Here is an 894088-nt window from a genome sequence, read left to right as displayed (position 1 = left end):
GAATGGTGGTTTCAAACATCTCCATCGGTGCCGGGTCGGTTGCCGTCTCGGCGCGGCCGGCTTTGCCATACACGCTGGCGACCTCGGGCACGGTCTTGATCAACCGATCGGTCTGCTGCAGCAACTCGCTGGCCTTGCCAGCCGACAGACCTGGCAGCGCGGACGGCATGTAGAGCAGATCACCTTCGTCCAGCCGCGGCATGAACTCGCCGCCGATGTGCCGCAGCGGCCAGAGGCTGATGAGCAGGACCATGCCGGCGGCCAGCAGCGTGATCTTGGGTGCGCGCAGTACCACCTCCAACGTCGGCCGGTAGACAGCGATCAGCATGCGGTTCAACGGATTGGACTTCTCATCGGGAATCCGGCCCCGGATCAGGTAACCCATCAGCACAGGAATCAAGGTCACCGACAACCCGGCCGCCGCCGCCATGGCGTAGGTCTTGGTGAACGCCAGCGGCGAGAACAGCCTTCCTTCCTGGGCTTCCAGCGTGAACACCGGGATGAACGACAAGGTGATGATCAGCAGCGAGAAGAACAGCGCCGGCCCGACTTCGGCCGCCGCGTCGCCGATGACCCGCCAGCGCGCTTCCCCTTTCAGTGTTTCGCCCGGATGATCTTGCCCCCAATGCTCCAGGTGTTTGTGGGCGTTCTCGATCATCACCACGGCGGCGTCTACCATGGCGCCGATGGCAATCGCAATGCCGCCCAGCGACATGATATTGGCGTTGACGCCCTGGTAGTGCATCACGATGAAGGCGGCCAGGATGCCCAGTGGCAACGAAACGATGGCCACAAACGCCGAGCGCAGGTGGAACAGGAAGATGAAGCACACCACGGCGACGACCAGGAACTCCTCCAGCAGCTTGTGTATGAGGTTGTCCACGGCACGTTCGATCAGTCCCGAGCGGTCGTAGACCGGGACGATTTCAACGCCCCTGGGCAAGCTGGCCTGCAGGGTCTGGATCTTCGCCTTGACGGCGCCAATGGTCTCCAGCGCGTTCTTGCCGGAACGCATGATGATCACGCCACCGGTGGCCTCACCTTCACCGTCCAGCTCGCCGATGCCGCGGCGCATCTCCGGGCCGATCTGGACACGTGCCACGTCTCCCAGGCGCACGGAGATGCCGGCAGGCGTGGTCGTCAACGGCACCGAACGGAAATCCTCCAGGCTCTGCAGGTAGCCCGAAGCCCGCACCATGTATTCGGCCTCCCCGAGTTCCAGCACCGAGCCACCGGCTTCCTGGTTGGCCTTCTGGATGGCGTCGGCCACCTTGGTATGCGCAATCGCATAGGCCGCCAGCTTGTCCGGGTCCAACACGATCTGATACTGCCGCACCATGCCACCGACCGATGCGACCTCGGCCACGTTGGGCACGGTCTTGAGCTCGTACTTCAGGAACCAGTCCTGCAGGGCACGCAGCTGCCCGACGTCCTGAGTGCCGCTGCGGTCGATCAGGGCGTACTGGTAAATCCAGCCCACTCCGGTGGCGTCCGGCCCCAGCGAGGCCTTGGCCGCCGCCGGCAGACGCGACTGGACCTGGTTGAGGTACTCCAGCACGCGGGAGCGCGCCCAGTAGAGGTCGGTCCCGTCCTCGAACAGCACATAGACGTAGGAGTCGCCAAAGAAGGAATAGCCGCGCACCGTCTTCGCCCCCGGCACCGAGAGCATGGTCGTGGTCAGCGGATAGGTGACCTGGTTTTCGACAAGGCGCGGTGCCTGGCCGGGATAGGTGGTGCGGATGATGACCTGCACATCCGACAGATCAGGCAAGGCGTCCAGCGGCGTTCTCATCACCGAGTACACGCCCCAGGCCGCGATCATCAGCGTGGCCAGCAGCACCAGAAAACGGTTGCCGATGGACCAGCGTATCAGGCGGGCGATCACCGCGGAACTCCCGATGCCGGGGTAACGGGTGCCAAGGGCTGAATGGAGGTCAGGGTCGGCTCGCCGTCCTGGGGCATCACGAACTCGAACTGGACCCGGTCGCCCTTGACCACGTTGCTCGGCATGCCGCTGGCAGGTGCTTTGAATTCCATGGTCATGGCGCCCATACCGGCCGTAGGGAGCGGGCCATGGGCCAGCAGCGCGCTGTGCTGGTCGATGGCGATCACCTGTGCTTCGCCGGGGTGCCGGGCCAGCGGCGGCGGAGCGGCCTCGCTGTTGAGCCGGGCCTCCACGCCCTTGAGGCTGGCCTCCGAGTCAATCAGGAACTGCGAGGACACCACCACACGCTGGCCAGCCTGCAGGCCGCGTCTGATTTCCGTCTGCCCGCCGCTTTCAATGCCGGCCTCGACATCGACGGGCCGGAAGCGGCCGTTGTCCTCGGCCAGCATCACGACGGTGCGTTTACCGGTCTGGATGACCGCTTCGGTGGGGACTAGCAAGGCCTTCTCCGCCCGCATGTCCATGAACTGCATGGTCACGAACATGCCCGGCACCAGGCGCGAGCCCGGGTTGGCCAGCTCCAGCCGGGCCTTGAGCGTGCGCGTCGCCGCATTGACGTCCGGCAAGAGGGCTTGCACCTTGCCATCGAAGACCGTGCCGGGCATGGCCGGACTGCGGGCTTGCACCTTGGCACCCGGGCGCAGCAGCGCCGCCTGGCTCTCGGGCACCTCGGCGTTGGCCCAGACTGTGGACAGCCCATTGATGCGGAACAGGGTCATCCCCGCCGACACCGCCATGCCCTCACGTGCCACCAGTTCCACCACCACGCCACCCAATGGCGCCGTGACCGTGGTGTGGGCCTGCGTCTTGCCGCTGGCCTCCACCCGCTGGATCTGCTGCTCGCTCATGCCCGCCTGGCGCATGCGCTGGCGCGCGCCATCGACCAACGATCCCAAGTCGTTGCCCTGCATGCGCTTGAGCGCCAAAAACTCTTCTTGAGCGGCCACCCAATCCGGAACATACAGGTCCAGCACAGGCTGCCCATTGGTCACAGGGTCCAGCGTGGCGCGCACATGCAGACGCTCGACGTAGCCGGTCGCCCGGGCTTGCACGGTGGCCTGGTTGCGCTCGTTGAAAGCAATGTTGCCGACCGCGGAGACCTGAGGCGACAGCGTGCCCTCGGTGACGGCTGCGGTGCGCACCCCCAGGCTCTGCTGAATCCGCGGGCTGACGGTGACCTTGCTTTGGTCGGCATCGCTATCCGCATAGACCGGCACCAGCATCATGTCCATGAAAGGCGACTTGGCCGGCTTGTCGAACTTGTTGCCCGGCACCATCGGGTCGTGGTAGTAGAGGATCTTGCGGCCAGTGACCAGGTCGGTATCGCCCGCCTTGAGGCCTGCGCTGATGTGGCGGCGTGTGGCTTCTTCGCCTTCGGCGATGCTTTGGGGTCCGGCTGTGGGCGCGGTCGCTGGGGTCGACGCTGATGCACTCTGTGAGGTGGTGGCAGTCATGCTGCCGTTTCTCATGCCCAGGGCGTACAGGCCATAGCCTGCGGCGCCCAGCACGCCGGCAGCGATCAGCCCGGCAACGAGGTGTTTCTTGTTCATGGCAGCTCCCTGGCTTGAACCGGCATGCTGTGTTCGGCGGGGACGAGGAAGTTGAGCTGGGCCCAGGCGCGCGCGGCTTCCATTTCCAGCGTCAGGGCCTGCGCACGGATGTCGATCTCATCGCGGCGCGCGGCCAGCGCGCTGGTCAGGTCGCTCTTGCCGATGCGGTAGCTGGTCAGTGCCGCCTCGGTGCGCTGACGCGCTGTCGGGATCAGCTCATTGCGGTACCGGGCGACCCGGTCCTTCCCGGTTTGCCAGTCGTTGAGCCAGCCGCGCACCTCGGCTTCATGGTTGCGCAGCGTGTCTTCGTAACGGGCCTTGGCTTCGTCGACCATGGCCAGCTTGGCGGCCAGTTCGCGGTCTTGGCGGTTCCTCTGATTCCATTGAAGGGGGATCGATACGCCGATCGAGACCATGTTGGCGTACGCCGGGCCACGCTGGGCGTAGCTGGCCTCGACGCTCCAGTCGGCTTGTTTGTTGGCTTGGGCCAGCCGGGCATCGGTTTGCGCGGCATCGACCTCTGCGCTCACGACCAGCAGCTCCGGGTGTTGCTTGAGGTGCTCGCTTGAAACTCCGCTCGGGAAAGGATGGCTCTGCCAAGGCGGCGAACCGGAAAGCGGTCGCTCCGCATCGGGAGCGCCCACCCAGCGGGCCAGCATCAGGCTGGCGTTGCGCGACTGGCGGTCGATCTGGCTGAGCCGGTCCTCCAGCTGAATCACGGCGCTGCGGGCAGCGAACACATCGGCCTGACTGCCCCGCGCGGTGCGAAAGGCGCTATCGGCAGACTGCATCTGCAGCCGGGATTCGTCGACCTGTTGCTGAACCAGCTCGCGCATGGCCTGGGTGTAATACCGGTCCAGCCAGGCCAGTGATGTGTCGCGTTGCAGTTTGGCCAGTGTCAACTGGCGCTGTGCCTGCACTCGTTGCGCGTCGCGTTCAAAGCGCTCCGAGCGCAACTGACGCTTTTCGGACCGGGTGATTTCCTGCATGACGCCGATGCGGCGCATGGTCATGAAGTCGCGCGTCAGGCTGCCGCGGTCCGAGCCATTGGCAGGCAGGTTGTCGATGCCGAATTTGAGCACCGGATCGGGGAGCTGGCCGGCCGCCACCGCCTGTTCGCGGGCAGAGGCGGTCAGCGCACCTTGGGCAACCAATTGTTGGGACCGATCGACGGCAATGCGCTGCGCATCAATCAAGGACAAAGGGCCAGCGGCCCACGCCGCAGACGCCATGGCCACCATCAAGGCTGGCGCGGCAGTCCGATAAATCGGAAGGGGAATCAACATAAAACCTCCAGAGCACGAAGAACGACCTGTCGATGCACGGGAAATGCATCAGACAGGACCTAAGTGGTCTGAGAGGTCAGAGGCGGAAGCAGCAGTTCCGGATAGCTACAGGGGGCGCGGTGGTGCGCTGCAGATGAGGCGCCTGTAGCGGCGCTTCAGAAAACACGGGGATGGCCACATGCAAGCTGAAATTGGCTGGCAACGTGCCGATGGCCACCGGCGACGGCAACTCATACTTGTCGGCGGACTGCTGCCCAGCTTGGCAATGTGCATGGCACAGACTGGGCTGCCCGTCGTCCATGGTGAGCGGCATGGACTCCGCGCAGGGCATACCCGCTTCGGCCATCGCGGCCGCTTCAGCGATTTTTGCTTCGGAACCGGGACAGACGTAGCTCGCCACAGCCAACTGCATGAACAGCAGGCTGATCAGTGCAAAGAGCACGGTGATCAGGCGGTGGCGACGGTTTCGGGTCACGATTTAAGTTTACTGGAGGTGCAGAGCGGGTGAAAGTTCCATGCGAGCACAACGCGTGGTCTTGTTCGTGGCGACTTTTGGCATTCCTTCTCGGTTGCCCGTCAGTGCGGACGCGGAAACCGCAAGCAAAACTGCGTTTTCCCGGCTGTCGATGTGACCGATACGCTTCCACCGTGAGCCAGCATGATGGCTTTCGTGATGGCCAGGCCAAGTCCTGCACCATCCGATGAAGGGTGCGCGCGCGACTTGTCAACCCGGTAGAACCGATCAAACAGCCGGGGCAGATCGGACGCGTCAATGACGTCGCCGGTGTTCGTCACGCACAGGCTGCAATCCTGCTCCGAAGAGCGGATGGTGAGTTCGATATCGGTGCGGGGGTGCGCATGGCGCAGCGCGTTGGACAGCAGGTTGCCGATGGCCCGCCGGATCATCAGGCGGTCGCCAGATACCGCGCCCGACCCCAGGACCCGCAGACGAATCTCTTTGTCCTCGGCAACCGCATCGTAGAAATCCAGCAGGCTGGCCACCTCGTCTTCCAGCGCGACCTTCTCTCGATTCGGGAGCTGAATGCCGTGATCGGTCTTCGCGAGAAACAGCATGTCTGACACCATGCGAGCCAGGCGCTGGAGCTCCTCGGCATTGGAGGCGAGGATGTCTCGGTAGGTGTCGGGATCGCGACGTTGCGAGAGGGACACCTGGGTCTGGGTCAACAAGTTGCTGATGGGTGTACGCAGTTCATGTGCGAGGTCGCTTGAGAACTCCATCAGCTTCGCAAAATCCAACTCCAGCCGCTCAAGCATCGTGTTGAGGCTGTTGGCCAGTTCCGCCATCTCTACCGGCACCGCCTCGATCGGCATCCGCTCGTCGAGCTTGTGGGCGGTCACCTTCAGTGCTCGATCCTTCATGATCCGCAGCGGCGCCAGACCGCCGCGAGCAGCCCACCAACCCAGCAAGCCACTGAGCAGGGTGGCGATCACCACGTATATCGCCAGCTGCTGGCGCAATACCTGCATGAAATGGTTGTGGTGTAGTGTGTCCAGGGCGAGCGTCAAGCGGATGCGCTTCCCTGAACTTCCAGCTCCGCCAGTCACCTGGGCTGCCGACAGCTCTGTGCTCATTCCGCGCAACTGTCGTTCGCCGTCGGCCCAATCCATGGGCTGACCCATGGCGCTTTGGGCGGCCAGTTCGGGTGGAAAAGAGATGCTGCTTGGTCCAAACAGTTGTTCATCGCCAAGCGTGATTGCGATAAACAAGCCATGGTGGCTGTCCAGCAGCTCATTGAGCTTGTCGGTCAGCTCGGCGGCATCTGGCGTCTCATCGACGATCTTCTGGATCAAATGCACCTTGTCCTGCAGGTAGTGACGGTCTAGATCGACGAAGTGCAGATGGGTGGACCACGCAACCAGCAGCCCCAGACCGAGTAGAACCGAGGCGGAAACCAGGGTGTGCAGAACGGTGAGACGGGCGGTGAGGGTCAAGCGCCGGATCATCAGGATGACTCCGGTACTTCCAGCACGTAACCCATGCCCCGCACCGTCTGCAGCAGACGGTATTCAAATCCGTCGTCCACCTTGGCACGCAGTCGGCGCATGGCCACCTCGATGACGTTGGTGTCGCTGTCGAAATTGACGTCCCACACCTGAGAGGCGATCAACGAGCGAGGCAGCACCTCACCCTTGCGGCGCATCAGCAACTCCAGCAAACCGAACTCCTTGGCGGTCAGGTCGATGCGCTTGCCCGCGCGGGTCACCCGGCGGCGCAGCAAGTCCAGCTCCAGATCGGCGACTTGCAAGGTGGTCGGCTCCATGCCAGAGCGCCCCCTACGCAGGATGGTGCGCACCCTCGCCAGAAGCTCGGAGAATGAGAACGGCTTGACCAGATAGTCATCCGCGCCCAGTTCCAGTCCCCTGACGCGGTCATCCACATGATCTTTGGCCGTCAGGAACAACACCGGTATCTGGCGGCCTTGGTCGCGCAGACCCTTGAGGATCTCCCATCCGCTCATACCGGGCAGCATGACGTCCAGGATGACGAGGTCGTGGTCGCCCTCCAGGGCCTGGTGCAGTCCATCCACCCCATTGACGAGCCATTCAACGGCGTAACCGGCCTCGCGCAGCCCCAGACGGAGGTAGTCACCGGTCTTGGGTTCGTCTTCAACGATCAGAATTTTCACATGCACTCCTGGCCGGCATTTTCGCTGCGAGCGGCTGCCATGAACCGAGCCTGACAACTTTGTAATGTGCTCGAAAGGTTCGCGACGGGGGGGGCTTTGCAAACTGCATGCAGCTTGAAACGGCTGAACAGGAGCAAATAAGTGATTCATCGACGCAATTCCTTCCCAGCACTGCGGGCCATCGCTCTGAGTGTGTTGGTCATTCCTTTGGGGGTGTCTGCCCAGCTCGCTCCGGCACCCACCGAAAAGAACTGGCGTGAGGCCAACGACGCCGTTGGGCAATTCAAACGTGGCCATGCGGACATTCTCAAATGGGAAAAAGAAAACGCGCCCGCAGCGCAAAACCAGGTGGAGCCTGCCGCCAGTCTGAGCTTGATGTCGTCAGAAGAGGCTGTGCGCCAAGCCTGGCGGGCGCACCGTGAACTGATCAAGCCGATGAACCGGATCGGTGAAGCGAACGTGGACCTGCTTGCCAAGGGCCGATGGGTCGAACTGGATCCAACGCTTCAGCGCAGGGTAGACGATCTGGACGAACTGATGGAAGTCGCCGCGCAGGGTCGCAAGGCGTGGCTTCAAGCCGTCGCCGCCCGCCAGGTCCTCAAGCAACACCGTAGCGCTAAGGATGCCGCCGAGGCCGGTAACGAATTGGGTCGCCGGATGGTGAGCGTGGGCAACTGGAGCAAGCTCCAGCAGGCTCAGGTTCAGCTGGCGCAGTCTTCCGCTCAGATGAATGTGCGACGAGCACAGTACGCGGCCACACAGGCGGAGGCCTCCCTCATCAGGACACTGGGGCTCACGGGAATGCACACCGCTGTCGCCCTCCCAGACCAATTGCCAGACCTACCGGCCCAAGCCCTGTCGCTACAGTTTTTAGATGGGCGGGCCACGGCCATTGCGGCACAACTGCCGCGTGCAGAGGGCATGAAAAACGGGGCCAACGTCCGACAGGCGCGCCAGGCCTATCTGTCCAGCCACGTCTTGGCCGTGAGCGCACGTGAGGAAGTGCTGAAGGTGCGCGAGTTCATCACCGAGGAAACCATTCTTCATTACAACGGAATGCTCAAGAGCGTCTGGGACTTGTTGGGTGAGGTTTCCAGTCAGTCGCAAGCGGTGGCCAGCGCTATCGAAGCGCAACGCGACTTCTGGATCGCCGAGACCGACCTGCAGTGGGTCCTTCAAGGTGGAGCTCCTGACAGCTTTGTCTCTCTGGGCGGTGGCAGCGGTGAGCCCGTGTCCGCTGCCGGTCACTGAACGCAATGAAAGCACGGAAAGAAAATTAGCATGAGCCTCCTCAATTCACGTCGTCAATTCTTCGCAGGTGCCGCAGCTTCGGTGGCTGGGCTGGCGGTTGCGCGATCTGCCATGGCCGCCTTGCCCGAACCGGTCTACGCGACCTCTGTGGACACCGCGCCTCCGTTGATGCCGACCACAGGCCGACCCTACAACCCGGTGGTGACGCTCAATGGATGGACCTTGCCCTGGAAGATGAACAACGGTGTCAAGGAATTCCACCTGGTGGCCGAACCTGTGGTGCGCGAAGTCTCGCCTGGATTCAAGGTCAACATGTGGGGCTACAACGGCCAGAGCCCGGGCCCGACGATTGAAGTGGTCGAAGGCGACCGGGTGCGCATCTTCGTCACCAACAAGCTTCCCGAGCACACCACCATTCATTGGCATGGCCAGCGTCTGCCCAACGGCATGGACGGCGTGGGTGGTCTCAACCAGCCCGCCATCCCCGTGGGAAAAACCTTCGTTTATGAGTTCGAAGCGCGCCGTCCGGGCACATTCATGTACCACCCCCACGCGGACGAAATGGTCCAGATGGCCATGGGCATGATGGGCATGTGGGTCACCCACCCCAAGGCCAAGCACCCGCACATCAGCGAGGTGGATCGAGACTTCTGCTTCCTTCTCAACGCCTTTGACGTCGAGCCCGGCAGCAAGACGCCCAAAACCGCCACGATGACCGACTTCAACATCTGGTGCATGAACAGTCGGGTGTTCCCGGCCATTGACACGCTCAACGTGCGTCTGAACGACCGTGTCCGGATTCGGGTGGGCAACCTGACCATGACCAACCACCCCATTCACCTACATGGGCACGAGTTTCTGGTGACGGGCACTGACGGTGGACCGACGCCACCGAGCACACGCTGGTACGAGGTGACGACCGACGTGGCCGTGGGGCAGATGCGCCAGATTGAACTGATCGCCGATGAGGAGGGCGACTGGGCTATGCATTGCCACAAGAGCCACCACACCATGAACGCCATGGGCCACGACGTGCCAACCATGATCGGCGTGGACCACCGAGGGATGATCAACAAGATCCAGAAAGTGGTGCCTGACTACATGCTGATGGGCGAGCGCGGCATGGCCGACATGGGCGAAATGCAAATGCCCATACCCGACAACACCGCCCCCATGATGACCGGCACAGGCCAGTTTGGGCCGCTGGAGATGGGTGGCATGTTCACGGTGTTCAAGGTGCGCAAGGATCAGAAGCCCGGCGACTACAAGGATCCGGGGCACTACAAGTTCCCCGAGGGCACCGTCGCGCGCGAATGGACAGGTGGCCCGTTGCCCGCTGTCAGGCCGAAGGCCAGTGCAGACACAGCGCCTGCCAGGGCGACGGCGGTCAAACCCAGTGGCGCGGCCATGAAGCACTGAGCAGAATTGTTATCTCCCCACCCCCTCAACTCCACCAGCCGATAGGAACCTTCATCATGCGTATCACCCAAACCCTGTTCGTGGCCGCTATTCTTGCTGCCTCCACCGCTTCATTCGCTCATGGCGATGAAAAGCACGCCAAAGGGACTGCTCCCATGAAAATGGAGCAAAAGGAATGGGGTATTGGCGGCCTCTCGAATGCTGTCAAGCGCACCGTGGAGATCCGCATGACGGACAACATGCGCTTTACGCCCGACCTCGTTGAAGTCAAGCAAGGCGAAACGATCAAGTTTGTTCACGTCAACAACGGCAAGGTAATGCACGAATTCGTCTTGGGAACCAAGAAGGAGCTCGATGAGCATTCCGCGTTGATGAAGAAGTTTCCTGGTATGGAGCACGATGAACCCTACATGGCCCACGTGGCGGCAGGCAAGAAGGGGGAGATCATCTGGAACTTCAACAAGGTCGGTGAGTTTGACTTCGCCTGTTTGCTTCCTGGCCACTACGAGGCAGGCATGGTTGGCAAGATCAAGGTCGTTGCCAATTAGACCTTCACGACATCTCGATCAAGGAACGACATCATGAACACATACACCCAAAACGTGGCGCAACTTCTTGCCGCTGCTGCGCTTTCACTGTCTTTGCCGTCGATGGCACAGATGACAATGGACCACAGCAAGATGGGCATGGATCAAGCCAGAACGGGTACGGCGGCTACACCAAGTCTGACTGACGGCGAGGTACGCAAGATCGACAAAGAAAACGGCAAGATCACGATCAAGCATGGCGAAATCAAGCACATGGACATGCCCCCCATGACCATGGTCTTCAACGCCAAGGACAAGGCCATGCTGGACAAGATTCAGGTGGGCCAGAAGATCCAGTTCATCGTTATTCAGGACGCCGGAAAGATGGTCGTCACGGACATTCAGCCCGGCAAATGAGCTGACGAGCGCACTCAAAGGCACCTCACGTGAAGGGCTCGGTTTCTAAGACCGGGTCCTGTGCTTTTTTGATCTCCAGTGTTCCTCGTATGCATTGGTAGCATCGGATGTCATCCTGGCCGACTTCTTCTGAGGGAAGTTGTTTTCGATCGTGAGGTGAGGTCCTCATCCATCACGAGTATTTCTATAGGCCCGATCACCAGGAGATACAAATGACAGCTACAACTCAGCCGCAAAAGGCCACGCTCTACCGCATGGTCATGGACAAGCACGTGTGCCCCTATGGATTGAAGGCAAAGGATCTTCTGCGCCGCAAAGGATTCAAGGTGGAAGACAACTGGCTGACCACCGAGGAGCAAACCGACAACTTCAAATCGGAGCATGGCGTGAAAACCACGCCACAAATCTTCATTGATGGAGTTCGGGTCGGCGGATACGACGACCTCCGCCGCCGCTTTGGTCTGACTGTCGCAGACCCGAAGGCCACGACCTATCGGCCTGTGCTCGCGCTCTTCTGCATGACGGCGCTGATGGCCCTCGCGGTGAGCTACGCCGTTTTCGAAAATCCTTTCACAAGCCGAGCAGCGGAGTGGTTTGTTGCCTTCAGCATGGCTGCGCTGGCGCTGCTCAAGCTTCAGAACGTCGAGAGCTTCGCGACGATGTTCCTGAACTACGACTTGTTGGCCCGGCGGTGGGTACCCTACTCGTACATCTATCCGTTCGCCGAAGGTCTGGCAGGGGTCATGATGATCGCGGGTGCCCTGAATTGGTTTTCGATCCCGGTGGCTCTATTCATCGGAACCGTGGGGGCCGTTTCCGTCGTCAAGGCTGTGTACATCGATCGCCGCGATTTGAAGTGCGCATGCGTTGGCGGCGCCAGCAATGTGCCGCTGGGCTTCGTATCACTCACCGAAAATCTTCTGATGATCGGCATGGGTGTCTGGATGGCCTTGTCAACGTCAAGCCACGCAGCAGCCCCGTGAGCTCTTACGCCTCCTGACTTTGTGCTGACCAAGATGTAATGGATTCGAAAGCTGCAGGTCATGGGTCCCTCGATACATTGAGCTCGTACGCTGTACCACATTGATTCAGTCGAACGATGTGATTTTTGTTCTCAAAGGAGATCTCCATGAATCGCAAGCTCAGCATCCTCATCCTCTCCATCGCCGCCATGGCGCCCGTTTTCGCAATGGACGCCGCCCAGTCCGAGGCCAAGCAAGTCATTTCGCTGCAGGGCGGCGAGAAGCTCTACGTTTTCAAGGACGGCCTGATGGCGAAGGAAGGCAAGTTCGGTGGCGTGGTTCACCTCAGCAAGGGTGAAGTTGTCCAGACGGCCGATGGGAAAAGCATCACCACGATGGGCAATGAAGTTGCGCGCCTGCATGTATTGCTGAACAAGGGCCACAGCAATTGAGGCAGGGCCAACTTAGCTAGAGCACCCAAGGCTTCGCTGCATTCGAACCAGGACTCCAAGACCTTCTCGTCATTGCTCGTGAGAGGGTCTTTTCTGTGGAGTATCTGCTCTTTGGGTGCTTTTCCTGGATCGCCGCGTTGCGTAACCAAAGTGCATCGCCGATCACCAGTGCCGCGGTGGTGTTGGGGGGTGCGGACGAAAACTTGGACTACCAGGAGGTAGTTCATGTGTTCCTACTGACGTGCCTCCGAAAAATCTGCACAGGTCAAAACTAGAGGTGCTGTCGCTTTCCAAGGCCTCGAGAGGGGCAAGGGGAAGCGATGAAGAAGTCCCGATTCAGCGAAGAGCAGATCGCATATGCGCTGCGAATGTCCGACGGCGGTACGCCAGTGGTAGACGTGTGCCGCCAGATCGGCATCTCAGAGGCCACGTTCTGCACCTGGAAAAAGAAGTACGGGGAGCTGGGCGTGAGCGAGCTGCGCAAGCTCAGACAGCGTAGCCTGTGGAGGCAGGAACGTTGCAAGGTCAGCGTGCACCGCTCGTGCCGACTGGCGCTGCTGCAGCGTTCGAGCTGGTACGCCAAGAGCGCGGCGCGCGATCAGAGCCTCCTGCGTCAGCGCATTCGAGACCTCGCGATGAGTAGGCCCCGGTTTGGCTATCGGCGTGTCCTGGTGATGCTCAAACGCGAGGGCTGGGAGGTGGGAGAAAAGCGCGTGTACCGGTTGTATCGCCTGGAAGGCCTGCAGTTGCGTATGAAGGTCAAGCGCCGCAAGCGCATCGCGTTGCCGCGCGGCAAACCGCAGCCTGCAACCGGGCCAAACCAGCACTGGAGCATGGACTTTGTGCACGACCAGACACAAGATGGACGACTACAACCACCACCGTCCACACGGCTCACTCGGCAACCTGACCTCGAGCGAGTTCGTCAACAGCAGGTCAGTTCAACCCCAGGAAGCGGTCAGACTCTAGTTGTTAACTGCCCGGTCTAAGGGGGCACGTCAGTACCCCGGAACATGGGCCGTCGAGAGAAACTGAGAGAGCAAACGGCCAGAACCGGAGGAGGAGCCGCCTGAGAATCTGCCCAGAGAGAAAGCGACTGTTGCGAAACCCGCATGAAACGGGGCTTTGCACCAGAAAAAAAGCCTCAGTGAAACTGAGGCTCCAGACTTGCTGGCGGAGAGGGTGGGATTCGAACCCACGGTACGTTGAAAACGTACACGGGATTTCGAGTCCCGCGCATTCGACCACTCTGCCACCTCTCCGTGTTCGAAGCCTCGGATTCTAGCAGGCTGCGGAGCGGGGTTTGCCGCAGGTGGTTCGGGCAGGCCGGGTGAGACAATGCGCCATCGCTTGTCCGCTGGTCCTTCATGCTCGTCGATACCCAACCCGCCACCTACCAGCATGTGCCCGCTTCGCCCGAAGTGCGCGACCACTGGGTCAATTCCCAACTCATCGGGGTCCTGATGGACAACATGGGGCCCTCGCTGCTGGCGGGGGTGCTCTCCCTGCCGGTGCTGGTCTACCTCATGGCCGGCCAGGCGAACACCATCGCGCTGGCGGTGTGGGCAAGCTTGACGCTCGTCATGCTGGTGATGCGCTACCGCCTGATCGGCATCTACCGGCTGCGCCACGACAGCCTGGAAGGCCCGCAGCGCATGAATTTCGTGGAGCGCTACCAGTGGTCCTGGACGGCCATGGCGCTGCTCTGGGGTGGCCCGGTGTTGCTGAGCTACCAGCAATCGACCCAGGCCACCCAGTTCGTGTGCGGGCTGGTCGTGCTGGGCCAGGGCCTGCTCACCCTGACGGCCTTCAGCGCCTACCTGCCGGTGTTCCGCCAGTACGCCAACGCCCTGATCTTCTCGGTGTTCGTCGGGCTGGCCTGGAACACCTTGTGGATGCTGCACAAGCCCGAAGCGGTGCAGATCGGCCTGGTGCTGATGGCGCTGCTGTTCGTCTTCTGGGGCTTGCTGATCATGGCGGGCCGGCGCCTGCACGAGGTGCACCGCTCCAGCTTCGAGCTGCAGTTCTCCAATCAGGAGCTGATCGATTCGCTGACGCTGCAGACCCGCGCCTCGCTGCGGGCGGTGGCGACCAAGAACCGCTTCCTTGCTTCGGCAGCGCACGACCTGCGCCAGCCGGTGCACGCGCTCAGCCTGTACGCCGACTGGCTTGCCACCGAGCCGGAGATGGCGCGCGACATCGCGCCGCGCATCCTGCAGTCCACACGGGCGATCAATGAGCTGTTCGACTCCCTGTTCGACCTGACCCGCATCGACGCCGGCAACTACAAGGTGCGCCTGCAGCACGTGGACGTGAAAAAACTGTTTGCCGACCTGTCGCTGCAGTTCGAGCCGGTGGCGGTGGGCAAGTCGCTGCGCCTGCGCACGCACACCCGGCCCTGCACGATCTGGTCCGACCCGGTGGTGCTGCGCCGCATCCTGGGCAACCTGGTGTCCAACGCCTTGCGCCACACGCAGCACGGCGGCGTGCTGCTCGGGCTGCGCCACCGCGAGGACATGCTGGTGTTCGAGGTGTGGGACACGGGGGTGGGTATCGCCCGCGAGCACCAGCAGGCGATCTTCCAGGAGTTCTTCCGGGTGTCGCAGCACCAGGGCACCGAGGACAGCCTGGGCCTGGGCCTGACCATTGTCTCCAAGCTCACCTCGCTGATGGGCTACCAGCTCGCCTTGAACTCGGTGGCCAACCGGGGCAGCGTGTTCCGCGTGATGCTGCCCGACTTCACCCAGCGCGAGCCGCTGGAGGCGCACCCGACGGCCTCGGGCGTCAACTCCGGTTTCTGAAGGGGTGCCTCGCCGCCCGGTTGGGGCGGGCCAGGAGGGTGGTCAGAGGTCGAGCAGGCCGGCGGTGCGGGCCAGGTGGCTCGCCTGCGAACGGCTCTTCACGTTGAGGCGGCGGAACAGCCGCCACAGGTGCACCTTGACGGTGTGTTCGCTGATCTGCAGCTGTTCGGCGATGTCGCGGTTGCTCAGGCCCCGGTCGAGCATGACCAGCAGCTGCTTCTGGCGCTTGGAGAGCTTGTCGGGGATGGTGGGCGCGTTTTCGTCTTCCACCTCATCGGCCAGGAACTCGCGCAGCACCTTGGCGATCTGGGCGGCACCGGCGGACTTTTCCACGTAGGCATCGGCGCCGGCTTCCCGGGCCAGGTCTTCGTAGTCGGAGGAGGGCGAGGCCGAGAGCACGATCAGGGACGTGTCGGGCAGCATCTGGCGCACCTCTCGCACGCCCGAGACGCCGTTGGTGTCGGGCAGCTTCAGGTCGAGGCAGACCAGCTCGGGCTCGCCATGCTCGGCGATGGCCTTGCTCACGGCCGCCAGACGTTCAAGTTCAACGACCTGCGTGGAAGCACGCAGGCGTCGCAACAGCATGACGACGGCTTCGCGCATCAGCGGGTGGTCGTCGATAACAAAAATACTCATGTCTGGCGGGCCGGTAATAACGGAGGTCGAGTTGACAGCATATCGAGAATGCACGTGTTTGGCGATAGCCAATAACGGGCCAATGCAGTCGTTCTTTTTACTTTTGGAACCCAACACCCGGGGGTATTTGAGCCGAGGGGCTCAACGCCGCCGGGGGATCGAGGTCAGAAGAACACGTTCTCGGGGTGCACTGCAAGCCCCGATTGTGTATCAAAGCTTGAACAGGGGTGACACAGGGCGGACACTTATGCCTTGTCGGGGCCGAAATGGGCCAGGGCCTGGGCCAGTGCCGCGGGGTCGGCCTGGGTGGTCAATTGCGCCTGCAACCCGTCGAGGGCCTGGCTGCCTTGCTGCTGAAGGCGCGCGATGGCGCCGGCGGCTTCCTTGCCCGAAGCGAATCCCGTGCTCTGCAGCAGCAGCTGCCCGCCGGCGTCGACCAGCTTGAAATAGAACAGGCCATCGCTTTCGCGGTACTGCTTGAAGGCCGGCGCGGCCGCCTTGGCGGCTTTGGTGGTGGTGGCCGACACCGCGCTGTCGAGCCGGCGCAGGCCGACGGCCTCGCGCAGCCGGGCGGTGAAGGGCGTGGCGATGGCGCGGGCCTTGTCGGCGCCGGCCTTGAGGGTTTTTTCGATGCGCGCCGGGTCCTGGATGAGCTGGTCGTAGACCTCGCGCAGCGGCGCGATCTCGCGATCCAGGCGCTCGAACAGAGTCTGCTTGGCGTCGCCCCAGGCGATGCCCTCGGCGAAAGCCTGGGCCAGCGCGGTGGTTTCGTCGGCCGAGGCGAAGGCCTGGTAGAGCTGGAACAGCGCCGAGCCTTCGGTGGACTTGGGTTCGCCGGGCGCGCGCGAGTCGGTCACGATGCCCATGATGAGCTTGCGCAGCTGTTCGCGCGGCACGAACAGCGGAATCGTGTTGTCGTAGCTCTTGCTCATCTTGCGGCCGTCCAGGCCGGGCAGCAGGGCCACATGGTCCTCGGTCACCGCTTCGGGCAGCGTGAAGTGCTCTCCATAGAGGTGGTTGAAGCTGGACGCCATGTCGCGCGCCATCTCGATGTGCTGGATCTGGTCGCGGCCCACCGGCACCTGGTGCGCGTTGAACATCAGGATGTCGGCCGCCATCAGCACCGGGTACATGAAGAGGCCGGCGGTCACGCCCGCGTCGGGGTCTTCCCCGGCGGCGTTGTTCTTGTCGACCGAGGCCTTGTAGGCATGGGCGCGGTTGAGGATGCCCTTGCCGGTCACGCAGGTGAGCAGCCAGGTGAGTTCGGGGATCTCGGGGATGTCGGACTGGCGGTAGAAGGTCACCTTCTCCGGGTCGAGCCCGCAGGCCAGCCAGGTGGCGGCGATCTCCAGCGTGGAGCGCTGCACGCGGGCGGGCTCACCCACCTTGATGAGCGCGTGGTAGTCGGCCAGGAAGTAGAAGCTCTCCACCTCGGCCAGGCGGCTGGCGCGCACGGTCGGGCGGATGGCGCCGACGTAGTTGCCCAGATGAGGGGTGCCGGAGGTGGTGATGCCGGTGAGGACGCGGTGGGTTTTCATGGCGGGATCAGAACAGCAGCATGCGAAGGGGGGAGAGCAGCACCTGGATGGCGCTCTGCGTGAGCGACATGAGGGGGAGCAGCCAGAAGGTGCCGACCACGCCGGTGATGACCAGGGCCATCACGATGAAGAAGCCCCAGGGCTCGACGCGGGAGACGAGGGCGGCCTGTTTCCAGGGCAGCAGGCCGACGAGGATGCGGCCGCCGTCCAGCGGCGGCAGCGGGAACAGGTTGAAGGCGTACATGACGAGGTTGACCTTCAGGCCGGCCTCGCACATCTTGAGGAAGAAGGGCTCCTCCACGCCGGTGGCCACCAGCACATAGAACAGCACGATCCAGGCGATGGCCTGGATCAGGTTGGCGCCCGGGCCGGCCAGAGCGACCCAGATCATGTCGCGCTTGGGGTTGCGCAGGCGGCCGAAATTCACCGGCACCGGCTTGGCGTAACCGAACAGGAAGGCGCCGGAGGTGGCGAAGTACAGCAGCAGCGGCATTGCGATGGTGCCGATCGGGTCGATGTGGCTCAGCGGGTTGAGCGTGATGCGCCCCATCATCTCGGCGGTGTTGTCGCCGTAGTGCCGGGCCACGTAACCGTGCGCCGCCTCGTGCAGGGTGATGGCGAACAGCACCGGGATGGCGTAGAGAGCGACGGTTTGAACGATCTGGGCGAAATCCATGGTGGGGCGCGGCGGGCAAACGGGTATTGTCCCAGACTGGGCGGGCCGCCCGGTGGGGACGGCTCAGAGGCCGAGGCGGGCCAGGGCGCCCTGGCCGGTGCGCACCACCTCGGGTTCGCCGCCGGTGCCCATGGGCGTGAGATCGACCACCGTGGTGGGCGCCAGCGCGCAGGCGCCCGCGTCGATCACGCCGGCCAGGTCGTGTTCGAGCCGGTCGCGGATGTCCTGCGCGTCGTTGAGCGGGTCGGTTTCGTCGGGCAGGATCAGCGTGGTGGCCAGCAGCGGGGCGTTGTGCAGGTCCAGCAGGGCCTGCAGGGTCTTGTGCTCGGGCACGCGCAGGCCGATGGTCTTGCGCGAGGGGTGGCTCACGCGGCGCGGCACCTCCTTGCTGGCTTCGAGGATGAAGGTGTAGGGGCCGGGCGTGGCGAGCTTGAGCAGGCGGTACTGCCGGTTGTCCACCTTGGCGTAGCTCGCGAGCTCGCTCAGGTCGCGGCAGAGCAGGGTGAGGTGGTGCTTGTCGTCCACCTGGCGGATGCGGCGCAGGCGGTCGGCCGCGGCCTTGTCGTCGAGGTGGCAGACCAGGGCGTAGCTCGAATCGGTGGGCACCGCGAGCACGCCGCCGCGCTCGAGCAGTTGCACCGCCTGCTTGAGCAGGCGCGGCTGCGGGTTCTCGGGGTGGACTTCGAAATACTGGGACATGCCGACATTGTGACCCGCTCGGCGCGATCGACGCACACCAGGGGAGACAGTAGAAATTGCCGCAAAGGCGGTGTGCGGCGCGGCCTGCTCCCTTGGCCGTCCTCTGTCGGGGCAGCGGGCGCGCCATTTGCCCTGGGACGTGCATGGCGGCCAACACCACCTCCTCCTCCAACCTGCTGCAGCGGTACAAAGCCAAGCGCAATTTCGCGCGCACACCGGAGCCACCGGGCGAGGTCGGCCGCACGGCCAAGGCGCTGGGCTTCGTGGTCCAGAAACACTGGGCCAGCCGGCTGCATTACGACTTCCGCATCGAACTGGATGGCGTGATGAAGAGCTGGGCCGTGCCCAAGGGCCCCAGCCTGGACCCCGTGGACAAGCGCATGGCGGTGGAGGTGGAAGACCATCCCCTGGCCTACGCCGCCTTCGAAGGCACGATTCCGCCCAGGCAGTACGGGGCGGGCAAGGTCATCGTCTGGGACAAGGGGGTGTGGGCGCCCGAGGGCGACCCCCACGCCGGGCTGCGCAGCGGCAACCTGAAGTTCGAGTTGCTGGGCCACAAGCTGCGTGGGCGCTGGGCCCTGGTGCGCATGAAGACGCGCGACGAGAAAAAGCCCGCCTGGCTGCTGATCAAGGAGCGCGACGCCTTTGCCCGGTCCGCGGACGAGTTCAGCGTGGTCGACGCCGCGCCGGACAGCGTGGCCTCGCAAGGCATGCCATCGAAGGACACGGCCGACTGGCCGCCCGAAGCCGTGCCTGCCGCGCTGCCGGCCACCCTGTCGCCGCAGCTCGCCACGCGCTCGGAAAGCCCACCCGCCGCCGAGGCGGACTGGCTCTACGAAATCAAGTTCGATGGGTACCGCATGCTGGCGCGCGTCGACGGCACCGAGGTGAAGCTGTTCACCCGCAATGGCCACGACTGGACGCACCGCCTGCGGCCGCTGCACCAGGCGCTGCAGGACAGGCACCTGCCGCCGGGTTGGTACGACGGCGAGATCGTCGTGTTCGGCGACAGTGGCCTGCCCGACTTCGGCGCGCTGCAACGGTCGCTGGAGAACGAGCGCACCTCGGCCGTCGTGTTCTACCTGTTCGACCTGCCCTACGTGGGCGGCCACGATCTGCGGGCCGCGCCGCTGGTGGCGCGCCGCGCGGTGCTGGAGCGCCTGCTGCGCGACCACCCCGGCGGTGATGCGGTGCGCTTCAGCGCGGTGTTCGAGGAGTCCGCCGCCAGCGTGTTGACGTCGGCTTGCCGGCTCGGCCTGGAGGGCGTGATCGCCAAGCGCAAGGACGCCCCGTATCGGTCCACGCGCGGCACCGACTGGCTCAAGCTCAAGTGCGGGCAGCGCCAGGAGTTCGTGATCGGCGGTTTCACCGAGGGCAAGGGCTCGCGCACCGGCTTTGGCGCCCTGCTGCTGGGCCTGCACGAGGCGGACGGCTCGCTGCGGCATGTGGGCAACGTGGGCACCGGCTTCGACACCGGCACACTGTCCAGCCTGCACCGAAAGCTCAAAGCCCTGGAGCGGCGGACCAGCCCGTTCGCCCAGGCGACACTGGCGGGCCGGCCCCACTGGGTCACGCCCTCATTGGTGGCCGAGGTGGCCTTCTCGGACTGGACACACGCGGGCCACATCCGCCATGCGGTGTTCGTGGGGCTGCGTGAAGACAAGGCCGCAACAGCGGTGGAACGGGAGGTGGACGTGCCCAAGCCGAACGACTCGCCCGCGCCGGTGCGCAAACCGGGCAACCCGCCCGTGCCGGCGCAGAAGCCGCCCGCGCCTTCATCGGTGCGCGTGACCCACCCCGAGCGCGTGATCGACGCGAGCACCGGCGTGTCCAAGCTCGATCTGGTCACGTTCTACGCCACCGTGGGGCCGCTGATGATCGAGCACCTGCGGCAGCGGCCGGTGGCCCTGATGCGCGCGCCTTCGGGCATCGAGGGCGAGCTGTTCTTCCAGAAGCATGTGCCGCCGTCGATGAAGATGGCCGGCGTGGTGCAGCTCGATCCCGCGCTGGACCCGGGCCACGACCCTTGGGTGGCGGTGGCCACGCGGCGCGGGCTGCTCTCGGCGGCGCAATGGAACGTGGTCGAGTTCCACACCCAGAACGCGTTCGCGCGCACCTTCGAGAAGCCCAACCGCATCGTGTTCGACCTCGACCCCGGGGAAGGCGTGGCCTGGGCGCAGGTGCAGGAAGCGGCGCAGCTCACGCATTCGCTGCTGGACCACCTGGGCCTGGTGGGCTTTCTCAAGACCAGCGGTGGCAAGGGCCTGCACGTGGTCGTGCCGGTGCGCCAGCAGCACGACTGGGACAGCGTGAAAGGGTTCGCGCAGGCCGTGGTGCGGCACATGAGCGAGACCATTCCGCAGCGCTTCGTGGCCAAGAGCGGGCCTAGGAACCGGGTTGGCAAGGTCTTCGTCGACTACCTGCGCAACGGGCGCGGGGCGACCACCGTCAGCGCCTGGTCGGCGCGCGCGCGCCCGGGCATGGGCGTGTCCGTGCCGCTGGACTGGAGCGAGCTGCCGGCCTTGCGCGGCAGCGACCACTGGCACGTGCGCAACATCGCCGAGCGCCTGCCCATCGGCAACCGGCCCTGGAACGGCTATGCGCGGTCCGCGCGCTCGCTCACGCCGGCCATGAAGCTGCTGGGGTACCCGCCATGAGCCCGCGCGTGATCTGGAAAGGCGCCATCAGCTTCGGTCTGGTGCACGTGCCGGTGGCGCTGTACCCCGCCTCGCAGGACAGCGGCATCGACTTCGACTGGCTGGACCGGCGCTCCATGGACCCGGTGGGCTACCAGCGCATCAACAAGCGCACGGGCAAGCCGATCAAGGGCGACGACATCGTCAAGGGCGTCCAGCAGGACGATGGCGAGTACGTGATCGTGAGCGACGAGCAGATCAAGGCCGCCTACCCCGTGTCCACGCAGACCATCGAGATCGAGACCTTCGTGCAGGCGGCCGAGATCCCGTTCCTGCTGCTGGAGAAGCCGTACTACCTGGAACCCATCGGCAAGGGCGAGAAGGTCTATGCCCTGTTGCGCGAGGCCATGGCCCTGGCTGGCGTGATCGGCATTGCGCGCGTGGTGATGCACACCAAGGAACACCTGGCCGCGCTGATTCCCATGGGGCCTGCGCTGGTGCTCAACACCATCCGCTGGGCCAGCGAGATCCGGCCGGTGGAGGACCTGAAACTCCCGGCGGCCGGCAAGTCGGCCGCGGGCGTGAAGGCGGCCGAACTCAAGATGGCCACGCAGCTCATCAGCGACATGACCGGTCCCTGGGACCCGGAGGCCTATGAGAACCGGTTTGTCAGCGCGGTGCAGGCCCTGGTGCGGCAGAAGGTGAAGGCCGGCGACACCAAGACCGTGACGCCGCTGGAAGACGCGACCGAAGCGGCGGCACCGTCGAACGTGGTCGATCTCACCGAATTGCTGGCGCGCAGCCTGGCCGGTCGCAAGGGCGGCACCCCCAAGGCCGCCACGGCGAAGAAAACCGCCCCGGCCCGCCGGCGGGCCTGAATCACTCGGGTGGGTGGGCGTCGGCCGGCAGGCGCCGGTCGCGCGCGGTGAGCCAGCTTGCGGTGGCGCCGCACAGCACGATCAGCGCGATGCCGATCAACTCCCAGCGGCCTGGCACGTGGCCGAACACCAGCCAGCCGCAGAACATGGCGAAGCCGATCTGGCCGTAGAGGTAGGGCGTGAGCGTGGAGGCCGGCGTGCGCTGGAACGCCAGGATCAGCAGGAAGTGGCCGACCGTGCCCATGAGCCCGATCAGACACAGGATGGCGAAGGTGGCCATGTCGGGAATCGTCTGCCAGACCACCGGCAACACCAGGCTGGAGACCAGCGCACCGACCCAGCCGGTGTAGAAGTGCATGGTCATCGGGTCTTCGGTGCGCGCCATCTTGCTGGTGAGGATCTGGAACCAGGCGTAGGTGAACACCATCACCAGGGGCAGCAGGCTGGCCCAGCCGATCACGTCGCCACCGGGCTGCACCACCAGCAGCGCGCCGGCAAAGCCGCCCACCACCAGCAACCAGCGCAGCGGCGGCACGCGCTCGCGCAGGAACAGGGCCGCCAGCAGCGTGACCACCAGCGGCGTGATCATGACGATGGCGGTGAACTCGCCCACCGGCATGTACTGCAGGGCGACGAAGGACAGCGCGCTCACCGTCAGCAGCAGCGCGCCGCGCAGCAGCTGGAAGCGCGGGTGCTCGGTGCGCACCAGGCCGCGGCCGCGCACCGGCAGCATGACGGCGGTGACGAGCACCGCATGGAACACGTAGCGGAACCACACGGCCATCAGCACCGGCACGAAGGCGCCGACGTACTTCACCGAGGTGTCGAGCACCGCGAAGCAGGCCGTGGCCAGGATCAGGAAACCGATGCCCAGCGCGGCCTGCGCGGGCGTGTGGCGCGGAGGCTGCGCCATCACTGCAGGATGCGCGACTGCAGCAAGGCCCATACGGGCGTGACGCTGCCCGGCAGGTCGGGCAACTGGCCCAGGTCGGTGTGGCTTTCTTCGGGACTGTGGAAGTCGCTGCCGCGCGACGCGGCCAGGCCGAACTCCTGGCAGAACCCGGCGTACTTGACGTAGTCGGCCTGCCCGTGGGCGCCGGTCATCACTTCCACGCCCTGGCCGCCATGGGACTTGAATTCGGTGAACAGCGCGAACTCTTCGTTGGGCGTGAGCTTGTAGCGCCCCGGGTGGGCGATCACCGCCACACCACCGGACTGCGTGATCCAGCCCACCGCGTCACCCAGCGCCGCCCAGCGGTGCGGCACGTAGCCGGGCTTGCCTTCGGTGATGTACTTGCGGAACACCTCGTTGGTCTCCTTGCACACGCCGATTTCCACCAGGTAGCGCGCGAAATGCGAGCGCGAGATCAGCTCCGGGTTGCCCACGTACTTCAAGGCGCCTTCGTACACGCCCTTGATGCCCACGCGGGCCAGGTCGTCGCTCATTTCGCGCGCGCGCTGTTCGCGGCCGCCGCGCGTGGCGCGCAGGCCGGCCAGCAGCGCCGGGTGCTGGTGGTCCATGCCCAGGCCGACGATGTGCACGGTGATGCCGGCGAAGGTGACCGAGATCTCCGTGCCCGTGAGGTAGGGCAGGCCGGCCTCGCGAGCCGCGGCGATGGCGCGGTCCTGGCCGCCCAGTTCGTCGTGGTCGGTCAGCGCCCACAGTTCGACGCCGTTGGCCTTGGCGCGCTGGGCGAGCACCTCGGGCGTGAGGGTGCCGTCCGAGATCACGGAGTGGCAGTGCAGGTCGGCGTTGAGCAAAGGGTTCACCCGTTCATTTTAGGTGGGGGTGCCATGGCCCTGTGCGCCCAGGGGTTCAGCCCGTGTTCCGCAGGCCGGCGGCGATGCCGTTGATCGAGATGTGGATGCCCCGGCGCACGCGTTCGTCGCGATCGGCCTGGTTCTCGCCCGCCCGGTAGCGGCGCACCAGCTCCACCTGCAGGTGGTGCAGCGGGTCGATGTAGGGAAAACGGTGGCGCATGGAGCGCTGCAGCGCGGCGTTGTTCACCAGCCGCTGCTTTTCGCCGGTGATGAGCGCCAGCGCGTCGGCCGTGCGCCGCCATTCGGCCTCGATGGCCTTGAACACGTGGTTGCGCAGGCGCTTGTCGGGCATCAGTTCGGCGTAGCGCGAGGCCAGGGCGAGGTCGCTCTTGGCCAGCACCATGTCCATGTTGGAGAGCAGGGTGCTGAAGAAAGGCCACTGCTTGACCATCTTCTGCAGCAGCGCCTTCTGCGCGGCCACGCCCTTGGGGCCGTCCTGGTGCAGGAAGGCGTGCACCGCCGAGCCGAAGCCGTACCAGCCCGGCAGGGTGAGGCGGCACTGGCCCCAGCTGAAGCCCCAGGGGATCGCGCGCAGGTCCTCGATCTTCTGCGTGGCCTTGCGCGAGGCCGGGCGCGAGCCGATGTTGAGTTCGGCGATCTCGCGGATCGGGGTGGCGGCGAAGAAGTACTCGGCGAAGCGCGGGGTGTCGTAGACCAGCGCGCGGTAGGCCGCCATGCTCTGGCGCGAGAGTTCGTCGGCCGCAGCCAGGAAAGCGGCGGGCGCGTTGCGCGTGGGCTTGAGCAGCGTGGCTTCCAGCGTGGCGGCCACCAGGGTTTCGAGGTTGCGCCGGCCGATCTCGGGGTTGGCGTACTTGGAGCCGATCACCTCGCCCTGTTCGGTCAGGCGGATCTGGCCTCGCACCGTGCCCGGGGGCTGCGCCAGGATGGCCTGGTAGCTCGGGCCACCGCCGCGGCCCACGGTGCCGCCCCTGCCATGGAACATGCGCAGCTGGATCGGTTTCTCGGCGCCCTTGTTGAGGGTGTCGAACAGCTCGACCAGCGCGATCTCGGCCCGGTACAGCTCCCAGTTGCTGGTGAAGATGCCGCCGTCCTTGTTGCTGTCGGAGTAGCCGAGCATGATGTCCTGCTCGCTGTAGCCGTCGCCCGCGCCGCGCTGCACCATGGCGCGCACGCCGGGCAGGGCGAGGTACTCGCGCATGATGGGCGCGGCGTTGCGCAGGTCTTCGATGGTCTCGAACAGCGGCACCACGATCAGGTCGCACACCGCGTCGTCGGCCAGTGTGCCTCGCATCAGGCCGGCTTCCTTCTGCAGCAGCAACACCTCGAGCAGGTCGCTCACCGTTTCGGTGTGGCTGATGATGGCGTGGCGGATGGCTTGCGCGCCGAAGCGCTCGCGCCCGCTGCGCGCGGTGTCGAAGATCGCCAGTTCGCCCAGCGTGTGGGCCGAGTAGGCGACGCCGGGCACGCGCAGGGGTCGCGCGTCGTTCAGCTGGCGCAGCAAGACGGCGCGTTTGCCCGCTTCGTCGAGCTTCGAGTAATGGGGCTCGATGCGCGCGGCCGCGAGCAGCTCGGCCACGACTTCCTCGTGCTTGTCCGAGCTTTGTCGCAGGTCCACGGTGGCGAGGTGAAAACCGAACACCTGCACCGCGCGCATCAGCGGCAGCAGGCGCGCGCGCGCCAGGGCCTCGCCGTGGTGGGCCTTGAGCGAAGCCTCGATGGTGCGCAGGTCGTCCAGCAGTTCGGCGGCGCTGGCGTAGGGGTCTTGCGGCGCGATGGCGTGGCGCGCCGCTTCGCCGCCGGTGAGCCTCCCGAGCGTGGCCGCGAGGCGCGCGTACATGCCGGTGAGCGCGCGGCGGTAGGGCTCGTCCTGGCGGTGGGCGTTGGTGTCGGGCGAGCGCTCGGCCAGGGCCTGCATGGCCGGGTTCACGCTGTTGAGCATGGCCGAGACCGACAGCTCCGCGCCCAGGTGGTGCAGCTGCGTGAGGTGGTGGCGCAACACCATGTCGGCCTGGCTGTGCAGCGCGAGCTCCAGGGTCTGCGCGGTCACGTTGGGGTTGCCGTCGCGGTCGCCGCCGATCCACTGGCCCATGCGCAGGAAGGGGGCGATGGGCGGCGCGGCGTTGCCGCTGTCGCCCAGGCCTTCTTCCAGTTCGCGGTAGAGGCGGGGGATCTGCGTGAGGAAGGTCGCTTCGTAGTAGCTCAGCGAGTTCTCGATCTCGTCGGCCACGGTGAGTTTGGTGAAGCGCAGCAGGCGCGTCTGCCAGAGCTGCGTGACGCGCGCGCGGATCTGCGCCTCGATGTCGGCGCGTTCGCGCGGCAGGCGCTGAGGTTCGTCGCGCTCGCCGAGCAGGCGCGCGATGGCGCGTTCGGCGTCCAGGATGCTCTTGCGTTGCACCTCGGTGGGGTGGGCGGTGAGCACGGGCGAAATGTGGGCGCTGGCCAACGTCTGCACCACCTCGGCGGGCGCGATGCCGGCCTTGTGCAGGCGCTGCAGCGTGCGCGCGAGGCTGCCTTCCTGCAGGTTGCCGGCGCGCTCGTGCACCGCGCGGCGGCGGATGTGGTGGCGGTCTTCGGCCAGGTTGGCCAGGTGGCTGAAATAGGTGAAGGCGCGGATCACGCTCACGGCCTGGTCACCGGTCAGGCCCTTGAGCAGCTTCTTCAGCGCCTTGTCCGCCGATTCATCCGCATGACGGCGGAACGCCACTGAAAGTTGGCGGATCTGCTCGATCAGGTCGAACGCGGCCTGGCCCTCCTGCTCGCGGATCACGTCGCCCAGGATGCGGCCGAGCAGCCGGATGTCGTCGATGAGCGGCTGGTCCTTGTCGGCCCGTCCGGCGCCCTGGTTGGTGGTGGTTTTGTGGGCGGGGCGGGCGGGCTTTCGCGTCATGGTGGGTGGTGGGTTGGGGTGGACGGGCGCTCGACGGAACAGGGCATGCTAGCATCCAAAATCACCGCTTCCGTTACCAGCCGGGTACCAAAATCGCCCGCGACGTCCGGCCTTCCCGGACCCTCCTTCCCGACCCATGTCCCCATCTTCTTCCGCTGCTCTGGCCATCACCATCGCCACCCGTGAAAGCCGCCTCGCCCTGTGGCAGGCCGAACACGTCAAGGCCTTGCTCGGAGGCCTGGGCCACCGCGTCACGCTGCTGGGCATGACCACCCTGGGCGACCAGATCCTGGACCGCAGCCTGTCCAAGGTGGGCGGCAAGGGCCTGTTCGTGAAGGAACTCGAGCTCGCGCTGGAAGACGGCCGCGCCGACATCGCCGTGCACTCGCTGAAGGACGTGCCGATGGAGCTGCCGCCCGGCTTCGCGCTGGCCTGCGTGATGGAGCGCGAAGACCCGCGCGACGCCTGGGTCTCGCCGCACTGCGCGGGGCTGGCCGACCTGCCGGCCAATGGCGTGGTGGGCACCTCCAGCCTGCGCCGCCTGGTGCTGCTGCGCGCGGCGCTGGACCAGCTGGGCCGGGACGATGTGCGCATCGAACCCTTGCGCGGCAACCTCGACACGCGCCTGCGCAAGCTCGATGAAGGCAGGTACCACGCCATCGTGCTCGCCGCCGCCGGCCTCAAGCGCCTGGGGCTGGAGGCGCGCATCCGCCACATCTTCGACCCGATCGATTCCTTGCCGGCGGCCGGGCAGGGCGCCTTGGGCATCGAGGTGCGCGCCGACCGCGCCGACCTGATCGCCGCGCTGGCGCCGCTGGTGCACCAACCCACCTGGCTGCGCGTGGCCGCCGAACGCACGGTCTCGCGCGCCATGGGTGGCAGCTGCTCCATGCCGCTGGCCGCCTACGCCGACTGGGGCCGCGAAGGCGCGCTGCGGCTCGACGCGGCCTGGGGCGACCCCGAGGGGCAGGCACCGCTGGTGCGCGTCGGCACCCAAGCGGCCGTGACCACACTGGACGAGGCCGAGGCGCTGGGCCAGCAGGTGGCCCAGGCGCTGCGCGCGGCCGGTGCCGCGCCACCGGCCGCGGAGACTTGAGGCCTTGGTGGACACCGCCGCCCACCCGCCTGGCACCCGGCGCCGGCTGGAACGGCTCATCGTCACGCGGCCGGCGCCCGAGGCCCTGGCCTGGGTGGATGCCCTGCGCGCCGAAGGCTGGCCAGCCCAGGCCCTGCCCCTGATTGAAATTGCGCCACCCGCCGCCGAGGCCGACCAGGCCACGCTGCACCACTGGCGCGCGCACTGGACGCGGGCCGATGCCATCCTGTTCGTGAGCGGCGCGGCGGTGAGCCATTTCTTCGAGGGCGGGGTCGCACCCGCCAGCCAACCGCCGCACACCCGCTTCTGGGCCCCTGGGCCGGGCACGGCGCGCCTGCTCGAGCAGGCCATCGAACCGCTGGGCCTGGGTGCGGCCCACATCGATGCACCGCCTCCCGACGCCGCGCAGTTCGACTCCGAGCATTTGTGGCCGGTGGTCTCGTCCCAGGTCGGCCCGGGGCGGCAGGTGCTGATCGTGCGCGGCACCTCGGCCCAGGGAACCTCGGAGGCCGGGGTGGCCGGCACCGGCCGCGACTGGCTGATCCGCCAATGCACCACCGCCGGTGCGCAGGTGCAGGGATGTGTGGCGTATGCGCGACGCGCGCCCGTGCTTTCAGCCACCGACCGCGCCGTGATCGATGCGGCGGCCACGGCGCACAGCGTGTGGCTGTTCAGCAGCTCCGAAGCCCTGCTGCCGCTGCAGAACCTGCGGCCAGCCCCGGTGTGGGCGCCGGCGAGCGCGCTGGTCACGCACCCGCGCATCGCCGCTGCGGCCGCTCAGGCAGGGTTCGGCCAGATCTGTCAGACCCGTCCTGCATTGGCCGATGTGGTGCGCGCTCTAGAATCGGGCTGGACCCGACCATGAGCGCCGACACACCCGACCCCACTCCCCCCGTTGCCGCGCCGGCGCCCGCCGCCGTTGCGCCTCCCCCGGCGCCCGTGGCCGCTCCGCGGCGTTCGGGCCAGGTCTTTCAGTGGCTGGCCCTGCTGATCGCCGCGCTGGCGCTGGTGATGACGGGCCTGCTCTGGCAGAAGCTCGGCTTCACCCAGCAGGAACTGGCCCGCCGCAGCCAGGACACCATCGCGCAGGCCGTGGAGGCGCGCACGCTGGCGGCCCAGGCCGAAGCCCTCACGCAGGAACTGCAGGCCCGCCTGGCCGTGGCCGAGGTGCGGCTGTCGGAAGTGACCCTGCAGCGCAGCCAGCTCGAAGAGCTCATGCTCTCGCTCTCCCGCTCGCGCGACGACAACCTGGTGCAGGACCTGGAATCCGCGCTGCGCCTGGCGCAGCAACAGGCCCAGCTCACCGGCACCGCCCAACCGCTCATCTCGGCCCTGCAGGCCGCCGACCAGCGCATCGCGCGCGCCGCGCAGCCGCGCCTGAACCCGGTGCAGCGCGCCATCGGCCGCGACATCCAGCGCATCCAGGGGGCTTCCCTGGCCGACATCCCCGCGCTCACGCTGCAGCTCGATGAGCTCGCGCGGCAGGTGGACGACTGGCCGCTGCTCAACCAGGTGGGCCAGCCGGTGGCCGCGCCGTTGAGCAAGGGCAAGGCCGGGCGAAAGGCCGCCCCCGAACCCGTGGCGGTGAAGGACGCCGCGCCCGAGACCGCTGCCGTGCCCGACGCGGCGGCCGAACCGGACACCACCGGCTGGAGCCGCGTGTCGGGTTGGTGGAGCGGCCTGTGGACGCGCATCTGGACCGATGTCACCCGCAACGGCCGCGAGCTGGTGCGCGTGAGCCGCATCGACCGGCCCGAAGCCGTGCTTCTCGCGCCCGACCAGGCCCTGTTCATGCGCGAGAACCTCAAGCTCAAGCTGCTCAATGCGCGCCTGGGCCTGCTGGCCCGTCACATGCAGGCCAGCCAGGCCGATCTGATGGCCGTGGAAGCCGCGCTCGCGCGTTACTTCGACACCAACTCGCCCCGCGTGACCACCGCCCAGGCCACGCTGGCGCGCCTGCGCAAGGACCTGGTGGACAGCGACCTGCCGCGGCCCGAAGAAACCCTGACGGCCCTGACCGCCGCGGCAGGGGGGCGCTGATGGCCGCCCGTTTTGGTGGTGCCATGCGCAGCGTGTTCTGGCTGCTCGGCCTCGCGGCGCTGGCCGTGGCGCTCGCGCTGCTGGTGGGGCACAACGAGGCCACGCTCACCCTGTTCTGGCCGCCCTACCGTTTCGATGTCTCCTTCAACTTCGTCGTCTTCTGCCTGATCGGCGGCTTCGTGCTGCTGTACGCCGCGCTGCGCGCGTTCTCGATGTTGCGCGACCTGCCCGCGCAGGCCCAGCGCTGGCGCAGCCAGCAGATCGAGCGCGCCGTGGTCGGGTCGGTGATGGACGCGCTGTCGCACCAGCTGGCGGGTCGCTTCGTGCGCGCGCAGTCGGCGGCCCAGCAGGCGGTGGACCAGCTCAAGGGCGTGCCGGCCGGGCAATGGCCCCGCCGCGACCAGCTTCAGTTGCTCGCCCACCTGCTGCTGGCCGAGAGCGCGCAATCGCTGCAGAACCGCGAGCGCCGCGACGAGAACCTGCAGGCCGCCCTCAGCCCCAAGCTGGCCAAAAGCGCGCCGGAAGCCCACGAAGGTGCGCTGCTGCGCGCGGTGCGCTGGGCGGTGGAAGACCATGACGCCGACGCCGCGCGTGCGCGCCTGGCCGAGCTGCCGCAAGGCGCGAGCCGGCGCATCCAGGCGCTGCGCCTGAAGCTGCGCATCGCCCGCCTGGGCGGTGAGACCGGCGAGGCGCTGGAGACCGCGCGCGTGCTGGCCAAGCACCGCGCGTTTTCGCCCGAGGCCTCCCGCAGCATCGTGCGCGGCCTGGCGCTCGATGCCCTGCGCGAAGCGCACGACATGGCGCAGCTGGACGCGTTCTGGAACGGCCTGGACGCCACCGAGCGCGCCATGCCCGAAGTGGCCCTGGCCGCCGCGCGCCGCGCCAACCAATTGACCGGCCCCGCTACCAGCGAGCAGGACCGCGAGCTGGTCCACGCCCGCGTGCGCGCCTGGCTCGAACCCCTGTGGCCCGAGTTCGGGGCGCTGGACGTGGCGCAGCAGCGCCAGCTCGTGCTGGCGCTGGAACCCGGCCTGGGTGAGCTCGACGCCGCCGGGCTGGCCCGGCTGGAGCAGTTGCAGCGCCAGTGGCCGCAGAACGGCTTCCTGCAGTACCTCGCGGGTCAGGCCTGCATGCGTCGCCAGCTCTGGGGCAAGGCCGCGCAGATGCTGAGCCAGTCCAGCCACAGCCTGGACGACCCCGCCCTGCTGCGCCGCACCTGGCGTGGCCTGGCGCAACTGGCCGAGGAGCGGGGCGATGAAACGGCCGCGCAAGCTGCGTGGAAGCGGGCCGCGCTGCTGGACTGAGTCGAACCGAACCCAGGGGATGTGCCAGGACATCCCCAAAGAAAAAGCCGATCGGAACCCGATCGGCTTTTTCTTTGGGGCCTGCCGCCACGCCCGAAGGCGGGCGGCGGTGGCGAGAACTCAGGGGTTCTCGAACGGCAGCTTCATGTCGCGCAGGTCCTTGCGCGTTTCCACCAGCACCAGCGGACCTTCGTCCAGCACCACGGGCGGCTTGGGTTCGCGCGGCACATGGATGGGCTTGGGTTCGGCCGCGATGGCGGCCTGAACCTGGGCCACCTTCTCCGCGTTGGAGTTCACCCATTCCAGGCCACTGGCCTGCGCCACCTGGTCGAGGGATTCGACGGACAGCGTGAACGGCTGCACCTTGGGCAGGCCTCGGGTGCCAGGCGCTTCGACCGCGCGCGGTGCGGCGGCGGCCACGGGGGCTGCTGCGCGCGGCGCGCGAGGTGCTTCCGGCACCACGGCGGGCGCGGGTGCCGCCACTTCGGCCGCAGGTGCGGCCACCGGGGCCGGTGCCACCACTTCGGCAGGCGCCACAGCGACGGGTTCGGCCGCCGGCGCTTCGGTGGTTTCCGCGTTCACGGCAGGCGGCGTGGCCATGCTGAAGTAGCTGCGCACGGGGGCTTCGTAGGCCGAGGCATCGGGCGAGTCGTTCACCGCTGCGCTGCGCTCGGCAGGTGCCACGGTCTCGGCGGCGGCCGGAGCCTCTTCACCTTCGACCACGCCTTCGCGGGGGCCGCGTTCGCGGCGGTCGCGGCCATAACGGTCGCGGCTGCGGCGTTCGCGGTTGCCGCGTGGCGCGCCGTTCTCGGCGTCGCCCTCGCGCGGGGCTTGAGCTTCGCTCACGCCTTCGGCGACGGTGGCCGGCTGTTCACCTTCCACGGCGTCGGGACGGGGCGTTGCCTCGGCACCTTCGGCACCCGGCTGGCGGCGGCGGTTGTCACCGCGGGGGCGGCGATCGCGGTCGCGCTCACGGCGCTGCTGGCCTTCGGCCGCTTCGGGCGTGTCGCTCGGCGCGGCGTCCAGCGGCAGGGCGTTGTTGACGTTGCCGCCTTCGGCCGCCACAGGGGCTTCCCGGCGGCCACCTTCGCGGCGGTTGCCTTGGCGTCCTTCTCCACCGCGCCCTTCGTTGCGGTTCTCGTTGCGGCCTTCACCACGGTTCTCGTTGCGACCTTCGCCGCGGCCTTCACCGCGACGGCCTTCGCCACGCGCCTGTTCGTTGCGACCTTCCACGCGGCCGCCCTCGGCGCGCGCCTCGACCGCACGGCCTTCGCCACCGCGGCCACTGTTGCGGCCACCGCCTTCGCGGCCTTCGCGCGAACCACGGCCTTCGGCGCCACCACGGCCACCGCGGCTGCGGCCGTCACGGCCACCTTCGCGGCGACCGCCGTCGGCACGTTCCTCGCGGGCACCGCCCTTGGCGGCCGGTGCGGCCACGGCAGGGGTTGCCGCCGGCTTGGCCGGTGTGGGCTCGGCGCCGAACAGGCTCTTGAGCCAGCCGAAGAATCCCTTCTCGGCCGGTGCCGGTGCGGCCGGCACGGCCTTGGCGGCCACGGGCGCTGCCACCGGGGCGGCGGCGGGGGGCGGCGTTTCGGGGCGCGGTGCGGCCACGGGCGCGGGACCGTCGGGCAGCACGCCCTTGATCACCGGTTCCTGCTTGTTGGTGCGTTCCTGGCTGCGGCGCGTGAAGCTGGCGACGTCGTCCACTTCATCGGCCAGCTTGTAGCTCGCGTCCAGGTTGTCCAGGCGCGGGTCGTCGTGCTTGAGGCGCTCGAGCTTGTAGTTGGGCGTGTCGAGCGACTTGTTGGGCACCAGCAGCACGCTGATGCGCTGCTTGAGTTCGATCTTGGTGATCTCGGTGCGCTTTTCGTTCAGCAGGAAACTGGCCACTTCGACCGGCACCTGCACCAGCACGGCGGCCGTGCTGTCCTTGAGCGACTCTTCCTGGATGATGCGCAGGATCTGCAGCGCCGAGCTCTCGGTGTCGCGGATGTGGCCGGAACCACCGCAGCGCGGGCAGGGGATGGAGGCGCCTTCGTTGAGCGCGGGCTTGAGGCGCTGGCGGCTCATTTCGAGCAGACCGAACTTGCTGATGGCGCCGAACTGCACGCGGGCGCGGTCCTGGCGCAGCGCGTCGCGCAGGCGGTTTTCCACTTCGCGGCGGTTCTTCGACTCTTCCATGTCGATGAAGTCGATCACCACCAGACCACCCAGGTCGCGCAGGCGCGCCTGGCGGGCCACTTCGTCGGCGGCTTCCAGGTTGGTGCGGGTCGCGGTTTCCTCGATGTCGCCGCCCTTGATGGCGCGGGCCGAGTTCACGTCCACCGCCACCAGCGCTTCGGTCTGGTCGATCACGATGGCGCCGCCAGAAGGCAGGTTCACCGTGCGGCTGTACGCGGTTTCGATCTGGTGCTCGATCTGGAAGCGCGAGAACAGCGGCGCGTCGTCGCGGTAGCGCTTCACACGGTGCCCGTGCTCGGGCATCACGTGGCTCATGAACTGGTGAGCCTGTTCGAAGATGTCGTCGGTGTCGATCAGGATCTCACCGATGTCGCTGTTGAAGTAGTCGCGGATCGCGCGGATCACCAGGCTCGATTCCTGGTAGATCAGGAAGGCGCCCTTGCCACCCTTGGTCGCGCCGTCGATGGCGTTCCAGAGCTTGAGCAGGTAGTTCAGGTCCCACTGCAGTTCGGCGGCGTCGCGGCCGATGCCGGCGGTGCGCGCGATGATGCTCATGCCATTGGGGTACTCGAGCTGGTCCAGCGCCTGCTTGAGTTCCTGGCGGTCTTCGCCTTCGATGCGGCGGCTCACGCCACCGCCACGCGGGTTGTTGGGCATCAGCACCACGTAGCGGCCGGCCAGGCTCACGAAGGTGGTGAGGGCGGCGCCCTTGTTGCCGCGTTCTTCCTTTTCCACCTGGACCAGCAGTTCCTGGCCTTCGCGGATCACGTCGTTGATGCGGGCCTGGTTGACCGGCACGCCGGCGGCGAAATACTGGCGCGAGATTTCCTTGAAAGGCAGGAAGCCGTGGCGTTCTTCGCCGTAGTCGACGAAGCAGGCTTCGAGCGACGGCTCCACGCGGGTGACCACCGCTTTGTAGATGTTGCCCTTGCGCTGTTCGCGCCCTTCGATTTCGATTTCGTAGTCGAGCAATTTCTGCCCGTCCACGATCGCCAGGCGGCGCTCTTCGGCCTGCGTGGCGTTGATCAGCATGCGTTTCATGATGCGTTCCTTCGTTCAAACACAAGGACGCAGGGGCCACCGGCCCATGCGCCAACCTGCCGTGAACCAGCGGAAGCGCGAACGAGGGGAGGAATTGCCGGAGAGCCGTTGACCCGCGGTTCGGGGAAGGCGTTCAACACAGGCGGGCACCAGGGTGCCGCGTCGAACCGCCAGGTCAGGGCGTAGGCGCGTGGAGGTGGGTGAACAGGGAAGAAGGCTCGATGGCTGTCATTGACATGGATCTGGCCGGTGTCTCTCTGGCTTCACTTCGTCCTCACCCAGCCACGTGTTGCGGGCTGGGTGATTGGGGGTATTCCGTATTCGGGTTCGTGTTCTTCAGCGGATTCGCCCGCGGCTTCGACCGGCCCGCCGCCGTGCCAGGATTCGCATGGGAATGCATCGGGCAACGGCGCCAGACCCGGGTGCTGCGGGTGGCAACCCACCCGCGGCGGACGCCTTGCCTTGCAAGCTGCGGTCCCTTGCCTTGGGTGACTGCCTTAAACTCAAGGTAAATCAATCACTTACGGCACACGACGGGTGTGACGCATTATAGTCAGCTCCCCGCCATTCGTGGTGGCCTTATTCACACCCATGCTCAGCAACCCGAATTCGGGGGAAATCCGACACATCACGGTTGACGAAGAGTCGGCGGGGCAGCGGTTGGACAACTTCCTCATCCGCATCCTCAAAGGGGTGCCCAAATCGCACATCTACCGCATCATCCGCTCGGGCGAGGTGCGCCGGAACAAGGGCCGGGTGTCGGCCGACGACCGCGTCGCCCTTGGCGATGTGTTGCGCATTCCGCCGATCCGGCTGTCCGAACGCGCCGAAGAGAAGGCGGCCCATCCGGCGCCGGCGCGCGAATTCCCGGTCGTGTTCGAGGACGAGGCCTTTCTGGCGATTGACAAGCCCGCCGGCGTTGCGGTGCATGGTGGCAGCGGCGTGAGTTTCGGCGTGATCGAACAAATGCGCCAGGCTCGGCCGCAGGCCCGATTGCTCGAATTGGTGCATCGCCTGGACCGGGAAACCAGCGGTCTGTTGCTGATTGCCAAGAAAAAGAGCGCGCTCAAGGCATTGCAGGACCAATTTCGCGAACGCGAAACCGGAAAAACCTATCTGGCGATGGTCAAAGGCGTCTGGCCCGCCCGCCTGAAGGTGCTGGACCAGCCTTTGCACAAATACCTATTACCTGATGGCGAACGGCGTGTGAGGGTGACGACAGCCGACGATTCGGACGGCATGCGCTCGGTCACGCTGGTGAAGGTGGCGCAGCGCGTGCCCGCGCCACCAGGCCTGGAGGCGGTCGTTCCCGAAGGCTTCAGCCTGTTGGAGGTCACCATCAAGACCGGCCGCACCCATCAGATTCGCGTGCATTTGTCCAGCGCCGGCCATCCGATTGCGGGTGACGATAAATACGGCGATTTCGAACTCAATCGGCAATTGGCACGGATTGGTTTGAAACGCATGTTCCTGCACGCCTGGCGTTTGAGGTTGACACATCCTGTCACCAAATCCGCGTTGGAACTGCAGGCCGAATTGCCGCCGGAGCTATATAAATGGCGATCCCCCGGAATAGAATGATGGTCTGCGTCGTTGGCAGACATCCGGTTCCGGATGGATCAAACATTACCTAAAAAGGACGATTTCAATGGCAAGTTATTCCGAACTCATGGCGCAAGCCCAGAACCTGATGGCACAGGCCGAGCAGGCGCGCAAGGACGAGCTCTCCGCGGTCATCGCCGACATCAAGGCGAAGATGAAGCAATTCGGCATCACTACCGCCGATCTGGGCAGCACTTCGGCGACCAAGAAGACCGGCAAATCCAAATCGGCCGCACCGGCCAAGTACAAAGGCCCGAACGGTGAACTCTGGGCAGGTGGCCCGGGCCGCAAGCCCGAATGGGTTCGCGCCGTGCTGGCATCGGGCAAGAGTCTGGACAGCTACCTGATCTGATCCACTCCCCTGCCTCCTTGCACACGGCCCGCCTCTGGCGGGCTTTGTCTTTGGTACCCTCGAAAGCATGTTTCGAATACTTGTCGTCTGCATGGGCAACATCTGCCGCTCGCCCATGGCGTCCAGCGTGCTGCACGCCGCCATCGCGCGCCGCCAGCTGGCGCAGCGGGTGGAGGTGGATTCCGCCGGCACCTATGCCGGCCACCAGGGGGAAAAGCCCGACCGCCGGGCGATCACCCTGGCGATGGCGCGCGGTTACCCGCAGATCGAGCGCGAGCGCGCCCGCCGCGTGCGCGATGAGGACTACAGGAACTTCGACCTGATCCTCGCCATGGACGCGGACAACCTGGAGAACCTGCGCTTCAAGTGCCCGCCCGAGCACCAGCACAAGCTGCACCTGTTCCTGGAGTACGCGGGTGTGGAAGGCCGGCGCGAAGTGCCCGACCCGTACTACGGCAATGCCCAGGGCTTCGAGGTGGTGCTGGGGCTGTGCGAGCAGGGCAGCGAGGGCGTGCTCGCACGGGTGCTGAGCACGCTGGACTGAGGCGGCTTCAGGCCTGGTGGTACTCGCGGTACCAGCGCACGAAGCGTTCGATGCCGTCCTTCAGGGGCGTGGAGGGCGCGAAGCCCACCCAGCGGTGCAGGGCCTCGGTGCTGGCGTAGGTCGCCGGCACGTCGCCGTCCTGCATGGGCAGGAATTCCTTGATCGCCTCGCGCCCCAGCGCCTGTTCGATGCAGCCGATGAAGTCCATCAGCGGCACCGGGTCGTGGTTGCCGATGTTGAAGATGCGGTAGGGCGGTCCACCCGCGTTCTCGGGCGTGGCCGGTTTGTCGAGCACGCGCAGCACGCCTTCGACGATGTCGTCGATGTAGGTGAAGTCGCGCTTCATCTTCCCGTGGTTGAAGACCTGGATCGGCCGGCCTTCGAGCACCGCGCGGGTGAAGCTGAAGTAGGCCATGTCGGGCCGGCCCCAGGGCCCGTACACCGTGAAGAAACGCAGGCCGGTGGTGGGTAGCCCATAGAGGTGGCTGTAGGTGTGGGCCATCAGCTCGTTGGCCTTCTTGGTGGCCGCGTACAGGCTCACCGGGTGGTCGACGGCGTCGGTTTCCTCGAACGGCATCTTGGTGTTGCCCCCATACACGCTGGAGCTGGACGCGTAGACCAGGTGGCCCGGCTTCTGCGCGCGGCAGCCTTCCAGGATGTGGCCGAAGCCGGTGAGGTTGCTGTCGAGGTAGGCGTTGGGGTGCGTGATCGAGTAGCGCACACCGGCCTGGGCCGCCAGGTGCACCACGGCGTCGAAGCGGTGGCTGGCGAACAGCCGGGCCATGGCCTCGCGGTCGGCCACATCGACCTGTTCGAAGGCGAAACCCGGGTGTTTCTGCAGCGGCTCCAGGCGGGCGCGCTTGAGCGCGACGGCGTAGTAGTCGTTGAGGTTGTCGATGCCGAGCACCGTGTCGCCGCGCGCCAGCAGGCGCTGGGCGGTGTGCATGCCGATGAAGCCGGCCGCGCCAGTCAGGAGGATGTGCATGGCGGTATGTTAGCCGCCAGCCTGCCTCAGTCTTTCTGCCAGATCACCCGTTTTCCGGACGTTTCCCACGTTTCGTAGTGCCGCGCGTACAGGTCTTCGATGCGGTTGCGCTTGACCTTGAAGGTGGGCGTGATGATGTCGTTGTCCACCGTCCAGGCGGTGGTGACGACCACGATGCACTGCAGCTGCTCGTGCGGGTCCAGCGTGGCGTTGATGCCTTTGAGGTGGCTGGCCAGCGAGGTTTCGAGCTCGGTGCGCGCGGCGGCGTCGTTCGCCACGCGCGCGGCCGCGTCCGCGTTGAGCATCACGATGCCCAGGGGCTGGCCCAGGTTGGCGCCGGTCACCACGCAGGCTTCCACGGCCTCGTGCATCACCAGCTTGTCCTCGATCGGCGCGGGCGCCACGTACTTGCCCTTGCCGGTCTTGAACAGGTCTTTCACACGGCCGGTGATGCGCAGCAGGCCCTGTTTGTCGATCGTGCCCTTGTCGCCGGTCTTGAGCCAGCCGTCTTCGGTGAAGGCCTCGTGGCTCTTCTCGGGCTCCTTGTAGTAACCCTGCATCAGCGCCTGGCTGCGCATCTGCACCTCGCCGGTCTCGGGGTCGAGGCGGTGCTGCACGCCGGCGTAGGTGGGGCCCACGGTGCCCTGCTGGTTCTTGCCCGGCTCGGTGATGTGCGAGAGCGCGAGGTTCTCGGTCATGCCGTAGCCCTCGTTGATGTTCAGGCCGAGCTGGCTGTACCACTGCAGCAGGGCCATGGGCATGGGCGCGGCGCCACCGGCGGCGAACTTGCACTGGTCCAGGCCCAGGGCCTTCATCACCTTGCGGCGCACGATGCCACCCAGGATGGGGATGCCCAGGAGCCGGTTGAGCTTGGCCGGCGGCATCTTCGCGTGGATGCCCTGCTGGAACTTGACCCACAGGCGTGGCACCGAGAAGAAGATGGTGGGCCGCGCGCGCTGCAGGTCGGCGGCGAAGGTGTCGAGCGACTCGGCGAAGTACACGTGCATGCCGGTGCGCAGCCAGCCGTGTTCGACCAGCATGCGCTCGACCACATGGGCCAGCGGCAGGTAGGACAGCATGCGGTCTTCGCCCGAGAGCGGGATGCGCTTGACGCCGGAGTCGATGGCCCAGGCGAAGTTGCCGAAGCTGTGCATCACGCCCTTGGGCATGCCGGTGGTGCCCGAAGTGTAGATCAGGGTCGCGAGTTCGTCGGCGCCGCGCGTGGGCTCACCCTGCAGCGGCTGGTGGCGGCCGCAGATCGCGTCCCAGCCTTCGTAGGCCTGGATCGCGTCCAGCGGCGAGAGCGCGTAGCTGATGCAGGGCAGGCCGGCGGGCACGCCGGGCTTCATGCCTTCCCAGCCATCGAGCTTGCCAATGAAACAGGCCTTGGCCTCGCTGTGGGTGAGGATCTGGCGCACCGTCTCGGCCGCGAGCGTGGGGTAGAGCGGCACCGACACGTGGCCGGCCATCCAGATGGCGAGGTCGCTCATCATCCACCAGGCGCAGTTCTTCGAGAGGATCGCGACCTTGGAGCCCGGCGCCCAGCCTTGCGATTGCAGGTGGGTGGCCATGCGCCGCACCTGGTCGCCGATCTCGGCCCAGGTGAATTCCTGCACCGCGCCCGCGCCCATGGGCTGTGTGAGCGCAACGCGGTTGGGATCGGTCTTTTCCCAGTGGTACAGGCGTTGCAGGGCGAGCAGCTCGGGCGCGACTTGGGTCATGTGACGTGTCTCCGTTGTTGTGTGTGCGAAGGGGGAATCTACCAAGCCCCCCGCACGCTGTTTAGAGGGTTTCACCTGTTCGGAGCCGCTTCGCGGTCCAGGGTTCACTCGGTGAAGTCCACCGAGAGGGCGGGCAGGGGTTCGGTGAAACGCGCCGACCAGCGCTCGCCGGGCCGCACCGCCCAGGCGTCGGTCCAGGTGCCGGTGGTGACCACGTCGCCGGGCCGCAGATCGGGCGCGCCGGGGCAGGCGCGCAGGGTGTCGACAAAGTGCTTGAGCGCGCGCAAGGGGCTGTCGAGCACGTTGCTGCCCTGGCCCAGTTCGACCGGCTCTTCGTTCTTGAGCAGCGTGACACCGGCGTTGGCCAGCAGCGCATCGAGTTCGGCGGCGTTCCTCGCGAGCCCGCTCAAGGCCACGCGCGGGCCCACGAGCAAATGCGCGTGCAGCGCGCCGTCGGCCACGGTGTCGGCCGGCAGGAACTTCCAGTCGAGCAGGTGCGACTGCACGATCTCGAAGCCCGGTGCGATCCAGTCGAGGGCGTCGAACAGATCGTCCAGTGTGGCGTTCGCCGCCGGCGTGGCCTTCAGGCCGAACACGGTCTCGGGCTCCAGGCGGGGCTGGCAGCTGCGCTCGAGCGACACACGGCCTTCGCCCTCGCAGAACGTCAGCGTGGTGTCCCACACCGTGCCCCAGATCGGCGCGAACACGTTGTAGCGTGCCCAGATCGTGCGGTTGGTGAAGCCCACCTTGTAGCCGCGCGGCTGCTCGCCGCGCGCCAGGCGCAGGTCGCGCACCGCCAGGGCCTGTGCGTAGGCGGCGTCCAGATCGAAGCCGGTTTGCGCGCTGAGCGGGGCGGGCCAGAGGCGGCCCTGGTCCAGGTGGTCGAGCAGGGTCTGCGGGTTCATGGGCCCATCATAGTCAGGCGCTGGTGTCGGCGCGCCCGAACAGGCGGTGCACCTGGGCGCGGATCCACTGGTGCGCCGGGTCCTGCGCGGTGCTGGCGTGCCAGACCAGGCGCACCTCGTAGCTGGGCGCGGCCGCGCGCGGCAGCTCCCACACGCGCAGGTCGTGGCGTTGGCCGAGGTTGGCGGCGTACATCTGCGGCACGATGGTCAGCAGGTCGGTGTTGAGCGCCAGCTCGGGCAGGGCGCCGAAGTGCCGCGCGCGCAGCACGATGCGCTCGGAGAGCTTCATGCGCACGAGCATCTTTTCGACGCTGCCGTGGAAGGTGGCGGTGGGTGAGGCCACGACCAGCGATGCCTCGGACAACTGACGCGCGCTCAGCGTGCGCCCCGCCGGCCCCGAGGCGGGGCGCCAGCTCGAGGAGGTCAGCGCCACGTAGTGCTCGCGAAACAGCAGCTCGGCGCGCACGCCGCGGTGGCGCGGCTGCAGGATGCCGATGGCGAAGTCGATGTCGCGCGATTCGAGCGCGGCCGGCACGTCCTCCGCCGCCACCGACACATTGGTCACGTGCGCCTGCGGCGCCTGCTGGCGCAGGGCCGCCGCCAGCGGCGGCAGGAACATCATCTCGCCCAGGTCCGACAGCGAGAGGCGCCAGCGCATCTCGCTGCGCGCGGGGTCGAAGTCGTCGCGCACGCTCACCAGGGCTTCGAGCATCTGCAACTGCGCCTGCACCTCGGGTGCCACGCGCTCGCACAGGCGCGTGGGCTGCAGGCCGCTGGGCGAGCGCACGAACAGGTCGTCCTTGAAGTAGTCGCGCAGGCGCGCCAGGGCGTTGCTGGTGGCGGGCTGGGAGAGCGCGAGCGCCTTGCCGGCCGCCGTCACCGAACCGGTGCGGTGGATCGCGCCGAGCACGCGCAGCAGGTTGAGATCGAGTTGGCGGAAGTTCATGGCGAGCCTCTCAGGGTTGGCCCTGATTATCCATGCCGTGAATACACCACATCAGATCAATCCATTTGTCAGATGGGGATGAGGCGCCTACATTGCCGGGCATAACGACAGGAGACCCACGGTTGGAACGTTCATTCCACAGCGAAATCGAGGCCCTCAAGCTGGGCCACGGCGAGACCTTCCACGGCGAAGGCATTCTGGCGGTGACCAAGGCACTGCTGCAGTCCGGCGTCACCTACGTCGGCGGCTACCAGGGTTCACCCATCTCCCATCTGCTCGATGTGATGGTGCAGGCCAAGCCCTACATGGACGAACTCGGCGTGCACGTCGAGGCCTGCACGAACGAGAGTTCGGCGGCCGCGATGCTGGCCGCGTCCATCATGTACCCGGTGCGCGGCGCGGTCACCTGGAAATCGGTGGTCGGCACCAACGTCGCGTCCGACGCGCTGTCCAACCTGGCCTCGCCGGGGGTGATGGGCGGCGCGCTGATCGTGGTGGGCGAGGACTACGGCGAAGGCGCCAGCGTCATCCAGGAGCGCACGCACGCCTTCGCGATGAAGTCCGCGCTCTGGCTCATGGACCCGCGGCCCAACCTGCCGACCATCGTGCGCATGGTCGAGAAGGGCTTCGAACTCTCCGAGGCCTCGAACACGCCGGTGATGATGGAGCTGCGCATCCGTGCCTGCCACGTGCAGGGCAGCTTCGTGGCCAGCGACAACATCGCGCCCGCCATCTCCAGCCGCCTGCTGCAACAGGAGGCGGCCTCGTTCAGCTACGACCGCCTCTCGCACCCGCCGTCCACCTTTCGCCATGAGAAGCACAAGTACGAAGTGCGCATGCCGGCGGCGCGCAAGTTCATCGAGGAAGCGGGCCTGAACGAGCACTTCGACGGGCGCCACGGCGAGGTGGGCCTGATCGTGCAGGGTGGGCTCTACAACACCACCATGCGCGCGCTGCAGCAGGCCGGCCTGGCCAATGGCACGGGCGAGAGCGACATTCCGATGCTGGTGCTCAACGTGGTGTACCCGCTGGTGCCCGAGCAGATCGCCGCCTTCTGCGCCGGCAAGCGCTCGGTGCTGGTGATCGAGGAGGGCCAGCCCGAGTTCATCGAGCAGGACATCGCCACGCAGCTGCGCCGTGCCGACCTGCAGACGCGCCTGCACGGCAAGGACCTGCTGCCCATGGGCGGCGAGTACACGGCCGAGATCCTGCTGAAAGGCCTCACGGCTTTCGTGGGCGAGCACCTGCCCACGCTGGACACCACCGCGGCGACCACCTTCGGCACCGAGCTGGCCGAAGTGCGCGAGCGCGCGCTGGCCGAACTCGGCGGCGGCGTGCCCGCGCGCCCGCCCAATTTCTGCACCGGTTGCCCGGAGCGCCCGGTGTTCGCCGCGCTCAAGCTGGTCGAGCGCGAGGTGGGCAAGCTGCACATCTCCACCGACATCGGCTGCCATTCCTTCGCCACCTTCGAACCGTTCTCGTTCGGCAACTCCATCCTCGGCTACGGCATGAGCATGGCGTCCAGCGCGGCGGTGAAGAACTTCTCGGCCAAGCGGCCGATCGCCATCATGGGCGACGGGGGGTTCTGGCACAACGGCCTGCTCTCGGGCGTGAGCTCGACCCTGCTCAACCAGGGCGACGGCGTGCTGGTGATCATGAAGAACGGCTACACCTCGGCCACCGGCACGCAGGAGACCATGTCCACGCCGGCCTCCGAAGCCAAGCGCGTGGCCGAGGGCTCCAGCGCCACGGCCGACGAGATGACGATCGAGAACACGCTGCAGGGCATGGGCGTGAAGTGGGTCAAGACGGTGCATAACTACCGCGTCTCCAAGGTGCGCGATGTGTTGAAGGAGGCGGTGAATTCGCCCTTCAAGGGCCTCAAGGTGGTGATCGCCGAAGGCGAGTGCCAGCTTGAACGCCAGCGCCGCCTCAAGCCGATCCGCGCGCGCCGCCTCAAGGAAGGCCTGCGCAGCGTGCGCACGCGCTACGGCGTGGACGAGGACACCTGCACCGGCGACCACTCCTGCATCCGCCTCTCGGGCTGCCCCACGCTCACCGTCAAGCCCACGAACGATCCGCTGCGGCGCGAACCCGTGGCGCACGTCACCAACGGCTGCGTGGGCTGCGGCCTGTGCGGCGAGGTGGCCGACGCCGCCGTGTTGTGCCCCTCGTTCCACAAGATCGAGATCGTCACGCACCCCAGCTGGTGGGACCGCCTCACCGACCGCTTCAACCGCTTCTTCATCGGCCTGCTGCAGCCGGCCTGAGCCATGACCCCACAAGACAACTCCTACGGCATCCTGATCGCCGCGCTCGGCGGCGAAGGCGGCGGTGTGCTGGCCGACTGGCTGGTGCAGTGCGCGCGCCGCCACGGTCTGCCGGTGCAGGCCACCTCGGTGCCCGGCGTGGCGCAGCGCACCGGCGCCACCAGCTACTACATCGAGCTGCTGCGCGAACCCGCGAGCGGGTCGGCCCATCCCGTGTTCGGCCTCACACCGGTGGCCGGCCGCGTGGACGTGCTGGTGGCCAGCGAGCTGCTGGAAGCCGCGCGCATGGTCGAACGCGGCTTCGTGACCGGCCGCACCACGCTGATCGCGTCCACGCACCGCGTCTACACCACGGTGGAGAAGATGCACATGGCCGACGGCCGGCAGGACCCGCAGCGCCTGGCCGATGCCGCGCGCGCGCTGGCGCGCCATGCGGTGCTGTTCGACATGGAAGCCGTGACCGTGAAGACCGGCACCGTGGTCTCCGCCGTGATGTTCGGCGCGCTCGCCGGCGCCGGTGTGCTGCCCTGGCCGCGCAGCGTGTGCGAGGACGTGATCCGCGAATCCGGCAAGGGCGTGCAGGCCAGCCTGGCCGGTTTTGCCGCCGCGTTCGACGAGGCCGCGCAACCTTCGATTCCCGCCGCCGAGGTGTCGAAGGACGCGCTGCAGGTGCTGGCCGATGCCCAGCTGCTGTCTGTGTTGCAGGGCGAGTGGATGGTGCGCCTGCAGACCTGGCCGCCCGCCGTGCAGTTGCTCGCCGCGCACGGCGCGCTGCGCTGCCGCGACTACCAGAACGACCGCTATGCCCAGACCTTCTTCGACCACGTGCAAGGCCTGGTGGACGCGACGCCACCGGCCGCCAGCGAGGCGCTGGAAGAGGCGGTGCGCCACCTCGCGCTGTGGATGTGCTTCGAGGACGTGATCCGCGTCGCCGACCTCAAGACGCGGCGCAGCCGCTACGCGCGCGTGGCGAGCGAAGCCCAGGCCAAGCCGGGCGACATCGTGCGCGTCACCGAGCACTTCAAGCCCGGTGTCGATGAAGTGGCGGCGGTGCTGCCGCGCGCACTGGGGCAGTGGCTGGTGGCGCTGGCCACGAAGCGCGGCTGGATGGGCAAGGCCCACGTCGGCCTGCACATCCGCTCCACCAGCCTCTGGGGCTACCTCATGCTGCGCAGCCTGGCCTGGCTGCGCCCGCTGCGGCCGCGTTCGCTGCGCTATGCGCAGGAGCACGAAACGCTGGGCGCGTGGCTCGCCGCCATGCGCCAGGTGCTGGGGCAGTCGCCCGCGCTGGCGCTGGTGCTCGCGGGCCTGCCGCAGGTGCTCAAGGGCTATGGCGACACGCAGGTGCGCGGCCGCGAGAACTACGCGCGCCTGTGGGCCCTGCATGTGGCGCCGGTGCTCGGCGGCACCGCCGACGCCGAGCAGGTCGCCCCCCGTTTGCGCGAGGCCCTGCGGAGCACGCTCGCCGATCCCGAAGGCAAGCTCAACCAGGCGCACCGCGCCGCGCCGGGCCCCAAGGCGCAGCCCGTGTTCTGGGCCGCGAAGGCCCCACCCCGGGAAACCACGGTCACCCCTCGCGCATGAATGCCTGCACCATGCGACCTTTCTTGAAAAACCTCAACAACCAGGAGACAAAGATGAAAAACCCGATCCAGACTTCCTTGCGCGCTGTTGCCATGGCAACCCTTCTGCTGGGCGCGGCCATCGCACAGGCGCAGGACAAGGCGGTCGAGCTGAAGTTCGCGCACTGGCTGCCGGCCTCGCACCCGCTGGCCAAGCTCGGTTTCGAGCCCTGGGCCAAGTCGGTGGAAGCGGCGTCCAAGGGCTCGATCAAGGTCGCCCTGTTCCCGGCGCAGCAGCTCGGCAAGGCCGCCGACCACTACGACATGGCGCGCGACGGCATCGCCGAGATGACCTGGGTGAACCCGGGTTACCAGGCCGGCCGCTTCCCCATGATCGCCGCCGGTGAACTGCCCTTCCTGATCGGCAAGCCCGGCCCCGGCTCGGCCGCGCTGGACCAGTGGTACCGCTCCTACGCCGCCACCGAAATGAAGGACGTGAAGTTCTGCTTCGCGCACGTGCACATCGGCACCTTCCACGCCAAGAAGCCGATTACCGAACCCGGCCAGTTGAAGGGCATGAAGATCCGCTCGGCCAACGGCACCGTGGCCCAGACCATGACGCTGCTGGGCGCGACCAACGTGCAAGTCTCGGCCCCCGAGTCGCGCGACGCGCTCGACAAGGGCGTGGCCGATGCCATCACCTTCCCCTGGAACTCCATCGTGTCCTTCGGCATCGACAAGGCCGTCAAGTTCCACAGCGACATGCGCTTCTACGCCTCCGACTTCGTGTGGGTGCTCAACAAGCCCTGGTACGACAAGCTGGCGGCGGGCCAGAAGAAGGTCATCGACGACCACTGCAACAACGAATGGGCCGGCAAGGTCGGCGGCGCCTGGGGCGATGAGGAAGACTCGGGCCAGGCCAAGCTGGAAAAGACGCCGGGCCACACCATCGTGAAGATCTCGCCCGCGCAGCTCGACGTGTGGAAGAAGGCGGTTGATCCCGTGTACGCCCAGTGGGTGAAGGCCGCCGACGCTGCCGGCAACAAGGGCCAGGCCGCGCTGGATGACCTGCGCAAGGAACTGGCCAACCGCAAAGCCGGCAGCTGATGAAGCGCCTGTTCTCGGCCATCGAGACGGTGGCCGCGCTGTTCCTGCTACTGATCGCGCTGCTGACGGCCGGCAACGTGCTGCTGCGTTACGCGTTCAGCATGCAGATCCCCGACTGGTTCGACGGCACGCAGATGCTGCAGGGCATCGCGATGTTCTGGGGCATCGCCCTGGCCACCTACTACGGCACCCACATCGGGGTCGACATCGTGTGGGAGCACCTGAGCCCCAAGGGGCAGCGCCGCATGGACCTGCTGGCCACCGCCCTGAGCGCCGCCTTCCTCGTGCCCCTGGCATGGATGGTGTGGGTCAAGGTGGGCGGCACCGGCAGCCAGGGCACCATGGACCTGCGGCTGCCGCTGCAGTGGTTCTACAGCGTGGCGGCCGTGGGCGCCAGCGTGGCGGGGGTGCTGGCGCTGGTGCGCCTGCTGCACCTGTGGCAAGGCCGCGCGGCCAGCCCCGAGCCGGTGGACGACGACGTGCCAGGAGCGGCCCATGGATCGTGATCTGGTGGCCCTGCTGGGCTTCGTGGGCATGTTCGCCCTCATGGCCGTGCGCGTGCCGATCGGCATCGCCATGGGCATCGCCGGCGTGGGCGGTTTCGCGCTGCTCTCGGGCACCACGCCCGCGCTCAACCTGTTGGCCAACGTGCCGCTGTCGGTGCTCACCGACTACAACCTCATCGTGATCCCGATGTTCATCCTGATGGGGGCTTTCGCCTCGCATTCGGGCATGAGCACCGAGCTGTTCAAGGCGGGGCGGGCCTGGCTGGGCCATCGGCGCGGCGGCCTGGCGCTGGCATCCATCGCGGCCTGCGGCGGCTTCTCGGCCATCAACGGGTCGTCGGTCGCCACCGCGGCCACCATGACGCAGGTGGCCCTGCCCGAGATGCGCCGCGCGGGTTACCACCCGGGCTTCTCGGCCGGGCTGATCGCGGCCGGTGGCACGCTGGGCATCATGATCCCGCCCTCGGTGATCATGGTGCTCTACGGCATCATGACCGAGACCGACATCACCAAGCTGTTCGCGGCCGGCATCATCCCCGGCTTCATGGCGATCGGGTTCTACAGCGTGGTGGTGGCCATCGTGGCGCGCCTGCGGCCCGACACCATGCCCCGCGGCGAACGCCTGGGCTGGGGCGAGCGCTTCGCCTCGCTGCGCCCGCTCTGGGCGGTGGTGGTGCTGTTCGTGTTCGTGCTGGGTGGCATCTACGGTGGCATCTTCACCGTGCAGGAAGCGGCCGGCGTGGGCGCGATCGGCACGCTGGCCATCGGCATGCTGCGCGGGCGCCTGGGCTGGAAACAGATCAAGGCCGCCCTCATCGGTGCGCTGCGCGTGTCCTCGGCCATCATGATGATCGTGGTCGGCGCCTACCTGTTCGGCTACTTCCTCACCATCACCCAGTTCACGCAGAACGCGGTGGAGTTCCTGGTGCACCTGCCGGTGGGGCCGTATGGCGTGCTCGCGCTCATCATGGTGGGCTACCTGATCCTCGGTGCGGTGATGGACGAGCTCGCGATGATCCTGCTGACCGTGCCCATCGTGTTCCCCGCGATGATGCAGCTGGGTTTCGACCCGGTGTGGTTCGGCGTGATCGTGGTGATGGCGGTGACCTTCGGCATGATCTGCCCGCCCGTGGGCATGAACGTGTTCGTGATCAACTCCATCGCGCGCGATGTGCCGCTGGGCGCGATCTACAAGGGGACCATGCCCTTCATCGCGGTGGACGTGGCGCGCCTGCTGATCCTGTGCGCGTTCCCGGCCCTGTCGCTGTGGCTGCCGGGGTTCATTGAATAGTGGCATGGCGCCCGTGTGGCGCTATGCTGCCGTTCATGAACACCCCTTTCCTCGAAACCCTTGAAGCGGTGAGCGGCGGCGACGCCGCTGCCCAGCCCGCTGCCTCCATCATCGTGCTGCACGGCCTGGGCGCCGACGGCAACGACTTCGTGCCGATCGCGCGCGAGCTCGACCTGCGCGCGCTCGGCCCGGTGCGCTTCGTGTTCCCCAGCGCCCCGGTGCTGCCGGTCACGCTCAACGGCGGCTACCGCATGCGCGCCTGGTACGACATCCACCCGCCCAGCGCGAACCCGGCCGTGCCGCGCCTCGAAGACGAGGCCGGCCTGCGCGCCGCGCAAGGCCTGGTGCAGGGCCTGATCGACCGCGAGGTCACGCGTGGCGTGCCGGCCCACCGCATCGTGCTCATGGGTTTCTCGCAAGGCTGCGCGATGACGCTCATGACCGGCCTGCGCGCGCCGCAGCGCCTGGCCGGGCTGGTGGGGCTCTCAGGCTACCTGCCGATCGCCGAAACCACCGCCGCCGAGCGCGGTGAGGCCAACCGCGACACACCCATCTTCCTCGCGCACGGCGAAGACGACCCCATGGTCACCATCGACCGCGCCATCGCTTCGCGCGACGAGCTGCAGCGCCTGGGGTATGCGGTGGAATGGCACAGCTACCCGATGGAACACACCGTGAGCACGCAGGAGGTGGACGACCTCAACGTGTGGTTGTTGAAGGTCCTGGCCGACGCATGAGCGTGCCGGCCAGGCGCGCCATGTCGCGCCCGTAGAGGATCAGCGCCAGCGCCAGGCCGATCACCGGCATCGCGACGAACACCCAGCCGGTGAGCCGCTCGCCGCCCAGCCACACGCCCACGCACAGCGCCACCACGGGGTTCACGAAGGAGTAGCTGCCCGCCAGCGCCGCCGTGGTGTTCTTCAACAGCCAGAGGTAGGCGTTGAGCGTGACCATGGTGCCCATGACCACCAGGTACAGCCAGGCCAGCACCGAGGCCAGCGACACCTGTTGCCAGGCCACGGTGCGCGCGCCAGGCTCCCACAGCGCGGCCACCCCCAGCCCGAGCAGGCCACCCAGCAGCCACTGCGCGGCCGAGGCCATGGCTGGCGGCGGCAGGGCCAGGCGGCGCGAGGCGTAGGAACCGAGGCTCCAGGCCAGGGGCGCGCCGAAGGCGCACAGCGAGCCCATCAACGTGGTCGAAAAATCGCCCTCCAGCGCCAGCAGCAGCGCGCCGCTGGCGCCCAGCGCGAGGCCGATCCAGCTGGTCAGCGGCACGCGCTCGCCGCCCCAGCGCGTCCACAGCGCGAGCCACATCGGCATGGTGGTCACCACGGTGGCCATCAGGCCCGAGCCGATGCCGGCCTTCTGCGCCAGCACCACCAGCGCCATGGCGGCGAAAGCCATCAGGCCGCCGATGAGGGCGCTCGCGCGCCACTGCGCCGCCGTCGGCCAGGCTTGGCCCTGCCAGCGCGCGATGCCGAGCATCAACACACCCGCGAGCACGAAGCGCGCGCCGTTCATGAGCACGGGCGGCAGGGACTGCATGGCCACGTCGAGTGCGAAGTAGGTCGTGCCCCAGACCAGGTAGACGATCAGCAGGGCGCCACCCAGGCGCAGGGTCTGGCGGTCCAGGCGATTCAGGTTGAAAATGGCAGGCATCGCGAGTTGATTGGCGGAAATTATTCGGCAGATCGCTTCATGACTGTATTTTGATCACAATATCGGCCGTATGCAAGCAAATATCAATATCGACGACACGGACGCCAGAATTCTTACGGTTCTGAGCGCCGACAGCCGGCGTTCCTACGCCGAGGTGGCGGCCGAGGTGGGTCTGTCCACGGCGGCCGTGCACGAGCGCGTGAAGAAGATGGCCGAGCGCGGTGTGATCGAACGCTTCGCCTTGCGCGTGGACCCGGACCGCGTGGGCTTGCGCTTCACCGCCTTCGTGGCGATCCGCAACGACGGCGGCGCGCACTGCCGCGACGTGGCGCCGCGCCTGCGCGAGCTGCCCGAGGTGCTGGAGCTGCACAGCGTGGCCGGCGAACACGACTTCCTGGCCAAGATCCGCACCACCCACGCGCGCGCGCTGGAAGAGGTGCTCTACAAGATCAAGGCCATTCCCGGCGTGGCGCGCACCACCAGCACCGTGGTGCTCAACACCGAGTTCGAAGACCGCCCGCTGCAGCTGCCCGCCGACCGCGAAGCCTGAGGCGGCTCAGGGCGTCTCGCGCAGCCAGTAGCCGGGCCGCGCGTAGACCTTCTTGAGGTGGTCGATGAAGAAGCGCACCTTGGCCGGCAGGTGCCGCTGCTGCGGGTAGACGGCCAGGATGTCGTAGGCGGGCAGCGCGAACTCATCGAGCACCGTGACCAGCTCGCCGCGCTGCAGCTGCGCCTGGATCTCCCAGGTGGAGCGCCAGCCCAGGCCCATGCCCTCGCTGACCCAGCGGTGCAGCAGTTCGCCGTCGTTGCAGTCCAGGTTGCCTTCCACGCGCACCGTCACCGTGCGATCGCCCTGCTGGAAGTACCATCCGCGCTGCTGGCCGCCCTGCAGGTTGAAGGCCAGGCAGTTGTGTTCCTTCAGGTCGTCCAGCGTGCGCGGCTTGCCGTGCTTGCGGAAGTAGGCCGGCGTGCCGCAGACCACGCGCTGGTTGGTGGCCAGGTGCACGGCGACGAAGTTGGGGTCGATCGCGCCGCCGATGCGCAGGCCCAGGTCGTAGCCCTCGCGCACCAGGTCCACCACGCGGTCGGTGAGGTTGAACGAGAGCTTGACCTCGGGGTTGGCCTTGAGGAAGGCGCTGGCGTGCGGCGCCACGTGCAGGCGCCCGAAGGCCGCCGGGGCCGACACCACGAGGTGGCCGCTGGCGCGGTGCTTCTGCGCCGACACCGTGGCCTCGGCCGCGGACCACTGCGCCAGCAGCGTGCGGCACTCGTCCAGAAAACCCGCGCCCTGCTCGGTGAGCGCCAGGCGCCGGGTGGAGCGGTGGATCAGCTGCGTGCCCAGGCGGCGCTCCAGCGCGTCGATGCGCCGGCCCATCATCACCGGCGTGATGCCCGCGTGCAACGCGGCGGCGGCCAGGCTGCCGTGCTCCATCGCCATCACGAAGGCCTCGATTTCCTTGAAGCGGTCCATGGCGGCATGTTAACGCCGCCGGCGCTTCATTGCATACCTGGAGTATCGAATCGGCGTACCGCCGCTGCCATTCCCAAGAGGAAGGGTTCTCCCTAGCATCGAACCCAGTCCCTCAACCCTGGTAAGGAATCGCATCATGGCCCGAATGACCGCGGCGCAAGCCGCCATCTGTGTGCTGGAGAAGGAAGGCATCTCGCAGGCCTTCGGTGTGCCCGGCGCCGCCATCAACCCGTTCTACGCCGCCATGCGCCAGCGCGGCAGCATCAGCCACATCCTGGCGCGGCACGTGGAAGCCGCCTCGCACATGGCCGAGGGCTACACCCGGGCGCGCGCCGGCAACATCGGTCTGTGCATCGGCACCAGCGGCCCGGCCGGCACCGACATGATCACCGGCCTGTACTCGGCGCAGGCCGACAGCATCCCCATCCTCTGCGTCACCGGCCAGGCGCCGCGCGCCCGGCTGTACAAGGAAGACTTCCAGGCGGTGGACATCGAGAGCATCGCCAAGCCGGTCACCAAGTGGGCCGTGACGGTGCGCGAGCCCGCGCTGGTGCCGCGCGTGTTCCAGCAGGCCTTCCACCTCATGCGCTCGGGCCGCCCGGGGCCGGTGCTGATCGATCTGCCGTTCGACGTGCAGATGGCCGAGATCGAGTTCGACCCCGACACCTACGAGCCGCTGCCGGTCTACAAGCCCGCCGCGAACCGCCGGCAGATCGAGAAGGCGCTGGACATGCTGGCGGCGTCCACCAAGCCGCTCATCGTGGCCGGCGGCGGCATCATCAACGCCGACGCGGCCGACCTGCTGGTGGAGTTCGCCGAACTCACCGGCGTGCCGGTGATCCCCACCCTCATGGGCTGGGGCACGATCCCCGACGACCACCCGCTCATGGCCGGCATGGTGGGCCTGCAGACCAGCCACCGCTACGGCAACGCCACCATGCTGGCGAGCGACTTCGTGCTCGGCATCGGCAACCGCTGGGCCAACCGCCATACCGGTTCGGTGGAGACCTACACCAAGGGCCGGAAGTTCGTGCATGTGGACATCGAGCCCACGCAGATCGGCCGCGTGTTCGATCCCGACTACGGCATCGTCTCTGACGCCAAGGCCGCGCTGCAGCTGTTCGTGGACGTGGCGCGCGAGCGCAAGGCCGCCGGCCACTGGCCGAGTTACGCCAACTGGGCCGGCCGCTGCGCCGAGCGCAAGCGCCTCATGCTGCGCCAGACGCACTTCGAGCAGATCCCGATGAAGCCGCACCGCGTCTACGAAGAGATGAACCAGGTGTTCGGCCGCGACACGGTGTACGTGAGCACCATCGGCCTGTCGCAGATCGCGGGCGCGCAGTTCCTGCACGTCTACGGCCCGCGCCAGTGGATCAACTGCGGCCAGGCCGGCCCGCTGGGCTGGACCATGCCGGCCGCGCTCGGCGTGGTGGCCTCCGACCCGACGAAGAACGTGGTCGCGCTCTCGGGCGACTACGACTTCCAGTTCCTGATCGAGGAACTCGCGGTGGGCGCGCAGTTCCGCCTGCCCTACGTGCACGTGCTGGTGAACAACTCCTACCTCGGCCTGATCCGCCAGAGCCAGCGCGGCTTCGACATGGACTACTGCGTGCAGCTGGCCTTCGACAACCAGAACCTGGACGAGGGCGCGGGCGAGCTGCGCGGCTACGGGGTGGACCACGTCGCCGTGGTCGAGGGCCTGGGCTGCAAGGCCCTGCGCGTGACCGACCCCGAGAAGCTGCAGGGCGCCTTGCGCGAAGCGCAGCAACTCGCCGCGTTGCACCGCGTGCCGGTGGTGGTGGAATGCATACTGGAACGCGTCACCAACATCGCCATGGGCACCGAGATCGACAAGATCAACGAATTCGAGGCCATCGACTGCCGCGCCCCGCAGGGCCTGGAGACGGTGGGCCTGCTGGACTGAACCCGAGAACAGAGACAAGGACACCTCCCATGCCGACCTTTGCCGCCAACCTCTCCATGCTCTGGAACGAGCTGCCCTTTCTTGACCGCTTCGCCGCCGCCGCGCGCGCGGGCTTCAAGTCGGTGGAGTTCCTGTTCCCCTACGACTTCCAGCCCGACGAGATCAAGCAGCGCCTGACCGAGCACCAGCTGCAACTGGTGCTGCACAACATGCCGGCGGGCGACTGGGCCGCCGGCGAACGCGGCAAGGCCTGCTGGCCCGGCCACGAGGACGAGTTCCGCGCCAACGTGGCGCGCGCCCTGCAGTACGCCACCGCGCTGGGCGCCCCGAACCTGCACTGCATGGCCGGGATTCCCCCGAAGGGCACGGGCACCGCGCAGGCGCAGGCCACGCTGGTGAGCAACCTGCGCTTCGCCGCCGAGGCCGCGAAGCAGCAAGGGGTGCGCCTGCTGCTCGAACCCATCAACCATTTCGACATCCCCGGCTTCCTCGTGAACCGCCCGCGCCAGGCGATCGCCCTGATGGACGAGGTCGGCTCGGACAACCTCTTCCTGCAGTACGACATCTACCACGCGCAGCGCATGGAGGGCGAGCTCACCAGCACCATCAAGGACCTGCTGCCGCGCATCGCCCACATGCAGCTGGCCGACACGCCCGGCCGCCACGAGCCGGGCACCGGCGAAATCAACTACCGCTACCTGTTCGACGCCATCGACGACCTGGGCTACACCGGCCAGATCGGTTGTGAATACAAGCCACGCGACCCCGGCCCCGGCGGCACGGACAAAGGCCTCTCGTGGGTGGCCGCGCACGGCCAGACGCTCGAACTGCAAGGAGAACCGGCATGACCAAGGACGGACTCAAGGTCGGCTTCGTCGGCCTGGGCATCATGGGCGCGCCCATGGCCCTCAACCTGCTCAAGGCCGGGCATGCGCTGTTCGTGGCCAGCCGCGGCAAGATCCCGGCGGCCTTCGCGGAAGCCGGCGCCACCGTGTGCACCAACGCCACCGAGGTGGCGCGGCGCGCCGACATCGTGATCACCATGGTGCCCGACACGCCGCATGTGGACGACGTGCTGTTCGGCGAGACCGGCCTGGCCAAGGGCCTGAGTGCGGGCAAGCTGGTGATCGACATGAGCTCCATCAGCCCCATGGCCACCAAGGAATTCGCCAGAAAGATCAACGCGCTGGGCTGCGACTACCTGGACGCGCCGGTCAGCGGCGGCGAAGTGGGCGCCAAGGCCGCGAGCCTGACCATCATGGTCGGCGGCCCGCAGGCCGCGTTCGACCGCGCCCAGCCGCTGTTCGCCGCCATGGGCAAGAACATCACCCTGGTGGGCGGCAACGGCGACGGCCAGACCACCAAGGTGGCCAACCAGATCATCGTGGCGCTCAACATCGAGGCCGTGGCCGAGGCCCTGCTGTTCGCCAGCAAGGCCGGTGCCGACCCGGCCAAGGTGCGCCAGGCCCTCATGGGCGGCTTCGCGGCCAGCCGCATCCTCGAGGTGCATGGCGAGCGCATGGTCAAGCGCACCTTCAACCCGGGCTTTCGCATCGAGCTGCACCAGAAGGACCTGAACCTCGCGCTGCAGGGCGCGAAGGAACTCGGCCTGAGCCTGCCGCACACCGCGAGCGCGGCCCAGCTGATGCAGAGCTGCGCCGCCCACGGCATGGCCGGGCTGGACCACTCGGCCCTGTGCCGCAGCCTGGAGCTGATGGCGAAGCACGAGATCGCCCCCGAACCGGCGGCCTGAGGTCAGGCGTCCGGGGCGGCGCCGGGGTCGATCAATTCGACCGAGCGCAGCACGTGGCGCCACTCGGGGTGGTCGGGAGAGGCCGCCCAGTGGCGCATCGCGTCGAGGAACAGCGCGATGAAGCTGCGCGCCGCGGGCGCGGGTGTTTCCTGCGCGCGGCGCACCACGCCCACCAGGTGGGAGCGGAAGCGCTCGCGCAAGGGCAGGGCCACCAGGCGGTCGCGCAGGCTGGCGGTTTCCACCAGCGGCCAGGGGCAGAAACTGAGCATGTCGGTCTGCTGCACCAGCGTGAGCATGAGCGAGGCCGAGTGCGCCAGGTGGATGCGCTGGCGCGGCGGCTCGATACCGTGCTGCCCGAACAGGTTGTCCAGGATCATCGCGCGCTCGATCGGCGCGAAGTTGAGGATCCAGTCGTCCTCGAGCAGCTCGGCCAGCGAGCGCGCGGCGCTGCGCGGGTGGCCCAGGCGCGCCACCACCGTCATGTCGTAGCTGAACAGGGGCATGGCCTGCAGGCCCTGCATCGCGTCGTCGGGGGCGATGCGCCCGATCATGAGGTCCAGGCTGCCTTCGCGCAGCTTGGGGTAGGCCAGGGCGGACAGGCCGTCGAAGAATTCGAGCTGCACGTGCGGCAGGGCCGCCCGGAAGGCGGGCACCACGCGCGCGAGCAGCGTCTGCGCGACCCAGGGCGTCACACCCACCGACAGCCGCTGCGTGGCGCCCGAGTCGCGGTGGCGCGCCAGCGCCTCCTCGGCCTCGCGCAGCTGGGCCGTCACGCGCTGGGCGTGGACCAGCAGCTCCTGGCCCGCCGGCGTGAGGGCGATGCCGTGGCCATGCCGCGTGAGCAGCGCGATCTCGGCGTGCGTCTCCAGCTCGCGCAGCCCCTGCGTCACCGTGGCTTGGCTCAGCCCCAGCGAGCGCGCCGCCGCGCGGATGCTGCCTTCGGCGGCCACCGTCGCGAGGTAGCGGAGCTGGTGCACTTTCATATGACGGCATTATGTCCACGACAGGCAGCGGCGAGCGTCGAGCAGTTTGACCTGTCTACCCCTCGCGGGGGGCGGTTCATAGACTCGCCGGCATGAACTTCTGCATCGACAACGCTGCCGCCATTCACCAAGTGCTGCCCGCCGTGCGCGAGACCGCCGCCGAGATGGTGGCCCTGCGACACCAGATCCACGCCCACCCCGAACTCGCCTACGAAGAGTTCGCCACCAGCGACCTGGTGGCCGCCCGCCTGGCCGAGTGGGGCTACGAGGTGCACCGGGGCCTGGCCGGCACCGGTGTGGTGGGCACGCTGCGCCGGGGGCAGGGCACGCGCCGCCTGGGCATCCGCGCCGACATGGACGCGCTGCCCATCCAGGAAACCACGGGGCTGCCCTACGCGAGCACCGTGGCCGGCAAGATGCACGCCTGCGGCCACGACGGCCACACCGCCATCCTGCTCGCCGCCGCGCGCTGCCTGGCGCAGGAAGGGGGCTTCGACGGCACGCTGAACCTGATCTTCCAGCCGGCCGAAGAAGGCCTGGGCGGCGCCCGCCGCATGGTCGAAGAAGGCCTGTTCGAGCGTTTCCCGTGCGACGCGGTGTACGCGCTGCACAACATGCCGGGCTTTCCCGTCGGCCAGTTCGGTTTCAAGGAAGGGCCGTTCATGGCCTCGTCCGATTCGGTCATGGTGACGGTGCACGGCCAGGGCGGGCACGGTTCCTCGCCGCACCTCGCGGCCGACCCGGTGGTGGCCGCCGCCCACATCATCGTGGCGCTGCAGACCATCGTCTCGCGCAACGTGGACCCGCGCGAGATGGCGGTGATCTCCGTGGGGGCCATCCACGGCGGCGACGCGCCCAACGTGATCCCCGGCAGCGTGCAGATGCGCCTGACGGTGCGCGCCTACCGCCCCGAGATTCGCGCCATGCTGCGCGAGCGCATCACCGCGCTCGTGCAGGCGCAGGCCGCCACGCTGGGCGTGCGCGCCGAGGTGGACTACCACTGGCGCTACCCCGCGCTGGTCAACCACGTGGAGAGCACGCGCTTCGCGCGCGAGGTCGCGCGCGACTGGCTGGGCGACGAGGGCCTGCTGCCCGAGCTGCAACCGCTCACCGGCAGCGAAGACTTCTCGTTCATGCTGGAGCACTGCCCGGGCAGCTACCTCATCGTCGGCAACGGCGTGGGCGAGCACCACGGCAGCGGCGGCTGCATGGTGCACAACCCCGGCTACGACTTCAACGACGCCATGCTGCCCATCGCCGCGAGCTACTGGGTGCAGCTGGCGCGCCGTTTCCTGGCGCCCGCGAGCTGAGCGGCGCCGCATCTCCTGTCCCGCAACCCACCAAGGCACCGCCACCATGTCCCACCCGCTCCTCTCGTTCTCCCGGCGCGCGGCCATCGCCGCCCTCGGTGCCACCGCCCTCGTCGGTGTGGCTTCCCCGGCCCTGGCCCAGGGCACTTACCCCACCAAGCCGATCCGCATCGTGGTGGGTTACGCGCCGGGTGGTTCGGTGGACATGGCCGCGCGCGTGGTCGCCGACGTGCTCACCGCCAAGCTCGGCACCACGGTGGTGGTGGAGAACGTCTCGGGCGCGGCCGGCATCGTCGCGGCGCAGCGCGTGGTCAACAGCCCGGCCGACGGCTACACCCTGCTGGCCGGTTCGAGCAACGAGATGGCCGCCACCGGCCTGGTGAACCCGGCGCAGAAGTACGACCCGATCAAGGACCTCACGCCCATCGGCCTCATCGCCACGGCGCCGGTGCTGCTGGTGGCCGGATCCGGGATGCCGGTGAAGAACCTTGATGAGTTCATCGCGCTGGTCAAGCGCAACCCCGGCAAGTACAGCTACGGCAGCTCGGGCGTGGGCTCGACGCTGCACTTCGCGGGCGAACTCGTGAAGCAGCGCGCCGGCCTGTTCATCACGCACATTCCCTACCGCGGCACCAGCGCGCTCACCAGCGATCTGGCCGGCGGCACGCTGGACTTCGCCATCGTCTCGCCCACCGCCGCGGCCCCTTTCCTTCAGGGTGGGCGCATCACCGCGCTGGGCATCACCTCGGCGCAGCGCTTTCCCACCTTGCCGCAGGTGCCCGCGCTGGGCGAGCACCCGCAGCTCAAGGGCTACGACCTGGTGGGCTGGTTCGCGCTCGCCGCGCCGCGCGGACTGCCGCCGGAGATCGCGCAGCGCCTCTCGGCCGCGCTCAAGGCGGGGCTGGCGGAGCCGGGTTTCCGCCAGCGCCTGGAAGCGGGCGGCGCCATTCCGCCGGCCGGCAACGAAGACCTGGCGCAGATCATGCGCGCCGACCTCCAGAAGTACGCGGGCCTGGTGAAATTCGCGAACATGCGCGAGTGAGTCGGGGGTGGGTTTCGGGTGTTACCAGTCTGTAACCCGATGTACCCTGGGGTCGCTAGACTTCCCCCTCATGAACGAGCCGACCACCCCACCCAGTCTGAACGACCCCCGCGCCCTGCTGCGCCACTTGTACGACGTGGCGGTGCAGCGCGCGCTGCCTTTGCACAACACGGCCGCGAGCCTGCCGAAACCGCCCAAAGGCCGCACCCTGGTGCTGGGCGCGGGCAAGGCCGGCGGGGCCATGGCGCAGGCGGTGGAAGCCCTGTGGCCGGCCGACGCGCCGCTCTCGGGCCTGGTCGTCACGCGCTACCACCACACACCGCCCCGGCCTGAAGGCCTGCCGCAGCGCATCGAGGTGGTGGAGGCTTCCCACCCGGTGCCCGACGCGGCCGGGCTCGACGCCGCCCAGCGCATCCTGAAACTCGCCGATGGCCTCACGGCCGACGACCTGGTGCTGTGCCTGATCTCCGGCGGCGGCTCGGCCCTGCTCACGCTGCCTTGCGAAGGCCTCACGCTGGAAGACAAGCAGCGCATCAACCGCCAGTTGCTGGAGAGCGGCGCGCACATCGGCGAAATGAACACCGTGCGCAAGCACCTCTCGGCCATCAAGGGCGGGCGCCTGGCGGCGGCCTGCGCGCCCGCGCGCGTGGTCACGCTCACCATCAGCGACGTGCCCGGCGACGACGTCAGCGTGATCGCCAGCGGCCCCACCGTGGCCGATGCCTCCACCTGCGCCGAGGCGCTGGACATCCTGCGCCGCTACGGCATCGAGGTGCCGCCGGCGGTGCGCGCGCAGCTGGAAAGCGGCGCGCTCGAAACCCCCAAACCCGGCGACACCCGCCTGCAGGGCCACGCGGTGGAACTCATCGCCACCCCGCAGCAAAGCCTGGAAGCCGCCGCCGAGGCGGCGCGTGCCCTGGGCCTGAACGTGGTGATCCTCAGCGACGAGATCGAAGGCGAGTCGCGCGAGGTGGGCAAGGTGCACGGCGCGATGGCGCGCTCCACCGCGCTGGGCCGCAGCAGCTTCCAGACGCCCTGCGTGATCCTCAGCGGCGGCGAAACCACCGTCACCGTGCGCCCACGCGCGCCCGGCCAGGCCAAGGGCCGGGGCGGGCGGGCCGGCGAGTTCTGCCTGGGCCTGGCGCAGGCCCTGGGCGGGCAGGCCGGCGTGTGGGCCCTGGCGGCCGATACCGACGGCATCGACGGGGTAGAGGACAATGCGGGTGCGCTGGTGACGCCCGACACCCTGGCCCGAGCCAGCGAAAAGGGCCTCAAGCTCACCGACCACCTGGCCCGCAACGACGCCTACGGCTTCTTCGAGCCGATCGGCGACCTGGTGATCACCGGGCCCACGCACACCAACGTGAACGACTTCCGGGCCGTGCTGGTGGTGTGAGACCGGCGCGTTCCGCCCGGCGGTGAACCACCGCCGGCGGAGCCCCTACAACCCGCTTGATGTCGATCGCGCCCGAAAGGGCGCCCTAGGAAAGTCTTTTGCGCAGCCATTTCAACCGTTCCGCCCTGGTGCGTCAGCTCGCCGGGTGGTTGCCCGTGTCGGCGGATGTGCCGCGCCAGGACATGGCCGAGCGCCTGGGCGAGTGGTTGAACGTGGCCGACGCCATCGCCCTGCATTCGGCCCACCAGACCCTGCCCTCGGTCACGGCCCGGCGCGCCGCCGTCAAGAACAACGCCGCCGATGCGCAGGCCGAGCTGCAGCGCCTGCGCGCCACGCTCAGCCAGTCCATCACCACGCCACCCCAACCGCCGGTGGACGCCAGCGACGCCGAATTCGCCCCCACCACCAGCGCTGCCTCGACCAGCAGCGCCGCATGGAGATGGGGATCGACGCGCTGCGCGGCCACCTGCGCCAGACCCTGGCCGCCACCTCGCCCCGCCTGGCGCAGCTCGCCGCGCTGGACGCCACGCTGGACCAGATGCTGGGCGGGCGCGAGCAGCGACTGCTCGCCGGCCTGCCGGCCTTCCTCAAGGCGCGGTTCGAACACCAGCGCCAGACCCACCCCGACACCTGGCCCCCCCTGTTCGAGCAGGACCTCCAGCAGGCCTTGCTGGCCGAGCTCGACCTGCGGCTGCAGCCGGTGCTGGGCATGATCGAAGCGCTGGCCCAGGCGCCCGCGAAGCCGCATTGAATTGAATCCATGAACAGCCCTTCCCTGAACCGTTTGTTTTTCACCGCCGCCTTCGTCCTGGGCCTGCTGGCCATCGCCTGGGTGGGCGCGGGTTTTGTCGGCTCCAGCCTTTTCGCGCTGGCCATGACCGCGGTCATCGGCGCGGTCTACCTGCTGGGCGCGCAGGAGATCCGGCGCTACCGGCAGACCACCGCCTCGCTCGCCGAGGCGCTGGCCAACGTGCCGCAACCGCTCGCCACCCTGGGCGAATGGCTCGCGCGCGTGCCGCCCGGCCTGCAGAACGCCGTGCGCCAGCGCATCGAAGGCGAGCGCGGCGCGCTGCCCGGCCTGGCGCTCACGCCCTACTTGATCGGCCTGCTCGTGATGCTGGGCATGCTGGGCACCTTCCTCGGCATGGTGGTCACCTTCAAGGGTGTGGTGTTCACGCTCGAAGGCTCGGCCGACCTGCAGGCCATCCGCTCGGCGCTGGCCGCGCCCATCAAGGGCCTGGGCCTGGCCTTCGGCACCTCGGTGGTCGGCGTGGCCACCTCGGCCATGCTGGGCCTGATGTCGGCCATCGCCCGGCGCGAGCGCGCCGACGTGGCGCGCCAGCTCGAAGCCCACACCGCCACCGTGTTCCGCCCGTTCTCGCTGGCCCACCAGCGCCAGGCCACCTTCGACGCCCTGCAGCAGCAGGCCGGTGCGCTGCCCGCCGTGGTGAACCAGTTGCAGGCGCTCATGGCGCAGCTCGAACGCCGCAGCCAGCAGATGGACGAGCAGCTGCTGGCGCGGCAGACCCAGTTCCACCAGGCGGCGAGCGAGGCCTACCAGGGCCTGGCGACATCCGTGGAGCGGTCGCTCAAGGACAGCGTGAGCGCCAGCGCCCAGGCCGCCGGTGAGAGCCTGCGGCCCGTGGTGGACAGCGCCAAGGGCACCATCGCGCTGATGGCGCAGATCGAGCAGCGCGGCCAGCAACTGGACGAACAGCTGCTGGCGCGGCAGACGCAGTTTCACCGGGAGGCCAGCGAGGCCTACCAGGGCCTGGCGAACTCGGTCGAGAAGACGCTCAAGGACAGCCTGAGCGCCAGCGCCCGCGCGGCCGGCGAGAGCCTGCAGCCGGTGGTGGAAAACGCCATGGGCGCGCTCGCGCGGGAATCGACGCAACTGCACGAGCGCGTGAGCGCGGCGGTGCAGGCGCAGATGAACCAGCTCTCCGAGCGCTTCGGCGCCACTGCGGGCACCGTGGCCGACGGCTGGACGGCGGCCCTGCAGCAGCACGCCCACACCAGCGAGCAGCAGGCGCAGGGCCTGGACCGCGCGCTCACCGCCTTCACCACCAGCTTCGAACAGCGTTGCGCTGCGCTGATCACCGGCGTGCAGGAAACCGTGAGCCGCTCGCACGCCGAGCAGACCACGGCCGACCAGCAGCAGCACGCCGCGTGGGCGCAGACCTTGCAGACCCTGGCGGCCACACTGCAAAACGAATGGCGACAGCTCGGCGCGCAGACCCTGGCCCAGCAACAGACCGTGGCGCAGACGCTGGAACAGACCGCGACCCTCTGGCGCGACGAACTCGCCAGCCTGCGCCGCGAAGAAGCCGCGCGCGACCAGGCCAGCGCGCAGCGCGTGGGCGAGCTGCAGGCTTCGCTGAACGACCAGGTGGCGACCCACCTCGCGACGCTGGGCACCGCGCTCGAAGCGCCGATGGCGCGCCTGCTGGACACCGCCGCCGAGGCGCCCAAGGCCGCGGCCGAGGTGATCGCCCAGCTGCGCCAGGAGATGAGCCAGCTCACCGCGCGCGACAACACGGCGCTGCAGGAACGCGCCGCGCTCATGCACAACATCGACGCGCTGCTGCAGTCCGTGCAGCAGGCCACGGGCGAACAGCGCGCCGCCGTCGAATCGCTCGTCACCTCCGCCGGCGCGGTGCTCGACCAGGTGGGGCGCCAGTTCGCCGACACCGTGGGCGTGCAGGCCGTGCGCGCCGAAGAGGTGGCCGCGCAGGTCAACGGCAGTGCGATCGAACTCGCCGCCCTGGGCGAGGCCTTCGGCCACGGCGTGCAGCTCTTCAGCACCACCAACGAGAAGCTGATCGAGAACCTGCAGCGCATCGAAAGCGCCGTCACGCAGTCCATGGCGCGCAGCGACGAACAGCTGGCCTACTACGTGGCGCAGGCGCGCGAGGTGATCGACCTCAGCATCAGCTCGCAGCAAGGCATCGTCGAAGACCTGCGCCGCCTGCGCGAGCCGCGGCCCGCCGAGAAGAAGGCCGCGTGATGATCGGCCTGGACGACCGCCACATCGAGGACGAGGACGGCACCGACCACACCGCGCCGGTGTGGGCCGTGTTCGGCGATCTCATGTCCGGCCTGGTGGGCGCCTTCGTGCTCATCCTGGTCGGCGTGCTCGTGGTGCAGATGGACCTGGTGGCCAGCCTGCAGGCCGAGGTGCAGAAGCGCCAGCAGGAAGAGCAGCGCCGCATGGCCCTGGAAAAAGCCCTGGCCATTCCGCTGCAGAACGGCCGCGTGACGCTGGACAACGGCCGCATCGGCATCAGCGGCAGCGTGCTGTTCGCGCTCAACTCCGACGAGCTGCGCCCCGAAGGCCGGCAGATCCTGCAGAGCCTGGTGCCGCCGCTGCAGGTCTACCTGGGCGAGCGCGACGAGATGCTGATGGTCAGCGGCTTCACCGACGACCGCCCGGTGCAGGCCACCAACCAGCGCTTCGCCGACAACCTCGAACTCTCGGCCCAGCGCGCGCTCACCGTCACGCGCGCGCTGATCCAGGAAGGCATGCCGCCGCAGCGCGTGTTCAGCGCGGCCTTCGGCGCCGAGCAGCCCGTGGCCTCCAACGGCAGCGAGAAGGGCCGCGCGCTCAACCGCCGCGTGGAGATGGCGCCCGTGCCCAAGACGGCCCCGGCGCCCACCCCGAAGCCCTGAGATGAGCCACGACGCCGACGCCGTGCACGCCCATTACCTGGCCGCCCTGGCGCGCCGCCTGGAGGCCGCGCCCGAGGCCGTGCAACGCCTGCTGCGCGCGAAGCTGCCGGTGGTGGCGCCCGCCGAAGAGCTTGCCCAGGACACGGTGGCGCCCGCCGCACCGCCCCGGCGCCCGCGCGCGCCACCGCCCAAGCCGCTCACCCCGCTGGGCCGGCTCCACCAGCACATCGCCACCGCCACGCAGGCGCCGGGCACCGCCGCGGGCCGCCCCGAACTGCGCAGCGCGCAGGCGTTTCGCGAAACCTGGTCGCGCCTGTGCGCCGAGGACGAGGTGGTTCAGGCCGTGCAGCGCGGCCCCGAAAACGCCGGCCCGCTCAACTCGCACATGCTGGTGTTGCGCACCCTGGGCCTGCTGCGCGAAATCTCGCCGGACTACCTGCGCCGCTTCATGGCGCACGCCGACACCCTGCTGTGGCTGGAGCAGGCGAGCGCCCAGCTCAAGCAGCCGGCCGGCAAGCCCAAGGCGGCGCGGCAGAAGAAATGAACGCCATGACCCACCCCGTGCCCGCCGGGATCGCCGAACAACTCACCGCCACCCGCGCCGTGCTGGAGCGCCACCTCGGCGACACACTGGAGGCGATCCACCTGTTCGGCTCGGCCCTGGACGGTGGACTGCAAATCTTCAGCGACGTGGACCTGATGGTCACGGTGAGCGCGCCCCTGGCCGAGCCGGTGCGTCGTGCGCTGATGGTGGATCTGCTGTCCGTCTCCGCGCCACCCGGCACCGAGGGGCCGCTGCGCGCGCTCGAAGTCACGGTGCTCGCGCGCGGCGACGTGGTGCCCTGGCGGCATCCCGCGCGGCGCGAAATGCAGTTCGGCGAATGGCTGCGCGACGACCTGTTGGCCGGCACCACCGAGCCCGCCATGGAGGACCACGACCTGGCGATCCTGCTGAGCAAGCTGCGGCAACACAGCGTCGCGCTGATGGGGCCGCCTGCGGCCGAGCTGTTCGAGCCCGTGCCGCCCGCCGATTTCGCGCAGGCGCTGCTCGACACCGTGGCGCAGTGGAACGAGGCGCCCGACTGGGTGGGCGACGAACGCAACGTGGTGCTCGCCCTGGTGCGCATCTGGTTCAGCGCGGTCACCGGCGGGATAGCCTCCAAGGACGCCGCCGCCACTTGGGCGCTCGAGCGCCTGCCCGAAAGGCATCGGCCTGTCCTGGCCAAGGCGCGCTCGGCCTACCTGGGCCACGCGCGAGACGATCTGGCCGAACACGCGGAAGGCGTGGCGGCGTTCGTGCGGCATGCCCGGGCCGAGATCGAGCGCGTGGGCTCGACGGATTGAGCCTACGCCCACTGTGCCGATCAAATCCGCCTATATTTTTCACCCATGAACCTGCCCGCATCGCCCATTGCCGGGGTCGCCAGCCCGACCTCGATCGACAAGAAAAAGATCAAATTCCTGCTGCTGGAGGGCGTGCACCCCTCTGCGGTGGAGGTGCTGCGTGCCGCTGGCTACAGCCAGATCGAGAGCCTGCCCGGCGCGCTGCCCGAGGACGAGCTCAAGCACCGGATCGCCGACGTGCATTTCCTGGGCATCCGTTCCCGCACCCAGCTGAGCGCCGAGGTGCTGGCCCATGCCCAGCGGTTGGCGGCGGTGGGGTGCTTCTGCATCGGCACCAACCAGGTCGACCTGAGCGCGGCCAGCGCGCGGGGCGTGGCGGTGTTCAATGCGCCGTTCTCCAACACCCGGTCGGTGGCCGAGCTGGTGCTGGCCGAGGCGATTCTGCTGATGCGCGGCATCCCCGAGAAAAACGCGGTGTCCCACCGGGGTGGCTGGCTCAAATCGGCCAGCCATTCCTACGAGATCCGGGGCAAGACGCTGGGCATCGTAGGGTATGGCTCCATTGGCGCGCAGTTGTCGGTGCTGGCGGAAGCGCTGGGCATGCAGGTGGTGTTTTTCGATGTGGTCACCAAGCTGCCGATGGGCAACGCGCGCCAGGTGCCGAGCCTGGCCGATGTGTTGAGGCAGGCCGACGTGGTGAGCCTGCACGTGCCGGAAACCGCCGCGACGCAATGGATGATCGGTGCGGCCGAGCTGGCCCTGATGAAAGCCGAGGCGGTGCTGATCAATGCGGCGCGCGGCCAGGTGGTGGTGATCGAGGCCCTGGCCGAAGCCATTCGGCAGAAGCGCCTGCTGGGTGCGGCGATCGATGTGTTTCCCCAGGAGCCCCGCAGCAACGACGACCTCTTCGAGTCGCCGTTGCGGGGTCTGGACAACGTGATCCTGACGCCGCACATCGGCGGCTCGACGAAGGAAGCGCAGGAAAGCATCGGCGTGGAGGTGGCGGCCAAGCTGGTGAAGTACAGCGACAACGGCACCACGACCTCGTCGGTCAACTTCCCCGAGGTGGCGCTGCCGGCCCACCCCGGGCATCACCGACTGCTGCATGTGCACCAGAACGTGCCGGGCGTCATGTCCCGCATCAACCAGGTGTTCTCCGACAACCACATCAACATTGCCGGGCAGTTCCTGCAGACCCGGGGCGAGGTGGGCTATGTCGTGATCGATGTCGATGCGGCTTATTCGGACATCGCGCTGGCCCGACTGCTCGATGTGCCGGGCACGCTGCGTTGCCGCGTGCTGTTCTGATACTGGCCCGGCGCCTGGCCCACATGGCGGCTGAAGGCGGTGCTGAAGCTGCTGGCCGAGCTGTAGCCCACGCGCTCGGCCACCTCGACCAACGCCATGCCGGGGCGGCGCAGCAGGTCCTTGGCCAGCGCCATGCGCCAGGCCAGCAGGTATTCCATGGGGCGCAGACCGACGGCGCGTGAGAAGCGGTCGAAGAAGGCCGAGCGCGACAGCGCCGCCTGCCGGGCGAGTTCGTCCACCGTCCAGGCGCGCGCGGGCTCGCCGTGCAGGAGGCGCATCGCCGCCGCCAGCCGCGCATCGGCCAGGCCACGCAGCAAGCCGGGTGGGGCGCCTTCGCCGGTGGTGGAGCGCAGCGCCTCGATCAGCAGCACCTCCACCAGCCGGCCCAGCACCAGCTCGCGGCCGGCGCGCTGCTCGGTGGACTCCTCGCGCACCAGCCGCACCAGCACCGAGAGCCGCTCGATGCCGCGCACGTGCAGCAGGGCGGGCAGCAGCGAGACCAGCAGGGCCGCGTCGGGCGAGCCAAAGGCGAAGTAACCGCCGAGCATGCGCACGTCCGGCGGGCCGTCGGGCCGGCCGTGGCGCAGGTCGCCTTCCACGCCGGCCGCCTGCAGGGCGTCGATCGCCACCGGCACCACCGGCTCGAAACCCGAGAGCGTGAAGCCCGGCGTGGCCGGCATCAACACGAAATCGCCCGCTTCCAGGGTGATGGGTTCCTGGCCCTGGACGGCGAGCAGGCAGCGGCCCTCGAGCAGGGTGCAGAAGCTGGGCTGCCCGAAGGCCGAGTAGCGCACGCCCCAGGCGCCGGCGCCGCTGATCACTTTCGAGAACACCGCGCGGGGCCGCAGCAAGGCGATGACGTCGGCAAGGGGATCCACCATGATTGGACTTTGGCGAATGATTGATGGACTTTTGATTGTATTAAGTCCGGCTTTGTCGCGATATCGTGGCGACCTTCTCCACTTCATTTGCAAGGACCTCTCCATGAAAACCGTTCTGATCACCGGCTGCTCGTCTGGCTACGGCCTCGAAACCGCGCGCCACTTTCTCGCCCAGGGCTGGCACGTGGTGGCCACCATGCGCACGCCGCGCTGGGACCTGCTGCCAGCCTCGGAGCGCCTGACCGTCCTGCCGCTGGACGTGACCGACCCGGCCAGCATCGCCAGCGCCCTGCAGGCCGCCGGCCCCATCGACGTGCTGGTGAACAACGCCGGCCTGGGCCTGTTCGGGGCCTTCGAGGCCACGCCCCTGGCCACGGTGCGCGAGATCTTCGAGGCCAACACCTTCGGCACCATGGCGATGACGCAGGCGGTGCTGCCGCAGTTCCGCGAACGCCGCGCCGGGCGGGTGGTCAACGTCACCTCCAGCGCCACGCTCGCGCCCATGCCGCTGGTGGCGGCCTACACCGCGAGCAAGACCGCCATCGAAGGCTTCACCGCCTCGCTTGCGCACGAGCTGCAGGCCTTCAACGTGCGCGTGAAACTGGTCGAGCCGGGTTACGCGCCCACCACGCGCTTCACCGAGAACGGCGCGCAGCGCATGCAGGGGCTGATCCCCGAGGCCTACGCGCCCTATGCGCAGAGTGTCTTCGCCACCCTGGGCTCGGCCTCGGCCTTCACGGTGGAGTCGGACGTGGCCGAGGCCGTGTGGCTGGCCGCGAACGACGCCTCACCCCGGCTGCATTACCCGGCGGGCGCGGACGCGGTGGCGCTGGCCCGGCAGGCCGCCTGACGCGCGCCCGGTGCGGCTCACTCCGCCTCGATGCCGGCGGCCTTGATGACGCGGCCCCACATGTCGGTCTCGCTGGCCTGGAACTTCACCAGCTCGGCGGGCGTGGTGGGAAACACCTCGCCGCCGCTGCCGGCGAAGAACTGGCGCACCGCCGGGCTTTCGATGGCCTTGTGCAGCAGCTCGTTGAGGCGTGCCACCACCGGCGCCGGGGTGCCGGCCGGTGCGTAGGCCGCGAACCAGTAGCCCATGTCGTAGCCCTTCACGCCCGCTTCGGCGATGGTGAGCACGTCGGGCAGCGACGCCATGCGCCTGGCCGAGGTGACGCCCAGCGCACGCACCTTGCCGGTGGTGATCTGCGGCATGCCGGTCGAGGCGTCGGTGAACATCATGGTGATCTGCCCGCCGAGCAGATCGGTGATGCCCATGGGGTTGCTGCGGTAGGGCACGTGCAGGATGTTGACGTTGGCCATCTGCTGGAACAGCTCGCCCGCCACGCGGCTGGACGAACTGCCGCTGCCGAAGGACAGCTTGCCCGGCGCCTGCTTCGCGGCGGCCAGCACGTCGGCCACGCTCTTGTAGGGCGCGTCCGCGCGCACGATCATGATCTGGCCGCCCTTGCCGATGCCGGTGATGGCGGCGAAGTCCTTCACCGGGTCGTAGGAGAGCTTCTTGTACAGGTGCTGGTTGGCCGCGTGCGTGGTGTTGGTGGTGATGAGCACGGTGTGGCCGTCCTTGGGCGCATTGGCCGCGGCCTGGGCCGCGATCATGCCGCTGGCGCCGGCCTTGTTGTCCACCACCACCGGCTGCCCGGTCTGCTCGCTGACCGATTGGCCCAGCGCGCGCGCCAGGATGTCGGTGGCGCTGCCGGCGGCGAAGGGCACGATGAAGGTGATGGGCTTGGTGGTGAGCGAAGCCTGGGCGAAGGCGGCCGGCAGGGCCAGCACCGAGGCGAGCGCGACCACGGCGTGGCGGCGGGTGAAGGGGCTGTTGTTCATGTCTGTCTCCTGGGGTGGATGGTGAAGGAAGAAGCGCCTCAGCCCGAGGGGCCGTGCAGTTGGGAAACCAGGTGGGCGGGAACCTCGAGTTCGAGCGCCAGCAGGTGGAAGGACAGGGCCTTGCCGTGGCTGTCCAGGTTCAGGGCGTCGTTGACACCGCCGTCGAGCACGTCGTCCAGCACGAAGTTCATCGCGTGCAGCTGGGGCAGCAGGTGGCGCACCACCTGGCTGGGCTGGCGGTGCCGGAAATGCGCGGCGACGCGCTCGGCGGTGATCTGCGCCACGATCAAGGGGTAAAGCGCCTCGCTCCAGGCGATCACGCTGATGTTGGACCGGTTGCCCTTGTCGCCGGTGCGGCCGTGGGCGGCGCGCCAGAGGGGCACGGTGAGGAAGGGCGTGCTCATGCGCCGTCTCCTTCGTCCAGCAGGCGAAAGCCGGTGGGCACCAGCGCGCGGTCCATGGGGCAGGAGGCGGTGCCCAGGGTGGGGCGCAGCGCGGTGCGCACGCCACCACCACCCGCCGGGCCGCAGGTGTAGAGCGCCGTCACCTCGCGCATCAGCCGCTGCGCCATGGCCTTGTCCGCGTGGCGCGTGGCCACGCGCAAGCGCACGTCGGTGGCCGAGCCGGGATCGGTGTGCTGCAGCCAGCGGCCCTGGTCGTCGGCCAGCACGCTGGCCACGCCGATCAGGTCGATGCGCAGCGGGCCCAGCCCGTTCAGGCGCTGGGTGAGCACCTCGGCGGCGAGCCTGGCGCGCTGCTCCGCGCGCACGCCGGCGTAGGAGATCTCGCCCTCGGCCAGCCAGCCGCTCTCGAAGCACACGTTCACCTTCAGCGTGTCGGGCCGCCCATGGCCGCGCACGCCGCTGAGCCGCACCCGGTCCCGGCCCACCTGCTCGACGCGGGCCTCGGTGATGTCGGCCACCACATCGGGCGTGAGGTAGGCGCGCGGGTCGTGCACCTCGTAGAGCAGCTGTTCCTTGACGGTGTGCCCGTCCACCCTGCCACCGGTGCCCTCGGGTTTGAAGACCGTGCAGCTGCCGTCCTGCGCGATCGCCGCAATGGGGTAGCCCACCCGCGCCAGATCCGGCACGTCCTTCACGCCGGGGTCGGCGTAATAACCGCCCGTGACCTGCGCGCCGCACTCCAGCAGGTGGCCGGCCATGGTGGCGCCCGCGATCCGGTCCCAATCGTCCAGGGCCCAGCCATGGTGGGCCAGCGCCGGTCCGAGCACCAGCGACGGGTCGGCGACGCGGCCGGTCACCACCACGTCGGCGCCCGCGCGCAGCGCATCGGCGATGGGCTGCGCGCCGATGTAGGCGTTGGCGCTGATGACGGCGCGGCCCGCCAGCTGCGCCGCCAGGTCGGCCGACATCAGCGTGTCCGCCACGCGGTGGGCCACGTCGTCGCCGTGCACCACCGCCACGCGGGGTTCGCGCAGGCCCAGGGAGCGCGCGATGGCCTGGATGCGCCGGCCCGCGCCGAGCGGGTTGGCCGCGCCGAAGTTGCTCACGATGGGAATGCGGTGCGCCAGGCAGCGCGCGAGCACGGGCCGCACCAGCTCGTCCAGCATGGGCTCGAAGCCACCGTCCGGGTCCTGCAGCCGCGCCAGTTGCGCCAGCGCCAGCGTGCGCTCGGCCAGGGTTTCGAAGATCAGGCAGGCCGGGCCGCCGGTCTGGATGAGCGCATCGACCACCGGTCCGGCGGCGTCGGTGCGGTCGCCAGAGAAGCCGGCGGCCGAGCCCACGTGAATCACCGTTGTGTTTGCCATGCCGCGCACTGTAGGCGCCGGGAACTCATGCTGTGAAACTCAAACTTCAGATATATTGATCTGAAATGCAGATCAATCTGTCCACCCGCGAACTGCGCGCCTTCGTGGCGCTGGCCGAGCAGCGCAACTTCACCCGCGCGGCCTCGCTGTGCCACCTGTCCCAGCCCGCGTTCTCCGCGCTCATCCAGTCGCTGGAAGCCAACCTGGGTGGCCGCCTGTTCGAGCGCACCACGCGCCACGTCGAGCTCACCGCCGAGGGCGAGGCCTTTCTGGACGCCGCGTTGCGACTGCTCAAGGACGCCGACACCGCCATCGAAGGGGTGCGCGACCACGTGGCGCGGCGCCGGGGCCGGGTGGCGATCGCCATCCTGCCCTCGCTCGCGGCCGGCTGGTTGCCGCCCCTGCTCGCGCGCTTCCACCAGGCCCACCCCGGCATCGAACTCGATGTGGCCGACGTGCTGTCCGACGAATGCCTGGAGCGGGTGCGCGCCGGCCGGGCGGACTTCGCCCTGGCCTCATCGCGCACCGACGCGGCCGAGCTGCACACCGAGCGCTTCTGCTCGGACGATTTCCATGTGGTGTTTCCCGAGGGCCACGCGCTCGCGGCCGGTGCGGGCGCGGTGCGCCTGGCCGAGCTGCATGCCTTCCCGATGGTGCAGCTGGCCCGTTCCAGCAGCGTGCGCCAGTACGTCGAGGCCGCGATCTACCCGCACCGCATGCGCACGGTGATGGAGCTGGAGCAGCTCAGCACCGTGGCCGGCATGGTGCGCGCGGGCCTGGGCATCACCATCGTGCCCTCGCTCACGCTGTTCCACTTCGAGCAGCCCGGGTTGGGCGCGCGCCAGATCAAGTCGGCCGGGCTGAAGCGGCAGGTGTTCCTGGTGCGCCGCGCGGACCGTGCGTTGTCCTCGGCGGCGCAGGGGCTTCACAGCCTGCTGATGAAGCACCGGCCGTCGTGAGGGCGAGCGCAGACAGGCCCCGCCACGGTGGAGGGGCGCGGTTTTCTCTCAATCGTGTCCGCGCTGTGGTTGCCGCTTCAACAGTCTGAATGCGGTACGAGCGGATTGGTCCTCAAACTTGGGGATTCCAATTCCGCAGTCGCCGCCCTAAGCTGCCCTCCATCATCTCGCTGCAAAACGAGATCATCAGAGGAGGTGCGCGATGGTTGTGGATCGCCGGTCATTGCTCGGGTCCCTGGTGGGTGGTTTGCTTGCCTCGACAGCGTCGCGCGCGTTGAGCTTCAAGCCACCGAGTTGCCAGGCGCACAAGTCTTCAGACAGACTGGTGGTGGACGTGCATTGCCATATTCTGAATGTGAGGGATGTCGACAGGGATGCGTTCGTCAAACGCAGAATTCTGGAGCTGGACGAAAACCGATCCATTGGCGCCTTGGTGGTCAGTGCATTTGCCCAACTGGGGTATGCCAGCGCTTACCTGAACACCCACACCATGGCCAGTGAACTTGAGTTCATCGCCAGAAACCAGAAGACCTGGCTCCGCCAACCCGAAGCCTTTTGTCTTCCAGGACCGACGGATCGCACCAAGGTGTTTGGCACCGAGTACGAGTTTTCTTCGCCGAGTGGAGGTGCCAAACCGTTGGCGGGAATGATGAATGGTCGGCTGGCCAACACGGTCCGGATGATGCATGAGTACCCAACGGTCGATCTGTTCACCCCATCCATGGTGGACTTCTACGAAGGTGCTGAAAACTGGTACTCGGAAAACGACACGATGTCGGTGGTCTACGAAAGAATCAGTCAGGCCACCTTCGGCAGGATCTTGCCCATGGTGTCCTTTCATCCGCAACGCCAGGCAGACCTGCAACATCGCGAGGAAAGACTGACGCCATTGGGCCTGGTGAAGAAGTCGATCAAGGACAGGAACTTTGTTGGCGTGAAGCTGCATCCCTCGGTGGGTTATGGGCCCGGTGGGAATGCCAAGCTGGCTTGTCCCAACTCGAAGCGGAACCGAAGCGTCCAGGTCGATCAATACCGCAAGCGGTACGGCGATCGTCTGGACAGGGCGCTGTGGGAGCTGTTCGAGTACTGCGCAGACAACGAGGTGCCCATCCTGACGCATGGAAGTCCTGGCATACCAGCCTATGCGGCGTGCATGAAGCCTGAAGGGGTGGCGCCCGAGGAGTGGCTATACGCCCCCTTGCAGTGGGCCGCCGTGCTGGAGCAGATGAAACGCCGGAATCCCGCCAAACCATTGCGCATCTGCCTGGGACATTTCGGCGGTGCATTTTCCAGTCACAGCTATTGGCATCCCTGGATGAACAACTTGCTTCAGGCCATGTCCGATCATCCTTCGCTCTATGCCGACCTCTCGATCCAGTCTGGTCTGTTCGACAGCGATTCGGGCCGCCGCAAGGCATTGCGGTCCCAGTTCACCAAGCTGTATGAGGACAACAAAGTGTTGTCGCAACAAAGCATTTACGGTTCCGATTGGCACATGGCCGAGGTAGCAACGATCGGGCCGGCGTACTTGACGGACTTGATGGAGCTGGTTCCGGCGTCCAGCCGGAACAGGGTGTTCGGCCTGAATGCCGCGGAGTTTCTGGGACTCCAGAAGGGGCGTGCGAACAGGGCGCGCATTCAAGACTACATGCGCTGGCTGGAAAAGAAAGGCCGCATGCCTGAGGGATACCAGCCCGCGTGGATGAGCAAAGTGGATGCCTTGACTTGAGTCTTCGCGTTGGCTTCGCCGTGCGGGTGAGGCGTTTGCTTTTTCAACCCAGCTCCGCCAGCCCCGGGTTGAACACCACTTCCCACAGGTGCCCGTCCGGGTCCTGGAAGTGGCCGGCGTAGCCGCCGTAGAAGGTCTCTTGCGCGGGCTTGACGATGCGCGCGCCGGCTTCGGTGGCCTGCCGCATCACGGCGTCCACTTCCTCGCGCGAGTCCACGTTGTGGCCCAGCGAGAGTTCCAGCGCGCTCGACGCCTGCGCGGTGGGCGAGAGCAGCGGCAGGCCGGTGTCGGCCGCCAGGCTGCGGCGCGGCCAGAGCGCGAGCTTCAGGCCGTTCTGCAGATTGAAGAAGGCCACGGCACCGTGCTCGAACTCGGTGCCGATGATGCCCTTGGTGGCCAGGCCCAGGCCATCGCGGTAGAAGGCCACTGCGCGCTCGAGGTTGTCCACGCCGAGGGTGATGACGCTGATGCCGGGCTTCATGGGCGGGGCTCCGTCAGCGGCGCAGCTTGTAGCCGGTGCGGAACACCCACCAGATGAAACCCAGGCACAGCGCCATGAACACCAGCGTCATGCCTGTGCTCACGGCGATGTGCACATCGGCCACCCCGTAGAAGGCCCAGCGGAAGCCGCTGATGAGGTAGACCACCGGGTTGACCAGCGAGACCGTCTGCCACAGCGGCGGCAGCATGCTGATGGAATAGAACGCGCCGCCCAGAAAGGTCAGCGGCGTCACCACCAGCAGCGGGATCACCTGCAACTTCTGGAAGTTGTCGGCCCACAGGCCGATGATGAACCCGAACAGGCTGAAGGTGACAGCGGTGAGCAGCAGGAAGCCGAGCATCCACACCGGGTGCGCGATGTGGTACGGCACGAACACGCGCGCCGTGAGCAGGATCAGCAGGCCCAGCATCACGGACTTGGTGGCCGCCGCGCCCACGTACCCCAGCAGCACCTCGATCCACGACACCGGCGCGGACAGCAATTCGTAGATGGTGCCCGACCACTTGGGCATGTAGATGCCGAACGAGGCGTTGGAGATGCTCTCGCTCAGCAGCGAGAGCATGACCAGGCCAGGGATGATGAAGGCGCCGTAGGTGACGCCGTCGATGTCGCCCATGCGCGAGCCGATGGCCGTGCCGAAGACGATGAAATACAGCGAGGTGGTGAGCACCGGCGCGAGGATGCTCTGCGTGATGGTGCGGAAGGTACGCGCCATCTCGAAGCGGTAGATGGCCTTGATGCCGTGGATGTTCAGGCTCATGCGCGGGCCTCCTGTTTCTTGTGGACGAGGCTCACGAAGATGTCTTCGAGCGAGCTTTCGCTGGACTGCAGGTCCTTGAAGTCGATGCCCTGCGCGTGCAGCGTGCGCAGCAGTTCGGCGATGCCGGTTTCGTCCTTCTGGGTGTCGAAGGTGTAGGTGAGCGTGTGGCCGGCGCCGGAGAGTTCGAGCGGCCAGCGCGCGAGCGCCTCGGGCACGCGCTCCAGCGGGTGCTGCAGCGTGAGCACCAACTGCTTCTTGCCGAGCTTGCGCATGAGCACGTCCTTGTCTTCCACCACGATGAGTTCGCCCTGGTTGATGACGCCGATGCGGTCGGCCATGTCCTCGGCTTCCTCGATGTAGTGCGTGGTCAGGATGATGGTGGTGCCACGGTCGCGCAGCTCGCGCACCATGCGCCACATGTCGTGCCGCAGCTCCACGTCCACGCCCGCGCTGGGCTCGTCGAGGAACAGGATCTTGGGCTCGTGCGACAGCGCCTTGGCGATCAGCACGCGCCGCTTCATGCCACCCGAGAGCGTGAGGATCTTGTTGTCCTTCTTGTCCCAGAGCGAGAGATCGCGCAGCACCTTCTCGATGTAGACCGGGTCGGGCGCCTTGCCGAACAGGCCCCGGCTGAAGCTCACCGTGGCCCAGACGGATTCGAAGGCGTCGGTGTGCAGTTCCTGCGGCACCAGGCCGATGGCGGCGCGCGCCGCGCGGTAGTCGCGCACGGTGTCGTGCCCATCGGCGATCACCACGCCTTCGCTCGCATTCGCGATGCCGCAGACGATGCTGATGAGCGTGGTCTTGCCCGCGCCGTTGGGGCCGAGCAGGGCGAAGATCTCGCCCCGGCGGATGTCGAGATCGACGCGCTTGAGTGCCTGGAAACCGCCCGCGTAGGTCTTGCTCACGCCGCGCACGGACACGATGGGGTCGGCGGTGTTCACCGCCTGGGAAGAAAGGGACATGGAGCCTCCTGAAGCGCCACACTCTAGCACTGTTTTTGTGTACAGTGGTCGTTCCATGCCGAACGTCCACATTCCGATTCAGGCCATCAAGGGCCGGGGCATCAGCCACCAGCAGCCGCACCGCTTCCTGCGCGACGAGCGCCAGGCGTTCGACGACGGCTGGGGCGCGCTGGACGAGGCCGCACTCGCGCGGGGCGAGGTGCCGCCCCCGGCCACCCAGGTGACCTGGGAAAACTGCAAGAGCGCGATCACCAGGAACGACTCACCCGACGTGGGCTTCATGCTCGGCCTCAACCCCTACCGGGGCTGCGAGCACGGCTGCGTGTACTGCTACGCGCGGCCCACGCACAGCTACCTCAACCTCTCGCCGGGCCTGGACTTCGAGACCAAGATCATCGCCAAGCGCAACCTCGCCGAGGTGCTGCGGCGCGAACTCGCCAGCCCGCGCCACGTGCCCGGCCTGCTGGCCATCGGCACCGTGACCGACGCCTACCAACCCATCGAACGCGAACTCAGGCTCACCCGGGCCGCGCTCGAGGTGCTGGCGCAGGCGAAACACCCACTGGCCATCGTCACCAAGGGCAGCGGCGTGGAGCGCGACATCGACATCCTCGCGCCCCTGGCCGCGCAAGGCCTGGCGGCGGTCTACGTGACCATCACCTCGCTCGACGGCAAGCTCGCCCGTGCGCTGGAGCCGCGCGCGGCCGCGCCGCACCGGCGCCTGCGCATCCTGCGCACGCTGGCCGACGCGGGCATTCCGGTGGGCGTGAGCGTGGCGCCGCAGATCCCCTTCATCACCGACGACATGGAGCAGGTGCTCGAAGCCGCGTGGGACGCCGGCGCGCGCCGCGCCTTCTACACCGTGCTGCGCCTGCCTTGGGAGCTGAGCCCGATGTTCCGCCAGTGGCTGGACCTGCACTACCCGGACCGCGCCCTGCGCGTGATGGCGCGCGTGCAGGAAATGCGCGGCGGCAAGGACTACGACGCGGACTTCGCGCAGCGCATGCGCGGCAGCGGCATCTGGGCCGACCTGATCCGCCAGCGCTTCGACAAGACCTGCGCGCGCCTGGGTTTCAACACCGAGCGCGAGCCGCTGGACACCTCGCAGTTCAAGCCGCAGGCGCTGCGGGCGCAGCAGGAACTGTTCTAGCGGGGCACGGCGCGCTTCGGCGCTTGAGGCGCTGAAGTGTTGTGGTCTTCCGACACCACAGCACCCTCTGCCGAGCTTCCCGCGGCGGGTGTCCATTCGCGCGTCGGTATGGGGCGATGAATTCGATCATCGAACTGCGGAGTTGGCGGAATGGGTTGCGGTTTTGGTGGGGTGATCACATTGGGGCCATTCGTCAATCCAGTGAAGTCCGACCTTGGATGAATCGTTGAGGGTGGCCGAGCATGCGTCGCCATCTCAACGAGAACATTCAGGAGGACTGCCATGACCCCATCGACCCCCCGGCGTGGGCTGACGATCCGAAGCGCGGCGATTCCCGAGGTGAACGGGGCTCCCTTGCTGGAGCCCCTGAAGCTCGAAGGCGAAGAGGGCATCAACGCGCTGTTCGAGTACCGGCTGGTGCTGCAGAGCCCGGAGGGCGGTGCTGGGAATCATCTCGACCTCAACCGCTTCATCGGCCGCGAGCTGACCTGCTGCCTCGAACTCGAAGGCCAGGGCAGCTTCGTGCCCGGGGTGCCCGGGGGCGCCGGCGTGAACCAGGGCGCAGGGGTGCGGGAGATCTCGGGCCTGATCACCGAAGCCCGGTACATCGGCGAGTCCGGGCGCCACGCCTTGGTGGAGTTCACCCTTCGGCCCTGGCTGCACCTGGCCACGCTGAGCACCGACTGCAAGGTCTTCCAGGACCAGAGCCCGGTGGAGATCATCGAGGCGGTGCTGGGGGAGTACCCGTTCGCGGCGGACAAGCGCCTGATCGAGCGCTACCCGCGGCGCGACTACACGGTGCAGTACAACGAGAGCGACTACGAATTCGTCAGCCGCCTGATGCAGGAATGGGGCATCAACCACCACTTCGAGCACAGCGCCGGGGTGCACCGGCTGATCTGGAGCGACCACAACGGCGCGTTCCAGGCGGTGCAGCCCGGGCAGGAGCCCGGAGCCAGCCCCTACCACCGCATCCCGTACCACCCGCTGGGCCACAAGATCGACCGGGAGTACATCCACGGCTTCAGCCCGGTGCAGCGCCTGACCAGCGGGCGCTACGCCAGCCGGGACTTCGACTACACGCGCCCCGGGGCGCTGCTCGAGGTCAACGCCCAGGGGCCCAGGCAGACCGGGCACGCGAACCAGGAGGTGTACCTGTGGCGGGGAGATCGAGCCGCCGCGCACGGCCAGCCCGGGATCACCGGCAGCGACCACAGCCAAGGTCGCACTCAAGATGCTTGAATGCGGCATGGCCCAAGGCCATGGGCAGGCCGCATTTGAACTGGGGGTGATGACCAACGGCGATAACAAAAGCGAAGGTGAAGATTACGGTCGAGCCTTGGAGGCGCTTCACAGCGCGGTCAAGTTTGGCAGTGCAAATGCGGCCGACTCCCTCTCGGTCAAGTTCAGCGCAGGTCAACCCATTGTGGGCAATGCGGTCGACAACATCCGCGCCGAACGTTACGGTGCGCTGGGCGATGCCCTCGCCCGCAACCCCGACCTGCGTTTCCCCAACCTCGACAAGGTGTTGCCCCTGCCTCCGGCCCAGCTGCCGCAGTGGGACGGCCATCCCCAGAGCCTGATCGATGCGGCCAAAGGCGTGCGCCTCGCGCCCCAGCCCTGGCGAGGGAGGGCCGCTCTCGCAGATCCCGCTCATCCTCTGCATCCCATCGCCGAGGAATTGCTCGTTCCTCCTCCCGAGATCGAATGAACGTGCGGGCGCGTGCGCTGGTCGGTTTTCAGCCCGGGAGCAACTCCGGCGCCGCCGCCAGATACTCCGTGGCGCGGCGCTTGGCGCGGATGTCGTCGTACACGCGCTGCGCCTGGGCCGGCGTCATCTTCAGCGCGACCGCGAGTTCTTCGGCCGAGCGGCCGTGTTCCAGCGCCCACAGCGCGATGTCCATCTGCGCGTACGGCAGCGCGAAGTAGAACTCGTCCTGGCCTTGCGGCAGGGTGTAGGTGTCGGTCGTGGGCACGGCGTTGCAGATCGCGTCGGGCAGGCCGAGGTGGCGCGCCATGGCGTAGACCTGGGTCTTGTAGAGGTGCGCGATGGGTTTGAGATCGGCCGAGCCGTCGCCGTTCTTCACGAAGAAGCCCTGGTCGTATTCCAGCCGGTTGGGCGTGCCCACCACGGCGTAGTTGAGCCGGTCGGCGTGGTAGTAGTCCATGGTCTTGCGCACGCGCTGCTTGAAGTTCGTGGCGGCCACGATTTGCAGGTACTCGCGCAGCGGCAGGCGCACGCTTTGCTGTTCACCGTCGGGCGATTGCACGACGAGTTTGAAGAAGTTGATGCCGCCTTCCACACCGCCGGCGATCACGATCTTGTTCTTCCAGCCTTCGCCGTACGCGGGCACCACGCGGCGGATGGCTTCGTCGCGCTGCTGGTAGCAGCCCAGGGCTTCGAGCGCGGGCGCGATGTCGTGCACCTGGTATTCGATGCCCAGGTGCTCGGCCAACTGGCGGCCGCGCTCGGTGCTGAAGCCGCTGGAGTCGCGCTCGGGCAGCAGCAGGCCGAACACCTTTTTGGCGCCCAGCGCGCGCACCGACAGCGCGGCGCACACCGAACTGTCGATGCCGCCGCTGATGGCCACCACCAGGCCGCGCCGGCGCAGCTTCTGCGTGAGCACCTGCGGAATCCATTGCGAGATGCGCTGGAGTTCGGCCTCGCAGTCCAGCGCCAGGGACTCGGGGCCCAGGGGCACGGCGCTCATCAGGCCGCCCCTTGCTGTTTGCGCTGCACGAAGGCCTCGATGGCGTTCAGCGAATCGAGGTTCTCCGGCACCATCTCGTCGTCGCCGATCTTGAAGCCGTAGGTCTCTTCCAGGTGCGCCACCAGCTCCAGGAAGCCTGTGGAGTCCAGCACCTGGTGCTCGAGGAAGGAGTCGTCGTCGCCGGGCGAGACGGCGCCTGCGCCGAGCAGGAAGTTCTCTTCGATGTAGCGCCGCACGTCGGCTTTGATGGTGCTCATGGATGGGGTTCCGTTGGGGGTTGCAAGGTTGAAAGAAGAAAACGTCAGGCCAGGTCGCGCCGCCGCAGCTTGCCGGACTCGGTGAGCGGCAGCTCGTCGACGAAGGCCACGGTCTTGGGCGCCATCCAGCTCTCCAGCCGGGCCAGGCAGTGGCGGACGATCTCGCGTTCGCTCAGCGTCGCGCCCTCGCGCAGGCGCACGAAGGCTTTCACGGCCAGGCCCAGGCGCTCGTCGGGCGTGCTGGTGACGGCGGCTTCGCGCACGCCGGGCAGTTCGCAGATGGCGTGTTCCACCTCCAGCGGGTAGACCTTCTCGCCGCGCGACTTGAACATGTCGTCGGTGCGGCCCACGCAGTAGAGCCAGCCGTCGGCGTCGCTGCGGAAGACGTCGCCGGTGCGCAGGGTGTTCTCGCCCGGGCGCGGGCCGGGCGAGAGGCGGTTGGGCTGGCCGGCGGGCGCGTTCCAGTAGCCCGCGCTCACGTGCGCGCCGCAGACCACCAGTTCGCCGGTGCTGCCATGGGGCAGGCGCTGGCCGCTCTCGTCTTCCAGCCAGTGTTCCTGGTGCGGGATGCCGCGCCCCACGCTCTCGGGCCGGGTGTCCACTTCCTCGTGCGGCAGGTAGCTCGCGCGCATGCATTCGGTGAGGCCGTACATCAGCAGCAGCCGCGCGTGCGGCAGGCGCTCGCGCAGCTGCGCGGTGTGCGCGGCGGGCAGGGCGGCGGCGGCGTTGGTGATGAGGCGCAGCGCGCTCAGGTTGTGCGCGCTCAGGTCCAGCGCGAGCAGGCTGGCCCACAGCGTGGGCACGCCGGGGAACACGGTGACGCGCTGCGCGGCGAGCCGCTGCAGCAAGCGCATGGGGAAGGCGGCGGTGTTCTCCAGCACCAGCGTGGCGCCGATGCCCAGGCCCATGAGCACGTGGTACAGGCCGTAGCTGAAGGTGGGCGGCAGGGCCAGGCCGATCACGTCGTCGTGCGCCAGGTGCAGGTAGGCCTGCACCGCGCGCCAGGCCGCGAGCATGTTGGCGTGGCTGAGCATCACGCCCTTGGGCACGCCGGTGGTGCCCGAGGTGTAGATGAGCGCGGCGAGGTCGCCCGGATTGGCGGGCCCGGCATGGGCCGTGGCCGTGGTGGTGGGCTGCGGCCAGGGCTGGGCGTTCGTGTCGCCCTGGGCCCACACCAGGGGTGCCTGGGGCGTGTCGGCCAAGGCCGCTGCCCACGCCGTGGCCAGCGAGGCCTGGGTGAGCAGGGCGCGCGCGCCGGTGTCGGCCAGCACGTGGGCGAGCTTGGCGGCCTTGGTCTGCGGCCCCAGCGGCACCACCACGGCGCCCAGGCGCCAGACCGCGTGCAGGCCGGCCACGTAGTCCACGCCGCTGTCGAGCAGCAGCACCACGCGGTCGCCCAGGCCGATGCCGGCGGCGTGCAGCGCATTGGCGACGCCGTTCACGCGCTCGTTGAGTTCGCGGTAACTGACGTCGCGGTCGGCGACGATCACGGCGGTCTTGTCGGGCACTTCGAGGCAGCGCGCATCGAAGGCGCTGTGCACGAAGGGGCCGGGCAGGAAGGCGAGTGCGCTCATGCCAGCTCCAGCGCCGGGGTGGCGGGCCGCACGAACTGCCCGTGCAGCAGCATGGTGGAGAGCACGCCCACGAAGGCCATGTTGTCGGCGAAGCCGATGGCGCGGCCGGCCGCGCACTTGGCGCTCAGGCGGGCCACGGCGGGCGCGTCGAACAGGCCGGCGTCGCGCACGCTGGCCTCGCTCAGCAGCTCGGCCACCCAGGGCAGGGGTTTACCGGCCTCGAAGAAGCTGGCGCTGTCGGGTGAGCGGTAGGGCTGCTTGGTGCGGCGGCCGATCTGCGGCGGCAGCTCGTGCGCGAAGGCCTTGCGCAGCAGCAGCTTCTCGCACAGGCCGCGCATCTTCAGGCGCGGCGGCAGACGGCTGGCGAAGGCGATCACGCGCGGGTCGAGGAAGGGGTAGCGCCCTTCGATCGACGCGGCCATGGCCATGCGGTCGCCCTGCGCGGCGAGCAGGTAGCCGCTCATGAGGGTGTGCGCTTCCACGTACTGGTCGCGCGCCATGGGCAGCCACTGGCTGAAGCGCTCGGACAGGCGCGCGCGCAGCTGGGCGGCCGGGTCGTGCCGCGCCAGGGCCTGCTGCTGTTCGGGCGTGAAGAAGGCCCAGGCGCGCCGCGTGGTGGACAGGCGGGTCTGGTGCGCGAAGGTCGCGTCGTCGCCGGGCACGGTGCTGTCGGTGAAGAAGCGTTGCGACATCGCGTTGGAGCCGCCGGGCGAGCGCGCGAGCCAGGGGTAGAGCCGCTCGACCACGCGGGCGCGGCGCGGCGAGTCGGGCAGTTGCGCGACGAAGCGGCGGATCTTGGCTTCCTTGAACAGGTCGTAGCCGCCGAAGACCTCGTCCGCGCCTTCGCCGGTGAGCACCACCTTGTAGCCGGCAGCGCGCACGCTGTCGGCCAGGCGCAGCATGGGCGTGGGGGCGGTGCGCACCAGCGGGGTCTCGGCGTGCCACACGGTGCGCGCGAATTCGGCGGCGATGTGGTGCCGGCCGCAGCCGATGGACGAGTGCTGCGTGTTCAGGTGCCGCACCATGGCCTGCTGGTGTTCGCTTTCGTCGAACTCGGCGTCGTCGAAGGTGAGCGAGAAGCTGCGCAGCGGCGTGTCGGTGTGGCGGCGGATGATGGTGGTGAGGATGGACGAGTCCAGCCCGCCGCTGAGGTAGGCGCCCACCGGCACGTCGGCGCGCAGCTGCAGGCGCACCGCGTCCACCAGCAGGGCGTGCAGTTCGTCGGCCAGCGCGTCTTCGTCCACCGGCGCGAAGGGGTCGGTGACGGGGAAGTCCCAGTCCCACCAGCGCGTGAGCGTTTCGCCCTGCGCGTCCACCACCAGGCAGTGGCCGGGCGGCAGGCAGTGGATGCCTTCGAAGGCCGAGCGCGGCGCGAGCGGCGCCCACCAGCCGAAGCTGGCGGCCAGGCCGGCGGGGTCCAGCCCGCGCGGCACCTCAGGCAGCGCGAACAGGGCCTTGGCTTCGGAGGCGAAGGCCAGCCGCGGGCCCACGCGCGTCCAGAACAGCGGGCGGATGCCCACGCCGTCGCGCGCCAGCAGCAGGCGCTGGCGCGGGCCGTCCCACAGGCCGAGGGCGAACTGCCCGTTCAGGCGCGAGAGAAAGGCATCGCCCCAGGCCTGGTAGGCGTGCAGCAGCACCTCGGTGTCGGAGTCGGTGGCGAAGCGGTGGCCGGCCTGGCGCAGCTCTTCGCGCAGCTCGATGTAGTTGAAGATCTCGCCGTTGAAGACCAGCTGCACGCGGCCGTCCGCGCTGCCCATGGGCTGGGCGCCGCCTTCGGGGTCGATGATGGCGAGCCGCGCATGGGCCAGGCCGATCGGGCCTTCGACCCAGGTGCCCCGGCCGTCCGGGCCGCGGTGGCCCAGCGTGCCGATCATGGCGTCCAGTTCGGCCCGCGCGGGCGGGCGCCGGGGGCTGAAGAGGCCTGCGATGCCGCACATGTTCAGGCCCTCGCAGCGCGGTGTGGCGGGTCAGAGCGCATCGCTGTCGTCGCTCGCGTCGGTCAGGCCCCAGCGGGCCTTGGCCAGGCGCCTGGCCAGGGCCGGGTCGCGCGACTGCACGCCGCACAGGCGGCCTTCGTCGTCGCGCGAGGGCAGGAAGCCGGCGCGCGCGGCCACGCGTTGCGTGGCGCTGTCCTGCAGGTTCAGCCGCACGCAGCTGCAGCGCCGGGCGGCGGCTTCGCGCACCGCGTCGTGCAGCAGGCCCATCAGGGTGGCGTCGTTGTCGTGGTGCCAGTCGATCACGTGCAACTCGGGCCGGCCCTTGTCGTCGGTTTCCATCGCCCAGGCGATCAGGCCCACCACCTTGCCTTCGCGGCGCGCCACGCGCACCACGAGCGACCGCCGGGGGTTGCCCAGCAGCCGTTGCTGCAGGTAGCTGCTGTCGCGGCGCAGGTGCACGCTGGCCGGATCGAGGGTGTCGGGCACGGCCAGTGCCGGGTCGAGCTGGGTGGTGTTTTCCAGCGTGAGGCCGCGCGGCCGGTGGCGGCGCAGCGCGAGCCGGCGCAGGGCCAGGCCGCCGTTGGCCACGCGCATGGCCAGGGGCAGGCCGGCCACGGCCGGCCAGCGGCGGCGCACGAAGGGCGCGAGGTCCAGCGGGTGGGTGAAGGTCAGGCGCGAGGGCAGCGGCTCGAACATGCGGCGCACGATGCCGGCCGAGTTCTGGTTGGCGCCCACCGCGAGGGTGAAGTCGTACCGCGCGAGCATGGCCTGGTTGAGCCAGATGCCCAGGCCCGACTCCTGCGTCTCGGGGCGCACCAGCAGGTCCATCACCTGGGCGCCCGCGTGCAGCTGGCCGTCGTGCTCGACGCGCAGTTCCTCCACGCCGATGATGGCCAGCAGCCGGCCCTTGGCGCGCAGGCACCACAGGTCGCCAAAGCCGCCGCTGGCGCGCCCGAGCCGGTAGCGCCAGCGCAGGTAGGTGTCGTCGTCCCAGCCGCCGTTGAGGTGCTCGCGGCGCAGCGCGATCACCTCGGGCAGGTCGGCGAGCAGGGCCGGGTTCAGGCCGAGCTGCAGCGCCGTGGCGTCCAGCCCCAGGCTGCGCGCCACCAGCCGGCCGAGCTTCTCGTGCTCGGGCAGGCGGGGCGCGGGCGCCACGGAGCGCCGCACATCAGGCGTTTTCACTCAGCACCCCGTGCACCTTGAGGAAGGCCAGCACATCGCCGATGCGGGTCATCTCGCGCGAGACCTCGGCCGTGAGCTCGATGCCGAAGCGCTCGTCGAGTTCGGCCATGAGCATGAGCGCACCCATGGAATCCCAGTCGTCGATGGCGTCGCGCTGCAGGTCGGCGTGCATGTCTTCCACGGGCAGGTTGAAACACTCGGCGAGCATGGCGAGGGCATCGCTCACGGACACCTGGGTCTTGGATTTCTCACTCATCGGTGGCACCTCGATTCAATGACAGGCCTTCACCGTCGTCGTGCAGCAGCACGGCGCGGTCGTCGATCTGGATCATGGCCGATCCCCATGACAGTCCGACGCCATAGCCCAGCAGCATCCAGTGCAGCCGCTGCCCCGGCGCGGGCGGGGTGAGCCGGCGCGTCATGGCCACGGCCACCGAGGGGCCGCCGCAGTTGCCGCTGTCCTCGATGGACATCGGCACCCGGTCGTCCGGCAGTCCGCTCTTCTTCATCAGGTGTTTCATGATGAAGCGGTTGGACTGGTGGAACACGAAGGCGTCCACGTCGGCCACGGTCTTGCCCGCGAAGGCCAGCGTCTCGGCGATCAGCGGGGGCACGCGCTTGATGGTGAAGTTGAAGATGGCCGCGCCGTCCATTTCCAGGAAGTGGTGGCGCGGGTTGGCCGGCTCGCGGTCGCGAAAGGCGCCGCCGCGCAGGATCAGCCCGTTGGCGCCGCTGCCATCGGTGTGCAGCACGAACTGGCCGCCGGCCCCGGGCGTGTCGTCGAGCTCCAGCGCGGTGGCCGAGCCGGCGTCGCTGAACAGCAGCACGGTGGCCTGGTCTTCGGGGCTCACGAAGCGGCTGGGCGTTTCGCCGTGCAGCATCAGCACGCGCTGGTGGCCCCCGGCGCGCAGCATGGCGGCCGCGATGTACAGGCCATAGGGATAGCCGGAGCAGCCCAGGCCGACGTCGAACGCGGCGCAGGTGTCGGGCAGGCCCAGGCGCTGCTGCAGCAGGCAGCTGGTGGAGGGCAGGAAATGGTCGGGCGTCTGGGTGACGAAGATCAGCGCGCTCACGCTCTCGGGCGCCCAGCCCAGGCGTTCCATCAGCCGCGTGGCGGCGCGGTGGCACAGGTCGGCCGAGGTGATGGACGGGTCCACCACGCGGCGTTCGCGCACGCCGGCCATGGCCACGACCTTGCGCACGTCCTCCGGCGGGAAGCCCAGGGCCGGGTCGAGGTTGTCCACGACCATCGGAGGCAGGCACGTGCTGATGCCTGCGATGCGGAAACCGCCGATGTTCGATTGACTCACTCGACTTCCCTCTTTGATTCGGTCGCGTCCCCTGGGCGCTGAGGCGGGGCGCTGGTTTGGTACCCCGACCAGTATACGGAAGGGCCCCGGGCCGAGGCGCCGCCAGGGCCCGGGGCCGGTCAAATGTCACAAAAGGCGGGCCAGCGCGTCCTCCCGCCAGTGGTGCAGGGCGGTGTAGAAGCCTTCCCAGACGCAGCCGTTGCAGCCGCGCCCGCAGCAGGTGTCGGGCTCGGGCGGCGGCGGGCGCAGGGCGCTGTCCAGGTCCATGCCCCGGCGCTGCGCCAGGCCGCGCAGGTGGGCGACGAGCGCCTGCGCGGTGGGCAGGTCGGCCAGCGGCACGCCGGCCGGGTCGTGCCGCGTGAAGCGTGCTTGCTCGCGCCCCTCGAACGTGCCCACCTCCGCGAACATCGCCGCCGGCCGCACCCACAGGCCCCAGCCGCCGTAGAGCGCGCGGTACAGGGTCATGCCCTGCAGGGTTTCGCTGCAGCGCACGGTGTCCAGCACCTCGTACCAGCCGCCCTTGTAGTGGCGGTAGAGGCCGGGCGGCGTGGGGTTCAACGGGGGCAGGTCGTCGTCGGTCATGGCGGGGAGTTTAGGCGCCGGCCTTGACGGGGATCGAGGACACGGGCACGTAGAACTCGCCGCCCGCGGCCTTGAACTCGGCCGACTTGCCGGCCATGCCCTGTTCGGCGTAGTCGCGCACGTCCTGCGTGATCTTCATCGAGCAGAACTTCGGCCCGCACATGCTGCAGAAGTGGGCTTCCTTGCTGCTGTCCTTGGGCAGGGTCTCGTCGTGGAAGTCGCGCGCGGTGTCCGGGTCCAGGCCGAGGTTGAACTGGTCGTGCCAGCGGAACTCGAAGCGCGCCTTGCTCATGGCGTCGTCGCGCGCGCGGGCGCCGGGGTGGCCTTTGGCGATGTCGGCCGCGTGCGCGGCGATCTTGTAGGCGATCAGGCCCTGCTTCACGTCGTCGCGGTCGGGCAGGCCCAGGTGCTCCTTGGGCGTCACGTAGCAGAGCATGGCCGTGCCCATCCAGCCGATCATGGCCGCGCCGATGGCCGAGGCGATGTGGTCGTAGCCGGGCGCGATGTCGATGGTGAGCGGGCCCAGGGTGTAGAACGGGGCCTCGTGGCAGTGCTTGAGCTGCTCGTGCATGTTGGCCTGGATCAGGTGCATCGGCACATGGCCCGGGCCTTCGATCATGGTCTGCACGTCGTGCTTCCACGCGGTCTGCGTGAGTTCGCCCAGGGTCTTCAATTCGGCGAACTGGGCCTCGTCGTTGGCGTCGGCCGCGCTGCCGGGGCGCAGGCCGTCGCCGAGCGAGAAGCTCACGTCGTAGGCCTTCATGATTTCGCAGATCTCGTCGAAGTGCGTGTAGAGAAAGCTCTCCTGGTGGTGCGTGATGCACCACTTGGCCATGATGGAGCCGCCGCGCGAGACGATGCCGGTGCGGCGGTTCGCGGTGAGGTGGATGAAGGGCAGGCGCACGCCGGCGTGGATGGTGAAGTAGTCCACGCCCTGTTCGGCCTGCTCGATCAGCGTGTCGCGGTAGATCGCCCAGCTCAGGTCCTCGGCCACGCCGCCCACCTTCTCCAGCGCCTGGTAGATCGGCACCGTGCCGATGGGCACGGGCGAGTTGCGCACGATCCAGTCGCGCGTGGTGTGGATGTTGCGGCCGGTGGAGAGGTCCATCACGTTGTCCGCGCCCCAGCGGATCGCCCACACCAGCTTGTCCACTTCCTCCTCGATGCTGGAGGTGACGGCCGAGTTGCCGATGTTGGCGTTGACCTTGACCAGGAAGTTGCGGCCGATCGCCATCGGTTCCACCTCGGGGTGGTTGATGTTGGCCGGGATGATGGCGCGGCCGCGCGCCACCTCGTCGCGCACGAACTCGGGCGTGATGATCTCGGGGATGCGCGCGCCCATGGGGTTGCCGCGCAGGCGCGCCTCGCGCGCCGCATCGCCCAGGTACTCGGCCATCCATTCGCGCTTGCCGTTCTCGCGCACGGCCACGTATTCCATTTCGGGCGTGACGATGCCGCGGCGCGCGTAGTGCATCTGCGTCACGTTCGAGCCGGTGCGCGCGCGGCGCGGCGTGCGCTGCAGGCCGATGGCGGAGGCGCGCAAGGCCTCGATGCGCTCGGCATCGCGCGCTTCGTGTTTCACACCATCGTCCAGCGCCTGGCGCGCGCGGCCCTCATAGGTTTCGGTGTCGCCGCGCGCGGCGATCCACGCGCCGCGCACCTCGGGCAGGCCGCGCGTCACGTCGATCGCGGCCGTCGGTTCCGAGTAAGGGCCCGAGGTGTCGTACACCACGACGCGCTCGCCGTTGGTGAGCGCGATCTCGCGCATGGGCACGCTCACGCCGGGCAGCTGGCCGGGCACGTGGATCTTGCGGGAAGCGGGAAAGGGTTCGCGGCTGAGCGCGAGCGAGGCGGTGGGGATCTTGTCGGGGGCGTTCATGGTGGCGGTCTCCGGTTCCGGTGGATGGGCATGGATGAGTGCTCCGGAGGACCGCCCCAGTGACCGCGTGCGCGGGCGCCGCCCTTCCGCCGGGGGAAGGGCTATGCCCGCATGCCGCCGTGGGGCATGCGCTCTTCTTTCGCCGGTACTAACCGGATCAAGTTCACGGGTTCGGCTGGTCAGCCGTCTCAGCGCCGGACCCTTTCGAGTCCGTGCACCCCGGAGCAGAGGGGAGTGTACGCGGACACGCTTTGTCACAAGAAGACGACAGAACAGCGATAGATTGCCCGGCAAGATCGATTCCTCAGAAAGGCAGGATGAGCACATGGACAAATCAATGATGAAGGGACTGGTCGTCGGCGGTCTCGCCACGGTCGTCATCGGCGCCAGCGGCGTCACCGGCTACCAGACGCTGATGAAACCCAAAGTCGCCGAGGTTGTCGAGGTGAAGGAAGTCATGGCCACCGTGGTCACGCCGCGCGAACGCTGCGAGGACGTGGCGGTGCAGCGGCAGGCCCCCGTGAAGGACCAGCACCGCATCGCCGGCACGGTGATCGGCGGCGTGGCCGGCGGCCTGCTGGGCAGCACCATCGGCGGCGGCAACGGCAAGACGCTGGCGACCGTGGCCGGCGCGGCGGCTGGTGGCTACGCCGGCAACCAGGTGCAGAAGAACATGCAGCAGAAGGACACGGTCGCTTCGGTGGAGCGGCGCTGCAAGACGATCAACGAAAAGACGCAGAAGCTCAGCGGCTACCAGGTGACCTACCGCCTGGACGGCAAGGACGGCACGGTGCGCACCTCGTTCAAGCCCGGCGCGACGCTGCCGGTGAAGGACGGCCAGGTGGTGATCACGCCGCCGCCCGACGCGAAGTCGTGAAGGCGGCGCGGCGCAGTTGCAAGAAAATGCAACGGCGCCGAGCGGGCCCTCAGATCAGGATGTCGAACAGGTTGGAGAAGGTGTCCGTCCACGGCCGGAAGCCCGGCCGGGGCTGCAGCACCTGAGCCCCCTGCAGACTCGGCGGCAGGTTCGCCGCCTGCGCCGGGTTGACGAACACCACCCACGAGGAGCGCCGGCAGAACGGGTCGCCATGGCCCGACGGCAATTCCAGCAGCAGCGCCACCTTGCCCATGTGCAACGCGGCCGAGGCCATCACCGGGCGCAGGTCCAGGTAGGTGTTGGTGATGTGCACCGCGAGCAGCCCGTCCGGCCGCAGGTGGCGCAGGTAGGCGTCAAAGGCCTCGAGCGTGAGCAGGTGGGTGGGAATCGAGTCGCCTGAAAACGCGTCCATGGCCAGCAGGTCGAAGGCCTGCGGGGGCTCGCCCTCCAGCATCAGCCGGCCGTCGCCCAGCACCGGCAGGGTGCGCGCCGCGCTGTCGGCCAGAAACGTGAAATGCCGCCGCGCCAGGTCCAGCACCTGGTCGTTGATCTCGTACAGGCGCATCTCGTCGCCGGCGCGGCCGTACACCGCGAGCGTGCCCGCGCCCAGGCCCACCACGCCCAGCTTGCGCGGCCGGTCGGTGGGCAGGCTCAACAGCGCGCGGCCGATGCCGGTGCGCTCGCAGTAGTAGGCCGTGGCGCGCCTGGGGTGGTTCAGGTACTGCTCGCCGTGCGTGATGCTGCCGTGCACCATCTTGCGCACCGGGCCCAGGCCGTCCTCGTCCACGCTCTCGTCGATGCGCGTCTGGCTGTAGAAGTTGCGCACCACCTCGGTGTAGCCCCGCACATCGTCCAGCGAGAGGCTGGCCAAGCGCGCGCCATAGACCAGCAGGGCCAGCAGCAGGGCGGCGCGCCAGCGGCCGCGCAGCCCGGGCCAGAGCACCCGCACCATCAGCAGCGCGCACAGGAACAGGCCCAGCGGCAACTCGAAGTAGGCGTTGAAGGCCACCGGCGCGAGCAGGCCCACGAACAGGCCGCCGAGCGCGCCGCCCACCGAGAGCATCAGGTAGAACAGCGTGAGGTGGCGCAGCGGCGGGCGCCGCCGCACCAGCTCGCCGTGGCAGACCATGCAGAACACGAACACCGCCGCGCACAGCAGGGCCACCAGCACCGGCACGTCCAGGCCCTGGTTCATCGCGACATCGAGGGCCACGAAGGCCAGCGGCAGGAGACCCAGGAAGAGCGGGCGCACGTAGTAGCGCGGCGCGTCGAAACACAGGATGAAGCTCAGCAGGTAGAGCGCCAGCGGCAGCACCCAGAGAAAGGGCACGGGTGCCACGTCCTGCGTGAGGTGGCGCGTGATGGCCAGCAGCAGCATCGAGGCGGTGGCCGCCAGGCCGACCCACAGCAGGCACTCGCGCCAGCCGGGGCGGGGCGCGTCTTCGAGCGGTGCGGCGTGGGCGGTGGCGCTGTTCTGGCGCCGCACCGTGTAACCCGCCGTGGCCACGCAGACCAGCACGAACAGCGCATAACCGGCCGACCAGACCCAGGCCTGCGGTGTCACCGCCAGCGCCGGCTCGACCAGCACCGGGTAGGACAGCAGCGCCAGCATGGACGCCAGGTTGGACAGCGCGTACAGGCGGTAGGGCTGCGCGCCCCGGGCCACGAAGGCGCGCGCGTACCAGGCCTGCATCAGCGGGCCGGTGGTGGACAGCAGCAGGTAGGGCACGCCCACGGTGGTGGCCAATACGGCGAGCACGCTCCAGGTCGGGTGCGCCTGGGCGTCGAGCTTCCAGGAAGGGTCGGCCACCACCGGCAGGGTGGCCAGGCTGAGCAGCAGCAGCGCACCGTGCACCCAGGGCTGGCGCCGGGGGCTGAGCTTCTCGTGCACCAGGTGCACATAGGCGTACCCCAGCAGCAGCTCCACCTGGAAGAACACCATGCACAGCGTCCAGACCGAGGACGAGCCGCCGAACCATGGCAGGATCATCTTGGCCACGATGGGCTGGATCTGGAACAGCAGGAAAGCGGACAGGAAAACCGTGGCTGCGAACAGAGGCATGGTGAGGGGTCCTGAGCGACGCGATGCCGGAGTATGGCCGCTGTGCCCCGAACGGACCGCTCAGGACGCCGCTGGATGCTGCCGCCGGCCTTCGGCGATGAAGGCCTCGACCTCGTCGTCGAACTGCCGCAGCTGACGCACCACGACCTTGCGCAGCAGGTCCAGTTCGCTCACGGTGAGGGGGTCGTCGGAGCGGGCGGGCACCGCCATGAACAGCGAGCAGCGCAGCGCGGGGCGCCGGATGCGGTGCAGGCGCACGGTCTTGTCGCCGATGCAGGAGTGCACGCCGCTGAGCGGGATGACCGAGCAGCCATGGCCGTTGCGCACCAGGTCCAGAATGGCCGTGAGGTTGGCGATCTCGTGCACGACCTGGGCGGTCTTGCCCAGCCGGGCCAGCGCGGCCGAGAGCGTGACGTGGATGGCATTGCCCTCGCCCGCGGTGATCAGGGGCAGGCGCGCGATGTCGGCCAGCGGGACCGAGCTGCCGGGCTCGGTGCCGCCGGCCATGGCCTGGGCCGTCACGAGGTACAGGTCTTCCTCGGCGATCGGTGTGAGCAGCACCTTGTCGGTGGGGGCGGTGTTGTAGACCACCGCGCAATCCAGCTTGCCCGCGGCGACCAGGTCCATCAGGTTGGCCGAGAGGCCGTCCACCGAGCGCATCGCAACTTCGGGGATGTCGTTCTGAAAGGCTTCCACCAGCGGGACCACGATGGTGCGCGCCAGGCTGGGCGGCAGGCCCACGGCCAGGCTCAGGCGGGCCGCCTTGCCGTCGCCCCGCACCACGCGCGGAATCTGCGCCACCTGCTGCAGCACCAGGTGGGCCTGCTCCAGCAGCCGCCGCCCGGCGGGCGTGAGGTCCAGGCCCCGGCCGGTGCGGCGAAACAGCGCCACCTGGAGTTCGGCTTCCAGCATCGCGAGCTGCCGGCTGAGCGCGGCCTGCGTCAGGCCCAGGCCGTGGGCCGCCGCCGTGAGGCTGCCCACCTCGGCCACCTTGCAGAAATTCTGGAGTTGTTTGACGTCCATGCGAGCCATGAAAAAAAGTGATGTCCGGTTTCGGTGAATCTACCATTCAAACGCGCGAGACATAGAACTAGATTAACTCTGTTAGCAGAAATACTTGTATCTGATTTCAGGAGTTGACCGCCATGAACGAGCTCGCGAAGCCCATCACCCTCCACGCCAGACCCCGGGGTGCCGACCGCCACCAGTACCTCACCCAGACCAACGCCGGCACCCCCGCCGGCGAGTTGCTGCGCCGCTACTGGCAGCCGGTGGCGCTGGTGGCGTCCCTGCCGGCCGGCGCGCCGCCGCAACCGATCCGCATCATGGGCGAAGACCTCGTGCTCTTTCGCGACGACCAGGACCGCGTGGGCCTGATCGACCGCAAGTGCGCGCACCGCTGCACCGACCTCGCGCTGGGTCGCATCGAGGACGGGGGCATCCGCTGCCCGTATCACGGCTGGTTGTTCGACGTGGCGGGCCGCTGCCTGGATCAGCCTGCGGAGGCCTCGGCCACGGCCAGGCACCGCATCCAGATGAAGTCCTATCCGCTGCACCAGGCCGCGGGCGCGTTCTGGGCCTACATGGGGCCCGGAGAGCCCCCGCTGTTCCCGAACTACCCGGCGCTGCAGGGCGGCGCGGCGCATTGCTACACCACGCGCTGGCTCGGGGAGTGCAACTGGCTGCAGGCCAGCGAAGGCAACATCGACCCGGTCCACACCTCGTACCTGCACCAGCTGGAGCTGGCGGACGAACAGATGAAGGCGCGCTGGGGCGTGTTCGCCAACCAGGCGCGCCCCGAGCTGTCGATCGAGGACACGCGCTTTGGTGTTCGCCTGTACACGCGCCGACAGATCGAAGGCACGGACCGCTGCTCCCTGCGCATCACCAACTTCGTGATGCCCAACGCCTGCGCGGTGGGCGGCTTCGAGGGTTACCTCGGTGAAGGCGGCCTCACCATGCTGTGGGACGTGCCGATCGACGACGAGCGCCACTGGCGCTGGGAGTTCATCTTCCACCGCAGTGGGTCGCTGGACACGGCGGCGCTGGAAAAGCAGTACCAGGCGGAGAAGGAGGAGGGCGACCGCATGTGGCGGCGCAAGGACGGCCTGTACGCGCAGAACCGGGAGGCGATGAAGCGCGAGGAGTACCTGGGCCTGGGCCAGTGCTTCTCGGTGCACGACATCGCCATCACCCAGTCGCAGGGCGTCGTCCACCAGCAAAGGGACGAGCACCTGTCGTCGTCCGACATCGCCATCGTGCGCGCGCGCCGCATGCTCGACGAAGCCGTGGACACCGTGCAGGCCGGAGGCGACCCCCGCGGCGTGGTGCGGCAGGCGCAGGAGAACGACTTCCGGGACATGGTGGTGGTCACCGGCGAGCTGCCGAACGCGATGCCCAAGGAAGCGTATTGCGCCCGCTACGCGGTCGATGCCACGCTGTTCGCGCCCCAGACCGCCGGTTCGCACGCCGGTGCGGCGGCATGAGCGCGCTCATCGCGGCCGAGCGGCAGGCACCGGCTCGCCAGGGGCTGGAGATCATCCGCGTGCGCGTGCGCTCGGCCCGGCGCGTGGCGCTGGACGTGCGCGAGCTCACGCTCGAGGCGCTCGACGGCGGTGAACTGCCGGCTTACACGCCCGGTGCGCACATCGACCTGCATCTGAAGCCCGGCCTGGTGCGCCAGTATTCGCTGTGTGGCGATGGCGGGGACCGCGCGAGCTACACGGTGGCGGTCAAGCTCGAGGCCGCCTCGCGGGGCGGTTCGCGCTTCCTGCACGAGGCCGTGGCCATCGGCACCGTGCTCGACATCGGCACGCCCCGCAACCATTTCCCGCTGCTGACGGACGCGGCGCACAGCGTGCTGGTCGCCGGCGGCATCGGCATCACGCCGCTGTTGAGCATGGCGCGCCACCTGCAGGCCGGTGGCAAGCCGTTCGAGCTGCTGCATTTCGTGCGCGCCGCGGAGCACGCGGCCTACCGGGAGCTGCTGGCGTCCGATCCTTTTTCGGCCCACTGCCGGCTCTGGTGCGGCCTGCCACCCGAGGCGGTGCGCGAGCAGCTGGAACGCGCGCTGTCCAGGCCGCCTGCGGGCGCCCACCTCTATCTGTGCGGACCGGCCGGTTTCATGGACACGGTGCTCGCGGTGGCGGCGCGCCACTGGCCGCCCGGCCAGGTGCACCTGGAGCATTTCGCCGCGCCCACCACCGCCTCGGAGGCCGCCGACAGCGCGTTCGAGGTCCGCCTCGCGCGCGGTGCCCGCACGGTGACCGTGCCGGCGCACATGACCATCGTGGACGCGCTGCGCGAGCAGGGCGTGGCCGTCGAGACCGCGTGCGAACAAGGCATCTGCGGCACCTGCGTCACCCCCGTGCTGGAGGGCGAGGTCGACCACCGCGACGGCTTCCTGACCGACACCGAAAAAGCGCAAGGCGACTGCATCGCGCTTTGCGTCTCGCGCGCGCGCGGCCCGTTTCTCACCCTGGACCTCTGAGTCCAACCCTTTCCCCACAACGAGGAGACACCCCATGAAAACCAGCCTCACCCTGGCGGCCCTGCTGGGCGCGCTGACCGGCGCCCACGCGCAAGCACCCACGCCCGGCGGCGTGCAGCTCTACGGGGTGCTCGACACCGGCGTGGAGCACCTCAGCAACGTGGGTGCGTCCGGCGCCAGCGTGACCCGCATGCCCTCGCTCAGTGGTGGGCAGCTGCCCTCGCGCTGGGGGCTGCGCGGCAACGAGGAACTGGGCGGCGGCCTCAAGGCGGTGTTCACGCTCGAGTCCGGCTTCGGCGTGGACAACGGCACGGCCCTGCAGGGCGGGCGGGCTTTCGGCCGCCAGGCCTTCGTGGGCCTCTCCGCGCCCTGGGGCACGCTGACCCTGGGGCGCCACTGGACCATGAGCTTCCATTCGATGCTCGACGCCGACGTGGTGGGCCCGGCGGTGTTCGGCTCGGCCGCGCTGGACCCTTACCTGCCCAACGCCCGCACCGACAACGCGATCGCCTACCGGGGCAGCTTCGGCGCGCTCACGGTCGGTGCCACCTATTCGCTGGGGCGCGATGCCCTGGCGCCGGCCAACTGCGCGGGCGAGAACACGGCGCGCGAGTGCCGCGCCTGGTCGGCCATGGTGAAGTACGACGCACCCCGCTGGGGTGTGGCGCTGGCGCACGACCTGCAGAAGGGGGGCGCCGCGGGCAACTTCTTCGGGCAGCCTCCCGGCACGCTGCCGGCCGCCGGCAACCAGGACCGCCGCACCCTTCTCACCGGCTACGCCAGGCTGGGCAGCGCGAAGATCGGCGCCGGCTGGATCCAGCGCCGGCTGCGGGCCTCGCCGACCCCGCTGTCCACCGACCTCGTGTTCGTCGGCGCCAACGTACCCCTGTCCGGCGCCTGGAGCGTGGACGCGCAGGTGCTGCAGCTGCGCGACGAGCGGCCCGACGCGAACGCCCGCATGCTCGTGCTGCGCGGCAACTACGCGCTGAGCCGGCGCACCTCGGCCTATGCGTTGTTGGGCCGGGTGTCCAACGACCGCCTGGCGGCCTATTCGATTTCCGCGGGCGAGCTGGCCAGCGCCGCGCCGCTGGCCGGGCGCGGTCAGACCGGTTTCATGCTGGGCATGCGCCACAGCTTCTGAAACCCACGGCACGTTTTCATCGAACCCCGAACGAGAAGATCCCCATGAACGAGATGCACACCAACCGACGGCGCTTCATCGCGGGCCTTGCCGCGACCACCCTTCCTGTCCACCACGCGCGGGCCTCGGACCGGCTGCCCGGCGTCGTGAAGCTGCTGGCGGGCTTTCCCGCGGGCGGCGCGATCGACGTGGTGGCCCGGCGCATCGCCGAGTTCGTCCGCGGCGTGGCCGCCGACACCGCGGTGGTGGAGAACAAGGCCGGTGCCGGCGGGCGCATCGCCATCGACACCCTGCGCCACGGCCCGGCCGATGGCAGCCAGTGGCTGGTGACGCCGGGGTCGATGATCGTCATCTACCCCCACGTGTACACCCGGCTCAGCTACGACCCGGTCAAGGACCTGGTGCCGGTGGCCCAGATCGCCACCGTGCCGCTGGCGCTGGCGGTGGGGCCGGCCGTGCCCGCGCAGGTCGGCGATGTGAAGGCCTTCGTGGCCTGGCTCAGGGCCAACCCCACGGCCCTGAACGTGGGTTCGCCGGCCGCGGGCAACATCACCCATTTCCTGACCTACCTGCTGCAGAAGTCGTCGGGCCTCCCGCTGCAGCACGTGCCCTACCGGGGCTCGGCGCCGGCCATCGCCGACCTGCTGGGTGGCCAGATCCCCGCGGTCATCAACCCCATCACCGACATGCTGCCGCACCTGAGCGGGGGCAAGCTGCGCGTGCTGGGGGTGACGGCCCGCGAGCGCAGCGGCTTCGTGCCGGAGGTGCCCACCTTCCTGGAGCAGGGCATGCCCGAGGTGCTGGGTTCCGAATGGATCGGCATGTTCGCCAGGCCCGGCACCCCGGCGCCGCACATCGACCGCATGTCCACCGTCGTGCGCGCCGCCTTGCGCACGCCGGCCGTGAAGGAGAGCTTCGCCAGGCTGGCGCTGGTGCCCGCCGAGCTGGACGGCGCCGCGCTGGCCACGAAGATCCGCAGCGAGCTCGCGGGCTGGCGCGAGGTCTCGCGCACCTTCGGGTTCCGGCTGGACGAGTGACCCCGCGGACGCCGCGATCTACACTGCGTCGAGCGGCGATCCTCCCTGCGGGCAGGGGGGCGCCGTCCGCAGGAGCGCTGGCATGAACAGTTTTGGCAAACGGGCGCAGGGCGAGCGCCTGGAGCGCATGCGCGCTTCGCCCCTGTGGGACGGCACGGGCTTTCGCAACCTGCACCCGGTGCTGCCCGGGCTGCGCGACCCCACCGTGCCCCGGCCCACGCTCAAGGAGTTCCTGAGCGCGGGCGACCGGCGACTGCCCGGCGTGGCACTGCCCTCGCTGGACCCGCGCGAGCGCTGGGGCCGCCCGGCCCAGAGCGGCCTGCGCGCCACCTGGCTGGGGCATTCCACGGTGCTGATCGAGATCGACGGCCACCGCGTGCTGACCGACCCGGTGTGGGGCACGCGCGCCTCGCCGTTCCGCCTGCTCGGCCCCAAGCGTTTCCAGCCCGTGCCGCTGCGGCTGCGCGAGATGCCCGAGGTGGACGTGGTGGTGATCTCGCACGACCACTACGACCACCTGGACTACCCCACCATCCGCGCGCTCGCGCGGCACAGCCGCGTGCCCTTCGTCACCTCGCTGGGCGTGGGCGCGCACCTGCAGGCCTGGGGCGTGGCGGCCGAGCGCATCACCGAGCTGGACTGGTGGGACAGCCACCGCGTGCCCGGCACCGGCATCACGATCACGGCGGCGCCTTCGCAGCACTTCTCCGGCCGCAGCTTCAAGGACCGCAACGCCACGCTGTGGTCGTCGATGGTGATCGCCAGCGAGCGGCACCGCGTCTTCTTCAGCGGCGACACCGGCCTGACCACGGAGTACGCCACCATCCGCGAGCGCCTCGGGCCGTTCGATCTGGTGATGCTGGAGGTGGGTGCCTTCCACCCGGCCTGGGGCGACATCCACCTGGGGCCGGCCAACGCCCTGAAGGCGCACGCGCTGCTGGGTGGCGGGGCCCTGCTGCCGGTGCACTGGGGCACCTTCAGCCTGGCCATGCACGCCTGGGACGAACCGGTGGAGACCTTGCTGGCCTTGGCGCAAGGGCAGGGCACGCCCTTGCTCATGCCCCGGCTGGGTGAGGCGGTGGAGCCGGCCGCGCTCGAGGTGGTGACGCCCTGGTGGCGCTCGCTGGACGCCGGCCACGAAGCCCCGAAGGCGCCCGATGGTCCAGCGGCCCTGCAGCGCGACCTGCCCTGGCCCCTGGATTGAATGAAGAAAGACCTTGCATGAACACCACCGTTGCCGGCCCCGATGGCCAACCTCGCTGCCGCTGGTGCGCCGCCGCGCCCGAGTTCTTCGCGTACCACGACCGGGAGTGGGGCTTCCCCGTCGACGACGACCGCCGGCTGTTCGAGAAGCTGTGCCTGGAGAGTTTCCAGTCCGGCCTGAGCTGGCGCACCATCCTCGCCAAGCGCGAGAACTTCCGCGCCGCCTTCCACGGTTTCGACTTTCACCGCGTCGCCCGCTTCACGGCCCGGGACGTGGAGCGCCTGCTGGGCGACGAGGGCATCGTGCGACACCGCGGCAAGATCGAGGCGGTCATCAACAACGCGCGGCGCGCGCAGGAGATGGTGAAGGCCGAAGGCTCGCTGGCGGCGTTCTTCTGGCGCTACGAACCCGACGAGGCGGACCTGGGCGCGCCACAGACCGTGTCCACGTCGGACGCCTCCGTGCGCCTGTCGAAAGACCTGAAGAAACTCGGCTGGGCCTTCGTCGGCCCGACCACGGTGTTCGCCTTCATGCAGGCCATGGGTCTGATCAACGACCACGCCGAGGCCTGCGTGATGCGCGCGCAGGCCTCGCAGGCGCGCCTGCGCTTCAAGCGGCCGCGTTAGGCCTCAGAGCGGGTCGGCCAGCAGCTTGGAGAGCGCCGCGATGTTGGCCGCGCTGGGCACCTGGGGCTTCATCTCGTCCTCTTCGGCCGTGGCGTTTTCGTGCGCCTGGATCGCGTTGACCATGGCGTACTGGTTCTCCCACGACAGGGTCTTGCCCTCGGGGCAGAGATCGCGCACGGTGCCGAACCAGTAGTAGCCATCCTTGCCGCCGAACAGCGCGTCGATGCCGCCGGCATCGCCCGGCTTGAGGCCATGCGCGGCCAGGATGAGCTTGAGCTTGTGGTGCGAAACGGAATACTGCATGGGGTAAGCGCGGGGTGAGGGGTCGGCGATTGTACTGAAGGCCCGCCGCCCGCGCTGCCCCTCAGGCGATGCCGCAGGCCAGCAGGTAGCGCGGTTCGTTTTCCAGCACGTGGCCGCGCAGCAGGGCGCAGGCCTTCGTGGCGTCGTGGTCTTCCACCGCGTCCACCAGCACCTGGTGGCTGGAGACCGCGTTGGTGATGGGCGAGCGGTGGCGCAGCGCGGTGAGCTGGTAACGCAGCAGCTCGTAGCTGGCGCGCAGGTAATGGTTGTCGCAGCTCTCGAAGAAGGCCTGGTGAAAGCTCATGTCGATGCGGGCGAGCGCGGGCAGGTCCTTCGCGCGCTCGGCGGTCTTCATTTCCTTCACGCACTGCGCCATGCGCTGCAGCAGCTCGCGCGGATGGGACTGCATGGCCTCGCGCAGCGCCTCGGTCTCCACCATCGCGCGGAACTGCAGCAGATGCGACAGCTCCTGCGGCGAGAGCGTGAAGACGAAGGTGCCGCGCTGCGGGTGGATCTCCACCAGGCCCTCGCTCTTGAGCCGCAGCAAGGCCTCGCGCACCGGCGTCTTGCTCACGCCCATGCGCTGGGCCAGCTGGGCTTCCGACACCTGTTCGCCGAGCTTGAGGTCGCCTTTGACGATGGCCTCGCGCAGCCGCTCGGCGACCACGTCGGTGAGCAGTCGGGGGCGTTGCAGTTCCAGGGCGGTGTTCATGGGTTGGTCGGTCTCGTGTGGCGAGGAGTATAGGGTTATTGCTGATTTAACATCTGAGATATCAGATACCATGGCGGCCGACACGTCAAGCTGAGCAACCCGGAGACATTCACGTGAGTTCCCCGCCTTCCCCATCTTTCCCCGCGCACCCGCTGGCGCGCGCCTTTCTCGCCGCCAACCGCTGGGTGCTCATCGTGCTGTTGGGGGTGATGGCCGCGCTGGTGATCGGCAACGTGTTCGCGCGTTATGCCTTCAGCCACTCCTTCACCTGGGTCGAAGAGGCCACGCGCTACATGATGATCTGGGCCGCCTTCATCGGCGCCGGCCCCGCGCTGCGCGTGGGCGGCCACATCGCCATCGACACGCTGCAGGCCTCGGTGCCGCTGCCCATGGCGCGGCTGCTGCGCGTGCTCATCGTGGCCATCGTCGCGGCCACACTGCTGACGCTGGTCTGGCTGGGCATCGAGTACGTGGAGTTCGCCTGGTACCAGGAATCGCCGGTGCTGGGCTGGTCGCTGGGCAAGGTGTACCTCGCGCTGCCGCTGGGCGCGGCGCTGATGCTGGTGCACCTGGCGATGGTGGCGCGGCAGTGGATCGTGCTGGGCGAGTGGGACCGGGTCGAAGGCTTCGACCCGCAGGCCCTGTGAACCCGGAGGGCCTGCGATGACGACGGTTCTCGGTCTGGTCTTTCTGGCGCTGATGGTGATCGGCGCACCCATTGCCTTCGCGATGCTCATCGCCGGTCTGGTGGCGGTCTGGCTCAAGCCCGGCCTGTCCTCGCTGGTGGTGATGCAGAACCTCTTCAGCGGGCTCGACAGCTTCCCGCTGATGGCGATCCCCTTCTTCATCCTCGCCGCCGAGCTCATGACGGGCGGCGCGCTCACCGACGTGCTGCTCAAGTTCGCCGCGCGCCTGGTGGGCATGCGCCGCGGCGGCCTGGGCCACGCCAACATCCTCACGCTCACCTTCTTCTCGGGCATCAGCGGCTCCGCGCTGGCCGACGCGGCGGGCCCGGGCGCCATGCTCATCAAGATGATGCGCAAGGCGGGCTACAAGGATTCGTATGCCGCCGCGCTCACCGCGAGCACCGCCATCGTCGGCCCCATCATCCCGCCCTCGATCATCATGATCGTCTACGCGATGACCGACAACAGCGTGAGCATCACCGGCCTGTTCCTGGCCGGCGTGGTGCCGGGCTTCCTGATCGCGCTCTCGCTGATGGTGGTGAACCACATCGTGAGCGTGCGGCGCGGCTACCGCTCCTCGCCCGAGCTGCTCGACCCGGCACCGCTGCTGCGCCTGTTCTGGCGCGCGCTGCCGGCGCTGATGCTGCCGGTGATCATCCTGGGCGGCATTCACCTGGGCATCTTCACGCCCACCGAGGCATCGGCCGCCGCCGTGCTGTATGCGCTGCTGGTGGGCCGCTTCGTCTACGGCACGCTGCAATGGAACATGCTGCCCGCCATCCTGTTCCGCTCGGCGCTGATGACGGCCTCCATCCTGTTCATCGTCGCCACCTCGGCGGTGTTCGCCTGGGTGCTCACCGTGGGCCAGATCCCGCAGACCATGGCCGCGTGGATCGCCGGCATGGCGCTCTCGCCGATCGAGCTGCTGATCGCCATCAACGTGCTGCTGCTGCTCGTGGGCATCTTCATCGAGCCGCTGCCGGGCGTGATGATCATGGTGCCCATCCTCGGCCCCTTGGCCGAGGCGGCCGGGCTGAACTCCCTGCATTTCGCCATCGTGGTCATCGTGAACCTCACGCTGGGCATGGTCACGCCGCCCGTGGGCGGGCTGCTGTTCGTCACCTCCGCCGTCTCGGGCGTGCGCATGGGCCCCATGGTGCGCGAGATGGTGCCCATGCTGGTCGCGCTGTTCGGCGTGCTGATGCTGCTCACTTTCGTTCCCGCGTTTTCCACCTGGTTGCCCGGCGTGCTCGGCTACCAACACTGACCCTCAGAACCACCCTAGAAGGAGACTTCCCGTGAAGATTCATCGCAAGCACTTCCTGGCGGCCGTGGCCGCCGCCTCCCTGCTGGCGCTCGGCGCCGGCCCCGCGTTCGCGCAGAAGGTGCTGAAGTACACGCATTACCAGCCGGCCGGCAACGACCAGCCCAAGCACGCCGCCGCGCTCGCGTTCAAGGACCACGTGGAAAAAGCCACCAACGGCTCGCTCAAGGTCGAGCTGTACCCTGCCGGCCAGCTGGGCCCGGCGCAGCAGGTCATGGAAGGCCTGCGCCTGGGCACGGTCGAACTCGCCGTGGTGCACGACGGCGGCATCCCCGGCGTCTACAAGACCTTCAACATCTTCGGCCTGCCCTTCCTGTTCAACGACCATGCGCACGCCTACGCCGTGCTCGACGGCAAGTTCGGCCAGGAGCTGGCCGAGGACATGCGCAAGCGCACCGGCATCCGCCTCATGGCCTACGCCGACAACGGCATCCGCCACTTCACCAACAGCAAGCGCGCCATCAAGACCCCCGAGGACATGAAGGGCCTGAAGATCCGCGTGCAGCCCAGCCCGGTGTTCGTGAAGCTGGTCGAGTCGCTGGGCGCGAGCCCCACCGCGATCGACTGGGGCGAACTGCCCGCCGCGCTCGCGCAGGGCACGGCCGACGGCCAGGAAAACGGTGTCACCAACATCATGGCCGCCAGCCTGTTCCAGCACCAGAAACACATCACGCTGGACGGCCACGTCTACAGCCTGCACGCCTACATGGTCAGCGAGCGCTTCTTCAACGGCCTGAGCGCCACTGAGAAGAAGGCCGTGACCGAGGGCGTGGACATCGCCAAGAAGATCCACCGCGACATGACGCGCGCGCAGGACCTTTCGGCCAAGAAGGTGCTGAGCGAGAAGGGCATGACGGTGACCGAACTCAGCCCGGCCGAGATCGACCGCTTCCGCAAGGTGGCCCAGCCGCCGGTGCGCGCCTACCTCGAAGCCGAGGTGAGCAAGGAGTGGACCGAGAAGCTGCTGCAAGCCGCTGCCGCCAAGTGAGCGACGGGGTGACGCAAGACCGCCTGGTGGTGGCCCTGGACGACGGCTACGCCGCCTACGACCAGGAAGAGGCCCTGCTGGGCGCCGAGGGCGCGCGCTTCGAGGTGCGCCCCTGCCGCCGCGACGAAGACGCGGCGGCGGCCTCGGTGGTGGACGCCGACGTGGTGCTGGTGCGCGAGTCGCCGGTGTCGCGCCGGGTGATCGACGCCATGACCCGCTGCCGCGCGGTGATCCGCTACGGCATCGGTGTGGACAACATCGACCAGGCCGCCGCGCGCGAGCGCGGGATCATGGTGGCCAACGTGCCGGACTACGGCACCGACGAGGTCAGCTCGCAGGCCGTGGCGCTGGCGCTGGCGGTCTCGCGCCGCATCGGCCTGCACGACGCCGAGGTGCGCGCGGGCCGCTGGTCCACCGGCGTCCTGCAGCCCATGTTCCGGCTGCGCGGGCGCACGCTGGGCCTGGTGGGCTTCGGCCGCATCGCGCGCATGACGCTGGAGAAACTCGCGGGTTTCGGTTTCGGCCGCGTGCTGGTGCACGACCCCAAGACCGACATGCCCCCGGGCGTGGAACGCACCGACCTCGACACCTTGTTCGCCGAGGCCGACGTGATCTCGCTGCACGCGCCGCTGAACGCGCACACGAAACACATGGTGGACGCGCGGCGCATCGCGCTCATGCGGCCCACCGCCCTCCTGGTGAACACGGCGCGCGGCGGCCTGGTGGACACGCAGGCGCTGTACGAGGCCTTGCGCGAGCGCCGCATCCTGGGCGCGGGGCTGGACGTGTTCGAGCAGGAACCCCCGGGCGCGCACCCGCTGTTCGGCCTGGACAACGTGGTGGTGACCAACCACATGGGCTGGTACAGCGAAGAGGCCATGCGCGAGCTGCAGCTCAAGACGGCGCAGGAGGCGGTGCGCGTCCTGCGCGGAGAACAGCCCTTGCACTGGCTCAACCGCTGGTGATTTTTTGATGGAACGGAGAAACGATGAACAAGGAATTGAAGGAGCTGGTCGACGGCTTCAACCAGGTGGCCGTGGCCTCGGTGGCCGACGCGGTGGACAAGGTCTGCGGCCAGCGCGGCTACATGGACACGCCCATCAAGCCGCGCATCAACGACAAGCGCCTCTGCGGCCCGGCCGCCACCGTGCTCGAATCGGCGACCGATGAGTTCGTGCCGCCCCAGCACGCGCTGGACCTGATCGACGAAGCCGAACCGGGCAGCGTGATCGTGATCTCCATCGACGGCGGCCAGCCCGACGTGGCGGTGTGGGGCGGCCTCATGACGGCCGGTGCCGTGGCCAACGGCCATGCGGGTGCGGTGCTCGATGGCGGCGTGCGCGACCTCACCGAGATCCGGCGCGACTACGGCTTCCCGGTGTACGCCCGCGACGTGAGCCCCGGCACCACGCTCGGCCGCTTCCGCACGGTGGCCTCGCAGGTGCCGGTGCGCGTGGGCGGCATCGTGGTGCACCCGGGCGACATCGTGGTGGGCGACGTGGACGGCGTGGTCGTGGTGCCGCGCGCGCGGGCCGCCGAGGTGCTGGCCGCCTCGCGCGAGATCGACGAACGCGAACTGGAGCAGGCCAAGCTCATCATGGCCGAGAAGTCGCTGCGCAAGGGGCTGGCCAAATATGGCCGCATCTGAGGCGCCGCGCCGCGCCGGGGCCGCGCAGATCGTGGCCTTCGGCGAGGCCATGGTCGAGTTCAACCAGACCGGGGAGAACGGCGGGCGCAGCTACCTGCAGGGCTTCGGCGGCGACACCTCCAACTTCGCCATCGCCGCCGCCCGCCAGGGCGCGCGCGTGGCCTACGTGAGCGCGCTCGGCGACGACCCCTACGGCGCCCTGCTGCGCCGCCTGTGGGACGAGGAGGGCGTGGACCACAGCCACGTGCTCAGCGACCCGGCGGCCTTCAGCGCCATCTACTTCGTCACCCACAACGACCAGGGCCACCACTTCAGCTTCTTCCGCAGCGGCTCGGCCGCGAGCCGGCTCACGCCGGCCACGCTGCCGCGCGCGCCGATCACGACGGCACGCGTGCTGCACCTCTCGGGCATCTCGCTGGCGATTTCGCCGAGCGCCTGCGACGCCGGTTACGCCGCCATCGAATGCGCGCGCGCCGCCGGGGCCTGGGTGTCGTTCGACACCAACCTGCGGCTCAAGCTGTGGTCGGTCGAGCGCGCGCGCGCCGTCATGACGGACGTGATCGGCCTGAGCGACATCTGCCTGCCGAGCTACGACGACGTGGTCGCCATCACCGGCCTGCGCGAGCCCGACGCGCTGGTGGACCACTGCCTGCGCCTGGGCGCGAAGACGGTGGCGCTCAAGATGGGCGAGCAGGGCGCGATCGTGGCCACGGCCAGCGAACGCCACCGCATCGCGCCCGCGCGCTGCCAGCCGGTGGACGCCACCGGCGCGGGCGATGCCTTCGGTGGGGCTTTCGTGGCGCGCCTGGTGGCCGGTGATGACCTGCCCACCGCCGGGCGCTACGCCGCCACGGTGGCCGCGCTCTCCACCGAGGGTTATGGCGCGGTGGCGCCGATTCCGCACGCCGCGCGCGTGCGCGAGGTGCTCGCGGCCGACCGGCCCTGAGCGCCGCTCAGTCCAGCAGCGAACGCACCACCGACTCGCGCGTGCGCAGGCGCGTGGTGCGCTGGAAGAACAGGCTGTTGGGCACGCGCAGGTAGGAGGGCTCCGCGCCCTCGGCGGTGTCTTCGCGCAGCGTGGTGTAGATCAGGTTGATGTCCATCACCTCGCCGGCCAGGCCGGGCTTGTCGCCGCCTTCGAGCAGCTCGATGCGGTCGCGCAGGCCGAACGGGCGCGAGGTGAAGATCAGCACCGCGCAGAAGATGTTGGAGAGCACGCTCCAGGCCGCGAAGAAGGCGATGGCGCCCACGGCGGCGAAGCCGGTGAAGGCGGTCCAGATCACCATGCCGGAGACGCCCACGCGGTCCAGCACCAGCAGCAGGGCGGCGCCGAACAGCAGGAAGGTGACCACGCGCCGGCCCCCGATCACCAGCTCCAGGGGCAGCCGCTTGTCCTCCCCCACGCGGGTGATGAGGCGGTGCAGCAGCGAGCGCAGCAGCAGCGCCACGAAGACGATCAGCGCCATCTGCAGCGCGATGGTGATGACGTCGATGAAGGGGTGGGCGTAGGCGGGGAGAAAGTCTTTCATGGGGCGGTGGCGGCGGGGGCCACCGAGGCGCCCTGGATGTGGTGCTGGTTCAAGGCGGCGGCCACGAAGCCCGACGACTTCATGTCTTCCACGAAATCGTGCAGGTAACGCGCCGCGTCGGCGCCGCGGTCCTTGGGCAGGCCCATGGCCTGCTGGATCACCATGAAGCGGCCGGGCAGCAGCCGCAGGCCGGGGTGGCGCCGCTGGTCGTGCTCCAGCTGTTGCCGCACGCCGGCGGCCACGTCCAGCCCCTGGCGCACGAACTCGTCGACCACGGCCTGCGAGCTGGCCACCCGCACGATCTCGGCCTGCCGCAGCTCGCGCGAGAGAAACAGGTCGTAGGCACTGCCCTTGCCCACGGTCACCCGCGTGCCCGGCAGGTCCACCTCGTGGTTGCTCTGCAGGGGGGATTCTTGGCGCACCAGGTAGCTGCCTTCGATCAGCACGTAGGGCGCGGTGAAGGCGATGCCCTCGCCGCGCAGCGGGTCGATGGCGAAGAAGCCGACGTCGGCCGCGCCGTTCCTCACCGCCTCGACCGATTGGCCGGCCGTGTCGAACACCACCAGCTCGATCCCGACGCCGAGCCGCTGCGCCAGGCGCTGCGCGAGGTCCACCGAGACGCCGAACGGCTGCCCGGTGGCGGGGTTGCGGTTGGCGAGGATGGGGTTGCCCAGGTTGATGGAGGCGCGCAGGCGGCCGGTGGGCGCGAAGGTATGGGATGGGGGGAGGGGAGCGGTCATGGCGATGAGGGGGAAGGCGGGTGAACGTCCATGGCTTGTCGCGTGGCTTCGGGCCCGCGGCAAAGGATGACCATGGTAACGGCCCTCCCGGGTCACCGGGATGGCGTCAGGGGACGGCGGCTCGATGTGGCGGCCGGGATGCCGGTCGCGCACGATGGCCTGGACGAAGGCCGTGGCGTCGTGGCCGACGACCAGCCCCGGGTCCGCCTGCCCCGACGGCAGGGTCGGGGACACGCCCGCCGCTTCGAGCAGCGCGCGGGAAGCGGGCATGGCCAGGATGGCCTTGCCGCTGCGGTGCTGGTCGCGGATGAAGTCCAGCGTGTGGGTGTCGCGCGCGAGGGCCTGCACGCCTTCGTCGCCGTCGGGCAGGGCCAGCGCGTCGAACAGGAAGCCGGGTTCGTTCTGCAGCGAAGCCTCCGCGTCGACGAACACCCCGTCCACGGTCTTCACCGGGCCGATCCGGGGTGCCACGAAACAGGGCTGGGCGCCGAGGGCCAGCAAGGTGGCGTGCAGACCCACGGCGCTTTTGCCGACGATGCCGTGCGCGACCAAGATGGCCACCTTGCGGGCCCGGATCGAGGGATCGCCGGCCAGCACGGCGTGTTGGAGGGAGGGCGGGAGCTGAGCCATACCCGCCAGCCGGGCAAATGGCGTGCCTGGGAGAATCGCCCTGCCGCGCCGGTCATCTTGTAGAGTTGCAGACGTTTTTTCCGCAGGAGACGGCATGGCCACCAGCAAGAAGGCAACATCGGGCGCGATCCGGTCGGGCGTGGGCGGCTGGACCTACGAGCCCTGGCGCGACAACTTCTACCCCAAAGGCCTGGCGCAGAGCAAGGAGCTGGCCTACGCCAGCACGCAGCTGACCGCGATCGAGGTCAACGGCACCTACTACAGCACCTTCAAGCCGCCCACCTTCGCCAAATGGCGCGACGAGACACCCGAGGGCTTCGTGTTCTCGCTGAAGGCCAACCGCTTCACCACCAACCGCCGGGTGCTGGCCGAGGCCGGCGAGTCCATCGAACGTTTCGTGGGCAGCGGCCTGAGCGAACTCGGCCCCAAGCTCGGGCCGCTGGTCTGGCAGTTCGCGCCCACCAAGCAGTTCGACCCGGTGGACTTCGAGGCCTTCCTGAAGCTGCTGCCGCGCGAGGTCGACGGCCTGCCGCTGCGCCACGCGCTGGACGTGCGGCACGCGAGCTTCCTGGACCCGGCCTACCTCGCGCTCGCGCGCAAGCACCGCTGCGCCACGGTGTTCACCGATTCCGACGACTACCCCTCGTTCGCCGACCTGACCGGCGACTTTGTCTACGCGCGCCTGATGCGCACCGACCCGAAGGTGAAGACCGGTTACGCCCCCAAGGCGCTGGACCGCTGGGCCGAGGCCGCGAGGACCTGGGCCGCCGGCGGTGAGCCGGCCGACGTGCCGCGGGTCGACGGCGCCGGCCCGAAGGCCAAGGCGCGGGACGTGTTCATGTACTTCATCAGCGGCGCCAAGGAACGCGCCCCGGCGGCCGCGATGGCGCTGATCGAGCGCCTCGGCTAACGCTCCAGCCGCACCCAGCGCGCGTTCTGCTGGTGGCTGTTCAGCACGGCCTCGATGAAGGCCATGCCGTCCAGCCCGTCCAGCAGGCCGGGCATGTTGGTGCTTGCTTCGCCGCGCCAGGCGCGCGCGAAATCGCGGTACAGCTCGGCGAAGGCCTCGAAGTAACCCTCCGGGTGGCCGGCCGGAATGCGGTTGGCGGCGATCTGCGGCGCCATGCCCCGGCGCAGTTGCCGCACCGGGCCCCCCAGCGGGGCGAAGTTCAGGAATTCGGGCTGCTCCTGGTCGAAATGCAGCGAGGCGCGCGTGCCGTAGACGCGCAGGCGCAGGGCGTTGCAGGCGCCGCTGGCGACCTGGCTGGCCCACAGCATGCCGCGCGCGCCGCCGTCGAAGCGCAGCATGGTCTGCACGTGGTCGTCCAGCGTGCGGCCGGGCACGAAGCTCGTGAGTTCGGCCGACAGCTCCTGCACGTTCAGGCCGCTCACGTAGCGCGCCAGCTGGTAGGCGTGGGTGCCGATGTCGCCCAGCGCGCCGGCCGGGCCGGCGCGGCTCGGGTCGGCGCGCCACTCGGCCTGCTTGTTGCCCTGGTGTTCCACCGGTTCGCCCAGCCAGTCCTGCGCGTACTCCACCTGCACGATGCGCAGCTCGCCGAGTTCGCCGGCGGCCACCATCTCGCGCGCCTGGCGCACCATGGGGTAGCCCGCGTAGGTGTGGGTGAGCAGGAACAGCAGGCCGCGCTCGCGCACCGACTGCGCGAGCGCCTGGGCCTCGACCAGCGAGGTGGCCAGCGGCTTGTCGCAGATGACGTGGATGCCTTGCTCCACGAAGGCGCGCGCCACCGGCACGTGCAGGTGGTTGGGCGTGACGATGGCCACGGCGTCGATGCCGTCCTCGCGCCGCGCCTCGGCCTGCGCCATGGCGGTGTAGTCGGCGTAGCTGCGCTCGGGCGCGATGTGCAACCGGGCCGCGCTGGCGTGCGCGCGTTCGGCGGTGGACGAGAGCGCGCCGGCCACCAGCTCGAACTGGTCGTCCAGCCGCGCGGCGATGCGGTGGGCCGCGCCGATGAAGCTGCCGTCGCCACCGCCCACCATGCCCAGGCGGATGCGCCGCGCCGCGCGCCCGTCGTTCGTGCTCATGCCGCGCCCCGGTTCAGGCCGAGCAGGGCGGCGAGCGTGGCGGTGTCGCCCGCGCTCGCGGCGAAGTCGTCGAAGGCGCGGTCGGCCACGCGGATGAGGTGCTCGCGGATGAAGGCCGCGCCTTCGCGCGCGCCGTCTTCCGGGTGCTTGAGGCAGCACTCCCACTCCAGCACGGCCCAGCCCGCGTAGTCGTGTTGCGCCATCTTGGAGAAGATGCCCTTGAAGTCCACCTGGCCGTCGCCGAGCGAGCGGAAGCGGCCCGCGCGGTCGATCCAGCTGGAGAAGCCGCCGTACACGCCCTGCTTGCCGTTGGGGCGGAACTCGGCGTCCTTCACGTGGAAGGCGCGGATGCGCTCGTGGTAGTGGTCGATGAAGGCCAGGTAGTCGAGCTGCTGCAGCACGAAGTGGCTGGGGTCGTAGAGGATGTTCGCGCGCGGGTGCTGGCCCACGGCGTCGAGAAAACGCTCGAAGGTGATGCCGTCGTGCAGGTCTTCGCCGGGGTGCAGTTCGTAGCAGACGTCCACGCCGGCTTCATCGAAGGCGTCGAGCACCGGGCGCCAGCGCTTCGCGAGTTCGGCGAACGCGGCTTCCACCAGGCCGGGCGGGCGTTGCGGCCAGGGGTAGAGGTAGGGCCAGGCCAGCGCGCCCGAGAAGCTGGCGTGGGCTTTCAGGCCCAGGCGCCGCGAGGCCTTCGCGGCCAGCAGCAGCTGCTCGTGCGCCCAGGCCGTGCGCGCCGTGGGGTTGCCGCGCACCTGGGGGGCGGCGAAGGCGTCGAACTGCAGGTCGTAGGCGGGGTGCACGCACAGCAGCTGGCCCTGCAGGTGGGTCGAGAGCTCGGGGATCTGCAGGCCGTGCGCGGCGAGCCGGCCCTTCACCTCGTCGCAATAGGTGTCGCTGGTCGCGGCGCGTTCGAGGTCGAAGATCGCCGCGTCGCTGGTGGGGATCTGCACCCCCCGGTAGCCCAGCGAGGCGGCCCAGCCGGCCAGGCCGTCGAGCGTGTCGAACGGCGCGGCCGTGCCGATGAACTGGGCCAGGAAGATCCCGGGTCCCTGGATGGTTTTCATGGGGTCCTCCTGGCGCGCGGACTCAGAACGGCGAGTCGGGGAAGTAGAAGTCTTTCGCGTTGGCCTTGGTGATCAGCACCGATGGCACGATGGTCGAGGGCGGCAGCTTCTCGCCCTTCTTGCGCGCCAGCGCGGTCATCTTGATGGCGTCGTAGAGGAACTTGGGCGAGTACGACACGTTGGCCTGGATCAGCGGGTTGCTGCCGTCCATCAGCGTCTTGACCATGGCCTTGGCACCGGCGCCGCCGAAGACGATCTTGATGTCCTTGCGCTTGGCCTGTTCGATCGCGCGCAGCACGCCGAAGGCCATGTCGTCGTCGGCCGCCCACACGGCGTCGATCTCCTTGAAGCGCGTGAGGTAGTCCTGCATCACCTTGAACGCGTCGTCGCGGTTCCAGTTGCCGTGCTTGGCGTCCAGCACCTTGATGCCGGGGTGGTTCTTCATCACCGCGTTGAAGGCGTCCATGCGCTCGTTGTCGATGGTGGTGGGGATGCCGCGCAGCGCCACGATGTTGCCCTTGCCGTTGAGCGCCTTGGCCAGGTACTCGGCCGGCACCTTGCCGAAGGCGGTGTTGTCGCCCGAGACGTAGGCGTCCTGCGCGCTGGTGTCGGTGAGGCCGCGGTCCACCACCGTCACGTACACGCCCTTGGCCTTGACCTGCTGCACCGGGCGCGTGAGCGCGGCGGATTCGAAGGGCAGGATCACCAGCGAGTCGATCTTGGTCGCGGTGACCAGGTCCTGCAGCTGGTTGGCCTGCTCGGGCGCGCCGCTGGCGGTCTTGATCGTGACCTTGATGTTGGGGTCCTTCTCCAGCTCTTTCTTGGCTTCGTTGGCCCAGTACACCAGGCCGGCGGCGAAGCTGTGGGTGGCGGCCGGGATGGCCACGCCCAGGTTCACCTTGTTCTGGGCCTGCGCCAGCAGCGGGCTGGCCACGCCCAGCGCGGCCAGGGCGGCCAGCGCGAGCAGACGGGAACGGTACTTCATGCTTGTCTCCTTGATGTGTTGATGACAGGGAAAGAAAGAAGGCATGGCGTGCCTTCAGGGACGCCGCCGCTGCATGAATGCGACGGCGATGATCACGAAACCCTGCACCGCCGCGTTGAGGTACACGCTGATGATGCTGGTGAGGTTGAGGATGTTGCTGATGACCGAGAGCAGGATGGCGCCGATCACGGTGCCGCCGATGCTGCCGGCGCCACCGCGCAGCGCGGTGCCGCCCACGATCACGGCGGCGATGGCTTCGAGCTCCCACAGCAGGCCGGTGGTGGGCGAGGCCGAGCCCAGGCGCGGCACGTAGAGCAGGGTGGCGATGCCCACGCACACGCCGAGCAGGGTGTAGGTGAGCACCTTGATGCGGTCCACGTCCACCGCGGCGTAGCGCGCCACCTGCTCGTTGGAGCCGATGGCCTGCACGTAGCGGCCGAAGGCGGTGCGGTTGAGCAGCAGGGCACCGGCCAGGGCCACCAGCGCGAAGATCCACACCGGGATGGGCACGCCCAGCAGGCTGCCGTAGTACACCGGGCCGTAGGCGTCGGCCAGCGCGTTGTCGAGCGCGAGCGCGCCGCCGTCGGCGAAGTAGGTGAGGTAGGCGCGGAAGATGCCCAGCGTGCCCAGCGTGACGATGAAGGGCTCGATGCGCCCGCGCGTGATGAGCAGGCCGTGCGCCAGGCCGAACAGCGCGCCCAGCAGCACGGCGGCGGCCATGCCCACCATCACCACCGCCACCGGCGGCCAGCCCAGGGGGGCGATCCTGTTCATGAGCAGGATCACCACGCCCGCGATCAGCGCGGCCATGGAACCCACCGAGAGGTCGATGCCGCCCGAGATGATCACGAAGCACATGCCCACGGCGATGATGCCGATGAAGGCGGTGCGCGTGAGCACGTTCATGGCGTTGTCCACCGTGGCGAACTCGCGGTTGAGCAGCGTGCCGGCGATGCACAGCAGCACCAGGCCGAGCAGCGGGCCCAGGGTGGGCAGGCGCCAGGCGCGGCCGGCGGCCGGGGGCGGTGCCGGGGTGGCGTCAGTGCGTTCCTGTGGCATGGGCGATGAGCTCCTGTTCGTTGAGGTCGGCGGCCGACAGCGTGGCCTGCAGGCGGCCCGAGCGCATCACCGCGACGCGGTGGCACAGGCCGATGAGTTCCATGAGCTCGGACGAGATCACGACCACCGCGCGGCCGCTGGCGGCCAGGCGCTGGATGAGGGCGTAGATGTCGCGCTTGGCGCCGATGTCCACGCCGCGCGTGGGCTCGTCGAGCACCACCACGCGCGGGTCCGGGTGCAGCACCTTGGCCAGCGCCAGCTTCTGCTGGTTGCCGCCCGAGAGCGAGCCGGCCGGCACATCGAGCGAGCCGGTGCGGATGCCGAAGTCGCGCACCGCCTGCGCCAGCGCGGCGACTTCGCTCGCGGGCTGCAGCCAGGGGCGGGCGTGCTTCTGCAGCGCCATCAGCGTGAGGTTCTCGCGCAGGCCGAAGCGCACGTGCAGGCCCCGGCCCTTGCGGTCTTCGCTCAGGTAGGTGAGGCCGGCGTCGGCCGCTTCGCGCGGCGAGCGCGGCAGCAGCTCGCGCCCGGCCACCTGCACCGCCTGCGCGCTGCGCTCGCGCAGGCCCAGCAGGCCTTCGAAGAGTTCGGTGCGCCCCGCGCCCACCAGGCCGGCGAAGCCGAACACCTCGCCCGCGCGCACCTCGAAGCTCACGTCCTGCGCCCAGCCGGGCACGCTCAGGGCGCGCACCGAGAGCAGCACCGGCGCGTCGGCCGGCACCTCGGTGCGCGGCGGGTAGAGGTCGGCGAGTTCGCGGCCCACCATCAGGTTCGCCATCTGCGCGCGCGTGAGCGTGGCCGTGGCCTGCTGCGCCACCAGGCGGCCGTCGCGCATCACGACCACCTCTTCGGTGATGCGTTCCACCTCGTCGAGCTTGTGCGAGATGAAGACGATGGTCACGCCTTCGGCCTGCAGGCGCGCGACCAGGCCGAACAGCCGGCCGGTCTCGCCCGGCGTGAGCGTGGCGGTGGGCTCGTCCATGATGAGCACGCGCGCGTGGCGCGACAGCGCCTTGGCGATCTCCACCAGCTGGCGCTCGGCCACGATGAGGTCGCGCACGCGGGTGTCGGGGTGCACCTTGCTCAGACCCACGTCGTCGAGCACGCGGCGTGCGGTGGCGCGCATGGCCCCGTCGTCGAGCCAGAGGCCGCGCCGCTTTTTCTCGTGGCCCAGGAAGATGTTCTGCGCCACCGTGAGGTCTTCGGCCAGGTTGAACTCCTGGTGGATCAGCACGATGCCTTCGGCCTCGGCCGCGCGCGGGCCGTCGAAGCGCACCGCGCGGCCGTTCACCTGCAGCGTGCCTTCGCTGGGCGGCTCGTAGCCCGCGAGGATCTTCATGAGGGTGGACTTGCCCGCGCCGTTCTCGCCCAGCAGGCCGTAGACGCGGCCGGGCTCGAAGGCCAGGTCCACGCCGTGCAGCACCTGCACCGGGCCGAAGCGCTTGACGATGCCGCGCAGCTCGACGCGCACGCCAGCGGCCGCCATCACGCCAGCTCCATCTGCCGCAGGCTTTCCTGCATGGCCAGCACGCCCGCGCCGATGAGCCCGGCGCGTTCGCCCAGCGGCGTGTACTGAATCTCCAGGTGCCGCGTGGAGAGCGCGAGCGAGCGGTGGTACACACTCTGGCGCACGGCAGCCAGGAACAGCGGCCCCACGCGCGTGACGCCGCCGCCGATGAACACGTGCGAGGGGTTGAAGAAGTTCACCACCGAGGCGAGCATCTGCCCCACCAGCGCGCCCGAGCGCTGCACCACCTGGTTGGCCGCCATGTCGCCCGCGCGGCTGGCCTCGGCCACGTCCTGCAGGCGCAGCGGGCCGCGCTCGGCCAGCATGCGCGCGAGCAGCGGGCTCTGGCCGGCCTGGGCCGCCTCGGTGGCCATGCGCGCGATCGCGGGCCCGGCGGCCAGCGTCTCCACGCAACCGAGGTTGCCGCAGTGGCAGCGCGGGCCGTCGGGCACCACGCAGATGTGACCCACGTCGCCGGCCGAGCCGTTGGCGCCTCGGTAGACCTGGCCCTGGCAGACGATGCCGCAGCCCACGCCGGTGCCCACCTTCACCACCAGGAAGTTGGGCAGGCTGCGCTGCATGCGCCAGAGCTCGCCCAGCGCCATCACGTTCACGTCGTTGTCCACGAAGACGGGCGCGCTGAAGTCGGCGGCCAGGTCGTCGCGGATGGAGTAGCCGTCCCACAGCGGCATCAGCGGCGGGCTCACGAGCTGGCCGCTGTCGAAGTCCACCGGGCCGGGCAGGCCGATGCCGATGCCGATCACCTGGCGCGGCGCCACGCCGCAGCGCGCCAGCAGCTCGTGCATGAGCACGCGGATGCGCGAGAGCACCGGGCCGGGGCCGTCGTGCACGTCGGCCGGTTCGCTGTGGTGGGCCATCACGGCCAGGTCGGGGCTGAGGATGCCCACCTCCAGCCCGGTGGCGCCCACGGCCACGCCGATGAGCACGCCCAGGCTGCGGCTCAGGCGCAGGGTGTCGGCGCGGCGCCCGCCGGTGGGCACCTGCTCGCCGGTCTGCTCCAGCAGGCCTTGTTCGAGCAGCTCGGCCACCGCCGCGTTGGCGCGGGTCTTGGAGAACGAGGCCGCGGCGGCCAGGGCGTCGCGCGAGATGCCGCTGGCCCAGAACACATGGTCCAGCACGGTGCGCTCACCGGTTTTCAGGCCTTTCCAGTTCAAGATGCGTGTCTCCGTTGGTGTGCCGTCGTCGGGCGCGGCACTGGAGACGCATGCTATGCGGTCGAATTCGACCCGACAAGATCAAATTTCGACCCAAATCGGGTCAATTGACAAACCAAGGGGCTGCACAGCGCACTCAGGCAGGCCCGGGCATGTGCCTGGGTGGCCTCCCGAGGAGGTCTTTGCAGAAAGAACCCTGGCCGATGAATGTCCATCCGAACGGGCCCGTGCCCATCGATGTTTTGCGAAATGGTGTCGCGGAGCGCTTTGACCAGCTGATTGACGAGGCGTACTTTCCTCCCCAATGGCCGCGGCTGTGGCAGGAAGTGGGCTTGTTTCTGATGGACCAACTGCAGCCGGTGAACCACCACCTGATCCAAGAGCTCAAGCAGCTCCACGACCGGGCACGGGACGGGGAGCGGGGTTACGGCAGGGCCGATCCGGTCTTTCTCGACCAGGTGGTGACTGCGCTGACGCAACTGGAGGCGCACCTGAGGCTCAGTCCATTCACGCTCGACCACGCCCATCTCGGGGCGCAAATCGAGGACCTGCTGGACCGGGTCACGGCCCGGGTGGAGCACGGCCACATCTGGCTGGATGCGATCGCGATCGGCCTGGCGAACTTCCTGGGCTATATCGCTGGCACCTGTTTGCAGACCTGGATCGAGCGGAGCTTTTGCGAAGGGGGCGGTGAACTCTCCTATGGAAAACGGGTGAGCGCTGAGCTGGCCAACCGCACAGCGCAACATGCCGTGCGGTTTTTGCTGCGGGACATCGCCATTCCCGCCGTCAAACAGCTTTGCGGCTGGAAGACGCTGCAGGTGTCTCAGAACAACAACCTGTGGTTCTTTCTCGCGGTCCTTGTTGTGGTTTCCGCTTGTGACCAGTCCGGTGTCTGGCTTCTCAAGCAGCTGCCGCCGGTGAAGACAACAGGGCATTTGCAATGGCCTGATGCTTTTGACAACAGCGTCCAGACGTCGATCTTCTCCGCGACGGACGTCATGGCCTGGGTGCTGATCGGTTATTTCGCCCAGCTTGGGTTCAAAGGTTGGTATCAGAAGGAGCGTGCGCCCTTCAAGGACCTGCACTTCAAAGCGCTCATCCACACGGTGCAAGCGATCACCGAGGGGCTCTTTCTTTCCGCCTGGAAAAACGCACAGGAAGGCCTGAACCCCAACAACCTGTGCCTGCCTGGGACTGCTTCGGCCCGTGTGCGCCGCTACCACGGTGACATGAGCCGCCTGAAGGACCTGGATCACCGGGACTATGTCAACGTCATGCGCTTGAACAGCACGCACGTGATCTATCCGGCTTTTTCGGACAATACCGACCATCCGCTGCTGGATCGGGCGCTGCTGGAACGGCCACCTGAGTACCACCAGTTTGTGGCTTTGTTTGATTCCCTTGAACTGGGCGTGCATGGGGGGATCACTGCGCTGAGGGGGGGCTTCAACCGCAACCCGACACGACCCCAGCCTCCCAGGGCCCAGCAACCACAGCCTCAAATCGTGGACTTCGCCAATGCCCGAGTCAACCCGGAACCTCGTGGCGGGGGCGACGAGAACCCCGATCACGTCCAAGGTGTGGATCCTGAGGACGACGCCAACATCGATGAGGAAGTCCTCCCAGGGGACGATCCCCTGGCCTTTCCGCTCACGGAAATCGAACGCAAGTTGAGGCAGTACGTGCTGCCACACCATCCACCACGCCACCGTGGGCATTCCGGCCACCCCAGACCGCTAGGCCAGGCTTAGCTGCCCACCGCCCGCAGCACTTCTTCCGCCGTCGCTGGCGCGTTCATCGCCCCGGGCCGGCCGCCGGCCTGGGCGACCGCGTCGCGCAGCGCCTCGAACACGCTGATCGCCAGCATGAAGGGCGGCTCGCCCACGGCCTTGCTGCCGTGCACGTTGTCCTCGCGGTTGGCCTCGGGCCAGAGTTCGACCTTGAAGTGCGCGGGGATGTCGCCGGTGGCCGGGATCTTGTAGGTGCTGGGCGCGTGGGTCTGCAGGTAGCCCTTGTCGTTCCAGACCAATTGCTCGGTGGTGAGCCAGCCCATGCCCTGCACGAAGCCGCCTTCGATCTGGCCGATGTCGATCGCCGGGTTGATGCTGTGGCCCACGTCGTGCAGGATGTCCACCTTGAGCACGCGGCTCTCGCCGGTGAGCGTGTCGATCGCCACTTCGGTGACCGCCGCGCCGTAGGCGAAGTAGTAGAAGGGCCGGCCGGTGAGGGTGGTCTTGTCATAGTGGATCTTGGGCGTGCGGTAGAAGCCGTCGCTCCAGAGCTGGATGCGGTTGGCGTAGGCCGCGTGCACCACCTCCTCGAAGCTGCGCGTGGTCTTGGGCGTGATCACCTGGCCGCCTTCGAAGCGCACCGCGCCCGCGCCGCAGCCGTCCAGCCCGGCGACGAAGGCCGCGAGGTTGTCGCGCACGTGGCGCGCGGCGAACTGCGCGGCGCGGCCGTTGAGGTCGGTGCCGCTGGAGGCGGCGGTGGCGCTGGCGTTGGGCACCTTGCTGGTGTCGGAGGCGGTGGAGAGCACGCGCTCGAAGGGCACGCCCAGCTCGTCGGCCACGATGGCGGCGACCTTGGTGTTGAGTCCCTGGCCCATCTCGGTGCCGCCGTGGTTCACCTGCACGCTGCCGTCGGTGTAAACGTGCACCAGCGCGCCGGCCTGGTTGAACAGCGTGGCGGTGAAGCTGATGCCGAACTTCACCGGCGTGAGCGAAATGCCTTTCTTGATGACCGGGCTGTCCGCGTTCCAGGCCGCGATCTGGCCGCGCCGCTCACGGTAGCGGCTGGTCTGCGCCAGCGTGGTCATGAGCGGTTCGAGGATGTTGTCCTCCACCGCCATCTGGTAGTGCGTGACGTTGCGGCTCTCGATGCCGTAGAGGTTGCGCAGGCGCACGTCCAGCGGGTCCCTGCCGAGCGCTTGCGCGATGTCGCTGAGGATGCGCTCGATCACGATCACGCCCTGCGGGCCGCCGAAGCCGCGGAAGGCGGTGTGGCTCTGGGTGTTGGTCTTGCAGCGGTAGCTGGAGATCGTCACGTCTTCCAGGAAGTAGGCGTTGTCGGCGTGGAAGATCGCGCGGTCGGCCACGGGGCCGGAGAGGTCGGCGCTGAAGCCGCAGTTGGCCAGCATCTCCAGGTCGAGCCCGCTGAGCAGGCCGGTGTCGTCAAAGCCCACACGGTAGTGGTAGGCGAAGGGGTGGCGCTTGCCGGTGACCATGAAGTCGTCGTCGCGGTCCAGCCGCAGCTTGACCGGGCGCTGCAGCTTGCGCGAGGCCACGGCGGCCCACACCGCGAGGTGGCCTGCCTGCGTTTCCTTGCCGCCGAAGCCGCCACCCATGCGCCGGCATTCCACCGTCACCGCGTGGTTGTCGATGCCCAGCGCGTGCGACACCCAGTGCTGCACCTCGCCCGGGTGCTGGGTGCTGGAGTAGACCCACCACTGGTTCTGTTCCAGCGGCAGCACGTAGGCGATCTGGCCTTCCAGGTAGAAGTGTTCCTGGCCGCCGACCTCGAACGTGCCTTCGAGCTGGTGGGGCGCGCGCGCGAGGGCGGCGGCCGCGTCGCCGCGCTTCACGTGCACCGGCGGCAGCACGTAGCTGGACTGGGCGTGGGCCTGGTGCACCGAGAGCACGGCGGGCAGGGGATCGATGTCGAGCTTGACCAGGCGCGCGGCGCGGCGCGCGGTCATCACGTCGTCGGCCACGACCACGGCCACCACCTGGCCGGTGAATTGCACCGTCTCGCTGGCGAACACGGGCTCGTCGTGCGCGAAGGCGGCCAGCGTGGGGTCGCCGGGGATGTCGCTGGCGCCGAAGACGCCGCGCACGCCGGGCACGGCCAGGGCGGCCGAGGCGTCCACGCCGCGCAGCCGGCCGTGGGGCACGGGGGAGCAGACCGGGGCGGCGTGCAGCGTGCCGCGCACCTCGGGGATGTCGTCGATGTAGGTGGCGCCGCCGGCCACCTGGGCGCGCGCGCTTTCATGGAAGCGCGAGACACCGGCGGCGCGCGGGCTCGCGGGCGGCACGGGGGTCGCGGGGCGGGCTTCGGCCACATCCTCGGGCGGGGCGACGGCGTCCGCGCGGGACGAGATCACCACCGGCGCGGGTGTGTTGGGGTTGTTGGGGTCGCGTGCGTTCATGCCAGTGCCTCCAGCGTTGCCGCGTTGAGGTTTTCCAGGTTGATGTGCTGCAGGCCCTGGCTCTCCAGCCAGAAGCGCTGCAGCAGGTTGCCCAGCACGGCCTGTCGGTAGGCGGCGCTGGCGCGCATGTCGGAGATGGGCTGGAACTCGGCGCGCAGGGCGGCCACGGCGGCTTTCACCGCATCGGGCGTCCAGGGCTGGCCGCGCAGGGCGGCTTCGGTCTGGCGCGCGCGCGCCGGCGTGGCGGCCACACCACCCGCGCCGATGGAGACCTGCGCCACCACGCCGTCGGTCACCGTCATCTGGATCGCGAGGCAGACGGCGGAGATGTCGTCGTCGAAGCGCTTGCTGATCTTGTAGGCCTTGAAGGTTTCCCCGGCCGTGGGGCGGGGCACCTTGATCCAGGCCAGCAGTTCGTCGGGCCGCATCACGTTGGTGCGGTAGCCGGTGTAGAGGTCTTCCAGCCGCAGTTCGCGGTGGGCGATGGCGCCGCGTTTCGGATCCCAGCGCATCAGCACCACGCTGGCGCCCAGGCCGATCAGCAGCGGCATGGAGTCGCCGATGGGCGAGCCGTTGGCCACGTTGCCGCCCAGCGTGCCCGAGTTGCGCACCGGCAGGCCGGCGAAGCGCTGGGCGAAGGTCTGGAGCTGGGGGCGGTCTTTCACCAGGGCGGCGTAGGCGTCGGTGAGCGTCACGGCCGCGCCGATGGCGATGTGGTGGGGATAGTCTTCCACCCGGCGCAGCTCGCGCACGGCGGTCACGTCCAGCACCTGCGCGAAGCGCTTGTGCATCTTGGTGACCCACAGGCCGACGTCGGTGCAGCCCGCGACCACCTGGGCCCGGGGGTGGGCGGCGCGCTGCCGCAGCAGCTCGGTCAGTCGGGTCGGGCGCAGGTAGGTGCTGCCGTCTTCCTGGTTCTTCCTGAGCGACTGGAGCGCCGCCACGGTGGCGGCCTCGTTCACGCCACAGCCCTGGGGCAGCGGCAGGCCGCCCATCTGCTGCGCGGCGTCCAGGATGGGCCGGTAGCCGGTGCAGCGGCAGAGGTTGCCGGAGAGGTCGGCCTGGGCCTGGGCGCGGTCGATGCCCTGGCCGCCCTGGGTGTTCTGGTACATGCCGAACAGGCTCATGACGAAACCCGGGGTGCAGAAACCGCACTGGCTGCCGTGGCACTGCACCATGGCTTCCTGCGCCGGGTGCAGCTCGCCTTCTTCATTGGCCAGGTCCTCCACGGTCCAGACCGCCAGGCCGTTCACCGAGTGCGCCAGCCGGATGCAGCTGTTGATGGCCTTGTATTCCAGTTTCCCGTCCACCGCCTCGCCCAGCACCACGGTGCAGGCGCCGCAGTCGCCTTCGCCGCAGCCCTCCTTGGTGCCGGTGCAGTGCAGGTCTTCGCGCAGCACCTCCAGCAAGGTGCGGTCGGGGGCCACGTGGCGCAGCGTCACGGGCTGGCCGCGGCGCAGGAAGGTCAGGGTTTGTGCGGATATTTCGGTGCTCATGCGTGCCAGCATAGCGCTGCCCCCTTGGCACAACATATGCTCGGCCATATGTCCAAAATGCCCAAAACACCATTCAGTCGCATATGACAAGGGTATGAAATACATGTCCATGTTCGACAAGATTGACCTGCACCTGATTCGCGTGCTCCACACCGTGCTCACCGAGCGCAGCGTGTCGCGCGCGGCGCTGCGCCTGGGCATGTACCAGCCGGCGGTGAGTGCGGCGCTCAAACGCCTGCGCGAAATGGCCGGCGACCCCCTTCTGGTGCGCTCGGGTTCGGGCATGGTGCCCACGGTGGCGGGCTTGCGCATGATCGAGCCGGCGGCCGACATCCTGCGCAGCGCCGAGGTGCTGTTCTCCGACGCGCGCAGCTTCGAGCCCGCCACCGCGCGCCACAGCTTCAGCATCGCCGCCAGCGACTACATGGACCCGCTGTTCCTGCCGCAGCTGGTGACCCAGATCAAGAGCCAGGCGCCGAACTGCCCGATCGACATCCACCCGCTCTCGCGCGACTCCGACTACCGCAACCACCTGGCCCAGGGCGACGTGGATGTGGTGATCGGCAACTGGACGCAGCCGCCCGACGACCTGCACCTGGGCCGCCTGTTCGGCGACGAGGTGGTCTGCCTGGTCTCCCAGCAGCACCCGGCGGCGCGCCGGGGCTGGGACGTGGAGGCCTGGCTGGGCGCCGAGCACATCGCGCCCACGCCCACCCACCCCGGCGCGCGCGGTTTCGTGGACGAGCACCTGGCCACCCTGGGTCTGGTGCGCAACATCACCGCCCGCTGCCCGCATTTCGGGCTGATCCCGGCCATGGTCGCCGGCAGCCTGCTGGTGCTGACCACCGGGCGCCAGTACTGCGACCGTTTCACCGGCGTGCTGCCGGTGAAGGTGCTGCCCAGCCCGGTGGAGTTCCCGCGAATGATGTACTACCAGCTCTGGCACGAGCGCACCCACGCCTCCAAGGCCGGGCGCTGGCTGCGCGAGCAGGTCAAGAGCGTGGCCGCCTCGCTGAAGCGGCCCGACGCCGAGAGCTGACCCCACAAGACCACGAAGGAGACCCATGACCACGACACGACTGCAACTCAGCGGCATCACCAAGCGATATCCGGGCGTGGTGGCCAACAGCGGCGTCTCGCTCACCGTGCAGCCCGGCGAGGTGCACGCCGTGCTGGGCGAGAACGGCGCCGGCAAGTCCACGCTGATGAAGATCATCTACGGCTCGGTGAAACCCGACGAGGGCACGGTGATGTTCAACGGCCGGCCGGTGCACATCCGCAACCCGCAGGAGGCGCGCGCCCTGGGCATCAGCATGGTGTTCCAGCACTTCAGCCTGTTCGACACGCTCACCGTGGCCGAGAACGTCTGGCTCGGCCTGGACAAGTCGCTCACGCTGCCCGAGGTGAGCGCGAGCATCACCGCCAAGGCCACCGAGTACGGGCTGGACATCGACCCCTCGCGCCCGGTGCACACGCTTTCTGTGGGCGAGATGCAGCGGGTGGAGATCATCCGCGCGCTGCTGACCAACCCGCAGCTGCTGATCCTGGACGAGCCGACCTCGGTGCTCACCCCGCAGGCGGTGGAAAAGCTCTTCGTGGTGCTGCGCAAGCTCGCGGCCGAGGGCTGCAGCATCCTCTACATCAGCCACAAGCTGCACGAGATTCGCGAGCTGTGCACCGCCTGCACGGTGCTGCGCGGCGGCCAGGTCACGGGCGTGTGCGACCCGCGCCAGGAAAGCAACGCCTCGCTCTCGCGCCTGATGATCGGCGCCGAACCGCCCGCGCTGGAGGTGCGCGAGCTGCACGCCGGGGCGGCGGTGCTGGAGGTGAACGGCCTCACGCTGCAGAGCGACGACCCGTTCGGCACGCACCTCAATGGCATCGCGCTCACGGTGCGCGCGGGCGAGGTGGTGGGCATCGCGGGCGTCTCGGGCAACGGCCAGAGCGAGCTGCTCTACGCGCTCTCGGGCGAGGACCGCCGCGCTCCGGCCGGCAGCATCCGCCTGGGTGGGCAGGACGTGTCGCACGCCGGCCCGGGCCGGCGGCGCGCCCAGGGCCAGCACTTCGTGCCCGAGGAGCGCCTGGGCCGGGGCGCCGTGCCCACGCTCTCGCTGTCGCACAACCTGCTGCTCTCGCGCAAGGACGCGCTGGGCTCGGGCGGCTGGATCCGCGTGGGCGCGCTCAAGGCGCAGGCGGCCGACATCATCGCGCGCTACAAGGTCAAGGCCAATGGGCCGGACGCGGCGGCCAAGTCGCTCTCGGGCGGCAACCTGCAGAAGTTCATCGTCGGCCGCGAGATCGAGGCCAAGCCCAAGCTGTTGATCGTGAGCCAGCCCACCTGGGGCGTGGACGTGGGCGCGTCCGCGCAGATCCGCGGCGAGATCCTCAAGCTGCGCGATGCGGGCTGCGCGGTGCTGGTGGTGAGCGAGGAGCTCGACGAGCTGTTCGAGATCAGCGACCGCCTGCACGTGATCGCCAAGGGGCGCCTGTCGCCCAGCCTGGACCGGGCCGAAGCCACCATCGAGCGCATCGGCGAATGGATGTCCGGGCTCTGGGACACCGCCCCCACCCACCACAAGAAAGAGGAGACCGCCCATGCTGCGGCTTGAAGTCCGTCCCCAACCCTCGGCGCGCTGGGGCTACGCCTCGCCGCTGCTGGCTCTGCTGATCACCGTGGTGATCGGCGTCATCCTGTTCGCCGTGCTGGGCAAGGACCCGGTGCGCGGCCTGCAGGTCTTCTTCTGGGAGCCGATCAAGAGCACCTACGCGCTGTCCGAACTCATGGTGAAGGCCACGCCGCTGCTGATCATTGCCCTGGGGCTGGCGGTGTGTTTCCGCTCCAACGTGTGGAACATCGGCGCCGAGGGGCAGTACATCATCGGCGCCATCTTCGCGGCCGGCGTGGCGCTCACCGCCGACAAGAGCACCGGCGCGTGGATCGTGCCCGCCGTGCTGGTGGCCGGCGTGCTGGGCGGCATGTTCTGGGCCGGCATCACCGCGCTGCTGCGCGACCGCTTCAACGCCAATGAGATCCTCGTGAGCCTGATGCTGGTCTATGTGGCGGTGCAGGTGCTCAACTTCCTGGTCTATGGCCCTTGGAAGGACCCCATGGGCTACAACTTCCCGCAGACCAAGACCTTTGAGTCGGTCACGCAGATCCCGCGCCTCATGAGCGGTTCGCGCGTGACCATCGGCCTGCTGATCGCGCTGGCCGGCGTGGCGGCGGTGTGGGTCTTCCTGTTTCGCACCTACGCGGGCTATGCCCAGCTCGTGGGCGGCCTGGCGCCCGCGGCGGCGCGCTACGCGGGCTTTTCCTCGCGCAAGGCGCTGTGGATCGCGCTGCTGACCTCGGGTGGCGCGGCCGGCCTGGCCGGCGCGCTGGAGGTGGCCGGCCCGATCGGCCAGCTCACGCCCTATGTGCCGGCGGGCTACGGCTTCGCGGCCATCATCGTCGCCTTCGTGGGGCGGCTGCACCCGGTGGGCATCGTGTTCTCGGCCATTCTCATGAGCATGTTCTACATCGGCGGCGAACTCGCGCAGTCGCGCCTGGGTCTGCCCAAGTCGATCACCGGGGTGTTCCAGGGCCTGCTGCTGTTCGCGCTGCTGGCCTGCGACACCTTGATCGCCTACCGCCTCGTCTGGAAAAAGTGAGCAAGACATGGAATCCATCGCACTCCTGATCGCCGCCTCGCTCAACGCGGGCACCGTGCTGGCCATTGCCTCGCTGGGCCTGCTCATCAACGAAAAAGCCGGCATCGTCAACCTCGGCGCCGAGGGCATGATGCTGTGCGCCGCGCTGGCCGGCTTCGCCACCGTGGTTCACACCGGCAGCACCACGCTGGGCTTCGCGGCCGGCATGGCAGCCGGGGCCCTGCTCGCGGCCATCTTCGGCGGCCTCGTGATCTGGCTCAACACCAACCAGTACGCCACGGGCCTCGCGCTCAGCCTGTTCGGCGCGGGCTTCTCGGCCTTCGCCGGCACCCGTTACGTGCAGGAAAAACTGCCCGAGCAGACCCGCCACGCGATCCCGCTGCTGGGCGACATCCCGCTGATCGGCCCCGCGCTGTTCCGCCACCACCCCATGGTCTATATCTGTGTGGCGCTGGTGATCGGCCTGATCTGGTTCCTGTACCGCACGCGCGCCGGCCTGGTGCTGCGCAGCGTGGGCGAGAGCCCCGAGTCCTCGCACGCGCTGGGCTACCCGGTGCGCCGCATCCGCCTGGTGGCGGTGATGGCCGGGGGCGCGCTCTGCGGCCTGGCCGGTGCCTATGTGTCCACCGTCTACACACCGCTGTGGGTGGAGGGCATGATCGCCGGCAAGGGCTGGATCGCGCTGGCGCTGACCACCTTCGCCACCTGGCGGCCGGCCCGCGTGCTGCTGGGGGCCTACCTGTTCGGTGGCGTGACCATGCTGCAGTTCCACCTGCAAGGCATCGGCGTCAACGTGCCCAGCCAGTTCCTGACCATGATGCCCTACATCGCCACCATCGTCGTGCTGGTCCTGATCTCGCGCAACCCGACGTGGATCCGCATCAACATGCCGTCCTCGATCGGAAAACCCTTTTACCCGGGCGCATAATCTTTTCTGTTTTTTGCATAGTTTCCGCTCCACCCTTTCCCAACAAAGAGGTTATCCATGACAGACCTGAGCAAACGTTCCCTGATGAAGGTTGCCGCGCTGACCGCGCTGACCAGCGCCGTCCTGATCGGCTGCGGCAAGAAGGAAGAGGCCGCCGCGCCCGCCGCGCCCGCACCCGCTGCGGCCGAGGCACCGAAGGCCGCACCGCTGAAGATCGCGTTTGCCTACGTCGGCCCGGTGGGCGACGGCGGCTGGACCTTTGCGCACGACAACGGCCGCAAGGCGCTGGAGAAGGAATTCGGCGACAAGATCGTGACCAGCTTCGTCGAGAACGTGCCCGAGAGCGCCGACGCCGAGCGCGTGATCCGCGACCTGGCCGGCCAGGGCAACAAGCTGGTGTTCGGCACCACCTTCGGCTACATGGAGCCCATGCTCAAGATCGCGCCCGATTTCAAGGACGTGAAGTTCGAGCACGCCACCGGCTACAAGACCGCCGAGAACCTGCGCACCTACGACAGCCGCACCTACGAAGGCGCGTACATGGCCGGCGTGATCGCGGGCAGCATGACCAAGTCCAACACCCTGGGTGTGGTGGCGTCCATCCCAATCCCCGAGGTGATCCGCAACATCAACAGCTTCACGCTGGGCGCGCAATCGGTGAACCCCAAGGTCAAGACCAAGGTGGTCTGGGTCAACGGCTGGTTCGACCCACCGAAGGAAACCGAAGCCGCGACCTCGCTGATCAACGGCGGCGCCGACATCCTGTTCCAGAACACCGATTCGTCGGCCGTGCTGCAGACCGCCGAGAAGCTGGGCAAGCGCGCCTTCGGCTGGGACTCCGACATGACCGCCTACGGCCCCAAGGCCCACCTGGGTTCGGCCGTGATCAACTGGGCGCCGTACTACATCAAGGCCACCAAGGACGTGCTGGAAGGCACCTGGTCCACCGGCGGCGTGTGGTGGGGCGTGAAGGAGGGCGCGATCGACATGGTCTCCGTCGCCGAAGACGTGCCGGCCGAAGTCAAGGCCAAGCTCGACACCGTGCGCGCCGGCCTGAAGGACGGCAGCTTCTCGATCTGGAAGGGCCCGATCCTGGGTTCGGACGGCAAGGAAGTGCTGGCCAAGGACACGGTCGCCGACGACAAGTTCCTCGGTGGCATCAAGTTCTACGTGAAGGGCGTTGAAGGCAAAGTGCCGAATTGACCCACCCCTGCCGCGCTTCGCGCGACCCCCTCGAGGGGGCGGCGCGTGCGGGCCGGCAGAGCCGGACCCGCCGTGCCCTGGAAAAAGAAAGCCGCCTCCGGGCGGCTTTCTCGTTGGAGTGAACCCACGATGATCGAACCACAACTCTGGCACCCCGTGATCGCCTCGCACCAGGTGCGCGACCAGCCCGTGGCCTGTTCGCTGCTCGGGCAGGCGCTGGTGCTCTGGCGCGAGCAGGCGCACGACACCCACCGCGTGCATGCCTGGGCCGACCGCTGCCCGCACCGGGGCGCCCGGCTCTCGCTGGGCCGGGTGCTGATCGGCCTGCACGGCACCCGCCTGGAGTGCCCGTACCACGGCTGGCAATTCGGCGGCGAGGGCCGCTGCCAGCACGTGCCCGCCGCGCCCGACTTCGTGCCGCCGGCCAGCCACTGCGCCACCCCGTTCGAGGCGCGCGAGCAGCACGGCCTGGTGTGGGTGCGGCTGCAGCCACCGTCCCAGACCCTCGCCGCGCCGTTGGCCGACCCGCCCGCGTTCGCGCCGGGCGACGACCCGGCCTGGCGCACCGTGCTGTGTGGTGCTTACGAACTCAACACCAGCGCGCCGCGCCTGGTGGAGAACTTCCTCGACCTGAGCCATTTCGGTTTCGTGCACGAAGGCTGGCTGGGCGAACGCGGCCACGCGCAGGTGCAGACCGGCGCGGTGGAAGAGGGCGAGGCCGGTCTGGTGGTGCGCGACGCCCGGGCCTGGCAGCCGCGCGCCTACGCCGGGGCGGACGCGGGCGCCTGGATCGCCTACCGCTACGACGTGCCGCACCCCTTCGCCGCCATCCTGCGCAAGGACGCCACCGAGGGCGACCCGGTGAGCAATGCGATCGCGCTCTTCATCCGGCCCGATGGCCACGAACTCTGCACGGCCTGGTTCGTGATGGCCACGCGCGGCGATGCCTCGACCGACCAGGAACTGGTCGCCTTCCAGGACGCGGTGTTCGCGCAGGACCGCCCGGTGGTGGAATCGCAGTCACCGCGCGCGCTGCCGGTGGGCCGCACCACCCCCGTGACCGAGGTGCACGGCCCGGCCGACCGCGTCTCCAGCGCCTACCGCCGCTACCTGAAACGCCTGGACATCGCACTGGGCACCTGCTGACCGAAGGACCTGACATGACCATGACCCCCGCCCAACTCGCCGCCGCCATCCCCAAGGCCGAGCTGCACATGCACATCGAGGGTTCGCTGGAGCCCGAGCTGATCTTCGCGCTGGCCCAGCGCAACGGCCTGAGCCTGCCCTACACCAGCGTGGACGCGCTGCGCGAGGCCTACGCCTTCACCAACCTGCAGAGTTTCCTGGACATCTACTACGCCGGCGCCAGCGTGCTGCTGCACGAGGCCGACTTCCACGACATGGCCTGGGCCTACTTCCTGCGCGCCAAGGCCGACAACGTGGCGCACGCCGAGCTCTTCTTCGACCCCCAGACCCACACCGCGCGCGGCGTGCCCATGGCCACGGTGATCCAGGGCCTGGCCAGCGCCTGCGCTCGCGCCCAGGCCGAGCTGGGCGTGAGCGCGGCGCTGATCCTGTGCTTCCTGCGCCACCTGAGCGAGGAAGACGCCTTCCAGACGCTGGAAGCCGCCTTGCCTTACCGCCAGCACTTCATCGGCGTGGGCCTGGATTCGAGCGAGGTCGGCCACCCGCCGTCCAAGTTCTCGCGCGTCTTCGCGCGCTGCCGCGAGCTGGGCTTCCATGTGGTGGCGCACGCGGGCGAAGAGGGCCCGCCGGCCTACATCTGGGAAGCACTGAACGACCTGAAGACCGAGCGCATCGACCACGGCGTGCGCTCGCTGGAAGACCCGGCCCTGGTCGCCGAACTGGCGCGGCGGCGCATCCCGCTCACGGTGTGCCCACTCTCCAACCTCAAGCTCTGCGTGGTGAACGACCTGAAGGACCACCCGATGAAGCGCCTGCTCGACGCCGGCCTGTGCGCCACCGTCAACTCCGACGACCCGGCCTACTTCGGCGGCTACATGAACGCCAACTTCGTGCAGACCGTGCAGGCGCTGGACCTCACGCGCGAAGACGTCGTCACTCTCGCGCGCAACAGCTTCGAGGCCAGCTTCGTGAGCGCGGCGCGGCGTGCGGAACTCATGGCCTTGCTGGACGGCGCGGTCGCTGGCTGAACGGGCCGTGCCATGACCCAACCGAGGTTTCTGGTCGTGACCATGCCCTCGCCAATGAAGAGGGCGGCGTTGAAGAGCGCGCTCGAGATCTCGGGGCTGAAGGCCCGACTGGATGGCGCGATGTTCGATCCGGCGAACTGGCACCAGTCGCTGCAGCATCAGTTACTGGGCGCCATCCGCCCGAGCGACCCACTGGATCCGCCCGATCCAGTGGACCATCGACGAGCTCTTCCTGGTCGAAGGACACCGGGTGGGCGACCACGATGAGCACTACCGCTGCGACGTGATCGGAAGCTGGCTGCTGCAGCCCGCCCGGCAGCTGGATCTGTTTGATGGCCCCGGGCCCGGGTAAAATCACGCCCCAGCGAGCCCGGTGCTTCCCCGGCTCGCTTTTTCATTCACGGAAGCCATGTAGAGGACCACCATGTACAAAAACCTCGTGGCCCGGTGCGCGTGCGCACTGGCGGCTGCCAGCTTTTTATTTCCCTTTTCCACCACCGCCCAGGCACAGACGCCGCCGCTCAAGGCCGCGTTCGTCTACGTGACGCCGCTGACCGAAGCCGGCTGGGTGCGCCAGCACGAGCAGGCCCGGCTCGCCGTGCAGGCCGCCCTGGGCAACAAGGTCGAGACACGCTACGTGGAGAACGTGGCCGAAGGCGCCGACGCCGAGCGCGTGATCCGCGATCTGGCGCAGCAGGGCCACCGCATCATCTTCACGCCCAGCTTCGGCTACATGGAGCCCACGCTCAAGGTGGCGCGAGAGTTCCCGGACGTGAAGTTCGAGTCCATCACCGGCTACAAGACCGCGCCCAACGTCGCCACCGCCAACGCGCGCTACTACGAGGGCCGCTACCTGGCCGGGGTGGCCGCGGGCCGCATGGCCACGCAGGCGGGCTACATCGCCGGTTTCCCGATCCCCGAGGTGATCCAGGGCGTCAACGCCTTCACCTTGGGCATGCGCTCGGTCAACCCGCGCGCCACCGTCAAGGTGGTGTGGCTGGGTGAGTGGTTCAACCCGCCGCGCGAGCGCGACGCGGCCATGACGCTGATGAACCAGGGCGCCGAGGTGCTGGCCTTCCACACCGGCTCCACCGCCGTGATGGTGGCCGCGCAGGAGCGCGGCAGGCTCGCCGTGGCCTACCACTCCGACATGCGCCGCTTCGGACCCGATGCGCAGATCGCCGCCGTGACCCACCTTTGGGGCGACTACTACACCCGCCGCGTGCAGGCCGTGCTGGACGGCACCTGGCAGAGCGCGAGCGTCTGGGGTGGGGTGAAGGAGGGCATGATCCGCGTCGACAGCTTCGGCAGCAAGGTGCCGGCCAAGGTGCGCGACGAGGTGCAGGCGCGCCAGGCCGACATGGCCGCGGGCAAGCTCGCGGTGTTCGCGGCGCGCAAGACCGTCGTGCGCGACAACCAGGGCAAGACCGTCATCGAAGCCGGCAAGGCGCTCGACGACGGGCAGATCCTGGGCATGAACTGGCTGGTCGAAGGCGTGCAGGGCTCGGTCGAGCGCTGAACCCGCGCGGGCCCACCGCCGGCGCGGCGGTATGGGCCTTATCGGCGGCGCGATATGCCCGGGCGAGCCCCAGGCGTTAAGCTGCGCGGCATGAACGCCTACCGTGCCGCCCTCCTGCGTTTCGACGACCAACAACGCCCTGTCTACGACGCCGATGGCCTGCTGGTCGTCGGCCCCGACGCGCAGGGTCGGCGCGTGGTGCGCGCCGCGGGCGACCACGCCGCGCTGATCGGCAACTTTCCCGGCGTGTCGGTGGAAGACCTGAGCGGAAAACTGATCGCGCCGGGCTTCATCGACATGCACGTGCACTACCCGCAGACGGACGTGATCGGCGCGCCCGCGGCCGGCTTGCTGCCCTGGCTGGAGAACTACACCTTCCCGCACGAGTCGCGCTTTCACGAGCCGGAGCACGCGCGCGAGGTAGCGGCCTTCTTCCTGGACGAGCTGGCGCGCAACGGTGTGACCACCGCGCTCACCTTCGCGACCTCGCACCCGGCCTCGGTCGACGCGATGTTCGAGGCCGCGCGCTCGCGCGGCCTGCGCTTCATCACCGGCAAGGTGCTGCAGGACCGCCACAGCCCCGATGGCGTGCGCGACCAGACCGAACAGAGCCTGATCGACACCGAGGCGCTGATCCAGCGCTGGCACGGCGTGGACCGCCTCGGCTACGCGATCACGCCGCGCTTCGCCCCCACCAGCACGCCCGAACAGCTGCGCGGCGCGGGCGAACTGGCGGCGAAGCACGGTGACGTGTGGGTCCAGTCGCATGTGGCGGAAAACCTCGACGAGGTGCGCTGGGCGGCCGAGCTGTTCCCGAAGTCGCGCAGCTACCTGGGCGTGTATGGCGACTTTGGCCTGCTGCGGCAGCGCGCGGTGTACGCCCACTGCATCCACCTCGACCAGGCCGACCGCGCGCTGATGGCCGCCACCGGCACCACCGCCGCCGTGAGCCCGACCAGCAACCAGTTCCTGGGCAGCGGCTTCTTCGACTACCTCGCCGCCGACGCGGCGGGCATGGGCTACGGCCTGGCGAGCGACGTGGGCGGTGGCACCAGCTTCTCGCCGTTCCGCACCATGCTCGCGGCCTACTGCGTGGGCCGTGAGGGCCAGACCAAGCAGGGCCTGAGCCTCACCCCGGGGCAGCTGTGGTGGCAGCACACGGCGGGTGCGGCGCGCGCGCTGGGGCTTGAAGGCGTGGTGGGCAACCTGCGCCCCGGCCACGAGGCGGATTTCGTGGTGCTCGACCCGCAGGCCACACCCCTGCTGGCGCGCAAGACCTCGCAGGCGGACAGCCTGGACGAGCTGCTGTTCGCGCTGATCGTGCTGGGGGACGATCGGGTGGTGGCGCGCACGGTGATCGCTGGCGGCTGATCTCGATCACGGCTTGGGCGTGTCGTTTTTGCGCTTATTTCTCGACCTAGGGAATGTCCCAGTCTGCGGGCTTCAATGATCTGAATTTGGAAACGAAGCGACGTTATTCGGGATTCAAGTGCGCTTTGTTCGGGGCCGCCCATTGCCCGAGGGGGGGCTGGGCTGTTGTGGTGAACAGAACGCCCCCTTAGCATCGCCCTGCCAAATTTTTGGGAGGTGCGATTTGAGCTCACTGGCCGCTGGTTTGTTCGCGAGGTACCGCTCGCATCACGACATGAACAGGTCGTTCCTGGTGTAGATGGGGGCTCTGGGGAGCCTGGCCTTCCCGCTCTTCTATCTGCTGCGTTTCACGGGGCAACTCCCGCCGCGCTACGACGATCTGGCGCTCAGGGCCATCGCCGCTCTGTTGTGCCTGGCACTGGCGTTGCGCCCGTGGTGGCCCGAGAGGGCCAGGCCGTTCTACCTCGCGCATGCCTACTTCACGTCGGTCTACTGCCTGGCGTTTCTGCTGACGTTCACGACCCTGAAGAATCAGGGCGACAGTTTTTCTTTCGTGAACATGGTGATCGGTGCGGTGTGTGTCATTCTGGTCGCCGATTGGCGCAATGCCGTGGTGATGCTGGTCGCCGGATACGCCCTTGGGGCGCTCGCGTTCTGGGCGTCACAACCCGGCATCGCGTTCACGCCGGACGTCTGGATCTGGCTGCCCGCGCCGACGCTGCTGTTCGTGGCCGGTGCCTTGTCCCATTTCGAAAGAAGGCAGGCCGAGCTGGCGCGCCATCGCCTGTACATGAGCTTCGCGGGTTCCATCGCGCACGAGATGCGCGGGCCCATGCAGAAGATCCAGGGTGTCTTCGACACCCTGGAGCGCGACTTCCTGCGCCTGGGGTCATCCCAGTCCTCGGTGTCCCACACGCGCGAGCAGGTCATGGCGATGGTGCGTGTGATGAACGAGGGCCGCAACGCGATCAAGCTGGGTCTGCAGTCGATCACGGTGACGCTGCAGCAGCTCAAGAGCAGGGCCTTCGATGCCTCGGGTTTCACCTGGCTCTCGGCGGCGGTTTGCACCGAGCGCGCGGTGAGCGATTTCGGCTACGAGAGCGAGGCGCAGCGCGAGCGGGTGCGCCTGGCGGAGGTGGCCGACTTCACGTTCAAGGGCGATGAAACCCTCCTGACGCTGATCCTGTTCAACCTCATCAAGAACGCGCTGTATTACCTGCCGGCCTGTCCCGACGTCATGGTGACGGTGACTGTGGATGCGCAGCGCATCACGGTGCGCGATACAGGGCCGGGCATCGCACCGGAAAAGATGGAGCACCTGTTCGAGGACTTCCAGACCTCCGGCAAGGCCGATGGCACGGGTTTGGGGTTGGCGTTTTGCCGGCGCGCCATGCGCGCCTTCGGCGGGGAGATCACCTGCGCATCGCGTTTGGGCGAGTTCACGGCGTTCACGCTGTCGTTTCCCGCGGTGGCGCTGGCGGAGGCCCGGGCCCATGCCGAAGAAGCCATGCGGCATGCCGCGCGGCTGCTGCGCGGCGCCCGCGTGCTGCTGGTGGACGACGATCCGATCCGGCGCCGCGCCACCCTGGCCCAACTCCTGGCCCTGGTGGGCAGCAGCAGCATCGACGAGGCCGGCAACGGCGCCCAGGCGCTGGACCTGCTTCGCCTGGCCTCGGACGTGCCCTATGACCTCGTCGTGATGGACCTCCACATGCCGGTGCTCGATGGTTGTGAGACCGTGCGCCAGATCCGCCTGGGGGCCGCCGCCGGGCATGAACAGGTGCCGGTGCTGGCACACAGTGTCCAGCCGGCGACCGAGGCCCGCGCGCAAGCCCGCGAAGCGGGCATGGACGGGTTCCTGAGCGCGCCTTGCAGCCTGCCCGAGATGGCCGGCGCGATCGTGAGTCTGCTCAAGGACCAGCCCTTGCGCCACAGTGCCAAGGACCCGGCGCCTTTCATGGGCAGCTCCGTGTTGCTGGCGGAGGACAACGCCGTGAACCGCGCCATCGTCAAAGGCTACCTGAAGGACATGGGGTTGGAGGTGGTGGAGGCGCAGCAGGGGCAGGACGTCCTGCAGTTCCTCAAGGCGGGCGTGCGGCCGGCCGTGATCCTGATGGACGTGGAGATGCCCGTGCTCGGCGGCATGGAGACGACGCGGCAGCTGCGCGCGATGGCCGACGGGGTGCGCAACATTCCCGTGGTCGCGCTCACCGGGCATGCCTCGCCGGAGCACAGGCAGGCCGCTCGGGACGCGGGCATGGACGGCTTTCTCACCAAGCCCGTGAACGTGGTGGCCTTGCGCGGGGAGCTGGCCCGCCTGATTGGCGAGCGTCCGGTGGGTGAGGCCCAGGCGGCGGGCGCATCGCGGTCTCCCGCGCGCCTGGCGGGGGCGACCATCGATGGGCCCTTGCTGGATGACGAACGTGTCGAGCAGCTCAAGAGCATGAACATCATGGTGAACCTGCTGCCCGATGGTCTGGCCCAGGCCCGGCGGCACATCGCCAATCTGGAGGATGCCGTGCGGCGCAACGACCTGAAAAGCGCACGCCAGGCGCTGCATTCGCTGGCCGGCCTGAGTGGCGAGATGGGGGCTCACGCCATGTCCGAGACCGCGAAGCAGCATTCGCGCGTGGTCGAGAGCAACGCTTGGCCGTTCGAGCCGAACTGGCTGGCGCGGTTCAACACGCTCTTCCTCGAATCCGAACAGGCCTTGCTCACGAGCTTTGCCCTGCGCAAGGCCTCACCGTCCTAGCCCGTTGAAGCGGCGACGCGGGTTCAGTTGTAGGTCAGTGCCCGCGCCTTGCCCCAGAACACGCGGTACATGTAGATGGTGTAGATGATGATCACCGGCAGCGTGATGGCCACGCCGATGAAGATGACGGTGAGCGAGCCGGTGGATACGGCGGCCTGCCACACGTTCATGCGGCCGATCACGATGTCGGGGAAGATGCTGTACGCCAGGCCGAAGAAGGCCAGCACGAAGATCAGCACGGTGGCCGCGAACACCACCCAGCCGTAACCCGCCTTCACCACATTGGGGCGCGTGACCACCCAGCGCACCGCGAAGAAGGCGATCGCGCAGCTCAGGGGGATCGGCATCAGGCCGAACACCTCGGGCACGCTGAACCACTTCGCCACCACGCCGGGGTTCACCAGCGGCGTGGCCACCGAGATCGCGACCAGCGCAACACCCATGGGCCACAGCACGCGGGCCGCCCAGCGCACCGCGTGGGCCTGCAGCTCGCCTTCGGTCTTCATGATCAGCCAGCCCGCGCCGAGCAGGATGTAGGCCGCCGGCAGCGTGAGCGCGATGCCCAGGCTGAACGCCAGGCCCAGCCAGCCCTTGTCGAAGCCCGTGATGTAGCTGCCCAGCATCCAGCCCTGCGAGGCGCTGGCGAGCAGCGAGCCGACGAAGAAGGCGCGGTTCCAGAACGGCACGTGTTTCGTGGGCGCCTTCACACGGAAGTCGAACGCCACGCCGCGCAGGATCAGGCCGATCAGCATCACGGCCACCGGCAGGTAGAGCGCCTGCAGCACCAGCCCGTGCGCCATCGGAAAGGCCACCAGCAGCACGCCGACACCGAGCACCAGCCAGGTTTCGTTGGCGTCCCAGAATGGGCCGATGCTGGAGATCATGGTGTCCTTCTGCTCCTTGCTCTCGGCCAGGGGCAGCAGCAGGCCCACGCCGAGGTCGTAGCCGTCGAGGATCACGTAGGCCAGCAGGGCCAGGCCCATCACGGCCAGGAAGATCAGCGGGAGCACTTCGGCCCAGGTGGTCGTGTTCATGGGGTGTTCTCCGTTCGTTTGTTCAGACGCCGGCCTTGCCGAGTTCGGCGCCGTGGGGTGCTTCGGGGGCATGTTTGAACGGGTGTTCGGCCATGTACTTGAGCACGCCGACGTAGGTGATGAGCAGCAGGCCGTACACGATGAGGTAGGCCGTGAGCGTGACCGCGATCATGGGCGAGGGGGTGTTGGTGACCACGTCGGCGGTGCGCAGGTGGCCGTAGACGAGGAAGGGCTGGCGGCCGATCTCGGTGACGTACCAGCCCGACAGCGTGGCCAGCCAGCCCGAGAAGGTCATGCCCGCCAGCACGTACAGCGCGGGTTTGGGCAGGTCCAGCGAGCCCTGCGCCTGGCGGCGCCGGCGCCAGAGCATCCAGGCCGAGGCCCAGGCCACGACCAGCATCAGCGTGCCCACGCCGACCATCACGCGAAAGGCCCAGAAGATCGGCGCCACCGGCGGGTGGGCGTTCGGGAATTCGTTGAGGCCCTTGAGTTCGGCGTCGGCATCGTGCGCCAGGATCAGGCTCGCCATCTTGGGAATCTTCACCGCGTAATGCGTGGTGCCGGCGGCCTCGTCGGGAATGCCGAACAGCGTGAGCGGCGCGCTCTTCTCGGTGTGCCAGATGCCCTCGAGCGCCGCGATCTTGGCGGGCTGGTGCTCCAGCGTGTTCAGCCCGTGCATGTCGCCGGCCAGGAACTGCAGCGGCATGGCCACCGAGGCGGCGATGATGGCCGTGCGCAAGGCCTTGTGCGTGCCGCCGGTGGCGCTGCCCTTGATGAGCTGCCAGGCGCAGAGGCCGGCGATGAGGAACGAGGCCGTGAGCGCCGAGGCCAGCAGCTTGTGCGCCAGGCGGTAGGGGAAGGAGGGGTTGAACACCACGGCGAACCAGTCGACCGCGACGAACTTGCCGTCCACGATCTCGAAACCCGCGGGTGTCTGCATCCACGAGTTCAGGCTCAGGATCCAGAACGCCGACATGGTGGTGCCGAAGGCCACCAGGAAGGTGGCGGCCAGGTGCACGCGTTCGCTCACGCGGCCCCGGCCGAACAGCATGATGCCCAGGAAGCTGGCCTCCAGGAAGAAGGCGGTCAGCACCTCGTAGCCCAGCAGCGGTCCCGCGATGTTGCCGGCCCGTTCCATGAAGCCGGGCCAGTTGGTGCCGAACTGGAAGCTCATCACGATGCCGGAGACCACGCCGAGCGCGAAGCTCAGCGCGAACACCTTGGTCCAGAAGTAGTAGGCCTCTTCCCACGCCGGGTCGCGCGTCTTGATGTGGCGGATGCGGAAGTACAGCAGGAACCAGCCCATCGCGATCGTGATGGTCGGGAACAGGATGTGAAAGCTGATGTTCGCCGCGAACTGGATGCGCGAGAGGAGCAGGGCGTCCATGGGGGTTCTCCGTGGGGTTCTTGTCTGGTGGGGGTCAGGCCGCGTCGGGCAATTTCTCCGGGCGCGCGCTGCGGCCCGCCGCCTTGCCCGTGAGGCGGTCCTTGAGTTCGAGCACGCGCGTGACGGTCGCGCCCATGCCCATCAGCTGCATCGCGGTTTCCGGGGCCAGCTTCTGCACGTCGTCGAACCAGGTCATGAGGCGGTCAATCAGGTCGTGCATCTCGCGCATGCGGGCCTGAGCGTGGCGCTCGGCGTCGGTCTTGGGCGTTTCCAGCAGCGCGGTGCGCAGCATGGACAGGGTGGGCTCCACTTCGCGGCGGCGGCGCTCCTCGGCCAGCACGCGGAAGATTTCCCACACATCGGCCGGCGCCTCGAAGTACTCGCGCCGGTCGCCCGGCTGGTGGCGCAGGCGCACCAGCCGCCAGGCCTGCAGCTCCTTGAGGCCCATGCTCACGTTCGAGCGCGAGAACTCCAGCGTCTCGGCGATCTCGTCGGCGTTGAGCGCGTTGGGTGAAATGAAGAGCAGGGCGTAGATCTGCCCCACGGTGCGGTTGATGCCCCAGCGGCTGCCCATTTCCCCGAAGTGGGCAACGAACTCGCGGTTGAGGGGCGGGAGGTGGTCTTGCAGTGGCATGCCCGGAAATGTAGCTGGTTCGGCCTGAGTTTTCAGTAATTACTGAAATTCCGGTAATTTCCTGGGGGCTCTCGGTGGTCAGAGGCCGGTGAGCGCGCCACCTACAATCGCGCCCCATGAGCATCAAAAGCGACAAATGGATCCGCCGCATGGCCGAACAACACGGCCTGATCGAACCGTTCGAGCCCAACCAGGTGCGGGCGGTGGATGGCAAGAAGGTGATCAGCTACGGCACATCGAGCTACGGCTACGACATCCGTTGCGCGCCGGAATTCAAGGTGTTCACCAACATCCACAGCACGGTGGTGGACCCGAAGAACTTCGACGAGAACAGCTTCGTGGACATCAACAAGGACGTCTGCGTGATCCCGCCCAACAGCTTCGCGCTGGCGCGCACGATGGAGTACTTCCGCATCCCGCGCAACGTGCTCACCATCTGCCTGGGCAAGAGCACGTATGCGCGCTGCGGCATCATCGTCAACGTCACGCCCTTCGAGCCCGAGTGGGAAGGTTATGTGACGCTGGAGTTCAGCAACACCACGCCGCTGCCGGCCAAGATCTACGCGGGCGAGGGTTGCGCCCAGGTGCTGTTCTTCGAAAGTGACGAGGTCTGCGAGACCTCCTACAAGGACCGGGGCGGCAAGTACCAGGGCCAGGTCGGCGTGACCCTGCCCAAAGCTTGACGGTTCGCGCGCCTTGACCCAGGTCAAGGCGGCCGGGCAACCCGGCCGATAGCATGCCGGGCATGTCACGCAACCCGCCCGGCTTCTCTTCTCCCGACCCCGTCCCCGCTGGCCTGCCCCTGCCGCACCGCAAGGTGATCCGGGGCTGGCTCGCCCCGCTCGTCGAGCGGCGCACCGCGCGCGCCATCGCACTGCTGGTGTTCGACTGGGTGGTCTTCGCCGCGCTCATGGCCGGCACCGTGTGGTTCGCTGCCGTGTGGGCCAAGCTGCTGTGCGGCCTGGCGGCGGGCTTCATGATCGGGCGGCTGTTCATCATCGGCCACGACGCCTGCCACCAGAGCTACACGCCGCACCGGGGGCTGAACCGCGTGCTGGGCCGCATCGCCATGCTGCCCTCGCTCACGCCCTACAGCCTGTGGGAAGTGGGGCACAACGTGGTGCACCACGGCTACACCAACCTCAAGGGCGTGGACTTCGTGTGGGCGCCGCTCACGCGCGAGGAGTTCGCCGCGCTCTCGCCGATGCGCCGCGCCCTGGAGCGCGCGTACCGCAGCGGCTTCGGCCCGGCGCTGTACTACCTGGTGGAGATGTGGTGGCACCGCATGTTCTTCCCGCGCAAGACCTACATGGGCACGCGGCGCGCCGAGTTCGTGTGGGACGGCGTGTTCGTCAGCGCCTGCGCGCTGGCCTGGATCGGCGGCCTGGTGGCCGCCGCCTCGGCCACCGGCCAGTCGGTGGGGCTGCTGCTGGCCATGGGCTTTGCCGTGCCCTTCCTGTTCTGGAACGCCATGATCGGTTTCGTGGTCTACGTGCACCACACGCACACGGCGGTGCAGTGGCACGACGACAAGGCCGCCTGGGGCCGCGCCGCGCCCTTTGTCTCGACCACGGTGCACCTCACCTTTCCGCTGCGCATCGGCGCGATGCTGCACCACATCATGGAGCACACCGCGCACCATGTGGACATGAGCATCCCGCTCTACCAGCTCGAAGACGTGCAGCGCCTGCTGGAGGACGCGCTGCCGGGCCGCATCATCGTGCAGCGCTTCTCGTGGCGCTGGTACTTCGACACCGCGCGCCGCTGCAAGCTCTACGACTTCGGCCGGCGCTGCTGGACCGACTTCCAGGGCCGCCCGACCAGCGCCTGCGCACCTGCTGTCGCCTGAGCCCGGCGGGGCCACGCCCGCTTCATAATGGGATACCCGCACCCGTACCGAGGTCGCCGAGGAGCCATGCCATGAAGTGGGAAAACAACCGCCAGTCCGATCAGATCGAAGACCGCCGCGCCGACCCCGGCGGGGGTGGGCTTGGTGGCCTGGGTGGCGGCCGGCGCGTGGGTGGGCGCGGCATCGGCCTGGGCACCATTGCCGTCGCGCTGGTCGCGGGCTGGATCTTCGGCATCAACCCCATGACCATTCTCGGCGTGCTCGGCGGCGTGGGCGATGGCGCACCCACCGCCCAGGTGGAGACCACCCAGGGCCCGACCCAGGCGCCCACCGACGACATGGGCAAGTTCGTGGCCGCCGTGCTCGGCGGCACGGAAGACGTGTGGGGCCAGGTGTTCCAGCAGGCCGGCGCGCAGTACCAGAAACCGCGCCTCGTGCTGTTCCGGGGCGCCACGCCCACGGCCTGCGGCACCGGCCAGTCGGCCATGGGCCCGTTCTACTGCCCGGGCGATCAGAAGGTCTACATCGACCTGAGCTTCTACGACACCCTGCGCCGCCAGCTCGGCGCGCCGGGCGACTTTGCCCAGGCCTATGTGATCGCGCACGAGGTCGGTCACCACGTGCAGAACCTCATGGGCATCACCGACCAGATGGAGCAGGCGCGCCGGCGCGTGGGCGAGCGCGAGTACAACGCACTGTCGGTGCGGCTGGAGCTGCAGGCCGATTGTTTTGCCGGCATCTGGGCCCACCACAACCACAAGAACAAGGCCATCCTGGAGCCGGGCGACGTGGAGGAGGCGCTGAACGCCGCCGCCGCGATCGGCGACGACGCCTTGCAGCGCAAAAGCCAGGGGCAGGTGGTGCCCGACAGTTTCACCCACGGCACCAGCGCACAGCGCCAGCGCTGGTTCAACACGGGGCTGCAAAGCGGCAGCGTGCAGTCCTGCGACACCTTCAAAGCGGGCAGCGTCTGAGGCCTGGCGGAGGCCGCCGGCCGGGATTTGGGCGAAAAACGGTCAAAGTGCGACAATACGTGGCTAACTTTGAAGCCAATGACCCAATCCTTCTCCGAACTCTCCCTCTCGCCCGCCATTGAGCGAGCCGTGGCCGAAATGGGCTACGCGACCATGACGCCGATCCAGGCGCAGGCGATTCCGGTGGTGCTGCAAGGCCGTGACGTGATGGGCGCCGCCCAGACCGGCACCGGCAAGACCGCCGCGTTCACGCTGCCGCTGCTGCAGCGCATGCTCAAGCACGAGAACGCCTCAACCTCGCCCGCGCGCCACCCGGTGCGCGCCCTGGTGCTGCTGCCCACGCGCGAGCTGGCCGACCAGGTGGCCGAGCAGGTCAAGCTGTACGCCAAGTACACCAACCTGCGCAGCACAGTGGTGTTCGGCGGCATGGACATGAAGCCGCAGACGGCCGAGCTCAAGAAGGGCGTCGAGGTGCTGGTGGCCACGCCCGGGCGCCTGCTGGACCATATCGAGGCCAAGAACTGCGTGCTCAACCAGGTCGAGTATGTGGTGCTCGACGAGGCCGACCGCATGCTGGACATCGGTTTCCTGCCCGACCTGCAGCGCATCCTGAGCTACCTGCCCAAGCAGCGCACCACGCTGCTGTTCTCGGCCACCTTCTCGCCCGAGATCAAGCGCCTGGCCAACAGCTACCTGCAGGACCCGGTGACCATCGAGGTGGCGCGCTCCAACGCCACGGCGTCCACCGTGGAGCAGCACTTCTACCGCGTGGAAGACGACGACAAGCGCGGCATCCTCAAGCAGATCCTGCGCGAGCGCGGCCTCAAGCAGGCCTTCGTGTTCGTCAACAGCAAGCTCGGTTGCGCGCGCCTGGCGCGTTCGCTGGAGCGCGAAGGCCTCAACACCACGGCCCTGCACGGCGACAAGAGCCAGGACGAGCGCCTCAAGGCCCTGGAAGCCTTCAAGACCGGCGCGGTGGACCTGCTGGTCTGCACCGACGTGGCCGCGCGCGGCCTGGACATCAAGGACGTGCCGGCGGTGTTCAACTTCGACATCCCGTTCAACGCCGAGGACTACGTGCACCGCATCGGCCGCACCGGCCGTGCGGGCGCTTCGGGCCTGGCGGTGTCGTTCGTGAGCGGGCGCGACACGCGCCTCATGGGCGACCTGGAAAAGCTGCTGGGCAAGAAGCTCGAACTCGAAGCGCTGGAGTTCGAAGCCGACCGCCGCCCGGCGGGCCGCTTCAACGACGGCCAGCGCGCCTGGCAGCAGCCCGAAGGGCAGGACGCCGAGCGCCGCGAGAGCCGGGCCATCCGCGAGAGCCGCGAGAGCCGCACCCCGCGCGAAGCGCGAGGCGCCTCCGATTCGCGCCCGACCCGCGCACCGCGCGCGCCGGCCGATCCGCTGTTCGACAAGCCCTACGAACCCAGCGCCGCGAGCGACGCCACGCCCTCGTGGGAAGTGTCGCAGCGCGCCGCCGCGCGCACGGCCTCGCCCAACATCAAGACGCGCCGCAAGGTGCCGGCCTTGTTCAAGAGCGCCCCCGCACCGGCGCCGGCTCAGGAAAGCTGAGGGCGAAGCCCTTGCCTGAGCCTGCCAGGCGGCTTTCGCCGCCGCTCCTTCAGCGCTTGCCGGGCTTGCTGGCCTGCTCGCAGCGCACCGAGATCCGCTCCACCTCGCCCGGCACCTCCGTGATGCGGGCCGCGGTGAGGCAACCGCCCCACACACAACCCGTGTCCAGCGCCTGCAGGTCGTGGCGCTGCACCGCGCCCAGCGTGGACCAGTGGCCGAACGCGATCGGCACGCCTTCGGTGCGCCGGCCCGGCACGTCGAACCAGGGCATGAAGCCCTCGGGCGCCGCGCCCGCGCTGTCCTTGGTGTCGAACTCCATCACGCCCTGCGCGGTGCAGAAGCGCAGCCGCGTGAAGGCATTGACGATCACGCGCAGGCGCGCGGCGCCGCGCAGCGAGTCGCTCCACAGCGGTGGTTCGTTGCCATACATCTCCTGCAGGAAGCCGGTCCAGTCGGCGCTGCGCAGCACGGCCTGCAGCTCGCCGGCCAGCGCCAGCGTGCCGGCCACGTCCCATTGCGGCAGCACGCCCGCGTGCACCATCAGCCAGCCGTGTTCGAACAGCGCCATGGGCCGCGCGCGCAGCCAGTCGAGCAAGGCCTCGCGGTCGGGCGCGGCGAGGATGTCGCCCACCGTGTCGCTGCGGTGCGGCTTGCGCACGCCGTGCGCCGTGGCCAGCAGGTGCAGGTCGTGGTTGCCGAGCAGGCAGTGCGCCGCGCCGTCGAGCGCGATCAGCCGGCGCAGCACGGCCAGCGAGGCCGGCCCGCGGTTGACGAGGTCGCCCAGCAGGTACAGCGTGTCGCGGCTGGGTGAGAAACCGATGTCGTCGAGCAGGCGGCCGAGCGCCGCGTCGCAGCCCTGCACATCCCCGATCATGTAAAGTGCCATTGGCCGATTATGGACACCCTCCTCATTGTTTTTCTGACGCTGCTCAACGGGGCGTTCGCCATGTCCGAGCTGGCCCTGGCATCCAGCCGCAAGGCGCGGCTCACGGCCATGGCCGAGGCCGGCGACAAGGGCTCGGTCACCGCGCTCCAGCTGCTGGACAATCCCACGCAATTCCTCTCCTCGGTGCAGGTCGGCATCACCTCCATCGGCATGCTCAACGGCATCGTGGGGGAAGCCGCGTTCAGCGACGACCTGGGCCGCCAGCTCGTGGCATGGGGCCTGACGGAAGCCACGGCCAGCGTGATGGCCACCGCGATCGTGGTGGTGGTCATCACCTTCATCACCATCGTGTTCGGCGAGCTGGTGCCCAAGCGCATCGGCCAGCTCTACCCCGAGGCCGTCGCGCGCTGGGTCTCGCGCCCCATGGCCTTCGTGGCCCAGGCCGCCAAGCCCTTCGTGTGGCTGCTCACGCACACCACGCAGTGGGTGCTCAAGCTGCTGCGCATTGACACCAATGCCGTGCAGCACGTGACCGAAGAGGAAATCAACGCCAGCCTGGAGGAGGGCGTGGACGCCGGCATCATCGAGGAACACGAGCACCAGATGGTGCGCAACGTGTTCCTGCTCGACGACCGCCAGCTCACCTCCATCATGGTGCCGCACTCGGAGATCGAATGGCTCGACGCCGAGGACCGCATCGACGCGGCCGTGCAGAAGGCCTGGACCACCGGCCATTCCTGGTACCCGGTGTGCCGTGGCGGGCTGGACGACGTGGTTGGTGTGATCCACCTGCCGCGCATGCTCGCGCTGCAATCCGAAGGCCACAACGAACCCTTGATGCAGCACGTGCTGCCGGCCGTGTTCGTGCCCGAGACACTCAGCGGCATGGAGCTGCTGGAGCAGTTCCGCGAGCGCGCGACGCGCATGGTGTTCGTGGTCGATGAATACGGCGTGGTGCAGGGCCTGCTCACGCCGCTGGACATGCTGGAGGCCATCACCGGCGAGCTGTCGCCGCGCACCGCGGTGGACGCCTGGGCGACGCAGCGCGAGGACGGCGCCTGGCTGGTGGACGGCGCGATGCCCGTGACCGAGCTGAAGTCGCGCCTGGCGATCGACGAGCTGCCCGACGAGGACAAGGGGCGCTACAACACCGTGGCCGGCCTCATGCAGACCGTGGCGGGCGACCTGCTGGGCCGGCGCGAGCACGTGGACTGCGCGGGCTGGCGCTTCGAGGTGCTGGTGCTCGATGGGCGCCGCATCGACCAGGTGCTGATCACGCGCCTGCCCGAGCCCGAGTCGGCAGAGGCGGTCGAGGCCGACGGCTGAGCCGCGCGCTCACAAGCCCCACCACGGGGGCAGCCAGCGCCGCACCTCCGGACGGCCGAAGCGCTCGTCCATCAGCACCACCACGCCTTCATCGTCCGGTCCGCGGATGACGCGGCCGGCCGCCTGCACCACCTTCTGCAGGCCGGGGAACAGGTAGGCGTAGTCGTAGCCCTGGCCGAAACGCGCCTGCAGCCGCGCGCGCAGTTGTTCGGTCACCGGGTTGAGCTGCGGCAGGCCCAGGGTGGCGATGAAGGCGCCGATGAGGCGCTGCCCGGGCAGGTCGATGCCTTCACCGAACGCACCACCCAGCACCGCGAAGCCGATGCCCTGGCTGTCTTCGGTGAAGCGCGCGACGAAGGCCTCGCGCTCGGGTTCGCCCATGCCGCGCGACTGCGCCCACACCGGCAGCGCCGGGTTCGTGGCCTGCAGGCGCTGCAGCGCCTGCTGCAGGTAGTCGAAGCTGCTGAAGAAGGCGAGGTAGTTGCCGGGCCGTTGGGCGTACTGGTCGGCCATGACCTCGACCAATTGGTCGAGCGAGGCGGCGCGGTCGGCGTAGCGGGTGGAGAGGTTCGGCGTCACGCGCACCTGCAGCTGCGAGGCATCGAAGGGCGAGGGCACGGCCAGGCGAGCGGTGTCTTGCGGCAGGCCCAGCAGGTCGCTCACGTAGGTCATGGGGCTGAGCGTGGCCGAGAACAGCGTGGCGCTGTGCGCGGCCTGCCAGCGCGGCTGCAGCAGCGGGCCGGGGTCGAGGTTGCGGATGTTCAGCACCGGCTGGCGCGCGCGGCCGGCCGCGCGCGGCGCGGGCGTGAGGTCCACCAGCGAGTGCTGGTCGAACACCTCGGCCACGCGCAGGAAGCGCTGCACCTCGAACAGCCAGTCCTGCAGACCGGCCGCGTTCGCGCCCTCGGGTTCGAGCGCGAGGTGGTCCGACAGCGCCGCGCTGTGGCGTTGCAAGGCCTCGATGAACGCACCCGGCAGTTCGGGCAGCACCGTGTGGTCCTGCGTCTGCAGGCGCGCCAGCGCGCTCCAGGGGCGCTGCAACCGGTCCATGGTTTTCTTCAGCGCGGCCGGTGCGCCCTTGCGCACGGCCTGGAAGGCGGCGGGGCGCAGCTCGGCGCTGTACATGAGCCGCGCGCGCTCGATCAGGTTGTGCGCCTCGTCCACCAGCAGGCCCACGCGCAGTCCGTCGCCCAACGTGAGCGACCAGGCGTGCGCGCTGAGGTCGAAGAAGTGGTTGAAGTCGCCCACCACCACGTCGCTCCAGCGCAGCAGGTCCTGGCCCAGGTAATACGGGCAGACCTCGTGGCGCAGGGCGATCTCGCGCAGCGCGGCCTTGTCGAGCCAGCCCGCCTGCGCGGCGGCCTCGCGCGCGGCCGGCAGGCGGTCGTAGAAGCCGCGCGCGAGTGGGCAGGACTCGCCGTGGCAGGCCTTGTCCGGGTGCTCGCAGGCCTTGTCGCGCGCCACCAGTTCGAGCACGCGCAGTGGCTGGGCCTTCATGCGCTGCAGGGCGTGCAGCGCGAGCTGGCGCCCGGGTGTCTTGGCGGTCAGGTAGAAAAGCTTGTGCGTGCCCTGGGCGGGCGCGGCGCGCAGGGCCGCGAACAGCGTGGCCATGGTCTTGCCAATGCCGGTGGGCGCCTGCGCGAGCAGGTGGCGCCCGGCGCCGTGGCAGCGGTAGACGGCGGCGGCCAGCTCGCGCTGCCCGGGCCGGAAGCCCTCGAACGGAAAGGCCAGCGCGCGCAGCGCCGCGTCGCGCGCGGCGCGGTGCGCCAGCTCGGCGCGCGCCCAGCCCGCGTAGCGCGCGCAAAGCGTTTCGAAGAAAGCCTTGAGCTCCACCGCGCTGTGCCACACGGGCAGCACCGTCTCCTGCCCGGTGTCGATGTTGAAATAGACCAGCGCGAGTTCGATGCGCTCCAGCGCATGCTGTTCGCACAGCATCCAGCCGTAGACCCGCGCCTGCGCCCAGTGCAGTTCGCGGTGGTTGTCGGGGATGCGCGCGGCATCGCCCCGGTGCGTCTTGATCTCCTCCAGGCGCGGCACCGCCGGGTCGAAGCCGTCGGCCCGGCCCTGCACCCGCAGCTCGCCGCAGCGGGCGCTCAGCGGCACCTCGCGCTGGTAGCCCGCCGCGCGCCGCGTGGTGACGGTGGTGTGGCCGGCGATGCCGTCCTGCGCGCTGGGCGAGGGCGTGAAGCGCAGGTCCAGGTCGCCCGCCTTGGCCGCGAAGGCGCACAGCACGCGCACCGCCACCGAGGCGGTGGTCGTGTCGATGGACGGTGGGTTGGCCGACATGATTCGCCATGGTACTGGATATATAGTCAGTGGATGTCTGCGATCGCCACCGCCCTGACGCGGCGCCACCACCAGCGCCTGCGCGAGATCTACCGCTCGGCCGGCTGGCCCTGCCACGACATGCTGGAGGTGGAGCTGCTCGCCGCCGGCCTGCTGGAGCGCCGGCCTTCGCCCGAGGGGTTCGAGAGCCTGCGCGTGACCGAGGCCGGCATCCAGCGGCTGGCCGAGGTGTTCAGCCAGAACAAGGCCGCGCGCACGCCGCACGAGGCCCTGGTGGAGCGCGTGGCCACGGCGATGGCGCAGGCCGGGCGGCTCAGCTGGCGCGGCCTGATGCTGCGCGTGCCGCTGCCGCGCGCGCTGCTGGGCGGTGAGCCCGCTGCGGACACCGGCGGCCCGCTGCAGGCCTGCGCCTTCGAGAGCGAGGCCGTCGCCGCCCCTGCGCCCGAGCACGGCTGGTGTATGGCCTCTCCGGACGTGTTCTCGGTGCGGCACACCACCGTGGAGGCCTACCTGGAGCCCGTGGTGCATGAGATCAAGGTGAGCCGCGCCGACCTGCTGGGCGACCTGCGCAAACCCGCCAAGCGCGCCGCCTACCTGGGCCTGGCCAGCGCCTGCTGGTACGTGCTGGGGCAGGACGCCAGGGGCCGCCCCATCGCCGCGCCCGACGAGGTGCCGCCCGAGTGCGGCGTGATGCAGCTCGAAGGCGAGCGCCTGGTGATGGCGCGCGAGGCGCCGCGCCGCGCGGTCGAACGCCTGCCCTTCCACGTGTGGATGGCGCTGGCGCGCAGTGGGCCGGCCGTGCGGCCGGAGGACGACGCGCAGTCGCTGCTGTGACCCGATCGGTGAAATCCCACTGGCGCGGCAGGGCCACTCTGGCGATGATGTGTGCCTGTGCTGTTTCTCGGAGACCACGATGAAAACCCTGAACGACCACCTGAGCCAGTACGCGGCCTACCACCGCGACCGCCGCAACATCGTCACGCACTTCATCGGCATTCCCATGATCGTGCTCTCGGTCGTGGTGCTGCTGGCGCGCCCGGCCTTCGACGTGGCGGGCCTGCCCCTGTCCCCGGCCACGCTGGCGGTGATCGCCGCCACGCTCTACTACCTGCGGCTGGACCTGCGCTTCGGCGTGGTGATGGGCCTGCTGCTCGCGGCCTGCCTCGCGGTGGCGCAGGCCACGGCGGGCCTGTCCACCGGCGCCTGGGCCACCTTCGGCGTGGGCCTGTTCGTGGTGGGCTGGGTGATCCAGTTCGTCGGCCACATCTACGAAGGCCGCAAGCCGGCCTTTGTCGACGACGTCATGGGGCTCATCATCGGCCCGCTGTTCGTGGTGGCCGAACTCGCCTTCCTGATGGGCCTGCGCCGCGAGGTGGAGGCGGTGGTCGAGTCGCGCGCGGGCCCGGTGCACGGCGGCCGCGAGCTCGCCAAGTGATCCGGCCCGAGTCGCCCGGCGACGTCGAAGCCATCCACGCGCTGACGGCGGCCGCTTTCCAGCGCGCGCCGCACACCAGCCACACCGAGCACCTCATCGTCGATGCCCTGCGCGCCGCGGGGCAGCTCGCCGTGTCGCTGGTCGAAGAGCGGCAGGGCGCCGTGGTGGGCCATGTGGCGGTGTCGCCGGTGACGGTATCGGACGGCACACGGCACTGGTTCGGCCTGGGCCCGATCTCGGTGCTGCCCGGTTACCAGGGGCTGGGCGTGGGCAGCGGGCTCATGCGCGCGGCCCTGCAGCGCCTGCGCGATCAGGGCGCGGGCGGCTGCGTGCTGCTGGGTGAGCCGGCCTTCTACGGCCGCTTCGGTTTTCGCGCCGTGCCCAACCTGCTGCTGCCGGGTGTGCCGCCCGAGTATTTCCAGGCCCTGGCCTTCAACGGGCGGGTGCCGCACGGCGAGGTGAGCTACCACGAGGCCTTCGACGTGCGGCCGCCGGAAGCCGAAAACCACACGCGCTGACGGGCTGATCGGCGCGCGGTGGCACCGAGGTTGTTTTCATGTAACTATTCAAGTTACATGAAAATCGACAGCAAACTCTCGTCCATCCTCCACCTGCTGCTGCACATGGCGCAGAGCGAGCGGCCCATGACCTCCGAGGCCCTGGCCGCCTGCCTGCAGGGCAGCAGCCCGGTGGTGGTGCGCCGCACGCTCGCCGGCCTGCGCGAGGCCGGCTTCGTGAGCTCCGAACGGGGCCACGGCGGCGGCTGGGTGCTGGCCTGCAACCTCAAGACCGTGACCCTGCGCGACGTGTATGACGCGGTCGGCGCACCCACGGTGTTCGCCATCGGCCACCGCTCGGACAACCCCGAGTGCCTGGTGGAGCAGGCGGTCAACGAGGCGCTGTCGGGCGCGTTGCAGGAGGCCCAGGCCCTGCTGGTGCAGCGACTGGGCCGCGTGACGCTGGCCGACCTCGCGGCCGATTTCAACCGCCGTTTCGACGCCCACCCCCATGCCAGGAGCCACCATGCCCACCACCACCTCCCCGAATGACGCCATCGTGATCGGCGGCAGCTACGCCGGCCTGTCCGCCGCCCTGCAGCTCGCGCGGGCGCGCCGCCGCGTGCTCGTGATCGACGCCGGCCTGCGCCGCAACCGCTTCGCCAGCGCCTCGCACGGCTTCCTGGGCCAGGACGGCCGCGCGCCCGGCGACATCGCCGCCGAGGGCCGGGCCCAGCTGCTCGCCTACCCCAACGTGCGCTGGCTGGACGGCACCGTCGCGCGCGCCGAGACGCAGGGCGAGGGTTTTGGCGTGGCGCTCGACGGTGGCCACACCGAGCAGGCCCGCACGCTGGTGATCGCCACCGGCGTGGTGGACGAGCTGCCGGCCATCGAAGGCCTGGCCGAGCGTTGGGGCCGGGGCGTCTTCCACTGCCCGTACTGCCACGGCTACGAGCTCGACAACGGGCGCATCGGCGTGCTGGCGGTCAGCGAGATGTCCATGCACCACGCGCTGATGCTGCCGGACTGGGGCTCGACCACGCTGTTCCTCAACGAGGCCTTCGTGCCCGACGAGGCGCAGCGCGCCGCGCTGGCCGCGCGCGGTGTCACGGTGGAAGCCGGCGCGGTGGCGCGCCTGGTGGACACCGCCACGGTGGAGCTGCGCGATGGCCGCCGCTTCGCCCTGGATGGTCTGTTCACCATGGCGCGCACGCACATCGCCAGCCCCGTGGCGGCTCAGCTGGGCTGCGCCATGGACGAAGGCCCCACAGGCGCCTTCATCCGCACCGACGCGATGCAGGGCACCAGCGTGCCCGGCGTGTTCGCCTGCGGCGATGCCGCGCGCGCGGCCGGCAATGTGGCGATCTCGGTGGGCGCGGGCGCCATGGCCGGGGCCAGCGCGCACCGCGCCCTGATGTTCGGCTGATCGTTTAGCGCGCCGGTTGCAGGCGCGTCACGCGGACCTGCACGAAGACTTCTTCGGTGGCCGCGTAGTCCCACTGCTCGACGGCGCAGGCGCGCTCGGCCGCGTGCCAGCGCACCAGGTTCACCGAGTTGGGTGCGCCAGGCCGCACGCGGTGCGACACGGCGGTGCCGGCCTGCACCGCCCACATCGGCCGCGCCAGGCCGGGCAGGGGCATCACGTAGGGCAGGTGGATGTGGCCGCCCATCACGAGGTCGGCACCCGCGGCGGCCCAGGCGTCCTGCGCGGCGGTGTGGCCGATCAGGCGGTCCGGCTCGTCCTGCGGGCGCTGCACATCGATCGGCTGGTGCACCACCACCACGCGCAACTGGGCCGGTGTGGCCTCGGCCAGCCGCGCCGCCACGCGCGCGACCTGCGCCGCCGACACCTCGCCGTTCTTGTGCCGGTGCGCGCGCGTGGTGTTCACGGCCAGCACCATCAGCCCGGCGGAACTGAACTGCGGTTCGAGCTCGTCGCCGAAGGCCGCGCGGTGGCCCGCGTAGGGCCGCACCAGCCGGGCCCAGCCGTTGAACAGCGGGATGTCGTGGTTGCCCGGGATCACCAGCCGGGGCGCGCCCAGCTGGTCCATGAAGCGGCGCGCGGCCTCGAACTGGGGGGCGCGGGCGCGCTGGGTGATGTCGCCCGAGAGCACCACGAGGTCCGGCCCCAACCGCTGGGCCAGCTGCACCAGGGCCTGCACCACCGGCGCCCGCTCGGTGCCGAAGTGGGGGTCCGAGACCTGCAGGATCGCGCTCAAGCGGGGGCCTCGCGGTCGGCGGGTGCCGGTTTGAGCAGGAACAGGGGCACCGGCAGCACGCGCACATCCAGCGGCGCCTTCATGCGCAGGACTTCCCCATCGACCGCGACCTTCAGGCGCCGCGCACCCGCCACCGACGGCGCGCGCACCACCATCTGCTGGAACTCGAAGTGCTCGATGTCGTCGGCCTCGCCAAGCGTGCCCATGGCGCCTTGCCACATCAGGCGCAGCAGGGCCCAGGTGCCGATGGGCTTGAGCATCACCGCCGTGACGCGGCCGTTGTCGCGCGCGCCATCGGGGCGCTGGCCTTGCACCACGCCCACCTGCTCCAGCTGCAGGCGGTTGTTGCCCACGAACAGGGTGAGGGTCTTCACCTCGCGCTGCGCGCCGTCCAGGCCGATGCGCAGTTTCAGCCGCCGCTGCGCGCGAAACAGGGTGGCGAAGGCCGCCCAGATCGCCACCCACTGGCTGCGCCCGAAACGGTTCTTCCAGACCTCGCGGTCCTCCAGCAGGTCGGGGTACAGGCCCAGGCTCGCGTTGACCAGGAACAGGTGCTCGTTGACGGCGGCCACCTGCACCGGCTCGGGCCGCGCGCCCAGCAGTTGCGCCATGGCATCGGCCACGTCGGTGGCGATGCCGTGCGTGCGCGCGAAATAGTTGAAGGTGCCGCGCGGGATCACGCCCAGGGCGCAGCCGGCGGCGTGGGCGGCCTGGGCCACGGTGTTGATGGTGCCGTCGCCACCCACGGCCACGATGGCCGTGTTCGTGTCGCGCGCCTGCCGCGCCAGCTCGGCCGTGCGGCGCGGCAGGTCGGCCGGTTCGCACACGTGCAGCTGGCCCGGCCGGCCCGAAGCGCGCAGCGCGGCTTCGATGGTTGCGCGCGTGCCGTCGCCGTCCTGGCTGCCGGAGCGGCTGTTGATGACGAAGTGCAGCGTCGAGGCCGGGTCGAAAGGGGGGCTTCAGGCATGGGCGGCCAGGAAATGGGTTCGAACCAGTGTAGCGGCGCTGGTTGAAAACCCCATGGCACAAGCCGGTCCGGCTGGCGATGATGGTGGGCATGAACGCCCCTTTGCCCAGTAGCCCCGCCGCCCAGTTGTTCGACCGCGTGAAGGCCGCGCTCAGCGGTGAACACCGCCAGCGCCTGCCCGGCAACTGGTCGCCCGTGGCGCGCTACCTCGACCCCGCGCGCCACCAGCGCGAACTCGCCGCCCTGCGCCGGTTGCCGCAGGCCGTGGCCGACGCCGCCGCGCTGCAGGCGAGCGGGGACTGGCTGGCGCGTTCGGTGCATGGCGTGCCGGTGCTGCTCACCCGCCATGCCGACGGGCAGCTGCGCGCCTTCATCAACGTGTGCCGCCACCGGGGCGCGGCGCTGGTGCCCGAGGGCGCCTGTGGCCAGGGGCGCGAGCGCTTCGTGTGCCCGTACCACAGCTGGACCTACGGCAACGATGGCGCCTGCGTCGGCCGCCCGCACGACCGCGACTTTCCCCACGCGCCCAAGGCCAGCTCCGGCCTGGTCGAGCTGCCCTGCGCGCAGCGCTTCGGCCTGGTCTGGGTGGTGGCGACGGCCTTGCCCGCGTTCGACTGGGCGGCGTACTTCGGCCCGCTGGGCGAAGAGATCGACGGCCTGGGCTTCGACGCCGCCGCGCGCGTGCAGCGCCACCGCCATTTCACCCAGGCCTCGAACTGGAAGCTGGTGCTCGACGCCAACCTGGAGAGTTACCACTTCGCCTACGCCCACCGCGAGACCATCGCCTACCTGTTCCACGACAACGTGGTGGTGCACGACCAAGTGGGCGACCACCAGCGCATCGTGCTGCCCAAGCGCAGCTTCGAGGAACTGAGCGAGCCGCCGGCCACGCTGGAAGGCTTCGCGAAGACGATCAACACCATCTACTTCCTGTTCCCCTCCACCCTGCTGCTCTGGGAGGGCGACCATATCAACGCCTTCGCGCTCTCGCCCACCGACGCCGCCACCACGCAGGTCGACGGCTGGCTCATCGCGCCGCGCCAGCACCTGGCCACCCGCAGCGACAGCTACTGGCAGCGCAACTTCGACATGTTCTGGACCGCGATCGACGAGGACTTCGCGCTCGCCGCCAGCATGCAGCGCGGCCTGGACAGCGGGGCGAACCAGGCCCTGTGCTTCGGCGAGAACGAGTTCGCCTGCGAGGCCTTCCATGGCTCGGTGCAGCGCATGGCGGGCGATGGCACGTAGAGTGGGGTGTCACAAACGCGGGGGCTTGCCCGTCTAGGCTGTCATGAACGATCCCACCACCACCTTCAACCGCCTGCGCCCCCGGCTGCAGGGCATCGCCTACCGCATGCTGGGCTCGCCGGCCGAAGCCGAAGAGGTGGTGCAGGACGCCTGGCTGCGCTGGCACGAGGCCGCGCACGCCGACCTGGACAGCAGCGAGGCCTGGCTGGTGACCGTGACCACGCGCCTGGCGATCGACCGCCTGCGCAGCGCCAAGGTGCAGCGCGAGCACTACATCGGCACCTGGCTGCCCGAGCCGTTGCTGGCCGATGCGCCGGTGACGCCCGAACAGCTGCTGGAGCGCGCCGACGACGTGTCGGTGGCTTTTCTCGCCATGCTGGAGCGGCTGGCGCCCGAGGCGCGCGCGGCCTTCCTGATGCGCGAGGTGTTCGACGCCGACTACGGCGAGGTGGCCGAGGCCCTGGGCAAGACCGAGAGCGCCTGCCGCCAGATCGTGCACCGCGCCAAGGCGCAGCTGCAGGACGACCGGCCACGCCACATCGTGCCGCGCGAGGCCCAGCTGCGCCTGCTGCGCGGCTTTGCCGATGCGGCCGCCACCGGGCAGTTCGACCGGCTGCAGTCGCTGCTGGCCGAGGACGCGCAACTGATCGGCGACGGCGGCGGCAAGGTGCCCAGCTTTGGCGTGCCGCTGGTGGGCGGGCGGCGCATCGCGCAGCTCTACTACGCCACGCACCGGCGCTTCGGCGAGGACGTGCGCTTCGAGGTCGTGGTCCTCAACGGGCAGTGGGGCCTGCTGCGCTTCATCCAGGGCGGGCTGGAGTCGGCGCAATCGTTCGTGACCGACGGCGAGCGCATCCTGCGCCTGCACGTGCAGCGCAACCCCGACAAGCTCGCGCGCATCGCCGCCGCGCTCGGCCGCGAGCTGGCTGTCACAAACCCGGGGCCCTGAGCGTCTTCATGGGTGTGTTTCCCAACCACCCTTGAAAGACGAACCATGAACGCAGCAAGACTTCCCTGGACCGAGATCGCCCCCAAGGCCTACCAGGCCATGGCCGCCGTCGGCGCCACCACCGCCGGTTCCTCGCTCGGCCCCATCCTGATCGAGCTCGTGAAGACGCGCGTCTCGCAGCTCAACGGCTGCGCCTTCTGCGTGGACATGCACGTGCGCGACCTGCGCAAGCACGGCGAACGCTGGCAGCGCATCAACAGCCTCGTGACCTGGCGCGAGACCGGCCTGTACAGCGAGCGCGAGCGCGCCGCGCTGAACTGGGCCGAGTCCCTGACCCGGCTGGTGGACCACCACGGCAGCCGCGACGCCGATTTCGAGCAACTGCAAACCCAGCTCAGCGACCAGGAAATCGTCGAGCTGTGCTGGACCGTCGCGCAGATCAACGCCTGGAACCGCATGGCCGTGGGCATGCACGCCCCCGTGGCCGAGAAGGAGATCGCATGAACATCGTGGTCATCGGAGGCAGCGGCCTCATCGGCAGACAACTCGCCACCCTGCTGCGGCAGGCCGGCCACGCGGTGACGGCGGCCTCGCCCTCGTCGGGTGTCAACGCCGTCACCGGCGAAGGCCTGAGCGAGGCCCTGGCCGGCGCGCAGGTGGTGGTGGACGTGAGCAACTCACCCTCCTTCGAGGACGAGGCGGTGATGCACTTCTTCCGCGCCTCCACCCGCAACCTGCTCGACGCCAGCGCGCGCGCGGGCGTGGCCCATCACGTGGCCCTGTCGGTGGTGGGCTCCGAGCGGGTGCCCGCGAGCGGTTACTTCCGCGCCAAGGTGGCGCAGGAAGCGCTGATCCAGGAAGGGCGGGTGCCTTACACCCTCGTGCGTGCCACGCAGTTCCACGAGTTCCTGATGTCGATCGCCCACGTGGCCACCGAAGGCCAGACCGTGCGCCTGCCCTCGGCGCCGCTGCAGCCCATCGCGGCGAGCGACGTGGCCGAGGCGCTGGCGGACGTGGCGGTGCAGGCCCCGCTCAACGGCACCTGCGAAGTGGCGGGGCCCGAAGCCGTGCCGCTGGACCAGCTCATCCGCCAGCTGTTCCAGGCGCGCCAGGACCCGCGGGAGGTGGTGTCGGACCCCGGGGCCACGTATTTCGGTTCGCCGCTGGAGGGCAACGCCCTCATCCCCGGCCCCAATGCGCGCATCGGCAAGGTCTCCCTGGCGCAGTGGCTGGCCTCATAGCAGGATCTGGTTGTCGGGCGTGGGCGGGGGCGGCAGATCGCTCTCGCCCAGCAGGCTGCGCAGTTCGCGCTCGATGCCCTGGCACAGGTGGGCCATGGGCACGTCGTTGGCGCCGCCTTCGAACGGGTTCTCGGTGCTTTCACCCACCTGGTCCAGCGAGAGGTACATCCAGGCCACCAGCACGCTGAAGGGCACCGAGAGCCAGACCATGTGGCCGGCGAGCAGGCCGCTCACGCTGTCGTTGAGGCGGTCGAACTCGCGCACCAGGCAGAAGGGCAGCAGGGCCGCGAAGCACCAGACGAACAAGGTGTTGATGGTGGCGTACTGGCGCGGGTAGGGGAAGTTCTTGAGGCGCTCGACGCGGCTTTGCTGGTCCAGCAGTTCCTTGATGGTCTTCTGCAGCTCGGTGTGGTGCAGCACCGCGAGTTCCTGGCGTGCATACAGCTCGCGCAGGGTTTCGCTCTGCAGGTTGAGCAGCAGCAGGCCCTTGTGGCCCGTGCTCGCCACGCGCAGCCGCTCGGTTTCGCCGAGCAGGGGCGCCAGCTCGGTGTCCAGCGGGGTGTCGTGCTCGGGCACGCGGAAATGCCAGGCGCGGTATTCGGCGTTGGCGCGGCTGTTCGCAGATTCCCACACGCGCCCCTGCCGCAGCTGGTGGCGCAGCACCGTGAGCCAGGCCAAGTGGCGGTGGATGAGCAGCTGCGACGAACCGCCGGTGGTCGGAAACATCCGGCAGATCAGGCCCCAGTAGCGGCTCGTGCCGACGATGGAGGACCAGACCTGCTGCGCCTCCACCGTGCGCTGGTAGGTCTGGGCGTTCTTGAAGCCCACGATGAAGGAGGTGGCCGTGCCCAGCAGCACCGCGACCGACCAGGGCGCGGCGATCCAGGTCAGCCCGAAGACCTGGTACAGCGTGGCCGGCACGGCGGCCAGCACCAGCAGGATGTAGGTCTTGCGGCGCGTCCAGGCGAGGAACTCGGCGAGGGTGTACGACTTGGCGATTTTCATGGTGGGTGGAGCGAGGGGGTGGAGGGGCTTGACGCAGACAAGACGTTCGGCCCCGTCGCCTTGTGACAGCGCCGCGTGTACGCTCTCGCCCATGCACCTGATCCAGACCCTCGATGCGGGCGTGCTCGAACTGCGCCTGAACCGGCCCGAACGCCTCAATGCCCTCACGCTCGCGCTCGCGCGCGACCTGCTGGCGGCGGTGCAGGCCGGCGTGGCCGACCCGGCGGTGCGGGTCATCCTGCTCAGCGGCGAAGGCCGCGCCTTCTGCGCCGGCAAGGACCGCGACGACCCGCCCACCCCCGCCTTCGTCGAGACCCTGCAGGCCCTGGCCTCGCTGCTCGTGCGCTGCCCCCAACCGGTGGTGACGGCGGTGCAGGGCTGGGTGGTGGGCGCGGGCGTCGAGCTCATGCTCAACGGCGACCTCAGCGTGGCCGCGCGCGGTGCACGCTTCGCGCTGCCTGAGGTGCAGGTGGGTCTGTTCGGCACCGGCGGCGTGGCCGCGCTGCTGCCGCGCCTGGTCGGGTTGCAGAAGGCCAAAGGCCTGCTGATGCTGGGGCAGGAGCTGGGCGCCGTGGACGCCGAGCGCTGGGGCCTGGTGTGGCAGGTGGTGGAGGACGGCGCGTTGCAGGTCCAGGCGCGCGAGCTGGCGCAACGGCTCGCGCGCAGCAGCCCGGCGCTGCTGGCCGAGGTCAAGCAACTGGTGCACCGCGAGCAGCTGGGCGACTTCGACGCGTCGCTGGCGCGCGAGACCGCCGTGCACCAGCGCCTGAACCCCTTGGCGGACGCGGTCACCGGCCCCGGCGGCCAGCGGACCTGAGGCCGGCTCTGCACAATGCCGGGCATGACCACCCCGGCACCCGAACCCCGCTTCTTCCAGCCCGTTCCCCTCGACAAGGCCTACCGCCTCATCAACCACGGCCCCACCGTGCTGGTGTCCTCGGCCCACGCGGGCGAGGTCAACGTGATGTCGGCCGCCTGGGCCTGCGCGCTGGATTTTTCACCGCCCAAGGTGACGGTGGTGATCGACAAGGCCACGCGCACGCGCGCATTGGTGGAGGGCAGCGGCACTTTTGCGCTGTGCGTGCCGTCGGCCGGCCTGGCCGCGCTCACGCTCGGCGTGGGCACCGACAGCGCACTCACCGTGCCGGACAAGCTCGCGCGCCACGGGGTGAAGACCTTCCACGCCCCCGGCCACGAGGCCCTGCCGCTGGTGGAGGGCTGCGTGGCTTGGCTGGTGTGCCGGCTGATGCCCGAACCGCACAACCAGGCCGCCTACGACCTCTTCATCGGCGAGGTGGTGGGCGCCTGGGCGGACGATCGGGTGTTCCGCGCGGGGCGCTGGCATTTCGATGGCGCGCCCGATCACCTGCGCACCCTGCACTACGTGGCCGGGGGGCAGTTCTACGCGACGGGCGCCTCGCTGCAGGTGGGCGGCGGCGGCTGAGGCCCGCAGGCCTTCGCCTCAGTAGTGCGGCGGCAGTTCGTCGCGCAGGTTGCGCACGGCCGGCGCGGCCTGGGGATCCCCCTGCTGGCGCAGGCGGCCGACCTCGCGCAGCAGCAGGTCGATCTGCTCCTGCTGGCGCGCCACCAGCTGGTTGAGCGTGTCGAGCAGGTCGTCGGCGTAGCTGGCCTTGATTTCCAGTTCGGTCAGGCGCTGTTCGGTGTCGGCGCCGGGGGCGTGCGGGGTCGGTGTCATCCCCCTATTGGACGACAAGACGGCCTCGGCCGTGGCGCAAAAGCCACTGTGTGTCATCGCACAGACGCTGGAAAGCGGGTGAGCCAACCTTGAAGGCAACCCAGCGCCTTGTGCGCACCCTGCCTGGAGGAGCCCCATGTCCGATGTCCACCCGTTCACCGAAACGCCTGCCTCGACCTGGTTCAACGACACGGTGGTGCAACTGCCCGCGGCGCCGCAGCCCGATGGCGTGCCACCGTGCCACTGGATGACGACCGCCGCGGCCTTTGCCGACACCGGCGGCCTGATCAGCGGCGACGAACTGGCCACGCGCATCCGGGAGCACTGCCTGCTGGACACGAGCCTGCGCGTGAGCGAACCGGTGTCGCTCGTGGCGCGCTGGATCGTGTCGCGGGCGGTGGTGTCCATCGACAGCCCGTGGGGCCACCTGCTGCCCATGTTCCAGTTCGATCTGCCGCGCGCTTCGCTGCAACCCGGGGTGGCCGTCGTGCTGGCGGAACTGCGCGGTGTGCTGGAAGGTGCGGAGCTGGCGCTGTGGTTCGTGACCCCCAACGAATGGCTGCACGGCGAGCGGCCCGCCGTGGCCATGCAGACCACGCTGCAGGCCGTGCGGCACGCCGCCCGCGCCGACCGCTACGTGGCGCTGGGCGGCTGAGCCCGGGCCTTCCAAGGCCCTGACCGCATTTGGTGTCCGCGTGCGGCCGGTATGTGCCCCCTGCATGTCGGTGCGTGCCTTGGTTCAGACCCCCGCGCATGGCCTGCGGCATTCTCGGTTGTCCTCGCGCACCACCGCGCACGGGACCATCTACCAGGGGAATTCCATGGCCGACCTCTACCTGCCCACCGCCGCACCGATGAAGCGCTTTCGGGCGGCGCCGCCACCCGCCGCGAGCGAGCCGCACCGATGGATGTCGATTGCCGCGGCGTTCGCCGACACGGGGGGACTGGTCAGCGGCGACGAGTTGGCCGACCTGATCCGGCAGCAGGCGCTGCGCGACGCCCGGCTGCAGATCTCCCAGCCGGTGTCGCTGGTGGCGCGCTGGATCGTCTCGGGCATGGCCGTTGCCATGGACAGTCCCTGGGGCATCGTGCTGCCTCTGTTCCAGGTCGATCTGGAGCGCGCCATCCTGCACCCGGAGGTGCCCATGGTGTGCGCGGAGCTGGGGGGTGTGCTGCAGGGCCCGGAACTCGCGCTCTGGTTCGTGACCCCCAACGAGTGGCTCGAAGGCGAACGGCCCGCGCTGGCCCTGCGGACCCGGCTGACGGAAGTCCGGCGCGCCGCCCGCCATGTGGCGGACAGCGCCTGACGCGACCCGCACTCAGAGGCGCGGTTCGCCGTTCTCGTTGACCAGGATGGTGCGCCCCGGCGGCGAGGTCATCTGCACCTGGTGCTGCACGCCGCGGAAGGTGTAGCTCACGTCCCAGTACTCGGGCGCGCCCTCGCTGTTCACGTTGGTGCAGCGCTGCACGTCCTGCGTCTGCGGGTTGTTGCGGCCCACGTTGGAGCCCACCGCCGCGCCCGCCACCGCGCCACCCACGGTGGCGATGTCGCGCCCGGAACCGCCGCCGATCTGGTGGCCCAGGATGCCGCCGATGACGCCGCCGACGATCGCGCCCGGCACGCTGCGCCGGCGCTCGACTTCCTCGCGCTCGATCCAGCAGCGCTGCCCACCGCCGTAGATGGCGCGCGAGGCGCTCACCGGCACCTCGTACAGGGTTTCCGAATCGCGGCGCCGGTAGTCGCGCGCCACCGGCTGGCCCGGGGCGGGCGCCTGGTACACCGGTGAGGGGTAGGCCTGGGAACTCACGGGCGGGCGGGAGCCGCAGCCGGCGAGGCCCAGCACAGCCACCGCCGCCAGCAGGGCATGGCGGTGTGAAACAGGGAGGGGGGTGTGAAAGAGGTTCATGGTCGCTCCTTGTGGGATGGCAGGTTCATGCGTTCCAATGTGCCCCTCGCCCTGGGGCGGGTCTGTGCGCCAGGACACCGACGTGGAGGCGGCCCTGGGCTCACTGGAAAACGGCCCGTGTGCTAAAACGGAACGCACCATGAACGACGCCCGAGTGATCGCCGTCCACCGGAGCCGCCTGCACCACTTCTCCAAGGAGCGGGTGCATGCGATCACCCTGCTCGAGGGCCTGGGCGTGCAGGGCGATGCGCACTGCGGGGCGACGGTTCAGCACCTCTCGCGCGTGGCGCGCGATCCCAGCCAGCCCAACCTGCGCCAGGTGCACCTGCTGCAGGCCGAGCTGTTTGTCGCCCTGGCCCACCAGGGGCACACGGTGCATCCCGGCGATCTGGGCGAGAACATCACCACCGAAGGCATCGATCTGCTGGAGCTGTCCACCGGCACCGAACTGCAGCTGGGGGCCGAGGCGCGGGTGCGCATCACGGGCCTGCGCAACCCCTGCGTGCAGATCGAGCGTTTCCAGCCCGGCCTGCTGGCCGCGGTGCTGGGCCACACGGCCGATGGGGAACTGGTGCGCAAGGCGGGGGTGATGGCGGTGGTGCTGCACGGCGGCGTGGTCTCCGCGCAGGACCGCATTCGGGTGCTGCGGGCCACCGTCCCGCACGTGCCGCTTCGGCCGGTCTAGTTCAGGCGTCTGTGTCGCGCGCCAGCGCGGCCGTCCATTCGGCCACCGCCGCGTCCAGATCGGGCGCGGCCATGAGGGCGCGCACCACGCCCACCGAGCGCACGTTGGCGTTCAGAACCTCGGGCAGGTTGTGCAGGTCGATGCCGCCGATCGCCATGTGCGTGACGCCGCGCAGCAGGGGCGCGTAGGCGCGCAGGCGGCCCGTGCCCTGAGGCGCGGTGGCCATCTGCTTGAGCGTGGTGGGAAACACCGCGCCCATGGCGATGTAGCTGGGGTTGTGGCGGTCGGCGATCAGCATCTCGGCGTAGCCGTGCGTGCTCAGACCCAGGCGCAGGCCGGCGCGGCGGATGGCGGCCAGGTCTTCAGGGGCCATGGCCTGCAGGTCTTCCTGGCCCAGGTGAACGCCATAAGCGCCGGCCTCGATGGCTTCTTGCCAGTGGTCGTTGACGAACAGTAGCGCGCCCGTGCCCTGCACGCCGGCCACGGCGGCGCGGATCTCGGCGCGGATGGCCTGCGCGTCGCCGGACTTGAAGCGCAGCTGCACCGTGGGCACGCCCGCGCGCGCCATGCGCACCGTCCAGTCCGCATCGGGCATCACGGCGTAGAGACCGAGCTCGGGCGGGCAGGCCGCGAAGGCGTGCTCGCGCGGGAAGGGCGCCATGTCGAAATCGGCCGGTTCGTCGGGCCAGTGGGCGGCATCGAAGCGGCCGGTGCGCCGCGTGCGGGTGGACCAGGCGCGCGCCACGCAGACGGCGTCGATGTCGATGAAGCCGAGTTCGTGCGCGGCCTGCAGCGCGGCGACGAACACCGGGTCGTCGGAGGCGGGCGCGGGCGGCACGGCATGCGGGGCCAGGGGCAGGGCCAGCGTGGCGCGGTGGGCGTCCACGATGGCCTGGACCATCGCTTCGGTGGAGGTGATCGTGGTGCTCATGCGAAACCTCCGTGCGGCGCACTGCGGTGCGAGCTTGTTTGGGAGCGGCCCTGCGCTGCGCTCATGAACCGTGGTGCCAGAAAGGGGTGCCCATCACGGGCGTGCTCGGCTGCGCGCTGGCTTGCGGCTGCATGGCGCCCGAGCGGTGGGCGGCGCGGCCGGCGCGCACGGCGTCGGCGAAGGCACCGGCCATGTCCACCGGCGACTGCGCGAGCGCCACGGCGGTGTTGAGCAGCACGGCGTCGAAGCCCCACTCCATCACGGTGCAGGCGTGCGAGGGCAGGCCCAGGCCGGCGTCCACGATCAGCGGCACGCTCAGGCGCTCGCGCAGCAGGCGCATGGCGTAAGGGTTGACGGGGCCCTGGCCGGTGCCGATGGGCGCGGCCCAGGGCATCACGGCCTGGCAGCCCACGTCCACCAGGCGCTGGCACAGCACCAGGTCTTCGGTGCAGTAGGGCAGCACCTTGAAGCCGTCGTTGATCAGCTGGCGCGCGCAGTCCACCAGGTTGAGCGTGTCGGGCTGCAGGCTGTAGTCGTCGCCGATGAGTTCGAGCTTGATCCAGGGCGTGTTGAAGACCTCGCGCGCCATCTGCGCGGTGGTGATCACCTCCTGCGTGGTGTGGCAGCCGGCGGTGTTGGGCAGCACCGGCACGGCCAGTTCCTGCAGCAGCTTCCAGAACGCCGCGCCGGCCTCGGGCTGCGCGGCGCCCTGGCGCCGCAGCGAGGCGGTGAGCATGGCGGGCCGCGAGCGCTTCACGGCGGCTTCCAGCGTGGCGGGCGAGGGGTAGCGCGAAGTGCCCAGCAGCAGGCGGCCGGCGAAGGTCTCGCCGTAGAGCACCAGCGGGTCTTCCTGGGCGAGCGGTGGGGTGTTCATGTCCATGGCGGGTCTCTCCTCAGCCCCCGGTGATGGGGGCGATGATTTCGATGCGGTCACCGTCGTTCAGCCGGTGCTGGGCGTAACCGGTGCGGGGCACGAACTGCAGGTTGACGGCGGCGGCGAACACGGCCGGCGGCTCCCAGACGAGCAGCGCGTCGGCCAGCGTGGCGCCTTCGGGCAGTTCGCGGGTTTCCTGGTTGATGATCACATTCATGCGAGGTTCCGTTCGTTCAGCGGATGACCGCCAGGCCGAGGGCATCGGCCAGCGGTGAGTGGCCCTGGTCCACCACTTCGAGCGCCGCGTCCAGCACGGCCGGCGCGATCATGAAGCCATGGCGGTACAGGCCGTTGATCGCCATTCTGCGCGGCCCGGTGAGGCGCAGCGCGGGCAGGTTGTCGGGCAGGGTGGGGCGCAACTGCACGCCCAGTTCGACGATGCGCGCTTCGCCGAAGCCCGGGTGCACGGTGTAGGCCGCGCTCAGCAGCTCCAGCGTGGAGCGCACGCTGGCGGGCGAGAGGTCGTCGGACTCGATCTCGGTCGCGCCGATCACGAACAGGCCGTCCTGCTTGGGCGCGATGTACAGCGGGTAGCGCGGGTGCACCAGGCGCGTGGGGCGCGCCAGGCTCACGCCCGGTGCATGGATGCGCGCGACCTCGCCGCGCACGCCGCGCAAGGCGGGCCATTGCGGCTGGGCGCCCAGGCCCCGGCAGTCGAACAGCCAGGCATCGGGTCCCGGGTCCACCTCATCGGGCGCGCGCGCCGTGTGCCAGCGCACCGTGACGCCCAGCACCTGCATCTGGTGCGCGAGCGCGGTGAGCAGTTCGCGGTTGTCGAGCTGGCCTTCGTCGGGCAGGTACAGGCCTTGCGCGAAGCGGTGGGCCAGGGCCGGCTCCAGCGCGGTGAGGGCCGTGCCGTCCATGCGCTGCGCCTGCGGCAGCGAGGGCAGGGCGGCGCTGGTGCGCGCGAGCTGGCCCGCGAAGCGCTCGGCCTCGGCCGCGTCCTGCCGGTGCCAGAGCACCAGCGTGCCGCTCTGCTGGAAGAACACGGGCTGTTCGAGCATGGCCAGCAGCTGCGGCCAGCGCGCGAGCGCGTGCTGGCCCATGCGCACCACGTTGAGCTCGGTGACGGCCGATTCGGCCAGCGGCGCGAGCATGGCGGCGGCCACGCGCGCGGCGGCGTGCGCGGCCTCCGGCCCGCCGGCGTCGATCACCTCGACGCGGTGCCCGCGCTGCGCGAGCGCGCAGGCCAGCAGCCGGCCCATGAGGCCGGCGCCGAGCACCACCGCGTCGGGTTTGTTGGGGGAAAGATTCATGAGGGGCTTTCGGCGCTGCCACAATGCGCGCCATGAGCAACGAAGCGCAACGTTACACCCGCGTCCTCTCCATCGCCGGCTCCGACAGCGGCGGGGGCGCCGGCATCCAGGCCGACCTCAAGACCTTCGCGGCCCTGGGCTGCTACGGCATGACGGCCATCACCGCGCTGACCGCGCAGAACACGCTGGGCGTGAGCGGCATCCACGGCGTGCCGCCCGAGATGCTCAAGGCGCAGCTGAGCGCGGTGCTCGAGGACATCGGGGTGGACGCGGTGAAGATCGGCATGCTGCACGCGCCCGACATCGTGCGCACCGTGGCCTGGGCGCTGCGGCACTACGAGGTGAAGCAGGTGGTGCTCGACCCGGTGATGGTGGCCACCAGCGGCGACCGCCTGATCGCGCCCGACACGGTGCAGGTGCTGGTGGACGAGCTGTTCCCGCTGGCCACGGTGGTCACGCCCAACCTGGACGAGGCCGCGCTGTTGCTGGGCCGGCCGATTGCCCATGCGGATGAACTCGAAACCGCCGCGCGCGATCTGCTCGCGCTGGGGGCCAAGGCGGTGCTGCTCAAGGGCGGTCACCTGCCGGGCGACGAGGTCGCCGACCTGCTGGTGAGCGGCGACGGGCCCGCACAGCGCCTGGCCTCGCCGCGCATCGCGAGCCGCAACACGCACGGCACCGGTTGCACGCTGTCGTCGGCCGTCGCGGCCTACCTCGCGCTCGGCAACCCGCTGGACCAGGCGGTGGCGAAGGCGCGCAGCTACATCCTGCAGGCCATCGCCATGGGCGCCAATGTGTACACCGGTGCCGGCCACGGGCCGCTCAACCACGGCCACGCGCCGCTCGCGCTGCACAAGCGGCCCCGGGGCTGAGGGGAAGCGGCGCGGCGGCATGAGGTTCAGGCCCGTGCCGGGCTGAGCCCGCCGGCATTGCGCGGCCGCGAGAGCGCGGCGAGCACGAAGGTCAGCGCCAGCGTGGGCAGGGCCGCCCCGAGCTGCGGCGCGAACTTCGCGAGCAGGTGGTAGCAGGCGATGCCCAGCACCCACAGCGCGGCGGCGCTCCAGTCCACCGTGCGCGCCGGGCCCGTGGCCACGCCGGTGCCCAGGCGGCCCAGGATCACGCCGTAGAGCGGCACGAACACCGAGCTGAGCAGCAGCAGGAAGGGCTCCAGCGTGTGCATGGGCAGCAGCAGCGCCAGGCCGGTGCAGACCACGGCGAAGCCCAGGCCGGCGGCGCGGATGCTCCAGCGCGGGCGCAGGCTGTGCACCGAGACCGCGCCCGAGTGCGCGTCGCCGTAGGCGTTGTCCATTTCGTCGAGCAGGATCAGGCCCAGGGCGATCAGACCGCCCTGCGCGAGCAGCAGCGCGCCCACGAGGTTGGTGCCCGGCTCCACCGTGCTGACCACCAGCACACCCAGCGCGTAGCACCAGATGTTGGCCAGCGCATAACCCAGCCAGGTGCCGCCCAGCGTGGTGGCCGTGCGCTTGCCGTGGCGCGCGTAGTCGGCCACCAGGGGCAGCCAGGACACCGGCATCGCGATCACCAGGTCCATGGCGGAGAACAGGCCCATGCCACCGGCGCCGGGCCGGTTCCAGAAGCCGTCGAAGCCCTGCGCCTGCAGGCGCGTGCCGAACTGCCAGGTGAGCCAGGCCAGCGAGGCGATCACCAGCGGCAGGCCGAAGCGGCTCACGAAGCGGCGCACCAGCGTGAGCATGGAGCCGGCCATGAGCGCGGTGAGCACGCCGCCCCACAGCAGGGTGGCCAGCAGCTTGCCGCCGGTGCCGTCGAGCAGGCCGCCGGGCTCGGCGCCCAATGCCTGCTTCAGGATGGCGACCGTGCCTTCCTGCATGATGACCAGTTCGAAGGTGGTCCAGCCGACGAGTTGCGCGATGTTGAGCAGCACCGGCAGGCGCGCGAAGGCGCTGCCGTAGGTGGCGTGCATCAGGCCGGCGCTGGACAGGCCGGTCTGGCAGCCCAGGCGCGCCGTCCAGGCCAGCAGGCCGGCGCCGATCAGCGAGCCCAGCACGATGGCGATGACCGCGTCGCGCGTGCCCACGGCGGGCACGAGGTAGGCGCCGATCTGCATCACCAGCAGGCCGGTGCCCAGGCTGAACCAGAGGGCGGCGTGTTCGTGGAAGTGGAAGACCCGGTTGCCTTGCGGCACGGGGGTCAGGGCCTGGTTGGCCGGGGACGGGTTCATCGACATGGAAACGCTCCAAGCAGTGTTGAAGCAGGTGGGCTGGGCCGGATGCCCTGCGGCGCGGTGCGGCGGCGGTATCCGGCCTGCTTCCCTGCGCGAGGATTACCTCAATCAGGTTCGAAGGGACTTTCTCAGTCGCGGCTTGTCAGTCGCAACACCCCTAGCAGCAGCACCCTTTTGACGGGGTGCGGCTGTGATTGTAGGTTTTTCCTCGGGGAAGGCGTCCAGCATCGCCTGGAGCATGGTCGCCGCCCCTGCTTGCGTCGGCTCTTCAAGGTCTAGCTTCGCGATTAGGCCCTCGATCACGGCGCGTGTCGTGTCTAGCCCTGCAATCTCCGCGATCTGCACCCTCTTCTCGATGGTGCATGGCCTGGTGCCACGTTTCATGTCCGAAATGTGTTGGTCCGTCTCGCCGATCAATGCGGCAAGCGCTCGCTGGCTCCCTACGATCTTGGCTGCGGTTTCGATAGCGAACTTCAATGGCATAGATTCCCTTTTGTTTGGGTAATTACTCGAAAAAATGGGTAACATCAGATACCCAATTTTTTGGGTTGATTTTTACACCATTAGGAGCCCGCAATGCACCCTGTTGTTCGTCAATCCGCATGCATCGGTGGCAACGTGTCACCGTCATGGGTAGTCCGCTTCGCGGCGGCTACTCTTCCCCGCCAGTTGTCCGTGAGGCGCGATTCATTGATGCCGTCTCTCACGGCGTTCTTGATCACGATGTACAGGACGTACATGGTGATCAAGAAGCTGATCGTCGATGCGATCGCGCCCAGGACGATCATCTGGAAAACCTCTCGCCGCATGGCGATCTCGAATTGCATCCACTGTTCCATGGTGGTTCCTCCTGGCCAGCATTCTGACGCGCTCACTCCGGCGCAAGTCTGCGATGCGGAGTACCGCGCGGCGAGGCGGTCTTTTCGTCCCCGCCCGTCACAAGAATCGGCCCCGCGACCTTTGCGGGCTCCCCGGGCTGTGAAGGCGGGTGGGGGCACCCCTAACGAGCGGGCCTGGCAAGAAATCGCCCTGCATCTGGCTGACCGCGTGGTGAATCCATGAGGCACGTTCTCGCGTGGCTCCGGCAGTTGATTTGCCGCAAGTGCGGCCATCAGGCCTATGTGTCGTCTGCTCGTTGTTCCAAGTGCGGCGGTCGGATGGGCGAGCCATGACTCCCGAAGACCTCGGCGCCGGCTTCCTCGCCTTCTGCCTCCTGGCGGTGGCTATCTCGTGCCTTCAGTACGTCGCGTGTTCGGCTGTCGGGGGTTGCGTTTGAGCCTTGCCCAAGTGCTTGCGCGCAGGTACTTGGGCAGCGCTCTTGCTGCTCCCATCGAGGAAACCACCATGCAATCCACCATCCACGTGTTCAAGCTCGACGAGGTCAAAAAGGGCACGTCCCGCAAGACCGGCAACCCGTACGAAATTCACACGGCGCAGACGGCCCTGATCGACGCGGCCGGCAACGTTGACACTGTCGGTGTGCTCGACATCCCGCCCGATCTGCGCGGCAAGGTCAGCCCGGGTCGCTACACCGCGACCTTCGCCATGAAAACCAATTTTCAGAACGGCCGTATCGAAGCTGCACTTGTCGGCCTTCTGCCCCTGGTCGATCCCAAGATCAAGGCGGCGCAGTAATGGAACCCGTGATCGTCCAGTGCTCGTCGGCCTGCACGGTCACGCTTCAGCTCGAACAAGTCTCCCCGTTCAATCTGACCGCCGCGGACGGGGCGATCTTGTCAGGTCTCGTCGTCAGCTTGTGGCTTACCGGCTTCGGTATCCGCGCGCTGATTCGAGTCCTGTCCGGCAACCAGGCGGTTTGACTCTCTGAAAGGAATGGAAATGAAACCCTTCAACGCAATCAAGCGCTACGGCGCGAAAGTGGCTCCCAAGGTCGGCGCTGCGGTGCTGCTCGGCTCCGTCATGGTGTCCAACGCCCTGGCCGCGCTCGATCCGGCCATCGAGGCCGAGGTGGCGGCCAACAAGACCGACGTGAAGGATATGGGTGCGCTGGTCTTCGGCGTGTTCCTGGCGGTGGTGTTCTTCAACTGGATTCGTCGCGTGACGAAGTGATGGTGTGAGTCCATCCTGTGGGGGCGCGTGCGCTCCCATGGAATGGGTTCACAGGAGCAAGGCGGTGGAAGCGGACGTGTACGGCATCTATCTCGTGGTTGGTGTGTTGGGGGCGGTATGGCTTTTCTTAAACGCCTGATTGCCCTTGTGCTCCTGGCGCTGTGCGGCTTCAATGCTCATGCGTCCTTTCCCGCCACCGAGTCGACGCGCTACAGCTGTGGGGGTCAGCCCGGGCATGGTGGTTGGCACGCGACCACGACTGCAGCCGTTGCCGCCTGGGTGGCGACTTACAACCCCGGGGCTGTTGGGCCTCCTTACGGTTGGAGTGGTGGCAACTGCACCGCTATCCTCCAGTGGAACGGTGCAACGGCTACCATCCTTGCGTACTCTCAGCCTGTGCGCACGTGCCCTGCGAATTCCACGCTGTCAGGCACGGTCTGCAACTGCAATAGTGGCTATGTTGAGAACGGCGCGTCATGCGTCGTTCAGCAGACCCCGGAAGAGCAACACTGCGCCAGCATCAACGGCTCGCCGGTGAAAGCCTCGTGGACCACGACAAACCCGTCGCTGTCCACGCGCACCATTTGCATGAGCAATGCCGGCTACTCGTGCACTGCTACGGTGGAGGGGGATATCTGCGGCGCGAGCGGCTCGGGCGGGTCGTACGTGTGCCATGGCTCGGGTGTCAGCGGTGGCTCTGGTGGTGGCACAACGTGCACACCTTCTCCGGAACCCGATGCGCCCCCTCCGGTGGGCGCACCGGATACGAACTGGCCTGATGCTCCGCCGCCTGGCATGTGTCCCGGCACCATCAACGGCGTGGCAGTGAACGTGCCGTGTTCGAGCACCACCAGCGGCACCACGACCACAAACACCACGAACGACGGCGCGGGCACCACGACGCAAAAGAGCGAGAGCAAGGCCACGACGTGTAACGCTGCTGGCAGCTGTACCACGACGACGACCACGACCACCACGGTCAACGGCGGCACGCCCACGACCAGCACCAGCACCACCACGCAAGGCAAGGGCCAGTTCTGTGCCGGCAATCCGGGCTCGAAGGAATGCGGCGCTGGGGATGGTTCCAGCTTCGGCGGCAGTTGCCAAGCCTCGTTCCAGTGCACTGGCGATGCCGTGCAATGCGCGACAGCCAAAGCGGTCAATGACCAGCTGTGCGAGTTCAAAGAGGTGTTCGACATGGACCCCGCGATCAAGGCCTATGCCGAGGGTGTCATGGCTGGCACGGAAGACCCGAACCCGCGCGACAACCCTACGGTGGTCAACCTGGGCACCTTCGACCAGTCCAACCCGCTGTCGTCCGCATGCCCGGCCGACATCCCTGTGAATTTGCGTTTTTTCTCCACGGTCATTCCGCTGAGTGAGCACTGCGGCTCGCTGCAGATGCTCGGCAACATGCTGGTGATTTTCAGCCTGCTCGGTGCGACTATTTTTGTTTTGAGAGGGGGTAGCTGATGGCTCTGCCAATCGCCGCTGCAGGGACGATTGTTGGCTGGATCGTTGCTGGCATCGCCAGTAGCGTGGTGGGTACGATCGTCAAGACGCTCATCACGCTGGGGGTGGGGTATGTGACCTACACCGGGCTGTCTGCGCTGCTGGATCTGAACTACGACCAGATCATGACGTTGATCAACACGCTGCCACCGACGACGGTGTCCATCCTCGGTGTGTTGAAGGTCGGCGTTTGCCTGAAGATTTGGTTTAGCGCCTTCGCCATGAAGGTCGCGCTGTGGGGCATCAACAATGACTCGCTGACGAAGATGCGCGTCACTGCAGGGACCGGCACATGATCACGCTGACCTCTGGCCTGCCTGGTGCAGGTAAGACACTGCTGACCATCGCCGACGTGGAGGCGCTGCGCAAGAAGGAAAACCGCGAGGTCTACTACCACGGCATCAAGGAGCTTACGCTGCCGTGGAAGCTTCTCGATGACCCCACGAAGTGGTACGAGTGCCCCCCGGGGTCGATCATCGTGATCGACGAGGCTCAGTACCATTTCCCTCTGCGTGGCAATGGGCAAGTGCCGCCTGAGCATGTCGCGCGCACGGCCACGCACCGGCACAACGGCCACGATATCTTTCTGATCACGCAGCACCCGGGCAAGCTCGATGCGGCCGTGCGCAAGGACATCGAGGTGCACCGGCACATCATGCGCAAGTTCGGCTCGCGCACCGTCACTGTCCACCAGTGGCAGGGGGTGCGTGAGAACTGCGACAAGACCCGCAAGGACAGCGTGTCCACCACGCGGCGTTATCCGAAGGAAGTGTTCGGCTGGTACAAGTCCGCCGAGGTGCACACCCACAAGCTCAATATCCCGCCGAAGATTTTGCTGGCCGTGGCGTTTATGGCCATCGTCGCGGTGGCCTGGTTCATTTTCTTGAATCGCCTGTCTGCTGGCGAGGCTTTCGGCGGTACGGGCAAGCCTGCGGCTGCAACGTCGAAGCCCGGTTCGGCCACCGGGGGCACCCCCGGTGCGCCAGGCAAGGGCGGACAAGGGCAGCAGGCCCCGAAAACCGCCCTGGAGTACGTGCAGGAGCGCGTGCCAAGGGTGGAGGGCCTGGAGCACACAGCGCCCGTCTACGACGCTCTGACGGCCCCCAAGACGGTCCCGCTGCCTGCAGCGTGCGTCCAGTGGACCGGCAAGGGCTGTAAGTGCTTCACGCAGACCGGCACGCCCTACCGCACCAGCGAACAGATCTGCCTGCAGATCGTGCGGCATGGGATCTTCCTCGACTTCGAAACGGCCGCTGGCCAGCCAGGCGCACCAGGCGCTGCAGCTGCTCCGGTGAAGACCAGTGTTCCCGCGTCCTAGAAGAGCGCCACGATGGCGCGACGGACGGCCTGCGCCAGCTGGGCAGCGGCGCGCTTGGCGGCTTTCCACCATGCTGGCGCGGCTGGCTTCACGGGTGCTTCGTGCTTGGTTGCGTTCATGAGCCATGTCCACCAGGCGGCGCGCTGTTCGTCCGTCGCATCGGGCACGCCAGCGAGGTCCATCTCCATCTGGCGGAGTTGCGCGTCGGGGTGCTTCAGGAAGTTGCTGGCGATCATGGCGGCTGCTTTCGTTGATACCTTCAGCAGCGCTTCCTCGCTCCCCGCCTTGGGGCGGGGCGGGGGGTGGGGTTGTTGGCGAGCAAAGAAAAATCCGGCCGCAGCCGGAACCCCGAAAAAAAGACACCCCCGTTACGCCCCTCGCACGCCGACGGGGTTAACGGGGGTGTCTTCGGGGTTCTGGTGAGGACCGGATTTTTCAGGGTGCAGGTGTCGCGCCCGCAACGGGCATGCCATAGCGCAGCGGCAAGTGAAACGACTGGCGTGACTGGTGCAGCGGCACCGGGGACACGGCCAAACATTCATCCGAGCGGTGGCCCCGTGTTCATCTCTGTCTGCGCAAGGCGCGGAGCGGCCGACCGCCCACGGCGGCGGCGCGAAGCGCCGCTAGATTTATCAATAGGGCATATCTCGACGGTTGAAGGAGCCGCAGGCCTGAAACCTTGAACCCTCGGCCCGTAGGGCCAAAAAAGTGACCCCGGCATTGGCTGGAACCAATCCGGGGTCGTGACAGCAACGAATCAGAACTTCGTGCCATGAGCAATTATGCGGTTATCGGCAACGATGGCAAGCCCGCCCCTCGGGGGAACTATGTCGTCAAGAATGGTTTGCACTGTGAGGTGTTTGAGTCCGGCTGGAACTACAAGGTGTGGGAGAGCAAGCGCACTGGTCAGCTCGAACACAAGCTCTGGCCTCGGCTGGTGTACCGCCCCATGGGTGATCCTGATGATCCCGCTGATGCCGACGTGTGGGCTGACAAGCCCTTCGAATGGCATGCGCCGGTTATTTGGACCATGCAGGATCAAGAGGCGCTCGATCGCAAGCGGCTTCTGGCCCTTGAAAAGAGTGCCCGACGCGCTAAGCAGCAGTGCACCCACAAGATCAAGCATGCGGGGTTTCAGTCGCTGCTCACGTGCACGTACGGCGAGAACATGCAGGACTTTGACCGCATGCGCCGTGACTGGGCCGCGTTCATGCGCAAGGTGTCACCCCACATCCCTGATTTCGCGTGTGTGTTCGCCTTCGAGCGCCAGAAGCGCGGTGCGTGGCATACCCATGCGGCCATTCGCAAGCTGCCTGTGTTCCTTTGGGTTCCTGAGGGCCGAGGTAAGCACGCACGAAAGGTCATGGTGCGGTCGTGGGATTACTTGCGGCGGTGCTGGCGTGCCATCGTGGGCGCGGGCAACATCGATGTCGATGGCCATCGCAAGCGGGGTCGCTTCATTGAGCGCGGTCGACGTGCTGATGAGTCGTTGTGTCGCCTGGCGGGCTACGTCTCGAAGTACCTCACAAAGGACCACGCTGAGGGGCCTGAGGGCCGCAACCGCTGGGGGTCAACGCAGGGCCTCAAGCCACCTAGACCACGTGTGCTCTCGCTCCCTCCAATGTCGCTGATCGATGCGATGGATCTGGCTTTCCATGTGCCTGAGGGGCATCGGGTTGCGCGCCATTGCGTGTGGGGATTTGGCAAGTTCTGGTGCCTGTACACCGAGCCCGGTGGGCCTGAGTAGGGCGGCTATCGTTCCGCACTTTTCAGGGATAAAAATGGCTCTCTATGGTTACGCTCGCGTCTCTTCGCGGGATCAGGAAACACACCTCCAAATTGATGCGCTGCAGGCGCATGGGGTCGTTGTCATCTATCAGGAAAAGACAAGCTCCGTTGGCGCACGGCCTGAGCTACACAAGTTGCTCGCAGTGCTGCGGCGCGGTGATGTGTTGGTGGTGTACAAGATGGATCGTGTCGCGCGGTCTCTCAAGGATCTGCTGAATATTCTTGATCGTGTTCAACAGGCAGGCGCTGCGGTTCGCTCGCTTACTGAGCCGCTGGATACGAGCGGGCCTATCGGGTTATTCATGGTCCAGGTGCTGGGCGCAGTGGCCCAGCTCGAGCGTTCAATGATTCGTGAGCGTGCTGTGGCGGGGCAGGTTGCTGCGCGCCTACGCGGTGTGACATGGGGTGGCCGCCCTCTCGTCATTACCGACGAGGATCTAGAGTTGATCAACGCGGAATACCACCTTGGTGAGTCGACGTGGCGGGAGATTGCCTCTCGGTGGGGACTTACGGTGAAGCAGGTTCATCGTGCAAACGCTAGGCGTAAAAAAAGGGCCGATGGCCCTGTTCTTCCCCCTGTGCTCGGTCCCTATATCGAGGCGGCTTCTAAGTCGTCTCATTGAGGTTCAAAGGGACTCTCTCAGTCGCACCCGGGCGGAAAACCCGGGGCAACACCCCTAGCGGATGCGCCGGCAACGGCGCGGAACGAAGTATACGGCTCAGGCCCCGATCGCCTGGGGAACCCACTGCATGACCTGGTCGAGCGCCACCTGGGGCGTGTCCAGGTGGCCGCCCGAAACCTCCAGCAACTGGGTCTTCGGGTTCGCCGGCAGCTTGTCGACGTAGTAGGCGCGCACGCGGGTGAACAAGGGGTCCTTCTCCCCGACCGCGGTGAGCGCGGGCAGGCCCGGCGGCAGCTTCGGTGCGGTCACGCCCATGTCGGCGTCCGACTCGGGGTCGAAGTACGAGAGGAAGTTCTTCGCCGTGGTGATGACGGGTTGTTGCCGGCCCTGGTTGATGTCCATGAAGCGCTGGCTTTCATCGCCTTTGCCGGCGGCCACGAGCTCCCGTGCGGTCTGGATGCTGTCGCGCACCGCCGTGAGGCTGGGCAGGGTGAAGTAGCCCTGCGGCACGTGGCCCGGAGCCAGCAGCACCAGCGCGTGCGCGGTGCCGCCGCGCGCGGCATGGCTCATGGCGGCCGGCACGCCCATGCTGTGGCCCATGAGCACGATGCGCGTGGCGCCCTGGTCCTGCAGGGCCTTCACGTGCTGGGCGATCTCGGCCATGGCGCCGTCCCAGTGGCCTTGCAGGTAGCGGTTGCGCGACCAGGGCATGTCGGGCAGCGAGACGAGCCAGCCCCGCTTTTCCATCGCCGTCTTCACGGGCCCGTATTGAGGGCTGGCCGGGCCGCCCGGGTTCTTTCCGTGCAGCATCAGCACCCCGATGCGCTCGGCCGCCAGGGCGGGCCGCGCGAACAGGGGCAGCAGGGCGAGCGAAGCGAAGGAACGGCGTTTCATGGAACTCCTCGACAGACAACAGGCAAGAAAAAGCCCCGCGAGCGGGGCTTTCACGGGGCGGAGGATCAGGCCAGCGAATCGGCCCAGATGTTGCGCGCCCAGGCCATGGCGTACTGCCCTTCGAGCTCGCTTGCCGCACTGGACAGGCCGCCCGAGCCGGGCACCGTCAGCATGGTCTTCTGCGCCGCGTCGTACTTGTGCACGCTGGCCACGTGCACCACGTCGGTGGCGGTGACGAAGCTGTAGCAGGTGTTGGCGTAGATCGGCAGCGAGGGCGCTTCCTTGCCCTGCAGCAGCGAGACCACGGCGGCCGCGCAGGTCTTGCCGTGCTGGTTGGCCATGTGGCCCGACTTGGGCATGCCCGGCGCGATCTGGATCGCGTCGCCCAGCACGTGGATGTTCTTCGCGGCCTTCGATTCGAAGGTCAGGAAGTCCACCTCGCACCAGCGCGCGTTGGCGGTGGCCAGGCCGGTCTTCACCGCGATCTCGCCCGCGCGCTGCGTGGGCAGCACGTTGGCCACGCCGGCCTTGAAGTCGTCGTTGAACTCGAACTTCAGCGTGTTGGTGGCGGCGTCCACGTCCACCAGCTTGTGCTTGGGGCGGTACTCGATCAGGCCCTTGTAGTGCTCGTCCCAGGCCTTCATGAACAGGCCCTTCTTCGAGGTGATGTCGTCGTTGGCATCGAAGATCACGACCTTGCTCTTGGGCTTGGCCTTCTTGAAGTAGCTCGCCACCATGCAGGCGCGCTCATACGGGCCGGGCGGGCAGCGGTAGGGCGCCAGCGGGATGGACAGCGCGTACACGCCGCCATCGGGCATCGCCTCGAGCTGCCGGCGCAGCGCCAGCGTCTGCGGGCCGGCCTTCCAGGCGTGCAGCACCTTGTCGGTGGCGCCGGGTTTGGCCATGCCGGGCAGGGTGTCCCACATGAAGTCGATGCCGGGCGAGAGGATCAGGCGGTCGTAGGGCAGTTCGCCACCGCTGGCCAGCTTGACCGTGCGCTTGGCCGGGTCGATGCTGGCCACCATGTCGCGCACCACCTTCACGCCGTGGCGCTTGCTCAGGTTGTCGTACGGCGTGGTGATGTCGGCCATGGTCTTGTGGCCACCAAGCACCAGGTTGGAGATCGGGCAGGAGACGAAGGCCGCGTTGGGCTCGACCAGGGTCACGTCGATGGAGTGGTCGGAGAACAGGCGCACGTACTTGGCGGCGGTGGCGCCACCGTAGCCGCCACCGACCACGACGACCTTGGCGCCGCTGCCGGTGGTGGCGCAGCCATTCAGGAGACCCAGGCCGGCGACGGCCGAACCGGCCCCCAGCGTTTGAACGAATTGACGGCGTTTCATGGTGGGGCTCCTTATTTCTTCTGGGCGGCGAAATAACCGGCGATGTCGGCCAGCTGCTCATCGGTGTAGCCCTTGGCGAGCTGGTGCATGATGGTCGCGGGCCGCTTGCCGGCCTTGAAGTCCAGCAGTTTCTGCAGCAGGTCGTCCTTGCCCTGGCCGGCCAGCGAGATGGCACCGGGCTGCGCGCGGCCATCGGTGCCGTGGCAGTTGGCGCAGGCCGCGGCCCACACCTTGATCTGATTGACCTGGGCCTGAGCCCCCATGGCGGCGGCGCAGAGCACGCCCGCCGCCAGCCATTTCATCGTTTTCACCATCGTGGTCTCCTGTGGGGTGTCGAAACGTAAGTGCATCCAAAAATGTAGCAGACAGGCCTTGCGGCGCCTAACTATCCGTAAGTACGCATATTTCGATGGTTCATGCTAGCAGCGGGGCAGGGACGTGCTCACGGTGTTAACCCTCAGCGGTACGGGTTTATACTAATCCGAATATCAGCAATCACTCATATAGTCCCTCATCCCAGGCGACAGGCCATCGCCCACCCCACAAGGAATCCCACCGTGTCAACAGACCTGAGTGACGTCATCGGGCGCGTTCTGCCCGCCCCGGAAAACCACCTGAGCACCGAGAAGCTGGAGCAGGCGCGCAAGGCGCGCCGCAGCTTCATGGGCAAGGCCCTCGCCATGGGCGCGGGCGCCGTGACCAGCGCCGCCGCCTCCACGCGCGCCCTGGCCGCCGAAGGCGAAGACGCCATCCTCAAGCTGCCCGCGCACAGCACCGGCCTGGGCCAGCCCGTGGCCACGCTGGGCTACGGCCTGCCCAGCAAGTGGGAAGGCAACCTGCAGCGCCGCCAGAGCCCGGGCCTCACGCGCGTGCCCCAGGCCTCGGTGAGCTTCACGCCGCTGCAAGGCCTGTTCGGCATCATCACGCCCAGCGGCCTGCACTTCGAGCGCCACCACCAGGGCTGGTGGGACATCGATCCCTCCAAGCACCGCCTGATGGTCAACGGCCTGGTCAAGCGCGAGCGCGTCTTCACCATGGACGACCTGATGCGCCTGCCCAGCGTCTCGCGCATCCACTTCATCGAGTGCGGCGCCAACTCCGCGCCGGAGTGGGGCAACGTGGCGCTGCCCTCGGTGCAGTACACGCACGGCATGGTGAGCTGTTCCGAATTCACCGGTGTGCTGCTCTCCACGCTGCTGGAGATGTGCGGCTACGACAAGAAGAACGGCAAGTACGTGCTGGCCGAAGGCGCCGACGGCTCGTCGATGACGCGCACCATCGACATCGACCGCGCGATGGACGACTGCCTCGTGGCCTGGGCCATGAACGGCGAGATGCTGCGCCCCGAGAACGGCTACCCGCTGCGCCTGGTGGTGCCGGGCATCCAGGGCGTGAGCTGGGTGAAGTACCTGCGCCGCCTCGAGGTGGGGGACCAGAAGTGGGCCACCAAGGACGAGGCGGTGCACTACATCGACCACATGCCCGACGGCACGCACCGGCAGTACACCGGCATCCAGGAGTGCAAGAGCGTGATCACCACGCCCTCGGGCAGCCAGACGCTGCTGGACAAGGGTTACTACAACATCACCGGCCTGGCCTGGTCGGGCCGCGGCGCCGTCAAGCGTGTGGACGTGAGCACCGACGGCGGGCGCAACTGGCGCACCGCGCGGCTGGAAGGTCCGCTGTTGCCCAAGGCGCTGACGCGTTTCAACATCGACTGGGTGTGGGACGGCAAGCCCGCCGTGCTGCAGAGCCGCGCGATCGACAGCACGGGTTATGTGCAGCCCAAGATCAACCAGCTGCGCGCCGTGCGCGGCACGCGCTCGATCTACCACCAGAACGCCATCCAGTCATGGCGGGTCGCCGAAAACGGCGAAGTCTCCAACGTCCAGGTGTATTGATATGACGACCCCCCGCCGCGCTTCGCGCGACCCCCTCAAGGGGGCAACACCTGCGGCCCGGCAAAGCCGGTTCCGCGGTATTTCTGGAACTTTCCTCGCTGCGCTCGTCATCGGGTTCTCCGGCCCTGCCGTGGCACAGGGCAAGCCCTGGCACGAGCTGGGCCGCGATGCGACCAAGGCCGAGGTGAAGGCCTGGGACATCGATGTGCGCCCCGACTTCAAGGGCCTGCCCAAGGGCGCCGGCAGCGTCGCGCTGGGCGAGCAGGTGTGGGAGGCGCAGTGCGCGTCCTGCCACGGCAGCTTCGGCGAATCGAACGAGGTGTTCACCCCCATCGTGGGTGGCACCACCAAGGCCGACATCGAGCGCGGCCGCGTGAAGAACCTCGAACCCGGCAGCATCTTCCCGCAGAAGACCACCATGATGAAGGTGGCCACGCTCTCCACGCTGTGGGACTACATCAACCGCGCCATGCCCTGGAACGCGCCCAAGACGCTCAAGACCGACGAGGTCTACGCCGTCACGGCCTACCTGCTGAGCCTGGCCGAGGTGGTGCCGGCCGATTTCACGCTGAACGACCAGAACATCGCCGAGGTGCAGAAGCGCATGCCCAACCGCAACGGCATGGTGTTCCATGAACCGCTGTGGAAGCTCGAAGGCAAGGGCGACGTGAAGAACGTGGCCTGCATGAAGGACTGCCCGGTGGAGTCGACCATCCGCTCCTCGCTGCCCGACTTCGCGCGCGATGCGCATGGCAACATCCAGGAGCAGAACCGCGTGATCGGCCCGGTGCGCGGCGCCGACACCACCAAGCCGCCGCCCAAGGGGCCGGTGGGCAGCGGGCCGGCGCCCGCCGCCGTGGTGGTCGCGGCCGCCCCGGCGGTGAAAGACCCCAAGGCCCTGCTCGGCGCCAACAGCTGCACCGCCTGCCACGGCATGACCAACAAGATCGTGGGCCCGGGCTTCACCGAGATTCTGGCCAAGCACAAGGGCAAGGCCGACCTCGAGGCCTACCTGATGGGCAAGATCCAGGGCGGCAGTTCGGGCGTGTATGGCGCGGTGCCGATGCCGCCGCAGCCTCAGCTCAGCGAAGCCGACGCGCGCTCGATCGCGCAATGGATCGTCAACGGCGCGAAGTGAGGGGCCATTGGCCGTCGCAGGGGCTGGCCTTCGGGAGCGAAGGTATGCTTCTTAATATTTGCATTTACTCGTAAACCCCATTCCCCCCACGACAAGGAGACCGTACGCTATGTCCATGAAATCGATCCTGCTGTGCCTGGCAGCATCCGGCGCGCTTTGGAGCGCGGGTGCCCACGCCCAGGACGCCGCTGCCGCCAAGGCGCTGGCGACCAAGAGCGCCTGCATGGCCTGCCACGCGGTGGACAAGAAGCTGGTGGGCCCGGCCTTCAAGGACGTGGCCGCCAAGCACAAGGGACAGGCGGGTGCGCTCGACGCCGTGGCGGCGCGCATCAAGTCGGGTGGTTCGGGGGCCTACGGCCCGGTGCCGATGCCCCCACAACCGAATCTGAAGGACGACGAGCTCAAACTGCTTGCCGGCTGGATCCTTGCTGGGGCCCCCCAGTAAACTCACCGCGTTTTTTCATTCTCACCAGGAGCTCCCCATGAACAACTCACGCCGAGTCGCCCTCAAGACCACCGGGGCCTTCGCCACGCTCGTGTCGCTGGGTCTCATCACCCAAAGCCAGGCCCAGGCCGCCGTGGACCGCGCCGGCTTCGAAGTGAAGACCCTGGCCGAGGCGCTCAAGGCCGTGGGCGGCACGCCCGCCAACAGCGACCAGGTCACCGTGGTCGCACCGGACATCGCCGAAAACGGCGCCGTGGTGCCCGTGGGCGCCACCAGCAAGCTGCCCAACACCACCGAGATCTACCTGATCGTCGAGAAGAACCCGATGCCGCTGTCGGCCGGTTTCATCATCCCCGCCGGCACCGCCGCCGACGTGCAGACCCGCCTGAAGATGGGCCAGAGCAGCAACGTGATCGCCGTGGTCAAGGCCGATGGCAAGCTCTACTCGGCCACCAAGGAAACCAAGGTCACGCTGGGTGGTTGCGGCGGCTGATCGCCCCCCCGAACCCCACGTTTCCCCTCGCAACCCATTCACAGATACCCCAGGAGTCCATCATGGCCGATCCGATGCGCATCCGCGCCGCTCTCGCCGGTGACGAAACCACCGTTCGCATCCTCATGTCCCACGTCATGGAGCCCGGCACGCGGCGCGACGCGGCGGGTGCCCTCATCCCCGCCCACTTCATCAAGGAAGTGGAAGCCACGCACAACGGCAAGGTCGTGCTGAGCTCGCTGTTCACCGGCTCGGTGGCGCAGAACCCCTTCCTGTCCTTCAAGTTCAAGGGCGCCGCCAAGGGCGACAAGGTCACGGTGAAGTGGGTCGACACCAAGGGCGACACGCGCACCGACGAAGCCGTCATCGCATAACACCCCCGCCGCGCTTCGCGCGACCCCCTCCAGGGGGCGTCACCAGCGGCCCGGCGGAGCCGGTTCCGCGGTGACTCTGGAAGTGTCGCCCCACCGCCTTTTTTGATAACAACGAGGAGACTCCCCATGAAATTCCAGCTTGCTTCAGCCGCGCTGGTGCTCGGTGGCCTGATGGCTGCTGGCGCCGTGCACGCCCAGGATGCGACCGCCGAAGGCATCGCGAAATACCGGGAAATGCTGCAGGACGGCAACCCCGCCGAACTGTTCGAGATGAAGGGGGAAGAACTCTGGAAACAGAAACGGGGCCCGAAGAACGCGTCGCTGGAGCAGTGCGACCTGGGCAAGGGCCCCGGTGTCATCAAGGGCGCCTTCGTCGAGATGCCGCGCTTCTTCAAGGACACCGGCCGCGTGCAGGACCTGGAGACCCGCCTGATCACCTGCATGGAAACCCTGCAGGGCTTCAACGGTGCCGAGATCGCCAAGACGCCGTTCGGCCGCGGCGAGATGGCGAACCTGACGGCCCTGGCCACCTACGTGGCGACCGCCTCCAAGGGCATGCGCTTCAACCTGCCGCAATCGCACGCGCAGGAAAAGCTGATGTACGAAGCCGGCAAGCGCATGTTCTTCACGCGCGGCGGCACGCACGACTTCTCGTGCGCCTCCTGCCACGGTGAGAGCGACAAGCGCATCCGCCTGCAGGACCTGCCCAACCTCACCAAGAACCCGGGCGACGGCATCGGCTTCGCCGCCTGGCCGGCCTACCGCGTGTCCAACTCGCAGATGTGGGGCATGCAACTGCGCCTGAACGACTGTTTCCGCCAGCAGCGCTTCCCCGAGCCCAAGTTCGGCAGCGACGCCACCATTGCACTCGGTGTCTACATGGGCGTGAACGCCAAGACCGCCGAGTCCATCGTGCCCGCCATCAAGCGCTGAACCGGAGACACCGACCATGAACAAAGCCATTGCATTCGCCCTGCTGCCCGTGGCGGCCCTCGCGCTCTCCGCGTGCACCGTGTCGCCTTCGGCCGCCGAGTACGACAAGGCCGCGGCCGACATCATCAAGAACTCCTTCCAGGACCGCGGCATCGCCAAGGTGGACCGCCTGGTGCAGGACGACGCCAACCGCGAGTGCGCGGCCGCCGACGTGGCGGGCAAGACCATCGACCCGGCCGTCGCCAAGGCCATCGAAGCGGCCAACATGAAGACCGTGAAGTGGCCCAGCGACGGCAAGTTCCTCGGCGACTGGAAAGAGGGCGAGAAGATCGCCCAGAGCGGCCGGGGCATGACCTGGACCGACAAGGCCGGCGACGCCAACGGCGGCAACTGCTACAACTGCCACCAGATCAGCAAGGAAGAGATCTCCTTCGGCACCCTGGGCCCGAGCCTGTACAACTACGGCAAGCTGCGCGGTGTCACCGACCCGAACAGCGCCGGTGGCAAGGCCATCGTGGAGTACACCTGGGGCAAGCTCTGGAACTCGCGCGCCTACAACGCCTGCTCGCAGATGCCGCGCGTGGGCCACATGGCCATCCTCAACGAGAAGCAGCTCAAGGACGTGATGGCCCTGCTGCTGGACCCGGCCTCGCCCGTCAACAAGTAGAGCGATCGGCCCCGGCTGCGCACCGCAGCCGGGGCCCTTCAAAAAAATTTCGCTCAAATATCAGTCATCAGTTATCAATCAAGGACAGAGATGAGTTTCAGTCGCCGTGAATTCATGCAGGTGCTCGCCGTGGCCAGTGCCACCGGCATGGCCCTGAACCACCGCGACGTGCTGGCCGCCGCGCCCGGCGCGGGTGAAAAGCTGTACGACGTGCCGACCTTCGGCAACGTGAGCTTCCTGCACTTCACCGACTGCCATGCCCAGCTGCAGCCGATCTACTTCCGCGAGCCCAACGTCAACCTCGGCGTGGCCGAGGCCGTGGGCCGCGCGCCGCACATCGTCGGCGAGAAGCTGCTCAAGCACTTCAACATCAAGCCGGGCACCGCGAGCGCGCACGCGTTCTCGTACCTCAATTTCAGCCAGGCCGCGAAGACCTACGGCAAGGTGGGCGGCTTCGCGCACATGGCCACGCTGATCAAGCAGCTGCGCGCCAGCCGTCCGCACGCGCTGCTGCTCGACGGCGGCGACACCTGGCAGGGCTCGGCCACCTCGCTGTGGACCAACGGCCAGGACATGGTCGACGCCTGCAAGCTGCTGGGCGTGAACATGATGACACCCCACTGGGAGTTCACCTTCGGCGCCAAGCGCGTGCAGGAGATCGTGGAAAAGGACTTCAAGGGGAACATGGAATTCCTCGCGCAGAACGTCAAGACCACCGACTTCGAAGACCTGGTGTTCAAGCCCTACGCGCTGCGCGAGATGAACGGCGTGCAGGTGGCCGTGATCGGCCAGGCCTTCCCCTACACCCCCATCGCCAACCCGCGCTACATGGTGCCCGACTGGACCTTCGGCATCCAGGACGAGCACATGCAGAAGATGGTGGACGAGGCGCGCGGCAAAGGCGCGCAGGTCGTCGTGGTGCTCTCGCACAACGGCATGGACGTGGACATCAAGATGGCCTCGCGCGTGCGCGGCATCGACGCCATCCTCGGCGGCCACACGCACGACGGCATGCCCGCGCCCACCATCGTGAAGAACGGTGGCGGCCAGACCCTGGTGACCAACGCCGGCTCCAACAGCAAGTTCGTCGGCGTGCTCGACTTCGACGTGCGCGCCGGCAAGGTGCAGGACTTCCGCTACAAGCTGATGCCGGTGTTCTCCAACCTGCTGTCGGCCGACGCCGAGATGCAGGCCTACATCGACAAGGTGCGCGCGCCCTACAAGGACAAGCTCGACGAGAAACTCGCCGTCACCGAAGAGCTGCTGTACCGCCGCGGCAACTTCAACGGCTCGTGGGACCAGGTCATCTGCGACGCGCTGATGCAGAACAAGGGTGCCGACATGGCCTTCTCGCCGGGCGTGCGCTGGGGCACCTCGCTGCTGCCGGGCGACACCATCACCTACGAGCGCATGATGGACCAGATGGCCATGACCTACCCGGCCACCACGCTCAACGAGTTCACCGGCGAGCAGATCAAGACCATCCTCGAAGACGTGGCCGACAACATCTTCAACCCCGACCCCTACTACCAGCAGGGCGGCGACATGGTGCGCGTGGGCGGCATGCAGTACACCGTCTCGCCCAAGGCCGCGATGGGCCAGCGCATCAACAACATGATGCTCAAGGGCAAGCCGATCGAAGCCGACAAGACCTACAAGGTCGCGGGCTGGGCCTCGGTGCAGGAAGGCGCCAAGGGCGAGCCGATCTGGGACGTGGTCTCGGGCTACCTGCGCGACAAGAAGGTCATCAAGGGCGTGAAGATCAACACCCCGCGCATCGTCGGCATGGACGGCAACCCCGGCCAGGCCGCGTAAGCCGACACGACGCACCGCAAGGCAAAAAGCCCTCCGGCCGAAATCGACCGGAGGGCATGAAACCTTGGAAAAGGCAGGAAGTAACGCGAAAGCGGGAAATCAGAAGTCGTGGCGCACGCCGACCGAGTACATGCGGCGGTCGGTGGTGGTGACACCAGCGCCGTTCTCCACGTCGCCGTCGAGGTAGGCGCCGTACACGCGGGTGCGCTTGGACAGCGCGTAGGTCACGCCAGCGGACAGCGCGGAACCCTTGGCGGTCGTGGCGCCTGCGGTGTTCTCGGCCTTGCTGTAGGCGTAGCCCACCGAGAAGTCCAGGTTGCCCACGGGCACGTTCACGCCGATGGCGTAGCCATTGGCCTTGGCGCCGTTCTTGATTTCAGCGCGGTTGTAGCCGGCCGAGAGGCGGGCCACGCCGAAGTTGTACGCGCCACCGACGGTGGTGTACTCGCGGTTGTTGGCCTTCTGCTCCTGGTAGCCCACACCCACGTCCAGGTTGCCGGCGCGGTAGCGCAGGTTGAACGCGGTGGTGTCGGCCTTCACGGTCGAGTCTTCGTCCAGACCGTAGCTGGCGCCGAGGCTGAAGCCGCCGAAGGAGGGCGATTCGTAGCGCAGCTGGTTGCTGGCGCGGCTCGAGTAGTCGGCCACACCGGCGGTGTAGGCGATCTTGGTCGGGCTGAATTCCGAGTCCCAGAGGTTGCTGCTGATGCTCAGGTCGCGGATGTCGTCGAACGAGGTGTCGTGACGGCCGAGCTTGAGCGTGCCGAAGCCGCCGCTCAGGCCGACGATGGACATGCGGTCGAACGCGCTGCCGGCGGCTTGCGTGCCGGCGCTGCTGTCAAAGCCTTGCTCCAGACCGAAGATGGCCTTGAGGCCGCCGCCCAGGTCTTCGCTGCCGCGCACGCCCCAGCGGGTGGAGGTCAGGTTGCCGCTGAACATCTGCGTGCTGCTCACGCCGTTGACCTTGTTGGAACCGACCGAGGTGTCGATGCGGCCGTACAGCGTGACGTTGGACTGCGCCAGGGCGGCGCCCGTGGTGGCCAGAACGGCCAGAGCGACGAGGCTCTTCTTCATGTGGATGCTCCGATGAAATTGCACGGGGGACCCGTGGAGGTCCCCTTGCTCCCTGCACCATGCAGGAAGTCCTTCGTATTTCATCGAAGCGCGGCGAAAACTCTGTGACATCGGCCGCCCGCAAGAGGGTTTGCCCCGAGATACAACACATGGCCCTGCGATGTGCCAGGGCTGTCATCACCGCGCCATAAAAAGAGCAGCAACTAGAATGACCTGCACCATGACACACGACATCATCGTTCTCGGCGCGGGCATGGTCGGCGTGGGCTGCGCGCTGCACCTGCAGGCCCGGGGCCAGTCCGTCGCCTTGCTCGATCGCCGCGCGCCCGGGCTCGAGACGTCCTACGGCAACGCCGGCATCATCCAGCGCGAAGCCATCGCACCCTATGCCTTGCCGCGCGACCTCGGCTTCCTCTTGTCGGGCGCCACCAACCAGCGCGTCGACGTGCGTTACCACGCCAGCGATGCCGCGCGCATGCTGGGCCCGCTGTGGTCCTACTACCGCCACTCGGCACCCGGCCCCTACCAGCGGATTTCGCGCGAGTACGAGACCCTGATCGCGCTCTCGCTGGACACGCACGCACCGCTGATGCGCGACGCGGGCGCCGAGGATCTCGTGGCGGGGCAGGGCTACCTCATGCTCTACCGCAGCGAGCGCGAACTGCACGAATTCTTCGAGGTGGCCGACGAGCGCGCCCAGGCCGGCGTGCACCACCTCAAGCTCACGGGCGCGGACGTGGCGCGCGAAGAGCCCGCGCTGGTGGGCGAGTTCGCCGGGGCCGTGCGCTGGACCGACCCCGTGGCCATCCGCAGCCCGGGCGATCTGGTGCAGGCCTATGCGCGTCTGTTCGAACAACGCGGTGGCGCGGTGCACCTGGGCGACGCCCTGGGCCTGCGCCAAAGCGGCTCGGGCGGGTGGCAGGTGGACACGGCCGACGGGCGCACACTCTCGGCGCCGCAGGTGGTGGTGGCGCTGGGCCCGTGGACCCTGCAGCTGACCTCGCGCTTTGGCTACACGGCGCCCATGATCCCCAAGCGCGGCTACCACATGCACTACGCGCGCCTGCCGGGCCAGACCCTGAACAGCACCGTCATCGATGCCGAATACGGTTACGTGGTCGCGCCCATGAAGGACGGCCTGCGCCTGACCACCGGCGCCGAACTCGCGAACGCCGATGCGCCGCGCACACCCACGCAGATCGATGCCGCCGAAGCGATCGCGCGCCAGAGCTTCCCGCTCGGCGAGCGCGTGGACCCCGAACCCTGGATGGGCACGCGCCCCTGCATGCCCGACATGAAACCCGCCTTCGGCCCCGTGCCCTCGGTGCCCGGCCTGTGGTGCGCCTTCGGCCATGGGCACCAGGGCTTCACGCTGGGGCCGGTGACGGGGGAACTGCTGGCGGCGATGATGACCGGCGCCACGCCGCGCGTGGATGTGCGGCCGTTTTCGCCGGCCCGGTTCGGCTAACCGTTCGCGCCTTCAGCGCGCGACCGCCTGCGCGCACTCCACCACCACGCGGCGCAGCCACTCGTTGGCGGGCGCGTGCTGCGTGCGCGGGTGCCACAGCATGCGCACATCGAACAGCGGCAGCTCCAGCGGGATGTCGAACATGTCGATGCGCGCCATCTGCGTCATGCGCCGGGCCAGGCGCACCGGCACGCAGGCCACCATGTCGGAGGTCTCCAGCACGAAGGGCAGGGCCAGGAAGCTGGGCTTGATCATGTGCACGTTGCGGCTCACGCCATGGGGGCACAAGGCGGCGTCGATCTGCACGTTGTAGATCTGCGCGAGGTCGGGCTCGATGGTCACATGGGGCAGCGCGCAGAAGGCCGCCACATCCAGCGACGCCGTGATCGCGGGGTGCTCGCGCGCGCAGATGGTGACGAAGCGGTCGGCGAACAGGTTGCGGCCCTTGAGGTAGTCGGGCGCGTCGGGGAAGTAGGTGATGGCCAGGTCCAGCTCGCCCGCCGCCATCATTTCGCCGAAGTGTTTGGGGTTGGTCTGCAGCACGTGGATCTTCACGCCGGGCGCCTCCTCGCGCAGCCGGCGCATGACCGAAGGCATCACCAGCAGGTCGATGTAGTCGATGACGATCAGTCGGAAGGTGTGCTGCGCCGTGGCGGGGTCGAACGGCGTGGCGGGCTCGAGCACGCGCTCCATCGCGGCCAGCGCTTCCTGCACCCGGGGCAGCAGGGCCATGGCGCGTTCGGTGGGCACCAGGCCGGTGCCCGCGCGCATCAGCAACTCGTCCTGGAACAGGTCGCGCAATTTGGCCAGCGACGCGCTCATGGACGACTGGCCCACCTCCAGCCGTTCGGCCGCGCGGGTGACATGGCGTTCCCGCATCAGGGCGTCGAACGCGAGCAGCAGAGGGAGATCGAGGGTCGGCAGCTTCATGGCCAGGGATGGTGCCTGCATTCGCCTGACCGGGTGCGCTCAGGGGCCTAGGGGAAAACCCATGGCCTTCATCGCGGGGGCCGATCGGCGCCATCGGTTTGCGCGATTGCAGCATGCGCGGCCGCACTTTCATACTTCGCCGCGTGTCCCACCCCCAACCGAGAGAGACCCCATGGCACTTCCCCAGATCCGAGTTACGCGCGAAGAGATGCGCAAACGCGTGGCCTACTTCAAGGACTTGAAAGGCTTCGACGGCGGCCTGCCCGACAGCCAGTACCCCAGCGCCATCCGCAAGCTGTACAACGCCGTCGGCTTCCAGCCGCCCAAGGGCAAGGGCGGCCAGGACGTGGTCTCGCCGCTGGGCGCCGAGGCGGCGGCGAACGCGGCCATCCCCATCAGCGAGGGCTTCAACCTGGGCTTCTGCGAAGCCCGGCCCGGCCACGGTCCGATGATGCACAACCACGACACCAACGAAACCTTCATGCCCCTCACCGGCACCTGGCGCTGCTCCTGGGAACTGGATGGCCGTGAAGAGTATTTCGACGTCGGCCCCTGGGACGTCATGTCGTTCCCGCCCGGCGTCAACCGCCGCTTCGAGAACATCACCCACCACGAGCCCGAGCAATCGCATTTCCTGCTGGTCGTCGTCAGCGGCGACGCCCCCGAGGCGGACTTCTCCGAGCAGGCCAAGTCCACCTTGCGCGAAGCGGGGCTCTACGCGTGAGCCTGGATTTCGCCGCACCGGCCGGCCTGGAGGCGTTCACCCAGGCCTGGCCCCTGAACGCCTTCACCGACCCGCAAGGGCACCGCTGGGGCTTTCGCGACAACCGGCGCGACGCGCCGCCCCTGGTGCTCTTGCCCGGCGCCCTGGGCAACGGCGACGTGGCCTGGCGCATCGCGCAAGCCCTGGACGCCGAGGCCCGCGTGCTGACGGTGCACTACCCCAGCGGCCTGGAACCCGACGCGCTGGCCGATGGCCTCCTGGCCCTGATCGACCACCTCGCGCTCGGCCCCGTGGCGGTCTGGGGCTCCTCGTATGGCGCGTGGTGGGCCCAGGCCTTCGCCCAACGCCACCCCGGCGCGCTGCGCGCGCTGTGGCTGGGCAACACCTTCGTCGACGGGGCCGACGTGGCCGCGTCCCCGCTGTTCGCGCCCGACTGGCTGACCGCGGCCAGTGGTGAGGATGTGGTCGCGCGCTGGCGCGACGGCACCCTGGCCCGCCCCGACAGCGAATTGCGCCAGCTGCAGCTGCACATGCTCCAGCACGGCCTGCCGGCGGAAGACTTCCGCCAGCGGCTGCTGAAGGTGGCGCTGTCAACGCCCCTGCCCGCACCGCCGACGCCCACGAAGACCGTGCTCTGCGACTGCGAGGACGACGCCATCATCACGCCCGCCGTGCGCGAACGGGTGCGCCGGCGTTACCCCCATGCCCATCGCGTGGTGCTGTCTGCCGGGGGGCACTATCCCCATGTGCAGCAGATCGACGCCTTGCTTCCCCATCTGCGGTCCTGGCTCGCCTGAGCCCCGCCGCCCCATGCCCCCGAACCAGGAAACCCCCATGAGCCCCCAACTCCCCGCAGGCCCGAACCGCCGCCACATCCTCTCCGGCCTCGGCGCCGCCGCCCTGATCGGCGTCGCCCCTCGGCTGCACGCCCAGGGCAAGTGGCCCGAGAAGCCGATCCGCGTGGTCGTGCCCTTCGCCGCCGGCGTCTCGCCCGACGTCGTGGCCCGCATCCTGAGCGAGCCGCTGTCCCGCGCACTGGGGCAACCCGTCGTCATCGACAACCGCGCGGGCGCGGCCGGCATCATCGGCGCCGACGTGGCGTCCAAGAGCCCGGCCGATGGCTACACCCTGTTCATGACGGTCAACTCCATCATGGGCATTAACCCCAACGTCTACGCCAAGCTGCCCTACGACACCTTCCGCGACTTCGCCCCCGTGACCCAGGTGGCGCTGGTGCCCTATGTGCTCATCACCGGCCCCAACCAGCCCTTCAAGACCTTGCAGGACCTGCTGGCCCAGGCCAAGGCGAAACCCGGTGGCGTGGAGTACGGCTCGCTGGGCGTGGGCTCGGGCCCGCACGTGGTGATGGAGATGATGAACAACATGGCGCAGGTGAGCATGGTCCACATCCCCTACAAGGGCAGCCCGCTGCCCGACGTGATGGCGGGCCAGGTGCCGCTGGCGTTCGAGCCGGCCACCACGGCCGTGCCGCTGGTGCGCTCGGGCAAGGTGCGCGCGCTGGCTGTCACCAGCCCCAAGCGCAGCTCGGCCCTGCCCGAGGTGCCCGCCGTGAGCGAGGTGCTGCCGGGCTACGACGGCGATGGCTGGCAGGGCTTCTACGTGCCCGCGGGCACGCCCAAGGACATCATCGGCCGCCTCAACACCGAGCTGGTGAAGATCCTGCACACGCCCGATGTGCAGAAGAAGCTCGAAGGCCTGGGGCTCGTCGCCATGGGCACTTCCGTGGAGGCGTTCGCCAAGGTCTCGCGCGCCGAATACGACAAGTGGGGCAAGATCGCCAAGGCCAACAACATCCGCGTGGAGTGAGGCCGCCCGGCCGGCCGGCTCAGTCGTCGCCGGTGGCCAGCAGCGAGCGCCAGATCAGCGCGCCCAGCGCGGCGCCCACGATCGGCGCGACCCAGAACAGCCAGAGCTGGTCCAGCGCGATGGCCGGGCCGAACAGCGCCGGGCCGGTGCTGCGCGCCGGGTTGACCGAGGTGTTGGTCACCGGGATCGAGATCAGGTGGATCAGGGTCAGGCACAGGCCGATGGCCAGGCCGCCGAAGCCGGCGGCCGCGCGTTTCGCGGTGGCGCCGAGGATGACGAGCAGGAACACGGCGGTGAGCACGACCTCGGTGATCAGCGCCGCCGTGAGGCCGTAGCCGCCGGGCGAATGTTGGCCATAGCCGTTGGTGGCGAAGCCGCCCACACTGGCGCCCGGCTTGCCCGTGGCGATGAGGTACAACACGCCGGCCGCCACCACGGCGCCCAGCACCTGGGCGATCACATAACCGGGCAGCTCGGCCGCGCGGAAGCGGCCCCCGAGCGCCAGGCCCACCGAGACCGCCGGATTGAAGTGGCCGCCGGAGATCGGCCCGAAGGCGTAGGCGCCGGTCAGCACCGTGAGGCCGAAAGCCAGCGAGACGCCGGTGAAGCCGATGCCGAGCTGCGGAAAGGCCGCCGCCAGCACCGCACTGCCGCAGCCGCCCAAGGTCAGCCAGAAGGTCCCCAGAAATTCGGCAGACCACTTCTTCAGATTGCTGTGTTCCATGCTGTCTCCAAGTCGGGTTGTTCGGCCTGTTGCCACAGGGCGTGGGCGGATTCTAGGTCGACTCCGACGGGCGCGCGCACGGCCGCGCCGCCCCAAAGAAAAAGCCCGCCATGGATTTCATGGCGGGCTTTCAGCGTTTGTTGGTGCCGGAGAGATGAATCGAACACCCGACCTTCTCATTACGAATGAGCTGCTCTACCGACTGAGCTACACCGGCAACGCCTAAGATTATAGCCCGATGTGGATCAGGCTTCCCGGTGGTAGGCGGTGACGCGCTCGACCTCGTTCTTCGAGCCCAGGATCACGCTGACGCGCTCGTGCAGCTTGCCGGGCACGATGTCCAGGATGCGCTCGCGGCCGTTGGTGGCGGCGCCGCCGGCCTGTTCGATCAGCCAGCTCATGGGGTTGGCCTCGTACATCAGGCGCAGCTTGCCGGGCTTGTTCGGTTCGCGCTTGTCCCAGGGGTACATGAAGATGCCGCCGCGCGTGAGGATGCGGTGCACGTCGGCCACCATGCTGGCGATCCAGCGCATGTTGAAGTCCTTGCCGCGCGGGCCTTCCTGGCCGGCGAGGCACTCGTCCACGTAGCGCTTCACCGGGGTGTCCCAGTGGCGCATGTTGCTCATGTTGATCGCGAATTCCTTGGTGTCGGCCGGGATCTTCACGTTTTCCTGGGTCAGCACGAAAGAGCCCTGCTCGCGGTCGAGCGTGAACATGGCCACGCCGTCGCCCACCGTGAGCACCAGCGTGGTCTGCGGGCCGTACACGCAGTAGCCGGCGGCCACCTGGTGGGCGCCGCTCTGCAGGAAGTCCTCCTCGCTCACGCCGGCGCTGCCGTCGGGCTTCCTGAGCACGCTGAAGATGGTGCCGATGCTGACGTTCACGTCGATGTTGCTGGAGCCGTCCAGGGGATCGAACAGCAGCAGGTACTCGCCCTGCGGGTAGCGGTTGGGCACCACGTAGATGCTGTCCATTTCCTCGCTGGCCATGGCCGCGAGGTGGCCGCCCCATTCGTTGGCTTCGATCAGCACCTCGTTGGCGATGATGTCCAGCTTCTTCTGGACCTCGCCCTGCACGTTCTCGGTGGTCGCCGCGCCGAGCACGCCGCCGAGGTCGCCCTTGTTCACGGCCTGGCTGATGCTCTTGCAGGCGCGCGCCACCACTTCGAGCAGCAGGCGCAGCTGGGAGGGAATCAGGCCGTCGACGCGCTGTTGTTCGACGAGGTAGCGGGTGAGGGAAATGCGTTGGGTCATGTCGGTTTTCCGTTTCAGTCGGCGAGGGCTCGGGTGACGACCTCGCGCACGTCGTTGCTCAGGTCGGGCTTGGCGGCCACGCGGGCGATGGCTTCGCGCGCCGCGCCGCGGTAGGGCTCGGCGAGTTTTTTCCAGCGGTCGAGCGCGCGCGCCAGGCGGGCGGCCACTTGCGGGTTGAAGGCGTCGAGTTCGGCCACGCGCTCGCTCCAGAACAGGTAGCCCGCCGCGTCGGCGCGGTGGAAGGCGCCCGGGTTGGCGCTGCAGTAGCTGAAGATCACGCTGCGCGCGCGGTTGGGGTTCTTGAGGTTGAAGTCCGGGTGCGCCATGAGCTTGCGCACCGCCGGCAGCACGTTGCCCGCGCGGTCGGGCGCGCCGGCCTGCAGGGCGAACCACTTGTCGAGCACCAGGGCCTCGTCGCGGAACAGGGCGTGGAAGCGGGCCAGCGCGTCGCGGGCGAGCGCGTGTTCGCTCACCACCAGGGCCGACAGCGCGTTGAAGCGGTCGGTCATGTTGCCGGCGTCCTTGAAGTGCTGGTAGGCCTTGCCCGGCCAGACGGCGTCGCCTTGGTGGCGCGCGGCCAGGCACAACATGGTGAGCGACAGGCCCGCGAGCGCGCGGCGGCCGGTGCTCACCGGGTCGGGGTGGTAGGCGCCGTTGTCCTTGTGGTGCTCGAAGGCCCAGGCCCAGTCGTCCTGCAGGGCGGTGGCGAGCTGTTCGCGCATGGCTTCGCGCACCGCGTGCACGCGCTGCGGGTCCACCTCGGCCAGTTGTTCGGCGATGTAGGTTTCGCTCGGCAGCGTGAGCACCAGCTCCTTGAAGGCGGCGTCCAGGTGCTGGTGGCGCAGCACATCGCGCATGGCGCCGAGGAAGGCGCCGTCCAGCGGCGCATCGGGGGCGGGGCCTTCGGCCAGGATGGCCATGAGCGCGCGGCGCAGGGCCAGGCGCTGGCCGGCTTCCCAGCGGTTGAACGGGTCGGGGTCGGCCGCGAGCAGGGTGAGCAGCTGCGCGTCGGTGTAGTGGCATTCCAGCACCACGGGCGCCGAGAAGCCGCGCAGCAGCGAGGGCACGGGCGCGCTGTCGAGGTTCACGAAGGTGAAGCTCTCGCTGGCCTGGGTGAGCACGAAGGTGCGGCTGCCGGCCTCGGGCTGCGTCCAGTGCGCCAGTTGCAGCGGCAACTGCTGGCCTTCGGGGCTGAGCAGGCCGAGCGAGACCGGGATCACGAACGGCTCCTTGGCGGCCTGGCCCGGCGTGGGCATGCAGCTTTGCGACAGCGTGAGCGTGTAGCTGCGCGCGGCGGCGTCGTACACGCCTTCGGCGCGCACGTGCGGCGTGCCGGCCTGGCTGTACCAGCGCTTGAACTGCGGCAGCAGGCGGTGCAGGTCGCTCTCGGGGTTGGCGTCGGCGATGGCCTGGGCGAAGTCGTCGCAGGTGACGGCCTGGCCGTCGTGCCGCTCGAAGTACAGCTTCATGCCCCTGGCGAAGCCTTCGCGGCCGACCAGGGTCTGCATCATGCGCACGACCTCGGCGCCTTTTTCGTAGACGGTGACGGTGTAGAAGTTGTTGATCTCGGCGTAGCTGTCGGGCCGCACCGGGTGGGCCATGGGGCCGGCGTCCTCGGGGAATTGCGCGGTGCGCAGCACGCGCACGTCCTCGATGCGCTTGACCGCGCGCGCCGAGGGCTCGGCGCACAGGTCCATGCTGAATTCCTGGTCGCGGAAGACGGTGAGGCCTTCCTTGAGGCTGAGCTGGAACCAGTCGCGGCAGGTGACGCGATTGCCGGTCCAGTTGTGGAAGTACTCGTGGCCCACCACCGATTCGATGTTGGCGAAATCGGTGTCGGTGGCCGTGGCGGCGTTGGCCAGCACGTACTTGGTGTTGAAGATGTTGAGGCCCTTGTTCTCCATCGCGCCCATGTTGAAGTCGCTGGTGGCGACGATCATGAAACGCTCGAGGTCGAGCGGCAGGCCGAAGCGGGCCTCGTCCCAGGCCACGCTGGCGATCAGCGAGTTCATCGCGTGCTCGGTCTTGTCCATGTCGCCTGGGCGCACATAGACCTGCAGCAGGTGCTTGCCGCCGCTGCGCGAGGTGATGCGCTGCTCGCGCGCCACCAGCTGGCCGGCGACCAGGGCGAACAGGTAACACGGCTTCTTGTGCGGATCGACCCACTTCGCGAAGTGGCGGCCATCGGGCAGGCTGCCTTCCTCCACCAGGTTGCCGTTGGACAGCAGCACCGGGTACTTCGCCTTGTCGGCGCGCAAGGTGACGGTGTAGCTGGCCATCACGTCCGGGCGGTCCAGGAAGTAGGTGATGCGGCGGAAGCCCTCGGCCTCGCATTGCGTGAAGAAGGTGCCCTGGCTCACGTACAGGCCCATGAGCTGCGTGTTCTTCTCGGGCACGCAGATCGTGAAGATCTCCAGGTCGAAGGGCTCGTGGCCTTCGGGCAGGCTCTCCAGCACGAGCTGGGTGCCTTCGATCTTGAAGGAGCAGCCCGCGCCGTTGACCAGCACGCGCGCGACGCTGAGGTCTTCCCCATCCAGGCGCAAAGCCTGCGCCGGCACGTCCGGGTTGCGGCGCAGGCGCATCTTGTTGAGCACGCGGGTCTTGGCCGGGTCCAGGTCGAAGCCGAGATCGACGGTGTCGATCCAGTAGGCCGGGGCGGCGTAGTCCTCGCGGCGCACCACGGTGGTGGGGCCTTCACGCAATGAGCTCATGGATCAAACTCCCTGTTTGAGTGATGCTTCGATGAAGGGGTCGAGGTCGCCGTCCAGCACCTTCTGCGTGGCGGAAATCTCGACGTTGGTGCGCAGGTCCTTGATGCGGCTGTTGTCCAGCACGTACGAGCGGATCTGGTGGCCCCAGCCCACGTCGGTCTTGGTGTCTTCGAGCTTCTGCTGCTCTTCCTGGCGTTTGCGAAGTTCGTGGTCGTACAGGCGTGAGCGCAGGCGCTTCCACGCCACGTCGCGGTTGCTGTGCTGGCTGCGGCCGTCCTGGCACTGCACCACGATGCCGGTGGGGATGTGCGTGAGGCGCACGGCCGAATCGGTCTTGTTGATGTGCTGGCCGCCCGCGCCCGAGGCTCGGAAGGTGTCGGTGCGCACGTCGGCCGGGTTGATGTCGATCTCGATCGAGTCGTCCACTTCGGGGTAGACGAAGATGGACGCGAACGAGGTGTGGCGCCCGCCCGAGGAGTCGAACGGGCTCTTGCGCACCAGGCGGTGCACGCCGGTCTCGGTGCGCAGCAGGCCGAAGGCGTACTCGCCCTCCACCTTGATGGTCGCGCTCTTGATGCCGGCGGTGTCGCCCTCGGTCTCGTCCTCGATGGTGGTCTTGAAGCCCTTGCGCTCGGCGTAGCGCAGGTACTGGCGCAGCAGCATGCTGGCCCAGTCGCAGGCTTCGGTGCCGCCGGCGCCGGCCTGGATGTCCACGAAACAGTTCAGCGGATCGGCCGGGTTGTTGAACATGCGGCGGAATTCGAGCTTCTCCACCTCGGCCGCCACCTTGGCGGCTTCGCCTTCGATGGTGACCAGGCCGGCGGTGTCGCCGTCCTCGCTCGACATCTCGAACAGCTCGGTGTTGTCGGCCAGTTCGCCGGTGAGGCGGTCCAGCACCAGCACCACGTCTTCCAGGGATTTTTTCTCGCGGCCCAGGTCCTGGGCACGCTTGGGGTCGTTCCAGACCGTCGGGTCTTCGAGCGCGGACTCGACTTCCTTCAGCTTCGATGCCTTGGCATCGTAGTCAAAGATACCTCCGGAGCTCGACCACCCGGGTGGTCAGGTCTTCGAGCTGGCTTCGGATGGCGTTGCTGCGTTCGGCTTCCATGGGACTGTTTCCTGCTGTCTGTGTACAAAGACGGCGATTTTCTCACGGGCCGGCCCTGGGCCGCGGGCGCTGTCCGATGTCAGAAGCGCCACTTCGCCCCGACCATGAAGGCCGCGGTGCCCAGGATCTGGACTTCGAGGGCGGACCGGGGCGAGAGCTGGTAGCCCACCGCCGGGATGATGGCGGGCGAAAACCCGCCCACGTTCATGGGGACCTTGTCCTTGTACTGGCCCACGTAGCCGTACAGGATGCCGGCCGTCACCGACACATACACCTTGGGCTGGCTGGGCAGCAGGCCGGGCCAGGCCTTGCCCACGAAGGCGTAGGCCGAGGGCTGGCCGAAGGAGTTGCGGAACAGGCTGATGCCGCAGGTGCGGTCGTTGGGCAGCAGGCGGCTCAGGCTGAAGGCGAACACCGGCTTGTGCTCCGGATCGTGCGACCAGTGGTGCGTGTAGGGCGAGAAAAAGCCCTCGTAGCGGGGTTCGGTCGCACCTTCGGCCACGGGATCGTTGATGCCGGGGCACAGCGTCCAGTCGATGGCCAGGGCCGGCGAGGACAGCGCCGCCAGCAGGGCGAAGGTGGCCAGGGGGCGTGAAAGAGCGGGGCGGGTAGGGGTCGTGGGCAAGCTGAAAACCATAGGTCACAAGTATGCACGCCACCCGCGTTGCGACTGCAACAATCCGTACATCAGCCTGGGGCCTGGAGGAAATCCTCGATCAGGCCGGCCAGTGCTTCGGGCTGGTCGTGGTGCATCATGTGCCCGGCGTCGGGCACCTCGGCGCTGCGCAGCCGGGGCACGGCCTGGATGCGCTCGTGGTACTGGGCCAGGGTGAAGGCGCCCTTCCACCACAGGCCCAGGCTGTCGTCGCTGGCGGTCACCGAGAGCACGGGCGCGCTGATGCGGCGGTACAGTTCCAGCGCCTCGTCGAGCCGGTACAGGTTCGCGCCGACCACCTTGTGGGCCGCGTCGCCCAGGATCTCCCAGCCGCCCTCGGCGTTCGGCGCGGCCCATTGGCGCGCCAGCCAGTCGGCCTTGTCGCGCGGCAGGCGCGGGTTGGTCTTCATGAGGCGCTGCGCCACGCCGTCGACCGAGCCGTAGGCCTTGAGGCCGTTCTCGCCCCGGTGCAGGGCCTTGACCTCATCGATCCACTGCGCATAGCGCCCCGGCGCCTGCGCGGGCCGCGTCTCGGGCATGCCGAAGCCTTCGAGGTTGACGAGGCGGCGGATGCGCTGGGGCCGCACGCCGCTGTAGATCATGGCCACGTTGCCGCCCATGCTGTGGCCCACGAGGTCCACCGCGCGCTCGCCGGCATAGTGGTCGAGCAGGATGTCGAGGTCGGCGAGGTAGTCGGGGAACCAGTAGTTGTCGGGCGCGGGGCCGTCCGCCTTGGAGAGGCCGAAGCCGCGCCAGTCGGGCGCGATGATCCAGCGATCGCCGCGCATCGCGTCCACCACGAACTGCCAGGAGGCGGACACGTCCATCCAGCCATGCACGAGCACCAGCGGGGCCTGCGTGGCATCGGGCTGGCCCCATTGGCGCACGTGGTAGTTCAGGTGGCGCACCGGGACGAACTCGGTGCGGGAAGGTTTCCGGGCTTGGTACATTCGATCGATCATAGAGAACGAGACGGAGACCGGCCATGCGATCGAGTCAAGCCAGAGACAAGTCCCCCCAGTCCGCGAAAGACCTCTACGACCACCTGCACCGGCGCTTCGGGTGGCAGGTGCCGGCGCATTTCAACATCGCCGAGGTCTGCATGCGGCGCTGGGCCGAGCGGCCCGCCACCGCCTTGCGCACGGCGGTGATCGCCAGCGCGCCGGGCCGCGAGCCGCGCCACCACCGATATGCCGAACTCATGGACCAGGCCAACCGCCTGTCCAACGCCCTGGCCGCGCTGGGCGTGCAGCGCGGCGACCGCGTGGCCATCGTGCTGCCGCAGCGCTTCGAGACCGCCGTGGCCTACATGGCGGTGCTGCAGCTGGGCGCGGTGGGCATGCCGCTGTCGCAGCTGTTCGGCCCCGACGCGCTGGAGTACCGCCTGCACGACAGCGAGGCCGTGGTGGCGATCTGCGACCAGCCTTCGCTGCCCGCGCTGCTGGGCGTGCGCGAGCGCTGCCCCTTGCTGCGCGCGGTGATCGGGCTCGATGGCGACGGCACACCCGCTGGCATGCGCGCCGACCTGGACTGGACCGAGCTGCTCGCGCAGGAGCCCACGGACTTCGTGCCCGTGAACACCTATGCCGACGAAGCCGCGGTGCTGATCTACACCAGCGGCACCACGGGCAACCCCAAGGGCGCCTTGATTCCGCACCGCGCGCTGATCGGCAACCTGAGCGGTTTCGTGTGCAGCCAGAACTGGTTTGGCTTCGACCCGTTCGATGCCTCGGTGGTGTCGAAAGCGGTGTTCTGGTCGCCGGCCGACTGGGCCTGGACCGGTGGCCTGATGGACGCGCTGTTGCCCACGCTGTACTTCGGCCGGCCCATCGTGGGCCACAACGGCCGCTTCTCCCCCGAGCTGGCGTTCGAGCTGATGCAGCGGCATGGGGTGACGCACAGCTTCCTGTTTCCCACGGCGCTGAAGGCGATGATGAAGGCGGTGCCGGTGGTGCGGCCGCGTTACCGTTTGAAGCTGCAGGCGCTGATGAGCGCGGGCGAGGCGGTGGGGGACGCGGTGTTCGCGTGGTGCCGCGATCAGCTGGGGGTGACGGTGAACGAGATGTTCGGCCAGACCGAGATCAATTACATCGTGGGCAATTGCGCGCCGTTGTGGCCGGCGAAGCCGGGCAGCATGGGCAAGGCTTATCCGGGGCACCGGGTGGCGGTGCTGGACGATGAGGGCCGGGAATGCCCGGTGGGGGTGCCGGGGGATGTGGCGGTGCACCGGCGGGATGGGCATGGCGATCCGGATCCGGTGTTTTTTCTGGGGTACTGGAAGAACGAGGGGGCGACGCGCGCGAAGTACACGGGCGATCCGGCGGACAGCTGGTGCCGCACGGGCGATCTGGCGACACGCGATGCCGAGGGTTATCTCTGGTACCAGGGGCGGGCGGACGATGTGTTCAAGGCGGCGGGGTACCGCATCGGGCCGAGCGAGATCGAGAACTGTCTGGTGAAGCACGCTTCGGTGGCGAATGCGGCGGTGGTGCCGAAACCGGATGCCGAGCGGGGGGCTTTGGTGAAGGCTTTTGTGGTGCTGGCCCCGGGGTGCGCCGGGGACGATGCGCTGGTGAAGGCGCTTCAGCTGCATGTGAAGGGGATGTTGGCGCCCTACGAGTACCCCAAGGAGATCGAGTTCATCGATGCTTTGCCCATGACGACGACGGGCAAGGTGCAGCGGCGGGTTTTGCGGGTGTTGGAGGAGGAGCGGGCGCGTTCGTCTCTCTAGCCTGCTTTGGCGCGGGGCCGCTGGTGCGGGTGGCCGTTCTCCGGCGCTGCTCGCGGGCGGCTGCCCGGGCGCTCGCACATCCCTTCGTCAACACCGGGTGGGCGCACGACCTCTGTGGCAACCGCGAATGGGCGCCTGCGCCCGGCCACCCGCACCATCGACCCAGTGGCATGGTTGGCATTCAAGTGGTTGAATTCAAGTTTCACTTGAATGGCGTTCCATTCCCTCCCTCTCGACGGATGGTGGGGTTCGCGGGCGCAGGCGCCCATTCGCGGTTGCCACAGAGCCTGAGTGAGGGGGTGGAGTTGACGAGGTAGCGGTGGCGAACCCGGGCAGTCGTCCGCGAGCAGCGCCGGAGAACGCGGACCACGCCATCCGGCAGCGCGAGGTCCAGGCCAGAAACCCAGGCAAGAAAAACACTAAGCCACAGGCCGCCGAGACCGAGACTGATCCCGGGCCACCTCGATGAACTCCAGCACCTCCGCCCGAGGCTGGGACCCCCGCCGCCACACCAAGCCCACATCGACCGTAGGCACAGCGTCGCGCAAGGTCCGCACCTCCACATGCTCCGCGTCCAGCGTCCAAGGCCGGTACAGAAAGTCCGGCAACACCGCGAGCCCGGCCCCCACCCCCACCAAGGAGCGCACCGCCTCCAGAGACGACGTGCGCAACACCGTGCGCGGCTTCAGCTGATGGCGCGCCCACACGCTGCGCATCAACAACTCGATCCGGTCCGCCTGCAGCACCACCAGATCATGCTGCACACACTCCGCCAACCCCACCTCCGCCTGCGACGCCAGCGGGTGGTCCGCCGCCATCCACACCCGGTTCGGTGAACGCGTCAGCGTCTCCGCCACCAAAGCCTGCGGCTCACCCAGCGCATTGCTCACCATGATCGCGATGTCCAGCTCGCCGTTGATCAACAGGTGCTCCAGAAAGGGCGGCGCATCCTCCACCACCTGCAGATCCACCCCCGGACACGTGCGCCGAAACCGCGCGAACACCTCCGACAGGTAGTAACCCGCCACCAGACTCGTTACCCCGATCGTGAGCGAACCGGCCAAGGGCGTCGCCCCCTGGTGCACACCCCGCGTGGCGTCCGCCACCGCGCCGATCACCCGCCGCGCCTTCACCAGAAAGCGGTGCCCCTCCGGCGTCAGCCGCATCCCCTTGGGGCTGCGCTCGAACAACACCAGGCCCAGACCGTCCTCCAGCTCCAGCACGCTCTTGGTGATCGCCGACTGCGCGATGTTCAGCATGCGCGAGGCCGCGGCCACGGAGTCCGATTCCGCCACCGCCAGGAAGTAGCGGAACTGCTTGAGCGTGATGTGCCGGTTCATGCTGGTGCGCACCACGCCAGGGAACTGCTGCCCTGTTGCGGTGCAAAAAAGATATGGGTAAACCCTCGCTCTCTATTTTCGAGATAGCTTACCGCAGCAATATTGAATTTTGAAAGCCGGGCCGGCCTTCCTACGATGCGCTGCAGTCGGCCCGCCGGGCGGTGGGCTGCGTTTCTGAAACCGCTATCAACCCATAGGTGATCGATCCATGAAACTCGCACAACGCCCTCTCGCCCGCACCGTCGCGGGTCTGCTGACGACGGCCCTCACCCTGGCCACCCTGGCCCCCGCCGCGCAGGCGCAATCGGCCCTCAAGAAACTGGGCAAAGGCGAAGGCCAGGTCGACATCGTGGCCTGGGCGGGCTACATCGAACGCGGCCAGACCGACAAGAACTTCGACTGGGTCACCGACTTCGAGAAGAAGACCAGTTGCAAGGTCAACGTGAAGACCGCCGGCACGTCCGACGAAATGGTCGCGCTCATGAACGAAGGCGGCTTCGACCTCGTCACCGCCTCGGGCGACGCCTCCATGCGCCTCATCGCCGGCAAGAAGGTGCAGCCCGTCAACGTGGACCTGATCCCCAGCTACAAGACCGTGGACCCGCGCCTGCAGAAGGCGCCCTGGCACTACGTGAACAACACGCACTACGGCACGCCCTACCAGTGGGGCTGGAACGTGCTCATGTACAACACCACCGTCTTCAAGGACAAGCCGCCCACCAGCTGGAACGTGGTGTTCGAGGAAACCACGCTGCCCGATGGCAAGAGCAACAAGGGCCGCGTGCAGGCCTTCGACGGCCCGATCTACATCGCCGACGCCGCGCTCTACCTGATGAAGAAGAACCCGGCCCTGGGCATCAAGGACCCGTACGAACTCAACGAGGCGCAGTACAAGGCCGCGCTGGACCTGCTGCGCGGCCAGCGCAAGCTGGTGGGCAAGTACTGGCACGACGCCTTCGTGCAGATCGACGACTTCACCAACGAAGGCGTGGTGGCTTCCAGCAGCTGGCAGTTCATGGCCAACATCCTCAAGAGCAAGAACCGCCCGGTCGCCACCGTGGTGCCGGTCGAAGGCGCCACCGGCTGGGCCGACACCACCATGTTGCACGCCGACGCCAAGCACCCCAACTGCGCCTACATGTGGATGGAGCACTCGCTCAACACCAAGCTGCAGGGCGACCTCTCGGCCTGGTTCGGCTCGGTGCCCTCGGTGCCGGCGGCCTGCAAGGGCAACAAGCTGCTGGGCGACCAGGGCTGCGCCAACCAGGGCTACAACAGCTTCGACAAGATCTCGTTCTGGAAGACGCCCACGAGCAAGTGCACGACGCAGAACAACAACTGCGTGCCGTACCACAAGTGGGTGTCGGACTATATAGCCGTTCTCGGCGGCCGCTGAAGCGGCCTTCGAGACGGCACACCCCCGCGGCGCTTCGCGCCACCCCCTCAAGGGGGCGATGCCTGAGGCCCGGCAAAGCCGGTTCCTCGGCATCTCTGGATGAAGCGTCACCTCTCTCTCGCCGCATCTTCTGAATCTATTTCATGACCGTCGCTGTCACCCTGGAAGCTGTCTCGTGCGTGTTCGGTTCCGGCGCGCAGGCCGTGCGCGCGGTCGACCGCGTGGACCTCACCATCGAAGGCGGGGAGTTCTTCACCTTGCTCGGGCCTTCGGGCTCGGGCAAGACGACCTGCCTGCGCATGATCGGCGGCTTCACGCTGCCGACCTCGGGCCGCATCCTCATCGGCGGGCAGGACGTGTCGCACCTGCCGCCGTACGCGCGGCCGGTGAACACGGTGTTCCAGGACTACGCGCTGTTCCCGCACATGAACATCCGCGACAACGTGGCCTACGGCCTGATGGTGCAGGGCGTTGACAAGTCGGCGCGGCACGCGCGTGCCGAGCAGATGCTGGACCTGGTGCGGCTCTCGGGCGTGGGCGAGCGCCGCCCGGGCCAGCTCTCGGGTGGCCAGCGCCAGCGCGTGGCGCTGGCGCGCGCGCTGATCAACCAGCCACAGGTGCTGCTGCTCGACGAACCGCTGGGCGCGCTCGACCTCAAGCTGCGCGAGCAGATGCAGACCGAGCTGAAAGCCCTGCAGCGGCAGCTGGGCATCACCTTTCTCTTCATCACGCACGACCAGCACGAGGCGCTGTCCATGAGCGACCGCATCGGCGTGTTCAGCAACGGCCGGCTGGAGCAGGTGGGTGCACCGCAGGCCATCTACAACCGCCCGGCCACGCGCTTCGTGGCCGAGTTCGTGGGCGCGGCCAATGTGTTCGACGGCGCGCGGGCGCGCGAGATCGCGGGCGTGGACAGCGTCATGCTGCGGCCCGAGCGCATCCGCCTGGGCACCTCGCCGCAGGCGCGCCTGAGCGGCGCGGTGATCGATGCGCAGTACTTCGGCTCGTTCTCGCGCGTGCGGGTGGACTGGGGCGGCGAGGCCGTGTCGGTGGACCTCAACCCCGAGCTGCATCCCGAGCTGCCCACGCCGGGCGACACGGTGCACCTGCACTGGCAGGCCGATGCGGTGCACCCGTTGCAGCCAGGCGCGGCGCCATGAGCCTGGCCTTGTCCGCCTCCCCACCGCCGATGCCGCGCGGCGGCGCGCTGCGCCGGCTCTCGGACCTGCTCTACACCCGCCGCGGCCTGCTGATGGCCGCGCTGCTCGGGCCGCCGCTGCTGTGGTTCGGCGTGATCTACCTGGGCTCGCTGTTCGCGCTGCTGGCCAACAGCTTCTTCGCGCTCGACGAATTCTCCGGCGTGGTGGACCGCACGCGCTTCACGCTGCAGAATTTCCGCGAGATGACCGACCCCGCCAACGTGGACGTGGTGCTGCGCACCGTGGCCATGGCGGTCAGCGTCACGCTGGCCTGCGGGCTCATCGCCTTTCCCATCGCCTACTACATGGCGCGCTATGCGCGCGGCCCGCAGAAGGCGCTGCTCTACATCGCGGTGATGCTGCCGCTGTGGTCCAGCTACCTGGTGCGGCTCTATGCGTGGAAGCTGCTGCTGGCCAAGGAGGGCGCGATCTCCTGGGTGCTGGCCGAGGTGCACATGACCTGGCTGCTCGATCTGGTGCTGTCCACACCCGGCATCGGCGGCAACTCGCTCTCGTTTTCGCGCCTGGGCACCTTCATCGTCTTCGTCTACATGTGGCTGCCTTTCATGATCCTGCCGATCCAGGCCGCCATCGAGCGCATCCCGGGCTCGCTGCTCGAAGCCTCCAGCGACCTCGGCGCGCGCGGCGGCACCACCTTCTGGAAGGTGATCTTTCCGCTCGCCATGCCGGGCATCGCGGCGGGCTCCATCTTCACCTTCTCGCTCACGCTGGGCGACTACATCATTCCGCAGGTGATCGGCGACTCCACGCTGTTCATCGGCCAGGTGGTGTACCGGCAGCAGGGTGTGGCGGGCAATGTGCCTTTCGCGGCCGCGTTCTCGCTGGTGCCCATCGTGGTGATCGGCGTCTACCTGTGGATCGCCAAACGCCTGGGGGCTTTCGATGCGCTCTGACCCGTCCCGCGCCGGCTGGGGCCTGAAGGCCGCGACCTGGGCCGGCGTGCTGTTCCTGCACATCCCGCTCGCGCTCATCATCCTCTACGCCTTCAGCGCCGAGGACAAGAGCTACGTGTTCCCGCCGCCGGGCCTCACCACGCAATGGTTCGCCGCGGCCTGGGCGCGAGAGGACGTGTGGGCCGCCATCGGCCTGTCGTTCCGCGTCGCGCTGATCGCCACCGCGCTGGCCATGGTGCTGGGCACGCTGGCGGCGGCCGGCCTGGCGCGCACGCGCTTCTTCGGCCGCGACGCGATCTCGCTGCTGCTGATTCTGCCGATCGCGCTGCCCGGCATCATCACCGGCATCGCGCTGCGTACGGCGTACCACACCATGGAGATCCCGTTCAGCTTCTGGACCATCGTGGTCGGTCACGCCACCTTCTGCGTGGTGGTGGTCTACAACAACGCGGTGGCGCGGCTGCGGCGCACCAGCCCTTCGCTGATCGAGGCCTCGATGGACCTGGGCGCGGACAGCTTCCAGACGATCCGCTATGTGATCCTGCCGCAGCTCGGCTCGGCCCTGCTGGCCGGTGGCCTGCTGGCGTTCGCGCTGAGCTTCGACGAGGTCATCGTCACCACCTTCACCGCCGGGCAGCAGACCACGCTGCCGATCTGGATGCTGCAGGAGCTGATCCGCCCGCGCCAGCGGCCGGTCACCAACGTGGTGGCGGTGGTCATCATCGCGCTCACCTTCATCCCCATCCTGGCCGCGTACTACCTCACGCGCGCCGACGAACAACCGAACGGGCGCTGAGCCCGAACCCCTTCCACCCCGACGGAGACCACCATGGGCAAGACCCCCGATTTCCAAGTCCCGATGTCGACCGAGCTGTACATCGACGGCCAGTTCGTGGCCGGCGAGGGCGAGCGCGAGCGCGTGCTGAACCCGGCCACGGGCGAGGTCATCGCGCAGGTGCCCGAGGCCTCGTACGAACAGATCCACAAGGCGGTGCTGGGGGCCAGCCGCGCGTTCGACAGCTGGAGCGAGACCACGCCCATGGAGCGCTCGCGCCTGCTGCTCAAGGTGGCCGATGCCATCGAGCAGCGCGCCGAGCAGTTCGCTCGGCTGGAGTCGCTCAACTGCGGCAAGCCGTATCTGCGCGCGCTGGAGGACGAGATCCCGGCCATCGTCGACTGCTTCCGCTTCTTCGCGGGCGCCGCGCGCTGCATGACGGGTTCGGTGGCCGGCGAGTACCTGCCGGGCCACACCAGCATGATCCGGCGCGACCCGGTGGGCGTGGTCGGTTCGATCGCGCCCTGGAACTACCCGCTGATGATGGCCGCGTGGAAATGCGCGCCCGCGCTCGCGGCCGGCAACACCGTGGTGCTCAAACCCAGCGAGCAGACGCCGCTGACCACGCTGATGCTCGCGCGCGTGGTGGCCGAGATATTGCCCAAGGGGGTGTTCAACGTGGTCTGCGGGCGCGGCCCCAGCGTGGGCCAGCCGCTGGTGGAGCACCCGCTGGTGCGCATGGTCTCGCTCACCGGCGACGTGTCCACCGGCCGCAAGATCCTGCAGGCCGCCACCGGCACGCTCAAGCGCACGCACCTGGAGCTGGGCGGCAAGGCGCCGGTGCTGGTGTTCGACGACGCCGACATCGACGCGGTGGTGGAGGGCATCCGCACCTTCGGTTACTACAACGCGGGGCAGGACTGCACGGCGGCCTGCCGGCTCTACGCGGGCGCCAAGGTGTACGACCGCCTGGTGGCCGACCTCAGCAGCGCGGTCAAGACCATCCAGATGGGCACGCAGGACGAGGCGGGCGTGGAACTGGGCCCGCTGATCACCGACCGCCAGCGCGACCGTGTGGCGAGCTTCGTGGAGCGCGCGCAGATGCTGGGCCACATGGAAGTCACCGCCGGCGGCAAGATGCGCTCGGGCAGCGGTTTCTTCTACGAACCCACGGTGATCGCGGGGGCGCGGCAGGACGACGAGATCGTGCGCCGCGAGGTGTTCGGGCCGGTGGTGTCGGTGACGCGCTTCACCGACCCCGAGGAGGCCGTGACCTGGGCCAACGATTCGGAGTACGGCCTGGCTTCATCGGTGTGGACGCAGGACGTGTCGCGCGCGCTGCGCGTGGCGCGCAAGCTGCAGTACGGCTGCACCTGGATCAACACCCACTTCATGCTGGCCAACGAGATGCCGCATGGCGGCATGAAGGCCAGTGGCTATGGCAAGGACATGTCGATGTACGCGCTGGAGGACTACACGGTCGCACGCCACGTGATGGCGAAACTTTGAAGCACCCCCTGCCGCGCTTCGCGCGACCCCCCTTGAAGGGGGGCGACACCAGAGGCCCGGCAAAGCCGGTTCCTCGGTGTCACTGGTTGGGCTGCCTCGCTCCGACTTAGCGCGCTGCGGTTTGTGCGGGCTCGGCCACGTAGATTTCGACGCGGCGGTTGGCGGCGCGGCCTTGGGGCGTGGCGTTGTCGGCGACTGGCTGGCGCGAGCCCTGGCCATCGGTGGCGATGCGGCTGGCGGCGACGCCGCGTGAGACCAGGTAGTCGCGCGTGGCGTTGGCGCGGTCGAACGACAGCGGGTTGTTCACGGCGTCGCTGCCGGTGCTGTCGGTGTGGCCCACGATGGCCACGGCGGTCACCGGGTTGGCATTGAGCGTGCCGGCGAACTGGCCCAGCACGCGCTGCAGCGTGGGGCTCACGGTGGAGCGGCCGGTGGCGAAACCGGCGTCGGCCGGCACGTCGAGCTTGAGGCGGTTGTCGGTGGTCTGGCTCACCCCGATGCCGGTGCCCGCCGTGGCGGCCTCCATCTGCTTCTTCTGCTCCTGCATCTTGTTGGACCAGACGTAGCCACCCACCGCGCCCGCGCCGGCACCGAGCACGGCGCCCGTGGCCGCGCCCTTGGAGCCGCCCGTGGCCGCGCCGAGCAGGGCGCCCGCGACGGCACCGATGCCGGCGCCTTTGGCGGTGCCGCTTTGCGTTTCACTCATGTTGGCGCAACCGGCCAGGGCGAGCGCCGCGGCCAGTGTGGTGACCGTCAGGCCTCGGGTCAGATGGATGTTGAAGTTGGACATGGTTTTTCTCCACTGCTTGGTTGAAGGTCGATTGAGACGTGCAAGGCACCCTAAACTTATACCCCTACGGGTTTCAGCCGAAACCTTCCGCAGTTCCTATTTACAAATACTTGCATGAAGAACGTACCACTGGGCACCAGCGCGCTGCGCGTGCCCCCGATCTGCCTGGGCACCATGACGTTTGGCGAGCAGGTGGACGAAGCCACCGCGCACCGCATCCTGGATCGCGCGCTGGAGCGTGAGATCAGCTTCCTCGACGCGGCCGAGATGTACTCGGTGCCGGCGCGCGCCGACACCAGCGGCTCCACCGAAACCATCCTGGGCAACTGGTTCGCCAAGCGGCCGGGCGCGCGCGACAAGCTGGTGCTGGCCACCAAGGTGGCCGGACCGGCGCGTGGCATGCCCTGGCTGCGCCCGGAGATGAGCAAGGCCGGCATCATCGAAGCCTGCGAAGCCAGCCTGCGCCGCCTGCAGACCGAGGTGATCGACCTCTACCAGATCCACTGGCCCGCGCGCAACGTGCCGGCCTTTGGCGCGATCTATTTCGACCCGGCCAAGGACAAGCCGGCGCCTTCGGTGCTCGAGCAGCTCGAAGCCCTGGCCGAGCTGGTGAAGGCCGGCAAGGTCAAGGCCATCGGCCTGTCCAACGAGACCCCCTATGGCGTGCACGAGTTCGTGCGCCTGGCCGAGCAGCACGGCCTGCCGCGCGTGGCCACGGTGCAGAACCCGTACTGCCTGATCAACCGCAGCTACGAGAACGGGCTCGACGAAACCTGCCACCGGCTGGATGTGTCGCTGCTGGCGTATTCGCCGCTGGGCTTTGGCCTGCTGAGCGGCAAGTACGACGAGACCGGCCTGGTGGGCAACGCGGGCCGCATGGCGATCTACGAATCGATGCGCAAGCAGCGCTGGGGCCGGCCCGAAGCGCTGGACACCGCGCGCCGCTACAACGCGCTGGCGCGCGAACACGGCCTCACGCCTTCGCAACTCGCGCTGGCCTTCTGCTACACCAACCGGCGCGTGGCCAGCACCATCATCGGTGTGACGACGCTGGCCCAGCTCGACGAGTGCCTGGACGCCTGGGACACGAAGCTCTCGCCGGAGCTGCTGGCGGCGATCGATGCGATCCGCTGGGAGAGCCGCGACCCCGCGCAGTGATCGGAACACCCCCGCCGCGCTTCGCGCGACCCCCTCAAGGGGGCGATGCCAGTGGCCCGGCAAAGCCGGTTCCACGGCATCTTTGGCCGAAGCCACTGCGGACCTGAAAATCCTCCATGGCAAAAAAATCGCACGTGAGTGAAACGCCCGCCACCGCCTGGCTCAAGGCGCATGGCGTGGTGTTCACCGAGCACCCCTACGAGTACCTGGAGCACGGTGGCGCGCAGCACAGCGCGCAGGTGCTCGGGTTCGACCCCTTCGCCGTGGTGAAGACGCTGATCATGCAGGACGAGGCGGCCAGGCCGCTGGCGGTGCTGATGCACGGCAACCGCACCGTTTCCACCAAGAACCTGGCGCGGCAGATCGGCGCCAAGTCGGTCGAGCCTTGCAAGCCCGAGGTCGCCAACCGGCACAGCGGTTACTTCGTGGGCGGCACCTCGCCGTTCGGCCTCAAGCGCGACATGCCGGTGTGGGTGGAGGCCACGGTGCTGACCTTGCCGAAGATCTGGATCAACGGCGGGCGCCGGGGTTTTCTCGTCGGCATCGATCCGGCGGTGCTCGCCGGTCCCCTGGGCGCCAAGCCGGTGAACTGCGCGCTGGCAGAATAGCCGCCCAGACACGGCTTCGCGCGCAGACGCGGTGGCCCCACGAGAACGAGGAGCTTGCTTCATGACCTACCCCTTGCTGGCCACGCTGGCCGCCTACCTGATCGGCTCGCTGTCCTTCGCCGTGCTGGTGAGCCGCCTCATGGGGCTGAACGACCCGCGCACCTACGGCAGCAAGAACCCGGGCGCCACCAACGTGCTGCGCTCGGGCAACAAGGCGGCGGCTGTCATCACCCTGCTGCTCGATGCCTTCAAGGGCTGGCTGCCCGTGATGGCGGTGAAGTGGTGGGGCGAGGCCTATGGCCTGGGCGACGGCACGGTGGCGCTGGTGGGCCTGGCGGCCTTCCTGGGCCACCTGTACCCGGTGTTCTTCCGCTTCCAGGGCGGCAAGGGCGTGGCCACGGCCGCGGGCGTGATCCTCGCGTTCCAGCCCTGGCTGGGGCTGGCGGCGCTCGCGACCTGGCTGATCATCGCCATCTTCTTCCGCTATTCGTCGCTCGCCTCCATCGTCACGGCGGTCTTCGCGCCGGCCTACTTCCTGCTCGGCAACCGGGTGGCCTGGGACGCACCGGGCGTGCAGGTGCTGAGCCTGGCCGTCATGGGCCTGCTGCTGGTGTGGCGGCATTCGGAAAACATCAACCGCCTGCTGGCCGGCACCGAAAGCAAACTGGGAGCGAAGAAGAAATGAGCGATCTGCACAAGGACATCACCCGCATCGGCATGGCCGCGCGCTACAGCGAGGCCGCGGTGTTCAACGGCGTGGTCTACCTCGCGGGCATGGTGCCCGAGCGCGGCGACACCGACATCGCGGGCCAGACGCATGACGTGCTGGAGCAGGTGCAGCAGCGCCTGCTCGAAGCGGGCAGCGACAAGTCGCGCATCCTGCGCGCGCAGATCTACCTCACGGACATCCGCGACATCGCGGCCATGAACGAGGTGTGGGACGCCTGGGTGGTGCCGGGCACCGCGCCGCCGCGCGCCACGGTGCAGGCCGCGCTGGCCAACCCGGCCTGGCGCATCGAGATCGTGGTGACGGCCGCACAAACACAGACCGCTTGATCCAGAAACACCGCGGAACCGGCTTTGCCGGGCCGCAGGTGTTGCCCCCTTGAGGGGGTGACGCGAAGCGCCGCGGGGGTGACGCTCTAATAGCGCCGCTCCAGCGTCAGCTGGTCGTTGTGGCGCTGCATCTGAAAGCGCGTGAGAAAGCTGTTGCCCAGCAGCACATAGGTCATGGGTTGCGGCAGCACGATGGCCGCGACGCTGTACACCTGGGCGTCGCCCACGCGCACCGAGTCCAGTTGCACCTGATGGCCCACGACGCGGCCATTGGCGGTGGCCACACCCACTTTGCGGCCCTTGCTGTAGTCCAGCTGGATGCGTTTGGCATCGGACTCGCTGAGGATCACCGTGGTCGCGCCGGTGTCCACCATGAACTGCACGGTGCGCCCGTTGATCTGGCCGGTGGGCATGAAGTGGCCCTGGGCGTCGGCGGTGAGCACGATGCGCTGGGCACCACCGCCATCCTGGCCCGATGAAGACCGGCCCAGGCTGACCGGCGCATCGCCCACCCGCAGGGTCAGGCGCTGGCCGTTGATGTCGAACACGGCCGCCTCGCCCTGCAGGCTCAGCAGCTTCACACCTTGCTGGATCTGGCCGGGGCTCATGAAACGCGGCGCGGCGCCATCGATGTTCACCAGCGCCTTGCCACCGGCCACACCCGAGAGTGCGACCTGCTGGGACAGGGCGGGCAGCGCCAGAAGAAGACCCGCCACGAGCGCCGAGGCCTTGGGCCAGAGGCGCCGCGGAACCGGCTTTGCCGGGCCGCCAGCGCCGCCCCCCTGGAGGAGGGTGACGCCGAAGGCGGCGCAGGGGGTGTTCACTTAATCTCTGAAATTGTTGAAGGACAGCGGCAGGTCCTTGAGCTCGCCGCGGATCAGCGCCATGGCGGCCTGCAGGTCGTCGCGCTTGGCCCCGGTCACGCGCACCGCATCGCCCTGGATCGCGCCCTGCACCTTGAGCTTGCTGCCCTTGATGACCTGCTGGATCTTCTTGCCGTCTTCGGTGCTGATGCCGTTGCGCACCTTGACGACCTGCTTGACCTTGTCGCCGCCGGCTTTTTCGACCTTGCCGACGTCGAGGAAACGCGCGTCCACGCCGCGCTTGGTGAGCTTGCCGCGCAGCACGTCGTCGATCTGCTGCAGCTGAAACTCGGCGTCGCCGTGCAGGATGATTTCTTTCTCTTTTTCCTTGAGCTCGATGGCGGCACCGGTGCCCTTGAAATCGAAGCGCGTGCCGATCTCGCGCGTCACCTGGTCCACCGCGTTTTTCACTTCGACGAAATCGGCTTCGAGTACGGTGTCAAAAGAAGGCATGGCTGATGAATCCTGAGGGTGGGTGAGACAATCCGGGGATGGTAGTCGAGAACAACGTGGCGCTCCAGCCATACAACAGTTTTGGCATCGTGGCGCGCGCGCTGCGGCTGGCCCGCGTGCGCGACGAAGCGGCGCTGCGCGCGCTCATGGCGGGTGCCGATTGGCCCGCGCTCACGCGCGAGGCGCCGCCCTTCGTGCTGGGCGGCGGCAGCAACCTGGTGGTGACGGGCGACATCAAGCCGCTGGTGCTCAAGGTGGAGATCCGCGGGCGCCGGCTGGTGGAGGAGTCGGCCCGGGGCTGGCTGGTGGAGGCGGGCGCGGGCGAGAACTGGCACGAGACCGTGGCCTGGACGCTGGCGCAGGGCTGGCCGGGGCTGGAGAACCTGGCCCTGATTCCGGGTTGTGTGGGTGCGTCGCCGGTGCAGAACATCGGGGCCTATGGCGTGGAGCTGCAGGACCGTTTTCATGAGCTGGACGCGATCGACCTGCAGACCGGGCAGAGTTTCACCCTGAACGCCGCGCAGTGCGGTTTCGGTTACCGGGACTCGGTGTTCAAGCACACGCCGGCGGGCGAGAAGGGCCTGGGCCTGGCGGGGCGCGCGCTGATCACGCGGGTGCGTTTCTGGCTGCCCAAGCCCTGGAAGCCGGTGCTGGGCTATGCGGACCTGGAGCGCCGGATGGCCGAGACCGGCATGTCCCATCCCGACGCGCAGCAGATCTTCGACTGGATCTGCGCGATCCGGCGCGCGAAGCTGCCGGACCCGGCGGTGATCGGCAACGCGGGCAGTTTCTTCAAGAACCCGACGGTGAGCGTGGAGCAGTGCGCGGACATCATCGCGCGCGACCCGAAGGTGGTGCACTACCCGATGGCCGACGGCAGCATCAAGCTGGCAGCGGGTTGGCTGATCGACGCCTGTGGCTGGAAGGGCCGGGGCGTGGGGAATGCCGGGGTCTACGAGAAGCAGGCGCTGGTGCTGGTGAACCGGGGTGGGGCGACCGGGGGGGAGGTGATGACCCTGGCGAAGGCCATCCAGACCAGTGTGTATGAGCGGTTCGGGATCTTGCTGGAGCCTGAGCCTGTCGTGGTCTGAGGTTTCTCGCCTGCGCTTCTTCGGGTCCGCCGTCGCCGGGTGGTCGGCTCCGCGAATGTCCCCCGGCGGCTGGTGCCGCCTCCTCCTTTACTTCGCTGCGCCAACCACCCGACGTCGTCGGACCTGCCAGCCGATAGGCACGCCAACAAGAGGGAAAAGCGCAAGCGCCAGCATCTCCCCGGGTCGGGGTGCTCCGGCGTTCTGCGCAGCGGGGTAAAGGAGGAGGCGGCACCAGCCGCCGGGGGACACCCGCGGAGCAGAGCGCCGGAGCGCCCCGACCCCGCGAGGTCACTGAAAGAAAGACGTTATTCGCCTTCGAGCTTCAGCATCTGGGAACCCTCACCCAGAGACAGAAGACCGCTCTTGGCATAGATGCCCAGCTTGGCCCGCGTGTCGGTGATGTCGAGATTGCGCATGGTCAGCTGGCCGATGCGGTCCAGCGGCGAGAACGGCGCGTCCTCCACCTTCTCCATGCTCAGCCGCTCCGGCGCGTACGTGAGGTTCGCGCTCTCGGTGTTCAGGATCGAATAGTCGTTGCCCCGGCGCAGCTCCACCGTCACCTCGCCCGTGATCGCACGCGCCACCCAGCGCTGCGCCGTCTCGCGCAACATGATGGCCTGCGGATCGAACCAGCGGCCCTGGTACAGCAACCGGCCCAGGCGCAGACCGTTGATGCGGTACTGCTCGATCGTGTCCTCGTTGTGGATGCCCGTCACCAGACGCTCATAGGCGATGAACAGCAGCGCCAGGCCCGGGGCCTCGTAAATGCCACGGCTCTTGGCCTCGATGATGCGGTTCTCGATCTGATCGCTCATGCCCAGGCCATGGCGCCCGCCGATCTGATTGGCCTTCAGGATCAGGTCCACCGGGCTCGCAAACGTCTCGCCATTGAGCGCCACCGGCTGGCCCTCTTCGAAACGCACCGTCACCTCCTCGGCCTTCACCGCGCAGTCCTCGCGCCAGAACGGCACGCCCATGATCGGGTTGACGATGCGGATGCCGCTGTTGAGGTGCTCCAGGTCCTTGGCCTCGTGCGTGGCGCCCAGCATGTTGCTGTCGGTGCTGTAGGCCTTCTCGGCACTCATCTTGTAGCCGAAGCCATTGGCCGTCATGAACGCGCTCATCTCGGCGCGGCCGCCCAGCTCGTCGATGAACAGCTGGTCCAGCCAGGGCTTGTAGATCTTCAGGCTCGGATTGGTCAGCAGGCCATAGCGGTAGAAGCGCTCGATGTCGTTGCCCTTGAAGGTCGAGCCGTCGCCCCAGATGTGGACGTCGTCCTCCTTCATCGCGGCCACCAGCATGGTGCCCGTGACCGCGCGGCCCAGCGGCGTGGTGTTGAAGTAGGTCACGCCGGCCGTGCTGATGTGGAAGGCGCCGCACTGCAGCGCGGCAATGCCTTCGTGCGCCAGCTGCGTGCGGCAGTCGATCAGGCGCGCCTTCTCGGCGCCGTAGGCCAGGGCCTTGCGCGGGATCTCGTCGTAGTCCGGCTCGTCGGGCTGGCCCAGGTTGGCGGTGTAGGCGTAGGGGATCGCGCCCTTCTGCTTCATCCACAGCAGCGCGGCGGAGGTGTCCAGGCCGCCGGAGAAGGCGATGCCGACTTTCTGTTGGGTGGGGAGGTTCTGAAGAATGGTGGCCATGGCGTTCGTTCTTTCGGCGGCGAGGGTCGATCAGCCGAAATGGCAGATGTAGTGGTAGGGCTCGGTCACGCGGATCTGGAAGCTGCTGTTGCCCGGCACGTTGAATTTCTCGCCAGGGCCCGACTTCTTCCACTCCGTGGTGCCCGCCAGCAGGTACTCGCAGCCGCCGGCCACGCATTCCATGATCTCGGGCGCGCCGGTGTTGAAGGTGAGGGTGGCGGGCAGCACCACGCCGACCGACTTTTTCGTGCCATCGGCCAGGGTGATGCCGTGGCTGACGCACTTGCCGTCGAAGTACACGTTGGCCTGGGTGTTGACGGTCACGCCGTCGAATTGGGTGGTGCTCATGGTGTTGGAGGGGGAGTAAAGCGAAGACGAAAGGCGAAACCGCGATTTTAGGCCGCGGGCCGGGGCGCGCCGCGCCGGCTCAGAGGCGCTGCTGCCAGGCGGTGGCGTCGAAGCCCACGGTGATGGCACCGTCGGCCCACTGCACGACCGGGCGCTTGATCACGCTCGGGTTCGCCAGCGCCACGGCGCGGGCGCTCGCGGCGTCTTTCACGCCGGTGCGAGTGGCCTCGTCGAGCTGGCGCCAGGTGGTGCCCTTGCGATTGATCACGGTGTCCCAGCCGGCGGCGGCCAGCCAGCGGTCGAGCGCGGCCTCGGGCACGCCCTGTTTCTTGAAATCGTGGAAGTGGTGCTCGACGCCGTGTTCCGCCAGCCAGGTGCGGGCCTTCTTGACGGTGTCGCAGTTGGGGATGCCATGAACGGTGATCATGGCCCGCATTGTCCGCCATGTCCCCGCGGCCCCGGGTTCGGGACGGCGATGGGACAATCCTGCCCATGCTTGACATTCCCGTGCCCGATCACCCCACCACCCTGGCCGACTGGCTGGCCCATGCCGAACGCCTGCACCCGGTCACCATCGACATGGGGCTGGACCGCGTGCAGCGCGTGGCCCAGCGCATGGGGCTGGCGCTGGACTGCCCGGTGATCACGGTCGCCGGCACCAACGGCAAGGGTTCCACCTGCGCGATGCTGGAGGCCGTCTACACGCAGTCGGGCTACCGCACCGGCGTCTACACCTCGCCCCACCTGGTGCATTTCGAGGAACGCTGCCGCGTCGCGGGCGAGGCGGTGGCCGCCAGCGACCTGGTGCCGGCCTTCGCCGAGGTGGAGGTGGCCCGCAAGGGCCAGGCCGGCGACGAGGGCGGCGAGATCAGCCTGAGCTATTTCGAAATCACCACGCTCGCCATCCTGCGCACGCTCTCGCGCAGCGGGCTGGACGTGGCGATTCTCGAGGTGGGCCTGGGCGGCCGGCTGGACGCGGTGAACATCATCGACGCCGATTGCGCGGTCATCACGAGCATCGCCCTCGACCACATGGCCCTGCTGGGCAACGACCGCGAGGCCATCGGATTCGAGAAGGCCGGCATCATGCGCACCGGCCGCCCGGTGGTGGTGAGCGACCCGGTGCCGCCGCAGAGCATCCTGGACCGCGCGCTGGAGATCGGCGCCGAGCTCTGGCGCCTGGGCAAGGACTTCCATTTCGCGGGCGACCAGCAGCAATGGGGCTGGGCCATGCACCCCTCGCACGGCGGGCGGCGCTACGCCGGCCTGGCCTACCCGGCGCTGCGCGGCGCGAACCAGCTGGTCAACGCCTCGGGCGTGCTGGCGGCGGTGGAGGCCCTGCGCGGGCGGCTGCCGGTGACGGCGCAGGCGGTGCGCAACGGCCTGGCCCTGGTGGAGCTGCCCGGGCGCTTCCAGATCGTGCCGGGCACGCCCACCCTGGTGCTGGACGTGGCGCACAACCCGCATTCGGTGGCCGCGCTCGCGGCCAACCTCGACGCCATGGGCTTCTACCCCACCACGCACGCCGTGTTCGGCGCCATGGCCGACAAGGACCTGGGCGCCATGCTGGACCGCATCGCGCCGCTGATCGACCGCTGGCACCTCACCAACCTGCCCCTGCCGCGCGCCAGTTCGGCCACGGCCCTGGCCGAACAGCTGGAGGCCCATCCCCAGTGCAAGGGCCGGGTGGCGGGAAGGCACACCGACCCCATGGACGCCCTGCGGGCCGCGGTGTCCGCCGCGGACCCCGCTGATAGAATCGTGGTCTTCGGATCGTTCTACACCGTGGGTGGCGTATTGCAGGACGGCGTGCCCCGAATGTCGGCGAAACACCTGTCCGCCTAGCCTTTTATCGCCACGGTCCCCCCGATGTTCAAATCCCGTTCAGGTTCCCAGGGCAACGCCTCGACCCCCCCGCCGCAGAGCATCGAGGCCGTGCGCCGCCGCGCCCGCCACCGCCTGATCGGCGCCAGCGTGCTCGTGCTGCTGGGCGTGGTCGGCTTCCCGCTGCTGTTCGACACGCAGCCACGCCCGATTCCCGTCGACATTCCCATCGAGATCCCGGCCAAGGGCACGCCCGCGCCGGTCGCCAAGCCCGCCGCCGCCAAGCCGCCTGCCGCCGCCGCCAGCGCACCGCTGACGGTGCGTGAGGGCCTGGGTGCCCGCGAGGAAGTGGTCGAAGCCGCACCCAAACCCGCCCCAGCGCCCACACCGGCGCCTGCGCCCGTGGCCGCCGCGCCGGCACCTGCACCTGCACCCGCCAAGCCCGCCACCCCGTCGCCCGCCGAGGCCGACCGGGCCCGCGCGCTGCTCGAAGGCAAGCCGGCCGCCGCGCCCGCCAGCGCCGCCGCCAAACCGGCCGCTGGCGCCGAGCGCCTCGTGGTGCAGGTGGGCGCGTTTTCGGAAGAGGCCGGCGCGCGCGCCGTGCGCCAGAAACTGGAAGGTGCGGGTCTCAAGACCTACACGCACGTCGCCCAGACGCCCGATGGCAAGCGCATCCGGGTGCGTGTGGGCCCGTTCGAGAACCGCGCGGACGCCGAGAAGGCCGCCGCCCGTGTGAAGGCCCTGGGCCTGACCGCCGCCGTCCTGACGCTGTGACGTCGGGTGGGGTGACGCGCTGATGGCCTTGACCGACTGGGTGCTGCTCACGGTGTTGCTGCTGTCGGTGCTGCTGGGGTTGTGGCGCGGTCTGGTGTACGAGGTGTTGTCGGTGGCAGGCTGGGTGGCGGCCTTTGTGCTCGCCCAGGCCTTCGCCGACGAGGCCGGGGCCTGGTTGCCGATGGACGGCCTGTCGCCGCCGATGCGGGTGGCGGTCGGTTTTGTCCTGGTGTTCGTGGTGGTGGCTTTCGCCGCCGGCCTGGGGGCCTGGCTGGTGCAGAAATTGGTGGCCTCGGTCGGCCTGCGACCGGTGGACCGGGTGCTCGGAGGCGCGTTCGGCCTCTTGCGCGGTGGGGTGATCCTGCTGGCGGTGGCGCTCGTGGTGAGCATGACGCAGATGGAGGGGGCCGCGTGGTGGCGTGAGTCGGCCACCGCTTCCGTGCTGTCGGCCTCGCTGCACGAGATCAAGCCCTTGTTGCCCGAGGCCGTGGCCCGATATATCCGTTAGTTTTCCTGAGGATTCAATCATGTGTGGAATCGTGGGCGTGGTCAGCAAGACGCCAGTCAATCAGCTCATCTACGACGCGCTGTTGCTGTTGCAACACCGGGGCCAAGATGCCGCCGGCATCGTGACCCAGCAGGGCCGCAAGTTCTTCATGCACAAGGCCAAGGGCATGGTGCGCGACATCTTCCGCACCCGCAACATGCGCGCCTTGCCCGGCCTGTGCGGCCTGGGCCAGGTGCGTTACCCCACCGCGGGCAATGCCTTCAGCGAGGAGGAGGCGCAGCCCTTCTACGTGAACGCGCCCTTCGGCCTGGTGCTGGTGCACAACGGCAACCTGACCAACGCCAAGGCGCTGGCGCAGGAGCTGTTCCAGACCGACCACCGCCACGTCAACACCGAGAGCGACTCCGAGGTGCTGCTCAACGTGCTGGCGCACGAGCTGGAGAAGGTCACGCGCGGCATCACCCTCAAGCCGGCCGACGTGTTCGCCGCCGTGCGCGGCGTGCACCGGCGCGTGAAGGGCTCCTACGCCGTGGTGGCGCTGATCGCCGGCCACGGCCTGCTGGCCTTCCGCGATCCTCATGGCATCCGCCCGCTGTGCCTGGGCCGCAACAAGGACGGCGGCGTGATGGTGGCCAGCGAGTCCGTCACGCTGGAGGGCAACGGCTTCGAGTTCGAGCGCGACCTGCAGCCCGGTGAAGCGGTGTTCGTCGACCTCGAAGGCCAGATGCAGTTCGAGCAGTGCGCCGACAAGGTCAGCCACAACCCCTGCATCTTCGAATTCGTCTACCTGGCCCGGCCCGACTCGGTGATGGACGGCATCTCGGTCTACCAGGCGCGCCTGAACCTGGGCGTGACGCTGGCCAAGCGCGTGGTCTCCACCGTGCCGCCGAACGAGATCGATGTGGTGATCCCGATTCCCGAATCCTCGCGCCCGAGCGCCATGGAGCTGGCCCAGCTGCTGGGCCTGCCGTACCGCGAAGGCTTCGTGAAGAACCGCTACGTGGGCCGCACCTTCATCATGCCGGGGCAGGGCGTGCGCAAGAAATCGGTGCGCCAGAAACTCAATGTGATCGGCAGCGAATTCAAGGGCCGCAACGTGCTGCTGGTGGACGACTCCATCGTGCGCGGCACCACCAGCCGCGAGATCGTGCAGATGGCGCGCGACGCCGGCGCACGCAAGGTCTACCTGGCCAGCGCCGCGCCGCCCGTGCGCTACCCCAACGTCTACGGCATCGACATGCCCACGCCCGACGAACTCGTGGCCCATGGCCGCACCGTCGACGAGGTGCGCGAGATCATCGGCTGCGACGCGCTGATCTACCAGGACGTGGACGCGATGAAGCAGGCCATCGGCTCGCTCAATCCCAAGCTCGACGGCTTCGACGCCTCGTGCTTCGACGGCGTGTACGTCACCGGCGACATCACGCCGGCCGACATCGCCCGCCTCAACGCCGGCCGCGACCAGAGCGAAGAGGGCGAGGAAGACACCTCGCGCCTCGCCTTGCCCAATGCCCAGGTCGTCTGACACCCCATCTTCATGAACGCCAAGAAACCTGACCTGCACCGCGACACGCTCGCCGTGCGCGAAGCCGTCGAACGCAGCCCGTACGGCGAGAACTCCGAGGCCCTGTACCTCACCAGCGGCTACGTGCAACCCAGCGCGGAAGCCGCCGCGCGCCGCTTCGCCGGCGACGAGGACGGCTTCACCTACGGCCGCTACGGCAACCCCACGGTGGCCAGCTTCGAGCAGCGCCTGGCCGCGCTCGAAGGCGCCGAGGCCTGCATCTCCACCGCCTCGGGCATGTCGGCCATCCTCATGATGTGCCTGGGTCTGCTCAAGGCCGGCGACCACGTGGTGTGCTCGCACTCCATGTTCGGCTCCACCATCAAGCTCATCGGCTCAGACCTCGCCAAGTTCGGTGTCGAATCCAGCTTCGTGTCGCAGACCGACGTCGCGGCCTGGAAGGCGGCCGTCAAGCCCAACACGCGCCTGCTGTTCGCCGAGACGCCGACCAACCCGCTCACCGAGGTCTGCGACATCCGCGCGCTGGCCGACATCGCCCACGCCGCCGGCGCGCTGCTGTGCGTGGACAACTGTTTCGCCACGCCGGCCCTGCAGCGCCCCATGGCGCTGGGCGCCGACATCGTCATGCACTCGGGCACCAAGTACCTCGACGGCCAGGGCCGCGTGATGGCCGGCGCCCTGTGCGCCAGCCAGGAACTGGTGACCAAGACCTTTCTGCCGGTGCTCAAGAGCTCGGGCATGACGCTGGCGCCCTTCAATGCCTGGGTCGTGCTCAAGGGCCTGGAGACGCTGGACATCCGCATGCGCGCCCAGTCGGCCAACGCCCTGGCGCTGGCGCAGTGGCTGGAGGCCCACCCGTCGGTGGCCCGCGTGTACTACCCCGGGCTGGCCAGCCACCCGCAGCACGCGCTGGCGATGGCGCAGCAGTCGGGCTGTGGCGGTGCCGTGCTGTCCTTCGAGGTGAAGGGCGCCGACCCCGAGCAGGCCCGCGCGCGCGCCTTCCACGTGCTCGATTCGCTGCAGGTGATGTCGCTCTCCACCAACCTTGGCGACACCAAGACCCTGGTGGCCCACCCGGCCAGCACCTCGCACGGCCGCCTGACCGAAGCGCAGCGCCAGACGGCGGGCGTGGTGCAAGGCCTGATCCGCGTGGCGGTGGGGCTGGAGCACCTGGGCGATATCCAGGCCGATCTTGACCGTGGTCTTTCTTCCTTCTGACATGTCCGCACCCATTCGCACCCGCTTCGCCCCGTCGCCCACCGGCTTCATCCACCTGGGCAACATCCGCTCCGCGCTCTACCCCTGGGCGTTCGCGCGCTCCACCGGCGGCGCCTTCATCCTGCGCATCGAAGACACCGACCTCGAGCGCTCCTCGCAAGCCGCGGTGGACGTGATCATCGAAGGCATGAAGTGGCTCGGCCTGGACCACGACGAAGGGCCGTTCTATCAGATGCAGCGCATGGACCGCTACAAGACGGTGCTCGCCGAGATGGTGGCCGGCGGCCTGGTGTACCCCTGCTACATGAGCGTGGCCGAGCTCGATGCGCTGCGCGAGAAGCAGATGGCCGCGAAAGAGAAGCCGCGCTACGACGGCACCTGGCGGCCCGAGCCCGGCAAGACCCTGCCGCCCGTGCCCGAAGGCGTGAAACCCGTGTTGCGCTTCAAGAACCCGCAGGGCGGCGTGGTGGCCTGGGACGACAAGGTCAAGGGCCGCATCGAGATCGCCAACGACGAACTCGACGACCTCGTGATCGCGCGGCCCGACGGCACGCCCACCTACAACTTCTGCGTGGTGGTGGACGACATCGACATGGCCATCAGCCACGTGATCCGCGGCGACGACCACGTGAACAACACGCCGCGCCAGATCAACATCTTCCGCGCGCTCGGCAAGGAGCCGCCGGTGTACGCCCACCTGCCCACCGTGCTCAACGAGCAGGGCGAGAAGATGAGCAAGCGCAACGGCGCCAAGCCCGTCACGCAGTACCGCGACGAAGGCTACCTGCCCGACGCCATGGTGAACTACCTCGCGCGCCTGGGCTGGAGCCACGGCGACGACGAGATCTTCAGCCGCGCGCAGTTCCTCGAATGGTTCAACCTCGACCACCTGGGCCGCAGCGCCGCGCAGTTCGACGAAGCCAAGCTCAAGTGGGTCAACGCGCAGCACCTCAAGGCCATGGCCGACGACGCGCTCGCGCCGCTGGTGGCCGCGCACCTGCAGCAGCAGGGCATCACGACGGACGTGCGCCTGCCGCGCATCTGCGGCCTGTTCAAGGACCGCTGCGACACCACCGTGGTGCTGGCCCAGTGGGCCAAGGCTTTCTACGCCGACATCACGCCCAACGCCGACGAGCGCGCGCAACACATCACCGACGCCGTGCGGCCCGTGCTGGCCACGCTGGCGGAGAAGCTCGCGGCCTGTGCCTGGGACAAGGCCAGCCTCTCGGCGGCCATCAAGGAAGTGCTCGCCGCGCACGGCCTGAAGATGCCGCAACTGGCCATGCCGGTGCGCGTGCTGGTGATGGGCACGGCCCAGACGCCGTCGCTCGATGCGGTGCTCGAACTGCAAAATCGTGACGTTGTTCTGCACCGTTTGCAGAACGCCTGAAAAAATCGCCTATAATTTGAGGCTTGCTGAAATGCACTGAGCGACAAGTCGCAAAGGGCGGTCAGCAAACCCTGTGGGGGTATAGCTCAGCTGGGAGAGCGCTTGCATGGCATGCAAGAGGTCAGCGGTTCGATCCCGCTTACCTCCACCAAGGATTGAAGTCGCGAAGAGGTTTTCATCGCGGCATCGGCAGAAAAAACAAGCTCTGTCGCTGCTACAATGGAAAGCTCTTTGAGTCCAGGTTATGACCCTATCGTCTAGAGGCCTAGGACATCACCCTTTCACGGTGAGTACCGGGGTTCGAATCCCCGTAGGGTCGCCAAACAAGCCGCAAGGCAAGTAGGCAACAAGTGGTTGGCACTTGGTTCGCAAGAACGAACGCCATCTACCAGGAGTGGTAGTTCAGTTGGTTAGAATACCGGCCTGTCACGCCGGGGGTCGCGGGTTCGAGCCCCGTCCACTCCGCCAAAAATCCCAAGCGGGGCAATCACTTAACGGTGGTTGCCCCGTTTGTCTTTTGGAATTTGGAATCGTTTTTGGAATACGGTTGATGCAGCTGCCGCTTGCAGCGCGAGCGCGGCTTCGCAGTCCTTCTGTCAATGAGGCGTGACCAAGTGTCCTAGCGAACTCGCATCCTCATGAGCATCTTGCGATGGTGAGGTCAACAGACCGATCATTGGCCACCTGCGTCTGAACGAGTCCACGGCAGGCACGTCGCCCACTCGATTCTTTGAGCGCGGGCTTGGCGGTCTTTACGACGACATGCGCGCGGGCTCGCCTCGCAACATTGACGAGGAGTGTGTGGCAAGCTGATCAAGACGATGCTGCACGCCAAGCCGGTCGACGGTGCGACGCATTGAAGCGTGCGCTTGGTGACGACGAGCAGGCATCTTCGAAAGCAGCGTTCGGTGCCACTTTCCAATTGTTTGGTTGCAGTCCCACAGGTGCGAGCGCTCCAAGCTCACCACCGCCCGGTTATTGTGAAAAGTCTGAGCGACATGCTTGGCTTGTCCGGAGGCCGCATTGAAACACGCATTTCAGCCTAATCTATGGCTACTGGCGCAATCGGGTCGAATGCTTCATCACATTGATTCACTGATAAGCTGGCCTGCAATCGAAGGGCGGTGCAGCAATGGACGGTGACCCCGTACGCCGACAAGTTGCGGTCATGTCTTCGTCAAGACTTTGCCAAGCGTGTGACAAGTAGGCGTCAACAACGTCTCCGGCATCGCGTCATCGTCAACTGTGTGTCCAGATTTCACGAGTGATGGACGTGGCGGCACTGCGCGTCGTAGACGCTGGGCATTGCGTGAGCAGATGTTCATCCGCGAGATCTCCGGGCGTACAAGCCTGGCTCGCAACGTCGTTGAGAGTTGCCCGCGGCGGGCGATGAAGAACCCCATATCGCCACGCGTGCGAGCGGCAGAAGGCTCGATCCCTTCGCTGACCATCTTTCAGTCTAACTATCGATCGAGGCAACTAAGTTGCGCAATCAGCGCTGCACTTTGCTGCAGTTCCATGCCGACGAGTGTCTTGACGAGCTGACGCGCGCAAGGCGGACATGGGGGCGGTGGCCGCCTACTGCGAGGGTACTCACTTAGATGCTCCTGCACTGCGCGCTCGGATCTAGGGTGAATACTTGTTTGACTTCTTGCTTGTGGCTCACTTCTCTCAGAGAGTTGTTCCTGCTAGAACCCTGGGTCGGTTCACTGACAAGTCGCCGTCATACCTTCGTCAAGACTTTGTCTAGCGCGCGACAAGAAGTCGTCAATAGCATTGCCGACATCTCGTCCTCGTCAACTCTTTGTCAAGACTTCGTCGAGCGCTTGAGGCACCGCGAGTGCAACGCGCCTAATGACGGATGCCGTACCCGAGCGATCTCGGCGGACGGAGATTTGTCCGAATAGGTGCCCAGATGCTTAGTGCAGCCGGGCGGGAATACGCTGAACCTGATCACACACAGAGTCAACGGCGCTGCCAATGCGGCCTGTAGTTTCACTCCCTACGATCTCAGCTAGATCGGGGAGAACAGCAACCCGCCCAGAGCGATGACATTCACATCTGACTACGGACTCTCAGGATCCGATGAGGGAGTGTCGATGTACTCAAACAGATCACCGACGCCCACACTGAAGTAGCGGCATAGCGTCTCGACGGCTTCCAGATCAATCCTAGTTGCTGTTTCTTGATAGAGCAGTGTGATGGTATTGCGGTGCAAGCCGGTGTCCCTTGCGACGTCGCTGATCTTGAGCTTTCGCTCCCCCATCAGTCGGGATAGGTGGCACTTGATCACTGCATGCTCCAAGACGATTTTTCACTCAGGATGACAAAAAACTCTTGACGGTGACATTAGATCGTTTAAAATGTCATTTGGAACGACAAAAAATTGTCCCGGGAAAGATTTTGTCGTTCTGATTGTCTCATCGACCGTATGGAGTGAACCGTGACATCAACAACCTACCCAAGCGCGTACCTCTCAGATCCCAATGGCGAGTTCACCAACGTCTGCGGTGAACTGCTCGACCCGTTCTCTGTGATCCGGGTGATCGCGCACATCAGCGCCGCACAACCGTTCGGATCGATTGCATCTCCAGTCGACCAGCGATTCATGGATATCGTCACGCAGCTCGGCGTCGGACGCAGCGGCACGATGGACGTCTCCGGTTGCATGTCCCTGGCACGCCTGGGCGCTGGTGACCAGACCGTACTTCTGCCATCGGTGCATGGCACCCGCTGGATTCCACAGCCGGGCGTCTACGAGCTCGAGCTGATGAAGCACGCGATGCCCAATGTACCGTCCGATGTGTTGGTGCTCCAGCAGTTTGGCAAGACACATCCGCAGCCAGCTGCCACGCCCTGGGTGCTGCGCCATCTGGGATTGCACGAGTCGGTGGAACTGGACCTGCACTGCGTGTTGGCCAGTCTCAAGCCGGTGCACCAGGCACTCCTGGTGGCCGCGATCAGCCGTCCGGACATTGAACGTGCGCTGCATGCATCGACCGCGCCGCCCGCGTTGTCTTTAGCGTTGCCAGGACGCAGCCATGCTCTGCGGACGGGCATCCTTGCTGCCATGCGATTGAACGACTTCGAACTTGATCGGGACGAAGCCTCGTTGGTGCGCCTGGCTGCCGTGCTCGCCGATCTTGGCGCGCTGAACCTGCCTAACAAGCCACTTTCCATGGTGTCCGACGCCGCATCGCGCCTTACGCAAGGGGAGATGAGCAGGCGCGCCCATCCGTCCACCGTGCAAATGCTTGCAGCGCTTCTTGATCGCCTGGAAAAGCTGGAGCCGGAAGATGCCCAGCGGCTGCGCGCGCTGTGGAGCGGAGAGGGCGAGAAAGAGTTCCGCCTGGGCAGCCGCTTCGGCCCGTTGTCCAAGAATCCGGTGGATCCTCATGTGGCGCGACTGGGCCGGGCGTTTGGAGACGCGCTGGGTCTCGCCCGAGACAAATATGGGATTCAGATGAATTCAGCGATTTCCGCACGCGGGGAAAGCGGCCATGCGCCAGACGCTGGCCTCGGTGGTGTCGATGGGGTCGACGTCAACGCCGCTCCCGCACTTGCAGGGGACCCGTCGTCGCCACCCACACATCAACCTGCTGGCGCGCCTGCTGCAGTGGTTCCCGCTGGCGGTGATGGCGTCTCCTCTGGCAGGGTGGATGGCCGGCAACGCCGTCTCCCTCTATTCCCGTGGAGCGAGTCTGACGAAGAACGGGAGTTCGCCCAGTGGGAAGGTGTCGACGATCCGAACGAACGGTTCATGCCGAGCGATGGAGTAGATGTGCTGGCGGTTGGGGACACCGAGGACATTCCCTCCAGTGGCATCCCTGCGGCGATCCCTGATTCACGTGCCGACGATCCGGGGCAGGCGGATTGCTCCATGGCGCTTTCAGTCGATCGACCTTCTGATCGTTGGCCTCGTCCCAGCCTGGAATGGGCCGCTGGCATGCTCGATGGCGACGGGTGCATTGCCATCGTGATGCAACCGTTTCCGAACCGCAGGTCGATCTTCCGCCTGATCGTGTCCATTTCTCAGAACTGCCTTCAGACGCTAGAGCATTTCCAGCGCTGTGTGAGCGTGCCCAGTGTGATCTACGCGGTGCGCCGCCAGATTGGACACAACAAGCAGGTTTACACCCTCAACTTCACAGGACCCAATGCTATGCGGCTGGTGAAGCTGCTCAACGACTACTTGGTGCGCAAGCGGCAGGAAGCGGTCGTGGCCCTGTCCTTCTGCGAGAACGGACAGATCAGCCGGCGCTTCGGTCGCCATGGTGTTCCCCCTGATATTGAGAGCATCCGTGTGGCGCACTACAAGAAGCTGCGGGCTCTCAAATGAAGAGGATCCGCGTGCGCATTCATCCCGCTACCGAAAGCACCGAGCTTAGGGTGGAAGTGCTCGAGAGCATTCAGCCGGTCACTTCGACGCCTGGCGCCTGTCCAACTTCATCTTCCAGTCCAGATGTTTCCGGTGACCCTGGCAGCCCCGGCCGCGTTCAGTTCGTGGCCGACGGCCAGTTCGTGGAGCAGTCGTCCGCAGAACGCTACGCCGACCGCAAACTCTTGCTGATCACACAGAATCTCAAGGATCAGCTCGACGCCGAGACCGTGCGAGAAGCTGAACGCAAAGAGCGCGAAAAGAAGGAGGACGAGAAAGCCCAGACAGAGGCCGCCTTCGCCGAGGGAACGCCGCGCAAGGTCGGGTCGGACCAGAAGGCGAAGGGTGAAGCCCGACGTATGCGACGCAAGGGACTTCCCATCCGCAATGCGGACCCGCACGCCTTCCACAAGCAAGTCGAAACCTTGCCCGTCAAGAGGAAGTTACGCGTCTACGACCCCGAGGCCTTGGAAAAGCTGCGCGAGAGCAAACAGATCAGCGACGCCGATGTGCGAAAGCGCAACGCGGCCATCTTCAAAGACCTGGAGCCCAAAGGCGCTTGGCGGCGGGTTGAAACTCCCCGCAACCTCGATGCGGTGCTGGCCCTGGAGCAGACCCACCCCCACTTCTCGGAAGTGATCCGGTTTGTGGCCGATCGGCTGGCGTTGGCCAAAGTCAGCCGCCGCCCGGTGGGCATCCCGCCCATGTTGCTCGCTGGACCTCCCGGTGTGGGCAAGACCCACTTCTGCGAGACGCTGGCCAAAGTCCTGGGTGTACCGGTTCGGCGCCACCCGATGGACCAAGCCGAGACCTCATCGGCCTTGCTTGGCTCGGAGGTGACCTGGGGCAATACGCGCGTGGGGCTGGTGTTTGAGATGCTGGCACAGGGAGATTACGCCAACCCGGTGGTGATCCTCGATGAGCTGGACAAGGCGACAGGCTTTAGTCGATCCGCCGATCCCACCGCGGTGCTGCACAGCCTGCTGGAGCCGGTGAGCGCAAGCCGGGTGAGGGACCAGAGTGTGGAGGTAGAGCTTGATGCCAGCCTCATCACTTGGATCGCCACCAGCAACTACCCCTGGCTGATCGCTCCGACCTTGAGGTCTCGTATGCGGGCGTTCCACATCTGCATGCCCGATGCCGAGCAAGCCATCCGGGTGGCGCATGCGGTGGTCGCGGCTGCCACCGAGGACGCCGGGGTGCGTATGGGCCGGGCGCCTGACAAGGCCTTTGTCCTGGCGCTGGCGCACTTGAGCGCCCGGGAGATCTACCAGCTCACCGGCTCAGCGATCGCGCAGGCCGTGAGACAGGGAAGGGCGGTAGTTTCGACCAAGGACCTGCCAGCCGAGGTGCTGGGCGATGACTCTGGACGCGAACCAACGAAGCACGTGCACTGAGAACACTTGCTTTGAAGACAATGATGACATCCACTTCCACTATTCAACCCACTCCCATGAAGCCGCTGATCACCATCTTCCTGGACTTTGATGGGGTGCTGCACCCGCAGGGCGGCACCACGGACCGGCTTTTTGAGAAGGCGGGTCTGCTGCAGATCTGTCTTCAGCAGGTAGACCACGTCGAAGTGGTGATCTCCAGTTCCTGGGCGGAGCACTACCCGCTGGAGAGGATGAGGGACTTCTTCGAAGAGCAGCCAGACCTGTATCGGCTCATCGTGGGTTGCACGCTTCAGAAGGGCAATCCCAAAGTCGACTTTGGCGCCATGCCGCTACGCGAATCGCAGTGCCGCAACTGGTTGATTGCCAACCAGCGGGAGCCGCACCGATGGTTGGCTATCGACGACGATCCGCTGAACTTCAAAGCGCGAGAGCTTGTGGTGTTCACGGACCCCAAGCAAGGTTTCAGGACGCGAGATGCCGAACGCGTGCTGGAACTGACTGGACACTTGCGGAGTAAGAACCTTGCATGAAGAGCTAATTGGCTTCTGCCCTTCTTTGCCAGAGGTCCAGCTTGATCACTGCCTTGAATCGTCCCGTGCGAAAAACAAGCAGGCGCTGTTGCCGCTGATTGCGGTGCGCAGGCAGTTGCAAAGGATTGGTCCGTGCACTGCCATGGACAGGTGAGGCGCTCGGTCGCTGTTGTCAAATAGGCCGATGAGTCATCCCATCCTTCAGATAGTCACTTCTCGGGCGGCGTCAACACTTGCAGATTTCCCGGGCGGTGGGTTGTATCTGGTATTGGACGCAGATTCCGGTGCATGATTTCAGGTAAAGGTTATGCAAATAATCTTAACCTAAGCTCCCCAAATTGTTGTCGAATGAATATGGGGCGTTCATGGAACGCGCAAATGTTGTGCGATTGATCTTGGATGCGTACGGGTGCACGGTAGCTGCCGACAATGTGATGCTCGGCGTCGAGATAGCATGGCGCGTCGAACTACAGCACCTCGTGCAAGAAGTCCATGACCAGCGTGCCAAGTGTGCATCTCTCACGTGCCCCGTTTGGACCTCTCACTTTCGAAGGGTGCCCAGGTGTCGACGGCTGGCATGCCGTTTCTGATGAATGGGCTGGATGTACGAGCACCTCATGGGGTGTAGCGTAGCCAGCGGTCGCGTTTCTGCTCAGTCCGACGCGAGTGCGCGCTGAGAGCGCACCACGTGAATTGGGCGCGGGCAGTGGCCTGTGCGTTTTTTGGCGCTCGGTGGGTAGCTTGAGCCGCCGGGTGCGCAATCTCGACCATATCAATCCAGATGCTGCCCCGCGACGCAGGTGATGGGGAGGCCCGGTGCTTCGAGGACCTCCCGGCTTCATGCAGACCTTCCAGTGCGGCTTGCTAGTAATAGTTGGTGATCCGCGTTTTATAAATGAAGAATAAAATGATTTGGCTTACTTGGCTTAAGTGCCCGGCAGGCGCACAATGGACCCACCCGCGGTGACAGGGCCACCGCCAGGCACGGGCGCGTCACACCCGCCCAAGCCCACCCGCCTGCACCAGCCCTAAAGGACCCTTCCATGGAGTACCAGCAGTTCCTCATCTCCCTGCCCAACCATGAGGCAGATCGGGCCGCTGCGGCCGCCCGCATCGCGGCGCACCGGCAGCAAATCGCGCGCGAGACGGCAGAAGCGGTCAGCGGCGTGTTCGAAAGCGCGTTGAAAAAGACGCACGCTCACACCTTCGTGATGGTTTCCCGTCACACCCTGGCCGAGCTCGGGGTGCTGCACAAGATCGGGCGACACCTCATCGGCGCATCGCTGCCCAAGGTCTCAGACCATTACGAAGCAGCCGTAACCCTATTAGCGCAGCAGCACGATAAGGTGCTTCAAAGTGACCTGTATGGTGCTGTGTTCCAGGGGAATGTCTTCTATGGCGGCTCGCGCCACGACCCACTTTCTCAACTCCCCCTGGCTCTGGAAGTGGAGGATCTGTCGTTCGCTGACGACGACACGCCCCGTGCTGAGAACCAGCAGCGTTTCGTCCACCTGGCCACGTTCAAGCGGCTTCATGCGTTGCTGGGCGAACTGGTGCAGCAGGACAAAACCTCGCCAGATGTCATTGCCCCTGCAGACAATCCCAATGAGCTGCTCGACGCGAAGACCTTTGCGCAGCGCATGGGCGCCACAGACCAGACGGTCTACAACCGCGAGAAGGCGGGCCTCATCATCTCGGTGCTGCCTCCCAAAAGGATGAGGAAACGCGGCTTCCCCAGTTTCCAGCTCAGCCCACGGCTTAATCAGGAGTTGCACCAGCTCGCGATAGCCATGTACCGCTCCCACGGGCAGGACATGACGTTCTACTGGCACTTCCTGCGCACGCGCCACCAGGATTTGGGCGGCAGCACGGGCGTGGAGTTTCTGCTCAACCGGATTTCTGATCCGAGCCTGCTCGATCTGGAACAGAGCGAGCGTCAGGCCATTTTCCTCGCGCTGGCCGAGGAGGACATGCTCAGGGCCAGTGCGTGAGCTGGCACACGCAGGCGACGGGGATGGAGATCCCGACCCGTTTCGGGCCGCTCCCAGGCTTTGCCTTGCCAGCCGACGCCAGGCTGTACCGCATCTACCGCCACGTTGATGCGGACTGGTCCGTGGCGCCGGAGCCTCACCGCAAGGGCAGGGTGGACCCACCACTGCCTGACAGTTCTGCCTATGGCCTGCTGTACCTGGCGGACTCCCTGGTGACGGCGGGGTTCGAGGCGCGAATTCTGCGACCGACCAAGGATGCAGATGGTCTCAACGACATCTCAATAGAGCCTGAGCTGATGGATCCAGTTACCGGCCGGGCCCTCAAACCCCCACCCATGACGGCGGTGCACACGACCAAGCAGCCAATCGTGTTCGTCGATCTCGAATCGCCGGATATCGCCAGGGCCGCCGCGATAGCGATTGGCCGCCCAGTGCCTCGCATCGAAAAATGGCGAAAACTCACTTTGTGGGTCCATGATCAACTGATCGTGACGGGCGACGGCAATTCGATCTTGCCACTGGTGGGCGTGACCTACATATCCAATCTTCCGGACTGCACTGGCAGAAACTTCGTGGTGTTCGAAGGGCGCCGGGACGCTCACATCCACCGGGGTGTTCCGCCCGAATCCCAAACGCCCTTGGATGTACCCGGGCTGCAGGCGCTTTGGGAAAACGCCTGAGAGCGCATCCCGCCTCACCTTGACATGATTTGGCAGGCTGCTACCTTTGGACGATGGTGGCCCAACTCATGCTCTGAGCCACTTCACTCAATTTCCGCACTCTTAAAGTGAAAGCGACTGCGATGCCGAAAAGTTCCCGACTTACCAACCGCGACCACGCCAACATGGACGCATTTCTGAGTCATGTGCTGGATGACTTCAAAGCAGGCGATCTTTCCAAGAAGGATCTGACGCTTGGGCTCGTGCACGTCATTTCTGCCATCGACTGTGGGAACGTCGATGAGGCACGCACCTGGTTAGAACAGGGCCGAAAATTGATCCGGCAAGGCAGCTGAGGGAGCGCAACGCTGCTCTGGCGCCTTACGTCCAGCCACTCGCACGAAAACTCTTCGGATTTAGCTTTTCGGTCGCGACATTCAAAAAAGGAAGACTCGTGGAATCTGAACTGACTCCTTCGCCATTGCGAGTCATTGATCGTGATCAGCTGCGCAAAGAGTTCGCGGCCATCGAGGCGAGGCGGGCTGTCCTCACCGATCAAGGGCAAAAGCTGATGGCCCGCATTCGGCCAAGTTCCAAGTACCACGGGCAGGGTAAAGAGGGTGCCTTGTTCGCCGTCTGCATCGGCCCAATTGGGGACTACTGCGTGTTTGGCGGACCTGGTGGTCAATATCGCCTGTCGGATGTCGACCTGTTTGCCGTCTTTGACGAGAACAGGCCTCCGACTCAGATCACATTCGAGCCCTGAATTGCAACCTCCCGGTGGCCAGACAGTCCCTGGGCAGTAGGAACGTCTGCGTCGAAGCGACTGTTGCTCGCATCATACGCTGTACAGCGTATAAACGCATTTGGGGATATCATATTCTCAAATGCCATTATACGCTGTACAGCGTATAAACCCACGTTGAACATGCATCATCCTGAGCGACGACTTGCCGAGAAGCTCCTTGCCGAGTTCACGGCCGTGCTGCGCGATCGACTCAATATCGATGGCATCGAGGCCGAGCATGAGCCAAGTTTCGGTACCGGCGCAGCAGACCTGGTCTTGAGCATCCCCGTTGATGGTGTGAGAGTCAAAGTGGTGGTTGAGGTCAAAAAGAACGCGTTCCCCCGCGACATCGAGTGGGCACGTGTGCAACTGGAAGGGCTGGCGAGAGAGGACAGCACCATTGATCAAAAGATGGTCTGGGCCGAGTCGCTGAGCGAAGGAGCACGAAAGTCCCTGGAGGACTTGGGCATTGGCTACTTCGACAGCAGTGGAAGCATCAGTCTTCGGCTGCGCAACCACCACATCCTCATCGACAGGCCCCCGATCAGGCCCCTTTGGCGTGAGGTTGGCACCATCTTCACGCCTGAGCGAGCGAGAGTGCTGCATGCCCTGCTGCTGGGGTGGGATAGCTGGCGCACCGGCGTCGAGCTGGCAGAGGTCTCCGGTGCGAGCCCCAACACCGTCTCCATCCTCCTGCGTGAGCTGGAGAAGCGCGGCATGGTGCAAAGTGAAGGAAGCGGTCGCAGCGTTCGTCGCCAGTTGGTCCAGCCTGATGCTCTTCTTGATGCGTGGGCCAACCAATGGGCGGAGGGCAAGCGGCGCAAGACGCGATGGTTCGCTTTCGCCCAGAATCCAGCGAACTTGGCCTCACGTTTAGCTGTGAGAATGCTCGACGATGAGGATGAATGGGCCTTCACTGGCCAGTATGCAGCAAACTGTGTCACGCCTCTGCTAACGGCTGTAAACGGTGTCGACATCATCGTCCCCGTGGGTATGGCCGAGGCCTTCGCTGAAGATCTTGAGCTGAAACGAGCCGAGAAGGGGTTCAACGTCACCTTCCACGAATGCGAAGACTTCGCCTTGCAGCATCGAATCCCGCTGCCCGATCGGCCGGGTTGGTTTGCCAGTCCCGTGATCCAGTACCTGGAGCTGGCCAACGAAGGTGGGCGCAGCAAGGAGCTGGCCAATGAGCTGAAGAACAATCGGATCGCGAAAGGCAGGGACCATGGCTGATATCAAACCGGCGACCGCCGCGGGCTACTCGCGTGATGTCACTGACGCCTGTGAGCAGGCGCTGGTCACTGTGCTGTAGTGCATGGGCACCCTCAAAGATACCGTGCGCTTGGTTGGCGGCTTGGTGCCGAGGTATCTCACCCCTGAGCAACCCCCAGAGATTCCGGCGCATGCTGGAACGTCCGATCTCGATCTGGTCATCGACTTGGCCGTCATCGCTGCTGGCGAAGACTACGCACCAATTTCGATACGCCTCAAGGAACGGGGTTTCGAGAAGATGAAGCTGGAGAACGGTAGAGTTTCATCGTGGCAGTGGGTGGCCACGACACGGGACCAGCTTCCCGTGCGCGTGGAATTTTTGTGTGATGCAGCCGAGGATGAGGTTCGAGGCCTCAAGTCATTGGGGGCGGAGTCAATCTCTGTCATGGCCATGCCGCACATGTCGATCGCTCAGGCCCAGTACGAGACGAAGGAAGTAAAAGCGGAGCTCCTCGACGGCAAGGGCCTGGCCGTGGAGCGCGTGCACTACGCGAATCACCTTGCCTTTGTGGTGCTCAAGGCAATTGCCTTTGATCAGCGTGGAGCGAACAAGGATGTGGGCGACCTGATTCACGTGCTGCAGTACGGCCCGGAGTTAGATGATGCTGCTCGCGCCTTTGCAAAAGCATATGTCCAGGGTACACACCGGGCCTCGCTAGAAAAGGCCTTGGATTGTCTGCGCCGAGGATTCTGCAGTCATGCAGATACCGATGGACATTTGATGAAGGGCTCGGTCGCGTACGGGGCGTTTCACCAACCAGATGACGCAGATGCTCGCGTGGAACTTCAGCGGCAAGCCAGTGCGCTGGTTTCACAGTACCTTGAGCTTATCGACCACGCGCTTCACAAGCACTGATCCCGGCGTCGACAACGAGACAGGAGAACTGGATGATGACATCCACGGTGTATGAGATCGATGTGCCCGGCCTCGCCGTTGCCGTGTCGAACTGCTTGCCAGACGAGTCTCACAAGGCGTTGCTTCAATGCTTGCGGAGCTTTGAGCAGCTTTCAAGCGCCAAGCTGGTAACTTCACGCGGTGGTGATGGCAGTCATTACCTTGCACGTCGAAAAGTGTTGACGCGCGACGGAGTACTGGTGAGCGACGACCACAAGGAATGGGTCGCGGAGCTGCTGCTGCTGGATGGCGGTGATGCCGGCAAAACCTACAAGCGGCTTCGGGACCAAGGCTTTCTCTTGAGCAAATGCGAACTCACAACGCTGTACCTCGTGCAGGACAAGCGAACGGAGAACCAAGCTGAATTCATCCAAGTATCGGTCAGGCAGGAGGACGAGTTCATAGACGCTCGCGCTTTCGACAAATACTCCTGGTCCGTACCGACGACATTGCAGGATCTGTTCCATGAACTGGAAGGGGACACGCTTCCAGCTGAGGAACGACGACGGATTAGCCCTCCCGCATACCGGTTGGACGCGGTCGTCGATGTCGATGCATTCGTTACGGAGACAGAGAAGATCGAAGCAGGGCAGCGGGACAAGGTGCGTGGCATCATCTACACACTATCCGATGCATCCCCGGATTGGGCGAGTGCGCCTACGAGCGCAACGCATGACGAGCTGTTCCCGGGCTGGGATAGCCAGCCGCACAAGTCTCGGCGCTTGTTCAATGACTGGGAGTCGTCGAGTGCCGGCCGTAGCGGAGCAAGGCTGTGCGATCACTGGGTCGTGCAGCTTTCCGATTGGACCGATCCCAAGAGCGGCGCGCGCTACCTAAGTCTCGTGCCGATGTGGACCTTCGCTCAGAAGCTCGCAGAAGTGGATCCGAACAAGGGCGACACCTACGCGCACTTCGGCAAGTTGCAGACGCTGGATCGACGAGTCAAAGTGCCTTTTGGCTGGTATTTCTACATGCTGCACGGCAATCGCGTGCACGACGGCTCAGCGAAACGTGTGCTTGCGGACGCTGAATCAGGCCTGATCGTTCTTTCCGAACATGACTATCGAGTGCTGAAGGCTTGGCGTCAGCATCCCTACGGTTTCTAGGTACTTGGCTCAACCCGACTGGCATGGCCACGTGAGCGTGTATGTGCAGCCTCAAGCTTCCATCGACACCCAAGTCGACGTACGCGCATGTTCGGCGAAGGACCTCTTCGTCGGCCCCTTCTTTTGCTTGCGAGTCCAGATCTCGCCGGAAGGCAATTTGTAGGTTGCTCCAACTCTCGGCCTAGCACCAATGCTGTCAAGGTCCAACGGGGATTTCTTGGCTACCCGCAGCTGGGAACCTGATTTGGTGAAGACCTCCGCCAGGGTCTCTTCGGCTTCTGCCGCCCTCATCATCATGAGCAGATGAACGACAGCGTCTTTCTTGGTTTTTCCCATTCGGGGTAGCTTCTCGGCGAGGAAGTTCATTGTCGACTCAAACTCTTTGGTCGACAGCTCACGAGCTTGAGCGAAAAGTGCTTCGGCACGTTCGCGAAGCTCTGCTGAGCTCACATTTGAAGAATCAATCTGGGTCACTGTAGATGAGGGCTGTTGGGTAGCGAATGCAGAACGAGTGAAGCACGTAGGTTATCTCACTCGCGACTTGGAGTTCTGCCGCTTTCTGCCGCTTCGCCTAGTCAGGACAAGCGGTTTGCATCTGCAGGAAACCACTGACGGATGTCAGCCCAAGCTCTTGAGTCTTGCTCGATCATGACACTGACCATAGCGAACTGCCGTGTGTCTGCGTACGGAACTGGGATCGCTTGACCGGGGACGAGTTGGCACAGTAGATCATCGACATCTACGTTGAAATGCGTTCGACAGACTGCAGGCCGGTGGTTTCTGATGCTGCAGGTGCTGTCCTTGAGGAACGTGCATGGCGCGTCGTAACCCATCGTGGATAGCTCGTTATGATCCTGCAAGGGTAGGGGAGAGCGGTCGATTGCTTTACCAATCGCGCGTGCTTCGGTCGCGGAAATCTTGATCGGAATGTGGCAGCAATGACTGCAACCGGCGCGGCAGGCTGCGACCGGTTCTATAGCCGCTGCAAAGACATCAGCTGCTCTATGCAGCCACAACACTTTCTTCGGCTTGGTCGATGCCTGGACGGATGCGTTCAGGAGTCTCGTGACGTCATCTCTGGCTCGTCCTGAGACTTTTCCCATGGCGGCTTCGGCGGTTGCAGCGACGCCGGCAAGCCGATCGTTGACTTCGTCTGGAAAGTCCTCGCTTGCGTTGAGAGCCACACCCTCCACAAAAGACCGCAGCGCATCAGCGATGCGGGCTTCAAGAGTGCCTTCGCCATCAACGATCGGAGAGGGTAGGGTGTCCATCTTCATCCCCCGATCTTTTCACGATTCGTTTGACTTCCCAGTGGCACAGAGTGTCGGTACGAGCAAGGGCCGGTTGTAGGGAGTGGGCTGATTTTATGTGGCAATTTTCTACCCAGGTTGCAAGTATCGCGAACTCGTCTCCCTCGGCCGCAAGGTACCGCACGGCATACTTAACTGCAAGCGCACAGGATGAGGAACGCGTCGATGTCCGGCAGGCGCATTTGGCGCCATGACTTGCCCGAGACAGCCAAGTGTTCGAGCAGCTTGCCGATGTGGTCGAGCTTCTTGTGGACGGTGACCTCTGGGTTGCCCCGGTGCTGATCGAGGTGCGTGGCATAGTCGCGCAAGACGGTCAAGACGGGAGGTACACGGCGCTTGCTCGGCTTCCACGGCGGAAGCTGTGCCCATGACCTCATAAACGCGCCGCAGCGCGCGAAGCGATGAGCTTGTGTTCCCGAGATCGCCTGATTCGCTCCCGCGAGACTTTGCGCACCAAGCCTTGAAGCGCTTGGCCCCCTCGTAGGTAAGCTCGTCAACCTCACGTAGACCGAGTTGGACGCAGTACCGGCGGAATCTCCTGATCCGTCTCAGGTACTGGCCCGCGCTGGCCTCGCTGATGCTGCGATCGGCATGCCACGCGCGCACGATAGCTCGCACCCGTGGCGGGCATTCGAGGCATGTCTGCTGGACCGATGAGGTGGCCATGCAGCGGAATACGCTGGCCGTCGCAGATTGGATGTGCCGTTCTTATGTAGCGCCACGGACCGCACCACACCGCGTCGCTCCTGTGATCGCAGGTCGCAACTCCACATAAAACGACGCTCCAGATAATGCGCTTTATGCGGAGCTCCGCATAAAGCGCACGCGCGGCGCAAGTTCTTCGATCTGCACGCCGCCAATCAGAGCCAGATCTCCGAATTCGCTCTGCAGCAGTTCGCGCGGAACTACGAGATCGAGCGCGAGGTCAAGGAGCTTGCGAGGGATCAGCGCCAAGCCATCCGGCAACAACAAACGAAGCCACTGCTTGATGCCTTGTACCAGTGGGTGGTGCTGCAACGCCAGAAAGTGCCCGAGGGCTCGGCAAGTGCCAAGGCGCTGGACTACAGCCTGCGGCGGTGGGATGCGTTGACCCGGTTCGCGGGTGACGGGCAACTGCCCGTGGACAACAACTGAATCGAGAACCAGATCCGCCCCATTACGATTGGCAGCGACAACTGGCTCTTCGCAGGCAGCCTGCGCGCGGGCCAGCGGGCGGCGGCCGTCATGAGTCTGATCCAGTCTGCGCGCATGAACGTGCATGACCCCTACGCCTACCTGCGCGATGTGATGGCACGCCTGCCCATGCAGCGCGCAAGCCAGATCGGCGAGCTGCGGCCGCACCGCTGGCAGCTGGCCTGACAGCGCATACCCAGAAACACGACCGCGCCCAGCGGTCAAGATGGGATGGCCGCGCGCTTACGCTGCGCCAGCGGTATGCGGTCAATAAACCGCGCCCTACTCATCGACGCGGATGAAGTGCAAGGATTGGACTACGAGCTTGGGAGCGCGATGTTCCAGGGCAGTAGCGCCTCGTAGTCGTCGGCCGTCTGCGCCAGCGGCAGCTTCTTGAACAGGGCGAGGAGGTAGCGATACGGCTCGACGTTGTTGGCCTTCGCAGTCTCGATGAGCGAGTAGAGATTCGCGCTGGCGTTCGCACCGCCAACGGTGTCAGCAAACAGCCATGATCGGCGACCAACTACAAACGGCCGGATGGCGTTTTCTACCGGGTTGGAGTCCAGAGGCCAAGTCCCGTTGTTCAGGAAGCGGATGAGCTTGGGCCACTGGTTGTGCAGGTAGTGCAGCGCCTCGCCCAACAGGCTTGAGGGCGCGACGGCATGTAGGTGTGCGAGCAGCAACTGTTCGATCTGCTTGACCACTGCGGCGCTGTAGCGCTGGCGCAGCCGCATACGGCGCTGCGGCGCCCACCCCGTGGCCAGCGCCTCCGCGCGATACAGCTTGCCGATGAGTTTGATGATTCGTGTGGCCAACTGGCCCGGCGACCGGGCGGCTTTCGGGATCGCCTCCTCGGCCTTGATGAGTGGTCGGCGTGCGTGAACCCAGCATCCAAGATGCGTCAACCCCTGGTCCTGGGCGATGCCGTCGTAGACCTGATACCCGTCGGTCACGAGCGTGGCGCCGCGCCGGATGCCGGCATAGAGCTTCTGCGCGTGCACGGCGCCGCGCCCCGGTGCATAGGCGAACAGCCGCACCGGTGGACCGGTGCCGTTCATTTGCGCCCACATGTAGCTCTTGGTTTGAGCCTTGCGTCCGGGCTCCTTGAGAACCTGGACCGTGGTCTCGTCCCCGTAGATCAAGTCCGAGTCGAGCAGGTGGTCGCGCAGCAGGTTGATGACAGGCTGCACTGCCAGGCCAATGCGCACGACGCCAGAGGCCAGGGTGTTGCTCACGATGTCGCCGCCGAAGCGGCGCAGCAGAGCGGCCGTGCGATATAGCGGCATGCCGAACTGGTACTTGCCCGTGATGACCCAGGCCTGCGCCTCTTCGGTGAGGAGGCCTCGCGGGATGATGCGAGCCGGTGTCGGCGCGACCTTCAGGCTCAGGTCGCAGCAAGGACATGCGTACTTGATGCGGTGGTGCTGCAGAACGCGCACCTGCTCGGGGATGACGTGCATCTGCTCGCTGACCTCGGCGCCGATCTCCACCAACGCGTGGCCGTCGTGCGCGCAGACGCGCTCGGACTCAGGCAGCTCGTGGCGAACGATGTCACGCGGCAGAGCGGGGTCCAGCGGCTTGCGTCCGCGCTTCTTGCGCTGGTGGCCAGAGACCAGTGTCGAGTCTTCATCATCGATTTCGGCCGGCCGTGTTTGCGCGGTCGGCGCGAGCGCCTCAGCCTCGTTGAGGAACAGGTCCTTCTGGTCGGTGCCACGGGCCTCGCTCTTGGCGGCGAACAACTGGCGCTGCAACGCTCGCAGGCGTTCCAGTGCCAGGTCTCGCTCGGTGGTGGCCATTCGAAGCGCACCGGCCAGCGCATCGCGCTCAGCAATGAGCGCAGCGAGTTCTTCAGCGGTGATGGTGGCAAGCGACGACACGTCAGCTTGGATTGGAAGGCCCTATCAATCGTTCCTTCAACCCACGCTGGCGTAGCGCAGATGGGGGTGGCGTTGCACCACTGCAATGTCGATGCCCTCCAGCAGCCAATGCAACTGCTCGGCTGTCAGCGTGGGAACCGCGTCGACCGAGGGCCAGATGAACCGGTCCTTCTCCAGACGCTTGAGCAACAGCCAGAAGCCGTTGCGCTCCCAGCCCAGGATCTTCACGCGGTCGCGTCGGCGGTTGCTGAACACGTACGCGCATGAGGCGAACGGATCGAGCTCCAGGGTCTGTTCGACCAGCACCGCCAGGCCGTTGATGCTCAACCGGAAGTCCACCGGCTCGCGGTGCAGGTAGACCTTCAGTCCTTCGTCGAAGCGGAACACCGCAGCCTCCCCAGCGCCTGGATCAGTTCGTCGATGTTGCGCAGCTCGACGCAGCGAAGGTCGATCGCCACACCATTGGGCAAGCGTGCTGCACGTCCATCACAACGGCGTTCGGCAATGCCGGTGGCAATGAGACCGCGACGAATGCCGCGGCCGCTGGCACCACGTTGGTAACGGCTTTGCGCGCTGGACCGCCGTGGACATGCTCGCGAAGCCAGCGGCTCACCTGATTGGCATTGACGCCGCACTCGCGTGCGAGGCGCGACACCGAGGCGCCAGGCTGCCGACATAGTGCCACCAGCTCCGACTTCGCCGCTTCGTCGTACACGCTGCGTCCGTCTCTCTTATGCCCCACCACCAACCGGCGTTTGAGGTCTTCCAAATCGTCTGTCATTTACGTTCCCGCGTTCATCTATGTGGGAACGTAGGCTGTCAGGTCGCAGCCCGCGGATCAAGAACGTGGTTCATTGGCGCATACCGCCAGCGCATTGGCGTCGTGCACCTTTACCGCAGACGCTCGCGCCGGACGAGGTCAATCGGTGGCTGGGTGCCTTCGCGGTGGATTTACCGTCGCACATGCGCTGTTACGCCCTCGTGCGCTGCGTCGTCGACCTCGGGCTGCGCAGTAGCGAGGCGATCACGCTGGAACTCGACGACATCGACTGGGTAGCCGGCACCGTTCGCATCAGCAAAAGCAAATCGCGACGCGCCGATGTACTACCTCTGCCGCACCTTACCAGCGCTGCCATTGCTGACTACATGCGATCGGAACGACCCCAGACTACGAGCCACCGGGTCTTCGTTCGGCACGTTGCGCCCGTGATGAAACAGTGGCCGCCGAGGTCGTCAAGCATGCCGTGCGCCAGCCGTATCGTCGCGCCGGGTTGCCGTACACTGGGGGCATTCCCGGCACACGACTGGTCAGTCGGCTTCTCAACGCCGGCGGCACGCTCAACGAGGTCGCCGATGTGCTTCGCCATCGAGAGCTCCAAACCTCACTCATCTATGCCAAAGTCGACTTCGGTCGGCTGGGCGCAGTGGCCATACCTTGCGTTAAAGCTCGGGTTCATCAAGCACGTATCCCATGCCACGCACCGTTCTCAACAACTTTGCGTCGAACTCATCATCGATTTTTGACCTTAGCCGGCCCACTGCCACTACTATCACGTTGCTCTCGCAGTCGAAGTTAATGTCCCACATGAGCGAAGCAATCAAGGACCGAGGCAATACTTCACCACGACGTCGCATAAACAGCTCGAGAAGCCCGAACTCCTTAGTGGTCAAATCCAGCAAACGACCGGACCTCGACGCCCTTCTACGCACCAGGTCCAACTGCAAGTCAGCTACTTGAAGTATGGTGGATTCTTGGGACTGGGCACCTCTGCGGAGAACAGTCTTGATGCGTGCCAAGAGCTCCGAAAACGAAAATGGCTTCGCTAGGTAGTCATCCGCGCCCAACTCGAGACCTTTTACGCGGTCCTCAATGCTGTCTCTGGCAGTTAAGTACAGCACGGGCAGTTGAGGCTTTTTTCGCCTCAAAGAGCGAAGCACCGACCAGCCATCAATTCCTGGCAAGTTCACATCCAACAGAACGAGATCGTAGTCACCCTCAGTAGCTTCAATCAAACCGTCGATGCCATCACGCATCAATTCAGTGTAGTAGCCGGCCTCTCTCAAACCCTGCTTCAGGTACTCGCCCGATTGGACTTCATCTTCCACTATGAGTATCTTCATATTGCAGCTGTCTCCATGGGCGACAGTTTGGCAGTTGAGGAACGGCAATCGCGGAGATGACGAACATGTAATTCAGCTGACACTCCGCCAGGTGCTGACGACGATGCAATTGCCCTCACGTAAGCGGCCGGCCATCCCACCTTGGCTAGGCATCGGTGTGGGATGCCGCTAGATTGGCTATCGGAGGTTCAGGATGCGCCGGGCACCGCTGAGCACTATCAGCGCAATGACTGCGCCAATCACGAGGTCAGGGTACGAGGAGCCCGTCCAAGCGACCAAAACACCAGCGACTATCACCCCCGCGTTTGCGATCACATCATTCGCAGAAAAAATGTAGCTTGCCGTCATGTGGGCGCCCCGATCCCGCTTCTTGGCGATCAGCACCAGGCAGGTGACGTTGGCGATCAATGCGACCAGCCCGATACTCATCATGAGCATGGACGCCGGCTCACTTCCCACAACTGCCCGCCGAACGACCTCCAAAAGCGCGCCAAGCGCAAGCACGACTTGCAACCAACCAGCGATGTGCGCTGCCTTCATCTTCAAGGCGGCGGCGCGGCCCACCGCATAGAGCGCCAGTCCGTAGACCGCCGCATCGGCGAACATGTCAAGCGAGTCCGCTATGAGACCTGTGGACTGGGCGATCAGGCCAACGATCAACTCAAAGACAAACATCGCACCGTTGATAGCGAGCAGCAGCTTTAAGGTCCGAGCCTCAGAGGCATTCCCCTCTGCGTCTGGGGCCGTAGACTCGTCGCTTTGCACGCTGTCCAACACTTGCGCGCCGAGGTTGAGAGGGATGAGACGGCCCAGCAGCTCTTGCGTACTTCCCCCATGCTGCACGGTGAGTACACGGTCCTTCAGATCGAAGTCCAGTGCCGCAACAGCCGACGCATCGGCCAGCGCCATCCGAATGAGATTCTCCTCCGACGGGCAATCCATCTTCGGCACGGAGAAACGCGTCTTCCACTGCCCGCCTTCGGTGCGCCTCTCGCTTGTCAGCAGAACCGCACCCAAGTTCAGGGGCGTCAGCTTCTGGGCGATCCTGGCGGGCTCGCCCGAGTGCACCACCCGGAGCTGCCGATGGGCCAGATCGAAGGTCATCGGCCCAACCCCGGTCAGACCACCCAGCGCCATGCGAATGAGGTTCTCCTCGGAGGGGCAGTCCATTCCCGGAACTGAAAATGTGCTCTCCACGGAAGCAATGGCGCTTGGGGCCTCGTCGACCGTCTGCGAATTGCAACTGCTCGAGCAGCTACTGCTTTGACATGTACTCATGTCCCGTATTAGAAACCCTCAAGTAGCTGTAGAGTCAAGCGGTAGGTAGGCAAATATGAAAATCGGTGAACTATCGTCATTGGCAGGGTGCTCCGTTCCCGCGGTGCGCTTTTATGAAGCAGAGGGCCTTCTGCAGGCGCCCCTGCGGGCCGCCAACAACTATCGGCAATATGGCCAACAGCATGTCGACAGGTTGGCCTTCATCGTTCGGTGCCGCTCGCTGGACATGTCGCACGACGATATCCGGGCTCTGCTGCAGTTGCAGGACGACCCCGCCATGTCCTGCGACGAGGTCAATGCCTTGCTAGACGATCAAATGCGCTTGGTAGAGCAGCGAATCGCCGAGTTGCAGGCGCTGCGCAAGCAACTGCGTGCCATCCGCAGTACCTGTGCGGGAGGGGTATGCGTTGGCGATTGCGGTGCACTTGAATCGCTGCGCAGCGCCACTGGGGCAAGCTGGCCAACCGTTCGCTGAGCGGAGCCTCAAATAACGACATTCAGCTCGGTGCGAACCAACGATGCGGTAGCAACTCGTGAACCAGGCTAACCCGTTGCGTCGGCAAGCGAGCCAAAACGTCCTTGAGATACGCATAGGGATCATGCCCATTGAGTCGTGCTGACTGGATGAGCGTCATGACGGCTGCTGCCCTCTGACCAGCTCGTAGGCTGCCCGCAAAGAGCCAGTTGTTGCGGCCAATGGCAATCGGCCGAATCTGGTTCTCGATCCAGTTGTTGTCCACGGGCAGCTGTCCGTCATCGACGAACCGGGTCAAAGCCTCCCAGCGCCGCAAGCTGTAGTCCAGCGCTTTGGCGCTTGCCGAGCCTTCCGGCACCTTCTGGCGTTGCAGCACCATCCACTGGTGCAAGGCATCAAGCAGCGGCTTCGTTTGTTGTTGCCGGATGGTTTGGCGCTGATCGGTCGCAATCTCCTTGACCTCACGCTCGATCTCGTAGACCCGCGCGAACTGCTGCAGCGCGACCTCGGCGATCTGGCTTTGGTTCGCCGCGTGCAAATCGAAGAACTTGCGCCGCGCGTGCGCCAGGCAGCCGACCTCGGTCACACCACTTGCGATCAAGGCCTTGTAGCCGCTGAAGTCGTCACAGGTGAGGCTGCCTCTCCAGTCGCCCAGGAAGCGCCGGGCGTGTTCGCCCGAGCGCGATTCGCAGAAGTCGTAGACGACCGCCTTGATGTTCTCGAAGGCGCCCGTGGCATAGGCCCATAGGTACGCCCGGTGCGCCTTGCCGTTGCCCGGCTTGAGCATGGACACCGGCGTCTCGTCGGCATGCAGCACGCGGCGCTGCAGCAGCTCTGTCCTCATGGCGTCAACCAGTGGCTGCAACTGCACGCCACACGAGCCCACCCATTGCGCCAGCGTGGAGCGGGGGATGGCTAGGCCGGCGCGGCCGAAGATCGCTTCCTGGCGGTACAGCGGCAGGTGGTCGGCGTACTTGGCCACCAGCACTTGCGCCAGTAGCCCAGTGGTAGGGATGCCTTTGTCGATGATGTGAGGATCGACAGGCACCTGGTGAATCGTCTCGCACTGGGCACAGGCCCACTTGCCCCGGATGTGGCGCTCCACCGTGAACACGCCGGGCGCGTAGTCCAGCTTCTCGGCCACGTCCTCGCCGATGCGCTTCATCTGGCAACCGCAGGCGCAGGTGGTGGACTCGGGCTCGTGGCGGATCTCGCGCCGCGACAGGTTGGCCGGCAGGGGTGCGCGTTTGGGGACTTGCTTGTCTTGGCGGCCTGCCACTGGCGGCGTGGCCTGCTCGATCTCATCGGCCACCGCCTGCAGGTCCTCATCCAGCGATTCATCGAGCAGGCTCTTCTGCTCGGCGCTGAAGCGCTCCGACTGTGCGGCGAACTTCATGCGCTTGAGCAGTGCGTTCTCGTGCGTGAGCTTGTCGATCTGCGCCTGCTTGAAGACCGCCTCTTGGCCCTGGCGTGCGATCACGCCGTCTCGCTCGGCCAGCTCACCCATCAACGACAGCAGGGCCGCTCGCATCTGCTGCGGCTCCAGGGTGTCAAGGTGGTCTGCGGTGATCACGGGAGAAGATGATGCGGCTAACATCACATTCGCGCATCGGTGCAAGCGCTGATTGCCTGGCCAACGACCGGAGCACTCAAAGTACAGTGATGACTCCAGCCTCGCCGACGTTCTTCCAGGGCAGGCCCAGCACGAGCGCATCGAACTGCGTTCGGCTGAGTGTGGCGGTGGTGGCGGCATCGCGCGGCCAGACGAACTTGCCGCTATTCAGGCGCCGGGCCGCCAGCCAGACACCGATGCCGTCGTGCACCAGCACCTTCATGCGGTTGGCTCGTCGATTGGCGAACAGATAGGCGTGGTGTGGGCGCGCTGCGCCAAAGACAGCCACTACCCGGGCGAGCGCCGTCTCGGTGCCTGCTCGCATGTCCAGCGGCTCGGTGGAGAGCCACAGCGCATCAATGCGGATCATCGGAGCCAGTCGCGCAGCCACGCTGCACATGACGCTGCATCTTCCAGGGGCCAGTTCACGGTGACTACGCTGGCGCTGCGCCGAACATCAACGCGAATCGCACGCGACACGGGCGGCGAGCTGGTCTCGGTTGCTGGGAGCTGTTCAACTGGTGGAGGCAGATTCAGCGCAACGAACTCATTCCGGGGCGCTGGCAACAGGGAGTCTGCTTGCTCGCGCATCCAGCGATGAACGATGTTGGCGTTGATTCCGTGTGCAAGCGCTACGCCGGCCACTGACGCGCCGGAGACCTGGCATTCGGCCACGATCTGGCCTTTAAGTTCCGGGGAGTAGTAGTGCCGCTTGGGGCGCTGGGCGATCGTGTCGTTCGCCATAGTGTGCGTGATGTTCATCGTGCACACGATGCCTCGACACTGGGTCTATCTCAAGATGGGATTGCCGGACGCTTACGCCCTCACGGTCTGGAGCGCGAGAGGTTGTCGCAATAAGGCCAGCCGTACAGACGAGCCTCTGCTGTTGATGTTCGGGCTCCATCGATACGAACTCATAGCCTTGGCAAGTGCCAAGGCTATGAGCGACACGTTATGTCGGTTGGTGCGAAGAGGGAGGCAAAACGGGAGAAGCCGATTCGTCGTCAGCCTCTTCATCTTCTTCTCGTCGATAAACAAGCCGATATAGGACCGGCAACACCAGCAACGTCAGTGCTGTTGATGACAAGATGCCTCCAATCACCACAGTTGCCAGGGGGCGCTGCACCTCTGCACCCGTGCCGGTTGCGATCGCCATGGGAACGAAGCCAAGCGAAGCCACCAAGGCTGTCATCAGCACTGGACGAAGTCGCGTCAACGCGCCTTCGAAAATCGCGTCATCCAGTGTCGCACCACCCTCTCTGAGATTTCGGATAAATGAAATCATGACCAGCCCGTTCAGCACGGCCACGCCAGACAACGCAATAAACCCGACAGCAGCTGAGATAGATAGGGGAATATCCCTCAGCCAAAGCGCGAGGATCCCGCCCGTAAGCGCAAAGGGGATTCCGGTGAACACGATGAGGCCGTCTCGCACGTTGCCGAACATGGCGAACAGCAATACGAACACCAGGAGAAGCGCTACCGGGACCACGATCTGCAAGCGCTTTGTCGCGGATTGAAGATTCTCAAACTGTCCACCCCACGTGGTCCAGTATCCCGTCGGAATGACCACCTTCTCCTTCAGAGCGGCTCCGGCTTCCTCCACGAAGGAGCCCAAGTCGCGCCCACGCACATTGGTGCTTACGACGATTCTCCGCTTTCCATCTTCTCGGCTGACTTGGTTTGGTCCTGGTGCCAAATCAAGTGTCGCCAACTCTGAAAGAGGGATAAAGCTCACACGAGTGCTTCCGTCCGCCTGTGTGGCCGCTGGGAGCGTTACCGGGAGACGACGGATCGATTCCAGGTCCCCTCGCATCCTCTCGGGCAGGCGTACAACGATGTCGAATCGGCGATCTCCCTCAAAGAGGGTTCCAGCATTACGACCACCAATGGCAGTAGCAATGGTGTCTTGGATGTCTCCCACGTTGACGCCATAACGTGCCGCCTTGCTTCTGTCAATGTTGATGGAGAGCATGGGCAGGCCGGTGGTTTGCTCGACGTTCACCTCGCTCGCCCCATTGATAGAACCAAGAACCTCGGCGATTTCCTGGGCCGTTTTGTTCAGCACATCCATGTCGTCGCCAAACACTTTGACAGCCACGTCCGCGCGCACACCGGAGATCAACTCGTTGAAACGAAGTTGAATCGGCTGTGAGAACTCGTAGTTGTTGCCCGGGATTTTGCTCACCCTCTCTTGGACAGCTTCAACGAGCTCTCGACGCGTCCGCTTAGGACTTGGCCATTGGTCCTCAGGCTTCAACATCACATATGCGTCGGAGATGTTCGGCGGCATAAGATCTGACGCGATTTCGGCGGTACCTGTGCGGGCAAACACACGCTCAACTTCAGGAAACTCTGCCACCAAAGTGCGCTCAATTTGCTGCTGCATCTGGACAGACTGAGACAAACTGGTGCCTGGAATTCGCAGCGCCTGGATAGCGAAGTCACCCTCGTTAAGGCTGGGTATGAACTCACTGCCCAAGCGAGTTGCCAAAAGCCCCGACAACAGAACGGCCACAGCTGCAGCGGTCAGAACAACGGCCCTCGCGCCCATGGCACGTTTGAGCAGTGGGTGGTAGGCGCGACGAGCCCAACCCATGAGACGATTTTCCTTTTCGCCGACGTTGTTGCCGATAAACATGGCGACAGCTGCAGGGATAAACGTGATTGAGAGAATCATGGCACCCAACAGTGCGATTACGACTGTCAGAGCCATCGGATGGAACATCTTGCCTTCCACGCCTGTAAGGGCGAAGATGGGTAGATAGACGACCATGATGATGAGCTGGCCGTAGAGCAGTGGCCTTCGAGCCTCCTGAGATGCGGCAAAAACTTCATGGAATCGCTCCGCCTTTGTCAATGGGCGTCCATGGCGCTCTTGGGCATGTGCCAGGCGACGAATGCAGTTTTCCACAATCACCACGGCGCCGTCGACGATGATGCCGAAGTCAAGCGCCCCCAGACTCATCAGGTTGGCACTCACCTTCTGATTCACCATCCCGGTGAAGGTGAAGAGCATCGAGAGGGGAATGACCAGCGCAGTCAGCAACGCCGCTCGGATGTTGCCCAGGAAAAGGAACAACACCGCGATGACGAGCACGGCACCTTCAAACAGGTTCTTCTTGACCGTAGAGATTGCCTTGTCCACTAGAACTGTTCGGTCATATACAGTAATCGCGTGTACGCCCTCTGGAAGATTCTGATTTATCTCCTCCATCTTCTTCGCAACAGCTTGGGCGACCGTTCGACTGTTCTCGCCCAAGAGCATGAACACCGTGCCTAGCACGACTTCGCGACCGTTATCCGTAGCTGCGCCGGTTCTCAAGTCCTGACCAATATCGACCTCCGCAACGTCGCGGATTCGAACCGGAGTTCCACTGTTGTTCGCCAAGACGACATTGCGGAGATCCTCAAGGCTGCCGACTTGGCCTGGAGCCCGAATCAGATACTGCTCGCCACGCCTCTCGATGTAGCCGGCGCCCACGTTGGCGTTGTTACGCTCAAGAGCTTGAACGACATCAGGCAACGTCAACCCGTAGGCCAACAAACGCTCCGGTATCGGAGCAACCTGGAACTGTCTCTCAAAACCGCCGATAGAGTTAATCTCAGTCACACCCGGCACATTGCGGAGTTGCGGTTTGATGATCCAGTCCTGAATCACACGAAGGTCGGTCGGCGTATACGGTTTGCCGTCCGCATTCTTCGCTCCTTCTTCAGCCTCCACCGTCCAGAGGAAGATTTCACCCAAGCCGCTAGATATTGGCCCCACAGCTGGATGGACCCCCTCTGGCAGAGAGCTGACCGCACCCTGCATTCTCTCGTTCACCAACTGGCGCGCGAAGTAGATGTCGGTGCCGTCCTTAAAGACAACGGTGACCTGAGATATGCCATAGCGCGAGATGGACCGTGTTTGTTGAAGGCCAGGCAGCCCGGCCATGACGGTCTCAATCGGGAACGTGACGCGCTGCTCTGTCTCAAGAGGCGAGTAGCCAGGTGCGGCCGTGTTGATTTGCACTTGGACATTGGTAATGTCCGGCACGGCGTCAATGGACAACCGTTGGAAGTTGTACACGCCGAGCCCAACCATTCCGAGCACGGCCAACATAACCAGCCATCGTTGTTCGATGGCGAAGCGGATGATGCGTTCAAACATAGTGAGCGGCCTTTAGTGCGCGTGCGTCGCCGAGCTCTTGCCCTGCTCAGACTTGACGACGAAGCTGCCGTCTGCGGCATAGGACTCACCTGCCTTCAGGCCATCCAGAATCTCAACCCGCTGACCATCAGTGCGTCCGACACGCACAGCTTTCGCGACAAAGCCGCCTTCAACCTTGGTGAAGACCGAAGTCTTGTCTTCCACGGTTTGAAGCGCGTTTGCATCGACTGTTATCGCCGATGCCTTGTCATTGTCATTCGTAAGCACCTCGACGGTTACGAAGAGCCCAGGCCGCCAAGCGCCCTTCGGGTTGCTCAGTTCAACACGAGCAGGTGCCGTTCGAGTTTGAGCACCAATCAGCGAGCCAACAAACGCAATCTTTCCGTCCGCAACAACATCTGCGGCGTCAGCTTTTACTCGTACACGCTCCCCGACTCGAACCTTGGAAAGGTCACTTGCACCCACGCTCATCTCAGCCCACACCGTTGAAAGGTCGGACAAGGTGAACACGTTTGCGTCCTCGCGTACGGCCTCGCCGATAGCGATGTGCTTTTCCACGACCATCGCATCGAACGGCGCCCGCAGCTCAACTCGACCTAGAGCACCGGAACCTGCTGATGCTCCAAGTGTCCGCAACTTCTGAGTGGCATTTGCCACTGCAATCTCTGCCTCACGCAAGGCTTGTCGGGCTTGCAGGACATCCTGTTCCGGCGAAATCTTCTGCTGCCAAAGTGTGTTTTCGCGTTCGTACGTCGTCTGTGCAAGTTCACGACGCTTCGTCGCTGCTTGGAGCTCAGACCTAACCTCCGAAACGGCAGAACTTGAAATGACCGCCAAGATTTGGCCGCGAGACACCTTCTGCCCGAGATTTGCGCTCACACTCTCAACGACCCCCGCTGCTCGCGGAACGATGTGCGCGGTTCGGTCCTCGTTAAATCGAATCTCTCCAGGGAGCTGCAGCGTGGTACGAATCACAGCAGCACCACTTTCCTTAATCACGATACCGGCTGCCTTCACCTGCTCGTCCGTCAAAGCCACCTTTTCCTCATCCTCCTTGTGTGCCTCTTCGCTTGCGCCGGACGGTGACTTGCTCTGTTCAGCAGAGGTGCCGGAACCAGTTTCCTTGGCTCCTGCTTTGCTAGCACCGCCTTCGACCTGTGAGCTTTCTTCCTCATGGCCATGGCCATCGCTTTCGCCGTGGCTCTCTCCGCCTCGCAGGATTAGGGCTCCTCCGACTGCGCCCAGCACCAGGATGATGGCGATGATGATGAGCTGCTTTTTCTCAGGTCTTGCATTCATAGGTGATTTGGTGGCCATGGCAGATTCAGTTGAGAGTGTTGTTTCCAAGGAGCCGAGCGACATCTGCTGCCGCTCGATGAGATTCGCCTAGCGAGCGCAGGTACTGGGACCGAGCCTGTAGCAAAGTCCGTTGTGCATCGAGAACGTCGAGGTATTCGAACTTTCCGAGCTCAAAACCTTGCGCGGCGGCGTTGAAGGCGAGCTGTGCACTGGGAAGGATTTCCGCACTGACGGCGGCCACCTCTTGTGAGGCGATTTCCATTCGCTGCCTTGCAATCGCGAGATCCGCTCGCAACCGCAACTCAAGTGCCCTCGCGTCATCTTCCGACTTGTCCCTCAGTCGGAGCGACTGGATGATGTTTCCGCGATTGGTGTCGAACACGGGCAGTGGAATCGAAACTCCAACGATGGCCGTCGAGCGACCGTCCTGCTGAGAACGCTGCATGCCGAGGCTTACGGCTATGTCTGGCTTCCTCTTTGCCTGTTCAAGGTCCGCAAGTGCTGACAGTCGGCTGGTCTCAAGTCGAGCTTGTCGCATAGTCGGTGAGTTCTCCACGCGAGCCTGCAGAACGTCGATTGGGGGGAGGGTCGGAAGAAGCAAAGCGTTTCCGTCCAACGTGTCGAAAGGCACCCCACCAGCCAGCAGCGCACGCAACTCTTGAAGCTGCGCTGCCAGCTCACCCTGCGCCTGGACAAGCTCGAGACGTACGTTAGCCTCGGCGACCTTCGAGCGCGTCTCCTCCAGAGGAGACACCTTCCCAGCCTGGACGCGCTTGGACGCAGCCTGGCTGCCAGCGCGAGCGATGTTCAGAGACTCTTGCGCCAACCTCACACGCTCCTGCGATAGAAGCGCAGATAGAAATGCGGCCGTGACGTCTGCCTTCAATTGAGCCTCAGTCGCCTCGCTCTTAACGCGAATTACTTCCAGTGCGCGCTCCGCCGCAGCAACTCTCGCTGAGCGTTTTCCTCCAAGCTCCAAAGGCTGGCTCAAGGTAACTGTTGTGCTACGCATACCGGAGCGGAGGTCTTCCACTTCCAGGTCAAGCGACGGGTTTTGATAGACCCCCGCCTGCGTGAGCGCGCCTTGAGCAGCATCTATCTCACGTCTGGCAGCGGATAGCGTAGGGCTGTTTTCGATTGCGGCCTGCAGTGCCGCACCCAAAGTCAGCGGCTGACTTGCTTGCGTGGGGGACGCTAATCCTACTGATGGGGCACTAATGGGAGCGACTTGCTGCGCGTTCGCTCCAAATCCAACGAGCAGCGCAAGCCCCAGGGCAAGCGACATGGGTTTCCTGGTCATTTGGCATCTCCCGTTGACCTAAATATCAATGAACGAATCGAGGCAGCACGGCAGTGCTCTGCCATTTTCACAAGCGAGTGACGCAAAGACGTGGTGGCCATCAGATGGAATCTCGGTCCTGATGCTCAATTGGCTTAAAGCTGCTCAAGCGGTGGGGTACCGCCTCTTCGGAGCAAGTTTTATTCGACAAGCTCAGCCTTGAAATGGTCTGAGCACGGCGCTTGGCCAAGAGGATCTGTTACCGGCGATAAAGCTGGTTTCTAGCCACGTAAACGCGGTAGTCCTTGGCAACGAAACCCGACGGAGCAAACTGCTTCAGGTTCCAAGACCGACCATCAAGGCCGTTGAAGGTCCAAGCAAACGTCTTCCCGCCTGCTCCCTGAAACAAGATGGTTTCGCCATATGTGACACTGGCGGACTTGGTGGACATCACATCTACCACGCGTGCGTTCTTTGCTTCCACAGCAAGTTGTCCATAAGGGGACTCGCCACTACGAAGCGTGTCTGCCGAAGCAGCAGATGTCAGAAGAGCAGACGATGCAAGGGTTAACGCCGTAAGCACGGCTTGAAGTGTTTTCATCGGGGCCTTAGAGTCGGTCGGAAAGGAGCCAAAGTTCTCTTTTTGGCACTGACAGAACTGTAGAACTGCCATCTCCACAGTTCGAAAACCGGTAAATGACAAATCAGTCATATTGGGTGTGCAGTGGCGACAGAAGAGCTCGAGACTCCTCAGGTGCCGCTATGAAACTGCTACCCCAAGATGCAATCACAGAGGCATGTGAGCAGGCCTCCTCTTCCTCTTGACGGCCTTGCTAGCTGCTAGCTATTGCTCTCTTTGAGCAGCGGCAACTGGCTCATGCTCTGATTCCCCAGTGGCTTGCAAGCTAGTCAAAGATTGGATGTCAAGTGCAGCAAAGCTCACACGACAGCAGTCGCGGCGGATTGACCGAATACCCATGGTCCACCCAGTTATGCGCGTCGCTTCTGCACCCAGAACTGATACATCCCAACAAAGGTTTGGGGATTTTCTGTTTCGAATTGGTGCCACATTCCCAGGTCGTGAACAGAATCATCATCAGGAAACCGTGCTTGGAATTTTCGAAGCACCTCTGGCTCAACATGCAAGCCTACGAGGTCGAGCGACAGCTCATTCAGCAGCGCATCTATAGCGAGTAAGTTTGTGCGGTGCTCTTGCGCATGGAATAGCAAGTCGCGACATGCACTCAAGCCGTAGAAGTCGCCGAACGCGGTGAGGTGACTCAGCGCCTCCGGACAATTTGCCCCCATGATTGCCGCGCGACAGTCTCGAATACCTTGTGGAGTAGCGGGATAGCCACGATGAGCGATGAATTGCCGCGCGGCGACTACCGGAGCGCGCGCAGCTTCGCTGTACAGGCCGAGCAACATGAGTCCGCCTGGTCGTAGCACTTGGAGTAGTGCTCGCCATCCAGCCGCTGGGTCAACCAAATGATGCAGCACACCCACGGACTCGATGAGGTCGAAGTGCCGGTTGAGCGACGATAGTTGCAGAACGTCGGCTTGGGCGTACTCGACGTTACATTGACCGAGCTCATGAGACTTGCGCATCGCATAGGCGAGGCTGCTTGCACTCAAATCAATCGCAAGCACTCGCGAGTCGCTATATGCACTTGCGCTCTCAGCTGAGTGACGACCGCTTCCGCATCCCGCAATAAGAACGTCGACAGTACCGACTCTGCCAATTGGTTGAAAACGCGCGTGCGGAATCTGCATGCGCAGCCGGTCTTCCAGCGCGAGTGGGGCGGGAAACAAGGAGGAGCGGACCCAGCGCGGGTAAGGGTTCTCTTCGTACTGTTGCTGAACCCTGCTCGACGAGTCTTGGTCTATCGCTGTTATCTTTGGAAGGACGGAGCGCCAATTGAGCTCCTGCCTCACTTCATCAATTTGCTGACGTATCACCGAACGCAGCGAATCAGACCAGGCATGTTCCCTCAGAGCGTTTACAAATGGCAGATTGCACAGAGGTAGATAGCTAGCAAGCGCGAGCATGACTTGTGGCAACGGCATTCGACCCGATTCGATAGCGAGACTCGCACGCTTCAGTAGCTCTTCGACCTTCTCGCTTTCTTCTGGGTGCACGAGCCAAGAGTATTCGTTCACAAAGCACTGCTGTGCTAGGGCGGAACGCAAGCTCAGCAGCTCATCATCTTCCACATCGAACCTCAGAGCGTCATCCAGAAGCGTCTCGCGGACCGCTGTCAACAAGCGCTCGAGCTCGACATCGCAAATCGTCGCGCTCTCAAGCAACGCAAGAAGAAGTCTGTTTTCGCACCAGTCGGCAAGCAATCTCTCTCGCCCAACTCCTTTCGACAATGCTTCTTGGAATCCTGCTTCGCACTTTAGGAAGGCGATGGCGGCGGGCGCGAGCTCTTCAGGCCGGCGCCAGGCTTCAGCGATTGCGCGCGTGAGCAGGGGGCGCAAGTGGCTCACGCCTGGCGAGACGCGTAGGCGCTGCAAGCACTCGGCGAGGCCAATCTTCACTTCTGTCGCCTCACGAATGGCCAGTGCCTCCTGGTAGCTGGACAAGGCCTGAAGCGGCTGACCCAAGCGGTTAAGCACAACGCCCAGGTTGCAATGTGCTTCGACGAATCCAGACGCAGAGGCGATTGCTTGACGGTAGTGCGAGGCAGCCTGCTCATGCTGGGCTTGCCTCATATGAATAAGCCCGAGGTAGTAGTGCGCTTCAGGAAACTGCGGGCGCGCCAGTGCAGCTTTCCGGAAGAGATCCAGAGCATCCCAGAAATTTCCGCTTTCACAAGCCAAGACGCCCAGCAAGTACAGCGCATCCGGCTGCGTCGCATCTGAACGAAGAACTGTTCGACACAGATTCGCCGCCTCGGTTGCTTGGCCCGACTCGAAGAAGCTCCATGCCACGTTAAGCGCATCGACTGGGCTGGTCGCTTCACCCGCCGCCAACGGGGTCGAACTACGCGTCATGCAGCAATGCTTGTACTTCTTCCCGCTGTAGCATGGACATGGCTCGTTACGCCCAACTGCGCTCACAGCTCCCCTCTACATAAGAAGACTGGCGTCATGAATTAGTCGTCCGCAGCCATTAGCGGAAAGACAACCTCACCCTTGAACCAACGTTCCTCGCAGGTTGGGTCAGTAAGCGCCATGAGTAGCGCCTCGCTCAGCTCGTGGATGGAGAGGGGACTCTTGGCCTTTGAATAGGCCTCTCGAACGCCACTGACGAGCGCCAATGACTTCAGCGCCAACTCGCCGTCCTCTAGCGCGCTGATTCCTGGTCGCTTGCACTCCTCAACATCTAAGGACAGGTACTTCCTGCAAGTCGACGGTCTGTCTTTGTAGAAGGAGCAACGGTCGTCATTCAGCAATGGGCAGTTCATCCAGTGCTGCGCTCTAGGGACTCCTTGTGACCTTTGAACATGAAGACGAAGCCGTTCAGTCACCAGGTTTAGTTGGTCGCCTGGCAGCGCCCGCAGCCTTCGAGCCAGAACAAACACCTCGGGCGGGAAGACCTCAATGCGGAAGTTGCAGCAATGCGAGCACCCCGGTTTGCAGTCGAAGCGCACATCGGGTCTTGCTTGGACCCTTGTCACCAGTTCGTCTATCTGTCGATGCAAGTTGTGAATCGCATGGATGGCGAACGTCTTGTTTTTGTTTGCCGAAAGCATCTGGCGGTAAGTCTTCTGCTGCCTTTCGGCGATGGCTCTGACTTCGGCTTGACGCTCCTGGGAAAGAAACTCCACGGATAGTTGTCCTGGGAATGAGGGCGCGGCCTCTAACCGCATTCGAGAACAAAGCCATCGACCTGGCATCACAGTGGACATGGGCCGAGTGATCGTCTGCAGACTTGGCGGTCCGTCGGATCGCTACGCGGTTGCCAGCGGGAGCCGTCATCTGTTGGACTTAATTTAGAGAGCGCACCGACACAAACCGACATCCGAGCGATGACAAATGCGTCACTTTTTGCTTATGTGTCGGAAGAGCAAAGTCGCGTTCAGCCTAGCTCTGACCGGAGGAATCGGTTCGTGCCAGCAGTGGGCGCCCGGGTTGAACTGAGAAGCAGCCAAACATGCAATGGGGAGTTGCACGAGGGCAGTTGCTTTCAAGTTGCTGAATTGCGCTTGAAGCGCCAAATTCACTAGCGTTTCAATGAATGCCCCGAAGTTTTCTCTTGGTGAAACGCTATGCCATAGCAAGCTGTCTACGTCGAGTCCCGTGCCCTCATTGCCTGCAATTGAGGGTGGGGGTCAAAAGCTCCGACTCGGCTTTTATCTGTTCATCACCACTTGAAAGCTCACTCATGAAAACAATCATCTCCCCCAAGACCCTGGCCGTCCTCACATTGGCAGCGCTTCCCATGCTCGCCAGCGCCCAACTGAGCGCGAACGTCAGTCTCGTCACCAACTACAAGACTCGCGGCCAAGACCAGGATGTGCGAGAAGGACAGCTGCGGCCTGCGCTGCAAGGCGGTTTCGACTACTCCCACGCAAGCGGCTTCTATGCTGGAAACTGGAACTCGACCGTCAACTTCCAGACGAGTGCCACGGGCCCGACCGCGAATCTGGAAAGCGATCTCTACGCTGGCTACATCTTTGCAACCGGCGAGCTCAGCTGGGACGCCGGTGTTCTGCGCTATCACTACACGGGCGCAAGCGCTGTAAACACAACTGAGCTGTACCTCGGTGTGGGTTGGGGTCCTCTGAGCGCCAAGTACTACCATACCGTATCTGACGACTACTTCAACGCTGCGGGCTCCGCGCTCGGGTCGGGTTTGAAGGGCAAAGGCACTGGGTATCTGAACGTGGCTTACGCTCAAGAGATCCATCCCAAGTGGACCTTGAAGGCATCGCTGGGCTACACCTCGTACAGCAGCGACATTACCCTGCCCAACTATGTCGACTACAGCGTTGGCGCTGTCTATGACCTTGGCGATGGCTTCTCAGTGTCAGGCGCCATGGTCGGTGCAACCAAGAAGAACTCATTCCTCGGAAAGGCAGATGGAAAATCTGTGAACGCAAACACGCTGGTCATGATGTTCACGAAGAAGATGTAACTTTCAGGAGTTGATTGCGCGTTAGTAGGCCGCAACCAAACCTTAACGGAATCCCCAACGAAAAAAGGCCCAAGAACCGCAAAGCACTTGGGCCAATTCCACGGGGAGCACTTTATACGCCGCAGCACAGACACCACATCCGTGCTGCGGCTCTTTTTGTCAGAACGAGTGACGCACGCCGATGGAGTATCCGGTTGCGCTGTCGCCGGCGACGATGAGCGGAGACGCCAGGGAAGACGAGGAGACTGCGAAGCCGCGATTCGCGTTGCTGTCGTTGCTCACTCGTGCGAGCAGGCCGTAGACCACAGTGCGCTTGGACAGCTTGTGGATGTAGCCGAGACCCAACTTCGAGGAATCGGCCTCGACCTGGTTGCGGGTGCTGAAGCGTGTATAGCCGACACGGAACTCACCCGCCTGTCCGACGGGGGCCGACGCGCCCAAGGTATACGCATTGACACCGCGCCCGGCGCCACGTTCGGTCGCAATCAGCACCATCGGCTTCACGAATCCGAGGTCGTACGAAGCGCCCAAGTTGACCGCTTTGTAGGTCACTTCCTGGATAGCAGTGCCACCCTTCAACTGTGCATAGCCCAACGCGATGTCGAGCGGGTTCGATTGATATCCCACGCGTGCGGAGACGAAATTGCCTCGGCTGTTGTTCGGCTCGCTGCTGGCTCGCTCGCCGAAGCCGTATTGCACCTGGCCGTGGAAGCCACCCATCTTGGGCGTCAGATACGAGACGATATTGCTTGCGCGCTTGGAGTGGCTACCCTCTTGCGTGCCAGCGGCGACCGTTGCGTTGCCGAGCATGTTGTTAGCGCCGTTTCCAGCCACTCCAATGTCGCCGAACGGGTCAAAGGTCTCTACGTTCAGATAGGACGCGAGCTTGTCCCGGCCAAGTCGAACCTCGCCAAACCCGCCAATCAAGCCAACAGTGGAGCGACGGTCAAAGCGAAATGTTGTACCGCCGTTGTCAACGGCAACGCTGCCTTCAAGCCAGAAGCTGGCCTTGAGACCTCCGCCGAGGTCTTCCAGTCCACGAAAACCCAGACGGCTGCTAGATTGTTCACCACTGGAGAGTCCCGTGACGCTCACGCTGTCGCTGGACAGTCGTGTCACAGATGCGTCGACAACACCGAAGAGAGTGGTGCTGCTTTGCGCAGACGCCCCTGCTGTGGTCGCGAGAATCGAAAGGGCGATGAGAGAGTGTTTCATGTCGTCTATTGCTGTGCAGTTGAGTTGGACCGTGTTCCGATGCGACCTACATCGCAAGGACTCGGTGGAACGACAACCCAAGTCGGGCTGACGCAAATGATTAGACCGACGCAATGTGACAAAACGAGGACGAAAACACCTCTGGCGAGCTCTGCACCATGGATAAAAATTATCTAACGTGAATGTGACTTGAACATGACTTTTGCGATATGTTTTCGGTGCGCGTGTCAGCCGTTCAAGAATCAAGCGTTCACGAGCTTCTTCGCACACCTTCTGCGAGCAAAGTTCAGCTCTTTTCTCTTCAACTCAGTCGTATAGAGCGACCATCACGTCATGTCTGAAAAGCTTCGCCTCGACCTCCCTGTTCTTCTGCCGAGCATTCCTGGCGAAGCAGATGCCTGCGTTGAGCGGCTGCAACAGTTGCTTCGCAATCGGCCAGGCGTTGACGAAGTGCATGTGCGGCCTGGCGCAGCAGAAAAGCCACCGCAGCTATGCATTCACTATGACCCCGACCAGCTGTCGTTAACGCGTATTCGTGAAGTTGCGAAAGCAGCAGGCGCAGAAATCTCTAGCCGCTTCGGCCACCTGCAGTGGCAACTTGACGGGGTTAACCATCAAAGGAAGGCCGGGTCCGTGGCCGACCGTCTGCAGAAGATTGAGGGGGTTCTTGAAGCTAACACCAATGCTTCAGGGCTCCTGCACATCGAGTTCGACCGCGAGAAGACTTCGGAAGAAGCAATACGTGCCGAACTCTCAAGCCTTGGAACGAATCCGCGCGAGGCGGAGGAAGACCATAGCGCGCATAGCCACGACCACGGTGACCACAAACATGCTTCCGGCGGCCACGAAGGGCACCAGCATGGTGGCGTGTTCGGCGCGAACAGCGAAATGATCTTCGCGCTGATCTGCGGAGCGCTGCTCGGTGCGGGAGCCGCCACGGAGAAGCTAATCACGGGCGTGCCATCCTGGCTTCCACTTGCTTGTTACGTCGCTGCGTACTTCTTTGGCGGCTTCTATACGTTGCGAGAAGCCATCGATAACCTTCGACGTAAGCGATTCGAGATTGACACCCTGATGTTGGTCGCAGCTGCCGGCGCAGCTGCTCTCGGGTCATGGGCAGAGGGCGCGCTTCTTCTGTTTCTGTTCAGCCTGGGCCACGCACTTGAAAGCTATGCCATGGGTCGGGCAAAGCGCGCCATTGAGGCACTGGCAGAACTAGCGCCAGACACGGCCACCGTTCGCCGCGATGGGCAGACATCTGAGATTGCGGTGGAAGAACTCGTGGTCGGTGACGTCGTTTTGGTGAGGCCAAATGAGCGCCTTCCCGCCGATGGATTTATTCTGGTTGGCACAACAAGCATCAACCAGGCGCCTGTCACTGGCGAGAGCATGCCTGTCGACAAGCGGCCGGTCGATGATGCGGCCCTCGCTCGCTCGAGACCCGATGCCATCGAAGCAGCCTCTCGCGTTTTCTCGGGCACCATCAACGGGGCACATGCCATCGAAATTGAGGTGACGCGACGCTCCACCGATTCGACCCTGGCCCGAGTGGTCAAGATGGTCAGCGAAGCAGAGACGCGCAAGTCTCCAACGCAGCGATTCACGGACCAGTTCGAACGCATTTTTGTGCCCGCTGTTCTGTTGCTGGCGTTCCTACTCTTGTTTGCTTGGGTAGTCGTGGACGAGCCGTTCCGCGATAGCTTTTATCGCGCCATGGCGGTTCTTGTGGCTGCCAGCCCGTGTGCCTTGGCCATTGCGACGCCCAGCGCGGTTCTTTCAGGTATTGCTCGCGCAGCACGAGGCGGCGTTCTGATAAAGGGTGGCGCTCCTCTTGAAGAGCTCGGCTCCCTCAACGCAATGGCATTTGACAAGACCGGCACACTGACAGAAGGCCGACCGCGAATCACCGATGTGGTGACAGCGGAAGGTGTCACCGATACGGAACTGCTCGCTGTAGCGGTTGCAGTCGAGTCCTTGAGCGACCACCCGCTTGCTGCTGCGATAGCGAAGGATGGTCGTGAACGCTTGGGGCAGCAACCCATCCCAAACGCAAGCAATCTCGAGAACTTGATTGGACGCGGGGTGACTGCCACTGTGGGCGGGGAGACAGTCTGGATTGGCAAGGCAGAACTCTTTGGAAGCGATGGCATTGCCCCCCTGGGTGCTTCGGCCGCGTCAGCAATTGAAAGTCTGCGTGAAGCAGGCCGCACATCTATGGTTGTGCGCAAGGGTGAGCGAGATCTCGGCGCCATCGGACTTCTTGATACCCCACGCGAAGGCGCACGTGATGCACTGAAGCAGCTTCGAGAGCTCGGCATCACCCGCATGATTATGATTTCCGGGGACCACAAGAAGGTGGCAGAAGCAGTTGCCAGTGAGGTAGGTCTCGATGAGGCCTGGGGTGACTTAATGCCCGAGGACAAGGTCGAAGCGATTCGCAAGCTTCGCGAGGAAACGAAGGTGGCAATGGTGGGTGATGGCGTCAATGACGCGCCCGCTATGGCCAACGCGACGGTCGGCATCGCCATGGGTGCTGCAGGCTCAGATGTGGCGCTGGAGACAGCTGACGTGGCGCTAATGGCCGACGACTTGAGAAACCTTCCTTTCGCCGTAGGCTTAAGCCGTCACACGCGCTCGGTGATTCGTCAGAACGTCTTCGTGAGTCTTGGGATCGTGGCGGTTTTGGTCCCCGCGACCATCATGGGTCTTGGCATTGGAGCAGCCGTTGCCGTTCATGAGGGTTCGACGCTCTTGGTCGTCTTCAACGCACTGCGCCTTCTGGCATACAAGGGCGGCGACAAAAAGTAAAACGGGCCACACACCATACGGGTGTAGCCCGTGTACTCCAAGCGCCTGTCGTGGCAATCCCCGTCCCGGCAGCGCGGAGTCGCCTACTACGAGCGATGAAGGCTCAGCTGCGATACAGCGGATTACGACTCACGAAGACTCGGAACTGCTTGTCGGAGAAGCCGGCCGGGGCAATCTTGGCAAGGTCCCAGGAACGACCACCAACACCATTGAACGTCCAGGTGAACTGGTTGCCTCCATTGCCGCGAAAGACGACTGTCTCACCATAGGAGACGTTCGCGTAGCTGGACGCACTCAGGTCGATGACACGTGCCGATGCCGTGGAAGGAGCGGGTTGGCCAATCAGCGCCTGCTCTTTGCTGGAAATGTCTGCAGCGGAAGCGCTGGCCAGGGTGGCTGCAATGGAGACCGCGAAGGCAGCTTGTCGGAAGGTATGGATTTTGGACATGTAGGACCTCATAAGTGATTTAGAAAGCCTCTCGTGTGAGGCAGCAGCTGCCGTTTCGGCACTGAGAAACACTGTATGAGTTGGTCCTCAACAACATGAAGTCATCAAAATGACAAATTTGTCATATTCGAAGTAAGCGCGCGGCCATCCCACCCTTGAAGGGATCGGTCTAAGCGGCAACGATGGTGTCCACCAAGCGAAATAGGTGGACACCATGAATGAAGCCAAGAAGAAGACTCGCCGGCGGTACGACGCCGAGCTCAAGCAGCAGATCCTTGCCGAGTGCGCCAAGCCAGGCGCTTCGGTGGCCAGCATTGCCCTGTCGCACGGCATCAACGCCAATGTCGTGCACAAGTGGCGCCGCGAAGCGGGTGGCGCGCTGCCTGCACTCCAGGCTCCCGCATTCGTTCCAGTGCCGCTGCCGCCAGCGGCATGTTCACCAAGGCCTGCACTTGCACCAGACATCCGCGTCGAGCTGCGCCGTGGCGCCACCAGCGTCTCGGTGACCTGGCCCTTGGATGCGGCCGATCAGTGCGCCGTGTGGATGCGAGAGCTGATCAAGTGATCCGGGTTGATGCGCTGTGGCTTGCCACCGAGCCGCTGGACATGCGAGCAGGCACCGAGACGGCGCTGGCCCGCGTGGTGTCGGTCTTCGGCGCAGCGCGCCCGCACCACGCCTACCTGTTCGCCAATCGGCGCGCCAACCGCATGAAGGTGCTGGTGCACGACGGCATCGGTGTGTGGCTGGCAGCGCGTCGCCTGAACAGCGGCAAGTTCGTCTGGCCGCGTGATGCGGCCAGCACCGCCTCGCTTAGCCGCGCCCAGTTCGATGCGCTGGTGCTGGGCCTGCCCTGGCAGCGCCTGGCTGACGGCGGTGTCATCACCGTGGTCTGACTCTGAAGCGCTGACCGGCGCTTGCCAATTGGGGCATGCGCCAATGGTGCGCACATTCCAGTGCTGGCACAGTGGATGCCCATGGTGGTCGAGCCTCAATCCCTGCAGAGCCTGAGCGCAGAAGAGCTGCGTGAGCTGACCACGCGCCTCATGACGCAGCTGCGCCACCAGAGCGCGTTGCTGGACAAACTCACGCACGAGAACGCGCTCTTGAAGCGCATGAAATTCGCCGCCCAGTCCGAACGCTTCAACCCCGAGCAGAAGAGCCTGCTCGAAGACGAGATCGAGGCCGATCTGGCGGCCGTGGCCACGGAGATCGATGCGCTGCAGGAAGCGCAGGCACCCGCCAAGGTTGAAGAGAAGAAGGTTCCCAAGCGCGCGCCGCTGCCAGCCAACCTGCCGCGGCGCGAGATCCGCCACGAGCCCGACTCGACCACCTGTGCCTGCGGTTGCCAGATGAAGCGCGTGGGCGAGGACGTGGCCGAGAAGCTGGACTATGTGCCTGGCGTCTTCAGCGTCGAGCGCCACATCCGTGGCAAGTGGGCTTGTGCGAAGTGCGAGACGCTCACCCAAGTCCCCGTCGATCCGCACATCATCGACAAGGGCATCCCCACCACCGGGCTGCTGGCGCAGGTGCTGGTGGCCAAGTACGCGGATCACCTTCCGCTGTACCGCCAGGAAGCGATCTTTGGTCGAGCTGGTCTCGCGATCCCGCGTTCCACGCTCGCTCAGTGGGTGGGCGCCTGTGGCGTGCAGTTGCAGCCACTGGTGGATGCCATGAGAAACGAGCTGCTGCAGCACCGCGTGCTGCATGCCGATGAGACGCCGGTGTCCATGCTCAAGCCGGGCAACGGAAAGACGCACCGGGCCTACCTCTGGGCCTATGCCACGGGTGCCTTCGAGAACACCAAGGTGGTCGTCTACGACTTCTGCGAATCACGCTCGGGCGAACACGCCCGGCGCTTCCTGGGTGACTGGAGAGGCAGCCTCACCTGTGACGACTTCAGCGGCTACAAGGCCTTGATCGCCAGTGGGGTGACCGAGGTCGGCTGCCTGGCGCACGCGCGGCGCAAGTTCTTCGATCTGCACGCGGCCAATCAAAGCCAGATCGCCGAGTTCGCGCTGCAGCAGTTCGCGCGGGTCTACGAGATCGAGCGCGAGGTCAAGGCGCTCAGTGCCGAGCAGCGCCAAGCCATCCGGCAACTACAAACGAAGCCGCTGCTCGATGCCTTGCACCAGTGGATGCTGCTGCAACGTCAGAAGGTGCCTGAGGGAACAGCTAGCGCCAAGGCGCTGGACTACAGTTTGCGGCGCTGGGAGGCACTGACCCGGTTCGCGGATGACGGGCAACTGCCCGTGGACAACAACTGGATCGAGAACCAGATCCGGCCCATTGCCATTGGCCGTAACAACTGGCTCTTCGCTGGCAGCCTGCGCGCTGGCCAGCGGGCGGCAGCCGTCATGAGCCTGATCCAGTCAGCGCGAATGAATGGCCACGACCCGTATGCCTACCTGCGCGATGTGATGGCACGCCTGCCTATGCAGCGCGCCAGCCAGATCGGCGAGCTGCTGCCACATCGCTGGCAGCCAGCCTGACAAAGCAATCTCAAAAACACGACCGCGCCATGCGGTCAAGATGGGATGGCCGCGCGCTTACTATTCGAAAGCTATGCTGAAGCGTGAGTGCGCGGCCGACTGCCTGCCCAGCAAAGGCGCTCGTTAAATTGCCCGCACTGATGTGGCAGAGGGGTTGTCGACCTACTTATTGAACCGCTTCAGACGGATGCCCACGCTGGTCATTCCGTTGCTCGATGTAGCCATGGTCGTGCCGCCATGCATACGCGCAATGGCCGCAACAATTGAGAGACCGAGGCCGTGATTCTTGCTAGCTCCGCTGCGTGATGCGTCGGCTCGAAAGAACCGGTCAAACATCCTAGAGAGGGTATGGGTGTCAACCGGGGCTCCGCGATTTTCGACAAGAACCATCACCTGCTCGAAAGCATCGGGTTCAATGCTCACCACTATGCTCGTGCCCTTTGTGGCGTAGCGAGTGGCATTGCTAACCAGGTTGGAGAACGCGCGCTGCAACAGCTGCAGGTCGAACTCGCCATCAACGTCGCCCTTCACCTCGAGGGTTAGTCCAGCATCATCGAGGGTAGCTTCGTGGTACTCGGCAACGCGCCGTACGACTGCCGCGAGGCTTGGAGTTGATGTGCGACGCGCAGCCGCCCCCCTGTCTGCTTGTGAGAGAAACAGCATGTCGTGCACTATTCCAGCGATGCGCTGCAGATCCTCCAGATTCGAACCGAGCAACTCACGCATCTCGTCCAGACTCTTGGATGAGTTCATCGCCAGTTCAGCACCGCTCATCAACGTCGTCAGCGGTGTCAACAACTCGTGGGCGACGTCAGCGTTGAAGCCCTCCATTTGTTCGTAAGACTGGTCGAGACGGGCCAACAAATCGTTGAATTGCGCAATCAACGGAGCGAGCTCGTCGGGCTGTCGTGAACCATCCAGTCGGATGTGCAGCGTCCCTGCTGTAAGCACTTTCACCTGTGCCGAGAGCTCGCGCAAAGGCCGCAATCCAAGCCACACCAGGAGAAATCCGCCGGAGGAAATCAACAGTACTCCTCCCACTGCCGCCCCAAAGAGAATCCAGGCGATGCGTCGCAACACCAGCGAATCGCCACCTACATCCAGCGACAACTCCGTGCGAAGCATTTGCTGACCAGGCCTCGGGGAGTCGAGGTTGAACTGAATCGTTCGTCGGGCATGCCCCGACGGTGGCAGCAGTTTCTGGTGAAAAATTGCTCCATCTGTCTGTGCTACAGAAAGCCCAAGTTGGGGATGGCCAACCATGAAGTCGTCGAGCTCATGCTTGAGCTTGACTTCATTGCCGTTGCGCGCGGCCTCGGAGGCAAGATATGTCAGCAGCGCCCGCTTCTGGTCCAACTCCTCAAGCTGCCGCGCCTTAAACGCGTAGTGTGTGGCTCCGTACACCGTTGCACACACGATTAGCAGCCCACCCAAGCTTTGCCACGCAAGCCAGGCCGACAGCCGTCGTCCTAGCGAATTTGCGCTATTCCGATTCATTCTTGTCGGGGTTCCAGGATGTAGCCAACGCCGCGAACCGTGTGAATCAACGGGCTGTCAAACGGCACATCCACTTTGGTGCGCAAGCGTCGGACTGCAGCGTCCACCACATTTGTGTTGCTGTGGAAGTTCATGTCCCACACTTGCGAGGCAATTTCGGTTCTCGAAAGTACTTGGCCCTGTCGTCGCAGGAGCAAGGAAAGAAGGCTGAACTCTTGAGATGTCAGGAGAATCCTTTGCCCTCGGCGAGACACCTTGCGACCGACCAGGTCAACCTCTAGGTCAGCCACACTAAGCACCGTGGGCTGCTCAGCTCCCGCTCCAGTCTGTTCTCGTCTCAGCAATGCCTGAACCCGGGCAACGAGTTCAGAAAACGCAAACGGCTTGACCATGTAGTCATCTGCACCTGTGTTCAGGCCGCGCACTCGGTCTTCTACCTTTATTCTCGCAGTCAGCATCAAGACCCTCGTGCGCTTGGTCTGACGCAACGCGGCCAACAAGCCAAGCCCGTCGATGCCGGGAAGCATGCCGTCTAGCACGATAAGGTCGTAGTCGGACTCCATTGCGAGATGCAAGCCATCGATGCCATTGTGAGCAAGGTCCACCACGAAACCAGCTTCCTGGAGGCCTTTCCGAAGGTACTCCGCTAGTTTCACTTCATCCTCAATCACCAACAACTTCATGTGCCTCGAGTCCAAAAAACGGTGGTCGTGGGTAGCGTGCTCCGCGATTGCTTGGTAGAGGCCTGCTGGTGCGGCTCCTTAACACCGCTCTTCAAGAGGCACCTCCACCTGAAGTGGCCAAGAGCGAGCGCTGTTGGAGAGAAGGTCGATTCGCGCATCGATGTCATGTCTTCGCGCCAGACGCGAGAGGCAAAACCACCTGGCTCTTGCGGGCCGACGCCTTCAGATGAGACATGAGGAAGTGTACCGAAGCGGGCGTCACGTGACACCTGTGCTGGCAAACGCCCAATGGACTTCACGTCACTGTTCAACATGGCGATGCTATTCTTTTGTGGAATCCCACACGCGGCTTTTGGCTGTGGGCCAAAAGACAAAGGGCCTCGCATCCCTTGACGGAACCCGAGGCCTCTTTCTGCGTAAGCTAACTCTCGGGCAGCGAGGCTGCCGAGAGCAAGAGTAGCTTAGAAGTTGTGGCGAATACCCACGGCAACGGAGCTGAAATCGACACCAGCAGTGCCGGTCATATAGGTCGCGTTGGTGCTGTTGTTCACGCGGGTGTAGTAACCATAGACCTTCGTGCGCTTGCTCAGGTTGTAGTTGTAGCCAAGTGTGTATTGCGTGGCGTCGCTGTCGGCGATGTTTTCGTATTCGCCCGCACGGCCCACGTTCACGTGAAACTCCGATGCGCCGACGCTGTAGGCCGCGGCCAAGCGCAGATTGTTGCGCGTTCCAGCTCCGGTAGCCAGCAGCTGGTTTGCGTCCTTGTTGCGCTGATAGTAGCCACCAACGGTAAATTGACCGAAGGAGTACAAAGCACGCAAGGAGAACTGCTTGTTGCTGTCAATGGCGCTGTAGCCTGCGCCAAGGTCCAGTGCGCCCATGGCGTAGTTGGCAGCAAAGTCATAGCCGTTCTTGCCGCCGGTACCGGGTGCTTGCTCATGCAGCACAACAGAACCTTCCGCAGTGAAGCCACCGATGTTGGGGGTGCGGTAGGCAATCTTGTTGCCAGTGCCAGGACCGCCGAACCACACCGGGTCGTAGTACAGGGCGTCAGACGAGGACCCCGTGTCGTGGTTGTGCATGCTGACATAGTCGGCAGACGCGTAGTACGAGGCCGGGAAGAAGTTGCCCAGGCGAACGGTACCGAATCCGCCCGAAAGGTTTACTTCGCTGTGGCGACCGAAAAGCGCACCACTGCCGACGCCGGTGTCCGACTGGAAACCGCTTTCCAGCTGGAAGCCAGCGGTCAGACCACCGCCGAGATCCTCAACACCCTTGAAGCCAAAGCGGGAGTTGTTGTTGGCCATAACCGTGGTCTTCACGCCACCCATATCTTGGCGTTCCACCGTGGTATTCACACGGCCGTACAGCGTCACGCTGCTTTGGGCAAAGGCGGCAGTGGACCCGAGGAGGGCGAGCACGGCCAGTGCCAAACGATTCGTCTTGTTCATGAGATTTCCTTTACGCTGATAGCTCTGTTCAGAGACTAGTTTGAGGGGACGAATCGCACCTCGCATGTTGGCCAAAATGTCTTTGAAGACAAACAACCAGAAATGATGGCTGTCTGACCAAGCACATGACGACGGTGCGTACCCGTGACTATGCTCACGTCTACGCATGAACGCTCCCCCTGCGGCTGGTTTCGGAAATTTCGCTAGTGATTTGCCTGAAAACATGCAAAATCCGTTGCTCTCGTCGCACGCACCAACCCAGCCCATCCTTCGGGCGTTGTGTTTTTCCGTCACTACGTACGGGAAGTCAAATTCGTGAAAATAACAATTTGGTGACGACATCGTCATCAGAGCGAAAGCTCGTGGAAACCAGCATCTCGATAGATTCCTCGACAGGTTTCAATCGAAGTTCTGGAAAACATGCGGCGTCAAGACGTTCAACTGCTGGCCCTTGCGAGACAAGGCGACTTGGATGCGTTATGCGAGGTTGGGCAACGCTACTTGCAGGGTGTGCAGGGCTTTCCACAGTACACCGACCTAGGCCTCAAATACCTATCCCACCCAGCGCTTTCCGCTTCAGAGCGCTCCGCCAGAATCATTGCGGAAAGCCTTTCGTTGAGCGACCTCGTCCGACGCGACCTCGTCCCAATGCTGGTTGCCGCAGCAAGTGCAGGTTCGTCAGCTGCTTGCCTCAAGCTCGGGGTATGGCGTGGTTTGATGCAACTGAACGAAGAGCTTGCTCTTGAGCTGTGGGAGCGAGCTGAAGCCTTGGGGAGTGCGACAGCCTCAGACGCTCTAAGTGCTTACAAGAGCTCCGAGGAAAGCCGTCTCTTGTCGGCCTTGAAAACTCTTGTCGAGGAGCCCGACGTCGCGGCCGAAGGCACTGTTGAACACGCGCTCTCCGAGGCCACACAATCTGCAAACTCTGCACTCGTCATTCGACTGCTCAAGTTCGCAATTGCGCTGCCTTTGGAGCGAGGCTCAGAGCTGTGCGATGCCGTTTGCGGCGCCCTTGTCTTCCTGCAAAGCGTTCAGGTGTCTCTTCCCGAACTTGACAGTACGACGCTACATGCCATTCTGGAGGACTGTGTCGCCCGAAGGAACGCCGAGGCAGCGTTGCTTTTGGGTCGCGCATTTTGCGGCATAGACACCGCATTTGCGCGCTCCGAGAGTCTTGTGCCAAGGCGAAATCTTCGAGGGGGTACCGCGCTACTACTTCGTGCGGCGGACGCAGGTCTGAGTGAGGCCTGGCTGCTCCTTTACCGAGTTCACTCCGACGGCCACGGCTCCGTGGCAAATCCTCAGGCAGCGCTCTTCTTTCTCGAGAAAGCTGCAGCCAGTGGCAACGCCAATGCGCAACGGCAGCTCGGCGCCATGATTCTCAAATCAGCTGCAGGAATCGCAGAGCAGGAACTTGGGCTTCACTGGATGTCTCAAGCTGCAGCCCAAGATGACGCCATTGCGAAAAGCCTGCTGCAGTCGTTCGTTCTTCCCGTGCAAGGAACCGACGACGACGCTCTACATGTCATTGAGGAACTGGAAAAAATCGACCCTTGGGTCGCACATCGTTTGCGCGTCTCGAGGCATTTTGGATTGACCAAAGCAGAAGCGACGTGCGTAGACGTTGTGTCCGGCGTAAGGTCTTGGGGACTGGTTGTATCAAGCGGAGCTGCAGACCGCAACCAGAGAAACAGGTTTGGCCGGGCCATACCGGCGCTAAAGGGTCAATTTGTCGACTGCTTACGAGAGTCTGCCGAGTTCTTCCGACTCGCAGGTGAGGGCCCCATGCTGTCCAACGCCGAGCAGCGACAGCGGTCGCAGAAGCTTCGATACCGACTTGACCGCAGCGGGGTGGATGAATCCATGTTTTTCGCACAAGTCCCTACATCGACTCTCACTTCACTGCGACAGGGATCAAGCTGGGCGCAAGGGGTACGACACACCTTGCGAACCGCTGTTGCCGACTGAACGCGCTGTCCTGACAAAAAAGTAATGCTCAGGCAGCGCTTTCGTCACGGCCATCTAGTTAGCTTAGACGGGTACGCAGGTACTCCGAAGCAATCGTGCTGTTCGGACAATCAAAGAAGGAACACGTATGAAAACGAAACTTGCCCTCGCGGCTCTTGCTCTTGCTCTTGCCTCTACCTCCGTCTTCGCCGGACACGCCGCCGTCGAAGCTGCCAAGGAAATCATCCCACTCAAGGACGGAGGCAATCTCTATATCTTTCCTGACGGAAAGATGGGCAAGGAGAGCCGGGTAGGTACCTCCGTGTATTTGAAGAAGGGCGAAGTTCTGGAGGCCGCAAATGGTCGCTCAATCCCTGTCACGAGCAACGAAGTGGCCCGCATGGACTATCTTCTGAGCAAAGACCACAGCAACAACTGAATCGAGTTCACCTAGTGCGACGGGGACACCACCTTCTCAAACTCGAGGACAAAGGTGTTGGCCCCTGCTAGGGAGCTCAGCTTGACTTGACCGTGGTGGGCTCTCATGATGGCTTTGGTGATGGCAAGGCCTAGGCCAAGACCTCCCGCATCTTTTACGCTCGGCGAAGAGAGTCGTACAAAGCGGTCAAACAGCGATGCTTGAGAGGCAACGGGAATCTCCTCTCCTCTGTTGGTAATCGCCAGACTGACTTTGCCTTCAGCTGTGTTGATGCTGATTTCGATGGTGGATGCGGGTTGCGCATACTTCACAGCATTTGACAGAAGATTGCTGATTGCTCGACGAATCATCAGACGGTCACCATGGACCCGAGCGGAGCCCCTGACTGCAAAGTTCAGCGCCTTTTCGCTTGCCGTAACGTCATAGAAATCAACCAACGATTGAGACTCTACATCGAGCTTGACGAGTTGAACCGATGGCAGAGCGTGCATGTTCTCCGTTCGCGCCAGGAAGAGCATGTCAGAGATGGTTCGCGCTTGGTCTTGCAGTTCTTCCGATATCGTCTCAATCGTGCTCCGATACTCGTCACTGGTTCGTGATTGAGCCAATGTGACTTGGGCGACGGTCAGAAGGTTGCTGACTGGCGTTCGCATCTCATGCGCCAGATTTGCCGAGAACGCGCTCAAGCGGTCAAAGTCGCTTTGGAGGCGATCCAACAAGCCATTCAGTGAGTTAGCAAGTTCGCGCATCTCCTTTGGCCAGCTCTGTGCCGAGATGCGCTCCGATAGCCTATTGGCGTTTATTTGCTCGGCTCTTGCTCTCATCGTGGTAAGCGGCTGTAGGCCGCCTCGGCTCGCTAGCCAGCCTAGCATCGCGCCTACTATTACCGCGAAGCACACATACCCCAAAGTCTTCATGGACAACACGTCAAGAAAGTCTGTGTGCTGGCGCGTGTCCACTGCGGCAATCACAGTGAGCTTCTTTGATACGTCCCCGCCCAGACTGACCTCAAAGCGCTTGGCATGAAAGCTGTGAGCTGTTCTTCGCCAGTCTTTGGCCTCCCCGGCACCGGAGAACTCTTCTGCAAGGCCTGCTGGCAATTGCAAATCTCGATGTTCAAATAGGTCGCCAGTGTCGCTGAGAACCTTGACGTAGAGCCCAGCATGCCCGGGCATGCTTGTCGCAAGCCACCCCCTCAGCTCATCCTCCGACCGGCTGTTTCGCGCCGCTTCTGCGACGAGCTGAACTTTGCCCTGCAACAGCAGCTCGTCCAGCTCATGGAACCGGCTGCTTGTTTCTCGAAAGACCAGCCACGAGAATCCTGCCAGGACTACCGTCAGCACGCAGGCGAAGAGAATCGTCAATCGGGCAGTTAACGACATAGCTCTCAAACACCCTCAGGGCTCTGGTTCGTCGAGCACGTAGCCCATGCCACGCACTGTTCTAAGCAGCTTGGCATCGAACGCGTCATCGATCTTTGACCGCAGTCGCCCGACCGCGACGACAATGACATTGCTCTCACTGTCGAAGTTGATGTCCCACATCAGCGAAGCTATCAAGGTGCGTGGGAGAACCTCCCCTCGGCGCCGCATGAAGAGCTCGAGTAGTCCGAATTCCTTCGCGGTCAGGTCAAGGCGGCGACCCGCCCTGCTAGCCCTTCGTCGCACGAGGTCTAGCTGTAAATCGGCCACCTGGAGCGTTGTGGGCTCCTGCGACTGGGTACCTCTGCGCAGCACCGTCTTTATGCGCGCGAGAAGCTCGGAGAACGAAAAAGGCTTGATAAGGTAGTCATCTGCTCCCAATTCAAGGCCTTTGACGCGGTCTTCAATACTGTCTCTAGCCGTGAGGTACAGAACCGGCAGATGAGGCTTCTTTCTCCTCAATGAGCGAAGCACCGACCATCCGTCAATTCCAGGCAAATTCACATCCAGCAGCACCAGATCGTAGTCACCCTCCGTAGCTTCGTGCAAACCGTCAACACCATCCCGCATCAACTCGGTGTAGTACCCCGCTTCTCTCAGACCTTGCTTGAGGTACTCGCCCGTTTGGGCTTCGTCTTCCACGATAAGAATTTTCATACGGCGACCGTCTCTAAGGGTCAGCAGTTTGGCACGTGAAGTTCTTCGATCTGGAATGTGACGAACATGTAATTCGGCTGACAGAGGACTGTTGCACTCCGGGGCTAAATGGCATCCTTTCGACAAGGAGTCCAGCCCGGACCCGTAGGGTGTTGCGCTTTAGACGATAAAGCCCCTGTAGGTGTTGATTCATCAGCACAACTGAGCCAGTGATCACGTCGAATATTGAGCCACTGGTTTGATGGACTTTCTGGCTATTCGGTTGTGGATAAGTCTATAGGGTCTGCTGTTTTTCGATCTCCTTTCTGAGTTTTGGTGCGTTGCTTGGGTGGTGCCGCGCCAGCGGCACTGGAGTGCTTGAATCGCCAGCTCTCATTGCCCGTCTCCACGATGTGGCAGTGGTGCGTGAGACGGTCGAGCAAAGCGGTGGTCATCTTGGCGTCGCCAAAGACGCTGCTCCATTCCGAGAAGGTGAGGTTGGTGGTGATCACCACGCTTGTTCGCTCGTACAGCTTGGAGAGCAGGTGGAACAGCATGGCACCACCCGACTGCGTGAACGGCAAGTAGCCCAGTTCATCCAGGATCACCAGATCGACGTACATCAGACGGTGCGCCAGTTGACCGGTCTTGTTCTGCGCCTTCTCCAACTCCAGGGCATTGACCAGCTCCACGGTGGAGAAGAAGCGCACCCGCTTGCCATGCATGCGGATGGCCTCGATCCCTAGGCTCGTGGCCAGATGCGTCTTTCCTGTGCCGGGGCCACCGACCAGCACCACGTTGTGCGCCGACTCCAGGAAACGAAGTGTGTGCAGTTGCCGCACTAGCGCTTCATCGAGTTGCGCGTGGGCAAAGTCAAAGCCGGCAAGATCGCGGTGGGAGGGGAATCGCGCCACGCGCATCTGGTAGGCCATGGAGCGCACCTCGCGCTGCGCGGTCTCGGCCTTGATGAGCTGGTGCAACACAGCTTCATGATCGAGCGACTTCATGCGGGCGGTGCCCAGCACCTCAGGCCAGGCACTGGCCATGCCGTGCAGGCCCAACGCCTTGAGGGCATCAATGACGTCATGCATGGCCGGACTCCGATGTTGCCTCGGGGTGGGCGTGGCGTAGTGCGTCGTAGCGCTGCAGGTTGGCCAGTGGCGGGGTGTTGAGCGTGAGCAGGGTGGCCACCGGCGACTCAGGGGTGCGCTGCTCCTTCAGGCGTGAGAGCACGTTGAGCACGTGCTCGGCACTCACCCGGCCGGACTGTAGCGCCAGCTCCACGGCCACCAGCACGGCCTCCAGCCCGTGCAGGCTCACCCCCATGAGCACCTGCGCCATCACCCTGTCGCCCCCGTTGTGGCGCAGCAGCTGGCGCTGCAGCTCCTGCAGCGGCTCGGGCATGGTCTTGAAGGGCGCGCCGTTGCGCAGCGCGCCTGGCTTGCGTTCGATGAGCGCGATGTAGTGCATCCAGTCGTAGAGCGTTTGATCGCGCTCGAAACTGCGCGCCAGGTGCACCTGGCGCCCGTCAGGCCCGACTATCAGCAGGCTATCCGGGTAGGCCCTCAGGCTGACCACCGCGTGAATCCATTCACACGGCACGCTGTAGCGGTTGCGCTGGAAGTGGATCAGCGACGTGGCTGATACCCGCACCGGCTGCTCCACATAGCCATCAAAGGCACGCGGGTTGGGCATGAGGCGAGCACGTTCGTCCTGCCAGACGTCGGCCAGCGTGAGCTGCGCCCATTCGGGGTGGGTCATCTCACTCCAGGCCTTCACACACGCCTGTTCCAGCCAGTTGTTGAGCTCGCTCAGCGTCCCCCAACGCCGCTCACTGGCTTCGCGCCAGATGTCCTTGCGTCGATCCTGCACGTTCTTCTCCACAACCCCCTTCTCCCAGCCGGCGGCGCGGTTGCAGAACTCCGGCTCGAACAGGTAGTGCCCGGTCATGGCCTCGAAACGCGCATTGACGCTGCGCTGCTTGCCCTGGCCGACCTTGTCCACAGCGGTCTTCATGTTGTCGTAAATGCCCCGCCGGGGCACGCCACCGAAGAGAGCAAAGGCGCGGGCATGCGCATCGAACAGCATCTCGTGCGCTTGGCTGTAGTACGCCACCAGGCAGAAGGCGCGGCTGGCAGCCAGCTTGGTGTGTGCCACCTCCAGGCGCCGGCGCAGCCCGCCAATGAAGAGGTACTCGCAGCTCCAGTCGAACTGGAACGCCTCTCCCAGCTCGAAACTCAGCGGCACAAACCCCGCGCCGCGTGCCGCGTTGCCTTGCTCTTGCTGCCAGCGCTTGGCAAAGGTGTACACCGGCCCTCGGCTGCCGCCATACCCCTGCGCGCGCAGCGCTTCAAACATCGCCTTGATCCCGCGCCGCTCGCGTTTGCTGCGGTGGCTATCGGCCTTGAGCCACTGGCTCAACTGCTCCCTGTAAGGGTCCAGAATGCTCGCCCCCGCCACCCGCTGCGGGTACCGGGGCTCGGCCATCTGACCCTCTTTGAGCCACTTGGTGGCTGTGTTGCGCGAGATGCCCAGCCGCCGGCTGGCCTCGCGCACTGACACGTCCTGCCTCAGCACGAGGCGGCGCAACTTGCTCAATGTGCTCACGTTGATCACTCCTGCTCCCCCGTGCTGAAAAATTCAGCAGGATAGAGCCGCAACGTGGCTCAAATTTCAACGTGAATGCGTCCCAAATTGGCCCAGTTTTGGAAATGAATCAACAGTAGAGTGCCGTACGCTTCGACAGGTCGTGCACATAGCCGATTGCCAGACGACTGCTGTCGTCGCCGTCTGCATAGCCAGAGCCCACTGGACCACCCGAGCGATTGGCGCGTGTGTAGCCAACGCGGATGGTGCCGGTGGCAACAGGAACGCTGGCGCCGATGGAGATGTCCTGCGTCTTGCGGCCACCCCAGGTCTTCACGTCATACAGCGTGTGCAACGTTGCAAAACCAAACATGTAGTTGAACTTGACGTTGTAGTGTTTGAAGTCAGAAGGCGTTCCGACATCGGTGACACCGTATGCCACACCAACGTCCATCGCCGAGTTCTTGTATCCGAGCCCACCGCCCGTATAGCGGTTGCCCGCAATTCCTTCGCTTGGTGCGACTTGAATCTGGCCATACACGCCACCCATAGCGGGCAGCAGGTAGCTAATTGCATTGTCCGCACGGAGAACCGTGCTGGCCACGCTGCCCAGGTTCGAGCCAGCTCCATAGAGGAAGATGCCGCGTGAGCCAATACCCACGATTCCAAATTCGTCGCCCAGGCCGTTCATGAAAGTGGGGGTGTAGTCGCGACCCAGTCGGACTTCACCGAATCCACCGCTCAGACTCACCGTCGAACGGCGGCCAAAGAACTTTGCGGGGTCCGCTGTACCCGTGTCCACGGCGAACTGTGATTCGAGGTGGAAGCTGGCTCTCAGACCGCCACCGAGGTCCTCCACGCCGCGCAGACCCCAGCGACTGGTCATGTTGTCGCCAGAAGCAAGTTGAGTTTGCGATCCGGCAGATCCGTTCTTCACCGAACGCACCGCAGCGTCGACAACGCCAAACAGCGTCACAGAAGATTGGGCGCTTGCGACAGTAGACATGGCTGCCAGCGCAGCGAGCGTCAGCATTTTCCTGTTCATATTGATTGCTCCTAGTTTAGGTTTGGTACGCACCTCCAACTGCTCTCGTCGCAGCCACTGGCTGCAAGAAAACTTGGTGCGATACGTAGGCTATGGGCACAAAAGGAATGAAGCATGTCGGCCCCGAGTTGCAGAAAAAATCGCAAGTGATTTCTCCTACAGGAGGCGCCATCTGTATGCTGGCGTCCACGGGCTCGCCGCACTCGCGCTCATCACAGCCAAGAAATCTATGCACGAGATTGCAGTGCTCTAGCCCTAACAAAAGTCAAGGCGGCACACGTTCTAGAGGCAGAGAGTTCTGTGGCGGACCGGAGCAATTAGCTGTGTGCAGCTCACGCTAAAGGCTCGCGCATGAAAGAGAAGCGCCTTAGGCATCGCGTCGGAGAACGGGCGCGAACCCCTGAGGAGAACAATGGCCGGTACGCCCGAGGCGCTTCAGGTTGTACTACTTATAGTCAATGCGGTCCATGAGTGACGCCCAGTGCGCCATATCGTGCTTTGCGAACAACGCCTGAAGCTCCCCGCAGAGTCAGCGTACCCGCGAGACATCTCCATCTCGGCTCAGCGATGCCATTGACGTTGATATGCCCATTGGGCGTATCGAGCATGCGCTTGTGCGGTCTCCACCAGTCCTGGGTCGCCTTCTGGCAAATCACTCAACACCCCTTTGGCGTAGCGCATGACCCTGGCCGGACGGTCTGGCTGCAAAACTGCCAGGCGGTCGCCCTCCATGTATGCCTGAATCTTGTCGAACTGCAGAATGGCTCGACCCACTCGCGCGCGTTGAGCTGGGTCACTCATATCCCGGCCCATCCAGGGACTCTCCCCGCTCAGACCCATCAACGATACCAGGGTAGGTGCAAGGTCTATCTGACTTGCGATGGACGCGATGCGTTCCGGCGAGCGAATCGCGCCTCCAAGAATGAGACCTGGGATGTGAAAGCGTTCGACTGGTATCACGGATGGTCCATACACTCTAGAGTTGTGGTCAGCCACCACGAGGAAAAGTGTGTTTTGCCAGTACTCAGAAGACTTGGCCTTCTCGAAGAAGCGTCCAAGTGCATGGTCCGCATACTTCACAGCGTTGTTGACCGTGCTTCTTGGTTCCTCATACAAGTCGAAGTTGCCGTCCGGAAACTCGAATGGCGAGTGATTTGAGGAGCTGAGCACCAGACCGAAGAATGGCTTGTCCTTAGGCTGCTGAGTAAATTGCCGGTGAGCGAGTTCGAAAAGGTCACCATCGGATGCGCCCCAAGTACCTATGAACGCGCTCTTCGGCATGTCCTTTTGCTCTACTACACGGTCAAAGCCGTTGCCCATGAAGTAGCTTCGCATATTGTCAAAATGCGACTCGCCACCGTAGAAGAACGTCGACGTGTAGCCATGCGGCTTCAAGAATCCGGCGAGGGTAAAGAAGTCACGTTGGGACTTTGCCAACTTCACGGTGCTTACCGCAGCCGTCGGTGGGAAGCCAGCCACCACTGCTTCAATCCCCCGCACTGAGCGAGTTCCTGTTGCGTAAAGGTTTTCAAACCAAATGCCCTCATCCGCTAGGCGGTCAAGGTTGGGAGTGAGGGGAAGACCTCCAAGCCTCCCCACGAACTCGCCACCGAGGCTCTCCTCCAGGATAAGCACAAGGTTTAGCGGCCGCTCTCGCGGCTGCAAGCTCGCTATCTGATGGCGCAACGGCACCGAAGGGTCTCGAAATGCAGTCGAGGGAAGGCCTGTTTCACGGCGAACGATTTCTATGACCTTTGACTCGGGAATCTCCGCGTACGTGATGCCACCTTCTTCAGCCTTTCTTGACTGATAAATCGCATAGCTGACTGTGTAGAGGGAGCTCAGTGGAAGCTCGTTGACCAGGTGGTCGGTCGTCACTGCAGCACTCGCCGGGTTGGCCGCTCGGTGGCCAAGGGCTCCCCGAGCGCTTACCGCCAACACTGCAAAGAGCAGGACCGAGAGCAACGGCGCTTGCCATAGGCGCAGCTGAGCGGAGGCACGTATGGGTTTGCTCATCCGCCAGTAAACCAATGCCAGAAGGGGGAGAAGGACTGCGGTGAAAAGCAGATGTGGCCAATAGTCCTTTAACAGCGTGCCACCCACTTCCTTTCCATAGGCGAGGTACTCGACAAAGAGGTAGTTGGGGCGGCTGTCGTACTGACCAATGAAGGCTGGTGTGGCCAGTTCCATGAAAGCCACCAGCAGCACCGCCACTCCGCCGTAGTAGCGCAGGAAGGCCGACCACCAAACACGGCTGCCGCGATACAGCGCCATCCAAGGTGTTGCAGTTGCGGGAAAAACCCAAACCATGCCAACAAGAACTAGGTCGAATCTAAGTCCCTCAAGCAGGAGGTGCCTCCACGCGTCAGCCTCCGAAATCCGACTCGCCTGCCAGAAAGACATGGCGAAACGGGATACCCACAGCAAGGCCAGCATGCATGCCATGGGAATGAGTAATGGTCGTAACACGACCATGAGGCGTTGCAAAGTTGAATGTGCTTCCAACTCGCGATGGCTCGTCAGAGCACTCCCAAGCCGGCGGCTAGAAGCGGCACTTGTCTTCAATTTTGATTGAAATTTCTTCGAATTCCAAAGCGGCATGCTGGTCTCATCGCATAGTCGGACTCTGCGACGCCTTCAAGCTCAACACCTTCCACCGTAGCCACGGAAGTACAAATGAGGTGGTTAAGAACAATGTCGTGTTCGCAGGGGGGAGGCGACGTAGAGCAAACGAGCACTCAGGCGAGTCATCTCGCGCAAGCCAATCCCGTTCTTCAACGGACGTGGTACCTCCTGGCGTCACCGCTCGAAGGTGCGCAACGTCGCAAGAGGAATCTATTGAGAGCCTAGTTTCTAGATGCTTGCGTCTTGGTTAAAATGAAGTCACCTTATCGTTAGAAATCTGCACTTGAATCGCGCAGTAGTCAGCGCCACGTGCGTCTCAACAGAGCTCTTTATGACGTAAAGGTATGAGCTCCAACGGAATAGCGATGCTCAGACCAACATGACGCGGGTCACGTAACAGCCTCCTGACTCATCCGTAATGAGCAAGCCACGGTTTGGAAACCACCTCACAGATAAATTTTCTCGTGCATGGTCACAGGTGTCCGCAATGGTGCGACATGAGAAAGGGAGACCATCTAACTCCACGGGAAAGAATGCGACGACAAGACGTACAGCTTCTGGCACTTGCGAAACAAGGCGATCGCAATGCTCTTTGCGAACTAGGGCAACGCTACTTGCTGGGCACTGATGGGTTCTCGAAGTACATTGACCTCGGACTCAAGTACCTTTCACATCCCTCTTTAGCGGACTCTGGGCTGTCGGCAAGAATCATCGCTGACGCGCTGCCGCTGAGCGAACTGGTCCGACGGGGTCTTGTCGTTGTGCTTACATCAGCAGCAAACGGTGGTGCAACTTCCGCGCGTCTCAAACTAGGCTTTTGGCGCGCGTTGACACATAGAGAGGTGGATTCCTTTTACCGTCTTTGGGCCCAAGCGAGCGCAGACGGATGCCAACATGCAGCAGCAGCAATGAACGCGCTATCGGGCGGCAAAGAAGACTCAATGAAGGTCGCCATGTCCACACTTGCCTCTCTCCCTGAGATAGACGCTAGTGGAACGATGGCTCAAGCACTGTCGTCGGCTGTAAGGAATGGCGACCTGGATGTTGCTGCTCGTGTCATGGAATACGCGGTTTCAATGGAAGTGGAACAAACCCCGGAACTCTGTGATGCTGTGTGCATTGCGCTGGTCGCAACCCAAAACCAGCGCATGACGTTGCCGCAGATGGATAGTGGTCGACTGCAGTCGATGCTGGAAGACTGCGTGAAGCGGGGAAACTCATCTGCCGCCTTGGTCTTGGGTCGCGCCCTTTGCGGCATTGATTCGGTGTTTGCGTGGTCTGCAAGTTTGACTCCAAAGCGAAACGTCCGGGGCGGAACAGCCCTTCTCTTTCGCGCTGCAGATGCGGGGATAAAGGAGGCATGGTTGCTCCTCTATCGCGTACACGCGTATGGCCAGGGGTCTGTTGCCAACCCACAAGCTGCCAGATTCTTCCTGGAGAAGGCTGCTTCAAGTGGGGACCCCTGCGCGCAACGTCAACTGGGAGCATCAATATTGAAATCGGCGCTGGACATCGAGGCGTTTGAGGCTGGCATGCATTGGATGACGCTGGCAGCGAGCCAAGGTGACGCGATTGCACGGAATCTCTTGGGCACGTTCGTGCTTCCAATTCGCGGAGAAAGGAAAAGAGCCTTCGAGGCGATAGACATAATCGCTCGTCTGGATCCTGGCGTAGCTCATCGTCTCCGCATTGCAAGAGACTTTGGACTGACTCGAACGGAGGCCATATGCGTTGACATTGCCTCAGGCTCGAGGCCATGGGGATTCGTCGTCTCTAAGGATGCTGCTGATGAGAGACTACGCTCTCGCTTCAGCCGCGCGATTCCGGCTCTTGAATCTAGGTTTTTAGACCATCTGCGCGAGGCTGCTGAGTTTTTTGGACACACGGGTGAAAGCGGCTCGGTCACGCGGGGAGAACGTCGACTGAGAGAGCACCGGCTCAAGTACGTCCTTGAACTCTGCGACTTAGACGAGTCACTTTTCTTCGCGCAGGTGCCTACCGCCACGATCGCAACACTTCGGCAGGGTGCGAGTTGGGCGCACAGCGTCAAAAAAACGCTACGCACTGCTTTGGCCAAATAGGTAGGGGATGTATTGAACCTCGCAGATGGCTGCGCTCCAGGAGTTCGATCGCGTTCGGATTGACAGCACCGGCCGCATGACTCCCCGCGCTGTACGCACGGAAGCGGCCTGCACCGAGCTGGTTCAGGATGGCTTCGGCCATGATGCTGCGCGCCGAGTTGCCGGTGCAGATGAACAAGACGTTGTAGATGGGTTTCAGCATGGGAGTCTTTCCGCGTGGATGTTCAGGGGCAGTCGGTACAAACGACCTGATTGACTTCGCAGGGCTGCCCTTCGCAGCAATGCGCGGTGAGAAAACCCAGCAATCCGTTCATCTGCGGAATGCTGGCGCGGTAGATCAGGTGACGGCCATCTCGCTCGCTGCCGGCCAAGCCGGCATGCACCAGCTCCTTGAGGTGGAACGAGAGCGTGGTGGGAGAGCATCCCAGCGCCTCGGCCATCTGGCCGGGCGAGACCCCTTGAGGTCCGGCCACCACCAGCAGGCGGAAGATGCGCAGGCGCGTTTCCTGCGCGAGCGCTCCGAGGGCGCGCACGACGTCGGCTTCATCCATGATTCAGTCTTTCGTTCTTTGCAAGGACATCAACCTGCTTCCTTACGGGGAGTAACAGGGTGAGCAGCCAGCAGATCACCAGCATCACGGCAGAGCCCGTCAACGCGTACAGCAGGCCCCCCCACTGGTACAGCAATCCGGACATGAGCGTGCCCATGAAACGCCCCAGCGCGTTGGCGGCGTAGTAGAAGCCCACGTCCTCGGCGGCCTTTTCCGAACCGGCGTACGCCAGGATCAGGTAGGAGTGCACCGACGAGTTGACGGCGAAGGCGAAGCCGAACAGGCCCAGGCCACCGACCACCACCCACTCCAGGTTCGGCACCTGCAGGTAGACCGCCACGGCGATGCCGATGGGCACCAGCGCCAGCAAGGCCGACCACAGGCGCGCGGCAGGCACTTCGGCACTCAGGCCATCGGCGCTGCGGCGCACCAGTTGCGGCGCGAGCGCCTGCACCATGCCGTAGCCGATCGTCCAGGCGGCGAGAAAGCCGCCCACCATGGTGAAGGTCCAACCCTGTGAATACAGGAACACCGGCACGCCCACCACGAACCACACGTCGCGTGCACCGAACAGCACGACGCGCGCCGCAGCCAGGGCGTTGATGCCCGCGTTCTTCGCGAACAACTCTTTTGCTGACTTGGACGCCTTGCTCTTGCCCATCATGGCAGGCAACGAACTGATCACACCGATCAGCACGAGCGCAAGCAGGCCCGCCATGCACCACAGTGACGCCTGAAATCCGAGGGCCTCCAGCAGCAGGCCACCCAAGAAGAAGCCCACGCCCTTCATTGCGTTCTTGCTGCCCGTGAACCACGCCACCCACTTGAACAGCTGGCTCGAACCCTGCTCTTTGGCTTGCGAGGCCGTGACCTTGATCGCCGACTTGCTCGCGGTCTTGGTCAAATCCTTCGCCACACCGCAAATGCCTTGGGCCAGAACCACCCAGGCCACCGACATGGCGGCGGTCCACGCCGGATCGAGCATCGAGAGCAGCGTGAATCCGATAATCTGCGTGACCAGGCCCACGGTGAGCATGCGCGTGATCCCGTAGCGCGTGGCAAGCCAGCCGCCGATCAGATTGGCCAGCACGCCCGCCGCTTCATACAGCAGGAAGAGGAACGCGAGCGCGAACGGCGAATAGCCGAGCTTGTAGAAGTGCAGCAGCACCAGCATGCGCAACGCGCCGTCGGTGAGCGTGAAACCCCAGTAAGCGGCGGTGACGATGGCGTAGTTGCGGGCGGCGTGTTGCTGCATGTCAGATACCCACGTCGCGCATGTGGCAGGCTAGGTCGACCATGCGACAGGCGTAGCCCATCTCGTTGTCGTACCAGGCGTAGACCTTGAGCAGCGTGCCGTCGGTCACCATCGTGGAGAGGGCATCCACGATGGAGCTGCGCGTGTCGCGCGCGTAGTCGGCACTGACCAAAGGCCGCGTCTCATAACCCAGGATGCCCGCCAGCGAGCCTTTTGCCGCGTTGGCGAACAGCGCGTTCACCTCCTCGGCCGTGGTCTCGCGCTTGAGTTCGAACACGCAGTCCGTGAGCGACGCGTTGAGCGCAGGCACGCGCACCGCGTGGCCGTTGAGCTTGCCCTTGAGTTCGGGGTAGATCAACGCGATCGCGGTGGCGCTGCCGGTGGTCGTGGGCGCCAGGCTCATCAGCGCGCTGCGGGCGCGGCGCAGGTCCTTGTGCGGCGCGTCCACCACCAGGTTGGTGTTGGTCGGGTTGTGCAGCGTGGTGATCTGGCCGTGGCGGATGCCGATCGACTCGTGCACCACCTGCACCACGGGTGCGAGGCAGTTGGTGGTGCACGACGCGGCGGTCACGATGCGGTCGCGCGCGGGTTCGTACTGCGTGTGGTTCACGCCCACGACGATGTTGAGCACGCCGCCCACCTTCACGGGCGCGGCCACGATCACGCGTTTTGCGCCGCGGTCCAGATGGCCCTGGATCGTTTCGGGCGTGAGGAATTTTCCGGTGCACTCCAGCACCAGGTCCACGCCCAGATCGCCCCAGGGAATTTCTGCCGCCGTGCCGTGGGCGCTGAACGACATTTGCTGCCCATCGACGCGGATGGCGTGTTCGCTCTCGGCGGCGATGTCGGCCCGCCATTTGCCCTGCACGCTGTCGAACGCCAGCAGGTGCGCGGTGGCTGCGGCCCCGCCCTTGAGCTCGTTGAGGTGCACCACCTCCAGCCGGTTGCCTGCCCGTGGATCGTCGTTTTGGCGCTCTGCGGCCCCCATGGCGGCGCGCAGCGCCAGTCGCCCGATGCGGCCCATGCCGTTGATGCCAACCTTCATGTGGTTCTCCGTTGGAAATTAAATCAATCATTCAATAATAATGGAATTATCGCAGAGATATGCGTCAGTGTCGTGAAGAGCGTGATCTAGTACTACGTAAGGTCGACTGCAACGCATCACCAAAAATCGCGCAGGACGGGCTAGACGCTCACCGAACCTGAGTGACCCCTAGGCCTAGCGAACCGAGAGAAAGCCCGTTCACACATCTTGACCTTCCCATGGTGTCAAGGCTCATCCTTTCCTCAACTCACAGCAATGCCTCTCGCGACAATTTGGCGGAAGATGGTGATCAGGGCCACGGGGTTTCGTAACTTCCAAGAAGGGAAAGACATGGACACACAAGCACAACACAACCATGCGGACCACCACCACGGCGCGTCCAAAACGCCTCACCCGGCAACCGGACTGAAAGATCCGGTGTGCGGGATGGCCGTCACCGAGAAGTCGCCACACCACCTCGAGCACGCGGGGCGACCGTACTATTTCTGCAGTGCGAAGTGCCAGACCCGGTTTGCAGCCGAACCCGAGCGGTTTGTTAAAAACGCGGCGGAGCGTCACGCAGCCCCAACGCCCGCTCCGCAGGGCAAGCCCGGCACGGTCTACACCTGTCCCATGCACCCGGAGATCCGGCAGGACCACCCCGGCAACTGCCCCAAATGCGGCATGTCGCTGGAGCCGCTCATGCCCGAACTCGAGGCCGACGAGAACCCCGAGCTGGCGGACTTCCAGCGTCGCTTTTGGTGGACTTTGCCCCTCACGGTGGTGGTCACCGTGCTGGCGATGTTCGGCCACAACCTCGGCTGGTTCGACATGGCCACACAGAGCTGGATCGAACTGGTGTTGACCGTGCCGATCGTGCTGTGGGCCGGCTGGCCGTTCTTCGTGCGCGGCGCGCAGTCGGTGATGAACCGCAGCCCCAACATGTGGACGCTGATCGCGCTGGGCACCGGCGCGGCGTTCGTCTACAGCGTGGTGGCCACGGTGGCGCCGCAGGTGTTCCCCGACTCCTTTGTGTCGATGGGACGCGTCGCGGTCTACTTCGAGGCGGCGGCGGTGATCATCTCGCTGACCCTGCTGGGCCAGCTGCTGGAACTCAAGGCGCGGTCACAGACCTCGGCCGCCATCCGCGCGCTGCTGGGCCTGGCGCCCAAGACCGCGCGGCGCATCACGGCCCAAGGGCAGGAGGAAGACGTGCCGCTGGCCCACGTGCACGTGGGCGACCTGCTGCGCGTGCGCCCCGGCGAGAAGGTGCCCACCGACGGCATAGTGGTCGAGGGCCGCAGCTCGGTCGATGAATCCATGCTCACCGGCGAGCCCTTGCCGGTGAGCAAGCAGGCCGGCGACAAACTGATCGGCGCCACGCTCAACACCAGCGGTGCCCTGGTGATGCGCTCCGAGCACGTGGGCTCGGACACCGTGCTCTCGCAGATCGTGCAGATGGTCGCCCTGGCTCAGCGCTCGCGCGCGCCCATGCAGCGCATGGCGGACCAGGTGGCGGGCTACTTCGTGATGGGCGTCGTGGCGGCGGCGCTGCTCACCTTCTTCGGCTGGGGCCTGTTCGGGCCGGAGCCGAGCTGGGTCTATGCCCTCATCAATGCGGTGGCCGTGCTCATCATTGCCTGCCCCTGTGCGCTGGGCCTGGCCACGCCCATGTCCATCATGGTGGCGACCGGGCGCGGCGCCACCCACGGGGTGCTGTTCCGCGACGCCGCGGCCATCGAGAACCTGCGCAAGGTGGACACGCTGATCGTCGACAAGACAGGCACCCTCACGGAAGGCCGCCCGAGCTTCGAACGCGCCGTGGGCCATGGCGGCTTCTCCGAGGATGAGGTGCTGCGCCTCGCCGCCAGCCTGGACCAGGGCAGCGAACACCCGCTGGCCCACGCCATCGTGGCCGCCGCGAAGGAAGAGGGCCTGGCACTGGACAAGCCCGAGCAGTTCGACTCCGAGTCCGGCATCGGCGTGCGGGGCGTGGTGAATGGCAAGGGCCTGGCCCTGGGCAACACCGCGCTGATGCAACAGGTGGGGGTGGACGTCTCGCCCCTGGCCGCCGAGGCCGAAGCGCTGCGAGCCCAGGGTGCCAGCGTCATGCACCTGGCGGTGGACCAGGCATTGGCCGGTCTGTTGGCCGTGTCGGACCCAGTCAAAGCCACCACTGCGGATGCGCTGAAGTCACTGAGCCGCGCGAACATTCGCGTGATCATGGCCACAGGCGATGGCCTGACCACCGCGCGCGCGGTCGGCCAGCGCTTGGGCATCGATGAGATCCACGGCGAAGTGAAACCCGCCGACAAGCTCCAGCTGGTGGAGCAACTCCAGGCGCAAGGCCGCGTGGTGGCCATGGCTGGCGACGGCATCAACGACGCGCCGGCCCTGGCCCGCGCCGATGTGGGCATCGCCATGGGCACGGGCACCGACGTGGCGATGAACAGCGCCCAGCTCACCCTGGTCAAAGGCGACCTGCGCGGCATCGCCACGGCCCGCGCGCTCTCGGTCGCGACCGTGGCCAACATGAAGCAGAACCTGGCGTTCGCCTTCCTCTACAACGCCCTGGGCATTCCGCTGGCCGCAGGCCTGCTGTACCCGTTCACGGGCTGGTTGCTGTCGCCCATGATCGCCGCGCTGGCCATGAGCCTGAGCTCTGCGTCGGTGATCGGCAACGCCTTGCGCCTACGCGGTGCAGCGATCCGGGAAGAATGACGTTGGTCCGCAAGGTCAACACACCGCCGATGTCTTCGGCATACCTCGGAAGCTCCTAGCACTTGATGTCGCTAAAGAAAGCTACCCCCATGCTGCAAGGCCTAAAGTTGAGGTTGGCTCAAAACCAACGATGCGCAGTCACTCCAAATTCGCGGACTGACAGGAGCAGCGGCCGGAATTCATTGACAAACCACTCGGGCCGCCTGAAGGACTCACGAAGGTGGACGTCATCCCCGCCGGGCGATACCATGCCCTCGGGGATAGGTGCCAGCCATTGCGCACGCTGAATCGGACATACTGACACGCTGCATGCAGTTGTAGTAGTGAACGGACGAATATCCGCCGATGCCATGGCCCCCTGGTGAGAGGACCTCACGACGATGCCCGCGATTGAGGAGAAGAATCAAATGAAGAAGCCTAAGTGGAACGAGGTGCCTTCGCGCGATGCAGTCGCAGGTAAGGGCGGAGTTGCATTGCCGGAGGGGTTCCGACGTGTGATGGAGGAGAGAAAGCACAGCGGCTGCTTGTGTGTCGTCTCTCGTGTCGCCCAAGACGCCGAAGGTGTTGTGACATACGTTGAGTGGGGCATCATCGACAAGTGGCTCTGCGATTGGCTCGCAGGTCCGGAGGTCGCCGACGTAGGCAACGTCCTGCAGGCCGTAGAAGACGGTGGCCGGGTGTCGACGTTGTTTGCCACGCCGACAGGGTTCGCCCAAGGACCCAATGTTGTCGTCGATCGCACGCGCCAGTTCGCATTGGAGAGTGGAGGCCCCGCGGAGTGGAACGTGCACATGCTCGCAAGGCTTCAGCTGGCTCGCCACCTTCATTGATGAGGCGACCATCCGGGGTTCGTACAACCAACAACCGGGCAGTCACCTCAGGAGGATGACCTAGCGACGGGCGCACGCATCCAGCAAAGGGAAACTAGGAAACTCAGACTGCTTGTGAGACGCTGGCTTCAAGCTGTTGCCTCTTTGAAAGTGAAGGATAGGTGTGGGAATTTCGTAGGCCGCAGCCTTGTTCCACCCCCTTCACCGGCTACCTGCTATCACCCATGTTCGCCGTGTTGACGATGAGTATGAGGTCAGCATCGGTCTTCAAGAACGGTTGACGAAGGCTCAGGCATCCAACTGAAAAGAGCTTCTCGCCATTGCTGGCAAGAAGCTCTTGGACGACGGTCTCGAAATCAGAGAAAACTGGACCGCAAGAGTGCAAGTGGCCCAGCTTTAATTCTGGTGGCCTTTGTTCAGCAGGACGTGCAGACGCGCGACTTCGTTGCCCGTCGTTGTGATGCTTTTGCCGTCGGCCGTCTGGACGACTTCACCCTTGCTGAGGTGAAGCACACGTCCAAACTTGCTTTCCTTGGCCATCAAGCCGTCCTTGAAGACATAAAGCTTTTCGCCGTTTTGCAATGCAATGACTTGCTTGGCCTCGGACTGGGCTGCGTCCATGGCGAATGCAGGGGCCAGTGCGGCCAGTGAAAGGACGAGGATGCTGAGCTTGCGAATCATGGAGGTCTCCTTTGAGAACAAAAATCACATCAGTTCAACTGAATCGATGTGGTACAGCGTACGGACTCAATGTAGTGATATGCCCCTGACCCACAGCTTGCGAGTGCATTACATCTTGGCCAGCGCAAAGTCAGGAGGCGACGAAGAGATTCAGCCGCACACAATCTGGCACTGAGTTTCGCCCACACCGTACCGTGTCATCAGCAGGTCACTCTCAGCCTCTGATCTCGGCATTGCCCCGAGATACAGCCTGCTGGAGCCTACACGGTCATAGCGGCGCTTGATAATAGAAGGCCATCCACAGGCCCATACCGATCATCAAAAGGTTTTCGGTGAGTGACACGAAGCCCAGCGGAACATTGCTGGCACCGCCGACGCAGGCGCACTTCAACTCGCGTCGGTCAATGTAGACGGCCTTGATAACGGAGACGGCGCCAACTGTTCCAATAAAGAGGGCCACTGGGATCGACAACCAGTTCAACGCACCCGCGATCATCAAGACCCCGGCCAGGCCCTCCGCGAACGGATAGATATAGGAATACGGCACCCATCGCCGAGCCAACAAGTCGTAGTTCAGGAACATCGTCGCGAAGCTCTCGACGTTCTGAAGCTTGAGCAGTGCCAACGCAGCCATGCTGAAGGCAACAAACCACTCCGCTGCTCGGATCGTGAAGGGGCTATCGAAAACCGCGTAGCTCACCGCGAGGGCCATCAACGCCGTCATACAGAAGAGCGTGAGGACTGGGCGGTAGGTCGTGGCCTTCGGGTCTGCGACAGTCATCCCAAAGTGGCGGCGAAGGTCGTCGTATCCGCCGACCCGTTTCCCTTCAATGAAAGCCTGCGGCGTGGTTTTCACGCCATGCTTGGCTTTGAAGGTTTCTGTCGCCTGCTCAGTGGTCAGCCACTTGTCTTCCACCTCGAACCCTTTGCGGTGCAGAAGATCCTTCGCCTTCAGGCCATAGGGGCACACGTGCTTGTCCATGACCATGCGGTAGAGCGTTGCTCTTTGCGGCTGAGTTGCAGGTGTCATTTGCGTCTCCAGGTGATAGGGCCTACGGACAGGCTCATTGTTGGACGAAGCCTCGCTCATGGTCGCAGAAAACTTCTCTCACGATGTCGCATCACATGGCATCTCAAGCCACACCACATGCGAGGGCGTCCCTAGAACCAAAAATAGTACAGGGCTAGGTTGCAAAACCGAGCCCTGTACGAGAGATGGCGTTGAGTGTGCGTGTCAGCTCACTTGCCTGGCTGGATGTCGGTCACGACCATCTTTCCGGCGTCCTGGATGACGATGAACTGGATCTTCTCGCCCACCTGAACCTTGTCCAGCATGGCTTTGTCCTTTGCGTTGAAGACCATGGTCATCGGGGGCATGTCCATGTGCTTGATTTCGCCATGCTTGATCGTGATCTTGCCGTTTTCCTTGTCAATCTTGCGAACTTCGCCGTCGGTCAGCCCCGGTGCGGCCGCCGCGCCTGTCGTGGCTTGAGCCATGCCCATCTTGCTGTGATCCATGGTCATCTGTGCCATGGCGGGCAAAGACAGTGAAAGCGCTGCAGCGGCGAGAAGCTGCGCCACCGTTTGGGAGTATCTGCTCATGATGTCCTTCCTTGATAGAGATGTCCCGAGGGACTACTTGGCAACGACCTTGATCTTGCCCACCATGCCGGCCTCGTAGTGGCCAGGCAGCAGGCAGGCGAAGTCAAACTCGCCGACCTTGTTGAAGCTCCAGATGATCTCCCCTTTTTTGCCTGCTGCCACGTGGGCCATGTAGGGCTCATCGTGCTCCATACCGGGGAATTTCTTCATCATTGCGGCGTGCTCATCGAGCTCCTTTTTCGTTCCCAGAACAAACTCGTGCATCACCTTGCCATTGTTGACATGCACGAACTTGATCGTTTCACCTTGCTTGACCTCGATGAAATCGGGTGTGAAGCGCATGTTGTCCGTCATGCCGATCTCCACGGTGCGTTTGACAGCATTCGGCTGTCCGGCGATGCCCCATGCTTTTTGCTCCATTTTCACAGGAGCATTTCCTTTGGGGTGCTTTTCATCGCCGTGGGCGAAGGAGGCGGTTGAGGCGGCAAGAATTGCGGCCACGATAAAAGTTTGAGTGATGCGCATGACAGAGGTTCCTATCGGTTGGTTGGGTTGATGGAGGGAGTAGAAAAATTTGATCAGTGCTTCGTGGCAGCCCCATTGGCGGGCGCCGTGTCTGCACTTTCCGGTCCATGGGCTTGACCAGTTCGCGGTGTGCCCGCCAAGCTTGGCGCATAGGGTCTTTTGAGCACATCAAGCTCAGACCAGAGGCCGCCTGTTCCGGACGTTGCACATTGGGTGCGGTTTCTCTTTCCCATTTGAGAATTTCTGCATGTCCACGTTTGACCTGCCCCACGGCGTCGTTGGCTTCACGCCAATTCTTCTCGGCGGGTGCCGGTGCTATCCGGGCAGACTCGAACAAGGGGAGGGCCAGCGCACCCATCGCAATGGCTCGCAGTACCGAGGGGGGATAAAGTCGATGAATCACTGATCCTTTTCAACCGGTTCACGCTGCACGCAGTTTGCAAGAGGCCCCCCGTCGCAAACCTTTCTGTCACATTACATAGTTGTCAGGTACGGTTCCGTACAGCCGCTGGAAGCGAAAATGTTGAATCGGAGTGCACATGAAAATTCTGATTGTCGAAGACGAACCCAAAACTGGCGACTACCTCCGCCTGGGGTTGCGCGAGGCCGGCCACGCCGTTGAATGGCTCACTAATGGGGTTGACGGGCTGCACCATGCTCTGGAGGGCGATCACGACCTCGTCATCCTGGACGTCATGCTTCCCGGAATTGACGGCTGGAAAATTCTCAAGGGTCTGCGTGCGCAGGGCCGCGAGATGCCGGTGTTGTTGCTGACCGCCAAGGATTATGTCGATGACCGCGTCAAGGGGCTGGATCTGGGTGCGGATGACTATCTGGTCAAGCCGTTTTCGTTCTCCGAGCTTCTGGCTCGAGTGCGCACCCTTCTGCGCCGGGGGCGCTCTGGAATGGAACCGACCTCCCTGCAGGTCGCGGATCTGAAGCTGGACTTGCTGCGCCGCCGGGCTATTCGCGCAGGTAAGCGCATCGACTTGACCGCCAAGGAGTTCGGTTTGCTGGAGTTATTGATGCGCCGAGCCGGTGAAGTGTTGCCTCGCTCGTTGATTGCTTCTCATGTATGGGACGTCAACTTCGACAGCGACACCAACGTCATCGAGGTGGCCATGCGCCGTCTGCGTTCCAAGGTGGACGATGGGTTCGAATACCGCCTGTTGCGGACTGTGCGAGGCATGGGCTACGTATTGGAAGGGCCGGAGTCCCTCTGATGATCCGGCGCTTGACCCTCACAGCACGCCTGACTCTTCTGTACACCCTGGTTTCCGCCTCGGTTCTCCTGGGTCTGGGGGTCATGGTGGCCTGGTCCACCCACGTTCACTTCATCGACCTCGACCGCCACTACCTTGAGGACAAGGTGCACCTGGTTCAGAAGATGGTGGAAGAGACGCCCGATGCAGCGAAGCTCTCCACGAAGCTCGATGAGCTGCTGGACAGCCACCATGGCCTAGTTATCGCGATCACGCGTGGTAACGAGCGCATGTATGGACCGGACACCAATACCTTCCCAAGCCATCTTGCTGTTCAAAGTGCCCATGGCCGGCCGATCGACTGGACCGATGGGAAGCGTCAACTGCGCGGCATCAGCAAAGAGCTACCTTTGGCCTATGTGCTTGGTGCCGTTGGAAACCCAGGTGATCGCATTCGATTGACACTGGCGCTGGACACGCAGCACCACGCCCATTTCATGCAGGTGCTGCGCCAGCAGTTGGCGGTCTACGCGATGGTCGCCACCCTGCTCAGCGGATTGCTGGGTTGGTGGGCTGCTCGCCGCGGTCTGGCCCCCCTGCGGATCATGAAGGAGCGAGCGCTAAAGGTGACCGCCCATAAACTTGACCAGCGGATGCCGATCGAGGCGGTGCCTGTGGAGATGGAAGAACTGGCCAACAGTCTCAACACGATGCTGGAGCGACTGGAACTGGATTTTTCAAAGCTCATGGACTTCTCAAGCGACCTCGCGCATGAACTGCGCACCCCCATCACCAACTTGATGACCCAGACCCAGGTATCTCTCTCGCAACGCCGTGATCCGGATACCTATCGCGACATCCTAGCCTCCAATGCCGAGGAGCTCCAGCGCCTTTCGCGCATGGTGTCCGATATGCTGTTTCTCGCGAAGACAGACCATGGCATCCAACTCCCGAATCGAGAAAATGTCGAGCTGGAAGCCGAGGTGGCCAGCCTGCTGGATTTCTACGATGCGATCGCCGAAGAAAAAGAGGTTCGTCTGCGGGTAGTTGGAACGGGCACAGTGGCGGGAGACCGACTGATGATCAGGCAGGCCATCAGCAACCTGCTTTCAAACGCACTGCGGCATGCTCATCCGCGCTCTGATGTCGAACTCATCCTTCACCACCAAGACGATAGCACCGCCTTGTGTGTGACCAACACGGGTGACCCTATTGAAGCCGTCGATCTGCCCCGGCTGTTTGATCGCTTCTATCGGGTAGATAAGTCGCGCACTCATCTTTCATCGGACGGCGCTGGCTTGGGATTGGCCATTACCAAGGCCATCATGCTTGCTCATGGCGGCGGCGTATCGGTCACCTCGACAGTAGAAAATACGACGTTTTGTCTGCGGTTTCCGCGTCAACGCTGAGGGTCGTTCTCCCTTCTCCCCTAGCGCTTCCTATTTGAAGGCACCCATCGCTCACTTCTGTTTGGCGAGCCACTTGTCGAACTGTGCAATCTCTTTCTTTTGCGCCGCGATGATTTGCTTGGCCATGGCTTTCATTTCTGGAGACTTGCCATGCTTGAGCTCCATCTCGGCCATGTTCAAGGCTTGCTGGTGGTGAATTTTCATCATCATTGCGAAGTCTTTGTCGGTGTTGCCGGTCATCGGCATCTTCTGCATTTCCTCCATGCCCATCATCATGGAAGCTTTCATGTCTGCAGCACCAACTCCACCTTTGTGCATGTCCCCCATGGGCGTGCTCACAGAAGGACTCGTTGCCGGTGTGGTTTGGGCTTGTACAGAAGCCGACAAACCACCGAGAGCGGTCAACGAGGCGAAGCACAACGCGTGCAAAGGAACAAGCTTGATGCATTTCATCGCGATCTCCTGAGATTGTGTGAGACTGATCATTGCCAACGCGACGCTGCCTGACTGTGCGGCAGCGCACAGTGAATTGGTCGCAACGAGGCATCTCAGACCGGACGGCAAGCGACATTGGCGCGGCCAAACGCAGTCAATGGTCGCGGTGCGAGCCGTGCTGATCTTGGCAGGTGGGCTGAAGTAGGAGGTGGAAACCCCGTTCACCCATTGGCGAGATCCATTCAAACGTCTGAGTCGTGAATCGTTTTCGGACGCAGGGCCGGCAAGGTGACCAGCAGCATTGCAGAGGGCCGCTGCGAGGTCACGGCATCAGCCGCCCCGTCCAGGCCACCGGGGATGGTGGTCATCCACCACATAGGGATGCGCGCGTCGCAGGCCCTTCTCTGCGGGCACCCCGTCGTGCAGGTGCGCGTTCCCTGCGGGCAGATTTGCATGTTCGTGCTCGATCATATCGGGGTCATGTGCGGGCCAGATGCGCAGCGCCAACAGCACCGCCATCAGCGCGGCCAAACCCAGGCCGGCATAAGTCAGCGGTATGCCCAGTCGCGCGCCCAACCACCCGGCGAGTGGGTAAAAGATCAGCCAGCATGCGTGCGAGAGCGCGAACTGGGCGGCAAAAAGCGCCGGTCGATCCTCCGGCTGGGCCGAGCGCCGCAGGAGGCGGCCCGAGGGCGTCTGGGCGGTTGAATAGCCCAACCCAAGCACAAACCACAGCATCAGCGTCCCAGTGAATGAAGCCACCTGAGTGCCCACCCCCAGGCCCACAACCAGTAGGGCCGCACCGGCGAGCATGGCCACTCGATCGGACAGCCTGTCCAACAGGCGCGGCAGGCCCAGCGCTGCCACCATCGAGCCGGCCCCAAAGAGAGCCAGCGCCAGTGCCACCGATGTCTGCGTGAGGCCCATGTCGGCCTGGACGATAACCACCGTGTTGACGAACACCATGGAGCCGGCCGCAGCCACCACTGCATTGATGGCCAACAGTCCTCGCAAACGGGGCGTCGCCAGAAAGATCCGCAGCCCGCGTGTGGTGCGGTCATAGATGCTACGGCGCTCGAGCGCGAGATTCTTCGGCAACGCCACCGAGAACACCAAGGCGGCAGAGGCCAGGAAGCCCACAACCGTTCCAGCAAACAGGTCGTGAAAGTCGATGACCGTTAGCAGCGCAGCGGCCAACATCGGACTGACCAGGCTCTCCATGTCGTACGCCAACCTGGAGAGTGACAAAGCCTTGGTGTAGTCCTTCTCCGCTAGCAAGACGTCAGGGATGGTCGCTTGAAAGGTGGGTGTGAAAGCTGCCGAGGCGGACTGCAGCACGAAGATCAGCACATACACCTGCCAGATCTGGGTGACAAAGGGCAGCAACAGGGCGACTGCCGCGCGCACCAGATTCAGAGACACCAGCACAGCGCGGCGCGGAAAGCTGTTCACAAAAGCGGCCGCCACCGGTGCCACGCCCACGTACGCCGCCATCTTGATGGCCAATGCCGTGCCCAGCACGACGCCGGCGTCATCGCCAGCCAAGTCGAATGCCAGAAGACCCAGCGCCACGGTGGCCAGCCCGGTGCCCAGCAGGGCAATCACCTGAGCGGCGAACAGCTGCCGATAGGTGCGATGACCCAGGATGTCGAGCATGCCAGTGGCCTCGGTTATCCGAAAAGGATGAGTGCGATGGCGCGCACTACAGGTAGCGCGTGATTTCCCTGAACTCTTCCATCGAGTGACGTTGACCCCGCGGCAGCGGCCCCACCATATCTTCCAGGCAATGGTCCAGGTGGTCCTGGATCAGCGTCTTCTTGGCCTGCTGGACTGCCTTCTCCACGGCCTGCAGCTGCTGGGCGATGTCCAGGCAGGTGCGCCCTTGTTCGATCATTTCAACGATGCTGGCGAGATGCCCGTTGGCCCTCTTCAACCGCTTGATGATGGCGGGATGCGAAGCGTGCGTGTGATGTTCCGTCATGATGAATCCTATGCCCCTGGGGGGGATACTATAATCCCGATTCACCGACTCTTGGTCCCGCCTCAATCTGCATGACGCATCGCGAAACTGCCCTGCCCACAAGGACGTGCCTGCCGCTTGCCGTGTGGTGGCTCGTGGCGATGGCGCTTGTGCTCGGCGCCGTGCTGTCACCGGTGGGCACCTTGAACTCCCACGGCCTGGCTGAGATCACTTCGGTTCAACACGGCACTCATTGCGACGTGGCCGGGGCCTGCGAACATTTACACGAGCACGCGGCTGACGACATGGCCACAGACGTTGTGCACCACTCCGCCAGCGCCGAGCATGCGCAACACAGCGCAGACCACGCGCACGACAAGGCATATGTGCTGCGTGGCGCTCTGAACCTCCCCATGCCCCGACCCACCCACTGGCAGGCCATCGCCGCACCCAGGGTCGAGAGGATGGTGCCATCACGGCTTGACCGGCCTCCGATGGCGCAGACCCACGCCTGACATTCAGTCGCTGCCGAGTGCAGCCATCTTGTTTTCAGACCATCGGAGTCTTCATGCACAGCTTTCTTCACGAAAGGCTGCCACGTTCGCCCTGGGCGATCTGGCAAACCAGCCTGTTACTTCTATCTGCTTTCATTCTTTCGCTGCTCCTCGGTACCTCCGAGGCGCTGGCCCATGCGGTCACCGAGGGCGACAAGGGCTACATCCAGGAAATCTCGGGCGTCAACCTGTTGCCGTTCGTGTACCTGGGTGCCAAGCACATGATGACGGGGTACGACCACATCCTGTTCCTGTTCGGAGTGATTTTCTTCCTCTACAGGATCAAGCACATCGGCATCTACGTGAGCCTGTTTGCGCTGGGTCACTCCACCACCATGATCCTGGGCGTTTACTTCAACGTCGGGATCAACAGCTACCTGATCGACGCCATCATCGGTCTGTCCGTGGTCTACAAGGCCTTGGACAACATCGGTGCTTTCCAGCGTTGGTTGGGGTTCCAGCCCAACACCAAGATCGCCACCCTGGTGTTTGGCCTGTTCCACGGCTTCGGTCTGTCCACCAAGATCCTGGAGTACGAGATCTCGGCCGATGGACTGGTGCCCAACCTGCTCGCCTTCAACGTGGGCGTGGAAATCGGGCAGCTGCTGGCTCTGGCTGTCATCCTGATCGGCATGAGCTACTGGCGTCGCACGCCCAGTTTCGTTCGCAATGCCTACACCGCCAACGTCGCCATGATGAGCGCCGGCTTCATTCTTGTTGGCATGCAGCTCACTGGCTACTTCGTGTCCTGAACACCCAAGGAATCTGAACCATGTACAACAGTGAAACACCTTTGCGCGCTGAGCTGCCTTCCTCCAAGCAGTTGTTGCGCTCCACCGTTCTGGCTGCGGTCTCGGCCGTCGTCCTTCTTGTGGCCGTCGTGCTGCCGTCTGAGTACGGCATTGATCCCACGGGTGTGGGCCGCGTTCTGCGCCTGACCGAAATGGGCGAGATCAAGACCCAGTTGGCGGCGGAAGCCGCAGCCGACACAGCGGCCGCATCTGGCAATTCCGTGGTGACATCGGCCCAAGCGCAGCAACCCCAGCCGGGCGCCCGCAGTGCGCCGACGCAGGCCGTCACTACTGACGCAAAGCCTGCCGTTCAAGAGGCCCCGTGGCGCGATGAAATGACTGTCACCCTGACCCCAGGCGAAGGCACGGAGATCAAGATGCGCATGAGCGAAGGCGCGAAGGCCGAGTACACCTGGGTGGTACAGGGAGGTCGGGTCAACTTTGACACCCACGGTGATGGTGGCGGAAAAAACATCAGCTATGAGAAGGGGCGCGACGTGCCTGCGGATGACGGGCAGCTTGTGGCGGCATTCACCGGCAACCACGGCTGGTACTGGCGCAACCGCGGCAAAGCCGACGTGAAGCTTGTATTGCGCACCCGCGGCGAATACACCGACATCAAACGCGCCATGTGAGAACAGGGGCGCCTCATTCAACCAGTGCGGCGCCCCGCCATTCAAACTAAACACCTTCCTGGATCATGCTGAAAACGCCACGCTCCCTTGTCAGAACCCTTTTGGTCACCTGCCTGTTGTCTGCACTGGCAGCATGAGAAAACACCCATTGCCGCCACCTTCATGGGGAACTGATTCCTTGAACAACCCACCCCCGACCATGAAAACCGATGACCTTTCCCCCTGGCAGCACCATCACGTCTTCGACCAGAGCAACCCGATGGCCGAGCGCGGGACCCGCGCCGTGATGTTGATTACCGCCGTGGCGATGGTGGTCGAGATCGTGGCGGGCTGGTGGTTCAACTCGATGGCGCTGCTTGCGGACGGCTGGCACATGAGCTCACACACCGTGGCCATTGGTGTGAGTGCCTTCGCCTATGCAGCAGCCCGTCGATATGCACGCGACCCCCGCTTTGCTTTCGGCACCTGGAAAATCGAAGTGCTCGGCGGCTTTGCCAGCGCCATTTTCTTGCTGGGGGTGGCCGTCTTCATGGTGGTGGCTTCCATGGAGCGGATGTTTTCACCCCAGCCTATCCAGTATCAGGAGGCCATCGCCGTGGCGGTGCTGGGGTTGATCGTCAATGTGGTGTGCGCGGTGATCCTGGGAAAGGCCCACCATCATGGGCACGGCCATGATGATCACCATGGCCACGGCGGTGGTCACGCCCATGAAGCCAGCACGGACCTCAACCTCAAATCGGCCTACCTGCATGTGATCGCAGACGCCACCACGTCCGTGCTGGCCATTGTGGCTCTGGTGGGTGGCTGGGTGTATGGCTGGTCGTGGCTGGACCCGGTGATGGGTATCGTGGGTGCCGTGCTGGTGGCCTACTGGGCCAAAGGGTTGATGGCCGAAACCAGCCGTGTGCTGCTAGATCGGGAAATGGACCATCCCGTGGTGGACGAGATTCGCGAAGCCATTGAAGGTGGGTCAGCTGAATACGTGACACGCCTTACCGATCTGCACGTGTGGCGTGTGGGGAAACAGGCATTTGCCTGTGCGCTCAGTGTTGTGACAGATGACCGTGACCTCTCCCCCAACAATTGCGCGAGCGAGTGGGCGTTCACGAAGAAATCGTTCACGCAACAATCGAGATTCACTACAGCGCCGAAAAACGGGTCGCGGCTCCTCATGGCATTTGAAAGCTACCCTACCAGGGGTGTCTCAACATAGAATCCCGTTCATGCGCCGTCTGTTAGCCCTCGTTCTGTGTCTGCTGATCCCCTTGCAGGGATTCGCTGCGCCGCAGACAGAGGAAACGCCGTGCCCGATGCAAGCCATGATGGCGACGCAGCCGGACGCTGGCGACGCGGTGGACGTCACCGCCCAGACGGATGGAATGCCCGACTGCTGCAACGACCTCGCCACCTTCGAACACACCGGCCAGGCCTGCAAGACCGGTCAGGCCTGCACGGCACCCACCGTCTGGATGCCGCCGATCGGCGTGCCGCGGTTCGAGTCCCCTGCTGGCGCGGCTCCGCCGACGCCGATCCTGCGCGTACGAGCCACCGGCGCGCCCGCCAGTCTCTGGCGTCCTCCCTCCCTGATCTGACCTCCCCACACAGCGCAGACCGCCCCGACCCGGGCGGTCCCTGCCATCGCGCGTTGACCGGGCTGCTGCCCGCGCGCGCTCGCTCCGGAGCTCAGACATGGAACAACACCTTCTCCCGACAACCCGCGCGCGGGCCCCGTGGCACGCGCTGGCCGCCGCCATCGCCTGGCTGGCCATCGCGACAACGCCCGCCGCAGCGAACCCGTCCGAACCGCTGAGCCTGGGCGCGGCGGTGCGCTCGGCGCTGGAACATTCGCGCGGCCTGCAGGCCTCCGATGCCGCCGCGGCAGGCGCTCGCGACATGGCCGTCGCAGCAGCACAGCGGCCCGACCCGGTGCTGCGCCTCTCGCTGGACAACCTGCCCGTGAACGGGCCGGATCGCTTCAACACCACGCGCGACTTCATGACCATGCGCTCGGTCGCGCTCATGCAGGCGCTGCCCAACGCGGACAAGCGCCGCGCCCGCGGTGAGCGCTTCGAACGCGAGGCCGATGCGGCGCTCAGCGAACGCGCGCAGCGCGCCACCCTGCTGCAAACCGAGGTGGCCCAAGCCTGGCTGGAGCGCCGCATGCAGGAGCAGCGTTTGTTGTTGCTACAGGCGCAGATCACCGAAGCGCGTGTGCTGGTGCAGACCACCGAGGCCGCCCTGCGCGGTGGGCGTGGCTCCACGGCCGATGCGCTGAGCGCGCGCGAGGCATTGGCTCAGTTGGAGCAAGGCTTGATCGGCGCACAGGCCGAGCGCGCCAACGCTCGCCTCACGCTGGCACGCTTCACCGGCGGCCCGCCCGACCACCCGCTCGCCGATCCCCCATCATGGCAACGCAGCACGGCCACGATCGGTCAAATGGACCTCTTGCCCGATCTTGCCGCGCTGCAGGCCCGCGAAGCCGTGGCCCGGGCCGAGGCCGAGGTAGCCCGCCAAGAACTCAGGCCCGACTGGAGCGCCGAGGTCATGTTCAGCCAGCGCGGCTCGCAGTTCTCCAACATGGTGTCGATCGGTATCTCCGTCCCGCTGCAGTGGGACAAGCCTCAGCGCCAGCAGCGCGAACTGGCTGCGCGCCTGGCCCGTGTGACCGAACTGGAGGCCGAGCGCGAAGAGAAGACCCGCGAGCGAGCGCTGCAAGTGCAGCGCTGGCAGCAGGACTGGCGCGCGGGGCGGGATCGACTGGCCTACCTGGATGCACAGCGTCAGCCGCTGGCCACGCAGCGTGTTGACGCTGCACTGGCCGCATACCGAGGCGGTCGCGAAGGCCTGGGCGCCGTGCTGCAGGCGCGCCGCGACGCGCTGAACCTTGCCCTGGAACGCCTGGCCCTGGAGCGCGACACCGCGGGCCTGTGGGCGCAACTCGAATACCTGCTCCCCGACACCACGACTGGAGTGAAGCCATGAACAAGACAAGATCCCTCATCGCACTGGCCACTGTGGCCGCTCTCTCTGGCGTGGGCGCTGGCGCCTGGTGGCTGGGCATGAAGCAAGGCAGGGGCGACACCACTTCGGTCACCGCGCAACCGGCAGCAAGCACCAGCGCCCTCGACGACCCGTCGCAGTGGACCATCCCGCAAGGCGAAGAGGCCACGCGCCGGCATATCCGGGATGCACTCAAGGCCGGCGATGTGGACCCGGCAACGGGTCGGCGCATCCTGAATTACCACGACCCCATGGTGCCGGGCAAGAACTTCGACGCACCCGCCAAGTCGCCCTTCATGGACATGATGCTGGTGCCACGCTACGCCGGTAGCGACGCGGCCGACGCCAGCAGCGTCACGGTGAGCCCGCGCATCCAGCAGAACCTGGGCCTGCGCACAGCGCCGGTGGTCGAAGGCTCACTGGTGTCGGAAGTGACCGCAGTGGGCAATGTGGCCTGGAACGAGCGCGAGCAAGTGGAGTTGAGTTCACGCGCCATGGGCTTCGTCGAGAAGCTGCATGTGAAAGCCGCGCTCGACCGCGTGGCCGCCGGTGCGCCACTCGCCGAACTCTACGTGCCCGACTGGGTGTCCGCGCAGGAGGAGTACTTGGCGCTGGCCCGCCTGAGCGGCCCGGGCACTGAGGCGCTGCAGGATGCCGCGCGGCAGCGCATGCGCCAGGCCGGCATGCCAACCGCCCACATCGAGCGTGTGGTGATTTCAGGCAGGGTGCAGTCGCGCTTCACACTCACCGCGCCCATCGCCGGCATCGTGAGTGAACTCCTGGTGCGCGAGGGTGCCACGGTGATGCCAGGAGCCCTGCTGATGCGCCTGCAGGGCACCCGCACGGTGTGGGCCGAGGGGGCGGTGCCCGAGAGCCAGGCCGCGCTGCTGCAACCGGGCGCCCGTGTGCGCACCACCAGCACCGGCGCGCCGGGGCAGACCTTTGAAGGCCGGGTGCAGGCGCTGCTGCCTGCGGTGGATGCGGTCACGCGCACCATTCGCGCAAGGGTCGAGTTGGCCAACCCGCAGGGCCGGCTGGTGCCGGGCATGCTGGTGAGCATGCGGCTGGCCCTGCCGAAGGCTGCAGCGAGCTTGCTGGTACCCAGCGATGCGGTGATCCACACAGGGCGGCGCAGCGTGGTGATGGTGGCTGAGGAAGGGGGACGCTTTCGCCCGGTGGAGGTGACCGCGGGCCTGGAGGTTGGGGGCAGACCGAGATCAGCGCAGGCCTGCAGATGGGGCAGCGCGTGGTGCTCTCGGGTCAGTTCCTGATCGACTCCGAGGCCAGCCTGCGCGGACTGGAAGCCCAGCTCAATCAGGAACTCACGCCGACGTCTACGTCCAGGCAACAGCGCTACACCACCGAAGCGGTGATCGATGCGCTCAGCGGCGACACGGTCACGCTCACTCACCCACCGATCCCGGCGCTGAAGTGGCCGCAGATGCAGATGGGCTTTCAGTTACCGCCGCGCTCGGAACAACCACGCGATCTCAAAGCAGGCGACCGGCTGCAGATCGAGTTTGAAATGCAGGACGGCCAGGTGCCGCGCATCACCAGCCTGCAACGTGTGGCGCCGGAGGCGGGCAAATGATCGCGCGCCTGATCCACTGGAGCATTGCCAACCGCTTCCTCGTGCTGCTGGCCACGCTGATGCTGAGTGCCTGGGGTCTGGTGGCGATGCAGCGCACGCCGCTGGACGCCTTGCCCGATCTGTCCGACACGCAGGTGATCATCCGTACCACCTGGCCCGGCCAGGCGCCACAGATCGTGGAGAACCAGGTCACCTACCCGCTCACCACCACCATGCTCTCGGTGCCCGGCACAAAGGCGGTGCGTGGTTTCTCGATGTTCGGCGACAGCTTCGTCTATGTGCTGTTCGACGACAACGTGGACCTGTACTGGGCACGTTCGCGCGTGCTGGAGTACCTGAACCAGGTGCAGGCGCGCCTGCCCGCCACGGCCAGGACCTCGCTCGGGCCCGACGCCACCGGCGTGGGCTGGATCTACCAGTACGCGCTGGTGGACAGAACCGGCCAGCAGGACGTGGCGCAACTGCGCGCGCTGCAGGACTGGTTCCTGCGCTTCGAGCTCAAGACCGTGCCCGACGTGGCCGAGGTGGCCAGCGTGGGCGGCATGGTCAAGCAGTACCAGATCGTGCTCGACCCCGACCGATTGGCAAGCTACGGCATCACGCAGAAGATGGTGGGCGAAGCGGTGGGCCGCGCCAATCAGGAGGCCGGCGGCTCGGTGCTGGAACTCGGCGAGGCCGAGTACGCGGTGCGCGCCAGCGGTTACCTGAAAACGCTGGACGACTTCCGCGCCATTCCGCTCACGACCACGCCGGCCGGCGTGTCGGTGCGGCTGGGCGACGTGGCGCGCGTGCAGACCGGACCCGAGATGCGGCGCGGCATCGGCGAGCTCAATGGCGAGGGTGAGGCCGTGGGGGGTGTGGTGGTGATGCGCTCGGGCAAGAACGCGCTGCGGACCATCGAGGCGGTGAAGGCCAAGCTGGCCGAGTTGCAGCGCAGCCTGCCGGCGGGCGTGGAGATCGTGCCGGTGTACGACCGTTCCGGCCTGATCGAACGCGCGGTGAAAAACCTGGGCGTGAAACTGGTGGAGGAGTTCATCGTGGTCGCGCTGGTCTGCGTGGCGTTCCTATTCCACTTTCGCAGCGCGCTGGTGGCCAGCGTGTCGCTGCCACTGGGCGTGCTCATTGCGTTCGGGGTGATGCAGCAGCAGGGTATCAACGCCAACGTGATGTCGCTCGGCGGCATCGCCATTGCCATCGGCGCCATGGTGGACGCGGCCATCGTGATGATCGAGAACGCGCACAAGCACCTGGAGCGCTGGGCGCATCAGCACCCCGGCGAAACGCTGCGCGGCGACGCGCACTGGAAGGTGATCGCCACCGCCGCGGCCGAGGTCGGCCCGGCGCTGTTTTTCTCGCTGCTGATCATCACGCTGAGTTTCATCCCGGTGTTCACGCTGGAGGCGCAGGAAGGCCGGCTGTTCGCGCCGCTGGCCTTCACCAAGACCTATGCCATGGCGGCCTCCGCCGGCCTTGCGGTTACGTTGATCCCCGTGCTCATGGGCTACCTGATCCGCGGGCGCATCCCGGCGGAAACCGCCAACCCGCTGAACCGCGCGCTGATCGCGCTGTACCGACCGGTGCTCGACGCCGTGCTGAAGGCGCCTCGGCTCACACTGGTGGTCGCCGCGCTGGTGCTGGTGGCCAGCCTGTGGCCGCTGCAGCACATCGGCAGCGAGTTCATGCCGCCGCTGGACGAGGGCGACCTGCTCTACATGCCCACCGCGCTGCCCGGGCTCTCGGCGTCCAAGGCGGCCGAGTTGCTGCAGCAGACCGACCGCCTCATCAAGACCGTGCCCGAGGTGCAGAGCGTGTACGGCAAGGCCGGGCGCGCAGACACCGCCACCGACCCCGCGCCACTGGAGATGTTCGAGACCACGATCCAGTTCAAGCCGCGCGAGCAGTGGCGTGCGGGCCTCACGCCCGAGGCGCTGGTGGAAGAACTCGACCGCACCGTGCGCGTGCCGGGCCTCTCCAACATCTGGGTGCCGCCGATCCGCAACCGCATCGACATGCTGGCCACCGGCATCAAGAGCCCGGTGGGCGTGAAGGTGGCCGGGGCCGACCTCGCCACCATCGACCGCCTGACCCGCCAGATCGAGCAGGCGGTGAAGGACGTGCCCGGCGTGAGCAGCGCGCTGGCCGAGCGGCTCACCGGCGGGCGCTACATCGACGTGGACATCCGCCGCGCCGACGCCGCGCGCTACGGCCTGAACATCGCCGACGTGCAGGAGATCGTGGCCGGCAGCGTGGGCGGCATGAACATCGGCGAGACGGTGGAGGGCCTGCAGCGTTTCCCAATCAACCTGCGCTACCCGCGCGAGTTGCGCGACTCGCTGCCCAAGCTGCGCGCCTTGCCCATCGTGACGCCCACCGGCCAGCGCCTGGTGTTGTCGGACGTGGCCGATCTGCGCATTAGCGACGGCCCGCCCATGCTGCGCAGCGAGAACGCGCGCCTGGCCGGCTTCGTGTACGTGGACATCCGCGGCCGCGACCTGCGGGGCGCGGTGCTCGACATGCAGCGCGCCGTGGCCACTGCGGTGGAGTTGCCAGCGGGGTATTCGGTGTCGTGGTCTGGGCAGTTCGAGTTCCTGGAGCGCGCCACCGCCAAGCTGCAGCTGGTAGTGCCGTTCACGCTGCTCATCATCTTCGTGCTGCTCTATTTGATCTTTCGCCGGTTCGATGAGGCGCTGCTGATCATGGCCACGCTGCCGTTTGCGCTGGTGGGTGGCGTGTGGTTGCTGTGGCTGCTCGGGCACCACCTGTCAGTGGCCAGTGCGGTGGGCTTCATCGCGCTGGCCGGTGTGGCGGCCGAGTTCGGCGTGATCATGCTGCTCTACCTCAAGCACGCCTGGCGGGACCGCCTGGACGCCGGGCTGGACGGCGACGCCTCGCTGCTGGACGCGATCCGGGAAGGCGCGGTGCTTCGCGTGCGGCCCAAGGCCATGACGGTGGCCACCATCGTGGCCGGGCTGCTGCCGCTGTTCTGGGGCCTGGGCACCGGCAGCGAGGTGATGCAGCGCATCGCCGCGCCCATGGTGGGCGGCATGATCAGTGCGCCGCTGCTTTCGCTGTTTGTGGTGCCGGTGGCCTACCGGCTGATGCGGAAGCCGCGTTGACGCTGTCTCGGATTGGCCGTACCGCTGCTTACAACCGTGCCAGCCGCAAACCGCTTCGGAGGCCGACAGCAGGGGCACGCTGTCCTTGCCTCTTGAGCATCCTCCGCGCGTGCACTAGCGGCGGTCCCCGTCTGAATGCGCAGCACTTCTTCGGAGCTTTCACTGAATCTGCGCGTGCGATTGGGCGCTTCATGTCGTTCTCGCCCTGATTTTCGTCGCCGCATTGGCCGCCACACGTCAACAAAGCGCGATTGGCGACATACAGTTCATCGCATCCATGATCCTGCACCACTCCGGCGCCATCCTGATGTGTCGTGAAGCCCGCATCCAGGACGTGGAGCTTATTAAACTGTGTGAGGAAATTGCAAGTGCTCAGCGAAAGGAGATTGAGCAGATGAATGCAATCCAGGCTCGGCTGGAGTTAAGGGCGCAAAACTCGTAGTTTGCTCCTGATCAACATCAGTTCGTCGTGCACGCAATCAATGTGGTGTGCCTACATGCCGTGGTACGGACGGCTGTTCTGGCGGCTGTGCACCGCCGCTGATCGCATCAGTTCTCGCTTGGCACATCCCAAAGCGAAGGGACAGGGGCAGTCTTCGATTGGTACCTCCAACATGCTTCTACCTCGCGCCTGGATAGTGACTTGGCCAAGGTGTCGGAGTCGACAAAACGCAGATAAACGCTTGGTAAGCTGGTTCCCCCATGGGCTCGTCAGCTCTAAGCCTTTCCGCATTGGTTCCAGAGGGTGCGATGGAATGCCGGTTAACTTTCGGCTGCTAACCCGGTTTTCTGCATCGAGATTGAGATCACCCCGAGTAGCCGTCCAGCATCGAGACGCGGGATGAACGGGTGTTCGATCTGGCGGCGGTGCTCGCCGGCGGCACCACCGAGTTGATCTACACCTACGGCTTTTGGCGACGGCTGGCGCCACCGGATCCATGTCGAGGACGGCCTTGGAGCCCGGCGCGAAGAACACTCGCCCGCTTTGCATAGCCGGAGCCAACGCCTGTCCTCCTGAAGATGTGGGCGGGCCACCGGGCTTCAGCGACTTCTTGCAGGCTATCGTCGACCCAATGCATCCTGAGCACTTGGCAATGTGGGAGTGGAACGGCGGATTCTTCGATCCCGCTGGCTTCGACTTCAATGCCGTGAACGCCGCGATGCAAAAGCTGCGCCTGTAGGGCGTCCGTCAAGATAGGATGACCGGACGTTTACAGCAGATGAACCAGTAGCCGCCGACGACGTCAGGCGTCCCGTGCGCCAAGCGTATCGTCGCGCCTGGTACCGTACAGGTCAATTGCACTGCATCCCGAGATGCTTGGGGTATCGGGTGTCTAAGAGCCAGGCCGCCCTTTGCCGTGCCCAGGAAAGTTCGGACATGCTCGCTCACACGGCTTTCGCATAAGTCATAGACCACCGACTTAGTGTTCTCGAAGGCGCCGTAGGCCCAGAGGTAGGCTCGATGTGTTTTGCCGTTGCCGGGCTTGGCAGTGGTGGCGGCCTCACGTGGCCATACGAACTTGCCACTGTTCACGTGCCGCGCTGCCAGCCAAGAGTGGGATGGGAGGACGGTTAACCCGCCCGCCACCTTCGGGCACTTGCTCCCGCCCCGGTGGGCCATACGCGCTACTTACGAAGCTGCCGCAAGACATCGACAGGGCGTGAATCCGGCAAAACGGTACTTCAGTGGCTTCCATGCACAGAGGGTTTCTTGATCTTCACAACGGTATCCGTTGAGGGCTTTTCCTTGCGAGGCATCGACTGTCCTCCCTCGGCCTTGAAGCGGGCTGGTTCGGCCATCGGACCAGTAAATTCATAAGCCATCGTGCCTTCGGGGTGCTTGTACCAGCCGGGGTTCTTGTAGTCCCCCGGCTTTTGGTCCCGGCGAACTTTCACGACGCTGAACATGCCGCCCATCTCGACCGATCCATAGGGGCCGTCTCCCGTCATCATAGGGATCGTGTTGTCTGGAATAGGCATTTCCATTTCGGTCATATCCGCCATGCCGCGCTCTCCCATCACCATGTAATCGGGAATGAGATTGTTGATCTTCTTTGCCACCCCACGGTGATCCACGCCAATCATGGTGGGAATGTCATGACCCATTGCGTTCATGGTGTGGTGGCTCTTATGGCAATGGAAGGCCCAGTCGCCTTCCTCATCCGCCAAGAACTCGATCTGACGCATCTGACCGACTGCCACGTCCGCGGTGACCTCATAAAGCCGTGTACTCTTCGGCGTGGGACCTCCATCGGTACCAGTCACGATAAACTCGTGGCCGTGCAGATGCATTGGGTGATTGGTCATCGTCAGGTTGCCTATCCGAATGCGGACCTTGTCGTTTAGACGTACGTTTAGAGAGTCAATGCCGGGGAAGATGCGACTGTTCCAACTCCACAAATTGAAGTCGAGCATCGTCATGATTTTCGGCGTGTAACTTCCAGGATCGATGTCGTAGGCGTTGAGAAGGAAGCAAAAATCGCGATTCACCTCGTCAATCAGCGGGTTTTTCGTCTTGGGATGCGTAATCCAAAAGCCCATCATTCCCATGGCCATTTGAGTCATTTCATCCGCATGGGGGTGATACATAAATGTGCCGGGGCGGCGCGCCACGAATTCGTAGACGAAAGTCTTTCCGGGCTGAATGGGGGGCTGGTTCAACCCCACCACCCCATCCATTCCATTGGGGAGTCGTTGCCCATGCCAATGAATACTGGTGTGTTCAGACAACTTGTTGGTCACAAACACCCGAACGCGATCACCCTCGACAACCTCGATGGTGGGGCCGGGGCTCTGGCCGTTGTATCCCCAAAGGTGGGCTTTGAAGCCAGGAGCCATTTCTCGCACCACGGGCTCAGCCACTAAGTGAAACTCCTTAACGCCTTGGTTCATCCGCCAAGGCATCGTCCAGCCGTTGAGGGTAACCACCGGGTTGTAGGGGCGACCCGAATTGGGCACCAAGGGGGCCATGGTGTCGGGACTGGTTTGAAAGACAGGTTCAGGCAGCGCCGCCATCGCCACACGGCTCACGCTCGCAGCGGCCACGGCTCCTCCGGCAATACTAGCAACGCGGAAAAAATCTCTTCTCGAGGTCATTTTGGCTTCCTTTGGGATCAATGAGCTGCGCCAGATTCAGTGGCGACTCCAGCATTGCCGCCCGAGGCTCCAGCGCTTGTAGGCTTGCCGATGAGGGAGGCTTGGAGTGCAGCGTTCGCTTGCCAGAACTGCTGCTCGGCGTTTAGGGCCGCCATGACGGAGTTCACTTGATCGCGAGAGTCGGCCAGCAACTCGAAGACACTAATAAGCATTCCGTTGTAACGAAACTGATTTTCTTCTGAGATGGTTTTCCTAAGCGGGATCACCTCATCGCGGTAGTGCCGAGCGACGTCGTAAGCGGTTCGGTAGGCGGAATAGCTTTCTCGAACACTTGATCCAGCCGCGCGAGCCGTCGCCTCCAAGCGGTTAGCAGCGGCCAACGTTTGTGCATTCATCGAGTCGCGCCGCATGCCTCCCCAATCAAAAATCGGCAACTCTAAGCTAATTTCAAAACCGCGACGTGTCTGCTTGGAATTGTCTGCCCTGTCAAAAACGGAATCTCTTCGAATTCCTAACTCAATGTCTGTGAACGTCGACACAGTGTTCCAGCCTTGCGCACGGGCGGCAGCGTCATATTCCGCCTTAGCGATCTGAAGGTCCAATCGAGCTTGGGACGCTTGACGGCCCGCTGCCTGAGGAGACAAAGGCTCTTTGGGCAATATAGGCAAACGCTCTGGCAGCTTAAGCATCACTGCTTGGTCGTCATCCAGGCCCAGCAACCTGATCAACTCTTCACGAGCTGCTGTGGACTGGTGCTGAGCAACGGCTAATTGGTTCGCCGTATCCGCATAGAAGGCTTGCTGGCGTGCTCGGTCCAGCTTATTAAAATTGCCGACTGCTTGCAGCCTCTTGGCCAATTCGGCACTGGCTTGGGCACTAGCAAAGACTTGCTGGGTGTACGAGAAAGTCTGCTGGGCCGCGACAGCACGCACCCAGGTTTGGCGAACTTGAGTGACTTGATCGACCACATCGCTGCTCAGGCGTAGTTGGGCCTGCTTGATGCGCCCTTCTGCAATGCCTTTGCGCGCAGGCAACATCAATAAGTCCAGCAGGCCTAAGGACAGGAGTCGCCCAATTTCGGTTTCGTCTCCCAAGCGCATACGCTCGAGGCTGAGAATTGGATTGGCAATGCGGCCGGTCTGGGCTGCCATGGATGCATCAGCCCAACTTTGAGCCACCATGGCCTGCATTGACGGACTATTAACGAGCGCAAGCTGAACGGCGTCTTTCTGCTCCAGAGGCTTACTCAGCAGATCCAAAGCACGTCTGCGCAAGCCATCACGTTCGCCTTGGTCACGGGCAAGTGTGAGCTGGCCATCCGTAAAACTGTTTGCCGTCGCATTGGCACTAGACAGGCTTTGTTCCAGATTCACACTGGCGCAACCCGACAACACCACAACAGCAGCTGCAGCGATCGCGACTTTCGTATGGCGCATTCGTAAGAGGCGGATCATTTCTTGCCTCCATGAGGAGCATCATGTCCTGGAGCAGGCTGATCAGATTGGGTCGCAGGCTCCGCTTGGCGTATCTCCTTGGCGTAGGCACGCCATCCCCCAATCTCCCCCACCTTGTCATTGGCTTCCTTCCAAGATTGAACAGATTGCTCCTTGTAGGGCTCGTATTCCGACAAAGCCGACCTGTAAGCAAGCTTGTAATCCGTCTTGATGGTTTCCGGCTCTGGAGCCTGCGCTAATGCGAGAGACGGAACGAAAAATACAGTCGCTAGGAAGCAGCGTACCTGGTTTTTAGCGAGCAGATGAATTTTCATATTTCTCCGCGATTTTTAAGAAGATAGGTTTCCCAAGTTCACTGGCGAATAGTCAATTGCCGCTTTTCGCGAAATGGCCCAGCACGGAAAGGCTCTGCAGCTCTAACCCTGCGGTTCGCCAAAGCCGTATCGCTGCTCGCAGTCAAATCATTTACGAGATTGGATGTCCGTTACGACCATCTTGCCTGCTTCTTGGATGACGATGAACTGAATTTTTTCACCCACCTGAACCTTGTCCAACATTGCCTTTTCCTTGGCTGTGAAAACCATGGTCATTGCGGGCATATCCAGGTGCTTAATTTCTCCATGTTTGATCGTAATCTTCCCGCCTTCTTTATCAATCTTGCGGATTTCACCGTCCGTCAAGCCAGGACTGGCTGCCGTTCCCATCTTTCCTTGGTCCATGCCCGATTTATTTTGCACCATCGTCATTTGCGCCGGTACGGGACCAGCAGCTGCTAGTGAAGGCGAGACCGCTGATGCTGACTTGTTGGTCACACTAATTTGACCCTTCATCCCCGCCTCGTAGTGCCCCGGGTGAAGGCAGGCGAAATCAACGACTCCACCCTTGGTGAAACGCCAGATGACCTCACCTGTTTTTCCCGGCTTTAAGGAAATTTTGTTAGCTTCTTCATGCTCCATGCCCGGATTTTTTTTCATCACCTCGTAGTGCTCTTTTAATTCCTTTTCCGTGCCCAGGCTGAATTCGTGCGGTACCTTGCCAGAATTTGTGACGACAAAGCGGATCGTTTCTCCCTTCTTGACGGCTACCAGGGAGGGAGTGAAACGCATGCTATCTGCGGCATCGACTTGAATGGTCCGTGAGACTTTGCCAGCAACACCAGCTTCGCCAATGGGCGATTCATCGTGTCCGCCGCCGTGTATGCCCGCCGCAGTAGCAGACGAGGCGGCAAGAAGAGTCGCCGCGAACCAAAGACCTGAGCGCTTGGTGAAGGAGGCTTGTGCGAATGTCATTTGAACTCCTGGCAATTAAGGTAAAGAGGTGAACGGAAAGTTTAAACAAGTGCTTCAGCCCAATATGGGCACTGACGCCGCCAAGAAAAATGCAACGCCTCAAGTCGACTAAGGTTACCTAATGGACTGTTCTGTCTTTTGGACTTCCTATTCGCTATGGTCGAAGTATGTATAAGCCTGCCTGACGCGAGCCCGTCTGCTTCCTTACAAAGGTGTCAGGTTCGGTTGCAACCAGCCGCTGGCAGTGGAAATCACGCTAGGGAGCGTCTGCACGACCCTGGTGCCCCTGGCCCGATGTGAGACAGTGACGGCATGAAACAAGTGAGCCTGGGCGAGAGCGGATTCGAGCGCAAAACCAAGAGGACGCGCAAGCGCGAGTTCCTCGACGAGATGAACCTGGTGGTGCCGTGGGTTGAGCTGATTGCACCGCACGCGCCAGCGCGCGGCGCCAAAGGGGAGCGCCCGCCGTTTGCCGTCGAGACCATGCTGCACATTCACTTCGTCCAGCAGTTGTTCAACCTCTCGGGCCCGTCCATGGAAGAGGCTGCACGACATGGCGCTGTTTCGTGAATTCGTGGGCCTGGATGCCGGGGCAGACAACCTGCCCGACGAGAGCGCCATCCTGCGGTTCCGTCATCTGCTCGTCGCCCACAACCTGAGCTTGCAGATTCTGGCCACCGTCAACGCCACGCTGGCCGCCGAGGGGCTCCTTCTGAAGAGCGGCACGGTGGTTGATGCCACCTTGATCGCAGCACCGAGTTCGACCAAGAACAGCAGTGGCGGGCGCGACCCCGAGATGCACCAGACCAAGAAGGGCAACCAGTGACACTCGGGATGAAGGCGCGCATTGGGGTCGATGCGGACTCGGGCCTGGTGCACACGGTGGTGGGTACAGCGGCCAACGTCAACGACGTGACGCAGCCGCACGCACTGGTGCATGGAGAAGAAACGGACGTCTATGACGACGCTGGTTACCTGGGCGTGGGCAAGCGCGAAGAGACCCAAGACATCGCCGTCAACTGGCACGTGGCCATGCGACCGGGCAAGCGCAAGGTGCTGGACAAGAGCACGCCGATGGGCGCGATCATGGACCAGTTGGGGTCCAAAACCCCTCTTCCGCATGCCCATAAATAAGCCTCGATAAGATATAGTTATCGCGAGTCGTCGCTGCGTTCAAAATGAGGATTGGTCGGACTCGCGCGCGAAGGTAAATCTCTTTACGCACTTGAGCTACCGCAGCGCACTGCCGCACATGCCCTCCGGGATTGAGCTCGATGCGAACGCTATTGCTCTCCATTTGGAGGCCGTCGAAACACTGGACGAAGCACTCGAAGCTCTTCGGAGCAACGAATAGCGCCGTCGCGTTCGTGACTGGATCCGGTGACTGGATCCGGTGACTGGATCCGGAAAATTTAGCCAAGTCGACTGTCCCGTAACCCTATGATCTATCGAGGGCTTCTGTCTTTGCGATGGCAAAAGCATCGCTGTCCTTCGAGAGGCAAGCATAGCGTCCACACAGCGACGTGCATGGAATTCCCTACCAACCGCAGCCACAGAATGTGAATGCAATATGCGTGTAGCCTCGACCCGCTTTCGACTGAGCTGGCATGACGGCTATCGGCCGATACTGGGTGAAAACGTGTGCGCACACCGTTTTCACGGGCGGCAAAACCATTTCCCATGGTCTCGATCGTGGATGCTGACGCGATCTGAAAGGTCGACTTTCTACTTGATTCAGGCGTTTTCAAACAGCCTCGGCCCGTTGCTGGCCTTCGGGGTAGTAGCTAACATGATCCACTCGGACACGCTTGCGCAACTGACTATTTCCTCAAGACTGAGTGAAGCTGGTCAGCTTTGAAGTATTTGTTGTTGGCCTGGCGCGCCTTCAACGGCAACCGTAACAGGAAGTCGTCTGCGTCAAGTAGCCCCTTGAGGACGCCCTACAAGGACCTTGACGCACAGCCGCGCAACACCGTGTCCATAAGTGCGCGGGGGGCGTTCCTCAGGAGGAAGCTATGGCGTCGGGATGGGGCGAGGAGATATTCGGCACGGTCCTGGGCGGTTTGCCGGCCGTCAACAAACTGGTTCCTCGCCGCTTTCGGCAGCGTGCCATCGCACGCTTAAACGACGTCAACCCTTTTGCGTCAATCGCGGCCAACGAAGACCTGCTGCGCGCACTGCGCCTGGCTTGGATTGAGGCGGCGCTGCAGATCGACTGTTCGGTGGTGCAAACCTGCGCAACGCCCGAATGGGCCTCGCAAAGTCGAGACATTCAGCGCTTCTCGACCGTTTTGATCACTGGTCTGCGTGCGCTGCGTGCTGAGGCCTTCGACCGCGATGTTCACCCGGGACATGCTCCCATGGACCGGCACCTGCGGGAACTCGTCGTCGACTTGCCCGCGACGATGACGGGGAACCGTGCGGCCGCTGGTGAAGCTATGACAGAGTCATTTCGCGAGAATGTAGCGGCGGTATCCGGTTGGCCGATACACGAGGTGCCGAGCCTGCACGAGCAGATCGCCCGCCAGGGCCTTCCTGTGCCAGGGGCCAGCAGTCGGCGCACCTTCGGCGACTTGGTGTATGCCGTTTTTGCCGAGACGATTAAGAGTCCAGATCGCTATCCAGAGGCGAGCCAAGCCTTTGTGATCGCCATCGGGGGCTTCGGGGTAGAGCTTGGACAGCAGTGCCTTGAGCTGCTGCGTGGCCAAGATGCGCGGCTCGACCGCTTGCTCGATTCGCTAGGCGGCACCTCAATCGAAGGTGGGCTCGCTGCTTGGCTTGGGCGCGTCGATGCTGAGTGGACTGCGCGCTGGCAAGTCCTGAGTGATCAGGTCTCGGTTGTTGACGCGAAGATCGATCTCCAGACAGGCATGCTCGACCGGATGCAAGAGCAACTGGCCCAACTGGTGGCTGCCATTGAAGCCAAAGGGCAGATTGGTAGCGGGCCAGGCCAACTCGCTCACAACACTGTGCTTTCCCTGGCCAAGCGCTTGCGCCCAGATGACCTGATCGAGTTTGATCGCGCGGTGCAAGAGCTAGATGCCGCGGTGAGCGTCGCTCTGGAGCTTATCGCGAAAGGGCACTCGTCGTACTACCAGGATCTGTTCGTTGACGAAGTGCTCGTCCGTGTTCGCCAGTCGATCGAGGAAGGTCAGCTCGAGCAAGGTGCACAGTCGATCGACCAGGCTCTTGCGGAACTGGACCGGCGCGAGGCGGGCGAGCGTGAAGCTGCGCGGCGCCGACGTGTGCAGTTGCTCGAGGCATCCGTGAGCCAGGCGATGCTACTGCGCCAGCCGCAGCGCGTGGCCGATGCGGTGGAGAGGCTGGTTGGAATCCATCATCCGGTGTGCGCCGCGGCGAGTGAGCTCTTCAAAAATAGGCTCAGAGCGTACTGCGCAGAAGGCGAGGAGCGCGGCCTGCGCTTGCCCCTGGAGGTGGCGGAAGCGTTGGCACGCAGGCGCCTAGCGGTGGCCGGGAGTCGCGAGGAGCGCGGTGAGGCGTTGGTCTGGCTTGGCACTGCGTTGGCGGTCTTAGGAAAGCGAGAGCCCGGCACTGAACGGCTGCTGCAGGCGGCGCAAGCGTTTCGGGCCGCGTCGCAGGAGTGCATGCGCGAGCGTGTGCCGCTGGAGTGGGCGACGACGCAGAACAACCTTGCCAACGTGCTGAGTGACCTTGGTCGGCGCGAAAGCGGTACCGAGCGACTCGAGGAGGCGGTGCAGGCGTATTTGGCCGCATTGCAGGAGTGCACTCGCGAGCGAGCGCCACGGGACTGGGCGATGACGCAAAATAACCTGGGTACCGCGCTCAAGACCCTCGGTGAGCGCGATGTCGGCACCGAACGGCTGCAGCAGGCGGTGCAAGCGTACCAGGCAGCGCTACAGGAACGCACTCGCGAGTGCGTGCCGCTGGAGTGGGCGATGACGCAGCACAACCTCGGTACCGCGCTAAAGACGCTTGGTGAGCGCGATGGCGGCACCGAACGGCTGCAACAGGCGGTGCAGGCGTATCAGGCTGCGCTGCAGGAGCGCACCCGCGAGCGCGTACCGATGCACTGGGCGATGACGCAGATGAGCCTGGGCAATGCGCTCAAGTCCCTTGGTGAGCGCGAAGGCGGTATCGTACGGCTGCAGCAGGCAGTACAGGCGTATCTGGCCGCGCTACAGGAGTACACGCGCGAGCGCGTACCGCTGGAGTGGGCGATGACGCAGAACAATCTGGGCAGTGTGCTCACAACCCTCGGCGAGCGCGAAAATGGAACCGAGCGCCTTGAGCAGGCGGTGCAAGCGTGCGAGGCGGCGCTGCGGGAGCGCACGCGGGAGCGCGCTCCGCTCGCGTGGGCGATGACGCAGAACAACTTGGGCAATGCGCTCAAGTCCCTTGGTGAGCGCGAAGGTGGCATCGAACGGCTCCAGCAGGCGGTGCAGACGTACCTGGCCGCGCTACAGGAATACACGCGTGAGCGCGCACCGATGCACTGGGCAATGACGCAGAACAATCTGGGCGATGCCCTCACCACCCTTGGCGAGCGCGAAAACGACCCCGAGCGGCTGCACCAGGCGGTGCGGGCGTACGAGGCCGCGTTGACGGTCATCACGCGTGAGACCGCGCCGTATCACCTCGAGATCGTTCAGCGTAGCCTCGCAAAATGCCGGCGCCTGATCAACAAACGATGAGGTGGCGAAGCTTGTCAAACTGGAGGTAGCTGCCGCAAGCCGCCAACGATCGATCAGTGGCGGTTTCTGGAAGGGGCGTGTGGAATTTGCGTGCTCGCACAAGCGGCGCCGTAGCCACTGGCGTGGATTGGCGGCAGCGTTGCTGGGATTGCCTTCTGAAAGTGCTTCAAATCGCATGAACCAGCCAGCCCCGGTGGCTTGCGAATTTCGATTTTTTGATAGTCCACGATTTAGCATTATGTGAATATTCTTAGCGCCAAGAGGAGTGAATCAGCAGGCGAACATCCTGGTCCTGTTTCCGCAAACGGACGACCTATTCCTGACCCGGCGCATCGCGGATATCGGCGCCGAGCTCTTGCAGGCCATGGTTCACCAGCGCTACGAGCTGCGCCACGCCATCGTCATAACCCCCGGCCGAGTGGTGCGGAACCGGGGCAAGCATCTGGGCGACGCCACCATGGCCACCACCATCGCGCGTGCCCAGTAGCTTTTTGGCGTTCAGGTCGACGCGTTAGCCTGAAACGCCCGCGACCTCCCGCGATCCCAATCAGGTAGGTGTTGTGGCCTTAGCTATGGCGGCGCGCTTTCCCAGTTTCATGGCGGTCTGGATCCGAAGAAGAGCTCCTGCACGGGGCTGCGCCTTGCCGGTCTCCCACTTCCAAACTGATAGCGTAGATGCCTCCACCAACCGGCCCATTTCACTTTGTGTGATTCGCAGGGTCTTGCGGAAGTCTGCAAATGCCTCGTGGTTAAAAGAGCCCAGCGCCCCCACAGGCGAGCGGGTAGCGGGCTTGGTCGGTGGGGGAACTGATGGCAACACTACCGCCGCTGTCTTGTGGGTCACGCGCTCGGCACGAAACAAGCGGCCTTGCAATGACTTTACGTCGCGCTTGAGGGCTGCAATGTCTGACCGCTGGGTCGTACAAGTCTTGCGCAAAGCGTCGAGCTCGGCCTTGAGCTCCTTGCGTGCTACTCGGGCGATCTCTCTTTTGAGGTTTTCTGCGAAGGTCGTCATGGTTGCATCGTACGGCCTAACGAGATCGCCCGCAAAACCGGCGTTGTACATCGCAGGCGACTGATACGCCTTATACCTTGTGTGCACTGATCTACCGCGACGGTGATCAATTTTGGCTGCAGCGAGGGAGGGTAGGCCGCGCCTAACAGTGCAGATTGCTGCGGGACTTTTACGGGAGTCAGATCTCAAGCAGGTCGAAAAACACCCCAAAAAGCCGAAGAGTCCCGCTGACACCTATATGAATGTAAGCGCGCGGCCATCCCACCCTTGAAGGGATCGGTCTAAGCGGCAACGATGGTGTCCACCAAGCGAAATAGGTGGACACCATGAATGAAGCCAAGAAGAAGACTCGCCGGCGGTACGACGCCGAGCTCAAGCAGCAGATCCTTGCCGAGTGCGCCAAGCCAGGCGCTTCGGTGGCCAGCATTGCCCTGTCGCACGGCATCAACGCCAATGTCGTGCACAAGTGGCGCCGCGAAGCGGGTGGCGCGCTGCCTGCACTCCAGGCTCCCGCATTCGTTCCAGTGCCGCTGCCGCCAGCGGCATGTTCACCAAGGCCTGCACTTGCACCAGACATCCGCGTCGAGCTGCGCCGTGGCGCCACCAGCGTCTCGGTGACCTGGCCCTTGGATGCGGCCGATCAGTGCGCCGTGTGGATGCGAGAGCTGATCAAGTGATCCGGGTTGATGCGCTGTGGCTTGCCACCGAGCCGCTGGACATGCGAGCAGGCACCGAGACGGCGCTGGCCCGCGTGGTGTCGGTCTTCGGCGCAGCGCGCCCGCACCACGCCTACCTGTTCGCCAATCGGCGCGCCAACCGCATGAAGGTGCTGGTGCACGACGGCATCGGTGTGTGGCTGGCAGCGCGTCGCCTGAACAGCGGCAAGTTCGTCTGGCCGCGTGATGCGGCCAGCACCGCCTCGCTTAGCCGCGCCCAGTTCGATGCGCTGGTGCTGGGCCTGCCCTGGCAGCGCCTGGCTGACGGCGGTGTCATCACCGTGGTCTGACTCTGAAGCGCTGACCGGCGCTTGCCAATTGGGGCATGCGCCAATGGTGCGCACATTCCAGTGCTGGCACAGTGGATGCCCATGGTGGTCGAGCCTCAATCCCTGCAGAGCCTGAGCGCAGAAGAGCTGCGTGAGCTGACCACGCGCCTCATGACGCAGCTGCGCCACCAGAGCGCGTTGCTGGACAAACTCACGCACGAGAACGCGCTCTTGAAGCGCATGAAATTCGCCGCCCAGTCCGAACGCTTCAACCCCGAGCAGAAGAGCCTGCTCGAAGACGAGATCGAGGCCGATCTGGCGGCCGTGGCCACGGAGATCGATGCGCTGCAGGAAGCGCAGGCACCCGCCAAGGTTGAAGAGAAGAAGGTTCCCAAGCGCGCGCCGCTGCCAGCCAACCTGCCGCGGCGCGAGATCCGCCACGAGCCCGACTCGACCACCTGTGCCTGCGGTTGCCAGATGAAGCGCGTGGGCGAGGACGTGGCCGAGAAGCTGGACTATGTGCCTGGCGTCTTCAGCGTCGAGCGCCACATCCGTGGCAAGTGGGCTTGTGCGAAGTGCGAGACGCTCACCCAAGTCCCCGTCGATCCGCACATCATCGACAAGGGCATCCCCACCACCGGGCTGCTGGCGCAGGTGCTGGTGGCCAAGTACGCGGATCACCTTCCGCTGTACCGCCAGGAAGCGATCTTTGGTCGAGCTGGTCTCGCGATCCCGCGTTCCACGCTCGCTCAGTGGGTGGGCGCCTGTGGCGTGCAGTTGCAGCCACTGGTGGATGCCATGAGAAACGAGCTGCTGCAGCACCGCGTGCTGCATGCCGATGAGACGCCGGTGTCCATGCTCAAGCCGGGCAACGGAAAGACGCACCGGGCCTACCTCTGGGCCTATGCCACGGGTGCCTTCGAGAACACCAAGGTGGTCGTCTACGACTTCTGCGAATCACGCTCGGGCGAACACGCCCGGCGCTTCCTGGGTGACTGGAGAGGCAGCCTCACCTGTGACGACTTCAGCGGCTACAAGGCCTTGATCGCCAGTGGGGTGACCGAGGTCGGCTGCCTGGCGCACGCGCGGCGCAAGTTCTTCGATCTGCACGCGGCCAATCAAAGCCAGATCGCCGAGTTCGCGCTGCAGCAGTTCGCGCGGGTCTACGAGATCGAGCGCGAGGTCAAGGCGCTCAGTGCCGAGCAGCGCCAAGCCATCCGGCAACTACAAACGAAGCCGCTGCTCGATGCCTTGCACCAGTGGATGCTGCTGCAACGTCAGAAGGTGCCTGAGGGAACAGCTAGCGCCAAGGCGCTGGACTACAGTTTGCGGCGCTGGGAGGCACTGACCCGGTTCGCGGATGACGGGCAACTGCCCGTGGACAACAACTGGATCGAGAACCAGATCCGGCCCATTGCCATTGGCCGTAACAACTGGCTCTTCGCTGGCAGCCTGCGCGCTGGCCAGCGGGCGGCAGCCGTCATGAGCCTGATCCAGTCAGCGCGAATGAATGGCCACGACCCGTATGCCTACCTGCGCGATGTGATGGCACGCCTGCCTATGCAGCGCGCCAGCCAGATCGGCGAGCTGCTGCCACATCGCTGGCAGCCAGCCTGACAAAGCAATCTCAAAAACACGACCGCGCCATGCGGTCAAGATGGGATGGCCGCGCGCTTACATATGAATCACTAACTTACAGCGGAATTTCTGACTACAAACCAAGCTATTGCCTAGTGCGGTTCAGCGTTCCTCGGCGACCGGTGAAGGAGGTTTTTTCGCCGCAGAGTGCTTCCTGAATCAGATGGAGGAGGGAAAAGCGAGGCTTCGATCTCTTCGTACTCCTTCGCGGCGCTGTTTAGGATTTCGGACATATCGGACGCGAGTCTTCGAAACGTCTCAGGCCAGCCTTCGAGGGGCTGAAGGTAGGTGTCGGTTTCGTGCGGTTCCTTGAAGATTTCACGCGGCGTATTGAGGCCGACTAACACACGCTCGGTCAATTCAGTAAACAGCGCGCTCACTTCCTGCTGAATGATCAAGGCGCTAGGGATGACTACGCTCTTGTAGTCACCTTCTGCGCGTTCGACGATTCGTGTCTCAAGGAAGTCGATGAAGCTTTCAACCGCGATGCGCACTGTCGGAGCCCAGGCTACCTCACGTGTTCTTTGTCCGACTACTCGATGCTTGTTGAGTTCGTTCATCAGCCGCTTCACGAGTGACAAACAGTCCGGTCGGCTCAAGTCTCGCAACCAACCATTGTTTTTGGCATATCGAACCATCAATGCCATCTCGTGCACGGGCGGTGTCGATGCATTTGGCCCATCGGTAGTCCATCTCCACCACGCTTGACGCATTGCTGAAAGCGAGCGTGCCCGCCCGTCTTTGCCAGCCGCTTCCTGTGAGAGGCGCGCGAGCATAAGGCTCAAGTCTCCACGGGTTGCTCCGTCACGCGTGTATGAAGAGTTGCGCTCCATTTCCTTAAAGATTCCGATCATTGCCGTGCGTTCCGCGGCAAGCCAGCTCACTGTTCTAGCCATAAATGTCCTTTGTATAACGTTAATTTTTTAAATTAAAACTTAAAACTTGTGGCGATCCATGGTCGTCAGTATGCTATTTCACATAGAGAAGATCAAGTGAACATCTATGCGACACTCAAGATATGCAACGGCAGATTATGGTTTATGTAACGTTAAATCAGGGCTTTTTGTCGATCAGGCCGGATACGACCACGTCGGCGCGCTCATGTCCCGAGAAGAGCTCGGTGCCCTCACAGGCACGCTGCAACCAAAGCGCATGTGCGCTTGGCTCGAGGCGCGAGGTTGGGTTTATGAGCCGCCTGCACGCCGTGGCGACATCCCGAAAGTTTTGCGCGCGTATCGCGACGCGCGGTTATCCGGCATTCAGCCAGAGCGCAAGAGGAAGGCCAATTACTCGTTCATGACGGCGGGTCTGCTGTGATTCGCCGCAGGGACCGACCAGATGGCCTGCCATTCCGCGTCTATGAGAGGCGAGGCAAGCTTCGTTACTCCATTGGCTACAAGAATCCGAATGGCAGCTGGGAATTCCGGTTGCACTGCGACATTGCCGACAAGGCGCGCATCCACGACCTGCGCAGTGAGGCGATCAGCCGGTGTGCGGCTATTCGCCTCGGAAAGCCTTCAGACGATAGCTTTCAGGCGCTGTGCGACGCATGGTTCACGTGGCAAGAGAGACTTCCGACGCTGGCCGCCCAGAAGCGGGCAGAGAGCACGCTCAAGGAGAACAAGCGAGAAGCCGCCATGCTGTGCAAGGCCTGGGGAGCGTGGCGCGTCGCTGACATTAAGAAGGGTGAGGCGTATGACTACCTAGATGCGTGCTTGCTTGCTCGCGACAAGCAAGGGAAGCCTCGTCCACGCGCCGAAAAAGGAAACAAGGAAATTGCGCTAGGCCGTGTCATCTTCGAATACGCCGTGCGCACGCGACGCATCGAGGCGAATCCGTTCGCCAATGTGGAGAAACTGGCAACCCAGAAGGGCGATAGGTATGTGACCGATAGCGAGCTTGGTCTCGCGGTCGAGGTCGGCCGGCGCATGGGTGGCCCTCAGCACATCGTCGCGTTGGCGCTTAAGACGGCGTTTCTCTGTGTCCGGCGTTCGGTCGAGGTACGCGGGTTGACGCGCCCTCAGATTCGAGAAGACGGCATCGAGTGGCAAGCCGCGAAAAGGCAGCGCGGCGAGGCGATGAAAGTGGGTGTCATCGAATGGAGCCCGGAACTCAAGTCCACCATGGACGAAGCGCTTGCCATCGAGCGCCGTGAAGTTGCTGGCACCTGGTACGTCTTCGGAAACTTGAGCGGGCAGCAATACACAAAAGGCGGCTGGAAGGCGACCCTTGCGAAGCTCATGGCCGAGTGCATGAAGGAGGCTGAGAAGCGCAAGGTCGCGTTCACGAAGTTCTCTCTGCAGGACTGCCGCCCCAAAGGCGTCAGTGACAAGATGGCTCGAGGTGACCGCGATGTGGTCGACGCGACCATGCACAGCAGCGAGCGAATGGTGCGCCAGGTCTACGACAGGCGGCGCGTGCGTATTGCCAAGCCGGCAGGTTGAGCGGGGAGGGCGCGAAGTGTTGGACAACATTGCTACACACGCGGCCGCAAGGTCGAAGCCTGGCCCCAAGGGCAGGGTGTTGGAGCCCTACGCCAGAGAGGTCCTGATCATGACCCGCGAGGGCAAATCCATGCAGGACATCGTGAACTGGCTCGCCGAGCCTCCGAGAGGGGTGACGATCACTCGCCAGGCTGTTCACCTGTGGGTGAAGGCTCGCATCGAAAAATTGAAAAAGTTGAATGCCGTCTTCGCGAACACGGGGTTCGGTGGACCGTTTCAGGAGAGCAATGTTAACCAGGCCGCACGGCCGTCGGAGAGGAAACAAGGTCTCGACCCTCCCCGCCCGTTGTCGAACCAACTGGTGCACGAGCCGAAGTCTGCAATCGAGACCACGATCAAAAAAAGGACTGACGTCCGCGAGTTCATGACCGAAGTATCTGTATCCGAACGCAGCCAGAACCCGACGATGTCCTAGTCACAAATGGCTAGCGCAAATGCAATCACCCTAACCTCCGAGACCAACATGATCATCAAAGACAAATTCTCAGTCATCGTCATTAACAAAGCCGGGAAGGTCGGTAAGTCCACCATCTCCAAGCACCTTGTCGCTCCACTTCTTGGTGCGGACTGGATTCAGGTCGAAACCTTCAATGACTCCGGGCAGGGAGCAAAGGCAAAGGTCGCAGGTCGAAAGTTCGAGTTCGTCGCCGAGGCCGTGGTCGGTGCGACTAAGAGCCTCTGCATTGACGTTGGCAACTCAAACTACCAGGCGGTCATGAAAGAGCTTCGGGCGATTGGCGCCATCGCTGGTCGGATCCATTGCTGGGTTATCCCTTGCACCGACAGCGCCGGGGTCATGAACGACTCGCTTTCCACGATTGTTGACCTCATCGACAACCTCGGTGTTGACCCCGCTCGAATCGTGGTGTTGCCCAACAATATCGAGTCTCCCGAAGACGGACTCGACAGCTTTAAAAAGCTGGATCTTGCTTCGAAAAAGATTGGTTTTCACTTCTGTCGCGTTGCCATCCCGCAGGAGCCAAAGTTCGACGTCTTCAACGCAGACGATCGTTCTGTGATTCAACTCGCCGCCGATGACACCGACTACGATGCGGCGTTTGCGGTCGAGACCGATGGCGATCAACGCTATCGGCTTACGCAAGCTTTCCTCTTGCGCGAGCGTGCTCGCCGGCTCGCTGAGCAGTTTAAGCAGGTTTGGGCCTCGTCGCCCTTGGCAAGTCTGTCTGCGGCTTGAAGCGCGAGGTGTGCATGGTAGAACCGAACGATTTATACAAAGGGGTCCGCCCATCCGACCTCCGATACGACAACGTTCATATCCTCGCCGAGTACATCGCTCGCGCCCAACGCTTTGCTGATAGTGCAACGCGAATCGAGGCATCGGCAGAGCGACTGGTGAAAGAAAGTTGCGAGGCGAGAGAGGAAGGGCTGAGAAGTCTTCAGTCCCTCCTGCATCAGCAGAAGTCAGCCTTTCAGGCCATCAACGCCGAGTTGAGGGCGACTGCCGAGCACCTTGCCGGCGGGTTGACGAGCGCCATTCTTGCGATTCATTCTGCGGGTGAACGAAACCTCTTGCGGGCAGACGAAACCGCTAAGAGGATCTATGAGAATTTGGCAGATCGCGCCGAAGGATTGAATCAATCTGCAAATCGGCTCGAAAAGGGTGCGATGAAGGCCGAAGCAAGCCGCGGCCAGGCACTGGATGAAATCGAGCGGCTGCAGGCCTTTCGGTCGGAGCTGGAGCGATTCGAACGGGAGTCACTTGCCCGCATCGGCGAGGCCAGAGTCGAACTCTACAAGGGGGTGGGGTTGTGGGATCGCATCTGTTTCGTCCTATTCCCGCCTGTTCCAGTCGTGCGTGCAACGAGGCCACCCCATCGACTTCCCAGCCGAGAATAGACATGGACGTTGTGCAGCATGCTTTGCTCATCCAAGAAGCGACGAGCGAGCTGCTCAGAATGCACCGACGCAGAGTAGCGGAACGCACGGTACTTCCCAGTGCCAGCCCTGATCAGCGTCTCGTTGCGCTGAATCGCTATAGCGATGAGGAGCTTCTGCCTCGTGCGAAGAGGGCGAGTCCTTCGACCGTGGCACGTATGGAGACGCGAGCGGCCGCAGTCTTCGCCGAAGCACAGACCGTGAATGTGAGTGTCTGGGATCTCGTTGAGGAGAGGTCTGGAAACTACAACTCGTGGTACACGTTCAAGGCTGGCGTGCAGCGCTATCTCGAAGACGAAACTTCCGCGACGAAGTCGAAGCTGGAATTTTGGCAACGTGATGTCAAGGCAAGGAGCCATTCGAAAACCTTCGAACGAGCAGGGGTTAAATTGGTGTCGAGGCTCGACGCCCTCTCCGTGGCGCTGCGGGAGGTGCCACCCGAAGCCCCAGAGCGGTTCAAGTCAGACGGCAAGGCCAAGCGGTATGCGAAGAAGAGCAAGTCCTTCAGCATTCGAACTGCCAAAGATGATTGGCGCGAGCGTGTTGCAGGTGCAATGGTCGGGGACCTCAGGTTGCTCTTCCTACTTCAATGTGTGACAGGATGTCGCCCACAGGAGCTTGAAAACGGCGTCCAGGTCAGACTACGGCGTGACGGCACGATGGTGGCGCGCGTCAAAGGGGCAAAGTGCGATGAATACGTGGGACAGCCCTCTCGCTGCTTGAGGCTTCCTGCGGCAGACGGCGTCACCCTGATGTTGGCGCGCATGCTGAAAGTAGGCCACACGCTCGACTCGCGCAAGTGCAACCTTGGTCTGGTGAACACCTATGCCAAGCGTGTTGCTAGAGCCTGCGCGAGGGCATTTCCTGAAAGGAAGGAGCGCGGGAGGCTATCTCCCTATAGCGCTCGTCATCAGTTCAAGGCCGACTTGGTCGCTGCGGGATGGAGCAGGGTCGAAGTCGCCATGGCCATGGGGCATTCGACTACGCGCTCCGGCACAGCTTACGGTCAAGGTGGCCGTGGAGGAGGCGGCGGTGTGAGGCCCATTGCGATCAAGGCGATGCGGCCTGTGAAGTTGAGGGGCGAGTATCCGCAGGCAAGAAGTGGCCCCGCAGCCACCGCGGCCAATACACAAAGTGGCACGCCGCATAGGAAAAATCTAAGGATGTGAACGCATTGCCAACGCTGTTGTCTTCCACTGAAAACTGACCCAGTTAGAGCATCAATTTCCATTGAAAGCTGACCCACGTGAGAACCCTATCCTGCTGCTTTTAGCAGCAGGAGATTTCAGGAGTGATAGACGTGGCGACACTGAGTGTCATAAGACGCTGGGCACTGCGCGAGCAGATGTCCATCCGCGAGATCTCCAGGCGTACAGGCCTGGCTCGCAACACCGTTAAGAAGTACCTGCGGGCGGGCGATGAAGAGCCCCGTTACGCCAAGCGTGCGAGCTCCAGCAAGCTCGATCCTTACGCTGAAAAACTCTCCACCTGGCTGTCGATCGAGGCAACAAAGTCGCGCAAACAGCGGCGCACTTTGCTGCAGCTCCACACAGCTATCGGTTCAAAAACAGCTCTGCGAGCCCTAGATCTGAAAAGGAGAAAACGAAGCACTTATCCACACCGTGAGCTACTTTGCTCACAAAGCGGGTGGGTCAGTATTCGATGGAAATCTCGGGTCAGAGATCAGTGGAATTCAACAGCCAATGTTCTGGACGTACTTGATCCGGCACGGCGACATGGCCAGGCCAGTCCTCTGAACCAATGCGAGCACGTCTGGGCATGTGGGCCCTCGGCTGAAACCGCTGCAGGCGGATTTACAAGAGTAGTTGAAATGCTGATTGCGTTACAACATCTCTTGTCGGAAATCCGATCTGTAACCTATCCAGGCTGTTGAGTTTGCCCGTGCCGCGGCATCGTCGATGAGTTACAACTTCTGTTGTGTGAGCGCAGATGGCGTGAGAGTGCAAGGCTCCGTGAATTTGTCGTGAGCTTTGGTCGCCTCCTCCCTCTGCACAGGCCATCCGCGTTCGGTGACAAAGAGATGATTCAGAAACTGATGGCGTTCAGCGGGGGACTCACGGGCCGGATGACGACCTTGCTGGCCCAGGCGGCTGAGTTGGCGATCCGAGAGAGGACCGAATCCATCAGCCTCGAACTGCTCGATCGGGCGGCAAGGGCAGGGGTCTTCAAGCTGCCTGCAGAGGAAGAGCCTGATGAGGCCGATGCATGAGCGAATCGAGTACAGCCACGGCCTGGTGACACATTGAAAGGGTCATCGTGCCAATTGAAAGATAAAAAGTGACAGATTGAAGGGAAACCGACACTTCTCACGTGCGGATGTTTGCTGGATGATCTGCAACTGGAGCGTCGAAGACAGATTTATGTCACTTATCTTGACTATCGTCGAGCCTGGCAGTCAGGCAACACCGCATGCAGCGCCGAATGCTGAGGAAATGTCTAGAGTTTGGATGCATTCACGCGTTCAGCGCCACCACCTGCGGAAGTCTTTCACGGAGGAGGCTGATTCACTGAATTGGGCAGGTCGCTTGGCGTTGAAAGCCGCAACCCCTTCCTTCCCGTCGCGCGTGCTCACATGGAACATGGCAAGCGATTCGACCTTGTGGGCATGCAGGGGGTGCGGTAGGCCGGAATTGCGGTACAGCATCTGGCGTATCAGGGCGGTAGATGCGGCCGAGCGTTCATTCGCCAAAGTCCGCGCTAGCTCATAAGCCCGCGGAAGCAACTTGTCCGCTTGCAGCACTTCTTCAACCAAACCGTCGCGAAGGGCGGTTTCCGCATTCAAGATCTCGGCAGAGTAAGTCCATTTCAGCGCTTTCGCCAGCCCAACGATCTTTGGCAGAAACCAACTCGAGCAGGCATCTGGGACGATGCCGATCTTCCCGAAGACGAAGCCGAAGCGCGCGTTTTCGGAAGCGAGCCGGATATCCATCGCAAGCGTCAACGTCGCACCTACGCCAATGGCGGCGCCGTTGACCGCGGCAATCACTGGCTTAGAGCATTCGAAGATCGCCAGTGTGACTCGCCCGCCAGTGTCGCGCACGCCGCTTACGATATCTGGATCTTCTAAACGCTCGTCCATATCTTCCATTGTCGGCTCAAGCGACTCGTTGAGTCCGAATGCATTGCCACTTTCTCCGAGGTCCATACCCGCGCAGAATGCACGCCCCGCACCGGTGACCACGATGACTCGCACCGTGTCGTCTTCGCTGGCCCTGTTGAATGCGTGCACAAGTTCATCGGCCATCAACACCGTGAAAGCGTTCAATCGGGCGGGTCGGTTCAGCGTCAGCGTGAGGATGGCGTCGGAAATACTCCAAGACAGCGTCTCATAGTTCACTCGGTACCCCGGTAAAAGTCAGGATCGCGTTTCAGCTCGAAGGCGCGAACACCTTCACCAAACGATGGTGTGTCGAGTAGAACGCGCTGATGTAGTCGCTCATATTCCATCTGCGAGGCCAAGTCCTGCGTTTGGGCGGCCTCGTAAGCGTGGCGTACTTCCCTGCAGACGCCAGGAGGAGACTTCGACAATCGTGCGGCGACAGCCATTGCTTCGTCGAGCAGTTCCGCGTCTGGAACACTTCGCCAGATCATTCCCCATCGCACCGCCTCCTCGGCGTGAATTCGGTCGCCAAGCATCGTCACTGCCTGCGCCCGCGCCCATCCGACCAATCGCGGCAGTTTCCAAGTGGCGCCGAGATCCGGCAGCAACCCCAGCCTGGGTGAGAAGGTTAGAACGAAGGAAGCTGACGTGGCGGCAATCACAATGTCGGCAGCTAGTGCAATGCTCACTCCTGCGCCCGCGCTGACCCCATTGACTGCGGCCACCGTGGGGATCGGAAGAGCGTGAAAAGCTGCGATGACCGGGTTGAAGTACTCGGCCATTAAGTGAGCTTGCCGAACCCCGAGAGTTTCATCGGGCAAGCCAGGTACTCCGTCGATATCCAGCTGCCAACCCGCGCAGAATCCACGTCCGGCGCCCGTAATGACGAGCGCACGCACAGTCGGATCGGTGGCGATGGCCTGCAGCTGTGCGAGCAGCGCTTTGATCGACTCTAAGCTAAGGCTGTTGAGGGAAGCGGGGCGGTTTAGCGTCAGCAGACCGACGCCGTTGTTGGCTGTGAGTGTTATGTCGTGGATGCTCATGGGCGTGAATCGGAGGCCTAGGCGAAGGAGGGATTGGGTTTGCGTCTTGTTCGTTGCGCGTGGCTACGCTAACCGCCAGTCGTACGCCCTCAGCTTCGGTATCGTGGATCTCATTGGGTATGAAAGCATGTGCGGCGCGCCGCTCCGCATACAAGGGCGACGTTGTCGAGATGGCGCTGGGCGCCGCATCTCTGGACGTTCCGGATCATCGGGTGGCTGGCGGTCAAAGACCTCATCTCCTCCAATTTCCTGAATGCGTTTGCTGGTCAAGCCATCAATCTTCATTCGTTGCAGTCTCGACATAAGACAGGAATTCGCATGCGCTAAGAAGTTGAGTCAACGGTGAAATCACCTATCTTTGCGATCTTCTTGGCGTCTGCTTGGCTGACCATCGTTGTCGCGCGCGCCAGGCTTACTCGGCACTCGTCCACCATCCGGTTGATCAACTCGCCGCAACTAGGTATGTCATCAATGAGGCCGATGCACAGGCCCGCCCAGACCAAGCCGTCATCCAACCGTCCCGTCTCTAGCGCCTGCCGTCCGCGGGCGCCGGAGACCAGATGTCTGATTTCTTCAAATTCAGTGCCACCGGGGCGGCGCTCAAGCGCAATAACTTCTTTGGCGATGCTGTTGTCGTATACGCGCGCTGTATTGCGCAAGGTTCGAAAGATGAGGGCGGTGTCCTGTTCACTGGCGCGGGTCATCGCGAGCTTCACCTCTTCATGCAGCGGTGCCTCTCGGGTCAGCATGAAGCGGGTGCCCATGTTGATGCCCTCGGCACCGAGCGCCATTGCGGCAGCCATACCGCGCCCGTCGGCGATGCCACCCGACGCGATCACGGGGATCGTGAGCTGCGACACGGCCGCGGGGATCAGGACGAGTCCCGGGATGTCGTCTTCGCCGGGGTGACCGGCGCATTCAAAGCCGTCGATGCTCACGGCAGCCACGCCGCGCTTCTGGGCGCTGAGCGCGTGACGTACCGACGTGCATTTGTGGATGATCTTCAGGCCGCTGGCCTGGAACAATGCGGTGATCTCGGCAGGATGGTTGCCGGCGGTCTCGACGATCTCGACGCCGCTGTCGATGATCGCTCGCGCATAGTCTAGGTAGCGCGGGGGAGAGGCTGACGGAAGGATCGTGAGGTTGACGGCGAATGGCGCCTCGGTCATGGACCGGCAGCGCTCGATCTCTTCCCTAAGTGCATTGGGTGACGGCTGGGTCAGTGCCGTGAGCGTGCCGAGACCTCCTGCGTTCGAAACCGCAGATGCCAAGGCGGCGCGCCCCACCCACATCATTCCTCCCTGGAGAATGGGGTACCGGATGTCGAGAAGTTCAGTGATACGGGTTTTCATGGTGTTAGCTGATCGTGCTCTTGCGACTGGAGGTGCTTATGGGTCGATGGGCAGACCTAATCAAAAACAATGACGCTTCGAGCAACTTCACCCCGCTTGAGTGCCGAAAGTGCATCGTTGATGTCGTGCAGCTCGATTCGCTGTGAAATCAAATCGTCAAGGTTAAGTCTGCCTTGCATATAAAGCTCGACGAGATGGGGGACATCTACTGGCGTTTTTGCGGACCCCAAGAGCGATCCTCTAAGTTGCTTTTCCGCCAGTAACTCGATGCCATCGAGAGAAATTCGATCGAAGTTTCCGAACAAACCGAGCACGGTGACTATGCCTCCGGGTGCTGACATGCGCCAACATTGCTCGACGGTCAACGACAGCCCAACGCATTCAAACGCATAGTCGACGCCGCCCGAGGTGAGTTCCTTCACCACAGCAACAACATCGTTGGCACCCGCATCCACCACATGGGTGGCACCAAATTTTTGTGCCAATTTCAGTTTGTGTGGCAATTTGTCCACGGCGACGATTTGAGTTGCACCAGCGATCTTGGCGCCATTGATAGCAGCTAATCCGATAGCGCCGCAGCCGACCACGGCCACCGTTGAACCGGGCGTGACTCCTGCGGTGCGGAATACGGCGGAAGCACCGGTTAGAACTGCACACCCTATCAAGGCGGCACGGTCCAAGGGCATATCGCGCCGAATCTTTATTACGGCACTTCGATGGATCAAAATTTCTTCCGCGAACCCAGACAGGTTGTAGACCTGGCTGATACGCTGGCCGACGCGCGTCAGGCGGTTTGCTTTTCCCGGTGGCTGCTTCACATCAGTGTCTTGGCATAAGACCAACCTCCCCTTGATGCATTGGGGGCACGTACCACAAAATGACGAAAGCGTGCCGACCACGTGATCTCCACGTTGCAGGTCGGTCACCCCTGAGCCGACTTGTTCAACGATTCCTGAAACCTCATGGCCCAGGACTGCCGGCAGTGGTAGATCGGGTCGAAGCCCTTCATACAGATGAAGATCGGAGTGACAGACTCCCACGGCTGCGGTTCGCACTCGTACCTCGTAAGGACCGGGGTCGCCAAGTTTTACGTCGGCGACAATGAGCGGTGAGTTAAACTTTTCCAGAATAGCGGCCTTCATGAGGTAACTCCTGGTGCAGTCAGCCCGCTATCCCGTTGGCTTTGGCGGCTTCTCTCATCCATCGCAGATCGTCCCTGATGAGTGCTTTGAAATCCTCCGAAGAACTGCTCAATTTTGATTCGTGGGCCGTTGCGTGCAATTGCTCGACCACATTCTTCGATTGGGTGGCGGCGGTCAGCGCTTCAAAAAGTTGAGTGACTACGTTCGGAGCTGTACCTGCCGGGGCAACCCATCCGCCCCAATAAGCCAAGGGTGGGACCTGTACTCCGGTCTCCGCGAATGTGGGCACATCTGGCAGTTCATTCCAACGTTCTTTTTCGAGAATGGCCAGCGTTTTTAGCTTGGTGGAAAAGTTTTTCGAAAAAATTGCTGGCCCTATCATGACATCCACTTCGCCTGACATCAATGCTCTGACTGCATCGGGCCCGCCCTTGTAGGGGACTGCCAATCCCTTGAATCCGGCAGCCCTCTCGATTTGTGCCATCTTCAAATGTTCAATGCTTCCATGTCCAAACGTGGAGTAGGTCAATTTTCCCGGATTTCCTTGCGCATAAGAAAATAGACTTTGCAAAGAACTAAATCGAGAGTCGCCTCTAACAAGAATGACGATGGGCGTCTTGATTGTTGCAATAATAGGGCTTGTTTGATTTTCAATATCAAATTGTTTCTGCGATGCCTGCATGGCCAAGTAGCCGTTGTGCAGATACATCAGAGTTCGCCCATCTGGCGGCGCCGTTGTGAGTGCCTGAACGGAAATAGCTAGTTGACCGCCAGGTCTATTTTCAACAACAACAGATTGTTGCAACGCATTGCTAAGGCCGACTGACGTTGCGCGAGCAACTGCATCCGCAGATCCACCCGGAGGATGACCCACAATCAATTTCACCAAGCCACGGGTTGAATCGCTTTTGGCGGGTGTAGGCAAAATCAGAGCTGCTGCGGCAATGGACGCGGCGTGCAAAATGCTCCGCCGACTGCGGATGCTGTCTGTAATTTTCAACATACCTTTGCTCCTTCGAAAATAGTTTCGGATTTGAGGGGAGTCGCTCGCACGGGAAAGCTTGAATCAAGTGATGTAATCTGCGGGAAAACGGCGAGAGCCTTGGCTTCGGTTCTTTCTGGGTAGGAGGGCTCGAAGCTGGCCTTTCAGGCCGTTTCGGCCGCTGCGCCCAGCGACAAAACTGCCAGGCGCTCGAGCTGGTGGTCGGTGCTGCCATACAACGTGGTGGATACGGCCAAGCGCTTCACAAACGGCGCCAGCGCGCATTCGTCCGTCATTCCAATCGCGCCGTGCAGCTGCACCGACTCTTCCCACACCAGCTTCGCGGCCCGCGAGACGCGGGCCTTGGCGGCCGCGCTGTAGCGCGTCGCATCGGCCGGGCGCGATTGCGCATCGGCGGCCGCACGCGTCAGGGCGCGTGCTTCCTCAATTTCCACGTAGAGGTTGACCAAGCGGTGCTGCACCACTTGGTTGGTGGCGATCGGACGGCCGAATTGGATGCGGGTGCGCAGGTAGTCGAGCGTGAGTTCGAAAGCGCGCTGCATCGTTCCGATGGTCTCGGCACAATGTACAAGGGCGGCACGGTCCTGGGCGCGTCGCAGCCAGCGGTTTAGCTCGATAACTGGTGCTGTCGCAACAAGCGCTAACGCGGGCGTGTCCTGCAAGTAGAGCTCAACCGCGCGCCGGCCATCGTACAGCGTGCGAGCCGTGGCCTGCAGCCCCGTCGCTTGAGCGTCGACCAGGAACAAGCCCGCCATCATGCCGTCGTCGAGACGGGCTGACAGCAGGTACGCATCGACACCGCAGCCCCCTGGCACCATAGACTTCCGCCCCTGAATGGTGAAGCCCGCCGCGGCTTCATTTGCCCGCGCATCGACGATGCAGGGGTCGAAACCGCAGCCTGGCTCCCAAGGCGCGAAGGCCAGTCGCAATGAACCGTCGGCAAGACCGGGCAGCCAGCGCGCGCGCAGCGCCGGAGAGGCGGTATCGGCCAACAGCTGCGCTGCCGACACGGCGCACGCCCCGTAGGGCTCCACCACGCAGCCGCGGCCCAGTTCTTCGGCGACCCCGCAGGTGTCGGCTAGCGAGCCGCCGAGACCTCCGTCGTCTTCGCTCAAGGGCAGCGCCAGCCAGCCCAGATCGGCGAACTCGCGCCAGCGTTCCGGATCGCAGCCGTCGGGATGGCTCTCGGATGCGCGCCGCATAGCATCACCGTAGCCGCGTTCGACATAGCGCCGCACGCTGTCGACCAACTGCTGTCTTTCTTCTTCGAGAATCGCTGTGTTCATAGTCCGAGCACCTGCTTGGCAAGGATGTTGTGCTGAATTTCGCTCGAACCGCCGGCGATTGTGTAACCGCGCGAGAGGAACCGACGCGACGACGCGGTGCCTGCGATACCGCTCGCAGTTCCCGCAAGCGGGTCGACCGGCAGGGTGTCGATGCCCAGCGTGTCCACGGTCAGCGCCTCCCAGTCCTGAATCAGCCGGCTGCCGCTCATCTTCAACATCGATACCTCAGCGCCGATCGGATGGCCGGCCTGCGCTCGCGCGATAAAGCGAGCGGCATTTGCCTCAAGCGCCAGCAGCCGGCACTCGAGCTCGGCGAAGCGCTGCCTGAACCAAGGCCGGTCGGCCATGCGGACGCCGTGCTCGGTGCGCAAGAGGCCGGCTTGGCGGGCTCGAGCCATGCGGCGCTTGTTCTCGCCAATGCGGGCGAGCTTCAGGCGCTCAAACTCGAGCAGCGATTTGGCGATGCCCCAGCCGCGATTCGGTTCACCAACCAGGTTCTCCGCGGGCACCACGACCTCGTCGAGGAACACCTCGTTGAAGACAACCCAGCCATGGATACCGACGATCGGGCGTACCGTGATACCGGGGGACTTCATGTCAATCAACAGAAAGGAGATGCCGTCTTGCGGTCGTGTCTCCGCGGCGCTGCGCACCAGGCAGAACATCCAGTCGGCGTACTGCGCGTAAGTGGTCCATATCTTGGAGCCGCTGACCACGTAGTCATCGCCGCGGCGCACTGCGCGCGTGGCGAGAGCGGCGAGATCGGAGCCCGCATTTGGCTCCGAATAACCTTGGCACCACCATTGCCGACCGCTTGCGATCGCGGGAAGAAAGCGCCCGCGCTGCGCCTCGCTGCCGAAGCGGATCAGCACCGGCCCGATCATGTCGAAAGTGACCTGGTTGAGTTCGGGTGCGTCGTGGAGGCACATCTCCTCGTCGAATGCGAGCTGCTGCGGCACGCTCCAGCCCCGGCCACCCGAGGCCAGCGGCCAATGTGGCACGAGCAGGCCGTGGGCGGCGAGAATGTCGTGCCAGGCCAAAGTTCGATCGTGCGAGAGCGGCTGGCCGCACTTCACCGCATCGCGGATGTCCGGTGGCAGATGGGCGCGCACGAAGCTACGCACTTGCTGCCGAAAGAGGTCTAGATTGTCGGTGTCCATCATGAGGTGGTGTTGTCGAGAAACGCGGCTTGGGCCGGACGGTCCCAATCAAACAGGGGCGGCTGACCAGCCACGAATCGCGCCACCGACTCGGCGTGGTAGGTCGTGGCCATGCACACCGCCTGAGCAGATGACTCTAGTGCCGCGAGCTTGTGATAGTCGGTGTCGAAGCTCTGGTTCAAGAGTTTTCGGGTTAGCGCCAGTGCTTCACGCGGGCCCTTTGCCAATCGGGCGGCGAATGCGCGCGCTTGCGGCAGTAGCGCATCAGGCTCGTGAACCGAATGAACCAGGCCGATCGCTGCAGCTTCGGCAACGCCCAGCCGCCGCGCTGTCAACATGAGCTCCTTGGCACGCGCAAGTCCAATCCAGCGGGGTAGGCTGTGGAAAGCGCCGAAGTCCGGCAGGCAGCCGACCTTCGCGAACGACATGCAGAAGCTCGCCCGTGTCGACGCGACGATGAGGTCGGCCTGAAGTGCCAGACAAAACCCGGCACCGTACGCTGGCCCATCGACGGCGGCCAAGACTGGTATGTCGAGTTCGCGCAAACGCACCAGCCAAGCGTGAGCCGCCTCAATCCGACGACGGGTGGCGTCGGGCGAGTTGAACTCGGGGTCGTCACTCGCGAGTCGCTCCTGCATGGCCCGAATGTCGCCGCCAGCGCAGAAACTACCGTCTGAGCCGGTGAGGATCAGAACGCGAGCCTGGCGCTGTTCCCGCACGACGTCAATCATGTCCGCGTAATCGCGCCGAAGCGCTTCTGACATCGCGTTGCGCGCCGTGCCGTTGTTGTGAGAAAACTCTGCAACGCCTTCGTGCCAAGTCAACTGCGATTGCCTGAATTGGATGGTTTCCATCTTGTGTACGAAACTGCTTCAGTTCTTTAGCGAGATATTCAGTTGACGAGTGAGTCTTGTGAGCTTCTCACGTTGCCCGAGCAGGAAGGTCGCGGCCTCCGCTGCAGTGGTGGGCTCGGCTTCGATGCCCATGGCCAGCAGCCGCTCCTTGACGTCAGGCAAAGACAACACCTCCCTCACATGACGGTTCAGCGTTTCCAGCACCGGACCTGGCGTCGCAGGTGCTGCCACGAGCATGAACCACACGGTGAGACCTTCGATGTCCGGCGTGAGCCCTGCCTCGGCGCCTGTGGGCACGTTCGGCTGCGAACTGAAGCGGCGCGGTTCGGAAACAGCCAGCAGACGCACGCTGCCACGCTCGACCATGCCTCTCACTGAGGCGTAGTCAAGCATGGCGAAGTCGATTTCGCCAACGCCGAGGGCGACGGCGGTTGGTGCGTTTCCCTTGTAGACGACCTGTACAGGAGAGATGCCGATAGAGCCTGCCAAGGCCACCGCCGAAATGTGCGGATTGCTGCCAATTCCACCATGGCCCAGCACCATCTTGTCGTTGTTCGCCTTGGCGTATCGAATGAATTCGGCTACGTTGCTGACAGGCAGGCTGCTGCGCACTGCGAGAAAAGACGGTGCCCTGCCCAGCATGCTGATCGGAGCGAAGTCTTTCCCCGGCAAGAAGGAGTAGTTGTCCAGCACGAGGGGGAACGCTGCGGCGACCGCATTGGCGATTCCAAGGGTGTGTCCGTCAGGCGCTGCCTTGATCGCTGCGTCCATGGCAACGCGGGTAACGGCCCCGGGTTTGTTTTCCACGATGAAAGGCTGGCCCAGTCGTTCGGACAACCGCTGGCCAATCAGGCGCGCCACCGTGTCGGTGCTGGCGCCTGCCTGCTGGCCGACGATGAGCCGAACCGGTCGCTCCGGAAAGCCCTGCGCTCCAACCGCGCCCACAGTAGACGCCATCAGCGCGAGCAGCAGCATGCGAGCGAATGGCCGGCGGTGGGCGAACAAATGAGTGGTCGAGTGCGCGATCATGTTGTATCTCCAATAGTCGTGGTAAGTTTCGCTAGGCCTTTTAGGCTGGTCATGCCACCGGTGAGGCGTCGCTAGACGACGCCCGCAGCCCTGAGCGCCGCCAGCTCTTGACCTGTGATTCCGAGATCGCTGTACACGTCCTCGTTGTGGCGCCCCAATGCCATGGCGGTCGAGGTCACATGACAAGGGTCGCGGGTGAACCGGGGAACCACGTCCTGCATGCGAACGTGACCGAAATCCTCATCGGGCACCCGCCGCAGGAATTCCCTGGCCTGAACTTGAGGGTCGGCGAAGATCTGGTCCACCGAATAGATGGGGGCCACGGTGCCGTGGGCGGCATGGAAGGCCGACAGGATGTGTTCCAGGGTGTGCGCAGCGAACCATTCCGCAAAGATGGCGTTCACCTTCTCAGCGTTCTGAACGCGGTCGGGATTGCGGCGAAAGTCTTGATGCTCAAGCAGTTCAGGTCGTCCGATCGCTCTGCAGTTGTTCGCGAACAAGGCATCGGTGCTTCCCGCCAGCGTTACCCAGTGGGCGTCCGCCGTGCGGAAAACGCCGGCCGGTGACGAGTATTGATTGACGTTGCCCGACCGCTCGTGAACTTCGCCCAACTGGTCATACCGAATCGCCAACACTTCAAGCAGTTTCAACACCGATTCGGTCAGCGACAAATCAATCTCTTCGCCCGGCGCCTGTGGGTCGTTGGCCCGCTTCCACAGTGCGGCGAGGATTCCCACCGCGCCAAACAGGCCGCCGATGGAATCACCGATGGGGTAGCCCGCATGCATGGGTTCTTTGTTCGCCTCTCCGCTGATGTAGGCGAGACCGCCCATTGCCTCAAAAATCCGGGCGAAGCCAGGACGTTGACGATATGGTCCGGTCTGACCGAAGCCCGTGACCCTCAGGATCACCAGTCGCGGTTGGATCGACCACAGCGTGTCGCGGTCGAGCCCCCAAGTGTCCAGAGTGCCCGGGCGGAAGTTCTCCACCAACACATCGAACTTCGGCAGCAGTCGCCTGAAAACGGCCACGCCTTCCGGTTTGCGCAAATCCAATGTGATGAACTTCTTGTTGCGATTGATCACCTTCCACCACAAAGGCTTACCCTCTTTGAACGGCGGAAACGCCCGCGCGCCGTCGCCAGCGGGCAACTCCAGCTTGACGACATCCGCGCCGTAGTCAGCCAGCAGCGAGGCCGCGGATGGGCCCGCGATGATCGTGGCGATGTCGAGGACCCGCAGCCCCTTGAGCGGACCATCACTCATTGCGTTGCCCGTGCATTCGACGAACAGGCTACGGTGTTGCCCCTCGTCGTGAACGTACGAGCCGAGGCGGGGAGAGCCGCCATATGGTGTCGATGGAGGTGCGCGTTCCGAAGCATTCTCTAGGTCCTTTGTGTCTGAACTGGAATGAAGGAACTCTAAGTTGCATCCCAGGTGCGCACTGGAACTGTGTTGCTATGTTAAATTGATGCCGATTATTGAGGAGATTCCATGGCATTCATCGAGGAGCCGCGTCATCAGATGTATGCGACGAGTCTTGCGAATGGCATGTCTGTTCTTGCTGCTTTCACTGCTGCGGAGCCGGCCTTGAGCAATGCCGCGCTGGCAAAAAAGACAGGGCTGTCCCGAAGCACGATCACGCGCCTGACATACACATTGACTGAACTGAGGTTGCTGCGGTTCGATACGGAAGTGCAGCAGTACCGCATTGGTTCGGCGGCTTTGTCCGTGGCCTACCCGTTCCTGGCGAGGCTAAAGATCCAGCACGTCGCTTTGCCACTCATGCAGGCGTTTGCGCATCAACAGAACGTTTCGGTATCCCTGGGAATGCGCAGCCGCGACAGCATGATCTACGTTGAAAACTACCGCGCCTTCGAAGGACTTGAGTTTCGCCCCGACGTCGGTGCCACACTTCCACTGTTGAGAACAGCGATGGGTCGTGCCTGGCTTTCGGCCCAGCCCCGTGCGACGCACGCGCAAGCGTTGCGTGAACTCAAACGGCTACAACCGCGCGACTGGAAGCGCTACCGCCCTGCGTTGCAAGAGGCCCTGGCAAGCTGCGCATCGCGCGGCTTCTGCATTTCCCATGGCGACCTCCACGAGAGCATTCATGCTGTTGCCGTGCCACTCCGCACGAGGGTCGATGGAGAATCCGTTGTACTCAACTGCGGAATTCCCGCAACCATTTTGAAGCCCGGGCTGCTGGAGCGGCGTATCGGTCCAGGGCTCCTCGCTCTCGGACACCGGATTGACGCCGCAATGGATGCGTTGCTCGCGGAAAGTCAAAACAGTGACGAACAAACTTAAAGACAAGCAATTCGCCACTACTCTGGCGCGCGGTGTCGAGTTGCTCCAGTGCTTCGGCTCTGGCGATGGAAGCATGGGGAACGGGGACCTCGTCGCATTGACTGGGATCGATAAGGCGACTGTCGCAAGGCTTACATTCACGCTCACGCGTCTGGGGTACTTACACCATGATCGGAAGCGGCGAAAATACCGCCTTGGCCCCGCAACGCTGACGCTGAGCTATTCTTTGTTGGCAAGCATGACGGTGCGACAGCTAGCCCGCCCCTTTATGCGTCAGTTGGCCCTTGAGGTCGGCGGTATGGTTGGCATTGGCATTCGACAAGGCGCGGACATGCTATATGTGGATGCGATGCGTGGCATCGACGGACCACCTCCAGTGATAGATCGTGGCATGGCGATTCCACTGCTGACAAGTGCAATGGGCAACGCTTGGTTGGCATCAGCCACTCCGACGGAGCGCGCAGAAGCAGTCAATGTGCTGCGAGTGAAGTATCCATCAACGTACGCAACTGACGGTCACAGAATCGAAAGCGCCCTGCGAGAATTTCGCAGCAGGGGATATTGCTCGAGCGAAGGGCACTTGAGGAAGAGTCGACTTTCCGTCGCCGTACCCTTGCACCGGATATCTGTCGGTGCGGAGATCGTGGTCTTCAATTGCGCTGTATTGTCCGATGTAGATTCAAAGGAGCAGCGAGTACAACTCCACCGCTCGCTTGGTGAGAAATTGCTTGAAATGCTGGGCGCGATTGAAAGGGCGGCTGGGATAAGCCGGCTATGAGGAGCAATCAGGTTGGTGTGATTTTCAAGACTCTGACTACTTGTCGACAGCAGTTGAATTGTGATCGAGTGAATAGGAAAGGGGGCTACTTCGCCGCCAGCAAGGTGTGGCCATCGGGCGTACTGCTCTTCACGGCCATGAAGCCGATGTTGCTGGCCGCACCGGACGAGACTCGACGACCACGGGCTATTTCCAACGCACGGCCAAGTAGTCGGCAAGAATCAGAGCAAACCCATCAACGGCCCCGCCCGCAGGGGCCGGAACGACGATCCGAACGGGCTTGGTGGGAAGGTCGGGTTGTGCGCTCAGCGGGCTTACCAGCAGCAGGGCGAACGCACCAACATCAGGATTGAAAACTTTTTCTTCATTGAATTCTCTTCAAATTTCTCGCAGGGGAACGGACAACCGGTTGAGTGGGCGGGGCGTTTCAATCGGCCTTGATGCCGGAGGCATTGACCAGCCGGCGCCAAGCGTCGACCTCCGCGCGGATCACGTCGGTCGTGGCGCTCGGGCCGCGGAACATAGTGGTGCCGCCGTTGGTCTGCACTGTCTTCACAAACGCCGGGTTGGCGGCCACGCGCTCGAGTTCCTGCGCAAGGCGCTGCAAGATGGGCGCCGGCGTTCGTGCCGGCGCCAGCAAAGCGAACCAGGACGAGCCTTTCAGTTCCCCCATTCCCGCCTCCGCTGTCGTCGGCACGTTGGGCAGCGCGGGACTGCGTTTGTCTGCGGTTGTGGCAAGACCCACCAGCTTGCCCGCCTGGATGTAAGGCACGGCGACGCCAATGGACAGCGCCATCATGTCGACGCGTCCGCCGATCAGGTCTGCCATCGCTTGAGGCTGCCCCCGATAGGGAATGTGCACCATGAACACGCCTGCCTGCCGCTTGTAGGACTCGCCGATCAGATGAAGCAGGCTGCCGTTGCCCGAGGAGGCGTAGCTGAGTTGGCCCGGCCGACTTTTGGCCAGCGCCGAGAACTCCCTCAGGGTGCGCACACCCAGAGTGGCTGGCACCGCGATCACACTTGGGACATCGGCGATGGTGGCAACCGGCGCAAAGTCGGCGATCGGGTCGAATGGCAGTTTGCCCATGGCCGGCAAGATGGCGTGGCCGACGGTGGCCAGCACCAGGGTCAGGCCATCGGGCGCCGACTTGTCAACCAGATCGGTTCCTAACGCGCCGCCCGCGCCGGGGCGGTTGTCCACTAGCACCGGCTGCCCCAGGCGGGCCGACAAGAGCTCGGCCAAATCGCGGCCGATAATGTCGACGATGCCCCCGGCGGGAAAGGGCACGATGAGCCGCACAGGTTTCTGCGGGTATGCGTCCTGGGCGAGTGCGCTGACCGAGGTGATGGCGAGCGCTGCCGCGAGGCACTTGAGGATTCGACGTCTCATGCTTGTCTCCTTAATATCTTTCGGTTGATTCAAAGTTCAGTCGGCGGGTGCCGGTGTGAAGAGCGGTGCGAGCGCACCATCGAACTCGCGAAACTTCGCCACCACCGGGTCGCCGATGCGCACGCCAGCGGTGGCGTGTGCCAGCATGCGAAAGCCTTCGGCGCAGTCGATCAAGGCAACGGTGTAGGGAAGCGCCGCGCGCAGACTGTCGGTCGGTGCGCGCAGGACCGTGGTGACGGCGTACACCGTGCCTCGACCTGAGGCCGTTTTCGTCTCAGGCCCGTCAGCGCCGCAATGGGGGCACATGGGCCGTGCAAAGTACCAGCGCTGGCCGCAAGCGTGGCATTGCTGGTAGACCACGGCCGGTGCGCCGAGCGTCCAATCGGCGTCGGTCCGGCTGCTCTGGAGCTTGGTCATTGCGCGGCCTCCAGCACCATGGACACGTGCGAGGACATGATGCCGCCGTCACCGTGCAGCAGTGCTCGCCGTGCTCGAGCCACCTGTCGTTCGCCAGCATTGCCGCTCAGCTGCAAATGGGTTTCCACCAGATGGCCGAGCGAACCGGCGGCGCCGCAGTGACCGTAAGAGAGCAGTCCGCCGTGGGTGTTCAGGGGCAGTGGGCCGCCACGATCAAAGCGGCCTGCGCGCGCGTCTTCCGCGGCCTTGCCGGGTGCGCACACGCCGATCTGTTCCAGCAACACGGCTAGCGTGACCGTGAAGCTGTCGTAGATGCCGAGGTAGTCGATGTGAGCGAGCCCTGTGCCGGCTGCAGCGAGCGCTCGATGGGCAGACTCGCGCGCGCCGCTGCGAATCAGATCTTGCGCGGCGGTGGCGTGCTGGTGCATATGCGCCTGACCGCAGCCTGCAATGCGGGTGGGGTGGGCGCCCGAGGGCCGCCGGCTGACGATGACGGCCGCGCCCCCGTCGGAGATGGGCGAGCAGTCCAGCAGTTTCAAGGGTGTGGCGATCGGCTTGGAGGCCATCACCGTCTGCACCGTCAGTGCTTCTTTCAGGTGGGCGTGAGGATGGCACATGGCGTGCCGCCGCATCAGCACCGCGAATTCCGCCAGGTCTTCTTCGGCGAGGCCGTATTCATGCAGGTAGCGCGAGGCGAGCAGCGCATAGTAGGCCGGTACGTTCAAGCCCAGTGGCACCTCATAACGAGGGTGGCCCACCTGCGCCAGGCTCTGCACCGTGCTATCGCGCGTTTGCCCTGTAAGGCGGTTCTCACCCGCGATCACCAGGATGTGATCGACCACCCCCTGCTCCACCAGCGCATTGGCCAGCATGACCATGGCCAGACCCGTGGCACCCCCGTGCTGCACGCCATGCGCATAGTGCGGCTGCACCCCGAAGTGTTCGGCGAACACCGTAGCCAGCATCAAATGCGGGTGAGTGGTGCTGTGACCGCACACCACGCCGCCGATGTCGCTCCGCTCAAGTTCCGCCTGCTGAAGGGCGAGCGTGGCGGCCTGGCTCATCAGATCAACAGAGTCCAGGCCTTCGTGGCGGCCGAAGGGCGTGGCGGCGGCGGCTCGTATCCAGGCCACGCTCAGGCCTCCGGTGCCGACAGGGGCACTACGAGCGCATCGACCGCCATACCGCCGTGCGGCAGCGCGATGAAGGGGTTGATCTCGATCGAAGCGACGTGCCCCACATTGGCCACGATCAGATGCGACAGCCGCACCAGCGCGTCGGCCAGGGCCTGCTGATCCACCGGAGGCTGTCCACGCACGCCGTCCAGGACGGCAGCCGAACGGATCTCGCGGACCATGCGATAGGCTTCTGCACGGTCCAGCGGTGCGCGCCGGAAGCTCACATCCTTAAGCACTTCCACATGGATGCCACCGAGCCCGAACATGACCACTGGGCCGAACACCGGGTCCACCAGGCCGCCCAAGATGCATTCCACGCCGCCCTGGATCATGGGTGCCACCAGCACGCCGTCGATGGTTGCATCGGGGCGGGCCTGGCGCACGCGCTGCAGGATGTTCTCAAACGCGTTTTTCACCTCTTCTGCCTCGCGCAGGCGCAGGGCCACGCGGCCGGCGTCGGACTTGTGCGGGATGTCGTCGGACAGCACCTTCAGCACCACCGGAAATCCCATGGCAGTGGCAGCGTCGGCCGCCTGCCGGGCATCGCACGCGGTGGCGTGCGGCACCACCGGGATGCCGGCCTTTGCGACCAACGCCAGCGCCTGCCGTTCGGAGCGGTCCATTGGGGTCGCCAGGGGCATTGAAGCAGGTCGTTCGTGGGTGGGCGCAGACCGATCGAAGACCTCGCGCAGCCCAGCGAGTGCCGCCAAGGCGCGCACCGCGCGCGTGGGTTCCTCGAAGGCCATGCAGCCGATACCATCGAGGAAGCGGCGATTCTCGTCGTCGAACACGCTCACCACCGCCACCGGCAGTTCGGGGTGACGCTCGCGCACGGTGGACCAAGTGCCGGTGATGAAGCTGCGGTGCTGCGGCGTGATGCCGGTCACGGCCTGGAACGCAACGACGCTGTCATAAGTGCCGGAGTTGACCACTTCGTCCACCACGTCGGGAAAGATCGAGTGGTCGTCGAGTACCTTGCCGGTGAGGTCGATGGGCCCCGACGCGGAGCCATGGGGCACGCGCTCGAGAATCCGCTGCTGCAGCGGTTCCGGCAGCGTGGGCACCTCCATGTGGAAGCGCTCCGCGGCGTCTGCCAGTGAGACGGCGGCGCCGCCCGACATGCTCAGGATGCCGAGTCGACGTGAGCGCGGCAACGGGGAGACCGAGCAGGCGTACGCCACGTCGAACATCTCGTCGACATCGCGAGCGCGGTACGCGCCATGCTGGCGGAAAACGGCATCAAAAATCTCGTCGGCGCCCGCGAGAGCCGCGGTGTGGGAGGCGGCCGTCGCCCCGCCCATGGCCGACGTGCCCGACTTGCACACAATCACGGGCTTGCGGTGAAGGCGCGCCAGCTCGAGCGCGGCGGCCAGGCGTTCGCCGTCGCGCGCACCTTCCATGTAGCAGGCGATGACCTTGGTCTGTTCATCCTCGGCCAAATAGCGGATGCACTCCGCCAAGTCCACGTCGGCCTCGTTGCCAGTGGAGGCGAACAGGCTGATGCCGATGCCGCGTTCGCGTGCACGCACCAGCGCGAACACACCGAAGGCACCGCTGCCGCTGACCACGGCCACGTTGCCGGGCTTGAGCGCACCAGAATGCAGTAGGGGACTGAACGTGGCGTAAGCGCCAGTGTTCACGTTCATCATGCCCAGACAGTTGGGCCCGAGCACGCGCATGCCGTGCTGTTGTGCCACGGCCTGCAAGCGCTCCTGTTCGCGCGCACCTTCCGCGCCCAGCTCGGCGAAGCCCGAGGCGAACAGCACGGCGGCGCGCACGCCGGCGCGTCCGCAATCGTCCAAAGCTTTGACGGTGGCCGAGGCGGGTAGCGAAAGAATGGCTAGGTCCACTGGCTGGCCGACGGCTGCGATGTTTTCGTAAGCGCGCAGGCCCTGGATCTCAGCGCTGGTCGGGTTGACCGGGAAGATCCGGCCCTGATAGCCGAACTCGCGCAGAAAGCGCACCGGCAAACCAGCGACCTTCTCCGGATTGCTGGAAGCGCCGATGACCGCGATGGAGCGGGGGGCGAACAGAGCATCTAGCCCTGCGTTCGTGGGATGTGTCATGGATACAACCTGGAGAAGTTTTGTGGTTCAAGGGCCGTGCACGGCTCGGTAACCCGCGGGCAATGACGCCGCGACAGGGGCGGTGTTGACAACCTCGTCCGCCATGCGCAGCACACCAGCGGCGGGGTCAATCTCGACCAGCGCGCCCGAGGACACGTCCTTAGTGATGTCGCTGTCGAAACCGGCCAGCAGGCAGATCCCCGCCAGCGCGGCCCCTTGCGCCATGATGGGATTGGCGCGGTTGAGCACAATCGCCAGCGGCAGCATGCGCCGGGCCTTCATTTCATGCAGCATCCAGGCGGTGGCGACACCGCCTTTGGCGCAGTCCAGGATCAGGATGCGGTTGACATACGACTGGCCATACAGCTTGTGCGAGGCACGAGAGAAAACACCTTCGAGCCGATCGAGGTCGTAGCGTGCGGAAAAGCCGTCGCTGGCCACCAGCGCCAAGCCACTCACCGGCGCCGACCCCAAGGTGTGACGGGCGCGGAATTCGCGTTGTGTCATTGCAGTTCTCCCGAGATGGCGGCCTGTACGCATTGCTCCATGGAGGCCAGCCGTGGCTGGTAGCCATAACCCCCAGGATGTTGACCAGCTTGGCGCTGTTGCTCGCCAGCCGCCGCCAGCCACGCGCCTCGGCCATCTCGCGGGCGTAGGACTGGTAGAAGCACATGCCCTGCAGCACGGTGCCGCCGGCCGATTCAATGGCCTGCGTGTAGCCGAAGCGGTCGGCATCGGGCTTGACCTGTGGGCTGGTGGTGACCAGCAAAGGAATGCGGAACGACTGGCCCTTGGCCAGCGCCGCCAGTTTGCGCAGCTCGTACAGGCTCAGTTGCGGTGCGGAGAACACCACCACATCCACGCTGGTATCGCCGTCGGCATAACCACGGCGGAACGCCACCAGCTCGCTCTCGTCCACAGTGTGGATGTCGCTCAGGCGTTGACCGCCGACGCTGGCCAACGTGGGGGCTTCGGGCGTCATGCCAACGACGTGGAACAGCGCAATCGAGCCGAAGCTCGCCATGGCCGCACCGAAGTGCTTGATCTCGTCGGATCCCGCTGCGCCCTCCAGGCCTTCGACCACAGGCACCTGGTCGTAGCTGCCCGTCTTGCGTCCGATCACCGCCCCCAGGGCACCCCATTCGTCCAGCGTTCGCGGCGTGTGCGTGACGCGAAAGCGGATGGTGGCCTGCCGCTTCTCGTCCAGATGAAAGCCATAGCGCGGCGTGCGGCCGGTCAACGCAGCGGAGAGCGCGGACGGCCCCCCTTCGTAGTTGGAACGCGCACCGAAAACCGAGTTGGCATAGATGACCACACCCGTGTCGCCATAAGCAACATGCTCGCCGCGCGTGGCCGGCAGCACGGTCTGGTAGTTGATGCAGGTGTCGGTCATCGCCACGCCCAGGCGTATGAAGGCGTCGATGGCGCGGCGTTCCAGTTCGACCATCCAGTCGGCCTGCCCCAGTTCCTGGGCATGCGCGAAGTCGGTGCCGCGCGGGTCGGTGATCGTGGGAATGCGCACCACGCCGCCCGCATCGGCCAACTGCTCCAGCCATTGCACGCCGGCCTGGCCCAGGCTCTCGGTGTCGGCCATGATGTGGGCCTGCGTCACGGGAACCATGTCCTGCGCGCCAAAGAACCGGCCCACGGCGAGTTGGTGTTCCATGGCCAGGCGCAGTGTCGCCCCGTGCTCCCCATGGAGCATGGCCTTCTCTTCGTCATTGAGTGTCATTGCATTGCGTTTCTGATAGGGCCGCCTGTGCGGCCGGGGCCAACGCGAGCGTCGCGCTCGCACTGGCGATGCGCTCGCCATCCGCGGCGAGCAGGTTCGCTTCGAGGAACCAGAGGCTGGCGCCCTTGCGGGCCACGCGGGCCGTGGCCTGCACACGTCCAGTCTGGACACCGCGCAGGTACTGCACCGCCAGGTTGGCAGTGGCCGCACCCCTACGTGCCAGGTGCTGCGCCAGGTGGGCCATCGCCACATCCAGCGCGGTGGCGATCACGCCACCCTGCAGCAAGCCACGCGGGTTGCACAGGTCCTCACGCACGTCGAACGCCACGGTGCAGGTCTCGTCGACATATCCGACCTCGAAGCCGAAGAAGCGGGCCAGGAAGAAGTGGCCGAGTTCCTGCGAGTGCGTGTCAACGGCCACATCGAAAGCCGCGCGCGCAGCCGCCACGTCGATGCGGCGGCCGGTGCGAATCGGCGTGGGCTCAAACACGGCGGGCCTGCCCGGTCCAGTAGCGATCGCGCACGGCGCGGCGCATCACCTTGCCGACCGAACTGCGCGGAAGTTCGTCCATGAAGTCCACGGTCTTGGGCGTCTTGACGGCCCCGAGACGGGCACGGCAGTTGGCGATCAACTCCTCCGCGCTGACGTGCTGACCGGTCTTGAGCTCCACCACGGCTTTCACGGCTTCGCCCCACTTCTCGTCGGGCACGCCGACCACGGCGCAGTCCTGCACGGCAGGATGGGCGAGGATGACCTGCTCGACCTCCAGCGGAAACACGTTGAAGCCGCCGCTGATGATCATTTCCTTCTTGCGGTCGCAGATGTACAAGTAACCGTCCTCGTCCTCGTAGGCGAGGTCACCGGTGTGGTGCCAGCCGAAGCGCGACACCTCGGCGCTGGCTTCGGGGTTCTTGTAGTAACCGCGCATGACGATGCCACCCTGCACCACGATCTCGCCGATCTCGCCACGTGGTACGAAATTGCCGTCATCGTCCATCAGCGCCACGCGCGTGAAGGGGTCGGGACGGCCGCAACTGAGCAGCCGCTTCTCATCAATGTTCCCGTCCCGATCCAGGTGTTCCTCCGGGCCCAGGTAGGTGATGCCTGCTGGTGCTTCGGTCTGGCCGTAGGCCTGTGTCATCACCTTGCCGAACAGGCCAATGGCCTCGGCCAGCTTGGCCGCCGACATGGGTGCAGCGCCGTAGACGAAGTACCGCAGCGAGCTGTAGTCGTACCGGCGCGCATCGGGATGCGAGAGCAGGGAATACACCGCCGTGGGCGGGAGGTACAACCACGACACGCGGTGGCGCTGGATGGCCTGCATGACCGCGTCGGCATCGAACTTGGGCAGGATGACCAGGGTGCCGCCCAGACCCATGTTGACGAAGGCGAACACCGACGCCGCGTGCGACAGCGGCGCGGCCGCCAGGTAGATCGGCGGTTCGTCGAAGTGCATGCGCGCCATGTAGTTCGACAGCGTCACCTCGAAGTTTCGATTGGTGTTCATCACACCCTTGGGCCGCCCCGTGGTGCCGCCGGTGCCGCGCAGCATGCACATGCCGTCCGGATCCCAGGGCAATGCAACAGGGTCGGAATTTTGCTGCGACATCCAGGTCTGCATGTCGGGGTGCTCACCGTCGACGCCGTCGATGCAGATGAAGTGCTTCACACAAGGCACCGTGGCCTTCACCTGGCGCGCGAAAGCGGCGAACTCCTTTTGATAGAACAACACGTGGACATCGAAGTGCCCCAGCACATAGAGGTGATCCTCTTCGGCGTTGCCGGTGTTCAACGGCACCCAGCTGCCGCGCGCCTTGAGAATGCCCAACAAGGCCATGAACGCCAGAGGGTGGTTGCGGCTGATCACGGCGCAGGGCGTCTCGCGCCCAACGCCGCTGCCCGCAAGGCCATGGGCGATGCGCAGCACAAGAGGGTCAAGCTCAGCATAGGTCCAGGCGCGGTCCTCGTAGACGATGCCCTTGCGCTGCGGAAAGTTGCGGACGTTCTTGTCGAAAAAATCGATCAGGTTCATGCGTGTGGTGCCTCTGTATTTTTCTTGTTCAAGCTGGGCAGAATGGTTTGCTCCAGCCACGTGGTGGTGACGTCGCCAGCGGCGAAGTCGGGGTGTTCCATCACCTGGATCTGCAAGGGAATCGTGGTGGTAATGCCGGTCACACGGAAGGCGCGCAGGTAGGCCAACATCTGCGCGATGGCGTACTCGCGTGTGGGACCGTGTGCGATCACCTTGGCCACCATCGAGTCGTAGAACGGCGGCACGAGGTAGCCTGGGTACACGTGGGTATCCAACCGCACCCACGGGTGGTCCGGTGGAAGCCACTCGCGCACCCGCCCAGGCGAAGGCCGAAAGCCATCGTGCGGGTCCTCGGCGTTGACACGGCATTCGATGGCATGACCGTCCATGCGAATGTCCTCTTGTACAAAGGAAAGCGGCAAGCCCATGGCAATGCGGATCTGCTCGCGAACGATGTCGATGCCGGTGACGGCTTCCGTGACGGGATGCTCCACCTGCACGCGGGTGTTCATCTCCAGGAAATAGAACGCGCCACTCGCCTTGTCAAAAACGAATTCCACCGTGCCGGCGTTGCGGTAGCCCACCGCGAGCGTCAGGTCGACCGCCGCCTTGGCCATGGCCTGGCGCATATCGGCCGAGAGCACAGGCGACGGCGACTCTTCCACGAGTTTTTGGTGGCGGCGCTGCACGCTGCAATCGCGTTCGAACAGATGGCAGCAGCGGCCGAAGGCGTCGGCGATCACCTGGATTTCAATGTGGCGTGCGTCCTGGATGTACTTCTCCAGGTAAACCGTGCCATCGCCAAAGGCGGCGAGCGCCTCGGCCTGCGCACTCGCGAAGGCGGCCTCCGCGTCCTGCGGCCTGTGCAGCAGCCGCATGCCACGCCCTCCGCCGCCAGCCGATGCCTTGATCAGCACCGGATAGCCGATCTCGCCGGCGCAGGTCAGCAGCTCGGCCACGTTGCCAATGCGTTCTCGACCCGGCAGTACCGGTACACCTGCGGCACGCGCTGCAACGATGGCGTTGATCTTGTTGCCCATGCGCTCGATGGCATCCGCGTCGGGGCCGACGAACACCAGACCCTGTTCGGCGCACAGGCGCTGGAAGCTGGCGCGTTCCGAGAGGAAGCCATAGCCCGGGTGGATCGCATCGCACCCCGTGCCCTTGGCGGCTGCCACCAGCGCGTTGGCATTGAGGTAGCTCTCCGCCGAGGGCGCTGGGCCCACGCAGATGGCGCGATCGGCCACCCGCGCAGCCCGCTTTGCACCACCAGGCGCAGTTCGGGGTCATCTCGGTTTTTTGGGAATCGTCGACAAAATATCAAAACGGGCCGAAACCAGCACGACGGGTTCAACCTACCTCCAGTGACAATCTAATTCAGCAGACTGGAGGCGGGGTTCTTGGAAAGCCCGTCCCGGCGCTGGTAGCCAAGCACTACGGCAACCGACTGGTGGCCTGCCATGGCCATCGTGTCAGCGATCTAGACGTTTTGCGCGGCGGCTTCAGTCACGAAGCCCGACCGCAACGAATGAGCAGAACACGCCCCTCCACCCCCGCCAATACACACCGCGCCTGAACGATGTCGCGCACGGAAGCTGCCGACAGCGGACCACCCAGGTGGCCGCCCTTGAGCACCCGACGGAAGAGGGCGCCCTCGCGGATCCCGCTTATGAATAGCCAATCTTCCAGGGCGGCACCAGCGGCACCGAGCACCGGCTTGTGGTTCTCGGGCCGATCGACTTGTGACTAGCGCTAGTCAACTTGCAGCGGCCGCATCATTGTGATGTTCTACGTGGTTGGGTTTCTTTGCTCAAGGCAGTAACGGAGCATTCGCGGGAATCTCGCCTCAGAGATTTGAGCTCTTCAAGAGGTACTGTGAATCGCCCCGGGATTGAAGCAACCGTACCTCTAGTTTTGAAAGTCCGGAATTCGGGGGAGACGTCACTCGACGCTATCCGAACAACGTGGAGGCTGGATCTGTGGACTTGACAACGTGTCCAGGGGCTGTGGTGGATCGGTGAGGGCCGAAGGTCTGACAAGACTCGGCAGGCCAGAGCGTCAACCGGGCTGCAATCCGCGGCGCCGCATCATGTCGGCGCTCATGGCCCGCAGGACATCGGGCGACAGGCTTGTCTGCGCGGCCGGGTACACCAGACCGTCCTCCTCGCTCAGATGGCGGTCGTACAGGCGAGTGAAGCCAATGAGCGTGGCCTCTTCGGGTGGGCTGAAGTGGGTCCAGCCGAGCGGGGGCGCTTGCGTCACAGAAGCCAGCGCGGCCCGGGCCTCCACCCAGACCGCCTCCATGTCGCGGTGGTCCTGCTGCAGGCGCTGCACCACCCGACGCAGCATGGCATCGTCGCCCGCCAGCAAGGGCGGGAACACATGCAATTCCTCGTCTTCGTGGTGCAGCGGCGCGGCCAGGTCGAAATACCGCATCACGTCGCGCGCGGCGCTGGCCACGCTCTCGTCCCAGCCATTCACCAGCACATGCTGCTGCAGCTTGGCCAGCAGGGCCAGCATGCGCTCGACGCGTTCGTGGCAGGCGCCCAGCATCTCGAACGGCGCCTCGAAACCCGCTGCGGGAGCGCGGTGCCCAGGCAGCATGATGGCGGTGAGCGGGACCGAGCTGACCATCTCAGCCCAGGGCCACGGCGTGGCCTTTTGGGTCGAACGGGATGAAGGCGGACAGCTGGCCGTGGCGGATCGCCTCCACCATGTCCTGCAGCGGCTGTTCGGCATCGGCACTCTCAGGCTGGCGGCCCGGCGTGCCGGCGAGTGCGGCGGCAAACACCATGCCCCAGGGCTGGCCAAAGGCTGCGGCTTCGCGCACCAACTGGTCGAACGAGTGGAGCTCGTCCAAGCCCTTGTCCACGCACATCTGCGGCACCAGCGCACCGCCCTCGCCGCGCTCGAATTCGAGGCGCTGGGCCGGCGTGGCGTCGTCGGGCAGCTCGACGCCGGCAAACACGAACAGCAGGCGTTGCGGCAGAGGTTGGCTGCGCGCGGCGCTCAGCAGGTCGTCGAAGGTTTGAATGTTCACAGGCTCTCCAGATTCAGTTGGCGTGGGATGTCGGCGCGGGGCCGAGCGTGCTGCAGTAATCGGCCACGGTCGGGCGCACGCGCGAGGGCCGGCGCGCGGCCACCGTGCCCACACTCAGGAAACACAGGGCGTGTTCGCCGGCGCTCAAACCGAAGCGCTGGCGCAGGGCCTGGGAGCCCAGCGCCTTGCCGCTGGTGAGCGCCGAGCCATAACCCATGGCGGTGGCCATGAGCAGCATGTTCTGCACCGCGCAGCCGGCCGAGAAGATGCGCTCGGCGAGGTCCACCGCGGGGTCGCCGCATTGCCCGTCCACCACCACCAGCAACAGCAATGGCGCGCGGTGCGCCTTCTCGCGCGCCTGGTCCAGCTGCTCTGGGGTGGCGCTGGCGTCGCGCTCGCGCAGCGCCTGGGCGAACACCTCGGCCAGCGACGCACGCTCGACACGCGGCACGATAACGAAGCGCCAGGGCAGCAGCTGCCCGTGGTCGGGCGCGGCGGCGGCCGCTCCCAGCAAGACCTGCAGCTGGTCCGCATCGGGTCCGGGCGCCAGCAAGCGTTTGGGCAGCACGGTCCGGCGCGCGTGGATCAGGTCGGCGGCGGCGCGAGCGCACTGGAGTTCCACCATCTCAGCCTCGCAGGCGAGGTGGGGCGGTCGGGAGAGCAGTGTGGTGTTCATCCGCAAACCCCCAGGTGGCCGCACTGCGTGCAGTAGTCGCAGCCGTCCTTGCGGATCACTGCGTGCGCGCCGCACTCACCGCACTTCTTGCCCGGCATCATGCCGGGCGTGGCTTGCACCACCACTGGTGAGGGCTGTCCCGACAAGGGGGTGACCCCGGCGCGCTGCGCAATCAGTGTCTGCACCGCGTAGGCGATAGCCGCCACCACCGAGTCGTGCCACATCGGCACATGCGTGCCGTCGGCCTTCTGGTGCGTGCCCATTCGCACGGGTCCGCGGTCCCACACCACCTTGCGCATGTCGCGCAAGGCGCGCTCCAGAAAGCCGCCGCGCGCGGCCAGCGAGAGCAGCCGCATGCTGGACGACACCCACTGCTGCGACTCACCGCTCTGCCCCACGGGCATGAAGAACTCGATCGCGCGCTCGACCGTGCCCGCTCCGTCGGCCGTGGGCACCGGCAGGAACGACACCAGCAGGTACAGCGTCTGATGGCCTTCCTGCGTCCAGTACTCGATCTTGTCGGCCACCGCCGAGAGCGCACCCGGCGGCCGGTTCTCGATCACGCTGCGCATCGGGTCCACGGTGGCCACGCTCGCGATCGTTTCCGGCGTGGGTCCGGTGTCGAGCACCGAGCCCAGGATGGCGTTGGGCCGGTAGGTCGCCAGGCCCTTGAGCTGCGCGCGCCAGGCCTGCTGGTACAAGCCCTTGAAGTCTTCGTAGGGGTAGTCGGCCGGCACGTTCACCGTTTTGGAAATGGCCGTGTCCACGAAAGGCTGCACCGCTTCCATCATGGCCAGGTGGTCGGCCGCGGGCATGGCCAGCGCGCTCACGAAATACGCGGGCAGGTGCGCCATGTCGCCACCGAGCTCGCGGTAGAGCCGCCAAGCGTGGTCTTCCACCGCGTAGTCGGTCGTGCTGCCGTCGGCCTCGCGCTTCTTGCGCCGGTACATCCACGAAAACGGTGGCTCGATGCCGTTGGACGCGTTGTCGGCGAAGGCCAGACTGACCGTGCCGGTGGGTGCGATGGAGAGCAGGTGGCTGTTGCGGATGCCGTGCGCGCGGATCGCCGCACGCAGCGCCTCGGGCAGGCGGCTGGCGAAGGTGCCTTCGGCCAGGTACCCGTCGGCGTCGAATTTCGGGAACGCGCCCTTCTCCTTCGCCAACGCCACCGAGGCGGTGTAGGCCGCGTCGCGCATGCGCTCGGCAATCTGCGCGGCCAGGGCGCGCCCCTCGGCGCGGTCGTAGCGCACGCACAGCATGGCCAGCGCATTGCCCATGCCGGTGAACCCCACGCCGATGCGCCGCTTGGCCGCCGACTCGGCGCGCTGCTGAGGCAACGGCCAGTAGGTCACGTCCAGCACGTTGTCGAGCGCCCGCACCTGCAGGGCCACGGCGCGCTCGAAGGCCTCGAAGTCGAAACTGGGCAAGTCACCGAAGCCGAAGGGGTGGCGCACGAAGCGGGGCAGGATCACCGGCCCGAGGTCGCAGCAGCCGTAGGGCGGCAGTGGCTGCTCGCCGCAAGGGTTCGTCGCCTCGATCGACTCGCAGTAACGCAGGTTGTTGTCCTGCTGGATGTGGTCGAGAAACAGGATGCCGGGTTCGGCGAAGTCGTAGGTGGAGCGCATCACCGTGTCCCACAGCTCGCGCGCGGGCAGGCTGCGGTAGACCCACAGGCCGTCGGTGCGCTGGTGGGCGCCCTGGGCCAGCAGCGCCGCGCCGGGTCGGGCGCGGTGCACCAGTTCCCAGGGTTGGTCGTCGGCCAGCGCGCGCATGAAGGCGTCGCTCACGCCCACCGACACGTTGAAGTTGTTCCAGCGCCCGGGTGTGCGTTTGGCGGTGATGAACTCGATCACGTCGGGGTGGTCGATGCGCAGCACGCCCATCTGCGCGCCGCGCCGCGCGCCCGCGCTCTCCACCGTGGCACAGGACTGGTCAAACACGTTGATGTAGCTGCACGGGCCCGAGGCGATGGACGCCATGGTCTTGACCTCGGCGCCGCGCGGGCGGATGCGCGAGAAGTCGTAGCCCACGCCACCGCCGCGCCGCATGGTCTCGGCGGCTTCGCGCAGGGCTTCGTAGATGCCGGCGTAACCGCCGTCGTCCAGGCCCTGGATGCAGTCACCCACGGGTTGCACGAAGCAGTTGATCAGCGTGGCCTGGATCTCCGTGCCGGCCGCGCTCATGATGCGACCCGCCCCGATGGCGCCGGCCTGCAGGTTGTCGAAGAAGCGCTGCTCCCACAGGGCGCGGTCGGCCTCGGGCTCCACCGAGGCCAGGGCGCGCGCCACGCGGCGGTAGATGTCCTGCTCGCTGGTCTCGCCGTCCTTGAGGTACTTCTCTCTCAGCACATCCAGCGTGATGGGTTGCTGGCCGATCGCGGTGCTGGCCGATTTCAGAGCGTCGCGTTTCATGTTCGGGTGTTCCTTCATTAAATCAACGCAGGTCGGATACCGTCGCGCAGGCCGCAATGGGCCAGGCAGTCAAACGCCATGTTGCACTTTTTCTTCACATGTGCAACCGCCTTCAGTCGCGGCTCCAGGCACAGGTATTTGTCCAGCCAGGGGGTCGTACTGCGCGCGCGGGCAGGCCGGCCACGAACCACCGGCAGCAGCTCGCGCCCGCGCAGTCGCCAGGTGCGAAGGCCGCCATGCAGAGCCAGGGCCTGGAGTTCGGCCGCCAGCGTGTCGGCGGCTTCAGCAACTGATGACTTGCCCATCGTGTTCCACATAAGGTTGGTACGGCCCGGTGCCGCAGTTGGAGGCAAATGAGGCCGCGACGAAATCACCTTGCTGAGCATCAAACACATGCACTTCTCCGTCTTCGATCACGTAGTGCCAGCCGTGCAAGGTAAGCCGACCGGCCTCGACCTCGCGCCGCACCATGGGGTAGCCCATGAGGCGTTCGAGCTGCAGCACCACCGCACGCTGCTCGGTACGGCGCATGGATTCGGCACAGGGCTGCACCGGCAGCAGGGCCTCGTCAACCAGCTTGAGCCACGCGGTGAGCGCCACGGCCTCGGCAGGCGCGCCTTCGTAGGCGGTTCGGATGGCACCGCAGTGGCTGTGCCCGCAGACCACGATGCGCTCCACGTGCAGGCTGAGAACGGCGAACTCGATCGCGGCCATCGTTCCATGGAGTCCGTGCGATTGGTCATGCGGCGGAACGAGCGCGCCCACGTTGCGCACGATGAAGAGCTCACCCGGGCCGGCGCCGGTGAGCAGGTAGGGCACGAGGCGTGAATCGGAGCAGCCAATGAACAGCGTTTTGGGGTGTTGGCCCGCAGCCACCAGGTCCTGAAAACGCTGCTGATGCCGCGGAAAGTAGTCGGAGCGGAAATGCCGCAGGCGCAACAGCAGCTCGTCCGCTGAGGCGCCTGCGGCCGGTTCGCTCATTGCACCAGGGGCGTGTCGGCCCCCTCCAGCTCCACGCCCTCCACCTGGGCCTGGCCCACCAGCAGTTGCATGTACTGCCGCAGCGCCGTGGCCTGCGACTGCAGGGCCAGGCGCGCGCCAATCTGCGCCTGCAGCTCGGCGAACTCGGGCAGACGCCCTTCCTGGCGCTCCAGCACCTCGACGATGTGCAGGCCGAAGCGGCTGTGCACCAGGCGGGGGTGCAGGCCCAGGGCCTGGATGGCGTCGTTCTGCAGGAACAGCGCCTTGGCCAGTTCGGGCGCGCAGTCCTGCGGAGTGATCCAGCCGAGGTCGCCGCCCTGGGCGCTCGACGGGCAGTTGGAGAGTTCGGTCGCGAGCTGCGCGAAACGATCCATCGAGACGCCCTGGCGCGAGAGCTCCAGCAGCGCCGCTTCGGCGCGCTGAGCCAGCGCGTTCACCGGCACACCCGGCGTGACCGCGAACAGGATGTGACGCACGTGCAGCGCCTGGCCAACCACGAAGCGCGGCTTGTGGGCTTCGTAGTGGCGCCGGCATTCGTCAATTCCCGGCTCGGGCGAGTGCACCTCGGCTTCGAGCAGGGCCTCTATCGCGCTGCGTGTGTCGCCGTCGGGCCCGGGCGCATTCAGGCCGGTGAAATGCGGCAGCAGGCCGGCGCGCACCGCCTGCTGGCGCAGCAGTTCGGTGCAGGCGCGCTCGCGCAGGGTCTGCGCGTCCAGCACCTCACCGGCTTCGTGCAAGGCGATGCCGTTGACGCTGGCGATCGCTGCCGGGGCCGCAGCGGCCTCAGGGCCTTTGCAGGCGCAGGCGCTGCTGCCGCAGCCGGTGGAGGGCGATGGGGAAAGGTCCTGGGTCATGGGGGGCTCCGGTGGGTTTGGGGTGAATCAGCGGGGCTGGTTCGGGTGCGCCGGATTGGTCGGGTTCGCCGGCACGCCCAGGCGGCGGCTGCGCACCACCTGGTAGGGCCGCACCAGGTAGGCCACGCTGGCAAAGCCGCTCCACACATGCACCAGGCGCGAGAACGGGAACAACAGGAAGATCGTCATGCCCAGCACCAGGTGCACCTTGTAAGGCCAGTCCATGTTGACCAGGGCCGACGCGTCGGGGCGGAAGGTGACGATGCGCTGCGCCCACTCGGCCAGCACCAGCATGGCGCTGCCGTCGGCGTGTGAATACGAGTACGGCAGCGTGATCAGGCCAAGCGTGAGCTGCACCCACAGGATGACAAGGATGGCGATGTCGGTGCGGTGGCTGGTGAGGCGGATGCGCGGGTCGAAGATGCGCCGGTGCAGCAGCATCGACAGACCCACGAAGCAGATCACGCCGGCGGTGCCGCCTGCGTAGATGGCCAGCCGCTGCTTGACCGCAGCATCCAGAAAGCCTTGGTAGAAAAAGTGCGGCGTGAGCAGGCCCACGGCGTGGCCGAAGAACAGGAACAGGATGCCGATGTGGAACAGGTTGCTGCCCCAGCGCAGCTGGCCCTTGCGCAGCAGCTGGGACGAATCGCTTTTCCAGGTGTACTGGTCGCGGTCGAAGCGGGCCAGGCTGCCCATGAGGAAGACGGCGAGGCAGATGTAGGGATAGACGCCGAAAAGGAAGTGGTGCAGCGAGGTCATGCCTGTGCTCCTGGTGGGGGGGATGGGTGGCGGCCGGTGGCCGCCTTCACGATGCGGATCGGTTGCGGCTGGCCGGGTTTGGCCTGACCTTCTGTGGAGCAGCCGCCGAACACCGCGGGTTCGGCCCAGCTCTCGTCGATGCCGGGGTCGGCCGCGACCGGCACCGGCTCGGCTTTCTCGCCGGCGATTTCGAGCACGGCGGCCAGCACGCTGGCATACGGGCTCTGGCGCTTGAGCAGCGCGCTGAAGATCGAGCGCACGATGTGCGCGCTCTCGCCGAGGAACTCGCGCGCCACAGTGGCGGGCTGGGTGGAGGCGAACTCCAGCAGCACGCTCAGGTGGTCGGGCAACTCGGCCGGGCCGAAGAAAAGGCCCGCCTTTTCGTAGGTCTGGATCAGGTCGATCATGGCCGGGCCACGGTCGCGCGAGTCACCCAGAACGTGCTCGAACAGGTGCAGCGCGGTGCTGCGCCCGCGGTCGAACAGCTCGACGTAGTCGGCTTCGACCTCCAGCGCCGGCTGCTGGCTCAGGCGCACCAGCAGCGCATCGAGCTCGACCAGCCGCGTCGGCGGCAAGGCGGCCTCGGCACGCAGCGCATCGCGCAGTTCACCAGCGTGCTCGCGCAGATCGGCGGTGGGGTAACGCAGCAGGTGGGCGAGCACACGCAGGGTGTGAACGGCGGGCTTTTGAGTGTTGGAAAACAGGCCCACGTCAGACCCCCGCCTTGATCGGGATGGTGCGCTTCTTCTCGCTGCCGAACAGGCTGGTCTCGGTCTGCCCCTCCGAGCAGCCGTTGCCGAAGCTGAAGCCGCAGCCGCCCTTGATGTTGAAGGTGTTCTCGGCGTATTCGCGGTGGGTGGTGGGAATCACGAAACGGTCCTCGTAGTTGGCGATCGCCATGGTCTGGTACATGTCCTCGACCTCGCGCACGCTGAGCTGGACCTGGTCGAGCACGTCCTGGTTGATCACGCCATCCACGTGTTTGGCGCGCTGGTAGCTGCGCAGGGCCAGCATGCGTTCGAGCGCGCGCACCACGGGGATCGTGTCGCCGGCGGTCAGCAGGTTGGCGAGGTACTTCACCGGGATGCGCAGCTGGCTCACGTCCGGAATTTCCCCGTTGTCGCCCAGGTGCCCGGCGTTGGCCGCAGCGGTGATGGGCGAGAGCGGCGGCACGTACCAGACCATGGGCAGCGTGCGGTACTCCGGGTGCAGCGGCAGCGCCACCTTCCAGTCCACCGCCATCTTGTAGACCGGGCTGTGGCGCGCGGCCTCCAGCCAGTTGTCGGGGATGCCGTCGGCGCGCGCCTGCGCGATCACCGCAGGGTCGTGCGGGTCCAGGAAGAGATCGATCTGGGCCTTGTAGAGGTCCATCTCGTTGGGCACACTGGCGGCTTCCTGAATGCGGTCGGCGTCGTACAGCAGCACGCCCAGGTAACGGATGCGGCCCACGCAGGTTTCGCTGCACACGGTGGGCTGGCCGGCCTCGATGCGCGGATAGCAGAAGATGCACTTCTCGGCCTTGCCGCTTTTCCAGTTGTAGTAGATCTTCTTGTAGGGGCAGCCGCTCACGCACATGCGCCAGCCGCGGCACTTGTCCTGGTCGATCAGCACGATGCCGTCTTCCTCGCGCTTGTAGATCGAGCCCGAGGGGCACGAGGCCACGCACGCCGGGTTGAGGCAGTGCTCGCACAGGCGCGGCAGGTACATCATGAAGGTGTTCTCGAACTCCCCCACCATGGCTTTCTGCGCGGCCTCGAAGCCATTGAAGTTGGCGTCCTTGCTGCGCTTGGAAAATTCGCCACCGAGGATCTCCTCCCAGTTCGGGCCCCACTCGATCTTCTCCATGCGCTTGCCGGTGATCAGGCTGCGCGGTCGGGCGGTGGGCGTGTGCTTCATCTCCGGCGCCGACTGCAGGTGGTCGTAGTCGAAGGTGAAGGGTTCGTAGTAGTCGTCGATCTCCGGCAGGTGCGGGTTGGCGAAGATCTTCATCAACAGCTGCCACTTGCCGCCTTGCTTGGGCACGATGGAGCCGTCGGCGCGGCGGGTCCAGCCGCCCTGCCACTTCTCCTGGTTCTCCCACTCCTTGGGGTAGCCGATGCCGGGCTTGGTCTCGACGTTGTTGAACCAGGCGTATTCCACCCCGGGACGGTTGGTCCAGACGTTCTTGCAGGTGACCGAGCAAGTGTGGCAACCGATGCACTTGTCCAGGTTGAGCACCATGCCGATCTGTGCGCGTATTTTCATGATTCAGGCTCCTTCGGGTCGGCGGGTGTTCAGGGGTTCTCGCCCTGGGACTGGTAGGCACGAATGAGGTGGTCGTCGGCCGGTGTGTCGAGCCAGTCCACCTTGTGCATCTTGCGCACCACGACGAACTCGTCGCGGTTGGTGCCGATCGTTCCGTAGTAGTTGAAGCCGTAGCTGAGCTGCGCGTAGCCACCAATCATGTGGGTCGGCTTGAGCACGATGCGCGTGACCGAGTTGTGGATGCCGCCGCGCACGCCGGTGATCTCCGAGCCCGGGGTGTTGATGATCTTTTCCTGCGAGTGGTACATCATCACCATGCCCGGGTTGACGCGCTGGCTGACCACCGCGCGCGCGGCCACCGCGCCGTTGATGTTGAACAGCTCGACCCAGTCGTTGTCCTCGATGCCGGCGCTTTTCGCGTCGTCTTCGCTCAGCCAGACCACGGTGCCGCCCCGGTTGAGGGTGAGCATCATCAGGTTGTCGCTGTAGGTCGAGTGGATGCCCCACTTCTGGTGCGGCGTGATGAAGTTCAGCTGGATCTCTTTGTTGCCGTTGGGCTTGATGTTGTGGATGCCCTCGGTGGTCTTCAGGTCCACCGGCGGGCGGTAGCTGCCCAGGCCTTCGCCGAAGGCGATCATCCAGGGGTGGTCCTGGTAGAACTGCTGGCGGCCAGTGAGGGTGCGCCATGGAATGAGTTCGTGCACGTTGGTGTAGCCGGCGTTGTAGCTGACCGTCTCGCTCTCGATGCCGCTCCAGGTCGGGCTGCTGATGATCTTGCGCGGCTGCGCCTGGATGTCGCGGAAGCGGATCTTCTCGTCCTCGCGGTAGAGCGCCAGGTGGGTGTGGTCGCGCCCGGTCTGCTTGCCCAGCGCTTCCCAGGCCTTCACCGCCACGTGGCCGTTGGTCTCTGGCGCGAGCTGCAGGATCACCTCACAGGCGTCTATGTCGGTCACGATCTTCGGCATGCCCTGGGTCACGCCCTCGTCGAGCGTGGTGCCGTTGAGCTGGCCGAGCTGCTCCACTTCGGTGCCGGTCTTCCAGCCAATGCCCTTGCCGCCGTTGCCCAGCTTGTCCATCAGCGGGCCGAGCGCGGTGAAGCGTTTGAACACGTTGGGGTAGTCGCGCTCGACCACGGTGATCTGCGGAGCGGTCTTGCCGGGGATGAGTTCGCAGTGGCCTTTGCGCCATTCCTTCACGTCAAACGGCTGCGCGAGTTCGCCGGGGGTGTCGTGCATGATGGGCGTGAGTACCACCTCCTTTTCAACGCCCAGGTGGCCCACGCAGACTTCGCTGAAGGCCTGCGCAAAACCTTTGTAGATCTCCCAGTCGCTGCGGCTCTGCCACACCGGGTCCACCGCCGCGGACAACGGGTGGATGAAGGGATGCATGTCGCTGGTGTTGAGGTCGTTCTTCTCATACCAGCTCGCGGTGGGCAGCACGATGTCCGAATACAGGCAGGTGGCGCTCATGCGGAAGTCGAGCGTGACCAGCAGATCGAGCTTGCCCTGAGGCGCGTTTTCGTGCCACACCACTTCTTCAGGTCTGGCTTCGTCCCGTCCCAGGTCCTTGCCCTGCACGCCGTTTTCGGTGCCCAGCAGGTGCTTGCAGAAATACTCGTGGCCCTTGCCACTGGAGCCCAGCAGGTTGCTGCGCCACACGAACATGTTGCGCGGCCAGTTCTGCGGCGCGTCCGGGTCTTCGCAGCTCATGGCCAGCGTGCCGTCTTTCAGCGCACGCACCACGTAGTCCCTGGGATCGAGCCCGGCGGCGGTGGCGTCCTTCACCACCTGCAGCGGGTTGGTCTTGAGCTGGGGCGCACTGGGCAGCCAGCCCATGCGCTCGGCGCGCACGTTGAAGTCGATCATGCTGCCGCCGAAAGCGGCCTTGTCGGCCAGCGGGCTGACGACCTCTTCCATGCCGAGCTTCTCGTAGCGCCACTGGTCGGTGTGCGCGTAGAAGAAGCTGGTGCTGTTCATCTGCCGCGGAGGGCGTGCCCAGTCGGTGGCAAAGGCCAGCGGCACCCAGCCCGTTTGCGGGCGCAGCTTTTCCTGGCCCACGTAGTGCGCCCAGCCGCCACCGCTCTGGCCGATGCAGCCGCACATCATCAGCAGGTTGATCACGCCGCGGTAGTTCATGTCGGCGTGGTACCAGTGGTTCATGGCCGCACCGATGATCACCATCGACTTGCCGTGCGTCTTGTCGGCGTTGTCGGCGAACTGCTGCGCCACGGTGATGACCTGGTCACGCGGCACGCCAGTGATGCTCTCCTGCCAGGCCGGGGTGTAGGCGGCGTTGTCGTCGAAGTCCTTCGCGCCACTGCCCAACCCGCGGTCGATGCCGTACTGCGCGACCTGCAGGTCGAACACGGTGGCCACCATGGCGTGGCGCTCTTCGCCGGCCTTGCCCAAGCGCAGGCGCACGGCCGGCACGCGGGCGTGGTTGATGGCGCCGTTCTGCGCGTTGGCGGTGAAGTGCGGCGCGGCGTTGCCCCCGAAATAGGGGAAGGCCACGTCCACCACCTGGGTGTCCTGCTCGCCGTCCTCGATCACCGAGAGCTTGAGCTTCACCTCGGTGTCGCTGCGCGCCTCCTTGGCTTCCAGGTTCCACTTGCCTTCGTCGCTGCGCCCGGCCTCGCCCCAGCGGAAGCCGATCGAGCCGTTGGGCAGCACGGCCTTGCCACCGGTGTCGAAGGCCACGGTCTTCCACTCGGGGTTGTTCTTCTGGCCGAGCTGGCCATTGAAGTCGCTGGCGCGCAGGTAGCGGTCGGGCACCAGGGTGGTCGTGCCGTCGGCCAGCGTGTGCTCCTTGAGCATGACCAGCAGCGGCAGGTCGGTGTAGCGGCGCGCGTAGTCGTCGAAGTAGCTGCTGCGCGGCTTGCCGCCGTCGGGGAAATAGAAATTCTTGAGCACCACGTGGCCCATGGCCATGGCGAGCGCGGCGTCGGTGCCCTGCTTGGGGTGCAGCCAGAGGTCGGAGAGCTTGGCCACCTCGGAGTAGTCGGGTGTCACGGCCACGGTCTTGGCGCCTTTGTAGCGCACCTCGGTGAAGAAGTGGGCGTCGGGCGTGCGCGTCTGCGGCACGTTGGAGCCCCAGGCGATGATGAACGAGCTGTTGTACCAGTCAGCCGATTCGGGCACGTCGGTCTGCTCACCCCAGACCTGCGGGCTGGCCGGTGGCAGGTCGCAGTACCAGTCGTAGAAGCTCATGCACACGCCGCCGATGAGCGAGAGGTAACGCGAGCCGGCGGCGTAGCTCACCATGCTCATGGCCGGGATCGGGCTGAAGCCGATGATGCGGTCGGGTCCGTGCTGCTTGATGGTGTAGACGTTGGCCGCGGCGATCAGCTGGTTGACCTCGTCCCAGGTGCTGCGCACGAAGCCACCCATGCCGCGCACCTGCTGGTAGTCACGACGCGCTTCGGGGTTCTCGACGATGGAGGCCCAGGCGGCTACCGGATCTTTCGCCACAGCGAGCGCGGCGCGCCAGCGCTCCAGCAGGCGCCCGCGCACCATGGGGTACTTCACGCGGTTGGCGCTGTAGAGGTACCAGCTGTAGGAGGCGCCGCGCGCGCAGCCACGCGGCTCGTGGTTGGGCATGTCCCAGCGTGTGCGCGGGTAGTCGGTCTGCTGGGTTTCCCAGGTGACGATGCCGCCCTTGACGTAGATCTTCCACGAGCACGAACCGGTGCAGTTCACGCCGTGGGTGCTGCGCACGATCTTGTCGTGCGCCCAGCGATTTCGGTAGGCGTCTTCCCAGGTGCGGTCTTCGCCAGTGGTCTGGCCGTGGTTGCCCGAGAAGGACTCCCTGGGCAGGCTGAAATGGGTGAGGCGGTCGAGGAAATGGCTCATCTTTCTGTTCTCCGTGAGGGTGCGTGGTCGGTTCTTCAGGGGTTCTTCACGTAGGCGCCGGGACGCAGGTAGAACCACCAGTTGAGGATCAAGCAGAGCGCGTAGAAGAGCGCGAAGCCATACATCGCGTACTGCGGTGTGCCTGCCTTGATCTGGTCGCCGATCACGATGGGCGCGACGAAGGCGCCGTAGGCGGCGACGGCGGAGGTCCAGCCCAGCACCGGGCCGGCCTGCTGCCGGTCGAAGATCACACCGATGGTGCGGAAGGTCGATCCATTGCCCACACCGCTGGCGAAGAACAGCACGATGAACAGGCCGAGGAAGGCCGGGAAGTACTGCTCGGGCGTGGCCGAGGCGTAGGCCATCATCATCACGTAGCCCACGGCGATCGAAGCGACCACCATCACCGCCGAGATGGCCTGCGTGACGATGGAGCCGCCGACCTTGTCGGAGATCCAGCCGCCAACGGGCCTCACAGCGGCGCCAACGAATGGGCCGATCCACGCGTAGGCCAGCACGGTGGGTGCGTTCGGGTTGTTCAGCGTGTGCTGCATCACGCCGTTGGCATCGGGCACGTGGCTAATGCCGAAGATCACCTTCATGGCCAGCGGCAACGCCATCGAGAAACCGATGAAGGAGCCGAAGGTGACGATGTAGAGCGCGGTCAGCGACCATGTGTGCTTGTCCTTGAAGATCGCGAACTGCCGGGCAACGTTTTCCTTCATCGGACCGAAGGCAGCGAGCTTCATGATCAGCAGCGCGCTCACCACGTCCAGCGGAATCGCCACCCACATGCTGATAAGGCCCAGACCCGTGGGCTTGGGCAGGTAGAGGTACAAGCCGAGAATCGAGGGGATGAAGGCCAGCGTGTACAGCCAGGTGATCTTGGCGAACGCAACCACAGGGTGCCCGGTGTCAGGCGACACCGTCTTCAGGTTGTTCATGCCGAACCAGCACAGGATGGACAGCGGCACCAGCGAGAGCAGCCAGGCGAATCCCGCGTTCTGGATCCAGGTCGGTGTGCCTGCGGCAATCCTTCCGAAGATCCAGCCACTGTCCTTGGCCAGCACCATGGGTTCACCGCCCAGGCTGCCGAAGATCGACAGCGTCATCACGAGCGGAATGACGATCTGCATGGTCGTCACGCCGAAGTTACCCAGGCCCGCGTTCAAACCCAGCGCCGTGCCCTGCAGGCGCTTGGGAAAGAAGCCGCTGATGTTGGACATGGAGCTGGCGAAATTGCCGCCCCCCACGCCCGACCAGAGTGCCATCAGCTGGAACGACCACAGCGGCCACTCGGGGTGCTGCAGCACGATGCCGGTGCCGATGGCGGGCGCCAGCAACATGGCCGTGGTGAGAAAGACGGTGTTGCGCCCACCGGCCAGACGGATCAGGAAGGAGGCCGGGATGCGCATGGTCGCGCCGGCAATGCCAGCGATCGCGGTCAGCGTGAACAACTCGGCCTGGGTGAACGGGAAGCCCAGATTCATCATCTGTACGGTGATGATTCCCCACATGCCCCAGACCGCGAAGCCGCACAGCAGCGCGGGCACTGAGATCCAGAGGTTGCGGTAGGCGATCTTTTTGCCGGTGGAGGCCCAGAACTGTTCGTCCTCGGGGCGCCAGTCGGTGATGTCTGCACCGGTTTTTTGTGTGTTGTTCATGGTGTTGACCGACGTTGCGTCAGTTCTGAAGGGAAAAAGGTTTGGCGTTGGCGCCCATGACTTCGGTCTGGCGCACCTCGGTCCAGTACATCCAGATGAGCGACACCCAGACCACGCCGTACATCAACATGAAGGCGCTCGAGCGGATGCCGGTGAGGTCCATCAACATGCCGAACAGAATGGGCAGAACGAAACCGCCAAGTCCACCAGCCAGGCCCACGATGCCGCTGATGGCGCCGATGTTTTTCGGGTAGTCGTCGCTGATGTACTTGAAGACGCTGGCCTTGCCGAATGCCCAGGCAATGCCCAGGATGAACATCAGTCCGGTGAAGAGGTAGACGTTGAGGCCGATGTGGAAGGTCTTCGGGCCGTCCACCGTGGCCACGGTGAAGTCGGTCTGCGGGTATGAGAGCAGGAACAGGCAGATCCAGCTCACCCACAGCACCCACCAGGTGACCTTGTGCGCGCCGAACTTGTCCGACATCACGCCGCCCACCGCGCGCAGCACGCCACCCGGCAGCGAGAAGCAGGCCGCCAGCAGCGCGGCCACCCGGATGTCCAGACCGAACTCGCCCACGTAGTACTGCACCATCCACAGCGAGAGCGCCACGTAGCCACCGAAGACGATGCTGTAGTACTGGCAGTACTTGATTACCTTGGGGTCTTTCAGCGCCTTGAGCTGGTCCATGAAGGACACGTTGCTCGGCACCAGGTGGTCGGGATTGCTGTAGGTGAAGAGCCAGAACAGCACCACCGTGCCCAGCATGATGGCCGCGTACACCTGCGGCACCATGGTCCAGCCGAAGGCCACCAGCAGCACCGGCGCGACGAACTTGTTGACCGCCGCGCCCGAGTTGCCCGCGCCGTACACGCCCATGGCCATGCCCTGGCGGTGCTTGGGGAACCAGCGCGCCACATAGGGCGTGCCGACCGAAAACGAACCGCCGGCTAGGCCGACGAACAGGCCGATGGTGAGGAAGTGCCAGTAGGCGGTGGCGTAGCTCATGAGCAAGATGGCCGGCACGGTGGTGGCCATGAGCAGGGCCATCACGATGCGGCCACCGTAGCGGTCGGTCCAGATGCCCAGCGGCACACGCACCAGCGAGCCCGTGAGCACCGGCGTGGCCATGAGCAGGCCGAACTGGGTGGAGTTGAGGTCGAGCGCCTTCTTGATCGGGATGCCGATGACGCCAAACATCATCCAGACCATGAAGCACACGGTGAAGGCCAGTGTGCTGACGAGCAGCACCGACCAGGCTTTTTTTTCGTTGTTCAGTTCAGAGGCCATGATGTCTTTCTCCACGCGGGGCATGGCAAGACTGTCGGCGCTGGGCGCGCGGGTGGCTATCCGCCTCCCGGGTGGCCGGGGCGGCTCTGAAGAACGATGGCGGGGGGACGCGGCGCGTCCGGAAGAACTACAGCGGTCTGTTTGTGGCCGTCAGTTGATCTGAATCAATGCGCCAGCGCGATGGAGACCCACACGCTGGCGTCTTTCACCGCGAGTGAACTATGAAGCGTGTCGGGCGGCAAACACGGCCGCCTGCACACGCGAGGTGAGGTTGAGTTTTCGCAGGATGTGCTGCACGTGGATCTTGACCGTGGTCTCGGCGATGTCGAGCTGGCGGGCGATGAGTTTGTTGCTGTCGCCGCGCGCGATCAGGTGCAGGATTTCGAGCTCCCGCACCGACAGCGACGCGAGCTCGGCGTCGGCCGTGGCCACCGTCGCACCGCCCCCTTCGCCGTTGCCGTTGACGGTTGGCTGCGCACGCAGGGCCGACACCAGCTTGGTCGTCATCTCGGGGCTGACCACCGACTCGCCCTCCATCACCTTGACGATGGCCTCGCACAGGTGGTGCGACTCCACGGTCTTGAGCAGGTAACCGTCGGCGCCGGCCTTGAGCGCGGCCACCAGGTCGGCCTCGTTCTCGCTCACGGTGAGCATGAGCACGCGGCTGCCCGGTGCAGCCTCGCGCAGCGCGGGGATGGCGTCCACGCCCAGTACACCGGGCAGGTGGTTGTCGAGCAGGATCACATCGGGCCGCTGGCGCGCCACGCAGCGCAGCGCCTCGCCCACATCGCCCGCCTCGCCGATCACCTCGAAGCGCAGGTCCTGCGCGAGCAGGGCCATGAGCCCGCGGCGGAACAGGGAGTGGTCGTCCACGACGAGCAACTGGATCGGGCGGGCAGGTGTGTCGGTCATGAAAGCCTGTGTTCGGTGACGGGTGCGCCGCTGGGCCTGGCCGTCACCGGGTGGGGAGGCAGGGTCAGGGTGACGGCGGTGCCCTGGCCGGGGTCGGAGCTCACGTCGACCCGCGCGCCGATGAGGGCAGCGCGCTCGCGCATGATTTTCAGGCCCACGTGGGAATCGTCGGATGCGTCCAGCGCGTCGAAGCCCGCACCGTCGTCGCACACCCGGAAACGCCAGTGCGCGCCCTTGAACACGTCGAGCTGCACATGGCCGGCCCCGGCGTGCTTGCGCACGTTGGACAGCGACTCCTGCAACACATGCAGCACCTGCACCTGCACATCGGCCGGCAGCGGAAGGCCGTGGCCCTCTACGTGCAGCTTCGCCGGCAGGCCAGTCTGGTGCTGGAACTTCTGCAGCGTCTCCTGCAGCGCGCGCTCGATGTCGTCGGTGTTGGTGCGGGTACGAAAGTGCACCAGCAGTTCGCGCACGTCGTTGATGCTTTCGCGCAGACCTTCGTCGAGTTCGTCGAGCGTGCTCATCACGCGCGCGTCCTGCCCCTTGCCCGCCGCGGTGCGCAGCAGCTGCACCTGGATCTTGAGGAAGGCCAGCGACTGAGCAATGGAGTCGTGCAACTCGCGAGCGATCAACGCGCGCTCTTCGCCCACCGCCGCCTCACGCTCCAGCGCCGACGCGCGCAGGCTCTCCAGCGCGTTGGCCAGGTGGCTGGCCAGCGCGTCGAGCAGCTCGGTCTCGCCCGTGCTCAGGCTGGCCTGCGAGCGGTAGAACAGGTCGATCTCGCCGAGCAGGCGGTTTTGCAGCCGCACCGGCACGCTCACCAGTGTCTCGAAGCCGGCGCGGGCGCAGTGGCGCACGCTGGCCTCATCGTGACTGTGGATCGGAATGACGCGTGTCCTCGCATCGGGCTGCAGGCTGCCGCAGGCACACGCCCCTGCCAGCAAGCTGCGCTCTTCTTCCACCAGCTCCTGCGGAAAGCAGTCGGAGGCCAGCATCAGGTAACGCTGACTGGCTTCGTCGCTCCAGCGCACCGCCACCGCGTCGGCCTTGACCACCGCACGCACCCGCTGGGCAAAACCGCGAGAGAGTTCCTCGATGCTACCGGCCTGGGCCATGAAGGCACTCACTTCGTACAAGGTGGCCAGCCTCGCACGCTGCGCCTCGATGTGACGCGTCTTGGTCTCGACCTGACTCTCCAGCCCGGCGTACATCGACTGCAGCGTGGACGCCATGCGATTGAAGCCCCCCGCCACCTGCCCGAACTCGTCGAGCGTGTCGACCTCCACGCGCGCCTTGAAGTCGCCCGACTCCAGCCGCCGCAGGCCCTGGCGCAGGTGGGCCAGCGGGTTGATGACGTACATGTAGCCGGTGTAGAGCATCACCACCGCACCCACGATGGCCAGCGCCATCATGAGGAACTGGAACAGGTTGAGGATGGCGGTGAAGGCCGAGAGCTGGTGTTCGATGGCGAGAACCAGTGCATCGATGGCCTCGACGAAGGTATCGGCTGCGGCCAGGACCTGTGCCGGCTCGGGCGGGGTGTCCTGCAACCACAGCGGGCGCTGCTTCTGCCATAGCGCCTCCACCGTGGCGAACTCGCGGGCCACCGCTTCGTCCCTCGGCACGAAGAGCGGCCGGCTGGCATCGCCCCGGCGCAACAGGGCCAAGCTCTGGTCGAACCGCTGCACCAGCGCCGCCACCTCAGCCGGAGCCCGCTGGGCCTGCGCCACGCTGGTGAGCCGCCAGGTCTGCATGCGCATGCGGCCGGCCTCGTTTACCGCCGCGGCGCCGCCTTCAAGCTGCCACGTCACCCACAGCGTGAGACCGATGGAGGCAAGCGCGACGAGCAGCAACCCGGCGCCGATGCGCACGAGTTTGGTCGACAGCGAAGCGGTGGATACCATGGCCACAGGTTAGCGGCTTTCGCCGCCGGCAGATACCCGCGTGCGACGGGCTGCGACCTCGGGCGGGCGTGGCAGGCCAGGCAGAAAGTGCACCCGTTGGCTGTGCGCACCCGGCATGGGCGCGATCAGATCCGCCAGCGTCACGCCGTCCAGCACCTCCAGGTAGCGGTCCATGGCCTCGCGCAGCGCCGTCTTGAGACGGCAGTGGCCGTCGAGGCGGCAAGTGTTGTGCTCGGCGTCGAAACACTCCACCAGCGTGAAGTCGCTCTCGGTCTGGCGCACCACCTCGCCCAGCACGATGCTGCGCGCCGGCTTGAGCAGGCGAAGGCCACCACCGCGCCCGCGCGTGGTCTCCAGCAGGCCCAGGCCGGAGAGCGTCATCACGATCTTGGTGAGGTGGCTGCGCGAGATGCCATGGGCTTCGGCGATTTCACCCACGGTGGCGCGCTGCTCGCGCTGTTCGCTGGCGGCGCAGTACATCAGCACGCGCAGGCTGTAGTCGGTCCATTGGGTCAATCGCATCGCGCATCCTCCTCATGACCGATGTCCGTGCGGACGGTCTGAATATTCATATTGCGTGCATTTTATGCGCTAATATATTCGTATCGAATGAACATTAAAGGACCAGCGCCATGAACACCGCTTTCACCCCTGCCGCCACCCTTGAGCGTGCCAGCCAGCCTATCGGCCAGATCGCCGTGGCCCTGCCCGGCTCCACCGCCGTCTTCCGCCGCCTCAAGCTCGACTTCTGCTGCGGCGGCCAGATCGCCCTGCAACAGGCCTGCGACAACAAAGGTCTCGACGTGGACGCGGTGCTGGCCGAGCTCGCCCGGCTGGACCGCCCGGACGCGCCGGTCGTGCCGCGAACCCCGGCCGATATGATCGACCACATCCTCACGCGTTATCACGCGGTGCACCGCGAACAGCTGCCCGAGCTGATCCGCATGGCGCGCCGGGTGGAGGCGGTGCACCGCGAGCACCCCGATGTGCCCAAGGATCTCGCCGAGCACCTGGAAGCCATCGAGACCGAGATGCTGGAACACATGGCCAAGGAAGAAAACATCCTGTTCCCGATGCTCAAGGCCGGCGGGCGCGGCATGGCTGTGCACCCCATCGGCGTGATGCGCGAGGAGCACACCAGCCATGGCGAACAGCTGGAGCGCCTGATGGCCCTGACGCACGACGCCACGCCGCCCCAGGGCGCGTGCAACACCTGGCGTGCGCTGTACGCGGGCATTGACCAGTTCGCCGACGACCTGATCGCCCACATTCACCTCGAGAACAACCAGCTGTTCCCGCAATTTGAACCCGCGCGGTCGAGCTGCTGCTGAGCCCTTGCCGACCATGCGCTCTGCATCAGCGGCCGTGCCATCGCCCCAAGGGTGGCCTTGGCTTCGACTTGGCTTCCGCCCGTTCTACCTGGGTGCCGCTGCATACGGCATGCTGGCGATCCCGCTGTGGATCGCTGTCCTGTTGGGCCAGGTGTCCTTGAAGCTGACGATCTCTCCAGTGCTCTGGCACGCCCATGAAATGCTGTTCGGCTTCACTGTGGCCGTGATCGCGGGCTTTTTGCTGACGGCCGGGAAAGCGTGGACCGGCCTGGACACGCCACGAGGCGCTGTGCTGGCAGCGCTTGCGGGGCTCTGGCTGGCAGCCCGGCTTGCAGCCGTCTTTGCTCCGTATGGGGTCTATGCGGTGTTGGACCTGCTGCTGTTGCCACTGGTGGCGGCCATCCTCATCTCGGTTCTCCTGCGCGCGGGCAGCCGGCGCAACGTGCCATTGGGCGTCATTCTCTTGTTGCTGGCTCTGGCCAACGCCGCGTTTCACGGGGCGGTGAGCGGGCTGATCGACATCGAACCGGTCCGCGCCCTGCATGCGGGGCTGGCGTTGATCGTGATGATCGAGTGCGTGATCGCCGGGCGGGTGATCCCGGCGTTCACCCAGTCGGCGTTGCCCGGCGTGAGATTGAAGGTTCCTCCCATGCTGGAGCAGGCCACACTCGGCACCACGGCCATTGCGCTGGCCGTGTGGGTGCTGGGCCCGGCCCATGTCTTCAGCGCCGCGGTGCTCGGTGCAGCCGCATTGCTGCATGTCCTTCGCCTGCTGCGCTGGAAACCGATGCGCACCCGCTCGCGCCCCATCCTGTGGGTGCTGCACCTCGCGTATGCGTGGTTGCCCATCGGCCTCGCGTTGCTCGCACTGGCCCAACTCGGCGTGTTGGGCGTCTCGTCCGGCATCCACGCCCTGGCGGTGGGTGCCACTGGCGGGCTCATCATCGGCATGATCACCCGCACCGCACGCGGCCATACCGGGCGCCCACTGAAGGCCTCGAGGCTTGAGACAGCCGCCTATGCGTTGGTGGCCTGCGCTGCCGTCCTGAGGGTTCTGCTGCCGCTGCTGGCGCCGCAGCATCTTGTCATCTGGCTGGTGGCCGCAGCCGCAGCGTGGGGCATTGCGTTTGCCCTGTATCTGTATGTTTACTCGCCCTGGCTGGTCTCGACCCGCCTCGACGGCAAGGACGGCTGAGCAGATGGCCAGGCTCGCCCCACCGGCTGCATCTGCCGTGGCACATCCTGATGGGGCGCATCCATGACCTTTGTCGTCACCGAAGCCTGCATACGCTGCAAGTACACCGACTGCGTGGATGTGTGCCCGGTGGACGCCTTTAGAGAAGGGCCCAACTTCCTCGCCATCGACCCCGACGACTGCATCGACTGCGCCGTGTGCGTCCCGGAATGTCCGGTCAGCGCCATTTATGCCGAAGAGGATGTGCCGAGCGATCAGTTGCACTTCACGGCTTTGAACGCCGAGCTGGCGCGCGAATGGAAGCCCATCGTGCGCACCAGGCTGCCGCTGCCAGACGCCGAAGCGTGGAGCCAGGTCACATCGAAGTTGTCGGAGCTCAAGCGCTGAGAAACACAACGGGTGTTCGCGCCATGCGCGAAGGCGCCACCACGGAATGAACCCCATGCACACCTTCAAGATCTACCGCTACGACCCGGATGTCGACGCCAGGCCGTACATGCAAACGATTGAGCTTGAGGTCAACCCAGGGGACCGCATGCTGCTCGATGTGCTTGTGCGCCTCAAGGCCGTGGACCCGAGCCTGTCTTTTCGGCGCTCCTGCCGCGAAGGCATCTGCGGCTCCGATGCCATGAACATCAATGGCAAGAACGGGCTGGCTTGCGTCACCAACATGAAAACGCTGAACCGCGTGGTGACGCTCAAACCCTTGCCCGGCTTGCCGGTCATTCGCGACCTGATCGTCGACATGACCGAATTTTTCAAGCAGTACCACTCGATCAAGCCCTACCTCATCAACCCGGCTTCGCCCCCGGAGCGGGAACGCCTGCAGTCGACCGAGGAGCGGGAAGATCTCAATGGGCTGTACGAATGCATCCTGTGTGCCTGCTGCTCATCGGCCTGCCCGAGCTTCTGGTGGAACCCGGACAAATACGTCGGACCGGCCGGACTGTTGCAGGCCTACCGCTTCCTTGTCGACAGCCGCGACTCGGCCACCGCCGAGCGGCTGGACCACCTCAACGATCCGTTCCGGCTGTTTCGCTGCCGCGACATCCTCAACTGCGTGGACGTGTGCCCCAAAGGACTGCACCCTGCGGGGGCCATCAGCAAGATCAAGGAGATGATGGTGCGGCGCATTGTTTAAGAGCACCGAGTCGAAGGCTTCTAGCCCCACAGGCCGATCGTGCTGGGGGCGGCACCGGCGATGAGGGAAGGGCCGATGACGATACGCACGGTGCGGTCAATAGCGCCGACGTTCGTGGTCATGGTGATTCTCCAGAAGTGGTGGTCGGATGGGCAGGGATCAAGGAACTCGGTCAGAGTGCGTTCAGGGGGCTTCAGATAGGCTGCGCTGTTGTCCTCTTCCGGGTCAACGAGGGCGCCGTCGCGGAGCCCGCTCACCGACAACCATTCTTCCAGTGAGGCCACAGCGGCACCGAGCACGGGCTTGTATGCCGATGATCAAGACCCCCTCCCAGTGACCGGGTACAGCATGATCTTCCACCTCCGCAGGACGGCTGGAGATCATCACCTCTTCACTGACATGTGCCCACGCTTTGGGCTGGGACCTGGCCCGTGGCGTGCGCAAAGCACGCCCTGTGCGCAGATAGCTGACCAGCTCGCGCTTGAGGGCGCCTCGACCCAGGATGTAGAGCGTCTGATAGATGGCTTCGTGTGAGATGCGCATGGACGGATCATCCTGGAAGTCGACCTGCAGTCGGATTGCGATCTGTTCTGGCGACCATCCATTGACCCACTTGCTATCACCACGATGGGGCTTGTTACGCCCGATATATGGAGCTTGCCGAGGTCCCGCAATCCCGCTGCATTGAGCATCGGATATTGCACTCAAGACGGTCTTGGACGTATTGGCGCAGACGCTGGTCCTTCACGAGCTTGGCCGGCTTGGGCCTTGTCGCGGCTAACTCTGACTTGCACTGTGCGACCGACGTCCGGTACTCGAGCTTCCTACTGCGCGTTGCAGCATCGTGGGTCAGTTCGCGTGAGACCGTCGAGGGACTTCTCCCGATGATTCGAGCGATCTCCCTTACCCCAGCGTCTTGGGCTCGCAGAAGTGCGATCTCTTCACGCTCGGCGAATGAAAGATACCTTCCAGATATGGGGCTTGAAAGAAACAAGGGCATGCCGCCACGATGACGGAACCAGGGGGAACCAGCCAGCTGGGAGACCCCTACGGCCTCCGCGGCCTTCTCGCTCGTGATCCCGGTGGCGATTTGCTTCCAGAACTGCCGCTCGATCTCACGTCGAAGCCACGGCGCCCCAGGAGATCGCATCGCGTCTCTCCCTGTCAATTGCTTCATCCATCCTGCGGGTCGTCCCATAGACACCTCTTGGTTGAAGGTTGGTCGAACGACAGGGTGGCCAAGGCCGCGAGCCCTCCTGCCCCGGCGCAGAAAACGCCGCCGCTCAGGTGCGTGTTTCGAATGGATCAGGTGTTATATGGCGCCTCCTCGGGACGACGACCCGCCGTCAACAGCAGCTCGTTGGGACCCGTCCCAACCTGCCTGCGTGGTGAATGCCTGCAACCGATCCCGCATCTCGTCCCAGGCTGCTTCGGCCGACGCCGCGTCAAGATGACCGAGGAGCTGCAAGAGGGGGCTCGCCGAGCTGCGAACGAAGGCGAGATAGTGATCAACCGACGGCAGGTGGAACACCGCATCGAACGCCATTGTCGCGACGCTCTGGAACCCCGCTGATTTGAAGAGTGCGTCGATCCGGCCCGGCTGCCCCAGGCTGAGCAGACCCCCGGGTAAAAATGGGTCGCGCGCCGGCAGGCCGGCGTGCTTGAGAGCCGTCGACATGAGGATGGTGAGGCAGGGATTCTTTTCTGGGCGAGAGAACACCATCGTGCACACGCCACCGCCGGGGCGCAGCGCGCGATGAATCTCGCGCAGTCCCCGCAGCGGGTCGGGAAAGAACATCAGACCGAGTCGGCATACCGCGACATCGAAGGAAGCCTCGGTGACGCCCAGATCTTCGCCATCGGCCACCCGGGTCTCGACATGGCCGAAGCCGGCGTTGACTGCGTTCACCTGAGCCAGCGCGACGATCGCCGGCGAAAGATCGGTGGCGAGCACGTGGCCCTGTGGGCCTACCTGCGCCGCGATGTCAAGGGCCTGGTCGCCCGCTCCGGCCGCGACGTCGAGCACGCGTGAGCCCACAGTCACCCCGGCCATGCGGCACATGGCGTCGGTCGGCTTGCGCAGCCATGCGCGGATGTCCGTCGTGTGTGCGTTCCAGCCCGCAGCGGCCGTGTCCCACTGGATGCGCATGCCCGCCTTGAAGGCCTGTCCGTCGGTGATTGATGGGTTCATGTCGTCGGCCTAGGCTCAAAGGCTTTGCGGCGTAAGGCGCAAAACTGCACAATGGGGCCGCAATGGCGCATACCCCCCACAGCTTCGACTGGGACGATCTCAAGCATCTGCTTGCCGTCGCGCGCCACGGCAGCACGCTGGCAGCCGGCCGTGCGTTGGGCGTCGACCAATCGACGGTGCAACGGCGGCTCGTCGAGCTCGAACGGCGCATCGGGCAAGCGCTGGTGCAGCGCGAGCCGAGCGGGTATCGACTGACCGAGTTCGGGCAGGCGCTGCTGCCGTACGCTGAGCGCGTCGAGCACGCCGTGACGGCGTTCGAACAGCACATCGCGACCGCTACCGCCGACATTGCGGGCGTCATCCGCGTGACCTGTCCCGAACCCATCGTCTTTCGGATCACGCAATCGACGTTGCTGGAACGGTTTCACGCCCTTCACCCGGCGCTGCAAGTGCATTTCGTCATGAGCGACAAATACATCGACCTGATGAGAGGCGAAGTCGACGTGGCCCTTCGTTCCGGTGACACCGATGACGGCGAGCTCGTCGGACGAAAGATCGGCGATTCGATCTGGGCGATCTACGCCAGCCGGGCGTACATCGAGCGCCACGGTCGACCGGAAAGACTCGAAGATCTGGCGCAACACGCGCTGGTCGGGTTCGATGACACGATGGCCAAACACCGTATCGCAGCGTGGCTGCACAAGGTCGCACCGAACGCCACCTTGGTCGCGCGCAGCAACAGCGTGTTGGGCTTGGTCTACTCCGCCAAAGCGGGGGTCGGCGTGGCGCCCCTGCCCATCGCCCTGGGCGACGCCGAACCGGATCTCGTTCGAGTCATCGAGCCTGTCGCGGAACTCACCCGCATCTGGCGCGTTCTGACGACGCCGGAATTGCGGCGCACGCCGCGTGTGTCCGCGTTCTTCGACTTCATCGTCAGCGAAATAGAGACGCTTCGCCCGATCATCACTGGCTGATGGAAACGACCTTCACTCGCACCACCGACCAGGTTTCATTCCCCGCCGCAAGGACCTTTAGCCAGTGCCTACTCAAACCCGATTGCAAGTCCCCCTCGAGCGTTTCATTCTTGCGCCCGCGCCTGACTCAGAAGCAGGATCTTCACGTTTGTCCCGACTCCCTGCCGGTCTGGGCGCGCCGAGAAGGGCAATGCGAGGACTACGCAACTACTTCGATATGCTAAACATCATCGCAGAAGGTTGATGAACCGCTGTTTTTTTGTAGGCTGAAGCAAAAGGGATCAGCCCGCCACGCTCAGCGACTCCAGCGGCCCGAAGAACTCGTAGCGCAACTGCGCTTCGGGGATCCCCAACGCGCGGCCGCTGGCGTAGACCGATTTCATGAAAGGCTTGGGGCCGAGAAAGTACAGGTCAACATCCCGGTCGGCCGGCAGCTGTTCGGCCAGCAGCGCTTCGGTCACGAAACCCATCGCATGCGGCTGGTCGGTCTCGCGCGGTTCGTCATACACGTAGAAGGGCTGCACATTGCCGTGTGCCGCAGCGAGACTCTCGACACGCTCACGGAAAGCGTGAATGCCACCGTGTCTCGCCGCGTGAATGAAGTGGATGGGTCGACCGCTGGCGGCGCTGGCCTCCAGCATGCTCATGGCCGGCGTGATACCGACACCCCCCGTGACCAGCACCAGCGGCCGGCGTGCTTGCGTGTCCAGCAGGAAATCACCGCACGGCGCCTGGGCCTGCACCTCCATGCCCACCTGCAGGTGGTCGTGCAGCCAGTTGGACGCGTGGCCGCCGGCCTCGCGCTTGACGCTGATGCGGTACCAGGGTTTGCCCGGCGCATCCGACAGCGAGTAGTTGCGCCGCACGGCCTGGCCGTCGATCTCGAGCACGAGCGTGAGGTACTGCCCCGGCGTGAACGCGAGCAGGGCCTGACCGTCCACGGGCTCCAGGTAGAACGAGGTGATCAGTTCACTCTCCACCACTTTGCGCGACAGGCGCAGCGTGCGCGTGCCGCGCCACCCGCCTTCGCGCGCCGCGTTGGCGGCATACACCTGCTCCTCGGCGTCGATCAGCAACTGCGCCAGTGCGCCGTAGGCTTCGCCCCAGGCGGCGAGGATATCGTCGCTGGCCACCTCACCCAGCACCTCGCGGATCGCCTTCAACAGGCAGGCGCCCACGATGGGGTAGTGCTCGGGCAGCACGCCAAGGGCGGCGTGCTTCTGCACGATGCGCGGCAGCGCCGGCGCGATGGCGTCGAGGTTGTCGATGTGCGTGGCGTAGGCCAGCACCGCACCGGCCAGCGCGCGCGCCTGGCTGCCTTGGGCCTGGTGGGCCTCGTTGAAGAAGGCCTTGACCTCGGGGTGGTCGCGAAACATCAGCGCATAGAAGTGCCGGGTGATGGCCTCGCCCTGCTGCTTGAGCAGCGGCACGGTGGCTTTGACGAGGGCAATGGTCTGGGCGGAGAACTGGGGCATGAGGGCGCAACGGTTGAATGAAGAGGCCTATGGCTATTCAACAAACGTGCCATATGAATGGTGCCAGCAAGTACTTGATCTGCAAAGAGGTTTTTTTGATCGTGGTTAAATTGACCACCGTTCAATGATGTCTTTTTGACCACGCGTTGTCCTCATGACCACACCAGCCGCCGCCGCCGACAGGCACTTCAAATCGCTGCTGGCCGCGGTGCGCGGCCTGGTGGCCTGCGACGCGGCGGTGCTGCTGCGCCTGCATGACGACGCCTTGATGCCGGTGGCCGTGGACGGCCTCACCGAAGAGGCCATGGGTCGCCGCTTCCCCGTTGCGGCCCATCCGCGCCTCGCGCAGTTGCTGGGCAGCTCGCAGAGCTTGCGCTTTGCCGCGGACTGCGGCTTGCCCGATCCCTACGACGGCCTGGTGGCCGGGCAGCGCGAACTGCTGGCCGTGCACGACTGCATGGGCGCACCGCTGCGCCACGCCGGCAAGCTGTGGGGGTTGGTGACGCTGGATGCGCTGAATTCACACGCCTTCGACGCCGTGGCCCCGCCGCAGCTGCAGGCGGTGGTGGCGTTGCTGGAAGCCGGCATCGAAGCCAGCGAGGCCTTGCACGCGGCCCACGCGCGCGCCGCGCACGAGCAGGCGCTGGCACGCGAGCGCCGCGCTGGCGTGGCCGCACCGCGCGAACTCCTGGGCAAGAGCGCGGCGATGCAGCAGCTCAAGCGCGAGATCGACACCGTGGCCGCGTCCGACCTCACGGTGCTGATCCTCGGTGAGACCGGCGTGGGCAAGGAACTGGTGGCGCAGCGGCTGCACCTGCGTTCCTCGCGCGCCGAGCAGGCGCTGGTGCAGATCAATTGCGCCGCGCTGCCCGAGGGCCTGGCCGACAGCGAACTGTTCGGCCACAAGAAAGGCGCGTTCACCAGCGCGGTGCAAGACCGCGTGGGCAAGTTCGAACTGGCCGATGGTGGCACGCTGTTCCTGGACGAGGTGGGTGAGCTCTCGCTCCCGGTGCAGGCCAAGCTGCTGCGCGTGTTGCAAAGCGGCGAGCTGCAGCGCCCCGGCAGCGACAAGCAGTTGCGCGTGGACGTGCGCGTGCTGGCGGCCACCAACCGCGACTTGCGCGGCGAAGTGGCGGCCGGGCGTTTCCGCGCCGACCTGTACCACCGCCTCTCGGTCTATCCGCTGCAGGTGCCGCCGCTGCGCGAACGGGGCCGCGATGTGCTGACCCTGGCAGGCAGTTTCCTGGAAGAGAACCAGCACCGCCTGGGCGCGCGCAACCTGCGCCTGACGCCCGAAGCCAACGCGGCGCTGCTCGCGCACGGGTGGCCTGGCAACGTGCGCGAACTCGAACACCTGCTCAGTCGCGCAGCGCTGCGTGCCTTCTCGGAGCAGGGGCGCAGTGGACGCTGGATCGGTATTGAGTCTCGGCATCTGGCGCTTCAGGTCACCGGCGCGTCGGTCGGGCCGACAGGGGTCGAAGAAGGCTTGGCCCCTGCCTCGGGGGGCCTGCGCGCCGCCACCGAGGCATTCCAGCGCCGCTGGATGAAGGCGGCGATCGCGCGCCACCAGGGCTCGCTGGCACGCGCGGCCGAGGAGGCCGGCATGGACCGCAGCAATTTCCACCGCCTGGCCCGGCGCATGAGGTTGATCTCCACGGAAGAGAAACCGTCCAGCGCTCAGCCTGGACGCCAGTGACCACGCTGCACCAGCGCGTTTGCGATCACTGAAGCAATCGGTGCACAACCAACGCGCCGCTGAAAGCCGACGATGCACTGCCGCGATCAGTTAAGAGGCTTGATTCCCTTGGTCGCCAACCAGTCAACGTCCGAGCATTTGCAGAAGCTGCAGGCGGGACAACTGCTCTATGCGCGGTGGTGAGCCACACAGCCTGCACGCGCTGGAAGATGCCTGCGTGCTAGTCACCATCGTGCAGGGGACATGATGGACGACGCATGCGTGTTGCGCGCAGGAGGTCGGCATGAACTGCGGCTTGCAATTGGCACCGCACTTGCTCGCACCTGAACGTTTTCTGCCGAGCCCTTGCCATCGTGATGCTGGCCAAAGCAATGTCTACGTCGCCTGGTGACGCAGCGAGCAAGCGGGGTTCACCGCAGCAGGCGCCAGCCCATTGTTTGACGCGCTTTGAAACGCTCTTTAAGATCGATACAGCGCGCATCTTCAGGAACGATCACTTGCAGTCCTTTCGGGTCGTGATTTTCCTTCCAAGTGGATCCCGGCTCCGCGCTGCAGAAAGCGAGTAGCGATGACATGTGATTCGAGGGCCTATGGGCCCCAGATCCGCGTGGCGCAAAAGTTGCGACCGGTCTGCAAGCAGCTCACGTGGAGCCACTGATGGACAGCGCCATCCTCAGCCTGCTGGGCGCATTCCTCCTGTCGATCATCGGCCTGTTCATCTTCATCTGGTCCATGCGAAGCGGACTGCTGGTGGAGAATTCGAAAGCGGCTTCTGTCATCTTTGCACGCGGCGAGATCGGCAAAGTGGACGACCCGGCGCTGGGCGATGCAGCGCGAGAGTCGATGCAGGCGGCGGCCACGCAATCGGGCATCGAACCGCACGCCGCCGACCCCGATGAAATGCACGCCCGCCTGGAGGCCGATACCTCTACCGCGTTTCCGGTGTTCATGTTCATCGCGTTCGCATGCGCCTGGTTGCTGCTCGGCTCCGTCGCTGGCTTGGTGTCTTCCATCAAGCTGCACGAGCCCGACTGGCTGGTCAGCGAGGCCTGGATGACCTTCGGACGCCTGCGCAGCGTCCACCTCAATGCGGTGCTCTACGGGTGGATCACCAACGCGGCGCTGGGCATGATTCTCTGGTTGCTGCCCCGGCTGCTGCGAACGCGCCTGCTCGGCGGGATCTGGGCCATGCTTGGCGGGGCGCTCATCAACACCGGAATTGCCGGTGGCGTGGGTGCCATCGCGGTGGGATGGACCGATGGCATGGAGTATCTGGAGATCCCGTGGCAGATCGGCATCTTTATCTTTCTCGGCTTCGCTCTCGTCATCCTGCCGGTGCTGTTCACGCTGGTCAACCGCAAGGTAGAGCACATGTACGTGAGCGTCTGGTACATGGTGGCGGCGTTGTTGTGGATCGCGTTGCTCTACCTGGTTGGCAAGATGCCTGGCGTACACACCGGTGTCCAGCAGGCGACCACCAACTGGTGGTACGGCCACAACGTGCTGGGCCTGTGGTTCACGCCGGTCAGCGTGGGCGCCATCTACTACTTCCTGCCCAAGATCATCGGCCGCCCGGTGCGCTCCTACAACGTGTCCATTCTCGGCTTCTGGACGCTGGCCTTTTTTTACGGCCAGGTGGGTGGGCATCATCTGGTGGGAGGCCCGGTCCCTGGATGGCTGGTCACGCTGTCGATCGTGCAAAGCATGATGATGATCATTCCGGTGATCGCCTTCACCATCAACATGGCTTTGACGATGCAGGGGCGCATGCATCTGGCGCGCTATTCACCGACGCTGCGCTTCATGATGTTCGGCGGCCTCATGTACATGCTCTCCTCGCTCCAGGGATCGTTCGAGGCCTTGCGCAGCGTCAACCAGATCACCCATTTCACGCACTTCACCGTGGCGCATGCGCATCTGGGTGCCTACGCCTTCGTCACCATGGTGTTGTTCGGCGCCATCTATTTCATGATGCCTCGGGTGCTGAACTGGGAGTGGCCGTACCCGCGCCTGATCAGCTTGCATTTCTGGTTGGCGGCGATCGGTGCCTCCATCTACTTCGTTGGACTGTCGATCGGCGGTTGGCTGCAAGGCTTGGCCATGCTCGATGCCGCGCGGCCCTTCATGGACTCCGTCACGCTGACCTACCCCTATCTGAAATGGCGCAGTGTCGGAGGCGCTTTGATGGTCGCCAGCCACGTTGTGTTCGTCGGCCACTTCCTGGCGATGGCCTTGCGCTTCGGCCCCACGCGCGCGGGTGCGGCGCTCTTCTGGCAGCAGGGCCAGCAGGAGCTCTCGCATGGAAAATGAGATCAAGCTGGCGGCCGGTGCCATGGTGTCTCTGGCCGTGGCAACGGCCGCCTTGGTCGTCATGCCCTACATCGAGGTTCGCGACATTCCCAAGCCGCCCGCCCTCAAGGAATACACCACCGCTCAGTTGCGTGGGCGGGCGGTGTACATCGCCAACGGCTGCGTCTATTGCCACAGCCAGCAACCACGCACGCGCAGCTTCGGGCCCGACTTCGAGCGCGGATGGGGGCGCGCATCGGTGCCGGGCGATTATTTCTACGACAAGCCCCATCTGCTGGGCAGCATGCGCACGGGCCCGGACCTGCTGAACATCGGCGCGCGCCAGCCCAGCAAGGACTGGCATCTGGGCCACCTCTACCAGCCGCGCGCCTATTCGCCGGGTTCGAACATGCCGTCGTACCCGTACTTGTTCGACATCAAGGAGGCGGCCGACGACGGTGAGGAGGTTCTGGCCCTGCCGCCGGGGTATGCCCCCAAGGGCCGCGTGGTCGTGCCCAAGCCCGAGGCCCTGGATCTGGTGCGGTATCTGCAGGCGCTGAATCGCACCTACCCCATCCTGCCTCCACCACCACCTGCACCTTCACCGGAGGGCGATGCCCAGGTGCCGCCGAAGGTCGCGCCGGCCGCCGGCTCCTGAGCACAGGCGGGAACTGAGCATGTCAAACGAAACCGACCCCCATCGACCACCGCAGGAGCGCGAAAACGCCGAGCCGGACGAAGTGCGTCGACCGATGCCACTGGTGGTCGCAGCGGTCGCCGTCGGCATGGTGCTGTTCGGAGCGGCCTATATTTTGCTGTCAGACCCGTTTGGCACGTCAGGGCTCGGCGACCGCCGAACGGTCGCCGAGCTGTCCGGCCCCGCGCCTGCCGCTGGCGGCGCCCAACCTGACGGCAAGCAGCTCTACACCGCGAACTGCGTGGCCTGCCATCAGGCCACCGGCAAAGGGCTGCCCGGCGTTTTCCCACCGCTCGATGGATCGGAATGGGTTGTCGGCGATCCGCGCCTGGTGGCCAACATCCTGCTGCATGGCGTCACCGGCGAGATGGAGGTCGCCGGTGCGGTCTACAAGGGTGCGATGCCTGCATTCAATCAACTGGGCGATCCGGAGTTGGCAGCGCTCGCAAGCTACATCCGCGGCAATTGGTCGAACAAGGCCGAGCCGATCCAGCCGGAACTGTTCGACCAGGAGCGCAAGGGGAATCCCCGCACAGCACCGTTTGCAGGTGGCGCGGAATTGAAAGCCCTGACCGCCAAGACCTCCTGAGCCGGCAAGGTCCATCCCGTGCGTGATGACTGGCGGTTCACCATGACACGCACAACGATCGCCAGCGTCTTGTTCGCGCTGCTGTCGTATGCGGCCGCGCATTGGCTGACGCTCGACTTCAGGGTCTGGACCGCCGAAGGCGCACGCCGCCTGGAGGTCGCGACGCGTCCCCTGGCGGCCCTTCCTGTCGCGATGGAAGGTCCCGGCCTGGAGCGGCAGACGCTGGCGCAAATCTTTTCACACGAGGGCGCCGTGACCCTCGTCGACTTCATGTACACGCGCTGCGTCAGCGTGTGCGCGGCCTTGGGAAGTACCTTCCAGCAGATGCAATCGACCATCGCCGAGAGCGAACGCTCGCCGCTGGCCTCGAAGGTGCGACTGCTTTCGATCACCTTCGATCCCGAACACGACGACGTTGCTGTGCTCGCGGCTTATGCGACCGGATTGAAGGCCAACCCGCGCATCTGGCGCTTCGCCCGGGTTGCCCATCCCGCCAACGCGTCGGTGGGCCAGCGCCTGCTCGATCACTACCAGGTCACGGTGATTGCCGACGATCTCGGTGGCTTCGAACACAATGCCGCGCTGCTGGTGGTCGATCCGGCAGGTCGCCTGGTGCGAATGTTCGACCATGACGAATGGGAGACGGCGCTGGCGTTCTCTCGCGCGCTCGCCGACGGGAGCGCGCCGTGACGCAGCCACGCAAGGCGACCCACTTTCAGTTCGCCATGGGCATCGCGCTGCTGGCCTTGCTGATGGCGCCCCCGCTGCGGCCGGCCCTGGAGTCCAGCATGAGCTTGCACATGCTCGTGCAATATCCGGCCGTGATGCTGGCGGGTGCGCTGCTGGGCGCGTCGTTGCCGTCGAAGCTGGCCACGCGTTTGTCCGAATGGAACGTCCTGGGCATTGCCGGTCTCGGCGCCTGCGCCTTGTTCCTCGCGGTGCTGATGATCCCGCGCGTGCTCGACCTGGCGTTGGTCGACTTGCGAGTCGAAGGTGCCAAGGTCGCAGCCTTGCTGTTTGCCGGCGCCGTGCTGCGGCCCTCCTGGCGCGCGGCGGGGCTGGTGGTTCAGGCCTTTTTTCTGGGCAGTGTCGTACCGATGACGGTCGTCATCGCGACCCTGTACCAGGATTCCCCGATCCGGCTGTGCAACGCATACCGGATCGACGATCAGGAGCAACTGGCCAGCGGCCTGCTTTGGCTCTGCGGTGTGCTGGTCGTCGGATGGTTTGTACATGTGGCACGCCGTTTGCGGATACTGGCTTCTTGATTTCGACATGCTGGCGCAGGATTGGCCACCGCTTTCACGACCCAGATGCAAGCAATATCTGAGGCAGCGATCGGGCACATCGGTGGAGGATCGCAGGGTCAGTGACGCGCTTGGCTCTGTTGGCGTCCTGGCTTCACCAACGCTGGTGCATTGCCCAAAAAACTGAGCACGACCTGCAGCGCCGGTGGCATCGCCAAATGAACACCAGGTTACCGAAGGTGCACCGGGCGGCCTTGGCGAACAGCTGAAGTACGCGCGGGTTCGCACCATCCAGTTCATGAATACCATTGCCCACGATGATCTCGCGCTCAAAGTGCCGGCCCTTAAAAAGGTCCTCCATGCTTTGAACCTTCTTCGCCGACAGGCCAGGCAATGTGCGCGAACTGGAGCGTGTGATCAGTCGCGCGGCGTTGAAGGCGGTGAGCCGCGGCGCGGACCGCAAAGACATCGTCACGCTGGAGGCTGACATGCTCGACCTCGATGCCTTGGAGATGCCCGCTAGCAGGGCCGCGCTTTCAGATCAGGTCCCCGGTGCAATGGTGATCGTGTCGCGCTTGGATTCGATGCACGAGGTCATCGAGGCCAGCCAGCGCCAAGCGTTGGCGCTGCATCAGGACAACTGGGTGGCAGCCGCGCGCCAGCTGGAACTGGATCCCCGCAACCTGCACAAGCTGGCGCGTCGGTTGGGACTCAAGGCGTAGGGTGAAGTCGACGCGCTGTTCGTATTGTTGCGTGTCTTGATCGAGCGGTTAGTGAAGTCATCGGCCCGTTCGCACCGCGACGAATGACGGTGTCCTCTCTGAGGTGACTCGCCGAATGGAATTCGGTCTGAGGACTGCCAAGCCCTTGCGAAAGGGGACATCCTAGGTCTTTCAGTGTTCACGCAGCGGAGGAGTTTGAGAGGCCAAAAACTGCCCATGGAGCGCGAGCTGAAAGTTGGTCTCACGGACCTCTGGCCGAAGTCGCCATTCACGAACAACATCCTGGGCCGCCATGCGGTCGATCACGTTCATCCGATCGGCGATCACAGCGTAGATCCCGATGGCCGCTTCCTTGGGTGAGAGACCATTTTTCGTCACCAGATCGACAACCTCGTTTCGAAATTGCGGATTCAGAGCAGTCGTTTGTATACCGAGCTCGCGCAGAGCGGTGTTCAGGGCGATGCGAAACAAGAGCTTCTTGAACATTCAGTGATTCGAGCATCAAGACTCCAACGCCTAGGGATGGTCGAGTCCAGGTCATCTGATAACCTGCACTGAACCACTGGCATCCCATCCGATCCTGGTGCAGTTGCCGTGTCGTCCGCGCTGAAAGGAAAGTCCCTTCCCGCCCGGGCTGCGTCCTGGCTATTCCTCCCGGATCACGGCACCGCGCAGCCGCAGCGCGTTGCCGATCACCGAAGCCGAGCTGAGGCTCATGGCCAGCGCAGCGATCATGGGTGACAGCAGCCAGCCGGTGAACGGGTACAGCAAGCCCGCGGCCAGCGGAATGCCCAGGGCGTTGTAGACGAAGGCGAACGCCAGGTTCTGCTTCATGTTCGCCACCGTCGCCACCGAGAGCCCGCGGGCCGTGGCAATGCCGCGCAGGTCGCCTTTGACCAGGGTGAGCTGGGCGCTGTTCATGGCCACGTCGGTGCCCGTGCCCATGGCAATGCCCACGTCGGCGCGCGCCAGCGCTGGCGCGTCGTTGATGCCATCCCCCGCCATCGCCACCACGCGGCCTTCTGCCTGGAGTTTCTCCACGAGTTTGAGTTTGTCGGCTGGTTTCACTTCGCCGTGAATCTCATCAATGCCCAGGCGCTGGCCGACGGAGCGTGCGGTGGTCAGGCCGTCGCCGGTGGCCATGATCACGCGGATGTTCGCCTGGCGCAGCGACGCCAGCGCAGCGGCCGTGGTGGCTTTGACCGGATCGGACACGGCCAGCAGACCGGCCAGTGCCTTGTCCACCGCGAGGTACATGACGCTGGCACCCTGCGCGCGCAGCGCTTCGGCCTCGGTGGCCAGGGGCGCTACGTCCACCCCCAGCTGTTGCATGAGCGCCGTGTTGCCCAAGGCCAGGGGCTTGCCGCTCACGACACCCTTGACCCCGATGCCGGACTCGGAGTCGAACTGCTCGGGCTTGTCGAGCGCGAGCCCCTGTTGCTTCGCTGCGGTCACGATGGCGGCGGCCAGCGGGTGTTCGCTGCCCTGGTCCAGACTGGCGGCGAGGCGCAAGACCTCATCTTCGGGGACGTTCCCGTGCCCGATGGCACGTTCGAAGGTGGGGCGCCCTTCGGTCAGCGTGCCGGTCTTGTCGACGATCAGCGTGTCGACCTTGCGCAGGTTTTCGATGGCGGCGGCGTCGCGGAACAGTACGCCGTTGGTGGCGCCACGCCCGGTCGCCACCATGATGGACATGGGCGTGGCCAGGCCCAGGGCACAGGGGCACGCTATGATCAACACGGCCACCGCATTGATGAGGGCATAGACCCAGCTCGGCTCGGGCCCGAACAAGCCCCAGCCGAAGAAGGTGAGCAGCGCCACCGCCACGACACCCACGACAAAGTAGCCCGCCACCTGGTCGGCCATGCGCTGCATGGGCGCACGCGAGCGCTGTGCCATGGCGACCATCTGCACGATCTGCGAAAGCACGGTGTCCGAGCCGACGTGCTCGGAGCGCATCACCAATGCTCCGCTGGTGTTGAGCGTGGCGCCGATCAGCTTGTCACCGACCCGCTTGGTCACCGGCAGCGGCTCGCCCGTGAGCATCGATTCGTCGAGTGCGCTGCTGCCCTCGACCACGGTGCCGTCGGTCGGCACCTTCTCGCCGGGGCGCACACGCAGCAGGTCGCCCACGTGCACATGGGCCAGCGGCACGTCTTCTTCCTGGCCGTCGGCCGCGATGCGCCGCGCGGTCTTGGGTGCCAGACCCAGCAATGAGCGGATCGCGGCCGAGGTTTGGGACCGTGCCTTGAGTTCCAGCAGTTGACCCAACAAGGTCAGCGAGATGATCACCGCCGCCGCTTCGAAGTACACCGACACCCGCCCCATCGACACAAAGGAGTCGGGGAACACCTGCGGCGCCACCGTGGCCACCACGCTGTACACAAACGCCGAACCGGTGCCCAGGCTGATGAGCGTCCACATGTTGGGGCTGCGGTTCACGATCGATTGCGCGCCGCGCACAAAGAATGGCCAGCCGGCCCACAGCACGATCGGCACGGTCAGCACCAGCTCGATCCAGCTCTGTGTGGCCATGTCGAACCAGCCGAGGTTGTGGCCGAACATCGCCAGCACGGTGACCACCACCGTGAGCGGCAAGGTCCACCAGAAGCGCCGTTGGAAGTCCACCAGCTCGGGGTTCTCGTCGGCATCCAGGTCGGGCATGACCGGCTCCAGCGACATGCCGCATTTGGGGCAGTTGCCGGGGTGGTCTTGGCGGATCTCCGGGTGCATGGGGCAGGTGTAGACCGTGCCGGGCTTGCCCTGCGGCGCGGGTGTTGGGACAGCATGACTCCCCGTCTCGGCGTGAACAAACCGGGCAGGTTCGGCGGCAAACCGGGCCTGGCACTTCGAACTGCAGAAATAGTAGGGTCGCCCCGCGTGCTCCAGGTGGTGCGGCGACTGCTCGGTGACCGCCATCCCGCACACGGGGTCTTTCAGCCCGGTCGCAGGATGAAGTGGTTTCGACGCGCGGCCGTGATGGCCCGCGTGGTCGTGGTGATTTTGAGTGTGCATGGGTTCCTTTCCGTTCAATCATCTCCGCAGGAATACCAGTGTGAACCTTGCTGCCATGGCAAGATCAAGCATTCTCAGTGTCGCCTTCCTTGCCCCGGCGAACGGCGGGGAACCTGAAAATTGATCGCCAACCAGTGGCGGGCGATTGCACAGATGCCACTCACCAGTACCCCGGCACCGTCACCACATGCTGCCGATGACAGCAGGAACGCCCCCGGAAAAGGTCTGGCACGGCCAGCTATTCGCGCCCGTCGCCGTTGTTGCCGTCACTGTCGACTAGCCGCAGTTCACCAGTTTGCTGCTGCCGAAGGTGCTCTTGTCGAGAGCCGGCGACATTCATGGCGCGGGCTCAGCGCTCTATCCTGGACAGCGGATGGCTGGGCGGATAGGTGGGTGTGATGGGCTTGGACGCGCCGACGATGACGCACATCAGCGCCTCCTCGTCGCCAATGTTGACCACGCCGCGGTACACGCCCACCGGCCAGGAGATCAGGTCGCGCTCACCAGCTTCGGCTTCCCAGGCCTCGCCGTCCAATTCGGCGATCAGCTTCACGCGACCGCGCAACACGAAAAACACCTCTTCCACATCAGTGTGGATGTGCAACGGGCCTTCAGCGCCCACCGGCAGGATCATGGTTGAAAAGGTGAAATGCTCGGCCTGCACCGTGTCGGCGTCATCGGCAACGCCAGTGGCACCGGTGCCCACATAGCGCATCTGCGCTCGGCGGTATTTGGGGTCCAGGTCGGCTTGGAACTTCAGCGCTTCCCAGTCATAGCGTCGAGTGGCTCGGGTGGCCATGCGGCTCTTCATCCATTGGGCCAAGTTCATATCGGCGGGTGGCCGAATGGCTGGGCGTTGGGCGGCAGCGGTGTTCATATCGGTTTCCTTTTTCAATGTCAGTTTGGATGCGTTCAATGCTGAAATCGATTCATTCGTGAATCGATGTGTCGTTTATGAATCCCAAAACAATTGGAGCCAAAAAGCTGCTGAACCCCCTTGATGCAGGTCAATGGGTGGTGGGGGGCGGAGTCGCCGTATACGGCCGTTCATCACATCTTGACCCTTGGGGTGCTGTCAATCACTGACTGCGTCGACTTCGTCGGTCACCGAACACGAACCCCGCTGGCTTCCGATTGCATGTCCGGCCGCGCCCGCGTCGAACGCTTCTGGGGCATCATGGAAGACATCATCGGTCCCGTGGTCGGGGAGAACCCGACGGGCGTCGAGCGGCTCTGGCGTTGACGCCCGCGTCGTCATCGCAACCTGGCTCAGAACTCCTTCTCAGGAGCTTTCGATCGACCGATAGCGGGCCACCGCCATGACCGGCAAAGACCAGGCACGCGGCAGCCCATAACCATGGGTCGTGGAAGAGCTGATCGAGTGGCGCGTGTGTCATGGAAACCCCCATTCCCTGGCGCCAGATTCCTGCGAACATGCACCGTCCCATTCCCCCTCGAAAAAAGGAATCGCGAGATGACAAATTCAGTCAACAAAACGCCTCTTGCATCCACCACAGGCGCTGGCGCCCCCGCGGTCAGCGACCGCAATTCGCTGACCATTGGTGCGGATGGCCCGATCGTCCTGCATGACGTGCATTTCCTTGAGCAGATGGCGCACTTCAACCGCGAGAAGGTGCCCGAGCGCCAACCGCATGCCAAAGGCGCTGGTGCCTTCGGCGTGTTCGAGACCACCGCGGACGTTTCCAGGTACACCAAGGCGGCGTTGTTCCAGAAAGGCGCGTCCACCGAGATGCTGGCGCGCTTCTCCACCGTGGCCGGCGAGTCGGGCAGCCCCGACACCTGGCGCGACGTGCGCGGCTTCTCGCTGAAGTTCTACACCACCGAAGGCAACTACGACCTGGTGGGTAACAACACCCCGGTGTTCTTCGTGCGCGACCCGATGAAGTTTCCGCACTTCATCCGCAGCCAGAAGCGCCTGCCCGACTCCGGCCTGCGCGACAACCACATGCAGTGGGACTTCTGGACCAACAACCCGGAAACCGCCCACCAGGTGACCTACCTGATGGGCGAGCGTGGCCTGCCGCGCAGCTGGCGCGAGATGAACGGCTACGGTTCCCACACCTACATGTGGATCAACGCGGCCGGCGAGAAATTCTGGGTCAAGTACCACTTCCACACCCAGCAGGGCATGGCGTTCTTCAACAACGCCGAAGCCGCCGCCATGGCCGGTAGCGATGCCGACTTCCACCGTCGGGACCTGTTCGACGCCATCGCCGCCGGCAAGCATCCGCGCTGGGTGATGTCGGTCCAGGTGATGCCGTATGCCGATGCGAAGAAGTACCGCATCAACCCGTTCGACCTGACCAAGACCTGGTCGCACAAGGACTACCCGCTGATCCAGGTCGGCACCATGACGCTGAACCGCAACCCCGAGAACTTCTTCGCCCAGATCGAGCAGGCCGCGTTCTCCCCAGGCAACACCGTACCCGGCATTGGCCTGTCGCCCGACAAGATGCTGCTGGGCCGCGCGTTCGCCTACGCCGATGCCCAGCGCAACCGTATCGGCACCAACTTCCACCAGTTGCCCGTCAACCAGCCCAAGGTGCCGGTGAACAGCTACATGTTCGATGGTCAGATGACCTACCACCACAGTGGTGCTGCGCCGGTGTACGTGCCCAACAGCGGTGGCCGGCCCTGGGCCGACCAGACCGGCAAGGCTGATGATGGCTGGGAGGCCGACGGCGAGATGGTACGCAGCGCCTACACCCTGCGCGCGGACGACGACGACTTCACCCAGCCCGGCATCCTGATGCGCGAGGTGTTCAACGATGCGCAGCGCCAGGCGCTGGTGGACCAGGTCGTTGGCAGTCTGCTGGGCGGGGTGCGCAGCCCCGTGCTCGAACGCGCTTTCGACTACTGGAAAAGTGTGGACGTCGACGTCGGCAAACGCATTGAGCAGAAGGTGCGCACCGGCAGTACCGGCAAGCCCGCGGAAGGGATGGGAGAAGGTTGAGGCGCTGCGGCGCTTCGTCTTCGGCGAACTGCACGTGCGGGCGGCTGGAACGTCGCGCGTGCAGCGCCGAGAACGCTGCCGCAGAGCAAGATGACGCCCTGATGGTGCGCGTGGGCGCGCGTCCGACCAGCTAGTGTCTTGAGTTCGGTGGAGCACCCGTTCCGTGACATCAAGCGCCAGTTCGGGCATGTGAAGGTGCGCTATCGGGGGCTTGCCAAGAACACGGCGCAGTTGCACACGCTGTTCGCGCTCTCCAATCTGTGGATGGTGCGCCGAACGCTCTTGAAGGAGGCCCGGGGATAGGTGCGCCCCACGGGGCCCGCAATGGGCCGCAAATCGGCCCTCGAACACCCCGGATCGGCGTTCAGATGCCGCCATCTGAAACCTCGTGCATCAGCCCTCGTCGCGACGGGGATTGTGCAGACCTTCCCTAGGGCGTTCGACAATGTAGGGCGAGCATGGGCCAACGTGAACCGCACTGCGGTTACATCAGTTTCAACCTCAGTTTTAAGGTGTGGGTGGCCAGCGTCGTCCACCCACACCGGCCTCGGTCAACCTTGCAACGGTATTCCCGGTACGAAGAGGTTGCCAAGCGAAAAGGAATTGGACGGCCGTGGCCGATGTCGCGATCATGTGCAGCGGTGCAAGAAGCACCGTGCACCGCTCGAATGCGCGTGTACCTTCGGCCAGAACTACAACCAGAGTGGGAAAAAATGCGCAGCAAGTTTGACTGGGACATCGACCCTGAGGCCGACGCACATTCTGGTCGCGTGAACAGCCGACCCGAGCACATACGGGCCGCTGTCGACGGCATGTTGAAGCGCTTGCGGACCGACTACATCGATCCGCTATGCCAGTACCGCGTCGATCCAGATGTGCCCATCGAGGATGTTGCTGGAACGGTGAAGGATCTCATCCAGCAGGCCAAGACCCGCCGAACCCTGCAAGTGCCTTCATTTGGCGTCACTTGCGCTCAGTCCAAAGGGGACAAATGGTGGACTATTGTCTCTTGGCGGGGCGTAACTTCAAGGTGGTGCTAGGTTGAAAAGTCACACCCGGGTACTGCTGCATCTTGTGGACAGAAGACAGGGTCTATTCCTCTTCAGGATCGATCGGCCGTGCGCCAAAGAGATTGATCCGACGCGGGCTGTTGCTTGACTCGGCTGGCGATGGGAAGTACGAGGCTTCAAAGTTCTCGTACTCCTTCGCTGCACTGTTCAGGATGTCAGACATATTCGACGCAAGTTTTCGAAACGTGTCAGGCCAGCCTTCAAACGGCTGAAGGAAGGAGTCCGTCTCGTGCGGATCCTTGAATAGTTCACGTGGTGTATCGAGACTGATAAGCACCCGCTCGATTACTTCCGTGAGCATCGTTTCTACCTCTTCCTGAACCATCATTGGGTCAGGAAAGATGACGGCCTCTCCATCCCCATCCGCGTGCTGAGAAATCCGCGCTTCGAGGAAGTCGGCGAAGCCCTCAACCGCGATGCGCACCGTCGGTCCCCATGCGACTTCTCGCAACCGATATTGTGACGCTCGCTTCTTGTTCAGCTCCTCCATCAGCCTGCTGACGAGCGACAAGCAGTCAGGCTGCTTCAACTGCTGTAGCCAGCCGTGGTTCTTGGCGTGGCGAACCATCAATGCTAAGTCCTGCATGGGCGGCGTCGCTGCTTGAGGCCCATCGGTGGTCCACCTCCACCACGCTTGGCGCATTGCCTGTAGTGACCGTGGGCGCCCACCTGTGCCGGCCGCAACGCGCGAAAGTTGCATAAGCAGCATGCCCAAGTCGCCGTGGGTTTCGCCGCCGCCTGCGTACGGAGAGTTGCGCTCCATTTCAGCAAGGATCTCGATCATTGCAGGACGTTGTTCGGCTAGCCAGCTGGTTGTTCTTCCCATTGATGCTCCTGTTGGTTGTAACAAATACGATATAACGAATAGAATTGACTGCTTTGTGATGCGTGGCGAAGAGTTATGCTCTCTGGTATCAAGTCTAGCAGTTAAACTTTAGATGAATCGCCGCTCAGGATATTTCCAGGTCGCTCTTGCAGATAACAAATACTATTCGTTATCTGATGGCGAAGCCGCTCCACGCCCTTTTGACGATCTCATGTCTCGCGAGGAGCTCAGCGCCCTCACTGGCACGATGCAACCCAAGCGCATGAGCGTGTGGCTCGAGTCACGCGGGTGGGTGCATGAACCGCCTGCACGCCGTGGCGATATCCCGAAAGTTCTGCGCGCGTATCGGGACGCGCGGTTGTCCGGCATTCAGCCTGAGCGCACGAAGAAAGCCAACTACTCGTTCATGACGGCGGGGTCGTTGTGATCCGCCGCAGGGACCGGCCCGACGGATTGCCATTCCGCGTCTATGAACGACGGGGCAAGCTCCGCTACTCCATTGGCTACAAGAATCCGAACGGCAGCTGGGAGTTCCGGTTGCAGTGCGACATTGCCGACAAAGCGCGCATCCTCGACCTGCGTAGTGAAGCAACCAGCCGTTCTGCAACCCTGCGGCTCGGCAAGCCTTCGGACGATAGCTTCCAGGCGCTATGCGACACATGGTTCGTATGGCAGGAGCGACTTCCTGCACTAGCCGTCCAGAAGCGAGCGGACAGCACGCTCAAGGAGAACAGGCGCGAAGCGGCCATGCTGTGCAAGGCCTGGGGAGCGTGGCGCGTCGTCGACATCAAAAAAGGCGATGCATACGACTACCTCGATGCCTGCCTCCTCGCTCGGGACAAGCATGGTCAGCCTCGTCCTCGCGCGGAAAAGGGAAACAAGGAAATTGCGCTGGGTCGCGTCATCTTCGAGTTCGCCGTGCGCACGCGACGCATTGAGGCGAACCCGTTCGCCAGCGTCGAGAAGCTGGCAACACAGAAAACCGACCGTTATGTGACCGACGGCGAACTCGCCCTCGCGGTCGAGGTCGGAAGGCGCATGGGTGGCCCTCAGCACATCGTCGCGTTGGCGCTCAAGACTGCGTTTCTCTGCGTGCGGCGCTCGGTCGAGGTACGCGGGTTGACACGCCAGCAAATTCGCGAAGACGGCATCGAGTGGCAGGCTGCGAAGCGGCAGCGCGGTGAGGCAATGAAGGTTGGCCTCATTGAATGGAGCCCGGCGCTCAGGGTAACCATCGACGAAGCGCTCGCCACTAAACGCCGTGAACTTGCGGGCGACTGGTATGTGTTCGGAAATATGAGCGGCGAGCGGTACACAAAGGGAGGCTGGAAGGCGACCCTCGCAAAGCTCATGGCCGAGTGCATGAAGGAGGCCGGGGACCGCAAGGTCGCGTTCACGAAGTTCTCCCTTCAGGACTGCCGCCCCAAAGGTGTCAGCGACAAGATGGCTCGAGGCGACCGCGATGTGGTCGACGCGACTATGCACAGCAGCGAGCGAATGGTGCGGCAGGTCTACGACCGGCGACGCGTGCGTATCGCCAAGCCGGCTGGCTGATTGGGAGGACGCGAAGTGTCGAACATCAATTCTGCGCACCCGGCAGGAGGGTCGAAGCCAGGCCCGAAGGGCAGGGTGCTGGAGCCCTACGCCAGGGAAGTCCTGCTCATGACCCGCGAGGGTCAGTCCATGCAGGACATCGTGAACTGGCTCGCCGAGCCTCCGAGAAGGGTGGCGATCACTCGCCAGGCTGTTCATCTCTGGGTGAAGGCGCGAATCAAGAAGTTGGTGAAGTTAAACGCCGTCTTCGCGGACACCGGGGTCGGCGGACCCTTCCAACAGAGTGATGTGGTCCCGATCTCCTTGTCGTCTGAGCGGATGTGTGTGTTGAATTCCACTGATCTCTGACCCGAGATTTCCATCGAATACTGACCCACCCGCTTTGTGAGCAAAGTAGCTCACGGTGTGGATAAGTGCTTCGTTTTCTCCTTTTCAGATCTAGGGTGTGTGGAGCTGCAGCAAAGTGCGCCGCTGTTTGCGCGACTTTGTTGCCTCGATCGACAGCCAGGTGGAGAGTTTTTCAGCGTAAGGATCGAGCTTGCTGGAGCTCGCACGCTTGGCGTAACGGGGCTCTTCATCGCCCGCCCGCAGGTACTTCTTAACGGTGTTGCGAGCCAGGCCTGTACGCCTGGAGATCTCGCGGATGGACATCTGCTCGCGCAGTGCCCAGCGTCTTATGACACTCAGTGTCGCCACGTCTATCACTCCTGAAATCTCCTGCTGCTAAAAGCAGCAGGATAGGGTTCTCACGTGGGTCAGCTTTCAATGGAAATTGATGCTCTAACTGGGTCAGTTTTCAGTGGAAGACAACACCGAAATGCATGGTCACAAGCGATTCACGATGGCCACCGACATCCAAGTTTATTTCTGTGATCCTCAGAGTCCTTGGCAACGCGGCAGCAACGAGAACACCAATGGGCTCCTCAGGCAGTACATGCCGAAGGGCATAGATCTCTCGGGTTTCTCACAGCTTCAGCTCAACGCAATCGCGAGACAATTGAATGAGAGGCCACGCAAGACACTTGGCTTCCGCACCCCCGCTGAAATGTTCAGCGAATCTGTTGCATCGACCGGTTGAATCCGCCACTCATAGCCGCCTTTGCTAGGGTAGCCGCAAGAGGCCATGCCCTCCCAGGATGGGTGCAGAAGCGCCACTCGGCTTGCGGATAGGTCCCTTGACGTGTCTCACAAGATCAAGCTGCTTGACATCGATCAATGCTCCGCAGCGCATGCGCGGACACAGTTGAGGCACATTGCGCCATCGGTTTTTTTGGAATAGTCCTTGCAGAACCCGCGTCATTCCTGCACCGAATTTCCAGTTTTTGGAACAGAAATCATGTCCGAGGCCGCATGAATGCTCAGTTCATCCTCCGGCCTGTCACGCCGGGGGTCGCGGGTTCGAGCCCCGTCCACTCCGCCAAATAAATCAATGGGTTACGTGAGAAATCGCGTAGCCCATTTTGGTTTCTGGCACCCGATGTTCCGGCGCTGTCCTTCAAGCGGAGGACAGACGGCCGAATGACCCTCGTCTAGATTGGCATCCATCCACGATGGAAGCCAACGACATGTTCATTCGAAACTGCTGGTACGTCGCCGCCTGGGCGCACGAGATCCCCGAACAAGGCCTGTTTTCCCGCGTCATTCTGGGCGAGCCGCTGCTCCTGTACCGCCTGGCCAATGGCGAGACCGTCGCGTTGGAAGACCGGTGCTGTCACCGCCTCGCACCACTTTCCGCCGGTCGGCGCGAGGGCGACTGCGTGCGCTGTGGTTACCACGGGCTGAAGTTCTCGCCCGACGGCGCCTGCGTCGAAGCGCCAGGCCTCGACCGCATCCCCATCAAGGCGAAGGTGCGCAGTTACCCCGTTGCCGTGCGGAACCGGTGGGTGTTCGTCTGGATGGGCGATCCGGGTCTCGCGGACACCTCGCTGCTGCCGGACAACTTCTCCTGCGACCACCCCGAGTGGCACTACCAGCCGGGCTATCTGCACTATGAGACGCCCTACATGCTCATCTGCGACAACCTGCTGGACTTTTCGCACCTGTCGTACGTGCACGAGAACACCCTGGGAGGCTCCACGCGGATCGCCCAGTCGAAACCCGAAGTGGAGCGCGTGCCGCAGGGCATCCGGGTCACGCGCCACGTGCCGGACGTGCCGCCCTCCGCGTACTGGCGCTCGTTCCACGAGTTCGAAGGCAACGTCGACCGCTGGTTCATCTACGATTTCCTGCTGCCCGGCACCCTCATCATGGACTCCGGCGGGCGCCCGACGGGCCAGGCCGAGGGCGACATGGCGGGCGCGGTGCGGCTGCACAGCTGCCAGACGCTGACCCCCGAGACGGCAAGCTCCACCCACTACTTCTTCCAGCAGGCCTACCACGCGCCCGCGCCCATTCCCGGGACCACGGCCACCATCTTCCAGGGACTGCTCGCCGCCTTCGAGGAAGACCGCTCGATCATCACGGCCCAGTACCGGAACCTGCTTCTCGATCCCGCCGCGCCCATGCTGCCCATGGCGATGGACCACGCGCTGGTGCAGTTTCGCCGCCTCGTGGACAGCGAGCTGGCGAAGGAGCGCGAGCGCGCGCCCGCTCGCCCGGCGGTCGTCGCGGCCTAGAACAGAACAACACCCCCATCCAGGAGACAACCCCATGATCCGTCGAACCACCCTTCGCCTGTTGGCGCTCGTCGGCGCCGCCGCGCTGCCTTTCGCGGTGCTCGCTCAAGCGCCCGCCGCGTTCCCGAACAAGCCCATCCGCATCGTGGCCTCCGCGGCCGCCGGCGGCGCGACGGACTTTGTCGCCAGAACCGTTGGTGAGCGCTTGTCCAAGCAACTCGGCCAACCGGTCATCGTGGACAACAAGGCGGGGGCTAACGGTGCCCTGGGCGCTTCCGAGGTGGCGCGCGCCGCGCCGGACGGGTACACGCTGCTGGTGACCCTGGGCGACACCCTGATCAACAACGTGGCGATGTACAAGACGCTGTCGTACGACCCGTTCAAGGATTTCAGCTACATCACGCAAGCCGTTCGCAGCCCGGCGGTGATTTCCGCGAATGCGGACCTCCCCGTCAAGACCATGGCCGACTTCAGGCGCTACGCGGCCGAGCAGCGCGGCAAGCTGACCTATGGCTCGTGGGGGCCCGGTGGCCTGGGCCATCTGGCGGGTGAACAGCTCAATCGCATCATCGGTGCCGAAATGGTCCATGTGCCGCAGCGCGGCGAGGCGCCGGTGATGGCCGATCTGCTGTCGAAAACCGTCAGCGTGGGCCTGACCTCGGCCGGGCTGGCCAAGCAGCACGTGCTGGCGAGCAAGGTGACCGCATTGGCCATCATGGGCAAAGAGCGGTCGCCGGCCCTGCCGCAAGTCCCGACCATGCGGGAGCAAGGTTTCGACGACCCCTTGTTCGATGCGGCCGTCTACATCGCCTTCGTCGCGCCGGCCAGGACGCCCGAACCCGTGGTGAAGAAACTCGCGGACGAGATCCGGAAGATTCTGGCGGACCCCGAAGTCGGCCGGTTGATGAACGAGCGGGGCCTGGACATCATGAACAGCACCCCCAGGGAGTTCGAGGCCAGCCACCGCGCGGAAGCCGAGGTGATCCTCAAGCGCATCAAGGACTTCGGGCTGGTGGCGCAGTAAGCAGACGGCGCCGGGCAGGTCGACCCGCGGCCGCGCGGCAGCCGACCGGGTAAGCCCTATTGGTGCCCTCTCGGCGAGGTTTCAAACTGGCTGCGCCATGCGCTCCACTTGGAATGTCCTCACGCCACCGCCCGGCCACCACGTGGACGCGGCGGCCATGAACCTGCTGCTCGATGTGCCGACGAGCACCGCACCCGGGCGCGGCTTGCTGAACTTCATCAACGCGCACGTGGAGGTGGACTACCTCTCCCTGGTCGAGTACTCGGGGGCCGTGCCCTCGCAGGTGGATGGATGCACGCACGGGGACCACCTGCCCAACATCACGGCCGAGTGCTTTGCCCGCTACAAGCGGCAGTACAGCCAGCTGGACGAGGTGACCCACCTGGCGGGCCGGGTCCAGCAGGATGTGCATCCCTCGCCGGACGTGACCGTGGTGCACTATGGCCTGGAGGACATTCCGGACATCTGCTGGCGGCAGGAGATTTTTGAACATTCGAAACTCACGGGCCGGTTGAGCTTCCTGTACGCGCCGGTCGCCCGCACCGCGTTTGCCATCAACCTCTACCGCGATGTGTCCTGCGGGCCTTTTGCACCGATGGAGATCGACCGCCTGACCGCCATCGCACCCATTCTTCGCAAGGTGCACCTCAACGCCTTGCATGTCCGGCGGCAGCGCCTGCACGCGCAGGCGCGCAAGGCCCTGGTCGAGCAGAACCTGCTGGAGCGGGCACCCCGGTTGTCCGGGCGCGAGCGCGAGGTCTGCGTGGGCATCGTGGACGGTCTCAGTGTGGACGCCATCGCCGCGGACATGGGCGTGGCCCCGTCCACGGTCCAGACCCTGCGCAAACGCGCCTACATCAAGCTGGGCATCGAGGCGCGCAGCGAGTTGCTGCTGCTGTCGAACTGACAGGACATCGACCGATCGCGTTGCCTGGACCCCTGACCAGGCGGGCGTGCCTTGGTCAGAGGCACCAGGGCCTGGGCGATGTATTCAAACCCCAGTAGAAGCGCCTCTGGCTCGGCGTCAGTGCGCCTGGGTGTACAGGACGAGGGCATGGGTCTGGTTCAGCTCCCGCGGGTTGTTGGCCAGCAGCCTTTGCACGCCCATGGCGGCATCGGCCAGCATGGGCAGGTCGTTGGCGGCGATGCCCACCTCGCGCAGCCGCTGCGGCATCGGGGCTTGCGCCACGTGCCCGGCCATGGTGGCGATGAAGGCCTCGGCCGCTTCAGCATCGCCGGCCCCGTGCAACGCCGGGTTCAGTGCCCGCGCGAGTTCGGCGTAGCGCGCGCGCGCCGCGGGCAGGTTGAAGCGCAGCACGGGCACCATGACCAGGGCGTTGGCCAGGCCGTGGGGCACGTGGAAGTGGCTGCCCAGCGGGTGGGCGAGGGCGTGGATCGCGGCCACCGGCGCGTTGGCGAAGGCCATGCCGGCCAGCATCGAGCCCAGCAGCATGCCTTCGCGCGCTTCGATGTCGTCGCCCTGGGCGATCACGCGCCCGAGATGGCGGTCGAGCAGCTGGAGCGCGCGCACCGCCAGCGCGTCGGAGATCGGGTTCTTCAGGTGGCGGGTGGTGTAGGCCTCGATGGCGTGCACCATCGCATCCACGCCGGTCATGGCGGTGGGCGCGGGCGGCAGGGCCAGGGTCAGCTGGGCGTCCAGCACGGCGACATCGGGGTACAGCAGCGAGCTGATGACGCCGCGTTTCTGGTGGTCCGGCGTGGAGACCACCGAGGTGGGCGTGGCCTCGGAACCGGTGCCGGCGGTGGTCGGCACCTGGATCAGCGGCAGGCGCGGGCCGGTCGCGCGCTGCGGCCCGTAGATGTCGGCCAGCGGCTGGGGGCTGGCCGCGAGCAGCGCGACCAGCTTGGCGGTGTCCACCGAGCTGCCGCCGCCCAGGCCGATGACGCAGTCGGCCCCGGCGGCACGCGCCGCGTCCACCGCCGCGAGCACCACGTGCTCGGGCGGGTCGGCCTCCACCTTGTCGTGCACCGTCACGCGCAGCCCGGCCTTGCGCAGCGCGGCCACCGGGGCGTCGATCAGGCCTGCGCGCACCAGGCCGGCGTCGGTGACGACGAAGGCATGCCGGCGTCCTTGCAGCAGCGGTGCGAGTCGCAGGGCCGCGCCGCGCTCGCAGACGATGCGGGGTGGGGTTTCGAATTGGAAGCTGGGCATGGAGCGGGAAATGAAAGGCGAAGCAAGGCCCCTCGCCGTCGATCGGGCGATGTCGTTCACAGACGAGGGGGAGGGGCGCGGCGCGCCCGGGCGGTCAGTTGATGGAGATCTTGGTGCGCGTGATCAGCTCACCGTAGGTCTTGTGGTCCTTGCGCAGCACGTTGCCGAGCTCGGCCGGGGTGGTGGTGACGCTCTCGAAACCCATGGCCTGCACGCGCTCGATGGAGGCGGGCTTCTTCAGGCTCTTGTTGATCTCGGCGTTCAGGCGGCGGATCACGTCGTCCGGCGTGCCGGCGGGGGCGAAGACACCGTGCCAGCCGCTGATCTTCTCCAGCTCGGGCAGGCCCACTTCGCGGAAGGTGGGCACGTCGGGCAGGGCGGCCGCGCGCTTGGGGCCGATCACGGCCAGCGCCTTGAGCTTGCCGGCCTTCACATGGATGGCGCTGCCCGAGTCGAAGGTGAAGTCCACCACGCCGGCCAGCAGGTCCTGGATCGAAGGCGCCAAGCCCTTGTAGGCGAGGTGCTCGGCCTGGGTGTCGGTCTCCAGGTTCAGCAGGGCGCCCGCCACGTGCGGGAAGGAGCCGTTGCCGGTGGAGGAGTAGTTCAGCTTGCCGGGGCTGGCCTTCATCTTTTCGACCAGGCCCTTGACGTCGCTCACGCCCACCTTGGGGTGGGCCAGCAGGGCCATGTTGAGGCCGGCCGTCATGGCGACGGGCGCGAAGTCCTTGATCGGGTCGAACGGCACCTTGTCCATGACGTAGGGGCCCAGCGTCAGCGTGCTGGAGGCCAGCATCAGCAGCGTGTGGCCGTCGGCCGGCGCGCGGCGCACGAACTCGGCGGCGATGTTGCCGTTGGCGCCCGCGCGGTTGTCGATCACCACCGGCTGTCCCAGGGCCTCGCCCATGTCCTTGGCCACCATGCGCGCGATGGCGTCGATGGTGCCGCCGGCCGGCACCGAAACCACGATGGTCACGGGTTTGGAGGGGAAGGACTGGGCCGCGGCGAAGGGGGCAAAGGCCGAAACGATCAGGGCGGGGAGCAGTTGTCGGATCACGGGGGACTACCTCGGTTCTTGGGGGAATGGGTGAAGGGGATGAGGGAAATTCTAGGGAGGCACCCGGGAGCGCAAGGCACTTTCTTGTTAACCTCTGGTTGACGATTTCGCCCTTGACCACCACCCACGTTTCGCCTTCCCATGCCTGTGTCCTCGCTGCTCAACGGCCGCCATTTCCAGATCTTCACCGCGGTGATGCGCAGCCGGGGGCTGGGCGAGGCCGCGCTCAAGCTGGGCATTTCCAAGGCCGCTGTCAGCAAGACCCTGGGCCTGCTGGAGCGCGAGACCGGCGTCGAGCTGTTCACGCGCCAGGGTGGCCGGCTGGAGCCCACCGCCGCGGCCCGCCGCCTGCTGCCGCGCGCCGAGCAGGCGGCCAACCACCTGGCCTGGGCGCTGGCCGAAGCCGCCACGCTGGACCAGGCCTCGAACCGCACGGTGACGGTGGCGGCGCACGCGCCCCCTTTGATCGCCATCCTGCCCGGCGCGATCCAGCGCTTCAAGCTCAGCCACCCCGAGGTCAAGGTGCGGGTGCGGGTGGAGGGTCCGCCGGAGGTGCTGCGGCTGGTCGCCCACCACGAGGTCGACCTGGGCGTCACCAACCCGCCCGCGCCCAACACCATCAGCGCCGTGGAACTGTGCGAGCGCCGCACCATCTCCGAGGACTTGCTGGTGGTGGCCATGCACCGGCGCCACCCCCTGGTGGCCAAGGCCCTGGTGCGGCCGCAGGACCTGGTGGACGCCGAGGTGATCGCGCTGCCGGAGGAGTCGCCCACCTCGATCCTGGTGCGCGCCACGCTGCAGGAAGCCGGCGTGCTGGTGGGGCAGGGCACGATCGCCAGCACCTCCATGGGGGTGTGCGCGCTGGTGCAGCAGAACGTGGGCATCGGGCTGATCAACCCCATGCTGCTGTCCACCGGCATCTTCCCGGACATCGTGACGCGGCCCTTCCGGCCGCGCATCGAGCTCGGGACGGAGATCTACCGCTCGGCGATCCGCCCCCTCAGCGACGAGGCGCAGGTGCTGGCCGGCTACCTCGAGGAAGTGGCGCTGGCGCTGCCCGGCTCGCCCTCGGCGGGCAAGGCCCTCCCACGCGCATCGGCCGCGAAGTGACCGCGCGCCCTCAGGCCGCGCGCTCCAGCCAGCCCAGCCGCACCAGCCCGGTGGACAGGGCGGTGCCGCAGACGATGACCACGCCGCAGCCGATCATCCAGGGCGTGATGACCTCGTTGAGGAAGACCGAGCCGTAGACCAGCGCGAACACCGGCACCAGGAAGGTCACGGTCAGCGCGCGGCTCGGGCCGGCCTTCTCGATCAGGTGGAAAAAAATGATGTAGGCGATGGCCGTGCACAGCAGGGCCACGGCCGCGACCGCGCCCCAGGCGGTGCTGCTCACCGGCTGGCTGGGCCACAGCAAGGCGGTGGGAATGGCCAGGCCCAGGGCCGCGCCGATCTGGCTGCCGGTGGCGGTGGCCAGCGGGTGGGCGCCCGTGAGGTAGCGCTTGGTGAAGCTCGCGGCGATGCCGTAGAACAGGGTGGCGAGCAGGCAGGCCCCCATGGCGATCAGCGTGCTGGCCACGGGGCCGTCGCTCACCACGCCGGCCGCGCTGAAGCCGGACTTGCCGATCACCAGCAGCGTGACGCCGGCGAAGCCGATCGCCAGGCCCAGCATGCGCGAGCCGCCTGGCCGGTCCTTGAGCCAGAGCCAGGCCACCAGCGCGCCCGACAGCGGCACGGTGGCATTGAGGATGGAGGTCAGGCCGGTGGGGATGTGCAGCACGGCGTAGGCGAACAGGGCGAAGGGGATGCCGGAGTTGAGCAGGCCGACGAACAGGATGGGCCGGGCGCGCGAGCGGAAGTCGGCCCACACGCCCTTGATGAAGAACACCGGCAGCAGGAAGAGGGCGGCGAGCGCGACGCGCAGGCCGGCCGTGGGCAGGGCGCCGAACTCGGCGCCGCCCAGGCGCATGAACAGGAAGGAGGCGCCCCACAGGGCGGCCAGCAGCAGGAATTCCAGGACGAGGGTGGGGCTCATGGCGTCAAAGTATGCATGGCGTCCCGGGTGTCCCGGCACGCGATTGATGCCGGATGGGGCATGGATTGATGAGTGGAACGGCACAATGCCGTTCGTCGCGCCGCCTCACACCAAGGTGGCACCTTCGAGCGAGAGCAGGGCGGTCTTGCGATCCAGCCCACCCGCGTAGCCGGTGAGCGAGCCGTCGGAGCCCAGCACGCGGTGGCAGGGCACCACCACGCTCATCGGGTTGCGGCCGACCGCCGCCCCCAGCGCGCGCACCGCGGCCGGTTTGCCGATGGCCGCGCTCAGGCGCCCGTAGCTGGTGGTGGCGCCGGGCGCGATGCCCAACAAGGCCTGCCACACCTGCTGCTGGAAGGGCGTGCCCATGCTCAGGTCCAGCGGCAGCTCGAAGTGCTGGCGTTGCCCGGCGAAATACTGCGTGAGCTGCTCGATGGCCTGGCGCAGCACCGGGTGGTCGGGGTCGTGGCGCCAGGCCGAGCGGTCCGGGCCGTGGCGCTGCCCGTCGAACCAGACGCCACTCAGGCCGCGCGGCGTGGCCGCCAGCGTCATGGCGCCCATCGGGCCTTGCCAGGTGGTGAAGACGGTGAGGGGATCGTGTTTCATGCGGAGGCTCCTGTGGATGAGACGACGTGGCCTGCCGACCAGGCGCGCACGACGGCGTAGCTGCGCCAGGGTTTCCAGGCGAGGGAGGCGGCTTCGGCCTCGCGGGCCGGGTGTTTGTTTTCGCGCACGCCCATGACCTTGTGCAGTGCCACGTCACCCGCGGGGAAGGCGTCCGGCCAGCGCAGGGCGCGCATGGCGATGTACTGCGCGGTCCAGTCGCCGATGCCCGGCATGGCCTTGAGGGCGGTGAGGGTGGCGGGCACGTCGGCGCTGCCGTTGAGCACCAGGCCCTGCTCGGCCACGCCGCGCGCCAGCGCCACGATGGCGGCCTGGCGCTGCCGCACGATGCCGAGTTCTCCCAGGCCGTCGCCTTCGGCCTGGGCCAATGCGGCGGGCGTGGGGAACAGGCGGGAGAGGCCGGCGTGCGGCGTCTCGATGGGCTCGCCGAAGCGGTTCACCAGCCGCTGCGCGAGCGTGCGCGCGGCCGCCACGGTGATCTGCTGGCCCAGCACCGCGCGCACCGCGAGTTCGAAGCCGTCGAGCGCGCCCGGCACCCGCAGGCCATCGCCGGCCGGGAACGCGCCGTGCAGCACGGCGTTGATGGCGGTCGGGTCGGCGTCCAGGTCGAGCGCGGCGCGCAGGCGGTGAATCACCTGGGGCAAGACCTCGCGCAGGTCGTCGCTCACGCGCAGTTCGAGCTGGCTGCGGGCCTCGTCGAAGCCGGCCACCAGCCAGCCCGTGTGGGTGCGCCCGCCCAGCTCCATGCGCAGGGTCTGACCCAGTCGCAGGCCCTGTTCGTCGATGAAGGCCACGCCGTCGATCAGGCGCTGGCGGAAGAAGCCCAGCGTGGCCGCCACGTCGTACGGCGGCCGATAGCCCAGCCGCACCGCGGTGCCCTGGCCGGTGTCGCGGGTGGCGGTTTCGCGCCGCAGCTGCGTGGGGTTGAGCCGGTAGTGCTCGAGAAAGGCCGCGTTGAAGCGCCGCACGCTGGCAAAACCGCTGGCCAGGGCGATCTGCGTGACCGGCAGGTCGGTGTCGGCCAGCAGCTGTTTGGCCGTGAGCAGCTTGCGCGTGAGCAAGTATTGCAGCGGCGAGACGCCCAGGCGTTCCTCGAAGACGCGCCGCAGGTGGCGGTCGCTCACGCCCAGCCGCGCCGCCAGGCGCTCGCCCATCGCGCCGCCGTCGTCGTCCTGCCAGTGCTGGGGGTCGTCCAGCCACAGCGTGGCCTGCTGCACCAGGATGGTGGAGGCGTCTTCCGTCGACCAGTGCCGCTCGCGCGGCGCCAGCTCGGGCCGGCAGCGCAGGCAGGGCCGGAAGCCCGCCTGTTCGGCTTGCGCGGCGTGCGCGAAGAAACGGCAGTTCTCGCGCCGGGGCGTGCGCACGCGGCACACCGGCCGGCAATAGATGCCGGTGGAGGTGACGGCGGTGAAGAACTGGCCGTCGAAGCGCGCGTCGTGCGAGCACAGCGCGCGGTAGCAGGCGTCTTCGTCGATGCGGTCTGAGCGGTTCATGGCTGTCATGGTAGGCCGTTCGGACGGGGTTGACTGGCCGTTTCCGGACATGTGCCTCCGGCATGATGGGTACCCCCCTCCTACAATGCCCGTTTTGCCCGTCACGAGGAAAAACTCCATGCAAGTTGCCGCGTCCATCTTCAAGGCCTACGACATCCGGGGCGTCACCCCCACCGCGTTGAACGAAGGCGTGGCCGAGGCATTGGGCCTGGCCTTCGGCACCCGGGCCCTGGAACTGGGCGAAAAGACCGTGGCCGTGGGCCGCGACGGCCGCCTGAGCGGCCCGGCCCTGTCCGCCGCGCTGATCCGGGGGCTGGTGGCCGCCGGGATCGATGTCATCGACATCGGTCTGGCGACCACGCCCATGCTGTACTTCGCCGCCGCCACGCTGTGCACCAGCGGCATCCAGGTCACGGGCAGCCACAACCCCAGGGACTACAACGGTTTCAAGATGGTGCTGGCCGGCCGCGCGATCTACGGCGAGGACATCCAGGCCCTGCGCAAGACCATGGAAGCCGAGACGCACCGGCGCGCCGAGGGTGGGCGCGTGCGCCTGATCAACGTGCAGGCCGCGTACCAGGCCCGCATCGTGTCCGACGCCAAGCTCGCGCGCCCCATGAAGCTGGTGGTGGACTGCGGCAACGGCGTGGCCGGCGCCTCGGCCCCGGCGATCTTCCGCGCGCTGGGCTGCGAGGTGATCGAACTCTTCAGCGAGGTGGATGGCAACTTCCCCAACCACCACCCGGACCCGAGCAAGCCCGAGAACCTGCAGGACGTGATCCGCACCCTGCGCGAGACCGACGCCGAACTCGGCCTGGCCTTCGACGGCGACGGCGACCGCCTGGGCATCGTCACCAAGGACGGCCAGACCATCTACCCCGACCGCCAGATGATCCTGTTCGCGCAGGACGTGCTCTCGCGCGTGCCCGGTGGCGACATCGTGTTCGATGTGAAGTGCTCACAGCGCCTGGCCCCGGCGATCGAGGCGGCCGGCGGCGTGGCCCACATCTACAAGACCGGCCACTCGCTGATCAAGGCGCGCATGAAGGAGCTGGACAGCCCGCTGGGCGGCGAGATGAGCGGCCACATCTTCTTCAAGGAGCGCTGGTTCGGTTTCGACGACGGCACCTACGCCGGCGCGCGCCTGCTGGAAATCCTCAGCCGCAGCCCCGACGCGAGCGCCGTGCTCAACGCCCTGCCCACCAGCCACAGCACGCCCGAGCTCAATGTGGCCTGCGCCGAAGGCGAGCCGCACGCGGTGGTGGACAAGCTGGTCGCGCTGGCGAAGTTCGACGCGCCGGCCAAACTCTCCACCATCGACGGCGTGCGCGTGGACTGGCCCGACGGCTTCGGTCTGATCCGCGCCTCCAACACCACGCCGGTGCTGGTGCTGCGCTTCGAAGGTCAGACCACCGAGGCGCTGCACCGCATCGAGGCGACCATGCTGGCGCTGCTGAAGCAGGCCAAGCCCGATGCCGTGGTCGGCGCCAGCGCGCATTAGATGAACACCCCTGCAGCGCTTCGCGCTACCCCCTCAAGGGGGCGATGCCTGCGGCCCGGCAGAGCCGGTTCCGAGGCATCCTGGGTTGGCGCTTCTTCATTCGACGTTTTTCTGCCTCCGTATGCATTCTGATGATCTGTTGAACGAGGTCACGGTGGTCCTGGTCACGTACCACAGCGCTCATTGCCTGGACGCGCTGGATGCGTTGCTCGCGCACTGCCCGCACGTGGTGATCTCGGACAACGGCAGCACCGACGACACGCCCGCGCTGGCGCGCGCGCGCTGGCCGCAGGCCACCGTGCTCGAGCACGGCCGCAATCTGGGCTTCGGTGCCGCGAACAACCGCGCGCTCGCTGCCACGCGCACGCCGCTGGCCTTGCTGGTCAACCCCGATTGCGAAGTCACGCCCGAGGGCCTGCGCGAGCTGGTGCGGGTGGCCAATGGCATGCCCGAGGCCGCCATCGTGGCGCCGCAGCTCGAAGGCGCGCCCGGGCGGCCCGATGTGAACTACCGCTGGCCGAGCACCGCCTGGTCCTCGCGCGGGCCCGGCGCCGAAGGCCCTGCCTGCGTGGGTTTCGTGGTCGGCGCGGCCATGTTGTTCCGGCTCTCGCGTTTCGAGGGCGTGGGCTTCTTCGACGAGCGCTTCTTCCTGTACTACGAGGACGACGACCTCTGCCTGCGGCTGTTCCAGCGGCAGCGGCCCATCGTCGTGTGGCCGGCCGTGGCCGCCGTGCACCGCGCGCGCGGCTCGGTCAAGGGCAAGACGCCCTGGAAGAGCGAGTACCTGCGCGGTTACCACCACGCCCAGTCCAAGCTGATCTACACCGCCAAGCACCGTTCGCACGCGAAGGCGCGGCGCCAGCGCTGGTCGGTGCTGCTGGGCACCACGGTGGCCCTGCCGTTGCGCGCGATCGCCTGGTCGCCGCGCCTGCTCGCGCGCATGGCCGGGCGCTGGATGGGCCTGGTGCGCTGGAGGCTGCGTGACTGAGGCCCCCGCCCGACAGCCGACGCTGGGCGTGGCCGTGCTCACGCTCAACGAAGCGCAACGCATCGAAGCCTGCCTGCGCAGCGCCGCTTTTGCCGACCAGATCGTGGTGATCGACAGCGGCAGCACCGACGACACCCGCGAACGCGCCGAGCGCCTGGGGGCGGCGGTCCACCTGCACGGGGACTGGCGGGGCTTCGCCATGCAACGCACCCGCGCCCTGGAGCACCTGAACACGGACTACGTGTTCTTCCTCGACGCCGACGAGGAGATCTCGCCCGCGCTGCGGGCCGAGATCGAGCGGGCGGTGTCGTCGGACGAAGATGCCGTCTGGCGCGTCTGGTGGGATGAAGTGGCCTTCGGCCGCGCGCTCACGCGCATGAAGCCCAGGGGCGGTATCCAGCGGCTGTTCCGCCGCGCCACCCTGGAGCGCTTCGAGGGCGTGGTGCACGAAGCACCGGTGCTGCGCCAGGCCGTGCCGGTGCGCGAGTTTCGCGCGCGCCTGTTGCACCATTCGCGCCCCACGGTGTATGGCAGCCTGCGCAAGCTCGCGCAGTATGTGCAACTCGGTGCCACCAAACGCAGCGCGCAGGGCAAGAAGGGCGGCGTGTGGCGGGGCCTCGTCATGGGCGGCCTGGTGTTCCTGCGCGTGTACATCTTCCAGCGCGCTTTCCTGTGCGGTGGTCCGGGCTTTCTCTACAGCCAGTTCATCGCGCTCGAGACCTTCTTCCGCTACGCGGCCCTGCGCTACGACGCGCCACAGCCCGACGACCTGGCCCGGCGCTAGCCGAAGCGCATGCTCAGCTTGAGCCGGTAGTACGGCAGCCGGTCGGCCCAGCCGAGATCGAGCTGCGGCCTGGCACGGTCGGGGTTGCGCAGCGCGGGCTGGATCAGGTGCCGGTCGAACAGGCCCATCACCACGTCCCGGTTGTAGAGCGCGGAATACCGGTCCCAGTGGTGTCGCTTGAGGTCTTGCGGGTCCAGCTTCTCGATGATGTCGACCAGCGAGCGCGCATCGGTGTAGCAGAAGCCCGAGTCGCCCAGCACGTCGATGTGGTGCCGGTGCTTGCTGCGCGCATAGGTGATCACGGGCTTGTTGCGGATCGAGAACTCGCCACAGGCCAGCCCGAAGGACTCGCCCTGCAGGCGGGCGTGCAGCATGGCGTCGCAGGTGTTGATGAAACGCGTCTTGTAAACCATGTCGCTGCTGCCCGGCAGGAAGAGGGCGCGCGGGTGGTCCACGAAGGGCGCGATGTTGAGGAAGGCGAACCAGGTGTCGGGCGAGCGCGCCAGCACCTGGCGCACCGCCTCGATCGCGCTGGGCACGTCGAAGCTGTTGGCGCCACCGTGGCAGCCCAGCACCTTGGCCTGGGGCGGGATGCCCAGTTCGCCGCGGAGGTCCTCGTTCACATCGGGCAGCTCCACGATGTGCGGCACGCTGGGGATCTTGCCGTTCGCGCAATGCCGGCTCAACCATTCGGAGATGAAGGCGTAGGAGGCGCCATGGGCCCGCGCGGGGTTGGTCGGGAAGACCGCGTGCACCATGGTGGGCACCGTGCGCGACCACACGCCGTCGTTCTTGCCGGCCTTGATGGCGTACAGCAGGTCCGCGTGGTGGCGGCCGAGCAGGGCATCGAGTTCGTCGATCCGGCGGTAGCCCAGCACCTCGAAGCGCGCGCTGAACTTGGCCAGGGCCTCGGCGCTGTTGTGCGGGCTGTCGGCGTTGTAGACCACTAGGCTGCGGTGGCCCAGCACCGTCTCGTTGTGAAGCGCGTAGTCGTACAGCGCGACCTCGGTGCCCCGGATCGACAGCTGATTGGAGTGAAAGGCGATGGTCTTCGTCATGGGGCCGCCCGCTCCCGTTGGCGCATCGGGATGGCGGCCATCAGCAGCGCCGACATCAGGATGAAGAAATGGTTTTCCGTCGAGAGCCAGAACGAACTGTGCGTCGTGTTCGCCACCAGCAGCACCGCCACAAAGCCCATCATCAGCGCCCGGCGCGGCGTGTCTTCGCGCCAGGCCTGCCGTGCGATGGCGAACACGAACCACAGGAACAGGACCAGGCCGATCAGGCCTTGTTCGAACAGGAAGAAGGCGAACTGGTTGTGCGGGTGCACGCAGACCACGGCGCACCACGCAGGATCGGTGAAATGCGCAGGCGACAGCACCGGGTAGGACGCGGTGCCGTGGCCGAGCACAGGCTGCTCCAGCGCGCTCTGCAGCGCGAAGCGGTTCATCTCCATGCGGGCGCCTGCGGACGTGACAGGCACCGTGATGCTGCTGTCCCGGGCTTCGAGCCAGGCCTCGTTGACGCGCGACCGCAGCTGGGTCGACGTGGTGAAGGTGATGGCCATCACGGCGACCAGGGCCAGCGCCGCGATGGCCAGCCGGCGCCGGTGCAGGCCGACGGCGAAGACCGCGAACACCGCCAGGGCCAGCAGCAGGGCCAAGTAGCCGGTGCGGCCCGACGACAGGAACAGCACGCTGAACGCCGCCAGCGCGGCCACCAGGGCGGCGAGCACGGCCCGGGCCCGCGTCGGCGCATGCATGGCCTGGTGCAGGGCCATCACCGTGAAGAACGACATCAGGATGCCTTGCGCGATGCGGTCCTTGAAGACGGTGTGGTCCTCGCCGAAGCCCTGGTTGTGCGTGCGCGTCCAGGAAAAATCGAACCAGACATTGAGCCAGGTGACCACCAGCGTGAACAGCATGGCCAGCGCGAAGGCCTGCCCGCAGCGGCGGCGCGTGGCCGGGTCGTTGAGCAGACCGATGAAGACCGGTACCCACAACAGCTTGCTGTACTTGCCCAGGGCCGTGCCGATGAGCGGCCCCTCGGCTGGCGACCACAGGGCCGCGAGCGCGATCCAGGCGAACAGCGCCAGCGCCGGCGCCGCCAGGGGGTTGCTCAGCGCCTGGCGGGTGTCGCGCAGGGAATGGCCCCAGACGCAGCCGAGCAGCCAGAACACCAGGGTGAGCAGCAGCGCCACATTGGCGAGCGCGACCGACATCGGGAACGCGAAGAAGACCAGGATGAGCGAAGCCTTGGCGCCCCGCTGAAGGAAGGTGGACGGGGGGGTCATGGGGGAGCGGGGAGGTCCTGGTAGCCCGCCATCAGCGGGGCCCAGTCGGCTTCGGTCCAGTGGTAAGGGGCGACGCGGGTGGCTTCCTTGCGCAGCGAGCGCCGCAGACGCTCCAGGTTGCGCGGCTTCCAGTCGCCGCCCGTGCGAACCCCGCATTTGTCGAAATCCACGATCCAGGCCTGGCCGGCCGGGTCGAGCAGCAGATTGTGGGCGTTCAGGTCGGCATGGAACACCTGCCGCTCATGCAGTTGCCGGATCGCGCGGCCCAGGGCCTGCCATTCGGCTGGCGCGAGCGGCCTTTGCTGGAGCCGTTGCACCACGTTCGCGCTGCCCGGGATGAGGCCGACGAGGATGTCGGCCTCGTAGAACAGACCGGCGCGGGGCCAGTGGCTCGCGGCCACCGGCTCGGGCACCGGCAGTTGCCAGGAGCGCATCAGGCGCAGCAGGGTGAATTCGCGCATGGCGCGGCTGTCGTGCGGCGCGGCGCGCCAGAAACGGTCGTGGCTCAGGCGGGCCATCAGGCCGCCGCGCCGGTAGTGGCGCAGCACATAGCCTTGCCCGCCCTCGTGGACCAGCAGCGCCTGGCCGCGCCCGCTGCCGGTGGCCAGGGCGGTGCCGCCCACGTGGGCGATCGGGTCGAAGGTGCGCGCGCAGACCTGGCTCAGGTGGTGCGGATCGAACCAGGCGGTGCGGCCTGCGTCCACCGAGGCCCGCACGCGCGAGACGTTGCCGGTGTGCGCGGGCCGCCACAGCGGCCGCACCACGGCCAGCGTGCGCGCCGAGGCGCCCTGGTTGCGGGCGATCAGCTCGCGCGCGGCGTGGGCGCGGCGTTGCCAGGTCTCGGGTTGCATCAGCCAGCGCTGCACCGCCGCCGCGAGTTCGCGCGCGTCGCGCACGCGCTCGCCGGCGCCGCTGCGCGCGATCTCCTCGAACAGCGGCGCCGCGTTGTGGACGTGAGGGCCGAACAGCACCGGCTGGCCGACCGACATGGGCTCCAGCGGGTTGTGCCCGCCCACGGGCGCCAGCGTGCCGCCCACGAAACACAGCGAGGCGTGCTGGTACCAGTGCATGAGTTCGCCCATGGCGTCGATCAGCAGCACCTGCGTGCCTGGTGACACCGCCTGCCCGCTGCTGCGCCGCACGAAGCTCAGGCCGCTGTGCTGGACGTGGGCCGCGACCTCGTCGAAGCGCTGGGGATGGCGCGGCACCAGCACCAGCAGCCAGCTCGGGTTGACGGGCGAGAGCTCGCTCCAGATCGCCAGCCAGGCGGCCTCGTCGCCTTCGTGCGTGCTGCCCGCCACCAGCAGCGTGCGCCCCTGCAGTTCGGGCGCCAGCGCCACGCGCGCGGCGGGCACGGCGACATCGAATTTCAGGTTGCCGGTGTCGTGCAGGCGCGGCTCGGGCACGCCCAGCCCGCGCAGGCGCTCGGCGCTGGTGGTGTCGGCGGCCGCCACCGTGAGCTGTGGCCAGACGGGCCGCATCAGGCCCGGCCATCGCCGGTAGGTGCGCGCCGAGCCTTCGGAGAGGCGCGCGTTGACGAGCGCAACCGGGATCGCGTTGGCCCGGCATTGCTGCAGCCATTCGGGCCAGAGCTCGCGCTCCACGAGGATCAGCAGCCGGGGCTGCAGCCGGTTCAGGAAGCGGGCGACGGCACCGGGCGTGTCGATGGGCGCGTAGACGTGGCGGATCTGGTCGCCCCAGTGCGTCTGCAGCGCGCGCGCACCGGTGGGGGTCTGGGTGCTGACGACCACGGCGTGCGCCGGCCATTCTTCGAGCAGGGCGTGCAGCAGCGGTTGCATGGCCTGCACCTCGCCCACCGAGGCGGCGTGGATCCAGATGCAGCCGAGCTGCTCGGGGTCGATGGGAATGAAGCCGAGGCGCTGCCGCAGGTTCTGGCGGTAGCCGGGCTCACGCCGGCCACGCCACCACAACCAGCCCAGCAGGGGAGCGGCCAGGGCGCGGCTGAGCAGTCGGTACGCCCGATGGGGCAGCGAAACCGGGCTGCTCAGCGCCAATGGTCGGCGACCCATTGGGCGGGCAACACGCGCCGGTACCACTTGCCGCTCACGCCGGCAATGACATCGGGTGGGTTGGGCTTGCCATGGAACACGATGATCTTGGCGCCGGGCGGGATGGTGGGCGGCGAGAACCAGCCCAGGATGCCCGGGCGCATGCAGTGGCGCTTGAAGCTGCGGCACCAGGCCTCGGGCCAGTAGCTGACCTTGCCCTGCCGGTTGAGGTAGCCGGTGATGTACTCCTGCTCGTTGCGCACGTCCGCGATCGACTCCGGGTAGCCGTTCTTCAGGTGCTCCAGGGCGTCGGTGTGGGCGCCGATGGTGTAGAGGTAACACGAGGTGTTGCCCGTGCCGTCCTTCTTGTCCCATTCCTTGATGACGATGAAGGTGCCGGGCTGGTCGAAGAACTCGTCCAGGCTGTCGACGATGACGATGTCCAGGTCGAGGAACAGCGTCTGGCCGGTGAGGTCGTAGAGCGGATCGGCGAAGCTCGTGAGCTTGAGCCAGCCGTGGCCGAAGCTCCAGGGCTTGCGCTGGTCGAATTCGTCGAAACCCACGGCGGGGATGGGCTTGACCTCGACGGCGGGGTTGATGCCTTCACCGTCGTCGGTCAGGCAGACGAAACGGAAGGGCCGGTGCAGGTGCCGCGACACCATGCTGTGAAGTTTGTTGACGTACTCGGGGCCGTACTTCTTGCCCCATTTGATGCACAACACGTTGACGGTCTGCATGGCTTCCTCTTCTGCGGGTGTTGGCTGGCTGACGCCAACTTGGCGGTCGAGTGTAGCGGAGCTCACTTCGCGAGCAGGGAATCGATGGGCAGCAGGTCTTCGGGCAGCAGGGCGCCGCTGGCCTGGCGCAGGCGCAGGCTGCTCAGCAGCACGTTGTAGCGCGCCTGGGCCAGGTCGCGCTTGGTCTGGAACAGCTGGCTCTGCGCGTTGAGCACGTCGATGTTGATGCGCACGCCCACCTGGTAGCCCAGGCGGTTGGCGTCCAGCGCGCTCTGGCTGGAAGCTTCGGCGGCCTGCAGCGCGCGCACCTGGCCCTGGCCCGAGACCACGCCCAGGTAGGCGCTGCGCGTGGACAGGTCCACCCCCCGGCGCGCGGCTTCGAGGTCGGAGCGCGCCTTTTCTTCCAGCGCCAGGGTTTCCTTGACCCGGTTCTGGACCGCGAAGCCGGCGAACAGCGGCAGGTTGAACTGCACGCCCACGCTGGCGGTGTTGGTGCGCACGTTGCCAGGAATCGGCAGGGTGGTCATGGGGCCGCGCGCCACCTGGTACTGGCCGACCAGGTCCAGCGTGGGCTTGTGCCCGGCTTCGGCCTTGCTGGTTTCGAGCTGGGCGATCTCCAGGTTGCGCGTGGCCTGCAGGATGGTCGGGTGCGTGCCGGGGTTGCGGTCCACCCAGGCCTGCGGGTCGGCCGGCACCACCTCGGGCAGGGTCACGGGCGCGGCCAGCGGGCGCGGCTCCACCGAGGGGCGGCCCACCAGCTGGTCGAGCGCGAGCTTCTTCACGCGCAGGTCGTTCTCGGCCGCGATTTCGCGCGCCAGCACCAGGTCGTACTGGGCCTGCGCCTCGCGCGAGTCGGTGATGGTGGTGGTGCCGACCTCGAAGTTGCGCTTGGCCGCGGCCAGCTGCTCTGCCACGGCGGTCTTCTGCGCCTGCACGAAGGCCAGCGTGTCCTGCGCCGCGAGCACGTCGAAGTAGGCCTGCGAGGTGCGCACGATGAGGTCCTGCTCGGCCAGGGTGAGGCGGGCCTTGGCGATGTCGACGCTGAGCTCGGCCTGATCGTTGGTGATCCGGTTGGCCGGGCGGTACAGCGGCTGGCTGGCCGAGAGCGTGGCGCTCTGGTTGTTGCTGTTGCCGTCGAGCGCGCCGTAGTTGCTCACCTCGCGCCGCGCCCAGCTCGCCGCGGCAGCCAGGCCGGCTTGCGGCAGCAGGCCGGCGCGGGCCTGCGCGGCCTGGGCCAGGGACGCGTCGTATTGCGAGCGCGCGGCCAGGTAGGTGGCGTCGAACCCGCGCGCGGCCTCGTACAGCTGCACCAGGCTCTGGGCCTGCGCGCCGGTGGCGAGCGCGCCCAGCACCAGCATGACCGCCCGCGGAAACAGCAGGTGGTGGGCAGACGACTTGCGAGCGGACGAAGCGGCTTTCATGCGGTGTTCCTTGGAGCGGGACGGAGGTGCTGAGAGACTCGTGAGAGAGGCAGCCCCCCAGGGGCATCCAGGGTCCGGCTTTGCCGGCCCGAGATGCCGTCCCCCCTCGAAGCGCCGAAGGCGCGCCACGGAGGGGGGAAGCCGCGAAGCGGTGCAGGGGGGAGTTTCATTTCAGTAGACGGGCACGCTGGGGTCGCGCTGCTGCGACCAGGCGTGGATGCCGCCGTCGATGTTCACGACGTGGGTGAAACCATTGCCTTCGAGGAACTGCACCACCTGCGCGCTGCGGCCGCCGTGGTGGCACAGCACGGCGATGGGCTGGTGCCGGTCGAGTTCGAGCAGGCGCGCCGGCACCGTGCGCATGGGCATGGCGCGCAGCTCGAAGCCCTCGGGCTTCACGGAAGCGGTCTGCAGTTCCCAGGGTTCGCGCACGTCCAGCACGACGGGCAGGGCAGCCTGCGGTGCGGCGGGGTCGGCGGCCTGCTTCAGCCAGTCGGGCAGTTGGGCGGGGGTGATCGAGTTCATGGCGGCGTCCGTGGGCGGGGGAAGGTTTCCGGGCTCAGAAGCGGAAACGCGAGGGTTCCGGGAAGTGGCGCAGGCGCGGGGCCACGGTGTCCCAGGGCTGGGCGGTCTGGAAGGCGGCTTCGCCGGTGCGGGTGACGATGGTCGCGCGCATCATGGGCTCGAAGCCGACGATCGCGGCCAGGCGCCCGCCCGGGGCCAGCAGGTCCAGCAGCGCCGAGGGGATCTCGGCGACCGAGCCGCTGAGCACGATGGCGTCGAACGGCGCGCCATCCGCGCAGGCCGCAAAACCCTTGGCGGCGGCATCGGCGCAGCGCACCTCGGCGTTGGTGATGCCGGCCTTCTGCAGGTTCTCGCGCGCCAGGCGGGCCAGCGCCTCGTCGATCTCGATGCTGACCACGCGCTGCGCGAGGCTGGCCAGCAGGGCCGCCATGTGGCCGCTGCCGGTGCCGACTTCGAGCACCTTGTCGGTGGGCTTGAGCGCGAGGTCCTGCAGCAGGCGCGCCTCGACCTTGGGCGCGAGCATCGCCTGGCCGTCCACCGCGGGGTGGTTCAGCGGCAGTTCCATGTCGGCGAAGGCCAGCGACTGGTGCGCGGCGGGCACGAACTGCTCGCGGTGCACGCGGTCCAGCAGGGCGAGCACCCGGGCGTCGAGCACCTCCCAGGGGCGGATCTGCTGCTCGATCATGTTGAAACGGGCCTGGCTCAGGCTGAGGGCGGGGGCGGTGGAAGTGGTCATGGCATCGACTCGCAGGAACGGTGTTTCTAGAGGGGGCGGCGGGAACCGCGAGATTTTAAGGAGTGGGACCTTCGGGGACGGGGTGGGGTATCGCCAGGCCGAGCCGGCGGCGGAACCAGTTGCCGAGGTCGTCCATGTAGCAATAGACCACCGGCACCACCACCAGGGTGAGCAGGGAGGAGGTGATGACGCCACCGATGACGGCCTGGCCCATGGGCGCGCGCTGTTCCGAGCCTTCGGTGAGCGCGAACGCCAGCGGCACCATGCCGAACACCATGGCCAGCGTGGTCATCAGGATGGGGCGCAGCCGCACGCGCGCGGCCAGCAGCAGCGCGGACTCGCGGTCCATCGGCGGCTCACCCGTGCGGCCTTCGCGCGCGCGGATCGCGAAATCGACCAGCAGGATCGCGTTCTTGGTGACCAGGCCCATCAGCAGCACGATGCCGATGACCGAGAACATGCTCATGCTGGAGCCGAACATGAGCAGGGTCAGCACCACGCCGATGAGGGTGAGCGGCAGCGAGGTCATGAGCGCCAGCGGCTGCAGGAAGCTCTGGAACTGGCTGGCCAGGATCATGTAGATGAAGATGATGGCCAGGGCCAGCGCCGAGAGCGCGTAGCCGAAGGACTCTTGCATGTTCTTGGTGGAGCCGCCGAACTCGTATCGGTAGCCGGGCGGGAAGGCGATGGTGTCGAGCACCTGGCGGATCTCGGTGGAGACCTCGCCCGGCGAGCGCCCGTAGACGTTGGCGTTGATCGAGACCTCGCGGTTGAGGTTGCGGCGGTTGATCTGGTTCGGGCCGGTGGCGTCCACCACGTCGGCCACCTGGCCCAGGCGCACCACGCGCGCCGTGCCGTCGCTGTCGGTGCCGACCATGAAAGGCAGTTGCTCCAGGTCGCTCGCGCGCTCGCGCCCGCTGGGCGCCAGGCGCACGTTCACGTCGTAGCTCTGGCCGTCGGCGGCGCGCCAGTTGCCCACCGTGGTGCCGGCCACCAGGGTGCGCAGGCTGGCGCCCACCGTGGCCACGCTCACGCCCACGTCGGAGGCCAGGTCGCGCTTCATCTTCACGTCCACCGTGGGTTTGTTGGGCTTCACGCTGGCGTCCAGGTCGACCAGGCCGACGATGGGGCGGATGCGCTCCATCACGGTCTGCGTCAGGCGCTCCAGCTCGGCCAGGTCGTCGCCCTGCAGCGAGAACTCCACCTGCTTGTTGCCGCCCACGGCGTCGAGCAGGCCGACGTGCGTCACGGTGATGCCGGGCACGCCGCGCAGCCGCTCGCGCAGGCGCGCCGACATCTCGAGCGCGCTCAGCGTGCGCTCGTGGCGATCGGTCAGGCGCACGTAGATGCTGGCGTACATGGTGCCCTGCGCGTTGCCGGTGTTCAGCGTGGACAGCGTGTACTTCACCTCGGGGAACTCGCGCAGGATGCCCTCGACCTCGCGCGTCTTGGCCTCCGTGGCCTCGAGCGAGGAGCCCACCGGCGTGTGAAAGCTCAGCGAGGTTTCGGAGAAGTCGGCCGTGGGCACGAACTCGGTGCCCAGCAGCGGCACGATGAACAGGCTGCCGACGAAGGTGGCCAGGGCCAGGCCCAGCGTGGCGAGCTTGTGCTTGAGCGACCAGCGCAGCGTGCCCTGGTAGGTGTGGCTCAGGTCGTCCTGGAAGCGGTCGAACCAGCCGGTCACGCGGCCGATGGTGCGGTCGTAGAAGGTCTTCGGGCCGCTGGCGGCGTGGCCGTGTTTCTCGATCTCGGGGTCGTGCCAGACCGAGGACAACATCGGGTCGAGCGTGAAGCTCACGAACATGGAGATCAGCACGGCCGCCACCATGGTGATGCCGAACTCGTGGAAGAACTTGCCGATGATGCCGCCCATGAAGCCGATGGGCAGGAACACCGCGACGATGGACAGCGTGGTGGCCAGCACCGCCAGGCCGATCTCCTGCGTGCCGTCCATGGCCGCGTCGAACGGGCGCTTGCCCATCTGCACATGGCGCACGATGTTCTCGCGCACCACGATGGCGTCGTCGATCAACAGACCCACCGAGAGCGTGAGCGCCATCAGCGTGATCATGTTGATGGTGAACCCGAACAGGTTCATGAAGAAGAAGGTGCCGATCAGCGCGATCGGCAGCGTGAGGCCGGTGATGACGGTCGAGCGCCAGGAGTTCAGGAACAGGAACACGATCAGCACGGTGAGCACCGCGCCTTCGATCAGCGTGCGGCGCACGTTCTCGACCGAGACGCGGATCGGCCGCGAGCCGTCGGCGATCTGCTCCAGCCGCACGCCGGGCGGCAGCTCGGCGCCGAGCGAGGCCACGGCGGCTTTCAGGCCGTCGGTCACCGCGATGGTGTTCTCGTCCTGCGCCTTCTGCACCTGCAGCAGCAGGGTGCGCTGGCCGTTGTAGAGCGCCAGGCTCTCCACTTCCTGCGTGCCGTCGCTCACGCGCGCCACCTGCCCCAGGCGCACGGCCTGGCCGCCGCGGCGCGCGACGATGATGTGCTCGAAGTCCTGCGGGTTCTGCAGCCGCGAGAGCACCTGCACCACGCGCTCGGCCTCGCCGGTCTTGAGCGTGCCCACCGGCAGGTCCTGGTTCTCGTTGCGCACGGCGGCGTTGACCTGCTCGGTGGTCACGCCCAGCGCTTCCATGGCCGAGGGGTCGAGGTCGATGTTGACGGCGCGCCGCGTGGCGCCCACCAGCGTGACCGAGCCCACGCCGCGCACGTTCTCCAGCCGCTTCTTGAAGACCTGCTCGGCCCAGGTGGTGAGCTCGACCGCGCTCGGTGTCTTGCCGTCCACGGCCTGCGGGATCACGGCCACCGACCAGATCGAGCGGCTGGCCGGGTCGAAGCGCAGCACGCGCGGCTCTTCCACCTCGTCGCGGAACACCGGGCGCAGGATGGCGATCTTCTCGCGCACGTCCTCGGCCGCCTTGCGCCCGTCCACCGTCAGCTGGAACTCGATGATGACGAGGGACTGGCCTTCATAGCTGCGCGAGGTCAGGGTGTTGACGCCGGCGATCGCGTTGACCGCCTCCTCGACCTTCTTGGTGACCTCGGACTCGACGATCTCGGGCGAGGCGCCCGGGTAGGCCACCTGCACCACGACCACCGGGAAATCGATGTTGGGGAACTGGTCCACCTGCAGCCGCTGGAACGAGAACAGGCCCAGCACCACGAAGGCGATCATCACCATGGTGGCGAAGACCGGGTTGCGCAGCGAGACCTGGGTGAACCACATGGTGCGGCGCGCTCAGTGGGTGGCCAGGCGAACGGCCGTGCCTTCGCGGATGGCGCCGGCCTGGGCGCTGAGCACCGGCTCGCCGGCCTGCAGGCCCTTGACCTCTCGCATGGGCTCGCTGCCGCGCAGGCCGGTGGCGCCGCCGTCCAGCACCACGTGGGCGATCTTGCTCTCGCGCACCACCTGCACATAGGGCTGGGGCTTGTCGTTGCGCACCGAGGACAGCGGCACCGCCAGCGCGTTGACCGCGCCGGTGACGATCTGGCCCTGCGCGAACAGGCCCTGGCGCATGCCTTCGGCGGCCGGCACGCGCAGGTACACCAGCACGCTGCGGCTGCCCGCCTGCACGCTGGGGTTGATGCGCGAGACCGTGGCCCGCACCGGTTCGGCCAGGCCTTCGACCCGAAGGTTCGCCGTCTGGCCCACCTTGACCGACACCGCGTCGGCCGGGGTGATGGCGGCTTCCATTTCGAAGGCCGAGAGGTCCACCACGTCGAACACGCGCGTGTCCACGCCCACGCGTTCGCCGTTCTGCACCAGGCGGGCCGAGATCTGGCCGGTCAGGGGCGAGCGCAGCGTGGTGTCGGCCAGGGCCTTCTTCGCGATGTCCAGCGCGGCCAATGCGGCCTGGTGCGTGGCTTCGGCGCCGGCCAGGTTGGCGCTGGCCGTCTCCAGCGCGGTGGCCGAGATGAAGCCCTGGCGCACCAGGGCCTGGTTGTTGTCCAGCGTGCGCCGTGCGATCGCCACCTGCGACTGGGCCGACTCGGCCTGCCGCGTGGCCTGGCGCACGCGCGCGTCGGCCTCGGTGCTGTCGATGCGCGCCACCACCTCACCGGCCTTCACCGCGTCGCCTTCGCGCTTGCTCAAGCCCTGGATCTCGCCAGCGGTGCGCGCCTTGATGGCGGCGGTCTGCAAGGCCTGCACCGAGCCCGAGAGGCCCACCGTCTGCGTCAGCTCCAGCGCCTGCACGGCCACCACGTCGCGCGCGGAGAGCGTGTACACCGGCGCGGTCTTGAGCGCCTCGGCGGCCGCGCGGGCGGTTTCGCCCTGGGTCTTGCGCTTGTCCAGCGCGCGCACCAGGCCCAGGCCGACACCCAGCACCAGCACGGCCAGCAGCAGCCATTTGATCCAGGTGGAGCGCGAGCGGGGAGCGTTCATGGTGGCGTGAAGGTCAGGGCGTGGGGCTGGGCGCGAGCATGCCGTGCAGCAGCAGGTCCACCTGGTTGTCGATGAAGCCGATCGGGTCCAGCGTCTCGTTCGAGGCGCAGCAGGGCGCCATGGAATGTTTCCACATCAGCACGAAGATCATCGGCGCGATCAGGCTGTAGATGGCGTAGTCCATGGACAGCGGGCGGAACTCGCCGCGGTCGATGCCGCGCTGCAGGATGCGCCGGATCAGTTCGTGGCCGGGCTCGATCACCTCCTTCTGGTAGAAGGCCGCGATCTCGGGGAACATGCCGGCCTCGCTCATCACCAGCTTGGTGATGCCGGAAGCCGGGGTCATGCCCACGCGCTCCCACCAGGTGTGCAGGCAGTAGCGCACCAGCTCGGCGCTGTCGCCCTCGAAGTGGTCGAGTTCCTCGTTCCACTCGGGAAAGCGCCCCGCCAGGTTCTCGCGCACCACGGCCTTGAACAGCTCTTCCTTGCTCGGGAAGTACAGGAACAGGGTGCCCTTGGACACGCCGGCCAGCGCGGCGACTTCTTCCACCCGGGTGGCGGCGAAGCCCTTTTCAACAAACAGGCGCAGCGCCGCGTCCAGCAATTCGCCCGGGCGCGCCTCCTTGCGCCGGGCGCGTCGCTGGCGCGGTTCGGCGTCGGATTCGGGGGAGGTCAGGGGCGTGGGGGCAGACATGGGGTTTTAATGACCGGTGGGTTAGTAATATACCCCACCCCCCATATCCGATCATGTTGCCAGCTCAACCGGAAGGCCCGCTTCCTGCGGGCATGGCGCTCAGGAAAACGCCTGGATGCCAGTGATCGCGCGGCCCAGGATGAGGGCGTGGATGTCGTGCGTGCCCTCGTAGGTGTTGACCACCTCCAGGTTCACCAGGTGGCGCGCCACGCCGAACTCGTCGCTGATGCCGTTGCCGCCCATCATGTCGCGCGCCAGGCGGGCGATGTCCAGCGCCTTGCCGCAGCTGTTGCGCTTGAGGATGGAGGTGATCTCGACGGCGGCCGTGCCCTCGTCCTTCATGCGGCCCAGGCGCAGGCAGCCCTGCAGGCCCAGGCTGATCTCGGTCAGCATGTCGGCCAGTTTTTTCTGGATCAGCTGGTTGGCCGCGAGCGGGCGACCGAACTGCTGGCGGTCCAGCACGTACTGGCGGGCGCGGAAGTAGCAGTCTTCCGCCGCGCCCAGCGCGCCCCAGGCGATGCCGTAGCGCGCGCTGTTGAGGCAGGTGAACGGGCCTTTCAAGCCACGCACCTCGGGGAAGGCGTTCTCTTCGGGGCAGAACACCTCGTCCAGCACGATCTCGCCGGTGATGGAGGCGCGCAGGCCCACCTTGCTGTGGATGGCCGGGGCGCTCAGGCCCTTCATGCCCTTGTCCAGGATGAAGCCGCGGATCGCCCCTTCGTCGTCCTTGGCCCAGACCACGAACACGTCGGCGATCGGCGAGTTGGTGATCCACATCTTGGCGCCGGAGAGGCTGTAGCCGCCGGCCACCTTCTTGGCGCGCGTGACCATGCTGCCGGGGTCGGAGCCGTGGTTGGGTTCGGTCAGGCCGAAGCAGCCGATCCACTCGCCGGTGGCGAGCTTGGGCAGGTACTTCTGCTTCTGCGCCTCGGAGCCGAATTCGTTGATCGGCACCATCACCAGCGAACTCTGCACGCTCATCATGGAGCGGTAGCCCGAGTCCACGCGCTCCACTTCGCGCGCCACCAGGCCGTAGCAGACGTAGTTCAGGCCGCTGCCGCCGTAGGCCTCGGGGATGGTCGGGCCCAGCAGACCGAGAGAACCCATCTCGCGGAAGATGGCCGCGTCGGTCTTTTCGTGGCGGAAGGCCTCGGTCACGCGCGGCAGCAGCTTTTCCTGGCAGTAGCTGTGGGCGGCGTCGCGCACCTGGCGCTCGTCGTCGCTCAGTTGCTGGTCGAGCTGGAACGGGTCTTCCCAGCTGAAGCGGGCTTTGGGGGTGCTCATGCTTGTCTCCGGTGTTCGGGTGGCGAAGCGGCGATTGTCGACGGCTGATGAATATCTGTCTAATATCGTTGGTGTATTCATCCATATAAATTTCAGATTCATGGAATTCCGCCACCTGCGCTATTTCCTCGTGCTGGCCGAAGAGCTGCACTTCGGCCGCGCGGCCCAGCGCCTGGCCATCACGCAACCGCCGCTCTCGCTCAACATCCAGCAGCTGGAGGCCTCGGTCGGGGCGCAGCTGTTCACGCGCAACAGCCGCGGCGTGCAGCTCACGGCCGCGGGCCAGGCCTTCGTGCCGGCCGCGCGCGCCTTGCTCGACCAGGCGGGCCAGGCCGCGCGCGAGGCGCGCGAGGTGGCCCAGGGCCTGGTGGGCAGCCTGCAGATCGGGTTCGCCGGCACGGTGCTGTACCGGGGGCTGCCGCAGATCCTGCAGGGGTTCGCGGCGCGCCATCCGCGCCTGCGGCTGGTGCTGCGCGAGCTGAGTTCGAGCGACCAGCTGATCGACCTCATGCACGAGCGGCTGGACCTGGGCTTCGTGCACACCACGCGCGTGCCGGCGAGCTTCTCGCAGATCCTGGTGTCGAGCCAGCCCTTCGTGGCCTGCCTGCCGGTGGGGCACGCGCTGGCGCGCCGGCGCCGCCTGCCGCTGGTCCAGCTGCAGGGCGAGCCGTTCGCGGTGGTGTCGCGCGCGGTTTCGCCCGACTACCACGAGCGCATCCTGGGCCTGTGCGCGGACGCGGGCTTCTCGCCCGAGATCCGCTACGAACTGCGGCACTGGCTCAGCGTGGTGTCGCTGGTTTCACAAGGCCTGGGCGTGGCGCTGGTGCCCGCCGCGCTGCAGCAGGCCGCCCTGCCCGGCGCGGTGTTCGTGCCGCTGGATGTGCAGACCCCGCCGTATGAAACGCACTGTCTCTGGAAGACCGACCGCGATCAGGCGGCGCTGGCGGCATTCCTCGACGCGGTGCGGGCCTTTGCCCAACCATTACAGTGAGGCGTCAACCCATGGAGAACACGATGAGCGACAAACAGGTGCTGGTGCTGGGCGGTGGCTGCTTCTGGTGCACCGAGTCCGTCTACAAGGAAGTGACCGGGGTGACCGATGTCGAGTCGGGCTACAGCAACGGCCAGGTCGAGCGGCCGAGCTACGAGATGGTGTGCACCGGCACCACCGGCCACAACGAGGTGGTGCGGCTCGAATACGACCCCACGCAGGTGACCACGCGCGAGATCCTGGAGATCTTCTTCGTGATCCACGACCCGACCACGCTCAACCGCCAGGGCAACGACGTGGGCACGCAGTACCGCAGCGGCATCTACTTCACCACGGCCGAGCAGCAGCGGGTGGCGCAGGCGCTGATCGACGAGCTCACCCAGGACAACGCCTTCGGCAAGTCCATCGTCACCGAGCTCAAGCCCCTGCTGAACTACTGGCCGGCCGAGGCCTACCACCAGGACTTCTTCGAGCGCAACCCGCACCAGGGCTATTGCATGGCGGTGGCCGCGCCCAAGGTGGCGAAATTCCGCAAGACCTTCGCCCGCCTGGCGAAGTAGGTCTTGCGGGGCCGATCACTTCGGCAGCAGCACCTTGTCCACGACGTGGATCACGCCGTTGGACTGGTACACGTCGGCGATGGTCACGGTGGCCACGCCGCCTTTTTCATCCGTCACCGTGACCTTGCCGCCGGCCGACTTGGCCACCAGCGTGCCGCCGGCCACGGTCTTGATCGAGGCCATGCCCTTGCCGTCTGCGATCATCTTGCCGATGGCCGCGGCGTCCCATTTGCCGGGCACCACGTGGTAGGTCAGGATGCCGGTGAGCATGCCCTTGTTCTCGGGCTTGAGCAGGGTGTCCACGGTGCCGGCGGGCAGCGCGGCGAAGGCGGCGTTGGTGGGCGCGAACACGGTGAACGGGCCGGGCGACTTGAGCGTGTCCACCAGGCCGGCGGCCTTCACGGCGGCCACCAGCGTGGTGTGGTCCTTGGAGTTGACCGCGTTGTCGATGATGTCCTTGCTGGCCAGCATGGGCGCGCCGCCGACCATGACTTGCGCGAAGGCGCCGAGGGATGCGGTGCCGATGGCCAGGGCCAGAACGGTCTTGCTGAGGGTCTGCGTGATCATGGAATCTCCTTGGGTTGAAGCCGGAACTGCGGCTGAAGGAGATACGCAGCGCGACCCCGCACTGGATTCAAAAAAGACCCGGCGATGGGATCAGGCCGGTTTCGCGCGGCCCCACCGGGCCTGCAGCAGCGGCCAGCAGACGATCACCGCCAGGCCCAGCAGCACCAGCGCGGCCGCGCCGAGCTTCCAGCCGGGCAGCGACTCGCCCAGGGACAGGGCCGAGGCGCCCATGCCGAACACCGGGATCAGCAGCGCCAGCGGTGTGACCGTGGCCGCCGGGTGGCGCGCCAACAGCCAGTTCCACACGCCGTAGCCGAACAGCGTATTGCCCACCGCCTGCCACAGCACGCTGGCCCACACCAGCCCGTCCGCGTGTTGCAGGCTGCTCGCGATGGCCTGCGGGCCTTCGACGAACCACGACAGCGCGAACAGCGGCGGCACCGCGAACACGCTGCTCCAGACCATGAAGTGCAGCATGTTCACCGGCCCGAGCGACTTCACCACCAGGTTGGCGAGCGACCAGAAGAAGGCCGCGCTCAGCACCAGGCCCATGCCCAGCAGGGTGACCGAGGCGTCGAGGTTGGCCGCGATCACGCCCAGGCCGGCCAGCGCCAGCAGCAGGCCCGCGACCTGGAAGCCGCGCACGCGCTCGCCCATGATCCACAGCGACAGGCCGATGGTGAAGAACACCTGCAGCTGCACCACCAGCGACGCCAGGCCCGGCGAGATGCTGCTGCGGATCGCCAGGAACAGCAGGCCGAACTGGCCCACGCCCAACAACACGCCGAAGGCGGCGATCTTGCGCCAGGGCGCGGTCGGTCGCGGGATGAACAGCAGCCAGGGCAGGGCCGAGAGCGCGAAGCGCAGCGTGGCGAACAGGAAGGGCGGCAGACCGTCCAGGCCCCAGCGGATCACCACGAAGTTCGTGCCCCAGACGAACACCACCGAGAGGGCGAGGAGCAGGTGGGTGATGGGCACGGCGTGGTGTGAAGCGGGGAGACCGGCAGTGTAGCCAGCGGCCCGCCACCTGCCTGCGCGCTCAGTGCAATGCCCGTGTGCGGTAGAGGAGTAACAGGGCCACGGGCGCGCCGACCAGGCCGATCACCGCGTTGAGGTGGAACACGTGGCGGCTCCAGGGCAGGTGCAGCACCAGGTCGGCCGCCAGGCCCAGCACCGCGCCCACCAGACCGGCGGCCGGCAGCAGCACGCGGTGGTCGGCGCTGCGCATCAGGGCGCGCGCCACCTGCGCGGCCACCAGGCCGAGAAAAGCCACCGGGCCGCAGAAGGCCGTCACCAGCCCGCTCAGCCACGCGGTGGCGAGCAGCGCGCCGCGCTTGACCAGGGTCACGCGCATGCCCATGGACGCGGCATAACGCTCGCCCAGCAGCAGGCCGTTGAGCGGCTTCACCAGCAGGCCGCCCGCGAGCAGGCCGACCAGCACGCCCGGCACGAGGATCTGCAGCTGCTGGCGCGTGGCGCCGGCAAAGCTCGCGTCGTCCCAGGCCTTGAAGGCGCGCGCCTGGGTCTCGTCGATGAAGTGCATCGACACGCTGATGAGGCCGATGGCGAGGTAACCCAGCATCAGACCGATGATGAGCAGCGTGATGGTGCCGACCCGGCGCGACAGGCCGGCCAGCAGCGCGAGCACCGCCACCGAGCCGGCCACCGAGGCCAGCGCCAGGCCGATGTCGCCGGTGAGGCCGAAGCGCAGCAACAGCGCGTTGCCGGCCACGCCCGCGACCGTCACCAGCAGGGCGCTGCCCAGCCGCGCGCCGTGCACGATGCCGAGCACGAAGGGGTCGGCCAGCGGGTTGCGGAACAGGGTCTGCAGGAGCAGGCCGGCCACCCCGAGCGCCGCGCCGGAGCACAGCGCGTTGAGCGCGCGCGGCAGGCGAAAGCCCAGCACGATGTCGCGCCACACCGGATGGGCGGTGCCGCCGGACAACACGTCGAAGACCGCGGCCAGAGGGATGGCGACCGAGCCGAGCGAGAGTTCGGCCACGAACAAGGCCAGCATCAGCAGGGTCATCGCCGCGAATCTGGCGGGGGTGAGCGGGGTGGTGGTCATGGCAGTCGGCGCAGGAAAGGGGTGTCGGTCACGAGGGGCGGCAGGGTCAGGCCCGGGTGCAGCGCCCGGATGGCTTCGGCCAGCTGCACATGGGGCCGGGTCATGCCCTGGTCCTGGAAGGGGTAGGCCCAGGCGCCGGTGTAGCCCTGGTCCCAGGCGAACACGCGGCCTTCGCGCGCGGCGCGGAACCAGCCGTGCAAGGGGTTGGCGTCGACCAGGGTGGCCGCGCTGGCCTGGCCGCCCAGCGTGCCGAGCCAGACCGGCGCATCGGCCGCTCGCGCGTAGACCTTCTCGAAGCGTTCGAACACCAGGCTGCTGCTGCGCGCGTCGTCCGCGAGCGCAAAGCGCCCGCCGGCGTCGTGGATCAGCCGGGCGCGCTGGTTGCGCCCGCCGAAGGTCTCGATGGTGTCGCGGCCGGCGGCGAATCCGGCCATCACCAGGGGGCGGTCGGGCGCCGTGGCCGCCACGTCAGCCAACTGCAGGTACTGGGTCTCGATGCGGTCGAACCGCGCGTTGGCCAGGGCCTCTCGGTTGGTGAGCAGGGCCAGCAGCTTGAGCCATTCGGCGCGGCCCAGCGGGTGGGTCTCGTGGTGGTCGGCCTGCGCGATCGCGCGCACACCCAGCTCCCACAGGCGCGGGTGCATGTTGCCCTGCGGGTAGGCGGAGTAGAAGCTCAGGTACACATCGGCCTGCACCGCCATCACCGATTCGATGGAGGCGTGGCCGTAGCCCCACATGTCGTGCACCAGGCCTTGCGCGATGCGCTCGCGCACCGCCGGCACGGTGGCGCTGCGCGTGTTTTCGGCCCCGTACAGCCGGTCCACCAGGCCCAGCTCGTCGAGCGCGCCCAGCATGGCGGCGTTGCCGGTGACCAGCCTCTGTATCGGCACTTGAATCACCTGCTCGTGCGGCCCGTGCGCGGGCACCGGTGTGCCGCACTGCACCAGCAGGTAGTCCAGCGTTTCGCCGGTGCCCACGCTGGGCGTGAAGCGCACGCGTTTGTAGTGCGGACCGTAGCTCACCTGCAGCTGCACCGAGTGGGTGAAGGCGGTCTTGTGCGGAAAGAGATCCGCGCCCGGGCGGTGCTCGGCCACGCAGGCGGCGTCGAGGTTGTCGCTCAGGCCGTCCACGCCCACCACCACCGAGGGCCAGGCGGCGCGCGGCGGCGGTGCGATCTGCATGCAGCCGCACAACAGCAGCAGCGGTATCAGCTGCAGGCGCCTCATGCTTGGCCGCCGAGCGCGTCCACCAGGGCGCCCAGGCTGGTGAAGGGCCTCGGCGCTTCGCCGTGCTGGCTCAGGGTGTAGACGCCGTGTGCCACCACGTGCACGGTCTGCGCGGCCTCGGGGTCGTGCGCGCAGCCCGCACGCTGCAGCGCGCGCCGCGCCCAGGCCGCCGCCATGCCCTCGCCTTCGAGGCGGATGCCGCGTGCCGCGCTGCGGCCCACGCGCAGCTCGGCACGCTCCAGGTCGAAGGCCAGGCCCTCGGCGGCGAAGCTGGCGGCCAGGGTGCCGTCCAGGGCGAGGTCTTCGGGCGCGCCGGCGTGCAGGCGGCGCTGGCCGTCGATCAGCCAGAGCGCATCGGCATGGCGCAGCGCGAGTTCGAGGTCGTGCGTGGACAGCAGCACGGCCAGGTCCTGCTCGCGCGCCAGCGCCAGCAGCAGGTGCATGGTCTCGATGCGGCGCGGCAGGTCGAGAAAGGCGGTCGCTTCGTCCAGCACCAGCACGCGCGGCTGCTGCGCCAGCGCGCGGGCGATCAGCACCTTCTGGCGTTCACCGTCCGACATCTCGGCGACCAGCCGGTGTGCCAGCGCCAGCGCGCCGGCCTGTTGCAGCGCGGCCCGCACGGCGGCGTGGTCGGCCGCGCCGAGCCGACCGCCCCAGCCCAGGTGCGGATAGCGCCCCAGGCAGGCCAGGTCGTGGCCGGTCATCTGCGCGACGTCGACGCGCTCGGTGAGCACCACGGCGAGCCGGCGCGCGCGCTCGGTCGCCGTGATGCGGTTCAGCACCACCCCACCGAGCCGGACCTCGCCGGCGACGGCGGGCTGCATGCCGCACAGGGTGCGGATCAGGGTCGACTTGCCGGCGCCGTTGGCGCCGATCAGGCAGACGAAGCGGCCTGCGGGCAGCGCGAGGTCCAGCGGGCCGAGCAGGGCCTGGCCGCCGTGGCCGACCGTCAGGCCATGGGTGCTCAGGCCCATCAGAGCGCCATGGCGAAGCTGGCGAGCACGGTGCGCGGTGCGCCCGGGTAGGTCGGCACGAAAGCGCCGCCCGAGTCGTAGTAGCGCTTGTTCCCCAGGTTCTGCAGCGCGAGCTGCAGCTTGTAGCGCTGGCCGGCGCCGAAGCGGTAGGCCACATTGGCGTCCCAGCGCACGTAGGAGGGCAGCACGAAGCTGTTGGCGGTGTTGGCCTGGCGCTCGCCCACGTAGATCGCGCCCAGGCCCGCGCTCAGCCCGCTGGCGCGGCCGCTGAAATCGAAGGTGGTCCACAGGCTGGCGCTGCGGCGCGGCGCATTCGCCAGCAGGGTGCCCACCAGGGTGGGGTCGCTGTCGCGGCTGATCTGCGCCTTCAGCTCGGTGACGCTCGCCAGCAGGCGCCAGCGCGGCGTGATGCTGAACGGCACGTCCAGCTCCCAGCCCTGGCTGCGCTGCTCGCCGACCTGCAGCACGTGGTCGAAGTCGGTGGGGTCCGACACCAGGCCATTGCGGCGGTGGATGTCGAACACCGCCAGCGTGGGCTCCAGGCGACCGTCGAGCAGGCTGAATTTGGCACCAACTTCCAGCTGCGTGCCGCGCGACGGCGCGGGCAGGCTGCCGTTGCGCAGCATGCCGCTGAAGGGCTCGGTGAGGAACGACTTCGACCCACTCGCGTACAGCGACACCGCGTCGCTCGGCGTCCAGGTCACGCCCAGGCGCGGCGAGAGCGCGTCGTCGCTGCGCGCCAGCGTGTCCGAGACCGGCAGGTAGTCGGCGCGCGCGAAGGTGCGCGAGCGGTCGTAACGCAGGCCGAACAGCACGCGCCACTGGGCGCCGAGCTGCAGCTCGTCCTGCGCGTACAGCCCCACGTTGCGGCTGCGGTAGTTCGACGCGTCATAGGGCACAAGCGGGCCGACCACGGTGGTGCCGTGCACCGGGTGGTAGAGGTCGATCGGCAGGTTGGTCGGGAAACCGAAGGGGCCGACGTTGGCGTCGGCGCGGAAGTCCCAGGTGTCTCGATTGGCGTCGGCGCCCAACAGCACGCGGTGGCGCACGCCACCGGTCTCGAAGCGGCGCGAAACCTCGGCCAGGACCGAGAGGTCGGTCTGGTCGTCAATGCTGCGCTGCTGGCGGCGGTTGACCTGCGGGTTGGGGGTGCCGGCGCCGGTGATGGGGCTGAAGCCGAAGGGGTACCAGAGCGCGTCGGTCTTGGCCGAGGAGGCCTGCAGGCCCGCGTGCAGCTGCCAGCCGCTGTCCAGGCGGTGGTCGAGCACCAGCGAGGCCAGCGCGCTGTCATTTTTCAGCCGCGTGTCGGCTTCGGCGTAATTGGTGTGGATGGGCACGCCGAGGAACAGCGGGCTGTTGCCGAAGCCGCGGTCGAAGGCGCCGCGCTTGCGGCCGAGTTCGAGTTCGGCGGTCAGCGTGGTGTGCGGCGCGAGCCGCCAGCGGAACACCGGCGAGACGAACTGCGTTTCGGCGCCGACGAAGTCGCGAAAACTCTGGTTGTCCTGCCACGAGCCGGTGAGCCGGTAGCTCAGCGTCTCGCTGATCGGGCCGGTGCTGTCGACGGTGGCGCGGTAGAAGCGGTCGCTGCCGGCGGTCAGCTCGTGGCGTGTGCGCGCGGTGTCCTGCGGCTGCTTGGTCACCAGGTTGACCACGCCGCCGGGTTCGAAGCGGCCGTACAGCGCCGAGGCCGGCCCCTTGAGCACCTCGATCTGTTCGATGTTGACCAGCTCGTCCACCGGGGCGAACACGCTGCGGCGAAAGCCGTTCTTGAGGTTGGCGGAAGTGGCGAAGCCGCGCAGGCGGAAGCGGTCGTTGCTGCCGCCCCAGCCCACCTGCGGCGTCAGGCCCGGCACGGTGCGCACGGCTTCGCCGAAGCTGGTGACGCCACGGTCTTCCATCAGCTCGCGCGTGACGGTCTGGATGGAGAAGGGCGTCTCCTTCACCGTGGTGTCGCTCTTGTTGGCCGTGGGCGCGACGATGGCGCGGTAGGCGCGCTCGCGCGTGTCGCTGATGGTGACGGTCTCCAGCGTGGGCACGGGCTCGGTCTGGGCCCAGGCGGCCATCGAGACGCTGGCCATCGCGCAGGGGAGAAGGCGGAAAGCGGTAGGAAACATGCGGTGCTCGGCTTGCTCGTGAAAGGGATGCTCCTCACTGCCCGCGCACGGCGGTGGTGAGGGCGCGGGTGTTGAAGCGCATCAGCTCGATGTAGCTCGGCGCCGCGCCGCCGGGCGCGGAGAGCGAATCGGAATAGAGCGCGCCCGAGGGTTTGACGCCGGTCTCGCGCGCGATCTGCTCGATCAGGCGCGGGTCCGAGATGCTCTCGACGAACAGGGCCTTGATCTGGTCCTGGCGGATCTGGCGCACCAGCTGCGCCACGCCCTTGGCCGAGGCCTCGCTCTCGGTGCTCACGCCCTGCGGCGCGAGAAAGCGCACCTGGTGGTCGCGCGCGTAGTAGCCAAAGGCGTCGTGCGAGGTGATCACCTTGCGCTGCGCCACCGGGATCGGCGCCCAGGCCGCGCGGATCTCGGCCTCGAGCTCGTTGAGCCTGACCTCGTAGGCGCGGGCATTGCGGTTGTAGAGGTCGCAGCTGGCGGCGTCGGCCTGGCACAGGGCCTTGGCGATGTTGCGCGCGTACACCTTCACGTTGGCCACGCTCTGCCAGGCGTGCGGGTCGGTCTCGCCATGGCCGTGGTCATGGCCCTTCTTGCGCTCGCCGTGGTCGTGGTCCGGCTCGCTCCTGAGCGGCGGGATGCCCTGGCTGACGGTCACCGGCCGACCCTTGTAGGCCGAGGTTTTGAGCAGGCGGCCCAGCCAACCCTCGAAGCCCAGGCCGTTGGCGAACACCACCTGCGCCTGGCCGACCAGGCGCGCATGGGCTGGCGTGGGCTGGAACACGTGGGCGTCGGCGCCCGGCCCGACCAGCACGTCGACCGCCACGCGGTCGCCGCCGACCTCTTTCACGATGTCGCCCAGGATGCTGAAGCTGGCGACCGCGCGCAGCGGCGCCTGCGCGTGCAGCGGCGGGGTGAGTGCGGCCAGGCCCAGTGCCAGCGCGGCGAGGGTGGTGAGGCGGCGGGGCAGGAAGGCGGTGGTGTGTGTCATGAGCGGGTCCTTGGTTTCAGGCTTTGAGGTGGGAAAGGGCAGGGCGCCGCTGGCGCAGCAGGCCGTGCGGCGCGAACAGCATCGAGAGCAGGTACATCGCGCCCAGGCTGAGCACGATCACCGGGCTGGTGGGCCAGTCGGCGTGGTACGAGACCAGCAGGCCGCTGGCGCTGGCGAACAGGGCGAAGGCCACGGCGCAGGCCAGCAGCGGCACGAGGCGGCGCACCCAGAAACGCGCGGTGGCGGCGGGCAGCACCATCATTCCGACCGCCATCAGCGTGCCCAGGGCATGGAAGCCGGCCACCAGGTTGATCACCAGCAGCGCCAGAAAACCGAAATGCGCCACCGCGCTCCAGCGGCTGGTGCCGCGCAGGAAACCCGGGTCCAGGCACTCCAGCACCAGCGGGCGGTACAGCACGCGCAAGGCCAGCAGCGTCACGAGTGCAATGCCGCCCAGCAGCGCCAGCGCGGCGTCGTCCAGCGCGAGCACGGTGCCGAACAGCACGTGCAGCAGGTCCACGCTGTTGCCACGCGTCGAGACGATCAGCACGCCCAGCGCGAGCGAGAGCAGGTAGAAGGCGGCCAGGCTGGTGTCTTCGCGCAGCACGGTGTGGCGCGCGACCAGGCCGGAGCCGACGGCGACCGCCAGGCCGGCCGCGATGCCGCCCACCGTCATGGCCCCAGCGACAGGCCGGCCACCAGGTAACCCAGCGCGGCACCGGGCAGGATCGCGTGGGCCATGGCATCGCCGGTCAGGCTCATGCGGCGCAGCATCAGGAACACACCGACCGGTGCGGCGCTCACCGACAGCAGCACGCAGCCCAGCAGCGCGCGCTGCATGAAGCCGAATTCCAGGAACGGGTCGAGCCACAGCGCGCTGCTCATGCCGGCACCCCGTGGGCGGTGGCGCCGCAGGCCTCGGCGCCGTCGTCGAACGGCTCCTGCAGCCGCAGGGCGTGGGCCCAGTGGTCGGCGGTCAGCACCTCGGCCGTTGGGCCCCAGGCCACGGGCTCGCGGGCCAGCAGCAGGGTGTGCGGAAAGTGCTCGCGCACCTGGGCCAGGTCGTGCAGCACCGCGATCACCGTCTTGCCCTGCGCATGCCAGCGGTGCAGCAGGACGAGCAGGTCGCGGGTGGTGCGCTGGTCGATCGCGGCGAAGGGCTCGTCGAGCAGCACCACCGGGGCGTCCTGCAGGATCAGGCGCGCGAACAGGGCGCGCTGCAGCTGGCCGCCGGAGAGCGTGTCGATCGCGCGCCGCTCGAAACCCAGCAGGCCGACCGCCGCCAGCGCCTCGTGGCAGGCGCGGCGGTGCGCGGCGCTGTGTCGCCCGAGCGCGCCCACCTCGTGCCACAGGCCGAGCAGGACCAGCTCCTGCACCGAGATCGGAAAACTGCGGTCGATCCCGCTGTGTTGCGGCAGGCAGGCCACGCGCTGGAGCGTGCCCAGGCCGTCGATGCGCCCGCCGAGCGGTGGGAGCTGCCCGGCCAGTGCCTTCAGCAGGGTCGATTTGCCCGCGCCGTTGGGGCCGACCACCGCCACCAGCGCACCCGGTGGCAGCGTGAGCGAGAGGTGGTGCACGGCCGGATGGTGCTCGTAGCCCAGCGTGAGGTCGTGCAGCACGATGGCCGATGGGGCGGAAGCTTGAAGGTCGGGCACGGGAGGATTGCAGCTAAGATACTGCAACTGAATTGCGATAGTGCATATGTTAACGCAACATAGTTGCATTTATGGAGGCCCAAGCCATGTCGCCACGCCAGACCAAAGAACCGGTGGCTGTGCCACCTCACATCCAGACCCGGCTGGAAGCCGCCGGCCTGCGCCGCACGCTGGCCACGCGCGCCGTGCTCGGCCTGTTCCTCGCGCAGCCGCACGGCGGGCTCACCCATGCGCAGGCGCTGAACGCGCTCACCGCGCGCGGGCTGGACATCAACCGCGTCACGCTCTACCGCCTGCTGGATCGCCTGGCCGCCTGCGGCGTGCTGCAACGCCAGACCGACGATCAGGCCCGCACCTGGCGCTTCAGCCTGGCGCCACTGGATCCGAACCCCGAGGAGGGCACGCCGCCGCGCTTCGAATGCGACGCCTGCCACCGGCAATTTCCGATGGCCGACGTGAGCGAGCTGGCCCGCGACCTGTTGCGCAGCCTCGCGCGCCAGGGCCACCGGGGCGAGCAGGTGGCGGTGCACGGCACCTGCGCGGACTGCCTGGAGCCCGCCGCGTGATCGAGTCCCGGGGGCTGCAATACGCCCACGCGGGCCAGGCGCCGCTGCGCATGGCCGATGTGTCGGTGGCGCAGGGCGGCACCCTGCTGCTGCGCGGGCCCTCGGGCAGCGGCAAGTCCACCTGGCTGGCGCTGGCCGCCGGCCTGCTCACGCCCGGCGCGGGCGAGATCGTGGTGGCCGGTCAGTCGGTGGGCGCCCTGCGCGGTGCGGCCCGCGATGCCTGGCGCGCGCGCCACATCGGTTTTCTGCCGCAGCAGCTGCACCTGAGCGACGCGCTCACGGTCGCCGACAACCTCGCGCTCGCGCACTTCGCCGCCGGCCTGCCCGTGGACCGCGCCGCCGTGGCCGAGGTGCTGGCGGCGCTGGACCTCGGCACGCTGGCGAACCGCCGACCCACCCAGCTCTCGGGCGGGCAGGCCCAGCGCGTGGCCCTGGCGCGCGCCGTGCTGCTGCGCCCGCGCATGATCCTGGCCGATGAGCCGACCGCGAGCCTGGACGACGACGCCTGCATGACGGCGCTCTCGCTGCTGCGCCGCAGCGCGAAGGCGCTGGACGCCACGCTCGTGATCGCCACCCACGACGCCCGCGTGCGCGACGCGCTGCCGCACGCGCAGGTGCTCGCCTTCGTGGCAACCCGCCCGGAGCGCGTGGCATGAACGTGTTGTCCCTTTCCTGGCGCTACCTCTGGTCGCGCCCGCTGGCCACGGCGCTCAACCTCTTGCTGCTCGCGCTGGGTCTGGCCTCCATGGCCTTCGTGCTGATCGCGCGCGACCAGGTGGACCGCGCCTTCGAACGCGACCTCGCCGGCATCGACGCGGTGGTGGGCGCCAAGGGCAGCCCGATGCAGCTCATCCTCGCGGGCGTGTTCCACCTGGACGTGCCGCCCGGCAACATCCCGCTGGCCGAGGCCCGCCAGCTCGCGGAACACCCGCAGGTGGCGCAGCTCATCCCGCTGAGCCTGGGCGACAACCTGGGCGGCTTCCGCATCGTGGGCACCACGCACGACTACCCGGCCCATTACGGTGCCCGGCTCGCGCAGGGCGCGCTCTGGCAGGCGCCGCTGGAGGCCGTGCTGGGCGCACAGGTCGCCGCGCGCACGGGCCTGCAGGTGGGCCAGGCCTTCGAAGGCGCGCACGGCCTGGGCGTGGGTGGCAGCTCGCATGGCGAGACGCCGTACACCGTCACCGGCGTGCTCGCGCCCTGCGGCTGCGTGCTCGACCGGCTGGTGCTCACCGCCACCGAATCGGTCTGGCGCGTGCACGACGACATGCACGCCGGCGCGAACATGGACGAGGCCGAGCGCGCCGAGCTGGCCGAGGCGCTGGCGGCCGAGCGCGAGATCACGCTGGCCCTGATCCGCTACCGCACGCCGCTGGCGGCGGTGAGCCTGCCGCGCTTCATCAACGAAACCACTTCGCTGCAGGCCGCGGCGCCGGCGGTGGAGATCACGCGCCTGCTGAGCATGGTCGGTGTGGGCACGCAGGTGCTGCGCGGGCTGGCGGCCGTGCTTCTGGGCGTGGCCGGGCTGTCGGTGTTCATCGCGCTCTGGAGCGCGGTGCGCGAGCGCCGCGCCGACCTGGCGATGCTGCGCATGCTGGGCGCGCCGCCCCGGCGCGTGGCCGCGCTGCTGCTGTGCGAGGCGCTGTGGCTCGCGTTGCTGGCGTGCGCGCTGGGCCTGCTGGCCGCGCACGCGCTCACGGCCCTCATGGGCGAGATGTTGATGGCCCGGCATTCGCTGGCCATCACCGGTTGGCAATGGGTGTCGGGCGAAGCCTGGGTGCCCGTGCTGGCCTTGGGGGTGGCGGTGGTGGCGGCGCTCCTGCCGGCCCTCCACGCCTACCGTGTCGATGTCACTCAACTCCTGAATTCGAGGTAAATCATGAAGAAAACCCTGTTCCTGTTCGCCGCCGCCCTGCTGTCCACCGCCGCGCTGGCCCAGCATTCCGACAAAGAGACCAAGGAAGACATCGCCCGCCACCGCGCCATGGCCGTGGCGCACGAAGGCGCGGCCAAGTGCCTGGAGGCCGGCAAGGGCGAAAAAGTCTGCATGCAGGAACTCGCGGTGGCCTGCAAGGGTCTGGCCCTGGGAAAATACTGCGGCATGCGCCACGCGCACTGACGGCCTGAACCCAACCGAGACGATTCCCCATGCGCCACCTGTTCCAAGCCTCCCGTTTCGCCGCGCTGCTCGTGATGGGCGGGGCCGTGCTGGTCGGTGCCGGGGCCCAGACCCTGAGCTCGCCGGTGCCGCCCGGCAGCCCCTCGAGCCAGGCCTCGGGCCTGCCGCACGGGCAGGGCGCGGGGGTGCACAGCCCGCTCAGCCCGTTCGCGCCCCTGCCCAGGCGCGGCGACGTGGTCGCCTGGTCGACGCTGACCGACATCACCACCAAGGTGGAGAACAAGCGCATCGTGCCGGTGTACCCGGCGCCGGTGGCCGAGCTGAACCAGAAGAAGCTGCGGCTGCAGGGCTTCATGATGCCGCTGGAGCCGGGCGAGAGCCAGCGCCACTTCCTGCTCGCCTCGGTGCCGCTGACCTGCGGTTTCTGCACGCCGGGCGGACCCGAGAGCATGGTCGAGGTGCGCACCGCCAAGCCGGTGAAGTACAAGCTGGAGGCGGTGGTCGTCGAGGGCACCTTCCACGTGCTGCAGAACGACCCCTACGGCCTGTACTACCGCATCACCGGCGCCGTCGGCGTCGAATGACGCGCACGCCTGGCGATACCATCGCCGGGTGAACATCGCCAGCCACCCCGTCGTCGCCTCCCTCACCCCGGTCTTCATCCTGATCGGCCTCGGCTACCTGGCCGGGCGCCTGCAATGGATCCGCGATGCCGCGGTCAAGGACCTGTCCAACCTGGTCTTCCTGCTGCTCATCCCGGCCCTGCTGTTCCGCACCATGAGTTCGGTGCATTTCGAGGAACTCGACCTGCGGCCGATCGGCGCCTACTTCCTGGCCGCGCTGTCGCTGCTGGCGGTGTCCATCGCGTGGCGGGGCTTCAACCGGGGCAGCGTGGTGCTGGCCCTGGCCGGCACCTTCTCCAACATGGTGATGCTGGGCATCACGCTGGTGGAGCTGGCCTACGGCAAGAGCGCGCAGGTCACGGTGCTCACGCTGGTGTCGGTGCATGCGCTGATCCTGCTGACCACCGGTTCCATCGTGCTCGAACTCGCGGTGGCGCGCGAAGCCCGCGCGGGTGGCCAGCGCGCGCCGCACGTGCTGGCCACGGCGTGGTCGGCCTTCAAGGGCGCGCTCATCCACCCGATTCCCCTGCCCATCCTGTGCGGCCTGCTGTTCGCGCAGAGCGGCCTCACGCTGCCCACGGTGGTGGACCGGCCGTTGCAATTGCTGGGCAGCGCCTTCGGCCCGATCGCGCTGGTGCTGGTGGGCGTGACCCTGGCGCGCACACCCATGGCCGGCCACCTGCGCCAGGCCCTGTGGGTCAGCGTGTCCAAGAACCTGGTGCTGCCGCTGCTGGTGGGCCTGTGCGCCTGGGGCATGGGCATCACCGGCATGCCGCTGACCGTGATGGTGGTGGCCGCGGCCCTGCCGGTGGGGGCGAACGTGTTCCTGTTCGCCCAGCGCTACGAGGTGGCGCAGGAAGTCACCACCGCGGCCATGGGCCTGTCCACCGTGCTCGCGCTGTTCACGCTCAGCCTGGTGATGACCGCCATGGCCTGGCTCAACTGAGCGCCGGGTGCTCGCTCACTGGCTGATCTTGCGGCCCTCTTCGACCTGGTACTCGAAGTAGCGCTGGAAGCCGAAGGCCAGGCTGCCCATCAGCGCGACAGTGCCCATCAGCAGCGCGGCCACGAGGGCGCCGATGGTCAGCCAGTTGGTACCGCCCGAGACGGCGTCCGCCGGCAGCTGGGGGTTGAACTGGCGGTTCCACTTCTCGCGGTCGGTCAAGGCATAGACGATGGCCATCAGGCAGCTGGCGGAGATGGTCGCGCCCAGCAGCGGGATCAGCACCCACGAGAGCTTGTCGTCCTGCCCGTAGAGCAGCACACGGTCCACGCCCCACAGGCCCAGCGCCGCCGGGATCGGGTGCAGCCAGCCCACCCAGTCACCCAGGCCGCGCAGGTAGAAACGGTGCAGGCCGAGCATGCCGCCCAGCAGCGCCAGCCAGACCGCCAGCGTCTTGTTCTTGCGCATCATCGTCATGCGCCCTCGTTCGGCGGCGTGCTGTCACCGGCACCCAGGGTCTTCTGCATCAGCACGATGTCGAGCCAGCGGCCGAATTTCCAGCCGCACGCCTGCACCACGCCCACGGGCTCGAAGCCCAGCGCCTTGTGCACACCGATGGAGCCGGCGTTGGCCGAATCGCCGATCACGGCCATCACCTTGCGCGTGCCGGCGCGTTCCAGCGCGGCCAGCAGCTCGGCGAGCAGCGCGCGGCCCAGGCCCTGGCGGTGGGCCGCCGGGTCCATGTAGATCGAGTCCTCGACCGAAAAGCGGTAGGCCGGGCGCGGCTTGAACCAGTTGCCGTAGGCGTAGCCCAGCACCTGGCCGCCTTCTTCGGCGACCAGCCAGGGCAGGCCCTTGCCCAGCACGTCGGCGCGGCGCGCCGTCATCTCGGCCAGGGTGGGCGGGGTGGTTTCGAAAGTGCCGGTGCCGTGCAGCACGTGGTGGCCGTAAATGCGGGTGATCGCGTCGAGGTCTTCGTCGCGGCTGGGGCGGATCAGGGGCATGGGTAGGGTGGGTCGCTCGGGAAGGGGGCTGGCAAAACCAGCGAACGGGCTATAATCGCGGGTTTCGTGGCGTTTCGCTGGCCGGGTGGTCAGTCGTGTGTCTCAAGCGCTGCAAATAAAGCGGGTCGCAAGATCCAGTGAAGTACCGATCCTGGTACCTCTCCACCCGAAGGATAAATCATGGTCGTCATTCGACTCTCCCGCGGCGGCGCAAAAGCCCGTCCGTTCTACAACATCGTGGTTGCCGACAAGCGCAATCGCCGCGATGGCCGCTTCATCGAGCGCATCGGTTTCTACAACCCCCTGGCCCGCGGTGGTGAAGAGCCCCTGCGCATCGCCCTGGACCGCCTGACCTACTGGACCGGCGTTGGCGCCACCCCGTCGGACACCGTGGCGCGCCTGGTCAAGCAGAACGCCGCCAAGGCCGCGGCCTGATCCTGCCCGCAGCAAGGTGAGCCACCCCGCGTCCGGCGCCTTCAAGGCGTTGCCCCTGCCCGACGACGCCGTCGAGCTGGGGCGCATACAGGACGCGTGGGGCATCAAGGGCTGGGTCCGCATCCTGCCCCACAGCGCCGACACCTCGGCGCTGATCGCTTCCTCTTCCTGGTTCCTGCAGCCGCCCGAAGCCCGCTTCGCGCGAGGCTTCTCGGCGTTCACGGGCTGCGTGGGCGTGGGCGTGGCGGAAGTCAAACCCCACACCGACGGCCTGGTCGCCCAGCTGGACGGCGTGGACGACCGCAATGCGGCCGAGGCCCTCAAGGGCGTGCGCATCTACCTGCCGCGCAGCGCCTTCCCGGCGACCCCCGAAGGTGAGTACTACTGGGTCGACCTGATCGGCCTGGACGTGTTCAACCGCGAAGGCGTGCACCTGGGCGTGGTGCGCGACCTCATGCCCACCGGGCCTACCTCGGTGCTGGTGCTCGAACACACCGAGACGGTGGACGGCACCGAGCAGACCGCCGAGCGCATGATTCCTTTCGTGGCGGCCTACATCGACGACGTCGACAAGGCGCAGCGCCGTATCACCGCCGACTGGCAGCCGGATTACTAGGCCCCCACGCTCCGCCGCTGCGCGGGTCACTGCCCCCCGAGGGGGTTGATCCGGCTTGGGGCGGCCCGGCGCCGGATCGTTGACGCTCACAATACCGCCATGCGCTTCGACGTCATCACGCTTTTCCCGGAGCTGTTCGCGCCTTTCCTGCAGCACGGCATCAACCGCCGCGCCTTCGAGTCCGGCCAGGTGGCCGTGCACCTGTGGAACCCGCGCGATTTCGCCGAAGGCAACTACCGCCGGGTCGACGACCGCCCGTTTGGCGGCGGCCCGGGCATGGTCATGATGGCCGAACCCCTGTGGCAATGCCTGCAGGCCATCCGCACCGCGCGCGCGGAGGCCGACGATGCCCGCGCCCCGGTGGTCCTTTTTTCCCCGATCGGCGAGGCGCTGAACCACGCGGGCGTCGAGGACTGGTCGCGCAGCCAGGGCGCGGTGCTGGTGTGTGGCCGCTACGAAGGCATCGACCAGCGCTTCATCGACACCTGCGTGGACCGGCAGATCAGCCTGGGCGACTTCGTGCTCTCGGGTGGCGAGATCGCGGCCATGGCCCTGCTGGACGCCGTGGCGCGCCTGCAGCCCGGCGTGCTGACCGACGAGGGCAGCCACCAGCAGGACAGCTTCAACCCGGCGCTCGACGGCCTGCTGGACAGCCCGCACCACACCCGCCCCGAGGTCTGGCAGGGCCCGCGGGGGCCGATGGCGGTGCCGGAGGTGCTGTTGGGCGGCCACCACGAGCGCATCGCCCGCCACCGGCGCGAGCAAAGCCTGCTGCTCACGGCCAGCCGCCGGCCCGATCTGCTGGCCCGTGCCCGGGCGCAGGGATTGCTCGACGCGGCGGACCAGGCTTTCCTCCGCGCTCAGGGATTGCTATAATCCAAGGCTTTTCGATCCTCTGACCGGCCGCCGCGACCGGGCCACCCCGCAAACCCGCAAGGGTCTGGACAGGGGCCCTGCCGGATTCGCGGCCTTTAGTGCAGCGCGGCCATGACCGACAAAACAGGAAATCATGAACCTCATCCAAACCCTTGAGCAAGAAGAAATTGCTCGCCTTGGCAAAGTCATTCCCCCGTTCGCCCCTGGCGACACCGTGATCGTCAGCGTGAACGTGATCGAAGGCACCCGCAAGCGCGTGCAGGCCTACGAAGGCGTGGTGGTGGCCCGCCGCAACCGTGGCCTGAACTCCAGCTTCATCGTTCGCAAGATCTCCAACGGCGAAGGCGTCGAGCGCACCTTCCCGCTGTACAGCCCGCTGATCGCCAAGATCGAAGTCAAGCGCCGCGGTGCCGTGCGCCGTGCCAAGCTGTACTACCTGCGCGAGCGCAGCGGCAAGTCGGCCCGCATCAAGGAAAAGCTGGGCGCGTAAAGCGCATCGGGCCTGGCCCGGTCGCCTGCACCCTCCCAAAAAAAGCCGCTCCCCGGAGCGGCTTTTTTGCGTCTGGCCTATGCTTGCCTTCACATGACCCACGTTCTGCCCGCTTTTGATCCGCGCCTGGTGCCCATCGTCGCGGACGAGGCCGACGAGATGCTGCGCCCCGCGCAGGCGCAGCGCCTCACGCCCACCGGCCTGCGCGAACTCTTCGCCCGCCCGCCGGTGTGGACGCCCGAACTGCACCGCGAGCGCAAGTTCGTCGACCGCGCGCCCGCCGAGGCGGCGGTGCTGCTGCCGCTGGTGATGCGCGACGAACTCACGCTCATCCTGACCCAGCGCACGGCCCACCTGTCCACCCACTCGGGCCAGATCGCCCTGCCGGGCGGCAAGCTCGACCCCGAGGACGCCGACGCCACCGCCGCCGCCCTGCGCGAGGCGCAGGAAGAGATCGGCCTGGCGCCGGATCGGGTGGAGGTGCTGGGCACGCTGCCGGTGTACGTCACCGGCACGTCCTTCATCGTCACGCCGGTCGTGGGGCTGGTGCGGCCGGGTTTCGAGCTGGTGCCCAACCCGGACGAGGTGGACGACGTGTTCGAGGTGCCGCTGGCCTACCTCATGAACCCCTTGCACCACCGGCGCCACGCGCTGGCCTTCGAGGGCGTGGTGCGCGAGTGGTACTCCATGCCCTACCTGGACGGTGACCGCGAGCGCTTCATCTGGGGCGCCACCGCCGGCATGCTGCGCAACTTCTACCGCATGCTCAGCGCCTAGGCCCGTGCGGCGCTCTGTGGCGCGCGCCCCTCACGCCACTATGATGGCGCCATGAGTTTTTTCGCCATCCTCATTGCCCTGCTGCTGGAACAGGCGCGCCCGCTCGCCTTTGACAACCCCGTTCACGCCGGTCTGCGGAGCTGGGCGCGCACCGTGCGCCGCAACCTCGATGCCGGCCAGTCCTCCCATGGCTGGGTCGCCTGGGCTCTGGCGGTGGGCGTGCCGGCGGCCATCGCAGGGCTGGTGTACTGGGGCCTGGGGCAATTCAGCTCCGTGCTGGCTTTCGTGTGGACCATCGGCATTCTTTACGTCACGCTGGGCTTTCGCCAGTTCAGCCACCACTTCAGCGAAATCCGGCAGGCGCTCGATGTGGGCGACGACGCCAGCGCGCGCGAGAAGCTGGCCCGCTGGCTGCGTGTGGACGCCTCCAGCCTGCCGCGCACCGAGCTGTTGCGCCAGGTGATCGAGCACTCGGTGCTGGCCGCCCACCGCCACGTGTTCGGCGTGCTGGTGTGTTTCGTGGTGTTCTGGGCCATCGGCCTGGGCCCCTCGGGCGCGGTGTTCTACCGCCTGGCCGAGTACCTCTCGCGCAACTGGCGCGCCCGCCCGGACGGCACGCCCAGCCCGGCGCTGCAGCACGCCGCCGCGACCGCCTGGCGCTGGGTCGACCACGTGCCGGCGCGCTTGACGGCGCTGGGCTTCGCCGTGGTGGGCAACTTCGAGGAGGCCGTGGCCAGCTGGCGCGGTGATGCCGAGCGCTTTGCCCCGGGCAGCGACGGTGTGGTGCTGGCCGCCACCTCGGGCGCCATCAACGTGCGGCTGACCCCGCAACTCGATCCGCTCACGATCGAAGACGACGAGGTGGTGGGCGACCCCGCCGCCCGGCCGGATCCGCAACTGGCCCACCTGAGCAGCGTGGTGGGGCTGGTGTGGCGCGCGGTGGTGCTCTGGATGCTGCTGCTCGCGCTGCTCACGCTCGCTGGCCTGTAGCCGGAGAGCGGTCAATCCATCCAGAACACCGTGGAACTGGCTTCGCCAGGCCACAGGTGTTGCCCCCTGGGGGGTGACGCGCCGAAGGCGCGGCGCGGGGGGAGCCTATCAATACCGGCGCTTGTCGGACAGTTCGGCGAACAGCTCGCCGTAGAGGCGGTAGCGGTTCTCGCTGATCGCCAGCGGATCGTCGGCCGGCTGGTCCGGCTCCCCGGTCTGCACGTGTTCCAACACCCCGCAACCCGGCTCGTGCAGGTGCGTGCAGTTGTAGAAGCGGCAATGGCCCAGCGTGGCGTTCAGGTCGGGCATGAGGTGGGCCAGCTGCATGGGCTCGATGTGGTTCAGGCCGAATTCCTGGAATCCCGGTGAATCGATCAGCGCGGTGCGGCGTTCCGCGTCCACCCAGTACCAGGTGGTGCTGGTCGTGGTGTGTTTGCCCGAGTTGAGCGCCCGCGAAATCTCGCCTGTCAGCGCGCGCGCCTCGGGCACCAGCCGGTTCACCAGCGTGCTCTTGCCCACGCCCGAGGGGCCCAGCACCAGGGTGCGCTTGTTCGCCAGCCGCTGCTGCAGGGCATCGAGGCCGGCTTCCGAGCCCTCGGCCGATTTCAGGCGCAGCGGCAATACCGCGCAGCCCATGCGCCGGTAGGGCTCCAGGCGGGCCCAGGCGCGGTCGAAGGCGGGCTGCAGGTCGCTCTTGTTGAGCACGATCAGCACGTCGATGCCTTCGGCCTGTGCCGCGATCAGGGCCCGGGTCAGCTGGCTCTCGGAAAACTCCGGATCGGCCGCCACCAGCACCAGCACCTGGTCGAGGTTGGCGGCAAACGACTTGGTGCGCATCTCGTCCTGCCGGTAGAACAGGTTGCGCCGCTCGTCCACGCGCTCGATGCTGCCTTCGTCGCCGGTGACCTGCCATTGCACCTGGTCGCCCACGACCACGGCGTTTTTCTTGCCGCGCGGGTGGCAGATGCGGCGTTCGCCGTCGAGGCTTTCCACGAGGCAGTGGCGCCCGTGGGCGGCCACCACCAGACCAGGTTGCAGATCGGCCATCAGGCCCTCTGCAGGGCGTCCACCGCGGCGGCGCAGTGGATGTCGCTGACCGAGATGCCGTTCACGTCGTGCGTGTTGAAGCGCACCGTGCAGCGGCCGTAGCTGACGGCCAGGTCAGGGTGGTGGTCTTCGCGGTGCGCGATCCAGGCCAGGGCGTTCACGAAGGCCATGGTCTCGTGGAAATTGGCGAAGCTGTAGGTTTTCTCCAGCGCGCCGTCGATCAGCTTCCAGCCCTGAGCGGCATCGCCGTTGAGCTGGGTGAGCTGGGTCACGATTTCGGTGGCGGAGAGGGCGCGGCGGTTCTGGTGGATCGGGTTCATGGGTCGGGTTCGCGTCAGGCGGTTTGCAGGCGGGAGAGGCGTTCGCTCGCCGGCGGGTGGGAATAGTAGAAGCGCGCGTACAGAGGGTCGGGCGTGAGCGTGCTCGCATTGTCCTTGTAGAGCTTGAGCAGCGCGCTGGCCAGGTCGGGGCCGCTGGTGTGGGCCACGGCATACGCATCGGCCTCGAACTCGTGCTGGCGCGAGAGCTGCGCCATCAGCGGCGAGAGGAAGAAGGTGAACAGCGGCACCACCATCATGAACAGCAGCAGGGCCAGCGCGTCGTTGGGCGTGTCCATCGACGGCGTCACGCCCAGACCGCTGAAGAACCAGGCCTGGCTCGATACCCAGCCCAGCAGCGCGAAGCCCGCCAGGCTCAGCGCGAACATCAGCACGATGCGCTTGAGGATGTGGCGGCGCTTGTAGTGGCCGAGTTCGTGCGCGAGCACGGCGTCGATCTCGTCGGGGTTCAACTGCTTGAGCAAGGTGTCGAAGAACACCACGCGCTTGGCCGCGCCGAAGCCGGTGAAGTAGGCGTTGGCGTGGGCGCTGCGCTTGCTGCCGTCCATCACGAACAGGCCTTTGGCGGCGAAGCCGCAGCGCTGCATGAGCGCGTTCACGCGCGCCTTGAGCGTTTCGTCCGACAGCGGTTCGAACTTGTTGAACAGCGGCGCGATGAGGGTGGGGTAGAGCACCAGCGCGAGCAGGTTGAAGGCCATCCAGACGCCCCAGGCCCAGAGCCACCAGGTCGGGCCGGCCGCGCCCATGAGCCAGAGCACCAGCGCGGCGATCGGCAGGCCGATCAGCGCGCCCACCAGCGTGCCCTTGACCAGGTCGCCCAGCCAGAGCGACATCGTCATCTTGTTGAAGCCGAAGCGTTCCTCGATGCGGAAGGTGGCGTACCAGCCCAGGGGCAGGGTGATGAGACCGCCGATCAGCACGAAGGCCGCGAGCAGCGCCAGCTGTTGCAGCATGCCGCCGCCCAGCGCGTCCAGCAGCCGCTGGTTGAGCCAGTCCAGGCCGCCCAGCAGCGTCCAGCCCAGCAGCAGCGCGGCCTCGATGGCGGTCTCCAGCAGGCCGAAGCGTGCCTTGGTGATGGTGTAGTCGGCCGCCTTCTGGTGCGCGGCCACCGAGATCGTGTCGCTGAAGGCCGCGGGCACGGCGTGGCGGTGCCGCGCCACATGGCGGATCTGCCGGCTGGCGAGCACGGTGCGCACCAGCAGGCCCAGCAGCAGCAGGGCGCAGAAAACGGCGGTGAAAGCGAAGGAAGCGGTGTCCATGGGGCCGAGTCTATCGAAGACGGCCCTTTGCGCGCGCCGTGGGGCCGGCGGCCCCGGGCGGCGGATCGGCGAGAATGCCGGCCATGACTTCTGCCTCCACCGCCCCGGCGGGCACCGCCGCCGACACCCCCACCCTCGCCAAGAGCGACCAGAACCTGGTCTGGATCGACTGCGAGATGAGCGGGCTCGACCCCGAGAAAGAGCGCCTGCTGGAAATCGCGGTGGTCATCACCGGTCCGCAGCTCACGCCGCGCATCGAAGGGCCGGTGATCGTGGTGCACCAGAGCGACGCCGTGCTCAACGCCATGGACGCCTGGAACAAGGGCACGCACGGCCGCAGCGGCCTGATCGACAAGGTCAAGGCCAGCACGGTGAGCGAGGAAGAGGCCGAGGCCACCCTGCTGGCCTTCATCGCCCAGTACGTGCCCAAGAACGGCTCGCCGATGTGCGGCAACACCATCAGCCAGGACCGCCGCTTCATGGTGAAGTACATGCCCAAGCTGGAGGCCTACTTCCACTACCGCTGCCTGGACGTGAGCACGCTCAAGGAACTGGCCCGCCGCTGGCGGCCCGAGGTGTACGAATCGTTCAAGAAGCACCAGAAGCACACCGCGCTGGCCGACGTGCACGAGTCCATCGACGAACTCGAGCACTACCGCACCCACTTCCTGCGCTGAACGCGCGCCCCGCGGCTTGCACCGGCGCCCCGCGCGCCGGCCTTGGGGTGTGCGGCCACATGTCAAAATTGTGACGTTCACATGAGATTCGCATGACAAAAAAATCCCGTTACCGCTTCGTTTCGAAGCACCAGGAGGTGCTCCAGCTGGGCGCCGCGGTGCTGTTCCTCCTCCTGGTCGGGCTGTACGCCTCGCTCACCGGTGCATCCACCGCAGGCCTGGCGACTTCGGCGATGTGGCTGCTGATCGTGGCGGCGGCGGTGGGGGCCTACATGGCCATGAACATCGGCGCCAACGACGTGGCCAACAACATGGGCCCGGCGGTGGGCTCGGGTGCCATGACCATGGGCTGGGCCATCGTCGTGGCCGCCGTCTTCGAGGCCCTGGGCGCCATCGTGGCCGGTGGCGACGTGGTCGGCACCATCAAGGGCGGCATCATCGATCCCAATGCCATCTCGGACCCGGCGCTGTTCGCGTGGGTGATGTTCTCCGCACTGCTGGCCGGCGCGCTCTGGCTCAACCTCGCCACGGCCGTGGGGGCCCCCGTGTCCACCACGCACTCCATCATCGGCGCGGTCATGGGCGCCGGCATCGCCGCCGGCGGCTGGGGCCTGGTCAATTGGGAAACCATCGTCCAGATCGTGATCAGCTGGGTGATCTCGCCCCTGGCCGGCGGTGCGATGGCCGCCGCCTTCCTGTACATCATCAAGCGCAGCGTGACCTACCGCAGCGACATGATCGACGCCGCCAGCCGCGTGGTGCCCATCCTGATCGCCGCCATGGTCTGGGCCTACACCACCTACATGCTGCTCAAGGGCCTGGGCCAGATGGTGCAGGTCGGGGTCCCGACGGCCATGGGCGCGGGGGTGGTGCTGGCCGTGGTCGTGTGGGCACTGATCCGCAAGCCCATCGCCAGGCACGCCCGGCGGCAGGAGAACAGCAAGAACGGTGTCAACCGCCTGTTCACGTGGCCGCTGGTCTGTTCGGCCGCGCTGCTGAGCTTCGCCCACGGCGCCAACGATGTGGCCAACGCCATCGGCCCGCTGGCCGCGATCTACGAAGCCGTGAAAGACGGCGCCATCGCCACCAAGGCCGGCACGCCGCTGTGGATCATGGTGCTGGGCGCGCTCGGCCTGGCGGTGGGGCTGGCGCTGTACGGCGCGCGGCTCATCCGCACCGTGGGCAAGGAAATCACCGAGCTGGACAACATGCGCGCGTACGCCATCGCGATGTCCGCCACGCTCACGGTGATCGTCGCCTCGCAGCTGGGCATGCCGGTGTCGACGACGCACATCTCCATCGGCGCGGTGTTCGGCGTCGGCTTCCTGCGCGAACTGCTCAAGGTGAACTACGCGAAGATGGAACGTGTGGTGCGCTCAGGCCACCAGGGTGCCGACCGCGACGTGGTCGAGGCCTACCTGAGCCGCTTCGAGGCCGCCGAGGTGAGCGAGAAGAAGCGCATGCTGGCGGACATGAAGCGGCTTGCCAAGCAGCGGGAGCTGGCGCAACCGGAAGATGCGGTGTTCGCCAAGAAGGAACAGAAGGCGTTCAAGAAGGCCTACAAGAAGGAAATCGTCAAGCGCTCCGTGGTCATGCGCATCGTGGCGGCCTGGATCGTCACCGTGCCGGCCACCGCCGTGCTGGCGGCGCTGCTGTTCTACGTGGTGCGCGCGGTGCTCAACTGAGTGAGCGCGAATGTAAAGACTTGGGGTTTTCCCGAATCCATGCCATAATCAGCGGCTTCGCAGGCAACTGCGATGATTTGTGCATCTGCCTCACACACCAGGCCCCCCGCAACCGCAGGATGGGGCCTTCGCTCCCGGTGTCACGCTTCTCTCTGTGACCCATGGCGCGTCGATCGTTTGATGGTTGATGTTTTGTAACCACGAACGGATCCGACGCCCCGGAGCTGCCACCTTTTCAAGGTAGGCCGTCCCTTTAGCGTTTGCATTCGATCAATTGCGCCCTCTGGCGCATGGACGAACATGAGCGACTCTTTTGAAGCCCGCGGCGATTTCTCGCCCGAAATCCTCTCTGCCGACACCGAGGCAGACATCTCCACCCCTGTGGCCGTCGAGGCCGCAGAGGCCACCGAGCCCGCCGGCCCCAACGGCTTCGAGCTGCTGGGCCTGGCGCCCGAGCTGGTGCAAGCCTGTGCCGACCTCGGCTACGTGCAGCCCACCACGGTGCAGAACAACGTGATCCCCAAGGCCATGATGGCCGAAGGCGAACAGCGTTTTGCCGACATGATGGTCTCCAGCCAGACCGGCAGCGGCAAGACCGCCGCCTTCCTGCTGCCCGTGCTGCACACCCTGCTGCAGCAACGTGCCGCCGCCGATGCCCAGGAGCGCGCCGACCGCGAACGCGCCGTGGCCGAAGCCCTGGCCCGTGGCGAAGCGCCGCCCAAGGCGCCCAAGCGCAAGGACCCCACCAGCCCGCGCAACTTCAAGGCCGCCACCCCCGGCGCCCTGATCCTGTGCCCCACGCGCGAACTCGCGCAGCAGGTGGCCAACGACGCCATCGACCTCGTGCGCCACTGCCGTGGCCTGCGCATCGCCAACGTGGTGGGCGGCATGCCCTACCAGTTGCAGATCGCCCGCCTGCAGAACGCCGACCTCGTGGTCGCCACGCCCGGCCGTCTGCTGGATCTGCAGCGCTCGCAGCAGCTCAAGCTCGACCAGGTGCAGTTCCTCGTCGTCGACGAAGCCGACCGCATGCTCGACCTGGGCTTCTCCGACGACCTCGCCGAAGTCAACGAACTCACCAGCCAGCGCCGCCAGACCATGATGTTCAGCGCGACCTTCGCGCCGCGCATCCAGCAGCTCGCCATGCGCGTGATGCACGAAAACGGCAAGCACGTGCAGAAGGTGCAGATCGACACCCCGCAAGAGCAGCACGCCAACATCAAGCAGGTGCTGTTCTGGGCCGACCACGCCGACCACAAGCGCAAGCTGCTCGACCACTGGCTGCGCGACACCACCATCAACCAGGCGGTGGTGTTCTGCAGCACGCAGATCGAATGCGACGGCCTCGCCAACGACTTGCAGCAAGCCGGCTTCGCCGCTGTCGCGCTGCACGGCGCGCTGAACCAGGGCATGCGCAACCGCCGCCTGATGGCTCTGCGCAACGGCCAGGTGCAGATCCTGGTGGCCACCGACGTCGCCGCGCGCGGCATCGACGTGCCCACCATCACCCACGTCTTCAACTTCGGCCTGCCGATGAAGGCCGAGGACTACACGCACCGCATCGGCCGCACCGGCCGTGCCGGCCGCGACGGCCTGGCCGTCACCTTCGCCGAGTTCCGCGACCGCCGCAAGATCGGCGACATCGAGGCCTACACGCGCCAGCGCATCAACGTCGAGACCGTGCCCGGCCTGGAGCCGCGCCAGCGCGCGCCGCAACCCGAGTTCGGTGGCCGTGGCCGTCCGGGCGCCGGCCGTGGTGATCGCTTCGGTGGTGGTGATCGCAACTATGCCGACCGCAGCAACTTCAACGCCCGTGGCCCCGCACCGCGCGGCCCGCGTTTCGAAGGCCGTCCGGAAGGCCGCTTCGACGCGCCCCGCGTTGACCACAGCCGCCCGGAAACGCGTTTCGACCCGCGCTTCGAAGGCCGTGCCGAACCGCAGCCGCGCCACGAGAACCGCTTCGACCACCGGGGTGAAAACCGCTTCGAGAACCGTGGCGATCAAGGCGGCTACCGCAACGACACGCGCCCGGCCAGCCGGGGCTTCGGTGACCGGGGTGCCGCCCCTTCGCGCGCTGGTGGCAAGCCCGGTGGCTTCTCCAGCTTCGGCCGCAGTGACAAGGGCGGTGAATCGCGCGGTGGCTTCAGCGACCGTGGCAACGCCGAGCGCGGCGCCATGCGCGGCGACTTCGCCCCACGCCGCAACGAAGGCGGCCCGGCCCGCCCGATGGCGCGCCGCGCACCGCGCTGATCGATCTGGTCACGCATGAAAAAGCCAGGCCTTCGGGCCTGGCTTTTTTTTTGCACGGGCGACGGCGTCAGGCCGGCACAGGTTGTGCGTCCAGCGATGGCGCGTGGCGGGCGATCGCCATCACCACGCCGGCGAGCCGGCGTTGGCGGATCTGATCGTGCAGGTCGTGCAGACCGAAATTCGCGACCCGTGTCTCCAGCCGCGCCAGGGCGTCGCGCGCGACATCCGGGTGGTCCTGCAGGTAGGCTTCCAGCGCTTCGGGCGCGCTGTCGGACATCGCGTTGCGCGCCATGCACAACACGGCGAGCACGTCCGCCGCATCGGGCGACGACGCCAGCAGCGCGACGAACGCCTGAGGCGCCGCGAGCGCGCCCAGCAGCACGTCGCCCACCTCGCTGCAATGGTGGAGGCCGAGGCTGGCCAGGGCGAGGAGCGGGGCCGCTTGCCCGGCTTCGAGCAGGCCCTGCGCGAGCATCGACGCCTTCTCGACGTCCTCGGTGCATGCCGCGATGAGCGAGGGCAGGGGGACGACCCCTCTGTGCAAAAGGCGCTCGAACTCGACCGGCGACAAGGTCTTGGCCGCCTCCGCCACGCGCTGGCAGGCGTCCTCGATGTCGCGCTCCAGTTGCTGCACGATGGCCTCGTTGTCCTCGGTGATCTGCCTCACCGTCAAGACCGCCAGTTGCGCCAACGCCCGCGCCGGGATCAGGGGAACGCCCAGCGACGCGGTGCCGATCGTCAGCGAGAACGCCAGACCCATCGGAGAGGCGTGCCCGCTGGTGGTCGCCTGGTAGATGTCTTTCCCGAGCGTGGCGGCCCACACCGCCGTGGCCCCGAGCATCGTGGCGCTCCCTGTGGCGAACACACCGGCGAGAAGCCAGTAACCACAGTGCGAGAGCGAGCTGGGCAGGCGCGAGTGGATGAAGTCGTTCCTGGCCCGGATGGCACGGGCCGCCTGATCTTCCAGGTCCTGCAGCGAGGGCACGGTGTCCTGCGGCTGAAGGGCGATCGGGTCAAGTGAGTGGTGTGAGATGTGCAAAGGGTGAAAAGCGTTCATGCACCCTAGTGCCCACCGTGCCGTGCCGGTTCAGCGCGGCGCGCCCGCCGCGAGCCAGGCGCGCCAGCCGCCGAAGGCGGTGATGTCGGTCGCGCCCTGGATGCCCTGGCCCTCGCAGATGAAGCCCGGCACCTCGCTGCCATCGGCCAGCTTCACCTTGCCGATGCCCAGCGGTGCGGGGATGCCGGCCACGAAGCTGCCGAAGAGGGCCGCCGGCACCTCCCACACCTCCATCGCGATCGCCGCGCCGCCCTCGGCCACCCGCACCATGCCGGGCCGCTGCACCGGTCCACCGGCCAAGGCGTAGAAGCGGTACTCGGGCGCGGAGACGGGGCTGTCCACCAGCCGCGCGCCACGCGATGTGAGCTGGTGGTTCAACGGCAGGCCCGAGAGGTGCGCACCGCACACCGCCACGCGCACCGTGCCCGAGCCGGCCGCGCCCACCTCGCCGCCCGGCAGGCCCACGCAGGCCGGCGTGGCCGACACGTCGGTGCCCGTCGCGCCCAACGAACCACCGAGCGCGCGGTGAAAACGATCGGCCAGGCGCAGCAGCGCCAGGTCCTTGTGCGCGGGCGCGCCCAGCGTCACGCCCCAGGGCAGGCCTTTCGCGTCACCGCTGGCCAGCACGCCGGCCGGCACGGCCACGGCGCATTGGTCCAGCAGGTTCACGAAGTTGGTGTAGCGGCCCAGGTTGGCGTTGAGGCGGATCGGGTCGGCCTGCATCTCGGCGATGCGGTAGACCGTGCCGGCCGTGGGCGTGAGCAGGCAGTCCACCTCGTTCCACACGCGGTCGCACACGCGGCGCAGCGCCTTGAGCTTGTAGGCGCCCGCGAAGGCCTCGGCGGCGGTCTTGCCGCGACCCCCTTCGATGATGCTGCGCACCGGCGGGAACACCGCCTCGGGCTGCGCGTCGATGAAGCCCTGGATGGCGACGTAGCGCTCGGCCACCCAGGGGCCTTCGTAGAGCAGCTTGGCCACGGCCAGGAAGGGCGTGAGGTCGATGGTGACGGCCGTGCCGCCGAGCGATTCGAGGCGCTTGACCGCGTCGGCGAACAGCGCGGCCGCCGCCTCGTTGCCGAAGAAGTCCAGGTCCTCGTGGCGCGGCACGCCGAAGCGGAACGGTCCGGCCGAGAAGTCCACCCCCAGTGGCTGCGCGGGCCGGCTGTAGGCATCGGCCTCGTCGAACGCCGCCGCCACGCCCAGCACGGCCTGCGCGTCGCCGGCCGTGAGCGCGAGGATGGAGGGCGTCTCCACCGAGCGGCAGGCCGGCAGCACACCCCAGGCCGAGAGCAGGCCCAGCGTGGGCTTGAGGCCGATCAGCCCGTTGAACGACGCCGGCACGCGGCCCGAACCGGCGGTGTCGGTGCCCAGCGCGAACGTCACATGCCCCTTGGCCACGGCCACGCCCGAGCCCGAGCTGGAGCCACCCGAGATGAAGGCGGGGTGGTGCGGGTTCTGGCACGCGCCGTACGGCGAGCGCGTGCCGTTCAGGCCGGTGGCGAACTGGTCCAGGTTGGTCTTGCCCACCGGCACCGCGCCGGCCGCGATCAGCTGGCGCACCACGAAGGCGCTGTCCTGCGGCGTGTAGGCGAATTCGGGGCAGGCGGCGGTGGTGGGCACGTGCGCGAGGTCGATGTTGTCCTTGATCGCGAAGGGCACGCCGTACAGCGGCAGGCTGGCCGGGTCCACGCCGTCCAGGCGCGCGCGGTAGGGCTCGACCTCGGCCTCGCTCAGCACGTGGATGTAGGCGTGGTGCGTGTCGGCCACGCTGCGGCGCAAGGCTTCGGCGATCACCTCGCGCGCGGTCGCGGTGCCTTCGCGATAGGCGGCCTGCAGGCTGGCGAGATCGAAGGACAGTGAGCTCAGGGACATGAAATCTCCTTGGAATTCGTGAAAAGGTCTATACGCAACGCATGAAACAACGCCGACCAGAGGCACCGGGGGCCCGGCTTTGCCGGCCCCAGGTGCCGTCCCCCTCGAAGCGCCGAAGGCGCGCCACGGAGGGGGGAAGCCGCGCAGCGGCGCAGGGGGTGTTTCATCTCAGGCCGCGGCTTCGTCAATGAGCACCAGCACGTTCTGCCCCGCGGCCACCGCGCCGCCCTGGGCGCACATGAGGCTGTGGACGGTTGCGTCCGCGGGCGCGAGCAGGTTGAACTCCATCTTCATGGACTCGATGACCAGCAGCACATCGCCGGCGCGCACCTGCTGGCCCACGCTCACGGCCACCTTCCACACGTTGCCGGGCACGCTGGTGGCCAGCGCGCGGCCGCCCTCGGGCAGGTCGATCTCGACCTCCACGCCGGCAGCCGCCACATCGGCCTCGCTCGCGCAGTCCACCTGGCCGGCGGCGGCCCAGCGCTCGCGCTCGGCCTCGAACGCGGCCTGCTGCCTTGCCTTGAACGCGCCCACGGCGGCGTCGTTCTCGGCGAGGAACCGCCGGTAGTCCTTCAGGCTGAACGTGCCGTCTTCCGTGCGCAGCGCGTAACCGCCGTGCGGGAAGCGCGCGCGGATGTCCTTCAGCGCGTCCTCGCTCACCGGCTCGAAGCGGATCTGGTCGAAGAAGCGCAGCAGCCAGGGCTGCTCGAACGGCGTGCCCGGCGTGCCGTGCCGCCAGCGGTTCCACATCTGCAGCGTGCGGCCCACGAACTGGTAGCCGCCGGGGCCTTCCATGCCGTACACGCAGAGGTAGGCGCCGCCGATGCCCACGGCGTTCTCCGGCGTCCAGGTGCGCGCGGGGTTGTACTTGGTGGTCACCAGCCGGTGGCGCGGGTCCAGCGGCGTGGCCACCGGCGCGCCCAGGTACACGTCGCCCAGGCCCAGCACGAGGTAGCGCGCGTCGAACACGACCTGGAACACGTCCTCGATCGAGTCCAGCCCGTTGATGCGGCGGATGAACTCGATGTTGCTCGGGCACCAGGGCGCGTCCGGCCGCACCGATTGCATGTACTTCTCGATCGCGAGCTTCGTCTGCGGGTCGTCCCACGAGAGCGGCAGCACGACGGTGCGCGAGGGCACCACCATCTCGTCCACCGGCGGCAGCGCGTCGTCCACCTCGGCGATCACGCGCAGCAGTTCTTCGCGCGGCAGGCGAGCAGGGTCGAAGTGGACCTGCAGCGAACGGATGCCCGGGGTGAGGTCGATCACGCCGTCCAGGTGCTTGCGCTTCAGGCCTTCCAGCAGGGCCTGCACGCGCATGCGCAGTTCCAGATCCAGCTTGAGCGGGCCGAACTCGATCAGCACATAGCGGTCGCCCGCCTGCCGCACCATGCGGCGCGGGCGCTCGCCCTCGGCCGCGCGGTCGTCCAGGATGGGGCTGGCCGGCGAGCCCGCGCGCCGGTGAAAACGCACCGTGTCACCCGGCCGCAGCTGGCCCAGTTTCCACAGCTCGTCGTGCAGCACCACGGCCGGGCAGACGAAGCCGCCCAGGCTCGGGCCGTCGGGCCCGAGGATCACCGGCATGTCGCCGGTGAAGTCGATCGCGCCGATGGCGTAGGCGTTGTCGTGGATGTTCGACGGGTGCAGCCCGGCCTCGCCGCCGTCGCTGCGCGCCCACTGGGGCTTGGGGCCGATCAGGCGCACGCCGGTGCGGCTGCTGTTGTGGTGCACCTTCCAGTCGGTGCCGAAGAACATCGTGATGTCATCGGGCGTGAAGAAGTCGGGTGCGCCGTGCGGGCCGTAGAGCACGTCGATGTCCCAGTGGTTCGTGTACTCGGGCTCGTAGACGTAGTCGCTCATGGTTTGTGCCTCGACCGAGGCCGGTGCATCCGCCAGGTGCAGCACATCGCCCGTGCGCAGGTGCCGCCCCGCGTGGCCGCCGAACTGGCCCAGCGTGAAGGTGCTGCGGCTGCCCAGGTACAGCGGCACGTCCAGCCCGCCGGCCACGGCCAGCGCGAGCCGCACGCCGGTCTCGCAGCGGCCCACGGCCAGCGTGGCGCCCGCCGGCACGGCCAGGGACTGCCACATGGCCACGGGCTGGCCGTTGAGCGTCAGCTTGGCGGGCGCGCCCGTCACCGCCACCACGGTCGCCACGTTGAAGCGCAGCGTGGGCCCGGCCAGCGTGATCTCCAGCGCCGCCGCATCGCTGGCGTTGCCCACCAGCTGGTTGGCCATGCGGTGCGCGTGCGCGTCCATCGGCCCGCTCGGCGGCACGCCCACGGCCCAGTAACCCTGGCGGCCCGGCCAGTCCTGCACCGAGGTCTGCACGCCGGGCTCCAGCACGTCGATGGTGCGCGGCTTGAAGTCGAAGGTGGAGAGAAAGCGCGTCACCTGCCGGCCTTCGCGGAACACCGGGTCGCGCACCACCTGGCGCAGGTAGCCCAGGTTGGTTTCAATGCCGGCCAGGCGCGTGGCGTCCAGTGCGTCTTCCAGCTGCTGCAGGGCCTGCTCGCGCGTGTCAGCGGTCACGATCAGCTTGGCCAGCATGGGGTCGTACCAGGCGGGCACCTCGGTGCCGCGCTCGACCCAGCTGTCCACCCGCGCGCGCGGCGGGAACACCACGTCGGTCAACAGGCCTGCGCTCGGCTGGAAATTCTTCGCCGGATCTTCGGCGTACAACCGCACCTGGATGGACGCGCCGCGCGGCACCGGCTGCAGCGTGGCCAGCGGCGGCAGGTCGCCCGCCGCGAGCTGCAGCATCCAGGCCACCAGGTCCACGCCGCAGACCTGCTCGGTCACGCCGTGCTCCACCTGCAGGCGCGTGTTCACCTCCAGGAAATAGAAGGCGCCGCTGGCCGCGTCGTACACAAATTCAACGGTGCCCGCAGACCGGTAGTTCACCGCCTGCGCCAGCCGCACGGCGGTGGCGTGCAGCTCGGTGCGCTGCGCGTCGCTCAAGCCCGGCGCCGGGGTTTCCTCGATCACTTTCTGGTTGCGCCGCTGCACCGAACAGTCGCGCTCGCCCAGGGCGATCACGCCGCCCGCGCCGTCGCCGAACACCTGCACCTCGATGTGGCGCGCCTGCTCCACGTACTTTTCCAGGAACAGGCCCGCGTCCTTGAAGTTCGCCTGCGCCAGCCGCCCCACGGACTCGAACGCGTCGCGCAGCTCGGCATCGCTCCCCACCAGCCGCATGCCGATGCCGCCGCCGCCGGCCGTGCTCTTGAGCATCACCGGGTAACCGATGCGCGCGGCCTCGGCCATGGCCTGCGCCAGGTCGAGCAGCAAGCCCGAGCCCGGCAGCAGCGGCACGCCGCGCGCCTGCGCCAGATCGCGCGCCGTGTGCTTCAGGCCGAAGGCGCGCATCTGCTGCGGCGCCGGGCCGATGAAGGCGATGCCCGCCGCCTCGCAGGCCTCGGCGAACGCCGGGTTCTCCGACAGGAAGCCGTAGCCCGGGTGGATGGCCTGCGCGCCGCAGTCTTTCGCGATCTGCAGGATGCGGTCCGCGCGCAAATAACTCTCGGCCGCCGGGGCCGGGCCCAGCAGCCAGGCCTCGTCGGCCTCGCGCACGTGGCGGGCCTGGGCGTCGGCCTCGGAATACACGGCCACGCTGCGCACGCCCAGGGTTTTCAGCGTGCGGATGATGCGGCAGGCAATCGCGCCGCGGTTGGCAATCAGGACCTTGCTGAACATGAGGGGTCTCCGGATGCAGGCCGTCCTGCAAAGCTGTCTTGGCGCCCCGGGCCGTCCCGGGGCGATGGGGTTCAGAAGGCGGTCTCAGTCCCAGACCAGCAGCTGGATCGGCGTCGGGTTGTAGGCGTTGCAGGGGTTGTTGAGCTGCGGGCAGTTGCTGATCAGTACCCACACGTCCATCTCGGCGCGCATCTCCACGTACTTGCCGGGGCCGGACACACCGTCCTCGAAACTCAGCGCGCCCTCGGCCGTCACCGGCACGTTCATGAAGAAGTTGATGTTGGGCACCAGGTCGCGCTTGCCCAGGCCCACGTCGGCGTGCTGCAGGGCGATCAGGTAGTTGTCGCGGCAGCTGTGCATGTACTTCTTCTGCAGTGCGTAGCGCACCGTGTTGCTCTCGGCCGCGCAGGCGCCGCCCAGCGTGTCGTGCCGGCCGCAGGTGTCGGCCACGATGGTGAGCATGGGGTTGCCGTCGTTGCTGCGGATCACCGAGCCGGTGGTGAGGTAGATGCCGCCCTGGCGCTGCATGGTGTCGGTGGCGCTGTAGTGCTCGGCCGGGTCGTGCCGGTTGTAGAACAGCACGTCGGCGGCCTGGTTGCCTTCCAGGTCCACGATGCGCAGCGTCTGCCCGCGCTTCACCTCGAACAGGATGGGCTCGCCCGCCGGGTGGCGCTGGTTCAGCACGGCGTGCGCGGGGTTCAGCGCGCTTTCTTGAAGTCGAATCGCGGTGGCGGTGTTCATGGTCATCGTCTCCCTCACAGGTACAGCAGGTCGGTGTTGTGCAGGGCGCGCGCGTTCTCGGGGCGCAAGGCGCGGCACACGTCGTCGGCCGGCGCGGCGCCGCAGCGCCAGGCCACCAGGCCGACCTTCTTCGGCGCGTAGGTGGGCGCCGGGTCCAGCCCGTGCGGCGCGGTGCTGATGGCGGCGATCACGTCCATGTCGAAACGCAGCTCCACGAAGTCGCCGGCCTTCGCGTGGTCCGGCGCGAAGGCGAAGCGGCCCTGCGCGTCCACGCCCACCTTGCTGAACAGGTTCACCGGCGCGATCAGGTCGCGCTTGGAAAGGCCGTGCTTGCCGATCTCGATCAGCAGCCCGTCCTTGCCCGAGCGGTGCATGGCGTTGCGGTGCGATTCGTAGCGCTGCTCGCCGTACTTCTGCCGCATCAGCTCGCTGTCCAGCAGCGCGCCCAGCGGGTCGTGCCAGCCCAGGCTGTCGGCCGTGAAGCTGGCCATGCTGCGGCCCATGTCGCTCATCAGCACATGGCCGCGCGAGTAGTGCGCGGTGTGCTGCGCCTTGAGCGAGTCGGGCATGTTGTAGCGCTCCAGTTTTTCCAGCGCGCTGTAGAGCACCAGGCTCACGTTCGCGCCGGCTTCCAGCGCCACGAAGCGGATCGCGCTGCCGCGCGGCATGCGCCAGCCCCAGTGGCTGCCACCGGGCACGATCTCGCTCCACATCAGCTGGCGGGTGTCCACCCCCGCGAGCGCGGGGGCGGGAAAGCCTTGCCAGAACGCGGGGGCGTCCACCGGGTGGTCGTTGAGGGTGTGGTTCAAGTGTGGGTCTCCCATCGGTTCAGGCGGTGTGACCGGTCATGCGCTGGAGCTGCTCCAGGTCGGTCTTCATGCCGGAGGTCTCGCGGATGCGGTCCAGGATGTCGCGCTTGAGGCGCACGAACTCGGGGGCGTGCTTCAGGTCCTGCGTGCGCTGGTCGCCGAAGGGCACCTCGTAGATGGTGTCGATGCGCCCCGGGCGCGGCGCCATCAGCACCACGCGAGCGCCCAGGTACAGGGCCTCTTCCACGTCGTGCGTCACGAACACGATGGTGGCTTTCTCCAGCTTGTGCACGTAGCGGATCAGGTCGTGCATCACCTCGCGCGTCTGCGCGTCCAGCGCGCCGAAGGGTTCGTCCATCAGCACGATGTCGGGCCGGCCCATCAGCGCGCGCGCGATCGCCACGCGCTGCTGCATGCCGCCCGAGAGCTGGTTGGGCCAGGCGTGGCCCATCGCCTCCAGGCCCATCAGGCGCAACAGCGCGTCGGCCCGGCCGTCGGCCGCCTCCACGTCCGACGAGGTGCGGCCCTCGGTGTGCGCCTGCAGCTGGCGGCAGAACTTGATGTTCTGGCACACCGTCATCCAGGGGTACAGGCTGTAGTGCTGGAACACCATGGCGCGGTCGATGCCGGGGCCGGTCACGGCCTGGCCGTCCACCAGCAGGTCGCCGCTGCTCTGCACCTCCAGCCCGCCGATGGTGCGCAGCAGGGTGGACTTGCCGCAGCCCGAGGCGCCCACGAAGGTGACGAACTCGTTGGCGCGGATGTCCAGGTTGATGCCTTCGAGCGCGTTCACCGGCGCGCCGTCGAAGCGCTTGAACACATCGCGGATCGCGATCTTGGGCACGGGGTGGGTGTGGGGGTGTGGGGTGCTCATCGCATCAGCCCTTCAGGTAAAGCCAGGGGAAGGCGCGGCGGTGCGCGAGGCGAAAGAGCTGGTCCGTCACCAGGCCGATGAGGCCGATGACGATGATCCCGGCGAAGATCGTGTCCGTCTGCAGGAAGCGCTGCGCGCGCAGGATCGCGTAGCCCAGGCCCGAGTTCGCGGCCACCAGCTCGGCCACCACCAGGTAGGTCCAGGCCCAGCCCATGGTGATGCGCAGCGTGTCCAGCAGGGCCGGCTTGGCGCTGGGGAAGATCACCTTCTCGATCAGCTCCGAGCGGTTCGCGCCCATGGTCTGCGCGGCCTCCACCTGCGCGGCCGGCACGCGGCGCACGTCCTCGGCCACCATCAGCACCATCTGGAAGAAGGTGCCGATGAAGATGATGGCGATCTTGGAGCCCTCGCCAATGCCCACCCACAGCATCACCAGCGGAATGAAGGCCACCGCCGGCATGTAGCGGATGAAATCCGTCAGCGGCTCCAGCAGCGCCTGAACCGCGCGGTACGAGCCGATGAACAGACCCAGCGGCAGCGCGATCACCGCCGAGAGCAGAAAGCCCGTGACCACGCGGTAGACGCTGATGCCCATGTCATCGAGCAGGCCGGTCTCGGTGAGCCAGGTCCAGGTCTTGGTCAGCACCTGCAGCGGGGCGGGGAGGAACACCGGGTCCAGCCCGCCGAAGGCCGCCAGCCCGGCCCAAAGCACCAAAGGGGTGAACAGACCGATGAGCGCAAGCACCCAATAGGTGCGCCGGGCGATGGGCGCGCGCACCGTCCAGAGGCTGTGGGCGCGGCGGCGCCGGGCGCCGGCTTGCGGCGCGCGGATCTCGATGGCGGGTGGCGAGGAAGACATGCAGGCTCCTGAACGGGGGACACAAAAGCGGAGAGGCGTCGTGCTTGCGCTTCGTTGCGCGCAGCAGCGTCTCCCGGGCTTTTGTCCCTCCGTGGAGCCACACGATCGTGGCCGACCGCTCTCGGACCAGACAGCGCCGCGTGTCTGTCTTTCAGTTGGTGGTCAACTGCGCGGCGCCCGGAACCCTAGCGGTCTTCTAGGCTGGCGTGTGCGGTGCAGGGCACAGCGCCTCTCTGGCTCAGGTGTTAGCAACTGCTGTGCCAGCCGCCGATCGACGTTTCAGCCCCAGGCCACCGGAGATCCTGTGTCAGTCGTCCGACCCTGAGGCGTCCTCCACATAGGCCTGCAGCGACGCGACGGTGTCCGTGAGCCCGTTCATGAACAGCACCAGCTCGTGGTTGAGCGCGTACAGCATCGCGCCCGCTTCCAGTTGCGCGGCCGGAATGCCCGAGGTGTCGCGCATGCGTTTGAGGCCTTCGGGCATGAGGATGCGTTCGGTGCGTTGGTAAAGCGGCATCAGCTGGCGCAGCTGGCCGATCTGGGTCGATGCCCTTTGGGTGAGCACGCGAACCCGGTGCGACGCGTCGTGGGAAAAGGTGAGGGAAGCGCTGCGCTTGCGCGGCGCGCGAAAATCCATTGGAGATTTTTTGGCTTTGGTGACCATGTCGGCCTCCCGGTCGTGTGTTTGACACACCGCCGCCCCCTCTCTTGTGGAGTTGGGGCAGCGGCCCGAACAGGTTGACGTGCCAGTCCCACGCCGCGCGAAGCCGGCGGGCCTTGTAGCGAGGGAAGCGGAACGTCAACTCCGATCACGCGGTTTTGGCGTGAGCGGGGCAGTATAGCCACGCGGTTCTGCCGCCACGGCGCATGAGCCCCTGCATTTCCCATGCGCGCAGCCGGTGCGTACACTCGCACACCCCACCACCACCCGGCAGCAGCCCCAGCCATGAGCGATTGGAAAACCCAGCAGATGATCAAGGCCTCCGGCTGGCCGCTCGCGCCCGAGCTGCTGTTGGCGCCCGATGCCGACTTCAACGCCCGGCTGGAAGGTGGCCTTGTGCCCCTGCACTGGGCCTGCTCGGAAGGCAAGGCCGGGCTGGTGAAACACATGCTGGAGCGCGGTGCCGATGTGCTGGACGCGGCGGACGGCGAGGTGAGCGTGGCGGGGCGCACGCCGCTGTACATGGCCATCCACTCGGGCAACTTCCAGACCGTGATGCTGGTGATCGATCGGCTCAAGGCGCTGGGCGCGCCGCCGGCCGACGAGGCGCTGAAGAAGCGGCTTGCGAGCGTGTTCAACAAGAGCCATGCGGATGCGAAGAACCGCCTGGCTCAGACGCTGAAGGACTGGGACCGGATCGCGAAGAAGAGCTAACCCGGACCCTTGGCTTGCTCCTCAAGGATTGCTGGCACCGAGGATCGCAGTTTTCGATTGCGTGCGTGTGTGCTGTGTCTTGTCACACGGCAGTGTCTGTGGTTTGAAGTCCTGCGCTTGCTTGAATTGCTCGTGTGCGAGGCGTTCGTAGATTTCCCTCCCTCCATTCGGGCCTTGTGCGGCCTGCTTGAGCATCGGCTCCAGGCGGTGCACGTATTGACGTCCGAGTTCTCGGTAGGCGGCGTAGATGCTGTTGGATGAGTTCGCGGTGGCCAGAACGGTGCTGTGCTGAGGGAATCGCTGGCAGTCTCCCAGCTTGCCTTCCCAGTTGCTGATGAAGAACAGAGCCGAATCGCAGTTCAACATCCGCTGGCTCGCAACGGCAGCCGTCACCCTTTCGGAGGGCAGGATGCAGTCTCTCATCTGGACGCGCGTTTCATTTCCGGAGTTCTGGACGTGCCAGACTTGCTGAGCCCGCACATGGGCTACGTTGATGGCAGGCTTCACGATGAACAGCCTGGCGTCGGGCTGGCCGTTTTGGGTTGTCGTATCGAGGTTGTCGCAGGAGGCCCCTCCCTCCTCCATCTTCTGCTTTCGAACGCAGCCCACGAGCACAGGGAAATCAAACGGCCAGTGGTGCACGCCGTAGCCCTTTGGGGGATCGGCCGTTCGCAGGGTGTCGCAGTGACTGGAAAACCCAGGCAGGCCAGGTAGGTACAAATGCTTCGCGAACCGGCCACCGGTCTCCGAGTTGCTGCCAGGCAAGTGCGAGAGGCGTCGGCGCAATTCGCAGACGTCGGCAAAGTTGCCGAGCTCGTCCTGGGCCGCATCGGAGATCACGATGTTGCGCGCGCCGCGCTTGAGCAGCGCATTGGCACCGAGGTTTTCGCCATTCCCGCCATCGATCAGACGGATGAAGACGGACCCGACGCGCTCCTTGTCTTCCTCGGGCTGCCCTCCGTGCAGGATGTGTTTGGAGATGGGCGCATCGAAGAAGGGGAAGGGCATCGTTGTATGCAATGTTCTTCGGGCATCGGTCACGTTGTAGTTGGAGATGTCGATGCCCCAGTCAACGTTGCCCAGGCGCATGCCTATCCCCAACAGGCCGCGCATGACGGATGACGAGCCCACGGCATTCTGGTTGGGGTCCAGGAAAGCCGCTGCGGCGCCCACGGCATCGAGCACCGTCAATTTGTGAAGCGAGGGCGACGCCGACACGTAGCCATAGCGACCAGACCCATGACTCACTGCCGTCATCTCAAAGATGTCGCTGCTGCTGGTGTTCGGGGGCGAGATGTTCCACCAGCCAAAGAAGCTGCGCTGCTGTGGTGCCACGGCGTTGATGATCCAGAAGGGGACTCGACGCTGGGGGTCGGTTCTGGCGCTTCGGTAAATTTCCTGGAGTTCCTCAAAGGTCAGTGGGACGGGGGCGGGATGCCCTGGGCCGCGCGTGCAATCCAGCGCAAACCCTGTTGTCGGGGAATCGCATTCGAACTGCATGTAGCCTTCCTTGTAGGGAATTTCCCCCAGACTGGAAGGGCGCCTCACCGTGGCTCCATATGCCAGGCCGATGCCCGTGCGATAGGTTTGTGCTGCGGGTGACGTGGGAATGCCCCAGTCAAAGACGATGGTGGAGAGGTAGCTGGGAATGGCCGTCAGCAAGGTGGATACGACCATGGCTCCAGAAAGGCCGATGTCCCCTGTCGTGCTTTCGATGGAGCAGTTGCCCGGGTTCAGCATGTCCTGCTGGCAACGGACGAACCCCTGATAGTGGTTGGGTGGTGGTGGCTTGTCTTTCGTGCCACGCGTCACCAGTTCATACCGGCTGCAGGCTCCCGCATCCTCGATGCGTGCTTTAAGGGGGCCGTCGCCTCGTAGTCGTCTTCGTTTTGAGGCTTGCCCGACGTGGTCGGGCCAGGAAGTCGCACGCAGTCGCGGTAGAGCTCCTTGGAGTTGACTGCGCTCAGGCTGTCCTTTCGCAGGTGCGGAAAGATCTTGTGGGTGTAGTAGAAATAGGCCGCATAACCGCCGCCGGACACTGTGCTGATGTACGACGCACTGTCGAGCTGATCGATGTCGGCGAGGCCGGCGAGAACGCCCGAGCCAAAGGCCGCCGCCTTGCTGCCACCACCCGAGAGTGCGATGCCTAGGTTCGCACTGTCCGGGGTGGCATTCACGTAGGGCAGTTCGAGCGCGGTTCGCAGCCGGGCTTCCCGCAGGGTGCGGGCCAGTGATTCGCGCTCCTCAGGTGTCAGCGTGGCGGTCGATGGGTCCTGTTGGATCGCCGGTGGGCTTGAGGCATCTCGCACGGCTGGCACGCTTTCGCTTCCAGATAGGGGTGTGCGTTGGCGCTCCTTGGTCTGAGCCGCCGTGTCGGTCACGCAAACCCAGCTGTCGTCGAACTGCGGTGGACCCACGGGGGCCTGCAGCCTTCGGGCGGCCTCGGCCAGATGCTCGTCCGTGCAGCCCTTCAGCGGGAATGCGATGCCCCGGGATTCGCGGGTGGTGGGGGCATGGGTGCCGCATCCGCTGATGAGCACAACAAGGCCCCACAGGATCGCTGAGGTGACACTTCTGACCATGGTTGATCAGGCGACGGCGCCTGCCCGTAGTTCGAGACAACCAAAGTGTGAAGAGGCGGCCCACCCGGCGCAATAGGTTGGAAGGGGTCTCGTCTACCCCATATTGAGGACGTTTCGGGGTTCACCACGCCACCGAGATGTACTTGGTCTCCATGTACTCGTGCATGCCCTCAGCCGCCCCTTCGCGGCCCAGGCCGCTCTGCTTCACGCCGCCGAACGGCGCGGCCGGGTCGGAGACCAAGCCCCGGTTCACCGCCACCATGCCGAACTCCAGGCGCTCGGCGAGCTTGAGGCCTTGCGCGAGGTCGGCGCTGTAGAGGTAGGCGGTGAGGCCGTACTCGGTGTCGTTGGCGTGTTTCACCATGGCTTCCACGCCGCCCTTCACACGCACGATGGGCGCGACCGGGCCGAACACTTCCTCTTTCAGGATGCGCGCGTCCAGCGGCACGTCGCCCAGCACCGTGGGTTCGTAGAAGTGGCCGGGGCCGGGCACCTTCTTGCCGCCGCACAGGATCTTGGCGCCGCGCGAGACGGCGTCCTGCACGAGCTCGTCCACCTTCTTGCGGGTGGGTTCGTCCACCAGGCTGCCGACCTGGTTGTTTTCGTCCAGCCCATGGCCGATGCGCAGGGCCTGCATGCGTTTGACGAATTCGGCGGTGAAGGCGTCGCAGACCGCATCGCCCGCGTAGAAGCGGTTGGCGGCGGTGCAGGCTTCGCCCATGTTGCGCATCTTGGCGATCATGGCGCCGTCCACCGCGTCTTTCACGTTGGCGCCGTCGAGCACCAGGAAGGGCGCGTTGCCGCCGAGCTCCATCGGTGTCTTGAGCACCTGGTCGGCCGCGGCCTTGATGAGTTTCTGGCCCACCTCGGTGGAGCCGGTGAACGAGACCAGGCGCACGCGCGGGTCGTGCAGCCACATGTCCACCAGCGCGCCCGACTTGGTGGTGGGCACGATGTTGACCACGCCCTTGGGCACACCGGCTTCGGCCAGCAAATCGGCCAGCGCGAGCATGCTCAGCGGCGTCATGCCGGCGGGTTTGACGAGCACGGTGCAGCCGGCGGCGAGCGCGGGCGCGATCTTGCGTGTGCCCATGGCGGCGGGGAAGTTCCACGGCGTCACCAGCACCACCACGCCGATGGGCTGGTGCTGCACGAGGATGCGGTAACCGCCGGCGGGTGCGTGGCTCACGCTGCCCAGGTTGCGGCAGGCTTCTTCGGAGTACCAGCGGAAGAACTCGGCCGCGTAGCGCACCTCGGCGCGGCTGTCGGCCAGGGGCTTGCCGTTTTCCAGGGTGATGATCTTCGCCAGGGGTTCGAGGCGTTCGATCATCAGCGCATGCACCTTGCGCAGCACCTCGGCGCGGGTGCGCGGGGGCGTGGCGCTCCAGTCCGGCAGGGCGGCCGCGGCGGCGTGGGTGGCGGCCTGGCCGTCGTTCAGGTCGCCGTCGGCCACCTGGGCGATCACCTCACCGGTAGCGGGGTCCACCACGTCGAAGCTGCGGCCGCTGTGGGGGGTGCGCCATTCGCCGTCGATGTAGAGCTGCGTGGGGCAGGGGGGAAGCTGGTGCATGCGCGTCTCCTTGAAAAGGCCGGTCAGCTCACCGTGGCCACCGGGTGGCGGCCGGTGAAGAAGTCGCCGTTGGGCAGGTCCGTCGGCGTGATGCCCGATTTGACCAGAGCCTGGCGCAGGCTGTTCATGGTGCCTTCGTTGATGCGCATGGTGGGCTGGCGCAGCGGGCCGCCGTTGAAGCCATTGAGCCAGCCTTCGTATTTCCACAGCATGCGGTTGAGGAACTGTGCCTGGGCCGAATAGGCATTGGCGGCGGCGCGGGCTTTGCGCGCCGGGTTGATCTGCCAGTACAGCGCGGTGGCCTCGTCGTACTTGTGTTCCTGCATCAGCTTGAAGATGCGCGGGATCATGCCGCCGTAGTACTCGGTGTCGCTGGTGCCGATGAACTGGATGGGCACGAGCTGGCCGAGCGCGAGCGCGAACTGCTCCAGCGGCATGGTGACCACCACTTCCTTGCTGAACAGCCGGTAGGCCTCCACCCAGCCCATGATGCTGGGCATGCCGCCCTCGGCCTTGAGCGCGCAGATGTTGGGGCAGTCGTCGAGCAGGCGGCGGATGAGGGCGGCGTCGATGTCCGACGGGTGCACGCGGTCAAAGCCCCAGTGCGGCACCTGGAACAGCATCACGCCCAGGCTGGTGGCGTCGCAGAAGGCTTTGGTGTAGTCGTAGATGTCCTGCGAGGTGGCGGCGTAGAAGTTGGCCGGGTACGAGAGCAGGATGAGCGCGGCGCCCTGGCGCTCGGCGATCTTCGCGGCTTCGATGTTTTCCTCCAGCGTGTTGAAGCTGGCGTGGTGGATGAGCTGGAGCTTGCCCTTGGCCTCGTCGTTCGACCACTGGAAGAACTGCTCGTACTCGGCCAGGCTCATCGCCACTTCGGAGACCAGCAGCGTGCCCGAGAAGCCGAGCGCGATCTCGTGGCGGATGTCGTGCCGGATGCCTTGTTCGTTCAGGCCCTTGAGGTCGGCGGTGAAGGAGGGGATGACCACGTTGGCCACGCCCTTGAGGTGTGCGTGGGCCCATTCGCGTGCTTCGTGTCGTTGGTAGAGTGCCATGTCGGTGTCGGTCCTGGTTGGGGTTGTTTACTGTTTGTAGGAAAACTGGATGGGCAGCGTCATGGCCAGGCCGGCGGCGATGGCGCGTTCGCAGATGAGTTCGGCGGCCACGATGTCCTGCAGCGCGGAGCCGACGGACTTGAACATGGGCAGGCGCGCCCCGGGTTCGATCTCGCCGCGCACCAGCGCGTTGAGCGAGCGCATCTTGTGCTCGAAGGCGATGCCGGCGGCGGTGGCGGCGCGCATGTCGCCGGACTCGTGGATCACCTCGTCGGGCATGTCGCTCACGATGAGGTCGCATCGTTCGATCACGCTCACGTCGATCTCGCGCTGCACCGGCAGCGTGGAACCCACCGAGACCAGCAGCATGCCGGGCTGAAGCGCGTCGGCGTGCAGGATGGGCGATTCGTCGTGCGAGCGCGCGGCCGCGATGGCCACGCTGGCGCCGTCCAGCGCCTCGGCCGGCGTGGCGGCGGTTTCGCAGCGGATGCCGAGCGCGGCGGAGAAGTCGCTCGCGAATTTCTCGCGGTTGGCCGGCGTGGGGCTGTACACGCGCAGGCTTTCCACCGGGCGCAGCGAGGCCATGGCCTGCACGTGCGAGCGCGCTTCGGCACCGCTGCCCAGCACGCCCAGGCGCATCGGCGCCTTGGGGGCGAGCGCGTCCACGAACAGGGCGGAGGTGGCGGCGGTGCGAAAGGCGGTGATCTTGTTCGCGTCGATCAGCGCGCGGATTTCACCGGTGTCCTGTTCGGCCAGCGAGATGAGGTAGTTCATGCCCTTGTTGCGCCCCCGGCCGAACACCTTGGCGCCCATGAAGCGCTGGCCCGGCGGCACGGCCGCCAGCGCGCGCAGCGAGGCGTCCGGCCCCTTGGCGAAGGTGCGCGGCGGGCTGGTGCGCTCGTCGTAAGGCTGGGCGTAGGCCGCGCGCAGCGCGGGGATGAGCGCGTCCCAGGTCATGAGCCGTTCAATGGCCTCCGTGCCGATGAACACCGGGTTCGTGGGGGTCATCGGGCCTTCCCTTGCGCTTCGCTCTGGGCAATGCGCCGCGTGATGACGGCGATGGCTTTCACGTAGCCCGACCAGAAGCTGGCGAACTCGCTGCCCGCCACGTACTTCACCGCGCCGCCGGTCTGCGTGACCATCTGCTTGAACTCGGCGTCCTGCGCGGCAGCCTCGACGGCCTGGCGCAGCTTGCGCTCCACCGCCTCGGGCGTGCCGGCGGGGATGAACACCGCCGTGCCGGCCACGGTGTCGAAGTTGACGCCCTGGTCTTTCATGCGCGGCAGGCCGGCGGGTTCGGTCCAGGGCTCGTCACCGGCGGTGGCGAGGTAGCGCAGCCGGCCCGCTTTCACCTGGGTGGCGGTGAGCGCGCGCGAGAGCAGGGCGAAGTCCACCTCGTTGGCGATCAGCGCGTTGAGCAGTGGCCCGCCGCCCTGGTAGGGAATGTGGCGGGCGTCGATGCCGGCGGTGTCCACGAAGGCTTCGGAGCGCACATGCACCTCGCCAAAGAAACCGGTGGAGCCGAAGGTGAGCGCGTTGGGCCTGGCCTTGGCGGTGGCGATCAGCTCGCGAAAGCTCTTGTAGGGGCTGGCCTCGGGCACGACCATGGCCACCGGCTCCGCGCTGAGCAACGCCACGGGCGTGAGCTGGTCGAGGGTGAACGGGGGCTTCTGCTTGTTGACCACGGCCTGCTCGGGCAGGCTGGCCACGCTCAGCAGCGAGAGCAGCACGGTGTGGCCGTCGGCCGGCGCGTTGGCCACCTGGCTCACGCCGATGGCACCGCCCGCGCCGGCCTTGTTCACCACCAGCACGGTCTGCCTGAGCGCGCGCTGCAGGGCGGGCTGCAGGGCGCGCGCCATGTTGTCCGCCGTGCCGCCGGGCGGGAAGGGCACGATGAGGCTGATCGGCCGATCGGGGTACTCCGCGTGGGCGGGGCTTGCCGCCACGAACGAGGCGGCCGCGAGGACGGCCGCGAGAACCTGGGTCTTCATGCTGCTGGTCTCCTGGTTTTGAGGGAAAGGCTGCTCACCAATTGGTTCAAATTGGTTTCTTATGATCTGCTTTGGTTCAACTTTAGACGAGGTCATGCGCCGCAAAGATCGGGGATTACCCGAGGTTTCAGGCCAAAATGCGCCCCATTGGTTCAAACCAATTGAAGCCAATCTAGAATGCGCGCCATGACCAACACCGCCACCTTGCAGATCAAGACGGATTCCATGGAGTCCCTGCGCATGGAGCTGCTCAAGGGCTTGCAGAGCGGCAGCTGGCCGCCCGGCAGCCGCCTGCCCACCGAGCGCGACCTGTGCGCCACCTTCGGCGTGAGCCGCTCGGGGCTGCGGCGTGTGCTGGCCGAGTTGCGCGAACAAGGCCTGATCACGCAGAAGGTGGGCAGCGGCACCTACGTGGCGGAAAAACCCAGCGGCGCCACCGGCAAGGCCGACGGCGCCACCGGCACCGGGCGTTTCCTCGCCGTGCCGTCGGTGAGCCCGGCCGAGCTGATGGACGCCCGGCTGCTGCTCGAGCCCATGCTGGTGGACCTCATCGTGAACAACGCCAACACCGCCGACTTCGAGCGGCTGGAGGATTGCTGCGCGCGCGCCGAGGCCGCGCAGACGCTGGACGAATTCGAAAAGCTCGACAGCGAGTTGCACGAGCAACTGGCCCTGGCCACGCAGAACGCGCTGTTCATCAGCGTGTTCCGCCTGATGGCCGAGATCCGTGAAAGCGGCGAGTGGGGCTTTCTGAAGCAGAAGGTGCTGACCGCCGAGCGCCGCGCCGTGCTGCAGAAGGAGCACCGTCAGATCGTGGCGGCGCTGCGCCGGCGCGACGTGGACACCGCGCGCCGCGCGATCTTCGACCACCTGGCGCAGGCGCGGCTGAATCTGCTCTGGCGCATCTGATCCGCTCGCCTTCGAACCTTCCGCCATGCGGGGCCACTGAAAAATCGGCCGCTCACGTCGCAGCGGTTTGCCCGCCGAGGGCGTCCCTCGGTCCGACCCCATCCCGCATGATCTCCTCGCTCCCCATCCGCTCGCCTTCCACGCCGTTCGATTCGACACCCCTCAAGTTGTCTCAGATGAACCGCACCGCGTTCGTGGTGAATGACAACGGCGCCTTGCTGCAAGCATTTCGCTCCGCCGATTGGGCGACCCAATGGGCCGCCTTGTGCTTCATGGAGCATTTCAACGTGCTCAACGCGCCCACCGGCATTCGCCAGGCGGCGCAGAACGACCCCTTGCTGGCCGGTGCGCTGGAGGATTTGCCCTCCTTGAACCTGTCTTGCCGCTACGTCTCCAACGTGCTGTGCAGCCAGCACGTGGTGCCGGATGCGTTTGGCAGGGCGTTCAGACGGGCCCTGCTCGCCGCCCTGAGCGCCGATACCGACGATCGGCTGAGGTTTTGTCTGACGGTGCTGTCCGCGGGCGGTCTTTCCGTTGAGATGAAGGAGGCCGCCTTCGGGGCTTTGTACAGCCTGTCGTTGGACGAGGAGGGCCAAGCGCGGGTGGCCGCGTGCGCCCCGGAAGAAGGGGTGAAAAAGAAGTTGCTCCAGAGTTTCGAAGCGGCGCGCATTTCCTATCTGAACCTGAACAGCCTGGGGTCCGATCCGACACCGCCGAGCGAGGTGACCCCATTGAGCATCTCGCCGATGAGCCACAGCGGCACGGTCTGGAGCTTTGGCCAGCCCCACAACGGACAGCCCATCACGCCGATCAGCCAGGCGGGGCACAACGGCAATTCCTTTCACATTTCACTGCTCGCCATGCACGACTCCAGCATCGGCCCCAGCGAGATCGCCGAAGAAGAGAAAAAGAGCGCGTCGCCCCGGTTTGGACCGCTGTAGGGCATCGGAAACCGCTGCGCCGTGAAAGCAATGGGGCTGGTGGCAGAATCCAGCCTCTTTGCCGGCGCATGGTTCCCGCGGGCCCCGCCCTCTTTTTTTCCCCCTCCCTCTCCATGACATCTTCGCCACCCGGCACGCTGGGCATCGACTTCGGCACGTCCAACTCCGCCGTCTCCTGGGCCGCGTCCGGCGGCGCCTCGCGCCTGCTGCCGCTGGAGGGCGAGGCCACGAACCTGCCCACGGCGGTGTTCTTCAATGTGGAAGACCGCCACACGCACTTCGGCCGCGATGCCGTGGCGCAGTACCTCAGCGGCACCGAAGGGCGCCTGCTGCGCTCGCTCAAGAGCCTGCTCGGCAGCCCGCTGCTGAACGAATCCACGGAGGTGAACCACCAGCAGGTGAGCTTCCAGCAGATCGTGGAGATCTTCCTGGCCGAGCTGCGCGAGCGCGCCGCGCGCACGCTGGGCCACGAACCCACGCGCGTGGTGATGGGCCGGCCGGTGCACTTCGTGGACGACGATCCCGCGCGCGACGCGTTGGCCCAGCAGTCGCTGCACGAGGCGGCGCTGGCCGTGGGCTTCGAGGCCGTGTCGTTCCAGTTCGAGCCGATCGCCGCCGCGCTGGACCACGAGCGCCGCCTCGAGCGCGAGAGCCTGGTGCTGGTGGTGGACGTGGGCGGGGGCACGTCGGACTTCACCGTGGTGCGCCTGGGCCCGCAGCGCATGGCGCGGGCCGACCGCGGCGGCGACGTGCTGGCCACGGCGGGCGTGCACATCGGCGGCACGGACTTCGACCAGCGCCTGAGCCTGGCGCGCGTGATGCCGCTGCTGGGCTACCGGCACCACGGGCCGCAGGGCCGGGAAGTGCCCAACCGCGTGTTCATGGACCTGTCCACCTGGCATCTGATCCAGTGGCTGTACCTGCCGCGCGCGCTCAGCCAGGCGCAGGGGCTGCGCGTGAACTACACCGACGTGCGTCTGCACGAGCGCCTGATGCGCGTGCTGCGGCAGCGCGATGGGCACCGCATCGCGCACGAGGTGGAGCAGGCCAAGATCCGCTGCTCGCTGCAGGACGCGCCGACCACGGTGGACCTGTCGGGCGTGGAGCCGGGCCTGGCTGCCGAACTCGCGCCGAGCGACATGGCAGGGCATCTGGACGCGCTGCTGGCGCGCGCGGTGCAATGCGCGCGCGAATGCGTGCGGCGCGCCGGGCTGGGCGATGCCTCGCTGGACGCGATCTACCTCACGGGTGGTTCGTCGGCCCTGCGGCCTTTCCAGCTCGCGCTGCAGGCCGAGTTCGCCGGGGTGCCGCTGGTGGAGGGCGACCTGTTCGGCGGCGTGGCCTCGGGGCTGGTGTACTCGCGGGTGTGAGCACCCGTGCGGGCGCTGCGCGAATACCACCGACGGCGCCCCCTTGTCTAGTTGGTGGATTTCCTATGGCGGCCCGATGGCCTGAACAGGAAGATGCGCGCTGACAAGAAGTTGTCACGCATTCATCGACGCCGACTGCCAGTGCTGCCAGTCAGGTGTTGGGCAAGAAAGCCCGAACCGGTTTGAACACCGGTTCGGGCTTTTTTTTGTTCTGCTCGTTCGCATGGGTTCCGGACAGGCCATGGCCTGCATCCGCTGGCGGAGCCCTGCGCGTGTCTGGCACGAAGGCGTGGATGTGACCGGCTGCTTGTCAGCCACCCCGGGGGTGGCAGGTTCTCAATCCGTCCATACCAACGCTAGGAGACAAGGCCATGAGTGAGATGAATCGTCGCGACATCGTGAAGACCGGTGGGTCCATGCTGATTCTGGGCGCCGCAGGCGGCCTGCCTGCCATCGCATCCGCGCAGGAGACCGTGAAACTCGGTCTGTTGCATTCGCTCTCGGGCACGATCGCGATTGCCGAAGCCTCCCTGGTGGACGCCGAGAAGATGGCCATCGACGAAATCAACGCCGCCGGCGGCGTGCTCGGTCGCAAGATCGAGGTCGTGGTCGAGGACGGCGCCAGCGAGAACTCGGTGTTCGCCGAGAAGGCCCGCAAGCTGCTGGAGCGCGACAAGGTCGCGGCCATCATCGGCTGCTACACCTCCGCCTCGCGCAAGGCCATCCTGCCGGCGCTCGGCCGCGCCAAGGGCCTGCTCTACTACCCGACCTACTACGAAGGCCAGGAGCAGGACAAGCAGGTGTTCTACCCCTCGCAGGAAGCCACCCAGTCGGTGATCGCCGCCGTCGAGTGGATGGCGCGCGAGAAGGGCAAGAGCTTCTTCCTGGTGGGCTCGGACTACATCTACCCCCGCACCTGCAACAAGATCGCCAAGCCCACCATCACCAAGGCCGGTGGCAAGGTGCTGGGCGAGGAGTACGCGCCCCTGGGCCACACCGAGTTCTCGTCCATCATCAACAAGATCAAGGCCGCCAAGCCCGACTGCATCTACAGCACGGTGGTCGGTGGCTCCAACGTGGCCTTCTACAAGCAGCTGCGCGCCGCGGGCCTCGACGGCTCCAAGCAGACGCTGCTCTCCACCGTGGTGTCGGAGAACGAGGTCGAGGGCATCGGCAAGGACAACGCCGCCGGCTACTACGCCTGCATGGGTTACTTCCAGAGCATCAAGTCGCCCGCGAACGAGAAGTTCGTGAAGGCCTTCAAGGCCAAGTACGGCCAGGAGCGCGTCATCGGCGACCCGATGCAGGTGGCCTACAACAGCGTGTACCTCTGGAAGATGGCGGTGGAGAAGGCCAAGTCCTTCGACGTGGACAAGGTCATCGCCGCCTCCGGCGGCATCGAGCTGGAAGCGCCCGAGGGCACGGTGCGCATGCACGCGACCAACCACCACGTGTGGAAAAAGGTGCGCGTGGGCCGCGCGCGCGCCGACGGCCAGTTCGACATCGTGTGGGAAACGCCGTCCCTGATCGAGCCCAACCCGTTCCCCAAGATTTGACATCGCGGGGCAGGAGGCCGGCCGGTCGCCCGCGTGGGCGGCCGGTCGATTCCAACGATTCAGGAGTCGGTCAATGGGTTTCGACATTGCGGTGATGCAGGTGTTCAACGGCGTGAGCCTGTTCAGCATCCTGCTGCTGATGGCCATCGGTCTGGCCATCGTGTTCGGTCTGATGGGCGTGATCAACATGGCCCACGGTGAGTTGATGGCGCTGGGCGCCTACATGACCTACCTCGCGGCGCGCGGCTTCGAGCACTGGGCGCCCGATTGGATGGGCATCTACCTGTTCGCGGCCATCCCGTTCGCGTTCTGCGTGACGTTCGCCTTTGGCTACGTGCTCGAACGCGGCTTCATCCGCTTCTTCTACAACCGCCCGCTGGACACGCTGCTGGCCACCTGGGGGCTGAGCCTCATCCTGCAGCAGACCTACCGCACCGTGTTCGGCGCGCAGGAGGTCAGCGTGCCCTTGCCCGTGTGGCTGGCGGGCGCCTGGGAGCCCACCGAGGGCATCCAGCTGCCGATCAACCGCATCTTCATCGTCGGCCTGACGATCGCCGTGGCCGTGGGCGTGTACCTGCTGCTGTACCGCACGCGCTGGGGCCTGAAGGTGCGCGCTGTCACGCAGAACCGCGCCATCGCCGGTGCCGTCGGCATCGACACCCACCGCGTGGACGCGCTCACCTTCGCGCTGGGCTCGGGCCTGGCGGGCATCGCCGGTTGCGTGTTCACCATGATCGGCTCGACCAACCCGGGCACAGGCCAGCTCTACATCGTCGACTCCTTCATCGTGGTCGTCTTCGGCGGCGTGCAGAGCCTGATCGGCACGGCGCTCTCGGCCCTGTCCATCGCGCAGGGCCAGACCTGGCTCGAGTTCCTGATGAGCGGCTCCATGGCCAAGGCCACCATCCTGCTGCTGGTGATCCTGGTTCTGTACTTCCGTCCCAACGGCCTGTTCGCCGTGCGTTCCAGGAGCTGAGCATGTCATCCCAGACGCACCGACTCGACTTCGCCAGCGCCGTCGCGCTGATCGCCCTGCTGGCCATCGCGCTGCCCCTGCTGCTCGACCCGTTCCGCCTCAACCTCATCGGCAAGTACCTGGCGCTGGCCTTCGTCGCCATCGGCATCGTGCTCACCTGGGGCTATGGCGGCATCCTCAGCCTGGGGCAGGGCGTGTTCTTCGGCCTGGGGGGCTACCTGATGGCCATGTTCCTCAAGCTGGAGGCCTCGGCCCCCGAGCTGCCCGACTTCATGGTGTGGAGCAGCGTGGAGACCTTGCCGGTCTGGTGGACGCCGTTCCGCTCGCTGGGCTGGACCGTGCTGGGCATCTTCGTCCTGCCGGCGGTGATCGCCTACCTGTTCTCGTTCGCCATCTTCCGCCGCCGGGTCAGCGGGGTGTATTTCGCGATCGTCACGCTGTCCCTGGCGCTCACCCTCACGGTGGTGGTGGTCGGGCAGCAGGGCGACACCGGCGGCGCCAACGGCATCACCGATTTCAAGACGCTGCTGGGCATGGACATCCTGAGCGACGAGTCGCTTCGGATTCTGTACTTCGTCGAGGTGGCCTTCCTGGCCGTGGCCATGCTGCTGGCGCTCACGCTGGTGCGCACGCGCTTCGGCAAGATCCTGATCGCCATCCGCGACCGCGAGGACCGGGTGCGCTTCAGCGGCTACGACACCGCGCACATGAAGGCCTTCGTCTTCGCCTGCGGCGCGGTGCTGGCCTCGGTGGGCGGCGCGTTCTTCACGCTGCAGGTCGGCCTGATCTCGCCCAGCGTCATCGGCGTGGTGGCCTCGGTCGAGATGGTCATCTACGCCGCGGTGGGCGGGCGCCTGTCCATCCCCGGGGCCGTGGTGGGCGCGCTGCTCATCGGTTTTCTCAAGTCCTACCTGTCGGAGACCTTCCCCGAGGCCTGGCTGTACTTCCTGGGCGGGGTGTTCATCCTCGTGGTGTGGGTCATGCCCAACGGCCTGGCGGGCCTGAAGGACCAGTGGCAGGCCCGCCGCGGCGGTGCGAGGAGCGCGGGATGAGCGCCCAACTTGCCATGCACATTCCCACCCACGCCCTGTCTTCCATGACCCCCTCTCAAACCCGCGACCACGTGCTGCAGGTCGAGAACCTCACCGTCTCCTTCGATGGCTTCAAGGCCGTGAACGACCTGAGCCTGGCGGTGGAGCGCAACGAGCTGCGCGTCATCATCGGCCCCAACGGCGCGGGCAAGACCACGCTGCTCGACATGATCTGCGGCAAGACCCGGCCCACCGCCGGCCGCGTGCTGTTCGAAGGGCGGGACCTCACCCGCCTGAGCGAACACCAGATCGTGCGCCTCGGCGTGGGCCGCAAGTTCCAGACACCCTCGGTCTACGAAGACCTCACGGTCTTCGAGAACCTGGAGATCTCCCTGCCCCGCATGCATGGCCTGTTCCAGTCCCTCACGTTCCGGCGCAGCGGCGCCATCGTGGAACGCGTGAAGGCCATGGCCGAGCAGGTCTTCCTGATCGATCGCCTGGGCCACCGCGCCGGCCTGCTCAGCCACGGCCAGAAGCAGTGGCTGGAAATCGGCATGTTGCTGATGCAGGAGCCCACCCTGTTGCTGCTGGACGAACCGGTGGCCGGCATGAGCCCGCGCGAACGCGAGCAGACCGGTGACCTGCTCAGCCGCATCGCCAGCGGCCGCTCGGTGGTGGTGATCGAGCACGACATGGACTTCGTCAAGCGCATCGCCCACCGCGTCACGGTGCTGCACCAGGGCCGGCTGCTGAGCGAAGGCAGCGCCGCCCAGGTGCAGGCCGACCCCCGCGTCATCGACGTCTATCTCGGCCACTGAGGAGGCACCCCATGTTCGACATCTCCCGGCTGAACGTGTGCTACGGCGAATCGCACGTGATCCACGACATCTCGTTCCAGGTGCAGGCGCGCGAGTCGGTGGCCATCATGGGGCGCAACGGCATGGGCAAGACCACCCTGCTCAAGTCCCTCATCGGCCTGTTGCCCACGCGCTCGGGCGACATCCAGCTCGATGGCCGCGCCCTCCAGGGCCTGCCCAGCCACCGCCGCGTGCAGCACGGCCTGGCCTTCGTGCCCCAGGGACGCATGGTGTTTCCCTTCCTCACGGTGGAGCAGAACATCCTCTCGGGCGCCGAGCATTCGGGCCACCGCGAGGTGCCCGACTACATCCACCGCTTCTTCCCGGTGCTCAAGGAGATGAAGCACCGCAAGGCGGGCAACCTCTCGGGCGGCCAGCAGCAGATGCTCGCCATCGCGCGCGCGCTCATCTCCGAGCCCAAGGTGCTGATCCTCGATGAGCCCACCGAAGGCATCCAGCCTTCCATCATCAAGGAGCTGGCCCAGACCCTCAACGTGCTCCGGCGGGAACGCGGCTTTGCCGTCGTCGTGTCGGAGCAGGTGCTCAGTTTTGCCCTCGATCTCGCCGACCGGTTCCTGGTCATCGACCGAGGGCGCATCGTGCACGAAGAAGCCCGTGCCAATCTGGATCAGGAAAAGGTCAAGTCCTTCCTGACCGTCTGACGTCAACCCCCCAAGGAGTCTTTCATGCGACATGGTGACATTTCCAGCAGCAACGATTGCGTCGGCGTGGCCGTCGTCAACTACAAGATGCCCAGCCTGCACACCAAGGCCGAGGTGCTGGCCAACGCCCGCAAGATCGGCGACATGCTGGTGGGCATGAAGAAAGGCCTGCCGGGCATGGACCTGGTGATCTTCCCGGAGTACTCCACCCACGGGATCATGTACGACGCCAAGGAGATGTACGAAACCGCCTCCACGATTCCCGGTGCCGAGACGGAGATCTTCGCCGACGCCTGTCGCCGTGCCAACGTCTGGGGCGTCTTCTCGCTCACCGGCGAGCGCCACGAGGAGCACCCCAACAAGGCGCCCTACAACACGCTCATCCTGATGAACAACAAGGGCGAGATCGTGCAGAAGTACCGCAAGATCATGCCGTGGGTGCCCATCGAGGGCTGGTACCCGGGCGACTGCACCTACGTGAGCGAAGGCCCCAAGGGCATGAAGATGAGCCTGATCATCTGCGACGACGGCAACTACCCCGAGATCTGGCGCGACTGCGCGATGAAGGGCGCCGAACTCATCATCCGCTGCCAGGGCTACATGTACCCGGCGAAGGAACAGCAGATCATGGTGGCCAAGACCATGGCCTTCATGAACAACTCGTACGTGGCCGTGGCCAACGCCACCGGTTTCGACGGCGTGTACTCCTACTTCGGCCACTCCGCCGTGATCGGCTTCGACGGCCGCACGCTGGGCGAATGCGGCGAAGAGGAAATGGGCATCCAGTACGCCGAGCTGTCCAAGAGCCTGATCCGCGACGCGCGCAAGAACGGCCAGTCGCAGAACCATCTGTTCAAGCTCGTGCACCGCGGCTACACCGGCCTCATCAACTCGGGCGACGGGGACAAGGGCGTGGCCGCCTGTCCGTACAACTTCTACGCCAAGTGGGTCAACGACCCCGAGGCCACGCGCGAGATGGTCGAGTCGTTCACGCGCACCACCGTCGGCACCGCCGAGTGCCCGATGGACGGCATTCCGAACGAAGAGACGAAACACCGCTGAGCCCGCCACCCCCAACCGCGCCTTGTTCCGCACCGGAGGACCCCGTTCCATGCAGTCACCCCTGGACGACCATCTCATCCGCTCCGAACCGTTCTACCAGCCTTCGGGCGAGGAGATCGAATGCTACGAGCGGGCGTACCGGCACCGCCTGCCGCTGATGCTCAAGGGGCCCACCGGTTGCGGCAAGACGCGCTTCGTCGAGTACATGGCCTGGAAGCTGCAGCGCCCCCTGGTCACCCTGGCCTGCAACGAGGACATGACCGCCTCCGACCTGGTCGGGCGCTACCTGCTCGACGCCCAGGGCACCGCCTGGCACGACGGGCCGCTGACCCTCGCGGTGCGCCATGGCGGCATCTGCTACCTCGACGAGGTGGTGGAAGCCCGCCAGGACACCACGGTGGTCATCCACCCGCTCACCGATGCGCGGCGCATCCTGCCGCTGGACAAGAAGGGCGAGGTCATCCAGGCCCACCCGGACTTCCAGCTGGTGGTCTCCTACAACCCGGGCTACCAGAGCAGCGCGAAGGACATGAAAGCCTCCACCCGGCAGCGCTTCGCGGCCCTGGAATTCGACTACCCCGACACCGAGACCGAGGTCGCCATCGTCGCGCAGGAAGCAGGCATCGACGCCGCGCTGGCCCGCCAGCTCGTCACCATCGCGCAGTGCACGCGCGCGCTCAAGCAGCGCGGGCTGGACGAAGGCGCCTCCACCCGGGTGCTCATCTACGCGGGCGTGCTGGTGCGCGACGGACTCACCCCCACGCAGAGCTGCGAGATGACCCTGGTGCGCGCGCTGACGGACGACCCCGACATGGCGCAGGCCATCCGCGATTTCGTGAAGGCGCAATTCGGATGAAGAGCGACCTGCCGGCGCACGTGCTCCCACCGGATGTCGACGCGATCGACGGCCTGCTGCCCTCGCTGGCCTGGCTCGGTTCGGGCCTGCTGGGCGGGCCGCTGTCGGTGGCCGAGGCCAGCGCCGGCCCTCGCGCGCGCCGCACCATCCTCACGCGCGAGCAGGTGCTGCTCAGCCGACAGGCGCTGGAGGACGCGGCCGCGCCGGCCGGCGGGCTCTACCGCGCCAGCGTGGCCCACGCCGTGGCGCACTTGCTGTACTCGCCGCTGCGGCAGCCCGCCCGCCTGCTCAAGCCCATGAGCCAGGCCGTGGTGTCCGCCGTCGAGGACGCGCGCGTGGAACGGCTGCTGGCCCGGCGCTACCCCGGTGTGAGCGGCTGGTTCCTCGATCACCTCGCCCCCGTGCCCGAGGCCGGGAACTTCAGCTTCGAAGCGCTGCTGGCCCGCATGGACCGCGCGCTGGCCGACCCGGGTTACGCGGACGACAACCACTGGGTGAACAAGGCCCGCCGGCTGTTCGAGGAAACGCAGACCCGCCACGGCCTGGGCGACGCCCCGGCGTTCCGCGCGATCGCCTCCATCCTGGCGAACGACCTGGGGCAGATGCGGGTGCGTTTCGATCCCCAGCACCACGTCGTGCCGTCGCCCTACCGCGACGACCACAGCATCCTGTGGCAGCACGACGACAACGAGCAGGACGAACAGCAGGCCATTGCCGCGCCCCGCTCGGCCCCGGCGCGCGCGCCCGCACCGCCCCCACAGGCCAGCGACGGGACGCAGCCCGCGCGCGAACCGGCCGAGGTGGAGCTGAGCCGCACCCTGCACGCCGAATGGCATCACCGGCTGGCGCTGTGGCGACGGGACTGGTGCACCGTGATCGAGAAGCTGCCGGCCCTGGCGCCCACCGCGCTCGCCCGCGCGCAGCCCGCCTTGTCCCACAGCTTCAGCCCGGTGTCGCTGCACCGCGTGCGCCGCCTCAGCCGCCGCCAGCGCCTGCGCCGGCAGTGGGAGGGCGAAGACATCGACCTCAACGCCGCCATCGAGGTGCTGGTGGACCGCCGCCTCGACCTGCAACCCGAGCCTCGGCTGTTCATGCGCCCGGGCCGCGAGGCGGGCACCTCCCGCATCCTGGTGCTGCTCGATTTGTCCGAGTCCACCAACGACCCCTCGGGCGCGCGCGGCGCCTCGCTGCTGGACATCGAAAAGCAGGCCGCCTTCCTGTTGGCCGAAGCCACGGTGCACACGCAGGACCGCGTGGCCATCCATGGCTTCAACTCCAACACGCGGGCCGAGGTGAGCTACTACCGCCTGCTCGAATGGGACGACCCGCTCGACGGCGCCGCCCGCGACCGCCTGGCATCGGTGCCCGCCCGCCACTCGACCCGCCTGGGCGCGGCCTTGCGCCAGGCCACGGCCCATCTGCAAACCCAGCCCGGGCGCCATCGCGGCCTGCTGGTCGTCACCGATGGCGCGCCCTCGGACGTGGACGTGTTCGAACCCGACTACCTGGTGGAGGACGCGCGCATGGCGGTGCAGCAGGCGCACCGAGCCGGCATCCGCACTTTCTGCCTGGCGGTCGATGCCGCGGCCGACCATTACGTGCGCCGGATTTTCGGCTGGCGCGACCATGGGATCGCGGCCGATCCGAGCCACCTTCCGGTACAGTTGCAGAGAGCCTATGTGAGGCTGGCCGCCGGATGACGGCCGCACCGCCTGGCACCCATCCCCTGCTGTTCACGGCCTTGCCCATGCCCCTGAAGACCCCCGTTCGTCCCCACGTCGCGACGCCGACCGCATCCAGGGTGTGCCATGGTTGACCGCGATCCCGTGCGCGTCGGCGTGCTGTTCTCCTCGACCGGTGTCACCTCCACCATCGGCCTGTCGCAGTTGCATGGCGCCTTGCTGGCCATCGACGAAATCAACGATGCCGGGGGCATCAACGGCCGCGAGCTGGTGCCGGTGCACTACGACGCTCAGTCCAACCCGCAGCGCTACGCCCAGCTGGCCGAACAGCTGATCCTGCAGGACAAGGTCAACGTCATCTTCGGCTGCTACATGTCCAGCAGCCGCAAGGCCGTGATCCCCGTCATCGAAAAGTGGAACAAGCTGCTGTTCTATCCCACGCTGTACGAGGGCTTCGAGTACTCGGCCAACGTCATCTACACCGGCGCTGCGCCGAACCAGAACAGCGTGCAGCTGGCCGAATTCATGACGGCCAATTTCGGTGCGCGCGTCTACCTCATCGGCTCCGACTACATCTATCCCTACGAGTCCAACCGCATCATGGGCGAGCTGGTGATGCAGCGCCAGGGCAGCGAGAAGCTGGCCGAACGCTATGTGGCGCTGGACGCCACCGAGAAGGACTTCGCGGACATCATGGACGACATCCGCCACAAGCGGCCCGACTTCATCTTCTCCACCGTGGTCGGGGACTCCACCGCCGCCCTGTACCGCGCCTATGCCGATGCCGGCTTCGATCCGAAGACCATGCCCATCGGCAGCCTCACGACCTCCGAAGCGGAAATCTCGCAGATGGAGAAAGGCCTGGCCACCGGGCACTACACCTCGGCGCCTTACTTCCAGTCGATCGAATCCGCCGCCAACCAGCGCTGCCTGCAAAGCCTGCGCCGCCGCCTGGGCGAGAGCTGCGTGCCCAACCTGTGCTGGGAGGCCTCGTACTTCCAGATGCACATCTTCGCCAATGCCATGCGCCAGTCGCGCAGCGACGACATCGCCGAGCTCATGCCGCACGTGCTGGGCAGCGAGTTCGACGCGCCGCAGGGCCGCGTGCGCATCGACCCCAACAACCACCACACCTGCCTGTACCCGCGCATCGGCCGCGTGAACGCCGAGAGCCAGTTCACCATCGTCCGCCAGGCGAGAAGGTCGGTGTACCCCGATCCCTACCTCGTCACCCACTCGCTGGGCGACTGGGCCGCCCGCCTGGACACCCTGGAGTCTTGATGGTCGACCGCGCGGAGCCTCCACGCGCGCTGCGGGCCACGCCCCAGCAGCTCAAGGAACTTCGCACGCTGACCGTGGCGGTCATCCACCCGGACGACTCGGACGGCCGCCAGCTCACGCAACAGCTGCAACGCATCGGCTGCAAGGTGCAGGCCTTCTGGCCGCCCGTGCAGTCCATCGGCAAGGATGTGGACGTGGTGTTTCTCGCGGTGCGCCCCGAGATCCTCAACCTCAACATGGACTGGGCCCACGCCGAGGACGCACCGACCGTGATCGCGGTGGTCAACTACGAGAACCCGACCATCGTGGAGGTGGTGCTGGGCCTCGAAGCGAAAGCCGTGCTGCCCTCGCCGGTGCGCTCGTTCGGCCTGCTCTCCGCGCTGGTGCTGGCCCGCGAGAGCCACAAGGTGAACCGCGCGCTGGCGCGGCGCCTCAAGAAGGTGGAGGCCAAACTGCTCGGCGTGCGGCACATCGCCGATGCCAAGGCCATCCTGATGAAGAGCCACCACGTCTCGGAAACCGAGGCCTACGACCTGATCCGCGACCAGGCCATGGCCAAGCGGACCACGACCGAAGAGGTGGCGATGGCGATCGTGGAGGCCCACGAGCTGTTGTCCGTGTCGCTGCCGCCTCGCCATCCCCGATCGGAATAGGCCCTCACGGCGCGTGCCACTCCAGCACGCGCCAGCGTGGTGGCAGTCCTTCACAGGCCAGGGTCGCTTCGGCGTCGCCCGCGCGGCCCAAGGTGCAGGGCCGGGCCTGGCCTTCGAGCGCCGGCCGCGTGGCGCGCTCCACCGCCCACACGCCCTCGCCCCAGGTGCCGAACGTGATCTGGAAGTCCAGCAGCGCCTCGGCCTCGTCCGCATGGCGTTGCACCACCTGGGTCAGGGTGTCGTCGGGCGCGGTGTCGGCGGGCCAGGCGGCTTCGCGCGGCCGCAGGTGCATGAGGTAGCGCCCACTGACCAGCAGGCGTTCGGCGCTGGGTTCGCCGGCCGCGTCCAGTGCGGCCAGCGCGATGCGCCGCCCCACCGAGCCGGGCAGGCGCTCCCACACCTCGAGGTAGCTGCCGTGGATGCCGGTCTCGATCACGCGCTCCGGGGTCTCGAACACCATGTGGCCCGCGTCGGGCGTGCTGCGCGGGGGCTGGAAGTCGATGCTGCGTTGCCAGGTGCAGACCTCGGGCCGCGCCGGGTCGGGCCGCGTGATGGTGGTGGTGCCGGCAAAGCCCTGCTGTTGCGCGCGGCCGGCGGGCGTGGCGCGCTCGGCATCGGCGGGCACGCGCAGGTCGCCGTGCCACAGGCCGGTCTGCAGCCAGTGCACCCAGCTGGTGGTGTCGCGGCCCTTGGGCGTTTCAAGCAGGGTGCGTTGCCACACGCCGTGGTAGCGGTCGGGGATGGTCGGTGGGCTCATGGAGATCTCAGGCGCCGGTGAAGGCTTGCACCCAGGTGGTGACGCGGTCGCGCGCGGGCGGGCCGTCGGCGAGTTCGGCCACCACCTCGGCGGTGCTGCGCACACGGCCGAAGATGCCGCCTTCCACGTCGATCATGGCCAGCGCGGGCGCCTGCAGCGCGGGGTTGCTGGCGGCGGTGGCGTCGCCCACGGTGGTGCAGGCAAAGCCGCGGTCCACCGCCTCGCGCAGCGTGGAGTGCACGCAGACCTCGGTGGTCACGCCGCAGAGGATGAGCCGGTCCACGCCGTGCGCGGCGAGCAGTTGCGTCAGGCGCGTCTGGTGGAAGGCGCCGTAGCCGGGTTTGTCGACCACGAACTCGCCCGGGGCCGGTTGGAGCGCGTCCACGAAATCGTGGCCCTGTTCGCCGCGAACCAGCAGCCGGCCCAGCGGGCCCTGGCTGCCGATGGCCGCGCCCGCGGCGGTGCTGCGCGCGAGCTTGGCGGGCGGGCAGTCGCTCAGGTCGGGCAGGTGGCCCTCGCGCGTGTGCACCACCAGCAGGCCCTTGGCGCGCGCGGCGGCCAGCAGTCGCTGGATGTTCGCGATCGGTTCGCGCAGGCGCTGCACGTCCATGCCGGCGGTGTCGGCATAGCCCCCCGGGCTGCAGAAGTCGCGTTGCATGTCGATCACGATGAGCGCGGTGGTGCTCATGGCGCGGGCCTTTCGAAGCCGGTGCGCACGGCCTCGGCCATGCGGCGGGCCACTTCGTCGGCGAGCAGCTTGCCTTTGACCGCGTCCGAGCCTTTGGCGGACGAGAGCACGCCGGAAGCGGGCACCCAGTCGGTGCGCGGCGGGTACATCTCGTAGGGCGGGAAGTCGGCCGGGCCGTCGTCGGGCAGCAGGTCCATGCGCACGAGGTTGGGGTGGTAGTGCAACATCATCGAGGTCTCCAGCACGGCGGCGTGTTCCAGCGCGAAGCCGGGGAAGCCATCGGGGAACACATCGCCCAGGGTGTCGGGCGTCATGAAGTCCCAGTACTCCAGGCGCATCACCTGCAGCTTCGCGCCGGGGCCGAGGTCGCGCAGGCCCAGGTCGATGCCCTCGATCAGGAACCACTGGTTCTCGTAATGGCCGTTGACGATGACGAGTTTCGTGAGGCCGTGGCGCGCGAACTCGCGCACCGCGTCGCGCACCTGGCCGATGAGGGTGGCCGCGTCCACGCTGGTGGTGCCGCAGAAGTGCTGGCCGCCGCCGCACTTGGGCTGCGACTTGTAGCCATACGAGAGCGTGGGCGCGACCAGGCCGCCCACGAGCGCGGCGGTGTCGGCGGCGACGGCGCTGGAGAGCAGGCCGTCGGTGCCCAGGGGCAGGTGCGGGCCGTGCTGTTCGAGCGCGCCCACGGGCAGCAGCACGGGCGGCTGGTCTTGCGTCACGCGGGCCTGGTAGTCCACCCACGAGAGCTGGTTCATCCACACGGTGTCGGTCATCGGTTCATCCTCCTGTCGGGGCGGTTTGGGGTCGGGGGTCGGTTGGGCGGGTGTCCAGGGCTTCCACCAGCGCGGCCACGGCAATGAGCGTGCCGCCGGCCCAGCCCATGGGCGTGAGCGTCTCGCCGCCGAACCAGAGCGCGGTGAGCACGGCCACCACCAGTTCGGCCAGCAGGATCACGCCGGCGCGGCTGCTTTCCAGGTGCGTCACGCCGAACTGCCAGGTGGCGGTGGCCAGCAGCAGCCACACGAAGCCGTAGGCCAGCACCGCGAGCCACACGCCGGCGGGCAGGGCGGGCAGGCCCTGGCCCAGCGCGGCGGTGACCGCCAGCGAGATGGCGCCGCAACCGACGAAGACCGCGAAGGTCTTGCTCTGCAGGGGCACGCCTTGCGCGGCGCGCGCGAGCAGGTTGTTGCCCGCGAAGGCCAGGCCGGCGGAGAGCGCGAGCCCATCGGACAGCGAGAGCGAGAGGTCCACCGCCCCCGGGCCGCCCAGCACCAGCCACAGGCCCACGATGGCCGCGACCACGGCGGCCCAGCGCGTGGGCGGGATGCGCTCCTTCAGGAACAGCCAGCCGCCCAGCACCGACCACACCGGCGAGAGGTAGAACAGGAACATCACGCGCACCACGTCGCCCACCATGAGGGCGTTGACGAAGGAGGTGTTGGCCCAGCCGCCCACCAGCGCCAGCGCGAGCAGCCAGCCCCCGTGCGCGCGCCAGGCCGCGCGCTCGCGCCAGATGAAGACCAGCGCGCACAGGCCCACCGCGCCGTAGGAGACCAGCGAGACCACCGGCCCGCTCAGGCCCTGCGCGATGAACCACTTGAGCGGCATCCACGACAGGCCCCAGAGCGAGGCCGAGAACAGCAGCACGCCGGTGGCGAGGCGGTCGGACGGCGCCGTCATGTCACAACCTTCGTGCTGCGCACTGCGGTGCGAGCTGGCTTGGGGCGGCCCGGCGCTGCGCTCATGGCATCACCGATCCGCCGTTGGGCCCCAGCACCTGGCCGCAGTAGAAGCGCGAGAGGTCGCTGGCGAGGAACAGCGCGGTGGCCGCGATCTCCTCGGGCTCGGCCACGCGGTGCTGCGGGATCGCGAGTTCCTTCTCGATCCATTCCGGGCTCATGTGGGCCAGCGAGACCATGGCGGTGTTCACCGGGCCGGGCGCGATGGCGTTGACGCGGACGCCCTGCGGCGCGAACTCGCGCGCCAGCGAGCGCGTGAGCCCGATCACGCCGGCCTTGGCCGCGCAGTAGGGCGCGTACCGTTCGCGGCCCAGGATGCCCAGGTCGGACGCGAGGTTGACGATGGCGCCGCTGCCCCGCGCCACCATGCCCGGCAGCACGGCGCGCGAGGTGAGGAAGACGGATTTGAGGTCGACGCCGAGCATCCGGTCCCAGTCGGCTTCGGTGGTGTCGAGAAAGGGCTTCTCCTGGATGATGCCGGCGTTGTTGACCAGGATGTGGACTTCGCCCGCTTCGGCCGCGAGGCGCTGCACCGCGTCGGCGCGGCTGACGTCGGCGTCGATCGCGAGCGCCTCGCCGCCGTCGCGTTGAATCGCCTGCACCACGGCCAGTGCGGCCTCGGCCTGCCCAAGGTGGTTGACCACCACGCGCGCGCCGGCCTGCGCGAACAGGATCGCGATGGCGCGACCGATGCCGGTGGCCGCGCCGGTGACCAGCGCGCTCCGGCCCTGAAGGGAGAGCGCGTGTTTCATGCCATCACCTCGCCGTGGCTGGCCACCAGGCACTGCCCGGTGAGCGGGGCCGCGCCGTCGCTGGCGAGGAAGAGAAACACGCCGGCGAGGTCGTCGGGCGTGAGCATCACGGGCCGGGCCTGTTTCGAGAGGATCTCGCGCTCCACCTCGGCCTCGCTGCGGCCCTGTTCCCGCGCCATGGCGGTGAGCGAGCGTAGCGCGGCGGCCGTGCGCACCCAGCCCGGGCAGACCGCGTTGACGCGGATGCCGCGCGGGCCGAGTTCCAGCGCGAGCGAGCGCGTGAGGCCGACCACCGCGTGTTTGCTCGCCGCATACGCGGAGAAACCGGCCACGCCGATGCGGCCCCAGATCGAGCTCTGGTTGATCACGCTCGCGCCACGGGGCAGCAAGGGCAGCAGGGCCTGCGTGAGCCGCACCATGGAGCCCACGTTGTTGTCCAGCAGCGCGGACCAGCGCGCCATGGCCTCGGGCGAGGTGTCGGCCAGCGGCGTGGGGTACTCGGTGCCGGCGTTGTTCACCAGCACGTCCAGCGTGCCCCAGCGCTCGCGCACCTGGGTGGCGATGCGCGCGATCTGTGCCGGGTCGCCCAGGTCGCACACGGCGGCGCTGGCGTCGAGCTCGGCGCTGAGCGCGGGCAGGGCCGTGTCGGCCCGGTCGAGCAGCATGAGCCGCGCGCCCTGCGCGGCGAAGGCCCGCGCCAGCGCGCTGCCGATGCCGCCGGCCGCGCCGGTGACGAGCACGGTCTTGCCTTCCAGGCCGTAGCGGACAGCGGCCATGTCAAACAGCCGTCAGGAACGACACACCGACGGCACCGAGGAAGCCATCGGCGCGGCCCGGCGTGCCCGGTGGCTGCACCGCGCCGTAGTTGCTGGCCAGCACGCGCTTGACACGGTTGAGGTGGAAGCTGCGCAGCAGCTCGCGCACCGTGACCACCTGCGCGTAATCGGTCGGGTACAGCTCGCGGTGGAAGGCCGGCAGGCGGTACCAGGGCGCGGTGGGGCGCTCGTGGTGGGCGTTGTGGAAGCCGAAGTTCAGCCACACCAGGTTGAGCCATTTCGCGTCCAGGCTCACCACGTCGCTGAAGGTGTTGGCCTGCTCGTAGGCGCGGTCGCGAACCTTGTCCTTGGGGATGGGCGTGTCGTCGAGGATGGGGTAGGCGTCGTAGGTGTGCTGGAAACAGTCGGCGAAGCGCAGCACGGTGACGAAGATCAGGTAGGCCAGGGCGTACAGCACCAGCGCCTTGAGCGACCACCAGCCCAGCGCCACCCAGGCGGCGATGCGCACCAGCGCGATGCCGATGACGCGGCCGCGCGCGGCTTTTTTCTTCTCGCCCATGAAGGGCATGGCGATCACGAAGCCGCGCATGACGAACTCCACCGCCGGGATGTACGCCCACTCCAGCGCGAGCACCGTGCGGCGGATGACGTGGCGCGCGCGCAGGAAGGCCTGGGCGTCGAAGGTGATCACGTCGGCGCGCTCCACGTGGTGGCGCATGTGCTTGCGGCGCAGGTCGGCGAAGCTGGCGAAGCAGCTGCCGTTGATCCAGCTCATGAGCGTGCCCCAGCGCTCGTTGGCCTGTGGCGTCTTGAAGATCGCGTAGTGCGCGAACTCGTGGATGAAGTAGGCCGACCACACCAAGGTCTGCGCCACCAGCAGCACGCCCAGCGCGTTGAGCCAGCCGCTGGCCTGGCCGAGCAGGACGATGCCTGCGGGCCAGCCCAGCAGCGTGAAGGCGAGGGCGGCCACGTTGGGCCACACGCCGTCCTCATAGCGGAACACCGATGTCATGGCGGCTTACTTCGCGACCAGGGCCTTGACGAGGCCGGCGTCGAACGTGGCTTCGGTGGCGGGGATCGTGGTGATCTGGCCCTTGGCCTTGAGCAGCTGGGCGATGATGTCGCCGCTGGCGTAGTACGAGGTCGTTTCCTTCGCGGGCAGGAAGGCCTTGGGCATCTCGGCCAGCGGGATGTTGTAGACGCCGGTGAGCTGTTCCTTCACCTCGGCGGCGGACACGCCCATGAACTTGCCGATGATCTTGTGCGCCTCGGCCGGCTTGGCCTTCATGTAGGCCATGCCGTCCAGGTAGGCCTTCATGATGCCGGTGATCTCGGCCGGCTTGGCCTTGATGACCTTGTCGTCGAACACCAGCACGTCGGCGATCAGGCCCGGCGCGTTCTTCGAGGAGAACACCACCTTGAACTTCTTGCCGCCGCCCTGGCCGAGGATCTGCGACAGGCTGGGCTCGTAGGTCACGCCGATGGGCAGCTGGCCCGAGGCCATGGCGGCCGGCACGGCTTCGGGCGTCATGCTCACCGGGGTGATGTCCTTCTCGCTCAGGTTCACCGTCTTGAGCGCGTAGGAGAGCAGGAAGTCGCTCGGCGAGAGCGGGTTGTAGCCGATCTTCTTGCCTTTGAAGTCGGCCACCTTGGTGATGCTGCCGTCGGCCACGATGGCGTCGCCGCCGTTGGAGTAGTCGATGGGCATGACCACCTTCATGGCGCGGCCCGCCGCCACCTGGCCCACCACCTGGTCGTAGGTCAGCATGCCGCCGTCCACCGCGCCCGAGGCGATGGCCGCCGGGATCAGCGCCGGGTCGTTGAAGACCTGCAGCGAGACCTTGAGGTTGTATTTCTTGTAGAGGTCCAGCGCTTCGGCCACGTAGAACGGGCCGTAGCCGATCCACACCACGGTGGCGATCTTCATCGGGGCGGGTGCCTGCGCGAAGGCGCCGGCGGTGGCCAGCGACAGGGCCAGGCCCAGGGCGGGCTTGAGGAAGTGGTGGCGCCGGGAGGGGGATGCAGGGAGGGCGGTGCTGTTCATCAGAGGACTCCATGGGTTGGTGGGACGCGCAGGAAGAACCGATCTGTGATCGTTCTCCCGGGCTTTTGTCCCTCCGTGGAGCCTGCGATGAGGCCGGCACACTCTCGGACCAGACACCACGAGCCATCTCGTGGTCGGAACCCTAGTGCACCTGAGTGCCGAGCTGTCTCGGGGCGGACCCCAGATCGCTCTTCTTGCGCTTGGGGTGTCAGCAGAAAGCGTGCCAGCGGTTTGCGTGGGGTTCGGCCCGGGCGGTGCACCAAAACGAGGGCGAACCGGTGGCGGCCGGTGCATTCGGCGCCGCAGCGCCGCCCCGGCTTGGTGCGAAGCGGTGGCCGCCTGCGCGCGAATGCGCGTTTGTCTGACAGAGGGCGGCGCGGTGCCCTGCCTAGCATGGCTCATGCAGGTACTCACCGTGAACATCCACAAGGGCTACGACGTTTTCAACACCCGTTCCGTGCTGCACGGGCTGCGGGAGGCGGTGCGCGCCATGGGCAGCGACATCGTCTTTCTGCAGGAGGTGAAAGGCGGCAACGGGTCCAGCGCCGCGCAGTACGAGTTCCTGGCCGACGAGATCTGGCCGCAGCACGCCTACGGCCGCAACGCCGTGGCCGAGGGGCTGGACCACGGCAACGCGGTGATGTCGCGCTTTCCGGTGCTGCACAGCGAGAACCACGACCTGTCGATCAACGGTTTCGAGCCGCGCGGCATGCTGCACTGTGTGCTCGATGTGCCGGGCCTGGGGCCCGACATGCACGTGATGTGCGCGCACCTGGGGCTGCGCGAATCGCACCGGCGCCAGCAGCTGGGCATGATCTGCGACATCGTGAGCCGCTATGTGCCGCCGGACTCGCCGCTGGTGGTGGCCGGCGACTTCAACGACTGGCGCCTGCGCGCCGACGGGCTGCTGGCGCCCAGCGGCCTGCGCGAGGTGTTCCGCCACGCGCATGGCCAGCACGCGCGCAGCTTCCCGTCGGGCTTTCCGCTGCTGCGGCTGGACCGCATCTACGTGCGTGGGGTGGCACGCGCCTTGCCCGTTCCCATGCCGCGGCGTCCCTGGGCGCGGCTGTCCGACCACGCACCGCTGGCCGCTGAAATCCACCTGGAGACCGCGCCATGAACTCGCATTGGGTGCCCGGCAACCGGATCACGCTGCTGGAGAACGGCGAAGGCTACTACCCGCCCGTGTTCGAGGCGATCGCCAACGCCGAAAAGGAAGTGCTGCTGGAGACCTTCATCCTGTTCGATGACAAGGTGGGCCGCCAGCTGCACGAGGCGCTCCTCAGCGCCGCGCGGCGCGGGGCGCAGGTGCACGTGCTGGTGGACGGCTGGGGCTCGCCGGACCTGCCGGCCTCGTTCACGCAGCCGCTGCTCGAGGCCGGGGTGCACTTGCGCGCGTTCGAACCGGTGCAGCGCGTGCTGGGCGCGCGCGTCAACCTGCTGCGCCGCATGCACCACAAGATCGTGGTGGTGGACGGCAGGATCGCCTTCGTCGGCGGCATCAACTACTCCATCGACCATCTGATGGAGTTCGGCGAACTCTCCAAGCAGGACTACGCGGTGCAGATCGAAGGCCCGCTGGTGGGCCAGATCCAGGCCTTCTGCCGCGCCAACGTCGAGTCGCCCCAGCCCGCGCGGGGGCAATGGCTGCGGCGCTGGCGCTCGAGCCTGCGCCGCAAAGGCGTGGCCGAGGTGACGGGCGAAGGCGCGCTCGCCGCTTTCGTCACGCGCGACAACAACGAACACCGCAGCGACATCGAACGCCACTACCGCGCGGCGATCCGCAGCGCGCGCCACCGCATCCTGATCGCCAACGCCTATTTCTTCCCCGGTTACCGCTTCCTGCGCGACCTGCGCCGCGCGGCCCGGCGCGGGGTGCAGGTGGATCTCTTCCTGCAGGGCCGTCCCGACATGCTGTGGGTCAAGCGCGCGAGCGAGCTGCTGTACCGCCACCTGATGCGCGCGGGCATCAACATCTACGAGTACAACGAGCGCCCGCTGCACGGCAAGGTGGCGGTGGTGGACAACCTCTGGGCCACTGTGGGTTCCAGCAACCTCGACCCCACCAGCCTGAGCCTGAACCTGGAGGCCAACGTGATCGTGCGCGACGAGGCCTTCGCGCGCCACCTCTGTGGGCGCATCGACGAGCTGCTGCAGACCTGCTGCCAGCGCGTGGAGCTGCCCACGCCGAGCCGGCTGCGGTCGGCCTGGATCGCGGTGCGCAGCATGGTGGTGTTCCACGCGTTGAGGCGCTTCCCGGACTGGACCCGGCAGACCACGGCGCGCGAGCCGCGCGTGGTGGCCATGACCGTCGACCCGGACCCTTCATGAGCGCAGCGCAGGGCCGCCCCCAGGCAAGCTCACACCGCAGTCCGAAGGACGAAGGTGCTTCAGTGAACCCTGCACGGCAGCGCCTCTGGCGGTGGACGAAACGGATCGCGCCGTGGGCCCTGGCCGCGCTGGTGCTGGCCCTGGTGGCGCAGCAGGCCCGCGCGGTGGACTGGCCGCAGGTGTGGGTGTCGCTGCGGCAGCTCTCGGCGGGGCGGCTGGCGATGGCGGCCGGCCTCGCGGCGCTGAGCTATGGGGTCTACGCCGGCTTCGATCTGGTGGGGCGCCACCTGACGCGGCACGGCCTGTCGGTGCCGCGCACGCTGGGCACGGCGGCCATCAGCTACGCCTTCAACCTCAACTTCGGCGCGCTGGTGGGCGGCTTCGCGATGCGGCTGCGCCTGTACACGCGCTGGGGCGTGGCTGCGGCCACGGTGGCCAAGGTGATCGCGCTGAGCATGACGACCAACTGGCTGGGCTACCTGTGGGTGAGCGGCGGTGTGTTGCTGTGGTCACCGCCCACGTTGCCGGGTGGGTGGGCGCCGGGCGACACCGTGCTGCGCGCCCTCGGCGCGGCGATGGTGGCGCTGGCGTCGGCCTACCTGGTGCTGTGCGCGGTCTCGCGCCCCCGCACGCTGAAGTGGCGCGAGCACGAACTGGCGCTGCCCGGCGGCCGCCTGGCCCTGGTGCAGGCGCTGGCCGGCGGCGCGAGCTGGCTGCTGATGGGCACCATCGTGTGGGTGCTGTTCGAGGGGCGGGTTGATTTCGCCCTCGTGCTGGGTGCGCTGCTGATGGCCGCCGTGGCCGGCGTGATCACGCACGTGCCGGCCGGCCTGGGGGTGCTGGAGGCGGTGTTCGTGGCCACGCTGGGCGGCGTGTTGCCCGCCACCGAGGTGCTCGCGGTGGTGCTGGCCTACCGGGCGGCCTACTACCTGCTGCCGCTCGCCCTGGCGCTGCCGGCCTACGCCTGGAGCGAGGCCGCGGCGCGGCGCGGCGGCGCCGCCGCCCGGGGCCGCCAGGGCGTCAAGGACTCAGGCCCGGCCCTTCGACGGAGCGGCCGACCGACGTGAGGCTGCTGTGATCGGCCACCGGTGCCCGCGCCGGGGCCGTGGGGCCGAACCAACGGCGCAAGGGCGCCGGGCCGGCCAGGGAATGGGCATCGAGCAGCAGGGCGTGGGCCATGGCCGCCTGGCAGACGTCGTCGAGTTCGCTCGCGAACGCCGCATCGAGCACGAGCAGCTGCGCCGCATCGATCACGTCGCCGCTGTGCCAGCCCGAGCCGCCGTCGATCGCCACGCTGGACCACACGCCGTCCACGGTGCTGTGCGCTGGCAGGGGCTGGCTGCCGTCCGCCTGGTACAGCCAGGCGCCGGCCCGCATGAGTTCGGCGCAGCTCGCGCGCCAGGGCCAGGCGTGGGGCGCGCCGCCGTGCTGCAGCAGCACCGACACATTGACGCCCCGGCCGGCCGCGCCGGCGATGGCCTGCACCAGCCGGCGCGAGGGCGCGCGCCGCGCCAGGGCGATGAAGACGCTGAAGCGCGCCGTTTCCACGGCACCGATGAGCGGGCAGCCGGCGGCCGGGGCGGGCTGCGCCGATCCCGCGCGCGTGGCGATGCCCATGCGCTGGCGCCCCGCGAGCGCGATGGGCGGAAAGTGCTGCGGCGGTGGCGCGGGCAGGCGGGGTTCGGCGGTCCTCCAGCCGTCCAGGAAGAGCCGCTGCACGCGCTGGACGATGGGGCCGCGCACGCGCAGGTGCGGGCCCTGAGCCCCCGCGCCGGTGGATGGCGAACCCGGGCCGCACCAGGCTGTGCGGCCATCCACCACCGCCAGCTGCCGCTGCATGGACTGGAAGCGCTGCGCCACCCAGCCGCTGAGGCCGCCGGGCCGTTCGAGGATGCGCACGGTGGCGCCGGCCCGGCGCAGCGGGCCCAGCTCGGCTTCCTGGCGCGGGTTGGCGGCCAGCACCTGCACGCGCACGCCCTGACGGCACAGCGCCACCAGCCGATGGAGCAGGCCGTCCTGCGGTTCGCCCACCTCGAGCAGGGCGGCGTCCAGGTTGATGTGGTCGCGCGCGCCGATCAGCGTCTCCACCAGCGCGGCGCGCGCCGCCCTCGCATCGCCGAGCACCTCGGCGTGGTTGCCGCCGAGCAGGGGTTCGCCCAGGCGGCGCACCAGTTCGTGGGCATGGGCCACGTGCGCGGGGACGGGTGGGGCGGGGAAGGACAGGCTCATGGTGGCGTGGGCTTGGGGTGGCGACCTGCGCCTGGGGCAAACAGCGTGCCCGGCGCCGGCGCGCGCGTCGCGGCACCCACAGCGGGAACGCGTTTTGCCCAACCAGCCGTGGATGCCGAGGGCCGGCGAACGGCGCCCGCATCCGTTTCATGCATCCGATCATTGAAAGGACACACCCATGGCACAACAGGACAACCGGAACCGCCAGCGGGGCGGTTACCAGCAAGAGGCTTTCAGCTCGCAAAACCGCCAGCAAGGCGGCGGGTACGAGTCGCCGCGCCAACCGCAGGGCGACCACGGTTGGGGTCGCGATGACGCCTGGCAGGGCGGCAGCGACTGGCGCCGTGAACAACAACGCGACCTTGGCAGTTTCCGCGATGAGGACACGTCGTACGGCCAGGGCGGCTACGGTCGGCGCGACCAGGACGACCGCTACGGCCACGGCGGCTCCGGCCCATACCGCGGTGACGCGCCTCGGTACGGCCAGTACGGACTGCGCGACAACGACGACGACCGCTATGGCCAGCACGGCGGGTCCGGCCGGGAGCAGCGCGAGCGATTCAACCAGCCCAGCGGCCTGGACCGCGACTACCGGGGTGCCGGTTACGCCGGCCCCGGGGGGTACGGCGGTGGCATGGGCAGCAGCTACAGCGGCTCGCAGTCCGGCTACAGCGGTCGAGGCGACCCGCAGGAGCAGCAGTTCGACCCGGACTACAGCCAATGGCGCCGTGAGCAGATGCGCGCACTGGACGACGACTACAACCAGTGGCGCCAGGACCGCTTCAAGAAGTTCTCCGACGAGTTCTCCACCTGGCGTTCCAGCCGCCAGCAGACCGCCGGCACGGGCAAGAACGAGAGCGGGTCACCGCCGTCGGGCAAGCAGAACAAGGACAACAGCTGACGCCGCTGGCGCCTGAAGCCGGGAGAGGCCCGCGAGCGCCTCGCCCGGCTTTTTTCAGATCGCGTCCACGCTGCCGGTGACGGGCAGGACCACGCCCGTGATGTAGCCCGAGCAGCAGGGCGAGGCCAGAAAGACGTAGGCCGGCGAAAGCTCCTCGGGCTGGGCGGCGCGCTGGAAGTCGGTCTTTTCGCCGAAATCCTTCACTTTCCCGGCCGGCTGATCGCGCGGGTTGAGCGGGGTCCAGACCGGGCCGGGCGCGACGGCGTTGACCCGGATGCCGCGCGGCAGCAGGTTGCTCGCCAGCGATTTGGTGAAGGCGTGGATGGCCCCTTTGGTGGCGGCGTAGTCCAGCAGGTGGGCGCTGCCGCGCAGGCCGGTGACCGAACCGGTGTTGATGATGCAGGCGCCTTCCTTCAGGTGGGGCAGGGCGGCGCGTGTCATGCGGAAGTAGCCGCCCAGGTTGGTGTCCCAGGTTTCCTTCAGCCGCTCGTCGTCGATGTCCTCGATGGATTCGGCGTGCTTCTGGAACGCCGCGTTGTTCACCAGGATGTCCAGCCTGCCGAAAGCCTTCACGGTTTCGTTCACCGCTGCCTCGCACCAGGCTGGGTCCTTCACGTCGCCCTGCAGCACCAGGCATTGCCGGCCTTCGGCCTCCACATGGCGCCGGGTTTCCTCGGCGTCTTCCGAGGACGAGAGGTAGGCGATCGCCACGTCGGCGCCCTCGCGCGCGAAAAGCACCGCCACCGCCCGGCCGATGCCGGAGTCGCCGCCGGTGATCAGCGCCGCCTGTCCCTGCAGCTTCTGGCTGCCCAAATAGTCGGGCGCCAGGAACCGAGGCCGCAATTCCAGATCAGACTCCTGGTCGTCCGCATCGAGGTGCTGTTCGGGCATTTTCGTGGGCTGGGCCCGCGCACCGGTCTGGGGCGGGCGTTTCTTCGCAGCGGGGGCGCGTTTCTTGCGCTGGTCGCGGCGGTCCTGCTCTGCATGGATGGATGCCTGTTTTTCGAGTGTGCGGCTGCTGGCCATGGGCGTGCTCCCGGTGGGGGTTGAAAGGGCTCGGCGAATCCTTGCGGGGCAGGGCGCGTGCCAACGGACCGCCGGGAAGCGGTATCGGCCGGCGGAAGAATCTGCCGCAAACGGGTTTGACGTTTTTGCGGTTTTTCTCGGAACCGGGCTTTTTTGGAGCGCTTCGAGTGCGTTTACATTCCAGACATGTTTGCATGCGCACAATGGCATGTTGCGACCGCAACTGCCGCTTGCCCCGCCGCGTCTCCACCCCACAGCCCGCCCCGACTTCCATGCCATTGACCTTCGCTGCATCCGATGAGCCACGCCGGGTGCCCCCCGTCGCCCTGTCCGCCACCGCTCCCTCTCCGGTTCGACAGCGTCCCGGCGCACGGCGCTGGACCTTGGCCCTGGTGGGGGCGGCGGTGCTCGCGCTGGCCGCCTGCGGTGACAAGAAGGCGCCCGCCGCCGCCCCGGCCGCCCCCAGCGTCGGCTACCTGACGGTGGTGGTGCAGGCCCAGGGGCTGAGCACCGAGCTGGCCGGCCGCACCCGGGCCTCGCAGAGCGCGGAAGTGCGGCCCCAGGTCTCGGGCATCCTGCAGAAGCGGCTGTTCACCGAGGGCTCGGTGGTCAAGGCCGGGCAGCCGCTGTACCAGATCGACGCGCGCACGCTGGAAGCCACCGTCAAGAGCGCCGAGGCGGCCCTGGCCAAGTCGCGCGCCTCCGCGCAGACCGCGCGCACCAACGCCGAGCGCAACGCCGAGCTGGTGAAGATCGACGCCATCAGCCGCCAGGTGTTCGACGAAAGCCAGGCCCAGGTGGCCCAGTCGGCCGCCGACGTGGCCGTGGCCCAGGCGGCGCTGGAAAACGCCCGCATCAACCTGCAGTACAGCCGCATCGTGGCCCCATCGGCGGCCAGATCGACCTCTCCGCGGTGCTGCCCGGTTCGCTGGTCACCGCCAACCAGGCCCAGGCGCTGACCACCATCAGCCAGCTCGACCCCATTCATGTGGACATCACGCAGTCCAGCTCGGAGCTGCTCGAGCTGCGGCGCCAGTGGCAGGCCGGCACCTTCGGCAAGGTCGAGGCCGGCGGCGCCCCGGTGCGCCTGGCGCTGGAAGACGGCAGCCGCTACCCGCACGCGGGCAAGCTGCAGTTCACCGGCGCCACCGTGAGCCAGACCACCGGCGCCATCACCCTGCGCGCGGTGTTCCCCAACCCCGACCGCCTGCTGATGCCCGGCATGTACGTGCGCGCGCGCCTGTCCACCGGCGAGGCCAGCGACGCCATCGTGCTGCCGCAGCAGGCGGTGCAGCGCGACCCGGCCGGCAAGCCCAGCGTGCAGCTGCTCAACGCCGACAACAAGATCGAGAAGCGGCCGATCCGGCTGGGCCAGGCCCTGGGCGCCCAGTGGCTGGTGCTCGAAGGCCTGAAGGCGGGCGACCGCGTGATGGTCGAGGGCTTCCAGAAGGCCCGCGTCGGCCAGACCGTGACGCCGCTGGCGATGCGCGTGGAAGGCAACCGCGTGGTGGAGGACAAGCCCACCGCGTCCACCGGGCAGGGCGGACCCGCCGGGCAGGGCGGCCAGGCGGGCCAGCTCCCGGCGGCTTCCGCCCCACCCAAGCCCTGAGCGCGACCCACGGGCCACCCCCGACCGGGTGAGCCCGGCCCCCTTCGAGCAAACCGGACTCCACACGCAGCACCATGGCCCACTTCTTCATTCACCGTCCCGTTTTCGCCTGGGTGCTGTCCATCGTGGTCATGCTCGCGGGGTTCATGTCCATCTTCACCCTGCCGCTGGAGCAGTACCCCGACATCGCGCCCCCGCGCGTCTCGATCAACACCATCTACACCGGCGCCTCGGCCGAGACCGTGGCCGACTCCGTCACCCAGGTGATCGAGCAGCAGCTCAAGGGCATCGACAACGTGCTCTACATGAGCTCGACCAGCGACTCCGCCGGCCGCTCGCGCACGCAGCTGACCTTCGCCCCCGGCACCGACATCGACGTGGCCCAGGTGCAGGTGCAGAACAAGCTGCAGACGGCCATGAACCGGCTGCCCGAGGCGGTGAAGAGCCGGGGCGTGTTCGTGAACAAGGGCGGTCAGGACAACCTGATGACCTACGTCTTCACCTCGCCCGACCCCACGGTCACGCAGGTGGCGATCGGTGACTACATCACCAGCAACGTGGTCGACGTGATCTCGCGCATCGACGGCGTGGGCGACGTGAGCGTGTTCGGCACCAGCTACGCCATGCGCATCTGGATGGACCCGGGCAAGCTGGAGCAGTTCGCGCTGATGCCCTCGGACATCGTCTCGGCGCTGAACTCGCAGAACGCCCAGGTCTCCGCCGGTCAGCTCGGCGCGCTGCCCGCGGTGAAGGACCAGATGCTCAACGCCACCATCACGGCGCGCACCAAGCTCAAGACGGTGGACGAATTCCGCGGCATCGTGCTCAAGGCCGCCGCCGACGGTTCGCTCGTCACCGTGGGCGACGTCGCCCGCGTCGAGCTGGACGCCGACAACCTGACGGTGAAGTCCCGCCTGAACAACCAGCCCGGCGCCGGCCTGGGCATCGTGCTGGCCGACGGCGCCAACGCCATGGCCGTGGCCACGGCGGTCAACGCCAAGATGGCCGAACTCGCGCCCTTCTTCCCCGACGGCATCACCGGCGTCATCAGCTCCGACACCACGCCCTATGTGCGCGCCTCCATCAAGGAAGTGGCCGTCACCCTGGCCGAGGCCATGGTGCTGGTGGTGATCGTGATGTTCATCTTCCTGCAGAACCTGCGCGCCACGCTGATCCCCGCCATCGCCGTGCCGGTGGTGCTGCTGGGCACCTTCGGCGTGCTCTCGGTGCTCGGGTACTCCATCAACATGCTCACCATGTTCGCCATGGTGCTGGCCATCGGCCTGCTGGTGGACGATGCGATCGTGGTGGTGGAAAACGTCGAGCGCGTGATGCACCAGGAGGGTCTGCCCGCGAAGGAGGCCACCATCAAGTCCATGGCCGAGATCACACCCGCGCTGGTGGGCATCGGCCTCACACTCTCGGCGGTGTTCATCCCCATGGCCTTCTTCTCGGGCTCGGTGGGCGTGATCTACCGGCAGTTCTCGGTCGCCATCGTCTCGGCCATGGCGTTCTCGGTGCTGGTGGCGCTCTCGCTCACGCCGGCCCTGTGCGCCACCATCCTCAAACCCACCGAGCACCTGCACGAGGGCGCGCCCGCTCGCAAAGGCATGCTGGGCTGGGTGGACCGCTTCTTCCGCTGGTTCAACGCCGGCTTCGACCGCAACTCCACCCGCTACCAGGGCGCGGTGCGCCAGCTGCTGCTGCGCAGCAAGCGCGTGATGCTGCTGTTCGCGCTGCTCGTCTGCGGCGTGGTGTTCCTGTTCCAGAAGCTGCCCACCTCCTTCCTGCCGGTGGAAGACCAGGGCTTCATCACCGCCAGCGTGACGCTGCCGGCCGGCTCGTCGGACGCGCAGCTCGAAACCGTGCTGCAGGACATCACCCGCTACTTCAACGCCCAGCCCGACGTGCTGCGCGTCAACTCGCTGGCGGGCAACAGCGGCAACCAGAGTTCGGGCACCATCTTCGTGCGCCTCAAACCCTGGGACGAGCGCCCCAACCCCGAGCAGAGCGCCGAAGCCATCTCGCGCAAGGCCACGCGCGACCTCTCGCGCATCCGCGCCGCTCGCATCTTCGTCTCCATGCCACCGGCCGTGCGCGGCCTGGGCTCGGACGCCGGCGTGAACTTCATGCTCAAGGACATCAACGGCCTGGGCAACGAGGCGCTGCGGGCGGCCAAGGACCGCGTGGTCGAGCTGGCCGGCCAGCACCCCTCGCTGACCAACATGCGCACCACCGACTTCGACGTGACCTCCGAACTCAAGGTGGTGATCGACGACCGCAAGGCCGCCGCGCTGGGCCTGTCCACCAACGACATCAACAACGTGCTCTCCAGCGCCGTCGGCGGCTCCTACGTCAACGACTTCGTGCACAACGGCCGCGTCAAGCGCGTCTACGTGCAGGGCGACGCGCCCTACCGCATGCTGCCGCAAGACATCGGCAAGTGGACGGTTCGCAACCGCAACGGCGAGATGGTGCCGCTGGCGGCCTTCACCTCCACCACCTGGACCAGCAGCGCGCCCCAGCTGCTGCGCTACAACGGCTCGCCGGCCATGGAGATGATCGCCAACACGGCGCCCGGCGTGAGCTCGGGCGATGCGATGCGCGCGGTCGAGTCCATCATGGCCGAGATGCCGGTGGGCATCGGCTACGAATGGACGGGTGCGTCCCTGCAGGAGCGCCAGTCGGGCGCGCAGGCGCCGCTGCTGTACGCCATCTCCATCCTGTTCGTGTTCCTGTGCTTGGCCGCGCTCTATGAAAGCTGGAGCGTGCCGTTCTCGGTCATCCTCGCGGTGCCGTTGGGCATCGTCGGTGCCTTGCTGGCCACGTACTTCCGGGGCATGTCCAACGACGTGTACTTCCAGGTGGGGCTGTTGACCACCGTGGGGCTGGCGTCCAAGAACGCCATCCTGATCGTGGAGTTCGCGGTGCAGCTGCAGGACCAGGGCCGCAGCATCTTCGACGCCACGCTGGAGGCGGTGCGCCGGCGCCTGCGCCCCATCCTGATGACCTCGCTGGCCTTCGGCTTCGGCGTGCTGCCGCTCGCGCTGGGCACCGGCCCGGGCGCGGCCAGCCGCCAGGCCATCGGCACCGCCGTGCTCGGTGGCACCGTGCTGTCCACCTCGCTGGGCCTGTTCTTCGTGCCCGTGTTCTTCCTGCTGGTGCGCAGCTGGGTGCAGCGCAGGCGCGCGAAGGCCGCCGCCGCCGTGCCGCCCCTGGCCACGCCCGCGCTGTCGCACCAAGGAGGAGAGGCGTGATGCATCCCATGACGACCCCCCCCTTCCAGCGGGCCGCCACCGTCGGCGCCTTGCTCCTGTTGCTGGCCGGTTGCGCCGTGCAACCCCCGGCCAAGCCCGACGTGCAAGGCGTGGTCGCCCCCACGCTGGGCCAGCCGCTGGCCGTGGTGGACGCCAGCGCCGCCGCCGTGCAGACCTCGCAGCGCCTGGCCTGGGTGCAGCACCCGGGCCTGCGCCAGTCGATCGCGCAGGCGCTCACCCACAACCGCGACCTGCGCGTGGCCCTGTCCAACATCGAGCGCGCCCGCGCGCAGTACGGCATCACCAGCGCGGCCCAGCTGCCCACCGTGGCCGCCACCGCGCAGGGCAGCCGCAGCCGCACCGCGGCCGACCTCGCCAGCAATGGCCAGTCCACCACCTCCACGCAGTACACCGCGCAGCTCGCCATCACCAGCTTCGAACTCGATTTCTGGGGCCGCGTGCGCAACCTCAACGAAGCGGCGCTGCAGCAGTTCCTGCAGTCGGAGGAAAACCAGCGCAACGTGCGCATCACGCTGGTGGCCGACGTCACCAACGCCTGGCTCAACCTGGCCGCCAACGAAGCCCGCCTGACCCTGGCGCGCGACACCCTGGCCGGCCGCGAAAAGGCCTACCAGCTCACCGAGCGCATCCACCAGCTGGGGGGCACCTCGGGCCTGGTGCTGGCGCAGAACCGCATCACCGTGGAAACCGCGCGCGGCGACGTGGCCGCCTTCACGGCCCAGGTCGCCAAGGACCGCAACGCCCTCGAAGCCCTGGTGGGCAGCGGCCTGAGCCGCGAATGGCTGCCCACCGCCGAGACCCTGCGCGCCGAGCCGGCGGCCGCGCCCGCCGCGCTGATGGCGCTGCCGGCCGAATTGCCGTCGTCCTTGCTGCTCGAGCGCCCCGACGTGCGCGCCTCCGAATACAACCTGCAGGCCTTGTCGGCCAACGTGGCGGCGGCGCGCGCCGCGCTGTTCCCCACCATCAGCCTGAGCACCAGCATCGGCACCGGCAGCCGCGAGCTGGACAACCTGTTCGGCAGCGGCAACAACACCTGGAGCTTCGTGCCGCAGATCCGCTGGCCCATCTTCGACGGCGGCGCCGCGCGCGCCTCGGTCGACGTGGCCCAGGCCAACCGCGACATCGCGGTGGCCCAGTACGAAAAAGCCATCCAGACCGCGTTTCGCGAAGCCTCGGACGCGCTGGCCGAACGCGCGCAATGGGAGGCCCGCCTGGCGGCGCAGCAGGCCGTGGTGGACGCCAACGCGCGCGCCTTCGAACTCTCCGAAGCGCGCTTCACCTCGGGCGTGGACAACTACCTCACCGTGCTCGACGCGCAACGCGGCCTGTACGCCGCGCAGCAGGCCTTGATCGCCTTGCGGCAGTCCGAACAGGCCAACCGCGTGGCACTGTGGAAGGTGCTGGGCGGCAACCTCGCGCCGGCGTCCTGAGGCGGACGGCAGGGCCTTGGGTCTGCCGCGCACGCAGGCCCAAGGGTTTTGTGTGTCAAATCATTGTTAATCGGCTTGCGCCGGCCGCCGCTGCTGCTTATCTTCTCGAGCCTCTCGACTCGCCTCCAAGCAGCATGAAAAACAGCAACCTGAAAAAATGGTCCGCCGAGTTCCTCGGCACGTTCTTGCTCACGTTCGGCGGCTGCGGCAGCGCGGTGCTGGCGGCGGCCTTTCCTCAGCTGGGCATCGGCTTCACCGGCGTCTCGCTGGCTTTCGGCCTCACGGTGCTGACCGGCGCCTACGCCTTCGGGCCCATCTCCGGCGGCCACTTCAATCCGGCGGTCTCGCTGGGCCTCGCACTGGGTGGCCGCTTCCGCGCGGCCGAGTTGCCGGGCTACGTGGTCTCGCAGGTGCTGGGCGCCGTGGCCGCGGCCGGCGTGTTGTACCTCATCGCCACCGGCAAGCCGGGCTTTGAAGTGGGCGGTTTCGCGACCAATGGCTTTGGCGAGCACTCGCCCGGCGGCTACGACATGACGGCCGCGCTGCTGACCGAAGTGGTGCTCACCGCCGTGTTCCTGCTCGTCATCCTCGGCGCCACCGCGAAACGCGCGGCCGCCGGCTTCGGCGGCCTGGCCATCGGCCTGTGCCTGACCCTGATCCACCTGATCTCGATCCCGGTGACCAACACCTCGGTCAACCCGGCGCGCAGCACCGGCCCGGCGCTGTTCGGCCCGTCCATCGCGCTGGATCAACTCTGGCTGTTCTGGCTGGCGCCCCTGGTCGGTGCGGCGATCGGTGCGCTGATCTGGCGCGCTCTGCTGGCCGACGGCGACGAAGGCTGAGCCTTCTTCCTCTTGCGGCGCGACAGCAGGCGCAGCAGCGCGCTTTCGGTGGTGCCGCCGGCTTTCTCTTCTTTCCTCGCCGGGCCGTCGAGCACGGCCTGCAGCACCGCCGGGTGGATGTAGAAGCGGCGGCACACCGCCTGCGTGTTGCCGATCTGCCGGGCGACCTGGCGCACCACTTCGACCACGGTGGCGCGCGTGGGCGCCACCGCGTCCCCGGGCACCGATGGCGTCACCCCGGCGGTCAGTTCCAGCGCGAGCACGCTGGCGTGCCAGGTGCGGAAATCCTTGGCCGTGAAGCCGTGGCCGCTGACGCGGCGCAGGTATTGGTTGACGTGTTGTGAGCGCACCGGTCGGCGCCGCCCGGCGTCGTCGATGTACTGGAACAGGTGCTGCCCGGGCAACTCCTGGCAGCGCTGCACGATGCGGGCGGTGGCCGGGTCGGTGAGCCGCGCGGTCTGCTCCACGCCGCTCTTGCCCCGGAAGCGGATCTCCAGGCTGGCCGCGCGCGTGCGCACATGCCGGTCGCGCAGCGTGGTCAGGCCGAACGAACCGTTCTCCGTCGCGTAGGCCTCATTGCCCACGCGCAGCGCGGTGCGGTCCAGCAAGCGCACGATGGCGGCCACCACGGTGTCCTGCGTCAGTTCGCGGCTGCGCAGGTCGCGCGTCACCGCGCGGCGGATGCGCGGCAGGGTGCGGCCGAACTCGCGCATGCGGTCGAACTTCTGCTGCTCGCGCCGCGCCTGCCACTCGGCGTGGTAGCGGTATTGCTTGCGGCCCCGCGCATCGCGCCCCGTGGCCTGCAGGTGGCCGCGCGCGCTGGGGCAGATCCACACCTCGGTGTAGGCGGGCGGAATCGCCAGGCGCTTGATGCGGTCCAGCTGCGCGGCGTCGCGGATCGCGCGCCCGGTGGCGCTCACATAGGCAAAGCCCTTGCCTCGGCGCACGCGGGTCCAGCCGGGGGTGTCGTCCTGCGCATAGGTGAGTGGGGCGGGCATGCCGCCAGTGTCCGCGCCCCGCGCGCGGCGCGTGTCGGCGCCGTCCGTATGGTGTGTAGGAAGGGGCCGTCAGCCCCGGCCCACGAAAGGCATCTGGCTGGCCATCACCGTCATGTTGAGCACGTTGGTGGACAGCGGCAGGCCCGCCATGTAGCGCACGGCCTCGGCCACGTGCGCCACGTCCATCATGGGTTCGGTGGCCATGGTGCCGTTGGCCTGGCGCACGCCCTGCGTCATGCGGGCCGAGAGCTCGGTCAGCGCGTTGCCGATGTCGATCTGGCTGCACACGATGTTGTAGGGCCGGCCGTCCAGCGCGATGGTCTTGGTCAGGCCCAGCACCGCGTGCTTGCTCGCCGTGTAGGGGCAGCTGAACGGGCGGGGCGCGTGGGCCGAGATCGAGCCGTTGTTGATGATGCGCCCACCCTGCGGGGTCTGCCGGCGCATCAGGCCGAAGGCGGCGCGCGCGCAGAGGTAGACGCCGGTCACGTTGGTGTCGATCACGTCCTTCCAGCGCTCGACCGGCAGCTCGTCCATGGGCACGGCCGGGGCGTTCACGCCCGCGTTGTTGAACAGCACGTCGAGCCGCCCATAGCGCTGTTCGATCTGATCGAACAGCGCCTGCACGCTGTGCTCGTCCCGCACGTCGGCGGGGATGGCGACCGCGTTGGGCCCACCCGCTTGCGCCACCGCCGCCAGCGGCTCGGGGCGGCGCCCGGTGAGCACGACGTGGTAACCGTCCTTCAACAAGCCGAGCGCCACGGCGCGGCCGATGCCGCTGCCCGCGCCGGTGACCAGGGCGATCTTGGAAGTTGTCTCTGAAGCCATGCGAATCCTTGGGGGGTGGAGGTGGAGGGGGCGAAGGCCATGTTAATCGGCGGTCCGGGCGCTCCATCACCCGGGCTCCGGGAAAACCCCGGTGCTTATGCCAACCAGCGGATATATAACAACAATGTTGGTATATCTCGATATCGGGTGTATCGACACGCGTCGAACCGGAACACGGCATCACAAACAGGAGACAAGTCATGAATCGAACACTCGCATCGCGTGTGCGCCTGGTCACGCTGGCGGCGGGCTGCCTGCTGGGCGGCGCGTCCGCTCTGGCGCAGGACGCCTTCCGCATCGCAGGCATCGTGCCGCTCAGCGGCGCCTGGGGCATCGTGGGAGAGAACATGCGCCGAGGCGCCACCATCGCCTTCGAGGAGCGCAACAACCGCGTGCTGGGCAAGCCCATCGAGGCGGTGTGGGAAGACACCGAGACGTCCACCCAGGTGGCGGTACAGAAGACCACGCGCGTCCTGGCGCGCGACACGCACACCCTGTTCGGCGAGGTGAGTTCGGGCTCCACGCTGGCGATCATGAAACTCACCGAGCAGCGCAAGGTGCCGCAGATCATCACGCTCTCGGCGGACGACCGCATCACCGGTGCCGACAAGACGCGCTACGCATTCCGCACCTCCAACACCGTGGCCATGGAGAACCGCATGATCGGCGAGTTCGCCAAGCGCCAGGGCGTGAAGAAGGTCTACGGCATCGTGTCGGACTACCAGGTGGGCCGCGACATGTGGGCCGCGCTCAAGGCCGACATGGAGAGCAAGGGCATCGCGATCGCGGGCATCGACTTCACGCCGATCGGCACCAAGGACTACGCGATCCTGCTGGACAAGGCGATGAAGTCCGGCGCCGACGGGCTGGCGCTCATCGTGGTGGGCGGCGACACCGTGACCTCGCTCAAGCAGGGCGGCGACGTGGGCCTGGCGAGCAAGATGAAGGTGATGGGCACCATGCTGATGGACGAAACACAGGGCCAGTCGGTCGGCGCCGGCGGTGCGCTCGGTGTGCATTCCACGCTGCGTTACCACTTCACCCAGGACACGCCGCGCAACAAGCGCTTCGTGGCCGCCTACCGCGCGAAGTACGGCGAGCTGCCCAGCCAGTACGCGGGCGAGGCCTACGACGGCATGAGCTGGTGGCTCGACGTGGTCGAGAGCACCGGCGTGTGGGACAAGGAAAAGTGGGTCGACGCGTTCAGGAACAGCGTGCGCAACGACTCGGTGGAGGGCGCCAAGCGCATGCGCGCCTGCGACAACCAGGCCGAGCAGGTGGGCCTGTTCGGCACCGCCATCGCCGGTGGCGCGGGCCAGCCACCCGTCACGATGAAGGTCACCGAAACCTTCACCGCGCAGGACCTCTTCAAGCCCTGCCAGTGAGCGGGCCCGCACCGGCGAGCGAGCAACCTCCATGTCCACCTTCGTCATCGGTCTGAGCATCGGCATGCTGCTGTTCCTGCTGGCCGCGGGGCTGACGCTGATCTTCGGCATGCTGCGCATCATCAACTTCGCGCACGGCGCGCTCTACATGCTGGGGGCCTACCTGGCGTTCCAGATCGCGTGGTGGGCCGGTTTCTGGTGGGCCATCGCCCTGGTGCCGGTGCTGCTGGCGCTGGTGGGGGTGCTGATCGAGCGGCTCACGCTGCGGCCCATCTACTCGGCGCCGCACGAGTTCCAGCTGCTTATCACCTTCGGGCTCATTCTGGTGCTGGAAGAAGTGGTGCGCGCCACCTGGGGGCTGAGCGGCAAGAGCATCGCGGTGCCACCGTGGTTGTCGGGCAGCGTCGCGCTGTTCGACACGGACGTCTCGCGCTACCGCCTGTTCGTCATCGCCGTCGGCGCGGCCACCATGGCCGTGCTGCTGCTGGGCATCGAGCGCTCGCGCATCGGGCTGGTGATCCGTTCGTGCAGCACGCACCCCTTGATGGCCGCCACCCTGGGGGTGCGTGTGGACCGCGTGCGCACGGCGGTGTTCGCCGTGGGCGCGGCGCTCGCCGGTCTGGGCGGCGCCATGGCCGGGCCGATGCTGCCGATCCAGCTGCAGATGGGCGGCACCATCATCCTGGACTGTTTCATCGTGGTCATCATCGGTGGCCTGGGCAACATCCGCGGCGCCATGGTGGGCGCGCTGCTGATCGGCATGACCCGCGCCTTTGGCCAGCAATACCTGCCCGACTGGATCGACACGCTGACCTACGCCGTGCTCATCGCCACGCTGCTGCTGCGGCCGCAGGGCCTTTTCAGCAAGAAGGAGCGACTCGCATGAGCCGTATCGAACGCCTGGACATCCGGCTGTGCCTGCTGGCCATGGCCATCCTCGTGGCACTGCGCATCGGCACGCGCGACGAGGGCATTCTTTTCGTCGCCTGCCTGGTCATGGTGTGGTCCATCTTCGCGCTGGCTTACGACCTGGTGTTCGGCACCACGGGCATCCTCTCCTTCGGTCACGCCGCCTACTTCGGCATGGGCGCCTACGGCATGGCCTGGGCGCAGATGCACGGCGGCCTGCCGTTCAGCCTGGGGCTGGTGGCCGCCGCGCTGCTGGGCGCGGCCTGCGCCTGGGTCGTGAGCCTGATCGGCAGCCGCATCACCGGCCTGTTCTTCTCGCTGCTCACGCTGATGCTGGCCGAGCTCATGTCCATCCTCATGCTCACGCGCCTGCGTGGTCTCTCCGGCGGGGTGGACGGCCTGCCCGGCGTGGCGCGGCCGGCCTGGGGCGAGATCGACTTCTTCCACAACGCCAACTTCTTCTGGGTCGTGTACGTGGTGTTCGTGGCCGTGGTGCTGGCTTGCTGGGTGCTGCGCCGTTCGCCGCTGGGGCAGGCCTGGCAGGCGGTGCGGCAGAACCCGGTGCGCGCCGAGCAGCTCGGTTTTGGCGTGCGGCCGCTGCGCCAGTCCGCCATGGCCGTCTCCGGTGCGCTCTCGGGCGTCGCCGGCGGCCTGCTGGCCTCGTTGATGATGTACACCGGCCCGCAGATGTTGAACTGGAAAACCTCGGGCGACGTTCTCATCATGACACTGCTCGGTGGCAGCGGCACGCTGCTCGGCCCCATCGTCGGCGTGGCGTTCTTCGAGGTGCTGCGCGAAGTGCTCGCGGCCTATTCCGACTACTGGTACGGCCTGGTGGGCCTGGTGTTCATCCTGTGCACGCTCTTTCTGCGCAAGGGGCTGGCCGGTACCGCATTGCACTGGTGGAGCCAACGATGAACACCCCCACCCAGGCGCCGGCCATCGCGTGTTCGGGCATCACGGTCGAGTTCGACGGCTTCGTCGCCCTCAACAACGTGGCGCTGGACGTGCCCACGGGCAAGACCGTGGGCCTCATCGGCCCCAACGGCGCGGGCAAGACCACGCTGCTCAACGCCATCAGTGGCCGCGCGCCGCTCAAGTCCGGCCGCATCGAACTCTGGGGCGATGAGATCACGCGCCTCTCGGTCGCCGCGCGCACGCGCCGGGGCCTGGGGCGCAGCTTCCAGATCATCAACATCTTCCAGGAGATGACCACCTTCGAGAACCTGCGCGTGGCCGCGCAGCCGCCGCGTTTTCGCCTGCAGCCCTTCTGGCGGCCGGTGGACCGGTGGGGCGAGCTGGGCGAGCGGGCGCGCGAGGTCGCGTCCGTCGTCGGCCTGACCGATGTGCTGGACCGGCCTGTGGCCACGCTCAGCCATGGCCGCCAGCGCGCGGTGGAACTCGGCCTGGCGCTCATGGCCGACCCGCGCGTGCTGCTGCTGGACGAGCCGCTGGCCGGTGTGGGGCACCACGAGATCGCCGCCACGCTGGAGCTGATCGAACGCGTGCGCGAGCACCGCACCGTGCTGCTGGTGGAACACAACATGGACGTGGTCATGAAGCTGTCCGACGAGATCGTCGTGATGATGGGTGGCGAGGTGCTCATGCGAGGCACGCCCGCCGAAGTGCGCGCCGACCCGCGCGTGAAGCGCGCCTACCTGGGCGACGACAACCGCCAGGAGGTGGCCCATGCTTGAGTTGAAGAACGCCGACGTGTTCTACGGCAAGGCGCAGGCCTTGCACGGCGTCTCCATCGCCTGCGCGCCCAACGAAGTGCTCGCGCTGGTGGGCCGCAATGGCGCGGGCAAGTCCACCACGCTGCGCGCGATGATGGGGCAGATTCCCCTGCGGCAGGGGCAGCGCGAGCTCGATGGCCAGGACATCACGGGCCTGTCGCTGCCCGATTCGAGCCGGCGCGGCATCGCGCTCGTGCCCGACAGCCGGGACATCATCAGCGGCCTGAGCGCCGAGGAAAACCTCTTGCTCGCCAGCCTGAGCCATCCGCCCGGGCATTGGACCATCGAGCGCGTGTACGCCCTGTTTCCGCGCCTGCGCGAACGGCGGCTGGCGCAGGGCACGTCGCTGTCCGGCGGCGAGCAGCAGATGCTGGCCATCGGCCGCGCGCTGCTCACCAACCCGCGTTACCTGCTGCTGGACGAACCCACCGAAGGCCTCGCGCCCGTCATCATCGAGCAGATCGTGGCGGCCATCGAGTTCGTGAGCCTCGCCGGTGTGTCGGTGCTGCTGGTGGAGCAGAACTTCCGCGTGCCCCGGCGCGTCGCGCAACGCTTCTGCCTGCTCGACAGCGGGCGCGTGGTGTGGAGCGGCGGCCGCGACCAGATCGACGACCGGCTGGAGGCCATGCTTTCCGGCCTGCAACACGAGATCCCCGCATGAACCTGCCGAACACCGCGCGCGCCGCCCCGCTGGCCGCCGACGATCCCCGCTCGCAGAACCCGCAGCTCGAAGACCTGGTGAACTTCGTCGGCTACCGGCCCCACGCCCTGCTCACCATGGCGCGCAAGCCCGGCGTGCTGCCGGCGGTGCTGGGCCTGGTGCAGACCACGCTGCGCGGCGATGGGTTGATCGAGCCCGGCCTGCGCTTTCTGCTGGGGGCCGAAGCCTGCCGGGGCGCGCGCTGCGCCTACAGCGCCGTGCATGTGGTGCACGCCGCGCAGCACGCGGGCGTGGGCTGGGCGGCCTTGGCCGCCTTGCCCGAGTACCTCGACAGCGCGCACTTCGGCGAACGCGAACGCGCGGCCCTGCGCATCGCCAGCGCGGGCGCCACGCTGCCCGTGGGCGATGCCAGCCAGGCGTTCGACGAGGCGCGCCGGCACTTCGCCGAGGAGGAGCTGATCGAGATCGTCTCCATCGTGGCCCTGTTCGGCTGGTTCAACCGCTGGAACAGCCTGATGCGGACCACCCTCGAACCCGAGCCCGCCCAGGCGCTGCATCATGTAGGCTGGTTGCAACAACTGTGGAAGGAAACCCACCCGTGAGCCTGGCCGATACCGCCCCCAAGACCCGCCGGACCCGCCCACCCAAAGCGGCCCCCGACACGCAGGCCCAGGCGCCGGGGCTGGACGCCGAGCGCGCCGCGATGCGCACGCTGGAACTGGTGTTCTTCGTGCACCTGCAGATGGCCGACATCGCCGACCAGGTGCTGATGGACCACGGCCTGGGCCGTCCCCACCACCGCGTGCTCCACTTCGCGGGACGCACGCCCGGCATCACCGTGGGCTCGTTGATGTCGCTGCTGCGCATCAGCAACCAGGCCCTCTCGCGCACCACCAACCAGCTCACCACCATGGGGCTGCTGGAACAGCGCTACAGCACCGAAGACCGCCGCGTGCGCCAGAACTACCTCACCGCCGACGGGCAGGCCTTGCTCGGTCTGCTCACGCAGCGGCAGATCGCGCTGATCGGGCAGGCGCAGGCGCGGCTCTCCAAGGCGGAGATCGAAGGCATGTGGAACGGCCTCTCCGTCATGGTGCGGCCGGAAGACATGGCCTGGGTCACCACGCATCCCTTCGACCTCCCGACACCATCCTGATCCACCCCCGACACCACCGAACATGTACAGCGAGATCCACAACCCCCGACGCTGGCTGCTGAGCGCCGCGCTCAAGGAACGGGCCACCCGGTCACCCGATGCCCCCTGGCTCACCGACAGCGAGGGCGCGAGCCTCAGCTTCGGGCAGGCGCACACCCACAGCCTGCGCGCGGCCGGCTTCTTCGAGCGCCTGGGCGTGCGGCGCGCCGACCGCGTCGGCGTGTTCATGTTCAACGGCTGCGACTTCGCCACCGCATGGATGGGGCTGGCCCACCTGGCCGCCACCACCGTGTTCCTCAACACCGAGCTGCGCGCCACGTTCCTGCGGCACCAGCTCGTCGACTCCGCGCTGGGTTGCGTGGTGGTCGATGCCGAGCTGCTCGGCGCGCTCGCCGACATCGCCGACGAGGTGCCCGACCTGCGCACCGTCATCGTGGTGGGCGGGCCGTCCAGCGCCAGGCTGCCCGAGCGCTGGCAGGTGCTCGTCTGGCCGGACTGGGCCCAGCAGCCCGACTGGGACGGCCCCGGCCCCGCGCCCGAAGACATCGCCTGCATCATGTACACCTCGGGCACCAGCGGACCGAGCAAGGGCGTGCTCATGCCCCACGCGCATTGCGCGCTCTACGGCATCGGCACGATCCAGTGCGTGGAACTCACGGCGCAGGACCGCTACTACGTCAGCCTGCCGCTGTTCCACGCCAACGGCCTGCTCATGCAGCTGGGCGCCACGTTGCTGGCCGGCATCCCCGCCTTCGTGCGCCGCCGCTTCAGCGCCAGCGCCTGGCTGGCCGACGTGCGCGAACACGGGGCCACCGTGACCAACCTGCTGGGCGCCACCGCCGGTTTCATCATCCACCAGCCGCCCTCGGCGCAGGACCGCGAGCACTCGCTGCGCGCCGTGCTCACCGCCCCGAACCTGGCCCAGCACGAGGCCGCCTTCCGCGAGCGCTTCGGCGTGAAAGACATCGTCTCGGGCTTCGGCATGACCGAGGTCAACATCCCCATCTGGGGCCGCATCGGCCGCTCCGTGCCCGGTGCGGCGGGTTGGACGCATGAACAGCACTTCGAGGTGCGCATCGCCGATCCCGAGACCGACGAGGCCCTGCCGCCAGGCCAGATGGGCGAGATCCTCGTGCGCCCCAAGGTGCCCTTCGGCTTCATGGCCGGCTACTTCAACGCCCCGGCCAAGACCGTGGAGGCCTGGCGCAACCTCTGGTTCCACACCGGCGACGCCGGCACCATGCGGGAAGACGGCCTGGTCACCTTCGTGGACCGCATCAAGGACTGCATCCGCCGGCGCGGCGAGAACATCTCGGCCACCGAAGTGGAAGAGGTCGTGGCCGCGCTGCCGGGCATCGAGGAAGTGGCCGCCTACGCCGTGCCCTCGGACGTGCCGGGTGGCGAAGACGAGGTCATGCTCGCGCTCGTGCCCAAGGCGGGCGCCACGCTGGACGGTGCGGAGATCCTGCGCATCGCCAGCGGGCAGCTGCCGCGCTTTGCCAAGCCGCGCTTTGTCAAGTTCGTGGATGCCCTGCCCAAGACCGCCACCGGCAAGGTGCAGCGCGCGGTGCTGCGCAAGCAGGGCATCGAGGGCGCGCTGGACGTGCAACAGGGCTGAGGCACTCTCTCTCCCTCAAGGCGCGTGGCCCGCGCGCGTGGGGGCGGGCGTGGACGGCAGCTGGCTCAAGATCAGCAGCGTGATCACCGAGGTGGCCGCCATCACACCGAGCAGGGCGGTGAAGCCGGCCTGCTTGACCACCGGGCCGATGAGCCACACCGCCAGCGAACTCGCGCCCAGCGACACCGCCAGGCGCATGCCCGAGACGCGGGAGCGCAGGCTGTCGTCGACGAAGCGCACGATCATCGCGTCGGTGAACGGGATGGCGCCGAAAATCGTCGCCATGAAGAGGAACTGCACGGCGTAGAAGGCCCAGCCGTCCAGCACCATCGACAAGCCCAGCAGCACGGCCTGCGCCGCGATGATGCTCACGTACAGCGACTTGAGTGCCACCCGGTCGATCAGGTGTCCCACGAGCAACTGCGTGAACGAGGCCACCGCGTAGATCGCGGCGAGCAGCAGGCCGATCTGCGCCGGGTCCTGAAGAAGGGCCTGCAGGCGATCGCTCAGCAGCTCGTGGTTGCTGTTGGTCGAGAAGTTGAACAACAGGCTGCCGCTGGTGGCGGCGATGGTCATCACCAGGAAGAGCCTGGCCATGGACACATCGGCCGGTGCCACGGTGGTGGCGGACTTCTTCTTCGCGGGCGCGGCCTGTTCGCGCGTGGCGAGCAGCGCGAAGGCCAGGCCGAACAGCAGGCACAGGGCGCCCGGCACCGCGAACGCCATGCGCCAGCCGAAGTACTTCACCAGGAAGCCGGTGGCGACCGCCGCCACCGCCACGCCCAGGTTGCCCACCAGGCCGTTGATGCCGATGGTCCAGCCCGGCCGCGGCGCGCCCTGAACCAGCATGGGAATGCCCACCGGGTGGTAGATCGACGCGAAACAGCCCAGCAGCGCCAGCGCCAGCGCCATCTGCAACGGCGTCTGCGTCGCGCTCACCAGCAGGGCCGCACCACCCATGCCGAAGAAGAACACCAGCATCATGCGGCGGCGGCCCCACTGGTCGCCCAGCTTGCCCGAGGGCAGCGAGCCCACGCCGAAGAAAAAGAAGGCCGCCACGCTGTACGGCATCAGGTCCTCCCAGCGCGCCACGCCGAACTCGTGCGCGATCGTCGTCACGGCGGTAGCGAAAATCAGCAGGAACATGTGGTCGATCGCGTGACCGATGTTCAGCAGCCACTGCGTGGCCATGGAGTTTCGGGAGGGGCTGGAGGCGAGGGCGGGGTGCGTAGGCATACGGGAATGAAATGAAGGTCCGGCAGAGGATCCGGCGGGAAGGGCCTGTCAGAATTGTGGTGGAGGCGGCAACGCCTGTCTCGCGCTGAATGACCAACAACCATCTCAAAAGCGACATGGCCATCTCACCCCGGCCCCCGGCCCTTTCCGACGTGCTGGACGCGATCGACGCGCAGAGCTCACCCATCTTCGCGCGCTCGACCGACTACCCCTCGGGCTGGCACATCGAACCGCACGCGCACGCCAAGCACCAGCTGATCTATGCCGTGCGCGGCGTCATGGTGGTGCAGGCGGAGGCCGGCCGCTGGGTGGTGCCGCCCACGCGCGCGATCTGGATGCAAAGGGGCATGACGCACGAGATCCGCTGCGTCGGCGAGGTGCACATGCGCAGCCTCATGGTGGCACCGAAGGCCGCGCCCCGGCTGATGGACAGGACGCAGGCCGTCGCCATCTCGCCCCTGCTGCGCGAGCTGATCCGCGCCGCCATGGACGTGCCGCAACCCTACGCGCCAGGCACGCGCGACGGCCGCCTGATGCGCCTCATCCTCGACGAGCTGCGGGCCCTGCCGGTGCTGCCCCTGTACCTGCAGATGCCCACCGACCCCCGGCTGCTGCAGATCGCCGCGGTGCTGCAACGCCGGCCGGACGACCCCTCCACCATGGCCGACTGGGCACGGCGCCTGGCCATCGACGTGAAGACCATCCAGCGGCTCTTCATCAAGGACACCGGCATGACCTTCGCCCAGTGGCGACAGCAGGCGCGGCTGCTGCGCGCGCTGGAGCGGTTGGCCGTCGGCGAGAAGGTCATCGACGTGGCGCTCGCGCTCGGCTACGAGAGCCCGAGCGCCTTCGCGGCCATGTTCCGCAAGCACTTCGGGCAGACACCGAGCCAGTTTTTTCTGGAAGCCTGAACAGCGACGCGATGACGGAACCAGGCGGCCAGAGGAGGGTGGTGGAGACGAGGAGGATCGAACTCCCGACCTTCGCATTGCGAACGCGACGCTCTCCCAGCTGAGCTACGTCCCCAGAGGCCGAAATGGTAGCAAGAACGCTCAGTTCATGCCATTGCGGCGAGCCAATTCGACGAACAGCGCGGCGTGGTCCATGTCGGCCAGGCCGTGGTTCCCGGCCTGGGCGTAGAGCTGCTCGAACAGGCCGGTGATCGGCGCCTCGAAACCGATCTCGCCGGCCGTGGCGAGTGCGTTGCGCATGTCCTTCAACTGCACCGCGATCGCGGCGCGCTTGGTGAAGTCGCGCTCCACCATGCGCTGGCCGTGCACCTGCAGGATGCGGCTGTCGGCGAAGCCGCCGCTGATGGCCTGCTTGACCTTGCCCATGTCGGCGCCGCCCTTCTCGCACAGCAGCAGGGCCTCGGCCACCGCGCCGATGGTGATGCCCACGATCATCTGGTTGGCCAGTTTGGCGAGCTGGCCCGCGCCGTGCGGCCCCACGTGCACAGCCTTGCCCAGCAGTTCGAACGCCGGCAGCGCGCGCTCGAAGTCGGCCGCCTCGCCGCCGGCCATGATGGCCAGCGTGCCCTGCTCGGCGCCGACCGTGCCGCCCGACACCGGCGCATCGAGGTGGCGCACGCCCTGGCTGGCGAGCCGCGCCGCGTGCTCGCGCGCCTGGCGCGGCTGGATGGACGACATGTCCACCACCAGCGTGCCGGGCCGCAGGCCGGCGGTGGTGCCTTGCTGGAACAGCACGTCCTCCACCACGCCGCCGTGTTCGAGCAGGGCGATCACGAGGTCGGCCTGGGCCACGGCCTCGGCGGGCGTGTCGGCCACGCTGGCGCCGAAGGGCTGGAGCCGCTCGGCCTTGGCGCGCGAGCGGTTCCACACACTGACCTGGCAGCCGGCTTCGCAGAGGCGGCGCGCCATGGGAAAGCCCATCATGCCGATGCCGAGCACGGCGATGCGGGTGGGCAGGGGTGGGGTGCTGGTGGTGTCGGTGTTCACGTGCGGGTCTGGGGATGGGGATGAAAGGGTGCCGGCAGGATACGTGCCCGGCATGGCAATGGGTCACATCCTTGGCAAAAACCCCATGACACAATGCGCGCGATGAAGACCACAGCCCCCTACGACGCCGAATGGCTCGAGCGCGAGTACAACAACCGGGCCCGGGTGCCGGAACACCCGATGCATTTCGAGCGCTGGGCGCGCGACTCGGCGGTGGCCCGTGAAGGCGGTCGTGCCTTGATCGATGTGAGCTACGGCCATGGGGCGGGCGAGACGCTGGACATTTTCCCCGCGCCTCGCCAGGCCGGCAAACCGCCGGCGCCGGTGCTGGTGTTCATCCACGGGGGCTGGTGGCGCAGCCTGGACAAGTCCGACCACTCTTTCATCGCGCCGCCGTTCGTGCAGCGCGGGGCCTGTGTGGTGGTGCCGAACTACGCGCTGTGCCCGGCGGTGACGATTCCCGAGATCACCTTGCAGATGGTGCGTGCGCTGGCCTGGGTGCACCGCCACATCGGGGCGCATGGTGGGGACCCGCACCGCATCACGGTGGTGGGGCATTCGGCCGGTGCGCATCTCGCGGCGATGATGCTGGCGTGCGACTGGTCGCTGGTGGGGGACGACCTGCCGCTGGCTTTGGTGAAGAACGCGCTGGGCATGTCGGGTCTGTACGACCTGGAGCCGGTGATGCACACGCCGTCGGTGCAGGCGTCTTTGCGGTTGTCGGCGGAGCAGGTGGCCAAGGCCAGTCCGTCGCGTCTGCCTGCGCCGTTGGTGCGCGAAGGGCGGGGGGAGTTGACGGCCATGGTGGGGGCGCTGGAGAGCAGCGAGTTTCTGCGCCACAACCGCTTGATCCAGTCCGCCTGGGGTGAGCGGGTGGTGCCGGTGTGTGAGGCGCTTCCGGGCCTCAACCACTTCAGCATCGTGGATGCCTTGGCCGATCCTCGGCAGCGGTTGCATCAGGCGGTGCGGTCGCTTCTCTCGGTCTGAGTTTTTCTCTCTCCGGCTGCAGCGGTCCTCGGCGAGCGGGGTGGCCGGCTCCGCTCATGTCCCCCGAACCGGCTGCGCCGGTTCTCCTCCTTTACTTCGCTGCGCCGGCCACCCCGCTCGCCGAGGACCTCGTGGTACTCGGTCTGCCGGTGGCATGCCTACGTTGCTTCAGCTCAGGAGTGCTGGGCGTTCTGCGCAGCGGGGTAAAGGAGGAGGCGGCACCAGCCGCCGGGGGACACCCGCGGAGCAGAGCGCCCGGCGCTCCTGGGCCCGCGAAAGCCGTGGCGAGCAACGCCACGAAAGAAATCACATCAGCAGGTGCTCACCCGCGTTGTCCCCACCCAGGATCACGTAGTTGACCTTGCGGACATCCATCAGCTTGGTACCGCCGGCGTAGCTGATCGAGCTCTGCACGTCCTGCTCCATCTCCACCAGCGTGTCCGCCAGCGAGCCCTTGATCGGCTCCAGGATGCGCTTGCCCTCCACGTGCTTGTACTCGCCCTTGTTGAAATCGCTGGCCGAGCCGTAGTACTCCTTGTAGCGCACCCCGTCCTCTTCCACCGTCAGACCCGGCGACTCCTCATGACCCGCGAACAGCGAACCGATCATCACCATCGAGGCGCCAAAACGGATGCTCTTGGCAATGTCGCCATGGCTGCGGATACCACCGTCGGCAATGATCGGCTTGGTCGCCACGCGCGCGCACCACTTCAGCGCCGACAACTGCCAGCCACCCGTGCCAAAACCCGTCTTCAGCTTGGTGATGCACACCTTGCCCGGACCCACGCCCACCTTGGTCGCGTCCGCGCCCCAGTTCTCCAGATCGATCACCGCCTCCGGCGTCGCCACGTTGCCCGCGATCACGAAGGACGCCGGCAGCTTCTCCTTCAAATAACGGATCATGTTCTTCACGCTGTCGGCATGGCCGTGCGCGATGTCGATCGTGATGTACTCCGGCACCAGGCCTTCGGCCACCAGCCGGTCCACCGTCGCGTAGTCGGGCGCCTTCACGCCCAGCGAAATCGAAGCGAACACGCCCTCGGCGCGCATGTCGCGCACGAACTGCACGTTGTCCAGGTCGAACCGGTGCATCACGTAGAAGTAACCGTTCTTCGCCAGCCAGGTGCAGATCGGCACGTCCACCACCGTCTTCATGTTGGCTGGCACCACCGGCAGGCGGAACTTGCGCCCGCCCAGCTCCACGCCGGCGTCGCATTCCGAACGGCTCTCCACGCGGCACTTGCGCGGCAAAAGCAGGACGTTGTCGTAGTCGAAGATTTCCATTTTGAAACCAAGCTCCAGAAAGCTGTTGTTGAACAGGTGAGCGCTTGGTCTGGCCGGTTTCTCTGGCATCGAGCCAAAAAAAACCGGGCGCAAGAAGCTTGGGCCCGGTGCCCGATTGTAGACGCCCCGGAGAACCCGGGTCGGCCCGCCGGTGAAGCCCTTTTGTTATGAGGTGTATACGGATGCCGGTATGGCCCGCCGAAGGGCGGGCCGCTTCCTACAATCGACCCATGCTGTTCGAAGACCCCGTCGCCCCCTCCGCCTCCCCGCTGCTCGCGGGCCTCAATGCCGAGCAGTCGGCCGCCGTGCTGCTGCCAGCCGAGCACGCGCTCATCCTGGCGGGGGCGGGGTCGGGCAAGACGCGGGTGCTCACCACCCGCATCGCCTGGCTGCTGCAGAGTGGCCAGGTCTCGCCCGGCGGCATCCTGGCGGTGACCTTCACCAACAAGGCCGCCAAGGAAATGATGACGCGCCTCTCGGCCATGCTGCCCATCAACGTGCGCGGCATGTGGATCGGCACCTTCCACGGTCTGTGCAACCGCTTCCTGCGCGCCCACCACAAGCTGGCCAACCTGCCGGCCACCTTCCAGATCCTGGACACGCAGGACCAGCTCTCGGCCATCAAGCGGCTGTGCAAGCAGTTCAACGTGGACGACGAGCGCTACCCCCCGAAGCAGATCCAGTACTTCATCAGCGGCTGCAAGGAAGACGGACAGCGCCCGCGCGACGTGCCCGCGCGCGACGAGGAAACGCGCAAGAAGATCGAGCTGTACGCGCTCTACGAAGAGCAGTGCCAGCGCGAGGGCGTGGTGGACTTCGGCGAGCTCATGCTGCGCAGCTACGAGGTGCTGCGCGACAACGACCCGGTGCGCGAGCACTACCAGCGGCGCTTCCGCCACATCCTGATCGACGAGTTCCAGGACACCAACCGCCTGCAGTACGCCTGGATCAAGATGTTCAGCGCGCCGCCGCTCGAAGGCCTTACCTCCCCGGGCAACGCGGTGTTCGCCGTGGGCGACGACGACCAGAGCATCTACGCCTTCCGCGGTGCGCGCGTGGGCAACATGGCCGACTTCGTGCGCGAGTTCAATGTGCGCCACCAGATCAAGCTGGAGCAGAACTACCGCAGCGTGAGCAACATCCTGGACTCGGCCAACCAGCTCATCAGCCACAACACCCACCGCCTGGGCAAGAACCTGCGCACCGACGCGGGCGCGGGCGAGCCGGTGCGCGTGTTCGAGGCCACCAGCGATTTCGCCGAGGCGCAGTGGATGGTGGACGAGATGAAGCAGCTCGCGCGCGAAGGCATGCCGCGCAGCGAGATGGCCGTGCTCTACCGCAGCAACGCGCAAAGCCGCGTGGTGGAGACCGCCTTGTTCAACGCCGCCGTGCCGTACCGCGTGTACGGCGGCCTGCGCTTCTTCGAGCGCGCCGAAATCAAGCACGCGCTGGCCTACCTGCGGTTGCTGGAGAACGCTCACGACGACACCAGCTTCCTGCGCGTGGTCAATTTCCCGCCGCGCGGCATCGGCGCGCGCAGCATCGAACAACTGCAGGATGTGGCGCGCAGCTCGGGCTGTTCATTGCACGACGCGGTGAGTGCCGTCACCGGCCGTGCCGGCGTGGCCGTGAGCGCCTTCGTGGCCAAGCTGGACGTGATGCGCGAGCAGACCGAAGGGCGCACGCTGCGCGAGATCATCGAGCTGGTGCTGGCCCACAGCGGCCTGATCGAGCACTACCGGGGCGAGCGCGAAGGGCAGGACCGGGTGGAAAACCTGGAGGAACTGGTGAACGCGGCCGAGAGCTTCGTGAGCATCGAAGGCTTCGGCCGCGATGCCGTGGCCCTGCCGGTGGACGAGCTGGGCAAGCCCCTCACGCAGAGCCCGGTGAGCCAGGGGCTGGACCCGAACCTGCCGGTGGTGGACGAACCCCTGGCGCCCGACGCCGAGACCGGCGAGACGCTCAGCCCGCTCGCGGCCTTCCTCACGCACGCCGCGCTGGAGTCTGGCGATAACCAGGCCCAGGCCGGGCAGGACGCGGTGCAGCTCATGACGGTGCACGCGGCCAAGGGCCTGGAGTTCGACTGCGTGTTCATCACCGGCATGGAAGAGGGCCTGTTCCCGCACGAGAACTCCATGAGCGACCGCGACGGCCTGGAGGAAGAGCGCCGCCTGATGTACGTGGCGATCACGCGCGCGCGCAAGCGCCTGTACCTCAGCCATTCGCAGACGCGCATGCTGCACGGCCAGACGCGCTACAACCTCAAGAGCCGCTTCTTCGACGAGCTGCCCGAGGAGTGCCTCAAGTGGCTCACGCCGCCGCAGCCGGCCTGGTCCGCGCCCATGGGCGGCGGTGGTGGTGGGGGGCAGTGGCAGAACGGGCGGCGCGGTTTCGGCGGCGCACCGGCCGCGCTCCAGCCTTCGTGGTCACCGGGCTTCAAGGAGCGCGGCGATCCCAAGGGCCTGGGCCAGACCGCGCCCGAGCCCGACCGGGGCACCGAAATCCGCGCCGGCCTGGCCGTGTTCCACAACAAGTTCGGCGAGGGCAAGGTGCTGGCGGTGGAGGGCGCGGGCGACGACGCGCGCGCGCAGGTGAACTTCACGCGCCACGGCACGAAGTGGCTGGCCCTCAGCGTGGCCAAGCTCACCCCGATCGCTTGAATGCTTTCGCGCGGAGCCGGCGCGTGACCGGCATCGCTTGACGTGACTCCGTGCAGGGACACCGAGGGTCCGGCTCCGCCGGCCCTAGGTGTCGCCCCCTTTCAAGGGGGGAGGCGCCGAAGGCGACGCAGGGGGTCAGCTCCCGATGACCCCGCCGTCGTTCTTCGTGATCACGATGGTGGCGGAACGCGGGCGCTTGCCCGCGCCGTAGCCCGCGCTCGAAGGCCATTGGCTTTCGTACTTCGTGGGGTCGTTCACGTCGGCCATCTTGGTGTTCTCGCCCGCGTGCTGGATGTTCACGAAGATCGCGCGGCCGTCGGGCGTTTCGGTGATGCCGGTGATCTCCGCGCCCTTGGGGCCGACCAGGAAACGCTTGAGCGTGGCCGGGGTCTGCGCCTTTCCCACGTGCGTGGTCACTTGGCGGTCGCCATGGCTCAGGGTCTTGCGCGCGCCGTCGCCGCGCTGACCGGGCAGGGCGGCGAGCAGCATGCAGTTGGTCTTGTCGGTGTAGGCGCCGTCGTCGGTCTGGATCCAGCACACGCCCGTGGCCTTGCTGAACACCAGGCCGTCGGGCGAAGAGAGGTCGTTCTCGTCGCTCAGGTTGGAGAGGTTGATGGTCGACTTGTCGGCGTCCGCTTCGGCGGCGAAGAGGTAGATGTCCCACTGGAAGGCCGCGTCCGCCGGGGCCTTCTCGGCCAGGCGCACGATGTGGCCGTTCACATTGCCCTTCTGTTCCTTGCCGGCTTTCAGGTCGGTGTAGGCGCGCGGGTTCGCGGCATCGGCCGTGGCCGGGGTGCGGTTGCTGTTGTTGGTGAGGGTGATGTAGACCTCGCCGTTCTTCGGGTTCACGCCGACCCACTCGGGGCGGTCCATCTTGGTGGCGCCCACGGCGTCGGCCGCGAGGCGGGTGAAGACGGCCACGTCGGCCTCGTTCTTGAACTCGAAGTAGGAGCTGCCGGCGATCACCGGGTTGTCCATCGAGAGCTCCAGCCATTCGCCACTGCCGTCGTCCTTGAAGCGCGCCACGAACAGCGTGCCCTTGTCGAGGTACTTGTCGCCGGCGGCCAGGCGGTTGGCGGGCTTGGCATCGGCGGGGTCCCACCTGGCGGCCGAGACGAATTTGTAGATGTACTCGCCGCGCGAGTCGTCGCCCATGTAGGCCACCACCGGCTGGCCGGCGCTCACGCGCGCGAAGGTCGCGTTCTCGTGGCCCAGGCGGCCCAGCGCGGTGCGCTTGCGCAGCACGCTGGCCGGGTTGTAGGGGTCGAGTTCGACGATGTAGCCGAAGGTGTTCATCTCGTTGCGGAAGTCGTCCTTGGCGCTGGCGCCCACGGCACCGTTGTTCCAGCGCGTGTAGGTGTCGCTGGCGCCGCCGCTTTCCCAGCCGTGGCGGCTGGCCGCGCCGGCCTTGCGGCCGTAGCGGTTGAGGGCCTGGACCTGCTTGTCCTTCTTGCGCGCGTCGTCGTCCTTGGCGTCGCGGAAGAAGTAGCCGAACCAGTTCTCTTCGCCCGAGATGTAGGTGCCCCAGGGCGTGCGGCCGGTGCCGCAGTTGTTGAGCGTGCCGCGCGCCTGCGTGCCGTCGGTGCTGAAGCGGGTCACCAGGTGTTCGCTGCCGCGCGCCGGGCCGTGGATGGCCACGGGCGTCAGGGTGGTCACGCGGCGGTTGAAGGTCGAGGCCTGCTTCGTGGCCCAGGCCTTGCCGTCGGTCTGCACCTCGACCACGGACAGGCCGTGGATCATGAGTTCCTTGTCGATCTCGGCCGCCGGGCGGGGCAGGGTGGACGTGCCGCCGTTGGCGTGGATGAAGAAGGAGCTGAGCTTCTCGTCGGTGGTGGCTTCGTGGTTCATGGCCAGCAGGCCGCGCGAGGCGAAGCTGTCCGAGGGCTGGCCGGCCGCGTCCAGGCCGAACCATTCGATGCCGTCGTGGTGGTCACCGGCGCGCTGGCCGAAGTCGGCGTCGGTGCCGTCGTTTTTGAACGCGGGCGTGGCTGCGGTGAGCGGGTCGCCCAGCGCGTAGATGACGCGCGCGGTGTAGCCCGGGGGCACGGTCACCTGGTCCGCCATGGTCTTGGCCACGGGGGTGAAGCCCAGGCTGTGCACCGGCGAGGCAGGGCCTGCGGTGGCGCAGCCGCTCAGGGCCGCCGCGCCGCCCAGGGCGGCGGTGCCCGCTGTGCCCACGCCGCCACGCAGCAGGCTGCGGCGGCTCAGGCGGGCCTGCAGCACGCTGTCGAAGGCGGGGTTGCTGCTGGTGTTGGCGTCTTCGTCGTTGAAGTGGTCGTGGGACATGGTGATTCTGATGGGGTGGGGGGTACCGGCGCATCATGTGCAAGACGTGTGAAAATTCCGTGACAGCCATGAACACGACCACCCCCATCACCCTCTTTCACAACCCCGCCTGCGGGACTTCGCGCAACACGCTCGCCCTGATTCGCGAGCGCGGCCTGGAGCCGCAGGTCATCGAGTACCTCAAGACCCCGCCCAGCCGCGAGACCTTGAAGCAGCTCGCGGCGGGCACGGGCGGTTCGGTGCGCACCATCGTGCGCACCAAGGCCGCGCCTTACGAAGAACTCGGTCTGGCCGATCCGAAATGGAGCGACGAGCAGTTGCTCGACTTCATGGAGCAGCATCCCATCCTGCTCAACCGGCCCATCGTGGTCACGCCGCTGGGCACGCGCGTGTGCCGCCCGGCCGAGACGGTGCTGGAGATCCTGCCGCCGGCCTGATCAGCCCGCAGCCGCCGCGCGCCGCAGCAGGGCTTCGCCCATGCGGATGCGGTGGCCCGTGTCCACGCCCTCGCACAGGGCGAAGCCCGGTGGCGTGAACACCAGGATGGTCGAACCGTGTTCGAACCAGCCCATCTCCTCGCCCTTGTCGTAACGCGTGTCGCAGGGCAGCTCGTGCGGCCCCCGGTATTGCGCGTTGAGCGCCACCTCCACCGCGCGCAGCCGCATGCTGGCCACCAGGATGGCGGCCACCGGCACCAGCAGCAGGGGGGTGCCGTCGGTGAGGCGCGCGTGCAGCGCGGCGCGCTCGTTCTTGCAGAACAGGCGCTCGATGCGTTGGAGCGCGATGGGGTTCACGTTCCAGGTGTCGCCGCTGTGGTAGGTCACGTGCTCCAGCGCCAGCGCGGCGGGCGCGTGGAAGCGGTGGTACATGCTGGAGGTGAGTCGCAAGGTGACATAGCTGCCGCCGCGCAGCGTGTCGATCATGGCGCGCGCGCGCGGATCGGGGCCCAGCAGGTCGGTGAGCGGGTATGGGAAACCCTTGGCCTGGAACACCTGGGCGCCCGGGTCGTCGCCGATGCGCCCGCAGGCGCCGACGATGGCGTCGCAGGGGCTGGCCAGCACCTCGGGGCGCGGGTCGACCGGCCGCAGGCCGGGCTTGAGTTCGCGCACGAAGCAGTCGTGCAGGCTGTGGAACGAGGTCTTCTTCGCCTCGCTCAGGTCGATGTCGGTGAAGGTGCGCCACACCGCCATGGAAGCGTCGCGCACCCAGGGGTGGCGGATGCGGCTGAACCAGCCCATGAAGCGCGTGAGCGCCGCGCGCGGCACGCGGTTGGTGAGCAGGAAGTTGATGTCTTCGTTGAGCGCGAGGCGCTGCAGCTGTCTTGAAAGATTCATATGTGCGTCATGTGGGAGACCTACAAACGACACACATCAACCGCCCTGGAGCGCTTGCCGCATGTCCTACCTTCCTTACGCCTTGCCCCTGGGTTCGCTGGTGCTGGCCCTGCCATACCTGCGGCAGCGCCTGCAGCTTTCGCGGGCCAAACACCGCTCGCTGGCCGGCCATTCGCGCATGGCCAAGCGCCTGGCGACCTGGTTGCCCGGCTACGCCTACGACGAGGCGCGTTTCTTCGATTGCGATGGCGCGCCGGGCGACATCGCGAAGCTGCGCCGCGCCTCGTTCGACACGCTCGCCGCCGGCTTCGCCCAGCGCTACGAGAAAAGCCTGGCGCTGAGCGCCGAAGCGCGCGAAGGCCTGGCCGACCTGCAGTTCACCGGCAGCTACCGCGTGCCCTTCCAGTTCAGCCCCATCGTGCGCGAGCGGCTCAAGGTGGGCGCCTTCGTGCAGTCCGCCGAGGGCAGCCACGTGACCGACCTGGACGGCAACCGCTTCATCGACCTCACCGGCTCCTATGGCGTCAACGTGTTCGGCGTGGACTTCTACAAGGCCTGCATGGCCGAGGGCGCGCGCATTGGCGAGTCGCTGGGCCCGGTTCTCGGCGCCTACCACCCCTGCGTGGCGGACAACATCGCGCGCCTGAAGGCGATCTCGGGCCAGGACCAGGTGTCGTTCCACATGTCGGGCACCGAGGCGGTGATGCAGGCCGTGCGGCTGGCTCGCTACCACACGCGGCGAAAGAACCTGGTGCGCTTCTGTGGCGCGTACCACGGCTGGTGGGAAGACGTGCAGCCTGGCCCCGGCAACCCGATGCCGCCGCGCGAGACCTACACCCTGAAGGACATGGACGAGAAAAGCCTGCAGGTGCTGCGCACGCGGCGCGACATCGCCTGCGTGCTGGTCAACCCGCTGCAGGCCCTGCACCCGAACCGCAACGCGCCCGGCGACTCCACCCTGGTGGACGGCAGCCGCAGCGCGGGCTACGACCGCGCGGCCTACACCGCGTGGCTGAAACAATTGCGCGAGGTCTGCACCGAGCGCGGCATCGTGCTGATCTTCGACGAGGTCTTCCTGGGCTTTCGCCTCGCGCCCGGTGGCGCGCAGGACTACTTCGGTGTGCGCGCCGACCTCGTCACCTACGGCAAGACGCTGGCCGGGGGCTACCCCGTGGGCGTGGTCTGCGGCCGGGCCGATCTGATGAAGCGCTTCCGGCCCGAGCGCCCGGCCGACGTGTGCTTCGCGCGCGGCACCTTCAACGCGCACCCCTACGTGATGGGCGGCATGAACGCCTTCCTGCGCCGCCTGCAGACGCCGGAGATCCAGGCCTTGTACGAGGACCAGGACACGAAGTGGGACGCGCGCGCGAAGCGCTTCAACGACACGATGGCCGCCGAGGGTTTCCCGGTGCGCGCGGCGAACCTGCAGAGCATCTGGACGCTCACCTACACCGAACCCGGTCGTTACCACTGGATGCTCCAGTACTTCCTGCGCTGGCATGGGCTGGCCTTGAGCTGGGTGGGCACGGGGCGGCTGATCTTCGGTTTGAACCTGCACGACGGCGACTTCGAGGAGGTGCTGCGGCGCTTCGTGGCCGGCGCGCGGGACATGCAGACCCAGGGTTGGTGGTGGCGCGCGCCGGAACTGACGCACAAGGCGATCCGGCGCCAGGTGCTGCGCGAGATGTGGCAGCACCTGGGGCGCTGAGGGCTCAGCTGCGCTGGGCGATGCCGGGATCGATCAGCTGGCCGCGCATCAGGTACAGCGGCGCCTTGTAATACAGCTTGATGTCGTGGAACGGGTCGGTGAGGATCTTGGTCATCCACACCAGGCCGGTCTTGACGTCGGCGATGAAGAACAGGTGCACGGTGCGGAACAGCAGGCCGCCCACGCCCAGCGCGAGCCACAGCGCGCCCACCTGGCGGATGAACGACATGCCGTCCGTGTGCGGCTCGAACAGGCCGAACACGCCGGGGGCGGCCCACACCAGCAGCGGCGTGCCGGCCCACAGGGCCATCAGCACCACCTTGCGGCGCAGGTTGTAGCCGACCTTGATCTCTTCCTTGTGTTCGTGCGTGGCCTGGTTCACGTGGTCGTAGCCCTTGGGCTCGAAGAAGAAATGGCCGGCCTGGCGGCTGGTCATGGACACGAGCCAGGCGATCAGCGCCGACAGCACGGGGTCGGTCCACAGCAGGGCATAGGCCACCACGAAGCTCATGGCGCTGATGAAGTGCAGCGTCTGGTTGATGCGGCTGTGGTGGTAGTAGCGGTGGTCGTCCCAGCGCTGGACTTCAAGGGTCTTGAAAAAATCGTTCACGGTGGCTCCAGAGGGTTGCTAGGGGTGGCGTCAAACGCCTGTCATGTTGGTTCGCGCGTGTGAAAACCCGGTGACAGCCGCGCGCTGTCATCAGACTGTTGCAATGCCCCGGGAAGATGGCCGCATGACCGAAGTGCACTCAGATCAGATCCTGGTGGAGGAATACCCGGCCAGCAGCCCCTCGATGCGCCTGTCGGTGGTGACCGAGACCTGGCCGCCCGAAATCAATGGCGTCTCGCTCACGCTCTCGAAGCTGGTGCAGGGCCTGTGCGCGCGCAACCACCAGGTGCAGCTGATCCGGCCGCGCCAGACGCGGGCGGACGAGGCGCTGCAGCACACCGGTTTCGAGGAATTGCTGATGCGCGGCATGCCGATCCCGCGTTACCCCGAGCTCAAGCTCGGCCTGCCGGGCAAGCGCGCGCTGATCCAGGCCTGGACGCTCAAGCGGCCCGACCTGGTGCACATCGCCACCGAAGGGCCGCTGGGCTGGTCGGCGCTGCAGGCCGCGCGCCGCCTGCGCCTGCCGGTCACGTCCGACTTCCGCACCAACTTCCATGCCTACAGCCAGCACTACGGCGTGGGCTGGCTGCGCAAGCCCATCGTGGCCTACCTGCGCAAGTTCCACAACCTCACGCGGCTCACCATGGTGCCCACCCAGGCGCTGCGCGCCGAACTCATGGCAGGGGGCTTCAACAACGTGCAGGTGGTCGCGCGCGGCGTGGACACGCAGCTGTTCCGGCCCGACCGCCGCAGCGAGGCGTTGCGCGCGCAATGGGGCGCCACCGCCAACAGCCTGGTGCTGCTGGTCGTGGGGCGCCTGGCCGCCGAGAAGAACCTGGACATGGTGCTGCGCGCCTTCGAGGCGATGCAGGCGGCCCACCCCGATGTGAAGCTGGTGTTCGTGGGCGACGGGCCTTTGCGCGAGAGCCTGCGCCAGCGCTGTCCGCAGGCGGTGTTCGCGGGCATGCGGCGGCACGAGGAACTGGCCACGTACTACGCCTCGGCCGATCTCTTCCTGTTCCCCAGCGTCACCGAGACCTTCGGCAACGTGACCATCGAGGCTCTGGCCAGCGGGCTGCCCGTGCTGGCCTTCGACACCGCGGCCGCGGCCGACTGGGTGCGGCACGAGGCCAACGGCTGGCTGGTGCCGCTGGGCGACGACGAGGCCTACCCGGCCCTGGCCGCCGGCCTGGCGCGCGATCCCGCGCGCCTGGCGCAGGCCAGCACGCTCGCCTGCGCCCAGGTGGCGCAGCTCGACTGGCAGCAGATCGCGCTGCAGGTGGAGGCGCTGTTCCTGCAGACGCTGGGCACGCCGGCGAGCCCGGTGGTCGCCGCGCGCGGCCACACCTTGCCCGCCGTGTGAAGGCTTGATGACAACGCGTTTGCCGAAGCGCGTTGCTCGGTCATTGCGACAGTCACGGAAGGGTCATGTGGGACACACACACTGCGGATGCATTTTTTTGTAACCCCGGAGCGACCATGTCCCACCACGATCCCGAAGAAAACCTCAACGACTCCCCGAACGAACACTTCCAGCAGGTGCTGGAACGCGCCACGCTGTCCCGCCGCAACCTGATCCGCGGTGGCGTGGGCCTGGCCGCCGTCTCGTCCATTCCCTTCCTGGCCGCGTGTGGTGGCGGCAGCGATGCGCCCGCTCCGGCCCCCGCACCCGCTCCGGCCCCGGGCCTGGGCTTCACGGCCATCGACAAGAGCCTGCTCGACGACGTGATCCTGCCCGCCGGCTACACCTACAAGGTGGTGCACGCCACCGGTGACCGCCTGGTCTCCAGCATCCCGGCCTACACCAACCTCGGTACCGAGACCGACGAATGGACCATGCGCGTGGGCGACCACCACGACGGCATGGACCTGTTCTACGTCAATGGCAGCGGCAACTACTCGGCCACGGAGACCACGCGCGCGCTGCTCGTGATGAACCACGAGAGCTCGGCCGATGCGCACTTTTTCCACCCCAGCGGCCAGACCTCGGGCGGCGTGGCGGGCAAGAAGTTCAGCCAGTTCGACAGCTGGGACCTGGGCGTGCGGCCCGAGCTGGAAGTGCTCAAGGAAATCAACCACCACGGCGTGTCGGTGGTGGAAGTGGGCAAGAACGGCGCCGGCCAGTGGGAATACAAGCTGGACTCGCTCTACAACCGCCGCGTCACCGGCCAGTCGCTCATGCGCATCGACGGCCCGGCCGCGCACCTGGCGGCCATCAAGAGCTTCATGGTGACGGCCTACGACACCACCGGCGCCACCTCGCGCGGCACGCTGAACAACTGCGGCCACGGCAAGACGCCGTGGGGCACCTACCTGGCTTGCGAAGAAAACTGGGCTGCCTACTTCTTCATGCCCGGTGGCTCGGTGGACGTGGACGCCAAGACCAAGGCCTCGCGCCTGCGTTATGGCGTGATGCGCGCGCCCAATGCCGGCGCCACCGCCGGCTCGCAAGGCTGGTCCAACACCGCCACGGCCGCCACCGACAACCGCTTCGGCCGCTGGGACGTGTCGGCACCCGGCGCCACCGCCGCGCAGGACTTCCGCAACGAGCCCAACACCTTTGGCTACATCGTCGAGATCGACCCGCTGACCAGCGGCACGCCCGCCAAGCGCGTGGCCCTGGGCCGCTTCGCGCACGAGGCCGCGGTCTGCGGCATTCCGGTGGTCGGCCAGCCGCTGGCCTTCTACATGGGCTGCGATTCGCGCAACGAGTACATCTACAAGTTCGTCTCCGCCGCCGTGTGGCGCGCCTCCGACGTGGGCGGTGGCATGGCCGCCGGTGACCGCTACCTCAACGAAGGCAAGCTGTACGTCGCGAAGTTCAACGACAACGGCAGCGGCGAGTGGATCGAGCTCAACATCGCCAACCCGCTGATCAGCGGCTACGCCACCTACGTCTTCGCCAACCAGGCCGACGTGCTGATCAACGCGCGCCACGCCGCCGACGCCGTCGGCGCCACCAAGATGGACCGCCCGGAGTGGGGCGCGGTGAACCCGGCCAATGGCGAGATCTACTTCACCATGACCAACAGCAACGCGGCCAGCCGCCCGGTGACCGGCACCAACGGCGCCAACCCGCGTTCGTACGCCGACAACGACGGCCGCGCACAGACCGGCAACCCCAACGGCCACATCGTGCGCTTCAAGGAAACCGCCGGCGCGTCCTCGGCCACCTCCTTCAAGTGGGACATCTTCCTGTTCGGCGCGGAAGCCGATGCGGGCGCGAACATCAACCTCTCGGGCCTGACCGCGAAGAACGACTTCTCGTCGCCCGACGGCCTGTGGTTCAGCAAGGCCACCGGCATCTGCTGGATCCAGACCGACGACGGCGCCTACACCGACCAGAGCAACTGCATGCTGCTGGCCGCGATTCCGGGCGCGGTGGGCGATGGCAGTGCGATCACGGTGAACAACAGCCTGGGCGGTGTCAACGGCACGCAGAACACCTTCATTGGCGCCGCGCTGGGTGAGGCCAAGCTGCGCCGCTTCATGGTCTCGCCCAAGGGCGCCGAAGTCACGGGCATCACCGAGTCGGCCGACGGCCGCGCGATCTTCGTGAACATCCAGCACCCGGGCGAGAACACGCCCGCGCTGGGCGCCGGTCCGTTCGCCTTCCAGAGCCAGTGGCCGGGCAACTCGCCCAGCGCGCCTTACGGCCCGCTGGGCCGCCCGCGTTCGGCCACCATCGTCATCACCCGCACCGACGGCGGCGTGATCGGCCAGTGACGCCTTCGGGCGACTGAAGAAAAAAGCCCGGCTCTGCCGGGCTTTTTTTGTGCGTCAGCGGCGAGCCAGCCACGCCTCCAGCGGCCATCGCCGGTGGCCGCTGAGCCGGGCCGCCGCCAGGGCCGGCAGCCACAGGCCCAGGCAGCCCAGCACGGTCTGCAGCGTCGTGGGCGCCAGCGCCCAGCCCGCGCCCGAGAGCAGCACCAGGCAAAGGGCGCTGTGCCCCACATACAGCGTGAGGGTGCGCTGCCCGAGCGGGGCGAGCCACCCGCACCAGCGCGCCCGGCCGCCATCGGACGCCAGGACCACGACCGCGAGGTAGCAGGCGGCCACGGGCAGCGCGATCAGGTCGCCGAGCGCCTCGATCCAGGGGTTGATGTCCGTCGCCGCGTCGTGCGCCGCCCAGGCCCAGCCATAGGCGATGCTCAGCACGAGCAAGGGCGGGCCCGCCAGCCGCAGCCCGCGCCGCCACAGCGGCCGCCATCGGCGGTGGGTCAGCAGCCGCAGGCGCGCCGCGGCCACCCCGCCCACCATGCACAGGTACATCACCGGCCCGCCGACGATCAGGGCCACGATCTGGACCACCGCGTAGAAGCCGGCGTTGAGCTGGAAGAAGGCCCAGGCGCCCTGGACGGTCGAGAGCGAGGGCGTGTCCGCCCGGGCCGGGCTGTCGGCGGCCACCAGGATGAACCCCAGCAACACCAGCTTGGCCAGCACCGCCCAGCCCAGTGCGCGCCAGAGGTGGCGGCGGAACGCGCCCCAGGGCAGGTGCAGGCGGCGCAGCAACGGCCGGCCGACCAGGGCGTAGAGCGTGAGGATGTCGCCGAAGTAGAGGAACGCGCCGTGGAAGATGCCCAGCTGCAGCAGGCGGCGCTGGCGCCGCTGGCCGCGCTGCAGCGCTTCGGCCCTGGGGCGGCCTCGGGCGGCGAGCCAGAGCGCCATGCCGAAGACGAAGGCCAGCGTGGTGTAGCCCTTGCCGTGCAGCAGGGCGGCCACGAGTCCCTGGGTCACCGAGGACCAGGCGCTGTCGGGCGGGGTGCGAAAGCCCAGGGTCGGTCCCCAGGGCGCGGAGGCGTAGCCGATGGCATTGACCACCAGCACCGAGATCAGGGCGAGGGCGCGCAGGGCGTCCGGCAGGGTCTCGCGCGGGTGTTGGAGGCGGGGCGGGGCCATGGCTCAGGCCCCGTCGACCGGCATCTGCGTGCCGGTCTTGAGCCGGCCCATGGTGACCAGGGTCTTGAATCGCTTCACGTTGTGGTTCTCGAAGAAGAGTTCGCGCGTGAGCTCGGTGTAGTGGCCCATGTCGCGAACCGCGAAGATCAGCACGAAATCGCATTCACCGGCGACGTAGTAACACTGCTGGATGAAGGGGCAGCGCAGGAAGGCCTGTTTCATGGCGTCCAGCAGGTCCATGCGCTCGTTCTCCACCTGCACCTCCACCACGATGGTGAGCGGGTAGCCCAGGGCCTCGGGCCGCACCTGCGCGGCAAAACGCTCGATCACGCCCTGCTCGGTCAGGCGCTTGATGCGGCGGTTCACCGCGGCGGCGGACAGGTGCACGCGCGCGCCCAGCTCGGCCTGCGGCATCCGGCAGTCTTCCTGAAGCAGGGCGATGAGTTGGCGGTCGAAGGCGTCCAGCGGGGCGGGGGCGGTCATGGCGGTGCGTCCAGCTTGCAATAACGTTGCGTTGAAGCTGCGAATTATCGAATCTGAATGCGTTGGATGGAAATAAAATTTCGTGTTCCAGCCGATACCGCTTTGTCCCGATGACCTCCTCCTCCAGCCCCGCCGACACGGCGTCCGGCGTCGCCTATTCCCTCACCGCCTCGGTCCTGTTCGCGCTGATGTACTTCCACGCCACGCTGCTCGCGCCGCTGGGCGGTGCCGGCATCTACGGTTGGCGCATCCTGCTGACCTCGCCCTTCCTGGGCGCCTTCATCCTGCTGTCGCGGCGAGGCGCGGAGATCACCGAGCTCTGGCAACGCCTGCGCGAGCGCCCGGTGCTCTGGCTGGCCATGCTGCTGTCGTCCGCGCTGCTGGGCGTGCAGCTGTGGCTGTTCATGTGGGCGCCCATCAACGGCCATGGGCTGGACGTGTCGCTGGGCTATTTCCTGCTGCCGCTGACCCTGGTGCTCACCGGTCGCGTGTGTTTCGGCGAGCGCATCACGCGCTGGCAGCTGGTGGCCTGCGCGCTGGCCGCGCTGGGGGTGGTGAACGAGCTGCTGTACGCGCCCCGGGTGTCCTGGCCGGCCTTCGTGGTGGCGCTGGGCTACCCCTGCTATTTCGCGCTGCGGCGCGTGCTGCGCACCAACCACCTGGGCGGCATGTGGTTCGACATGGTGCTGAGCCTGCCGGTGGGGCTGTGGTTCATCGCCGCGCCGCTGCCCGAGGGCGCAGGCGCGCTGCGGCACCCGGTGCTGGGCATCCTCGTGCTGGGCGTGCTCAGCGCGGTGGCGCTGGCCTTCATGATCACGGCCAACCAGCGCCTCAAGCTGGGCCTGTTCGGCCTGCTGAGCTATGTGGAGCCGGCGCTGCTGGTGGTGGTGTCGCTGCTGCTGGGCGAGCGCATCGCGCAGAGCCAGTGGCTCACCTACGGCGCCATCTGGGCCGCGATCGGGCTGCTGGCCTGCGAAGGCCTGCTGAGCCTGCGCGCCCTCAGGCCGCAGGCCCTTCCTCGGTGACGAAGCTGTCGCGCACGGTGAACCAGATCGAGGTGTGGAACATGGCCGCGAGCAGCAGCACCATGGGGTAGATCACCAGGTTGAGCAGGGCGGTGCCGCCCAGCAGCACGGCCAGCAGGTTCATCACCACGCCGGCCATCATGATCACGGCCATCCAGCCCAGGCCGTAGAGCAGCATGGCGCCCTTGTTGGCCCAGCAGGCCATCAAGCTGAAGAACAGGCTCTTGAGCGGCGTCACCTTGTGCCAGTGCACCAGCGCGGGCGCGTGCCAGAAGGCCATGACCACGGGCACGTACAGCACCAGCGCGGCCCACAGGCCCGGGTTGTTGAACATGGCGCGCACCCGCTCGGGCGTGACCTCGCCATCGGGCAACTCCACCACCGGTGCCACCTCGGGCGCGAACAGCGCGCCCACGCCGAACACCAGCATCAGGGCGGCGGCGTACATCGCGCCCAGGATGAGCATGGACCGGGTGTTCGCCGGCCCGGCGCGAAAGGCCATCACCATGGTGGTCGGCATCGGGAAGCGGCCCTGCTGGGCCTCGCGGCTGGCGGCCATGAGGCCCAGCGTGGCCGCCGGCACCAGCGCGAGCGAGAGCAGGGTGCCGATGACCGGCACCAGCGACAGCACCGAGACCGTGGCCATGAACATGAAGAACAGGCCCGCCATCGCCAGCGGCTGGCGGAAGAAGGTCTGCGCCCCGAGCTTGACCCATTGGAAGCCGGTGCGGGCGGGAACGATGTGGAGTTTCATGCAGGGGGCAGGCTCAGGCGGACTGCAGCGCGTCGTCGCGCACCAGGGCCGCCAGGGCAGGGGTGTCGCGCACCCGGGCGCGCAGCACGCGCTCGAAGTGGCCGGGGTCGTGGGGCTGCAGCAGCGCCGCTTCGCGCGGCAGGTGCAGGTCCCACAGGCGGGAGATCCAGAAGCGCAGGGCGCCCGCGCGCAGCAGCGCGGGCAGCAGGCTGCGCTCGGCCGCCGTGAGGGTGCGCACCGCCTGGTAGGCCGCGAGCAGGGCGAGCGAGCGCGGCGTGTCCAGCGAGCCGTCGTGGTCCTCGTCGTGCAGCACGCACCAGTCGTTGAGGCAGACGGCGATGTCGAACAGGAAGGTGTCGCAGCCGGCGAAATAGAAGTCGAAGATGCCGGTGAGCACACCGTCCTCGAACAGGGCGTTGTCGCGGAACAGGTCGGCGTGCACCGGGCCGCGCGGCAGGGCCGCGTAGGCGGGGCCCTGGGCCACGTGGTTCTGGTAGGCCAGTTCCGAGCGCAGCAGATCGGCCTGGCTGGGGGTGAGGAAGGGCAGCACCACCGGCGCCGTCTCGTTCCACCAGGGCAGGCCACGCAGGTTGGGCTGGCTCATGGAGAACTCGCGCCCGGCCAGGTGCATGCGCGCGAGCATGGCGCCCACCGCCTCGCATTGCGCCACGCCGGGGGCCAGATCGCTCTTGCCGCGCAGCCTGGCCACCACGGCGGCCGGCTTGCCCTGCACCTTGAGCAGGATCTCGCCCTGGGCGTTGGCCGCCGGCGCGGGCACCGGAATGCCGCGCTCGGCGAGGAACTTCATGAGGTGCAGGTAGAACGGCAACTGCTCGAAGCCCAGGCGCTCGAACACGGTGAACACATGCTCCAGCGTGGCGCCGTCGCGCTCGCTGGTCACGAAATAGTTGGTGTTTTCAATGCCGCCCTGGATGCCCTTGAGGTCCGTGAGGTCGCCCAGTTGGAGGGTGTGCAGGAGGGCAGCGGCTTCGTCGAACGCGACTTCGGTGTAAACGGCCATGTGGCGGGAACGCTCAGAAATTCAGGATGCGCCAGCTGCTGCGCCCGGCGCTGCCGGTGCGCTTGCCGCTGTCGCCCGCGCCGGTCTGGCCGTTGTCGGGCTGGATCTGGTAGGCCGGGGCGCCGTTCTTGGGCTGCACCTCGATGCTCTGCGTCTGGCCGCCCACGCGCAGCTCGTCGATCCGGGTGAGTTTGTCCTCGTGCGTGATGCGCTCGATGTTGTCGCGCGGCGAGGCGGGCTCGCGCGGGGTTTCCGCCGGGGCCACCTGGGCCAGGGCAGGCAGGGCAATGCACAGGCCGGCCACGAGGGCGGCAAGGGGATGGCGGTGGATCGGGTTCATGCGGCATTGTAGGCAAGCCGGGCCGGGTGCGCTGCTGACAGGGGGAAGCCGGTTACCGCCGGATACGGGCCGCGGACCGGCGGGGCAGGGCGCGATCTCCGCCACAATCGCCCCATGCCTGACGCCCAAACCCCCGACACCCCCACCGGCCAGAAGACCCTGCTGCTGGTCGACGGCTCCAGCTACCTGTACCGCGCGTTCTTCGCCGGCGGTGAGGCCATGAGCACCACCTTGCCCGATGGCACGGTCCTGAAAACCGGCGCCATCCGCATCATGATCAACATGATGCAGAAGCTGCGCAAGGACGTGCGCGCCGACTACGCCGCCTGCGTTTTCGACGCCAAGGGCCCGACCTTCCGCGACGCGCTGTACCCCGAGTACAAGGCCAACCGCTCGCCCATGCCCGACGACCTGCGCGCGCAGATCGCCCCGATCCACGAGGTGGTGAAGCTGCTGGGCTGGAAAGTGCTGGACGTGCCGGGCGTGGAGGCCGACGACGTGATCGGCACGCTGGCCCACGTGGCCGCGCAGCAGGGCATCGACTGCATCATCTCCAGCGGCGACAAGGACCTGAGCCAGCTGGTCAACGAGCACATCACCGTGATCGACACCATGAACGACCGCCGGCGCGACGTGGCCGGCGTGACCGCGGAGTTCGGCGTGCCGCCCAGCCTGATGCTGGACTACCAGACGCTGGTGGGGGACCAGGTGGACAACGTGCCGGGCGTGCCCAAGGTCGGCCCCAAGACCGCCGTGAAATGGCTGATGGAATACGGCTCGCTGGAGGCGCTGGTGGCGCGCGCGGGCGAGATCAAGGGCGCGGCGGGCGAGAACCTGCGCAACGCGCTCGAGTGGCTGCCCAAGGGGCGGGAACTGCTCACCATCAAGACCGACTGCGATCTCCAGGACCACATCGAGGGCCTGCCCTCGCTGGAGGCCATCACGATCAACGGGCAGGACAGCGAGGCGCTCAAGGCGTTCGGCGAGACCTACGGCTTCAAGGGCCTGGTCAAGTCGCTGTCGCAGCACGATGTGCCACCGGAGCTGATCGAAAAGAGCCAGGCGAAGGCCAAGGCCAAAGGCCCGGCGGACGAGGGCTCGCCCGGCCTGTTCGACGAGCCCGACCTGAGCGGCAGCGCCGAGCGCACCACCAACCTGCGCTACGACACCATCCTCACCTGGGCGCTGTTCGACAGCTGGCTGCAGCGCGTGCTGGCGGCCGAGCTGGTGGCGCTGGACACCGAGACCACCTCGCTCGACGAGATGCGCGCCGAGATCGTGGGCATCAGCTTCAGCGTGACGCCGGGCGAGGCCGCCTACATCCCGCTGCGTCACGCCGGGCCCGACGCGCCCGAGCAGTTGCCGTTCGACGAGGTGCTGGCCAAGCTCAAACCCTGGCTGGAAGACCCGGCGAAGCACAAGCTCGGCCAGCACGTGAAGTACGACCGCCACGTGTTCGCCAACCACGGCATCGAGGTGCGGGGCTATGTGCACGACACCATGCTGCAGAGCTACGTGCTGGAGGTGCACAAGCCGCACGGCCTGGCCAGCCTGGCCGAGCGCCACCTGGGCCGCCAGGGCATCAACTACGAAGACCTGTGCGGCAAGGGCGCGCACCAGATCCCGTTCGCGCAGGTGGACGTGGCCAAGGCCGCCGAGTACTCGTGCGAGGACAGCGACCAGACGCTGGACGTGCACCGGGTGCTGTGGCCGCAGCTGCAGGCGGACGAAAAGCTCCGGTTCATCTACGAACTCGAGATCGCCAGCAGCGAGGCGCTGTACCGCATCGAGCGCAACGGCGTGCTGATCGATGCACCCACGCTGGCCGCGCAAAGCAACGAGCTGGGCCAGCGCATCGTGGCGCTGGAGCAGGAGGCCTACGCCATCGCCGGCCAGCCCTTCAACCTGGGCAGCCCCAAGCAGCTCGGCGAGATCTTCTTCGACAAGCTCGGCCTGCCCGTCATCAAGAAGACCGCGACCGGCGCACGCAGCACCGACGAGGAGGTGCTGGAGAAACTCGCCGAGGACTACCCGCTGCCGGCCAAGATCCTGGAGCACCGCAGCCTGTCCAAGCTCAAGGGCACCTACACCGACAAGCTGGCCCAGATGGCGCTGCCGCGCACCGGGCGCGTGCACACGCACTATGCCCAGGCCGTGGCGGTGACCGGGCGGCTCTCCAGCAACGACCCCAACCTGCAGAACATCCCGATCCGCACGCCCGAAGGCCGGCGCGTGCGCGAGGCTTTCGTGGCGCCCGCGGGCAGCGTGATCGCCAGCGCCGACTACTCGCAGATCGAGCTGCGCATCATGGCCCACATCAGCGGCGACGAAGCCCTGCTGCGCGCCTTCCACGAAGGGCTGGACGTGCACCGCGCGACCGCCGCCGAGGTGTTCGGCGTGGAGACGGCGCAGGTCAGCAGCGAGCAGCGCCGCTACGCCAAGGTGATCAACTTCGGCCTGATCTATGGCATGGGCTCGTTCGGTCTGGCCAAGGCCTTGGGCATCGACAACACGGCGGCCAAGAACTACATCACGCGCTACTTCGAGCGTTTCGAGGGGGTGCGGCGCTACATGGACGAAACGCGCCAGCGGGCCAAGGACGTGGGGTACATCGAGACGGTGTTCGGCCGGCGCCTGGTGCTGCCCGACATCAAGAACGCCAAGGGTGCGAAGCTGTCGGCGCTGGAGCGGCAGGCCATCAACGCCCCCATGCAGGGCACGGCGGCCGACCTGATCAAGCTCAGCATGGTGGCGGTGCAGGCCGCGCTGGACGGGCAGCGCCGGGGCACGAAGATGATCATGCAGGTGCACGACGAACTGGTGTTCGAGGTGCCCGAGGGCGAGGTCGACTGGTTGAAGACAGAGATCCCGCACCTGATGGCCGGCGTGGCCGCGCTCAAGGTGCCCCTCCTGGCCGAGGTCGGCGTCGGCCCCAACTGGGACAAGGCCCATTGAGCGCCCACGCAGGTTGAACTTCGGGCGCGCCCCGAAGTCAGGTAGTTTTTCAACCCCCGAAGAAGGAGACACGACGATGCTCGAAGAACAACACGTGCAGGACCTCGACGCCTTGCTGCCCGGCCAGTCCACCGAACACGGTGCCACCCGCCGGACCGCCCTGAAAGCCGCGCTCGGCGTGGGCTATGCGGCCTCCGCGCTGCCACTGATGGCGCAGACGGCGATCAAGACGCCCACCGATGGCCTGACCGTGGGCGAGGTGACGATCGACGTCAACGGCTTCAAGATGCCCGCCTACCGCGCCGCCCCGGCCGGCAAGACCGGCCTGCCGGTGGTGCTGGTGCTGTCCGAGATCTTTGGCGTGCACGAGTACATCGCCGACACCGCCAACCGCTTTGCCCGGGCCGGTTACCTGGCCATCGCGCCCGAGCTGTTCGTGCGCCAGGGCGATGCCCAGGGCTACGGCGAAATGGCCAAGCTCATCTCGGAGGTGATCTCCAAGGTGCCCGATGCGCAGGTGCTGGGCGACCTGGATGCCACCGTGAAGTGGGCCGCCGCCAATGGCGGAGACGCGGGCAAGGTGGGCATCACCGGTTTCTGCTGGGGTGGGCGCCAGGTCTGGCTGTACACCGCGCACAACCCGGCCGTGAAGGCCGGCGTGGCCTGGTACGGCCGCCTGGTGGGCGATGCGACCCCGCTCAACCCGAAACAGCCCGTGGACGTGGCGGCCAGGCTCAATGGCCCCGTGCTGGGCCTGTACGGCGGCGCGGACACCGGCATCCCCCTTGACACGGTTGATAAGATGAAAACCGCCCTGGCGGCCGGCAACGCGGCGGCCAAGGCATCGACCTTCGTGGTGTATCCGGACGCACCGCACGCCTTTCACGCCGACTACCGGCCGAGTTTCCGCAAGGAAGCGGCGGAAGACGGGTGGAAGCGGGCGCTGGCCTGGTTCAAGCAGCACGGCGTGGCCTGATCGGGCCACCCTCCGTTCAACGAAGGCCGCCCTGGGGCGGCCTTTTTTCGTGGTGACAAGCAAATGACCCTGTTGGCAATCCTCATCGGCACCGTGGCAGCGGGCGTGGGCAGCGTCTGGCTGGCGGCCCTGCTGAGCATGGCCATGCTGGCGCGCTACACCCAGCACATGCTCAGCCTGGCGGCGGGGGCGCTGATGGCCACGGCCTTCATGCACCTGCTGCCCGAGGCCTTCGAGAGCGAGGCCGGCGCGCACGAGCTGTTCGCGATGCTGCTGGGCGGTCTGGTGTTCTTCTTCCTGCTCGACAAGGCCGAGCTGTGGCACCACGGGCACGAGCACAGCCAGGAAGAGGAAGCCCTGCTCGACCACGAACCTCAGGACCACCACGCGCACCACCCTGGCCACAGCCATCACCACCACGGTCACGACCACGGGCCCCGCTCGGGCGGTTGGACGGTGCTGGCCGGCGACAGCGTGCACGCCTTCGGCGACGGCATCCTGATCGCCTCGGCCTTCATGGCCGACATGCGCCTGGGCGTGGTGGCCGCGCTCGCGGTGCTGGCCCACGAGGTGCCGCACCACATGGGCGATCTGGTGGTGCTGCGCCACACCTCGCGCAACTCGCGCGCCGCGCTGGTCAAGGTCTCGCTGGCGGGCACGGTCACCGCGCTGGGCGGCCTGCTGGGTTATTTCCTGCTCACGCAGCTGCAGGACTACCTGCCGTATTTCCTGGTCGCCGCATCCAGCAGCTTCGTCTATGTCGCCCTGGCCGACCTGATCCCGCAACTGCAGAAGCGGCTGAGCCTGCCGGCCACGGTGGCGCAGATCGCGTGGTTGCTGGTGGGGATCGCGCTGGTGACCGTGGTGAGCGGCTTGGCGCACTAGACAGACTGGCCGGCTTTAGCCGGCGACGCTGTCCCCGAACGAGAAGCAGAAGCGCGCTCCTGCACCCGGCTGCCCTTCGCCGGTGATGTGGCCGCCATGGCGCTCGATGATGCGCCGCACCGTGGCCAGGCCGATGCCCGTGCCCTCGAACTCGCTGGGCATGTGCAGGCGCTGGAAAGGCTTGAACAGCTTGTCGGCATAGGCCATGTCGAAGCCCACGCCGTTGTCCCGCACATAGAACATCCGGGGTTCGCCACCCACCGGTGGCAGCAGGCCCCACTCGATCACCGAGCGTTCCTTCGTGCGGCTGTACTTGAGCGCGTTGGCCAGCAGGTTTTCCAGCACGATGCGCGCCAGGCGCGGGTCACAATGCGCGCGCAGATCGGCCGTGATGCGCTGCTCGATCACACGCTCGGGTTGCTTGAGCTGCTCCTGCGCCAGGATGCCTTGCACCATGGCGCTGAGGTCCACGGTCTGCCGCGTCAGCACGCCCTGGCTCACGCGCGCCAGGGCCAGCAGGTCGTCGATCAATGAGCCCATGCGCTGGGTGGAACTGAGCACCCGGTCGAGCAGCTGGCGCTCGTCGGCGCTCAGGCGCGGCCCCACTTCCTCCTCCAGCAGGCGGGTGAAGCCGTCGATCGCGCGCAGCGGTGACTTGAGGTCGTGCGACACGGAGTACGCGAACGAATCGAGCTCGGCGTTGAGCTGCTGCAGGTCGGCGGTGCGCTCGCGCACGCGGTGCTCCAGCGTCTCGTTGAGGCGCTGGATCTCGCGGTCGCGGCGCAGGCGCACCAGCTCCGAATTGGCCCGGCCGGCGAAGATGGCGATCAGGGCCTGCGTGTCCGGGCGCAGTTCCACCGGCTGGCGCCAGAGCGCGAAGATCACGCCGATGGCGGTGCCGTCGGCATCGCGCAGGGCCTTGCCCAGGTAGGCCTGGCAGCCCGACTCGATGAGGCTGGTGGCCTGAGGGAACTGCTGCGCCAGGCCGTCCGTGCAGATGAGCATGTCCTGCTGGAGCAGGGAGCGCGCGCAGGGCGTGCCTTCGATGGAGAAGGTGAAGTTGGGCCGGGCCTGCCCGTCCTGGCGGATCGCCAGGCTGCGCACGCGGCCGTCGTCGCGGCATTCGCCCACCACCACCATGTCCGAGCCGATGGCCTCGCAGAGGTGGCGCGTGAGCGCGCTGAAGAAGGCTTCGCCGGTCTCGGCGGCCACGCCGCGCGCCACGTTGAGCAGCAGCGCCTCGCGCTCCTTCTCGGCGGTGATGCTGACGGTGCAGGCCAGGATGCAGGGCTCGCCGTCGATGTCCAGCAGCTCGGCCCAGATCCGGGTGTCCACCAGCGAGCCGTCCTTGTGGCGCATGCGGGTTTCGTAGCCGTCGATGTGGCCTTCGCACAGCAGCTGTTCGACGAAGGCTTCCCGGTCCTTGGGGGTCAGCCAGGCGCCGATCTCCACCGAGGTCTTGCCCCTGATCTCTTCCGGCAGCAGGCCCTGCGCGCGGTCCTGCGCGCGGTTGACCTCGATGATGGCGCCGTCCGAGAGGCGCGAGATCGTCATGTTCAGCGGGCTGAAATGGAAGGCCTTGGCGAAGCGCTCCTCGGAGCGGCGCAGCCGCTCCATGACCTCGTTCTGGGCGCTCACATCGCTGATGGTGGTGATGACCAGCTTGTCTTCGCGGTCGTCGCCCATCTCGCTGGAGACCAGGCCTTCGAAGGTGCTGCCGTCCGCGCGCTGGCCGCGCGCGGGGTACTGTTCGGCGCGCCGCGCGGCGAACAGGGCGGCCAGGTACGTCTCCCGCTGTTCGGGGTCCGCCCACAGGAAGCTGTCGGGTCGGCCCAGGGCCTGGTCGCGGGTGTAGCCGTAGCAGCGCTCGAAAGCGGGGTTGACGTCCAGGATCATCCCGGAACGGGCCGACTGCGCGATCATGGGGCTGGGACTGGTGCGGAAGATGCGGGCGAAACGCTCCAGGTTGAGGTCGCGCTGGTGCTCGGTTTTCTTGCGCAGCTCCAGCTCGGCCTTCTGCCGGTCGAACGCCTCACGCAACTGGCGCCCGCTGTGGTAGACCATCACGCCCACCACGATCACGGTGGCCGAGTGCGTGATCCACACGCGCAGGCCGACTTCGAAATAGGGCGTCGCGCTGAACCAGCCATTGACCTCGGCGAGCGTCAGCACACCGAGCGCGCCCACGCTCGCCGCGACCGTGGCAATGAGCGCGGTGCGCCCGAGGAAGGTGCCTGCGCCGGCCACCGCCGCGACGAACAGGAAGCCCACCGCCGTGCGCACCGAGCCGTAGGTGACCACCGAGAGCACGGCCGTGGCCAGCGTGCCCATCACGATCAGGGGAGCCACGTAGTGAATGCGGTCCCAGCGCACCAGGGCATAGGCCACACCCGACACCAGGACCAGGCAGGCCGCGATCCAGGCTTCGCGCTGCCCCGGGCTGGCGAACATCAGGTCGATCACCAGCACGATCAGCGCGGCGATGCCGGTCAGCAGCGCCAGCAGCTCCAGCACCCGCTTGCGCTGACCGTCCGGCGCGGGGGCTGGTCCGTCGGTTCCAGAAGGCGGGAGGAGGTCGGAGGCATGGGAATCGGTCGGCAGGCGCCCGCTGTCAGCCCTGCGCCGTGGGCAGGCCCGGCGTGTTGCACCACTCGCTCCAGCTGCCCGGGTAGAGCTTCGCGCGGCCCAGGCCGGCGATTTCCATGGCCAGCAGGTTGGGCACGGCGCTCACGCCGCTGCCGCAGTGGTGCACCACGGTGGCGGGGTCGCGGCCGGCGAGCAGGCGGTCGAACTCGGCGCGCAGTTCGGCCGCGGGCTTGAAGCGGCCGTCCGGCGCCGCGTTGTCACCGAAAGGGCGGTTGAGCGCGCCGGGGATGTGGCCGGCCACCGGATCCAGCGGCTCGGTCTCGCCGCGGAAGCGCGCACCGGCGCGGGCGTCGATCAGGGTCATGGCGGGGCGCCCGAGCGCGCCGGCGATGTCCGCCGTGCTCACGGTTTGCACCAGCGGCTCGCGCAGTTCGAAGACCGCTGGCTTCGGAGGGTTCGCGGGACCGCTTTCCACCGCGCCGCCGGCCGCCTTCCAGGCCGCCAGCCCGCCGTCCAGCACGGCCACGGCCTCGTGGCCGCACCACTTGAGCATCCACCACAGGCGACCGCTGGTGGTGATGGCCTGGCGGTCCAGCACCACCACCTGCTGGCTGTTGTCCAGGCCCAACTGGCCCAGGCGGGCGGCGAAGGTGGCGCGCGAGGGCAGCGGGTGGCGCCCGCCGCTGGCGCGCTCGGGGCCGGACTTGTCGCTCAGGTGGTGCTCCAGGTGCACGTGCACCGAGCCCGGGAGGTGCTCGGCCTCGAACTGGGCCAGGCCTGCCTCGGGCTTCATCAGCTCGTAACTGCAGTCAAAGATGCGCAACGGGGCGCCATGGGCAATGAGTTGCTGGAGTTCGGGGGCGGAGATCAGGGTCGTGTGCATGCGCGCATTGTGGGGCAGATGCCCCTCAGTGTTCTTCCGCGGGTGCATTCGGCACGGTGCGGGTGCGCAGCACGGTGGCGGTGATGCCGCTGACGATGATCAGCGCCATGCCCAGCCAGCCCATCAGCGGCAGCTGGTCGCCGAAGAAGACGATGCCGTAGATGCCGGCGATCACGATGCCCGAGTACTGCAGGTTGGCCACCACCATGGTCGCGCCGCGCGAGTAGGCGCGCGTCATGCAGAGCTGGCCGAACAGCGCCAGCAGGCCGATGGGCAGCAGCCACAAGGCGCTGGGCCAATGCCAGGGGCTCACGCCCGAGAACAGCATGCCGACCCCGCCGGCGAGCACGGCGCCGATCGAGAAGTAGAAGACGGTGCGGCTCTCGGGCTCTCCGGCGCGCGAGAGCGCTGCCACCTGCAGGTAGGCGAAGGCCGCGAAGATGCCCGAGAGCAGGCCCACCAGCGCGCCCACGACCTGGTGGTCGGCCAGCGTGGGGCGCAGCATCATGGCCACGCCGCCAAAGCCCATGAGCACGGTGAGGAACAAGGGGCCCTGCTCGCGGATGGGGGCGTTGCGCCCCTGCATGAGCAGGGCACCACCGAGCAGGAAGGTGGCGATCCACACGCTGCTCATGTAGTTCAGCGTCATGGCCGTGGCCAGAGGCAGGGCGGCGATGGCGAAGAACCAGGCGGTGAGCGAGATCGTGCCGACGATGCTGCGCCAGACATGCATCATGGGCATGCTGGTGCGCAGCGACACGCCGTTCACGCGCGTCATCGCGATCAGGAAGATCGCACCCACCACGCCGCGGTAGAAGACGATCTCGAAACTGTTGAAGTGGCTGGACGCGAACTTGATGCACACGCCCATGGAGGCGAAGAACAGCGAGGCGAGCAGCATCCACAGGGCCTGCATGGATCAGGCTCCTGTGGGCGAAGGGCACATGCCGGTGCCGATGGCGTCAGCCCGGGATGGCGCCCGCCATGTGGCGGCGGTACCACTCGTGGAAGTGCTGCATGCCGTCTTCCATCGGACTCTGATAAGGGCCGACCTCGTTGTCGCCACGCGCGAGCAGGGCCTTGCGCCCCGCGTCCATGCGCTCGGCAATCTCGTCGTCCTCGATGCAGGTCTCCATGTACGCCGCGCGCTGCGCCTCGACGAACTCGCGCTCGAAGGCCGCGATTTCCTCTGGGTAGTAGAACTCGACCATGTTGAGGGTCTTGTCCACGCTGACGGGATGCAGGGTCGAGACCGTGAGCACGTGCGGGTACCACTCCACCATGATGTGCGGGTAGTAGGTGAGCCAGATCGCGCCGTGGTCGGGCATCTGCCCCTGGCGGTAGTTCATCAGCTGCTCGTGCCAGCGCTGGTAGACCGGGCTGCCAGCCTTGCCCAGCAGGTTGGCCGGGCCCACGGTCTGCACCGAGTACTCAGGCTTGAACTCCCAGCGCAGGTCTTCGCAGGTGACGAAACCACCCAGGCCCGGGTGGAAGGGGGCGACGTGGTAGTCCTCCAGATAGACCTCGATGAAGGTCTTCCAGTTGTAGTTGCACTCGTGCAGCTCCACGTGGTCGAGCACCATGCCCTCGAAGTCGAGCGCGGCGCGCGGCCCCATGTTCGCCAGGTCGGCCTGCACGTCGCGGCCGTTGTCCTCGAACAGCAAACCGTTCCACTCGCGCAGCGGGTAGTTGTTGAGGTTCAGACAGGGGTCCTGCTCGAAGTGCGGCGCGCCGAGCAGGCGCCCGGCCTGTTCACCGTGCGTGCCGCTGTAGGTCCAGCGGTGCAGAGGGCAGACGATGTTGCCGCCGGCGCTGCCGCTGCGGGTCTCGCCGAGGTTGCCCCGGCCCTTGAGCATGACGGCCTGGCGGTGGCGGCACACGTTGGACACCAGCTCCACCCCTTTGTTGGTGCGCACCAGGGCGCGACCACCGGCCTCATGCGGCAGCGCGTGGTAGTCCCCCACATCGGGAACCGCGAGTTGGTGCCCCACATACCGGGGCCCGCGCTGGAAGAGCGTTTCCTTTTCGCGCTGGAACAGCGCCTCGCTGAAGTAGCTGGAAACCGGAAGTTGGCTTGCGGCCTGCTGCAGTTGAAGACTTAAATCAGACATGGTGGTCCTGACCTAGAGACTCCCCCTATGAAGGGGCAGGGTAAGCGCTGTGCTCGTCAGACGAATTCGCGCGGGATGGGTGGGGTGGTGCGTCCCTCCGGACAGGGGCTGTCCGTAGTGAAGAGGTGTGGAGAAAAAAAGAGAGCGGATTGTACCCCGGGGGGGAATATCCCTGCCGGGCATAAAATGCCGGTTTCACCAGGCCATCTTCAGCACCCCAAGGCCGGGCCCATGCAGCCCGCCCCACCGCGCGGCGAAGCAAGTACCGCGGTTTGCGAAGGGCCTCAGCCCACAGAATCCATGCCCACACCTTCTCCCTCCCGCGCCCCCCGTGCGGCCCCTTCTCCCAATGCGCCCGCCAGCTACGAGGCGGCGCTGGAAGAACTGGAGCAACTGGTGGCCCAGCTCGATGCCGGACAACTGCCGCTGGACCAGTTGCTGACCCGTTACCAGCGGGGCGCGGAGTTGCTCGCGTTCTGCCGCTCGCGGCTGGATGACGTGGAAAACCAGATCAAGGTGCTCGAAGGCGGCACGCTCAAGCCCTGGGACGCGCCGTGAACGCCGTGCTCTCCGATACCCACGATTTCGTGGCCTGGCGCCAGGCGCAACAGGACGCGGTGGAACGCGCGTTGGAGCGCTGGGTGTCCGCCGACGCGCCCGCCGGGCTGGGCGACGCCATGCGCTACGCCGTGCTCGATGGCGGCAAGCGCCTGCGCCCGTTGCTGGTGCTGGCCACCTGCGAAGCGGTGGGCGGCCACGCGGCGGCGGCGATGCGCGCGGCCTGCGCGGTCGAACTCATCCACGCCTACTCGCTGGTGCACGACGACATGCCTTGCATGGACAACGACGTGCTGCGGCGGGGCAAACCCACGGTGCACGTGCAGTTCGGCCAGGCCCAGGCCCTGCTGGCGGGCGACGCGCTGCAGGCCCTGGCCTTCGAACTGCTGGTGCCGGGCGACGGCAGCCTGAGCGATGGCATGAGCGCGCGCCTGTGCCGCCTGCTGGCGCTCGCGGCCGGGGCCGACGGCATGGCCGGCGGGCAGGCCGTGGACCTCGCCAGTGTGGGCGTGGCACTCGACCAGCCCGCGCTCGAAGCCATGCACCGCCGCAAGACCGGCGCCCTGCTGCAGGCCAGCGTGACCATGGGCGCGGCCACCGGCACGCCCTCGCCCCAGGCCCTGGCCCTGCTCGCCGAGTACGGCGCCTGCGTGGGCCTGGCCTTCCAGGTGGTGGACGACATCCTCGACGTCACCGCCGACTCGGCCACGCTGGGCAAGACCGCCGGCAAGGACGCCGCGGCCGACAAACCCACTTTCGTCTCCCTGATGGGACTGGACCAGGCACAGGCCTATGCCGACCGCGTGCTGGCCCAGGCCCACGACACCTTGCGCCGCTCCGGCCTCGACCACACCACCACCCTGCACGCCCTGGCCGACTGGGTGGGGCGGCGTGCGTCCTGAGGCCCGAAACAAGGCCGATCCACCATGACCCAAGCGCCCCCGCCCATGAATTCCCTGTTGTCGACCATCGAATCCCCCGCCGATGTGCGCCAACTCGCGCGCACGCAACTCTCGCCGCTGGCTGATGAACTGCGCGCCTTCCTGTTGCAGAGCGTGGCGCGCACGGGCGGTCACCTCAGTTCCAACCTCGGCACGGTGGAACTCACAGTGGCATTGCATTACGTCTTCAACACCCCCGATGACCGCCTGGTCTGGGACGTGGGCCACCAGACCTATCCGCACAAGATCCTGACCGGCCGGCGCGACCGCATGGCCACGCTGCGCCAGTTCGGCGGCATCAGCGGTTTCCCGCGCCGCGACGAGAGCGAGTACGACACCTTCGGCACCGCGCACTCGTCCACCAGCATCTCGGCCGCGCTGGGCATGGCGCTGGCCTCCAAGATCAAGGGCGAGCCGCGCAAGTCCATCGCCATCATCGGTGACGGCGCCATGACCGCGGGCATGGCCTTCGAGGCGCTGAACAACGCCGGTGTGGCCGAAGGCCGCCTGCTGGTGGTGCTCAACGACAACGACATGTCGATCTCCCCGCCCGTGGGGGCGCTCAACCGCTACCTGGCCCAGCTCATGAGCGGGCAGTTCTACGCCGCCGCGAAAAACGTGGGCAAGCAGGTGCTCAAGGGGGCGCCGCCCCTGTTCGAACTCGCCAAGCGCTTCGAGGAGCACGCCAAGGGCATGGTGGTGCCGGCCACGCTGTTCGAGAAGTTCGGCTTCAACTACATCGGTCCGATCGATGGCCACGACCTCGAATCGCTGATCCCCACGCTGGAGAACATCCGCCACCTGCTCGACACCGACAGCGGCCCGCAGTTCCTGCACGTGGTCACCAAGAAGGGCCAGGGCTACAAGCTCGCCGAGGCGGATCCTGTGGCCTACCACGGCCCGGGCACGTTTGATCCCGCGGTGGGCATCACCAAGCCCGCCACACCGTCCAAGACCACCTTCACCCAGGTCTTCGGCCAATGGCTGTGCGACATGGCCGAGGCCGATCCGCGCCTGGTCGGCATCACGCCGGCCATGCGCGAAGGCTCGGGCATGGTCGAGTTCGAGCGCCGCTTCCCCGCGCGCTACTTCGATGTCGGCATCGCCGAACAGCACGCCGTGACCTTCGCCGCCGGCCTGGCCTGCGAGGGGCTCAAGCCGGTGGTGGCGATCTACTCCACCTTCCTGCAGCGCGCCTACGACCAGCTCATCCACGACGTGGCGCTGCAGAACCTGCCGGTGGTGTTCGCGCTGGACCGCGCCGGCCTCGTCGGTGCCGACGGCGCGACGCACGCGGGCGCCTACGACATCGCCTACCTGCGCTGCATCCCCAACATGGCCGTGGCCTGCCCGGCCGACGAGGCCGAGTGCCGCCAGCTGCTGAGCACCGCGTTCGCGCAGAACCAGCCTGTGGCGGTGCGTTACCCGCGCGGTGCCGGTGCGGGTGTGGCCCAGCCCGCCGGGCTCGAAGGCCTGCCCTTTGGCCGTGGCGAGTTGCGCCGCAAAGGCCGGCGCGTGGCGATCCTGGCGTTCGGCACCTTGCTGCAGCCCGCACTGGCCGCGGGCGAGAAGCTGGGCGCCAGCGTGGCCAACATGCGCTGGGTCAAGCCGCTCGATGTGGAACTGCTGCGCGAGCTGGCCTCGTCGCACGATGCCTTGGTCACAGTCGAGGAAGGCAGTGTGATGGGTGGCGCTGGCAGCGCTGTGCTGGAGGCCTTGCAGTCAGAGGGCTTCGCACTGCCCGTGCTGCAACTGGGCCTGCCGGACACTTTCGTCGACCACGGCGATCCGGCTCGGCTGCTGGCCGGTCTGGGGCTGGATGGACCGGGCATCGAACGCGCCATCCGCACGCGTTTTGGCGATCTGCTCGCGCCCGTGGTGAAAGCGGTCGGCTGAACTGCGGCGCCGGAGCGTGGAAAACGGGTTTACCCTGCACGCAGACCCTTTGATGCAAAAAAGGCGTCCCCTACAATCAGCCGCTCCATACCACCCACACGCAGCTGCGGTACTTCGCTCGCTGCGTGTTTCTTTATCCATCGATAAATGGGGTGTGGGGTCTATGTTCACAAGAAATGGGAATCCGGATGGGTGCACTTCTCAACTTCTCTCGGGCCATCGATCGGCTCAATACCTGGATTGGCCGATACGCGATCTGGCTGATCATGGGTTCCACGGTCATCAGCGCCGCCAACGCACTTGTGCGCTACACCTTCAACACCAGCTCCAACGCCTTCCTCGAGATCCAGTGGTATCTCTTTGCCTGGTCGTTCCTCATCGCGGCGGGTTTCACCTTGCTCAACCGAGAGCACGTGCGCATCGATGTCATCAACAGCCGCCTGCCCAAGAAGGCTCAGATGTGGATCGACATCCTGGGCTTTGCTTTCTTTCTCACGCCGGTGTGTCTGCTGGTGCTGTACTACGGTGTTCCGATCCTGATGGAGAAGTACGCATCGGGCGAAATGTCGGGCAATCCCGGTGGTCTGATCCGCTGGCCGGTGTGGTTGGCGATCCCGGCAGGCTTCATCCTTCTGATGCTGCAGGGCTGGTCCGAACTCATCAAGCGCGTGGCCTTCATCACCGGTCGCGGCCCCGACCCGACCATCAAGGCCGGCGAGAAGTCCGCCGAGGAAGAGCTGGCTGAGATTCTGAGTCAGCGCGAGTCCGCCAAGGACAAGCCAGTCTCCGAGTAACCGGCCAAGGAATCGACGATGGAATTCATTGCGGCGAACTTCGCTCCGATCATGTTTGCGGGGCTCATCATCTTTCTGCTGCTGGGCTTTCCAGTGGCCTTCAGCCTGGGTGCCTGCGGCCTGGCCTTCGGCATCGTCGGCATCGAGATGGGCGTGTTCCCGTCTTCGGTGCTGGCCTGGCTGCCGCAGCGCCTGATCGGCATCATGGCCAACGACACCTTGCTGGCGGTGCCTTTCTTCACGCTCATGGGCCTGATCCTGGAGCGCAGCGGCATGGCCGAGGACCTGCTCGACACCGTCGGCCAGGTCTTCGGACCGATGCGCGGCGGCCTGGCGCTGGCGGTGGTCTTTGTCGGCGCGATGCTGGCGGCCACCACGGGCGTGGTGGCCGCGTCGGTCATTTCGATGGGCCTCATTTCTCTGCCCATCATGCTGCGCTATGGCTACGACCGCCAGTTTTCCAGTGGCGTGATCGCGGCCTCGGGCACGCTGGCGCAGATCATCCCGCCCTCGCTGGTGCTCATCATCATGGCCGACCAGCTGGGCCGCAGCGTCGGTGACATGTACAAGGGGGCCTTCATCCCGGCCTTCATGCTGGTCGGCTGCTACGTGCTCTACATCACCTGCCTGGCCATCTTCAAGCCCGCCAGCGTGCCCGCGCTGCCGACCGAGGCGCGCATCTACCGCGAGGCCGACGGCAGCGGTGGTTACCAGTCGCTGCTGGTGCTGATGGTGATCTCGTTCATGGTCTCCATCGTGCTGGCGCGCTACATGCCCGAAGTCCATACGTGGTGGCTGGGCCGCGAGGTGACCTCCGTGCCCACCGACGAGAAGATCGTCGTGGCCATGGCTGGCGGTGCCTTCGTGGCGCTCGTGATGGCCCTGGCCAACAAGTACGCGAAGCTGGGCCTGCTCTCGCGCCTGGCCGAGCGGGTGACCTTCGTGCTGATCCCTCCGCTGCTGCTGATCTTCCTGGTGCTCGGCACCATCTTCCTGGGCATCGCCACCCCTACCGAGGGCGGCGCCATGGGGGCGATGGGCGCCATCATCATGGCCCTGATGCGCAAGCGGCTGGACATGAAGCTGCTCAAACAGGCCCTGGCCACGACCACCAAGCTCGGCAGCTTCGTGATGTTCATCCTGATCGGCGCCACGATCTTCGGCCTGGTGTTCCAGGCGGCCGATGGTCCGATCTGGGTGGAGCATCTGCTGGCTGACCTGCCGGGCGGCCCGGTGGGCTTCCTGATCGTGGTCAACATCCTGATCTTTTTTCTGGCCTTCTTCCTCGACTATTTCGAACTCTCGTTCATCGTGGTGCCGCTGCTCGCGCCTGTGGCCGACAAGCTGGGCATCGACCTGATCTGGTTCGGCGTGCTGCTGGCGGTGAACATGCAGACCTCGTTCATGCACCCGCCGTTCGGTTTCGCGCTGTTCTTCCTGCGCTCGGTGGCGCCCGACAAGCCCTATGTGGACCGCGTGACGAACAAGGTCATGGCTCCGGTCACCACCATGCAGATCTACAAAGGGGCGATTCCCTTCCTGATCATCCAGCTGTTCATGGTGGGCATGCTGATCGCTTTCCCCGGTCTGGTCACAGGCAACCTCGACAAGGTTGGCGACTACGACCTCAAGGAAGTGGGCGAGCAGATGAGAGAGGGTCTCGACCCCGGCTCGGAGGGCGGTTACGGCGGCGGTGCGGGTTATGGTGCGGACGAGCAGACCGCACCGTCGGAAGGCAGTGAGGAACTGTCCCCAGCGAAGCCAGACGCGGCCGGCGAAGCGAGCCCCGATGCAAAGGCCGCACCGGAAGACGATCCCATGAAGGCCATGCAGGAGGCCATTGGCCGCAAGTGATGCCTCTCCCTGGTCGGCCTGTTCCGTGACGAAGCGCGGGCTGTCGAGGGAAAACCCTCGGCGGCCTTGCCCTTGAGACACGGCAGATATCAATAGAATCAAAACACCTTTCTTCATCCCGGTGTGTGCCACGCAAGAGGCTGCGCCTTTCTTTCAAGCTTTCATCAAGCAATCCTGGAGCAATCTCAATGGATCGTCGTTCTATCGTGAAGAGTGCCGGCCTGGCCGGTGTGCTGGCCGCTGGTGTGGCACCGGCCGTGCATGCGCAAGCTGCGGTGCGCTGGCGCCTGGCTTCGAGCTTCCCGCGTTCGCTGGACACCATCTTCGGCAGTGCCGAGAAGCTGTCGCAGACCGTCAAGGCACTGTCGGGCGGCAAGTTCGAGATCTCCGTTCACCCAGCGGGCGAGTTGATGCCTGCGTTCGGCGTCGTGGACGCGCTTCAGGGCGACAACATCGACATGGCCCAGACGGCCGCCTATTACTTCACCGGCAAGGACCCTGTTTTCGCCTTCAGCTGCGCGGTGCCCTTCGGCCTGACCGCCCGGCAGAACACTGCGTGGAAGCAGCATGGCAATGGCGGCAAGCTGCTCGATGAATTCTTCGCCCAGTACAACTTCCGCACCGCCAGCGCCGGCAACACGGGCACGCAGATGGGCGGCTGGTACCGCAAGGAGATCAAGACCGCCGCCGACCTCAAGGGCCTGAAGATGCGCATGGGCGGCGGCGTGTTCGGCGAGGGCATGGCCAAGCTGGGCGTGGTGTCGCAGAACCTGCCAGCCGGTGAGGTTTACCAGGCGCTGGAAAAGGGCACGCTGGACGCGGCCGAATTTGTCGGTCCGCACGACGACGCCAAACTCGGCTTTCACAAGGTGGCTCCGTTCTACTACTACCCGGGCTGGTGGGAAGGCGGCGCCGATCTGGAGTTCTTCATCAACCTGAAGAAGTTCAACGCCCTGTCGGATGAAAACAAGGCCATCCTGAACGCCGCCATGGCCGTGGCTGCGACCGACATGACCGCCAAGTACGATGCCGTGAACCCGATCGCATTGAAGAAGCTGGTGGCCGAGAAGACCCAGCTCAAGGCGTTCCCCAAGGCGGTGATCGATGCCGGCTTCAAGGCCTGCATGGAAGTGTTCGCCGAGCACGAAGCCAAGTCGCCCACCTTCAAGAAGATCCACCAGGACATGCGCACCTTCCAGCGCGATCAGATTCTGTGGAACCGTTTCTCGGAGTTCCCGTTCAACCAGTACATGGCTGGCGTGAAGATCTGATCTTGAAAGCCGCACCTGCGGTCCGGCTCGACCGGGTCCATGGTGCATCTGGGCAGGGGCCCGCTGCGTGCAGCGGGCCTTTTCGTTCCCACTGACACTGTCTCGGTTTTTATGAAACTTGATGTCCGCATCCTGGACCCGCGTTTGGTCAGCCAGATGCCTTCCTACGCCACGCCCGGCAGTGCCGGCCTCGATCTGCGGGCCTGCCTCGACGCGCCCCTGGTGCTGGCGCCCAACGCGTGGCAACTGGTGCCGACCGGCCTGGCGATCCACCTGGCCGACCCCGGCTACGCCGCCATGATCCTGCCGCGCTCCGGCCTGGGCCACAAACACGGCATCGTGCTGGGCAACCTGGTTGGCCTGATCGACAGCGACTACCAGGGCCAGCTCATGGTGAGCGCCTGGAACCGCAGTGACGTGGCCTTCACCATCGAGCCCATGGAGCGCATTGCGCAGATGGTGATCGTGCCCGTGGTGCAGGCCGAGTTCAACGTGGTGAACGACTTCGCCACCGCGAGCGAGCGCGGTGCCGGTGGTTACGGTTCCACGGGCAGAGGATAAAAGACCGTCGTCGCGCGAGGCCGTCTGATCAAGAGGTGCCGCGGAGCCGGCTTTGCCGGGCCGCTGGCACCGCCCCTTGAGGGGGACGCGCGCAGCGCGGCGGGGGTGTTGCCTGATCAGTGGAGGGTGTGCGGGCCGGGCGGCGTGAGGCCCGGGCCCTGCAGTTCGTCGGGCGCGTCCACCTGCATGCGGAAGAAGCCGGTGCCCAGCGTGCCCTGGCCGACCTCGTTTTCCTGCGCCTCGCGCACCGCATGCACCTTCAGGCTGATGCGCAAGGCGATGCCGGCCAGGGGGTGGTTGCCGTCCAGCACCACGTGCTCGGGGTAGATGTCGCTGATGAAATACAGGCGGTCCTTGGGGGCCGAGGGGTTGCAGCCCGGGGGCAGGCCCTCGAAACCCATGCCTTCTTCGATCTCGTCGGGCAGCAGGTGGCGGGGTTCGAGGAACAGCAGGCGGTCGTCGTAGTCGCCGAAGGCGTCGGCCGGCTCCAGGTGCAGGTCGATCGTGTCGCCCGCCGAGTGGTTCAGCAGGGCTTCCTCGATCTTGGCCAACAGGTCGTTGCCGCCCACGAGGAACTCCACCGGCTCATCGAGCACGTCGAGTTCTTCGCCCAGCGTGTCCTTGAGGGTCCAGGTCAGCGCGACCACGCATTGTTGGTTGATTTTCATCCGACAATTGTCCCATGCTCCATGCTTCCCCATCCAGCCCCCCCTCTTTGTCCGCCCCCGCGCCGGACCTGCCCTGCGACCTGCTCGGCGGCCTCAGCCCGGCGCAGTTCATGCGCCGGCACTGGCAGAAAAAGCCGCTGCTGATCCGCAACGCCATCCCGGGTTTCACGCCCTTGTTGAGCCGGCAACAGCTGTTCGACATGGCGGCCGACGAGGCGGTGGAGTCGCGCCTGATCGTGCGCAAGCCCCAGGGCTGGACGCTCAGGCAAGGCCCCTTGACCCGCCAACAGCTGCCGCCGCTGCGGCAAGCCGGCTGGACCTTGCTGGTGCAGGGCGTCGACCAGCACCTGGACGCCGCGCACGAGTTGCTCCAGCGCTTCCGTTTCGTGCCCGATGCGCGCCTGGACGATCTGATGATCTCCTGGGCCAGCGACGCCGGCGGCGTGGGCCCGCACTTCGACAGCTACGACGTGTTCCTGCTGCAGGCCACCGGGCAGCGGCGCTGGCGCATCGGCCGGCAGAAGGATTTGTCTCTGCAGCCCGACGTGCCGCTCAAGATCCTCAGCCATTTCGAGCCCGAGGAAGAGCATGTGCTCAACCCGGGCGACATGCTGTACCTGCCGCCGCGCTGGGCGCACGACGGGGATGCGGTGGGCGGGGACTGCAGCACCTACTCCATCGGTTTTCGCGCGCCGCAGCGCGGCGGCCTGGCGGGTGAACTGCTGCAGCGCATGGCCGATGAGCTGGACGACGACACCCTCTTTCGTGACCCGGGGCAGCCCGCCACCGCGACCCCGGCGGCCATGCCCGCCGCGCTCGAAGCCTTCGCGGTGGACGCTTTGCAGCGCCTGCTGGCGGAACGCCAGTCGCTGGCCTGCGCGCTGGGCGAGGTCATGACCGAGCCCAAGCCGCGCATCTGGTTCGACGAACCCGAGGGGGACTGGGCGCCGGGTGCCTTGCGGCTGGACCGGCGCACGCGCATGATGTACGACGAACGCCACATCTTCATCAACGGCGAGAGTTTTCGTGCCGGTGGTGCCGATGCCCGACTCATGCGCGCGCTGGCCGACCAGCGCGCGCTGGACCAGCGGCAGGTGGTCCGCGCGAGCGAAGGTGCGCAAGCCCTGCTGCAGGACTGGTTCGACGCCGGCTGGCTGCACCGCATCGAACCCGCTTGAGGCGCTGTGGGCGCCTCGTCAGGAGACCCGCATGACCGATCCCCTGGATGCTTCGATCGCCGCGCTGCCCGAAGGCCGACTCTCCGGCCGCGTGGCCTTCATCGACCTGATCCGGCAGGCCTTCGCCACGGCGGCGCAGGAGGGCTGGCCGCGCATGGTCCTGTGCGACGCGGACTTCGCCGACTGGCCGCTGGGCGAACGCGATGTGGTGGCTTCGCTCAATGCGTGGTCGCAACGCGGCCGTTCGCTGCACCTGCTGGCGCGCGACTACAGCGTGTTGCGGCAGATGCACCCACGTTTCGTGCAGTGGCGCAGCACCTGGGGGCACCTGGTGGAGGCGCAGGCCTGTGCCAGTGCCTCGGTGGGCGAACTGCCCAGCGTGTTGTGGTCACCGGCCTGGACGCTGCAGCGGCTGGACCCCCTGCGATGCACCATGGTGGTGAGCCGCAGCGCGGAGCGCCGCGTGGCCCTGCAGGAGCAGCTGCAGGAGTGGGCGCTCAAGAGCACGCCCGCTTTCCCGGCGTCCACACTGGGGCTGTGAGCAAAGGTAAAAACAACCCCTCTCGCTTCTTGCACCAGGACGGGGCGGTATCATCCGCGCGGCAGGGGAGGGTTGTCACGTCAACCCACTCCGCTGGATGGCCTCCCGTCACACAACACCCAGGGTGCGTGGAACCTTTCCGAACCGGTCGTTCGACCGCCTGTCTTTCTCATCCATTGGAACTGTCATCATGAAAAAAACCATCCTGCTCGCCAGCCTGTTGGCCGCCATCGCCTTGACCGCCTGCGGCAAGAAGGAAGAGGCACCGGTCGCCGCACCGGCACCGGCCGCTGAACCCGCTCCGGCCGCTGCTGCGCCTTCCATGGCCGGCGCTGCCGAATCCGCCAAGGAAGCCGGCGCTTCCGCCGTCGATGCCGCCAAGGAAGCCACCGCTGCCACCGTGGACGCTGCGAAGGAAGCCGGTGCCGCCACCGCCGACGCCGCCAAGGCCGCAGGCGCTGCCACCGCGGACGCCGCCAAGGAAGTGGCCGACAAGGCCAAGGAAGCCGCCGCCGATGCCAAGGCCGCTGTGAAGTGACCCAGCCCTGAGGGGCAGGCCCGCGCTGCGGGCCGGTCAAAGAAAAAGCCGCCCTCGGGCGGCTTTTTTTCTTGGTGCGTGGCGTTCTTACTTGAGGTCTTCGGCCAGCAGTTTGGCAATGCGCTGCGCGGACGCCGAGCTGTCCGGCCGACCCTGGCTGTCGAGCACCGCGACGGTGGTCTGGTTCTCGACGCTCTTGACCGACACGCGGAAGCGCTCGGTCGAGGCCTCGGTCTTCGAAGCGCCGAACATCTTGGCGAAGAAACCTGGCTCCTTGGCGTTGACCACAGGTTCGACATAGCGCACGAAGTAGAGGCCCTGGCTGCGGTCGCGGTCTTCCACGGTGAAGCCCGTGCGATCGAGCGACAGGCCGACACGGCGCCACGCGCGGTCGAAGTTGTCGTCGAACTGCACCACGGGCGCGTTGTTCACCATGGCGACACGCGCCGCGGCCTGCACCGGCGCGCTGGCGGTCACGGCCCGAGATTGCGCCTCGCTCACGCCGAGCTTGACCATCAGGCGGCGCAGGAACTCGGTTTCCAGTTCCACGTCGGCCGGGCGCGGCTGCCACACGGTCTGGTCTTTTTCCTTGGTGGAATAGACCTCCACCATGCCGCGGTGGCTGATGTAGATCTCGGTGCCGCCGTTGGCGGTGCGTTCGAAGCGGGTGCGGAAACGGTCGCGTTCGCCGGTGGAGTAGAGGTTCTCGAACACCTTGCCGATGGTTGAGCGGATGAAGTCCTGCGGCAGCTTGGCGCGGTTCTCGGCCCAATCGGTTTCCATGATGCCCAGGCCTTCCTGGTCGATGTCGAGCAGGAAACCGTTTTCCTGCCAGAAATCGCGCACCGGGCTCCAGAGCTTGTCGGCCGGGCGGCTCACCACGAGCCAGCGCTGGTTGCCCGCGCGCTCGATGCGCACGTCGCCCACGCTCACGGCGGCGGTGCTGGCGGCCGTGGCCTGCGCGGGTTGGGCGGTTTCATAGCCGCTGGCAGTGACCACCGAGCCGGGCACGTTGTAGCGCGAATCCCGGGTGAGCTGGCTCAGGTCGGGCGGCACGTCCAGGGTGCTGCCGCGCTTGGCGCTCTTGTAGTCGATCTTGTCTTCCTGCAGCATCGAGCAGCCCGAGACCACGAGGGCGGCGGCGGCCAGGAGGCCCAGGCGGGTCAGGATGCGCGGGGTCGAGGACAGGGTTCGGTTGGACATGAATGGGGCTCGGTAGGAACGAAAGGGGTCAGGAAATGAGGCCGGCCTGCTTCAGCGCGCCTTCGACCACGGGCGCCAGGGAGCGCGTCATGGGGGTCATCGGCAGGCGCATGGCTTCGTTGCACAGGCCCATGCGGGCCATGGCCCACTTGAGCGGGATCGGGTTGGCTTCCACGAACAGGTTCTTGTGCACCGGCATGAGCTGGAGCTGGATCGCCATGGCGCGCTTGACGTCGCCCGCGATCGCGGCCACGCACAACTCGTGCATCAGGCGCGGGGCGATGTTGGCGGTGACGCTGATGTTGCCCTGGCCACCACACAGCATGAGGGCCACGGCGGTCGGGTCGTCGCCCGAGTAGATCGAGAAACCCTTGGGCACGTCGCGGATCAGCCACTGCGCGCGCTCGATGTTGCCGGTGGCTTCCTTGATGCCGACGATGCCGGGCACCTGCGCCAGGCGCAGCACGGTGTCGTGCGCCATGTCGGCCACGGTGCGGCCGGGCACGTTGTAGAGCACGGTGGGCAGGTCGCCCACGGCTTCGGCGATCGCCTTGAAATGCTGGTACTGGCCCTCTTGCGTGGGCTTGTTGTAGTAGGGCACGACCTGCAGCTGGCAGTCGGCGCCCACGCTCTGGGCGAAGCGCGCGAGCTCGATGGCCTCGGCGGTGGAGTTGGCGCCGCAGCCGGCCATGATGGGCACGCGCTTGGCGCCGTGCGTCTTGGCCTGCTCGACCGAGACGCGGATGATCTCGCAGTGTTCCTCGACGTTGACCGTGGGCGATTCGCCCGTGGTGCCGACCACGCCGATGCAGTCCGTGCCCTCGGTGATGTGCCAGTCGATCAGTTTGCGCAGCGTGGGGTAGTCGACGCTGCCGTCTTCATGCATGGGCGTGACCAGGGCCACGATGCTGCCGGTGATGGGGTTCATAGGCTAAAGGCTCAAATGGAGGCGTCCACCCTGCATCGCCCCGGTGGGGCGGGCAGCGCGCGCGAATCTTGCATTCTACCCAGTGGCATCCAGCGGATACCTGGGGGGCGGCACGGGGGTCCCGGGCCGTTTTCGCACCGCCGCCAGGCGCTGGACAAAGCGCTCGGGGCGGTCGCAGAAACCATCTTCATAGGCCACCACGTGCAGACCCTGGCTGGCCTGCAAAAGTTCGCCCGGTTGCAGCAGAAAGTCGGGCCGCGAGGGCTTGCCCACGCTCTCGTTGCCGGCCGCGAAGGTCTCGTACAGCAGCAGGCCGCCTTCGGCCACGCTGTCCACGATGCGGGGCAGCAGGGCGCGCCAGAGGTAGTTGGTGACGACCACCGCGTCGAAACGCTCGCCGTCGAACGGCCAGGGCCCGTTCTCGATGTCGGCCAGCACGGCGCGGCCCAGGGGCTGCACGGCGGCGATGGCCTCGGGCGAGCGGTCCACGCCGGTGACGGGGTGGCCCCGCTGGGCGAACCAGCGCAGGTGGCGACCCTGGCCGCAGGCCACGTCGAGCACCGAACCGCCGGTGGGCACCAGGTGCGACCAGCGCCGCACCCACGCCGAAGGCGCCTCGGAGCCATGCATCAGAAGCAGCTCCAGATCTGGTCGGCCAGGTTCACAAGGAACTCGGGCCGGTGGTAGAGCGCGAACGTCGCCAGCAGGGCCGCGCCAGCCGCGGCCCAGGCCAGGGCGCGCACGGCCACAGGCTTCACGCCGCGGCTCCCACGCGCTGCGGGGCGCGCGCGATCGGGCCTTCGCGCACCGGCAGGTTCACCAGCCCGGCGAACACGCCCAGCGCGATCGCGAGGTACCAGACGATGTCGTAGCTGCCGGTCCTGTCGTACAGCACGCCGCCCAGCCACACGCCCAGGAAGCTGCCGATCTGATGGCTGAAGAAGATGAAGCCGCCCAGCATGGACATGTGGGCCACACCGAAGATCTGCGCCACCACCGCGTTGGTGGGCGGAATGGTGGAGAGCCAGAGCAGGCCCATGACGGCGGAGAACACGTAGACGCTCATGGGCGAGAGCGGCGCGATCAGGAACACGGCGATCACCGCGGCGCGCGCGAAGTAGATGAAGGCCAGGATGTGGCGCTTGGCCAGGCGCTGGCCCAGCGCGCCAGCGGCATAGGTGCCGATCACGTTGAACAGGCCGATCAGCGCCAGCGCGTAGCTCGCCACCTGGGGCGACAGGCCGTGGTCCTTGAGGTAGCTGGGCATGTGCACGCCGATGAACACCACCTGGAAACCGCAGACGAAATAGCCGGCCATCAGCAGCTGGAAGCTGCGGTAGCGGAAGGCCTCGCGCAAGGCCTGGCCAATGGTCTGTTCGCGGTGCACCGGTGCGCCGCCCGCGAAGCCCGGTTCGCGCAGGCCCAGGGCCAGCGGCATCACCAGCAGCACGGCGCCCGCGAGGAACAGCAGGGCCTGTTGCCAGCCGAAGCTGCTGATCAGCCAGCCTTCCACCGGCACCATCAGGAACTGGCCGAACGACCCGGCCGCGGCGGCCACGCCCATGGCCCAGGAGCGCTTCTCGGCCGGAATCTGCCGGCCGATCACGCCGTAGATCACCGCGTACGTGGTGCCGGCCTGGGCCGCGCCGATCAGCACGCCGGTGGTGAGCGCGAAACCCAGAGAGGAGGTGCTCAGCGCCATCCCGGCCAGACCCAGGGCATAGGCCACCGCACCGCCGATCAGCACGCGGAAGGCGCCGAAACGGTCGGCGGCCATGCCGGCGAAGATGCCGAAGATCCCCCAGGACAGGTTCTGGATCGCCAGGGCGAACGAGAACGTCTCGCGGGACCAGCCCTGCGCCTGGGTGATGGGCTGCAGCCACAGGCCGAAGCCGTGGCGGATGCCCATGGACAGGGTGACGATCAGGGCGCCGCAGGCCAGCACCTGCAGGGCAGAGAGGCGGGGCGGGGTCGGGAGGGTGGGGGTCGAGGGCATTCGGGAACTGTAGCGAAGATGGATGGGCCTTGCCTGTCACGGGCATGCCGCGAAGGCTTGATATTTTCCCGCGCCACTGATGAATCGCGCGCATCGCTGGTCGGCCTGAAGCCGAAAGTCTGTATTTGCATACAGTCTTCGGGGCATACAATCCGCCCCCATGGCGACCCAAACACCCAACGAATACTCCGAAGGCTCGATCCGCGTCCTCAAGGGGCTGGAACCGGTCAAGCAGCGGCCGGGCATGTACACCCGCACCGACAACCCGCTGCACATCATCCAGGAAGTGCTGGATAACGCGGCCGACGAGGCCCTGGCCGGGCACGGCAAGAAGATCAAGGTCACGCTGCACGCCGATCATTCGGTCAGCGTGGAAGACGACGGCCGGGGCATCCCGTTCGGCCTGCACCCCGAAGAAAAGGCCCCGGTGGTCGAACTCGTGTTCACCCGCCTGCACGCGGGCGGCAAGTTCGACAAGGGCAAGGGCGGCGCCTACAGCTTCTCCGGCGGCCTGCACGGCGTGGGCGTGAGCGTGACCAACGCGCTCTCCACCCGGCTGGAAGTGACCAGTTTCCGCGAGGGCCAGGTGGCCAAACTGGCGTTCTCCGCTGGCGACGTGATCGAACCGCTGGTGATCTCGCCCAAGGGCGCAGACGACCGCAAGCAGGGCACCACGGTGCGCGCCTGGCCCGACGCCAAGTACTTCGAAGCCGCCACCCTGCCCATGGCCGAGCTCACCCACCTGCTGCGCAGCAAGGCGGTGCTGATGCCGGGCGTGAGCGTGACGCTGGTGAACGAAAAGACCAAGGACACCCAGACCTGGCTCTACAAGGGCGGCCTGCGCGACTACCTGCAGCAGACGCTCACCGGCGAGCCGGTCATTCCCCTGTTCGAAGGCGAAGGTTTTGCCGACAGCGGGCACGACAGCTTCGCCGAAGGCGAGGGCGCGGCCTGGTGCGTGGCCTTCACCGAAGACGGCCAGCCGGTGCGCGAGAGCTACGTGAACCTGATCCCCACCAGCGCCGGCGGCACGCACGAAAGCGGCCTGCGCGACGGCCTGTTCCAGGCGGTCAAGGGCTTCATCGAACTGCACGCGCTGCTGCCCAAGGGCGTGAAGCTGCTGCCCGAAGACGTGTTCGCGCGCGCCAGCTATGTGCTCTCGGCCAAGGTGCTCGACCCCCAGTTCCAGGGCCAGATCAAGGAGCGCCTGAACTCGCGCGACGCCGTGCGCCTGGTCGGCAGCTTCGTGCGCCCCGCGCTCGAACTCTGGCTCAACCAGCACGTGGACTACGGCAAGAAGCTCGCCGAGCTGGCCATCAAGGCCGCGCAGTCGCGGCAGAAGGCCGGCCAGAAGGTCGAAAAACGCAAGGGTTCGGGCGTGGCCGTGCTGCCCGGCAAGCTCACCGACTGCGAGAGCAAGGACCTCGCGCACAACGAGGTGTTCCTGGTCGAGGGCGACTCGGCCGGCGGCAGCGCCAAGATGGGCCGCGACAAGGAAAGTCAGGCCGTGCTGCCGCTGCGCGGCAAGGTGCTCAACACCTGGGAGGTCGAGCGCGACCGCCTGTTCGCCAACACCGAAATCCACGACATCGCGGTCGCCATCGGCGTGGACCCGCACGGCCCGAACGACACGCCCGACCTCAGCGGCCTGCGCTACGGCAAGGTCTGCATCCTGTCCGACGCCGACGTCGACGGCTCGCACATCCAGGTGCTGCTGCTCACGCTGTTCTTCCGCCACTTCCCCAAACTCATCGAGGCCGGCCACGTGTACGTGGCGCGCCCGCCGCTGTTCCGCGTGGACATCCCCGCGCGCGGCAAGAAGCCGGCGGCCAAGCAGTACGCGCTGGACGAAGGCGAGCTGCACGCCATCCTCGACAAGACCGCCAAGGACGGCGTGGCGCCCGAGAAGTGCCAGATCAGCCGCTTCAAAGGCCTGGGCGAAATGAGCGCCGAGCAGCTGTGGGACACCACCCTCAACCCCGATACGCGCCGCCTCATGCCGGTCGTGCTCGGCGCGATCGACTTCGCCGGCACCGAAGCGCTCATCACCAAGCTCATGGGCAAGGGCGAAGCCGCCTCGCGCCGCGAGCTGATGGAGTTGCATGGCGACTCGGTCGAAATCGATATCTAGTTGAACTCCCCCCGCGCCGCTTCGCGTCACCCATCAGGGGCGACACTGGCAGACCGGCAGAGCCGGATCTGCGGTGTCCTTGACCGAATCGCCGCCTTGAACGAAGAACTGATTTGCCATGACTGAAACTCCTGAACTGCCGCTGTCCGCGCCGGACGACGACGGCATGAACCTCGCGAACTACGCGCAGCGCGCCTACCTCGAATACGCGCTTTCGGTCGTGAAAGGCCGCGCCCTGCCCGACGTGTGCGACGGCCAGAAACCGGTGCAGCGCCGCATTCTCTACAGCATGGACCGCATGGGGCTGGGCTTCAGCGGGCCCAACCGCAACACGGCCGCGCGCCCGGTGAAAAGCGCGCGCGTGGTCGGCGACGTGCTGGGCCGCTTCCACCCGCACGGCGACCAGGCCGCCTACGACGCGCTGGTGCGCATGGCGCAGGACTTCGCGCAGCGCTATCCGCTGATCGACGGCCAGGGCAACTTCGGCTCGCGCGACGGCGACGGTGCCGCGGCCATGCGTTACACCGAAGCGCGCCTGGCGAAGATCACCACCCTGCTGCTCGACGAGATCGACGAGGGCACGGTGGACTTCGTGCCCAACTACGACGGCTCCACCGTCGAGCCCAAGCAGCTGCCCGCGCGCCTGCCGTTCAACCTGCTCAACGGCGCCAGCGGCATCGCCGTGGGCCTGGCCACCGAGATCCCCAGCCACAACCTGCGCGAGGTGGCCGACGCCTGCGTGGCGCTGGTGAAGAACCCCAAGCTGGCCGACGACGAGCTGTTCGCGCTGCTGCCCGGGCCTGACTACCCCGGTGGCGGCCAGATCATCAGCCCGGCCGGCGACATCGCCGATGCCTACCGCACCGGCCGCGGCAGCCTCAAGGTGCGCGCGCGCTGGAAGATCGAAGACCTCGCGCGCGGTCAGTGGCAGCTCGTGGTGACCGAGCTGCCGCCGGGCGTGAGCACGCAGCGCGTGCTCGAAGAGATCGAGGAGCTCACCAACCCCAAGGTGAAGGCCGGCAAGAAGGCGCTGACGCAGGAACAGACGCAGCTCAAGGCCAGCATCCTCATGGTGCTCGACGGCGTGCGCGACGAGTCGAGCAAGGACGCGCCCGTGCGCCTGCTGTTCGAGCCCAAGAGCAGCCGCATCGAGCAGCAGGAACTCATCACCGCGCTGCTGGCCCACACCAGCCTGGAAACCTCGGCGCCGATCAACCTCACCATGGTCGGGCTCGACGGCCGGCCGACGCAGAAGTCGCTGCGGCAGATGCTCACCGAGTGGATCGAATTCCGCCAGGGCACCATCACCCGGCGCTCGCAGCACCGCCTCACCAAGGTGCTGGACCGCATCCACATCCTCGAAGGTCGGCAGCTGGTGCTGCTCAACATCGACGAGGTGATCCGCATCATCCGCCACAGCGACGAGCCCAAGGCCGCGCTGATCGAGCGCTTCAAGCTCAGCGACCGCCAGGCCGAGGACATCCTGGAAATCCGGCTGCGCCAGCTGGCGCGGCTCGAAGCCATCAAGATCGAGCAGGAACTCAAGGAGCTGCGCGAAGAGCAGGGCAAGCTCGAAGACATTCTGGGCAACCCCGGCAGCCTCAAGCGCCTGATGATCAAGGAGATCGAGGCCGACGCCAAGACCTTCGCCGACGAGCGCCGCACGCTGATCCAGGCCGAGAAGAAGGCCGTGGCCGAGATCAAGGTGGTGGACGAGCCGGTGACGGTGGTGATCTCCAGCAAGGGCTGGGTGCGAGCGCGCACCGGCCACGGCCACGAGGCCGGCAGCTTCGCGTTCAAGGCCGGCGACGGCCTGTACGGCACCTTCGAGTGCCGCACGGTGGACACGCTCATCACCTTCGGCAGCAACGGGCGCGTGTACTCGGTGCCCGTGGCCAGCCTGCCGGGCGCGCGCGGCGACGGCCAGCCCATCACCACGCTGATCGAACTCGAAAGCGGCACGCAACCGCTGCACTACTTCGCCGGCCCGGCCAATGCGGCGCTGCTGCTCAGCAGCAGTGGCGGCTATGGTTTCCTGGCCACGGTGGAGAACATGGTGTCGCGCCAGCGCGGCGGCAAGACCTTCCTCAACCTCGGCGAAGGCGAAACGCCGTGCGCGCCGTCGCACGCGGCTTTCGCCTCCGGCGGCGTGCCGCTGGTGCCGGCCACGCACGTGTGCTGCGCCTCCACCGGCGGGCGCATCCTCACCTTCGAGATCGGCGAACTCAAGCTGATGGAGAAGGGCGGTCGCGGCCTGATGCTGATCGACCTCGAAGCCAAGGACACCCTGGCCGGCGCCGCCGCCTACACCCGCAGCGTGAAGATCGAAGGCATCGGGCGCGGCGGCAAGGAGCGCGAGGAAACGCTGGAGATCCGCAGCCTCAACAACGCGCGCGCCGCGCGGGCCCGCAAGGGCAAGGCGGCCGACCTGGGCTTCAAGCCCAGCCGCATCACGCGGGTGGAGTAAAGCGGCCATGGCGCGCTCGCCCACCCTGGCCGAGCTGCGCCGCTATGCGATCGCGCGCAGCCTGTTCAAACCCCTGACGCTGCCGGCCGCCATCCGCCGGCTCGGGTTCGTGCAGGCCGATCCCATGCGCGCGCCGGCGCGCGCGCAGGACCTCATCCTCTACCAGCGGGTGCGCGACTACCGCGCCGGCGACCTGGAGCGCCGCTACGAGCGGCTGGGCGTGGAGGAGGACGCGTTCGTCAACTACGGCTTCGTGCCGCGCGAGATGCTGGCGCTGCTGCACCCGCGCACGCCGCGCCGGCCCTGGGACGCGGCCACCACGGACCGCGCGCGCGAGCTGCTGGCCTTCGTGCAGGAGCGTGGCGTGGTCCACCCGCGCGAGGTGGGCGAGGCCTTCGTGCACCATGGCCGCGTGGCCGGCTACTGGGGCGGTGAACTCAATGCCAGCACCCGGCTGCTCGACGACATGCACCACCACGGCTGGTTGCGCGTGCGCCGCCGCGAATCGGGCACGCGGGTGTACGAGGCGATGCGGCACACCGAGCAGGACGACAGCCCCGCGGCGCGTCTGGCGCGGGCCCAGGCCTTGGTCGATGTCATCGTGGCGCTGTACGCACCCATTCCGGCACCCAGCCTCGGCTACCTGGTCACCTTGCTGCGCTACGGCGCCAATCACCTGTCGGCCGAGGCACGCACCGTGGTGAAGACCGCGCGCGAACGCTATGGCCATGCCGTGATCGACGGCACCACCTGGTTCTGGCCGGCCGATGAAAACCCCGCTTCGCGCCGCCACCAGCCCGATGAAGGGGTGCGGCTGCTTGCGCCGTTCGACCCTGTGGTGTGGGACCGGCGGCGCTTCGAGATGCTGTGGGACTGGGCGTACCGCTTCGAAGCCTATGTGCCAGCGCCCAAGCGCACCATGGGCCACTACGCCCTGCCGGTGCTGTGGGGCGAACGCATGGTGGGCTGGGCCAACCTGCGCCTGGAGCGCGGGCAGCTTCGGCACGAACTGGGTTTTGCCGAGGCGCGCCCCCGCGATGCCGTTTTCCGGCGCGCGCTGGACGAGGAACTGGAACGGTTCGAGCGCTTCCTGGCGCCCGCCGGATCTGAATGAAATGACGCAGGTGAGCTGACGATGGACAACAGCGAATGGACGGGAATCGTGATCGCCGCGGTGATGGCGGCGCTGGCCTTTGGCGTCGCGCGCTTCGCCACGCGGTATTTTGCGAAGCGCCGTGCCGGCCAGGCCGAGGCGGTCCCGCAAACTGCCCAGAGCCGCCAGGTGCGGCGCGCCAACGAACGCAAGAAGAAGTAACCGGGCTGGAGTGGGGGAGCCCGTCCAGAGACACCCAGGGTCCGGCTCTGCCGGCCCAAGGTGTCGCCCCCCTTCACGGGGGAGCGCCGAAGGCGCGCGGGGGGTCACTTCAACTCTGCGATCAGCTCGATTTCCACGCAGGCGCCCAGGGGCAGCTGCGCCACGCCGAAGGCGCTGCGCGCGTGCGCGCCGGCCGCCGAGCCGAACACCTCGCCGATCAGCTCGCTGCAGCCGTTGGTGACCAGGTGCTGCTCGGTGTAGGTGGCGGTGGAGTTGACCAGGCTGAGCACCTTCACGATGCGCTTGACGCCATTGAGGTCCGTGCCAGCGGCCTGACAGGCGGCGGCGAGCGTGCCCATCAGATCGATGGCCACGGCGCGCGCCGCGGGCTTGGCTTCGTCGGTGGTCATGGTCAGGCCGAGTTGGCCGACCCAGGGCTTGCCGTCCTGCTTCGCGATGTGGCCGCTCAGGAAGATCAGCTTGCCGGTCTGCACGAAGGGCACATAGGCCGCGGCGGGCACCGCCACGGGCGGCAGGGTGATGCCGAGTTGGGCCAGCTTGTCGTAAATGCTCATGGAACGCTCCTGAAGAATGAGCGGTCCATTCTATCGACGGGTTCAGGCGTCTTCGGCCGTCTGGAGTTGTTCCAGCTCGTCGGGCGGGGCCACCGTCACGGCCACCGCCAGCGTGTGGCGCGCGCCGCTCTGGATCACGCCGCGCATGGGCGAGACGTCCGCGAAATCGCGCCCGATCGCCAGGGTCACGTAGTCCTCGCCCGGGCTGCCCCAGCCGCAGCGGTTGTTGGTGGGATCGAAGTCGAACCATGCGCCAGTGGGCGCGGCCTCAAGGACGTCGGCCGAGGCGGGCAGGGGCACGTACACCGAGACCCAGGCGTGCGAGGCATCGGCGCCGATCAGGCGCGGCTTGCCCGGCGGCGGGCGCGTGAGCAGATAACCGCTGACGTAGCGCGCGGGCAGGCCGAGCGAGCGCAGGCAGCCCAGCATGATGTGGGCGAAGTCCTGGCACACGCCCTTGCCTTGCGCCAGGGCGTCGAGCGCGGGGGTGTTCACCTCGGTGCTGTGGGTCTCGTAGCTCAGTTCGTTGTGGATGCGCTCCATCAGCGCGCGCGCCGCTTCCAGGGCCGGCAGGCCGGGCTTGAAGGCCGGGCGGGCGAAGGCGGCGAAGGCGTCGTCGCGCGGCACGTAGGGCGAGGCGAAGAGGAACTCGCTGGCCGCGTCGAACGGTGCCTGGGCGCGGTAGCGGAAATGCTCGCGCACGCGCTCCCAGTTCATGCCGCGCCAGGGCGGGCCTTCGGGCAGGGGCTCGGGCGCGTGTGTCTCGACCAGGCTGTCGGCCTCCACGGTCAACATGCTGTGGATGGATTGCAGCGAGAAGAAGGTGCGCGGGTTGCCGAACACGTCGGTGGTCTCGCTGCGCGCGGCCGGCTCGGGGTCGATGCGCAGCTCGTGCGAGCGCACGCGCTGCGAGGCCGTGTCCACCGGCCGCAGGTGCACCATGTGCTGCGCCATGTCGATGGCGCCGTGGTAGCGGTAGCGGGTGCGGTGCAGGATGCGCAGCAGCATGTCAGGCCCCAAGCGATTGGTTGCGCTGGTCCGCGTGGCTGAAGTGCAGGCGCGTGATCTCGTCGGAGAGGTCGATCGCCGCGATCTCGCAGCCGTCGAGCAAGGCGGCCAGGTCGCTCCAGACGCGCTGGCCGTCCGGGCTGCGCTGCCAGTTGCTCAGGTCGGGCAGCACCCAGGTGTTGGGGTCGGGCAGGCCGCGCGCGAGCACCGCGTCCTGCGGCGTGGCGCTGTGCGAGAGCTTGGCCAGGCGGGAGCGCAGCGTGTGCACCACCCAGGCCAGCGAGCGCGGGTTGTCGCGGTCCATCACCAGCAGGTCGATCAGCGCCACCATGTCGCGCCGCTGCTGGTATTGCGCGTGGAAGGTGATGGTGCTGTCGAACAGCGCGACCACGGCCTCGAAGCCGGCCTGGTCGTGCACGCAGCCGTGTTCGAGCGCGAGCGACAGCGCGCGCGCCAGCGTGATGAGCCGTTCGATGTGGCGGCCCATGGAGAGCAGGCGCCAGCCGTCGTCGCGCACCATGCGGTCGGTCTGTGAGCCGGTGATGGCCGCGAGCAGCTCGCTGGCGTTCTGCAGCGCCGCGATGGCTTCGGCGGTGGCGTACTCGGCGTCGGTGGACAAGGCGGCGCAGTCGCGCGCGAAACTGGCCTCGGTGCGCTCGATCAGGTTCCAGTGCTCCTGCGACAGGCGCTCGCGCACCTGCGCGGCCGCCGCCTTGAGCGCGCGCAGGTTGAAGCCCACGCTGAACGACTGCGCGGCCAGCGCGTCGCCGGGCGCGGGCGAGAGCGCGGCGATGAGGCTGCGCGAGAACACGCGCGCCGAGAGCGAGGCGGTGGGCACGTCGGGCAGCACCAGGGCGTTCTCGCGCGCCATGCTGGTCAGCCAGGCCATCAGCGCGCGCGAGTTCGGCTCTTCACCGCCCAGGTGGCTGAGCACGATCTGCGCGAGCCGCACGCTGTTTTCGGCGCGCTCGGTGTAGCGGCCGAGCCAGAACAGGTTTTCGGCGGCGCGGCTGGTCACGGGGCGCTTCTGCTGCGCCAGCGTGAGCGTGCTCGGCGCGGATTGCAGCAGGCTGGTGTGGTCCACCGGGCCGTCGGTGAGCACCCAGCAGTCGGCGCTGCTGCCGCCGCGCTGCATGGCGGCGATGAGCTGGCCGCGCGGTGCCAGGCGCACCATGCCGCCGGGCAGCACGCGCCAGGACTTCGGGCCGTCGGCCAGCGCGAACACGCGCAGCATGGCCGAGCGGGGCATCAGCCGCTCGCCGCTCCAGGTCGGCGTCTGCGACAGCGGCAGCCAGGACTGCACGGTGTAGTCGTCGGCATGGCGGGCCATGCGGCCCGACCACTCGTCGAGCTCGCGCGCGCTCAGGCTCTGGCCCATCACGGTGTCCAGTCCGGAGCGCGGGTAGGTGGGCTTGATCACGCTGTCGCGCAGCAGCGGCAGCACCTCGCGCAGCGCGGCGTCTTCACCGCACCACCAGGTGGCCAGCGAAGGCAGGCTCAGTTCCTCGCCCAGCAGGTGGCGGCTGATGGCGGGCAGGAAGCCCAGCAGCGCGCTCGATTCCAGCGGGGCCGAGCCCGGCGCGTTGGCCAGCAGCAGGTTGCCCGCGCGCAGCACCTGCAGCAGGCCGGGCACGCCCAGGCGCGAATCGGAGCGCAGCTCCAGCGGGTCCAGCCACTCGTCGTCCAGCCGCTTGATGAGCGCGTGCACCGGCTCCAGGCCGCTGAGCGTCTTGAGGAACAGGCGCTGGTCGCGCACCGTGAGGTCGTTGCCTTCCACCAGCGTGAGGCCGAGGTAGCGCGCGAGGTAGGCGTGTTCGAAGTAGGTCTCGTTGTAGGGGCCGGGCGTGAGCAGGGCGATGCGCGCGTTCTCGCCCTCGGGCGCCATGCGCTTGATGCCGTCCATGAGGGCGCGGTAGCTCGCGGCCAGGCGCTGCACCTTCATGCCGGCGAAGGCCTTGGGGAACTGGCGCCCGATGGCGATGCGGTTTTCCAGCAGGTAGCCCAGGCCCGAGGGCGCCTGGGTGCGCTGGCCGACCACCCACCAGCGGCCGTCGGGCCCCTGCGCGAGGTCGAAGCCCACGATGTGCAGCCAGGTGTCGCCCGGCGGGCGCACGCCCTGCATGGAGCGCAGGTACCCCGGGTGGCCCTGCACCAGCGCGGCCGGCAGCAGCGCGCGCTTGAGCAGTTCGCGCTCGCCGTACAGGTCGGCCATCATGGCGTTGAGCAATCGCGTGCGCTGCAGCACGCCGGCCTCGATCTGCGCCCAGTCCTGCGGGCCGATGAGCTTGGGGAAGAGGTCGAGCGACCAGGGGCGTTCGAGCCCGGTGGAGGCGTCGGCGTAGACGTTGTAGGTCACGCCGTTGTCGCGGATCTGGCGCTCGAGGTTTTCGGCGCGGCGGTTGAGGTCGCTGAAGCCGTCGGCACCGATGTGTTCGAAGAAGCTGGCCCAGGGGCGCGACAGCGCCGAGGCCTCGGGGTCGCCGCCGGCGCGCAGCTCGTCTCGGTGGCCCGCATCCGCCGGCACGGACAGGGAGAGCGCCCAGGCCCCCGGGGTGTCCGGGCGCAACTGGGCAAAGAGGGATTCGGTGGGGTCGGGATTCACGGGCTTAGAGTATGCCCGCTGGGGTATCGGCGGGCCGGGGGGACGTGAATCGCCGTGTGGCATCCTTCAAACAGGTTCTGGCAGGCCCGGGCCGCGTGTTCAGGTCCGCAGGTCGAGCGTGAACGGGAACTCGCGGCTGTGCTGGGCCGGCGTCACGTCCATGCGGCCGGGCGTGTGCCCCATCTGGAAGAAGCGCGACAGCCGGCGGCTCTCGGCCTCGTAGGCGTTGATGGGGAATGTGTCGTAGTTGCGCCCGCCCGGGTGGGCGACGTGGTATTGGCAGCCGCCCATGGATCGCTTGAGCCAGGTGTCGACGATGTCGAAGGTCAGCGGCGCGTGCGCGGCGATCGAGGGGTGCAGCGCCGAGGGCGGGCTCCAGGCCTTGTAGCGCACACCGGCCACGTACTCGCCCGCGGTGCCGGTGCTCTGCAGGGGCAGGGCGCGGCCGTTGCAGGTGATCACGTGGCGGCTGTCGTTGAAGCCGCTCACGCGCACCTCCACGCGCTCCAGCGAGGAGTCCACGTAGCGCACGGTGCCGCCGACCGCGCCTTCTTCGCCCATCACGTGCCAGGGCTCCAGCGCACTGCGGATGGTGAGCTCGATGCCGCGCGCGGCGACCTCGCCCACCAGCGGGAAACGGAACTCGAAGTGCGGCTCGAACCACGCCATGTCGAAGGGGTAGCCGGCGTCGGCCATGTCGGTGAGCACGTCCTCGAAGTCCATGCGCACGAAGGTGGGCAGCAGGCAGCGGTCGTGCAGTTCGGTGCCCCAGCGGGTGAGGCGGCCCTGCCAGGGCTGCTTCCAGAAGCGCGCGATCATGGCGCGCAGCAGCAGCTGCTGCGCGATGCTCATGCGCGCGTGTGGCGGCATCTCGAAGGCGCGCAGCTCCAGCAGGCCCAGGCGCCCGGTGGGGCCATCGGGCGAGTAGAGCTTGTCGATGCAGAACTCGCTGCGGTGCGTGTTGCCGGTGACGTCGATCAGGATGTTGCGCAGCGTGCGGTCCACCATCCACGGCGGCATGAAGGCGTCGCCCCCACGCTCCCCCGCTGCGCGTGGTCCGCTGCCCCCCGAGGGGGCTGCCCCGCCTTGGGGCGGCCCGGCGGCGGGGCGGCCTTGCCGCACTTGGCGCTCGATTTCCTTGAGCGCGATCTCCAGTTCGTAGAGCTGGTCGTTGCGCGCCTCGTCCACGCGCGGCGCCTGGCTGGTCGGGCCGATGAACAGGCCGCTGAACAGGTAGGACAGCGAGGGGTGGTTGTGCCAGTAGGCCAGCAGGCTGCCCAGCAGCTCGGGCCGGCGCAGGAAGGGCGAGTCCGCCGGCGTGGCGCCGCCGAGCACGAAGTGGTTGCCGCCGCCGGTGCCGGTGTGGCGGCCATCGGTCATGAACTTCTCGGCGCACAGGCGCGTCTGGTGCGCGGCCTCGTAGAGGAATTCGGTGTGCTCCACCAGCTCGCCCCAGTTGTGCGCGGGGTGGATGTTGACCTCGATCACGCCCGGGTCGGGCGTGACCTGCAGCATCTTCAGGCGCGGGTCGCGCGGCGGCGGGTAGCCTTCGAGCACGATGCTCATGCCCAGCTTCTCGGCCGTGGCTTCCACGGCGGCGAGCAGGTCGAGGTAGTCCTCCAGCAGCGCCATGGGCGGCATGAAGATGTAGAGGTGCTGGTTCTTGCCGCCGCCGGCCTTCTCGGCCTTGGGGCCGTTGGCGCGGTGCGGGTCGCGCGCTTCCACGCACAGCGCGGTGCGCGTGAGCCAGGCGGCCGATTCGGCGCGCTGCGGAAAGCGCGCGGCCAAGGCCTGCGCGGGCGCCGCGCCAGGGCCGGGCTGGCCCGGGCGCAGGCCTTCCACGGTTTCGGCATCCGGGTCGAAGTCCATGCCTTGCATGGAGACCGTGCCGCCTTCGGCGAAGCCGCCACCCACCTGGTGCGGTGACACCTGGTGCTTCACGGCCGCGCCACGCGGCAGGGGGTCGCGCGCGGAGTGCGGGTCCTGTTCGATGTGGTACGGGTAGTCGCCGGCCGAGACCCAGGGCAGCGAGTCCAGCGGCAGGCGGTAGCCCATGGGCGAGTCGCCCGGGATGAGGTACATGCGCTCGTCGCGGAAGAACCAGGGCCCGGTGGACCACACCGTGCCCGAGATGCGCGGGTAGCCGCTCTTGCCGTTGTTGGACAGCGCGCCGTTGCGGCCCGAGGCCTGCAGCGGCAGCACGTAGCCCACGGTGGCGTCCAGCCCCTGGCCGAAGACGCGGCGCAGGCGGGCGCGTTCGAGCTCGTCGTCGAGCTTGCTGTCGAACGGGTCCACGTTCACCGGCAGGCGGCGCTCGCGCCAGAGGTAGTACCAGGTGTCCTCGTAGCCCGGGGTGATGTACTGGGTGGACAGGCCGAGCTTGCGCGCCAGCGCCTGCGTGAAGCGGCGCGCGTCGTCGCTGGTGCAGCGCGCTTCGTCGCGCTCGTCGGCCAGCAGGGCCGGGTTGTGCCAGAGCGTCTCGCCATCGGCGCGCCAGAACATCGACAGCGCCCAGCGCGGCAATTGCTCGCCCGGGTACCACTTGCCCTGGCCCATGTGCACGAAGCCGCCCGCGCCGTACTCGGCACGCAGGCGCCCCAGCAGCTCGGTGGCGTAACCGCGCTTGGTGGGGCCCAGCGCGTCGGTGTTCCACTCGGCGGCGTCGCGGTCGCTGGTGGCCACGTAGGTGGGCTCCCCGCCCATGGTCAGGCGCACGTCGTGCTGTTCCAGGTCGGCGTCCACCTTTTCGCCCAGGGCCAGCACGCCGGCCCATTGTTCGTCGGTGTAGGGGCGGGTGACGCGCGGCGACTCGTAGACCCGCGTCACGCTCATGTGGTGGCTGAATTCCACCTCGCACTTGTCCACGCCACCTTCCACCGGCGCCGCGCTCGAGGGCTGCGGCGTGCAGGCCAGCGGCACATGGCCTTCGCCCGCGAGCAGGCCCGAGGTCGGGTCCAGCCCGATCCAGCCCGCGCCAGGCAGGAAGACCTCGCACCAGGCGTGCAGGTCGGTGAAGTCTTTCTCGGGGCCATTGGGGCCGTCGACCGACTTCACGTCGGACGTGAGCTGGATCAGGTAGCCCGAGACGAAGCGCGCGGCCAGGCCCATGTGGCGCAGGATCTGCACCAGCAGCCAGCCGCTGTCGCGGCACGAGCCGCTCTTGAGCTTGAGCGTGTCCTCGGGCGTCTGCACGCCGGGCTCCATGCGGATGGTGTAGGCGATGTCGCGCTGCAGTCGCTGGTTGATCTCGACCAGGAAGTCGATCGTGCGGCGCTCGCTGCGGTCCACCTCGGCCACGTAGGCCTTGAGCAGCGGCGTGAGCGGCGCGGTGGCCAGGTACGGAGCCAGTTCCTGCTTCTGCGCCTCGTCGTACTTGAACGGGAAGTTCTCGGCCGAAGGCTCCAGGAAGAAATCGAACGGGTTGTAGACCGCCATTTCCACCACCAGGTCGATCGTGACCTTGAACTCGGTGGTGGGCTCGGGGAACACCAGGCGCGCCTGGTAGTTGGCGAACGGGTCCTGCTGCCAGTTGATGAAATGCTCGCCGGGTTCGATGCGCTGCGAATACGAGAGCACCTTGGTGCGGCTGTGCGGCGCGGGCCGCAGCCGGACCACCTGAGGCCCCAGCTTGACCAGGCGGTCGTACCGATAATGGGTGATGTGGCTCAGGGCAACATGGATGGCCATACGAGAGACTTTCCTGGGAGGGGAACAACAATGGATCCGCGAGCCACCAACCGGCCGACGCGGCTTGCAGCCATGCTAGCAAGTCTTGCGCCACGGCCACATGACATTTCCACCAAGCGGTGCCGCCCGGTCTGATCGTGCGCCATTCCGGCTTCGGGGCGCTGCTGGGCTGGGTGCTGGGCGTGGCGCTGCAATTGCAGCAGCCCGCGCTGTGGTCCCTGGAGGTCTACGGCGCTTTGCTGCTGGCCGGTGTGCTGGGCCTGGGGGCCTTGCGGCTGACCCGGCGTGCCGCCCCTGCGCTGCTGCTGGCGTGGGCGGCGGGCGCGCTCATCGGTGTCGGTGCCACCGGCGCCCGCGCCGTGCATTTCGCGGCCGACGCGCTCGACCCGGCCCTGCAAGGCATCGACATCGAGGCGACCGGGCGCATCGCCTCCCTGCCGCAGCGAAGCGCGCAGGGTGAGCGCTTCGAGTTCGTGGTGGAGTCGGCCGCGCGCGGCGGCCAGGCGGTGGCGCTGCCTCCGCGCCTGCAACTGGGCTGGTACCTGCGGCCCGATGAGGCCGGCGGGGCCGGCCCCGGCCTGCGCGCGGGCGACCGCTGGCGTTTCACGGTGCGCCTGCGCAGCCCGCACGGCAACGCCAACCCGCACGGCTTCGACCGCGAACGCTGGCTCTGGGAGCAGGGCATCCAGGCCACCGGTTATGTGCGCAGCGGCCCGCGCGACCCGGCGCCCCAGCGGCTGGGCGCCACACCCTGGCACCCGCTGGACCGCTTGCGCCAGGGCGTGGCCGAGCGCATCGAGGCCCGCGTGCACGAAGACCCGCGCAGCGCGGGCGTGCTGGCCGCGCTGGTGGTGGGCGACCAGTCCGCCATCGACCGCAGCGACTGGGACCTCTTCCGCACCACAGGCGTCGCTCATTTGATGAGCATTTCAGGATTGCACGTGACGCTGTTCGCCTGGCTGGCCACGGCGCTGGTGGGCGCGCTCTGGCGGCGCCTGGCGCTGCGCTGGCCCAAGGCCTTGCTGGCGCTGCCCACGCCCTGGGCGGCGGGCCTGGGTGGCGTGGCGCTGGCCACGGCGTACGCGCTGTTCTCGGGCTGGGGCGTGCCGGCGCAGCGCACCGTGCTCATGCTGGCCGTGGTGGTCGGTCTGCGCCTGTCGGTGCGACAGTGGCCCTGGCCGCATGTGTGGCTGCTGGCCATGGCGGTGGTGCTGCTGCTCGACCCCTGGGCCTTGATGCAGGCCGGCTTCTGGCTCAGCTTCGTGGCGGTGGGCATCCTGTTCGCCACCGACCCGGGCCGGCGCTCGCCCGCGCCCGAGGGCTCCTGGCCGCAGCGCGCGGCGCGGGCCTTCCTGGCCTTGCTGCGCGAGCAGGGCGTGGTGACGGTGGCGCTCGCGCCGCTCACCCTGCTGCTGTTCGGCCAGTTCTCGGTGGTGGGGCTGGTGGCCAACCTCGCCGCCATTCCCTGGGTGACCCTGCTGGTCACGCCGCTGGCCTTGCTCGGTGTGTTCGCGCCGCCCTTGTGGGATGGGGCCGCCTGGGCGGTGCAGGCCTTGTCGCTCGCCTTGCAGTGGCTGGCCCAGTGGCCGGGCGCGGCCCTGTTCCGGCCCGTGGCGCCGTGGCCGCTGGCCCTGGCGGCGGTGCTGGGCGGTGTGTTGCTCGTGTTGCGCCTGCCCTGGGTGGTGCGGCTCTCGGGCCTGATGCTGCTCTGGCCGGCCTTGCTCTACGCGCCGCCGCGCCCAGCGCCGGGCCAGTTCGAATTGATCGCGCTGGACGTGGGGCAGGGCAGCGCGGTGCTGCTGCGCACCGCCGGCCACAGCCTGCTCTACGACACCGGCCCGCGCTATGGGCCGCAGCCCGACGCCGCCGACGCCGGCGACCGTGTGGTGCTGCCGCTGTTGCGCGCGCTCGGCGAGCGGCTCGACACGGTCGTGGTCAGTCACAGCGACAGCGACCATTCCGGTGGCGCGCCCTCGGTGCAGGCGGCGCAGCCGCAGGCGCGCTGGCTCTCGTCCTACGACAGCGACGCCGCGCGCCGCTGCGTGGCGGGCCAGCGCTGGCGGTGGGACGGTGTGGATTTCGAGGTGCTGCACCCGCAACCCGATGACTACGACGAGACCGGCCGGGGGCGGCTCTCCAGCAACGCCATGTCCTGCGTGCTGCTCGTGTCCAACGGCGCGCAGAGCGCCTGGCTGGGCGGCGACATCGATGCCGCACGCGAGGTGCGCCTGGCGCTCGCGCGGCCCGAGCAACGCGCGACCGTGATGCTCGCGCCCCACCACGGCAGCCAGACCTCCAGCAGCCCGGTGCTGCTCAACACCCTGCGCCCGAGCCTGGTGATGGTGCAGTCGGGCTACCGCAACCGCTTCAACCACCCCGCGCCGGTGGTGCTGGAGCGCTATGCCCAGCGCGGCATTCCCTGGGTGAACTCACCCGGGTGTGGCGCGGCGACCTGGCGCAGCGCCGAGCCCGACCGCGTGGTGTGCCAGCGCGAGGTCGGTCGCCGGTACTGGCACCATCCTGGCAAGCAGGAAAATGATCAATCTAACGATCATAATCATTAAAATGATCAATTAAACGATCAAAACGGTTTGCTGAGTCAAGCGAAAAATGATAAATTGAATTATCAAAATCATCAGAAAGCTCAACATGACGAGCATTGTTCAAGACGTTGAGGGCGCACGCAAGGCCGCATCGCTGACGCAAGAGGAACTGGCGCAGCGCGCCGGCGTCAGCCGCATGACCGTGTCGCGCATCGAGGCAGGCATGGATCCCAGGCTGTCCACGCTGCAGGAACTGGCCCGCGCCATGGGCATGGAGCTGATGCTGGTGCCGCGCGCGCTGCGCGCCGAGGTGGAGGGCTTCCTGCGCTCGGGTGGGCGCGTGCTCGGGCAGCCCGCGGGGGCGGGTGCGCCGAAGTCGCTGGTGGACCTGCTGGACACACCGGCCTGAAAGGGGCCGGCCGTGAGCACCTTCATCCGTTACTTGCGCCTGTCCCTGCACACGCCGGCGGGGGAGAAGCAGCCCATCGGCTACCTCTCGCAGTACGGCGACATCCTGCGCATGTCCTTCGACGAGCCGTACGTGAACGACCCGCGCCGGCCCACGCTGTCCATGAGCCTGCGCGGGGTGGACGACGCGGCCACCCGGCAGATCTTGAGCGCCACGCGCGACGAGCGCCTGGTGCGCAACGACGGCCGCTGGCCGGTCTTCTTCCAGAACCTCTTGCCCGAAGGCCACAACCGCGAACGCCTGGCCGCGCAAAGAGGCTGCACCACCGAGGACGAATTCGAACTGCTGGCCGCCGCCGGGCACGACCTGATGGGCGCGCTGGAAGTCGAGCCCGTGCCCGCCGACGAAGACATCCCGCAGGTGGTTCGCCACTGGCACGCGGCGCTGGGGCTCGACGTGCTGGAGCCGGGCTTTGTCGAGCTGCCGGTCGAGGACGCCGCGTCCCTGCCCGGGATGGTGACGAAGTTCTCCGCGGTGCAGGAGGGACGGCGCTACGTCGTCAAGCGGCATGGCGTGGCGGGCAGCCACATCCTGAAGCTGCCGACCACCCGCCACCCCGAACTCGTCGAGAACGAGTACACCGGCTACCGGCTGTGTGCCGCGCTGGGGCTGGACTGCGCTCGCGCGAGCATCATCACGCGGGATCAGGCGCAGTTGCCCGAGCCGGTCGATTTTCCGCACATCCTGGCGGTCGAGCGCTTCGACCGTCGGCACGGCCTGCGCGTGCACATGGAAGAGTTCGCGCAGGTGATGGGCTATGCCCCGAGGCAGAAGTACGGCAGGGGCATCGAGCGGGACTACGGCCAGATGCTGCGCCTGCTCAACCAGTATTCGGTGCAGCCCGCGCGCGACACACGCGAATTCCTCGGCCGCTTCCTGGCTTTCATCCTCATGGGCAACACCGACGCGCACCTCAAGAACTGGGCGCTGCTGTACCCCGATGGCATCGAGCCTCAACTGGCCCCCTTGTACGACCCGGTCTGCGTGAGCGCCTTCTTCACCGGCATGCCGCCGGCGGACTACGGCATCAACCGCGCCATCGACGCCAGGCTGCGCGCGTTCACCTGGGCGCAGCTCGAATCGCTGCTGGAGAGTGCCGGCCTGCTGCGCAGGTCGGTGGTGTTGCGGCACTGCAAGGCGCTGGTGCAGGCCGCGCAGGCGGATTGGCCGGCCTTGCTCGCGGATGCGCCGAAAAATGTGCGCGAGGAGGTCACCGCGCGCCTGCGCGGCGGTGTGGCCCTGACGGCCTGAACCTGTTCAGCCGGCCTGCACGAACTGCTGGCGCGCGCTGCGGCCTTCCTGGCTGTCGCGGCAGACCAGGGCCTGGTCGGCGTCCATGTAGATGCTGGGGTGGTGCAGCGCGGTGGCGCAGGCATTGACCGATTCCTTGGTCATGCGCAGCAGGGCCGCCGGCGTTTCGGCGGTCTTGCGGGCCAGCGCCTGGGCATCTTCGACCGCGCGGCCGGGCTCGCTGATCACGTCCACCAGGCCCCAGTCGAGCGCCTGCGCGGCGCCCAGCTTCTCGCCCAGCAGGATGGCGCGCTTGGCGCGCGCCGCGCCGAGCAGGCTGGTCAGGCGCGGGATCGCGCCCCAGCCCATGTTGAGGCCAACCTTGACTTCGGGCAGGTAGAACGCGGCCTGGCTGGACGCCACGCGCCAGTCGCACGCCAGGGTGAGCGCGGCCGCGCCGCCCACCACCATGCCTTCGATGGCCGCGATGGTGAGCTGCGGCAGGCTTTCCCATGCGCGGCACAGGCGCGCGCCGCGCTGCGCCATGTCGCGCCGCTGCAGCAGGGCCTGGTCGTCCTCGTTCCACTTGGCCGGGTCCTTCAGGTCGATGCCGGCCGAGAAGATGTCGGCGGCACCGGTGAGCACGACCACCTGGATGTCCAGGGCGTCGCCGAGGTCGCGCGCGACCTGGGTGAGGGCCAGCAGCGTGTCCTGGTTGATGGCGTTGCGGTTCACGCCGCGGTCGAAGCGCACCAGGGCCACCGGCCCTTCGACGGTCACCGTCACACTCTGGCCATACGTGGGTTTCAAATCGGACTCCTTGGGGATCATGGGGCGGTCTGGTGGCGTCCCTGCACACGCGTGAGGCGGGACATGTAGCGAAAGCCGAACGGCGGGTAGTAGCTCACCGCCACTTCGAGCAGCTTGCCGGCCGGGTTGCGAAAGCGCCGCACCATCAGCAGGGCGGGATCGCTCTTGGTGTAGCCCAGGCGCTTGGCGATGGCGGCGGGGAAGGTGGCGGCCGAGATCTCCATGTCGATGGTCTCCACCGTTTCGTCGCACAGGCGTTCGAACAGCGGGTACACGCCGCCGGGTTGCTGGCCGATGTGCTCGACCACGGCCTGGTACTCCCGGCGGATGTAGATGTCGGTCCAGGAGATTGGCCGGTCGGTGCCAGGCACGCAGCGGAAGGTGGAGACCTTGAGCCAGTCCGCCGGCACGCCTTCGAGCCGCAGCTCGGTGGGGTGCGCGCTCAGCTCGGTGGTGACGCGGTGCACGCTCAGCGCCGTGGTCTCCAGGTACTGGGTGAGCTGCTCGGTGTTCTCCAGCGCCAGGCCGAACTGCGGCTGGGTGTGCTGGCGCACGACGGTGGTGCCCGTGCGCGGCTTGCGCACCACCAGGCCGAGGTCGGAGAGGCGGCGCGTGGCCTCGCGCACGGTGTGCCGGCTGACGCCGAAGCGCGCGCACAGCTCGTTCTCGGTCGGCAGGTTGCTGCCCACCGGGTAGTCCCCGTTCTTGATCATGCGCAGCAACTCGTCGCTGAGGCTCTTGTGCAGCGTGGTGCGGCGGGGAGGGCTGGGGGTTTCCGGCATCAGAGGTCCAGACGTTGGAGGGCGGCAAGGGTCTCGACGTTGAAGGTGGCCGGCTGCTCGCTGTGGGGGAAATGCCCCACGCGGGGCCACTCGAGGTACACCGTCGGAATGCCGCGCGCCTGCAGGGCGGCGTCCACATTCCGCGCGGATTCGGGGGCACGGACCAGTCTTCGGCACCTTCAACGATCACGCAGGGGCACTGTAGCTGGTCCAGCAGGGTTTCCATGCGGAAACCGCCAAAGGCGCGGATGTCGGCGAAGGCCACCTCGGGGATGCAGCGCCGCGCGTCCATGACGATCTCCTCGGCGCGCGCGGCGTCGGTGCCGCTGCCCATGAGGGTGCGGAAGCTCACCTCGAACCAGTCGCCCGGGTTGATGCGCGCCATGTCGAGGATGGCCGGGTTGTAGCCGGAGCTCTTGACCACGTTGACCGAGGCGCCGTCGACGAACACGAGGCCGCGCACGCGCTGCGGCGCCAGCGCCGCGGCAGCGGCCACGACACCGCCGCCCATGGAATGGCCCATGAGCACCGGGCGGTCCAGGCCGAGCGCGTCGATCACCTGCAGCACATGGCGCGCGTTGCTCGGGCTGTCGGTGTGCGGGCCGCCGGCGGGCATGCCGCTCTTGCCGTGGCCCGGCAGGTCCAGCGCGTACACCGCGTAGTGCTGGCCGAAGAAGTCGAGGTTGTGTTGCCAGGACAGGCTGTCCTGGCTGGCGCCATGCACCATCACGAGGGGCGTGCGCCCGTCCGTGGGGTCGCCCGCGTGGTCGTAGTAGGCGCGCAGGCCGTCGGCCGTGGTCACGTAGGGCATGTCATTCGCTCCTGGGCGCGCACAGGCGCAAGACGGCGTGGATCAGCAGCCAGTTCTGCACGCAGGCGCGCAGGTCGCCTTCGACGCTGAGGCGGTGCTGGCGCACCAGGCGGTTGAAGGGGAAGCCGCTGGCCAGGGCCTGCAGGGCCGATTCGTCGCCCACGAAAGTGAAGGGCGCCTCGCCGGCCTGGCCCGCTTCGATGGTGTCCGGCGTCACCGCGATCCAGGCGCGCTGGCCCGTCTCGCTGTGGCGAAAACCGATTCTCAGATGGGCCAGCGTGCGGTGGCGCGCGACGAAATCGTCCGCCTGCGCGCGCCGGGCCAGGGCCGGCAGGTAGCCTTCGTCCAACAGGCTGGAAGGGGCCGTTGTCATGCGTCGAATCCTTGTCTCAACTTGAACTTCTGGACCTTGCCGGACGAGGAGTGCGGCAGGCTGTCCACCAGAAAAATCCGCTTGGGCACCTTGAAGCCCGAGAGGCTTTCGCGGCAGTGCGTGCGCAGCGCCTCGGTGTCCGGCTGGCGGCCTTCGATCGGCACCACGGCAGCCACCAGTTCTTCGCCCCAGCGTTCGTGCGGCACGCCGAAGGCGGCGGCCTCGCGCACATCGGGGTGGCCGACCAGGCAATTCTCCACTTCCTGCGCCGCCACGTTCTCGCCCCCGGTCTTGATCATGTCCTTGCTGCGGCCCATGAAGTAGGCGAAGCCTTCGTCGTCGAAGCGGAAGAGGTCGCCGGTGTGCAGCCAGCCGTCGGCGTCCAGCGTGGCGGCGGTCAGCTCGGGCTGGTTCCAGTAGCCCTTGAAGACGGTGGGCCCCTTCACCTGCAGCTCGCCGGGGCCGCGCTGGTCCGCCAGCACCTGGCCGGTCTCGTCCACCAGGCGGTGCGCCACGTGGCGCCAGAGGTAGCCGATGGAGCCCGGGTGGTCCAGGATCTCGTGCGTGTAGCGGTTCTTGATGGTGGTGACGCAGCTCTCCGTCATGCCGAAGCCCCAGCCGAACTCGGCGTTGGGAAACACCTGGCGGATCAGCTTCTGGCGCCATTCGCCCAGCGGCGCCGCGGCGGTCTGCACGTAGCGCACCGAGGGCAGGCGCAGCTGCGCGAAGCCGGGGTGGTCGGTCAGGCCGACCCACATCGCCGAGAGCAGGAACACGTGCGTGGGCAGGTTCTGCTGCAAGGCCTCCACCACGCTCTGCGCATCGAAGCGCGGCACCAGGTGCAGGCTGCCGCCGGCGTACAGGATGGGGCCGTTGATGACACCGAAGCCGCCGATGTGGAACAGCGGCGTGGCCATGAGCGAGCGCGACTGTGCGTCGATGCCGAGTTCCATGATGTAGTTCATCGCGTTCCACACCAGGTTGCCATGGGTCAGCATCGCGCCCTTGGGCGTGGAGGTGGTGCCCGAGGTGTACATGATGATCGCGACGTCGCCGTCCTCGACGCAGCCGGTGCGCCAGGCCACCGGGTCGGCGGTCGCCGGCACGTCGGCCAGGTCGCTGGCCAGGTGGTCGAGGCAGACCGGCAGCTGGTCCGGCGCGAGGTGCCGCGGCAGCTCCGCGATCAGGGGCGAGAACTCCGCGTCGTGCACCAGCACGCGGGGCGTGCAGTCGCTGATGAGAAACGCCAGCTCGGCGGCGCTGTAGCGCGTGTTCACCGGCACCAGGCTGAAGCCGCCCACGGCGGTGGCGTGCATCAGCGCGAGGTAGTCGATGGCGTTGTGCATGAGCACGGCGACGCGGTCGCCCCGGCGCACGCCCAGGCCCTGCAGGTGGGCGGTCAGCGCCCGGGCGCGGGCACAGAGGGCGGCGAAGTCCATGGCCGTGTGGCTGTCCGACAGCGCCGTGCTGCGCGGGCTGCGCAGCGCGTGGAACATGGCCGTTTGGTAGATGTTGGGCATGGGGCAATCAGGCGGGGGCGTGGCCACCGAGGTAGGCGGCGGTGACGTGGGGGTTGTTCATGATCTCGTCGCTCGGGCCGTCGAGCACCAGCCGGCCGGTCTCCAGCACCAGCGCATGCTGCGAGAGCTTGAGCGCCAGGCGGGCGTTCTGCTCCACCAGCACGATGGTGGTGCCGTCCTGGCTGATGCGGCGGATCGCGCGGGCGACTTCGAGCGTGACGTTGGGCGCCAGGCCGAGCGATGGCTCGTCCAGCAGCAGCAGGCGCGGGCGCGACATCAGCGCGCGGCCGATGGCGCACATCTGCTGCTCGCCGCCCGAGAGGTGCCGGCCCTGGCTGTGCTGCCGCTCGGCCAGGCGGGGAAAGTAGCCGTAGACCTTTTGAATGTCCTCGCGGATCGCCTGCCGGTCGCGCCGCAGGTAGGCGCCCATCAGCAGGTTCTCGTAGGTGCTCAGCTCGGGGAACAGGCGCCGGCCCTCGGGCGAGAGCGCCAGGCCCTTCGCGATGCGCTGGTCGGTGGGCAGCGCGGTGATGTCCTGGCCGTCCAGGTGGAAGCTGCCGGCCTGCAGCGGCACCAGGCCGCACAGCGCCTTCATCAGGGTGGACTTGCCCGCGCCGTTGGCGCCGACGATGGCGCACACGCTGCCGGGGCGCACGGAGAACGACACGTCGCGCAGGGCCGCGATCGGTCCGTAGGCGACGGAGATGTTTCTGGCTTCAAGCATTTTCGAGATCCGCGCCCAGGTAGGCGTCAATGACTTGCGGGTTGTCGCGCACGGTGGCCGCCGGGCCGCTGGCCAGCAGGCGGCCGTTGACCAGCACGACGAGGTGGGAGCACAGGCGCATCACCATGTTCATGTCGTGCTCCACCAGCACGATGGACACGCCCGCGCCGTGGTGCACGCGCTCGATCAGCGCGCTCATGGCATCGGTTTCCACCGCATTGAGGCCGGCCGCCGGCTCGTCCATCAGCAGCATCGAGGGCTGCGTGGTCAGCGCCATGCCCACGCCCAGGATCTTCTGCTGGCCGTAGGCGAGCGCGCCGGCGTCGTCGCTGGCGAGGCTTTCCATGCCGATCATGGCCAGGGCCTGCTCGGCCTGCGCCAGCGCCTGGCGCCGCCCCTGGCGCACCGTGGCCGGTCGCACCAGCGACCAGGGCGAGGGCAGTTGGCGAAACAGCGCCGCGCGGTACAGGTTGTCCAGCACGCTCAGACCCGGAAACACGTGGGTCATCTGGAACGTGCGGCCCAGGCCCTGGCGCGCGATGGCGGGGGCGGACAGGCGCTCGATGCGCTCGCCCCGGAACACCACCTCGCCCGCGCTGGCGCGCGTGGTGCCGGTGATGAGGTTGAACATCGTGGTCTTGCCCGCGCCGTTGGGGCCGATCAGCCCGGTGATGCCGTCGCCGCCGGCCTCGAACGACACGCCGTCCACCGCGCGGATGCCGCCGAAGGCGCGCGACAGGTTCCTGACTTGAAGCACCGCGCTCATGGCTGGGCCTTTCCGGCGCGCAGGCGCCCGATCCATGTGGCCCACAGGCCCGCCAGGCCTTTGGGCATGAAGCACAGCAGGGCCATCAGCACGATGCCGTAGATGAAGCGCTGGTACTGCTGCAGGTCGCGCAGCAGCTCGGGCAGCGGGATCAGCAGGAAGCCGCCCACCACCACGCCCGCGAGGGCGCCCACGCCGCCGAGCACGTTGATGATCACCGCGTTCACGGCGGTCCAGAAGCCGAACGAGTCGGGCGAGATGTAGCCCTGGTAGTGCGCGAACAGGCTGCCGGCCCAGCCGGCCATGGCCGCGCTGAGCACGAACACGGCGATGCGAAAGCGCAGCGCCTCGAAGCCGCTGGCGGTGACCAGGGCTTCGTCCTGGTGCAGCGAGGCGGTGATCACGCCGAGCTCGCGCCGGTACATGGCCTGCAGCGAGAAGTAGCTCGCCAGGGCCAGCGTGGTGGCCAGCAGGTAGCTGCCGTAGCGGTCCAGCGTGTGGCCGAGCAGCTGGGCCGGCGGGATCTGGCCGAAGCCGTTGTTGCCACCGAAGATGTCCACGAACTCGACGAAACACAGCACCACCACCTCGCCGAAGGCAAAGGTCAACAAGGCGAAGTGCACGCCCTTGATGCGCATGAAGAGCGGCGCGGTCACCAGGGCGATCAGCGCCGAGGCCAGGCCCGCCAGCACGAAGGCGGACACGAAGCCCAGGCCCGCATCGCGGGTGAGGATGGCCGACACGTAGGCGCCGATGCCGAACAGCGCGCCGTGCGCGAGCGAGAGTTGCCCGATGCGCAGCATCAGGTTCATGCTCATGGCCAGCGTGGCGTACATCGCCACCATGACGCCGACGTGCAGCGCGAAGCGCGATTCGCCCAGCGCCAGCGGCCAGGCCAGCAGGGTGGCGGCCACCAGCAGTTCGGCCACGCGCACGCCCACGGGGCGGCGCACCAGGGTGAGGTCGTTTCTCATCGGGATCTCCCCATCAGGCCGGCCGGGCGCACGGTCAACACCGCCATGACGATGAGGAACGAGAGCATCGTGGCGACGGTCGAGTTGTAGAAGGTGGAGGCGATCGCCTCGGTGAAGCTCAGGATCAGCGCCGCGATGACGGCACCGGGCAGACTGCCCAGGCCGCCGAGCACGACGATGATGAAGGCCTTCACCACCACGAGTTCACCCATGTGCGGGTGGATGGTGTAGACCGGTGCCATGAGGGCGCCCGCCAGGCCCGCCAGCAGGCAGCTGAGCGCGAAGGTGAGCGCCGTCATGCGCCAGGAGCGCACGCCCTGCAGGCGCGCGACCTCGCTGTCCTGCGCCACGGCGCGGATGGTGATGCCCACCCGCGTCTTCTCGATCAGCACGTAGAACGCGGCCAGGGCGAGCAGGGTGACGCCCACCACGTACAGCTGGTCCAGCGCGAGAAACACCGAGCCGATCTGCAGTGCGCCTTCCACCGGGCGACCGACCGACAGGTCGTCGACCGTGAACACCAGCGAAATCGCCGCCTGCAGCGTGATGGCCAGGGCGAGCGACATGATCATGCCGCCCATCTCGTCGCCGGTGAAACGCCGGAACAGCACGCGCTCCAGCACGAAACCGGCCAGACCGACGAGCAGGGCGCCGGCGATCAGCGCCGAGCCGTACGGCCAGCCGAGCAGGCCGTAGAGCACGTACATGGCGTAGGCGCCAAGCATGTAGAACTCGCCGTGGGCGAAGTTCACGACGCGCATGATGCCGAACACCAGCGTGAAGCCCAGCGCGATGAGCGCGTAGACGAACGCCGACATCAGCGCAATGATGGATATCTGTATCGCGATTTGCATGGGAAGAGCGGGCTCGAGGCCCGCGGCTGGCGCCGCAGGCGGGCGCGTTCAGCAGGGAAGAAGGAGGGGCTCGCGCCCCGGCGGCGCCACCCCGCGGTGGCGGCTGCGCGGGGCGCGCGGGCTCAGCGGGCGTCGAACTTGGTGACGACCTTGCCCTTGCCGTTTTCGATCACGCCCAGGTAGGCCGGCGTGGCGATCTGGTGGTCGATGCCGTAGGTGTCCTTGCCACCCCAGACGATCTTGCCCTGGATGCCGTCGTACGACTTGGTGGCTTCGATGGCCTTCACCACGGCGTCGGTGTCGGTGGTGGTGCCCGCCTTCTGGATCGCGCCGAACAGCAGCTTGGCCGCGTCGTAGAAATAGAAGGCGAAGTCGTCCATGGCGTTGGGGTGGTACTTCGCGTAGGCCTTGCTCAGCTTGGCGTAGGCGTCGCTGGCCGGGTCGGCCGAGAAATACACCAGGGTGCCTTCGGCGTTGTCCGCACCGGCGGACTTCACGGTTTCGGCCACGTTGTTGCCGCCGAACTTGGTGAACGGGCCCTTGTAGCCCATTTCGCGCGCCTGGCGGATGACCAGGCCGGCCTGGGCCGGCGGCACCACGTCGAGCTCGATCAGGTCGACGCGCTTGGCCAGGATGCCCGCCAGGATGGTGCGGAAGTCGTTCTGCGAGCGCTCGAAGAACTTGGCGTCGGCGATCTCGTAGCCCGCGGCTTCATAGGCCCTCTTCTTGCCCTTCTGCGTGCTCCAGCCAGTGGCGTCGTTGGGCGAGATCACGGCCACGCGCTTGATCGCGGGGCGGTTCTGCTTGAGCCAGCCGATCAGCTGCGCGTCGTATTCGTTGGTGGTGGGCAGCACGCGGAACATGTAGCGCGTCTCGGCGTTCAGGGCCTCGGTGGTGTAGGTGTTGGAGAGCAGCACCACCTTGCTCTTTTCGGTGATCGGCTTGATCGCCAGCAGGGAGGCCGAGCCGATCGGGCCGATGATGAACTGCACCTTGTCCTGGTCGATCAGGCGGTTCACCGCCGTCACGGCGTCGGCCGCCTTGTAGTGGTCGTCGTAGGACACGATCTCGACCTTGTAGGTCTTGCCCGCCACCTTCAGGCCGCCGCTGGCGTTGATCTCCTCGGTGGCCACGCGCACACCGCCGTCGATGGCCAGGCCCCACGGCGCGCCCGGGCCGGTCATGCCGCCCAGCACACCGATCTTCAGCGTTTCCTGCGCGTGGCTGGCAGCGGCCAGGGCGGCGATGCCCAGACCCAGAACGGCCTTCTTGATGAACCCACTCATGCTTATCGTCTCCAGGTAATGGTCCGTACAGACCGAGTTAATTGAACGAACAATTGAATTTATGGTCCGTACAATACAGGATCGTCGGCAGGCGCGCAAGCACCCCGCTGGCACCGGCGGGAAGGGTTGGGGTCTTGCGCCGGCTCCGGGAAGACACTGAGGGGATTTCGCGCGGCGGGGCGGCGAGGCGGCCAAAACCTGGCCCAGTCCTTGCTATGCTGTGCTCAGGAGAAAAAGCCCATGAGCAGACCGATGTTTGACGAAATGAACGCCTCGCCCAGCGAGGTCCGGGCCCACTATCAGAACTACGCGCGCTGGCTGGCCCAACAGCCTGAAGACGTGATGGCGGCCCGGCGCGAAGAGGCCGAAATGATCTTCCGCCGCGTGGGCATCACCTTCGCGGTGTACGGCGCCAAGGACGAGGACGGCTCCGGCACCGAGCGCCTCATCCCCTTCGACCTTATTCCGCGCATCATTCCCGCCCACGAATGGCGCAGCATGGAGGAGGGCCTGGTGCAGCGCGTGACCGCGCTCAACCGCTTCATCCACGACGTCTACCACGGCCAGGAAATCATCAAGGCCGGCATCGTGCCGGCCGACCAGATCTTCCAGAACGCGCAGTTCCGCCCCGAGATGATGGGCGTGGACGTGCCGCACCAGATCTACTCGCACATCTCGGGCATCGACATCGTGCGCGCCCCGAATGCCGAAGGTGTGGGCGAGTACTACGTGCTCGAAGACAACCTGCGCGTGCCCAGCGGCGTGAGCTACATGCTCGAAGACCGCAAGATGATGATGCGGCTGTTCCCCGAACTCTTCGGCGAGAACCGCGTGGCCCCGGTCGCCCATTACCCCGACCTGCTGCTGGAAACGCTGCGCGCGAGCAGCCCGGCCACCACGGCCGAGCCCACGGTGGTGGTGCTCACCCCCGGCATGTACAACAGCGCGTACTTCGAACACGCCTTCCTCGCGCAGCAGATGGGCATCGAGCTGGTCGAGGGGCAGGACCTGTTCGTCAAGGACAACTTCGTCTACATGCGCACCACGCGTGGCCCCAAGCGCGTGGACGTGATCTACCGCCGCGTGGACGACGACTTCCTCGACCCCTCGGTGTTCCGCCCCACCTCCACGCTGGGCTGCGAAGGCCTGCTGGGCGTGTACCGCAGCGGCAACGTCGCCATCTGCAACGCCGTGGGCACCGGCGTGGCGGACGACAAGTCCATCTACCCCTACGTGCCCAAGATGATCGAGTTCTACCTCGGGCAGAAACCCATCCTCAACAACGTGCCCACCTTCATGGGGCGCGAGCCCGAGGACCTCAAGTACATGATGGCCAACATGAAGGACCTCGTGGTGAAAGAGGTGCACGGCGCGGGCGGCTACGGCATGCTGGTCGGGCCCGCGTCCACCAAGGCCGAGATCGAGGACTTCCGCAAGGCCGTGGCGGCCAACCCGGGCGGCTACATCGCGCAGCCCACGCTCTCGCTCTCCACCTGCCCCACCTATGTGCAGAGCGGCGTGGCGCCGCGCCACATCGACCTGCGCCCCTTCGTGCTCAGCGGCAAGGAAGTGCAGATGGTGCCCGGTGGCCTCACCCGCGTGGCGCTCAAGGAGGGCTCGCTGGTCGTCAACTCCTCGCAGGGCGGCGGCACCAAGGACACCTGGATTCTTGAAGACTGAGGGACACACCATGCTTTCGCGCACCGCCGACCACCTTTTCTGGATGTCCCGCTACACCGAGCGCGCGGAGAACACCGCCCGCATGCTGGACGTGAACTACCAGACCTCGCTGCTGCCGCAGTCCGCCGCCGTGGCGCAGGTGGGCTGGGAAGGGCTGCTCGCCATCAGCGAGCTGCTGCACCCCTACACGCAGAAGTACGGCAAGGAAATCACGCCACGCAACGTGCTCGACTTCATGGTGCGCGACGAGTCCAACCCGTCGAGCATCTACACCTGTCTGAAGGCCGCGCGCGAGAACGCGCGGGCCGTGCGCGGAGCCCTCACCACCGAATTCTGGGAAACGCAGAACCAGACCTGGCTGGAACTCACGCGCATGCTCAAGGGCAAGAACTTCGAGCGCGACCCGGGTGAATTCTTCGAGTGGGTCAAGTTCCGCTCGCACCTCTCGCGCGGTGTGGCCATCGGCACCATGCTGCAGGACGAGGCCTTCCACTTCTACCGCATGGGCACCTTCCTGGAGCGCGCGGACAACACCGCCCGCCTGCTGGACGTGAAGTTCCACGCGGTGCACAGCGACTTCTTCGGCGCCGCCAGCGAGCTCGATCAGGAGTACGACTTCTACCACTGGAGCGCCATCCTGCGCAGCGTGAGCGGCTTCGAGGTCTACCGCAAGGTGTACCGCGATGTGATCACGCCCGAGCGCGTGGCCGAGCTGCTGATCCTGCGCGCCGACATGCCACGCAGCCTGGCCGCCAGCCTCAACGAGGTGGTGAACAACCTCAGCGTGGTGTCCAACGACCACAGCGGCGAAACCCTGCGCCGCGCGGGCAAGCTCAAGGCCGATCTGCAGTACGCCCGCATCGACGAGATCCTCTCCACCGGCCTGCACGCCTTCCTCACGCAGTTCCTGGACCGCGTGAACGAGCTGGGTGGGCGCATCAGCCAGGACTTCTTGGTGCCTTCGCACTGAGCGTCTGCACCATCTGCTCGAACAGCGCGTCCACCGCGGGCAGGTGGCGCGAGGCCTGGCTGCGGTAGAGCGCCACGTCCATGAAGTCCAGGGCCGGCAGGCCCTGTTTTTCGCCCAGGATGGCCAGGTGGGCCGGCGCGCTGCAGCGCGTGAGCACCGCCAGGGCGAGCCCACTTTCCACCGCCGCGAGCTGACCGGCCAGGCTGGAGCTGTTGTAGACCACGCGGTAGGCGCGCCGCTGCGCGTGGAGCGCGGCGATCACCGCGCGCCTCGCCTGGCTGGTCGCTTCGTAGACCGCGATCGGCAGGGGGTCGCGGCGCCACACCTCGAACTGCGGCGCGCCCACCCACACCAGCGGTTCCTGGAACAGCAGCGTGCCGCGCGTGGACTTGTCGCGCGAAATCAGCGCCAGATCGATCTCGCCGCGCTGCACCTTGGGAATGAGCGAGGTCGACTGTTCGCAGTCCAGTTCGATTTCCACGCCCGCGTGCCGCGCGGCGTAGCTGCGCAGCACGGGTGAGAGGTAGCTCACGGCGTAGTCGTCGGGCACGCCCAGGCGCACGCGGCCGCTGAGCACCGGCCCATGCACGGCCTCCAGCGTTTCGGCGTGCAGGGCCAGCATGCGCCGCGCGTAACCCAGCAACTCGGTGCCGGTGGGCGTGAGTTCGAGGTGGCGCGGCCCGCGCAGCAGCACCGCGCGGCCCACCGCGTCTTCCAGCTTGCGGATCTGCATGCTCACCGCCGGCTGGGAGCGGTGCACCAGCGGCGCGGCGGCCGAGAGCGAGCCGCCGTCCACCACCGCCACGAAGGCGCGCAGCCAGTCCAGTTGCAGGTCGGTGTGGGTCATGGCGGTCGGCTCCAATATTCGATTGTCGAATGCATTGGATTCTATTTATCCGCTGTACAGATGGGGCGCGTCCGCCGACCATCGGCGCATGAACTCCACGGCTTCCTTGTCTTCGTCTCTCGGCGCCCACCCTCACGCCGCCGCGCGCGAACGCTCGGGCATGTGGCTCATGGTGGCCGGTGGTTTGATGCTCGGCACGCTGGGCATCTTTCTCGAAGAGGCGGGCCAGAGCCCGCTCACGGCCGTGTGGTTCCGCTGCGCCTTTGGCCTGCTGGCGCTCACGGCCTGGTTCGCGCTCACCCGGCGCTGGCGGGAACTCCGGCTCAGCGGTGCGGCGCGCCTGGCGGCGGTGAGCGCTGGGGTGCTCGCGGTGGTCAACTGGATCCTGTTCTTCGAGGCCATCGAGCGCACCTCCATCGGCGTGGCCACCGTGGTGGTGCACGTGCAGCCCTTTCTGGTGATGGCGTTCGGTGCCCTGTGGTGGAAGGAGCGCATCACGCGCGCGCAAGGCATCGCCACCTTCGCCTGCCTGATCGGCCTGGCGCTGGCCTCGGGCTGGGTCGACGGCGCGCTCACGGGCGCGGGCTGGTCGTCCAGCTACCTCTGGGGCATCGGCCTGGCGCTGCTCAACTCGGTGGGCTATGCCGCCCTCACGCTGATCGCCAACCGGGCGCGCGGCGTCACGCCACTGGCCCTGGCCTGGTGGCAGTGCGCCGTGGGCGCGGTGGTGCTGGTGTGGTGGCCCTTCGTGCACGGCTGGCCGCCGGCGGGGCCGGCCTGGGCCTGGCTCGCGGGGCTGGGCGCCATCCACACCGGCCTGGCCTACGTGGTGCTGTATGCCGGCGTGGCGCGCCTCAGCGCCGGGCGCGTGGCCGTGCTGCAGTTCGTCTACCCGGCCTCGGCCGTGGCGGTGGAATGGGCCGTGTACGGCCGGGCCCTGAGCCCCAGCCAGCTGGCTGGCGTGCTCATGATGCTGGTGGCCCTGGTGGTGGTGGGCACGCAACGGGCGGCGCGCCAGGCCTGAACCGTTGCGCGGAAAACCGCGCCATCGACTGCAAAAGTCACGCTCGCCACCGGCCCCCTGTCAGGCAAAAGGCCAAAAACGCCTATCCTGACTGTCAGGCCGGTCCAGGCCTTATCTCCCCGGGCCGGCCGTGATGCCAACGACGGAGGATGAATGGCCAGCGATCTGGATACGGTGAGGGTGCTTCGCGCCCTGTTCAACGACATGCCCAAGGCACCCCAGGGGCTCTCCCACGAGGAGACCATGGCCTGGGTGCAGCGGTCGATGGCCGACTTCGAGGGTGGCGACATGGCCTACATGATCGAACACATCACGCGAAGCTCCATGCTCGACATCGTGCTGCGCCTGCGCGAGGACGGTTACCTCAAGAACGACGCCGCCTTCACCGAGACCGTGGACCTGATCTCCACGCCCGACGGCCGCAAGACCTTCATGGACCGCTGTATCCAGGCGCAGAAGAGCGCCGATGCCACCTCGCGCCTTATCCACCGCGCCAAGCGTTCGTGGTCCGATCCCTTGCCCCTGTTCAGCTCGGACCCCGGCATGCTGGAGCGTTTCGTGCGTGGCGAACTCTCAGGCCCTGGCCCGCTGTTCGCCGAATACAAGGCACGCGAAGACGTGCAGGAGATCGGCGTGTTCGCGCAGGCCCCCGACGGTATCCACGAGTTTTCCTGGGGCTTCGTGGTGGAAGACCAGGGCGCCTGGATCTTCTACATCGCCGATGTCTGGCGCAAAGGCACCGTGGGCAGCTTCGACCGTTTCCTCAGCGCCTGGCAGCAGTCCACCAGCGCCGCGTCCACCGAAAAACTGCCGCCGGTGCCCATGGGCCTGCTCATGGAAGACGGCATCAACACCTTCAGCAGCATGACGCTGCAGGCCGCCGGCCCCATGAGCAACCCGGCCCTGCGCCGCTGGGTGGGTGAGGTGTTCATCGACCGCATGCTGCCCACCATGGCCGCGCGCGTGGTGGATGCGCAGTACGACTTTCCGCTGGTGAGCGCGCACGCGCACTGATGAAGACCGGCGCCGCCGATGGCGGCGATGAGCCCAGGGCCCGCATTGGCGGGTCTCCATGAAGATCAGAAAGATCTCCAACCTGCGGAACGTGATCTCTTCGGCAAGATGGGGGTGAAAGGGCGGGCGGTCTTCGAACAGATGCGAATCGCAAGCCAAAGGCGATGGCCTCTGGTGGCGCGGGCTAGGTGCGCTTCGCGGAGCCCGGCGGCACCATGCCCCGGCGTTCAATGGGCGTGGAGAAAACGATGGACGTCCGGGTCTCGCCGTAGCCGTTGATCGTTCCGATGAAACGCTCCAGATCCGCCAGGCCGGTGGCGACCACAGTCAGCAGGTAGGAGTCGGCACCCGCGACGTGATGACACTCCAGTACTTCGGGTGCCTGGCGCAGCCGTTCCAGCAGCGGCTTCTTGCCGGGCTGCGTGGCCGTGATCCCGATGATGGCCTTGACGGGGTAGCCCGCCTTCGACGCATCCAGTTCGACCGAAAACCTTTGCACGAGCCCCATGTCTTGCAGCCGCTTGAGCCGCTCGGCCGTGGCCGCCACCGACAGGCCCGTGGCCTCCGCGAGGGCCTTCAAGGGCGCTCGCGCATCGAGCTGCAGGGCGCGCAGCAGGCGCCAGGCCATGTCGTCCAGTTCGTGGGATGGAATTCTTGCCATGAGCGGATACTGCCAGAAAATCAGTGACAGATGCTTCAATAAGCAAGAATAATGCGCTGTACCTGTGGCGATCTGCATCGGATGATCTGGTCCCGTTTCAACCAGACCCATTGGCCAGATGCTCGACATCCAGAACTACATCAGTTTCATCGCCGCCATCCTTGTGTTCCAGGCCGTTCCAGGTGCTGGAACGATTGCCATCCTCGATGCCACGGCCCGCGACGGGCGACGCTCGGGCTTGGCCGCTGTCCTGGGCACGCTGCTGGGGGATTTTCTGTTCATGGTCGCCGCGGTGGCGGGGCTCGCTGCCGTCATGCAGGCCCATCCCTGGCTCTTCCGGGGATTGCAGTGGTTCGGCGTGGCCTACCTCGGCTGGTTGGCTGTGCAGCTGATCCGCAGCCGGCCGGGCGAGGGTGCATCGGCGCGCGCCCACGCCCAGGCGCCGCTGATGCACTTTCGCCGTGCCTTCCTGGTCAGCCTGACCAATCCCAAGGTCATCCTGTTCTTCGTCGCGTTCTTTCCGCTTTTCCTGAAACCGCAGGCGTCCACCGCGACCCTGGTCGTGATGATGGTGCACGTCACCTTGCTCAGCCTGCTCTACCAGGCCGCATTGGTGCTGATCGGCAACGTCGTGGCGGTGCGTTTCGCGGCAGTCCCTGGTGGCCGGCGAACCGCGACCCGGCTCGCTGGCCTGGTCCTGATCGCTCTGGCCATCCGGCTCGCCCTGGACATGACCTGAGTTCCCTGCGTGGCGATGGCCGGCTCAGAAGCTGTGCCGCACGCCGAACGCCACACCACTTTGTGAGCCACCGGGCACCGGCGCGCCGCCCGGCTGCCCGCCGCTGACCGACAGCGCCAGCGTGCCCTTGTTCTGGATGTGCCCGGCCGTTGCATAGACCGCCGTGCGCCGTGAGAAGCTGTAGGTGGCGCGCACGGCGGCGAGGGTGGCCCGGTTCAGCGAGTCCTTGTAACGCAGGCTGAAGACCTCGCCGTCCACGAGCAAGGCCGGCGTGACCTGGTACGCCGCGCCGAGGTACCACAGATCGCTTTTGCCTTGGGTGGCGCTGGCGCCGTTGGCGCGGCGGACCAGGCCCCCGGCGAGCTTGAGGCCACCCAGTTTGACGTAACCGTTGGCGGAGGTGCGCCGGTCCGTCATGGCGCTGGAGTTGAGGCCGGCGAAGGCGCCGGTGCCGCCGCGCAACTCGTCCACCGCGAGCGCGGTGCCCCAGGTGGCGGTGTCGTACTTCACCAGGGCCGACCATTCCCGGCAGGCCTTGCTGTCGTTCGGGTTTTCGCCGGCGCAGTTGGTGCCGGCCGGGCTGGGACCGGCGTTCACCGCGTCCCGGCCGAGGCTGTAGCTGGCACCCAGCGTGAGGCCGGAGAAGCTGCCGCGGTAGGTGATGGCGTTGTCCGCGCGGGCGTTGGGGATGTAGCTGTCCAGCGAGCCCGAGCTGTAGAGGTTGGGGCCGAGGATGTCCGACTCCAGGATGGAATAGAACAGCATGGTGTATTGCCGGCCCAGGGACACCGTGCCCCATGGGCCCGAGAGCCCGACGAAGGCCTGGCGCCCGAAGGCGCGGCCGCCCTGGTTGGCCACACCGGTGTCGGGCGAGAACCCTGTTTCCAGCGTGAAGACCGCCTTGAGTCCCTGGCCCAGGTCTTCGGTGCCGCGAAAGCCGAGGCGGCTGGGCGCGCTGCCGGTCAGGGATGGCACGCGGGTCAGGCCGCCACCGCTGGGGGTCGCTTTCGTGACGTGTTCCACCGAGGCGTCGATGACGCCGTAGATCGACACCGTGCTCTGCGCGCTCACGGCGCCGCTCGCCAACAGGCAGGCACACGCGCTCAAACCGGCAAGAAAGGGGGGCTTTTTCATGGGGACTCCATTTTTTGGGCGAAGGGATGCCCGGGGGACCCGAGGGGTCCCCGGACAGAGGGGGAACGGAAGAGGAGGAGCGGGTCAGGCCACGCTGGCGAGGCGCTGCGCGACCTGTTCCTGGGCGCGCTTTTCCATCAGGCGGCGGACCCGGACGATGCCGATGTCGTGCTGGTACAGCGTTTCCTGCGAGCGGGCGGACCGGGTCAGGTTCTCGATCACCTTGCGGTCCTGCTCGAGCACGTCCCAGTGCAGGCCTTCGAGCCGGTTGCGGTAGAGGAAGCGCCAGACGTGCCGGTTGAACCCGGAGGCCTTGCGGATGCGCCAGAAATAGACCTGGCAATGGGTCTCGTCGACCGGGGTGACGAAGCCCACGATGATGAACTGGCCACCCCCATGCTGCTTGCTGTACGGCACGGCCAGGCGCATCCACATCAGGCCCGACTCGCCGAACTCGACCCAGTCGAAGTTCACGCCGCGCTGGCCCACCTTTTCGACGATCAGGCCGGTGGCCGTCGGCCGCACCGTCATTTCGGCCTGCCGGTCGCCCTCGGCCATGGAATGGGACTGCGAGTGCAGGTAGGTGCCGTGCATGGGGTCCATGACGTTGTCGATCGCGTAACGGTGGTTGCACCTCCAGTTCTGCATGCAGAGGAAGCCGGAGTAGTCCTCGGCGGTCATCTCTTCGGGCAGTTCGAACGGGGCTGGCGCGTCCAGGCTGCCATCGCCGAACCAGAGGAAGATCGCGCCGTGGGCTTCCACCACAGGGTAGGACTTCAGGCAGGTCCGCCCGGTGAGCACGCAGTTCTGCATGGCCGGCACATCGACCACCTTGCCCTGGCCGTCCACCTCCACGCCGTGGTACCAGCAGGCCACCCGGTCGCCGAGGTTCCAGCCCAGCGACAGCCGCGCGCCGCGGTGCGGGCAGCGGTCTTCCACCGCGCGGACCTGGCCCTCGTCGTCGCGCCACAGCACGATCTCTTCGGACAGGCGGGTGATCCCGATGGGCGTGCCCGCCAGGCGGTAGCTCGGCAGCACCGGGTACCAGTAGTTCAACAGGCCGCGCTCCACGCGCTGCGCGGCGTCGGTTTTCAAAGTCGCTTCGTCCATGTTCCTGGGGTGTTGGGGGTGTTCATTCATCGGCGGTGAAGCCGGAGGCCTTGACGACCGGCGCCCAGCGCTCGATGTCGGTCTTGACGAGGGAGGCGAGCGCCGCGGGCTTGAGCGTGAGCGGCTCCATCGAGAGCTTGTCCAGGCTCGCGATGTACTCGCTGGAGTTCACGACGCTGGTGATCCGGGTGTGCCATTGCTCCACCAGGGCCTGGGGCAGGCGAGGGGGCGCGAACACGCCCAGCCAGGTGTCGGCCTGCACATTCGGATAACCCAGCTCCACCATGCACGGTGTCTCGGGCAGGTAGCGCGAGCGCTTGGCGCCGAAGGTCGCGATGGGCCGCAGGCCACCCGAGGCCTTGAAGGGCAGGGCTTCGCCCACGGCGTTGAAGCTCGCGGCCACATGCCCACCCACCAGCGCCTGCAGCGCGGGCGCGCTGCCCCTGAAGGGCACGTGGGTCATCTGCACCCCCGTGGCCTGGCTGAACATCACGCCCAGCAGGTGCAACACCCCACCGGGGCCCGACGAGGCGTAGTCGGCCTTGTCCGGGTGGGCTTGCATCCATTTCACGAGCTCGGGCACGGTGTTGACGTTCGACGGCACCATGGGTCCCACGCTGAGCACCAGCTCCGAGCGCGCGCAGGCGGCCACGGCCGTGAAGTCCTGCAGCGGCTGGTAGGCCAGCTTCTTGTAGATGTGCGGAAAGATCGTGAGGGGAAAGTCGGGCGTGAGCAGCAAGGCGCTGCCGTCGGCCGGCGCGCGCTTGATGTGCTCCAGCGCCAGGCGGCCGGCCACGCCCGCCTTGTTGTCGACGACCACGGGCTCGGGGGTGTGCGCGCGCAGCTGGCTCGCCATCAGGCGCGCCAGCAGGTCAATGCCTCCCCCCGCGGGGAAGCCGACGATGAGCTGCGTGGGGCGGGCCGATTGCGCGAAGGCGCCGGCGGGAGCGGCCAGGGCCATGCCGGCCAGCATCAGCTCGCGCCGGGTGATGTCGTGGGATTTCATGAGGTGTTCCTTCGGATCGATGGGGGTCAGACCGCCAGGCGTTCGAGCACGGCGCACAAGGTCTCGGGCGTCCATGCGCTGCCATCGGGTTGCAGCAGGTTTCTCGCGTTGAGCGCTTCGGCGAAAGCCTCGGGCGAGTGGCCGTCGTCGGCGTAGATCTGCACGATGGCCGCGGCCAGGGCCTGTTCCTCCTCAGACGGTTCGCTGGGACGGCTTTGCCATCGCAGGTTGTCCTCTTCGCCCGGTTGAAAGATCAGGCCGTTCCCGGCGTCCTTGGACCGCGTGGCGGTTCTGGCGCTGAGGAGATGGGGATTGAAGGTGATCGCAACGACAGACATGTGGGGGGACATTCAGCAGAGGGTTGAAGTTCTTTTAATTCCTACAAATAGGAATTGAGCGGATGCTAAGACCCTGGCGGAACGCCTGTCAACCCGAAATGACAATCCCTACATGCAGTGTGGATATTTCCTTTTCATGGGAATTAATGCCGCCGGCCTTCGATGCGGGGCGTGCCGCGCGCGAAGTGTTCCTAGAATGGCGTGATGAAGGACAACGACACCCCCACGCCCCGTCGACGGCGCAAGGAGCCGCGCCGCACGGCGGGCCGGCCCGCTTCCAGCAGCGGCGTGGGCAAGGAGAAGATCGTCGAAGCGGCGCTCGCGCTGTTGCGCCACAAGGCGCCGGAGGCGCTGACGGTGGTGGAGGTGGCCAGTGCCGCGAAGGTGGACCCGGCGCTGATCCGCTATTACTTCGGCACGAAGAAGGGCCTGCTGCGGGCCGCGGCGGTGGGCCTGCTGGACGACATCCAGGAACGCAGTCGGCTCGTGCTGGACGAGCCGGGGCCCTTGCGCCACCGCATCCGCACGCGCCTGCAGATGCTGATCGATTCACTGCAGCGCAACCCGCAGTTCATGAATCTGGTGCTCAAGGAGATCTACTCCGATGAAGAGGCCCAGATGGAGGTGGGGGACCTCAACACGGTGGCGAAACGGGGGCTGGCGTTGACGCAGTTCGTGCTCAACCCCATCCCTGGCGACAAGCCGGCGCGCGAACTGGACGCGCGCTACCTGCACGTCGCCATTCTGGGCATGTGCACCTTCTTCATGGATGCCCAGCCCATGCTCGCGGTGCTCTTCAAGGAGCGGCCGGGCAGCGATGCCCTGGTGCGGGGCTACATCGAGTTCGCCACCGAGTTGCTGGCGCAGGGCATCGAGGAGGCTAGTCCGTCAGCGAGCGCCGGTAAGTCTCGGGCAGGAAGAGCGTGACGCACAGCACCACGACGGACACCGCGGCCAGGTAGGCGGCCGGGGCCAGTTTGGACTGCGTGGCCAGCACCAGGTAGGTGCCGACAAAGGGCGCGGTGCCGCCGAAGAGGGTGTACGCCAGGTTGTAGCTGATGGCCGATGCGCTGAAGCGCGTCTTGGTCGGGAACAGCTCGAGCAGCGTGATGCCCAGCGGGCCGGCGAACGAGCCCATGCCGATGGCCAGCAGCGATTGCGCGAGCGCCGCGTGGAACAGCGTGCCTTCGCCGGCCAGCATGTAGGCCGGGACGCAGACGATGGCGTTGAACAGCAGGCTGACCACCATCACCGGTTTGCGCCCCACCTTGTCCGACACGAAGCCGCTCGCGATCATCGTGAGGAAGGCGACGGTCATGGCGATGCCGTTGGAGATCAGCGAGTCGCTGCGGCTCATGCCCACGGTGACGGTGAGGTAGGACACGAAGTAGCCCGCGAGCGTGTAGAAGGTGAGGCTGGAGAACGCGGCCAGCGCGAAGCTGAAGCCCATGGCCTTCTTCTGGTCGCGGATGGCGTCCGACACTGGCGTGGTCGAGATTTCCTGCTTGGCGCGCGCCACCTCGAAAGCCGGCGATTCATCGACGCGATTGCGGATGTACAGGCCCACCAGCGCGAGCGGGCCGCTGATCAGGAAGGGAATGCGCCAGCCCCAGCTCTCGTACACCTCGCTGCCCAGCAGGCTGGTCACGGCGAGGATGATGAGCGCGGCCGCCACGGGCGGCAGGTTGGCGAAGGCGTAGGTGAAGGCCACGTGCAGGCCGCGGCGCCCCGGTGGCGCGTGTTCGGCCACGAAGGAGTTGGAGCCGATGGTCTCGCCCGACGCCGACAGACCCTGGATCAGGCGCAGCACCACGAGCAGGATGGGCGCCGCGATGCCGATCTGCGCGTAGGTGGGCAGCACGCCGATGCCGACGGTGGCGCCGCCCATCATCAGGATGATGGCGGAGAGCACCGCCTTGCGGCCGAAGCGGTCGCCCAGGCTGCCGAAGATGAAGCCGCCGAGCGGGCGCATGACGAAGCCCACGCCGTACACCGCGAAGGCCGAGAGCAGGGCGGTGGCCGGGTCGGTGGTGGGGAAGAACAGCTTGGCGATGATGGTGGCCGAGTAGGCGTAGATCACGAAGTCGTACCACTCGACGAACTGGCCGAGCGATGCCGAATAGAGCACCTTTTTCTGGGATTGCGGTTGCTGGTTGTTCATGTGTTGTTGTCTCCGGAGGAATTGAGGGCGATCTGGTAGCGGCGGTGTTCGAGGCAGGGCAGGTCCTTGCGCACATCGCGCAGGCGCTCGGGCAGCACGTCGACCGTCACGACGCCCTCGGCGGCCGCGATGCCGCCGATCACCAGGCCCGAGGGGTCGATGCCCATGCTCATGCCCACGGAAGTGGGCGGCGGCTGGCACGAGGCCAGCACGTAGCAGGTGTTCTCGATGGCGCGCGCGCGCAGCAGGGTCTCCCAGTGCAGCTCTTTCAGGCTGCCGGCGATCCAGCCCGCGCCGTAGAGCAGCACGTCGGCGCCCTTGTCCACCGCGATGCGCGAGATTTCGGGGAAGCGCAGGTCGTAGCAGTTGAGGATGGCAAAGCGCACGCCGCCCACGTCGGCCACATACACCTCGTCGTGCGAGGGCAGCAGCTGGCCGTGCCGGTTCTTGTCGGACTCCTTGAAGCTGAACGCATCGTAGAGGTGCAGCTTTTCGTAGCGGCCCTTGAGTTGCCCATCGGCACCCAGGTGCACGAAGGTGTTGCGCGTGCGGTGGCCATCGAGCGGCTCGTACAGGCCGACGAACACGTCGATCGCGTGCGCCTTGGCGCTGGCGCTCACCTCCTCGATGAAGCGGGCCGCCTGTTGCCCGGCGAAAGCGACCAGCTCTTCGCGCGAGGACTCGTAGGCGACCATGCTGGCTTCGGGAAAGCAGATCAGCTGGGCGCCGCCGGCGGCGGCGGTCGCGATGTGGCTGCGTATTGTGCGCAAGTTGCTCTCAATGTCGCGCACGCTCTTGAACTGGGAAACGGAGGCTTTCATGAACTCGTGTGGTGGATCTGGTGGGCGTGAATGCTAGTTTTGGCCCCCGGCCCAGTCCAATACCATTTGATCCCTCATTGATAGAATTTCGGCATCAATGAAGACCTACCCCAGCCTGCGGCGGCTTCAGCAGTTCCGCCACCTCAGCGCCACGCTGAACTTCCGCAAGTCGGCCGAAGCGCTGCGCATCGCGCAGCCCGCGCTCAGCCGTTCCATCAAGTTGCTGGAGGAAGAGCTGGGCTTCCCGCTCTTCGTGCGCACGACGCGGTCGATGGAGCTGACCCCGGCCGCCGCCCATCTGCTCGGGCAGCTCGATGCGGTGTTCGACGGCCTGCACCAGGCCGTGCGCGAATCGCGCCGCCTGGCCGGCAGTTCGAGCAAGCGCAAGCTGCTGATCGGCTACTCGGCCCAGGCCGCCAACAGCGCCATGCCGGAACTGCTGTTCAGCTTTGGCGTGGGTTTCCCCGATGTGGAGCTCAACCTGTTGCAGGCGCCGTCCGAGCGCCTGTTCGCCGAGATCGTCGCGGGCGATCTGGACGCGGCCTTCCTGCTGCTGCCGGCGTCGCTGGCGCCGTCGCCTTCACTGGACCGGGTGCTGGTGGACTCGCAGCCCATCGTGGCCTTGTGCCGCGTGGGTCATCCGCTGGCGCGCAAGCGCAAGCTGCACTTGCAGGACCTGCGGGACGAGGGCCTGATCATCGGATCGCCGGGCCGCTGGGGCACCTTCCGCGAACTGCTGTTTGCGCTGTTCGAGCGCCACGCCTTCAAGCCCCGGGTGGTGTACGAGCCCGACGACACACCGATCCTGCTGGAGTCGGTGGCGCGCAGCACCCACGTGGCGCTCTACGGCGGCGGCATCGTGGGCAAGCTGCCGGCCAGCATCGTGGCGGTTCCGCTGGCGCACGACGACGCCTGCCTGCAGACCCACCTGCTGTGGCGAACGCCGACGGAGGGCGCACTGGCCGAGCTGGTGGACTTCGTGCGCGCCGGCCTCCCCGCCCGCGTCACGGGCTCAGCAGGGCCTTGACCCGGCTGGACAGCCCCGAGATCTCGAAGGGCTTGGTCAACACGGCCATGCCCGGGTCGAGGTGCCCATTGCCGACCGCGGCGTTGTCGGCATAGCCGGTGATGAACAGCACCTTCAGGCCCGTTCGCTGGATGCGGGCCGCGTCGGCCACCTGACGGCCGTTCATGCCCCCGGGCAAGCCGACGTCGGTGATGAGCAGGTCGATGCGCGCCTCGCTGTCCAGAATCTTCATGGCCGCGGGGCCCGTGTCGGCCGTGAGCACGTGGTAACCCGAGTCGGTCAGCACCTCCTCGATCGTGACGCGGATGCCCCATTCGTCCTCGACCACCAGGATGGTTTCGCCATCGCCCGCCTGCATGGGCGCGGGCCGTGGCGCTTCCTCCTCGTCAACACCGGGGCCGAGGTAGCGGGGCAGGTAGAGGCACATCGTCGTGCCCATGCCCACTTCGGAGTACACCCGCACCTGCCCGCCGGACTGGCGCACGAAACCGTAGACCATGGACAAGCCCATGCCGGTTCCCATGCCCAGGGGCTTGGTGGTGTAGAAAGGGTCGAAGATGCGCTCGATGACGTCGGCGGGCATGCCCGTGCCCGTGTCCGTCACGCACAGCGACACGTATTGCCCGCGCGGCAGGCTGCGCTCCCCGGCGGCGCGCTCGTCCAGCCACTTGTTCGCCGTCTCGATGGTCAGACGGCCTCCCTCGGGCATGGCATCGCGCGCATTGATGCAGAGGTTCAGCAGTGAGTTCTCGAGCTGGGACGCATCGGCCTTGGTGAACCACAGGCCGCCGGCGCCGACCACCTCGATGTCGATCAAGGGCCCCATGGTGCGGCGGATCATGTCCTCCATGCCCTGCACCAGTCGGTTGGCGTCGATGGGTTTGGGATCGAGCGTCTGGCGGCGCGAGAACGCCAGCAGCCGGTGGGTAAGCGCGGCGGCGCGGCGGATGGAATCCTCGCTCATGCCGATGTAGCGCTCCAGCCCATCCGTCGTGCCCTGTGTCAGCCGCATCTTCAGGATCTGCAGGCTGTTGCTGATGGTGCCGAGCAGGTTGTTGAAGTCGTGCGCCAGGCCGCCCGTGAGCTGGCCGATGGCCTCCATCTTCTGCGCCTGGCGGAAGTGGGACTCGATCTCCATCAATTCGGCGGTGCGTTGCTCGACCTTCTGCTCCAGTGTCTCGTTCGCCTCCCTGAGGCGGGCTTCACTTTCCTGCAAGGCGATGTGCCCTCGGGCGCGCTCCACCGACACGCGGGTGCGCTGGCCCACTTCGCGGATCAGGGAGAGTTCCTCTGCCTCCCATTCCCGAACCCGGTCGCAGTTCACGAAGAACACGGCGGCCAGCTGACCGTTTTCCATGATGGGCACGTTGACGAACGAGCGCGCGGATTTGGATTCGAGGGCCTCGGCCGCGAAGGCGGTGCGCGCATCGAGGCGCACGTCGGCGATGGCAATGAACTCGCCCAGCTTGAGGCTGTCGATGAAGGCGCCGTAGTCGCGCAGCCGCGTCGTGCCGGCCAGGCTGTCCACGCCGGGCGCGGCCCAGTCGCGATCGACCGTCAGTGTCTCCGTGGCGTTGTCGATGCTGCCGTATCCCACGCGGCTGGCCTTGAGTGCCTCGCCAAGGATTTCGGAGGCCGCGTGCGCGAGCTCCACCGGCGTTGACAGGGCCGCCAAACGATCCCCCAGCACCGTCAGGCAGTCCCGCTTCATTTCGGCCTGCACCCGGTCCGTGACATCGATCCCTTCCACGAAGATCCCGTCGACCTCGCCGGCCTCGTTCCTCAGGGGCTGGAACACGAAGTCGAGATAGCGTGTGTTGACCGGGCCGCCGGGTTCGGCCTGCGCCGCGTACCGGGCGCCCCGCGCCGAATGCGCCTGCCCGCTGGCATACACCTCGTCCAGCAGCTGGAGGTACCCCTGTTCCACCGCGTCGGGCAGCGCCTGCGCCACCGTCTTGCCGATCACGTCGCGGTGGCCCACCAGCTTGAGGTAGTTGGGGTTGACCAATTCGATGACATGCGAGCTTCCCCGCAGCATGGTCATGAACGACGGGGCTTGCTGGAACAGCTGCGCCATCCGCTCCCGTTCGCTGTGCACCTTGCGAAGGGCTTGCACCTTGGCGGTGGTTTCGACCACGATGGCCATCACGCCCACGGGCTGGCCGCTCAGGTCGAGCAGCGGCGAGTAGTCCAGGTTCATCCAGACCTGCTCGGCGCGGTTGTGGCGGTGCAGGATCAACTCCTGGTCTTCGAACCGCAGGTGGCCGCCGGCCAGGCACACCGTCATGACCTGATCGTTGAAGTCCGCCACTTCAGGCCATCCCTTGCGCACCTCCGAGCCCAGCAACTGAGGGTGGCGAAGACCCGAGAAGTGGGAGTAGGCGTCGTTGTAGACCATGAACCCCCGCTCGCCCCAGAGCATGACGATGGGCACCTGGGAACGCAGCATCAAGGCCGTGGCCGCTTTCACGTGGTCGTGCCATTGGTCGATCGGGCCGAGCCCGGTCGATGCCCAGTCGAACCGGGCGATGAGCCGGGCGAGCTCTCCGCCACCGGATAGAAATGGAGGGGGTTCCGGGCTCGCAGCTTCCATGGACGACTCCATTCAAGAACGACGCTGGCCCGGGCCGGGCAGGAGGGGGTGGACGCCGGCACATCGGCCCGCGCGTGCGAACGTCCGGCGAAAGGCATTATGCTGTCGCGCGAGCGGGCCCGTCGGGTCACCACAGGCACAACAGCCATGACAAACCAGGACCTGGACATATTGATCGTCGACGACTCGCGGGATGCCGCGGACTCGTTGACCACGCTGATGACCCTCATGGGGCATCGCGCGAGGGCGGCGTACAGCGGCCAGGAGGCGCTCGAGGTGGTGGGACATTCGCTGCCGCTGTGCGTCATGCTCGACGTGCACATGCCGGACATGGACGGCCTGGAACTGGTCCGTGCGCTGCGCCAGCAATGCGGCGACAACCTGGTGCTCATCGCGGTGACCGGCTCGGACCATGACGACGAGCTGGCGGCCGAAGTGTTTTCGTTGGTGGACTACCACTTCACCAAGCCCGTTTCGGCCGAGGCGCTGGCCAAGGTGCTGCAGGCGTAGCCATTCGCTGGCGGGCCGCGCCCCCGGCCGCGGTGGCATCACGACGGGCTTTCCGTTTTCAGGGCGCCGCGGATGTTCATGCCGGCCAGCCCGATCTGCAGGGCGATGAGCGCGTAGGCGCTCGCATGCCAACCCCAGGCGACCCACAGGGCGTTGCTGGCCAGGAACAGCCAGAAGCCGGCATGGCGCCGCCCGGCGCTGCGCGAGGCCACCAGCCAGGACGCCAGCAGCGTCACCAGCATGGCGGGCCATTGCATGAGGTCGAGCAAATCCATGGTTCTCCGGACGGTTGGTGCGCGTGATGGTGCCTGTCTGCGGCCGATCCGACTGTTCGCCATGGCACACAGCCCCGGGCGGTAAAAAGCGCTGCGGCCAGCGCGGATCCGCAAAATTTGCCGCAAGCGCGCGGGGCCCCATCCCGCCCGGCCCGTGAGCCGCGGGTGGCGGGTGGCGGGTGGCGGGCGCGTCGATTGCTCCGATCCGTGCTGTCGCATCGAGTGAGGTGAGGTACCCATGTTTGCACTGTCGACGCCCTGGTGGGAGTTGCCCGCAAGGGCCGCGATTGTCTATGCGGTGCTGCTGGTCTTGATGCGCCTCTCCGGCAAGCGCACGGTCGGCCAGTTCACGCCGTTCGACCTGCTGGTCGTGATGCTGTTGAGCGAGTCGGTCTCGGCCGGGCTCAGTGGGGGCGAGGAGTCGGTGACCGGCGGGCTGCTCGCGGCCGCGACACTGATCGGCCTCAACGTGGTGGTGGCGGTGGTGATCGCCCGCGGTCCGGGGCTGCAGAGCCTGGCCGAAGGCGCGCCGGTGCTCATCGGGCGGGACGGCCGCTTCTTCGATCAGATCCTGCGACGACAGCACATCCCGAGGCGGGACGTGGAACGGGCCTTGCGCGAGGCCGATTGCGACCTGAAGGACATGAAGTACGCGTTTCTGGAGGCCGATGGAGGCATCAGCGTGTTGAAGGCGTCCTCGGGTGCCGTGAAGGAAGACGACGGCGGATGACACGGAACCGCGGGTGAGCCGCGCCGGCACGCCTGTTGACGCGATGCGGGCACGTGCCTTGCCCAAAGGCCTTGCGTCCGATCCACCGTGGTCGCCGCAATCCTTTTCAACACATGCAGGAGCAACGACATGGCATCGGACAACCAGGACCGGCAAGGTCAACAGCAGGGCCAGCAAGGCCAGAACCAGCAGCAAGGCCAACAGGGCCAACAGGGCCAGAACCAACAGGGCCAGAACCAGGGCCAGCGGCCCGGCCAGCAAGGTGGCCAGAGCAACCCGGCAGGGCAGCGCGAGCAGAGCAACCCCGGCGGCTCCGACCAGCAAGGCCGCAAGGAAGTCAACCCGTCCCAGCAGCAGGACGGCTCCCGTCCCGGTGCCCGCGAGCAGGACGACAACACCCGCCGTCCGGGCGACAACAACGCTTCCTGAGCGCTGACGCAAGGCGCCCACCCTGTCCCATCCGGGGCAAGGTGGGGCTTTGTTTCTTCATCACAACAACATTCCCGTCCCCACACCGACACCAGGAGCCCTCCATGGCCATCACCCGAACCGAAGCAGACGCATGCACCCTGTTGGACACCGACCACAAGGCGGTCAAGAAGTTGTTCAAGACCTACGAAGAGCTTGCCGGCTCCAAAGCGCGCGGCGTCGCACAGAAGAAGCTGGAACTGGCGCACCAGATCTGCCAGGAGCTCACGGTGCACGCCACCGTGGAGGAAGAAATCTTCTACCCCGCGCTGCGGGAAGCCTTGAAAGAGACCGACATCCTGGCCGAAGCCGAGGTGGAGCACGCGGGTGCCAAGGATCTGATCGCCCAGATCGAAGCCATGGAAGAAGCCGACGAGATGTTCGACGCCAAGGTCAAGGTGCTCGGCGAGTACATCGACCACCACGTCAAGGAAGAGCGCAACCAGATCTTTCCCAAGGCGCGGGCCGCGCGCGGGCTGGACCTGGTGGCGATGCGTGAGGAGTTGCAAGCCCGCAAGGACGCCCTGATGGGCATGGAATTGGCCTGACGGTACCGCCTTCCCTTCCCCGCATTTCTGGAGCTCCACCATGGCAAAAAAATCCCCTCCCGTGTCCGCTGGTCCATCGCCCTCGGCGGACAAAGCGGCCCAGACCGAGCAGCTGGCCGAGGGCATGCCGTTCAACGCCAACAAGGCCGGCGAACACGGTTTCGACAACGGGCTGGCGGTGCAGCCCGGGGTCACGGTGGAGCCGCCCTCTCGTCTGCCCACGGGCAGCACCCTGTCGGAGGAGAACCACTCGGACAAGACCGGCAGCGTCGCGGCCGAGGGGATCAACTGGGCCATCGAATCGCTGGACCGGGTGCGCGTGGACTCGTCGGGCCAGGTGCTCACGACCAACCAGGGCGTGCCCATCGCGGACAACCAGAACTCGCTGAAGTACGGCGTGCGCGGTCCAGCGCTGCTGGAAGATTTCATCCTGCGCGAGAAGATCACGCACTTCGACCACGAGCGCATTCCCGAACGCATCGTGCACGCACGCGGTTCGGGCGCGCACGGCTTCTTCGAGTGTTACGACGCGTTGACCGACATCACCAAGGCCGCGCCCTTCAAGGAAGCCGGCAAGGTCACGCCGGTGTTCGTGCGCTTCTCCACCGTGCAGGGCGAGCGAGGGTCCAAGGACACCGCCCGCGACGTGCGCGGCTTCGCGGTGAAGTTCTACACCGACGAAGGCAACTGGGACCTGGTGGGCAACAACATGCCGGTCTTCTTCATCCAGGACGCGATGAAGTTCCCGGACCTGGTGCACGCCGTGAAACCCGAGCCGCACCACCAGATGCCGCAGGCGGCCAGCGCGCACGACACCTTCTGGGACTTCGTGTCCCTGATGCCCGAGTCCACCCACATGCTGATGTGGGCCATGTCCGATCGCGGCATTCCGCGCAGCTACGCCACCATGCAGGGCTTTGGCGTGCACACCTTCCGCATGGTCAATGCCGAAGGCGACTCGGTGTTCGTGAAGTTCCACTGGAACCCGGTCTGCGGCACGCACTCGCTGGTCTGGGACGAGGCCGTCAAGATTTCCGGCGCCGACCCCGACTACCACCGTCGCGACCTGTGGGAACGCATCGAGGCGGGTGCCTTCCCCGAGTGGGAGCTGGGCCTGCAGATCTTCACCGAGGAGCAGGCCGATGGCTTCAGCTTCGACGTGCTGGACCCGACCAAGATCGTGCCCGAGGAGCTGGTGCCGGTGCGCCCGGTGGGCCGCATGGTGCTCAACCGCAACCCCGACAACTTCTTCGCCGAGACCGAGCAGGTGGCCTTCTGCGCGGCGCACATCGTGCCCGGCCTCGACTTCTCGAACGACCCGTTGCTCGCGGGCCGCATCCACTCGTACGTGGACACCCAGATCAGCCGCCTGGGCGGGCCCAACTTCCACGAGATCCCGATCAACTCGCCGCTGGCGCCGGTGCACAACAACCAGCGCGACGGCATGCACCGCCAGGCCATCCACCGCGGGCGGGTGAGCTACGAACCGAATTCACTGGGCGGTGGCTGTCCCTTCCAGGCCGGTGCCGCGCAAGGCTTCGTGTCGGTACCGGCGCGCATCCACGCCAAGGAAGAGCAAGGCAAGGTGCGCGCCAAGCCAGAGAAGTTCGCCGACCACTACACGCAGGCCACGCTGTTCTTCGAAAGCCAGAGCCCGGTCGAGCAGGCCCACATCGCGGCGGCCTTCCGTTTCGAGCTGTCCAAGGTCACGGTGCCCGCGATCCGCGAGCGCATGGTGGCCTCGCTGCGCAACGCCTCGGAGGCGCTGGCCGCGCAGGTGGCCGAAGGCCTGGGCATGGCGCGGCTGCCTGCGCCCATGCCGCGCGCGCTGGACAACCCGCCCAAGCCCGAGGTCAGCCGCTCGCCCCCGCTGTCGCTGCTCGCGCGCCCGGGAGATGGCTCGATCAAGGGCCGCAAGGTGGCGCTGCTGGTGGCCGATGGCGTGAACGGCCAGAGCGCGGTCGACGTGCATGCGATGCTGTTCGCGCAGGGGGCGGCGCCCCGCTTCGTGGCGCCACGCATCGGCCCGGTGAAGACCGCGGACGGTGTCGCCATCGAGGCCGATGCCTCGCTGGAGAACGAACCCGGTTTCCTGTTCGATGCGCTGGTGCTGCCCGACGGGGACGAGGGGGTTCGCGCGCTCTCGCTCGATGGCCACACGATGGAATTCATCAAGGACCAGTACCGGCACTGCAAGGCCATCCTGGTGCTGCCCGCGTCCGTCACGCTGCTGGAAGCGGCGGGCGCGTCCGCCACATTGCCTTCGGGCCAAGCCGATCCGGGCGTGGTGCAGGGTGGCGATGTGGAAACCTTCATCGCGGCCATGGCCAGGCACCGCCATCCCGAGCGCGAGACAGACCCGCCTCGGGTTTGATGAAGCCTCAGCGCTCGCCGACCAGCGCTTTCACCGCCTCGCCCAGCTCGATCACCGCCAGCGCGTAGTAGCTGCTCCAGTTGTAGCGCGTGACCACGTAGAAGTTCTCGGTGCCGGCGATGTAGCTGGACGGCGCGCCGGCGTTCTGCAGCTCCACCAGCGCAAGCTGGCCGGGGTGCTGCAGCGCAGAGCCTTCGAGCACCGCGCCCTTGGCGGTGAAGCTCTGCACGCCGAAGCTGGGCAGGATGTCGGGCGCGAGCAGGGTCTCGAAATCTTCCCTGCTCTGGTTCGGGTCGAAGCGCACCGGGTAGTGCGTGGGCATGCCGGGCTGCCAGCCGAAGGCCTTGAAGTAGTTGGCGACGGAGCCGATGACGTCGGCCTGGCTGTTGAAGAGGTCGACCTTGCCGTCGGCGTCGAAGTCGATCGCGTACTTCACCCAGCTGCTGGGCATGAACTGCGGCCAGCCCATGGCGCCGGCGTAGCTGCCGAGGTACGTCAGCGGGTCGGTGGCGGTGCGCTCGGTGAGGCTGAGGAACTGTTCGAGTTCGCTGCGGAAGAACTCGGTGCGCGCGGCGGCGCGCGGGTGGCTGGCCGGGAAGTCGAAGGCCAGGGTGGTGAGCGCGTCGATGACGCGGAAATTGCCGGTGTGCTGGCCGTACAGCGTCTCCACGCCGATCACGCCGACGATGAGGCTGGCGGGCACGCCGAACTCGGTCTCGGCGCGCGCCAGCGTTTCGCGGTTGGCTTCCCAGAAGCGCTGGCCGGCGCGCAGGCGCACGGGCTCGATGAAGCGCGCGCGGTAGGCGGCCCAGTTCTTGGGCACGCCGCTGGGCGCGGGCTGCATGAGGCGGATGACGGTGGGGATGCGCTGGGCCGCGCCGATTTGCTGGCGCACCCAGGCCGGGTCGAGGTTGCGGCGCTCGGCGAGGTCGGTGGCGAAGGCCATGGCGGCCGCGCTTTGCGCGTAGCTGTAGGCGGGGGCCTTGGCCGGGCTGGCCGGGCGCGCTTTCGCGGGCGACTGGGCCAGGGCGCTGGCGCTCAGGCACAAGGCCAGGGCGGACGAGGAGAGGAGACAGGCGAGGGCGTTCAACGGGGGTCTTTTCGGGGCCATGCCAGCTGCCGGAATTCGGTTTGCAGCGTGGCGAGGGTGGGAGTGTCGGCGGCGCCCGGGCGGCCGTACCGCTGGGCTTCGAGTTGCAGCAGCCATTGTGCAACGCGCCGCGCCGCGTCCGAGGCGCCCCAGTGCTGTTGCACGCGATGGGCGAGTTCGCGCGGGGGCGTGCGGTCGCTGCTGTCCAGGCCTTGCGCCTTGAGGCGCGCGCGGGCGCGCTGCAGCAGGCGCAGCCAGGGGTCGTGCTGCTGGCGCTCCCACAGTGTCCAGGCCGCGCCGATCAGGCTCACCAGCACCACCACGCCGATCAGCACGTAGGCCAGGTCCGCCCAGCTGGGCGAGCGAAAGCCCAGGTTCTTGAGCAGGTCGAGCTGGCGGCCCTGGGTGTAGTTCAGCACCCACTGGTTCCAGCTGTTGTTCATCGCCTCCCAGGCCGCGCGCAGCTGGGCGGCGATGTTGGGGTTGAGGTTGCGGATGGCGCCGGCGATGGCGCCTTCGGGCGCGCTCAGCCGCTGCAGCGAGCCGACGCGCCCGGGCGCGACCGCCGCGGTGGGGTCCACGCGCACCCAGCCCTGGCCGGCCTGCCAGACCTCGGCCCAGGCGTGGGCGTCGCGCTGGCGCACGGTCCAGTAGCCGTCGACGCTGTTCATCTCGCCGCCCTGGTAGCCGGTGACGATGCGCGCGGGAATGTCGAGCGCGCGCATGAGGATGACGAAGCTGCTGGCGATGTGTTCGCAGAAGCCCTGGCGGCGGTCGAACCAGAATTCGTCGGCGGTGTGCTGGCCGTACACGCCGGGCTCGAGCGTGTAGAGGTAGCCGCCGGTGCGCAGGCGCTCCAGCACCGCCGCCACGAGCCGGGGTGTGGCGTCGGGCCCTCTGCCGTGTTCGCGGCGCAGCTGCTGTGCGAGTTCGAGCGTGCGCGGGTTGTAGCCGGGCGGCAGCGCCACCTGTTCCTGCAGGGCGGGCGTGGGGGCCAGCGGGCCGTGGCGAAACGTGGTGTGGCTCACGGCGCTGAAACGCACCAGGCTGCCCATGGGACGGTCCGTGAGCCATTGCAGTTCGCTGGTCATGCGCACGCGCACGTCGGGCAGTTCGGGCGCCTGCGTGGCGGCTTCCAGCAGGAACAGCCAGGGCCGGCGGTGCGGCTCCATGGTCACTTCGTAGCGCACAGGTTCGCCCGAGACCGTGAGCTCGCTTGCCAAGGCCTGGCGCGCCGGGAATTCGGCGCGCGCGGGGCGCCATTCCACGCCATCGAAGGCGCTGAGCACGGGGCCGCGGAAGTACAGCTGGCTTTGCGGCGGTGGAGATCCCTCGAAGCGCAGGCGCAGGGCGATGCTGTCGTCCAGCACCAGTTCGGCGATCTGGCCCACGCGCATCGTGCTGGACAGGCCGCTGCGTCCCCGGTCGTCGGCGGGCACGCCCCACAAAGGCGAGAGGCGCGGGAACAGCAGGAACAGCACCAGCATGATGGGCGCGCCCAGGGCCGCCATGCCCAAGGCGATGCGCGCGGCCTGCGCCAGCGAGGGCCGCCCCACCGGCATGTGGGCGTTCACCAGCGCGGTGAGCAGGCCCAGCAGCGCGATCAGGATGCCCGCTGCCGTGAGCAGCGACTGCGAGTAGAAGAAGTGCGTGAGCAGCGTGAAGAAGGCCAGGAAGAACACCACGAAGGCGTCGCGCCGCGCGCGCATCTCCAGCGTCTTGAGCGAGAGCAGCACCACGACGAGCGTGACGCCCGCGTCCTGGCCCAGGAGCGTGCGGTGGGTGGCCCAGGTGGCCGCGAGCGTGAGGGCCAGCAGCCCCAGCCGCCAGGGCCAGCCGGGCAGCGGCAGGCCGCGCAGCGCGAGGGTGGCGCGCCACACCAGCACACCCGCCGTGAGCGCGCTGCACCACCAGGGGATGTGGGCGACCTGCATGGCGACCACCCAGCCGACCACGGCGAGCAGGAACAGTGTGTCGCGGGTCTCACGCGGCAGGGCGGAGAGGGTCTTGTTCAGCACAGCGCCAGCGCCTCCAGGCAGCGCGCGCGGTGCGCCGGGCCCTGGTCGGGCGCGATCTCGCGGCCGGGCACGCGCAGGCCGTAGTCCAGCCCCAGGCGGTCGGCCATCAGCACCCAGGCCGTCAGGCGCGAGAGGCGTGCTTCCAGTTCACTGGGGCCGCACTGCGCGTGGTCCAGCCAGAGCTGCTGGCGCTGGGTGGAGAGCGCGTCGCGGCTCACGAGTTCGTCGCGCCCGGCCGCGAAGGCCTGGGCGGCCTTCTTCCACACCACGGCCTTGATGGGGTCGCCCCGGCGGTAGGCGCGCACGCCGTCGAATTCGCCCGTGCTCTGCACGCGCGCGCTGCCCGAACTGCCGGCCTGGGGTTCGCCCGGCGGCAGCGGCGGCGGGTGGCTTTCGGGCTCGGGGTAGACCAGCACGGGGGCGGCCGGGCGCCACACCGTCCACACGCGGAAGGTGCCCAGCGGGAACAGCGTGAGCGCGGTGAGGGCCGGCAGCGCATGCAGGCCGCGCCCGGGCACCGGCCAGGCCACCTGCAGCGTGGTGCTGCCCTGCGCGGGCACGTCCGTCCAGGCCAGGGGGGCGTGCGCCAGGTCGGCGCCGATCACACCCAGGCCCAGGCCGTAGCGGATGCGAGGGCGTTCGCTGGTGAGGCGGATGTCCAGCGCGGCGGCCTGGCCGGCGTGCACCGGGTCGGGTGGGTTCAGGTGCAGGGTGGTGCCGCGCAGGTTGCCGTGGCACACGTGCATGCCCACCACCGCGCTGCCCGCGAGCAGGAAGGTGAGCAGGTAGCCCAGGTTGAGCTGGTAGTTGATGCTGGCCACGAGCAGCAGCAGCAGCGTGAGCGCGAGCATCCAGCCCGCTCGCGTGGGCAGGATATAGACGTTGCGCTGGGTCAGTGTGAGGGTGTCGCGGCGCGGCAGGCGGCTGTGCCACCAGGCCTGGATGCGGGCGCGAACCGGGGGGCGCTTCACGGCAAGGGCACAGCGTCCAGCATGGCCCGGACCTGTTCGACAGGGCCGCGCCCCGCGTCGCGCACGGGCGTGAGGCGGTGAGCCGCCGTCTGCGGCAGGATGGCGGCGATGTCGTCGGGCGCCACGTAGTCGCGCCCGCTCAGGTAGGCCTGGGCCTTGGCCGAGCGCACCACCGCCAGCGCGGCGCGCGGCGACAGCCCTTGGGCGAACCAGCGCCCGCTGCGCGTGGCGGCGACGATGTCCTGCAGGTATTCGAGCACCGGTTCGGCGGTGTGCACCTGGCTCACGGTGTGCTGCAGGCTGGCGAGGTCGGCCGGCGTGAGCGCGGGGGGCAGGCGTTCGAGCATGTCGCGCCGGTCCTGGCCGCGCAGCAGCTCGCGCTCGGCCGCGCGGTCGGGGTAGCCGATCGACAGGCGCATGTGAAAGCGGTCCAGTTGCGATTCGGGCAGGGCGTAGGTGCCGAGCTGGTCGTGTGGGTTCTGCGTGGCGATCACGAAGAAGGGCTCGGGCAGGGCGCGCGTCTCGCCTTCGACCGTGACCTGCTTTTCTTCCATGGCTTCGAGCAGCGCGCTCTGGGTCTTGGGGCTGGCGCGGTTGATCTCGTCGGCCAGCAGCACCTGGGCGAAGACCGGGCCGGGGTGGAATACGAAGTCCTCGCGGCCGCGTTCGTAGATGGACACGCCCACGAGGTCGCTGGGCATCAGGTCGGCGGTGAACTGCACGCGCGAGAACTGCAGGCCGAAGGAGCGCGCCAGCGCGTGCGCCAGGGTGGTCTTGCCGACCCCGGGCACGTCCTCGATCAGCAGGTGCCCGCCGGCCAGCAGGCAGGCCACGCAGTCCGAGACCTGCTGCGATTTGCCCACGATCACCGTGTTAAGCTGGCTCAGCAGCAGTTGGATTCTTGAGTCGGCTTGCATGCCGCGAACCATACCGTAAAACCACCATGAGTCAGGCCACTGGGTATTTCACCCACAAGGAATGCTGGCGACACGAGATGGGCGCCGGGCACCCGGAGTGCCCCGAGCGGCTCGACGCCATCGAAGACCGCCTGCTCATCAGCGGGCTGGACGTGGCGCTGGAGCGGCGCGAGGCCACGCCCGCCGCGATCGCCGACCTCGAACTGGCCCACGGCCGCATGCACCTGGCGTCGCTGCGCGGCCTGAGCGACCAGCTGCGCGACGACATGGCCGCCGGCGGCCCGGACCATGCGCAGGTCGACCCGGACACGTCCATCAACCCCCACAGCTGGGACGCGATCCTGATGGCCGCGGGTGCCGCCATCGACGCGACCGACGCCGTGATCGCCGGTGAGCTGGCCAATGCCTTCTGTGCGGTGCGCCCGCCAGGCCACCACGCCACGCGCAACCAGGCCATGGGGTTCTGCTTCGTGAACAACGTGGCGGTGGCCGCCAAGTACGCGCTGGAACGCCACGGCCTGCAGCGCGTGGCCATCATCGATTTCGACGTGCACCACGGCAACGGCACCGAGGACATCGTGGCGGGCGACGAGCGCATCCTCATGTGCAGTTTCTACCAGCACCCGTTCTACCCGGCTTGCGAGCACTCCACGGCGAGCAACCTCGTCAACCTGCCGGTGCCGGCCTACACCAAGGGCATGGACATCCGCGAGCTGGTGGACATGATGTGGCTGCCCCGGCTGGACGCGCACAAGCCGCAGATGCTCTTCGTGAGCGCCGGCTTCGACGCCCACCGCGAGGACGACATGGCGCAGCTCGGCCTGGTCGAGCAGGACTACGCCTGGATCACCGAGCGCATCAAGGAAGTGGCGCAGCGCCATGCCAAGGGGCGCATCGTGAGCTGCCTGGAAGGCGGCTATGCCCTCAGCGCCCTGGGGCGCAGCGTGGAAGCGCACCTGAGGGTGCTGGCCGGCGTCTGAACTTCTGCGGCGCACGGGCGTCCCATAATGTTCCGATGACCGAGCCCATCCCTTCCCCTTCCTCCGCCGCGGACGCGGTGCTGCTGAGTTCACGCGATGCGCGCGGCGTGCACACGCTCACGCTGAACACCCCGCGCAGTTTCAACGTGCTGTCCGAGGCCATGCTGGCGGCTTTGCAAGCGGCTGTCGACGCGGTGGCTGCCGACCCGCAGGCGCGCCTGGTCGTGATTGCCGCGAACGGCCGGGCTTTCTGCGCCGGGCACGACCTCAAGCAGATGCGCGCCACGCCCGAGCTGGCCTACTACCAGAAGCTGTTCGCGCAGTGCTCGCGCCTGATGCTGGCCATCCGCAAGCTGGAGGTGCCGGTGATCGCGCGCGTGCAGGGCCTGGCGACCGCCGCCGGCTGCCAGCTGGTGGCGCAGTGCGACCTGGCGGTGGCGAGCGACAACGCGAGCTTCGGCGTCAACGGCATCGACGTGGGCCTGTTCTGCGCCACGCCGGGGGTCGCGCTCTCGCGCAACATCCTGCCCAAGCAGGCGATGGAGATGCTGCTCACCGGCGACTTCATCTCGGCCGACGAGGCCAGGGTGCGCGGCCTGGTCAACCGCGTGGTGGCACCCGATGCGCTGGACGCCGAGCTGCAGGCCCTGGTGGAGCGCATCTTGGCCAAACCGCGCGAGGCCCTCGCCATGGGCAAGGCCTTGTTCTACCGCCAGCTGGAGACCGGCCTGGAGTCGGCCTACCAGCTCGCCGGCCAGAGCATGGCCTGCAACATGGCGCACGAGGTGGCGCAGGAGGGCGTGCAGGCCTTCATCGACAAGCGCCCGCCGTCCTGGCGCGCCTGAGCTTCCGACACCCGTTTCCGATCCGACATGAATCCCTCCACCAACCCCAAACCCATCGACGACATCGGCCTGTGGCTGGCCGGCTTCACGCAACCCACGGTGCTGGTCGAACTCGCCGCGCTGGCGATCTGCGTGGCCCTGGCCTGGGGCTTCAGCTGGGCGCTGCGCAACGCCTTGCGCATGCAGGAGGACAAGAGCTCGGTGCTGTTCGGCCGCCGCCTGATCGACGGCGTGATGTTCCCCCTGGCCTTGCTGCTGCTGGGCTACATCGCGCGCGCCATCGTCACCAAGTTCCTGCCCCTGGCGGCGTTCAAGGTGGCCATTCCCGTGCTGGTGTCGCTGGTCGTGATCCGCGTGGGCGTGAAGGTGCTGCAGGCGGCGTTCACCACCGCGCCCTGGGTGCGGGCGCTGGAGCGCACGATTTCCTGGGTGGCCTGGCTGGCCATGGTGCTGTGGGTCAGCGGCCTGTTGCCGGTGGTGCTGGCCGAGCTGGACGACATCACCTGGAAGATTGGCGCGAGCACCCTGAGCCTGCGCACCCTGCTGGAGGGCGCCATCACGGCCGGCGCGGTGATGATCCTCGCGCTGTGGGTCTCCTCCGCGATCGAGTCCCGGCTGCTGCGCAAGGCCACCGGGGGCGACCTGTCGATGCGCAAGGCGGTGAGCAACGCGACGCGCGCGCTGCTGCTGTTCGTGGGATTGATCATCGCCCTGTCGGCCGTGGGCATCGACCTCACCGCGCTCTCGGTGTTCAGCGGCGCCATCGGCGTGGGCGTGGGCTTCGGCCTGCAGAAGCTGGCGTCCAACTACGTGAGCGGTTTCGTGATCCTGGCCGAGCGGCGCCTGCGCATCGGCGACAACGTGAAGGTGGACAGCTTCGAGGGCCGCATCCTCGACATCAACACCCGCTACAGCGTGATCCGCTCGCCGGCCGGGCGCGAGTCCATCGTGCCCAACGAGCTGATGGTCATCAACCGGGTGGAGAACCTTTCGGGGGCGCTCACGCGCGTTTGGCAGACCTCGGTGGTGTCGGTCGCCTACGACAGCGACGTGGACCTCGTGAGCCGCCTGCTGCTGGAGGCGGTGAGCGCGCAGGCCGATGCGCTGAAGGACCCCGCCCCGCAGGCCTCGCTCTCGGCCTTCGGCGCCGATGGCCTGGAGTTCACGGTGGGTTACTGGATCAACTCGGGCGACGGCGCCGAGCAGCTGAAACTGAAATCCCTCATCAACCTGCAGATCCTGCGTTCGCTGCAGCAGAACGGCATCGACATCCCGTCGCCGCAGCGCGTCGTGCACATCAGGGAAATGCCACCGCTCGAAGGCCCGAAGGACTCAGCGGTTCATCAGGCTGGGTAACCACAGCGAGATCGCCGGGAAGGCGATCAGGATGCCCAGGCGCACGATGTCGGCCATGACGAAGGGCCAGACGCCCTGGAAGATCGTCTTGAGCTTGACCAGCGGCAGCAGCGAGTTCATGACGAACAGGTTCATGCCCACCGGCGGGGAGATCATGCCGATCTCCACGATGGTGACGATCAGCACGCCGAACCACACCGGGTCGAAGCCCAGGCCGGTGATCACCGGGAAGAACACCGGGATGGTGAGCAGCACCATCGACAGCTCTTCCATCACCAGGCCGAGCGCGACGTAGATCACCATCATCACCACCACCACCATGATGGGGTTGGGGCTGAACTGCAGCAGGAAGTCGCGCAGGTCGCCCGGCATGCTGGTGAAGTTGACGAAGCTGGTGAAGACCATCGCGCCGATCAGGATGGTGAACAGCATGGCCGTGGTGCGCGTGCTGTCGACCAGGATGTCCATCAGCACGCGCGGCGTGAGCGCGCCACGCAGCAGGGCGAACAGGAAGGCGCCCGAGGCGCCCACGCCCGCGCCTTCGGTGGCGGTGAACACGCCACCGTAGATGCCGCCGATGACCAGCGCGAACAACAGCACCACCGCCCAGATGCTGCGCAGGGCGGCCAGCCGCTGCGCCCAGTTGAAGCGTTCGCCTGGCGGGCCGGCCTGGGGGTCGCGCCAAGTGGTGTAGACCACCGCCGCGCACAGGCAGGCAATGGCCACCAGGCCGGGCAGCACCCCCGCGATGAAGAGCTTGCCGATGTCGGTCTCCGTCATGATCCCGTAGATCACCATGATGGTGGACGGCGGGATCAGGATGCCCAGCGTGCCGCCGGCCGCGATGGAGCCGGTGGCCAGCGTGTCCTTGTAGCCGTGTCGCTTCATCTCGGGGTAGGCCACGCGCGTCATGGTCGCGGCGGTGGCGATGGACGAGCCGCAGATGCAGCTGAAGCCGCCGGAGGCGATGACGCTGGCCATGGCCAGGCCGCCCTTGCGGTGGCCGACGAAGGCGTTGGCGGCGGTGTAGAGCTCGCGCGCCATGCCGGCGCGGGCCACGAGGTTGCCCATCAACACGAACAGCGGGATGACCGAGAGCACGTAGGCGAAGCCGGTCTCGAAGATCACCTGGCTGGTGCTGGCGAAGGCCGGGGACCAGCCGCGCATCAGGCCCAGGCCGGTGATGCCGACGATGGCCATGGCCAGCGCGATGGGGATGCGCAGCAGCGCCAGGGCGAAGACGGCGAGGAAACCCAGGCTGGCTTCGATCATGTCGCGCCCCCGTCGAAGGTGGTGGGTTCGGGGTGGTGGGGCGCGGGCACCGTGACGAACACGAACAGCAGGTGCACCAGGCCGGTGAGGGCCAGCATGGCCGCCATCATCCAGGCCACCGGGGCGATGGAGAGCTGCAGGTGCACCGTGGTGTCGCCGTACTCGGTCAGCCGGTCCGCGCGCGTCGTCATGAGGTAGGCGAGGAAGCCGAAGGTGCCGGCGCAGATCAGGTGGACCACGCGCGCCTGGATGTCGCGCACCCACTCGGGCAGCATGCTGTCGAGCGAGTCGAAGACCACGTGCTCGTTGCGCCACGACACCAGGGGCATGGCACCGAAGATCACGATCACCATGAGGATCTCGGTGAGCTCCAGCCCGCCGGGCACGGAGTGGCTGAAGAAGCGGCGGCCGGTCACGTCCACCAGCGTGAGCCACATGATGGTGAACAGCGCCATGGCGGCCATGAGGCCGGTGGACCAGCGCAGGATGCGTTCCAGCGTCTTGAGCATGAAGGGGCCTGATGTGAAAAAGCCGGCTGGGCAGTGTGCAACAGACTGCCCGGCCGGCCGTGGGAGGTGGTGCGCTGGCTTACTTTACCTTGGCGATTTCGGCGCGGAACTCGGCGAGCACCGCCTTCGGGTCTTTCAGGCCCTTGGCCTGCGCGGCCTCGGCCCACTTGGTCTCCAGGCCCGCCTGCTTGTCCTTCACGGCCTGCACGAAGGCCGCGTCGGCCACGATGCGGGTCACGCCCTGGGTCTTCTGGAGTTCGCGGCTGGCCGCGTCGACGCGGTCCCAGCCCTCGCCGAAGATGCGCGCGGCGGTTTCTCCCGAGATCTTGTCGATCACGGCCTTGTCCTGCGCCGACAGGGCGTTGTACTTGCCCTCGTTCATCATGAAGACGAAGCTGGTGTTGTACAGGCCGCCGGGGAAGGTGGTGGCGTGCTTGACCATGCTGAGCTTGAACGAGGCGACCGACTCGTCGGGGAAGAAGGTGCCGTCCATCACGCCGGTGGACAACATTTCGAACGACTCGGGCGCGGGCTTGAGCGTGGTGTTCCAGCCCATGGCCTTGGAGAGTTCGTTGATGTTGCCGCCGCCGATGCGGAACTTGAGCTTGGCCACGTCGGCCGCGCTGGCCACCGCCTGTCTGGTGGTGAAGATGATGCCGGGCCCGTGCGTGAACACCGCCAGCGTCTTCACACCGCGGTGTTCGCCCAGCGGCGCGAAGTACTTGCTGTAGATGCGCTGGTAGGCCAGCGAGGTGGCGGTGGCGCTGTCGCCCAGGAAGGGGAATTCGGCGACCTGGGTGTTGATGAAGCGCCCGGGCGTGTAGCCGTCCACCGTGTACGAGATGTCGGCCAGGCCGTCGCGCACCGCGTCGAAGGTGCCGGGTGCCGCGGCCACGCCCTTGGGCAGGATGTTGCATTTCATGCGGCCCGCGCTGTCTTTTTCCAGCAGGTCGCACCAGCTCTTCTGCGCCATGCTCAGCGTGTGCGTGGGCGGCACCCAGCTGGAGACGGTGAAGACGGTCTGGGCCGAGGCCACGCCGCCGGCGAGCACGGTGGTGGACAGCACGGCGGTGGCAAGACAGCGAAGTTTCATGGGGTCTCCTGGGCGCGTTCGGGGGTGGCCTGCCTCCCTCGGAGGCGGCGAAATCACTATAGGTCAAGCCCTTGCGCGGCCCCCTCCAGACTTACCCGGATGGCCCTGAGTCGCTGTCGTCGCCTAGTCGTTCGGGGGATTTCCACCGGGTGGGCGGGCTGCAGCCGGGGCCGCGAGGGGGTGGCGTGCAGCGCGTCGCTGCCCAGCGTTTCGAGCAGGCGCGCGCCGGCGGCGAGTTGCTGGTGGGCCGGCAGGCAGCGCAGGTCGCCGAACAGGCGCAGGGCGTTCTCCGGCGGCGTGGCCGCCCGCGTGGCGAGGTACCAGAGGCGGAACACATGGGCCTCATCGCACAGCGGCATCTGGTGGACCAGGTTCATGACCGAGGCGAACAGGTAGTCGGCCGCGCTCTCGGTCGGGGTCTTGCCGCTGCCGGGCGTGCCGTGATCGCTTTGCCAGACGGGGCTGTTGACCAGGCGTTGCAGGCGCCGGGCCCGGCCCAGGCCTCGGTCCACCTGCAGGTTGGCCTCCCAGCTGCGCACGGGGTCGTCCAGCCCCTTGCAGGGCGAGGTGGCGCGCGCCAGTTCCATCGCCAGCGAACGCGCTCGCTCAGGCTCCTGGCAGCTGAACAGCAGGCGCACCGTGCGGCCGAGCATGCGCATGGTGTGGATGAGGGGGTCGGCGGGGAGAGGGGTGGTCATGCTGCTGAACTCGTCACGGGTCAGAACGTGCAGCGCAGCCTCGGGGGGGAACACGGTTTCTCGGGCACCGCGTTGCACAACCGAGGCGGCGCCCGTCTCCAGGGAAACGGTGCGGTCTGTTCGGTCTATCGTGTGGGTGCTCATGTCGTCAAAGGGAAATCGGGGAACGAGACATCAGCGTAGCCTCGACCCGTTTCGCAAACAAACGGTTTAACAGTCGCTTAACAGAGCGACCGTGTAAAGCGTGGAATGCACCCTCCTAGGGCAGGTGGGTGCTGGCGGCGAGCGTGAAATGGAAGGTCGTGCCATGGCCGGGCTGGCTGATGACCTCGATGCGCGCGCCGTGCCGTTCGATCACGGTGCGCACGAACACCAGGCCCAGGCCCACGCCGCGCGTGGCGCTGTGCTCGGGATCGAGCCGGGCGAACTGCTGGAACAGCCGCTGCTGCTGCTCGGGCGTCATGCCCGGGCCCTGGTCGGTGATGGAGACCCGCCATCCCCCTGTGGCCGCGTGCACGGCGCACAGCACCTCGGTGCCTTCGCCGCCGTACTTCACCGCGTTGCCCAGCAGGTTGGCGATGGCCCGGGTGAGCAGGCCGCGGTCGGCTTCGCACAGGGCCGGTGCATCGGGGCGCACCACCAGCAGGTTCACGCGCTGCGCCTGGGCCTGCGGCCAGACCTCGTCCACGGCCTCGTCGAGCAGGTCCACGAGGTCCACGGTGTCCAGGCGGTAGGTGCTGGATTCGGCCCGGGCCAGTTGCACGAACTCCTCGGCCAGGTCCAGGGTGCGGCGCGCATGCCGTTCGATGCGGCCCAGTGTCTCGGGCTGCATGGGCAGTTGGGGATTCATGCGCTGCACTTCCAGCAGCGCGAGGATGGAGGCCTGCGGCGAGCGCATGTCGTGCGAGATGAAGCGCAGGGCCACGTCGCGCTGGCGCTCCGCCTCGCGGATGGGCGTGATGTCGACCAGGCTGGTGATCCAGCTGGTGGTCTGCCCGTCGGTGTTGAAGCAGGGCACGAAGCGCACCAGCAGATCGCGCCCGGCGGCGTCGCGCGCCTCCGCTCCCCAGGGCTGGGTGGCGTGGTGCAGGCGCTCCATGTCGAACACTGGCTGCTGGGTGCCGGCGCGGTGCACGCCGCGCAGCAGCTCGCCAAGGGGGTAGCCCCGCAGCCGCGCCACCTTCTGCCGGCTGAAGTACTGGTAGGCGGCCTGGTTGCCCGCGAGCACGTGGCCGGAGGCGTCGGCGATCAGCGTGGCATCGGGCAGGCTGTTGAGCGTCTCGCTGACGAAGCGGTGCAGGTTGCGCAACTGTTCGGAGGCGTTTTGCAGCGCGTTGATGTGGCGGTCCAGCAGATCGCCCGAACGGGCCGCCGGCAGCATGGTGGGCAGGTCGCGGCGGGTCTCCATGCGCCGGAACTCCTCGAGCAGGTAACCGAGCGCCGCGCGCAGGCGCCGCCACACCCACAGCGGATAGGCCAGCAGCACGCCCAGCAGGGCGGCCGAAGGCGCGAACTGCAGGCCGGCCACGGACGGCGCGAGCGCGGCGGCCACGACGGTGGCGATCAGCAGCGCGGCGCTCGCCAGCAGCGAGGCGGTGGGCGCCAGCAGCAGCACCGCCAGCAGCGCGAGCCCCACCGGCACCACGCTGAACAGCGCGTTCTGCCAGGCATTGGCGCGTTCCAGCCGCTGGTCGAGCAGCAGCGCGTTCATCACGTTGGCCGCGATCTCCACGCCGTCCATCAACTCGGACTGGCCCGAGCGCGGCGTGGCATAGGCGTCGCCCATGCCGGCGGCCACGGCACCCACGAGCACGTACTTGCCCGCGAACTGCTCGGGCGGCACCTGGCCCCGGAGCACGTCGACGTAGGACACGCGCGGGAAACTGCCCGGCGGTCCGGCGAAGGGAATCTGCATCCAGTGGTCGCGCTGCCAGGCATCCGGGCTCTTGGGCGGCGGCGCCCGCTCGCCGGGCAGGGGCTCGGGCAGCGCGAAACCACCCACGCGCAACAAGGCCACGGCGAACTGATCCCACCACTGGGCGCCGTCGCCTTCGCGCAGAAAGGTGCTGCGCACGATGCCGTCGTTGTCGATCTCCAGGTGCACGTGGCCGATGGCCGCCGCCGCCGAGGCGAGCTCGGGTGCCGGGTCGGTGCGGGTCAGCTGACCCGTGCCGTGCCGGTCCATCAGCAACAGGGGCAACACCACCTTGCCATTGCGCGCGATGGCCTCGCCGAGCAGGGCATCGTCCACGGCGTGGTCGCGGCCGGGTTCCACCAGGATGAGGTCCAGCCCCACGGCGCGCGGCCCCGCGGGGGTGATGCGGTCGAGCAGCGCGGCATGGAAGGCGCGGCGCCAGGGCCAGAGGCCGATCTCGCTCAGGCTCTTGTCGTCGATGGCCACGATCACGATGTCGGGCGACACGGCCTGCCGGCTCAGCCGCGTGAGCTGGTCGGTGAGGGCCAGGTCGATGTGTTCCAGGCTGCGCGAGCAACCCAGGGCGACCACGCCGGCCAGCAGGGCCGCCGACAGCAGGCCCCATTCGAGCCAGCGGGTGCGCGGACGGCGCGCGCGCGCCAGCGGCTCCTGCATCTGGGAGGTGGTGGATTCGGTGGGTCGCGTGTCCAAGCGAACGTCAGCGAAGGCCGCGCAGCACCGGCCGGCCTTCGCTGCTGTGGAGCGGCCGGTTGTCCGAGGTCACGACGCGCGCGTGCACGTCCAGGCGCTGCGGTTCGCTCCACGCGCCGGGCAGGCCGTCGGCGTCGATCTGGCGCACCCGCAGGTGGTACGTGCCGGGCGGCGGCATGGGCCGGGTGAACGCCGCCTCGGCGAGCGACTGGTCGTCCAGCAGACGGGCGAAGGCCGCGTCGTGCGCGAGCTGAAGCTGGTGGCGCCAGGGGCCGCCGGGGCTGGTGGTCCAGCTCACCGCGAGCGTATGGGTTCCCGCGCCGCCCAGGGTGGGGGTGGACGGGGTGGGCGGCAGGGCGACGACCTGGAACGGCATCGGTCGGCTGAACGGCCCTTGGTCGCGCTCGCCCTGCGCATCGCGGGCGACCGCCGCCACCCGCCAGACGTAGGCGCCGGGTGCGAGCGGGCGAACGGTGTGCTGGCAGCGGTCGAGGTCGGGCGTTTGCGCCACCAGGTCGGTGAAGCTGGCGTCGCGCGCCACCTCGAAGCGGTAGCCCACGGCCGTGGCGCCTTCGGTGCACAACAGTTCGATGGCGGGGCCGACCACCCGGCTGCCCTGGCGCGGTTCGCGCAGCAAAGGGGCCGTCGGGTGCGCGTTGACGACCAGGCGGCGCACCGCCTCGGTCCCCGGAATGCCCTGGCCATCCATGGCGCGGACCGCGAGCAGGTAGGTCCCGTCGTCCAGCGCCGCGAAACGCGCCACGGGCGAGGGGAAGACGGCGTTGCGCACCACGCGCTCGGCCGCGTCGTCGCTGGCGATGCGCACCTGCCAGGCCGCGGCGCCGGCTTCGCGGGCGAGCGGCAGTTCGATCAGCGAGGCGTCCTCGAGCACGTCGGGCACGCCGGAGAGGTCGGGCGGCGCGAGCAGGGGCGCCACCACCGTTGTGCTGCCCACACGCGCGCCCTGGCCGGCGCGCACCAGGGTGCCTGCCGCATTCGTGGGGGTGGCGCGCGAGCGCACCTGGATGGCGCCTTCGCGCACATCGCCGATCAGGTCTCCGCCGCTGCCCACCGCCACGCCGAAGGTGGTGCCGCGCACGCCGCCCACGGCGCGCGGCGTGCGCACCTCGAAGCGGCTGCGGGGAGAGGCCAGGGGCTTGACCGTGGCATCGACCCGGCCGCGCTCCAGGTCGAGGCCGGACTGCGCATGGCCTGGCGCGGGCGCATGCCGCAGTTCGCGCAGGCGCACCTGCGTGCCGGCCGAGAGGCGCACCACCGAGCCATCGGCCAGGCGCAGGGTCACGAAGCCGTCGTCACCCACCTCGATCTGCGCGCCTTCGCTCACCTGTCCGCCGACCACCAGCGGCGCGGCATGGGCCTGGGACGCCCCCTGGCGCACGCTGGCCTGGCCCGCGACGTGCAGCACATCGGCCACCGCCGGCTCGGGGCGCGCGAGCGCGGCGGGAATCACCAGCTGGCTGCCGGGTCTCAGGCGGCGCGGATGGCTCACCTGGTTGAGGCGCTGCAGTTGCGGCCACTGGCTCGGGTCGTCCAGGTAACGCTGCGCGAGCTCGTACAGGTTGTCGCCCGGCTGCACGGTGTGCACGCGGTCCTGCTGCGCGAGCGCCAGCCCGCTCCAGCAGAGCAGGGCGGCGGGGGCCACCAGGCGCCAGGGCGAACGCAAAGGGGGTTGAGGGGCGGTGCGGGGCATGTTCAATGGGCCAGGGCGGCCGGCACCGGGCCGAGGTCTTCGAGCCGGTACCCGTGGCTGTAAACGGACACCAGCTTGTAGCCCGACTCGGCGCGCAGGCTCAGTTTGCTGCGCACGTGGGACATGTAGACGTCCAGCGAGCGCGACGAGATGTCCGCGTCGATGCCCCAGACGGCCTCGATCAGGTGGGCGCGCGAGAGCAGGCGGCCCATGTTGCGGAACATGAGGAAGGCGAGGTCGAATTCCTTGCTGGTCAGGGTCGAGAGTTCGGTGCCGTCGACACGCACCACGCGGTCCTGCACCAGGAAACGGTAGCGGCCCCAGACCAGCTCCCTCGGTGCCGGGGCGTGGCCGCCCCGTCGCAGCAGCGCCATCAGGCGCGCGCGCAACTCCCCCACGCGGGCGGACTTGACCATGTAGTCGTCGGCGCCGCAGTTCAGGCCTTCGATGATGTCGCGCTCGTCGCTGCGGTTGGTCATCATCAGGATGGGCACCGGTGCCATCGCGGTGTCGCGAATCGCGCGGATCACGTCCAGGCCAGGGATGTCGGGCAGCTCCCAGTCGACGATGAAGAGGTCGAACGTCTCCTTGGGCAGCACGCGCAGCAGCGCGTTGGCATTCTCGAACAGGTGGCAGTCGTGGCCCATGGATGCGACGACCACCCTGACCAGATCCAGCTGCGCGGGATCGTCATCAATGGCGGCAATGCGCATGTGGCTCGGGCAGGTGGTTCAAAGGATTAAAAGAAACAGAATGTATTTGCACGAATATATCGATGGACCTGCGGTGTTGCAGCCGTTTTGACAATCTATTAAGAAATCAAACGGCCATTCCGAGACCGAAGGCACGTGCCGTTTCACTAGGGAGACTTCCATCCAGGGGCAATAGCGCCTACAATGGCAAAAAAGCACGACCGTTCTTTTCTCGGTTTGTGCGTCGCCCGCGAGGGCAGCGCCCATGAGGCGGCAGACCATCCGCATACAATCCTTGAGTTGACGTGCACGTCAATTCGTGACGACATTTTTCCAATCATCAGGAGCAGCCCAATCATGAAGGTCATCGTCCCCGTCAAGCGCGTGGTGGATTACAACGTCAAGGTTCGCGTCAAGAGCGACGGTACTGGCGTGGACATCGCCAACGTCAAGATGAGCATGAACCCGTTTGACGAGATCGCGGTGGAAGAAGCCGTGCGCCTGAAGGAGAAGGGCGTGGTCACCGAGGTGATCGCCGTCTCCTGCGGCGTGACGCAGTGCCAGGAGACCCTGCGCACGGCCATGGCCATCGGCGCGGACCGCGCCATCCTGGTGGAGACCAGCGAAGAACTGCAGCCCCTGGCCGTGGCCAAGCTGCTCAAGGCGCTGGTGGACAAGGAACAGCCCCAGCTCGTGATCCTGGGCAAGCAGGCGATCGACGACGACTGCAACCAGACCGGCCAGATGCTGGCCGCGCTGGCAGGGCTTCCCCAAGCGACTTTCGCCTCCAAGGTCGAAGTGGCCGACGGCAAGGCCAGCGTCACGCGCGAAGTGGACGGCGGCCTGGAGACCCTGTCGATCACGCTGCCGGCCGTCATCACGACCGACCTGCGCCTGAACGAGCCGCGTTACGTGACGCTGCCCAACATCATGAAGGCCAAGAAGAAGCAGCTGGACATCGTCAAACCCGAAGACCTCGGTGTGGACGTGAAGCCGCGCATCAAGACCCTCAAGGTCAGCGAGCCGCCCAAGCGCGGTGCCGGCGTCAAGGTGGCCGATGTGGCCGCCCTGGTGGACAAGCTGAAGAACGAAGCCAAAGTGATCTGAGGACCTGAAAAATGACCGCACTCGTTATTGCCGAACACGACAACGCCTCCATCAAGGGCGCGACCCTCAACACCGTGACCGCCGCCGCCCAGTGCGGGGGTGACGTGCACGTGCTCATCGCCGGCCACAACGCCGGTGAAGCCGCCAAGGCCGCAGCCGCCATCGCTGGCGTGACCAAAGTCATCCACGCCGACGCCCCGGGCTTCGAACACGGCCTGGCCGAGAACGTGGCCGCCCAGGTGCTGGCCCTGGCCGGCAACTACAGCCACATCCTGTTCCCGGCCACCGCCAGCGGCAAGAACGTCGCGCCGCGCGTGGCCGCCACGCTGGACGTGGGCCAGGTCTCCGACATCACCAAGGTCATCAGCGCCGACACCTTCGAACGCCCGATCTACGCCGGCAACGCGATCGCCACCGTGCAGAGCACCGACGCCAAGCACGTGATCACCGTGCGCACCACCGGCTTCGACCCGGCGGCGGCCACCGGTGGCAGCGCCGCCGTGGAAACCGCCACGGCCGCGGCCGATGACGGCAAGAGCAAGTTCCTGGGCAGCGAGATCGCCAAGAGCGACCGCCCCGAACTCACCGCCGCGAAGATCATCGTCTCCGGTGGCCGCGCGCTGGGCTCCGCCGAGAAGTTCAACGAGGTGATGACCCCGTTGGCCGACAAGCTCGGTGCCGCCCTCGGCGCCAGCCGTGCCGCTGTGGACGCGGGTTACGCGCCCAACGACTGGCAGGTGGGCCAGACCGGCAAGATCGTCGCGCCTCAGCTCTACATCGCCGCCGGCATCTCGGGCGCGATCCAGCATTTGGCCGGCATGAAGGACTCCAAGGTGATCGTGGCGATCAACAAGGACCCCGAGGCGCCGATCTTCTCGGTGGCCGACTACGGTCTGGAGGCGGACCTGTTCACCGCCGTGCCCGAGTTGATCAAGGCACTCTGAGCCGCTTGAGAAAGACAAGGGCATCGTTCGCGATGCCCTTGCCGCATCTGCCCCCTGAATTTCCCCCGGAGACAAGACGATGAGCTACACCGCCCCCCTCAAGGACATGCTGTTCGACATCGAGCACCTGGCCCGCATCGACCAGGTGGCGCAGATGCCCGGCTTCGAGGAAGCCGGCCTGGAAACCGCGCAAGCCGTGCTGGAGGAGTGCGCCAAGCTCAACGAAGGCGTGATCGCGCCGCTGAACTTCGAGGGCGACAAGAACCCTTCGTGGTTCAAGGACGGCGTGGTCACCACCACCCCCGGGTTCAAGGACGCCTTCAAGCAGTACGCCGAAGGTGGCTGGCAGGGCCTGCAGCACCCGGTGGACTTCGGCGGCCAGGGCCTGCCCAAGACCATCGGCGCGGCCTGCGGCGAAATCCTCAACAGCGCCAACATGAGTTTCGCGCTGTGCCCGCTGCTGACCGACGGCGCGATCGAAGCCCTGCTCACCGCGGGCTCCGACGAGCTCAAGGCGACCTACCTCGAAAAACTGGTGAGCGGTCAATGGACCGGCACCATGAACCTCACCGAGCCGCAGGCCGGCTCCGATCTCGCTGCCGTGCGCAGCCGCGCCGAGCCGCAGCCCGATGGCAGCTACAAGGTGTTCGGCACCAAGATCTTCATCACCTACGGTGAGCACGACATGGCCGAGAACATCGTGCACCTTGTGCTCGCGCGCGTGACCGGCGCGCCCGAGGGCGTGAAAGGCATCAGCCTGTTCGTGGTGCCCAAGTTCATGGTGAACCCGGACGGCTCCCTGGGCGCGCGCAACGACGTGCATTGCGTGAGCATCGAGCACAAGATGGGCATCAAGGCCAGCCCCACCGCCGTGCTGCAGTACGGCGACCACGGCGGTGCCGTGGGCTACCTCGTGGGCCAGGAAAACCGGGGCCTGGAGTACATGTTCATCATGATGAACGCCGCGCGCTACGCCGTGGGCGTGCAGGGCATCGCGATCGCCGAGCGCGCCTACCAGAAGGCCGTGGGTTACGCGAAGGACCGCGTGCAGAGCCGCCCGGTCGACGGCTCGATGAGCGCGGCCGCGCCCATCATCCACCACCCGGACGTCAAGCGCATGCTCATGACCATGCGCGCCTCCACCGAAGGCTGCCGCGCCATGGCCAGCGTGGCCGCCGCCGCGTACGACGCCGCCCACCACCACCCCGATGCCGAGGTGCGCAAGCAGAACGCGGCCTTCTACGAGTTCCTGGTGCCGCTGGTCAAGGGCTACAGCACCGAGATGAGCCTGGAAGTCACCAGCCTGGGCGTGCAGGTGCACGGCGGCATGGGCTTCATCGAGGAGACGGGTGCGGCGCAGTACTACCGCGACGCCAAGATCCTCACCATCTACGAAGGCACGACCGCCATCCAGGCCAACGACCTCGTGGGCCGCAAGACCGCGCGCGATGGTGGCACCGGCGCCAAGGCCATCGCGGCCCAGATCGAGAAGACCGAGGCCGAACTGGCGACGCGCGGCAGCGCCAACGCCAAGGCCGTGCATGCCCGCCTGAAGGCCGCGCGCGAGGCCTTCGTGGACGTGGTCGAGTTCATCGCCGCCAACACGCGCGCCAACCCCAACGCGGCCTTCGCCGGCAGCGTGCCCTACCTCATGCTCGCGGGCAACCTCGTGGCGGGCTGGCAGATGGCGCGCGCGCTGCTGGTGGCCGAGGACCAACTGGCCCAGGGCAAGGACGCGGCCTTCATGCAGGCCAAGATCACCACCGCGCGCTTCTACGCCGACCACCTCCTCAGCCGCGCCCCGGGCGTGCGCGACAGCATCGTGGACGGCGCCGAGGCCGTGACCGCGCTCGCCATCGAGGCCTTCTGATCGCGGTTTTCGCGCGCCCTGTCGCCGCATCGACAGGGCCTCGCCCCGCGCTGCCCCCAGAATCCTGACGAACCCCAACGGAGACACCATGACAGCACCCGCCCGCAGCCTGCCACCCGTTCTGAAGAACCTGAAGTTCCCGGTGATCGGCTCGCCGCTGTTCATCATCAGCAACCCCAAGCTCGTGATCGCGCAATGCAAGGCCGGCGTGGTGGGCTCCATGCCCGCGCTCAACGCCCGCCCGGCCTCGCAGCTCGACGAATGGCTGGCCGAAATCACCGAGGCCCTGGCCGCGCACGACAAGGCCAACCCCGACAACAAGGCCGCGCCCTTCGCGATCAACCAGATCGTGCACAAGAGCAACGACCGGCTGGAGCACGACATGCAGCTGTGCGCCAAGTACAAGGTGCCGATCGTGATCACCAGCCTGGGCGCGCGCGAGGACGTGAACCAGGCGGTGCACGCCTGGGGTGGCATCGTGCTGCACGACGTGATCAACAACGTGTTCGCGCACAAGGCGATCGACAAGGGCGCCGACGGCCTGATCCCCGTGGCCGCCGGTGCCGGTGGCCATGCCAGCGTGAAGAGCCCGTTCGCGATGGTGCAGGAAATCCGCGCGTGGTTCGGCGGCCCGATCGCGCTCTCGGGCGCCATCGCCTCGGGCGGTGCCATCCTGGCCGCGCAGGCCATGGGCGCCGACCTGGCCTACATCGGCTCGGCCTTCATCGCCACCGAAGAGGCGCGCGCGGTGGACGGCTACAAGGAGATGATCACCGCGTCGGACTCCGACGACATCGTCTACAGCAACTTCTACACCGGCATCCACGGCAACTACCTCAAGGGCAGCATCAAGAACGCCGGCATGGACCCGGACAACCTGCCCCAGAGCGACCCGAGCAAGATGAACTTCGCCACCGGCGAGGGCGCCAACGCGGCCAAGGCCTGGCGCGACATCTGGGGCTGCGGCCAGGGCATCGGCGCGATCCGCGAGGTGCTGCCCGCCGCCGATCTGGTGGCGCGCTTCAAGCGCGAATACGCCGAGGCCAAGGCGCGCATCTGCGCGGGCTGAGCGCTTCAGGCGCGTTCGCGCATCACCAGGGTCTGGATCGCGACGCCGATGGGGCCGTGCACGTCGTAGAGACGTGACAAGGTGGTGCCCACGCCGCCACCGTGGGCCTGGGTTTCCGAGCGCAGCCCGATCCACTCACCTTCGGGTGGGCGGTGCAGGTGCAGGCTGAGGTCGGCGTTCGAGAACAGGTAGCGCTCGGCCGGCAGCACCCAGCTCAGGCCATTGCCGAAATCGGCGGCGGCCGCCGCCCGCATGGCGGGGGAGTTGGGCTGACCCTGCACCAGCGGCACACTCAGGCGAAACCAGGCGGCGGCCGGGCCGGGCTGCGCGGCATCGCCCTGAGCCATGCGGTGGTCCATGGCGGACTGGTAGAACGAGACACCATCCGGCAGGCCAGGAATGCGCAGCCGCTCATGGCATTCGTCGGGCAGCGGGCGCAGCAGCTCCGGTGACCAGCCCGGCAGGCCGGACGGCAACTCGAACGGCTGCCCGCGCACCAGGAGCGCATGGCCCCGGGCCACCAGCACATCGTCAGCGAACAGGTCGATCGTCATGCGCGTGGTGGAGCGACCCGGGTGGGTGTCCAGGCGCGAGGTCAGCGGCGCCACCGGCACCGGCTTGATCAGCTCGATGCTCAGGCGCGAGAGCTGCCAGGCCGGGTCGGGCAGGGCGCTTTCGGCCAGGTGCACCAGCAGGGCACAAGGCGCACCGCCGTGCTGGGCGCGGGCGTCCCAGGGGCCGCGGGCCAGCACGCTGGGCTGCCAGCGGGTGCCGTCCTGTTCGAACACGGCGGTGGGAAGGGCGGCGGCGTCGGGAGAAGGGGCGGCAGGGCTCATGGTGAGCCGATGATAGGTGCGCGGTCCGCGCTGGGCTGTCGCCGCCGTGCAGCGCTCAGGGGGCCTTCGCTCAGGGCCTGGATTCGCCGCGCAGCCAGGCACCGAACGAGTTGAACACCTTGCCGATCTCGCTGCCGAGGTTGGTCTTGTACTGCACCCCGCTGGTGTCCGAGATCTGCGACACCCAGCCGCCGTCGTGCCATTCGGCGTACAGCCAGTCCTCGCCATCGCGCACCAGGCCTTCCGGCGGGGCGGGCGGTTGCGCCACCGGCACGCCCTTGAGCGCCGCGCCCATGTAGTCGATCCAGATCGGCAGCGCGATGCGCCCGCCCGACTCGCCGCCGCCCAGGCTGCGCGGCTTGTCGTAGCCCACCCACACGGCCGCGGCCAGCGAGGGCTGGTAGCCGGCGAACCAGGCGTCCACCGCGTCGTTGGTGGTGCCGGTCTTGCCGTAGATGTCGGGCCGCTTGAGCAGGGCCTGGGCCCGCGCGGCGGTGCCGGCGCGCGCCACGTCGTTGAGCAGGCTGCCGACCACGTAGGCGTTGCGCGCGGGAATGGCACGGGTCTCTTCGGTCAGCGGAGACGCGGGCGGGGCTTCGAACAGCACCTTGCCCTGCGCGTCGGTGATCTTCTCGATCACCACCGGCGCCACCGGCCAGCCGCCGTTGGCCAGGGTGGCGTAGGCCTGGGCCATCTGCAGGGGCGTCGCGCTGCCGGTGCCCAGGGCCAGGGTGAGGTCGTTGGGCTGGCGTGCCACGTCCAGGCCGAAGCGCCCGGTCCATTCGCGCGCGGGTTGGGTGCCGGTGTGCTGCAGCACGCGCACGCTGGCCAGGTTGCTCGAGCGCTTGAGCGCTTCGCGCACCGAGATCGGGCCCAGGTGTTCGCCGCTGGCGTTGTTCGGGCTCCAGCCGTTGGCGGCGGTGAAGGGCAGGTCGTCCACCATCGTGGCCGGCATCACACGCGCTTCGAGCGCGGCGGAGTAGAGCAGGGGCTTCAAGGCCGAGCCCGGCTGGCGCCAGCCCTGCGTGACGTGGTTGAACGGCTGGTTGGTGAAATCGAAGCCCCCCACCAGCGCGCGCACGCGGCCGGTCTGCGGGTCCAGCGCGACGAGCGCGGCCTCGGCCTCGGGCCATTGCGAGATGGCCCACAGCGGGGTCTTCTTGTCCTTGGCCTTGCCGTTGGCGACCACGCGCACGATGGCGCCGCGCGTGACCTTCAGGGGCGCCTTGGCCTTGGCGTCGAGCGCCTTCTGTGCCCAGCGCAGGCCCTCGCCCTGCACGGTGATCCGTTCGCCGCTGGCCAGTTGCACCTCCAGCGCCGTCGGGCTGGCCGAGAGCACGATGCCCACGCGCAGGGTCTCGTCGTCGCGGTGGTCCTTGAGCGCCTCGGCGGCCGCGCGCTCCAGTTCGGCGCCGTTGCCCGAGGGCAGCGACTCGGTGTCTTCCGGGCCGCGCCACGCGCCCCGGCGTTCGAAGGCCAGCACGCCGCGCTGCACGGCGGTGTGCGCGGCGCGCTGGTCGGCCGCGCGCAGCGAGGTCGTCACGCGCAGCCCGCTCGAATAGGCCTCGGTGCCGAAGCGCTCGACCACGGCGCGCCGGGCCATCTCGGCCACGTGGGCCGCGTGCACGCTGCGCGTGCCCGGGGTGCGGATGACCAGCTTCTCGGCGCGCGCGGCGGCGAGCTGCTTGTCGTTGATCGCGTCGACGGCGCGCATGCGCTCGAGCACCACGCGCTGGCGCTGCGTGGCGCGCTCGAAGTTGGCCACCGGGTTGGCGTAGTACGGGTTCTGCGGCAGGCCCGCGAGCATGGCGGTCTCGGCCAGCGAGAGTTTGTCCAGCGGCTTGCCGAAGTAGATCTGCGAGGCGGCGGCGAAGCCATAGGCGCGCTGGCCCAGGAAGATCTCGTTCATGTAGATCTCCAGGATGCGGTCCTTGGAGATCTCGTCTTCCAGCTTGAGGGCCAGCCAGATTTCCTTGGCCTTGCGCTCGGCCGAGAACTCGCGCGTGAGCAGCATGGTGCGCACCAGCTGCTGCGTGATGGTGGAGGCGCCTTGCTTGCGCCCCCCGGTGATCACGGCCAGCACCGCGCGCGCCATGCCTTTGGGGTCCACGCCCGAGTGTTCGCGAAAGCGCGCGTCTTCCACCGCCAGCACGGCCTGCTGCAGCTGCATCGGCATGCGCGAGAGCGGCACGTAGTCGCGCCGCTCGGTGCCGAACTGCGCGATCTCCTCGCCGTCGGCGGTGTAGACCTGCAGCGGCAGCTTGGGCTGGTAGTGGACGATGCGATCCAGCGAGGGCAGGTCGAAGGTCGACGCCGGGACCGGGAATGCCACGATGAGGGCGGCGGAGAACGCCAGGGCGAGAACCGTCCTGCGTGGGGTGAGCTGAAGCATGGGGTGGAATTATCCCGCCCCCGTGTGAAGCCGGCGTGTGGTCAAAGGTCGTGCTCGTAACCAGCTGTGACTGGCTTTCAGGCCATTCCAGTGCCTTGGTTAAGATGGCCCGCTCCATCCGAAAGCCCCCTCTACACCATGCGCAAGCGCATCCTGCTGCTGGAAGACGAACAGGCCATCGCCGACACCTTGCTGTACGCGCTGCAGAGCGAGGGCTTCGAGGTGCGCCACGTGGGGCTGGCGCGCGAGGCGCTGTCGGCCTTCGAACAAGCACCGCCGGACCTCGCCATCCTGGACGTGGGCGTGCCCGATGGCAACGGCTTCGACGTGTGCCGCGCGATCCGCAAGACCAGCGAGCTGCCCATCGTGTTCCTGACCGCGCGCCACGAGGAGATCGACCGCGTGCTGGGCCTGGAGCTGGGGGCCGACGACTATGTGGTCAAACCGTTCTCGCCGCGCGAGGTGTGCGCCCGCGTGCGCGCCATCCTGCGCCGCAGCGCGGGCGGCGGCGCCCCGGCCGCCGTGCCCGCGCCCACCCCGGTGGCCCCGGGCCTGCTCACGCTGGACGAGAAGGCGCAGCGCATCGCCTGCGAGGGCGAACTGCTGGCGCTCACGCGCTACGAGTTCCTGTTGCTCGCCACGCTGTTGCGGCGCCCGCAGCGCATCTTCTCGCGCACCGAGCTCATGGACCTGGTCTGGGGCGGGGCCCCGCACACCTCGGACCGCACGGTGGACGCGCACATCAAGCTGCTGCGCGCCAAGCTGCGCGAGCGCGGCCTGGTGGCGGAGGTGATCCAGACCCACCGCCACATGGGTTACTCGCTGCGGTTGCCCTGAATGCGCATCGGCCTGCGCCTGCTCATTGGGTTCTTCCTGGTGCTGGGCCTGGCGCTGTTCGTGGTGTTGCGCGTGCTGCTGGACGAGGTCAAGCCCGGCACCCGCCTGGCCATGGAGGACAGCCTGATCGACGCGGCCTACACGCTGGCGCAACTGGCCACGCCCGACATGAAGGCCGGCACCATCGCCGAGGGTTTCTTCGCCCGCTCGCTGCAGGGCCTGGACACCGCGCGGCCCGGCGCCAACATCGGGGGCTTTCGCAAAGACCGCATCGACTACCGCATCACCATCACCGATGCCGAAGGCATCGTGCGCTTCGACACGCGGCCCGAGGCCATCGGCCAGGACCACTCGCGCTGGAACGACGTGGTGCGCACGCTGCGCGGCGAGTACGGCGCGCGCTCCAGTCCCGCGAGTCCGGACGACCCCGACAACACGGTGATGCACGTGGCCGCGCCCATCCGCGACGGCGACCGCGTCATCGGTGTGCTCACCGTCTCGCGCCCCAACCAGCGCCTGCAGCCCTACATCGACCGCAGCGAGCAGCGCATCCTGCGCTGGTCCTGGGCGCTGCTGGGCCTGTCCCTGCTGATCGGTCTGCTGTTCAGCTGGTGGATCGCGAGTTCGCTCTCGCGCCTGCGCGGTTATGCGAACGCGGTCTCGCGCGGCGAGCGCGCGCCGCTGCCGGTGCTCGGGCGCCTGAGCGGCAGCACCGAGTTCGCCGACCTGGCGGGCGCGCTGGAGCGCATGCGGCTCAAGCTGGAGGACAAGGCCTATGTGGAGAGCTACGTGCACACGCTCACGCACGAACTCAAGAGCCCGCTGGCCGCGATCCGGGGCGCGGCGGAACTGTTGCAGGAGGACCTTCCCGCGCCCGACCGGCAGCGCTTCGCCGGCAACGTGCAACGGCAGGCCGAGCGCCTGCACCTGCTGGTGGACAAGCTGCTGCAACTGGCCCACGTGGAGCAGATGCAAGGCCTGGGCACGCGCGAGCCGGTGGACCTGAGCGCGCTCACGCGTGAGCTGCTGCAGCGGCTCGAACCACGCCTGCGCCGCAAGTCGCTGCGCGTGCGCGACGAACTCGGGCAGGGCCTGGTGGTGCAGGGCGATGCCTTCCTCATCGGCCAGGCCTTGCAGAACCTGCTGGACAACGCGATCGACTTTTCGCCGCCGCAGGGGGAGCTGTGGCTGCGCCTGCACAAGGACGGTGGCCAGCTGGAGTGGTCGGTGCGCGACCAGGGGCCGGGCATTCCCGACTACGCGCGCGACCGCCTATACGAGCGTTTCTATTCGCTGCCGCGCGGCGAAGGGCAGGACAAGGGCTCGGGCCTGGGCCTGTGCCTGGTCAAGGAGGTGAGCGACCTGCACGGCGGCCAGGTGGTGGTGGAGAACGTGTCCTCGCCCGGCGGCTGCATCGCCCGCTGGCGCCTGCCGGCCTGAGGGTTTCACACTCACTGCACAAAACGCTGCTGCAGCGCACAGCCGCTTCGCACGGCGGGGCCAGACTGGCCGGGTTCTCACCACGGAGCCCGACTTGAACAAATACCCCCTGCTGAGCAAAGTCCTGGTCATCGGCCTGCTGATGCTGCTGCTCTCGATTCCCCTCCTGATGGTGCGCGACCTGATCCAGGAGCGCAGCCAGAACCGCGAGACCGCCACCGAGGAGGTGGCGCGCGCGCACGCCGGTGCGCAGACCCTCACCGGGCCGGTGCTGTACGTGCCCTACACCGAAACCTTCACGCGCACCGTGAGCGTGGGCGAGACCGGCCACACGCGCGAGGAGCGCGTGACGCAGTCGCACGCGGTGATCCGCTTTCCCACGCTGATGGAGACCCGCAGCCACCTCGCGACCGAGACGCGCTGGCGCGGCGTCTTCCCGATCACGGTCTACACCAGCGTGAACCAGAGCAGCGGCCGCTTCGTGTGGACCGAGGTCGAACCGCGCGAGAAGAACGGCCAGATCAGCCTGGGCCAGCCACGCCTGCTCATGGGCGTGAGCGATTTGCGCGGCCTGCTCAACGCGCCCCAGCTCAAGGTCGACGGCCGCGCGCTGGCCGTGGCGCCCGGGCCGGCCGCGCAGCGGCTGCCCCTGCCGCTGGCCGCCTCGCTCGACGTCGCCCAACTGCGGCCCGGCGCGGTGCTGCCGTTCGAACTGCAGCTCGAACTCGCGGGCACGGGCCGCATCGGCTGGGTGCCGCTGGCCGACGAGAACCGCGTGCAGCTGCAATCGAGCTGGCCGCACCCGAGCTTCGACGGCGACTTCCTGCCGCGCACGCGCAGCGTGAGCGCCTCGGGCTTCGAGGCCGCGTGGAGCGTGCCGTCGCTCTCGACCCAGGCGCAGCAGCAGTTCGTGCAGCAGGGCGGCGAGCAGCGGCGCGCGCCCGAGAGCTTTTCCGTCTCGCTCGGCAACCCGGTGGACGTCTACCGCATGACGGAGCGCGCGACCAAGTACGGGATGATGTTCATCGTGCTCACCTTCGCCGCCTTCTTCGTGCTGGAGATGGTGAAGCGCTGGCGCATCCACCCCATGCAGTACCTGATGATCGGCGCCGCGCTGGTGCTGTTCTTCCTGCTGCTGCTGTCGATCGCCGAGCACCTGGACTTCGTCTGGGCCTACCTGGTGGCCAGCGCGGCCTGCATCGGCCTGCTCGCGCATTACCTGCGACACGTGCTGGGCGGATGGGCGCCGGGCCTGCTCATGAGCGGCCTGCTGGTGGCGCTCTACGGTGTGCTCTACGGCATCCTGATCTCGGAGGACAACGCGCTGATGATGGGTTCGCTGCTGCTGTTCGGCGTGCTGGCCGCCATCATGGTCGCGACGCGCAAGGTCGACTGGTACAGCGTGATGGGGGCCTCCACCCCCTCGCAGGCCCCGCCGCCTCAGTAGCCTTCGATGGCGAACAGCGTGCCGCTGGCGGCGCGCTGCCGGATCGCGACCAGGCGCTGGTACTCGGGCGAGTGGTAGAAGGCTTCGAGGTGCGCCATGTCGGGGAATTCGAGGATCACCTGGCGGTTCGGCACGCCGTGGCCTTCGAGCACCTTCACCGCGCCGCCGCGCACCAGGTAACGGCCGCCGTGCGCGGCGATCACGGCGGGCACCTCGCGGCGGTATTCCTCGTAGAGGGCCGGGTCGGTGATGTCGATGTTGCCGTAGAGGTAGGCGGGCATGGGGTCTCCGGGTGGTGTCTTCGACGCGGAGCTTACCGCCATGGCCCGGTGGAAAAAACATTCAATCATTCGGTTGACAGTTGTTCGGGTGGTGTGTATATTCAACTTCATGGTTGAATATGAAGCACCCCAACTCGACGCCGTGTTTCGCGCCCTGGCCGATCCGACCCGGCGTGCCATGCTGGCCGCGCTGTCCTCGCAGCCGCTGCCCGTGGGCGAGCTCGCGGCGCCGTTCGACATCTCGCTGGCCGCGGCATCCAAGCACATCCAGGTGCTCGAACGGGCCGGGTTGATCCAGCGCACCATCACCGGACGCACCCACCTGTGCCAGTTGAACGCCGCACCCATGCACGCGGGGCTCGAGTGGATTCGCCACTACGAGCGGTTCTGGCAGCAGCGCGTCGATGTGCTCGAAGCCTTGCTCAAAGCCGAGGACAAGGTCCGGAAACCGCGGGCACCCCGCAACCCAAGGAGAAAACCATGAAGGACGACGATTACGGCGTGCTCACCGCCCCCGACACAGTGCGCATCGAACGCCTGCTGCCCGGCCCCATCGAGCGGGCGTGGGCCTGGATCACCGAAGAGGACAAGCGCGCCCAGTGGCTGGCCGGCGGTGCGATGGACCTGCAGGTGGGCGGCCGGGTGGCATTGACGTTCCGCCACAAGGAGCTGACGCATGCCGACGACCCCGCGCCACCGAAATACGCGGACATGGCGGCATGCGCGGAACTGCTGGGACAGGTCACGGTGTGCGAGCCGCCGCATCGGTTGGCCCACACCTGGGGCGGGCAGGGCGAGGTTCAGTACGAGCTGCGTGAAGTCGGGGGCGGTGTGCGGCTCGTGATCACGCACCAGCGTTTGCCCAGCCGCGACGATGTGCTGAGCGTGTCGGCCGGGTGGCATGCGCACCTCGATCTGCTGGTCGCGCGCATGCAGGGCCGCGAGGCGCCGCGCTACTGGCAGTTGCACTCGCGGCTCGAGGTCGACTACGCCGATCGTTTCCCGGTTTGATCGGGGTCAGCTGCTGCCGCGGATCAGGGGCTCGAAGCCCAGGTCCAGCGAGGGCTTGGGTGGCAGCTCGCCGCGCATCAGGCTCAGCAGCATCTGCGCGCTGGCCTCGCCGATGGCGCGGCGCGGCGTGCGCACCGTGGTCAGCGGCGGCACCATCTGGTCGCTGCCCGAGAGGTCGTTGAAGCCCGCCACCGCGATGCGCGCGGGCACCTCGATCTTCAGGCGCAGCGCGCACAGCAGGCCGCCCTGGGCCAGGTCGTCGTTGCAGAAGAACACCGCGTCCACCTCGGGGCGGGTGCGCAGCAGGTCTTCGAGCAGTTCACCCCCCAGTTGCATCGACGAGGGCTGCGGGCTCAGCAACTCCAGCTTCGCGTCGTACAGGCCGTGCTGGCGCAGGCAGCGTCGGTAGCCCTCGGCGCGCTGCATGGTGCGCGGGTCCAGCTGCGCGGCCACGAAGGCGATGCGCCGGCGGCCGCGCCGCACCAGGTGCTCGGTGATCGCGTGGCCCGCCTCGACCTGCGAGAAGCCCACGCAGTAGACGCCCGGTGCCTGCGTCAATTCCATCAGGTGCACGCAGGGCACGCCGCTGCCGGCGATGAGCTGGCGCGCGGCCTCGGTGCGGTCGAAGCCGGTGAGCAGCAGGCCGGCCGGCCGGTGCGCCAGGTAGCTGCGCAGCAATTGCTCTTCCTCGCGTGGCTCGTAGTGCGTCACGCCGATCAGGGTCTGGTAGCCGTGTGGCAGCAGGGTGCGGTGCACGGCCTCCAGCACATCGACGAAGAGCGCGTTGGACAGCAGCGGCACCAGCACCGGCACCTGCGTGCTGCGCTGGGAGGCGAGGGCGCGCGCCGCCGGGTCGGGCACATAGCCCAGCTGCTCGGCGGCGAGCTTGACGCGCTCCACCAGCTCGGCCGCCACGCTGCGCTCGCCGCGCAGCGCGCGCGAGGCGGTGATGGGGCTCACGTCGGCCGCGCGGGCCACGTCGCTGAGGGTGGTGCGGCCGCTGTGGCGGCGCTTGCGTTCGGTCGGTTCCAAGGGTTTTCCCGGTGTTGGGGGCGGTGAGGCTGGCGGTAGGATAGCGCTGTCCAAGGCCATGGACACCCGAATTTACCCTGAATCGTGCCACAGGCCGACCAAAGTCCCAGCTACGAAGGCGGGCACGGTCGGACATGAGGACCGGTTTTCTTTTTCACCTTGTTGGGACAGCGCTACCAAATGAATGCATCGCCCCCGAACACCTCCCTCGTCGTCATGGGCGTGGCGGGTTGCGGCAAGTCCAGCCTGGGCCAGTTGTGCGCCCGGACGCTGGGCGTGCCCTTGCTGGAGGGAGACGATTTCCACTCCGCCAGCAACGTCGCCAAGATGCGCGGCGGCATCCCCCTGAGCGACGACGACCGCGCGGCCTGGCTCGACACCCTGGCCGAGCAGCTGCAGGCCCATGCCGAGGGCGTGGTGCTGACCTGTTCGGCCCTCAAGCTGCGCTACCGCGACCGCCTGCGCGCCGCCGTGCCCGGCCTGCGCTTCGTGTTTCTCGAACTCACGCAGGAGCAGGCGCGCGAGCGCGTGGCCGCGCGCCCGGCCCACCTGTTCCCGGTGAGCCTCGTGGCCAGCCAGTTCGCCACGCTGGAAGACCCGCGCCGCGAACCCGGCGTGCTGCCGCTGGACGCCACGCGCCCGCTGGCCGAACTCGGCGAGGCCGTGGTGCACTGGGTGCACGGCAACGCCACCCCCCATTCCCTGGAGCTTCGCTCATGAAACCATCGCAAGTCTTGAAACACGGGGCCGAGGCCCTGCTCGCGCTGTGCCTGGCGGGCATGGTGGTCTGCGTGTTCGCCAACGTGGTGCTGCGCTACGGCTTCGACAGCGGCATCAACGCCACCGAAGAACTCTCGCGCCTGCTGTTCGTGTGGATGGTGTTCCTGGGCGCGACCGCCGCCTACCCGCTGGGCCAGCACATGGCCTTCACCAGCCTGGTCGGCTCGTTGCGCGATCGCCCGCGCGCATTCGCCTTCGCCACGCTGGCCATCCGCGGGCTGGTGCTGCTGGCCTGCGTGCTGCTGGGCCGGGGCGCGTGGCAGCAGGTGGTGGTGGGCATGGACAGCCACTCCGTGGTGCTGGGCTACCCCGTGGCCTTGTTGCCCCTGCCGGCGTTGCTGTGCGCGCTGGCCATCGGCGCCATGGTGCTGGTCGAGATCGTGCGCCGCACGCCGCTCGACCTGGGCCACGCGGTGGACATGGAGTGACACGATGAGCGTTGAAGCATTGGCCTTCGTGGTCTTCATCGCCGGCATGCTGGTGCTCATGGGCATCGGCATGAACATGGCGTTCGCTCTGCTGCTCACCGGGGCCGCCATGGCCTGGGTGATGGACTTCTGGGACACCCAGCTGCTGGCGCAGAACATGGTGGCCGGCATCGACAGCTTCCCGCTGCTGGCCGTGCCCTTCTTCATCCTGGCCGGCGAGCTCATGAACTCCGGCGGCATCAGCAAGCGCATCATCGACATGGCGCAGGCCTGGGTCGGCCACGTGCGCGGCGGGCTGGGGTATGTGGCCATCGGTGCGGCGGTGCTGCTCTCGGCCATGTCGGGCTCGGCGCTGGCCGACGCGGCCGCGATGTCCGCCATCCTGCTGCCCATGATGCGCAAGCACGGCTACCCGGTGGCCTCGTCGGCCGGGCTCATCGCCGCCGGCAGCGTCATCGGGCCGATCATCCCGCCGTCCATGGCCTTCGTGATCTACGGCGTGACCACCAACACCTCGATCTCGGCCCTGTTCATCTCGGGCATCGTGCCCGGCCTGGTGATGGGCGTGGCGCTGGTGGTGGCCTGGCGCGTGGTGCTGCGCAAGATGACGCTGACCAGCTCGCCGCCGGTGCCCATGGCCGAGCGCCTGCGCCTCACGGGCCGCGCGGTCTGGGCGCTGGTGATGCCGGTGATCATCATCGGCGGCATGAAGAGCGGCATCTTCACGCCCACCGAGGCCGCCGTGGTGGCCGCGTTCTACGCGCTGGTGATCGCGCTCTTCGTGCACCGCGAGATGCGCCTGCCCGAGCTGTACAGCGCGCTGGTGCGCGCCGCGAGCACCACCTCGGTGGTGATGTTCCTGTGCGCCGGCGCCGCCGTGGCCAGCTACATGATCACGCTGGCCGACCTGCCGTCCACGCTCACCGGCTGGCTGGGCCCGCTGGTGGAACACCCGCGCGTGCTGATGGTGGTGATGATGCTGGTGCTGGTGGCGATCGGCACCGCGCTGGACCTCACGCCCACCATCCTGATCTTCGCGCCGGTGATGCTGCCCATCGCCGTGAAGGCGGGCATCGACCCGGTGTACTTCGGGCTGATGTTCGTGCTCAACGGCGCCATCGGCCTGGTCACGCCGCCGGTGGGCACCGTGCTCAACGTGGTGGCCGGCGTCGGGCGCCTGCCCATGCACCAGGTCATCAAGGGCGTGAACCCCTTCCTGATCACCTACCTCATCGTTCTCGGCCTGTTCATCGTGTTCCCGCAGATCGTCACCGCGCCCGTGGCCTGGATGCGCTGACCTTGCCACTTCCCCTTCACCCACCCCCAAGGAGACAACCATGACCCTGTTTCGCCGCACCCTGATCGCCGCCACCGCGGCCGCCGCGCTCGCCACCCCCTTCGCCGCCAGCTGGGCGCAGGACATCAAGCCGCGCATCATCCGTTTCGGCTACGGCCTCAACGAAATCTCCAACCAGGGCCGCGCCACCAAGCTGTTCGCCGAAGAAGTGGAAAAAGCCTCGGGCGGCAAGATGAAGATCCGCGCCATCGGCGCCGCCGCGCTGGGCTCGGACGTGCAGATGCAGCAGGCGCTGATCGGTGGCGCGCAGGAAATGATGGTGGGCTCCACCGCCACCCTGGTGGGCATCACCAAGGAAATGGCGATCTGGGACACGCCCTTCCTGTTCGACAACGCCAAGGAAGCCGACGTGGTGCTCGACGGCCCGGTGGGCCAGAAGGTGATGGACAAGCTGCAGGAAAAAGGCCTGGTCGGCCTGGTGTACTGGGAGAACGGTTTCCGCAACCTCACCAACAACAAGCGCGCCGTCACCAAGCTCGAGGACATGGACGGCATCAAGCTGCGCGTGATGCAGAACAACGTGTTCATCGACAGCTTCAAGACCCTGGGCGCCAACGCCGTGCCGCTGCCGTTCTCCGAGCTGTTCACCGCGCTGGAAACCAAGACCGTGGACGGCCAGGAGAACCCGTACAACACCATCCTCTCGAGCAAGTTCTACGAGGTGCAGAAGTACCTCACGGTGACCAACCACGTCTACAGCCCGTGGATCGTGCTGGTGAGCAAGAAGTACTGGGACGGCCTGAGCAAGGACGAGCACAAGGTGCTGCTGGACGCCGCCAGGAAGAGCCGCGACTTCGAGCGCCAGGACACGCGCGCCGAGGCCGACAAGGCGCTGGCCGACCTCAAGGGCAAGGGCATGCAGATCAACCAGCTCTCGCCGGCCGAAGCCAACCGCATGCGCGAAAAACTCGCTGGCGTGAACTCGGGCATCGCCGCCAACGTGGGCGAAGACCTGTGGAAGGAAACGCAGGCCGCCGTCGCCAAGGCGCGCGCCGCGAAGTAAGCCGGGTTCGTCAGCGCGCGGCGGCCGCCGCCGGCCGGGCGAGCAGGCGCTCGGCCCAGCCGTGCATCAGCATGCCCACCAGCATGGCCGCGACGAACACCGCGGCCTTGAACTCGCCCGAGGCCATCGACACGAGCGCGGGGCCCGGGCAGAAACCCGCCAGGCCCCAGCCCGCGCCGAACACCAGGCTGCCCAGCACCAGGCGCCGGTCGATCTGCGTGGCCTTCGGCAGGTGCATGGCGTCGCCGAAGAAACTGGTGGTGCGCCGCTTCGCCAGCGCGAAGGCGAAGACGCCCACCGCGATCGCGCCCGCCATCACGAAGGCCAGCGAGGGGTCCCAGCTGCCGAACAGGTCGAGGAAGCCGAGCACCTTGGCCGGGTCGGCCATGCCCGAGAGCAGCAGGCCCAGGCCGAACAGCAGGCCGACGAGAAATTCGATGATGCGTTGCATGGTGTGGGGTCTCCTCAGAGCAGGTGGCGGACGGCGTAGACGACGGCGAAGCCCGCGGCCATGAAGCACAGCGTGGCCACCAGCGAACGCGGCGACAGGCGCGAGAGCCCGCACACGCCGTGGCCGCTGGTGCAGCCCGAGCCGTAGCGTGTGCCCAGGCCCACCAGCAAGCCTGCGGCCACCAGCAGGCCAGTGCCCGCGTCGATGCGCGGCGCGCGCAGCAGGCCGTCGGGCGCGAGCCAGCCGTAGAGCAGGGGGGCGCTGAAGACCCCGAGCAGGAAGGCGATGCGCCAGCCCGCGTCGCCCGCCCGGGGCGGCAGCAGGCCGCCCAGAATGCCGCTGATGCCGAGCACGCGGCCATTCATGAGGATGAAGGCGGCCGCCGCCAGGCCGATCAGAATGCCCCCGGCCAGCGAGGCCCAGGGCGTGAAGTGGGCCCAATCGATGTTCATGTGGATCTCCGTTGTCGGGCCGAGCATACGGGCGACGCCCTGCCGGTGCCAGGACGTGGTCTTGGTTATATACTGAGAAATATAGCGAAAGCCGGACCCACTTTTTCGGAGCACGCCATGACCGGACCCACCCACGCGCAGCAGGCCTCGCACAGCGCGCCCGTGTTCAATGCCTTGCCAAGCCACCTGGTCTCGCAGGAGGTGCCGGTGCGCGGCGCGCTCAGCCGCCTGCCCGAACTGCGCAGCGCCGTGCGGGTGTGCGAATGGATGGTCGAGCCCGTGGCGGGCGGCACCGAGCTGGCGCTCACCCTGGTGCTGTCGGAGCACGTGAGCCTGTCCTTCGTGCTCGGGGCCCAGGACGCCCAGGACCTGAGCCTCACGCTGGCGCAGAGGGCGCCCGCTGCCGAGGCGCCCTGAGGGCGGCCCGCTTCAGGGCGCGATCAGGCGGGTGAGCTGCTGCAGCTCGGCCGAGGCCGCGGCCAGGGCGATGGCCTCGATGGCGCGGTAGCGCCGCACCAGCTCTTCGCCCACGGGCGTGAGCGAGGTACCGCCCCCCTTGGCCCCGCCGGCTGCCGTGGACACGGCCGGCCCGGTCAGCGAGCGGTTGATCTCGTCCACCAGCAGCCAGGCGCGCCGGTACGACATGTTGAGTTCCCGGCCGGCCGCCGAGATCGAGCCGGTGCGCGCGATGGCTTCGAGCAGGCTCACCTTGCCCGGGCCGATGGCGATGACATCACCGCGCTTGATGCGGAGGCGGAATTGCACCTGGGGTTTCATGGGGGGCGATGCTAACGCAGTGGGGGATCAGGTGAGCGTTTCGAACAGCTCACCCAGCCACTGCGCGAAGGCGCGCACGCGCACGGAGAGCTGGCGGTTCTGCGGGTACAGCACCGACACCGGCAGCGGGGGCGGTGGCAGGTCCACCAGCACCTCGCGCAACTGGCCCGAGGCCAGTTCGTCGGCCACGCGGTAGCGCGGCACCTGCACCAGGCCCAGGCCGGCGATCGCCGCGCCCGCGTAGACGTCGGCCCCCGTCACCGAGACCGGGCCGCTCAGGCTCAGCGTGCGCACTTCGCCGTTCACCGTGAACTCCAGCGGCAGGGCCTGGCCGGTGGCGCTGGAGAGGTAGTTCACCGCGCGGTGGCCGGCCAGGTCGGCCAGGGTCCGAAGCTCGCCGAACTGCGCGAGATAGCTCGCGCTGGCGCAGGTGAGCTGCGGCAGCAGCGCCACCCGGCGCGCCACCAGGGACGAGTCGCGCAGCTGGCCGGCGCGCAGCACGCAGTCCACGCCTTCGCGCACCAGGTCGACCAGGAGGTCGTCCTCGCCGATCTGCAGTTCCAGCTGCGGGTGCCGCGCGAGAAAGGCGGGCAGGGCGGGCACGACGAAGCGGCGCGCCAGCGTGCCCTGCAGGTTCACGCGCAGCAGGCCCTTGGGCACGGCCTGGCGGAACAGGCCGTCGGCTTCTTCGAGGTCGGCCAGCAGGCCCACGCAACGCTGGCGGTAGGCCTCGCCATCGGGCGTGAGCCGCACCGTGCGCGTGGTGCGCTCCAGCAGGCGCACGCCCAGGCGCGCCTCCAGCCGCTGGATCAGGTTGCTCACCGTCGCGCGCGGCAGCTGCAGGTCGTCCGCCGCCTGCGTGAAGCTGCCGCGCTCGGCGATGCGCACGAACACCTGCATTTCCTGGAATCGGTCCATGGGCGGTATTGTTGATGAAATTCGAACGATGTTGCCAATTTCGAGGCAATGATCTTTCGGGGGGAACGATCCATCATCGGGCCATCGTTCAACTTTTCAGGAAAACCCATGAGCTCCAACGCCTCCTCCCCCGTCGCCATCGTCACCGGCGCCTCGCGTGGCATCGGCGCCGAACTGGCCCGCCGGCTGGCCGCCGACGGTTACGCCGTGGTGGTGAACCACGCCCACAGCGCCCCCGAGGCCGAGGCCCTGGTGGCCGAGCTGCGCGCCGGCGGCGCCCGGGCCATCGCGGTGCGGGCCGACGTCTCGAAGGCCGAGGAGGTGCGGGTCCTCTTCGACGTCACCGAGCGCGAACTCGGCCCGGTGGACGTGCTGGTGAACAACGCCGGCGTGCTCAAGACGGTGCCGCTGGCGCAGACCAGCGATGCGCTGTACGAGAGCACCTTCGACACCAACGTGCGCGGCACCTTCAACACCCTGCGCGAGGCCGCCACGCGGCTGAACGAGGGTGGGCGCATCGTCAACTTCTCCAGCACCACGGTGGCGCTGAACCTGCCGGGCTACAGCGTGTACATCGCCTCCAAGGCGGCGGTGGAGTCGCTGACCCAGGTGTTCGCCAAGGAGTTGCGCGGGCGCCGCATCACGGTCAACGCGGTGGCGCCCGGCCCGGTGGCCACCGCGCTGTTCTTCGACGGCAAGACGCCCGAGCAGATCCAGATGCATGCCCAGATGCCGCCGCTGCAGCGGCTGGGCGAGCCGGGCGACATCGCTTCGGTGGTGGGGTTTCTGGTGAGCCCGGCCGGTGGCTGGGTCAATGGTCAGGTGCTGCGCGCCAACGGCGGCTTGGCCTGAAAGGGCGGTTCAGCGGCGCTGGCCGCGCTGGAAGGACTGCAGCTGCGCCTTGGAGACGTTGCCTTCGAAGAGGGGCGTGAGGTCGGAGACGGCCGCCAGGGCGCTGGACTCGTCGCGCTGCAGGCACAGGGCCTGGGCCAGGTCGGCGCGCAGGAACCAGAGGGCCTCGATGCTGGAGGCGTAGCGGATGCGGTGTTCCAGCTGGGGATTGAGTTCGGCGCCTCGCACACCCAGCAGGCGGAGCATCGATTTCTGGATCAGGACCATCGCCCTCGGGTCGGGCGCCTTGGGCGCGGACTCCGAATTCGGCGTGAGGATCGACGTCAGGCTGCTGAGGAAGGTCTTGACTCTTTGCATGCTGGTGGATGCTGTCCGTGTGTGCCGAACCTGATGGAATAGCGCCTGCCCTTTCGGGAACTTTTGCGTTTATACCCGATACGGTATTTTTTGCCGCATTTTTGCGCGACAAAGCACGGTTTGGGCCCGCTTGCGGCCCGTTGCCGCCACCAGGCTCAGCGGGCAGCCTGCTCCATCGCCTTGGCCATGGTCTTGCCCAGCTCCACGCCCCACTGGTCGAAAGCGTTGATGCGCCAGACCGCGGCCTGGGTGAACACCTTGTGTTCGTAGAGCGCGATCAGGGCACCCAGGCGCGCCGGGTCCAGGCGGTCCAGCCAGAGGATGTGGCTCGGGATGTTGCCCTCGAAACTGCGGTGCGGCGCCATGGCCCGGGCATCGGCTTCGCTCATGCCGTCCTTCTGCAGCAGCGACTGCGTGTCGGCCAGCGAGCGCCCGCGCGCCATGGCCTCGGCCTGGGCGCGCAGGTTGAGGTTGACCACCTCGTGGTGCGTCGCGGCCAGGGGCAGGGGCGTGTCTTCGTTCTGCACGCCGATGAAGTCCACCGGCACGGTGTGCCGGCCCTGGTGGATCAGCTGGAAGTAGGCGTGTTGCCCGTCGATGCCCAGCCCGCCCCAGACGATGGGGCCGGTGTCCACCGTGGCGGGCGTGCCGTCGGTGTGCGTGCGCTTGCCGTTGGACTCCATGTCCATCTGCTGCACGAAGGGCGTGAAACGCACCAGGCGCGAGGCGTAGGGCACGATCAGCTGCGTGGGCAGGCCCAGGAAGTTGCGGTTCCAGATCCCGTTCAGGGCCAGCTGCACCGGCAGGTTCTGCGCCAGCGGTGTGGTGCGGAAGTGCTCGTCCATGGCGCGAGCACCGGCCAGGAAGAGGCGGAAATGTTCGGAGCCGATGGCAATCGCCAGCGGCAGGCCCAGCGCCGACCACACGGAGTAGCGCCCGCCCACCCAGTCCCAGAACAGGAAGGTGCGCTCGGCCGGGTAGCCCAGTTTCGCGGCCTGCGCCGGGCTGGCGGTGATGGCCACCAGGTGCTGGCCCAGCGCGTCGGCCGGGCAGCCGTGGTCGCTCAGCCAGCGCCGCGCGCTCGCGGCGTTGGTCAGCGTTTCCTGCGTGGTGAAGGTCTTGCTGGAGACGATGAACAGCGTGCGCGCGGCGTCCAGCCCACGCAACACGCTCCACAGCGCCCAGGCATCGGGGTTGGAGACGTAGTGCACCCGCACGCCCGGGTGGGCCAGGTGCGCCAGCGCGTCGGCCGCCATGCGCGGGCCGAGGTCGGAGCCGCCGATGCCGATGTTCACCACGTCGGTGATGGCTTCGCCGCTGTGCCCGCGCACCGTGCCCGCGCGCAGGGCTTCGGCGAAGTCGCAGACGCGGGCCAGTTCGACCTGCACGGCCTTCTGCACGTCCGCGCCCCAGGGCCCGGTGTGCAGCGGGTCGCCGCGCAGCGCCACGTGCAGCACGGGTCGGCCTTCGGTGGTGTTGATGGGCTCGCCGCGGAACATGGCGTCGCGCTGGGCCGCCACGCCGGCCTGCTCGGCCAGCGCCAGCAGCGCCTGCTGAATGGCGGGCGAGACGCGCTGGCGGCTCGCGTCCAGCGTGATGCCGGCGGCGCGCAGCGCCATGCGCTCGGCGCGGCCGGTGTCGGCGGGCAGCAGCTCGCGCAGGTGGGGCTGCGGTGCCCCGGCCAGGGATTGCAGCCGGGCCCAGGCGGGCAGGGTGGTGGGCAGGGTCATGGGTCGGTGGCGTGCGGTGGCGTCAGACGGCGGTGGCCAGGGTGGTGGCTTCGCGCGCGAGGCGGGCGATGCGTTTCCAGTCGCCCTGGCGCAGAGCGTCCGAGGGCGTGAGCCAGGAGCCGCCGGCCATGGCCACGTTGGGCAGGGCCAGGATCTCGCGCAGGTTCTCGGGGCTCACGCCGCCGGTGGGGCAGAAGCGCACGTCGGGCAGGGGCGCACCCAGCGCCTTGAGCATGCCGATGCCGCCGGCCTGCGCGGCGGGAAACAGCTTCATCAGCGTGAAGCCGTGGTCGCGCGCGCGCATCACCTCGCTGGGCGTCATCACGCCGGGAATGAAGGGCAGCCTGGCCGCCTTCACCGCGTCCACCAGGGCGTCGGAGCAGCCCGGCGACAGGGCGAACTTCGCGCCCGCGTTCACCACCTGGGTCACCTCGGCCGCGCGCGTGACGGTGCCGGCGCCCAGGTGCATCTTGGGCACGGCGCGCGCCACGGCCTCGATGGCGCGCAGCGCGACGCCCGAGCGCAGGGTGATCTCCATCACGTCGATGCCGCCTTCGAGCAGCGCATGCGCCAGCGGCACGGCCTGGGCCTCGTCGCTCAGGACGATGACGGGCACGACACGGGCGGTGAAAGCAGGGCGGGTGAAGCAGGTGGTCGTCATGGTGTCTGGGTTCAGGCGGTGGGGGTTGCAACGGGGGCCACGGGGCGGTTCACCGCCAGCGGGGCGAACAGGGGCGAGGCGCCCGATTCGGCCGCGCCCGCATTTTCGCGGAACAGGCCGAACAGTTCGCGCCCGCTGCCGTGTTCGTTGGCGCTCAGGTCGGGGTGTTTGATGCGGCGGCGGGCCAGGGTGCGGGCATCGACCTCGAGTTCGAGCACGCCGCGCTCGCAGTCGAGCGTGATCCAGTCGCCGTCGCGCACGCGCGCGATCGGGCCGTTGGACAAGGCCTCGGGGCTGAGGTGGATGGCCGCGGGCACCTTGCCCGAGGCGCCGGACATGCGGCCGTCGGTGACCAGCGCCACCTTGAAGCCCTTGTCCTGCAGCACGGCCAGCGGCGGCGTGAGCTTGTGCAGCTCGGGCATGCCGTTGGCGCGCGGGCCCTGATAGCGCACCACGGCGATCAGGTCGCGCTCCAGCTTGCCTTCGTTGAACAGGGTCAGCAGGTCCTGCTGGTCGCTCACCACCACGGCCTGGGCGCGCACCACGCGGTGCTCGGGCTTGACCGCCGAGACCTTCACCACGCTGCGCCCCAGGTTGCCCTGCAGCAGGCGCAGGCCACCGTCGGCGCTGAAGGGCTCGCTCACCGGCCGCAGCACCGAGAGGTCGCCGCTCTGTTCGGGCACCGGGCGCCAGGCGAGCTGGCCGCTGTCGAGCCAGGGCTCGCGCGTGTAGCTGTCCAGGCCCGCGCCCATCACGGTGTTCACGTCGGCATGCAGCAGGCCGGCGGCGAGCAGCTGCTGCATCAGGTAGCCCATGCCGCCGGCCGCGTGGAAGTGGTTCACGTCGGCGCTGCCGTTGGGGTAGACGCGCGCCAGCAGCGGCACCACGTGCGAGAGCTCGGCGAAATCGTCCCAGTCGATCAGCACACCGGCGGCGCGCGCCATGGCCACGAGGTGCAGCGTGTGGTTGGTCGAGCCGCCCGTGGCCAGCAGGCCGACGATGCCGTTGACCAGGGTCTTCTCGGTCACGATGTCGGCCAGGCTCAGCGCGGGTTCGCCGGTGCGGCCGGTGTTGGCCACCGCGCGCTTGACCGCGCCCAGGGTGAGTGCCTCGCGCAGCGGCGTGCCGGGGTTGACGAACGAGGCGCCGGGCAGGTGCAGGCCCATGATCTCCATCAGCATCTGGTTGCTGTTGGCCGTGCCGTAGAAGGTGCAGGTGCCGGGGCTGTGGTAGGCCTGGGCCTCCGATTCGAGCAGCGCGTCGCGGCCCACCAGGCCTTGCGCGTACTGCTGGCGCACCTTGGCCTTGGCGTCGTTCGAGAGGCCCGAGGTCATGGGGCCGGCGGGCACGAACACGGTGCTCAGGTGGCCGAACTGCAGCGCGCCCATGAACAGGCCGGGCACGATCTTGTCGCAGATGCCGAGCATGAGCGCGGCGTCGAACACGTTGTGCGAGAGCGCCACGGCGGTGGAGAGCGCGATCACGTCGCGCGAGAACAGCGAGAGCTCCATGCCGGCCGCGCCCTGCGTGATGCCGTCGCACATGGCGGGCACGCCGCCGGCCACCTGCACCGTGGCGCCCAGGCCGTGCGCGTGGTCGCGGATCTTCTGCGGGTAGGTCTCGTAGGGCTGGTGCGCCGAGAGCATGTCGTTGTACGCGGTGACGATGCCCAGGTGCGGCGCGCGTTCGGCGTGGATCTGGAGCTTGTCGGCCAGGGGCAGCGCGGCCGTGGTGTGGGCCATGTTGGCGCAGCCCATGCCGGTGCGCTGCGTGCCTTTCTTGCGCTGCGCGGTCATGGCGGCGAGGTAGGTCGCGCGCGTGGCGGCGCTGCGCTCGGTGATGCGCTGCGTGACGTGGGCCAGGGTGGGGTGCAGGGGGCGTTCGTGGTGGTGGTCATTTTGGATATCTCGTTCAGGCCAGCCAGACGCTCACGGGCGTGAGGTGCTGGTTGAGCACCAGCGACACCGGCAGGCTTTCGTCGGCGGCGAGCCGGGCCTGCTGGTACACGGCGAGCTTGCTCGCGCCGCTGATGGACAGGGCCAGTTCGCGCGTGGCGAGCAAGGCCGGCAGGGTGAGGGTGAGGCGCGCGTGCGGCGCGCGCGACGCTTCTGCGGGGCGCTGCCAGGTCACCGGGCCGCTGCCGTGCAGCGCGCGGGCCAGGCCGGGCGCGCCCGGAAAGATCGACGCGGTGTGGCCGTCCTCGCCCATGCCGAGCACGGCCAGGTCCATGGGCCAGGGCTGGGTGGCCAGGCGGTGGTTGGCGCCGTCGGCCAGGGCCGCGAGCGCGGCGTCGTCGAGCACGGTGGGCAGGCGGTCGAAGAAGGGCACGAAGCGGGCCGCGGCGGCGGCGCCCTGCAGCAGGTGGGTGCGCACCAGGGCGGTGTTGCTCTCGGGGTGATCGTGCGGCACGCAGCGCTCGTCCACCAGCAGCACGCTCACATGGTCCCATTCCACCGGCTGCTCGCGCAGGCGTTCGAACATCGCCACCGGCGACTTGCCGCCCGAGACCGCGAGCACCGCGTGGCCACGCGCACCGATCGCCTCGCGCAGGCGCTGCGCGGCATGCAGGGCCAGCTGCGCCGCGAGTTCGGCCGCGTTGCTGGCGGGGTGCACCTGCAGCGGGTTGGGTGGGGGGCGGTCGAGCGCGTTCATGGGGTCAGGCTTCTTCCACCCAGGCCGAGCCTTCGCGCGCCATCAGCGCGGACGAGGCGGCAGGCCCCCAGCTGCCGGCGGTGTAGGGGCGGGGCTTCTCGCTCAGGTTGCTCCAGCCGTCGAGGATGGGCTCGACCCAGGTCCAGGCGGCTTCGAGCTCGTCGCGCCGCATGAAGTGCGTCAGGCGGCCCTTGATCACGTCCATGAGCAGGCGCTCGTAGGCTTCGGCGCGGCGCGCGCTGAAGGCCGATTCGAGGTCCAGGTCCAGGCTCACCGGGCGCAGGCGCATGCCGCTGCCCGGTTCCTTGGCCATCATCTGCAGCTGCACGTGTTCCTCGGGTTGCAGGCGGATCATCAGGCGGTTGACCGGCTGGCGCGGTGCGTCGGGGAAGATGGTGTACGGCAGGTCGGCGAACTCGATGACGATCTCCGAGCGGCGCTCGGCCATGCGCTTGCCGGTGCGCAGGAAGATCGGCACGTTGGCCCAGCGCCAGTTGTTGATGTGCGCGCGCAGGGCCACGAAGGTTTCGGTGGTGCTGTCGGCCGGCACGTTGGCCTCCTGCAGGTAGCCCGCGGCCTTGTCGCCGTTGGAGGCGCCGGCGGTGTACTGGCCGCGCACGGTGTCGCGCGCCACGTCGGCCTCGGTCATGGGGCGCAGCGAGCGCAGCACCTTGAGTTTTTCGTCGCGCACGGCATCGGGGTCGAGCGAGACCGGTGGCTCCATGGCCACGATGCACAGCAGCTGCAGGAGGTGGTTCTGCACCATGTCGCGCAGCGCGCCGGTGCCGTCGTAGAAGCCGGCGCGGCTGCCCACGCCGACCGACTCGGCCACCGTGATCTGCACGCTCTTGATGTAGGGGCTGCGCCAGAGCGGCTCGAAGATGGTGTTGCCAAAGCGCAGCACCATCATGTTCTGCACCGTCTCCTTGCCCAGGTAGTGATCGATGCGGAAGGTCTGCCCCTCGCTGAAGTAGCGGCCCACCTCGTCGTTGATGGCGCGCGCCGAGGCCAGGTCGTGGCCCAGCGGCTTTTCCAGCACCACGCGCGAGCGCTCGTCGATCAGGCCGGCGCCGTGCAGGTTGGCGCAGATGCCGGTGAACAGCGTGGGCGCGGTGGCGAGGTAGTACACGCGGTCCGAGCCCGGCTGCAGCGCGCCGGCCAGGGCGGTGAAGTCGGCCGGCTGCGTGGCGTCGAGGCACACATAGCCCAGGCGCGCCACGAAGCCTTGCCAGGCGGTTTCGTCCAGCGTCTCGGGGGCGATGAAGGCGCGCACCTTCTCGTGGATGAAGGCGGTGAAGGTCTCGCGGTCCCACGGCTGGCGGCCCAGCGCGTGGATGCGCGTGGCCTCGGGCAGGTTGCGGTGCAGGTGCGCCATGTAGAGCGCGGGCAGCAGCTTGCGCACCGAGAGGTCGCCCACGCCGCCGAAGATCACCAGATCGAGCGGCTCGGCAGGGATGGGGGCGGGATTCGTTGTGACCATGGTCTAATTTAGTTACTTGTGATTTTGGATTTTATTGTAATCAAGTTACATGGCAGGTTCTTTTCACCGGCCATGCCCTGACCTTACCGCGATGCCCCGCGCCGTGCACGCGGAAAACGTGTCAGGTGGTGAGCGCGGGCTGCAGGCCCGAGGCGGTGAGGTGCAGCACGCGCTGCGCGCGCGCCGCGGCCGCGCGGGAGTGCGTGACCAGCACCAGCGCCGCGCCGCTCTCGGTGGCCTGCTGCTGCAGCACGTCCATGACCTGGGTGGCGGTGCCGGGGTCGAGGTTGCCGGTGGGCTCGTCGGCCAGCAGCAGGCCGGGGCGGTGCACCAGCGCGCGCGCGATCGCCACGCGCTGCAGCTGGCCACCCGAGAGTTCGGCCGGCAGCCGCGCGCCCAGCCCGCCCAGGCCCACGGCGTCGAGCATCTGCCGCACGCGCGCCGGGTCGGGGCGGCCCAGGAGCAGCAGGGGCAGGCCCACGTTCTGCGCCACGTCCAGGTGCGGCAGCACGTGGAAGGCCTGGAACACGAAGCCCAGGTGCTCGCGCCGCCAGTGCGCGCGCCGGGTCTCGTCGAGCGTGCCGAGGTCCACGCCCTGGTGGGTGATGTGGCCTTCGCTCCAGTCGTCGAGCGCGGCCAGGCAGTTGAGCAGGCTGGACTTGCCCACGCCCGACTCGCCCACGATGGCGACGAACTCGCCCGGCGCCACGCTCAGGCTCACCTGGCTGAACACGGGCGTGCCGCCGTAGCGCTTGCCGAGTTCGTGGACCACCAGGGCCGGCGTGCTCATGCGGCCGGACCCAGCAGGGTTTCGACGGTGTGCAGCACCTGGGCCAGCGCGTCGGGCGCGTCGCAGGCGATCACGCGGCGCTGCGGCATGGAGCGCAGCCAGGTGAGCTGGCGCTTGCCGAGCTGGCGGGTGGCGAAGATGCCGAGGTCGCGCAGCTCGGCGAGCTGTTCGCGCGTGAGCGCGTCGCCGTGGGCCTGCAGCATGTCCCAGGCCTGGCGGTAGCCCACGCAGCGCATGGACGGCAGCTCGGTGGAGAGGTCGCCGCGCGCGCGCAGCGCGCGCACCTCGTCGAGAAAACCGGCGGCGAGCATGTCGTCGAAGCGCTGGGCGATGCGCGCGTGCAGCCAGGCGCGGTCCTGCGGTTCGAGCGAGATCAGGTGCTCGGGCGCGAGCGGGCTGTCCGGGTTGTGGGTGCGGCCGGTCTGGAAGCTGGAGAGGGGTTGGCCCGAGACCTCGTAGACCTCCAGCGCACGCTGGATGCGCTGCGAGTCGTTGGGCGGCAGGCGCGCGGCGGTGATCGGGTCCACGCGCGCGAGTTCGGCGTGCAGCGCGGGCCAGCCCAGTTCGAGCGCGCGCGCTTCGATGCGTTCGCGCACGCGGGCATCGGCCTGGGGCATCTCGTCCAGGCCCACCAGCAGGGCCTTGAAATACAGCATGGTGCCGCCCACCAGCAGCGCGGTGCGGCCGCGCGCGGCGATCTCGTCCACCAGGCGCGTGGTGTCGCGCACGAAGTCGGCGGCGCTGTAGCTCTGCAGCGGGTCGAGGATGTCGATCAGGTGGTGCGGCACCTGGGCGCGTTCGGCCGCGCTGGGCTTGGCGCTGCCGATGTCCATGCCGCGGTAGACCAGGGCCGAGTCGACGCTGATGATTTCCATCGGCCAGCGCAACGCGATGGCCAGCGAGGCCGCGCTCTTGCCACTGGCCGTGGGGCCGGCGAGTGCGATGCAACGGGGAGCGGCTGGCATGGTGAGGGGTGTCAACGGGCCGATGCGCTCACGCGCTGCGGCGCGGTGTGCGCCTCGCCATGGCGCTGCACCAGCGTCCAGGCCACGAGGGCGATGAGCACGCTCCAGAACCACAGGCCATTGGTCAGCGGCAGCACCGAGCCGCGCCCTTCACCGATGCCGGCCAGGCTCACGCCGAGCCAGCCGCCCATGGCGAAGGCCGTGACCATCGACAGGAAACCGCTGAGCGCCGAGGCCGCGCCAGCGGCCTGCGGAAACGGGCCCACCGCGCCGCTCTGGCCGCAGGGCTGGTGCACGCCGTGCGCGAGCATGAAGAGCCAGAACGGCACCAGGATGGCCCAGGTGCTCTGCACGCCCAGCAGCCCCAGGACACCCATGCTGGTGCCGGCGGTGAGCGTGATGACCCCGGCGACGGCCACCGTGCGGCGCAGGCCCAGGCGCGGCAGCAGCTGTCGGCACAGGAAGGTGCCCAGGATGTAGACCAGCGAGATGCTGAACATCACCACGCCATAGGCCGTGGTGGACAGGCCGAGCACGCGGATGAACACGAAGGACGAGGCCGCGAGAAAGGTGAACAGGCCGCCGTAGGACGCGGTGGACAGCAGCGCGAAGGCCCAGAACGTGGGGTGGCGCGCGATCTGCGCCCAGTTGCCGAACAGGGTGCCGGGCGAGAGCGCGCGCGGGTTCTTCTGCGCCAGGGTCTCTTCGAAACGCCAGGCCACGACCAGCAGGGTGATGGCGCCGAACACCGCGAGCGCCATGAGCGAGACGCGCCAGCCGAACAGGTCCGACAGCAGGCCGCCGGTGGGCGACGCGGCGCAGGCGATCACGCCCAGGCCGGTGAGGCCTTTGGACATGACGCGCGCGCCTTCGCTGGGCGCGTACAGGTCGCGCACGATGGCGCGCGCGCACATCACGCCCGCGCCCATGGCCGCGCCCTGCACCGCGCGCCAGACGATGAGCTGTTCCATCGACGGCGCGAAGGTGCTGCCGATCGAGGCCGCGACGAAGGCGCTCATGCCCACCAGCAGCACGGGCCGGCGGCCGTGGCGGTCCGACAGCGGGCCCCACACCAGCTGCGACAGGCCGAAGCACAGCAGCAGCGCGGTGAGCGTGAGCTGGGCCTGCGACATGGGCGCGCCAAAGCCCGAGGTGAGCGCGGGCAGCGCGGGCAGGTAGAGGTCGGTGGCGATCGGCTGCAGGCCCAGCAGCAGCGACAGCACCAGCACGATCAGGCCGGGCGACATGGCGGAAGAAGAGGGCGAAGGAGGCGGGGCGGGCATCCGGTCGAGGGTAGCAGAACACCTTGCGGCGCGTGGCTAGCGGGGTGGCCAGACGCGGGCCGCGATGGCCGGCCAGCGCGGCTCGCTGCGCAGGCCGTGGTTCTCGGTGGCCAGCAGCACCAGCGGCAGGTGTCCGCAGCCCTCGGCGGCGGCGCGCTCCAAGCGGTCCATCGCTTCATCGCGGCGGCCCAGCAGCGCGAGCGCCGCGACGTGGGTGGCCTGCTCGCTCGGGTTGCCCTGCTGGGTACCGGCGATCACGCGCGCGGCCGCGTCGGCCTCGCCACAGCGCGCGAGCACATAGCCCAGCGTGGACGCGGCGAAGACCCACGCGGCCGGGTCGGGCAGCAGCTCGAGGGCCTGGGCGGCCAGAGCGGGCGAGGGCGCCACCAGGGCCTGCACGCCCAGCAGGTGCAAGGCGGCGGCGCGGTGCTCGGGCGCGTTCTCGCGCGTGCGCCGTGCCCGCGCGAGCGCGGCTTCGGGGTCGCCCGCGGTGGCCAGCGCGCGCGCCAGCAGGATGGCCATGTAGACCGAGAACGGGTTCAAGCGCAGGGCCTGCTCCAGCGCCGCCACGGCCTCGCGCGGCCGGTCCGTGGCGAGCAGGTGCCAGCCCCGGTAGTAGTGCGTGGCGGCGTCCAGCGGCGAACTGGCCAGGGCGCGTTCGTGCAGCGCGGCGGCCTCGTCGAAGCGCCAGGCGCAGTCGAGCAGGTGCGCGCTCTCGGCCCACAGGCCGGGCATGTGGGGCGCGCCGTGGGCCACGCGGTCCAGGTGCGCCAGGGCCTCGTCGATGCGCTCGCGCCGCACGGCCAGGCCGCAGCTCACCGTGGCCGCGAGGCACTCGGCCAGCGCGAGCGGCGCCGCGAGGTAGTCCGGCACCTCGTCGATCAGCGCGCGCAGCAGCCGCTCGGCGCGCACGAGCGCCTCGGCGGTGCGCTGCTGCACGAGCTGGCGCGCGTGGGTCAGCGTCTCCACCTGGTGCGGCGCTGCCATGGCGGCGTGCGCCAGCCGACCATGCGCGGGCGACGGGGCCTCGTTGGTGGAGGCGGCCACCTCCAGCCGGTAGCCGCGCCGGTACACCGCGCGCAGGGCCAGGCCGGTGGCCGGCGGCAGGGCCTGGCGCAGCTGCGCGATGCAGCGGGCCAGGCTTTCGTCCGACATCGGCTGGCCGGCCCACACCTGCCGCGCGAACTGCTCCTTGGACACGGTGCGCGGCCATTGCCGCAGCAGCAGGTGCAGCACCGCGCGCTCCTTGGGCGGCAGCGCGAGCGGCCGGCCGTGGTGGCAGACGTCGCCGTCGTCGGCGGCGGTGTAGCCCAGCCCGCCGGGGTGGGTGCCGGTGGGCGCGTCGTTGTCGTCGTCGCGTGCGGGACTGGGCATCAGGTTCTCATCAAGATTGCGCGCCATTGTCCCGGTAACTTGCCCGTGGCGAGACCCCGGTATTCCCGAACCACAACAGGAGACAAGACCCATGCGCCACCGCGTCCGACCGATCACCACCGCCCTCTGCGGCCTGCTGCTGGCCTTGCCCACGGCCTGGGCCCAGGCCCCGCAACTGCCGCCACCCGACAGCGTGCTGCTCGACAAGCTCGGCTACATGGAAGGCTTTCCGCCGGCCCCCGACAAGCTGGTGGACAACGGCAACCGCACCCGCTACCCGCAGATGACCTGGTCGCTGCAGCACGTGCGCGAGTTGCTGCCCACGCGCAACATCCGCCGCGGCCCGGCGGCGGTGGCCCCGCTGCCGCGCCGCGAAAAGAACCTGGACGACTGGGCCTTCGCCGACGAGCAGGGCGGGCGCACCACCATCGCCGAGTGGCAGCGCAACACCTACACCGACGCCCTCATCGTGCTGCACCGCGGCCGGGTGGTGTACGAGCGCTACCGCAACATGAAGCCCGAGACGCCGCACCTGCTGTTCTCCGTCACCAAGAGCTTCACCGGCCTGCTGGCCGCGCAGCTCGCGCACGAAGGCCGCATCGACCCGGCCGCGCGCGTGACGCAGTACGTGCCCGAACTGGCCGGCAGCGCCTGGGACGACATGAGCGTGCGCCAGGTGATGGACATGACCGGCGCGGTGCGCTACCGCGAGGTCTACACCGATCCCACGACCGAGGTGTTCCCCTACCTGTTCTCCAGCGGCATGCTGCCCGCGCCCGCCACCTACACCGGGCCGAAGGACATCTACAGCTTTCTCAAAACCTTGAAGAAGGAGGGCGAGCACGGCGAGGCCTTCGTCTACCGCACCGTGCATTCCGAGGTGCTGGGCTGGATCGTCTCGCGCGCGAGCGGCCAGCACTTCGCCGACCTGCTGAGCGAACGCGTCTGGCAGAAGCTGGGCGCCGAGGAAGACGCGAGCGTGATGATCGACTCGGTGGGCACGCCGCTGCAGGGCTCGGGCATGAGCGCCACGCTGCGCGACCTGGCGCGCTTTGGCGAGATGCTGCGCCGGGGCGGCGAGTTCAACGGCCAGCGCATCCTGGCCAGCGAGGTGATCGCCGACACCGCGCGCGGCGGCGACCGCGAGAAGTTCGCCAAGGCACCGGGCCAGCAGGCGCGCGCGGGCTACAGCTACCGCAACCAGTGGTGGGCGCTGCACAACGCCGATGGCGCCTGGGAGGCGGCCGGCGTGCACAACCAGTTCATCCACATCAACCCCAAGGCCGAGATGGTGGTGGTCAAGCTGTCCTCGCACCCGATCGCGGCGGCGGCGGCCACCATGCCCTTGAACCACAAGGCCTGGGCGGCGCTGGCCCAGGCGGTGCAGCACTGAGCCGGGTCTAGCGCTCGACCACCTTCAGCGCGTCCGCGCTCTCGTCGCGCATGCCGAACAGGCTGGAGAGCGCGGCGCGGTACTGCGCCTGCCCGACCGAGTTGGTGTTGTGGTGAGAGCCGCCTTCGACCAGCACGAAGGCCTTGCGGCCCTTGGCGGCCTCGTACAGCCTGCGGCCCAGCTCGGGCTGGATCAGGCGGTCGTCCCCGCCGTGCACCACGAGCAGCGGCGAGCCGATCTCGGGCACGCGCTTGACGGCCTCGAAGCGCTGCGTGATCAGCAGCGAGATCGGCAGCCAGCCCCATTTGAAGGTGCTGACCACGTCGGGGATGGAGGTGAAGGTGCCTTCGACCACGGTGCCGGCCTCGTCGTCCACCTGGGCCGCGAGTTCGATGGCGATGGCGCCGCCCAGCGAGTGGCCGAAGATGTAACGCGGCCGCCCGGGGTATTTTTTACCGAGCCAGTTCCAGGCCGCGCGCGCGTCTTCGTAGGCGGTGGTCTCGGAGGGCAGCTCGTTCGTGCTCTTGCCGAAACCCCGGTAGTCGATGGCCAGCACCGAGAAACCCAGGTCTTCCATGCGCCGGGCGCGGAAGGCCGAGCCGGTGACGTTGAAGCGCGCGCCGTGCAGGTAGAGCAGCACCGGCGCGTCCTTGCGGCGCTCGAAGTTCTCGTGCGCGGCCCACAGGCCATGCAGCTTCACCGGCTTGCCGGTCTTGGGGGAGTCGAAATCGATCCACACGTCGTCCATGCCCTCGGCGGCGCTGAGGCCGCCGGCCCAGGTGCGGTCGGAGGGCTGGAAGATCCAGAAGCGCTGCTTCTCATCCAGTGTGGCGCACCCGGCCAACAGGGCCAGGGCGGCGAGCAGGGTGACAATGAGGCGCTTCATGGCGGTGATGGATGCACCAGAAGGGGAAAAAGTTCAGGTACTTTCCTCCTTCCGCAGGTTCCATGCCACACCGCCGGGGCACCGCGAAGGCGCCCGCGTGGTTTAGATCACGCCTTGCGCCTGCGGGCAGAGCAGCCAGAGACACCGAGGGTCCGGCTTTGCCGGCCCCAGGTGTCGTCCCCCTTCAGGGGGAAGCCGCGTGAGCGGCGCAGGGGGTGCGCTAAATGACGCCTTGGGCCAGCATCGCGTCGGCCACCTTCACGAAGCCGGCGATGTTCGCGCCGTCCACGTAGCTCACCGTGCCGTCGGCGCGGCGGCCGTGCTGCAGGCAGGCCTCGTGGATGCCGCGCATGATGGTGTGCAGGCGCGCGTCGACCTCGTCGCGCGGCCAGGACAGGCGCATGGCGTTCTGGCTCATCTCCAGGCCGGAAGTGGCCACGCCGCCGGCGTTGCTGGCCTTGCCGGGCGCGTACAACACGCCGGCTTGCTCGAAGCGCTGCACCGCCTCCATGGTGGTGGGCATGTTGGCGCCCTCGGCCACGCAGATCACGCCGTTGCGGATCAGGGTGGCCGCGTCCTCGGCGTTGAGCTCGTTCTGGGTGGCGCAGGGCAGGGCCACGTCCACCGGCACGGCCCAGGGGTTCTTGCCGGGCTCGAAGCGCGTCTTGGTGCGCTCGGCGTAGTCGCTCACGCGGCCGTAGAGGTGGTTCTTCACCTCCATCAGCTCGGCGAGCTTGGCGGGGCTGAAGCCGTCCTCATCGATCACGGTGCCGCTGGAGTCGGAGACCGTGACCACCTTGGCGCCCAGCGCCATGGCCTTTTCGACCGCGTACTGCGCCACGTTGCCCGAGCCGGACACGCTCACGCGCAGGCCCTGGAAGCTCATGCCGCGCTGCTTGAGCATCTCTTCGGCGAAGTACACCGTGCCGTAGCCGGTGGCCTCGGGGCGGATCAGCGAGCCGCCGAAGGACAGGCCCTTGCCGGTGAAGACGCAGTCGGCGCGGTTGCTGAGCTTTTTCATCATGCCGGCCATGAAGCCGACCTCGCGCCCGCCCACGCCGATGTCGCCAGCCGGCACGTCCGTGTCGCTGCCGACGTGGCGGAACAGCTCGCTCACCAGGGCCTGGCAGAAGCGCATCACCTCGCCCGGGCTCTTGCCCTTGGGATCGAAGTCGGAGCCGCCCTTGCCGCCGCCCATGGGCAGCGTGGTCAGCGCGTTCTTGAAGGTCTGCTCGAAGGCCAGGAACTTCAGGATCGACAGGTTCACCGAGGGGTGGAAGCGCATGCCGCCCTTGTAGGGGCCGATGGCCGAGCTGTGCTGGATGCGGTAGCCGCGGTTGACCTGCACGTCACCGTGGTCGTTGACCCAGGAAATGCGGAACATCACCACGCGCTCGGGCTCGACCAGGCGGTCCAGCAGGCCGTGTTCGGCGTACTTGGGGTGGGCGGCAATGAAAGGCCAGAGGCTTTCCATGACCTCCGAGACGGCCTGGTGGAATTCGGGTTGACCGGGGTTCTGGTGCGCGACGTGTTCGAGGAAATGGTGGGCCGAGGTGTATTTCATGTGTCTCATGCTTTAAAAAAGTGCATGAGATTATGCGCAACCTGCATTTCGTGACGCAAAACGCCCTGTTTTGGCGCAACAGACGGTCGGCGTCCCTCTCGTTTACCCGAGGGTCTCGCCTGTTTTTGGTGCAAAAAAGCGGGCGCGAGTCAGCGGCCGCGCAGAAACAGGGCGTCCAGTTCCTTCATGCCCATCTGCCGCCAGGTGGGCCTGCCGTGGTTGCACTGGTCGGAGCGCTCGGTCACTTCCATCTGGCGCAGCAGCGCGTTCATCTCGTCCAGCGTGAGACGCCGGTTGGCGCGCACCGCGCCGTGGCAGGCCATGGTGGCCAGCAGTTCGTTGCGGGCGCGTTGCACCACTGTGCTGGCTTCGTGCTGGCCCAGCTCGGCGAGCACGCTGCGCGCCAGCTCCACCGGGTCGCCCTGCGCCAGCGTGGTCGGCACGGCGCGCACGGCCAGTGTCTTGGGCGAGAGGGCGGTGATTTCCAGGCCCAGCGTGGCCAGCACGTCGGCGCGGTCCTCGGCGGTGGCCACCTCGTCGGGCGTGGCGGAGAAGGTGGCCGGGATCAGCAGCGGCTGGCTGGCCAGCTGCTGCTCGTCGAGCTGCTGCTTGAGCCGCTCGTAGACGATGCGCTCGTGGGCCGCGTGCATGTCCACCACCACGAGGCCGTGCGCGTTCTCGGCAAGGATGTACACGCCCTGCAGCTGCGCGATGGCGCGGCCCAGCGGCCAGTCGCCCTCGGGCAAGGCCTGGGTCGGCGCGGGGTCGGCGCTGCGCGCGGGCGGGGTCCAGGCGTTGGCATTGCTGCTGGCCGTGGTCGGGGGGGCCGCGGCCGGTGCGGTGGCCCACAGGGCCGCCACGTCGCTCACGCGGTGGCCCACCTCGGGCTCGCGCGGCGCGAACGCAAACGGGGCCTGCCGCGCCGGGGGTGTCCAGGCCGGGGCGGCGGGCGCGGCCACCGGCAGGGGGGCCGCATCTGCCGCGCTGTTGCCCGAGCGGGGCACCGCGAGCGCGGCTTCCACCGCATGGTGCACACCCTGGTGCACCTCGCGGCTGTCGCGGAAGCGCACCTCGATCTTGGTGGGGTGCACGTTCACGTCCACGCGCGTGGGGTCGAGCGAGACGAACAGCGCGTACACCGGCTGGCGGTGGCCGTGCAGCACGTCTTCGTAGGCGCTGCGCGCGGCGTGGGTGATGACCTTGTCGCGCACGTAGCGGCCGTTCACATAGGCGAACTGCCAGTCGGCGCGCGAGCGCGCCGCGTCGGGCACGCCGACGAAGCCCCACACGCGCAGGCGCTGCTGGCCGTTCGCCACCAGGACGGGGGGGTCGATGGGCCAGTCCACCGCCACGGCCTGTGCCACGAAGTCCTCGCCGAGCACGTCGGCCAGGCGCTGGCGCAGCGCGGCCATGCCGCTGTCGCCGGCCACCGCGCGCCACTGCGCCACCAGCTTGCCCTCGTGCCAGATGGCGAAGCCCACGTCGGGCCGGGCCAGCGCGTGGCGGCGCACGGCCTCGATGCAGTGGGCGAGTTCGGTCGCGTCGGTCTTGAGGAACTTGCGCCGCGCGGGCGTGGCAAAAAACAGCTCGCGCACTTCCACCGTGGTGCCGGGCGCGCGGGCGGTGGGCTGCAGCTCGCCGCTGCGGCCGTCGAGCAGCCAGCCGTGGGGTTCGTCGGGCGTGTCCACGCGCGTGAGCAGCGAGACCTCCGCGATCGAGCAGATGGCGGCCAGCGCCTCGCCGCGAAAACCCATGGTGCCCACCGACTCGAGGTCGGAGAGGCTGGCGATCTTGCTGGTGGCGTGGCGCTTGAGCGCGTGGGGCAGCTCGCTGCGCAGGATGCCGCAGCCGTTGTCTTCCACGCTGATGAGCCGCACGCCGCCGGCCTGCAGGCGCAGCGTGATCTGCGTCGCGCCCGCGTCCAGCGCGTTGTCCACCAGCTCGCGCACCACCGAGGCGGGCCGCTCGACCACCTCGCCCGCGGCGATCTGGCTGATCAGCTCATCGGGCAGTTCGCGGATGGGGCGGCGGGGGAGGGCGGTGGGGGTGGGAAGGCTTGTCACGGGCAAATTGTAGGCCGCAGGGATAATGCCCCCACCATGGAAATCGTTACCTTCCTCATCGACTTCATCCTGAATGTGGACCAGCACCTTCAGACCTTCGTGCAGAACTACGGGGCCTGGGTCTATGCCCTGCTGTTCCTGATCATCTTCACCGAGACCGGTGTGGTGGTGATGCCCTTCCTGCCCGGGGACTCGCTGCTGTTCGTGGTGGGCGCGCTGTGCGGCGTGGGCCTGATGAGCCTGCCGCTGGCCATGGTGCTGCTGGTCATCGCGGCGGTGCTGGGCGACCAGACCAACTACACCATCGGGCGCTACTTCGGCCCCAAGGTGTTCCAGTGGGAGAACTCGCGCCTGTTCAACCGCAACGCCTTCAACCAGGCGCACGCGTTCTACGAGAAGTACGGCGGCATCACCATCATCCTGGCGCGCTTCATGCCCTTCATCCGCACCTTCGCGCCCTTCGTGGCCGGCGTGGCCGAGATGACGCGCGTCAAGTTCACGGCCTACAACGTGATCGGCGCGCTGATCTGGGTGGTGGGCCTGACCACGGCGGGTTACCTGTTCGGCAACCTGCCCTGGGTGCAGGAGAACCTGAGCATGATCATCTGGGCCCTGATTATCGTGCCCGGCCTGATCGCCATCTTCGGCGCCTGGAAAGCCAGCCGCGAAGCCAAGCGCGCCGGCACCGCCTGAGTACTCCGCCGGAGCGCGCCGCCCACCAGGGGCAACAAGGGTCTGGCTTCGCCGGCCCGAGGTGCCGTCCCCCTCCCAGCCGAAGGCGCCAGAGAGGGGGAAGCCGCGCAGCGGCGCAGGGGGTGTTTTTCTCAGTGCCGAACGCCCAGCAGCAGCCGGGTGGTCTCCAGCTGGCCGAGCACGCCGTTGCTGAACAGCAGGTGGGCCGGTGGCGCCGCGCGGGTCTGTGTGACACCCGCCACGGGCGTGTCGAAGTCCAGCACATCGGACTGCGCGCCGCGCGTGAGGGCGGTGCCCAGCACCGTGGCGTCGCCCACCGCGCTGCCGTCGGTGCTGTTCATCGCGTAGCGGCCATCGCCCGTGCCGGGCAACAGGGTGGCCTGTCTGGCGTAGAGCCGCATGCCCGAGCTGCTGGCATCGGCCGCGCGCAGCAGCACCAGCGGCACCGGGCTGCCGCCGACCAGGCCGGCCACCACGGAGCCGGTGACCGTGCCGCCCGAGGTGGGCGTCGAGGGGCAACCCGCGCCACCGCAGGTGGAGGTGAGCATGAGCTCGTAGGCGTTGCGCACGGCGCTGTACTGCAGGTAGCCCTTGGTGGCCGGTGAGCAGTTGGCCTCGTAGAGCATGAAGCCCGGCGGCGTGCCGGTGGCCTGGCAGGTCTGCCAGGTGCCCGCGTTGCGGATCTTGCCGGTGCCGGCCCAGGTGCTCAGGGTGCCACCCGCGCTGTAGTCGGCGCCCACGGCATTGAAGTCGCCCGCGATGGTGTTGAAGCCACTGCCCGCGGTGGTGTTGACGAAGGTGTCGCGGAACGCCAGCAGGGGCAGATGGCCGCCGCCGCTGGCCGCCGCGATGCCGCCGTGCACCAGGCCGCCGGCGCTGAAGGTGAAGAGCGCGCCGTTTTCGGCGCTGGCGTAGCTGCACTGCCCCTGGGCGATCAGGGTGCCGCTGCGCTGCGTGCCCGGCGCGCGCTGCAGGCTGGCGTCGATGGTGAGGGTGTAGGCCAGCGTGGCCGGGTCCACCTGCAGCGTCAGTTCCTCGCCGCGCGTGTTGCCGCCCTTGTAGCTGGTCAGCGCGCTGGGCAGGTGGCTGCAGGCCAGCGGGTCGCCCACCTCGGTGACGCAGCTGAAATTCACCGCCGCGTCCAGGCTGCCGCTGCCCCGGTATTTCGGGTAGGCCGGGTACTCGCACAGCGGGCGCGTGCGGCCGTAGGTGCCGGCGACCGCGTCGAAGGCGGTGACAGTGGCGGGCGCAAGGCCGCGCTCGACCCAGTTTTCCAGCGCCGCCAGCGAATCCCAGTTGGGGATGAACACGCCCGTGCCGTGGCCCATGCCGGGCACGGTGTAGAAGCGGATGCCCGCGTCGGCGGCGGCCTGCCCCACGGTGGCGAGCACGCGCTGGTGGTAGTCGATGGTGGAGTTCGGGCTGATGACCTCGTCGGCCAGGCCGTGCAGCATGATCAGGCGCCCGCCGCGCGCGAGGAAGGCCGAGAGGTCGGGGTTGGTGGCGTCGGTCTGCGCCGAGGCCGCCTGCACGCGCGCCGTGTACAGGCCGGGGTTCAGCGGGTCGAAGCCGAGCGAGTCGAACGAGGCCACGCGCGTGACGAAGTACTTGGCCCACTGGTCGCCCGTGACGTACATGTTGGCGTCCGCCGAGGTGGCGGGGTTGCCCGGCACCGCCCGCGTGCCGAGGTCGCGCGAGGTGTACGGCCCGGCCACCAGCGCGCCTTCGAGCAGGTTGTAGCCGCCCGCGCGCGTGACGCCATGGGCCAGGGTGTAGGTGGTGAAGTCCAGCGGCGATTCGATGGCGCGCACGGTGTCGAGCTGCGCGTCCGACAGGCAGGTGTTGCCGGTGTCCACGCCCCCGGGGCAGCGCAAGGCGTTGAGCACCTGCGCGTTGAGCAGGCGGCAGCTCTCCACGTTGCTGACGATGCCGTCGGCCGCGCCATCCAGCGTGTCGCAGGCGGTCATGGCGGTGCGCTGCACCAGCAGCGTCTTGGCGACGTTGAGCCAGCCCGCGCCGCCGTTGAGGTAGAGCGCGCGGCCCACGGCCAGGTTGCTCAGGCGCGTGCCGCTGTAGTTGAGCGCGGGTTCGTTCGCGATCACGCCGTGGTAGTCGGCCGGCCAGCGCTGGATGTGCGCCAGCGCGTCGCGCCCGCCGGTGGAGGTGCCGAGAAAGTAGGCCTGCGTCGGTGCGCTGCCGTAGCGCGCGCGCACCAGCTTCATGGCGACATCGTGGGTCTTCTTGAGCGCGAGGCCGCCGTAGTTGGCCAGCGCTTCGTCGTTGGCGGCGAACGAACCGTCGGTGATGCTGCTGCTCTGGTGGCCGCTGTCGTCGCCGAAGGTGGCGTAGCCCAGCGCCAGTGGGGCCGGCTTGTCCGGCGGGCCGAAGCGGATCTGCTCGGTGCCGTCGATCAGGCGGCCGTTGAAGCCGCCGCCGCCGAAGTGGATGGCCTTGCCGTTCCAGTCCGTGGGCAGGTTGACGGCGAAGCCGATGTCGGGCGCGCTCGGGTCGACCGGGCGGATCGCGCCGCGCACCTGGCAGTGGTTGCCCAGGGTGCCACCGGTGAGGTAGGTGGCGGCGGTCACCGAGGCGCCGGTGGTGGGCAGCGACAGGTCGGCCGCCGCGAGCGTGAAGCCGTTGAGCGCGGCGCAGGCGGCCACCGGGTCGATGGGCGGCGCGACCACCGGGGGCGGGCCGCCGCCCGCGTCGTCGTCGTTGTTGCCCGCGGCGCTGTCGGAGCCCCCGCCGCCGCAGGCGGCGAGCAGCAGGCACAGCGCGGTGCCTGCGAGCAGGGCGTGGGGGAGGGGAAGCCTGGGAGGCTGCCCCGGGCGGTGCGAATGGCTCATGTCCGTTGTCTCCGTCGTTGTGGGCCGGCGATGCCTGCTTGGCTCGCTGGTCGGCGGGACGATAGAGACATGGAGGGTGTGCGTCAAATATATGAAATCGACAATATCGATACTTTGAAGATATGAAGTTGACGACCAGAACAGGGCAGTGCCCTGGGGGACGCCCGGGTTTTGCCTGAATTGATGAGTAGGCGTATCATTTTCTTCAAGCGGGGCGTTTCCCGCACGCGAGGAGACATGAACGCACCGCAAACCCTGTCGCGCTGGCGCGAGCCCGGCACCAGCCGGGTGCCCTTCTGGGCCTACACCGACCCCACGCTGTACCAGCGCGAACTCGAGCGCCTCTTCTACGGCCCGCACTGGAGCTACGTGGGCCTGGCGATCGAAATCCCCAACACCGGCGACTACAGGCTGAGCTGGATCGGTGAGCGCCAGGTGATCATGGTGCGCGACCGCGTCGCGCCCAAGGAGCGCGCCACCGACCACGGCATCCGCGTGGTGGAGAACCGCTGCGCGCACCGGGGCGTGCGCTTCTGCCAGTCGCCGATGGACGGCCAGACCGGCAACGCGCGCAGCTTCGTCTGCCCCTACCACCAGTGGACCTACAAGCTCAACGGCGACCTGGCCGGCCTGCCGTTCAAGGACGGGGTGAAGGATGGTGAGTGCGTCAACGGCGGCATGCCGGCCGATTTCGACCTCGGCAAGAACGGCCTGACCAAGCTGCGCGTGGCCGTGCTGCACGGCCTGGTGTTCGCCACCTTCAGCGAAGAGGCCGAACCCTTCGAGCAGTACATCGGTCCGCAGGTCATGCCCTGGCTCGACCGCATCTTCCAAGGCCGCGAACTCAAGCTGCTGGGCTACAACCGCCAGCGCATTCCGGGCAACTGGAAGCTCATGATGGAGAACATCAAGGACCCCTACCACCCGGGCCTGCTGCACACCTGGTTCGTCACCTTCGGCCTGTGGCGCGCCGACCAGAAGAGCCGCATGGTGATGGACGCGCAAGGCCGCCACGCCGTGATGATCTCGCGCCGCAACGACGGCGGCGCGAACAAGACGGTGACCGAAGGCGTGACCAGCTTCAAGGCCGACATGGCCCTCAACGACACGCGCCTGCTCGACGTGGTACCCGAACCCTGGTGGACGGTGGACGACCCGTCCCACCCGGGCGCGACCATCACACCCACGGTGACCATGATCACGCTGTTCCCCAGCCTCATCATCCAGCAGCAGGTGAACTCGCTGTCCACCCGCCACATCGTGCCGCGGGGCGCGGGCGAGTTCGATTTCGTGTGGACGCACTTCGGTTTCACCGACGACACGGAGGAGATGACCCAGCGCCGCCTGCGCCAGGCCAACCTGTTCGGCCCGGCCGGTTTCGTGAGCGCCGACGACGGCGAGGTGATCGAGTTCAGCCAGGACGGCTTCGAACAATGGGGCGAAGAGGGCGCCACGCTGGTGGAACTGGGTGGCCGCGAGGACGACGTGGGTCAGCCGCCCACCGAGCACATGGTCACCGAGACTTTGATCCGTTCGATGTACGCCTACTGGAAGAAAGCGATGGGGGTCTAGTGAAACACCCTCGCCGAGCTTCGCTCGACCCCCTCAAGGGGGCGGTGCTGGCGGCCCGGCAAAGCCGGTTCCGCGGCACCTCTGGTCACCAGTCACCTGTCTCCGAACAAACCTATCCATGAATGCTGTGATTGACACCGATCTGCAGAGCCTGCTGCTGCACCACGCCATCGACCGTTTCAACGCGGCCTATGCGGCCTCGCTCGACGAGCGCCGCTTCGGCGAATGGCCCGAGTGCTTCGTGGAAGACGCGCGCTACAAGGTGCAGGCGCGCGAGAACTTCGACCGCAAGCTCCCGCTGGCGCTGATCGCGCTGGAGAGCCAGGGCATGATGCGCGACCGCATCTACGGCACCAGCCAGACCATCTACCATGGCCCGTACTACACGCGCCACGTGGTGAGCCCGGCGCGCGTGACCCACGCGGGTGCGGGCACGGCGGACGACCCGATCCGCGCCGAAGCGAACTACGCGGTGTTCCGCACCAAGCCCGGCGGTGTGAGCGAGGTGTACCAGGTGGGTCGTTACATCGACGACTTCGTGCGGACCGATGCCGGGCTGAAGCTGAAAAGCCGGCTCTGCGTGTACGACAGCGAGATGGTGCTGAACTCGCTGATTTACCCGGTCTAGATCTGGCGGTTGCGCGCCAGCGGCGGGTTCTTCGAGAAGTACGCGACGATGCCGCGCACGAGCGCGTCGGCCAGGTCGTCCTGGTACTTCGGGTCGTTCAGGCGCTTTTCTTCATCGGGATTGCTGATGAAGGCCGTCTCCACGAGCACGCTGGGGATGTCGGGCGCGCGCAGCACGGCGAAGTTGGCCTGCTCCACCTGGGGCTTGTGCAGCTTGCCGATGCGCTTGACGTGGCCCAGCATGGCCGTGCCGAGTTTCAGGCTGTCGTTGATCTGGGCTGTGGTGCTCATGTCGAGCAGGGCGCGGCGCACATGCGCGTCGGCCGTCTTCGTGTTCAGGCCACCCACCAGATCGGCCGCGTTCTCCTTGTCGGCCATCCACTTCGCGGCCGAGCTGCTGGCGCCGCGCGTGCTCAGCGCGTACACGCTGGCGCCCTGGGGCCGGGGCGTGAGGAAGGCATCGGCGTGGATGCTGATGAACAGGTCGGCCTGCACGCGCTGGGCCTTCTGCACGCGCACCTGCAGCGGCACGAAGAAGTCCTTGTCGCGCGTCATGAAGGCGCGCATGGGGTTGCCGTTGACGCGGGTCTCGTTGATGCGCTCGCGCAGCTTGTGCGCGATCTGCAGCACCACGCGTTTTTCCTGCGTGCCGTTGGGGCCGATGGCACCGGGGTCTTCGCCGCCATGGCCGGGGTCGAGCGCGATGATGATGAGGCGCTCGGTCTTGCCCTTGCCCCCGGGCGGTTGCTTGGCCGGGCTGCCCTTGGGGGTGGCACCGGCCACGGCGGTGTCGTCGCTGCCGCCTGGCGGCTTGGCCGCCGGCAGCGGCGGGCCCTGGTCGGGGTTGGCCGGGGCCTTGGGCCGCTCGCGGCCCGCGATCAGCTCGCCCAGCGGGTCGTCGGCCGGGGTGGCCGGCTTGGTGACTTTGTCGGCTTCCAGGCCCAGCAGGCGCGCGGCGCGTTCGCTGGCCGCGTCCATGTCCTTCATGCGCTGGGCGATCAGTTGCTCCAGCGGGTCGGGCGGGTTGAGCGGGTAGAGGTCGAACACCAGGCGATGCTGGTAGGCCGCCACGGGCTCCAGGTTGAACACCTGCGGCTTGATCGGCTTCTTGAGGTCGATCACCAGGCGCACCACGTTGGGCGCGTTCTGCGCGGCGCGGATGCCGGCGATGTTGGGGTCGTCCGACTTGAGCTTGCCCACCAGCTCGCGCAGGCCAGGCAGCAGGTCGATGCCCTCGATGTCCACCGCCAGCCGGGGCGGGTCGGTCACGAAGAACTGTTTGGCCTGCAGCACGCCGTCGGACTCGATGGTCACGCGCGTGTAGTCCTCGGCCGGCCAGATGCGCACGGCCACCACGCTGGCGCCGCGCGCGATCTGTTGCGCGCCCAGCAGCAGCACCAGCGAGCCGGTGCGCAGCAGGGTGCGGCGGCTGAGGTTGCCGTTCATGCCAAGGCCTCCAGCAGCAGGCGGCCGGTGGCGGTGAGCGCCGTGGCGTGCACGGTGCGCTGGGTGTCCTGGTCCGGGTCGGTGTGGGCTTGCGGTGTGGTCATGTCGTCGGGTTGAATGTCGATCTGGAGATCGACCACCGGCAGAAACTCACCGGCGCGCTCGGGCCATTCCACCAGCTTGAGGCCGGGGCTGGCGAAAAGTTCGCGGAAGCCCGCGTCTTCCCATTCGCGCGGGTCGTTGAAGCGGTAGAAGTCGAAGTGCCAGATCTGCAGCGGCTCGCCCTCGGGCATCACCGCGCAGTCGATCGCACTGTGCGGCTCGACCACCGCGTAGGTGGGGCTCTTGATGCGACCGCGCACGCCCAGCGCGCGCAGCAGGTGGCGCACCAGCGTGGTCTTGCCCGCGCCCAGGTCGCCCTGCAGGGTCAGCGTGGCGTGGGCGATGGCCGGGGTGGTGGCGAGGCGGCGCGCGAAGGCCTGGGTGTCTTCTTCGGTGGCCCACTGGCCCTGCCAGCGTTCGACAGCGGGCACAAGGCTCGCAGAAACCGGTGCGGTTCCTACAATCGGCTTTCCATGAAGTTCGCTTTTGATGCCGCTCAACTCGTCTCGCAGATACAGGCCTGGGGCCGGGAGCTTGCATTTTCCCAAATTGGCGTGGCCGGTGTGGATTTGTCGGCCGCGGAACCGGGTTTGCAGGCCTGGTTGTCGGCTGGATGGCACGGTGACATGGCCTACATGGCCGCGCATGGCATGAAGCGTGCCCGCCCGGCCGAGCTGGTGCCGGGCACGCTGAGCGTGATCACCGCGCGCATGGACTACCTGCCGCGTGGCACGCCCGAGGACTGGCAGGCCCAGGAATTGCAGCGCCTGCAGCGCCCGGGCGAGGCCATCGTGTCGGTCTATGCGCGGGGGCGCGACTACCACAAGGTGCTGCGCAACCGGTTGCAGACCTTGACCGAGCGCATCCAGGCCGCCGCCGGGCCGCTGGGCCACCGCGTGTTCACCGACTCGGCGCCGGTGCTCGAGGCCGAGCTCGCGCAGCGCAGCGGCCAGGGCTGGCGCGGCAAGCACACGCTGCTGTTGCACCGCGAAGCCGGCTCGATGTTCTTCCTGGGCGAGATCTACACCGACCTGCCCCTGCCGCCCACCGAGCCGATCAGCGCGCACTGCGGCGCCTGCAGTGCCTGCATCGACATCTGCCCCACCCAGGCCATCACCGCACCGCACCGGCTGGACGCACGCCGTTGCATCAGTTACCTGACCATCGAACATGCCGGCCCGATTCCCGAGGCCCTGCGCCCCTTGATCGGCAACCGCATCTACGGCTGCGACGACTGCCAGCTGATCTGCCCCTGGAACAAGTTCGCCCGGCGCAGCCCCTTGCCCGACTTCGACGCGCGCGAAGGCCTGAGCGGTGCCACGCTGGTGGAGTTGTTCGCCTGGAGCGAGCCGGAGTTCCTGCGCCGCACCGAGGGCAGTCCCATCCGGCGCATCGGGCACGAGCGCTGGCTGCGCAACATCGCGGTCTCGCTCGGCAACGCGCTGCGCGCCGGGCCCGACGACGGCGTGCGGCGCGCGCTGCAGGCCCGGGCCGAACACCCCAGCGAACTGGTGCGCGAGCACGTGGCCTGGGCGATGACGCAGGGCCGCACCGCCACCCATTGAGCCAGGGGCTCAGGCCTCGCCCACGTTTTCCTCCAGGCGGTCGAGCAGGGCGAGCAAGGTGGTGCGCTCGTGGTCGGTGAGGCCGGCCATCATGGTCTTCTCGAAGCGCACCCGGTGCTGCTGCATCTTGCGCTGCAGGGCCTGGCCTTCGGCGGTCACGCCCACGCGCTGGCTGCGGCCGTCGTCGGGGTCGGGGCGGCTGTGCAGCAGGCCGCGCTCGTGCAGGGCTTTGACGATGCGCGCGATCTGCGCCTTGTCGCGGCCCGAGTGCTGCACCAGGTCGCTCTGCGTGGCGCCGTCGTGGCGCATGAAGTAGCCCAGGCAGCGCGCCTCCATCGGTCCCAGGCCCTCGCCGTCGTGGCGCATGGCCTCCTGCAGGTGGCGCCGCAGGCCGTGCATGAGGCTGTGCAGGCGATCCAGCACCTCGGTGTTCACATTTCTTGTCATCGTGGGTTGTCCATGTTGTTGACAGTGTCATCCAATCAAGGCATGATGGTTGTCATTATCAACCAAGCAGAGCCATGAACACAAGCATTCCCAACCCCCTGGCCGTGGAGCGCGTGCGCCACGAGATCAAGGCGCGCCGCCTGACGGTGCAGCGCATCGAGGCGGTCAGCCCGCACTTCCTTCGCATCCGTTTTTTCAGTGAGGCCCTGCGCGATTTCGTCAGCGCCTCGTTCGACGACCACGCCAAGCTCATGTTGCCGGCGCAGCCCGGCCAGCCGCTGGTGCTGCCCCAGCCCGGTCCCGACGGCCTGGCCCTGCCGCCGGGCGCCGAAAGGCCGGTGATGCGCGACTACACGCCGCGCCAGTTCGACCGCGCCGCCGGCACGCTGGACATCGAGTTCGTGCTGCACGGCGACGGTGTGGCCTCGCGCTGGGCCGAAACGGCCCAGCCGGGCGACGAGGTCGGCCTGGGCGGGCCCCGGGGCTCCTTCGTGGTGCCCACGGGCTTCGACTGGCACCTGCTGGTGGGCGACGAGTCCGCCGTGCCCGCGATCGCGCGGCGCCTGGAGGAGTTGCCCGAGACGGCCCAGGCCATCACCGTGATCGAGACCGGCGATGCGGCCGACCGCCGCGCCTTCAGCAGCCGCGCGCGCCTGCAGACGCACTGGATTCAGACCGGCGCCACCGACGCGCTCGCGCAGGCCGTGGCCGCGTTGAAGCTGCCTGCCGGTGAAGGTTTTGCCTGGGCCGGTGGCGAAGCCGCCAGCATCGCGGGCGTGCGGCAGGCGCTGGTGGACGGGCATGGCCTGGACAAGGGCCGCGTGCGCGCCTCCGCCTACTGGAAGCGCGGTGCCGTCGGCCACCACGAAACGCTGGGCGGCTGAAGACGCTCAGCCCGTGTAGCGCTGGCGCAGCTCGCGCTTGAGCAGCTTGCCGCTGGGGTTCTTGGGCAGGCTGTCGCTGAACACCACGCGCTTCGGGGTCTTGAAGGCCGCCATGTGCTGGTTGCAATGCGCGATCACCTCGGCCTCGGTGAGCGCCTGCCCGGCCTTGACCACGATCACCGCCGTCACGGCTTCCACCCACTTGGGGTCGGGCAGGCCGATCACCGCCACCTCGCTCACGGCCGGCAGGCGGTAGACCATTTCCTCCACCTCGCGGCTGGCCACGTTTTCGCCGCCGGTCTTGATCATGTCCTTCTTGCGGTCCACCACCGTGATGTAGCCTTCCTCGTCGATCACCGCGAGGTCGCCGCTGTGGAACCAGTCGCCGTCGAACGCGCTGCGCGTGCGCTCGGGGTCGTTGAAGTAGCCCAGCATGAGGTGGGGCGAGCGGTGCACGATCTCGCCGACCTCGCCCACGGCCACGTCGCGCATGTCGTCCGTGACCACGCGCGTTTCCACGTTGATCACGGCCTTGCCGCAGGAGCCGGGCTTGCGCAGCTGGTCGTCCGGGCCGAGCATGGTCGCCAGCGGCGCGATCTCGGTCTGGCCGTACAGGTTCCACAGCCGCACCGAAGGCAGGCGCGAGGCCAGTTCCTTGAGCACCTCCACCGGCATGATGGACGCGCCGTAGTAGCCCTTGGCCAGGCTCTGGAGCTTGGCCGCGTCGAACAGCGGCGAGCGCAGCAGCGCGATCCACACCGTGGGTGGCGCGAAGAAGCTGGTGATGCGGTACTTCTCGATCAGCGCGATCAGGTGGTCGGGCACCGGCTTGGCCGTGATCACGTTGCTGCTGCCGATGTAGACCGCCGGGCCGAAGAACACATCGAGCTGCGCGCAGTGGTAGAGCGGCAGCGCGTGCAGGGCGTGGTCGTCTTCGGCGATCTCGGCGTTGATCACGCAGCTCACGTACTGCCACAGCACCGCGTCGTGCGTGAGCATGGCGCCTTTGGGCGTCGACTCGGTGCCGCTGGTGTAGACGATCTGCGCGAGGTCGTGGCTGCCCAGCGTGACCTCGGGCAGCGGGTCGGTGCAGGCCGCGAGTTCGTCGAAGCGGTGCATGCCGACCACCGGCTGGCTCGGGTCTTCCGAGGGCAGCCAGAGGTACTGCTGGACCTGGGTGTCCAGCGCCGCCGCCGCGCGCGCCAGCTCGGCCAGCCCGCTGTCGGTGGCCAGGGTGCGCGCCCCCGCGTGGCGAAGGATGTAAGCCACCTCGTCGGCCTTGAGCATGAAGTTGATCGGCACCATCACCGCGCCCCGGCGGGCCAGCGCGAAGCGCAGCGCGGCAAAGCCGTGCGAGTTGCGCGCCAGCACGGCCACCTTGTCGCCCTGGGCCACACCGATGCGCGCCAGGCCCGCGGCCAGGCGGCTGACCAGGGCGTCGAACTCGGCGTAAGTCCACTGCGTGTCGCCGCAGACGACGGCGGACTTGGTGGGCAGTCGCTGCGCGGTGCGGCGCAGGGCGTCGGCGATGGTCTGGCGGCGGACCACGGGGTGCACGGAAGCGGTCATGGTTGTCTCCTGTCGGCGGAAAGGGCGCCCACGGATTCTGACCGTTGCAGCGGCTGCATGCTGTCACATTTGCCGGTGGCCGCGCCCCCGCTGTGGCGAAGACCCACGGCTATCATGGCCCCATGAATCCCGTGAACGCCGCACACGACACCCTGGGCCGCTGGGGCCGGGGCCTGCGCGCGAACTGGAACGCCTGGTGGCACACCCTGTTCGTGGGCGCGCAGATCCTGGTGCTGGCGCTGTCGCCGGCCAGCTACCGCGCGCCCACGCACCGCCAGGCGGTGCTCGGCAGCCTGTACCGCGCCACCGCGCCCTTGCTCACCTGGTTCCTGGTGCTCTCGGCGCTGGTGAGCCTGGTGCTGATCCGCATCGTGGTGGCCACGGCCTACAGCTACGGCCTGTCTCAGTACGCGCTGGAGGTGCTGGTGCGCACGCTGGTGCTCGAACTCATCCCGCTCTACGTGGCCATGTTCGTGGCGGTGCGTTACGCCATGCCGGGCGCGCAGGAGGTGCGCAAGCAGCTGGCGCTGCAGCAGCGCGAGGGCAGCCTGCCCGAGCGGCAGTCGCTGCTGGCCAACCAGTTGCTGCCGCGCGCGCTGGGCAGCATGTTCTCGGTGCTGCTGCTCGCGGGCCTGAGCTCGGTGGTGGCGCTGGTGCTGACCTACCTCACGGTCTACGGCTTCTCGCCCTGGGGCCTGCCGGGCTACACGCGCGCCGTGGGCGGCGTGTTTTCGCCGGCGGTCACGCTGATCTTCGGCCTCAAGACCGTGTTCTTCAGCCTCGCGGTGGCCGTGGTGCCGCTGGCCGGGGCGGCGCAGGCCGACCGCGACGGCCGCTACAGCCGGCGCAGCGACATGAGCGAGTTCGCCCGCCTGTTCTCGGTCGTGCTGCTGATCGAGGTGGTGTCGCTGGTCGGCAACTACTATTGACACCATGAACCCCACGCCCCCTCCGCCACCGCCGCCCGAGGCCCCGCCGGTGAAGAACCTGGAATTCAAGGCCGGGCTGCTGCTGATGCTCATGGCCGTGCTGCTGGTGGGCTCGGCGGCCTACATCCTGTTCGCGCGCGGCGTGCTCGAACCCACGCAGCGCCTGGTGCTGATCTCCGACGATTCCGAGGGCGTGGTCGTGGGCATGGACATGACCTTCGCCGGCTTCGCCATCGGGCGCGTGGCGCGCATCGAGCTGGCCGACGACGGCAACGCGCGCATCCTCATCGACGTGCCGCGCAAGGACGCGAAATGGCTGCGCACCTCCAGCATCTTCACCATGGAGCGGGGCCTGGTGGGCGGCACGCGCATCCGCGCCTACAGCGGCGTGCTCGAAGACCCCGCCTTGCCCGACGGCGCCGAGCGCACCGTGCTGCGCGGCGACACCGCCGCCGAGATTCCCAAGCTGGCCGCCAGCATGCGCGATGTGCTCGACAACCTCGCCGCGCTCACGGCCAGCGATGGCGCGGTGGCCGGCACCCTGGGTGGCGTGAAAGTGGCCACCGAGCGCCTCCAGGGGCCGCACGGCGGCCTGGGCGTGCTGATGGGCAACGACGAGGACGCGAAGAAGCTCGTCGCCACCATCGACCGCACCAATGCCTTGCTGCTGCGCGCGGACTCGCTGGCCAGGCGGCTGGACAGCCTGGCCGCCAATGCGGACCGCCAGGTGTTCGGCCAGGGCGCCGCGCCCGGCGAGGCCGGCCTGGTGGGCGACGCGCGCGCGACGGTGCAGCAGCTCAACGGCCTGTTGGCCGAGACGCGCACCAGCCTCAAGAAGGTGGACGCGGTGCTGGTGGAGGTGCAGGGCATCGCCGGCAACACGCGCGAGGCCACCAGCGACCTGGGTTACCTGCGCGGTGAGGTCGAGGCCAGTCTGCGCAAGGTGGACTCGATGATCAACGACATCAACCGCAAGTGGCCTTTCTCGAAGGACACAGAAATCAAGCTGCCATGAAGCTGCAAACCATTCTGATGGCGTGCGCCGTGGTGACCCTGACCGGTTGCGGCAGCAAGCCGCCCGTACCCGAATGGCAGTTGAATGCCAAGGACGGCACCGAGCGCGCGGCCGAGGCCTGGTTGCGCGGTGACTCGGCCATCGAGTCGGCGGAGTTCGCGCGCGTGCGGCGTGAACTCACCAGCACCGGCCGGCCCGATCTGCTGGCGCGCGCCGAGCTGCTGCGCTGCGCCACGCGCGTGGCCGCGCTGGTGTTCGAGCCCTGCACCGGTTTCGAGGCGCTCGCGCAGGACGCGGCACCGGCCGAGCAGGCCTACGCGCGCTACCTCGCGGGCACCGCACAGCCGGCCGACGCCGCCCTGCTGCCCGAGGCGCAGCGCGCGCTCCTGAGCGCTGGCTCGCCCGACGCGGCCCTGGCCGCGGTGAAAGACCCCTTGTCGCGGCTGGTGGCCGCTGGCGTGCTGCTGCGCAGCGGCCGCGCCACACCGGCCGTGCTCACGCAGGCGGTGGACACCGCCTCGGCGCAGGGCTGGCGCCGGCCCCTCGGGGCCTGGCTCGGCCTGCAATTGCAACGCGCCCAGGCCGCAGGCGCATCGGAGGAGGCGGCGCGCCTGCAGCGGCGCATCGACCTCGTGTTGGGCACCGCCGCGCGCTGACGCGCGCCTGCGCGGGGCCCGTTCTTCCCCACCAGGAGAGTCCCCATGCAGCAAATGACCTTCACCACCACCATCAAGGCCCCGCGCGAGCTGGTGTGGAACACCATGCTCGACCCGGCCAGCTACCGCGAATGGACGCGCCCCTTCATGGAAGGCTCGTACTACGAAGGCTCGTGGGACGAGGGCTCCACCATCCGCTTTCTCTCGCCCAGCGGCGAAGGCATGGTGGCCACCATCGAGCGCAACCAGTTGCACGAGCTCATCTCGATCCGGCACCTGGGCTTCGTGGCCAACGGCAAAGACGACACCACCAGCGAGGCCGTGACCTCGTGGGCCCCGGCCCACGAGAACTACCGCTTCGAGGCCGTGGGTGGCGGCACGCAGCTCACCATCACGCAGGACATGCTGGAGGACTACGTGCCCATGATGGAGGCCGCCTGGCCCAAGGCGCTGGAGGCCCTGCGCGCCCTGTGCGAGGCCAAGGCCTAGGCCCTCTGGCCTCAGTCCACCTTGCCGATCTTCTGCACCACGGCCGCCATGGCCTTGGCGTCGCTCTGCACGAACTTGTCGAAGTCCGCCGCGTCCTGGAACTGGAACGAGGTGCCGGCGGTGGTCATCACCTGGACCGTCTTCGGGTCCTGCGCGGCCATGCGCGCGGCCTCGCGCAGCTTGTTCACCACCGCGGGCGGCGTGCCGGCCGGCACGAAGATGCCGGCCCACTGCGAGTAGTTGATGGGCACGCCGAGCTCCCGGAAGCTCGGCACATCGGGCAGCAAGGCCAGGCGGCCCTCGCCCCAGTGCGCGAGCGCGCGCAGCTTGCCGGCCTTGATCTGGCCCACCGCGCTGGCGGGGCCGGTGGCCACGGCGTCGACCTGGCCGCTGAGCATGCCCAGGATGGCCGGGCCCGCGCCGGTGTAGGGCACGTGCAGCATGTAGCTGCCGGTGGCCGCCTTGAGCTGTTCCATCGGCACGTGCATGGTGCCGTAGTTGCCCGATGAACCGAAGGTGATGCGGCCCGGGTTGGCCTTGGCGTGCGCGATGAACTCGGCGTACGTCTTCCAGGGGCTGTCGGCGCGCACCACCAGCACCGTGGGGTCGGCCGTCATGCGGGCGATGGGCAGCAGCTGCGAGAGTTCGAACATCGGCGCGCGGCCGAGGATCTTGTCGGCCTCGGGCAGCACCACGATGGAGGACAGCGCCATCAACACGTTGTAGCCATCGGGCGCGGCCTTGGCCACCTGCGCCATGCCGATGCCGCCGCCCGCGCCGGCGCGGTTGACCACCACCACCGACTGGTTGAGGTGGCGCGCCATGGCCTCGGCCACCGGGCGGCCCACCACGTCGGCCACGCCGCCGGGCGGGAAGGGCACGACCATGGTCACGGGTTTGCTGGGGTAGGCGTCCTGCGCCTGGGCCAGGCCCACGGTGGCGGCCAGCGCCAGCGCGAGGCTGCACAGCCGGAGTGCGGTTCGGTTCATTCTTGTCTCCTGTTGTTGTCGGTCGGTGAAAGCGCGGGGGCTCAGACGAAGCGGTTCTGCAGCGTGCCGATGCCGTCGATCTCGATGCGCACCACGTCGCCGCTTTTCAGGAAGGTGGGCGGCGTCATGCCCAGGCCCACGCCGGCCGGTGTGCCGGTGGCGATCACGTCGCCGGGGTAGAGCGTGATGCCGCGCGAGATGGTCTCGATCAGCGTGGGGATGTCGAAGATCAGGTCTTCGGTGCGACCGTCCTGGCGCGGCTCGCCGTTGACCCAGCAGCGCACGCGCGTGTGCTGGCCGTCGAGCTCGTCGGCCGTGACGATCCACGGGCCCATGGGGCAGAAGGTGTCGAAGCTCTTGCCCATGTCCCACTGCTGGTGGCGCATCTGCACGTCGCGCGCGGTCACGTCGTTGACGATGGTGTAGCCGTAGATGTGCTTCATGGCGTCGGCCTTGGCGATGTTCTTGCCGCCGGTGCCGATGACCACGGCCAGCTCGGCCTCGTAGTCGATCTGGGGCGAGATGTCGTCGCCGGGCAGCACCACGTCGGCGCCGTCGGCGATCACGCATTCGGGCACCTTGGTGAAGACGATGGGCCAGACGGCGGGGTTGGCGTTGTTGTTCTTGAACACCGAGCCCTGCAGTTCCTTGGCGTGCTCGTGGTAGTTGCGGCCCACGCACCAGAGGTTGCGGCGGGGCAGGGGCAGCGGGGCGTCGAGCGTCACGTCGGCCAGCTTCAGCGCCGCGCCGGTGGTGGCGGGCAGGGGTTGGCCAGCGGCCGCGGCCTCGATCAGCGGCAGCACGCCGCGCTGGGCATCGGCGGGGTTCAGGGCGAGGGGGGTGACGGTCTGGCCGTCGGCCGAGACGAGGCCGACCTGGCGTTGGCCCTGGTGAACGAAAGTGGCGAGGCGCACGCAAACTCCTTGTTGAAAATCCAGACGAGATACCAAAAAATACCAATTGGTACCAGAGCCATGATGTTAGGCGATGAGAGCGGTTTTGGACCTGGGGAAATCACCTAATTGGTATGGTGTTGCCTGATTGGTCTGTTTTGGTACATTCGTCACCCATGAGCATGTCAACGCCTTTGCGCGAATCGATCCTGGACCAGCTGCGCTCGGGCCATTGGCGGGCCGGTGACCGGCTGCCGACCGAGCGCGAGCTCTCGGAGCGGTTCGGCGTGAGCCGCACCACGGTGCGCAAGGCCTTGCTGGATCTGAAGCAGCAGGGCCTGATCGAGCAGACGGTGGGCAGTGGCACCTATGTGGCCGAGCAGGTGGGTGCGCGCCTGGGGCAGCGGGTGCAGCAGGACTCGTCGCAGCACACGAGCCCGGCGGAGCTGATGGAGGCGCGGCTGGCGATGGAGCCGGCGATCATCGACATGGCGATCCGCAACGCGAACCAGGCGGATTTGCAGCGCATGGAGGCTTGCTGTGTCAACGCGGAGGCGGCCGAGACGCTGGAGGCTTTCGAGCATTGGGACGCGGAGTTGCACCAGGCGATCGCGGACGCGGCGCACAACAGTTTCGTGGCGAATGTGTTCACGCTGATGAAGACGGTGCGGGCGCAGGGGGACTGGGGGCAGCTCAAGAAGAAGAGCGTGACTTCGGAGCGCCGGTTGGCCTATCAGGCCGAGCACCGCGCGATCGTGGGGGCGCTGCGGGATCGGGATGCGGTGCGGGCGCGTGAGTTGACCTTGGCGCATCTGCTGCATGTGCGGCAGAACCTTTTGGGGTACTGAGCCTTTCGCTTTTCTGTCTCGCGGGATCGACCACCCGGGCGCTCTGCTCCGCGGGTGTCCCCCGAACCGGCTTCGCCGGTTCTCCTCCTTTACCCCGCTGCGCAGAACGCCCGGGTGGTCGATCCGAAGCGATGCTGGCGCATCAAACGGTTGTATGCCTGCATGGTGGCAAGGCCCCAGGGGTGGGTGATTGGCGCAGCGAAGTAAAGGAGGAGGCGGCACCAGCCGCCGGGGGACATTCGCGGAGCCGATCGCCCGCCCCTGGGGCCCAGCAGACCAAGGAGGTGAGAAAACTAAGGCACCCCCCCCAACACCCCCAAAGCAAAGGGAAGACTCACGATGCCCAACAAAGTGGACAACGTGACCAACCCCGCCACATAAGGCCCGTTGTAGCCCATGCGCGCCGCCAGCACATAACAACTGGACGCGGTCGGCACCGCGGAGAACATCAGCAACACGGTCGTCTGCGTCGGGTCCAGGCGGAACAGCTTCGCCAGACCAAACGCCAGCAAGGGCATGCCCAGGTGCTTGCAGGCCAGCACCAGCCCGCCCAACAGCTTGGCCGAGGCCAGCATGCCGAACTGCATGCCCGCGCCCGCCGCCAGCAGGCCCAAGGCCAGCGACGCCTGGCCGATGCGGTTCACTGTCGGCTCCAGCCAGAACGGGATCGAGAAGCCCAACAGGTTCGCGACCAGGCCGGAGACCGTGCCGATGATCAGCGGATTGCGCAGCAGCTCGCGCCCAAAACCCTTGTTCGCGTGGCGCGCCATCGGCCAGACCGCGCCCACGTTGAACAGCGGCACACACACACCGATCAGCACCGCGATCATCAGCAGCCCTTGCGGGCCGGCCACCTTGTCGGCCAGGGCCAGGGCAATGAAGGAATTGAAACGGAAACCCACCTGCGCGCTCGCGGCGTGCAGCCGCACGTCCAGCTTCGGTCCCAGCCAGGGCCAGTGCGGCAGCGAATAACTCAGCGCGATGCCCAGCAGACCCATCGTCACGCCCGCCCCCATCAGGCTGGAGGCCGCGCCCAGGTCCAGCGGGCTCTTCACGATCGAGTGGAACAGCAGGACCGGGAACAGGAAGTAGTACACCAGGCTCTCGACCTGCTCCCACACCTTGCGGTTGAGCGCGGTGAAGCGGCAGACGAGGTACCCGCAAAGGATCAGCGAGAAATCGGGGAAGAGAAGCTGGGCGAAATTCACCGCCAGAGCATAGCCGCAGGCCGGTGCCGTTTCCGGGTTAATACGTATGTAGTCTCCCCATGTTCACTTCGGGCCACCCCGTCTAAAGTGCGGGGCTGGTCAGGGTGGACCGGGCGGTTAGCATGGGCGCCATCCTGGAATTTTTCGATGTTTCAACGTCAAGGAGTACACGTCATGGTTTCTCGTCGTCAGATGGTTGCGATCGGTCTGGCCACCGCCTCGGTGGCCGTGGCAGGCAGCGCCTGGGCACAGGCCTACCCCAACAAGATCATCAAGTTGCAAGTGCCCTTCGCACCGGGCGGCACGACGGACATCATCGCGCGTGTCATGTCCGAGTCCCTGGGCAAGGCCCTGGGCCAGAGCATGGTGGTCGAGAACAAGGCCGGTGGCGGTGGTGTGGTCGGTGCCACCGAGCTGGCCCGCACGCCCGCCGACGGCTACATCCTGGGCATGGCCACGGTGTCCACCACCGCCGCCAACCCGGCGATCAACGACAAGATTCCGTACAACACGCTCACGGACTTCACGCCCATCATCAACATCGCCGCCACGCCCAACGTGATCGCGGTGCACCCCAGTTTCCCGGCCAAGGACTACAAGTCCTTCGTCGCCGAACTCAAGAAGAGCCCCGGCAAGTACAGCTACTCCAGCTCGGGCACCGGCGGCATCGGCCATCTGCAGACCGAGCTGTTCAAGAGCCTGACCAACACCTTCATCACGCACATCCCGTACCGCGGCGCGGGCCCGGCGCTCAACGACACCGTGGGCGGCACCGTGCCCATCATCTTCGACAACCTGCCCTCGGCACTGCCCTTCATCAAGTCGGGTCGCCTGGTGGCCATCGTGGTGGCCGCGCCGCAGCGCCTGGCCGTGCTGCCCGACGTGCCGACCTTCAAGGAAGTGGGCCTGGAGCCGGTGAACCGCATGGCCTACTACGGCCTGATCGGGCCGAAGGGCCTGCCGCAGGAGGTGGTGGACAAGGTCTACAACGCGACCAAGCAGGCCCTGACCGACCCGGCCGTGAAGAAGCGCATCGAGGACACCGGCTCGCTGGTCGTGGGCAACACGCCGGCCGAGTTCACCGCGCAGATCAAAGCCGAGTTCGAGGTCTACAAGGAAGTGGTCGCCAAGCAGAAGCTCAAGCTGGAGTGATGGACCAGGCCCTGGCATCGGCCAGCGAAGGCATCGCCGGGGCCTTCATCGACAGTCTCTGGCTGGAGGAAGGCCTCTCGCGCAACACGCTAGACGCCTACCGGCGCGACCTCGTGCTGCTCGGCCAGTGGCTGGCCGGGCGCGGCAAGACCCTGCCCGAGACCAGCGAAGCCGACCTCAACGCTTACTTCAGCGACCGCCACGCCGAAACCCGCGCCACCACCGCCAACCGGCGGCTCACGGTGTTCAAGCGCTATTTCCGCTGGGCGCTGCGCGAGCGTGCCATCCAGGCCGATCCCACGCTGCGCCTGGTGCCGGCGCGCCAGCCGCTGCGCGTGCCCAAGACCATGTCCGAGGCCCAGGTGGAGGCGCTGCTGAACGCGCCCGACGTGGGCACGCCCCTGGGCCTGCGCGACCGCTGCATGCTCGAACTCATCTACGCCAGCGGCCTGCGCGTGAGCGAGCTGGTCACGCTCAAGACCTGGCACGTGGGCATGAACGAGCACGTGCTGCGCATCACCGGCAAGGGCAACAAGGAGCGCCTGGTGCCCTTCGGCCAGCTGGCGGGGCAATGGTTGCAGCGCTACCTGGGCCAGGCGCGCGGCGAGATCCTCCACGGCCAGCAGAGCGAAGACCTGTTCGTCACCTCGCGCGGTTCGCGCGCGGGCGAGGCCATGACGCGCGCGATGTTCTGGCACCTGGTGAAGAAGTACGCGCTGCAGGCCGGCATCACCTCGCCGCTGTCGCCCCACACGCTGCGCCACGCCTTTGCCACCCATTTGCTCAACCACGGCGCCGACCTGCGCGCGGTGCAGATGCTGCTCGGCCACGCCGACATCTCCACCACCACGATCTACACCCATGTGGCCCGCGAGCGCCTCAAGAGCATCGTGGCGCAGCACCACCCACGCGGTTGAAGCTCAGAGCGGCTTGAGCACCAGGCCGATCACCAGGCCGTTGCGTGTCACAGTGATGGGGCCGGGCTGCATGCCCATGGCGTCCACGGCCGCCAGGTCTTTCGCGGTCAGCTCGTGCAGCACCACCTCGCGCAGCGACTGGTCCGCCAGCACGGGCGCGTAGGTGTTGAGCATCTCCACCACCTTGGGCTGCAGGGTGGGGAAGTCGAGCCGGGCCAGCCGCAGCTGGTGAGCGCGCAGGGTGCGGTCGCTGGCTTCGTAGCGCAGGCCGAACTCCACGTCGAAACGGCCCTGGTGTGCCCGGTTGAGCGCCGGGCCGGCGGCCTCCACGGCCATCTCGGCGCGCAGGCGGTTCTGCTCGGGCAGCAGCCGCAGGCGCGGGGTCTGCAGGTCCAGGTTGAGCAGGCCTTGCACCGGGTAGCGGCGGGGGAAGCGCTGCGCCACCGCCTGTTGCATCTGCTCGAGCGAGACCGGGTAGCCCGCCGGCTGCTCGGGCCGGTCTTCGGTGTCGGCCGCCAGGCCCAGGGCCGGGCCGCCGAGCGCCAGGGGAAGGGAGAGAAGAAGGGTTCTGCGTCGCATGGGTACCGGTTCGAGCCCGAGGGGCGCCGCAGGTTCAGGGCAAGTCGTCTCTATTTGTAGAAGGCTTCCACCGTGCCCTTGAGCTGGATCAGCAGCGGGTTGCCCTTGCGATCCAGGGTCTTGCCCGAAGGCACCTTCACCCAGCCGGCGCTGATGCAGTACTCGGTCACGTCGAAGCGTTCCTTGCCGTTGAAGCGGATGCCGATGTCGTGTTCGAACACGGCGGCCACATGGTGCGGGCTGCGCGGGTCGATGGACAGGTGGTCGGGCAGAGGAGGGCGGTTGGGGGTGGAAGCGGTTGCGTCGTTCATGGGGGAGATTGTCGGTCAACCGCCGAGGCCGGCAAAGACGTTCTGCACGTCCTCGTTCGCGTCCAGCGCGGCGAGGAAGGCCTCCACCTCTTCCAGGTGCTCGGCGCTCAGGCTGGCCGGGTCGATCGGGTTCTTCGGCTTGTAGCCCAGCTTGGACGACAGCACCGTGAAGCCCTGCGCCGGCAGGGCTCGGCTCACCAGGTCCAGGTCGGTCGGGTCGGTCAGGAACACCGTCACGCCTTCGTCGTGGCCGGGGTGGAAGTCCTGCGCGCCGGCCTCGATGGCGGCCACTTCGGGGTCGGCGTCCTTGCGGGTGGCTTCGGCTTCGATCATGCCGACGTGGTCGAAGTCCCAGGCCACCGTGCCCGAGCTGCCCAGTTGCCCCTTGCGGAACAGCACCCGCATTTCCGAGGCCGCGCGGTTCACGTTGTCGGTGAGGCATTCCACCATCACCGGCACGCGGTGCGGTGCGAAGCCCTCGTAGACCACGTGTTCGTAGTGCACCGCCTCGCCCGTGAGGCCGGCGCCTTTCTTGATCGCGCGGTCCAGCGTGTCCTTGGGCATGGACACCTTGCGCGCCTGATCCATCACCAGGCGCAACCGCGCGTTGGAGGCCGGGTCGGCGCCGTGTCGGGCGGCGATCACGATGTCCTTGACCAGCTTGCCGAAGAGCCGCCCCTTGGCGTTCGCCGCGAGGTCCTTGTGTTTGGCTTTCCACTGTGCGCCCATGGCGTGTTCCTTTGGTGATGGTGGCGGTAATGGGCGAGCTTAGCGGCTGGCCGATGGGGTTGGGGTGCGTTCGAAGCGGTAGAAAAGGTTGGGTTCGGACAGCACGTAGATCGCGTTGTCGGGGCCGACGGCCAGGCCCTCGGGCTGGGGCACCTTGCGCTGGAGCCCATTAAACCCCCGCCAGAGCGGTAGCATGCTGATGGGCTGACCGTCGGGCGCGTACTCCACCACCAGGGCCGATTCGTCGCTGAGCAGCAGCAGGTGGCCGGTGGGTTCGTGCAGGGTGAGGGACGACAGGTCGCTCATGAACAGCGAGGCCGCGCTGGACGACTTCCATTCGCTGATGTCGATGTTGAAACCGGTGGAGGCATTGAACACGTCCAGCCCGCGGATGACCAGCACGCGCAGGGGCAGCTTTTCCTTCACCACGAACAGGCGGTCCTGTTCGCTGTCCCAGGACACTCCCTCGAAGCTGCTGTTGTGCACGCTGTCGATGCTGATGCCCAGGCTGGACTTGCCGGTGACCGAGACGCGCGAGGTCTGTGGCCCGATCTGCACCCAGTACATGCTGTGGCTGTCCTCGTCGGAGATCACGTAGGTGTCGCCCTGGACGTAGGTGATGCCCTCGGGGTCTTTCGCGCCCTCGAGTTCGATGATGCGCAGCAGCCGCCCGTCGGTCGTGAGCTCGGCGATCTGCGGCGGGCGGTTGATCACCGTGAACAGGGTGCCGGTCTCCGAGTTGAAGGTGAGCCCCGAGGCGTTGCGCGACAGGCCCTCGATGGGAGCGCCTTCCACCGCCACCTGGTAGCCCGGCAGCCAGAGGGAGGAGCCTTCCCATTGCGCCGCGTTGATGGAAGTGCTGAGCCAGTAGTAGCCCAGGGCCAGCACCTTGAAATACCAGATGAACAGGAAACCGATGCCGGCCAGTGCGGTCCAGAGACAGGGTTTGCAGATTTTTACGCGAGCCATCGCACAGAGTTTAGTGGGCGGCCCCGGTAGCATGCCCTCTCCGTTTCACCCTTTCAAGCACAGGAGCGCACCATGGAACTGCACCGAGGCCGCCTGATCGACCACATCCAGCTCGTCGTCAAGGACCTGCCCGCCAGCCAGGCCTTTTACGAAGCCGTTTTCAGGGCGCTGAAGGTGCCGATGAGCGGCAAGGGAGACAACTACTTCTGGGCCGACGAGCTGTTCGTCTCCACCGCCGACAGCGAGGCCGCGGACGGCCAGCTCACCGGCCGGCACCACCTGGCCTTCCAGGCGCAGGACCGGGCCATGGTCGATGCGTTCCACCAGGCCGCGCTGGCCGCCGGAGGCAAGGACCACGGCGCGCCGGGCGAGCGCAAGTACCACCCGGGCTACTACGCGGCTTTCGTCATCGACCCGGACGGCAACAACATCGAGGCCGTGTACCACGGCGAAGCCAAGCGCAGCGCGCCTTCGGTGAAGGTCACGTTCTAGCCATCCGGCGCCTTCAGGGCGCGCTCAGGGCGCCCGGTCGCGCACGTGCACGATGGCCTCGGCGCGGGTGCGCACGCCCAGCTTGTCGAAGATGCTCGACACCTGGTTGCGCACCGTCTTCTCGCGCTTGCTCAGGCGCAACGCGATGGCCGCGTTGTCCAGGCCCAGGGCCACCAGGCGCAGCACCTCGCGCTCGGCGGGTGTGAGCGCCGCGTCTTCAACGCCTTCACCGGTGCCGGCCGGCGCGGTGCCGAGGAAGCCGCGCAGTTCGAGCAGGAAGCCGGCCCACGCCGGTTCGGTGTCCAGCAGCACGTGGTTGTCGCTGTCCAGCGGCACGAAGCGCGCGCCCGGGATCAGCGCCGCCAGCCGCAGCCCTTCGGTGAAGGGCACGCGCGCGTCGCCTCGCGCGTGCAGCACCAGGGTGGGCACCTGCAGCTGGCGCGCCAGCTCGGTCACGTCGACGCGGTGGAAGGCGTCGAGCGTGCGCGCGGCGTTCTCGGGGCTGGCGGTCAGGCGCTCGAGCTCGTTCCACCACTGGTGCTGCGCCGGTGTGCCGCCGGGGATGAACTGGTTGGTGAACACCTGGCGGAAGGCCGCGTTGTCGCGCCCCCAGCCCAGGCGGATCAGGTTGACCAGGGTCTCGGCTTCGAGCCGCTCAGCGTCGCTGGTGGCGCGCAGCAGCGCGCCGCGCGCGTAGGCGCCGTGCAGCACCAGGTGCGAGACCTTGTCGGGGTGGCGCACCGCGTAGGCCACGGCCACGGCACCGCCTTGCGACATGCCGATCAGTGGAAAGCGGCGCAGGCCCAGGCTGTCCACCACGGCTTCGAGGTCGCCCACCCAGGCGTCGAGCGAGAAGTCGGCCACCACGCTGTCGGACAGGCCGCAGCCGCGCTGGTCGTAGCGGATGTAGTGGTGGTCGCGCGCGAGTTCGGCCAGCCAGGGCCGCCACACGGGGCTGTGCAGGTCGTGCTCGACGTGGCTCAGCCAGTGCGCGGCGCGCAGCAGGGGCGGCCCGCTGCCGAGCGAGGCGATGGCGATGCGCGTGCCGTCGGCCGCGGTGCAGAAGCGCAGGCTCTGACGCAGGTTCGGGGGCGGGCGCTCGGCAGCGGGCATGCGCCATTCTCTCGCCGCCTGGGCCGCCTGTCCCAGGCTTCGGCGCCCGCGCCGGCCGAAACGGGACAAGCGCCTCATGCGCCCGCGCGCGCGCCGGGGAATCCTTGCGGTCACGTCGACAGGACGGATGCCCACCGAAAGGACCCCCCATGCAAACCCATGCCGCCACCCTGGACACCTCGCGCTACGCCAAGACCATCGAAGTCTCCAAACGCGTGCGCTGGGACATCGACCGCGACGTGATCCGCGGCCGCCGCTTCGACCTGGCCCACACCTTTTTGCCTGACGGGCTGTCGCTGGCCGACGAGCTGCCTTTCCTGAGCCCGTCCGAGCACCGCTTCCTGAGCCAGGTGCAGGGCCGCACCTACGCCCACATGTTCGGTCTGGTCGAGCGCTTCATCGGCGCGAAGATGCTGGAACAGAGCCGCGACCACTGGCTGGGCGACCAGACCGCGCTGGAAGCCATCGTGCGCTTCACCGACGAGGAGCTGAAGCACCAGGAGCTGTTCCGCCGCATCGAACAGCTCGTGGCCGAGCGCATGCCGGCGGGCTACCGCTTCGACGTGTCGCCCAACGACGTGGCCAGCTTCGTGCTGGGCAAATGCACCTGGGCCGTGCTGGCGCTGACCTGCCACATCGAGCTGTTCTCCCAGGCGCACTACCGCGCCAGCATCGAGGGCGCCACGGACCTTTCGCCGCTGTTCAAGGACGTGTTCCTGTTCCACTGGCGGGAAGAGTCCCAGCACGCCATCATCGACGAGCTGGAGTGGGCGCGCGAAGACGCCCGGCTGAACGAGGCCGAGCGCGATGCGGCGGTGGACGACCTGATCGCGCTGGTCGGCGGCGTGGATGGCATCCTGCAGATGCAGGCCGCTGCCGATGCGGCCTACTTCCTGGAGGTCACCGGCATCGCCGGTGACGGCGATCGCGCCGAGGCGGTGAAGGCCACGGTGCTCAAGGCCTACCGCTGGCAGTACATCGTCTCCGGCGCGCTGGAGCCGCGCTTCCAGAAGCTGCTGGGTGAGCACGTCAATGCGGCGCAGATGGCGCGCATCCAGGCCGCGCTGGCACCGTTGAGTGGTGCGGTGCCGGCGCGCGCAGATGCTCGAAGCCGTGTGCCACAGTGAGGCCAAACGCGGCGCGCCGTCGGTGAGGGTCACGTTTTAGGCGCGTTGCCCATGTGGCGGCGACACTGAATGGCCATCACCGCCAGCTCCGCGCCCAGATCACCGAGTTCGGCGATCAGCCAGCCCAATGCCTCAACGGCGTCCGAGTCCACCGAGCCGTCCTCGATCTGCGGCGCCGACGTGGCCAGCAGATGGCCGATGGCGCCGATGCCCATGTGCAGCGCGCTGGCCATGCATGACGCGTTCTGCCCCGTCGCGGCGACGATCGCCCGGTCCGAGTTGGCGTAGTCGACGTTGCCTTGACCGTCCGTTTGAAGGCAGGGCAACTGGCGAAGCAGATCGCGCATCGGGCGATCGGCTGCGTTGATGTCGGTCCACGTGGTTGTGTGGTCTTCGGGCAGGACAGCTGTCTTTCGCATGTAGGAAAGTTTGGGCCGGCTGGGTTCGCCAGTCCATAGACGTTGAATCTATATCGCCGATCCGTGCCTCGGGGCCTGATGCCCTGATCGCGCCGCTCAGTCCTCCAGCACGCGAACCTTCACACCCTTGCCCTTGATGCGCCCGGCGTTGAGCCGGCTCGCGGCCTGCTGGGCGATGTCGCGGTCCACCGCGACGTAGGTGGACCACTCGTTCACGTTGATCTTGCCTACCTGCTCGCGGGTGTAGCCCAGGTCGGCGGTGAGCGCGCCCAGCACGTCCCCGGGGCGGATCTTCTCCTTGCGCCCGCCCTGGATGTGCAGCGTGACCATGGGCGGCACCAGCGGGTCCTTGCTGGCGGGCTGAAGCTCGCTCAGCGGGTGCCATGAAGATTCGCGGCCTTGCAGGTGTTCGATCTTGCCGACGCTGCCCATCTCGTCGAGGCTGGCGAGGTTTAGGGCCAGGCCGCTTTCGCCCGCGCGGCCGGTGCGGCCGATGCGGTGAATGTGCACCTCGGGGTCGGGTGTCACGTCCACGTTGATCACGGCGGCCAGGCTGGCAATGTCCAGCCCGCGCGCGGCCACGTCGGTGGCCACCAGCACGGAGCAACTGCGGTTGGCGAAGCGCACCAGCACCTGGTCGCGCTCGCGCTGTTCCAGTTCGCCGAACAGCGCCAGCGCGCTGATGCCCTGGGCCTGCAGCACGGCCACGAGGTCGCGGCACTGCGCCTTGGTGTTGCAGAAGGCGAGCGTGCTGGCCGGGCGGAAGTGGAAGAGCAGCTTGCCCACCGCGTCGAGCCGCTCGTTCTCCGTCACCTCGTACCAGCGCTGCTCGATCTGCGCGCCCGCATGTTGGGCTTCTACCTTCACGGTGAGCGGCTCGCGCATGAACTGTGCGCTGAGCTTGGCGATGCCTTCGGGGTAAGTGGCGGAGAACAGCAGGGTCTGGCGCGCCTTGGGGCATTGTTTTGCGACGGTCACGATGTCGTCGAAGAAGCCCATGTCGAGCATGCGGTCGGCTTCGTCCAGCACCAGGGTGTTGAGCGCGTCCAGCTGCAGGCTGCCACGCTCCAGGTGGTCCATGATGCGGCCGGGCGTGCCGACCACGATGTGCGCGCCGTGCTCCAGCGTGGCGAGCTGCCCGCGCAGCGGCACGCCGCCGCAGAGCGTGACGACCTTGATGTTGTCTTCGGCCCGCGCGAGGCGGCGGATTTCGGTGGTCACCTGGTCGGCCAGCTCGCGCGTGGGGCACAGCACCAGGGTCTGCACCGCGAAGCGGCGCGGGTTGAGGTTGGCCAGCAGGGTGAGGGCGAAGGCGGCGGTCTTGCCACTGCCGGTCTTGGCCTGGGCGATGAGGTCCTTGCCGAGCAGGGCGGGTGGCAGGGCGGCGGCCTGGATGGGCGTCATGGCCGTGTAGCCCAGCTGCTCCAGGTTGGCGAGCATGGCGGGGGAGAGCGGCAGGGCGCTGAAGGCGGTCGAGGGTGCGGAAGTCATCCCGAATTATCCGGGATCGCCCCGTAGAATCCGCCGCACCACCGGCCGCACCGGCGCCGGCAGGGAGTGAATCGCATGTTTCTGGAGCAAGGGCGCGCCACCAGCGCCGATTCCCCGGCGGCACCGGGCGCGCCACCGCGTGTCCTGGTGCTGGGGGCCAATGGCTTCATCGGCCGCCATGTGGTGCAGGCCTTGCTCGCCCAGGGCATGGCGGTGGTGGGGGTGCGCCGCGCGGCCCCTGCAACGGGCGCTGGCGAGTCCGGGGGCGTCACCTGGAAGCACCTGCAACTGCACACGCTGCGGGAGCCCGGCGCCTGGCGCGAGCACCTGCAAGGCATGGACGTCGTCATCAACTGCGTGGGCATCCTGCGCCAGCGGGTGGGCGAGCGCTACGAGGACGTGCACCACCTCATGCCCAGGGCGCTGGCCGCGGCGTGCGCGGCCTCGGGCGTGCGCCTGATCCACACCTCCGCGCTGGGTCTGCACGAAGGGGCGAAGAGCCGCTTCCTGTCGAGCAAGCTGCGAGGGGAGCAGGCCATCCAGGCCAGTGGCGCGGACCACTGCATCGTGCGCCCTTCGCTGATCGACGGCCTGGGCGGCTTTGGTGCCAGCTGGCTGCGCATGCTGGCGAGCTGGCCGGTGCATTTCGTGCCGCGTGGCGCAACCGGCCGCATCGCCGCCCTGCAGGCGACCGACCTGGGCGAGGCCTTTGCGGTGCTGGCGCGGCTGCCCACGCTGGCCCAACAGCGCGAGGCCAACCTGGGCGGTGAGCGCCTGTTTGCCTACCGGCACTACCTGCAGGTGTTGCGCGGTGTGGAGCATGCCGAGCAGCCGGTGAAGCCGGCGCTGCAGGTCTTGTTGCCGGACTGGGTGAGCCGTGTGGGCGCGCACCTGTGCGACGTGTTCCGCTTCAGTCCGTTCAGCTACGGCCACTGGATCCTGCTGCAGCGCGACAACATGCCGGTGCCCAACGCGCTGCCGCAGCTGCTGGGTCGCGCGCCCGCACCGGTGACGCATCGGCGCACGGCGCTGCGGGACGACTTCCGCCTGTCCTGAGCGGCTTCAGGGGCCGAGCAGCGCGTCCAGCTCGGGGCGGCTGAACCCGGCCGCCAGCCGCGCCGCGTCGTTGAAGGGCGGCTTCAGGCGCGGCGCCGAATGTTCGCGCGCCAGGCGGCGGTAGTGGCCCAGGGGCTCGATGCCCTGCTGCGCGCACAGCCAGCCGTACCAGCGGTTGCCCACCGCCACGTGGCCGATCTCGTCGCGCAGGATCACGTCGAGGATCTCGACCGCCCGCAGCGCGGCCGGTGTGCCCACCTTGCGCAGGCGCGCCTGCATGGGCGGCGTGGCGTCCAGGCCCCTGGCTTCCAGGGTGCGGGGCACCAGCGCCATGCGGGCGGTCACGTCGCCCTGGGTGCGCACGCACATCTCCCACAGGCTGCCGTGCGCCGCGAATTCACCGTAGTGATGACCCAGGCTTTGAAGGTGGGTCTGCAGCAGGCTGAAATGGATGGCTTCTTCGTGCGCCACGCGCAGCCAGTCGCTGTAGAAGTCGGCCGGCATGCCGGGGAAGCGCCACACCGCGTCGAGCGCGAGGTTGATCGCGTTGAACTCGATGTGGGTCACCGCGTGCAGCAGCATGGCCAGGCCCGGCGGGGTGAAGGGCGAACGCTGGGGCACGTCCACCGGGGGCAGCAGCACGGGCTGCTCAGGGCGGCCGGGCAGGGTGGCGCCCGGGGCTGGCGTGAGGTGTTCGGTGGTGTCCAGCACGGTCTGGCCGGCCTGCCAGGCCTCGAACAGCGCATGGGTGGCCGCCACCTTGAGGCCGGGGTCGGTGAGGCACAGGGCGTTCAAGGCCTGCGCGCGCAGGGAGACCGGGGACGGCGGCGACAGGGGCGCGGGGGCTTGCATCCCTACAATTCTAGGTTTCAGGAACGACGGAGACTTCCCCCATGGCGATTTACGAACTCGATGGCGTCGCACCCCGCATGGCCGAATCGGCCTGGGTGGCCGACAGCGCGCAGGTGATGGGCAACGTGGTGCTGGGCGAGAACAGCAGCGTGTGGTTCGGGGCGGTGCTGCGGGGTGACACCGAGACCATCACGCTCGGCGAAGGCAGCAACATCCAGGACGGCAGCGTGATGCACGCCGACGTGGGCTTCCCGCTGAGCGTGGGCAAGCACGTGACCGTGGGCCACCAGGTGATGCTGCACGGCTGCACCATCGGCGACGAATCGCTCATCGGCATTGGCGCGACGGTGCTCAACGGCGCGAAGATCGGCAGAAACTGCCTGGTGGGCGCGGGTTCGCTGGTCACCGAGGGCAAGGAATTCCCCGATGGCAGCATGATCATCGGCAGCCCGGCGAAGGTGGTGAAGTCGCTCACGCCGGAGCAGATCGAGGGCCTGCGCCGCAGCGCCGGGCATTACATCGAGAACGCCGCGCGCTACCGCCAGGGCTTGAAAAAGATCGCCTGACCCCGACCTGTTCCCCTTCGATTTTTTTGATTTGACCCTGAAAGCCTTGCGTGTCCGAACTCCACAAATTCGTCTTTGAAGGCCTGCCGGTGCGCGGCATGCTCGTGCGCCTGACCGACGCATGGCAGGAAATCCTGCAGCGCCACCGCGACGCCGGGGGCTACCCCGCGGCGGTCACCGAGCTGCTGGGCGAGATGACGGCGGCGGCCACGCTGATGCAGGCCAACATCAAGTTCAACGGCGCGCTGATCATGCAGATCATGGGCGACGGGCCGGTGAAGCTGGCCGTGGCCGAGGTGCAGCCCGACCTGAGCCTGCGCGCCACCGCCACCGTGGTGGGCGAGGTGGCGGCCGATGCGCCGCTCTCGCACATGGTCAACGTCACCAACCAGGGCCGCTGCGCCATCACGCTCGACCCCAAGGACCGCCTGCCGGGCCAGCAGCCCTACCAGGGCGTGGTGCCGCTGTTCGGCGACCGGCGCGAGAAGCTCGAAAAGCTCAGCGAGGTGATCGAGCACTACATGCTGCAGAGCGAGCAGCTCGACACGCGCCTGGTGCTCGCGGCCGACGACAAGATGGCCGCCGGCCTGCTGATCCAGCGCCTGCCGCTGCAGGGGGTGGACAACCTCGCGGGCCAGTCGGGCGCGCGCGACGAGGACCAGATCGGCGTGAACGAGGACTACAACCGCATCGCGATCCTGGCTTCCAGCCTCAAGCGCGAGGAGCTGCTGAGCCTGGACGCCGACACCATCCTGCGCCGCCTGTTTTGGGAAGAGGACGTGCGCCGTTTCGAACCGCTCACCGGCGAGCAGGGCCCGCGTTTTGCCTGCACCTGCTCGCGCGAGCGCGTGGGCAGCATGCTGCGCAGCCTGGGGCGCGACGAGGTGGAGTCCATCCTCGCCGAGCAGGGCCAGGTGGAGGTGGGTTGCGAGTTCTGCGGCGCCCAGTACCGCTTCGATCCGGTGGACGCCGCTCAAGTCTTCCTGCAACCGGCCCAGCAAGCGCCGGCCAGCGACCAGAAACATTGACCCCCCCCGCAGCGCTGCGCGCTACCCCCCAGGGGGCAACACCTGCGGCCTGGCAAAGCCAGTTCCGCGGTGTTCTGGCCTGGGAACTCCCCCTCTAAGCGTTGCGTGACAGCAGGCCGGTGAACAGCCGGTGCTCGCAGTCGGGGTCGCTGCAGTTGTCGCATGACCAGGGCCGCAGGCCGTTGGCGAGGGCGGGGTCTTCCTTCACCAGCGGCCGGCCCAGCGCCGTGCCCACGGCGCGCAGGGCTTGTTGCAGGCGCGCGTCGCCTTGCCCGTACACCGTCTGGAAGGCGATGCCCGCGTCTTGCAACTCGCGGCGCAGCAGGCTGTCGGTGGCGTCGCGCACGGCCGGGCTGTCGCGGAACAGGCCGTCGGGCGTCCAGGGCAGGTCCAGGCCCATGAGGAGGGTGAGGTCGCAGGTCCGCTGTGCGGCGAGCGAGGGCGCGAGCAGGGTGTCGTCCTGGAAGTAGAGCGCGCTGTAGGCCGCGACCATCAGGGCCGTGGTGTCGGCGATCACCAGGTCCACACCGGGTGCGTGCTTCGCGCGGTCGATGAGCCGCGTCTGCTCGTCCGCGATGGCGGCCTGCTCGTGGGCGTGGGGGGCACGGCCACGCGCCTCGCACCAGGCGCGCAGGTGCTCGGGCACGCAGACCGCGCGCAGACCGTGGATGTCGTTGAGGTGGCGTTCGAGCGCCTGGGCCAGCGTGGACTTGCCGCTGGATTCGCCGCCGAGCAGCGCGACGCAGACCGCCATCGATCAGCGCTTGTTCTGCGCGATCTGCACGAAGATTTCGTTGGGCTTGACCATGCCCAATTCCTGGCGGGCGAGTTCCTCGACCATGTCCAGGCCCTGCTGCAGGTCGCGCACTTCGCTGAGCAACTGGTCGTTGCGCAACTGGGCCTCGCGGTTGGTCTGCTCCTGCGTGGCCAGGTGCTGCTTCATGCTCGCCACCTGGGTCACGCTGCCCCGCCCGAACCAGAGCTGCGCGTGCACGATGAAGAGCAGCGCGATCAGCAGGGCGGGGATGAAGCGGCGGGCCATGAAGCCGAAGCTTACTTCAGGTTGTAGAAGGCGTCGCGGCCGGGGTACACGGCCACATCACCCAGGTCTTCCTCGATGCGCAGCAGCTGGTTGTACTTGGCCATGCGGTCCGAGCGCGAGAGCGAACCGGTCTTGATCTGACCGGCGTTGGTGCCCACGGCGATGTCGGCGATGGTGCTGTCCTCGGTCTCGCCCGAGCGGTGGCTGATCACGGCGGTGTAGCCGGCGCGCTTGGCCATCTCGATGGCGGCGAAGGTCTCGGTCAGCGTGCCGATCTGGTTGATCTTGATCAGGATCGAGTTGGCGATGTCCTTCTCGATGCCTTCCTTGAGGATCTTGGTGTTGGTGACGAACAGGTCGTCGCCCACCAGCTGCACCTTGGCGCCCAGGCGTTCGGTGAGCACCTTCCAGCCGTCCCAGTCGCCTTCGGCCATGCCGTCTTCGATGCTGATGATGGGGTACTTGTCAACCCAGGTGGCCAGCATGTTGGTCCAGTCCTCGGCGCTGAGCACCAGGCCTTCGGCCTCCAGGTGGTACTTGCCGTCCTTGTAGAACTCGCTCGCGGCGCAGTCCAGGCCCAGGGCGATCTGCTCGCCGGCGGTGTAGCCGGCGTTGCCGATGGCTTCCAGGATCATCTGGATCGCGGCTTCGTGGTTCGCCACGTTGGGGGCAAAGCCGCCTTCGTCGCCCACGGCGATGCTCATGCCCTTGTCGTGGATGATCTTCTTGAGCGCGTGGAACACCTCGGCACCCCAGCGGACAGCCTCGCGGAAGCTCGGCGCGCCCACGGGAATGATCATCAGTTCCTGCAGATCCAGGTTGTTGTTGGCGTGCGCGCCGCCGTTGACCACGTTCATCATGGGCACGGGCATCTGCACCGCGCTCATGCCGCCGAAATAGCGGTACAGCGGCAGGCCGGCCTCTTCGGCGGCGGCGCGGGCCACGGCCATGGAGACGGCCAGCATGGCGTTGGCGCCCAGGCGGCCCTTGTTGTCGGTGCCGTCGAGGTCGATCAGGGTCTTGTCCAGGAAGGCCTGCTCGGAGGCGTCCAGGCCCAGCACGGCTTCGCTGATCTCGGTGTTGATGTTCTCCACCGCCTTGAGCACGCCCTTGCCGAGGTAGCGGCTCTTGTCACCGTCGCGCAGCTCGATGGCTTCGCGGCTGCCGGTGGAGGCGCCCGAGGGCACGGCCGCGCGGCCCATCACGCCGCTTTCCAGCAGCACGTCGCATTCGACGGTGGGGTTGCCGCGGCTGTCCAGGATTTCGCGGCCAACGATGTCAACGATTGCACTCATGGATTCACTACCTTTGGGTCAGAGACAGAAAGAAGAAGAAAGAAGGGGAAATCAGGTGTTGAAACGGTCTTCGAGGAAACCGTTCTTCTTGGTCACGGTGTCGAGCGCGAGCAGGGTTTCCAGCAGCGCCTTCATGTGCTTGAGCGGCACGGCGTTGGGCCCGTCGCTCAGGGCCTTGGCCGGGTCGGGGTGGGTTTCCATGAACAGGCCGGCCACGCCCACGGCGACCGCCGCGCGCGCCAGCACCGGCACCATCTCGCGCTGGCCGCCGCTGCTGGTGCCTTGCCCGCCGGGCAGCTGCACGCTGTGCGTGGCGTCGAACACCACCGGCGCACCGGTCTCGCGCATGATGGCCAGGCCGCGCATGTCGGAGACGAGGTTGTTGTAGCCGAAGCTCGCGCCACGCTCGCAGGCCATGAAGCTGTCTTCGTTGAGGCCGGCTTCCTTGGCGGCCGCGCGCGCCTTGTCGATCACGTTCTTCATGTCGTGCGGCGCGAGGAACTGGCCTTTCTTGATGTTGACCGGCTTGCCGCTCTGCGCCACCGCGCGGATGAAATCGGTCTGGCGGCACAGGAAGGCCGGGGTCTGCAACACGTCGCAGACCTTGGCCGCATCGGCGATGTCGTCCTCGCTGTGCACATCGGTGAGCACCGGCACGCCGAGTTCGCGCTTGACCTTGGCCAGGATCTCCAGGCCCTTGTCGCGGCCCGGGCCGCGGTAGCTGGTGCCGCTGCTGCGGTTGGCCTTGTCGAAGCTGCTCTTGAAGATGAAGGGCACGCCCAGGCTGGCCGTGATCTCCTTGAGCTGGCCCGCCACGTCCATCTGCAACTGCTCGGACTCGATCACGCAGGGCCCGGCAATCAGGAAGAAGGGCCGGTCCAGGCCGATGTCGAAGTCGCAGAGTTTCATGGGGTGCCTCTCCGTGGGGTGCTCAGGCCGCGACCGGGGTTTTGGTGCTCGTCTGGCCCTGGTGGACCAGCGCCGCCTTCACGTAGGCGTTGAACAGCGGGTGGCCGTCCCACGGGGTGGACTTGAACTCGGGGTGGAACTGCACGCCCACGTACCAGGGGTGCACCTTCTGCGGCAGCTCGACCATTTCGGTGAGCTGCTCGCGCTGGGTCAGCGCCGCGATCACCAGGCCGGCCGCGCGCAGCTGGTCCAGGTAGTTCACGTTGGCTTCGTAGCGGTGGCGGTGGCGCTCGGTGACCACCGGGCCGTAGATCTGGTGGGCCAGGGTGTCGGGGGCCACGTCGGAGCTTTGCGAGCCCAGGCGCATGGTGCCGCCCAGGTCGGAGCTGGCGCTGCGCTGCTGGATGCTGCCGTCGGCGTCCTTCCACTCGGTGATCAGGGCGATCACGGGGTGCGGCGTGTCGGGTTCGAACTCGGTGCTGTTGGCGTTCTTGAGGCCGGCGACGTGGCGCGCGTACTCGATGGTGGCGACCTGCATGCCCAGGCAGATTCCGAGGTAGGGCACCTTCTGCTCGCGCGCATAGCGGGCCGCGCAGATCTTGCCTTCGATGCCGCGCTTGCCGAAGCCGCCGGGCACCAGGATGGCGTCGAACGCGCCCAGCGTCTTGGCGACGTTGGCCGGCGAGATGGTTTCCGAATCGATGTAGTCGATCTGCACCTTGGCGTGGTTCTTCATGCCGGCGTGGCGCAGCGCCTCGTTGAGCGACTTGTAGCTGTCCGACAGGTCGACGTACTTGCCGACCATGGCGATCTTCACGATGTGTTTCGGGTGCTCGACCTCGTGCACCAGGTCGTCCCAGCGCTGGAGCTTGGCCGGGGGCGTGTTGATGCGCAGCTTGTCGCAGATCAGGCCGTCCAGGCCCTGCTCGTGCAGCATGCGCGGCACCTTGTAGATGGTGTCCACGTCCCACATGGAGATCACGCCCCATTCGGGCACGTTGGAGAACAGCGAGATCTTGGCGCGCTCGTCGTCGGGAATGCGGCGGTCGGCGCGGCACAGCAGCGCATCGGCCTGGATGCCGATGGCGCGCAGTTCCTTGGCGGTGTGCTGCGTGGGCTTGGTCTTGAGCTCGCCGGCGGCGGCGATCCAGGGCACGTAGCTCAGGTGCACGAAGGCCGAGTTGTTCGGGCCCAGGCGCAGGCTCATCTGGCGCACGGCCTCGAGGAAGGGCAGGGACTCGATGTCGCCCACGGTGCCGCCGATCTCGACGATGGCCACGTCCACCGCGTCGGGCGTGCCGATGCCCGCGCCGCGCTGGATGAACTCCTGGATCTCGTTGGTGACGTGCGGGATCACCTGCACCGTCTTGCCGAGGTAGTCGCCCCGGCGTTCCTTCTCCAGCACCGACTGGTAGATCTTGCCGGTGGTGAAGTTGTTGGTCTTCTTCATGCGCGTTTCGATGAAACGCTCATAGTGGCCCAGATCCAGGTCGGTCTCGGCGCCGTCGTCGGTGACGAAGACCTCGCCGTGCTGGAAGGGGGACATGGTGCCCGGATCCACGTTGATGTACGGGTCGAGCTTGATGAGGGTGACTTTGAGGCCGCGGGACTCGAGGAGAGCGGCCAGTGATGCGGAGGCAATGCCCTTGCCCAGGGAGGACACCACACCGCCGGTGACGAACACAAATTTGGTCATGTCTCGGGCGAGCCGGTTGCTCGCAGGAGGTGGAAATGGCGATTATAAAGGCCGCCCCTTTCCGGGCATTCCATGGGGTCTGTCGGGACAGACCCGAACTGCTACATTGCGCGCATGAACGACCTCGCCGGAAAACACATCGTGCTGGGCCTCTCCGGAGGCATCGCCTGCTACAAGGCGGCCGAACTCTGCCGGGCGCTGGTGAAGGAGGGCGCGACGGTGCAGGTCGTCATGACCGAGGCGGCCGAACAGTTCACCACCGCGGTGACCATGCAGGCGCTGTCGGGCCGGCCGGTGTTCACCTCGCAGTGGGACGCGCGCCCGGGCAACAACATGGCCCACATCAACCTCAGCCGCGAGGCCGACGCCATCATGGTGGCGCCCGCGAGCGCGGACTTCATGGCCAAGCTGGTGCATGGCCGGGCCGACGACCTGCTCAGCCTGATGTGCCTGGCGCGGCCGATCGATCGGGTGCCGCTGATCCTGGCGCCGGCCATGAACCGCGAGATGTGGGCGCACCCGGCGACCCAGCGCAACGTCAAACAGCTGCGTGCCGATGGCGCCACCGTGCTGGACGTGGGCGCGGGCGAGCAGGCCTGTGGCGAAACCGGTGACGGTCGCATGCTCGAGCCCGACGAGTTGCTCTACGACCTCACCCGCTTCTTCCAGCCCAAGCCGCTGGCCGGCCAGCATGTGCTGGTGAGCGCCGGCCCGACTTTCGAAGCCATCGACCCGGTGCGGGGCCTGACCAATCTCTCCAGCGGCAAGATGGGGTTCGCCATCGCGCGCGCGGCCCACGAGGCGGGCGCCCAGGTCACGCTGGTGGCCGGGCCGGTGGGGCTGCCCACGCCGCGCGGCGTGGGGCGGGTGAACGTGAAGTCGGCGCTGAACATGCAGAAGAGCCTGGACCTGCTGGTGCCCGGCGCCACGGTCTTCGTCTCCGCGGCGGCCGTGGCCGACTGGCGCCCCGCGACATCGGCGGAACACAAGATCAAGAAGGACGGCTCGGGCGAGGTGCCCACGCTGTCGTTCGTCGAGAACCCGGACATCCTGGCCGCCATCGCGGCCTCGCCACGCGCGAAGAGCGGCGAGCTTTATTGCGTGGGCTTCGCCGCCGAAAGCCACGATCTGGAAGAGCACGCCCAAGCCAAGCGCAAGCGCAAGGGCGTGCCGCTGCTGGTGGGCAACATCGGCCCGGCCACCTTCGGCCAGGACGACAACGCGCTGCTGCTGGTGGACGAGCGTGGCATGAAGGAATTGCCCCGCGCCTCCAAGCTGGTGCTGGCGCGCCAGCTGGTCGCCGAGATCGCGCGCCGTCTGTCGCCAATGTGACACATCGCCTTCGGGCTCGGCCGCTCAAACGCGGCTTTTGACCGCTTCCGGGCCCGATTGAGCCGCCTCCGCTGGCGCTGTTGCCCGGGCGTGCGAGGCCTTTGGCCTTGTGCGCGCAGCATCAAAGCAAATTCCGGGCCGTCAAATCCCCACTCGAATCGGGGTTGTCGGGTGCACCAGGCCGACGGCCGCGACAAGTTGTCGCGTGGCGGGACAGCCTGTCCCCCGGGTGCGGCCTGTGTTCTCGTCTGCAACATCTGTAAGCGAGTTCATAGGTAATAGCGATCACTGCCCTGAGAAGGGTCTCATGCAAACTGATTTCAGCTCTGCCGGGTAGCAGGCGACATCAGCGACGGGCCCCCACGCCCGCAGGAGACGATCGACATGGACATGAACCGGAGGCATTTCTTCCGGGTCAGTGGAGCGGGGCTGGTAGGTTCCAGCCTGGTGGCCCTGGGCTTCTCGCCCACGGCGGCCCTCGCGGAGACGCGCAGCTTCAAACTGGCCAGAACCACCGAAACCCGCAGCATCTGCCCCTACTGCTCCGTCAGTTGCGGCCTGGTGATGTACACGCTGGGCGACAAGGCCAAGAACGTCAAATCGACCATCGTGCACATCGAGGGCGACCCGGACAACCCGGTCAACCGGGGCACGCTCTGCCCCAAGGGCGCCGGCGTGATGGACATGATCCAGTCCCCCAACCGCGTGCACTACCCGCAGGTGCGCGAAGCCGGCACCGACCAGTGGAAGCGCATCTCCTGGGATGAGGCGCTGACCCGCGTGGCCACGCACATGAAGAAGGACCGCGACGCGAACTTCATCAAGACCAATGCCGCAGGCACCACGGTCAACCGCTGGAACTCCACCGGTTTCCTGATCTCCTCGGCCTCTTCCAACGAATCCGGTTATCTGAGCGTCAAGATTGCTCGCGGTCTGGGGATCGTCACCCTGGACACGCAGGCACGCATCTGACACGCGCCGACGGTGTCCAGTCTGGGCCCGACTTTCGGTCGCGGAGCGATGACGAATTCTTGGACCGATATCAAGAACACGGATCTCGTTCTCATCATGGGCGGCAATGCCGCCGAAGCCCACCCGTGTGGGTTCAAGTGGGTCACCGAAGCTCAGCAGCACCGCAAGGCCAAGCTGATCGTGGTGGATCCCCGGTTCACGCGCAGCGCCGCGGTGGCCGACTACTACGCGCCCATCCGGGTGGGTACCGACATCGCTTTCCTGGCTGGTGTCATCAACTACCTGTTGAGCAACGACAAGATTCACCACGAATACGTCAAGTTCAACACCGACTGCACCTTCCTCACCAAGCCCGGTTACAGCTACGACAACGGCTTCTTCTCCGGCTACAACGAGGACAAGCGCAGCTACGACAAGTCGACCTGGGGCTACCAGATCGGCGAGGACGGCTTCGTCAAGGTGGACGAGACGATGCAGGACCCGTTGTGCGTGTTCCAGCAGATGAAGAAGCACTTTGCGCGCTACACACCGGAGATGGTGAGCAGGATCACCGGCACGCCGCAGGCCCAGTTCCTGAAGGTGGCCGAGATGCTCGCCTCCACGGCGGGGCCCGACAAGGTGATGACCATCTGCTACGCGCTCGGCTGGACCCAGCACAGCGTGGGCTCGCAGAACATCCGCACCATGGCCATGATCCAGCTGCTGCTGGGCAACATGGGCCGCCCGGGTGGGGGGGTGAACGCGCTGCGCGGCCACGCCAACGTGCAGGGCATCACCGACATGAACGCGTATTCGGAAGTGCTCTCGGGTTACCTGAGTGCGCCCACGGACGCGGACACCAACCGGGTGGACTACCTGGCCCGGCGCTCACCCAAGGCGCTGCGGCCCAACCAGATGTCGTTCCCGCAGAACTTCCCGAAATGGCACACCAGCCTGATGAAGTCCTACTACGGGGACGCGGCCAACGCGGAGAACCATTACGCGTACGACTGGATCCCCAAGCGCGACGCGGGCTACGACATCCTGCACATGTTCGAGCTGATGCACCAGGGCAAGATGAACGGCTTCCTCGTGCAGGGTTTCAACCCGATCGCGGCGGTGCCCAACAAGAAGAAGCTCTCGCAGGCCCTGAGCAAGCTCAAGTACCTGGTGGTCATGGACCCGCTGGAGACCGAGACGAGCGAGTTCTGGAAGAACTTCGGACCGCTCAACGACGTCGATCCCGCCAAGATCCAGACCGAGGTGTTCCGCTTCCCGACCAGCTGCTTCGCCGAGGAGACCGGCACCTTCACCAACTCCAGCCGCGTCATCGCCTGGAAGGAGAAGGCCGTCGATCCCCCGGGCGAGGCCAAGGTGGATTCGGAAATCATGGCGCGCCTGTTCATGAAGATCCGCGCGATGTACGCCAAGGACGGCGGCACGATGCCCGAACCCGTGGCCGCGCTGAGCTGGCCCTACCTCAACGCCAACGTGCCGTCGCCCGCCGAGGTGCTGCGCGAGATCAACGGCCGCGCGCTCAAGGACGTGCTCGGCCCGGTCGATCCGAAGAACCCGGACGCGCCCCGGCCGGTGGTGGTGAAGGCAGGCGAGCAGATGCCCAACTTCGCGCTGCTGCAGGACGACGGCTCCACCGCGTGCGGCAACTGGATCTACGCGGGCTGCTGGACGCAGGCGGGCAACATGACCGCGCGCCGCGACACGTCCGACCCCAGCGGCCTGGGCGTGTTCCAGAACTGGGGCTTCGCGTGGCCGGCCAACCGCCGCATCCTCTACAACCGCGCCTCGGCCGACACGGCGGGCAAGCCGTGGGACAGCACGCGCTCCTACCTGCGCTGGAACGGCACGGCCTGGTCGGGGCCCGACATCCCCGACATGCGGCCCAATGCGGCGCCCGAGGAGAACGTGGGCTCGTTCATCATGAACCCCGAGGGGGTGGCCCGCCTGCACGCCATCGGCATGAACGAGGGGCCGTTCCCCGAGCACTACGAGCCGTTCGAGACGCCGGTGGGCGTGAACCTCATGTGCCCGAGCAACCCCAAGGCTGTGAGCAACCCGGCGGCCCGCGTGTTCAAGGGCGATCTCGAAGCCTTCGGCAAGAAGGACGAGTTCCCCTACGCGGCCACCACCTACCGCCTCACGGAGCACCTGCACTACTGGACCAAGCACTCGCGCAGCAATGCCATCGTGCAGCCCGCGCCCTTCGTCGAGATCGGCGAAGCGCTGGCGGCGGAGAAAGGCATCAGGCAAGGCGACATGGTCCGGGTGCGCAGCAACCGGGGCGAGGTCGTGGCAGCCTGCGTGGTCACCAAGCGCATCAAGGCGCTGGACGTCAACGGTCAGAAGGTCCACCACGTGGGCATTCCGATCCACTGGGGCTTCAAGGGCGTGACGCAGAACGGCTACCTGGCCAATGCGCTCACTCCCTTCGTCGGTGATGCGAACTCGCAGACACCGGAGTTCAAGGCGTTCCTCGTCAACATCGAAAAGGTGACCACATGACGCCCCCACGCTCATTCCATTCGCTGCCCCCCAAGGGGGCTTCAGCCTCCTTGAGGCGGCTCTGCGGAGACTGACATGGCCAGCTTGCAATCACTCGACGTGGTGGCCCGCTCGGCCACCACCACGCCCACACCGCAGGTGCGCACATCGGCGCCTGCGCTCGCCAAGCTCATCGACGAGTCCAAGTGCATCGGCTGCAAGGCCTGCCAGGTGGCTTGCATGAACTGGAACGACCTGCGCGACGAGGTTGGCACCAACATCGGCGTCTACGACAACCCCGCCGATCTCACGCCCACGAGCTGGACGGTGATGAAGTTCTTCGAGGTCGAGCCCACCGAAGGCAGCCTCGAATGGCTGATCCGCAAGGACGGCTGCATGCACTGCGAGGACCCCGGGTGCCTGAAGGCCTGCCCTTCGCCGGGCGCGATCGTGAAGTACAGCAACGGCATCGTCGACTTCATCAGCGAGAACTGCATCGGTTGCGGCTACTGCGTCAAGGGTTGCCCCTTCGACGTTCCGCGCATCAGCCAGAAGGACAACAAGGCGTACAAGTGCACCCTGTGTTCCGACCGGGTGGGCGTGGGCCTGGAGCCGGCCTGCGTGAAGACCTGCCCGACCGGCGCCATCAGCTTCGGCACCAAGGACGACATGGTCGCCTACGGCGAGAAGCGCTCGGATGAACTGAAGGAACGCGGCTTCCAGAACGCGGGCCTCTACAACCCGCAGGGTGTGGGCGGTACGCACGTCATGTACGTGATGAAGCACGCCGACCGGCCCGAGCTGGTGGACCTGCCCAAGGACCCGACCATCAGCCCCTTCGTCTCGCTGTGGAAGGGCGTGGCCAAGCCGCTCGCGGTGGCCGCCGTGCTCGGCGCGGCCGTGGCGGGCTTCTTCCACTACATGAAGGTGGGGCCGGTCGAGGAGAAGGACCCCGCCGACGAAGAGAAGGAGGTGGTGAAATGAGCAAGCGACTGATCCAGCGCTACCGGGACGGCGACCGCATGAACCACTGGTTCATCGCGCTCATGTTCTTCCTGGCCGCGCTCTCGGGGCTGGCGTTCTTCCACCCGAGCCTGTTCTTCTTCACCAACCTGTTTGGTGGCGGGCAGTGGACGCGCATCCTGCATCCCTTCCTCGGCCTGTTGATGGTGCTGGGCTTCCTGCTGTTCTTCATCAAGATCTGGCGCGAAAACCTCATCAACGACCACGACCGGGCCTGGATGAAACACGCGGGGCGCATGCTGCAGGGCGACAAGGCCGGCATGCCACCGGTGGGCAAGTACAACGCGGGCCAGAAGTTCGTCTTCTGGGCCATGGCGCTGAGCCTGCTGGTGCTGGTGGTCACGGGCTTCATGTTCTGGCGGCCGTGGTTCGCGCCCTTCTTCAGCATCCCGGTCATGCGCATCGCGGTGCTGCTGCATGCGGTGTCGGCCGTGGTGCTGGTGCTCAGCGTGATCGTGCACGTGTACGCGGCGATCTGGGTCAAGGGCACGGTGCGCGCGATGACGCGCGGCACCGTGACCGAGAACTGGGCGCGCCTGAACCACCCGCTGTGGCATGAGGAAATGACCCACCACAAGGGCCGTTGAGCCCGATACCCCCATCCCGGGCGCTGCTGGTGCCCGGGATGGTTTTTTTGGAGAGATGCCGATGACGAGCAGCGCCACGGTGCGCATCATGTCCCCCGAAGAGATCGCCGCCCGCGGCGGTGGGGAGACACCGACCCTGCGCTTTCCCGAGCGCGCCACCCTGTTCGCCGAGCGCGCCATGCGGCTGCGACAGCTGGCCAGCGGCCATGCGCTGGGCGACTACCTGCGCTTCATGGCCGATCTGGCCCACGAGCAGCACCATGCCCTGCAGGCCATGCCCGCCATGGCGTTGCCCGACGCGGTCACCATCGACCGCGCCGCGCGCGAAGGCGTGCCACCGCTGCCCCTGGCCGACTGGCCGCGCGACCCGGCCTGGCGCGCCACGCTGCGGCGCATCGCCACCGAACTCGCCCAGCGCGCGCCGCCAGGGGCGCGCGACACGCTGAACGCGCTGGCCCAGGCCGACGACGTGTTCCTGGAGCGCCAGGCCGACCTGTTGCTGCATGGCCTGTCGACCGGTCTCGATCTGGGCACGGCCCCGGTGGTGGGCGCCGCGCTGCAGGTGCACTGGACGCACCTGCTGCTCGCCACGCAGGCCGGCCACCAGGGCCAGGGCTCGCCCTTCGGCCGCATCGACGACGAAACCATCTGCCCCTGCTGCGGCGGCCGGCCCACCGCGAGCATCACGCGCACCGCCGGTGAATCGCTCGGTCAGCGGTACCTGCACTGCTCGGTGTGCAACCTCGAATGGCACATGGTGCGCGGCAAGTGCCCGCACTGCCTGAGCAGCAAGTCGCTGTCCTTCCTGGCGCTCGATGTCGCCGATGGCGCAGCGGGAGAAGAGGGCAGCGGCGCCTCGCGCGCCACCTCGGCCAAGGTGCAGGCCGAGACCTGCGACGAGTGCGGCCACTACCTCAAGATCGTGCACACCGACCGCGACCCCTTCGTCGATCCGGTGGCCGACGACCTCGCCAGCCTCACGCTGGACCTGCTGGTCTCCGACACCGGCAAGCAGCGCCATGGCGTGAACTTCATGCTGCTGTTCGGCGAGCCCGAACCGCCCGAGCCCGACCCGCAAGCGGGAGGCGGCTGATGCGCCGGCCCACCGAATCCGTCGTCGACGGTTCCAAGGCCAGCTCCCCGGTTCACCCCAAAGACCTGCCTTCCGTCGACCGCCTGCTGCGGCAGCCGGCCGTGACCGCGCTGCTGGCCGAACATGGCCACACCCGCGTGGCCAGCGAAGCGCGTGGCCTGCTCGACGGGCTGCGCACCCAGGCCCTGGCCGGTTCGCTGCCGGCCGAGGCGGTGGCGCACGACGTGCTGGCCGAAGCGCTCGCGCGCCGCGTGGGCCAGCGCCTGGCACCGCGCATGCGCGCCGTGCTCAACCTCACCGGCACGGTGATCCACACCAACCTGGGCCGCGCGCTGCTGGCCGACAGCGCGCTGCAGCACCTGCTGGCCATGATGGCCAGCCCGAACAACCTGGAGTACAGCCTGGACAGCGGCGGGCGGGGCGACCGCGACAGCATCGTCGAAGAGTTGTTGTGCACGCTCACCGGCGCGCAGGCCGCGACGGTGGTGAACAACAACGCGGCGGCCGTGCTGCTCACCATCGCCGCGATGGCGCGGGGCAGGGAGGTGATCGTCTCGCGCGGCGAACTGGTCGAGATCGGCGGCGCCTTCCGCATGCCCGACGTGATGAGCTCGGCCGGCGCCACGCTGGTCGAGGTCGGCACCACCAACCGCACCCACCCGCACGACTACGAGCGCGCCATCACCGAGCGCACCGCGCTGCTGATGAAGGTGCACACCAGCAACTACGCGGTGCAGGGCTTCACCACGGCGGTGGACGAGGCCGAGCTCGCGGGCATCGCGCGCGCGCGCGGCGTGCCGCTGGCCACCGATCTGGGCTCGGGGTCGCTGGTGGACCTGGCCCAGTGGGGTCTGCCGCGCGAGCCCTTGCCGCAGGAGAAGCTCGCGGCCGGCTGCGACATCGTCACCTTCAGCGGCGACAAGCTGCTCGGTGGCCCGCAGGCCGGCCTGATCGTGGGCAGCCGGGAGGCGGTGGGCCGCATCCGCAAGTTCCCGATGAAGCGCGCCCTGCGCATGAGCAAGCTGCCGCTGGCCGCGCTGGAGGCCACGCTGATGCTCTACCTGCGGCCCGAACGCCTCACGCAGGACCTGCCCACGCTGCGCCTGCTCACCCGGCCGGCCGACGCCATCCGCGCGCTGGCCCACACCCTGTTGTCCGAGGTGGCCTCGGCGGTGGCGCCGCGTTTCGAGGTGGCGGTGCTCGACCTCATGGGCCAGATCGGCTCGGGCTCGCTGCCGGTGGAAAAACTGCCCTCGGCCGGCCTGGCCATCGCGCCGCTGCAGAAGAAGGGCGCGGGCCGCGCGCTCGACGAACTCGCCACCGCCTTGCGCGGCCTGCCGCTGCCGGTGATCGGCCGCGTCGCCGACGACCGCCTGCTGCTCGATCTGCGCTGCCTGGAGGACAGCGCGCCCTTCCTGAGCCAGCTGCCCGACCTGCGCCAGGCGCTGCGCTGATGCCACCACGACACAAGGAGACCCCATGAGCCTGGACCGCCGCACCTTCCTCACCGCCGCCGCGGGCGCCACCGGCAGCCTGCTGGCCGGCTGCGCCACACCCGGCGCCACGGGCAGCGCACCGTCATTGCCCTTCTTCATCGGCCAGCCGCAGCAGATGCTGCTGCCCAAGGGCAAGGCGCCGCGCGTGGTGGTCTGCGGCGGGGGTTGGGGCGGCCTCACCGCGGCCAAGTACCTGCGCCAGCTCGTGCCCTCGGCCGAGGTGGTGCTGCTTGAACGCAACCCGGTGTTCTTCTCCTGCCCGATCAGCAACAAGTGGCTGGTCGACATGGTGGACACCAGCTTCATCACGCACGACTACCTGCGCGTCTCGGAGCAGCACGGCTACCGCTTCATCCAGAGCGAGGTGCTCGAGGTGGACCGCGGTGGCAAGCGCGTGGTCACCACCCTGGGCGCGCTGGACTACGACTACCTCGTGCTCGCCCCCGGCATCCGCTACGACTACGAAGCCTGGTTCGGCAACGACCGCCGCGTGGCCGACGCCACCCGCGCGCGCTTTCCCGCCGCCTACATCAGCAACGCCGAACACTTCGCGCTGAAGAAGGCCCTGCACAGCTTCCAAGGTGGCGACTGGGTCATGACGCTGCCGCCGCCCCCGCAGCGCTGCCCGCCCTCGCCCTATGAGCGCGCCTGCATGGTGGCCTGGTACTTCAAGCACCACAAGATCAAGGGCAAGGTCACCATCCTCGACCACAAGGACGGCGTGCGCCCCATCGGGCCGGGTTTCCGCGCCGCGTTCAACGAGCTCTACAAGGACTTCATCACCTACGTGCCCAACGCGCACGTGCAGGAGATCGACCCTTTCAAGAAGACCATCAAGACCGACGCGGGCGACATGAAGTTCGACCACGCCGTGCTGATGGCGCCGCACCAGGCCGGCGACCTGGCATGGAAGGCCGGCGCCGTGGGCCTGAACTCGCAGGGCAAGCCCACCGGCTGGGCCGAGGTGGACCCGCTCATGCTGCACCTCAAGGGCGACCCGGACGTGTACGTGATCGGCGACGCCGTGGGCTTCGTCTCGCCGCAGTTCGCCTTCTACCCCAAGAGCGCGCACGTCGCGAACAAGCACGGCCACATCGTGGCGGCCTACATCGCCGAGCGCATCGCTGGCCGCGCGCCCAAGGCCGCGCTGCCCGACAATCTCTGCTACATGATGGTCAACGGCGAACCGCGCGAGGCCATCAGCGTGCAGTTCGATTACAAGGTCAACGACAAGGGCGTGATCGAGCAGACCCAGATCGACATCAACCAGCGCAGCGCCGACCTCGTGAAGGAGAACTTCCGCTGGGCCGGCCTGAAGTTCGACGACATGTTCAGCTGAAGCACGCCCGTTTCGCCGCCCGTCCCTCCCACCCCGCACCGAAAGGACCCTTGCCATGATCGCCTTCCTCCACCGCGTCGCCCGTCGGGCGCGCCTGCTGACCGCCTTGGCAGCGCTCTCGCTGCTGTCCGCGGGCGCGCACGCGCAGGCCACGTTCAAGGTCACCACCATCCCGGAAGAAGCCGCCTCGGAGCAGATCCGCAAGTTCGGCCCCATGGTCAAGTACCTGGAGCGCACGCTGGGCACCAAAGTCGAGTTCATTCCGGTGGCCGACTACCCGGCCGCCGTCGAGGCCCTGGTCAACAAGCAGGTCGACATGGTCTGGTTCGGCGGCTTCACCTTCGTGCAGGCCAAGCTGCGCTCGGGCGACAAGATCGTGCCGCTCGTGCAGCGCGAGGAGGACACGCAGTTCCGCTCGGTCTTCATCACGCAGAAGGACTCCGGCATCAAGACCCTGGCCGACCTCAAGGGCAAGCAGGTCAGCTTCGGCTCGGCCTCCAGCACCTCGGGCCACCTGATGCCGCGCAGCTTCCTGCTGGAGGCCGGCATCGAACCCGAGCGCGACTTCAAGCGCGTGGCCTTCTCCGGCGCGCACGACGCGACCATCGCCTCGGTCGTGAGCGGCCGCGTGGACGCCGCCGCGCTGGACATCACGGTCTGGCGCAAGTTCGTGAGCGAGAACAAGGTCGACACCAGCAAGGTCGACGTGTTCTACACCACGCCGCCGTACTTCAACTACAACTACTCCGTGCACGCCGACATGCCGGCCGCCCAGCGTGAGAAGGTCACCCAGGCGCTGCTGGCGCTGAACGCCGACAACCCCGAAGGCAAGGAGGTGCTGGGCCTGGCGCGCGCCACGCGCTTCGTGCCCACCAAGGCCGACAACTACAAGGGCCTGGAGGCCGCCGGACGCAGCGCGGGCTTGATCAAGCAATGACCGGACTGTCCCTCGCGCTCGAGCAGCTCGCCGTGCGCCACCCCGCCGCGAGCGTGGGTGCCGCGCCCGCGCTCGCCGACGTCGATCTGCGCATCGAACCGGGGGAGCAGGTGGTCGTGATCGGCCCCTCGGGCGCGGGCAAGACCACGCTGCTGCACACCCTGGCCTGCGCGTTGCCGCCGGCCAGCGGCCAGCTGCGCGTGGAGGGAAAAGACCCCTGGTCGCTCGGTGCCGGCGATCTTCGTCGCCTGCGCGGCCGGCTCTTCCTGGCGCCCCAGACGCCGCCGCTGCCGCCGCGCCAGCGCGTCGTCACCGCCGTGCTGGCCGCGCGGCTGCCGGCCATGGGCCTGGGCGCCAGCCTCGCGTCGCTGCTCAAGCCGCGCGGCGCGGCCGATGCGCACGCCGCGCTGGAGCGCTTCGACCTGGGCGACAAGCTCTGGGAGCGGGTGGACCGCCTTTCGGGCGGCGAACGCCAGCGCGTGGGCCTGGCGCGCGCGCTGCTGTCGCCCGCGGCGCTGTGGCTGATCGACGAGCCCTTGTCCGCGCTCGACCCCACGCGCGCGGCCCTGGCGCTGCGCGTGATCACGCAGCTCGCGCGCGAACGTGGTGTCACCCTGGTGGCCTCGCTGCACCAGGTCGATCTGGCGCTGGCCAGTTTTCCGCGCGTGCTGGGGCTGCGGGAAGGGCGGCTGGTGTTCGATCTGCCCGCCAGCGAGGTCGGCCCCGATCGGCTCGCGCACCTGTACGCGAGCTTCGAGCACGAGCTGCTGGGCGCGCCCCCGGCCGCCGACGCGGCGGCGGCGGCCGCGCGGCCCGCAACCTCGGTGATGCATTGCTGAGCCCGCCATGACCGCCGACCGCCTGGACCTCCACCACGACCCCGCCTGGCGCGGGCGCGTCTTCTGGATGCTGGCCGCCCTGGCGCTGCTGGCGCCCGCGCTGGTGGCGGTGGAGTTCAAGCCCTGGTTGCTGTTCGAGCCCGACAACCTGCGCATCACGCTGCGCTTCCTGGGCGACTTCCTGCCGCCGGCGATGTCGGCCGAATTTCTTGCCATGGTGGCGCGCGAGACCTGGCGCACCGTGGCCATCGCCTCGGCCGCCATGGTGCTGGCCCTGGTGCTCGCGGTGCCGCTCACGCTGCTGTCGTGTGCGGCGATCTCCGTCTCCGCGCTCAGCGGGCGCATGCACCCGCTGGCCTGGGCCGCGCGGCAGGCGGTGCGTGCCCTGCTGGTGGTGCTGCGCAGCGTGCCCGAGCTGGTGTGGGCGCTGGTGTTCGTGCGCGTGGTCGGGCTGGGCCCGAGCGCGGGGGTGCTCGCCATCGCGCTCACCTACGCCGGCATGCTGGGCAAGGTGTACGGCGAGATCCTGGAGAGCGGCGACCTGCATCCCACGAAATCCCTGCTGCGCAACGGCAGCGGGCGGCTGCAGGCCTTTCTGTACGCACTGCTGCCCGGCAACTCCCGCGAGCTGACCAGCTACACGGTGTACCGCTGGGAGTGCGCGATCCGCTCCTCGGCGGTGCTGGGTTTCGTCGGGGCCGGCGGCCTGGGGCAGCAGCTCGATGCCTCGATGAAGATGTTCAACGGCGGCGAAGTCGCCACCATCCTGCTGGCGTTCATCCTGCTGGTGGCGCTGGCGGATCTGGTCAGCGCGCAGCTGAGAAAGGCCATCGGGTGAGCGCGCTACCCTTGCCACCCCCGCGCCGCTGGAGCGTGCCCCTGCTGCTGCTCGGCATGGCCGCGCTGGCGGTGGCCAGCTTCGCCGAGATCGGCATCGACTGGGGCCGCCTGTTCTCGATGGACGCCGCGCTCAGGATGGGGCGCTTCCTGGGCGAGATGGCGAACCCGGCGATCGAGCCCGCCTTCCTCGCGCGCCTGGGTGTGGCGACGCTGGAGACCCTGGCCATGTCGGCGGTGGGCACCCTGCTGGCGGCCATCTTCGGCCTGCTGCTGGCCTTGCCGGCGAGCCGCACACCCGGCCAGGCGGCGGGCTTCTGGCGCCTGCCCACGCGCGGGCTGCTCAATGTGCTGCGCTCGATTCCCGAACTCGTGTGGGCCGCCTTGCTGCTGATCTCGGCGGGGCTCGGGCCGCTGGCGGGCACGCTGGCGCTGGCCCTGCACACCACCGGCGTGCTCGGCCGGCTGTTCGCCGAGGTGATCGAGAACGCGCCCGACGGCCCGGCCTTCGCCCTGCGCGCGCAGGGCGTGTCGGCTGGTCGCGTGTTCCTCTACGCCACCTTCCCGCAGGCCTTGCCGCAACTGCTCTCGTACACCCTGTACCGCTGGGAGAACAACATCCGCGCCGCAGCGGTGCTGGGCGTGGTGGGTGGTGGCGGCCTGGGCCAGATGCTGTCCTTCCACATGGGCCTGTTCCACATGCGCGAGACCGGCTCCATCCTGATCGCCACCATCGTGCTGGTGGCGCTGGTCGACCTGCTGTCCACCCTGGCCCGAAGGGTGCTCAACCCATGATCATCGGCACCGCAGGCCACATCGACCACGGCAAGACCACGCTGGTGCGCGCGCTCACCGGCGTGGACACCGACCGCCTGCCCGAAGAGAAACAGCGCGGCGTGTCGATCGAACTCGGTTACGCCTTCCTCGATGCCCCGACCGGCGAGCGCATCGGCTTCATCGATGTGCCCGGCCACGAGCGCCTGGTGCACACCATGCTGGCCGGCGCGACCGGCATCGACTTCGCCCTGCTGCTGGTGGCGGCCGACGACGGTGTGATGCCGCAGACGCAGGAGCACCTGGCGGTGCTGTCGCTGCTGGGCATTGCCCGGGGCCTGGTGGCCATCACCAAGTGCGACCGTGCCGACGCCGCGCGCGTGCAGGCCGTGGCGGACGAGGTGCGCGCGTTGCTCGCGCCCACCCCCCTGGCCGGCGCGGCCGTGCTGCCGGTTTCGGCGCACACCGGCCAAGGGCTGGAGGAACTGAAGGCCGCACTGTTCCAGGCCGCCGCCGACACCGGCACGCCCGCGCGCGAGGCCGATGCGTTCCGCCTCGCGGTGGACCGCGCCTTCACGCTCGATGGCGTGGGCACCGTGGTCACCGGCACCGTGCACGCGGGCCAGGTGAGCGTGGGCGACGAATTGCAGCTGGTGCCAGGCAGCCGGCGCGCGCGCGTGCGCAGCCTGCACGCGCAGAACCGCGCGGTCACCACGGCCCACACCGGGCAGCGCTGCGCGGTGGCGCTGGCGGGGGTGGACAAACACGAGGTCGAACGCGGCCAGTGGCTCACCGAGCCCGCGATGGCCATGGCCACCGAGCGCGTGGACGTGCAGCTCACGCTGTGGCACGGCGAGGCGCGCGCGCTGCGCTCGGGCGCCACGGTGCACGCGCACCTGGGTTCGGCCTCGGTGCTGGCGGCGGTCGCGGTGCTCGACCCGCCGGTGCTGGAGCCGGGGCAGAGCGCCCGCGTGCAGCTGGTGCTGAGAAAACCGCTCGGTGCCTGGCACGGCGACCGCGTGGTGCTGCGCGATGCGGCCGCCTCGCGCACGCTCGCGGGCGGCCAGGTGCTCGATCCGGGCGCGCCGGTGCGCTACCGCCGCACGCCGCAGCGCCTGGCCGAACTCGATGCGCTGGCGCTGCCGACCGCGCAGGAGCGCCTGATCGCGCTGCTGGCCGTGGCGCCCCAGGGCCTGGACCTGCGCCGCTTCGCTGCCGCGCAAGGCAGGTCGCTGGGTGAGCTGCCGCCCGATGCGCTGCGCCACGGCGATGCGCACGGCGAGATGGCGCTGGGCGCCACGCAGACCGCGCAGGCCGTCGAGCGCGTGACCCAGGTGCTCACCACCTACCACGCCAGCCACAGCGAAGAACTCGGCCCCGACAGCGCGCGCCTGCGCCGCCTCTCGCTGCCGCGTCTTCCCGAACCCCTGTGGCGGGCCTTGCTCGCGCGCCTGCAGGCCGAGGGGCGGGTGCGGGTGCGCGGGGCTTTCGTGCACCTGCCCGAACACGGCGTGCGGCTCTCCGCCACCGAAGAGCGCCTGGCCCAGAAGGTGGCCACGCCCTTGCTCGCGGCCGGCTTCGAAGGCGCCTGGGTGCGCGACCTCGCGCGCGACAGCGGCGAACCCGAGGCCCTGGTGCGCGTGACGCTGGTGCGCCTGTCGCAGCGTGGCGAGCTGCACCAGGTCGTCAAGGACCTGTACTACCCGCCGGCCACCATGGCGCGACTGGCCGCGCTGGCGCGCGAGGTGGCCGCGGCCCACGGGGGCACGGTGGCGGCGGCGGGCTTTCGCGATGCGACGGGCCTGGGTCGCAAGCGCGCGATCCAGATCCTGGAGCACTTCGACCGCATCGGCCTGCTGCGCCGCGTGGGCGATGTGCACTGGCTGCGCGCGGACAGCCAGCTGTTTTTGTCAGCCGAGGCGGTGGAGGCACCGCTATGATCGGCCAGCTTTTTTTCGCGGAGGGGAAACGACCCTGGTGGGTCGGCCGGGCTTCAAACCCGGTGGGTGGCGCCATGCGTCGCCGGGTGGGTTCGACTCCCATTCCCCTCCGCCATCATGAGGAGGCACCCCCGCCGCGCTTCGCGCGACCCCCTCAAGGGGGCGACGCCTGCGGCCTGGCGGAGCCAGTTCCGCGGCGTCTCTGGTGGTGGGGCGTGCGCGCCGGCAAGGCCTTTGACCATGGATCGTTTTGCGCCTGACTTCCCTGCCGATCTGCTGTACCACGTGGAGCACCAGGTGTGGGCGCGCGTCGACGCGCCGGACCTGGTGACCGTGGGCATCACCGCGCTGGGCATCCGCGTCTCGGGTGAGATCTACATGTGCCGGGCGAGGCCCTTGGGCACGGTGGTGGAGCAGGGCCGGTCCATCGGTGTGGTCGAGCTGGCGAAGTCCATCGTGTCGGTGAGGGCCCCTTTGTCGGGCACGGTGGTCGAGCACAACCCGGTGCTGGCGCAGCAGCCCGAGCGCGTGCACGAGGACCCGTACGGCGCTGGCTGGGTGGCGCGGCTGCGGCCTTCGGCGCTGGAGGTCGAGCGCGCGGCGCTGCTCCCGGGGAGCGCGGTGATTGACGCCATGGCCGCCTACGCTCGGCTCTACAACATCGAGATCGCGCATGGTTGAGTTCCACGAAGCCGAGGGCATCGCCATCCTGCTCTGGGCCGCCGAGCCCGAAGACCCGCAGCGCCTGGCCACACCGTTCTTCCACGCCGCCGCGGCGGCGGCGATGGATGTTCCGGTGGAGATCTACTTCACCGCGCGCAGCGTGCACCTGCTCGTGCCCGGCGTGGCCGAGCAGCTCCGCGCGAGCGAGCGCTTCGACAAGACCGTGCTCGACGCGATGCGCGAAGCGGTCTCGCACGGGGCGCGCCTGCTGGCCTGCACCGACGCGCTGCACGCGCAAGGTCTCGAAGCCAAGGGCCTCATTCCCGAGTGCAGCGGCCACGGTGGCGCGGTGCAGTTCATGGCGCGCGCGGCCGACCTGCGCTGGCGCACCCTGGTCTTCTAAGATTCGACCCATGAACGCCCCACAACCCGATCTCCTGTCCGGCCTGCTCCAGCGCTATTCGGTGGGCACCAAGCACCTGGCCGACCCGGCCCCCACGCTGGACGAGCTGCGGCGCATGACCGACGCCGCGCTGCGCGCGCCCGACCACGCCGGGCTGGTGCCGTTCCGCTTCGCGGCCATCCGGGGCCAGGCGCGCGAGCGCCTGGCCGACCTGTTCGAGCAGGCCGCCGCGCTGGCCGGCAAGAGCGCGGCCGATGCGGCGCGGGACCGCCTGCGCGCGCTGGACGCGCCCCTGCTGGTGGCGGTGATCGCGCGCATCGACCCCGGCCACCCGGTGGCCACGCTGCACGAACAGTGGATGACGGTGGGCGGCGCGCTCACCAACTTGCTGAACGCCGCGCACGCGATGGGCTACGGCGGCAAGATGCTCTCGGGCGGCAAGGTGCGCGCCGCGCCCGTGGTGGCCGCGTTCTGCGAGCCCGGGGAACAGCTGGTGGGCTGGGTGGTGCTGGGCACGCCGCGCAAGCCGGGCACACCCAAGTTCAACAAGCCCGATGCCGCCGATGTGATGCGGGACTGGCCGCCCTTCTGATCAGTCCCACCAGGGCAGCAGTCGTTTCATCGCTGCCACCTCACCGCAGTGGTCGGTCGCATAACCGGGCAGGGCGTTCAGCCGTTCCTGCCAGGCGCGGCTGCGCAGGCGCTGCAGCAGTCGCTGCATGGGTGGCTGCTCCAGTGCGCTCTTGAGGCAGACCAGCAGGTAACGTTCCTCGGTCAGCGGCACGAAGCCCAGGCCCTGCGCGCGCGCCGCGTACTCGGTGCCCAGGCCCACGTCCGCACTGCCGCTGGCCACCGCCTGCGCCACGGCCGCGTGCGAGCTCTCCACGTTGTGGTAACCCACGATGTCCATGGGCAGCAGCGTGGCCTGGGCCAGCAGCTCGTCGAGCAGCAGGCGCGTGCCGGTGCCGATGGCGCGGTTCACGAAGCGCGCCTGCAGGCGCGAGACGTCGGCGATGTCGCGCAGGCGCAGCGGGTTGCCCGGCGCCACCATCAGGCCCTGCGAGCGGCGCGCGAAACCGATGATCTTGTGCAGGCCGGGCTTGAGCAGCGGCCGGTAGGCGCGCGCGCTCAGGCTGCCGGCGGCCGCGAAAGGCTGGGTGTGAAAACCCGCCAGCTCGCAGCGCCCTTCGTTGAGCGCGCGGATCGCGTCCACACTGCCGCAGAAGCGGATGTCCATGTGCAGCGGCGGCGCGGCGTGGCGGCCCTCGGTGGCGGCGCCCGCGTGCTGCTGCAGTTCGGCCAGCGCATGGTCGTGGCTGGCGTACAGCGTGATCACATCGCCCGCGCTGGCGTGCTGGCCTTCCTCGAAAGCCATGGCGAAGGCGCGCTCCAGTTCGGCGCGCAGGTTCTCCATCTGCGGCCCAAGCCGCGCCTGGGCGAGCCGCTCGGCCATCAGCAGGCGCTCGCCGAAGGGCGTGAGGCGCGCGGCCTGCCCGCGTTCCCAGAAGATCAGCTGCTGGCCCAGGCCGGCTTCCCAGTCTTTCAGCTGGCCCCACACATGGCGGTACGACAGCCCCAGCTCGCGCGCCGCGCCCGAGATCGAACCGCTGCTGCGCAGGGCATGCAGCACGTCCATCATGGGGTTGCGCAACAAGGCGGGGTGGGACGAGCGCTCGGGCGTGGGAGGCGTCAGCGTGTAGGAGAGCTCGATCTTGCGCATGGACGCTGAGTGTGCCCGAAACAGGGTGCGAACCTCGTGGGCGGCTGCTTATGTCCATCCGTTCATATCGCGTCATTACGTACTCTCAATTCCAGAGCACCCACGTAAGCTCGATCGAACATATGAACACATTTTCAGACAGCCTGGCCACGGCGCTGCGGCTGATCGTGTCGGGCGACCCGGGTCTGTGGACGGTGGTCATGCGCTCCCTGGCGGTCAGTGCCACGGCCTGCCTGCTGGCTTGCGGGCTGGGCCTGGTGCTGGGCGCCTGGCTCGCGGCGGCGCGCTTCCCCGGCCGGGGCGCGGTGCTCACCGTGCTCAACACCTTCCTGGCCATCCCCTCGGTGGTGGTCGGCCTGGTCATCTACCTGCTGCTCTCGCGCTCGGGGCCGCTGGGTTTTCTGGGCTGGCTGTTCAGCTTCCAGGCCATGGTGCTGGCGCAGACGGTGCTGGTGCTGCCGCTGGTGACCGCGCTCACGCGCCAGGTGGTGGAAGACGCCGACCGCAGCCATGGCGAGCAGCTCGCCTCGCTGGGCGCCGGTGCCGCTTTCCGAAGCCTGCTGCTGGCCTGGGACGAGCGCTACGCGTTGCTCACCGTGCTGCTCACGGCTTTCGGCCGTGCCGTGTCCGAGGTGGGCGCGGTGATGATCGTGGGCGGCAACATCGAGGGCTTCACGCGCGTCATGACCACGGCCATCGCGCTCGAGACCAGCAAGGGCGACCTGCCGCTGGCGCTGGGACTGGGCGTGGTGCTGCTGCTGGTGGTGCTCCTGCTCAACGCCGGGGTGTCGCTGCTGAGCCGCTGGCGCGAGCGCGCCGACGGTGCGGCCAGCGCCGCGCCGCCGCTGGTGGCGGCATGAGCGGCTTGCCCGTGACCGCTCAACGCGCCGTGGTGCCCGCCGCCTGTTTCGAGCTGCGCGGCGTGCAGGTGCACCTGGGCCCGGCCGCGCGCCTGCAAGCCTTGACGGACGTGTTCCTGCGCATCGAAGAGGGCGAGCGCGTGGCGCTGGTCGGCGCCAACGGCAGTGGCAAGAGCACGCTGCTGCGCACCCTGCACGGGCTGCAGCGCCCCAGCGCGGGCGAGCTGCACACGCCCGCGCACCAGCGCGTGGCCATGCTGTTCCAGCGGCCGCACATGCTGCGCATGAGCGCGCGGCGCAACATCCAGCTCGGCCTGTGGCTGCAGGGCGTGCCCGCGCGCCAGACGCGCGCGCTGGCCCTGCAGGCGCTGGAGCGCGTGGAGATGGGGCACCTGGCCGAGCGCAACGGGCGCGCACTCTCCGGCGGCCAGCAGCAGCGCCTGGCCCTGGCGCGGGCCTGGGCGTTGCGCCCGGCCGTGTGGCTGCTCGACGAGCCCACCGCCAGCCTGGACCCGCACGCCAAGCGCGAGGTGGAGGCGCTGATCGCCGAGTTCACCACCGCCGGCCAGCGCGACGTGGCCGGCCAACCCACGGGCAAACCCACCACGCTGGTCTTCAGCAGCCACAACCTCGGCCAGGTCAAACGCCTGGCCAGCCGCGTCGTGTATCTGGAAAAGGGTCGCCTGCTGGCGGACCTGCCCGTGAACGATTTTTTCAACCACGATCTCCTGCGGTCCCTGTGCCCGCAGGCCCATTTGTTTGTCCAAGGAGAAAGCCTGTGAAAACCACCTTCCGCCACCTCACCCTCACCGCCGTGCTGGGCACCGCCGGCCTGCTGGCCAGCGCGGGCGCGCTCGCCCAGAGCATCGTGGTGGCTTCCACCACTTCCACCGAGCAGTCGGGCCTGTTCTCCTTCCTGCTGCCGGAGTTCAAGAAGGCCAGCGGCATCGACGTGAAGGTGGTCGCGCTCGGTACCGGGCAGGCGATCGACATGGCGCGCCGGGGCGATGCCGACGTGCTGTTCGTGCACGACAAGGTGGCCGAAGAGAAGTTCGTCGCCGACGGCTTCTCGGCCAAGCGCCAGGAGGTCATGTACAACGACTTCGTGCTGATCGGCCCCAAGGCCGACCCCGCGAAGACCAAGGGCGACGACATCGTGGCCGCGCTGAAGAAGATCGCCAGCACCAACACCGAGTTCATCTCGCGCGGCGACAAGAGCGGCACGCACGCGGCCGAGCTGCGCTTCTGGAAGATGACCGACACCGACGCCAACAAGGGCAGCGGCTACAAGGAATGCGGCTGCGGCATGGGCCCGGCGCTCAACATCGGCGCCAGCAGCGGGGGCTATGTGCTGTCCGACCGCGGCACCTGGCTCAACTTCAAGAACCGCGCCGACCTCGCGGTGCTGGTGGAGGGCGACAAGCGCCTGTTCAACCAGTACGGCGTGATGCTGGTGAGCGCGGCCAAGCACCCGCAGGTGAAAACGGCCGAAGGCCAGAAGTTCGTGGACTGGGTCACCGGCCCGGCCGGTCAGGCGGCCATCGCCAGCTACAAGATCGGCGGCGAGCAGCTCTTTTTCCCCAACGCGGCGAAGTGAACGGCGGTCTGCCCGTGCAGGTATACGCGGCGGGCAGCCTGCGCGAGGCGCTCACCGAGGTGGCGCGAGCGCAGGGCGGCGCGGTGGCGCTGACCTTCGGCGCCGCCGGTCTCTTGCGCGAGCGCATCGAGCGCGGCGAGCCGGCCCAGGTGTTTGCCTCGGCCGATCTGCGCCAGCCACAGCGCCTGGCCGAACAGGGCGGCTGGACCGCCCCGGTCGTGTTCACCCGCAACAGCCTGTGCGCGCTGGTGGCGCCGTCGGTCCACACCAGCCCGGCCGAACTGCTGGACACCTTGCTCGACCCCGCTGTGCGCGTGGGCACTTCCACGCCGCTTTGCGATCCCTCGGGCGACTACGCGTGGACGCTGTTCGCGCAGGCCGATGCCGTGCATGACGGTGCCCGCGCGCAACTGGAAGCCAAGGCCTTGCAGCTCACGGGCGCGCCCGATTCGCCCAAGGCCCCCGATGGCCGCAGCACCTACGCCTGGGTGATGCAACAGGGCCACGCCGACGTGTTCCTGACCTACCGCACCAACGCCATTGCCGCGCGGGCCGAATGCCCCTCGCTCCAGGTCGTGGCCTTGCCCGAGGCCCTGCACGTGGGGGCCGACTATGGGGTCAGCTGCCGTGAGGATGCCCCACCGCCGGCGCGCGCGTGGTTGAGCGCGCTGCTGTCCGGGCCGGTTCAGCGGATACTGGCCAGCCATGGATTCGAAAAGCCCTGACCTGCCCGCCCCGCGCCGGCGCGATCTGCTGATCGCCGCCGGCCTGGGCGCCTGCCTGCCGGCGGGGGCGCAAGGCACTCGCAGCGTGGTCGACGGCGCGAACCGGCGCGTCAACGTGCCGGCGCGGGTGCAGCGCATCTTCCCGGCCGGGCCGCCAGCGGCCATCTGGCTCTACACGCTGGCACCCGATGCGCTCATCGGGTGGCCGCGCGCCAACCGCGGCCCCGAGCTCGAGTTCCTGCTGCCCGGCATCGGCAACCGGCCCGAGGTGGGGCGGCTCACCGGGCGCGGCAACACCACCAACCTCGAACAGCTGCTGGCGAGCAAGCCCGACCTGATCGTGGACGCCGGCTCCACGCGCCAGACCTTTGTCGAACTCGCCGACCGCGTGCAGGCGCAGACCGGCATTCCCTACGCGCTGCTCGACGGCCGGCTGGAGGCCACGGCGCAGGGCTACACCCTGCTGGGCGAACTCACCGGGCGCACCGAGCGCGCGGCGCGGCTGGCCCGCTACACCGCCGATACCTTGCGCACGGTGCGCGAGCGCGTGGCGCGCGCGACCGCACCACCCCGCGTGTACTACGCGCGCGGCCCCGAGGGGCTGGAGACCGGCCTGGGTGGATCCATCAACGTCGAGATGTTCGAGGCCATGGGCATCCGCCACGTGGCCACCGGCCTGCAGGGGGCCTGGCCACGGTGTCGATCGAACAGGTGCTGGCCTGGGACCCCGAGGTGATCGTCACCATCGACCAGAGCTTCGCGCAGACCGTGCACAACAACCCGCTGTGGCGCGGCGTGAGCGCGGTGAAGAACGGGCGCGTGCACCTCTCGCCCAAGCTGCCCTTCGGCTGGATCGACTTCCCACCCAGCGTGAACCGGCTGCCGGGCCTGTGGTGGCTGGGCAGCAAGGTGTTTCCCGCGCTGTTCCCCGAAGACCTGGGCGCGATCACGCGCGAGTTCTACCAGCTGTTCTACCAGGTCGAGTTGACGCCAGCGCAGGTGCAGCGCGTGCTCGCCGGCCGGGACTGAACATGAAAGGCGGCGGCCTCTGGGCGGGGGCGGTGCTGCTCGCGGGCCTGCTGCTCGCGCTCACGCAGGGCCGCATCGATATCCCGCTCGGCGACCTCGTGCAATGGGCGGCCGCCCTGCTGCAAGGCGCGCCCGCGCCCAACGACCAGGTGCAGACCATCGTGCTGCAGGTGCGTGGGCCGCGCGCGCTCGCCGCCCTCGCGGTGGGGGCGGCGCTGGCGGTGGCGGGCGCGGCTTTCCAGGGCCTGTTCCGCAACCCGCTGGTCTCGCCCGACATCCTGGGCGCCTCGGCCGGCGCGGCGCTCGGCGCGGTGCTGGGCATCTTCTTCTCGTTCGGCGTGTTCGGCATCCAGATGGCCGCGTTCGTGGGCGGCCTGCTCGCGGTGGCGCTGGTGTACGGCGTGGGCTCCACCGTGCGGCACGGCGACCCGGTGCTGGTGCTGCTGCTCGCGGGCATCGTCATCGGTTCGCTGCTGGGCGCGGGCATCGGCCTGGTCAAGGTGCTGGCCGACCCCTACAACCAGCTGCCCGCCATGACCTTCTGGCTGCTCGGCAGCCTGGCCGGCGCCCACGCCAACGACCTGCCTTCGCTGATCGGGCCGGTGGCGCTGGGCACGGTGGTGCTGTTGCTGCTGCGCTGGCGCATGGACGTGATGTCGCTGCCCGAGGAGGAGGCGCGTTCGCTGGGCGCGCGCACCACCGGCCTGCGCCTGCTCATCGTGGCCGCCGCCACGCTGGTCACGGCCGCGAGTGTGGCGGCCGCCGGCATCGTGGGCTGGGTCGGGCTGGTCGTGCCGCACCTGGCGCGCTTTCTGGTCGGGCCTTCGTTCGTGCGCCTGCTGCCCACCTCGGCCGTGCTCGGCGGCGGCCTGCTGCTGCTCATCGACACGCTGGCGCGCACCCTGGCGCCGGTGGAGATCCCGCTGGGCATCCTCACCGCGCTGATCGGTTCACCGTTCTTCATCGTGCTGCTGCGGCGCGCCTCCCGGGGCTGGACATGACGGCGGCCCTGCTGCACGCCGACGGCCTGAGCGTGGGCTACCCGGGCCGCGTGGTGGGCGCGGGCCTGTCGCTGGAGCTGCGCGGCGGCGAGGTGCTCGCGCTGCTCGGCCCCAACGGCTGCGGCAAGACCACGCTGCTCAAGACCGTGCTCGGCCTGCTGCCCGCGCTGGCGGGCTCGGTGCGGCTGCAGGGCCGCGCGCTCGCGGCCTGGCCCTTGGCCGAGCGCGCGCGCGTGGTGGCCTATGTGCCCCAGGGCCAGGCCAGCACCTTCGGTTTCACCGCGCTCGAGATGGTGCTGATGGGCCGCACCGCGCACCTGGGTCTGATCGCGCGGCCAGGCGCGAAAGACCGCGCCATCGCGTTGCAGGCGCTGGAGCGCCTGGGCATCGCGCACCTGGCCGCGCGCTCGGTGCACGAGGTCAGCGGCGGCGAACGCCAGCTGGTGCTGATCGCCCGCGCGCTGGCGCAGCAGCCGCAGGCCGTGCTGCTCGACGAACCCACCGCCAGCCTGGACTTCGGCAACCAGGGCCTGGTGATGCGCGCCATCCGCACGTTGGCGCGCGAAGGCCTGGCGGTGCTGTTCACCACGCACGACCCCAACCAGGCCCTGCGCTGCGCCGACCGCGCGCTGCTGATGCGCGAAGGTCAGGTGCTGGGCGAAGGCGCGGTGGGGCAGGTGATCGAGGCCGAGGGCCTGCGCGCGCTCTACCGCGCGGGGGTGCGCCAGGTGGACGACGCGGGGGGTGGTCTGCCGGTGTTCCTGCCCGAGTTCGAGACCGCTCAGGCCACGAAGCGGTAGCCGATGCCGGTCTCGGTGACCAGGTGGCGCGGCATCGAAGGCTGGGCCTCGATCTTCTTGCGCAGGTTGGCCATGTGCACGCGCACGTAGTGCGAGTCTTCCAGGTGGCCTGGGCCCCACACGGCCTTGAGCAGTTGCGCGTGCGTGATCACGCGGTCGGGCTGCGAGGCCAGGTGCGTGAGCAGCTTGTATTCGATGGGGGTGAGGTGCAGCGCCTCGCCCGCGCGCTCCACCACGCGGCGCACGAGGTCGATGCGCACCTCGCCGAACACGATCTGCGGCGCGCCGCCCGGCGTCTGCTGGTGGTGGCGGCGCAGCTGGGCGCGCACGCGCGCGCCGAGTTCGCCCGCGCCGAAGGGCTTGACGAGGTAGTCGTCCGCGCCCGCGTCGAGCGCGGCGATCTTGCTGGCCTCGGCGCTGCGCGCCGAGAGCACGATGACCGGCATGGCTGACCACTGGCGCAGCTCGCGGATGAGGCCCACGCCGTCGCCATCGGGCAGGCCCAGGTCCAGCACCACCAGATCGGGCCGGCGCGTGCCGGCCTCGATCAGGCCGCGCTGGTAGTTCTCGGCCTCGTGCACGGTGTGGCCCTCGGCCTCCAGCGCCAGGCGCACGAAGCGGCGGATGTGGGCCTCGTCTTCGACGATCAGGATCTGGCTGCCGGCGGTGCTCATGGCGGGGGCGCGTCCTCGGTGTGCGTGCCCAGGTCGGCGGGCGGCGTGCCCCGGGGCAGGGTGATGACGAAGCGGGCGCCCGACACGGCGCCGCCCGACTCGCGGTTGTGACCCTCGATGGTGCCACCATGCGCCTGCACGATGGCGCGGCAGATCGCCAGGCCCAGACCGACGCCGGGCAGGGCGCTCTCGCGCTGGCCGCGTTCGAACTTCTCGAACACGCGCGCCTCGTGTCCCTTGGGCAGACCGGGGCCGTGGTCGTCGAGCAGGATCACCACGCTGTCGCTGCGCTCGCGCGCCGCGATCTGGATGGCGCTGCCCGCCGGCGTGTACTTGGTGGCGTTCTCCAGCAGGTTCACCAGCACGCGCTCGATCAGCACCGTGTCCAGGTGCAGCAGGGGCAGGCCGTCGGGCAGGTCCACGCGGATGTCGCGCCCGGCCAGCAGAGGCCCGCAGGCGGCGAGCGCGCTGCCCACCACCTCTTCCAGCGGCTGCCAGGCGCGGTTGAGCTGCACCGCGCCGGCCTGCAGGCGGGCCATGTCGAGCAGGTTGTTCACCAGGGCGTTCATGCGCTGGGCCGATTGCCGCATCGCGCTGGCGACCTCGCGCTGCGCCTCGCCGAGCGCGGGCGGTGTGAGTTCGAGCGCGTCGGCCAGGCCCACCAGCGAGGCCAGGGGCGTGCGCAGGTCGTGCGAGATCGCCGAGAGCAGCGAGTTGCGCAGCCGCTCCGACTCGATCTGCACCGTGCTGCTCTGCGCCACCTCGATGTAGTGGATGCGCTCGAGCGAGATTGCCAGCAGCGAGGCGCAGGTCTGCAGCAGGCGGCGCTGTTCGATGCCCCAGGGGCGCCCGCCGGGCGGCTCGATCACCAGCACGCCGCGCACGCGCATGGGCGCTTTCAGGGGCAGCACCAGGCAGGCGCTGGCGGGCAGGGTGTCGGTGCCGCGCCCGGCTTCCTCGCCGCGCTCGAAGGCCCATTGCGCCACGGCGGTGTCCACCGGCGCGCTGCCGCCGTCGAGGGCCTGCAGCCGGTCGTGGTCGTCGGCCACCAGCAGCGCCGAGCGCGCGCCGAACTCGCCGGTGAGAAAACGCGCGCCGATCTCGGCCACCTGCGTGGCCAGCAGCGCGGCCGAGAGGTCGCGCGACATGTCGTACAGGCTGCGCACGCGGTGTTCGCGCTGGGTGGCGGCCTCGGCTTGCTGCTTGAGGCCGGCCGTGAGCTGGCCCACCACCAGCGCCACCACCAGCATCACGCCGAAGGTGACGAGGTATTCCACATCGCTCACCGCGAAGTTGTGGAAGGGCGGCACGAACAGGAAGTCGAACAGCCCCACGCCCAGGAAGGCGGCGAGCACGGCCGGCCCGCGGCCCAGCACCAGGGCCACGCCGACCACCACGAGCAGGAACAGCATGACGATGTTGCTGCGCTCCAGCACGTCGCGCAGCGGCATCGCGAGCAGGGCCATGAGCAGGCAGGTGGCGGCGGCGCAGAGGTAGCCGCGCCAGCGGCCTTCGCCGGGTTCGGCGCGCGCGGCGGGCGGGGTGTCGTCGGGCGCCGCGGGCAGGCCGACCTGCACCAGGTCCAGGTCGTCGGCGCGCTCGGCCACCCGCTCGGCCAGGCTGCGCTGCCAGGGCCAGCGGCGCGCGCGGCGGCGGCCGAGCACCAGGCGCGCCAGGTTGTGTTCGCGCGCGTGGCGCACCAGGGCGGTGGCGGCGTCGATGGAGGACAGCGTGGCGGTGCTCGCGCCCAGCGATTCGGCCAGGCGCAGGGTGCGCTGCGTGGCCTCGGCCATCGGGCGCCCCGGGGTCTCCACGTGCACGGCGTGCCAGGGCACGTCGAGCTGGGCGGCCATGCGCGCCGTGCTGCGCACCACCTTCTCGGCGTGTGCGCCCGGCCCCACGCCGGCCAGCAGGGCCTCTCGGTTGGGCCAGACCGGCTTGTCGGCACCGCCGCGCCGGTAGGCGCGCATCTCGTCGTCCACCCGGTCGGCGGTGCGGCGCAGCGCGAGTTCGCGCAGCGCCAGCAGGTTGCCCTTGCGGAAGAAGTTGGCCGCCGCGCGTTCGGCGCGCTGGTCGTCGCCCTGCGGCAGGTAGACCTTGCCGGCCTTGAGGCGCTCCAGCAGTTCGTCGGGCGGCAGGTCGACCACCACCACCTCGTCGGCGTCGTCGAAGAAGTGGTCGGGCACGGTCTCCCAGACGCGGATGCCGGTGATGCCGCTGACGATGTCGTTGAGGCTCTCCAGGTGCTGCACGTTCATGGTCGACCAGACGTCGATGCCGGCCACCAGCAACTCCTCGGCGTCCTGCCAGCGCTTGAGGTGGCGCGTGCCGGCCACGTTGCTGTGGGCCAGCTCGTCGAGCAGCACCAGGGCCTGGCCGGGGTGCTGCGCGCCGAAGGCCAGCGCGGCATCGAGGTCGAACTCGTGCAGCTGGTGGCCCCGGTAGGCCACGGCCTGCAGCGGCAGGCGGGGCAGGCCGCGCGCGAGGGCCTCGGTGTCGGGCCGTCCGTGCGTCTCCACCACGCCGATGGTGACCGGCGTGCCCTGGGCCAGGGCCGCGCGCGCGGCCGAGAGCATGGCGTAGGTCTTGCCCACGCCGGCCGAGGCGCCGAAGAAGATCTTCAGGCTGCCCCGGCGCGCGCGGGCTTCTTCCTGCTGTACCCGCGCAAGCAGGGCATCCGGGTCGGGGCGGGAGGAATCGGGCATGGGGTGGCGGGGCCGGCGCGTCAGGAGGGGTCGCGCGGGTGGCTGCCATTGTCGCCCGAGCGGCGCTTGCGCTGCCGGGGGCGCTGCGCCCCGCGCGCCACCAGCCACCAGGCCAGCAGCAGGGGCAGCACGATGGCCCCGAACGCAAGCACCGGTTCCAGCCAGCCGCCACTCATGGCCGCGGCGCGTCGAGCGCGAGGTTGAGCGCCAGCACGTTCACGCGCGGCTCGCCCAGGAAGCCGAACAGGCTGGTCTCGGTGTGCTGGTCCACCAGCGTGTTCACCTGCTCGGGGGCGAGGCCACGCGAGCGCGCCACCCGCGCCACCTGGTAGCGCGCGCCGGCCAGGCTGATGTGCGGGTCCAGGCCGCTGGCGGAGGCGGTGACCAGGTCCACCGGCACCGGCGCCGTGTTGCCCGGGTCGGCCGCGCGCAAGGCGTCGATGCGGGCCTTCACGGCCTCGGCCAGCGCGGGGTGGTTGGGGCCGAGGTTGGAACCGCTGGAGGCGCCGGCGTTGTAGGCCATCGGCCCGGTGGCCGAGGGGCGGCCCCAGAAGTGCCCGGCCTGGGCGAAGGGCTGGCCGATGAGCTCGGAGCCCACGGCCTGGCCCTGGCGCTCGATCAGGCTGCCGTTGGCCTGGTGGGGGAACACCGCCTGCGCCACGCCGGTGACGAAGAAGGGGTAGAGCAGGCCGGTGACGAGGCTCAGCAGCACGAACAGCACGAGGGCCGGGCGCCACACGGGATCGGATTCGGAAGAGGGCGTTGTGGGGTTCATGACAAATCCTTGGGGGTGTTCAGGCGAAGCCGATGGCCGAGAGCAGCAGGTCGATGGCCTTGATGCCGATGAAGGGCACCACGATGCCGCCCAGGCCGTAGAGGGCCAGGTTGCGGCGCAGCAGCGAGGCCGCGCCGACCGCGCGGTAGCGCACGCCCTTGAGCGCCAGCGGGATGAGCACGATGATGATCAGCGCGTTGAAGATCACCGCCGAGAGGATGGCCGAGTCGGGGCTGGCCAGTTGCATCACATTGAGCGCCGAGAGCTGCGGATAGGTGGTGACGAAGGCCGCGGGCACGATGGCGAAGTACTTGGCGATGTCGTTGGCGATGCTGAAGGTGGTGAGCGAGCCGCGCGTCATCAGCATCTGCTTGCCGGTCTCCACGATCTCGATCAGCTTGGTCGGGTTGCTGTCGAGGTCGACCATGTTGCCGGCCTCCTTGGCGGCCTGCGTGCCGGTGTTCATGGCCACGGCCACGTCGGCCTGGGCCAGCGCGGGCGCGTCGTTGGTGCCGTCGCCGGTCATGGCCACCAGCCGGCCCTGTGCCTGGTGTTCGCGGATCAGCCTGAGCTTGGCCTCGGGCGTGGCCTCGGCCAGGAAGTCGTCCACGCCGGCCTCGGCGGCGATCGCCGCGGCGGTGAGGCGGTTGTCGCCGGTCACCATCACGGTCTGGATGCCCATGCGGCGCAGCTCGGCGAAGCGCTCCTTGATGCCACCCTTGACCACGTCCTTGAGTTCGACCACGCCGAGCACGCGGTCGCGGTCGCTCACCACCAGCGGCGTGCTGCCGCGGCGCGAGACCTCGTCCACCGTGGCCTGCACGTGGGAGGGGAAGGCGCCGCCCAGCGACGCCACGTGCCGGCGGATCGCATCGGCCGCGCCCTTGCGCAGCGTGCGGCCCTGGGGCAGGTCCACCCCGCTCATGCGCGTCTGCGCGGTGAAGTGCACGAAGCTCGCGCCCAGGGCCTCCACCTCGCGCTCGCGCAGCTGGAACTTCTGCTTGGCCAGCACCACGATGCTGCGGCCTTCGGGCGTCTCGTCGGCCAGCGAGGCGAGCTGCGCGGCGTCGGCCAGGGCGGCCTCCTGGACGCCGGGCGCCGGCAGGAAGGCGCTGGCCTGGCGGTTGCCCAGCGTGATGGTGCCGGTCTTGTCCAGCAGCAGCACGTCCACGTCGCCGGCGGCTTCCACCGCGCGGCCCGAGGTGGCGATCACGTTGGCCTGCATCAGCCGGCTCATGCCGGCCACGCCGATGGCGCTGAGCAGGCCGGCGATGGTGGTCGGGATCAGGCACACGAGCAGCGCGACCAGCACCACCAGGCTCACCGGCTGCCCCGCGCCACTGGCCTGCACGCTGAAGGACGAGAAGGGCAGCAGCGTGGCGACCACGCCGAGGAACACGATGGTCAGCGCCACCAGCAGGATGGTCAGCGCGATCTCGTTCGGCGTCTTCTGCCGCTTGGCGTTCTCCACCATCGCGATCATGCGGTCCACGAAGGTCTCGCCGGGGTTGACCGAGACGCGCACCACGACCCAGTCGGACAGCACGCGCGTGCCGCCGGTCACGGCCGAGAAGTCGCCACCCGATTCGCGGATGACCGGGGCCGACTCGCCGGTGATGGCGCTCTCGTCCACCGAGGCCACGCCGTCGATCACCTCGCCGTCGGCCGGCACCGTGTCACCGGCCTCGACGAGCACCACGTCGCCCTTGCGCAGCTGGTCGGCCTCGATCGGCAGCCACGCCATGGACGTGCGGGGCACGCGCCGGTCGTACTGCACATGGCGGTCCAGCCGCTTGGCCCAGGTCTGGCGCTTGAGGCCGCGCAGCGCGGCGGCCTGCGCCTTGCTGCGGCCCTCGGCCAGGGCCTCGGCGAAGTTGGCGAACAGCACGGTGAACCACAGCCACAGCGCCACCGCGATGGTGAAGGCCTCGGGCCGGGCGAAGGCGAGCGCGGTGGTGAACGCGCTGCCCGCGTAGACGACGAACATCACGGGGTTGCGGCGCTGCACGCGGGGGTCGAGCTTGCGCACGGCGTCGAGCAGGGCCGGGCGCACCAGCGCCGGGTCGAACAGGGTCAGGGTTGTGCGGGTCATGGTGATGAGGCTTTCAGCGGGCCCACAGCAGCAGGTGGTCGGCCACCGGGCCGAGCGCCAGCGCGGGCACATAGTTCAAGAGGCCGACCAGCAACACGGTGCCGATCAGCAGGGCCACGAACAGCGGGCCGTGGGTGGGCAGGGTGCCGTCGGTGGCGCCGGCGCGCTGCTTGGCGGCGAGCGAGCCGGCCATGGCGAGCACCGGCACGATCACCCCGAAGCGGCCGAACACCATGGCCAGGCCCAGCAGCACGTTGTAGAACGGCGTGTTGGCCGACAGGCCGGCGAAGGCGCTGCCGTTGTTGTTGGCGGCCGAGGTCAGGGCATACAGCACCTCGGTGAAGCCGTGCGCGCCCGGGTCCTGGATGCCCGCGCGCCCGGCGCCGGCCATCACGGCCACGGCGGTGCCCACGAGCACCAGCAGGGGCGTGACCAGGATGGCGATGGACACCATCTTCATCTCGTGCGCCTCGATCTTCTTGCCCAGGTAGGCCGGCGTGCGCCCGATCATCAGACCGGCGATGAACACCGCCATGATGGCGAACACCAGCATGCCGTAGAGGCCCGCGCCGACGCCGCCGAACACCACCTCACCCAGTTGCATGAGCACCAGCGGCACCATGCCGCCCAGGGGCGTGAAGCTGTCGTGCATGGCGTTCACCGCGCCGCAGCTCGCGGCGGTGGTGACCACCGCGAACAGGCTGGAGGCGTGGATGCCGAAGCGCACTTCCTTGCCTTCCATGTTGCCGCCCGACTGCAGCGCGCTGCTGGCCTGGTCGGCGCCGAGCGCGGCGAGCACCGGATTGCCCTGCTGCTCGAACGCGGTGGCCGCGACCACGAAAGCCACGAACAGCAGCGCCATCGCGGCGAGCACGGCCCAGCCCTGGCGCGGATCGCCGACCATGCGGCCGAACACGAAGCACAGCGCCGCCGGGATCAGGAAGATGGCCAGCATCTGCACGAAGTTGGACAGCGCCGTGGGGTTCTCGTACGGGTGCGCGGAGTTGGCGTTGAAGAAGCCGCCGCCGTTGGTGCCCAGCATCTTGATCGCGAGCTGCGAGGCCACCGGCCCCATGGCCAGGGTCTGCGCCGCGCTGCTGTGCGCCTCGGTGAGCGCCGGCTGGCCTTCGGCGCCGGGGGTCGAGGTTTCCCAGGTGACGGTCTCGACCGTCTTCACCTCGGTGTAGGGCGAGAGGTTCTGGATCACGCCCTGGCCCGCGAAGAACACCGCCAGCACCAGCGACAGCGGCAGCAGCACCCACAGCGTGGCGCGCGTCAGGTCCACCCACACGTTGCCGATGGACTGGGCCGAATGGCGCGAGAAGCCGCGCACCAGCGCGACCACCACCACGAGGCCGGTGGCGGCCGACAGGAAGTTCTGCACCGTGAGGCCCAGCATCTGGGTGAGGTAGCTCATGGTGGACTCGCCACCATAGCCCTGCCAGTTGGTGTTGGCCATGAAGCTGATGGCGGTGTTGAAGGCCGAGTCGGGCGTGACCGCGCCGAAGGCCTGCGGGTTGAGCGGCAGCCCGCCCTGCAGGCGCTGCAGCGCGTACACCGCGAGCAGGCCCAGGCCGTTGAACACCAGCAGGCCCAGCGCGTAGCGCAGCCAGCCGGATTCGCGCTCGGGCCGCACGCCGGCCAGGCGCCACAGCGGCGCCTCGATGCGCTGGCCGAGCGCGAAGCGGCCGGCCATCACCGCGTCGATCGCGCGCGCCAGTGGCCAGGCCAGCGCGAGCAGCAGCGCGAGGAACACCGCCAGTTGCAGCCATGCCATCGCGCTCATGAGAAGTCCTCCGGCCGCAGCAGCACGGCCACCAGGTAGATCAGCAGCCCGCCCGAAAGCGCGGCCGCCAGCAGGGTCCAGCCGCTCATAGGAGTACCTCCGCGCGACGCGCTGAGGTGCGAGCTGGCGTGGGGCGGCCCGGCGCGGCGCTCATGCGCGCCCCCCGCCGGTGGGTTGCAGGCGCTGGCAAACCAGTGCCAGGCCCCAGACGAGCAGGCCGCAGGCAGCGGCCAGGCCGAGGTAGATGAAGTCCATGGGGTTCTCCGTTCAAGACAGTCCACCGATGCTAGGAACGGGGGCGTCAAGACGGGCGCAAGACTGCGCGGGCCGGTATCAAGAAAGCATCAAGGCCGGCGGTTGGGCTTGTCGCATTTATGGCCTATGCTGGCGTGGCGCGCCGCCACACTGGCCAGGCGGGCCTTTTTCAACGGAAACAAGGAGAACACCATGGGATTTTTCAGCAACATCCTCGAGAAGCTTGGCATGTCCAAGGCCGCGGAGGCCCCAGTCATCACACCGCCCACCGTGCCCACGGCGCCTGCTGACGCACCGGCACCCGCGCCGGCCGCCGCGCCCGCCGTCGCATCGATCACCATGGTCGACGTGATGGCCTTGATGGAGAAGAAGGCGGCCGCCAACCCGCAGAAGCTGAACTGGAAGACCTCCATCGTCGACCTGCTCAAGCTGCTGGACCTCGACAGCAGCCTCGAGGCGCGCAAGGCGCTCGCCAAGGAGCTGTATTGCCCCGACGAGCTGATGGGCGATTCGGCCAAGATGAACATGTGGCTGCACAAGAACGTGCTGGCCCACATCGCCGCCAACGGCGGCAACGTGCCGAAGGAACTGTTCAGCTGATCCGCTGAACCGGTGCGGCAGAAACGCCCCGCTTGCGGGGCGTTGTCGTTTCAGCATGAAAAAGCCCCGCCGAAGCGAGGCTGCGGAGCCAGGCCCGGGGGGCTTCAGGGCACGATGTTGAGCTGGTACAGCGCGTAGAAGTTGGCGTACTCCCGCCCGACGACGTCGCGGGCCGAGAGGTGCAGGCCGCTGAGGCGCGAACCCTCGGCGAAGGTCGGGCCGCCGTTGAAGCAGTGGTCGTCCGTCACGCTCTGCTGCGAGCAGGCCACGACAGCCTGGCGCGCCGTCGATCGCACCTCGACCGAATCGGTGAAGTTGGCGTTGCTGCCCGTGCGCGGCGAGCGCCCGAACATCGTGATCTGCGTGGGGGGCAACTGGCCCGTGCCCACACTCCAGCCGTTGCCGCCGCCTTCCGAGGAGATGTCGCCGGGGTCGCCGGCGACGAACACGATCTGTCCCGCGTCCTGCACGCCGGCCGGCTCGGTGCCCGACCGGATTTCGGCGATCAGGGCCGGCGTCAGCTGCGCGAGACCCTGCGTGCGGAGTTCGGCGATGGTGAGGGCGCGGGCGCGGTTCTTGTAGTACTGCACCTCGGGCACCGTGGTGTCGTCCTGCGGCGTGGCCGGGTCGTCGACGTTGAGGTAGTAATCGAACCGCCAGCTGCCCTGCGACTTGGCGCTGGCCAGGCTGGCCTCGGTGCGGTCCGGATCGGCGACGAAGAACAGCGTGGGGTCGACGTTGCGCGGATGGGGGCGCGACGTGTTGCCATCCACGTACTCGCTGCGCAAGCGCACGAAGCTGGTGCCGGAGACCACGGGCCCGGGCTTGACCAGCCCCAGGAAACTGGAGTTGCCGCTCGGTTGCAGGGTGAGGACCGAACCGGTCGGCGTGGTCACGACGACGCGGTTGAAGAGCGGACCCTGGTTGCCCGGGCGCTGGCGGTTGGCCACGTCCAGCACGTAGCCGGTGCTGAAGTAGTCGTAGGCTTCCTGGTCCAGGCTGATGAAGTTGCGCCGCTGCTGGTAGGCCGCGACGCGGCCGGGGAAGCGGTACTGGTTGCCGATCAGCCGCAGCTTGCCGTCCACCGTGCTGGTGCGCAGCACGAAGCTGTCGTAGGACTCGCTGCCGTCGGGGCCGGTGCTCTTGTAGCCGACGACGATGTCCTTGTCGGCGTTGTCGCGGGTGAACTCGTAGGTGCCCTGACTGAACACCACGCCGACCGCGTTGGGGTTGAAGAGGCCGGCGAAGGCACCGGTGCTGCTCACCGTGCCGCCGTTGCTCTTGAAGAGTGTGGGGTCACCGTTGTGGAACACGTCGAGGCAGGCGGGCGCCAGCACGGTGCTGGGCGCCGCTGCCCGTGCGTTGGCCGGCAGGGCGTAGCACGCGGTCAGCGCCTGGAGGAACTGGGTGATCTTCGCGGAGGTGCCTTCGGCGATGAGCGTGGTCGGATCGATCGCGGGCAAGGGCGCGACGGTCGTCGTGTTGCTGCTGAAGCTCAGGCTGATGGGTTGCTGGCCATCGGGCACTTCCTGCTTCACCGAGATCTCGATGTTGGTGGTGGTCGAGCTGGCCGGCAGGAAGGTGATGTTGACCGAGTCCAGCAGGCGGTCGTAGCCGGTGCCGTCGGTGCTGAAGGTGCCCGTCAGCGGATTGAAGCCGCTCGTGCTGGTGGCCGTGAGCAACGGCGCCAGGATGGCCTGCACCTCTGTCACGGTGGCGGCCACGGCCTGTGCCGAGATGACCGCATTGCCCGCGGCCAGTTCGCTGGCCAGCTTGCCCGGGTCGCCGGAGGGCGACAGGCGCGAGGCGATGAGCGTGGTGATCGGCGTGATGTTGGCGGTGGTCGCGCTGGCCGAAGCGATCACGCTGACCAGCGTCTGGGTGGCCCCGTTGGCGTCGGTGCGGTTGGCCACCAGCACGAAAGGCGCCACGGCCGCCGCGTCCAGCGTGATGCTGTAGGTGCCGTTCGTGCCGACGGGCTGGCTCTGGCCCACGGTGACGCCGCGGCTGTCGACCACGGTGATGACGGCGCCTGTGAAGGCCGCGCCGGTGGCGGCCACGCCGCTGACGGTGAGGCCCACCGGGGCGGTGACGGTGCCGCCGCCGCCGGCGCCCGAGTTGACGCCGCTGCCGCCGCCGCAGCCCGCCAGTGCCAGCATCAATGCGCCCGCCAGGGCATACCCTCTGTAGTTGTTTCGCATGCAATCTCCATGTGTTCGTGGGACGTGGCCGGGGACTCCTGGACCCAGGCATCGGCATTGGAGGTCTGGCGACGGCAAATTGCATCCCATGAACATGGGGTTCGAGGCGATCCTTCCCCTCGCTGTGTGCCGCTTTGCACGTTCGGCTCCCGCTTTCTGGGTATGCTCGATGCAACCCGCGCACAACCCATCAGTCCAACCCGCGGGATGCTGGAGACCGATCCCGATGTGGCGTGTGCTGATCGTCGAAGACGACCCCGAGATGCGCAGTTTTTTCGAGTCCTGCGTGGCCCGCTCGCCGGCCCTGGCGCTGGCCGGCTGTGTGGGCACGGTGGCGCACGCCAGGGACTGCCTGGCCCGCCCAGGCGAGGGCGTGGACGTGCTGTTGACCGATCTGGGCCTGCCCGACGGTTCCGGTCTGGAGGTCATTCGGCAGGCCCGCCTGACCCACCCTGACTGCGAGACCCTGGTCATCTCCATGTTCGGCGACGAGGACAACGTGCTGGCCAGCATCGAGGCCGGCGCGCTGGGCTACATCCACAAGGACGCGGCCCCCGAAGACATCGCCCAGACCATCCTGGAGATGAAGGCGGGAGGCTCACCGATCTCGCCCATGATCGCCCGCCGCGTGCTGACCAAGTACGCCGCACGCCAGGCCGCCGTGCCGCCCCCCGCCGCCGCGCCGCCCCCGGTCGAACGCCCGCCCTTGTCGCGCCGCGAGCAGGAGGTGCTCGGCCTGATCGCCCGGGGCTTCTCGTACCAGGAGATCGCGAACCTGCAGGGCGTGAGCGTGCACACGGTGCAGGCGCACATCAAGAGCCTTTACAGCAAGCTGGCGGTGCACTCCAAGATGGAGGCGGTGTTCGAAGCCACCCGCATGGGCATGTTGCCGCGGCATGACTGAGGGCATCGGGTGGCGCTGGCTGGTGTGCCTGTGTCTGGCTCTGGGCCTGACGGGATCGCTGCACGCCGACGACGAAGAAGCGCCGCATCGGCCGGCACTGGAGCTGCGCGTGGCGCAGGTAAGCGTGGAGGTGGACGGCCAGACCGAGCAGCGCCAGCTCACCCTGCCTTACCACTGGGACCGCCACAACCCGGGGCGTGCCGGCCGGGCGACCTTCGATCTCAGCTTCACATTGACCGAGGAGCCGCTGGGCCCCTGGGGCATCTACCTGCCCCGGCTGGGCAACGCCTATGAGGTCTGGCTCAACGACATGCTGGTGCAGCACGAGGGCGACATGCAGCAGGGGAACGGGGCGGACTACGCGCAGGTGCCGAGGCTGGTGCCGCTGCCCGCGGGCCTGCTGGAGCGGAACAACACCCTGAAGGTTCGGGTTCGCGCCGATGTGGGGCGCCGTGGCGGGCTCTCCACCGTGTGGATCGGGCCGCGAGAGTCGGTCGCGGCGAAGTACGCCGAGTCCTATCGCTGGCGGGTGACGGGCTCCATGATCGTGGTCGGCTTCAGCCTCATCGTCGGGCTGATCTCACTCTCGCTCTGGGTGACACAGCCCGATCTGTCCAACACGGCCCGCCAGCAGCGCGACCCGCTGTACCTGTACGCCGGTCTGGCTGAACTGTTCTGGGCGGTCCGGGTCGGCGACGCGCTCATCGAGAACCCGGTGCTGCCCTGGCCCTGGTGGGGCGTGGTGCCGGTGGTGGCGCTCGCGGTCTGGAGCTGGAGCATGGGGCTGTTCTGCATGAACGTGGCGCGCTGGGAGAACCGGCCGGCCGGCCGCCTGATGGCCAGCTGGCTGATGGCCCTGATGCTGGCCAGCGGGCCCATGGCGATCTGGGCGCTGGGCTTCGGCCACCCGCTGGCGCTCACGGCGTGGTACGCGGCGCTGGGCCTGACCTTCCTGTTGTTCGGTGCGGTCTTCCTGGGCCAGGCGCTGCGTGGTGCCAGCATGCCTCACCGGGTGGTGGCGCTGGCGGTGCTGCTCAACGTGGCGGTGGGTGCTCGCGATCTCTACGTGTTCCGCATCAACCCGACCTACGCCGACAGCACCCTGATGCGGTACTCGTCGGTGGTGTTCGGCCTGGGGCTGGTCTACATCGTCATCGAGCGGTTCCGTCGGGTCTCGGCCCAGGCGCGCGACCTGCTGAACAACCTGGCCGCGCGGGTGAGTGAGAAGGAGCGGGAGCTTGCCGCGACCTACCAGCGGGTGGAGCAACTGGCCCGCGAGCAGGAGCGCACCGCCGAGCGGACCCGCATCCTGCGCGACATGCACGACGGCGTGGGAGCCCACATCAGCTCGGCGATCCGGCAACTCGAGTCGGGCCGGTCCAGCCAGCAGGAGCTGCTGCAGACGCTGCGCGATTCGCTGGACCAGCTCAAGCTGTCGATCGACGCCATGAACCTGCCGCCGGGCGACGTGACGGCGCTGCTGGCCAACCTGCGCTACCGCCTGGAGCCTCGCCTGCAGGCCAGCGACATCGCGCTTCGCTGGGCGGTGGAACTGATCGAGCCGCTGCAGCGGCTGGACGCCGGCGCGATGCGCCAGCTGCAGTTCATGGTCTTCGAGGCCTTGTCGAACGTGCTGCAGCATGCGCAGGCAACCGAGCTGTGCATCGAAGCCGTCGCGGCCGAGCAGGGTGTGCGCCTGCGCATCGTGGACAACGGCCGAGGGTTCGACGCCACCGTGGCGTGGCGCAAGGGACTGCTGGCGATGCGGGAACGCGCCCGCGCGATCGGCGCGGTGCTCTCGTTGCAGAGTGCGCCGGGACGCACGGTGGTGGAGATCCAGTTGTCCTGACGGTTCGGCGCACGTGCCTCACCCCGCCAGGTTGCGAAAGAAGTAGCGCGCCAGCGCCACCCAGAAGTCGCCCCCGGAGTGCTGTTGCCACAGCAACGAGATGTCGGCGAAGCCCTTGTGGAAGATCATCGCGAGCATGCCCGTGAGGCCCAGGATGCCCACCACCTGCAGGGCGGTCTTGAAGCGGGCGTCGGGGTCTTTGTCGGGCATGCCCTGATTATGGCGGCCCGAGCTGGCGCAGCACCTCGGCCTGAAAGTCCGCGCCTTGTGCCTGCGCCATGAAGGCCGGGATCGAGCCCTCGAAGCGCACCGTGCCCTGGTGCAGCAGCATCAGGCGGTCGGCACCGTGCACTTCCTCGATCAGGTGGGTGGCCCACAGCACGCCCATGCCCCGTGTGCGGCACAGCGTGCGCACGGTGTCGAGCAACTGCTGGCGCGAGGCCGGGTCCAGGCCCACGGTGGCTTCGTCCATCAGCAGCACGCGCGGTTCGTGCAGCAGCGCGCGCACCAGCTCCACCTTGCGCCGCGTGCCGCCCGAGAGGCTGCGCACCACGGCGCGCGCCTGTTCGCCCAGGTCCATGGCATCGAGGTGCGCCGCGATGCGCTCGCGCGCCTGCGCGCGCGGCAGGCCGTGCAGGTCGGTGTGGAACAGCAGGTTGGCCATCACCGACAGGTCGAGGTCGAGGGCGCCCTGCTGGAACACCACGCCCAGCCCGGCCAGCGCGCGGCTGGGGTGGCGGCGCATGTCGTGGCCCAGCACCTCGATGCGGCCCTGGTCGGGCGTGAACAGGCCGGTGAGCAATTGCAGCAGGGTGGACTTGCCTGCGCCGTTGGGGCCGAGCAGCGCGAGCATTTCGCCGGCCTGCAGGCTCACGCCCACGCCCTTGAGCGCGGGTTTGCCGGCGTAGGCCTTGTGCAGGCCATCGGCCTGGAGCAAAGGCGTGTTCATCCGCTCACCCCCGTCGGTTTGGCCAGCAGGTGCATGCGCTGCAGCAGGCGTTTCTCGCGCTCCACCGTGTCGCCCACCGCCTGCCGGTAGTCGCGGGTGTTGAGGTAGTCCAGCGTCTGGTCGTAGCGCGCGAGTTCGCGCAGGTGGCGCTCGCTCTGCATCGCGCGGGCGAAGGCGTCGTGCAGTTTCCGCACCACCGGCTCGGGCGTGCCGCGCGGCGCGGCCAGGCCCCAGGGCGAGGTGTAGACCGAGCGGGGGTAACCGAGTTCGCGCAGCGTGGGCGCGTCGGGCCAGCGCGGGCTGCGCTGCGCGCTGAAGACGGCGAGCAGCCGGACCTTGCCCTGGTCCACCCAGGGCGCGAAGCCGGTGGAGTTCACGCCCGCCATCAGCTGGCCGCTGGCCACCGCGAGCATCTGGTCGGCCGTGCCCCGGTAGGGCACGTGCACATAACGGATGCCGCGCTGCAGCAGGATCTCTTCCATCGCCAGGTGGGCGGTGGTGCCGATGCCGGTGGAGCCCAGGATGAGTTCACCCGGGTGATCGCGCGCCCAGTCGAGCATCTCGGGCAATTGTCTCCAGGGGCTGGCGCTGGGCACCAGCACGCCGAAGGTGGTGCCCGAGACCTGCACGATGGGGCTGAGATCCGTCACCGGGTCCCAGGGCACGGGGTTCATGAGCGCGTGCCGGTACACGGTGATGGGCACCTGGCCGATGGTGTGGCCGTCGGGCTCGGCGGCCTTGAGCAACGGCGCCACCTGCGTGCCGGCCACGCCGGGCCGGTTGATCACCACGATGGGTTGGCCCAGCAAGGGCTCGGCTTCCTCGCACAGGATGCGCAGCGTGAGGTCGGTCGCGCCGCCGGCGGGCCAGGGCACGATGAGCTGCAGGGGGCGGGTGGGCCAGGCCGCCGTGCTGGCCAGCGCCGGGCCCGCCGAGGCCGCCAGCGCCAGGCCCCAGGCCAGCGCGCGGCGGCGTGTCACAGGGCAGTGTTCCTTGCTGGAACAGTCGGGAGGGCCGTGGGGCAGTCGGGTCATGCGGTGCGGGCCTGCGAAGCCGTGTGGTCTCAGGGTTTGTCCGTAGCGATCGGGTCGCCAACGGGGTGTTTGGGGCAGGTCAACGCAATTTCCATTCCCCCGCTGGCGCTGGCATCGAATTTGCGGAACAGGGGCAGCGGCGCCACCCGGGTGACCGCTGTGCCACCCACAAGACCCCTTCAGGAGACACCGACATGACCCGCCCGCTTCGCCTGTTCACCCTCGCCACCCTGCTGGGCTGTGCCACCCTGGCCATGGCCCAGGGCAAGGTGTATGTGTCCAGCGAGAAGGACAACAAGCTCTATGTGTTCGACGCGAAAGGCGAGCGCCTCGCGGCCATCGACGTGTGCAAGCGCCCGCGCCACATGATGTTCAACACCAGCCGCAGCCAGCTCTACGTGTGCTGCGGCGACAGCAACCAGCTCGGCGTGGTGGACACCGCCAGCGGCAAGATGACCGGCACTGTTCCATTGGGGGACAGTCCCGAGATCTTCGACCTCAGCCCCGACGGCAAGACGGTGTACGTGTCGATCGAGGACGAGAACGTGATGGCCGCCTACGACCTGGCGAGCAAAAAGCCCGTGTTCGAGGTGAAGACCGGCGGCGAGCCCGAGGGCGTGCTGGTCACGCCCGACGGCAAGCTCGCCTACGTCACCTCCGAGGTGGCCAACGTCGTGCATGTCATCGACCTGGGCCAGAAGAAGGTGATCAAGAACATCAAGGTGGGCAAGCGACCGCGCCGCTTCGTGCTCGCCGCCGGTGGCGCCGAGCTGTGGGTCAGCAACGAACTCGACGCCACGGTGAGCGTGGTGGACACCAGGGACCACAGCGTCAAGGGCACGGTGAAGTTCGCCGTCAAGGGCATGCGCGAGGCCGACATCACGCCCGTGGGCATGGCGCTGAGTCCGGACGGCAAGACCTTGTGGGTCGGGCTGGGCCGCGCCAACCACGTGGCCGAGGTGGACGTGGCCACGCGCACCGTGGGCCGCCAGGTGCTGGTGGGCAAGCGCGCCTGGGGCCTGACGGTGCACCCCGACGGCCAGACGCTGTACGTGACCAACGGCCTGTCGGACGACATGACCCTGGTGGACACGGTCGGCGCCAAGGCGGTGAAGACGGTGGCCGTGGGCCGCGTGCCGCACAGCGTGATCGTGGCGCCCTGATGCGGAAGGCCATGCTGCTCGCGCTGGCCACCCTGTTCGGCGCGCCATCGGCGGTTCAGGCCGCTGCGGTCAAGCTGACGGTGGCCGTGGTCTCGCTGGCCGACGACCCGCGCTACGCGCCGCGCCGCCTGGAGCGCGCCTACCCCGGCCACCCGCAGGGCCGGGCGGTGCAGGGCGTGCGGCTGGCACTGGAGGACGCGGCGTTCGAGCTGGACGCCGCCGGCATCGAGCTCGTGCTGCGCGAGGTGGTGCTGCCCGATGCGGCGGCGCTGCCCAAGGCCCTGGCCGACCTCAAGGCGGCGAAGGTGCAGCACCTCGTGGCCGACCTGCCGCTGGCCGAATTGAACCAGCTGGTGCAGAGCGCGCCGGCCGCGCTCGGCGGTGCCATGGTGTTCAACACCGGCCTGGACGACGACAGCCTGCGCGCGCAGGGTTGCGCCGCGCACCTGCTGCACACCCTGCCCAGCCGCCACATGGCCAGCGATGCGCTGGCGCAGTACCTGGCCGCGCGCAACTGGCGCAAGGTGCTGCTGCTGCAGGGGCCGGCGCCGGGCGACCGGCTCATGGGCGAGTCCTTCACCCGCGCGGCCAGGCGCTACGGCCTGAAGACCGTGCAGAGCAAACCCTTCAAGCTCAGCGGTGACCCGCGCGAGCGCGATCTGGCCAACACCCGGCTGCTCACCGGCGAGCGCGAGCACGAGGTGGTTGCCGTGATGGACGCCGAGGGCGAGTTCGCGCGCACGCTGCCCTACGCCACGCAGTGGCCGCGCCCGGTGGTCGGTGCCAACGGCCTGGTGGCCAGCGCCTGGCACGCCCAGTGGGAACGCAACGGCGGGCCGCAGCTCTCGCGCCGGTTCCAGAAGCTCACGCAGCGGCCCATGCAGTCGCACGACTGGTCGGCCTGGGTGGCGGGCCGCGCGGTGGCGGCGGTGCTGGTGGACGACCCCAGGGCACCCCTGGCCCAGCAGTTGAAGAAGCTGCGCGGTGGCAGCGTGTTCATCGACGGCTTCAAGGGCCCGCGCCTGTCCTTTCGAGCCTGGGACGGGCAGTTGCGCCAGCCCGTGTTTCTGAGCCACATCGATGGCGTGGTGGGCGTGGCGCCGCTGGACGGCGTGCTGCACCCCAAGGACGTGCTGGACACGCTGGGCGTGGACGAAGCGGAGAGCACATGCCGGCAACGCCCCTGAGTCCCTTGGGCGCACCCTCGCTGCCGCTGCACCTGGCGCGCGCGCTGCGCGCCGTGGTCGGTCGCGAGCTGGGCCGCTTCCTGCGCCAGCCCACGCGCCTGGGCTCGGCGCTGGTGCGGCCGCTGCTGTGGTTCGTGGTGTTCTCGGCCGGCTTCCACAACGTGTTCGGCGTGGCCATCATCCCGCCCTACGAAACCTACATCGAATACCAGGTCTACATGGTGCCGGGCCTGCTGGGCATGGTGGCGCTGTTCAACGGCATGCAGAGCTCGCTCTCCATGGTGTACGACCGCGAGATGGGCGTGATGCGCCTGCTGCTCACCGCGCCGCTGGCGCGCGGCTGGCTGCTGGCCTTTAAGCTGCTGGGCGGCACCGTGCTCTCGGTGCTGCAGATGGCGGTGTTCCTGCTGATCGCGCTGGCCTTCGGTGTCGAGCTGGCCTGGGCGCACCTGCCCGGCCTGTTGCTGGCCATGGCGTGCGCCGCCGCGATGCTGGCCGCGCTGGGGCTCGTGCTCTCGGTGTATGTGAAGCAGCTGGAGAACTTCGCCGGAACCATGAACTTCGTGATCTTCCCGATGTTCTTCATCAGCCCTGCGCTGTACCCGCTGTGGAAGCTGGAGGAGTCGGGTGCCTACTGGCTGCTGAAGATCGCGGAGGTCAACCCCTTCACCCACGCGGTGGAGGCCGTGCGCTTTGCGATGATGGGTCAGTTCAACGCCGTGGCCTGGGCCGTGGTGCTGGCGTGCACCGCCGTGTTCTTCGTGCTCGCGCTCTGGGGCTACGACCCGCAGCGCGGTTTCATCCGGCAGAAAGGCGGGGGCTGAGCATGCTGCGGCGCCGAACCTTGCTCTGGGGCGGTCTGCTCGGCGCGCCGCCGCTGTGGGCTGCCGCCGAAGACCGCACCGGGGGCGACCCGCTGGGCTCCATGCAATGGCCTACGCTGCGCCGGCAGTACCTGCGCGATGCGCCCATGGTGTTTTCCGAGGCGGTGACGGTGCGCGGTCCGGCCTTCGCGGACGACGCGATGAACGTGCCGCTGCTGGTGGACGCGCGCGGCCTGGCCCGCACGGGCGGCGGTGTGGCGCGCATCCTGGTGGTGGTGGACCGCAACCCGGTGCGCGAGGTGCTGGCCTTCGAGCCCTTGCGCGCGCTGCCCATGCTGGCGTTCCGCATCCGCATGGAGCAGGCCTCGCCGGTGCGCGCGATGGTGCAGACGGCGGACGGCCGCTGGCACGTGGGCGGCACCTGGGTGCAGGCGGCCGGTGGAGGCTGCACGGTGCCCGGCGCCACGCGCGCCGATGGCTCGTGGAGCCGCACGCTCAACCAGGTGCAGGCGCGCTTCTTCCCGAATGTGATCGAGGGCAGCCGCCGCCTGCGCGTGCGCGTGATGCACCCGATGGACACCGGCCTGGTCGCGGGCATCCCCGCGTTCTACATCGAGCAGCTGCAGCTGGTGGACAGCGCGGGCCAGGCCTGGTGGCGCCTGGCCCTGCACGAGCCGGTGTCGGAGAACCCGCTGCTCACCTTCGAGCTGCCCCCGCAGCACGCCGGCGGTTTCCGGCTGACCGGGCGCGACAACAACGGCAACCGCATCGACGCCGAGGTGGCCGCGTGACGGCGCGCGGCGCGCGGGCCTGGGCGGCCCTGCTGTTCGCCGCCACGGTCCACGCGCAGCCGCAGCCCGACGTGGCGCGGCTCGACCACGGCCTGCGGCCGCGCCAGGTCGCCGAACACACCTGGGTGATCGAAGGCGCGGTGGCCGACTTCTCGCGCGCCAACGGCTGCAACATCATCAACACCGCCTTCATCGCCACGGGCGAGGGCGTGGTGGTGGTCAACACCGGTCCTTCGCGCGGCTATGGCGAGCAGCAGCGCCGCGCCATCGAACAGCTCACGCGCGAGCCGGTGCGCCACGTGTTCAACCTCAACCTGCACCCGGACTACTTCTTCGGCAACCAGGCCTGGGCCGACCGCCCCACGCAGGCCCTGGCCGGCAGCATCGCAGGCATGAAAGCCGAGGGCGCGGCCTACGCCGACAACCTCTACCGCCTGTGCGGCGACTGGATGACGGGCACCGAGCCCACACCGGCACGCGAAGCCATCGAACCGCGCACGCTGAGCCTGGGCGCACACACGCTGGAGCTGCGGCGCCTGAGCGGCCACACCGGCGACGACCTGGTGCTGATCGACCGCCGCACCGGGGTGCTGTTCGCCGGCGGCCTGGTGTTCGCCGAGCGCGTGCCCACCACGCCGCACGCCGACCCCGCTGCCTGGCTCGCCAGTCTGGACACGCTGGCGCAATGGCTGGCCGCGGGCGAGGTGCGGCAGGTCGTGCCCAGCCACGGCCCGGTGCACAGCGGCCCCGCCGGCGTGGAGCAGACGCGCGACTGGTTGCGCTGGCTCACCGCGCTCATGCAGGACAGCGCCGAGCAGGGCCTGGACCTCAGCGAGCTGTTGCGCACCCCGGTGCCCGCGCGCTTCGCCGGCTGGGCCGCACAGCCGGCCGAACTGCACCGCAGCCTCGCGCAGTGGTACCCGCGGTACGAGCAGCGGGCGCTGTTGCAGCGGTGATTCGTTTCTGAACAGTGTCACAGCCGCGACCCGTTTCGCGGGCCGGACATGGCGCATTTCAGGCCGGAAAAGCGCTCAAAAACGCTGGCATGGATGTTGCCATTTGCAGGTTGTGCAACCCCGAAGGCCCCAGGGCCGGGGTGTTCACGGGCGGCCGGGCATGGTGCTCGGTCGCAGGCATCACACATCCACGAACGAGCAGGAGACACACTGTGAAACGCACCCTACTGAGCCTGATGATTCTGGCCGCCACCGCCCACGTGAGCGCCCAGGGCGTGACCGACGCGATGATCGCCGACGACGCCAAGACCCCCGACAACGTGTTGAGCTGGGGCCTGGGCACCCAGGGGCAGCGCCATTCCACGCTGAGCGGCATCACCGAACGCAACATCAACAAGCTCGTGCCGGTGTGGTCCATGTCGTTCGGCGGCGAGAAGCAGCGCGGCCAGCAGTCGCAGCCGCTGGTGCACAACGGCAAGATGTTCGTGACCGCGTCCTACTCGCGCATCTACGCCGTCAACACCAAGACCGGCGAGAAGCTCTGGAAGTACGAGCACCGCCTGCCCGAAGGCATCATGCCCTGCTGCGACGTGATCAACCGCGGCGCCGCGCTGTACGACAACCTGGTGATCTTCGGCACGCTCGATGCGCAACTGGTCGCGCTCGACCAGAACACCGGCAAGGTGGTGTGGCGCGAGAAGATCGACGACTACGCCGCTGGCTACAGCTACACCGCCGCGCCCCTGATCGCCGAAGGCCTGCTGATGACCGGCGTCTCGGGCGGTGAGTTCGGCGTGGTCGGCCGCGTGGAAGCGCGCGACCCGCGCACCGGCAAGATGGTGTGGACGCGTCCCGTCGTCGAAGGCCACATGGGCTACAAGGACGGCAAGGAAAACGGCATCACCGGCACCACCAACGCCACCTGGCCGGGCGAGACCTGGAAGACCGGTGGCGCGGCCACCTGGCTGGGCGGCACCTACGACGCCAAGACCGGCCTGGCCTACTTCGGTACCGGCAACCCCGGCCCCTGGAACAGCCACGTGCGCAAGGGCGACAACCTGTACTCGGCCTCCACCGTGGCGATCGACGTGAAGACCGGCAAGATCGTCTGGCACTACCAGAGCACGCCCAACGACGGCTGGGACTACGACGGCGTCAACGAATTCGTCACCTTCGACATGGACGGCAAGCGCATGGGCGCCAAGGCCGACCGCAACGGCTTCTTCTACGTGAACGATGCCGCTACCGGCAAGCTGGTCAACGCCTTCCCGTTCGTGAAGAAGGTGACCTGGGCCACCGGCATCGACCTCAAGACCGGCCGCCCCAACTTCGACGACACCAACCGCCCGGGCGACCCGACCGCTGCCGGTGGTGATGGTGCCAAAGGCAAGGCGGTGTTCTCCGCGCCGGGCTTCCTGGGCGGCAAGAACCAGATGCCCATGGCCTACAGCCCCAAGACCGGCCTGTTCTACGTGCCCACCAACGAATGGGGCATGGAGATCTGGAACGAGCCCATCACCTACAAGAAGGGCGCGGCCTTCCTGGGCGCGGGCTTCACCATCAAGCCGCTGTTCGATGACCACATCGGTTCGCTGCGCGCGATCGATCCCAAGACCGGCAAGGTGGCCTGGGAAGTGAAGAACAGCGCGCCGCTCTGGGGCGGTGTGCTGACCGCCGGCGACCTCGTGTTCTGGGGCACGCCCGAGGGCTACCTGAAGGCCGCCGACGCCAAGACCGGGAAGGTGGTGTGGCAGTTCCAGACCGGCTCCGGCGTGGTCGCGCCGCCCATCACCTGGACCGAGGGCGGCGAGCAGTACGTCAGCGTGGTCTCCGGCTGGGGCGGTGCCGTGCCGCTGTGGGGCGGTGAAGTGGCCAAGAAGGTCAACTTCCTCGAACAGGGCGGCTCCGTCTGGACCTTCAAACTCATGAAGTGATGTGGTGTTGGGGGTGGCGCGGCCCCGGCCATGCCACCCCTTTTTTCTCCGGTTCCTTTTTCTTCGGTGCCCGCCATGCGTTACCTCCTGATCCTTCCCACCGTGCTGGCCGGCCTGGCCCAGCACGCCACCGCCGCCGACGTGGCCGCCGTGGAACTCGCCAAGGCCAGCGGCTGCTACAGCTGCCACGCCAACGCCGACAAGGTGGTCGGCCCGGCCTTCAGCACCATCGCCGAAAAATACGCGAGCGAAAAAGACGCCGCGGCCTCGCTCGCGCAGTCGATCCAGAACGGCTCCAAAGGCAAGTGGGGTCGCGTGCCCATGCCGGGCCACCCCAGCCTGAGCGCGGCCGACCTCAAGACGCTCTCGACCTGGGTGCTCACGGTCAAGCCCTGAGCCGGCTCACCCACCTGTCCCGCCATGAGCGCGCAGACCGATCTGTGCCACCCCCGCACCCTGCTGGGTGCGGCCCTCGCCCTGCTGTCCAGCGTGGGCGACGCGCGGTACCGGGCCCATGCCGAGTTCCGGCTGGCCCGCTACGCCCAGGCGCGCGAGCTCTGGGCGGCGCTGGCCGACGAGACGGGCAACGCCGAGGCCTTGTTCATGCTGGGCGTGCTGGCCCAAGAGGGCCTGGGCGAGCCGCGCAACCCGGCCCGGGCCGAGGCGTTCTTCACCCGCGCCGCACAGGCGGGCCACGGCTCAACAGCTGGTAACCAACTCGCGCACCACGCGCCGCCGGTGCGGCTAGCATGAGGGTCTGTTCCCGATGTGGAGACCTGCCATGACCAAGACCCCTCGCGTTCTGCTCCGGTCCTCCTTCATGCTCGCGCTGCTGGCGGTGGGTGCCGCGCTCGCGCAGCCACTGCCTGAGGTACCGTCCCCGACCTCGCCATCGCTCGCTCGGAATTTCGCGACCGAGATCGCCAAGGCCGACCTGGCGCAGGACGGCATCCACCACCCCACCCGACGGCAGCTGGCCAGGGCCACCCACGAGGTGCAGGCCATGCGCGACAGCGGCATGGGCTGGGGCGCGATCGCCAACGACCTCGGCCTGCGCCTGGGCGAGGTGGTGAGCTCGGCCAACCGGGCGCGCCATGCCGAAGACACAAAACACACCAAGCTGGCCGCGGCGGTGTCGATCGATGCCCCGGGCCCGTCCGTGGGCCACGCGCGCGGTGCGAACGGCAGCGGCCCAGGCAAGGGCAACGGCCATGGGGGCGGCCACGGCGGCGGCAAGGGCGGTGGGAATGGTGGCGGCCACGGGGGTGGCAACGGCGGTGGCAAGCGCTGACCTGTCGCCCTAGCGTGCCCACACCGCCGTCAATCGCCCACCCACCAGAAACCCGGGTGGTACCGGTTCCTCGCGCTCGAATTTCACCAGGCCCTGGCCCCGGCAGTACCACTCGCGGCTGGTGAGCGTCACGTCGGTGAAGCCGTTCACCGGGTCGGTGAAGAGGTTGAGCCTGGCCCGGCCCACGACCCGCAGGCAGGGCTTGTGCGTGCCGGTGGGCGTGGTCACCTCGTCGTCCACCGCCTCGATGCGCCAGGCCATCAGCGCGCGGTGGCTGTAGCGCAGTTCGCGCGGGTGTTCGTTGCGGCGCAGGATCAGGTAGGGCACGGTCGGCGTGCTCCATTCGGTGCCCACTTCGTAGGGCGCCTTGAGCACCCACAGCGGCTCCGGGTCGGGCGTGGGTTCGCGGTCGATGTCGGTGCGCGTGGCCACGCGGCGGATGCCTTGTTCGTCGCTGAGCAGGTGGTAGCTCACGCCGGCCGAATGGTGGCGCACCTGCGTGCGCTGGCCGGCCACGGTCTGCGGCGCGGTGACGGTGAGCGTCCATGCCTCGGGAGGCGGCGCTTCGTCGCTCTCCACCGTCACGGCGTAGACCATGCGCTCGCCTTCGACCAGCGGAAACCAGGTGTCGGCGGGCGCGGGCCGGCAAGCGGCCAGCACCAGGGCGGCCAGCGGCAGCGCGGGCAGGAGGGGCCTCATTTTTCCGGCAACTGAGCGCGCGGCAGGTCGCTCAGCTTGATCTGCAACCGGTCGTTGCCGGCCGGGCGCAGCCAGGCGAAGCCGCCCGAGCCCGGCACCGGTTCGGTGCTGCCTATCTGTGTGTTGCCGTCGCGCGCCTTGCGCAGGCCGTCGCCCAGGATGCGGTGCAGGTCCTTCTCGTAGGGCAGGCGGTGCACGCGTGGCATCGCCATCGGCTGGTTGTCCTTCATGGGGTTGACCCAGATGTAGATCGCGCCGGCGTGGCCCCGGCCCGGGCTGGGTTCGTCGAACACCGCCGAAAGCAGCACGAAGCGCGGGGGCAGGGGAGCGTCGCTCGGCCAGCCCGCGATGCCCTGCAGCGTGGCGTGGCTCAGCGCGTAGAAGCCGCTGACCAGCAGCACCGCGCCCAGCTTCACGCCCCAGTGCCAGCGCGTGGCCAGCAGCAGACACAGCAACAGGAAGGCCAGCAGCGCGTACACCAGCACCAGCCACAGCAGTTGGGAAGAGACGGTGGGGATCATCGGAGGCGGTGGTTCAAAGGCCGGTGCGCTGCACGATCGCGAGCGGCCGGGTGTTGAGGTCGGTCACGGTGCCGGCCTCGTCGAGGGTGAAGCGCACCAGCGTGCGCTCGTCGCCCTTGCGCGGGATCTGCTGCGTGCCGGTGTAGACGATCTCCGCCTGCGGGTTCACCTTCACCACCGCCACCGACACGTCCACTGGCTGCTGGTCGCGCGAGTCGTAGTAATGCGCGTTCACCACGTACTCGCCCGGCACCAGGCCGCGCAGCGTGACGATCTCCTGCCGCACCGGGCTGCGGATCTCGCGGCCGTTGACGATCACGCTGTTGTTCTTCGCGCCCCGGTCGTCGCGGTCCAGGTGCAGCATGCCGGCGTCGCGCTGGCGGAACCACAGCGTCTTGCCGCCCGGCTCGTTGACCCAGGCGTCCACGTCGTTGGGGTTGTTGTCGGGCCAGGAGATGGTGACGATGAACTCGGCCTTGGCCGGGATGTCGCCGCTCTTGCGCGCCTTGGGGTTGAAGGCGAGCAGCGCGATGACGAAACAGAAGACGAACGCGATCAGCATGTTGAACAACATGTCGTAGAACGGGTCGGTCTCGGTGTCACGGACCGCTCGGCCGATCGCCATCGCGCGCCTCCGGGGTCGGTGTGGTGGCCAGCGTGTCGGCGATGAGCGCGTCGGCGAACCGGTCCAGCCGCATGAGCTGCAGGCCCAGCAGGATGTTGCCGGTGAGGCCGGTCACGGTGGTCAGCAGCGCGATGCCCAGGCCGCCGGTGAGGTTCTTGAGCAATTGCGTGGACTGGCTCGCGTCGAAGCTCTGCACCTCGCCGAGCTGCAGCGCGAGGATGGAGAAACCGATCACCTTGCCCAGCAGGCCCAGCTTGAGCTGGATGCCATTGAGCCACCAGGCCATTTCGTGTGGGCCGTGCGCGCGTTCGCCCAGCACCTGCAGCCAGACCGTGGGGTCGGCACCGGCCCGCGCGCAGCCGTCGCGGTACTCGGCGCTCCAGGTGTCCAGCGGGTCTTCGCGCGCGGCGTCCAGCCGCAGGCGCTGTTCGCCCAGCACCCAGGCGCGGCGGCCGGCCCAGAGCGAACCGCCGATGAACAGCAGCACGATGACCACGGTCAGGCCCGTGGGGTCGGCGTGCACCAGCCGGTGCCAGGCGCCGGCCTGCCACAGCAGCAGGGCGCCGAAACCCACCAGGCCCATGAAGGCGAGCCACAGCAGGAAGAGACCGTGCGGCGCGTGCTCCAGCGAGAACGGGCCGCGCCGCAGCACCGGCAGGTGGCTGACCACCGCCGCGCCCAGCATGCGGTGGTGGCCGGTGGCGGTGTTCATGCCGGCACCTCGGGGTGCAGGCCGCGCGACTCGGTGTCGCTGCGGAACACGATGGGGATGTGGCGTTGCGTGGGCGCCTGCTTCACCAGCTGCACCACCTGGTCGTGGTGGGGAGACTTGCCGCACACCGGGTCGGCCTGCGCCGCGTCGCCCGTGATCTGGAAGGCCTGGCAGCGGCAGCCGCCGAAGTCCTTGTGGCGCTCGTCGCAGTCGCGGCAGGGCGGCTTCATCCAGCCATCGCCCCGGTAGGCGTTGAAGGCCTGGCTGGTTCGCCAGATGTCGGCCAGCGGCGTGTGCGCCACATTGGGCAGGGCCAGGCCGGGCAGGTTGCGCGCGTTGTGGCAGGGCATGGCCAGGCCGTCGGGCGCGACCGAGAGGAACACCGAGCCCCAGCCGTTCATGCAGGCCTTGGGGCGCTGCTCGAAGTAGTCGGGCACCACGAACAGCAGCCGGCAGCGCGAGCCGATCTGCTCGCGGTAGCGGTTCACCACCGCTTCGGCCTCCACCAGCTGCTCGTGCGTGGGCATGAGGTGGTCGCGGTTGACCCAGGCCCAGCCGTAGTACTGCGTGTTGGCGAGTTCGAGGTATTCCGCGCCCAGGTCCAGCGCCATCTCGATGATCGGGCCCACGTGCGGCAGGTTGTGCCGGTGCAGCACGCAATTCATCACCATCGGCCAGTCGTGCGACTTGATGATGCGCGCGACCTTCTGCTTGAGCTCGAAGGTGCGCGTGTGGCTCAGGAAGTCGTTGAGTTCGCGCGTGCTGTCCTGGAACGAGAGCTGCACGTGGTCGAGGCCGGCGGCCTTCAGGCGCGTGGCGCGCGCGTCGGTCAGGCCCACGCCCGAGGTGATGAGGTTGGTGTAGTAGCCGAGCGCGTGCGCCTCCTGCACCAGCTCTTCGAGGTCGTCGCGCAGCAGCGGCTCACCGCCCGAGAAACCGAGCTGCGCCGCGCCCAGCGCGCGCGCCTGGCGCATCACGTCCACCCACTGCGCGGTGCTCAGCTCCTGCTGGATGCGCGCGTGCTGCGTGGGGTTGTAGCAGAACACGCAGTGCAGCGGGCAGCGGTAGGTGAGCTCGGCCAGCAGCCACAGCGGCGGGCCGGGCGGTTCAATCGATCCAGCCACGGCGGCCTCCTTCTTCGATCAGGTCCTTCACCTGGCGACCAATGCCCTGGATGGAAAACGTGGTCTCCAGCTCCTCCACGATGGCGGCCACGGTGCGTTCACCATCGCAGCGCTTCAGGATCTCGGCCGCGCTCTCGTTGAGCTGCACCATGCCCTCGGGGTAGAGCAGCACCCAGCGCTCCTGCGCGGACTCGTACTGCAGGCGGAAACGCCGCGAGAGCCTGGGATGGGTGGAGATGGCTGTCATGGTCGGCGCAAAGAGATCGTTGGACCAGCACACACCGCGGAACTGGCTTTGCCAGGCCGCTGGTGTGGTCCCCCCTCAGGGGGGAAGCCGCGAAGCGGCGCAGGGGGGGTCTTCATTGGCAGGCCTTCTCAATGGCATCCAGCATGTTCCACAGGATGTCCAGCTTGAACTGCAGGATGTCCAGCGCGCGGTGCTGGGCCTCGCGGGTGTCGAAGTGCTCCAGCGTCACGCGCAGGCCGTGTGCCACGTCGCGCCCGGCCAGGGGGATGCGGTTGCGGAAGTAGGCCAGTCCCTCGGCCTCGATCCAGGGGTAGTGCGTGGGCCAGGTGGCCAGGCGGTCCTTGTGGATCTGGGGCGCGAACATCTCGGTGAGCGAGGAGCACACCGCCTCCTGCCAGGGCGCCCTGGCGGCGAAGTTCACGTAGGCATCGCAGGCGAAACGCACGGCGGGCACCACGCCTTGCAGCGACCACAGGTCTTCGCGCGCGAGGCCCACGGCCTCGCCCAGCCGCGTCCAGGCCTCGATGCCGCCGGCGGCCGAGCCTTCGTGGTCGCCGTGGCCATCGTGGTCGAGGATGCGCTCGATCCACAGCCGGCGGTGCGCGCGGTCGGGCATGTTGGCGAGGATGGCCGCGTCCTTGCGCGGGATGCAGATCTGGTAGTAGAAGCGGTTGGCCACCCAGCAGCGCAGCTCGTCGGGCGTGCAGCCGCCGCTGTTCATGCGCACGTTGAACGGGTGGTGGATGTGGTACGAGCGGCCCTTCTCGCGCAGCTGGGCCTCGAACTCGCCGCGCGTCCAGGCTGGCAGGCCGGTGCGGGGGCGCGGGGTGGTGGCGATGTCCATGGCGTGCCCGCGCTCAGAAGCGGATGTCCATGCCGTCGCGCGCCACCTCGATGCGCCGGCGGGTGAGTTCGTCGCGCTCGGGCGAGTCCTCGATCAGGATGGGGTTGGTGTTGTTGACGTGGATCAGCAGCTTGCGCGTGGTCGCCGGCAGCCGCGCCAGGTGTTCGATCATGCCGCCGGGCCCGCTCTGCGGCAGGTGGCCCATGTCGGCCGCGGCCTTGGGCGACAGGCCCAGCCGCTGCATCTCGTCACCGGTCCAGAAGGTGCCGTCCACCAGCACCACGGCGCAGGTGGCCATGATCGCCAGCAGCTCGGGCGTGACCTCGCCCAGGCCGGGGGCGTAGAACACGCGCGCGCCAGTCGCCGGGTTGCGCAGCACCAGGCCGATGTTGTCGCCCGGGCGCGGGTTGCCGCGGAACGGCGAATACGGTGGCGGCTTGGACGCGAGCGGCACGGCCTGCAGCTCGATGCCCTCCAGCCCGGGCGCGGTGAACGTGCGGCCGTCGGTGGGCACGGGATGGGGCGCCACGCCGCAGTAGTGCGAGAGCAGGCGGGTGATGGGAAAGCCGCTGTCCAGTTCGGACAGCACCTCGGGCGTGGCCAGCAGCGGCAGCGCGCCTGCGCGCTCGCGCAGCATCAGCAGGCCGGTGACGTGGTCGATCTGCGCGTCCATCAGCAACACGGCGGCGATGCCGCTGTCGCGCATCGCGCGCGCGGGCTGCAGTTCCGGCGTGTCGCGGATCTGGCCGAGGATGTCGGGCGAGGCGTTGACCAGCAGCCAGTCCACCTCGTTGGCGCTCACCGCGATCGAGGACTGCGTGCGCGCGTGGGCCATGAGCTTTCTGCGGCGCAGGCCGTCGCAGTTGGGGCAATTGCAGTTCCACTGCGGGAAACCGCCGCCGGCCGAAGAGCCCAGAACCCGGATGCGCATGGTCGATGGAGGAAGGTGAGGGGTCAAAAAAAGCGCACGCGCTGTTCACACGTGCGCTGGCGGATCGATCGATCAGCGGTTGGCGATGTACATCGTGATCTCGAAGCCGAAACGCAGGTCGGTGAAGGCCGGGGTGGTCCATTGCATGGTCGTTCTCCAGAAAGGGTTGGCATGAAACATGTCTGCAAGCCGGATGGCACCATCGCCACACCGGCCGCGACCCTGAACAGCAATATCGATGCCATGCAAAAGCCCCCGAACGCCACCCCCTGGCCAGCACCCCGGCGCCTGCCCGTCGGCGGCCTGCACCGCATGGCCTGGCGCGAGCTCGGCGCGGCGCGCGGCGAGCCCTGGCTGTTGCTGCACGGCGGGCCGGGCGGCGCCTGCCAGCCCGGCATGCTGCGGCCCTTCGACCTGCGCCGCCAGCGCGTGATCGCCCCCGACCAGCGCGGTGCCGGCGCCTCGCGGCCGCGTGGCCGCACGCAGGGCAACCACACCCTCGCGCTGGTGGCCGATCTGGAGCGCTTGCGCGAGCAACTGGGCATTCAACGCTGGTCGGTGCTGGCGGGTTCCTGGGGCACGGTGGTGGCGCTGGCGTATGCGCAGCAACACCCCGCGCGCGTGCAGCGCCTGGTGTTGCGCGGCGCCTTCGCGCTCACGCGCCGCGAGATCGGCGGCCTGCTGTTGCCGTCGGCCAGGCGAGGGCAAACCCTGAGGGCGCCGGCCGCTTTGTGGCCGGTGAGGCCGGGTGACGGTGTGCCGGTGGCGTTGCAACGGCTGAGACAACTGATTCAAAACGGCACACCCGGTGTTGCATCGCTGCGCGCGTGGCGCGGCTGGGGCCTGCGCGAAACCGCCGACGCGGCGCATGGCCTGCGGCGCAGCCTGCGCCACGCGGCGCACACCGGCTCGCCCTGGGCGAACCCGATCCGCCGTGAATGGGCCGGCCTGCAGCGCCAGCAGCGGCGCGCGCTGGCGCGCCTGCCCCAGCCCGGTGTGCGCCGCAGCGACCGCGCGGCCCGGGCCCGGTACCGGGTGCAGGCGCACTACCTGCTGCACCGGGGTTTCATGCGCCCGGGCGGGCTGGACCGCGCGGTGGCGCTGCTCGCGCGCGAGCGCATCCCGGTGGACTGGGTGCATGGGCGATTCGATGCGATCTGCCCACCGGCCAACAGCGCCCGCTGGGCCGCGCAGGGCGGACAGGTGCTGCACACACCGCCGGCCGGTCACCTGGGTGGCGAGCCAGCGATGCTGGCGTGTCTGCGCGCGTGCGTGAGGCGCTCGTTGCCATGAGAGCGTTGGGCGCCTTGCTGTTCGCGCTGTGTGTCTCCGTGAGCGCACAGGGCCGCGACTGCCCGGACGGCGTGCCCTGGCAGACCGTGGCACCGGGCGTGTGGGCCTGGTCGCCGCCGGCGCCGCAGGAGGTGTCACCCGACAACGCCGGCCATGTGGTGCCGACCTCGGTGCTGATCGACGGCGGCGAGGCGTTGTTGGTGGACCCCGGCCCGAGCCATCGGCATGGCGAGCGCGTGCGCGCCTCGCTGGCCTGCCGCTTCGGGGTGCAGGTGCGCTGGATCGTCAACACCCACGCGCACGCCGAGAACGTGCTGGCCAATGGCGCCTGGGCCGACCGCATCGAGACCGGCCGGACCACGGTGCTCGCCACCGAGGGCACGCGCCGGGCGATGGAGCAGCGCTGCCCGGCCTGCCTGCAAAGCCTCATCGAACGTGCCGGCGCGCAGGCCATGGCGGGCACGGCCATCGTGTGGCCCACGCGCGGCCTGATCGAAGGCGAAGTGTTGGCGGTGGGCGCGCAGCGCCTGCGCGTGATGCGCGTGGAGCAGGGCCACACCGACAGCGACCTGGTGCTCTGGCACGCGCAGCAGGGCGTGCTGTGGGCCGGAGGGCTGGTGTACGGCGAGCGCCTGCCCGAACTCGCGCAGGGTCGGGTGGACGCCTGGCTCGACGCGCTGGACCGCCTGCAGGCGCTGCGGCCGCGCCATGTGATCGGCGCGGTGGTGTCCAGCGCGCAGGGCGATTCAGTGCCCGCGGCTCTTTCGGGCACACGCGGCTACCTGCAGGCCTTGCGCGATCAGGTGCTGAGCGCCATGGACCAGGGGCGCCACGCCGGCGAGAGCGCCGCCGTGGGGATGCCCGAATGGAGCGGCTGGGCTGGCCACGCGCAGCGCCAGGACTTCAACGTGCAGCGCGCCTGGCGCGAGCTGGAGCCGTTGTGGATGCAGCACGCGCCGCCGCTGCCGGGCTCAGCCGAGCAGGTCGGGCGGTAGCTGGTCCTTCTTGCGGTAGATGGTGTTGCGCGACACGCCCAGGGCCTTGGCTGCCGCCGACACATTGCCCTTGTGCAGGCGCAGCATCTGCGCCATGGCGCTGAGGGTCACGTCCTGCAGGCGCTGGCCGTCGCCCGGCGCCACCTCGGTCAGCGGCGAGGGCGGCGGCAGCGGCGCACTGCCGGCGGCGGCCGTGCCGAAGGCCTCGGGCAGGGCGGCTTCGGTCGCATCACCGGCCTGGGCGTGTTCCAGCTCGTCGAGGAAGTCGTCGGGCAGGTGCGCCACGTCGATCACCCCGTCGCTGCCCACCATCACGACGGCGGTGCGCAGCAGGTTGTGCAACTGGCGGAAGTTGCCCGGCCACTGGTAGCGCTTGAACAGCGCCATGACGTTGGGCGCGATGCCGATCTGCTGGTCCTGCTCGCACAGCGCCTTGAGGATCTTGTGGACCACCAGCTCGAAGTCGGTGCGCTCGCGCAGCGCCGGCAGGCGCACCACCAGGCCGTTGAGGCGGTAGTAGAGGTCTTCGCGGAAATCGCCGCGCGCGATCATGTCCTTGAGGTTCTTGTGCGTGGCGCTGATCACCGTCACGTCCACCTCCACCTCCTTGCCCGCGCCCAGCGGGCTGACCTTGCGGTCCTGCAGCACGCGCAGCAGGCGGGCCTGCAGGTGCTTGGGCATGTCACCGATCTCGTCGAGGAACAGCGTGCCGCCGTGGGCCTGGAGGATCTTGCCGATGGAGCCCTTCTTGCGCGCACCGGTGAAGGCGCCTTCTTCGTAGCCGAACAGCTCGGACTCGATCAGCGTGTCGGGGATCGAGGCGCAGTTCACCGACACGAAGGGGTGGGCCGAGCGCGTGGAATCGCCATGGATCGCCTGGGCCAGCAGGTCCTTGCCGGTGCCGGTTTCGCCGAGGATCATCACCGGGATGTCGCGCCCCGAGACCCGGCGCAGCTTGTGGATGACCGTCGACACCTGCGGGTCGCCCGTGTCGAGGTACTGCAACGAGGAAAACTGCATCTTGCGGCCGGCAGGCTTGACCGCTTCGGCTGTGGCCGCTGCTGGCGTGCCACCGGCCTCGGGCGCGGTGCCGGTCGGTTTGCCGCCCGACCAGGGGTTGGCGGCCTTGATCTTCACGCGGCACCACACCGACACGCCGTTGTGCATGCACAGCTGCTTGGGCGTGGGCATGGAGCCGCTGAACAGCTCGAACAGGGCCGAGATCGGCAGACCGAAGAGCGAGGAGAAGGTGTGCGCTTTCAGTGCGCTGAACGGCAGCCCGATCTGGAACTGCGCGCTGCGGTTGGCCGAGAGGAAACGCCCCTCGGGCGAAAACACCGCGATGCCTTCCACCAGCGTGCCCAGGAACTCGGAGCGGGTGTGGAAGTGGATGCGGATCGCCTTGGGGAAGATGTCCGCGAACATGTGGTTCTCGATCATCTGCGCCGACATGCGCACCAGCGCCAGCGTGTGCTGGTGGTAGCTGCGGTGGTCGCCTGTCACATCCAGCGCGCCGATGACCTGCCCGTAGGGGTCGAAGATCGGCGAGCAGGAGCAGGTGAGGAACTTGTTGGCGTCCATGTAGTGCTGGCTGCCGTGCACGGTGAGCGCTTCTTCCTCGCTGAGCGCGGTGCCGATCGCGTTCGTGCCCTTGTTCTTTTCGGACCAGTCCATGCCGGGCGTGAGCGCGACCTGCGAGGCTTTTTCCAGGAAGTCGGTGTCACCCAGCGAGTGCAGCACCAGGCCCTTGGCGGAGGTGAGCAGCACCATGCTGTGGGTGTTCACGATCTGGTCGTACAGCGTCTCCATGACCGGGGCGGCGTGCTGGAACAGGAATCGGTTCTCTTCCCGCGCATCGTTGAGCAGACCCACGCCGGGGCTGGAGAAATCGGGCGCGTCCGTGGAGTCGATGCCATAGGCCTGCGACCGGCGGTGAGCCTGGCCGATGGGGTCGGGTGGTGCGTTGCCGTCCGGGCCGGGGGGCGCGGGCGCATCGTGTCTTCCGCCGGGAGGCGTGAAGAGGGCAGCACTCATGTTGTCTCCTGGATCCGGGGGAAATCCCCCCCAGTAGTCGGGCACCCATCGTGGCGGGTGCTCCGGGTCGTCAGACGGGCTGTCGTCTTGGTCGCGCGGGTTCATGCAATTCTCTTCATAACTGTCCCTGTGAGCAACACTGGTTAATCCCGAGATGCAACAGCTTGTCCCGGGTGTCTCGCCACCCGGTTAGCAAGGAGCCCGCCAGCGCGCGTGCCAGGGGTGGCGCGCAAAGTTGACACACAGGACGCCGTCGGGCGCGGCGGCCTGTGACATCCGGTGCGACCGCAGGCGACCCAGTGATTCAAATTGGCACACCTTGCATGGGCCTGACCCGCGCTGCGGGCCATGGCCTGCAACTTGCTGACCCGGTCGGAAAAGACCCCTTCTGAACCGGAGACAACCCATGAAGATTTCGCGTTTTTCTCTTCCGCTGCGCGGCCTGCTCGCGCTGGCTGTCACCTGCGGCGTGGCCGCCGTGATGGCGCATGGCGATGTGACACCGCAGGCGGTGGACACCAGCACCCTGCCGCAGCTCGGCACCAAGTGGCTCGATGCCAACCCCTACAGCAGCGGGCCCGCGAACAAGGAGGCGCTGCGCATCGGCACCTCGGCCTACAACCAGAACTGCGCGCGCTGCCACGGCCTGGAGGCGATCTCCGGCGGCATCTCGCCCGACCTGCGCAAGTTCGACGGCGAATGCTCGGGTTACGCCGACGCGGCGAAGAAGGCCGCGTGCTTCAAGGAGATGGACGACTACTACATGGCCACCGTGCGCCGGGGCCGCGTGCGCGACGGGCGCGTGTACATGCCGCCGTTCGAGGGCACGCTCTCGCAGGAGGCGATCTGGTCCATCAAGACCTACCTCGAAACCCGCCGCGAGCCCTGAAGCGGGAGGCGCGCATGAACACCCTCCGCCATCCCGATCGCCGCCAGGTGCTGGCTGCGCTGCTGGCCGCCGGCGTGCCACTCGCGCACGCGCAGGCCGACCTGAGTGACCTCGAACGCATCCGCGCCAACGGTGCGCTCAAGGTCGCGGTCTACAAGGACAACGCGCCGTTCTCCGACGGCCCGGCCAACGACCTCCACGGCCTGGACGTGTCGATCGCCGCCGCGCTGGCGCGCCAGCTCCAGCTGAGGCTGGCGCTGCTGCCGTTCGACGCGGGCGAGAACATGAACGACGACCTGCGCAACATGGTCTGGCGCGGCCACTACCTGGGCTACGGCCCGGCCGACGTGATGCTGCAGGTGCCGGTGGACCGCTACCTGATGCAGAAGAACCGCCAGGTGATGATTCTCGCGCCCTACATGCGCCAGCAGCTGGTGCTGGCGCACGACACGCGCCGCATCGCCGAGGTGGCCACGCCGGAAGACCTCAAGGGCCTGCCGCTGGCCGCCGAGCGCGGGGCCGGCGCGGCCAGCGCGCTCATGGGCCACGGCGGCGGCCTGCTGCGCGCGCAGGTGGGCATCCACCACAGTGGCGAGCAGGCGGTGCAGGCGGTGGTCGAGGGCAAGGCCGCCGCGGCCTACGTGACGCGCGCGCAGGCCGAGTCGGTGCTCTCAAACACCGATCCGAAGCCGACCCATATCCGCCTGAGCGCGCTCGCGCTCGGTGGTGTGCCCGGGAACGGCTGGCCCGTGGGCATGGCGATCAAGGCCGAAAACAAGGACCTCGGCCTGGCGCTGGAAGGGGCCATGAAATCGATGCGCGACAGCGGCGAGCTGCTGGCCATCTTCCAGAAGCATGGGCTGACACTCACCGCGCCCTGACCGCTTCCTGCGTCATGAAAGCCACTGGTTGCGCGCGCAACCAGTGGCATTTTTCATGGCGCTGGCGTGTGTGTCGCTTTGAGACAGCCGGTTCGCGTGTGCGCGGTTCCGGGACAGTGCGAACCCCGCATGTGTGCTTTCGTGCAGCGCTTCACCGGGCCCAAGCCCATGGCATGGAACTTGAAGAGAGCAGAGGGCCTGAAGACACAGGCCTTGCCATCAACGTCCATCCTGAGGAAGACAACATGCTTTACGCAGCCCCCGGCGCCGCTGGCGCCAAGATCGCCTACAAGACCCAGTACGACAACTTCATCGGCGGTCGCTGGCTCGCACCGGTCAAAGGCCAGTACTTCGATGTGATCACGCCCGTCTCGGGCAAGGTGTACACGCGCGCCGCGCGCTCCACCGCCGAGGACATCGAACTCGCGCTGGACGCCGCGCACGCCGCGGCCGATGCCTGGGGCAAGACCTCGGCGGCCGAGCGCGCCAACGTGCTGCTCAAGATCGCCGACCGCATCGAGCAGAACCTGGAGCTGCTGGCCTACGCCGAGACGGTGGACAACGGCAAGGCGATCCGCGAGACGCTCAACGCCGACCTCCCGCTCACGGTGGACCACTTCCGCTACTTCGCGGGTTGCGTGCGCGCGCAGGAAGGCGCGCTGAGCAACATCGACGAGAACACCGTGGCGTACCACATCCAGGAACCGCTGGGCGTGATCGGCCAGATCATTCCCTGGAACTTCCCCATCCTCATGGCGGCCTGGAAGCTCGCGCCCGCGCTGGGCGCCGGCAACGCCGTGGTGCTCAAGCCCGCCGAGTCCACGCCCATCAGCATCCTGATCCTGGCCGAACTCATCGCCGACCTGCTGCCGCCGGGCGTGCTCAACATCGTCAACGGCTACGGCCGCGAAGCCGGCATGCCGCTGGCCACCAGCAAGCGCATCGCCAAGATCGCCTTCACCGGCTCCACCACCACCGGGCGCGTGATCGCGCAGGCGGCGGCGAACAACCTGATTCCCGCCACGCTGGAACTCGGCGGCAAGTCGCCCAACGTGTTCTTCGCCGACATCATGGACAAGGACGACGCGTTTCTGGACAAGGCGATCGAAGGTCTGGTGCTGTTCGCCTTCAACCAGGGCGAGGTCTGCACCTGCCCCAGCCGCGCGCTGATTCAGGAAAGCATCTACGACAAGTTCATGGAGCGCGTGCTCAAGCGCGTGGCCGCGATCCAGCACGCCAACCCGCTGGACACCGACAGCATGATGGGCGCGCAGGCCAGCAAGGAACAGTTGACCAAGATCCTCTCGTACCTCGACCTGGGCAAGCAGGAAGGTGCCGAGGTGCTGGCCGGCGGCGGGCAGGCGAACCTGGGCGGCGATCTCGAAGGCGGCTACTACGTGCAGCCCACGCTGTTCAAGGGCCACAACAAGATGCGCATCTTCCAGGAAGAGATCTTCGGCCCCGTGCTGGCCGTGACCACCTTCAAGGACGAGGCTGAAGCCCTGGCGATCGCCAACGACACGCTGTACGGCCTGGGGGCCGGTGTGTGGAGCCGCAACGGCAACGTGGCCTACCGCATGGGCCGCGCCATCAAGGCCGGCCGCGTGTGGACCAACTGCTACCACGCCTACCCCGCGCACGCGGCCTTCGGCGGCTACAAGGAATCGGGCATCGGGCGCGAGACGCACAAGATGATGCTGGACCACTACCAGCAGACGAAAAACCTGCTGGTGAGCTATTCCGAAAACAAACTGGGGTTCTTTTAATCCCCCCGCGCCGCGCCCGCGGCGCGTCACCCCCCAGGGGGCAACGCGTGCGGACCGGCCAAGCCGGATCCGCCGCGTTCTGGCTGGGGCACTTCGCTCCGGAAAGACCTCAGGAGATCTCTCATGGTTGAAAGAGTCATCGCCACACCGGCCGCCGTGGAATTGATCGAACGGCTCAAGGCGCAGCATGGCCCCGGCCTCATGTTCCACCAGAGCGGCGGCTGCTGCGACAACAGCGCGGCCAACTGCTACCTGCTGGGCGAGATCACCACCGGCGCGGGTGACGTGTACCTGGGCGACATCGGTGGCTGCCCGTTCTACATCGGCAAGGCGCAGTATGAGTACTGGCGGCACACGCAACTCATCATCGACGTGATCGACGGCCACGGCGGCACCTTCTCGCTCGAAGGCCCGCAAGGCAAGGCCTTCCACACTCGATCCCGGGTGTTCACGGCGCAGGAGATGGCCGAGCTGGACGCGCAGGCCTTGCCCTGAACCGCCGCGAAGGCTAGGACAACCAGTCTTCCGCGTCAGGCCGACGCGGGTCGTGGCTCGGCGGTGGAGGAGGCGGCGGCGCTTCGCTGGCGGCGAGTTGCTCCAGCACGATGGCGCTTTCCTTCATCACCTCTTCGAACAGCAGGCGCACCCTCAGCCGCGCCGCTTTCAATGCGGCGAGCTGCTGGGTGACCCTTTCGCGGTCGGATGGAGAGAGATCGACGGACAGGGCCCGGAACGTTCGCTCGATGTCGGCCAGCTCGGCCTCGGCCTTTTTCCACGCATGGAACTTGGGGGAGGGAATATCCATGCCCCAGCATGCGAGTGAGGCGCGTTGGAGCGGGTAGGAGAACGCCCCATGTCGGCGAAGGAGATGGCCGAACCCCTCAACGATCGCTTTTGTCCTACAGCGCCGGCGCGATGGATTGCCTACGATGTGAGTTTGTGAAAGATGGAGGTGAGCGCGGCATGTCGTTGATCCTCAGCAGCAGGGTGCCGGGCATTGCCGGTGCCGATGCCCAGGTGCTTCGGTGGTGGCGGGCGATGTGCGCGCTGGCGGCGGTGAACGTCGGCCTGTGGCTGGCCGTGTGGCACTTCGCGCCTGTGGCCGGTTTTCACGGGGGGCTGCAGCTCACGCTGTCCGGCGTCTACGTGCTGGTGTGCGCCTACCGCTCGGTGTTCCCACGGGTGGACCTCGAACGGCTGGTGGTGGTGGACACGCGCCTGTCCAACATATTCCTGGGCCGCGCGGCGGCCACGGTGGCCGAGATCTGTTTCGCGATCCAGCTCGGGCTGCTGATCCATCAGCTGGGCGTGCACGCGGGCCTGCCGTGGGTGCAAAGCGCCGCCTGGGTGGTCCCGGTCTTCATGGTGGTGGCACAAGGCTTCTGCTGGCACAGCGTGCTCACGCTCAACCACATCACCCAGGCCGTCGAGTCCCTGCTCTGGGCGGCCGGCTTTTCCTGGATGGCGGTCCTGCTGGGCGTCACCGCCCTCTACAGCACAGGCTGGGTTCACGCGCTGGCGATCTTCGGGATTCTTGGTTGCGTGGCTTTCGTTGTGTACGTGTTGAGCGTGGATGCGCCGATGTACTGGCGCCGGTACCGCCTCGGGCGAGCGAGCGGGCAAACCTACCTGTGCGTGGAGCAGGGCGCGCGCGATGCCTGGCAGCGCCGGGTGTGCAGCGGCAGCTGGACGGCCTGGAAAGCGGATGCGCTCTGGCTCACGCCTTACTTCAGCTTCGGGGTCTGGTTGAGCATCGCCATGGTGTGGGTGCCCGGGCGCTGAGGGGCAGCGGGGTCGGTAAAGTACCTGTCTTTCCATTCCGCTCGACATCTCTATGCGCCAGCCACCGCGTGTTGCTCTTGTGACAGGGTCTACTTCAGGTATTGGAGCCGCGATCGCGCGCCGCCTGTCCAGGGATGGCCATGCCGTCGTTCTGCATTCACGCAGCTCGGTGGATGCCGGCATGGCCATGGCGCGTGAGCTGGGTCTGGCGGCTTATGTGCAAGCCGACCTCGCTGACGATGCAGACCGGGTACGGCTGGTGCAGGAAGCGGTCGCGCAATGGGGGCGCTTGGACGTCGTGGTGAACAACGCGGGCATCAGCCGCGTCGTGCCGCATGCCGACCTGGCGGCTGCCACGCCGGATGTATGGCGCGAGTTGCATGAGGTCAATGTCATCGCGCCGTTTCGCATCGTTGCAGAAGCGCAGGCCGCCCTGCGGGCGTCTGCTGCGGCCGCTGGCATGCCGGCTTGCGTGATCAATGTGAGTTCGCATGCCGGTGTTCGCCCGAAAGGGGCTTCGATCCCCTATGCCGCGACGAAAGCGGCGCTGAACCACGTCACGCGCTTGCTGGCCGTCTCGCTGGCTCCCGACATCCGTGTGAATGCCGTCGCCCCTGGGCTTGTGGATACGCCGTTGACCGCTGACTGGACGCAGGCTCAGCAGTTGTGGCGAGAGCGCGCGCCGATGCGGCGGGCGGCGAGCCCTGAAGACATTGCACAAGCGGTGTCCATGCTCATTGAATCCCACTATTTGACGGGCGAAATTCTGCTTTCTGATGGTGGGTTGAATCTCACGTAGCGCTGAGAAGCCACATTGAGCGGCGGGTGTGAGGACCGTTTCAAGCCTCTTTCACGACCGCCCTACTACAATTGGGCGATCCCTTGAAAGAACCGTCATGGCTGAGGCCATGAAGGGCTTTCATCCTTGCAACCAAATGTGGTGAAGATGAACAAGCCTTTCATTTCCCTGTGCCCTGAGATCACTCGGGCCAACGCGCTGACTCTGATGGACTGGTTGGAGGACGAGTGCGTCACCCGCCACCTGAGCGATTCGCGACATGTCTCCCGGTTCATCGAGCAGGTCATTGGCCGGGTCCAGTTGCCGATCCTGACCCATCTGTTCAACCAGGGCGGCCGGTTCTTCATGGCCTACGACCGGCATGACGTTCCGGTGGGGTTCGTCCGCCTTGTCAAGACGGGCCGGGACTGCGAGATGGTCCTGGTCATCGGCAACCGCGACAACTGGGGCCGCAAGCTCGGCGCCAGCGCGATCGGCGAAGCCATGAAGCTGGCCTTCTTCGACATGCGGGCCGAGAAGCTCATCGCCAAGATTCACGCCGACAACGCGCGTTCGTTGAAGGCCTTCCAGAACTGCGGCTTCCTGCTCGAAAGCCAGACGCCGGCCCTGAAGTCCCTTGCCATGACTTCGGAGAGCTATCTCCGGCGCTTGCGCGAAAACCCTGCAGGTCACCGTGCCGATATCTACATCACCGAGATCGACAAAGCCCGGCTCAGGAGCCTGGTCGAGTGCGAGCCGCCACCGGCTGTTTTTGAACTGGAGCACGAGATCGAGCGGGCCATCGTCGTCGATCCGCGGCGGGTGGCGCGGGATGTTGTCACGATGAACTCCAGGGCCTTGCTGCAGCTGGACGATGAGGAAGTGGAAGTGGCCCTGGTCTATCCGCAGGACGCGGACGGCAGTGACGGAAAGCTGTCGGTGTGTTCCAGCATCGGGACGGCCATCCTGGGCTACAAGGAGGGCGATACCTTCGACTGGCGGATTCCGGACCGCACCTGCCATATCCGGATCGGGAAAGTGCTTTACCAGCCGGAAGCTGCGGGCGATTTCCACTTATAGGGGCCTCAGCCCTTGCGGCCGAGCTTGCGATACACGGTGGCGCGGCTGATGCCCAGCGCTCGGGCCGCTTCCTTCACGTTGCCGCGCGCATCGTCCACCGCCTTGCGGATCATGGCGGTCTCCACGTCCTTGAGCGGCAGGCCGTGGCTGGCGCCGCGTTCGCCACCGGGGTTGAGCTGGGCCAGCACGCTCAGGCGCAGGCCCGACCACAGCGGCACTTCCAGTGGGCCGCGCTGGTGGCGGGCGGCGTCGAACAGGGTTTCCACCGGCACGGCGAAGAGTTCGCTGCAGTGGCCGGGCGCCATGCCGGCGGCCATGCCCAGCATGTCGGCCGCCGGGCGGTTGATCGCCGTGATCTGCCCGTCGGCGTCCACGCAGACGAGGCCGTCGCTGGCGTCGCCCGGCATGCGGCCGGGCCAGCTCAGGCACAGCAGCAGGCGGTGCGGCTGGCTCAGGGTGAGGGCATTCTCGATGCTGCGCGCCGATTGCGTGACGAGGTGCTTGAGCGCGGGCTGTTCGATCACGTTCACGCCGGTGAGGTCCAGCATGCCCACGCACTGGCCGTTGGGCCCCCAGATGGGCGCACCGGCGCAGCTGTAGACGCTGGTGTCGTCGAAGAAGTGTTCGCCCCGGTGCAGCCAGACCGGCTGCAGGTCGGCCAGGGTGGTGCCGATGGCGGTGGTGCCCACGGCGCGTTCGGACAGATCCACGCCGATGCGCGCGATGTTGGCGGCGTGCGGGTCGTGGCGGTCCACCGGGCCGTTGACGTCGATCACCAGGCCGCGCGCGTCGGTGAGGATGGCGAAGTAGCGCGTGTGCGCCATGGCGCGCGAGAGCGACTGGATCACCGGTGCGGCCGCGCGCAGCAGCGGCTGGTTGGCTTCGATGGCGCGCTGCGCAGCACCGCTGGTGACGGTGTCGAAAGTGATGTGCTGGCGCGGTTCGAGCCCGAGGTCCAGGCAGCGCCGCCAGGAGCGTTCGACCCAGGGCGCCAGCAGGGGCGGGCTGAGCGGGGCGCGCGATTCGAGCACCGCCTTGCGCGCCTGCTCGATCAGGGCCAGGCGCTGCAGCTGGGGCATCGAAGGCTGGGGCTGTAGGGTCACGATCGGCAGGGGGTTGGCTGGGCCGAGGCCGGGCTGCGGACAGGTCTTTGCCATTAGAGCAGCGTTTGGCCGCCCGTGCACCCCCCGCCCGGATCGGGTTAACCCGGCCAGCGCCAGGTCCAGCGGTTTTCTCGCACCAGCGCTTCCAGGTCGGCCGGCGTGTCGAGGTCGCGCGTGTAGTGCGGGTTGTCCACCGCCCACAGGCGCACCGCCTCGGGGTGGGCCGCGCGCCACTGGCGCAGGCTGGGTTGCAGGGGCTCGGTCAGCGCGCTGCGCACGCGGGTGTCGAAGATCACCGGGTGGCCGGGCTGGCCGTGCACCATGGGCACCTGCACGTGGATGCCGGGGCCGCGCGCGGTGAAGGCGTCCAGCGCCAGCTGCACGTCGGCGCGGTCGATCAGCGGCTGGTCGGCCAGCAGCACCACGACCTGTTTCACGTCGTGCGCCAGCGCGCGCAGGCCGGCGCGCAGCGACGAGGCGGTGTCGTCTTCGGGCCGGGGGTTGATGACGCACAGCGGCGCCAGCTCGTCGGGCAGCCGGGCCACGTGGGCCTGGATGTCGTGCGCGTGGTGGCCCAGCACCAGCACCAGGTCGTGCCGGGCCGGGCCGCGCAGCGGCTGCAGGTGGGTGAGCAGCCGCTCCAGCAGGGTGCGGCCTTCCAGCTCCAGCAGGCACTTGGCCACACCGCCCATGCGGCGGCCCGCGCCGGCGGCGAGGATGACGAAGCCGGTCTTCACGGTGAAACGAAGCAGGTGGGGGCGGAGGCTTCGGCGGCCGAGAGCGTGTTCTTGGCGTTCGCCACTTCCATGTCGCGCGGCAGCGGCACGCCGTTCTTCACGGCCAGCACCTCGGCCATCACGCTCACCGCGATCTCGGCCGGCGTCTTGCTGCCGATGTAGATACCGATCGGCCCGCGCAGGCGGGCCAGGCTTTCTTCGGTCTGGTCGAAGTGCTCGATCATGCGGGCGTGGCGCGCCTCGTTGTTGCGGCGCGAGCCGATCGCGCCCACGTAGAAGGCCTCGGTCTCCAGCGCTTCGAGCAGCGCCAGGTCGTCCAGCTTGGGGTCGTGCGTGAGGGCGATCACGCAGCTGCGCCGGTCCACGCGGAACTCGCGCACCACGTCGTCGGGCATCTCGGTGACGACGGTCACGCCGGGCACGGCCCAGGCGCTGCGGTATTCCTCGCGCGGGTCGCACACGGTGACCGCGAAGCCGTTGAACAGCGCCATGGTGGCGAGGTACTCGGTGAGCTGGCCGGCGCCGATCAGCAGCATGCGGTACTCGGGGCCGAAGGTGTTGCTCAGCCAGCCGTTCTCGTCGGCCAGCGCCGCGGGTGTGGCGGCCGCGCGCAGTTCCACGCGGCCGGTGGCCAGCTCGGTGCGGCGCTCGACCAGGTGGCCGGCGGTGAGCGTGCCCACCAGCTCGGCCAGGGAGCCGGCGTCGGGGTTGAATTCGAGCACCAGCTCCAGCGTGCCGCCGCAGGGCAGACCGAAGCGGTGGGCCTCGTCGGCGCTCACGCCGTACTTCACGCGCTCGGGCGGCCCGGTGGGGATCTCGTGCGTGATGCCTGGCGGGGCCGTGCTGCCCTGCACCGCGCCATGGGCACGGCTGTAGCGGTAGATCAGGTCGTCCTCGATGCAGCCGCCCGAGACCGAGCCGACCACGGCGCCGGTTTCGCACAGCGCCATGACCGAGCCCACCGGGCGCGGCGACGAACCCCAGGTGCGCACGACGGTGGCCAGCAGGGCGCGCCGGCCTTCGGCGCGCCAGGCCTGCAGCGAGCGCAGGACGGTGACATCCAGATTTTCCAAAGTTATCCCTTCGTGGCCAGGTAGATCACCGCCGCCACGACGACGGCGATGGCGGCCCAGGCCCAGGTCGGCATGCCGCCGCCGGCCTTGGGCATGGGTTGGAGCGCGGTGCCCGCCGATGCGGGGGCAGCAGCGGCGCTCGGGTAGCGGGCCTGCAAGGCCTCATCGAAGCGGCGGAAGAAGTCTTCCGCCAGCGACTTGGCCGCGCCGTCGATCAGGCGCTGGCCGAGCTGTGCGATTTTGCCACCCACGGTGGAGTGCACGGTGTAGCTGAGTTCGCAGCCGGTGGCGGCGGGCGCGAGCTGCACGGCGGCCTCGCCCTTGCCGAAACCGGCCACGCCGCCCTGGGCGTCGAAGCCGATCTTGTACGAGCTGGGCGGGACGATGTCCGAGAGCGTCACGCGCCCGCTGAAGCGCGCGGCCACCGGGCCGATCTTGATGGCGGTGGTCACGGCGTAGATGTTGGGTTCGGTGAGCTCGAATTTTTCGCAGCCCGGGATGCAGGCCTTGAGCATCTCGGGGTCGTTGAGGGCCTCCCAGGCCTGTTGCTGGGTCACGGCGAGCGGCCGGCTTCCTTGCATGTCCACGTTGGTTTCTCCTGTCTGGTCGGGATGATGAATGAAACAGATGACATCAGTAGCGCTGCATCAGCGCGGCCATGGACCGGGCGAGGTCTTCGAGGCGGCTGAGGTTGTGCACGGCCAGCATGCCGTGGGCGTGGCGGTGCAGCACGCTGGCGCCGGTGGCCAGGGGGGCGTAGCCGTCGTAGCGCAGCAGGGGGTTGAGCCAGAGCAGGCGGCGGCTGTGGCGGCCCAGCCAGGTGAGTTCCTGGTCGAGCAGTTCGGGCGCGCCGGTGTCCAGGCCGTCGGTGATGAGCAGCACGACGGTGCGCCGGCCCACGAGGCAGCGGGGGTATTGGGTGCGCAGGCTGGCGAGCGAGGCGCCCAGGCGGGTGCCGCCGGCGAAGTCGTCGATGGCGGCGTTGGCCATCTCCAGCATCTGGTCGGTGTCGCGGTGGCGGAAGGCGGCGCGCAGGTCGGTGAGTTCGGTGCCGAAGGCGAAGGCGGCGCGCGGGGTGCCGCGCGTGGCCTGGTGCAGGAAGGCGAGCAGCAGGCGCGCGTAGCGTTCCATGGAGCCGGAGATGTCGACCAGGATGAGCAGCGGCAGGGGCTGGGGCCGGCGGTTCATGAGGGGCAGTTGCAGCAGTTCGCCGTCGTGTCGGCGGGCCTGTTGCAGGGCGCGTGGCCAGTTGGGGCGGTGGCCGCGGGTGCCGGCGCGTTCGCGGCGCGAGCGCACGGGTGGCAGGGGCAGGGGGATGTCGCGCACGAGTTGTTCGACGAGGCGGAATTCGCTGGCGGAGAGGCCGGCGAAGTCGGCATGGCGCAGGCGCTGTTGGTCGCTGGCGGTCATGGCGGCGTCGAATTTGAGTTCGGTTTCGCCTTGGTTGGGGGTGCGGGCTTTGAGGCCGGCGACGCTGAGGGCTTCCTGCACGCGGGCTTTGCGCCGGACCGGGTGGGCTTTGGCGGCTTTGGGAAGCATCTGGGCGAGGAGTTGTTGGGCGAGTTCGGGGTTGCGGAAGAAGGCGTCGAACATTTCGTTGAAGACGCCGATGTCTTGTTGGCGGCTGACCATCACGGCTTGGAGGGCGGCGCGCAGGTCGTCTCTGCGTTCGACGCCCACGGCTTGTGCGGCGGTGATGGCGAGCACGGCGCGGCTGCTGTCGACCGGCACACCGGCTCGGCGCAGGGCCCTGCCGAAGGCGGTGATGTGGTCGGGGAGTTTCCCGCTTCTCGCGTCGCCCAGGATCACGGCTGTCCTTGTTTTTTTATGCCTTGCACCTCGCGCTGACGGCTGGCGTGGTCCGCGTTCTCCGGCGCTGCTCGCGGGCGACTGCCCGGGTCCGCCACCGTCCCTTCGTCAACACCACCTCCGCATTCAACCTCTGTGGCAACCGCGAATCGGCGCCTGCGCCCGCGAACCCCACCATCCGTCGAGAGTGACATGCAGGCGTGCAAAGGGTCTTCTTCTGTGTGGCGTGCCTGGGTGCGGCTGGGGTCGATGGGGTGGGGGTCCGGGCGCAGGCGCCCATTCGCGGTCGCCACAGAGCGGGTGTGCAGACCACGGTGTTGACGCCATGGTCTCTCGAGTGCTCGGGCAGACGCCCGCGAGCAGCGCCGGAGAACGGGCCCACGCCCCAGCGGCCTTGAGGCAACCCACGAAAGCAAGGTCTTCAACACAACATCACACAGGCTCAGGCGCCAACAACTGATCCAGCATCGGCAACAAGGCCGCCACATCCTCCCGCTGCTTGAAGAGAATGCCCGCCGTGTCCTGAATCACCTCAGGGTCCAAAGTCAGCGTATCCAAAGCCACCAGAGCCTTCGCCCACTCCACACTCTCCGCGATCCCGGGACTGCGCTGAAAGGCATTGGCGAACGGCTGGTTGCGCAGACGGGACACAAAACGCGTCACCTGCTCGGTCAATGCCGCACTCGCCTGCGGCACCTGGCTTTTCACGATGGCCAGCTCGCGCTCCCGCTCCGGGTAATCCAGCCACTGGTACAGACAACGCCGCTTCACCGCGTCGTTCAGATCGCGCGTGCGGTTGCTCGTCAGGATGGTCAGCGGCGCCGCCACCGCGCGGATGGTGCCCAGCTCGGGAATGCTCACCTGGTACTCGCCCAGGTACTCCAGCAGAAAAGCCTCGAACGGCTCGTCGGCCCGGTCCACCTCGTCGATCAACAACACCGCGCCCGGCTCCGGCGTCTGCAAGGCCTGCAACAACGGTCGGCGGATCAGGTAACGCGCCTGGTACACCTCGCGCTCGATCTCGTCGGGCGTGGACGTGGCCTGCGCCGCGCGCATGTGCAGCAGCTGCGCCGTGTGGTTCCACTCGTAGAGCGCCTCGCGCTGCTCCATGCCGTCGTAACACTGCAGGCGCAACAAGGGCCGGCCCAGCACCTTCGCCAGCGCCTTGGCCAGCTCGGTCTTGCCCACACCCGGCTCGCCTTCGAGCAACAGCGGGCGCTGCAGGCGCATCGCGAGAAACACGGCGGTGGCCAGCCGCCGGGGAGCGTGGTAGCCCACGCCCTGCAGGGCATGGGTGAGGCCGTCGATGCTGTCGGTGTCGTCGGGCACCCGGCTCATCCGTTGGCGTGACGCACCGCCACCTGCGTCTGCACCGTCACCAGGTGCGCCCGGTAGGCCGCGCTGGCGTGCAGGTCGCCGCTGATGTCGCTGGCGTCGATCTTCACGTCCTTCACCGCGTCGGGCGTGAAGCTCTTGGCCAGCGCAGCCTCCAGCCCGGCGTGGCGGAACACGCCGTTGCCGGTACCGGTGATCGCCACGCGCGGGCCCGAGGGCGTGAGCGCCACGAACACGCCCACCAGCGCGAAGCGCGAGGCCGGCTGGCGGAACTTGGCGTACGCCGCCTTGCTGGGGATGGGGAAACGGATCGCGGTGATGATCTCGCCCGGCTCCAGCGCCGTGGTGTACAGGCCCTGGAAGAAGTCGTCGGCCGCGATCTGGCGCCGGTCCGTCACCACCGTGGCGCCCAGGCCCATCACGGCGCTGGGGTAGCAGGCGGCCGGGTCGTTGTTGGCCACCGAGCCGCCCAGGGTGCCGCGCGCGCGCACCTGGCGGTCGCCGATGCCTTCGGCCAGCGCGGCCAGCCCGGGGATGTGCTTGCGCACGTCGGCGTTGTCGGCCACGTCCTGGTGGCAGGTCATGGCGCCGATGACCAGGGTCTGGCCTTCGACCTTGACGCCGCGCAGCTCGGCCACGCCGCCCAGGTCCACCAGTTGCTCGGGGCGCAGCAGGCGCTGTTTCATGGAAGCGATCAGGGTCTGACCACCGGCCAGGGGTTGCGCGCCCGCGCCGCTGAAGCGCTTGGCATCGGCCAGGGTCTTGGGTTGTTCGAGTGTGAATGCGTACATGGTGTGTCTCCTCCGGTTCAGGCCTTGGCCGATTGGATGGCCGTCCACACGCGGCTGGGGCTCGCGGGCATGTCCAGGTCCTTCACGCCCAGCGGCGCGAGCGCGTCCAGCACGGCGTTGATCACCGCCGGCGGCGAGCCGATGGCACCGGCCTCGCCGCAGCCCTTGGTGCCCAGCGGGTTGGTGGTGCAGGGCGTGGTCACGTGGCCGAGCCGGAAGTCCGGCACGTCGTCGGCGCGCGGCATGGCGTAGTCCATGAACGAACCGGTGACCAGCTGGCCGGTCTCGCGGTCGTACACGCAGTGCTCCAGCAGCGCCTGGCCGATGCCTTGCACCAGGCCGCCGTGCACCTGGCCTTCCACGATCATGGGGTTGATGATGGTGCCGAAGTCGTCCACGGCGGTGAAGCGGTCGATGCGCACCACGCCGGTGTTCGGGTCGATCTCCACCTCGCAGATGTGCGTGCCGGCCGGGAAGGTGAAGTTGGTCGGGTCGTAGAAGGCGGTCTCGTTCAGGCCCGGCTCCAGCTTGTCCAGCGGGTAGTTGTGCGGCACGTACGCGGTGAGCGCGACCTGGCCGAAGGTGACCTTCTTGTCGGTGCCCTTCACGGTGAACTCGCCGTTGGCGAAGTCCACGTCGGCGTCGCCGGTCTCCATGAGGTGGGCCGCGATCTTCTTGGCCTTGGCCTCGATCTTGTCCAGCGCCCGCATGATGGCCGCGCCGCCCACCGAGATGGAGCGCGAGCCGTAGGTGCCCATGCCGAAGGGCACGCGGCCGGTGTCGCCGTGCACGATGTCCACCTGCGAGGGGTCCAGCCCCAGGCGCGAGGCCACGACCTGCGCGAAGGTGGTCTCGTGGCCCTGGCCGTGGCTGTGCGAGCCGGTGAACACCGTCACGCTGCCGGTGGGGTGCACGCGCACCTCGCCGCATTCGAACAGGCCGGCGCGCGCGCCGAGCGCGCCCGCCACGTTCGACGGCGCCAGGCCGCAGGCCTCGATGTAGCTGCTGTAGCCCACGCCGCGCAGCAGGCCCTTGGCCTTGGAGGCGGCCTTGCGCTGTTCGAAGCTGGCCATCTCGGCCAGTTCGTTGGCCTGGGCCATGCAGGCGGGGAAGTCGCCGGTGTCGTACTGCAGCGCCACCGGGGTCTGGTAGGGGAACTCGGTGATGAAGTTGCGGCGGCGGATCTCGTCCTGCGACAGGCCGGTCTCCCACGCGCAGCGGCTCACGATGCGCTCGAGCAGGTAGGTCGCCTCGGGTCGGCCGGCGCCGCGGTAGGCGTCCACCGGCGAGGTGTTGGTGAACCAGGCGTCCACCTCCACGTAGACCTGCGGCGTCTTGTACTGGCCCGCGAGCAGCGTGGCGTACAGGATGGTGGGCACGGCGGTGGAGAAGGTGGAGAGGTAGGCGCCGAGGTTGGCGTCGGTGTGCACGCGGAAGGCGAGGAAGTGGCCGTCCTTGTCCAGCGCCATCTCGGCGTGCGTCACGTGGTCGCGGCCGTGCGCGTCGCTCAGGAAGGCTTCCGAGCGGTCGCAGGTCCACTTGATCGCGCAGTTGAGCTTCTTCGAGGCCCAGGTCAGGCACACGTCTTCGGCGTACAGGAAGATCTTGGCGCCGAAGCCGCCGCCCACGTCGGGCGCGATCACGCGCACCTTGTGCTCGGGCAGGCCGAGCACGAAGGCCGTCATGAGCAGGCGCTCCACGTGCGGGTTCTGGTTGGCCACGTAGAGCGTGTAGTCGTCGCCCGCGCGGTTGTAGCTGGCGATGGCCGCGCGCGGCTCCATCGGGTTGGGCGCGAGGCGGTTGTTGACCAGGTCGATCTTGGTCACGTGCGCGGCGCCGTTGAACGCGGCGTCCACCTGGCCCTTGTCGCCGATGGCCCACTTGTAGCAGTGGTTGTCGGCGGCGGCCTCGTGCAGCGCGGGCGCGCCGGACTTCATGGCGTCGCGCACGTCCACCACGGCGGCCAGCGGCTCGTAGTCCACCTCCACCAGCTCGGCGGCGTTCTTCGCGTTCTCCAGCGTGTCGGCCACCACCATGGCCACGTGATCGCCCACGTAGCGCACCTTGCCGAAGGCCAGGATGGGGTGGGGCGGCTCCTTCATGGGCTGGCCGGCGGTGTCGGTGATGAGCCAGCCGCAGGGCAGGCCGGCGATCTTGTCGCCCGCGACGTCGTTGCCGTCGAGGATGCCGATCACGCCCGGCGCCTTGAGCGCGGCGGACTTGTCGATCTTGCGGATGTTGGCGTGCGCGTGCGGCGAGCGCACGAACACCGCGTGGTGCATGTTGGGCAGCACGATGTCGTCGGTGTACTGGCCGGCGCCGGTGAGGAAGCGGTAGTCCTCCTTGCGCTTGAGCGATTCACCGATGTGGGGGAGTTGGGAGAAGTCGGAAGCACCCATGTCAATGGCTCCAGTGAGGTTTCGATCGAGGGGCGCCGCGGAACTGGCTTTGCCAGGCCGCTGGCGCCGCCCCCTTGAGGGGGTCGCGCGAAGCGCGGCGGGGGTGTGTCACTTCATGGCGGCAGCACCTTGCCGCACGGCCTTGACGATGTTCTGGTAACCGGTGCAGCGGCACAGGTTGCCTTCGAGCAGCTCGCGGATCTCGGTGCCGGTGGCGCCGGGGTTCGACTTGCACAGGCTCACCGAGCTCATCACCATCCCCGGGGTGCAGAAGCCGCACTGCAGGCCGTGGCATTCCTTGAACGCCGCCTGCATCGGGTGCATGGTGCCGTCGGCCGCCGCCAGGCCTTCGATGGTGGTCACCTCGCAGCCGGCGGCCTGGGGCAGCAGCATGTTGCAGGACTTGACCGCGCGCCCGTCGAGCAAGACCGTGCAGGCGCCGCACTGGGCGGTGTCGCAACCCACGTGGGTGCCGGTGAGCCGGAGGTGTTCGCGGATCGCCTGGACCAAGAGCGTGTGGGGCGGCGCGTCGATGGTCACGGCCTTGCCGTTGACCCTGAGTTGAACCTGCATGCTTGTCTCCTTGTTGTGGTGATGGGGCACCAACAAGTTGAGCACGCGGCCCGGGCGGTGATTTGCGGGTTAACCCTGAAATCCCCTGGCCGGCGCCAATCATTCTCAAATTGAGACGCGCGCGGCCCGGGGGCTTGCGCGACCCGGCTCAGAGCTGCGGGCTGGATGAGCGGGGCAGCTCGGCGCGGTAGCGCAGGCGCACCACCGTGTCCTCGACCACCTGCAGGTGCACGCTGGTGCGGCGGTACGACCACTTGCGGTCGATGCCCACGGTCAGGGGGTCCTGGCGGCTCTTGGTGCTGATCTCCAGCCCGTACCTCGACCGCAGCGACACCGTCAGCCGCTGGGCAAGGGCGCGCGCCGCTTCGGGTGAGCCGGCCTGGGCGCGCAGCACGACGCTCTGCAGCCGGTCCTGCTCGAACCCGAACGCCACCTGGAAGTCGGCGCCCACCACGTCATGGGCGGGAATTTCCAGCAGCACGCGGCCGTCTTCGGTGGCCGGGCGCAGCGTGCCCGGGGCCGCCGCCTCGGGAATCAGCGCCACCACCTCCGCCGGCGTGGCGCCGGCGGGCACGCCGCGCCAGAGCGCCTGCGCCGAAGCGCCCAAGCACCACAGGAGCAGGGCCGAGCAGACGAGGAATTTGTTCATGTGGGCGTTGGATGCGGGCGAAGCCGCGGAGTTCGGGTGGTTCGGCACCCGGGCGCGGGGCCCGCCGGTGGCCCGGCAAGAATACCCGGTGGCTACTTGCGCCGAGGGCGGGACAGGTGGGGCTGCACCGCCTGCAACCGCCCGCTGCGCAACTCCACCACCGCCTTGCTCACCGCCAGGGCCGCGTTGCGGGTTTCGTCCTGCACGGCCAGGTCGTCGTCCAGCGTGTCGTGGCTGGTGGCGTAGGGTTCGTAGTAGCCGATGAAGCGGTCCAGCCGCGCCTGCGGGCCGGCGTCGATCAGGCCCATCCAGTCCAGCCAGTCGCACAGCGAGCGGCGCGCGCCCTCGATGCCGGCCACGTCGCCGTGCACCACCACGCCGTAGGCCCGGCCCGCCAGGTGCTGCGGGTAGTCCCAGCCCGCCATTTCCAGCGCCTTGGCCTTCTCGGGCTTCTTGCCGCCGGTGGAGGTCGGGTCGGGGTTGCCGCCGTCGGCGCACACCAGGCGGTCGATCATGAGCTTGAGCGGGCTCGGGCTCTGGTACCAGTAGACCGGTGTGACCAGCAGCACGGCGTGCGCCGCCACCCAGCGTTCGTAGATCTCGGCCATCCAGTCGTGCGTCTGGTTCAGCGCGTGGTTGGGGTAGCAGCTGCAGGGCCAGTGGCACAGCGGCATGGCGGTGGACACGCAGCCCTTGCAGGGGTGGATGTGCAGCGCGTATTCGGAGGTGAGCAGGCTCAGGTCCAGCACGTCGACCTGCATGTGCTGCCGTTCGAGCGCTTCGCGCGCGATCCGGGTGAGCCGGTAGCTTTTGGAGATCTCACCGGGGCAGGTGCCGTCGTTGCGCGCCGAGCCGCAGACCAGCAGCACCCGCGACGGCGTGCTGGGCAAGGACCAACTCGCCTGCGCGGCGTCCAGGCGCGCCTTGGTCGCCACCCACTCGGACGACAGGTCGTGGTCCGGGTCGGCGTAGCCCGGCCCGGCCTTCTGCGTCACGGGCGCCTTGCGGCCTTCCTGGTAGGCATCCCAGGCGATGGCCTCCAGCCGCTCGATGCTCGCGTCCTCGGCGCGGAAGGCGGGGTCGAAGAAGAAGGCGCGAAAGCGCTCGCTGAATGCCGCGCGCTCCAGGGGAGCGGGCGCCTGTCCTTTTCGGATCTGGGTCATGGTGCGGTGGTGTGGGTGGGGTGACCCAATATCGGAGCCACCCGCGGGCGCGTCTGTTCGCCACCGCACCCTGGCTTCAGGCCGGGGCTCGGTGAAAGCGCATCGTCCAGTTGGCCTCCCAGCTGCGGCCGGCGTCGGCCGAGAACGCCTGCTCCCACAGCGGCGAGGCGGTCTGCGTGTCGGTCCAGCGAAAGCGCACGCGGATCGGGCGGCCGTCCAGCACGTCTTCGGCGAAGAAGGTGCCCACGCCGCGGTCGAAGTGGCCCACCACCGGCACGTCCAGCTGGTGGGGCTGGCGGCCGTCCAGCCACCAGATGGACCAGCGGCCGGTGTGCGGGTTGTGGCTGCGCAGCGTGGCCGCGCGGTAGCTGCCGCCGGGCAGGTGCAGCAGGTTGTCGTCCACATTGCCCTGGCCGCCGAGCACGGGCCAGGCGGTGCAGGTGCCGTCGAAGCGCTCCCAGTCGGTGCAGCCGCTCAGGCGCTCGCGCAGGCGGTGGTGTTCCACGCGCCAGTGGCCGTGCAGGAAGTCGAAGTCGTGGTCGCTGGTGTTCATGGGGTGGCTCCTTCAGGCGTGCAAAGCGGAACGGGCGGTGGGGGTGAGGCGGTGGCTCTCGGTGGGGCCGGCCAGCCAGGGGGCGAGCGTGGGCTGCGCGTCGCGCGCCCAGGCGCCGCCGCGCGCGAAGGCGTCGAAGGCCGCGGGGCTGTGAAACAGCGCGAGGCCCACCAGCACCGGCTCGCCCTCGCGCACCGGCAGGCGCGGGAAGTTGTTGGGGCTGGCCTCCGTCACGTACCAGCCGATGCGCCGCGCGCCGCCCTGGCGCAGCACCGGCGAGAGCACCTCGCGGCACAGCGCCAGCAGGTCGCTGCCGGCGGGCGCGCGCAGCGGGAACACGGCCGCGTCCAGCAGGCCGGGCGGTGTGTCGGTGGTGCCGGGCTTGGCGCGTCGGGGGGCTTCGCCGTCGATGCCCGCGCCGGGCCAGGCCGGGCGCAGCAGGAACACGTCGTCCGAATCGACCATGGTGGCGTTCGCCGCGTCGCGGTGCGCCTGCCACACCGGGCCGCCGTAGAACGCGGCCAGGCCCTGGGCGCGGCGCGCCATGTCGGCGAAGCCGCGCAGCCAGACGAAGCGGTTGGCGTCGTCCAGGTCGCGGAACTGGCCGATCACGCGCAGGCCCTGGGCCTCCTGGGTCTCGACGAACTCGCGGTCGAACAATTCGATGAGGGTGTCGCGCCGGCCCGGGTGCAGGGTGTAGCGGCGCAGCTCGACGAGGGGGATTCGGTCATGGCAAAGGCTCCTTGAAAGACGATGTGGTGATGATCCACCCCATAACCTGACACGGTATGTCATGTTTAAATCTCTCGCATGCAAGCCAGCCGACTGCTCTCCATCCTCATGCTGCTGCAGGCGCGGGGCCGCCTGACGGCCGGCGCGCTGGCGCAGGCCCTGGAAGTGTCCGAGCGCACCGTGCTGCGCGACATCGACCAGCTCTCGGCCGCCGGTGTGCCGCTGTGGGGCGAGCGCGGGCGCCAGGGCGGCTTTCAGCTGCGCGAGGGCTGGAGCACCCGGCTCACCGGCATGACCGAGCCCGAAGCCCAGGCGCTGCTGCTCGCCGGCCTGCCCGGGCCGGCCACCGAACTGGGCCTGGGCGCGGCCGCCGCCTCGGCGCGGCTGAAGATGGTGGCCAGCCTGCCGGGCGAGTGGCGCGAGCAGGCTGACCGCGTGGGCCAGCGCCTGCACATCGACCCGGTGGACTGGTACCGCGCGCAGGACGCGCCGAACTTCCTGCGCGAGGTGGCCGACGCCGTCTGGCGCGCGCGCAGCATCGAGGTGCGTTACGAGAGCTGGCGCGGCAAGGCCTGGCGGACGCTGGAGCCGCTGGGCTTGGTGCTCAAGGCGGGCGCGTGGTACCTGGTGGCGCGCGCGGTGGACGCGGCGCCCCCGAACGGCGATGGCGTGCGCACCTACCGGCTGGCGAGCCTGCTGGAACTCAAGCCGGGCGCGGCCTTTCGCCGGCCCAAGACCTTCGACCTCGCGCGCACCTGGCAGGCGTCGGCCGCGCGCTTCGAATCGGAGCTGCGTTCGGTGGAGGTGCGGGCGCGCGCGACGCCGCGCTGCCTGAAGTGGCTGGCGAACGCGCGCGTGCCGTTCAGCGACCCGGTGGGCGACGAGGTGACGATCCGCGTCGAATCGGTGGAGCAGGGCGCGCGGCAGCTGCTCGCCTTCGGCGACGAGATCGAGGTGCTCTCACCGCCCGCGCTGCGCGAGCGCCTGGCGCAGCAGGCGGCGGCGGTGCTGGCGCGCTACCAGGCCCGGGGCCGTGCTCAGTGCTGAAAGACCGCGCCCGAGGTCATCAGCGCATCGATTTCACCGGGCTCGAAGTCCAGCTCGCGCAAGACCGACACCGTGTGCTGCCCCACGTAGGGGGCGGCGGAGGTGGCGTGCGGAGACGCGCCGTTGAAATGGAGCGGCAAGCCCAGCGAAGGCGTTTTTCCGCCGTCGGCATGGTCGACGTCCACCACCATGGAGGTGGCGCGCACCTGCGGATGTTCCAGCGCCTGCCCCACGTCGTTGACCGGGCCCACCGGCACGCCGGCCAGGTCGAAGCGCTGCACCCAGGCCGGCGCGTCGTCGCTGGACAGGGCTTGTGTGATCAGCGCTTCCAGTTCCGCGCGGTGCGCCACCCGGCTGCGGGCATTCTTGAACCGGGGTTCCTGCAGCCATTCGGGGTGCCCGAGGATCTGGGCGATGCGCTCCCAGTTGGCCTGGTTTCCGCCACCCAGGGCGATGGCCCCGGTGCGGCAGCGAAAGGTCTGGTAGGGCGCGATCAGGGGATGGGCCGTCCCCATGGGCTTGGCGATGGTGCCGTCGTTGAAGTAGGCCGCCGCGAACCAGTACATCTGCTGCATGGACGCCTGCAGCAGCGAGGTTTCCACCTTGCAACCCTGGCCGGTCTTCAGCCGCTCGATGTAGGCCGCGAGAATGCCGACGGCCGCGAGAATGCCGGCGTTGATGTCGGCCACCGAGTTGGCGGGCTTGACGATCTGCCCGTCGGGCGTGCCCGTGGCGCTGATCAGGCCTGAAAAGGCCTGCAGCACCAGGTCGAAGCCGCCTTGGTCGCTCAGCGGTCCATGGGGGCCGTAGCCGCTGATGGAGCAGTAGATCAGCTCGGGCTGGATGCGCCGCAGGTCGTCGTAGCCCAGGCCCAGCGCGTCGAGCTTGCCGCGGCGGAAGTTCTCGGTCATGACGTCGCACCGCGCGACCAGGCGGCGGATCACCTCCTGGCCCTGTGGCAGGCGGATGTCCACGGCGACGGAGCGCTTGCCCCGATTGAGCATCAGGAAGCTGGGCGCCAGGCCGGGGTCGCCCGGCCGTGCATAGCCTCGGGAATCGTCCCCGGCGGGGAATTTCTCGATCTTGATGACGTCGGCGCCCATGTCCGCCAGCATGAGCCCGCACACCGGGCCGGCCATGATCTGGGACAGTTCGAGAACGCGCATGCCCTTCAGGGGGCCTTGGGCTTTGGGGGTCATGTCGGTCAGGCGCCCTTGAACACGGGTGGGCGGTTTTCAGCGAAGGCCGACAGGGCCTCCCGGAGATCGCTCGTGCCCAGGCTGTGCAGAAAGGCCTGGGTGGCGGTCGCCTCGTCGTACTCCTGCCGGCCGGTCTCGTTGAGCACCTTCTTCATGGACACCAGCGGAATGGGGGCCATGGCCAGCAGATCGCCGATCCAGCGCTGCAGCTCGGCGTCCAGTTCTTCGGGGGCCACCAAGGTGTCGAGGTAGCCGATCCGCAGCATCTCGGCGGCGTCGATCGTTCGCGAGGTGAGGAACAGCTTCTTCGCGCCGCCCAGCCCCAGCCGGGTGACCCAGCGGCGGATGCCCCGGCCGTAGTAGTGCAGTCCGAGGCGGGCCGCCGGCATGAACATGCGGATGCCTTGCGCGCCGAGGCGGAAGTCGCACGACAGGGCGAGGTCCGTGGACCCGCCATAGACCGGCGCATGCAGCCGGGCGATGGTGACCGCCCGCGCATTTTCGATGTCGTCGCAGAGTTGTTCGAACGGGTTCTCGCCGGCCTTTCCATTGGCGCTGGCGGCCGTGCCCAGCCGCGTCAGATCGAAGCCCGAGCTGAAGCTCTTGCCCTCGCTCTGGAACACGATGACGCGCACCGCGGGCATGCCGTTGAGCTCGCTCAGGTAGCGGGAAATCACGCCCACGTCATCGGGTTCGATGCGGTTGTGCGTGGCGGGCCGGCGCAGGCGGATGGTGGCGACCGCGCCATCCACGTTCAGCTCGGGCGGCTGAGAGGCGAGCGCGGTGGCGGCGGGGGCGGATTCAAGGTGGGTGGACATGAGGGAGGCTTTCAGACAGGGGAGGGGAATGCGGTTCACTCGAACTTCAATTGCTGCACCCGCACCACGCGAGCCCATTTCTCGAAGTCTCTCTTCACCAGCAGCGAGGCTGCGTTGGGGGTGCTGGCCGATATGTCGTTGCCGAAACCGACGAGCTTGTCCTTCACGGCGGGGGTGTTCAGGGTTTCGTTCAGCGCCGCGTTCAAGCGCTCGATCACCGGTTGCGGCGTGCCCTTGGGCAAGGCCATCACGAACCAGCCCTGGGCGTCATAGCCTGGGACACCCTGTTGAGACACGGGCCTGACGCCCGGGAACGACGGCACCTCGCGGTCCGAGGTCACGGCGATGGCGCGCGCCCGGCCGCTCTGCACAATCGGGATGGCGGGCGCGATCGTCGCGAACGACACCTCCACCTGCCCGCCCATCAGGTCGTTGAGGGCGGGGGCCGCACCCCGATAGGGCACGTGGGTCATGAAGGTGCCGGTTTCGGCCTTCAGCAGTTCGGCGGACATCTGGTGGATGCTTCCCAGTCCTGAGGTGGAGAAGCTCAGGGCGCCGGGCTTCTTGCGCGCCAGCTGGATCAGCTCCGGCAGCGTGCGCACGGGAAGCGTGGGGTTCACCAGGATGACCAAGGGCGATTGGGCGACCACGCCCACGTAGGCAAAGCCGGTCACGGGGTCGTAAGGCACCTTGCGCGTGGTCGGGATGATGGTCAGTGGGGCGCTGTCGATGAGGCCCACCGTGTAGCCATCGGGCGCCGCGTTCGCGACGGCCTCGGCCCCGATGGAGCCCGCCGCACCGGGGCGGTAGTCCACGACCATGGGTTGCCCCAGGATTTTTTCCATGACCCCGGCGATTTCGCGCGCGGTGGCGTCCGCCGCGCCGCCCGGGGTGTAACCCAGGATCAGTTTGATGGGTTTGGTCGGCACCCACTGAGGGCCTGCGGCGGACACGGCATGGCCGGGCAAGGCCAAGCCGGCCGCCAGGGTGGCGGCAGCGACCGCTTGTTTTAGAATATTCACTGAACGTCTCCTAATATATTTACGATCGACTTCAGTATATTTAAATGAGCACAACCATGCAAGTGGCCGAGCCCGCGAAAGGCGCGCGCACGTTCGCCGAGCAAGTGCGCCTGGCGATCCTTGAAGACTTGGCGTCGGGCGCACTCCGCCCCGGGGAACCCCTGGACGAAAAGCTGCTGTGCGAGCGCTTCGGTGTGTCCCGCACACCGGTGCGCGAAGCGTTCCTGCAGTTGGTGGCCCAGGGTTTCGCGGTCAACGAAGCCCGAAGCAGCGTCACCATCCCGAAGCTGTCGCTGCAGCGCTTGCGCGACATCCTGGAGCTGATCGCCGAGCTGGAGGCGACCGCCGCCAGGCTGGCCGCCAGAAGGGCGACCGCCGCGGAGCGGCAGGCCATCCTGGCGTCACTGGAGCAGGGACGCCGCATCGCGGCCGATGGCACCGCGCGCACGTACGAGGTCGCGAACGACGGGTTCCATCGCGCCATCTGGTCCGCGTCCCACAACGAACTGCTGGAAGAGCAGGTTCGCCAGATGCGCACCAAAACCGCGGGCTACACCCGCAACCGCTTTGACTCGCCAGGGCGCATGCAACGGTCCGTGGAGGAGCACCAGGCGGTCGCGCTCGCCATCGCGAATGGCGATGAGGCCGCCGCGTGGCAGGCCATGTCCGACCACATCGCGATCGGTGGACGGGACTTCGCCGAATTCGTCAGCGGCATCCCCGCGAGTCTCCTGAGCGTGTGAGGCCTCAGCCCCGCCGCGCCTGGTCGATGGCGGCCACGTCGATCTTCTTCATGGTCATCATCGCGTCGAAGGCGCGTTTGGCCGCCGCGCGGTCGGGGCCGGTGAAGGCCTCGGTGAGCGTGCGCGGCGTGATCTGCCACGACAGGCCCCAGCGGTCCTTGCACCAGCCGCACTCGCTCTCCTGGCCGCCGTTGCCCACGATCGCGTTCCACAGGCGGTCGGTCTCTTCCTGATCGTCGGTGGCGATCTGGAAGGAGAAGGCCTCGTCGTGCTGGAACACCGGGCCGCCGTTGAGCCCGATGCAGGGAATGCCGGCCACGGTGAACTCCACCGTGAGCACATCGCCTTCCTTGCCGGAGGGGTAGTCGCCCGGCGCGCGGTGCACCGCGCCGACCGCGCTGTCGGGAAAGGTCTTGGCGTAGAAGGTCGCGGCGTCCAGGGCGTCGCGGTCGAACCAGAGGCAGATCGTGTTCTTGGGGATCATTCCGGGTCTCCTTGAGCGTTGAGCAAGAGGAACTTGGCACCTTACCGCTTTCGGCGGCTCGCGTTAAGCGCCGCGACCGCGAGCCTGGCGGCGTTAGCATCTTCTGATGACCTCTTTACCTGCTGTAACGGCCTGCCTGGCGTTCACGCTGGCCTGCGTCGCCCATGCCGCCGCGCCGGACGACGCCCTGTTGAGGGGAGGGCAAGGCTATCCGCCCGGTGGTCCCGTTCCGTTGGCATCGCATCTCGTGGCGGACGAGCAGCCCCAGCATCTGCTGAACTCCTTCAGCGGGGCCTTGGAGCAGGCGCTGGCCCATCGCATCGTCAGAAAGGGCGCGCATTCGAGGCCACTCGCCAGCGCGCCCGCGGAAACGGCTTTCGTGTACCAGCACGATGGCCTGCGTCTTGGCGTGAACGACTATCTGGATCGCCAGCGGGTCACGGGCCTCATGGTGATCAAGGACGACACGGTGGTGCTCGAGCGTTACCAGTACGGCCTGGGTCCGGCCACGCGCTTCCTGTCGGCCTCGATGGTCAAGTCCATCGTCGGCGTGCTCATCGGCATCGCGTTGGAGGAAGGACGCATTCGCTCCCTGGACGACCTGGCGCGGGTCTACGTGCCGGCGCTGGCGGGCAACCCCTATGGTGAAACGTCGATCCGCGATCTGCTCCAGATGTCGTCGGGCGTGCGGTTTTCGGAGCAGTACGACGGCCGCGACGACCTGGGCGCCCTCATCGAAGACACCATCGGGCGCCGCTCGCCGGGCGGGGCCGCCGTCTTGTTGCCGCATGTCCAGCGCCGGATCGCGCCGGGCCAGTTGTTCTACTACTCGTCCGCGGACACGCAGGCGCTCGGTCTTGTGCTGCGCGGTGCCACCGGTGTTCCGCCGGCCGACTACCTGAGTGAACGGATCTGGCAGCCCATGGGGGCTCAGGACGATGCGAGCTTCCTGGTCGATGCCGCTGGCCAGGAAGCGGCTTTCGCGTTCCTGCACGCGACGCTTCGGGACTACGGCCGTCTCGGGATGCTGCTGGCCAATGAAGGCCAGGTGGGCGACAGGCAGGTCGTTCCCGCTGCGTGGGTGCGGCAATCGACCGCGGTCGCACAACCCCATGCACAGCCCTTTGTGGCGAGTTCCTACTTTGGCTACGGGAGTCATGTCTGGATCTTTCCAGGTGCACGGCCGCGGTTCGCGCTCATCGGGGTGCGCGGCCAGGTGATCTTCGTGGACCCTGCGCTGCGCCTGGTGCTGGTGCAGACGGCCGTCTGGAAATCCGCGGGCGACCGCGCGGCGCGGGCCGAGCTGCTGGCCTTGTGGCGGGGGGTGGTCGAGCACTACGGGGCCTGGTGAGCAGGCCTGCCTGCCCCCCGGTTTGTGGGCTACCGAACAGACGGCCAGAAGGCGCAGGCGAATACTCCGAACACGAGACATCCGGAGACCCGCATGCCATCCCCGCAACACCACTTCAATCCGCCCCGCAAAAGCGGCCGGACGGGCCGCCAGGCGCGCCAGAGCGAGGCCCTGCGGCGACAGGGCCCCTCCCGCATGGCCCTGGAGCAGCCCGACGACACGCCGCTGGATCAGCGTCTGTCCCACCCGCAGTCGGGCCCCCGCCAGATGGCCTGAAACGCAGCGGAGCGCGCGAGAGGCTGAGCAACCAACGCGTGTGGGCTAGCATCGCGCGCATGCGTTTTTTGGTTGTAGGAACAAGCGGCGCGGGCAAGTCCACCTTCGCCGAGGCCTTGGGCAGGGCAGCACAGTGCCCGCACATCGAACTCGACAGGTTCTATTGGGGCCCAGGTTGGGAAGCCGTGCCGCACGCACAGTTCGAGCGTGCCGTGCTGGCGGCCACCGAAGGAGCGCGCTGGGTGGCCGATGGCAACTACAGCGCCGTGCGCGATGTGCTCTGGCCCCGCGCCACCCAGGTCGTCTGGCTGAACTACAGCCGCTGGACGGTGTTCTCGCGCCTGCTCTGGCGAACGCTCGGCCGCATCATGACGCGCGAAGAACTGTTCCAGGGCAACCGCGAGTCGCTGCGCATGTCGTTCTTCTCGCGCGATTCCGTCCTGCTGTGGTCGTACCGCACCTTCGAGACGAACCGGCGCAAGTACGCCGGCCTTCGTGAGGATCCGCGCTACGCCCACCTCCAGTGGACGGAGATCACCCGGCCCTCCGAGGCCCGGGCGTTCATCGAGCGGCACACGGCCTAGGCCGGGCGCTGGCGTTCGGTGTGCACGATGAACAGGGCCACGAGCAGCGACAGCAGCGAGCTGGCCCACATCACACCGAGCACGGCGAGGTGGGCATTGGACGCGTTGACCACCAGGCCCGCGAGAAACGCGACGATGCCGGCACCGATCACCGTCACCGCAGCGGCCAGGCCCGATGCCGTGCCCGCCAGGTGCGGACGCAGGGACAGGATGCGCGCATTGGCCGCGGGCATGGTCAGGCCGTTGCCCAGGCCCACGAACACACAAGGGCCGAAGAAGGCGAGCGGGTGCGTGAGGCCCGAGGCCAGCAGCACCAGGCCCACCAGCAGGCCCACGGCCGTGAGCAGGCGGCCGACCAGGATCAACCGGGTGGGTGCGTGCCTGGAACTGGTGTGCCCCACGATGTAGCTGCCCAGCATGAAGCCCGCCGGCACCAGGCCCATGTAGGCGCCCAGCGCCGTGCTCGACAAGCCGCCGAGCTGCGCCGCCACCAGGGGTGCGCCGCCGAGGAAGGCGTACAGCGTGCCGATGCCGAAGGCCATGCACAGGGCATAGGCCCAGAACGGCGGCGACCGGCCCAGCTCGCCATAACCCTTGAGCTGCAGGGCGAAGGAGGCGGTGCGGTGGTGGTTGGTCTCCTTCAGGTGGAAGGCCACCAGCCACAGGCCCGCGAGCCCGAGCACGGCGAAGGCGACGAAGTTGGCGCGCCAGCCGAAGGCGCTGTCGAGCAGACCGCCCACAGTGGGCCCGATCATGGGCGCCACGGCCCAGGCCGAGGAGACATAACCGATGCGGCTGGCGGCGCCCCCTTCGTCCGAGGTGTCGCGAATGGCCGCGAGGGACACGGCGTAGCCGGCGATGACGGTGGCCTGGAACATGCGGCACACCAGGAAAGTGGTGATGTCGGTGGCCAGGCTGCAGCCGATGGAGGCGAGGGTGTAGATCGCCAGCGCGGCCAGCGCCACGGGCTTGCGGCCGAGGCGGTCGGACATCGCGCCCGCGATCAGGTGCGCGACGGCGGTGGCGATCGCATAGCCGGCGACGGCGAGGTTGACGAGCGCGAAGTCGGCGCCGAGGTCGCGCGCGATGTTCGGCAGCGAGGGCACGAACATGTTGAGCGGCAGGATCGCCAGCGCCGACAGGGCGATGAGGACGGAGAGGCGCGGGGAGGCCGTGGTCTGCATGGGGGTTGAACGCCTGGGCTGAGGGGACACATCGCCGGAGGCCGTGCGGTTGCGCGACCGTGATCTGCTCGTGCCGGGTTCAACAGGAGTCATGCGCCATCGGGCTGGGTGAGGCCCGTGGCGGGAATCGGGCCGGCTGTGCGCGGCCCATGGTGGCATTCTGCCCGAGCACGGCGTGGCGCGAATCTTCAAGACGCGCGGCGCGCCGGCTGAGACAGTGGCGCGCCATCACCCCTCAACGGAGCAGCGCCATGAACATCCTCGTGAACCGACAGCGGTTTCACATCCCCCCGACTGGCAGGACGAGACCCTGCTTGCCGTGCTGCGCGAACACCTGGGCCTGGTGGGCACCAAGTTCGGCTGCGGCATGGGGCAGTGCGGCGCCTGCACGGTGCTGCTCGATGGCCAGGCGCAGCGCAGCTGCCTGCTGCCGGTGAGCGCGGTGCAGAACCAGGCGGTGGAAACCATCGAAGGGCTGGCGGGGCGGGACGGTGGCCTGCACCCGGTGCAGCAGGCCTGGCTGGACGAGCGCGTGCCGCAGTGCGGCTATTGCCAGGCGGGCCAGATCATGGCCACCGTGGCCCTGCTGCGGCAGAACCCGGCGCCCAGCCCGGCGCGCGTGGACGAGGCGCTGGCGGGCAACCTGTGCCGCTGTGGCACGCAGCAGCGCATCCGCGCGGGCGTGCAGCGCGCGGCGGCCTTGCAGCGGGGGCGGCCGTGAGGCGGCGCGGTTTCCTGCAGGCCGGCGGGGTGTTGAGCGTGGCCTTTCTGGCCGGCTGCGCCCTGCCGGTGATTCCCAAGCGGCCGGTGGCGGGCTACGAGGACGCGCTGGGCTGGGTGCGGCACCGCGAGGGCCGCTACGAGCTGCTGTTGCCGCGCGTGGAGATGGGCCAGAACATCGGCACCGCGCTCAAGCAGGTGGCGTGCGAGGAACTGGGCATCGACTGGGACCAGCTCACGCTGCGCCTGCCGCACACCGGCGAGATGGCGCGCGTGCGGGCCACGGTGGGCAGCGAGTCGGTGAAGGACTTCGCCCTGCCGCTGGCCCAGGCCTGTGCCACGCTGCGCGAGGCGCTGGCGGCCGGCCACACCGAGGGCGAACGCAGGGCCGAGCCTCGGCCCATGGCGCAGTTGCGCGCGTTCCAGCGCGGGGGCCGCCATGTGGGCCGCGCCGTGCCGATCGAACAGGGCCAGGCCATCGTGACGGGCGCGCCGGTCTATGTGGCCGACGTGCGCCTGCCCGGCCTGCTGTTCGGCCGCGTGTTGCGCGCGCCGGTGTCGGCCGAACGCGCCTCCACGCTGGGCTCGATGAACGAGACCGCCGCGCGGGCGGTGAAGGGCTTCGTGGCCCTGGTGCGCGACGAGCGACTGCAGCAGGCGTCGAGCGAGGGCATCGGCATCGTCGCGCGCACGCCGGGGGCGCTGGACCGCATCGAGGCGGCGCTCGATGCGCGCTGGCTGTCCCAGGGCGGTTTCGGGCAGGCCGACATCGACCAGCTGGTGGACGTGGACCGCCGCCTAGCCGACGGTGGATTCAAGTACCGGGTGCACGAGGACGCCATCGACGCGCACGGTGAGTGGGACGTGGACCTGCGCATCGACATCCCATTGGCGGCACACGCGCCGATCCAGCCACGCGCGGCGGTGGCGGCGTTCGATGCCGAGGGCCGGCTGGACCTCTGGGTGGGCTCGCAGGACGTGTACTACCAGCGCGACGTGGTCTGCCAGCGCCTGGGGCTGGACCAAGACCGGGTGCGCGTGCATGGCAGCCGCGTGGGCGGGGCCTTCGGCGGCAAGACGATCTGCACGGTGGAGCTGGAGGCGGCGGTGCTGGCGCAGGCGGTGCGCCAGCCGGTGAAGCTGCAGTGGACGCGCGCGCAGGAGTTTCGCCAGGGTTTTCACCGGCCACCGTCGAGTCACCGCATCCGCGTGCGCCTGCGCGACGGCCGGCTGGACCAGTGGTGGCATGCGTTCGGCAGCAGCCACATCCTGTTCACCAACGCGGGCTTGCCGGTGTGGATGCAGCGCCTGACCGATTTCGTGACCGACGCGGGCGTGGCGCGCGGGGCGCAGCTGCCCTACCGCTGCGCGAGCAAGCGCGCCGAGTTCGCGCTGAGCCGCCTGCCGGTGTTCACCGGGCCCTGGCGCGGCCTGGGCGCAGGGCCGAATGGGCTGGCGATGGAGTCGGCCATCGACGAATGCGCGCGGCAGGCGGGCGTGGACCCGGTGGCGTTTCGCCTGCAGCACGCCGAAGACCCGCGGCTGGCGGGGGTGCTGCGCGCGGTGGACGCACGGGCCGGCGCGTTGCCACCCGCTGCGCCGGGGCTGCGGCGCGGGCGCGGCGTGGCCTGCGGCATCTACAAGCAGGTGAGTTACGTGGCCGTGGTGGCCGAGGTGGAGCTGGACGCGCGCGGTCAGTTGCGCGTGACGCGCCTGGTCTGCGCGCACGACTGCGGCACGGTGATCAACCCCGACCAGGTGCGCGCGCAGTGCGAGGGCAACCTGGTGTGGGGCCTGGGCATGGCGCTGAGCGACCGGCTGACGGCGGTCGATTCGCGCATCGGCCCCGGCAGTTTTGCCGAAGCACCGATACCATCGCTGGACCAGATTCCGCCGCTGGAGGTGGTGCTGGTGGAGGCGGGAGGCGCGCCCGGCGGGGCGGGCGAGACCGCCATCGTGGCAACGGCGGCGGCGATCGCCAACGCGGTGCGCGAGGCCACCGGCGTGCGCATCCAGCGGTTCCCGATCGACACCGGCCTGTTGGCCCAGACGACGACCACATGAACGACTTTGCGTCCGAAGCCATGTTGCGCCTGGTGCGCGCCGGCCTGCAGCGGCAGGGCCTGGCGGCCGACGGCCCGCCGGCCGTGCGCAGCGCGCACGTGCCGCTGGCGGACAAGCGCGCCTGGCTCGACCGGCTGTGGCAGGCCCATGGGCCGGACGTGATCGTGCGGCTGGGCGAGGCGGTGCACGGCATGGACGACGAGCCGCTGCTGCTGGCGCTCTCGCTCGCGCGCGACCCGCCCGACCTGCTGCAGCGCTGGCAGCGCCTGGAGCGCTTCGTGCATTCGCGCCACCGCGTGCGCGTGAGCCAGCCCGAGCCCGGCCTGCTGCGCATGAGGCACGTGTCGCTGGACCCGCTGCGCCTGCCCACGCCGGCCGAAGACCTGCTGGTGTTCGGCTTTCTGGTGGCGCTGTGCGAATACCTGCGCACGCCGGGTGTGCAGGCGCGGCCGGTCGGGCTACCGGTGTGGAGCCGCAGCCAGCGCGCGTGGCGCTCGCCCGTTTGGCCGGACGATGTGTCGAGCTGGGAGTTGCGCTGGCAAGCCCGGCCCGAGAGCCCGCTGCCCGAACCCGGACCCGCGACCCCCGAGGGCTGGGTCGCCCACCTCCAGGCCCGGCTCGCCGCCGACCCGGGGCGGGGCTGGACGGTGGACGCGCTGGCGCGGGAAGCGGCCTCGTCGCCGCGCACGCTGCAGCGCCGCCTGGCGGACCAGGGCCTGAGCTTCACGCAGTTGTTGGCCAAGGCCCGGCTCGCCGGGGCGGCCCGGCTGCTGGCGGCGGACAGCATGCCCACGGCCCAGGTGGGTTATGTGTGCGGCTTCGCCGACCAGGCGCATTTCACCCGGCAGTTCAAGCGGCACACGGCGATGACGCCGGGGCTGTACCGCAGCGAGTTCGCGCCTAGGCTGGGGTGAACCAGATCGCGGCCGTGCGCATGCCCACCCAGGTGAGCAGCAGCGAGCCCATCAGGTGCAGGCCGGCCGTGCCGACGGCGAGCGCGAAGCGGCCGTGCTGCAGCATGGCGATGACTTCGGCCGAGAAGGTGGAGAAGGTGGTCAGCGCGCCGAGAAAACCGGTGATGACCGCGAGCCGCCAGACCGGGTCGATCTGCGTCTGGCTCTGGAAGAACACCACGGCCACGCCCACGATGTAGGCGCCGATCCAGTTGGCCGCCAGCGTGCCCCAGGGCAGGATGGCCGCGCCCTGGTTGAACCACAGGCTCAGGCGCCATCGGGCCAGCGCGCCGAGCACGGCACCGAGGGAGATGGCGATGACGCTGTGCATGGGGGCCGCGCTTCAGCGATGGAGGATCAGAACGGCGGGCCGTCGTCGTCCGCGTCGGCGGTGACGGCCTCGCGCGCGGCGGGTGCCGACGCCGAAGGCTCGCTGTCGGCGGCGGCACCGAAGGCCATCTCGCCGCCCAGGGCCTCGATCAGCTCGGGAATGAGTTTCTGCAGCTCGCCGGTGGACAGGGCCACGTCGGCGTCGAAGCCGTTCTCGCCTTCTTCGGGCCGGCCGTCGAACACACCTTCGAGGAAGTTGATCTTCTTGACCTGCAGCGACTCGGTGAGCGTGAAGCCGATGCGGCCTTCCCAGCTCATGGCCAGGCGGGTGGGCAGCTTGCCTTCGGTGATGTGCTTGCGCACCTCGTCGGTGGCGAGGTTGTGGCGCGTGAATTTCACGGCCGACTTTTCCTCGTCGCCGGACTTGAGCTCGCACTCGCGCTCCACCGCGAAGCCGCCGGGCCATTCGTCGGGCGTGGTGGCCGAGAGCCACTGCGTCATGGCGGTCTGCGGCGTCACGGCGGTCTGCAGCAGGGTGACGGCCAGGCCGTCGAAGGCGCGCACGAGGGCGGTGACGACCTCGTCGAGCTTGCCCTGGCTGCTGGCGTCGGTGACCAGCCAGCCGTTCTTCAGGTCGATCCAGACCCACACCGTCATCTGGCGCGCGAAGGCCTGGGGCAGCAGGGCCAGCAGCGCGTCTTCGCGCAGGGCCTTGGTTTCCTTCTTGCCGGGTTTGCGGCCGGTGGTGGCCTCGATGTGGTCGGCTTCTTCCTGGGCCTTTTTCTTCACGACCGAGCCGGGCACGCCCTTGGTCTCGATCTGCAGTTTCAGGATGCGCTGGCCGGCCACGGACTCCACCAGAGGGCCGTGGGCCTCGCCGCGCGGCTCGATCCAGCCGACGGCCTTGTCCTGCGTGGCACCGCAGGGCACGAAGCGGGCCGCGTCCAGCGCGGTTTCCATGTCTTCCAGCGTCGCCCCCCAGCCGGGCGCGATGCGGTAGATCGTCACATTCTTGAACACGGGGAATACCTTCAAAAAACAAGCCCTGCACCCGGGGTGGGTGCAGGGCCTGCGTATCTTAGAGGATGGCCTTTTGTTACATGCGGGAGGGCAGCCAGCTCACGATCTGCGGGAACCACCAGAGCAGCAGCACCGCCAGGACCATGATGAAGAAATAGGGCAGGCAGACCTTGGCGATCCACGTGATCTCGCGCTTGGTCATGCCTTGCAGCACGAAGAGGTTGAAACCCACGGGCGGGGTGATCTGCGCCATCTCGACCACGATCACCACGAAGATGCCGAACCAGATCAGGTCGATGCCGGCGGCGGTGACCGTGGGCAGGATGACGCCCATGGTGAGCACGATCATCGAGATGCCGTCGAGGAAGCAGCCCAGCACGATGTAGAACACCGCCAGCGCCAGCAGCAGCACCCCCGGCGACAGGTTCAGTCCGGTGACGAATTCGGCCAGGTGGCGCGGCAGGCCGATGTAGCCCATGGACAGGGTGAGGAAAGCAGCGCCCGCGAGGATCAGTGCGATCATGCAATAGAGGCGCGTGGCACCCATCAACGAATCGCGGAATGTCGTCCAGTTCAGGGAACCCTGCGCGGCGGAGAGGATGAGCGAGCCCACCACACCCACGGCAGCCGCTTCCGTTGCGGTGGCGATGCCGGTGTAGATGGTGCCGATCACGCCGCCAATGAGCAGGATCACGGGGATCAGGTGACGGGACTCGCTGAGCTTTTGCCGCAAGCTCATGCGGTCGTCGCTGCGAGGCACTTTGTCGGGGTTGAGCAGCGCCCAGATCATCAGATGGCCGCTGAACAGCGCGGCCAGCATCAGGCCAGGGAGCACGCCCGCCACAAAGAGTTTGGCGATCGACACTTCGGCCGCCACGCCGTAGACGATCATGATGATCGACGGCGGGATCAACAAGCCCAAGGTGCTGGCGCCGCCCAGCGAGCCCACGATTTTCTCCGGGGGGTAGCCGCGTTTGGTGAGCTCGGGGATGCTCATCTTGCCGATGGTGGCGCAGGTGGCAGCCGACGAGCCGGACACCGCCGCGAAGATCGTGCTCCCCAGGATGTTGGTGTGCAGCAGCCGGCCGGGCAGGGCGTTGACCCAGGGTGCCAGGCCGCGAAACATGCTTTCGGAGAGCTTGGTGCGAAAGAGGATTTCGCCCATCCACACGAACAGAGGCAAGGCGGTCAGCGTCCAGCTGCTGGCTGAGCCCCAGATGGTGATGGACATGGCGTCACCTGCCGGGCGCGAGGAGAACAGCTCCATGCCGATCCAGGCCACGCCGGCAAGGGTGAGTCCGATCCAGACACCGCTGCCCAGCAAAGCGAACAGCGAGACGATCAGCAAGGTCGTGACGACGACTTCATTCATGGTGTGTCTCCACGCTGTCGTGCGAGCGCTGGCGGCGAAGCTCGAGCACCCATTCGTCAAGGAAGGCGATCAGCAGCACCGTGGTGCCCAGTCCCATGAGGATCTGCGGAATCCAGAGGGGCGTGGCGTCGCTGGCGGTGGAGATGTCGTGGAAGGCGTGCGACTGCCAGGCCAGCCGCCAGGCGTAGACCGCCAGCAGACCGGAGAGCAGCACCGCCACGGAGAGGGACCACAGCTCCAGGCCGCGCCTCATGCCACCCGTGAGCTTGCCGATGATCAGCGTGACGCGGATGTGTTCGCCGCTCTTGAGCGTGTGGGCCAGTGCCAGGAAGCCGGCGCCGGCCATGGCATAGCCGGCGTAGGCATCGGTGCCCGGAATGTAGAACTGGAACATGCGCCCCAGCATGGACATGAGCACCATGACGAGCACGCCGATCATGAACAGCGCGGCCAGCCATGCCGATCCGGTGTAGAGGGCATCCAGTAGTTTTCGCATCGGAAGGAAATGGGACAGGTGAAAAAAACACTGCCCGGGGGCCGGGCAGTGTTGCGAGGGATTTACTTGCGGTAAGCGTCCAGCATGGCCTGGCCTTCGGGACCGGCCTTCTCCAGCCATTCCTTGACCATGGTTTCGCCCACCTTCTGCATGTCGGCCTTGAGTGCGGCCGAAGGCGCTTCTACCGCCATGCCATTGGCCTTGAGGATGGCCAGGGTGTCGGTGTTGACCTTTTGCGAGGCAGCCCAGCCGCGCGCCTCGGCGTCGGCGCCGGCCTTGAGCACGGCGTCCTGGGTGGGCTTGTCCAGCGCGTCGAAGGCGCGCTTGTTCATGATGATCGCGTTCTTGGGCAACCAGGCCTGCACGTCGTAGTAGTACTTCAGATGTTCGTAGAGCTTGCTGTCCACGCCGGTGGCGCCGGAGGTCATGTTGGACTCGACCACACCGGTGGCCAGTGCCTGGGAGAGCTCTGCGGCCTGCACGGTCACGGGTTGCGCGCCGACCAGTTCGGCGATGCGCGAGGTGGCCGGGCTGTAGGCGCGCCATTTGCTGCCCTTGAGATCAGCGGCGCTGGTCACCGGCTTCTTGCTGTAGATGCCCTGAGGCGGCCAGGCCACGGTGTAGAGCAAGGTCATGCCCTGCTCGGCGAGCTTTTTTTCCAGGATGGGCTTCTGCGCCTTGTAGAGCTTCATGGAATCGGCGTAGCTGGTGGCCAGGAAGGGCAGGCCGTCGGCGCCGAACATCTGCCACTCGTTCTGATAGGCCGCCAGCAGGATCTCGCCGATCTGCGCCTGGCCGCCCTGCACCGCGCGCTTGATCTCGGGCGCCTTGAACAGCGAGGCGCCTGCGTGCACCGTGATCTTGAGTTTGCCGCCGGTGGCCTTGTCCACGTCGTTGGCGAAGGACGTGAGGTTGACGGTGTGGAAGTTGGTGGCGGGGTAGGCCGCCGGCAGGTCCCATTTGGTCTGGGCCAGGGCGGGAAGGCTCATGGCCACGGTGGCAGCGGCCACGGAAAGGCTGAACAGGCGACGTTTCATCTTAGGGCTCCAGGTGGGGGTGGGACACGGATCGAGCAGCGGTTGCGGCTCGAAGGACTCTATCGGCGAGTGAATGAAGTGTGATCGGTACTTTCCCTGAATGTCAATAAATCGTTGGCAAATCGTCAACATAAAGCCTAAACTCCGCCGCACCGAAACGACGCAGACTTTTCGCCATGGCCCGTTCCAAAGCAAGTGCCAAGCCAACGCCGCCGGCTTCGCCCATCGTGTCTTCCGCGCACCTGGTGTCGCCGCGCAGCGCGGAGATGAGCGAGTTCGAGTTCGGCCTGATCGTGGCCGGCAATGCCTTCCACCGCTGGGTGGTGCACTGCATGAGCGCCGCCGGGCTGAAGGACCTCACCGCGCTGGACGTGCTGGTGCTGCACCACGTCTCGCACCGCGCGCGCGACAAGCGCCTGGCCGACATCGCCTTCATCATGAACGTGGAAGACACGCACCTCGTCAACTACTCGCTCAAGAAGCTGCAGAGCCTGGGCATGGTGGAGTCGAGCAAGAACGGCAAGGACGTGACCTACGCGCCCACCGAGGCGGGCAAGGGCTACGTCACGCGCTACCGCGAGATCCGCGAGACCTGCCTGATCGATGCGCTCAAGGCGGACGACGCGCTCAACCACGACATCGGCCAGCTCGCGCGCCTGCTGCGCGTGCTCTCCGGCATCTACGACCAGGCCGCGCGTTCGGCCGCTTCGCTCTGACATTCCCTATGACACCGACGCACATACTTCGCTGGCAGTTCTGGATCGACCGGGGCGGCACCTTCACCGACATCGTGGCCAAGCGGCCCGACGGCACCCTGGTCACGCACAAGCTGCTCTCGGAAAACCCCGAGCAGTACCGCGACGCGGCGGTGGCCGGCATCCGCCACCTGTTGGGGCTGAAGGCCGGCGAGCCGGTGACGCCCGAGCAGGTCGAGTGCGTGAAGATGGGCACCACGGTGGCGACGAACGCGCTGCTGGAACGCAAGGGCGAGCCCACGCTGTTGGTGACCACACGCGGTTTTCGCGATGCGCTGCGCATCGCCTACCAGAACCGACCGCGCCTGTTCGACCGCCGCATCGTGCTGCCCGAGCTGCTGTACACCGAGGTGATCGAGGCGCAGGAGCGCATGGCCGCGCACGGCGAGGTGCTGCAGCCACTGGACGAAGCGGCGTTGCGCGCCGATCTGCAGGCGGCCTTCGCGCGCGGCCTGCGCAGCGTGGCCATCGTGTTCATGCACGGCTACCGGTTCACCGCGCACGAGGCGGCGGCGGAGCGGCTGGCGCGCGAGGTGGGCTTCACGCAGGTGAGCAGCTCGCACGGCACCAGCCCGATGATGAAGTTCGTGAGCCGGGGCGACACCACGGTAGTCGATGCCTACCTCTCGCCCATCCTGCGCCGCTACGTGGAGCAGGTGGCCGCCGAGATGCCGGGCGTGAAGCTGTTCTTCATGCAGTCCTCGGGTGGCCTGACGGACGCCCACGCCTTCCAGGGCAAGGACGCCATCCTTTCCGGCCCGGCCGGTGGCATCGTGGGCATGGCCCGCACGGCGGGCCTGGCGGGCCACGGCAAGGTGATCGGCTTCGACATGGGCGGCACGTCCACCGACGTGTCGCACTACGCGGGCGAGTTCGAGCGCGAGTTCGAGACCCAGGTGGCGGGCGTGCGCATGCGCGCGCCCATGATGAGCATCCACACGGTCGCGGCGGGTGGTGGCTCCATCCTGGCGTTCGACGGTTCGCGCTTTCGCGTCGGCCCGCAGAGCGCGGGCGCCAACCCCGGCCCCGCGAGCTACCGGCGCGGCGGCCCGCTGGCGGTGACCGACGCCAACGTGATGACGGGCAAGATCCAGCCGGCGCACTTTCCCAAGGTGTTCGGCCCCCGGGCCGACGAGGCCTTGAGCCTGGACGCGGTGCAGTCGAAGTTCGCCGAGCTGGCGGCGCGGACCGGGCGGCCCGCCGAAGAGGTGGCCGAGGGCTTCATCCACATCGCGGTGCAGCAGATGGCCAACGCGATCAAGAAGATTTCGGTGGCGCGCGGCTACGACGTGACGCGCTACACCCTACAGTGCTTCGGTGGCGCGGGCGGGCAGCACGCCTGCCTGGTGGCGGATGCACTGGGCATGACGCGCGTCTTCGTGCACCCGCTGGCGGGTGTGCTCAGCGCGTACGGCATGGGGCTGGCCGACCAGAACGTGATCCGCGAGCAGGCGGTGGAACTGCCGCTGGTGGCGGCGTCGCTGCCCACGATCTCGGACGCGCTCGAGACCCTGGCGGCGGCCGCTCGCGCCGAGCTGCAGCGCCAGCAGGTGAACGCGGGCGAATCCACCGTGCACCGGCGCGTGCATGTGCGCTACGAGGGCAGCGACTCGGCCCTGGTCGTGCCCTACGGCGACATGGCCGAGATCGAGGCGGGTTTCGAAGCCGCCTACCGGCAGCGCTTTGCCTTTCTCATGCAGGGCAAGCGCCTCGTGGTGGAGGCGGTGTCGGTGGAGGCCGTGGTCGCGGGCGACGCGCCGCACGAGCCGCGCGTGGAAACGCACGAGCCGCGCGAAGTGCCGAGGCGCGAGACGGTGCGCATGTACTCGGGCGGCCAGTGGCTGGACACCGCGCTGGTGGTGCGCGAGGACCTGCGCCCGGGCGACGTGATTCCCGGGCCCGCGATCATCGCGGAGAAGAACGCGACCACGGTGGTCGAACCCGGCTGGGAGGCGGTGCTCACGGCGCTGGACCACCTGGTGCTGGACCGCCGCGTGCCACGCACGGTGAGCTACGCCGTGGGCACCACGGTGGACCCGGTGCTGCTCGAGGTGTTCAACAACCTGTTCATGAACATCGCCGAGCAGATGGGGCTGCAGCTGCAGAACACCGCGTACTCGGTGAACATCAAGGAGCGGCTGGATTTCTCGTGCGCGCTGTTCGACGCGCAGGGCAACCTCATCGCCAACGCGCCGCACATGCCGGTGCACCTGGGTTCCATGGGCGAGAGCATCAAGACGGTGATCCGCGAGAACACCGGCAAGATGCAGCCGGGCGACGTGTACGTGCTCAACGACCCTTACCACGGTGGCACGCACCTGCCCGACGTGACGGTGATCACACCGGTCTACCTCGGCAGCCAGCCCACGTTCTACGTGGGGTCGCGCGGCCACCACGCCGACATCGGTGGCACCACGCCGGGCTCCATGCCGCCGTTCTCCACGCGCATCGAGGAAGAGGGCGTGCAGATCAACAACGTGAAGCTGGTAGACCGGGGGGTGCTGCGCGAGGCCGAGATGGTGGCCCTGCTGCAGAGTGGTGAATACCCTTCGCGCAACCCGCAGCAGAACATGGCCGACCTCAAGGCGCAGATCGCCGCCAACGAAAAAGGCGTGCAGGAGCTGCGCAAGATGGTCGAGCAGTTCGGCCTGGACGTGGTGCAGGCCTACATGCGCCATGTGCAGGACAACGCGGAGGAGTCGGTGCGCCGTGTGATCACGCGCCTGAAGGACGGCCAGTACACCTTGCCGCTGGACAACGGCGCGCAGATCGAGGTGAGCGTGCGGGTGAACGCGGCCGAGCGCAGCGCCGAGATCGACTTCACCGGCACCTCGCCGCAGCAGCTCAACAACTTCAACGCGCCCACGGCGGTGTGCATGGCGGCGGTGCTGTATGTGTTCCGCTCGCTGGTGGACGACGACATCCCGCTCAACGCGGGCTGCCTCAAACCGCTCAAGGTCGTCATTCCGCCCGGTTCCATGCTCAACCCCAACCCGCCGGCCTCGGTGGTGGCGGGCAATGTGGAGACCTCCAGCTGCATCACCAACGCGCTGTACGGCGCGCTGGGCGTGATGGCGGCCAGCCAGTGCACGATGAACAACTTCACTTTCGGCAACGCGGCGCACCAGTACTACGAGACGATCTCGGGTGGCAGCGGCGCGGGCGACGGCTTTGATGGCACGAGCGTGGTGCAGACCCACATGACCAACTCGCGCCTGACCGACCCCGAGGTGCTGGAGTTCCGTTTTCCGGTGCGGCTGGAGAGTTACGAGATCCGGGCCGGTTCAGGCGGGTCCGGGCGCTGGCACGGCGGCGACGGTGGGGTGCGCCGCGTGCGGTTCCTGGAAGACATGACCGCGAGCATCCTGTCCAACGGCCGCGTGCACCCGGCCTTCGGCATGGCCGGTGGCCAGCCGGGGCAGCTGGGCATCAACCGCGTGGTGCGGGCCGACGGCCGCACCGAGGACCTGGCCCACATCGGGCAGGCCGAGATGAAGGCCGGCGATGTTTTCGAGATCCACACACCGGGTGGCGGGGGATACGGGAAGGCGTAACGAGCGCCAGCCCACGATCCAGGGACACCGCGGGTCCGGCTTTGCCGGCCCCAGGTGTCGCCCCCTGGGGGGTGACGCGCCGCAGGCGCGGCGCGGGGGGAGCCGTCTACAACTCTTCCACGCGCCGGGCCGGGTAGCTGTCCCAGGCCTGGCAGCCCGGGCATTGCCAGAAATGCTGGCGCGCCTCGAAGCCGCAGGCCGCGCAGCGGTAACGGCGCAGCGGCGCGCTGGCGTGTTCCAGCGCCTTCTGCACGCTGGCCTTCGCGGTGGGGCTGGAGAGCGCCTCGCCCGCCATCCACTGGGTGGTGATGACCAGCGAGGGTTCGCGCTCCAGGTGGCTGAGGTAGTGGCCGCGCACCGCCTCGGTGCCGCTGCTCAGGCTGGCCAGGGCTTCCGTGACGTCGATCGCCGGTGCACGCTCGTGGCTGGCCTGCAGCAGCTTCATGGCCTCGGCCTCGCGGCCGGTCTGCCGGGCCAGATCGGCCAGAGCACGGGCCGCCAGCGGCAGGCTTTGTGGTGCGTGCTGGTTCATGCGCACCAGGGCGTCGAACGCGCCCGAGGCGTCGCCGGTGTGCGCCTTCAGGGCCGACAGCGCCATCCAGCCGCGCGCCAGCTGCGGGGCGCGTTGCACGGCCTCGTTCAGCAGTTGCTGGGCCTTGGCGCCGTCGCCCCCGCGCTGGGCGAGGTCGGCCTCTTCGCACAGGTAGTGCGCCAGCCGCGTGGCGAAACTGCCTTGTTCGGCGTCTTCGAGGCGCTGGGCGATCCGCTTGGCCTGGGGCCAGTCGCGCGAGCGTTCGTAGATGCCCAGCAGCGCCAGCAAGGCCTCGCCTTCGAAGGCCGAGCCTTCGAGCTTGTGCAGGGCCGCTTCGGCGCGGTCCAGCAGGCCGGCCTTGAGGAAGTCGAGCGCCAGCGCGTGCTGGGCGCGGTCGCGGTCCTTGCGGTCGATGTCGGCGCGCGAGAGCAGGTGCTCATGCACGCGCACGGCGCGGTCGTAGTCGCCGCGACGGCGGAACAGGTTGCCCAGGGCGAAGTGCAGTTCGGCGGTGTCGGGGTCGCCCTGCACCGCTTCGATGAAGGCGTCGATGGCCTGGTCCTGCTGTTCGTTGAGCAGGTGGTTGAGGCCGCGAAAGTAGGCCTTGGGCGCCTGGCGGCCCTCCATGCGCCACTGGCGCAGGTCGAAGCGCGACGCGGCCCAGCCCAGCGCGAACGCCAGCGGCAGGCCCCAGAGCAGCCAGGTGAAATCAAAGTCCATGCCGGCGGTCGATCGGGTCGGGAGGGAGCAGGGTGGTGTCGCCGTCAAAGGCGGTGCTGTGCAGCGCCGAGGCCGACGCGTGCTGGCGGCGGGTGCGCCGGGCGCGCAGCCACAGCGGCAGCATCACGGCCACGCCGAGGAACACCCCGATCACCAGCGCCACCAGGATCACCAGCACCAGGGGGGCTTGCCAGCTCGCACCGAAGAACAGGTGCAGCGTCACGCTGTCCTGGTTGTTGAGCGCGAAGGCGAACAGCACAAAAAAAATGGCTGCATTGAGCAGCCACATCAGGTATTTCACGTCGTCCCCTTTGTGGTGGGGCGATTGTAGCGAGCAGCCCTGTCTCAGGCCCGCTTCTGGGTTTCGCGGCCCAGAATCTCGGCGGTCTTCTTGTCCACCTCTTCGCGCAGGGCCTTGCCCGGCTTGAAGTGCGGCACCCGTTTCTCCGGAATCATCACGCTCTCACCGGAGCGCGGGTTGCGCCCGATGCGAGGTGAACGCCGGTTGACGGAGAAGCTGCCAAAACCCCGGATCTCGATGCGATGGCCCTTCACCAAGGCTTCGCCCATGGCGTCCAGGATCGCCTTGACGGCGAATTCGGCATCGCGGTGGGTGAGCTGGCCGAAACGGCTGGCCAGAGCTTCAACGAGGTCGCTTCGGGTCATGTCGAATGGAGTGGGGGCGTTGAGGGGACAGCGCCGGGCAAGTGGCCGCCCTTGCGGGCGGGTGGCTCACCCGGCGCCGAACCGGTTTCGCTTCAGTTCTGGTTGTTGTCCAGCTTGGCGCGCAGCAGGGCGCCCAGGCTGGTCGTGCCGGCGTTTTCGCGGGAAGACTGCTGGCTCAGGTTGGCCATGGCTTCCTGCTGGTCGGCGGCGTCCTTGGCCTTGATCGAGAGCTGGATGTTGCGGGTCTTGCGATCCACGTTCACCACCACGGCGTTGACTTCGTCGCCTTCCTTGAGCACGTTGCGCGCATCTTCCACGCGGTCACGGCTGATTTCGCTGGCGCGCAGGTAACCCAGCACGTCTTCGCCCAGATCGATCTCGGCACCCTTGGCATCCACGGTCTTGACCTTGCCGGTCACGATGGAGCCCTTGTCGTTCACCGACACGAAGGTGGTGAACGGGTCGCCGTCGAGCTGCTTGATGCCCAGGGAGATGCGCTCGCGCTCCACGTCGATGGCCAGCACGATCGCTTCGACTTCCTGGCCCTTCTTGTAGTTGCGCACGGCGGCTTCGCCGGGCTCGTTCCAGGACAGGTCGGACAGGTGCACCAGACCGTCGATGCCGGCGGCCAGGCCGACGAACACGCCGAAGTCGGTGATCGATTTGATCGGGCCCTTGACGCGGTCACCGCGCTTGGTCTGTTCGGCGAATTCGTGCCAGGGGTTGGCGCGGCACTGCTTCATGCCCAGCGAGATGCGGCGCTTGTCTTCGTCGATGTCGAGCACCATGACTTCGACTTCGTCGCCCAGCGACACCAGCTTGGACGGGGCCACGTTCTTGTTGGTCCAGTCCATTTCGGAGACGTGCACCAGGCCTTCGATGCCAGGCTCGAGTTCCACGAACGCGCCGTAGTCGGCGATGTTGGTGATCTTGCCGAACATGCGGGTGCCTTGCGGGTAGCGGCGCGAAACGCCCATCCACGGGTCGTCGCCCATCTGCTTGAGGCCCAGCGAGACGCGGTGCTTCTCGGTGTCGAACTTGAGGATCTTGGCGGTGATTTCCTGACCAGCCGTGACCACTTCGCTCGGGTGGCGCACGCGGCGCCATGCCATGTCGGTGATGTGCAGCAGGCCGTCGATGCCGCCGAGGTCCACGAACGCACCGTATTCGGTGATGTTCTTGACCACGCCGTGCACGATGGCGCCTTCCTTCAGGGTGTCCATCAGCTTGGCGCGCTCTTCGCCCATGGAGGCTTCCACCACGGCGCGGCGGCTCAGCACCACGTTGTTGCGCTTGCGGTCGAGCTTGATGACCTTGAATTCCAGGGTCTTGTTTTCGTACGGGGTCAGGTCCTTGGTCGGACGGCTGTCGACCAGCGAGCCCGGCAGGAAGGCGCTGATGCCGTTGACCATGACCTTGAGGCCGCCCTTGACCTTGCTGGAGGTCGTGCCGGTGACGAATTCGCCGGATTCGAGCGCTTTTTCCAGCGACATCCAGGAAGCCAGGCGCTTGGCCTTGTCGCGCGAGAGCAGGGTGTCGCCGAAGCCGTTTTCCACGGAGTCGATGGCGACAGAGACGAAGTCACCGACCTGCACTTCGAGTTCGCCCTGGTCGTTCTTGAATTCGGCCAGAGGCACGTAGGCTTCCGACTTCAGGCCAGCGTTGACCACCACGTGGTTGTGCTCGATGCGCACGACCTCGGCGGTGATGACTTCGCCCGAGCGCATTTCAGCGCGTTTCAGGGACTCTTCAAACAGGGCGGCAAAAGATTCAGACATTGAATTTCCTAAACCACTCAGCGTCGGTGCAACAACCACGGGGAATGCGGCTGGAACGGATGCGACGTGTGGGCGGCGTTGACGTTGCGGTGCGTGACACCGCGGGGTTAAGTGAAAAGAACCTTCGGGCCTGCGGGCTGGGAACGCCCGGCTGTGCCGTCAGGGCCATCAAGAAGCGCGCTCAGTTGCCCGAGAACGCCGTTTTGCCTTGCCACCAGTTCAACACCTGCTGCACCGATTGCTCGATGTCCATGCCGGAGTTGTCCAGTTCCAAGGCGTCTTCGGCGGGCTTGAGAGGGGCGTGCGTGCGGGAGGTGTCCCTCAGATCACGCGCTTTCAGGTCTGCCAAAAGACTGTCGATGTTAGCAGCAATTCCCTTTGAAATCAACTGCTTATGGCGCCGTGCGGCGCGCTGCTCGGCGCTGGCGGTGAGGAACACCTTCAGCGGGGCGTCCGGGAAGATCACCGTGCCCATGTCGCGGCCGTCGGCCACCAGGCCGGGCAACTGGCGAAAGGCGTGTTGCAGGCCCAGCAGGGCCTCCCGCACGGCGGGCACGGACGAGACCCGGGAGGCCGCCATGCCGGCGGTTTCGCTGCGCAGGTCGTCGGTCACGTCCTGGCCCTCGAACAGGGTGCGCAGGCCTTCGAAGCGCACCTGCAGGCCGGCGGCGAGCTCGCCCAGGCGGCGCGCGTGCCCGGGGTCCTTCAGGTCGGGTTCGGCGGTGGACAGGCCGGCTCTTTCAGCCGCCAGCCCGACCAGGCGGTACAACACCCCCGAATCCAGCAGGTGGTACCCGAGCTGTTCGGCCACCTCGGCCGAGAGGGTGCCTTTGCCGGAGGCGGTGGGGCCATCCACGCAGATCACGGGGATGTGCTCCCTGGGCGTGGTGCAGACCTGGAACAGGGTCTCGAAGTAGTCCGGGAAGGTCTTGGCGACGCACTTGGGGTCTTCGATGCGCACCGGCAGCTTCGCCGGGTTGAAGGCGGCGAGCGAAAAACACATGGCGACGCGGTGGTCGTCGTAGGTGTGGATCGACGCCGCACGCCAGTCTTGCGGGCGGGCGGGCGGCGTGATGCGGATGAAATCCTCGCCTTCCTCCACCGTCGCGCCGAGCTTGCGGCATTCCTTGGCCATGGCGGCGATGCGGTCGGTTTCCTTGACGCGCCAGCTGGCGATGTTGCGCAGCGTGGTGGTGCCGTCGGCGTACAGGGCCATGGCCGCCAGCGTCATGGCGGCATCGGGGATGTGGTTGCAGTCCAGGTCGACGGCCGTGAGCGGCCAGGCCCCGCGCTGGATGTGCAGGCGGTTGGCTTCGCCCGAGACCTTGGCGCCCATGAGGCGGGCGGCTTCGACGAAGCGGATATCGCCCTGGATGGACGACAGGCCGACGCCTTCGATGGTGATGCCGTCGGTGCCCGGCGTGGCGGGCGCGAGGGCGCCCAGGGCGATGAAATAGCTGGCTGACGAGGCATCGCCTTCAACCGCGATGCGGCCGGGCGACTGGTAGCGGCTGCCGGCGGGGATGGTGAAGCGCTGCCAGCCGTCGCGCCGCACGGCCACGCCGAAGCGCTCCAGCAGGTTGAGCGTGATCTCGATGTAGGGCCGCGAGATGAGTTCACCCACCACGTCGATGACGATGTCGCGCTCCTGCGCCACCAGGGGCAGGGCGAGCAGAAGGGCGGTGAGGAATTGGCTGGACACGTCGCCACGCACGCGGATGGGCTGGTCCAGCCGCAGGGCGTGCGTCTGACCATCGCCGAGTTTCAATGGGGGATAGCCTTCGTTGGCGAGGCAGGCCACGGGGCAGCCGAGCTGGCGCAGCGCATCGACCAGGTCGCCGATGGGGCGCTCGTGCATGCGCGGGACGCCGCTGAGTTCGAAGGTGCCGCCATGGCGGGTGGCCAGCAGGGCCAGCGAGGCGGTGAGGGGCCGCATCGCGGTGCCGGCGTTGCCCAGGAACAATTTGGCCTGGGGCACCGGCAGGGCGCCGCCCAGGCCATGCACGCGCAGGGCGCCGTCGGGCTGCGGTTCGATGCGGCAGCCCAGCTCGGCCAGGGCCTTGAGCATCACCTGCGTGTCGTCGGAGTCGAGCAGGTCGGCGATGTCGGTGTGGCCCACGCTGAGCGCGGCGAGCAGCAGCACGCGGTTGGAAATGCTCTTGGAGCCGGGCAGGCGCACGGTGCCGCCGGCGCTCGCCAGCGGCGGGATGTCGAGGTGGGAAATGGCAAACATGCGCGAAGGTGAGGAAGCGTCGCCCGGGGCGCCGCTCAGCTGCGGGGCTTGACGGCGGTCATGCGCCAGCGCGCGCGCGCGCTGCTGGCCTGTTCGATCAAGGCTTCGAGGGCGTCGGGGTTGCCGGCATTGATGGCGGTCTCCAGGGCGTGCAGCGCGCGCTGGAAATGGCGCGACTGCGCCAGCAATTCTTCGCGGTTGGACATGAGCACGTCGCGCCACATCGCCGGGTCGCTGGCCGCGATGCGGCTGAAGTCGCGAAAGCCCGGGCCCGCCAGCGAGAGGAAATCCGGCCCATCGGACTGGCCCTGGATGGCGTTCATCAGGGCGAACGCCACCATGTGCGGGAGGTGGCTGACGGCGGCATAGGCCGCATCGTGCGCTTCCGGCGACATCTGCTTGACGTGGCAACCGAGCGCGGTCCAGAGCTGGCTGGCCTTCTCGAGCTGGGCGGTCAGCGTGCGTTCGATCGGGGTGAGGATGACCTGGCGGCCGTGGTACAGGTCCGCGTCGGCGTGCTCGACGCCGGCGACTTCCTTGCCGGCGATCGGGTGCGCGGGAACGAAGACACCGACCTGGTCCTTCAGCACACGGCGCGCGGCGTCGATCACCTCGCGCTTGGTCGAGCCCACGTCCATGATCAGCACGTTGCCGCGCACCAGGTGGCGAATGGCTTTGAAGGTGGCTTCGGTGGCCGAGACCGGCACCGCGAGCAGCACGAGATCGGCGCCCGAGACCGCCAGCAGCGCCGACGGGGCCTCGACGTCGATCACGCCCAGCTGGCGCGCGCGTTCGGTGGTGGAGGGCGACTTGCTGTAGCCCACGACGCGCTTGACCAGCCCGGCGCGCTTGAGCGCCAGCGCGAAGGAGCCGCCCATCATGCCGCAGCCGATCAGTCCCAGTTGTTCAAACATCATTCGCTCACCGGGTATGCGCCCAGCACCTTGTAGAAAGCGCAGAGACCTTTGAGTTCCTCCAGCGCGGCGGCCACGTGCGGCTGCGACGGGTGGCCCGCGATGTCGATGTAGAAGTAGTACTCCCACTGACCCGACTTGGCCGGGCGCGACTCGAAGCGCGTCATGGACACGTCGTTGTTCTTCAGCGGCACCAGCAGGTCGTGCACGGCACCGGGGCGGTTGGGCACCGATACCACCAGGCTGGTGCAATCGCGTCCCGAGGCGGGCGGCATGGCCAGGGTCTGCGGCAGCGAGATCACGGCAAAGCGCGTGCGGTTGTAGGCCTCGTCCTGAATGGCGTGCGCCACGATGTGCAGCCCGAACTGGGCGGCGGCGCGTTCGCTGGCCAGGCCGGCCCAGGCCGGGTTCTCGGCCGCCAGCCGCGCGCCTTCGGCGTTGCTGGAGACCGCGCGGCGCTCAGCGTTCGGCAGGTGTTGCGTGAGCCAGTTCTGGCACTGGGCCAGGGCCTGCGGGTGGGCCATGACGACTTCGATGCCATCCAGGTGATTGACCTGGCGCAGCAGGTTGTGGCGGATCAGCAGGCTGACTTCGCCCACCACGTGCACGGGCGAGCGCAGGAACAGGTCCAGCGAACGCGCCACCACGCCTTCGGTGGAGTTCTCCATGCCCACGACGCCGAACTGCGCCGTGCCGGCCGCGGTGGCGTGGAACACCTCGTCGAAGTTGGCGCAGTAGATCAGGTTGGCCGCACCACCAAAGAATTCGATCGCCGCCTGTTCGCAGAAGGTGCCCTGCGGACCGAGCACGGCCACGCGCTGCGGCGCCTCCAGCGCCAGGCAGGCGGACATGATCTCGCGCCAGATCGAGGCCACGTGCTGGTTCAGCAACGGCCCCTGGTTGGCGCCCTGGATCTTCTCGATGACTTGCGCGACGCGGTCCGGCCGGAAAAAGGGCGAGCCCTCTGCGCGCTTGATGTCGCCGACCTGTTCGGCCACGCGAGCGCGTTGGTTGAGCAGGGCCAGCAACTGCTGGTCCAGCGCGTCGATCTGCACGCGCAGGGTGCCCAGGGCTTCGGACTGTGAGGGAAGGGTCATCGGTTCAGGCCTGTGTTTGTTCGAATTGGCGCATGTAGGCCACCAGGGCGCGCACGCCCTCGATCGGCATGGCGTTGTAGATGCTGGCGCGCATGCCGCCCACGGATTTGTGACCCTTGAGCTGCAGCAGACCGGCCGCCTTGGCGCCTGCGAGGAAGGCCTCGTTGCGTGACTCGTCGTGCAGGAAGAAGGGCACGTTCATGCGGGAACGGCAGTCCTTGGCGACCTTGTTGCTGTAGAAGGTCGACTGGTCGATGAAGCCGTACAGCAACTCGGCCTTGGCGATGTTGCGCGCCTCCATGGCCGCCACGCCGCTCAGGTTGCCTTCGGTCTGGCGCTTGAGCCATTGGAAGGTGAGGCCGGCCATGTAGATGGCGAAGGTCGGCGGCGTGTTGTACATGGAGTGGTTGTCGGCCACGGTCTTGTAGTCGAACGCGCTGGGGCAGGTTTTCAGGGCGTGGCCCAGCAGGTCTTCGCGGACCACCACGAGCGTGAGGCCGGCCGGCCCCAGGTTCTTCTGGGCGCCGCCGAAGGCCAGGCCCACGCGCGACCAGTCCACCGGTCGCGAGGCCACGTGGGAGGAGAAATCGATGGCCAGCGGCACATCGGATCCGAGTGCCTTCAGGTCGGGCAACTCGTGCACTTCCACGCCGTTGATGGTCTCGTTGCTGCACAGGTGCACGTAGCGCGCGCTGCGGTCGAGTTGCCAGGTCGCCGGCGCGGGCAGGGTGGTGTGGTGGTCGGCTTCGTTGCTGGCGGCCACGCGCGCGTCGCAGTAGCGGCGCGCTTCCTTCAGCGACTTCTGGCTCCAGCTGCCGGTGACCACGAAGTTCACCGTTTCGCCGCGCGACAGGTTCAGCGGCACGATGGCGTTTTCGGCCAGACCACCGCCCTGCATGAAGAGGATGCGGAAGTGCTCCGGTACGGCGAGCAGCTCGCGCAGGTCGGCTTCGGCGGCCTTGAGGATGGCGCCGAACTCCTGCCCGCGGTGGCTCATTTCCATCACGCTCATGCCGCTGCCGTGCCAGTCGAGCATTTCGGCCGCGGCCTCCTGCAGCACCTCGGCGGGCATGGCCGCCGGGCCGGCGGAGAAGTTGTAGGGCCGCGCCATCACGGCTCGGTGCCCGCGTCGTCGGCTGCGCCCGCTCCGTTCGTGTCGTCGCCCAGCTCCGGCACGTTGGCGTCGTTCTCCACGATGCGCTGCAGGCCCGAGAGTTCGGAGCCTTCGTCCAGCGCAATCAGCGTCACCCCTTGCGTGGCGCGACCCATTTCGCGGATCTCGGACACGCGGGTGCGCACCAGCACGCCCTTGTCGGTGATGAGCATGATCTCGTCGTCGTTGTGCACCAGCGTGGCCGCCACGACCTTGCCGTTGCGCTCGCTCTGCTGGATCGCGATCATGCCTTTGGTGCCACGCCCGTGGCGGGTGTACTCGGCGATCGGCGTGCGCTTGCCATAGCCGTTGATGGTGGCGGTCAGCACGCTCTGCTCTTCGTCCTCGGCCACCAGCATGGCGATCACGCTCTGCGTGTCTTCGATCAGCATGCCGCGCACGCCGCGCGCGTTGCGGCCCATCGGGCGCACGTCGTTCTCGTCGAAACGCACGGCCTTGCCGCCGTCGCTGAACAGCATCACGTCGTGCTGCCCGTCGGTCAGGGCCGCGCCGATGAGGAAGTCGCCCTCGTCGAGGTCCACGGCGATGATGCCGGCCTTGCGCGGGTTGCTGAACTCATCGAGTGCCGTCTTCTTGACCGTGCCCATGGAGGTGGCCATGAACACATAGCGGTCGGACGGGAAGCTGCGCATCTCGCCGGTCAGCGGCAGCACCACGTTGATCTTCTCGCCTTCCTGCAGCGGGAACATGTTGACGATCGGGCGGCCGCGCGAACCGCGCGAACCGGCCGGCACTTCCCACACCTTGAGCCAGTACAGCCGGCCACGGTTGGAGAAGCACAGGATGTAGTCGTGCGTGTTGGCGATGAAGAGCTGGTCGATCCAGTCGTCTTCCTTGGTGGCGGTGGCCTGCTTGCCGCGACCGCCGCGCTTTTGCGAGCGGTATTCCGACAGCGGCTGGCTCTTGATGTAGCCGCTGTGGCTGAGCGTGACCACCATGTCGGTTGGCGTGATCAGGTCTTCGGTGGCGAGGTCTTGCGCGTTGTGCTCGATCTCGCTGCGGCGCGCGCCCAGCTTGGTCTGGCCGAACTCCTGCTTCACGATGATCAGCTCTTCGCCGATGATGGTCGAGACCCGCTCGGGCTTGGCCAGGATGTCCAGCAGGTCGTCGATCTCGCCCATGACCTCTTTGTACTCGGCCACGATCTTGTCCTGCTCCAGGCCGGTCAGGCGCTGCAGGCGCATCTGCAGGATTTCCTGGGTCTGGGTCTCGGACAGCCGGTACAGGCCGTCTCCACCCATGCCGAACTCGCGTTCCAGGCCGTCGGGCCGGTAGTCGTCGGCGTTGATCACGCCGCCATCGGCGCGCGTGCGGGTGAGCATTTCGCGCACCAGCTGACTGTCCCAGGGGCGCGCCATGAGTTCCGCCTTGGCCACGGGCGGCGTGGGCGACTCGCGGATGATGCGGATGAACTCGTCGATGTTGGCCAGGGCCACGGCGAGGCCTTCGAGCACATGGCCGCGCTCGCGCGCCTTGCGCAGGTTGAACACCGTGCGGCGGGTCACGACCTCGCGGCGGTGCTCCAGGAAGACCTGGACCAGGTCCTTCAGGTTGCACAGGCGCGGCTGGCCATCGACCAGGGCCACCATGTTGATGCCGAAGGTGTCCTGCAGTTGCGTCTGCTTGTACAGGTTGTTGAGCACCACTTCCGGTACTTCGCCGCGCTTGAGTTCGATCACCAGGCGCATGCCCGACTTGTCCGACTCGTCCTGGATGTGGCTGATCCCCTCGATCTTCTTTTCGTGCACCAGTTCGGCAATGCGCTCCTGCAGCGTCTTCTTGTTGACCTGGTAGGGCAGCTCGTCCACGATGATGGCCTGGCGCTGGCCGCGGTCGATGTCCTCGAAATGGCACTTGGCGCGCATCACCACGCGGCCCCGGCCCGTGCGATAGCCGTCCTTGACCCCGTTGATGCCGTAAATGATGCCGGCCGTGGGGAAGTCGGGCGCGGGAATGATCTCCATCAATTCGTCGATGGATGCCTCGGGGCTCTTGAGCAGGTGCAGGCAGGCGTCCACCACCTCGTTGAGGTTGTGCGGCGGGATGTTGGTGGCCATGCCGACCGCGATGCCGGCCGAGCCGTTGACGAGCAGGTTGGGCAGGCGCGACGGGAGCACCAGCGGCTCTTTTTCCGAACCGTCGTAGTTGGGACCGAAATTGACGGTCTCCTTGTCGATGTCCGCCAGCATTTCATGGGCGATTTTCGACAGGCGGATTTCCGTGTAGCGCATGGCAGCCGCGTTGTCGCCGTCGACGGAGCCGAAGTTACCCTGGCCGTCCACGAGCATGTGCCGCAGCGAGAAGTCCTGCGCCATGCGCACGATGGTGTCGTACACCGCGCTGTCGCCGTGCGGATGGTACTTACCGATCACGTCGCCCACGATACGGGCCGATTTCTTGTAAGGGCGGTTCCAGTCGTTGTTGAGCTCGTGCATCGCGAAAAGCACGCGCCGGTGCACCGGCTTGAGACCATCCCGCGCGTCGGGCAGGGCGCGCCCCACGATCACGCTCATGGCGTAATCGAGGTAGCTGCGCCTCATTTCCTCTTCAAGACTGATGGGCAGGGTCTCTTTGGCGAACTGTGTCATGAGCGAGGGAATAGGTGCGTAGATGGACCGGAGGGCAACCTGTGATTTTAGACGGCGCGTTCTCCTACACCTTCTTGGGTCGTTTGTTGTACATCCACAACGAATGACGTGACCTGCTGTATCCGGCGACAACGCCGCATTGGCCGGCGGGCCGGGCATTCCGTGCTTGTGGCACAATAAATTCCAGCGTTTTTAGTGGTGGTCACTTGAAGCGTCGTTCTTGTCACGCAGTCTGTCTGCGGCTTATATAGAGGAAAACCATGAAAAAACTTAACAAAGTGGCAATGCTGTTGGCAACCGCCGCCATGGCAACGGCCGCCGGCGCCCAAACCATCGACAACTGGCGCAATGGCACCAGCGAACTGGTTTGGAAAAACGGCACCAATGAACTCTGCTGGCGCGATGCCAACTGGACGCCCGCCACCGCCGCACAAGGTTGCGACGGCGCGATCGTTCCTGCCGCCGCTCCGGCTCCCGCACCGGCTCCCGCTCCGGCTCCTGCCGCAGCCCCTGCACCCGCACCGGCTCCCGCACCCGCACCGGCTCCCGTGGCGTCCAAGGTGACCTACGCTGCTGACGCCTTCTTCGACTTCGACAAGGCTGTGCTCAAGCCCGAAGGCAAGGCCAAGCTGGACGATCTGGCTGGCAAGGTGTCCGGCATTGCTCTGGAAGTCGTGATCGCTGTGGGTCACACCGACTCCACCGGCGCTGCTGGCTACAACCAGAAGCTGTCCAACCGCCGCGCTGAAGCCGTCAAGGCCTATCTGGTGAGCAAGGGCATCGAAAGCAACCGCATCTACACCGAAGGCAAGGGCCTGACCCAGCCGGTGGCCGACAACGCCACCCGCGAAGGCCGCGCCAAGAACCGCCGCGTGGAAGTCGAAGTGGTCGGCACCCGCAAGAACTGATTTCCTTCAGTTCCGGTCCAAAAACCGCGCTTCGGCGCGGTTTTTTTATTGTGCTGGCGATAATCAACGCATGAATCCGAACGTCAATGCCGATCCGGCCGAGCTGGCCAAATTCTCCGATCTTGCCCATCGCTGGTGGGATCCCGACAGCGAGTTCCGTCCCCTGCATCAGATCAATCCGCTTCGCCTGGGGTGGATCGATGGATTGGCGGGATTGGCGGGCAAACGGGTGCTGGACATTGGCTGCGGCGGAGGCATCCTGTCCGATTCCATGGCGCGCAAAGGTGCCGACGTGACGGGCATCGACCTGTCCGTCAAGGCGCTGCGGGTGGCGCAGTTGCACGCGCTGGAGGCGGGCACCGCCAACGTCAGCTACAAGGAGATCAGCGCGGAGGCCATGGCGCTGGAGCAGCCTGGCGAGTTCGATGTGGTGACCTGCATGGAGATGCTGGAGCACGTGCCCGACCCCGCGTCGGTGGTGCGCGCCTGCGCCACCCTGGTGAAACCCGGAGGCTGGGTGTTTTTCTCGACCCTCAACCGCAACGCCAAGGCCTTCCTGTTCGCGGTGCTCGGGGCGGAGTACCTGCTGCAGCTGTTGCCCAAGGGAACGCACGAGTACGCGAAGTTCATTCGCCCCAGCGAGCTGGCGAGCTATTGCCGGGCCGTGGGCCTGGAGCTCGATCAGACCCGTGGCATGGAATACAACCCCTTGACGCAACGCTATTGGCTCAGCGCCGACACCAGCGTCAACTACCTGTTCGCCACACGCAAACCATGACTGTTTTTCGAGGAGTGCATGCCGTCCTGTTCGACCTGGACGGCACGTTGATCGACAGCGCATCGGATCTTGGGTCGTCTGCCGATGGCATGCGGGTGAGCCGGGGCATGGCCTCGCTGCCGCTGGAGCAATACCGGCCTCATGCGGGCTCCGGGGCCCGGGGCATGCTGCATGTGGCGTTCGGCATCACACCCGAGCACGCGGACTACCCTGCGTTGAAGGAAGAGTTCTTTGGTGCGTACGAAGGCTGCATGACACAACGCACGGCGCCGTTCGACGGCGTGGACGATCTGCTGGCCCGCCTCGTGGACGGTGGGCTTCGCTGGGGCGTGGTCACCAACAAGTCGCAGCGGTTCACGAATCCTCTTTCGCGGGCCATGGCGCTCTTCGAGACCGCTTCTGTCGTGATCAGCGGCGATACCACGCCCCATGCCAAACCGCATCCCGAGCCCTTGCTGGAGGCGGCGCGCCGGTTGCAGCTCTTGCCGAGCCAGTGCATCTACGTGGGCGATGACGAGCGCGACATCCGGGCGGGCAAGGCGGCTGGCATGCCGACGGTGGCTGCTCGGTACGGTTACCTCGGCTATGGTGCCGACGTGGCCAGCTGGGGTGCGGACGCGGAGGTTTCTTCGCCCCTGCAGCTCTTGAAATTGCTGGAACTGCCTTAAACTCTGTCTTCCTGGGGCTGCACTGGTTTCGACGTGGGTTCGGACGCGCAGCAGGGCATGTCGAGGTTCTGTCACCTCGTTAATCCGCAGAAAAAAACCAACTGCAAACGACGAACGTTTCGCACTCGCCGCTTAAACACCGGTGAGCCTCGCAACAGCAGGCCGATGGGCTGGGCAAGGGGGTCGCAAGACCTCCCGGCTGCGAGGTAATTCACATTGGCTGGCTCTGCGTCGGGCACCTTGGCGCAGGGTGAGATTCAAGGATGCTGGCTTCCCGTTTAGCGTGCCACTGCGCGACTCGGGCGGCGAGACCCAAAACAGACGGCTACACATGTAGAACTGCTCGAAGAAGGCTTGCGGACGGGGGTTCGAATCCCCCCAGCTCCACCACCTATTGAAAAGCCCGCCCGGCGCCGTGCCGGGCGGGCTTTTTTTCGGTTCTGCGAAGCGAGCTGCCTTCAGGCGTCCGGCAAAGAGCGTTCGCGCAACCGTCGCTTGCGTTCCCAGCGTGTCTTGAGAATCCACAGCCCGCTGATGAGGACGTAGACGGTGAGCCCGCTCAAGGTGGCGATGATGGCCAGACCCACGGCCAGCGGCTTGCCGGCTGTCCTCAGGTGCTCGACACCACGGGCGATGCGCTGCGACCAGGTTGGCCGCGCTCCCTCGGCCTTCTCTTCAGCCCGCACCCTCTCAAGCGCGGCCATCGCCTCGCTCTCCGTCACGCGAGGTTCGCCCAACACCACCTTGCCGAGGCGGTAGGCGCCGTAGTAGACCGGCCCGAAGGTCACCGGATTCGTCACGAAGGTGCTGGCCACCGCCATCGGCAGGTTCGCCCTGAGGAGCACGGCCGCGGCGGCCGACAGGGGCATTTGCGCGATCGGGACGAGCAGGCCGAAGAAGATGCCCACGGCCACGCCCATGGCGATGCCTTTGCGACTGAAGTGCCACAACCTGGGTTGGTGCAGCACCGGCCCCATCCAGCGCAGCCAGCGGTGGTGGCGCAGTCCGTCCTGTGTGCTGAGCCAGGTCTTGATGCGTTGCTTCATGCGCAAAAGTGAGGGCGCCCACGGCGGGCGGCCTGCCATTCTGGTGTGTCGTGGTCTGAGCCGGGCGAGCGGCGACAATTCCCGCACCATGATGCAATTGCAGGACATTCTTTTTTCTCAGGGCTTTGGCACCCGCCGCATCTGCAGCGGCCTGGTGCAGCAAGGCCTGGTGTCGGTGGGTGAAGACAGCTCTCCGTGTACCGATCCCTCAGCTCTCTTCGAAGAGGAGGGGCTGGTGTTTCGCGTGCAGGGTGAGGTCTGGCACTACCACGCACGCGCCTACCTGCTGCTGCACAAGCCCGCGGGCTACGAGTGCTCGCAGAAGCCCAGCACCTACCCCAGCGTCTACACCCTGTTGCCTGGGCCCTTGCGCCAGCGTGGGGGAGGGGCTGCCGCGGGCGTGCAGGCTGTCGGGCGGCTGGACCAGGACACCACGGGCTTGCTGCTGCTGTCCGACGATGGCAAGTTCATCCACCGCCTGACGTCGCCGCGCCACCACGTGCCCAAGGTGTACGAGGCCCAGGTCAAGCATCCGCTGGATGCGCGGCAGATCGGCCGTTTGCTGGAAGGGGTGGTGCTGGACGACGATCCTCAGCCGGTGAAGGCCGAGGCGTGTGAAGCCGTCAGCGAGCTTCACCTGCGGTTGACCTTGACGGAGGGCAAATACCACCAGGTCAAGCGCATGGTGGCGGCCGTCGGCAACCGGGTGGAAGGCCTGCACCGGTCATCCATCGGCGCTCTGGTGCTGTCGCCTGAGCTCAAGGCGGGTCAGTGGCGGTGGCTCACCGCGGCGGAGGTGCTGGCGCTCACGCAGAAGGCCCCCGGCGCGGCGAGCGCCCAGCAGGCGGCGCGCCAGGCTTAAAGCAGATCGCCCTTGCGGCTGTCCAGCGGCATGAGGAAGGAGTTCTCCTGCCACTGCGAGTTGAAGTCGCTGCGCGGGTCGCCGGTGGTGCTGTTGGGCCAGTTCGACAGCGGGCTGAAATCGCTGTTGCGGTTGCTGCGCTGGCGCGTGAGCGCGGTGCGCAGGTTGGCCTGCGCGGCGATGATGGCGCGCTCTTCCATTTCGCGCTCGCGCATGGAGTGGTTGAGCGAGGACTCGCCCAGGAACTCGGCCCGGATTTCGGCAACCGTGGGCAGGCTGTTGGAGCGCACGACCCAGTAAGGCAGACCGCACTGGGTCAGCAGGGAGTGTTTGAGCGTGCGGGTGCTGCGCGGCAAGCCAGCGCTGCCCGGCACGTCCAGGCAGCCAAGCACGCGCCCATCCGAGCGGCAGACGGTGAAGGTGCAGTACACGCCGCCGAGCAGCTTGTACCAGTCCATGCCTTGCTCCTTGTCGCGCGGCAGGGTGAAGCGCGTGACCGGCAGCTTGATCATGACGTGGTGGTCGTAGAAGGCGCGCGCCAGCCAGTGCCAGACGCGGGCTTCTTCACTGTTGGCCAGCGCGCGGGTGCTCAGCGGCCAATGCTTGGGAATGCGCCGCCGTTCCCGCGCCTGCTTGTCGACCCAGACGCGGTGCAGGAATGCCCCCAGGGCCAGCAGAGCGGGCGCGAGCACGGCAAGCAGCCATGGGTTGTTCCAAGTATTCATGTGTGGCGAAGGGGGTGGCGTCTATTTGTATCAAAGTGTAGAGGTTTGCCGGACCTTCGGTGGGGCTTTGTGGCCTTGTGTGTACGCGTTTCGTGTGAATTTCTTGGGGTTTTGAGGTCGTTTGATACAAATGGCGGTATGGCGCGCCAGGCCGGCGGCGCCCGCGTCCGGCCAACGTTCCATTGTGCCCAACTGCGCGTCGGGCGTGCATCCCCCAGGCGGGGAAATCAGCCCAAGCAGGCCAGAAAATCCGCCACGGCGCGGGTCAAGGCCTCGGGCTGATCGCGGTGGGGGCTGTGGCCGCAATCGGGCAGCTCGATGCGTTGCGCATGCGGCGCCGCCAGCGCGATCTCGTCCAGCTGGGCCAGGGTGCCGTACTCATCGCCCAGGCCTTGCGCCAGCAGCAAAGGGGCGGTGATGGCCCGGCATTCGGCGCGGATGTCGAACTGGCGGAAGGCTGGACTGAGCCAGACGTCGTTCCATTGCCAGAAGGCGTTGTCCACGTCGGCGTGGTAGCGCGAGAGGCGCTGGCGAAGCCCGTCGGGATCGCCTTCGTACAAGGTCTTGGCCTGGGCGATGGCGTTCAGCGCGATGTCTTCGATAAACACGTGGGGCGCCATGGCCACGCAGGCCGCGACCGGGTGCCGGCTGGCGTGCAGCAGGGCGATGGTGGCGCCATCCGAATGGCCTACGAGCACGGGCTCGGGCACGCCCAGGGCTTGCAGCAGCGCGGGCAGAGCCCGCCAGGCTTCGTGGTGCATGTAGTCGGGCTCGTGGCGGCCGATGTGCCAGGACCCCTGCCACCGGGGTTGGCCGCGCACGTCGGCCACGGGGTCGGACTGGCCATAGCCCCGGCGCGAGTACAGCCAGCCCGCGCGGCCTGTGGCGGCGCAAAGCTCGGCGGGCCAGTGCCGGCCGCGCTGCTGCCACATGGCCACGCTGCCCAGGCCTTCATGCAGGAAGACCAGGGGGGCACGTTCCGCCGGCCCCGGAATGTGAGCCACTTCCAGGCCAATGCCCGCGATGTCGATGTGTTTCATGGGACTCGATCCTAGCGTCGCAGCGATCGGCGCGAGGGCCGCCCGCGGGGTGGCCTGACATGGATTGGATGTATTCTTGCCGGCATGTCCTTGCTGTTCGATTCCTTCTGGCGCGCCATCGCCTATTGCATGCATCCGCGGGTGATCGCACTGTCGTTTCTCCCGCTGATCCTGATGGTGGTGCTGTCGTTCGGCCTGGGTTACTTCTTCTGGGAGAACGCCGTGGCCTCGGTGGCGGCGTGGCTGGAGGCGTTCGACCTCATCCAGATATTCCTGGGCTGGCTGGAGCGCCTGGGCCTGGGCTCGCTGCGCACCGTGTTCGCGCCGCTGCTGGTGCTGGTGCTGGCCACCCCCGTCATCGTGCTGTTGTGCCTGTTGCTGGTGGCGATGTTCATGACGCCCGCCATGGTGGAGCTGGTTGGCCAGCGCCGCTTTCCCAGCCTGGAGCGCAAGCACGGTGGGTCTCTGCTGGTGAGCGTGTTGTGGTCGCTCGGCTCCACGCTGCTCGCGGTGCTGGCCTTGATCGTGTCCATGCCGCTGTGGCTGGTGCCACCCCTGGTGCTCATTCTTCCGCCGCTGATCTGGGGCTGGCTCACCTACCGGGTGTTCGCGTTCGACGCGCTGGCCACGCACGCCAGCGGCGACGAGCGCAAGGCCATCCTGCGCGAGCACCGCGGCAGCCTGCTCGTCATGGGCGTGCTCAGCGGCTACCTGGGCGCCGCGCCCAGCCTGCTGTGGGCTTCGGGTGCGATGTTCATTGCACTGGCCCCCTTGCTGGTGCCTGTGGCGATCTGGATCTACACCCTGGTGTTCGCATTCGCTTCGCTCTGGTTCGCCCATTTCTGCCTGACCGTGCTGCAGCGCCAGCGGGCGCAGGCCACGGTGCAGGTGCGGGACGCCGAACCCAGCCCACCGGCCCCATTGACCTTGCCTGCCCAGGAACCAGGGTCCTCATTCAACCAGCCACCCACCCTTTCATGACACCCACCTTCGGCCTGATCATCGTTGGTGACGAGATCCTTTCCGGCAAGCGCAGCGACAAACACCTTCCCAAGATCATCGAGCTGCTGGCGCAGCGCGGCCTGACCCTGTCCTGGGCCAAGCTGGTCGGCGACGATCGCGACCGCATCACCGCGACGCTGAGCGACGCGTTCGCGGGCAGCGACGCCGTGTTCTGCTGCGGCGGCATTGGCGCCACGCCCGATGACCACACGCGCCAGTGCGCCGCCGCCGCGCTGGGCGTGGACCTGGCCCTGCACCCGCAGGCCAAGGAACTGATCGAGTCCCGCATGCGCGACACGGCCGCCGAGCGTGGCGAGGTCTTCGATCCCGAGCGGCCGGACAACGTGCACCGCTACAACATGGGCGTGTTTCCCGTGGGCGCTCGCCTCATCCTCAACCCGTACAACAAGATCCCCGGTTTCAGCTGCGACGGGGCAGGGGGCGGCAGCGTGCATTTCGTGCCCGGCTTTCCCGTCATGGCCTGGCCCATGATCGAAGGCGTGCTCGATACCGAGTACGCGCAATGGCATCGCCAGGGCGCCTGGCAGGAGCGTTCGGTGATCGTGTTCGGCGCCATGGAGGCCACCCTGACCCCGCTCATGGAGCAGATCGAGCAGGCCCATGCCGTGAAGGTCTTCAGCCTGCCCAGCGTGGACCACCCGGAGTACGGCCGGCACATCGAACTGGGGGTGAAGGGAGCCACCGAGGCGGTGGCGCCGGCCTACGCCCAGCTGCTCGCGGGCCTGCATCGGCACGACGCGAAGCTGGGCCCCGAAATGGTGCGAAACTGAATTGCACTAAATTGGTGCAATTGACGAGTGCACCCAATGGGTGCGGTCGGGGGCGGTAACGCCCGACAAGGTGCAACGCGCGGCCTTCCAAGGGCCCAGATGCCTGCCGGCTGACCCTTTGTGGCGCATGGCCTGGGCCATAATTCCCGCTGTCCCGTGAAGCCGGGGGAGCCAGCGCCCGCGCATGACCCACTTTGTGGCACACATTCTGCTTATCAGCAGCGTCGTTTTCAATTTTTCCACTCACCCAGCTACAGGAGTATTTGATGGCCAAGACCGTCGCAGACGTGATGCAAATGGTGAAAGACAACGAAGTGAAGTTCGTTGACTTCCGCTTCACCGACACCCGGGGCAAAGAACAGCACGTCACCGTGCCCGTGTCTCACTTCGACGAAGACAAGTTCAGCTCGGGCCACGCGTTCGACGGTTCTTCGGTGGCTGGCTGGAAGGGCATCGAAGCCTCGGACATGCAGCTCATGCCCGACCCCAATACCGCCAACATCGACCCCTTCTTCGAAGAAACCACGCTGTTCCTGCAGTGCGACGTGATCGAGCCGGGCGACGGCAAGGCCTACGACCGCGATCCGCGTTCCATCGCCAAGCGCGCCGAGGCTTACCTCAAGGCGTCCGGCCTGGGCGACACCGCCTTCTTCGGACCGGAACCCGAATTCTTCATCTTCGACGGTGTGCGCTGGAGCAACGAACCCGGCCGCGTGATGTGCGAGATCGAGGAATACGAAGCCCCCTGGAACAGCGGCGCCAAGCTCGAAGGCGGCAACCGCGGCCACCGTCCCACCGTCAAGGGCGGCTACTTCCCCGTGCCCCCGGTCGACAGCACGCAGGACATGCGCGCCGAAATGTCCCTGATCCTCGAATCGCTGGGCATTCCCGTTGAAGTGTTCCACCACGAAGTGGCGGGCGCTGGCCAGAACGAAATCGGCACCAAGTTCAGCACGCTGGTCGAGCGCGCCGACTGGACGCAGGTGCTCAAGTACGTGGTGTGGAACGTCGCCAACGCCTACGGCAAGACCGCGACCTTCATGCCCAAGCCCTACGCCGGCGACAACGGCTCCGGCATGCACGTTCACCAGTCCATCTGGAAAGACGGCAAGAACCTGTTCGCCGGTGACGGCTACGCTGGTCTGAGCGATTTCGCCCTGTACTACGTCGGCGGCATCATCAAGCACGCCCGCGCGCTCAACGCCATCACCAACCCCGGCACCAACTCCTACAAGCGCCTGGTGCCCGGCTTCGAAGCCCCCGTGAAGCTGGCCTACTCGGCCCGCAACCGTTCTGCCTCGATCCGCATCCCCTACGTGGCGAACCCCAAGGGCCGCCGCATCGAAGCGCGTTTCCCCGATCCTTCGGCCAACCCCTACCTGGCCTTCTCGGCCCTGATGATGGCGGGTCTGGACGGCGTGGAAAACAAGATCCACCCGGGCGAAGCCGCCACCAAGGACCTGTACCACCTGCCGCCCGAAGAGGACAAGCTGGTGCCCACCGTGTGCCACAGCCTCGACCAGGCGCTGGAGTACCTCGACAAGGACCGCAGCTTCCTGACCAAGGGCGGTGTGTTCACCGACTCCATGCTCGACGCCTACATCGAACTCAAGATGGGCGAAGTCACGCGTTTCCGCATGGCGCCGCACCCGGTCGAGTTCGACATGTACTACAGCCTGTGATGGCTTGCCCGGCTCTGCCGGGCTGCCAGGGCCATCCCGAAAGGGGCCATGCAAGTGGCCCCTTTTTTGTTGCTCGGGCGGTCAATCGCCACCGTTCACACGCTGGCACGGCACTTTTGAAACAGTTTTCGGTCATACTGAAAAACGCATATCGGTGCGCCCGCCCATACCCCAAACCGCTTCCTGGAGTTGATGTCACCTTGAATCCGATGCCTTCACTCACGATCCGGTCGCTGGCCGTGGCCACGCTCGCGCTGTGCGTCCTGGAAGCCCATGCCCAGGCGCGCATCTACCGTTGCGGCAACGAATACACGAACGACGCGCAGGTGGCCAAGTCCAAGGGTTGCAGCCCCATGGAGGGCGGCAACATCACCATCATCGAAGGCACCCGGCCCACGCCGCCGCGCGCCACGCCCGCAGCGGCCGCCCCACGCAACGGCAGCGCCAACGAACGCGTCGACTCGGCCGCGCAGCGCGCGCGCGACAGCGATGCGCGCGCCATCCTCGAGGCCGAACTGCGCAAGGCGCAAGAGCGCCTGGCGCTCGCGCGCAAGGAGTACGCCAACGGCGAGCCCGAGAAGCAGGGCATCGAGTCGCGCAACTACCAGCGCTACCTCGACCGCGTGGCCGAACTCAAGGCCGCCGTGGCGCGCGCCGAGAGCGACGTCGCCGGCCTGCAGCGCGAATTGAATCGACTGCCGGGGTCCGCCAACGCCGTCGGTTCTGCCGCAAAATGACCGGCTTGAAAAAGCCCAACTTCCCCTCCCTTCTTCCCACTTTCCCGCGCCGGGCCCCGGCCGACCCGGACGGGTCGGCTGCCGGACGCAAGTCCCCCTCGGTGTCTTCCCGTTTCCAGTCCCTCGACCTGCTGGCCACCCTGGTGGCCGTGGTGGATCAGCACGGGGGCGTGCTCTACGCCAACGCGGCGCTGGAGGATGCGCTGGGCATGTCCCGCCGCAGCATCACGGGCGCGCTGCTGCAGGACTGCTTCACCGAACCCCCGCTGCTGGAAAACGCCTTGCAGGGCGCGAGCGGCAACCAGTTCGCCGCGCTGCGCTACGACGCGTGGCTCAAGCGCCTCAACCACGAAGCCCTGCCGGTGCACGTGGTGGTGGCGCAGACCGACAACCCGGGTGAGGTGATCGTCGAGCTGCTGCCGCTGGAGCAGCAGGCGCGCCAGGAGCGCGAAGAGCGGCTGATCGATCAGGCGCAGGCGAACAAGGAGCTCATCCGCAACCTCGCGCACGAGATCAAGAACCCGCTCGGCGGCATTCGCGGTGCGGCCCAGTTGCTGCAGATGGAGCTGGAGTCCCGCGAGTTGATCGAGTACACCCAGGTCATCGTCCACGAGGCGGATCGGCTGCAGTCGCTGGTGGACCGCCTGCTCGCGCCGCACCGCCGGCCGCACGTGGTGGGCGACGTGAACATCCACGAGGTGTGCGAGCGCGTGCGCTCGCTCATCCTGGCCGAGTTTCCCAAGGGCTTGAAGGTCGTGCGCGACTACGACACCTCCATCCCCGAGTTCCGCGGCGATCGCGAGCAGCTCATCCAGGCCGTGCTCAACATCGCGCACAACGCCGCGCAGGCGCTGAGCGAACGCATCGCGGCGGGCGATGCGCGCATCGTGTTCCGCACGCGCGTGGGCCGACAGGTGACGTTTGGTAAACAGCGCTATCGGCTGGCACTGGAATTGCATGTGATCGACAACGGGCCTGGCGTTCCAGACTCGATCAAGGACCGCATCTTTTTCCCGCTCGTGTCGGGGCGGGATGGCGGCTCCGGCCTGGGGCTCACGCTGGCGCAGACCTTTGTCCAGCAGCACCATGGATTGATCGAGTGTGAGAGCGTGCCGAACGAGACGGACTTCAAGATTCTGATTCCGTTGCCCTAGCCGTCACCGACCGTCGAACGCCGCGCCACAAGAAGGGAAGACAACTCAATGAAGCCGATCTGGATAGTGGACGACGACCAATCGATTCGCTTCGTGCTCGAAAAGGCGCTGCTGCGCGAGAACCTGCCCACGCGCAGTTTCACCAACCCTCAGGACGTGCTCAAGGCCCTGATCGACACGCCCGAACACGAGGGCCCCCAGATCCTGGTGAGCGACATCCGCATGCCCGGCGGTTCGGGGCTGGAGCTGCTGGAGAAGGTCAAGGAAAAGCTGCCCGGCCTGCCGGTCATCATCATGACCGCGTTCTCCGACCTGGACAGTGCCGTCTCGGCCTTCCAGGGGGGGCCTTCGAATACCTGCCCAAGCCCTTCGATCTGCCCAAGGCGGTCGAGCTGATCCGCCGCGCGGTGGACGAAAGCCTGCGCGAGGAAGTGGCCGAGGAGCGCATGAGCGCCGCGCCCGAAATGCTCGGCCAGGCGCCCGCGATGCAGGACGTGTTCCGCGCCATCGGGCGCCTGAGCCAGAGCCAGGTCACGGTGCTGATCACCGGCGAGTCGGGCTCGGGCAAGGAGCTGGTGGCGCGCGCGCTGCACAAGCATTCGCCGCGCGCGGCCGGGCCCTTCGTGGCCATCAACACCGCGGCCATCCCCAAGGACCTGCTGGAGTCGGAACTGTTCGGCCATGAGCGTGGGGCCTTCACCGGCGCGCAGACCATGCGCCGGGGCCGCTTCGAGCAGGCCGATGGCGGCACGCTGTTCCTCGATGAAATCGGCGACATGCCGTTCGACCTGCAGACGCGCCTGCTGCGCGTGCTGTCCGATGGCCACTTCTACCGCGTGGGCGGCCACAGCGCCGTGCGCGCCAACGTGCGCGTGATCGCCGCCACCCACCAGAACCTGGAGCAGCGCGTCAAGGAGGGCGTGTTCCGCGAAGACTTGTTCCACCGCCTCAACGTGATCCGCCTGCGCCTGCCCGCGCTGCGCGAGCGGCGCGAAGACGTGCCCATGCTCACGCGTTTCTTCCTGCAGCAAAGCGCCAAACAGCTCGGCGTGGAGCCCAAGCGCATTTCCGAGGCGGCCCTGAAGCTGCTCGGCGCCTTCGACTTCCCCGGGAATGTGCGCCAGCTGGAAAACGTCTGCCACTGGCTCACGGTGATGGCCCCGGCCCAGGTGATCGAACTCAAGGACCTGCCACCGGAGGTGTTGTCCATGAGCGGTACCGCTCCCGCAGTGGCCCACCCGGCCGCCTCGGAGGCCCCGGTGGTGTCTTCCCTGCCGACCGGCCTCATGGCGCCTGCCGTGCCCGAGCCCGTCTACGCCAGCAGTTCGGCGGCCATCGCCCACGCCGAATCGGCCGTCGCCTCACCCGAGGCGGAGACCGCCCGGGCGGCGCCTCTGGCCTGGGAGAGTGGCCTGCAGGCCGAGGCCCAGGCCTTGCTCGAAGACGGCCGCACCGATGTGTGGGACGTGCTCACGCGCCGCTTCGAAACGCGCCTGATCCAGACCGCGCTGGCCAACACGCGTGGGCGCCGCATCGAGGCCGCGCACAAGCTCGGCATTGGGCGCAACACCATCACCCGCAAGATCCAGGAACTGAACCTCGAGTGAACGGGCTCAGCCCAGCGTGACCACCACCGGTGCGTGGTCGCTGGGCTGCGGGTTCTTGCGCGGCAGGCGGTCGATGTGGCAGGCCGTCACGCGGCCGCGCAGCGCCTCGCTCACCAGAATGTGGTCGATGCGCAGCCCCCGGTTCTTCTGGAAGCCCAGCATGCGGTAATCCCACCACGAGTAGCTTTTCTCCGGCTGCTCGAACAGGCGGTAGGCGTCCGTCAATCCCAGGTCGAGCAAGGCCTGGAAATGCGCGCGCTCTTCCACCGTGTGGTGGATGGTGTCTTTCAGGCCGACGGGGTCGAACGAGTCGCGGTCTTCCGGCGCCACGTTGAAATCACCCAGCAGCACGAGGCGCTGGTGCACCTTCAGTTCTTCCTGCAGCCAGCGGTGCAGCGCCTCCAGCCAGAGCATCTTGTAGGCGAACTTGTCGGTGCCCGGTGCCTGGCCGTTGACGAAATAGCAGTTGACCAGGCGCAGCGGGCCTTCGGGCGTGTCCAGCGTCGCGGCGATCACACGCGACTGGTCGTCGGTGTGCCGGGGGATGTTGCGCACGATGTCGGTGACGGGGTTGCGGCTCAGGATGGCCACGCCGTTGTAGGTCTTCTGGCCGAAGACAGCGGCGTGGTAGCCGGCTTCCTTGAGCGCGTCGTGCGGGAACTTCTCGTCCACGAGTTTGAGTTCCTGCAGGCCCAGCGCGTCGACGGGATTGGCGGCCAGCCAGTCGAGCACCTGGGGCAGGCGCACGGAGAGGGAGTTGATGTTCCAGGTGGCGAGTTTCATGGTGGACCCATCGTGGTGGTTGATCAGCGTGTTGGTGCATGCCGGCCATGCGGCCGGAAGTGCCAAGTATGCGATGAACCACGGTCCGACCGGGCGAGCCCGTCACCCCGGTGCGGGCCGCCGCAGGCGCTTGAGGAAGACCGTCATTTCCTTGACCGACTGGTGGTCGCCTTGCTGTTCGGCCACCACCAGGCCCTGGGTCCAGGCCGCTTCGGCCGCGTCCAGGCGGTCGAGCCGGCGGAGCGCCACACCGAGCAGTTTCCAGGCGGCCGAGTGGCGCGGGTTCTGCGCCGTTGCCTGCGTCAGATGCAGCGCCGCGGCTTCGGCGTCCTCGTCCTTGAGGCAGGCCTGGCCCAGGCCGAAGCGCAGCAGGGCGCTGTCACGGCCCTCGGCCAGCATTTTCTCGAGCCGTTCGCGCATGGCGTCTCCTCATGGGTGGCTGCCCGGTGCGCGCGTGATGTGGCGGGCCAGCAGGGTCGCCAGGGCCGGCGCCAGGGCGAAGCTCGCGAACAGCCAGACCGCGGCGACGCGCGCACCGGCCGGGCCGCCCGGGTCGCTGAGGCCCGCGGCGTTCGCCACCAGACCGGCCACCGCCGCGCCAACGGCCATGCCGTAGAGCTGGATGGTGGTGATGGCGGCCGACGCCATGCCGCCTTCCCCGGGGGCGCGAGGTTCAGCACGCGGTTGAGCAGATGGGGCCAGCCGATGCCCACGCCGGCCCCGGCACCGGCCAGGGGCAGGCCGCAAAGCAGCAGGCGCGCGCCGGGGCTCAGGTCCGCGCCGACCGGTATCACCACCGCCAGGGCCAGCAGGCTGAAGGTGGTCAACAGCGGACCGACGCGCAGCAGCCGGGCGGCAGCGGCACCGCCGCGCCCCGACGACAGCAAGGAGCCCGCGCTCCAGCCGGCCGCCATGGCCGCGGTGAGGTAACCCGCCGCCAGCGGCGTGTAGCCGTGCAGCACCTGCAGGAAGTAGGGCACGTAGATCTCGGTCGTCATGCCCACCAGCAGCAGCGCCACGATGGCGTACACCGAGCCCAGCGGCGAGCCCAGTGCCGTCGCCCCCGAAGGCAGCAGGCGCACCGCCGCCTGGCGGTCCACCGCGACGGCGGCGGCGCCCAGGGCCAGGCCACCGGCCACACCCAGGCCTTGCCACAGCAACTGCGGCGACAGGCTTCCCGCCGCGATCAGCAGCACCGAGCCGGCGAGCAGCCCCACCTGCACCAACGGCACCTCTGGTTTTTGCCCACGGCTCGGTGCGGCGCCGGGCGCGGGGCGCAGCTGCACCATCACCACCAGCGCCTGCAGCAGCGAGATCGGCAGCAGGATCCAGAACGCCCAGCGCCAGTGGCCGGCCTCGGCGAACAGCCCGCCCGCCGCCGGGCCGCACAGCGTGGCGATGCCCCACATGCCGGAGACCAGGGCCACCGCGCGCAACCACAGGGCCGGCTCGAACACCACGCGGATGAGGGCGTAGCTCAGGGCCGCCAGGGTGCCGCCGCCCAGGCCCTGCACGCTGCGGCCGATCAGCATCCCGCCCATGGAGCCGGCGCTGGCGCACACGGCCGAGCCGAGGGCGAACAGGCCCAGCGCCGCGAGGCAGGCACCGCGGGGCCCGAGCGAGGACAGCACGCGCACCGAGAGTGCGGCGCCGATGATGGAGGCCACCACGAACAAGGTGGTGTTCCAGGCGTACCAGTCCAGTCCGCCGATGTCCTGCACCACGGAAGGCAGCACGGTGGTGACGATGTGCACGTTGATGGCGTGCAGGGCCACGCCACCGGTCAGGGCCAGTGCGAGCCAGCCGTTCTTGCCCTTGAGCAGATCGCCCCAGGAAGCCGTTGCAGGTAAAGGGGCGGTCAGGGAAGACATGCGTGATTCTCGACAGTGCGCGGTGGGGCGGTTATTATCCAAGTGATTGTTTGCATATTAGGAGCGCGCCATGGTTTATGCAAGTAAAGACCTGGATATGCCGGGTGCATCACCGACGGCGGATCGCCTTCTGTTCCTCATCAAGTCCAGGGGGCCGACCTCTACCGCCCGGCTGGCGCAGGCGCTGGACCTGACGCCCGAAGCGGCGCGCCAGCAGGTGCAGAAACTGGTCGCGGCGGGCGTGCTCGAGGGCGTGCAGGAAGCTGCGGTCGGCGTGGGTCGGCCCCGGCAGAACTGGGCGCTGACCGAGGCCGGGCATCGCCGTTTTCCCGACACCCATGCGCAGCTGACGGTGCAGTTGATCGGCTCGGTGCGGCAGCTGTTTGGCGAGCAGGGTCTGGAGCGGTTGATCTCGCAACGCGAATCCGATGCCCGCACGCTGTACCGGCAGCGCTGCAACGGCAAGACCATGGCGAAGCGCCTGGAGCAGCTCGCGGTGGTGCGCAGCGAAGAGGGCTACATGGCGCGCGTCGAGCGCGACGGCAAGGACTGGCTGCTGATCGAGGACCACTGCCCGATCTGCGCCGCGGCGCGCAGTTGCCAGGGCTTCTGCCGCTCGGAGCTGCTGCTGTTTCAGGACATCATCGGCGGCGACGGCCGCGTCACGCGCGAGCAGCACGTGCTCGCGGGGGCATCGCGCTGCGTCTACCGCGTCGTGGCCCGGGTGTAGCTGACGAACGCGAAGGGCAGGCCGTTGGAGGCCGTGTGGGTTTCGCGCGCGGTCTCCTGCCATTCGGGGCCGAACACGGGTGCGTGCGCATCGCCCTCGAAATCGCGTGCGATCTCGGTGACCACGGCGGTGTCGGCCAGCGGCAGGGCGGCGGCGTAGATCTGCGCGCCGCCGATCACCCAGGCGTCCGAGCCCGCGGGGCACAGCGACACGGCTTCGGGCAGCGAGTTCGCACGGGCAGCGCCTTCGGCCTGCCAGGCGGCGTCGCGCGTGACGACGATGTTGAGCCGGCCCGGCAGCGGGCGGAATTTGGGTGGCAGCGAATCCCAGGTCTTGCGGCCCATGATCACGGGGTGGCCGAGCGTGGTGCGCTTGAAGTGCGCCATGTCCTCCGGCAGGTGCCAGGGCAGGGCGTTGTCCTTGCCGATCACGCCATTGGCGGCGCGCGCGAAGATGAGGTGCAATCGGGTGGTGGGGTGGGGCATGCGCCTATTGTGCCGCCGGCAGAGCAGGCCGGGCTGGCCAGAGCACACTGGCAATGGCCATCATCACGAAGCCGATGGCGACCCAGTCCTGCCAGTGCGGCACCTCGCCCACGATGAAGGTCGCGCTCAGCGTGCCCACCAGCGGGATCGCCATCACGCTCATGGCGCTCGTGGCCGGCGGCAGGTTGCGCGCCATGCCGAACCAGATCAACTGCGCCACGCCGTAGTTGATGCACACGCCATACAGCAGGCTGATCCACATCGGCACCGAAAAGCCCGCCAGCCGGGGCACCGGTTCCAGCGCGAGGGCCAGCGCCCCCACCACACCGCTGCCCAGCAGCAGCATCCAGACCGTGACCACCATGGGCGAGAGCGTGAGGTGGGCGCGGCGGAACTGCAGCGTGCCCACGCCCCAGCAGAAGGCCGCGCCCAGCATCCACGCGATGCCGGTGGGCCGGCCGCTCAGGCTTTGCAGCTCGTGCCACAGCAGCAGCGCGATGGCGATGCCCGCGCACACCACGGCCGTGCGCACGCGCGGCGTGATGCGCTCGCCGAAGAAGGCCGCGCCGATCAGCACCGTGAAGATCGGCATGGTGAAGCCCAGGATGGCCGCGCGGCCGGAGGCGAGTTCCTGCACCCCGAAGATCGAGAGCGTGTGCCAGCCCAGCACGTTGGGCAGGCCGAGCCAGGCGATGGCGGCCCATTCGGCGCGCGTGGGGCGCATGCGCTCGCCCAGGCGGGCGACGTAGATGAACAGGCCGAGCGCGCCCAGCATCATGGTGCTGGCGCGGAAATACAGCGGCGTGAGCTCCTGCAGCGAGAGCTTCATCATGGGCCAGTTCACGCCCCACATGAGCGTGAGGGCGAGCAGCGCCCAGAGCTGGCGGCGGGTGATCACGCGGTCCGCGGCGGGCGCGGGCTCAGACCGCCACCGGCGCCTTGATGGCGGGGTGGTGCTGGTAGTCGAGGATCTCGAAGTCGTCGAGCTCGTAGTCGAAGATCGATGCGGGGCGGCGCTTGATGCGCAGCGTGGGGTAGGGGTGCGGGGCGCGCGCGAGCTGCGTCTGCACCTGCTCGTGGTGGTTGCTGTAGATGTGGCAGTCGCCGCCGGTCCAGATGAACTCGCCCACTTCCAGGTCGCACTGCTGCGCCAGCATGTGGGTGAGCAGCGCGTAGCTGGCGATGTTGAACGGCACGCCCAGGAAGATGTCGGCGCTGCGCTGGTAGAGCTGGCAGCTCAGCTTGCCGTCGGCCACGTAGAACTGGAAGAACGCGTGGCAGGGCATCAGGGCCATCTTGTCGAGGTCGGCCACGTTCCAGGCGCTCACGATGATGCGGCGCGAGTCGGGGTTGGTCTTGAGCTGTTTGACCACCTCGCTGATCTGGTCGATGTGGCGCCCGTCGGGCGCGGGCCAGTTGCGCCACTGCACGCCGTACACCGGTCCGAGGTCGCCGTCTTCGCGCGCCCACTCGTCCCAGATCGTGCAGCCGCGCTCCTGCAGCCACTTCACGTTGCTGTCCCCGCGCAGGAACCACAGCAGCTCGACGATGATGGCCTTGGTGAACACCTTCTTGGTGGTCACCAGCGGGAAACCTTCGTTGAGATCGAAGCGCATCTGGTGGCCGAACACGCTGGTGGTGCCGGTGCCGGTGCGATCGGTTTTCTGCACGCCCGTGGTGAACACGTGGCGCATGAAATCTTCGTACTGTGAGCGGATGGGGCGGTCGGTCATGGACGGAATTGTGCCTGTTTCGGCTCGGCCCCGAGGCGGCGGCGCGCCGAACCCCTGCGCCATAATGGCCCATCACCCCGACGCCCGATGACGCCCAAGACCCTGTCTGAATCCATCGCCGAGCCCGAAATGATTTTCGAGCTCGCGCCGGTCGGGCTGATGGTGACCCGCCAGCGCATCATCGAGCGCTGCAACCGGGCCATGTCGGAGATGTTCGGTTACCCGGTGAGCGCCCTGGTCGGGCAATCCACCGAGATGCTGTATCCCTCGCACGAGGAGTTCGAGCACATCGGCGAGACCTGGGTGGCCAGCATGCGGCAGAACGGCAACCACCGGGATCAGCGCATCATGCGGCACGCCAACGGGCGCATGTTCTGGTGCGCGGTGTCGGGGCGGTCCTTCACGCCGGAATCGCCCTTCGCGTCGGTGATCTGGGTGTTCGACGACATCAGCGAAGCCCGCCCGGTGAACGCGCCGCTCACCGCGCGCGAACGCGAGATCGCGGCCCGGGTCATCACCGGCCTGACCAGCAAGCAGATCGCCAAGGACCTCAACGTCAGCCACCGCACGGTGGAGGCGCACCGCATGCGGCTGATGCGCAAGCTGGACGTGAACTCCACCGGCGAGCTGATCGCGCGCATCCTGGGCATGCCGCCCTCGCCCTGAGCGGGCGGGAGGCGGGCGCGCTCAGGCGTGCGGCGTGGCGCCGATCAGGATGGCCGCCACGATGCAGGGCTCGGTGCCGCGCACGCTCCACGAATGCATGGTCCCGCGCTGGACCAGGATGTCCCCGGCCTTGAGCAGCGTTTCGCCCGTGTCCAGGATGGCGTAGATCTCGCCCTTGAGCACCACGATGTAGTCGATGGTGCTGGTCTTGTGGCGCATCGGGTCGTCCGAATGGGCATCGGGCGCGTGCCCCGCACCGATGGATTCGAAGGCCTTGGCCGCGTCGGCGCCCTGCCACATGGTGTCAGGCGGGAATTCCACGATGCGCAGGATGCTGCCCACCTGGGGCGGCTCCAGCTTGACCGGGCGCGCGGCGGCGTCCGCCGTGCCGGTGTTGTCGGCCGGGGCGGTGGTGGTCTCCCACAGGTCGGTCAAGGCCACGCCCGGCATGGACGCCATTTCCTTGATGTTGGGCGCGAGGCCATCCATGATGAAGGTCGAGCGACCCTGGGCGTCGTGCCCGGTCACGACGCGGCGAATTCTCCAGGCCATGTGTGTGTCTCCTTGAGGTGGTCTGAGGGGTGCTCAGTGGTTGGCGTGGTTGCAGTTGGGACCGCAGCCGATCACGTTGCCGTGCAGCTTGCGCTGGCGCTCTTCGTAGTGCGCCATCAGGCCGAACAGCTTCACGGTGTCCGGCGGCGAGGTGTCGCCGCTGAACTCCTGGTACAGGTTGTTGACGGTGACGTAGATGCGTTCGGCATCGGTCCACGAGTTGAACTCGCGCAGCGAGATGTCGTCCACCGCCTGTTCGAGCGTCATGCCCTGGTCGTAGCGCTTGCGTGCCTCGGCCTTGACGTATTCCAGGTAGTGCTTGAGCGCGCGCACGCCCGTCTTGTCGGTGATCGGGCCATGGCCAGGCACCACCACGTCCACGTCCCAGCCGAGCATGAGGTCGCAGGCGCGGATCCAGTTGTCCACCGGGCCCGCCCAGACGATGGGGTGACCACCATTGAACAGGATGTCGCCGGTGTAGACGATCTTGTCTTCGGGGATGTAGGCGAGCACGTCGCCCTTGGTGTGGGCGGGGCCCACCTCGACCAGCTTGACGGTTTTGTTGCCGACCTTGAGGTCGATCTCGCCGCTGAAAGTCTTGGTGGGCGGGGTGTAGACGATGCCGCGGAAATCGAACACGCGGCCCATCGCCTTCATGAGGAACTCACCGCCGTCGCCCAGTTCCTTGTAGTTGCGGAAGCGGTCGATCAGGGCCTGGGGCGGGTGCGCGAGCATTTCGTCGGCGCAGGCCTGCGAGACGATGATCTCCGAGTCGGCCACCAGCTGGTTGCCGAAGTAGTGGTCGCCGTTGGCGTGGGTGTTGACCACCTGCGCGATTTCCTTGGCCTCGGGCACCGCGTTGCGCATGGCGTGCAGCATCTCGCGCGTGAGCTTGAGGTCGAACAGGGTGTCCACCAGCAGCGACTCGCCGCTGTCGGTCACCAGGCCGGCGTTGCTCCAGCCCCAGGTGCCGTCGGGCAGCAGCCACGCGTAGTTGCCGTTGCCGATGTCGTGCAGTCCCTTGGTGTATTGCCATTTCATGGGTTGTCTCCTGTGGTTGGGGTGGGGGATGCCGGGTTCAGGGCGTGCGCCAGCGCAGCAGGTGCTGTTCGGCGCGTTGAAGCAGGATGTTGGACACGTAGCCAACCGCGCCGAGCACGATGATCCCGGCGTACAGGTCGGCGCTGCGGAACGAGCGCGCGGCCAGCGTGATGTTCTGGCCCAGGCCGATGGTGCCGGCCAGCATCTCGGCCACCACCGCGAGGATGAGCGAGACCGTCAGCGCCAGCCGCAGGCCGGCGAAGATGTCGGGCAGCGCGTTGGGCAGGGCGATCTTCCAGACCATCTCCAGCCGTGAGAGGTGCAGGATGCGCGCCACCTCCAGCAGCCGGGGCTCGATGGTCTTGAAGCCGTGCACCGTGTTGAGCAGCACCGGCCAGAGCGAGGAGAACGCGATCGCCGTCACGATCATGCGGTCGTTCAGGCCGATCAGCAGCACGAAGACCGGGATCATGGCCGAGGCGGGCAGCGGGCGGATCAGCTCCAGCGTGGGCTCCACATAGGCGCGCAGCCGGGGCGAGAGGCCGATCGCCGCGCCCAGCGCGACGCCCGCGACCGAGGCGGTCACGAAGCCCAGCACCATGCGCCGCAGGGTTTCGCGAAACGCGAGCCAGAAGTCCGCCGTGCCCATCTGGTCCCAGAGCGACTCGAAGCTGCGCAGCGGGGCCGGGAAGAACACCGGCGACACCAGTTCCAGGTGCGCGGCGAGCTGCCACAGGCCGACCAGCGCGGCGAGCACGCCCAGGCTGGCGAACCACATCAGGACACCGTGTTGTCTTTTCATGCCGATTGCTCCGCCCAGTTGCCCATGCGCCCGAACCAGCGCTGCTGCGCGCGCAACAGCGAAGCGTTGAGCGCCCAGCCGATCAGGCCGATCCAGCCGATGAAGGCGAACACGCGGTCGGGCCGCATGCTCTCCTGCGCGACGATGAGCGCGTAGCCCAGCCCCATCGGGTTGGCCGTGATCTCCACCGTCACCGCGACCACCAACGACACTGCGGCTGCCAGCCGCAGGCCGACGAAGATGCGCGGCAGCGCCGCCGGCAGCACGATCTTGGTCACGCGTTCGCGCAGGCTGAAGTTGAGCATGCGCGCCACCTCCAGCAGGCGCGGCTCGATGCCGCGCACCGCGCTTTCGGTGATGATCAGCAGCGGCCAGAAACACGAGAAGGCCACGATGCTGCTCTCCATCTGGAAGCCGTAGCCGTGGATCAGCAACGCCAGGGGAATCAGCGCCACCGAGGGAATGGGCCGCAGCGCCTCGGTGGACACCCGCATCAGCTGCGACAGGTGGCGCGAGAGGCCGAAGGCCACACCGACCAGAATGCCCGCCGTGGCCCCCACGACCAGCCCGCCGACCGCGCCGCCGAAGGTCTCCAGCGCTGCCTTGAACAGGCTGCCGTCGGCGACCACGCCCACCGCCGCGCGGAAGATCGCGACCGGGGACGACAGGCTCTCGGCCTTGAGCAGCCCCGAGCGGGCCGCGAACTCCCAGAAGACCAGGACCGCCGCCGGGAACAGCACCCCCTTGAACACGCGCGCCATGGATGCATTCATCTCAGTGCCCCGGTGGCAGGAGGTTGAACAGGCGGTGGCGGTAGGCCAGGAAGCGCGCGTCCTCCCGCGTGGTGAGCTGGTTGCGCGGCCGCTCCAGCTCGATCGTCAGCGTCTCCGACAGCCGCCCCGGGTGCTTGTCCATGGAGATCACCCGGTCGCCCAGGTAGATCGCCTCCTCCAGGTCGTGGGTGATGAACACCACTGTCACGCCGGCATCGGCGCACAGGCGGGCCACCTCGTCCTGCAGGGTCTGGCGCGTCATCGCGTCGAGCGCGCCGAAAGGCTCGTCCATCAGCAGCACCTGCGGCGCCTGCGCCATGCAGCGCGCGATCTGCAGGCGCTGCTGCATGCCGCCGGAGAGCTGGATCGGGTAGGCGTCGGCCCGCTCGGCCAGTCCCACCCGTTCCAGCATGTCGCGGATGATGGGCGCGCGCTCGTCCTTGGGCACGCGGCGCGCCTCCAGCGCCAGCTCCACGTTGCCGGCCACGGTGCGCCAGGGCAGCAGGGCGCGCCCGTAGTCCTGGAACACCACCGCGAGCTCGGGGTCGGGCCCGTCGATCGCGCGGCCCCGGTACAGCACGCGGCCCTGGGTGGGGCTCAGCAGGCCGCCCATCAGGCGCAGCAGCGTGGTCTTGCCGCAGCCCGAGGCACCGACGATGCAGACGAACTCCTTCTCATGCACCGTGAGCGAGATGTCGTTCAGGATGTTGAGGGAACCCACGGTGAAGTCCAGCCCGGTGATGGACAGGACGGGATCGTTGGCTTGGCTCATGCGGCTCACTTGTAGATCAGCTTCGCCGGGTCGATCGGCTTCTTGAGCATGTCCTGGTCCATCATGATCTTGTTCCAGTTCTGCACCACCTCGGGCGTGATGACCGGGCGGAACTTGGGGTCGGGGAACTTGGCCTGCACTTCGGGCGGGAAGGGGATGTAGACCAGGTTGGCCTTGCGCACCACGCCCGGGTCTTTCAGGGCCATGGCCGAGGCTTCCTCGATGGCGGCACGGAAGGCGGCGACCTGCTTGGGGTTGGCGTCGGCCCACTTGCGGCTGGCGACGTGCCAGCCCGACTGCACTTCACCCTCCAGCGCGGCGATGTAGTAGGCGACCACGCGGCCGGCCTTGGTTTCCTCGGCGCGCGAGAGGAAGGGCTGCACCGCGAGGATGCCGTCGACCTGGCCGTTGCGCAGCACGTCCACCGATTGCGCGAACGCGTTCTCGGTGAAGGTCACCTTCTTGTAGTCACCGCCGTTCTCGGCCATCCATTTGCGGAACAGCACGTGCAGGAAGGCGTTGAGGCCCGGGGTGGACACGCGCTTGCCCTCGAAGTCCTTGGCGGTCTTGATGGGGCTGTCGGGGCGGACCATGATGGCCACGTCTTCCATGCCCTTGGTGTAGTAGCCGCCGCCGGCCAGCACCACCAGGTCCAGGCCTTGCTCGACCGCCTGCATGGTGTTGGGTGCGGTCGGCGTGGCGATCTGCAGGCTGCCGGCCATCAGGGCCGCCGGCGTGGTGGCCGAGTTGGGCACCAGCTTCATCTCCACGTCCAGGCCATGTTTCTTGAAGAGGCCTTCGTTGGCCGCGACAAAGGCGTTGGCGAACGCGGTGGATGCCGAGAAACCGAACACGATCTTCTGGGCCCAGACGGGGGCCGCCGCCGCACTCAGCAGCGTGGCCACCGCCAGGGGGCGCACAAGGGAACGCAGGGTCGCGATAAAGGTGTGCATGGCTTGTCTCCAGATGGTTTTAGGGAAGAACGCGGTCACTGGCTTGCGTGACGGAACACCACACGGTTCTTCAGCACGCCGAGCTTCTGAATCTCCAGCTCGACGACGTCGCCGTGTTTCAGAAACCGGCCCAGTTCCAGTCCGCATCCGCTGCCGACCGTTCCCGAGCCGAAGAACTCGCCTGCGTACAGCGTCTCGTCGCGCGAGGCGTGGACCAGCACGTCCTCGAAACGGTGGTGCATCTCGCCGCTGTTGCCACGCGACCATTCCTCGCCGTTGACGCGAGCGACCATGGTCAGGTCGTAGGGGTTGCCGACCTCGTCGGCCGTGACCAGCCAGGGGCCGAGCACGTTGCCGGTGTCGAAGTCCTTGCCCTTGGTGGGCCCGAGCGTGCCGCCCATCTCGCGCATCTGCTGGTCGCGCGCGCTCACGTCGTTGAAGATCAGGTAGCCGAAGATGTGCGAGCGCGCGTCTTCCTTGCGGATGTTCTTGCCGCTCTTGCCCAGGATGGCGGCGAACTCGAGTTCGTAGTCCAGCATCTGGCAGTACGCGGGGTTGACGATGTCCGCGCCCGTGCCCACCACCGAGAAGCGGTTGCACTTGTAGTAGATCGGCTCCTCGTACCAGATGGGCGGAATCTCCACCTTGGCCGGGTCGCGCTCGCCGTCGGTGGCGCCGAACAGGTGGCGGTTCGCGCGCGCCTGGCGGAAGTGTTTCTCGAAGCACAGGAAGTCGCGCATCTGGCGCGGCTCGGGCAGTGGCGCGGCCAGCTTCACATCGGCCAGCGCGTGGGTGACGGCGGCTTTGTCCAGCAGTTGCCGGGCTTCCTTGAGCGCGGCCTCGCCGCCGTCGATCAGCGCGAGCATGTCGCGCATGGCGGGCGAGGTGGACGACGCGGTGAAGTCCACCAGGCGCTGCTCGCCCGCGAGCATGGCGCCGATGTGGCGTTGGCCGCCGGGCAGATCGAATGTGACCAGTTTCATGGGATGTGTCTCCTGTCGTTGGGGGAATCGCCCAGGTCCCGCAGAGCGGTCTTGAGCACCTTGCCGTAGCTGTTCTTGGGCAATTCGTCGAGCAGCAGGTACTGGCGCGGGCGCTTGAAGCGCGCGATGCTGGCGAGGCAGAGCGCATCGAGCTCGCCGGTGTCCAGCGTGTGGCCGGGGCGTGGCACCACGTAGGCCAGCACCTCCTCGCCCCACTCGCCATGCGGGCGGCCGACCACGGCCACCTCGCGGATGCCGGGATGGCGCAGCAGCACCTCCTCGACCTCGCGCGGGTAGATGTTGGAGCCGCCGCTGATGATCAGGTCCTTGGATCGGTCCTTGAGCGAGAGGAAGCCATCGGCATCGAGTTCGCCGATGTCGCCGGTGTGCAGCCAGCCGTCGCGCAAGGTCTGGGCCGTGGCTGCCGTGTTGCCCCAGTAGCCTGGCATCACCGGGTCGCCGCGCACCAGGATCTCCCCGGTCTCGCCGCAGGGCAGGGCGGTGCCATCCGGTTGCGCGATGCGGATCTCCACGCTGCTCTGCGCCACGCCCACCGAAGCCATGCGCTGCGCATGGCGCGGATGGCCGAGATTGGCCAGGTGTTCGCGCGACAGCGCGGTGATCGCCATCGGGCACTCACCCTGGCCGTAGATCTGCACGAAGCGCGGCCCCATCACGGCGATGGCCTGCTGGATGTCGGCCGCGTACATGGGCCCGCCGCCATAGACGATGGTCTTGATGCCGTCGCCGTCCAGGCCGCGCGCGAGCGCGCTGTCGACCAGGCGCTTGACCATGGTGGGCGCCGCGAACATCGACACATCGCGCAGCTCGCGGGCCAGCGCAAGGATCTCGTCGGGGTCGAAACCGCCGGACTCGGGGATCACATGGCGCGCGCCGGCCAGCACGTGCGGGATGTTGTAGAGGCCGGCACCGTGCGACATGGGCGCCGCGTACAGGCTCGCGTCGCCCGGCCGCACGGTGTCCACATCGGCGAAATAGCAGAGCGTCATCGAGAGGAGGTTGCGGTGCGTCTGCATCACCCCCTTGGGGCGCCCGGTCGTGCCCGAGGTGTAGAACAGCCAGGCGATGTCGTCGGGTGCGCGGTGCACCGGTGCCATCCCATCGCTGGCGAGCAGGGACAGGTACTCGGCACCGTTCACGTCGATGGCGGCGGCCGGGCCGGGCTGCAGGTCCGCGCCCAGATCGGCCGAGGTGAACACGACCCGAGCGCCGCTGTCGGCCAGGATGTACTCGACTTCGCGCGCATGCAGCTTGTGGTTGATCGGCACCACCACCAGCCCGGCGGACCAGGCGCCGTACAGCACCTCCAGGTACTGCGGGCAGTTGTGCAGCAGCAGGGCGACGCGCTCGCCGGGCCGCAGGCCCACGCGCTGCGACAGGCCGGTGCCGAGCGCCCCGGCCCGGCGGGCCAGTTCGCGGTAGTCGCAGCACACGCGCGCACCCAGCAGCACGGCATCCCGGTCGGGGAAGGTTCGGGCCGAACGCACGAGCAGCTGCGCGATGTTCATGAAACTTCGTCTCCTGTGACCATGCCCGGGTGCCGTGGCGCATGGCTTGTGATTCGAAAATTCTAGGAACGCGCCTCTGCGCCTGATAGTCGTAGGACTACCTCATGGGGTTACTACTGATTCGAGCGCGCGCCGCGCGCGCGTGGCCTGCCGGGCCGCCGCTCAGGGGCGCACGGAGGCGATGCCGGGCAAGGCCGGCGACGGCGCCGTGATGCGCTCGTCGAAGGGGTGCTGCTGCAGGGCGAAGATCTGCTGGATGCGCTTGATGTAGCCCTGCGTTTCGGGGAACGGCGGCACGCCGCGGTAGCGCTCCACCGTGCCTTCGCCCGCGTTGTAGGCGGCCAGCACCAGGGGCACGTTGCCCTTGAAGTAGGCCAGCAGCCACTGCAGGTAGGACAGGCCGCCGCGGATGTTCTGCTCGGCGTCGAAAGGCTTGTTCACGCGGAAGCGCGCGGCGGTCTCGGGAATGAGCTGCATCAGGCCCTGGGCATTCTTGTCCGACAGGGCGTGCACGTTGAAATTGGACTCGGCCTTGATCACCGCGAAGGCCAGGCCGGGCTCGATGCCGAACTGCGGCGCGAGCTTGTAGACGATCTTCATGATGCGCTGCTGCTCGGGCGTGTTGACCCAGTCGCGGTAGCGCGTGACCACCGCATCGGCCTCGGCGGTCAGCCGCTCCTGCTCGGCGCGCTGCTGTTCGGCCCGTTCGGCCTGCAGCACGCACTCGGGTTTGTCGGCCGGTGTGTCCAGTCGCTTGAACATCGCCTCGGCCTGGGCGTCGCCCAGCAGGGCCGCGCGCGCGAACCAGTGAGCGGCGTAGCCGTCGTGGCGCGGCGTGCCCCGGCCGTTGGCGTAGAGCCAGCCCAGGTTGTAGGCCGAGACCGCGTCCCCCGCGAGTGCGGCGCGGCAGTAGAGCGCGATCGCGGCGTTGGTGTCGCGCGCCACGCCTTCCCCGTGTTCGTACGCCAGCGCCTGCTCGCGCCAGGCCTGGCGCTGGTTCGCCTCGACCGCGTGCGCCCAACCCGTGGCGGCGAGCGCGCACACGAGCAAGAGGCGGGCGGGACGGCGGAGATTCATGGGTGGGTGAGCACGCGGCCAGGGTTCATGAGGTGGTGAGGGTCGAGCGCCTGCTTGATGGCGCGCATCAGGCCCAGGGCAACCGGGTCCTTGTAGTGGGGCAGGTGGGCGGCCTTGAGGCTGCCCACGCCGTGTTCGGCACTGATCGATCCATCGTAGCGCGCCACCGCATCGAAAACCAGGGTGTTCACGCGCGTTTCCTGCTCATTCAGGAACTTTTTGGCATCTCTGTCGGCCGGCGCCTGCACGTTGTAGTGCAGGTTGCCGTCGCCCAGATGGCCAAAATTCACCAGCCGCACGCCGGGGATCTCGCGCTGCAGCAAGGCGTCGGTCTCGGCGCAGAAGGCGGGAATGCGCGAGACCGGGATGCTGATGTCGTGTTTGATGTTCAGGCCCTCTTCGGCCTGGGCCAGTGGAATGCTCTCGCGGATGTGCCACAGGCCACGCGCCTGCGAGAGGCTCTCGGCCACCACCGCGTCGCTCACCAGGCCTTGCTCGAAGGCGGTTTCGAGCAGGCGCTCGAACTGCCCGCGCGCATGCTCTTCCGATTCGCTGTCGCTGTTCTCCAGCAGCACGCAGTAGGGGCTGTCCGCCCACAGCGGCACCCGCAGGGCGGGAAAGTGCTTGTCCACCAGGCCCAGGGCGAACTGGCCCATCACCTCGAAGCCGGTCAGGCCCGCGCCCAGGTGCTGGTGCGCCAGGCCCAGCAGCGCCACGGCGGCGTCCAGCGTGGGCACGGCGGCCCAGGCGGTGAGCTGCGCGGCGGGCAGCGGGTAGAGCTTGAGCGTGGCGGCCGTGATCACGCCCAGCGTGCCCTCGCTGCCGATGAAGAGGTCGCGCAGGTCGTAGCCGGTGTTGTCCTTGCGCAGGCCGGTGAGGCCGTGCCACACCTCGCCCTGCGCCGTCACCACCTCCAGGCCCAGGCAGAGTTCGCGCGCGTTGCCGTAGCGCACCACCTGTGTGCCGCCCGCGTTGGTGGCCAGGTTGCCGCCGATCGTGCAGCTGCCCTCGGCCGCCAGGCTCAGGGGAAACAGGAAGCCGGCGTTCTCGGCCGCGTCCTGCAGCGACTGCAGCACGCAGCCGGCTTCCACCGTCATCGTGAGGTTGGCGCCGTCGATCGCGCGCACGGCGTTCATGCGCGTGAGACTCAGCACCACCTGGGTGCCGGAATCGTCGGGCACCGAGCCCACCACCAGGCCGGTGTTGCCGCCCTGGGGCACGATGGCCGCCCCGGCCTGGGCGCAGGCGCGCACCACGGCGGCCACCTCGGCGGTGCTGCCCGGGCGCACCACGGCCAGCGCGCGGCCCTGCGCGCGCTTGCGCCAGTCGTTTTCCCAGGCGGAGAGGTCGGCGGCGGGGTCTTCGTGGGTCAGCACCTGGGCCGGCCCCACGGCCGCGCGCAGCGCTTGCAGGAGGGCGGCGCTCATGGTTTGGCCACGCGGGACTCGGCCGCGGCGGTGGAGCTGGCCACATCCGCGGCCACGGCTTCCTTGCCGGCGGCGCGCAGGCGCATGCGCACGTGCAGCGCGCAGGCCGCGAAGAGGGCGATGCACAGCAGCACCTGGAGCCAGGCCAGCCACATCGAGGTGCCCGACTCGCTGGTGGCGCGCACCGCGCCTTCGGTGAAATACAGCCACACCAGCAGGCTGACCCAGCGGTAGGTGTACATGCGGTTCTTCAGCAGACCGGCCAGCGGCACGGTCAGCGGCAGCACCTTGATGGCCCACCAGGAGCCGCCTTCGCGCAGCGGCGCGAGCCACAGTTCCCAGGCCAGGCCGAGCACGATCAGGCCCAGCAGGCTGCCCACGGCGAGCCAGCGGGTGCCGCGCACGGCGGAAGGGGTATCCAGGGCGCTGGAGGGCGAGGGGGATGAGGGCATGGGGGAGGGTGGGAAAGCGGGGGCGGGAGGGCAGGTGGCATGATACCGGGATGACCCTGAAAGAGCGCCTGCGGGCCCTTGAAACCCTGGCGCGCGCGCTGTGGCGCGACGCCCTGAATTTTCCGTGGCGCACCACGGCGCTGACGCTGCGCGAGCGCTTCCGGGAAGACCGGCTGGGCATCACCGCCAGTTCGCTGACCTTCACCACCACCATCTCGCTGGTGCCGCTGTTCACCGTCGCGCTGGCGATCTTCAGCGCCTTCCCGATGTTCGACCGCCTGCAGGTCACCCTGCAGCGCTGGCTGGTGCAGAGCCTGGTGCCGCCCGACATCGCCAAGCAGGTGTTCAGCTACCTCAACCAGTTCGCCAACAAGGCCGGGCAGATGGGCTGGGCCGGCGCGCTGGTGCTGCTGGTGACCGCGCTGGCCCTGATCCTGACCATCGACCGCAAGCTCAACGACATCTGGCGTGTGCGCCAGCCGCGTTCGCTGACCCAGCGCGTGCTGGTGTACTGGGCCGTGCTCACCCTGGGCCCGCTGCTGCTGGCGGGCAGCCTGGCGGCCACCTCCTACGCCGTCACGGCCTCGCGCGGCGTGGTCTCGGGCCTGCCTGGTGGCGTGCGTTTCCTGCTGGATGCCGTGCAGTTCGCGCTGCTCACCGGCGGCCTGGCCGCGCTCTACCGCTACGTGCCCAACACCCGGGTGCGCTGGAGCCATGCGCTTTCGGGCGCCCTGTTCGTGGGCGTGGGGCTGGAGCTGGCCAAGAAGGTGCTGGCCTGGTACCTGGCCCAGGTGCCCACCTACTCGGTGGTCTACGGCACCTTTGCCACCGTGCCCATCCTGCTGGTGTGGTTCTACGTCGCCTGGGTGATCGTGCTGCTGGGGGCGGTGGTCGCCGCCTACCTGCCCAGCCTGCTCTCGGGCATCGCGCGGCGCAGCGACACGCCGGGCTGGAGCTTCCAGCTCGCGCTGGAATTGCTGGAACAGCTGCACACGGCGCGCGACAGCGCGCCCAAGGGCCTGAGCCTGGAGGCCCTGGCCCAGGTGCTGCGGGTGGACGCGCTGCAGCTCGAAGAGCCGGTGGCCGTGATGGTCAAGCTGGACTGGCTGGGCCGGCTCGACGAGGACGGCGAGCGCTACGTGCTGCTGATCGACCCGGCCATGACGCCGGTGGCCCCGCTGGTGGAGCGGCTGCTGCTCGCGCACCAGCCGCACACCGCGCGCTTCTGGTCCGAGAGCCGCTGGATGGACCTCTCGGTGGCGCAGGCCGTCTCGACCACACCGGCCCTGGCCGGCGGTTCGAGCGAGGCCGTGGGGGAGGCTTCGGTCGCGTCGGGGTGACGCCCGCGCTCAATCGACGGCGAACGGCGCGCGCAGAAAGCCGCGAAAGCGTGCTCGGCCGCCGCGCGTGGGCTCCTCGATGAGACGGTAGCCCGGGAAGCGCCGCAGGAAGCGGCCGATGGCGATGCGCCCCTCCAGCCGCGCCAGGCTCAGGCCGGCGCACTGGTGGATGCCGAAGCCGAAGGCCAGGTGCTTGTTGCCTTCGCGCGCCAGGTTCAGCACCTCGGGGTCGGCGAACTGCGCCGGGTCGCGGTTGGCCGCGCCGATGCACAGCGTCACCAGCGTGCCGGCCGGCAGGTCCACGCCGCCGACCTGGGTGTCCTGGATCGCGCGCCGGTTGCCGAGCTGGTTGGACGACTCGAAGCGCAGGAATTCATCGACCGCGCGGCCGAGCACGGTTTCCTCGGCGGCGGCGTCGCCCGCCGTGGCCTGCAAATCGCGCAGCAGGCCGGTACGGGCCTCGGGAAACTCCTGCAGCGAGATCAGGCCGTTGCCGATCAGGTTGGTGGTGGTTTCGTGGCCCGCGTTGAGCAGGAAGATGCAGTTCTGCAGCAGCTCCACCTCGCTGAGCTGCTCGCCGCTGGCCTCGCCCTGGATCAGGCGGGTGAGCACATCGCGCTCCGGGTCGCCCGGGCGCTGGCGGCGCGCGGCCACCAGGCCGCGCAGGTAGGCGGTCATCTCGGTCACGGCCTGGTTGCCGCTGGCCTGCTGCTGGGGCGTGAGCGTGGGTTCCAGCGCGCCCAGGATGGCGAGCGACCAGGCGCGCAGCGGGCCCCGGTCTTCGTGCGGCACGTCCAGCAGGTTGCCGATGATCTCCACCGGGATGGCCGAGGCGAAGTCCTCGATCAGGTCACCCCCGCGGCGCGCGTCCAGCTCGTCGAGCAACTGGTCCACCAGCGCGATGAGGCCCGGCTCCATCTCGGCGATGGCGCGGCGCGTGAGCGCGCCCATGATGAGCCGGCGCACGCGCGTGTGCAGCGGCGGGTCGTTGAACACCAGGCTGGTGGTGTGGTGCTCGAACAGGGCCGAATCCGCGCCGTACTTGGGCGCGAACTCCACATGCTTGTCGGAGCTGAAGGCCTGCGCATCGCGGTACACCGCCATCAGGTCGGCGCAGCGGGTGAGGAACACCGATCCATCGGGCATGCGGCGCACCGGCTGGCTCTCGCGCAGCGCGGCATAGACCGGGTACGGGTTGGCCAGAAAGTCGGCGGGCAGGGCGCGCAGGTCGAAGTGGGCGGCGATCTCCTGCGCGCGCGCAGCGGTCATGGGCGGTGTGATCGGTGGCGTCATGGTTCGCGCATTGTGGCAGCGCGAAAGCATGGACGAAATGGGCTTGCAATCGCGAGGCGGCGGCGTAGCATGGGTCGCGCCCTTGTCCACCTGAGGAGTTGCCATGTTCCAGCGTCCCCTGCGCGGCGTGCTGATCGCTGCGATCCTGCTCTTCGTGCTGGTCGTTGCCCTGCTCGCGGCGCTGCCGCTGCGGCCGGCCTCGGCCCAGTCCAAAAACATCATGGAGGCGCCGGCCTGCCAGTGTTCGGCACCGACGTCCGTGGTGGCGGGCGGCACCCGCCTCGTGCACTGCGTCTGCGGCGGCATGTCCTGCGTGATGAGCGTGCCGCCCAGCAGCGGCAAGGACACCGGCCAGCTGCAGTGCGTCAAATAGCCGGCGCGTCCTTTCCCGCGGCCTCCTGCAGCAGCCAGTCGCGGAAGGTGGCCAGAGGCGGCAGGTGGTTCTTGCCCTCGGGGTAGGTGAGGTAGTAGCCGGCCTCGCCCACCATGTCCTTGGAAAAGGGGGCCGCCACGAGCCCTGCGTCGATGTCGTCCTGAACCACGCAACGGGGCACCAGGCCCAGGCCCATGCCTGCCATCACCGCGCGCACGATGGAGGTCACCTGATCGAGCTTGGGGCCTTGCATGAGCGCCGGGTGAGAGACGCCGTGCAGCTCACACCACCGCGGCCAGGCACCCGGTTCGGCGGGATGCTGAAGCAGGGCGTGCAGGGCGATGTCGCGCGGCCTGCGCAGGCGCGACGAGGCCGGCAGGCGCGGCGGGGCAATGACCACGTACTCATGGCCGGCGATGTAGTGGGAGCTTGCTCCAGGCCAGGTGCCGTTGCCATAGAGAAGCGCGCAGTCCAGATCGGGGTCGGGGGATGCGCCTCGGTTGAAGGGCACGAAATTCAGGAATACCTCAGGATGCTGTGCCAGGAACCGGGGCAGGCGGGGGATCAGCCATTTCGCCCCGAATGTCGGGGTGCTCATCACGTTCAGAACACCCCCGCGCCCTCGCAGCGTCATGACGCCCAGCGTCGCCTGCTCCAGTTGTCCGAGTGCCGCATCCACCCCCGGCAGGTAGCGATGCCCCGCAGGAGAAAGGTGAAGGCGCCCTCGGATCCGGTCGAACAGGGCCACCCCCAGCGAGGCCTCCAGCTCCAGGAGCTTCTTGCTCACGGCACCTTGCGTGAGGTGGAGTTCCCTCGCGGCGGCCGAGATGGATCCGTGGCGGGCGGTGGCGGAAAACGCTTGCAGCAAGTGAAGGGCTGGCAGCCTCATGGTATTTCCATAGGGAATGGGTGCATGCGGATTATTCGATTTACCGCCATGGGCCGCAAGAACAGAATTCTTCCAGCACAACGATGGAGACACGACCATGAAGACCCTTCACCGATGGACCCTGGCCATCGCGGCCCTGCTGGGGGCAACCGTCACCGCCATGGCCGATCCGGCCTATCCCAACCGGCCCGTCACCCTGGTGGTGGCGTATCCGGCCGGTGGTTCCACCGACACGGTGGCCCGGAAGTGGGGCGAAGAGCTTGCCAAACAGCTTGGGCAACCGGTGGTGGTCGAGAACATGGGGGGCGCGGGCGGCATGATCGGCGCGAAGCGGGTGGCGCAGGCCGCGCCCGATGGCTACACGCTCTTGCTGGGGGCGGTGAACGAGGTGGTGCTGAGCCCGTTGACCAACCGAAATCCGCCCTACAAGACCGCCAGCTTCAAGACCGTGGGCATCCTGGGCGCCTCTCCGGTCGTGCTGTTGACCGGCAAATCCAAACCGCACCGATCGCTGAAGGACATCGCCCAGGCCAGCGCACCCGGCAAGGCCAGCCTGACGTATGGCACGCCGGGTCGAGGCACCTTTCAGCACATCGTGATGCACTCCCTGGCGTCTCGGCTGAAGTCGGACTTGCTGCACGTTCCCTACAAGGGGGGCGCGCCCTTCATCGCGGACCTCATCGGTGGCCAGATCGACCTGATCCTGCTGCCCACGGTCACGGCGGTGCCGCAGTTGTCGAGCGGCCAGATGCAGGCGGTGGCGGTGTCTTCGTCTTCGAGGATGGACCTGGCTCCGACGGTCCCCACTTTTGCCGAGAGCATGCCCGAACTTCGTGATGTCGATTTCTCGATCTGGGTGGGCCTTTTTGCGCCGCAGGGCACGCCACAGGCGGTGGCCGAGCGCCTCAACCAGGCGCTGCGCGAGGCGCATCGCTCGGAGTCGATCCAGTCGTTCGTTCGCGCCAGCGGCATGGCGGTGCCCGCCGCGGGCCTGGATTTCGCCGGGGCGCAGCGCTTTCTCGATGCCGAGGAGCGCAAGTACCGGGCGATCGTGCCAGGCATGAAGCTGGAAGACTGAGGGAGCCCGTTGCCATGAGCTTCGTCCAGGCCCAGGGTTGCCGCATCTACCATGAGCGCCACGGTCAGGGACCGGCGCTGGTCTTCTGCCATGGCGCGGGGTCCAATGCCGCGACCTGGTGGCAGCAGATTCCTTTTTTCTCGAGCCATTTCACCTGCCTGACCCTGGACTGCCGCGGTTTCGGCCGGTCGCTGGCACGCCCCGACTCCCTGACGTGGGACGCGCTCACCAGGGATCTTCTGGCGGTGCTCGACGCCGAGCGCATCGATCGCGCGGCCCTGGTCTGCCAGTCGTTGAGCGGGGGCGTGGGGCTGCGCCTTGCGCTGGCGCACCCCGATCGCGTGTGGGCCCTGGTCTCGAGCGGTTCGCCGCTGGGCATCGATGCGCCCGAGGTGCTGGCGTGCGTCGAACGTTACCTGGGCACGTCGGACAGCCGGCAGGTCGAGCAACGCGCATTGGCGCCCGCATTCCGCGCGTCGGAGGCGGCCCTGGCCTTCCTGTACCAGCAGATCAACGCCTTCAACCCACTGGTGTCCGGCGACTTGACGGCCGAGCTCAAGCGCCGGCTGCAGGCCTTGAACCACCCGGATGCCCTGATCGGATGCGAGCGCCTCGCAGAAGTCGCCTGCCCCGTGCTCCTGGTCTCGGGGGAGCACGATCCCTTGGTGCCCCCGGAACTCGCCCGGTCGATCGCGGCGCTTTTCCCGAACGCGCGGGCCATCGAGATGAACGCCTGTGGGCATTCGCCGTACTTCGAACGCCCTGCGGAGTTCAATGCGCAGGTGGGCCGCTTTCTGCGGTCGTGCCTGGGTGGGGCGCCAGCCGACCCGGTGGCCGAAACGGGCGCCTGTTCTTAAACCCGGAGGAAATCGCGGATCGCGAACAGCGTGGCGTCGGGTGTTTCGGTCATCTGGTGGTGGCCCACCGGCAGCGTGGCGATGCTCACTGCCTTGCCGGCCGTGCGCGCGGCCTGCACCAGCACCTGGGCGGCCTTCGGGTTGGTCATCTGGTCCAGCCCGCCGAGCACGAACAGCACCGGGCAGCTGACTTGGGCGATGGCAGCTTCACCGCCGGCGTAGCGGTCGCAGGCCACGAAGCCGCGGTGGAACACGTTGACCTTGGCGTTGCTGCGCAGCACGCGCCGGCCCAGCGCCATGCTGGAGCCGTAGACCCAGGTGCCCGGGCCGAGCGCCGAGGGCGGCGCGGCCAGGGTGCTGCGGCTGAACACGTTCACCATGGTGAGCGCCTTCTCCGGCTCGTTGAGCGAGGCTTCGATCAGCGCGGGCGAGACCTTCATGGGGTAGGCCGTGCCCACCAGCACCAGGTGGCTCACGCGCTCCTTCAGGCGCGCGGCCGATTCGAGCGCGATCAGCGAGCCCCAGCTGTGGCCCACCAGCGCGGCCTTCTGCACGCCGGCGGCGTCGAGCAGGGCGGCCACGAAGCCAGCCGCGTCTTCCACCGAGGCGGGCGCTTCGCCCTCGCTCTTGCAGTGGCCGGGCAGGTCCACCGCGAGCACGTTCCAGCCGTGGTGGGCTAGGTAGCGGCTCTGCAGGATCCACACGCTGTGGTCGTTGATCACGCCATGGAGGAACACCACGGTGGGCTTGGCGGCATCAAAAGGCTTGCCGCCGGTGTAGCAGTAGGTGCTGGCGCCGTTGACTTGAAGGTACATGCTCAGGCCCCCGCTTTCTCGGCCGCCTTGAGCGCGCGCTTCAGGTCGTCGATCAGGTCGTCCGGGTCTTCCAGGCCGATGGACAGGCGGATCGTGCCCGGGCCGATGCCGCCGGCGGCCAGCGCCTCGTCGCTCATGCGGAAGTGCGTGGTGCTCGCCGGGTGGATCACCAGCGAGCGGCAGTCGCCCACGTTGGCCAGGTGGCTGAAGATCTTGAGCGCTTCGATGAATGCCTTGCCCTGCGCGCGGCTGCCCTTGATGTCGAAGCTGAACACCGAGCCCGCACCCTTGGCGCCGAAGCGCAGCAGCTTCTCGGCCAGCGCGTGGCTGGGGTGGCTCTCCAGCAGCGGGTGGCCCACGCGGCCCACCAGCGGGTGGCTGGCGAGGAATTGCACCACCTTCTCGGTGTTGCCCATGTGGCGGTCCATGCGCAGCGACAGCGTCTCGATGCCCTGCAGGATCAGCCAGGCGCTGTGCGGGCTCATGCAGGCGCCGAAGTCGCGCAGGCCCTCGCGGCGCGCGCGCAGCAGGAAGGCGCCCACGGTGCTCTCCTCGCTGAACACCATGTTGTGAAAGCCTTCGTAGGCCTCGGTGAGCTCGGGGAATTTGCCCGACTTCTCCCAGTCGAAACTGCCCGCGTCGACCACCACGCCTCCGATCACCGTGCCGTGGCCGCTGAGGAACTTGGTGGCCGAGTGGTAGACGATGTCGGCGCCCAGCTCGAAAGGTTTGACGAGGTAAGGCGTTGTAAGGGTCGAGTCCACCAGCAAGGGCGCGCCGGCCTCGTGCGCGATCTGCGAGACGGTGGGGATGTCCAGCACGTCCAGGCCCGGGTTGCCCACGGTCTCGCCGAAGAAGAGCTTGGTGTTGGGCCGCACGGCGGCGCGCCAGCCGTCGATGTCGCCCGGTTTCACGAAGGTGGTCTCGATGCCGAAGCGGCGCATTGTGTAGTGCAGCAGGTTCTGGCTGCCGCCGTACAGGGCGGTGCTGGCCACGATGTGCGAGCCCGCGCCCATCAGCGTGGCCACGGCCAGGTGCAACGCGGCCTGGCCGCTGGCGGTGGCGATGGCGCCGATGCCACCCTCCAGCGCGGCCATGCGCTGCTCGAAGACGGCGTTGGTCGGGTTGCTGATGCGGCTGTACACGTGGCCCGCGCGCTCCAGGTTGAACAGCGCGGCGGCGTGGTCGCTGGACTCGAAGACGAACGAGGTCGTGAGGTGGATGGGCACGGCGCGCGCGCCGGTGGTGGGGTCGGGGGCGGCGCCCGCGTGCAGCGCGAGCGTGTCGAAGCCGGGGTCAGCGTAGCCGGACATAAGGTCTCCAGTGGTTGCCTGTCGTTGCGGCGGCCGAGGCGCGCGCAGTGGTTTTGATTTGTATTGTGGGCTATATTGTCAGCACCCCAGCCCCATGGGGGACACACCAGAATTGAGGAGCACAGCCATGAAAGTCAGCGATATCCTGCGCGTCAAGGGAGGCACGCTGTACACCGTCCAGCCTCAGGAGACGCTGGAACGCGCGATCGAAACCATGTCGCAGTTCGATATCGGTTCGCTGGCCGTGATCGAGCACGGCGACCTGGTCGGCATGTTGACCTTCCGCGAAGTCATCCACACCTTGGCCAAGAACGGCGGCTCGCTGGGCGGGCGCACCGTGCGCACCGTGATGGACGACCACCCCATGACCTGCACGCCCCAGACCGAACTGGAGCAGGTGCGGCCCATGATGCTGGAGCGCCACACGCGCTACATGCCGGTGATGGACAACAAGATGCTCATGGGCGTGATCAGCTTCTACGACGTGGCCAAGGCCGTGGTCGACAGCCAGAACTTCGAGAACAAGATGCTCAAGGCCTACATCCGCGACTGGCCCGAGGAAGAGTCGAGCAAGAACGAGCCGAATTTCCCCTGAAGCGCCGAGCGCGCTTCAAATGAAAACGCCCCGCATGCCGGGGCGTTTTTCATGGTGCGAACGAACGTTCAGTCCGAGCTGGCGTGGATCATGTCGCGCACGCGGGGATAGATCTGCTGGTTCCAGCGCCGCCCGCTGAACACGCCGTAATGGCCCACGCCGGTCTGCACGTGGTGCGTCTTCATGTAGGGGCGCACGCTGCGGCACAGGTCCTGCGCGGCCACCGTCTGGCCCACCGAGCAGATGTCGTCGCGTTCGCCTTCCACCGTCATCAGCGCGGTGCGGCGGATGGCCGCCGGGTTCACGGTGCGGCCGTTCCAGGTCAGCACGCCGCGCGGCAGGTCGTAGGTCTGGAACACCTTCTCCACCGTCTCCAGGTAGAACTCGGCCGGCAGGTCGTTGACCGCGAGGTACTCCTCGTAGAACGCCTGGATCACGCCGGCCTCTTCGGTGCGGCCGGCCGCCAGGTGGTCGTAGATGTGGCGGAAGGACTGCTTGTGGCGGTCCGGGTTCATGCTCATGAAGGCGGTGAGCTGCACGAAGCCGGGGTAGACACGGCGCATCATGCCGGCGTGCGGGAACGGCACGTGGCTGATCAGGTTTTTCTCGAACCACTCGATGGGCTTGCTGGTGGCGAGCTTGTTCACCTCGGTGGGGTTGACGCGGCAATCCACCGGGCCGGCCATCAGCGTGAGGCTGCGCGGCTGGGCGGGGTTGTCGTCCTCGGCCATGATGGCCGTGGCGGCGAGCGCGGCCACGCAGGGCTGGCACACCGCCACCATGTGGCTGCCCGGGCCCACGGCCTCGGTGAAGCGGATCATGTAGCTGATGTAGTCGTCCAGCGAGAAGGCGCCGTGGCGCAGGGAGACGTCGCGCGCGTTGTGCCAGTCGGTGATGTAGACGTCGTGGTCCTGCAGCAGGGTGCGCGCGGTCTCGCGCAGCAGGGTGGCGAAGTGGCCGGAGAGCGGGGCCACGAGCAGCACCTTGGGCTGGGGCTCGGCGCCTTCCTTGCGAAAGCGCAGCAGGGTGCCGAAGGGCAGGGTGAGCACGGTTTCCTCGGCGACGGGGAATTCGCGTTCACCCACCGTCACGCTGTGGATCTGGTACGGCGGGCGCGTGTGGGTCAGGCGCAGGCGCGAGATCACGTCGCAGGCGGCGGCCAGCTTGCGCATGACGCTGCCCTCGGTTTCGCGCAGCCAGAGCGCGGCGCTCAGGTGCTGCGCGGTCAGGCGCAGGGGCGAGATCAGGTCGGACTGGAGTTGGTAGGCCTGATACAGCATGGTTTCTTTCCTGGGACAACGTGTCGCATCGCAGGCAAGTTGCGGGCCAGCGGGGTGTTGCACCGGCGCGGTGCGTGGTGGGTGCACAGCGATGGCACAGGCCTTGCTCGGTGGATGCCCTCTGAAGGAGCATGTCCATGGCCAAAGCGGTACTCACGATCAGCAGCAAGAACTACGGTGCCTGGGCCTTGCGGGGCTGGTTGATGGCGCGCATGGCGAAGCTGGAGTTCACGGAGAACGTGATTTCGCCGGACGATCCGGCGATGAAGGCCGAGATGTTGTTGCTGTCGGCCTCGATGCGGGTGCCGGCGCTGGAGCACGACGGCATTCATGTGTGGGACACGCTGGCGATTGGCGAGTACCTGAACGAGGTGAAGCCGAAGGCGGGTCTGTTGCCGGCGGACCGGGCGGCGCGGGCGCATTGCCGGGCGATCTGTGGCGAGATGCATTCGGGGTTTTCGGCGATGCGCTCGTCGCTGCCGATGAACATCAAGGCCTCGTTTCCGAATTTCAAGCTGTGGTCGCGCGCGCAGACGGACATCGATCGCATCGAGGCGATCTGGAACGAGTGTCTGGAGACGTATGGCGGGCCTTATCTGTTCGGCGACAAGCCCTGCATGGCGGATGCGATGTTCGCGCCGGTGGTGACGCGTTTCATCACCTACGAGGTGGCGATCAGCCCTGCGTGTGTGGCGTATTGCGACACCATCATGGACTTGCCGGCCATGAAGGAATGGGTGGCGGCTGCGGAGGCCGAACCCGACGACATCGACGAGTTGGACGCCGAGTTTTAAGTTCCTTTCCCGGACCTCGCGGGCTCGGACACCCGGGCGCTCTGCTCCGCGGGTGTCCCCCGAACCGGCTTCGCCGGTTCTCCTCCTTTACCCCGCTGCGCAGAACGCCCGGGTGGTCGATCCGAAGACGCGGTGGCGCACTGCCGTCGGTGTGCCTTCACGGTGGCAAGGCCCCAGGGGTGGGTGATGGGCGGAGCGAAGTAAAGGAGGAGGCGGCACCAGCCGCCGGGGGACATTCGCGGAGCCCATCACCCGCCCCTGGGGCCCCGCAGACCAAGGAGGCGAGGAAAAACTCAAACCCAGGGCGCAGGCTTGGGAATCTCACAAACCGGTTCCACATCGATCGACTTGAAGTCCGCAGGAGACACGATCTCCAGGTACTCCATATCGGGCGAATAGTCGAACAGGAAATGGCGGATCCCAGGCCGCTGGTGCACACAATCGCCGGCCTCCACCAGCGTCTCCTGGTCCTCGTACATGAACCGCGCCCAACCCTTGAGCATGATCACGATCTGGAAATCCGCCTCGTGCCGGTGCCAGCCCGTGCCTTCCTCCGGCGGCAGATTCGCCTTCACCAGATGCGCAATCACCTTGCCATGCGTCGCCTGGGCGATCCCCAGGTCGCGGTACAGGAAAAAATCGCGCAGGCCACCACTCACATAGTCGCCTTCGCCGCCCTTCACGTGGGAAAACAAAGTGGAGGTTCGATCAAGCATGGGACGCTCCTTTCTGGGGATGGACAGCAACCAGCTGCTGCGCCGCAGCACAAAGCACAAAATGTTCCCGTCCCCCAGGCCCGATCGCATGCACCAGACTGGCCCACCGACGCACCAGCGTGCCTCAGGGATAATCACCCACCTATGAGCGGCAACACCTTCGGCACCCTGTTTTGCGTCACCAACTTCGGTGAATCCCACGGCCCGGCCATTGGCTGCGTGATCGACGGCTGCCCGCCGGGCATGGCACTCAGCGAGGCCGACATCCAGGCCGAGCTCGACCGCCGCCGCCCCGGCACCAGCAAATTCGTCACCCAGCGCAACGAACCCGACACCGTCGAAATCCTCAGCGGCGTGTACGAAGGCACGACCACCGGCACCCCCATCGCCCTGCTGATCCGCAACACCGACCAGCGCAGCAAGGACTACGGCAACATCCTGCAGACCTTCCGCCCCGGCCACGCCGACTACACCTACTGGCAGAAATACGGCATCCGCGACCCGCGCGGCGGCGGCCGCAGCTCGGCGCGCCTCACCGCGCCCACCGTGGCCGCCGGCGCGGTCGCCAAAAAGTGGCTCAAGGAACGCTACGGCACCACCTTCCGCGGCCACATGACGCAGGTCGGCGAGCTGGCCATCCCCTTCGAGAGCTGGGACCACGTGCCCCACAACCCCTTCTTCGCCCCGGTGGCCGATGTGTCGGCCATCGAGGCCTACATGAACGAGCTGCGCAAGAGCGGCGACTCCTGCGGCGCGCGCCTGCGCGTCACCGCGCAGGGCATGCCGGTCGGCCTGGGCCAGCCGCTGTACGACCGGCTCGATGCCGACATCGCCTACGCCATGCTCGGCCTCAACGCCGTCAAGGGCGTGGAGATCGGCGCCGGCTTCGCCAGCGTGGCGCACCGCGGCAGCACGCACGGAGACAGCCTCACGCCCGAGGGCTTCAAGGGCAACAACGCCGGCGGCGTGCTCGGCGGCATCAGCACCGGGCAGGACCTCGAAGTGCAGATCGCGATCAAGCCCACCAGCTCCATCCTGATTCCGCGCGAGACCATCGACACGGCCGGCCAGCCCACCGAAATCATCACCAAGGGCCGCCACGACCCCTGCGTGGGCATCCGCGCCACCCCCATCGCCGAGGCCTTGCTGGCCCTGGTGGTGATGGACCACGCGCTGCTGCACCGCGCGCAATGCGGCGACGTGCAATTGCCCACGCCCGACATCGCCGCCCAGGCGCGCGGCTGACCCCACGGCCGCCTGGCCTGCCGTGGTCGAGCGCCGTCAACTCTTCCCTTTCGCGGCTTTGTCCGCGAGCTACTTCGCGCACATCGGGTTCTTCAATCCGTACCTGCCGCTCTGGCTGAAGGAGCTGGGCTTCGGCCTGATCGCCATCAGCGTGCTGACCTCGGTGCAGTCGGCCACGCGCCTGTTCGCGCCCTACCTGTGGGGTTCGCTGAGCGACCGCACCGGCGAGCGCGTGCGCCTGCTGCGCTTTGGCGCCACCACCGCGCTGCTGCTCTCGCTGGGCCTGTGGTTCGACGGCGGGGGCGTGGTGCTGTTCGTGGTGCTGCTGCTCATGTTCAGCCACACCAGCGGCATGATGCCCATGAGCGAGGCCGCGCTCGCCCACCTGGTGAGCCAGAGCGGCGCCTTCGACGCGAAGCGCTACGGCCGCGTGCGCCTGTGGGGCTCGCTGGGCTTCCTGGTCACGGTGGTGGCCGCGGGCCTGTGGTTCGAGCGCTTCGGCCTGGTTCACTTTCCGGCCTGGACGCTGGGCACGCTCGCCGCCGTGGCCGTCAGCGCCTGGCTGCTGCCCGACTTCCGCGAACCTGCCCACGCCACGCAGGCGCCCCAGCCCGGCGTGTGGCCGGTGCTGCGCCAGCCGCCGGTGCGCTGGTTCTTCGCGGCGGTGTTCTTCCACGTGCTCGCGCACATCTTCATCTACGTCTTCTTCTCGCTCTACCTGGATTCGCTGGGCTACAGCAAGACCGTGATCGGCCTGATGTGGGCGCTGTCGGTGGTGATCGAGATCGGCTGGTTCTTCACCCAGGGCCGCTGGCTGCCGCTGCTCTCGCTCTCGGGCTGGCTGGTGCTGGCCGCCGCGCTCATGTCGCTGCGCATGGGCCTGACCGCCGGCTTCGCGCTGGTGTGGCCGGTGCTGCTGCTGGCGCAGGCCCTGCACGCCATCACCTTCGCCGCGCACCACACGGTGTGCATCGCCATGCTGTCCCACCATTTCCCCGGCCGCCTGCGCGGGCGCGGCCAGGCGCTCTACACCGTGGTGGGCTATGGCCTGCCCGGCGTGGTGGGGGGCATCAGCGGCGGCCTGCTCAGCTCGGCTTTCGGGCTGGCCAGCGTGTTCTGGCTGTCGGCCCTGCTGGCGCTGGTGGCCACGGGCTGCGCGCTGCGGGCCCGGGCGCTGAACGCGGCGGTGTCGCCGGGGTGAACCAGAAACCCTCGCATGGATCGTTTATCGAACGAAAGCGTGCGAATATCGAACATGCAGTGCGCGCAAACCCTGGTCATGCCGGAGGTTGACACCTAAAGTGCGGGGTGGCCCTGGCCGCTGGCCTGTTCCGTTTTCTTGATCCCCGGAGTTGTCGACATGAGTGATTTCCTGCTCAACCCACAGGAAGGCCGCGAGCCCCTGCAAGCCTCTTTCAGCGACGCGGCCAACCCGCTGGGCCTGGACGGCATCGAGTTCATCGAATACGCCACCAGCAAGCCGCAGGCGCTGGGCCAGGTGCTGGAGATGATGGGTTTCCGCCCGGTGGCGCGGCACCGTTCGCGCGAGGTGCTGCTGTACCGCCAGGGCGGGCTCAACGTGGTGGTCAACGCCAACCCGGTGGACGCCAAGGGCGCCGGCCACGGCAGCGATGTGCCCTCCATCTCGGCCATGGCGCTGCGCGTGCGCGACGCGCGCGCGGCCTACCACTACGTGCTGGAGCGCGGCGCCTGGTCGGTGCCCACGCACGCCGAGGTGATGGAGCTCAACATCCCGGCCATCCACGGCGCGGGCGGCAGCCGCATCTACTTCGTGGACCGCTACAAGGACTTCTCGATCTACGACGTGGACTTCGTGCCCATTCCCTCGGTGGAGCAGCACCCGCCGGCCACCGCCGGCATCCATTTCTTCGGCGTCGTGCAGTACATCGGCCCCGAGCGCAGCAACGACTGGATCGCGTTCTACGAAGAGCTCTTCGGCACCGAGCTGATCCCCGACGAACAGCGCTTCGGCATCATGCCCAAGGGCACGTTGCTGCGCACCCCGGCGCTCGACCCGTCGCAGCGCTTCATGCTGCAGCTCATCGAGCCCGAGCTGCACGTGGTGGACGCCGACGAGCGCCTGCAGCGAATCGGCCTGGGCGTGCCCGACGTGCTCGAAGCCGTGAAGGCGCTGCGCGCGCTCGGCGTGGAGTTCGTCGAGACCCAGGCCGCGCACACCGAGCAGCGCGGCGCCATCAGCAAGACCTACCTGGGCTCGGTCGTGTTCGAGCTGGTGCACAGTGAGAAGGAGTGAGGCCATGAGCCCGAACCGCGCTTCCATCGAGGCCATCAGCGGCTTCGGCATGGACACCATCACGCTGGCCGGTCCGCTCGAAGCCAAGCTGGCGGCCATGCAGGCCGCCGGCTTCTCGCAGGTGATGCTCAAGGCCAACGACCTGGTCGGCCACCCCGGCGGCCTGGGCGCGGCCGTGCAGGCCGTGAAGGACAGCGGCCTGCGCGGCACCGGCTTCCAGGTGCTGCGCGACTTCGAAGGCCTCTCGGGCCACCTGCACCACTACAAGGTGGACATCGCCAAGGGCATGCTCGAGATGTGCGCCGCGCTGGGCTGCAAGGTGCTGCTGGCCTGCTCGTCCACCTCGGCGCACGCCTCGCAGGACCTGGACCACATCGCGCGCGACCTGCGCAAGCTCGCCATGCTGGCCATTCCCTTTGGCATCCGCATCGCCTACGAAGGCCTGTCCTGGGGCCGCACGGTCAACGAGTTCACCACCGCGTGGGACGTGGTCTGCCGCGCCGACTGCCCCAACCTCGGCCTGGGCATCGACTCGTTCCACATCTTCGCGGCCAAGACCTCGCTGGAAGAGATCGACTACCTCGACCCGGCCAAGATCTTCCTGGTGCAGCTGGCCGACTTCATGTGGCAGGAGACCAAGACCTTCGAGGAGCGCATGGCCACCGCGCGCACCTTCCGCGTGTTCCCCGGCGAGGGCGTGCACAGCGAGCAGCTGGCCGAACTCGTGCTCAAGCTCGACAAGCTGGGCTACGAGGGCGACTACAGCTTCGAGGTGTTCAACGACGACTACCAGCAGATGCCGCTGCCGGTGGTGGCCGAGCGCGCGCGCCGCTCGGCGCTGTGGCTGGCCGAGGACGTGATGCGCCGCTCGATGCCGCTGCCCAACCAGATGCGCCTGAAGACCCTGCAGGCGTGATCAGCCGCGCCGCAGGCGCACGCCGAGCCAGCCGCACAGCGCGATGAGCGCGATGCCGACCACGGTCCAGACATCGGGCGCGTAGCCGAACACCACCCAGCCCGCCAGCGTGGCGAAGGCGATCTGCGCGTACAGGTAGGGCGTGAGGCGCGAGGCCGGCGCGTGGTGGTAGGCCTGGATGAGCAGGTAGTGGCCCACCGAGCCGAACACCCCGAGCAGGCCGGCAAGCGCCCACAGCGTCCAGTCGGCCATCGGCGCCCAGCCCCAGGGCAGCAGCAGCGAGCAGCAGGCCAGGCCGAGCAGGCCGGTGTAGAAGTGCATGGTGCCCGGGTCTTCGGTGCGCACCATGCGGCTGGTGAGGATCTGGTAGGCCGCGTTCACGAGCACCAGCAGCAGGGGCAGCAGCATGGCGCCGTGAAAATCGCTGCCCTTGGGGCGGATCACGACCATCGCGCCGGCCAGGCCCCCGATCACCAGCGCCCAGGTGAGCGCGGACACCGGTTCGCGCAGCATCAGCGCGGCCAGCAGCGTGACCGCCAGCGGCACCAGCATCATGATGGCGGTGAACTCGCCCACCGGCACGTGGCGCAGGGCCAGGTAGGCCACCACGCTGGAGCCCAGCATCAGCACCCCACGGCCGAACTGCCAGCCCGGCGCGCGGGTGTGCAGCAGCGTGCGCCCGCGCTGCGGCCAGAGCAGGGCGGTGGTCATCAGCGTCTGGGTGAGGTAGCGCAGCCAGACCGCCATCACCACCGGCACGGCGGGGCCTACGTACTGGGAGGTGGTGTCCAGCAGCGCGAAGCACAGCGTGGCGCAGACCAGCAGCGCGATGCCCAGCGCGGTGCGTTTCGGGGAGTGGGTGTCGGGGTTCGTCACGCCGGCTCAGTAGCTCAGCCGGGCCACGGAGCGCAACACTTCGGCCGTGGTGGTGGGCAGGCCGAAGAATTCCAGGTAGGCCGGGATCTGCTCGAACAGCATGTCCGAGCCCACCTGCACCGGGCAGCCGCGCGCCCGCGCGGCCGAGAGGAAGGCCGTCATCTCGGTGCGCATCACCACCTCGCCCACGAAGGTGCGCGCCTCCAGGCGCGACACGTCCATCGGCAGCGGGTCACCCTCGTTCATGCCCATGGGCGTGGCGTTGACCACCAGGTCCATGCCCGCCGGGTCGTTGCTGCCGGTGCTCACCTCGATGCCCGGGTAACTGGCCTTCAGGCGCAGGCCCAGGGCGCTGGCCGAGGTGGCGTTCACGTCGTGCAGCGCGATCGCGCCGATGCCCGCGCCGGCCAGCGAGGCCGCGATGGCGCTGCCCACGCCGCCGCTGCCCACCACCAGCACGCGCGCGCCCTGCAGGTTCAGGCCCTTGCGCTGCACGCCGCGCACGAAGCCCGCGCCGTCGAACATGTCGCCCACCAGGCGGCCGTCCTCGGTGCGTTTGACGGCGTTGCACGCACCGGCCACCTTCACCGTGGGCGTGACCTCGTCCATCAGCCCCACCGTGACCACCTTGTGCGGCATGGTGATGAGCGCGCCCCGGATGTTGGTGAGCGTGAAGACCGACTTGAGGAAGGCCGGGTAGTCGGGCGTCTGGCAGCCCATGGGCACCACCACCGCGTTCACCCCCACGTGCTCGAAGTAGGGGTTGTAGATCATCGGCGACTTGAAGGTGTGCGTCGGGTAGCCGATGTGGGCGATCAGCCCGGTGGTGCCGTTGATCATGGTCGTCGCGGGGTGTCCGTCAGGCCTTCTTGGCGCGCGCGTGGTTCACGGCGGAGCGCAGGCCCATCAGGTAGCTTTCCACGCCGAAGCCGGCGATCTGGCCTTGCGCGATCTCGGCCAGCACCGAGTGGTGGCGGAACGTCTCGCGCGCGTGGATGTTGGACATGTGCACTTCGATGATCGGGCAGGGCAGGATGGCCAGCGCGTCGCGGATGCCGTAGCTGTAGTGCGTCCACGCACCGGCGTTGATCATCACCGCGTCCACCTGGTCGAAGTAGGCCTGGTGGATGCGTTCGCACATCGCGCCCTCGAAGTTGGTCTGGAAGGCCTCCACCTCCACGCCCAGTTCCTTGCCCAGCTCGCTCACCTGCTCGTTGATCTGGTCGAGCGTGATGGTGCCGTACTGCTTGGGGTCGCGCTTGCCGAACATGTTGAGGTTGATGCCGTGCAGCATGAGAACTTTCATCGTCGCTCCAGAAGATGGGATGGTTGAAAAAGAAAAGGGGTCAGGCCAGTTCGACGACGCGGCCCGTGGTGGCCGCTTCGCCGATGGCTTCGGTGACGCGCAGATTGTCCAGGCCGTCGCGCGCGCTCACCAGTGGAGAAATTTCGCCGCGCACCACGGCACCGAAATGGTCCATCTGGTGCTGCAGCGGATCGTCGCGCACCAGGCCCACTGTACCCACCTCGAAAGGCTTCCACCACGAGCGGTCTTCGGCGCGCGGGTAGGTTTTGAGCCGCATGGTGGGCACCGAGAGGCTGCCGTCGGTGCCCGCGATCACGTAGCAGTCCTCGTCGGCGTAGCTCGGGTAGGCCTTGTTCTCCTGCGAGGTCTGCTCCCAGCTGCGCGGGCAGGCGGCGGTGTCCGAGAGCATGAAGCTGCCGAGCGCGCCGTTGGTGAAGCGCAGGTTGATGGCCACTGTGTCCTCCACCGCGAAGCCGCGCGTGGCGTGCGACTTGAACGCCTGCACCGCGCCGATGTCGCCGCAGAGCATGCGCAGGTTGTGCACCTCGTGGATCATGTTGAGCAGGATCGGCCCGCCGCCGGGCTCGCGGCGCCAGGGGCTGTCGGCGAAATAGCCCGCGGGTTTGTAGAAGAGGGCGCTGCCCATCACGCTCACCAGCCGGCCCAGCTGGCCCGAGGCCACCACCTGGCGCGCCTTGGCCATGATGGGGCTGTGGGCCCGGTGGTGGCCGATCAGCACGGCCGCGCCGCTGTTCTCCACCGCGTCCACCAGCCGCCGGCCTTCGGCGACCGTGGTGGCGATGGGTTTTTCCACCAGCACCGGCACACCTTCGGCCAGGCATTGCAGGGCCTGGGGCACGTGCAGCGCGTTGGGCGTGGCCAGCACCAGGCCATCGGGCCGGTGCTCGCTGGCCAGCAAGGCCTCGATGGACGGGTAGAGCGGCACGCCCGCCTGCCGCGCCACGGCCTGCGCGGCCGGCGAAGGATCGACCACCGCGCTCAGGGTGCAGCCCGCGCTGGCCTGCGCCACGCCCATGTGGGCCTGGCCGATGTAGCCGGCGCCGGCCACGGCGATGCGGGTCTTGCTCATGACGGAGCGGCGTGCGTTGCGTTTATTTGCCGCGCACCTTGGCCAGCTCGGCCTGCAGACTCTGAACGGTGTCCTGGCCCACGGTCACGGCGAACTTGGCGATCACCGGGCGCAGCTTGTCGCGCAGCTTGTCGGTCTCGGCGGCCGACAGCTCGGTCACCTGCATGCCGCTCTTCTTCATGTTGTCCAGCGCCACCGCCACTTGGCCGCGCGCCTGCTCGCGCTGGTATTTGGCCGATTCCTGCGCCGCGTCGGCCACGATCTTCTTCTGCGCCGCGTCCAGGTTGTCCCAGAACTTCTTGCTGATGATCACCGACTGCGGGTTGTACTGGTGGTTGCTCAGCACCACGTGCTTCTGCACCTCGTAGAACTTGTTGGCGTTGATCACCGTGAGCGGGTTCTCCTGGCCGTCGATCGCCTTCTGCTCCAGCGCGGCGTACACCTCGGGGAAGGGCAGGGGCGTGGGGTTGGCGCCCAGGGCCTTGACCCAGTCCACGTTGATCGGGTTGGGGATCACGCGCAGCTTCAGGCCTTCCAGGTCTTCCAGCTTGGTGATGGGTCGTTTGCTGTTGGTGATGTTGCGAAAACCCAGCTCGTAGTACGCCAGGCCGATCAGGCCTTTTTCCTGCAGCTTGTCGTGCAGCTTCTTGCCGAAGGGGCCGTCGACCACGGCGTCGGCTTCCTTCGAGTTGGCGAACATGAAGGGGAAGTCGTAGATCGCGAATTCCTTGACCTGGCTGGCGAAAATGCCCGAGTTCATCGAGGCCATCTCCAGCGTGCCGCCCTGGATGGCCGACACATTGGCCTGGTCGCTGCCCAGCGTGCCGCCGGGGAAGAGGTTGACCTTCATCTTGCCGCCGGACTTGGCCGCCACCAGCTCGGCGAATTTCTCCATGCCCATCACGATCGGGTGGCCCTTGGGGTTCTGGGTCGCGAACTTGATGGTCTTGTCCTGCGCATGCACGGCGCCGAAGGCGGTCATCGCGAGGGCGGCGACCAGGGTCTTGAGCATCAGGCGTTTCATGGTGTCTCCAAAGAAATGAGGGCAGTGCGCTGGCATCCGGGGAACCTCGGCCCGCGGCGCACCGCGCACAGGCCGGGTGTGGAAAGGGAAGCTCAGTTGCCGATCAGCCAGCGCGCCGGCACCATGACCAGCGAGGGGAACAGCACCAGCAGGAACATCACCGCGAACTGCACCAGCATGAAAGGCATCACGCCGCGCGTCACGTCGTCCATGCGCATGCGGCCCACGCCGGCCACGGTGTTGAGCACGGTGCCCACCGGCGGCGTCACCAGGCCGATGGAGTTGTTGATGATGAACAGCACGCCGAAGTACACCGGGTCGATGCCGGCGGCCTTCACGATGGGCATCAGCACCGGCGTGAGGATCAGGATGGTGGGCGTCATGTCCATCGCCGTGCCCACGGCGATCACCAGCAGCATGATGGCGAACATCAGCAGCGTGGGGTTGTCCAGCAGCGGCTGCAGCAGCGTGACGATCTGGTCCGGCAGTTGCGCCACCGTGATCAGCCAGGCCGAAACCATGGCCGCGGCCACCAGGAACATGATCACCGCCGTCGTCTTGGCCGCGTTCAGGAACACCTCGTAGAGCTGCTTGAGCGTGAGTTCGCGGTAGATCACGCCGGCCACGAAGAGGGCGTACACGGCGGCCACCACGGCCGCTTCGGTCGGCGTGAACACGCCCATGCGCAGGCCCACCAGGATGATCAGCGGCAGCATCAGCGCCCAGCCCGCGCTGCGCATGGCGCCGAGCACCTCACCGGCCGACTTGCGCGGTGGCGGCTCCAGCTTTTCGCGCCGCGTGCTCCACCACCAGGTGGCCCACAGGCCGGCGGCCAGCAGGATGCCGGGGAAGATGCCGGCCAGGAACAGCTTGGAGATCGACACGTTGGCCGCCACGCCGAAGATCACGAAACCGATCGAGGGCGGGATGATGGGGCCGATCACGCCGCAGGCCGCGATCAGGCCGCCGCTGCGCGCCTTGTCGTGGCCGGCCTTCACCATCATCGGCAGCAGCAGGGCCGTCAACGCGGCCGCGTCGGCCACGGCCGAGCCCGAGAGCGCCGACAGCAGGCAGGCCGCGACGATGGTCACGTAACCCAGGCCGCCGCGCACATGGCCCACCAGCGCCATCGCGAAGTTCACGATGCGCTTGGACAGGCCGCCGGTGTTCATGATCTCGCCGGCCAGCATGAAGAAAGGCACGGCCAGCAGGGGGAAGCTGTTGGAACCCTCGATCAGGTTCTGCGCGAGGATCTGCGCATCGAACATGCCCAGGTGCCACATCAGGGCCACGCCGCTGAGCAGCAGCGCGAAGGAAATGGGAATGCCGATGGCCATGGCGGCCAGCAGAGCACCGAGGAAGATGGCGATGGTCATGGCGGTCTTCCTGTGCGTTCAGGCTTGGGGCTTGCCGGGGGGCGGCACGTCTTCGGATTCGCGGATGCCGATCAGCTCGTCCTCGCTCATCCGGCCCGCCAGCAGGCGCCACAGGTTCAGCAGCAGGATGGGCGCGGCCAGCAGGGCGAACACCATGCCGCTGGCATAGAAATACGCCATCGAGGTCTCCATCACCGCGCTGGTGGAGTCCCAGTTGATCTTCACCTGCTCCCACGCGCCCTGGTAGATCAGCCAGCACACGTACAGCATCAGCGCCAGGCTCGCGGCCAGGCACAGCTTGCGGCCCAGCACCGGCAGGCGCGAGATCAGCGAGTCGGTGCCGAGGTGGGCGCGCTCGTTGAGCGCCACCACGGCGCCCAGGAAGGTCATCCACACGAACAGCCAGCGCGACAGCTCTTCGGAGAGGGTGATGCCCGAGTTGAAGCCATAGCGCATCAGCACGTTGCCGAACACCATGACCACCATGAGGGCGAGGAACAGCACCATCAGCCAGGCCAGCAGCCGGCAGTAGGTGTTGATGAGGTTCTGGATCACGCAGGTCTCCTGGGTTTGTTCCGTTCGAGTTGGTAATGTACGAACTGGTTAGTTTTCCACGAATCGGGGATTACCCTAGATCGGCGCACCGGCCGTCGGGTCGTGAAAAACAAGGCCCCAGGAGGGGTGGTGCGTCAGGCGCGCACGTAGCGCAACACCATCTCGGCGATGGCGTCGCGGCGCGCGGCGGCGATCTTCGGGTCGCTCAGGTCGCGCTTGAAGATCAGGCCGAAGGTGTGGCGGTTGGACACATTGAAGAAGGTGAGCGCCGAGATCGAGGCGTGGATGTCGATCGCGTCGAGCCCGGGGCGGAACACGCCCGAGGCCACGCCGCGTTCGTAGAGCCGGCGGATCGCCGAGATCGCCGGCACGTTGAGCTGCTGGATGCTCTGGCTCTGCGCCAGGAACTGGCCCCGGTTCATGTTTTCCGAGATCACCAGCCGGATGTAGTTCTCGTGGCTGGCGTGGTGGTCGAAGGTGAACTCCACCAGCTTGCGCAGCGCGGCCTCGGGTTCGAGGTCTTCCAGGTGCTGCTGGCTCTCGATCTCCCGCATGCGCCGGTACGACTCTTCCAGCACGGCCAGGTACAGGCCCTCCTTGCTCTGGAAGTAGTAATAGATCATGCGCTTGCTGGTCTGCGTGGCGGCCGCGATCTCGTCGATGCGCGCCCCCGCCAGGCCCTTTTCGGCGAACTCCGCCATGGCCACCTCGAGGATGTTGGCCATGGTCCGCTCAGGGTCGTTGGTGCGGGTGGTTTCCTTGGCAGGCGCCACGCTTCGCGCGGCCCGTCGCTTGGAATGTACCGTTTCGTTCATTTGCGCAGTATAGGCCGGAGGGCCCCTGCTGCGGGCGTTTCAGGGCACCGGCGGGTTGCGCCGCAGCGGGTTGAAACCCGTCACCAGGGCCGAAGCCAGCAGCACCAGCGCCCCGCCCACGAAGATGCCCGACGACAGCTCCTCGCCCAGGAACAGGTGGCCCCAGGTCACGCCGAACACCGGGATCAGGAACACCGGGCTCATCGCCGCCACCGGCGTCACGTGGCGGATGATGCGCAGGTGCGCCCAATAGGCCAGGCCCGAGGTGACCACGCCCATCACGAGCACCGCCGCCATGCCCGTGGGCGTGAACGTGGCTTGCGGCCAGGCCCAGAGCGCGCCCGGCAGCACCAGCACCATGGCGCCCGCGTGGATGCCCGCCGCGATCGCCAGCGGCTGCATGCGCGTGGTGGCGCGCTTCATGAGCGGCGTGGAGCAGCCGTAACACGCGGCCGCCAGCACGCAGGCCAGGGCCGCCGCGATCGTGGCCGCGTCAGGCCGCACCGGGCCGAGCCGCACGATCAGGCCCACGCCGATGAAGCCGCACACGCAGCCCAGCAGCTTGCGCGCCGTGAGCGTGTCTTCCTTGAACCAGCTCGAGGCGAGGGTGCCGAACAGCACCGCCGTGGTGTTGAGCAGCGCGCTGTAGCCCGCCGGCAACCGCAGCCCGGCCCAGGCGTACAGCAGAAAGGGCACGGCCACCGACAGCGCGCCGAGCAACAGCAGCTCGCGCCAGTAGCGCCACGGCCACTGCTGCTTCAGGCCCCGCATGATCAGCGCCAGCGTGAGCCCGGCCAGCGCCACGCGGCAACCCGCCAGCACCAGCGGCCCCATTTCGGGCACCGCCACGCGGATGAACAGGAACGACGCGCCCCAGAGCGCCGACAGGCCGACCAGTTGCAGGAAGTGGCGGGATTTCAAACCAGCGGCACGGTGAGCTGCCGCACCACGGGCTGGGTGTCGGGGCGCACGCCGCGCCACCACAGAAACGCTTCGGCCGCCTGCTCCACCAGCATGCCCACGCCATCGGCCAGGCGCTCCACGCCCGCGGCCTTGGCCTGCCGCAGGAAAGGCGTGAGGCCCTTGCCGTAGACCATGTCGTAGGCCAGCGCGCCCGGGGCGAACAGGCCGTCCGGCAGCGGCAGCGCCTCCTGCGAAAGCCCGGTGGACGTGGCGTTGATCACCACGTCGAAACTCTGGCCCAGCAGCGTGTCGTAGCCGCCGGTCTGCAGCGGCACATGGGCCGCGAAATCGTGCCGCAGCGCGTGCGCCTTCTCGGGCGTGCGGTTCGCCACCGACAGCAGCGCCGGCTGCTCCGCCGCGATCGGCAGCAGCGCGCCCCGCGTGGCGCCGCCCGCGCCCAGCAGCAGCACGCGCTTGCCCTGGAGCGGCACGCCCAGGTTGCGCTGCAGGTCGTTCACCAGGCCCACGCCGTCGAAGTTGTCGGCCAGGATGCGATCGCCCTCGAACTTCAGGCAATTCGCCGCGCCCGCCAGCCGCGCGCGCTCGCTCGGCTCCGTGGCGATCTCGAACGCCTGCAGCTTGAACGGCAGGCTCACGTTCAGCCCACGCCCGCCGCTCGCCCGAAAACCCAGCACCGTGTCCGCGAAACCGTCCAGCGGCGTCTCGATGGCGGTGTAGCCCAGGTCCTGCCCCGTGCTGCGGGCGAACTCGGTGTGGATCAGCGGCGATTTGCTGTGGCCAATGGGGTGGCCGAGAACGGCGTAGCGGTCGGTCATAAAGCGGGGAGTGGGGCAGGCCGGGGTTGAGAAAGCAACATTGTGGCGCAAGCCCCTGGGCCGGCCACGGGCTTGGCCCCCGGCCTACCATGGCGGCCATGAACACCACCCCCCTCAAGATCGATTTCGTGTCCGACGTGTCCTGCCCCTGGTGCGCCGTGGGCCTGGGCGCGCTCGAAGAAGCGCTGCAGAAACTGCAGGGCGACGTGTCGGCCGAACTGCACTTCCAGCCCTTCGAGCTCAACCCCAAGATGGGCCCCGAAGGCCAGGACATCGGCGAACACCTCGCCGAAAAATACGGCTCCACGCCCGAGCAGCAGGCGCAGATCCGCAACACCATCCGCGCGCGCGGCGCCGAAGTGGGCTTCGCCTTCAACCCCGAAGGCCGGGGCCGCATCTGGAACACCTTCGACGCCCACCGCCTGCTGCACTGGGCCGGCGAAGAAGGCGCGCCCGGCCAGCAACACGCGCTCAAGAAAGCGCTCATGGCCGCCTGCCACACCCGCAGCGAAGCCATGGGCCACCACGACGTGCTGCTCGGCTGCGTGCGCGAAGCCGGGCTGGACGAAGCGCGGGCCCAAGCCATCCTAGCCAGCGACGAATACGCGCAAGACGTGCGCGAGCGCGAAGCCTTCTACACCAGCCACGGCATCCACTCCGTGCCCGCCGTCATCATCAACGACAAGCACCTCATCTCCGGCGGCCAGCCGGCGGCGGTGTTCGAACAGGCGCTGCGGCAGATCGCGGCCGAGTGAGCCAGGGCTTCAGTACAGCCTGATCGCCACGTCGAAATGCCAGGTGCGGCGGATCTCCACCACGTCGTACTGCCGCGACAGCGCGGGTGAAAACGCCGGGTAATTCGCCAGGCTCTGGATGATGCGCGGGATCGCCTCGTCGATCGCCGCCACGCCGCTGGTGCGCACGAAGGTGACCGACTCCACCGAGCCATCGGCGCGGATCGCCACCGTCACCACCGGGTTGGTGTGCGGCTGCTTCACCGCCTCGCGCACCAGCTCGAAGGTGTTGCTGTTCAGCTGGATCTTGCGCGCCCAGGCCTCGGCGTAGCGCACCAGCTCCTCGTTGTTGTCCACCAGCCCGAACAGGCGGCCCCGGCGCAGCGGGCTCCCCTGCGGGTCGCGCAGCGCCGCCGCATCGGCCGCGTCGCGCCGGGCGCGTTCCTCGTCCAGCTGCCGGCCGATCGCGCGCAGCCGCTCTTCGCGCTTGGCCTCGTGCTCCGCGCGCTCGGCGGCCAGGCGCGCGGCCTCGGTGCGGGCGCCGTCCTGAGCGGCCGCCTGCTGCGCGGCGGCCTGTTGAGCGGCGGCGGCTTGTTGTTGCGCGGCAGCCTGCGCCGCAGCCGCTTGGCGTTCGCCTTCCTGCCGCGCAGCCTCGGCCGCGCGGGCTGCGGCTTCCTGCCGAGCGGCTTCCTGGGCCGCCGCCTGTTGCGCGGCAGCTGCTTGTGCCGCCGCCGCAGCAGCAGCAGCAGCAGCCTGCTGCGCTGCCGCTTGTTGAGCTGCGGCCTGCTGTGCCGCTGCTTGTTGCGCGGCTGCTTGCTGGGCAGCCGCCTGCGCCGCCGCCTGTGCCGCCGCCACTTGCCGTTCGGCATCGAGCCGCGCGGCCTCGGCCCGGGCGGCTTCCTGGCGTGCGGCTTCTTGCGCGGCCAATTGCTGCGCGGCAGCGCGCTGCGCCGCCGCCTGCCGCTCCGCCTCCAGCCGGGCGGCCTCTTGCTGGGCCGCCGCTGCTGCCGCCTGCTGCGCCGCCAACTGGCGTTCGGCCTCCAGTCGCGCTGCCTCCACACGGGCCGCTTCCACCCGAGCGGCTTCCTGCCGAGCTGCCTCCTGCTGGGCCTGGGTCGCTGCCTCGCGCTGGGCTTGGGCTGCAGCAGCCGCCGCCTGCTGCGCCGCCGCGCGTTGGGCCGCCGCCTGCCGCTCGGCCTCCAGGCGCGCGGCCTCGGCCCGCGCCGCTTCCTGGCGGGCGATCTCCTCGCGCCGCTGGGCCTCTTGCTGAGCCGCAGCCTGTTGTTGTTGCTGCTGCGCGGCTTCCCGCTGCGCTGCGGCTTGTCGCTCGGCCGCCTGCCGCGCCGCCTCGGCCCGGGCGCTCTCCTGGCGAGCGGCTTCCTGCCGTGCGGCCTCTTGCTGGGCCACTGCCGCCGCCCGCGCAGCCGCCGCCTGCCGCTCGGCGGCCTCGCGCCTGGCGGCTTCGGCCTGTTGTGCTGCGGCTTCGCGACGCGCGGCCTCTTCGCGGGCCGTGGCCTGGCGCTCGGCCTCCTGGCGTTCCACCTCCAGCCGCGCAATTTCCACGCGCGCCGCTTCGCGCTCGGCTTCCTGCCGGGCCGCTTCCTCCTGGCGCGCAACGGCTTCCGCGCGCTCGGCCTCCAGGCGCGCCATCTCGAAGCGCTTCGCTTCCTGGCGCTCAGCTTCCTGCCGTTGCTGCTGCAGTTGCTGGGCTTCCTGCTCGGCGCGCTCGCGCAAGGCCCGCTCGGCGGCGGCTTGTTCGCGCTGCGCCCGTTGCTCGCGGTCGATCTCCGCCGCGTCGCGCGGCGGTGGCATCGCGGCCTCCATGCTCGGGGGAGTGGGCGCGGCCGCTGCCACCACGGCGGGCGCCGGCACCGGGGCCGGGGGTGGTGATGCCGGAGCCACCGGCGCAGGGGCTGGCGGAGGCGCAGCCGCCACCGGTGCCGCCGCAGCGGGGGTGGGCGCGGGTGGCGTGGGTGCGGCGGCGGCCAGGGTTTCAGGGGCGGGCACGGCCGGTGGCGGTGCCTCGGCCACGGCCGCCGGGGCGGCCGGTTGCGCCACGGCGGGCGCGGGCGTGCTGCTGCGCGCCGGGGCACCGCCCGCCACGGGCTGCCCGCTGGGGGCTTGCGCCTGCGGGGGCGCCACGGGCGCGGGGGTGGCCGGCGTGGGCGCGCCGCCCGGCTGCGCCGGCGCCAGCACCACATGCAGCACCGGCACCTCGGCCCGCCGCTCCTGCCAGGGGAAGCCGAAACCCGGCAAGCCCATGCCCTGGCCGCCAAAGGTCAGGCTCAGCAGCAGGGCGTGAAAGATCAGGGAGAACGTCAGCGCCAGCGTCATGCGCCGGCGTTCGGGGTCCATGCCCGCCCACGGGCCACGGGCGGTGGTTTCCGTGGCCAGCGACGGTCCCGCCGGCATCGGGCGGGAAGAGGGGGGTGGCGCGGACATGAGGCCGATTGTCGTATCCAAACCGGCCGCCCCGGGGCGACGTATCTCACGCTTCCCCCGCCAGCGACACCGGCGAGCCTCTGCGAACCCGCCCGCCTACTGGCTGCGAGGTGTTTTCGGCGGCCAGTAGTGCCGCCCGCGATGGAGCTCGTCGGCGCAGGCGTAGATCGCGTTGATGGAGTCGCCAAGCGTCTTGGCCTGCCGCCGCATCTCGGTCTTGAGCGAGCGCCGCATCGCGTCGATCTGCTCGGGCGGGGCGAAGGTTTCCACCGCGTCCTCCGCGCTTGCGGGCGCCACGGCGGTGTCCAGCGAAATGCTCGCTTCCAGCGTCGTGGACAACTGTGCGAGTTGCTCCATGCTTTGCTCGGCCAGCATGAGGATGTGAGGGGTGAGGGAGGCGATGCGCTCGGATTTGGGCGGCCTGCCCAGTTTGGATTTGGCTGCTGGCTTGGGCGATTTCATGTTCCTCCTGGGTCGGGTGGGCAGAGCTTTCAAGGTGATTCAGAGACGCTTTTGACGTGTGACACTGAAGGACGAAAGGCAGAGCGAGGATGGCAAATCGCCATTTCTTTATCTACGGAGTTTGCTTCTCACATACATGACGCATGCGAGAGACTGGCCGAAGGAAGCGGCGCTTGCTTGGCATTGGTGGCTTGCGTGCGAAGGCTAAACTTCTGCTATCGGCCACAAGCAGACCTACGGCGTTCCAACGAATCGACGACACCCAAAATGCGATGGTTCTTTCTTGGTTTTGTCGTCCTGCTCGCGCTCGCCGGCAACGCCGCGATATTTGAGAGCTACTCCTTGCTGCGAGTAGGAGGAGGGGTTGCGTTCACCCTCTTCATCGCTTCGCTTCTGATCGTTTGGTGGAGCGCTTACTTTGCCGGAGAGCATCGCCGGGGACCGGGCCTGGTGTTCGGGCATGCCCTTCTCACGCTCGCCGGTGGATTTGGTCTGGCCCTTCTAGGCAGCATTGTGATTGCCTCCAACAGCTGTGAGGAACTCATGAGGGAACGGGACCCAAACGGGTTGCGCAATCAAATGCTCGCCTATGTCAGTTCGACTGGCTACTGCAGCGAGGTCGGGTACACAGTTTTGGCGCTCGGCATGTGGTTGTCTTATCCAAGCCTCCGACTTTTTATTGGGCTTGCGAGGAACCTTAGAGCATCGATGGGATGAGCAGTTTGCGAGGCTTGGGATGTCCGCTGTTTGGCCACATTGACTCTTAGCTACCATGACGCACATTGGCCATAAGCAGTCCTTCTCCTAGCGCGCGGCAAGGCCACATCTAGAGGTCGACAATGCATTTGATCCCGATTAAGTTCGATCGAGTCTTTGACATCGTGCAAGATCCGACCGGGAGAGGCTCATATCCCACGCTGTTCAGTTTTGAATCAGCAGGTAAGCGGTACTTCTCTGTGTCCATCAGCGGTGCGCCACGCCTTGAGAATGGCATGGAGGTGATTGCAGCGCTCGCGCACCGTGATGACTGGAAGTCGTTGGAAGGCTGGAAAGATCGGAAAACCGGGGAAATCTATCTTCCCAAGCTCTCAAGCGTCTTAACGCCCATCTTCCGAATTGCACCCCTTATTGTGTTTTGCGTTGCAGGTTATCGACAATATGACAGCTCATGGTTCCTTGCCGCGGCTGTGTTGCTTTCATGTCTATGTCTAGCCCCAATTGTTGGGATCGGTCGGCTCAGGAGAGCACGGGCGGCTTTGGAGAAGGCATAGATACAAACGCTTCGACAGCAACTTGCTTGGACGCTAGCGCCCGCCGACAGGGTCCGTTACGGCCCTGTCCAGCCTCAGCTAGCTAACATGGTGCTTTCGGCCAGAAGCGGACATTGCATTCATGATCAAATTGCCCATTCGCGTTGATGAAAGTGGAGACCTGACGGAGTACTGGTCGGTTGCCGAAGTCGAAGCGAAGCTTGAGCCAATTGATGTCCTAAATGGCGAGTACGTGGTGACAGACGCGGATGGTCGCCCTTTACATCTCGACGTTGTGAGAGAACGGCGCCCATGGTTCTTCGGCCTCTTCAGCGTTGACGTGGAAGTCACAAAGCTATCGCCACCCCAATAGCGGGAATCGGCCAGAAGCGGACGTTCAAATATGAAAAAACTTCACCCGCACGAACTGCCATTGGTCTCGTACCTGTTTGCAGTAGCAAACATAAGCGACGACCCCAGCGAGTTACTTGTGGAACCAATGGCTGACGGCGGAATGGGCAGCCTCGCGATTGACCGCGTGAACACCGCTCTGAGATTTGGCCGCTGCCTCGCCCAGTGCGAGTTCCTTGATGCAGACGGGGTAAAAATCGAGGCTGCGCTGAACTGTGACACCGCAGATAGGCCGATGGAAGTGGACGTATGGAAAGTGAACTTCGCGCCGATTGCTCAGTGGCCTAAGCGAGCCGACATTCGGCCGCTTTCGTCTGAGTCTCTTAAGCCCGAGGCTAGAAATTCCTGATCGGTTGCAATGGGCCCTCAGCTGCCATTGCGGCCGTGAGAGCTGCGCGCCCATGTTTGACGTGGAGACTCCCCCGTCCTTGAACACCTGAATGGTCGGGGGCTGCATCAGGGCGTGCATACAATTCATTACAAGTTGTCCGGAGCGATCGGGCGATGAGATTCAGGGGGAGTCGTTTTGAAGGACTTGTTCAATCGAGTGCGGGGCGTTTGCCTTCTGCGCATCCTCGGCGTGGGCTTGTTGAGTTTGCTCGGGGTGGTCAACGCCCATGCCGTCATCGCGCCTCCGGCCAAGGGCCCGGCGCCCGCGTGGGTCAAGCCCATCCCGCTGGACGAGAACGCCCCCGTGCCGCTGGAGCAAATACGCGGCGGCGTGTACTACCTGTTGGCGGATCGCCAGACCCGCGTTTCCGGCACGGATCGGCAGCTGTTCAGCCGGATTGCCGTCAAGGCGGTGAACGACAAGGGCCTGGAGCATGCGGCCAGTGTCGACATTGATTTCGATCCGGCTTACCAGCGCCTGCGACTGCACACCCTGGCCGTGCACCGGCAAGGGCGGGTCATTTCTCAACTGGCCACGGCGCCGATCCGCACGCTGCAACGTGAGAAAGAGCTGGAGGCCCTGGTCCTCGATGGCCGCCTGACCGTGAGCGTTCTTCTGCAGGATGTGCGGGTGGGCGATGTGGTCGAGTACGCCTACACATTGCAGGGGTCGAGGCCGGAGATGCGAGGCCACCATTCCGGGGCTTTCGACATGCAGTGGCGCGATCCGGTGCACTCGCTGTACACCCGACTGCTGTGGCCCGCCGAGCGCCCGATCCAGTTCAAGAACACCAACGTGGGTGAGCCTGCGACCGAGCGTCTGCAGGGTGGTTTGCGCGAGTTTGAATGGACGGCACGGGCGGTGCCCGGCTTGCATGTGAGTGACGAGGCGCCCGTCTGGTACGACCCCTATCCTTTTGTGCAGTGGAGTTCGTTTCGTGACTGGGGCGAAGTGAGCCGATGGGCGGAGCCGCTGTACGCGGTGCCGAAGCTGCCCGCCGGCGAATTGAGCGCAGAGGTGGATCGCATTCGCCGCACCCATACCGACCCCGGCGACCAAGTGGTGGCGGTGCTTCACTTCGTGCAAAAGAACATCCGGTACATGAGCGTGGTCATGGGCGCAGGCTCCTACACCCCCAGCCCGCCTGGGGTGGTGATGGCCCGTCGCTTTGGGGATTGCAAAGACAAGACCCTGCTCACGCTGACCATGCTGAAGGCGCTGGGCATCGAGGCGCGCGCCGGGCTGGTCAACACCCGCATACACGAAGGTGTGATGCAGCGCATCCCTTCGGCGGCCGCTTTTGACCACGTGCTGGTCCGGGCGCAGGTCAATGGGCAACCGTATTGGATCGATCCGACCGGGTATCCGCAGACCGGCCCGATCCATGCCATTTCCCAACCTTACTTCGGTCATGCGCTCATCATTGACCCGGCAACCCGGGATCTGGAGCCCATGCAGCACGGCGATGCCACGCAGACCAAGCGCAAGATCCGCACGGAGTTTGACGCGACACAGGGCATCGGCAAGACGGCCACCTTGACCATCACCACCGAGTTGACCGGTCTGAGCGCCGAACAGATGCGCAACGATCTGTCTGGCAGCAACCTGGAAGCGGTGCAGCGCGACTACCTGAACTTCTACGGCGGTTATTACCCGGGCATTGTGTCCGCCGGGCCGATGGCTGTGGACGACAACACGCAGACCAATGTCCTGACCGTGATCGAGCGCTACCAGATCGCCGATTTCTGGACCCAGGGTGACAAGCCCGGGATGCTGGAGGCCAGCATTCGGGCGCCAGACATCCGCAGCCATTTGAAGGGACCGCGCGAGCGGATGCGCAACGCGCCGCTGGCGATCGACCATCCGACGGTGATCGAGAACACAACGGTGGTTCGTCTTCCCGAAGACTGGTCGGTTGACCCCGAGCGCACGGTCGTTCGCCATCCGGCTTTCGAGTTCACGGACGAGCTGACCACCACGCCGACCTTGCTCACGCGTGTGAGCCGGTACACCTCGCTGAGCGATCACGTGAGGGCTGAAGACATGGCGGACTACGCGAAGAAGCTGGAGGACGCACGCGACGCGATCGGGCTGGTGCTCACCCACACGCCACCCAGCGCTGCCGCACCGGCAGAGGCCGCCCCGATTGACCTGGAGGGGCTCTGGTGGCCCCTGGCTGCCTATTTCCTGCTCTTGGGCGCGGCCTGCTACTGGATCGTCCGCAAGTTTGGTCAACAGGGGGATGCATCGGTGCCTGTCGACGATCTGGTGTACGCAGGCTTTTGGGTCAGAGTTGGCGCAGCTCTGCTCGACACCCTCCTTCTCGTGCTTGTCACGGTTCCTTTGCTCGTGGCCATCTATGGGTGGGCCTACTTCGATGAAGCCCAGATGGGCATGTTCGCGGGAACCGCAGACATTCTCATATCCTGGGTGGCGCCCATTGTGGCGGTGGTGCTGTTCTGGCTGTACAAGCAAGCCACCCCCGGGAAGATGCTCGTCTCCGTCAAGGTCGTGGACGCCAGGACGGGCGGCAAGCTCTCCGTTGGGCAGTCCATTGGCCGGTATCTGGGTTACTTTGTCGCCACCATTCCGCTCGGGCTCGGGCTGCTGTGGGTGGCGTTCGATGCCAAGAAGCAAGGGTGGCACGACAAGCTGGCCGGAACGGTCGTCATTCGCTCCAGGCGCTGAGGCACGGAGGTTTTGGTCGGGCGATGGCTGGACTGCAGGAATCGGCCAGAAGCGGACATTAAAGTATGGGGGACGCTGTGGGAATTGAAGTCGCTTGGGTGGACGAAACCCACGAGAAGATCTATGTGATCGAGGACCCCGAGGGATGCCTCACGTCGCTTTTCACCTCAGACCTGTCGACCCTCGCGCCGACTTGTCTGCGCTTCGTAGATCCTTGGGGCGACACCATCTTCAATCAATCTCAAATACCGGTGCTGCTCGCTGAGCTGCGCGCGGTTGCCTCAGCCTCAACCCAGCCCGAACTCCGTGCGCACATCGAAAAACTGGTGGGCCTTGTTCAGCAGTCGATCGAGCAGATGCATACGTACATCAAATTCACCGGTGATTGATGAGTGTTGATGGCCGACAGTTCTGGGCCCACTGCAGACATCGCGAAGGCCAATCTACGCGGTGTGCAGGTCACTCTTGGCGGGGCGCCAATACCAGAACAAGGCAACTTCATTGATGAATGGGTTCAGGCCGCTGTAGAGCAAAGCATCGTGGCCGCCAAGCTCGAAGCCACCCTGTTCATAAAGCCGGCACGCCGGCAGGTTCGTGTTCTGCGTCTCCAGCATGACGCCTGCAAGACCCAGTTCGAGGGCACGGGCCTGGGCATGTTGGACCAGGCGCTGACCGATGCCCTGACGGCGGAACGCTGCGCCGACGACAAGATCGTGGATGTAGAGGTATCCATTCCAGTGCGGCCCGCATTGCAGTTCGCCGGCGACTTCGCTTCCTAGCAGAGCGACGTGATGCTCTGCATCTGCAGATGATTCAGACGCTGGGTAGGTCTTGGTGAAGGGCTGGACCGGGATGGCTTCGAGCACGGTGCTGGACGCCGACAAGCTGACTCTGGCCACGTGCTCCACCAAGAAGCTTCGATCCGCCGCACGCCAGCGAGGCGCGTCCGCAGGGGCGATTCGGAGGATTTCCAAAATGAGGCGTTCTTTGGTGACGGATCAGCCGGCGCGCGACTGCACCTCTTTGCGCAGCCGCTCTTCCTGCTCACGCAGTTCGGGTGTCAGCGCGTCGCCAAAATCCTCGGCCGAGAAGATTTGCCGGATCTCGATTTCGGAATCGGTTCGCATGGGGTTGGGGCACTTCTTCACCCATTCGATCGCGTCCTGCAGCGAACTGCAGTTCCAGATCCAGAAGCCGGCGACCAGCTCTTTGGTTTCCGGGAACGGCCCGTCGATCACCCGCCGGTCCTTGCCCGAGAACGCGACCCGGGCGCCGCGAGAACTTGGGTGGAGGCCTTCGCCCGCCTCCATGACGCCGGCCTTGACCAGCTCCTCGTTGAACGCGCCCATCTCGGCGAACTCCTCTTGTGTGGGCATCACACCGGCTTCGCTGTCTTTCGTTGCTTTCACCATCACCATGAATCGCATCTTGATCTCCTTGGGTTGATCGGGGCGGCCATCCGCCCGCCTCAGTACGACGATTAAGGCCGCGCCATTTCGACAGCCTGCGTGAATATGACCCGCGTCACTTTACGCCGCGCGCGGGGTGTCTGAAAATTCCCGCCGGGCTTTTCGGCCATCCGTACTTTCCATCGAAGAAGAGAGAACCTCATGCTGTCCGCCGCTGCGATCACGCGTCTGTCCCTGTCTGGCCTGCTGGCGCTGGCGCCTTGGGCGGTTGGCGCGCAAGTGGCATCGCAGATAGGGGCGGCGCGGGCGGCGGCTCTGGCTGATCAGCCCGACGATGCGGCCGGCCTGCCACCGATGCCGATGGGCGCGGGGGGCATGACGCCGATGCCGCGAAACGTGAAGAAGCTGGGCGATGGTGAACTCAGCTGCGCGCAGATTTATGCGGAAACCCAGGTGCTGGAGAAGACCAGCCAGGAGCGGGGGGCCGAGGCCGAGCAGGCGCAGGCGGCCATGATGGCCAGCCAGAACGAGATGATGAAACAGGCCAGCGGCGGCATGGGTGGCGGTGGCGTGGGTTCGTCGGTGGGCAGCAGCCTGCTCAGCCTGATTCCCGGCGGCGGCCAGATCCAGAGCTTCGCCATGCAGGCCGCTGCCGACGCCCGCCGCGCGAGCATGCAGGACAGCGTGGAAAAAATGATGCAGGTGCAGACGCGCCTGGTGAACGCGGAGCAGGCCCGCGAGCTGGCGCAGGCGCGCAGCGAGCACCTGACCGACTTGTTCCTCAAGAAGGGCTGCAAGCTGTCCGAGGTGAAGTCCGCCGGCGCAGCGCCCTGACGGGCGAAGAGCCTCGACGCTTCGTCAATCCTGTCGGTGCGGCAGCAGCAGCGCGTCCAGCGACCAGCGCCCCGCGCCGCGCCCGAGCAGGTAGAGCAGTGGCACGGCCCAGGTCAGGTGGGTGGGCCAGGCGGCTGGGTACACCAGAAACTGGATCACGGCCGTCATGCCCAACAGCGCGGCGGCCGACAGCCGGGTGGCCAAGCCGAGCACGAGCAGGACGGGGAACAGGTGTTCGGCGCTGGTGGCGAGGTAGGCCGCCCACTCCGGTGGAATCAGGGGCAGCGCGTAGTCTTCCCTGAACAGCAGGAAGGTGGTGTCGGTGAGGCTGAACCAGCCTTCGACCTTGGTGCGGCCGGAGAGCCAGAAGATGCCGGCGATGCCGAGGCGGCTGGCCAGGGCGATGAGGTCGTGCGAGATCCAGCGCTCAAGCCAGAGGCGAATGGTTTCGGTGGCGTGGGTCGTGCGTGCAAGGGTGTTCATGGTGCAACCGCCGTGAAGGCGCCGTGGGTGATGAGCTGGCCCAGGGTGGCGGCGAGGTCCAGGCTGGGTTCGGCCGCCAGGGCACGGGCGGCAGCGTCGGGGATGGGTTGGCCCTGGGCGCAGGCGTCGAGCAGCGCGCAGGCGCCCAGGCCGATCTCGTGGGCCAGCACCGTGCCCTGGGGCCTCGTGAGCAGCGTGTGCTGGCCGTGCCAGTGGGGTGGGTTGGGGTCGGGCAGGGCTTCGCGTGCGGCGCGCCAGAGGCTGAGGGCGGGCCATTCGGTGCAAGGGTGCCAGCGCGTGGCGGGGTGGGGCACGAGCACGCTGTGGGGCAGGGTGGTGGCGTCCAGCGCCGTCAGTGCCGCAGGCGGCAGCGTGGGCGCGTCGGCGGCCGTGTGGCACTGGTTCCACAACGCGTCGAGCCGCGCTACCTCGGGCAGCCAGGGCCATTCACCTGCGGGGAGCGCGCGCGCCAGGTGCTGCGGAAAGCCTTCGCCGTAGCTCGCGAGGCAGCCGGCCTGCGGCGGGTGTTCGCGCGCGTGCGCCAGCGCCACGGCGGCCAGCCAGTCGTCACCGGTCAGCCGGCGCACGGCGGGGTGGAGCGCGAGCAGGCTGTCCACACAGGCTTTGAGCACGGTGTTGCGGTAGACCGCGAAGCCGGGCTGGCGGGCCAGTGGCGATGATGCCGTTTCATCGGTCGACCACAGGTCGTGCCAGAACGCGGTCTGGAAGTCGGCGTGGTTCATGTGGCCACCTCGACGAGCCGGCTCAGTTGGGCATGGGCGCGATCGCGCTCGGCCATCAGCACGTCGAAGGCGGGCAGGTTGCCGTCGCGCTCGATCAGCGTGGGCCTGGGGCCGATGCGTTCGATGAGGTGTTCATGCAGCCGCCACACCGGTTCGGCCACGGGGGCGTCGTGGCCGTCGATGAGCAGGCCTGCGCCGAGCGCCGGGTCTTCGTGGTGGCCGGCGAGGTGGATTTCCATCACGGCGTCGGCCGGCAGGCGGTCCAGCGCGTCCAGCGGGTCGGTGCCGATGTTGTGCGCCGAGACGAAGAGGTTGTTCACGTCCACCAGCAGGCCACAGCCGGTGCGGCGCACCAGCTCCAGCAGGAAGTCGGGCTCGTCCCAGTCGTGGCCTTGCAGGTGCAGGTAGTGGGATGGGTTCTCGATCGCGATGCGGCGCTGCAGGGCGTCCTGCACCCGCTCGATGTTCGAGGCCGTCTGGCGCAGCGCTTCGTGGGTGCGCACGAAGGGCAGCAGGTCGGGCGCGTAGTGGGCCCCCAGCCTGCTCCAGGCGAGGTGTTCGGACACCAGCGCCGGCTGCAGCCGGCGCACCAGTGCCGCCAGCCGCGACAGGTGGCCGCTGTCGGGCGGCTCGTGGCCAGCCAGCGAGAGCGAGACGCCGTGCAGCGCCACCGGGTGGTGCGCGCGCACGGCCTCCAGCCATGCCAGGCGCGGGCCGCCGTCCACCAGGTGGTTTTCGGCATGCACTTCGAACCACAGGCCCGCTGCCCGCGTGCCGCAGGCGGCATCGACGTGCTCGGGCTTGAGGCCGAGACCGGCGCTCAGGTCCATGGGGTGTTCAGCCCTTGACGGGTTGCAGTGCCCCCATGCCGGTGGGCGTCTTGATGCCCACGCAGGTGCCGGCGGGCACATACTTCCAGGCGTTCCCCTGGTAGTCCATCTTGGAGGTGCCCGCACACGTGGTGCCGGGGCCGGCCGCGCAATCGTTCTTGCCGGCCATCGCCACGCCATAGCAGCGTTCCTTGGCGCTGGCGGCGTTCTTGGTGTCGGGCATGTTGGACTGTGCGAGCGCGGCGCCGGTGGTGAGGGCGGCCAGCGTGGCCAGGGTGAGGGTCAGTTGCGAGGTGTTCATGAAGGCTCCTTGGTGTAGGGCCGCGCCAACCAGTTGGTGCGTACCGATGGCTATTTCGTCGCCGCCGCTGCGCTGGTTACAGGCCCGCCGCAGAATCGATCGGTTTTTTTATTTCGGCCTGTCTGTAACCTTTTCGCGCCATGACACGAATAGCTGACGTGACCGCGACAGAACACGAATTGCACGGACTCTTTGTGGCGGGGCTGGACGGCGATGGCGCCGCCTACCACCGTTTCCTGCAGCGCCTGGCGGCGTTGCTGCGCGGCTATTTCCGGCGCCGCCTGCAGCAACTGCCGGACGAGGTGGAAGACCTGGTGCAGGAGACCTTGATGGCCGTGCACGCCCAGCGCCAGACCTACCGCCGGGGCGAGCCGCTGACGGCGTGGGTGCATGCACTGGCCCGCTACAAGCTGGTGGATCTGTGGCGACGGCGCGCCCGCCATGAGGCGTTGAACGATCCCCTGGACGACGAACTGGATGTCTTCGCGCAGTCAGACGGCGAGGCGGGTGAGGCGCGGCGCGACCTGGGTCGCTTGCTCGAGCAGTTGCCCGACCACCAGCGGTTGCCGATCCAGCACACCAAGCTCGATGGCCTGTCGGTCGCCGAGGCGGCCCGGCTCACGGGCATGAGTGAGTCCGCCGTCAAAGTGGGGGTGCACCGGGGCATCAAGGCGCTGGCGCGCCAATGGAAAGGACAAGCATGAAAACCGACGATCTGATGAACCTCCTGGCCACCGGCGCCGCCCCTGTGCCCCGGCATGCGGGTGAGCGCCGTTTTGCGCTCGCGCTGGGTCTGGGGCTGGTGTGTGCGCTGGCCTGGGTGCACCTGGTGTACGGCGTGCGCAGCGACCTGGGCGAGGTCTGGGCCACGCCGGCGTTCGGGGTCAAGCTGGCGATGCCGCTGGCCGTGGCGGTCAGTGGCCTGGTGGTCGTGTTCCTGCTGGGCCACCCGGGCGCGCGCGTGCGCGGCTGGGCGTGGGGGCTGTGGCTGCCCGTGGCGTTGTTGTGGGCCTGGGCGATGCTGGTGCTGGCGCAGGCGGCCCCCGGTACGCGGGCGGCGCTGGTGCTGGGCGAGACCTGGCGCTACTGCGTGTTCAACGTGATGGCCACGGCCTTGCCGGTGGGGGTCGCGCTGTTCTGGGCCCTGCGGGGTCTGGCGCCCACGCGCCCCTTGCTGACGGGCGCCGCGGCGGGTTGGCTGGCGGGCGCGGTGGGTGCCGCGGTGTATGCACTGCATTGCCCCGAGATGCAGGCGCCTTTTCTCGCCGTCTGGTATGTGCTGGGTATGGCGGCGTGCGCGTTGTTGGGCGCGCTGGCCGGGTGGCGTTGGCTGCGCTGGTAGGCCACGAAGGCGGCCGCCGCGATCAAGCCCTTTCCCGTTTGTCCAGCGCCCGCTCGATGAAGTGCCGCTTCACCCGCGTCCTGGGCACCGGGTCGTGCAGGTGGCTGAACCAGGCGCGCACGTCTTCGTCCAGCCCGATGCCGTGCATGTAGTTGTAGATGGCTTTGCGCAGGCCGATGCCCAGCGCGTCGTGGTCCACGCCGGTGGGGTCGATGAAGCCGATGTCGTTCTTGGCGAAGGTCACTTCGGGCAGTGGCACCAGTTCGATGCCATACGCGGCCGGGTCCAGCCCCACGGGGGAGTGCACGGTGCACGAGAAGCGGTGGAAGAAGCCGCTCTGGATGCAGCCGTTCTCGAACAGCTGGCGCACGTATTCGAGCGAGTCCACGGTGTCCTGCACGGTCTGCGTGGGAAAGCCGTACATGAGGTAGGCGTGCACGAGGATGCCCGCGTCTGAAAACCCCTTGGTGACGCGCGCGACCTGTTCGACGGACACGCCCTTTTTCATGAGGGTGAGCAACCGGTCGCTGGCCACTTCGAGCCCGCCGCTCATGGCGATGCAGCCGCTGTCGGCGAGCAGTTGGCAGAGTTCGGGGCTGAAGGTTTTTTCGAAACGGATGTTGCCCCACCATGAGACCGGCAGTTGCCGGCGCAGCAGCTCGTCGGCCAGGGCTTTCAGGGCCTTGGGCGGCGCGGCCTCGTCCACGAAGTGGAAGCCGGTCTGCCCGGTTTCGTTGACGATGGCCTCGATGCGGTCGGCCAGGGTGGCGGCGGACGCGGTTTCGTAGCGGCTGATGTAGTCCAGGCTCACGTCGCAGAAGCTGCACTTCTTCCAGTAGCAGCCGTGGGCCACGGTGAGTTTGTTCCAGCGCCCATCGCTCCACAGCCGGTGCATGGGGTTGAGCATGTCGAGCAGGCTCAGGTAGCGGTCGAGCGGCAGGCCGTCCCAGGTGGGGGTGCCCACGTCTTCGAAGGCCACCTCGGGTTCGCCGAAGTTGATGTACTTCACCGTGGCCGTGCCGGCTTCGCTGGTCTCGCGCACGAAGGTGCGCACCAGGCGCTGCCGGGAGCGCTTGCGGTCCAGGAACTCGAGCAGCGCGAGCAGGGGGCGTTCGCCGGCGTCGAGGGTGACGTAGTCGACGAAGTCGAACAGGCGGGGCTCGGCGAGTTCGCGCAGTTCGGTGTTGACGAAGCCGCCGCCCAGGGCGATGGTGATGTGCGGGTTCTGGCCCTTGATGGTCTGCGCGATGCGCAGCGCGGCGTAGAGCGCGCCGGGGAAGGGCACGGAGAGCAGCACCACGTCGGGCTTGTGCTGGGCCAGGGTGGCGAGGGTGAGGGTGTGCAGCACCTCGTCGACCAGGGTGAAGGGCGCGGCGAGCGCGGCGGCCATGGGCTCGAAGCTGGGCTGGCTGCTGGCGAGGGATTCGGCGTAGCGCACGAAGGCGAAGCGTTCGTCCACGGCGTCGCGCAGCACGTCGGCGAGGTCGTTGAGGTAGAGGGTGGCGATGTGGCGGGCTTTGTCTTGCACGCCGAGGGCGCCGAAGGCCCAGGCCAGGGGGTCGCCGCCTTCTTCGCTGAGGGCGGCGTCCACGTAGACCTCGAGTGCGCTGAAGCGGGGGCCTTCGGGCAGGAGTTCGCGCGCGGCGATGCGGTGGGCGAGGGTGGAGTCGCGGCCTTGCAGGTAGGCGATGACGGGGCCGATGGTGCCGCGGTAGCGGTCGAATTGGTCGAGGAAGGCGTGCACGCTGCCGCTGCGGTCGGCTTCGGGCTGGGCGAGTGCTTTGCCGCGCACGGCTTCGAGGCCGGCGGGGGTGAAGAGTTTGAGGACGAGCGCGAGGGCGAGGTCGGCTTGCACGGCGTCGACGCCGCGCGAGCGGAGGAAGCCGGTGATGTAGGCGGTGGAGGGGTAGGGCGTGTTGAGCTGGGTCATCGGGGGATGAGGCTCAGCACGCGCGGGGCGTGGGTGGTCATGGCTTTTCCGGGCGTGGCGACGATGTTAAGGCTTGGGGCCTCTTTTTCGTTTTGGCGGGGTTTGTTGGGTTCGCTTCCGGCCTGCACCTCGCGGCAGGCCGGTGGCGGGATCCGACTGCTCCGGCCCTGCTCGCGGGCGGCTGCCCGGGTCCGCCACCACCCCTTCGTCAACGCCTTGGCCGGCGCGCAGCCTCTGTGGCAACCGCGAATGGGGGCCTGCGCATTCGGACGCCGCCACCGTCCTGCGAAACAACGCAGGCGCACCACCGTTGGTGTGCCCGACCTCGCCCACCCAGCAGGCGAGGGATCAGGACTTCATCAAGCGTAGTCAGACAGGGGCACGCAGCTGCAGAACAGGTTGCGGTCCCCGTACACGTTGTCCACGCGGCCCACGGGCGGCCAGTATTTGGCGTGGGCCCGGGTGGAGGCGCTGGCGGCGCCCACGTCGCGCGCATAGGGGTGTGGCCAGTCGGCCTTCATGAGGCTGGGTGCCGTGTGCGGCGCGTTCTTGAGCGGGTTGTCGTCCTGCGGCCAGACGCCGTTCTCCACCTGACGGATCTCGTCGCGGATGGCGATCATCGCGTCGATGAAACGGTCCAGCTCGTCCAGCGTTTCGCTTTCGGTGGGTTCCACCATCAGCGTGTTGGCGACCGGGAACGACAGCGTGGGCGCGTGGAAGCCGTAGTCCATCAGGCGCTTGGCCACGTCCTCGGCCATCACGCCGCTGGTGTCCTTCAAGGGCCGCAGGTCCAGGATGCATTCGTGCGCCACGTGGCCGTTGGCACTCGCGTACAGCGTGGGGTAGTGCGGCGCCAGGCGCTTGCTGATGTAGTTGGCCGCGAGGATGGCGGCTTCGGTGGCGTGCTGCAAACCCTCCGCGCCCATCATGCGGATGTACATCCAGCTGATCGGCAGCACGGCCGCGTTGCCCAGCGGCGCGGCGCTGATGGCGCCCACGCCGTTGACCGGCAGACCACCCGCCGCATGGCCGGGCAGGAAGGGCACGAGGTCTTCCACCACGCAGACCGGGCCCACGCCGGGGCCGCCGCCGCCATGAGGAATGCAGAAGGTCTTGTGCAGGTTGAGGTGGCTCACGTCGCCGCCGAATTCACCCGGCGCGGCCACGCCCACCAGGGCGTTCATGTTGGCGCCGTCCACGTAGACGCGCCCGCCGTGCTGGTGCACCAGCGCGCAGAGTTCCTTCACGGTGGTCTCGAACACGCCGTGGGTGCTGGGGTAGGTGATCATCACGGCGGCGAGGTGGGCGCTGTGCTGTTCGCACTTGGCCTGGAGGTCGGCCATGTCCACGTTGCCGTTGTCGTCGCACTTGGTGACGACGACCTGCATGCCCACCATCTGCGCGCTGGCGGGGTTGGTGCCGTGCGCGCTGCTGGGGATGAGGCAGATGTTGCGGTGGCTTTCACCGCGCGAGGCGTGGTAGGCCTGGATCACGAGCAGGCCGGCGTATTCGCCCTGCGAGCCGGCATTGGGCTGCAGGCTGATGCCGGCGTAGCCGGTGGCCTGGCAGAGCCAGGCGCGCAGCTGTTGGTCGAGCAGCTGGTAGCCCTGCAGCTGGTCGGCCGGGGCGAAGGGGTGCATGTTCGCGAACTCCGGCCAGGTGATGGGGATCATCTCGCTGGTGGCGTTGAGCTTCATGGTGCAGGAGCCCAGCGGGATCATGCTGCGGTCCAGCGCGAGGTCCTTGTCGGACAGCGCGCGGATGTAGCGCAGCATGCCGGTTTCGCTGTGGTGGGTGTTGAACACCGGGTGCGTGAGGAAGTCGCTGGTGCGGCGCAGCTCGGTGGGGATGAGCGGCTCCACGCCTTTCTCGAAGGTGTCGAAGGCGGGCAGGGCCTGGCCGTCCTTGGCGAAGACCTTCCAGAGCAGGGCGATGTCGTCGCGGGTGGTGGTTTCGTCGAGCGAGACGATGAGGTAGTCGCCCCAGGCCTTGCGCAGGTTGGCGCCTTGGGCCACGGCGCGGGCCATGAGGGCGTCGGTCTGGTCTTTGGTGTGCAGGGCGAGGGTGTCGAACACACCTTGTTCGCCGTGGTGCGTGTCGCGGTAGCCCAATTGCTCCAGGCCGCTGGCGAGGATGGCGGTGTAGGCGGCCACGCGGTTGGCGATGCGCTTCAAGCCCTGGGGGCCGTGGTACACGGCGTACATGCTCGCGACCACGGCGGGCAGCACCTGCGCGGTGCAGATGTTGCTGGTGGCTTTTTCGCGGCGGATGTGCTGCTCGCGCGTCTGCAGCGCGAGGCGGTAGGCGGGCTGGCCGTGCACGTCCACGCTCACGCCGACCAGGCGGCCGGGCAGGGAGCGCTTGAATTCGTCGCGGCAGGCCATGTAGCCGGCGTGCGGGCCGCCTGCGCCCATGGGCATGCCGAAGCGCTGGGTGGTGCCGACCACGATGTCCGCGCCCATCTCGCCCGGGGGCTTGAGCAGGGTGAGGGCGAGCAGGTCGGCGGCGACGATGAAGGCGGCCTGCTTGCCGTGCACGGTGGCGGCGTCCTTGGTCCAGTCGTGCAGCCAGCCGCTGGAGGCGGGGTACTGGGTGAAGGCGGCGAAGTAGTCGCCGTCCGACAGCATGGCGGCCCATTCCTCGCCCGACATCGCGATCTTCACCGTGAGGCCCAGGGGTTTGGCGCGGGTCTGCACCACTTCGATGATCTGCGGGTGCACGTCGCCCGAGACGATGAAGGTGTTGCCCTTGCTCTTCACCGAGCGTTTGGCCAGGGTCATGGCCTCGGCGGCGGCGGTGGCTTCGTCGAGCATGGAGGCGTTGGCGATGGCCATGCCGGTGAGGTCGCTCACCATGGTCTGGAAGTTGACCAGGGCTTCCATGCGGCCTTGCGAAATCTCGGCCTGGTAGGGCGTGTAGGCGGTGTACCAGGCGGGGTTCTCCAGCACGTTGCGCAGGATCACGCCGGGCGTGAGCGTGCCGTGGTAACCCTGGCCGATGAAGCTCTTGAACACCCTGTTCTTCTGCGCCAGCGCCTTGAGCTCGGCCAGTGCCGCGGCCTCGGTGACGGCCGGTGGCAGCTGCATGCCCTGGCTGCGCGCGATGCTGCGCGGCACGATGCCGTCGATCAGCGCGCGGCGCGAGGCCTCGCCGATGACCGAGAGCATGTGGGTCTCGTCGGCCTGGCCGATGCCGATGTGGCGCGCCACGAATTCGGACGGGTTTTCGAGTTCACCGAGGGGTTTGACAGAGGGCATCAGCATGGAAGGCTCCGGCGGGAGAAGAGGCGGATCAGGCGTTGGCGAAGGTGTTGTAGGCGGTCTCGTCCAGCAGGGCGTCGACCTGGGCCGGGTCGGAGAGCTTCACCTTGAAGAACCAGCCGGCCTTGAGCGGGTCGGTGTTGGCCAGCGACGGGTCGGCGCGCAGGGCTTCGTTGACTTCGGTGACTTCGCCGCTGACGGGCATGTACACGTCGGCCGCGGCCTTCACGGACTCGACCACGCCGGCCACTTCCTTCTGCGCGAAGCTCTTGCCGACTTCGGGCAGGTCGACGAACACCACGTCGCCCAGCGCGTCCTGCGCGTGCACGGTGATGCCGACGGTGGCGATGCCGCCGTCAACGGTGATCCATTCGTGGTCTTCGGTGTACTTGGTGGTCATGGAAAAGCTCCTGAAAAAAGAAACGAAAAAAGTGAGGTCAGCCGCGGAAGTATCGGTTGGGCACGAAGGGCATGGCGCTGACTTCCATGGGCACGGGTTTGCCGCGCACCATGGCCACCACGGGCGTGCCCAGGGCGGCGTGTTCGGGTGTGACGTAGCCGATGGCGATGGGCTTGTTGGCGCTGGGGCCGATGAGGCCGCTGGAGGTCTTGCCGATCACCTCGCCACTGGTGTTCTGCAGTTCGACGTTCTCGCGCACGGGCACCCATTCCTGGGCGATCAGGCCCACGCGCTTGCGGGTCAGTGGTTCGCTGCCGTCGAGTTGCGCGAGCACGCGCGCCGCGCCGGGGAAACCGCCCACGCGCGCGCCGCCGGTGCGGCGCACTTTCTGCATGGCCCAGTTGAGCCCGGCTTCCACCGGGGTGGTGGTGGTGTCGATGTCGTTGCCGTAGAGGCACAGACCGGCTTCGAGGCGCAGCGAGTTGCGCGCGCCCAGGCCGATGGGCATCACTTCAGGCTGGGCCAGCAGGGTGCGCACGAACTGGTCGGCGCGGTCGCCGGGCAGGGAGATCTCGAAGCCGTCTTCGCCGGTGTAGCCGCTGCGGGTGATGAAGAGGTCGGCACCGTGCCACTGGAAGGGCGAGCCGGTCATGAAGATCAGTTTTTCGACGCCGGGCACGAGGCGCTGCAGCACGTCCACCGCCAGCGGGCCCTGCAGCGCGAGCAGCGCGCGGTCGGGCAGGGGGATGACTTCGCAGCGCGAGCCGATGCGCGCCTGGATGTGCGCGATGTCACCAGCCTTGCAGGCGCCGTTGACGATGACGAAGAGGTCGTGCCCGCGGTTGACGAACATCAGGTCGTCGATGATGCCGCCCTCGTCGTTGAGCAGCAGGCCGTAGCGCTGTTTGCCCACGCCGAGGTCGATCACGTCCACCGGCATGAGCGTCTCGAAGGCGGCGGGGGCGTCGGGCCCGACCAGGCGCAGCTGGCCCATGTGCGAGACGTCGAACAGGCCGGCGGCCTTGCGGGTGTGGTGGTGTTCGGCCATGAGGCCGGTGGGGTACTGCACCGGCATGTCGTAGCCGGCGAAGGGCACCATGCGGGCGCCCAGTTCGACATGGAGCTTGTGCAGCGGGGTCTGGAGAAGCGGGGCGGCGGCAGCGGGCACGGCAGAGGCTTTCAGGCAAGGGGGCAGGCCCCGGTGGGGCGAAACACGGTTCATCCGTGCGCTGCCCCACTGTCCGCTTTACCTGAGAGATTCACGCGGGCGATGCCGCGCTTGCTCCTTCGGTGGGCCGCTTCGAGGAACGGCCTCTCTCCAGGGGGGTACACCGGCCTCGCGGCCCGTGTTTGCCAGTCCTTTTGCCTGAGCGTTCAGGGCACCCGGTGTGCGGTGCCGCCTGCGCCTTCGGCGAGCCTTCTCCGGGGACCGGATCGGCTTCTCTCCTGACCCGGCGAGTGTATCGCACGGCGTCCGGCGGGCCGGTGTTTCAGGGCGTTTCCAGGGCCGATTCGGGCAGCAGGCGGGCCAGGCGCTCGCGGATGCCGTCGGCGCGTTCGCTGCCGGCCAGGCGCTCCACGTCGGCCATCATGGCCCGGCTGACGGCCAGCATGTCGCCCACGTCGCGCGCTTCGCGCAGGGCGTCGCGGTAGCGCTGGGCCATGGCCTTGTCGCGCGGGGCGAACATGCGCTCGCTCAGGTCGAACAGGAACATGCGCGCGCTGGCGAGCGAGCGGGGCCCGGAAAAGGCGTCGGCGGAGACGGTGGGCGGGGTGTTGGCCGGCGTGCGGGGCGGCGGTGGCGCTTCGTCCACAAGGTAGCCGCGCGAGATCAGGTCGGCCGCGAGCGTGGGGCCCTGGCCCTCGAACAGGGCGAACAGCTCGGCATCGGGTTTGCGGCCATCGGCCAGCAGCAGCAGGGCGCGCTCGCGCTGCGCGAGTTGGCGTTGCCCGGGTCGCAACTCGGCGCGGCCCTTCTGGGTCTTGTTCAGCATGGCATCTCGGCGTCGTTCACGGAGCCTGCACTGTGGCCAGCCCATGTGACGGCGCGGTGAATACCAGGCATGAAAAAGCCGCCCGCAGGCGGCTTTTCAAGAAAGGGTGATTTCGCTCACATGCCGGCGTAGTTCGGACCGCCGCCGCCTTCGGGCGTGACCCAGACGATGTTCTGCGTCGGGTCCTTGATGTCGCAGGTCTTGCAGTGCACGCAGTTCTGCGCGTTGATCTGCAGGCGGTCGGTGTTGTCGGGGTTCTTCACGAACTCGTACACGCCGGCGGGGCAGTAGCGGGCTTCGGGGCCGGCGTACTTGGCGAGGTTGATCTTCACCGGCACGCTGGCGTCTTTCAGCGTGAGGTGGGCCGGCTGGTGCTCTTCGTGGTTGGTGTTGCTGACGAAGACGCTGCCCAGGCGGTCGAAGGTGAGCTTGCCGTCGGGCTTGGGGTAGACGATCTGCTCGCACTCGGCGGCCGGCTTGAGGTAGAGGTGGTCGGCCTTCTCGCGGTGCAGCGACCACGGCGGGGCCTTGAAGCCCAGGCGGGGCAGCAGCCAGTGTTCGATGCCGACCATGAGGCCGCCGACGATGTTGCCGTACTTGAACCAGGACTTGAAGTTGCGCGAGGCGTCCAGCTCTTCCTTGAGCCAGCTCTTGCCGAAGGCGACCGGGTAGGCCTTGAGTTCGTCGTGCTGGCGGCCGGCCTGCACGGCCTCGAAGGCGGCTTCGGCGCAGAGCATGCCGCTCTTGATGGCGGCGTGGCTGCCCTTGATGCGCGCGCCGTTGAGGTAGCCCGCATCGCAACCGACCAAGGCGCCACCGGGGAAGGCGGTCTGCGGCAGGCTCATGAGGCCACCGGTGGTGATGGCGCGCGCGCCGTAGCTGATGCGCTTGCCGCCTTCGAGGAAGGCGCGGATGCGAGGGTGCGTCTTCCAGCGCTGCATTTCCTCGAACGGGCTGAGCCAGGGGTTGCTGTAGTTCAGGCCGGTGACCAGGCCCAGCGTGACCTTGTTGTCTTCCAGGTGGTACATGAAGCCACCACCGTAGGTGTCGTCCTTCATGGGCCAGCCGGCGGTGTGGATCACCAGGCCGGGCTGGTGCTTGGCGGGGTCGATTTCCCACAGTTCCTTCACGCCGATGGCGTAGGCCTGCGGGTCCTTGCCTTCGTCGAGGTGGAATTGGGCGATCAGGCGCTTGCCCAGGTGGCCGCGCGAGCCTTCGGCGAAGACGGTGTATTTCGCGTGCAGCTCCATGCCGAGCTGGAAGTTGTCGGTCGGCTCGCCGTCCTTGCCCACGCCCAGGTTGCCGGTGGCCACGCCCTTGACGGAGCCGTCGTCGTTGTAGAGCACCTCGGCGGCCGCGAAGCCGGGGAAGATCTCCACGCCGAGGTTTTCGGCCTGCTGGGCCATCCACTTGACCACGTTGCCCAGGCCGACGACGTAGTTGCCTTCGTTGTGGAAGTTGTTGGGGATCAGGAACTTGGGCGTGTCGATGGCGCCTTTTTCGGTCAGCCAGAGCAGCTTGTCGTCGGTGACAGGCTGGTTGAGCGGCGCGCCATCGGCCTTCCAGTTGGGCAGCAGCTCGTTGAGGGCCTTGGGGTCCATCACCGCGCCGCTGAGGATGTGCGCGCCGGGCTCCGAGCCTTTTTCGAGCACGCAGACGTTGATCTCGCCGCCTTTTTCGGCGGCGATCTGCTTGAGCCGGATCGCCGTGGCCAGGCCGCCTGGGCCGCCACCGACCACGACCACGTCGTACTCCATGGCTTCGCGCGGGCCGTAGGTGCTGAGGATTTCTTCGGGGGTCATGTCGAGGGTCTCACTCTGTCGGGCGGGCGCCCGGGGATTTTCATGACGGCAATGCATGGAGTCATGCCGGTGTCGTGGTCGGGACCGATTTTAGTGGCCCAGGGCGCACAATCCTGTCGGATGGGGCCTCGTCGGCCTGGGCGGTGCTCGGATGGCCGCAGAATCCAACCACTTTAGAGGAGGTTCTCTCATGGCATACAGCCTGGACTTGTCGGGCCGCGTGGCCCTGATCACCGGGGCGTCCGGCGGGCTTGGTGAACAGTTCGCCAAGACGCTGGCGCGGGCGGGCGCGGCCGTGGTGCTGGCCAGCCGCCGCACCGACCGCCTGATGGCGCTGCGCGCGCACATCGAGGCCGCCGGTGGCGACGCGCACGTGGTGGCGATGGATGTGACCGACACGGCGTCGATCAAGGCGGCGGTGGCGCACGCCGAGACCGAGGTCGGCGCGATCGACATCCTGGTCAACAACTCGGGCGTGAGCACCACGCAGCGCCTGCAGGACGTGACGGAGGAAGACTACGACTTCGTCTTCGACACCAACACCAAGGGCGCGTTCTTCGTGGCGCAGGAAGTGGGCCGGCGCATGCTGGCGCGCGCCAACGGCGCCGCGCCGGGCACCTACGTGGGCGGGCGCATCGTCAACATCGCGTCCATGGCCGGGCTCAAGGTGCTGCCGCAGATCGGCGTGTACTGCATGAGCAAGGCCGCCGTGGTGCAGATGACCAAGGCGATGGCGATCGAGTGGGGCCGCTTCGGCATCAACGTGAACGCGATCTGCCCGGGCTACATCGACACCGAGCTCAACCACCACCACTGGCAGACCGAGCAGGGCCAGAAGCTCATCAACATGCTGCCGCGCAAGCGCGTCGGCTCACCCGCCGACCTGGACGCGCTGCTGGTCATGCTGTGTTCGAGCGAGAGCCATTTCGTGAACGGTGCGGTCATTGCCGCCGACGACGGTTTCGGGGCCTAGATGACGGCAGCGGTGTTGGGCCGGCCTTCGGGCTGGCCGCCGGGCATGGTGACCGGCATTCTGGCGGGGCTGGGCGCGGGGGCTTTCTGGGGCACGGCCTTTCTTGCGCCCCTGCTCACGCCGGGCTTCAGCTCGATCGATCTCACGGTGGGCCGTTTCCTGGCCTGCGGCCTGTTGTCGGTGCTGCTGCTGGCGTGGGCCGGGCTGCGCGGCGAGGCGCACCTGCCGACCTGGCGCCAGGCGGGCGCCGCGCTGTGGTTGAGCCTGCTGGGTTACACGGGCTACTACCTGCTGCTGGTGCTGGCCATCCAGGCGGCGGGCGCGGCGCTGCCGGTGCTGATCATCGGCACCATCCCGATCTGGATCATGTTGCTGGGCAAGCCGCAGGGCCTGCGCTGGCGCGCGCTGGTGCCGGGGCTGCTGCTGACCCTGGCGGGCCTGGCGCTGATGATGCGGGTGACGGCGCATGGCGGTGGCGAGGCGGGCGGCGGTGCGAACCTCTGGCTCGGCATCTTCTATGCCGTGCTGGCCATGGCCTCGTGGACCGCGTTCGGCCTGCTGAACGCGCGCTGGCTGAGCCGCCATCCGGAGGTGAACTCCACCGTGTGGGCCAACTGGCTGGGCGTGGCGGCGGGCCTGGGCGCGCTGGGCATCTGGGCCGTGGCCGGGACCGAGGTGGACACCCTGGTGCAGCGCCCGGGCTTCGGCATGTTCCTGATCGTCTGCGCGGTCACCGGCATCGGCTCGGCCTGGATCGCCTCGGTGCTCTGGAACATGGCCAGCCGCCGCCTGAGCCCGAGCCTGGCGGGCCAGCTCATCGTGAGCGAGACCGTGTTCGGCCTGATCTACACCTTCGCCTGGAGCGCCCAGTGGCCTGCTGCCCTGCAATGGACGGCCTGCGTGCTGTTCGTGCTTGGCATCCTCGCGTCGATCAAGGCGCACCGCTGACGACCACCCCAACCCCATGAAACTCGACATCCCCGAACAGAAGAAGCGCGTGTTCAGCATGACCATCCCCATCCGCTGGGGCGACATGGACGGCATGAACCACGTGAACAACACGATCTATTTCCGCTATCTGGAGATCATCCGCATCGACTGGATGCACTCCATCGGCTGCCCGCCCGATCCGGGCGGCGAAGGGCCGGTGATCGCCAACGCCTTCTGCAACTTCTACCGGCAGCTCGAATACCCGGGCGATGTGATCGCCACCATGTACGTGAGCGATGTGGGTCGCAGCAGCTTCGAGAGCTGGTGCACGCTCTCGCGCAGCGACGACCCCGACACCGTGTACGCGGCCGGCGGTGCGACCACCGTGTGGGTGAACTTCCCGCTGAAGAAGTCGGCCCCGATTCCCGACTGGCTGCGCGCGCATTTGAGCTGATCGCTGTGTGCGCTGGCGCACACACAAATGCTTGCACACAGGCGGCGCGCGCGTGCCTAGCATGTCCGACATGCGCCACCTCTCTGCGCTCATCGGCGGGGCCCTATCGATGGGTCTGCTGTTGTCGTGCGGCGGCGGTGGTGGTAGTGACGATGACGATGGCTCGCCCGCGCCCGGCAACCCCAGCTTCGTGCCCACGACCGGGCCGGTCGCGGTCACCGAACTCGCGACCAACCTGCCCAGTCCCTGGAGCCTGGCCTTCCTGCCCGATGGCCGCATGCTGATCACGGGGCGCACGGGCAGCCTGCGCCTGTACGCGGCGAACGCGCAGTCGTTCAACCTCATCAGCGGCCTGCCCGCGCTGGACACCGGCGGGCAGGGCGGCCTGCTCGACGTGGTGCTGGACCCGGCCTTCGGCAGCAACCGGCGCATCTATTTCAGCTTCTCGGAAACCGACAGCGGCAACGCGAACAACAATGGCACCGCCGTGGCGCGGGCCGAGCTCGACACGGGCGCGATGGCGCTGGTGAATCTGCAGGTGATCTACCGGCAGTTGCCCAAGGTGGCGAGCAGTGGACACTTCGGTTCGCGCCTCGTGTTCGACCGCGAGGGCCACCTGTTCGTGACGCTGGGCGACCGGCAGAGCAACGACCAGCGTGGGTACGCGCAGGACCTGAGCCGCGGCAACGGCAAGGTGGTGCGCATCACCACCTCGGGCGCGGCGGCGCCGGGCAACCCCGTGCTGGCGGGCGCGCAGGCCGGTATCTGGAGCTACGGCCACCGCAACCCGCAGGGCGCGGCGCTGCACCCGGACACCGGTGAGCTGTGGACCAGCGAACACGGCCCGCAGGGTGGCGACGAGGTCAACCTCACGCAGGCGGGGCGCAACTACGGTTGGCCCATCATCAGCTATGGGCAGGAGTACGGCACGACGCAGCAGGTGGGCGAGGGCACGGCCAAGGCCGGCATGGAGCAACCGGTGGCGTACTGGGAGACCATCGACGGCAGCGCCTGGACCGGCGGACAGAAGTCGTCCATCGCGCCCAGCGGCATGGCCTTCTTCACCGGCACCATTCCCACGAACTGGAACCGCAGCCTGTTCGTGGGCGCGCTGGCCGGCACGGCGCTGTGGCGCCTGCAGCTTGATGGCACGCGGGTGGTCGGGCGCGAGCGCCTGCTGGCCAACCGCAACGAGCGCATCCGCGATGTGCGCCAGGGCCCCGACGGCCGGCTTTACCTGCTCACCGATGGCGGCAGCGGCAAGCTGCTGCGCGTCGGGGGCTGAAGCCGGCGCGGCGGCTTACTGCTTGTTCTCGCGAGCGTCCTTCTTGTACTCGACATCGTCGGCGTACAGGCGGCCGTCTCTGCGGTCGATGTCCACTTCCACATAGTGGCCCTGGCGCAGATCCTCGAAGCGCTTGTAGTCGTTTTCGTAGTCGGTCTTGTCGGTCACATAGATCACTTCGCTGTTGACGGTGAAGGTCTTCGCGGTGGTGTCGACGGCCGTGATGCGTCCCTTGATGTCTTCTGCGCAGGCCGCGCCTGTGCCCAGGGCGAGGACGGCGGTGAGCAGGAAGGCTCGCTTGACGGATGGTTTGATCGGCATGGAAGCACTCCTTGTGTTGTCGTGTGGCGGTATCGATTGAATCGCGCGCCGACAAAAAGTGCTGTAAGCCTTGTCTGATTTGGCGGCTGTGCCGTTCAGTCCTTCGGCGGCTTGGCCTTGGGCACGCGGCCCATCAGGTAGAACTCCGGGTTGGGCAACATGTTGCTGAAGCTCGCCAGCCGGTTGGACAGGCCGAAGAAGGCGGTGATGGCAGCGATGTCCCAGATGTCCTCGTCGGAGAAGCCGTGGGCGTGCAGGGGGGCGAAGTCGTCGTCGTTGATTTCGTGCGAGCGCTGGCAGACCTTCATGGCGAAGTCCAGCATGGCCTTCTGGCGCGGCGTGATGTCGGCCTTGCGGTAGTTCACCGCGACCTGGTCGGCCACCAGCGGTTTCTTCTCGTGGATGCGCAGGATGGCGCCGTGCGCCACCACGCAGTACAGGCACTGGTTGGCCGCGCTGGTGGTGGTGACGATCATTTCGCGGTCGCCCTTGGTGAGCGAACCTTCTTCCTTGAGCATCAGCGCGTCGTGGTACGCGAAGAAGGCCCGCCACTCGGCGGGCCGGCGTGCGAGCGCCAGGAACACGTTGGGCACGAAGCCCGCCTTTTCCTGCACTTCGAGCACCTTGGCCTTGATGTCCTCGGGCAGGTCGTTGATGTCGGGGGCGGGGTAGCGGCTCATGCGGGTCTCCGGTGTGGTGGAATGTCTGGCCATCGTACCGCCCCCCCCCGCCGAGGGTCAGAAGCGGTAGGCCCCTGTCACCCAGACGCGCGGGTTGCGCTGCTGGCTGTCCGATTGCGAGGGGCCGCCGGCGTGGCGCCAGGCCAGCGTGCCGTCCACCGACCAGTTGCCGTGCTGGGCGCGCACGCCCACGCCGCCGCCGGCGAGGCTGCGGTGGTTGTCGCCCACGGCCCAGGGCCGGCGGTTGAGCGTGCTCTGGCCGGCGTCCCAGAAGGCGTAGGGCACGACCGCGCCCTGGCCGTAGCGCAGCTCCACCTGGCCGAGCACGCCTTCGTCGCCCGCGCCTTCGCCGCGCGGGTAGGCGCGCACGCCGCTGGCACCGCCGAGCACGAAGTCTTCGGAGGAGTCCAGGTTCTTGCCGCTCCATTGCGCCGCGACGCGGGCCGACAGCGTCCAGCCGCCCGGCAGGGCCTGCAGGCGGGTGACGTCGAGGTTGACCTTGTTGAACGAGCCGTGGGTCTTGGCGGTGAGGCGGTCGAGCAGGCGCTGCACGTCGCCCTTGAGCGAGACGCGGCCGTGCGTCCAGCCCAGCGTGCCGTAGGTGATGCCACCGCCGAGCAGCGCGTCGCGCAGGTCGAACTGCACCGCGACCGGCAGCACGTTGCTGGTTTTTTCGTTGCGCATGCCGGTGGCGCGGTATTCGTCCACCATGGTCTTGTGTTGTGCCTGCGCGGTGAGCAGCAGGTTCGCGCGGTTGCTGCGCACCAGCGGGTAGCTCACGCCGAGGCTGGCCACGCGGGCCGTGCCGGAGGCCTGCAGGCTGCTGAACTCGCCGCCGAGGCTGTAGTCGGAGACGGCGTAGCCGACGTCGCCGCGCAGGCCGCTGGTGCCCAGGGCGCGCGAGTAGGCCAGGTTGCCGAAGAACAGGTCTTCGTCGGTGGCCATCACGGCCGCGTTGAGGCGGTCGCCGAAGCCGAACGGGTTGTTCCACGCGCCTTCGACCAGCACGCGGTGCTGGCCCGAGTAGCGGTTGCCGTGGTTGTCGACGGAGACGCGGCCTTCCACGGCCTTGGTGCGTTCGACCTCGACGGCGAGGTCGCCCGTGCCCACGGCCTGGCCGGGGCGCACCACCGGGCGCACGCGGATGCCCGGCAGATCGGACAGCACGAGCACCGAGCGTTCGAGCGCGTCCATGGCAATCACCTCGCCGCTGCGCAGGTCGCCGAGGAAACGCCCGGCTTCGGTGGCCAGGTCGGCGTCCTGCGAGGTGGCGTTCACCTGGCCGTAGCGGCCTTCGATGACTTCGATGGTGAGTTCGCCGTCGGCCATGCGCTGGGCAGGCACGTAGGCGCGGGCGAAGGGGTAGCCCTGCTCGCGGTAGAAGCGCGTGATCTGGTCCGCCAGGCCGCGCAGGCCGGCCAGGGTGTGGCTGCGTCCGATGGCGGGCGCGATGAGGGCCTGCAACCGCGCGGTCTCGATGCGGCTGGCGCCGTTGATGCGGACGGTCCTGAGCGCGACCGCGGGTCCTTCGTCGCGGCCGGCGCTGTCCGCCGGCGGCACGTCGAGCTGAAGGTTCAGCGATTCGGGCAGCACCTGCTGGGGCAGTTGCAGGTCTTGCAGGATGCGGCCGGCGTCGGGGGCCTGTTGGGCGAAGGCGGAAGAGGCGCTGCTCAGGGCAAGCGCGGAGAGGGCCAGCGTGAGCGGCGAGAGGCGAAGGGTCTTGTGCATGGGAGGTGAATCGTTCGTGGATGCCCGCGCCAGGGCCGTTGGGGCCCTGGCGGGAGCGATCAAAAAAAGGAGCCGCGGTGGTGTGCGCGTCAGTGGCCGCCGTTGGGCAGGCGCAGGCCGCTGCCCCTGACGAGGACCTGGGCCGAGGCGCCGCAACCGCTGCCGGTCCAGCCGCTGGCGGCGCAGTCTTCCGGTGCGGCATCCGTCGCGCCGGCGCTCTGGGTACCGGCTCCCGTGGCGGAGTCACCCTCGGCCGCCAGTTGCACCAGTTGCAGGCCGCCGGTCGCATTGGGCGCGGAGGCCGGTTCGCTGACCTGTGGCACATGCACTTGTGCCGGCACGGCCGTGAGGCTGGGGCGCTGGATGCTGTCGGTCACCGAAGCCGGGTTGAAGGGCAGGGTCACCTCGACCTCGGCGTTCTCCGTGCTGTTGACCACGGCGTAGCCCAGCTCGTTGAGCAGCGAGATCCGGATGGCGTGTTTGCCCGGGCCGGCCGCGTCGGTGGTGTAGCGCGGATCGCCGAGCATGGCCTTGGTGTCGCCGTTGAGCAGGCCTTGCACGTCGTAGCCCTCGGCGCCACCGCCATCGAAGCCGTTGACACCGGAGTTGTCCGCTTCGAGCTTGGTCGAACCGTTGGTGCTCACGGTGAGCACGGGTTGTTCGCGGTAGACCGCGTGCACGCCGCTGTCGCCCAGGGCCTTGGTGAAGTTGCTGGTGCTTTCGTCGCTGTTGTAGCGGAAGCGGCCCGAGCCACTGCCCACGGCGCCGGTCACGCCGGTGCTGCCGGCCACGCTGCCGGTGTAGATCACCGCGCGGCCGCCCGCGCCGGTGCCCACGGTCGCGCCCGCGCCCACCGTCACGTTGCCGCCCGTGGCCTGGCCGGCCGACTGGCTGGCGCCGGCGTTGAGCACGATGGCGTTGCTGGCGGTGCTGCTGGTCTGAACGCTCTTGCCGAGCGCGATGTCGCCGCTGACGGTGCTCACGTTCACGAGACCCGTGTTGTGGATGCCGTTGAGGGTGCTGCCGTCGGCCAGCGTGGCGCTGCCGATGGCGAGCGCGCCGCTGTTGACCAGGTGCACGTCCTGCGTGGCGGCCACCAGCGTGCCCACGGTGTTGCCCGCGTTGCCCAGCGTGAACTGGCCGCCGTTGCCGACGAGGGCGAGCGTGCCGGCATCGAGGGTGGCGTTGCCGGCCTGGGTCACGGTGCCGCCATCGGTCTGCAGCGTCACCATGTCGGTGGAGCCCAGCACGGCGTCGAGCCGGATGTTCCCGGTGCCGGCGTCGAGGGCCACGCTGTCCTGCAGGCGGGTGTCGGTCACGACCACGATGTTGCCCTGCATGGCCGCGCCGCCGATGTTGATGGAGGAGAAGCCGTCGGCCAGAGA

At 67.4% G+C, this 894088-nt stretch carries 839 protein-coding genes, 7 tRNA genes, 1 other RNA gene, 22 pseudogenes and 6 riboswitches (2 of these 875 cut by a window edge); of the genes and pseudogenes, 420 read left to right on the top strand and 449 right to left on the bottom strand.

What is annotated here, in order from left to right; all coding sequences use genetic code 11:
- From ABSY19_RS07395 to ABSY19_RS07370, 6 genes are all read right to left on the bottom strand, one after another.
- On the bottom strand, positions 1 to 1885 hold the 5' portion of the coding sequence (locus ABSY19_RS07395) for an efflux RND transporter permease subunit (protein WP_382160766.1). 1286 nt of this gene lie to the left of the window's left edge; the window shows 1885 of its 3171 coding nt (coding positions 1-1885); its start codon is at positions 1883 to 1885; the stop codon falls past the left edge of the window.
- A complete protein-coding gene (locus ABSY19_RS07390; protein WP_382160763.1) occupies positions 1882 to 3495 on the bottom strand; it encodes an efflux RND transporter periplasmic adaptor subunit in 1614 nt (537 codons plus the stop codon). The genes ABSY19_RS07395 and ABSY19_RS07390 overlap by 4 nt, the downstream gene beginning before the upstream one ends.
- Positions 3492 to 4781, bottom strand: coding sequence for a TolC family protein (locus ABSY19_RS07385; RefSeq protein WP_382160761.1), 1290 nt, complete (start codon positions 4779 to 4781; stop codon positions 3492 to 3494). The genes ABSY19_RS07390 and ABSY19_RS07385 overlap by 4 nt, the downstream gene beginning before the upstream one ends.
- Before the next feature lie 76 nt (positions 4782 to 4857).
- Positions 4858 to 5256, bottom strand: coding sequence for a hypothetical protein (locus ABSY19_RS07380; protein WP_382160759.1), 399 nt, complete (start codon positions 5254 to 5256; stop codon positions 4858 to 4860).
- A gap of 101 nt (positions 5257 to 5357) precedes the next feature.
- Complete coding sequence (locus ABSY19_RS07375; protein ID WP_382160757.1) at positions 5358 to 6734, bottom strand: heavy metal sensor histidine kinase; 1377 nt, start codon at positions 6732 to 6734, stop codon at positions 5358 to 5360.
- Positions 6735 to 6745: 11 nt separating this feature from the next.
- Positions 6746 to 7429, bottom strand: a complete 684-nt coding sequence (locus tag ABSY19_RS07370; protein ID WP_382160755.1) for a heavy metal response regulator transcription factor — start codon at positions 7427 to 7429, stop codon at positions 6746 to 6748.
- A 141-nt stretch (positions 7430 to 7570) separates the two neighbouring features.
- Here ABSY19_RS07370 and ABSY19_RS07365 point away from each other — a divergent pair, with 141 nt between their 5' ends.
- From ABSY19_RS07365 to ABSY19_RS07335, 7 genes are all read left to right on the top strand, one after another.
- Positions 7571 to 8680, top strand: a complete 1110-nt coding sequence (locus ABSY19_RS07365) for a hypothetical protein (RefSeq protein ID WP_382160754.1) — start codon at positions 7571 to 7573, stop codon at positions 8678 to 8680.
- 30 nt (positions 8681 to 8710) lie between these two features.
- Entirely contained in the window at positions 8711 to 10099 is a 1389-nt protein-coding gene (locus ABSY19_RS07360; protein WP_382160751.1) for a multicopper oxidase family protein, read from the top strand.
- A gap of 56 nt (positions 10100 to 10155) precedes the next feature.
- Entirely contained in the window at positions 10156 to 10647 is a 492-nt protein-coding gene (locus ABSY19_RS07355) for a plastocyanin/azurin family copper-binding protein (protein WP_382160748.1), read from the top strand.
- Positions 10648 to 10680: 33 nt separating this feature from the next.
- Positions 10681 to 11043 (top strand): copper-binding protein, encoded by a 363-nt coding sequence (locus ABSY19_RS07350; protein WP_382160746.1) that lies wholly within the window; start codon positions 10681 to 10683, stop codon positions 11041 to 11043.
- A gap of 212 nt (positions 11044 to 11255) precedes the next feature.
- The gene (locus tag ABSY19_RS07345; RefSeq protein ID WP_382160743.1) at positions 11256 to 12026 is read left to right on the top strand and encodes a MauE/DoxX family redox-associated membrane protein; all 771 of its coding nucleotides are present in this window, start codon (positions 11256 to 11258) and stop codon (positions 12024 to 12026) included.
- Positions 12027 to 12172: 146 nt separating this feature from the next.
- Entirely contained in the window at positions 12173 to 12457 is a 285-nt protein-coding gene (locus ABSY19_RS07340; protein WP_382160740.1) for a CopK family periplasmic copper-binding protein, read from the top strand.
- A gap of 320 nt (positions 12458 to 12777) precedes the next feature.
- Positions 12778 to 13446: a transposase gene (locus ABSY19_RS07335; RefSeq protein WP_382160737.1), complete on the top strand. Its 669-nt coding sequence runs from the start codon at positions 12778 to 12780 to the stop codon at positions 13444 to 13446.
- A 182-nt stretch (positions 13447 to 13628) separates the two neighbouring features.
- On the opposite strand, the gene ABSY19_RS07330 is transcribed toward ABSY19_RS07335, so the two are convergent.
- Positions 13629 to 13719: transfer RNA gene (locus ABSY19_RS07330), tRNA-Ser, on the bottom strand.
- A gap of 105 nt (positions 13720 to 13824) precedes the next feature.
- On the opposite strand from ABSY19_RS07330, the gene ABSY19_RS07325 reads away from it, so the two are divergent.
- Complete coding sequence (locus ABSY19_RS07325; RefSeq protein WP_382160734.1) at positions 13825 to 15258, top strand: sensor histidine kinase; 1434 nt, start codon at positions 13825 to 13827, stop codon at positions 15256 to 15258.
- Positions 15259 to 15300: 42 nt separating this feature from the next.
- On the opposite strand, the gene ABSY19_RS07320 is transcribed toward ABSY19_RS07325, so the two are convergent.
- The 4 genes from ABSY19_RS07320 to ABSY19_RS07305 all read right to left on the bottom strand — a co-directional run bounded on the left by ABSY19_RS07320 (position 15301) and on the right by ABSY19_RS07305 (position 18807).
- A complete protein-coding gene (locus ABSY19_RS07320; RefSeq protein WP_204732508.1) occupies positions 15301 to 15894 on the bottom strand; it encodes a response regulator transcription factor in 594 nt (197 codons plus the stop codon).
- Between the two features lie 245 nt (positions 15895 to 16139).
- Positions 16140 to 17432 (bottom strand): tryptophan--tRNA ligase, encoded by a 1293-nt coding sequence (locus ABSY19_RS07315; RefSeq protein WP_382160731.1) that lies wholly within the window; start codon positions 17430 to 17432, stop codon positions 16140 to 16142.
- A gap of 7 nt (positions 17433 to 17439) precedes the next feature.
- Positions 17440 to 18108 carry a site-2 protease family protein gene (locus ABSY19_RS07310; RefSeq protein WP_382160728.1) on the bottom strand — a complete coding sequence of 223 codons (669 nt, stop codon included), beginning with the start codon at positions 18106 to 18108 and terminating at the stop codon, positions 17440 to 17442.
- 63 nt (positions 18109 to 18171) lie between these two features.
- Positions 18172 to 18807, bottom strand: a complete 636-nt coding sequence (locus ABSY19_RS07305) for an L-threonylcarbamoyladenylate synthase (RefSeq protein WP_291121812.1) — start codon at positions 18805 to 18807, stop codon at positions 18172 to 18174.
- Positions 18808 to 18950: 143 nt separating this feature from the next.
- Here ABSY19_RS07305 and ligD point away from each other — a divergent pair, with 143 nt between their 5' ends.
- The gene (ligD, locus tag ABSY19_RS07300) at positions 18951 to 21464 is read left to right on the top strand and encodes a DNA ligase D (protein WP_382160725.1); all 2514 of its coding nucleotides are present in this window, start codon (positions 18951 to 18953) and stop codon (positions 21462 to 21464) included.
- Positions 21461 to 22321, top strand: a complete 861-nt coding sequence (locus ABSY19_RS07295; RefSeq protein WP_382160722.1) for a Ku protein — start codon at positions 21461 to 21463, stop codon at positions 22319 to 22321. The genes ligD and ABSY19_RS07295 overlap by 4 nt, the downstream gene beginning before the upstream one ends.
- A 1-nt stretch (position 22322) precedes the next feature.
- Here the strand turns inward: ABSY19_RS07295 and ABSY19_RS07290 are convergent, their stop codons facing one another.
- Genes ABSY19_RS07290 through ppc form a run of 3 tightly spaced genes read right to left on the bottom strand, consistent with a single transcriptional unit; the run spans position 22323 to position 26990 of the window.
- Complete coding sequence (locus tag ABSY19_RS07290; RefSeq protein WP_382160720.1) at positions 22323 to 23234, bottom strand: DMT family transporter; 912 nt, start codon at positions 23232 to 23234, stop codon at positions 22323 to 22325.
- Positions 23234 to 24091: a 3',5'-nucleoside bisphosphate phosphatase gene (locus ABSY19_RS07285; RefSeq protein WP_382160717.1), complete on the bottom strand. Its 858-nt coding sequence runs from the start codon at positions 24089 to 24091 to the stop codon at positions 23234 to 23236. The genes ABSY19_RS07290 and ABSY19_RS07285 overlap by 1 nt, the downstream gene beginning before the upstream one ends.
- A 46-nt stretch (positions 24092 to 24137) precedes the next feature.
- Positions 24138 to 26990: a phosphoenolpyruvate carboxylase gene (ppc, locus tag ABSY19_RS07280; RefSeq protein WP_382160715.1), complete on the bottom strand. Its 2853-nt coding sequence runs from the start codon at positions 26988 to 26990 to the stop codon at positions 24138 to 24140.
- Between the two features lie 136 nt (positions 26991 to 27126).
- On the opposite strand from ppc, the gene hemC reads away from it, so the two are divergent.
- The 4 genes from hemC to ABSY19_RS07260 are packed head-to-tail and all read left to right on the top strand — an operon-like array spanning position 27127 to position 31430.
- Complete coding sequence (gene hemC / locus ABSY19_RS07275; RefSeq protein WP_382160712.1) at positions 27127 to 28086, top strand: hydroxymethylbilane synthase; 960 nt, start codon at positions 27127 to 27129, stop codon at positions 28084 to 28086.
- Positions 28087 to 28093: 7 nt separating this feature from the next.
- A complete protein-coding gene (locus ABSY19_RS07270) occupies positions 28094 to 28951 on the top strand; it encodes a uroporphyrinogen-III synthase (RefSeq protein WP_382163725.1) in 858 nt (285 codons plus the stop codon).
- Positions 28948 to 30126 (top strand): uroporphyrinogen-III C-methyltransferase, encoded by a 1179-nt coding sequence (locus ABSY19_RS07265; protein WP_382160709.1) that lies wholly within the window; start codon positions 28948 to 28950, stop codon positions 30124 to 30126. The genes ABSY19_RS07270 and ABSY19_RS07265 overlap by 4 nt, the downstream gene beginning before the upstream one ends.
- A 23-nt stretch (positions 30127 to 30149) precedes the next feature.
- Positions 30150 to 31430: a heme biosynthesis HemY N-terminal domain-containing protein gene (locus ABSY19_RS07260; protein ID WP_382163723.1), complete on the top strand. Its 1281-nt coding sequence runs from the start codon at positions 30150 to 30152 to the stop codon at positions 31428 to 31430.
- 120 nt (positions 31431 to 31550) lie between these two features.
- Here the strand turns inward: ABSY19_RS07260 and ABSY19_RS07255 are convergent, their stop codons facing one another.
- Positions 31551 to 34652 (bottom strand): Rne/Rng family ribonuclease, encoded by a 3102-nt coding sequence (locus ABSY19_RS07255; RefSeq protein WP_382160707.1) that lies wholly within the window; start codon positions 34650 to 34652, stop codon positions 31551 to 31553.
- Between the two features lie 591 nt (positions 34653 to 35243).
- Between ABSY19_RS07255 and ABSY19_RS07250 the strand changes: the two genes are divergently transcribed.
- The 3 genes from ABSY19_RS07250 (at position 35244) to ABSY19_RS07240 (ending at position 37150) form a co-directional block, all read left to right on the top strand.
- The gene (locus ABSY19_RS07250; RefSeq protein WP_382160704.1) at positions 35244 to 36233 is read left to right on the top strand and encodes an RluA family pseudouridine synthase; all 990 of its coding nucleotides are present in this window, start codon (positions 35244 to 35246) and stop codon (positions 36231 to 36233) included.
- Positions 36234 to 36300: 67 nt separating this feature from the next.
- A complete protein-coding gene (locus tag ABSY19_RS07245; RefSeq protein WP_382160701.1) occupies positions 36301 to 36606 on the top strand; it encodes an H-NS family nucleoid-associated regulatory protein in 306 nt (101 codons plus the stop codon).
- 67 nt (positions 36607 to 36673) lie between these two features.
- The gene (locus ABSY19_RS07240; protein ID WP_382160699.1) at positions 36674 to 37150 is read left to right on the top strand and encodes a low molecular weight protein-tyrosine-phosphatase; all 477 of its coding nucleotides are present in this window, start codon (positions 36674 to 36676) and stop codon (positions 37148 to 37150) included.
- Between the two features lie 7 nt (positions 37151 to 37157).
- On the opposite strand, the gene ABSY19_RS07235 is transcribed toward ABSY19_RS07240, so the two are convergent.
- From ABSY19_RS07235 to ABSY19_RS07220, 4 genes are all read right to left on the bottom strand, one after another.
- Positions 37158 to 38135 (bottom strand): NAD-dependent epimerase, encoded by a 978-nt coding sequence (locus ABSY19_RS07235; RefSeq protein WP_382160697.1) that lies wholly within the window; start codon positions 38133 to 38135, stop codon positions 37158 to 37160.
- A gap of 26 nt (positions 38136 to 38161) precedes the next feature.
- Positions 38162 to 39856: an AMP-binding protein gene (locus ABSY19_RS07230; RefSeq protein ID WP_382160695.1), complete on the bottom strand. Its 1695-nt coding sequence runs from the start codon at positions 39854 to 39856 to the stop codon at positions 38162 to 38164.
- Between the two features lie 104 nt (positions 39857 to 39960).
- The gene (locus ABSY19_RS07225) at positions 39961 to 40761 is read right to left on the bottom strand and encodes a 2-keto-4-pentenoate hydratase (RefSeq protein ID WP_382160692.1); all 801 of its coding nucleotides are present in this window, start codon (positions 40759 to 40761) and stop codon (positions 39961 to 39963) included.
- Positions 40762 to 40774: 13 nt separating this feature from the next.
- Positions 40775 to 41707, bottom strand: a complete 933-nt coding sequence (locus ABSY19_RS07220; protein ID WP_382160689.1) for a LysR substrate-binding domain-containing protein — start codon at positions 41705 to 41707, stop codon at positions 40775 to 40777.
- Positions 41708 to 41829: 122 nt separating this feature from the next.
- On the opposite strand from ABSY19_RS07220, the gene ABSY19_RS07215 reads away from it, so the two are divergent.
- Genes ABSY19_RS07215 through ABSY19_RS07190 form a run of 6 tightly spaced genes read left to right on the top strand, consistent with a single transcriptional unit; the run spans position 41830 to position 49180 of the window.
- The gene (locus tag ABSY19_RS07215) at positions 41830 to 43977 is read left to right on the top strand and encodes a thiamine pyrophosphate-dependent enzyme (protein ID WP_382160686.1); all 2148 of its coding nucleotides are present in this window, start codon (positions 41830 to 41832) and stop codon (positions 43975 to 43977) included.
- 3 nt (positions 43978 to 43980) lie between these two features.
- Complete coding sequence (locus ABSY19_RS07210; protein WP_382160683.1) at positions 43981 to 45561, top strand: indolepyruvate oxidoreductase subunit beta family protein; 1581 nt, start codon at positions 43981 to 43983, stop codon at positions 45559 to 45561.
- A gap of 53 nt (positions 45562 to 45614) precedes the next feature.
- On the top strand, positions 45615 to 46646 hold the full coding sequence (locus ABSY19_RS07205) for a TRAP transporter substrate-binding protein (protein ID WP_382160680.1): 1032 nt from the start codon (positions 45615 to 45617) through the stop codon (positions 46644 to 46646).
- Complete coding sequence (locus ABSY19_RS07200) at positions 46646 to 47152, top strand: TRAP transporter small permease (RefSeq protein WP_382160677.1); 507 nt, start codon at positions 46646 to 46648, stop codon at positions 47150 to 47152. The genes ABSY19_RS07205 and ABSY19_RS07200 overlap by 1 nt, the downstream gene beginning before the upstream one ends.
- Entirely contained in the window at positions 47142 to 48443 is a 1302-nt protein-coding gene (locus tag ABSY19_RS07195) for a TRAP transporter large permease (protein WP_382160674.1), read from the top strand. The genes ABSY19_RS07200 and ABSY19_RS07195 overlap by 11 nt, the downstream gene beginning before the upstream one ends.
- Before the next feature lie 35 nt (positions 48444 to 48478).
- The gene (locus ABSY19_RS07190; protein ID WP_382160671.1) at positions 48479 to 49180 is read left to right on the top strand and encodes an alpha/beta hydrolase; all 702 of its coding nucleotides are present in this window, start codon (positions 48479 to 48481) and stop codon (positions 49178 to 49180) included.
- On the opposite strand, the gene ABSY19_RS07185 is transcribed toward ABSY19_RS07190, so the two are convergent.
- The gene (locus ABSY19_RS07185) at positions 49143 to 50102 is read right to left on the bottom strand and encodes an EamA family transporter (RefSeq protein ID WP_382160668.1); all 960 of its coding nucleotides are present in this window, start codon (positions 50100 to 50102) and stop codon (positions 49143 to 49145) included. The two genes, ABSY19_RS07190 and ABSY19_RS07185, sit on opposite strands and share 38 nt — an antisense overlap.
- Positions 50103 to 50172: 70 nt before the next feature.
- Here ABSY19_RS07185 and ABSY19_RS07180 point away from each other — a divergent pair, with 70 nt between their 5' ends.
- Entirely contained in the window at positions 50173 to 50652 is a 480-nt protein-coding gene (locus tag ABSY19_RS07180; RefSeq protein ID WP_382160664.1) for an Lrp/AsnC family transcriptional regulator, read from the top strand.
- 6 nt (positions 50653 to 50658) lie between these two features.
- On the opposite strand, the gene ABSY19_RS07175 is transcribed toward ABSY19_RS07180, so the two are convergent.
- The gene (locus tag ABSY19_RS07175) at positions 50659 to 51573 is read right to left on the bottom strand and encodes a LysR family transcriptional regulator (RefSeq protein WP_382160660.1); all 915 of its coding nucleotides are present in this window, start codon (positions 51571 to 51573) and stop codon (positions 50659 to 50661) included.
- A 136-nt stretch (positions 51574 to 51709) separates the two neighbouring features.
- Between ABSY19_RS07175 and gcl the strand changes: the two genes are divergently transcribed.
- Genes gcl through ABSY19_RS07160 form a run of 3 tightly spaced genes read left to right on the top strand, consistent with a single transcriptional unit; the run spans position 51710 to position 55250 of the window.
- Complete coding sequence (gene gcl / locus ABSY19_RS07170) at positions 51710 to 53497, top strand: glyoxylate carboligase (protein ID WP_382160656.1); 1788 nt, start codon at positions 51710 to 51712, stop codon at positions 53495 to 53497.
- 29 nt (positions 53498 to 53526) lie between these two features.
- A complete protein-coding gene (gene hyi, locus ABSY19_RS07165) occupies positions 53527 to 54345 on the top strand; it encodes a hydroxypyruvate isomerase (protein WP_382160653.1) in 819 nt (272 codons plus the stop codon).
- Positions 54342 to 55250 (top strand): 2-hydroxy-3-oxopropionate reductase, encoded by a 909-nt coding sequence (locus ABSY19_RS07160; protein ID WP_382160650.1) that lies wholly within the window; start codon positions 54342 to 54344, stop codon positions 55248 to 55250. The genes hyi and ABSY19_RS07160 overlap by 4 nt, the downstream gene beginning before the upstream one ends.
- Before the next feature lie 2 nt (positions 55251 to 55252).
- On the opposite strand, the gene ABSY19_RS07155 is transcribed toward ABSY19_RS07160, so the two are convergent.
- Positions 55253 to 56233, bottom strand: a complete 981-nt coding sequence (locus ABSY19_RS07155; RefSeq protein ID WP_382160647.1) for a LysR family transcriptional regulator — start codon at positions 56231 to 56233, stop codon at positions 55253 to 55255.
- Between the two features lie 92 nt (positions 56234 to 56325).
- Here ABSY19_RS07155 and ABSY19_RS07150 point away from each other — a divergent pair, with 92 nt between their 5' ends.
- The 9 genes and pseudogenes from ABSY19_RS07150 (at position 56326) to serA (ending at position 66302) form a co-directional block, all read left to right on the top strand.
- On the top strand, positions 56326 to 57543 hold the full coding sequence (locus tag ABSY19_RS07150; RefSeq protein WP_382160644.1) for a M20 aminoacylase family protein: 1218 nt from the start codon (positions 56326 to 56328) through the stop codon (positions 57541 to 57543).
- A 46-nt stretch (positions 57544 to 57589) separates the two neighbouring features.
- Positions 57590 to 58585: a Bug family tripartite tricarboxylate transporter substrate binding protein gene (locus ABSY19_RS07145; RefSeq protein ID WP_382160642.1), complete on the top strand. Its 996-nt coding sequence runs from the start codon at positions 57590 to 57592 to the stop codon at positions 58583 to 58585.
- Between the two features lie 70 nt (positions 58586 to 58655).
- On the top strand, positions 58656 to 59981 hold the full coding sequence (locus ABSY19_RS07140; protein WP_382160639.1) for a glycerate kinase: 1326 nt from the start codon (positions 58656 to 58658) through the stop codon (positions 59979 to 59981).
- A gap of 128 nt (positions 59982 to 60109) precedes the next feature.
- Positions 60110 to 60732: pseudogene (locus ABSY19_RS07135) on the top strand (DUF3348 family protein).
- A 9-nt stretch (positions 60733 to 60741) separates the two neighbouring features.
- Positions 60742 to 62988 carry a DUF802 domain-containing protein gene (locus tag ABSY19_RS07130; RefSeq protein ID WP_382160636.1) on the top strand — a complete coding sequence of 749 codons (2247 nt, stop codon included), beginning with the start codon at positions 60742 to 60744 and terminating at the stop codon, positions 62986 to 62988.
- Entirely contained in the window at positions 62988 to 63650 is a 663-nt protein-coding gene (locus ABSY19_RS07125; protein WP_291115632.1) for an OmpA family protein, read from the top strand. The genes ABSY19_RS07130 and ABSY19_RS07125 overlap by 1 nt, the downstream gene beginning before the upstream one ends.
- A gap of 1 nt (position 63651) precedes the next feature.
- Complete coding sequence (locus ABSY19_RS07120; RefSeq protein WP_382160633.1) at positions 63652 to 64194, top strand: DUF2894 domain-containing protein; 543 nt, start codon at positions 63652 to 63654, stop codon at positions 64192 to 64194.
- A 5-nt stretch (positions 64195 to 64199) separates the two neighbouring features.
- Positions 64200 to 64994 (top strand): AadA family aminoglycoside 3''-O-nucleotidyltransferase, encoded by a 795-nt coding sequence (locus tag ABSY19_RS07115; protein WP_382160630.1) that lies wholly within the window; start codon positions 64200 to 64202, stop codon positions 64992 to 64994.
- A 45-nt stretch (positions 64995 to 65039) separates the two neighbouring features.
- A complete protein-coding gene (gene serA / locus ABSY19_RS07110) occupies positions 65040 to 66302 on the top strand; it encodes a phosphoglycerate dehydrogenase (RefSeq protein WP_382160627.1) in 1263 nt (420 codons plus the stop codon).
- Here the strand turns inward: serA and ABSY19_RS07105 are convergent.
- Positions 66233 to 67183, bottom strand: coding sequence for an AraC family transcriptional regulator (locus ABSY19_RS07105; protein WP_382160624.1), 951 nt, complete (start codon positions 67181 to 67183; stop codon positions 66233 to 66235). The genes serA and ABSY19_RS07105 overlap by 70 nt on opposite strands.
- Positions 67184 to 67286: 103 nt before the next feature.
- On the opposite strand from ABSY19_RS07105, the gene ABSY19_RS07100 reads away from it, so the two are divergent.
- Positions 67287 to 68033 carry an SDR family oxidoreductase gene (locus tag ABSY19_RS07100; RefSeq protein WP_382160621.1) on the top strand — a complete coding sequence of 249 codons (747 nt, stop codon included), beginning with the start codon at positions 67287 to 67289 and terminating at the stop codon, positions 68031 to 68033.
- Positions 68034 to 68050: 17 nt separating this feature from the next.
- On the opposite strand, the gene ABSY19_RS07095 is transcribed toward ABSY19_RS07100, so the two are convergent.
- The 3 genes from ABSY19_RS07095 to ABSY19_RS07085 are packed head-to-tail and all read right to left on the bottom strand — an operon-like array spanning position 68051 to position 70796.
- Entirely contained in the window at positions 68051 to 69028 is a 978-nt protein-coding gene (locus ABSY19_RS07095) for a Bug family tripartite tricarboxylate transporter substrate binding protein (RefSeq protein WP_382160618.1), read from the bottom strand.
- A gap of 38 nt (positions 69029 to 69066) precedes the next feature.
- A complete protein-coding gene (locus tag ABSY19_RS07090) occupies positions 69067 to 69432 on the bottom strand; it encodes a hypothetical protein (RefSeq protein WP_382160615.1) in 366 nt (121 codons plus the stop codon).
- On the bottom strand, positions 69429 to 70796 hold the full coding sequence (locus ABSY19_RS07085) for an acyclic terpene utilization AtuA family protein (RefSeq protein ID WP_382160612.1): 1368 nt from the start codon (positions 70794 to 70796) through the stop codon (positions 69429 to 69431). The genes ABSY19_RS07090 and ABSY19_RS07085 overlap by 4 nt, the downstream gene beginning before the upstream one ends.
- A 65-nt stretch (positions 70797 to 70861) precedes the next feature.
- Here ABSY19_RS07085 and ABSY19_RS07080 point away from each other — a divergent pair, with 65 nt between their 5' ends.
- A complete protein-coding gene (locus tag ABSY19_RS07080) occupies positions 70862 to 71755 on the top strand; it encodes a LysR substrate-binding domain-containing protein (RefSeq protein WP_382160609.1) in 894 nt (297 codons plus the stop codon).
- A gap of 202 nt (positions 71756 to 71957) precedes the next feature.
- Positions 71958 to 73484, top strand: a complete 1527-nt coding sequence (locus tag ABSY19_RS07075; RefSeq protein WP_382160606.1) for an amidohydrolase family protein — start codon at positions 71958 to 71960, stop codon at positions 73482 to 73484.
- A gap of 43 nt (positions 73485 to 73527) precedes the next feature.
- Here the strand turns inward: ABSY19_RS07075 and ABSY19_RS07070 are convergent, their stop codons facing one another.
- Genes ABSY19_RS07070 through ABSY19_RS07060 form a run of 3 tightly spaced genes read right to left on the bottom strand, consistent with a single transcriptional unit; the run spans position 73528 to position 75711 of the window.
- Positions 73528 to 73965, bottom strand: coding sequence for a VOC family protein (locus tag ABSY19_RS07070; RefSeq protein WP_382160603.1), 438 nt, complete (start codon positions 73963 to 73965; stop codon positions 73528 to 73530).
- 13 nt (positions 73966 to 73978) lie between these two features.
- Positions 73979 to 74740 carry an ABC transporter permease gene (locus ABSY19_RS07065; RefSeq protein WP_382163721.1) on the bottom strand — a complete coding sequence of 254 codons (762 nt, stop codon included), beginning with the start codon at positions 74738 to 74740 and terminating at the stop codon, positions 73979 to 73981.
- Between the two features lie 2 nt (positions 74741 to 74742).
- Entirely contained in the window at positions 74743 to 75711 is a 969-nt protein-coding gene (locus ABSY19_RS07060; RefSeq protein ID WP_382160600.1) for an ABC transporter ATP-binding protein, read from the bottom strand.
- A gap of 55 nt (positions 75712 to 75766) precedes the next feature.
- On the opposite strand from ABSY19_RS07060, the gene ABSY19_RS07055 reads away from it, so the two are divergent.
- The 3 genes from ABSY19_RS07055 (at position 75767) to ABSY19_RS07045 (ending at position 78572) form a co-directional block, all read left to right on the top strand.
- A complete protein-coding gene (locus ABSY19_RS07055; RefSeq protein WP_382160597.1) occupies positions 75767 to 76861 on the top strand; it encodes a PA0069 family radical SAM protein in 1095 nt (364 codons plus the stop codon).
- Between the two features lie 282 nt (positions 76862 to 77143).
- Positions 77144 to 78103, top strand: a complete 960-nt coding sequence (locus tag ABSY19_RS07050; RefSeq protein WP_382160594.1) for a type VI secretion system Vgr family protein — start codon at positions 77144 to 77146, stop codon at positions 78101 to 78103.
- Positions 78104 to 78110: 7 nt separating this feature from the next.
- Positions 78111 to 78572, top strand: coding sequence for a DUF6396 domain-containing protein (locus ABSY19_RS07045; protein WP_382160592.1), 462 nt, complete (start codon positions 78111 to 78113; stop codon positions 78570 to 78572).
- Positions 78573 to 78600: 28 nt separating this feature from the next.
- On the opposite strand, the gene nadE is transcribed toward ABSY19_RS07045, so the two are convergent.
- From nadE to thiC, 10 genes and pseudogenes are all read right to left on the bottom strand, one after another.
- The gene (nadE, locus tag ABSY19_RS07040) at positions 78601 to 79572 is read right to left on the bottom strand and encodes an NAD(+) synthase (protein WP_382160589.1); all 972 of its coding nucleotides are present in this window, start codon (positions 79570 to 79572) and stop codon (positions 78601 to 78603) included.
- Complete coding sequence (locus ABSY19_RS07035; protein WP_382160587.1) at positions 79572 to 79829, bottom strand: acyl carrier protein; 258 nt, start codon at positions 79827 to 79829, stop codon at positions 79572 to 79574. The genes nadE and ABSY19_RS07035 overlap by 1 nt, the downstream gene beginning before the upstream one ends.
- Before the next feature lie 44 nt (positions 79830 to 79873).
- On the bottom strand, positions 79874 to 81403 hold the full coding sequence (locus ABSY19_RS07030; protein WP_382160585.1) for a class I adenylate-forming enzyme family protein: 1530 nt from the start codon (positions 81401 to 81403) through the stop codon (positions 79874 to 79876).
- Positions 81400 to 83340, bottom strand: a complete 1941-nt coding sequence (gene asnB / locus ABSY19_RS07025; RefSeq protein ID WP_382160583.1) for an asparagine synthase (glutamine-hydrolyzing) — start codon at positions 83338 to 83340, stop codon at positions 81400 to 81402. The genes ABSY19_RS07030 and asnB overlap by 4 nt, the downstream gene beginning before the upstream one ends.
- A 30-nt stretch (positions 83341 to 83370) precedes the next feature.
- Complete coding sequence (locus ABSY19_RS07020) at positions 83371 to 84522, bottom strand: hypothetical protein (protein ID WP_382160580.1); 1152 nt, start codon at positions 84520 to 84522, stop codon at positions 83371 to 83373.
- Positions 84509 to 84778 carry an acyl carrier protein gene (locus ABSY19_RS07015; RefSeq protein WP_382160577.1) on the bottom strand — a complete coding sequence of 90 codons (270 nt, stop codon included), beginning with the start codon at positions 84776 to 84778 and terminating at the stop codon, positions 84509 to 84511. The genes ABSY19_RS07020 and ABSY19_RS07015 overlap by 14 nt, the downstream gene beginning before the upstream one ends.
- Positions 84771 to 85832 carry a 3-oxoacyl-ACP synthase III family protein gene (locus tag ABSY19_RS07010; protein ID WP_382160574.1) on the bottom strand — a complete coding sequence of 354 codons (1062 nt, stop codon included), beginning with the start codon at positions 85830 to 85832 and terminating at the stop codon, positions 84771 to 84773. Before ABSY19_RS07010 ends, ABSY19_RS07015 begins: the two co-directional genes overlap by 8 nt.
- A gap of 126 nt (positions 85833 to 85958) precedes the next feature.
- Entirely contained in the window at positions 85959 to 86099 is a 141-nt protein-coding gene (locus tag ABSY19_RS07005; protein WP_382163719.1) for an oxidoreductase-like domain-containing protein, read from the bottom strand.
- A gap of 87 nt (positions 86100 to 86186) precedes the next feature.
- Positions 86187 to 86414, bottom strand: a pseudogene (locus ABSY19_RS07000) (DUF1653 domain-containing protein); the annotation flags it as partial.
- 10 nt (positions 86415 to 86424) lie between these two features.
- On the bottom strand, positions 86425 to 88293 hold the full coding sequence (thiC, locus tag ABSY19_RS06995) for a phosphomethylpyrimidine synthase ThiC (RefSeq protein WP_382160572.1): 1869 nt from the start codon (positions 88291 to 88293) through the stop codon (positions 86425 to 86427).
- Positions 88294 to 88410: 117 nt separating this feature from the next.
- Positions 88411 to 88525: riboswitch (TPP riboswitch) on the bottom strand.
- Positions 88526 to 88618: 93 nt separating this feature from the next.
- On the opposite strand from thiC, the gene ABSY19_RS06990 reads away from it, so the two are divergent.
- Positions 88619 to 89170: a glycine zipper 2TM domain-containing protein gene (locus ABSY19_RS06990; RefSeq protein WP_382160568.1), complete on the top strand. Its 552-nt coding sequence runs from the start codon at positions 88619 to 88621 to the stop codon at positions 89168 to 89170.
- A 49-nt stretch (positions 89171 to 89219) separates the two neighbouring features.
- Here the strand turns inward: ABSY19_RS06990 and ABSY19_RS06985 are convergent, their stop codons facing one another.
- Positions 89220 to 91232: a spermidine synthase gene (locus ABSY19_RS06985; RefSeq protein WP_382160565.1), complete on the bottom strand. Its 2013-nt coding sequence runs from the start codon at positions 91230 to 91232 to the stop codon at positions 89220 to 89222.
- A 60-nt stretch (positions 91233 to 91292) separates the two neighbouring features.
- Complete coding sequence (locus ABSY19_RS06980; RefSeq protein WP_382160562.1) at positions 91293 to 92255, bottom strand: LysR substrate-binding domain-containing protein; 963 nt, start codon at positions 92253 to 92255, stop codon at positions 91293 to 91295.
- A gap of 122 nt (positions 92256 to 92377) precedes the next feature.
- Here ABSY19_RS06980 and ABSY19_RS06975 point away from each other — a divergent pair, with 122 nt between their 5' ends.
- From ABSY19_RS06975 to ABSY19_RS06950, 6 genes are all read left to right on the top strand, one after another.
- Positions 92378 to 93718, top strand: a complete 1341-nt coding sequence (locus ABSY19_RS06975; protein ID WP_382160560.1) for a Rieske 2Fe-2S domain-containing protein — start codon at positions 92378 to 92380, stop codon at positions 93716 to 93718.
- Positions 93715 to 94722, top strand: a complete 1008-nt coding sequence (locus tag ABSY19_RS06970; RefSeq protein WP_382160557.1) for a PDR/VanB family oxidoreductase — start codon at positions 93715 to 93717, stop codon at positions 94720 to 94722. Before ABSY19_RS06975 ends, ABSY19_RS06970 begins: the two co-directional genes overlap by 4 nt.
- A gap of 34 nt (positions 94723 to 94756) precedes the next feature.
- Complete coding sequence (locus ABSY19_RS06965; RefSeq protein WP_382160554.1) at positions 94757 to 95863, top strand: porin; 1107 nt, start codon at positions 94757 to 94759, stop codon at positions 95861 to 95863.
- A gap of 44 nt (positions 95864 to 95907) precedes the next feature.
- Positions 95908 to 96900 (top strand): tripartite tricarboxylate transporter substrate-binding protein, encoded by a 993-nt coding sequence (locus ABSY19_RS06960; RefSeq protein ID WP_382160551.1) that lies wholly within the window; start codon positions 95908 to 95910, stop codon positions 96898 to 96900.
- 82 nt (positions 96901 to 96982) lie between these two features.
- Positions 96983 to 98104: an MBL fold metallo-hydrolase gene (locus tag ABSY19_RS06955; RefSeq protein WP_382160548.1), complete on the top strand. Its 1122-nt coding sequence runs from the start codon at positions 96983 to 96985 to the stop codon at positions 98102 to 98104.
- Positions 98105 to 98121: 17 nt separating this feature from the next.
- On the top strand, positions 98122 to 98730 hold the full coding sequence (locus ABSY19_RS06950) for a DNA-3-methyladenine glycosylase I (protein WP_382160545.1): 609 nt from the start codon (positions 98122 to 98124) through the stop codon (positions 98728 to 98730).
- A 3-nt stretch (positions 98731 to 98733) separates the two neighbouring features.
- Here ABSY19_RS06950 and ABSY19_RS06945 read toward each other — a convergent pair whose 3' ends face one another.
- Both ABSY19_RS06945 and ABSY19_RS06940 read right to left on the bottom strand, forming a co-directional pair.
- A complete protein-coding gene (locus tag ABSY19_RS06945) occupies positions 98734 to 99033 on the bottom strand; it encodes a hypothetical protein (RefSeq protein WP_291116509.1) in 300 nt (99 codons plus the stop codon).
- 61 nt (positions 99034 to 99094) lie between these two features.
- Positions 99095 to 99745, bottom strand: coding sequence for a GntR family transcriptional regulator (locus tag ABSY19_RS06940; RefSeq protein ID WP_382160542.1), 651 nt, complete (start codon positions 99743 to 99745; stop codon positions 99095 to 99097).
- A gap of 113 nt (positions 99746 to 99858) precedes the next feature.
- Between ABSY19_RS06940 and ABSY19_RS06935 the strand changes: the two genes are divergently transcribed.
- Genes ABSY19_RS06935 through ABSY19_RS06910 form a run of 6 tightly spaced genes read left to right on the top strand, consistent with a single transcriptional unit; the run spans position 99859 to position 105337 of the window.
- Positions 99859 to 100392 (top strand): TRAP transporter small permease, encoded by a 534-nt coding sequence (locus ABSY19_RS06935; protein ID WP_382160539.1) that lies wholly within the window; start codon positions 99859 to 99861, stop codon positions 100390 to 100392.
- 16 nt (positions 100393 to 100408) lie between these two features.
- Positions 100409 to 101698 (top strand): TRAP transporter large permease, encoded by a 1290-nt coding sequence (locus ABSY19_RS06930; protein ID WP_382160536.1) that lies wholly within the window; start codon positions 100409 to 100411, stop codon positions 101696 to 101698.
- A gap of 31 nt (positions 101699 to 101729) precedes the next feature.
- Entirely contained in the window at positions 101730 to 102743 is a 1014-nt protein-coding gene (locus ABSY19_RS06925) for a DctP family TRAP transporter solute-binding subunit (RefSeq protein WP_382160533.1), read from the top strand.
- 8 nt (positions 102744 to 102751) lie between these two features.
- Entirely contained in the window at positions 102752 to 103708 is a 957-nt protein-coding gene (locus ABSY19_RS06920) for a C-terminal binding protein (RefSeq protein WP_382160530.1), read from the top strand.
- A gap of 23 nt (positions 103709 to 103731) precedes the next feature.
- A complete protein-coding gene (locus tag ABSY19_RS06915; RefSeq protein WP_382160527.1) occupies positions 103732 to 104391 on the top strand; it encodes an RraA family protein in 660 nt (219 codons plus the stop codon).
- Positions 104378 to 105337, top strand: coding sequence for a sugar kinase (locus ABSY19_RS06910; RefSeq protein WP_382160525.1), 960 nt, complete (start codon positions 104378 to 104380; stop codon positions 105335 to 105337). Before ABSY19_RS06915 ends, ABSY19_RS06910 begins: the two co-directional genes overlap by 14 nt.
- 7 nt (positions 105338 to 105344) lie before the next feature.
- On the opposite strand, the gene ABSY19_RS06905 is transcribed toward ABSY19_RS06910, so the two are convergent.
- The 3 genes and pseudogenes from ABSY19_RS06905 to ABSY19_RS06895 form a co-directional block, all read right to left on the bottom strand.
- A complete protein-coding gene (locus ABSY19_RS06905; protein ID WP_382160522.1) occupies positions 105345 to 105920 on the bottom strand; it encodes a mechanosensitive ion channel domain-containing protein in 576 nt (191 codons plus the stop codon).
- Complete coding sequence (locus tag ABSY19_RS06900; protein ID WP_382163717.1) at positions 105917 to 106660, bottom strand: ABC transporter substrate-binding protein; 744 nt, start codon at positions 106658 to 106660, stop codon at positions 105917 to 105919. Before ABSY19_RS06900 ends, ABSY19_RS06905 begins: the two co-directional genes overlap by 4 nt.
- Positions 106661 to 106951: 291 nt before the next feature.
- A pseudogene (locus tag ABSY19_RS06895) lies at positions 106952 to 107290 on the bottom strand (catalase HPII); the annotation flags it as partial.
- Between the two features lie 94 nt (positions 107291 to 107384).
- Between ABSY19_RS06895 and ABSY19_RS06890 the strand changes: the two are divergent.
- Positions 107385 to 108200 carry a DUF72 domain-containing protein gene (locus tag ABSY19_RS06890; RefSeq protein WP_382160519.1) on the top strand — a complete coding sequence of 272 codons (816 nt, stop codon included), beginning with the start codon at positions 107385 to 107387 and terminating at the stop codon, positions 108198 to 108200.
- On the opposite strand, the gene ABSY19_RS06885 is transcribed toward ABSY19_RS06890, so the two are convergent.
- The 6 genes from ABSY19_RS06885 to ABSY19_RS06860 are packed head-to-tail and all read right to left on the bottom strand — an operon-like array spanning position 108197 to position 115120.
- The gene (locus ABSY19_RS06885; RefSeq protein WP_382160516.1) at positions 108197 to 109333 is read right to left on the bottom strand and encodes a Gfo/Idh/MocA family protein; all 1137 of its coding nucleotides are present in this window, start codon (positions 109331 to 109333) and stop codon (positions 108197 to 108199) included. The two genes, ABSY19_RS06890 and ABSY19_RS06885, sit on opposite strands and share 4 nt — an antisense overlap.
- Positions 109330 to 110397 carry a sugar phosphate isomerase/epimerase family protein gene (locus ABSY19_RS06880; RefSeq protein WP_382160513.1) on the bottom strand — a complete coding sequence of 356 codons (1068 nt, stop codon included), beginning with the start codon at positions 110395 to 110397 and terminating at the stop codon, positions 109330 to 109332. The genes ABSY19_RS06885 and ABSY19_RS06880 overlap by 4 nt, the downstream gene beginning before the upstream one ends.
- A 22-nt stretch (positions 110398 to 110419) precedes the next feature.
- Positions 110420 to 111382, bottom strand: a complete 963-nt coding sequence (locus ABSY19_RS06875; RefSeq protein WP_382160510.1) for a substrate-binding domain-containing protein — start codon at positions 111380 to 111382, stop codon at positions 110420 to 110422.
- Between the two features lie 54 nt (positions 111383 to 111436).
- Positions 111437 to 112441 (bottom strand): ABC transporter permease, encoded by a 1005-nt coding sequence (locus tag ABSY19_RS06870; RefSeq protein WP_382160507.1) that lies wholly within the window; start codon positions 112439 to 112441, stop codon positions 111437 to 111439.
- Positions 112422 to 113924 carry a sugar ABC transporter ATP-binding protein gene (locus ABSY19_RS06865; protein WP_382160505.1) on the bottom strand — a complete coding sequence of 501 codons (1503 nt, stop codon included), beginning with the start codon at positions 113922 to 113924 and terminating at the stop codon, positions 112422 to 112424. The genes ABSY19_RS06870 and ABSY19_RS06865 overlap by 20 nt, the downstream gene beginning before the upstream one ends.
- On the bottom strand, positions 113924 to 115120 hold the full coding sequence (locus tag ABSY19_RS06860; protein WP_382160502.1) for an ROK family transcriptional regulator: 1197 nt from the start codon (positions 115118 to 115120) through the stop codon (positions 113924 to 113926). Before ABSY19_RS06860 ends, ABSY19_RS06865 begins: the two co-directional genes overlap by 1 nt.
- 203 nt (positions 115121 to 115323) lie before the next feature.
- Between ABSY19_RS06860 and ABSY19_RS06855 the strand changes: the two genes are divergently transcribed.
- Complete coding sequence (locus ABSY19_RS06855; protein WP_382160499.1) at positions 115324 to 116874, top strand: hypothetical protein; 1551 nt, start codon at positions 115324 to 115326, stop codon at positions 116872 to 116874.
- Here the strand turns inward: ABSY19_RS06855 and xdhB are convergent.
- Together xdhB and xdhA are read right to left on the bottom strand one after the other, a co-directional pair.
- Positions 116871 to 119267, bottom strand: a complete 2397-nt coding sequence (gene xdhB, locus ABSY19_RS06850; RefSeq protein WP_382160497.1) for a xanthine dehydrogenase molybdopterin binding subunit — start codon at positions 119265 to 119267, stop codon at positions 116871 to 116873. The two genes, ABSY19_RS06855 and xdhB, sit on opposite strands and share 4 nt — an antisense overlap.
- Positions 119264 to 120763, bottom strand: coding sequence for a xanthine dehydrogenase small subunit (gene xdhA / locus ABSY19_RS06845; RefSeq protein WP_382160494.1), 1500 nt, complete (start codon positions 120761 to 120763; stop codon positions 119264 to 119266). The genes xdhB and xdhA overlap by 4 nt, the downstream gene beginning before the upstream one ends.
- Positions 120764 to 120857: 94 nt before the next feature.
- Between xdhA and ABSY19_RS06840 the strand changes: the two genes are divergently transcribed.
- The 10 genes from ABSY19_RS06840 (at position 120858) to ABSY19_RS06795 (ending at position 134361) form a co-directional block, all read left to right on the top strand.
- Positions 120858 to 121802 (top strand): LysR family transcriptional regulator, encoded by a 945-nt coding sequence (locus tag ABSY19_RS06840; RefSeq protein ID WP_382160492.1) that lies wholly within the window; start codon positions 120858 to 120860, stop codon positions 121800 to 121802.
- Positions 121803 to 121827: 25 nt separating this feature from the next.
- A complete protein-coding gene (locus tag ABSY19_RS06835) occupies positions 121828 to 123372 on the top strand; it encodes an ABC transporter ATP-binding protein (protein ID WP_382160490.1) in 1545 nt (514 codons plus the stop codon).
- The gene (locus ABSY19_RS06830; protein WP_382160488.1) at positions 123359 to 124414 is read left to right on the top strand and encodes an ABC transporter permease; all 1056 of its coding nucleotides are present in this window, start codon (positions 123359 to 123361) and stop codon (positions 124412 to 124414) included. The genes ABSY19_RS06835 and ABSY19_RS06830 overlap by 14 nt, the downstream gene beginning before the upstream one ends.
- 7 nt (positions 124415 to 124421) lie before the next feature.
- A complete protein-coding gene (locus ABSY19_RS06825) occupies positions 124422 to 125342 on the top strand; it encodes an ABC transporter permease (protein WP_382160486.1) in 921 nt (306 codons plus the stop codon).
- A 57-nt stretch (positions 125343 to 125399) separates the two neighbouring features.
- On the top strand, positions 125400 to 126545 hold the full coding sequence (locus tag ABSY19_RS06820) for a BMP family ABC transporter substrate-binding protein (protein WP_382160483.1): 1146 nt from the start codon (positions 125400 to 125402) through the stop codon (positions 126543 to 126545).
- Between the two features lie 129 nt (positions 126546 to 126674).
- A complete protein-coding gene (locus tag ABSY19_RS06815; RefSeq protein ID WP_382160480.1) occupies positions 126675 to 127691 on the top strand; it encodes a Rieske 2Fe-2S domain-containing protein in 1017 nt (338 codons plus the stop codon).
- Between the two features lie 20 nt (positions 127692 to 127711).
- Complete coding sequence (locus tag ABSY19_RS06810; protein ID WP_382163715.1) at positions 127712 to 128719, top strand: adenosine deaminase; 1008 nt, start codon at positions 127712 to 127714, stop codon at positions 128717 to 128719.
- 424 nt (positions 128720 to 129143) lie between these two features.
- Positions 129144 to 130238, top strand: coding sequence for a BMP family ABC transporter substrate-binding protein (locus tag ABSY19_RS06805; RefSeq protein WP_382160478.1), 1095 nt, complete (start codon positions 129144 to 129146; stop codon positions 130236 to 130238).
- 90 nt (positions 130239 to 130328) lie between these two features.
- The gene (gene guaD / locus ABSY19_RS06800) at positions 130329 to 131609 is read left to right on the top strand and encodes a guanine deaminase (protein WP_382160476.1); all 1281 of its coding nucleotides are present in this window, start codon (positions 130329 to 130331) and stop codon (positions 131607 to 131609) included.
- Positions 131610 to 131907: 298 nt separating this feature from the next.
- Positions 131908 to 134361 (top strand): response regulator, encoded by a 2454-nt coding sequence (locus tag ABSY19_RS06795; protein ID WP_382160473.1) that lies wholly within the window; start codon positions 131908 to 131910, stop codon positions 134359 to 134361.
- A 23-nt stretch (positions 134362 to 134384) separates the two neighbouring features.
- On the opposite strand, the gene ABSY19_RS06790 is transcribed toward ABSY19_RS06795, so the two are convergent.
- Genes ABSY19_RS06790 through ABSY19_RS06780 form a run of 3 tightly spaced genes read right to left on the bottom strand, consistent with a single transcriptional unit; the run spans position 134385 to position 137416 of the window.
- Positions 134385 to 135395 (bottom strand): cytochrome d ubiquinol oxidase subunit II, encoded by a 1011-nt coding sequence (locus ABSY19_RS06790; protein ID WP_382160471.1) that lies wholly within the window; start codon positions 135393 to 135395, stop codon positions 134385 to 134387.
- 22 nt (positions 135396 to 135417) lie between these two features.
- Positions 135418 to 136782: a cytochrome ubiquinol oxidase subunit I gene (locus ABSY19_RS06785; protein WP_382160469.1), complete on the bottom strand. Its 1365-nt coding sequence runs from the start codon at positions 136780 to 136782 to the stop codon at positions 135418 to 135420.
- Between the two features lie 34 nt (positions 136783 to 136816).
- On the bottom strand, positions 136817 to 137416 hold the full coding sequence (locus tag ABSY19_RS06780; protein WP_291113211.1) for a GbsR/MarR family transcriptional regulator: 600 nt from the start codon (positions 137414 to 137416) through the stop codon (positions 136817 to 136819).
- A gap of 116 nt (positions 137417 to 137532) precedes the next feature.
- On the opposite strand from ABSY19_RS06780, the gene dcd reads away from it, so the two are divergent.
- The 4 genes from dcd to ABSY19_RS06760 all read left to right on the top strand — a co-directional run bounded on the left by dcd (position 137533) and on the right by ABSY19_RS06760 (position 141811).
- Entirely contained in the window at positions 137533 to 138099 is a 567-nt protein-coding gene (gene dcd / locus ABSY19_RS06775) for a dCTP deaminase (protein ID WP_382160466.1), read from the top strand.
- Between the two features lie 62 nt (positions 138100 to 138161).
- Positions 138162 to 139265, top strand: coding sequence for a fatty acid desaturase (locus ABSY19_RS06770; RefSeq protein ID WP_382160463.1), 1104 nt, complete (start codon positions 138162 to 138164; stop codon positions 139263 to 139265).
- A 71-nt stretch (positions 139266 to 139336) separates the two neighbouring features.
- Complete coding sequence (locus ABSY19_RS06765; protein WP_291113205.1) at positions 139337 to 140239, top strand: neutral zinc metallopeptidase; 903 nt, start codon at positions 139337 to 139339, stop codon at positions 140237 to 140239.
- Positions 140240 to 140317: 78 nt separating this feature from the next.
- Positions 140318 to 141811 (top strand): DEAD/DEAH box helicase, encoded by a 1494-nt coding sequence (locus ABSY19_RS06760; RefSeq protein WP_382160461.1) that lies wholly within the window; start codon positions 140318 to 140320, stop codon positions 141809 to 141811.
- A gap of 49 nt (positions 141812 to 141860) precedes the next feature.
- Here the strand turns inward: ABSY19_RS06760 and ABSY19_RS06755 are convergent, their stop codons facing one another.
- Positions 141861 to 142697 (bottom strand): symmetrical bis(5'-nucleosyl)-tetraphosphatase, encoded by an 837-nt coding sequence (locus ABSY19_RS06755; protein WP_382160458.1) that lies wholly within the window; start codon positions 142695 to 142697, stop codon positions 141861 to 141863.
- A gap of 9 nt (positions 142698 to 142706) precedes the next feature.
- Here ABSY19_RS06755 and ABSY19_RS06750 point away from each other — a divergent pair, with 9 nt between their 5' ends.
- Positions 142707 to 144023, top strand: a complete 1317-nt coding sequence (locus ABSY19_RS06750; protein ID WP_382160455.1) for a hemolysin family protein — start codon at positions 142707 to 142709, stop codon at positions 144021 to 144023.
- Positions 144024 to 144032: 9 nt separating this feature from the next.
- Here the strand turns inward: ABSY19_RS06750 and ABSY19_RS06745 are convergent, their stop codons facing one another.
- A complete protein-coding gene (locus ABSY19_RS06745; RefSeq protein ID WP_382160452.1) occupies positions 144033 to 146309 on the bottom strand; it encodes an ATP-dependent DNA helicase in 2277 nt (758 codons plus the stop codon).
- A gap of 33 nt (positions 146310 to 146342) precedes the next feature.
- Here ABSY19_RS06745 and ABSY19_RS06740 point away from each other — a divergent pair, with 33 nt between their 5' ends.
- The 5 genes from ABSY19_RS06740 (at position 146343) to ABSY19_RS06720 (ending at position 149667) form a co-directional block, all read left to right on the top strand.
- Complete coding sequence (locus tag ABSY19_RS06740) at positions 146343 to 147143, top strand: hypothetical protein (RefSeq protein WP_382160449.1); 801 nt, start codon at positions 146343 to 146345, stop codon at positions 147141 to 147143.
- A gap of 79 nt (positions 147144 to 147222) precedes the next feature.
- Positions 147223 to 147744 (top strand): DUF962 domain-containing protein, encoded by a 522-nt coding sequence (locus tag ABSY19_RS06735; protein ID WP_382160446.1) that lies wholly within the window; start codon positions 147223 to 147225, stop codon positions 147742 to 147744.
- Positions 147741 to 148262 (top strand): GNAT family N-acetyltransferase, encoded by a 522-nt coding sequence (locus ABSY19_RS06730; protein WP_382160444.1) that lies wholly within the window; start codon positions 147741 to 147743, stop codon positions 148260 to 148262. Before ABSY19_RS06735 ends, ABSY19_RS06730 begins: the two co-directional genes overlap by 4 nt.
- Before the next feature lie 57 nt (positions 148263 to 148319).
- A complete protein-coding gene (locus ABSY19_RS06725) occupies positions 148320 to 148793 on the top strand; it encodes an Rrf2 family transcriptional regulator (protein WP_382160441.1) in 474 nt (157 codons plus the stop codon).
- Positions 148768 to 149667, top strand: coding sequence for an NAD(P)/FAD-dependent oxidoreductase (locus tag ABSY19_RS06720; protein ID WP_382160438.1), 900 nt, complete (start codon positions 148768 to 148770; stop codon positions 149665 to 149667). Before ABSY19_RS06725 ends, ABSY19_RS06720 begins: the two co-directional genes overlap by 26 nt.
- Positions 149668 to 149671: 4 nt before the next feature.
- Here the strand turns inward: ABSY19_RS06720 and ABSY19_RS06715 are convergent, their stop codons facing one another.
- Both ABSY19_RS06715 and ABSY19_RS06710 read right to left on the bottom strand, forming a co-directional pair.
- Entirely contained in the window at positions 149672 to 150460 is a 789-nt protein-coding gene (locus ABSY19_RS06715; RefSeq protein WP_382160435.1) for a metallophosphoesterase family protein, read from the bottom strand.
- Positions 150457 to 151380: a diacylglycerol/lipid kinase family protein gene (locus tag ABSY19_RS06710; protein WP_382163713.1), complete on the bottom strand. Its 924-nt coding sequence runs from the start codon at positions 151378 to 151380 to the stop codon at positions 150457 to 150459. Before ABSY19_RS06710 ends, ABSY19_RS06715 begins: the two co-directional genes overlap by 4 nt.
- A gap of 137 nt (positions 151381 to 151517) precedes the next feature.
- Between ABSY19_RS06710 and ABSY19_RS06705 the strand changes: the two genes are divergently transcribed.
- The 4 genes from ABSY19_RS06705 to ABSY19_RS06690 are packed head-to-tail and all read left to right on the top strand — an operon-like array spanning position 151518 to position 154865.
- The gene (locus tag ABSY19_RS06705; RefSeq protein ID WP_382160432.1) at positions 151518 to 152675 is read left to right on the top strand and encodes an aromatic ring-hydroxylating dioxygenase subunit alpha; all 1158 of its coding nucleotides are present in this window, start codon (positions 151518 to 151520) and stop codon (positions 152673 to 152675) included.
- A 43-nt stretch (positions 152676 to 152718) separates the two neighbouring features.
- Positions 152719 to 153624, top strand: a complete 906-nt coding sequence (locus ABSY19_RS06700) for an RNA polymerase sigma-70 factor (RefSeq protein WP_382160429.1) — start codon at positions 152719 to 152721, stop codon at positions 153622 to 153624.
- 45 nt (positions 153625 to 153669) lie between these two features.
- Positions 153670 to 154128 (top strand): carboxymuconolactone decarboxylase family protein, encoded by a 459-nt coding sequence (locus tag ABSY19_RS06695; RefSeq protein WP_382160426.1) that lies wholly within the window; start codon positions 153670 to 153672, stop codon positions 154126 to 154128.
- Positions 154125 to 154865: an SDR family oxidoreductase gene (locus ABSY19_RS06690; protein ID WP_382160423.1), complete on the top strand. Its 741-nt coding sequence runs from the start codon at positions 154125 to 154127 to the stop codon at positions 154863 to 154865. Before ABSY19_RS06695 ends, ABSY19_RS06690 begins: the two co-directional genes overlap by 4 nt.
- Here the strand turns inward: ABSY19_RS06690 and ABSY19_RS06685 are convergent.
- On the bottom strand, positions 154860 to 155870 hold the full coding sequence (locus ABSY19_RS06685; protein ID WP_382160420.1) for a bestrophin family protein: 1011 nt from the start codon (positions 155868 to 155870) through the stop codon (positions 154860 to 154862). The two genes, ABSY19_RS06690 and ABSY19_RS06685, sit on opposite strands and share 6 nt — an antisense overlap.
- Before the next feature lie 91 nt (positions 155871 to 155961).
- Here ABSY19_RS06685 and ABSY19_RS06680 point away from each other — a divergent pair, with 91 nt between their 5' ends.
- Both ABSY19_RS06680 and ABSY19_RS06675 read left to right on the top strand, forming a co-directional pair.
- On the top strand, positions 155962 to 156687 hold the full coding sequence (locus tag ABSY19_RS06680) for an enoyl-CoA hydratase/isomerase family protein (protein ID WP_382160418.1): 726 nt from the start codon (positions 155962 to 155964) through the stop codon (positions 156685 to 156687).
- Positions 156688 to 156711: 24 nt separating this feature from the next.
- The gene (locus ABSY19_RS06675; RefSeq protein ID WP_382160416.1) at positions 156712 to 157314 is read left to right on the top strand and encodes a flavin reductase family protein; all 603 of its coding nucleotides are present in this window, start codon (positions 156712 to 156714) and stop codon (positions 157312 to 157314) included.
- A gap of 18 nt (positions 157315 to 157332) precedes the next feature.
- Here the strand turns inward: ABSY19_RS06675 and ABSY19_RS06670 are convergent, their stop codons facing one another.
- Entirely contained in the window at positions 157333 to 157566 is a 234-nt protein-coding gene (locus tag ABSY19_RS06670) for a SlyX family protein (protein ID WP_382160414.1), read from the bottom strand.
- Between the two features lie 136 nt (positions 157567 to 157702).
- Between ABSY19_RS06670 and ABSY19_RS06665 the strand changes: the two genes are divergently transcribed.
- A complete protein-coding gene (locus ABSY19_RS06665; protein WP_382160411.1) occupies positions 157703 to 158221 on the top strand; it encodes a hypothetical protein in 519 nt (172 codons plus the stop codon).
- A gap of 166 nt (positions 158222 to 158387) precedes the next feature.
- Positions 158388 to 158873 carry a hypothetical protein gene (locus tag ABSY19_RS06660; RefSeq protein WP_382160408.1) on the top strand — a complete coding sequence of 162 codons (486 nt, stop codon included), beginning with the start codon at positions 158388 to 158390 and terminating at the stop codon, positions 158871 to 158873.
- A gap of 12 nt (positions 158874 to 158885) precedes the next feature.
- On the opposite strand, the gene ABSY19_RS06655 is transcribed toward ABSY19_RS06660, so the two are convergent.
- Entirely contained in the window at positions 158886 to 159473 is a 588-nt protein-coding gene (locus tag ABSY19_RS06655; RefSeq protein ID WP_382160406.1) for a glycine zipper 2TM domain-containing protein, read from the bottom strand.
- A gap of 139 nt (positions 159474 to 159612) precedes the next feature.
- On the opposite strand from ABSY19_RS06655, the gene ABSY19_RS06650 reads away from it, so the two are divergent.
- Positions 159613 to 160158 carry an MOSC domain-containing protein gene (locus tag ABSY19_RS06650; protein ID WP_382160402.1) on the top strand — a complete coding sequence of 182 codons (546 nt, stop codon included), beginning with the start codon at positions 159613 to 159615 and terminating at the stop codon, positions 160156 to 160158.
- 1 nt (position 160159) lies between these two features.
- Here the strand turns inward: ABSY19_RS06650 and ABSY19_RS06645 are convergent, their stop codons facing one another.
- From ABSY19_RS06645 to ABSY19_RS06630, 4 genes are all read right to left on the bottom strand, one after another.
- Complete coding sequence (locus ABSY19_RS06645; RefSeq protein ID WP_382160400.1) at positions 160160 to 161089, bottom strand: thiamine phosphate synthase; 930 nt, start codon at positions 161087 to 161089, stop codon at positions 160160 to 160162.
- A 61-nt stretch (positions 161090 to 161150) separates the two neighbouring features.
- A complete protein-coding gene (locus tag ABSY19_RS06640; protein WP_382163711.1) occupies positions 161151 to 161963 on the bottom strand; it encodes a thiazole synthase in 813 nt (270 codons plus the stop codon).
- 19 nt (positions 161964 to 161982) lie between these two features.
- Complete coding sequence (gene thiS, locus ABSY19_RS06635; protein ID WP_291121245.1) at positions 161983 to 162180, bottom strand: sulfur carrier protein ThiS; 198 nt, start codon at positions 162178 to 162180, stop codon at positions 161983 to 161985.
- A 16-nt stretch (positions 162181 to 162196) separates the two neighbouring features.
- A complete protein-coding gene (locus tag ABSY19_RS06630; RefSeq protein WP_382160397.1) occupies positions 162197 to 163279 on the bottom strand; it encodes an FAD-dependent oxidoreductase in 1083 nt (360 codons plus the stop codon).
- Between the two features lie 32 nt (positions 163280 to 163311).
- On the opposite strand from ABSY19_RS06630, the gene thiD reads away from it, so the two are divergent.
- Complete coding sequence (gene thiD / locus ABSY19_RS06625; protein ID WP_382160394.1) at positions 163312 to 164151, top strand: bifunctional hydroxymethylpyrimidine kinase/phosphomethylpyrimidine kinase; 840 nt, start codon at positions 163312 to 163314, stop codon at positions 164149 to 164151.
- A gap of 26 nt (positions 164152 to 164177) precedes the next feature.
- On the opposite strand, the gene ABSY19_RS06620 is transcribed toward thiD, so the two are convergent.
- Positions 164178 to 165479 (bottom strand): purine-cytosine permease family protein, encoded by a 1302-nt coding sequence (locus ABSY19_RS06620; protein ID WP_382163709.1) that lies wholly within the window; start codon positions 165477 to 165479, stop codon positions 164178 to 164180.
- A gap of 71 nt (positions 165480 to 165550) precedes the next feature.
- Positions 165551 to 165651, bottom strand: a riboswitch (TPP riboswitch).
- A 424-nt stretch (positions 165652 to 166075) separates the two neighbouring features.
- Positions 166076 to 166321, bottom strand: coding sequence for a hypothetical protein (locus tag ABSY19_RS06615; RefSeq protein WP_382160391.1), 246 nt, complete (start codon positions 166319 to 166321; stop codon positions 166076 to 166078).
- Positions 166322 to 166826: 505 nt separating this feature from the next.
- Here ABSY19_RS06615 and ABSY19_RS06610 point away from each other — a divergent pair.
- The 6 genes from ABSY19_RS06610 (at position 166827) to ABSY19_RS06585 (ending at position 170382) form a co-directional block, all read left to right on the top strand.
- The gene (locus ABSY19_RS06610) at positions 166827 to 167117 is read left to right on the top strand and encodes a hypothetical protein (RefSeq protein WP_382160388.1); all 291 of its coding nucleotides are present in this window, start codon (positions 166827 to 166829) and stop codon (positions 167115 to 167117) included.
- Positions 167117 to 167302: a hypothetical protein gene (locus ABSY19_RS06605; RefSeq protein WP_382160385.1), complete on the top strand. Its 186-nt coding sequence runs from the start codon at positions 167117 to 167119 to the stop codon at positions 167300 to 167302. The genes ABSY19_RS06610 and ABSY19_RS06605 overlap by 1 nt, the downstream gene beginning before the upstream one ends.
- Before the next feature lie 19 nt (positions 167303 to 167321).
- The gene (locus ABSY19_RS06600) at positions 167322 to 167552 is read left to right on the top strand and encodes a major capsid protein (RefSeq protein ID WP_382160383.1); all 231 of its coding nucleotides are present in this window, start codon (positions 167322 to 167324) and stop codon (positions 167550 to 167552) included.
- Between the two features lie 795 nt (positions 167553 to 168347).
- Positions 168348 to 169025, top strand: coding sequence for a hypothetical protein (locus tag ABSY19_RS06595; protein ID WP_382160380.1), 678 nt, complete (start codon positions 168348 to 168350; stop codon positions 169023 to 169025).
- Positions 169025 to 169360: a DUF2523 domain-containing protein gene (locus tag ABSY19_RS06590; RefSeq protein WP_382160377.1), complete on the top strand. Its 336-nt coding sequence runs from the start codon at positions 169025 to 169027 to the stop codon at positions 169358 to 169360. Before ABSY19_RS06595 ends, ABSY19_RS06590 begins: the two co-directional genes overlap by 1 nt.
- Positions 169357 to 170382, top strand: a complete 1026-nt coding sequence (locus ABSY19_RS06585; RefSeq protein ID WP_382160375.1) for a zonular occludens toxin domain-containing protein — start codon at positions 169357 to 169359, stop codon at positions 170380 to 170382. Before ABSY19_RS06590 ends, ABSY19_RS06585 begins: the two co-directional genes overlap by 4 nt.
- Here the strand turns inward: ABSY19_RS06585 and ABSY19_RS06580 are convergent.
- Positions 170379 to 170618 (bottom strand): hypothetical protein, encoded by a 240-nt coding sequence (locus ABSY19_RS06580; protein ID WP_382160372.1) that lies wholly within the window; start codon positions 170616 to 170618, stop codon positions 170379 to 170381. The two genes, ABSY19_RS06585 and ABSY19_RS06580, sit on opposite strands and share 4 nt — an antisense overlap.
- A gap of 536 nt (positions 170619 to 171154) precedes the next feature.
- Between ABSY19_RS06580 and ABSY19_RS06575 the strand changes: the two genes are divergently transcribed.
- On the top strand, positions 171155 to 172129 hold the full coding sequence (locus ABSY19_RS06575; protein WP_382160369.1) for a hypothetical protein: 975 nt from the start codon (positions 171155 to 171157) through the stop codon (positions 172127 to 172129).
- A gap of 34 nt (positions 172130 to 172163) precedes the next feature.
- Positions 172164 to 172793 carry a recombinase family protein gene (locus ABSY19_RS06570; RefSeq protein WP_382160366.1) on the top strand — a complete coding sequence of 210 codons (630 nt, stop codon included), beginning with the start codon at positions 172164 to 172166 and terminating at the stop codon, positions 172791 to 172793.
- A gap of 96 nt (positions 172794 to 172889) precedes the next feature.
- On the opposite strand, the gene ABSY19_RS06565 is transcribed toward ABSY19_RS06570, so the two are convergent.
- The 3 genes from ABSY19_RS06565 to ABSY19_RS06555 form a co-directional block, all read right to left on the bottom strand.
- On the bottom strand, positions 172890 to 173687 hold the full coding sequence (locus ABSY19_RS06565; RefSeq protein ID WP_382160363.1) for an alpha/beta fold hydrolase: 798 nt from the start codon (positions 173685 to 173687) through the stop codon (positions 172890 to 172892).
- Between the two features lie 65 nt (positions 173688 to 173752).
- Entirely contained in the window at positions 173753 to 175030 is a 1278-nt protein-coding gene (locus ABSY19_RS06560; RefSeq protein ID WP_382160361.1) for an FCSD flavin-binding domain-containing protein, read from the bottom strand.
- 11 nt (positions 175031 to 175041) lie between these two features.
- Positions 175042 to 175344: a c-type cytochrome gene (locus tag ABSY19_RS06555; protein ID WP_382160358.1), complete on the bottom strand. Its 303-nt coding sequence runs from the start codon at positions 175342 to 175344 to the stop codon at positions 175042 to 175044.
- Positions 175345 to 175587: 243 nt separating this feature from the next.
- Here ABSY19_RS06555 and soxC point away from each other — a divergent pair, with 243 nt between their 5' ends.
- The 8 genes from soxC (at position 175588) to soxB (ending at position 182796) form a co-directional block, all read left to right on the top strand.
- Complete coding sequence (gene soxC, locus ABSY19_RS06550; protein ID WP_382160355.1) at positions 175588 to 176931, top strand: sulfite dehydrogenase; 1344 nt, start codon at positions 175588 to 175590, stop codon at positions 176929 to 176931.
- A 130-nt stretch (positions 176932 to 177061) separates the two neighbouring features.
- Entirely contained in the window at positions 177062 to 178069 is a 1008-nt protein-coding gene (locus ABSY19_RS06545) for a c-type cytochrome (protein WP_382160352.1), read from the top strand.
- 115 nt (positions 178070 to 178184) lie between these two features.
- Complete coding sequence (locus ABSY19_RS06540; protein WP_291121227.1) at positions 178185 to 178514, top strand: c-type cytochrome; 330 nt, start codon at positions 178185 to 178187, stop codon at positions 178512 to 178514.
- 37 nt (positions 178515 to 178551) lie between these two features.
- Positions 178552 to 179007 (top strand): thiosulfate oxidation carrier protein SoxY, encoded by a 456-nt coding sequence (gene soxY / locus ABSY19_RS06535; RefSeq protein ID WP_291121225.1) that lies wholly within the window; start codon positions 178552 to 178554, stop codon positions 179005 to 179007.
- 62 nt (positions 179008 to 179069) lie between these two features.
- Positions 179070 to 179381, top strand: a complete 312-nt coding sequence (gene soxZ / locus ABSY19_RS06530) for a thiosulfate oxidation carrier complex protein SoxZ (RefSeq protein WP_382160349.1) — start codon at positions 179070 to 179072, stop codon at positions 179379 to 179381.
- 126 nt (positions 179382 to 179507) lie between these two features.
- Entirely contained in the window at positions 179508 to 180314 is an 807-nt protein-coding gene (gene soxA, locus ABSY19_RS06525) for a sulfur oxidation c-type cytochrome SoxA (RefSeq protein ID WP_382160346.1), read from the top strand.
- A gap of 16 nt (positions 180315 to 180330) precedes the next feature.
- Entirely contained in the window at positions 180331 to 180981 is a 651-nt protein-coding gene (gene soxX, locus ABSY19_RS06520; RefSeq protein WP_291121222.1) for a sulfur oxidation c-type cytochrome SoxX, read from the top strand.
- Positions 180982 to 181071: 90 nt separating this feature from the next.
- The gene (soxB, locus tag ABSY19_RS06515) at positions 181072 to 182796 is read left to right on the top strand and encodes a thiosulfohydrolase SoxB (protein WP_382160343.1); all 1725 of its coding nucleotides are present in this window, start codon (positions 181072 to 181074) and stop codon (positions 182794 to 182796) included.
- A gap of 99 nt (positions 182797 to 182895) precedes the next feature.
- On the opposite strand, the gene ABSY19_RS06510 is transcribed toward soxB, so the two are convergent.
- A complete protein-coding gene (locus ABSY19_RS06510; RefSeq protein ID WP_382160340.1) occupies positions 182896 to 183867 on the bottom strand; it encodes a porin in 972 nt (323 codons plus the stop codon).
- Between the two features lie 220 nt (positions 183868 to 184087).
- Between ABSY19_RS06510 and ABSY19_RS06505 the strand changes: the two genes are divergently transcribed.
- Positions 184088 to 185335 carry an NAD(P)/FAD-dependent oxidoreductase gene (locus tag ABSY19_RS06505; RefSeq protein ID WP_382160337.1) on the top strand — a complete coding sequence of 416 codons (1248 nt, stop codon included), beginning with the start codon at positions 184088 to 184090 and terminating at the stop codon, positions 185333 to 185335.
- A gap of 12 nt (positions 185336 to 185347) precedes the next feature.
- On the opposite strand, the gene ABSY19_RS06500 is transcribed toward ABSY19_RS06505, so the two are convergent.
- On the bottom strand, positions 185348 to 186265 hold the full coding sequence (locus ABSY19_RS06500) for a LysR family transcriptional regulator (protein WP_382160334.1): 918 nt from the start codon (positions 186263 to 186265) through the stop codon (positions 185348 to 185350).
- A gap of 172 nt (positions 186266 to 186437) precedes the next feature.
- Between ABSY19_RS06500 and ABSY19_RS06495 the strand changes: the two genes are divergently transcribed.
- The 3 genes from ABSY19_RS06495 to ABSY19_RS06485 are packed head-to-tail and all read left to right on the top strand — an operon-like array spanning position 186438 to position 188816.
- Positions 186438 to 186989 carry a cupin domain-containing protein gene (locus tag ABSY19_RS06495; protein ID WP_382160331.1) on the top strand — a complete coding sequence of 184 codons (552 nt, stop codon included), beginning with the start codon at positions 186438 to 186440 and terminating at the stop codon, positions 186987 to 186989.
- On the top strand, positions 186986 to 187786 hold the full coding sequence (locus ABSY19_RS06490) for an alpha/beta fold hydrolase (protein WP_382160329.1): 801 nt from the start codon (positions 186986 to 186988) through the stop codon (positions 187784 to 187786). The genes ABSY19_RS06495 and ABSY19_RS06490 overlap by 4 nt, the downstream gene beginning before the upstream one ends.
- A 37-nt stretch (positions 187787 to 187823) precedes the next feature.
- Positions 187824 to 188816 carry a Bug family tripartite tricarboxylate transporter substrate binding protein gene (locus ABSY19_RS06485; RefSeq protein WP_382160327.1) on the top strand — a complete coding sequence of 331 codons (993 nt, stop codon included), beginning with the start codon at positions 187824 to 187826 and terminating at the stop codon, positions 188814 to 188816.
- A 19-nt stretch (positions 188817 to 188835) separates the two neighbouring features.
- Here the strand turns inward: ABSY19_RS06485 and aqpZ (ABSY19_RS06480) are convergent, their stop codons facing one another.
- From aqpZ (ABSY19_RS06480) to ABSY19_RS06450, 7 genes are all read right to left on the bottom strand, one after another.
- Positions 188836 to 189540 (bottom strand): aquaporin Z, encoded by a 705-nt coding sequence (gene aqpZ, locus ABSY19_RS06480; RefSeq protein WP_382160325.1) that lies wholly within the window; start codon positions 189538 to 189540, stop codon positions 188836 to 188838.
- A 141-nt stretch (positions 189541 to 189681) separates the two neighbouring features.
- Positions 189682 to 189757: transfer RNA gene (locus tag ABSY19_RS06475), tRNA-Thr, on the bottom strand.
- Positions 189758 to 189785: 28 nt separating this feature from the next.
- Positions 189786 to 190793 carry a class 1 fructose-bisphosphatase gene (locus ABSY19_RS06470; RefSeq protein ID WP_382160323.1) on the bottom strand — a complete coding sequence of 336 codons (1008 nt, stop codon included), beginning with the start codon at positions 190791 to 190793 and terminating at the stop codon, positions 189786 to 189788.
- A 14-nt stretch (positions 190794 to 190807) separates the two neighbouring features.
- Complete coding sequence (gene pepN, locus ABSY19_RS06465; RefSeq protein WP_382160320.1) at positions 190808 to 193504, bottom strand: aminopeptidase N; 2697 nt, start codon at positions 193502 to 193504, stop codon at positions 190808 to 190810.
- Positions 193505 to 193507: 3 nt separating this feature from the next.
- Positions 193508 to 194612, bottom strand: a protein-coding gene (gene prfB / locus ABSY19_RS06460; RefSeq protein WP_382160317.1) for a peptide chain release factor 2 whose coding sequence is annotated in 2 segments (ribosomal slippage) — positions 193508 to 194530 and positions 194532 to 194612 — 1104 coding nt in all. Because the reading frame shifts where the segments join, the coding sequence is not laid out codon by codon here.
- A 79-nt stretch (positions 194613 to 194691) separates the two neighbouring features.
- Positions 194692 to 195237 (bottom strand): hypothetical protein, encoded by a 546-nt coding sequence (locus ABSY19_RS06455; protein ID WP_382160314.1) that lies wholly within the window; start codon positions 195235 to 195237, stop codon positions 194692 to 194694.
- A 62-nt stretch (positions 195238 to 195299) separates the two neighbouring features.
- Entirely contained in the window at positions 195300 to 196217 is a 918-nt protein-coding gene (locus ABSY19_RS06450) for an alpha/beta fold hydrolase (RefSeq protein WP_382160311.1), read from the bottom strand.
- Positions 196218 to 196252: 35 nt separating this feature from the next.
- Here ABSY19_RS06450 and ABSY19_RS06445 point away from each other — a divergent pair, with 35 nt between their 5' ends.
- A complete protein-coding gene (locus ABSY19_RS06445) occupies positions 196253 to 197998 on the top strand; it encodes an acyl-CoA synthetase (RefSeq protein WP_382160308.1) in 1746 nt (581 codons plus the stop codon).
- Between the two features lie 419 nt (positions 197999 to 198417).
- On the opposite strand, the gene ABSY19_RS06440 is transcribed toward ABSY19_RS06445, so the two are convergent.
- On the bottom strand, positions 198418 to 199338 hold the full coding sequence (locus ABSY19_RS06440) for a LysR substrate-binding domain-containing protein (protein WP_382160305.1): 921 nt from the start codon (positions 199336 to 199338) through the stop codon (positions 198418 to 198420).
- 208 nt (positions 199339 to 199546) lie between these two features.
- On the opposite strand from ABSY19_RS06440, the gene ABSY19_RS06435 reads away from it, so the two are divergent.
- The 5 genes from ABSY19_RS06435 (at position 199547) to ABSY19_RS06415 (ending at position 205131) form a co-directional block, all read left to right on the top strand.
- On the top strand, positions 199547 to 200734 hold the full coding sequence (locus ABSY19_RS06435) for an ABC transporter substrate-binding protein (protein WP_382160302.1): 1188 nt from the start codon (positions 199547 to 199549) through the stop codon (positions 200732 to 200734).
- 143 nt (positions 200735 to 200877) lie between these two features.
- Positions 200878 to 201894 carry an ABC transporter ATP-binding protein gene (locus tag ABSY19_RS06430; protein ID WP_382160299.1) on the top strand — a complete coding sequence of 339 codons (1017 nt, stop codon included), beginning with the start codon at positions 200878 to 200880 and terminating at the stop codon, positions 201892 to 201894.
- On the top strand, positions 201891 to 202847 hold the full coding sequence (locus ABSY19_RS06425) for an ABC transporter permease (protein ID WP_382160296.1): 957 nt from the start codon (positions 201891 to 201893) through the stop codon (positions 202845 to 202847). Before ABSY19_RS06430 ends, ABSY19_RS06425 begins: the two co-directional genes overlap by 4 nt.
- Complete coding sequence (locus ABSY19_RS06420) at positions 202837 to 203643, top strand: ABC transporter permease (RefSeq protein WP_382160293.1); 807 nt, start codon at positions 202837 to 202839, stop codon at positions 203641 to 203643. Before ABSY19_RS06425 ends, ABSY19_RS06420 begins: the two co-directional genes overlap by 11 nt.
- Positions 203644 to 203676: 33 nt before the next feature.
- Entirely contained in the window at positions 203677 to 205131 is a 1455-nt protein-coding gene (locus tag ABSY19_RS06415) for a gamma-aminobutyraldehyde dehydrogenase (protein WP_382160290.1), read from the top strand.
- Positions 205132 to 205237: 106 nt separating this feature from the next.
- Here ABSY19_RS06415 and ABSY19_RS06410 read toward each other — a convergent pair whose 3' ends face one another.
- The gene (locus tag ABSY19_RS06410; RefSeq protein WP_382160287.1) at positions 205238 to 205921 is read right to left on the bottom strand and encodes an OmpA family protein; all 684 of its coding nucleotides are present in this window, start codon (positions 205919 to 205921) and stop codon (positions 205238 to 205240) included.
- Positions 205922 to 206035: 114 nt separating this feature from the next.
- Between ABSY19_RS06410 and ABSY19_RS06405 the strand changes: the two genes are divergently transcribed.
- The 4 genes from ABSY19_RS06405 to ABSY19_RS06390 all read left to right on the top strand — a co-directional run bounded on the left by ABSY19_RS06405 (position 206036) and on the right by ABSY19_RS06390 (position 208743).
- Positions 206036 to 207079: an aldo/keto reductase gene (locus ABSY19_RS06405; RefSeq protein WP_382160284.1), complete on the top strand. Its 1044-nt coding sequence runs from the start codon at positions 206036 to 206038 to the stop codon at positions 207077 to 207079.
- Between the two features lie 116 nt (positions 207080 to 207195).
- Complete coding sequence (locus tag ABSY19_RS06400) at positions 207196 to 207687, top strand: aminoacyl-tRNA deacylase (protein WP_291112822.1); 492 nt, start codon at positions 207196 to 207198, stop codon at positions 207685 to 207687.
- Positions 207688 to 207748: 61 nt separating this feature from the next.
- Positions 207749 to 208372, top strand: a complete 624-nt coding sequence (gene plsY / locus ABSY19_RS06395) for a glycerol-3-phosphate 1-O-acyltransferase PlsY (RefSeq protein WP_382160281.1) — start codon at positions 207749 to 207751, stop codon at positions 208370 to 208372.
- On the top strand, positions 208369 to 208743 hold the full coding sequence (locus tag ABSY19_RS06390) for a RidA family protein (RefSeq protein ID WP_382160278.1): 375 nt from the start codon (positions 208369 to 208371) through the stop codon (positions 208741 to 208743). The genes plsY and ABSY19_RS06390 overlap by 4 nt, the downstream gene beginning before the upstream one ends.
- An 86-nt stretch (positions 208744 to 208829) precedes the next feature.
- On the opposite strand, the gene ABSY19_RS06385 is transcribed toward ABSY19_RS06390, so the two are convergent.
- Together ABSY19_RS06385 and ABSY19_RS06380 are read right to left on the bottom strand one after the other, a co-directional pair.
- Positions 208830 to 209567 (bottom strand): TIGR02281 family clan AA aspartic protease, encoded by a 738-nt coding sequence (locus ABSY19_RS06385; RefSeq protein ID WP_382160275.1) that lies wholly within the window; start codon positions 209565 to 209567, stop codon positions 208830 to 208832.
- A complete protein-coding gene (locus ABSY19_RS06380) occupies positions 209568 to 210059 on the bottom strand; it encodes a YajQ family cyclic di-GMP-binding protein (protein WP_382160272.1) in 492 nt (163 codons plus the stop codon).
- A gap of 38 nt (positions 210060 to 210097) precedes the next feature.
- On the opposite strand from ABSY19_RS06380, the gene murB reads away from it, so the two are divergent.
- Entirely contained in the window at positions 210098 to 211150 is a 1053-nt protein-coding gene (gene murB / locus ABSY19_RS06375) for a UDP-N-acetylmuramate dehydrogenase (protein WP_382160270.1), read from the top strand.
- 305 nt (positions 211151 to 211455) lie between these two features.
- Here murB and argG read toward each other — a convergent pair whose 3' ends face one another.
- The 3 genes from argG to ABSY19_RS06360 form a co-directional block, all read right to left on the bottom strand.
- On the bottom strand, positions 211456 to 212787 hold the full coding sequence (gene argG, locus ABSY19_RS06370) for an argininosuccinate synthase (protein WP_382160267.1): 1332 nt from the start codon (positions 212785 to 212787) through the stop codon (positions 211456 to 211458).
- A gap of 30 nt (positions 212788 to 212817) precedes the next feature.
- Positions 212818 to 213135 (bottom strand): pyrimidine/purine nucleoside phosphorylase, encoded by a 318-nt coding sequence (locus ABSY19_RS06365; RefSeq protein ID WP_291112815.1) that lies wholly within the window; start codon positions 213133 to 213135, stop codon positions 212818 to 212820.
- Positions 213136 to 213214: 79 nt separating this feature from the next.
- Positions 213215 to 213562 carry an ArsC family reductase gene (locus ABSY19_RS06360; RefSeq protein WP_382160264.1) on the bottom strand — a complete coding sequence of 116 codons (348 nt, stop codon included), beginning with the start codon at positions 213560 to 213562 and terminating at the stop codon, positions 213215 to 213217.
- 65 nt (positions 213563 to 213627) lie between these two features.
- On the opposite strand from ABSY19_RS06360, the gene folC reads away from it, so the two are divergent.
- The 9 genes from folC to ABSY19_RS06315 all read left to right on the top strand — a co-directional run bounded on the left by folC (position 213628) and on the right by ABSY19_RS06315 (position 220842).
- Positions 213628 to 214980 (top strand): bifunctional tetrahydrofolate synthase/dihydrofolate synthase, encoded by a 1353-nt coding sequence (gene folC, locus ABSY19_RS06355; protein ID WP_382160262.1) that lies wholly within the window; start codon positions 213628 to 213630, stop codon positions 214978 to 214980.
- A 24-nt stretch (positions 214981 to 215004) separates the two neighbouring features.
- Positions 215005 to 215733, top strand: coding sequence for an SPOR domain-containing protein (locus tag ABSY19_RS06350; protein WP_382160259.1), 729 nt, complete (start codon positions 215005 to 215007; stop codon positions 215731 to 215733).
- A 22-nt stretch (positions 215734 to 215755) separates the two neighbouring features.
- A complete protein-coding gene (locus ABSY19_RS06345) occupies positions 215756 to 216241 on the top strand; it encodes a CvpA family protein (RefSeq protein ID WP_382160256.1) in 486 nt (161 codons plus the stop codon).
- Between the two features lie 19 nt (positions 216242 to 216260).
- Positions 216261 to 217766: an amidophosphoribosyltransferase gene (gene purF / locus ABSY19_RS06340; protein ID WP_382160254.1), complete on the top strand. Its 1506-nt coding sequence runs from the start codon at positions 216261 to 216263 to the stop codon at positions 217764 to 217766.
- A gap of 12 nt (positions 217767 to 217778) precedes the next feature.
- Positions 217779 to 218984, top strand: a complete 1206-nt coding sequence (locus ABSY19_RS06335) for an O-succinylhomoserine sulfhydrylase (protein ID WP_382160251.1) — start codon at positions 217779 to 217781, stop codon at positions 218982 to 218984.
- A gap of 1 nt (position 218985) precedes the next feature.
- Positions 218986 to 220374, top strand: a complete 1389-nt coding sequence (gene gltX / locus ABSY19_RS06330) for a glutamate--tRNA ligase (protein WP_382160248.1) — start codon at positions 218986 to 218988, stop codon at positions 220372 to 220374.
- A 75-nt stretch (positions 220375 to 220449) separates the two neighbouring features.
- Positions 220450 to 220525, top strand: a tRNA-Ala gene (locus ABSY19_RS06325).
- A 95-nt stretch (positions 220526 to 220620) separates the two neighbouring features.
- A tRNA-Glu gene (locus tag ABSY19_RS06320) sits at positions 220621 to 220696 on the top strand.
- A 69-nt stretch (positions 220697 to 220765) separates the two neighbouring features.
- Positions 220766 to 220842: transfer RNA gene (locus tag ABSY19_RS06315), tRNA-Asp, on the top strand.
- A 1597-nt stretch (positions 220843 to 222439) separates the two neighbouring features.
- Here the strand turns inward: ABSY19_RS06315 and ABSY19_RS06310 are convergent.
- Complete coding sequence (locus ABSY19_RS06310; RefSeq protein ID WP_382160246.1) at positions 222440 to 222667, bottom strand: helix-turn-helix domain-containing protein; 228 nt, start codon at positions 222665 to 222667, stop codon at positions 222440 to 222442.
- 150 nt (positions 222668 to 222817) lie between these two features.
- On the opposite strand from ABSY19_RS06310, the gene ABSY19_RS06305 reads away from it, so the two are divergent.
- From ABSY19_RS06305 to ABSY19_RS06260, 10 genes are all read left to right on the top strand, one after another.
- Positions 222818 to 224713, top strand: coding sequence for a hypothetical protein (locus ABSY19_RS06305; protein ID WP_382160243.1), 1896 nt, complete (start codon positions 222818 to 222820; stop codon positions 224711 to 224713).
- Positions 224710 to 226149 carry an AAA family ATPase gene (locus ABSY19_RS06300; RefSeq protein ID WP_382160240.1) on the top strand — a complete coding sequence of 480 codons (1440 nt, stop codon included), beginning with the start codon at positions 224710 to 224712 and terminating at the stop codon, positions 226147 to 226149. The genes ABSY19_RS06305 and ABSY19_RS06300 overlap by 4 nt, the downstream gene beginning before the upstream one ends.
- A gap of 56 nt (positions 226150 to 226205) precedes the next feature.
- A complete protein-coding gene (locus ABSY19_RS06295) occupies positions 226206 to 226679 on the top strand; it encodes an HAD domain-containing protein (RefSeq protein ID WP_382160237.1) in 474 nt (157 codons plus the stop codon).
- A 1043-nt stretch (positions 226680 to 227722) separates the two neighbouring features.
- Positions 227723 to 228670: a hypothetical protein gene (locus tag ABSY19_RS06290; protein WP_382160234.1), complete on the top strand. Its 948-nt coding sequence runs from the start codon at positions 227723 to 227725 to the stop codon at positions 228668 to 228670.
- Positions 228671 to 228693: 23 nt separating this feature from the next.
- Entirely contained in the window at positions 228694 to 229350 is a 657-nt protein-coding gene (locus ABSY19_RS06285) for a hypothetical protein (protein WP_382160231.1), read from the top strand.
- 164 nt (positions 229351 to 229514) lie between these two features.
- Complete coding sequence (locus ABSY19_RS06280; protein WP_382160228.1) at positions 229515 to 229685, top strand: hypothetical protein; 171 nt, start codon at positions 229515 to 229517, stop codon at positions 229683 to 229685.
- A 98-nt stretch (positions 229686 to 229783) separates the two neighbouring features.
- Complete coding sequence (locus ABSY19_RS06275) at positions 229784 to 230095, top strand: hypothetical protein (protein WP_382160225.1); 312 nt, start codon at positions 229784 to 229786, stop codon at positions 230093 to 230095.
- Positions 230096 to 230251: 156 nt separating this feature from the next.
- A complete protein-coding gene (locus ABSY19_RS06270; RefSeq protein WP_382160222.1) occupies positions 230252 to 231349 on the top strand; it encodes a hypothetical protein in 1098 nt (365 codons plus the stop codon).
- 82 nt (positions 231350 to 231431) lie between these two features.
- The gene (locus ABSY19_RS06265) at positions 231432 to 232244 is read left to right on the top strand and encodes a hypothetical protein (RefSeq protein WP_382160218.1); all 813 of its coding nucleotides are present in this window, start codon (positions 231432 to 231434) and stop codon (positions 232242 to 232244) included.
- A gap of 32 nt (positions 232245 to 232276) precedes the next feature.
- On the top strand, positions 232277 to 233389 hold the full coding sequence (locus ABSY19_RS06260) for a hypothetical protein (RefSeq protein ID WP_382160215.1): 1113 nt from the start codon (positions 232277 to 232279) through the stop codon (positions 233387 to 233389).
- 51 nt (positions 233390 to 233440) lie between these two features.
- Here ABSY19_RS06260 and ABSY19_RS06255 read toward each other — a convergent pair whose 3' ends face one another.
- The 3 genes from ABSY19_RS06255 to ABSY19_RS06245 all read right to left on the bottom strand — a co-directional run bounded on the left by ABSY19_RS06255 (position 233441) and on the right by ABSY19_RS06245 (position 235016).
- Positions 233441 to 233839, bottom strand: a complete 399-nt coding sequence (locus tag ABSY19_RS06255; protein ID WP_382160212.1) for a hypothetical protein — start codon at positions 233837 to 233839, stop codon at positions 233441 to 233443.
- 125 nt (positions 233840 to 233964) lie between these two features.
- Positions 233965 to 234666 carry a YkgJ family cysteine cluster protein gene (locus tag ABSY19_RS06250; protein ID WP_382160209.1) on the bottom strand — a complete coding sequence of 234 codons (702 nt, stop codon included), beginning with the start codon at positions 234664 to 234666 and terminating at the stop codon, positions 233965 to 233967.
- 164 nt (positions 234667 to 234830) lie between these two features.
- Positions 234831 to 235016 carry a hypothetical protein gene (locus tag ABSY19_RS06245; RefSeq protein ID WP_382160206.1) on the bottom strand — a complete coding sequence of 62 codons (186 nt, stop codon included), beginning with the start codon at positions 235014 to 235016 and terminating at the stop codon, positions 234831 to 234833.
- Between the two features lie 502 nt (positions 235017 to 235518).
- On the opposite strand from ABSY19_RS06245, the pseudogene ABSY19_RS06240 reads away from it, so the two are divergent.
- Positions 235519 to 236058, top strand: a pseudogene (locus ABSY19_RS06240) (transposase); the annotation flags it as partial.
- Between the two features lie 131 nt (positions 236059 to 236189).
- Here ABSY19_RS06240 and ABSY19_RS06235 read toward each other — a convergent pair.
- From ABSY19_RS06235 to ABSY19_RS06225, 3 genes are all read right to left on the bottom strand, one after another.
- The gene (locus ABSY19_RS06235; protein ID WP_382163707.1) at positions 236190 to 237668 is read right to left on the bottom strand and encodes an IS66 family transposase; all 1479 of its coding nucleotides are present in this window, start codon (positions 237666 to 237668) and stop codon (positions 236190 to 236192) included.
- Between the two features lie 117 nt (positions 237669 to 237785).
- Positions 237786 to 238136 (bottom strand): IS66 family insertion sequence element accessory protein TnpB, encoded by a 351-nt coding sequence (tnpB, locus tag ABSY19_RS06230; RefSeq protein ID WP_382160204.1) that lies wholly within the window; start codon positions 238134 to 238136, stop codon positions 237786 to 237788.
- A 22-nt stretch (positions 238137 to 238158) separates the two neighbouring features.
- Complete coding sequence (locus ABSY19_RS06225; protein WP_382160201.1) at positions 238159 to 238530, bottom strand: transposase; 372 nt, start codon at positions 238528 to 238530, stop codon at positions 238159 to 238161.
- Positions 238531 to 238550: 20 nt separating this feature from the next.
- Here ABSY19_RS06225 and ABSY19_RS06220 point away from each other — a divergent pair, with 20 nt between their 5' ends.
- Positions 238551 to 239273, top strand: a complete 723-nt coding sequence (locus ABSY19_RS06220; protein ID WP_382160198.1) for a tyrosine-type recombinase/integrase — start codon at positions 238551 to 238553, stop codon at positions 239271 to 239273.
- Here ABSY19_RS06220 and ABSY19_RS06215 read toward each other — a convergent pair.
- Both ABSY19_RS06215 and ABSY19_RS06210 read right to left on the bottom strand, forming a co-directional pair.
- On the bottom strand, positions 239190 to 239870 hold the full coding sequence (locus ABSY19_RS06215; protein ID WP_382160195.1) for a heavy metal response regulator transcription factor: 681 nt from the start codon (positions 239868 to 239870) through the stop codon (positions 239190 to 239192). The two genes, ABSY19_RS06220 and ABSY19_RS06215, sit on opposite strands and share 84 nt — an antisense overlap.
- A gap of 177 nt (positions 239871 to 240047) precedes the next feature.
- Positions 240048 to 241157: a cation transporter gene (locus ABSY19_RS06210; RefSeq protein ID WP_072632770.1), complete on the bottom strand. Its 1110-nt coding sequence runs from the start codon at positions 241155 to 241157 to the stop codon at positions 240048 to 240050.
- A gap of 46 nt (positions 241158 to 241203) precedes the next feature.
- On the opposite strand from ABSY19_RS06210, the gene cadR reads away from it, so the two are divergent.
- A complete protein-coding gene (cadR, locus tag ABSY19_RS06205) occupies positions 241204 to 241623 on the top strand; it encodes a Cd(II)/Pb(II)-responsive transcriptional regulator (RefSeq protein ID WP_010791743.1) in 420 nt (139 codons plus the stop codon).
- A 22-nt stretch (positions 241624 to 241645) separates the two neighbouring features.
- Here cadR and ABSY19_RS06200 read toward each other — a convergent pair whose 3' ends face one another.
- The 10 genes and pseudogenes from ABSY19_RS06200 to ABSY19_RS06155 form a co-directional block, all read right to left on the bottom strand.
- Positions 241646 to 243196 carry an IS66 family transposase gene (locus tag ABSY19_RS06200; protein ID WP_031757192.1) on the bottom strand — a complete coding sequence of 517 codons (1551 nt, stop codon included), beginning with the start codon at positions 243194 to 243196 and terminating at the stop codon, positions 241646 to 241648.
- A gap of 76 nt (positions 243197 to 243272) precedes the next feature.
- A complete protein-coding gene (gene tnpB / locus ABSY19_RS06195; RefSeq protein WP_003121550.1) occupies positions 243273 to 243605 on the bottom strand; it encodes an IS66 family insertion sequence element accessory protein TnpB in 333 nt (110 codons plus the stop codon).
- On the bottom strand, positions 243602 to 243997 hold the full coding sequence (locus ABSY19_RS06190; RefSeq protein ID WP_006217728.1) for an IS66-like element accessory protein TnpA: 396 nt from the start codon (positions 243995 to 243997) through the stop codon (positions 243602 to 243604). Before ABSY19_RS06190 ends, tnpB (ABSY19_RS06195) begins: the two co-directional genes overlap by 4 nt.
- Before the next feature lie 190 nt (positions 243998 to 244187).
- Complete coding sequence (locus ABSY19_RS06185; protein ID WP_382160192.1) at positions 244188 to 247388, bottom strand: CusA/CzcA family heavy metal efflux RND transporter; 3201 nt, start codon at positions 247386 to 247388, stop codon at positions 244188 to 244190.
- Between the two features lie 12 nt (positions 247389 to 247400).
- Positions 247401 to 248705 carry an efflux RND transporter periplasmic adaptor subunit gene (locus ABSY19_RS06180; RefSeq protein ID WP_382160189.1) on the bottom strand — a complete coding sequence of 435 codons (1305 nt, stop codon included), beginning with the start codon at positions 248703 to 248705 and terminating at the stop codon, positions 247401 to 247403.
- 7 nt (positions 248706 to 248712) lie between these two features.
- Positions 248713 to 249987 (bottom strand): TolC family protein, encoded by a 1275-nt coding sequence (locus ABSY19_RS06175; protein ID WP_382160186.1) that lies wholly within the window; start codon positions 249985 to 249987, stop codon positions 248713 to 248715.
- Between the two features lie 238 nt (positions 249988 to 250225).
- Positions 250226 to 250678, bottom strand: a complete 453-nt coding sequence (locus ABSY19_RS06170) for a CzcE family metal-binding protein (RefSeq protein ID WP_382160184.1) — start codon at positions 250676 to 250678, stop codon at positions 250226 to 250228.
- Between the two features lie 278 nt (positions 250679 to 250956).
- Complete coding sequence (locus tag ABSY19_RS06165; RefSeq protein WP_382163703.1) at positions 250957 to 252963, bottom strand: methyltransferase domain-containing protein; 2007 nt, start codon at positions 252961 to 252963, stop codon at positions 250957 to 250959.
- 21 nt (positions 252964 to 252984) lie between these two features.
- Positions 252985 to 253029: pseudogene (locus tag ABSY19_RS06160) on the bottom strand (hypothetical protein); the annotation flags it as partial.
- A gap of 35 nt (positions 253030 to 253064) precedes the next feature.
- The gene (locus ABSY19_RS06155) at positions 253065 to 253739 is read right to left on the bottom strand and encodes a YkgJ family cysteine cluster protein (RefSeq protein WP_382160181.1); all 675 of its coding nucleotides are present in this window, start codon (positions 253737 to 253739) and stop codon (positions 253065 to 253067) included.
- Positions 253740 to 254296: 557 nt separating this feature from the next.
- Here ABSY19_RS06155 and ABSY19_RS06150 point away from each other — a divergent pair.
- Positions 254297 to 255049 (top strand): TorF family putative porin, encoded by a 753-nt coding sequence (locus tag ABSY19_RS06150; RefSeq protein ID WP_382160179.1) that lies wholly within the window; start codon positions 254297 to 254299, stop codon positions 255047 to 255049.
- Between the two features lie 159 nt (positions 255050 to 255208).
- Here the strand turns inward: ABSY19_RS06150 and ABSY19_RS06145 are convergent, their stop codons facing one another.
- Complete coding sequence (locus tag ABSY19_RS06145; RefSeq protein ID WP_382160176.1) at positions 255209 to 256264, bottom strand: porin; 1056 nt, start codon at positions 256262 to 256264, stop codon at positions 255209 to 255211.
- Between the two features lie 333 nt (positions 256265 to 256597).
- Between ABSY19_RS06145 and ABSY19_RS06140 the strand changes: the two genes are divergently transcribed.
- Complete coding sequence (locus tag ABSY19_RS06140) at positions 256598 to 259072, top strand: heavy metal translocating P-type ATPase (RefSeq protein ID WP_382160173.1); 2475 nt, start codon at positions 256598 to 256600, stop codon at positions 259070 to 259072.
- Between the two features lie 103 nt (positions 259073 to 259175).
- On the opposite strand, the gene ABSY19_RS06135 is transcribed toward ABSY19_RS06140, so the two are convergent.
- Positions 259176 to 259520 (bottom strand): CzcE family metal-binding protein, encoded by a 345-nt coding sequence (locus ABSY19_RS06135; RefSeq protein ID WP_382160171.1) that lies wholly within the window; start codon positions 259518 to 259520, stop codon positions 259176 to 259178.
- 214 nt (positions 259521 to 259734) lie between these two features.
- On the opposite strand from ABSY19_RS06135, the gene ABSY19_RS06130 reads away from it, so the two are divergent.
- The 3 genes from ABSY19_RS06130 to ABSY19_RS06120 all read left to right on the top strand — a co-directional run bounded on the left by ABSY19_RS06130 (position 259735) and on the right by ABSY19_RS06120 (position 262010).
- Complete coding sequence (locus tag ABSY19_RS06130) at positions 259735 to 260085, top strand: transposase (protein ID WP_382155579.1); 351 nt, start codon at positions 259735 to 259737, stop codon at positions 260083 to 260085.
- Positions 260082 to 260414: an IS66 family insertion sequence element accessory protein TnpB gene (gene tnpB / locus ABSY19_RS06125; protein WP_382155582.1), complete on the top strand. Its 333-nt coding sequence runs from the start codon at positions 260082 to 260084 to the stop codon at positions 260412 to 260414. Before ABSY19_RS06130 ends, tnpB (ABSY19_RS06125) begins: the two co-directional genes overlap by 4 nt.
- A gap of 81 nt (positions 260415 to 260495) precedes the next feature.
- A complete protein-coding gene (locus ABSY19_RS06120; protein ID WP_382163701.1) occupies positions 260496 to 262010 on the top strand; it encodes an IS66 family transposase in 1515 nt (504 codons plus the stop codon).
- Between the two features lie 162 nt (positions 262011 to 262172).
- Here ABSY19_RS06120 and ABSY19_RS06115 read toward each other — a convergent pair whose 3' ends face one another.
- The 3 genes from ABSY19_RS06115 to ABSY19_RS06105 all read right to left on the bottom strand — a co-directional run bounded on the left by ABSY19_RS06115 (position 262173) and on the right by ABSY19_RS06105 (position 265641).
- Positions 262173 to 263507, bottom strand: a complete 1335-nt coding sequence (locus tag ABSY19_RS06115) for a heavy metal sensor histidine kinase (RefSeq protein ID WP_382160168.1) — start codon at positions 263505 to 263507, stop codon at positions 262173 to 262175.
- A complete protein-coding gene (locus ABSY19_RS06110) occupies positions 263504 to 264190 on the bottom strand; it encodes a heavy metal response regulator transcription factor (protein ID WP_382160165.1) in 687 nt (228 codons plus the stop codon). Before ABSY19_RS06110 ends, ABSY19_RS06115 begins: the two co-directional genes overlap by 4 nt.
- A gap of 461 nt (positions 264191 to 264651) precedes the next feature.
- Entirely contained in the window at positions 264652 to 265641 is a 990-nt protein-coding gene (locus ABSY19_RS06105; RefSeq protein ID WP_382160162.1) for a porin, read from the bottom strand.
- A gap of 420 nt (positions 265642 to 266061) precedes the next feature.
- On the opposite strand from ABSY19_RS06105, the gene ABSY19_RS06100 reads away from it, so the two are divergent.
- Together ABSY19_RS06100 and ABSY19_RS06095 are read left to right on the top strand one after the other, a co-directional pair.
- The gene (locus tag ABSY19_RS06100) at positions 266062 to 267609 is read left to right on the top strand and encodes a hypothetical protein (protein WP_382160159.1); all 1548 of its coding nucleotides are present in this window, start codon (positions 266062 to 266064) and stop codon (positions 267607 to 267609) included.
- Positions 267610 to 267736: 127 nt separating this feature from the next.
- Positions 267737 to 268027 carry a CopK family periplasmic copper-binding protein gene (locus ABSY19_RS06095; protein WP_382160156.1) on the top strand — a complete coding sequence of 97 codons (291 nt, stop codon included), beginning with the start codon at positions 267737 to 267739 and terminating at the stop codon, positions 268025 to 268027.
- 11 nt (positions 268028 to 268038) lie between these two features.
- On the opposite strand, the gene ABSY19_RS06090 is transcribed toward ABSY19_RS06095, so the two are convergent.
- The 6 genes from ABSY19_RS06090 to ABSY19_RS06065 all read right to left on the bottom strand — a co-directional run bounded on the left by ABSY19_RS06090 (position 268039) and on the right by ABSY19_RS06065 (position 276316).
- A complete protein-coding gene (locus ABSY19_RS06090) occupies positions 268039 to 269391 on the bottom strand; it encodes a heavy metal sensor histidine kinase (protein WP_382160153.1) in 1353 nt (450 codons plus the stop codon).
- 33 nt (positions 269392 to 269424) lie between these two features.
- On the bottom strand, positions 269425 to 270105 hold the full coding sequence (locus ABSY19_RS06085) for a heavy metal response regulator transcription factor (protein WP_382160150.1): 681 nt from the start codon (positions 270103 to 270105) through the stop codon (positions 269425 to 269427).
- 254 nt (positions 270106 to 270359) lie between these two features.
- On the bottom strand, positions 270360 to 271175 hold the full coding sequence (gene istB / locus ABSY19_RS06080) for an IS21-like element helper ATPase IstB (protein ID WP_382160147.1): 816 nt from the start codon (positions 271173 to 271175) through the stop codon (positions 270360 to 270362).
- Positions 271168 to 272691, bottom strand: coding sequence for an IS21 family transposase (gene istA, locus ABSY19_RS06075; protein ID WP_382160144.1), 1524 nt, complete (start codon positions 272689 to 272691; stop codon positions 271168 to 271170). The genes istB and istA overlap by 8 nt, the downstream gene beginning before the upstream one ends.
- A gap of 109 nt (positions 272692 to 272800) precedes the next feature.
- Positions 272801 to 273715: a porin gene (locus ABSY19_RS06070; protein ID WP_382160141.1), complete on the bottom strand. Its 915-nt coding sequence runs from the start codon at positions 273713 to 273715 to the stop codon at positions 272801 to 272803.
- 561 nt (positions 273716 to 274276) lie between these two features.
- Positions 274277 to 276316: an LTA synthase family protein gene (locus ABSY19_RS06065; protein ID WP_382160138.1), complete on the bottom strand. Its 2040-nt coding sequence runs from the start codon at positions 276314 to 276316 to the stop codon at positions 274277 to 274279.
- A gap of 557 nt (positions 276317 to 276873) precedes the next feature.
- Here ABSY19_RS06065 and ABSY19_RS06060 point away from each other — a divergent pair.
- Positions 276874 to 278421: a tetratricopeptide repeat protein gene (locus ABSY19_RS06060; RefSeq protein ID WP_382160135.1), complete on the top strand. Its 1548-nt coding sequence runs from the start codon at positions 276874 to 276876 to the stop codon at positions 278419 to 278421.
- A 22-nt stretch (positions 278422 to 278443) separates the two neighbouring features.
- On the opposite strand, the pseudogene ABSY19_RS06055 reads toward ABSY19_RS06060, so the two are convergent.
- The 4 genes and pseudogenes from ABSY19_RS06055 to ABSY19_RS06040 all read right to left on the bottom strand — a co-directional run.
- Positions 278444 to 278623, bottom strand: a pseudogene (locus tag ABSY19_RS06055) (arsenate reductase ArsC); the annotation flags it as partial.
- A 22-nt stretch (positions 278624 to 278645) separates the two neighbouring features.
- On the bottom strand, positions 278646 to 278972 hold the full coding sequence (locus ABSY19_RS06050; protein WP_159597241.1) for a helix-turn-helix transcriptional regulator: 327 nt from the start codon (positions 278970 to 278972) through the stop codon (positions 278646 to 278648).
- Positions 278965 to 280227 carry an organoarsenical effux MFS transporter ArsJ gene (gene arsJ / locus ABSY19_RS06045; protein WP_382160132.1) on the bottom strand — a complete coding sequence of 421 codons (1263 nt, stop codon included), beginning with the start codon at positions 280225 to 280227 and terminating at the stop codon, positions 278965 to 278967. Before arsJ ends, ABSY19_RS06050 begins: the two co-directional genes overlap by 8 nt.
- 1 nt (position 280228) lies before the next feature.
- Positions 280229 to 281272 (bottom strand): ArsJ-associated glyceraldehyde-3-phosphate dehydrogenase, encoded by a 1044-nt coding sequence (locus ABSY19_RS06040; RefSeq protein ID WP_382160129.1) that lies wholly within the window; start codon positions 281270 to 281272, stop codon positions 280229 to 280231.
- Positions 281273 to 281602: 330 nt separating this feature from the next.
- Between ABSY19_RS06040 and ABSY19_RS06035 the strand changes: the two genes are divergently transcribed.
- Positions 281603 to 283972 (top strand): heavy metal translocating P-type ATPase, encoded by a 2370-nt coding sequence (locus ABSY19_RS06035; protein WP_382160126.1) that lies wholly within the window; start codon positions 281603 to 281605, stop codon positions 283970 to 283972.
- A gap of 380 nt (positions 283973 to 284352) precedes the next feature.
- Positions 284353 to 284802, top strand: coding sequence for a hypothetical protein (locus ABSY19_RS06030; RefSeq protein WP_382160123.1), 450 nt, complete (start codon positions 284353 to 284355; stop codon positions 284800 to 284802).
- Between the two features lie 396 nt (positions 284803 to 285198).
- Here the strand turns inward: ABSY19_RS06030 and ABSY19_RS06025 are convergent, their stop codons facing one another.
- The 4 genes from ABSY19_RS06025 to ABSY19_RS06010 form a co-directional block, all read right to left on the bottom strand.
- Positions 285199 to 285483, bottom strand: a complete 285-nt coding sequence (locus tag ABSY19_RS06025; RefSeq protein ID WP_382160120.1) for a CopK family periplasmic copper-binding protein — start codon at positions 285481 to 285483, stop codon at positions 285199 to 285201.
- A 268-nt stretch (positions 285484 to 285751) separates the two neighbouring features.
- Positions 285752 to 286513, bottom strand: coding sequence for a MauE/DoxX family redox-associated membrane protein (locus ABSY19_RS06020; RefSeq protein WP_382160118.1), 762 nt, complete (start codon positions 286511 to 286513; stop codon positions 285752 to 285754).
- Between the two features lie 209 nt (positions 286514 to 286722).
- Positions 286723 to 287085, bottom strand: coding sequence for a copper-binding protein (locus ABSY19_RS06015; protein WP_382160115.1), 363 nt, complete (start codon positions 287083 to 287085; stop codon positions 286723 to 286725).
- 33 nt (positions 287086 to 287118) lie between these two features.
- Positions 287119 to 287610, bottom strand: coding sequence for a plastocyanin/azurin family copper-binding protein (locus tag ABSY19_RS06010; RefSeq protein ID WP_382160113.1), 492 nt, complete (start codon positions 287608 to 287610; stop codon positions 287119 to 287121).
- A gap of 539 nt (positions 287611 to 288149) precedes the next feature.
- On the opposite strand from ABSY19_RS06010, the gene ABSY19_RS06005 reads away from it, so the two are divergent.
- Together ABSY19_RS06005 and ABSY19_RS06000 are read left to right on the top strand one after the other, a co-directional pair.
- Positions 288150 to 288833, top strand: coding sequence for a heavy metal response regulator transcription factor (locus tag ABSY19_RS06005; RefSeq protein WP_382160111.1), 684 nt, complete (start codon positions 288150 to 288152; stop codon positions 288831 to 288833).
- A complete protein-coding gene (locus ABSY19_RS06000; RefSeq protein WP_382160108.1) occupies positions 288833 to 290221 on the top strand; it encodes a heavy metal sensor histidine kinase in 1389 nt (462 codons plus the stop codon). The genes ABSY19_RS06005 and ABSY19_RS06000 overlap by 1 nt, the downstream gene beginning before the upstream one ends.
- Positions 290222 to 290272: 51 nt before the next feature.
- Here the strand turns inward: ABSY19_RS06000 and ABSY19_RS05995 are convergent, their stop codons facing one another.
- From ABSY19_RS05995 to ABSY19_RS05985, 3 genes are all read right to left on the bottom strand, one after another.
- Entirely contained in the window at positions 290273 to 290674 is a 402-nt protein-coding gene (locus ABSY19_RS05995; protein ID WP_310309652.1) for a DUF305 domain-containing protein, read from the bottom strand.
- A gap of 312 nt (positions 290675 to 290986) precedes the next feature.
- On the bottom strand, positions 290987 to 292312 hold the full coding sequence (locus ABSY19_RS05990; protein ID WP_382160105.1) for an MFS transporter: 1326 nt from the start codon (positions 292310 to 292312) through the stop codon (positions 290987 to 290989).
- A 46-nt stretch (positions 292313 to 292358) separates the two neighbouring features.
- Positions 292359 to 292637, bottom strand: coding sequence for a metal-sensing transcriptional repressor (locus ABSY19_RS05985; protein WP_382160103.1), 279 nt, complete (start codon positions 292635 to 292637; stop codon positions 292359 to 292361).
- Positions 292638 to 292708: 71 nt separating this feature from the next.
- Between ABSY19_RS05985 and ABSY19_RS05980 the strand changes: the two genes are divergently transcribed.
- The 11 genes and pseudogenes from ABSY19_RS05980 (at position 292709) to ABSY19_RS05930 (ending at position 303484) form a co-directional block, all read left to right on the top strand.
- Positions 292709 to 293131, top strand: a complete 423-nt coding sequence (locus ABSY19_RS05980) for a hypothetical protein (protein ID WP_382160100.1) — start codon at positions 292709 to 292711, stop codon at positions 293129 to 293131.
- A 53-nt stretch (positions 293132 to 293184) separates the two neighbouring features.
- Entirely contained in the window at positions 293185 to 293922 is a 738-nt protein-coding gene (locus ABSY19_RS05975; protein ID WP_382160098.1) for a HupE/UreJ family protein, read from the top strand.
- Positions 293923 to 293942: 20 nt separating this feature from the next.
- A complete protein-coding gene (locus ABSY19_RS05970) occupies positions 293943 to 294596 on the top strand; it encodes a transmembrane anchor protein (RefSeq protein ID WP_382160096.1) in 654 nt (217 codons plus the stop codon).
- A 199-nt stretch (positions 294597 to 294795) separates the two neighbouring features.
- Positions 294796 to 295778, top strand: a pseudogene (dmeF, locus tag ABSY19_RS05965) (CDF family Co(II)/Ni(II) efflux transporter DmeF).
- Positions 295779 to 295819: 41 nt separating this feature from the next.
- A complete protein-coding gene (locus ABSY19_RS05960) occupies positions 295820 to 296188 on the top strand; it encodes a hypothetical protein (RefSeq protein ID WP_382160095.1) in 369 nt (122 codons plus the stop codon).
- 97 nt (positions 296189 to 296285) lie between these two features.
- Positions 296286 to 297578: a TolC family protein gene (locus ABSY19_RS05955; RefSeq protein WP_382160092.1), complete on the top strand. Its 1293-nt coding sequence runs from the start codon at positions 296286 to 296288 to the stop codon at positions 297576 to 297578.
- Positions 297575 to 298867, top strand: coding sequence for an efflux RND transporter periplasmic adaptor subunit (locus ABSY19_RS05950; RefSeq protein ID WP_382160089.1), 1293 nt, complete (start codon positions 297575 to 297577; stop codon positions 298865 to 298867). The genes ABSY19_RS05955 and ABSY19_RS05950 overlap by 4 nt, the downstream gene beginning before the upstream one ends.
- The gene (locus ABSY19_RS05945; protein ID WP_382160086.1) at positions 298831 to 299187 is read left to right on the top strand and encodes a copper-binding protein; all 357 of its coding nucleotides are present in this window, start codon (positions 298831 to 298833) and stop codon (positions 299185 to 299187) included. The genes ABSY19_RS05950 and ABSY19_RS05945 overlap by 37 nt, the downstream gene beginning before the upstream one ends.
- On the top strand, positions 299184 to 302303 hold the full coding sequence (locus ABSY19_RS05940) for an efflux RND transporter permease subunit (RefSeq protein ID WP_382160083.1): 3120 nt from the start codon (positions 299184 to 299186) through the stop codon (positions 302301 to 302303). Before ABSY19_RS05945 ends, ABSY19_RS05940 begins: the two co-directional genes overlap by 4 nt.
- A gap of 277 nt (positions 302304 to 302580) precedes the next feature.
- On the top strand, positions 302581 to 302745 hold the full coding sequence (locus ABSY19_RS05935) for a DUF305 domain-containing protein (RefSeq protein WP_382160080.1): 165 nt from the start codon (positions 302581 to 302583) through the stop codon (positions 302743 to 302745).
- 511 nt (positions 302746 to 303256) lie between these two features.
- Positions 303257 to 303484 carry a hypothetical protein gene (locus ABSY19_RS05930; RefSeq protein WP_382160077.1) on the top strand — a complete coding sequence of 76 codons (228 nt, stop codon included), beginning with the start codon at positions 303257 to 303259 and terminating at the stop codon, positions 303482 to 303484.
- Positions 303485 to 303666: 182 nt separating this feature from the next.
- Here ABSY19_RS05930 and ABSY19_RS05925 read toward each other — a convergent pair.
- The 5 genes and pseudogenes from ABSY19_RS05925 to ABSY19_RS05905 all read right to left on the bottom strand — a co-directional run.
- Positions 303667 to 303786: pseudogene (locus tag ABSY19_RS05925) on the bottom strand (hypothetical protein); the annotation flags it as partial.
- Positions 303787 to 303986: 200 nt separating this feature from the next.
- Entirely contained in the window at positions 303987 to 305399 is a 1413-nt protein-coding gene (locus ABSY19_RS05920) for a multicopper oxidase family protein (RefSeq protein ID WP_382160074.1), read from the bottom strand.
- Positions 305400 to 305416: 17 nt separating this feature from the next.
- Positions 305417 to 306853 (bottom strand): TolC family protein, encoded by a 1437-nt coding sequence (locus ABSY19_RS05915; protein WP_382160071.1) that lies wholly within the window; start codon positions 306851 to 306853, stop codon positions 305417 to 305419.
- Positions 306850 to 307167, bottom strand: a complete 318-nt coding sequence (locus ABSY19_RS05910; protein WP_382160068.1) for a hypothetical protein — start codon at positions 307165 to 307167, stop codon at positions 306850 to 306852. The genes ABSY19_RS05915 and ABSY19_RS05910 overlap by 4 nt, the downstream gene beginning before the upstream one ends.
- A 147-nt stretch (positions 307168 to 307314) precedes the next feature.
- The gene (locus tag ABSY19_RS05905; RefSeq protein ID WP_382160065.1) at positions 307315 to 308142 is read right to left on the bottom strand and encodes a copper-binding protein; all 828 of its coding nucleotides are present in this window, start codon (positions 308140 to 308142) and stop codon (positions 307315 to 307317) included.
- A gap of 312 nt (positions 308143 to 308454) precedes the next feature.
- On the opposite strand from ABSY19_RS05905, the pseudogene ABSY19_RS05900 reads away from it, so the two are divergent.
- The 3 genes and pseudogenes from ABSY19_RS05900 to ABSY19_RS05890 form a co-directional block, all read left to right on the top strand.
- Positions 308455 to 309240, top strand: a pseudogene (locus tag ABSY19_RS05900) (IS5 family transposase); the annotation flags it as partial.
- A gap of 917 nt (positions 309241 to 310157) precedes the next feature.
- The gene (locus ABSY19_RS05895; RefSeq protein ID WP_212745177.1) at positions 310158 to 312815 is read left to right on the top strand and encodes a tetratricopeptide repeat protein; all 2658 of its coding nucleotides are present in this window, start codon (positions 310158 to 310160) and stop codon (positions 312813 to 312815) included.
- 265 nt (positions 312816 to 313080) lie between these two features.
- On the top strand, positions 313081 to 313302 hold the full coding sequence (locus ABSY19_RS05890) for a hypothetical protein (RefSeq protein ID WP_382160062.1): 222 nt from the start codon (positions 313081 to 313083) through the stop codon (positions 313300 to 313302).
- A gap of 60 nt (positions 313303 to 313362) precedes the next feature.
- Here the strand turns inward: ABSY19_RS05890 and ABSY19_RS05885 are convergent, their stop codons facing one another.
- Entirely contained in the window at positions 313363 to 313830 is a 468-nt protein-coding gene (locus ABSY19_RS05885) for a transcriptional regulator (RefSeq protein WP_382160059.1), read from the bottom strand.
- Positions 313831 to 314156: 326 nt separating this feature from the next.
- On the opposite strand from ABSY19_RS05885, the gene ABSY19_RS05880 reads away from it, so the two are divergent.
- From ABSY19_RS05880 to ABSY19_RS05870, 3 genes are all read left to right on the top strand, one after another.
- Positions 314157 to 314507 (top strand): transposase, encoded by a 351-nt coding sequence (locus ABSY19_RS05880; protein WP_382155579.1) that lies wholly within the window; start codon positions 314157 to 314159, stop codon positions 314505 to 314507.
- Complete coding sequence (tnpB, locus tag ABSY19_RS05875; RefSeq protein WP_382155582.1) at positions 314504 to 314836, top strand: IS66 family insertion sequence element accessory protein TnpB; 333 nt, start codon at positions 314504 to 314506, stop codon at positions 314834 to 314836. Before ABSY19_RS05880 ends, tnpB (ABSY19_RS05875) begins: the two co-directional genes overlap by 4 nt.
- Before the next feature lie 81 nt (positions 314837 to 314917).
- A complete protein-coding gene (locus ABSY19_RS05870) occupies positions 314918 to 316432 on the top strand; it encodes an IS66 family transposase (RefSeq protein WP_382163701.1) in 1515 nt (504 codons plus the stop codon).
- 113 nt (positions 316433 to 316545) lie between these two features.
- Here the strand turns inward: ABSY19_RS05870 and ABSY19_RS05865 are convergent, their stop codons facing one another.
- Positions 316546 to 317013, bottom strand: coding sequence for a hypothetical protein (locus ABSY19_RS05865; protein ID WP_382160056.1), 468 nt, complete (start codon positions 317011 to 317013; stop codon positions 316546 to 316548).
- 541 nt (positions 317014 to 317554) lie between these two features.
- Here ABSY19_RS05865 and ABSY19_RS05860 point away from each other — a divergent pair.
- The 8 genes and pseudogenes from ABSY19_RS05860 (at position 317555) to ABSY19_RS05825 (ending at position 323083) form a co-directional block, all read left to right on the top strand.
- Positions 317555 to 317770 (top strand): DUF4224 domain-containing protein, encoded by a 216-nt coding sequence (locus ABSY19_RS05860; RefSeq protein WP_382160053.1) that lies wholly within the window; start codon positions 317555 to 317557, stop codon positions 317768 to 317770.
- Positions 317767 to 318897: a hypothetical protein gene (locus ABSY19_RS05855; RefSeq protein ID WP_382160050.1), complete on the top strand. Its 1131-nt coding sequence runs from the start codon at positions 317767 to 317769 to the stop codon at positions 318895 to 318897. Before ABSY19_RS05860 ends, ABSY19_RS05855 begins: the two co-directional genes overlap by 4 nt.
- Positions 318898 to 319006: 109 nt before the next feature.
- Positions 319007 to 319372, top strand: a complete 366-nt coding sequence (locus ABSY19_RS05850) for a hypothetical protein (RefSeq protein ID WP_382160048.1) — start codon at positions 319007 to 319009, stop codon at positions 319370 to 319372.
- Between the two features lie 48 nt (positions 319373 to 319420).
- Entirely contained in the window at positions 319421 to 320152 is a 732-nt protein-coding gene (locus ABSY19_RS05845; protein ID WP_382160045.1) for a hypothetical protein, read from the top strand.
- Positions 320153 to 320166: 14 nt separating this feature from the next.
- Complete coding sequence (locus ABSY19_RS05840) at positions 320167 to 320814, top strand: hypothetical protein (protein ID WP_382160042.1); 648 nt, start codon at positions 320167 to 320169, stop codon at positions 320812 to 320814.
- Between the two features lie 2 nt (positions 320815 to 320816).
- Positions 320817 to 322022 (top strand): hypothetical protein, encoded by a 1206-nt coding sequence (locus tag ABSY19_RS05835; RefSeq protein ID WP_382160039.1) that lies wholly within the window; start codon positions 320817 to 320819, stop codon positions 322020 to 322022.
- Positions 322023 to 322144: 122 nt separating this feature from the next.
- Positions 322145 to 322402 (top strand): annotated as a pseudogene (locus ABSY19_RS05830) (IS21 family transposase); the annotation flags it as partial.
- Between the two features lie 492 nt (positions 322403 to 322894).
- On the top strand, positions 322895 to 323083 hold the full coding sequence (locus tag ABSY19_RS05825; protein ID WP_382160036.1) for a hypothetical protein: 189 nt from the start codon (positions 322895 to 322897) through the stop codon (positions 323081 to 323083).
- A 252-nt stretch (positions 323084 to 323335) separates the two neighbouring features.
- Here the strand turns inward: ABSY19_RS05825 and ABSY19_RS05820 are convergent, their stop codons facing one another.
- The 10 genes from ABSY19_RS05820 to ABSY19_RS05775 form a co-directional block, all read right to left on the bottom strand.
- Positions 323336 to 324211, bottom strand: coding sequence for a crotonase/enoyl-CoA hydratase family protein (locus tag ABSY19_RS05820; RefSeq protein WP_382160032.1), 876 nt, complete (start codon positions 324209 to 324211; stop codon positions 323336 to 323338).
- Entirely contained in the window at positions 324208 to 325017 is an 810-nt protein-coding gene (locus tag ABSY19_RS05815; RefSeq protein WP_382160028.1) for an enoyl-CoA hydratase-related protein, read from the bottom strand. The genes ABSY19_RS05820 and ABSY19_RS05815 overlap by 4 nt, the downstream gene beginning before the upstream one ends.
- A 323-nt stretch (positions 325018 to 325340) precedes the next feature.
- Positions 325341 to 326369, bottom strand: a complete 1029-nt coding sequence (locus tag ABSY19_RS05810; protein ID WP_382160026.1) for an NAD(P)H-dependent flavin oxidoreductase — start codon at positions 326367 to 326369, stop codon at positions 325341 to 325343.
- 56 nt (positions 326370 to 326425) lie between these two features.
- Positions 326426 to 327511 (bottom strand): Zn-dependent alcohol dehydrogenase, encoded by a 1086-nt coding sequence (locus ABSY19_RS05805; protein ID WP_382160022.1) that lies wholly within the window; start codon positions 327509 to 327511, stop codon positions 326426 to 326428.
- A 19-nt stretch (positions 327512 to 327530) separates the two neighbouring features.
- Entirely contained in the window at positions 327531 to 328514 is a 984-nt protein-coding gene (locus ABSY19_RS05800) for a tripartite tricarboxylate transporter substrate binding protein (protein WP_382160018.1), read from the bottom strand.
- A gap of 143 nt (positions 328515 to 328657) precedes the next feature.
- A complete protein-coding gene (locus ABSY19_RS05795) occupies positions 328658 to 329800 on the bottom strand; it encodes an acyl-CoA dehydrogenase family protein (RefSeq protein WP_382160015.1) in 1143 nt (380 codons plus the stop codon).
- Positions 329797 to 330963, bottom strand: a complete 1167-nt coding sequence (locus tag ABSY19_RS05790) for an acyl-CoA dehydrogenase family protein (RefSeq protein ID WP_382160013.1) — start codon at positions 330961 to 330963, stop codon at positions 329797 to 329799. The genes ABSY19_RS05795 and ABSY19_RS05790 overlap by 4 nt, the downstream gene beginning before the upstream one ends.
- On the bottom strand, positions 330960 to 331814 hold the full coding sequence (locus ABSY19_RS05785; RefSeq protein WP_382160010.1) for an enoyl-CoA hydratase/isomerase family protein: 855 nt from the start codon (positions 331812 to 331814) through the stop codon (positions 330960 to 330962). The genes ABSY19_RS05790 and ABSY19_RS05785 overlap by 4 nt, the downstream gene beginning before the upstream one ends.
- 18 nt (positions 331815 to 331832) lie before the next feature.
- The gene (locus ABSY19_RS05780) at positions 331833 to 332843 is read right to left on the bottom strand and encodes a Bug family tripartite tricarboxylate transporter substrate binding protein (RefSeq protein WP_382160008.1); all 1011 of its coding nucleotides are present in this window, start codon (positions 332841 to 332843) and stop codon (positions 331833 to 331835) included.
- Between the two features lie 71 nt (positions 332844 to 332914).
- Positions 332915 to 334108 carry a CaiB/BaiF CoA transferase family protein gene (locus tag ABSY19_RS05775; protein ID WP_382160005.1) on the bottom strand — a complete coding sequence of 398 codons (1194 nt, stop codon included), beginning with the start codon at positions 334106 to 334108 and terminating at the stop codon, positions 332915 to 332917.
- A 228-nt stretch (positions 334109 to 334336) separates the two neighbouring features.
- On the opposite strand from ABSY19_RS05775, the gene ABSY19_RS05770 reads away from it, so the two are divergent.
- Both ABSY19_RS05770 and ABSY19_RS05765 read left to right on the top strand, forming a co-directional pair.
- The gene (locus ABSY19_RS05770) at positions 334337 to 335152 is read left to right on the top strand and encodes an IclR family transcriptional regulator (RefSeq protein ID WP_382160002.1); all 816 of its coding nucleotides are present in this window, start codon (positions 334337 to 334339) and stop codon (positions 335150 to 335152) included.
- Positions 335136 to 335930, top strand: coding sequence for an IclR family transcriptional regulator (locus ABSY19_RS05765; protein ID WP_382159999.1), 795 nt, complete (start codon positions 335136 to 335138; stop codon positions 335928 to 335930). The genes ABSY19_RS05770 and ABSY19_RS05765 overlap by 17 nt, the downstream gene beginning before the upstream one ends.
- Before the next feature lie 427 nt (positions 335931 to 336357).
- On the opposite strand, the gene ABSY19_RS05760 is transcribed toward ABSY19_RS05765, so the two are convergent.
- The 26 genes and pseudogenes from ABSY19_RS05760 to ABSY19_RS05635 all read right to left on the bottom strand — a co-directional run bounded on the left by ABSY19_RS05760 (position 336358) and on the right by ABSY19_RS05635 (position 365855).
- A complete protein-coding gene (locus tag ABSY19_RS05760) occupies positions 336358 to 337323 on the bottom strand; it encodes a Bug family tripartite tricarboxylate transporter substrate binding protein (protein ID WP_382159996.1) in 966 nt (321 codons plus the stop codon).
- A gap of 36 nt (positions 337324 to 337359) precedes the next feature.
- Positions 337360 to 337740 (bottom strand): Zn-ribbon domain-containing OB-fold protein, encoded by a 381-nt coding sequence (locus ABSY19_RS05755; RefSeq protein ID WP_382159994.1) that lies wholly within the window; start codon positions 337738 to 337740, stop codon positions 337360 to 337362.
- Positions 337737 to 338873 (bottom strand): thiolase family protein, encoded by a 1137-nt coding sequence (locus tag ABSY19_RS05750; protein ID WP_382159991.1) that lies wholly within the window; start codon positions 338871 to 338873, stop codon positions 337737 to 337739. The genes ABSY19_RS05755 and ABSY19_RS05750 overlap by 4 nt, the downstream gene beginning before the upstream one ends.
- Positions 338874 to 338875: 2 nt before the next feature.
- Positions 338876 to 340984, bottom strand: a complete 2109-nt coding sequence (locus ABSY19_RS05745; protein WP_382159988.1) for an acetate--CoA ligase family protein — start codon at positions 340982 to 340984, stop codon at positions 338876 to 338878.
- 27 nt (positions 340985 to 341011) lie between these two features.
- On the bottom strand, positions 341012 to 341350 hold the full coding sequence (locus ABSY19_RS05740) for an aconitase X swivel domain-containing protein (RefSeq protein WP_382163699.1): 339 nt from the start codon (positions 341348 to 341350) through the stop codon (positions 341012 to 341014).
- Positions 341268 to 342716 carry an aconitase X gene (locus tag ABSY19_RS05735; RefSeq protein WP_382159985.1) on the bottom strand — a complete coding sequence of 483 codons (1449 nt, stop codon included), beginning with the start codon at positions 342714 to 342716 and terminating at the stop codon, positions 341268 to 341270. Before ABSY19_RS05735 ends, ABSY19_RS05740 begins: the two co-directional genes overlap by 83 nt.
- Positions 342703 to 343206: a PaaI family thioesterase gene (locus tag ABSY19_RS05730; protein ID WP_382159982.1), complete on the bottom strand. Its 504-nt coding sequence runs from the start codon at positions 343204 to 343206 to the stop codon at positions 342703 to 342705. The genes ABSY19_RS05735 and ABSY19_RS05730 overlap by 14 nt, the downstream gene beginning before the upstream one ends.
- A complete protein-coding gene (locus tag ABSY19_RS05725; protein WP_382159979.1) occupies positions 343199 to 344749 on the bottom strand; it encodes a class I adenylate-forming enzyme family protein in 1551 nt (516 codons plus the stop codon). Before ABSY19_RS05725 ends, ABSY19_RS05730 begins: the two co-directional genes overlap by 8 nt.
- On the bottom strand, positions 344746 to 345996 hold the full coding sequence (locus ABSY19_RS05720) for an acetyl/propionyl/methylcrotonyl-CoA carboxylase subunit alpha (protein ID WP_382159976.1): 1251 nt from the start codon (positions 345994 to 345996) through the stop codon (positions 344746 to 344748). Before ABSY19_RS05720 ends, ABSY19_RS05725 begins: the two co-directional genes overlap by 4 nt.
- Positions 345997 to 346121: 125 nt before the next feature.
- Positions 346122 to 346486: pseudogene (locus ABSY19_RS05715) on the bottom strand (tyrosine-type recombinase/integrase); the annotation flags it as partial.
- A gap of 321 nt (positions 346487 to 346807) precedes the next feature.
- On the bottom strand, positions 346808 to 347383 hold the full coding sequence (locus tag ABSY19_RS05710) for a hemerythrin domain-containing protein (protein WP_382159973.1): 576 nt from the start codon (positions 347381 to 347383) through the stop codon (positions 346808 to 346810).
- Between the two features lies 1 nt (position 347384).
- Positions 347385 to 347789, bottom strand: coding sequence for a ribonucleotide reductase subunit alpha (locus tag ABSY19_RS05705; RefSeq protein WP_382159970.1), 405 nt, complete (start codon positions 347787 to 347789; stop codon positions 347385 to 347387).
- Between the two features lie 13 nt (positions 347790 to 347802).
- A complete protein-coding gene (locus ABSY19_RS05700) occupies positions 347803 to 348414 on the bottom strand; it encodes a nitroreductase (RefSeq protein WP_382163698.1) in 612 nt (203 codons plus the stop codon).
- 47 nt (positions 348415 to 348461) lie between these two features.
- A complete protein-coding gene (locus ABSY19_RS05695; protein WP_382159968.1) occupies positions 348462 to 350876 on the bottom strand; it encodes an adenosylcobalamin-dependent ribonucleoside-diphosphate reductase in 2415 nt (804 codons plus the stop codon).
- 17 nt (positions 350877 to 350893) lie between these two features.
- Positions 350894 to 351060 (bottom strand): annotated as a pseudogene (locus ABSY19_RS05690) (nitronate monooxygenase); the annotation flags it as partial.
- Between the two features lie 98 nt (positions 351061 to 351158).
- Positions 351159 to 351857: a carbonic anhydrase gene (locus tag ABSY19_RS05685; RefSeq protein ID WP_382159965.1), complete on the bottom strand. Its 699-nt coding sequence runs from the start codon at positions 351855 to 351857 to the stop codon at positions 351159 to 351161.
- Entirely contained in the window at positions 351854 to 352711 is an 858-nt protein-coding gene (locus ABSY19_RS05680) for a peptidylprolyl isomerase (RefSeq protein WP_382159963.1), read from the bottom strand. The genes ABSY19_RS05685 and ABSY19_RS05680 overlap by 4 nt, the downstream gene beginning before the upstream one ends.
- Before the next feature lie 27 nt (positions 352712 to 352738).
- Entirely contained in the window at positions 352739 to 353470 is a 732-nt protein-coding gene (gene narI, locus ABSY19_RS05675; RefSeq protein ID WP_382159960.1) for a respiratory nitrate reductase subunit gamma, read from the bottom strand.
- The gene (narJ, locus tag ABSY19_RS05670; RefSeq protein WP_382163697.1) at positions 353467 to 354174 is read right to left on the bottom strand and encodes a nitrate reductase molybdenum cofactor assembly chaperone; all 708 of its coding nucleotides are present in this window, start codon (positions 354172 to 354174) and stop codon (positions 353467 to 353469) included. The genes narI and narJ overlap by 4 nt, the downstream gene beginning before the upstream one ends.
- 7 nt (positions 354175 to 354181) lie before the next feature.
- On the bottom strand, positions 354182 to 355714 hold the full coding sequence (gene narH, locus ABSY19_RS05665) for a nitrate reductase subunit beta (RefSeq protein ID WP_382159957.1): 1533 nt from the start codon (positions 355712 to 355714) through the stop codon (positions 354182 to 354184).
- A gap of 29 nt (positions 355715 to 355743) precedes the next feature.
- Positions 355744 to 359562 (bottom strand): nitrate reductase subunit alpha, encoded by a 3819-nt coding sequence (locus ABSY19_RS05660; protein ID WP_382159954.1) that lies wholly within the window; start codon positions 359560 to 359562, stop codon positions 355744 to 355746.
- Positions 359563 to 359597: 35 nt separating this feature from the next.
- Positions 359598 to 361226 (bottom strand): MFS transporter, encoded by a 1629-nt coding sequence (locus ABSY19_RS05655; protein ID WP_382159951.1) that lies wholly within the window; start codon positions 361224 to 361226, stop codon positions 359598 to 359600.
- A gap of 19 nt (positions 361227 to 361245) precedes the next feature.
- Positions 361246 to 362514, bottom strand: a complete 1269-nt coding sequence (locus ABSY19_RS05650; RefSeq protein ID WP_382159948.1) for a nitrate/nitrite transporter — start codon at positions 362512 to 362514, stop codon at positions 361246 to 361248.
- Positions 362515 to 362733: 219 nt separating this feature from the next.
- Entirely contained in the window at positions 362734 to 363426 is a 693-nt protein-coding gene (locus tag ABSY19_RS05645; RefSeq protein ID WP_382159945.1) for a response regulator, read from the bottom strand.
- The gene (locus ABSY19_RS05640; protein WP_297400141.1) at positions 363423 to 365333 is read right to left on the bottom strand and encodes a type IV pili methyl-accepting chemotaxis transducer N-terminal domain-containing protein; all 1911 of its coding nucleotides are present in this window, start codon (positions 365331 to 365333) and stop codon (positions 363423 to 363425) included. Before ABSY19_RS05640 ends, ABSY19_RS05645 begins: the two co-directional genes overlap by 4 nt.
- A gap of 9 nt (positions 365334 to 365342) precedes the next feature.
- Entirely contained in the window at positions 365343 to 365855 is a 513-nt protein-coding gene (locus ABSY19_RS05635; RefSeq protein ID WP_297400143.1) for an Rrf2 family transcriptional regulator, read from the bottom strand.
- Positions 365856 to 365965: 110 nt separating this feature from the next.
- On the opposite strand from ABSY19_RS05635, the gene ytfE reads away from it, so the two are divergent.
- The 4 genes from ytfE to ABSY19_RS05615 all read left to right on the top strand — a co-directional run bounded on the left by ytfE (position 365966) and on the right by ABSY19_RS05615 (position 369000).
- A complete protein-coding gene (gene ytfE / locus ABSY19_RS05630; protein WP_297400145.1) occupies positions 365966 to 366664 on the top strand; it encodes an iron-sulfur cluster repair protein YtfE in 699 nt (232 codons plus the stop codon).
- Positions 366665 to 366773: 109 nt separating this feature from the next.
- Positions 366774 to 367859: an NnrS family protein gene (locus ABSY19_RS05625; protein WP_382159942.1), complete on the top strand. Its 1086-nt coding sequence runs from the start codon at positions 366774 to 366776 to the stop codon at positions 367857 to 367859.
- Between the two features lie 63 nt (positions 367860 to 367922).
- Positions 367923 to 368246 carry a ferredoxin FdxA gene (fdxA, locus tag ABSY19_RS05620; protein ID WP_297400149.1) on the top strand — a complete coding sequence of 108 codons (324 nt, stop codon included), beginning with the start codon at positions 367923 to 367925 and terminating at the stop codon, positions 368244 to 368246.
- A gap of 55 nt (positions 368247 to 368301) precedes the next feature.
- Positions 368302 to 369000: a succinate dehydrogenase iron-sulfur subunit gene (locus ABSY19_RS05615; RefSeq protein WP_297400151.1), complete on the top strand. Its 699-nt coding sequence runs from the start codon at positions 368302 to 368304 to the stop codon at positions 368998 to 369000.
- 20 nt (positions 369001 to 369020) lie between these two features.
- On the opposite strand, the gene ABSY19_RS05610 is transcribed toward ABSY19_RS05615, so the two are convergent.
- The 3 genes and pseudogenes from ABSY19_RS05610 to ABSY19_RS05600 all read right to left on the bottom strand — a co-directional run bounded on the left by ABSY19_RS05610 (position 369021) and on the right by ABSY19_RS05600 (position 371191).
- A complete protein-coding gene (locus tag ABSY19_RS05610) occupies positions 369021 to 369284 on the bottom strand; it encodes a DUF2892 domain-containing protein (protein WP_382164020.1) in 264 nt (87 codons plus the stop codon).
- 10 nt (positions 369285 to 369294) lie between these two features.
- Positions 369295 to 370177 (bottom strand): annotated as a pseudogene (locus ABSY19_RS05605) (transposase); the annotation flags it as partial.
- A gap of 135 nt (positions 370178 to 370312) precedes the next feature.
- The gene (locus tag ABSY19_RS05600; protein WP_297400153.1) at positions 370313 to 371191 is read right to left on the bottom strand and encodes a class I SAM-dependent methyltransferase; all 879 of its coding nucleotides are present in this window, start codon (positions 371189 to 371191) and stop codon (positions 370313 to 370315) included.
- A 62-nt stretch (positions 371192 to 371253) separates the two neighbouring features.
- On the opposite strand from ABSY19_RS05600, the gene ABSY19_RS05595 reads away from it, so the two are divergent.
- Complete coding sequence (locus ABSY19_RS05595) at positions 371254 to 372165, top strand: LysR family transcriptional regulator (protein ID WP_297400155.1); 912 nt, start codon at positions 371254 to 371256, stop codon at positions 372163 to 372165.
- 281 nt (positions 372166 to 372446) lie between these two features.
- Here the strand turns inward: ABSY19_RS05595 and hmpA are convergent, their stop codons facing one another.
- Complete coding sequence (gene hmpA, locus ABSY19_RS05590; protein ID WP_297400157.1) at positions 372447 to 373640, bottom strand: NO-inducible flavohemoprotein; 1194 nt, start codon at positions 373638 to 373640, stop codon at positions 372447 to 372449.
- A gap of 154 nt (positions 373641 to 373794) precedes the next feature.
- On the opposite strand from hmpA, the gene norR reads away from it, so the two are divergent.
- The 7 genes and pseudogenes from norR to ABSY19_RS05555 form a co-directional block, all read left to right on the top strand.
- On the top strand, positions 373795 to 375336 hold the full coding sequence (gene norR / locus ABSY19_RS05585) for a nitric oxide reductase transcriptional regulator NorR (RefSeq protein WP_382159939.1): 1542 nt from the start codon (positions 373795 to 373797) through the stop codon (positions 375334 to 375336).
- A 657-nt stretch (positions 375337 to 375993) separates the two neighbouring features.
- A complete protein-coding gene (locus ABSY19_RS05580) occupies positions 375994 to 377646 on the top strand; it encodes a cbb3-type cytochrome c oxidase subunit I (protein WP_297400162.1) in 1653 nt (550 codons plus the stop codon).
- Positions 377636 to 378283: a cbb3-type cytochrome c oxidase subunit II gene (locus tag ABSY19_RS05575; RefSeq protein ID WP_297400164.1), complete on the top strand. Its 648-nt coding sequence runs from the start codon at positions 377636 to 377638 to the stop codon at positions 378281 to 378283. The genes ABSY19_RS05580 and ABSY19_RS05575 overlap by 11 nt, the downstream gene beginning before the upstream one ends.
- A 19-nt stretch (positions 378284 to 378302) precedes the next feature.
- Positions 378303 to 378911, top strand: coding sequence for a cytochrome c (locus ABSY19_RS05570; protein ID WP_297400166.1), 609 nt, complete (start codon positions 378303 to 378305; stop codon positions 378909 to 378911).
- Between the two features lie 42 nt (positions 378912 to 378953).
- The gene (locus ABSY19_RS05565) at positions 378954 to 379601 is read left to right on the top strand and encodes an SCO family protein (RefSeq protein ID WP_297400168.1); all 648 of its coding nucleotides are present in this window, start codon (positions 378954 to 378956) and stop codon (positions 379599 to 379601) included.
- The gene (locus ABSY19_RS05560) at positions 379598 to 380179 is read left to right on the top strand and encodes a hypothetical protein (RefSeq protein ID WP_297400170.1); all 582 of its coding nucleotides are present in this window, start codon (positions 379598 to 379600) and stop codon (positions 380177 to 380179) included. The genes ABSY19_RS05565 and ABSY19_RS05560 overlap by 4 nt, the downstream gene beginning before the upstream one ends.
- A gap of 365 nt (positions 380180 to 380544) precedes the next feature.
- Positions 380545 to 380880: pseudogene (locus ABSY19_RS05555) on the top strand (nitric oxide reductase transcription regulator); the annotation flags it as partial.
- Between the two features lie 171 nt (positions 380881 to 381051).
- On the opposite strand, the gene ABSY19_RS05550 reads toward ABSY19_RS05555, so the two are convergent.
- The 3 genes from ABSY19_RS05550 to ABSY19_RS05540 all read right to left on the bottom strand — a co-directional run bounded on the left by ABSY19_RS05550 (position 381052) and on the right by ABSY19_RS05540 (position 384772).
- Positions 381052 to 381366: a hypothetical protein gene (locus tag ABSY19_RS05550; RefSeq protein WP_297400174.1), complete on the bottom strand. Its 315-nt coding sequence runs from the start codon at positions 381364 to 381366 to the stop codon at positions 381052 to 381054.
- A 159-nt stretch (positions 381367 to 381525) separates the two neighbouring features.
- Entirely contained in the window at positions 381526 to 383895 is a 2370-nt protein-coding gene (locus tag ABSY19_RS05545; RefSeq protein ID WP_297400176.1) for a heavy metal translocating P-type ATPase, read from the bottom strand.
- Between the two features lie 349 nt (positions 383896 to 384244).
- On the bottom strand, positions 384245 to 384772 hold the full coding sequence (locus ABSY19_RS05540) for a cupin domain-containing protein (RefSeq protein WP_382163695.1): 528 nt from the start codon (positions 384770 to 384772) through the stop codon (positions 384245 to 384247).
- 597 nt (positions 384773 to 385369) lie between these two features.
- Here ABSY19_RS05540 and ABSY19_RS05535 point away from each other — a divergent pair.
- The 3 genes and pseudogenes from ABSY19_RS05535 to ABSY19_RS05525 form a co-directional block, all read left to right on the top strand.
- Entirely contained in the window at positions 385370 to 386869 is a 1500-nt protein-coding gene (locus tag ABSY19_RS05535) for a catalase (protein ID WP_297400180.1), read from the top strand.
- 129 nt (positions 386870 to 386998) lie between these two features.
- A pseudogene (locus tag ABSY19_RS05530) lies at positions 386999 to 387172 on the top strand (transposase); the annotation flags it as partial.
- 467 nt (positions 387173 to 387639) lie between these two features.
- Positions 387640 to 387798 (top strand): annotated as a pseudogene (locus ABSY19_RS05525) (aldo/keto reductase); the annotation flags it as partial.
- Between the two features lie 163 nt (positions 387799 to 387961).
- Here ABSY19_RS05525 and ABSY19_RS05520 read toward each other — a convergent pair.
- On the bottom strand, positions 387962 to 388723 hold the full coding sequence (locus ABSY19_RS05520) for a hypothetical protein (RefSeq protein WP_297400182.1): 762 nt from the start codon (positions 388721 to 388723) through the stop codon (positions 387962 to 387964).
- A gap of 154 nt (positions 388724 to 388877) precedes the next feature.
- On the opposite strand from ABSY19_RS05520, the gene ABSY19_RS05515 reads away from it, so the two are divergent.
- The 3 genes from ABSY19_RS05515 (at position 388878) to ABSY19_RS05505 (ending at position 390667) form a co-directional block, all read left to right on the top strand.
- A complete protein-coding gene (locus ABSY19_RS05515) occupies positions 388878 to 389192 on the top strand; it encodes a DUF4224 domain-containing protein (protein ID WP_297400184.1) in 315 nt (104 codons plus the stop codon).
- On the top strand, positions 389189 to 390319 hold the full coding sequence (locus tag ABSY19_RS05510) for a hypothetical protein (protein WP_297400186.1): 1131 nt from the start codon (positions 389189 to 389191) through the stop codon (positions 390317 to 390319). The genes ABSY19_RS05515 and ABSY19_RS05510 overlap by 4 nt, the downstream gene beginning before the upstream one ends.
- 129 nt (positions 390320 to 390448) lie before the next feature.
- Positions 390449 to 390667: a hypothetical protein gene (locus tag ABSY19_RS05505; protein WP_382159936.1), complete on the top strand. Its 219-nt coding sequence runs from the start codon at positions 390449 to 390451 to the stop codon at positions 390665 to 390667.
- Between the two features lie 99 nt (positions 390668 to 390766).
- Here the strand turns inward: ABSY19_RS05505 and ABSY19_RS05500 are convergent.
- Positions 390767 to 391024: pseudogene (locus ABSY19_RS05500) on the bottom strand (IS21 family transposase); the annotation flags it as partial.
- A 109-nt stretch (positions 391025 to 391133) separates the two neighbouring features.
- Between ABSY19_RS05500 and ABSY19_RS05495 the strand changes: the two are divergent.
- The 4 genes and pseudogenes from ABSY19_RS05495 to ABSY19_RS05480 form a co-directional block, all read left to right on the top strand.
- Positions 391134 to 391397 (top strand): annotated as a pseudogene (locus ABSY19_RS05495) (IS30 family transposase); the annotation flags it as partial.
- Between the two features lie 487 nt (positions 391398 to 391884).
- A complete protein-coding gene (locus tag ABSY19_RS05490) occupies positions 391885 to 392934 on the top strand; it encodes a Rieske 2Fe-2S domain-containing protein (protein WP_382159933.1) in 1050 nt (349 codons plus the stop codon).
- Between the two features lie 34 nt (positions 392935 to 392968).
- A complete protein-coding gene (locus tag ABSY19_RS05485) occupies positions 392969 to 393958 on the top strand; it encodes a Bug family tripartite tricarboxylate transporter substrate binding protein (protein WP_382159931.1) in 990 nt (329 codons plus the stop codon).
- A gap of 97 nt (positions 393959 to 394055) precedes the next feature.
- Positions 394056 to 394865 (top strand): helix-turn-helix transcriptional regulator, encoded by an 810-nt coding sequence (locus ABSY19_RS05480; RefSeq protein ID WP_382159928.1) that lies wholly within the window; start codon positions 394056 to 394058, stop codon positions 394863 to 394865.
- Positions 394866 to 394982: 117 nt separating this feature from the next.
- Here the strand turns inward: ABSY19_RS05480 and ABSY19_RS05475 are convergent, their stop codons facing one another.
- Both ABSY19_RS05475 and ABSY19_RS05470 read right to left on the bottom strand, forming a co-directional pair.
- Complete coding sequence (locus ABSY19_RS05475; RefSeq protein ID WP_382159925.1) at positions 394983 to 396131, bottom strand: iron-containing alcohol dehydrogenase; 1149 nt, start codon at positions 396129 to 396131, stop codon at positions 394983 to 394985.
- Between the two features lie 94 nt (positions 396132 to 396225).
- Positions 396226 to 397185, bottom strand: coding sequence for a Bug family tripartite tricarboxylate transporter substrate binding protein (locus ABSY19_RS05470; RefSeq protein WP_382159922.1), 960 nt, complete (start codon positions 397183 to 397185; stop codon positions 396226 to 396228).
- A gap of 141 nt (positions 397186 to 397326) precedes the next feature.
- Here ABSY19_RS05470 and ABSY19_RS05465 point away from each other — a divergent pair, with 141 nt between their 5' ends.
- Positions 397327 to 398295 (top strand): LysR family transcriptional regulator, encoded by a 969-nt coding sequence (locus tag ABSY19_RS05465; RefSeq protein ID WP_382159920.1) that lies wholly within the window; start codon positions 397327 to 397329, stop codon positions 398293 to 398295.
- A gap of 10 nt (positions 398296 to 398305) precedes the next feature.
- Here the strand turns inward: ABSY19_RS05465 and ABSY19_RS05460 are convergent, their stop codons facing one another.
- The 3 genes from ABSY19_RS05460 to ABSY19_RS05450 all read right to left on the bottom strand — a co-directional run bounded on the left by ABSY19_RS05460 (position 398306) and on the right by ABSY19_RS05450 (position 401334).
- Entirely contained in the window at positions 398306 to 399217 is a 912-nt protein-coding gene (locus tag ABSY19_RS05460) for a DMT family transporter (RefSeq protein WP_291112790.1), read from the bottom strand.
- A 105-nt stretch (positions 399218 to 399322) separates the two neighbouring features.
- Positions 399323 to 399823, bottom strand: a complete 501-nt coding sequence (locus ABSY19_RS05455; RefSeq protein ID WP_382159917.1) for a methylated-DNA--[protein]-cysteine S-methyltransferase — start codon at positions 399821 to 399823, stop codon at positions 399323 to 399325.
- Positions 399820 to 401334, bottom strand: coding sequence for a DNA-3-methyladenine glycosylase 2 family protein (locus ABSY19_RS05450; protein WP_382159914.1), 1515 nt, complete (start codon positions 401332 to 401334; stop codon positions 399820 to 399822). Before ABSY19_RS05450 ends, ABSY19_RS05455 begins: the two co-directional genes overlap by 4 nt.
- 118 nt (positions 401335 to 401452) lie before the next feature.
- On the opposite strand from ABSY19_RS05450, the gene ABSY19_RS05445 reads away from it, so the two are divergent.
- The 3 genes from ABSY19_RS05445 (at position 401453) to ABSY19_RS05435 (ending at position 404607) form a co-directional block, all read left to right on the top strand.
- Positions 401453 to 402835 carry a phosphomannomutase/phosphoglucomutase gene (locus ABSY19_RS05445; RefSeq protein WP_382159911.1) on the top strand — a complete coding sequence of 461 codons (1383 nt, stop codon included), beginning with the start codon at positions 401453 to 401455 and terminating at the stop codon, positions 402833 to 402835.
- Between the two features lie 139 nt (positions 402836 to 402974).
- On the top strand, positions 402975 to 403823 hold the full coding sequence (locus ABSY19_RS05440) for a glycosyltransferase family 2 protein (protein WP_382159909.1): 849 nt from the start codon (positions 402975 to 402977) through the stop codon (positions 403821 to 403823).
- The gene (locus ABSY19_RS05435; RefSeq protein ID WP_382159906.1) at positions 403816 to 404607 is read left to right on the top strand and encodes a glycosyltransferase family 2 protein; all 792 of its coding nucleotides are present in this window, start codon (positions 403816 to 403818) and stop codon (positions 404605 to 404607) included. Before ABSY19_RS05440 ends, ABSY19_RS05435 begins: the two co-directional genes overlap by 8 nt.
- On the opposite strand, the gene ABSY19_RS05430 is transcribed toward ABSY19_RS05435, so the two are convergent.
- From ABSY19_RS05430 to ABSY19_RS05380, 11 genes are all read right to left on the bottom strand, one after another.
- Entirely contained in the window at positions 404604 to 405665 is a 1062-nt protein-coding gene (locus ABSY19_RS05430) for a hypothetical protein (protein WP_382159903.1), read from the bottom strand. The two genes, ABSY19_RS05435 and ABSY19_RS05430, sit on opposite strands and share 4 nt — an antisense overlap.
- A complete protein-coding gene (locus ABSY19_RS05425; RefSeq protein WP_382159900.1) occupies positions 405662 to 406900 on the bottom strand; it encodes an O-antigen ligase family protein in 1239 nt (412 codons plus the stop codon). Before ABSY19_RS05425 ends, ABSY19_RS05430 begins: the two co-directional genes overlap by 4 nt.
- Positions 406897 to 408930, bottom strand: a complete 2034-nt coding sequence (locus tag ABSY19_RS05420; protein WP_382159897.1) for a 3-deoxy-D-manno-octulosonic acid kinase — start codon at positions 408928 to 408930, stop codon at positions 406897 to 406899. The genes ABSY19_RS05425 and ABSY19_RS05420 overlap by 4 nt, the downstream gene beginning before the upstream one ends.
- Positions 408906 to 409646 carry a glycosyltransferase gene (locus tag ABSY19_RS05415; RefSeq protein ID WP_382159894.1) on the bottom strand — a complete coding sequence of 247 codons (741 nt, stop codon included), beginning with the start codon at positions 409644 to 409646 and terminating at the stop codon, positions 408906 to 408908. The genes ABSY19_RS05420 and ABSY19_RS05415 overlap by 25 nt, the downstream gene beginning before the upstream one ends.
- 62 nt (positions 409647 to 409708) lie before the next feature.
- Positions 409709 to 411067 (bottom strand): TolC family outer membrane protein, encoded by a 1359-nt coding sequence (locus ABSY19_RS05410; RefSeq protein WP_382159891.1) that lies wholly within the window; start codon positions 411065 to 411067, stop codon positions 409709 to 409711.
- Between the two features lie 171 nt (positions 411068 to 411238).
- On the bottom strand, positions 411239 to 411592 hold the full coding sequence (locus tag ABSY19_RS05405; protein ID WP_382159889.1) for a rhodanese-like domain-containing protein: 354 nt from the start codon (positions 411590 to 411592) through the stop codon (positions 411239 to 411241).
- A 34-nt stretch (positions 411593 to 411626) separates the two neighbouring features.
- On the bottom strand, positions 411627 to 412328 hold the full coding sequence (locus ABSY19_RS05400) for a protein-L-isoaspartate O-methyltransferase (RefSeq protein ID WP_382159886.1): 702 nt from the start codon (positions 412326 to 412328) through the stop codon (positions 411627 to 411629).
- Between the two features lie 55 nt (positions 412329 to 412383).
- Positions 412384 to 415566 (bottom strand): efflux RND transporter permease subunit, encoded by a 3183-nt coding sequence (locus ABSY19_RS05395; protein WP_382159883.1) that lies wholly within the window; start codon positions 415564 to 415566, stop codon positions 412384 to 412386.
- Positions 415567 to 415578: 12 nt separating this feature from the next.
- Positions 415579 to 416724 carry an efflux RND transporter periplasmic adaptor subunit gene (locus tag ABSY19_RS05390; protein ID WP_382159880.1) on the bottom strand — a complete coding sequence of 382 codons (1146 nt, stop codon included), beginning with the start codon at positions 416722 to 416724 and terminating at the stop codon, positions 415579 to 415581.
- Between the two features lie 13 nt (positions 416725 to 416737).
- The gene (locus ABSY19_RS05385) at positions 416738 to 417418 is read right to left on the bottom strand and encodes a TetR/AcrR family transcriptional regulator (RefSeq protein WP_382159877.1); all 681 of its coding nucleotides are present in this window, start codon (positions 417416 to 417418) and stop codon (positions 416738 to 416740) included.
- A gap of 99 nt (positions 417419 to 417517) precedes the next feature.
- Entirely contained in the window at positions 417518 to 418702 is a 1185-nt protein-coding gene (locus ABSY19_RS05380) for an acyl-CoA dehydrogenase (protein WP_291112760.1), read from the bottom strand.
- A 100-nt stretch (positions 418703 to 418802) separates the two neighbouring features.
- On the opposite strand from ABSY19_RS05380, the gene ABSY19_RS05375 reads away from it, so the two are divergent.
- Positions 418803 to 419693 (top strand): LysR family transcriptional regulator, encoded by an 891-nt coding sequence (locus ABSY19_RS05375; RefSeq protein ID WP_382159874.1) that lies wholly within the window; start codon positions 418803 to 418805, stop codon positions 419691 to 419693.
- Between the two features lie 23 nt (positions 419694 to 419716).
- Positions 419717 to 420253: a peptide-methionine (S)-S-oxide reductase MsrA gene (gene msrA / locus ABSY19_RS05370; protein WP_382159871.1), complete on the top strand. Its 537-nt coding sequence runs from the start codon at positions 419717 to 419719 to the stop codon at positions 420251 to 420253.
- 15 nt (positions 420254 to 420268) lie between these two features.
- Here msrA and ABSY19_RS05365 read toward each other — a convergent pair whose 3' ends face one another.
- The 9 genes and pseudogenes from ABSY19_RS05365 to ABSY19_RS05325 form a co-directional block, all read right to left on the bottom strand.
- Complete coding sequence (locus ABSY19_RS05365) at positions 420269 to 420820, bottom strand: fasciclin domain-containing protein (protein WP_382159868.1); 552 nt, start codon at positions 420818 to 420820, stop codon at positions 420269 to 420271.
- A 90-nt stretch (positions 420821 to 420910) separates the two neighbouring features.
- A complete protein-coding gene (locus tag ABSY19_RS05360) occupies positions 420911 to 421798 on the bottom strand; it encodes an EamA family transporter (protein WP_382159865.1) in 888 nt (295 codons plus the stop codon).
- A 61-nt stretch (positions 421799 to 421859) separates the two neighbouring features.
- Positions 421860 to 422888, bottom strand: coding sequence for a FecCD family ABC transporter permease (locus ABSY19_RS05355; RefSeq protein ID WP_382159862.1), 1029 nt, complete (start codon positions 422886 to 422888; stop codon positions 421860 to 421862).
- A complete protein-coding gene (locus tag ABSY19_RS05350) occupies positions 422885 to 424114 on the bottom strand; it encodes an ABC transporter substrate-binding protein (protein ID WP_382159859.1) in 1230 nt (409 codons plus the stop codon). Before ABSY19_RS05350 ends, ABSY19_RS05355 begins: the two co-directional genes overlap by 4 nt.
- Positions 424111 to 425088, bottom strand: coding sequence for an ABC transporter ATP-binding protein (locus tag ABSY19_RS05345; protein ID WP_382159857.1), 978 nt, complete (start codon positions 425086 to 425088; stop codon positions 424111 to 424113). The genes ABSY19_RS05350 and ABSY19_RS05345 overlap by 4 nt, the downstream gene beginning before the upstream one ends.
- The gene (locus ABSY19_RS05340; protein ID WP_382159854.1) at positions 425088 to 427202 is read right to left on the bottom strand and encodes a TonB-dependent siderophore receptor; all 2115 of its coding nucleotides are present in this window, start codon (positions 427200 to 427202) and stop codon (positions 425088 to 425090) included. The genes ABSY19_RS05345 and ABSY19_RS05340 overlap by 1 nt, the downstream gene beginning before the upstream one ends.
- Positions 427203 to 427236: 34 nt before the next feature.
- Entirely contained in the window at positions 427237 to 428190 is a 954-nt protein-coding gene (locus ABSY19_RS05335; protein WP_382159851.1) for a metal ABC transporter substrate-binding protein, read from the bottom strand.
- Between the two features lie 16 nt (positions 428191 to 428206).
- Positions 428207 to 429075: pseudogene (locus ABSY19_RS05330) on the bottom strand (metal ABC transporter permease).
- Positions 429072 to 429845: a metal ABC transporter ATP-binding protein gene (locus ABSY19_RS05325; protein ID WP_382159849.1), complete on the bottom strand. Its 774-nt coding sequence runs from the start codon at positions 429843 to 429845 to the stop codon at positions 429072 to 429074. The pseudogene ABSY19_RS05330 and the gene ABSY19_RS05325 overlap by 4 nt, the downstream one beginning before the upstream one ends.
- A gap of 86 nt (positions 429846 to 429931) precedes the next feature.
- Here ABSY19_RS05325 and ABSY19_RS05320 point away from each other — a divergent pair, with 86 nt between their 5' ends.
- Genes ABSY19_RS05320 through ABSY19_RS05295 form a run of 6 tightly spaced genes read left to right on the top strand, consistent with a single transcriptional unit; the run spans position 429932 to position 434099 of the window.
- Positions 429932 to 430411: a Fur family transcriptional regulator gene (locus tag ABSY19_RS05320; protein ID WP_382159846.1), complete on the top strand. Its 480-nt coding sequence runs from the start codon at positions 429932 to 429934 to the stop codon at positions 430409 to 430411.
- A complete protein-coding gene (locus tag ABSY19_RS05315; protein WP_382159843.1) occupies positions 430408 to 431067 on the top strand; it encodes an ABC transporter ATP-binding protein in 660 nt (219 codons plus the stop codon). The genes ABSY19_RS05320 and ABSY19_RS05315 overlap by 4 nt, the downstream gene beginning before the upstream one ends.
- Positions 431064 to 432287, top strand: coding sequence for an FtsX-like permease family protein (locus ABSY19_RS05310; RefSeq protein ID WP_382159841.1), 1224 nt, complete (start codon positions 431064 to 431066; stop codon positions 432285 to 432287). The genes ABSY19_RS05315 and ABSY19_RS05310 overlap by 4 nt, the downstream gene beginning before the upstream one ends.
- Positions 432288 to 432290: 3 nt before the next feature.
- Positions 432291 to 432530, top strand: a complete 240-nt coding sequence (locus ABSY19_RS05305) for a hypothetical protein (protein ID WP_382159838.1) — start codon at positions 432291 to 432293, stop codon at positions 432528 to 432530.
- 29 nt (positions 432531 to 432559) lie between these two features.
- The gene (locus ABSY19_RS05300) at positions 432560 to 433114 is read left to right on the top strand and encodes a DUF3299 domain-containing protein (protein ID WP_382159835.1); all 555 of its coding nucleotides are present in this window, start codon (positions 432560 to 432562) and stop codon (positions 433112 to 433114) included.
- A gap of 28 nt (positions 433115 to 433142) precedes the next feature.
- Positions 433143 to 434099 carry an AEC family transporter gene (locus ABSY19_RS05295; RefSeq protein ID WP_382159832.1) on the top strand — a complete coding sequence of 319 codons (957 nt, stop codon included), beginning with the start codon at positions 433143 to 433145 and terminating at the stop codon, positions 434097 to 434099.
- Between the two features lie 15 nt (positions 434100 to 434114).
- On the opposite strand, the gene ABSY19_RS05290 is transcribed toward ABSY19_RS05295, so the two are convergent.
- Complete coding sequence (locus ABSY19_RS05290) at positions 434115 to 434564, bottom strand: hypothetical protein (protein ID WP_382163694.1); 450 nt, start codon at positions 434562 to 434564, stop codon at positions 434115 to 434117.
- A gap of 5 nt (positions 434565 to 434569) precedes the next feature.
- Complete coding sequence (locus ABSY19_RS05285) at positions 434570 to 435100, bottom strand: GNAT family N-acetyltransferase (protein WP_382159829.1); 531 nt, start codon at positions 435098 to 435100, stop codon at positions 434570 to 434572.
- A 180-nt stretch (positions 435101 to 435280) separates the two neighbouring features.
- Between ABSY19_RS05285 and rpsP the strand changes: the two genes are divergently transcribed.
- The 6 genes from rpsP to ABSY19_RS05255 all read left to right on the top strand — a co-directional run bounded on the left by rpsP (position 435281) and on the right by ABSY19_RS05255 (position 439284).
- On the top strand, positions 435281 to 435535 hold the full coding sequence (gene rpsP, locus ABSY19_RS05280; protein WP_382159826.1) for a 30S ribosomal protein S16: 255 nt from the start codon (positions 435281 to 435283) through the stop codon (positions 435533 to 435535).
- Between the two features lie 16 nt (positions 435536 to 435551).
- Positions 435552 to 436151: a ribosome maturation factor RimM gene (rimM, locus tag ABSY19_RS05275; RefSeq protein ID WP_382159823.1), complete on the top strand. Its 600-nt coding sequence runs from the start codon at positions 435552 to 435554 to the stop codon at positions 436149 to 436151.
- A gap of 99 nt (positions 436152 to 436250) precedes the next feature.
- Positions 436251 to 437027: a tRNA (guanosine(37)-N1)-methyltransferase TrmD gene (gene trmD, locus ABSY19_RS05270; protein ID WP_382159820.1), complete on the top strand. Its 777-nt coding sequence runs from the start codon at positions 436251 to 436253 to the stop codon at positions 437025 to 437027.
- Between the two features lie 133 nt (positions 437028 to 437160).
- Positions 437161 to 437517 carry a 50S ribosomal protein L19 gene (rplS, locus tag ABSY19_RS05265; RefSeq protein WP_066268749.1) on the top strand — a complete coding sequence of 119 codons (357 nt, stop codon included), beginning with the start codon at positions 437161 to 437163 and terminating at the stop codon, positions 437515 to 437517.
- Positions 437518 to 437610: 93 nt separating this feature from the next.
- Positions 437611 to 438294, top strand: coding sequence for a CoA pyrophosphatase (locus tag ABSY19_RS05260; protein WP_382159818.1), 684 nt, complete (start codon positions 437611 to 437613; stop codon positions 438292 to 438294).
- A gap of 51 nt (positions 438295 to 438345) precedes the next feature.
- On the top strand, positions 438346 to 439284 hold the full coding sequence (locus ABSY19_RS05255; RefSeq protein WP_382159815.1) for a CobD/CbiB family protein: 939 nt from the start codon (positions 438346 to 438348) through the stop codon (positions 439282 to 439284).
- A gap of 108 nt (positions 439285 to 439392) precedes the next feature.
- Here ABSY19_RS05255 and rsgA read toward each other — a convergent pair whose 3' ends face one another.
- Genes rsgA through ABSY19_RS05240 form a run of 3 tightly spaced genes read right to left on the bottom strand, consistent with a single transcriptional unit; the run spans position 439393 to position 441928 of the window.
- Complete coding sequence (gene rsgA, locus ABSY19_RS05250; protein WP_382163692.1) at positions 439393 to 440367, bottom strand: ribosome small subunit-dependent GTPase A; 975 nt, start codon at positions 440365 to 440367, stop codon at positions 439393 to 439395.
- Positions 440331 to 440651, bottom strand: coding sequence for a 4a-hydroxytetrahydrobiopterin dehydratase (locus ABSY19_RS05245; protein ID WP_382159813.1), 321 nt, complete (start codon positions 440649 to 440651; stop codon positions 440331 to 440333). The genes rsgA and ABSY19_RS05245 overlap by 37 nt, the downstream gene beginning before the upstream one ends.
- 14 nt (positions 440652 to 440665) lie before the next feature.
- Positions 440666 to 441928, bottom strand: a complete 1263-nt coding sequence (locus ABSY19_RS05240; RefSeq protein ID WP_382159810.1) for a M48 family metallopeptidase — start codon at positions 441926 to 441928, stop codon at positions 440666 to 440668.
- 83 nt (positions 441929 to 442011) lie between these two features.
- On the opposite strand from ABSY19_RS05240, the gene orn reads away from it, so the two are divergent.
- The 3 genes from orn to ABSY19_RS05225 all read left to right on the top strand — a co-directional run bounded on the left by orn (position 442012) and on the right by ABSY19_RS05225 (position 446540).
- Positions 442012 to 442605 carry an oligoribonuclease gene (gene orn, locus ABSY19_RS05235; RefSeq protein ID WP_382159807.1) on the top strand — a complete coding sequence of 198 codons (594 nt, stop codon included), beginning with the start codon at positions 442012 to 442014 and terminating at the stop codon, positions 442603 to 442605.
- Between the two features lie 92 nt (positions 442606 to 442697).
- Complete coding sequence (locus ABSY19_RS05230; RefSeq protein WP_382159804.1) at positions 442698 to 444290, top strand: inorganic phosphate transporter; 1593 nt, start codon at positions 442698 to 442700, stop codon at positions 444288 to 444290.
- A 300-nt stretch (positions 444291 to 444590) separates the two neighbouring features.
- A complete protein-coding gene (locus tag ABSY19_RS05225; RefSeq protein ID WP_382159802.1) occupies positions 444591 to 446540 on the top strand; it encodes a DEAD/DEAH box helicase in 1950 nt (649 codons plus the stop codon).
- A gap of 67 nt (positions 446541 to 446607) precedes the next feature.
- On the opposite strand, the gene ABSY19_RS05220 is transcribed toward ABSY19_RS05225, so the two are convergent.
- The 8 genes from ABSY19_RS05220 to ABSY19_RS05185 all read right to left on the bottom strand — a co-directional run bounded on the left by ABSY19_RS05220 (position 446608) and on the right by ABSY19_RS05185 (position 457085).
- Complete coding sequence (locus tag ABSY19_RS05220) at positions 446608 to 447597, bottom strand: hypothetical protein (RefSeq protein WP_382159800.1); 990 nt, start codon at positions 447595 to 447597, stop codon at positions 446608 to 446610.
- Positions 447598 to 447627: 30 nt separating this feature from the next.
- Positions 447628 to 449469, bottom strand: coding sequence for an allophanate hydrolase (gene atzF / locus ABSY19_RS05215; protein WP_382159797.1), 1842 nt, complete (start codon positions 449467 to 449469; stop codon positions 447628 to 447630).
- A 168-nt stretch (positions 449470 to 449637) separates the two neighbouring features.
- The gene (locus tag ABSY19_RS05210; RefSeq protein ID WP_382159795.1) at positions 449638 to 453165 is read right to left on the bottom strand and encodes a 5-oxoprolinase/urea amidolyase family protein; all 3528 of its coding nucleotides are present in this window, start codon (positions 453163 to 453165) and stop codon (positions 449638 to 449640) included.
- 84 nt (positions 453166 to 453249) lie between these two features.
- On the bottom strand, positions 453250 to 453912 hold the full coding sequence (locus ABSY19_RS05205; RefSeq protein ID WP_382159792.1) for an urea amidolyase associated protein UAAP2: 663 nt from the start codon (positions 453910 to 453912) through the stop codon (positions 453250 to 453252).
- Between the two features lie 8 nt (positions 453913 to 453920).
- Positions 453921 to 454619 carry an urea amidolyase associated protein UAAP1 gene (locus ABSY19_RS05200; protein ID WP_382163690.1) on the bottom strand — a complete coding sequence of 233 codons (699 nt, stop codon included), beginning with the start codon at positions 454617 to 454619 and terminating at the stop codon, positions 453921 to 453923.
- A 115-nt stretch (positions 454620 to 454734) separates the two neighbouring features.
- The gene (locus tag ABSY19_RS05195) at positions 454735 to 455589 is read right to left on the bottom strand and encodes an ABC transporter ATP-binding protein (RefSeq protein ID WP_382159789.1); all 855 of its coding nucleotides are present in this window, start codon (positions 455587 to 455589) and stop codon (positions 454735 to 454737) included.
- Between the two features lie 4 nt (positions 455590 to 455593).
- Complete coding sequence (locus ABSY19_RS05190) at positions 455594 to 456448, bottom strand: ABC transporter permease (protein ID WP_382159786.1); 855 nt, start codon at positions 456446 to 456448, stop codon at positions 455594 to 455596.
- Positions 456449 to 456516: 68 nt separating this feature from the next.
- Positions 456517 to 456648: riboswitch (guanidine-I (ykkC/yxkD leader) on the bottom strand.
- Positions 456649 to 456755: 107 nt separating this feature from the next.
- Positions 456756 to 457085: a hypothetical protein gene (locus ABSY19_RS05185; protein ID WP_382159783.1), complete on the bottom strand. Its 330-nt coding sequence runs from the start codon at positions 457083 to 457085 to the stop codon at positions 456756 to 456758.
- A 309-nt stretch (positions 457086 to 457394) separates the two neighbouring features.
- Here ABSY19_RS05185 and ABSY19_RS05180 point away from each other — a divergent pair, with 309 nt between their 5' ends.
- On the top strand, positions 457395 to 457823 hold the full coding sequence (locus ABSY19_RS05180; protein WP_382159781.1) for an ankyrin repeat domain-containing protein: 429 nt from the start codon (positions 457395 to 457397) through the stop codon (positions 457821 to 457823).
- Between the two features lie 21 nt (positions 457824 to 457844).
- Here the strand turns inward: ABSY19_RS05180 and ABSY19_RS05175 are convergent, their stop codons facing one another.
- The 6 genes from ABSY19_RS05175 to ABSY19_RS05150 all read right to left on the bottom strand — a co-directional run bounded on the left by ABSY19_RS05175 (position 457845) and on the right by ABSY19_RS05150 (position 465018).
- Entirely contained in the window at positions 457845 to 459563 is a 1719-nt protein-coding gene (locus ABSY19_RS05175; protein ID WP_382159778.1) for a hypothetical protein, read from the bottom strand.
- Positions 459564 to 459631: 68 nt separating this feature from the next.
- The gene (locus tag ABSY19_RS05170; protein WP_382159775.1) at positions 459632 to 460405 is read right to left on the bottom strand and encodes a patatin-like phospholipase family protein; all 774 of its coding nucleotides are present in this window, start codon (positions 460403 to 460405) and stop codon (positions 459632 to 459634) included.
- Positions 460406 to 460526: 121 nt separating this feature from the next.
- Positions 460527 to 461975 (bottom strand): NAD-dependent succinate-semialdehyde dehydrogenase, encoded by a 1449-nt coding sequence (locus tag ABSY19_RS05165; RefSeq protein WP_382159772.1) that lies wholly within the window; start codon positions 461973 to 461975, stop codon positions 460527 to 460529.
- 23 nt (positions 461976 to 461998) lie between these two features.
- On the bottom strand, positions 461999 to 463027 hold the full coding sequence (locus ABSY19_RS05160) for a dihydrodipicolinate synthase family protein (protein ID WP_382159770.1): 1029 nt from the start codon (positions 463025 to 463027) through the stop codon (positions 461999 to 462001).
- A gap of 27 nt (positions 463028 to 463054) precedes the next feature.
- The gene (locus ABSY19_RS05155) at positions 463055 to 464035 is read right to left on the bottom strand and encodes an ornithine cyclodeaminase family protein (RefSeq protein WP_382159767.1); all 981 of its coding nucleotides are present in this window, start codon (positions 464033 to 464035) and stop codon (positions 463055 to 463057) included.
- Positions 464032 to 465018, bottom strand: a complete 987-nt coding sequence (locus ABSY19_RS05150) for a tripartite tricarboxylate transporter substrate binding protein (protein ID WP_382159765.1) — start codon at positions 465016 to 465018, stop codon at positions 464032 to 464034. The genes ABSY19_RS05155 and ABSY19_RS05150 overlap by 4 nt, the downstream gene beginning before the upstream one ends.
- Positions 465019 to 465204: 186 nt before the next feature.
- Here ABSY19_RS05150 and ABSY19_RS05145 point away from each other — a divergent pair, with 186 nt between their 5' ends.
- The 13 genes from ABSY19_RS05145 to ABSY19_RS05085 all read left to right on the top strand — a co-directional run bounded on the left by ABSY19_RS05145 (position 465205) and on the right by ABSY19_RS05085 (position 478854).
- Entirely contained in the window at positions 465205 to 465927 is a 723-nt protein-coding gene (locus tag ABSY19_RS05145) for a FadR/GntR family transcriptional regulator (protein WP_382159762.1), read from the top strand.
- Between the two features lie 107 nt (positions 465928 to 466034).
- Positions 466035 to 466868, top strand: coding sequence for a hypothetical protein (locus ABSY19_RS05140; RefSeq protein WP_382159759.1), 834 nt, complete (start codon positions 466035 to 466037; stop codon positions 466866 to 466868).
- A 113-nt stretch (positions 466869 to 466981) separates the two neighbouring features.
- Complete coding sequence (locus tag ABSY19_RS05135) at positions 466982 to 468238, top strand: Hsp70 family protein (RefSeq protein ID WP_382159756.1); 1257 nt, start codon at positions 466982 to 466984, stop codon at positions 468236 to 468238.
- Between the two features lie 371 nt (positions 468239 to 468609).
- On the top strand, positions 468610 to 469794 hold the full coding sequence (urtA, locus tag ABSY19_RS05130; protein WP_291120626.1) for an urea ABC transporter substrate-binding protein: 1185 nt from the start codon (positions 468610 to 468612) through the stop codon (positions 469792 to 469794).
- 73 nt (positions 469795 to 469867) lie between these two features.
- Complete coding sequence (gene urtB, locus ABSY19_RS05125) at positions 469868 to 470770, top strand: urea ABC transporter permease subunit UrtB (RefSeq protein WP_382159753.1); 903 nt, start codon at positions 469868 to 469870, stop codon at positions 470768 to 470770.
- A 2-nt stretch (positions 470771 to 470772) separates the two neighbouring features.
- The gene (gene urtC / locus ABSY19_RS05120) at positions 470773 to 471822 is read left to right on the top strand and encodes an urea ABC transporter permease subunit UrtC (RefSeq protein ID WP_382159750.1); all 1050 of its coding nucleotides are present in this window, start codon (positions 470773 to 470775) and stop codon (positions 471820 to 471822) included.
- 44 nt (positions 471823 to 471866) lie between these two features.
- Positions 471867 to 472619 (top strand): urea ABC transporter ATP-binding protein UrtD, encoded by a 753-nt coding sequence (gene urtD, locus ABSY19_RS05115; protein ID WP_382163688.1) that lies wholly within the window; start codon positions 471867 to 471869, stop codon positions 472617 to 472619.
- An 11-nt stretch (positions 472620 to 472630) separates the two neighbouring features.
- On the top strand, positions 472631 to 473320 hold the full coding sequence (urtE, locus tag ABSY19_RS05110) for an urea ABC transporter ATP-binding subunit UrtE (protein WP_382159747.1): 690 nt from the start codon (positions 472631 to 472633) through the stop codon (positions 473318 to 473320).
- Between the two features lie 24 nt (positions 473321 to 473344).
- Positions 473345 to 474382: an aliphatic amidase gene (locus tag ABSY19_RS05105; protein ID WP_382159745.1), complete on the top strand. Its 1038-nt coding sequence runs from the start codon at positions 473345 to 473347 to the stop codon at positions 474380 to 474382.
- Between the two features lie 49 nt (positions 474383 to 474431).
- Positions 474432 to 475238: a CbbQ/NirQ/NorQ/GpvN family protein gene (locus ABSY19_RS05100; protein ID WP_382159744.1), complete on the top strand. Its 807-nt coding sequence runs from the start codon at positions 474432 to 474434 to the stop codon at positions 475236 to 475238.
- Entirely contained in the window at positions 475235 to 476938 is a 1704-nt protein-coding gene (locus ABSY19_RS05095; RefSeq protein ID WP_382159742.1) for a VWA domain-containing protein, read from the top strand. Before ABSY19_RS05100 ends, ABSY19_RS05095 begins: the two co-directional genes overlap by 4 nt.
- A 108-nt stretch (positions 476939 to 477046) precedes the next feature.
- A complete protein-coding gene (locus ABSY19_RS05090) occupies positions 477047 to 478201 on the top strand; it encodes a transporter substrate-binding domain-containing protein (protein ID WP_382159738.1) in 1155 nt (384 codons plus the stop codon).
- Positions 478201 to 478854, top strand: a complete 654-nt coding sequence (locus ABSY19_RS05085) for an ANTAR domain-containing response regulator (RefSeq protein ID WP_382159735.1) — start codon at positions 478201 to 478203, stop codon at positions 478852 to 478854. Before ABSY19_RS05090 ends, ABSY19_RS05085 begins: the two co-directional genes overlap by 1 nt.
- A gap of 4 nt (positions 478855 to 478858) precedes the next feature.
- Here the strand turns inward: ABSY19_RS05085 and ABSY19_RS05080 are convergent, their stop codons facing one another.
- From ABSY19_RS05080 to ABSY19_RS05045, 8 genes are all read right to left on the bottom strand, one after another.
- Complete coding sequence (locus ABSY19_RS05080) at positions 478859 to 479611, bottom strand: hypothetical protein (protein ID WP_382159732.1); 753 nt, start codon at positions 479609 to 479611, stop codon at positions 478859 to 478861.
- Positions 479612 to 479618: 7 nt separating this feature from the next.
- Positions 479619 to 480299: a cysteine hydrolase family protein gene (locus ABSY19_RS05075; protein ID WP_382159729.1), complete on the bottom strand. Its 681-nt coding sequence runs from the start codon at positions 480297 to 480299 to the stop codon at positions 479619 to 479621.
- Positions 480296 to 481075, bottom strand: coding sequence for a creatininase (locus ABSY19_RS05070; RefSeq protein WP_382159725.1), 780 nt, complete (start codon positions 481073 to 481075; stop codon positions 480296 to 480298). The genes ABSY19_RS05075 and ABSY19_RS05070 overlap by 4 nt, the downstream gene beginning before the upstream one ends.
- Positions 481076 to 481079: 4 nt before the next feature.
- Positions 481080 to 481982 carry a DMT family transporter gene (locus ABSY19_RS05065; RefSeq protein WP_382159722.1) on the bottom strand — a complete coding sequence of 301 codons (903 nt, stop codon included), beginning with the start codon at positions 481980 to 481982 and terminating at the stop codon, positions 481080 to 481082.
- 61 nt (positions 481983 to 482043) lie between these two features.
- Entirely contained in the window at positions 482044 to 482793 is a 750-nt protein-coding gene (locus ABSY19_RS05060; protein WP_382159720.1) for an SDR family NAD(P)-dependent oxidoreductase, read from the bottom strand.
- Positions 482790 to 483569: an SDR family NAD(P)-dependent oxidoreductase gene (locus tag ABSY19_RS05055; protein WP_382159717.1), complete on the bottom strand. Its 780-nt coding sequence runs from the start codon at positions 483567 to 483569 to the stop codon at positions 482790 to 482792. The genes ABSY19_RS05060 and ABSY19_RS05055 overlap by 4 nt, the downstream gene beginning before the upstream one ends.
- A gap of 1 nt (position 483570) precedes the next feature.
- Positions 483571 to 484581 carry a fatty acid desaturase family protein gene (locus ABSY19_RS05050; RefSeq protein ID WP_382159715.1) on the bottom strand — a complete coding sequence of 337 codons (1011 nt, stop codon included), beginning with the start codon at positions 484579 to 484581 and terminating at the stop codon, positions 483571 to 483573.
- A 6-nt stretch (positions 484582 to 484587) separates the two neighbouring features.
- A complete protein-coding gene (locus ABSY19_RS05045) occupies positions 484588 to 485613 on the bottom strand; it encodes an ABC transporter substrate-binding protein (protein ID WP_382159713.1) in 1026 nt (341 codons plus the stop codon).
- 52 nt (positions 485614 to 485665) lie between these two features.
- A riboswitch (guanidine-I (ykkC/yxkD leader) is annotated at positions 485666 to 485770 on the bottom strand.
- Between the two features lie 243 nt (positions 485771 to 486013).
- Here ABSY19_RS05045 and ABSY19_RS05040 point away from each other — a divergent pair.
- The 3 genes from ABSY19_RS05040 to ABSY19_RS05030 all read left to right on the top strand — a co-directional run bounded on the left by ABSY19_RS05040 (position 486014) and on the right by ABSY19_RS05030 (position 489011).
- A complete protein-coding gene (locus ABSY19_RS05040) occupies positions 486014 to 486733 on the top strand; it encodes an endonuclease/exonuclease/phosphatase family protein (protein WP_382159710.1) in 720 nt (239 codons plus the stop codon).
- Entirely contained in the window at positions 486730 to 487944 is a 1215-nt protein-coding gene (gene clsB, locus ABSY19_RS05035) for a cardiolipin synthase ClsB (protein ID WP_382159707.1), read from the top strand. Before ABSY19_RS05040 ends, clsB begins: the two co-directional genes overlap by 4 nt.
- A gap of 62 nt (positions 487945 to 488006) precedes the next feature.
- Complete coding sequence (locus ABSY19_RS05030) at positions 488007 to 489011, top strand: lysylphosphatidylglycerol synthase domain-containing protein (protein WP_382159705.1); 1005 nt, start codon at positions 488007 to 488009, stop codon at positions 489009 to 489011.
- Here ABSY19_RS05030 and ABSY19_RS05025 read toward each other — a convergent pair.
- Entirely contained in the window at positions 488965 to 490173 is a 1209-nt protein-coding gene (locus tag ABSY19_RS05025; protein ID WP_382159702.1) for a phosphatidylserine/phosphatidylglycerophosphate/cardiolipin synthase family protein, read from the bottom strand. The two genes, ABSY19_RS05030 and ABSY19_RS05025, sit on opposite strands and share 47 nt — an antisense overlap.
- A 178-nt stretch (positions 490174 to 490351) precedes the next feature.
- Here ABSY19_RS05025 and ABSY19_RS05020 point away from each other — a divergent pair, with 178 nt between their 5' ends.
- Positions 490352 to 491074: a hypothetical protein gene (locus ABSY19_RS05020; protein ID WP_382159699.1), complete on the top strand. Its 723-nt coding sequence runs from the start codon at positions 490352 to 490354 to the stop codon at positions 491072 to 491074.
- 54 nt (positions 491075 to 491128) lie between these two features.
- On the opposite strand, the gene ABSY19_RS05015 is transcribed toward ABSY19_RS05020, so the two are convergent.
- Entirely contained in the window at positions 491129 to 492100 is a 972-nt protein-coding gene (locus ABSY19_RS05015) for an SDR family oxidoreductase (protein WP_382159696.1), read from the bottom strand.
- On the opposite strand from ABSY19_RS05015, the pseudogene ABSY19_RS05010 reads away from it, so the two are divergent.
- The 4 genes and pseudogenes from ABSY19_RS05010 (at position 492067) to aqpZ (ABSY19_RS04995) (ending at position 499259) form a co-directional block, all read left to right on the top strand.
- A pseudogene (locus ABSY19_RS05010) lies at positions 492067 to 493709 on the top strand (efflux RND transporter periplasmic adaptor subunit). The gene ABSY19_RS05015 and the pseudogene ABSY19_RS05010 overlap by 34 nt on opposite strands.
- A gap of 74 nt (positions 493710 to 493783) precedes the next feature.
- Positions 493784 to 496966: an efflux RND transporter permease subunit gene (locus ABSY19_RS05005; RefSeq protein WP_382159694.1), complete on the top strand. Its 3183-nt coding sequence runs from the start codon at positions 493784 to 493786 to the stop codon at positions 496964 to 496966.
- An 8-nt stretch (positions 496967 to 496974) separates the two neighbouring features.
- Positions 496975 to 498417 carry an efflux transporter outer membrane subunit gene (locus ABSY19_RS05000; RefSeq protein WP_382159691.1) on the top strand — a complete coding sequence of 481 codons (1443 nt, stop codon included), beginning with the start codon at positions 496975 to 496977 and terminating at the stop codon, positions 498415 to 498417.
- Positions 498418 to 498551: 134 nt separating this feature from the next.
- Positions 498552 to 499259: an aquaporin Z gene (aqpZ, locus tag ABSY19_RS04995; protein ID WP_382159688.1), complete on the top strand. Its 708-nt coding sequence runs from the start codon at positions 498552 to 498554 to the stop codon at positions 499257 to 499259.
- On the opposite strand, the gene ABSY19_RS04990 is transcribed toward aqpZ (ABSY19_RS04995), so the two are convergent.
- Entirely contained in the window at positions 499166 to 500257 is a 1092-nt protein-coding gene (locus tag ABSY19_RS04990) for a DNA topoisomerase IB (RefSeq protein WP_382159685.1), read from the bottom strand. The genes aqpZ (ABSY19_RS04995) and ABSY19_RS04990 overlap by 94 nt on opposite strands.
- Positions 500258 to 500326: 69 nt before the next feature.
- Entirely contained in the window at positions 500327 to 501082 is a 756-nt protein-coding gene (locus tag ABSY19_RS04985) for an SDR family oxidoreductase (protein ID WP_382159682.1), read from the bottom strand.
- 200 nt (positions 501083 to 501282) lie between these two features.
- Between ABSY19_RS04985 and ABSY19_RS04980 the strand changes: the two genes are divergently transcribed.
- Genes ABSY19_RS04980 through ABSY19_RS04945 form a run of 8 tightly spaced genes read left to right on the top strand, consistent with a single transcriptional unit; the run spans position 501283 to position 508547 of the window.
- On the top strand, positions 501283 to 502467 hold the full coding sequence (locus ABSY19_RS04980; RefSeq protein WP_382159680.1) for an ABC transporter substrate-binding protein: 1185 nt from the start codon (positions 501283 to 501285) through the stop codon (positions 502465 to 502467).
- A gap of 31 nt (positions 502468 to 502498) precedes the next feature.
- Positions 502499 to 503353: a branched-chain amino acid ABC transporter permease gene (locus tag ABSY19_RS04975; protein ID WP_291120566.1), complete on the top strand. Its 855-nt coding sequence runs from the start codon at positions 502499 to 502501 to the stop codon at positions 503351 to 503353.
- Positions 503350 to 504294 (top strand): branched-chain amino acid ABC transporter permease, encoded by a 945-nt coding sequence (locus tag ABSY19_RS04970; RefSeq protein WP_382159677.1) that lies wholly within the window; start codon positions 503350 to 503352, stop codon positions 504292 to 504294. The genes ABSY19_RS04975 and ABSY19_RS04970 overlap by 4 nt, the downstream gene beginning before the upstream one ends.
- Entirely contained in the window at positions 504291 to 505073 is a 783-nt protein-coding gene (locus ABSY19_RS04965) for an ABC transporter ATP-binding protein (protein WP_382159674.1), read from the top strand. Before ABSY19_RS04970 ends, ABSY19_RS04965 begins: the two co-directional genes overlap by 4 nt.
- A complete protein-coding gene (locus ABSY19_RS04960; protein WP_382159672.1) occupies positions 505066 to 505773 on the top strand; it encodes an ABC transporter ATP-binding protein in 708 nt (235 codons plus the stop codon). The genes ABSY19_RS04965 and ABSY19_RS04960 overlap by 8 nt, the downstream gene beginning before the upstream one ends.
- Positions 505770 to 506375 carry a carboxymuconolactone decarboxylase family protein gene (locus tag ABSY19_RS04955; RefSeq protein ID WP_382159670.1) on the top strand — a complete coding sequence of 202 codons (606 nt, stop codon included), beginning with the start codon at positions 505770 to 505772 and terminating at the stop codon, positions 506373 to 506375. The genes ABSY19_RS04960 and ABSY19_RS04955 overlap by 4 nt, the downstream gene beginning before the upstream one ends.
- The gene (locus tag ABSY19_RS04950; protein WP_382159667.1) at positions 506372 to 506929 is read left to right on the top strand and encodes a MarR family winged helix-turn-helix transcriptional regulator; all 558 of its coding nucleotides are present in this window, start codon (positions 506372 to 506374) and stop codon (positions 506927 to 506929) included. The genes ABSY19_RS04955 and ABSY19_RS04950 overlap by 4 nt, the downstream gene beginning before the upstream one ends.
- 22 nt (positions 506930 to 506951) lie before the next feature.
- Positions 506952 to 508547, top strand: coding sequence for an AMP-binding protein (locus tag ABSY19_RS04945; RefSeq protein WP_382159665.1), 1596 nt, complete (start codon positions 506952 to 506954; stop codon positions 508545 to 508547).
- A gap of 15 nt (positions 508548 to 508562) precedes the next feature.
- Here ABSY19_RS04945 and ABSY19_RS04940 read toward each other — a convergent pair whose 3' ends face one another.
- Entirely contained in the window at positions 508563 to 509738 is a 1176-nt protein-coding gene (locus ABSY19_RS04940; RefSeq protein WP_382159662.1) for an MFS transporter, read from the bottom strand.
- Positions 509739 to 509899: 161 nt separating this feature from the next.
- Between ABSY19_RS04940 and ABSY19_RS04935 the strand changes: the two genes are divergently transcribed.
- A complete protein-coding gene (locus ABSY19_RS04935) occupies positions 509900 to 510694 on the top strand; it encodes an AraC family transcriptional regulator (RefSeq protein ID WP_382159659.1) in 795 nt (264 codons plus the stop codon).
- Positions 510695 to 510733: 39 nt separating this feature from the next.
- Here ABSY19_RS04935 and ABSY19_RS04930 read toward each other — a convergent pair.
- Positions 510734 to 510809 (bottom strand) — tRNA-Ala (locus ABSY19_RS04930).
- A 26-nt stretch (positions 510810 to 510835) separates the two neighbouring features.
- On the bottom strand, positions 510836 to 511678 hold the full coding sequence (locus tag ABSY19_RS04925) for an NAD(P)-dependent oxidoreductase (protein ID WP_382163686.1): 843 nt from the start codon (positions 511676 to 511678) through the stop codon (positions 510836 to 510838).
- Between the two features lie 165 nt (positions 511679 to 511843).
- Between ABSY19_RS04925 and ABSY19_RS04920 the strand changes: the two genes are divergently transcribed.
- A complete protein-coding gene (locus tag ABSY19_RS04920; RefSeq protein WP_382159656.1) occupies positions 511844 to 512728 on the top strand; it encodes an alpha/beta hydrolase in 885 nt (294 codons plus the stop codon).
- A gap of 306 nt (positions 512729 to 513034) precedes the next feature.
- On the opposite strand, the gene ABSY19_RS04915 is transcribed toward ABSY19_RS04920, so the two are convergent.
- Complete coding sequence (locus tag ABSY19_RS04915; protein ID WP_382159653.1) at positions 513035 to 514012, bottom strand: GMP reductase; 978 nt, start codon at positions 514010 to 514012, stop codon at positions 513035 to 513037.
- Positions 514013 to 514242: 230 nt separating this feature from the next.
- On the opposite strand from ABSY19_RS04915, the gene ABSY19_RS04910 reads away from it, so the two are divergent.
- On the top strand, positions 514243 to 516672 hold the full coding sequence (locus ABSY19_RS04910; RefSeq protein ID WP_382159650.1) for a UvrD-helicase domain-containing protein: 2430 nt from the start codon (positions 514243 to 514245) through the stop codon (positions 516670 to 516672).
- Positions 516673 to 516807: 135 nt separating this feature from the next.
- Here ABSY19_RS04910 and ABSY19_RS04905 read toward each other — a convergent pair whose 3' ends face one another.
- Complete coding sequence (locus ABSY19_RS04905; protein WP_382159647.1) at positions 516808 to 518958, bottom strand: PhoX family protein; 2151 nt, start codon at positions 518956 to 518958, stop codon at positions 516808 to 516810.
- A gap of 68 nt (positions 518959 to 519026) precedes the next feature.
- On the opposite strand from ABSY19_RS04905, the gene arsC reads away from it, so the two are divergent.
- Positions 519027 to 519395, top strand: coding sequence for an arsenate reductase (glutaredoxin) (gene arsC, locus ABSY19_RS04900; RefSeq protein ID WP_382159644.1), 369 nt, complete (start codon positions 519027 to 519029; stop codon positions 519393 to 519395).
- Here the strand turns inward: arsC and asd are convergent, their stop codons facing one another.
- A complete protein-coding gene (gene asd, locus ABSY19_RS04895; protein ID WP_382159641.1) occupies positions 519396 to 520292 on the bottom strand; it encodes an archaetidylserine decarboxylase in 897 nt (298 codons plus the stop codon).
- Between the two features lie 61 nt (positions 520293 to 520353).
- Here asd and ABSY19_RS04890 point away from each other — a divergent pair, with 61 nt between their 5' ends.
- Positions 520354 to 522000: an aminotransferase class III-fold pyridoxal phosphate-dependent enzyme gene (locus tag ABSY19_RS04890; protein ID WP_382159638.1), complete on the top strand. Its 1647-nt coding sequence runs from the start codon at positions 520354 to 520356 to the stop codon at positions 521998 to 522000.
- A 4-nt stretch (positions 522001 to 522004) separates the two neighbouring features.
- Here the strand turns inward: ABSY19_RS04890 and ABSY19_RS04885 are convergent, their stop codons facing one another.
- The gene (locus ABSY19_RS04885; protein WP_382159636.1) at positions 522005 to 522610 is read right to left on the bottom strand and encodes a hypothetical protein; all 606 of its coding nucleotides are present in this window, start codon (positions 522608 to 522610) and stop codon (positions 522005 to 522007) included.
- A 124-nt stretch (positions 522611 to 522734) separates the two neighbouring features.
- Here ABSY19_RS04885 and ABSY19_RS04880 point away from each other — a divergent pair, with 124 nt between their 5' ends.
- Together ABSY19_RS04880 and ABSY19_RS04875 are read left to right on the top strand one after the other, a co-directional pair.
- Positions 522735 to 523973 carry a glycosyltransferase family 4 protein gene (locus tag ABSY19_RS04880; protein ID WP_382159633.1) on the top strand — a complete coding sequence of 413 codons (1239 nt, stop codon included), beginning with the start codon at positions 522735 to 522737 and terminating at the stop codon, positions 523971 to 523973.
- A gap of 116 nt (positions 523974 to 524089) precedes the next feature.
- Complete coding sequence (locus ABSY19_RS04875) at positions 524090 to 526336, top strand: PhoX family protein (protein WP_382159630.1); 2247 nt, start codon at positions 524090 to 524092, stop codon at positions 526334 to 526336.
- A 54-nt stretch (positions 526337 to 526390) separates the two neighbouring features.
- On the opposite strand, the gene ABSY19_RS04870 is transcribed toward ABSY19_RS04875, so the two are convergent.
- Together ABSY19_RS04870 and ABSY19_RS04865 are read right to left on the bottom strand one after the other, a co-directional pair.
- Complete coding sequence (locus tag ABSY19_RS04870; RefSeq protein ID WP_382159627.1) at positions 526391 to 527509, bottom strand: DUF418 domain-containing protein; 1119 nt, start codon at positions 527507 to 527509, stop codon at positions 526391 to 526393.
- A gap of 3 nt (positions 527510 to 527512) precedes the next feature.
- Positions 527513 to 527992: an Lrp/AsnC family transcriptional regulator gene (locus ABSY19_RS04865; RefSeq protein WP_382159624.1), complete on the bottom strand. Its 480-nt coding sequence runs from the start codon at positions 527990 to 527992 to the stop codon at positions 527513 to 527515.
- 110 nt (positions 527993 to 528102) lie between these two features.
- Here ABSY19_RS04865 and rarD point away from each other — a divergent pair, with 110 nt between their 5' ends.
- On the top strand, positions 528103 to 529017 hold the full coding sequence (rarD, locus tag ABSY19_RS04860; RefSeq protein WP_382159621.1) for an EamA family transporter RarD: 915 nt from the start codon (positions 528103 to 528105) through the stop codon (positions 529015 to 529017).
- Here the strand turns inward: rarD and ABSY19_RS04855 are convergent.
- The 3 genes from ABSY19_RS04855 to ABSY19_RS04845 are packed head-to-tail and all read right to left on the bottom strand — an operon-like array spanning position 528992 to position 531132.
- Positions 528992 to 529771: a BPSS1780 family membrane protein gene (locus ABSY19_RS04855; RefSeq protein WP_382159618.1), complete on the bottom strand. Its 780-nt coding sequence runs from the start codon at positions 529769 to 529771 to the stop codon at positions 528992 to 528994. The two genes, rarD and ABSY19_RS04855, sit on opposite strands and share 26 nt — an antisense overlap.
- A gap of 13 nt (positions 529772 to 529784) precedes the next feature.
- Positions 529785 to 530792 (bottom strand): homoserine kinase, encoded by a 1008-nt coding sequence (locus tag ABSY19_RS04850; protein ID WP_382159615.1) that lies wholly within the window; start codon positions 530790 to 530792, stop codon positions 529785 to 529787.
- Positions 530793 to 530805: 13 nt separating this feature from the next.
- The gene (locus tag ABSY19_RS04845; RefSeq protein WP_382159612.1) at positions 530806 to 531132 is read right to left on the bottom strand and encodes a hypothetical protein; all 327 of its coding nucleotides are present in this window, start codon (positions 531130 to 531132) and stop codon (positions 530806 to 530808) included.
- A 114-nt stretch (positions 531133 to 531246) separates the two neighbouring features.
- Here ABSY19_RS04845 and polA point away from each other — a divergent pair, with 114 nt between their 5' ends.
- The 3 genes from polA to ABSY19_RS04830 all read left to right on the top strand — a co-directional run bounded on the left by polA (position 531247) and on the right by ABSY19_RS04830 (position 535948).
- Positions 531247 to 534087, top strand: a complete 2841-nt coding sequence (gene polA / locus ABSY19_RS04840) for a DNA polymerase I (protein WP_382159609.1) — start codon at positions 531247 to 531249, stop codon at positions 534085 to 534087.
- Between the two features lie 76 nt (positions 534088 to 534163).
- On the top strand, positions 534164 to 535063 hold the full coding sequence (locus ABSY19_RS04835) for a dienelactone hydrolase family protein (RefSeq protein WP_382159606.1): 900 nt from the start codon (positions 534164 to 534166) through the stop codon (positions 535061 to 535063).
- 63 nt (positions 535064 to 535126) lie between these two features.
- Positions 535127 to 535948, top strand: coding sequence for a ZIP family metal transporter (locus ABSY19_RS04830; protein WP_291117636.1), 822 nt, complete (start codon positions 535127 to 535129; stop codon positions 535946 to 535948).
- Positions 535949 to 535963: 15 nt separating this feature from the next.
- Here the strand turns inward: ABSY19_RS04830 and ABSY19_RS04825 are convergent, their stop codons facing one another.
- From ABSY19_RS04825 to ABSY19_RS04810, 4 genes are all read right to left on the bottom strand, one after another.
- Positions 535964 to 538462 carry a PAS domain S-box protein gene (locus ABSY19_RS04825; RefSeq protein ID WP_382159604.1) on the bottom strand — a complete coding sequence of 833 codons (2499 nt, stop codon included), beginning with the start codon at positions 538460 to 538462 and terminating at the stop codon, positions 535964 to 535966.
- A 97-nt stretch (positions 538463 to 538559) separates the two neighbouring features.
- A complete protein-coding gene (locus ABSY19_RS04820) occupies positions 538560 to 539417 on the bottom strand; it encodes a sulfurtransferase (protein WP_382159601.1) in 858 nt (285 codons plus the stop codon).
- A gap of 25 nt (positions 539418 to 539442) precedes the next feature.
- Positions 539443 to 540333 carry a DMT family transporter gene (locus ABSY19_RS04815; RefSeq protein WP_382159598.1) on the bottom strand — a complete coding sequence of 297 codons (891 nt, stop codon included), beginning with the start codon at positions 540331 to 540333 and terminating at the stop codon, positions 539443 to 539445.
- Between the two features lie 46 nt (positions 540334 to 540379).
- Positions 540380 to 541528, bottom strand: coding sequence for an aromatic ring-hydroxylating dioxygenase subunit alpha (locus tag ABSY19_RS04810; RefSeq protein WP_382159595.1), 1149 nt, complete (start codon positions 541526 to 541528; stop codon positions 540380 to 540382).
- Positions 541529 to 541828: 300 nt separating this feature from the next.
- Between ABSY19_RS04810 and ABSY19_RS04805 the strand changes: the two genes are divergently transcribed.
- From ABSY19_RS04805 to dut, 7 genes are all read left to right on the top strand, one after another.
- A complete protein-coding gene (locus tag ABSY19_RS04805) occupies positions 541829 to 542086 on the top strand; it encodes an exodeoxyribonuclease VII small subunit (protein ID WP_382159594.1) in 258 nt (85 codons plus the stop codon).
- A 5-nt stretch (positions 542087 to 542091) separates the two neighbouring features.
- Positions 542092 to 542988, top strand: coding sequence for a polyprenyl synthetase family protein (locus ABSY19_RS04800; RefSeq protein WP_382163684.1), 897 nt, complete (start codon positions 542092 to 542094; stop codon positions 542986 to 542988).
- Between the two features lie 45 nt (positions 542989 to 543033).
- Entirely contained in the window at positions 543034 to 544923 is a 1890-nt protein-coding gene (gene dxs / locus ABSY19_RS04795; RefSeq protein WP_382163682.1) for a 1-deoxy-D-xylulose-5-phosphate synthase, read from the top strand.
- Between the two features lie 188 nt (positions 544924 to 545111).
- A complete protein-coding gene (locus tag ABSY19_RS04790) occupies positions 545112 to 545717 on the top strand; it encodes a TRAP transporter small permease subunit (RefSeq protein WP_382159591.1) in 606 nt (201 codons plus the stop codon).
- A gap of 18 nt (positions 545718 to 545735) precedes the next feature.
- Entirely contained in the window at positions 545736 to 547571 is a 1836-nt protein-coding gene (locus ABSY19_RS04785) for a TRAP transporter large permease subunit (RefSeq protein ID WP_382159588.1), read from the top strand.
- Positions 547572 to 547759: 188 nt separating this feature from the next.
- The gene (locus ABSY19_RS04780) at positions 547760 to 548842 is read left to right on the top strand and encodes a TRAP transporter substrate-binding protein DctP (protein WP_291111820.1); all 1083 of its coding nucleotides are present in this window, start codon (positions 547760 to 547762) and stop codon (positions 548840 to 548842) included.
- A 111-nt stretch (positions 548843 to 548953) separates the two neighbouring features.
- Positions 548954 to 549403: a dUTP diphosphatase gene (dut, locus tag ABSY19_RS04775; RefSeq protein ID WP_382159586.1), complete on the top strand. Its 450-nt coding sequence runs from the start codon at positions 548954 to 548956 to the stop codon at positions 549401 to 549403.
- 116 nt (positions 549404 to 549519) lie between these two features.
- Here dut and ABSY19_RS04770 read toward each other — a convergent pair whose 3' ends face one another.
- Positions 549520 to 550071 (bottom strand): peptidylprolyl isomerase, encoded by a 552-nt coding sequence (locus ABSY19_RS04770; protein ID WP_382159583.1) that lies wholly within the window; start codon positions 550069 to 550071, stop codon positions 549520 to 549522.
- Between the two features lie 14 nt (positions 550072 to 550085).
- Here ABSY19_RS04770 and ABSY19_RS04765 point away from each other — a divergent pair, with 14 nt between their 5' ends.
- The 3 genes from ABSY19_RS04765 (at position 550086) to ABSY19_RS04755 (ending at position 552328) form a co-directional block, all read left to right on the top strand.
- The gene (locus ABSY19_RS04765) at positions 550086 to 551249 is read left to right on the top strand and encodes a JmjC domain-containing protein (RefSeq protein ID WP_382159579.1); all 1164 of its coding nucleotides are present in this window, start codon (positions 550086 to 550088) and stop codon (positions 551247 to 551249) included.
- 31 nt (positions 551250 to 551280) lie between these two features.
- Positions 551281 to 551790 (top strand): hypothetical protein, encoded by a 510-nt coding sequence (locus tag ABSY19_RS04760; RefSeq protein ID WP_382159576.1) that lies wholly within the window; start codon positions 551281 to 551283, stop codon positions 551788 to 551790.
- 190 nt (positions 551791 to 551980) lie between these two features.
- On the top strand, positions 551981 to 552328 hold the full coding sequence (locus ABSY19_RS04755; RefSeq protein WP_382159573.1) for a hypothetical protein: 348 nt from the start codon (positions 551981 to 551983) through the stop codon (positions 552326 to 552328).
- An 87-nt stretch (positions 552329 to 552415) separates the two neighbouring features.
- On the opposite strand, the gene bamC is transcribed toward ABSY19_RS04755, so the two are convergent.
- The 5 genes from bamC to ABSY19_RS04730 form a co-directional block, all read right to left on the bottom strand.
- Positions 552416 to 553531, bottom strand: coding sequence for an outer membrane protein assembly factor BamC (gene bamC / locus ABSY19_RS04750; protein ID WP_291111808.1), 1116 nt, complete (start codon positions 553529 to 553531; stop codon positions 552416 to 552418).
- 28 nt (positions 553532 to 553559) lie between these two features.
- A complete protein-coding gene (gene dapA, locus ABSY19_RS04745; RefSeq protein WP_382159570.1) occupies positions 553560 to 554459 on the bottom strand; it encodes a 4-hydroxy-tetrahydrodipicolinate synthase in 900 nt (299 codons plus the stop codon).
- 75 nt (positions 554460 to 554534) lie between these two features.
- Positions 554535 to 555089: a class I SAM-dependent methyltransferase gene (locus ABSY19_RS04740; protein ID WP_382159567.1), complete on the bottom strand. Its 555-nt coding sequence runs from the start codon at positions 555087 to 555089 to the stop codon at positions 554535 to 554537.
- Positions 555089 to 555217, bottom strand: a complete 129-nt coding sequence (locus tag ABSY19_RS04735) for a hypothetical protein (RefSeq protein ID WP_382159564.1) — start codon at positions 555215 to 555217, stop codon at positions 555089 to 555091. Before ABSY19_RS04735 ends, ABSY19_RS04740 begins: the two co-directional genes overlap by 1 nt.
- Positions 555214 to 556455, bottom strand: a complete 1242-nt coding sequence (locus ABSY19_RS04730; RefSeq protein WP_382159561.1) for an MFS transporter — start codon at positions 556453 to 556455, stop codon at positions 555214 to 555216. The genes ABSY19_RS04735 and ABSY19_RS04730 overlap by 4 nt, the downstream gene beginning before the upstream one ends.
- A gap of 160 nt (positions 556456 to 556615) precedes the next feature.
- Here ABSY19_RS04730 and ABSY19_RS04725 point away from each other — a divergent pair, with 160 nt between their 5' ends.
- The 4 genes from ABSY19_RS04725 to ABSY19_RS04710 all read left to right on the top strand — a co-directional run bounded on the left by ABSY19_RS04725 (position 556616) and on the right by ABSY19_RS04710 (position 562368).
- Positions 556616 to 558586: a DNA topoisomerase IV subunit B gene (locus tag ABSY19_RS04725; RefSeq protein ID WP_382159558.1), complete on the top strand. Its 1971-nt coding sequence runs from the start codon at positions 556616 to 556618 to the stop codon at positions 558584 to 558586.
- 118 nt (positions 558587 to 558704) lie between these two features.
- On the top strand, positions 558705 to 561053 hold the full coding sequence (gene parC, locus ABSY19_RS04720; protein WP_382159555.1) for a DNA topoisomerase IV subunit A: 2349 nt from the start codon (positions 558705 to 558707) through the stop codon (positions 561051 to 561053).
- 7 nt (positions 561054 to 561060) lie between these two features.
- Entirely contained in the window at positions 561061 to 562167 is a 1107-nt protein-coding gene (locus tag ABSY19_RS04715) for a DNA glycosylase AlkZ-like family protein (protein ID WP_382159552.1), read from the top strand.
- Between the two features lie 21 nt (positions 562168 to 562188).
- Positions 562189 to 562368, top strand: a complete 180-nt coding sequence (locus tag ABSY19_RS04710) for a hypothetical protein (protein WP_382159549.1) — start codon at positions 562189 to 562191, stop codon at positions 562366 to 562368.
- Between the two features lie 104 nt (positions 562369 to 562472).
- Here the strand turns inward: ABSY19_RS04710 and ABSY19_RS04705 are convergent, their stop codons facing one another.
- The 4 genes from ABSY19_RS04705 to ABSY19_RS04690 form a co-directional block, all read right to left on the bottom strand.
- On the bottom strand, positions 562473 to 562943 hold the full coding sequence (locus tag ABSY19_RS04705; protein ID WP_382159547.1) for a RidA family protein: 471 nt from the start codon (positions 562941 to 562943) through the stop codon (positions 562473 to 562475).
- Between the two features lie 42 nt (positions 562944 to 562985).
- Positions 562986 to 563951 carry a transglutaminase N-terminal domain-containing protein gene (locus tag ABSY19_RS04700; protein WP_382159544.1) on the bottom strand — a complete coding sequence of 322 codons (966 nt, stop codon included), beginning with the start codon at positions 563949 to 563951 and terminating at the stop codon, positions 562986 to 562988.
- A 1-nt stretch (position 563952) separates the two neighbouring features.
- Entirely contained in the window at positions 563953 to 566553 is a 2601-nt protein-coding gene (locus ABSY19_RS04695; protein ID WP_382159541.1) for a circularly permuted type 2 ATP-grasp protein, read from the bottom strand.
- 99 nt (positions 566554 to 566652) lie between these two features.
- The gene (locus tag ABSY19_RS04690; RefSeq protein WP_382159539.1) at positions 566653 to 570240 is read right to left on the bottom strand and encodes a DUF2126 domain-containing protein; all 3588 of its coding nucleotides are present in this window, start codon (positions 570238 to 570240) and stop codon (positions 566653 to 566655) included.
- A gap of 119 nt (positions 570241 to 570359) precedes the next feature.
- On the opposite strand from ABSY19_RS04690, the gene ABSY19_RS04685 reads away from it, so the two are divergent.
- From ABSY19_RS04685 to ABSY19_RS04675, 3 genes are all read left to right on the top strand, one after another.
- Positions 570360 to 572804, top strand: coding sequence for a DNA internalization-related competence protein ComEC/Rec2 (locus ABSY19_RS04685; RefSeq protein ID WP_382159536.1), 2445 nt, complete (start codon positions 570360 to 570362; stop codon positions 572802 to 572804).
- Positions 572805 to 572889: 85 nt separating this feature from the next.
- On the top strand, positions 572890 to 573192 hold the full coding sequence (locus ABSY19_RS04680; RefSeq protein WP_382159533.1) for a helix-turn-helix transcriptional regulator: 303 nt from the start codon (positions 572890 to 572892) through the stop codon (positions 573190 to 573192).
- Positions 573193 to 573204: 12 nt separating this feature from the next.
- The gene (locus ABSY19_RS04675; protein WP_382159531.1) at positions 573205 to 574503 is read left to right on the top strand and encodes a type II toxin-antitoxin system HipA family toxin; all 1299 of its coding nucleotides are present in this window, start codon (positions 573205 to 573207) and stop codon (positions 574501 to 574503) included.
- A 6-nt stretch (positions 574504 to 574509) separates the two neighbouring features.
- Here ABSY19_RS04675 and ABSY19_RS04670 read toward each other — a convergent pair whose 3' ends face one another.
- The 11 genes and pseudogenes from ABSY19_RS04670 to ABSY19_RS04620 all read right to left on the bottom strand — a co-directional run bounded on the left by ABSY19_RS04670 (position 574510) and on the right by ABSY19_RS04620 (position 583382).
- Positions 574510 to 575313, bottom strand: a complete 804-nt coding sequence (locus ABSY19_RS04670) for an enoyl-CoA hydratase/isomerase family protein (protein WP_382163680.1) — start codon at positions 575311 to 575313, stop codon at positions 574510 to 574512.
- Positions 575310 to 576074: a GntR family transcriptional regulator gene (locus ABSY19_RS04665; protein ID WP_382159528.1), complete on the bottom strand. Its 765-nt coding sequence runs from the start codon at positions 576072 to 576074 to the stop codon at positions 575310 to 575312. Before ABSY19_RS04665 ends, ABSY19_RS04670 begins: the two co-directional genes overlap by 4 nt.
- The gene (locus ABSY19_RS04660) at positions 576074 to 576211 is read right to left on the bottom strand and encodes a hypothetical protein (RefSeq protein WP_382159526.1); all 138 of its coding nucleotides are present in this window, start codon (positions 576209 to 576211) and stop codon (positions 576074 to 576076) included. Before ABSY19_RS04660 ends, ABSY19_RS04665 begins: the two co-directional genes overlap by 1 nt.
- 77 nt (positions 576212 to 576288) lie before the next feature.
- Positions 576289 to 576801, bottom strand: a pseudogene (locus ABSY19_RS04655) (alpha/beta fold hydrolase); the annotation flags it as partial.
- Between the two features lie 85 nt (positions 576802 to 576886).
- Positions 576887 to 577258 carry a hypothetical protein gene (locus ABSY19_RS04650; RefSeq protein ID WP_382159523.1) on the bottom strand — a complete coding sequence of 124 codons (372 nt, stop codon included), beginning with the start codon at positions 577256 to 577258 and terminating at the stop codon, positions 576887 to 576889.
- Positions 577255 to 578778, bottom strand: a complete 1524-nt coding sequence (locus ABSY19_RS04645) for a class I adenylate-forming enzyme family protein (RefSeq protein WP_382159520.1) — start codon at positions 578776 to 578778, stop codon at positions 577255 to 577257. The genes ABSY19_RS04650 and ABSY19_RS04645 overlap by 4 nt, the downstream gene beginning before the upstream one ends.
- Before the next feature lie 7 nt (positions 578779 to 578785).
- Positions 578786 to 579502 carry an ABC transporter ATP-binding protein gene (locus tag ABSY19_RS04640; RefSeq protein ID WP_382159517.1) on the bottom strand — a complete coding sequence of 239 codons (717 nt, stop codon included), beginning with the start codon at positions 579500 to 579502 and terminating at the stop codon, positions 578786 to 578788.
- Positions 579495 to 580268 (bottom strand): ABC transporter ATP-binding protein, encoded by a 774-nt coding sequence (locus ABSY19_RS04635; protein ID WP_382159514.1) that lies wholly within the window; start codon positions 580266 to 580268, stop codon positions 579495 to 579497. Before ABSY19_RS04635 ends, ABSY19_RS04640 begins: the two co-directional genes overlap by 8 nt.
- A complete protein-coding gene (locus ABSY19_RS04630) occupies positions 580265 to 581242 on the bottom strand; it encodes a branched-chain amino acid ABC transporter permease (RefSeq protein ID WP_382159511.1) in 978 nt (325 codons plus the stop codon). The genes ABSY19_RS04635 and ABSY19_RS04630 overlap by 4 nt, the downstream gene beginning before the upstream one ends.
- Positions 581239 to 582096 (bottom strand): branched-chain amino acid ABC transporter permease, encoded by an 858-nt coding sequence (locus tag ABSY19_RS04625; RefSeq protein WP_382159508.1) that lies wholly within the window; start codon positions 582094 to 582096, stop codon positions 581239 to 581241. Before ABSY19_RS04625 ends, ABSY19_RS04630 begins: the two co-directional genes overlap by 4 nt.
- Before the next feature lie 122 nt (positions 582097 to 582218).
- Positions 582219 to 583382 (bottom strand): ABC transporter substrate-binding protein, encoded by a 1164-nt coding sequence (locus tag ABSY19_RS04620; protein WP_382159504.1) that lies wholly within the window; start codon positions 583380 to 583382, stop codon positions 582219 to 582221.
- A gap of 240 nt (positions 583383 to 583622) precedes the next feature.
- Between ABSY19_RS04620 and ABSY19_RS04615 the strand changes: the two genes are divergently transcribed.
- Positions 583623 to 585062, top strand: a complete 1440-nt coding sequence (locus ABSY19_RS04615; RefSeq protein WP_382159502.1) for a circularly permuted type 2 ATP-grasp protein — start codon at positions 583623 to 583625, stop codon at positions 585060 to 585062.
- Between the two features lie 10 nt (positions 585063 to 585072).
- Positions 585073 to 586032, top strand: a complete 960-nt coding sequence (locus ABSY19_RS04610) for an alpha-E domain-containing protein (RefSeq protein WP_382159499.1) — start codon at positions 585073 to 585075, stop codon at positions 586030 to 586032.
- Here the strand turns inward: ABSY19_RS04610 and ABSY19_RS04605 are convergent.
- Complete coding sequence (locus ABSY19_RS04605; protein ID WP_382159498.1) at positions 586001 to 586879, bottom strand: LysR family transcriptional regulator; 879 nt, start codon at positions 586877 to 586879, stop codon at positions 586001 to 586003. The two genes, ABSY19_RS04610 and ABSY19_RS04605, sit on opposite strands and share 32 nt — an antisense overlap.
- 88 nt (positions 586880 to 586967) lie before the next feature.
- Between ABSY19_RS04605 and ABSY19_RS04600 the strand changes: the two genes are divergently transcribed.
- Entirely contained in the window at positions 586968 to 587903 is a 936-nt protein-coding gene (locus tag ABSY19_RS04600; RefSeq protein WP_382159495.1) for a DMT family transporter, read from the top strand.
- Between the two features lie 153 nt (positions 587904 to 588056).
- Complete coding sequence (locus ABSY19_RS04595; RefSeq protein WP_382159492.1) at positions 588057 to 588917, top strand: hypothetical protein; 861 nt, start codon at positions 588057 to 588059, stop codon at positions 588915 to 588917.
- A 184-nt stretch (positions 588918 to 589101) separates the two neighbouring features.
- Here the strand turns inward: ABSY19_RS04595 and ABSY19_RS04590 are convergent, their stop codons facing one another.
- Positions 589102 to 589689: an Lrp/AsnC family transcriptional regulator gene (locus ABSY19_RS04590; protein WP_382159489.1), complete on the bottom strand. Its 588-nt coding sequence runs from the start codon at positions 589687 to 589689 to the stop codon at positions 589102 to 589104.
- Positions 589690 to 589696: 7 nt separating this feature from the next.
- Here ABSY19_RS04590 and ABSY19_RS04585 point away from each other — a divergent pair, with 7 nt between their 5' ends.
- Complete coding sequence (locus ABSY19_RS04585; RefSeq protein ID WP_382159486.1) at positions 589697 to 590317, top strand: LysE family translocator; 621 nt, start codon at positions 589697 to 589699, stop codon at positions 590315 to 590317.
- Positions 590318 to 590341: 24 nt separating this feature from the next.
- Here ABSY19_RS04585 and ABSY19_RS04580 read toward each other — a convergent pair whose 3' ends face one another.
- The 4 genes from ABSY19_RS04580 to ABSY19_RS04565 form a co-directional block, all read right to left on the bottom strand.
- Positions 590342 to 591451, bottom strand: a complete 1110-nt coding sequence (locus tag ABSY19_RS04580; RefSeq protein WP_382159483.1) for a porin — start codon at positions 591449 to 591451, stop codon at positions 590342 to 590344.
- An 84-nt stretch (positions 591452 to 591535) separates the two neighbouring features.
- A complete protein-coding gene (locus ABSY19_RS04575; RefSeq protein ID WP_382159480.1) occupies positions 591536 to 592561 on the bottom strand; it encodes a Rieske 2Fe-2S domain-containing protein in 1026 nt (341 codons plus the stop codon).
- Between the two features lie 22 nt (positions 592562 to 592583).
- Positions 592584 to 593567 carry a Bug family tripartite tricarboxylate transporter substrate binding protein gene (locus tag ABSY19_RS04570; protein ID WP_382159477.1) on the bottom strand — a complete coding sequence of 328 codons (984 nt, stop codon included), beginning with the start codon at positions 593565 to 593567 and terminating at the stop codon, positions 592584 to 592586.
- A gap of 26 nt (positions 593568 to 593593) precedes the next feature.
- Complete coding sequence (locus ABSY19_RS04565; RefSeq protein ID WP_382159475.1) at positions 593594 to 593905, bottom strand: recombinase-like helix-turn-helix domain-containing protein; 312 nt, start codon at positions 593903 to 593905, stop codon at positions 593594 to 593596.
- Between the two features lie 204 nt (positions 593906 to 594109).
- On the opposite strand from ABSY19_RS04565, the gene ABSY19_RS04560 reads away from it, so the two are divergent.
- Positions 594110 to 594832, top strand: coding sequence for a TetR family transcriptional regulator (locus ABSY19_RS04560; protein ID WP_382159473.1), 723 nt, complete (start codon positions 594110 to 594112; stop codon positions 594830 to 594832).
- Here the strand turns inward: ABSY19_RS04560 and ABSY19_RS04555 are convergent.
- Positions 594786 to 596066 (bottom strand): MFS transporter, encoded by a 1281-nt coding sequence (locus ABSY19_RS04555; RefSeq protein WP_382159471.1) that lies wholly within the window; start codon positions 596064 to 596066, stop codon positions 594786 to 594788. The two genes, ABSY19_RS04560 and ABSY19_RS04555, sit on opposite strands and share 47 nt — an antisense overlap.
- On the bottom strand, positions 596063 to 596887 hold the full coding sequence (locus tag ABSY19_RS04550) for a carbon-nitrogen hydrolase family protein (protein ID WP_382159469.1): 825 nt from the start codon (positions 596885 to 596887) through the stop codon (positions 596063 to 596065). Before ABSY19_RS04550 ends, ABSY19_RS04555 begins: the two co-directional genes overlap by 4 nt.
- A gap of 97 nt (positions 596888 to 596984) precedes the next feature.
- On the opposite strand from ABSY19_RS04550, the gene ABSY19_RS04545 reads away from it, so the two are divergent.
- A complete protein-coding gene (locus ABSY19_RS04545; protein WP_382159467.1) occupies positions 596985 to 597914 on the top strand; it encodes a LysR substrate-binding domain-containing protein in 930 nt (309 codons plus the stop codon).
- Here the strand turns inward: ABSY19_RS04545 and ABSY19_RS04540 are convergent.
- Positions 597892 to 600507, bottom strand: a complete 2616-nt coding sequence (locus ABSY19_RS04540) for an ATP-binding protein (RefSeq protein WP_382159465.1) — start codon at positions 600505 to 600507, stop codon at positions 597892 to 597894. The two genes, ABSY19_RS04545 and ABSY19_RS04540, sit on opposite strands and share 23 nt — an antisense overlap.
- 147 nt (positions 600508 to 600654) lie before the next feature.
- On the opposite strand from ABSY19_RS04540, the gene ABSY19_RS04535 reads away from it, so the two are divergent.
- Positions 600655 to 601017, top strand: coding sequence for a response regulator (locus ABSY19_RS04535; protein ID WP_382159463.1), 363 nt, complete (start codon positions 600655 to 600657; stop codon positions 601015 to 601017).
- A gap of 38 nt (positions 601018 to 601055) precedes the next feature.
- On the opposite strand, the gene ABSY19_RS04530 is transcribed toward ABSY19_RS04535, so the two are convergent.
- Positions 601056 to 601292: a hypothetical protein gene (locus tag ABSY19_RS04530; protein WP_382159461.1), complete on the bottom strand. Its 237-nt coding sequence runs from the start codon at positions 601290 to 601292 to the stop codon at positions 601056 to 601058.
- Positions 601293 to 601530: 238 nt separating this feature from the next.
- On the opposite strand from ABSY19_RS04530, the gene ABSY19_RS04525 reads away from it, so the two are divergent.
- The 4 genes from ABSY19_RS04525 to ABSY19_RS04510 all read left to right on the top strand — a co-directional run bounded on the left by ABSY19_RS04525 (position 601531) and on the right by ABSY19_RS04510 (position 605412).
- Positions 601531 to 602022 (top strand): DUF421 domain-containing protein, encoded by a 492-nt coding sequence (locus ABSY19_RS04525; RefSeq protein ID WP_382159459.1) that lies wholly within the window; start codon positions 601531 to 601533, stop codon positions 602020 to 602022.
- 129 nt (positions 602023 to 602151) lie between these two features.
- Positions 602152 to 602451 (top strand): hypothetical protein, encoded by a 300-nt coding sequence (locus tag ABSY19_RS04520; RefSeq protein WP_382159457.1) that lies wholly within the window; start codon positions 602152 to 602154, stop codon positions 602449 to 602451.
- Between the two features lie 104 nt (positions 602452 to 602555).
- Positions 602556 to 603038, top strand: coding sequence for a hemerythrin domain-containing protein (locus ABSY19_RS04515; protein WP_382159455.1), 483 nt, complete (start codon positions 602556 to 602558; stop codon positions 603036 to 603038).
- Positions 603039 to 603078: 40 nt separating this feature from the next.
- Entirely contained in the window at positions 603079 to 605412 is a 2334-nt protein-coding gene (locus ABSY19_RS04510) for a catalase (RefSeq protein WP_382159453.1), read from the top strand.
- 7 nt (positions 605413 to 605419) lie between these two features.
- Here ABSY19_RS04510 and mltB read toward each other — a convergent pair whose 3' ends face one another.
- Genes mltB through ABSY19_RS04490 form a run of 4 tightly spaced genes read right to left on the bottom strand, consistent with a single transcriptional unit; the run spans position 605420 to position 610408 of the window.
- The gene (gene mltB / locus ABSY19_RS04505; RefSeq protein ID WP_382159451.1) at positions 605420 to 606523 is read right to left on the bottom strand and encodes a lytic murein transglycosylase B; all 1104 of its coding nucleotides are present in this window, start codon (positions 606521 to 606523) and stop codon (positions 605420 to 605422) included.
- Positions 606499 to 608517, bottom strand: coding sequence for a transglutaminaseTgpA domain-containing protein (locus tag ABSY19_RS04500; protein ID WP_382163679.1), 2019 nt, complete (start codon positions 608515 to 608517; stop codon positions 606499 to 606501). Before ABSY19_RS04500 ends, mltB begins: the two co-directional genes overlap by 25 nt.
- Positions 608514 to 609491, bottom strand: coding sequence for a DUF58 domain-containing protein (locus ABSY19_RS04495; protein WP_382159449.1), 978 nt, complete (start codon positions 609489 to 609491; stop codon positions 608514 to 608516). The genes ABSY19_RS04500 and ABSY19_RS04495 overlap by 4 nt, the downstream gene beginning before the upstream one ends.
- Entirely contained in the window at positions 609488 to 610408 is a 921-nt protein-coding gene (locus ABSY19_RS04490; RefSeq protein ID WP_382159447.1) for an AAA family ATPase, read from the bottom strand. The genes ABSY19_RS04495 and ABSY19_RS04490 overlap by 4 nt, the downstream gene beginning before the upstream one ends.
- Before the next feature lie 26 nt (positions 610409 to 610434).
- On the opposite strand from ABSY19_RS04490, the gene ABSY19_RS04485 reads away from it, so the two are divergent.
- From ABSY19_RS04485 to ABSY19_RS04475, 3 genes are read left to right on the top strand one after another with little or no spacing between them, the layout of a single operon-like run.
- Positions 610435 to 611388, top strand: a complete 954-nt coding sequence (locus tag ABSY19_RS04485; protein ID WP_382159445.1) for a histone deacetylase family protein — start codon at positions 610435 to 610437, stop codon at positions 611386 to 611388.
- Positions 611389 to 611423: 35 nt separating this feature from the next.
- On the top strand, positions 611424 to 612233 hold the full coding sequence (locus ABSY19_RS04480; protein ID WP_382159443.1) for an enoyl-CoA hydratase: 810 nt from the start codon (positions 611424 to 611426) through the stop codon (positions 612231 to 612233).
- 27 nt (positions 612234 to 612260) lie between these two features.
- The gene (locus tag ABSY19_RS04475) at positions 612261 to 613589 is read left to right on the top strand and encodes a mechanosensitive ion channel family protein (RefSeq protein WP_382159441.1); all 1329 of its coding nucleotides are present in this window, start codon (positions 612261 to 612263) and stop codon (positions 613587 to 613589) included.
- On the opposite strand, the gene ABSY19_RS04470 is transcribed toward ABSY19_RS04475, so the two are convergent.
- The 7 genes from ABSY19_RS04470 to ABSY19_RS04440 all read right to left on the bottom strand — a co-directional run bounded on the left by ABSY19_RS04470 (position 613566) and on the right by ABSY19_RS04440 (position 622211).
- Complete coding sequence (locus tag ABSY19_RS04470) at positions 613566 to 614861, bottom strand: TRAP transporter large permease (protein ID WP_382159439.1); 1296 nt, start codon at positions 614859 to 614861, stop codon at positions 613566 to 613568. The genes ABSY19_RS04475 and ABSY19_RS04470 overlap by 24 nt on opposite strands.
- Positions 614858 to 615370, bottom strand: a complete 513-nt coding sequence (locus ABSY19_RS04465; RefSeq protein WP_382159437.1) for a TRAP transporter small permease — start codon at positions 615368 to 615370, stop codon at positions 614858 to 614860. Before ABSY19_RS04465 ends, ABSY19_RS04470 begins: the two co-directional genes overlap by 4 nt.
- A 79-nt stretch (positions 615371 to 615449) precedes the next feature.
- A complete protein-coding gene (locus tag ABSY19_RS04460) occupies positions 615450 to 616463 on the bottom strand; it encodes a TRAP transporter substrate-binding protein (protein ID WP_382159435.1) in 1014 nt (337 codons plus the stop codon).
- 56 nt (positions 616464 to 616519) lie between these two features.
- Positions 616520 to 617161, bottom strand: coding sequence for a hypothetical protein (locus ABSY19_RS04455; protein ID WP_382159433.1), 642 nt, complete (start codon positions 617159 to 617161; stop codon positions 616520 to 616522).
- A 259-nt stretch (positions 617162 to 617420) separates the two neighbouring features.
- The gene (locus ABSY19_RS04450) at positions 617421 to 619787 is read right to left on the bottom strand and encodes a CHASE2 domain-containing protein (RefSeq protein ID WP_382159431.1); all 2367 of its coding nucleotides are present in this window, start codon (positions 619785 to 619787) and stop codon (positions 617421 to 617423) included.
- Positions 619788 to 619794: 7 nt separating this feature from the next.
- Positions 619795 to 621498 (bottom strand): FecR domain-containing protein, encoded by a 1704-nt coding sequence (locus tag ABSY19_RS04445; protein ID WP_382159429.1) that lies wholly within the window; start codon positions 621496 to 621498, stop codon positions 619795 to 619797.
- Positions 621499 to 621500: 2 nt separating this feature from the next.
- Positions 621501 to 622211, bottom strand: a complete 711-nt coding sequence (locus tag ABSY19_RS04440) for a response regulator transcription factor (RefSeq protein WP_382159427.1) — start codon at positions 622209 to 622211, stop codon at positions 621501 to 621503.
- Positions 622212 to 622547: 336 nt separating this feature from the next.
- Between ABSY19_RS04440 and ABSY19_RS04435 the strand changes: the two genes are divergently transcribed.
- From ABSY19_RS04435 to ABSY19_RS04420, 4 genes are all read left to right on the top strand, one after another.
- Complete coding sequence (locus tag ABSY19_RS04435; protein WP_382159425.1) at positions 622548 to 623297, top strand: electron transfer flavoprotein subunit beta/FixA family protein; 750 nt, start codon at positions 622548 to 622550, stop codon at positions 623295 to 623297.
- Between the two features lie 11 nt (positions 623298 to 623308).
- A complete protein-coding gene (locus ABSY19_RS04430) occupies positions 623309 to 624241 on the top strand; it encodes an electron transfer flavoprotein subunit alpha/FixB family protein (RefSeq protein ID WP_382159423.1) in 933 nt (310 codons plus the stop codon).
- Positions 624242 to 624320: 79 nt separating this feature from the next.
- Complete coding sequence (locus ABSY19_RS04425; RefSeq protein ID WP_382159421.1) at positions 624321 to 626111, top strand: acyl-CoA dehydrogenase; 1791 nt, start codon at positions 624321 to 624323, stop codon at positions 626109 to 626111.
- Positions 626112 to 626199: 88 nt separating this feature from the next.
- Positions 626200 to 627180, top strand: coding sequence for an NAD(P)H-dependent flavin oxidoreductase (locus tag ABSY19_RS04420; RefSeq protein WP_382159420.1), 981 nt, complete (start codon positions 626200 to 626202; stop codon positions 627178 to 627180).
- 5 nt (positions 627181 to 627185) lie between these two features.
- Here ABSY19_RS04420 and ABSY19_RS04415 read toward each other — a convergent pair whose 3' ends face one another.
- The gene (locus tag ABSY19_RS04415; RefSeq protein WP_382159418.1) at positions 627186 to 628016 is read right to left on the bottom strand and encodes a thioesterase family protein; all 831 of its coding nucleotides are present in this window, start codon (positions 628014 to 628016) and stop codon (positions 627186 to 627188) included.
- A gap of 70 nt (positions 628017 to 628086) precedes the next feature.
- Positions 628087 to 630408: a penicillin-binding protein 1A gene (locus ABSY19_RS04410; RefSeq protein ID WP_382159416.1), complete on the bottom strand. Its 2322-nt coding sequence runs from the start codon at positions 630406 to 630408 to the stop codon at positions 628087 to 628089.
- A gap of 138 nt (positions 630409 to 630546) precedes the next feature.
- On the opposite strand from ABSY19_RS04410, the gene creB reads away from it, so the two are divergent.
- From creB to creD, 3 genes are all read left to right on the top strand, one after another.
- Entirely contained in the window at positions 630547 to 631245 is a 699-nt protein-coding gene (creB, locus tag ABSY19_RS04405) for a two-component system response regulator CreB (protein ID WP_382159414.1), read from the top strand.
- Positions 631246 to 632685 carry a two-component system sensor histidine kinase CreC gene (creC, locus tag ABSY19_RS04400; RefSeq protein ID WP_382159412.1) on the top strand — a complete coding sequence of 480 codons (1440 nt, stop codon included), beginning with the start codon at positions 631246 to 631248 and terminating at the stop codon, positions 632683 to 632685.
- Between the two features lie 94 nt (positions 632686 to 632779).
- Positions 632780 to 634132 (top strand): cell envelope integrity protein CreD, encoded by a 1353-nt coding sequence (creD, locus tag ABSY19_RS04395; RefSeq protein ID WP_382159410.1) that lies wholly within the window; start codon positions 632780 to 632782, stop codon positions 634130 to 634132.
- On the opposite strand, the gene ABSY19_RS04390 is transcribed toward creD, so the two are convergent.
- On the bottom strand, positions 634126 to 634413 hold the full coding sequence (locus ABSY19_RS04390) for a DUF1330 domain-containing protein (RefSeq protein WP_382159408.1): 288 nt from the start codon (positions 634411 to 634413) through the stop codon (positions 634126 to 634128). The two genes, creD and ABSY19_RS04390, sit on opposite strands and share 7 nt — an antisense overlap.
- Before the next feature lie 109 nt (positions 634414 to 634522).
- Here ABSY19_RS04390 and ABSY19_RS04385 point away from each other — a divergent pair, with 109 nt between their 5' ends.
- Both ABSY19_RS04385 and ABSY19_RS04380 read left to right on the top strand, forming a co-directional pair.
- Positions 634523 to 634897, top strand: a complete 375-nt coding sequence (locus ABSY19_RS04385; protein WP_382163677.1) for an ArsR/SmtB family transcription factor — start codon at positions 634523 to 634525, stop codon at positions 634895 to 634897.
- Positions 634894 to 635424, top strand: coding sequence for an SRPBCC family protein (locus ABSY19_RS04380; protein ID WP_382159406.1), 531 nt, complete (start codon positions 634894 to 634896; stop codon positions 635422 to 635424). The genes ABSY19_RS04385 and ABSY19_RS04380 overlap by 4 nt, the downstream gene beginning before the upstream one ends.
- Before the next feature lie 6 nt (positions 635425 to 635430).
- Here the strand turns inward: ABSY19_RS04380 and ABSY19_RS04375 are convergent, their stop codons facing one another.
- On the bottom strand, positions 635431 to 636516 hold the full coding sequence (locus ABSY19_RS04375; protein ID WP_382159405.1) for a LacI family DNA-binding transcriptional regulator: 1086 nt from the start codon (positions 636514 to 636516) through the stop codon (positions 635431 to 635433).
- A gap of 120 nt (positions 636517 to 636636) precedes the next feature.
- On the opposite strand from ABSY19_RS04375, the gene ABSY19_RS04370 reads away from it, so the two are divergent.
- Genes ABSY19_RS04370 through ABSY19_RS04355 form a run of 4 tightly spaced genes read left to right on the top strand, consistent with a single transcriptional unit; the run spans position 636637 to position 640024 of the window.
- Entirely contained in the window at positions 636637 to 637176 is a 540-nt protein-coding gene (locus tag ABSY19_RS04370; RefSeq protein ID WP_382159403.1) for a gluconokinase, read from the top strand.
- The gene (locus ABSY19_RS04365; protein ID WP_382159401.1) at positions 637173 to 637664 is read left to right on the top strand and encodes a TRAP transporter small permease subunit; all 492 of its coding nucleotides are present in this window, start codon (positions 637173 to 637175) and stop codon (positions 637662 to 637664) included. The genes ABSY19_RS04370 and ABSY19_RS04365 overlap by 4 nt, the downstream gene beginning before the upstream one ends.
- A 4-nt stretch (positions 637665 to 637668) precedes the next feature.
- Positions 637669 to 638961 (top strand): TRAP transporter large permease subunit, encoded by a 1293-nt coding sequence (locus ABSY19_RS04360; protein ID WP_291113066.1) that lies wholly within the window; start codon positions 637669 to 637671, stop codon positions 638959 to 638961.
- A 40-nt stretch (positions 638962 to 639001) separates the two neighbouring features.
- Positions 639002 to 640024, top strand: coding sequence for a TRAP transporter substrate-binding protein (locus ABSY19_RS04355; protein ID WP_382159399.1), 1023 nt, complete (start codon positions 639002 to 639004; stop codon positions 640022 to 640024).
- Positions 640025 to 640034: 10 nt separating this feature from the next.
- Here the strand turns inward: ABSY19_RS04355 and ABSY19_RS04350 are convergent, their stop codons facing one another.
- Positions 640035 to 640475: a DUF6691 family protein gene (locus tag ABSY19_RS04350; RefSeq protein ID WP_382159397.1), complete on the bottom strand. Its 441-nt coding sequence runs from the start codon at positions 640473 to 640475 to the stop codon at positions 640035 to 640037.
- Between the two features lie 14 nt (positions 640476 to 640489).
- Positions 640490 to 640927 carry a YeeE/YedE family protein gene (locus tag ABSY19_RS04345; RefSeq protein WP_382159396.1) on the bottom strand — a complete coding sequence of 146 codons (438 nt, stop codon included), beginning with the start codon at positions 640925 to 640927 and terminating at the stop codon, positions 640490 to 640492.
- A 117-nt stretch (positions 640928 to 641044) separates the two neighbouring features.
- Here ABSY19_RS04345 and ABSY19_RS04340 point away from each other — a divergent pair, with 117 nt between their 5' ends.
- Positions 641045 to 641344: a hypothetical protein gene (locus tag ABSY19_RS04340; protein WP_382159394.1), complete on the top strand. Its 300-nt coding sequence runs from the start codon at positions 641045 to 641047 to the stop codon at positions 641342 to 641344.
- A gap of 12 nt (positions 641345 to 641356) precedes the next feature.
- Here the strand turns inward: ABSY19_RS04340 and ABSY19_RS04335 are convergent, their stop codons facing one another.
- Positions 641357 to 641704 (bottom strand): winged helix-turn-helix domain-containing protein, encoded by a 348-nt coding sequence (locus ABSY19_RS04335; RefSeq protein WP_382159393.1) that lies wholly within the window; start codon positions 641702 to 641704, stop codon positions 641357 to 641359.
- A gap of 27 nt (positions 641705 to 641731) precedes the next feature.
- Positions 641732 to 642622, bottom strand: coding sequence for a LysR family transcriptional regulator (locus ABSY19_RS04330; RefSeq protein WP_382159391.1), 891 nt, complete (start codon positions 642620 to 642622; stop codon positions 641732 to 641734).
- A gap of 108 nt (positions 642623 to 642730) precedes the next feature.
- Here ABSY19_RS04330 and ABSY19_RS04325 point away from each other — a divergent pair, with 108 nt between their 5' ends.
- On the top strand, positions 642731 to 643474 hold the full coding sequence (locus tag ABSY19_RS04325) for an SDR family oxidoreductase (protein ID WP_382159389.1): 744 nt from the start codon (positions 642731 to 642733) through the stop codon (positions 643472 to 643474).
- Positions 643475 to 643483: 9 nt separating this feature from the next.
- On the opposite strand, the gene ABSY19_RS04320 is transcribed toward ABSY19_RS04325, so the two are convergent.
- From ABSY19_RS04320 to ABSY19_RS04275, 10 genes are all read right to left on the bottom strand, one after another.
- Positions 643484 to 643831: a hypothetical protein gene (locus ABSY19_RS04320; protein WP_291113075.1), complete on the bottom strand. Its 348-nt coding sequence runs from the start codon at positions 643829 to 643831 to the stop codon at positions 643484 to 643486.
- Positions 643832 to 643986: 155 nt separating this feature from the next.
- Complete coding sequence (gene pgi, locus ABSY19_RS04315; RefSeq protein WP_382159387.1) at positions 643987 to 645561, bottom strand: glucose-6-phosphate isomerase; 1575 nt, start codon at positions 645559 to 645561, stop codon at positions 643987 to 643989.
- Positions 645562 to 645583: 22 nt separating this feature from the next.
- Positions 645584 to 646222 (bottom strand): bifunctional 4-hydroxy-2-oxoglutarate aldolase/2-dehydro-3-deoxy-phosphogluconate aldolase, encoded by a 639-nt coding sequence (gene eda, locus ABSY19_RS04310; RefSeq protein ID WP_382159385.1) that lies wholly within the window; start codon positions 646220 to 646222, stop codon positions 645584 to 645586.
- Positions 646223 to 646233: 11 nt separating this feature from the next.
- Positions 646234 to 648126: a phosphogluconate dehydratase gene (gene edd, locus ABSY19_RS04305; protein WP_382163675.1), complete on the bottom strand. Its 1893-nt coding sequence runs from the start codon at positions 648124 to 648126 to the stop codon at positions 646234 to 646236.
- A 7-nt stretch (positions 648127 to 648133) separates the two neighbouring features.
- Positions 648134 to 648874: a 6-phosphogluconolactonase gene (gene pgl, locus ABSY19_RS04300; RefSeq protein WP_382159383.1), complete on the bottom strand. Its 741-nt coding sequence runs from the start codon at positions 648872 to 648874 to the stop codon at positions 648134 to 648136.
- Between the two features lie 4 nt (positions 648875 to 648878).
- Complete coding sequence (gene zwf / locus ABSY19_RS04295; RefSeq protein ID WP_382159381.1) at positions 648879 to 650354, bottom strand: glucose-6-phosphate dehydrogenase; 1476 nt, start codon at positions 650352 to 650354, stop codon at positions 648879 to 648881.
- A gap of 121 nt (positions 650355 to 650475) precedes the next feature.
- Complete coding sequence (locus ABSY19_RS04290; RefSeq protein ID WP_382159379.1) at positions 650476 to 651144, bottom strand: ABC transporter ATP-binding protein; 669 nt, start codon at positions 651142 to 651144, stop codon at positions 650476 to 650478.
- A complete protein-coding gene (gene miaA, locus ABSY19_RS04285) occupies positions 651141 to 652109 on the bottom strand; it encodes a tRNA (adenosine(37)-N6)-dimethylallyltransferase MiaA (RefSeq protein WP_382159377.1) in 969 nt (322 codons plus the stop codon). The genes ABSY19_RS04290 and miaA overlap by 4 nt, the downstream gene beginning before the upstream one ends.
- 11 nt (positions 652110 to 652120) lie before the next feature.
- A complete protein-coding gene (locus ABSY19_RS04280) occupies positions 652121 to 653392 on the bottom strand; it encodes a Bcr/CflA family efflux MFS transporter (RefSeq protein WP_382159375.1) in 1272 nt (423 codons plus the stop codon).
- A 36-nt stretch (positions 653393 to 653428) separates the two neighbouring features.
- Complete coding sequence (locus ABSY19_RS04275; RefSeq protein ID WP_382159373.1) at positions 653429 to 654766, bottom strand: winged helix-turn-helix domain-containing protein; 1338 nt, start codon at positions 654764 to 654766, stop codon at positions 653429 to 653431.
- A gap of 91 nt (positions 654767 to 654857) precedes the next feature.
- Here ABSY19_RS04275 and ABSY19_RS04270 point away from each other — a divergent pair, with 91 nt between their 5' ends.
- Entirely contained in the window at positions 654858 to 656159 is a 1302-nt protein-coding gene (locus tag ABSY19_RS04270) for a serine hydrolase domain-containing protein (RefSeq protein ID WP_382159371.1), read from the top strand.
- Between the two features lie 7 nt (positions 656160 to 656166).
- Here the strand turns inward: ABSY19_RS04270 and ABSY19_RS04265 are convergent, their stop codons facing one another.
- From ABSY19_RS04265 to mutL, 3 genes are all read right to left on the bottom strand, one after another.
- On the bottom strand, positions 656167 to 657045 hold the full coding sequence (locus tag ABSY19_RS04265) for an alpha/beta hydrolase (protein WP_382159370.1): 879 nt from the start codon (positions 657043 to 657045) through the stop codon (positions 656167 to 656169).
- Positions 657046 to 657265: 220 nt separating this feature from the next.
- On the bottom strand, positions 657266 to 658609 hold the full coding sequence (gene gdhA / locus ABSY19_RS04260) for an NADP-specific glutamate dehydrogenase (protein WP_382159368.1): 1344 nt from the start codon (positions 658607 to 658609) through the stop codon (positions 657266 to 657268).
- Positions 658610 to 658758: 149 nt separating this feature from the next.
- Entirely contained in the window at positions 658759 to 660672 is a 1914-nt protein-coding gene (mutL, locus tag ABSY19_RS04255; RefSeq protein WP_382159366.1) for a DNA mismatch repair endonuclease MutL, read from the bottom strand.
- 36 nt (positions 660673 to 660708) lie between these two features.
- On the opposite strand from mutL, the gene ABSY19_RS04250 reads away from it, so the two are divergent.
- Positions 660709 to 661365: a DedA family protein gene (locus ABSY19_RS04250; protein WP_382159364.1), complete on the top strand. Its 657-nt coding sequence runs from the start codon at positions 660709 to 660711 to the stop codon at positions 661363 to 661365.
- A gap of 131 nt (positions 661366 to 661496) precedes the next feature.
- Here ABSY19_RS04250 and ABSY19_RS04245 read toward each other — a convergent pair whose 3' ends face one another.
- The gene (locus ABSY19_RS04245) at positions 661497 to 664211 is read right to left on the bottom strand and encodes a tannase/feruloyl esterase family alpha/beta hydrolase (protein ID WP_382159362.1); all 2715 of its coding nucleotides are present in this window, start codon (positions 664209 to 664211) and stop codon (positions 661497 to 661499) included.
- Positions 664212 to 664448: 237 nt separating this feature from the next.
- Here ABSY19_RS04245 and ABSY19_RS04240 point away from each other — a divergent pair, with 237 nt between their 5' ends.
- Positions 664449 to 665783 (top strand): aromatic ring-hydroxylating dioxygenase subunit alpha, encoded by a 1335-nt coding sequence (locus ABSY19_RS04240; RefSeq protein ID WP_382159360.1) that lies wholly within the window; start codon positions 664449 to 664451, stop codon positions 665781 to 665783.
- Between the two features lie 118 nt (positions 665784 to 665901).
- Positions 665902 to 666411, top strand: coding sequence for an aromatic-ring-hydroxylating dioxygenase subunit beta (locus ABSY19_RS04235; protein WP_382159358.1), 510 nt, complete (start codon positions 665902 to 665904; stop codon positions 666409 to 666411).
- On the opposite strand, the gene ABSY19_RS04230 is transcribed toward ABSY19_RS04235, so the two are convergent.
- Positions 666408 to 667856, bottom strand: a complete 1449-nt coding sequence (locus ABSY19_RS04230; RefSeq protein WP_382159356.1) for an N-acetylmuramoyl-L-alanine amidase — start codon at positions 667854 to 667856, stop codon at positions 666408 to 666410. The genes ABSY19_RS04235 and ABSY19_RS04230 overlap by 4 nt on opposite strands.
- Positions 667853 to 668389: a tRNA (adenosine(37)-N6)-threonylcarbamoyltransferase complex ATPase subunit type 1 TsaE gene (tsaE, locus tag ABSY19_RS04225; RefSeq protein ID WP_382159354.1), complete on the bottom strand. Its 537-nt coding sequence runs from the start codon at positions 668387 to 668389 to the stop codon at positions 667853 to 667855. The genes ABSY19_RS04230 and tsaE overlap by 4 nt, the downstream gene beginning before the upstream one ends.
- Before the next feature lie 42 nt (positions 668390 to 668431).
- Here tsaE and queG point away from each other — a divergent pair, with 42 nt between their 5' ends.
- Positions 668432 to 669523 carry a tRNA epoxyqueuosine(34) reductase QueG gene (gene queG / locus ABSY19_RS04220; RefSeq protein WP_382159352.1) on the top strand — a complete coding sequence of 364 codons (1092 nt, stop codon included), beginning with the start codon at positions 668432 to 668434 and terminating at the stop codon, positions 669521 to 669523.
- A gap of 9 nt (positions 669524 to 669532) precedes the next feature.
- On the opposite strand, the gene ABSY19_RS04215 is transcribed toward queG, so the two are convergent.
- Positions 669533 to 669970 (bottom strand): MarR family winged helix-turn-helix transcriptional regulator, encoded by a 438-nt coding sequence (locus ABSY19_RS04215; protein ID WP_382159350.1) that lies wholly within the window; start codon positions 669968 to 669970, stop codon positions 669533 to 669535.
- 74 nt (positions 669971 to 670044) lie between these two features.
- Here ABSY19_RS04215 and ABSY19_RS04210 point away from each other — a divergent pair, with 74 nt between their 5' ends.
- On the top strand, positions 670045 to 670854 hold the full coding sequence (locus ABSY19_RS04210; protein ID WP_382159348.1) for a siderophore-interacting protein: 810 nt from the start codon (positions 670045 to 670047) through the stop codon (positions 670852 to 670854).
- 6 nt (positions 670855 to 670860) lie between these two features.
- On the opposite strand, the gene ABSY19_RS04205 is transcribed toward ABSY19_RS04210, so the two are convergent.
- A complete protein-coding gene (locus ABSY19_RS04205) occupies positions 670861 to 672423 on the bottom strand; it encodes an acyl-CoA synthetase (RefSeq protein ID WP_382159346.1) in 1563 nt (520 codons plus the stop codon).
- Between the two features lie 122 nt (positions 672424 to 672545).
- On the opposite strand from ABSY19_RS04205, the gene ABSY19_RS04200 reads away from it, so the two are divergent.
- From ABSY19_RS04200 to ABSY19_RS04185, 4 genes are read left to right on the top strand one after another with little or no spacing between them, the layout of a single operon-like run.
- A complete protein-coding gene (locus ABSY19_RS04200; protein ID WP_382159344.1) occupies positions 672546 to 673352 on the top strand; it encodes an MlaE family ABC transporter permease in 807 nt (268 codons plus the stop codon).
- 4 nt (positions 673353 to 673356) lie between these two features.
- Complete coding sequence (locus ABSY19_RS04195) at positions 673357 to 674367, top strand: MlaD family protein (RefSeq protein ID WP_382159342.1); 1011 nt, start codon at positions 673357 to 673359, stop codon at positions 674365 to 674367.
- Positions 674364 to 675023, top strand: a complete 660-nt coding sequence (locus ABSY19_RS04190) for a hypothetical protein (RefSeq protein WP_382159340.1) — start codon at positions 674364 to 674366, stop codon at positions 675021 to 675023. Before ABSY19_RS04195 ends, ABSY19_RS04190 begins: the two co-directional genes overlap by 4 nt.
- Positions 675024 to 675068: 45 nt before the next feature.
- Positions 675069 to 675512, top strand: a complete 444-nt coding sequence (locus ABSY19_RS04185; protein WP_382159338.1) for an SRPBCC domain-containing protein — start codon at positions 675069 to 675071, stop codon at positions 675510 to 675512.
- Positions 675513 to 675523: 11 nt separating this feature from the next.
- Here the strand turns inward: ABSY19_RS04185 and ABSY19_RS04180 are convergent, their stop codons facing one another.
- Both ABSY19_RS04180 and ABSY19_RS04175 read right to left on the bottom strand, forming a co-directional pair.
- Complete coding sequence (locus ABSY19_RS04180; protein WP_382159336.1) at positions 675524 to 676501, bottom strand: tripartite tricarboxylate transporter substrate binding protein; 978 nt, start codon at positions 676499 to 676501, stop codon at positions 675524 to 675526.
- Positions 676502 to 676542: 41 nt separating this feature from the next.
- Positions 676543 to 677415 carry a fumarylacetoacetate hydrolase family protein gene (locus tag ABSY19_RS04175; protein WP_382159334.1) on the bottom strand — a complete coding sequence of 291 codons (873 nt, stop codon included), beginning with the start codon at positions 677413 to 677415 and terminating at the stop codon, positions 676543 to 676545.
- Positions 677416 to 677588: 173 nt separating this feature from the next.
- Between ABSY19_RS04175 and ABSY19_RS04170 the strand changes: the two genes are divergently transcribed.
- Positions 677589 to 678242 carry a FadR/GntR family transcriptional regulator gene (locus ABSY19_RS04170; RefSeq protein ID WP_382159332.1) on the top strand — a complete coding sequence of 218 codons (654 nt, stop codon included), beginning with the start codon at positions 677589 to 677591 and terminating at the stop codon, positions 678240 to 678242.
- Between the two features lie 293 nt (positions 678243 to 678535).
- On the opposite strand, the gene ABSY19_RS04165 is transcribed toward ABSY19_RS04170, so the two are convergent.
- Positions 678536 to 679450 carry an AEC family transporter gene (locus ABSY19_RS04165; RefSeq protein WP_382159330.1) on the bottom strand — a complete coding sequence of 305 codons (915 nt, stop codon included), beginning with the start codon at positions 679448 to 679450 and terminating at the stop codon, positions 678536 to 678538.
- Between the two features lie 174 nt (positions 679451 to 679624).
- Between ABSY19_RS04165 and ABSY19_RS04160 the strand changes: the two genes are divergently transcribed.
- Together ABSY19_RS04160 and xerD are read left to right on the top strand one after the other, a co-directional pair.
- The gene (locus ABSY19_RS04160) at positions 679625 to 680602 is read left to right on the top strand and encodes a tripartite tricarboxylate transporter substrate binding protein BugE (RefSeq protein ID WP_382159328.1); all 978 of its coding nucleotides are present in this window, start codon (positions 679625 to 679627) and stop codon (positions 680600 to 680602) included.
- Positions 680602 to 681519 (top strand): site-specific tyrosine recombinase XerD, encoded by a 918-nt coding sequence (gene xerD, locus ABSY19_RS04155; protein ID WP_382159326.1) that lies wholly within the window; start codon positions 680602 to 680604, stop codon positions 681517 to 681519. The genes ABSY19_RS04160 and xerD overlap by 1 nt, the downstream gene beginning before the upstream one ends.
- A 3-nt stretch (positions 681520 to 681522) precedes the next feature.
- On the opposite strand, the gene ABSY19_RS04150 is transcribed toward xerD, so the two are convergent.
- Genes ABSY19_RS04150 through ABSY19_RS04135 form a run of 4 tightly spaced genes read right to left on the bottom strand, consistent with a single transcriptional unit; the run spans position 681523 to position 684107 of the window.
- Positions 681523 to 682098: a DUF1439 domain-containing protein gene (locus ABSY19_RS04150; protein ID WP_382159324.1), complete on the bottom strand. Its 576-nt coding sequence runs from the start codon at positions 682096 to 682098 to the stop codon at positions 681523 to 681525.
- Positions 682099 to 682148: 50 nt separating this feature from the next.
- On the bottom strand, positions 682149 to 682409 hold the full coding sequence (locus tag ABSY19_RS04145; RefSeq protein ID WP_291113155.1) for a DUF3297 family protein: 261 nt from the start codon (positions 682407 to 682409) through the stop codon (positions 682149 to 682151).
- Between the two features lie 15 nt (positions 682410 to 682424).
- Positions 682425 to 683138 carry a YebC/PmpR family DNA-binding transcriptional regulator gene (locus ABSY19_RS04140; RefSeq protein ID WP_382159322.1) on the bottom strand — a complete coding sequence of 238 codons (714 nt, stop codon included), beginning with the start codon at positions 683136 to 683138 and terminating at the stop codon, positions 682425 to 682427.
- Between the two features lie 39 nt (positions 683139 to 683177).
- Complete coding sequence (locus ABSY19_RS04135; RefSeq protein WP_382159320.1) at positions 683178 to 684107, bottom strand: SdiA-regulated domain-containing protein; 930 nt, start codon at positions 684105 to 684107, stop codon at positions 683178 to 683180.
- Positions 684108 to 684179: 72 nt separating this feature from the next.
- On the opposite strand from ABSY19_RS04135, the gene ABSY19_RS04130 reads away from it, so the two are divergent.
- Positions 684180 to 684599, top strand: coding sequence for a VOC family protein (locus ABSY19_RS04130; protein ID WP_382159319.1), 420 nt, complete (start codon positions 684180 to 684182; stop codon positions 684597 to 684599).
- Positions 684600 to 684623: 24 nt separating this feature from the next.
- On the opposite strand, the gene ABSY19_RS04125 is transcribed toward ABSY19_RS04130, so the two are convergent.
- Positions 684624 to 685712, bottom strand: coding sequence for an alpha/beta fold hydrolase (locus tag ABSY19_RS04125; protein WP_382159317.1), 1089 nt, complete (start codon positions 685710 to 685712; stop codon positions 684624 to 684626).
- A 149-nt stretch (positions 685713 to 685861) separates the two neighbouring features.
- On the opposite strand from ABSY19_RS04125, the gene ABSY19_RS04120 reads away from it, so the two are divergent.
- Positions 685862 to 686839, top strand: coding sequence for a hypothetical protein (locus ABSY19_RS04120; RefSeq protein ID WP_382159315.1), 978 nt, complete (start codon positions 685862 to 685864; stop codon positions 686837 to 686839).
- Positions 686840 to 686868: 29 nt separating this feature from the next.
- On the opposite strand, the gene ABSY19_RS04115 is transcribed toward ABSY19_RS04120, so the two are convergent.
- Together ABSY19_RS04115 and dbpA are read right to left on the bottom strand one after the other, a co-directional pair.
- The gene (locus ABSY19_RS04115; RefSeq protein ID WP_382159313.1) at positions 686869 to 687258 is read right to left on the bottom strand and encodes a hypothetical protein; all 390 of its coding nucleotides are present in this window, start codon (positions 687256 to 687258) and stop codon (positions 686869 to 686871) included.
- 96 nt (positions 687259 to 687354) lie between these two features.
- Positions 687355 to 688749 (bottom strand): ATP-dependent RNA helicase DbpA, encoded by a 1395-nt coding sequence (gene dbpA / locus ABSY19_RS04110; RefSeq protein WP_382159311.1) that lies wholly within the window; start codon positions 688747 to 688749, stop codon positions 687355 to 687357.
- Positions 688750 to 688824: 75 nt separating this feature from the next.
- Between dbpA and ABSY19_RS04105 the strand changes: the two genes are divergently transcribed.
- A complete protein-coding gene (locus ABSY19_RS04105) occupies positions 688825 to 689805 on the top strand; it encodes an NAD(P)H-binding protein (RefSeq protein ID WP_382159309.1) in 981 nt (326 codons plus the stop codon).
- A gap of 6 nt (positions 689806 to 689811) precedes the next feature.
- Here the strand turns inward: ABSY19_RS04105 and ABSY19_RS04100 are convergent, their stop codons facing one another.
- Positions 689812 to 690657, bottom strand: coding sequence for a ferritin-like domain-containing protein (locus ABSY19_RS04100; protein ID WP_382159307.1), 846 nt, complete (start codon positions 690655 to 690657; stop codon positions 689812 to 689814).
- 41 nt (positions 690658 to 690698) lie between these two features.
- On the opposite strand from ABSY19_RS04100, the gene ABSY19_RS04095 reads away from it, so the two are divergent.
- Together ABSY19_RS04095 and ABSY19_RS04090 are read left to right on the top strand one after the other, a co-directional pair.
- Positions 690699 to 691223, top strand: a complete 525-nt coding sequence (locus ABSY19_RS04095) for a gamma carbonic anhydrase family protein (protein WP_382159305.1) — start codon at positions 690699 to 690701, stop codon at positions 691221 to 691223.
- Positions 691224 to 691273: 50 nt separating this feature from the next.
- Entirely contained in the window at positions 691274 to 692251 is a 978-nt protein-coding gene (locus ABSY19_RS04090; RefSeq protein ID WP_382159303.1) for an Hsp33 family molecular chaperone HslO, read from the top strand.
- 94 nt (positions 692252 to 692345) lie between these two features.
- On the opposite strand, the gene ABSY19_RS04085 is transcribed toward ABSY19_RS04090, so the two are convergent.
- From ABSY19_RS04085 to ABSY19_RS04065, 5 genes are read right to left on the bottom strand one after another with little or no spacing between them, the layout of a single operon-like run.
- Entirely contained in the window at positions 692346 to 693005 is a 660-nt protein-coding gene (locus ABSY19_RS04085) for an AAA family ATPase (RefSeq protein WP_382159301.1), read from the bottom strand.
- 3 nt (positions 693006 to 693008) lie between these two features.
- Complete coding sequence (locus ABSY19_RS04080) at positions 693009 to 693293, bottom strand: septum formation initiator family protein (RefSeq protein ID WP_382159299.1); 285 nt, start codon at positions 693291 to 693293, stop codon at positions 693009 to 693011.
- Positions 693294 to 693304: 11 nt separating this feature from the next.
- Positions 693305 to 694588, bottom strand: coding sequence for a phosphopyruvate hydratase (gene eno, locus ABSY19_RS04075; RefSeq protein WP_382159297.1), 1284 nt, complete (start codon positions 694586 to 694588; stop codon positions 693305 to 693307).
- 51 nt (positions 694589 to 694639) lie between these two features.
- Positions 694640 to 695497, bottom strand: coding sequence for a 3-deoxy-8-phosphooctulonate synthase (kdsA, locus tag ABSY19_RS04070; protein ID WP_382159295.1), 858 nt, complete (start codon positions 695495 to 695497; stop codon positions 694640 to 694642).
- Positions 695498 to 695519: 22 nt separating this feature from the next.
- Positions 695520 to 697193 carry a CTP synthase gene (locus tag ABSY19_RS04065; protein WP_382159293.1) on the bottom strand — a complete coding sequence of 558 codons (1674 nt, stop codon included), beginning with the start codon at positions 697191 to 697193 and terminating at the stop codon, positions 695520 to 695522.
- A 114-nt stretch (positions 697194 to 697307) separates the two neighbouring features.
- Between ABSY19_RS04065 and coaBC the strand changes: the two genes are divergently transcribed.
- The 16 genes from coaBC to ABSY19_RS03985 all read left to right on the top strand — a co-directional run bounded on the left by coaBC (position 697308) and on the right by ABSY19_RS03985 (position 714498).
- Positions 697308 to 698525 carry a bifunctional phosphopantothenoylcysteine decarboxylase/phosphopantothenate--cysteine ligase CoaBC gene (gene coaBC / locus ABSY19_RS04060; RefSeq protein ID WP_382159291.1) on the top strand — a complete coding sequence of 406 codons (1218 nt, stop codon included), beginning with the start codon at positions 697308 to 697310 and terminating at the stop codon, positions 698523 to 698525.
- 384 nt (positions 698526 to 698909) lie between these two features.
- Complete coding sequence (gene fdnG / locus ABSY19_RS04055; RefSeq protein WP_382159289.1) at positions 698910 to 701996, top strand: formate dehydrogenase-N subunit alpha; 3087 nt, start codon at positions 698910 to 698912, stop codon at positions 701994 to 701996.
- Between the two features lie 75 nt (positions 701997 to 702071).
- Complete coding sequence (gene fdxH / locus ABSY19_RS04050; protein ID WP_382159287.1) at positions 702072 to 702959, top strand: formate dehydrogenase subunit beta; 888 nt, start codon at positions 702072 to 702074, stop codon at positions 702957 to 702959.
- On the top strand, positions 702956 to 703585 hold the full coding sequence (locus ABSY19_RS04045; protein ID WP_382159285.1) for a formate dehydrogenase subunit gamma: 630 nt from the start codon (positions 702956 to 702958) through the stop codon (positions 703583 to 703585). The genes fdxH and ABSY19_RS04045 overlap by 4 nt, the downstream gene beginning before the upstream one ends.
- Positions 703586 to 703646: 61 nt before the next feature.
- Positions 703647 to 704678 carry a formate dehydrogenase accessory protein FdhE gene (gene fdhE / locus ABSY19_RS04040; protein WP_382159283.1) on the top strand — a complete coding sequence of 344 codons (1032 nt, stop codon included), beginning with the start codon at positions 703647 to 703649 and terminating at the stop codon, positions 704676 to 704678.
- Complete coding sequence (selA, locus tag ABSY19_RS04035) at positions 704678 to 706132, top strand: L-seryl-tRNA(Sec) selenium transferase (RefSeq protein WP_382159281.1); 1455 nt, start codon at positions 704678 to 704680, stop codon at positions 706130 to 706132. Before fdhE ends, selA begins: the two co-directional genes overlap by 1 nt.
- 25 nt (positions 706133 to 706157) lie before the next feature.
- A complete protein-coding gene (locus tag ABSY19_RS04030; RefSeq protein ID WP_382159279.1) occupies positions 706158 to 707513 on the top strand; it encodes an FAD-dependent oxidoreductase in 1356 nt (451 codons plus the stop codon).
- A gap of 55 nt (positions 707514 to 707568) precedes the next feature.
- Positions 707569 to 708450 carry a putative selenate ABC transporter substrate-binding protein gene (locus tag ABSY19_RS04025; RefSeq protein WP_382159277.1) on the top strand — a complete coding sequence of 294 codons (882 nt, stop codon included), beginning with the start codon at positions 707569 to 707571 and terminating at the stop codon, positions 708448 to 708450.
- A 5-nt stretch (positions 708451 to 708455) separates the two neighbouring features.
- Positions 708456 to 709289: a phosphonate ABC transporter ATP-binding protein gene (locus ABSY19_RS04020; RefSeq protein WP_382163673.1), complete on the top strand. Its 834-nt coding sequence runs from the start codon at positions 708456 to 708458 to the stop codon at positions 709287 to 709289.
- 7 nt (positions 709290 to 709296) lie between these two features.
- Positions 709297 to 710127, top strand: coding sequence for a PhnE/PtxC family ABC transporter permease (locus tag ABSY19_RS04015; protein WP_382159275.1), 831 nt, complete (start codon positions 709297 to 709299; stop codon positions 710125 to 710127).
- 56 nt (positions 710128 to 710183) lie between these two features.
- A complete protein-coding gene (gene phnE, locus ABSY19_RS04010) occupies positions 710184 to 710921 on the top strand; it encodes a phosphonate ABC transporter, permease protein PhnE (protein WP_382163672.1) in 738 nt (245 codons plus the stop codon).
- A complete protein-coding gene (selB, locus tag ABSY19_RS04005) occupies positions 710918 to 712840 on the top strand; it encodes a selenocysteine-specific translation elongation factor (protein WP_382159273.1) in 1923 nt (640 codons plus the stop codon). The genes phnE and selB overlap by 4 nt, the downstream gene beginning before the upstream one ends.
- A gap of 19 nt (positions 712841 to 712859) precedes the next feature.
- Positions 712860 to 712955: transfer RNA gene (locus ABSY19_RS04000), tRNA-Sec, on the top strand.
- 125 nt (positions 712956 to 713080) lie between these two features.
- Positions 713081 to 713521: a glycine cleavage system protein H gene (locus tag ABSY19_RS03995; RefSeq protein ID WP_382159272.1), complete on the top strand. Its 441-nt coding sequence runs from the start codon at positions 713081 to 713083 to the stop codon at positions 713519 to 713521.
- Positions 713514 to 713906: a DsrE family protein gene (locus ABSY19_RS03990; RefSeq protein ID WP_382159270.1), complete on the top strand. Its 393-nt coding sequence runs from the start codon at positions 713514 to 713516 to the stop codon at positions 713904 to 713906. Before ABSY19_RS03995 ends, ABSY19_RS03990 begins: the two co-directional genes overlap by 8 nt.
- Before the next feature lie 10 nt (positions 713907 to 713916).
- On the top strand, positions 713917 to 714498 hold the full coding sequence (locus ABSY19_RS03985) for a nitroreductase (protein ID WP_382159268.1): 582 nt from the start codon (positions 713917 to 713919) through the stop codon (positions 714496 to 714498).
- Here ABSY19_RS03985 and ABSY19_RS03980 read toward each other — a convergent pair whose 3' ends face one another.
- On the bottom strand, positions 714499 to 715626 hold the full coding sequence (locus tag ABSY19_RS03980; protein WP_382159266.1) for a substrate-binding domain-containing protein: 1128 nt from the start codon (positions 715624 to 715626) through the stop codon (positions 714499 to 714501).
- 122 nt (positions 715627 to 715748) lie between these two features.
- Here ABSY19_RS03980 and ABSY19_RS03975 point away from each other — a divergent pair, with 122 nt between their 5' ends.
- The 8 genes from ABSY19_RS03975 to ABSY19_RS03940 are packed head-to-tail and all read left to right on the top strand — an operon-like array spanning position 715749 to position 721638.
- Positions 715749 to 716486: an ABC transporter permease gene (locus ABSY19_RS03975; protein ID WP_382159264.1), complete on the top strand. Its 738-nt coding sequence runs from the start codon at positions 715749 to 715751 to the stop codon at positions 716484 to 716486.
- Positions 716483 to 717268: an ATP-binding cassette domain-containing protein gene (locus tag ABSY19_RS03970; RefSeq protein WP_382159262.1), complete on the top strand. Its 786-nt coding sequence runs from the start codon at positions 716483 to 716485 to the stop codon at positions 717266 to 717268. Before ABSY19_RS03975 ends, ABSY19_RS03970 begins: the two co-directional genes overlap by 4 nt.
- A gap of 32 nt (positions 717269 to 717300) precedes the next feature.
- Positions 717301 to 718083, top strand: coding sequence for an extracellular solute-binding protein (locus tag ABSY19_RS03965; RefSeq protein WP_382163670.1), 783 nt, complete (start codon positions 717301 to 717303; stop codon positions 718081 to 718083).
- A complete protein-coding gene (locus ABSY19_RS03960) occupies positions 718080 to 718808 on the top strand; it encodes a molybdate ABC transporter substrate-binding protein (protein WP_382159261.1) in 729 nt (242 codons plus the stop codon). Before ABSY19_RS03965 ends, ABSY19_RS03960 begins: the two co-directional genes overlap by 4 nt.
- Positions 718789 to 719544, top strand: coding sequence for an ABC transporter substrate-binding protein (locus tag ABSY19_RS03955; protein WP_382159259.1), 756 nt, complete (start codon positions 718789 to 718791; stop codon positions 719542 to 719544). Before ABSY19_RS03960 ends, ABSY19_RS03955 begins: the two co-directional genes overlap by 20 nt.
- The gene (locus ABSY19_RS03950; protein ID WP_382159257.1) at positions 719505 to 719837 is read left to right on the top strand and encodes a hypothetical protein; all 333 of its coding nucleotides are present in this window, start codon (positions 719505 to 719507) and stop codon (positions 719835 to 719837) included. The genes ABSY19_RS03955 and ABSY19_RS03950 overlap by 40 nt, the downstream gene beginning before the upstream one ends.
- Before the next feature lie 2 nt (positions 719838 to 719839).
- Positions 719840 to 720838, top strand: coding sequence for a FecCD family ABC transporter permease (locus ABSY19_RS03945; protein ID WP_382159255.1), 999 nt, complete (start codon positions 719840 to 719842; stop codon positions 720836 to 720838).
- Positions 720835 to 721638 (top strand): ABC transporter ATP-binding protein, encoded by an 804-nt coding sequence (locus ABSY19_RS03940; RefSeq protein WP_382159253.1) that lies wholly within the window; start codon positions 720835 to 720837, stop codon positions 721636 to 721638. The genes ABSY19_RS03945 and ABSY19_RS03940 overlap by 4 nt, the downstream gene beginning before the upstream one ends.
- Here ABSY19_RS03940 and kdpE read toward each other — a convergent pair.
- Genes kdpE through kdpF form a run of 7 tightly spaced genes read right to left on the bottom strand, consistent with a single transcriptional unit; the run spans position 721620 to position 729759 of the window.
- Positions 721620 to 722312 carry a two-component system response regulator KdpE gene (kdpE, locus tag ABSY19_RS03935; RefSeq protein ID WP_382159251.1) on the bottom strand — a complete coding sequence of 231 codons (693 nt, stop codon included), beginning with the start codon at positions 722310 to 722312 and terminating at the stop codon, positions 721620 to 721622. The genes ABSY19_RS03940 and kdpE overlap by 19 nt on opposite strands.
- The gene (locus ABSY19_RS03930) at positions 722309 to 725017 is read right to left on the bottom strand and encodes a DUF4118 domain-containing protein (RefSeq protein WP_382159249.1); all 2709 of its coding nucleotides are present in this window, start codon (positions 725015 to 725017) and stop codon (positions 722309 to 722311) included. The genes kdpE and ABSY19_RS03930 overlap by 4 nt, the downstream gene beginning before the upstream one ends.
- Positions 725018 to 725037: 20 nt before the next feature.
- Positions 725038 to 725193, bottom strand: a complete 156-nt coding sequence (locus ABSY19_RS03925; protein WP_382159247.1) for a hypothetical protein — start codon at positions 725191 to 725193, stop codon at positions 725038 to 725040.
- A complete protein-coding gene (gene kdpC / locus ABSY19_RS03920) occupies positions 725190 to 725792 on the bottom strand; it encodes a potassium-transporting ATPase subunit KdpC (RefSeq protein WP_382159245.1) in 603 nt (200 codons plus the stop codon). Before kdpC ends, ABSY19_RS03925 begins: the two co-directional genes overlap by 4 nt.
- 19 nt (positions 725793 to 725811) lie before the next feature.
- Positions 725812 to 727884, bottom strand: a complete 2073-nt coding sequence (gene kdpB, locus ABSY19_RS03915) for a potassium-transporting ATPase subunit KdpB (RefSeq protein WP_382159243.1) — start codon at positions 727882 to 727884, stop codon at positions 725812 to 725814.
- A 13-nt stretch (positions 727885 to 727897) separates the two neighbouring features.
- On the bottom strand, positions 727898 to 729670 hold the full coding sequence (kdpA, locus tag ABSY19_RS03910) for a potassium-transporting ATPase subunit KdpA (protein WP_382159241.1): 1773 nt from the start codon (positions 729668 to 729670) through the stop codon (positions 727898 to 727900).
- Positions 729667 to 729759: a K(+)-transporting ATPase subunit F gene (gene kdpF / locus ABSY19_RS03905; RefSeq protein ID WP_291119061.1), complete on the bottom strand. Its 93-nt coding sequence runs from the start codon at positions 729757 to 729759 to the stop codon at positions 729667 to 729669. Before kdpF ends, kdpA begins: the two co-directional genes overlap by 4 nt.
- Before the next feature lie 358 nt (positions 729760 to 730117).
- Here kdpF and ABSY19_RS03900 point away from each other — a divergent pair, with 358 nt between their 5' ends.
- Positions 730118 to 730525 (top strand): DUF3597 family protein, encoded by a 408-nt coding sequence (locus tag ABSY19_RS03900; RefSeq protein WP_382159239.1) that lies wholly within the window; start codon positions 730118 to 730120, stop codon positions 730523 to 730525.
- A gap of 104 nt (positions 730526 to 730629) precedes the next feature.
- Here ABSY19_RS03900 and ABSY19_RS03895 read toward each other — a convergent pair whose 3' ends face one another.
- Positions 730630 to 732726 carry a hypothetical protein gene (locus ABSY19_RS03895; RefSeq protein ID WP_382159237.1) on the bottom strand — a complete coding sequence of 699 codons (2097 nt, stop codon included), beginning with the start codon at positions 732724 to 732726 and terminating at the stop codon, positions 730630 to 730632.
- Between the two features lie 226 nt (positions 732727 to 732952).
- Between ABSY19_RS03895 and ABSY19_RS03890 the strand changes: the two genes are divergently transcribed.
- Positions 732953 to 733630, top strand: a complete 678-nt coding sequence (locus ABSY19_RS03890; RefSeq protein WP_382159235.1) for a response regulator — start codon at positions 732953 to 732955, stop codon at positions 733628 to 733630.
- A complete protein-coding gene (locus ABSY19_RS03885; RefSeq protein WP_382159233.1) occupies positions 733623 to 735479 on the top strand; it encodes a histidine kinase in 1857 nt (618 codons plus the stop codon). The genes ABSY19_RS03890 and ABSY19_RS03885 overlap by 8 nt, the downstream gene beginning before the upstream one ends.
- A gap of 18 nt (positions 735480 to 735497) precedes the next feature.
- Here the strand turns inward: ABSY19_RS03885 and ABSY19_RS03880 are convergent, their stop codons facing one another.
- Genes ABSY19_RS03880 through ABSY19_RS03870 form a run of 3 tightly spaced genes read right to left on the bottom strand, consistent with a single transcriptional unit; the run spans position 735498 to position 737408 of the window.
- Positions 735498 to 735689 carry a hypothetical protein gene (locus ABSY19_RS03880; protein ID WP_382159231.1) on the bottom strand — a complete coding sequence of 64 codons (192 nt, stop codon included), beginning with the start codon at positions 735687 to 735689 and terminating at the stop codon, positions 735498 to 735500.
- A gap of 7 nt (positions 735690 to 735696) precedes the next feature.
- A complete protein-coding gene (locus ABSY19_RS03875; protein WP_382159229.1) occupies positions 735697 to 736428 on the bottom strand; it encodes an ATP-binding cassette domain-containing protein in 732 nt (243 codons plus the stop codon).
- Positions 736425 to 737408 (bottom strand): tripartite tricarboxylate transporter substrate binding protein, encoded by a 984-nt coding sequence (locus ABSY19_RS03870; RefSeq protein ID WP_382159227.1) that lies wholly within the window; start codon positions 737406 to 737408, stop codon positions 736425 to 736427. Before ABSY19_RS03870 ends, ABSY19_RS03875 begins: the two co-directional genes overlap by 4 nt.
- 248 nt (positions 737409 to 737656) lie before the next feature.
- Here ABSY19_RS03870 and ABSY19_RS03865 point away from each other — a divergent pair, with 248 nt between their 5' ends.
- The 9 genes from ABSY19_RS03865 (at position 737657) to ABSY19_RS03825 (ending at position 745608) form a co-directional block, all read left to right on the top strand.
- Positions 737657 to 738625, top strand: coding sequence for a PQQ-dependent catabolism-associated beta-propeller protein (locus ABSY19_RS03865; protein ID WP_382159225.1), 969 nt, complete (start codon positions 737657 to 737659; stop codon positions 738623 to 738625).
- Positions 738625 to 739812: an ABC transporter substrate-binding protein gene (locus ABSY19_RS03860; protein ID WP_382159223.1), complete on the top strand. Its 1188-nt coding sequence runs from the start codon at positions 738625 to 738627 to the stop codon at positions 739810 to 739812. Before ABSY19_RS03865 ends, ABSY19_RS03860 begins: the two co-directional genes overlap by 1 nt.
- A complete protein-coding gene (locus ABSY19_RS03855) occupies positions 739794 to 740636 on the top strand; it encodes an ABC transporter permease (RefSeq protein ID WP_382159221.1) in 843 nt (280 codons plus the stop codon). The genes ABSY19_RS03860 and ABSY19_RS03855 overlap by 19 nt, the downstream gene beginning before the upstream one ends.
- A gap of 2 nt (positions 740637 to 740638) precedes the next feature.
- Positions 740639 to 741427: a quinoprotein dehydrogenase-associated SoxYZ-like carrier gene (locus ABSY19_RS03850; protein ID WP_382159219.1), complete on the top strand. Its 789-nt coding sequence runs from the start codon at positions 740639 to 740641 to the stop codon at positions 741425 to 741427.
- Entirely contained in the window at positions 741424 to 742383 is a 960-nt protein-coding gene (locus ABSY19_RS03845; protein ID WP_382159217.1) for a quinoprotein relay system zinc metallohydrolase 1, read from the top strand. Before ABSY19_RS03850 ends, ABSY19_RS03845 begins: the two co-directional genes overlap by 4 nt.
- 236 nt (positions 742384 to 742619) lie before the next feature.
- Entirely contained in the window at positions 742620 to 744317 is a 1698-nt protein-coding gene (locus ABSY19_RS03840) for a PQQ-dependent methanol/ethanol family dehydrogenase (protein ID WP_382163669.1), read from the top strand.
- A gap of 75 nt (positions 744318 to 744392) precedes the next feature.
- Entirely contained in the window at positions 744393 to 744713 is a 321-nt protein-coding gene (locus ABSY19_RS03835; RefSeq protein ID WP_382159215.1) for a c-type cytochrome, read from the top strand.
- A 24-nt stretch (positions 744714 to 744737) separates the two neighbouring features.
- Complete coding sequence (locus tag ABSY19_RS03830) at positions 744738 to 745070, top strand: hypothetical protein (RefSeq protein ID WP_382159213.1); 333 nt, start codon at positions 744738 to 744740, stop codon at positions 745068 to 745070.
- Positions 745071 to 745098: 28 nt separating this feature from the next.
- Complete coding sequence (locus tag ABSY19_RS03825) at positions 745099 to 745608, top strand: hypothetical protein (protein ID WP_382159211.1); 510 nt, start codon at positions 745099 to 745101, stop codon at positions 745606 to 745608.
- A 9-nt stretch (positions 745609 to 745617) separates the two neighbouring features.
- Here the strand turns inward: ABSY19_RS03825 and ABSY19_RS03820 are convergent, their stop codons facing one another.
- The 9 genes from ABSY19_RS03820 to pqqA all read right to left on the bottom strand — a co-directional run bounded on the left by ABSY19_RS03820 (position 745618) and on the right by pqqA (position 751458).
- A complete protein-coding gene (locus tag ABSY19_RS03820) occupies positions 745618 to 746307 on the bottom strand; it encodes a hypothetical protein (RefSeq protein ID WP_382159209.1) in 690 nt (229 codons plus the stop codon).
- Positions 746304 to 746828, bottom strand: a complete 525-nt coding sequence (locus tag ABSY19_RS03815) for a hypothetical protein (protein WP_382159207.1) — start codon at positions 746826 to 746828, stop codon at positions 746304 to 746306. The genes ABSY19_RS03820 and ABSY19_RS03815 overlap by 4 nt, the downstream gene beginning before the upstream one ends.
- A 13-nt stretch (positions 746829 to 746841) precedes the next feature.
- Complete coding sequence (locus ABSY19_RS03810) at positions 746842 to 747453, bottom strand: hypothetical protein (protein WP_291119094.1); 612 nt, start codon at positions 747451 to 747453, stop codon at positions 746842 to 746844.
- Positions 747428 to 748165: a hypothetical protein gene (locus tag ABSY19_RS03805; protein ID WP_382159205.1), complete on the bottom strand. Its 738-nt coding sequence runs from the start codon at positions 748163 to 748165 to the stop codon at positions 747428 to 747430. The genes ABSY19_RS03810 and ABSY19_RS03805 overlap by 26 nt, the downstream gene beginning before the upstream one ends.
- Positions 748162 to 749289, bottom strand: a complete 1128-nt coding sequence (gene pqqE, locus ABSY19_RS03800) for a pyrroloquinoline quinone biosynthesis protein PqqE (protein WP_382159203.1) — start codon at positions 749287 to 749289, stop codon at positions 748162 to 748164. The genes ABSY19_RS03805 and pqqE overlap by 4 nt, the downstream gene beginning before the upstream one ends.
- On the bottom strand, positions 749273 to 749536 hold the full coding sequence (pqqD, locus tag ABSY19_RS03795; protein WP_382159201.1) for a pyrroloquinoline quinone biosynthesis peptide chaperone PqqD: 264 nt from the start codon (positions 749534 to 749536) through the stop codon (positions 749273 to 749275). The genes pqqE and pqqD overlap by 17 nt, the downstream gene beginning before the upstream one ends.
- Before the next feature lie 112 nt (positions 749537 to 749648).
- The gene (gene pqqC, locus ABSY19_RS03790) at positions 749649 to 750380 is read right to left on the bottom strand and encodes a pyrroloquinoline-quinone synthase PqqC (protein WP_382159199.1); all 732 of its coding nucleotides are present in this window, start codon (positions 750378 to 750380) and stop codon (positions 749649 to 749651) included.
- A 13-nt stretch (positions 750381 to 750393) separates the two neighbouring features.
- Positions 750394 to 751311, bottom strand: a complete 918-nt coding sequence (gene pqqB, locus ABSY19_RS03785) for a pyrroloquinoline quinone biosynthesis protein PqqB (RefSeq protein ID WP_382159196.1) — start codon at positions 751309 to 751311, stop codon at positions 750394 to 750396.
- Positions 751312 to 751383: 72 nt separating this feature from the next.
- Positions 751384 to 751458, bottom strand: a complete 75-nt coding sequence (gene pqqA, locus ABSY19_RS03780) for a pyrroloquinoline quinone precursor peptide PqqA (RefSeq protein WP_068167214.1) — start codon at positions 751456 to 751458, stop codon at positions 751384 to 751386.
- Positions 751459 to 751482: 24 nt separating this feature from the next.
- On the opposite strand from pqqA, the gene ABSY19_RS03775 reads away from it, so the two are divergent.
- Complete coding sequence (locus ABSY19_RS03775; protein WP_382159194.1) at positions 751483 to 752604, top strand: alpha/beta fold hydrolase; 1122 nt, start codon at positions 751483 to 751485, stop codon at positions 752602 to 752604.
- Positions 752601 to 753599 (top strand): MBL fold metallo-hydrolase, encoded by a 999-nt coding sequence (locus ABSY19_RS03770; protein WP_382159192.1) that lies wholly within the window; start codon positions 752601 to 752603, stop codon positions 753597 to 753599. The genes ABSY19_RS03775 and ABSY19_RS03770 overlap by 4 nt, the downstream gene beginning before the upstream one ends.
- On the opposite strand, the gene ABSY19_RS03765 is transcribed toward ABSY19_RS03770, so the two are convergent.
- Entirely contained in the window at positions 753576 to 755633 is a 2058-nt protein-coding gene (locus tag ABSY19_RS03765) for a sigma-54-dependent Fis family transcriptional regulator (protein WP_382159190.1), read from the bottom strand. The two genes, ABSY19_RS03770 and ABSY19_RS03765, sit on opposite strands and share 24 nt — an antisense overlap.
- A 406-nt stretch (positions 755634 to 756039) precedes the next feature.
- Between ABSY19_RS03765 and pedF the strand changes: the two genes are divergently transcribed.
- The 4 genes from pedF (at position 756040) to ABSY19_RS03745 (ending at position 759664) form a co-directional block, all read left to right on the top strand.
- Positions 756040 to 756522, top strand: coding sequence for a cytochrome c-550 PedF (pedF, locus tag ABSY19_RS03760; RefSeq protein WP_382159188.1), 483 nt, complete (start codon positions 756040 to 756042; stop codon positions 756520 to 756522).
- Positions 756523 to 756536: 14 nt separating this feature from the next.
- Positions 756537 to 757403: a substrate-binding periplasmic protein gene (locus ABSY19_RS03755; protein WP_382159186.1), complete on the top strand. Its 867-nt coding sequence runs from the start codon at positions 756537 to 756539 to the stop codon at positions 757401 to 757403.
- 245 nt (positions 757404 to 757648) lie between these two features.
- Positions 757649 to 759169 carry an aldehyde dehydrogenase family protein gene (locus ABSY19_RS03750; RefSeq protein ID WP_382159185.1) on the top strand — a complete coding sequence of 507 codons (1521 nt, stop codon included), beginning with the start codon at positions 757649 to 757651 and terminating at the stop codon, positions 759167 to 759169.
- Between the two features lie 123 nt (positions 759170 to 759292).
- The gene (locus tag ABSY19_RS03745; protein WP_382159183.1) at positions 759293 to 759664 is read left to right on the top strand and encodes a DUF779 domain-containing protein; all 372 of its coding nucleotides are present in this window, start codon (positions 759293 to 759295) and stop codon (positions 759662 to 759664) included.
- A gap of 13 nt (positions 759665 to 759677) precedes the next feature.
- On the opposite strand, the gene ABSY19_RS03740 is transcribed toward ABSY19_RS03745, so the two are convergent.
- Positions 759678 to 759974 (bottom strand): hypothetical protein, encoded by a 297-nt coding sequence (locus ABSY19_RS03740; RefSeq protein ID WP_382159181.1) that lies wholly within the window; start codon positions 759972 to 759974, stop codon positions 759678 to 759680.
- Positions 759975 to 760132: 158 nt separating this feature from the next.
- Between ABSY19_RS03740 and ABSY19_RS03735 the strand changes: the two genes are divergently transcribed.
- The 3 genes from ABSY19_RS03735 (at position 760133) to ABSY19_RS03725 (ending at position 762809) form a co-directional block, all read left to right on the top strand.
- Positions 760133 to 760951, top strand: coding sequence for a hypothetical protein (locus tag ABSY19_RS03735; RefSeq protein WP_382159179.1), 819 nt, complete (start codon positions 760133 to 760135; stop codon positions 760949 to 760951).
- Positions 760952 to 761003: 52 nt separating this feature from the next.
- Positions 761004 to 761750, top strand: a complete 747-nt coding sequence (locus ABSY19_RS03730; protein WP_382159177.1) for an SDR family NAD(P)-dependent oxidoreductase — start codon at positions 761004 to 761006, stop codon at positions 761748 to 761750.
- A 147-nt stretch (positions 761751 to 761897) separates the two neighbouring features.
- Positions 761898 to 762809, top strand: coding sequence for a GNAT family N-acetyltransferase (locus ABSY19_RS03725; RefSeq protein WP_382159175.1), 912 nt, complete (start codon positions 761898 to 761900; stop codon positions 762807 to 762809).
- A gap of 5 nt (positions 762810 to 762814) precedes the next feature.
- Here the strand turns inward: ABSY19_RS03725 and ABSY19_RS03720 are convergent, their stop codons facing one another.
- The 13 genes from ABSY19_RS03720 to ABSY19_RS03660 form a co-directional block, all read right to left on the bottom strand.
- The gene (locus tag ABSY19_RS03720; protein WP_382159173.1) at positions 762815 to 763888 is read right to left on the bottom strand and encodes a sigma-54-dependent Fis family transcriptional regulator; all 1074 of its coding nucleotides are present in this window, start codon (positions 763886 to 763888) and stop codon (positions 762815 to 762817) included.
- A 122-nt stretch (positions 763889 to 764010) separates the two neighbouring features.
- A complete protein-coding gene (locus ABSY19_RS03715; RefSeq protein WP_382159171.1) occupies positions 764011 to 764649 on the bottom strand; it encodes an NTP transferase domain-containing protein in 639 nt (212 codons plus the stop codon).
- On the bottom strand, positions 764646 to 765722 hold the full coding sequence (locus ABSY19_RS03710; protein WP_382159169.1) for an XdhC family protein: 1077 nt from the start codon (positions 765720 to 765722) through the stop codon (positions 764646 to 764648). Before ABSY19_RS03710 ends, ABSY19_RS03715 begins: the two co-directional genes overlap by 4 nt.
- Positions 765723 to 765724: 2 nt before the next feature.
- Positions 765725 to 766309, bottom strand: coding sequence for a CoxG family protein (locus ABSY19_RS03705; RefSeq protein WP_382159167.1), 585 nt, complete (start codon positions 766307 to 766309; stop codon positions 765725 to 765727).
- Positions 766310 to 766355: 46 nt separating this feature from the next.
- Positions 766356 to 767531: a VWA domain-containing protein gene (locus ABSY19_RS03700; RefSeq protein WP_382159165.1), complete on the bottom strand. Its 1176-nt coding sequence runs from the start codon at positions 767529 to 767531 to the stop codon at positions 766356 to 766358.
- A 432-nt stretch (positions 767532 to 767963) separates the two neighbouring features.
- Positions 767964 to 768869 (bottom strand): AAA family ATPase, encoded by a 906-nt coding sequence (locus tag ABSY19_RS03695; protein WP_382159163.1) that lies wholly within the window; start codon positions 768867 to 768869, stop codon positions 767964 to 767966.
- The gene (locus tag ABSY19_RS03690; RefSeq protein WP_382159161.1) at positions 768866 to 769657 is read right to left on the bottom strand and encodes an FAD binding domain-containing protein; all 792 of its coding nucleotides are present in this window, start codon (positions 769655 to 769657) and stop codon (positions 768866 to 768868) included. Before ABSY19_RS03690 ends, ABSY19_RS03695 begins: the two co-directional genes overlap by 4 nt.
- Positions 769658 to 769674: 17 nt before the next feature.
- Positions 769675 to 772056 carry a xanthine dehydrogenase family protein molybdopterin-binding subunit gene (locus ABSY19_RS03685; protein WP_382159159.1) on the bottom strand — a complete coding sequence of 794 codons (2382 nt, stop codon included), beginning with the start codon at positions 772054 to 772056 and terminating at the stop codon, positions 769675 to 769677.
- 108 nt (positions 772057 to 772164) lie between these two features.
- A complete protein-coding gene (locus ABSY19_RS03680) occupies positions 772165 to 772629 on the bottom strand; it encodes a (2Fe-2S)-binding protein (RefSeq protein WP_382159157.1) in 465 nt (154 codons plus the stop codon).
- Between the two features lie 148 nt (positions 772630 to 772777).
- The gene (locus ABSY19_RS03675; RefSeq protein WP_382159155.1) at positions 772778 to 773278 is read right to left on the bottom strand and encodes a hypothetical protein; all 501 of its coding nucleotides are present in this window, start codon (positions 773276 to 773278) and stop codon (positions 772778 to 772780) included.
- 92 nt (positions 773279 to 773370) lie between these two features.
- On the bottom strand, positions 773371 to 774441 hold the full coding sequence (locus ABSY19_RS03670; RefSeq protein WP_382159153.1) for a flavodoxin family protein: 1071 nt from the start codon (positions 774439 to 774441) through the stop codon (positions 773371 to 773373).
- A gap of 76 nt (positions 774442 to 774517) precedes the next feature.
- Positions 774518 to 774994, bottom strand: coding sequence for a DUF1579 domain-containing protein (locus tag ABSY19_RS03665; RefSeq protein ID WP_382159151.1), 477 nt, complete (start codon positions 774992 to 774994; stop codon positions 774518 to 774520).
- Between the two features lie 12 nt (positions 774995 to 775006).
- The gene (locus tag ABSY19_RS03660) at positions 775007 to 775789 is read right to left on the bottom strand and encodes an NIPSNAP family protein (protein WP_382159149.1); all 783 of its coding nucleotides are present in this window, start codon (positions 775787 to 775789) and stop codon (positions 775007 to 775009) included.
- Between the two features lie 15 nt (positions 775790 to 775804).
- On the opposite strand from ABSY19_RS03660, the gene ABSY19_RS03655 reads away from it, so the two are divergent.
- A complete protein-coding gene (locus ABSY19_RS03655) occupies positions 775805 to 776773 on the top strand; it encodes a helix-turn-helix transcriptional regulator (RefSeq protein ID WP_382159146.1) in 969 nt (322 codons plus the stop codon).
- Here the strand turns inward: ABSY19_RS03655 and ABSY19_RS03650 are convergent.
- The 3 genes from ABSY19_RS03650 to ABSY19_RS03640 are packed head-to-tail and all read right to left on the bottom strand — an operon-like array spanning position 776764 to position 779812.
- Positions 776764 to 777972: a CaiB/BaiF CoA transferase family protein gene (locus ABSY19_RS03650; protein ID WP_382159145.1), complete on the bottom strand. Its 1209-nt coding sequence runs from the start codon at positions 777970 to 777972 to the stop codon at positions 776764 to 776766. The two genes, ABSY19_RS03655 and ABSY19_RS03650, sit on opposite strands and share 10 nt — an antisense overlap.
- 5 nt (positions 777973 to 777977) lie before the next feature.
- Positions 777978 to 778790, bottom strand: a complete 813-nt coding sequence (locus tag ABSY19_RS03645) for an enoyl-CoA hydratase/isomerase family protein (RefSeq protein WP_382159143.1) — start codon at positions 778788 to 778790, stop codon at positions 777978 to 777980.
- A gap of 35 nt (positions 778791 to 778825) precedes the next feature.
- On the bottom strand, positions 778826 to 779812 hold the full coding sequence (locus ABSY19_RS03640) for a Bug family tripartite tricarboxylate transporter substrate binding protein (RefSeq protein WP_382159140.1): 987 nt from the start codon (positions 779810 to 779812) through the stop codon (positions 778826 to 778828).
- 44 nt (positions 779813 to 779856) lie between these two features.
- Between ABSY19_RS03640 and ABSY19_RS03635 the strand changes: the two genes are divergently transcribed.
- Positions 779857 to 780555 carry a GntR family transcriptional regulator gene (locus ABSY19_RS03635; protein WP_382159138.1) on the top strand — a complete coding sequence of 233 codons (699 nt, stop codon included), beginning with the start codon at positions 779857 to 779859 and terminating at the stop codon, positions 780553 to 780555.
- 4 nt (positions 780556 to 780559) lie between these two features.
- On the opposite strand, the gene ABSY19_RS03630 is transcribed toward ABSY19_RS03635, so the two are convergent.
- A complete protein-coding gene (locus ABSY19_RS03630; RefSeq protein WP_382159136.1) occupies positions 780560 to 781039 on the bottom strand; it encodes a VOC family protein in 480 nt (159 codons plus the stop codon).
- Between the two features lie 106 nt (positions 781040 to 781145).
- Between ABSY19_RS03630 and ABSY19_RS03625 the strand changes: the two genes are divergently transcribed.
- From ABSY19_RS03625 to ABSY19_RS03615, 3 genes are all read left to right on the top strand, one after another.
- The gene (locus ABSY19_RS03625; RefSeq protein WP_382159134.1) at positions 781146 to 782390 is read left to right on the top strand and encodes a serine hydrolase domain-containing protein; all 1245 of its coding nucleotides are present in this window, start codon (positions 781146 to 781148) and stop codon (positions 782388 to 782390) included.
- A 93-nt stretch (positions 782391 to 782483) separates the two neighbouring features.
- On the top strand, positions 782484 to 782666 hold the full coding sequence (locus ABSY19_RS03620; protein ID WP_382159132.1) for a hypothetical protein: 183 nt from the start codon (positions 782484 to 782486) through the stop codon (positions 782664 to 782666).
- A gap of 59 nt (positions 782667 to 782725) precedes the next feature.
- Entirely contained in the window at positions 782726 to 783250 is a 525-nt protein-coding gene (locus ABSY19_RS03615) for a toxin (protein ID WP_382159130.1), read from the top strand.
- Here ABSY19_RS03615 and ABSY19_RS03610 read toward each other — a convergent pair.
- The gene (locus tag ABSY19_RS03610) at positions 783247 to 784434 is read right to left on the bottom strand and encodes a multidrug effflux MFS transporter (RefSeq protein WP_382159128.1); all 1188 of its coding nucleotides are present in this window, start codon (positions 784432 to 784434) and stop codon (positions 783247 to 783249) included. The genes ABSY19_RS03615 and ABSY19_RS03610 overlap by 4 nt on opposite strands.
- A 319-nt stretch (positions 784435 to 784753) precedes the next feature.
- Here ABSY19_RS03610 and ABSY19_RS03605 point away from each other — a divergent pair, with 319 nt between their 5' ends.
- The 3 genes from ABSY19_RS03605 to ABSY19_RS03595 are packed head-to-tail and all read left to right on the top strand — an operon-like array spanning position 784754 to position 788132.
- Positions 784754 to 785155 (top strand): (2Fe-2S)-binding protein, encoded by a 402-nt coding sequence (locus tag ABSY19_RS03605; RefSeq protein WP_382159126.1) that lies wholly within the window; start codon positions 784754 to 784756, stop codon positions 785153 to 785155.
- Positions 785152 to 787218 (top strand): molybdopterin cofactor-binding domain-containing protein, encoded by a 2067-nt coding sequence (locus ABSY19_RS03600; RefSeq protein WP_382159124.1) that lies wholly within the window; start codon positions 785152 to 785154, stop codon positions 787216 to 787218. The genes ABSY19_RS03605 and ABSY19_RS03600 overlap by 4 nt, the downstream gene beginning before the upstream one ends.
- Positions 787215 to 788132, top strand: coding sequence for a helix-turn-helix transcriptional regulator (locus ABSY19_RS03595; RefSeq protein ID WP_382159121.1), 918 nt, complete (start codon positions 787215 to 787217; stop codon positions 788130 to 788132). Before ABSY19_RS03600 ends, ABSY19_RS03595 begins: the two co-directional genes overlap by 4 nt.
- Here ABSY19_RS03595 and crcB read toward each other — a convergent pair.
- From crcB to ABSY19_RS03565, 6 genes are all read right to left on the bottom strand, one after another.
- A complete protein-coding gene (gene crcB / locus ABSY19_RS03590) occupies positions 788119 to 788502 on the bottom strand; it encodes a fluoride efflux transporter CrcB (RefSeq protein WP_382159119.1) in 384 nt (127 codons plus the stop codon). The genes ABSY19_RS03595 and crcB overlap by 14 nt on opposite strands.
- Before the next feature lie 26 nt (positions 788503 to 788528).
- On the bottom strand, positions 788529 to 789521 hold the full coding sequence (locus ABSY19_RS03585) for a recombination-associated protein RdgC (RefSeq protein WP_382159117.1): 993 nt from the start codon (positions 789519 to 789521) through the stop codon (positions 788529 to 788531).
- A 76-nt stretch (positions 789522 to 789597) separates the two neighbouring features.
- Entirely contained in the window at positions 789598 to 790893 is a 1296-nt protein-coding gene (locus ABSY19_RS03580; RefSeq protein WP_382159115.1) for a TRAP transporter large permease, read from the bottom strand.
- A complete protein-coding gene (locus ABSY19_RS03575; protein WP_382159113.1) occupies positions 790886 to 791389 on the bottom strand; it encodes a TRAP transporter small permease in 504 nt (167 codons plus the stop codon). Before ABSY19_RS03575 ends, ABSY19_RS03580 begins: the two co-directional genes overlap by 8 nt.
- A gap of 62 nt (positions 791390 to 791451) precedes the next feature.
- The gene (locus ABSY19_RS03570; RefSeq protein WP_382159111.1) at positions 791452 to 792426 is read right to left on the bottom strand and encodes a TRAP transporter substrate-binding protein; all 975 of its coding nucleotides are present in this window, start codon (positions 792424 to 792426) and stop codon (positions 791452 to 791454) included.
- Between the two features lie 103 nt (positions 792427 to 792529).
- On the bottom strand, positions 792530 to 792652 hold the full coding sequence (locus tag ABSY19_RS03565; protein WP_382164018.1) for a hypothetical protein: 123 nt from the start codon (positions 792650 to 792652) through the stop codon (positions 792530 to 792532).
- Between ABSY19_RS03565 and ABSY19_RS03560 the strand changes: the two genes are divergently transcribed.
- Together ABSY19_RS03560 and ABSY19_RS03555 are read left to right on the top strand one after the other, a co-directional pair.
- A complete protein-coding gene (locus ABSY19_RS03560; protein ID WP_291117711.1) occupies positions 792603 to 793142 on the top strand; it encodes a winged helix DNA-binding protein in 540 nt (179 codons plus the stop codon). The two genes, ABSY19_RS03565 and ABSY19_RS03560, sit on opposite strands and share 50 nt — an antisense overlap.
- 8 nt (positions 793143 to 793150) lie before the next feature.
- A complete protein-coding gene (locus tag ABSY19_RS03555; RefSeq protein ID WP_382159109.1) occupies positions 793151 to 796735 on the top strand; it encodes a hydantoinase B/oxoprolinase family protein in 3585 nt (1194 codons plus the stop codon).
- Positions 796736 to 796841: 106 nt separating this feature from the next.
- On the opposite strand, the gene lapB is transcribed toward ABSY19_RS03555, so the two are convergent.
- From lapB to gyrA, 9 genes are all read right to left on the bottom strand, one after another.
- The gene (gene lapB / locus ABSY19_RS03550) at positions 796842 to 797987 is read right to left on the bottom strand and encodes a lipopolysaccharide assembly protein LapB (protein ID WP_382159107.1); all 1146 of its coding nucleotides are present in this window, start codon (positions 797985 to 797987) and stop codon (positions 796842 to 796844) included.
- Positions 797977 to 798288: a lipopolysaccharide assembly LapA domain-containing protein gene (locus ABSY19_RS03545; RefSeq protein WP_291114841.1), complete on the bottom strand. Its 312-nt coding sequence runs from the start codon at positions 798286 to 798288 to the stop codon at positions 797977 to 797979. The genes lapB and ABSY19_RS03545 overlap by 11 nt, the downstream gene beginning before the upstream one ends.
- A gap of 44 nt (positions 798289 to 798332) precedes the next feature.
- Positions 798333 to 798653 carry an integration host factor subunit beta gene (locus tag ABSY19_RS03540; protein WP_291114839.1) on the bottom strand — a complete coding sequence of 107 codons (321 nt, stop codon included), beginning with the start codon at positions 798651 to 798653 and terminating at the stop codon, positions 798333 to 798335.
- Between the two features lie 92 nt (positions 798654 to 798745).
- Positions 798746 to 800431, bottom strand: coding sequence for a 30S ribosomal protein S1 (gene rpsA / locus ABSY19_RS03535; protein ID WP_291114836.1), 1686 nt, complete (start codon positions 800429 to 800431; stop codon positions 798746 to 798748).
- 181 nt (positions 800432 to 800612) lie between these two features.
- Positions 800613 to 802664, bottom strand: coding sequence for a bifunctional 3-phosphoshikimate 1-carboxyvinyltransferase/cytidylate kinase (locus ABSY19_RS03530; protein WP_382159105.1), 2052 nt, complete (start codon positions 802662 to 802664; stop codon positions 800613 to 800615).
- Between the two features lie 35 nt (positions 802665 to 802699).
- The gene (locus ABSY19_RS03525; RefSeq protein ID WP_291114849.1) at positions 802700 to 803578 is read right to left on the bottom strand and encodes a prephenate dehydrogenase/arogenate dehydrogenase family protein; all 879 of its coding nucleotides are present in this window, start codon (positions 803576 to 803578) and stop codon (positions 802700 to 802702) included.
- On the bottom strand, positions 803578 to 804675 hold the full coding sequence (pheA, locus tag ABSY19_RS03520; RefSeq protein WP_382159103.1) for a prephenate dehydratase: 1098 nt from the start codon (positions 804673 to 804675) through the stop codon (positions 803578 to 803580). The genes ABSY19_RS03525 and pheA overlap by 1 nt, the downstream gene beginning before the upstream one ends.
- Before the next feature lie 4 nt (positions 804676 to 804679).
- Positions 804680 to 805786 (bottom strand): 3-phosphoserine/phosphohydroxythreonine transaminase, encoded by a 1107-nt coding sequence (serC, locus tag ABSY19_RS03515; protein ID WP_382159101.1) that lies wholly within the window; start codon positions 805784 to 805786, stop codon positions 804680 to 804682.
- Positions 805786 to 808437 carry a DNA gyrase subunit A gene (gene gyrA, locus ABSY19_RS03510; RefSeq protein ID WP_382159099.1) on the bottom strand — a complete coding sequence of 884 codons (2652 nt, stop codon included), beginning with the start codon at positions 808435 to 808437 and terminating at the stop codon, positions 805786 to 805788. The genes serC and gyrA overlap by 1 nt, the downstream gene beginning before the upstream one ends.
- Before the next feature lie 260 nt (positions 808438 to 808697).
- On the opposite strand from gyrA, the gene ompA reads away from it, so the two are divergent.
- The 4 genes from ompA to ssrA all read left to right on the top strand — a co-directional run bounded on the left by ompA (position 808698) and on the right by ssrA (position 811181).
- Positions 808698 to 809345, top strand: coding sequence for an outer membrane protein OmpA (gene ompA / locus ABSY19_RS03505; RefSeq protein WP_291114826.1), 648 nt, complete (start codon positions 808698 to 808700; stop codon positions 809343 to 809345).
- Between the two features lie 70 nt (positions 809346 to 809415).
- Positions 809416 to 810123, top strand: coding sequence for a bifunctional 2-polyprenyl-6-hydroxyphenol methylase/3-demethylubiquinol 3-O-methyltransferase UbiG (ubiG, locus tag ABSY19_RS03500; RefSeq protein ID WP_382159097.1), 708 nt, complete (start codon positions 809416 to 809418; stop codon positions 810121 to 810123).
- Positions 810120 to 810791, top strand: coding sequence for an HAD-IA family hydrolase (locus ABSY19_RS03495; protein ID WP_382159095.1), 672 nt, complete (start codon positions 810120 to 810122; stop codon positions 810789 to 810791). Before ubiG ends, ABSY19_RS03495 begins: the two co-directional genes overlap by 4 nt.
- Before the next feature lie 13 nt (positions 810792 to 810804).
- Positions 810805 to 811181: a transfer-messenger RNA gene (gene ssrA, locus ABSY19_RS03490) on the top strand.
- Positions 811182 to 811249: 68 nt separating this feature from the next.
- Here ssrA and ABSY19_RS03485 read toward each other — a convergent pair.
- Positions 811250 to 811837, bottom strand: coding sequence for a DUF2062 domain-containing protein (locus ABSY19_RS03485; RefSeq protein WP_382159094.1), 588 nt, complete (start codon positions 811835 to 811837; stop codon positions 811250 to 811252).
- Between the two features lie 91 nt (positions 811838 to 811928).
- Here ABSY19_RS03485 and ABSY19_RS03480 point away from each other — a divergent pair, with 91 nt between their 5' ends.
- Positions 811929 to 812699: a pseudouridine synthase gene (locus ABSY19_RS03480; RefSeq protein ID WP_382163667.1), complete on the top strand. Its 771-nt coding sequence runs from the start codon at positions 811929 to 811931 to the stop codon at positions 812697 to 812699.
- On the opposite strand, the gene ABSY19_RS03475 is transcribed toward ABSY19_RS03480, so the two are convergent.
- The gene (locus ABSY19_RS03475; RefSeq protein WP_382159092.1) at positions 812696 to 813391 is read right to left on the bottom strand and encodes a hypothetical protein; all 696 of its coding nucleotides are present in this window, start codon (positions 813389 to 813391) and stop codon (positions 812696 to 812698) included. The two genes, ABSY19_RS03480 and ABSY19_RS03475, sit on opposite strands and share 4 nt — an antisense overlap.
- Positions 813392 to 813651: 260 nt before the next feature.
- Positions 813652 to 814464, bottom strand: coding sequence for an alpha/beta fold hydrolase (locus ABSY19_RS03470; protein WP_382159090.1), 813 nt, complete (start codon positions 814462 to 814464; stop codon positions 813652 to 813654).
- 84 nt (positions 814465 to 814548) lie between these two features.
- Here ABSY19_RS03470 and ABSY19_RS03465 point away from each other — a divergent pair, with 84 nt between their 5' ends.
- The 7 genes from ABSY19_RS03465 to ABSY19_RS03435 all read left to right on the top strand — a co-directional run bounded on the left by ABSY19_RS03465 (position 814549) and on the right by ABSY19_RS03435 (position 821437).
- Positions 814549 to 815445 (top strand): EI24 domain-containing protein, encoded by an 897-nt coding sequence (locus ABSY19_RS03465; protein ID WP_382159088.1) that lies wholly within the window; start codon positions 814549 to 814551, stop codon positions 815443 to 815445.
- Positions 815442 to 816257: a competence/damage-inducible protein A gene (locus ABSY19_RS03460; RefSeq protein WP_382159086.1), complete on the top strand. Its 816-nt coding sequence runs from the start codon at positions 815442 to 815444 to the stop codon at positions 816255 to 816257. Before ABSY19_RS03465 ends, ABSY19_RS03460 begins: the two co-directional genes overlap by 4 nt.
- 266 nt (positions 816258 to 816523) lie before the next feature.
- Positions 816524 to 817939, top strand: a complete 1416-nt coding sequence (gene glnA / locus ABSY19_RS03455; protein WP_291114810.1) for a type I glutamate--ammonia ligase — start codon at positions 816524 to 816526, stop codon at positions 817937 to 817939.
- Between the two features lie 209 nt (positions 817940 to 818148).
- Positions 818149 to 818676, top strand: a complete 528-nt coding sequence (locus tag ABSY19_RS03450) for a hypothetical protein (RefSeq protein ID WP_382159084.1) — start codon at positions 818149 to 818151, stop codon at positions 818674 to 818676.
- Positions 818673 to 819830 (top strand): nitrogen regulation protein NR(II), encoded by a 1158-nt coding sequence (gene glnL / locus ABSY19_RS03445; RefSeq protein ID WP_382159082.1) that lies wholly within the window; start codon positions 818673 to 818675, stop codon positions 819828 to 819830. Before ABSY19_RS03450 ends, glnL begins: the two co-directional genes overlap by 4 nt.
- A 48-nt stretch (positions 819831 to 819878) precedes the next feature.
- The gene (locus tag ABSY19_RS03440) at positions 819879 to 820226 is read left to right on the top strand and encodes a response regulator (RefSeq protein WP_382159079.1); all 348 of its coding nucleotides are present in this window, start codon (positions 819879 to 819881) and stop codon (positions 820224 to 820226) included.
- 11 nt (positions 820227 to 820237) lie between these two features.
- Entirely contained in the window at positions 820238 to 821437 is a 1200-nt protein-coding gene (locus ABSY19_RS03435) for a sigma 54-interacting transcriptional regulator (protein ID WP_382159077.1), read from the top strand.
- Between the two features lie 6 nt (positions 821438 to 821443).
- Here the strand turns inward: ABSY19_RS03435 and xth are convergent, their stop codons facing one another.
- The 3 genes and pseudogenes from xth to ABSY19_RS03420 form a co-directional block, all read right to left on the bottom strand.
- The gene (gene xth, locus ABSY19_RS03430) at positions 821444 to 822220 is read right to left on the bottom strand and encodes an exodeoxyribonuclease III (RefSeq protein ID WP_382159075.1); all 777 of its coding nucleotides are present in this window, start codon (positions 822218 to 822220) and stop codon (positions 821444 to 821446) included.
- Positions 822221 to 822322: 102 nt separating this feature from the next.
- Complete coding sequence (locus ABSY19_RS03425) at positions 822323 to 822640, bottom strand: tetratricopeptide repeat protein (RefSeq protein WP_382159073.1); 318 nt, start codon at positions 822638 to 822640, stop codon at positions 822323 to 822325.
- A 9-nt stretch (positions 822641 to 822649) separates the two neighbouring features.
- A pseudogene (locus ABSY19_RS03420) lies at positions 822650 to 824091 on the bottom strand (MFS transporter).
- A gap of 70 nt (positions 824092 to 824161) precedes the next feature.
- Between ABSY19_RS03420 and ABSY19_RS03415 the strand changes: the two are divergent.
- On the top strand, positions 824162 to 824821 hold the full coding sequence (locus tag ABSY19_RS03415; RefSeq protein WP_382159071.1) for a helix-turn-helix transcriptional regulator: 660 nt from the start codon (positions 824162 to 824164) through the stop codon (positions 824819 to 824821).
- On the opposite strand, the gene ABSY19_RS03410 is transcribed toward ABSY19_RS03415, so the two are convergent.
- From ABSY19_RS03410 to ABSY19_RS03400, 3 genes are read right to left on the bottom strand one after another with little or no spacing between them, the layout of a single operon-like run.
- Positions 824797 to 825306, bottom strand: a complete 510-nt coding sequence (locus ABSY19_RS03410; RefSeq protein ID WP_382159069.1) for a dihydrofolate reductase — start codon at positions 825304 to 825306, stop codon at positions 824797 to 824799. The genes ABSY19_RS03415 and ABSY19_RS03410 overlap by 25 nt on opposite strands.
- Before the next feature lie 4 nt (positions 825307 to 825310).
- Positions 825311 to 826204 (bottom strand): DMT family transporter, encoded by an 894-nt coding sequence (locus ABSY19_RS03405; protein WP_382159067.1) that lies wholly within the window; start codon positions 826202 to 826204, stop codon positions 825311 to 825313.
- 22 nt (positions 826205 to 826226) lie between these two features.
- Complete coding sequence (locus ABSY19_RS03400; protein WP_382159065.1) at positions 826227 to 827039, bottom strand: thymidylate synthase; 813 nt, start codon at positions 827037 to 827039, stop codon at positions 826227 to 826229.
- A gap of 87 nt (positions 827040 to 827126) precedes the next feature.
- On the opposite strand from ABSY19_RS03400, the gene ABSY19_RS03395 reads away from it, so the two are divergent.
- The gene (locus ABSY19_RS03395; RefSeq protein WP_382159064.1) at positions 827127 to 827705 is read left to right on the top strand and encodes a LuxR C-terminal-related transcriptional regulator; all 579 of its coding nucleotides are present in this window, start codon (positions 827127 to 827129) and stop codon (positions 827703 to 827705) included.
- Positions 827706 to 827726: 21 nt separating this feature from the next.
- Here the strand turns inward: ABSY19_RS03395 and ABSY19_RS03390 are convergent, their stop codons facing one another.
- From ABSY19_RS03390 to ABSY19_RS03340, 11 genes are all read right to left on the bottom strand, one after another.
- The gene (locus tag ABSY19_RS03390) at positions 827727 to 828257 is read right to left on the bottom strand and encodes a cupin domain-containing protein (protein WP_382159062.1); all 531 of its coding nucleotides are present in this window, start codon (positions 828255 to 828257) and stop codon (positions 827727 to 827729) included.
- A gap of 33 nt (positions 828258 to 828290) precedes the next feature.
- Positions 828291 to 829298, bottom strand: coding sequence for an MBL fold metallo-hydrolase (locus tag ABSY19_RS03385; protein WP_382159061.1), 1008 nt, complete (start codon positions 829296 to 829298; stop codon positions 828291 to 828293).
- Positions 829299 to 829335: 37 nt separating this feature from the next.
- Positions 829336 to 830100 carry an ABC transporter permease gene (locus tag ABSY19_RS03380; RefSeq protein WP_382159059.1) on the bottom strand — a complete coding sequence of 255 codons (765 nt, stop codon included), beginning with the start codon at positions 830098 to 830100 and terminating at the stop codon, positions 829336 to 829338.
- The gene (locus ABSY19_RS03375; RefSeq protein ID WP_382159057.1) at positions 830097 to 830873 is read right to left on the bottom strand and encodes an ABC transporter permease; all 777 of its coding nucleotides are present in this window, start codon (positions 830871 to 830873) and stop codon (positions 830097 to 830099) included. The genes ABSY19_RS03380 and ABSY19_RS03375 overlap by 4 nt, the downstream gene beginning before the upstream one ends.
- Before the next feature lies 1 nt (position 830874).
- Positions 830875 to 831645, bottom strand: coding sequence for an ABC transporter ATP-binding protein (locus tag ABSY19_RS03370; RefSeq protein WP_382159056.1), 771 nt, complete (start codon positions 831643 to 831645; stop codon positions 830875 to 830877).
- A gap of 5 nt (positions 831646 to 831650) precedes the next feature.
- Positions 831651 to 832598, bottom strand: coding sequence for an ABC transporter substrate-binding protein (locus ABSY19_RS03365; protein WP_382159055.1), 948 nt, complete (start codon positions 832596 to 832598; stop codon positions 831651 to 831653).
- A 35-nt stretch (positions 832599 to 832633) separates the two neighbouring features.
- The gene (locus ABSY19_RS03360; RefSeq protein ID WP_382159053.1) at positions 832634 to 833581 is read right to left on the bottom strand and encodes a fumarylacetoacetate hydrolase family protein; all 948 of its coding nucleotides are present in this window, start codon (positions 833579 to 833581) and stop codon (positions 832634 to 832636) included.
- Positions 833578 to 835110, bottom strand: a complete 1533-nt coding sequence (locus ABSY19_RS03355) for a class I adenylate-forming enzyme family protein (protein ID WP_382159051.1) — start codon at positions 835108 to 835110, stop codon at positions 833578 to 833580. The genes ABSY19_RS03360 and ABSY19_RS03355 overlap by 4 nt, the downstream gene beginning before the upstream one ends.
- Before the next feature lie 162 nt (positions 835111 to 835272).
- Positions 835273 to 836187, bottom strand: a complete 915-nt coding sequence (locus ABSY19_RS03350; RefSeq protein ID WP_382159049.1) for a lytic transglycosylase domain-containing protein — start codon at positions 836185 to 836187, stop codon at positions 835273 to 835275.
- A complete protein-coding gene (locus ABSY19_RS03345) occupies positions 836184 to 837614 on the bottom strand; it encodes an FAD-binding oxidoreductase (RefSeq protein ID WP_382159047.1) in 1431 nt (476 codons plus the stop codon). The genes ABSY19_RS03350 and ABSY19_RS03345 overlap by 4 nt, the downstream gene beginning before the upstream one ends.
- Positions 837611 to 838066: a DUF2069 domain-containing protein gene (locus ABSY19_RS03340; protein WP_382159045.1), complete on the bottom strand. Its 456-nt coding sequence runs from the start codon at positions 838064 to 838066 to the stop codon at positions 837611 to 837613. The genes ABSY19_RS03345 and ABSY19_RS03340 overlap by 4 nt, the downstream gene beginning before the upstream one ends.
- A 50-nt stretch (positions 838067 to 838116) precedes the next feature.
- On the opposite strand from ABSY19_RS03340, the gene ABSY19_RS03335 reads away from it, so the two are divergent.
- Positions 838117 to 839406 carry a YihY family inner membrane protein gene (locus tag ABSY19_RS03335; RefSeq protein ID WP_382159043.1) on the top strand — a complete coding sequence of 430 codons (1290 nt, stop codon included), beginning with the start codon at positions 838117 to 838119 and terminating at the stop codon, positions 839404 to 839406.
- A 9-nt stretch (positions 839407 to 839415) separates the two neighbouring features.
- Here ABSY19_RS03335 and ABSY19_RS03330 read toward each other — a convergent pair whose 3' ends face one another.
- A complete protein-coding gene (locus tag ABSY19_RS03330) occupies positions 839416 to 840699 on the bottom strand; it encodes a cytochrome P450 (RefSeq protein ID WP_382159041.1) in 1284 nt (427 codons plus the stop codon).
- Between the two features lie 103 nt (positions 840700 to 840802).
- Here ABSY19_RS03330 and ABSY19_RS03325 point away from each other — a divergent pair, with 103 nt between their 5' ends.
- A complete protein-coding gene (locus tag ABSY19_RS03325) occupies positions 840803 to 841072 on the top strand; it encodes a hypothetical protein (RefSeq protein ID WP_291114781.1) in 270 nt (89 codons plus the stop codon).
- Here ABSY19_RS03325 and ABSY19_RS03320 read toward each other — a convergent pair.
- Positions 841065 to 841961 (bottom strand): LysR substrate-binding domain-containing protein, encoded by an 897-nt coding sequence (locus ABSY19_RS03320; protein WP_382159039.1) that lies wholly within the window; start codon positions 841959 to 841961, stop codon positions 841065 to 841067. The two genes, ABSY19_RS03325 and ABSY19_RS03320, sit on opposite strands and share 8 nt — an antisense overlap.
- A 97-nt stretch (positions 841962 to 842058) precedes the next feature.
- On the opposite strand from ABSY19_RS03320, the gene ABSY19_RS03315 reads away from it, so the two are divergent.
- Complete coding sequence (locus ABSY19_RS03315; protein WP_382159037.1) at positions 842059 to 843039, top strand: Bug family tripartite tricarboxylate transporter substrate binding protein; 981 nt, start codon at positions 842059 to 842061, stop codon at positions 843037 to 843039.
- Between the two features lie 14 nt (positions 843040 to 843053).
- Positions 843054 to 843896 carry an alpha/beta fold hydrolase gene (locus ABSY19_RS03310; protein WP_382159035.1) on the top strand — a complete coding sequence of 281 codons (843 nt, stop codon included), beginning with the start codon at positions 843054 to 843056 and terminating at the stop codon, positions 843894 to 843896.
- Here ABSY19_RS03310 and ABSY19_RS03305 read toward each other — a convergent pair.
- Positions 843893 to 844711, bottom strand: a complete 819-nt coding sequence (locus tag ABSY19_RS03305) for an alpha/beta fold hydrolase (protein WP_382159033.1) — start codon at positions 844709 to 844711, stop codon at positions 843893 to 843895. The genes ABSY19_RS03310 and ABSY19_RS03305 overlap by 4 nt on opposite strands.
- 2 nt (positions 844712 to 844713) lie before the next feature.
- The gene (locus tag ABSY19_RS03300) at positions 844714 to 846024 is read right to left on the bottom strand and encodes an O-acetylhomoserine aminocarboxypropyltransferase (RefSeq protein ID WP_382159031.1); all 1311 of its coding nucleotides are present in this window, start codon (positions 846022 to 846024) and stop codon (positions 844714 to 844716) included.
- Between the two features lie 127 nt (positions 846025 to 846151).
- Here ABSY19_RS03300 and ABSY19_RS03295 point away from each other — a divergent pair, with 127 nt between their 5' ends.
- Complete coding sequence (locus tag ABSY19_RS03295; RefSeq protein ID WP_291114768.1) at positions 846152 to 846619, top strand: CBS domain-containing protein; 468 nt, start codon at positions 846152 to 846154, stop codon at positions 846617 to 846619.
- A gap of 68 nt (positions 846620 to 846687) precedes the next feature.
- Here ABSY19_RS03295 and ABSY19_RS03290 read toward each other — a convergent pair whose 3' ends face one another.
- Positions 846688 to 847899, bottom strand: a complete 1212-nt coding sequence (locus ABSY19_RS03290; RefSeq protein ID WP_382159029.1) for a polyhydroxyalkanoate depolymerase — start codon at positions 847897 to 847899, stop codon at positions 846688 to 846690.
- Positions 847900 to 848036: 137 nt separating this feature from the next.
- Here ABSY19_RS03290 and ABSY19_RS03285 point away from each other — a divergent pair, with 137 nt between their 5' ends.
- A complete protein-coding gene (locus ABSY19_RS03285; RefSeq protein WP_382163666.1) occupies positions 848037 to 848693 on the top strand; it encodes a glutathione S-transferase in 657 nt (218 codons plus the stop codon).
- A gap of 293 nt (positions 848694 to 848986) precedes the next feature.
- On the opposite strand, the gene ABSY19_RS03280 is transcribed toward ABSY19_RS03285, so the two are convergent.
- Complete coding sequence (locus ABSY19_RS03280; protein WP_382159027.1) at positions 848987 to 849409, bottom strand: cupin domain-containing protein; 423 nt, start codon at positions 849407 to 849409, stop codon at positions 848987 to 848989.
- A 144-nt stretch (positions 849410 to 849553) separates the two neighbouring features.
- Here ABSY19_RS03280 and aroC point away from each other — a divergent pair, with 144 nt between their 5' ends.
- The 4 genes from aroC to ABSY19_RS03260 all read left to right on the top strand — a co-directional run bounded on the left by aroC (position 849554) and on the right by ABSY19_RS03260 (position 853845).
- On the top strand, positions 849554 to 850654 hold the full coding sequence (gene aroC, locus ABSY19_RS03275; protein WP_382159025.1) for a chorismate synthase: 1101 nt from the start codon (positions 849554 to 849556) through the stop codon (positions 850652 to 850654).
- A gap of 22 nt (positions 850655 to 850676) precedes the next feature.
- Entirely contained in the window at positions 850677 to 851855 is a 1179-nt protein-coding gene (locus ABSY19_RS03270; RefSeq protein ID WP_382159023.1) for an MFS transporter, read from the top strand.
- A 159-nt stretch (positions 851856 to 852014) separates the two neighbouring features.
- Positions 852015 to 852929, top strand: a complete 915-nt coding sequence (locus tag ABSY19_RS03265) for a 4-hydroxyphenylpyruvate dioxygenase (RefSeq protein WP_382159021.1) — start codon at positions 852015 to 852017, stop codon at positions 852927 to 852929.
- 4 nt (positions 852930 to 852933) lie between these two features.
- On the top strand, positions 852934 to 853845 hold the full coding sequence (locus ABSY19_RS03260) for a sugar phosphate isomerase/epimerase family protein (protein WP_382159020.1): 912 nt from the start codon (positions 852934 to 852936) through the stop codon (positions 853843 to 853845).
- Here the strand turns inward: ABSY19_RS03260 and ABSY19_RS03255 are convergent, their stop codons facing one another.
- The 10 genes from ABSY19_RS03255 to aroE form a co-directional block, all read right to left on the bottom strand.
- On the bottom strand, positions 853846 to 854721 hold the full coding sequence (locus ABSY19_RS03255) for a DMT family transporter (protein ID WP_382159019.1): 876 nt from the start codon (positions 854719 to 854721) through the stop codon (positions 853846 to 853848).
- Positions 854722 to 854727: 6 nt separating this feature from the next.
- Positions 854728 to 855561, bottom strand: coding sequence for a shikimate dehydrogenase family protein (locus ABSY19_RS03250; protein WP_382159018.1), 834 nt, complete (start codon positions 855559 to 855561; stop codon positions 854728 to 854730).
- A gap of 19 nt (positions 855562 to 855580) precedes the next feature.
- Entirely contained in the window at positions 855581 to 856027 is a 447-nt protein-coding gene (aroQ, locus tag ABSY19_RS03245) for a type II 3-dehydroquinate dehydratase (RefSeq protein ID WP_382159016.1), read from the bottom strand.
- Positions 856028 to 856067: 40 nt separating this feature from the next.
- On the bottom strand, positions 856068 to 857117 hold the full coding sequence (locus ABSY19_RS03240; RefSeq protein ID WP_382159014.1) for a Gfo/Idh/MocA family protein: 1050 nt from the start codon (positions 857115 to 857117) through the stop codon (positions 856068 to 856070).
- Between the two features lie 22 nt (positions 857118 to 857139).
- Positions 857140 to 858141 carry a TRAP transporter substrate-binding protein gene (locus tag ABSY19_RS03235; RefSeq protein WP_382159012.1) on the bottom strand — a complete coding sequence of 334 codons (1002 nt, stop codon included), beginning with the start codon at positions 858139 to 858141 and terminating at the stop codon, positions 857140 to 857142.
- Between the two features lie 92 nt (positions 858142 to 858233).
- Positions 858234 to 859517, bottom strand: coding sequence for a TRAP transporter large permease (locus ABSY19_RS03230; protein ID WP_382159011.1), 1284 nt, complete (start codon positions 859515 to 859517; stop codon positions 858234 to 858236).
- Between the two features lie 18 nt (positions 859518 to 859535).
- Entirely contained in the window at positions 859536 to 860072 is a 537-nt protein-coding gene (locus ABSY19_RS03225) for a TRAP transporter small permease (protein WP_382159009.1), read from the bottom strand.
- Between the two features lie 134 nt (positions 860073 to 860206).
- On the bottom strand, positions 860207 to 860887 hold the full coding sequence (locus ABSY19_RS03220; protein ID WP_382159007.1) for a TetR family transcriptional regulator: 681 nt from the start codon (positions 860885 to 860887) through the stop codon (positions 860207 to 860209).
- Positions 860888 to 860926: 39 nt separating this feature from the next.
- Positions 860927 to 861808 carry a DMT family transporter gene (locus ABSY19_RS03215; RefSeq protein ID WP_382159005.1) on the bottom strand — a complete coding sequence of 294 codons (882 nt, stop codon included), beginning with the start codon at positions 861806 to 861808 and terminating at the stop codon, positions 860927 to 860929.
- Positions 861805 to 862626 carry a shikimate dehydrogenase gene (aroE, locus tag ABSY19_RS03210; protein WP_382159003.1) on the bottom strand — a complete coding sequence of 274 codons (822 nt, stop codon included), beginning with the start codon at positions 862624 to 862626 and terminating at the stop codon, positions 861805 to 861807. The genes ABSY19_RS03215 and aroE overlap by 4 nt, the downstream gene beginning before the upstream one ends.
- Positions 862627 to 862715: 89 nt before the next feature.
- Between aroE and ABSY19_RS03205 the strand changes: the two genes are divergently transcribed.
- Positions 862716 to 863381, top strand: a complete 666-nt coding sequence (locus ABSY19_RS03205) for a DsbA family oxidoreductase (RefSeq protein ID WP_382159001.1) — start codon at positions 862716 to 862718, stop codon at positions 863379 to 863381.
- 9 nt (positions 863382 to 863390) lie between these two features.
- Here the strand turns inward: ABSY19_RS03205 and ABSY19_RS03200 are convergent, their stop codons facing one another.
- Both ABSY19_RS03200 and ABSY19_RS03195 read right to left on the bottom strand, forming a co-directional pair.
- Positions 863391 to 865802, bottom strand: coding sequence for a TonB C-terminal domain-containing protein (locus ABSY19_RS03200; RefSeq protein ID WP_382159000.1), 2412 nt, complete (start codon positions 865800 to 865802; stop codon positions 863391 to 863393).
- Positions 865803 to 865898: 96 nt separating this feature from the next.
- On the bottom strand, positions 865899 to 866264 hold the full coding sequence (locus ABSY19_RS03195) for a hypothetical protein (protein ID WP_382158998.1): 366 nt from the start codon (positions 866262 to 866264) through the stop codon (positions 865899 to 865901).
- 267 nt (positions 866265 to 866531) lie between these two features.
- Between ABSY19_RS03195 and ABSY19_RS03190 the strand changes: the two genes are divergently transcribed.
- The 5 genes from ABSY19_RS03190 (at position 866532) to ABSY19_RS03170 (ending at position 871393) form a co-directional block, all read left to right on the top strand.
- A complete protein-coding gene (locus ABSY19_RS03190; RefSeq protein WP_382158996.1) occupies positions 866532 to 866981 on the top strand; it encodes a hypothetical protein in 450 nt (149 codons plus the stop codon).
- A 675-nt stretch (positions 866982 to 867656) separates the two neighbouring features.
- A complete protein-coding gene (locus ABSY19_RS03185; protein WP_382158994.1) occupies positions 867657 to 867887 on the top strand; it encodes a hypothetical protein in 231 nt (76 codons plus the stop codon).
- A 30-nt stretch (positions 867888 to 867917) separates the two neighbouring features.
- Positions 867918 to 868274 carry a DUF6984 family protein gene (locus tag ABSY19_RS03180; protein ID WP_382158992.1) on the top strand — a complete coding sequence of 119 codons (357 nt, stop codon included), beginning with the start codon at positions 867918 to 867920 and terminating at the stop codon, positions 868272 to 868274.
- A gap of 177 nt (positions 868275 to 868451) precedes the next feature.
- Positions 868452 to 871004, top strand: coding sequence for a DUF3857 domain-containing protein (locus ABSY19_RS03175; protein ID WP_382158991.1), 2553 nt, complete (start codon positions 868452 to 868454; stop codon positions 871002 to 871004).
- A 98-nt stretch (positions 871005 to 871102) separates the two neighbouring features.
- Positions 871103 to 871393: a hypothetical protein gene (locus ABSY19_RS03170; RefSeq protein ID WP_382158989.1), complete on the top strand. Its 291-nt coding sequence runs from the start codon at positions 871103 to 871105 to the stop codon at positions 871391 to 871393.
- Between the two features lie 54 nt (positions 871394 to 871447).
- Here ABSY19_RS03170 and ABSY19_RS03165 read toward each other — a convergent pair whose 3' ends face one another.
- On the bottom strand, positions 871448 to 871870 hold the full coding sequence (locus ABSY19_RS03165; protein WP_382158987.1) for a GNAT family N-acetyltransferase: 423 nt from the start codon (positions 871868 to 871870) through the stop codon (positions 871448 to 871450).
- 132 nt (positions 871871 to 872002) lie between these two features.
- Positions 872003 to 872431 (bottom strand): YciI family protein, encoded by a 429-nt coding sequence (locus tag ABSY19_RS03160; protein ID WP_382158985.1) that lies wholly within the window; start codon positions 872429 to 872431, stop codon positions 872003 to 872005.
- A 183-nt stretch (positions 872432 to 872614) separates the two neighbouring features.
- Between ABSY19_RS03160 and ABSY19_RS03155 the strand changes: the two genes are divergently transcribed.
- Positions 872615 to 873247 carry a hypothetical protein gene (locus ABSY19_RS03155; protein WP_382158983.1) on the top strand — a complete coding sequence of 211 codons (633 nt, stop codon included), beginning with the start codon at positions 872615 to 872617 and terminating at the stop codon, positions 873245 to 873247.
- A gap of 24 nt (positions 873248 to 873271) precedes the next feature.
- Here ABSY19_RS03155 and ABSY19_RS03150 read toward each other — a convergent pair whose 3' ends face one another.
- The 4 genes from ABSY19_RS03150 to ABSY19_RS03135 are packed head-to-tail and all read right to left on the bottom strand — an operon-like array spanning position 873272 to position 875604.
- The gene (locus ABSY19_RS03150) at positions 873272 to 873730 is read right to left on the bottom strand and encodes a DoxX family protein (protein ID WP_382158982.1); all 459 of its coding nucleotides are present in this window, start codon (positions 873728 to 873730) and stop codon (positions 873272 to 873274) included.
- The gene (locus ABSY19_RS03145; protein WP_382158980.1) at positions 873727 to 874473 is read right to left on the bottom strand and encodes a putative DNA-binding domain-containing protein; all 747 of its coding nucleotides are present in this window, start codon (positions 874471 to 874473) and stop codon (positions 873727 to 873729) included. Before ABSY19_RS03145 ends, ABSY19_RS03150 begins: the two co-directional genes overlap by 4 nt.
- A complete protein-coding gene (locus ABSY19_RS03140; protein WP_382158978.1) occupies positions 874470 to 875303 on the bottom strand; it encodes a DUF692 domain-containing protein in 834 nt (277 codons plus the stop codon). The genes ABSY19_RS03145 and ABSY19_RS03140 overlap by 4 nt, the downstream gene beginning before the upstream one ends.
- 7 nt (positions 875304 to 875310) lie before the next feature.
- Positions 875311 to 875604, bottom strand: a complete 294-nt coding sequence (locus tag ABSY19_RS03135) for a DUF2282 domain-containing protein (RefSeq protein ID WP_382158976.1) — start codon at positions 875602 to 875604, stop codon at positions 875311 to 875313.
- Positions 875605 to 875744: 140 nt separating this feature from the next.
- On the opposite strand from ABSY19_RS03135, the gene ABSY19_RS03130 reads away from it, so the two are divergent.
- Positions 875745 to 876308: a sigma-70 family RNA polymerase sigma factor gene (locus tag ABSY19_RS03130; RefSeq protein ID WP_382158974.1), complete on the top strand. Its 564-nt coding sequence runs from the start codon at positions 875745 to 875747 to the stop codon at positions 876306 to 876308.
- Positions 876305 to 876946: an NrsF family protein gene (locus ABSY19_RS03125; protein WP_382158972.1), complete on the top strand. Its 642-nt coding sequence runs from the start codon at positions 876305 to 876307 to the stop codon at positions 876944 to 876946. Before ABSY19_RS03130 ends, ABSY19_RS03125 begins: the two co-directional genes overlap by 4 nt.
- 22 nt (positions 876947 to 876968) lie before the next feature.
- Here ABSY19_RS03125 and ABSY19_RS03120 read toward each other — a convergent pair whose 3' ends face one another.
- The 6 genes from ABSY19_RS03120 to ABSY19_RS03095 all read right to left on the bottom strand — a co-directional run bounded on the left by ABSY19_RS03120 (position 876969) and on the right by ABSY19_RS03095 (position 886332).
- The gene (locus ABSY19_RS03120; protein WP_382158970.1) at positions 876969 to 878876 is read right to left on the bottom strand and encodes a B12-binding domain-containing radical SAM protein; all 1908 of its coding nucleotides are present in this window, start codon (positions 878874 to 878876) and stop codon (positions 876969 to 876971) included.
- A gap of 359 nt (positions 878877 to 879235) precedes the next feature.
- Positions 879236 to 882139, bottom strand: coding sequence for an aminomethyl-transferring glycine dehydrogenase (gene gcvP, locus ABSY19_RS03115; protein ID WP_382158968.1), 2904 nt, complete (start codon positions 882137 to 882139; stop codon positions 879236 to 879238).
- A gap of 28 nt (positions 882140 to 882167) precedes the next feature.
- Complete coding sequence (gcvH, locus tag ABSY19_RS03110) at positions 882168 to 882536, bottom strand: glycine cleavage system protein GcvH (protein WP_382158966.1); 369 nt, start codon at positions 882534 to 882536, stop codon at positions 882168 to 882170.
- A gap of 37 nt (positions 882537 to 882573) precedes the next feature.
- The gene (gene gcvT, locus ABSY19_RS03105; RefSeq protein WP_382158964.1) at positions 882574 to 883758 is read right to left on the bottom strand and encodes a glycine cleavage system aminomethyltransferase GcvT; all 1185 of its coding nucleotides are present in this window, start codon (positions 883756 to 883758) and stop codon (positions 882574 to 882576) included.
- Between the two features lie 5 nt (positions 883759 to 883763).
- Positions 883764 to 883868, bottom strand: a riboswitch (glycine riboswitch).
- A gap of 12 nt (positions 883869 to 883880) precedes the next feature.
- Positions 883881 to 883995, bottom strand: a riboswitch (glycine riboswitch).
- A gap of 31 nt (positions 883996 to 884026) precedes the next feature.
- The gene (locus tag ABSY19_RS03100) at positions 884027 to 884530 is read right to left on the bottom strand and encodes a hypothetical protein (protein ID WP_382158963.1); all 504 of its coding nucleotides are present in this window, start codon (positions 884528 to 884530) and stop codon (positions 884027 to 884029) included.
- A 116-nt stretch (positions 884531 to 884646) separates the two neighbouring features.
- Complete coding sequence (locus ABSY19_RS03095; RefSeq protein ID WP_382158961.1) at positions 884647 to 886332, bottom strand: electron transfer flavoprotein-ubiquinone oxidoreductase; 1686 nt, start codon at positions 886330 to 886332, stop codon at positions 884647 to 884649.
- A gap of 190 nt (positions 886333 to 886522) precedes the next feature.
- Here ABSY19_RS03095 and ABSY19_RS03090 point away from each other — a divergent pair, with 190 nt between their 5' ends.
- The 4 genes from ABSY19_RS03090 to ABSY19_RS03075 all read left to right on the top strand — a co-directional run bounded on the left by ABSY19_RS03090 (position 886523) and on the right by ABSY19_RS03075 (position 889974).
- Positions 886523 to 887305, top strand: a complete 783-nt coding sequence (locus ABSY19_RS03090; protein WP_382158959.1) for an SDR family oxidoreductase — start codon at positions 886523 to 886525, stop codon at positions 887303 to 887305.
- Complete coding sequence (locus ABSY19_RS03085; protein ID WP_382158957.1) at positions 887306 to 888253, top strand: DMT family transporter; 948 nt, start codon at positions 887306 to 887308, stop codon at positions 888251 to 888253. It begins immediately after the preceding gene.
- 16 nt (positions 888254 to 888269) lie between these two features.
- On the top strand, positions 888270 to 888689 hold the full coding sequence (locus ABSY19_RS03080) for an acyl-CoA thioesterase (RefSeq protein WP_382158955.1): 420 nt from the start codon (positions 888270 to 888272) through the stop codon (positions 888687 to 888689).
- Between the two features lie 70 nt (positions 888690 to 888759).
- Positions 888760 to 889974, top strand: a complete 1215-nt coding sequence (locus tag ABSY19_RS03075) for a PQQ-dependent sugar dehydrogenase (protein ID WP_382158953.1) — start codon at positions 888760 to 888762, stop codon at positions 889972 to 889974.
- 15 nt (positions 889975 to 889989) lie between these two features.
- Here ABSY19_RS03075 and ABSY19_RS03070 read toward each other — a convergent pair whose 3' ends face one another.
- The 4 genes from ABSY19_RS03070 to ABSY19_RS03055 all read right to left on the bottom strand — a co-directional run.
- Complete coding sequence (locus ABSY19_RS03070) at positions 889990 to 890295, bottom strand: DUF5666 domain-containing protein (protein ID WP_291115256.1); 306 nt, start codon at positions 890293 to 890295, stop codon at positions 889990 to 889992.
- A 95-nt stretch (positions 890296 to 890390) separates the two neighbouring features.
- Positions 890391 to 890975 carry a peroxidase-related enzyme gene (locus ABSY19_RS03065; RefSeq protein WP_291115254.1) on the bottom strand — a complete coding sequence of 195 codons (585 nt, stop codon included), beginning with the start codon at positions 890973 to 890975 and terminating at the stop codon, positions 890391 to 890393.
- A gap of 57 nt (positions 890976 to 891032) precedes the next feature.
- Complete coding sequence (locus ABSY19_RS03060; protein ID WP_382158951.1) at positions 891033 to 892703, bottom strand: ShlB/FhaC/HecB family hemolysin secretion/activation protein; 1671 nt, start codon at positions 892701 to 892703, stop codon at positions 891033 to 891035.
- 89 nt (positions 892704 to 892792) lie between these two features.
- Positions 892793 to 894088 carry the 3' end of a filamentous hemagglutinin N-terminal domain-containing protein gene (locus tag ABSY19_RS03055; RefSeq protein WP_382158949.1) on the bottom strand. 2652 nt of this gene lie beyond the right edge of the window, so the window shows 1296 of its 3948 coding nt (coding positions 2653-3948); its start codon lies off the right edge, out of view — the gene reads right to left on this strand; its stop codon occupies positions 892793 to 892795.

Source organism: Hydrogenophaga sp. ANAO-22 (assembly GCF_042466645.1).
Lineage (GTDB): Bacteria > Pseudomonadota > Gammaproteobacteria > Burkholderiales > Burkholderiaceae_C > Hydrogenophaga.
This window is presented reverse-complemented; position numbering and strand designations above follow the sequence as displayed.

Excerpts from the sequence above, each read along its gene's own strand:
- ABSY19_RS05825 (WP_382160036.1), top strand. The coding sequence starts at position 322,895 with ATGATTCAGAAACTGATGGCGTTCAGCGGGGGACTCACGGGCCGGATG.
- ABSY19_RS04280 (WP_382159375.1), bottom strand. The coding sequence starts at position 653,392 with ATGCCCGCCCCGCCTCCTTCGCCCTCTTCTTCCGCCATGTCGCCCGGC.
- ABSY19_RS04380 (WP_382159406.1), top strand. The coding sequence starts at position 634,894 with ATGAAGGACGACGATTACGGCGTGCTCACCGCCCCCGACACAGTGCGC.
- ABSY19_RS04865 (WP_382159624.1), bottom strand. The coding sequence starts at position 527,992 with ATGACCGCCCCCGCCCCGCTGGACGCCTTCGACCGCCAACTCATCGCC.
- ABSY19_RS04375 (WP_382159405.1), bottom strand. The coding sequence starts at position 636,516 with ATGGCCTTGGACAGCGCTATCCTACCGCCAGCCTCACCGCCCCCAACA.
- ABSY19_RS04115 (WP_382159313.1), bottom strand. The coding sequence starts at position 687,258 with ATGCGAAAGACAGCTGTCCTGCCCGAAGACCACACAACCACGTGGACC.
- ABSY19_RS05695 (WP_382159968.1), bottom strand. The coding sequence starts at position 350,876 with ATGAAACGCGACGCTCTGAAATCGGCCAGCACCGCGATCGGCCAGCAA.
- dbpA (WP_382159311.1), bottom strand. The coding sequence starts at position 688,749 with ATGACTTCCGCACCCTCGACCGCCTTCAGCGCCCTGCCGCTCTCCCCC.
- xdhB (WP_382160497.1), bottom strand. The coding sequence starts at position 119,267 with ATGAACGCACGCGACCCCAACAACCCCAACACACCCGCGCCGGTGGTG.
- ABSY19_RS04620 (WP_382159504.1), bottom strand. The coding sequence starts at position 583,382 with ATGAGTGGGTTCATCAAGAAGGCCGTTCTGGGTCTGGGCATCGCCGCC.
- ABSY19_RS03890 (WP_382159235.1), top strand. The coding sequence starts at position 732,953 with ATGTGGCGTGTGCTGATCGTCGAAGACGACCCCGAGATGCGCAGTTTT.
- ABSY19_RS06250 (WP_382160209.1), bottom strand. The coding sequence starts at position 234,666 with ATGAAGATGGACACCCTACCCTCTCCGATCGTTGATGGCGAAGGCACT.
- ABSY19_RS06215 (WP_382160195.1), bottom strand. The coding sequence starts at position 239,870 with ATGAAGATACTCATAGTGGAAGATGAAGTCCAATCGGGCGAGTACCTG.
- fdxA (WP_297400149.1), top strand. The coding sequence starts at position 367,923 with ATGACCTTTGTCGTCACCGAAGCCTGCATACGCTGCAAGTACACCGAC.
- ABSY19_RS06185 (WP_382160192.1), bottom strand. The coding sequence starts at position 247,388 with ATGTTTGAACGCATCATCCGCTTCGCCATCGAACAACGATGGCTGGTT.
- ABSY19_RS04125 (WP_382159317.1), bottom strand. The coding sequence starts at position 685,712 with ATGCCCGCTGCCGAGCGCCCGCCCCCGAACCTGCGTCAGAGCCTGCGC.
- ABSY19_RS04100 (WP_382159307.1), bottom strand. The coding sequence starts at position 690,657 with ATGCAAGCCCCCGCGCCCCTGTCGCCGCCGTCCCCGGTCTCCCTGCGC.
- ABSY19_RS04025 (WP_382159277.1), top strand. The coding sequence starts at position 707,569 with ATGATCGCCTTCCTCCACCGCGTCGCCCGTCGGGCGCGCCTGCTGACC.
- ABSY19_RS06540 (WP_291121227.1), top strand. The coding sequence starts at position 178,185 with ATGAAATCGATCCTGCTGTGCCTGGCAGCATCCGGCGCGCTTTGGAGC.
- ABSY19_RS03850 (WP_382159219.1), top strand. The coding sequence starts at position 740,639 with ATGCTGCGGCGCCGAACCTTGCTCTGGGGCGGTCTGCTCGGCGCGCCG.
- ABSY19_RS04740 (WP_382159567.1), bottom strand. The coding sequence starts at position 555,089 with ATGCATGGCTCCGAGGCGCCTTCGGCGTGGGTGCGGCGCTGGTCGCAC.
- ABSY19_RS04215 (WP_382159350.1), bottom strand. The coding sequence starts at position 669,970 with ATGACAAGAAATGTGAACACCGAGGTGCTGGATCGCCTGCACAGCCTC.
- ABSY19_RS05090 (WP_382159738.1), top strand. The coding sequence starts at position 477,047 with ATGGTTGACCGCGATCCCGTGCGCGTCGGCGTGCTGTTCTCCTCGACC.
- ABSY19_RS06745 (WP_382160452.1), bottom strand. The coding sequence starts at position 146,309 with ATGTCGGCCAACCCACCGTCCATCGACACGACCACCGCCTCGGTGGCG.
- ABSY19_RS05210 (WP_382159795.1), bottom strand. The coding sequence starts at position 453,165 with ATGTTCAGCAAGGTCCTGATTGCCAACCGCGGCGCGATTGCCTGCCGC.
- ABSY19_RS05780 (WP_382160008.1), bottom strand. The coding sequence starts at position 332,843 with ATGATCGCGCACTCGACCACTCATTTGTTCGCCCACCGCCGGCCATTC.
- ABSY19_RS04910 (WP_382159650.1), top strand. The coding sequence starts at position 514,243 with ATGCTGTTCGAAGACCCCGTCGCCCCCTCCGCCTCCCCGCTGCTCGCG.
- ABSY19_RS05345 (WP_382159857.1), bottom strand. The coding sequence starts at position 425,088 with ATGGGCCTGAGCACCCATGGCCTGACGGTCGGCCACGGCGGCCAGGCC.
- creC (WP_382159412.1), top strand. The coding sequence starts at position 631,246 with ATGCGCATCGGCCTGCGCCTGCTCATTGGGTTCTTCCTGGTGCTGGGC.
- ABSY19_RS04140 (WP_382159322.1), bottom strand. The coding sequence starts at position 683,138 with ATGGGCGCACAGTGGAAAGCCAAACACAAGGACCTCGCGGCGAACGCC.
- ABSY19_RS03565 (WP_382164018.1), bottom strand. The coding sequence starts at position 792,652 with ATGGGCGAAGCCGGCGGCGTTGGCTTGGCACTTGCTTTGGAACGGGCC.
- ABSY19_RS05650 (WP_382159948.1), bottom strand. The coding sequence starts at position 362,514 with ATGGCCTCTGAACTGAACAACGAAAAAAAAGCCTGGTCGGTGCTGCTC.
- ABSY19_RS03880 (WP_382159231.1), bottom strand. The coding sequence starts at position 735,689 with ATGCCCGACAAAGACCCCGACGCCCGCTTCAAGACCGCCCTGCAGGTG.
- ABSY19_RS04760 (WP_382159576.1), top strand. The coding sequence starts at position 551,281 with ATGACCGATCCCCTGGATGCTTCGATCGCCGCGCTGCCCGAAGGCCGA.
- ABSY19_RS05600 (WP_297400153.1), bottom strand. The coding sequence starts at position 371,191 with ATGAACCCATCAATCACCGACGGACAGGCCTTCAAGGCGGGCATGCGC.
- ABSY19_RS06785 (WP_382160469.1), bottom strand. The coding sequence starts at position 136,782 with ATGGACGCCCTGCTCCTCTCGCGCATCCAGTTCGCGGCGAACATCAGC.
- ABSY19_RS06505 (WP_382160337.1), top strand. The coding sequence starts at position 184,088 with ATGACACACGACATCATCGTTCTCGGCGCGGGCATGGTCGGCGTGGGC.
- ABSY19_RS05385 (WP_382159877.1), bottom strand. The coding sequence starts at position 417,418 with ATGTCTGCCCCCACGCCCCTGACCTCCCCCGAATCCGACGCCGAACCG.
- ABSY19_RS05445 (WP_382159911.1), top strand. The coding sequence starts at position 401,453 with ATGCAAGTTGCCGCGTCCATCTTCAAGGCCTACGACATCCGGGGCGTC.
- ABSY19_RS06510 (WP_382160340.1), bottom strand. The coding sequence starts at position 183,867 with ATGAAGAAGAGCCTCGTCGCTCTGGCCGTTCTGGCCACCACGGGCGCC.
- ABSY19_RS06485 (WP_382160327.1), top strand. The coding sequence starts at position 187,824 with ATGAGCCCCCAACTCCCCGCAGGCCCGAACCGCCGCCACATCCTCTCC.
- ABSY19_RS05775 (WP_382160005.1), bottom strand. The coding sequence starts at position 334,108 with ATGAGTGATGGTCCGCTCAAGGGGCTGCGGGTCCTCGACATCGCCACG.
- ABSY19_RS03195 (WP_382158998.1), bottom strand. The coding sequence starts at position 866,264 with ATGAAATCGCCCAAGCCAGCAGCCAAATCCAAACTGGGCAGGCCGCCC.
- soxZ (WP_382160349.1), top strand. The coding sequence starts at position 179,070 with ATGGCCGATCCGATGCGCATCCGCGCCGCTCTCGCCGGTGACGAAACC.
- ABSY19_RS04715 (WP_382159552.1), top strand. The coding sequence starts at position 561,061 with ATGGCGCGCTCGCCCACCCTGGCCGAGCTGCGCCGCTATGCGATCGCG.
- ABSY19_RS03130 (WP_382158974.1), top strand. The coding sequence starts at position 875,745 with ATGACACGAATAGCTGACGTGACCGCGACAGAACACGAATTGCACGGA.
- soxA (WP_382160346.1), top strand. The coding sequence starts at position 179,508 with ATGAAATTCCAGCTTGCTTCAGCCGCGCTGGTGCTCGGTGGCCTGATG.
- ABSY19_RS06770 (WP_382160463.1), top strand. The coding sequence starts at position 138,162 with ATGTCACGCAACCCGCCCGGCTTCTCTTCTCCCGACCCCGTCCCCGCT.
- ABSY19_RS06220 (WP_382160198.1), top strand. The coding sequence starts at position 238,551 with ATGTGGGAACGTAGGCTGTCAGGTCGCAGCCCGCGGATCAAGAACGTG.
- ABSY19_RS03745 (WP_382159183.1), top strand. The coding sequence starts at position 759,293 with ATGGTTGAAAGAGTCATCGCCACACCGGCCGCCGTGGAATTGATCGAA.
- ABSY19_RS06900 (WP_382163717.1), bottom strand. The coding sequence starts at position 106,660 with ATGACCGCTCCCCTCCCCCCATCCCATACCTTCGCGCCCACCGGCCGC.
- ABSY19_RS07080 (WP_382160609.1), top strand. The coding sequence starts at position 70,862 with ATGCAGATCAATCTGTCCACCCGCGAACTGCGCGCCTTCGTGGCGCTG.
- ABSY19_RS06100 (WP_382160159.1), top strand. The coding sequence starts at position 266,062 with ATGCGGCGTCAAGACGTTCAACTGCTGGCCCTTGCGAGACAAGGCGAC.
- ABSY19_RS05615 (WP_297400151.1), top strand. The coding sequence starts at position 368,302 with ATGCACACCTTCAAGATCTACCGCTACGACCCGGATGTCGACGCCAGG.
- ABSY19_RS05985 (WP_382160103.1), bottom strand. The coding sequence starts at position 292,637 with ATGACGGAACATCACACGCACGCTTCGCATCCCGCCATCATCAAGCGG.
- ABSY19_RS03400 (WP_382159065.1), bottom strand. The coding sequence starts at position 827,039 with ATGACCGACCGCCCCATCCGCTCACAGTACGAAGATTTCATGCGCCAC.
- ABSY19_RS07295 (WP_382160722.1), top strand. The coding sequence starts at position 21,461 with ATGAGCCCGCGCGTGATCTGGAAAGGCGCCATCAGCTTCGGTCTGGTG.
- ABSY19_RS05790 (WP_382160013.1), bottom strand. The coding sequence starts at position 330,963 with ATGATGGACACCGACAATCTAGACCTCTTTCGGCAGCAAGTGCGTAGC.
- ABSY19_RS03085 (WP_382158957.1), top strand. The coding sequence starts at position 887,306 with ATGACGGCAGCGGTGTTGGGCCGGCCTTCGGGCTGGCCGCCGGGCATG.
- ABSY19_RS04470 (WP_382159439.1), bottom strand. The coding sequence starts at position 614,861 with ATGATCGAAGCCAGCCTGGGTTTCCTCGCCGTCTTCGCCCTGGCGCTG.
- ABSY19_RS04640 (WP_382159517.1), bottom strand. The coding sequence starts at position 579,502 with ATGCTTGAAGCCAGAAACATCTCCGTCGCCTACGGACCGATCGCGGCC.
- ABSY19_RS05595 (WP_297400155.1), top strand. The coding sequence starts at position 371,254 with ATGGCGCATACCCCCCACAGCTTCGACTGGGACGATCTCAAGCATCTG.
- ABSY19_RS04855 (WP_382159618.1), bottom strand. The coding sequence starts at position 529,771 with ATGAAACTCCACATCGTTCCCGCCCGCACCGGCTTCCAATGGGTCAAG.
- ABSY19_RS03460 (WP_382159086.1), top strand. The coding sequence starts at position 815,442 with ATGACACCCACCTTCGGCCTGATCATCGTTGGTGACGAGATCCTTTCC.
- ABSY19_RS03065 (WP_291115254.1), bottom strand. The coding sequence starts at position 890,975 with ATGAGCCGCTACCCCGCCCCCGACATCAACGACCTGCCCGAGGACATC.
- rpsA (WP_291114836.1), bottom strand. The coding sequence starts at position 800,431 with ATGTCTGAATCTTTTGCCGCCCTGTTTGAAGAGTCCCTGAAACGCGCT.
- ABSY19_RS05350 (WP_382159859.1), bottom strand. The coding sequence starts at position 424,114 with ATGAGGCGCCTGCAGCTGATACCGCTGCTGCTGTTGTGCGGCTGCATG.
- ABSY19_RS07225 (WP_382160692.1), bottom strand. The coding sequence starts at position 40,761 with ATGAACCCGCAGACCCTGCTCGACCACCTGGACCAGGGCCGCCTCTGG.
- ABSY19_RS04850 (WP_382159615.1), bottom strand. The coding sequence starts at position 530,792 with ATGGCCGTTTACACCGAAGTCGCGTTCGACGAAGCCGCTGCCCTCCTG.
- ABSY19_RS06495 (WP_382160331.1), top strand. The coding sequence starts at position 186,438 with ATGGCACTTCCCCAGATCCGAGTTACGCGCGAAGAGATGCGCAAACGC.
- ABSY19_RS06680 (WP_382160418.1), top strand. The coding sequence starts at position 155,962 with ATGCACCTGATCCAGACCCTCGATGCGGGCGTGCTCGAACTGCGCCTG.
- ABSY19_RS06645 (WP_382160400.1), bottom strand. The coding sequence starts at position 161,089 with ATGAGCACCACGATCACCTCCACCGAAGCGATGGTCCAGGCCATCGTG.
- ABSY19_RS03620 (WP_382159132.1), top strand. The coding sequence starts at position 782,484 with ATGCCATCCCCGCAACACCACTTCAATCCGCCCCGCAAAAGCGGCCGG.
- ABSY19_RS06290 (WP_382160234.1), top strand. The coding sequence starts at position 227,723 with ATGGAGTACCAGCAGTTCCTCATCTCCCTGCCCAACCATGAGGCAGAT.
- nadE (WP_382160589.1), bottom strand. The coding sequence starts at position 79,572 with ATGAGCGCCGTGCCCCTGGGCCCCGAGTCCCTGGCGCTGGACTGCGAG.
- ABSY19_RS04595 (WP_382159492.1), top strand. The coding sequence starts at position 588,057 with ATGGCCAGCGATCTGGATACGGTGAGGGTGCTTCGCGCCCTGTTCAAC.
- ABSY19_RS03295 (WP_291114768.1), top strand. The coding sequence starts at position 846,152 with ATGAAAGTCAGCGATATCCTGCGCGTCAAGGGAGGCACGCTGTACACC.
- ABSY19_RS05135 (WP_382159756.1), top strand. The coding sequence starts at position 466,982 with ATGACATCTTCGCCACCCGGCACGCTGGGCATCGACTTCGGCACGTCC.
- ytfE (WP_297400145.1), top strand. The coding sequence starts at position 365,966 with ATGAACACCGCTTTCACCCCTGCCGCCACCCTTGAGCGTGCCAGCCAG.
- thiD (WP_382160394.1), top strand. The coding sequence starts at position 163,312 with ATGAGCAACGAAGCGCAACGTTACACCCGCGTCCTCTCCATCGCCGGC.
- pqqC (WP_382159199.1), bottom strand. The coding sequence starts at position 750,380 with ATGGACATCGCCACCACCCCGCGCCCCCGCACCGGCCTGCCAGCCTGG.
- ABSY19_RS03185 (WP_382158994.1), top strand. The coding sequence starts at position 867,657 with ATGATCAAATTGCCCATTCGCGTTGATGAAAGTGGAGACCTGACGGAG.
- ABSY19_RS03645 (WP_382159143.1), bottom strand. The coding sequence starts at position 778,790 with ATGTCCACCCACCTTGAATCCGCCCCCGCCGCCACCGCGCTCGCCTCT.
- orn (WP_382159807.1), top strand. The coding sequence starts at position 442,012 with ATGACTTCTGCCTCCACCGCCCCGGCGGGCACCGCCGCCGACACCCCC.
- ABSY19_RS05770 (WP_382160002.1), top strand. The coding sequence starts at position 334,337 with ATGGCATTCATCGAGGAGCCGCGTCATCAGATGTATGCGACGAGTCTT.
- ABSY19_RS03150 (WP_382158982.1), bottom strand. The coding sequence starts at position 873,730 with ATGAACACCCTTGCACGCACGACCCACGCCACCGAAACCATTCGCCTC.
- ABSY19_RS06095 (WP_382160156.1), top strand. The coding sequence starts at position 267,737 with ATGAAAACGAAACTTGCCCTCGCGGCTCTTGCTCTTGCTCTTGCCTCT.
- cadR (WP_010791743.1), top strand. The coding sequence starts at position 241,204 with ATGAAAATCGGTGAACTATCGTCATTGGCAGGGTGCTCCGTTCCCGCG.
- ABSY19_RS03280 (WP_382159027.1), bottom strand. The coding sequence starts at position 849,409 with ATGCTTGATCGAACCTCCACTTTGTTTTCCCACGTGAAGGGCGGCGAA.
- ABSY19_RS05725 (WP_382159979.1), bottom strand. The coding sequence starts at position 344,749 with ATGAACCTGATCGATTTTTTCGACAAGAACGTCCGCAACTTTCCGCAG.
- ABSY19_RS04770 (WP_382159583.1), bottom strand. The coding sequence starts at position 550,071 with ATGAAAATCAACCAACAATGCGTGGTCGCGCTGACCTGGACCCTCAAG.
- ABSY19_RS03675 (WP_382159155.1), bottom strand. The coding sequence starts at position 773,278 with ATGAACAAATTCCTCGTCTGCTCGGCCCTGCTCCTGTGGTGCTTGGGC.
- ABSY19_RS07360 (WP_382160751.1), top strand. The coding sequence starts at position 8,711 with ATGAGCCTCCTCAATTCACGTCGTCAATTCTTCGCAGGTGCCGCAGCT.
- ABSY19_RS03075 (WP_382158953.1), top strand. The coding sequence starts at position 888,760 with ATGCGCCACCTCTCTGCGCTCATCGGCGGGGCCCTATCGATGGGTCTG.
- ABSY19_RS06430 (WP_382160299.1), top strand. The coding sequence starts at position 200,878 with ATGACCGTCGCTGTCACCCTGGAAGCTGTCTCGTGCGTGTTCGGTTCC.
- ABSY19_RS04335 (WP_382159393.1), bottom strand. The coding sequence starts at position 641,704 with ATGAAACCCCAGGTGCAATTCCGCCTCCGCATCAAGCGCGGTGATGTC.
- ABSY19_RS05285 (WP_382159829.1), bottom strand. The coding sequence starts at position 435,100 with ATGCCCCTGATCCGCCCCAGCCGCGACGAAGACCTCGACGCGATCACC.
- ABSY19_RS04575 (WP_382159480.1), bottom strand. The coding sequence starts at position 592,561 with ATGGACGAAGCGACTTTGAAAACCGACGCCGCGCAGCGCGTGGAGCGC.
- ABSY19_RS06735 (WP_382160446.1), top strand. The coding sequence starts at position 147,223 with ATGAAAACCCTGAACGACCACCTGAGCCAGTACGCGGCCTACCACCGC.
- ABSY19_RS05755 (WP_382159994.1), bottom strand. The coding sequence starts at position 337,740 with ATGACCAAGCTCCAGAGCAGCCGGACCGACGCCGATTGGACGCTCGGC.
- polA (WP_382159609.1), top strand. The coding sequence starts at position 531,247 with ATGCCTGACGCCCAAACCCCCGACACCCCCACCGGCCAGAAGACCCTG.
- ABSY19_RS04725 (WP_382159558.1), top strand. The coding sequence starts at position 556,616 with ATGGCGACCCAAACACCCAACGAATACTCCGAAGGCTCGATCCGCGTC.
- ABSY19_RS07130 (WP_382160636.1), top strand. The coding sequence starts at position 60,742 with ATGAACAGCCCTTCCCTGAACCGTTTGTTTTTCACCGCCGCCTTCGTC.
- ABSY19_RS05190 (WP_382159786.1), bottom strand. The coding sequence starts at position 456,448 with ATGTCTTCCTCGCCACCCGCCATCGAGATCCGCGCGCCGCAAGCCGGC.
- ABSY19_RS04945 (WP_382159665.1), top strand. The coding sequence starts at position 506,952 with ATGTACAGCGAGATCCACAACCCCCGACGCTGGCTGCTGAGCGCCGCG.
- ABSY19_RS07290 (WP_382160720.1), bottom strand. The coding sequence starts at position 23,234 with ATGGCGCAGCCTCCGCGCCACACGCCCGCGCAGGCCGCGCTGGGCATC.
- ABSY19_RS05945 (WP_382160086.1), top strand. The coding sequence starts at position 298,831 with ATGGGGCAGCGCGTGGTGCTCTCGGGTCAGTTCCTGATCGACTCCGAG.
- ABSY19_RS04325 (WP_382159389.1), top strand. The coding sequence starts at position 642,731 with ATGAGCTCCAACGCCTCCTCCCCCGTCGCCATCGTCACCGGCGCCTCG.
- pedF (WP_382159188.1), top strand. The coding sequence starts at position 756,040 with ATGAAGATTTCGCGTTTTTCTCTTCCGCTGCGCGGCCTGCTCGCGCTG.
- ABSY19_RS07385 (WP_382160761.1), bottom strand. The coding sequence starts at position 4,781 with ATGTTGATTCCCCTTCCGATTTATCGGACTGCCGCGCCAGCCTTGATG.
- ABSY19_RS06750 (WP_382160455.1), top strand. The coding sequence starts at position 142,707 with ATGGACACCCTCCTCATTGTTTTTCTGACGCTGCTCAACGGGGCGTTC.
- ABSY19_RS05540 (WP_382163695.1), bottom strand. The coding sequence starts at position 384,772 with ATGAACACCGCTGCCGCCCAACGCCCAGCCATTCGGCCACCCGCCGAT.
- ABSY19_RS06065 (WP_382160138.1), bottom strand. The coding sequence starts at position 276,316 with ATGCCGCTTTGGAATTCGAAGAAATTTCAATCAAAATTGAAGACAAGT.
- ABSY19_RS03680 (WP_382159157.1), bottom strand. The coding sequence starts at position 772,629 with ATGCAGGTTCAACTCAGGGTCAACGGCAAGGCCGTGACCATCGACGCG.
- ABSY19_RS06235 (WP_382163707.1), bottom strand. The coding sequence starts at position 237,668 with ATGGCCACCACCGAGCGAGACCTGGCACTGGAACGCCTGCGAGCGTTG.
- ABSY19_RS07240 (WP_382160699.1), top strand. The coding sequence starts at position 36,674 with ATGTTTCGAATACTTGTCGTCTGCATGGGCAACATCTGCCGCTCGCCC.
- ABSY19_RS04570 (WP_382159477.1), bottom strand. The coding sequence starts at position 593,567 with ATGAAATCCCACGACATCACCCGGCGCGAGCTGATGCTGGCCGGCATG.
- ABSY19_RS07120 (WP_382160633.1), top strand. The coding sequence starts at position 63,652 with ATGAGCCACGACGCCGACGCCGTGCACGCCCATTACCTGGCCGCCCTG.
- ABSY19_RS03865 (WP_382159225.1), top strand. The coding sequence starts at position 737,657 with ATGACCCGCCCGCTTCGCCTGTTCACCCTCGCCACCCTGCTGGGCTGT.
- ABSY19_RS04510 (WP_382159453.1), top strand. The coding sequence starts at position 603,079 with ATGGCAAAAAAATCCCCTCCCGTGTCCGCTGGTCCATCGCCCTCGGCG.
- ABSY19_RS07140 (WP_382160639.1), top strand. The coding sequence starts at position 58,656 with ATGAACGAGCCGACCACCCCACCCAGTCTGAACGACCCCCGCGCCCTG.
- ABSY19_RS07125 (WP_291115632.1), top strand. The coding sequence starts at position 62,988 with ATGATCGGCCTGGACGACCGCCACATCGAGGACGAGGACGGCACCGAC.
- ABSY19_RS04625 (WP_382159508.1), bottom strand. The coding sequence starts at position 582,096 with ATGCAAATCGCGATACAGATATCCATCATTGCGCTGATGTCGGCGTTC.
- ABSY19_RS06970 (WP_382160557.1), top strand. The coding sequence starts at position 93,715 with ATGAGCGCGCTCATCGCGGCCGAGCGGCAGGCACCGGCTCGCCAGGGG.
- ABSY19_RS06885 (WP_382160516.1), bottom strand. The coding sequence starts at position 109,333 with ATGAGCACGAACGACGGGCGCGCGGCGCGGCGCATCCGCCTGGGCATG.
- ABSY19_RS04805 (WP_382159594.1), top strand. The coding sequence starts at position 541,829 with ATGCCCACACCTTCTCCCTCCCGCGCCCCCCGTGCGGCCCCTTCTCCC.
- ABSY19_RS05785 (WP_382160010.1), bottom strand. The coding sequence starts at position 331,814 with ATGGAAACCATCCAATTCAGGCAATCGCAGTTGACTTGGCACGAAGGC.
- ABSY19_RS03250 (WP_382159018.1), bottom strand. The coding sequence starts at position 855,561 with ATGATCAACGGCACCACCGGGCTGATCGCCCACATCGGCTACCCGACG.
- ABSY19_RS05155 (WP_382159767.1), bottom strand. The coding sequence starts at position 464,035 with ATGACCCCCACGAACCCGGTGTTCATCGGCACGGAGGCCATTGAACGG.
- ABSY19_RS06820 (WP_382160483.1), top strand. The coding sequence starts at position 125,400 with ATGACAGACCTGAGCAAACGTTCCCTGATGAAGGTTGCCGCGCTGACC.
- ABSY19_RS04270 (WP_382159371.1), top strand. The coding sequence starts at position 654,858 with ATGCGCCACCGCGTCCGACCGATCACCACCGCCCTCTGCGGCCTGCTG.
- ABSY19_RS05950 (WP_382160089.1), top strand. The coding sequence starts at position 297,575 with ATGAACAAGACAAGATCCCTCATCGCACTGGCCACTGTGGCCGCTCTC.
- ABSY19_RS05975 (WP_382160098.1), top strand. The coding sequence starts at position 293,185 with ATGCACAGCTTTCTTCACGAAAGGCTGCCACGTTCGCCCTGGGCGATC.
- ABSY19_RS05340 (WP_382159854.1), bottom strand. The coding sequence starts at position 427,202 with ATGTTTCCTACCGCTTTCCGCCTTCTCCCCTGCGCGATGGCCAGCGTC.
- arsC (WP_382159644.1), top strand. The coding sequence starts at position 519,027 with ATGAACACGACCACCCCCATCACCCTCTTTCACAACCCCGCCTGCGGG.
- ABSY19_RS05885 (WP_382160059.1), bottom strand. The coding sequence starts at position 313,830 with ATGACGACCTTCGCAGAAAACCTCAAAAGAGAGATCGCCCGAGTAGCA.
- ABSY19_RS04355 (WP_382159399.1), top strand. The coding sequence starts at position 639,002 with ATGACCCTGTTTCGCCGCACCCTGATCGCCGCCACCGCGGCCGCCGCG.
- ABSY19_RS06175 (WP_382160186.1), bottom strand. The coding sequence starts at position 249,987 with ATGACCAGGAAACCCATGTCGCTTGCCCTGGGGCTTGCGCTGCTCGTT.
- ABSY19_RS04095 (WP_382159305.1), top strand. The coding sequence starts at position 690,699 with ATGGCGATTTACGAACTCGATGGCGTCGCACCCCGCATGGCCGAATCG.
- ABSY19_RS05580 (WP_297400162.1), top strand. The coding sequence starts at position 375,994 with ATGGACAGCGCCATCCTCAGCCTGCTGGGCGCATTCCTCCTGTCGATC.
- ABSY19_RS05175 (WP_382159778.1), bottom strand. The coding sequence starts at position 459,563 with ATGCTGAACCCGGGCAACTGCTCCATCGAAAGCACGACAGGGGACATC.
- ABSY19_RS04845 (WP_382159612.1), bottom strand. The coding sequence starts at position 531,132 with ATGAACCCGATCCACCGCCATCCCCTTGCCGCCCTCGTGGCCGGCCTG.
- ABSY19_RS04920 (WP_382159656.1), top strand. The coding sequence starts at position 511,844 with ATGAAGACCACAGCCCCCTACGACGCCGAATGGCTCGAGCGCGAGTAC.
- xerD (WP_382159326.1), top strand. The coding sequence starts at position 680,602 with ATGGACCAGGCCCTGGCATCGGCCAGCGAAGGCATCGCCGGGGCCTTC.
- ABSY19_RS06760 (WP_382160461.1), top strand. The coding sequence starts at position 140,318 with ATGACCCAATCCTTCTCCGAACTCTCCCTCTCGCCCGCCATTGAGCGA.
- ABSY19_RS04955 (WP_382159670.1), top strand. The coding sequence starts at position 505,770 with ATGAACCTGCCGAACACCGCGCGCGCCGCCCCGCTGGCCGCCGACGAT.
- ABSY19_RS04615 (WP_382159502.1), top strand. The coding sequence starts at position 583,623 with ATGAGCAGACCGATGTTTGACGAAATGAACGCCTCGCCCAGCGAGGTC.
- ABSY19_RS03290 (WP_382159029.1), bottom strand. The coding sequence starts at position 847,899 with ATGCTGTATCAGGCCTACCAACTCCAGTCCGACCTGATCTCGCCCCTG.
- kdpA (WP_382159241.1), bottom strand. The coding sequence starts at position 729,670 with ATGAGCGCGATGGCATGGCTGCAACTGGCGGTGTTCCTCGCGCTGCTG.
- ABSY19_RS03805 (WP_382159205.1), bottom strand. The coding sequence starts at position 748,165 with ATGAACACCGCCACCGGCCACCACCGCATGCTGGGCGCGGCGGTGGTC.
- ABSY19_RS07230 (WP_382160695.1), bottom strand. The coding sequence starts at position 39,856 with ATGACCCAAGTCGCGCCCGAGCTGCTCGCCCTGCAACGCCTGTACCAC.
- ABSY19_RS04665 (WP_382159528.1), bottom strand. The coding sequence starts at position 576,074 with ATGCCGGAAACCCCCAGCCCTCCCCGCCGCACCACGCTGCACAAGAGC.
- ABSY19_RS05060 (WP_382159720.1), bottom strand. The coding sequence starts at position 482,793 with ATGAAACACGCGCTCTCCCTTCAGGGCCGGAGCGCGCTGGTCACCGGC.
- urtA (WP_291120626.1), top strand. The coding sequence starts at position 468,610 with ATGAGTGAGATGAATCGTCGCGACATCGTGAAGACCGGTGGGTCCATG.
- ABSY19_RS05075 (WP_382159729.1), bottom strand. The coding sequence starts at position 480,299 with ATGAGCACCACCGCGCTCATCGTGATCGACATGCAACGCGACTTCTGC.
- ABSY19_RS04130 (WP_382159319.1), top strand. The coding sequence starts at position 684,180 with ATGGAACTGCACCGAGGCCGCCTGATCGACCACATCCAGCTCGTCGTC.
- ABSY19_RS03370 (WP_382159056.1), bottom strand. The coding sequence starts at position 831,645 with ATGAGCCAAGCCAACGATCCCGTCCTGTCCATCACCGGGCTGGACTTC.
- ABSY19_RS06415 (WP_382160290.1), top strand. The coding sequence starts at position 203,677 with ATGGGCAAGACCCCCGATTTCCAAGTCCCGATGTCGACCGAGCTGTAC.
- ABSY19_RS06930 (WP_382160536.1), top strand. The coding sequence starts at position 100,409 with ATGACGACGGTTCTCGGTCTGGTCTTTCTGGCGCTGATGGTGATCGGC.
- ABSY19_RS03525 (WP_291114849.1), bottom strand. The coding sequence starts at position 803,578 with ATGTTTGAACAACTGGGACTGATCGGCTGCGGCATGATGGGCGGCTCC.
- ABSY19_RS05415 (WP_382159894.1), bottom strand. The coding sequence starts at position 409,646 with ATGCAGACCGTCAACGTGTTGTGCATCAAATGGGGCAAGAAGTACGGC.
- ABSY19_RS04935 (WP_382159659.1), top strand. The coding sequence starts at position 509,900 with ATGGCCATCTCACCCCGGCCCCCGGCCCTTTCCGACGTGCTGGACGCG.
- ABSY19_RS05355 (WP_382159862.1), bottom strand. The coding sequence starts at position 422,888 with ATGACCACCACCCCGCTCACCCCCGCCAGATTCGCGGCGATGACCCTG.
- ABSY19_RS06365 (WP_291112815.1), bottom strand. The coding sequence starts at position 213,135 with ATGAGCACCACCCAATTCGACGGCGTGACCGTCAACACCCAGGCCAAC.
- gltX (WP_382160248.1), top strand. The coding sequence starts at position 218,986 with ATGTCCGCACCCATTCGCACCCGCTTCGCCCCGTCGCCCACCGGCTTC.
- ABSY19_RS03070 (WP_291115256.1), bottom strand. The coding sequence starts at position 890,295 with ATGCCGATCAAACCATCCGTCAAGCGAGCCTTCCTGCTCACCGCCGTC.
- ABSY19_RS04180 (WP_382159336.1), bottom strand. The coding sequence starts at position 676,501 with ATGAACCGAACCGCACTCCGGCTGTGCAGCCTCGCGCTGGCGCTGGCC.
- ABSY19_RS04410 (WP_382159416.1), bottom strand. The coding sequence starts at position 630,408 with ATGCTTCAGCTCACCCCACGCAGGACGGTTCTCGCCCTGGCGTTCTCC.
- urtB (WP_382159753.1), top strand. The coding sequence starts at position 469,868 with ATGGGTTTCGACATTGCGGTGATGCAGGTGTTCAACGGCGTGAGCCTG.
- ABSY19_RS03205 (WP_382159001.1), top strand. The coding sequence starts at position 862,716 with ATGGCGGCCATGAACACCACCCCCCTCAAGATCGATTTCGTGTCCGAC.
- ABSY19_RS05535 (WP_297400180.1), top strand. The coding sequence starts at position 385,370 with ATGACAAATTCAGTCAACAAAACGCCTCTTGCATCCACCACAGGCGCT.
- ABSY19_RS06300 (WP_382160240.1), top strand. The coding sequence starts at position 224,710 with ATGAAGAGGATCCGCGTGCGCATTCATCCCGCTACCGAAAGCACCGAG.
- ubiG (WP_382159097.1), top strand. The coding sequence starts at position 809,416 with ATGAATCCGAACGTCAATGCCGATCCGGCCGAGCTGGCCAAATTCTCC.
- ABSY19_RS04635 (WP_382159514.1), bottom strand. The coding sequence starts at position 580,268 with ATGAGCGCGGTGCTTCAAGTCAGGAACCTGTCGCGCGCCTTCGGCGGC.
- ABSY19_RS03145 (WP_382158980.1), bottom strand. The coding sequence starts at position 874,473 with ATGAACCACGCCGACTTCCAGACCGCGTTCTGGCACGACCTGTGGTCG.
- ABSY19_RS05550 (WP_297400174.1), bottom strand. The coding sequence starts at position 381,366 with ATGTTCAAGAAGCTCTTGTTTCGCATCGCCCTGAACACCGCTCTGCGC.
- ABSY19_RS03975 (WP_382159264.1), top strand. The coding sequence starts at position 715,749 with ATGAACACATTTTCAGACAGCCTGGCCACGGCGCTGCGGCTGATCGTG.
- ABSY19_RS05735 (WP_382159985.1), bottom strand. The coding sequence starts at position 342,716 with ATGACACTCAATGACGAAGAGAAGGCCATGCTCCATGGGGAGCACGGG.
- ABSY19_RS07060 (WP_382160600.1), bottom strand. The coding sequence starts at position 75,711 with ATGTCCCTTTCTTCCCAGGCGGTGAACACCGCCGACCCCATCGTGTCC.
- ABSY19_RS05410 (WP_382159891.1), bottom strand. The coding sequence starts at position 411,067 with ATGAAAGCCGCTTCGTCCGCTCGCAAGTCGTCTGCCCACCACCTGCTG.
- ABSY19_RS06190 (WP_006217728.1), bottom strand. The coding sequence starts at position 243,997 with ATGAACATCACGCACACTATGGCGAACGACACGATCGCCCAGCGCCCC.
- ABSY19_RS05980 (WP_382160100.1), top strand. The coding sequence starts at position 292,709 with ATGACGCATCGCGAAACTGCCCTGCCCACAAGGACGTGCCTGCCGCTT.
- ABSY19_RS05895 (WP_212745177.1), top strand. The coding sequence starts at position 310,158 with ATGGCGTCGGGATGGGGCGAGGAGATATTCGGCACGGTCCTGGGCGGT.
- aroE (WP_382159003.1), bottom strand. The coding sequence starts at position 862,626 with ATGACCGACCGCTACGCCGTTCTCGGCCACCCCATTGGCCACAGCAAA.
- xdhA (WP_382160494.1), bottom strand. The coding sequence starts at position 120,763 with ATGAGCACCGAAATATCCGCACAAACCCTGACCTTCCTGCGCCGCGGC.
- ABSY19_RS06110 (WP_382160165.1), bottom strand. The coding sequence starts at position 264,190 with ATGAAGTTGTTGGTGATTGAGGATGAAGTGAAACTAGCGGAGTACCTT.
- ABSY19_RS06650 (WP_382160402.1), top strand. The coding sequence starts at position 159,613 with ATGAACGACGCCCGAGTGATCGCCGTCCACCGGAGCCGCCTGCACCAC.
- ABSY19_RS04230 (WP_382159356.1), bottom strand. The coding sequence starts at position 667,856 with ATGAACGGCAACCTCAGCCGCCGCACCCTGCTGCGCACCGGCTCGCTG.
- ABSY19_RS07245 (WP_382160701.1), top strand. The coding sequence starts at position 36,301 with ATGGCAAGTTATTCCGAACTCATGGCGCAAGCCCAGAACCTGATGGCA.
- ABSY19_RS04630 (WP_382159511.1), bottom strand. The coding sequence starts at position 581,242 with ATGAGAAACGACCTCACCCTGGTGCGCCGCCCCGTGGGCGTGCGCGTG.
- ABSY19_RS05220 (WP_382159800.1), bottom strand. The coding sequence starts at position 447,597 with ATGAACGCTTTTCACCCTTTGCACATCTCACACCACTCACTTGACCCG.
- ABSY19_RS06955 (WP_382160548.1), top strand. The coding sequence starts at position 96,983 with ATGAACAGTTTTGGCAAACGGGCGCAGGGCGAGCGCCTGGAGCGCATG.
- kdpF (WP_291119061.1), bottom strand. The coding sequence starts at position 729,759 with ATGAGCGGCTGGACCCTGCTGGCGGCCGCGCTTTCGGGCGGGCTGCTG.
- ABSY19_RS06085 (WP_382160150.1), bottom strand. The coding sequence starts at position 270,105 with ATGAAAATTCTTATCGTGGAAGACGAAGCCCAAACGGGCGAGTACCTC.
- arsJ (WP_382160132.1), bottom strand. The coding sequence starts at position 280,227 with ATGCAGCAACACGCCGCCCGCAACTACGCCATCGTCACCGCCGCTTAC.
- ABSY19_RS06915 (WP_382160527.1), top strand. The coding sequence starts at position 103,732 with ATGAACAAGGAATTGAAGGAGCTGGTCGACGGCTTCAACCAGGTGGCC.
- ABSY19_RS07315 (WP_382160731.1), bottom strand. The coding sequence starts at position 17,432 with ATGAAAACCCACCGCGTCCTCACCGGCATCACCACCTCCGGCACCCCT.
- ABSY19_RS03820 (WP_382159209.1), bottom strand. The coding sequence starts at position 746,307 with ATGAGGCCCCTCCTGCCCGCGCTGCCGCTGGCCGCCCTGGTGCTGGCC.
- ABSY19_RS04965 (WP_382159674.1), top strand. The coding sequence starts at position 504,291 with ATGAACACCCCCACCCAGGCGCCGGCCATCGCGTGTTCGGGCATCACG.
- ABSY19_RS04810 (WP_382159595.1), bottom strand. The coding sequence starts at position 541,528 with ATGTCTGATTTAAGTCTTCAACTGCAGCAGGCCGCAAGCCAACTTCCG.
- ABSY19_RS05870 (WP_382163701.1), top strand. The coding sequence starts at position 314,918 with ATGGTGGTCGAGCCTCAATCCCTGCAGAGCCTGAGCGCAGAAGAGCTG.
- ABSY19_RS05745 (WP_382159988.1), bottom strand. The coding sequence starts at position 340,984 with ATGACACATCCCACGAACGCAGGGCTAGATGCTCTGTTCGCCCCCCGC.
- ABSY19_RS07095 (WP_382160618.1), bottom strand. The coding sequence starts at position 69,028 with ATGAACAACAGCCCCTTCACCCGCCGCCACGCCGTGGTCGCGCTCGCC.
- ABSY19_RS04535 (WP_382159463.1), top strand. The coding sequence starts at position 600,655 with ATGACAAACCAGGACCTGGACATATTGATCGTCGACGACTCGCGGGAT.
- ABSY19_RS06135 (WP_382160171.1), bottom strand. The coding sequence starts at position 259,520 with ATGTCCAAAATCCATACCTTCCGACAAGCTGCCTTCGCGGTCTCCATT.
- ABSY19_RS06700 (WP_382160429.1), top strand. The coding sequence starts at position 152,719 with ATGAACGATCCCACCACCACCTTCAACCGCCTGCGCCCCCGGCTGCAG.
- ABSY19_RS03160 (WP_382158985.1), bottom strand. The coding sequence starts at position 872,431 with ATGCGATTCATGGTGATGGTGAAAGCAACGAAAGACAGCGAAGCCGGT.
- ABSY19_RS04870 (WP_382159627.1), bottom strand. The coding sequence starts at position 527,509 with ATGGCCCCGCCCCGCCTCCAACACCCGCGCGAGACCCTGCCGGACGCC.
- ABSY19_RS03980 (WP_382159266.1), bottom strand. The coding sequence starts at position 715,626 with ATGCGCAAGATCGAGCTCTCCTACACGCTGACGCCTCCCACGCCCGAG.
- ABSY19_RS03190 (WP_382158996.1), top strand. The coding sequence starts at position 866,532 with ATGCGATGGTTCTTTCTTGGTTTTGTCGTCCTGCTCGCGCTCGCCGGC.
- ABSY19_RS03755 (WP_382159186.1), top strand. The coding sequence starts at position 756,537 with ATGAACACCCTCCGCCATCCCGATCGCCGCCAGGTGCTGGCTGCGCTG.
- ABSY19_RS03840 (WP_382163669.1), top strand. The coding sequence starts at position 742,620 with ATGATTCTGGCCGCCACCGCCCACGTGAGCGCCCAGGGCGTGACCGAC.
- ABSY19_RS03230 (WP_382159011.1), bottom strand. The coding sequence starts at position 859,517 with ATGACCATCGCCATCTTCCTCGGTGCTCTGCTGGCCGCCATGGCCATC.
- ABSY19_RS07050 (WP_382160594.1), top strand. The coding sequence starts at position 77,144 with ATGACCCCATCGACCCCCCGGCGTGGGCTGACGATCCGAAGCGCGGCG.
- atzF (WP_382159797.1), bottom strand. The coding sequence starts at position 449,469 with ATGTCCCTGAGCTCACTGTCCTTCGATCTCGCCAGCCTGCAGGCCGCC.
- ABSY19_RS03335 (WP_382159043.1), top strand. The coding sequence starts at position 838,117 with ATGACCCTGAAAGAGCGCCTGCGGGCCCTTGAAACCCTGGCGCGCGCG.
- ligD (WP_382160725.1), top strand. The coding sequence starts at position 18,951 with ATGGCGGCCAACACCACCTCCTCCTCCAACCTGCTGCAGCGGTACAAA.
- kdsA (WP_382159295.1), bottom strand. The coding sequence starts at position 695,497 with ATGAAACTCTGCGACTTCGACATCGGCCTGGACCGGCCCTTCTTCCTG.
- ABSY19_RS04045 (WP_382159285.1), top strand. The coding sequence starts at position 702,956 with ATGAGCAAGCGACTGATCCAGCGCTACCGGGACGGCGACCGCATGAAC.
- ABSY19_RS06865 (WP_382160505.1), bottom strand. The coding sequence starts at position 113,924 with ATGGCGGCCGCTGGCGTGCGCGTCGAGCTGCGCGGCATCGTCAAGCGC.
- ABSY19_RS04250 (WP_382159364.1), top strand. The coding sequence starts at position 660,709 with ATGGAAATCGTTACCTTCCTCATCGACTTCATCCTGAATGTGGACCAG.
- glnA (WP_291114810.1), top strand. The coding sequence starts at position 816,524 with ATGGCCAAGACCGTCGCAGACGTGATGCAAATGGTGAAAGACAACGAA.
- ABSY19_RS06840 (WP_382160492.1), top strand. The coding sequence starts at position 120,858 with ATGAAATACATGTCCATGTTCGACAAGATTGACCTGCACCTGATTCGC.
- ABSY19_RS04975 (WP_291120566.1), top strand. The coding sequence starts at position 502,499 with ATGTCCACCTTCGTCATCGGTCTGAGCATCGGCATGCTGCTGTTCCTG.
- ABSY19_RS05455 (WP_382159917.1), bottom strand. The coding sequence starts at position 399,823 with ATGAAACACGATCCCCTCACCGTCTTCACCACCTGGCAAGGCCCGATG.
- ABSY19_RS06280 (WP_382160228.1), top strand. The coding sequence starts at position 229,515 with ATGGACGCATTTCTGAGTCATGTGCTGGATGACTTCAAAGCAGGCGAT.
- msrA (WP_382159871.1), top strand. The coding sequence starts at position 419,717 with ATGAGCGACAAACAGGTGCTGGTGCTGGGCGGTGGCTGCTTCTGGTGC.
- ABSY19_RS07205 (WP_382160680.1), top strand. The coding sequence starts at position 45,615 with ATGAAAAACCCGATCCAGACTTCCTTGCGCGCTGTTGCCATGGCAACC.
- folC (WP_382160262.1), top strand. The coding sequence starts at position 213,628 with ATGCTTGACATTCCCGTGCCCGATCACCCCACCACCCTGGCCGACTGG.
- ABSY19_RS06390 (WP_382160278.1), top strand. The coding sequence starts at position 208,369 with ATGAGCGATCTGCACAAGGACATCACCCGCATCGGCATGGCCGCGCGC.
- soxB (WP_382160343.1), top strand. The coding sequence starts at position 181,072 with ATGAGTTTCAGTCGCCGTGAATTCATGCAGGTGCTCGCCGTGGCCAGT.
- ABSY19_RS03285 (WP_382163666.1), top strand. The coding sequence starts at position 848,037 with ATGGCCAAAGCGGTACTCACGATCAGCAGCAAGAACTACGGTGCCTGG.
- ABSY19_RS06470 (WP_382160323.1), bottom strand. The coding sequence starts at position 190,793 with ATGACCCAACGCATTTCCCTCACCCGCTACCTCGTCGAACAACAGCGC.
- ABSY19_RS04565 (WP_382159475.1), bottom strand. The coding sequence starts at position 593,905 with ATGTCTGTCGTTGCGATCACCTTCAATCCCCATCTCCTCAGCGCCAGA.
- ABSY19_RS06875 (WP_382160510.1), bottom strand. The coding sequence starts at position 111,382 with ATGAAGTACCGTTCCCGTCTGCTCGCGCTGGCCGCCCTGGCCGCGCTG.
- ABSY19_RS06445 (WP_382160308.1), top strand. The coding sequence starts at position 196,253 with ATGCGATCGAGTCAAGCCAGAGACAAGTCCCCCCAGTCCGCGAAAGAC.
- ABSY19_RS06870 (WP_382160507.1), bottom strand. The coding sequence starts at position 112,441 with ATGCCACAGGAACGCACTGACGCCACCCCGGCACCGCCCCCGGCCGCC.
- ABSY19_RS07035 (WP_382160587.1), bottom strand. The coding sequence starts at position 79,829 with ATGAGCACCATCAAAGCCGACGTGCGGCGCTACATCGAAGAGAACTTC.
- ABSY19_RS03200 (WP_382159000.1), bottom strand. The coding sequence starts at position 865,802 with ATGTCCGCGCCACCCCCCTCTTCCCGCCCGATGCCGGCGGGACCGTCG.
- ABSY19_RS05185 (WP_382159783.1), bottom strand. The coding sequence starts at position 457,085 with ATGGATTTTCGCGCGCCGCGCAAGCGCAGCGCTTCCCTCACCTTTTCC.
- ABSY19_RS03340 (WP_382159045.1), bottom strand. The coding sequence starts at position 838,066 with ATGCCCTCATCCCCCTCGCCCTCCAGCGCCCTGGATACCCCTTCCGCC.
- ABSY19_RS04555 (WP_382159471.1), bottom strand. The coding sequence starts at position 596,066 with ATGAACAACCAGCAACCGCAATCCCAGAAAAAGGTGCTCTATTCGGCA.
- ABSY19_RS06590 (WP_382160377.1), top strand. The coding sequence starts at position 169,025 with ATGGCTCTGCCAATCGCCGCTGCAGGGACGATTGTTGGCTGGATCGTT.
- ABSY19_RS04365 (WP_382159401.1), top strand. The coding sequence starts at position 637,173 with ATGAAACCATCGCAAGTCTTGAAACACGGGGCCGAGGCCCTGCTCGCG.
- ABSY19_RS06950 (WP_382160545.1), top strand. The coding sequence starts at position 98,122 with ATGAACACCACCGTTGCCGGCCCCGATGGCCAACCTCGCTGCCGCTGG.
- ABSY19_RS07310 (WP_382160728.1), bottom strand. The coding sequence starts at position 18,108 with ATGGATTTCGCCCAGATCGTTCAAACCGTCGCTCTCTACGCCATCCCG.
- ABSY19_RS06380 (WP_382160272.1), bottom strand. The coding sequence starts at position 210,059 with ATGCCTTCTTTTGACACCGTACTCGAAGCCGATTTCGTCGAAGTGAAA.
- ABSY19_RS04430 (WP_382159423.1), top strand. The coding sequence starts at position 623,309 with ATGACCGCACTCGTTATTGCCGAACACGACAACGCCTCCATCAAGGGC.
- ABSY19_RS05570 (WP_297400166.1), top strand. The coding sequence starts at position 378,303 with ATGTCAAACGAAACCGACCCCCATCGACCACCGCAGGAGCGCGAAAAC.
- ABSY19_RS03770 (WP_382159192.1), top strand. The coding sequence starts at position 752,601 with ATGAGAGCGTTGGGCGCCTTGCTGTTCGCGCTGTGTGTCTCCGTGAGC.
- ABSY19_RS03560 (WP_291117711.1), top strand. The coding sequence starts at position 792,603 with ATGGCCCGTTCCAAAGCAAGTGCCAAGCCAACGCCGCCGGCTTCGCCC.
- ABSY19_RS03985 (WP_382159268.1), top strand. The coding sequence starts at position 713,917 with ATGAACGCCCCACAACCCGATCTCCTGTCCGGCCTGCTCCAGCGCTAT.
- ABSY19_RS05800 (WP_382160018.1), bottom strand. The coding sequence starts at position 328,514 with ATGTTGAAAATTACAGACAGCATCCGCAGTCGGCGGAGCATTTTGCAC.
- ABSY19_RS05005 (WP_382159694.1), top strand. The coding sequence starts at position 493,784 with ATGGCCCACTTCTTCATTCACCGTCCCGTTTTCGCCTGGGTGCTGTCC.
- ABSY19_RS06965 (WP_382160554.1), top strand. The coding sequence starts at position 94,757 with ATGAAAACCAGCCTCACCCTGGCGGCCCTGCTGGGCGCGCTGACCGGC.
- ABSY19_RS05095 (WP_382159742.1), top strand. The coding sequence starts at position 475,235 with ATGAAGAGCGACCTGCCGGCGCACGTGCTCCCACCGGATGTCGACGCG.
- ABSY19_RS04960 (WP_382159672.1), top strand. The coding sequence starts at position 505,066 with ATGCTTGAGTTGAAGAACGCCGACGTGTTCTACGGCAAGGCGCAGGCC.
- ABSY19_RS05070 (WP_382159725.1), bottom strand. The coding sequence starts at position 481,075 with ATGACCGACACCGTGTGGATGAACCAGCTCTCGTGGGTGGACTACCAG.
- ABSY19_RS06265 (WP_382160218.1), top strand. The coding sequence starts at position 231,432 with ATGGGCACCCTCAAAGATACCGTGCGCTTGGTTGGCGGCTTGGTGCCG.
- ABSY19_RS04415 (WP_382159418.1), bottom strand. The coding sequence starts at position 628,016 with ATGAGCCCTGCCGCCCCTTCTCCCGACGCCGCCGCCCTTCCCACCGCC.
- ABSY19_RS04330 (WP_382159391.1), bottom strand. The coding sequence starts at position 642,622 with ATGGACCGATTCCAGGAAATGCAGGTGTTCGTGCGCATCGCCGAGCGC.
- ABSY19_RS04790 (WP_382159591.1), top strand. The coding sequence starts at position 545,112 with ATGGGTGCACTTCTCAACTTCTCTCGGGCCATCGATCGGCTCAATACC.
- ABSY19_RS07185 (WP_382160668.1), bottom strand. The coding sequence starts at position 50,102 with ATGCCTGCCATTTTCAACCTGAATCGCCTGGACCGCCAGACCCTGCGC.
- ABSY19_RS05970 (WP_382160096.1), top strand. The coding sequence starts at position 293,943 with ATGTACAACAGTGAAACACCTTTGCGCGCTGAGCTGCCTTCCTCCAAG.
- ABSY19_RS05505 (WP_382159936.1), top strand. The coding sequence starts at position 390,449 with ATGCAGGACATCGTGAACTGGCTCGCCGAGCCTCCGAGAAGGGTGGCG.
- ABSY19_RS03485 (WP_382159094.1), bottom strand. The coding sequence starts at position 811,837 with ATGAAGCAACGCATCAAGACCTGGCTCAGCACACAGGACGGACTGCGC.
- ABSY19_RS04545 (WP_382159467.1), top strand. The coding sequence starts at position 596,985 with ATGAAGACCTACCCCAGCCTGCGGCGGCTTCAGCAGTTCCGCCACCTC.
- ABSY19_RS06980 (WP_382160562.1), bottom strand. The coding sequence starts at position 92,255 with ATGGACGTCAAACAACTCCAGAATTTCTGCAAGGTGGCCGAGGTGGGC.
- ABSY19_RS06705 (WP_382160432.1), top strand. The coding sequence starts at position 151,518 with ATGAACGCCCCTTTGCCCAGTAGCCCCGCCGCCCAGTTGTTCGACCGC.
- ABSY19_RS04480 (WP_382159443.1), top strand. The coding sequence starts at position 611,424 with ATGACCGAGCCCATCCCTTCCCCTTCCTCCGCCGCGGACGCGGTGCTG.
- ABSY19_RS05080 (WP_382159732.1), bottom strand. The coding sequence starts at position 479,611 with ATGAGCCCACCGACCATCCCCGACCGCTACCACGGCGTGTGGCAACGC.
- pqqB (WP_382159196.1), bottom strand. The coding sequence starts at position 751,311 with ATGCGCATCCGGGTTCTGGGCTCTTCGGCCGGCGGCGGTTTCCCGCAG.
- urtC (WP_382159750.1), top strand. The coding sequence starts at position 470,773 with ATGTCATCCCAGACGCACCGACTCGACTTCGCCAGCGCCGTCGCGCTG.
- ABSY19_RS05045 (WP_382159713.1), bottom strand. The coding sequence starts at position 485,613 with ATGAACAGCACCGCCCTCCCTGCATCCCCCTCCCGGCGCCACCACTTC.
- ABSY19_RS03835 (WP_382159215.1), top strand. The coding sequence starts at position 744,393 with ATGCGTTACCTCCTGATCCTTCCCACCGTGCTGGCCGGCCTGGCCCAG.
- ABSY19_RS05840 (WP_382160042.1), top strand. The coding sequence starts at position 320,167 with ATGGTAGAACCGAACGATTTATACAAAGGGGTCCGCCCATCCGACCTC.
- ABSY19_RS07055 (WP_382160597.1), top strand. The coding sequence starts at position 75,767 with ATGCCGAACGTCCACATTCCGATTCAGGCCATCAAGGGCCGGGGCATC.
- ABSY19_RS05960 (WP_382160095.1), top strand. The coding sequence starts at position 295,820 with ATGCGCCGTCTGTTAGCCCTCGTTCTGTGTCTGCTGATCCCCTTGCAG.
- ABSY19_RS05160 (WP_382159770.1), bottom strand. The coding sequence starts at position 463,027 with ATGGCACTCTACCAACGACACGAAGCACGCGAATGGGCCCACGCACAC.
- ABSY19_RS06050 (WP_159597241.1), bottom strand. The coding sequence starts at position 278,972 with ATGGATGAAGCCGACGTCGTGCGCGCCCTCGGAGCGCTCGCGCAGGAA.
- pqqD (WP_382159201.1), bottom strand. The coding sequence starts at position 749,536 with ATGACAGCCATCTCCACCCATCCCAGGCTCTCGCGGCGTTTCCGCCTG.
- ABSY19_RS06425 (WP_382160296.1), top strand. The coding sequence starts at position 201,891 with ATGAGCCTGGCCTTGTCCGCCTCCCCACCGCCGATGCCGCGCGGCGGC.
- ABSY19_RS06020 (WP_382160118.1), bottom strand. The coding sequence starts at position 286,513 with ATGACACCTGCAACTCAGCCGCAAAGAGCAACGCTCTACCGCATGGTC.
- ABSY19_RS07145 (WP_382160642.1), top strand. The coding sequence starts at position 57,590 with ATGTCCCACCCGCTCCTCTCGTTCTCCCGGCGCGCGGCCATCGCCGCC.
- ABSY19_RS06440 (WP_382160305.1), bottom strand. The coding sequence starts at position 199,338 with ATGAACCGGCACATCACGCTCAAGCAGTTCCGCTACTTCCTGGCGGTG.
- pgl (WP_382159383.1), bottom strand. The coding sequence starts at position 648,874 with ATGAACGCGCTCGACCGCCCCCCACCCAACCCGCTGCAGGTGCACCCC.
- ABSY19_RS04980 (WP_382159680.1), top strand. The coding sequence starts at position 501,283 with ATGAATCGAACACTCGCATCGCGTGTGCGCCTGGTCACGCTGGCGGCG.
- ABSY19_RS03690 (WP_382159161.1), bottom strand. The coding sequence starts at position 769,657 with ATGTACGCATTCACACTCGAACAACCCAAGACCCTGGCCGATGCCAAG.
- dxs (WP_382163682.1), top strand. The coding sequence starts at position 543,034 with ATGAATTCCCTGTTGTCGACCATCGAATCCCCCGCCGATGTGCGCCAA.
- ABSY19_RS06400 (WP_291112822.1), top strand. The coding sequence starts at position 207,196 with ATGGCAAAAAAATCGCACGTGAGTGAAACGCCCGCCACCGCCTGGCTC.
- ABSY19_RS06010 (WP_382160113.1), bottom strand. The coding sequence starts at position 287,610 with ATGCGCATCACTCAAACTTTTATCGTGGCCGCAATTCTTGCCGCCTCA.
- ABSY19_RS05100 (WP_382159744.1), top strand. The coding sequence starts at position 474,432 with ATGCAGTCACCCCTGGACGACCATCTCATCCGCTCCGAACCGTTCTAC.
- ABSY19_RS03390 (WP_382159062.1), bottom strand. The coding sequence starts at position 828,257 with ATGGCCTGGAGAATTCGCCGCGTCGTGACCGGGCACGACGCCCAGGGT.
- ABSY19_RS03450 (WP_382159084.1), top strand. The coding sequence starts at position 818,149 with ATGCCTTCACTCACGATCCGGTCGCTGGCCGTGGCCACGCTCGCGCTG.
- ABSY19_RS03415 (WP_382159071.1), top strand. The coding sequence starts at position 824,162 with ATGGTTTATGCAAGTAAAGACCTGGATATGCCGGGTGCATCACCGACG.
- ABSY19_RS03305 (WP_382159033.1), bottom strand. The coding sequence starts at position 844,711 with ATGTACCTTCAAGTCAACGGCGCCAGCACCTACTGCTACACCGGCGGC.
- ABSY19_RS06120 (WP_382163701.1), top strand. The coding sequence starts at position 260,496 with ATGGTGGTCGAGCCTCAATCCCTGCAGAGCCTGAGCGCAGAAGAGCTG.
- aroC (WP_382159025.1), top strand. The coding sequence starts at position 849,554 with ATGAGCGGCAACACCTTCGGCACCCTGTTTTGCGTCACCAACTTCGGT.
- ABSY19_RS04135 (WP_382159320.1), bottom strand. The coding sequence starts at position 684,107 with ATGGCTCGCGTAAAAATCTGCAAACCCTGTCTCTGGACCGCACTGGCC.
- ABSY19_RS04200 (WP_382159344.1), top strand. The coding sequence starts at position 672,546 with ATGAATCCCGTGAACGCCGCACACGACACCCTGGGCCGCTGGGGCCGG.
- ABSY19_RS05990 (WP_382160105.1), bottom strand. The coding sequence starts at position 292,312 with ATGCTCGACATCCTGGGTCATCGCACCTATCGGCAGCTGTTCGCCGCT.
- ompA (WP_291114826.1), top strand. The coding sequence starts at position 808,698 with ATGAAAAAACTTAACAAAGTGGCAATGCTGTTGGCAACCGCCGCCATG.
- gyrA (WP_382159099.1), bottom strand. The coding sequence starts at position 808,437 with ATGACACAGTTCGCCAAAGAGACCCTGCCCATCAGTCTTGAAGAGGAA.
- ABSY19_RS06450 (WP_382160311.1), bottom strand. The coding sequence starts at position 196,217 with ATGTACCAAGCCCGGAAACCTTCCCGCACCGAGTTCGTCCCGGTGCGC.
- trmD (WP_382159820.1), top strand. The coding sequence starts at position 436,251 with ATGCGCTTCGACGTCATCACGCTTTTCCCGGAGCTGTTCGCGCCTTTC.
- ABSY19_RS06570 (WP_382160366.1), top strand. The coding sequence starts at position 172,164 with ATGGCTCTCTATGGTTACGCTCGCGTCTCTTCGCGGGATCAGGAAACA.
- ABSY19_RS04705 (WP_382159547.1), bottom strand. The coding sequence starts at position 562,943 with ATGAGCATTTACGACAAGCTGGCCCAACTCGGCATCACCCTGCCGCCC.
- ABSY19_RS07335 (WP_382160737.1), top strand. The coding sequence starts at position 12,778 with ATGAAGAAGTCCCGATTCAGCGAAGAGCAGATCGCATATGCGCTGCGA.
- ABSY19_RS06420 (WP_382160293.1), top strand. The coding sequence starts at position 202,837 with ATGCGCTCTGACCCGTCCCGCGCCGGCTGGGGCCTGAAGGCCGCGACC.
- ABSY19_RS04065 (WP_382159293.1), bottom strand. The coding sequence starts at position 697,193 with ATGACCAAATTTGTGTTCGTCACCGGCGGTGTGGTGTCCTCCCTGGGC.
- ABSY19_RS06005 (WP_382160111.1), top strand. The coding sequence starts at position 288,150 with ATGAAAATTCTGATTGTCGAAGACGAACCCAAAACTGGCGACTACCTC.
- ABSY19_RS04185 (WP_382159338.1), top strand. The coding sequence starts at position 675,069 with ATGCAGCAAATGACCTTCACCACCACCATCAAGGCCCCGCGCGAGCTG.
- ABSY19_RS05475 (WP_382159925.1), bottom strand. The coding sequence starts at position 396,131 with ATGCCCAGCTTCCAATTCGAAACCCCACCCCGCATCGTCTGCGAGCGC.
- ABSY19_RS07250 (WP_382160704.1), top strand. The coding sequence starts at position 35,244 with ATGCTCAGCAACCCGAATTCGGGGGAAATCCGACACATCACGGTTGAC.
- ABSY19_RS07190 (WP_382160671.1), top strand. The coding sequence starts at position 48,479 with ATGAACACCCCTTTCCTCGAAACCCTTGAAGCGGTGAGCGGCGGCGAC.
- ABSY19_RS04120 (WP_382159315.1), top strand. The coding sequence starts at position 685,862 with ATGCAAACCCATGCCGCCACCCTGGACACCTCGCGCTACGCCAAGACC.
- ABSY19_RS06725 (WP_382160441.1), top strand. The coding sequence starts at position 148,320 with ATGAAAATCGACAGCAAACTCTCGTCCATCCTCCACCTGCTGCTGCAC.
- ABSY19_RS06345 (WP_382160256.1), top strand. The coding sequence starts at position 215,756 with ATGGCCTTGACCGACTGGGTGCTGCTCACGGTGTTGCTGCTGTCGGTG.
- ABSY19_RS06945 (WP_291116509.1), bottom strand. The coding sequence starts at position 99,033 with ATGCAGTATTCCGTTTCGCACCACAAGCTCAAGCTCATCCTGGCCGCG.
- ABSY19_RS03140 (WP_382158978.1), bottom strand. The coding sequence starts at position 875,303 with ATGGACCTGAGCGCCGGTCTCGGCCTCAAGCCCGAGCACGTCGATGCC.
- rplS (WP_066268749.1), top strand. The coding sequence starts at position 437,161 with ATGAACCTCATCCAAACCCTTGAGCAAGAAGAAATTGCTCGCCTTGGC.
- ABSY19_RS06145 (WP_382160176.1), bottom strand. The coding sequence starts at position 256,264 with ATGAAACACTCTCTCATCGCCCTTTCGATTCTCGCGACCACAGCAGGG.
- ABSY19_RS03470 (WP_382159090.1), bottom strand. The coding sequence starts at position 814,464 with ATGAAACACATCGACATCGCGGGCATTGGCCTGGAAGTGGCTCACATT.
- xth (WP_382159075.1), bottom strand. The coding sequence starts at position 822,220 with ATGAAACTCGCCACCTGGAACATCAACTCCCTCTCCGTGCGCCTGCCC.
- ABSY19_RS04590 (WP_382159489.1), bottom strand. The coding sequence starts at position 589,689 with ATGGGTCTGGTTGAAACGGGACCAGATCATCCGATGCAGATCGCCACA.
- ABSY19_RS06685 (WP_382160420.1), bottom strand. The coding sequence starts at position 155,870 with ATGAAAATCGCCAAGTCGTACACCCTCGCCGAGTTCCTCGCCTGGACG.
- ABSY19_RS05165 (WP_382159772.1), bottom strand. The coding sequence starts at position 461,975 with ATGCACCAGCTTCCCCCCTGCCCCACGCAGCTCTACATCGACGGCGAA.
- ABSY19_RS05420 (WP_382159897.1), bottom strand. The coding sequence starts at position 408,930 with ATGGGTCGCCGACCATTGGCGCTGAGCAGCCCGGTTTCGCTGCCCCAT.
- ABSY19_RS03895 (WP_382159237.1), bottom strand. The coding sequence starts at position 732,726 with ATGCGAAACAACTACAGAGGGTATGCCCTGGCGGGCGCATTGATGCTG.
- ABSY19_RS04485 (WP_382159445.1), top strand. The coding sequence starts at position 610,435 with ATGAGTCAGGCCACTGGGTATTTCACCCACAAGGAATGCTGGCGACAC.
- ABSY19_RS06565 (WP_382160363.1), bottom strand. The coding sequence starts at position 173,687 with ATGAAACGCCGTTCCTTCGCTTCGCTCGCCCTGCTGCCCCTGTTCGCG.
- ABSY19_RS05865 (WP_382160056.1), bottom strand. The coding sequence starts at position 317,013 with ATGAACGAACTCAACAAGCATCGAGTAGTCGGACAAAGAACACGTGAG.
- ABSY19_RS06975 (WP_382160560.1), top strand. The coding sequence starts at position 92,378 with ATGAACGAGCTCGCGAAGCCCATCACCCTCCACGCCAGACCCCGGGGT.
- ABSY19_RS07015 (WP_382160577.1), bottom strand. The coding sequence starts at position 84,778 with ATGAGTGAGAAATCCAAGACCCAGGTGTCCGTGAGCGATGCCCTCGCC.
- ABSY19_RS03930 (WP_382159249.1), bottom strand. The coding sequence starts at position 725,017 with ATGCCCGATTCCTCCCGCCCCGACCCGGATGCCCTGCTTGCGCGGGTA.
- gcl (WP_382160656.1), top strand. The coding sequence starts at position 51,710 with ATGGCCCGAATGACCGCGGCGCAAGCCGCCATCTGTGTGCTGGAGAAG.
- ABSY19_RS05105 (WP_382159745.1), top strand. The coding sequence starts at position 473,345 with ATGCGACATGGTGACATTTCCAGCAGCAACGATTGCGTCGGCGTGGCC.
- ABSY19_RS05225 (WP_382159802.1), top strand. The coding sequence starts at position 444,591 with ATGAGCGACTCTTTTGAAGCCCGCGGCGATTTCTCGCCCGAAATCCTC.
- ABSY19_RS05795 (WP_382160015.1), bottom strand. The coding sequence starts at position 329,800 with ATGAACACAGCGATTCTCGAAGAAGAAAGACAGCAGTTGGTCGACAGC.
- ABSY19_RS07085 (WP_382160612.1), bottom strand. The coding sequence starts at position 70,796 with ATGGCAAACACAACGGTGATTCACGTGGGCTCGGCCGCCGGCTTCTCT.
- istB (WP_382160147.1), bottom strand. The coding sequence starts at position 271,175 with ATGCATGACGTCATTGATGCCCTCAAGGCGTTGGGCCTGCACGGCATG.
- ABSY19_RS03970 (WP_382159262.1), top strand. The coding sequence starts at position 716,483 with ATGAGCGGCTTGCCCGTGACCGCTCAACGCGCCGTGGTGCCCGCCGCC.
- ABSY19_RS04780 (WP_291111820.1), top strand. The coding sequence starts at position 547,760 with ATGGATCGTCGTTCTATCGTGAAGAGTGCCGGCCTGGCCGGTGTGCTG.
- ABSY19_RS04490 (WP_382159447.1), bottom strand. The coding sequence starts at position 610,408 with ATGCAAGCCGACTCAAGAATCCAACTGCTGCTGAGCCAGCTTAACACG.
- ABSY19_RS05195 (WP_382159789.1), bottom strand. The coding sequence starts at position 455,589 with ATGAGCACCCCACACCCCCACACCCACCCCGTGCCCAAGATCGCGATC.
- ABSY19_RS03410 (WP_382159069.1), bottom strand. The coding sequence starts at position 825,306 with ATGCCCCACCCCACCACCCGATTGCACCTCATCTTCGCGCGCGCCGCC.
- ABSY19_RS04455 (WP_382159433.1), bottom strand. The coding sequence starts at position 617,161 with ATGACCACCCCTCTCCCCGCCGACCCCCTCATCCACACCATGCGCATG.
- ABSY19_RS06835 (WP_382160490.1), top strand. The coding sequence starts at position 121,828 with ATGACCACGACACGACTGCAACTCAGCGGCATCACCAAGCGATATCCG.
- ABSY19_RS05170 (WP_382159775.1), bottom strand. The coding sequence starts at position 460,405 with ATGGTCAGAAGTGTCACCTCAGCGATCCTGTGGGGCCTTGTTGTGCTC.
- ABSY19_RS03860 (WP_382159223.1), top strand. The coding sequence starts at position 738,625 with ATGCGGAAGGCCATGCTGCTCGCGCTGGCCACCCTGTTCGGCGCGCCA.
- ABSY19_RS06600 (WP_382160383.1), top strand. The coding sequence starts at position 167,322 with ATGAAACCCTTCAACGCAATCAAGCGCTACGGCGCGAAAGTGGCTCCC.
- ABSY19_RS06660 (WP_382160408.1), top strand. The coding sequence starts at position 158,388 with ATGGCCGACCTCTACCTGCCCACCGCCGCACCGATGAAGCGCTTTCGG.
- ABSY19_RS03615 (WP_382159130.1), top strand. The coding sequence starts at position 782,726 with ATGCGTTTTTTGGTTGTAGGAACAAGCGGCGCGGGCAAGTCCACCTTC.
- ABSY19_RS06225 (WP_382160201.1), bottom strand. The coding sequence starts at position 238,530 with ATGACAGACGATTTGGAAGACCTCAAACGCCGGTTGGTGGTGGGGCAT.
- ABSY19_RS06035 (WP_382160126.1), top strand. The coding sequence starts at position 281,603 with ATGGACACACAAGCACAACACAACCATGCGGACCACCACCACGGCGCG.
- ABSY19_RS04080 (WP_382159299.1), bottom strand. The coding sequence starts at position 693,293 with ATGGCCCGCCGCTTCATCCCCGCCCTGCTGATCGCGCTGCTCTTCATC.
- ABSY19_RS06115 (WP_382160168.1), bottom strand. The coding sequence starts at position 263,507 with ATGAATCGGAATAGCGCAAATTCGCTAGGACGACGGCTGTCGGCCTGG.
- ABSY19_RS04525 (WP_382159459.1), top strand. The coding sequence starts at position 601,531 with ATGTTTGCACTGTCGACGCCCTGGTGGGAGTTGCCCGCAAGGGCCGCG.
- ABSY19_RS06780 (WP_291113211.1), bottom strand. The coding sequence starts at position 137,416 with ATGCCACTGCAAGACCACCTCCCGCCCCTCAACCGCGAGTTCGTTGCC.
- ABSY19_RS03740 (WP_382159181.1), bottom strand. The coding sequence starts at position 759,974 with ATGGATATTCCCTCCCCCAAGTTCCATGCGTGGAAAAAGGCCGAGGCC.
- ABSY19_RS07175 (WP_382160660.1), bottom strand. The coding sequence starts at position 51,573 with ATGGACCGCTTCAAGGAAATCGAGGCCTTCGTGATGGCGATGGAGCAC.
- ABSY19_RS04680 (WP_382159533.1), top strand. The coding sequence starts at position 572,890 with ATGACGAGCATTGTTCAAGACGTTGAGGGCGCACGCAAGGCCGCATCG.
- ABSY19_RS03925 (WP_382159247.1), bottom strand. The coding sequence starts at position 725,193 with ATGAGTGGCGGCTGGCTGGAACCGGTGCTTGCGTTCGGGGCCATCGTG.
- gcvH (WP_382158966.1), bottom strand. The coding sequence starts at position 882,536 with ATGACCACCAAGTACACCGAAGACCACGAATGGATCACCGTTGACGGC.
- ABSY19_RS04030 (WP_382159279.1), top strand. The coding sequence starts at position 706,158 with ATGAGCCTGGACCGCCGCACCTTCCTCACCGCCGCCGCGGGCGCCACC.
- ABSY19_RS06285 (WP_382160231.1), top strand. The coding sequence starts at position 228,694 with ATGGAGATCCCGACCCGTTTCGGGCCGCTCCCAGGCTTTGCCTTGCCA.
- ABSY19_RS05860 (WP_382160053.1), top strand. The coding sequence starts at position 317,555 with ATGTCCCGAGAAGAGCTCGGTGCCCTCACAGGCACGCTGCAACCAAAG.
- pheA (WP_382159103.1), bottom strand. The coding sequence starts at position 804,675 with ATGACCCTTCCCTCACAGTCCGAAGCCCTGGGCACCCTGCGCGTGCAG.
- ABSY19_RS06985 (WP_382160565.1), bottom strand. The coding sequence starts at position 91,232 with ATGCCTCTGTTCGCAGCCACGGTTTTCCTGTCCGCTTTCCTGCTGTTC.
- ABSY19_RS05145 (WP_382159762.1), top strand. The coding sequence starts at position 465,205 with ATGACCAACACCGCCACCTTGCAGATCAAGACGGATTCCATGGAGTCC.
- ABSY19_RS05835 (WP_382160039.1), top strand. The coding sequence starts at position 320,817 with ATGGACGTTGTGCAGCATGCTTTGCTCATCCAAGAAGCGACGAGCGAG.
- ABSY19_RS07195 (WP_382160674.1), top strand. The coding sequence starts at position 47,142 with ATGGATCGTGATCTGGTGGCCCTGCTGGGCTTCGTGGGCATGTTCGCC.
- ABSY19_RS03580 (WP_382159115.1), bottom strand. The coding sequence starts at position 790,893 with ATGAATGAAGTCGTCGTCACGACCTTGCTGATCGTCTCGCTGTTCGCT.
- ABSY19_RS05245 (WP_382159813.1), bottom strand. The coding sequence starts at position 440,651 with ATGAACCCGATCCACCAGAACCGCCGCGCCCTCTCCGCCACCGAAATC.
- ABSY19_RS04385 (WP_382163677.1), top strand. The coding sequence starts at position 634,523 with ATGGTTGAATATGAAGCACCCCAACTCGACGCCGTGTTTCGCGCCCTG.
- ABSY19_RS05815 (WP_382160028.1), bottom strand. The coding sequence starts at position 325,017 with ATGAGCATCCACGACATAACACTCACAGCCAACAACGGCGTCGGTCTG.
- ABSY19_RS06990 (WP_382160568.1), top strand. The coding sequence starts at position 88,619 with ATGGACAAATCAATGATGAAGGGACTGGTCGTCGGCGGTCTCGCCACG.
- ABSY19_RS06585 (WP_382160375.1), top strand. The coding sequence starts at position 169,357 with ATGATCACGCTGACCTCTGGCCTGCCTGGTGCAGGTAAGACACTGCTG.
- ABSY19_RS05845 (WP_382160045.1), top strand. The coding sequence starts at position 319,421 with ATGATCATCAAAGACAAATTCTCAGTCATCGTCATTAACAAAGCCGGG.
- ABSY19_RS05085 (WP_382159735.1), top strand. The coding sequence starts at position 478,201 with ATGGTCGACCGCGCGGAGCCTCCACGCGCGCTGCGGGCCACGCCCCAG.
- ABSY19_RS05450 (WP_382159914.1), bottom strand. The coding sequence starts at position 401,334 with ATGAACCGCTCAGACCGCATCGACGAAGACGCCTGCTACCGCGCGCTG.
- ABSY19_RS05055 (WP_382159717.1), bottom strand. The coding sequence starts at position 483,569 with ATGGCCGCTGTCCGCTACGGCCTGGAAGGCAAGACCGTGCTCGTCACC.
- mltB (WP_382159451.1), bottom strand. The coding sequence starts at position 606,523 with ATGGCCCCGAAAAGACCCCCGTTGAACGCCCTCGCCTGTCTCCTCTCC.
- ABSY19_RS07320 (WP_204732508.1), bottom strand. The coding sequence starts at position 15,894 with ATGAGTATTTTTGTTATCGACGACCACCCGCTGATGCGCGAAGCCGTC.
- ABSY19_RS04700 (WP_382159544.1), bottom strand. The coding sequence starts at position 563,951 with ATGCTGCTGCGCATCCTGCACCGCACCCGCTACCGCTACCACGGCGCC.
- ABSY19_RS07235 (WP_382160697.1), bottom strand. The coding sequence starts at position 38,135 with ATGCACATCCTCCTGACTGGCGCGGCCGGCTTCATCGGCATGCACACC.
- norR (WP_382159939.1), top strand. The coding sequence starts at position 373,795 with ATGACCACACCAGCCGCCGCCGCCGACAGGCACTTCAAATCGCTGCTG.
- ABSY19_RS03610 (WP_382159128.1), bottom strand. The coding sequence starts at position 784,434 with ATGCAGACCACGGCCTCCCCGCGCCTCTCCGTCCTCATCGCCCTGTCG.
- ABSY19_RS06830 (WP_382160488.1), top strand. The coding sequence starts at position 123,359 with ATGCTGCGGCTTGAAGTCCGTCCCCAACCCTCGGCGCGCTGGGGCTAC.
- ABSY19_RS04970 (WP_382159677.1), top strand. The coding sequence starts at position 503,350 with ATGAGCCGTATCGAACGCCTGGACATCCGGCTGTGCCTGCTGGCCATG.
- ABSY19_RS05380 (WP_291112760.1), bottom strand. The coding sequence starts at position 418,702 with ATGAGCACCCCCAAAGCCCGCTTCAGCTGGGAAGACCCGTTCCAGCTC.
- ABSY19_RS04015 (WP_382159275.1), top strand. The coding sequence starts at position 709,297 with ATGACCGCCGACCGCCTGGACCTCCACCACGACCCCGCCTGGCGCGGG.
- ABSY19_RS03125 (WP_382158972.1), top strand. The coding sequence starts at position 876,305 with ATGAAAACCGACGATCTGATGAACCTCCTGGCCACCGGCGCCGCCCCT.
- ABSY19_RS06805 (WP_382160478.1), top strand. The coding sequence starts at position 129,144 with ATGTACAAAAACCTCGTGGCCCGGTGCGCGTGCGCACTGGCGGCTGCC.
- ABSY19_RS04145 (WP_291113155.1), bottom strand. The coding sequence starts at position 682,409 with ATGAACGACGCAACCGCTTCCACCCCCAACCGCCCTCCTCTGCCCGAC.
- parC (WP_382159555.1), top strand. The coding sequence starts at position 558,705 with ATGACTGAAACTCCTGAACTGCCGCTGTCCGCGCCGGACGACGACGGC.
- ABSY19_RS05395 (WP_382159883.1), bottom strand. The coding sequence starts at position 415,566 with ATGTGGTTCACCCAGGTCTCGCTGCGCAACCCGGTCTTCGCCACCATG.
- ABSY19_RS05025 (WP_382159702.1), bottom strand. The coding sequence starts at position 490,173 with ATGAGCCTGTCCTTCCCCGCCCCACCCGTCCCCGCGCACGTGGCCCAT.
- ABSY19_RS05520 (WP_297400182.1), bottom strand. The coding sequence starts at position 388,723 with ATGATCGAGATCCTTGCTGAAATGGAGCGCAACTCTCCGTACGCAGGC.
- ABSY19_RS05565 (WP_297400168.1), top strand. The coding sequence starts at position 378,954 with ATGACACGCACAACGATCGCCAGCGTCTTGTTCGCGCTGCTGTCGTAT.
- ABSY19_RS06180 (WP_382160189.1), bottom strand. The coding sequence starts at position 248,705 with ATGGCCACCAAATCACCTATGAATGCAAGACCTGAGAAAAAGCAGCTC.
- rarD (WP_382159621.1), top strand. The coding sequence starts at position 528,103 with ATGACCTCCTCCTCCAGCCCCGCCGACACGGCGTCCGGCGTCGCCTAT.
- ABSY19_RS05490 (WP_382159933.1), top strand. The coding sequence starts at position 391,885 with ATGTTCATTCGAAACTGCTGGTACGTCGCCGCCTGGGCGCACGAGATC.
- ABSY19_RS05805 (WP_382160022.1), bottom strand. The coding sequence starts at position 327,511 with ATGAAGGCCGCTATTCTGGAAAAGTTTAACTCACCGCTCATTGTCGCC.
- ABSY19_RS06905 (WP_382160522.1), bottom strand. The coding sequence starts at position 105,920 with ATGAAAGACTTTCTCCCCGCCTACGCCCACCCCTTCATCGACGTCATC.
- gdhA (WP_382159368.1), bottom strand. The coding sequence starts at position 658,609 with ATGAAATACACCTCGGCCCACCATTTCCTCGAACACGTCGCGCACCAG.
- ABSY19_RS03855 (WP_382159221.1), top strand. The coding sequence starts at position 739,794 with ATGCCGGCAACGCCCCTGAGTCCCTTGGGCGCACCCTCGCTGCCGCTG.
- ABSY19_RS05920 (WP_382160074.1), bottom strand. The coding sequence starts at position 305,399 with ATGACCTCGAGAAGAGATTTTTTCCGCGTTGCTAGTATTGCCGGAGGA.
- ABSY19_RS03945 (WP_382159255.1), top strand. The coding sequence starts at position 719,840 with ATGAAAGGCGGCGGCCTCTGGGCGGGGGCGGTGCTGCTCGCGGGCCTG.
- ABSY19_RS06610 (WP_382160388.1), top strand. The coding sequence starts at position 166,827 with ATGCAATCCACCATCCACGTGTTCAAGCTCGACGAGGTCAAAAAGGGC.
- ABSY19_RS03570 (WP_382159111.1), bottom strand. The coding sequence starts at position 792,426 with ATGAAACGTCGCCTGTTCAGCCTTTCCGTGGCCGCTGCCACCGTGGCC.
- ABSY19_RS07160 (WP_382160650.1), top strand. The coding sequence starts at position 54,342 with ATGACCAAGGACGGACTCAAGGTCGGCTTCGTCGGCCTGGGCATCATG.
- ABSY19_RS05905 (WP_382160065.1), bottom strand. The coding sequence starts at position 308,142 with ATGACATTCGCACAAGCCTCCTTCACCAAGCGCTCAGGTCTTTGGTTC.
- ABSY19_RS05320 (WP_382159846.1), top strand. The coding sequence starts at position 429,932 with ATGTCGCCACGCCAGACCAAAGAACCGGTGGCTGTGCCACCTCACATC.
- ABSY19_RS05335 (WP_382159851.1), bottom strand. The coding sequence starts at position 428,190 with ATGACACACACCACCGCCTTCCTGCCCCGCCGCCTCACCACCCTCGCC.
- ABSY19_RS05575 (WP_297400164.1), top strand. The coding sequence starts at position 377,636 with ATGGAAAATGAGATCAAGCTGGCGGCCGGTGCCATGGTGTCTCTGGCC.
- ABSY19_RS04560 (WP_382159473.1), top strand. The coding sequence starts at position 594,110 with ATGAAGGACAACGACACCCCCACGCCCCGTCGACGGCGCAAGGAGCCG.
- ABSY19_RS03530 (WP_382159105.1), bottom strand. The coding sequence starts at position 802,664 with ATGTTTGCCATTTCCCACCTCGACATCCCGCCGCTGGCGAGCGCCGGC.
- ABSY19_RS03060 (WP_382158951.1), bottom strand. The coding sequence starts at position 892,703 with ATGCACAAGACCCTTCGCCTCTCGCCGCTCACGCTGGCCCTCTCCGCG.
- ABSY19_RS05300 (WP_382159835.1), top strand. The coding sequence starts at position 432,560 with ATGCGCCACCTGTTCCAAGCCTCCCGTTTCGCCGCGCTGCTCGTGATG.
- ABSY19_RS03395 (WP_382159064.1), top strand. The coding sequence starts at position 827,127 with ATGACGCCCAAGACCCTGTCTGAATCCATCGCCGAGCCCGAAATGATT.
- ABSY19_RS03660 (WP_382159149.1), bottom strand. The coding sequence starts at position 775,789 with ATGACATACCGTGTCAGGTTATGGGGTGGATCATCACCACATCGTCTT.
- ABSY19_RS04755 (WP_382159573.1), top strand. The coding sequence starts at position 551,981 with ATGAAAAAAACCATCCTGCTCGCCAGCCTGTTGGCCGCCATCGCCTTG.
- kdpE (WP_382159251.1), bottom strand. The coding sequence starts at position 722,312 with ATGAGCACCGCCGGCAGCCAGATCCTGATCGTCGAAGACGAGGCCCAC.
- ABSY19_RS03320 (WP_382159039.1), bottom strand. The coding sequence starts at position 841,961 with ATGAGGCTGCCAGCCCTTCACTTGCTGCAAGCGTTTTCCGCCACCGCC.
- miaA (WP_382159377.1), bottom strand. The coding sequence starts at position 652,109 with ATGCCAGCCGCTCCCCGTTGCATCGCACTCGCCGGCCCCACGGCCAGT.
- ABSY19_RS05710 (WP_382159973.1), bottom strand. The coding sequence starts at position 347,383 with ATGGTCAGCTCGGTCCCGCTCACCGCCATCATGCTGCCTGGGCACCGC.
- pgi (WP_382159387.1), bottom strand. The coding sequence starts at position 645,561 with ATGACCCTGCCCACCACCCTGCCCGCCTGGGCCCGGCTGCAATCCCTG.
- urtE (WP_382159747.1), top strand. The coding sequence starts at position 472,631 with ATGTTCGACATCTCCCGGCTGAACGTGTGCTACGGCGAATCGCACGTG.
- ABSY19_RS04985 (WP_382159682.1), bottom strand. The coding sequence starts at position 501,082 with ATGGCTTCAGAGACAACTTCCAAGATCGCCCTGGTCACCGGCGCGGGC.
- ABSY19_RS03355 (WP_382159051.1), bottom strand. The coding sequence starts at position 835,110 with ATGAACATCGCGCAGCTGCTCGTGCGTTCGGCCCGAACCTTCCCCGAC.
- ABSY19_RS04190 (WP_382159340.1), top strand. The coding sequence starts at position 674,364 with ATGAAGCTGCAAACCATTCTGATGGCGTGCGCCGTGGTGACCCTGACC.
- ABSY19_RS04645 (WP_382159520.1), bottom strand. The coding sequence starts at position 578,778 with ATGCCCAACATCTACCAAACGGCCATGTTCCACGCGCTGCGCAGCCCG.
- soxY (WP_291121225.1), top strand. The coding sequence starts at position 178,552 with ATGAACAACTCACGCCGAGTCGCCCTCAAGACCACCGGGGCCTTCGCC.
- coaBC (WP_382159291.1), top strand. The coding sequence starts at position 697,308 with ATGAACGACCTCGCCGGAAAACACATCGTGCTGGGCCTCTCCGGAGGC.
- ABSY19_RS07200 (WP_382160677.1), top strand. The coding sequence starts at position 46,646 with ATGAAGCGCCTGTTCTCGGCCATCGAGACGGTGGCCGCGCTGTTCCTG.
- ABSY19_RS04245 (WP_382159362.1), bottom strand. The coding sequence starts at position 664,211 with ATGAGCCATTCGCACCGCCCGGGGCAGCCTCCCAGGCTTCCCCTCCCC.
- queG (WP_382159352.1), top strand. The coding sequence starts at position 668,432 with ATGAAGTTCGCTTTTGATGCCGCTCAACTCGTCTCGCAGATACAGGCC.
- ABSY19_RS04240 (WP_382159360.1), top strand. The coding sequence starts at position 664,449 with ATGAACGCACCGCAAACCCTGTCGCGCTGGCGCGAGCCCGGCACCAGC.
- ABSY19_RS06605 (WP_382160385.1), top strand. The coding sequence starts at position 167,117 with ATGGAACCCGTGATCGTCCAGTGCTCGTCGGCCTGCACGGTCACGCTT.
- ABSY19_RS06890 (WP_382160519.1), top strand. The coding sequence starts at position 107,385 with ATGGCCACCAGCAAGAAGGCAACATCGGGCGCGATCCGGTCGGGCGTG.
- ABSY19_RS03725 (WP_382159175.1), top strand. The coding sequence starts at position 761,898 with ATGAACAAGCCTTTCATTTCCCTGTGCCCTGAGATCACTCGGGCCAAC.
- ABSY19_RS04690 (WP_382159539.1), bottom strand. The coding sequence starts at position 570,240 with ATGGCCATCCATGTTGCCCTGAGCCACATCACCCATTATCGGTACGAC.
- hemC (WP_382160712.1), top strand. The coding sequence starts at position 27,127 with ATGTCCCCATCTTCTTCCGCTGCTCTGGCCATCACCATCGCCACCCGT.
- ABSY19_RS04530 (WP_382159461.1), bottom strand. The coding sequence starts at position 601,292 with ATGGATTTGCTCGACCTCATGCAATGGCCCGCCATGCTGGTGACGCTG.
- ABSY19_RS03100 (WP_382158963.1), bottom strand. The coding sequence starts at position 884,530 with ATGCTGAACAAGACCCAGAAGGGCCGCGCCGAGTTGCGACCCGGGCAA.
- guaD (WP_382160476.1), top strand. The coding sequence starts at position 130,329 with ATGAACGCCTACCGTGCCGCCCTCCTGCGTTTCGACGACCAACAACGC.
- ABSY19_RS07345 (WP_382160743.1), top strand. The coding sequence starts at position 11,256 with ATGACAGCTACAACTCAGCCGCAAAAGGCCACGCTCTACCGCATGGTC.
- ABSY19_RS05915 (WP_382160071.1), bottom strand. The coding sequence starts at position 306,853 with ATGATCCGCCTCTTACGAATGCGCCATACGAAAGTCGCGATCGCTGCA.
- ABSY19_RS05205 (WP_382159792.1), bottom strand. The coding sequence starts at position 453,912 with ATGACCATGAACACCGCCACCGCGATTCGACTTCAAGAAAGCGCGCTG.
- ABSY19_RS04880 (WP_382159633.1), top strand. The coding sequence starts at position 522,735 with ATGACCGAAGTGCACTCAGATCAGATCCTGGTGGAGGAATACCCGGCC.
- ABSY19_RS04650 (WP_382159523.1), bottom strand. The coding sequence starts at position 577,258 with ATGACAACGGCCCCTTCCAGCCTGTTGGACGAAGGCTACCTGCCGGCC.
- ABSY19_RS04435 (WP_382159425.1), top strand. The coding sequence starts at position 622,548 with ATGAAGGTCATCGTCCCCGTCAAGCGCGTGGTGGATTACAACGTCAAG.
- ABSY19_RS05140 (WP_382159759.1), top strand. The coding sequence starts at position 466,035 with ATGATCTCCTCGCTCCCCATCCGCTCGCCTTCCACGCCGTTCGATTCG.
- ABSY19_RS07105 (WP_382160624.1), bottom strand. The coding sequence starts at position 67,183 with ATGGTGGATCCCCTTGCCGACGTCATCGCCTTGCTGCGGCCCCGCGCG.
- ABSY19_RS06260 (WP_382160215.1), top strand. The coding sequence starts at position 232,277 with ATGATGACATCCACGGTGTATGAGATCGATGTGCCCGGCCTCGCCGTT.
- ABSY19_RS06595 (WP_382160380.1), top strand. The coding sequence starts at position 168,348 with ATGTGTCCCGGCACCATCAACGGCGTGGCAGTGAACGTGCCGTGTTCG.
- ABSY19_RS03955 (WP_382159259.1), top strand. The coding sequence starts at position 718,789 with ATGGATTCGAAAAGCCCTGACCTGCCCGCCCCGCGCCGGCGCGATCTG.
- ABSY19_RS03300 (WP_382159031.1), bottom strand. The coding sequence starts at position 846,024 with ATGTCCGGCTACGCTGACCCCGGCTTCGACACGCTCGCGCTGCACGCG.
- ABSY19_RS07155 (WP_382160647.1), bottom strand. The coding sequence starts at position 56,233 with ATGAAAGTGCACCAGCTCCGCTACCTCGCGACGGTGGCCGCCGAAGGC.
- lapB (WP_382159107.1), bottom strand. The coding sequence starts at position 797,987 with ATGGACTTTGATTTCACCTGGCTGCTCTGGGGCCTGCCGCTGGCGTTC.
- ABSY19_RS07390 (WP_382160763.1), bottom strand. The coding sequence starts at position 3,495 with ATGAACAAGAAACACCTCGTTGCCGGGCTGATCGCTGCCGGCGTGCTG.
- ABSY19_RS03670 (WP_382159153.1), bottom strand. The coding sequence starts at position 774,441 with ATGACCCAGATCCGAAAAGGACAGGCGCCCGCTCCCCTGGAGCGCGCG.
- ABSY19_RS07070 (WP_382160603.1), bottom strand. The coding sequence starts at position 73,965 with ATGAAGCCCGGCATCAGCGTCATCACCCTCGGCGTGGACAACCTCGAG.
- ABSY19_RS03235 (WP_382159012.1), bottom strand. The coding sequence starts at position 858,141 with ATGAAACGCCTGATGCTCAAGACCCTGGTCGCCGCCCTCGCGATGACC.
- ABSY19_RS03365 (WP_382159055.1), bottom strand. The coding sequence starts at position 832,598 with ATGCACACCTTTATCGCGACCCTGCGTTCCCTTGTGCGCCCCCTGGCG.
- ABSY19_RS04710 (WP_382159549.1), top strand. The coding sequence starts at position 562,189 with ATGGACAACAGCGAATGGACGGGAATCGTGATCGCCGCGGTGATGGCG.
- ABSY19_RS03695 (WP_382159163.1), bottom strand. The coding sequence starts at position 768,869 with ATGAGCCGGGTGCCCGACGACACCGACAGCATCGACGGCCTCACCCAT.
- ABSY19_RS04815 (WP_382159598.1), bottom strand. The coding sequence starts at position 540,333 with ATGCAGGCCCTGTGGATGCTGCTCGCCTCGCTGTTCTTCGCCTCCATG.
- ABSY19_RS04150 (WP_382159324.1), bottom strand. The coding sequence starts at position 682,098 with ATGCGACGCAGAACCCTTCTTCTCTCCCTTCCCCTGGCGCTCGGCGGC.
- ABSY19_RS04830 (WP_291117636.1), top strand. The coding sequence starts at position 535,127 with ATGACCCTGTTGGCAATCCTCATCGGCACCGTGGCAGCGGGCGTGGGC.
- ABSY19_RS06695 (WP_382160426.1), top strand. The coding sequence starts at position 153,670 with ATGAACGCAGCAAGACTTCCCTGGACCGAGATCGCCCCCAAGGCCTAC.
- ABSY19_RS07030 (WP_382160585.1), bottom strand. The coding sequence starts at position 81,403 with ATGAGCGCACTCGCCTTCCTGCCCGGCCCCTTCGTGCACAGCGCCTTC.
- dapA (WP_382159570.1), bottom strand. The coding sequence starts at position 554,459 with ATGAACCCCATCACCGGCAGCATCGTGGCCCTGGTCACGCCCATGCAT.
- ABSY19_RS03655 (WP_382159146.1), top strand. The coding sequence starts at position 775,805 with ATGCAAGCCAGCCGACTGCTCTCCATCCTCATGCTGCTGCAGGCGCGG.
- ABSY19_RS05645 (WP_382159945.1), bottom strand. The coding sequence starts at position 363,426 with ATGACCGACACACCTGCCCGCCCGATCCAGTTGCTCGTCGTGGACGAC.
- ABSY19_RS06025 (WP_382160120.1), bottom strand. The coding sequence starts at position 285,483 with ATGATTCGCAAGCTCAGCATCCTCGTCCTTTCACTGGCCGCACTGGCC.
- ABSY19_RS05015 (WP_382159696.1), bottom strand. The coding sequence starts at position 492,100 with ATGGCCAGCAGCCGCACACTCGAAAAACAGGCATCCATCCATGCAGAG.
- fdxH (WP_382159287.1), top strand. The coding sequence starts at position 702,072 with ATGGCCAGCTTGCAATCACTCGACGTGGTGGCCCGCTCGGCCACCACC.
- ABSY19_RS04835 (WP_382159606.1), top strand. The coding sequence starts at position 534,164 with ATGCTCGAAGAACAACACGTGCAGGACCTCGACGCCTTGCTGCCCGGC.
- ABSY19_RS04390 (WP_382159408.1), bottom strand. The coding sequence starts at position 634,413 with ATGCCCGCCTACCTCTACGGCAACATCGACATCACCGACCCGGCCCTC.
- ABSY19_RS06105 (WP_382160162.1), bottom strand. The coding sequence starts at position 265,641 with ATGAACAAGACGAATCGTTTGGCACTGGCCGTGCTCGCCCTCCTCGGG.
- hmpA (WP_297400157.1), bottom strand. The coding sequence starts at position 373,640 with ATGCCCCAGTTCTCCGCCCAGACCATTGCCCTCGTCAAAGCCACCGTG.
- bamC (WP_291111808.1), bottom strand. The coding sequence starts at position 553,531 with ATGTCCAACCGAACCCTGTCCTCGACCCCGCGCATCCTGACCCGCCTG.
- purF (WP_382160254.1), top strand. The coding sequence starts at position 216,261 with ATGTGTGGAATCGTGGGCGTGGTCAGCAAGACGCCAGTCAATCAGCTC.
- aqpZ (WP_382159688.1), top strand. The coding sequence starts at position 498,552 with ATGAAAAACAGCAACCTGAAAAAATGGTCCGCCGAGTTCCTCGGCACG.
- ABSY19_RS06670 (WP_382160414.1), bottom strand. The coding sequence starts at position 157,566 with ATGACACCGACCCCGCACGCCCCCGGCGCCGACACCGAACAGCGCCTG.
- ABSY19_RS07150 (WP_382160644.1), top strand. The coding sequence starts at position 56,326 with ATGAACTTCTGCATCGACAACGCTGCCGCCATTCACCAAGTGCTGCCC.
- ABSY19_RS05465 (WP_382159920.1), top strand. The coding sequence starts at position 397,327 with ATGCCTGTGTCCTCGCTGCTCAACGGCCGCCATTTCCAGATCTTCACC.
- ABSY19_RS03095 (WP_382158961.1), bottom strand. The coding sequence starts at position 886,332 with ATGACCCCCGAAGAAATCCTCAGCACCTACGGCCCGCGCGAAGCCATG.
- ABSY19_RS03155 (WP_382158983.1), top strand. The coding sequence starts at position 872,615 with ATGCTGTCCGCCGCTGCGATCACGCGTCTGTCCCTGTCTGGCCTGCTG.
- ABSY19_RS06960 (WP_382160551.1), top strand. The coding sequence starts at position 95,908 with ATGAACGAGATGCACACCAACCGACGGCGCTTCATCGCGGGCCTTGCC.
- ABSY19_RS03720 (WP_382159173.1), bottom strand. The coding sequence starts at position 763,888 with ATGCCCCAGCTGCAGCGCCTGGCCCTGATCGAGCAGGCGCGCAAGGCG.
- ABSY19_RS06580 (WP_382160372.1), bottom strand. The coding sequence starts at position 170,618 with ATGATCGCCAGCAACTTCCTGAAGCACCCCGACGCGCAACTCCGCCAG.
- ABSY19_RS03220 (WP_382159007.1), bottom strand. The coding sequence starts at position 860,887 with ATGAACGAAACGGTACATTCCAAGCGACGGGCCGCGCGAAGCGTGGCG.
- ABSY19_RS06435 (WP_382160302.1), top strand. The coding sequence starts at position 199,547 with ATGAAACTCGCACAACGCCCTCTCGCCCGCACCGTCGCGGGTCTGCTG.
- ABSY19_RS03310 (WP_382159035.1), top strand. The coding sequence starts at position 843,054 with ATGAGCTTCGTCCAGGCCCAGGGTTGCCGCATCTACCATGAGCGCCAC.
- ABSY19_RS07005 (WP_382163719.1), bottom strand. The coding sequence starts at position 86,099 with ATGGACCTGGACAGCGCCCTGCGCCCGCCGCCGCCCGAGCCCGACACC.
- ABSY19_RS04990 (WP_382159685.1), bottom strand. The coding sequence starts at position 500,257 with ATGCCCGCCCCACTCACCTATGCGCAGGACGACACCCCCGGCTGGACC.
- ABSY19_RS03900 (WP_382159239.1), top strand. The coding sequence starts at position 730,118 with ATGGGATTTTTCAGCAACATCCTCGAGAAGCTTGGCATGTCCAAGGCC.
- thiC (WP_382160572.1), bottom strand. The coding sequence starts at position 88,293 with ATGAACGCCCCCGACAAGATCCCCACCGCCTCGCTCGCGCTCAGCCGC.
- ABSY19_RS07305 (WP_291121812.1), bottom strand. The coding sequence starts at position 18,807 with ATGTCCCAGTATTTCGAAGTCCACCCCGAGAACCCGCAGCCGCGCCTG.
- hyi (WP_382160653.1), top strand. The coding sequence starts at position 53,527 with ATGCCGACCTTTGCCGCCAACCTCTCCATGCTCTGGAACGAGCTGCCC.
- ABSY19_RS07075 (WP_382160606.1), top strand. The coding sequence starts at position 71,958 with ATGGTTGTGGATCGCCGGTCATTGCTCGGGTCCCTGGTGGGTGGTTTG.
- ABSY19_RS04785 (WP_382159588.1), top strand. The coding sequence starts at position 545,736 with ATGGAATTCATTGCGGCGAACTTCGCTCCGATCATGTTTGCGGGGCTC.
- ABSY19_RS06740 (WP_382160449.1), top strand. The coding sequence starts at position 146,343 with ATGTCTGCGATCGCCACCGCCCTGACGCGGCGCCACCACCAGCGCCTG.
- ABSY19_RS04205 (WP_382159346.1), bottom strand. The coding sequence starts at position 672,423 with ATGACCGCTTCCGTGCACCCCGTGGTCCGCCGCCAGACCATCGCCGAC.
- ABSY19_RS03540 (WP_291114839.1), bottom strand. The coding sequence starts at position 798,653 with ATGACCCGAAGCGACCTCGTTGAAGCTCTGGCCAGCCGTTTCGGCCAG.
- ABSY19_RS05660 (WP_382159954.1), bottom strand. The coding sequence starts at position 359,562 with ATGAGCCATTTCCTCGACCGCCTCACCCATTTCAGCCTGCCCAGGGAG.
- ABSY19_RS03635 (WP_382159138.1), top strand. The coding sequence starts at position 779,857 with ATGAGCACAACCATGCAAGTGGCCGAGCCCGCGAAAGGCGCGCGCACG.
- ABSY19_RS03555 (WP_382159109.1), top strand. The coding sequence starts at position 793,151 with ATGACACCGACGCACATACTTCGCTGGCAGTTCTGGATCGACCGGGGC.
- ABSY19_RS06790 (WP_382160471.1), bottom strand. The coding sequence starts at position 135,395 with ATGAACACGACCACCTGGGCCGAAGTGCTCCCGCTGATCTTCCTGGCC.
- plsY (WP_382160281.1), top strand. The coding sequence starts at position 207,749 with ATGACCTACCCCTTGCTGGCCACGCTGGCCGCCTACCTGATCGGCTCG.
- rpsP (WP_382159826.1), top strand. The coding sequence starts at position 435,281 with ATGGTCGTCATTCGACTCTCCCGCGGCGGCGCAAAAGCCCGTCCGTTC.
- ABSY19_RS04440 (WP_382159427.1), bottom strand. The coding sequence starts at position 622,211 with ATGCGCATTGCCGCCATTGATGACGATCCCGCGCAGCTGGATCTGGTC.
- ABSY19_RS06140 (WP_382160173.1), top strand. The coding sequence starts at position 256,598 with ATGTCTGAAAAGCTTCGCCTCGACCTCCCTGTTCTTCTGCCGAGCATT.
- ABSY19_RS05390 (WP_382159880.1), bottom strand. The coding sequence starts at position 416,724 with ATGAACGCTCCCCGCTCGCGCTCCACCTGGATCAAATGGCTGCTGCTG.
- ABSY19_RS04275 (WP_382159373.1), bottom strand. The coding sequence starts at position 654,766 with ATGCCCAGTCCCGCACGCGACGACGACAACGACGCGCCCACCGGCACC.
- ABSY19_RS03260 (WP_382159020.1), top strand. The coding sequence starts at position 852,934 with ATGAGCCCGAACCGCGCTTCCATCGAGGCCATCAGCGGCTTCGGCATG.
- ABSY19_RS04600 (WP_382159495.1), top strand. The coding sequence starts at position 586,968 with ATGAACTCCACGGCTTCCTTGTCTTCGTCTCTCGGCGCCCACCCTCAC.
- ABSY19_RS06815 (WP_382160480.1), top strand. The coding sequence starts at position 126,675 with ATGATCGAACCACAACTCTGGCACCCCGTGATCGCCTCGCACCAGGTG.
- ABSY19_RS04360 (WP_291113066.1), top strand. The coding sequence starts at position 637,669 with ATGAGCGTTGAAGCATTGGCCTTCGTGGTCTTCATCGCCGGCATGCTG.
- ABSY19_RS05230 (WP_382159804.1), top strand. The coding sequence starts at position 442,698 with ATGACAAAAAAATCCCGTTACCGCTTCGTTTCGAAGCACCAGGAGGTG.
- argG (WP_382160267.1), bottom strand. The coding sequence starts at position 212,787 with ATGGCCACCATTCTTCAGAACCTCCCCACCCAACAGAAAGTCGGCATC.
- ABSY19_RS03685 (WP_382159159.1), bottom strand. The coding sequence starts at position 772,056 with ATGGGTGCTTCCGACTTCTCCCAACTCCCCCACATCGGTGAATCGCTC.
- ABSY19_RS04340 (WP_382159394.1), top strand. The coding sequence starts at position 641,045 with ATGACCGGACCCACCCACGCGCAGCAGGCCTCGCACAGCGCGCCCGTG.
- ABSY19_RS05405 (WP_382159889.1), bottom strand. The coding sequence starts at position 411,592 with ATGAACTCGATCACCCCCGCCCAACTGCCCGACTGGCTGAAGCAGGCC.
- ABSY19_RS05240 (WP_382159810.1), bottom strand. The coding sequence starts at position 441,928 with ATGGACACCGCTTCCTTCGCTTTCACCGCCGTTTTCTGCGCCCTGCTG.
- ABSY19_RS04085 (WP_382159301.1), bottom strand. The coding sequence starts at position 693,005 with ATGGCGGTCTGCGTCGCGCTGCTCGGCGGCGAATCCAGCGGCAAGTCC.
- ABSY19_RS04550 (WP_382159469.1), bottom strand. The coding sequence starts at position 596,887 with ATGAAAGCCTCCGTTTCCCAGTTCAAGAGCGTGCGCGACATTGAGAGC.
- ABSY19_RS06150 (WP_382160179.1), top strand. The coding sequence starts at position 254,297 with ATGAAAACAATCATCTCCCCCAAGACCCTGGCCGTCCTCACATTGGCA.
- ABSY19_RS03885 (WP_382159233.1), top strand. The coding sequence starts at position 733,623 with ATGACTGAGGGCATCGGGTGGCGCTGGCTGGTGTGCCTGTGTCTGGCT.
- ABSY19_RS05200 (WP_382163690.1), bottom strand. The coding sequence starts at position 454,619 with ATGTGGAGCGAGATCGTGCCCGGTGGCAGCCACTGGGGCTGGCGCATG.
- ABSY19_RS07260 (WP_382163723.1), top strand. The coding sequence starts at position 30,150 with ATGCGCAGCGTGTTCTGGCTGCTCGGCCTCGCGGCGCTGGCCGTGGCG.
- ABSY19_RS05400 (WP_382159886.1), bottom strand. The coding sequence starts at position 412,328 with ATGACCACTTCCACCGCCCCCGCCCTCAGCCTGAGCCAGGCCCGTTTC.
- ABSY19_RS06410 (WP_382160287.1), bottom strand. The coding sequence starts at position 205,921 with ATGTCCAACTTCAACATCCATCTGACCCGAGGCCTGACGGTCACCACA.
- ABSY19_RS03465 (WP_382159088.1), top strand. The coding sequence starts at position 814,549 with ATGTCCTTGCTGTTCGATTCCTTCTGGCGCGCCATCGCCTATTGCATG.
- ABSY19_RS04235 (WP_382159358.1), top strand. The coding sequence starts at position 665,902 with ATGAATGCTGTGATTGACACCGATCTGCAGAGCCTGCTGCTGCACCAC.
- ABSY19_RS04730 (WP_382159561.1), bottom strand. The coding sequence starts at position 556,455 with ATGCCCTCGACCCCCACCCTCCCGACCCCGCCCCGCCTCTCTGCCCTG.
- ABSY19_RS04210 (WP_382159348.1), top strand. The coding sequence starts at position 670,045 with ATGAACACAAGCATTCCCAACCCCCTGGCCGTGGAGCGCGTGCGCCAC.
- ABSY19_RS03765 (WP_382159190.1), bottom strand. The coding sequence starts at position 755,633 with ATGAGTGCTGCCCTCTTCACGCCTCCCGGCGGAAGACACGATGCGCCC.
- ABSY19_RS03875 (WP_382159229.1), bottom strand. The coding sequence starts at position 736,428 with ATGAACACGCCTTTGCTCCAGGCCGATGGCCTGCACAAGGCCTACGCC.
- ABSY19_RS03080 (WP_382158955.1), top strand. The coding sequence starts at position 888,270 with ATGAAACTCGACATCCCCGAACAGAAGAAGCGCGTGTTCAGCATGACC.
- ABSY19_RS05040 (WP_382159710.1), top strand. The coding sequence starts at position 486,014 with ATGCAGGTACTCACCGTGAACATCCACAAGGGCTACGACGTTTTCAAC.
- ABSY19_RS06880 (WP_382160513.1), bottom strand. The coding sequence starts at position 110,397 with ATGAAAACCATCCAGGGACCCGGGATCTTCCTGGCCCAGTTCATCGGC.
- gcvP (WP_382158968.1), bottom strand. The coding sequence starts at position 882,139 with ATGCTGATGCCCTCTGTCAAACCCCTCGGTGAACTCGAAAACCCGTCC.
- ABSY19_RS06655 (WP_382160406.1), bottom strand. The coding sequence starts at position 159,473 with ATGAACCTCTTTCACACCCCCCTCCCTGTTTCACACCGCCATGCCCTG.
- ABSY19_RS03825 (WP_382159211.1), top strand. The coding sequence starts at position 745,099 with ATGACCAAGACCCCTCGCGTTCTGCTCCGGTCCTCCTTCATGCTCGCG.
- ABSY19_RS03325 (WP_291114781.1), top strand. The coding sequence starts at position 840,803 with ATGTTCCAGCGTCCCCTGCGCGGCGTGCTGATCGCTGCGATCCTGCTC.
- ABSY19_RS05260 (WP_382159818.1), top strand. The coding sequence starts at position 437,611 with ATGACCCACGTTCTGCCCGCTTTTGATCCGCGCCTGGTGCCCATCGTC.
- ABSY19_RS03575 (WP_382159113.1), bottom strand. The coding sequence starts at position 791,389 with ATGCGAAAACTACTGGATGCCCTCTACACCGGATCGGCATGGCTGGCC.
- dut (WP_382159586.1), top strand. The coding sequence starts at position 548,954 with ATGAAACTTGATGTCCGCATCCTGGACCCGCGTTTGGTCAGCCAGATG.
- ABSY19_RS06350 (WP_382160259.1), top strand. The coding sequence starts at position 215,005 with ATGTTCAAATCCCGTTCAGGTTCCCAGGGCAACGCCTCGACCCCCCCG.
- ABSY19_RS05760 (WP_382159996.1), bottom strand. The coding sequence starts at position 337,323 with ATGAGACGTCGAATCCTCAAGTGCCTCGCGGCAGCGCTCGCCATCACC.
- ABSY19_RS05995 (WP_310309652.1), bottom strand. The coding sequence starts at position 290,674 with ATGAAATGCATCAAGCTTGTTCCTTTGCACGCGTTGTGCTTCGCCTCG.
- ABSY19_RS03240 (WP_382159014.1), bottom strand. The coding sequence starts at position 857,117 with ATGAGCAAGACCCGCATCGCCGTGGCCGGCGCCGGCTACATCGGCCAG.
- ABSY19_RS06060 (WP_382160135.1), top strand. The coding sequence starts at position 276,874 with ATGCGACGACAAGACGTACAGCTTCTGGCACTTGCGAAACAAGGCGAT.
- ABSY19_RS04890 (WP_382159638.1), top strand. The coding sequence starts at position 520,354 with ATGTCCTACCTTCCTTACGCCTTGCCCCTGGGTTCGCTGGTGCTGGCC.
- ABSY19_RS07325 (WP_382160734.1), top strand. The coding sequence starts at position 13,825 with ATGCTCGTCGATACCCAACCCGCCACCTACCAGCATGTGCCCGCTTCG.
- crcB (WP_382159119.1), bottom strand. The coding sequence starts at position 788,502 with ATGCACAGCGTCATCGCCATCTCCCTCGGTGCCGTGCTCGGCGCGCTG.
- ABSY19_RS05000 (WP_382159691.1), top strand. The coding sequence starts at position 496,975 with ATGACGACCCCCCCCTTCCAGCGGGCCGCCACCGTCGGCGCCTTGCTC.
- dcd (WP_382160466.1), top strand. The coding sequence starts at position 137,533 with ATGAGCATCAAAAGCGACAAATGGATCCGCCGCATGGCCGAACAACAC.
- ABSY19_RS04265 (WP_382159370.1), bottom strand. The coding sequence starts at position 657,045 with ATGAAGCGCCTCATTGTCACCCTGCTCGCCGCCCTGGCCCTGTTGGCC.
- ABSY19_RS07180 (WP_382160664.1), top strand. The coding sequence starts at position 50,173 with ATGCAAGCAAATATCAATATCGACGACACGGACGCCAGAATTCTTACG.
- ABSY19_RS05305 (WP_382159838.1), top strand. The coding sequence starts at position 432,291 with ATGAAGAAAACCCTGTTCCTGTTCGCCGCCGCCCTGCTGTCCACCGCC.
- ABSY19_RS06500 (WP_382160334.1), bottom strand. The coding sequence starts at position 186,265 with ATGAAGCTGCCGACCCTCGATCTCCCTCTGCTGCTCGCGTTCGACGCC.
- ABSY19_RS05680 (WP_382159963.1), bottom strand. The coding sequence starts at position 352,711 with ATGACCCAGGACCTTTCCCCATCGCCCTCCACCGGCTGCGGCAGCAGC.
- ABSY19_RS05310 (WP_382159841.1), top strand. The coding sequence starts at position 431,064 with ATGAACGTGTTGTCCCTTTCCTGGCGCTACCTCTGGTCGCGCCCGCTG.
- aroQ (WP_382159016.1), bottom strand. The coding sequence starts at position 856,027 with ATGAAAGTTCTCATGCTGCACGGCATCAACCTCAACATGTTCGGCAAG.
- ABSY19_RS04105 (WP_382159309.1), top strand. The coding sequence starts at position 688,825 with ATGTTTCTGGAGCAAGGGCGCGCCACCAGCGCCGATTCCCCGGCGGCA.
- selA (WP_382159281.1), top strand. The coding sequence starts at position 704,678 with ATGCGCCGGCCCACCGAATCCGTCGTCGACGGTTCCAAGGCCAGCTCC.
- asd (WP_382159641.1), bottom strand. The coding sequence starts at position 520,292 with ATGAATCTTTCAAGACAGCTGCAGCGCCTCGCGCTCAACGAAGACATC.
- kdpC (WP_382159245.1), bottom strand. The coding sequence starts at position 725,792 with ATGAACCCCACAACGCCCTCTTCCGAATCCGATCCCGTGTGGCGCCCG.
- ABSY19_RS05480 (WP_382159928.1), top strand. The coding sequence starts at position 394,056 with ATGCGCTCCACTTGGAATGTCCTCACGCCACCGCCCGGCCACCACGTG.
- ABSY19_RS03750 (WP_382159185.1), top strand. The coding sequence starts at position 757,649 with ATGCTTTACGCAGCCCCCGGCGCCGCTGGCGCCAAGATCGCCTACAAG.
- ABSY19_RS04605 (WP_382159498.1), bottom strand. The coding sequence starts at position 586,879 with ATGACCCACACCGACCTGCAACTGGACTGGCTGCGCGCCTTCGTGGCG.
- ABSY19_RS05425 (WP_382159900.1), bottom strand. The coding sequence starts at position 406,900 with ATGACCCCCCCGTCCACCTTCCTTCAGCGGGGCGCCAAGGCTTCGCTC.
- ABSY19_RS05880 (WP_382155579.1), top strand. The coding sequence starts at position 314,157 with ATGAATGAAGCCAAGAAGAAGACTCGCCGGCGGTACGACGCCGAGCTC.
- ABSY19_RS06575 (WP_382160369.1), top strand. The coding sequence starts at position 171,155 with ATGAGCAATTATGCGGTTATCGGCAACGATGGCAAGCCCGCCCCTCGG.
- ABSY19_RS07355 (WP_382160748.1), top strand. The coding sequence starts at position 10,156 with ATGCGTATCACCCAAACCCTGTTCGTGGCCGCTATTCTTGCTGCCTCC.
- ABSY19_RS06765 (WP_291113205.1), top strand. The coding sequence starts at position 139,337 with ATGAAGTGGGAAAACAACCGCCAGTCCGATCAGATCGAAGACCGCCGC.
- ABSY19_RS06910 (WP_382160525.1), top strand. The coding sequence starts at position 104,378 with ATGGCCGCATCTGAGGCGCCGCGCCGCGCCGGGGCCGCGCAGATCGTG.
- ABSY19_RS04420 (WP_382159420.1), top strand. The coding sequence starts at position 626,200 with ATGACAGCACCCGCCCGCAGCCTGCCACCCGTTCTGAAGAACCTGAAG.
- ABSY19_RS03315 (WP_382159037.1), top strand. The coding sequence starts at position 842,059 with ATGAAGACCCTTCACCGATGGACCCTGGCCATCGCGGCCCTGCTGGGG.
- ABSY19_RS04540 (WP_382159465.1), bottom strand. The coding sequence starts at position 600,507 with ATGGAAGCTGCGAGCCCGGAACCCCCTCCATTTCTATCCGGTGGCGGA.
- ABSY19_RS05375 (WP_382159874.1), top strand. The coding sequence starts at position 418,803 with ATGGAATTCCGCCACCTGCGCTATTTCCTCGTGCTGGCCGAAGAGCTG.
- ABSY19_RS05065 (WP_382159722.1), bottom strand. The coding sequence starts at position 481,982 with ATGACGGCGCCGTCCGACCGCCTCGCCACCGGCGTGCTGCTGTTCTCG.
- ABSY19_RS05255 (WP_382159815.1), top strand. The coding sequence starts at position 438,346 with ATGAGTTTTTTCGCCATCCTCATTGCCCTGCTGCTGGAACAGGCGCGC.
- ABSY19_RS07265 (WP_382160709.1), top strand. The coding sequence starts at position 28,948 with ATGAGCGCCGACACACCCGACCCCACTCCCCCCGTTGCCGCGCCGGCG.
- urtD (WP_382163688.1), top strand. The coding sequence starts at position 471,867 with ATGACCCCCTCTCAAACCCGCGACCACGTGCTGCAGGTCGAGAACCTC.
- ABSY19_RS06165 (WP_382163703.1), bottom strand. The coding sequence starts at position 252,963 with ATGACGCGTAGTTCGACCCCGTTGGCGGCGGGTGAAGCGACCAGCCCA.
- ABSY19_RS05365 (WP_382159868.1), bottom strand. The coding sequence starts at position 420,820 with ATGATCACGCAGACCCTCAGCAAGACCGTTCTGGCCCTGGCCATCGGC.
- tnpB (WP_003121550.1), bottom strand. The coding sequence starts at position 243,605 with ATGATCCGCATTGATGCGCTGTGGCTCTCCACCGAGCCGCTGGACATG.
- ABSY19_RS04670 (WP_382163680.1), bottom strand. The coding sequence starts at position 575,313 with ATGATCCCCAAGGAGTCCGATTTGAAACCCACGTATGGCCAGAGTGTG.
- ABSY19_RS04515 (WP_382159455.1), top strand. The coding sequence starts at position 602,556 with ATGGCCATCACCCGAACCGAAGCAGACGCATGCACCCTGTTGGACACC.
- pepN (WP_382160320.1), bottom strand. The coding sequence starts at position 193,504 with ATGAGCTCATTGCGTGAAGGCCCCACCACCGTGGTGCGCCGCGAGGAC.
- ABSY19_RS03440 (WP_382159079.1), top strand. The coding sequence starts at position 819,879 with ATGAAGCCGATCTGGATAGTGGACGACGACCAATCGATTCGCTTCGTG.
- ABSY19_RS05180 (WP_382159781.1), top strand. The coding sequence starts at position 457,395 with ATGAGCGATTGGAAAACCCAGCAGATGATCAAGGCCTCCGGCTGGCCG.
- ABSY19_RS05020 (WP_382159699.1), top strand. The coding sequence starts at position 490,352 with ATGGCACAACAGGACAACCGGAACCGCCAGCGGGGCGGTTACCAGCAA.
- ABSY19_RS03375 (WP_382159057.1), bottom strand. The coding sequence starts at position 830,873 with ATGAATGCATCCATGGCGCGCGTGTTCAAGGGGGTGCTGTTCCCGGCG.
- ABSY19_RS04905 (WP_382159647.1), bottom strand. The coding sequence starts at position 518,958 with ATGTCCCACGACCACTTCAACGACGAAGACGCCAACACCAGCAGCAAC.
- soxX (WP_291121222.1), top strand. The coding sequence starts at position 180,331 with ATGAACAAAGCCATTGCATTCGCCCTGCTGCCCGTGGCGGCCCTCGCG.
- ABSY19_RS03360 (WP_382159053.1), bottom strand. The coding sequence starts at position 833,581 with ATGAAACTGGTCACATTCGATCTGCCCGGCGGCCAACGCCACATCGGC.
- ABSY19_RS07115 (WP_382160630.1), top strand. The coding sequence starts at position 64,200 with ATGACCCACCCCGTGCCCGCCGGGATCGCCGAACAACTCACCGCCACC.
- ABSY19_RS06015 (WP_382160115.1), bottom strand. The coding sequence starts at position 287,085 with ATGAGCAGATACTCCCAAACGGTGGCGCAGCTTCTCGCCGCTGCAGCG.
- ABSY19_RS04765 (WP_382159579.1), top strand. The coding sequence starts at position 550,086 with ATGCTCCATGCTTCCCCATCCAGCCCCCCCTCTTTGTCCGCCCCCGCG.
- ABSY19_RS04445 (WP_382159429.1), bottom strand. The coding sequence starts at position 621,498 with ATGCCCCGCACCGCCCCTCAACCCCCTTTGCGTTCGCCCTGGCGCCTG.
- ABSY19_RS06360 (WP_382160264.1), bottom strand. The coding sequence starts at position 213,562 with ATGATCACCGTTCATGGCATCCCCAACTGCGACACCGTCAAGAAGGCC.
- ABSY19_RS06030 (WP_382160123.1), top strand. The coding sequence starts at position 284,353 with ATGCCCGCGATTGAGGAGAAGAATCAAATGAAGAAGCCTAAGTGGAAC.
- ppc (WP_382160715.1), bottom strand. The coding sequence starts at position 26,990 with ATGACGCGAAAGCCCGCCCGCCCCGCCCACAAAACCACCACCAACCAG.
- ABSY19_RS04160 (WP_382159328.1), top strand. The coding sequence starts at position 679,625 with ATGGTTTCTCGTCGTCAGATGGTTGCGATCGGTCTGGCCACCGCCTCG.
- ABSY19_RS03730 (WP_382159177.1), top strand. The coding sequence starts at position 761,004 with ATGCGCCAGCCACCGCGTGTTGCTCTTGTGACAGGGTCTACTTCAGGT.
- kdpB (WP_382159243.1), bottom strand. The coding sequence starts at position 727,884 with ATGACCCGCACAACCCTGACCCTGTTCGACCCGGCGCTGGTGCGCCCG.
- creB (WP_382159414.1), top strand. The coding sequence starts at position 630,547 with ATGCGCAAGCGCATCCTGCTGCTGGAAGACGAACAGGCCATCGCCGAC.
- ABSY19_RS03265 (WP_382159021.1), top strand. The coding sequence starts at position 852,015 with ATGAGTGATTTCCTGCTCAACCCACAGGAAGGCCGCGAGCCCCTGCAA.
- ABSY19_RS03775 (WP_382159194.1), top strand. The coding sequence starts at position 751,483 with ATGAAACATGTCTGCAAGCCGGATGGCACCATCGCCACACCGGCCGCG.
- ABSY19_RS06040 (WP_382160129.1), bottom strand. The coding sequence starts at position 281,272 with ATGAAGGTTGGCATCAACGGCATGGGCCGCATCGGGCGACTGGCGCTG.
- serA (WP_382160627.1), top strand. The coding sequence starts at position 65,040 with ATGAACCTGCCCGCATCGCCCATTGCCGGGGTCGCCAGCCCGACCTCG.
- ABSY19_RS06630 (WP_382160397.1), bottom strand. The coding sequence starts at position 163,279 with ATGAATCTTTCCCCCAACAAACCCGACGCGGTGGTGCTCGGCGCCGGC.
- ABSY19_RS07255 (WP_382160707.1), bottom strand. The coding sequence starts at position 34,652 with ATGAAACGCATGCTGATCAACGCCACGCAGGCCGAAGAGCGCCGCCTG.
- ABSY19_RS04425 (WP_382159421.1), top strand. The coding sequence starts at position 624,321 with ATGAGCTACACCGCCCCCCTCAAGGACATGCTGTTCGACATCGAGCAC.
- ABSY19_RS06615 (WP_382160391.1), bottom strand. The coding sequence starts at position 166,321 with ATGGAACAGTGGATGCAATTCGAGATCGCCATGCGGCGAGAGGTTTTC.
- ABSY19_RS04350 (WP_382159397.1), bottom strand. The coding sequence starts at position 640,475 with ATGCAACGCATCATCGAATTTCTCGTCGGCCTGCTGTTCGGCCTGGGC.
- ABSY19_RS06810 (WP_382163715.1), top strand. The coding sequence starts at position 127,712 with ATGACCCCCGCCCAACTCGCCGCCGCCATCCCCAAGGCCGAGCTGCAC.
- ABSY19_RS05625 (WP_382159942.1), top strand. The coding sequence starts at position 366,774 with ATGCTGGCGATCCCGCTGTGGATCGCTGTCCTGTTGGGCCAGGTGTCC.
- ABSY19_RS04940 (WP_382159662.1), bottom strand. The coding sequence starts at position 509,738 with ATGGCCACGCAGTGGCTGCTGAACATCGGTCACGCGATCGACCACATG.
- thiS (WP_291121245.1), bottom strand. The coding sequence starts at position 162,180 with ATGAATGTGATCATCAACCAGGAAACCCGCGAACTGCCCGAAGGCGCC.
- ABSY19_RS03090 (WP_382158959.1), top strand. The coding sequence starts at position 886,523 with ATGGCATACAGCCTGGACTTGTCGGGCCGCGTGGCCCTGATCACCGGG.
- ABSY19_RS04465 (WP_382159437.1), bottom strand. The coding sequence starts at position 615,370 with ATGCTCAAGACGCTGGAACGCATCCTGCGCTGGTCCACCGGCCTCATG.
- ABSY19_RS05635 (WP_297400143.1), bottom strand. The coding sequence starts at position 365,855 with ATGCGATTGACCCAATGGACCGACTACAGCCTGCGCGTGCTGATGTAC.
- ABSY19_RS05910 (WP_382160068.1), bottom strand. The coding sequence starts at position 307,167 with ATGAAAATTCATCTGCTCGCTAAAAACCAGGTACGCTGCTTCCTAGCG.
- ABSY19_RS03830 (WP_382159213.1), top strand. The coding sequence starts at position 744,738 with ATGAGCGCGCAGACCGATCTGTGCCACCCCCGCACCCTGCTGGGTGCG.
- ABSY19_RS07350 (WP_382160746.1), top strand. The coding sequence starts at position 10,681 with ATGAACACATACACCCAAAACGTGGCGCAACTTCTTGCCGCTGCTGCG.
- ABSY19_RS04475 (WP_382159441.1), top strand. The coding sequence starts at position 612,261 with ATGAATCCCTCCACCAACCCCAAACCCATCGACGACATCGGCCTGTGG.
- ABSY19_RS07100 (WP_382160621.1), top strand. The coding sequence starts at position 67,287 with ATGAAAACCGTTCTGATCACCGGCTGCTCGTCTGGCTACGGCCTCGAA.
- ABSY19_RS03665 (WP_382159151.1), bottom strand. The coding sequence starts at position 774,994 with ATGAACACCAGCGACCACGACTTCGACTTCCTGCACGGCCACTGGCGC.
- ABSY19_RS04610 (WP_382159499.1), top strand. The coding sequence starts at position 585,073 with ATGCTTTCGCGCACCGCCGACCACCTTTTCTGGATGTCCCGCTACACC.
- glnL (WP_382159082.1), top strand. The coding sequence starts at position 818,673 with ATGACCGGCTTGAAAAAGCCCAACTTCCCCTCCCTTCTTCCCACTTTC.
- ABSY19_RS03650 (WP_382159145.1), bottom strand. The coding sequence starts at position 777,972 with ATGACCCCCAAAGCCCAAGGCCCCCTGAAGGGCATGCGCGTTCTCGAA.
- ABSY19_RS03330 (WP_382159041.1), bottom strand. The coding sequence starts at position 840,699 with ATGACGCCACCGATCACACCGCCCATGACCGCTGCGCGCGCGCAGGAG.
- ABSY19_RS06130 (WP_382155579.1), top strand. The coding sequence starts at position 259,735 with ATGAATGAAGCCAAGAAGAAGACTCGCCGGCGGTACGACGCCGAGCTC.
- murB (WP_382160270.1), top strand. The coding sequence starts at position 210,098 with ATGGTAGTCGAGAACAACGTGGCGCTCCAGCCATACAACAGTTTTGGC.
- ABSY19_RS03990 (WP_382159270.1), top strand. The coding sequence starts at position 713,514 with ATGGTTGAGTTCCACGAAGCCGAGGGCATCGCCATCCTGCTCTGGGCC.
- aqpZ (WP_382160325.1), bottom strand. The coding sequence starts at position 189,540 with ATGGAACACAGCAATCTGAAGAAGTGGTCTGCCGAATTTCTGGGGACC.
- ABSY19_RS04585 (WP_382159486.1), top strand. The coding sequence starts at position 589,697 with ATGCTCGACATCCAGAACTACATCAGTTTCATCGCCGCCATCCTTGTG.
- gcvT (WP_382158964.1), bottom strand. The coding sequence starts at position 883,758 with ATGAACCGTGTTTCGCCCCACCGGGGCCTGCCCCCTTGCCTGAAAGCC.
- ABSY19_RS07220 (WP_382160689.1), bottom strand. The coding sequence starts at position 41,707 with ATGAACTTCCGCCAACTCGATCTCAACCTGCTGCGCGTGCTCGGCGCG.
- ABSY19_RS03495 (WP_382159095.1), top strand. The coding sequence starts at position 810,120 with ATGACTGTTTTTCGAGGAGTGCATGCCGTCCTGTTCGACCTGGACGGC.
- ABSY19_RS06070 (WP_382160141.1), bottom strand. The coding sequence starts at position 273,715 with ATGAACAGGAAAATGCTGACGCTCGCTGCGCTGGCAGCCATGTCTACT.
- ABSY19_RS04345 (WP_382159396.1), bottom strand. The coding sequence starts at position 640,927 with ATGAACATCGATTGGGCCCACTTCACGCCCTGGGCCTCGCTGGCCGGG.
- ABSY19_RS04820 (WP_382159601.1), bottom strand. The coding sequence starts at position 539,417 with ATGCACACGACCCTGATCTCCGCCCCCGAACTCCAGCAACTCATTGCC.
- ABSY19_RS04915 (WP_382159653.1), bottom strand. The coding sequence starts at position 514,012 with ATGGAAATCTTCGACTACGACAACGTCCTGCTTTTGCCGCGCAAGTGC.
- ABSY19_RS05935 (WP_382160080.1), top strand. The coding sequence starts at position 302,581 with ATGATCCTGCACCACTCCGGCGCCATCCTGATGTGTCGTGAAGCCCGC.
- ABSY19_RS06560 (WP_382160361.1), bottom strand. The coding sequence starts at position 175,030 with ATGAAACGCCGTCAATTCGTTCAAACGCTGGGGGCCGGTTCGGCCGTC.
- ABSY19_RS05515 (WP_297400184.1), top strand. The coding sequence starts at position 388,878 with ATGAATCGCCGCTCAGGATATTTCCAGGTCGCTCTTGCAGATAACAAA.
- ABSY19_RS03345 (WP_382159047.1), bottom strand. The coding sequence starts at position 837,614 with ATGAGCGCCGCCCTCCTGCAAGCGCTGCGCGCGGCCGTGGGGCCGGCC.
- ABSY19_RS06795 (WP_382160473.1), top strand. The coding sequence starts at position 131,908 with ATGGGGGCTCTGGGGAGCCTGGCCTTCCCGCTCTTCTATCTGCTGCGT.
- ABSY19_RS06295 (WP_382160237.1), top strand. The coding sequence starts at position 226,206 with ATGAAGCCGCTGATCACCATCTTCCTGGACTTTGATGGGGTGCTGCAC.
- ABSY19_RS03385 (WP_382159061.1), bottom strand. The coding sequence starts at position 829,298 with ATGAAATGGCAATACACCAAGGGACTGCACGACATCGGCAACGGCAAC.
- ABSY19_RS06170 (WP_382160184.1), bottom strand. The coding sequence starts at position 250,678 with ATGACTGATTTGTCATTTACCGGTTTTCGAACTGTGGAGATGGCAGTT.
- ABSY19_RS03480 (WP_382163667.1), top strand. The coding sequence starts at position 811,929 with ATGCAATTGCAGGACATTCTTTTTTCTCAGGGCTTTGGCACCCGCCGC.
- ABSY19_RS07210 (WP_382160683.1), top strand. The coding sequence starts at position 43,981 with ATGACCCCACAAGACAACTCCTACGGCATCCTGATCGCCGCGCTCGGC.
- ABSY19_RS04320 (WP_291113075.1), bottom strand. The coding sequence starts at position 643,831 with ATGCAAAGAGTCAAGACCTTCCTCAGCAGCCTGACGTCGATCCTCACG.
- ABSY19_RS03735 (WP_382159179.1), top strand. The coding sequence starts at position 760,133 with ATGTCGTTGATCCTCAGCAGCAGGGTGCCGGGCATTGCCGGTGCCGAT.
- ABSY19_RS05685 (WP_382159965.1), bottom strand. The coding sequence starts at position 351,857 with ATGAGCGAACCGGCCGCAGGCGCCTCAGCGGACGAGCTGCTGTTGCGC.
- ABSY19_RS03625 (WP_382159134.1), top strand. The coding sequence starts at position 781,146 with ATGACCTCTTTACCTGCTGTAACGGCCTGCCTGGCGTTCACGCTGGCC.
- ABSY19_RS06720 (WP_382160438.1), top strand. The coding sequence starts at position 148,768 with ATGCCCACCACCACCTCCCCGAATGACGCCATCGTGATCGGCGGCAGC.
- ABSY19_RS05655 (WP_382159951.1), bottom strand. The coding sequence starts at position 361,226 with ATGAACAACACACAAAAAACCGGTGCAGACATCACCGACTGGCGCCCC.
- narI (WP_382159960.1), bottom strand. The coding sequence starts at position 353,470 with ATGACCTCGCTGCACCACTTCCTTTTCGGCGTCTATCCCTACATCTGC.
- ABSY19_RS03120 (WP_382158970.1), bottom strand. The coding sequence starts at position 878,876 with ATGACCCAGCTCAACACGCCCTACCCCTCCACCGCCTACATCACCGGC.
- ABSY19_RS04580 (WP_382159483.1), bottom strand. The coding sequence starts at position 591,451 with ATGAAAAAGCCCCCCTTTCTTGCCGGTTTGAGCGCGTGTGCCTGCCTG.
- ABSY19_RS03180 (WP_382158992.1), top strand. The coding sequence starts at position 867,918 with ATGAAAAAACTTCACCCGCACGAACTGCCATTGGTCTCGTACCTGTTT.
- ABSY19_RS05545 (WP_297400176.1), bottom strand. The coding sequence starts at position 383,895 with ATGCACACTCAAAATCACCACGACCACGCGGGCCATCACGGCCGCGCG.
- ABSY19_RS03135 (WP_382158976.1), bottom strand. The coding sequence starts at position 875,604 with ATGAACACCTCGCAACTGACCCTCACCCTGGCCACGCTGGCCGCCCTC.
- ABSY19_RS05955 (WP_382160092.1), top strand. The coding sequence starts at position 296,286 with ATGGAACAACACCTTCTCCCGACAACCCGCGCGCGGGCCCCGTGGCAC.
- narH (WP_382159957.1), bottom strand. The coding sequence starts at position 355,714 with ATGAAAATACGCGCACAGATCGGCATGGTGCTCAACCTGGACAAGTGC.
- ABSY19_RS06665 (WP_382160411.1), top strand. The coding sequence starts at position 157,703 with ATGTCCGATGTCCACCCGTTCACCGAAACGCCTGCCTCGACCTGGTTC.
- fdhE (WP_382159283.1), top strand. The coding sequence starts at position 703,647 with ATGACGAGCAGCGCCACGGTGCGCATCATGTCCCCCGAAGAGATCGCC.
- ABSY19_RS05460 (WP_291112790.1), bottom strand. The coding sequence starts at position 399,217 with ATGAGCCCCACCCTCGTCCTGGAATTCCTGCTGCTGGCCGCCCTGTGG.
- ABSY19_RS05150 (WP_382159765.1), bottom strand. The coding sequence starts at position 465,018 with ATGAAGACCCAGGTTCTCGCGGCCGTCCTCGCGGCCGCCTCGTTCGTG.
- ABSY19_RS04875 (WP_382159630.1), top strand. The coding sequence starts at position 524,090 with ATGTCCCACCACGATCCCGAAGAAAACCTCAACGACTCCCCGAACGAA.
- ABSY19_RS03815 (WP_382159207.1), bottom strand. The coding sequence starts at position 746,828 with ATGATCCCCACCGTCTCTTCCCAACTGCTGTGGCTGGTGCTGGTGTAC.
- serC (WP_382159101.1), bottom strand. The coding sequence starts at position 805,786 with ATGGCGCGGCCCTACAACTTCTCCGCCGGCCCGGCGGCCATGCCCGCC.
- ABSY19_RS03350 (WP_382159049.1), bottom strand. The coding sequence starts at position 836,187 with ATGAATCTCCGCCGTCCCGCCCGCCTCTTGCTCGTGTGCGCGCTCGCC.
- selB (WP_382159273.1), top strand. The coding sequence starts at position 710,918 with ATGATCATCGGCACCGCAGGCCACATCGACCACGGCAAGACCACGCTG.
- ABSY19_RS06620 (WP_382163709.1), bottom strand. The coding sequence starts at position 165,479 with ATGAACCCGTCCCCGGCCAACCAGGCCCTGACCCCCGTGCCGCAAGGC.
- ABSY19_RS06855 (WP_382160499.1), top strand. The coding sequence starts at position 115,324 with ATGAATGTCCATCCGAACGGGCCCGTGCCCATCGATGTTTTGCGAAAT.
- ABSY19_RS06690 (WP_382160423.1), top strand. The coding sequence starts at position 154,125 with ATGAACATCGTGGTCATCGGAGGCAGCGGCCTCATCGGCAGACAACTC.
- ABSY19_RS05700 (WP_382163698.1), bottom strand. The coding sequence starts at position 348,414 with ATGGTGGAACTCCAGTGCGCTCGCGCCGCCGCCGACCTGATCCACGCG.
- ABSY19_RS05430 (WP_382159903.1), bottom strand. The coding sequence starts at position 405,665 with ATGACGAAGACCATCGCCTTTCACTCCAATCAGCTGTCGATCCGGGGC.
- eno (WP_382159297.1), bottom strand. The coding sequence starts at position 694,588 with ATGAGTGCAATCGTTGACATCGTTGGCCGCGAAATCCTGGACAGCCGC.
- ABSY19_RS03425 (WP_382159073.1), bottom strand. The coding sequence starts at position 822,640 with ATGCGCGAACGGCTCGAGAAAATGCTGGCCGAGGGCCGTGACAGCGCC.
- ABSY19_RS07045 (WP_382160592.1), top strand. The coding sequence starts at position 78,111 with ATGGCCCAAGGCCATGGGCAGGCCGCATTTGAACTGGGGGTGATGACC.
- ABSY19_RS05940 (WP_382160083.1), top strand. The coding sequence starts at position 299,184 with ATGATCGCGCGCCTGATCCACTGGAGCATTGCCAACCGCTTCCTCGTG.
- ABSY19_RS06405 (WP_382160284.1), top strand. The coding sequence starts at position 206,036 with ATGAAGAACGTACCACTGGGCACCAGCGCGCTGCGCGTGCCCCCGATC.
- ABSY19_RS03380 (WP_382159059.1), bottom strand. The coding sequence starts at position 830,100 with ATGAAAAGACAACACGGTGTCCTGATGTGGTTCGCCAGCCTGGGCGTG.
- ABSY19_RS03940 (WP_382159253.1), top strand. The coding sequence starts at position 720,835 with ATGACGGCGGCCCTGCTGCACGCCGACGGCCTGAGCGTGGGCTACCCG.
- eda (WP_382159385.1), bottom strand. The coding sequence starts at position 646,222 with ATGACGACCACCTGCTTCACCCGCCCTGCTTTCACCGCCCGTGTCGTG.
- ABSY19_RS07340 (WP_382160740.1), top strand. The coding sequence starts at position 12,173 with ATGAATCGCAAGCTCAGCATCCTCATCCTCTCCATCGCCGCCATGGCG.
- clsB (WP_382159707.1), top strand. The coding sequence starts at position 486,730 with ATGAACTCGCATTGGGTGCCCGGCAACCGGATCACGCTGCTGGAGAAC.
- ABSY19_RS05485 (WP_382159931.1), top strand. The coding sequence starts at position 392,969 with ATGATCCGTCGAACCACCCTTCGCCTGTTGGCGCTCGTCGGCGCCGCC.
- asnB (WP_382160583.1), bottom strand. The coding sequence starts at position 83,340 with ATGTGCGGCATCGCAGGCCTCTTCAGCCCCCGGCGCCCGCCCGCGCGG.
- ABSY19_RS05290 (WP_382163694.1), bottom strand. The coding sequence starts at position 434,564 with ATGCGCAAGAACAAGACGCTGGCGGTCTGGCTGGCGCTGCTGGGCGGC.
- ABSY19_RS06675 (WP_382160416.1), top strand. The coding sequence starts at position 156,712 with ATGACCACCCCGGCACCCGAACCCCGCTTCTTCCAGCCCGTTCCCCTC.
- ABSY19_RS06000 (WP_382160108.1), top strand. The coding sequence starts at position 288,833 with ATGATCCGGCGCTTGACCCTCACAGCACGCCTGACTCTTCTGTACACC.
- ABSY19_RS04195 (WP_382159342.1), top strand. The coding sequence starts at position 673,357 with ATGAACCCCACGCCCCCTCCGCCACCGCCGCCCGAGGCCCCGCCGGTG.
- ABSY19_RS06825 (WP_382160486.1), top strand. The coding sequence starts at position 124,422 with ATGGAATCCATCGCACTCCTGATCGCCGCCTCGCTCAACGCGGGCACC.
- ABSY19_RS04925 (WP_382163686.1), bottom strand. The coding sequence starts at position 511,678 with ATGATGGGCTTTCCCATGGCGCGCCGCCTCTGCGAAGCCGGCTGCCAG.
- ABSY19_RS06640 (WP_382163711.1), bottom strand. The coding sequence starts at position 161,963 with ATGAACACCCCACCGCTCGCCCAGGAAGACCCGCTGGTGCTCTACGGC.
- ABSY19_RS07090 (WP_382160615.1), bottom strand. The coding sequence starts at position 69,432 with ATGAGCACGCCCTTCCTCACCGTGCCCCTCTGGCGCGCCGCCCACGGC.
- ABSY19_RS03630 (WP_382159136.1), bottom strand. The coding sequence starts at position 781,039 with ATGATCCCCAAGAACACGATCTGCCTCTGGTTCGACCGCGACGCCCTG.
- ABSY19_RS03810 (WP_291119094.1), bottom strand. The coding sequence starts at position 747,453 with ATGGCGATCGGCCGAGCGGTCCGTGACACCGAGACCGACCCGTTCTAC.
- ABSY19_RS05640 (WP_297400141.1), bottom strand. The coding sequence starts at position 365,333 with ATGGTATCCACCGCTTCGCTGTCGACCAAACTCGTGCGCATCGGCGCC.
- phnE (WP_382163672.1), top strand. The coding sequence starts at position 710,184 with ATGGCCGCGCTGGCGGTGGCCAGCTTCGCCGAGATCGGCATCGACTGG.
- ABSY19_RS05850 (WP_382160048.1), top strand. The coding sequence starts at position 319,007 with ATGACCCGCGAGGGCAAATCCATGCAGGACATCGTGAACTGGCTCGCC.
- ABSY19_RS05050 (WP_382159715.1), bottom strand. The coding sequence starts at position 484,581 with ATGACATCGGTGTTCCGCTATGAGGACGGCGTGTGGCCCAACGTGGCC.
- ABSY19_RS06940 (WP_382160542.1), bottom strand. The coding sequence starts at position 99,745 with ATGAACACCGCCCTGGAACTGCAACGCCCCCGACTGCTCACCGACGTG.
- ABSY19_RS04460 (WP_382159435.1), bottom strand. The coding sequence starts at position 616,463 with ATGAAACTTCGCTGTCTTGCCACCGCCGTGCTGTCCACCACCGTGCTC.
- ABSY19_RS06335 (WP_382160251.1), top strand. The coding sequence starts at position 217,779 with ATGAACGCCAAGAAACCTGACCTGCACCGCGACACGCTCGCCGTGCGC.
- ABSY19_RS03995 (WP_382159272.1), top strand. The coding sequence starts at position 713,081 with ATGGATCGTTTTGCGCCTGACTTCCCTGCCGATCTGCTGTACCACGTG.
- ABSY19_RS04520 (WP_382159457.1), top strand. The coding sequence starts at position 602,152 with ATGGCATCGGACAACCAGGACCGGCAAGGTCAACAGCAGGGCCAGCAA.
- ABSY19_RS04370 (WP_382159403.1), top strand. The coding sequence starts at position 636,637 with ATGAATGCATCGCCCCCGAACACCTCCCTCGTCGTCATGGGCGTGGCG.
- ABSY19_RS06555 (WP_382160358.1), bottom strand. The coding sequence starts at position 175,344 with ATGGTGAAAACGATGAAATGGCTGGCGGCGGGCGTGCTCTGCGCCGCC.
- zwf (WP_382159381.1), bottom strand. The coding sequence starts at position 650,354 with ATGGTCACAACGAATCCCGCCCCCATCCCTGCCGAGCCGCTCGATCTG.
- ABSY19_RS06755 (WP_382160458.1), bottom strand. The coding sequence starts at position 142,697 with ATGGCACTTTACATGATCGGGGATGTGCAGGGCTGCGACGCGGCGCTC.
- ABSY19_RS04290 (WP_382159379.1), bottom strand. The coding sequence starts at position 651,144 with ATGAGCACGCCGGCCCTGGTGGTCCACGAACTCGGCAAGCGCTACGGC.
- ABSY19_RS05810 (WP_382160026.1), bottom strand. The coding sequence starts at position 326,369 with ATGAAAACCCGTATCACTGAACTTCTCGACATCCGGTACCCCATTCTC.
- ABSY19_RS03595 (WP_382159121.1), top strand. The coding sequence starts at position 787,215 with ATGAACGACTTTGCGTCCGAAGCCATGTTGCGCCTGGTGCGCGCCGGC.